784 protein-coding genes, 17 tRNA genes, 3 rRNA genes, 2 other RNA genes, 85 pseudogenes and 1 riboswitch are annotated in these 922,746 nt (G+C 34.1%); of the genes and pseudogenes, 419 read left to right on the forward strand and 472 right to left on the reverse strand.

Features of this window, described 5'->3' with window-relative positions; translation table 11 throughout:
* Window positions 1-28 precede the first annotated feature (28 nt).
* Window positions 29-1,525, reverse strand: coding sequence for a murein biosynthesis integral membrane protein MurJ (gene murJ / locus ABWU64_RS00865; protein ID WP_353279660.1), 1,497 nt, complete (start codon window positions 1,523-1,525; stop codon window positions 29-31).
* A gap of 131 nt (window positions 1,526-1,656) precedes the next feature.
* Between murJ and ABWU64_RS00870 the strand changes: the two genes are divergently transcribed.
* From ABWU64_RS00870 to ABWU64_RS00910, 9 genes are all read left to right on the forward strand, one after another.
* Window positions 1,657-1,732 (forward strand) — tRNA-His (locus ABWU64_RS00870).
* 147 nt (window positions 1,733-1,879) lie between these two features.
* Window positions 1,880-2,440: a hypothetical protein gene (locus ABWU64_RS00875; RefSeq protein ID WP_341815509.1), complete on the forward strand. Its 561-nt coding sequence runs from the start codon at window positions 1,880-1,882 to the stop codon at window positions 2,438-2,440.
* 89 nt (window positions 2,441-2,529) lie between these two features.
* A complete protein-coding gene (gene mnmG / locus ABWU64_RS00880; protein WP_341815508.1) occupies window positions 2,530-4,467 on the forward strand; it encodes a tRNA uridine-5-carboxymethylaminomethyl(34) synthesis enzyme MnmG in 1,938 nt (645 codons plus the stop codon).
* An 8-nt stretch (window positions 4,468-4,475) separates the two neighbouring features.
* Window positions 4,476-6,263 carry an aminopeptidase P family protein gene (locus ABWU64_RS00885; protein ID WP_341815507.1) on the forward strand — a complete coding sequence of 596 codons (1,788 nt, stop codon included), beginning with the start codon at window positions 4,476-4,478 and terminating at the stop codon, window positions 6,261-6,263.
* 94 nt (window positions 6,264-6,357) lie between these two features.
* The gene (locus ABWU64_RS00890) at window positions 6,358-6,723 is read left to right on the forward strand and encodes a hypothetical protein (protein WP_353279661.1); all 366 of its coding nucleotides are present in this window, start codon (window positions 6,358-6,360) and stop codon (window positions 6,721-6,723) included.
* 97 nt (window positions 6,724-6,820) lie between these two features.
* Window positions 6,821-7,465: an alpha/beta hydrolase gene (locus ABWU64_RS00895; protein ID WP_015587933.1), complete on the forward strand. Its 645-nt coding sequence runs from the start codon at window positions 6,821-6,823 to the stop codon at window positions 7,463-7,465.
* A gap of 5 nt (window positions 7,466-7,470) precedes the next feature.
* On the forward strand, window positions 7,471-8,250 hold the full coding sequence (locus ABWU64_RS00900; RefSeq protein ID WP_341815506.1) for an SDR family oxidoreductase: 780 nt from the start codon (window positions 7,471-7,473) through the stop codon (window positions 8,248-8,250).
* A gap of 90 nt (window positions 8,251-8,340) precedes the next feature.
* A complete protein-coding gene (locus ABWU64_RS00905; RefSeq protein ID WP_353279662.1) occupies window positions 8,341-8,898 on the forward strand; it encodes an ankyrin repeat domain-containing protein in 558 nt (185 codons plus the stop codon).
* A 32-nt stretch (window positions 8,899-8,930) separates the two neighbouring features.
* Window positions 8,931-9,413, forward strand: a complete 483-nt coding sequence (locus ABWU64_RS00910; RefSeq protein ID WP_353279871.1) for an ankyrin repeat domain-containing protein — start codon at window positions 8,931-8,933, stop codon at window positions 9,411-9,413.
* A gap of 231 nt (window positions 9,414-9,644) precedes the next feature.
* On the opposite strand, the gene ABWU64_RS00915 is transcribed toward ABWU64_RS00910, so the two are convergent.
* The 3 genes from ABWU64_RS00915 to ABWU64_RS00925 are packed head-to-tail and all read right to left on the reverse strand — an operon-like array spanning window position 9,645 to window position 15,213.
* Complete coding sequence (locus tag ABWU64_RS00915) at window positions 9,645-12,461, reverse strand: hypothetical protein (RefSeq protein WP_353279663.1); 2,817 nt, start codon at window positions 12,459-12,461, stop codon at window positions 9,645-9,647.
* A complete protein-coding gene (locus tag ABWU64_RS00920) occupies window positions 12,442-14,796 on the reverse strand; it encodes a type VI secretion protein (protein ID WP_353274410.1) in 2,355 nt (784 codons plus the stop codon). Before ABWU64_RS00920 ends, ABWU64_RS00915 begins: the two co-directional genes overlap by 20 nt.
* A gap of 42 nt (window positions 14,797-14,838) precedes the next feature.
* Entirely contained in the window at window positions 14,839-15,213 is a 375-nt protein-coding gene (locus tag ABWU64_RS00925; protein WP_015587929.1) for a hypothetical protein, read from the reverse strand.
* 147 nt (window positions 15,214-15,360) lie between these two features.
* Here ABWU64_RS00925 and ABWU64_RS00930 point away from each other — a divergent pair, with 147 nt between their 5' ends.
* Window positions 15,361-15,531: a hypothetical protein gene (locus ABWU64_RS00930; protein WP_353279664.1), complete on the forward strand. Its 171-nt coding sequence runs from the start codon at window positions 15,361-15,363 to the stop codon at window positions 15,529-15,531.
* 64 nt (window positions 15,532-15,595) lie between these two features.
* Here the strand turns inward: ABWU64_RS00930 and ABWU64_RS00935 are convergent, their stop codons facing one another.
* The 4 genes from ABWU64_RS00935 to ABWU64_RS00950 form a co-directional block, all read right to left on the reverse strand.
* Window positions 15,596-16,030, reverse strand: coding sequence for a hypothetical protein (locus ABWU64_RS00935; RefSeq protein WP_353279665.1), 435 nt, complete (start codon window positions 16,028-16,030; stop codon window positions 15,596-15,598).
* A gap of 44 nt (window positions 16,031-16,074) precedes the next feature.
* The gene (locus tag ABWU64_RS00940; protein WP_353279666.1) at window positions 16,075-16,485 is read right to left on the reverse strand and encodes a hypothetical protein; all 411 of its coding nucleotides are present in this window, start codon (window positions 16,483-16,485) and stop codon (window positions 16,075-16,077) included.
* Between the two features lie 376 nt (window positions 16,486-16,861).
* Window positions 16,862-17,857, reverse strand: coding sequence for an NAD(P)H-dependent flavin oxidoreductase (locus ABWU64_RS00945; protein WP_341815502.1), 996 nt, complete (start codon window positions 17,855-17,857; stop codon window positions 16,862-16,864).
* 5 nt (window positions 17,858-17,862) lie between these two features.
* On the reverse strand, window positions 17,863-18,384 hold the full coding sequence (locus tag ABWU64_RS00950) for a cytochrome b (protein ID WP_341815501.1): 522 nt from the start codon (window positions 18,382-18,384) through the stop codon (window positions 17,863-17,865).
* A 263-nt stretch (window positions 18,385-18,647) separates the two neighbouring features.
* On the opposite strand from ABWU64_RS00950, the gene ABWU64_RS00955 reads away from it, so the two are divergent.
* Window positions 18,648-19,820, forward strand: a complete 1,173-nt coding sequence (locus ABWU64_RS00955; protein WP_341815500.1) for an NADH-quinone oxidoreductase subunit D — start codon at window positions 18,648-18,650, stop codon at window positions 19,818-19,820.
* An 18-nt stretch (window positions 19,821-19,838) separates the two neighbouring features.
* On the opposite strand, the gene recJ is transcribed toward ABWU64_RS00955, so the two are convergent.
* The gene (gene recJ / locus ABWU64_RS00960) at window positions 19,839-21,578 is read right to left on the reverse strand and encodes a single-stranded-DNA-specific exonuclease RecJ (protein ID WP_341815499.1); all 1,740 of its coding nucleotides are present in this window, start codon (window positions 21,576-21,578) and stop codon (window positions 19,839-19,841) included.
* Between the two features lie 643 nt (window positions 21,579-22,221).
* Here recJ and miaB point away from each other — a divergent pair.
* From miaB to ABWU64_RS00980, 4 genes are all read left to right on the forward strand, one after another.
* Complete coding sequence (gene miaB, locus ABWU64_RS00965; RefSeq protein WP_341815498.1) at window positions 22,222-23,544, forward strand: tRNA (N6-isopentenyl adenosine(37)-C2)-methylthiotransferase MiaB; 1,323 nt, start codon at window positions 22,222-22,224, stop codon at window positions 23,542-23,544.
* A 429-nt stretch (window positions 23,545-23,973) separates the two neighbouring features.
* Window positions 23,974-27,144 (forward strand): isoleucine--tRNA ligase, encoded by a 3,171-nt coding sequence (gene ileS, locus ABWU64_RS00970; RefSeq protein ID WP_353279668.1) that lies wholly within the window; start codon window positions 23,974-23,976, stop codon window positions 27,142-27,144.
* 44 nt (window positions 27,145-27,188) lie between these two features.
* Entirely contained in the window at window positions 27,189-27,335 is a 147-nt protein-coding gene (locus tag ABWU64_RS00975; protein ID WP_353279669.1) for a hypothetical protein, read from the forward strand.
* Entirely contained in the window at window positions 27,314-29,950 is a 2,637-nt protein-coding gene (locus ABWU64_RS00980) for a hypothetical protein (RefSeq protein ID WP_353279670.1), read from the forward strand. Before ABWU64_RS00975 ends, ABWU64_RS00980 begins: the two co-directional genes overlap by 22 nt.
* Here ABWU64_RS00980 and pheT read toward each other — a convergent pair.
* Window positions 29,947-32,286 (reverse strand): phenylalanine--tRNA ligase subunit beta, encoded by a 2,340-nt coding sequence (gene pheT, locus ABWU64_RS00985; protein WP_353279672.1) that lies wholly within the window; start codon window positions 32,284-32,286, stop codon window positions 29,947-29,949. The two genes, ABWU64_RS00980 and pheT, sit on opposite strands and share 4 nt — an antisense overlap.
* Before the next feature lie 112 nt (window positions 32,287-32,398).
* Window positions 32,399-32,686 carry a hypothetical protein gene (locus ABWU64_RS00990; protein WP_341815494.1) on the reverse strand — a complete coding sequence of 96 codons (288 nt, stop codon included), beginning with the start codon at window positions 32,684-32,686 and terminating at the stop codon, window positions 32,399-32,401.
* A 237-nt stretch (window positions 32,687-32,923) separates the two neighbouring features.
* Here ABWU64_RS00990 and ABWU64_RS00995 point away from each other — a divergent pair, with 237 nt between their 5' ends.
* The 6 genes and pseudogenes from ABWU64_RS00995 to ABWU64_RS01020 all read left to right on the forward strand — a co-directional run bounded on the left by ABWU64_RS00995 (window position 32,924) and on the right by ABWU64_RS01020 (window position 37,460).
* Complete coding sequence (locus tag ABWU64_RS00995) at window positions 32,924-33,649, forward strand: F0F1 ATP synthase subunit A (RefSeq protein WP_353279673.1); 726 nt, start codon at window positions 32,924-32,926, stop codon at window positions 33,647-33,649.
* Window positions 33,650-33,709: 60 nt separating this feature from the next.
* Window positions 33,710-33,931 (forward strand): F0F1 ATP synthase subunit C, encoded by a 222-nt coding sequence (locus ABWU64_RS01000; protein WP_143689781.1) that lies wholly within the window; start codon window positions 33,710-33,712, stop codon window positions 33,929-33,931.
* 10 nt (window positions 33,932-33,941) lie between these two features.
* Window positions 33,942-34,421, forward strand: coding sequence for a hypothetical protein (locus tag ABWU64_RS01005; RefSeq protein ID WP_341815492.1), 480 nt, complete (start codon window positions 33,942-33,944; stop codon window positions 34,419-34,421).
* A 7-nt stretch (window positions 34,422-34,428) separates the two neighbouring features.
* Window positions 34,429-34,905 (forward strand): hypothetical protein, encoded by a 477-nt coding sequence (locus ABWU64_RS01010; RefSeq protein WP_341815491.1) that lies wholly within the window; start codon window positions 34,429-34,431, stop codon window positions 34,903-34,905.
* Between the two features lie 5 nt (window positions 34,906-34,910).
* Window positions 34,911-36,483: pseudogene (locus ABWU64_RS01015) on the forward strand (glycosyltransferase family 2 protein).
* Window positions 36,465-37,460 carry a COX15/CtaA family protein gene (locus ABWU64_RS01020; RefSeq protein WP_341815490.1) on the forward strand — a complete coding sequence of 332 codons (996 nt, stop codon included), beginning with the start codon at window positions 36,465-36,467 and terminating at the stop codon, window positions 37,458-37,460. The pseudogene ABWU64_RS01015 and the gene ABWU64_RS01020 overlap by 19 nt, the downstream one beginning before the upstream one ends.
* On the opposite strand, the gene ABWU64_RS01025 is transcribed toward ABWU64_RS01020, so the two are convergent.
* Both ABWU64_RS01025 and ABWU64_RS01030 read right to left on the reverse strand, forming a co-directional pair.
* Window positions 37,443-39,422, reverse strand: coding sequence for a biotin carboxylase N-terminal domain-containing protein (locus tag ABWU64_RS01025; protein ID WP_353279674.1), 1,980 nt, complete (start codon window positions 39,420-39,422; stop codon window positions 37,443-37,445). The genes ABWU64_RS01020 and ABWU64_RS01025 overlap by 18 nt on opposite strands.
* Before the next feature lie 61 nt (window positions 39,423-39,483).
* Complete coding sequence (locus tag ABWU64_RS01030; RefSeq protein WP_341815488.1) at window positions 39,484-40,161, reverse strand: ankyrin repeat domain-containing protein; 678 nt, start codon at window positions 40,159-40,161, stop codon at window positions 39,484-39,486.
* Window positions 40,162-40,312: 151 nt separating this feature from the next.
* Here ABWU64_RS01030 and gltX (ABWU64_RS01035) point away from each other — a divergent pair, with 151 nt between their 5' ends.
* Window positions 40,313-41,674, forward strand: a complete 1,362-nt coding sequence (gene gltX, locus ABWU64_RS01035; RefSeq protein ID WP_135353007.1) for a glutamate--tRNA ligase — start codon at window positions 40,313-40,315, stop codon at window positions 41,672-41,674.
* Between the two features lie 837 nt (window positions 41,675-42,511).
* Here gltX (ABWU64_RS01035) and ABWU64_RS01040 read toward each other — a convergent pair.
* A complete protein-coding gene (locus ABWU64_RS01040; RefSeq protein ID WP_225416322.1) occupies window positions 42,512-42,763 on the reverse strand; it encodes an Hsp20/alpha crystallin family protein in 252 nt (83 codons plus the stop codon).
* Window positions 42,764-43,338: 575 nt separating this feature from the next.
* Between ABWU64_RS01040 and ABWU64_RS01045 the strand changes: the two genes are divergently transcribed.
* Window positions 43,339-44,046 carry a pyridoxine 5'-phosphate synthase gene (locus tag ABWU64_RS01045; protein WP_353279675.1) on the forward strand — a complete coding sequence of 236 codons (708 nt, stop codon included), beginning with the start codon at window positions 43,339-43,341 and terminating at the stop codon, window positions 44,044-44,046.
* Window position 44,047: 1 nt separating this feature from the next.
* On the opposite strand, the gene ABWU64_RS01050 is transcribed toward ABWU64_RS01045, so the two are convergent.
* From ABWU64_RS01050 to rplM, 3 genes are all read right to left on the reverse strand, one after another.
* On the reverse strand, window positions 44,048-44,350 hold the full coding sequence (locus tag ABWU64_RS01050) for an HU family DNA-binding protein (protein WP_015587910.1): 303 nt from the start codon (window positions 44,348-44,350) through the stop codon (window positions 44,048-44,050).
* A gap of 145 nt (window positions 44,351-44,495) precedes the next feature.
* Complete coding sequence (rpsI, locus tag ABWU64_RS01055; RefSeq protein WP_172793449.1) at window positions 44,496-44,897, reverse strand: 30S ribosomal protein S9; 402 nt, start codon at window positions 44,895-44,897, stop codon at window positions 44,496-44,498.
* A 47-nt stretch (window positions 44,898-44,944) separates the two neighbouring features.
* Window positions 44,945-45,403 carry a 50S ribosomal protein L13 gene (rplM, locus tag ABWU64_RS01060; protein ID WP_341815485.1) on the reverse strand — a complete coding sequence of 153 codons (459 nt, stop codon included), beginning with the start codon at window positions 45,401-45,403 and terminating at the stop codon, window positions 44,945-44,947.
* 119 nt (window positions 45,404-45,522) lie between these two features.
* Here rplM and ABWU64_RS01065 point away from each other — a divergent pair, with 119 nt between their 5' ends.
* The 5 genes from ABWU64_RS01065 to ABWU64_RS01085 all read left to right on the forward strand — a co-directional run bounded on the left by ABWU64_RS01065 (window position 45,523) and on the right by ABWU64_RS01085 (window position 48,875).
* Complete coding sequence (locus ABWU64_RS01065) at window positions 45,523-46,758, forward strand: TolC family protein (RefSeq protein ID WP_015587907.1); 1,236 nt, start codon at window positions 45,523-45,525, stop codon at window positions 46,756-46,758.
* Window positions 46,759-46,768: 10 nt separating this feature from the next.
* Window positions 46,769-47,290 carry a PopZ family protein gene (locus tag ABWU64_RS01070; protein ID WP_341815484.1) on the forward strand — a complete coding sequence of 174 codons (522 nt, stop codon included), beginning with the start codon at window positions 46,769-46,771 and terminating at the stop codon, window positions 47,288-47,290.
* Window positions 47,291-47,365: 75 nt separating this feature from the next.
* Window positions 47,366-47,944: an RlmE family RNA methyltransferase gene (locus tag ABWU64_RS01075; RefSeq protein WP_041581316.1), complete on the forward strand. Its 579-nt coding sequence runs from the start codon at window positions 47,366-47,368 to the stop codon at window positions 47,942-47,944.
* Between the two features lie 194 nt (window positions 47,945-48,138).
* Window positions 48,139-48,261, forward strand: a complete 123-nt coding sequence (locus ABWU64_RS01080) for a hypothetical protein (protein WP_353279676.1) — start codon at window positions 48,139-48,141, stop codon at window positions 48,259-48,261.
* Window positions 48,240-48,875 (forward strand): magnesium transporter, encoded by a 636-nt coding sequence (locus ABWU64_RS01085; protein WP_353279677.1) that lies wholly within the window; start codon window positions 48,240-48,242, stop codon window positions 48,873-48,875. The genes ABWU64_RS01080 and ABWU64_RS01085 overlap by 22 nt, the downstream gene beginning before the upstream one ends.
* Window positions 48,876-49,523: 648 nt before the next feature.
* Here ABWU64_RS01085 and ABWU64_RS01090 read toward each other — a convergent pair.
* Window positions 49,524-51,101, reverse strand: coding sequence for a lysine--tRNA ligase (locus ABWU64_RS01090; protein ID WP_341815482.1), 1,578 nt, complete (start codon window positions 51,099-51,101; stop codon window positions 49,524-49,526).
* A gap of 64 nt (window positions 51,102-51,165) precedes the next feature.
* Here ABWU64_RS01090 and ABWU64_RS01095 point away from each other — a divergent pair, with 64 nt between their 5' ends.
* The 10 genes and pseudogenes from ABWU64_RS01095 (at window position 51,166) to ABWU64_RS01140 (ending at window position 68,652) form a co-directional block, all read left to right on the forward strand.
* Complete coding sequence (locus ABWU64_RS01095; RefSeq protein ID WP_254229532.1) at window positions 51,166-51,462, forward strand: type IV secretion system protein VirB3; 297 nt, start codon at window positions 51,166-51,168, stop codon at window positions 51,460-51,462.
* Window positions 51,463-51,471: 9 nt separating this feature from the next.
* Window positions 51,472-53,877 (forward strand): VirB4 family type IV secretion/conjugal transfer ATPase, encoded by a 2,406-nt coding sequence (locus ABWU64_RS01100; RefSeq protein WP_341815481.1) that lies wholly within the window; start codon window positions 51,472-51,474, stop codon window positions 53,875-53,877.
* A complete protein-coding gene (locus ABWU64_RS01105; RefSeq protein WP_353279678.1) occupies window positions 53,870-56,398 on the forward strand; it encodes a type IV secretion system protein in 2,529 nt (842 codons plus the stop codon). The genes ABWU64_RS01100 and ABWU64_RS01105 overlap by 8 nt, the downstream gene beginning before the upstream one ends.
* A gap of 17 nt (window positions 56,399-56,415) precedes the next feature.
* Window positions 56,416-58,836 (forward strand): type IV secretion system protein, encoded by a 2,421-nt coding sequence (locus ABWU64_RS01110; protein WP_341815479.1) that lies wholly within the window; start codon window positions 56,416-56,418, stop codon window positions 58,834-58,836.
* Window positions 58,833-61,737: pseudogene (locus tag ABWU64_RS01115) on the forward strand (type IV secretion system protein). Before ABWU64_RS01110 ends, ABWU64_RS01115 begins: the two are co-directional and overlap by 4 nt.
* 81 nt (window positions 61,738-61,818) lie before the next feature.
* Window positions 61,819-65,055, forward strand: a complete 3,237-nt coding sequence (locus tag ABWU64_RS01120; RefSeq protein WP_353279679.1) for a type IV secretion system protein — start codon at window positions 61,819-61,821, stop codon at window positions 65,053-65,055.
* A complete protein-coding gene (locus tag ABWU64_RS01125) occupies window positions 65,039-65,668 on the forward strand; it encodes a hypothetical protein (protein WP_135353014.1) in 630 nt (209 codons plus the stop codon). Before ABWU64_RS01120 ends, ABWU64_RS01125 begins: the two co-directional genes overlap by 17 nt.
* Window positions 65,669-65,772: 104 nt before the next feature.
* A complete protein-coding gene (gene rsmD / locus ABWU64_RS01130) occupies window positions 65,773-66,321 on the forward strand; it encodes a 16S rRNA (guanine(966)-N(2))-methyltransferase RsmD (RefSeq protein ID WP_015587896.1) in 549 nt (182 codons plus the stop codon).
* Between the two features lie 446 nt (window positions 66,322-66,767).
* Entirely contained in the window at window positions 66,768-67,376 is a 609-nt protein-coding gene (locus ABWU64_RS01135; RefSeq protein ID WP_015587895.1) for a superoxide dismutase, read from the forward strand.
* A 1-nt stretch (window position 67,377) separates the two neighbouring features.
* On the forward strand, window positions 67,378-68,652 hold the full coding sequence (locus tag ABWU64_RS01140) for a M16 family metallopeptidase (protein ID WP_015587894.1): 1,275 nt from the start codon (window positions 67,378-67,380) through the stop codon (window positions 68,650-68,652).
* Here the strand turns inward: ABWU64_RS01140 and ABWU64_RS01145 are convergent.
* The 3 genes from ABWU64_RS01145 to nuoE form a co-directional block, all read right to left on the reverse strand.
* Window positions 68,649-68,966 (reverse strand): hypothetical protein, encoded by a 318-nt coding sequence (locus ABWU64_RS01145; RefSeq protein WP_015587893.1) that lies wholly within the window; start codon window positions 68,964-68,966, stop codon window positions 68,649-68,651. The genes ABWU64_RS01140 and ABWU64_RS01145 overlap by 4 nt on opposite strands.
* 103 nt (window positions 68,967-69,069) lie before the next feature.
* Window positions 69,070-70,281 carry a tRNA guanosine(34) transglycosylase Tgt gene (gene tgt / locus ABWU64_RS01150; RefSeq protein WP_015587892.1) on the reverse strand — a complete coding sequence of 404 codons (1,212 nt, stop codon included), beginning with the start codon at window positions 70,279-70,281 and terminating at the stop codon, window positions 69,070-69,072.
* A complete protein-coding gene (gene nuoE, locus ABWU64_RS01155) occupies window positions 70,282-70,782 on the reverse strand; it encodes an NADH-quinone oxidoreductase subunit NuoE (RefSeq protein ID WP_353279680.1) in 501 nt (166 codons plus the stop codon).
* 257 nt (window positions 70,783-71,039) lie between these two features.
* Between nuoE and ABWU64_RS01160 the strand changes: the two genes are divergently transcribed.
* Complete coding sequence (locus tag ABWU64_RS01160; RefSeq protein ID WP_353279682.1) at window positions 71,040-73,274, forward strand: hypothetical protein; 2,235 nt, start codon at window positions 71,040-71,042, stop codon at window positions 73,272-73,274.
* Window positions 73,275-73,431: 157 nt separating this feature from the next.
* Window positions 73,432-73,781, forward strand: an RNA gene (gene rnpB, locus ABWU64_RS01165) — RNase P RNA component class A.
* On the opposite strand, the gene ABWU64_RS01170 is transcribed toward rnpB, so the two are convergent.
* Both ABWU64_RS01170 and ABWU64_RS01175 read right to left on the reverse strand, forming a co-directional pair.
* A complete protein-coding gene (locus ABWU64_RS01170; RefSeq protein ID WP_341815475.1) occupies window positions 73,770-73,910 on the reverse strand; it encodes a hypothetical protein in 141 nt (46 codons plus the stop codon). The genes rnpB and ABWU64_RS01170 overlap by 12 nt on opposite strands.
* A gap of 200 nt (window positions 73,911-74,110) precedes the next feature.
* Window positions 74,111-74,881 carry a response regulator transcription factor gene (locus ABWU64_RS01175; protein WP_341815474.1) on the reverse strand — a complete coding sequence of 257 codons (771 nt, stop codon included), beginning with the start codon at window positions 74,879-74,881 and terminating at the stop codon, window positions 74,111-74,113.
* A 315-nt stretch (window positions 74,882-75,196) separates the two neighbouring features.
* Between ABWU64_RS01175 and ABWU64_RS01180 the strand changes: the two genes are divergently transcribed.
* The 4 genes and pseudogenes from ABWU64_RS01180 (at window position 75,197) to ABWU64_RS01195 (ending at window position 78,629) form a co-directional block, all read left to right on the forward strand.
* Window positions 75,197-76,174 carry an NAD(P)H-dependent glycerol-3-phosphate dehydrogenase gene (locus tag ABWU64_RS01180; RefSeq protein ID WP_015587888.1) on the forward strand — a complete coding sequence of 326 codons (978 nt, stop codon included), beginning with the start codon at window positions 75,197-75,199 and terminating at the stop codon, window positions 76,172-76,174.
* Window positions 76,175-76,193: 19 nt separating this feature from the next.
* Window positions 76,194-76,675: pseudogene (locus tag ABWU64_RS01185) on the forward strand (phosphatidylglycerophosphatase A).
* A pseudogene (locus tag ABWU64_RS01190) lies at window positions 76,665-77,457 on the forward strand (GNAT family N-acetyltransferase). The pseudogenes ABWU64_RS01185 and ABWU64_RS01190 overlap by 11 nt, the downstream one beginning before the upstream one ends.
* A 35-nt stretch (window positions 77,458-77,492) precedes the next feature.
* Window positions 77,493-78,629, forward strand: a complete 1,137-nt coding sequence (locus ABWU64_RS01195; RefSeq protein ID WP_015587885.1) for a hypothetical protein — start codon at window positions 77,493-77,495, stop codon at window positions 78,627-78,629.
* Between the two features lie 3 nt (window positions 78,630-78,632).
* Here the strand turns inward: ABWU64_RS01195 and ABWU64_RS01200 are convergent, their stop codons facing one another.
* The 6 genes from ABWU64_RS01200 to ABWU64_RS01230 form a co-directional block, all read right to left on the reverse strand.
* Window positions 78,633-79,421, reverse strand: coding sequence for a succinate dehydrogenase iron-sulfur subunit (locus ABWU64_RS01200; protein WP_015587884.1), 789 nt, complete (start codon window positions 79,419-79,421; stop codon window positions 78,633-78,635).
* A gap of 54 nt (window positions 79,422-79,475) precedes the next feature.
* Window positions 79,476-79,934 (reverse strand): rRNA maturation RNase YbeY, encoded by a 459-nt coding sequence (gene ybeY, locus ABWU64_RS01205; protein ID WP_015587883.1) that lies wholly within the window; start codon window positions 79,932-79,934, stop codon window positions 79,476-79,478.
* Window positions 79,935-80,273: 339 nt separating this feature from the next.
* A complete protein-coding gene (locus ABWU64_RS01215; protein ID WP_015587882.1) occupies window positions 80,274-80,672 on the reverse strand; it encodes an EVE domain-containing protein in 399 nt (132 codons plus the stop codon).
* Window positions 80,672-81,865 (reverse strand): cell division protein FtsZ, encoded by a 1,194-nt coding sequence (ftsZ, locus tag ABWU64_RS01220; RefSeq protein WP_341815473.1) that lies wholly within the window; start codon window positions 81,863-81,865, stop codon window positions 80,672-80,674. Before ftsZ ends, ABWU64_RS01215 begins: the two co-directional genes overlap by 1 nt.
* Before the next feature lie 234 nt (window positions 81,866-82,099).
* Window positions 82,100-82,597, reverse strand: coding sequence for a hypothetical protein (locus ABWU64_RS01225; RefSeq protein WP_353279684.1), 498 nt, complete (start codon window positions 82,595-82,597; stop codon window positions 82,100-82,102).
* Between the two features lie 78 nt (window positions 82,598-82,675).
* Window positions 82,676-84,187, reverse strand: coding sequence for a YifB family Mg chelatase-like AAA ATPase (locus tag ABWU64_RS01230; RefSeq protein WP_353279685.1), 1,512 nt, complete (start codon window positions 84,185-84,187; stop codon window positions 82,676-82,678).
* Window positions 84,188-84,307: 120 nt separating this feature from the next.
* On the opposite strand from ABWU64_RS01230, the gene ABWU64_RS01235 reads away from it, so the two are divergent.
* Window positions 84,308-85,066, forward strand: a complete 759-nt coding sequence (locus ABWU64_RS01235; RefSeq protein WP_353279686.1) for a polysaccharide deacetylase family protein — start codon at window positions 84,308-84,310, stop codon at window positions 85,064-85,066.
* A gap of 31 nt (window positions 85,067-85,097) precedes the next feature.
* Window positions 85,098-86,654, forward strand: coding sequence for a penicillin-binding transpeptidase domain-containing protein (locus tag ABWU64_RS01240; protein ID WP_353279687.1), 1,557 nt, complete (start codon window positions 85,098-85,100; stop codon window positions 86,652-86,654).
* 99 nt (window positions 86,655-86,753) lie between these two features.
* Here the strand turns inward: ABWU64_RS01240 and lon are convergent, their stop codons facing one another.
* The 5 genes from lon to ABWU64_RS01265 all read right to left on the reverse strand — a co-directional run bounded on the left by lon (window position 86,754) and on the right by ABWU64_RS01265 (window position 92,721).
* Window positions 86,754-89,210, reverse strand: coding sequence for an endopeptidase La (gene lon / locus ABWU64_RS01245; RefSeq protein WP_353279688.1), 2,457 nt, complete (start codon window positions 89,208-89,210; stop codon window positions 86,754-86,756).
* 15 nt (window positions 89,211-89,225) lie between these two features.
* The gene (gene clpX / locus ABWU64_RS01250; RefSeq protein WP_353279689.1) at window positions 89,226-90,503 is read right to left on the reverse strand and encodes an ATP-dependent Clp protease ATP-binding subunit ClpX; all 1,278 of its coding nucleotides are present in this window, start codon (window positions 90,501-90,503) and stop codon (window positions 89,226-89,228) included.
* Window positions 90,503-91,129, reverse strand: a complete 627-nt coding sequence (gene clpP / locus ABWU64_RS01255; protein ID WP_015587874.1) for an ATP-dependent Clp endopeptidase proteolytic subunit ClpP — start codon at window positions 91,127-91,129, stop codon at window positions 90,503-90,505. The genes clpX and clpP overlap by 1 nt, the downstream gene beginning before the upstream one ends.
* A gap of 11 nt (window positions 91,130-91,140) precedes the next feature.
* Window positions 91,141-92,484, reverse strand: coding sequence for a trigger factor (gene tig / locus ABWU64_RS01260; RefSeq protein ID WP_353274388.1), 1,344 nt, complete (start codon window positions 92,482-92,484; stop codon window positions 91,141-91,143).
* Between the two features lie 155 nt (window positions 92,485-92,639).
* Window positions 92,640-92,721: transfer RNA gene (locus ABWU64_RS01265), tRNA-Leu, on the reverse strand.
* 256 nt (window positions 92,722-92,977) lie between these two features.
* Here ABWU64_RS01265 and ABWU64_RS01270 point away from each other — a divergent pair.
* The gene (locus ABWU64_RS01270; protein ID WP_015587872.1) at window positions 92,978-93,577 is read left to right on the forward strand and encodes a BON domain-containing protein; all 600 of its coding nucleotides are present in this window, start codon (window positions 92,978-92,980) and stop codon (window positions 93,575-93,577) included.
* 205 nt (window positions 93,578-93,782) lie between these two features.
* Here ABWU64_RS01270 and ABWU64_RS01275 read toward each other — a convergent pair.
* A pseudogene (locus tag ABWU64_RS01275) lies at window positions 93,783-94,177 on the reverse strand (transposase); the annotation flags it as partial.
* A gap of 81 nt (window positions 94,178-94,258) precedes the next feature.
* Entirely contained in the window at window positions 94,259-95,110 is an 852-nt protein-coding gene (gene prmC / locus ABWU64_RS01280; protein WP_015587870.1) for a peptide chain release factor N(5)-glutamine methyltransferase, read from the reverse strand.
* A gap of 438 nt (window positions 95,111-95,548) precedes the next feature.
* Here prmC and rpsL point away from each other — a divergent pair, with 438 nt between their 5' ends.
* The 12 genes from rpsL to ABWU64_RS01340 all read left to right on the forward strand — a co-directional run bounded on the left by rpsL (window position 95,549) and on the right by ABWU64_RS01340 (window position 111,456).
* On the forward strand, window positions 95,549-95,923 hold the full coding sequence (rpsL, locus tag ABWU64_RS01285) for a 30S ribosomal protein S12 (RefSeq protein WP_010406837.1): 375 nt from the start codon (window positions 95,549-95,551) through the stop codon (window positions 95,921-95,923).
* 5 nt (window positions 95,924-95,928) lie between these two features.
* Window positions 95,929-96,405 carry a 30S ribosomal protein S7 gene (gene rpsG, locus ABWU64_RS01290; protein WP_135353025.1) on the forward strand — a complete coding sequence of 159 codons (477 nt, stop codon included), beginning with the start codon at window positions 95,929-95,931 and terminating at the stop codon, window positions 96,403-96,405.
* Between the two features lie 21 nt (window positions 96,406-96,426).
* Complete coding sequence (fusA, locus tag ABWU64_RS01295; protein WP_353279690.1) at window positions 96,427-98,502, forward strand: elongation factor G; 2,076 nt, start codon at window positions 96,427-96,429, stop codon at window positions 98,500-98,502.
* Window positions 98,503-98,514: 12 nt separating this feature from the next.
* Window positions 98,515-99,687, forward strand: a complete 1,173-nt coding sequence (tuf, locus tag ABWU64_RS01300; RefSeq protein ID WP_353279424.1) for an elongation factor Tu — start codon at window positions 98,515-98,517, stop codon at window positions 99,685-99,687.
* Window positions 99,688-99,699: 12 nt separating this feature from the next.
* A tRNA-Trp gene (locus ABWU64_RS01305) sits at window positions 99,700-99,772 on the forward strand.
* Window positions 99,773-99,791: 19 nt separating this feature from the next.
* Window positions 99,792-99,992 carry a preprotein translocase subunit SecE gene (gene secE / locus ABWU64_RS01310; protein ID WP_225416258.1) on the forward strand — a complete coding sequence of 67 codons (201 nt, stop codon included), beginning with the start codon at window positions 99,792-99,794 and terminating at the stop codon, window positions 99,990-99,992.
* A complete protein-coding gene (gene nusG / locus ABWU64_RS01315; RefSeq protein ID WP_341815446.1) occupies window positions 99,982-100,818 on the forward strand; it encodes a transcription termination/antitermination protein NusG in 837 nt (278 codons plus the stop codon). Before secE ends, nusG begins: the two co-directional genes overlap by 11 nt.
* Before the next feature lie 2 nt (window positions 100,819-100,820).
* On the forward strand, window positions 100,821-101,261 hold the full coding sequence (locus ABWU64_RS01320; protein ID WP_143689749.1) for a 50S ribosomal protein L11: 441 nt from the start codon (window positions 100,821-100,823) through the stop codon (window positions 101,259-101,261).
* Between the two features lie 4 nt (window positions 101,262-101,265).
* The gene (gene rplA / locus ABWU64_RS01325; protein ID WP_015587863.1) at window positions 101,266-101,919 is read left to right on the forward strand and encodes a 50S ribosomal protein L1; all 654 of its coding nucleotides are present in this window, start codon (window positions 101,266-101,268) and stop codon (window positions 101,917-101,919) included.
* A 12-nt stretch (window positions 101,920-101,931) separates the two neighbouring features.
* A complete protein-coding gene (gene rplJ / locus ABWU64_RS01330) occupies window positions 101,932-102,450 on the forward strand; it encodes a 50S ribosomal protein L10 (RefSeq protein ID WP_135352702.1) in 519 nt (172 codons plus the stop codon).
* Between the two features lie 26 nt (window positions 102,451-102,476).
* Window positions 102,477-102,878: a 50S ribosomal protein L7/L12 gene (gene rplL / locus ABWU64_RS01335; RefSeq protein WP_015587861.1), complete on the forward strand. Its 402-nt coding sequence runs from the start codon at window positions 102,477-102,479 to the stop codon at window positions 102,876-102,878.
* 58 nt (window positions 102,879-102,936) lie between these two features.
* Window positions 102,937-111,456: a DNA-directed RNA polymerase subunit beta/beta' gene (locus ABWU64_RS01340; RefSeq protein ID WP_353279691.1), complete on the forward strand. Its 8,520-nt coding sequence runs from the start codon at window positions 102,937-102,939 to the stop codon at window positions 111,454-111,456.
* Window positions 111,457-111,490: 34 nt separating this feature from the next.
* On the opposite strand, the gene dusB is transcribed toward ABWU64_RS01340, so the two are convergent.
* Together dusB and ABWU64_RS01350 are read right to left on the reverse strand one after the other, a co-directional pair.
* On the reverse strand, window positions 111,491-112,441 hold the full coding sequence (dusB, locus tag ABWU64_RS01345; RefSeq protein ID WP_015587859.1) for a tRNA dihydrouridine synthase DusB: 951 nt from the start codon (window positions 112,439-112,441) through the stop codon (window positions 111,491-111,493).
* Window positions 112,442-112,453: 12 nt separating this feature from the next.
* Window positions 112,454-113,767: a hypothetical protein gene (locus ABWU64_RS01350; protein WP_353279692.1), complete on the reverse strand. Its 1,314-nt coding sequence runs from the start codon at window positions 113,765-113,767 to the stop codon at window positions 112,454-112,456.
* 277 nt (window positions 113,768-114,044) lie between these two features.
* On the opposite strand from ABWU64_RS01350, the gene serS reads away from it, so the two are divergent.
* Window positions 114,045-115,325 carry a serine--tRNA ligase gene (gene serS / locus ABWU64_RS01355; RefSeq protein WP_353279848.1) on the forward strand — a complete coding sequence of 427 codons (1,281 nt, stop codon included), beginning with the start codon at window positions 114,045-114,047 and terminating at the stop codon, window positions 115,323-115,325.
* Window positions 115,326-115,358: 33 nt separating this feature from the next.
* Window positions 115,359-116,630 carry a phosphoribosylamine--glycine ligase gene (gene purD, locus ABWU64_RS01360; protein WP_353279693.1) on the forward strand — a complete coding sequence of 424 codons (1,272 nt, stop codon included), beginning with the start codon at window positions 115,359-115,361 and terminating at the stop codon, window positions 116,628-116,630.
* 65 nt (window positions 116,631-116,695) lie between these two features.
* Here purD and ABWU64_RS01365 read toward each other — a convergent pair whose 3' ends face one another.
* Window positions 116,696-117,157 (reverse strand): RDD family protein, encoded by a 462-nt coding sequence (locus tag ABWU64_RS01365; RefSeq protein WP_015587855.1) that lies wholly within the window; start codon window positions 117,155-117,157, stop codon window positions 116,696-116,698.
* Window positions 117,158-117,301: 144 nt separating this feature from the next.
* Here ABWU64_RS01365 and icd point away from each other — a divergent pair, with 144 nt between their 5' ends.
* The 4 genes from icd to nth all read left to right on the forward strand — a co-directional run bounded on the left by icd (window position 117,302) and on the right by nth (window position 120,760).
* Window positions 117,302-118,729 (forward strand): isocitrate dehydrogenase, encoded by a 1,428-nt coding sequence (gene icd / locus ABWU64_RS01370; protein WP_015587854.1) that lies wholly within the window; start codon window positions 117,302-117,304, stop codon window positions 118,727-118,729.
* A gap of 77 nt (window positions 118,730-118,806) precedes the next feature.
* Window positions 118,807-119,193 carry a hypothetical protein gene (locus ABWU64_RS01375; RefSeq protein WP_353279694.1) on the forward strand — a complete coding sequence of 129 codons (387 nt, stop codon included), beginning with the start codon at window positions 118,807-118,809 and terminating at the stop codon, window positions 119,191-119,193.
* Window positions 119,190-120,095: a molecular chaperone DnaJ gene (locus ABWU64_RS01380; protein WP_353279695.1), complete on the forward strand. Its 906-nt coding sequence runs from the start codon at window positions 119,190-119,192 to the stop codon at window positions 120,093-120,095. The genes ABWU64_RS01375 and ABWU64_RS01380 overlap by 4 nt, the downstream gene beginning before the upstream one ends.
* A 26-nt stretch (window positions 120,096-120,121) precedes the next feature.
* Window positions 120,122-120,760 (forward strand): endonuclease III, encoded by a 639-nt coding sequence (gene nth / locus ABWU64_RS01385; protein ID WP_015587852.1) that lies wholly within the window; start codon window positions 120,122-120,124, stop codon window positions 120,758-120,760.
* 460 nt (window positions 120,761-121,220) lie between these two features.
* Here the strand turns inward: nth and purH are convergent, their stop codons facing one another.
* Window positions 121,221-122,741 carry a bifunctional phosphoribosylaminoimidazolecarboxamide formyltransferase/IMP cyclohydrolase gene (gene purH, locus ABWU64_RS01390; RefSeq protein WP_015587851.1) on the reverse strand — a complete coding sequence of 507 codons (1,521 nt, stop codon included), beginning with the start codon at window positions 122,739-122,741 and terminating at the stop codon, window positions 121,221-121,223.
* Between the two features lie 76 nt (window positions 122,742-122,817).
* Here purH and ABWU64_RS06445 point away from each other — a divergent pair.
* A pseudogene (locus ABWU64_RS06445) lies at window positions 122,818-122,970 on the forward strand (WPE palindromic element domain-containing protein); the annotation flags it as partial.
* A 141-nt stretch (window positions 122,971-123,111) separates the two neighbouring features.
* Here ABWU64_RS06445 and fmt read toward each other — a convergent pair.
* From fmt to ABWU64_RS01425, 6 genes are all read right to left on the reverse strand, one after another.
* A complete protein-coding gene (fmt, locus tag ABWU64_RS01400; protein WP_015587850.1) occupies window positions 123,112-124,011 on the reverse strand; it encodes a methionyl-tRNA formyltransferase in 900 nt (299 codons plus the stop codon).
* Between the two features lie 14 nt (window positions 124,012-124,025).
* Window positions 124,026-124,391, reverse strand: a complete 366-nt coding sequence (rplT, locus tag ABWU64_RS01405) for a 50S ribosomal protein L20 (RefSeq protein ID WP_015587849.1) — start codon at window positions 124,389-124,391, stop codon at window positions 124,026-124,028.
* 21 nt (window positions 124,392-124,412) lie between these two features.
* On the reverse strand, window positions 124,413-124,619 hold the full coding sequence (gene rpmI, locus ABWU64_RS01410) for a 50S ribosomal protein L35 (protein ID WP_015587848.1): 207 nt from the start codon (window positions 124,617-124,619) through the stop codon (window positions 124,413-124,415).
* A 90-nt stretch (window positions 124,620-124,709) separates the two neighbouring features.
* Window positions 124,710-125,153 (reverse strand): PAS domain-containing protein, encoded by a 444-nt coding sequence (locus ABWU64_RS01415; protein ID WP_353279696.1) that lies wholly within the window; start codon window positions 125,151-125,153, stop codon window positions 124,710-124,712.
* A gap of 210 nt (window positions 125,154-125,363) precedes the next feature.
* Window positions 125,364-125,966 carry a hypothetical protein gene (locus ABWU64_RS01420; RefSeq protein WP_353279697.1) on the reverse strand — a complete coding sequence of 201 codons (603 nt, stop codon included), beginning with the start codon at window positions 125,964-125,966 and terminating at the stop codon, window positions 125,364-125,366.
* 459 nt (window positions 125,967-126,425) lie between these two features.
* Window positions 126,426-127,382: a hypothetical protein gene (locus tag ABWU64_RS01425; RefSeq protein WP_353279698.1), complete on the reverse strand. Its 957-nt coding sequence runs from the start codon at window positions 127,380-127,382 to the stop codon at window positions 126,426-126,428.
* A gap of 218 nt (window positions 127,383-127,600) precedes the next feature.
* Between ABWU64_RS01425 and alaS the strand changes: the two genes are divergently transcribed.
* Together alaS and ABWU64_RS01435 are read left to right on the forward strand one after the other, a co-directional pair.
* Window positions 127,601-130,183 carry an alanine--tRNA ligase gene (alaS, locus tag ABWU64_RS01430; protein WP_353279699.1) on the forward strand — a complete coding sequence of 861 codons (2,583 nt, stop codon included), beginning with the start codon at window positions 127,601-127,603 and terminating at the stop codon, window positions 130,181-130,183.
* A 211-nt stretch (window positions 130,184-130,394) separates the two neighbouring features.
* Window positions 130,395-130,466: transfer RNA gene (locus ABWU64_RS01435), tRNA-Asn, on the forward strand.
* An 85-nt stretch (window positions 130,467-130,551) separates the two neighbouring features.
* On the opposite strand, the gene ABWU64_RS01440 is transcribed toward ABWU64_RS01435, so the two are convergent.
* A complete protein-coding gene (locus tag ABWU64_RS01440) occupies window positions 130,552-131,286 on the reverse strand; it encodes a hypothetical protein (protein WP_341815441.1) in 735 nt (244 codons plus the stop codon).
* A gap of 195 nt (window positions 131,287-131,481) precedes the next feature.
* Between ABWU64_RS01440 and gpmI the strand changes: the two genes are divergently transcribed.
* On the forward strand, window positions 131,482-132,978 hold the full coding sequence (gene gpmI / locus ABWU64_RS01445; RefSeq protein WP_353279700.1) for a 2,3-bisphosphoglycerate-independent phosphoglycerate mutase: 1,497 nt from the start codon (window positions 131,482-131,484) through the stop codon (window positions 132,976-132,978).
* A 14-nt stretch (window positions 132,979-132,992) separates the two neighbouring features.
* Here the strand turns inward: gpmI and ABWU64_RS01450 are convergent, their stop codons facing one another.
* Together ABWU64_RS01450 and fabD are read right to left on the reverse strand one after the other, a co-directional pair.
* A complete protein-coding gene (locus ABWU64_RS01450) occupies window positions 132,993-133,748 on the reverse strand; it encodes a hypothetical protein (RefSeq protein ID WP_341815439.1) in 756 nt (251 codons plus the stop codon).
* A 52-nt stretch (window positions 133,749-133,800) separates the two neighbouring features.
* Window positions 133,801-134,769: an ACP S-malonyltransferase gene (fabD, locus tag ABWU64_RS01455; RefSeq protein WP_353279850.1), complete on the reverse strand. Its 969-nt coding sequence runs from the start codon at window positions 134,767-134,769 to the stop codon at window positions 133,801-133,803.
* Window positions 134,770-134,894: 125 nt separating this feature from the next.
* Between fabD and rpmE the strand changes: the two genes are divergently transcribed.
* The 9 genes from rpmE to ABWU64_RS01500 all read left to right on the forward strand — a co-directional run bounded on the left by rpmE (window position 134,895) and on the right by ABWU64_RS01500 (window position 147,032).
* Complete coding sequence (rpmE, locus tag ABWU64_RS01460; RefSeq protein WP_006013575.1) at window positions 134,895-135,107, forward strand: 50S ribosomal protein L31; 213 nt, start codon at window positions 134,895-134,897, stop codon at window positions 135,105-135,107.
* A 21-nt stretch (window positions 135,108-135,128) separates the two neighbouring features.
* The gene (locus ABWU64_RS01465) at window positions 135,129-135,914 is read left to right on the forward strand and encodes an NAD kinase (RefSeq protein WP_353279701.1); all 786 of its coding nucleotides are present in this window, start codon (window positions 135,129-135,131) and stop codon (window positions 135,912-135,914) included.
* A gap of 91 nt (window positions 135,915-136,005) precedes the next feature.
* A complete protein-coding gene (locus ABWU64_RS01470; protein WP_341815436.1) occupies window positions 136,006-137,970 on the forward strand; it encodes a hypothetical protein in 1,965 nt (654 codons plus the stop codon).
* Between the two features lie 89 nt (window positions 137,971-138,059).
* A complete protein-coding gene (locus ABWU64_RS01475; protein ID WP_353279702.1) occupies window positions 138,060-139,076 on the forward strand; it encodes an extracellular solute-binding protein in 1,017 nt (338 codons plus the stop codon).
* A gap of 80 nt (window positions 139,077-139,156) precedes the next feature.
* Window positions 139,157-140,044 (forward strand): aspartate carbamoyltransferase catalytic subunit, encoded by an 888-nt coding sequence (locus ABWU64_RS01480; RefSeq protein ID WP_341815434.1) that lies wholly within the window; start codon window positions 139,157-139,159, stop codon window positions 140,042-140,044.
* Window positions 140,045-140,723: 679 nt separating this feature from the next.
* Complete coding sequence (locus ABWU64_RS01485; protein WP_341815433.1) at window positions 140,724-141,758, forward strand: ankyrin repeat domain-containing protein; 1,035 nt, start codon at window positions 140,724-140,726, stop codon at window positions 141,756-141,758.
* Window positions 141,742-143,508, forward strand: coding sequence for a pentapeptide repeat-containing protein (locus ABWU64_RS01490; RefSeq protein WP_353279703.1), 1,767 nt, complete (start codon window positions 141,742-141,744; stop codon window positions 143,506-143,508). The genes ABWU64_RS01485 and ABWU64_RS01490 overlap by 17 nt, the downstream gene beginning before the upstream one ends.
* A 34-nt stretch (window positions 143,509-143,542) precedes the next feature.
* The gene (gmk, locus tag ABWU64_RS01495; RefSeq protein ID WP_015587833.1) at window positions 143,543-144,151 is read left to right on the forward strand and encodes a guanylate kinase; all 609 of its coding nucleotides are present in this window, start codon (window positions 143,543-143,545) and stop codon (window positions 144,149-144,151) included.
* A gap of 244 nt (window positions 144,152-144,395) precedes the next feature.
* A complete protein-coding gene (locus ABWU64_RS01500; protein ID WP_341815431.1) occupies window positions 144,396-147,032 on the forward strand; it encodes an ankyrin repeat domain-containing protein in 2,637 nt (878 codons plus the stop codon).
* Here the strand turns inward: ABWU64_RS01500 and sdhA are convergent.
* Both sdhA and ABWU64_RS01515 read right to left on the reverse strand, forming a co-directional pair.
* Entirely contained in the window at window positions 147,004-148,803 is a 1,800-nt protein-coding gene (sdhA, locus tag ABWU64_RS01505) for a succinate dehydrogenase flavoprotein subunit (protein WP_015587831.1), read from the reverse strand. The genes ABWU64_RS01500 and sdhA overlap by 29 nt on opposite strands.
* Window positions 148,804-149,091: 288 nt before the next feature.
* On the reverse strand, window positions 149,092-149,502 hold the full coding sequence (locus ABWU64_RS01515) for a zinc-ribbon domain-containing protein (RefSeq protein ID WP_015587830.1): 411 nt from the start codon (window positions 149,500-149,502) through the stop codon (window positions 149,092-149,094).
* 38 nt (window positions 149,503-149,540) lie between these two features.
* Here ABWU64_RS01515 and dapD point away from each other — a divergent pair, with 38 nt between their 5' ends.
* Window positions 149,541-150,383: a 2,3,4,5-tetrahydropyridine-2,6-dicarboxylate N-succinyltransferase gene (gene dapD, locus ABWU64_RS01520; RefSeq protein ID WP_015587829.1), complete on the forward strand. Its 843-nt coding sequence runs from the start codon at window positions 149,541-149,543 to the stop codon at window positions 150,381-150,383.
* A 10-nt stretch (window positions 150,384-150,393) separates the two neighbouring features.
* On the opposite strand, the gene ABWU64_RS01525 is transcribed toward dapD, so the two are convergent.
* Complete coding sequence (locus ABWU64_RS01525) at window positions 150,394-150,675, reverse strand: DUF2610 domain-containing protein (RefSeq protein ID WP_108784050.1); 282 nt, start codon at window positions 150,673-150,675, stop codon at window positions 150,394-150,396.
* Complete coding sequence (locus tag ABWU64_RS01530) at window positions 150,676-151,047, reverse strand: hypothetical protein (protein ID WP_015587827.1); 372 nt, start codon at window positions 151,045-151,047, stop codon at window positions 150,676-150,678. It abuts the gene before it with no gap.
* Window positions 151,048-151,142: 95 nt separating this feature from the next.
* On the opposite strand from ABWU64_RS01530, the gene ABWU64_RS01535 reads away from it, so the two are divergent.
* Both ABWU64_RS01535 and ABWU64_RS01540 read left to right on the forward strand, forming a co-directional pair.
* Window positions 151,143-152,171 carry a class I SAM-dependent methyltransferase gene (locus ABWU64_RS01535; protein WP_353279704.1) on the forward strand — a complete coding sequence of 343 codons (1,029 nt, stop codon included), beginning with the start codon at window positions 151,143-151,145 and terminating at the stop codon, window positions 152,169-152,171.
* 77 nt (window positions 152,172-152,248) lie between these two features.
* Window positions 152,249-153,032 (forward strand): annotated as a pseudogene (locus ABWU64_RS01540) (IS5 family transposase).
* Between the two features lie 838 nt (window positions 153,033-153,870).
* Here the strand turns inward: ABWU64_RS01540 and ABWU64_RS06450 are convergent.
* The 6 genes and pseudogenes from ABWU64_RS06450 to ABWU64_RS01565 all read right to left on the reverse strand — a co-directional run.
* Window positions 153,871-153,969, reverse strand: a pseudogene (locus ABWU64_RS06450) (IS982 family transposase); the annotation flags it as partial.
* Window positions 153,970-154,105: 136 nt separating this feature from the next.
* The gene (locus ABWU64_RS01545; RefSeq protein ID WP_341815428.1) at window positions 154,106-155,446 is read right to left on the reverse strand and encodes an ankyrin repeat domain-containing protein; all 1,341 of its coding nucleotides are present in this window, start codon (window positions 155,444-155,446) and stop codon (window positions 154,106-154,108) included.
* Between the two features lie 482 nt (window positions 155,447-155,928).
* Window positions 155,929-156,519 carry a COQ9 family protein gene (locus ABWU64_RS01550; RefSeq protein WP_015587824.1) on the reverse strand — a complete coding sequence of 197 codons (591 nt, stop codon included), beginning with the start codon at window positions 156,517-156,519 and terminating at the stop codon, window positions 155,929-155,931.
* 18 nt (window positions 156,520-156,537) lie between these two features.
* The gene (locus tag ABWU64_RS01555) at window positions 156,538-158,070 is read right to left on the reverse strand and encodes a Mur ligase family protein (protein WP_341815427.1); all 1,533 of its coding nucleotides are present in this window, start codon (window positions 158,068-158,070) and stop codon (window positions 156,538-156,540) included.
* Between the two features lie 150 nt (window positions 158,071-158,220).
* A complete protein-coding gene (locus tag ABWU64_RS01560) occupies window positions 158,221-158,931 on the reverse strand; it encodes a triosephosphate isomerase (RefSeq protein WP_341815426.1) in 711 nt (236 codons plus the stop codon).
* Window positions 158,932-158,955: 24 nt separating this feature from the next.
* A tRNA-Thr gene (locus tag ABWU64_RS01565) sits at window positions 158,956-159,028 on the reverse strand.
* Between the two features lie 77 nt (window positions 159,029-159,105).
* Between ABWU64_RS01565 and rsmA the strand changes: the two genes are divergently transcribed.
* Window positions 159,106-159,900: a 16S rRNA (adenine(1518)-N(6)/adenine(1519)-N(6))-dimethyltransferase RsmA gene (gene rsmA, locus ABWU64_RS01570; protein WP_353279706.1), complete on the forward strand. Its 795-nt coding sequence runs from the start codon at window positions 159,106-159,108 to the stop codon at window positions 159,898-159,900.
* A gap of 123 nt (window positions 159,901-160,023) precedes the next feature.
* The gene (gene guaB / locus ABWU64_RS01575; protein WP_353279707.1) at window positions 160,024-161,511 is read left to right on the forward strand and encodes an IMP dehydrogenase; all 1,488 of its coding nucleotides are present in this window, start codon (window positions 160,024-160,026) and stop codon (window positions 161,509-161,511) included.
* A gap of 265 nt (window positions 161,512-161,776) precedes the next feature.
* Here guaB and rho read toward each other — a convergent pair whose 3' ends face one another.
* From rho to ABWU64_RS01590, 3 genes and pseudogenes are all read right to left on the reverse strand, one after another.
* Window positions 161,777-163,183: a transcription termination factor Rho gene (rho, locus tag ABWU64_RS01580; protein WP_010402274.1), complete on the reverse strand. Its 1,407-nt coding sequence runs from the start codon at window positions 163,181-163,183 to the stop codon at window positions 161,777-161,779.
* A 189-nt stretch (window positions 163,184-163,372) separates the two neighbouring features.
* The gene (locus tag ABWU64_RS01585) at window positions 163,373-163,978 is read right to left on the reverse strand and encodes a cell cycle transcriptional regulator TrcR (protein WP_015587801.1); all 606 of its coding nucleotides are present in this window, start codon (window positions 163,976-163,978) and stop codon (window positions 163,373-163,375) included.
* Between the two features lie 114 nt (window positions 163,979-164,092).
* Window positions 164,093-164,876, reverse strand: a pseudogene (locus tag ABWU64_RS01590) (IS5 family transposase).
* Between the two features lie 189 nt (window positions 164,877-165,065).
* Between ABWU64_RS01590 and ABWU64_RS01595 the strand changes: the two are divergent.
* From ABWU64_RS01595 to trpS, 5 genes are all read left to right on the forward strand, one after another.
* The gene (locus ABWU64_RS01595; protein ID WP_353279709.1) at window positions 165,066-166,865 is read left to right on the forward strand and encodes a peptidylprolyl isomerase; all 1,800 of its coding nucleotides are present in this window, start codon (window positions 165,066-165,068) and stop codon (window positions 166,863-166,865) included.
* 141 nt (window positions 166,866-167,006) lie between these two features.
* Window positions 167,007-167,315: a 30S ribosomal protein S16 gene (rpsP, locus tag ABWU64_RS01600; RefSeq protein ID WP_015587798.1), complete on the forward strand. Its 309-nt coding sequence runs from the start codon at window positions 167,007-167,009 to the stop codon at window positions 167,313-167,315.
* A gap of 10 nt (window positions 167,316-167,325) precedes the next feature.
* Entirely contained in the window at window positions 167,326-168,312 is a 987-nt protein-coding gene (locus ABWU64_RS01605) for a polyprenyl synthetase family protein (RefSeq protein WP_341815423.1), read from the forward strand.
* Window positions 168,313-168,374: 62 nt separating this feature from the next.
* Window positions 168,375-168,935 carry a nucleotide exchange factor GrpE gene (locus ABWU64_RS01610; RefSeq protein ID WP_007301960.1) on the forward strand — a complete coding sequence of 187 codons (561 nt, stop codon included), beginning with the start codon at window positions 168,375-168,377 and terminating at the stop codon, window positions 168,933-168,935.
* A 15-nt stretch (window positions 168,936-168,950) separates the two neighbouring features.
* Window positions 168,951-169,949 (forward strand): tryptophan--tRNA ligase, encoded by a 999-nt coding sequence (gene trpS / locus ABWU64_RS01615; protein ID WP_341815422.1) that lies wholly within the window; start codon window positions 168,951-168,953, stop codon window positions 169,947-169,949.
* Window positions 169,950-169,956: 7 nt separating this feature from the next.
* Here the strand turns inward: trpS and ABWU64_RS01620 are convergent, their stop codons facing one another.
* Window positions 169,957-171,138, reverse strand: a complete 1,182-nt coding sequence (locus ABWU64_RS01620) for a hypothetical protein (protein WP_353279710.1) — start codon at window positions 171,136-171,138, stop codon at window positions 169,957-169,959.
* A gap of 577 nt (window positions 171,139-171,715) precedes the next feature.
* Here ABWU64_RS01620 and ABWU64_RS01625 point away from each other — a divergent pair.
* From ABWU64_RS01625 to ABWU64_RS01640, 4 genes are all read left to right on the forward strand, one after another.
* Entirely contained in the window at window positions 171,716-174,394 is a 2,679-nt protein-coding gene (locus ABWU64_RS01625) for a 2-oxoglutarate dehydrogenase E1 component (protein ID WP_353279711.1), read from the forward strand.
* Window positions 174,395-174,553: 159 nt separating this feature from the next.
* On the forward strand, window positions 174,554-174,847 hold the full coding sequence (locus ABWU64_RS01630; RefSeq protein WP_041581313.1) for a hypothetical protein: 294 nt from the start codon (window positions 174,554-174,556) through the stop codon (window positions 174,845-174,847).
* A gap of 504 nt (window positions 174,848-175,351) precedes the next feature.
* Complete coding sequence (locus tag ABWU64_RS01635; protein ID WP_353279712.1) at window positions 175,352-176,038, forward strand: hypothetical protein; 687 nt, start codon at window positions 175,352-175,354, stop codon at window positions 176,036-176,038.
* Window positions 176,028-176,180 carry a hypothetical protein gene (locus ABWU64_RS01640; RefSeq protein ID WP_353279713.1) on the forward strand — a complete coding sequence of 51 codons (153 nt, stop codon included), beginning with the start codon at window positions 176,028-176,030 and terminating at the stop codon, window positions 176,178-176,180. The genes ABWU64_RS01635 and ABWU64_RS01640 overlap by 11 nt, the downstream gene beginning before the upstream one ends.
* A gap of 74 nt (window positions 176,181-176,254) precedes the next feature.
* Here ABWU64_RS01640 and ABWU64_RS01645 read toward each other — a convergent pair whose 3' ends face one another.
* The 4 genes from ABWU64_RS01645 to ABWU64_RS01660 all read right to left on the reverse strand — a co-directional run bounded on the left by ABWU64_RS01645 (window position 176,255) and on the right by ABWU64_RS01660 (window position 178,993).
* A complete protein-coding gene (locus ABWU64_RS01645; protein ID WP_341815418.1) occupies window positions 176,255-176,848 on the reverse strand; it encodes a TIGR02217 family protein in 594 nt (197 codons plus the stop codon).
* A gap of 53 nt (window positions 176,849-176,901) precedes the next feature.
* Window positions 176,902-177,603, reverse strand: coding sequence for a hypothetical protein (locus ABWU64_RS01650; protein WP_353279715.1), 702 nt, complete (start codon window positions 177,601-177,603; stop codon window positions 176,902-176,904).
* Window positions 177,604-177,725: 122 nt separating this feature from the next.
* The gene (locus ABWU64_RS01655; protein ID WP_353279717.1) at window positions 177,726-178,061 is read right to left on the reverse strand and encodes a hypothetical protein; all 336 of its coding nucleotides are present in this window, start codon (window positions 178,059-178,061) and stop codon (window positions 177,726-177,728) included.
* A gap of 191 nt (window positions 178,062-178,252) precedes the next feature.
* Window positions 178,253-178,993 carry a DsbA family protein gene (locus ABWU64_RS01660; protein WP_353279719.1) on the reverse strand — a complete coding sequence of 247 codons (741 nt, stop codon included), beginning with the start codon at window positions 178,991-178,993 and terminating at the stop codon, window positions 178,253-178,255.
* Between the two features lie 393 nt (window positions 178,994-179,386).
* On the opposite strand from ABWU64_RS01660, the gene ABWU64_RS01665 reads away from it, so the two are divergent.
* The 5 genes from ABWU64_RS01665 to ABWU64_RS01685 all read left to right on the forward strand — a co-directional run bounded on the left by ABWU64_RS01665 (window position 179,387) and on the right by ABWU64_RS01685 (window position 183,998).
* Window positions 179,387-181,270 carry a DUF3857 domain-containing protein gene (locus ABWU64_RS01665; RefSeq protein WP_353279721.1) on the forward strand — a complete coding sequence of 628 codons (1,884 nt, stop codon included), beginning with the start codon at window positions 179,387-179,389 and terminating at the stop codon, window positions 181,268-181,270.
* 47 nt (window positions 181,271-181,317) lie between these two features.
* The gene (locus tag ABWU64_RS01670; protein WP_341815413.1) at window positions 181,318-182,805 is read left to right on the forward strand and encodes a UbiD family decarboxylase; all 1,488 of its coding nucleotides are present in this window, start codon (window positions 181,318-181,320) and stop codon (window positions 182,803-182,805) included.
* A gap of 40 nt (window positions 182,806-182,845) precedes the next feature.
* Entirely contained in the window at window positions 182,846-183,373 is a 528-nt protein-coding gene (locus tag ABWU64_RS01675) for a phospholipase D family protein (RefSeq protein ID WP_341815412.1), read from the forward strand.
* 83 nt (window positions 183,374-183,456) lie between these two features.
* The gene (locus ABWU64_RS01680) at window positions 183,457-183,768 is read left to right on the forward strand and encodes a hypothetical protein (RefSeq protein WP_353279722.1); all 312 of its coding nucleotides are present in this window, start codon (window positions 183,457-183,459) and stop codon (window positions 183,766-183,768) included.
* Entirely contained in the window at window positions 183,744-183,998 is a 255-nt protein-coding gene (locus ABWU64_RS01685; protein WP_353279723.1) for a hypothetical protein, read from the forward strand. The genes ABWU64_RS01680 and ABWU64_RS01685 overlap by 25 nt, the downstream gene beginning before the upstream one ends.
* A 214-nt stretch (window positions 183,999-184,212) precedes the next feature.
* Here ABWU64_RS01685 and lgt read toward each other — a convergent pair whose 3' ends face one another.
* From lgt to ABWU64_RS01715, 6 genes and pseudogenes are all read right to left on the reverse strand, one after another.
* A complete protein-coding gene (gene lgt, locus ABWU64_RS01690) occupies window positions 184,213-185,004 on the reverse strand; it encodes a prolipoprotein diacylglyceryl transferase (RefSeq protein ID WP_007301947.1) in 792 nt (263 codons plus the stop codon).
* Between the two features lie 6 nt (window positions 185,005-185,010).
* Window positions 185,011-185,460, reverse strand: a complete 450-nt coding sequence (gene smpB, locus ABWU64_RS01695) for an SsrA-binding protein SmpB (protein ID WP_015587785.1) — start codon at window positions 185,458-185,460, stop codon at window positions 185,011-185,013.
* A gap of 88 nt (window positions 185,461-185,548) precedes the next feature.
* Complete coding sequence (locus tag ABWU64_RS01700; RefSeq protein ID WP_353279724.1) at window positions 185,549-185,872, reverse strand: ankyrin repeat domain-containing protein; 324 nt, start codon at window positions 185,870-185,872, stop codon at window positions 185,549-185,551.
* A gap of 60 nt (window positions 185,873-185,932) precedes the next feature.
* Window positions 185,933-186,235: pseudogene (locus ABWU64_RS01705) on the reverse strand (ankyrin repeat domain-containing protein); the annotation flags it as partial.
* Window positions 186,236-186,262: 27 nt separating this feature from the next.
* Window positions 186,263-187,046 (reverse strand): annotated as a pseudogene (locus tag ABWU64_RS01710) (IS5 family transposase).
* A 30-nt stretch (window positions 187,047-187,076) separates the two neighbouring features.
* Window positions 187,077-187,316, reverse strand: a complete 240-nt coding sequence (locus tag ABWU64_RS01715; RefSeq protein WP_353279726.1) for a hypothetical protein — start codon at window positions 187,314-187,316, stop codon at window positions 187,077-187,079.
* Between the two features lie 103 nt (window positions 187,317-187,419).
* Between ABWU64_RS01715 and ABWU64_RS01720 the strand changes: the two genes are divergently transcribed.
* Window positions 187,420-187,941: a Na+/H+ antiporter subunit E gene (locus ABWU64_RS01720; protein WP_015587783.1), complete on the forward strand. Its 522-nt coding sequence runs from the start codon at window positions 187,420-187,422 to the stop codon at window positions 187,939-187,941.
* On the opposite strand, the gene ABWU64_RS01725 is transcribed toward ABWU64_RS01720, so the two are convergent.
* On the reverse strand, window positions 187,934-188,350 hold the full coding sequence (locus ABWU64_RS01725) for a hypothetical protein (protein WP_007301944.1): 417 nt from the start codon (window positions 188,348-188,350) through the stop codon (window positions 187,934-187,936). The two genes, ABWU64_RS01720 and ABWU64_RS01725, sit on opposite strands and share 8 nt — an antisense overlap.
* A 265-nt stretch (window positions 188,351-188,615) precedes the next feature.
* Here ABWU64_RS01725 and purN point away from each other — a divergent pair, with 265 nt between their 5' ends.
* Window positions 188,616-189,185: a phosphoribosylglycinamide formyltransferase gene (purN, locus tag ABWU64_RS01730; protein ID WP_353279727.1), complete on the forward strand. Its 570-nt coding sequence runs from the start codon at window positions 188,616-188,618 to the stop codon at window positions 189,183-189,185.
* Between the two features lie 4 nt (window positions 189,186-189,189).
* Here purN and ABWU64_RS01735 read toward each other — a convergent pair whose 3' ends face one another.
* Genes ABWU64_RS01735 through ribF form a run of 5 tightly spaced genes read right to left on the reverse strand, consistent with a single transcriptional unit; the run spans window position 189,190 to window position 194,150 of the window.
* Entirely contained in the window at window positions 189,190-190,056 is an 867-nt protein-coding gene (locus ABWU64_RS01735; RefSeq protein WP_108784152.1) for a hypothetical protein, read from the reverse strand.
* Window positions 190,057-190,111: 55 nt separating this feature from the next.
* Window positions 190,112-191,422 (reverse strand): M16 family metallopeptidase, encoded by a 1,311-nt coding sequence (locus ABWU64_RS01740; protein ID WP_015587780.1) that lies wholly within the window; start codon window positions 191,420-191,422, stop codon window positions 190,112-190,114.
* On the reverse strand, window positions 191,409-192,740 hold the full coding sequence (locus tag ABWU64_RS01745; RefSeq protein ID WP_135352827.1) for a M16 family metallopeptidase: 1,332 nt from the start codon (window positions 192,738-192,740) through the stop codon (window positions 191,409-191,411). The genes ABWU64_RS01740 and ABWU64_RS01745 overlap by 14 nt, the downstream gene beginning before the upstream one ends.
* A 4-nt stretch (window positions 192,741-192,744) precedes the next feature.
* A complete protein-coding gene (gene lspA, locus ABWU64_RS01750) occupies window positions 192,745-193,221 on the reverse strand; it encodes a signal peptidase II (protein ID WP_341815408.1) in 477 nt (158 codons plus the stop codon).
* Window positions 193,218-194,150, reverse strand: coding sequence for a riboflavin biosynthesis protein RibF (gene ribF, locus ABWU64_RS01755; protein ID WP_353279728.1), 933 nt, complete (start codon window positions 194,148-194,150; stop codon window positions 193,218-193,220). Before ribF ends, lspA begins: the two co-directional genes overlap by 4 nt.
* A gap of 68 nt (window positions 194,151-194,218) precedes the next feature.
* On the opposite strand from ribF, the gene ABWU64_RS01760 reads away from it, so the two are divergent.
* Window positions 194,219-194,590: a glutaredoxin gene (locus ABWU64_RS01760; protein ID WP_135352813.1), complete on the forward strand. Its 372-nt coding sequence runs from the start codon at window positions 194,219-194,221 to the stop codon at window positions 194,588-194,590.
* Window positions 194,591-194,686: 96 nt separating this feature from the next.
* Window positions 194,687-195,559 carry a hypothetical protein gene (locus ABWU64_RS01765; RefSeq protein WP_015587775.1) on the forward strand — a complete coding sequence of 291 codons (873 nt, stop codon included), beginning with the start codon at window positions 194,687-194,689 and terminating at the stop codon, window positions 195,557-195,559.
* Between the two features lie 240 nt (window positions 195,560-195,799).
* On the opposite strand, the gene lepA is transcribed toward ABWU64_RS01765, so the two are convergent.
* The 3 genes from lepA to ABWU64_RS01780 form a co-directional block, all read right to left on the reverse strand.
* Window positions 195,800-197,596, reverse strand: coding sequence for a translation elongation factor 4 (gene lepA / locus ABWU64_RS01770; RefSeq protein WP_353279730.1), 1,797 nt, complete (start codon window positions 197,594-197,596; stop codon window positions 195,800-195,802).
* A 67-nt stretch (window positions 197,597-197,663) separates the two neighbouring features.
* Entirely contained in the window at window positions 197,664-198,689 is a 1,026-nt protein-coding gene (locus tag ABWU64_RS01775) for a hypothetical protein (protein ID WP_341815407.1), read from the reverse strand.
* Window positions 198,690-198,774: 85 nt separating this feature from the next.
* Window positions 198,775-200,151 (reverse strand): malonyl-CoA decarboxylase, encoded by a 1,377-nt coding sequence (locus ABWU64_RS01780; protein WP_341815406.1) that lies wholly within the window; start codon window positions 200,149-200,151, stop codon window positions 198,775-198,777.
* Window positions 200,152-200,432: 281 nt separating this feature from the next.
* Here ABWU64_RS01780 and ABWU64_RS01785 point away from each other — a divergent pair.
* A pseudogene (locus ABWU64_RS01785) lies at window positions 200,433-201,124 on the forward strand (TerC family protein).
* Between the two features lie 229 nt (window positions 201,125-201,353).
* On the opposite strand, the gene guaA reads toward ABWU64_RS01785, so the two are convergent.
* The 4 genes and pseudogenes from guaA to ccmC all read right to left on the reverse strand — a co-directional run bounded on the left by guaA (window position 201,354) and on the right by ccmC (window position 207,337).
* Window positions 201,354-202,916, reverse strand: a complete 1,563-nt coding sequence (gene guaA, locus ABWU64_RS01790) for a glutamine-hydrolyzing GMP synthase (RefSeq protein ID WP_353279732.1) — start codon at window positions 202,914-202,916, stop codon at window positions 201,354-201,356.
* Window positions 202,917-203,143: 227 nt separating this feature from the next.
* Window positions 203,144-204,651 (reverse strand): annotated as a pseudogene (locus tag ABWU64_RS01795) (secretion system protein).
* 554 nt (window positions 204,652-205,205) lie between these two features.
* Complete coding sequence (locus ABWU64_RS01800; protein WP_341815402.1) at window positions 205,206-206,249, reverse strand: hypothetical protein; 1,044 nt, start codon at window positions 206,247-206,249, stop codon at window positions 205,206-205,208.
* Window positions 206,250-206,626: 377 nt separating this feature from the next.
* A complete protein-coding gene (gene ccmC / locus ABWU64_RS01805; RefSeq protein ID WP_341815400.1) occupies window positions 206,627-207,337 on the reverse strand; it encodes a heme ABC transporter permease CcmC in 711 nt (236 codons plus the stop codon).
* A 141-nt stretch (window positions 207,338-207,478) separates the two neighbouring features.
* Between ccmC and ABWU64_RS01810 the strand changes: the two genes are divergently transcribed.
* Together ABWU64_RS01810 and ABWU64_RS01815 are read left to right on the forward strand one after the other, a co-directional pair.
* Complete coding sequence (locus ABWU64_RS01810; protein ID WP_341815399.1) at window positions 207,479-208,297, forward strand: pyruvate, water dikinase regulatory protein; 819 nt, start codon at window positions 207,479-207,481, stop codon at window positions 208,295-208,297.
* 69 nt (window positions 208,298-208,366) lie between these two features.
* Complete coding sequence (locus ABWU64_RS01815; protein WP_015587766.1) at window positions 208,367-208,495, forward strand: ribosomal protein bL36; 129 nt, start codon at window positions 208,367-208,369, stop codon at window positions 208,493-208,495.
* Between the two features lie 220 nt (window positions 208,496-208,715).
* Here ABWU64_RS01815 and ABWU64_RS01820 read toward each other — a convergent pair whose 3' ends face one another.
* Together ABWU64_RS01820 and recG are read right to left on the reverse strand one after the other, a co-directional pair.
* On the reverse strand, window positions 208,716-208,910 hold the full coding sequence (locus ABWU64_RS01820) for a hypothetical protein (protein WP_041581311.1): 195 nt from the start codon (window positions 208,908-208,910) through the stop codon (window positions 208,716-208,718).
* A 325-nt stretch (window positions 208,911-209,235) separates the two neighbouring features.
* Complete coding sequence (gene recG, locus ABWU64_RS01825; RefSeq protein WP_353279734.1) at window positions 209,236-211,275, reverse strand: ATP-dependent DNA helicase RecG; 2,040 nt, start codon at window positions 211,273-211,275, stop codon at window positions 209,236-209,238.
* Window positions 211,276-211,419: 144 nt separating this feature from the next.
* Between recG and ABWU64_RS01830 the strand changes: the two are divergent.
* From ABWU64_RS01830 to ABWU64_RS06455, 5 genes and pseudogenes are all read left to right on the forward strand, one after another.
* Window positions 211,420-212,366 (forward strand): annotated as a pseudogene (locus ABWU64_RS01830) (hypothetical protein).
* Window positions 212,367-213,066: 700 nt separating this feature from the next.
* On the forward strand, window positions 213,067-214,068 hold the full coding sequence (locus ABWU64_RS01835; protein WP_353279735.1) for a hypothetical protein: 1,002 nt from the start codon (window positions 213,067-213,069) through the stop codon (window positions 214,066-214,068).
* 112 nt (window positions 214,069-214,180) lie between these two features.
* Window positions 214,181-215,407 carry a tRNA (N(6)-L-threonylcarbamoyladenosine(37)-C(2))-methylthiotransferase MtaB gene (gene mtaB / locus ABWU64_RS01840; protein ID WP_353279737.1) on the forward strand — a complete coding sequence of 409 codons (1,227 nt, stop codon included), beginning with the start codon at window positions 214,181-214,183 and terminating at the stop codon, window positions 215,405-215,407.
* 59 nt (window positions 215,408-215,466) lie between these two features.
* The gene (locus tag ABWU64_RS01845) at window positions 215,467-216,408 is read left to right on the forward strand and encodes a P44/Msp2 family outer membrane protein (protein ID WP_341815393.1); all 942 of its coding nucleotides are present in this window, start codon (window positions 215,467-215,469) and stop codon (window positions 216,406-216,408) included.
* A 106-nt stretch (window positions 216,409-216,514) separates the two neighbouring features.
* A pseudogene (locus tag ABWU64_RS06455) lies at window positions 216,515-216,750 on the forward strand (transposase family protein); the annotation flags it as partial.
* A gap of 198 nt (window positions 216,751-216,948) precedes the next feature.
* Here ABWU64_RS06455 and ABWU64_RS01855 read toward each other — a convergent pair.
* The 4 genes from ABWU64_RS01855 to ABWU64_RS01870 form a co-directional block, all read right to left on the reverse strand.
* The gene (locus tag ABWU64_RS01855) at window positions 216,949-217,200 is read right to left on the reverse strand and encodes a transposase (protein WP_135352730.1); all 252 of its coding nucleotides are present in this window, start codon (window positions 217,198-217,200) and stop codon (window positions 216,949-216,951) included.
* 145 nt (window positions 217,201-217,345) lie between these two features.
* Entirely contained in the window at window positions 217,346-217,519 is a 174-nt protein-coding gene (locus ABWU64_RS01860; protein WP_353279739.1) for a hypothetical protein, read from the reverse strand.
* 217 nt (window positions 217,520-217,736) lie between these two features.
* The gene (secD, locus tag ABWU64_RS01865) at window positions 217,737-219,251 is read right to left on the reverse strand and encodes a protein translocase subunit SecD (protein WP_353279741.1); all 1,515 of its coding nucleotides are present in this window, start codon (window positions 219,249-219,251) and stop codon (window positions 217,737-217,739) included.
* A gap of 184 nt (window positions 219,252-219,435) precedes the next feature.
* Window positions 219,436-219,720 carry a hypothetical protein gene (locus tag ABWU64_RS01870; protein ID WP_225416248.1) on the reverse strand — a complete coding sequence of 95 codons (285 nt, stop codon included), beginning with the start codon at window positions 219,718-219,720 and terminating at the stop codon, window positions 219,436-219,438.
* Between the two features lie 119 nt (window positions 219,721-219,839).
* Between ABWU64_RS01870 and hemC the strand changes: the two genes are divergently transcribed.
* Window positions 219,840-220,718, forward strand: coding sequence for a hydroxymethylbilane synthase (gene hemC / locus ABWU64_RS01875; RefSeq protein WP_353279743.1), 879 nt, complete (start codon window positions 219,840-219,842; stop codon window positions 220,716-220,718).
* Window positions 220,709-221,614 carry a UDP-N-acetylmuramate dehydrogenase gene (gene murB / locus ABWU64_RS01880; protein WP_353279744.1) on the forward strand — a complete coding sequence of 302 codons (906 nt, stop codon included), beginning with the start codon at window positions 220,709-220,711 and terminating at the stop codon, window positions 221,612-221,614. Before hemC ends, murB begins: the two co-directional genes overlap by 10 nt.
* On the opposite strand, the gene ABWU64_RS01885 is transcribed toward murB, so the two are convergent.
* Window positions 221,582-221,923, reverse strand: coding sequence for a hypothetical protein (locus tag ABWU64_RS01885; RefSeq protein WP_353274372.1), 342 nt, complete (start codon window positions 221,921-221,923; stop codon window positions 221,582-221,584). The genes murB and ABWU64_RS01885 overlap by 33 nt on opposite strands.
* Before the next feature lie 316 nt (window positions 221,924-222,239).
* On the opposite strand from ABWU64_RS01885, the gene ABWU64_RS01890 reads away from it, so the two are divergent.
* Together ABWU64_RS01890 and pyrE are read left to right on the forward strand one after the other, a co-directional pair.
* On the forward strand, window positions 222,240-223,418 hold the full coding sequence (locus ABWU64_RS01890) for a dicarboxylate/amino acid:cation symporter (protein ID WP_341815824.1): 1,179 nt from the start codon (window positions 222,240-222,242) through the stop codon (window positions 223,416-223,418).
* 2 nt (window positions 223,419-223,420) lie between these two features.
* Window positions 223,421-224,011 (forward strand): orotate phosphoribosyltransferase, encoded by a 591-nt coding sequence (gene pyrE, locus ABWU64_RS01895; protein ID WP_015587756.1) that lies wholly within the window; start codon window positions 223,421-223,423, stop codon window positions 224,009-224,011.
* A gap of 80 nt (window positions 224,012-224,091) precedes the next feature.
* On the opposite strand, the gene ABWU64_RS01900 is transcribed toward pyrE, so the two are convergent.
* Both ABWU64_RS01900 and ABWU64_RS01905 read right to left on the reverse strand, forming a co-directional pair.
* A complete protein-coding gene (locus ABWU64_RS01900) occupies window positions 224,092-224,280 on the reverse strand; it encodes a hypothetical protein (RefSeq protein ID WP_127464317.1) in 189 nt (62 codons plus the stop codon).
* A gap of 53 nt (window positions 224,281-224,333) precedes the next feature.
* Window positions 224,334-224,864 (reverse strand): hypothetical protein, encoded by a 531-nt coding sequence (locus ABWU64_RS01905; RefSeq protein WP_353279745.1) that lies wholly within the window; start codon window positions 224,862-224,864, stop codon window positions 224,334-224,336.
* Between the two features lie 159 nt (window positions 224,865-225,023).
* On the opposite strand from ABWU64_RS01905, the gene ligA reads away from it, so the two are divergent.
* Window positions 225,024-226,979, forward strand: coding sequence for an NAD-dependent DNA ligase LigA (ligA, locus tag ABWU64_RS01910; RefSeq protein ID WP_341815822.1), 1,956 nt, complete (start codon window positions 225,024-225,026; stop codon window positions 226,977-226,979).
* Between the two features lie 277 nt (window positions 226,980-227,256).
* Here the strand turns inward: ligA and ABWU64_RS01915 are convergent, their stop codons facing one another.
* The gene (locus tag ABWU64_RS01915; protein WP_135352727.1) at window positions 227,257-227,448 is read right to left on the reverse strand and encodes a hypothetical protein; all 192 of its coding nucleotides are present in this window, start codon (window positions 227,446-227,448) and stop codon (window positions 227,257-227,259) included.
* A gap of 705 nt (window positions 227,449-228,153) precedes the next feature.
* Here ABWU64_RS01915 and ABWU64_RS01920 point away from each other — a divergent pair.
* Window positions 228,154-231,309 carry an ankyrin repeat domain-containing protein gene (locus ABWU64_RS01920; protein WP_353279746.1) on the forward strand — a complete coding sequence of 1,052 codons (3,156 nt, stop codon included), beginning with the start codon at window positions 228,154-228,156 and terminating at the stop codon, window positions 231,307-231,309.
* 133 nt (window positions 231,310-231,442) lie between these two features.
* On the opposite strand, the gene ABWU64_RS01925 is transcribed toward ABWU64_RS01920, so the two are convergent.
* Entirely contained in the window at window positions 231,443-232,201 is a 759-nt protein-coding gene (locus ABWU64_RS01925) for a cell division protein FtsQ/DivIB (RefSeq protein ID WP_015588526.1), read from the reverse strand.
* Complete coding sequence (locus ABWU64_RS01930; protein WP_353279747.1) at window positions 232,182-233,135, reverse strand: D-alanine--D-alanine ligase; 954 nt, start codon at window positions 233,133-233,135, stop codon at window positions 232,182-232,184. The genes ABWU64_RS01925 and ABWU64_RS01930 overlap by 20 nt, the downstream gene beginning before the upstream one ends.
* A 572-nt stretch (window positions 233,136-233,707) precedes the next feature.
* On the opposite strand from ABWU64_RS01930, the gene ABWU64_RS01935 reads away from it, so the two are divergent.
* Window positions 233,708-233,974, forward strand: coding sequence for a hypothetical protein (locus tag ABWU64_RS01935; RefSeq protein ID WP_353279748.1), 267 nt, complete (start codon window positions 233,708-233,710; stop codon window positions 233,972-233,974).
* 38 nt (window positions 233,975-234,012) lie between these two features.
* Here ABWU64_RS01935 and ABWU64_RS01940 read toward each other — a convergent pair whose 3' ends face one another.
* On the reverse strand, window positions 234,013-234,387 hold the full coding sequence (locus ABWU64_RS01940) for a ferredoxin family protein (RefSeq protein WP_015588529.1): 375 nt from the start codon (window positions 234,385-234,387) through the stop codon (window positions 234,013-234,015).
* A 61-nt stretch (window positions 234,388-234,448) separates the two neighbouring features.
* On the opposite strand from ABWU64_RS01940, the pseudogene dprA reads away from it, so the two are divergent.
* The 4 genes and pseudogenes from dprA (at window position 234,449) to ABWU64_RS01960 (ending at window position 236,875) form a co-directional block, all read left to right on the forward strand.
* Window positions 234,449-235,533, forward strand: a pseudogene (dprA, locus tag ABWU64_RS01945) (DNA-processing protein DprA).
* Window positions 235,534-235,797: 264 nt separating this feature from the next.
* Complete coding sequence (locus ABWU64_RS01950; protein ID WP_010405218.1) at window positions 235,798-235,938, forward strand: hypothetical protein; 141 nt, start codon at window positions 235,798-235,800, stop codon at window positions 235,936-235,938.
* Window positions 235,939-236,304: 366 nt separating this feature from the next.
* Entirely contained in the window at window positions 236,305-236,478 is a 174-nt protein-coding gene (locus ABWU64_RS01955) for a hypothetical protein (protein ID WP_353279739.1), read from the forward strand.
* A gap of 145 nt (window positions 236,479-236,623) precedes the next feature.
* Window positions 236,624-236,875 (forward strand): transposase, encoded by a 252-nt coding sequence (locus tag ABWU64_RS01960; protein WP_135352730.1) that lies wholly within the window; start codon window positions 236,624-236,626, stop codon window positions 236,873-236,875.
* Window positions 236,876-237,005: 130 nt separating this feature from the next.
* Here the strand turns inward: ABWU64_RS01960 and secA are convergent, their stop codons facing one another.
* Complete coding sequence (secA, locus tag ABWU64_RS01965; protein ID WP_353279749.1) at window positions 237,006-239,687, reverse strand: preprotein translocase subunit SecA; 2,682 nt, start codon at window positions 239,685-239,687, stop codon at window positions 237,006-237,008.
* A 225-nt stretch (window positions 239,688-239,912) separates the two neighbouring features.
* Here secA and ABWU64_RS01970 point away from each other — a divergent pair, with 225 nt between their 5' ends.
* From ABWU64_RS01970 to rmuC, 4 genes are all read left to right on the forward strand, one after another.
* The gene (locus tag ABWU64_RS01970; RefSeq protein WP_353279750.1) at window positions 239,913-240,899 is read left to right on the forward strand and encodes a hypothetical protein; all 987 of its coding nucleotides are present in this window, start codon (window positions 239,913-239,915) and stop codon (window positions 240,897-240,899) included.
* A gap of 283 nt (window positions 240,900-241,182) precedes the next feature.
* Entirely contained in the window at window positions 241,183-241,911 is a 729-nt protein-coding gene (locus tag ABWU64_RS01975; protein WP_353279751.1) for a hypothetical protein, read from the forward strand.
* 100 nt (window positions 241,912-242,011) lie between these two features.
* Window positions 242,012-243,172 (forward strand): porin, encoded by a 1,161-nt coding sequence (locus ABWU64_RS01980; protein WP_353279752.1) that lies wholly within the window; start codon window positions 242,012-242,014, stop codon window positions 243,170-243,172.
* Between the two features lie 263 nt (window positions 243,173-243,435).
* Complete coding sequence (gene rmuC / locus ABWU64_RS01985) at window positions 243,436-244,776, forward strand: DNA recombination protein RmuC (RefSeq protein ID WP_341815834.1); 1,341 nt, start codon at window positions 243,436-243,438, stop codon at window positions 244,774-244,776.
* Window positions 244,777-244,808: 32 nt separating this feature from the next.
* Here the strand turns inward: rmuC and ABWU64_RS01990 are convergent, their stop codons facing one another.
* Window positions 244,809-245,915, reverse strand: a complete 1,107-nt coding sequence (locus tag ABWU64_RS01990; RefSeq protein ID WP_353279753.1) for a D-alanyl-D-alanine carboxypeptidase family protein — start codon at window positions 245,913-245,915, stop codon at window positions 244,809-244,811.
* Between the two features lie 729 nt (window positions 245,916-246,644).
* On the opposite strand from ABWU64_RS01990, the gene radC reads away from it, so the two are divergent.
* Window positions 246,645-247,325 (forward strand): RadC family protein, encoded by a 681-nt coding sequence (gene radC, locus ABWU64_RS01995; protein WP_015588537.1) that lies wholly within the window; start codon window positions 246,645-246,647, stop codon window positions 247,323-247,325.
* Between the two features lie 212 nt (window positions 247,326-247,537).
* On the opposite strand, the gene ABWU64_RS02000 is transcribed toward radC, so the two are convergent.
* Window positions 247,538-248,779, reverse strand: a complete 1,242-nt coding sequence (locus ABWU64_RS02000) for a hypothetical protein (RefSeq protein ID WP_353279754.1) — start codon at window positions 248,777-248,779, stop codon at window positions 247,538-247,540.
* A gap of 146 nt (window positions 248,780-248,925) precedes the next feature.
* Between ABWU64_RS02000 and ABWU64_RS02005 the strand changes: the two genes are divergently transcribed.
* On the forward strand, window positions 248,926-251,007 hold the full coding sequence (locus tag ABWU64_RS02005; RefSeq protein WP_341815837.1) for a heme lyase CcmF/NrfE family subunit: 2,082 nt from the start codon (window positions 248,926-248,928) through the stop codon (window positions 251,005-251,007).
* A gap of 41 nt (window positions 251,008-251,048) precedes the next feature.
* Here the strand turns inward: ABWU64_RS02005 and ABWU64_RS02010 are convergent, their stop codons facing one another.
* Window positions 251,049-252,632: an ankyrin repeat domain-containing protein gene (locus tag ABWU64_RS02010; protein WP_353279755.1), complete on the reverse strand. Its 1,584-nt coding sequence runs from the start codon at window positions 252,630-252,632 to the stop codon at window positions 251,049-251,051.
* 106 nt (window positions 252,633-252,738) lie between these two features.
* Here ABWU64_RS02010 and ABWU64_RS02015 point away from each other — a divergent pair.
* A pseudogene (locus ABWU64_RS02015) lies at window positions 252,739-253,522 on the forward strand (IS5 family transposase).
* Window positions 253,523-253,529: 7 nt separating this feature from the next.
* Here ABWU64_RS02015 and ABWU64_RS02020 read toward each other — a convergent pair.
* Complete coding sequence (locus tag ABWU64_RS02020) at window positions 253,530-254,246, reverse strand: ankyrin repeat domain-containing protein (RefSeq protein ID WP_353279756.1); 717 nt, start codon at window positions 254,244-254,246, stop codon at window positions 253,530-253,532.
* Window positions 254,247-254,359: 113 nt separating this feature from the next.
* On the opposite strand from ABWU64_RS02020, the pseudogene mutS reads away from it, so the two are divergent.
* Window positions 254,360-256,871, forward strand: a pseudogene (mutS, locus tag ABWU64_RS02025) (DNA mismatch repair protein MutS).
* A 61-nt stretch (window positions 256,872-256,932) separates the two neighbouring features.
* Here the strand turns inward: mutS and ABWU64_RS02030 are convergent.
* Window positions 256,933-257,397 (reverse strand): hypothetical protein, encoded by a 465-nt coding sequence (locus ABWU64_RS02030; protein WP_353279757.1) that lies wholly within the window; start codon window positions 257,395-257,397, stop codon window positions 256,933-256,935.
* Window positions 257,398-257,552: 155 nt separating this feature from the next.
* On the reverse strand, window positions 257,553-258,296 hold the full coding sequence (locus ABWU64_RS02035; protein WP_353279758.1) for an ankyrin repeat domain-containing protein: 744 nt from the start codon (window positions 258,294-258,296) through the stop codon (window positions 257,553-257,555).
* 133 nt (window positions 258,297-258,429) lie between these two features.
* Here ABWU64_RS02035 and aspS point away from each other — a divergent pair, with 133 nt between their 5' ends.
* Together aspS and ABWU64_RS02045 are read left to right on the forward strand one after the other, a co-directional pair.
* Window positions 258,430-260,232, forward strand: coding sequence for an aspartate--tRNA ligase (gene aspS, locus ABWU64_RS02040; RefSeq protein ID WP_353279759.1), 1,803 nt, complete (start codon window positions 258,430-258,432; stop codon window positions 260,230-260,232).
* Window positions 260,233-260,267: 35 nt separating this feature from the next.
* A complete protein-coding gene (locus tag ABWU64_RS02045; protein ID WP_135352955.1) occupies window positions 260,268-261,530 on the forward strand; it encodes an MFS transporter in 1,263 nt (420 codons plus the stop codon).
* Window positions 261,531-261,537: 7 nt separating this feature from the next.
* Here ABWU64_RS02045 and ABWU64_RS02050 read toward each other — a convergent pair whose 3' ends face one another.
* From ABWU64_RS02050 to ABWU64_RS02060, 3 genes are all read right to left on the reverse strand, one after another.
* Window positions 261,538-262,461, reverse strand: a complete 924-nt coding sequence (locus ABWU64_RS02050) for an RluA family pseudouridine synthase (RefSeq protein WP_353279760.1) — start codon at window positions 262,459-262,461, stop codon at window positions 261,538-261,540.
* Between the two features lie 114 nt (window positions 262,462-262,575).
* Entirely contained in the window at window positions 262,576-264,528 is a 1,953-nt protein-coding gene (locus tag ABWU64_RS02055) for an ankyrin repeat domain-containing protein (protein ID WP_353279761.1), read from the reverse strand.
* Entirely contained in the window at window positions 264,473-264,943 is a 471-nt protein-coding gene (locus ABWU64_RS02060) for a hypothetical protein (protein ID WP_353279762.1), read from the reverse strand. Before ABWU64_RS02060 ends, ABWU64_RS02055 begins: the two co-directional genes overlap by 56 nt.
* Before the next feature lie 179 nt (window positions 264,944-265,122).
* On the opposite strand from ABWU64_RS02060, the gene ABWU64_RS02065 reads away from it, so the two are divergent.
* Window positions 265,123-266,409, forward strand: coding sequence for a Na+/H+ antiporter NhaC family protein (locus tag ABWU64_RS02065; RefSeq protein WP_341815841.1), 1,287 nt, complete (start codon window positions 265,123-265,125; stop codon window positions 266,407-266,409).
* Window positions 266,410-266,583: 174 nt separating this feature from the next.
* Here the strand turns inward: ABWU64_RS02065 and prfB are convergent.
* Window positions 266,584-267,685, reverse strand: a protein-coding gene (prfB, locus tag ABWU64_RS02070) for a peptide chain release factor 2 (protein ID WP_333782284.1) whose coding sequence is annotated in 2 segments (ribosomal slippage) — window positions 266,584-267,618 and window positions 267,620-267,685 — 1,101 coding nt in all. Because the reading frame shifts where the segments join, the coding sequence is not laid out codon by codon here.
* Window positions 267,686-267,840: 155 nt separating this feature from the next.
* On the opposite strand from prfB, the gene mgtE reads away from it, so the two are divergent.
* The 3 genes from mgtE (at window position 267,841) to ABWU64_RS02085 (ending at window position 271,416) form a co-directional block, all read left to right on the forward strand.
* Window positions 267,841-269,211, forward strand: a complete 1,371-nt coding sequence (gene mgtE, locus ABWU64_RS02075; RefSeq protein ID WP_015588496.1) for a magnesium transporter — start codon at window positions 267,841-267,843, stop codon at window positions 269,209-269,211.
* A gap of 503 nt (window positions 269,212-269,714) precedes the next feature.
* Window positions 269,715-271,193, forward strand: coding sequence for a hypothetical protein (locus ABWU64_RS02080; RefSeq protein ID WP_353279763.1), 1,479 nt, complete (start codon window positions 269,715-269,717; stop codon window positions 271,191-271,193).
* Window positions 271,168-271,416, forward strand: a complete 249-nt coding sequence (locus ABWU64_RS02085; protein WP_353279873.1) for a hypothetical protein — start codon at window positions 271,168-271,170, stop codon at window positions 271,414-271,416. Before ABWU64_RS02080 ends, ABWU64_RS02085 begins: the two co-directional genes overlap by 26 nt.
* On the opposite strand, the pseudogene ABWU64_RS02090 reads toward ABWU64_RS02085, so the two are convergent.
* Window positions 271,361-272,144, reverse strand: a pseudogene (locus ABWU64_RS02090) (IS5 family transposase). The gene ABWU64_RS02085 and the pseudogene ABWU64_RS02090 overlap by 56 nt on opposite strands.
* A gap of 41 nt (window positions 272,145-272,185) precedes the next feature.
* Between ABWU64_RS02090 and ABWU64_RS02095 the strand changes: the two are divergent.
* The 4 genes from ABWU64_RS02095 (at window position 272,186) to ABWU64_RS02110 (ending at window position 281,150) form a co-directional block, all read left to right on the forward strand.
* Window positions 272,186-273,994 (forward strand): ankyrin repeat domain-containing protein, encoded by a 1,809-nt coding sequence (locus ABWU64_RS02095; RefSeq protein ID WP_353279764.1) that lies wholly within the window; start codon window positions 272,186-272,188, stop codon window positions 273,992-273,994.
* A gap of 635 nt (window positions 273,995-274,629) precedes the next feature.
* Entirely contained in the window at window positions 274,630-278,523 is a 3,894-nt protein-coding gene (locus tag ABWU64_RS02100; RefSeq protein WP_353279765.1) for an ankyrin repeat domain-containing protein, read from the forward strand.
* Entirely contained in the window at window positions 278,508-280,448 is a 1,941-nt protein-coding gene (locus ABWU64_RS02105) for an ankyrin repeat domain-containing protein (protein ID WP_353279766.1), read from the forward strand. Before ABWU64_RS02100 ends, ABWU64_RS02105 begins: the two co-directional genes overlap by 16 nt.
* Before the next feature lie 396 nt (window positions 280,449-280,844).
* Window positions 280,845-281,150 (forward strand): ankyrin repeat domain-containing protein, encoded by a 306-nt coding sequence (locus ABWU64_RS02110; protein ID WP_051063883.1) that lies wholly within the window; start codon window positions 280,845-280,847, stop codon window positions 281,148-281,150.
* Here the strand turns inward: ABWU64_RS02110 and ABWU64_RS02115 are convergent.
* Window positions 281,065-281,307: pseudogene (locus ABWU64_RS02115) on the reverse strand (PD-(D/E)XK nuclease family transposase); the annotation flags it as partial. The gene ABWU64_RS02110 and the pseudogene ABWU64_RS02115 overlap by 86 nt on opposite strands.
* A gap of 206 nt (window positions 281,308-281,513) precedes the next feature.
* Between ABWU64_RS02115 and ABWU64_RS02120 the strand changes: the two are divergent.
* Both ABWU64_RS02120 and ABWU64_RS02125 read left to right on the forward strand, forming a co-directional pair.
* Window positions 281,514-281,809 (forward strand): annotated as a pseudogene (locus tag ABWU64_RS02120) (ATP-binding protein); the annotation flags it as partial.
* Window positions 281,810-281,939: 130 nt separating this feature from the next.
* A pseudogene (locus ABWU64_RS02125) lies at window positions 281,940-282,213 on the forward strand (DDE-type integrase/transposase/recombinase); the annotation flags it as partial.
* A gap of 288 nt (window positions 282,214-282,501) precedes the next feature.
* Here ABWU64_RS02125 and prfA read toward each other — a convergent pair.
* Window positions 282,502-283,593: a peptide chain release factor 1 gene (gene prfA, locus ABWU64_RS02130; protein WP_135352696.1), complete on the reverse strand. Its 1,092-nt coding sequence runs from the start codon at window positions 283,591-283,593 to the stop codon at window positions 282,502-282,504.
* Window positions 283,594-283,703: 110 nt separating this feature from the next.
* Here prfA and yihA point away from each other — a divergent pair, with 110 nt between their 5' ends.
* Window positions 283,704-284,300 carry a ribosome biogenesis GTP-binding protein YihA/YsxC gene (gene yihA / locus ABWU64_RS02135; protein WP_410541830.1) on the forward strand — a complete coding sequence of 199 codons (597 nt, stop codon included), beginning with the start codon at window positions 283,704-283,706 and terminating at the stop codon, window positions 284,298-284,300.
* Window positions 284,275-285,213: an acetylglutamate kinase gene (gene argB / locus ABWU64_RS02140; protein WP_353279768.1), complete on the forward strand. Its 939-nt coding sequence runs from the start codon at window positions 284,275-284,277 to the stop codon at window positions 285,211-285,213. Before yihA ends, argB begins: the two co-directional genes overlap by 26 nt.
* Before the next feature lie 155 nt (window positions 285,214-285,368).
* On the opposite strand, the pseudogene ABWU64_RS02145 reads toward argB, so the two are convergent.
* A pseudogene (locus ABWU64_RS02145) lies at window positions 285,369-286,026 on the reverse strand (IS6 family transposase).
* A gap of 118 nt (window positions 286,027-286,144) precedes the next feature.
* Window positions 286,145-286,354 (reverse strand): annotated as a pseudogene (locus ABWU64_RS02150) (MFS transporter); the annotation flags it as partial.
* A 16-nt stretch (window positions 286,355-286,370) separates the two neighbouring features.
* Between ABWU64_RS02150 and ABWU64_RS02155 the strand changes: the two are divergent.
* Both ABWU64_RS02155 and ABWU64_RS02160 read left to right on the forward strand, forming a co-directional pair.
* Window positions 286,371-286,889 carry a GNAT family N-acetyltransferase gene (locus tag ABWU64_RS02155; RefSeq protein ID WP_353279769.1) on the forward strand — a complete coding sequence of 173 codons (519 nt, stop codon included), beginning with the start codon at window positions 286,371-286,373 and terminating at the stop codon, window positions 286,887-286,889.
* Window positions 286,890-287,180: 291 nt separating this feature from the next.
* Window positions 287,181-288,110 (forward strand): AEC family transporter, encoded by a 930-nt coding sequence (locus ABWU64_RS02160; RefSeq protein WP_015588425.1) that lies wholly within the window; start codon window positions 287,181-287,183, stop codon window positions 288,108-288,110.
* 232 nt (window positions 288,111-288,342) lie between these two features.
* Here the strand turns inward: ABWU64_RS02160 and ABWU64_RS02165 are convergent.
* Window positions 288,343-289,000, reverse strand: a pseudogene (locus tag ABWU64_RS02165) (IS6 family transposase).
* 76 nt (window positions 289,001-289,076) lie between these two features.
* Window positions 289,077-289,952: a zinc ABC transporter substrate-binding protein gene (locus ABWU64_RS02170; protein ID WP_015588426.1), complete on the reverse strand. Its 876-nt coding sequence runs from the start codon at window positions 289,950-289,952 to the stop codon at window positions 289,077-289,079.
* Here ABWU64_RS02170 and ABWU64_RS02175 point away from each other — a divergent pair.
* Complete coding sequence (locus tag ABWU64_RS02175; RefSeq protein ID WP_015588427.1) at window positions 289,944-290,675, forward strand: metal ABC transporter ATP-binding protein; 732 nt, start codon at window positions 289,944-289,946, stop codon at window positions 290,673-290,675. The two genes, ABWU64_RS02170 and ABWU64_RS02175, sit on opposite strands and share 9 nt — an antisense overlap.
* On the forward strand, window positions 290,672-292,093 hold the full coding sequence (gene ubiB / locus ABWU64_RS02180) for a 2-polyprenylphenol 6-hydroxylase (RefSeq protein ID WP_353279771.1): 1,422 nt from the start codon (window positions 290,672-290,674) through the stop codon (window positions 292,091-292,093). Before ABWU64_RS02175 ends, ubiB begins: the two co-directional genes overlap by 4 nt.
* A gap of 87 nt (window positions 292,094-292,180) precedes the next feature.
* On the opposite strand, the pseudogene ABWU64_RS02185 reads toward ubiB, so the two are convergent.
* Together ABWU64_RS02185 and rpmG are read right to left on the reverse strand one after the other, a co-directional pair.
* Window positions 292,181-292,838, reverse strand: a pseudogene (locus ABWU64_RS02185) (IS6 family transposase).
* A gap of 231 nt (window positions 292,839-293,069) precedes the next feature.
* Window positions 293,070-293,270: a 50S ribosomal protein L33 gene (rpmG, locus tag ABWU64_RS02190; RefSeq protein ID WP_012481745.1), complete on the reverse strand. Its 201-nt coding sequence runs from the start codon at window positions 293,268-293,270 to the stop codon at window positions 293,070-293,072.
* 149 nt (window positions 293,271-293,419) lie between these two features.
* Between rpmG and ABWU64_RS02195 the strand changes: the two genes are divergently transcribed.
* From ABWU64_RS02195 to ABWU64_RS02220, 6 genes are all read left to right on the forward strand, one after another.
* Window positions 293,420-295,177, forward strand: a complete 1,758-nt coding sequence (locus tag ABWU64_RS02195; protein WP_353279773.1) for an Rne/Rng family ribonuclease — start codon at window positions 293,420-293,422, stop codon at window positions 295,175-295,177.
* A gap of 73 nt (window positions 295,178-295,250) precedes the next feature.
* On the forward strand, window positions 295,251-297,161 hold the full coding sequence (gene dnaK / locus ABWU64_RS02200) for a molecular chaperone DnaK (RefSeq protein WP_353279774.1): 1,911 nt from the start codon (window positions 295,251-295,253) through the stop codon (window positions 297,159-297,161).
* A gap of 95 nt (window positions 297,162-297,256) precedes the next feature.
* The gene (locus ABWU64_RS02205; RefSeq protein ID WP_353279775.1) at window positions 297,257-297,541 is read left to right on the forward strand and encodes a BolA family protein; all 285 of its coding nucleotides are present in this window, start codon (window positions 297,257-297,259) and stop codon (window positions 297,539-297,541) included.
* A gap of 7 nt (window positions 297,542-297,548) precedes the next feature.
* Window positions 297,549-298,781 (forward strand): cystathionine beta-lyase, encoded by a 1,233-nt coding sequence (metC, locus tag ABWU64_RS02210; RefSeq protein ID WP_353279776.1) that lies wholly within the window; start codon window positions 297,549-297,551, stop codon window positions 298,779-298,781.
* Window positions 298,750-300,312: a Mur ligase family protein gene (locus tag ABWU64_RS02215; protein WP_341816081.1), complete on the forward strand. Its 1,563-nt coding sequence runs from the start codon at window positions 298,750-298,752 to the stop codon at window positions 300,310-300,312. The genes metC and ABWU64_RS02215 overlap by 32 nt, the downstream gene beginning before the upstream one ends.
* 113 nt (window positions 300,313-300,425) lie before the next feature.
* Window positions 300,426-300,551: a hypothetical protein gene (locus tag ABWU64_RS02220; protein ID WP_006013387.1), complete on the forward strand. Its 126-nt coding sequence runs from the start codon at window positions 300,426-300,428 to the stop codon at window positions 300,549-300,551.
* Window positions 300,552-300,670: 119 nt separating this feature from the next.
* Here ABWU64_RS02220 and miaA read toward each other — a convergent pair whose 3' ends face one another.
* Window positions 300,671-301,564, reverse strand: coding sequence for a tRNA (adenosine(37)-N6)-dimethylallyltransferase MiaA (gene miaA, locus ABWU64_RS02225; RefSeq protein WP_015588434.1), 894 nt, complete (start codon window positions 301,562-301,564; stop codon window positions 300,671-300,673).
* Window positions 301,565-301,639: 75 nt separating this feature from the next.
* On the opposite strand from miaA, the gene ABWU64_RS02230 reads away from it, so the two are divergent.
* The 5 genes from ABWU64_RS02230 to ABWU64_RS02250 all read left to right on the forward strand — a co-directional run bounded on the left by ABWU64_RS02230 (window position 301,640) and on the right by ABWU64_RS02250 (window position 305,225).
* Window positions 301,640-302,110: a hypothetical protein gene (locus ABWU64_RS02230; protein WP_015588435.1), complete on the forward strand. Its 471-nt coding sequence runs from the start codon at window positions 301,640-301,642 to the stop codon at window positions 302,108-302,110.
* A gap of 147 nt (window positions 302,111-302,257) precedes the next feature.
* A complete protein-coding gene (locus ABWU64_RS02235; protein ID WP_015588436.1) occupies window positions 302,258-302,845 on the forward strand; it encodes an L-threonylcarbamoyladenylate synthase in 588 nt (195 codons plus the stop codon).
* Window positions 302,846-302,862: 17 nt separating this feature from the next.
* Window positions 302,863-303,714 carry a DNA polymerase III, delta' subunit gene (locus ABWU64_RS02240; RefSeq protein ID WP_015588437.1) on the forward strand — a complete coding sequence of 284 codons (852 nt, stop codon included), beginning with the start codon at window positions 302,863-302,865 and terminating at the stop codon, window positions 303,712-303,714.
* A gap of 36 nt (window positions 303,715-303,750) precedes the next feature.
* A complete protein-coding gene (locus tag ABWU64_RS02245; RefSeq protein WP_353274333.1) occupies window positions 303,751-304,545 on the forward strand; it encodes a hypothetical protein in 795 nt (264 codons plus the stop codon).
* A 29-nt stretch (window positions 304,546-304,574) separates the two neighbouring features.
* Window positions 304,575-305,225 (forward strand): VirB8/TrbF family protein, encoded by a 651-nt coding sequence (locus ABWU64_RS02250; RefSeq protein WP_353279777.1) that lies wholly within the window; start codon window positions 304,575-304,577, stop codon window positions 305,223-305,225.
* Window positions 305,226-305,231: 6 nt separating this feature from the next.
* On the opposite strand, the gene ABWU64_RS02255 is transcribed toward ABWU64_RS02250, so the two are convergent.
* Window positions 305,232-306,728 carry a proton-conducting transporter membrane subunit gene (locus tag ABWU64_RS02255; protein ID WP_353279851.1) on the reverse strand — a complete coding sequence of 499 codons (1,497 nt, stop codon included), beginning with the start codon at window positions 306,726-306,728 and terminating at the stop codon, window positions 305,232-305,234.
* Between the two features lie 347 nt (window positions 306,729-307,075).
* Entirely contained in the window at window positions 307,076-308,518 is a 1,443-nt protein-coding gene (locus ABWU64_RS02260; RefSeq protein WP_063630545.1) for a replicative DNA helicase, read from the reverse strand.
* A 102-nt stretch (window positions 308,519-308,620) separates the two neighbouring features.
* On the opposite strand from ABWU64_RS02260, the gene ABWU64_RS02265 reads away from it, so the two are divergent.
* From ABWU64_RS02265 to ABWU64_RS02295, 7 genes and pseudogenes are all read left to right on the forward strand, one after another.
* Window positions 308,621-308,703, forward strand: a tRNA-Leu gene (locus tag ABWU64_RS02265).
* A 23-nt stretch (window positions 308,704-308,726) separates the two neighbouring features.
* Complete coding sequence (locus ABWU64_RS02270) at window positions 308,727-309,329, forward strand: RDD family protein (protein WP_063630587.1); 603 nt, start codon at window positions 308,727-308,729, stop codon at window positions 309,327-309,329.
* A 96-nt stretch (window positions 309,330-309,425) separates the two neighbouring features.
* Entirely contained in the window at window positions 309,426-310,208 is a 783-nt protein-coding gene (locus ABWU64_RS02275) for a lipase family protein (RefSeq protein ID WP_353279778.1), read from the forward strand.
* Window positions 310,205-310,315: pseudogene (locus ABWU64_RS02280) on the forward strand (hypothetical protein); the annotation flags it as partial. The gene ABWU64_RS02275 and the pseudogene ABWU64_RS02280, both read left to right, overlap by 4 nt.
* 51 nt (window positions 310,316-310,366) lie before the next feature.
* Window positions 310,367-311,866 (forward strand): hypothetical protein, encoded by a 1,500-nt coding sequence (locus ABWU64_RS02285; RefSeq protein ID WP_353279779.1) that lies wholly within the window; start codon window positions 310,367-310,369, stop codon window positions 311,864-311,866.
* A gap of 98 nt (window positions 311,867-311,964) precedes the next feature.
* Window positions 311,965-313,284, forward strand: a complete 1,320-nt coding sequence (locus tag ABWU64_RS02290) for a dihydroorotase (protein WP_353279781.1) — start codon at window positions 311,965-311,967, stop codon at window positions 313,282-313,284.
* 84 nt (window positions 313,285-313,368) lie between these two features.
* Window positions 313,369-314,553 (forward strand): ribonuclease D, encoded by a 1,185-nt coding sequence (locus tag ABWU64_RS02295; RefSeq protein WP_353274329.1) that lies wholly within the window; start codon window positions 313,369-313,371, stop codon window positions 314,551-314,553.
* On the opposite strand, the gene coaE is transcribed toward ABWU64_RS02295, so the two are convergent.
* Window positions 314,543-315,121 (reverse strand): dephospho-CoA kinase, encoded by a 579-nt coding sequence (coaE, locus tag ABWU64_RS02300; RefSeq protein ID WP_135353052.1) that lies wholly within the window; start codon window positions 315,119-315,121, stop codon window positions 314,543-314,545. The two genes, ABWU64_RS02295 and coaE, sit on opposite strands and share 11 nt — an antisense overlap.
* Window positions 315,122-315,543: 422 nt before the next feature.
* Between coaE and ABWU64_RS02305 the strand changes: the two genes are divergently transcribed.
* From ABWU64_RS02305 to metG, 3 genes are all read left to right on the forward strand, one after another.
* Complete coding sequence (locus ABWU64_RS02305; RefSeq protein WP_353279782.1) at window positions 315,544-316,947, forward strand: NAD(P)H-dependent flavin oxidoreductase; 1,404 nt, start codon at window positions 315,544-315,546, stop codon at window positions 316,945-316,947.
* Window positions 316,948-317,030: 83 nt separating this feature from the next.
* The gene (locus ABWU64_RS02310; protein WP_341815853.1) at window positions 317,031-317,933 is read left to right on the forward strand and encodes a hypothetical protein; all 903 of its coding nucleotides are present in this window, start codon (window positions 317,031-317,033) and stop codon (window positions 317,931-317,933) included.
* 389 nt (window positions 317,934-318,322) lie between these two features.
* Window positions 318,323-319,852 (forward strand): methionine--tRNA ligase, encoded by a 1,530-nt coding sequence (gene metG, locus ABWU64_RS02320; RefSeq protein WP_353279783.1) that lies wholly within the window; start codon window positions 318,323-318,325, stop codon window positions 319,850-319,852.
* Between the two features lie 117 nt (window positions 319,853-319,969).
* Here the strand turns inward: metG and ABWU64_RS02325 are convergent, their stop codons facing one another.
* The gene (locus ABWU64_RS02325; RefSeq protein WP_015588597.1) at window positions 319,970-320,326 is read right to left on the reverse strand and encodes a hypothetical protein; all 357 of its coding nucleotides are present in this window, start codon (window positions 320,324-320,326) and stop codon (window positions 319,970-319,972) included.
* Window positions 320,327-320,444: 118 nt separating this feature from the next.
* Here ABWU64_RS02325 and ABWU64_RS02330 point away from each other — a divergent pair, with 118 nt between their 5' ends.
* The 5 genes and pseudogenes from ABWU64_RS02330 to ABWU64_RS02350 all read left to right on the forward strand — a co-directional run bounded on the left by ABWU64_RS02330 (window position 320,445) and on the right by ABWU64_RS02350 (window position 321,591).
* Window positions 320,445-320,705 carry a transposase gene (locus tag ABWU64_RS02330; protein ID WP_015588598.1) on the forward strand — a complete coding sequence of 87 codons (261 nt, stop codon included), beginning with the start codon at window positions 320,445-320,447 and terminating at the stop codon, window positions 320,703-320,705.
* A gap of 194 nt (window positions 320,706-320,899) precedes the next feature.
* Window positions 320,900-320,980 (forward strand): annotated as a pseudogene (locus tag ABWU64_RS02335) (hypothetical protein); the annotation flags it as partial.
* Window positions 320,981-320,998: 18 nt separating this feature from the next.
* On the forward strand, window positions 320,999-321,193 hold the full coding sequence (locus tag ABWU64_RS02340; protein ID WP_051063888.1) for a hypothetical protein: 195 nt from the start codon (window positions 320,999-321,001) through the stop codon (window positions 321,191-321,193).
* Between the two features lie 43 nt (window positions 321,194-321,236).
* Window positions 321,237-321,458 (forward strand): IS3 family transposase, encoded by a 222-nt coding sequence (locus ABWU64_RS02345; RefSeq protein WP_051063889.1) that lies wholly within the window; start codon window positions 321,237-321,239, stop codon window positions 321,456-321,458.
* Complete coding sequence (locus ABWU64_RS02350; RefSeq protein WP_353279784.1) at window positions 321,409-321,591, forward strand: IS3 family transposase; 183 nt, start codon at window positions 321,409-321,411, stop codon at window positions 321,589-321,591. Before ABWU64_RS02345 ends, ABWU64_RS02350 begins: the two co-directional genes overlap by 50 nt.
* On the opposite strand, the gene ABWU64_RS02355 is transcribed toward ABWU64_RS02350, so the two are convergent.
* The 3 genes from ABWU64_RS02355 to ABWU64_RS02365 all read right to left on the reverse strand — a co-directional run bounded on the left by ABWU64_RS02355 (window position 321,552) and on the right by ABWU64_RS02365 (window position 324,392).
* Complete coding sequence (locus ABWU64_RS02355) at window positions 321,552-321,701, reverse strand: hypothetical protein (protein WP_341815856.1); 150 nt, start codon at window positions 321,699-321,701, stop codon at window positions 321,552-321,554. The two genes, ABWU64_RS02350 and ABWU64_RS02355, sit on opposite strands and share 40 nt — an antisense overlap.
* Window positions 321,702-322,378: 677 nt before the next feature.
* Window positions 322,379-323,614, reverse strand: a complete 1,236-nt coding sequence (locus ABWU64_RS02360; RefSeq protein WP_353279785.1) for an ankyrin repeat domain-containing protein — start codon at window positions 323,612-323,614, stop codon at window positions 322,379-322,381.
* Window positions 323,592-324,392, reverse strand: a complete 801-nt coding sequence (locus tag ABWU64_RS02365; RefSeq protein ID WP_353279786.1) for an ankyrin repeat domain-containing protein — start codon at window positions 324,390-324,392, stop codon at window positions 323,592-323,594. The genes ABWU64_RS02360 and ABWU64_RS02365 overlap by 23 nt, the downstream gene beginning before the upstream one ends.
* A gap of 650 nt (window positions 324,393-325,042) precedes the next feature.
* Here ABWU64_RS02365 and ABWU64_RS02370 point away from each other — a divergent pair.
* Both ABWU64_RS02370 and ABWU64_RS02375 read left to right on the forward strand, forming a co-directional pair.
* Window positions 325,043-327,130, forward strand: coding sequence for an ankyrin repeat domain-containing protein (locus ABWU64_RS02370; protein ID WP_353279787.1), 2,088 nt, complete (start codon window positions 325,043-325,045; stop codon window positions 327,128-327,130).
* Window positions 327,087-332,252, forward strand: coding sequence for a tetratricopeptide repeat protein (locus ABWU64_RS02375; RefSeq protein WP_353279788.1), 5,166 nt, complete (start codon window positions 327,087-327,089; stop codon window positions 332,250-332,252). Before ABWU64_RS02370 ends, ABWU64_RS02375 begins: the two co-directional genes overlap by 44 nt.
* Before the next feature lie 30 nt (window positions 332,253-332,282).
* On the opposite strand, the pseudogene ABWU64_RS02380 reads toward ABWU64_RS02375, so the two are convergent.
* The 9 genes and pseudogenes from ABWU64_RS02380 to ABWU64_RS02420 form a co-directional block, all read right to left on the reverse strand.
* Window positions 332,283-332,603: pseudogene (locus ABWU64_RS02380) on the reverse strand (Rpn family recombination-promoting nuclease/putative transposase); the annotation flags it as partial.
* Window positions 332,604-332,699: 96 nt separating this feature from the next.
* Complete coding sequence (locus ABWU64_RS02385) at window positions 332,700-333,248, reverse strand: group II intron maturase-specific domain-containing protein (protein WP_353279789.1); 549 nt, start codon at window positions 333,246-333,248, stop codon at window positions 332,700-332,702.
* A 424-nt stretch (window positions 333,249-333,672) separates the two neighbouring features.
* A complete protein-coding gene (locus tag ABWU64_RS02390; RefSeq protein ID WP_182282558.1) occupies window positions 333,673-335,466 on the reverse strand; it encodes a reverse transcriptase/maturase family protein in 1,794 nt (597 codons plus the stop codon).
* Window positions 335,467-336,023: 557 nt separating this feature from the next.
* Complete coding sequence (ltrA, locus tag ABWU64_RS02395) at window positions 336,024-337,025, reverse strand: group II intron reverse transcriptase/maturase (protein ID WP_353274637.1); 1,002 nt, start codon at window positions 337,023-337,025, stop codon at window positions 336,024-336,026.
* Complete coding sequence (locus tag ABWU64_RS02400; protein ID WP_353274639.1) at window positions 336,979-337,260, reverse strand: hypothetical protein; 282 nt, start codon at window positions 337,258-337,260, stop codon at window positions 336,979-336,981. Before ABWU64_RS02400 ends, ltrA (ABWU64_RS02395) begins: the two co-directional genes overlap by 47 nt.
* A 43-nt stretch (window positions 337,261-337,303) precedes the next feature.
* Window positions 337,304-337,453 (reverse strand): hypothetical protein, encoded by a 150-nt coding sequence (locus ABWU64_RS02405; protein WP_353279260.1) that lies wholly within the window; start codon window positions 337,451-337,453, stop codon window positions 337,304-337,306.
* A gap of 318 nt (window positions 337,454-337,771) precedes the next feature.
* A complete protein-coding gene (locus ABWU64_RS02410; protein WP_410541964.1) occupies window positions 337,772-338,623 on the reverse strand; it encodes a reverse transcriptase domain-containing protein in 852 nt (283 codons plus the stop codon).
* A 131-nt stretch (window positions 338,624-338,754) separates the two neighbouring features.
* Entirely contained in the window at window positions 338,755-338,970 is a 216-nt protein-coding gene (locus ABWU64_RS02415) for a hypothetical protein (protein WP_353279790.1), read from the reverse strand.
* A gap of 287 nt (window positions 338,971-339,257) precedes the next feature.
* Window positions 339,258-339,503 (reverse strand): annotated as a pseudogene (locus tag ABWU64_RS02420) (PD-(D/E)XK nuclease family transposase); the annotation flags it as partial.
* Between the two features lie 120 nt (window positions 339,504-339,623).
* Between ABWU64_RS02420 and ABWU64_RS02425 the strand changes: the two are divergent.
* From ABWU64_RS02425 to ABWU64_RS02445, 5 genes are all read left to right on the forward strand, one after another.
* Window positions 339,624-340,529 carry a helix-turn-helix domain-containing protein gene (locus ABWU64_RS02425; RefSeq protein ID WP_353279791.1) on the forward strand — a complete coding sequence of 302 codons (906 nt, stop codon included), beginning with the start codon at window positions 339,624-339,626 and terminating at the stop codon, window positions 340,527-340,529.
* A 171-nt stretch (window positions 340,530-340,700) separates the two neighbouring features.
* A complete protein-coding gene (locus ABWU64_RS02430; RefSeq protein WP_353279792.1) occupies window positions 340,701-341,366 on the forward strand; it encodes a RadC family protein in 666 nt (221 codons plus the stop codon).
* Between the two features lie 170 nt (window positions 341,367-341,536).
* On the forward strand, window positions 341,537-342,730 hold the full coding sequence (locus tag ABWU64_RS02435; RefSeq protein WP_353279793.1) for a hypothetical protein: 1,194 nt from the start codon (window positions 341,537-341,539) through the stop codon (window positions 342,728-342,730).
* A gap of 65 nt (window positions 342,731-342,795) precedes the next feature.
* The gene (locus ABWU64_RS02440) at window positions 342,796-343,716 is read left to right on the forward strand and encodes a helix-turn-helix domain-containing protein (protein ID WP_353279794.1); all 921 of its coding nucleotides are present in this window, start codon (window positions 342,796-342,798) and stop codon (window positions 343,714-343,716) included.
* A gap of 89 nt (window positions 343,717-343,805) precedes the next feature.
* Window positions 343,806-344,741: a helix-turn-helix transcriptional regulator gene (locus ABWU64_RS02445; RefSeq protein ID WP_353279795.1), complete on the forward strand. Its 936-nt coding sequence runs from the start codon at window positions 343,806-343,808 to the stop codon at window positions 344,739-344,741.
* Window positions 344,742-344,780: 39 nt separating this feature from the next.
* Here ABWU64_RS02445 and ABWU64_RS02450 read toward each other — a convergent pair whose 3' ends face one another.
* The 16 genes and pseudogenes from ABWU64_RS02450 to ABWU64_RS02525 form a co-directional block, all read right to left on the reverse strand.
* The gene (locus ABWU64_RS02450; RefSeq protein WP_353279796.1) at window positions 344,781-345,701 is read right to left on the reverse strand and encodes a patatin-like phospholipase family protein; all 921 of its coding nucleotides are present in this window, start codon (window positions 345,699-345,701) and stop codon (window positions 344,781-344,783) included.
* Window positions 345,702-345,709: 8 nt separating this feature from the next.
* Window positions 345,710-345,931, reverse strand: a complete 222-nt coding sequence (locus tag ABWU64_RS02455; RefSeq protein WP_015589022.1) for a hypothetical protein — start codon at window positions 345,929-345,931, stop codon at window positions 345,710-345,712.
* 67 nt (window positions 345,932-345,998) lie between these two features.
* Window positions 345,999-346,544 carry an ankyrin repeat domain-containing protein gene (locus ABWU64_RS02460; protein ID WP_353274651.1) on the reverse strand — a complete coding sequence of 182 codons (546 nt, stop codon included), beginning with the start codon at window positions 346,542-346,544 and terminating at the stop codon, window positions 345,999-346,001.
* Between the two features lie 225 nt (window positions 346,545-346,769).
* Window positions 346,770-347,567, reverse strand: a complete 798-nt coding sequence (locus tag ABWU64_RS02465; protein WP_353279798.1) for a phage late control D family protein — start codon at window positions 347,565-347,567, stop codon at window positions 346,770-346,772.
* Window positions 347,564-347,743, reverse strand: coding sequence for a tail protein X (locus ABWU64_RS02470; RefSeq protein WP_353279799.1), 180 nt, complete (start codon window positions 347,741-347,743; stop codon window positions 347,564-347,566). The genes ABWU64_RS02465 and ABWU64_RS02470 overlap by 4 nt, the downstream gene beginning before the upstream one ends.
* 26 nt (window positions 347,744-347,769) lie before the next feature.
* Window positions 347,770-348,108 carry a phage tail protein gene (locus tag ABWU64_RS02475; protein WP_353279800.1) on the reverse strand — a complete coding sequence of 113 codons (339 nt, stop codon included), beginning with the start codon at window positions 348,106-348,108 and terminating at the stop codon, window positions 347,770-347,772.
* 16 nt (window positions 348,109-348,124) lie between these two features.
* Window positions 348,125-350,398 carry a phage tail tape measure protein gene (locus tag ABWU64_RS02480; protein WP_353279801.1) on the reverse strand — a complete coding sequence of 758 codons (2,274 nt, stop codon included), beginning with the start codon at window positions 350,396-350,398 and terminating at the stop codon, window positions 348,125-348,127.
* Window positions 350,380-350,766: a phage tail assembly protein gene (locus ABWU64_RS02485; RefSeq protein WP_353279802.1), complete on the reverse strand. Its 387-nt coding sequence runs from the start codon at window positions 350,764-350,766 to the stop codon at window positions 350,380-350,382. The genes ABWU64_RS02480 and ABWU64_RS02485 overlap by 19 nt, the downstream gene beginning before the upstream one ends.
* 46 nt (window positions 350,767-350,812) lie before the next feature.
* Complete coding sequence (locus ABWU64_RS02490; protein WP_010082216.1) at window positions 350,813-351,310, reverse strand: phage major tail tube protein; 498 nt, start codon at window positions 351,308-351,310, stop codon at window positions 350,813-350,815.
* 11 nt (window positions 351,311-351,321) lie between these two features.
* Window positions 351,322-352,508, reverse strand: a pseudogene (locus ABWU64_RS02495) (phage tail sheath subtilisin-like domain-containing protein).
* The gene (locus ABWU64_RS02500; protein WP_010962686.1) at window positions 352,501-353,052 is read right to left on the reverse strand and encodes a hypothetical protein; all 552 of its coding nucleotides are present in this window, start codon (window positions 353,050-353,052) and stop codon (window positions 352,501-352,503) included. The pseudogene ABWU64_RS02495 and the gene ABWU64_RS02500 overlap by 8 nt, the downstream one beginning before the upstream one ends.
* Before the next feature lie 6 nt (window positions 353,053-353,058).
* Window positions 353,059-354,528, reverse strand: a complete 1,470-nt coding sequence (locus tag ABWU64_RS02505; protein WP_353279297.1) for a hypothetical protein — start codon at window positions 354,526-354,528, stop codon at window positions 353,059-353,061.
* Entirely contained in the window at window positions 354,515-354,718 is a 204-nt protein-coding gene (locus ABWU64_RS02510) for a hypothetical protein (protein ID WP_353279295.1), read from the reverse strand. The genes ABWU64_RS02505 and ABWU64_RS02510 overlap by 14 nt, the downstream gene beginning before the upstream one ends.
* A 5-nt stretch (window positions 354,719-354,723) precedes the next feature.
* The gene (locus ABWU64_RS02515; RefSeq protein ID WP_353279293.1) at window positions 354,724-355,908 is read right to left on the reverse strand and encodes a hypothetical protein; all 1,185 of its coding nucleotides are present in this window, start codon (window positions 355,906-355,908) and stop codon (window positions 354,724-354,726) included.
* A gap of 11 nt (window positions 355,909-355,919) precedes the next feature.
* Window positions 355,920-357,847 (reverse strand): annotated as a pseudogene (locus ABWU64_RS02520) (DUF4815 domain-containing protein).
* A 15-nt stretch (window positions 357,848-357,862) separates the two neighbouring features.
* Entirely contained in the window at window positions 357,863-358,546 is a 684-nt protein-coding gene (locus ABWU64_RS02525; RefSeq protein ID WP_108784542.1) for a hypothetical protein, read from the reverse strand.
* 251 nt (window positions 358,547-358,797) lie between these two features.
* Here ABWU64_RS02525 and ABWU64_RS02530 point away from each other — a divergent pair, with 251 nt between their 5' ends.
* The 6 genes and pseudogenes from ABWU64_RS02530 to ABWU64_RS02555 all read left to right on the forward strand — a co-directional run bounded on the left by ABWU64_RS02530 (window position 358,798) and on the right by ABWU64_RS02555 (window position 364,853).
* Window positions 358,798-359,286, forward strand: coding sequence for a sigma-70 family RNA polymerase sigma factor (locus ABWU64_RS02530; protein ID WP_353279803.1), 489 nt, complete (start codon window positions 358,798-358,800; stop codon window positions 359,284-359,286).
* Between the two features lie 52 nt (window positions 359,287-359,338).
* Window positions 359,339-360,151: an ATP-binding protein gene (locus ABWU64_RS02535; RefSeq protein WP_353279804.1), complete on the forward strand. Its 813-nt coding sequence runs from the start codon at window positions 359,339-359,341 to the stop codon at window positions 360,149-360,151.
* A gap of 23 nt (window positions 360,152-360,174) precedes the next feature.
* A pseudogene (locus ABWU64_RS02540) lies at window positions 360,175-360,980 on the forward strand (AAA family ATPase).
* A 33-nt stretch (window positions 360,981-361,013) separates the two neighbouring features.
* A complete protein-coding gene (locus tag ABWU64_RS02545) occupies window positions 361,014-361,505 on the forward strand; it encodes a hypothetical protein (RefSeq protein WP_264707826.1) in 492 nt (163 codons plus the stop codon).
* Window positions 361,506-361,549: 44 nt separating this feature from the next.
* The gene (locus ABWU64_RS02550) at window positions 361,550-362,695 is read left to right on the forward strand and encodes an AAA family ATPase (protein WP_353279806.1); all 1,146 of its coding nucleotides are present in this window, start codon (window positions 361,550-361,552) and stop codon (window positions 362,693-362,695) included.
* A 31-nt stretch (window positions 362,696-362,726) separates the two neighbouring features.
* Window positions 362,727-364,853 (forward strand): AAA family ATPase, encoded by a 2,127-nt coding sequence (locus ABWU64_RS02555; protein ID WP_353279808.1) that lies wholly within the window; start codon window positions 362,727-362,729, stop codon window positions 364,851-364,853.
* Between the two features lie 1,045 nt (window positions 364,854-365,898).
* Here the strand turns inward: ABWU64_RS02555 and ABWU64_RS02560 are convergent.
* The 4 genes and pseudogenes from ABWU64_RS02560 to ABWU64_RS02575 all read right to left on the reverse strand — a co-directional run bounded on the left by ABWU64_RS02560 (window position 365,899) and on the right by ABWU64_RS02575 (window position 370,986).
* Window positions 365,899-366,682 (reverse strand): annotated as a pseudogene (locus ABWU64_RS02560) (IS5 family transposase).
* 410 nt (window positions 366,683-367,092) lie between these two features.
* Complete coding sequence (locus ABWU64_RS02565; RefSeq protein ID WP_138265019.1) at window positions 367,093-368,112, reverse strand: virulence RhuM family protein; 1,020 nt, start codon at window positions 368,110-368,112, stop codon at window positions 367,093-367,095.
* 569 nt (window positions 368,113-368,681) lie between these two features.
* Window positions 368,682-369,788, reverse strand: coding sequence for a hypothetical protein (locus ABWU64_RS02570; RefSeq protein ID WP_353279809.1), 1,107 nt, complete (start codon window positions 369,786-369,788; stop codon window positions 368,682-368,684).
* On the reverse strand, window positions 369,754-370,986 hold the full coding sequence (locus ABWU64_RS02575; RefSeq protein WP_353279810.1) for a hypothetical protein: 1,233 nt from the start codon (window positions 370,984-370,986) through the stop codon (window positions 369,754-369,756). Before ABWU64_RS02575 ends, ABWU64_RS02570 begins: the two co-directional genes overlap by 35 nt.
* A gap of 209 nt (window positions 370,987-371,195) precedes the next feature.
* On the opposite strand from ABWU64_RS02575, the gene ABWU64_RS02580 reads away from it, so the two are divergent.
* From ABWU64_RS02580 to ABWU64_RS02665, 18 genes and pseudogenes are all read left to right on the forward strand, one after another.
* The gene (locus tag ABWU64_RS02580) at window positions 371,196-371,651 is read left to right on the forward strand and encodes a crossover junction endodeoxyribonuclease RuvC (protein ID WP_353279280.1); all 456 of its coding nucleotides are present in this window, start codon (window positions 371,196-371,198) and stop codon (window positions 371,649-371,651) included.
* 103 nt (window positions 371,652-371,754) lie between these two features.
* On the forward strand, window positions 371,755-372,975 hold the full coding sequence (locus tag ABWU64_RS02585) for a DNA modification methylase (protein ID WP_353279282.1): 1,221 nt from the start codon (window positions 371,755-371,757) through the stop codon (window positions 372,973-372,975).
* A gap of 28 nt (window positions 372,976-373,003) precedes the next feature.
* Complete coding sequence (locus ABWU64_RS02590) at window positions 373,004-373,489, forward strand: hypothetical protein (protein WP_341810096.1); 486 nt, start codon at window positions 373,004-373,006, stop codon at window positions 373,487-373,489.
* Between the two features lie 19 nt (window positions 373,490-373,508).
* Window positions 373,509-374,986, forward strand: a pseudogene (locus tag ABWU64_RS02595) (ankyrin repeat domain-containing protein).
* The gene (locus tag ABWU64_RS02600; RefSeq protein ID WP_353279284.1) at window positions 374,983-376,809 is read left to right on the forward strand and encodes a phage terminase large subunit family protein; all 1,827 of its coding nucleotides are present in this window, start codon (window positions 374,983-374,985) and stop codon (window positions 376,807-376,809) included. The pseudogene ABWU64_RS02595 and the gene ABWU64_RS02600 overlap by 4 nt, the downstream one beginning before the upstream one ends.
* Before the next feature lies 1 nt (window position 376,810).
* Window positions 376,811-377,035, forward strand: a complete 225-nt coding sequence (locus ABWU64_RS02605) for a gpW family head-tail joining protein (RefSeq protein WP_341810141.1) — start codon at window positions 376,811-376,813, stop codon at window positions 377,033-377,035.
* A gap of 19 nt (window positions 377,036-377,054) precedes the next feature.
* On the forward strand, window positions 377,055-378,086 hold the full coding sequence (locus tag ABWU64_RS02610; RefSeq protein WP_341810093.1) for a YhcG family protein: 1,032 nt from the start codon (window positions 377,055-377,057) through the stop codon (window positions 378,084-378,086).
* Window positions 378,086-379,504 carry a phage portal protein gene (locus ABWU64_RS02615; protein WP_353279287.1) on the forward strand — a complete coding sequence of 473 codons (1,419 nt, stop codon included), beginning with the start codon at window positions 378,086-378,088 and terminating at the stop codon, window positions 379,502-379,504. The genes ABWU64_RS02610 and ABWU64_RS02615 overlap by 1 nt, the downstream gene beginning before the upstream one ends.
* Entirely contained in the window at window positions 379,501-380,571 is a 1,071-nt protein-coding gene (locus ABWU64_RS02620; protein ID WP_353279288.1) for a S49 family peptidase, read from the forward strand. Before ABWU64_RS02615 ends, ABWU64_RS02620 begins: the two co-directional genes overlap by 4 nt.
* Window positions 380,572-380,648: 77 nt before the next feature.
* Window positions 380,649-381,017: a head decoration protein gene (locus tag ABWU64_RS02625; RefSeq protein WP_191110935.1), complete on the forward strand. Its 369-nt coding sequence runs from the start codon at window positions 380,649-380,651 to the stop codon at window positions 381,015-381,017.
* 43 nt (window positions 381,018-381,060) lie between these two features.
* Window positions 381,061-382,065 (forward strand): major capsid protein, encoded by a 1,005-nt coding sequence (locus ABWU64_RS02630; RefSeq protein WP_353279290.1) that lies wholly within the window; start codon window positions 381,061-381,063, stop codon window positions 382,063-382,065.
* 82 nt (window positions 382,066-382,147) lie between these two features.
* Window positions 382,148-382,420, forward strand: coding sequence for a hypothetical protein (locus ABWU64_RS02635; RefSeq protein WP_353279292.1), 273 nt, complete (start codon window positions 382,148-382,150; stop codon window positions 382,418-382,420).
* Window positions 382,421-382,467: 47 nt separating this feature from the next.
* Window positions 382,468-383,251 (forward strand): annotated as a pseudogene (locus ABWU64_RS02640) (IS5 family transposase).
* 75 nt (window positions 383,252-383,326) lie between these two features.
* A complete protein-coding gene (locus ABWU64_RS02645; RefSeq protein WP_353279811.1) occupies window positions 383,327-384,154 on the forward strand; it encodes a hypothetical protein in 828 nt (275 codons plus the stop codon).
* Window positions 384,155-384,156: 2 nt separating this feature from the next.
* Entirely contained in the window at window positions 384,157-385,209 is a 1,053-nt protein-coding gene (locus tag ABWU64_RS02650) for a hypothetical protein (protein WP_353279812.1), read from the forward strand.
* Between the two features lie 10 nt (window positions 385,210-385,219).
* On the forward strand, window positions 385,220-386,056 hold the full coding sequence (locus tag ABWU64_RS02655; protein ID WP_353279813.1) for a hypothetical protein: 837 nt from the start codon (window positions 385,220-385,222) through the stop codon (window positions 386,054-386,056).
* Window positions 386,029-388,635 (forward strand): NB-ARC domain-containing protein, encoded by a 2,607-nt coding sequence (locus tag ABWU64_RS02660; RefSeq protein WP_353279814.1) that lies wholly within the window; start codon window positions 386,029-386,031, stop codon window positions 388,633-388,635. The genes ABWU64_RS02655 and ABWU64_RS02660 overlap by 28 nt, the downstream gene beginning before the upstream one ends.
* Before the next feature lie 387 nt (window positions 388,636-389,022).
* Window positions 389,023-390,645: a hypothetical protein gene (locus tag ABWU64_RS02665; RefSeq protein WP_353279815.1), complete on the forward strand. Its 1,623-nt coding sequence runs from the start codon at window positions 389,023-389,025 to the stop codon at window positions 390,643-390,645.
* Between the two features lie 149 nt (window positions 390,646-390,794).
* Here the strand turns inward: ABWU64_RS02665 and ubiA are convergent, their stop codons facing one another.
* The 5 genes from ubiA to ABWU64_RS02690 all read right to left on the reverse strand — a co-directional run bounded on the left by ubiA (window position 390,795) and on the right by ABWU64_RS02690 (window position 399,090).
* Window positions 390,795-391,682, reverse strand: a complete 888-nt coding sequence (gene ubiA / locus ABWU64_RS02670; RefSeq protein ID WP_341815869.1) for a 4-hydroxybenzoate octaprenyltransferase — start codon at window positions 391,680-391,682, stop codon at window positions 390,795-390,797.
* Window positions 391,683-391,685: 3 nt separating this feature from the next.
* Window positions 391,686-392,036 carry a ribosome-binding factor A gene (locus tag ABWU64_RS02675; protein WP_341815870.1) on the reverse strand — a complete coding sequence of 117 codons (351 nt, stop codon included), beginning with the start codon at window positions 392,034-392,036 and terminating at the stop codon, window positions 391,686-391,688.
* A 9-nt stretch (window positions 392,037-392,045) separates the two neighbouring features.
* On the reverse strand, window positions 392,046-394,367 hold the full coding sequence (gene infB / locus ABWU64_RS02680; protein WP_015588605.1) for a translation initiation factor IF-2: 2,322 nt from the start codon (window positions 394,365-394,367) through the stop codon (window positions 392,046-392,048).
* Between the two features lie 7 nt (window positions 394,368-394,374).
* Window positions 394,375-395,928, reverse strand: coding sequence for a transcription termination factor NusA (gene nusA, locus ABWU64_RS02685; protein WP_353279816.1), 1,554 nt, complete (start codon window positions 395,926-395,928; stop codon window positions 394,375-394,377).
* 87 nt (window positions 395,929-396,015) lie between these two features.
* Window positions 396,016-399,090, reverse strand: coding sequence for an efflux RND transporter permease subunit (locus tag ABWU64_RS02690; protein ID WP_353279817.1), 3,075 nt, complete (start codon window positions 399,088-399,090; stop codon window positions 396,016-396,018).
* 161 nt (window positions 399,091-399,251) lie between these two features.
* On the opposite strand from ABWU64_RS02690, the gene ABWU64_RS02695 reads away from it, so the two are divergent.
* Window positions 399,252-400,004, forward strand: a complete 753-nt coding sequence (locus ABWU64_RS02695; protein ID WP_353279818.1) for a hypothetical protein — start codon at window positions 399,252-399,254, stop codon at window positions 400,002-400,004.
* 3 nt (window positions 400,005-400,007) lie between these two features.
* Here the strand turns inward: ABWU64_RS02695 and ABWU64_RS02700 are convergent, their stop codons facing one another.
* The gene (locus ABWU64_RS02700) at window positions 400,008-400,745 is read right to left on the reverse strand and encodes a glutamine synthetase (RefSeq protein ID WP_015588608.1); all 738 of its coding nucleotides are present in this window, start codon (window positions 400,743-400,745) and stop codon (window positions 400,008-400,010) included.
* A gap of 327 nt (window positions 400,746-401,072) precedes the next feature.
* Here ABWU64_RS02700 and dnaA point away from each other — a divergent pair, with 327 nt between their 5' ends.
* Together dnaA and secF are read left to right on the forward strand one after the other, a co-directional pair.
* Window positions 401,073-402,455 carry a chromosomal replication initiator protein DnaA gene (gene dnaA / locus ABWU64_RS02705; protein ID WP_353279819.1) on the forward strand — a complete coding sequence of 461 codons (1,383 nt, stop codon included), beginning with the start codon at window positions 401,073-401,075 and terminating at the stop codon, window positions 402,453-402,455.
* Between the two features lie 158 nt (window positions 402,456-402,613).
* Window positions 402,614-403,489: a protein translocase subunit SecF gene (gene secF / locus ABWU64_RS02710; protein ID WP_135353063.1), complete on the forward strand. Its 876-nt coding sequence runs from the start codon at window positions 402,614-402,616 to the stop codon at window positions 403,487-403,489.
* A gap of 5 nt (window positions 403,490-403,494) precedes the next feature.
* On the opposite strand, the gene ABWU64_RS02715 is transcribed toward secF, so the two are convergent.
* Window positions 403,495-403,998, reverse strand: a complete 504-nt coding sequence (locus tag ABWU64_RS02715) for a TIGR02281 family clan AA aspartic protease (RefSeq protein ID WP_353279820.1) — start codon at window positions 403,996-403,998, stop codon at window positions 403,495-403,497.
* Between the two features lie 134 nt (window positions 403,999-404,132).
* Between ABWU64_RS02715 and yidC the strand changes: the two genes are divergently transcribed.
* The 3 genes from yidC to nusB are packed head-to-tail and all read left to right on the forward strand — an operon-like array spanning window position 404,133 to window position 406,730.
* Window positions 404,133-405,842: a membrane protein insertase YidC gene (yidC, locus tag ABWU64_RS02720; protein ID WP_341815874.1), complete on the forward strand. Its 1,710-nt coding sequence runs from the start codon at window positions 404,133-404,135 to the stop codon at window positions 405,840-405,842.
* Window positions 405,820-406,248, forward strand: coding sequence for a 6,7-dimethyl-8-ribityllumazine synthase (locus tag ABWU64_RS02725; protein ID WP_108784409.1), 429 nt, complete (start codon window positions 405,820-405,822; stop codon window positions 406,246-406,248). The genes yidC and ABWU64_RS02725 overlap by 23 nt, the downstream gene beginning before the upstream one ends.
* On the forward strand, window positions 406,248-406,730 hold the full coding sequence (gene nusB / locus ABWU64_RS02730) for a transcription antitermination factor NusB (RefSeq protein ID WP_108784410.1): 483 nt from the start codon (window positions 406,248-406,250) through the stop codon (window positions 406,728-406,730). The genes ABWU64_RS02725 and nusB overlap by 1 nt, the downstream gene beginning before the upstream one ends.
* Window positions 406,731-406,829: 99 nt before the next feature.
* Here nusB and ABWU64_RS02735 read toward each other — a convergent pair whose 3' ends face one another.
* Both ABWU64_RS02735 and dut read right to left on the reverse strand, forming a co-directional pair.
* Window positions 406,830-407,474, reverse strand: coding sequence for a hypothetical protein (locus tag ABWU64_RS02735; protein WP_353279821.1), 645 nt, complete (start codon window positions 407,472-407,474; stop codon window positions 406,830-406,832).
* Between the two features lie 68 nt (window positions 407,475-407,542).
* The gene (gene dut, locus ABWU64_RS02740) at window positions 407,543-408,004 is read right to left on the reverse strand and encodes a dUTP diphosphatase (protein WP_214241245.1); all 462 of its coding nucleotides are present in this window, start codon (window positions 408,002-408,004) and stop codon (window positions 407,543-407,545) included.
* A 574-nt stretch (window positions 408,005-408,578) separates the two neighbouring features.
* On the opposite strand from dut, the gene ABWU64_RS02745 reads away from it, so the two are divergent.
* The 5 genes from ABWU64_RS02745 to ABWU64_RS02765 all read left to right on the forward strand — a co-directional run bounded on the left by ABWU64_RS02745 (window position 408,579) and on the right by ABWU64_RS02765 (window position 411,392).
* Window positions 408,579-408,857 (forward strand): hypothetical protein, encoded by a 279-nt coding sequence (locus tag ABWU64_RS02745; RefSeq protein WP_341815877.1) that lies wholly within the window; start codon window positions 408,579-408,581, stop codon window positions 408,855-408,857.
* Between the two features lie 102 nt (window positions 408,858-408,959).
* Entirely contained in the window at window positions 408,960-409,511 is a 552-nt protein-coding gene (locus ABWU64_RS02750) for a head-tail connector protein (RefSeq protein WP_353279822.1), read from the forward strand.
* Window positions 409,512-409,826: 315 nt separating this feature from the next.
* On the forward strand, window positions 409,827-410,228 hold the full coding sequence (locus tag ABWU64_RS02755) for a DUF3168 domain-containing protein (RefSeq protein WP_353279852.1): 402 nt from the start codon (window positions 409,827-409,829) through the stop codon (window positions 410,226-410,228).
* Complete coding sequence (locus ABWU64_RS02760) at window positions 410,203-410,592, forward strand: phage tail tube protein (protein WP_341815879.1); 390 nt, start codon at window positions 410,203-410,205, stop codon at window positions 410,590-410,592. The genes ABWU64_RS02755 and ABWU64_RS02760 overlap by 26 nt, the downstream gene beginning before the upstream one ends.
* Window positions 410,593-410,657: 65 nt before the next feature.
* On the forward strand, window positions 410,658-411,392 hold the full coding sequence (locus ABWU64_RS02765) for a hypothetical protein (RefSeq protein WP_353279823.1): 735 nt from the start codon (window positions 410,658-410,660) through the stop codon (window positions 411,390-411,392).
* 56 nt (window positions 411,393-411,448) lie between these two features.
* Here ABWU64_RS02765 and ABWU64_RS02770 read toward each other — a convergent pair whose 3' ends face one another.
* The 3 genes from ABWU64_RS02770 to ABWU64_RS02780 all read right to left on the reverse strand — a co-directional run bounded on the left by ABWU64_RS02770 (window position 411,449) and on the right by ABWU64_RS02780 (window position 415,007).
* Entirely contained in the window at window positions 411,449-411,820 is a 372-nt protein-coding gene (locus ABWU64_RS02770; RefSeq protein ID WP_015587654.1) for a holo-[acyl-carrier-protein] synthase, read from the reverse strand.
* Window positions 411,817-413,076 (reverse strand): proline--tRNA ligase, encoded by a 1,260-nt coding sequence (gene proS / locus ABWU64_RS02775; protein ID WP_015587655.1) that lies wholly within the window; start codon window positions 413,074-413,076, stop codon window positions 411,817-411,819. Before proS ends, ABWU64_RS02770 begins: the two co-directional genes overlap by 4 nt.
* Window positions 413,077-413,174: 98 nt before the next feature.
* A complete protein-coding gene (locus ABWU64_RS02780) occupies window positions 413,175-415,007 on the reverse strand; it encodes a hypothetical protein (protein WP_353279824.1) in 1,833 nt (610 codons plus the stop codon).
* A 319-nt stretch (window positions 415,008-415,326) separates the two neighbouring features.
* Here ABWU64_RS02780 and ABWU64_RS02785 point away from each other — a divergent pair, with 319 nt between their 5' ends.
* The 4 genes and pseudogenes from ABWU64_RS02785 (at window position 415,327) to ABWU64_RS02800 (ending at window position 418,578) form a co-directional block, all read left to right on the forward strand.
* Window positions 415,327-415,824: a hypothetical protein gene (locus ABWU64_RS02785; protein ID WP_341815883.1), complete on the forward strand. Its 498-nt coding sequence runs from the start codon at window positions 415,327-415,329 to the stop codon at window positions 415,822-415,824.
* A 35-nt stretch (window positions 415,825-415,859) separates the two neighbouring features.
* Window positions 415,860-417,038 carry a 1-deoxy-D-xylulose-5-phosphate reductoisomerase gene (dxr, locus tag ABWU64_RS02790; RefSeq protein ID WP_353279825.1) on the forward strand — a complete coding sequence of 393 codons (1,179 nt, stop codon included), beginning with the start codon at window positions 415,860-415,862 and terminating at the stop codon, window positions 417,036-417,038.
* Between the two features lie 731 nt (window positions 417,039-417,769).
* Window positions 417,770-418,159 (forward strand): annotated as a pseudogene (locus tag ABWU64_RS02795) (IS110 family transposase); the annotation flags it as partial.
* A gap of 275 nt (window positions 418,160-418,434) precedes the next feature.
* A complete protein-coding gene (locus tag ABWU64_RS02800; protein WP_353279853.1) occupies window positions 418,435-418,578 on the forward strand; it encodes a transposase in 144 nt (47 codons plus the stop codon).
* Window positions 418,579-418,673: 95 nt separating this feature from the next.
* Here the strand turns inward: ABWU64_RS02800 and ABWU64_RS02805 are convergent, their stop codons facing one another.
* The 6 genes from ABWU64_RS02805 to ABWU64_RS02830 all read right to left on the reverse strand — a co-directional run bounded on the left by ABWU64_RS02805 (window position 418,674) and on the right by ABWU64_RS02830 (window position 423,886).
* A complete protein-coding gene (locus tag ABWU64_RS02805) occupies window positions 418,674-419,420 on the reverse strand; it encodes an ankyrin repeat domain-containing protein (RefSeq protein ID WP_341815885.1) in 747 nt (248 codons plus the stop codon).
* A gap of 68 nt (window positions 419,421-419,488) precedes the next feature.
* Window positions 419,489-420,247 (reverse strand): phosphate ABC transporter ATP-binding protein PstB, encoded by a 759-nt coding sequence (gene pstB, locus ABWU64_RS02810; protein WP_006013910.1) that lies wholly within the window; start codon window positions 420,245-420,247, stop codon window positions 419,489-419,491.
* Window positions 420,244-421,038 (reverse strand): 4-hydroxy-tetrahydrodipicolinate reductase, encoded by a 795-nt coding sequence (gene dapB / locus ABWU64_RS02815; protein ID WP_353279854.1) that lies wholly within the window; start codon window positions 421,036-421,038, stop codon window positions 420,244-420,246. The genes pstB and dapB overlap by 4 nt, the downstream gene beginning before the upstream one ends.
* Window positions 421,039-421,273: 235 nt before the next feature.
* Complete coding sequence (locus ABWU64_RS02820; RefSeq protein WP_015587662.1) at window positions 421,274-422,035, reverse strand: hypothetical protein; 762 nt, start codon at window positions 422,033-422,035, stop codon at window positions 421,274-421,276.
* Window positions 422,036-422,165: 130 nt separating this feature from the next.
* The gene (locus tag ABWU64_RS02825) at window positions 422,166-422,639 is read right to left on the reverse strand and encodes a hypothetical protein (RefSeq protein ID WP_015587663.1); all 474 of its coding nucleotides are present in this window, start codon (window positions 422,637-422,639) and stop codon (window positions 422,166-422,168) included.
* 83 nt (window positions 422,640-422,722) lie between these two features.
* Complete coding sequence (locus tag ABWU64_RS02830) at window positions 422,723-423,886, reverse strand: phage major capsid protein (RefSeq protein WP_353279826.1); 1,164 nt, start codon at window positions 423,884-423,886, stop codon at window positions 422,723-422,725.
* Between the two features lie 175 nt (window positions 423,887-424,061).
* Between ABWU64_RS02830 and ABWU64_RS02835 the strand changes: the two genes are divergently transcribed.
* Entirely contained in the window at window positions 424,062-424,214 is a 153-nt protein-coding gene (locus ABWU64_RS02835; RefSeq protein ID WP_156220886.1) for a hypothetical protein, read from the forward strand.
* 455 nt (window positions 424,215-424,669) lie between these two features.
* Here ABWU64_RS02835 and pyrF read toward each other — a convergent pair whose 3' ends face one another.
* Together pyrF and ABWU64_RS02845 are read right to left on the reverse strand one after the other, a co-directional pair.
* Window positions 424,670-425,350 carry an orotidine-5'-phosphate decarboxylase gene (gene pyrF, locus ABWU64_RS02840; RefSeq protein ID WP_006013901.1) on the reverse strand — a complete coding sequence of 227 codons (681 nt, stop codon included), beginning with the start codon at window positions 425,348-425,350 and terminating at the stop codon, window positions 424,670-424,672.
* Window positions 425,351-425,393: 43 nt separating this feature from the next.
* On the reverse strand, window positions 425,394-426,560 hold the full coding sequence (locus ABWU64_RS02845) for a hypothetical protein (RefSeq protein WP_353279827.1): 1,167 nt from the start codon (window positions 426,558-426,560) through the stop codon (window positions 425,394-425,396).
* A 325-nt stretch (window positions 426,561-426,885) separates the two neighbouring features.
* On the opposite strand from ABWU64_RS02845, the gene ABWU64_RS02850 reads away from it, so the two are divergent.
* Window positions 426,886-428,118, forward strand: coding sequence for an IS256 family transposase (locus ABWU64_RS02850; RefSeq protein WP_353279828.1), 1,233 nt, complete (start codon window positions 426,886-426,888; stop codon window positions 428,116-428,118).
* Here ABWU64_RS02850 and ABWU64_RS02855 read toward each other — a convergent pair.
* The 4 genes from ABWU64_RS02855 to ABWU64_RS02870 are packed head-to-tail and all read right to left on the reverse strand — an operon-like array spanning window position 428,098 to window position 432,645.
* Entirely contained in the window at window positions 428,098-428,625 is a 528-nt protein-coding gene (locus ABWU64_RS02855) for a hypothetical protein (RefSeq protein ID WP_353279829.1), read from the reverse strand. The genes ABWU64_RS02850 and ABWU64_RS02855 overlap by 21 nt on opposite strands.
* A 17-nt stretch (window positions 428,626-428,642) precedes the next feature.
* Window positions 428,643-429,215 (reverse strand): hypothetical protein, encoded by a 573-nt coding sequence (locus ABWU64_RS02860; protein ID WP_353279830.1) that lies wholly within the window; start codon window positions 429,213-429,215, stop codon window positions 428,643-428,645.
* Window positions 429,212-430,135, reverse strand: a complete 924-nt coding sequence (locus tag ABWU64_RS02865) for a hypothetical protein (RefSeq protein ID WP_353279831.1) — start codon at window positions 430,133-430,135, stop codon at window positions 429,212-429,214. Before ABWU64_RS02865 ends, ABWU64_RS02860 begins: the two co-directional genes overlap by 4 nt.
* Before the next feature lie 41 nt (window positions 430,136-430,176).
* Window positions 430,177-432,645 carry a valine--tRNA ligase gene (locus tag ABWU64_RS02870; protein WP_341815893.1) on the reverse strand — a complete coding sequence of 823 codons (2,469 nt, stop codon included), beginning with the start codon at window positions 432,643-432,645 and terminating at the stop codon, window positions 430,177-430,179.
* Window positions 432,646-432,804: 159 nt separating this feature from the next.
* On the opposite strand from ABWU64_RS02870, the gene ABWU64_RS02875 reads away from it, so the two are divergent.
* A complete protein-coding gene (locus tag ABWU64_RS02875) occupies window positions 432,805-433,458 on the forward strand; it encodes a hypothetical protein (RefSeq protein WP_353279832.1) in 654 nt (217 codons plus the stop codon).
* A 120-nt stretch (window positions 433,459-433,578) separates the two neighbouring features.
* Here ABWU64_RS02875 and ABWU64_RS02880 read toward each other — a convergent pair whose 3' ends face one another.
* Window positions 433,579-434,793 carry a cbb3-type cytochrome c oxidase subunit I gene (locus ABWU64_RS02880; protein ID WP_353279855.1) on the reverse strand — a complete coding sequence of 405 codons (1,215 nt, stop codon included), beginning with the start codon at window positions 434,791-434,793 and terminating at the stop codon, window positions 433,579-433,581.
* On the opposite strand from ABWU64_RS02880, the gene ABWU64_RS02885 reads away from it, so the two are divergent.
* From ABWU64_RS02885 to ABWU64_RS02900, 4 genes and pseudogenes are all read left to right on the forward strand, one after another.
* Window positions 434,741-434,881, forward strand: a complete 141-nt coding sequence (locus tag ABWU64_RS02885; RefSeq protein ID WP_353279874.1) for a hypothetical protein — start codon at window positions 434,741-434,743, stop codon at window positions 434,879-434,881. The genes ABWU64_RS02880 and ABWU64_RS02885 overlap by 53 nt on opposite strands.
* A gap of 313 nt (window positions 434,882-435,194) precedes the next feature.
* Window positions 435,195-436,303 (forward strand): annotated as a pseudogene (locus tag ABWU64_RS02890) (PQQ-binding-like beta-propeller repeat protein).
* Complete coding sequence (lpdA, locus tag ABWU64_RS02895) at window positions 436,296-437,675, forward strand: dihydrolipoyl dehydrogenase (RefSeq protein ID WP_341815896.1); 1,380 nt, start codon at window positions 436,296-436,298, stop codon at window positions 437,673-437,675. Before ABWU64_RS02890 ends, lpdA begins: the two are co-directional and overlap by 8 nt.
* Window positions 437,676-437,677: 2 nt before the next feature.
* Window positions 437,678-438,598, forward strand: coding sequence for a tyrosine-type recombinase/integrase (locus tag ABWU64_RS02900; protein WP_341815897.1), 921 nt, complete (start codon window positions 437,678-437,680; stop codon window positions 438,596-438,598).
* A 213-nt stretch (window positions 438,599-438,811) separates the two neighbouring features.
* Here ABWU64_RS02900 and gatB read toward each other — a convergent pair whose 3' ends face one another.
* Window positions 438,812-440,242: an Asp-tRNA(Asn)/Glu-tRNA(Gln) amidotransferase subunit GatB gene (gatB, locus tag ABWU64_RS02905; RefSeq protein ID WP_341815898.1), complete on the reverse strand. Its 1,431-nt coding sequence runs from the start codon at window positions 440,240-440,242 to the stop codon at window positions 438,812-438,814.
* A 205-nt stretch (window positions 440,243-440,447) separates the two neighbouring features.
* Window positions 440,448-441,428 (reverse strand): pyruvate dehydrogenase (acetyl-transferring) E1 component subunit alpha, encoded by a 981-nt coding sequence (gene pdhA / locus ABWU64_RS02910; protein ID WP_353279833.1) that lies wholly within the window; start codon window positions 441,426-441,428, stop codon window positions 440,448-440,450.
* A 65-nt stretch (window positions 441,429-441,493) separates the two neighbouring features.
* On the opposite strand from pdhA, the gene hemJ reads away from it, so the two are divergent.
* The 7 genes from hemJ to ABWU64_RS02945 all read left to right on the forward strand — a co-directional run bounded on the left by hemJ (window position 441,494) and on the right by ABWU64_RS02945 (window position 450,880).
* Window positions 441,494-441,922: a protoporphyrinogen oxidase HemJ gene (hemJ, locus tag ABWU64_RS02915; RefSeq protein ID WP_127463574.1), complete on the forward strand. Its 429-nt coding sequence runs from the start codon at window positions 441,494-441,496 to the stop codon at window positions 441,920-441,922.
* A gap of 154 nt (window positions 441,923-442,076) precedes the next feature.
* A complete protein-coding gene (locus ABWU64_RS02920) occupies window positions 442,077-443,588 on the forward strand; it encodes an HlyD family type I secretion periplasmic adaptor subunit (protein WP_353279834.1) in 1,512 nt (503 codons plus the stop codon).
* Between the two features lie 533 nt (window positions 443,589-444,121).
* The gene (coxB, locus tag ABWU64_RS02925; RefSeq protein WP_015587679.1) at window positions 444,122-444,886 is read left to right on the forward strand and encodes a cytochrome c oxidase subunit II; all 765 of its coding nucleotides are present in this window, start codon (window positions 444,122-444,124) and stop codon (window positions 444,884-444,886) included.
* A 15-nt stretch (window positions 444,887-444,901) separates the two neighbouring features.
* On the forward strand, window positions 444,902-446,452 hold the full coding sequence (ctaD, locus tag ABWU64_RS02930; RefSeq protein WP_015587680.1) for a cytochrome c oxidase subunit I: 1,551 nt from the start codon (window positions 444,902-444,904) through the stop codon (window positions 446,450-446,452).
* 1 nt (window position 446,453) lies between these two features.
* On the forward strand, window positions 446,454-447,341 hold the full coding sequence (locus ABWU64_RS02935; protein WP_341815901.1) for a heme o synthase: 888 nt from the start codon (window positions 446,454-446,456) through the stop codon (window positions 447,339-447,341).
* 175 nt (window positions 447,342-447,516) lie between these two features.
* Window positions 447,517-447,954, forward strand: coding sequence for a ribonuclease HI (rnhA, locus tag ABWU64_RS02940; RefSeq protein WP_353279835.1), 438 nt, complete (start codon window positions 447,517-447,519; stop codon window positions 447,952-447,954).
* Window positions 447,947-450,880, forward strand: coding sequence for an AsmA-like C-terminal domain-containing protein (locus ABWU64_RS02945; protein WP_353279836.1), 2,934 nt, complete (start codon window positions 447,947-447,949; stop codon window positions 450,878-450,880). Before rnhA ends, ABWU64_RS02945 begins: the two co-directional genes overlap by 8 nt.
* A gap of 30 nt (window positions 450,881-450,910) precedes the next feature.
* Here ABWU64_RS02945 and ABWU64_RS02950 read toward each other — a convergent pair whose 3' ends face one another.
* From ABWU64_RS02950 to ABWU64_RS02975, 6 genes and pseudogenes are all read right to left on the reverse strand, one after another.
* A complete protein-coding gene (locus ABWU64_RS02950) occupies window positions 450,911-451,324 on the reverse strand; it encodes a DedA family protein (protein ID WP_353279837.1) in 414 nt (137 codons plus the stop codon).
* Window positions 451,293-452,686 (reverse strand): annotated as a pseudogene (cysS, locus tag ABWU64_RS02955) (cysteine--tRNA ligase). The gene ABWU64_RS02950 and the pseudogene cysS overlap by 32 nt, the downstream one beginning before the upstream one ends.
* Window positions 452,679-453,335 carry an exopolysaccharide biosynthesis protein gene (locus tag ABWU64_RS02960; RefSeq protein ID WP_341815904.1) on the reverse strand — a complete coding sequence of 219 codons (657 nt, stop codon included), beginning with the start codon at window positions 453,333-453,335 and terminating at the stop codon, window positions 452,679-452,681. The pseudogene cysS and the gene ABWU64_RS02960 overlap by 8 nt, the downstream one beginning before the upstream one ends.
* Before the next feature lie 114 nt (window positions 453,336-453,449).
* Window positions 453,450-454,103 (reverse strand): exopolysaccharide biosynthesis protein, encoded by a 654-nt coding sequence (locus ABWU64_RS02965; protein WP_353279838.1) that lies wholly within the window; start codon window positions 454,101-454,103, stop codon window positions 453,450-453,452.
* A gap of 133 nt (window positions 454,104-454,236) precedes the next feature.
* Window positions 454,237-454,404 (reverse strand): twin-arginine translocase TatA/TatE family subunit, encoded by a 168-nt coding sequence (locus ABWU64_RS02970; protein ID WP_006013840.1) that lies wholly within the window; start codon window positions 454,402-454,404, stop codon window positions 454,237-454,239.
* 140 nt (window positions 454,405-454,544) lie between these two features.
* A complete protein-coding gene (locus tag ABWU64_RS02975) occupies window positions 454,545-455,282 on the reverse strand; it encodes an ABC transporter ATP-binding protein (protein WP_015587687.1) in 738 nt (245 codons plus the stop codon).
* Between the two features lie 151 nt (window positions 455,283-455,433).
* Here ABWU64_RS02975 and ABWU64_RS02980 point away from each other — a divergent pair.
* Window positions 455,434-455,507 (forward strand) — tRNA-Arg (locus ABWU64_RS02980).
* 49 nt (window positions 455,508-455,556) lie between these two features.
* Here ABWU64_RS02980 and ABWU64_RS02985 read toward each other — a convergent pair.
* Window positions 455,557-457,356 carry an ankyrin repeat domain-containing protein gene (locus ABWU64_RS02985; protein WP_353274282.1) on the reverse strand — a complete coding sequence of 600 codons (1,800 nt, stop codon included), beginning with the start codon at window positions 457,354-457,356 and terminating at the stop codon, window positions 455,557-455,559.
* A gap of 118 nt (window positions 457,357-457,474) precedes the next feature.
* Here ABWU64_RS02985 and glpX point away from each other — a divergent pair, with 118 nt between their 5' ends.
* Both glpX and ABWU64_RS02995 read left to right on the forward strand, forming a co-directional pair.
* Window positions 457,475-458,398, forward strand: a complete 924-nt coding sequence (gene glpX / locus ABWU64_RS02990; protein WP_015587689.1) for a class II fructose-bisphosphatase — start codon at window positions 457,475-457,477, stop codon at window positions 458,396-458,398.
* Window positions 458,399-458,789: 391 nt separating this feature from the next.
* The gene (locus tag ABWU64_RS02995) at window positions 458,790-460,061 is read left to right on the forward strand and encodes a hypothetical protein (RefSeq protein ID WP_353279839.1); all 1,272 of its coding nucleotides are present in this window, start codon (window positions 458,790-458,792) and stop codon (window positions 460,059-460,061) included.
* Here ABWU64_RS02995 and ychF read toward each other — a convergent pair whose 3' ends face one another.
* Window positions 460,062-461,156 carry a redox-regulated ATPase YchF gene (ychF, locus tag ABWU64_RS03000; RefSeq protein ID WP_353279840.1) on the reverse strand — a complete coding sequence of 365 codons (1,095 nt, stop codon included), beginning with the start codon at window positions 461,154-461,156 and terminating at the stop codon, window positions 460,062-460,064.
* 92 nt (window positions 461,157-461,248) lie between these two features.
* Between ychF and ABWU64_RS03005 the strand changes: the two genes are divergently transcribed.
* Together ABWU64_RS03005 and ABWU64_RS03010 are read left to right on the forward strand one after the other, a co-directional pair.
* Window positions 461,249-462,460 carry a hypothetical protein gene (locus ABWU64_RS03005; protein ID WP_341815911.1) on the forward strand — a complete coding sequence of 404 codons (1,212 nt, stop codon included), beginning with the start codon at window positions 461,249-461,251 and terminating at the stop codon, window positions 462,458-462,460.
* Window positions 462,461-462,601: 141 nt separating this feature from the next.
* Window positions 462,602-463,052: pseudogene (locus tag ABWU64_RS03010) on the forward strand (DDE-type integrase/transposase/recombinase).
* 61 nt (window positions 463,053-463,113) lie between these two features.
* Here ABWU64_RS03010 and ABWU64_RS03015 read toward each other — a convergent pair.
* Window positions 463,114-463,890, reverse strand: a complete 777-nt coding sequence (locus ABWU64_RS03015) for an enoyl-ACP reductase (RefSeq protein ID WP_015587693.1) — start codon at window positions 463,888-463,890, stop codon at window positions 463,114-463,116.
* Between the two features lie 426 nt (window positions 463,891-464,316).
* Between ABWU64_RS03015 and ABWU64_RS03020 the strand changes: the two genes are divergently transcribed.
* Complete coding sequence (locus tag ABWU64_RS03020) at window positions 464,317-464,613, forward strand: hypothetical protein (RefSeq protein WP_353279841.1); 297 nt, start codon at window positions 464,317-464,319, stop codon at window positions 464,611-464,613.
* Here the strand turns inward: ABWU64_RS03020 and ABWU64_RS03025 are convergent.
* Window positions 464,591-465,265 carry a hypothetical protein gene (locus ABWU64_RS03025; protein WP_353279842.1) on the reverse strand — a complete coding sequence of 225 codons (675 nt, stop codon included), beginning with the start codon at window positions 465,263-465,265 and terminating at the stop codon, window positions 464,591-464,593. The two genes, ABWU64_RS03020 and ABWU64_RS03025, sit on opposite strands and share 23 nt — an antisense overlap.
* Window positions 465,266-466,075: 810 nt before the next feature.
* Here ABWU64_RS03025 and ABWU64_RS03030 point away from each other — a divergent pair.
* Genes ABWU64_RS03030 through ABWU64_RS03040 form a run of 3 tightly spaced genes read left to right on the forward strand, consistent with a single transcriptional unit; the run spans window position 466,076 to window position 471,002 of the window.
* On the forward strand, window positions 466,076-467,032 hold the full coding sequence (locus ABWU64_RS03030) for a hypothetical protein (RefSeq protein WP_353279843.1): 957 nt from the start codon (window positions 466,076-466,078) through the stop codon (window positions 467,030-467,032).
* Complete coding sequence (locus ABWU64_RS03035) at window positions 466,981-470,205, forward strand: SET domain-containing protein-lysine N-methyltransferase (protein WP_353279844.1); 3,225 nt, start codon at window positions 466,981-466,983, stop codon at window positions 470,203-470,205. Before ABWU64_RS03030 ends, ABWU64_RS03035 begins: the two co-directional genes overlap by 52 nt.
* Complete coding sequence (locus ABWU64_RS03040) at window positions 470,166-471,002, forward strand: hypothetical protein (RefSeq protein WP_353279845.1); 837 nt, start codon at window positions 470,166-470,168, stop codon at window positions 471,000-471,002. Before ABWU64_RS03035 ends, ABWU64_RS03040 begins: the two co-directional genes overlap by 40 nt.
* 224 nt (window positions 471,003-471,226) lie before the next feature.
* On the opposite strand, the pseudogene ABWU64_RS03045 reads toward ABWU64_RS03040, so the two are convergent.
* From ABWU64_RS03045 to ABWU64_RS03055, 3 genes and pseudogenes are all read right to left on the reverse strand, one after another.
* Window positions 471,227-472,010: pseudogene (locus ABWU64_RS03045) on the reverse strand (IS5 family transposase).
* A 108-nt stretch (window positions 472,011-472,118) separates the two neighbouring features.
* A complete protein-coding gene (locus ABWU64_RS03050; RefSeq protein ID WP_353279846.1) occupies window positions 472,119-473,018 on the reverse strand; it encodes a DMT family transporter in 900 nt (299 codons plus the stop codon).
* A 478-nt stretch (window positions 473,019-473,496) separates the two neighbouring features.
* Window positions 473,497-474,327, reverse strand: a complete 831-nt coding sequence (locus tag ABWU64_RS03055) for a helix-turn-helix domain-containing protein (protein WP_353279847.1) — start codon at window positions 474,325-474,327, stop codon at window positions 473,497-473,499.
* 120 nt (window positions 474,328-474,447) lie between these two features.
* On the opposite strand from ABWU64_RS03055, the pseudogene ABWU64_RS03060 reads away from it, so the two are divergent.
* The 4 genes and pseudogenes from ABWU64_RS03060 (at window position 474,448) to ABWU64_RS03075 (ending at window position 478,127) form a co-directional block, all read left to right on the forward strand.
* Window positions 474,448-475,231 (forward strand): annotated as a pseudogene (locus ABWU64_RS03060) (IS5 family transposase).
* Between the two features lie 7 nt (window positions 475,232-475,238).
* A pseudogene (locus ABWU64_RS03065) lies at window positions 475,239-475,553 on the forward strand (DUF2924 domain-containing protein); the annotation flags it as partial.
* 10 nt (window positions 475,554-475,563) lie between these two features.
* Window positions 475,564-477,050 (forward strand): annotated as a pseudogene (locus tag ABWU64_RS03070) (recombinase family protein).
* Window positions 477,051-477,116: 66 nt separating this feature from the next.
* Window positions 477,117-478,127: a hypothetical protein gene (locus ABWU64_RS03075; RefSeq protein WP_353279199.1), complete on the forward strand. Its 1,011-nt coding sequence runs from the start codon at window positions 477,117-477,119 to the stop codon at window positions 478,125-478,127.
* A gap of 117 nt (window positions 478,128-478,244) precedes the next feature.
* Here ABWU64_RS03075 and ABWU64_RS03080 read toward each other — a convergent pair whose 3' ends face one another.
* The 4 genes from ABWU64_RS03080 to ABWU64_RS03095 form a co-directional block, all read right to left on the reverse strand.
* Window positions 478,245-478,457, reverse strand: coding sequence for a plasmid pRiA4b ORF-3 family protein (locus ABWU64_RS03080; protein ID WP_141456728.1), 213 nt, complete (start codon window positions 478,455-478,457; stop codon window positions 478,245-478,247).
* Window positions 478,458-478,841: 384 nt separating this feature from the next.
* Window positions 478,842-479,171: a hypothetical protein gene (locus ABWU64_RS03085; RefSeq protein ID WP_353279200.1), complete on the reverse strand. Its 330-nt coding sequence runs from the start codon at window positions 479,169-479,171 to the stop codon at window positions 478,842-478,844.
* Window positions 479,113-479,925, reverse strand: a complete 813-nt coding sequence (locus tag ABWU64_RS03090) for a hypothetical protein (protein ID WP_353279202.1) — start codon at window positions 479,923-479,925, stop codon at window positions 479,113-479,115. Before ABWU64_RS03090 ends, ABWU64_RS03085 begins: the two co-directional genes overlap by 59 nt.
* Before the next feature lie 197 nt (window positions 479,926-480,122).
* Window positions 480,123-480,578, reverse strand: coding sequence for an Hsp20/alpha crystallin family protein (locus tag ABWU64_RS03095; RefSeq protein ID WP_141456730.1), 456 nt, complete (start codon window positions 480,576-480,578; stop codon window positions 480,123-480,125).
* A gap of 302 nt (window positions 480,579-480,880) precedes the next feature.
* Between ABWU64_RS03095 and ABWU64_RS03100 the strand changes: the two genes are divergently transcribed.
* On the forward strand, window positions 480,881-481,843 hold the full coding sequence (locus ABWU64_RS03100) for an IS630 family transposase (RefSeq protein ID WP_264704656.1): 963 nt from the start codon (window positions 480,881-480,883) through the stop codon (window positions 481,841-481,843).
* A gap of 179 nt (window positions 481,844-482,022) precedes the next feature.
* Here the strand turns inward: ABWU64_RS03100 and ABWU64_RS03105 are convergent, their stop codons facing one another.
* Window positions 482,023-484,281, reverse strand: a complete 2,259-nt coding sequence (locus tag ABWU64_RS03105) for a hypothetical protein (RefSeq protein WP_353279203.1) — start codon at window positions 484,279-484,281, stop codon at window positions 482,023-482,025.
* Window positions 484,282-484,660: 379 nt separating this feature from the next.
* Here ABWU64_RS03105 and ABWU64_RS03110 point away from each other — a divergent pair.
* Window positions 484,661-485,318 (forward strand): annotated as a pseudogene (locus ABWU64_RS03110) (exopolysaccharide biosynthesis protein).
* Window positions 485,319-486,197: 879 nt separating this feature from the next.
* Here ABWU64_RS03110 and ABWU64_RS03115 read toward each other — a convergent pair.
* A complete protein-coding gene (locus ABWU64_RS03115; protein WP_353279205.1) occupies window positions 486,198-486,623 on the reverse strand; it encodes a hypothetical protein in 426 nt (141 codons plus the stop codon).
* A 329-nt stretch (window positions 486,624-486,952) separates the two neighbouring features.
* On the opposite strand from ABWU64_RS03115, the gene ABWU64_RS03120 reads away from it, so the two are divergent.
* The 4 genes from ABWU64_RS03120 (at window position 486,953) to ABWU64_RS03135 (ending at window position 488,279) form a co-directional block, all read left to right on the forward strand.
* Window positions 486,953-487,108 (forward strand): hypothetical protein, encoded by a 156-nt coding sequence (locus tag ABWU64_RS03120; protein WP_158673917.1) that lies wholly within the window; start codon window positions 486,953-486,955, stop codon window positions 487,106-487,108.
* A gap of 268 nt (window positions 487,109-487,376) precedes the next feature.
* Window positions 487,377-487,535, forward strand: coding sequence for a hypothetical protein (locus tag ABWU64_RS03125; RefSeq protein ID WP_341816019.1), 159 nt, complete (start codon window positions 487,377-487,379; stop codon window positions 487,533-487,535).
* A gap of 310 nt (window positions 487,536-487,845) precedes the next feature.
* On the forward strand, window positions 487,846-488,058 hold the full coding sequence (locus ABWU64_RS03130; protein WP_353279206.1) for an NUDIX domain-containing protein: 213 nt from the start codon (window positions 487,846-487,848) through the stop codon (window positions 488,056-488,058).
* Window positions 488,059-488,147: 89 nt separating this feature from the next.
* On the forward strand, window positions 488,148-488,279 hold the full coding sequence (locus tag ABWU64_RS03135; RefSeq protein ID WP_353279208.1) for a hypothetical protein: 132 nt from the start codon (window positions 488,148-488,150) through the stop codon (window positions 488,277-488,279).
* Window positions 488,280-488,442: 163 nt separating this feature from the next.
* On the opposite strand, the pseudogene ABWU64_RS03140 reads toward ABWU64_RS03135, so the two are convergent.
* Window positions 488,443-489,191: pseudogene (locus ABWU64_RS03140) on the reverse strand (transposase); the annotation flags it as partial.
* A gap of 274 nt (window positions 489,192-489,465) precedes the next feature.
* Entirely contained in the window at window positions 489,466-490,134 is a 669-nt protein-coding gene (locus ABWU64_RS03145; protein WP_015587697.1) for a septal ring lytic transglycosylase RlpA family protein, read from the reverse strand.
* Between the two features lie 26 nt (window positions 490,135-490,160).
* Here ABWU64_RS03145 and ABWU64_RS03150 point away from each other — a divergent pair.
* Window positions 490,161-490,989, forward strand: a pseudogene (locus tag ABWU64_RS03150) (Mur ligase domain-containing protein); the annotation flags it as partial.
* Between the two features lie 491 nt (window positions 490,990-491,480).
* Here the strand turns inward: ABWU64_RS03150 and ABWU64_RS03155 are convergent.
* Complete coding sequence (locus ABWU64_RS03155; RefSeq protein WP_353279212.1) at window positions 491,481-491,903, reverse strand: hypothetical protein; 423 nt, start codon at window positions 491,901-491,903, stop codon at window positions 491,481-491,483.
* Between the two features lie 71 nt (window positions 491,904-491,974).
* Window positions 491,975-492,439: an MFS transporter gene (locus ABWU64_RS03160; protein ID WP_353279213.1), complete on the reverse strand. Its 465-nt coding sequence runs from the start codon at window positions 492,437-492,439 to the stop codon at window positions 491,975-491,977.
* Window positions 492,440-492,693: 254 nt separating this feature from the next.
* On the opposite strand from ABWU64_RS03160, the gene ubiH reads away from it, so the two are divergent.
* Window positions 492,694-493,851: a 2-octaprenyl-6-methoxyphenyl hydroxylase gene (gene ubiH / locus ABWU64_RS03165; RefSeq protein ID WP_015587700.1), complete on the forward strand. Its 1,158-nt coding sequence runs from the start codon at window positions 492,694-492,696 to the stop codon at window positions 493,849-493,851.
* Between the two features lie 74 nt (window positions 493,852-493,925).
* Here the strand turns inward: ubiH and ABWU64_RS03170 are convergent.
* The 3 genes and pseudogenes from ABWU64_RS03170 to ABWU64_RS03180 form a co-directional block, all read right to left on the reverse strand.
* Window positions 493,926-494,376: pseudogene (locus ABWU64_RS03170) on the reverse strand (DDE-type integrase/transposase/recombinase).
* 191 nt (window positions 494,377-494,567) lie between these two features.
* On the reverse strand, window positions 494,568-495,506 hold the full coding sequence (locus ABWU64_RS03175) for a gamma-glutamyl-gamma-aminobutyrate hydrolase family protein (RefSeq protein ID WP_135352788.1): 939 nt from the start codon (window positions 495,504-495,506) through the stop codon (window positions 494,568-494,570).
* Between the two features lie 60 nt (window positions 495,507-495,566).
* Window positions 495,567-495,639: transfer RNA gene (locus ABWU64_RS03180), tRNA-Phe, on the reverse strand.
* Between the two features lie 74 nt (window positions 495,640-495,713).
* Here ABWU64_RS03180 and coaD point away from each other — a divergent pair.
* A complete protein-coding gene (gene coaD / locus ABWU64_RS03185; protein WP_015587724.1) occupies window positions 495,714-496,220 on the forward strand; it encodes a pantetheine-phosphate adenylyltransferase in 507 nt (168 codons plus the stop codon).
* Between the two features lie 71 nt (window positions 496,221-496,291).
* Window positions 496,292-496,501 (forward strand): zinc-finger domain-containing protein, encoded by a 210-nt coding sequence (locus tag ABWU64_RS03190; RefSeq protein WP_353279215.1) that lies wholly within the window; start codon window positions 496,292-496,294, stop codon window positions 496,499-496,501.
* A gap of 14 nt (window positions 496,502-496,515) precedes the next feature.
* Here ABWU64_RS03190 and ABWU64_RS03195 read toward each other — a convergent pair whose 3' ends face one another.
* The 3 genes from ABWU64_RS03195 to ABWU64_RS03205 all read right to left on the reverse strand — a co-directional run bounded on the left by ABWU64_RS03195 (window position 496,516) and on the right by ABWU64_RS03205 (window position 499,359).
* Complete coding sequence (locus tag ABWU64_RS03195) at window positions 496,516-497,142, reverse strand: phosphatidate cytidylyltransferase (RefSeq protein ID WP_015587722.1); 627 nt, start codon at window positions 497,140-497,142, stop codon at window positions 496,516-496,518.
* Window positions 497,132-497,827, reverse strand: a complete 696-nt coding sequence (gene uppS / locus ABWU64_RS03200; protein WP_015587721.1) for a polyprenyl diphosphate synthase — start codon at window positions 497,825-497,827, stop codon at window positions 497,132-497,134. The genes ABWU64_RS03195 and uppS overlap by 11 nt, the downstream gene beginning before the upstream one ends.
* 305 nt (window positions 497,828-498,132) lie before the next feature.
* Window positions 498,133-499,359, reverse strand: coding sequence for a hypothetical protein (locus ABWU64_RS03205; protein ID WP_353279217.1), 1,227 nt, complete (start codon window positions 499,357-499,359; stop codon window positions 498,133-498,135).
* A gap of 143 nt (window positions 499,360-499,502) precedes the next feature.
* Between ABWU64_RS03205 and odhB the strand changes: the two genes are divergently transcribed.
* Window positions 499,503-500,675, forward strand: a complete 1,173-nt coding sequence (gene odhB, locus ABWU64_RS03210; RefSeq protein ID WP_341815991.1) for a 2-oxoglutarate dehydrogenase complex dihydrolipoyllysine-residue succinyltransferase — start codon at window positions 499,503-499,505, stop codon at window positions 500,673-500,675.
* A gap of 175 nt (window positions 500,676-500,850) precedes the next feature.
* Here the strand turns inward: odhB and ABWU64_RS03215 are convergent, their stop codons facing one another.
* The 4 genes and pseudogenes from ABWU64_RS03215 to ABWU64_RS03230 form a co-directional block, all read right to left on the reverse strand.
* On the reverse strand, window positions 500,851-501,228 hold the full coding sequence (locus tag ABWU64_RS03215; protein WP_341816086.1) for a transposase: 378 nt from the start codon (window positions 501,226-501,228) through the stop codon (window positions 500,851-500,853).
* A gap of 181 nt (window positions 501,229-501,409) precedes the next feature.
* Window positions 501,410-502,380, reverse strand: a pseudogene (locus ABWU64_RS03220) (IS110 family transposase).
* Between the two features lie 276 nt (window positions 502,381-502,656).
* A complete protein-coding gene (locus ABWU64_RS03225) occupies window positions 502,657-502,854 on the reverse strand; it encodes a hypothetical protein (RefSeq protein WP_341815992.1) in 198 nt (65 codons plus the stop codon).
* A gap of 345 nt (window positions 502,855-503,199) precedes the next feature.
* Window positions 503,200-503,466 (reverse strand): hypothetical protein, encoded by a 267-nt coding sequence (locus ABWU64_RS03230; protein WP_353279218.1) that lies wholly within the window; start codon window positions 503,464-503,466, stop codon window positions 503,200-503,202.
* Window positions 503,467-503,684: 218 nt separating this feature from the next.
* On the opposite strand from ABWU64_RS03230, the gene clpB reads away from it, so the two are divergent.
* From clpB to ABWU64_RS03250, 4 genes are read left to right on the forward strand one after another with little or no spacing between them, the layout of a single operon-like run.
* A complete protein-coding gene (clpB, locus tag ABWU64_RS03235; RefSeq protein ID WP_341815993.1) occupies window positions 503,685-506,246 on the forward strand; it encodes an ATP-dependent chaperone ClpB in 2,562 nt (853 codons plus the stop codon).
* A gap of 27 nt (window positions 506,247-506,273) precedes the next feature.
* Entirely contained in the window at window positions 506,274-510,944 is a 4,671-nt protein-coding gene (locus ABWU64_RS03240) for an NAD-glutamate dehydrogenase (protein WP_353279220.1), read from the forward strand.
* A 5-nt stretch (window positions 510,945-510,949) separates the two neighbouring features.
* A complete protein-coding gene (locus tag ABWU64_RS03245) occupies window positions 510,950-511,240 on the forward strand; it encodes a hypothetical protein (protein ID WP_015587715.1) in 291 nt (96 codons plus the stop codon).
* On the forward strand, window positions 511,212-512,588 hold the full coding sequence (locus ABWU64_RS03250; RefSeq protein WP_341815996.1) for a PleD family two-component system response regulator: 1,377 nt from the start codon (window positions 511,212-511,214) through the stop codon (window positions 512,586-512,588). The genes ABWU64_RS03245 and ABWU64_RS03250 overlap by 29 nt, the downstream gene beginning before the upstream one ends.
* Window positions 512,589-512,610: 22 nt before the next feature.
* Here ABWU64_RS03250 and recO read toward each other — a convergent pair whose 3' ends face one another.
* Complete coding sequence (gene recO / locus ABWU64_RS03255) at window positions 512,611-513,339, reverse strand: DNA repair protein RecO (protein ID WP_341815997.1); 729 nt, start codon at window positions 513,337-513,339, stop codon at window positions 512,611-512,613.
* Window positions 513,340-513,535: 196 nt separating this feature from the next.
* On the opposite strand from recO, the gene ABWU64_RS03260 reads away from it, so the two are divergent.
* Window positions 513,536-514,063 (forward strand): hypothetical protein, encoded by a 528-nt coding sequence (locus ABWU64_RS03260; protein WP_341815998.1) that lies wholly within the window; start codon window positions 513,536-513,538, stop codon window positions 514,061-514,063.
* Window positions 514,064-514,115: 52 nt separating this feature from the next.
* Here the strand turns inward: ABWU64_RS03260 and ABWU64_RS03265 are convergent, their stop codons facing one another.
* The gene (locus ABWU64_RS03265; protein WP_015587711.1) at window positions 514,116-514,454 is read right to left on the reverse strand and encodes an outer membrane protein assembly factor BamE; all 339 of its coding nucleotides are present in this window, start codon (window positions 514,452-514,454) and stop codon (window positions 514,116-514,118) included.
* A gap of 129 nt (window positions 514,455-514,583) precedes the next feature.
* Here ABWU64_RS03265 and ABWU64_RS03270 point away from each other — a divergent pair, with 129 nt between their 5' ends.
* The 4 genes and pseudogenes from ABWU64_RS03270 (at window position 514,584) to ABWU64_RS03285 (ending at window position 517,955) form a co-directional block, all read left to right on the forward strand.
* On the forward strand, window positions 514,584-515,573 hold the full coding sequence (locus tag ABWU64_RS03270; RefSeq protein WP_353274717.1) for a ribonucleotide-diphosphate reductase subunit beta: 990 nt from the start codon (window positions 514,584-514,586) through the stop codon (window positions 515,571-515,573).
* 75 nt (window positions 515,574-515,648) lie between these two features.
* A pseudogene (locus ABWU64_RS03275) lies at window positions 515,649-516,086 on the forward strand (IS6 family transposase); the annotation flags it as partial.
* Window positions 516,076-517,032, forward strand: coding sequence for a hypothetical protein (locus ABWU64_RS03280; protein ID WP_353279222.1), 957 nt, complete (start codon window positions 516,076-516,078; stop codon window positions 517,030-517,032). The pseudogene ABWU64_RS03275 and the gene ABWU64_RS03280, both read left to right, overlap by 11 nt.
* A 65-nt stretch (window positions 517,033-517,097) precedes the next feature.
* Window positions 517,098-517,955, forward strand: a complete 858-nt coding sequence (locus ABWU64_RS03285) for a sulfite exporter TauE/SafE family protein (protein ID WP_353279223.1) — start codon at window positions 517,098-517,100, stop codon at window positions 517,953-517,955.
* Between the two features lie 1,158 nt (window positions 517,956-519,113).
* Here the strand turns inward: ABWU64_RS03285 and ABWU64_RS03290 are convergent.
* The 11 genes from ABWU64_RS03290 to ABWU64_RS03340 all read right to left on the reverse strand — a co-directional run bounded on the left by ABWU64_RS03290 (window position 519,114) and on the right by ABWU64_RS03340 (window position 530,448).
* On the reverse strand, window positions 519,114-519,971 hold the full coding sequence (locus tag ABWU64_RS03290; protein WP_353279223.1) for a sulfite exporter TauE/SafE family protein: 858 nt from the start codon (window positions 519,969-519,971) through the stop codon (window positions 519,114-519,116).
* A 65-nt stretch (window positions 519,972-520,036) separates the two neighbouring features.
* Entirely contained in the window at window positions 520,037-521,581 is a 1,545-nt protein-coding gene (locus ABWU64_RS03295) for a hypothetical protein (RefSeq protein WP_353279225.1), read from the reverse strand.
* Window positions 521,582-521,669: 88 nt separating this feature from the next.
* A complete protein-coding gene (locus tag ABWU64_RS03300; RefSeq protein ID WP_353279226.1) occupies window positions 521,670-521,900 on the reverse strand; it encodes a hypothetical protein in 231 nt (76 codons plus the stop codon).
* Window positions 521,901-521,972: 72 nt separating this feature from the next.
* Complete coding sequence (locus tag ABWU64_RS03305; RefSeq protein ID WP_353279228.1) at window positions 521,973-522,482, reverse strand: hypothetical protein; 510 nt, start codon at window positions 522,480-522,482, stop codon at window positions 521,973-521,975.
* Window positions 522,482-523,039: a hypothetical protein gene (locus tag ABWU64_RS03310; protein ID WP_353279230.1), complete on the reverse strand. Its 558-nt coding sequence runs from the start codon at window positions 523,037-523,039 to the stop codon at window positions 522,482-522,484. Before ABWU64_RS03310 ends, ABWU64_RS03305 begins: the two co-directional genes overlap by 1 nt.
* A complete protein-coding gene (locus tag ABWU64_RS03315) occupies window positions 523,029-523,811 on the reverse strand; it encodes a hypothetical protein (RefSeq protein WP_353279231.1) in 783 nt (260 codons plus the stop codon). Before ABWU64_RS03315 ends, ABWU64_RS03310 begins: the two co-directional genes overlap by 11 nt.
* 42 nt (window positions 523,812-523,853) lie before the next feature.
* Window positions 523,854-525,470: an aldehyde dehydrogenase family protein gene (locus ABWU64_RS03320; RefSeq protein WP_353279233.1), complete on the reverse strand. Its 1,617-nt coding sequence runs from the start codon at window positions 525,468-525,470 to the stop codon at window positions 523,854-523,856.
* Between the two features lie 149 nt (window positions 525,471-525,619).
* The gene (locus ABWU64_RS03325; RefSeq protein WP_353279235.1) at window positions 525,620-525,919 is read right to left on the reverse strand and encodes a hypothetical protein; all 300 of its coding nucleotides are present in this window, start codon (window positions 525,917-525,919) and stop codon (window positions 525,620-525,622) included.
* Between the two features lie 98 nt (window positions 525,920-526,017).
* Window positions 526,018-527,877, reverse strand: a complete 1,860-nt coding sequence (locus ABWU64_RS03330; protein ID WP_353279237.1) for a pyridoxal phosphate-dependent aminotransferase — start codon at window positions 527,875-527,877, stop codon at window positions 526,018-526,020.
* A gap of 239 nt (window positions 527,878-528,116) precedes the next feature.
* On the reverse strand, window positions 528,117-530,069 hold the full coding sequence (locus ABWU64_RS03335; RefSeq protein ID WP_353279239.1) for a hypothetical protein: 1,953 nt from the start codon (window positions 530,067-530,069) through the stop codon (window positions 528,117-528,119).
* Window positions 530,038-530,448 (reverse strand): hypothetical protein, encoded by a 411-nt coding sequence (locus tag ABWU64_RS03340; RefSeq protein ID WP_353279240.1) that lies wholly within the window; start codon window positions 530,446-530,448, stop codon window positions 530,038-530,040. The genes ABWU64_RS03335 and ABWU64_RS03340 overlap by 32 nt, the downstream gene beginning before the upstream one ends.
* Before the next feature lie 128 nt (window positions 530,449-530,576).
* On the opposite strand from ABWU64_RS03340, the gene ABWU64_RS03345 reads away from it, so the two are divergent.
* The 6 genes from ABWU64_RS03345 (at window position 530,577) to ABWU64_RS03370 (ending at window position 534,424) form a co-directional block, all read left to right on the forward strand.
* Entirely contained in the window at window positions 530,577-530,810 is a 234-nt protein-coding gene (locus ABWU64_RS03345; protein ID WP_341816009.1) for a hypothetical protein, read from the forward strand.
* Entirely contained in the window at window positions 530,794-531,093 is a 300-nt protein-coding gene (locus ABWU64_RS03350) for a type II toxin-antitoxin system RelE family toxin (RefSeq protein ID WP_341816010.1), read from the forward strand. Before ABWU64_RS03345 ends, ABWU64_RS03350 begins: the two co-directional genes overlap by 17 nt.
* 233 nt (window positions 531,094-531,326) lie before the next feature.
* Window positions 531,327-532,196: a replicative DNA helicase gene (locus tag ABWU64_RS03355; RefSeq protein WP_353279242.1), complete on the forward strand. Its 870-nt coding sequence runs from the start codon at window positions 531,327-531,329 to the stop codon at window positions 532,194-532,196.
* Window positions 532,197-532,247: 51 nt separating this feature from the next.
* Entirely contained in the window at window positions 532,248-533,174 is a 927-nt protein-coding gene (locus ABWU64_RS03360) for an Rpn family recombination-promoting nuclease/putative transposase (RefSeq protein WP_353279243.1), read from the forward strand.
* 173 nt (window positions 533,175-533,347) lie between these two features.
* Window positions 533,348-533,677 (forward strand): hypothetical protein, encoded by a 330-nt coding sequence (locus ABWU64_RS03365; protein WP_353279245.1) that lies wholly within the window; start codon window positions 533,348-533,350, stop codon window positions 533,675-533,677.
* Between the two features lie 15 nt (window positions 533,678-533,692).
* Window positions 533,693-534,424, forward strand: coding sequence for a hypothetical protein (locus tag ABWU64_RS03370; RefSeq protein ID WP_353279247.1), 732 nt, complete (start codon window positions 533,693-533,695; stop codon window positions 534,422-534,424).
* A 253-nt stretch (window positions 534,425-534,677) separates the two neighbouring features.
* Here the strand turns inward: ABWU64_RS03370 and ABWU64_RS03375 are convergent, their stop codons facing one another.
* Window positions 534,678-535,475, reverse strand: coding sequence for a YgfZ/GcvT domain-containing protein (locus ABWU64_RS03375; protein ID WP_135353082.1), 798 nt, complete (start codon window positions 535,473-535,475; stop codon window positions 534,678-534,680).
* Between the two features lie 113 nt (window positions 535,476-535,588).
* Here ABWU64_RS03375 and ABWU64_RS03380 point away from each other — a divergent pair, with 113 nt between their 5' ends.
* From ABWU64_RS03380 to ABWU64_RS03405, 6 genes are all read left to right on the forward strand, one after another.
* On the forward strand, window positions 535,589-535,879 hold the full coding sequence (locus ABWU64_RS03380; RefSeq protein ID WP_006012576.1) for a co-chaperone GroES: 291 nt from the start codon (window positions 535,589-535,591) through the stop codon (window positions 535,877-535,879).
* Window positions 535,880-535,968: 89 nt separating this feature from the next.
* Window positions 535,969-537,627: a chaperonin GroEL gene (gene groL, locus ABWU64_RS03385; protein ID WP_341816015.1), complete on the forward strand. Its 1,659-nt coding sequence runs from the start codon at window positions 535,969-535,971 to the stop codon at window positions 537,625-537,627.
* 287 nt (window positions 537,628-537,914) lie between these two features.
* Complete coding sequence (locus tag ABWU64_RS03390; RefSeq protein WP_353279248.1) at window positions 537,915-538,148, forward strand: hypothetical protein; 234 nt, start codon at window positions 537,915-537,917, stop codon at window positions 538,146-538,148.
* Window positions 538,076-538,417, forward strand: a complete 342-nt coding sequence (locus tag ABWU64_RS03395; protein ID WP_353279856.1) for a protein-disulfide reductase DsbD domain-containing protein — start codon at window positions 538,076-538,078, stop codon at window positions 538,415-538,417. Before ABWU64_RS03390 ends, ABWU64_RS03395 begins: the two co-directional genes overlap by 73 nt.
* Before the next feature lie 238 nt (window positions 538,418-538,655).
* Window positions 538,656-539,993: an alanine:cation symporter family protein gene (locus ABWU64_RS03400; protein ID WP_353279250.1), complete on the forward strand. Its 1,338-nt coding sequence runs from the start codon at window positions 538,656-538,658 to the stop codon at window positions 539,991-539,993.
* A 380-nt stretch (window positions 539,994-540,373) separates the two neighbouring features.
* Window positions 540,374-542,593, forward strand: a complete 2,220-nt coding sequence (locus ABWU64_RS03405; RefSeq protein ID WP_353279251.1) for a hypothetical protein — start codon at window positions 540,374-540,376, stop codon at window positions 542,591-542,593.
* Here the strand turns inward: ABWU64_RS03405 and ABWU64_RS03410 are convergent.
* From ABWU64_RS03410 to ABWU64_RS03430, 5 genes are all read right to left on the reverse strand, one after another.
* On the reverse strand, window positions 542,585-543,175 hold the full coding sequence (locus ABWU64_RS03410) for a Maf family nucleotide pyrophosphatase (protein ID WP_015587704.1): 591 nt from the start codon (window positions 543,173-543,175) through the stop codon (window positions 542,585-542,587). The two genes, ABWU64_RS03405 and ABWU64_RS03410, sit on opposite strands and share 9 nt — an antisense overlap.
* Window positions 543,172-543,408: a translation initiation factor IF-1 gene (gene infA, locus ABWU64_RS03415; protein ID WP_353279253.1), complete on the reverse strand. Its 237-nt coding sequence runs from the start codon at window positions 543,406-543,408 to the stop codon at window positions 543,172-543,174. The genes ABWU64_RS03410 and infA overlap by 4 nt, the downstream gene beginning before the upstream one ends.
* Before the next feature lie 71 nt (window positions 543,409-543,479).
* Window positions 543,480-545,051 (reverse strand): hypothetical protein, encoded by a 1,572-nt coding sequence (locus ABWU64_RS03420; RefSeq protein ID WP_353279255.1) that lies wholly within the window; start codon window positions 545,049-545,051, stop codon window positions 543,480-543,482.
* Window positions 544,988-545,650 (reverse strand): hypothetical protein, encoded by a 663-nt coding sequence (locus tag ABWU64_RS03425; protein WP_353279256.1) that lies wholly within the window; start codon window positions 545,648-545,650, stop codon window positions 544,988-544,990. Before ABWU64_RS03425 ends, ABWU64_RS03420 begins: the two co-directional genes overlap by 64 nt.
* A gap of 158 nt (window positions 545,651-545,808) precedes the next feature.
* Window positions 545,809-547,086: an adenylosuccinate synthase gene (locus ABWU64_RS03430; RefSeq protein WP_015587702.1), complete on the reverse strand. Its 1,278-nt coding sequence runs from the start codon at window positions 547,084-547,086 to the stop codon at window positions 545,809-545,811.
* Window positions 547,087-547,268: 182 nt separating this feature from the next.
* Here ABWU64_RS03430 and ABWU64_RS03435 point away from each other — a divergent pair, with 182 nt between their 5' ends.
* From ABWU64_RS03435 to ltrA (ABWU64_RS03460), 6 genes and pseudogenes are all read left to right on the forward strand, one after another.
* A complete protein-coding gene (locus ABWU64_RS03435; protein WP_353279258.1) occupies window positions 547,269-548,810 on the forward strand; it encodes a hypothetical protein in 1,542 nt (513 codons plus the stop codon).
* A gap of 126 nt (window positions 548,811-548,936) precedes the next feature.
* Window positions 548,937-549,594, forward strand: a pseudogene (locus tag ABWU64_RS03440) (IS6 family transposase).
* Between the two features lie 162 nt (window positions 549,595-549,756).
* Window positions 549,757-549,936, forward strand: a complete 180-nt coding sequence (locus ABWU64_RS03445) for a hypothetical protein (protein WP_051063868.1) — start codon at window positions 549,757-549,759, stop codon at window positions 549,934-549,936.
* A 363-nt stretch (window positions 549,937-550,299) separates the two neighbouring features.
* On the forward strand, window positions 550,300-550,449 hold the full coding sequence (locus tag ABWU64_RS03450) for a hypothetical protein (protein ID WP_353279260.1): 150 nt from the start codon (window positions 550,300-550,302) through the stop codon (window positions 550,447-550,449).
* A gap of 43 nt (window positions 550,450-550,492) precedes the next feature.
* Window positions 550,493-550,774 (forward strand): hypothetical protein, encoded by a 282-nt coding sequence (locus tag ABWU64_RS03455; RefSeq protein ID WP_353274639.1) that lies wholly within the window; start codon window positions 550,493-550,495, stop codon window positions 550,772-550,774.
* Window positions 550,728-551,729, forward strand: a complete 1,002-nt coding sequence (gene ltrA / locus ABWU64_RS03460; RefSeq protein WP_353274637.1) for a group II intron reverse transcriptase/maturase — start codon at window positions 550,728-550,730, stop codon at window positions 551,727-551,729. Before ABWU64_RS03455 ends, ltrA (ABWU64_RS03460) begins: the two co-directional genes overlap by 47 nt.
* A gap of 408 nt (window positions 551,730-552,137) precedes the next feature.
* Here the strand turns inward: ltrA (ABWU64_RS03460) and ABWU64_RS03465 are convergent.
* Window positions 552,138-552,921 (reverse strand): annotated as a pseudogene (locus tag ABWU64_RS03465) (IS5 family transposase).
* 221 nt (window positions 552,922-553,142) lie between these two features.
* On the opposite strand from ABWU64_RS03465, the gene ABWU64_RS03470 reads away from it, so the two are divergent.
* From ABWU64_RS03470 to ABWU64_RS03490, 5 genes and pseudogenes are all read left to right on the forward strand, one after another.
* Window positions 553,143-554,936: a reverse transcriptase/maturase family protein gene (locus ABWU64_RS03470; protein WP_182282558.1), complete on the forward strand. Its 1,794-nt coding sequence runs from the start codon at window positions 553,143-553,145 to the stop codon at window positions 554,934-554,936.
* 153 nt (window positions 554,937-555,089) lie between these two features.
* Window positions 555,090-555,311, forward strand: a pseudogene (locus tag ABWU64_RS03475) (ankyrin repeat domain-containing protein); the annotation flags it as partial.
* Window positions 555,312-555,315: 4 nt separating this feature from the next.
* Window positions 555,316-555,747: a DUF2924 domain-containing protein gene (locus ABWU64_RS03480; RefSeq protein ID WP_353279261.1), complete on the forward strand. Its 432-nt coding sequence runs from the start codon at window positions 555,316-555,318 to the stop codon at window positions 555,745-555,747.
* Window positions 555,748-555,757: 10 nt separating this feature from the next.
* A pseudogene (locus ABWU64_RS03485) lies at window positions 555,758-557,244 on the forward strand (recombinase family protein).
* Window positions 557,245-557,378: 134 nt separating this feature from the next.
* Window positions 557,379-557,510: a hypothetical protein gene (locus tag ABWU64_RS03490; RefSeq protein ID WP_010401858.1), complete on the forward strand. Its 132-nt coding sequence runs from the start codon at window positions 557,379-557,381 to the stop codon at window positions 557,508-557,510.
* An 18-nt stretch (window positions 557,511-557,528) separates the two neighbouring features.
* On the opposite strand, the gene ABWU64_RS03495 is transcribed toward ABWU64_RS03490, so the two are convergent.
* The 8 genes and pseudogenes from ABWU64_RS03495 to ABWU64_RS03530 all read right to left on the reverse strand — a co-directional run bounded on the left by ABWU64_RS03495 (window position 557,529) and on the right by ABWU64_RS03530 (window position 573,434).
* The gene (locus tag ABWU64_RS03495) at window positions 557,529-559,475 is read right to left on the reverse strand and encodes an ankyrin repeat domain-containing protein (protein ID WP_353279263.1); all 1,947 of its coding nucleotides are present in this window, start codon (window positions 559,473-559,475) and stop codon (window positions 557,529-557,531) included.
* Between the two features lie 798 nt (window positions 559,476-560,273).
* Entirely contained in the window at window positions 560,274-563,618 is a 3,345-nt protein-coding gene (locus ABWU64_RS03500; protein WP_353279265.1) for a cytoplasmic incompatibility factor CifB, read from the reverse strand.
* 185 nt (window positions 563,619-563,803) lie between these two features.
* Window positions 563,804-564,274: pseudogene (locus tag ABWU64_RS03505) on the reverse strand (transposase); the annotation flags it as partial.
* A 33-nt stretch (window positions 564,275-564,307) separates the two neighbouring features.
* Complete coding sequence (locus tag ABWU64_RS03510) at window positions 564,308-565,036, reverse strand: transposase (RefSeq protein ID WP_230609056.1); 729 nt, start codon at window positions 565,034-565,036, stop codon at window positions 564,308-564,310.
* A 40-nt stretch (window positions 565,037-565,076) separates the two neighbouring features.
* Window positions 565,077-565,259, reverse strand: a complete 183-nt coding sequence (locus ABWU64_RS03515; RefSeq protein WP_230609058.1) for a hypothetical protein — start codon at window positions 565,257-565,259, stop codon at window positions 565,077-565,079.
* A 1,547-nt stretch (window positions 565,260-566,806) separates the two neighbouring features.
* A pseudogene (locus ABWU64_RS03520) lies at window positions 566,807-568,115 on the reverse strand (cytoplasmic incompatibility factor CifA); the annotation flags it as partial.
* Window positions 568,116-568,488: 373 nt separating this feature from the next.
* Entirely contained in the window at window positions 568,489-571,614 is a 3,126-nt protein-coding gene (locus ABWU64_RS03525) for an ankyrin repeat domain-containing protein (RefSeq protein ID WP_353279266.1), read from the reverse strand.
* A gap of 47 nt (window positions 571,615-571,661) precedes the next feature.
* Window positions 571,662-573,434, reverse strand: coding sequence for an SET domain-containing protein-lysine N-methyltransferase (locus ABWU64_RS03530; protein WP_353279267.1), 1,773 nt, complete (start codon window positions 573,432-573,434; stop codon window positions 571,662-571,664).
* Between the two features lie 67 nt (window positions 573,435-573,501).
* Between ABWU64_RS03530 and ABWU64_RS03535 the strand changes: the two genes are divergently transcribed.
* The 5 genes and pseudogenes from ABWU64_RS03535 to ABWU64_RS03555 all read left to right on the forward strand — a co-directional run bounded on the left by ABWU64_RS03535 (window position 573,502) and on the right by ABWU64_RS03555 (window position 581,226).
* Window positions 573,502-573,678, forward strand: coding sequence for a hypothetical protein (locus ABWU64_RS03535; protein ID WP_230609065.1), 177 nt, complete (start codon window positions 573,502-573,504; stop codon window positions 573,676-573,678).
* A gap of 40 nt (window positions 573,679-573,718) precedes the next feature.
* Window positions 573,719-574,447, forward strand: a complete 729-nt coding sequence (locus tag ABWU64_RS03540; protein WP_230609056.1) for a transposase — start codon at window positions 573,719-573,721, stop codon at window positions 574,445-574,447.
* Window positions 574,448-574,480: 33 nt separating this feature from the next.
* Window positions 574,481-574,951 (forward strand): annotated as a pseudogene (locus ABWU64_RS03545) (transposase); the annotation flags it as partial.
* A gap of 185 nt (window positions 574,952-575,136) precedes the next feature.
* Entirely contained in the window at window positions 575,137-578,481 is a 3,345-nt protein-coding gene (locus ABWU64_RS03550; protein ID WP_353279265.1) for a cytoplasmic incompatibility factor CifB, read from the forward strand.
* 798 nt (window positions 578,482-579,279) lie between these two features.
* On the forward strand, window positions 579,280-581,226 hold the full coding sequence (locus ABWU64_RS03555; protein WP_353279263.1) for an ankyrin repeat domain-containing protein: 1,947 nt from the start codon (window positions 579,280-579,282) through the stop codon (window positions 581,224-581,226).
* Between the two features lie 18 nt (window positions 581,227-581,244).
* Here the strand turns inward: ABWU64_RS03555 and ABWU64_RS03560 are convergent, their stop codons facing one another.
* From ABWU64_RS03560 to ABWU64_RS03605, 10 genes and pseudogenes are all read right to left on the reverse strand, one after another.
* Window positions 581,245-581,376 (reverse strand): hypothetical protein, encoded by a 132-nt coding sequence (locus ABWU64_RS03560; protein ID WP_010401858.1) that lies wholly within the window; start codon window positions 581,374-581,376, stop codon window positions 581,245-581,247.
* A gap of 134 nt (window positions 581,377-581,510) precedes the next feature.
* Window positions 581,511-582,997 (reverse strand): annotated as a pseudogene (locus tag ABWU64_RS03565) (recombinase family protein).
* Between the two features lie 10 nt (window positions 582,998-583,007).
* Entirely contained in the window at window positions 583,008-583,439 is a 432-nt protein-coding gene (locus ABWU64_RS03570; RefSeq protein WP_353279261.1) for a DUF2924 domain-containing protein, read from the reverse strand.
* Between the two features lie 4 nt (window positions 583,440-583,443).
* Window positions 583,444-583,917, reverse strand: coding sequence for an ankyrin repeat domain-containing protein (locus tag ABWU64_RS03575; protein WP_353279269.1), 474 nt, complete (start codon window positions 583,915-583,917; stop codon window positions 583,444-583,446).
* 38 nt (window positions 583,918-583,955) lie between these two features.
* A pseudogene (locus ABWU64_RS03580) lies at window positions 583,956-584,667 on the reverse strand (ankyrin repeat domain-containing protein).
* A gap of 167 nt (window positions 584,668-584,834) precedes the next feature.
* Window positions 584,835-585,995: a phage tail protein gene (locus ABWU64_RS03585; protein WP_353279270.1), complete on the reverse strand. Its 1,161-nt coding sequence runs from the start codon at window positions 585,993-585,995 to the stop codon at window positions 584,835-584,837.
* Window positions 585,995-586,795 carry a baseplate J/gp47 family protein gene (locus tag ABWU64_RS03590; protein ID WP_353279272.1) on the reverse strand — a complete coding sequence of 267 codons (801 nt, stop codon included), beginning with the start codon at window positions 586,793-586,795 and terminating at the stop codon, window positions 585,995-585,997. Before ABWU64_RS03590 ends, ABWU64_RS03585 begins: the two co-directional genes overlap by 1 nt.
* Before the next feature lie 2 nt (window positions 586,796-586,797).
* Window positions 586,798-587,133 carry a GPW/gp25 family protein gene (locus ABWU64_RS03595; RefSeq protein WP_353279274.1) on the reverse strand — a complete coding sequence of 112 codons (336 nt, stop codon included), beginning with the start codon at window positions 587,131-587,133 and terminating at the stop codon, window positions 586,798-586,800.
* 2 nt (window positions 587,134-587,135) lie between these two features.
* The gene (locus ABWU64_RS03600; protein ID WP_353279275.1) at window positions 587,136-587,390 is read right to left on the reverse strand and encodes a PAAR domain-containing protein; all 255 of its coding nucleotides are present in this window, start codon (window positions 587,388-587,390) and stop codon (window positions 587,136-587,138) included.
* Window positions 587,387-587,728 (reverse strand): annotated as a pseudogene (locus ABWU64_RS03605) (phage baseplate assembly protein V); the annotation flags it as partial. The pseudogene ABWU64_RS03605 and the gene ABWU64_RS03600, both read right to left, overlap by 4 nt.
* Window positions 587,729-587,788: 60 nt before the next feature.
* Here ABWU64_RS03605 and ABWU64_RS03610 point away from each other — a divergent pair.
* A pseudogene (locus tag ABWU64_RS03610) lies at window positions 587,789-588,572 on the forward strand (IS5 family transposase).
* Here the strand turns inward: ABWU64_RS03610 and ABWU64_RS03615 are convergent.
* Together ABWU64_RS03615 and ABWU64_RS03620 are read right to left on the reverse strand one after the other, a co-directional pair.
* Window positions 588,517-588,681 (reverse strand): hypothetical protein, encoded by a 165-nt coding sequence (locus ABWU64_RS03615; RefSeq protein WP_353279872.1) that lies wholly within the window; start codon window positions 588,679-588,681, stop codon window positions 588,517-588,519. The pseudogene ABWU64_RS03610 and the gene ABWU64_RS03615 overlap by 56 nt on opposite strands.
* A gap of 42 nt (window positions 588,682-588,723) precedes the next feature.
* Window positions 588,724-590,787, reverse strand: a complete 2,064-nt coding sequence (locus ABWU64_RS03620) for an AAA family ATPase (RefSeq protein ID WP_353279277.1) — start codon at window positions 590,785-590,787, stop codon at window positions 588,724-588,726.
* 1,667 nt (window positions 590,788-592,454) lie between these two features.
* On the opposite strand from ABWU64_RS03620, the gene ABWU64_RS03625 reads away from it, so the two are divergent.
* The 29 genes and pseudogenes from ABWU64_RS03625 (at window position 592,455) to ABWU64_RS03765 (ending at window position 617,471) form a co-directional block, all read left to right on the forward strand.
* On the forward strand, window positions 592,455-593,873 hold the full coding sequence (locus ABWU64_RS03625) for an AAA family ATPase (protein ID WP_341816037.1): 1,419 nt from the start codon (window positions 592,455-592,457) through the stop codon (window positions 593,871-593,873).
* Between the two features lie 69 nt (window positions 593,874-593,942).
* Window positions 593,943-594,272, forward strand: coding sequence for a BRO family protein (locus ABWU64_RS03630; RefSeq protein ID WP_353279279.1), 330 nt, complete (start codon window positions 593,943-593,945; stop codon window positions 594,270-594,272).
* Between the two features lie 219 nt (window positions 594,273-594,491).
* Window positions 594,492-594,794 carry a hypothetical protein gene (locus ABWU64_RS03635; protein WP_353274213.1) on the forward strand — a complete coding sequence of 101 codons (303 nt, stop codon included), beginning with the start codon at window positions 594,492-594,494 and terminating at the stop codon, window positions 594,792-594,794.
* Between the two features lie 689 nt (window positions 594,795-595,483).
* Complete coding sequence (locus ABWU64_RS03640; RefSeq protein ID WP_353279280.1) at window positions 595,484-595,939, forward strand: crossover junction endodeoxyribonuclease RuvC; 456 nt, start codon at window positions 595,484-595,486, stop codon at window positions 595,937-595,939.
* Window positions 595,940-596,042: 103 nt separating this feature from the next.
* On the forward strand, window positions 596,043-597,263 hold the full coding sequence (locus ABWU64_RS03645; RefSeq protein WP_353279282.1) for a DNA modification methylase: 1,221 nt from the start codon (window positions 596,043-596,045) through the stop codon (window positions 597,261-597,263).
* 28 nt (window positions 597,264-597,291) lie between these two features.
* Window positions 597,292-597,777 (forward strand): hypothetical protein, encoded by a 486-nt coding sequence (locus ABWU64_RS03650; RefSeq protein WP_341810096.1) that lies wholly within the window; start codon window positions 597,292-597,294, stop codon window positions 597,775-597,777.
* A gap of 19 nt (window positions 597,778-597,796) precedes the next feature.
* Window positions 597,797-599,274, forward strand: a pseudogene (locus tag ABWU64_RS03655) (ankyrin repeat domain-containing protein).
* On the forward strand, window positions 599,271-601,097 hold the full coding sequence (locus ABWU64_RS03660) for a phage terminase large subunit family protein (RefSeq protein ID WP_353279284.1): 1,827 nt from the start codon (window positions 599,271-599,273) through the stop codon (window positions 601,095-601,097). The pseudogene ABWU64_RS03655 and the gene ABWU64_RS03660 overlap by 4 nt, the downstream one beginning before the upstream one ends.
* 1 nt (window position 601,098) lies before the next feature.
* The gene (locus ABWU64_RS03665; RefSeq protein WP_353279285.1) at window positions 601,099-601,332 is read left to right on the forward strand and encodes a gpW family head-tail joining protein; all 234 of its coding nucleotides are present in this window, start codon (window positions 601,099-601,101) and stop codon (window positions 601,330-601,332) included.
* Window positions 601,333-601,372: 40 nt separating this feature from the next.
* Window positions 601,373-601,633 carry a hypothetical protein gene (locus ABWU64_RS03670; RefSeq protein WP_012673197.1) on the forward strand — a complete coding sequence of 87 codons (261 nt, stop codon included), beginning with the start codon at window positions 601,373-601,375 and terminating at the stop codon, window positions 601,631-601,633.
* On the forward strand, window positions 601,624-601,905 hold the full coding sequence (locus ABWU64_RS03675; RefSeq protein ID WP_010962706.1) for a type II toxin-antitoxin system RelE family toxin: 282 nt from the start codon (window positions 601,624-601,626) through the stop codon (window positions 601,903-601,905). The genes ABWU64_RS03670 and ABWU64_RS03675 overlap by 10 nt, the downstream gene beginning before the upstream one ends.
* A 102-nt stretch (window positions 601,906-602,007) precedes the next feature.
* Entirely contained in the window at window positions 602,008-603,426 is a 1,419-nt protein-coding gene (locus ABWU64_RS03680) for a phage portal protein (protein ID WP_353279287.1), read from the forward strand.
* A complete protein-coding gene (locus ABWU64_RS03685) occupies window positions 603,423-604,493 on the forward strand; it encodes a S49 family peptidase (protein WP_353279288.1) in 1,071 nt (356 codons plus the stop codon). Before ABWU64_RS03680 ends, ABWU64_RS03685 begins: the two co-directional genes overlap by 4 nt.
* Window positions 604,494-604,570: 77 nt before the next feature.
* On the forward strand, window positions 604,571-604,939 hold the full coding sequence (locus ABWU64_RS03690; RefSeq protein WP_191110935.1) for a head decoration protein: 369 nt from the start codon (window positions 604,571-604,573) through the stop codon (window positions 604,937-604,939).
* Window positions 604,940-604,982: 43 nt separating this feature from the next.
* Window positions 604,983-605,987, forward strand: a complete 1,005-nt coding sequence (locus tag ABWU64_RS03695; protein ID WP_353279290.1) for a major capsid protein — start codon at window positions 604,983-604,985, stop codon at window positions 605,985-605,987.
* Between the two features lie 82 nt (window positions 605,988-606,069).
* Window positions 606,070-606,342, forward strand: coding sequence for a hypothetical protein (locus ABWU64_RS03700; protein ID WP_353279292.1), 273 nt, complete (start codon window positions 606,070-606,072; stop codon window positions 606,340-606,342).
* 47 nt (window positions 606,343-606,389) lie between these two features.
* Window positions 606,390-607,173, forward strand: a pseudogene (locus ABWU64_RS03705) (IS5 family transposase).
* A gap of 5 nt (window positions 607,174-607,178) precedes the next feature.
* Window positions 607,179-607,382 (forward strand): annotated as a pseudogene (locus ABWU64_RS03710) (hypothetical protein); the annotation flags it as partial.
* A 33-nt stretch (window positions 607,383-607,415) separates the two neighbouring features.
* Entirely contained in the window at window positions 607,416-607,907 is a 492-nt protein-coding gene (locus ABWU64_RS03715; protein ID WP_264707826.1) for a hypothetical protein, read from the forward strand.
* A 306-nt stretch (window positions 607,908-608,213) separates the two neighbouring features.
* Window positions 608,214-608,897: a hypothetical protein gene (locus ABWU64_RS03720; RefSeq protein ID WP_108784542.1), complete on the forward strand. Its 684-nt coding sequence runs from the start codon at window positions 608,214-608,216 to the stop codon at window positions 608,895-608,897.
* 15 nt (window positions 608,898-608,912) lie between these two features.
* Window positions 608,913-610,840: pseudogene (locus ABWU64_RS03725) on the forward strand (DUF4815 domain-containing protein).
* Between the two features lie 11 nt (window positions 610,841-610,851).
* Window positions 610,852-612,036, forward strand: coding sequence for a hypothetical protein (locus ABWU64_RS03730; RefSeq protein WP_353279293.1), 1,185 nt, complete (start codon window positions 610,852-610,854; stop codon window positions 612,034-612,036).
* 5 nt (window positions 612,037-612,041) lie between these two features.
* The gene (locus tag ABWU64_RS03735) at window positions 612,042-612,245 is read left to right on the forward strand and encodes a hypothetical protein (protein WP_353279295.1); all 204 of its coding nucleotides are present in this window, start codon (window positions 612,042-612,044) and stop codon (window positions 612,243-612,245) included.
* The gene (locus tag ABWU64_RS03740; protein WP_353279297.1) at window positions 612,232-613,701 is read left to right on the forward strand and encodes a hypothetical protein; all 1,470 of its coding nucleotides are present in this window, start codon (window positions 612,232-612,234) and stop codon (window positions 613,699-613,701) included. Before ABWU64_RS03735 ends, ABWU64_RS03740 begins: the two co-directional genes overlap by 14 nt.
* A gap of 6 nt (window positions 613,702-613,707) precedes the next feature.
* Window positions 613,708-614,259 carry a hypothetical protein gene (locus ABWU64_RS03745; RefSeq protein WP_010962686.1) on the forward strand — a complete coding sequence of 184 codons (552 nt, stop codon included), beginning with the start codon at window positions 613,708-613,710 and terminating at the stop codon, window positions 614,257-614,259.
* Window positions 614,252-615,438, forward strand: a pseudogene (locus ABWU64_RS03750) (phage tail sheath subtilisin-like domain-containing protein). Before ABWU64_RS03745 ends, ABWU64_RS03750 begins: the two are co-directional and overlap by 8 nt.
* Before the next feature lie 11 nt (window positions 615,439-615,449).
* A complete protein-coding gene (locus tag ABWU64_RS03755) occupies window positions 615,450-615,947 on the forward strand; it encodes a phage major tail tube protein (protein ID WP_010082216.1) in 498 nt (165 codons plus the stop codon).
* An 87-nt stretch (window positions 615,948-616,034) separates the two neighbouring features.
* Entirely contained in the window at window positions 616,035-616,931 is an 897-nt protein-coding gene (locus ABWU64_RS03760) for an Rpn family recombination-promoting nuclease/putative transposase (RefSeq protein ID WP_353279299.1), read from the forward strand.
* Window positions 616,932-617,471 carry a pyrimidine dimer DNA glycosylase/endonuclease V gene (locus ABWU64_RS03765; RefSeq protein ID WP_010082266.1) on the forward strand — a complete coding sequence of 180 codons (540 nt, stop codon included), beginning with the start codon at window positions 616,932-616,934 and terminating at the stop codon, window positions 617,469-617,471.
* Between the two features lie 702 nt (window positions 617,472-618,173).
* Here ABWU64_RS03765 and ABWU64_RS03770 read toward each other — a convergent pair.
* A complete protein-coding gene (locus ABWU64_RS03770) occupies window positions 618,174-620,555 on the reverse strand; it encodes a hypothetical protein (protein WP_341819771.1) in 2,382 nt (793 codons plus the stop codon).
* A 336-nt stretch (window positions 620,556-620,891) separates the two neighbouring features.
* Between ABWU64_RS03770 and ABWU64_RS03775 the strand changes: the two genes are divergently transcribed.
* Window positions 620,892-621,437 carry a hypothetical protein gene (locus tag ABWU64_RS03775; RefSeq protein ID WP_341815968.1) on the forward strand — a complete coding sequence of 182 codons (546 nt, stop codon included), beginning with the start codon at window positions 620,892-620,894 and terminating at the stop codon, window positions 621,435-621,437.
* A gap of 413 nt (window positions 621,438-621,850) precedes the next feature.
* Here the strand turns inward: ABWU64_RS03775 and ABWU64_RS03780 are convergent, their stop codons facing one another.
* From ABWU64_RS03780 to gap, 11 genes and pseudogenes are all read right to left on the reverse strand, one after another.
* Complete coding sequence (locus tag ABWU64_RS03780; RefSeq protein ID WP_353279301.1) at window positions 621,851-622,498, reverse strand: hypothetical protein; 648 nt, start codon at window positions 622,496-622,498, stop codon at window positions 621,851-621,853.
* 89 nt (window positions 622,499-622,587) lie between these two features.
* On the reverse strand, window positions 622,588-623,115 hold the full coding sequence (locus ABWU64_RS03785) for a hypothetical protein (protein WP_353279303.1): 528 nt from the start codon (window positions 623,113-623,115) through the stop codon (window positions 622,588-622,590).
* Complete coding sequence (locus ABWU64_RS03790) at window positions 623,076-623,600, reverse strand: ankyrin repeat domain-containing protein (RefSeq protein WP_353279305.1); 525 nt, start codon at window positions 623,598-623,600, stop codon at window positions 623,076-623,078. Before ABWU64_RS03790 ends, ABWU64_RS03785 begins: the two co-directional genes overlap by 40 nt.
* A 90-nt stretch (window positions 623,601-623,690) precedes the next feature.
* Complete coding sequence (gene trxB / locus ABWU64_RS03795; RefSeq protein ID WP_135352830.1) at window positions 623,691-624,638, reverse strand: thioredoxin-disulfide reductase; 948 nt, start codon at window positions 624,636-624,638, stop codon at window positions 623,691-623,693.
* Window positions 624,625-625,224 carry a peroxiredoxin gene (locus ABWU64_RS03800; RefSeq protein ID WP_015588541.1) on the reverse strand — a complete coding sequence of 200 codons (600 nt, stop codon included), beginning with the start codon at window positions 625,222-625,224 and terminating at the stop codon, window positions 624,625-624,627. The genes trxB and ABWU64_RS03800 overlap by 14 nt, the downstream gene beginning before the upstream one ends.
* Before the next feature lie 157 nt (window positions 625,225-625,381).
* Window positions 625,382-626,389, reverse strand: coding sequence for a hypothetical protein (locus tag ABWU64_RS03805; RefSeq protein WP_353279307.1), 1,008 nt, complete (start codon window positions 626,387-626,389; stop codon window positions 625,382-625,384).
* A 323-nt stretch (window positions 626,390-626,712) separates the two neighbouring features.
* Window positions 626,713-627,042, reverse strand: a complete 330-nt coding sequence (locus tag ABWU64_RS03810; protein ID WP_353279308.1) for a hypothetical protein — start codon at window positions 627,040-627,042, stop codon at window positions 626,713-626,715.
* A 93-nt stretch (window positions 627,043-627,135) separates the two neighbouring features.
* Window positions 627,136-627,288 (reverse strand): annotated as a pseudogene (locus ABWU64_RS06460) (IS630 family transposase); the annotation flags it as partial.
* A gap of 197 nt (window positions 627,289-627,485) precedes the next feature.
* A complete protein-coding gene (locus tag ABWU64_RS03820) occupies window positions 627,486-628,526 on the reverse strand; it encodes a magnesium transporter (protein ID WP_341815964.1) in 1,041 nt (346 codons plus the stop codon).
* A gap of 154 nt (window positions 628,527-628,680) precedes the next feature.
* Window positions 628,681-629,439 carry a twin-arginine translocase subunit TatC gene (gene tatC, locus ABWU64_RS03825; protein WP_211908050.1) on the reverse strand — a complete coding sequence of 253 codons (759 nt, stop codon included), beginning with the start codon at window positions 629,437-629,439 and terminating at the stop codon, window positions 628,681-628,683.
* A gap of 3 nt (window positions 629,440-629,442) precedes the next feature.
* On the reverse strand, window positions 629,443-630,414 hold the full coding sequence (gene gap, locus ABWU64_RS03830) for a type I glyceraldehyde-3-phosphate dehydrogenase (RefSeq protein ID WP_341815963.1): 972 nt from the start codon (window positions 630,412-630,414) through the stop codon (window positions 629,443-629,445).
* Window positions 630,415-630,565: 151 nt separating this feature from the next.
* Here gap and ABWU64_RS03835 point away from each other — a divergent pair, with 151 nt between their 5' ends.
* The 8 genes from ABWU64_RS03835 (at window position 630,566) to ABWU64_RS03870 (ending at window position 634,828) form a co-directional block, all read left to right on the forward strand.
* Complete coding sequence (locus tag ABWU64_RS03835) at window positions 630,566-630,925, forward strand: hypothetical protein (RefSeq protein WP_341815961.1); 360 nt, start codon at window positions 630,566-630,568, stop codon at window positions 630,923-630,925.
* A 264-nt stretch (window positions 630,926-631,189) separates the two neighbouring features.
* The gene (locus tag ABWU64_RS03840) at window positions 631,190-631,510 is read left to right on the forward strand and encodes a hypothetical protein (protein ID WP_341815960.1); all 321 of its coding nucleotides are present in this window, start codon (window positions 631,190-631,192) and stop codon (window positions 631,508-631,510) included.
* A 252-nt stretch (window positions 631,511-631,762) separates the two neighbouring features.
* A complete protein-coding gene (locus tag ABWU64_RS03845; protein ID WP_341815959.1) occupies window positions 631,763-632,296 on the forward strand; it encodes an HK97 family phage prohead protease in 534 nt (177 codons plus the stop codon).
* Between the two features lie 101 nt (window positions 632,297-632,397).
* The gene (locus ABWU64_RS03850) at window positions 632,398-632,535 is read left to right on the forward strand and encodes a hypothetical protein (RefSeq protein WP_353279310.1); all 138 of its coding nucleotides are present in this window, start codon (window positions 632,398-632,400) and stop codon (window positions 632,533-632,535) included.
* 45 nt (window positions 632,536-632,580) lie between these two features.
* Window positions 632,581-632,988, forward strand: coding sequence for a hypothetical protein (locus tag ABWU64_RS03855; RefSeq protein WP_353279312.1), 408 nt, complete (start codon window positions 632,581-632,583; stop codon window positions 632,986-632,988).
* 43 nt (window positions 632,989-633,031) lie between these two features.
* Window positions 633,032-633,391 carry a hypothetical protein gene (locus ABWU64_RS03860; RefSeq protein ID WP_353279314.1) on the forward strand — a complete coding sequence of 120 codons (360 nt, stop codon included), beginning with the start codon at window positions 633,032-633,034 and terminating at the stop codon, window positions 633,389-633,391.
* A gap of 55 nt (window positions 633,392-633,446) precedes the next feature.
* The gene (locus ABWU64_RS03865) at window positions 633,447-633,953 is read left to right on the forward strand and encodes a hypothetical protein (RefSeq protein WP_353279316.1); all 507 of its coding nucleotides are present in this window, start codon (window positions 633,447-633,449) and stop codon (window positions 633,951-633,953) included.
* A gap of 98 nt (window positions 633,954-634,051) precedes the next feature.
* Complete coding sequence (locus tag ABWU64_RS03870; RefSeq protein ID WP_353279317.1) at window positions 634,052-634,828, forward strand: hypothetical protein; 777 nt, start codon at window positions 634,052-634,054, stop codon at window positions 634,826-634,828.
* 36 nt (window positions 634,829-634,864) lie between these two features.
* Here the strand turns inward: ABWU64_RS03870 and ABWU64_RS03875 are convergent, their stop codons facing one another.
* Both ABWU64_RS03875 and typA read right to left on the reverse strand, forming a co-directional pair.
* Window positions 634,865-636,091, reverse strand: a complete 1,227-nt coding sequence (locus ABWU64_RS03875) for a CCA tRNA nucleotidyltransferase (RefSeq protein WP_353279318.1) — start codon at window positions 636,089-636,091, stop codon at window positions 634,865-634,867.
* 306 nt (window positions 636,092-636,397) lie between these two features.
* A complete protein-coding gene (gene typA, locus ABWU64_RS03880; RefSeq protein ID WP_135352958.1) occupies window positions 636,398-638,227 on the reverse strand; it encodes a translational GTPase TypA in 1,830 nt (609 codons plus the stop codon).
* Window positions 638,228-638,452: 225 nt separating this feature from the next.
* On the opposite strand from typA, the gene gltX (ABWU64_RS03885) reads away from it, so the two are divergent.
* Window positions 638,453-639,787 (forward strand): glutamate--tRNA ligase, encoded by a 1,335-nt coding sequence (gene gltX / locus ABWU64_RS03885; RefSeq protein ID WP_015588479.1) that lies wholly within the window; start codon window positions 638,453-638,455, stop codon window positions 639,785-639,787.
* A 230-nt stretch (window positions 639,788-640,017) separates the two neighbouring features.
* Here the strand turns inward: gltX (ABWU64_RS03885) and holA are convergent, their stop codons facing one another.
* From holA to ABWU64_RS03910, 5 genes are all read right to left on the reverse strand, one after another.
* Window positions 640,018-641,037, reverse strand: a complete 1,020-nt coding sequence (gene holA, locus ABWU64_RS03890) for a DNA polymerase III subunit delta (protein WP_015588478.1) — start codon at window positions 641,035-641,037, stop codon at window positions 640,018-640,020.
* Between the two features lie 5 nt (window positions 641,038-641,042).
* Window positions 641,043-641,225, reverse strand: coding sequence for a hypothetical protein (locus ABWU64_RS03895; protein WP_015588477.1), 183 nt, complete (start codon window positions 641,223-641,225; stop codon window positions 641,043-641,045).
* Window positions 641,226-641,338: 113 nt separating this feature from the next.
* Window positions 641,339-642,148 (reverse strand): metal ABC transporter permease, encoded by an 810-nt coding sequence (locus ABWU64_RS03900; protein WP_353279320.1) that lies wholly within the window; start codon window positions 642,146-642,148, stop codon window positions 641,339-641,341.
* The gene (locus tag ABWU64_RS03905) at window positions 642,142-642,489 is read right to left on the reverse strand and encodes an Mth938-like domain-containing protein (protein WP_007302686.1); all 348 of its coding nucleotides are present in this window, start codon (window positions 642,487-642,489) and stop codon (window positions 642,142-642,144) included. The genes ABWU64_RS03900 and ABWU64_RS03905 overlap by 7 nt, the downstream gene beginning before the upstream one ends.
* Window positions 642,490-642,492: 3 nt before the next feature.
* On the reverse strand, window positions 642,493-643,359 hold the full coding sequence (locus ABWU64_RS03910; protein ID WP_353279321.1) for a 4-(cytidine 5'-diphospho)-2-C-methyl-D-erythritol kinase: 867 nt from the start codon (window positions 643,357-643,359) through the stop codon (window positions 642,493-642,495).
* Between the two features lie 74 nt (window positions 643,360-643,433).
* Between ABWU64_RS03910 and ABWU64_RS03915 the strand changes: the two genes are divergently transcribed.
* Window positions 643,434-646,703, forward strand: coding sequence for a UvrD-helicase domain-containing protein (locus ABWU64_RS03915; protein WP_353279323.1), 3,270 nt, complete (start codon window positions 643,434-643,436; stop codon window positions 646,701-646,703).
* Between the two features lie 59 nt (window positions 646,704-646,762).
* On the opposite strand, the gene ABWU64_RS03920 is transcribed toward ABWU64_RS03915, so the two are convergent.
* The 7 genes and pseudogenes from ABWU64_RS03920 to dnaG form a co-directional block, all read right to left on the reverse strand.
* On the reverse strand, window positions 646,763-647,164 hold the full coding sequence (locus ABWU64_RS03920) for a cytochrome c-type biogenesis protein CcmH (protein WP_015588473.1): 402 nt from the start codon (window positions 647,162-647,164) through the stop codon (window positions 646,763-646,765).
* Window positions 647,148-648,161, reverse strand: a complete 1,014-nt coding sequence (locus ABWU64_RS03925) for a hypothetical protein (RefSeq protein WP_015588472.1) — start codon at window positions 648,159-648,161, stop codon at window positions 647,148-647,150. Before ABWU64_RS03925 ends, ABWU64_RS03920 begins: the two co-directional genes overlap by 17 nt.
* A gap of 7 nt (window positions 648,162-648,168) precedes the next feature.
* Window positions 648,169-648,516, reverse strand: a complete 348-nt coding sequence (locus tag ABWU64_RS03930; RefSeq protein WP_015588471.1) for a ferredoxin family 2Fe-2S iron-sulfur cluster binding protein — start codon at window positions 648,514-648,516, stop codon at window positions 648,169-648,171.
* A gap of 237 nt (window positions 648,517-648,753) precedes the next feature.
* Window positions 648,754-649,671: an ankyrin repeat domain-containing protein gene (locus ABWU64_RS03935; RefSeq protein ID WP_353279325.1), complete on the reverse strand. Its 918-nt coding sequence runs from the start codon at window positions 649,669-649,671 to the stop codon at window positions 648,754-648,756.
* A gap of 532 nt (window positions 649,672-650,203) precedes the next feature.
* Window positions 650,204-650,503: pseudogene (locus tag ABWU64_RS03940) on the reverse strand (DnaJ domain-containing protein); the annotation flags it as partial.
* A gap of 266 nt (window positions 650,504-650,769) precedes the next feature.
* Window positions 650,770-652,074 (reverse strand): Na+/H+ antiporter NhaC family protein, encoded by a 1,305-nt coding sequence (locus ABWU64_RS03945; protein ID WP_353279327.1) that lies wholly within the window; start codon window positions 652,072-652,074, stop codon window positions 650,770-650,772.
* Window positions 652,075-652,172: 98 nt separating this feature from the next.
* Window positions 652,173-653,915, reverse strand: coding sequence for a DNA primase (gene dnaG, locus ABWU64_RS03950; protein WP_015588468.1), 1,743 nt, complete (start codon window positions 653,913-653,915; stop codon window positions 652,173-652,175).
* A 145-nt stretch (window positions 653,916-654,060) separates the two neighbouring features.
* Here dnaG and ubiG point away from each other — a divergent pair, with 145 nt between their 5' ends.
* From ubiG to tsaB, 3 genes are all read left to right on the forward strand, one after another.
* Window positions 654,061-655,227 (forward strand): bifunctional 2-polyprenyl-6-hydroxyphenol methylase/3-demethylubiquinol 3-O-methyltransferase UbiG, encoded by a 1,167-nt coding sequence (gene ubiG / locus ABWU64_RS03955; RefSeq protein ID WP_353279329.1) that lies wholly within the window; start codon window positions 654,061-654,063, stop codon window positions 655,225-655,227.
* Between the two features lie 107 nt (window positions 655,228-655,334).
* Window positions 655,335-656,468: a cation:dicarboxylate symporter family transporter gene (locus tag ABWU64_RS03960; RefSeq protein ID WP_341815952.1), complete on the forward strand. Its 1,134-nt coding sequence runs from the start codon at window positions 655,335-655,337 to the stop codon at window positions 656,466-656,468.
* Window positions 656,468-657,073: a tRNA (adenosine(37)-N6)-threonylcarbamoyltransferase complex dimerization subunit type 1 TsaB gene (tsaB, locus tag ABWU64_RS03965; RefSeq protein ID WP_063631133.1), complete on the forward strand. Its 606-nt coding sequence runs from the start codon at window positions 656,468-656,470 to the stop codon at window positions 657,071-657,073. The genes ABWU64_RS03960 and tsaB overlap by 1 nt, the downstream gene beginning before the upstream one ends.
* Here the strand turns inward: tsaB and ABWU64_RS03970 are convergent.
* A pseudogene (locus ABWU64_RS03970) lies at window positions 657,043-657,625 on the reverse strand (hypothetical protein). The gene tsaB and the pseudogene ABWU64_RS03970 overlap by 31 nt on opposite strands.
* Before the next feature lie 235 nt (window positions 657,626-657,860).
* On the opposite strand from ABWU64_RS03970, the gene ABWU64_RS03975 reads away from it, so the two are divergent.
* Window positions 657,861-658,571, forward strand: a complete 711-nt coding sequence (locus tag ABWU64_RS03975; protein WP_063631132.1) for a class II aldolase/adducin family protein — start codon at window positions 657,861-657,863, stop codon at window positions 658,569-658,571.
* 176 nt (window positions 658,572-658,747) lie between these two features.
* Here the strand turns inward: ABWU64_RS03975 and ABWU64_RS03980 are convergent, their stop codons facing one another.
* Window positions 658,748-659,395 (reverse strand): heme exporter protein CcmB, encoded by a 648-nt coding sequence (locus ABWU64_RS03980; RefSeq protein WP_015588462.1) that lies wholly within the window; start codon window positions 659,393-659,395, stop codon window positions 658,748-658,750.
* A gap of 108 nt (window positions 659,396-659,503) precedes the next feature.
* Here ABWU64_RS03980 and ABWU64_RS03985 point away from each other — a divergent pair, with 108 nt between their 5' ends.
* Window positions 659,504-659,887 carry a TraR/DksA family transcriptional regulator gene (locus ABWU64_RS03985; protein WP_353279330.1) on the forward strand — a complete coding sequence of 128 codons (384 nt, stop codon included), beginning with the start codon at window positions 659,504-659,506 and terminating at the stop codon, window positions 659,885-659,887.
* On the opposite strand, the pseudogene ABWU64_RS03990 reads toward ABWU64_RS03985, so the two are convergent.
* The 18 genes and pseudogenes from ABWU64_RS03990 to ABWU64_RS04075 all read right to left on the reverse strand — a co-directional run bounded on the left by ABWU64_RS03990 (window position 659,877) and on the right by ABWU64_RS04075 (window position 675,578).
* A pseudogene (locus ABWU64_RS03990) lies at window positions 659,877-660,587 on the reverse strand (transposase). The gene ABWU64_RS03985 and the pseudogene ABWU64_RS03990 sit on opposite strands and share 11 nt — an antisense overlap.
* Before the next feature lie 20 nt (window positions 660,588-660,607).
* Entirely contained in the window at window positions 660,608-661,831 is a 1,224-nt protein-coding gene (locus tag ABWU64_RS03995; RefSeq protein ID WP_341815951.1) for an ankyrin repeat domain-containing protein, read from the reverse strand.
* A gap of 284 nt (window positions 661,832-662,115) precedes the next feature.
* Window positions 662,116-663,396 (reverse strand): flavodoxin-dependent (E)-4-hydroxy-3-methylbut-2-enyl-diphosphate synthase, encoded by a 1,281-nt coding sequence (gene ispG / locus ABWU64_RS04000; protein ID WP_015588459.1) that lies wholly within the window; start codon window positions 663,394-663,396, stop codon window positions 662,116-662,118.
* Window positions 663,397-663,412: 16 nt separating this feature from the next.
* Window positions 663,413-664,051 (reverse strand): TRP75-related protein, encoded by a 639-nt coding sequence (locus ABWU64_RS04005; protein WP_341815950.1) that lies wholly within the window; start codon window positions 664,049-664,051, stop codon window positions 663,413-663,415.
* Between the two features lie 176 nt (window positions 664,052-664,227).
* Window positions 664,228-664,784, reverse strand: a pseudogene (locus ABWU64_RS04010) (hypothetical protein).
* Window positions 664,785-664,965: 181 nt separating this feature from the next.
* Window positions 664,966-667,074, reverse strand: coding sequence for an FtsK/SpoIIIE family DNA translocase (locus ABWU64_RS04015; protein ID WP_341815948.1), 2,109 nt, complete (start codon window positions 667,072-667,074; stop codon window positions 664,966-664,968).
* Window positions 667,075-667,353: a YggT family protein gene (locus tag ABWU64_RS04020; RefSeq protein WP_015588455.1), complete on the reverse strand. Its 279-nt coding sequence runs from the start codon at window positions 667,351-667,353 to the stop codon at window positions 667,075-667,077.
* Window positions 667,354-667,844: 491 nt separating this feature from the next.
* The gene (locus ABWU64_RS04025; protein ID WP_341815947.1) at window positions 667,845-668,273 is read right to left on the reverse strand and encodes a ClpXP protease specificity-enhancing factor SspB; all 429 of its coding nucleotides are present in this window, start codon (window positions 668,271-668,273) and stop codon (window positions 667,845-667,847) included.
* A gap of 15 nt (window positions 668,274-668,288) precedes the next feature.
* Window positions 668,289-668,627, reverse strand: a transfer-messenger RNA (tmRNA) gene (ssrA, locus tag ABWU64_RS04030).
* 455 nt (window positions 668,628-669,082) lie between these two features.
* Window positions 669,083-669,568 carry an ankyrin repeat domain-containing protein gene (locus ABWU64_RS04035; protein WP_353279331.1) on the reverse strand — a complete coding sequence of 162 codons (486 nt, stop codon included), beginning with the start codon at window positions 669,566-669,568 and terminating at the stop codon, window positions 669,083-669,085.
* A gap of 148 nt (window positions 669,569-669,716) precedes the next feature.
* The gene (gene cgtA, locus ABWU64_RS04040; RefSeq protein ID WP_353279333.1) at window positions 669,717-670,730 is read right to left on the reverse strand and encodes an Obg family GTPase CgtA; all 1,014 of its coding nucleotides are present in this window, start codon (window positions 670,728-670,730) and stop codon (window positions 669,717-669,719) included.
* Window positions 670,718-671,992: a phosphopyruvate hydratase gene (gene eno, locus ABWU64_RS04045; RefSeq protein ID WP_041581386.1), complete on the reverse strand. Its 1,275-nt coding sequence runs from the start codon at window positions 671,990-671,992 to the stop codon at window positions 670,718-670,720. The genes cgtA and eno overlap by 13 nt, the downstream gene beginning before the upstream one ends.
* Window positions 671,989-672,291: a WPE palindromic element domain-containing protein gene (locus ABWU64_RS04050; RefSeq protein WP_353279334.1), complete on the reverse strand. Its 303-nt coding sequence runs from the start codon at window positions 672,289-672,291 to the stop codon at window positions 671,989-671,991. The genes eno and ABWU64_RS04050 overlap by 4 nt, the downstream gene beginning before the upstream one ends.
* Before the next feature lie 21 nt (window positions 672,292-672,312).
* Entirely contained in the window at window positions 672,313-673,311 is a 999-nt protein-coding gene (locus tag ABWU64_RS04055; RefSeq protein WP_041581384.1) for a glutamate ligase domain-containing protein, read from the reverse strand.
* A gap of 9 nt (window positions 673,312-673,320) precedes the next feature.
* On the reverse strand, window positions 673,321-673,932 hold the full coding sequence (locus tag ABWU64_RS04060) for an SURF1 family protein (protein WP_015588448.1): 612 nt from the start codon (window positions 673,930-673,932) through the stop codon (window positions 673,321-673,323).
* A gap of 1 nt (window position 673,933) precedes the next feature.
* Complete coding sequence (gene bfr, locus ABWU64_RS04065; protein ID WP_353279335.1) at window positions 673,934-674,410, reverse strand: bacterioferritin; 477 nt, start codon at window positions 674,408-674,410, stop codon at window positions 673,934-673,936.
* Window positions 674,411-674,463: 53 nt separating this feature from the next.
* The gene (locus ABWU64_RS04070) at window positions 674,464-674,937 is read right to left on the reverse strand and encodes an RDD family protein (protein ID WP_015588446.1); all 474 of its coding nucleotides are present in this window, start codon (window positions 674,935-674,937) and stop codon (window positions 674,464-674,466) included.
* Window positions 674,937-675,578 carry an HAD family hydrolase gene (locus ABWU64_RS04075; RefSeq protein ID WP_015588445.1) on the reverse strand — a complete coding sequence of 214 codons (642 nt, stop codon included), beginning with the start codon at window positions 675,576-675,578 and terminating at the stop codon, window positions 674,937-674,939. The genes ABWU64_RS04070 and ABWU64_RS04075 overlap by 1 nt, the downstream gene beginning before the upstream one ends.
* A 125-nt stretch (window positions 675,579-675,703) precedes the next feature.
* On the opposite strand from ABWU64_RS04075, the gene ABWU64_RS04080 reads away from it, so the two are divergent.
* On the forward strand, window positions 675,704-676,786 hold the full coding sequence (locus ABWU64_RS04080) for a hypothetical protein (protein WP_353279336.1): 1,083 nt from the start codon (window positions 675,704-675,706) through the stop codon (window positions 676,784-676,786).
* Window positions 676,787-677,078: 292 nt separating this feature from the next.
* Window positions 677,079-678,470, forward strand: a complete 1,392-nt coding sequence (locus ABWU64_RS04085) for a hypothetical protein (RefSeq protein ID WP_353279337.1) — start codon at window positions 677,079-677,081, stop codon at window positions 678,468-678,470.
* 22 nt (window positions 678,471-678,492) lie between these two features.
* Here ABWU64_RS04085 and fumC read toward each other — a convergent pair whose 3' ends face one another.
* The 3 genes from fumC to ABWU64_RS04100 form a co-directional block, all read right to left on the reverse strand.
* Window positions 678,493-679,881, reverse strand: coding sequence for a class II fumarate hydratase (fumC, locus tag ABWU64_RS04090; RefSeq protein ID WP_353279339.1), 1,389 nt, complete (start codon window positions 679,879-679,881; stop codon window positions 678,493-678,495).
* 185 nt (window positions 679,882-680,066) lie between these two features.
* On the reverse strand, window positions 680,067-681,479 hold the full coding sequence (locus ABWU64_RS04095; protein WP_341815941.1) for an ankyrin repeat domain-containing protein: 1,413 nt from the start codon (window positions 681,477-681,479) through the stop codon (window positions 680,067-680,069).
* 214 nt (window positions 681,480-681,693) lie between these two features.
* Window positions 681,694-684,603 (reverse strand): PD-(D/E)XK nuclease family protein, encoded by a 2,910-nt coding sequence (locus ABWU64_RS04100; protein ID WP_341815940.1) that lies wholly within the window; start codon window positions 684,601-684,603, stop codon window positions 681,694-681,696.
* Between the two features lie 108 nt (window positions 684,604-684,711).
* Between ABWU64_RS04100 and ABWU64_RS04105 the strand changes: the two genes are divergently transcribed.
* The 6 genes from ABWU64_RS04105 (at window position 684,712) to ABWU64_RS04130 (ending at window position 693,447) form a co-directional block, all read left to right on the forward strand.
* Window positions 684,712-687,798, forward strand: a complete 3,087-nt coding sequence (locus ABWU64_RS04105; RefSeq protein ID WP_353279341.1) for a phosphoribosylformylglycinamidine synthase subunit PurL — start codon at window positions 684,712-684,714, stop codon at window positions 687,796-687,798.
* A gap of 77 nt (window positions 687,799-687,875) precedes the next feature.
* A complete protein-coding gene (locus ABWU64_RS04110; protein ID WP_015588585.1) occupies window positions 687,876-688,388 on the forward strand; it encodes a hypothetical protein in 513 nt (170 codons plus the stop codon).
* Window positions 688,389-688,650: 262 nt separating this feature from the next.
* Window positions 688,651-688,728, forward strand: a tRNA-Arg gene (locus tag ABWU64_RS04115).
* A gap of 82 nt (window positions 688,729-688,810) precedes the next feature.
* Window positions 688,811-689,944, forward strand: coding sequence for a molecular chaperone DnaJ (dnaJ, locus tag ABWU64_RS04120; protein WP_353279343.1), 1,134 nt, complete (start codon window positions 688,811-688,813; stop codon window positions 689,942-689,944).
* Between the two features lie 153 nt (window positions 689,945-690,097).
* On the forward strand, window positions 690,098-691,732 hold the full coding sequence (locus tag ABWU64_RS04125; RefSeq protein ID WP_353279345.1) for a ribonuclease J: 1,635 nt from the start codon (window positions 690,098-690,100) through the stop codon (window positions 691,730-691,732).
* A gap of 458 nt (window positions 691,733-692,190) precedes the next feature.
* The gene (locus ABWU64_RS04130; RefSeq protein ID WP_353279858.1) at window positions 692,191-693,447 is read left to right on the forward strand and encodes a protein TolB; all 1,257 of its coding nucleotides are present in this window, start codon (window positions 692,191-692,193) and stop codon (window positions 693,445-693,447) included.
* 38 nt (window positions 693,448-693,485) lie between these two features.
* Here the strand turns inward: ABWU64_RS04130 and gatC are convergent, their stop codons facing one another.
* The 3 genes from gatC to tkt form a co-directional block, all read right to left on the reverse strand.
* The gene (gene gatC / locus ABWU64_RS04135; RefSeq protein ID WP_108784140.1) at window positions 693,486-693,839 is read right to left on the reverse strand and encodes an Asp-tRNA(Asn)/Glu-tRNA(Gln) amidotransferase subunit GatC; all 354 of its coding nucleotides are present in this window, start codon (window positions 693,837-693,839) and stop codon (window positions 693,486-693,488) included.
* On the reverse strand, window positions 693,829-694,749 hold the full coding sequence (locus ABWU64_RS04140) for a ribose-phosphate diphosphokinase (protein ID WP_108784141.1): 921 nt from the start codon (window positions 694,747-694,749) through the stop codon (window positions 693,829-693,831). The genes gatC and ABWU64_RS04140 overlap by 11 nt, the downstream gene beginning before the upstream one ends.
* A gap of 158 nt (window positions 694,750-694,907) precedes the next feature.
* Window positions 694,908-696,863, reverse strand: a complete 1,956-nt coding sequence (tkt, locus tag ABWU64_RS04145; RefSeq protein ID WP_135352851.1) for a transketolase — start codon at window positions 696,861-696,863, stop codon at window positions 694,908-694,910.
* A gap of 113 nt (window positions 696,864-696,976) precedes the next feature.
* On the opposite strand from tkt, the gene rpsD reads away from it, so the two are divergent.
* The 8 genes from rpsD to dnaQ (ABWU64_RS04185) all read left to right on the forward strand — a co-directional run bounded on the left by rpsD (window position 696,977) and on the right by dnaQ (ABWU64_RS04185) (window position 701,689).
* Entirely contained in the window at window positions 696,977-697,591 is a 615-nt protein-coding gene (gene rpsD / locus ABWU64_RS04150; RefSeq protein ID WP_006012690.1) for a 30S ribosomal protein S4, read from the forward strand.
* Between the two features lie 10 nt (window positions 697,592-697,601).
* Window positions 697,602-697,688 (forward strand) — tRNA-Leu (locus tag ABWU64_RS04155).
* 20 nt (window positions 697,689-697,708) lie between these two features.
* Window positions 697,709-697,903 carry a Fe-S cluster assembly protein IscX gene (iscX, locus tag ABWU64_RS04160; RefSeq protein ID WP_007302643.1) on the forward strand — a complete coding sequence of 65 codons (195 nt, stop codon included), beginning with the start codon at window positions 697,709-697,711 and terminating at the stop codon, window positions 697,901-697,903.
* 246 nt (window positions 697,904-698,149) lie between these two features.
* Window positions 698,150-698,473, forward strand: a complete 324-nt coding sequence (locus tag ABWU64_RS04165; protein ID WP_006012687.1) for a DUF721 domain-containing protein — start codon at window positions 698,150-698,152, stop codon at window positions 698,471-698,473.
* A 54-nt stretch (window positions 698,474-698,527) separates the two neighbouring features.
* Window positions 698,528-698,842, forward strand: coding sequence for a 50S ribosomal protein L28 (rpmB, locus tag ABWU64_RS04170; protein ID WP_015588578.1), 315 nt, complete (start codon window positions 698,528-698,530; stop codon window positions 698,840-698,842).
* Window positions 698,835-699,698: a lipoyl synthase gene (gene lipA, locus ABWU64_RS04175; protein ID WP_341815935.1), complete on the forward strand. Its 864-nt coding sequence runs from the start codon at window positions 698,835-698,837 to the stop codon at window positions 699,696-699,698. Before rpmB ends, lipA begins: the two co-directional genes overlap by 8 nt.
* 97 nt (window positions 699,699-699,795) lie before the next feature.
* Complete coding sequence (locus ABWU64_RS04180; protein ID WP_341815934.1) at window positions 699,796-700,230, forward strand: hypothetical protein; 435 nt, start codon at window positions 699,796-699,798, stop codon at window positions 700,228-700,230.
* Between the two features lie 808 nt (window positions 700,231-701,038).
* Window positions 701,039-701,689 carry a DNA polymerase III subunit epsilon gene (gene dnaQ, locus ABWU64_RS04185; RefSeq protein WP_410541967.1) on the forward strand — a complete coding sequence of 217 codons (651 nt, stop codon included), beginning with the start codon at window positions 701,039-701,041 and terminating at the stop codon, window positions 701,687-701,689.
* Between the two features lie 329 nt (window positions 701,690-702,018).
* Here dnaQ (ABWU64_RS04185) and ABWU64_RS04190 read toward each other — a convergent pair whose 3' ends face one another.
* The 12 genes and pseudogenes from ABWU64_RS04190 to ABWU64_RS04250 form a co-directional block, all read right to left on the reverse strand.
* Window positions 702,019-702,846, reverse strand: coding sequence for a hypothetical protein (locus ABWU64_RS04190; RefSeq protein WP_015588574.1), 828 nt, complete (start codon window positions 702,844-702,846; stop codon window positions 702,019-702,021).
* Window positions 702,847-702,967: 121 nt separating this feature from the next.
* On the reverse strand, window positions 702,968-703,237 hold the full coding sequence (locus tag ABWU64_RS04195) for a hypothetical protein (RefSeq protein WP_353279347.1): 270 nt from the start codon (window positions 703,235-703,237) through the stop codon (window positions 702,968-702,970).
* A 126-nt stretch (window positions 703,238-703,363) separates the two neighbouring features.
* Window positions 703,364-704,147: pseudogene (locus ABWU64_RS04200) on the reverse strand (IS5 family transposase).
* 60 nt (window positions 704,148-704,207) lie between these two features.
* Window positions 704,208-704,648 carry a hypothetical protein gene (locus ABWU64_RS04205; protein ID WP_353279348.1) on the reverse strand — a complete coding sequence of 147 codons (441 nt, stop codon included), beginning with the start codon at window positions 704,646-704,648 and terminating at the stop codon, window positions 704,208-704,210.
* An 86-nt stretch (window positions 704,649-704,734) separates the two neighbouring features.
* Complete coding sequence (locus ABWU64_RS04210) at window positions 704,735-705,652, reverse strand: hypothetical protein (RefSeq protein ID WP_353279349.1); 918 nt, start codon at window positions 705,650-705,652, stop codon at window positions 704,735-704,737.
* Between the two features lie 97 nt (window positions 705,653-705,749).
* Window positions 705,750-705,881, reverse strand: a complete 132-nt coding sequence (locus ABWU64_RS04215) for a hypothetical protein (protein WP_353279351.1) — start codon at window positions 705,879-705,881, stop codon at window positions 705,750-705,752.
* A 301-nt stretch (window positions 705,882-706,182) separates the two neighbouring features.
* Window positions 706,183-707,034 carry a hypothetical protein gene (locus tag ABWU64_RS04220; protein WP_015588571.1) on the reverse strand — a complete coding sequence of 284 codons (852 nt, stop codon included), beginning with the start codon at window positions 707,032-707,034 and terminating at the stop codon, window positions 706,183-706,185.
* A 140-nt stretch (window positions 707,035-707,174) separates the two neighbouring features.
* The gene (locus ABWU64_RS04225) at window positions 707,175-708,323 is read right to left on the reverse strand and encodes a hypothetical protein (protein ID WP_015588570.1); all 1,149 of its coding nucleotides are present in this window, start codon (window positions 708,321-708,323) and stop codon (window positions 707,175-707,177) included.
* Between the two features lie 99 nt (window positions 708,324-708,422).
* Complete coding sequence (locus ABWU64_RS04230) at window positions 708,423-709,439, reverse strand: phage tail protein (RefSeq protein ID WP_353279353.1); 1,017 nt, start codon at window positions 709,437-709,439, stop codon at window positions 708,423-708,425.
* Window positions 709,415-711,616, reverse strand: a complete 2,202-nt coding sequence (locus tag ABWU64_RS04235) for a glycoside hydrolase TIM-barrel-like domain-containing protein (RefSeq protein WP_353279355.1) — start codon at window positions 711,614-711,616, stop codon at window positions 709,415-709,417. The genes ABWU64_RS04230 and ABWU64_RS04235 overlap by 25 nt, the downstream gene beginning before the upstream one ends.
* A gap of 443 nt (window positions 711,617-712,059) precedes the next feature.
* Window positions 712,060-713,385 (reverse strand): annotated as a pseudogene (locus ABWU64_RS06465) (AAA family ATPase).
* A gap of 317 nt (window positions 713,386-713,702) precedes the next feature.
* Window positions 713,703-714,860 (reverse strand): ankyrin repeat domain-containing protein, encoded by a 1,158-nt coding sequence (locus tag ABWU64_RS04250; protein ID WP_353279361.1) that lies wholly within the window; start codon window positions 714,858-714,860, stop codon window positions 713,703-713,705.
* Between the two features lie 461 nt (window positions 714,861-715,321).
* On the opposite strand from ABWU64_RS04250, the pseudogene ABWU64_RS04255 reads away from it, so the two are divergent.
* Window positions 715,322-715,571, forward strand: a pseudogene (locus tag ABWU64_RS04255) (transposase); the annotation flags it as partial.
* Between the two features lie 166 nt (window positions 715,572-715,737).
* On the opposite strand, the gene ABWU64_RS04260 reads toward ABWU64_RS04255, so the two are convergent.
* Window positions 715,738-716,442: a ComF family protein gene (locus ABWU64_RS04260; protein WP_135352846.1), complete on the reverse strand. Its 705-nt coding sequence runs from the start codon at window positions 716,440-716,442 to the stop codon at window positions 715,738-715,740.
* Between the two features lie 44 nt (window positions 716,443-716,486).
* Window positions 716,487-719,288, reverse strand: coding sequence for an excinuclease ABC subunit UvrA (uvrA, locus tag ABWU64_RS04265; protein WP_353279363.1), 2,802 nt, complete (start codon window positions 719,286-719,288; stop codon window positions 716,487-716,489).
* Window positions 719,289-719,613: 325 nt separating this feature from the next.
* Here uvrA and ABWU64_RS04270 point away from each other — a divergent pair, with 325 nt between their 5' ends.
* Window positions 719,614-721,092: an ankyrin repeat domain-containing protein gene (locus ABWU64_RS04270; RefSeq protein ID WP_353279365.1), complete on the forward strand. Its 1,479-nt coding sequence runs from the start codon at window positions 719,614-719,616 to the stop codon at window positions 721,090-721,092.
* Window positions 721,093-721,152: 60 nt separating this feature from the next.
* The gene (locus tag ABWU64_RS04275; RefSeq protein ID WP_135352844.1) at window positions 721,153-722,151 is read left to right on the forward strand and encodes a pyruvate dehydrogenase complex E1 component subunit beta; all 999 of its coding nucleotides are present in this window, start codon (window positions 721,153-721,155) and stop codon (window positions 722,149-722,151) included.
* Window positions 722,152-722,156: 5 nt separating this feature from the next.
* Here ABWU64_RS04275 and ABWU64_RS04280 read toward each other — a convergent pair whose 3' ends face one another.
* Window positions 722,157-722,507 carry a TrbC/VirB2 family protein gene (locus ABWU64_RS04280; RefSeq protein ID WP_341815811.1) on the reverse strand — a complete coding sequence of 117 codons (351 nt, stop codon included), beginning with the start codon at window positions 722,505-722,507 and terminating at the stop codon, window positions 722,157-722,159.
* A 199-nt stretch (window positions 722,508-722,706) separates the two neighbouring features.
* On the opposite strand from ABWU64_RS04280, the gene lepB reads away from it, so the two are divergent.
* Window positions 722,707-723,492, forward strand: coding sequence for a signal peptidase I (lepB, locus tag ABWU64_RS04285; protein WP_341815810.1), 786 nt, complete (start codon window positions 722,707-722,709; stop codon window positions 723,490-723,492).
* 3 nt (window positions 723,493-723,495) lie between these two features.
* Here lepB and ABWU64_RS04290 read toward each other — a convergent pair whose 3' ends face one another.
* Genes ABWU64_RS04290 through iscU form a run of 4 tightly spaced genes read right to left on the reverse strand, consistent with a single transcriptional unit; the run spans window position 723,496 to window position 726,634 of the window.
* Complete coding sequence (locus ABWU64_RS04290) at window positions 723,496-725,430, reverse strand: Hsp70 family protein (RefSeq protein WP_353279367.1); 1,935 nt, start codon at window positions 725,428-725,430, stop codon at window positions 723,496-723,498.
* Window positions 725,408-725,866: an iron-sulfur cluster co-chaperone HscB C-terminal domain-containing protein gene (locus ABWU64_RS04295; protein ID WP_353279368.1), complete on the reverse strand. Its 459-nt coding sequence runs from the start codon at window positions 725,864-725,866 to the stop codon at window positions 725,408-725,410. Before ABWU64_RS04295 ends, ABWU64_RS04290 begins: the two co-directional genes overlap by 23 nt.
* On the reverse strand, window positions 725,859-726,245 hold the full coding sequence (locus ABWU64_RS04300; protein WP_006012614.1) for a HesB/IscA family protein: 387 nt from the start codon (window positions 726,243-726,245) through the stop codon (window positions 725,859-725,861). The genes ABWU64_RS04295 and ABWU64_RS04300 overlap by 8 nt, the downstream gene beginning before the upstream one ends.
* Before the next feature lie 5 nt (window positions 726,246-726,250).
* Window positions 726,251-726,634, reverse strand: coding sequence for a Fe-S cluster assembly scaffold IscU (gene iscU / locus ABWU64_RS04305; RefSeq protein ID WP_006012607.1), 384 nt, complete (start codon window positions 726,632-726,634; stop codon window positions 726,251-726,253).
* A gap of 175 nt (window positions 726,635-726,809) precedes the next feature.
* Here iscU and ftsY point away from each other — a divergent pair, with 175 nt between their 5' ends.
* A complete protein-coding gene (ftsY, locus tag ABWU64_RS04310; RefSeq protein WP_353279370.1) occupies window positions 726,810-727,721 on the forward strand; it encodes a signal recognition particle-docking protein FtsY in 912 nt (303 codons plus the stop codon).
* Window positions 727,722-728,736: 1,015 nt separating this feature from the next.
* On the opposite strand, the gene radA is transcribed toward ftsY, so the two are convergent.
* The gene (gene radA, locus ABWU64_RS04315) at window positions 728,737-730,080 is read right to left on the reverse strand and encodes a DNA repair protein RadA (RefSeq protein WP_341815808.1); all 1,344 of its coding nucleotides are present in this window, start codon (window positions 730,078-730,080) and stop codon (window positions 728,737-728,739) included.
* 66 nt (window positions 730,081-730,146) lie between these two features.
* Window positions 730,147-731,418 carry an MFS transporter gene (locus ABWU64_RS04320; RefSeq protein ID WP_341815807.1) on the reverse strand — a complete coding sequence of 424 codons (1,272 nt, stop codon included), beginning with the start codon at window positions 731,416-731,418 and terminating at the stop codon, window positions 730,147-730,149.
* 146 nt (window positions 731,419-731,564) lie between these two features.
* On the opposite strand from ABWU64_RS04320, the gene ABWU64_RS04325 reads away from it, so the two are divergent.
* Window positions 731,565-731,729: a hypothetical protein gene (locus ABWU64_RS04325; RefSeq protein ID WP_158673912.1), complete on the forward strand. Its 165-nt coding sequence runs from the start codon at window positions 731,565-731,567 to the stop codon at window positions 731,727-731,729.
* Window positions 731,730-732,154: 425 nt separating this feature from the next.
* Complete coding sequence (topA, locus tag ABWU64_RS04330; protein ID WP_353279372.1) at window positions 732,155-734,605, forward strand: type I DNA topoisomerase; 2,451 nt, start codon at window positions 732,155-732,157, stop codon at window positions 734,603-734,605.
* A 183-nt stretch (window positions 734,606-734,788) separates the two neighbouring features.
* Here the strand turns inward: topA and ABWU64_RS04335 are convergent, their stop codons facing one another.
* The 8 genes from ABWU64_RS04335 to ABWU64_RS04370 all read right to left on the reverse strand — a co-directional run bounded on the left by ABWU64_RS04335 (window position 734,789) and on the right by ABWU64_RS04370 (window position 743,051).
* Complete coding sequence (locus ABWU64_RS04335) at window positions 734,789-735,664, reverse strand: P44/Msp2 family outer membrane protein (protein ID WP_341815805.1); 876 nt, start codon at window positions 735,662-735,664, stop codon at window positions 734,789-734,791.
* Between the two features lie 100 nt (window positions 735,665-735,764).
* Window positions 735,765-737,771 carry a type IV secretory system conjugative DNA transfer family protein gene (locus ABWU64_RS04340; RefSeq protein ID WP_353279374.1) on the reverse strand — a complete coding sequence of 669 codons (2,007 nt, stop codon included), beginning with the start codon at window positions 737,769-737,771 and terminating at the stop codon, window positions 735,765-735,767.
* Window positions 737,772-737,801: 30 nt separating this feature from the next.
* Window positions 737,802-738,794 carry a P-type DNA transfer ATPase VirB11 gene (gene virB11 / locus ABWU64_RS04345; RefSeq protein WP_341815803.1) on the reverse strand — a complete coding sequence of 331 codons (993 nt, stop codon included), beginning with the start codon at window positions 738,792-738,794 and terminating at the stop codon, window positions 737,802-737,804.
* A gap of 1 nt (window position 738,795) precedes the next feature.
* Complete coding sequence (locus ABWU64_RS04350) at window positions 738,796-740,304, reverse strand: TrbI/VirB10 family protein (protein WP_341815802.1); 1,509 nt, start codon at window positions 740,302-740,304, stop codon at window positions 738,796-738,798.
* A gap of 16 nt (window positions 740,305-740,320) precedes the next feature.
* Window positions 740,321-741,118, reverse strand: coding sequence for a P-type conjugative transfer protein VirB9 (virB9, locus tag ABWU64_RS04355; protein ID WP_015588551.1), 798 nt, complete (start codon window positions 741,116-741,118; stop codon window positions 740,321-740,323).
* Window positions 741,105-741,785, reverse strand: coding sequence for a virB8 family protein (locus ABWU64_RS04360; protein ID WP_007302609.1), 681 nt, complete (start codon window positions 741,783-741,785; stop codon window positions 741,105-741,107). Before ABWU64_RS04360 ends, virB9 begins: the two co-directional genes overlap by 14 nt.
* Before the next feature lie 72 nt (window positions 741,786-741,857).
* The gene (locus tag ABWU64_RS04365; RefSeq protein ID WP_341815801.1) at window positions 741,858-742,943 is read right to left on the reverse strand and encodes a GTP cyclohydrolase II; all 1,086 of its coding nucleotides are present in this window, start codon (window positions 742,941-742,943) and stop codon (window positions 741,858-741,860) included.
* 20 nt (window positions 742,944-742,963) lie between these two features.
* A tRNA-Leu gene (locus tag ABWU64_RS04370) sits at window positions 742,964-743,051 on the reverse strand.
* A gap of 190 nt (window positions 743,052-743,241) precedes the next feature.
* On the opposite strand from ABWU64_RS04370, the gene ABWU64_RS04375 reads away from it, so the two are divergent.
* The 3 genes and pseudogenes from ABWU64_RS04375 (at window position 743,242) to ABWU64_RS04385 (ending at window position 745,947) form a co-directional block, all read left to right on the forward strand.
* Window positions 743,242-744,477: a metallophosphoesterase family protein gene (locus ABWU64_RS04375; protein ID WP_341815800.1), complete on the forward strand. Its 1,236-nt coding sequence runs from the start codon at window positions 743,242-743,244 to the stop codon at window positions 744,475-744,477.
* A 15-nt stretch (window positions 744,478-744,492) separates the two neighbouring features.
* Window positions 744,493-744,834 (forward strand): annotated as a pseudogene (locus ABWU64_RS04380) (transposase); the annotation flags it as partial.
* 252 nt (window positions 744,835-745,086) lie between these two features.
* The gene (locus ABWU64_RS04385; protein WP_353279376.1) at window positions 745,087-745,947 is read left to right on the forward strand and encodes a hypothetical protein; all 861 of its coding nucleotides are present in this window, start codon (window positions 745,087-745,089) and stop codon (window positions 745,945-745,947) included.
* A 157-nt stretch (window positions 745,948-746,104) separates the two neighbouring features.
* Here the strand turns inward: ABWU64_RS04385 and dcd are convergent, their stop codons facing one another.
* Window positions 746,105-746,662 carry a dCTP deaminase gene (gene dcd, locus ABWU64_RS04390; RefSeq protein ID WP_006012513.1) on the reverse strand — a complete coding sequence of 186 codons (558 nt, stop codon included), beginning with the start codon at window positions 746,660-746,662 and terminating at the stop codon, window positions 746,105-746,107.
* A gap of 71 nt (window positions 746,663-746,733) precedes the next feature.
* Window positions 746,734-748,191 (reverse strand): TrkH family potassium uptake protein, encoded by a 1,458-nt coding sequence (locus tag ABWU64_RS04395; RefSeq protein ID WP_353279377.1) that lies wholly within the window; start codon window positions 748,189-748,191, stop codon window positions 746,734-746,736.
* 118 nt (window positions 748,192-748,309) lie between these two features.
* On the opposite strand from ABWU64_RS04395, the gene ABWU64_RS04400 reads away from it, so the two are divergent.
* Window positions 748,310-749,650, forward strand: coding sequence for a hypothetical protein (locus tag ABWU64_RS04400; protein WP_353279379.1), 1,341 nt, complete (start codon window positions 748,310-748,312; stop codon window positions 749,648-749,650).
* Between the two features lie 102 nt (window positions 749,651-749,752).
* Here ABWU64_RS04400 and ABWU64_RS04405 read toward each other — a convergent pair whose 3' ends face one another.
* From ABWU64_RS04405 to rpsB, 5 genes are all read right to left on the reverse strand, one after another.
* On the reverse strand, window positions 749,753-750,769 hold the full coding sequence (locus ABWU64_RS04405) for a substrate-binding domain-containing protein (protein WP_135352867.1): 1,017 nt from the start codon (window positions 750,767-750,769) through the stop codon (window positions 749,753-749,755).
* Between the two features lie 193 nt (window positions 750,770-750,962).
* Window positions 750,963-751,520 (reverse strand): ribosome recycling factor, encoded by a 558-nt coding sequence (gene frr / locus ABWU64_RS04410; protein ID WP_353279381.1) that lies wholly within the window; start codon window positions 751,518-751,520, stop codon window positions 750,963-750,965.
* A gap of 7 nt (window positions 751,521-751,527) precedes the next feature.
* Window positions 751,528-752,271, reverse strand: coding sequence for a UMP kinase (gene pyrH, locus ABWU64_RS04415; protein ID WP_015588403.1), 744 nt, complete (start codon window positions 752,269-752,271; stop codon window positions 751,528-751,530).
* Entirely contained in the window at window positions 752,255-753,100 is an 846-nt protein-coding gene (tsf, locus tag ABWU64_RS04420) for a translation elongation factor Ts (RefSeq protein WP_341815796.1), read from the reverse strand. The genes pyrH and tsf overlap by 17 nt, the downstream gene beginning before the upstream one ends.
* Window positions 753,097-753,912 (reverse strand): 30S ribosomal protein S2, encoded by an 816-nt coding sequence (gene rpsB / locus ABWU64_RS04425; protein WP_135352868.1) that lies wholly within the window; start codon window positions 753,910-753,912, stop codon window positions 753,097-753,099. The genes tsf and rpsB overlap by 4 nt, the downstream gene beginning before the upstream one ends.
* A 181-nt stretch (window positions 753,913-754,093) precedes the next feature.
* Between rpsB and ABWU64_RS04430 the strand changes: the two genes are divergently transcribed.
* From ABWU64_RS04430 to glmS, 3 genes are all read left to right on the forward strand, one after another.
* Window positions 754,094-754,170, forward strand: a tRNA-Asp gene (locus ABWU64_RS04430).
* A gap of 130 nt (window positions 754,171-754,300) precedes the next feature.
* A complete protein-coding gene (gene yajC, locus ABWU64_RS04435) occupies window positions 754,301-754,714 on the forward strand; it encodes a preprotein translocase subunit YajC (RefSeq protein ID WP_006012489.1) in 414 nt (137 codons plus the stop codon).
* Window positions 754,715-754,722: 8 nt separating this feature from the next.
* Entirely contained in the window at window positions 754,723-756,534 is a 1,812-nt protein-coding gene (glmS, locus tag ABWU64_RS04440; protein WP_015588399.1) for a glutamine--fructose-6-phosphate transaminase (isomerizing), read from the forward strand.
* A 257-nt stretch (window positions 756,535-756,791) separates the two neighbouring features.
* On the opposite strand, the pseudogene ABWU64_RS04445 reads toward glmS, so the two are convergent.
* Window positions 756,792-756,951, reverse strand: a pseudogene (locus ABWU64_RS04445) (IS481 family transposase); the annotation flags it as partial.
* Between the two features lie 232 nt (window positions 756,952-757,183).
* Here ABWU64_RS04445 and ABWU64_RS04450 point away from each other — a divergent pair.
* Window positions 757,184-757,906 (forward strand): hypothetical protein, encoded by a 723-nt coding sequence (locus ABWU64_RS04450; RefSeq protein WP_353279382.1) that lies wholly within the window; start codon window positions 757,184-757,186, stop codon window positions 757,904-757,906.
* Between the two features lie 223 nt (window positions 757,907-758,129).
* A complete protein-coding gene (locus tag ABWU64_RS04455) occupies window positions 758,130-759,170 on the forward strand; it encodes a hypothetical protein (RefSeq protein ID WP_341815792.1) in 1,041 nt (346 codons plus the stop codon).
* On the opposite strand, the gene ABWU64_RS04460 is transcribed toward ABWU64_RS04455, so the two are convergent.
* Window positions 759,160-759,684, reverse strand: a complete 525-nt coding sequence (locus ABWU64_RS04460; RefSeq protein ID WP_015588396.1) for a gamma carbonic anhydrase family protein — start codon at window positions 759,682-759,684, stop codon at window positions 759,160-759,162. The two genes, ABWU64_RS04455 and ABWU64_RS04460, sit on opposite strands and share 11 nt — an antisense overlap.
* Window positions 759,685-759,799: 115 nt before the next feature.
* On the opposite strand from ABWU64_RS04460, the gene secG reads away from it, so the two are divergent.
* The 4 genes from secG (at window position 759,800) to ABWU64_RS04480 (ending at window position 762,475) form a co-directional block, all read left to right on the forward strand.
* Window positions 759,800-760,120, forward strand: a complete 321-nt coding sequence (gene secG / locus ABWU64_RS04465) for a preprotein translocase subunit SecG (RefSeq protein WP_007302593.1) — start codon at window positions 759,800-759,802, stop codon at window positions 760,118-760,120.
* Window positions 760,120-761,727: a CTP synthase gene (locus ABWU64_RS04470; protein ID WP_353279383.1), complete on the forward strand. Its 1,608-nt coding sequence runs from the start codon at window positions 760,120-760,122 to the stop codon at window positions 761,725-761,727. Before secG ends, ABWU64_RS04470 begins: the two co-directional genes overlap by 1 nt.
* Window positions 761,728-761,813: 86 nt before the next feature.
* Complete coding sequence (locus ABWU64_RS04475) at window positions 761,814-762,050, forward strand: hypothetical protein (RefSeq protein WP_225416300.1); 237 nt, start codon at window positions 761,814-761,816, stop codon at window positions 762,048-762,050.
* Between the two features lie 17 nt (window positions 762,051-762,067).
* Window positions 762,068-762,475, forward strand: coding sequence for a nucleoside deaminase (locus ABWU64_RS04480; RefSeq protein ID WP_010404879.1), 408 nt, complete (start codon window positions 762,068-762,070; stop codon window positions 762,473-762,475).
* 474 nt (window positions 762,476-762,949) lie between these two features.
* Here ABWU64_RS04480 and ABWU64_RS04485 read toward each other — a convergent pair whose 3' ends face one another.
* The gene (locus tag ABWU64_RS04485; RefSeq protein WP_353279384.1) at window positions 762,950-764,383 is read right to left on the reverse strand and encodes a hypothetical protein; all 1,434 of its coding nucleotides are present in this window, start codon (window positions 764,381-764,383) and stop codon (window positions 762,950-762,952) included.
* 429 nt (window positions 764,384-764,812) lie between these two features.
* Here ABWU64_RS04485 and ABWU64_RS04490 point away from each other — a divergent pair, with 429 nt between their 5' ends.
* Together ABWU64_RS04490 and ccmA are read left to right on the forward strand one after the other, a co-directional pair.
* The gene (locus ABWU64_RS04490) at window positions 764,813-765,244 is read left to right on the forward strand and encodes a hypothetical protein (protein ID WP_015588393.1); all 432 of its coding nucleotides are present in this window, start codon (window positions 764,813-764,815) and stop codon (window positions 765,242-765,244) included.
* Window positions 765,245-765,247: 3 nt separating this feature from the next.
* The gene (gene ccmA, locus ABWU64_RS04495) at window positions 765,248-765,871 is read left to right on the forward strand and encodes a heme ABC exporter ATP-binding protein CcmA (protein ID WP_015588392.1); all 624 of its coding nucleotides are present in this window, start codon (window positions 765,248-765,250) and stop codon (window positions 765,869-765,871) included.
* A gap of 15 nt (window positions 765,872-765,886) precedes the next feature.
* Here the strand turns inward: ccmA and argS are convergent, their stop codons facing one another.
* From argS to ubiE, 6 genes and pseudogenes are all read right to left on the reverse strand, one after another.
* Window positions 765,887-767,593 (reverse strand): arginine--tRNA ligase, encoded by a 1,707-nt coding sequence (argS, locus tag ABWU64_RS04500; RefSeq protein WP_353279386.1) that lies wholly within the window; start codon window positions 767,591-767,593, stop codon window positions 765,887-765,889.
* A gap of 218 nt (window positions 767,594-767,811) precedes the next feature.
* Window positions 767,812-768,354 (reverse strand): hypothetical protein, encoded by a 543-nt coding sequence (locus tag ABWU64_RS04505; protein ID WP_353279388.1) that lies wholly within the window; start codon window positions 768,352-768,354, stop codon window positions 767,812-767,814.
* A 205-nt stretch (window positions 768,355-768,559) separates the two neighbouring features.
* Window positions 768,560-769,343 (reverse strand): annotated as a pseudogene (locus ABWU64_RS04510) (IS5 family transposase).
* A 47-nt stretch (window positions 769,344-769,390) separates the two neighbouring features.
* The gene (locus tag ABWU64_RS04515) at window positions 769,391-769,954 is read right to left on the reverse strand and encodes a hypothetical protein (RefSeq protein WP_353279390.1); all 564 of its coding nucleotides are present in this window, start codon (window positions 769,952-769,954) and stop codon (window positions 769,391-769,393) included.
* A 437-nt stretch (window positions 769,955-770,391) separates the two neighbouring features.
* Window positions 770,392-772,089 (reverse strand): ABC transporter ATP-binding protein, encoded by a 1,698-nt coding sequence (locus tag ABWU64_RS04520; protein WP_341815787.1) that lies wholly within the window; start codon window positions 772,087-772,089, stop codon window positions 770,392-770,394.
* Between the two features lie 174 nt (window positions 772,090-772,263).
* On the reverse strand, window positions 772,264-772,962 hold the full coding sequence (ubiE, locus tag ABWU64_RS04525) for a bifunctional demethylmenaquinone methyltransferase/2-methoxy-6-polyprenyl-1,4-benzoquinol methylase UbiE (protein ID WP_353274587.1): 699 nt from the start codon (window positions 772,960-772,962) through the stop codon (window positions 772,264-772,266).
* A 149-nt stretch (window positions 772,963-773,111) separates the two neighbouring features.
* Between ubiE and ABWU64_RS04530 the strand changes: the two genes are divergently transcribed.
* The 5 genes from ABWU64_RS04530 to ABWU64_RS04550 all read left to right on the forward strand — a co-directional run bounded on the left by ABWU64_RS04530 (window position 773,112) and on the right by ABWU64_RS04550 (window position 776,313).
* Window positions 773,112-774,260: a Bcr/CflA family efflux MFS transporter gene (locus tag ABWU64_RS04530; protein WP_341815785.1), complete on the forward strand. Its 1,149-nt coding sequence runs from the start codon at window positions 773,112-773,114 to the stop codon at window positions 774,258-774,260.
* Window positions 774,261-774,338: 78 nt separating this feature from the next.
* Window positions 774,339-774,860: an ankyrin repeat domain-containing protein gene (locus ABWU64_RS04535; protein WP_353279392.1), complete on the forward strand. Its 522-nt coding sequence runs from the start codon at window positions 774,339-774,341 to the stop codon at window positions 774,858-774,860.
* Entirely contained in the window at window positions 774,820-775,500 is a 681-nt protein-coding gene (locus ABWU64_RS04540) for an ankyrin repeat domain-containing protein (RefSeq protein WP_353279393.1), read from the forward strand. The genes ABWU64_RS04535 and ABWU64_RS04540 overlap by 41 nt, the downstream gene beginning before the upstream one ends.
* Window positions 775,501-775,511: 11 nt before the next feature.
* Complete coding sequence (locus ABWU64_RS04545; protein WP_353279394.1) at window positions 775,512-775,886, forward strand: ankyrin repeat domain-containing protein; 375 nt, start codon at window positions 775,512-775,514, stop codon at window positions 775,884-775,886.
* A 265-nt stretch (window positions 775,887-776,151) separates the two neighbouring features.
* Window positions 776,152-776,313 (forward strand): hypothetical protein, encoded by a 162-nt coding sequence (locus ABWU64_RS04550; protein ID WP_353279396.1) that lies wholly within the window; start codon window positions 776,152-776,154, stop codon window positions 776,311-776,313.
* Window positions 776,314-777,037: 724 nt separating this feature from the next.
* On the opposite strand, the gene ABWU64_RS04555 is transcribed toward ABWU64_RS04550, so the two are convergent.
* From ABWU64_RS04555 to pgsA, 11 genes are all read right to left on the reverse strand, one after another.
* On the reverse strand, window positions 777,038-777,520 hold the full coding sequence (locus ABWU64_RS04555) for a thiamine diphosphokinase (RefSeq protein WP_353279397.1): 483 nt from the start codon (window positions 777,518-777,520) through the stop codon (window positions 777,038-777,040).
* Between the two features lie 8 nt (window positions 777,521-777,528).
* On the reverse strand, window positions 777,529-777,684 hold the full coding sequence (locus tag ABWU64_RS04560; RefSeq protein ID WP_353279398.1) for a hypothetical protein: 156 nt from the start codon (window positions 777,682-777,684) through the stop codon (window positions 777,529-777,531).
* Between the two features lie 4 nt (window positions 777,685-777,688).
* A complete protein-coding gene (locus tag ABWU64_RS04565) occupies window positions 777,689-777,973 on the reverse strand; it encodes a SemiSWEET family sugar transporter (protein WP_052265050.1) in 285 nt (94 codons plus the stop codon).
* A riboswitch (TPP riboswitch) is annotated at window positions 777,962-778,065 on the reverse strand. Its footprint overlaps the gene before it by 12 nt.
* Window positions 778,066-778,141: 76 nt before the next feature.
* Window positions 778,142-779,011, reverse strand: coding sequence for an SPFH domain-containing protein (locus tag ABWU64_RS04570; RefSeq protein WP_341815782.1), 870 nt, complete (start codon window positions 779,009-779,011; stop codon window positions 778,142-778,144).
* Complete coding sequence (locus ABWU64_RS04575; RefSeq protein ID WP_015588380.1) at window positions 778,995-780,044, reverse strand: M23 family metallopeptidase; 1,050 nt, start codon at window positions 780,042-780,044, stop codon at window positions 778,995-778,997. The genes ABWU64_RS04570 and ABWU64_RS04575 overlap by 17 nt, the downstream gene beginning before the upstream one ends.
* A complete protein-coding gene (locus ABWU64_RS04580; RefSeq protein ID WP_353279400.1) occupies window positions 780,041-780,781 on the reverse strand; it encodes a YebC/PmpR family DNA-binding transcriptional regulator in 741 nt (246 codons plus the stop codon). Before ABWU64_RS04580 ends, ABWU64_RS04575 begins: the two co-directional genes overlap by 4 nt.
* Window positions 780,782-780,788: 7 nt before the next feature.
* Window positions 780,789-781,475: an outer membrane protein assembly factor BamD gene (gene bamD, locus ABWU64_RS04585; protein ID WP_341815780.1), complete on the reverse strand. Its 687-nt coding sequence runs from the start codon at window positions 781,473-781,475 to the stop codon at window positions 780,789-780,791.
* A gap of 67 nt (window positions 781,476-781,542) precedes the next feature.
* Window positions 781,543-781,812: a hypothetical protein gene (locus tag ABWU64_RS04590; RefSeq protein ID WP_353279402.1), complete on the reverse strand. Its 270-nt coding sequence runs from the start codon at window positions 781,810-781,812 to the stop codon at window positions 781,543-781,545.
* Window positions 781,799-782,290 carry a hypothetical protein gene (locus ABWU64_RS04595; RefSeq protein WP_353279404.1) on the reverse strand — a complete coding sequence of 164 codons (492 nt, stop codon included), beginning with the start codon at window positions 782,288-782,290 and terminating at the stop codon, window positions 781,799-781,801. Before ABWU64_RS04595 ends, ABWU64_RS04590 begins: the two co-directional genes overlap by 14 nt.
* Before the next feature lie 47 nt (window positions 782,291-782,337).
* Window positions 782,338-782,541 (reverse strand): hypothetical protein, encoded by a 204-nt coding sequence (locus ABWU64_RS04600; protein WP_353279406.1) that lies wholly within the window; start codon window positions 782,539-782,541, stop codon window positions 782,338-782,340.
* A gap of 100 nt (window positions 782,542-782,641) precedes the next feature.
* On the reverse strand, window positions 782,642-783,184 hold the full coding sequence (gene pgsA, locus ABWU64_RS04605) for a CDP-diacylglycerol--glycerol-3-phosphate 3-phosphatidyltransferase (RefSeq protein ID WP_341815778.1): 543 nt from the start codon (window positions 783,182-783,184) through the stop codon (window positions 782,642-782,644).
* Window positions 783,185-783,303: 119 nt separating this feature from the next.
* On the opposite strand from pgsA, the gene ABWU64_RS04610 reads away from it, so the two are divergent.
* The 3 genes from ABWU64_RS04610 to grxD are packed head-to-tail and all read left to right on the forward strand — an operon-like array spanning window position 783,304 to window position 785,250.
* The gene (locus ABWU64_RS04610; protein WP_341815777.1) at window positions 783,304-784,623 is read left to right on the forward strand and encodes a malic enzyme-like NAD(P)-binding protein; all 1,320 of its coding nucleotides are present in this window, start codon (window positions 783,304-783,306) and stop codon (window positions 784,621-784,623) included.
* A 38-nt stretch (window positions 784,624-784,661) separates the two neighbouring features.
* Window positions 784,662-784,880 carry a BolA/IbaG family iron-sulfur metabolism protein gene (locus ABWU64_RS04615; RefSeq protein ID WP_006012412.1) on the forward strand — a complete coding sequence of 73 codons (219 nt, stop codon included), beginning with the start codon at window positions 784,662-784,664 and terminating at the stop codon, window positions 784,878-784,880.
* Between the two features lie 16 nt (window positions 784,881-784,896).
* Window positions 784,897-785,250: a Grx4 family monothiol glutaredoxin gene (grxD, locus tag ABWU64_RS04620; protein ID WP_353279408.1), complete on the forward strand. Its 354-nt coding sequence runs from the start codon at window positions 784,897-784,899 to the stop codon at window positions 785,248-785,250.
* Between the two features lie 105 nt (window positions 785,251-785,355).
* Here the strand turns inward: grxD and ABWU64_RS04625 are convergent, their stop codons facing one another.
* A complete protein-coding gene (locus ABWU64_RS04625; RefSeq protein ID WP_353279409.1) occupies window positions 785,356-786,390 on the reverse strand; it encodes an efflux RND transporter periplasmic adaptor subunit in 1,035 nt (344 codons plus the stop codon).
* A gap of 264 nt (window positions 786,391-786,654) precedes the next feature.
* Here ABWU64_RS04625 and ABWU64_RS04630 point away from each other — a divergent pair, with 264 nt between their 5' ends.
* Window positions 786,655-786,918, forward strand: coding sequence for a hypothetical protein (locus ABWU64_RS04630; RefSeq protein WP_341815775.1), 264 nt, complete (start codon window positions 786,655-786,657; stop codon window positions 786,916-786,918).
* Window positions 786,919-787,406: 488 nt separating this feature from the next.
* Here ABWU64_RS04630 and ABWU64_RS04635 read toward each other — a convergent pair whose 3' ends face one another.
* Both ABWU64_RS04635 and ppdK read right to left on the reverse strand, forming a co-directional pair.
* Window positions 787,407-788,690 (reverse strand): hypothetical protein, encoded by a 1,284-nt coding sequence (locus tag ABWU64_RS04635; RefSeq protein ID WP_353279411.1) that lies wholly within the window; start codon window positions 788,688-788,690, stop codon window positions 787,407-787,409.
* Between the two features lie 158 nt (window positions 788,691-788,848).
* Entirely contained in the window at window positions 788,849-791,491 is a 2,643-nt protein-coding gene (gene ppdK, locus ABWU64_RS04640; RefSeq protein ID WP_353279860.1) for a pyruvate, phosphate dikinase, read from the reverse strand.
* Between the two features lie 700 nt (window positions 791,492-792,191).
* On the opposite strand from ppdK, the gene fabG reads away from it, so the two are divergent.
* Both fabG and ABWU64_RS04650 read left to right on the forward strand, forming a co-directional pair.
* On the forward strand, window positions 792,192-792,926 hold the full coding sequence (gene fabG / locus ABWU64_RS04645; protein WP_006012309.1) for a 3-oxoacyl-[acyl-carrier-protein] reductase: 735 nt from the start codon (window positions 792,192-792,194) through the stop codon (window positions 792,924-792,926).
* Window positions 792,927-793,021: 95 nt separating this feature from the next.
* Window positions 793,022-793,357, forward strand: coding sequence for a TrbC/VirB2 family protein (locus ABWU64_RS04650; RefSeq protein ID WP_006012302.1), 336 nt, complete (start codon window positions 793,022-793,024; stop codon window positions 793,355-793,357).
* A 1-nt stretch (window position 793,358) separates the two neighbouring features.
* Here the strand turns inward: ABWU64_RS04650 and ABWU64_RS04655 are convergent, their stop codons facing one another.
* From ABWU64_RS04655 to carA, 36 genes are all read right to left on the reverse strand, one after another.
* Entirely contained in the window at window positions 793,359-794,648 is a 1,290-nt protein-coding gene (locus ABWU64_RS04655) for a M48 family metalloprotease (RefSeq protein WP_353279413.1), read from the reverse strand.
* Between the two features lie 71 nt (window positions 794,649-794,719).
* The gene (gene ribB / locus ABWU64_RS04660) at window positions 794,720-795,373 is read right to left on the reverse strand and encodes a 3,4-dihydroxy-2-butanone-4-phosphate synthase (RefSeq protein WP_015588368.1); all 654 of its coding nucleotides are present in this window, start codon (window positions 795,371-795,373) and stop codon (window positions 794,720-794,722) included.
* Window positions 795,374-795,376: 3 nt separating this feature from the next.
* The gene (greA, locus tag ABWU64_RS04665) at window positions 795,377-795,871 is read right to left on the reverse strand and encodes a transcription elongation factor GreA (RefSeq protein ID WP_135352886.1); all 495 of its coding nucleotides are present in this window, start codon (window positions 795,869-795,871) and stop codon (window positions 795,377-795,379) included.
* A 9-nt stretch (window positions 795,872-795,880) separates the two neighbouring features.
* The gene (gene atpA / locus ABWU64_RS04670; protein WP_353279415.1) at window positions 795,881-797,422 is read right to left on the reverse strand and encodes a F0F1 ATP synthase subunit alpha; all 1,542 of its coding nucleotides are present in this window, start codon (window positions 797,420-797,422) and stop codon (window positions 795,881-795,883) included.
* Window positions 797,419-797,970, reverse strand: a complete 552-nt coding sequence (gene atpH / locus ABWU64_RS04675; RefSeq protein WP_353279416.1) for an ATP synthase F1 subunit delta — start codon at window positions 797,968-797,970, stop codon at window positions 797,419-797,421. The genes atpA and atpH overlap by 4 nt, the downstream gene beginning before the upstream one ends.
* 38 nt (window positions 797,971-798,008) lie before the next feature.
* Entirely contained in the window at window positions 798,009-798,362 is a 354-nt protein-coding gene (locus ABWU64_RS04680) for a YraN family protein (protein ID WP_015588364.1), read from the reverse strand.
* Window positions 798,363-798,373: 11 nt separating this feature from the next.
* Window positions 798,374-798,802, reverse strand: a complete 429-nt coding sequence (gene rplQ, locus ABWU64_RS04685; RefSeq protein WP_010404731.1) for a 50S ribosomal protein L17 — start codon at window positions 798,800-798,802, stop codon at window positions 798,374-798,376.
* Between the two features lie 7 nt (window positions 798,803-798,809).
* Window positions 798,810-799,877, reverse strand: a complete 1,068-nt coding sequence (locus ABWU64_RS04690) for a DNA-directed RNA polymerase subunit alpha (protein ID WP_015588363.1) — start codon at window positions 799,875-799,877, stop codon at window positions 798,810-798,812.
* Between the two features lie 20 nt (window positions 799,878-799,897).
* Window positions 799,898-800,284, reverse strand: a complete 387-nt coding sequence (gene rpsK / locus ABWU64_RS04695) for a 30S ribosomal protein S11 (protein ID WP_015588362.1) — start codon at window positions 800,282-800,284, stop codon at window positions 799,898-799,900.
* Window positions 800,285-800,308: 24 nt separating this feature from the next.
* The gene (gene rpsM / locus ABWU64_RS04700) at window positions 800,309-800,677 is read right to left on the reverse strand and encodes a 30S ribosomal protein S13 (protein WP_010404723.1); all 369 of its coding nucleotides are present in this window, start codon (window positions 800,675-800,677) and stop codon (window positions 800,309-800,311) included.
* A gap of 59 nt (window positions 800,678-800,736) precedes the next feature.
* A complete protein-coding gene (locus ABWU64_RS04705) occupies window positions 800,737-801,378 on the reverse strand; it encodes an adenylate kinase family protein (RefSeq protein ID WP_341815772.1) in 642 nt (213 codons plus the stop codon).
* Window positions 801,375-802,703 carry a preprotein translocase subunit SecY gene (secY, locus tag ABWU64_RS04710; RefSeq protein WP_341815771.1) on the reverse strand — a complete coding sequence of 443 codons (1,329 nt, stop codon included), beginning with the start codon at window positions 802,701-802,703 and terminating at the stop codon, window positions 801,375-801,377. Before secY ends, ABWU64_RS04705 begins: the two co-directional genes overlap by 4 nt.
* Window positions 802,704-802,706: 3 nt before the next feature.
* Complete coding sequence (rplO, locus tag ABWU64_RS04715) at window positions 802,707-803,177, reverse strand: 50S ribosomal protein L15 (RefSeq protein ID WP_135352888.1); 471 nt, start codon at window positions 803,175-803,177, stop codon at window positions 802,707-802,709.
* 3 nt (window positions 803,178-803,180) lie between these two features.
* Window positions 803,181-803,693, reverse strand: coding sequence for a 30S ribosomal protein S5 (gene rpsE, locus ABWU64_RS04720; RefSeq protein WP_353279418.1), 513 nt, complete (start codon window positions 803,691-803,693; stop codon window positions 803,181-803,183).
* A 12-nt stretch (window positions 803,694-803,705) separates the two neighbouring features.
* Window positions 803,706-804,077 (reverse strand): 50S ribosomal protein L18, encoded by a 372-nt coding sequence (gene rplR, locus ABWU64_RS04725; protein WP_015588357.1) that lies wholly within the window; start codon window positions 804,075-804,077, stop codon window positions 803,706-803,708.
* 5 nt (window positions 804,078-804,082) lie between these two features.
* Window positions 804,083-804,628, reverse strand: coding sequence for a 50S ribosomal protein L6 (gene rplF / locus ABWU64_RS04730; protein WP_214241953.1), 546 nt, complete (start codon window positions 804,626-804,628; stop codon window positions 804,083-804,085).
* Window positions 804,629-804,644: 16 nt separating this feature from the next.
* Window positions 804,645-805,040, reverse strand: a complete 396-nt coding sequence (gene rpsH, locus ABWU64_RS04735; protein ID WP_015588355.1) for a 30S ribosomal protein S8 — start codon at window positions 805,038-805,040, stop codon at window positions 804,645-804,647.
* Between the two features lie 22 nt (window positions 805,041-805,062).
* The gene (gene rpsN, locus ABWU64_RS04740; protein ID WP_015588354.1) at window positions 805,063-805,371 is read right to left on the reverse strand and encodes a 30S ribosomal protein S14; all 309 of its coding nucleotides are present in this window, start codon (window positions 805,369-805,371) and stop codon (window positions 805,063-805,065) included.
* Window positions 805,372-805,383: 12 nt separating this feature from the next.
* On the reverse strand, window positions 805,384-805,920 hold the full coding sequence (gene rplE / locus ABWU64_RS04745; RefSeq protein WP_341815770.1) for a 50S ribosomal protein L5: 537 nt from the start codon (window positions 805,918-805,920) through the stop codon (window positions 805,384-805,386).
* 6 nt (window positions 805,921-805,926) lie between these two features.
* Entirely contained in the window at window positions 805,927-806,244 is a 318-nt protein-coding gene (gene rplX, locus ABWU64_RS04750; RefSeq protein WP_010404700.1) for a 50S ribosomal protein L24, read from the reverse strand.
* Window positions 806,244-806,603, reverse strand: coding sequence for a 50S ribosomal protein L14 (gene rplN, locus ABWU64_RS04755; protein ID WP_353279419.1), 360 nt, complete (start codon window positions 806,601-806,603; stop codon window positions 806,244-806,246). The genes rplX and rplN overlap by 1 nt, the downstream gene beginning before the upstream one ends.
* Window positions 806,604-806,621: 18 nt before the next feature.
* Window positions 806,622-806,852 (reverse strand): 30S ribosomal protein S17, encoded by a 231-nt coding sequence (gene rpsQ / locus ABWU64_RS04760; RefSeq protein ID WP_341815769.1) that lies wholly within the window; start codon window positions 806,850-806,852, stop codon window positions 806,622-806,624.
* Window positions 806,845-807,048 carry a 50S ribosomal protein L29 gene (gene rpmC / locus ABWU64_RS04765; RefSeq protein ID WP_341815768.1) on the reverse strand — a complete coding sequence of 68 codons (204 nt, stop codon included), beginning with the start codon at window positions 807,046-807,048 and terminating at the stop codon, window positions 806,845-806,847. Before rpmC ends, rpsQ begins: the two co-directional genes overlap by 8 nt.
* 11 nt (window positions 807,049-807,059) lie before the next feature.
* Entirely contained in the window at window positions 807,060-807,473 is a 414-nt protein-coding gene (gene rplP / locus ABWU64_RS04770; protein WP_341815767.1) for a 50S ribosomal protein L16, read from the reverse strand.
* An 11-nt stretch (window positions 807,474-807,484) separates the two neighbouring features.
* Complete coding sequence (rpsC, locus tag ABWU64_RS04775) at window positions 807,485-808,105, reverse strand: 30S ribosomal protein S3 (RefSeq protein ID WP_341815766.1); 621 nt, start codon at window positions 808,103-808,105, stop codon at window positions 807,485-807,487.
* Between the two features lie 39 nt (window positions 808,106-808,144).
* Window positions 808,145-808,495: a 50S ribosomal protein L22 gene (gene rplV / locus ABWU64_RS04780; RefSeq protein WP_353279421.1), complete on the reverse strand. Its 351-nt coding sequence runs from the start codon at window positions 808,493-808,495 to the stop codon at window positions 808,145-808,147.
* Window positions 808,496-808,504: 9 nt separating this feature from the next.
* The gene (gene rpsS, locus ABWU64_RS04785; protein WP_010404687.1) at window positions 808,505-808,789 is read right to left on the reverse strand and encodes a 30S ribosomal protein S19; all 285 of its coding nucleotides are present in this window, start codon (window positions 808,787-808,789) and stop codon (window positions 808,505-808,507) included.
* Window positions 808,790-808,792: 3 nt separating this feature from the next.
* Window positions 808,793-809,617 carry a 50S ribosomal protein L2 gene (gene rplB / locus ABWU64_RS04790; protein ID WP_353279423.1) on the reverse strand — a complete coding sequence of 275 codons (825 nt, stop codon included), beginning with the start codon at window positions 809,615-809,617 and terminating at the stop codon, window positions 808,793-808,795.
* Window position 809,618: 1 nt separating this feature from the next.
* A complete protein-coding gene (locus ABWU64_RS04795) occupies window positions 809,619-809,906 on the reverse strand; it encodes a 50S ribosomal protein L23 (protein ID WP_015588346.1) in 288 nt (95 codons plus the stop codon).
* Window positions 809,903-810,517: a 50S ribosomal protein L4 gene (rplD, locus tag ABWU64_RS04800; RefSeq protein WP_006012216.1), complete on the reverse strand. Its 615-nt coding sequence runs from the start codon at window positions 810,515-810,517 to the stop codon at window positions 809,903-809,905. Before rplD ends, ABWU64_RS04795 begins: the two co-directional genes overlap by 4 nt.
* 2 nt (window positions 810,518-810,519) lie before the next feature.
* Window positions 810,520-811,242, reverse strand: coding sequence for a 50S ribosomal protein L3 (rplC, locus tag ABWU64_RS04805; RefSeq protein ID WP_341815760.1), 723 nt, complete (start codon window positions 811,240-811,242; stop codon window positions 810,520-810,522).
* Between the two features lie 10 nt (window positions 811,243-811,252).
* Window positions 811,253-811,573, reverse strand: a complete 321-nt coding sequence (gene rpsJ, locus ABWU64_RS04810; protein ID WP_012482004.1) for a 30S ribosomal protein S10 — start codon at window positions 811,571-811,573, stop codon at window positions 811,253-811,255.
* A 14-nt stretch (window positions 811,574-811,587) separates the two neighbouring features.
* Window positions 811,588-812,760, reverse strand: coding sequence for an elongation factor Tu (gene tuf, locus ABWU64_RS04815; RefSeq protein WP_353279424.1), 1,173 nt, complete (start codon window positions 812,758-812,760; stop codon window positions 811,588-811,590).
* Between the two features lie 78 nt (window positions 812,761-812,838).
* A tRNA-Gly gene (locus ABWU64_RS04820) sits at window positions 812,839-812,909 on the reverse strand.
* Window positions 812,910-812,913: 4 nt separating this feature from the next.
* Window positions 812,914-812,995 (reverse strand) — tRNA-Tyr (locus ABWU64_RS04825).
* A gap of 105 nt (window positions 812,996-813,100) precedes the next feature.
* Complete coding sequence (carA, locus tag ABWU64_RS04830) at window positions 813,101-814,192, reverse strand: glutamine-hydrolyzing carbamoyl-phosphate synthase small subunit (protein ID WP_015588344.1); 1,092 nt, start codon at window positions 814,190-814,192, stop codon at window positions 813,101-813,103.
* Window positions 814,193-814,341: 149 nt separating this feature from the next.
* Between carA and ABWU64_RS04835 the strand changes: the two genes are divergently transcribed.
* Window positions 814,342-814,809: a hypothetical protein gene (locus tag ABWU64_RS04835; RefSeq protein WP_353279425.1), complete on the forward strand. Its 468-nt coding sequence runs from the start codon at window positions 814,342-814,344 to the stop codon at window positions 814,807-814,809.
* 767 nt (window positions 814,810-815,576) lie between these two features.
* Here ABWU64_RS04835 and fsa read toward each other — a convergent pair.
* Window positions 815,577-816,218 (reverse strand): fructose-6-phosphate aldolase, encoded by a 642-nt coding sequence (gene fsa, locus ABWU64_RS04840; protein ID WP_341815759.1) that lies wholly within the window; start codon window positions 816,216-816,218, stop codon window positions 815,577-815,579.
* A gap of 431 nt (window positions 816,219-816,649) precedes the next feature.
* Here fsa and ABWU64_RS04845 point away from each other — a divergent pair, with 431 nt between their 5' ends.
* Window positions 816,650-819,364, forward strand: a complete 2,715-nt coding sequence (locus tag ABWU64_RS04845; RefSeq protein ID WP_353279427.1) for a hypothetical protein — start codon at window positions 816,650-816,652, stop codon at window positions 819,362-819,364.
* A 250-nt stretch (window positions 819,365-819,614) separates the two neighbouring features.
* Here ABWU64_RS04845 and ABWU64_RS04850 read toward each other — a convergent pair whose 3' ends face one another.
* The 3 genes from ABWU64_RS04850 to pstC all read right to left on the reverse strand — a co-directional run bounded on the left by ABWU64_RS04850 (window position 819,615) and on the right by pstC (window position 822,583).
* A complete protein-coding gene (locus tag ABWU64_RS04850; protein WP_010404622.1) occupies window positions 819,615-819,956 on the reverse strand; it encodes a F0F1 ATP synthase subunit epsilon in 342 nt (113 codons plus the stop codon).
* Window positions 819,957-819,961: 5 nt separating this feature from the next.
* Entirely contained in the window at window positions 819,962-821,398 is a 1,437-nt protein-coding gene (gene atpD, locus ABWU64_RS04855; RefSeq protein ID WP_179943652.1) for a F0F1 ATP synthase subunit beta, read from the reverse strand.
* Window positions 821,399-821,494: 96 nt separating this feature from the next.
* Window positions 821,495-822,583: a phosphate ABC transporter permease subunit PstC gene (gene pstC, locus ABWU64_RS04860; RefSeq protein WP_353279429.1), complete on the reverse strand. Its 1,089-nt coding sequence runs from the start codon at window positions 822,581-822,583 to the stop codon at window positions 821,495-821,497.
* 107 nt (window positions 822,584-822,690) lie between these two features.
* Between pstC and rpmH the strand changes: the two genes are divergently transcribed.
* From rpmH to ABWU64_RS04875, 3 genes are all read left to right on the forward strand, one after another.
* Window positions 822,691-822,825 carry a 50S ribosomal protein L34 gene (gene rpmH / locus ABWU64_RS04865; RefSeq protein ID WP_015588337.1) on the forward strand — a complete coding sequence of 45 codons (135 nt, stop codon included), beginning with the start codon at window positions 822,691-822,693 and terminating at the stop codon, window positions 822,823-822,825.
* 121 nt (window positions 822,826-822,946) lie between these two features.
* The gene (gene rnpA / locus ABWU64_RS04870; RefSeq protein WP_353279861.1) at window positions 822,947-823,186 is read left to right on the forward strand and encodes a ribonuclease P protein component; all 240 of its coding nucleotides are present in this window, start codon (window positions 822,947-822,949) and stop codon (window positions 823,184-823,186) included.
* A 73-nt stretch (window positions 823,187-823,259) separates the two neighbouring features.
* Complete coding sequence (locus ABWU64_RS04875; protein WP_015588336.1) at window positions 823,260-823,469, forward strand: hypothetical protein; 210 nt, start codon at window positions 823,260-823,262, stop codon at window positions 823,467-823,469.
* 220 nt (window positions 823,470-823,689) lie between these two features.
* On the opposite strand, the pseudogene ABWU64_RS04880 reads toward ABWU64_RS04875, so the two are convergent.
* From ABWU64_RS04880 to ABWU64_RS04890, 3 genes and pseudogenes are all read right to left on the reverse strand, one after another.
* A pseudogene (locus tag ABWU64_RS04880) lies at window positions 823,690-824,208 on the reverse strand (hypothetical protein); the annotation flags it as partial.
* 192 nt (window positions 824,209-824,400) lie between these two features.
* A 5S ribosomal RNA gene (gene rrf, locus ABWU64_RS04885) occupies window positions 824,401-824,507 on the reverse strand.
* Between the two features lie 67 nt (window positions 824,508-824,574).
* Window positions 824,575-827,340 (reverse strand): 23S ribosomal RNA (locus ABWU64_RS04890).
* Window positions 827,341-827,671: 331 nt separating this feature from the next.
* Here ABWU64_RS04890 and ABWU64_RS04895 point away from each other — a divergent pair.
* The 3 genes from ABWU64_RS04895 (at window position 827,672) to ruvX (ending at window position 831,108) form a co-directional block, all read left to right on the forward strand.
* Window positions 827,672-828,742: a methyltransferase domain-containing protein gene (locus ABWU64_RS04895; protein WP_341815757.1), complete on the forward strand. Its 1,071-nt coding sequence runs from the start codon at window positions 827,672-827,674 to the stop codon at window positions 828,740-828,742.
* A gap of 48 nt (window positions 828,743-828,790) precedes the next feature.
* Window positions 828,791-830,575, forward strand: coding sequence for a ribonucleoside-diphosphate reductase subunit alpha (locus ABWU64_RS04900; protein WP_341815756.1), 1,785 nt, complete (start codon window positions 828,791-828,793; stop codon window positions 830,573-830,575).
* Between the two features lie 65 nt (window positions 830,576-830,640).
* Window positions 830,641-831,108, forward strand: coding sequence for a Holliday junction resolvase RuvX (gene ruvX, locus ABWU64_RS04905; protein ID WP_341815755.1), 468 nt, complete (start codon window positions 830,641-830,643; stop codon window positions 831,106-831,108).
* A gap of 25 nt (window positions 831,109-831,133) precedes the next feature.
* Here ruvX and ruvC read toward each other — a convergent pair whose 3' ends face one another.
* The 6 genes and pseudogenes from ruvC to ABWU64_RS04935 form a co-directional block, all read right to left on the reverse strand.
* Window positions 831,134-831,622 (reverse strand): crossover junction endodeoxyribonuclease RuvC, encoded by a 489-nt coding sequence (ruvC, locus tag ABWU64_RS04910; RefSeq protein ID WP_353279431.1) that lies wholly within the window; start codon window positions 831,620-831,622, stop codon window positions 831,134-831,136.
* The gene (locus ABWU64_RS04915; RefSeq protein ID WP_353279433.1) at window positions 831,623-832,450 is read right to left on the reverse strand and encodes a cytochrome c oxidase subunit 3; all 828 of its coding nucleotides are present in this window, start codon (window positions 832,448-832,450) and stop codon (window positions 831,623-831,625) included.
* 47 nt (window positions 832,451-832,497) lie between these two features.
* The gene (locus ABWU64_RS04920; protein ID WP_353279435.1) at window positions 832,498-832,674 is read right to left on the reverse strand and encodes a hypothetical protein; all 177 of its coding nucleotides are present in this window, start codon (window positions 832,672-832,674) and stop codon (window positions 832,498-832,500) included.
* A gap of 4 nt (window positions 832,675-832,678) precedes the next feature.
* Entirely contained in the window at window positions 832,679-833,158 is a 480-nt protein-coding gene (locus tag ABWU64_RS04925; RefSeq protein ID WP_353279437.1) for a TenA family transcriptional regulator, read from the reverse strand.
* A gap of 39 nt (window positions 833,159-833,197) precedes the next feature.
* Window positions 833,198-833,863 carry a TenA family protein gene (locus ABWU64_RS04930; RefSeq protein ID WP_353279439.1) on the reverse strand — a complete coding sequence of 222 codons (666 nt, stop codon included), beginning with the start codon at window positions 833,861-833,863 and terminating at the stop codon, window positions 833,198-833,200.
* Window positions 833,864-833,972: 109 nt separating this feature from the next.
* Window positions 833,973-834,716 (reverse strand): annotated as a pseudogene (locus ABWU64_RS04935) (methionine adenosyltransferase domain-containing protein); the annotation flags it as partial.
* Window positions 834,717-834,776: 60 nt separating this feature from the next.
* Between ABWU64_RS04935 and ABWU64_RS04940 the strand changes: the two are divergent.
* Window positions 834,777-835,560: pseudogene (locus ABWU64_RS04940) on the forward strand (IS5 family transposase).
* Window positions 835,561-835,566: 6 nt separating this feature from the next.
* Here the strand turns inward: ABWU64_RS04940 and ABWU64_RS04945 are convergent.
* The 8 genes and pseudogenes from ABWU64_RS04945 to pheS all read right to left on the reverse strand — a co-directional run.
* Window positions 835,567-835,994, reverse strand: a pseudogene (locus tag ABWU64_RS04945) (S-adenosylmethionine synthetase N-terminal domain-containing protein); the annotation flags it as partial.
* A 39-nt stretch (window positions 835,995-836,033) separates the two neighbouring features.
* Window positions 836,034-836,110, reverse strand: a tRNA-Ile gene (locus ABWU64_RS04950).
* 8 nt (window positions 836,111-836,118) lie between these two features.
* Window positions 836,119-836,388, reverse strand: coding sequence for a 50S ribosomal protein L27 (gene rpmA / locus ABWU64_RS04955; protein WP_017532465.1), 270 nt, complete (start codon window positions 836,386-836,388; stop codon window positions 836,119-836,121).
* A gap of 10 nt (window positions 836,389-836,398) precedes the next feature.
* On the reverse strand, window positions 836,399-836,701 hold the full coding sequence (gene rplU / locus ABWU64_RS04960; RefSeq protein ID WP_015588327.1) for a 50S ribosomal protein L21: 303 nt from the start codon (window positions 836,699-836,701) through the stop codon (window positions 836,399-836,401).
* Window positions 836,702-836,918: 217 nt separating this feature from the next.
* Window positions 836,919-837,398 carry an outer membrane protein gene (locus ABWU64_RS04965; RefSeq protein ID WP_341815749.1) on the reverse strand — a complete coding sequence of 160 codons (480 nt, stop codon included), beginning with the start codon at window positions 837,396-837,398 and terminating at the stop codon, window positions 836,919-836,921.
* A 235-nt stretch (window positions 837,399-837,633) separates the two neighbouring features.
* Window positions 837,634-838,110 carry a P44/Msp2 family outer membrane protein gene (locus tag ABWU64_RS04970; RefSeq protein ID WP_015588325.1) on the reverse strand — a complete coding sequence of 159 codons (477 nt, stop codon included), beginning with the start codon at window positions 838,108-838,110 and terminating at the stop codon, window positions 837,634-837,636.
* 82 nt (window positions 838,111-838,192) lie between these two features.
* Window positions 838,193-839,428, reverse strand: a complete 1,236-nt coding sequence (locus tag ABWU64_RS04975; RefSeq protein WP_353279441.1) for an NTP transferase domain-containing protein — start codon at window positions 839,426-839,428, stop codon at window positions 838,193-838,195.
* Window positions 839,429-840,472, reverse strand: coding sequence for a phenylalanine--tRNA ligase subunit alpha (gene pheS, locus ABWU64_RS04980; RefSeq protein ID WP_015588323.1), 1,044 nt, complete (start codon window positions 840,470-840,472; stop codon window positions 839,429-839,431).
* Between the two features lie 803 nt (window positions 840,473-841,275).
* On the opposite strand from pheS, the gene ABWU64_RS04985 reads away from it, so the two are divergent.
* The 5 genes and pseudogenes from ABWU64_RS04985 (at window position 841,276) to ABWU64_RS05005 (ending at window position 845,382) form a co-directional block, all read left to right on the forward strand.
* The gene (locus ABWU64_RS04985) at window positions 841,276-841,554 is read left to right on the forward strand and encodes a hypothetical protein (protein WP_353279443.1); all 279 of its coding nucleotides are present in this window, start codon (window positions 841,276-841,278) and stop codon (window positions 841,552-841,554) included.
* 95 nt (window positions 841,555-841,649) lie between these two features.
* Window positions 841,650-842,433 (forward strand): annotated as a pseudogene (locus ABWU64_RS04990) (IS5 family transposase).
* Window positions 842,434-842,448: 15 nt separating this feature from the next.
* Window positions 842,449-844,100 (forward strand): annotated as a pseudogene (locus tag ABWU64_RS04995) (hypothetical protein).
* A 40-nt stretch (window positions 844,101-844,140) separates the two neighbouring features.
* Window positions 844,141-844,737: a riboflavin synthase gene (locus ABWU64_RS05000; RefSeq protein WP_341815745.1), complete on the forward strand. Its 597-nt coding sequence runs from the start codon at window positions 844,141-844,143 to the stop codon at window positions 844,735-844,737.
* Between the two features lie 57 nt (window positions 844,738-844,794).
* Window positions 844,795-845,382 (forward strand): CvpA family protein, encoded by a 588-nt coding sequence (locus ABWU64_RS05005; protein ID WP_064085309.1) that lies wholly within the window; start codon window positions 844,795-844,797, stop codon window positions 845,380-845,382.
* Between the two features lie 130 nt (window positions 845,383-845,512).
* Here the strand turns inward: ABWU64_RS05005 and ABWU64_RS05010 are convergent, their stop codons facing one another.
* Entirely contained in the window at window positions 845,513-846,838 is a 1,326-nt protein-coding gene (locus ABWU64_RS05010) for a phosphomannomutase/phosphoglucomutase (protein ID WP_353279444.1), read from the reverse strand.
* A 129-nt stretch (window positions 846,839-846,967) separates the two neighbouring features.
* Between ABWU64_RS05010 and ABWU64_RS05015 the strand changes: the two genes are divergently transcribed.
* From ABWU64_RS05015 to ABWU64_RS05030, 4 genes are all read left to right on the forward strand, one after another.
* Window positions 846,968-849,160 carry a hypothetical protein gene (locus ABWU64_RS05015; protein WP_353279446.1) on the forward strand — a complete coding sequence of 731 codons (2,193 nt, stop codon included), beginning with the start codon at window positions 846,968-846,970 and terminating at the stop codon, window positions 849,158-849,160.
* A 163-nt stretch (window positions 849,161-849,323) separates the two neighbouring features.
* On the forward strand, window positions 849,324-850,829 hold the full coding sequence (locus ABWU64_RS05020; RefSeq protein WP_353279448.1) for a hypothetical protein: 1,506 nt from the start codon (window positions 849,324-849,326) through the stop codon (window positions 850,827-850,829).
* A gap of 228 nt (window positions 850,830-851,057) precedes the next feature.
* Complete coding sequence (locus ABWU64_RS05025) at window positions 851,058-851,765, forward strand: uroporphyrinogen-III synthase (protein WP_015588316.1); 708 nt, start codon at window positions 851,058-851,060, stop codon at window positions 851,763-851,765.
* Window positions 851,765-852,547 carry an exodeoxyribonuclease III gene (locus ABWU64_RS05030; protein ID WP_341815739.1) on the forward strand — a complete coding sequence of 261 codons (783 nt, stop codon included), beginning with the start codon at window positions 851,765-851,767 and terminating at the stop codon, window positions 852,545-852,547. The genes ABWU64_RS05025 and ABWU64_RS05030 overlap by 1 nt, the downstream gene beginning before the upstream one ends.
* Before the next feature lie 32 nt (window positions 852,548-852,579).
* On the opposite strand, the gene ABWU64_RS05035 is transcribed toward ABWU64_RS05030, so the two are convergent.
* The 6 genes from ABWU64_RS05035 to ABWU64_RS05060 form a co-directional block, all read right to left on the reverse strand.
* Window positions 852,580-853,533: a hypothetical protein gene (locus tag ABWU64_RS05035; protein WP_015588314.1), complete on the reverse strand. Its 954-nt coding sequence runs from the start codon at window positions 853,531-853,533 to the stop codon at window positions 852,580-852,582.
* 899 nt (window positions 853,534-854,432) lie between these two features.
* On the reverse strand, window positions 854,433-856,961 hold the full coding sequence (polA, locus tag ABWU64_RS05040; RefSeq protein WP_353279450.1) for a DNA polymerase I: 2,529 nt from the start codon (window positions 856,959-856,961) through the stop codon (window positions 854,433-854,435).
* Between the two features lie 111 nt (window positions 856,962-857,072).
* Window positions 857,073-858,539, reverse strand: coding sequence for an Asp-tRNA(Asn)/Glu-tRNA(Gln) amidotransferase subunit GatA (gene gatA, locus ABWU64_RS05045; RefSeq protein WP_341815737.1), 1,467 nt, complete (start codon window positions 858,537-858,539; stop codon window positions 857,073-857,075).
* Between the two features lie 185 nt (window positions 858,540-858,724).
* Complete coding sequence (gene gyrB, locus ABWU64_RS05050; RefSeq protein ID WP_353279451.1) at window positions 858,725-861,097, reverse strand: DNA topoisomerase (ATP-hydrolyzing) subunit B; 2,373 nt, start codon at window positions 861,095-861,097, stop codon at window positions 858,725-858,727.
* A gap of 218 nt (window positions 861,098-861,315) precedes the next feature.
* Complete coding sequence (locus ABWU64_RS05055; RefSeq protein ID WP_353274568.1) at window positions 861,316-862,551, reverse strand: hypothetical protein; 1,236 nt, start codon at window positions 862,549-862,551, stop codon at window positions 861,316-861,318.
* A gap of 87 nt (window positions 862,552-862,638) precedes the next feature.
* On the reverse strand, window positions 862,639-863,778 hold the full coding sequence (locus ABWU64_RS05060; RefSeq protein ID WP_353279452.1) for an ankyrin repeat domain-containing protein: 1,140 nt from the start codon (window positions 863,776-863,778) through the stop codon (window positions 862,639-862,641).
* 233 nt (window positions 863,779-864,011) lie between these two features.
* Here ABWU64_RS05060 and ABWU64_RS05065 point away from each other — a divergent pair, with 233 nt between their 5' ends.
* Genes ABWU64_RS05065 through plsY form a run of 5 tightly spaced genes read left to right on the forward strand, consistent with a single transcriptional unit; the run spans window position 864,012 to window position 868,875 of the window.
* Window positions 864,012-864,695, forward strand: a complete 684-nt coding sequence (locus tag ABWU64_RS05065; RefSeq protein WP_135352908.1) for a phosphatidylserine decarboxylase — start codon at window positions 864,012-864,014, stop codon at window positions 864,693-864,695.
* Complete coding sequence (locus ABWU64_RS05070; protein ID WP_015588307.1) at window positions 864,692-865,477, forward strand: CDP-alcohol phosphatidyltransferase family protein; 786 nt, start codon at window positions 864,692-864,694, stop codon at window positions 865,475-865,477. Before ABWU64_RS05065 ends, ABWU64_RS05070 begins: the two co-directional genes overlap by 4 nt.
* A gap of 8 nt (window positions 865,478-865,485) precedes the next feature.
* Entirely contained in the window at window positions 865,486-866,820 is a 1,335-nt protein-coding gene (locus ABWU64_RS05075) for an alanine/glycine:cation symporter family protein (RefSeq protein ID WP_341815732.1), read from the forward strand.
* A gap of 2 nt (window positions 866,821-866,822) precedes the next feature.
* Window positions 866,823-868,289, forward strand: coding sequence for an alanine/glycine:cation symporter family protein (locus tag ABWU64_RS05080; RefSeq protein WP_015588305.1), 1,467 nt, complete (start codon window positions 866,823-866,825; stop codon window positions 868,287-868,289).
* A gap of 10 nt (window positions 868,290-868,299) precedes the next feature.
* On the forward strand, window positions 868,300-868,875 hold the full coding sequence (gene plsY, locus ABWU64_RS05085; RefSeq protein ID WP_015588304.1) for a glycerol-3-phosphate 1-O-acyltransferase PlsY: 576 nt from the start codon (window positions 868,300-868,302) through the stop codon (window positions 868,873-868,875).
* Here the strand turns inward: plsY and ABWU64_RS05090 are convergent.
* The 3 genes from ABWU64_RS05090 to ABWU64_RS05100 form a co-directional block, all read right to left on the reverse strand.
* Window positions 868,870-870,750 (reverse strand): hypothetical protein, encoded by a 1,881-nt coding sequence (locus ABWU64_RS05090; RefSeq protein WP_353279453.1) that lies wholly within the window; start codon window positions 870,748-870,750, stop codon window positions 868,870-868,872. The genes plsY and ABWU64_RS05090 overlap by 6 nt on opposite strands.
* 55 nt (window positions 870,751-870,805) lie before the next feature.
* Entirely contained in the window at window positions 870,806-871,702 is an 897-nt protein-coding gene (locus ABWU64_RS05095) for a cation diffusion facilitator family transporter (RefSeq protein WP_353279454.1), read from the reverse strand.
* A gap of 26 nt (window positions 871,703-871,728) precedes the next feature.
* Window positions 871,729-871,801: transfer RNA gene (locus tag ABWU64_RS05100), tRNA-Val, on the reverse strand.
* A gap of 545 nt (window positions 871,802-872,346) precedes the next feature.
* Between ABWU64_RS05100 and ABWU64_RS05105 the strand changes: the two are divergent.
* Window positions 872,347-872,922, forward strand: a pseudogene (locus tag ABWU64_RS05105) (collagenase); the annotation flags it as partial.
* A 68-nt stretch (window positions 872,923-872,990) separates the two neighbouring features.
* Here the strand turns inward: ABWU64_RS05105 and ABWU64_RS05110 are convergent.
* Window positions 872,991-873,774: pseudogene (locus ABWU64_RS05110) on the reverse strand (IS5 family transposase).
* Window positions 873,775-873,916: 142 nt separating this feature from the next.
* Here ABWU64_RS05110 and ABWU64_RS05115 point away from each other — a divergent pair.
* Together ABWU64_RS05115 and ABWU64_RS05120 are read left to right on the forward strand one after the other, a co-directional pair.
* Window positions 873,917-876,577 carry a surface protein-related protein gene (locus ABWU64_RS05115; RefSeq protein WP_410541959.1) on the forward strand — a complete coding sequence of 887 codons (2,661 nt, stop codon included), beginning with the start codon at window positions 873,917-873,919 and terminating at the stop codon, window positions 876,575-876,577.
* A 336-nt stretch (window positions 876,578-876,913) separates the two neighbouring features.
* Complete coding sequence (locus tag ABWU64_RS05120) at window positions 876,914-877,591, forward strand: hypothetical protein (protein WP_353279455.1); 678 nt, start codon at window positions 876,914-876,916, stop codon at window positions 877,589-877,591.
* Between the two features lie 309 nt (window positions 877,592-877,900).
* Here the strand turns inward: ABWU64_RS05120 and rlmB are convergent, their stop codons facing one another.
* Window positions 877,901-878,668, reverse strand: a complete 768-nt coding sequence (gene rlmB / locus ABWU64_RS05125; protein ID WP_353279456.1) for a 23S rRNA (guanosine(2251)-2'-O)-methyltransferase RlmB — start codon at window positions 878,666-878,668, stop codon at window positions 877,901-877,903.
* Between the two features lie 92 nt (window positions 878,669-878,760).
* On the opposite strand from rlmB, the gene ABWU64_RS05130 reads away from it, so the two are divergent.
* The gene (locus ABWU64_RS05130) at window positions 878,761-879,252 is read left to right on the forward strand and encodes a Smr/MutS family protein (RefSeq protein WP_341815726.1); all 492 of its coding nucleotides are present in this window, start codon (window positions 878,761-878,763) and stop codon (window positions 879,250-879,252) included.
* Window positions 879,253-879,263: 11 nt separating this feature from the next.
* Here the strand turns inward: ABWU64_RS05130 and uvrC are convergent, their stop codons facing one another.
* From uvrC to secB, 13 genes are all read right to left on the reverse strand, one after another.
* Window positions 879,264-881,081: an excinuclease ABC subunit UvrC gene (gene uvrC / locus ABWU64_RS05135; protein ID WP_353279457.1), complete on the reverse strand. Its 1,818-nt coding sequence runs from the start codon at window positions 881,079-881,081 to the stop codon at window positions 879,264-879,266.
* Window positions 881,065-883,173 carry a glycine--tRNA ligase subunit beta gene (gene glyS / locus ABWU64_RS05140; protein WP_015588215.1) on the reverse strand — a complete coding sequence of 703 codons (2,109 nt, stop codon included), beginning with the start codon at window positions 883,171-883,173 and terminating at the stop codon, window positions 881,065-881,067. The genes uvrC and glyS overlap by 17 nt, the downstream gene beginning before the upstream one ends.
* Window positions 883,174-883,176: 3 nt before the next feature.
* Window positions 883,177-884,016 (reverse strand): glycine--tRNA ligase subunit alpha, encoded by an 840-nt coding sequence (locus ABWU64_RS05145; protein WP_015588214.1) that lies wholly within the window; start codon window positions 884,014-884,016, stop codon window positions 883,177-883,179.
* A 55-nt stretch (window positions 884,017-884,071) separates the two neighbouring features.
* A complete protein-coding gene (locus tag ABWU64_RS05150; protein WP_353279458.1) occupies window positions 884,072-884,830 on the reverse strand; it encodes a phosphatidylglycerophosphatase in 759 nt (252 codons plus the stop codon).
* A 689-nt stretch (window positions 884,831-885,519) separates the two neighbouring features.
* Window positions 885,520-886,518: a porphobilinogen synthase gene (gene hemB / locus ABWU64_RS05155; RefSeq protein ID WP_353279459.1), complete on the reverse strand. Its 999-nt coding sequence runs from the start codon at window positions 886,516-886,518 to the stop codon at window positions 885,520-885,522.
* Window positions 886,511-887,536, reverse strand: coding sequence for an NADH-quinone oxidoreductase subunit NuoH (gene nuoH, locus ABWU64_RS05160; protein WP_353279460.1), 1,026 nt, complete (start codon window positions 887,534-887,536; stop codon window positions 886,511-886,513). Before nuoH ends, hemB begins: the two co-directional genes overlap by 8 nt.
* Window positions 887,520-889,568 carry an NADH-quinone oxidoreductase subunit NuoG gene (gene nuoG, locus ABWU64_RS05165; protein WP_353279461.1) on the reverse strand — a complete coding sequence of 683 codons (2,049 nt, stop codon included), beginning with the start codon at window positions 889,566-889,568 and terminating at the stop codon, window positions 887,520-887,522. The genes nuoH and nuoG overlap by 17 nt, the downstream gene beginning before the upstream one ends.
* A gap of 5 nt (window positions 889,569-889,573) precedes the next feature.
* Window positions 889,574-889,786, reverse strand: coding sequence for a hypothetical protein (locus tag ABWU64_RS05170; RefSeq protein ID WP_015588209.1), 213 nt, complete (start codon window positions 889,784-889,786; stop codon window positions 889,574-889,576).
* Window positions 889,787-890,043: 257 nt separating this feature from the next.
* Window positions 890,044-891,507, reverse strand: coding sequence for a leucyl aminopeptidase (locus ABWU64_RS05175; protein WP_353279462.1), 1,464 nt, complete (start codon window positions 891,505-891,507; stop codon window positions 890,044-890,046).
* A gap of 135 nt (window positions 891,508-891,642) precedes the next feature.
* Complete coding sequence (locus ABWU64_RS05180) at window positions 891,643-892,284, reverse strand: protocatechuate 3,4-dioxygenase (protein WP_341815720.1); 642 nt, start codon at window positions 892,282-892,284, stop codon at window positions 891,643-891,645.
* 166 nt (window positions 892,285-892,450) lie between these two features.
* Window positions 892,451-895,591, reverse strand: coding sequence for a bifunctional proline dehydrogenase/L-glutamate gamma-semialdehyde dehydrogenase PutA (putA, locus tag ABWU64_RS05185; RefSeq protein WP_353279463.1), 3,141 nt, complete (start codon window positions 895,589-895,591; stop codon window positions 892,451-892,453).
* A 126-nt stretch (window positions 895,592-895,717) separates the two neighbouring features.
* A complete protein-coding gene (acnA, locus tag ABWU64_RS05190; RefSeq protein ID WP_353279464.1) occupies window positions 895,718-898,321 on the reverse strand; it encodes an aconitate hydratase AcnA in 2,604 nt (867 codons plus the stop codon).
* A 6-nt stretch (window positions 898,322-898,327) separates the two neighbouring features.
* On the reverse strand, window positions 898,328-898,831 hold the full coding sequence (gene secB / locus ABWU64_RS05195) for a protein-export chaperone SecB (protein ID WP_007302467.1): 504 nt from the start codon (window positions 898,829-898,831) through the stop codon (window positions 898,328-898,330).
* A gap of 164 nt (window positions 898,832-898,995) precedes the next feature.
* Between secB and ABWU64_RS05200 the strand changes: the two genes are divergently transcribed.
* From ABWU64_RS05200 to ABWU64_RS05210, 3 genes are read left to right on the forward strand one after another with little or no spacing between them, the layout of a single operon-like run.
* Complete coding sequence (locus tag ABWU64_RS05200; RefSeq protein ID WP_341815717.1) at window positions 898,996-899,655, forward strand: Tim44/TimA family putative adaptor protein; 660 nt, start codon at window positions 898,996-898,998, stop codon at window positions 899,653-899,655.
* On the forward strand, window positions 899,655-900,359 hold the full coding sequence (gene dnaQ / locus ABWU64_RS05205) for a DNA polymerase III subunit epsilon (protein WP_015588202.1): 705 nt from the start codon (window positions 899,655-899,657) through the stop codon (window positions 900,357-900,359). The genes ABWU64_RS05200 and dnaQ (ABWU64_RS05205) overlap by 1 nt, the downstream gene beginning before the upstream one ends.
* 35 nt (window positions 900,360-900,394) lie before the next feature.
* On the forward strand, window positions 900,395-900,994 hold the full coding sequence (locus ABWU64_RS05210) for an SCO family protein (RefSeq protein ID WP_353279465.1): 600 nt from the start codon (window positions 900,395-900,397) through the stop codon (window positions 900,992-900,994).
* A gap of 52 nt (window positions 900,995-901,046) precedes the next feature.
* Here ABWU64_RS05210 and rnc read toward each other — a convergent pair whose 3' ends face one another.
* From rnc to ABWU64_RS05315, 21 genes are all read right to left on the reverse strand, one after another.
* Window positions 901,047-901,739: a ribonuclease III gene (gene rnc, locus ABWU64_RS05215; RefSeq protein WP_041581511.1), complete on the reverse strand. Its 693-nt coding sequence runs from the start codon at window positions 901,737-901,739 to the stop codon at window positions 901,047-901,049.
* Between the two features lie 100 nt (window positions 901,740-901,839).
* The gene (locus ABWU64_RS05220) at window positions 901,840-902,865 is read right to left on the reverse strand and encodes a quinone-dependent dihydroorotate dehydrogenase (protein ID WP_015588199.1); all 1,026 of its coding nucleotides are present in this window, start codon (window positions 902,863-902,865) and stop codon (window positions 901,840-901,842) included.
* A 121-nt stretch (window positions 902,866-902,986) separates the two neighbouring features.
* Window positions 902,987-903,784 (reverse strand): hypothetical protein, encoded by a 798-nt coding sequence (locus tag ABWU64_RS05225; protein ID WP_353279466.1) that lies wholly within the window; start codon window positions 903,782-903,784, stop codon window positions 902,987-902,989.
* 107 nt (window positions 903,785-903,891) lie between these two features.
* Window positions 903,892-903,963 (reverse strand) — tRNA-Cys (locus ABWU64_RS05230).
* A 6-nt stretch (window positions 903,964-903,969) separates the two neighbouring features.
* Entirely contained in the window at window positions 903,970-904,860 is an 891-nt protein-coding gene (locus ABWU64_RS05235) for a class I fructose-bisphosphate aldolase (RefSeq protein WP_341815715.1), read from the reverse strand.
* 58 nt (window positions 904,861-904,918) lie between these two features.
* Window positions 904,919-905,152 (reverse strand): hypothetical protein, encoded by a 234-nt coding sequence (locus tag ABWU64_RS05240; protein ID WP_353279467.1) that lies wholly within the window; start codon window positions 905,150-905,152, stop codon window positions 904,919-904,921.
* On the reverse strand, window positions 905,149-905,613 hold the full coding sequence (locus ABWU64_RS05245; protein WP_353279468.1) for a hypothetical protein: 465 nt from the start codon (window positions 905,611-905,613) through the stop codon (window positions 905,149-905,151). The genes ABWU64_RS05240 and ABWU64_RS05245 overlap by 4 nt, the downstream gene beginning before the upstream one ends.
* A 65-nt stretch (window positions 905,614-905,678) precedes the next feature.
* Window positions 905,679-905,918 (reverse strand): hypothetical protein, encoded by a 240-nt coding sequence (locus ABWU64_RS05250; RefSeq protein WP_353279469.1) that lies wholly within the window; start codon window positions 905,916-905,918, stop codon window positions 905,679-905,681.
* A gap of 56 nt (window positions 905,919-905,974) precedes the next feature.
* Window positions 905,975-908,254, reverse strand: a complete 2,280-nt coding sequence (locus ABWU64_RS05255; RefSeq protein ID WP_341815713.1) for an AAA family ATPase — start codon at window positions 908,252-908,254, stop codon at window positions 905,975-905,977.
* Window positions 908,255-908,551: 297 nt separating this feature from the next.
* Window positions 908,552-909,778, reverse strand: coding sequence for a DEAD/DEAH box helicase (locus tag ABWU64_RS05260; protein ID WP_353279470.1), 1,227 nt, complete (start codon window positions 909,776-909,778; stop codon window positions 908,552-908,554).
* Between the two features lie 34 nt (window positions 909,779-909,812).
* Entirely contained in the window at window positions 909,813-910,064 is a 252-nt protein-coding gene (locus tag ABWU64_RS05265) for a cold-shock protein (RefSeq protein ID WP_015588193.1), read from the reverse strand.
* Between the two features lie 174 nt (window positions 910,065-910,238).
* Entirely contained in the window at window positions 910,239-911,573 is a 1,335-nt protein-coding gene (locus ABWU64_RS05270) for a TldD/PmbA family protein (RefSeq protein ID WP_353279471.1), read from the reverse strand.
* Window positions 911,574-911,591: 18 nt separating this feature from the next.
* The gene (atpG, locus tag ABWU64_RS05275; protein ID WP_353279472.1) at window positions 911,592-912,464 is read right to left on the reverse strand and encodes an ATP synthase F1 subunit gamma; all 873 of its coding nucleotides are present in this window, start codon (window positions 912,462-912,464) and stop codon (window positions 911,592-911,594) included.
* A 105-nt stretch (window positions 912,465-912,569) separates the two neighbouring features.
* Window positions 912,570-913,793, reverse strand: coding sequence for a tetratricopeptide repeat protein (locus ABWU64_RS05280; RefSeq protein WP_353274550.1), 1,224 nt, complete (start codon window positions 913,791-913,793; stop codon window positions 912,570-912,572).
* Window positions 913,790-914,521: a hypothetical protein gene (locus ABWU64_RS05285; protein ID WP_353279473.1), complete on the reverse strand. Its 732-nt coding sequence runs from the start codon at window positions 914,519-914,521 to the stop codon at window positions 913,790-913,792. Before ABWU64_RS05285 ends, ABWU64_RS05280 begins: the two co-directional genes overlap by 4 nt.
* Window positions 914,514-915,743: a lipoprotein-releasing ABC transporter permease subunit gene (locus tag ABWU64_RS05290; RefSeq protein WP_353279474.1), complete on the reverse strand. Its 1,230-nt coding sequence runs from the start codon at window positions 915,741-915,743 to the stop codon at window positions 914,514-914,516. Before ABWU64_RS05290 ends, ABWU64_RS05285 begins: the two co-directional genes overlap by 8 nt.
* 116 nt (window positions 915,744-915,859) lie before the next feature.
* Complete coding sequence (locus ABWU64_RS05295; RefSeq protein WP_353279475.1) at window positions 915,860-917,161, reverse strand: sugar phosphate nucleotidyltransferase; 1,302 nt, start codon at window positions 917,159-917,161, stop codon at window positions 915,860-915,862.
* 109 nt (window positions 917,162-917,270) lie between these two features.
* On the reverse strand, window positions 917,271-918,515 hold the full coding sequence (locus tag ABWU64_RS05300; RefSeq protein WP_341815708.1) for a hypothetical protein: 1,245 nt from the start codon (window positions 918,513-918,515) through the stop codon (window positions 917,271-917,273).
* A 76-nt stretch (window positions 918,516-918,591) separates the two neighbouring features.
* Complete coding sequence (gene sdhD, locus ABWU64_RS05305) at window positions 918,592-918,957, reverse strand: succinate dehydrogenase, hydrophobic membrane anchor protein (RefSeq protein WP_353279476.1); 366 nt, start codon at window positions 918,955-918,957, stop codon at window positions 918,592-918,594.
* On the reverse strand, window positions 918,954-919,331 hold the full coding sequence (gene sdhC / locus ABWU64_RS05310; RefSeq protein WP_015588184.1) for a succinate dehydrogenase, cytochrome b556 subunit: 378 nt from the start codon (window positions 919,329-919,331) through the stop codon (window positions 918,954-918,956). The genes sdhD and sdhC overlap by 4 nt, the downstream gene beginning before the upstream one ends.
* 102 nt (window positions 919,332-919,433) lie before the next feature.
* Window positions 919,434-920,937, reverse strand: a 16S ribosomal RNA gene (locus ABWU64_RS05315).
* Window positions 920,938-921,090: 153 nt separating this feature from the next.
* Here ABWU64_RS05315 and ABWU64_RS05320 point away from each other — a divergent pair.
* Window positions 921,091-921,708: a hypothetical protein gene (locus ABWU64_RS05320; RefSeq protein ID WP_015588183.1), complete on the forward strand. Its 618-nt coding sequence runs from the start codon at window positions 921,091-921,093 to the stop codon at window positions 921,706-921,708.
* A 708-nt stretch (window positions 921,709-922,416) separates the two neighbouring features.
* Here ABWU64_RS05320 and ABWU64_RS05325 read toward each other — a convergent pair.
* A complete protein-coding gene (locus ABWU64_RS05325) occupies window positions 922,417-922,560 on the reverse strand; it encodes a hypothetical protein (RefSeq protein ID WP_041581334.1) in 144 nt (47 codons plus the stop codon).
* A 28-nt stretch (window positions 922,561-922,588) separates the two neighbouring features.
* Window positions 922,589-922,720, reverse strand: a complete 132-nt coding sequence (locus ABWU64_RS05330; protein ID WP_251373718.1) for a GDSL family lipase — start codon at window positions 922,718-922,720, stop codon at window positions 922,589-922,591.
* Between the last annotated feature and the right edge of the window lie 26 nt (window positions 922,721-922,746).

Raw genomic sequence — 922,746 nt, forward strand, 5'->3', positions numbered from 1 at the left:
TGACATATAGCAATACAAAGGGTGTAATTTATACATATTTCAAATTATTCAAATTTCCTCTAAAAATTAGGTAAAGAGTGCTAGAATAAATAATAACACTCAAAGCTATTAAAGTTACTAAATAAACAATACGAGCTAGCCCTCTATCGAAAAACAACCCTGCTGATAAGTAATTAGAGAGATAAAGAACTATTGACATAACCAATGTTGCAGTGAGTATTTTTACAATATTTAGTAATAATGCTTGGCTAATCTTATACATCTTATTTACTGTTAAATAATTAATCAATAAAATAGAATTTATCCAAGTGGAAATGGAAGTAGCAATAGCAATTCCTATATGTTGGTATTTGTTCATTAATAGGAGATTTAGTATTGCATTAATTCCAAGGCACGTTAATGAGAACATAGTTGGTATTTTTAGCTTTCCCCTAGCAAAGAATGTGGGTAGCAATACTTTATTTATAATAAATGCGGGTAAAGAAAGAGAAAATGCTACTAATGTAGGAATAGTTTGCTGCACTGCATAATAATCAAATCGGCCGTAAGAAAAAAGCGTAAGTAAAATTATGTCAGGAATAATGATAAAAGCAGCAGTTATTGGCATAATTAATATTAACCCTATATTAAGGGCCTTGTTCTGTATTTTGACTATATTCTCAGTATCATTTATTCGTTTTGAAATCAGAGGAAGAAGTACTGTACCAATTGCAGTGCCAATTACTCCTTGCGGTAGTTGATTTAGTCTATCGGCATAATATATATAAGAAACTGCATTTGGTATAAAACTCGCCATGATTGTGTCGATCCATAAGCTTATTTGAGTTACACAGTTGTTGATAATTGCAGGTATTACACGCTTGAAAAACAACTTCACTTCGTTACTTAATTCTAAACTAAAAGAAAAGAAAGCCTTTAATTTGTATGCACTAAATATTATTAAAAGTAGCTGCAAAATCCCTCCAATCAGGACGGCTATAGAAAGGTTATGAGCCGGTGTTTCAATGTAAGGTAAAAATAAACTGATTATTAAACAGAGGTTCAAAATGATTGGTGAAATAGCTGTTGAAGCAAAATGCTGTTTTACTTGCAACATTCCACCAATAAGTGATGCGATTGACACGAAGATTATGTAGGGCATCATAATTTTCGACAAAGTTACAGTAAAGGTAAATTTATTTTGGTCAAATCCAGGAGTGAAGATTTTGATCATGTAAGGGAAGAAGGTTTGTGTGATAAGGCAAAAAATTACTAGAATAATAAACGTAATGGATATTACACTACTTGCGAAATTAAATGCCTTTTTATTATCATATGACTCTGCAGAGTATAATGGTATGAATGAGGTAGTAAATGCTCCCTCTGCAAAAAACGATCGAAATAAATTAGCAAAGCGAAACGAGGAAAAGAATATATCTGCAAGAGAGGTTGCACCAATAACCGTAGCAATCAATACATCTCTTATTAGCCCTGAGATTCTTGAAATAGCCGTAAAAAAACTAAATGTGAAAATACTTTTAAACATATCACGGTGTCAATACGATTGAGTATAATGATAAAAGCATAAATGAAAATATTTAAAACCCTCTGCAAAAGGAGGTAGCTTAAATAATCAATTGACTATTTGTGCTCGTATGTTAAAAATCTTATATCTTGGCGGGCGTAGCTCAGTTGGTAGAGCGTCAGTTTGTGGTACTGAATGTCGCCAGTTCAATCCTGGTCGCTCGCCCCACTAAAAATTTCCACTTTACATAAATATAAACATTAGATATTTTTGCACAGCCGTTAGCATTCCTTGTTGCTCTAGTATTTAGATGGCGGAGGGGAAGTTTGCGATTTAGAGTAAAAATGATGCCTATTAATTAGTGAGAGGGATTGTATGTATATTTGTTTGTTAGCTTATAGTATAGTGTCAGCACTAGGAGTATTAGCTTGGTGGTTAAGTCTTGACACTTCATCACCTTTAGCCATAGGTGGAATTGCTGGTTGTATAGCTCCAGCATTGATTGCGGTTTTTCACGTAGGATATTTATTATATAAGTTTTGCAAAAGAGATCCTGTTGGGGAAAAGCATGAAAAAGCAGCAAATTTTTTGAGTTTGATGGTATCTACAAGCTCTTCAATTGGAGTTATACTTGCTGGAAGCATAGCTGCTATTTTTCCTAATCCAAGAATAGGATTTACATTAATAAATGGAATGATAGGGCTGATAGCACCGATTTTAGGGCTTTTTCCAACTGTAGCTATAATGTATTGTGCAGATAAAACAGCAATTACACCTGCAGTAAGTGCAATTTCGATTACAGATTCTACATATGTCAAAGTATCTCACGAAGAAGAAGTAGATGAATGTATTACCTTTCCGGAAGAAGAAGTTAATAAAAGTATCATCTTTCCCAAAGTTGAAAAAGTTTTTTCTGCGAGAGAGACGGCAGTTTGAGCTAAGTTAGTGTGCAATGTTGTAATCTGTAAAATTTGACATCAATCACTGATAGTTGGAATATTATAGAGTAGGAATTACTCAAGAAGATGCATAAGTACGACGTAGTGGTAGTAGGTGGCGGTCATGCCGGGTGTGAAGCAGCTACAGCTGCAGCTCGCCTTGGTGCGAACACACTACTTATAACTCACAAAATTTCAACTATAGGAGAGATGTCTTGTAATCCAGCAATTGGAGGAGTTGCAAAGGGTGTTGTAGTTAGAGAAGTAGACGCCCTTGATGGAATAATGGGGAGAGCTATCGACCGAGCAAGCATACACTCGGTCGTTTTAAATGGCAGCAGAGGCGCAGCGGTATGGGGCCCACGTGCACAGGCAGACCGAAAATTATACAAAAAAGCAATACAGGAAATTATTCTAAATTATAACAACTTGACAGTAAAAGAAGAGTCAGTTGACGATTTTCTTATCGAAAGTGATAGCAATGGAGAATCTTATGTAAAAGCTGTAATAACAGACTCAGGTGAACGTATACTGACAAGCAGAGTTGTTTTGACTACAGGGACTTTTTTACGTGGTGTGATTCATATAGGAGAGCAAACAACTCCTTCTGGAAGAATGGGAGATAAACCTGCAATAGAGCTTGCAAACACGCTAAAGAAGTATGATTTTAAACTGGGCAGATTACGTACCGGAACTCCACCGAGGCTTGATCGTGGCACTATAAACTGGTCAGTATTACAAGAACAAGTGGGTGACAATCCACCTACACCATTTTCTTATCTTACAGAAAAAATTAACCAGCCTCAGGTTTCATGTTTTATTACTCATACTAATGAACATACACACAGAGTAATTCGAGAGAATCTTCACAGATCAGCTTCTTCATATTTAGATAACGTTATTGCACCAAGATACTGCCCATCAATTGAAACTAAAGTTAAAAAATTTGCAGAAAAAAATAATCACCAAATATTTCTAGAACCAGAAGGGATTGATGATAACACTATATATCCAAATGGAATTTCAAATTCATTGCCCATCGAAGTGCAGTATGAAATGATAAAGAGTATAAAAGGGCTTGAAAATGCAGAAATATTAAGACCTGGATATGCAGTTGAATACGATTATATCGATCCACGAGAGCTATTTCATACTCTCGAAACTAAGAAAGTTAAAGGACTATATTTTGCTGGTCAAATTAATGGTACCACTGGATATGAAGAAGCAGCCGGTCAGGGAATTATTGCCGGAATCAATGCAGCACTCTCTTTATCTCAAAAAAGTTTTGTTCTTCATCGTACGGATTCATATATCGGTGTAATGATAGACGACTTGGTCACTAAGGGAATTGCTGAGCCTTACAGATTATTCACCTCGCGTGCAGAATATAGACTGGCAATCAGGTCAGATAATGCAGATAGAAGATTAACACAAAAAGGTTATGATATTTTCCTTGTATCGCATGAGAGATACTCTATTTTGCAGAATAAACTTAAGTCTATTAAGCAACTTGAGGAGAAATTGGAGAGCCTAACAATTACTCCTGAGCAGCTCAGGTTCTATGGTGTTAAAATATCTTATGATGGAATAAGAAAAACAGCATTAGATTTACTCGGTTATCCAAATATCGATTGGAATAAATTACGAGAAATATGGCCGGAGTTAAACAATGTTATGTGTTGGAATGACAAAACGGAATGCTGGAATGACATCACGATGGTCAGCACAGCTAAAAATGAAATATGTGAAGCAGTTGCAATTGAAGCAAAATATAAGCCTTATCTAGTAAGACAAGAAGCAGATATGAGGTTTTTACAAGAGGAAGTTAGCACTCAAATTCCAACTAATTTCAACTACTCACAGATTAAAGGTTTGTCCACTGAAGTGGTAGAGAAGTTGCAAGCAATAAAGCCAGCAACAATTGGTATTGCTAAGCAAATACAAGGCATAACTCCAGCAGCGATAGTTAGCATATTAGTGTACCTTAGGAATAAAAAAACGAAAATAGCTGCTAATTCTGCATAAGGTACTCCATGTCAAAAATCGAAGAATTTCGCTCTTTTATGCACGAAATAAATGTTGATGCATTTATGTTGCATACTAAAGACGAGTATTTAAATGAATATTCAAAAGAGTTAACGGAGTTATGTGGCTTCACAGGAACAAATGGGCTACTTATTGTTACAAAAACTAACAGTTGCCCATTTTTTACAGATGGACGCTATATTACACAAGCTCGCAGTCAGCTCGATCAAAACAATTTTCAAGTATATAATATACAAGAAGAGGATCCACACAGGTGGGTAAAAGCAAACTTAACATTGACTACCTCACTGGGTTATTATTCAAGATATTTTACTGTAAAAGAGATAAGGAAATATGAAAGCATTTGTAAACTAGTGCCGTACTTAATTGAAAAAGAAGGTAGTCATAAAACACAAACAATAGTCTCGCATACATCTGGTGAGAGTAGTAAGAGTAAATGCGAAAGAGTTGCTAAAAGCATAGAAGCTGAAGCAGTACTTCTGACTGATCCAAATTCAATTTCATGGCTGCTAAATTTAAGAAATGAAAGTGCTGAATATACTCCCTGTATATGGGGTCGTGCTATATTATACAAAAGTGGTAATGTTGATTTGTTTGTTCAAGATAAACAACATTCAACCATACAAGCGGATTTAGATAATAATGTTAGTATTTTTGATATTTGTGAATTGGAAAGCTCTCTGTGTAAGCTAAATTCAATGATGATAGATCCAAGCACAACTCCAATGAGCATTATGAATGCAATAGATCCCTTGTATAACCATTATTTAAATGAAAAATCAGCTTCGGTGTCATTCCAGTACTTGACCAGAAATAAAAAAGCATGGATCCCGGTGTCAAGCACTGGAATGACAATAGGTAATGAAAAAGGTCTAATAGAAAATAAGCAGATAATTGAGAAAGAAGATCCTTGTTTGATTCATAAAGCAATAAAAAATCAAATTGAAATAACTGGAGCTATAAGTGCGCACATCAAAGATGGAGTAGCAGTTACAAATTTTCTATATCGGCTTATTGGCAATGAAATTACTGAGCTCGAAGCTGAAGCAAAGATTTTAGAATATAGAAGAAAGCAGGATTTGTTTAAGCAACCGAGTTTTCCAACGATTTCCGCATTTAATGAAAATGGAGCAATTATTCATTATCGTGCAAGCAGTAAGACAAATAAAGCTATTAAAAAAGATGGACTATATTTGATCGATTCTGGTGGTCAGTATCTTGATGGTACAACTGACGTTACAAGAACTATAGCAATTGGCAATCCAACCAATGAGCAACGAGCTCACTACACAATAGTACTAAAAGCTCACATTGCGATAGCAAGTTCGGTCTTTCCCCCTGGCACTACTGGTGGAGAATTGGACATATTAGCGCGTATACATTTATGGAAATTTGGAATGGATTACATGCACGGTACAGGGCATGGAGTGGGGAGTTACCTTTCGGTACATGAAGGACCGCAAGCAATATCAAAGGGAAATAAAGTGGAACTCATGCCAGGTATGATACTTTCTAACGAACCTGGCTATTACATTCCGGGAAAATATGGAATAAGAATTGAGAATCTGATGTATGTTGAAAAGCAAGAAAACGGCTTCTTAAACTTTAAACAACTGACTTCCATTCCATATGATAAAAAGCTAATAGATGTGCAAATGCTTACTGAAGATGAAGTTAAATGGATAAATAGCTATCACCAATTTGTTTATAAAAATATAGAAAATGGCATAAAAGACAAGGAATGGTTAAAGAGAGTATGTGAAGCTTTAAAATAGTTAATTTGTCATTTAATCAAGTATTAATATAGTTGTTCTTGTATTGTTTTTAATTAAAAACAATATATAATATTAGTTTCAAGTAGGTGTAATTATGACAGATAAAGTACAAGATGATGAATTTATGAAGCAGTACATGGATACTTGCAAAGAGCAAATAGAAAAATTGGCAAGCGACCCTAATTTGCTTCAACAGACCTTAAAGCCATTCATGCAAATGTCTCAGCAACTTATGGCTGGTGGTATGCTAGAAGGAAATATGCCTAGCATGATACCTGATATGGGTGGTGTGGATATCAACAAGATGATTGCTCAGATGAAGGAAATGTATGATTACATAAAGAGTAATCACAAAGAGCTCATGAGAAAAGATGCTTCACAAATTCAAGAGCTTGATGATTCCAGCAGAAGATTGAGAGGCTTGGTCAAGAAATTGATAGAGAAAGTTGAAGCTAAGTAGTATTTATTCATATCAAAGAGCTATAGCAGTAGTGAGGTCTTGTTTCTCAAATTTAGTATTACCGTAAAATTAAATATAAACATAAAGGGATGAAGAGATGATTGAACTTAAGAGCCAAGAAATTTGTCCAAATGGAAATAAGAAAAATTTGATTATTTTTTTTCATGGTTGGGGTTCAAGTGGCGATAATTTCGTTCATCTTGCTAAAGTTATGGGCAAGTTTTTGCCTGATTCATATTTAGTAATTCCCAATGCTCCGTTTAAGAGAGAAATAGGTGATGGTTATCAGTGGTTTAGTTTAGAAGATCGTAGTGAGGAAGCACTATATAATGGGGTGAAAAATGCTGCATCAATTGTAAATCATTTTATTGATGCAAAATTAAAGGAGCTTAATTTAAAAGATATGCAGCTTTCTTTAGTTGGATTTTCTCAAGGGGCAATGCTTGCAATGCATGTAGCTCTTACCCGACTTCAGTCTTGTGCATCAGTTGTTGCATACTCTGGTAGGTTTCTTTCACCTTCAAAAACTGCACCGGAGATCAAATCAAAACCCAGCATATGTGTTATTCATGGTGATGCTGATGACATGGTACCTTTTTCTTCCCTTGATTTAGCGGTTAAAGCTCTGAAAGAAAATGGAGTAAACGCTCAAGGATACCCAATTCATGGATTAGGGCATATTATTAATGAAGAGGGAATAAAGTTAGGGGTTGAATTTATCAAGAAGAATTTTAAAAATTAATTTTCATGCACTTGTTTTGCTTTGGCTATGGATATGTAGCTAAATTTTTATCGCAAAAATTACTAAATTTAGGTTGGAAAGTTAGCGGTACATCAAGAAATAAAGATATACAACTTTTTAATTATGAAAAGGTCGACCAAGATCTACTTAAAAGCGTAACGCATGTTTTAGTTTCTATTCCTCCAGACGGCGATGATGTTATGGAGAGATACGGTCATTGTCTGGAGAATATTAAATGGCTTGGTTATCTGTCTGCAACTAATGTTTATGGTGAACACTGTGGTAATTGGGTGAATGAGGAATCTGAAACAAAGCCTATAGAAATTAGAGGAAAAAAGCGCCTTAAGTCCGAAGAAAAGTGGCTAAATAGCAAATTGCCTGTACATATTTTCCGGTTGGCTGGGATATATGGTCCTGGTAGAAATGCGCTAATTGACCTGCAGCTTGGCAAAGCAAGAAATGTGAAAAAAAAATTTTCTCGTATTCATGTTGAAGATATATCGAATATTTTATTTTCTTCCATGCAAAATATAAAGCCTTATGAGATATACAATTGTGCAGATGATTTACCTGCTACGCAATCTGAAGTGGTCACTTATGCAGCCGAGCTTCTCAATATTAGCCCTCCAGAGCCAGTTGAGATTTCTTCTGTACCAAATTACGCACGGGGTTTTTATTTAGGGTCAAAAAAAGTAAGCAATACTAAAATTAAAAAAGATCTTGGTGTCTCTCTAGTTTATCCTGATTACAAGGTGGGTTTAAAGAGTTTGTATATATTAGAATAGAGAAAATTAGATTGCCAGATGCAAAATTTTTCTTGAATGTTCCTTGTTTTGATGTAATACCACTAGGCATACTATTATATAGAGGTAAATATGTTCAGCACTCAATCGCTCTCGGTTGAAAATGTTCTATTACATCAAGCCGCTTATAATGGTAACATAAATGAAGTTAGGTTATTACTTAATGTAAAAACTGATATCAATATCAAGGATAAAAAAGGATTTACAGCCTTGCATTTTGCTGCTTATTCAGGACATTTAGACGTAGTAAAGTTACTAATCAGTAAAGAAGCTAATATTCATGCAAGAACTACTAAAGGCAGTACAGTTTTACACTTTGCTGTTGTAGCTAAAAGCAAAGCTATAGTAGAGGAGTTAATTAAAGCGGGAGCTGATCCCAATATAAAAGACTGTACTGATGGTAAGACACCTTTACATATTGCTGCTCAAAATGGACTTGTAGAAGTTGTAAAGGTGTTGCTTAATACTCAAGAAATTGAGATTGATGCTAAAGACAATGAATTTGGTATAACAGCTCTGTACTTAGCCTCTCAGAACGGACATACTGAAATAGTTGAACTATTAATTAGCACAAAAAATGCTGATGTTAACATAGTAGATAAAAAAATAATGTCACACCCTTGTATCTAGCTGCTCAGAATGGGCATGAAGCAGTAGTTAAGTTGCTTCTTGATAATGGTGCTAAAGTCAATGGCTGTGATACCAGTATGAATCCTTTGTGTGTAGCTGTTAATAATGGCCATGACGAGGTAGCTCAATTATTACTTAGTGTAGAAGGGGTGGATGTCAATATTGGCAATCAGCTTGGCAATACACCTCTACATATAGCAGCTATGAAAGGTAATGAAAAAATGGCAAGATTACTGCTAGAAAAAGGTGCTGATCCTAATATTAAAAACCTTTCAGGAGATAATTCCTTACAAGCTGCTGAGTACGTAAGAAACATTAGCTGGCATGATAATCCTCCAAATGTACAAGGAGGATACTTCGTGTTAGTTGGCTCGAATAGAATATATTCATTTCAGCAATTTTATGAGCAAAAAAAAATTATGGAGCTTTTGGTACAACATATAAATGATAGCAGACCTAGCTCATCAGTAGATGAAATTGACGTATCTGTTCAGCAGAGTGGCAAAATAAGATAGATGAGAAAACTAGTTTGTGACATTGGCGTCCAGTTAAATTTACATGGATTCCAGTGTCACGCACTGGAATGACATCTTCAATGTTCTGTACAGCTGTGCGTTATGCACTGGGATGACATTATGAGAACTGAGATACAAAAAAAGAAACACTGGTTTCACATGCATCTGAACAGATACTCTCAGTGATGTAAATTCAACTTTACCCCATTTGCAACCATCAGGGTCCTTTGACTATAATCCTAACAATTCTTTTCTAATTTCTTCTTTAATTGTATCAATAATCTTTTGATCAAGTTTATTTATTAAGGAATCATCAATACCTGTGATGTCATCTGGATTTTGTATCATTTTTTCAATAGCATCATCTATTTTTTTTACTCTTTCTTTATTAATTTCATCAAATATAGGTTTAATTTTCACATAACCAGGAGCGCCCTTGCTATAACTTTTGCTGCTTTTGTTGATACAACCACCAGCACCATATGTTTTATTCACGTAGTTTTTACTACACTTTGTTACATCTTTATACCCAATCTCACCATTTTCTATATATGCTATTTTATTATCTTTACTAGAGTTTAGCTTTTCCCCTTTCTTAATTTCTTCTTTTAATTTTAAACTTTCTTCATGAATTATTGTATCTTTGTAATTCTTTCCCCCATAGGTTCTGTGTGTACCTCCACCTGCAACAGTAATTAAATCTTTACAAATTGTTTCTGAAAGGTCTCTGCGCATTTTTATTAAAGTAGGTCCCCCATCCTTGTTAGATATATGATTTTCTTGTCCACCACCTCCTTCTGTTACTTTTACTTTAATATATGGATAACTAGGGTTGACTCTCAGTTTAGCTTTAATGTAATCACCTGGCGTTCCTGGTCTATTTTCTGTAGACTGAGCTTTATCAGCTATATGACCAGCTTCACCACCTCCCCATGCTTCTATTTCAACGTAATCATACATTGACAGATCATCTGTATAGCCATCTCCAAGCTCATAAAGTTTTTGATCCCTGTTTTCAATAATCTGCTTCTTATGTTTCAATTGTGCTATTATTATTTCACGCAATCTCTTTTTTAAACCGTCTAAATCGAACCTGCATAATTTATCAGCGAAAAAGACTTCTGTTCTATTTGCTTTAATTGGATTATCTAACTTCGTTACAACGCCACTTTCATCTTGTGAAACTCTTAAGTAAAAAGGCTTATTATCCTTGCCTATATACTGTGTTGAGCGACTACACACTCCATCAAAGCAGAGGCAACCATCATCACCATGATTACAATTTTTTTCTTCATACTTTCCATCTGTTAACTCATATACTATTTTGCATTTGTCACAATTTTGTTTTGTATCTACCTCTTTATCCTCTTTCGCCATGCAATTATCTCTAGGCTTATTTTCAGCAGGAATAGAAATATATCCTTTTTTATTGAATATTATTTCATCTAGTGCATCTTGTGGCTTTGCTAAAACCTCAATTGTTTCGTTACAGGGAAAATAATAAGATTGATTTGATTCTTTCGAGTAAACAGTATTGTGTTTAGCATAGCTTGCTCCTACTGACTTCAGTGGTATTAGCTCACTTCCTTTTTCAACAACAAGCTCTTCTGGTTCCGGCTGCCAACCAGAAAGGCAGAGCATTTTACTTTTAGGATTTTCTTTATATTTTATTTCTACTTTTGGATATCCTGAGTCATCTAGTTTGCACTTACCATTCTGAAGCTCTTTACATTCTGTTTCAATATCGGGAACGCATCCATACTTTTTGAGAACTTCAAATTGCGAATTATTTTTTAATACACCTTCTATTATGTTATCGATATCACTTTTTCTATTACCGCTATTGGTTGTTTTTTCTACTATTGCTGGCTTTACTACTATTAAAGGCAGATGGCCAATGTATGTAGGAGAATTTTTATTAACATAAAAAGTACAGATGCCATTACTGTGAGTTCCACGTGCGTCATAAGTACAAACGTTCTCACTTATCTTCATTTTTACTTTTAGCGTATTTTCGCCTTTACCCTCATTAGGCTTTGGTATGCTCACTTCTTCAATCTTTGGAGCAGGTGGCGCTGGGAAGCAGCGAGCAGGAAATTGTAATTTTCTTTTGGACTCTTCTCTCTCAGTACCATAATATTCAGTGCAGAGCTGACCTTTTTTTCTATAAGTATTAAAGTGATGGTGGGTATCTTTATCTGGAATAGAGTATGTAGCACTTTGAATGTTTTTATTACTTGAAATAACGCGTGGAAAAGGTAGCTCTCTTCTTTCTTTCAGCTCACCAATAATGACTCCAACTCTTGGATGAAAGTAATCATTGTCTTCATTTGTTATAGGGACAATTCTAACTTGTGGTGGTGACATCGCAAGTTGTTCACAAAATGGAGGTGGGCCAGGTGCAAGTTGTACAGGGGCACACTTTACCTTTGTTTGATAGCATGTATCACAAGCTTTTTCCATCTCTCCAGGACGAAAAATATTTTCCCCAGAAAATACTCTAGAGCCCCATGAAGAAATTCCTGACATACAAGCACCCTTTTGGCTACAAGCGCATATCTTAGGAGAATTAGCAAATTTTACTTTTTCTTCATCAGTAACACCATCTACCCATTCCCATCCAAGACCTTGAGCAATTTCTCCTCCAGCCTTTGTTTTATCTCCTTCCCAATCGATAAAAGCTGCTGCAGAAATTCCAGCTCCTGTACTCTGCGTTCCATATATCTTGCGGCAGAATGTTCCACTGGATAATATATAACAGTTGTCGTTCCCTTCGTAATCGCAGACCTTAATTTTTGGATCGAAGTAACCGCCTACTCCTTGATCTTTCACCATTGTTACTTTGATTTCTTTTAATAGATGAGGATCAAAATCCAGGCTACCCCACTTGCCAGTAAAGAAGTTCCAAAAGCCTTTACCTACTTTACTTGCATTTGCCTCAATATCAGTATTACTTTCCACAAAACGCGGACAATCAGCATATCCTTGATAAGAAAGACAAAATATCAAGGAGAATATCAATAAAAAATTAAGCTTTACATTTTTCATAGAACACCGGTAACCACTTACTCACTTTCTCGCCTTTTTCCTTCATCGCCTCATACATATACTTTATAGTCTCTTTATTAGCTGAAAGTACATGTATTTCTTTTATATTCTTCAAATCTAGATTTAAAGTTACTAAACCTTTGTACTGCTTTATCAAAAATAAACCTTCCTGTGTTGGTGTTTGCAAAATGACATTCAGTTCCTCTTTCGACAGAGAAAATGCTTTCATGTATAACCTGTTTGCATTTATGTTCGGCATCAGGATCCTCGTATCGACATGCTTATCTAAATATTGAGTAAACTTGCTAGCAAATGCTAGGTTTAAGTTTTCAGTACTTAGAATTACTACAACATTTAACTTTGTCATTCTTTGCATCCAGTCGTCAAACTCTCCCTCTGTGGGAAAAATATTACTTATCTCCCATGCTTCATCCAAAACAAGTATTGCAGGTGAGCCATCACATTTTGCTTCGAAAGAGTATAAGAAATAGTAAAGTATCACGGACATACATTCTTTTTGCTTAGTGAGATTTGCAGTATTGAGGGATATAGTTTTTGTTCCCCAGTCAATATCTGACTCATCACCATCTTGGAATAAGTAAGCAAATTCACCTTCACCACACCATTTACTTATTTTGCCTCCAAGAAGTAAAAGCACTTCAGAAATTTGAGAAATAGAGCGTGATTCTCTTGGTATAGTAAATATAGAATCTACAATTTTTTTTGTCTTTTCTTCTACGTCTACCAAACTTGCATCTGCAACCATCCTTTTGATCAATTCAACAAGCATATTGCGATTAGAAGCACTATCTTCAATGTTCAGTGGGTTAAATTTTAGACTTTTATCTTTATATTTTGGATCAATTATGTAATATTGGCCGCTTACTGCTTTAGTAAATATTATTGATTTTCCAGTATTATCCAATATAACAATCCTAGGGTTAAATTTTCTTGATTCCGAAAGTAAGAAATTGATCAGTGAGGTTCTACCTGAATTTGGAGCTCCAAGTATTGTGGTATGACCATTATTTTTCTTTCCATGAAAGTTAAAAAAGTAAGGACTGCCTTTTTTTGAAAAAAAAACTGTTACTGCTTCTTTCCATCTTCCTCCTTTTAACGTACCTGATGTAAAATCATGCAACATAGCAAAGCTGCAAGCATATTTTTCTAATATATTTTTTGGTTGTGTAACAAAAGCAAAGTTTCCAGGAAGCTGTGCCCAAAAATGATTTTCCATGTGCAGATCAGTTCTAAACATCATCAACCCGATTAACGACATTACAGAGGATAAATCGCTGATATTTTTAGCTAACCTATTCTTATCATCTGCAAAGATTGTAACAATAATTTTCTGTTGACAAAAATCCATAGCAGAAATTTTTTCAAGCTCTATTATTTCATTTATTCCTGAGTTTTGAAGTAAGGTATTGTCCTCACTGATTTGCAGTATATTAATTTGTTTTTTGAATTCTTTTACTGCTTTATTATTACTAGTAAATATTATTATTTCTGTGATGATAAGCTCAGAGTCAAGTTGCAAACACCTATCTATATTTTCTAAGGGGATTTCTCGATATTCCTTTATGCAAAAAATAGAACCAAACTTCTGTTGACCTTCAAACGATGTTTGAAATTTATTGAAACCGAAAGCTACTTTTAGGTTTTTCACATGCTGCGATAGATCCCTTTCACATATCGGATAATCTTTGTGCGTTAATGTAATAATGTAATGGAGAAATTCCATCATCTGAGAATATATTTTGCCTTCACTAGACCTAAGGCCCAGTTTTTTAGCTCCAAAAGGTTCTAAATCTTTTTGAATCAGGTCAGTTATTTTTTGTAATTCTTGATGATTTTTTTGTAAAAATAACTTGTGCCTATTCTTTATCCTGCCAAAAAAAAATGCATTATTAATATGTTTGCCAAAATCACTAAGTAACACCACAATGTATAGCTCATTTATATACTGTAGTTTACTATCAACTAGTTTATTAAACCATGTTGAGTGTAGCTGATCGGAAAAGTCTGCAGTTTTATTCCACTGTAAGATCAGTTTATTGCGCTTACGGACAGTGTGAATCCAAACGGTAAAATATAAACTCTTGATATTTTTTGATATACTTTTTCTAATTTCAGTTCTAAGATCACCATAGTTATCAACTGAAGAATAGTCTTCTAATTTGATTATTTTTAACAATTCCCCCTGTTTTGTTAGTATAGTTTCTTCATCGTAGTGGCAAGCATAAGGGATAAAATCTAAATTAATACTTTCTAGTAACGCTAAATTGTTCTTTTTTTCAGAATTAGAGCTAGTAGCTGGTATTTTTGGTTGCATACAATATCATGCGTATTCAATAAAAAGATAATAAAGAATCATCTATCTTACTGAATCCTTATCTTCTTTTTTGTTATTGGATTGTAACTGTATGTCCTTTGCAAAGTTGAATTTTTCTTTCAGGTAATCTGTTGCCTTTTCTGTGCTTCCAAACATCATGATCAGTACGCCAAATATTATCATGAAAAAAATTAGGCCTCTGAACACTACTGCAAGTATCACTGTAGCTATACATAAACCTATAATTGTTGAGGGACTTATATTTTCTACAGTATCTTTAACTGAAAATGAAGAAATAAGTTCTTTCAACGTTCCTGGTATATTTTTCAATTCATCACTTGCTTTGCTAGAACATGACATGAAGATAAAACTTAACAGAGCTACAATAGCAAAAACTCTACCCAATTGAATATGCATCAGCTAAATACCTTTAAGATACCCCTCAAATGTAACAATTTTTACATCAATAGGCAAGAACCGAATTCACTTGCTCACCATAAGTAACTCATATTTAACTTTTATCACCGTGTTAGCTCTTTATTATCAACAAGAGGACTCACACTAATGGATGTCAATTTACTTGACAGAATATTTGAACAAAATTCAGCAGTAGCAGCTGTAGCAAACACTGCAGCCACCACAAACAGTCCTGCTCCTACTAATCCTGATGTCATTACTCCTGCAACAATGCACCCTATTGCTAAGAGAGCAGAACTTGTTACAAGTGCGACGTGAAGATTTTTATTATGAGGTTCTTTAACTTTACTCTTATTTTCGTAATTAGCAGCTTCTTGTTTATTTAAAACAGCTTTTTCCTCTTTTTTTCAAGTTTAAGCTCAAGCAACTTTGGCCCAGATTCTTCACTCTTTAATATTAGCTTTTCTTTAACTTGATCACCTGAATTTTCACTTTCTTGCATCTGTGGCTCTGCTGCTGCAACTTGCTCTGGTTGCATTTCCTCTTTTTGTAGATTATTATTTTTCTTAGCAGAGCTTAATATTGAGTCTAAATCTTCTTCAGATGAAGTGCTTGTTACTGAAGTTAAGCTGCTCCTTCTGCTACTTGATAACAAGCCAGGTGAACTTACTCCACTATCTAAGTCATTCTTTAAATCTTTACAATCAATCGAAAGGTCAGATTGACTATTCAATTGTGATTGTGCGATCTTCTTTCTTGCTTGCGATTGTTCTGATGTAGGAGTTGTTAAATTACCATAATAACCTGAACTTCTCAAGGTATTGTATGTTCCTGGGGTTCCTTTTCCACTTACACCCTTAGCTAAAGAATCCTTTTCCAGAGGATTAATACCTGAATTTTTGGGAATTTCAACTTCACTAGGAAAATTTTTTTCTTAAATAATCCCATAACATTACCTTGTCTATCTGTTTGATTATTTCTAGAACCTTTCTGATTTTGAATAGTGCTATTAGAATGATTTTTATCACTGTTCTTATTAGTAATTACTGAAATTATTTCTAATATTTTTCCTCTTCCTGTTGGTGATCCTTGTGATTTTTCTATTTCATTCTTAAATACTGGAAGTCTGACCTCTAATCCCATTACTTCTTTTTTCAATGCTGGAAGGAAGTTGTCAATATAATATCTATAATATTTTTGATATTCTTCTTGCTCTCTCAGTAATTTTTCTAATTGAATTAATACGTTAGGATCAGCTCCTTTGTTGAACAACTCTATGCATTTTGTGATAGTTCCATCTCCCTTTTTTAGATTTTCATGAGTATGTTTTTTTTGTGACCTTTTTGTGTATAATTTCGTACAACTCTTTCGTTTTTGATGCTGAATAATTCTCTGTTTTCTCCTTTCTCTTATCTGAGATTTATGAACTTCTGATAGGATCGCTGGTAGATGAGTAAGTATTGTTTCCTACTGCGCTATCAAATAGCACTCTTTCCTCATATGATGAATCAAGCATAACATTCCTCTCATACAAATAAAATGTATGAATACCTCTTTAGCGTTAATTTTACATTAAAACTGGGCAGTTATGCCTTATTACGGATAATTATAGCAATTTGCTAACTATTTTCTTTGCTGATTACTGATTTTACATTTCAACATAATTGCTTGCCTGTTGAACTAGCATATCTATTACTTCTTTTACAGGCTTTTCTCTATCAACCATGCCAACACTTTGACCGGCCATTAAAGATCCTGTTTCAACATCTCCATCAATTACTGCCCTTCTTAAAGCTCCAGCCCAGAATTTTTCTATTTCAAGCTGCCCATTTTCTTTTGAGATCTGTCCATTTTGATATTTATCGATAATGTCTCTTTGATGCTTCATAAAATCGTCATTTGCTTTGTTAGCTATAGCTCTTACTGGAATTACAGGAAAATCAGCACTGATCTGCACAGAAGATACTGCATTACGCGCAGCTGATTTGATAAACACTTCTTTAAAATTTTTGTGGGCAATTGACTCATTTGTGCAGACAAATAATGTACCTATTTGACAGCCACTTGCTCCCATTTCTAGATAGTTCACTATCATTTCGCCTCTTCCTATTCCACCTGCGACAAACACTGGTATTTGTTCATTTTTAAAATGAGGCAATATCTCTTGTGCGAGAACAGAAGTGCTAACTGGACCTATGTGCCCACCTGCTTCCATTCCTTCTATTATTAATGCATCTACTCCCATTTTTACTAACCTTTCCGCAAGGCTTAATGCTGGTGTAAAGCACATAACTTTAATACCTGCATTCTTGATTTTTTCTATATTAGGCTTTTTTGGTAACCCGCCAGCGAGAACTATGTGGCTTACTTTTGTTTCAATGCATATATCTATTAACTCACTCAAATTTGGGTGCATAGTAATTAGGTTTACACCAAATGGCTTATGAGTTAATTTTTGTGTTTCTATGATTTCTTTTTTCAGTAAATCTGGAGACATTGCACCACATGCAATTACGCCAAATCCACCAGCATTTGAGATTGCTGAAACCAAATTTCTCTCTGAAACCCAGCTCATAGCACCACCCATTATTGCAAACTCACTACCGAGAAAATTCGTTCCTTTCTTCCAAAGCCTGCTCAACATATAGCCTATATCATACGTTTAAAAATGTTTTGTTTATCTATAAATGTGTGTTTTAAAGCACCAAGTATATGCAAGGTTATAAAGACTATCATAAGATATGCAAGCATCGAATGTAGCTGATTAGCTGCACTAGCTAGCTCTTTGTTTTCATTGATTAACAAAGGGATATGAACAAAATATTTGATCTCTTTACTAGAAGCAGAAGACATGACATAACCAGATAGCGGTATTAGCACCATCAAAGCATATAAACAAAAGTGTATCGTTTTGCTCGCATTGATTACGAATCGAGAAAAATTGGCTGGTAATGGCGGAACATAAGTAAAGACGCGAAAAAATATACGTACTATAATTAATCCAAGAACGGTGATACCACAAGCCTTATGAATAGAGTATATGCTGAATTTAATTTCACTGCTAATCGGCAAACTTTTCATGTACAGTCCAGAACAAAGCATACCAATAATAAGAGCAGACATTAACCAATGAATGATCCTTAAGCCTAAACTATATTTATTGTTTTTCATTAATTTTGATTACTCTAAAGTAGAATTTATATAGTAAAAAACTATTTCTCAATCAAAATTATCTATACATAATTTCGCTGCCTTGATCAACATAAGTGCAATAATTGTATGTGACACATAAACATTGTCTATCAGATCATGAAGAAGTGGTGAAGTTTTTGAGAGTTTTTCTATTGTAACGATGAGTTATAGCTTGTACAAGAAGCCTATTGACTTTAAGCACATTTTACCCTATACAATTTTAACATCTTAAACTTCCAAACATGCCAGATCTAAAGACAATGATGCTAAACTTTGGCCCTCAGCATCCAGCTGCACATGGGGTGTTACGTCTTGTTTTAGAGATGGATGGTGAGGTGATCGAGAGGTCGGACCCTCATATTGGGCTTTTGCATCGCGGCACTGAAAAATTGATAGAACATAAAACTTATCTTCAAGCTCTGCCTTACTTTGACCGCCTTGATTATGTGTCACCAATGTCACAAGAGCATGCATATTCGTTATGTGTAGAGAAATTATTGCAGTGCGAAGTTCCGATTAGGGCAAAATATTTGCGTGTTCTATTTTGTGAGCTGACAAGAATACTAAATCATTTACTAAATGTCTCTTCCCAAGCACTTGATGTTGGGGCGATGACTCCTCTTTTATGGCTCTTTGAAGAGAGAGAAAAAATACTCGAGTTCTATGAAAGGGCCTCAGGTGCAAGATTTCACGCAGCTTATATAAGGCCAGGTGGACTTGCAGCAGATATCCCAGAAGGTTTGATTGAAGATATTGCAAAGTTTATAGAGCAATTTCCAAAGTATATAGATGATGTTGATGATCTTCTGACAGAAAATAGGATATGGAAGCAACGCACTGTAGGAATTAGTGAAATATCAATAAAACAGGCGCTTGATTGGGGCTTTAGTGGACCAATGCTCCGTGCTGCTGGACTTGCTTGGGACTTGCGAAAAAGCCAGCCATATGAGATATATGATCAGCTAGATTTTGATATACCTATCGGTCAAAATGGTGACTGTTATGACCGTTATTTAGTAAGAATGGCGGAGATCAGACAATCTATCAGCTTGGTGAAGCAATGCATAGAGAAGATGCCTGAAGGGCCAATAAAAACTGAAGATAGAAAAATTTCTCCACCGCCAAGAGCAGAAATGAAAGAATCCATGGAAGCTGTGATTCATCATTTTAAGCTTTACTCGGAAGGATATCATGTACCAGAAGGTGAGGCTTATGTAGCTGTTGAAGCGCCAAAAGGCGAATTTGGAGTATATATAGTTTCAGATGGTACCAATAGACCTTATAGATGCCGAATAAGAGCACCTGGCTTTGCGCATTTACAGGCCTTAGATTTCATGGCAAAAGGACACATGCTTGCTGACATTGCAGCAATTATCGGTTCACTCGATATAGTCTTTGGTGAGATTGATAGGTAATTATTGTAAAATAGTAACTTAACTAATGGTTAAGACATCTTCTATCATAAGTTGTATAAATTCATTGCCATTCCAGTAATTCATAGAGATTTTACCCAAAATGGCTTTAACATTACCCTGCATAATAGCAGAGCCAATCTCAGTATTTGCAGAGCGAAACGCAATAGCTTTTACCATAACATTATCATCAGCAATAAAACATTTTATATGATCAACTCCTATAACTTCCGGCTTTCTTATCTTTGCTCCCTGAATGATAAATCTCGGTTCAGGGTTGCCAACACCAAATGGCTCTAAGCGTTGCAATTGATTCCACAGGGATAAGTTTATTGCTTTAGCTGTTACTATGCCATCGGCTTTTATGATTTTGTCATTTGTAGAGTTTGCAAATCTTTCAGTAAAAAAATCATGTAGATCACTTATTTTGTCTTCCTTAATCGAAAATCCCGCTGCCATACTGTGACCACCACCTTCAATGATTAGGTTGGTAAATTTTGCAGAAAGAACCGCGGCACCAATATCTACTCCAGAAATTGACCTACAACTTGCCTTTCCTATTCCGTTGTTTAAAGATATCACTATCGTTGGTAGGTGAAACTGCTCCTTTAGTCTTGATGCAATGATACCAATTATTCCTTGATGCCAATTGCCACTTACCATTATAAAATTTACACCTAATAAGGTAAATTTTTCTGCCTGTGTTGTAGCTTCTAAGAGAGCCTCATTTTCTAACACCTTCCTTGCATTATTTAAATCTATTAATTTTAGCGCGATTGAATGCGCCTCTTCTTCATTATCAGTGGAAAGCAACCTTGCACCGAGTGATGCTTCTCCAATTCTTCCTCCAGCATTTATGCATGGCCCAATACTAAACCCTAATCGTGAAACACTTGGTTTTTCAAGGATTCCCAAAGCATCAAATAAAATACGCAAGCCAACGTTTTTTCTTGCTGACATAACCTTTAATCCTTGTAAAACAAAAGCCCTATTTAGGCCTGTGATCTGCATAACATCGCAAACAGTTCCAAGAGCAACCAAATCCAGTAGATCAAATAAATCTGGTTCTTTTTTGTGGGTAAAAAATCCTTGCTCACGTAGGCTTCTGTTAAGGGCAACAATTAGCAGAAATGACACTCCAACTGCTGCAAGGTTAGTATAAGGAGAGCTTTCATCAAGGCGGTTGGGATTAACAACTGCTACAGCGTTTGGTAACTTTTCTGTACCAAGGTGATGATCGACAACTATAATATCAAGCCCAAAAACCTTTGCATCTTCTATTGGTTGATATGCAAGCGTACCACAATCAACAGAAATACATAAGTCAATTCCGTTCTTTTTAAGTTGTAATAAAGCATCTACGTTTAATCCATAGCCCTCATCAACACGATCTGGAATATAGATTATAGAGTGTGTTCCAATCGTTCTTAAATACCTATTAATCAATGCCGATGACGTTGCTCCATCAACATCATAGTCACCAAATATTGCAATATTTTCATTATTGTTTATTGCTTTTATTATGCGAGAAACAGCTTTGTCCATATCAAGGAGGTAAAAGGGATCTGGTAATAGTGATCTGATTAGTGGATGTAAGAAGTCATGTGCATTTTCTATGTTAACACCACGACTAACTAATATTCTTGCTAATATTTCTGGCAACTCAAATCTCTGTATAAGAGTTAAAATCTCCCTTTGATCTGCTTCTTGTAACTTCCACAGTGCATTTGTTATGCTGCGTTTTTCAATATCAAGTAGCATACTCTTTGTAAATAAAACTACTTTACCAGAACTTTTAAGCTTGTTCTATAATTGTGTTAGACTTCTGTATAACCTAAAGAAAGATATAGGAGGGTGTCACCCGAAAGGAATCACATCTATTTTGACAAAGAGCATCTGCAAAATCTGATACTTCTTCTTGCATAACATGCTCTTTAATTAGTATTATATCTATATTGGCATATAAGTGTGAATATTATATTAGTGTAATTACTTTTTGGTATACATGACAAATTTATGCCTGGATTGGTTACTCAAACCTTTTCTACCTTTATTTCATATTCTTTAAAGTATTTCTTGCACTTTCTTTATAAAAACCATAGGTACCAATCAGTTTTTAGCTTAAGAATAAAGGTCAAGTATCTGGAATTATGGACATAAAATCCCCCTGAAAGATTAGAAAGAAAATGCAGCGTACATACTACAGTATACACTGAAGAGTACACTTTTTATTGAGAAATTGACTGAAAAGTCTGCAGACGAAGATAGATTTTTGAGCTCTTAAAATACCTCTACTGTTGGGGTAAGGAAAGCGAGAAGGTTTGTCAAGCAATCTTTATTGGCTGTTGTACTAGAATTCAGTTTTTCCTATAATTTGCTAGGATTTATATGAAGAATTTTTAATATGAAAGGCCTATACATTAAAACTTACGGCTGTCAGATGAACGTTTATGACTCTGTTTTAATGGAGAATATAGTTAAGCCTCTAGGATTCAACATTGTTAGTGATGTAGAACAAGCTGATTTGGTGATATTGAATACTTGTCATATTAGAGAAAAGGCAGCAGAAAAGCTTTACTCAGAGCTTGGAAGAATCCATTCATCACAAAAAAATAAGGAAATTACTATAGTGGTGGCCGGGTGTGTGGCTCAAGCGGAGGGAGAAGAAGTGTTCAGAAGGGCTCCTTTTGTTGATATTGTTGTTGGTCCGCAGAGTATTGCTGCTTTACCGGAATTGATAGTAAAAGCAAGCAGAAGTAAAGGTCATGTAATAAATACTGATTTTCCAGAAGTTGCGAAGTTTGATAAATTGCCAAATGAATGTTATGGCAATAGTCAAGGGTTTTCTGCGTTTCTTGCCATACAAGAAGGTTGTGATAAATTTTGTACGTTTTGTGTGGTGCCTTACACTCGCGGGGCTGAGTATTCACGACCAGTAAATGAAATATTCCGTGAAGCATTGAAGTTAGTTGCAAATGGAGCAAAGGAAATTACTTTGCTTGGTCAGAATGTCAATGCTTATCATGGGGAGTGCGGAGGAGAAGTGTGGGATTTAGGAAAATTAATTAGTCACATTGCTAAAATTGAAAACCTAGAAAGAATCCGCTACACAACTTCTCATCCAAGAGATATGCACGAATCTCTCTACTTGGTACATGCGGAGGAATCAAAACTCATGCCGTTTGTTCACCTACCTGTGCAGTCAGGTTCGAATAAAATATTGCATGCAATGAATAGAAAACACACGGCAGAGGAATACTTGGGAATAATAGACAGATTGCGCAAATTGAAACCTGAAATTGAATTTTCTTCTGATTTTATCGTTGGTTTTCCTGGAGAAACTGAAAAAGACTTTGAAGAAACTATGAAATTAGTGGAAAAAGTAAAGTATGCTCAGGCTTATAGTTTTAAATATAGCCCAAGACCAGGTACGCCGGGAGCAGAAAGAAAAGATCAAGTACCAGAAGAGATTAAAACAGAGCGCCTTCTTCGTTTACAAAAATTAATTAGTGAACAACAATTTGAGTTTAATAAAAGTATGGTAGGCAAGACTATTCCTGTTCTGTTCAGTGATAAAAAAGGCAAACATCAAGCTCAAATTATTGGCAAAAGTCCATATATGCAATCAGTTTGCATTGATGATCCTGAAGGGAAGTACGGAGATAAAATAGTAAATGTAAGAGTGTTGGAAGCTCGGCAAAATAGTTTATTGGGATGTGCTGCCTAGTTACAAAAAAGTGCTCCTGCGTTCTTGCGCAGAAGCGCTTTATGTGGTTTTTTCAAGTTATCTAGGTTTAATACTTAAAGAACTACAACTCTGTGTTACGCAATCATACGAGATTTGATATAATAGATTTGCGGGATTTTTTTTCTTTTCCCACTGATAGCGTATTTTTTCAATCTCTCCAGAATTCTTGTATTCATAAGAACGCGATCCCCAAATAAAGCTGCTTTTACTATTGCTTTTGTTAGCATTATGAAATTTCTGATAAGGCCAACTGTTATTGTCTTTATTCATCTTTAACTTAAGTAAATAAGTCTGATTTATTAGTATGCTGTATAATAATGTCAATACCTTTTTATGTTTATAGAAATAGAGTTTTTGAATTTGTAATTTTCCAAAAAGTTCTATATTCTTTAACTTTATCCAGTCAGAATGAATATGAAGCATTATCCTGATACAAGCAGTAGTCCTGATTTTTCATTACTAGAAAAGGAAATCATAAAATTTTGGCAGGAAAATAAAATTTTTGAGCAATCAGTTGAGAAGCGTTCTAAGGATAATTGCTTTGTATTTTATGATGGGCCTCCGTTTGCAAACGGGCTTCCGCATTATGGACATTTACTCACTGGTTTCATCAAAGACGCATTTGCAAGATATCAAACCATGCTGCAAAAAAGAGTTGAACGTAGATTTGGTTGGGATTGCCATGGGCTACCGGCTGAGATGGGCGCGGAAAAAGAACTTAGAATATCTGGCAGAACTGAGATAGAGAAGTTTGGCATTGAAAAATTCAATAATCATTGCCGTACTTCTGTGATGCAATTTTCATCAGAATGGGAGAAGTATGTAAATAGACAAGCAAGATGGGTAGATTTTCACAATGACTATAAAACCATGGATAAATCATTTATGGAGTCGGTCATGTGGGCATTTAAGCAGCTTTATGATAAAGGTCTGGTGTATGAATCAATACGCGTTGTTCCCTATAGTTGGGCATGTGAAACTCCATTATCTAATTTTGAGACAAGGCTTGATAACGCATATAGAGAAAAAACTAGCAAAGCTGTAACTGTTGCGTTTGAACTTTTAGAAAATCCAAAGCAATTTAAACAAAAATGTAAATTACTTGCTTGGACTACAACGCCTTGGACATTGCCGAGTAACCTTGCACTGGCAATAGGAAAAGATATTGAGTATTGTGCAATGTTAGTAAATGGTGAAGTCTGCATCTTTGCTGAAAGTTATTTAGAGAAATTTGTCGGCCACTGTGAACAAAGCAATATTCAATATGAAAACTGTAATACAAAACTTAAAGCGAGTGATCTTGCAGGTCTTTCCTATAAACCACTGTTTGATTACTTTAAAGATACAAAAAATGCATTCCGTGTTTTCAGTGCTGATTATGTTACAGCAGAAGACGGCACTGGTGTTGTGCACACTGCTCCTGGATTTGGTGAAGAAGATTTTTACCTTTGCCAAAGCCATGATATTCGAGCTGTTTGTCCAATTGATAACGGTGGGAAATTTACTGCAGAAGTTTCAGATTTAACAGGAGTTCATGCTTTTGATGCCAATGATACAGTAATAAAAAAATTAAAAGAGCAGGGGAGTTGGTTTAAGACTGAGCAACATATTCATAATTATCCTCACTGCTGGAGAACTGATACTCCTTTGATCTATCGCACTATGCCTTCTTGGTACGTTGCTGTGACAAAGTTCAAAAGCAGAATGGTAGAGCTAAATAAGAGAGTTAATTGGATGCCAAATCATATAAGAGATGGTCAATTTGGAAAATGGCTTGAAGGAGCGCATGACTGGTCTATTTCACGCAATCGATTTTGGGGTACGCCAATTCCTGTGTGGAAATCAGATGATGCAAAATATCCAAGAGTGGATGTATATGGTTCGATAGCAGAACTAGAGCAAGATTTTAATGTTAAAATAGATGATTTGCACAGACCATTTATCGATACTTTAACAAGACCAAATCCTGATGATCCAACAGGAAAATCAGTTATGCGTCGTGTGCCTGATGTGTTTGATTGTTGGTTTGAGTCTGGCTCGATGCCGTTCGCGCAAATTCACTATCCGTTTGAAAATAAGGAGTGGTTTGAGAGTAATTTCCCTGCGGATTTTATTACTGAATATATAGCACAAACAAGAGGATGGTTTTATACGCTTTTTGCGCTTTCCACTGCTTTATTTGATAGTGAGCCATTTAAGAATTGCATATGCCACGGTGTGGTTCTTGATGTGAAAGGTCAGAAATTATCCAAACGTTTGAATAATTATGCAGATCCAATGGAGGTTTTTGACAAATATGGTTCTGATGCGCTGCGTTTTCTTATGCTATCTGGTTCCATTGTTTGCGGTGGTAATTTACTACTCGACAAAGAAGGAAAATCAATACGAGATATTCTGAAGGACGTAATAAAACCTATTTGGAATAGTTATCACTTTTTCACTATGTATGCAAATGCAGATGGGATTAAAGCTGAAGTTTGCAAGGACTATAGAAGTACTATTGATCGTTACATGATTTCCAAATGTTTTGAAGCTGTGGAAGGTATCCAAGCTTCTATGAACAACTATAACTCCCAGGAGGCTTGCAAAATCCTGACAGATTTCTTTGAAGTGCTAAATAACTGGTATATTCGTCGCAGTCGCGAGCGTTTTTGGAAAAGTGACTTAGATCAAGATAAAACCGACGCTTATAATGTTCTGTACACAGTTTTTTATTACATGCTTCGAGCTGCAGCTCCTTTGTTGCCACTCATAACAGAGACTATATGGCAAGGGCTTAAGTACAAAGAAACATCTGTTCATTTGTCTGATTTTCCACAATCAGATAGATATGACAGTGAATTCATTGCCAAGATGGATTTGGTAAGAGAGATATGTAACTCTGCATTATCCATCAGAAATACGTTTAACATGCGCATCAGGCAGCCACTTGGCAGTATGACCATTTATCATAGGTCTTCCTGCGATTTCCTTGAAAATGAATATCAAGAGATAATAAGAGATGAGGTGAATGTAAAAGAACTAGAAATAGTAAGTGAGTTGAAAGAAGTTGCGTCACTAGAGCTAAAACTAAATTTTCCGCTACTTGGTAAGAAGGTTGCAGATAAAATCAAGAAACTAGTTCAATATGTCAAAGAAGAAAAGTGGAGACAAATTGAGAATGAGCAAATATTTCTGGGAGATGAAACAGAGAGCTATACTATAGAAAAAGGTGAGTATGAACTATTGTTAAAAGCAAATAGTGAATATTCTTCTGTATTTGATAACAATAAAGGGATTGTTGTTCTGACTACTGAGCTCAATGACGAACTAATTCTAGAAGGACTCGCAAGAGATGTTGTGAGGCTTATTCAAGAAACTAGAAAACAAGCTGATTTTCATATATCAGATAGAATCAGAGTAATAATTAAAGCAGAAGATGAGAAAATTAAGGAAGCAATAACTACATGGAATAAATATATAAAAGAGCAGACCCTTGCCTTATCTTTGGACACTAATAAAGAGATCGAGGCCGATTTCTATTCTAAGGAATACCAAGGTTTGACAGTTGGTATTAAGTTAATAAAGTTGCAAAATTAGTAATGTTTATGCTATACTTAAATTGCTTTAAGTAGGGTGGTGATATGAATCAAGTTGTTGCAGATGGTCATAGAGAAGTTATTGATTTAAATAACAACAGTGATGGTTTAGGTAAAGTAGAATCTATTTTTAATGTTGCTTTGGAAGAGGAAGAAGAGTTTTTGATGCTATGGAAGATGTTTCTAATGTAGAAGAAGGGAATGATTTAGGTCTTGCTAATTCAGAAGAGGGAGAAGAATTTTTTGATGCTATAAGTCAGCAAGATTGGTTAACTAAACAGGTAGCTGCTTTTAATGTTCCACTCAGTATATTTCATTATAAAGATTACAACTCTGACTTTTTTACTTCCTGGTATAATATATCAAGTAGAATATTTAAAGAGATAAACAGAGCTTGCCCGGAGAAAAAAGTATTAAATTTAGCTCTGTCAGTTTTAATGCTTCCTTATATTGCTTTTGTTGCAATGGGGTTAGTCATATACAGTAGATTTAAAGCAGACAGCAAGACACAAGAAGGTGTAGTGGAAGGTAAGGCAAAAAAGAGTGAAACAAGTGTATCGAGAAGATTTGCATACGGTGCTCTTGCTGCAATAGCAATTTTTGTTAATGTGACTGTGCTTGTAGCCTTAATTGTTCCTGCAACAATTGCTTTGGCTACTTTTTATCTTTTAAATAGAGAGTTATCTCACTCTTTAGTTGCTGTTCTTAAAATAAGTATGGGGCGATATTCTAATAAGCACCAAAATATTGAGATATCTTTTCATGAAACGGGGTTTCCTGAACCAAACATTACATGGGATATGGAAATAAAATTTCCACCGCAATTTAAACAACTGCTTAGAGATTTATGTGAAAATGGAAATGATAAATGGTTTAGTGTGAAGCCGGATTTAGAGCATAATATCATACTGAAATTATCAGCTAGTATCAATTTAAACAATGGTCTTAAGCCCTTGCATAATGAAATTAAGAATGTGATTGCAACTTCAATTCAAGAATTCGCAAAAACTATGGAAGAGCTGGTGAAGCTAGAAAAAGAAGAGATTACACGTGATAAATTGAAGGAATTATTGAACGAATTCAGGTTGAAAGTGATGAGTAGTATAGGTTCTAAGTTGACAACTCACTTAATAGAAAATGCTTATCAAGTTGCCTTTATACAAGCAATTAAGTTTCAGCAGAATAGACGGGGAGAAGATTTTTCGCTGGAAGATGAGCTAAAAAATACTTTAGTGAAGCAGAAGTTAGAAAGTCAAGGTAAGGAATTACCAAATGAGAAAGAGATGATAATAAAGGATCTAAAAGAAGCAGGAGCAAAAGTGCCAAATGCCCTAGACGATAGTGAGCTTCCTGTATTTAAAGCAGAATGGGAGCGACTTATACAAGAAGGGAAAATAACTAGGAAAACAATAATTGATGTTTATAAGGATACAGATCTTGGAAAAACAGAGGAAGTTCTGAATGATGCTAAAGAAATAATTAAAGATTTAAAAAAACAAGGACAAGTAAGATATACTGGGATACATGAAAAGCTGAAAGCAGTATATAATGAAGGAAAAAACAACTTAACAAACGATGATTTAAAAAGGAAATTAGAAGGTCTTTTTAAGTTCGAGTATGGTGATCAAGAAGTTGAGCGAAGGCTAGTAAAATCAGTAATGAAAAAAGCAAAGGGTGAGTTAGGCCTATTAGGCATGCTAAGCTTAATGGACCAGTTTCGAGATTTAGAAGAGGAGATAAAAGGTCCTTTGAATGGGGAAAGTTTAGAAGAAGCTTCAGGTAAAGTGAATGATTTTATAGCAAAGATGTATTTAGAAATAACGAAACGTAAAACACAAGATTTGTTTAAAAGTCAAGCAAAGGGTATAGAGAATTCATGTAAGCTGTTAGAGGAAAAGGAGCCGGATTTAGTACAGAGGATTAATGTGCACCGAGTGAAAATTGCAGAATGCTTAGATCAACCTATATCGTTAAGAGAAGTAATAGAAGAAAGTGAGGATTTAAATAAGTACTTAGAAGATGAGAGAAAGAGAAAAGGAGAAAAGCATCCAAGTACAAAATTAATAGAGAAGCACTTGAAAAATAACCAAGAAATTCTGAAAGCATTAAAACAGTTAGAATTAGAAGAAAAAGGATTGTTGATAAATGAAAAAACAAAAAATGATTATAGAGAAAAACTGGAATCTCGTGAAAAAATAAAATTTGCAATAATAGAAGATGCTTTACTTAAAGCATTCGAGCATGAAATTTTTGATGAAGAAGCAATTAAGAAGTTATTAGAGGAAGCGGAACTTGAGTACTACTTGGCAGAAAAGTGCATAAAAAGTCCTGTAATTAAAATGAAAGATAATATCAAACACTTTTGTCAAGATTTATTGTCTCCTCTAGTAGATAGATTAGCAAATCTTATAATAAATAATGTACCAAAAGATAATGAGAGTGGTTTGTGGAGGATTTGGAACTCTCTCAAAGTTGGTTTTAATTATAATGTGATTGGATGGTCAGCTACTGTAAACAAAGATAATAGCACAGAAGGGAAAGCATTGAGTGTGGCACATGATACTCATAAGGAAGTAGAGACATTTCTTCAACATTTTCAATCAAGTTATGAAGGAGTTGGAGGCTTTTTAGGCAATTTATTTTCTGATGATGGAACGACATTTAAAAGTGATGTGTGGCCTCAAATAGAAGAGCATTTGCATGGAATGTGGGATAGATTTTTCAAAGATATTGAATTCAAGATAGGAAATAAATTGGATGAAGTAAACGTGACACAGCAAAATCAGGAAACGGCGGTTACGGCTTAATGATGAGCTCTCAAAGTTCCTTCAGTATTTTTACACACTAAGTTGACTATCATATTTGATTCTTTTTGGATTTCCTCTTCAGTTAAAGTGTGAGTTGGAGAGCAGAAAGTAACTGAAAATGCTATAGACATCTTATTCGATTCTATATTATTTCCATGATATACATCAAATATCAAAACTTCTGTGATGAGCTCTGAGCTTTTTTTCACCATATTGATTATACTACCTGCTGCTACATCTTTATTTACAATAAATGCAAAGTCGCGTTTTACACTTTGATATTTATAATCGATAAATTTTTTTCTACTTATAGGTAAATTTTCGATATTTTCTAATATCAACTCAAAGCCTACAATTTTTTGTTTGATGTTAAAAAAATCCAATATACTCGGATGCAATTCTCCAAAACAACCAACTATTTTACTTCTAAAAGATAAGGAGCCTGATTTTCCTGGGTGATAATATTCTTTTTCTGCTCTCTCTATTGCTAAATTATCACAATTGACATTAAAAAGTTCCAAAGCTGTTATGAGGTCAGCCTTTGCGTCAAAAATATCTATTTTTCTATCAGTGTTATAGTGGTTTTTCGGCGAATTATTTCCTGATCTAATTCCACTTAAAACGTACTTAGATTGAGCTTCGTTATTATAAATTGGCCCAATTTCAAAAATTGCAAAATCAGGTGTACCATGGGCAGTATTATCTGTAGTAACTTTTAACAAATTTGGTATGATGCTTGGTCTCATTATATTAAAGTCATTATTAAATGGGTTGTCGATAATAAATAATTTATTCAAGTAACCAAACTTCTTAGCTGTTGATTCACTCATAAAAGACCAAGTTATCACTTCATGAAACCCTCTGCTTGTCATTAAAATGCGCAAATCATCTTGTGTCTCTTCTTCTACTGTAACGTCTTCTGCTAGTTGCTCTTCCTTTATTTTATCATAGCCGTATATTCTTACTACCTCTTCAACTAAGTCAGCAGGTATGGTTACGTCCGGTCTCCAGCTTGATACTTGTACATCCCAATTGCATTCAGTTTTTTTATCGATACCAAACCCTAGCTTTGTTAAAATATCAAATATCTCATTAGGTGATGCATATACACTTCCAAGTTTGTTTACGTTTTGATAATCAAAATTTACCTTAGTATCAGCTTTATTTAGATTGCCAGCAGACACTACACTTGACACTTCTCCACCACATAAATCCAAAATCATTTTGGCTGCAAGATTGATTCCATCAAAGATAAATTCAGGGTCGACTGAACGTGCAAATCTGTAACTTGAGTCTGTGGAGATGCCTAGCTGCCTTGAAGATTTAGTGATAGAAATAGGGTCAAACCAAGCAGACTCTAAAAAGATTTCGGTAGTCTCAAGAGTGCATTCACTGTACTTACTACCTATAATTCCAGCAATTGCATGAACGTTTTTATCATCAGAAATAACACTTATGTCTTTATTTAATGAGTATTCTTTACCATTTAAACCAATAAATTTTTCTCCGTCGTTTGCTTTGCGTACTACAAGCTCTCCTTCTATTGTTTTTGCATTATATGCATGCATTGGGCGGTTAAAGGATATCATGATGTAATTAGTAATATCAACTATTGCAGAAATGGAGCGCATTCCTATCGATTCCAATTTATCTTTTAACCATTTTGGGCTCTCTCTATTTTTTACATTGGTGATGTATATTCCACTAATAAAGCTCTCCCCGTCAGTAACTTTGACGTTTACTGGTGAATTTATAGAGCAGGCAAGTTGTGGAATGTTTAAAGCCTTTAACGTTCCAATTCCAGTTGCTGCTAAATCTCGAGCTATTCCATATAAGCCTAAGCAATCTCCACGATTTGGAGTGATGTTTATGTCAATTACAGGATCGCAATTGGAAAATTTATTCCCTACTTTATAATCATCAGAAAGCTCAATGATTCCTTCACTTTCCTCTTGAGTCAGCGAAAGCTCAGAGGCAGAGCAGAGCATCCCTTCACTTAGCACTCCTCGTATTTTTGTAGGCTTAATTGTAAAGTCGCTTTCTGGCAATGTGCTACCAAGAGATGCAAGTACAGTTTTCATACCTTCTCTAACATTGTTTGCTCCGCAAACTATTTGTAGAATTTTGCTTCCATCATTTACTTTACATAATTTTAATTTATCAGCATTTGGATGAGGTACGACTTCTAATACCTCTGCAACGATAAACCCAGTCAATCTGGAATTATCGATCACATCTTCTACTTCTAACCCTATATGAGTTAATTTATCGGTAATTTCTTCTAAACTAGCATTGGTTTCTAAGTGCTCTAATAACCAAGATAATGTGAATTTCATGGATCTTTAAAGAAACAAAAAAGTTATTGTAATATAAAATGTAGTGCTTTTAAAGCTTGTTGTAGTGGAATACTTCTACATCATAAACAATGATGCAGAAGCTTTTGTAACTTTATATCTTCTTCTGAAGAGAATTGATCTTCTCTATATCACTTTTTAAATCTATCTCCGTAAAGAATTTAAGATTCATATTGTGGTTATCTGCATAGGCATCATAAATGTAACCATCAATAGTTAAGTTTCCTATCATATTATGGCTTTCATCTAGTATTTCGCTTCCTATTTGATAATGGCCAGTATATTCATTAAAGGAACAATCTGTCAATTTGATGTATCCGTTGCCAAGTTCCTGCTCTAAATTTAAAGGATGATTAGTGTTAATAAAATCTATTTCGTTCATTATATACCTCACTAAAAATTAAATTATAACTAAAATAAGATGTTAAGTCAAGATATTGAACAATTTAATAAGATTAGTAAATTTTAAAATACAAGGCTGACTGTAATTAACACTCTAATTACATATTTTGTTAATGTATCAATGTTATAATAACATAGAGCCTTATCTTAATTCTTGACTTTGTCCTATAAAATTCATACTTTATTTACTGTTGCAGTTTAAGTATACAGGGTCAAAATGGCGTTAAATCCGCTAGAACAATTTAAAGTATATACAATAATAGAACTACCAAAATTATTTGGGTATGACATAAACTTTACCAACTCATCTCTTTTTATGATGATCTCGGTGATATTAATGGTACTGTTTTTGCTCTTTGGAATAAGAAAAGGTGCAGTAATACCAGGATATTTGCAAGCTGCAGTTGAATATGTATATGATTTTGTTGTTTCAATAATAGAAAGTAACGCTGGAAGCAAAGGTTTGGAGCATATTCCTTTGATATTTACAGTATTTATTTTCATTTTATCGTGTAATTTAGTTGGTGTTCTTCCTTATAGTTTCGCGGTCACAAGTCATGTAATAGTCACTTTTGCTTTGTCGATGGTGGTTTTTACTTATATAACAATTGTTGGGTTTAAAGAAAGGGGAGTAGAGTTTTTACGCATATTGCTACCAAAAGGAACTCCTTGGTGGCTTGCACCTGTAATAATTATTATTAAGTTGTTTGCTTATTTAGTAAGACCGATTAGCCTATCAATAAGGCTTGCAGCAAATATGATTGCTGGCCATACGATCATCAAAGTAATAGCGGGGTTTATCGTAAATATGAACATATTTTTCACTCCTGCACCTTTTTTGTTTATAATTGCACTAATAGGGTTTGAAGTGTTTGTTGCAGTTTTACAAGCTTATATATTTACTATATTAACGTGCGTATATTTGTCAGATACAGTAAAGTGAGTGCTTGACTTACCTGTAGAACATTTTATAATATTATTAAGGAATAGTTAAAGGTAGTATATGGATTTAGTAGCTTTAAAATTTGTAGCGGTTGGTTTGATGGCGTTTGCTATGTTAGGTGCTGGTTTGGGTGTAGCTAATATTTTCTCTACTATGCTAAGTGGGATTGCGAGAAACCCTGAATCGGAAGGTCAAATGAAAACTTACGTTTATGTTGGTGCTGCTATGGTTGAGATTATGGGATTTCTTGCGTTTGTAATTGCGATGATATTAATATTGTAGTGTTTGACACATGCCGCAGCTTGATGTTTCAACTTTCTTTTCTCAAGTTTTTTGGTTTTTAGTTTTCTTCTCTTCGCTTTTTTTTGTAGTAAGTTGTTTATTTTTACCGAAATTAGATGAAATACTAAATACTAGGAGTAAAGGAGTATTGGATTCTTTTAATAGTTCTATTCACCTTTTAAGACTTACAGAAGAGCAAATTGTCAAGTATAATGCAGCTTTAAATCAAGCTAGAGTACGGGCAAAAAAAATCATAAATGATGCATTTGCTCAAGTAGAAGAAATGAGAGCGAATGTTAAGGATATATTGGAAGAGGAAGACAAGAAGATGATTAAACTTGTTGAAGAAAAGGTAGTACAATTTAAATCTAAGTATATTAGTGAATTAAAACAAATGGCTACTAGTATTGCTTTGATTTACTATACTAAGTTAACTAATTCTGAGATTGAAGAGGAATTTGTTGCTGATTTGGTATCCAAAGAATTTTAGAGTTTTTATGTCTACATTACTAGTTATAAGCCTTGCTTTTTTAGTAGGTTTTATCCTCTCATATAAATTGCTAGGGAAGGTAATAAAAAACGCGCTTAACAATAAACGTAACAAAAGCAAGTTTTCAAGTGAAGAAATTGAAAAATTCAGAAAAGATATGTTGGAGTATTACAAAAAATCTTCTGAAAAATACAAAAAATTAGATGCAGAAGTTAACAAAATGATGAATGAAGCACTTGATAAGGCTAATAGTATTATTAAGCATAATAGACAGAAACTCGATCAAACGTTAGATGAAAATGCCCATTCTAATTTGAAGAAAGTTACTGACCAAGTTGAAAAAGCTCTTGGGGATTTACAAGCTAACACAGCGAGTATAGCTGCTGATGCTGTAAAAAAAATAATGCATGAACGTAAAGATGATAAGCGTAGTAGTGAGGTTATATCTTCGTTTTCACGTGACTTGAGCAAAAAGTTGCATTAAGTTTAATGCCTGTACTTCAAACTGATAATGTAGAAAAAATTAAATTTGATTCTAGTTTATGCAAAGAACAAGAGAAACTTTTCTACTATAGGTTTAATATAATTCCTTGGCAAAAATTAAATGATACTACTTTTTTTATGGTTGAAGACATAAGCCAAGATATCAACCTTTGGGTCGAATCTCATTACGGTATTGAATATGTATTAATAAAAGCGAATAGCGAACAGATTTTAAATCTTCTTAACTCGCACTTTGGTATTTCAGAATTCGCAAGTAACTACTTATATTATAAGAATCCTAATTTTTCAGCTAAAAGCATTAGGCTCAGTTCAATCTTTTTTTCCTCTTTTTTTGTTATAATTTCGACTTTAACACTGACAAAAAAATATGCATATTTTGCTTTGGTGTTGATATTTATAATCGGATGTTCTAGTTCTTTATTCAAATTTGTAACTAAAATTTTTGGCTTGCGTAAAATTTCTAACCAAAAAGCAGATTATGATAAGATGAATGAACCTATATATACTATTTTATTGCCTGCTTTTAAAGAGAATGCGGTTATAAAGCAATTGATTAAGAGCATTGAAAGTTTGGATTATCCAAAATCAAAATTAGATGTAAAGCTTGTAATAGAGAGCGATGACCAAGAAATGTTGGCAGCTATAGAAAAATGCACTTTACCACAGTATTTTGAAGTAATAAAAGTGCCTCATTCTCTGCCTAGAACAAAAGCTAAGTCATGCAATTATGCTATGAATTTTATTAGAGGAAAGTATGTGGTAATATATGATGCAGATGACAAGCCAGATCCATTGCAGTTGAAAAAAGCACTCATTGAATTTAATAAGGGCGACGAAAAGTTGGCTTGTGTACAGGCGAAATTAAATTACTATAACTTTGGTTGCAATTTTCTTACAAAATTCTTTTCTCTTGAGTATATGAACTGGTTTCAATATTTTTTGCCTGGATTTCAAAAAATGAACATGCCAATACCTTTGGGTGGTAGCAGTAACCATTTTTCAGTGGAAATTTTAAAGAAAGTGCTTTTTTTGGGATGCTTACAATGTCACTGAAGACGCTGACCTTGGTTTGAGATTTGCACAGATGGGATATAAAACCAGGATTATTGATTCAGAAACGTTGGAAGAATCACCAACTACTGTGTTTGCTTGGATCAAACAAAGAGCACGCTGGATTAAAGGTTATATGCAAACTTATATCGTTCATTTAAAAAATATAAAATTACTTTTTAAGCACACTGGGCTTAAGGGGATTTTGCTATTAAACTTTTTTGTTGGTTCCTCAGCTTTTATATTTTTTACAACTCCTTTTTTGTTGCTTTCATTGGTGCTGACTCAAATTTTGAATGAATTATTCTTATATTATTTTATAATAGTATACGGTATTAACTTGATTTTTTTGATAATAGCTATCAGACAACAAAAAATGCCTTTTTATTTTTATATAGTATCAATATTTTTTCCCGTCTATAGTCTACTACATAGCGTTGCAGCTTTTCTCGCTTTGTGGGAATTTGTTATTCACCCTCAGCATGGCTTATGGAAGCAAAACCTGTAGCTATTTGGCTTTTTCTCTGCTCTCTCATGGTGATTTGCATGGTGGGAATTGGTGGATTTACCAGACTTTCAAAAGCAGGATTGTCAATCACGGAATGGAAACCAATTACCGGAACATTGCCACCGCTGAGTGAACAAGACTGGCTAAAAGAAAAATCAAAATATGAAGCTACACCTGAATATAAAGCATTTAACTATGGTATGAGTATGGAAGAGTTCCGCACCATATACTTAATAGAATATGTGCATAGGTTGATTGCAAGGCTGACAGGTTTAGTTTTTATCTTACCATTTATATACTTTACACTAAAAAAAAGAATACCTAAAAATGCAGTAATAAGGTTATCTACAGCACTATTATTTGGAATTTTACAAGCTTTTGCTGGTTGGTATATGGTTAAAAGCGGTTTGGTAGCCAATCCTCATGTTAGTCACTATAAGCTCGCACTTCACTTACTGCTTGCATTGGTTATTTTTGCATTATTGTCATATCAATTTTTTGATTACCAAATCAAACCAAAACAGATAATTAAAATTAATGGCAACATTACATGTTGCATATGGATAATTTTAATCCTAGTTACAATACAAATAATCTTCGGTGCATTTGTTGCAGGGCTAAATGCTGGTTTAATTTATAATACCTTTCCACTAATGGATGGACAAATTGTTCCAGAAGATTTATTTTACTTACAGCCTGCTTGGCTAAATATCTTTGAAAATAGAGTAACAGTGCAATTCATACACCGGGCATTGGCATTGCTGATATTAGTTCTGACAGCAATACTCACAATAAAAAATGCCAGTATAAAACCATTATATGTTATGCTATTCTCCGTCATCATTCAGGTAATTCTAGGAGTAGTCACTTTGTTGCTGCATATACCAATGGCCATTGGTATAGCCCATCAAATGTTTTCGTTTATCTTATTTGGGTCAAGTTTATACTGCTTATGTTATTTAAGAAACCAGATCTAATACCAAATCACCAGCCTGTACATTTTTCCCCTCTGTAACAGGGATATTTTTTATTACCATTTCTGATTCAGCACATATTATATTTTCCATTTTCATTGCCTCTACAACAAACAGAGGTTGTCCTACCTCTACCTGATCTCCAGCATTAACGTATAATTTAACCAATAAACCGGATATTGGAGATTTTACAGCGTCTACTGAAATCCCTTCTGTTTTGTTGTTTAGCATTAATTTGCTTAGTTCAGCTACGTGAGGTTTCAATACACAACATTTAGCTTTCATACCTGCGTGTCTTATAAAGTATTTGCTGCCTTGCCTTTCTATTTTAAGTGCTATATTGGTATCATCATTAATTGTTATATATAACAACCTGTAACTTGGTTTCCACTTACCTACCACGGAGTATTTATTGTGGTTATATACTGTTGTTAATGTGTTATCTTGATATTTTGCATTTACGGAGTACTCATTATCGTCTATTTTCACTATGAATGCTTCATCTATTGACTTACTGTAATACTTTTCCTCATTTTCTAAGTGAACATACAGTGCAATAAAAATAAATATTTTAATATATTCCTCTGTAATAAAATCACCTTGAAACCCGCTAGGGTAATGATCTGGAATGAATCTCGTGTGGAGCTTTGCTGCAATAAAATTTGGATTATGGAAGATGGATTCTAGAAATTCTATGTTGTTTATTACTTCCCCTATATAGCACTTAGACAAAGCTTTTTGCATTCTGCTGATCGCCTCTATTCTATCTTTTCCATAGGTTATAACTTTTGCAATCATTGAGTCGTAGAACATGCTGATTTCTGAACCTGCAGCAACTCCATCATCTATTCTTACATGATTATTTTCATTCGGTTTATCGTAATATTTTATTCTTCCGCTGGAAGGGAAAAATTTCTTTGATGGGTCTTCAGCGCAAATTCTGCTTTCTATTGCAGAGCCAGTAAGTTTAATATCATCCTGATTGAATCTTAATTCTTCTCCGCAGGAAGTTCTAATCATTTCTTCTACTATGTCTATTCCTGTTACGAATTCTGTTACTGGATGCTCAACTTGTAATCTCGTATTTACCTCAAGAAAATAGAAATTTTGGTCTTTATCAACAACAAACTCGACAGTGCCTGCTGAAAAATAGCCAACTTGTTTTGCAAGGGAGACACATTGAGCATACATTTTTTGTCTTACTTCTTCACTAATAAATGGACTTGGAGTTTCTTCCATTATTTTCTGATTATTCCTTTGTATTGAGCACTCTCTCTCTCCAAGACACACTACATTGCCGTATTTATCTGCTATAATTTGTATTTCAATGTGTCTTGGCAGCTCTATATATTTCTCTATAAAAATACTACCATCTTTAAAACTTTTCTCTGCTTCGTTTGTTGCTGATGTAAATGCTAGCTCAATTTCTTTTTTGGAATGTACAATTCGCATTCCTTTGCCACCACCACCTGATGCAGCTTTGAGCATAACGGGAAAACCAATTTCTTCAGCAACCATGGATGCATGGTCAGCGTTTTCGATCTTACCCATATATCCTGGCACTACATTTACTCCAGCCTTTCTTGCCTCTTCTTTTGCCGTTATTTTGTTGGCTGTAACTTCTATTGTCTTTGCACTTGGACCAATGAAATCTATGTTATGTTTTTCCAGAGCACAGGGAAAATCTGGATTTTCCGCTAAAAACCCATAGCCAGGATGAACTGCCTCAGCACCTGTTTCAACTGCTACTTCGCATATTTTTTCGATATTCAAGTAACTAAGATAAGCAGGCGAAGGGCCAATGTGCCTTGACTCATCTGCTTGCTTTACATACACAGAATTTGCATCTGCATCTGAGTACACAGACACACAAGATATGCCCATCTTGTGCGCAGTTTTGATTATCCTGCAGGCAATCTCCCCTCTGTTCGCTACTAAAATCTTACTATACTTCTTTCTTATCATCTTATAAGTATACTTTCTTAAGTTAAGAAAGTAAATTTCTATATTATTGCTTGCAAGTACTTCATGCTGGAGCTAAACCACCATCTACAAGTTGCATAACATCAGGATCTGTCAATGTAGTACTTTCGTTATTCAAGCTATATATCTCGTTACATGCCTTAAATAACAGATATGAAGATCCTCCAGAAGCTATTGTTGCTATTGAAGCCAATGCAAGAGATTGAGAAGCCGAAAATAGAAGATACAAAGATATACACATAGCGATAGCACACACTATAGCCCCTACTATGTATAAGCATAGATGAAACTTTTTACTACATATAAAGCTGCATTTTATGTCTGCAATTTGCTTAACTTCCTTCCGCTCTGCGGGGTCCAAGAAATAAAGGGGTGATACTACCTTCTTCCCGTCATCCTTAATATAGCTTTTATCGAGGAGTGCTTCCTTAATATATTTCTTATTGTTCTCAAATTCCTTTTTTAAGCTTTTTACTTTCTCCCAATCTTTAGCTTCTTTTGCTTTCTTGACTCTGCTCTCAGTATCTTCTTCTAAATACTCTATAATCTCTTTTAACGCAGGTAACAGAATTCCTTTACTTGCTGCTATATGAAATGGGTTTCCATTTTCATCAATTCTATGCTTAGCTACACAAGCAACTCTTTTCTTGCAAGCTTCAATAAATTTATTTTCATCCTCTTTTGTTATAACTCCTCTTGCAATTTCAAATAAATTATCCATATACACACCTCACTGCATTCACTAATATTAAATTATACAATGCAGTTTATTAAAAATAAATGTAAATTAATCTTTCAAATTTACTATAGTTCCACGTTGTTGCAAGTACAAATTTTAGTTATCATCGGTTACGTTATCACAATAGACAAATATGCCAGGTATAGTTACTAGATTCGCTCCATCACCAACAGGATTCTTGCATATTGGTGGAGCTCGTACTGCATTATTTAATTGGCTCTATGCGAAACGTCATAGCGGCAAATTTTTGCTGAGGATTGAAGACACAGATAGAAAACGTTCAACACAGGAAGCAATTGATGCAATAATAGATGGGTTAAAATGGCTTGGAATAAACTATGATGGGGAAATAATATATCAATCAAAAAAAATAGAGCAGCACATTGAGGTTGCAAATCTTTTAGTTGAAAAGGGTAGGGCATATCATTGTTACTGCCCCGAGAATGAAGTTGCGGAGAAGAAAATAAGAGCAAGAGAAGAAGGAAAAATATATAAGCATAAGTGTACTCATTCGACATCAAGTGCAAACCCTGTTGTCCGTTTCAAAGTGCCAGACTCAGAAGATATTGTTGTTGAAGATAAGATATGTGGCCAAGTTAAGATAAATAGTGACCAACTTGATGACATAGTAATTCTACGTTCTGACAACACTCCAACGTACATTTTTGCCGTGGTGGTTGACGATCATTCAGTTGGAATAACTGATATTATACGTGGCTCTGATCACCTCACTAACACCTTCAAGCAATTGCTAATATATCAGGCTCTTGATTTTGATGTTCCACGCTTCGCGCACGTACCTCTTATCCATGGAGAAGACGGGAATAAGCTATCTAAAAGGCATGATGCTACAAACGTTTGTGATTATGGAAGGATGGGAATATTGCCTCAGGCAATGCGTAATTACCTACTTAGGCTTGGCTGGAGTCACGGCAATGACGAGATTATTAGCGATGAGCAAGCAATAGAGTGGTTTAATTTAGAAAGCATCGGTCGTTCACCTGCACGACTTGATTTTAAAAAACTGGAACATTTAAATAATCATTATATTAGTAACATGAGCAATCTGGATATTTTAAATACATTTGCTCCGATGTTAAAACTGAGTGATATAAAAAAGAACTATTTATTACAAGGACTAACAGAGCTAAAGAAAAGAGCAAACTATCTAACCGAACTGCTGGATTTAGCAAAGTTTTATATTCAAGATCTGCCGCTTGATTTTAGTGAAGAAGCTCAGCAAATTGTCAAATCTAACCTCGATGTAATTAAGTTACTTGCATCATTTCTTTCGAGTGTAGGTAGTGAAGATTGGAATAAGAATTTTTTATCCTCTCAGATTAAGGAATTTTCAAAATTACATAATATAAAAATGAGCGATATATACCACTCATTACGCGCCCCAATAACTGGAATAATGGATGCGCCTGGAATCATTGATATCATGGTAATTCTTGGTAAAGATGAGTGTATAAAAAGATTGCAAGCAATTTAAATAAAAAATTGCTTGATAGACTCTGGTAGCTTCATTATAGTGGAAAATGAAGGTTTTTTAGGATCCAAAATCTATCTTCACCTGCAGGTTTTTTCACCAAATAATCAAATTTCAGCAAAAAATATATAAGTTTATTTTTGCTAGCTCTTTATTCATATAGGAGGGTTTATGTCTAGAATTCCTGATACTTGACTTTTATTTTTAAGTTAAAAACCAACTGGCGCCTATGGTTTTAACTATTAAAGTTATTTTACCTTTTTTATTGGTATTTTTTCATATTTTTTACACTGTTATACTTTGGTATCATACAGTTTCATGGTAATGGGAGCAGGCAGAGTAGTTCCGTCTCTCAGCTATGGCATTAAAAAATGACTATGTATAAGATCTAATGGTGTGTCTAATCTATAGATAATTTTTGAAATAAACTGTATTGCTAAGTTAATATTTTACATATCTATTCAGCAAAGTGGCAAAAAAGACAACTAAATGAGTGTCATGAAAGTAGCTTACACGTAGCTGTAGGAATATTCATTTTTTAAGGTAAATTACACAGCAAATATTGTCATTCAAGTAGCTGACACTGTAATTCCAGCTTCTATAATGTCATGCTAGTGCTCGACACTGGCATCCAGCAAAATTTATCACAAACAAGACAACATTTTCAATTAAAAAACCAGTGTCTGGGTGCTAAGATGACACCTTCATAAGGGAGCCAGTATCAGCTACTTTCATGACACTCATTTAGTTGTCTTTTCTCGTTTACCTTATTTTGCCACTCTACTGAACAGATATTAAAATAGCAAGCCTCAAGGTCAGAAGCCTGCTATTACTTACTGGTTACTTTACATCAATTTTTTTGATGTGTTTCTCTGACTTAGGTATGGTTACATGCAATACCCCATCTAAAAAGTTGGCAGATACCTTATCTTGCTCTACATTTGTTGGAAGTTGAATAGATCTATAGAAAGAACCATAGTACCTTTCTTTATGGTAAAACTGCTTATCTTTTGATTCATTATCACATGTTTTTTCACCCTTCACTATTAAGCTATCGCCAGATATACTAATATCTATGCTTTCTTTAGGAATACCTGGTAACTCTAATGATAGGCAATAGCTTTCCTTTGTTTCATAAAAATCACAAACTGGTAGTAGACTACTGCCTCTTTTGTAAAGCTCTGGGTTCTATCCTGTAAAGAAGCTATCAAATATGTCATCAACGGCTCTTTGTAACCCTCTTACACTAAAATTATCACGATTATTGTTTTTATTTAATGAACTATATTACTCATGTTGTACCTCCTTTTACTAATACATGCACTACATAATCATTTCACTTATTAATTTCAATCCTAAATCTAAAATTTTTTAGATGCGAAAAATTGTCCCCGTTTACTATAACTTGATTATGAGAAAAAATCTTGTTTGGATTACCACGAGTAGTTCTATAAACTAGATTAACTGTAAAAAAGGGCAAGTGTATGCAAATTTATTACTTCTCTTTCCGCTTCCACAATCAAACAATTTTGAATGTTTCTTATTTGACTTGCCAACAATGAGAATTGGTATAACTGCTAGCTCTGTCTTTCAGCTATGGCATTAAACAATGACATGCATAAGATCTAATAATATGTATAATTTATAAATAATTTTTGAGGTAAATTGTGAAATTGGGCGTTAATATTGATCACGTTGCAACCCTTCGCAACGCACGTGGAGCTTCTTATCCAGATCCATTAGAAGCAGCAAGAATAGCTATTGATGCTGGAGCAGATTTTATCACTGTACACTTACGAGAAGACAGAAGGCATATCGGAGATGAGGATGTATTCAATCTAAAACAAAACATTAGCACTGAGTTGAATCTTGAAATTGCAGCTACGGAAGAAATGCTCAAAATAGCAAAAGAAGTAAAACCCTATTCGATTTGTATAGTACCAGAAAAAAGAGAAGAATTAACAACCGAAGGTGGCCTTGATATCGTGAATATGCACAGTAAACTTTCTGGTATAATAGAGGAAATGCATAGCTTTGACATAAAAATCTCACTGTTTATTGATCCAAATATTAATCAACTAAAATATCTTGAGAAGCTAGAAAGAAAGCCTGACATAATAGAAATTCACACAGGGGATTACTGTGATAATCCATCAGAAGAAAAATTAAAACTTATTACTAACTCTGCAGAATACATTAATAAGCTAGGAATAGAATGCCACGCAGGACATGGCATAAATTATAAACATGCTAAAAGAATAAAAGAGACACCTCACATCTCAGCTCTTAATATAGGCCATTCTTTAATCAGCGAGGCTATATTTCATGGCTTACGTAGTGTAACTAAAAAGATGAAAATGACAATATCTAAGTAGCTTATACTTTCTCTTTGGTATTTAAAATACTTGAAAGAGCTTGACTTGCTTTAAACTTTACCCTTTTCTTTTTAGGAACGGTCATCATCACACCACTGTGAGGATTACGGCATTGTCTTTCCTTACTTATAGGACTAGAGAATGTCCCTATTCCATGCAAACGTATTTCACCTTTACGGGTTAGATCGTTCTTGATTATTTCCATAAAAATATCATGAAGCTTACCTAAACTAGCTTTTGTTATATCTATACCTTGACTAGAGCACTCTTTACTCAGTTGGTTTACTATATCTTCTTTACTCATAAATTACCTTAATATTGAAAAATTACATAAACAGCATATTATGCTAGTGCCAATAGTCAACTAAATTCGTCATAAAAAGAGAAAATGTCATAAACCCTTGTAAGAACTTGTATAATATTTACAAAAAAATACCATTATGAAACAATTATCTCTTAGAAAACTGACATTTTTTCCGAGCTTTATGTTGACCATATTTCTTACGCTCAACAACACGTGAATCTCTAGTTAGGAATCCACCTTTACGTAATATAGAGTGTAGATCTTGACTTATACTACTTAAAGCTCTGCTTATTCCATGAGCTAAGGCACCTGCTTGGCCAGATAGTCCTCCACCTTTTACAGTTGCAAACACATCATACCTATCTAACATAGAAGTTACTATGAATGGCGCTTTAATCATTTGACACACTGATTCTCTTTTAAAATAAGAAATTAAATCATCTTTTTTATTAACACTAAATTTTCCACTTCCTGGCTTCATCCATACTCTTGCTACAGATTCTTTCCTTCGACCTGTGGCATATGAACGACCAAGTGAGTCAATCATTGCCTTTTTTGGCTGATCATTATTATTTATTTTCACTTTTTACTCCATTATTTCTTATTTTTACGATTTAAAGAGGCAAAATCTATTTTTTCAGGTTGCTGTCCTTGATGCTTATGTTCTGAACCAGAATAAACATACAAATTTTCAAACCGTCTACGTGCCATAGGACCATCATCAAGCATTCTTTTTACTGCCATTTTCATCACACGCTCAGGGAATTTGCCATTTAAAATATTATCTGGAGTAGTTTTCTTTAAACCACCAGAATAACCTGTATGCCTGTAGTAGATTTTATCTTTAAGTTTCTTTCCGGTAAAATGTACCTTTTCTGCATTAACAATGATTACATTATCACCACAGTCCATATGAGGTGTATATTCAGGTTTATGTTTTCCACGCAATAGCATTGCTACAAATGCTGCAAGCCTTCCTACTACTAATCCTTCTGCATCTATAACAAGCCATTTTTTATCAATTTGTTTCTCTTTTAAGAAAAAAGTTTTCATATATCAATACATAACAGTAGGTTATGATATACTAAGTTGCTTGATAGTGTCAACAACATTAGTTATTGATTATTAAAGTAATTTATGCTAATAACTTAAACAACATGCTAGAAAGCAAAATGTTTCGATTGATTATTATATTTGTAATTGCTTTTTGTACCATAGGTTGCTATGCAATTGATTTGGAGGAAGCTATAAGCAAAGCTATCAAAAACAGCTCAAAGATAAAGTCTCAATTTTACCAATATAAGAGTGCTGAAAAACAACTAAAATCTTCCGGATTGGCTGGGTTTTTACCTGACATTAATTTACAATATAATTTCGATAGTAATTTTAATATTATTAACAATCTACAAAACTCTGGAAAACATCTAACATTAAGTCAAAGAATAATAGATGGTGGTGGCACTTTTGCTACATTCAGCCGATCAAATTATCTTCTTAAAGCAGCAAAAATTAGATTTCAGCAATCTAAGCAAGAAGTTGCACTCAGCGCTGTGAAAGCATATGTTAATGTTTTACAAAGGGCAGAAATATTAAAACTGGGGGAACATAAAGAACGTGTTTCTTTAGAACACTTGTCAGCTATGAAAAAACGCTTTTCTCTTGGAGAAGTTACTAATGCTGAAGTTTTATTCGCAAAAGCAAAATTTTCATCTTCTATATCCAAAAGAGTTGATGCTGAAGGTGAGTTGAAGCTGGCTAATATTGCTTACTATCATTTAATTGGTGAAGATGCCGATAATCTTTATGAGACTAATGGTAAACTACCTTCTATGCCAGAATTAAATGAATGTTTACAGTTAGCAAAAACCAATAACTTATCCCTAAAAGCAGCAATTTATAAAAAAAGGGCTGCTGGAATGGAAGTGATTGCTGAAAGTTCCAAATGGCTTCCTTCTTTGAATCTAAGCGCAAGTAAAAATTTTGGAAAGGACAATATAAAATTAGACACGTTACTAGAGAATGTGAGTGTTGTCTTTACTCTTGATATTCCGATCTTTAAAAGAGGAGTTAATATTTTTGGTCTCAGTAGAGCTAAAATGGATGCGAAACAGTCCACTTATGATTATTACGAAGCGGTAAAAACTATAGAGCAAGCAGTTATAAATGCTTGGAATAACGTGCTGACAGCAAAAGCTATTATTAAAGCAAGTCAAGAAGCAGAAAAAGCAGCAGCTTTAGCATTGGAAGGAGTTGAGCAAGAAGTAAACTTAAATTTAAAGAGCACAACTGATCTTTTGGATACTGAAGATGAATTATTTAAAGCACGTTCCGATCTAATTCAGGCAAAAAGCAATTATGTAATTAGTGTTTACAACTTGCTTTTTATGATAAATAGTATAAACCTTTAAATTTAATGGTATGAGCGATAATCAATCTGTAAAAGATATACTAGAAGATATAAAAAAAGCTATATCGGGTAAAAATCCAAGTGGCGATAGAGCAGAAATAATAGATGAAGATGATGACGTATTATGCCTTGAAGAGGAGTACCCAGAAGACATCGAAGAAAAAGAAAATAGTGAAGAAGAGAATAATTGCCAAAGTGAGAAAATGAATAACCTATTTAATAGCCATAGTTACAACTCAGAAGAGAAAAATTTGTATGATAATATCCAAATGAGTAATAACAAAGTGAGCTATCAAGAACAAAGTAACGAGCATTTAGTTTTAAAAGAAAATATGGAGGAAATTAAAACATTGCTTGAAAAGATGCAAAGCGAACTACGGCATAAACAACAAAAAAGAGCAGATCTTACTGTTGAAGAATTAGTTGTATCTCTTTTAAAACCTCAGCTTTCAGAGTGGCTGAATAAGTATCTACATGCATTGGTAAAAGAAGTAGTTGAAAAAGAGCTCAAAGATATAATCAATAATAAGTAGGTTATTAGTATAAAGACCAGAGTAAAAACAGCTAGAGGTAGAAAATTATCTTCAACAAGATGGCTACATCGCCATTTGAATGATCAGTATGTGGAAAAAACCAATAAGGACGGTTATAGATCGCGCTCAGCATATAAGTTAATAGAAATAGACGATAAATTTAAACTACTCCAACAAGGGCAAAAAATTATTGATCTTGGCGCTTTTCCTGGTGGATGGTCACAAGTTGCATCTAAGAAAGGAGCGAGTGTGATTGCTGTTGACATAAAACCAATAAACGCAATTAATGGAGTAGAGTGTATACAGTGTGATATTATCAGCGAACTTGAAATTTTAAGAGAAAAATTCAAGGATCACAAATTTGATGTAATTTTATCTGATATGGCACCAGAATCTTGCGGTTTAAAATCGTTAGATCATATCAGAATTATGCTCTTATGCGAAGCAGCGCTCAATTTTGTAAAGCATTTCTTGAATCATGGTGGCAAATTTGTAGTAAAAATTTTTCAAGGAGAGTCTGATAAAGATTTCTGCAATGAGCTAAAAAAAATGTTCAAAACAGTAAGATACTTCAAACCAAAGTCAAGTAGATCTGAATCTACAGAAATGTATTTAGTAAGTTTAGGCTTTATTGGTGGCAACGTTTCTGTATAGCAGATACTTACAGAAACGTTGACGAATCTTGCTTCCTTATTTAAATGAAACTGAAGATTAATAACTCTGTAAACGCTTGAGCAAAAGCCCCTTTTTCTTGTTTGAGTGTTTGTGATAGTGAATTAAATTCTTGACTTTATTACTAAAATATATGATAATTAAAATATATTCTTCTTATTATAGAAGAAGTTAATATGTCAAGGTACGAAGATTTAACAGAAGAGCAAAAGAAATTATATAATACGTTAAGGGATGAGATAAAAAATAAAAAGAATATTACTTCTTTTCTTAAAGAATGTACAAAAAAGGCGTATTAAAAAAAATTCTTACTACTGCAAATATAACTGAAAAGTTAAAAAATGGTACGGAGTATAATATAACACCGCTTGCCTATGCTATTAATTTCGATAATTTTAAGGAAACAATCAAAGTTATTTTAGAAGCAAGTGAAGATAATAATATGTTAGAAGAAGTTTTTGCTCGTGTAGAAGGAAATGATCGTAAAAAACTTCAGGAGATTTTAAAAGCATTAAAAAGTCAAGAGCAAGATGAAGGGCAAGAAACTAAAATTGATAATTGGCTAGCAATACTTGCAGATAGCATATCTAGTTGTAAAAGTAATGAAAAGCCTTTAGTGCCTGAAAGTAGAGTACCTAAAACTGAAGAAAATATAGTAAAAACTACTAATAAATCAATAATGATTGGTAGTGTTTGTGGTGTTATAGCTGCATTAACAGTTGGTGGTGGATGTTTTGCTGCTGGTATTGCATTACCAATATTGGCTTTAATTGGTATAGCTGTTGCTGCTGCTGTATTCACTGGACTTGTTGCTGGTGGTATTACGTATGAAGTGTATAAGCCTTGTGATGAGTTAAAGGAGGCTATTGCTGCAAAAACAACGTCAAGTCCTAGTGAAGTAGATAAATGGTAGTTGATGTACAATCAGAAGTTTCTTCAGAGTTAGGCACAACAGTGTAGTTAAGTAGAAGGAAGAAGTCCCTTCTTCCTTTTCAAGTAGCTGACACTGGTTTCTTACCAAGAAAAACTTAGCATAACTTTTGTGCTCAAAAAAACTTCTGGATTCCAGCATTAAGTGCTGGAATGACATGGTGAAATATTATTAAAGTAGCCTCTGTTCCAGTGTCCATTTGGTGTCATTCAAGTCAGCTCTCTTCTTGTCATCCCAGTACTGGGATCCAGAAAACTGACCAGGTTGGTCACGCGCTGGCTCTCTAAAATTACTTTAGCTATGAATATTAAGAAATTTACTAAATAAAAAAAAGACAAAAAAATTCCCGTGTAACGAGTTTTGACCCTATAATAATGTAAATTGGCGTTGTAATAATATGCTAACGCTTATTTAAAGCGCGATTTGGCTGAATGTAGAAAAATAAAAAAGACATGCAGCCGCTATAATTTTATGTAATTTGCCAATAAATATCTGAGTTTTTTACTGAATTTTGTCGTTGAGACCGCGCGTATCAAAAACAAGGATAAATACTCTTATTGATATGATAAGAAAAGTGGGAAAGTTTGTCAAGTAATAAAACTAGAGAGCTCAAATGGAAGAAGGTAAACTCTAAAGTGTACGTTCAGTAGCACTTTCTATAAGAGCGATTGTATTATCTATCCCATAAAGCTTGATAAAAGATCCCATTCTAGGACCGGTTTTTTGTCCAAGTAATGTTTCATACAAAAACTGAAACCAATCGCGTAAGTTGCTGTAATTATATTTTTTTCCGATGGAGAAAACCTGAGATTGAATCTCTTCAGCAGTGGCTGTAATAGGCAGGGAATGTAGGTTGTTCTTTAAATCTAGTAACGCTTCTTTCTCTTTTTCGTTTGAAGCTTTATACGCTTTTGTTGGCTTGATAAAGTCGTGATAATACCTAACTGCAAAATCCGAAAGTCTATCTAGCATTTTGTTGCTTTCTGGTGTAACGTTTGGTGCATAAGTTGATATAAAACCCCAAAGAATCTCTTTATTTTCAGCATTACAAGCTGCTGCCAGGTTTAAAAGTAACGAAAAATTTATGCCTGAAGTTTCTACGTTTGGAACTTTACCCTGGTGGATGTGCCATAAAGGACTGTTTACATCCTTTTCTTTACTTTCATTATAACGCTTAACAAACTCCAAATATTCATCAGTTGATTTTGGTATCACATCAAAATATAAACGTTTAGCTTTTTTGGGACTCTGAAAGATGTATAACGCTAAACTCTCTGTGGGTGCATAAGTTAGCCACTCCTCAATTGAAATACCATTTCCTTTTGATTTTGATATTTTCTTTCCTTCTTTATCAAGAAATAACTCATAGCAAAACAAAAGCGGTGGCTTTTCTCCAAGTATTTTACATATTTGACTTGAAAGCACAGCAGATGGAGTCAAATCCTTTCCATGAGCTTCGTAATTAACTCCGAATGCAGCCCACCTCATCCCCCAATCAGGTTTCCATTGCAGTTTACATTTTCCTTTTGTCACTGGAACTTCTATTTTTTCCCCGTTTGGGTCTTCATACGTGATTGTTCCTTTATCTGTATTTGTTTCAATTACTGGAACTTGTAAAACTTGGGAAGTTTTTGGGCATATCGGCAAGAATGGACTGTAAGTTTGCTGCCTTTCTTCCCGAAATGATGGAAGCATTACGTCCATCACTTTATCATAATTTTTCAGCAGGAGTAAAAGTTTTTCATCGTAAACGCCAGATTTATAACACTCTGTAGCGCTTCTAAATTCGTATTCAAATTCAAACAAATCAAGAAATTTACACAACAACGAATTCATGTGATGACCATAACTTTCATGAGTGCCAAATGGGTCAGGTATCATGGTTAATGGCTTGTTCAGATTCTCTCTTAGCATTTCCTGATTTGGTACATTATCTGGTATTTTTCGCAAACCATCCATATCGTCGGAAACTGCAATGATTTTGGTTTTTATACTAGGAGCTATTTTTTTTAGAGCGTTTGCAATAACTGTGGTACGAAAAACTTCCCCAAAAGTACCAATATGTGGTAAACCTGAGGGACCATAACCAGTCTCAAATATTATCTCTTTTTTATTAGGGAATTCTTGTAGTATTTTTTCTGCTTCTTGAAATGGCCAGCTTATAATCATTGAATTTAAATTAATTATCTTACCTAAAGTGCTATTCATTTCAATAGATTTTTAATTAATGATGTAGTATTAGTGTTAGAGCTCTTATTAGAAGGTTAAAGATATGTCTACTGGCAGCATACAAACGAATCAATTATTTAAAGGTCTTACAAGACCTGCAATGCTCTTTGGTGTGAGTTATATGTTTGCAATATTAAACGTTCTAATTTGCATGCTAATTTTCATTAATATAAATGATCTTAGAGTAATTCTCCTGATGTTACCAGGTATACATGGACTTGGCTATATAGCTTCTGCAAAGGAACCGTTGTTTATTGAGTTATTTATGGTAAAGTTGGGAAAATGCTCCAAATGTTTAAATCGGTTTTATCATGGAGCCAATTCTTATGACATTACTTGATGTTATGCAATGTTGAGATTTAGAGCTATTCAATCAAAGAATAAATCTATTCTAAGTAGAGAGGTTCACGCTGCTGAATTTATACCTTATTCTTGCTATTGGAATAGTACAACCTTGATAACAAAGCAGAATTGGTTAGTTAAATTTATAAAATTAAATGGCTTTGCGTTTGAAACGGCCGATGATGAAGACTTGGTGATACAAAATAATATCAGAAATCAGATGCTAAGAAGCATTTCATCTCCAGCATTTAGTTTGTACTTTCATACCATCAGGCGTAAGAAGAATATCTTTTCTGATGAATTTGCAAACCAGAGTTTACCAAATTTTTTTGCTAACCATGTAAATCTAAAATGGAGAGAAAAACACGCAACTAGGCAATCTTTTATTAATGATTTATACATTACGATTATTCGTAGGGCAGATACAAAGGGAGTAGAATTTTTATCACATCTACTGAAAAAATTTGGGCATGTAACTTCAAAACACGCTTGGGAAAGTGATATGCGTGATACCTATGAAGATTTAGAGGAAACGACAAATCGTATAGTAACAAGCCTTAGGAATTATTCGCCTAAAGTCCTTGGAGTAAAAGAAACTCCAAACGGACTGTTTTGTGAAATAATGGAGTTTCTATCTAGAATTGTAAATTGTGGCTTTGTTACAAATACGCTTTTTCCACTAAAAACTGAAATATCAAGATACTTACCAGTTCATAGGGTATTTTTTGGCCATAAGATGATACAGGTTGTGACTCATAATGAAAGTAAATATGCTGGAATAGTTAGTATCAAAGAATATGGAAATAATACTTCTGCAGGAATGCTTGATTCTTTTTTACAACTTCCTTATGAATTTATTATCACGCAGTCTTTTCAATTTACAAATAGGCAAATGGCAATTGCGAAAATGCAGATACAGCAAAATCGTATGATACAATCTGCAGATAAAGCTATTTCTCAAATAGCAGAAATTTCTCATGCGCTTGATGATGCAATGAGTGGTAAAATTGCGTTTGGTGCACACCATTTAACTATCTTATGTATAGAAAAAAGCCCTAAATCATTGGACAATGCTTTATCATTGGTTGAATCGGAGCTTTCTAATTGTGGTGTTTATCCTGTTCGTGAGAGGGTTAATCTAGAACCAGCATTTTGGGCGCAAATTCCTGGTAATTTTGATTATATAGTAAGAAAAGGTACAATAAGTAGTCTTAATTTGGCCGGTTTTGCATCTCAACATAATTATCCTACTGGTAAAAAATTCAATAACCACTGGGGAGATGCTGTTACAGTTTTTGATACAACATCTGGCACTCCATTTTTCTTCAACTTTCATATAAGGGATGTTGGACATACTATGATAATTGGGCCAACAGGTGCTGGCAAAACTGTTTTAATGAATTTTTTATGTGCTCAAGCAATGAAATTTTCTCCAAGAATATTCTTTTTTGATAAAGATCGCGGTGCAGAAATTTTTTTAAGAGCACTTGGTGGTATCTATACTATAATAGAACCAAGAACTAAGACAAATTTTAATCCTCTGCAACTTGACGATACTCCTGATAATAAAACATTTTTGATGGAATGGATAAAATCTTTAATTTTAGTATACAACGATAAATTCACTTCAGAAGATATTGCTAGAATTAATGATGCAATTGAGGGAAATTTTAAATTAAAAAAAGAAGACAGATTTTTGAGAAATCTTGTACCATTTTTAGGACTTGCGGGCCCTGATACTCTAGCTGGAGCAATATCTATGTGGCATGATGATGGCTCTCATGCTGCAATATTTGACAATAAAGAAGATTTGCTAGATTTTTCAAAAGCAAGAGTGTTTGGCTTTGAAATGGCTAGCTTGCTAAAAGATCCTGTTGCTCTTGGGCCGGTCTTGATTTATTTGTTTCATAGGATTAGTATATCGCTTGATGGCACTCCATCTATTATTGTTCTTGATGAAGCATGGGCGTTAATAGATAATCCAGTTTTTGCACCTAAGATAAAAGACTGGTTGAAAGTGCTGAGAAAGTTAAATGCTTTTGTGGTTTTTGCTACTCAGAGTGTTGAAGATGCAAGTAAAAGTGCTATTAGTGATACGCTTGTACAGCAGACAGCAACACAAATTTTTTTGCCAAATCTGAAAGCTACTAGTGTCTATCGAGATGTTTTTATGTTAACTGAACGTGAGTACATACTGATCAAACACACAGATCCAAGTACTAGATTCTTTTTAGTAAAGCAGGGAGTTAATGCTGTAGTAGCTAGAATAGATCTGAAAGATTTGGATGATGTGGTCAACGTGTTATCTGGACGCGCAGAAAGTGTCCTATTGTTACATGATATATTGAAAGAAGTCGGAGATGATCCAAAGATGTGGTTGCCTGTGTTTTATCAAAAGGTGAAAAATGTTTAAAACTAAACTGTCATTACTGTTAGTTGCGATATTTTTATTAAATATAGATTTTTTACTCTCATATCCAGTGTTTGCAGATACAGTAAGTGGTACTGACAAAACGGAATTTGTTAGCAGGTTTAATTCTACTGGTAGTTTTAGCCGTGCCTCTGATCCTGACTGTAAGGCGTTTGAAACAGCTGCAGCAGTTGCTGGGATAGTAATTGCTATTGGTGCAATATTTACTGGTATTGTTTTGATTGTCTCTTCTGCTGGTTTATTTACTGCTCTTGTTATCGTTGGAATGATAGCCGCAATTGTTGGAGTCTGGAAGGCAGTGGGGGGACTTATTGTTTGTCAGCATAGTTTTGTTAGGCATCCAGTTGCATACGATAATGATGGGAGATATAAAAATTTTAAACTAAAAGACACAGGTTATAGTGGTGACACAGATAAAAATTATCGAACAGAAGATGAGTATTTTTCCGCATTACAGAAAAGATCAGGAAGAGATGGAAAACAAACAGAAAGGGAGATTTTAAATTCTACTAACTGGGATGTTGTTAATGTTGATAGGGAACACTACTACTGGCCAAAAAATGGGGTGCAATATAGTGAATACATAGAAGTGTGTCATCGCAATCCTTTAACATTTGGCAACCTTTTCAAGACGAATGACTTTAATTTCAGGGGGAAAGATGGATACATAGACTTTGATATCAGAGAGAAAGACACTGGATATGAAAGTGGTTCATGGTCTCCGAAGGTTGATGGCGATCTAGAATGTAAAGTGCTTAAAGCTGGGCAGAGCGAAGACATACATGGATCAACGTTCAGGGCGGTGAGAAAAATGGGTAGGTTATGTGTGGAATTGGCTGAAGTTAGGGCAGCTGGAACTGCTTGGCCGCAAGGAATTGATATAGGATGCACGGAATTACCACCTGATCCAATTGCTCCTATGTGTGAAAAATCTGTGATGATATTCAAAAATAAAGATGGCACAGGGAAAGAAGAAGTTTCTATTGGTAGTGATAATGACTATAAAACTAATATAAGAAATAAGGAAAAAGAAGGAAAAATTTTTGTAGGTTACGACAATAAAGGCTGTTTTAGCTCATATGTCTCTGAAGCTTGCTACAATCAGGCAGGGAGTAAATCATTAGCTCCTCTTCCCATCACTTCTATGATAGTGCAATGCATTAAGGAATCGTTAGATAATTTAGTTGCAGGTATTGATTCAAGTGGCAGTCCACTTAACGATCAAAATGGACATAACAAGGGCAGTTTCTTATCTGTAGCACAGAAAAAGCTAAAAAACACCGTAACTGCTGTCTTAGTTTTGGCTTTAATACTGTTCTCTATAAAAGCCATGTCTGGTGGTGTTCGCAGTCCTCAAGAAATGTACATGTTGATTATTAAGTTTGCTTTAGTGATTTACTTCACAACAGGCAGTACTATGTCCCATTATTATGGAGAATTAACAAAACTTTCAAATGGTTTGTCGGAGATAGTATTGCAAGCATCATCTGAGAGCAAAGGTATATGTAATTACGAAGCAGGCAAAGATTATGAATACATGCGTAAAGTAGATGGAAAAAGAATATCTTACAGCTATCTTGCTCCTTGGGATAGGCTTGATTGTAGAATTTTATTCTATTTAGGTGCCCCTTTAGATGGAATTGGTGGTAAAATTGGTGCAGGGGGTGCTGTAACATTAATGGTTTTGCTTGGTGCTGCTCCTGTCTTATTAGTTGCAGGTTCGGTAATCGGTATTATTTTTGCTGGTGGACAGATCTTAGTAGCTCTTGTCTGTATATTTATGGCCATTTTGATGATGATGGTTATTTTGTGGATGTGCTATGTATTTATCTTATCTTTAGTTGCGCTTAGTGTAATTATCATCTTATCGCCTTTATTCATTCCTATGGTTTTGTTTCAACATACTAAGGGATATTTTGATGGTTGGCTAAAAGAGTTAATTACCTACAGTTTATACCCAGTTATCCTTTTTGCATTTCTATCTTTTATGTTCATAGCATGTGATAAAATCTTTTATAGAGGTCTAAATTTTGAGAAAGAGCAAGTTGAAATGCTAGGCAAGAAAACATATTGGTTTAAATTGAAAGGAGGAGAATGTACTAACAATCCAAATACTTTAGCGTGCATGCTACAAGAATATAAATGGGAGAAAAGTATGCTGCTTGGTCTGGTTGATTTTGCGTATGTTGAATTTAGTAACTCTGTACTTGGAGAGTTAATGAAGTTATGTTTGGTGCTATTTTTATTTTACCATTTTTTAAACGTTCTTCCCGGTATGGCTGCTGAACTTGCTGGTAACCACAGAGCAGCACTTGGTTCAGGTAGCACTCCTGCACAAATGGTGAATAAAGCTTTATCTGCTGCCAAAGCTGCTGCTGGAGGTGCTGGTCAAGTTGCTGCTGCGGCTGTAAATAAGGCAAGAGGGGCTATTGGAGGAGGTGGAGATGATAATAAGGGATCGGGATCTTCCTCTAGTGAATCTATAAAACCAGGTGGAGAGTGAGCGCAGGTGAGTAACAGATGTTTGAACATTTGAGCAACCAAAACTTGGTTAAGCTATGCATAAGTTTTGTGATACTCTTTTTATTATCTGGGTGCGGGTGTATTAAGCCAGAAGATTCATCAGGCTTGCGTGAGAAATTGGATATAGTGTCAACAGAGCAGAAATGGGTTGATTCTGGAGTCTATATTTCGGATAAAATAAAAGTAACAGAGATTAATATAGTACCTAATAAGGTTAATTTTTGTTCGCAATATAAAGATTTTGCAATTGAACCTGGAGTAAGAAACGTTACATTACCGTTTGCGCTTAAAGCTGGCGATGCGATAAGCTTTAGTGTTGTTAGAAGTAAAATGTGTAAAAACGATAATGGCACGGTCACCTATAAAAAAATTGACGAGAGTTGCGGTGAAGTAGAGAAGGAGTATTTTGCGCATGTTTTAAATCAAAATGAATGTCAGGCAATATGGCAAAATGGAGAATACAAGTACACAATATGTCCTAACAAACTCATGATAGGCAATGCAGAGTGGCTTCCCGGGCAAGAGTACTGGAGTTCAGATTTTTCAAAACCAGACCAAGAAGAAAAAAGAAAGGAGATTGAAAATATTAACTCTATAAAGCAGGGAGAAAATATAGACTGCAGCAAGCTTTCAAGCGATCAGAAAAGTAAGATGGATACGCGCATTTTAAATTTACTCTGTAGAAAGATATGTAAGTTTTCTTCCGGTAGCCGTGACAGTAATTGTGTGCATGTTGAATACAATGATATAGAAGATGAAATATTTAGATCCATTACTAACGCTTCAACTAACTCTAGTGGCAAATCTGTTAATACTGAGATTATTGATAATGTTTTAAAGAATGCAGAAGTAAAAACTGATGTTCCATTCTTAAATGTTTCTATGGATGGTGAAAATCTTGAACACATTCCTAGTGGTGGTTTATGTACTAATTGTGATCACAAGATAAGTAATGACCATCAAACATCAAAGTTAATTTTCAAGTTGGGTGATAGCAGAGATAAAGGTGGTTTCAACATAAGAGTAACAAAAATCCCTAATTTAGAAAAAAGCTTATATATACATGTTTCTGACAAATTTCCCGAGCACAACCCTGATGAAACTCAGGGAGATATACCTGTAGACATTAGCAAAGTTTATAATACTCAATATATGGAAGGCTTAAAAGAAAAGCTAAAGGACAAGAGTGGCACTATATATTACGGAATAAGAGATCATGGGTGTGATTATAAGAAAAATGAAGGTCAATTTAGCATTAACCTTACAACTAAAGAGCCACCTGTAAGAACTTTTAGTGCGATATATAATTTTTTTGATGAAAAAGTAAAAACTGCATTTTTCGGTTCTAGCTACAAAGACACTAACGCGATTCACTCTGATACTAGCCCTGTGAAGTCTCTTTATCAAAGTTTTGTAGCATCAAATAGAACAAATACCATCAGATCTACAATAGTGTCGTTATTAGTATTATATATAGTTTTATACACCCTTTATTACTTTTTTGGATTATCTCATGCTTCTATATATGAATTTTTAATTATATGTGTAAAGATAGGAGTTATTACCCAATTGCTGAACGATAACAGTTGGAGTTTTTTTTATAACAATGCATTTTCTATTTTTGTTAATGCTCCAAAACAGTTAATAGAAATAGCAAATTTCGGAGGTACAACATCAAATGTTTTTGAATTTCTTGATTTACCGCTCAATAGGTTTTTATCAGCACACTCAGTGTTGCTAATAATATCTCTTATATTCTCTGGTCCTTTGGGTATTGTATCGTTTTGCTTGGTGATTTGGGGTTTGATAACAGTGAGCTTATCGATGTTTAACGCCTTATTTTCTTTTATCACATCTATAGCAATAGTTGCATTATTGCTTTCCTTGGCGCCTCTTTTTATTATTTGCCTTCTATTTGGATATACTAGACAGATGTTTCACAATTGGGTCAAAAATTTAGCAAGATTTGCAATTCATCCGGTAGTGCTTTTAATTTTTATATCATTAATAAGCCAGGTTATGGATTATATTGTGTATTCGGTCTTTAATTTTGAGGTCTGCCCTACATGTATACTTAATCTTAACTTAAAGATTTTTAATCCTTGTATTCTTTATGGTTATGCTTCCAAACATGCACCTAACATCACAGCTATGATGGCTTTTGTGATTTTGGGACATGCCATGAAAGCTTTAGTTGAGGCATCTTCAACAATATCTGATTCGCTGTTTGGTGTTTATGTAGCAAGCGAACCAGGAAGGCAATATCAGCAAAGCTTAATGGGAACAGTAGGTTTAGATGAACAAAGTATCCAAAGAAGAGCAGGTCAGCAATCTGGTACACCAAGTCGAAGACCTCAAATACCACAATCAGCTCAAAGATCAGCACCTAAAATACCGACAAACACAGGAAATCAATGATGAGCAGAAAATCATTATTATTGATACTATGTCTTGTAATTACTGGCTGCACAATGGATTGTGTTGAACCTGGGTTGCAGAGCAGAAATACTAGTGTCAGTATAGATGTTCCAGTTCGTGAAGGTGGCGAAGGAGTTAAAATTCATTGGGTTGATTCTGGTCAAGTAATTAGCAAGGATGAGAAAATCAAAATTACTCTTGGTGGGTCAGTAAATTTTTGTCCTCTTAAAGAAGGGAAAAATCCAAAGAGAGTACTTGTGCCCGCTGTATTTTGTACTAATGATTTAATACCAAATTACAGTAATAAGTTAATTGATAATGCTAGTCTTGATGAACGAGAAATATGTGGGGATATAGGCTTTGGAAATAATGAATTCTATAGCAATAGACGTTATGTAGATACTGGAATTAAAGCAAATCCTGGTGATAAGTTAAGCTTTAGCTTAATTCCCAGAGAGATAACGATTGATTATGGCAATCCACAAGGAAAAGGAATCAGTTTTGATGGCAATTGTTATAGCTCTGAAAGAGGGGATGAAAAAGATAAAGTTACAATAAAAGACATGTTTGGTGGAGGAACATTCTTTTGTGGAGAAAGTGGTAAGAGGACTAAAGTAGAATTTCCTAAGATTAATAAAGAGAACATAGAAGAAAGAAGAGTGCTAGTTGGTAATGGCTACACTCCATATGATAATAAGGTACATTTTAATAAGGATTATATTCAAAATTCATGGATAAATGGTGCATTGTTAGATTTACGACGAACTAAAATAGGACTGGATAAATTATGTAATGGGAAAAAATGTGATTTTAATGAGATAAGCAAGTACAGCTCTTATGAGCTTAATTGTTACTATCAGAATATATGTTACAACGCAAAAGGTATAGGGGAGAATTGCGTCTCTTCTATAAGGTATGAGAAGTATGATAAAAGAAATACATGTGACATGTATTCTCACCTTAAACGTATTGAGGATGAACTAAAAGAGATTGAAGAAAATAAGAGGGATTCTAAGCAGATTGACATTAATTTAATATCAAATTCTAAATTAAACTTCAAAGAGGACAGAGAAGATATTTCTTGGGCCGAAGCTCTTGTTGCAAAAATTGGCGATCTTGATGATCAGAATACTGCTAAAGGTATTCAATGTTTTCCAGAGAAAAAGGGTGCAAAAGGAGATAATGTGTGTTCGCAAATTGGTGATAATTTTGAACATTTTTCTTTGAAATTAAATCATGATTATAAAATAGATGAAAAAGATATACTACATGGTAGTAGTGTGATGCTTGCTATAGCAAGTAATGGCAACTACCAACTTCATAGAGGTGGATATCATGTTGCAGTGACTAGATCATGTAACTTCGATAGTGGTGAAAAACTGTATATGTACTTGGGTGATAATCCGCCAGGAGATCCATCTATTCCGGAAACTAATGATTTCAGAAAAGTAGAGAAGTTGGATAAAATAACAGAGGATAATGTAGTCTATTATGCAATAGATGGAAGTCATTTAAAGGATAAGGAGTCTAAAAAGATATACTTTGGTATTAATGTAGAAAACGTAAAGAAAGATGATATTACGGACAAAGAAGCCAAATATTATGAAGATAACAAATACACAGTAAATTTATTTTTAAAAAGAAAAATAAACGATTTTATTTCATCAACTGTAAACAAGATTTTTGATTTCATAACAGATGGGGGTGAAGACGGAATTAAAATTCCATATGAAGGATATAGAAAGGGGCTTCTACAAGGAATAAGAGCTTTGCTTATTCTATACGTTATATTTACTGTTGTTGGCTATATGCTTGGAACAATACAATTAAGTAAATCCGATTTTATTATAAGAATATTCAAAATAGCATTTATAGCTTTTGCTTTTAGTGATAGAAGTTGGGAATTCTTTGGTACAACTTTGTCTGGGCTTTTTGTTGATGGTAGCATTTATTTAGTTGATAGTTTTTCTGGCTATATAGGGGAAGGAGGTAAAAAATTTGCATTCTTAGATTTAACAGCGGGAGTATTATTTACAGGAGAAACATGGCTGAAATTTTTATCTTTAATGCTATCAGGACCTTTTGGCTTTATTGCATTTTTGGCAATACTTTATGCTACTTTTGTGTTTTTAAGATGCATTATTAGTGCTACGTTTAAGTATGTAATATCTACTGTTTTAGTGGCATTTTTATTGTCATTGGCACCTTTATTTATCGTATTTATTCTATTTCAACAAACTAAAACATTATTTGATAATTGGATAAAAACGCTGGCTCATGTTTCATTGCAACCAGTCATTTTATTTTCATCCTTGTCTCTTTTAAATCAGTTAATGTATTCAGTTCTATACAACCTCACAAATTTTTCTGCATGCTATCAATGCTTAATTAGTGTAAATTTTTTATCGTATGATCTGTGTCTTATGAAATCAATATTACCTCTTGGGTATAGTCCTGGTACTAGTGTTGATGTTGCGCTCAGTACTGGAGAAAGGGCTGGTGGGCACTTTGCAGCATTACCTATAGATCTAATCCAGGCATTTATATATCTCATCATTGCTAGTGCAATGGAAGCTTTTGTTTTCATATCAGAAACTATGGCGCAGGCGTTGTTCAGCTCTGGTTATGGAGTTGCTCAAAGTGTTAGTCATATTGCTAGGAGCGCATCACAAGCTATGCTGTCAACTGTTGGCCTTGATGATAGAACCCAAAATATGATACATAACATCAAGCAGGGAATGAGTAAAGATCGTGGAAAAATTGAAGCTAAATTGCCTGATACACCAAAGCAAGCAGATGAAAAAGGGAGTTCTGGCAAAGAAATGAGCAAATCTGAAACACTAAGCCAGCAAGATAAGCAAAAGGATTCTGATAAAAAAAGGACAAGTTAAGGAAGATTGATGAGATATATGGAGTAACTAATTAAAAAGATATTTGAAGTAAGGTTTTAGAAATTTATTCTGTATTGGAAAAAGTTTAGGTATGCAATCACGCTTAGGCAAATGTTGGTTTAGGTTATTAATTTTGGTAATCTGTGTGCTGGTTACAGGTTGTAGTAAGAATGATATGCCTTTTCCAAGGTGCATATCTGCTGATTATTTTGGTCCTGAACCGGTTGCAGTTGGTGCTCATTTTTCAAAAGATCACGATGCTTTTATTCCGGAAGATCAGGAAATTATAGATCCTGATACTGGCGAAATTAATTATGGTTTTCACTCCAATCAAGTGGTGAAGTGGAAAGATACTGGATTTGAAACCAATGGAGATAGTTTAGTAGTACGAGTAAATGGTGCATGGACATCTTGGAGTAATAATAATAAGAAAGAATCTAAAGGTAGTTATAATTTGCAAAGCTTGGAACAGCTAAAATATGTGACTAAGTTTGAAGGTAAACAGGGCGATAATAGTTTGCCTGACTTTCACTTAATTTGTAATGATTACAAATCTAGTACACAAAAAATTTCAAGTAATCCTAATGCAAGTTGTACTGTAAATTGCAAGTGTATTAGTGAAGATGATAACAGAGAAAAACGCGGTGCTCCATGTTGGTTTACTAACGGCCATGGTGCTTATCTTTTATTTAAAAGGCCTAGCGATTCTAGTCCTAACGAAAATTTAAAATCCATGCGTAACCCTGAGTCTCCTACTGTACATCTAGGTTACAATTCCGTAGCGGAAGATGGAAGTGGGCTTTTTACTTTAGACAGAGATAACACCACATTACAGGACAGGAATTGTAATACGGTGAGGTTAGAAAAAGGATGGAAAATATATGTAAAGATATTAGATAGATATTATCTAGATAATGCAGGTGGCTACTCTTTTGAATTTTTGAGCGGAGTGCAGAAACCAAGTAACTTTGGATTTTTTGATTACGTTTATAACTATCTAAAATGTGTATTATTGATTAACGAAAATTGTAAAAAGCATTTTGATAGCAATGATCCTGCAGCTGCACAAGCGATGTTTCAAAATATAGCTGAAAAAAGTACGAGCTTTCACAATTTTGTTCTTTCCTTGCTTGTTCTATTTATAGTGATTTCATCGCTTCTTTATCTTTTTGGAATGATAAGAGAAACTAAGCATGATATGCTCATCAGAATGATGAAAATCACTCTAGTAATAGTGCTTATATCTCCTGGAAGTTTTAGATTTTTCTATGATCATTTTCTTGTTTTATTTGTTAAAGGTCTTGAACAATTGATAAGCATAATTACTAATTTTGCTCCCAACATGAACACCGGAGGTAATTCAAACGTTGCTCAAGGAAATGAAGCTAAATTGTTTAGCTTCATGGAGGATATGTTTAATAAGTTTTTTGCTTACTCTGTTTGGAAAAAGTTTGCAGCATTTTTACATTATCAAATGTGGGCAAGTCTCTTTATGATACCGGCAATTTTTATAGGGATTGTCTTATATTTCCTGCTGTGTATGTATGCTTACATAATATTCCTTTCTGGTTTTATGGGTATAGCTTTTCTTGTATCTATAATGCCGCTATTCCTAATCTCTATTTTATTTTCACCACTGAAAAGTCTATTTGAGGGTTGGATAAAATTCTGTATTAGTTTCTGTTTGCAATCAATTATGATATTTACCCTGCTGTCATTACTTGCTGCAATGATAATGAATACCTTTTATAAACAGTTAGGCTTTACTGTGTGCTATAATAAATGGCTTGAAATAAAGTTATGTGCTCCAAAATGGGTATTTGGTGGTTTTTGTATAATTGATAAAGAATACTTTAGCTGGACTCCAGGGCAAATTTTTGTACCTTATACTATCGGGGAGGCTTCTCCGTTGAACGTAGATAAGAATATAGAAGGTATAGAAAAACTAAGCAGAATAGGTGGTACAGTAAAGTTTACTGGTGGCGCTGGATATATCCCTCTTCCACCAAATTACATTAATAAAGGTTTTCGTTATATAGATTACCCTTTCTTTAATCCAGTGCCTGGTACTGAGAAAAATCCAGCAGACCATTATATAGCAGAAAGTGATATAGTAGTTGATGCTAATTGTAGTGAAAAAGATCTAGTGCGTCTAACGAATAGTTTATTACATGCATCAGAAAAGGCTGATATCTTATTGTTGATAGATAATATAAATGGTAAGATAAAAAGGCGTTATTGTCAATCTCAACAGCATGAAGAAGAATGCAGGAATTATGAGAAAATAATAGACGATTACAAAAAGGGTATCATTCAATCAAATTCAAAAAGTGAAATAAAGTCTTTAGTGCAAGGTGTAATTACGCAAAGTGTAAGCTGCCAATCAGAGAATTTTTATGATACAAATCAAAACTATCAAGAAAATAGCGATTACCAAAGGGTACAGGACATACAGAGAGGTTATTTAATCAACGCAGGAGAGATCTTTATGCTGTTCTTGCTTTCGTTTTTGATGTTTTCTTTAAAGGAGTTTGTACAACAGATGGGCTCAAGCATTGCCGGTGGTGGGTTTAGTGTTTACAGTATATCTAGTATGTATCAAGCATCACCTTTAGCTAGTGTTACAGATGGATTAAAGCAGCAGTGGCAGAACTTTGCTGGCGGAAAGTTAGAGTCTTTAGGTGATTGGGCTACTCATGTACCGGACAGATTAGCTGGAGGTACAGCTAATTTGCTAGGTAGAATACCAGGAGTTGGGGGTGTGCTGAAATATGCTATTAATGTACCACGTAAGCTTGTAGGTGCTACTATTGAAGCAACAAAATTTGCAACATCACCTAAAAATGATGTTGATAAGCTTGAGGAAAAAATCTACAGGGCGTTTGGAATTGATAAAGAAGATATTGCACATAGAAGAATTGATAAATATTTAGAATATTATAAAGGATATGTAGGATCACATTTGGGCTATACAATAGAAGATGCTATGAAGTTTGCTTGGGAACATGGTCTCGACTCTATAGGAATTAACCCCGCTAAAGGAGAAAAGGATGGTTATCAGCATAATTTGCTTTATAGAGCAAAAACGCACAGACGTGAGTTCTTGGAAAGGCTTCATGATTACACTATTGGACGTACAAAAGAACCAAAAGAAGAGGGTGAATCATCAAAAGAAAATAAGCCTGACCAATCAAATAGAGTAGCGCGAAAATTAGGCACGGAACCAGAAAATTTAAAAAACACTACAGAAGCTATACGTGCCGGAGAAGATAGAGAGCGTCAAGATAATGAAAGGAATGAGAACATAGAGAATGATGAAGAATCGTAATTTCAAAGGGCTAAGTTATTATGGTCTTCAGCAAGACGAAGATGGTAATATCAAGTTAAACGATTACAATGATGTTTTAAATGCGCGCAGAGCGAGGGTAGATTTGTTACTAGATAGCACTAAGCAAGGTGATGTTAATCTTTCAAAGCTAAATAAAGCTCTGAATGAGAGACTTATAGATGATAAAGGGCTATCGTCAGAATTTGACAAAGAAGACAAAGAAATTGCACAAAAGGAGCTTAAGATGTTCTCTATTTTAGATAATCTTGATAATCTTGTAAACATTAAAAGTGAAGATCTATTAGAGGTTAGTTTGTTACTATCAGATCTTAGTTTTATAGAGAGAAATATTGTGTTAAATGCCAATCAGAGTTTTGATCTAGTAGGGTTAAAAAGTTTATTTATAGAAAAAAAAGCATCTGGTGAGGAATATAGTGATGAAGAATGTAAAAACTTCCTCGATAATATAGAGAAAATCAATACTCTAATTAAGTTAGAGTTAGAAAGTAGAATTGAAGGGATGGGTCATGATGAAAAAAACAACCATGATGATTTACAAGATGAGATTGGTCGTGCAATCAGTATAGAAAATAAATCAAAGAAAAGCGATTGATCTTGCGTTTCTCCACAAGCAACCTTCTTTCTATTAGACTGCTGAAGCTATGTTGACATTAAATGTGTATTATAAATAATTAGTTAACTTCGAACTTGTTTTATATGTTACGTGTTATTGCGGGTAAATATCGTGGAAGAAAAATAACTACAGGCAAGAATTTAGCTGCACGGCCCACTATGAGTAGTGTCCGAGAAGCAATATTTAGTATACTTTCTTCAAGAAAACCTATTTATAACCTAAATGTACTTGATTTATTCTGCGGAAGTGGCTCTTTTTCATTTGAAGCACTTTCTCGAGGTGCTAAACATGCATTCATGGTAGATTCAGATTATTACAATTTGCAACTGCCTAAAAAAACCGCAGAAGATCTTGGAATTACGAACGATATCACGTTAATTTGTTGCAATGCTAACGGATTACCAAGACCTATTTCAAAGTGCGATATAGTTTTTATGGACCCACCTTATAATATCAATCTGGTTAACTCAACTTTAGACGAATTAGCTCACTCAGGCTGGTTAAATGATAATGCGTTAATAATTCTAGAAATGAGGAAAAATGAAGGTTTTGAGTGCAATAAAAACTTCAATATAATTGTGGAGCGTACCTACGGTATTGCAAAAATAATTTTTCTTTCTTCACTCACTTGAATTTCTTTTGTAAACATCTATAGCTAAGCTAAGTAAGATTTTTCCGAGGACTGAAAGAAAAAATCAATAGCCGAATTAATATTGGGCCAAAAGCTTGGCAGCACTTTTCTTATGACATGCTTAATGGCAAACCAGAACTTCTCAATCGGATTTAAATCTTACTTTTATCCAATTACAAAACAGTGAGGTTATTAATAAACGGACTTATAGAAACTATTTTGTGAAACTTCGTTACCACAATATCCAACGCTTTTTCTAGGAATATCTCCGAACTTAGCATATCTACTAAAATTCTTGAATAAACTTGACATATTACCCCTCTAAAATAAAAACATAATTATCTTACTAATATCGCTTGTTTTAGAATAAATGCAATCACTACCTAACTAAATTATCTGTTGCGCAAAAGCACATATTACCATACCATCGAAAATAAAGAGGTCAGCATGAGTTTTACTTTACCTGAGTTGCCGTATGATAAAGCAGCTTTAGAGCCTTATATATCTGTAAAGACATTAGATTTTCATTATGATAAGCACCATAAGGGATATTTAAATAAACTCAACGAACTGGTTGAAAACACAGATTATCAACATATGGAAATTGAGGAATTAGTAACGAAAGTTCATGGAAATAATAATACAGTTCCTATTTTTAACAATGCAGCACAAGTTTGGAATCACACTTTTTATTGGAATTCAATGAAAAAGAATGGTGGTGGTAAGCCTCAAGATGATGGTCTTCTAGCAAAAAAAATTCAAGATGATATTGGTGGCTTTGATAAATTTTGTGAAGAATTTTCAAATTATGGAGTAAGCCAATTTGGTAGTGGATGGGTGTGGTTAGTGCTTGAAAAAGGAAAACTCAAAATCACTAAAACTCCAAATGCGGACTTGCCGCTAATTTATGATCAAGTACCGCTGCTTACTATGGATGTGTGGGAGCATGCATACTATTTGGATTGCCAAAATCGTAGAATTGACTATATAAAAGTTTTTCTTGATCATTTGATCAATTGGGGTTTTGCAGAAGAGAATTTAAAAAAGAGTATATAAAATGAATGTACCACAGGTAACAAAATTAGATAATGGTCTGCGCATAATAACTGAGCGAGTGCATGATGTTGATTCTGTAGCTTTAAATATACGAGTTGGTGTTGGCAGTAGAGCTGAAAGTGCAAGTCAAAATGGAATATCTCATTTCCTAGAACACATGGCTTTCAAAGGAACAAAGACAAGAACTGCTTTTGAAATTGCAAAAGCTTTTGACGACATAGGTGGAGCTTTCAATGCCTGCACCGGTAGAGAAAGTACAAGTTATTACGCAAAGGTTCTTAAAAAAGATATAAAGACTGGCATTGATATATTAATAGATATATTAATGAATTCTATATTTCCAGAGGATGAATTGGAACGCGAAAAGGGCGTTGTAATACAAGAGATTTTTCAAACTAATGATTCACCGAGCGATATCATTTTTGATAAGTATTTTGAAGCAGCTTATAAAGATCAACCATTTGGTAGATCAATCTTGGGCACGCAAGATACTGTCAAATCTTTTACCCGAGCTAATCTAGATAACTACATAAATGAGCATTACTTTGGCGAGAACATTATATTTGCTGTTGCAGGAAATGTTGAACATGAGGAAGTTGTTCAATTAATCAAAGACTTTCTCTCAAAGATTCATTCAAGAGAGCTGAAAAAAAGCGAGAATGCAAGTTATACCGGTGGTGAGTATTTAGAACATCGTAAATTAGATCAAGTACATTTATTAATTGGTCTACCTAGTGTTTCTCGTGATGATAATAGATATCACACATTCAAAGTTCTTGATGCCATACTGGGAAGCGGAATGTCATCACGCCTATTTCAGGAAGTAAGAGAAAAGCAGGGTCTTGCTTACTCCATTTACTCATTCAACTCTAGTTATGCTGATACAGGAATGCTCTCCATTTTTGCCGGTACAGATAGTAGTAATCTAGATAAGCTTTTAAAATCCATAACGACAGAGCTAAAGAAATTGTCCACAGACGATCTGAAGGAAGAAGAAGTAAATAGAGTAAAAGAGCGAGTAAAATCCCAAATTTTAATGTCACGCGAAAGTGTTAGCTCGCGTGCTGAAACGTTAGGACATTACTACGGCAACTATAATAAATACATCAGTAAAAATGAATTAATAGAAAAAATTAGTGCTGTTACTATTTACGATATAAAAAAAGCAGCAGAAGAATTGCTATCTCAGCATGAAAAAATTACTTTAGCTGCGATTGGAGAAATTAATTCACTGCCAAGTTACGATAAAGTGGTTTCTATGCTTAGTGTACTTTAGTTATGTTGCTTATGCTCACTAAAAAGTTCAATGAATGGTTGCAAAATCCTTTCTATAAAAAGTTTGCTTTCTGATCCATAGTGTATACCACTAATCATTTTATTGAAAGTTTTTTCGCTGTTTTGTAAAAATAAATAGCTTTCTACTGATTGCACAATAGACAAGGCAGTTAAAATTCCTCCTGTCACTAAACAAGAAGCTATAGCAGGTACAGTACCTACTGCAATTCCAGTTGCGATCAATGATAAACCAGCTAAGAGTGTAAAGGCTGAAACGCAAAACGCTATTTGATGTTTTTCTTTACTTTTAACCATAAATGCCTCATAAAATTATATTTCTAGTATACCCGTATATATGCGGTACTGTCAAGTTTTTAAGGAAGATTAAAAAATGCAACGCACATGTGCAAAATATGAACTAGGTATATAATTCACAATGCAGCGGTATTTCACTAATCCAATTATTTTTTTCCTGATCTAGCCTATCATTCAATATTGCTTGTCTTATTGATTCCATCAACTTATTCATGAAGAAAACATTGTGAATGGTAACGAGTGTGTAAGCCAGCAATTCCTTCGCTTTTAGTAAATGGTGTATATAGGCTCTTGAATGTTTTCTGCAAGTAAAGCACAAACAGTCATTTTCAATTGGGTTATCATCTAGTTCGAATCGTTGATTTCGCAAATTAATATGCTCTTTACGCTTTGAAGAAATAGAATCTCTGTTTTTTACTTTAACAAGTGCGCCACCATGTCTTGCGAGGCGAGTTGGATGCACACAATCAAATGTGTCAACACCAAGCTCTACTCCACGAAAAATGTCCACAATTCCACCGATACCAAGCAAATGAGTAGGCCTCTCTTTTTTTAAACGTTCCATAGTAAAGGAAACTACGTCATACATCTGCTCTTTACTCTGACCAAGCGATCCACCTATTGCTTGACCAAAAAATGGCAAATTGTTGATAAAGTCACAACTTTCTCCACGTAAATCTTGATACACTCCGCCTTGGCTAATTCCATACAGCGCCTGTTTGCCATCATTATTTTTTTCAAACTCATTTAAAGAACGTTCAGCCCATCTGTGGCTCATGAGCATTGATTTTTTTGTGTATTCTTTACTGACATGGAATGGAGTACATTCATCTAAAACTAGGATTAAATCTGCACCTAATTTTTGTTGAATTTGTATAGACTTTTCAGGAGTTAGACAATAAGTTTTACCATTTATGTAAGAACGAAAAATTGCCCCATCTTCGTTAATTTTGATCAGAGTTTTTTGTTTCTGTCTTATTCCCTTTATTTCTTCTGAAACTGACCCGTGTCCTAAACTAAATATCTGGTATCCACCAGAATCAGTGAGCATTGGTCCACTCCATCCCATCATCTTGTGCAATCCACCAAGTTTTGCTACGGTATCTTCTCCTGGTTGGAGCATTAGGTGGTAAGTGTTGGAAAGTATTATCTGAGTACCTGCTTCCCTGATTCTCTCAATATCTGCAGCTTTAATTGCAGCTTTGGTTGCACAAAATATAAATGCTGGTGTTTCTATATTTCCATTTGGAGTTTTAATTGTGCCAACTCTTGCAGAACCTGATTGCTTGGTTATCCTAAACGAAAACTTTTCCATCTATTTGCTTGAAAGCTCTGCTATGATATTTTCTACTTTTTCAGGAGTGAGGTGTTCATAAAAGTCATTATTGATCTGCACCACGGGGGCATTAACGCATGCACCAAGACATTCAACTTCCCTTAAAGTAAATAGATTATCTTTAGTGGTTTCACCGATATTGATCCCAAGCTTCTTTTTAAAGGTACTTAAAACTTCCTCGCTATTACATAACCAGCAAGGAGTTGTTCTACAAACTTGTATCAGATATTTACCTACTGGTTTTAAATTATACATGGTGTAAAAATTTGCCACTTCGTATACACGAATATGTGGAATATGCAGCATATCAGCAACATAACGCATAGCAGATTCAGAAACCCATCCGCATTGCTCTTGAATCAGATACAGTAAAGGCATAACAGCACTACCTTCTCTACCTTTAGGATACATCTCTATAGACTTTTTCGCTTTCTTCAGGTTATCTGATGTAAAACTAAACTCCTCTTCTTTCTCTTTCATCTAATAAGTCTCTTGTAAATCTCAACAAATTATACTTGAAGAGTTAACAATTGCAATTGTTGGTTTTTTGAGCTCTACAATATTATATCTGTAGAGTGGGTGCACCCAATTTGTGAATTCTTTACTGCTAATCATTTTCCATATTTCGCTTTGCAGATTACAAAGGTATTAATTTCTTAACTTTAATTAAAATTTTCATTGACATTAACACGCGGAAACAATCATAATAGCATTTTGTTAAGATTTTAAATATAATTATGTCTATATTAAGTAGATTGCTTGGAGTTAATACAACTACACTGAAAGTTAAAGAAGCGATAGGTTTTAATCCAAAAAACGTAGGGTTGATTGAAGGAAATGGAGTTACTTATGGACTCAGCTATCAAGATAACGGCAATGGAAGCAGTAGAGTAAAATTACTTATTAGCCCATCATATCAATCAAAAACATACGAGTGTGATACAGGTGTCAACGTAGCAAATGAATTTAAGAGCCAATTATCTCCCACACTAATAGAAAATTCAGCTGAAGTAGATAAAGTTGGAGTTATCTTTCCTACAGAAGAAATTAACAAAAAAGAAAAGTGCATCAAAGGCTTAACATTCAACACTTACGAAATCAAGCATTCAACTAATGTTCCCTTGGTTGAATACGTAGGAAAAGTAAAATTATACAAGAACATTGATATAAATAATCTTGCAAATGAAGACAATAGTTACTTTTTACCAAAAGCAGTAAAAGTTGGTAATGGTAATGTTGTTATAATTGCTCATAACTTAAAGGATCAAGCTTTAGTTTCTTGGTATTTAGAATCGAAAGGAGATGGAAAGTTCAGACCTTTACCTGGAGCAAAACACATTATAGAAAGAAAATTATTCAAATTTGACAATCCAGGGCAATTAGTACTAGATGAAAATACGATGCTTTATACACAGATAAAGCCTACTAAAAACCAAGAAGTAAGAACAAATATTTTTAAGTTCGATATGGCCAAAGTGGTTGAGGATCTAAAAAGTGGAAAGAAAGATGAATGTTTGCTTAGTAAGAAAGGATGCCAATTAAATATAGCACCATCTACTATCTATAATCCAGGAAAAATAAACTTTTTACAGTATGTAAGACGAACTGAAGGTGATGATTTAGTTGCTTTTCTTGAAAATGATCAATCTTCTAACATGCAAAAGTTACATTTAGCAAGTCTTGTTAAGAGTCGATCAAAGTCGAATTTTATTATTCATGAATTCAAAGATCCTGTAGATCAATTGTACGTTAAAGACAATGATCAGGGAGGTTTTATCGTCACTGCGGTAAGTGGAGAGAGTATTATAACTTTTAATAGAGAGAGCTCTGGAAAATCTTCTGAAGCAACGATAATACCGACAAGCAGTATCAAAGCTCTCAGTGATTTTGTTAATATCATTAACGGCCAATTGATGCCTAGTATTATTTCCAGCAGTACTGTGGCTCCTATAACTGTTACAGAGACGGTTGTGACTTCTAAGAAAACGACGACTGCTGCAATTACTAGCACAACAGAAACCGACACTGTAAAGACTACCAAATTAACAACAGAAGCATCAACTATCATTGTACCAACTTCCACAATGAGTAAATCTTCAACAGAGTCAACAACTCAGGCAAGTACAGTAACAGTGGAGTCAACAACAGTAGCATCAACTACCACTGCACCTACTTCTACAACGAGTAGGCCTTCAACAGAGTCAACAATTCAAACAAGTACAGTAACAGTGGGGCCAACAACAGTAGCAAAAACAACCACTACTCCACAAGCGACCACAGTTGCTACAACGTCAACTAGTGCACCGATAGTAACTTCAGAAACTGAGACAAGTACTGTAAAATCTACAGCAGCGACTGTTGAGTCAACTTTTACAGCAAGCAGTACTACGATGAGTAAGCCTTTAACAGAATTAACAACTAAGATGAGTACGTCATCAGAACCAACAACAGTAGCTGAAACTATTGCGACCTCACAATCAACTATGATTACTACAATGCCAACTAATGCGCCAATAACAAACTCAGAGAAAACTATACAAACATTGTCCACTATATCAAATACTGGAACAAAGGTAACAACTCCTCTGTTCACTACAACTTTACTTCCTCAAACTACTCCTTCACCACAGCCCACTCAGCTTGCTATAGAGTCTAATAGGGCAGGAATGATAGGAGGGTCTTTGGTTGGGGCGATAATAAGTATTGCTGGAATTATAGGATTCATAGCATACAAATATGTTAAGGGTCGTAATGCTGCTCCTGTGTTAGAACTAACTAATTTCAATGATAGAAGGCGATCATCTTCAAGTGGCAATAGCGATGAAGAAATTTTTATCGCTAATAACAGAATAAGACATATATCTATGCGAACTATGGATCAATCTGAAACAGTGCTAAACAGTATATCGGTGGAGAGTAGTAGTCGGTCAAGAAGTAGCTCATCGTCTTCAAGCGGTGGACCAGGATCTTGACTGACTGAGCTAGAGTCTAAAAGTGAAAAAAGCTTATCTTGGGATAGCGATGATGTACCGGAATATCACCTTTAGCTATTTGTCTGAATGTTTTTAGTATGTAGACTGTTAGGAAATTTTCTTTTGCTTTTGTGATTTTAATGTTAAAGTATAATTTCTAGGTGGAATAAGTAGCTGCTGTTGTGTGATAAACACAGCAGAGGAAAGTCCGAGCTCCAAGAAAAGGTAGTGACGGGTAACGCCCGCCGGAGGTAACTCCAGTTATAGGGCTACAGAAAATTACCGCCTAAAATATTATTAGGCAAGGGTGAAAAGGTGTGGTAAGAGCGCACCATAACAATGGCAACATTGGTAGTCAAGTAACCAACACTAGGAGCAAGATTAAATAGAAGTAGATTTTATGTTTTTCTCATATCTACTCGGGTAAATCGCATGAAGTAAATGGTAACATTTACTCCAGATAAATAGCTACATAAACAGAACTCGGCTTATATTTCACCTAGGCAATACATGAATGTCAGCCGTACTATGTAAATGTATCAAACATTTCACATATCCTGTACGCTCAATTTGACCACCTATATTCCTTTTACTTCTTGGCTTATCTCTTTTTGTATTTCCTTTTGAACTTAACAAAGCTTTTCCTTTAACTCATCACCCTCTATCTCTAAAACCTTATTTTCTTACCTATAACTTTTTATCTTAGCTTACAACTTTTTTATTTTTTGTTGTAAATCTTTGTAAAGTTCTAAAAAACTGACCACGTTACCTCACTTTTACAATTGGTTTTTATCTTACCTATTTTGTTGCTTCAATGAATGGGTGAATAAAGCATTTCATGCGCTGTCCTTCACTTGTTCTGCTTGATAGTCACTACTGCTTTCGCTTATATTAGCACTAGAGTATTCTTCATCGTCAACATACTCTTTTAGAACATATCCTCTACCCCAAACGGTTTCTATGTGGCTTATTCCATCATTTGCACTTTCAAGTTTTTTACGTAATTTACACATAAAAACATCAACTATTTTGTTGTCTGAAGGTTCGTCCAAGCCATTGTAAAGATGGTTTAAAAACATTTCTTTTGTCAACACTGCTCCTTTACGCAATGCCAGCAATTCTATCATGGAATACTCTTTGTTAGTAAGGTGAACTGTTTTGCCTTTTACCTCAACAATCCTGTGATCAAAATTGATATTCATATTACCAATCTTTATCACTGATTCGGGATGACCTTTAGTACGTCGGACTATGGCTTTAATTCGAGCTAATAATTCGCTCTTGTGAAATGGCTTGGTTAAGTAATCGTCGGCACCATACCCAAGTCCTTTAGCTTTATGGTTGGCAGCGGAGATACACGAAAGTATTAAAACAGGAACTTCGATTTTTGCACTTCTTAATCTTAACAGTATATCATATCCGTCAATATCACCAGGCAAGTGTATATCTAAAATAACTAGGTCATAGTAATCTCCGTTTGAAGAAACCATATTATTGTTATAATCTTGTGCAGAAGTAACAACGTCGCAAAAATGTCCATCAGAAGTTAAGGCATTAACTACAGTCCTTGCACTTACTTGATCATCTTCAATTAATAATATACGCATATTTTACACCCCATAAATAATTTATAATTTTAGTAATATATATAACCAAGGAAAGTAACAAATCAAATTTTTATTAATGAATAATAGAAATTACACTTATTAATTAATAGTTAATGTGTCGTTCCAAAATTATACAAATAGATCTAAAATATAATAGATATACTATAATAATACTATTTTTAGTAAATATTGAATAGAAGCTATTTTTATTAAAAGAATACTTAGGTTAATAGATATTTAAACTATTTTATGTTATATTTTTAATTTACTTATTCTACAGTTTTAAATTATAAGTAATACTTTCAGGAATATTGAGTGGTAATATCAGTTTTAGGTGCTGGCGCATGGGGTACAGCAATTGCGATTTCATTAAGTAGTAAGAAAAATGTAATTTTGTGGACTCGCAATAAGGCCATATTTGAATCAATTAAAGAGAAAAGAGAAAGTGACAAGCTACCTGATTGTCCAATTTCTGATAATGTATCAGTAAAATTAGCTATTGAAGATGTAGTTAATGCTTCAGTAATAATTCTAGCTGTTCCCACTCAGTCTCTAAGGGAGATATGTCATCAATTGAATGATTGTAACCTAAAAAAAAATGTAGCAATAATTTTGGCTTGTAAGGGAATAGAAAAATCTACATTAAAATTACCTAGTGAAGTAGTCAATGAAGTTTTACCTAACAATCCTCTTGCTGTTTTTTCTGGTCCTAGCTTTGCTATAGAAGTTGCAAGAAAATTACCATATTCGATGGTCCTTGCATGTCAAAATGAAGTATTAGGTTCAAAATTAGTATCAGAGCTACAGCAAGAAAATATTAAATTGTACCTTAGTAGCGATGTTATAGGAATACAGGTTTGTGCAGCGTTAAAGAATGTTTTTGCTATAGCATGTGGGGTTGTTCTAGGTAGGTTTGGGTTTAATGCTCATGCAGCATTAATTACGAAAAGTATGAGTGAAATTAAGGCTTTATACTCAGCAAAAGTTGGTGACGGCAATGTAGATATAAATACACTACTTGGACCAGCATGCTTAGGCGATTTGGTTGTGACATGCACATCATTAAATTCGAGAAATCTATCTTTTGGATCTAAAGTAGCTAATAGTAATGGTTCTAGTGCTCAGCAGATTTTATCAGAAGGTAAGTCGGTAATTGAAGGTTTTAACACTGCTAAGTCTGCATTTGATTTAGCAGAAAAGCTAAAGATAAAAATGCCCATATGTGAAGCGATCTATAGATTGCTATATGAAAATACTTCTATAGAAGATACTATTTCTGTTCTTGTAAATTAGTTTTATATTTCGGTATATTGTGAAATTTTTATATAAATTAATATCAACATGGTGGCTATCTGGCACGGTAAAAAACATGCCAGGTACTATAGGCAGCTTGGCTGCTTACCCAATTGTTCCTATATTACTCAATGACAGAATTTTAGGTACAGCAATTATTTTTTTTTATTCTTAGTTGGATTATGGTCTACAGGCAATTATATACAACATTACAAAGCTCCGCATGATCCAAAAGAGGTAGTAATTGATGAAGTAGTTGGTCAATTGCTGACAGTACTTCTGGTTTCAATATTATTAGAACAAGAAATGAATAGCTCTGTATTGTTGGTGTGCTTTTTCTCCTTTAGGTTTTTTGATATAATAAAAGTGTGGCCTATAAATTTGATTGATAAAAATACAAAAGGTCCTTTAGGTATTATGCTAGATGATGTTGTAGCTGCAATTTTAGCCTTTGTTTTTATAGGAGCCTTTTATTGTTTATTGTTGGTTTATGCAGAATAAAAAAATTTGTTATTCAAGCTTAATTATTCAGAACCTGAAGGATTATATACTTTATGCAACGAATTTGTCCAAGTGGGAAATACATGACGAATTTGATAATGTTATATTTACAGTAAATGGTACCAGAGAATCGTTATTTAATTTTGTGTTTTGTGAAGATCAATGTACTGAGCTTTCCATATGCAGAACTCTAGATTATCTCAAAGCACGAAATATAGAAGCAACATGGATAATAAGTCCACGTATAAAAATAGGGGGTACTTTAGAAAAATGCGAAATAAAACACGTTAGCACACCAAAAAAAGTTTTACTCAATATAAAAGATTATTTTTTGCCTGATGATGCTGTTCCAAATTTGAAGTTCAATGTTGTAAATAGTAGTGAGCTCTTAGAGCAATTAGATTTACACACTTCTAAAATTTTTTATCACAGAATTAGTATTGTTAGCACATTTTTTCGCCAATTATCGAATTGTGATGATAAGAGCTCAAGGTTAAGATTTTTTTCTTGTAATGCTAAATAACGAAATTGTTGGAACATGCGGTCTTTATATTCAAGACAGCATAGCTGGTTTTTATAGCGATGGAGTTTTACCAATTTACAGGGGTCGTGGAATAGGAACTCAAATGGTTCTAGAAAGAATAAAGATAGCTAGGCAATTTGAATGCAAATACATAGTAGCACATTGCATGAAACCTTCTGTAAACCTTTATAAGAGATTAGGCTTTAGGGTATTGGGCAATCTTCACTTATATACCTCTTCAGTACAATCTCTTTGCTGAGAGGTTACAAATTTTTATATTTGTTTTAGAATACTATGTTTTTTTTGTATGAAATAGTTTTACTACTAATTCTAGTATTCTTCTTTTTCTCATATTCTAAATTAAAAATTAGTAATAAAATTAAGGACTTACAACATCAAAATGTTATCATAAATAATTTAATAGATACTGTGAATGATGGATTTTATATTTGGGACGCAAAAAAACGTATAGAAAAATTTTCTCCCAATTTACTAATTTTGCTTAATACTGTTTTTTATTCATTTAATGAGTTTGTAAATTTTTTTGAGCAATCAGAAAGCTTAATTAAAAGTTTTGCTGAGGCAAAGGAAATAAATAAATCTTTTACTCTAGATTTAAAGTCAAAAGACAGTGAGGTTTATTGCACATGTTATGGTAAAAGCATAATAGATTATTCTAATAATGTGATTGGTGTGTTGTTATGGATAAGGAATATCTCCGATTATAAGATAAAAGCTAATGAACTTGAGTTAGAAAATAGTAAGCTTATGCGAGAATTGGAGAACTATAAAAAAATTTTTGACTCTTTACCATTTCCAATACTGAAGCACAATAAGAATAAAAAAGTAAGGTTTTATAACTTATTTTATGATAAATATATAGGCAGCTCTAAAAAATTTACTGTTGCGAGTGGCTCCTATAACGTAAAACCAGGAGAGTGTGTAATAACTTACAAGAACGAACCTAAGGTTTTTAATTTTGTTGAAGTTCCAATGCAAAATTCTAATAGCATAGTAATGTATGGAAAAGATATTAGTGATGAAAAAAAATTACATACTGAGCTAAGCAATTGTTTAGCTGCACAAGAAAGTTTGCTTGATAAGCTATCGATTGCTGTAGCGATATATAGTAAGAATCAAAAGCTAAAATTTTATAATAATGCTTTTATAAAAACTTTTCAGTTTGATCCAAAATTTTTGGAGTCTTATCCAACTTATCACGAGATTATGCTTCACCTATTTGAATCTAAAAAGCTTTTAGGAAAAAAGGATTTTCAAACTATTAATAATCAAAGACATGAGTTATTCAAAATATTACTGGAATCATATGGTGAAACAATACATTTCATGAATGGAAGAACGTTTAGAGTATTAACAATACCCTATGCTTCAGAGGGTCTACTATTTTCTTACGAAGAGTGCCAGAAATAACACTCAAATTCCTTCTCTCTCTACCATAAGCTGTTTTACTTTCGCTATCGCTTTTGCTGGGTTAAGCCCTTTCGGGCAGGTTTTTGTACAATTCATTATTGTATGACAACGATACAACTTAAATGGGTCGTTTAAAGAAGCAAGTCTTTCTTCTTTCTTATTATCACGACTGTCAGCAATCCATCTATAAGCTTGCAGTAATATCGCTGGCCCTAAAAATTTATCACCATTCCACCAATAGCTTGGGCAACCAGTCGAACAGCAAGCACATAGTATACAATCAGACAGACCATCCAATTTTTTTCTATCTTCAGGAGATTGAAAGTATTCTTTATTTTTTAAGGCAGATTTATCTGTTTGTAACCAAGGTTTAATCGATTTGTATTGCTCATAAAATTGGCTTAGATCTGGAACTAGATCCTTTACTATATACATATGAGGTAGTGGATATATTTTTACTTCACCTTTTATATCATGTATAGATTTAGTGCATGCAAGAGTGTTGGTACCATCAATATTCATTGCACAAGATCCGCATATTCCTTCTCTGCAAGAGCGTCTAAAAGTTAAGGTCGAATCTATTTCATCCTTTATTTTTATTAATACATCAAGTACCATAGGGCCACAATTATCCATATCGATAAAAAATGTGTCTATTCTTGGATTTTTATCATCATCAGCAGACCAACGATAAATTTGAAATCTTCTAATATTTTTTGCTCCAGTAGGAGTAGGATAAATCTTGCCCTTTTTATTAACTTTAGAATTTTTTGGTAAAGAAAACTGAACCATATTGCTTACCTTTTACAGCTAAAACCCCTTTTTTGTAAATAACATATTTTGGTATTATCTACCATACTTTTCCTTTTCAAATTCAAGCAAAGCTAAAATCTTACTCTCTAAACTTTTCATTATAATTTCTTCATCTTCTTTTTGATGATCATAGCCAAGTAAATGCAGCAATCCATGAACTAACATGTGTGCAGTGTGAGTGAGGATAGATATACAGTACTCATGAGACTCTCTTTCTATTGTATCTACTGCAATTGCTATGTCTCCTAGATCACATTCACTAGATAACTGTTCGCATGGAAATGATAGTACATTAGTTGGCTTATCTATTTCTCTAAACTTAAGATTAAGTTGATGTAGCAAGTTATCATCAGCGAGAGCTATTGATATATTTGGTTTATAATGATCTATTTTTAATTCTTTTAGAGAAGCGTTAATAATATTTAATACAAAACTCTGTGGGTCCTTCGTAATACTATGCCACCTCTTATCAAGAATATTTACTTCTAACATGAATAAAGCACCAGAAAGGACATTATCCCATCACTTGACATTGGAACCCAAAAAAGAAGAATTATAGACCATCGTATCATACACACAACTATACGAATATTGTACACTAGAAGTATGTCATCCCAGTGCTCCGACACTGGGATCCAGGAATTCTGATTAGACATTAGGTGAGTGAATATAAAAGCTATATTAAAACACAACATTTTTAATGTGGTTGCATTACAGCTGGATTCCAGTGTCAAGCACTGCTTTGTGTTTGATGAAAAATCGGCTACTTCGAAACAAACACTCATACAGCTGTATGTTGTGTGCTGAGGTAATATTGTTTGGCAACGGGTATTACACATCACTCATCCTTATTATTTCATTCCACTCAGTCTCTAAAACTGGAGAAACTGATAAACGTGATTGTTTTAATATAACCATATTTTTCAAAAGTGGGTTTTGTTTTATACTGTTTAACGTCACTTGGTTACTTAAAGGTTTCAAAAGTTTTACATTCACTAGTCCAAATTTGGAATTATAAACATGATAATACTCCTTTAATACTTCAACTATTCCAAGTATAACTCTCTCTTTACCTGTATGATAAAAAAATGCAAGATCGCCTAATTTCATAGCTCTCATGTAATTTTGAGCTTGATAATTGCATACACCATTCCACTGCGTCACCTGCTCCTTTTCCATTTTTTGCCAGGAGTATTCGCTTGGTTCTGACTTTAGTAGCCAAAATTGCATTATTTTTTTCTTCTTAAATAAGCTGGTATATCATAAACATTGCTGCCCCACTTAACTCTTTCATTTGTTTGCTCAGTTGAATCATATTCTTTTGTTTCTGATATTGGAATTTGATTATAAGGCCATTTAAAATTTTTTTCCTCTGCTGGGATCTTGTTTTGATTAACAGATGAAGCTTCTGGCTTGTTGTTACAGCTATCAATGCCAGTTGCAAGAACAGAAACTCTAACTCTTCCCTCCATCGCCTGATCAAAAGTGGCACCAAATATTATATTTGCATTTTCATCCACTTCTTCACGCACTCTATTTGCTGCAGAATCAACTTCAAATAGAGTCATATCTCCACCACCAGTAATATTAATCAATATTCCTTGTGCGCCTTTCATTGATACATTATCAAGCAATGGATTAGATATCGCAGCTTCTGCAGCACTAATTGCCCTATCTTCTCCTTCTGCCTCTCCAGTACCAATCATTGCTTTACCCATCTCACTCATTACTGTTTCTATATCAGCAAAATCAAGATTAATCAGTCCTGGCATGATCATCAAATCAGTTACTCCTCTTATGCCAATATGCAGAACATTATCGGCGAGTTGAAATGCGTCAGCAAATGTAGTTTTCTCGTTAGCAATTCTAAATAAATTTTGATTAGGAATGACAATAAGTGTATCTACGTATTTTTGCAACTCTTCAAGTCCAAGCTCTGCAATGCGCATACGTCGCACACCTTCAAAACCGAACGGCTTAGTTACAACTCCAACAGTCAGTATCTTTTTTTCTTTTGCTCCTTTATCTTTAACTACCGCTCTTGCTTCTCTGGCTGCTTTTGCAATTACCGGTGCAGCACCTGTTCCAGTACCACCACCCATACCTGCTGTGATAAAGAGCATATGGCTATCTTTTATATGCTCCATAATCTCATCAATTGATTCTTCTGCTGCACCTTTACCAACATCAGGTAAAGCACCAGCACCAAGACCCTTAGTTAAGTTGATACCAAGTTGAATTTTTTTATCACACAGTGACTTCTCTAACGCTTGAGCATCGGTATTTGCTACAACAAAATTTACTCCTTGCAAATTGGATTGAATCATGTTGTTCACAGCATTTCCACCAGCACCACCCACTCCCACAACGGTAATCCTTGGGTGCAATATGGGTAATTCTGGTAAACTAAGGTCGATTGACATTTAAATTACTCAAATATTAGTGAATTCACTTGATAACAAGTTACTGCTTTTTTAACAATATGCAAACATTTTTCGTTTTGATGTATGCAAATAGTAAACAAGATTTACTTATTCTTAACATTATTAATCATTAGGTGTAATAATTGCAGACTTTCAAATAACACTGCTTAAGATGCAAAAAAAAATTGTGAAAAAGGGATAGAAGCCTATCCCTTTACTTTGTAAAACCACTGATTAGGGTTGTAATTGTACAATTTTAAGTTTTACACAAGCGTTAGTAAGAAGTCTTTTCGGTTCATCATCTTCAGCAATTTCAACTTTATTGTTTTCTAAGTTAACATTGCCATCAGAATCTTTCTTAAGAGCATTAGAAATATCTTGTTTCACTTCCTCAAATTTGCTTGCCTTATTATTGTTTTTATATGCATACACAGGTGCAGCTATTAGAGCTGCTACTGCAGCAAGAACTACCAAACTAGCAATGAGTGGATGAGCAACTGCAAATGCAGATATTGCAGTAATAGCAGGACTAACAAGTGTTGCAGCTTTTGTTCCAACTGTACCAACAAAAGTTGCATAAGCTGGACTTAAGAAATAAGCAGCTGTAAGAGAAATTGCTGTTGCAATTGCTACAAAAGTGGCAGCTGTTTTATACGGGTGGTCTTTTACAAAATCACAACCATGGTTATAAACTTCTTTACCTTTATCTTTGATTCCTTCTATTATCAACATAACTTTACTCCAAAAATATTAAAATTTCACTAATGGTAGTATATGACAAAAAAAAAGCTGCCTGTCAAGTAAATTAATTTATTTATACATTCTTATTCTGTAATTCAGCGCCTCTGCAATGTGTGCTCTTTTTATTTCCTCACTTTTCGCAAGATCTGCAATGGTTCTTGCGACTCTTAATACACGTGTATAGCCTCGATTGGAAATATAATTTTCTTTCAGTACGTATTTTAGCAATTCTAACCCTTCCTGATCTGGTTCAGTGAATTTATTTAATGCTTCACCACTGACTTCTGCATTGCAACGAATATTAAATTTACTATAACGCTCAGTTTGAATTTTTCTCGCTGCTATCACCCCTCCTCTTATAACCTCGGTACTTTCTCCCTCCACAGAGATTTCAGGAGAAAGTATGCTAACGTTTGGCATTTCAATGCATATGTCTATTCTATCAAGCAATGGTCCTGATATTTTGTTTTTGTAATCTGTGCCACACTTTGGAGCTTTGTTGCACGATCTACTTGCATCACCTAAATAACCGCACCTGCAGGGATTCATTGCAGCTATAAGTTGAAAATTAGCTGGATAAGTAATGTGAGCATTTGCACGTGCAATAGTAACTTTTCTATCTTCAAGTGGTTGACGTAGAGAATCAAGTACAAGCCTTGGAAATTCAGGTAGCTCATCAAGAAATAACACATCATTGTGAGCCATGGTGATTTCCCCAGGCTTTGCATTTTTTCCTCCTCCTATCATCGCTGGCATGGAGCATGAATGATGAGGTTCACGAAAGGGACGAGTTACTTTAAATGTTTCGTTACCGGCTTTTGTTATGCTAGAGATAATATTAACATCAATCATCTCCTGCTCAGTCAAATCAGGTAATAGCCCTATAAATCGCTTAGCAAGCATTGATTTTCCAGTACCAGGAGGTCCAACAAGAAGCATATTGTGTCCACCTGCTGCTGCAATTTCAGCTGCTCTTTTTGCAACAACTTGACCTTTAATATCCTTTATATCTGGAACTGAATTTTTTTCTTTGGGTGCAGCGCTATAGTTAAAAGTTACCGGCTGAATTAACTGCTCACCCTTAAAATGTCTGATAATATCGGTTAATTTCTCTATAGCTAGAATAGAAACATTCTTTACCCATGAAGCTTCTACTCCATTTCCCCTTGGGCAAATTACTCCTTTATTTGCCTGTTTTGCATTGATTGCTGTTGGAAGTACTCCTGAGATTGGTATGACTCTGCTGTCTAGTGCAAGCTCGCCCATAATTATATAAGACTGAACTTTTTCAACTGGTATCACATTCATTACAACAAGTAATCCAACAGCAATAGCTAAGTCATAATGACTACCTTCTTTAATCAAATCCGCAGGGGAAAGATTAACCGTAATCCTTTTTGGAGGTAACAGAAGATTGATTGAATTTAACGCTGCTCTGATACGCTCTCTGGATTCTGCAACAGTTTTATCCGGCAGTCCAACAATATTAAAAGCTGGAATACCATTTGACATGTGAATTTGTGCATTAATATTTACTGTGCTGGTTCCCTGAAGAGCAACGGTATTTATATTTGCAATCATACTATATTATACAAAGTTATTAATATAATATATTGACAAAGTAACGAAGTAAACAGTAGCTGCTAAAAGTGGTTTAATTTAGCAAAAAAGTGTAGTACTCTATCACTTTGCTGATTATATATGTTTATAAGAATAATCGCTTTTCTTTTGCTATATTCAAGCGCAGTTTTCTGTAGTGATTGTAACTTTAACTTACCATATCGTGGGCTCAGTTGTGATTTGGATCTATCATATAGAAATTTAAGTAATATAAAGAAATTATTGAATAACAAAGATAAGTTCGTTGCACTTACGTTTGATGATGGACCGTCTTATAATAGAGCAGGAGATATTATTAATATTCTGGAGAGCAATGAAACAAAAGCGACATTTTTTGTGCTTGGTGAGCGTATCAATAAAAAAACATCTGAAATAGTAAACAAAATCCATAAAGCAGGTCATGAATTAGGTAATCATTCTTGGTCGCATAGGAAGTTGACATCACTTTCAAGTGAGGAGCAATTGCAAGAACTGAAAAAGACAAATGTGGCAATTAAAAATGCAACAGAACAGAATGTAAAATGGTTTCGTCCACCATATGGATGTCATAACGATAATTTGATCAAAAATACTAATCGATTAAATATGTATTCCATATTATGGACAGTTGATTCTCTGGACTGGCAAGGCGATAAATCAGAAATTCTGGTTGAAAGAGTTTTAAGCAATGTACACAATGGAGCGATTATATTGTTCCATGATCACGATAACAAATCAAATACAGTTGAAGCTTTATCTCAGATTATTGAAATACTAAAAAAATCGGGTTACAAACTTGTTACCTTAAGTGAGTGGGAAGAAAGGGTTTGTGATGTAGTGAAGCTAGAAATGTGTCAATAAAAGGAGAATGAGTGCGTTCTAAAGGAATTCTATGTGGACAAAAAACAAGGTCTTCAACCGCAGGGCATTCATATTAGGTGGTATTCAGCTTACTATTTCTGCTATCTTCAGTTATAGGTTGTATACTTTACAAGTACGAGATAGACAAAAATATGAAGTGCTATCCAATAATAATAGGACAAAAGTTGTTACTATTGTGCCTAAACGAGGCAGGATTTTGGATAGGAATAGCGTTGAACTCGCAGTAAACAAAATTTCGTATATTGTTTTATTTGATGGGCAAAAAACCTTTACTAGGGAAGTTGATTTGCAGATGTTATCAGAAATTAAACCTGATACAACAAAATCATCAGATACAAAAATAACTGCTCTTTATAAACGTTATTACCCGTTTGGTTCGATATGTTCTCATATAATCGGATATACAAAAAAACAGCAAGACATAAATGAAGCAGGGGTTAGTGGAATTGAATATACATATGATCATGTATTAAAAGGCAAGACCGGAAAATCTGAGCAGGAAATAAATTCTAAGAAGCGTATCATGAGAGAGTTATCTAGTATACCGCAGCAAGATGGACAAGATATACAGCTGACAATTGATGTTGATTTACAGAAGAAAATTGCAGAGATATTTAAAGACCACCAAGGTTCCACAGTGGTAGTTGATGTAAATAACGGAGAAATTTTAGCATTATATAATTCACCTTCTTACGATAATAATCTTTTCACTAGCAGATTATCAAATGAAACTTGGAAAAATTTAAACAATCCTTCATTACCGCTTGTAAACCGTGCATTATCATATCAAATTCCACCTGGTTCAATATTTAAAATAATAGATGCGCTTGCGGGTTTAAAAGATGGAATAATAACACCAGAAGAAAAGTTCTCGTGTAGGGGCTATATGAAAATAGGTGAACGAAAATTTCGTTGCCTAAAAAGCAAAGTCCATGGATATGTATCTTTAAACGAGGCAATGGCCTTCTCATGCAACACTTACTTTTATAATATAGGAAAAAAAATAAATGTAGATTCTCTACTAGAAATGGCTAGCAAATTTGGTATAGGAAGTGGACCATTAATTGGAATGTTTAAGGAAGAAGCTCCGGGATTGTTGCCTGATGTGGATTGGCGTGCACGCAAGCTATATTCAGAGTGGTATTTAGGTGATACCATTAACTTAGTTATAGGACAAGGGTATTTACTTACAACGCCATTACAGCTTGCGGTTCTTGCAGCGAGGGTTGCAACAGGAAGGGAGGTAATTCCCCACATTGAGATGAGTAAACCAGGGCAAGACTTTCTTAATATTGATGTGAATCATGAGCATCTTAGTGTGGTTCGAAAAGCTATGTTTGACGTGGTGAATTCTAACTATAGAAAAGGACTAGGCAGTATACAAATTGCTGGCAAAACCGGTACACCAGAGATAAACTCTAAAGGTGAAAGTCATAAATTGTTTATCGCTTATGGCCCCTACCATGATCCGCGCTATGCAATCTCAGTGTTTATAGAACATGGCAAAACTCCACGCCAAGATGTTGCAATTGCTAGTGAGATATTGCAATATATGCTTGAAAAATGAATTTATGAAATTGCCATATATGTTACTTGTAATTTATATATTCAAATCAGAGCTTTGAGGTTAAAAAAAAGAAACGAAAATTGCATAAACCTTTTCAATTTAGTGCTTTAATGTTTCTAACGCAGAGAAGGTACTATCTTTATTTTCTATGGAGGAAGGTAGACTATTTTGATTATCACCATCAATTGAAGTAATAGGGCGAGTTAAAGCAATTTTTATAACTTCATCAATATTCTTAGCAAAAATTACGTTGATCCCTTCTTTAATATTTGCGGGAATCTCCTGCATATCTTTCTCATTTTCACTTGGTATAATCACAATTTTGATTGATCCTCTTAGCGCAGCAAGCAATTTTTCTCTCAAGCCCCCGATAGCCAAAACTCTACCGCGCAATGTTACTTCGCCTGTCATAGCAACACTTTTGTTAACTGATATATTTGTCATGAGAGAAACAATAGACGTACATACTGCACTGCCAGCAGAGGGACCATCTTTTGGCACAGCACCTTCAGGTACATGCAAATGTATATCATTATTTTGGAATTTTTCGGGCTTTATACCGAAAAATAAACAATTTGATCGCACATAACTATACGCAGCTTTTATAGACTCTTGCATAACTCCTCCAAGCTTTCCTGTATATTTTATCTCCCCCTTACCAGGAATTAGGACTGACTCTATCATCAAAATATCACCACCTGTTTCAGTATAGGCAAGACCAGTTACTATCCCTACCAAACTCTCATTTTCTGCAATGCCAAAGGTATACTTACGTACCCCTAGATAATCTTGTAAATTACCAGTCTCTACGGATATTTTCTTATTTTTATCAGTTAATATTGCTTTAACTGCCTTTCTCATGAGTTTTGCAAGTTCCCTTTCCATGCTTCGCACGCCGCTTTCACGTGTATATAAACGTATCAACTCGTATAATGCTTCATTGGTTATTTCCCACTCCTTCTGATGCAAACCATGCTCTTTTTTTAATTTTGGAATAAGGTGATGTGTAGCAATACTGATCTTCTCGTCTTCGGTATACCCAGGTAATTGTATAATTTCCATCCTATCACGCAAAGGATGCGGTAAATTTAAGCTATTTGCTGTGGCTACAAACATTACACTTGAAAGATCAAACTCAACTTCCAAGTAATGATCTGTAAAATGTTTATTGTGCTCAGTATCCAAAACCTCAAGTAATGCAGATGCAGGATCACCACGCGAATCAGAACCCATCTTATCTATTTCATCAAGCAGGAAAAGCGGGTTGCATGAATTAGCTTTTTTCATGTGTTGAATGATTTTACCAGGCATTGAGCCAATATAAGTTTTCCTGTGTCCTCGTATTTCAGACTCATCACGTATACCACCAAGAGATATACGAACAAAATCTCTTCCTACTGCTTTTGCCATAGACTTAGCTAAAGAAGTTTTACCAACACCAGGTGGTCCAACTAAGCAAAGTATAGGACCCTTTATCTCTTTTACTCTCTTTAATACTGCTAAAAATTCTATTATTCTATCTTTTACTTTCTCTATGCCATAATGATTTTCATCTAAGATTTTTTTAGCCGCATTTAAGTTAATTTTTGCATCTTTGTACTTTCCCCATGGCAAATCAAGCAACCAATGCAAGTAACTAGATATAACTGTTGCTTCAGGAGAAATGGGATTCATTTTCTTATATCTCTTTAAGTCAGTTATGGCTTTCTCTTTTGCTTCCTCAGAAAGCTTTGTTTCATTTATCTTTTTTTCAAATTCATTGAGTATATTCCCTTCATCTCCATTTTCAAACTCACCTAATTCTTTCTGTATAGCTTTTAATTGCTCATTAAGGTAGTAAACTTTTTGAGTACTTTCAACCTGTGATTTAATTGTCTTATACAAGCGGTTTTGTGCACTCAAAATACTTATTTCTCTCTCAATAAGAGCAAAAACTTTTTTTAAGCGCTCTTTTGGGTTATAAACTTCAAGTATGTTTTGCTTATCTGATACCTTTATATTTAAGTGCGAAGCTATCATATCTACAATTTGATTAACCTCTTTAACTTGATCAATGGGGTCAATAATAATCTCGGGTCGACTTTTCTTGCTTAGTTTACACCAATTGTCGAATGCATCTATAACAGAACGCCTTAAAGCTTCTAAATCAATATTATCTTCATTTTCTCCATACTCATAATGACCATCCAACGCTACTCTGGCCTGTAACAAAGTGTGAGAGCTAATATATTCTATAACTCTTCCCCTTCTTACCCCATGAATCATGACTTTTACTGCATTGTCAGGCAGTTTTATTAATGGTTGTATAATGTTTGCTAACACGCCTACTTCATAAAGATTCTCTGGCTCTGGATTATCAATAGAACCATCTTTTTGTGCTATGAGAAAAATCTCGTTTTGGTGACTGCTGCTACTTATTGCATACTCTAGTGCATGAACAGATTTTTCTCTACCTACGAATAAAGGCAACATTATATTTGGAAAAATTACTACATCTCTTAGAGGTAATACTGGTAATACAGTAGAATTAAAATTTACAGCACGTCCAATACTCATAATATATGCCTCAAATTAATCATTAACCGTTATAACACTACCCTTATTATTATGATTAATCGTCGCTTTGCCTAATTCTACCATTTTCTTAGTAACCGTTATAGTGCTACCTTCAAAACCTCCGTTGCCGGATATATACATAACATCAAGCAAAAGTGACCCTAAGATAGTACGTAATATTCTTGCACCTATTTTATAGCTCATAGCTTTTTTAGCAATAGCTGATATTGCTTCATCTGAAAACTCAAGGGTTACTTTGCTAAATGCAAATAATGCTTTATATTGTTTTATTAGCGCATTTCTTGGTTCCGTTAACGCATGTATTAAATCCTCATGATTCAGCTCATCTAAAACGGCAATTATCGGAACTCGTCCTACAAATTCGGGTATTAAACCGAATTTAATTAAGTCCTCAGGTTGAGCATCGCGTAAAGCATTTTTTTTCTTTTGTGCTTTAGACTGACTTATATCCGCTCCAAAGCCAACTGATGTTCCCTTTTTTCTTGCCTCAATAATTTTATTGAGGCCTTCAAAAGCTCCTCCACAAATAAATAGTATGTTACTAGTGTCTACTTGTATAAACTCTTGTTGCGGGTGTTTTCGCCCTCCTTGTGGAGGAACATAAGCAACCGTACCTTCCATGATTTTTAGTAGAGCTTGTTGGACCCCTTCACCTGAAACATCACGGGTTATTGAAGCGCTTTCAGACTTTCTTGTGATTTTGTCTATTTCATCGATAAACACTATACCATGCTGTGCCTTTGCAACATCATAATTTGCAGCTTGTAATAGACGTGATAACACGCTTTCTACATCATCACCCACATAACCTGCTTCAGTCAAAGTTGTTGCATCAGCCATAGCAAATGGTACATCTGAAACTTTAGCAAGTGTTTTTGCTAGCAAAGTCTTACCAGAACCCGTAGGGCCAATAAGCATTATATTTGACTTCTCGATTTCAATATCACTTATAGAATGAAGTTGCACCATGGATTGACAATGATTATACATAGCTACAGATAAAACATGTTGCGCATGTTCCTGACCTACAACATGCTTGCTAAGAAAATTTTTTATATCTTCAGGTTTCTTTAGTGATAGTTTCATATCAGATATATGATCTGAATTAAAAGCCCTCTCTTTCTTTTGACTTATTGCTTTATGGGATAACTCTATGCATTCATTACAAATGAACACCTTTAAACCATCCGAAGAGTTAGTAATCAATTTATCTACTTCGTTTTGTGCCTTGTTACAAAAAGAACAGTAGTGTAAATCATTATTGTTATCCATTAAACTACCTTTTGTTTAACTTTAATATTTTCAATCTTCACATCTTTACGCTCAGCTATTACTCTGTCAATTAAGCCAATTTTCATTGCTTCTTCAGGATCCATGAATTTATCTCTTTCCATCATTTCTTCAATTTTCTTCAGTGAATTTCCAGTATGTTTTTCATAAATTTGATTTAGTTTTTTCTTAACTCGCAAAATTTCATTGGCATGTATTTCTATATCAGTTGCTTGCCCATGATAACCACCAGATGGCTGATGTATCATAATTCTTGAATGAGGTAGTGAGTAACGTTTACCCTCCGCACCAGCTGTAAGCAACAAAGAACCCATAGATGCAGCTTGACCTATACACAAAGTTGAAACGTCTGGATTTATATACTGCATTGTATCGTAGATCGACAAACCAGCAGTTACAACACCACCTGGTGAGTTAATATACATACAAATGTCTTTATCGGGATTTTCCGATTCTAAAAATAAAAGCTGTGCTACTATTACGCTGGCCATGTTGTCTTCAATAGGGCCAGTTACGAAAATTATTCTTTCTTTTACTAGCCTTGAATATATGTCATAAGCTCGCTCACCGCGACTAGTTTGTTCAACTACAATTGGTATAAGAGTCATACCTTTTCCTATCAAATATTATCAAATAATTCCTTTAATTCTTTCACAGAAACAATCTGTTCTTCTTTACTAGCTTTTTCTATCATATAATCTGTCACTTTATACTCAAGCGCTTGCCCTCTAACTAATTCCTGAAATTGTCCGTCTGATTTAAAATGTTTAAATACTCTGTCAAATGATACATCTTTACTGACATATTGATTTACAATAACATTCATAATATCACTTTGAGTTAATGATATTTCATGTTCTTTACTGAACTCCATAAATAGCATTGCAAGCTTTACACGTCTTTCAGCTTCTTTACAAGAATCATCTTTAGCATTCAACTCTCTTTCCACTCTCTGCTGTTCCTGTTTTACTACCTCTATAGGCAAATCAAAACTATAACTAGCATCCAAACAATCAAATAGCTCTTTCTTAATTAAGAGATCTCCCATTTCTTTACACTGATTATCAATTACTTCTTTTACATGATTTATTAGCGAAGAATGATCTTCAAAACCAATTTTCCTAGCTATTTCATTATCACTTTGCAAATCTTCGGCAATCTGAATATCATTAACTCGAACAGAAAAAGCAGCCTCCTGCCCCGCAAGGGAAATTACCTGGTAATCTTCAGGAAATCTCAACTTAAAGCTTTTTGTTTCCCCTTTTTTCATGCCAATTAATTGATCCTCAAAACCATTTATAAATGTTCCAGATCCTAAATTAACAGTAAAATTTTTGCCACTTCCACCTTGAAAGAGCTTATTTCTAATTCGCCCTTCAAAGTCAATTATCAGTTTATCCTCTTTTTTTGCTTGATAAGAAGCATCATCAACAGAAACGAAGTTAGGAAATTTTGTTTTTATAGAATCAATAAATTCTTTTATGTCTCCCTCTTTGATTTTTGCCTTAACTTTCTTCAAATTTATTTTATCAAGATCTATTATTGGCACTTTTGGCATCGATTCAAAAGATAATTTGTACAGAAAGTCGCCTTTTTCATCCTTTTTATCCAGGTTTGGTAATGACATAATATCAACCTTAGGATGGATGTGAGACTTAACTTCGATTTTTTTCATTAAATCACTTGAGCAATAGTCAATCGTATCTTTTATCACATATTCCAAAGCTTCGTTTTTATAATTTGTAACAACAAGATCGTAAGGCATCTTTCCGGATCTAAATCCAGGCAATTTTGCATCCTTTGCTATTTCTTGTAATCTAGAGTTTATCTTTTGTTCTATATAATCACTACTAACTGTGATTTCATACTCATACTTTAGTTTATCTACACTAAGTTCCTTATAGGTATATATATTACTTAATGTATCTGCTTCGACTGCATTTTGACTTATATTACTAGACATTACAACCTATTATCAATATTTTATTTATGTTTTAATAAAGCCATTTTACCAGAATTTAAGTTAAATACAATCCTTAAGAACAGGTTCTTATACAAACAAAAGTGTACTTAGTGATTATAAATTTTCTCTTAAAACCTGAGTTACATGACTTTAAGTGCGGATAGAGGGACTTGAACCCCCACGAGCAAGCTCACCAGGACCTAAACCTGGCACGTCTACCAATTTCGCCATATCCGCAAGAACCCTTCATTAAATTATAGATAACCACTTCTGTCATCTTATGCAATTTAAAGATTAGATTTTAGTACCACAGACTGAACTTGTAATACTGGTTAACTCCACTATGAATCTAAGCCTGAATTACTTTAACTAACATTATTAAGATAGGTACTGTCTTAGAAATATTCAAGGCTTATTCAATTTATAGTATTTACACAATAAAAAAAGCTTATTAATATTCTTTAATTAAAGCTCTAAACTCTGGAAATTAATAATGAGATTAATAGCAAGCTTCTTACTCGCAATTTTTCTGATTACACAGAGTGGCTGTACGGCTCTTGTGAGTGGTATAGTGGTAACAGCAACTGCAGCGGCTACAGCAATAACAATGCAAGATAAATCCTTGGGAAACATTATTGATGATACAACTATAGTAATAAGAATCAATAAGGGACTCTTAAAACACGGACTGTTTTCATCTATAAAAGTTAAAGTGAGTGAAGGAAGAGTATTACTCATTGGAAATGTTGATAATCATGAAAAGCAACTCACAGCAGAGAAAATAGCTTGGCAGCAAAAAGAGATTAAAGAAGTGATAAATGAAATAAGAGTCACACCAATTAAAATGGCTTCTATGCTAGATGTTACTGTAGATGGTATGATAACAGCAGAGATAAGCACGAGGCTTCTGGGAAAAAGAAATATTAAATCAATTAATTATAGCGTTAATACAGTTGATAGAGTCGTTTATTTGATGGGTATAGCTCAAAATAAGGCGGAATTAAAAGCTGTAATAGCAATTGCAAGAAAAGTAAAAGGAGTAAAGCAAGTTGTAAGCTATGTGAGATATAGACATAGCAAATTGCGTCATTGATGAAAATTTACTTGAGTGTTAGTATCATGTAGCTAAGCCATAAAACTCCTTTACAAATTTCGTCAGTTCACTCTTATGGTATGTATAACAATGTTACAAAAAATAATATCATAGAATTCAATAGAATAATTCCTAGAAAATCTCTACATACTAAAAAAAGTAAATGCTATTTAAATAAGCTTAAGAATAAATAGCAAACATCTACATCTTGTGCGATATGGCGTTTTATTCCTGAGATTTTTTTACCAGCGTCATAGCCTTTTTCTTCATCAGTGTCTGCGTTCTTTACACTCTGAGCGTCAATTATGCAAAAGCTGGTTTTTTCTTTCCAAACATTGTTTTGTCGGACCACACTAACTATTTTTTTTAACATGCACTCCAAAATACTTTTTTTTATTTCCTTTTACTTTTTTACTCCATTTTGGAAACTCTTTTGGTAGCATCCTCCACTGATAACCACTTTTTAGGGCGTACAACACTCCGCAAAATATATCATACAAATCAAGTTTTCTTGGTTTTATTTTTTCCACAAGACTCCAGATCTAGTAAAATAATCTCAAACTTCTCTCGACTTATGTCACTTGGGTATACACTCCTCATATATCCTAATTTATACACTCTATTTCTTACTTTATGCCTTTCTTGAGATTATGAGCGGGTTCTTAGAAAGCTAGCGTTCTACTAGTCATGTTCTTTATCTTGCTTTACAACAATGCATCTTTTCATTCCAGCCAAGTCGTATGCGTATTCTTGAAAAGCCAGTCCATATAAGGGTATTATTTTGTCAATATTGCTTTGATCTTCGCCTATTTCCAGTATCGCAAACCCATCTTTTTTAAGGCACTTTTTCAATATTGGAAAAATACTCAGGTAACAGCTCAATCCATCGATACCACCATCAAGAGCAATTCTTGGCTCTTTTTGCACTTCAGCTTGCAGATCTTTTAACTTACTTCTTTTAATATATGGAGGATTGCTTATTATGAGATCAAATAAATCTCTGCATTCTGTCCACGAATTTGGAAATATTTTAGTTCTGCTTAGGAGATTATGTTTCTTTGTGTTCTGGCAGGTAATTTTGTATGCTTCCAGGCTTTTTTCAAAACCAACTCCAATAGCATATTCATACTCACTAAGTACGGAGATCAACAAACAGCCTGTGCCTGTGCCAAAATCTGCAATTTTTATTTTTTGCTTCTTATTTTGGTAATATTTTAACACTGTTGAAATTACTGTCTCACTATCTGGTCTTGGATCTAGAACATGTTGGTTAACTATAAAATTTTTACTCCAGAATTCACGATTACCTATTATTTGCGATATTGGATATCTTTCTGCTCTTTTTTTTGTTAATTTCCAGAATAGAAGCTCTTTGTTTCTTGGTACCTGATTGGTGTGATTCATGATTGTGAATGATCTTTCTACTCCAAGTACGTACTGCATGATGATTTCACAATCCAAATGTGGTGATTCAATTCTATGTGATGATAGTAGCTTTGACCCTTCTTTAATTAAAGCGCTGATTGTTTTCATTGTTCTAAAACGTGTTCCTTGTATGCAAGAACAGCAAAATTGAGTATAGAATTTTGAACTTAAGGTAGCTGCATTAAATCTAAGTGTCAAGAGTAGGATTGTAAAAATCATCTGGCTTTACTGGTAGTTCGGTTGGTATTTTTGCATTAATGTTGAAGTTCTTGGCTCTATTATAAGTTATAAGAATTATTTTCTGCATATTCTTTGATAGCCATCACAGTATATTACTTGTTCCATATCTATATTAATTCGACCACAGCAAGTGATAATTTCTTAATATTAAAACCAATGTGCGCTTTAGCATATAATTATCAGTAGCTTTCAAAGCAATTAGGCTGAGATTATTAGAGTAGTAATGTTTATTTTTATATTGACTATTGAGGTTTATTATTTTATAACTAAGACTTAGTTATTTTCAGAGTTTTAAATTTACAGTATATGCCTACGATAAATCAATTAATATGTAAAGGTAGATCAGGGTTAACTCGCAAGAAGAAGGTGCCAGCTTTGGGAAAATGCAATCCTCAAAGAAGGGGTGTTTGCACTAAGGTATATACTACAACTCCTAGAAAGCCTAATTCAGCACTACGTAAGGTAGCTAGAGTAAAGATTAGTGGATACGGTGAAGTGACGGCTTATATACCTGGCGAAGGTCATAATTTACAAGAGCATTCCGTTGTTTTAATACGTGGTGGGCGAGTTAAGGATTTGCCTGGTGTACGTTATCACATAATAAGAGGTGCTCTTGATCTACGTGGTGTGCAAAATCGAAAGAAAGCTCGTTCAAAATATGGTGTAAAGAAATCTGGTTAAAATTTATGGCACGTCGTAATAAAGCAAAAAAAAGAACAAGTCCTGACTCTCGTTATGGTAGTGTCTTGCTTATGCGTTTTATTAATATAATTATGGAATGTGGTAAAAAATCTATTGCAGAAAAGATTGCTTATAGTGCTTTGTCCTTAGCTGAAAAGAAAATAGGCAAAGATGCCTTATCAATTTTTGAAACAGCAGTAGAAAATGTTACCCCTTCTATAGAAGTACGCTCTCGGCGTATTGGTGGTGCAACTTATCAAGTCCCTGTTGAAATTCGTCAAGATAGAGCAATTTCTTTGGCATTAAGGTGGATTGCTAGAGCAACTTCTGCTGCTCGAAAAAAGAGCGGTAGAACTACTGTTTATTGTTTGCAGTCTGAAATATTAGATGCTTATAATAAATGTGGTGGTGCATTTAAGATGTGTGAAGAAAAGTATAAAATGGCTGAAGCTAATAAGGCATTTTCTCATCTTCGTTTTTAATATTAGCTGATTGATTGTGGTATGGAAGTTTTAATATCTAGGTATAGAAATATAGGAATAATGGCTCATATAGATGCTGGCAAGACCACCACAACAGAGCGTATTTTATTTTATACTGGTAAGCAAAATAGGATTGGTGAAGTGCACGATGGTGCAGCTTCTATGGATTGGATGGAGCAAGAGAAGGAGCGTGGCATTACAATTACCTCTGCTGCAACAACATGTTTTTGGAATGATCATAGGATTAATATAATAGATACTCCTGGTCATGTTGATTTCACTATTGAAGTTGAGAGATCTTTGAGGGTTTTGGATGGTGCGGTTGCTGTATTTGATGGAGTTGCTGGAGTTGAGCCTCAGTCTGAGACAGTTTGGCGTCAAGCTGATAAATATAGCGTTCCTCGTATTTGCTTTGTTAATAAGATGGATAGAATAGGGGCAAATTTTTATCGATGTGTCGATATGATAAAAACGAAGCTTGGCGCATCACCTTTAGTTATTCAATTGCCAATAGGAAGTGAGAAAGATTTTAAAGGTATAATCGATCTTATTTCTATGAAAGCCATTATATGGCAAGAAGAAACATTAGGCGCTAAATTTTCTTATGAAGATATTCCTTCTGATTTGCTTGATAAGGCTCAAGAGTATCGAAATCTTTTATTAGATGCTGCAGCTGAAATGGATGATGAGGCGATAAATACTTACTTTGAATCTAACGATCTGCCAATTGATTTATTGAAAAAGTGTGTGAGAAGAGGGGCCATTAAAGGAAGATTTGTCCCTGTATTATGTGGGTCAGCTTTTAAAAACAAAGGCGTGCAATCACTTTTAGATGGTGTGGTTGATTTTTTACCCTCTCCTATTGATGTTGATGTAATTATTGGAACTGATCCTAAAGATTCAGAAAAGAAAATTGAGATTAAACCTTCAGAAAAAGAGAAATTCGTTGCTCTTGCGTTTAAAGTGATGACGGATAAGTTTGTAGGTAGCTTGACGTTTATTCGTATTTATTCCGGTAAGTTAAAATCTAAATCTGCTGTGTTAAATGCGGGAAAGAATGAGACTGAAGGAATTGGTAGAATGTTGCTTATGCATGCAAATAACAGAGAAGATATAAACGAAGCTAAAGTTGGTGATATAGTTGCCTTAGTTGGATTAAAGAAAACAATTACTGGTGATACTTTATGTTCATCTGATTTTCCTATATTATTAGAGCGTATGGAATTTCCTGACCCTGTTATTGAAACTGCTATAGAACCGAAAACCACTTCAGATCAGGAAAAATTAGGTGTTGCTTTGAATAGATTGGTTGCAGAAGATCCTTCTTTAAGGATGTCAGTAAATGCGGAGAGTGGGCAGACTATATTGAAAGGTATGGGTGAGCTACATCTTGAGATTATTATTGATAGAATGAAGCGCGAGTTTAATGTTGAAGCTAACGTTGGTGCGCCTCAAGTTGCATATCGTGAAACTATCACTAAATCTGTTGAAATTGATTACACTCATAAAAAACAATCAGGTGGTGCTGGTCAGTTTGCTAAAGTTAAAATAAGATTCGAACCTCTTGAGCCTGGTTTTGGCTTTCAGTTTGAAAGTAAAATTGTAGGCGGTGCTATTCCAAAAGAGTATATACCTGGAGTGCAAAATGGCTTAGAGTTGATAAAAGAAGGTGGTATAATTTCCGACTTTCCATTGATTGATTTTAAGGCTACTCTTCTTGATGGTGCTTTTCATGATGTTGATTCTAGTCCTTTGGCTTTTGAACTTGCTGCTAAAGGTGCTTTTAAGGAAATGGCAAATAAAGCTGGTCCAAAAATGCTAGAACCTATAATGAAAGTGGAAATTATTACTCCTGAAGAATATATGGGTGATGTTATGGGTGATATAAATAGTAGAAGAGGCAGTGTTGTTGATATGCTGGATTTAGGTAATAATAGCAAAATAATTACTGCTTCGGTTCCTCTTGCAAATATGTTTGGTTATATAAATGTTTTGCGTTCTATATCTCAGGGAAGAGCTCAGTATAGTATGCATTTTTCTTGTTATGAACAAGTACCACAATATGTGGTTGATGAGTTAAAGTTAAAGTATAATTAAAGGTTAGTAATTATGACAGCGATAGTAGAAGCATTTGGAAAGCCGCATGTAAATGTGGGAACGATAGGACATGTGGATCATGGGAAGACAACGTTAACAGCGGCGATAACAAAGCATTATGGTAATTTTGTAGCATATGATCAAATAGATAAAGCGCCAGAAGAAAGAAAGAGAGGAATAACAATAGCAACAGCGCATGTTGAATATCAAACAGAAAAGAGACACTATGCACACGTTGATTGCCCTGGACATGCTGATTATGTAAAGAATATGATAGTAGGTGCAGCACAGATGGATGCAGCGATATTGGTAGTGTCAGGGGTTGATGGGCCGATGCCACAAACGAGAGAGCATATATTGCTAGCAAAACAGGTGGGTGTTGGATATATCGTGGTATATATAAATAAAGCTGATGTTGCTGATGCTGATATGATAGATTTGGTGGAAATGGAAGTGAGAGAGTTGCTGAATAAGTATGGATTTCCAGGTGATGAAGTGCCTGTGATAGTTGGGTCTGCGTTAAAAGCATTAGAGGATGATAGTAGTGAGTATGGAAAGAAATCAATAGATAAATTGATGGAGAAGTTAGATGAGTATGTAGCAGTACCTCCAAGGCCTATAGATTTGCCGTTTTTGTTGCCAATAGAAGATGTATTTTCAATATCGGGCCGAGGGACGGTAGTAACAGGAAGAATAGAGAAGGGGGAGGTAAAGACAGGGGATGAGATAGAGATAATAGGTCTGAAAGCGACGCAAAAGACGATATGTACTGGTGTTGAGATGTTTAAGAAGTTGCTAGATAAGGGAAGTGCAGGACTCAATGTAGGAATATTACTAAGAGGAACAAAGAGAGAAGAAGTGGAGAGAGGGCAAGTATTGGCAAAACCAGGGACAATAACCCCGCATAAGAAATTTAATGCGGAGGTGTATATATTGAAGAAAGAAGAAGGAGGAAGGCATACACCATTTTTTGGAAATTATCAGCCACAGTTTTATTTAAGAACAACGGATGTAACTGGGAGCATAAAATTGCTAGATGGAAAGGAGATGGTAATGCCAGGGGATAATGTAAGTATAGAAGTGGAGTTGCAAGTACCAATAGCAATGGATAAAGGATTGCGTTTTGCGATAAGAGAAGGTGGTAGAACTGTTGGTTCTGGCGTTGTTTCGGAAATTTTAGAGTAAACTTTGAATTATAGGAGTGTAGCTCAATTGGTAGAGTGCTGGTCTCCAAAACCAGAGGTTGTAGGTTCAATTCCTATCGCTCCTGCATTAATATTATGGTAGAAATGTTAAAAAACCTGTATGTTTTTTTTTGCGATATAAAGCAAGAAATAAGGAGAATTGCTTGGGTAAAAAAACAGCAGGTATTGTCATCTTTGTTTATTGTAATAATTGTTATATTATGCTTTTCGATTTTCTTTTGCTTCGTAGATTTTATGTCTCTTTACGTAATTAAGACTTTATTTGGAATTATTTATGGAATATAAGTATAAATGGTATATCATTAAAGTCGATTACGGGTATGAGAAGGATATATGCGAGTTGGCAGTCAATACTGTTTACTTTAAGGAGGTATTTATTCCTTATCAGACAGTATGTGATATAAAATCTGATATAAAAGAGTTATGCGAAGTATATATATGTATGCATCTGTGTGATGAAAGCAAAAATATTTTGAATCAAAAGACTGGGTTTTGTGGTGATGAGTCTGGTTATTTTGAGATGATTTCAGATGATGAGGTAATTTTAAAACGCAAGGAATTTAATAGATATAAGTGGTACATTTTAAGAGTTGCCTCTAATTATGAAGAGAAAGTGCGCCAATATATATTAGAAAATTCTATGAGATTGAATATTAATAATTATTTTAATAGGGTTTTTATTCCTTGTGAAGAATTAAGTGAGATGGATTTAAAATCTAAAAAAAATGCTAAACGAAGGAAGTCCTTTCCTGGTTATGTCTTTTTATACATGAATTTATGCGATGAGGTATTAAATTTTATTAATAATATACCAAAATCTCTTAAGGTTTATGGATTTTTGAAAAATGGTAATGTTCCAAAGGTGATTGAGGATAATGAGATTCGCTCAATGTGTAGTGCGCTTTACAATGCTCAAGAAACGAAAAAGTTGAGTTATGGTTATGAGAAAGGTGAAAAAGTAAAAATTAATGATGGTCTTTTTCAAAATTTTACTGGTAAGATAGATATGGTAAATGATGAGAAAAAAATTATTAATGTTGAAGTATCAATCTTAGGTAAGCCAACAATAATAGAGCTTGATTTGGCTCAAGTAGAGAAAATAGAGGATTAATTATGAGTAATATAGTTGCTAAGATTAACTTACTTATGGAAGCTGGGAAAGCAGTTCCAGGACCGAAAATTGCTTCAGTACTTGGCCCGCGTGGTATACCTGTTCCTAAATTTTGTGAAGCTTTTAATAAAGCTACTAGCGCTGCTAACGCTAGTTATAAAGTAGGTGATTTAGTAACAGTGAGAATTTCCATAAAGGATGATCGCTCTCATGATTTTACTGTCAGCGGTCCGCCTGTGGCTTATTTGCTTAAGCAGGAAGCTAAATTAAGTAAAGGTTCTGGTAATTCTGGTAAAGAATTAGTGGCTAAATTATCTATGTCTGCTATCATTAAAGTGGCAAAGTGTAAGATGGTTGATATGAAAGTAGATAATGAAGATTCAGCAGTGAAGATGGTTATAGGCACTGCAAAATCTATGGGTATAGAAGTTGTGGAAGGTTAGGTAAATGAGTACATATAATGATAATTCTAAGCAATGTTTGGAGAAGGTTGTTGAGTCTGCTTCAGCAAAATTTAATGAATCAGTTGATATCGCAGTCAATTTAGGTGTAGATTCACGTAAATCTGAAGAGCAGGTGCGTGGTACAGTAGTTTTGCCTAAAGGTATCGGGAAGAATATTAAAGTAGCTGTTTTTGCTCAAGATAAACATTTATTAGAAGCTGAAAAAGCTGGTGCTGATATTACAGGAGGAGAAGATTTAGTTGAAGAGATAAAAAAAGGTAGAAAGTTGAATGTTGATTGGTGCATCACTACTCCTGATTTCATGGCAAAAATCACTCCTATTGCAAAAGTATTGGGTGCTAAAGGGCTGATGCCTAACCCTAAATTTGGTACTGTGACTTCTAATATTGCGGAAGCTACTAAAACCATTAAGTCTGGTCAAATAAAATTCAGGACGGATAAAAATGGGGTTATTCATGGTAAATTAGGAAGTATTAAATTTGATATTGATGATTTGCTGGAAAATTTAAAAGCCTTTCTTAAAGTAATTAGAGACAATAAACCTGCTTCTGTGAAAGGAGTTTACTTTAAAAGCGTTTTTTTAAATTCAACTATGGGTAAAGCTCATAAAATAAACAAAGTAGAAGATATAATTTAAGGGAGAGAAATTGTGAAGCGTAAAGATAAGGATGAATTTATACAAAACATAATGAATGTGTTTGTAAATAATGATTTCTTAATATTGATAAATTTCAAGTCTATGAATGTTAGCAATTCATTAATTCTTAGGAATAGTCTAAAATCTGTAATGGGTGGGATGTTAGTAGTTAAAAATACTCTAGCTTGCTTGGCTTTGGAAAGGACTGGTAAATTTTCTTATTTATCAGGTAAATTTTCTGGTTCTGTTGCTATTATATACTCTAGCGCTATAGTAGAAGCTGCAAAGGTAATAGTTGATTTTATTAATGCTAACAAAGAAAAAATGTCTGTGATTTGTGCGGCTCATATAAATGAATTATTAACAGTGGAAGATGTTAATAAATTGGCTAAGCTTCCCTCTCTGGATGAATTGCGTATTAAAATTATGCGTTTAATATCTTATGATATTCCTGCTCGGTTAGCATTGTCTATTAATTCATCTTCTATGAGGCTTATGAGAGTTTTGGATTACTGTAGTTCTAAAAAATAAATTTGTTGTTAAATAAGGCGGTAAGTATGAATAATGTAACAAGTGATTTGGTTGATAAAATATTATCTTTAAATCTATTAGAGGCTTCTGAACTTGTAAAAGTTCTAGAAGAAAAAATAGGGTTGCCTAGTGGTTCTTTTCTTGGTGGAGCTGTTGGTGCTGGGGTGCCTATTAGTGATAATGCTATTGCTCCTGTTGCTCAAGAAAAAGCTGAATATAAAGTTGTAATCAAAGAGATTGATGCAAGCAAAAAAATAGGAGTGATTAAAGCTATTAGAGAAGTTAATTCTACATTGAATTTAAAAGAAGCGAAAGAATTAGTTGAGTCTTTACCCAAAGATTTGACTGCTAATGTTTCTAAAGACGAAGCAGAAAAAATAAAGCAAAAACTTATTGAAGCAGGAGCAACTAAAGTTGAGCTTGAATAAAATGTTAGTATATTAATTTTATGTTGATATAGCTCTTTTAATTAGTGAAGGTATTTTAATGGTTGATTCTTCTTATATGTGTGCTTCTAGTGCTTTTGTTCCTAGAGTTTCTTATTCCAGGTCGATTGATTTAAAAGATTCTTTGTTGGATTTGGTTAAAGTCCAAAAGGGATCATATAATTCCTTTACTCCTAATAATGAGAGTAATGAAAGACTTAAAGCTATCTTTCATACAATTTTTCCAATATCTGATCCTTTGCATAGGGCTACTATCGAATTTTTGAATTGTAGGGTAGATGATCTTAAATATAGTGAATCTGAATGTATAAAACGTGGTATAACTTTTTCTGCTCAGGTTATTGCTTCTATACGTCTTGTTATTATGCAGGATGGTATTTCTCTTGAAAAATATCAAGAGATTAAAGAAGGTGATGATCATTCTAAGCTTGCAACTGTTATAAAATCTGCTGAAGAGCAGGAGGTTCGCTTTTGTGAACTGCCTATGATGACTGATAAAGGTACTTTTATCATCAATGGCGTAGAGAAAGTTATCGTTTCACAAATGCATAGATCTCCCGGAGTGTTTTTTGATAGTGATAAGGGAAAAACTTATAATTCTGGCAAATTGATCTATTCTGCTAGAGTTATTCCTTATAGAGGTTCTTGGCTTGATATTGAGTTTGATGTTAAAGATCATTTGTATTTTCGTATTGATAGAAAGAGAAAGTTGCCAATATCAGTTTTATTAAAGGCTTTGGGCTTATCAAATAATGACATACTTAGTAGATTTTATGAAAAAATAGAGTATATAAAACATAAAAGTGGCTGGAAAGTACCTTTTTTCCCTGATAAATTCAAGGGAGTGAGGCTTCCTTTCGATTTAAAGAATGTTGAAGGCAATGTGTTACTTAAAGCTAATGTTCGTATTACTTCAAAATTAGCTAAAAATCTATATGATAACGGGTTGAAAGAGTATCTAATTCCTTATGATTCTATATGTGGTTTATTTCTTGCAGAAGATTTAATAGATAGTGCTAGTTCTACAAAAATCTTATCTGCTGGTGAATCTATAAAATTAGAGGATATAAAAAAGCTTGAATTATTATCTATAGATAAAATATCAGTGTTGAACATAGATAATGTTTCTGTTGGACCTTACATATTAAACACACTTTTCTTAGATGAAAACATGTCTTATGAGAACGCTCTATATGAAATATATAAAGTTTTGCGTCCTGGTGAAGTTCCTGTTTTAAAGATAGTAGAGGAGTTTTTTCGTAATCTTTTCTTCAGTCTGGAATATTATGATTTGTCTAACATTGGTAGATTAAAACTTAACTCTTGTCTTGGGTTAAATTATGAGGAAAATTTAACTACTTTAACACATGAAGACATTATTGAAATTATAAGAAAAATAGTATTGTTACGTGATGGTCAAGGATCTGTAGATGATATTGATCATTTAGCAAATAGAAGAGTCCGTTCAGTTGGAGAGTTTATAGAAAATCAATTTAGAACTGGATTATTAAAGTTGGGACGGGCAGTAGTTGATTCTATGTCTACTTCTAGTTTAGATAAAGTCTCTCCATCTGATTTTATAAACCCAAAAGTGTTAACCAATGTCTTAAGAGATTTTTTCAATTCTTCCCAATTATCTCAATTTATGGATCAGACTAATCCATTATCTGAAATAACACATAAAAGAAGGTTGTCGGCGTTAGGTCCTGGTGGTTTAACAAGAGAGAGGGCGGGATTTGAAGTGCGTGATGTTCATCCAACTCATTACGGAAGAATTTGCCCTATTGAAACTCCTGAGGGGCAGAATATAGGCTTAATTAACAGCTTAGCTATATACGCTCGTATTAATAAATATGGGTTCATTGAAAGTCCTTATAAGAAAGTAGTTAATAAGGTTGTTACTGATCAAATTGAGTATCTGTCTGCTATAGATGAAGGTTTATATTATATAGCCGATACCAGCGCAAAGCTTGATGAAAACAATTGTTTTGTTGATGATATGTTATACTGTAGGTATTCTGGTACCTTTGTAATGGTAAATAGTAATCAAGTAAGTTACATTGATTTATCTCCTAAGCAGGTAATATCGGTTGCTGCTTCTTTAATTCCATTTTTAGAAAATGATGATGCTAATAGAGCGTTAATGGGTTCAAATATGCAGCGTCAAGCTGTACCTTTATTGAAGCCTACCGCTCCTTTGGTTGCTACTGGTATGGAGTCTTTCGTAGCTTCTGGCTCTGGTGCTGTAGTTTTAGCAAAACGTGGTGGCATAGTTGACAGCTCAGATAGTAACTCTATAGTTATACGTGCTTTTGACAAAGAAGGAATTAACTACTTGGATGTAGATATTTATCATCTAAGAAAATTTCAGCGTTCTAACCATAATACTTGTATTAACCAGAAACCACTGGTGCATGTAGGTGATTGTGTTAAGGAAGGTGATGTGATAGCTGATGGTCCTGCTATTAATAGCGGTGAATTGGCACTTGGCCAAAACTTGCTAGTCGCTTTTATGTCTTGGCAAGGTTATAATTTTGAAGACTCAATCATTATTTCTAGTGAAGTTGTTAAAAAAGATCTATTTACTTCTATTCATATAGAAGAATTTGAATGTGTTGTACATGACACTCCTTTAGGGTCGGAAAAAATAACTCGTGCCATACCCGGTGTTAATGAAGAAAATCTTTATCACTTGGATGATAGTGGTATAGTAAAGGTTGGTACAAGAGTTGGTCCAGGTTATATTTTGGTGGGGAAAGTTACACCTAAGCATTCTCTTTCATTGCCTCCTGAGACAAAATTGTTAATGACAATTTTTGGTGAAAAGTCATTCGATTGTGTGGATTCCTCTTTATATACATCTCCAGATATTGAAGGGATAGTGATTGATGTGCAGGTCTTTACACGCAGAGGGGAAGAAGAAAACGAAAGAGCGTTTCTTATTAAGCAAAAAGAGGCAAACGACTTTGAGAAAGAACGAGACCATATAATCAATGTTATTAATCAATATTTCTATGATGAATTAAGAAAAATTCTTATTAATTCTGGCTCTCAAGATCGAGAAAGTATTAATTTTATTGAACGTGAGGGATGGTGGGATATAGGATTGAAAAACCAATCTATTTCTAAGCAAGTTGAGAACTTAAAAAAAGATTTTGATGAAAAAGTATCACATGCAATAACAAACTTTAAGCGAAAAGTAGAAAAATTGCATGAAGGCTATGATCTGCCTCAAGGTGTGTCGATGTCAGTAAAAGTTTTTATTGCTGTAAAACATAGTTTACAGCCAGGGGATAAAATGGCTGGTAGACATGGAAATAAAGGTGTGATTTCTCGGGTTGTTCCAGTAGAAGATATGCCTTATTTAGAAGATGGTACTCCTATTGATATTATTCTTAACCCTCTTGGCGTTCCTTCACGAATGAATGTAGGGCAAATATTGGAAACGCATGTAGGTTGGGCTTGTAAAAAATTAGGAGAAAAAGTAGGCAATATTCTTGATGAGATCAATAAAATCAAACGTGCTTTTTGTGAGGCAATTAGATCTCTCAGTGATGATGATTTTGTAAAATTTGCAGCATTATATCTTGATAATAAAAAATTTGAGGATATTAATGATGATGAAATAACGGCTTCTATTTTAGACACGCCTAATAAGGATGAATTAAATAATGAATTGACTACATTAGTAGAGAATTATTTTAACTCTTGTAAAGATGCACACAGTAGTTTACGTCACTTCCTGATTGAGGTTTATAGTTGTGGCAGTAATTTATCTATTTGTAATAACATTCGCGATATTAATGATAATCACCTCATTGAATTTGCGTATAAGTTGCGTAATGGCATTCCTGTTACTGCACCTGTATTTGAAGGTCCAAAAGATGAACAAATAGTAAAGCTATTTGAACTTGCTGGATTGGATAACTCTGGGCAAGTTGTATTATATGATGGTTGCTCGGGTGAGAAGTTTGATCGCAAAGTTACAGTTGGTTACATGTACATGCTTAAGTTGCATCACTTAGTAGATGGTAAAATTCATGCGCGTTCAGTAGGACCTTATAGCTTAGTTACTCAACAACCTCTTGGAGGAAAGTCTCATTTTGGTGGTCAGCGTTTTGGTGAAATGGAATGTTGGGCATTGCAAGCCTACGGTGCTGCTTACACTTTGCAGGAAATGTTAACTGTGAAGTCTGATGACATTAATGGCAGGGTTAAGATTTATGAATCGGTAATAAAAGGTGACAGTAACTTTGAATGTGGAATTCCTGAATCCTTTAATGTCATGATAAAAGAGTTGCGTTCCTTGTGTTTTAATGTGGATTTGAAGCAAAATGACATAGTAATTGAAGATATATCTCATACTAATATCGCACAATCTTTTAATGAGGTTAGCATTTCCATTGCTAGCCCTGAAAGTATTAAACGTATGTCTTATGGAGAGATAACGGATGTTTCAACTGCAAACTACCGTACATTCAAAGTTGAGAAAGGTGGATTATTTTGTCCTAAAGTTTTTGGTCCTGTCAATGATGATGAATGTTTATGTGGAAAGTACAAAAAAAGAAGACATAGGGGCCGTATATGCGAAAAATGTGGAGTAGAAGTTACATCTTCTAAAGTAAGAAGAGAAAAAATGGGTCATATAGAGCTTGCATCTCCTGTTGCTCATATATGGTTTTTGAAGTCACTTCCTTCAAGGATTGGAGCATTATTAGATATGTCTCTTAGAGATATCGAAAGTATTTTATATAGTGATAATTATGTTGTAATAGATCCTCTTGTTTCCTCTTTTGAAAAAGGTGAAATTATTAGTGAGAAAGCTTATAATGAAGCTAAAGATAGCTATGGGGTCGATAGCTTTATAGCTATGCAAGGTGTTGAAGCTATAAGAGAATTGCTAACACGCCTTGATTTACATGAAATTAGGAAGAATTTAAGACAGGAGTTAGAGTCTGTTGCTTCTGAAATAAGAAGAAAGAAAATTATAAAGAGATTACGTATTGTTGAAAATTTTATCAAGTCTGGAAACAGACCTGAGTGGATGATACTTACAGCTATACCTATTTTACCACCTGACTTGCGTCCCTTGGTATCGCTTGAAAGTGGTCGACCTGCAGTTTCTGATTTAAATCATCATTATAGAACTATTATTAATAGAAATAATAGATTGAGAAAATTGTTAAGTTTAAATCCTCCTGAGATTATGATTCGTAATGAGAAAAGAATGTTACAAGAGGCAGTTGATTCTCTTTTTGATAATAGTCGTCGTAATACTCTAGTAAATAAAGCTGGCGCTACTGGATATAAAAAGTCTATTAGCGATATGCTGAAAGGAAAGCAAGGTCGTTTCCGTCAGAATCTTTTAGGAAAAAGGGTAGATTACTCTGGACGTTCTGTAATAGTTGTTGGTCCAACTTTGAAACTAAATCAGTGTGGATTACCGAAAAGAATGGCTCTTGAGTTATTCAAACCTTTTGTTTACTCAAGGCTTAAAATATATGGAATGGCTCCAACTATTAAATTTGCTAGTAAGTTAATAAGAGCAGAAAAGCCAGAAGTCTGGGATATGCTTGAAGAAGTAATAAAAGAGCATCCTGTTTTGCTAAATAGAGCGCCTACGCTACATAGGCTTGGTATTCAGGCTTTTGAGCCAGTCCTTATTGAAGGTAAAGCAATACAACTTCATCCACTTGTTTGTACAGCATTTAACGCTGACTTTGATGGTGATCAAATGGCGGTACATGTGCCAATTTCATTGGAAGCTCAACTTGAAGCTAGAGTGTTGATGATGTCAATTAATAACGTTTTAAGTCCTTCTAATGGAAGACCGATCATAGTTCCTAGTAAAGATATAGTGCTTGGTATATACTACCTAACTTTACAGCAACTTAAGGAGGATGATTTACCACTTTTCTGTGCTTTTTGTGAAGTTGAGCATTCCTTAAACAACGGTACTTTACATATTCATTCTCGTATAAAGTACAAAATGGAATACATCAATAGCGATGGAAACATTCAGTATAAAATTATTTTTACAACTCCTGGACGTTTAATATTATGGCAGATTTTTCCTAAACATGAGAATCTAAGCTTCGATTTAATAAATCAGGTATTAACAGTTAAGGAAATAACTAGCATTGTTGATTTAGTATATCGTAGCTGCGGTCAAAGTGCTACAGTGGTATTTTCTGATAAATTGATGACACTTGGCTTTGAGTATGCTACATTTTCTGGTACTTCTTTTAGTCGTTGCGATATGGTCATACCTGAAACTAAAGCTACACACGTTGATTATACAAGGGGTGAAATTAAGAAATTTTCTGCACAGTATCAAGACGGACTAATCACTAAAAGTGAGAGGTATAATAAAGTTATAGATGAGTGGTCTAAGTGCACAGATATAATAGCGAATGATATGTTAAAAGCGATATCTGTGTATGATGAAAATAGTAAGTACAATTCAATATATATGATGGTTAGCTCCGGTGCAAGAGGTTCTACTTCCCAGATGAAGCAGTTAGCAGGAATGCGAGGGTTAATGACCAAACCTTCTGGTGAAATTATAGAAACACCTATAATTTCTAATTTTCGCGAAGGATTAAATGTATTTGAATACTTTAATTCTACTCACGGTGCGCGTAAAGGTTTAGCTGATACTGCACTTAAAACTGCAAATTCTGGATACTTAACTCGTCGCTTGGTTGATGTATCTCAAAATTGCATAGTTACAAAACATGACTGTAAAACGAAAAATGGCCTTATTGTAAGAGCTATAGTTGAAGGTAGTACTATAGTTGCATCTCTAGAGAGTGTTGTACTGGGTAGAACAGCTGCAAATGATATGTATAACCCAGTAACCAAAGAGTTATTATTAAAAGCAGGGGAATTAATTGATGAAGATAAAGTAAAGCAAATCAACATTGCAGGTCTTGATGCTATAAAAATTAGATCGCCTTTAACTTGTGAAATAAGTCCTGGTGTGTGTTCTTTGTGTTATGGAAGAGACCTTGCAACTGGTAAAATTGTTTCAATAGGTGAAGCAGTTGGTGTTATCGCTGCTCAATCTGTTGGAGAGCCAGGTACTCAGTTAACGATGCGTACTTTCCATATAGGTGGGGTAATGACTAGAGGTGTTGAATCCTCGAATATTATAGCTTCTATTAATGCTAGAATAAAATTAAACAATAGTAATATAATTATAGATAAAAACGGAAATAAAATTGTGATAAGCCGTTCCTGTGAAATCGTCTTAATTGATAGCCTTGGTAGTGAAAAATTGAAGCACAGTGTGCCTTATGGTGCTAAACTTTATGTAAATGAGGGTGAGTTAGTAAAAATTGGTGATAAAGTTGCGGAATGGGATCCGTATACACTACCTATTATTACGGAAAAGAGTGGTACAATATCTTACCAGGATTTAAAAGATGGAATTTCAATCACTGAAGTGATGGATGAATCTACAGGAATATCAAATAGAGTAGTAAAAGATTGGAAATTGCACTCTGGTGTAGCGAATTTACGTCCTCGTATTGCACTGCTTGATGATAATGAAAAAGTAATAACACTTTCAAGTGGTGTGGAAGCATGTTACTTTATACCAGTTGGTGCAGTGCTTAATGTACAGGATGGCCAAAAGGTTCATGCAGGTGATGTTATCACAAGAACGCCGAGAGAGTCAGTTAGAACTCGTGATATTACTGGTGGCTTGCCTAAGGTTATAGAATTATTTGAAGCACGTCGTCCTAAAGAGCATTCTATCGTTAGTGAAATAGATGGCTATGTAATGTTCTCTGAAAAAGACCGTAGAGGAAAACGCAGTATAGTAATTAAACCTGTAGATGAGCAAGCTTCTCCAGTTGAGTATTTAGTATCAAGAAGTAAGCATGTAATAGTCAATGAAGGTGATTTTGTGCGTAAAGGTGATTTATTGATGGATGGCGATCCTGATCTTCATGATATTCTACGTGTGCTTGGGTTAGAAGCGTTAGCACACTATATGATTTCTGAAATACAGCAAGTTTATAGATTGCAAGGTGTGCGCATAGATAACAAGCATTTAGAAGTGATCTTAAAGCAAATGCTACAAAAAGTAGAAATTACCGATCCTGGTGATACTATGTACTTAATTGGAGAAAATATCGACAGGCTGGAAATTGATAGAGAAAATGATGCTATGAATAACTCTGGAAAACGACCTGCTCATTATCTTCCTATTCTGCAGGGCATTACTAGAGCAAGCCTTGAAACTAATTCCTTTATTTCTGCTGCTTCTTTCCAAGAAACAACAAAAGTACTTACGGAAGCAGCATTTTGCGGAAAGAGTGATCCTTTGAGTGGGTTAAAAGAAAATGTTATAGTAGGAAGATTAATTCCTGCTGGTACGGGTCTGGTTATGAATAAGGTGAAAGCACTTTCGCTTTGTGAAAATATAGATAAATATGAAAAATATTTTGATATTGAGACTTATGACGAAAAATTGCTGAGTGATAATAGTTATCAATTACATTCTGATGAAGAAGAGAGTGTGGTGGCATCGCACTATGATCAGTCAAATTGAATATAGCTAATGAGGTAGTATGTTTAATCTGTTTTTAACTAAAAAAATCGATTATATTTTCTTTCACCTCTGTGCTGTCTATTATGTTATTTACTCTTACACGAAATTCAGATGAGTTTTGAAGCCCGCTACTGTACCATCCTATATGTTTGCGGGCCATCTTTATTCCTGTATCGCTTCCATAGTACTCAAGAATACTGTCATAATGCTTGAGTATTATGCTTAATCTCTCTAAGGCTGTTGGCTCAGAAACTTTATTTCCACTCAAAAAGTTTATTGCTTGATTAATCAGCCAAGGTTTGCCGTAAGCACCACGACCTATCATTACTCCATCTGCCCCAGATTCTTTAAGTGCACTTTGAACATCATTCAAACTCTTAATATCTCCATTTACTATAACTGGAATTTTTACCTGCTCTTTAACATTTCTAACGAATTTCCAATCTGCTTGACCATTATAAAGCTGTGCCCTTGTCCTTCCATGTACAGTAATCATCTTTGCTCCCAAATCTTCTGCAATTTTTGCCAAGCGCGGAGCATTACGATTTTCGTCATTCCATCCAGTACGCATTTTTACTGTAACTGGCACACTCACTGCCTTGACTACAGCTTCTATTATCTCAGCAGCCTTTTTTTCATCACGCATAAGTGCTGACCCTGCGTAACCGTTTACAACTTTTTTAACTGGACAACCAAAATTTATATCTATGATTTTCGCACCCATGTCCTCATTTAGCTTTGCAGCTTCCGCCATAATATCAGGCTCACAACCAGCAAGTTGTACAGCGGTTAGTTCATCAACTTTTGCTTTTTGCATACTCTGTAGAGTTTGCATGATCATAGCCCTGCTTGCAATCATTTCTGAGACTAACAAACCTGCACCAAGTTTTTTTACAATACTCCTAAATGGATAATCAGTCACTCCAGACATTGGTGCTAAAATAACCGGAGAATCAATAGCCAAATTTCCTATTTGAAGGGACATAGATCTTATTGATTAATTACTGAGGCCCAAATATTTTGCACATGTTGTAACAACATTTTGAATAATCGAACTTGTGGTAGATTCTGCCTCCTCTTTCTTACTATCTTCAGGAATGAGCTGCTGTATAGCATCATGTAAAATTCCACCTTCAGCAATGGATTCTTTCCACTCTTCATCCTCCATAAGTGCTTTTGCGAACTCTCTTCTCTTCTCGTGCAATTGTCCTGGCCTAGGCTTGTGCTTTGATAACTCTCTGTCAATTTCATCAAATGATTTATCTTCGTTGAGCATTTCCGTAATCCTATGAGCATTTTCTAAAGCAAATACTCCACAATTACAGCCATCTTTTTGCTGATCAACCGCAGAACTCTTTATGCTATCATTCCCTATCTCTAAGGTTTCCTGTAATATGCCCACTATATAACTAGTATCAATTGGCTTACTAACTAACTTATTTCTATCTTCTCTTGCATGACCTAATGTTTTTTCAACATCATCTTTTTTCTCTTTAAGGCTAGCATTATCTGGATTATTTTCTCTTTCCCGTATTAAACTTCCCACCTCATTACTTAAGGGTAATAGACACTTCTCAGCAATCTCATTAGCAAGACTTATATCGTCTTTTACCTTTCCTTCAACCTCATTTGGTAATTTATTACCAAATGAGTCACAATAATAAGCTCTAAATTGTCTGTTACCATTACATGTGACTATCAGTGTTACCCAGTGATTTCCTCCTAAATTAATAATCGAGGCAAAGATTTTTTTTGTGTTCCCTTGTTCTATTTTATACTCTTTCAGTTTTGAGTTTAAAGTACTCACATCACCAGGAATACAAAAAAGTACATTGCCACTTGAATTTTCTGAATAGTTATATACAGCTCTTGCAATATGAGAAATGTCATGTTCTTGTAGCCAGTAATAGTAATTTTCTCTATTTGTCTGATGCATAAGAGTTTGTAAATCTTCATGAAACTCTTTGCCACCCAAACCACTATCTCCTGAAGCATTAGAATTTCTACGACTATTGTTACTTGAGGCAGGTTCACTTCCTGGTAAAATACCACTATCCCCATCTGGGGTTTTTGGATTTCCTTGATTATTTACAGCTTGCTCTTGCTTTGGTGATTTTAATAGCTCATCAGTTTTAGCATCGCTTTCTTTTCCCTCTGAAACTCCTTTTCCATCAACATAATCTTTTACCAAGTAAAATAAAGGTTCAATAACCATCTTGTATGTTGCTGTAAGCACTATTCCCATTAAAATCCAAACTATAGGGTTGGAGATGAGCATAGCAAACGGTAAGGTTAAGAGGAAAGATCCCATTATCAATCCCAAACAGCCAATGGTAAATGTAGTTGCCAAATATATACAAAAAGCGTAGACAGCAAATCTTCCACTAGCCTTAAGTTTAGTGAAGTGAGTACTCTCTTTAAATGTATTGTGCTTTTTTTTGACGCTCAACATGTTATATTTTATGAATACTACGTTAACTAATTCTAGCAAATTATGAAGGTAAAATCAATATTAGCATTTATATGTAAAAATATTGAGCATTCAAAGCTTTTGAAGTAGAGTAATGATGTTAGTAATAGCACAACATATGCATGATATAGAAGATATACGCAAAAACCCTGAAGGATTTGAAAGGGCAATGAAAATCAGGGGGATAAGAGAATTTACTGCAAAAGAAATATTAGATGTTGATGATGAAAGAAGATTACTGACTACTACATTGCAAGATTTAAATAGGCAGCGCAATGAAATCACAGAGGAAATAAAGAAGCTTAAAATGAGCAAGAGCTCCTCTGAAAATGAGGTAGAAGTGTCAAGAAACATAACAAATGAGATAAAAGCAATCAGCTTAAAAGAGCAAATGGAGAAAGATAACTTAATGAATATCTTATCTAACTTACCAAATATCCCTGCACAAAACGTGCCAATAGGTGAAGATGAGAGCTCCAACGTAGAAATCAGAAAATATGGAGAAAAAAGGCAATTTAGTTTTATGCCAAAATTTCATTATGAACTCGGAGAAAGGTTAGGCTTGATGGATTTTGAGCAAGCAGCAAAAATTTCTGGATCAAGGTTTACAATATTAAAAGGACAGTTAGCTAAGCTTGGACGAGCATTAATAAATTTTATGCTGGAAACACATGTTAATGAATTTGCCTATACTGAGGTGTATCACCCAGCTCTGGTGAAAAACGAGGCGATGTATAACGTTGGTCAGCTACCAAAATTTTCCGATGATTCATATTTAACTACCGATGAGTTAAGATTAATTCCTACAAGTGAAGTATTTTTAACAAATTTAGTTGCTGACAAAATAATAGAAGAAAAAGAACTGCCTATTCGTTTTACTGCATATTCAGAATGTTTTCGTAAAGAAGCTGGCAGCGCAGGACGAGATACAAGAGGTATGATAAGGCAACACCAATTTGGTAAAGTGGAATTAGTAAGCATCACAACTGAAGACCAGTCAAAAGACGAGCTTGAACGTATGACTAGTGTTGCTGAAGAGATATTAAAAAAACTAGAATTACCGTACAGAGTAATGCTACTTTGCAGTGGCGATATGGGTTTTGCTGCACAAAAGACTTATGACATAGAGGTATGGTTACCTGAGCAAAATAAATATAGAGAAATATCAAGCTGCTCAAATTGCGGTACGTTCCAGGCAAGAAGAATGAACACTAAATACTTCTTAGAAACTGACAGAAAAACAAAAAAATACGTTCACACTTTAAACGGCTCAGCTTTAGCCATAGGAAGAACAATTGTTGCCATAATGGAGAATTATCAAAATTCCGATGGGTCAGTTACAATACCAAACGTGTTGCAAAGATATATGAGTAATGATACTGTTATAAGCAAACAATAATTTTGACATATATAGAAAAGCGAGGAAATAAAGATGAAGGTTTTGGTTATAGGTTCTGGTGGGCGTGAGCATGCTTTACTTTGGGCTCTAAAGAAGTCTCCTACCTTGACTAAGTTATATGTTACTCCTGGTCGCCCGGCCATGGAGAATTTTGGAGTTCTTGTGAATATAAATATTCAAGATTCAGTTGATGTTACACAATTTTGCAAGAAAGAAAATATAGAGCTAGTAATTATTGGTCCAGAGCAGCCGATAATTAATGGGCTTGCTGATGATTTAACTGCGGAGGGGATAAACGTTTTTGCTCCAAGTCAAGCAGCTGCAAAACTTGAGGCATCAAAGTCTTTTACGAAGGAACTATGTAAACAATATGGTATACCAACCGCCAAGTATGAGGGTTTTATTGATGAGAGGTTAGCTAAAAATTTTGTCCGTAGTAATAAAATAAAATTGCCGCTTGTAATTAAAGCAAATGGAATTGCAGCAGGGAAAGGTGTCATAATATGCCACACAGAAAATGAGGCTTTTTCAGCAATAGATTCAATGCTAGTGGAGAAAAATCTTGGTGAGTCAGGTGAAGAAATAATCATAGAAGAGTTTTTAATTGGAGAGGAAGTAAGTTTTTTTGCTCTTATTGATGGGTTGAAGGTAATAACCCTTGGGTGTGCAAAAGATTACAAGAGAGTTGGTGAAAATAACGAGGGACAAAATACTGGAGGCATGGGGTCATACTCATCACCTTCGATTATAAGTAAGGAGATGGAGCAAAAAATTATCCAAAAAATAATATATCCTACAATTCAAGCACTGACTAACATGGGAACATCCTATAAAGGAGTACTCTTTGCTGGTTTAATGATTTGCAAAGATAGTCCAAAGCTTCTTGAGTATAATGTTAGGTTTGGGGATCCGGAAATACAATCTATGTTACCTAGACTTGATCCAAATTGTGATTTGCTAAAGTTGATGTTGTCAGTTGCAGAAGGCAAGTTAAATACAAAAATGGTGGAGTTTAATCACAAAATTACAGTTTGTGTAGTCGTTGCAAGTAAAGGCTATCCTGGTGATTATCAAAAAGGAGAGGTAATTAAAGGATTAGATAAAATTGAGAACATTCCTGGAGTGCTAGTATTTCATGCTGGCACTAAGCGAGATGAAAGTGGCAATTGGATTTCAGATGGCGGAAGGGTGCTAAATATAGTAGGAGAAGGAAACACTATGGAAGAAGCTAAAAGTAAAGTGTACTCAGCATTAAATTTTCTAGAATGGTCAGGTGGATTCTTCAGGTATGATATTGGTAGTTAATTTAGCTCATGCAGAAACAAAAAAGTCACTTTGTAAGCAATAATACAGACAACTAAAGAAAAACATCAACTAGGTTTATATTCTATTACTACTGTTTTTGCAATCTTATCATAAAACGTTTGTTTGCGTTTATCAAATATTGCTAATACAAAAAGTAAAATTAATATTACAACAGGACACAAGAGACAACATAAGGCAATATAGTCAAATTGAGGATGTTCAAGGTAATAATAAGACAGCAGCCAAATTGGAAGAAAAATAATCCAAGAATAGTTTCTAAAAAAGCATCTTATTGTTACCTGTTTTAGGGTAACATCTGTAAATGTATTTGCATCTTTTATATATATTTTTAGCAATAATTTTCCTGGAGTACCACCAAATCTTGTTATCATTAGTATTTCTACTACTATATATAGTATAAGTATAAAGTCTTTAAATAAAAAAGAAGCGAGTGAATATATGACCGCATCAAGGGTGGATGCTACAGTACGCTTCATGAAGCCCACATGATTTATTTCAATATTCATAGCCTCATTTATATTTCTAGTATCACTATCTAATATAAAGATGCGTTATTAAATAATCGTAAATATACTAATTCGGGTAATATTAGCTGCTTGTGCCACTATATTATTTGAATTAACATTAAATCATTTACAGTTAAGGAAGTTATGTCAACATCAGTCACAGTTGCGTATGGTGATGGTATCGGACCAGGAATTATGGAAGCGGTGCTGTCGATATTGCGTGAAGCGAAAGCAGAGATCTCAATAGATATTATTGAAATAGGAGAGCGTGTTTATAGTAAGGAATGGTCTCATGGAATTTCTCCGAGTGGTTGGGAGTCTATTGAAAGGACAAAAGTGTTACTTAAATCTCCAACAACAACTCCGCAAGGCAAAGGGCACAAAAGCTTGAACGTTGCACTGCGGAAGAATTTAGGGCTGTATGCAAACATCAGACCATGCATTTCGTATCACCCTGTTATAGAAAATAAATTCGATAAATTTGATGTTGTTGTAATACGTGAAAATGAAGAAGACGTTTATACGGGAATAGAGCATAGGCTCACTGGTGACTCGTACCAATGCACTAAAATTATTACTAGATCCGGTTCAGAGAAAATATGCAGATACGCTTTTGAATATGCGCAAAAACACAATAGAAAGAAAGTAACTTGCCTGACTAAAGATAACATAATGAAAATGACTGACGGCACTTTTCATGCAGCATTTGATCGTGTTGCAAAAGAATACCCAGATATAAAGGCAGATCATTATATAGTTGATATTGGAATGGCAAAAGTTGCCACAGAGCCCGAGAATTTTGATGTTATAGTAACTGAGAATTTATATGGTGACATATTATCAGATATAGTCGCACAAACCTCTGGATCTGTAGGACTTGCTGGAAGTAGCAACATAGGTAATGAATATGCGATGTTCGAAGCAGTGCATGGTTCTGCTCCTGATATTGAAGGAAAAAATATAGCTAATCCTTCTGGTCTTTTAAATGCTGCAGTGCATATGCTAATTTACATAGATCAAGCTACTACTGCAAAACTAATTTATGATGCGTGGCTCAAGACTTTGGAAGATGGAGTACACACTGCTGATTTATATAAGGAGAAAAAAAGTAAACAGAAAGTGGGTACAAAAGAATTTGCAGAAGCTATTATAAATAATCTAGGAAAGAAACCAGGAATACTATCTGAACTTATAATTGACAATAGTGCAAGTAATAAAACAAGTAAAATACAAGATAGCTATGAACAGGACTATAAAACTAAAAAGCTAGTTGGTAGCGACATAACGCTTGCTTGGAACAAATCTGGCAATTTTAACCAAATAGTAGAATTATTTAAATCAAGTGATCCTAAGATTATAGCGATATACTCAAAAGGTCTTGCAATCTGGCCAGGAAAGTCAGAATCTTCAAGCGATCAAATAACCTGCAGGTTTATTGCAGATAATGAAAAGAAAGCTATCACAAACAGTGACGTGAATAACTTACTAACAAAACTCGAAGAAAATAACTTTGATGTAGTGAGAATGGACAAATTGTATTTATACGATGGGAAAGAGGGTTTTTTCTCTTAATGAGAGTTAAACATGTTTATGCTTGTGTAAAGCATAAAATGTATTATACTAACAGTATGTTCATGTGAGGCGTAGTAATGAGTCAACATTTTAAGTTAACTAGTCAGGAGTTTCGTGATAATGCTGATTTGTTTAATGTGTTGGAAATAGAAGCTAAACAAGTTGTAGACAAGAATTATGAAGAGCTTAGCTCAATTTTGAAGAAACAGCATAGGAAGTTAATTCTTGTAAATCATCCTGACAAGGGTGGAGATAAAAATAGATTTGATCAAATTTATAAAGCCTATCAAGAGCTAAAAAAATATATTGAACCTTTGGAATTAGGAAATCCTTGTGTTAAAGTCAGTATTGGCGCTGGAAGTGATGGGCGTTTAACAGCAAGAGAGTTTCACTATAGGAGAAAGTTGTTTAACGAGCTAAAAATCAGTGAGAAAGAAGCTGTAGGTAAAGATTTGATGGGTTGATTGCTATACTAAAAAGAAATGATCGTTCGTTTGGAGAAGACTTCAAAAGCTATAATGAACTTCAGGTTCAAATAGAGAGGGTTTTATTAAATCCAAATTTAGATAATTTTCAGAAGAGTGTACAAATTGCAAAGTTAATGCAAGAGTTATATCAATATATAGCAAAGCCAAGCATACAATTACTTAATTATATTACTCCTCTAAAAGAAAAGAGAAGCCTAATTGAAGAAGATAAAAAGACATTAGCATTGAAATTTATAGAGCGCAAAAATGCTCTAATGTTAGTCCCAAAAATAAGTTTTCTGCCTTTAACTCTATTAACTACAATTACTATAGGTTGCTATTTTTCATGGTGGATCATAGCATTTAATATCATTATTAATAAACTCTGTAATTCATTAGTGAATTATTATATGGAGAAGTATAAAAACTCAGAAATTTCTACTGATGAATTCATGAGTAAAATGAACTATATTGCGCTAAGCAGTAAACTTCTTATCAACTATCCTTTAGCTGCTTTTTCTGTTTATTTAGTTACAACAAATTTCATTGCTAATGGATTAACCGTTGGTGGAGCTATACTTGGTCCACTATTATTATTGGCAGTATTAATTGAAGCATTAGCTCCTATTTTCTCAAAAGGCTGTGAAATATATGCTGACAAGCACACAAAAGATTTACTAGAAGAGGATCCAAGAGATAGAGTACAAAAGGAAACTGACCTATTAAAATGGTATGATTTGCGGAAATTATTGATGCCAATTATCATGCCTCTTGTTAGAAAATGTTTTGCAGAAGTGGCAAGCGAGTTTGCTGAAAGGAATTTTGATGAGGTAAAAACTGATATGTCTGATGTTAATACTGAAGGACTATCTAATCCTCAAGCAATTAAATTTGCATAGTAACCAGTGTAGTTTTAGCTCTATACGTGAACTCAAAAAAAGTAGAATTGATATTTGAAAAATTCAAGCAATCAAATCCCATACCGAAAATAGAGCTAAATTATACCAATCATTTTACGTTATTAGTTGCAATAGTTCTATCAGCGCGGACAACCGATATCAGTGTTAATAAAATTACGAGGGAGCTATTTAGTATTGTTGATACGCCAGAAAAAATGCTAAATCTTGGGCAAAGTGAGCTGAGAAAATACATAAGCAGTATTGGTTTATATAATTCCAAAGCAAAAAATATAATCGGGCTCAGCAAAATATTGATTGAGAGGTACAATAGCAAAGTGCCTACTAATTTCGATGATTTGGTATCTTTACCAGGGGTTGGGAGAAAGAGCGCTAATGTGTTCTTAAATTCGGGGCTTGGTATTCCAACATTGGCAATTGATACTCATGTTTTTAGAGTAAGCAATAGAGTTGGGCTTGTGAAAGAAAAAGATATATTTAAAACAGAGCAATCTCTTTTGAATGTGGTTCCAAAAAAATACCTGCTTTATGCTCATCATTGGCTAGTTTTACACGGTAGATACATTTGCAAGGCACAAAAACCTTTGTGTGAAGCGTGCACAATTCATGATTTATGTGAGTTTGAATGCAAGAGGTATAAAGTCTAGTATAACACTTCGATATTTCTTACTTTTATCATCCAAGTAGCTGATCTCTATGATGGTGTCATCCGAGTAGCTGACACTGAAATCCAGTCTTTCTTACCAACAAAAATTTAGAATAACTTTTGTTCTTAAAAAATTTCTAGATTCCAGACTCATGTTTCAATGTTAAACAAGGTACAATAGAATTGAGTAGGGTAATTTCTAGGGAATTATTATATTCTAGAAAAAGTAAAATGTCATCCAGATAGACTAATGTACAAGGTAAGCTGAATGTCTATAAAGAAAAACAGCAAGGCATTTTAGGATTTGCTATATCGCATCAGGAGCTCAAGAGTACAGCTTACAATTACAGATAGGTATAGTTGAGTTTAAAGTAACTACATAAATTTACTACAATTTTCATACCTATAAGCTGCTATGCAACAAAGCCCTGTGTAGGTATAATTTTGACAGGATACAAAGCTTAATGGAGAAAGTTACGAACATCAGTGAAAAACATGGCAATTTTATTCTCATTTGCAGCTGCTATCACGTCTTGATCTTTCAATGAGCCACCTGGCTGAATTATAGCTGTAATTCCATGCTTTGCACTTTCTACTATACTATCTGGAAATGGAAAAAATGCATCTGAAGCAAGCACTGCGCCTTTACATTTTTCACCTGCTTTTTTTACTGCAATATTCACACTATCTATTCTGCTTGTTTGTCCTGCACCGATGCCAATAGCACAACCGTCTTTTGCTATCACTATTGCATTGGATTTTACATGTTTACATATTTTCCAAGCAAAAATAAGATCTTCCTTCTCTTTTTTTGTTGTAGTGCATTCTGTCACTCGGTTTATTTCTTCTACTTTTACTGTATGGTTATTATTTTCTTGCACTAAGAACCCGCCAACAACATTTTTGATTTGATATTTTGCATTTTGCTGAAGAGATTGATGAATAATCACTCTTAAATTTTTCTTTTTTTGTAAAATTTTTAGTACCTCATTGTTTACCGATGGTGCTATCACCACTTCCAAAAATATCTCGTTTAATTTCTCTGCTAGCTTTAAATCTATCTCCCGATTGAAAGCAACTATTCCACCAAAACTGCTTATTTCATCACATGATAGAGCTTTTTCATATGCTTTTAAAGCACTATCACTAACAGCAACGCCACATGGATTATTGTGCTTTATTATCACTGCTGCAGGTTCTTGAAACTCAGAAATTATGTTAAGTGCAGACTCTATGTCGACTATATTATTATAGCTCAATTCTTTTCCATGTATTTTCTCCAGTGGATATTTGCTAAATTGATTGCTATAAAATGCAGCTTTTTGATGAGGATTTTCACCATACCTGAGTCCTTGTGCTTTACATCCATATAGAGTAAAAAACTCTGGTAACTCATTGCTTTTACCCTGTGATAAAAACCAATTGTAAATATTAGAATCATACTGTGCAGTCAGAGCAAATGCTTTAGTTGCTAGATGTTTTCTATATTCTAATGTTGTCTGATTGTTATTTTTGATCATCTCAGCTTTCAGTGTTTCGTAATCTTGAATTCTAGAAATCACTGAAGTGAAATGAAAGTTTTTTGCTGTAGCTCTAATTAATGCTACTCCACCTATATCTATTTGTTCTATGATTTGCTTCTCACTTGAGTTGCTATTAACCGTTTTCCAAAATGGATATAAGTTAGTTATAAGCAGATCTATCGGCTTAATTTCTAGATTCTGCATTTCCTCTTCGTGCCTTTTTCGATCACAGAGTATTCCTCCATGAATTTTAGGATGTAAAGTTTTCACTCTGCCATCTAGTATTTCTGGAAATTGTGTGTAATCTGAAACTTCTTGCGTTTTTATTCCCGCACCTGATAGCACTTTATAAGTATTCCCTGTTGAGAGAATTTCTATTTGTTGCTGCATCAAAAACGATGCAAGTTCAATTATATTTGTCTTATCGTATACTGATATTAAAGCTCTTTTAATTTTCATATGGAAGGTTTCTTAAGATTATATCTAAGAAAAGAAAATTTGTCTATATATAGCTACTACGTCATACCGCCACGTTATCCACAACTGTACGAACATTGTGATACAAGAGACCAAGAAAGATGTCATCCCAGTGCCCAGACACTGGGATCCAGAAAACTTCACTTTCAATGAACACACCAGGTGGCTGTACAATAGAAACTGGATTCCATTATCAAGCACTGGAATGACACCATCTACTACTCAAATTACCTGCAAATTGCAATGTTCGTACACCAAAACGCGGTATCTTGTTGTAGATTCCGCTAACAAGCAGCGGAATACCAAATTGTAGAAGTTGCTTTAGCTCTCCTCACCCTCCCTTCAAAGTAGTCTATTCTATAAATTTTTTTGTTAAACTTGATTTTAAGCCACGAACAAAATCTTTAATATCGCAAGGATTTCTTCCTTCCATTTGTACAACTTTAGGAATTAAAGTACCACCTTTTAAACTTATATGCATATTATCATTAATGATCTCACCTTGTCCTGAAGTGAAGGCTTCAAATTCAGCATCAAGTATCTTGATACGTTTATTCTCTACCTTAATGAATGCTTTTGGATAAAATGCTTTAACCTTTCTATAAGCAATTTCACAGGCGTCACTTGCGTAAATTTTATAGTCTTTTACTTTGTCAGCATAGCACGCATCGTTATCGCTCTGTTTTAAGGGAACTTGCTTTTCAATTTCGTTTAGTACTTTCAGCAGTAAATCACTACCTAATTCAGACAATTTATCATACAACGTCTTATAATTATCGCTTTTTTCAATAAGAAACTTTTTCTGTTTTAAAATAGGGCCAGAATCTAATCCTTCATCTAGCTGCATAATGCTAACTCCGGTTTCTTGATCTCCGGCTAAAATTGTGTGCTGTATTGGAGCTGCACCGCGCCACCTAGGCAGCAATGATGGATGAATATTAATACAACCATATTTGGGAATATTTAAAATTTCTTTTGGAAGTATCAATCCATACGCAGCAACAACTGCAACATCTGACTTAAAATTTCTAAACTTTTCTTGCTCTATTGAAGATCTTAGAGAGGTAGGAATACATACCTCTATGTCACTTTCTTCAGCAACGACGTGTACTGGGGATTTTGTTAACTTTCGCCCACGCCCTGAAGGTTTTGGAGCCTTGGTATATAATGCTACTATTTCGTTATTTGATTTCAATAGTAAGCTTAACGTACTAACTGCAAACTCCGGTGAACCCATGAAAATAATTCTCATTAGGTGTTTTTGCTTTAAGAATTTTCTGCTAACTTACTATTTACAGTTTCTACTAATTTAGCAAAATCATCCTTATAGTTAACAGCCATCTCAGCAAGAATTTTCCTATTTAAATCAATTTCAGCAAGTTTAAGACCATGCATAAATCTACCGTAAGTAAGTCCATGTTCTCTTGCCGCTGCATTAATACGTATTATCCACAAACCACGAAAATCACGTTTACAGGTTCTTCTGTCTCTGTAAGCATATTGGAGTGCTTTTTCAACTCTTTGTAATGCAATTCTATAACAATTTTTTGCCCGTCCTCTATAACCCTTTGCTAGCTTCAATATTTTTTTATGACGAGCATGAGTAGTGACTCCACGTTTTACTCGAGCCATTTTTATTTTACCTCCATTTTGTTAAATACCATAAGGCATATAAAGCTTAACTATGCGCGAGTCAGATTTATTAAGAATCGTTGTACCACGCTGATTACGAATATTAGATTTACTTCTCTTTACCATACCATGTCTTTTACCTGACTGAGTAGAGATGACTTTGCCCTTAGCTGTAAGGTGAAAGCGCTTTTTGACAGAAGATTTAGTTTTTAATTTCATTTTTGTCATATCCCAAACAAGTTCCGCTATTTAGTTCTTTAGTAGTAATTAATTATGAGTATAGATAATTTTGTTAAAGAATCAAATTAAAATTGTGTTTTAGAGGAGCTTAAATGTAATCACACCCAGTATATGTGTTATACCTTCTTTATCTCCAATTGGCAACAATACTTGCCTCATTTTAACACTTTCACTTTCTTCCTCTTCGTTAATTGAGCATTTACTCTCTATTACAGTCTCAAGTTTATCAATAACTGCATCTATTTTATATAGCCGCAAAAATGGTGCATCAATTGAATACTTATTATCGATGTACATCTTTTGTTCAAAACCATAAAATTCAATAGCCTTTTCTCCTGCATTTTCACATATATAACCTCGTTCTTTAACTTCAATGATAAAACAATGCTGCCATGACTCCATGATTTCTGCAGTGTCTATTTCATGTCTTTCTGGCCATTCTCTATCTGATCCTTTTATATCACTCCAATGTTGAGTAACTATATTCACTATTCTTCTTTCTTTGCCTGCATAATTTTCCATTCGAAATTCCACATATAAAACACAGATATGAGGTAAACTTATCGTGAATGTATTGATTTTTTCTTACTAAAGGATGCAGATTATTGAAAATTCTCATCCTGTTTACACAACAGGTAATGATACATTAAGTATAATAATTAGAACATCAAAATTATTAAATGAGGAAACTGTAAAAAATAATAAAAAAATTCTATTTTTGCAATATTTTGGCTAAATAATACTATTACCTCTACTTTCTAAGGTTATTGTACTTAATAACTTACTAGATGGAGTTTCTTCCTTAGAACTACTATGGATTTTATTTTTTCTATTATAAAACCAACATTTAAATGGTACAGCTGCTGCGATAGCTGCTAACAAGACTACTACCACTGCTAACATACCTACTGTTAACACTCCCATATTTTCCTTATTTGATCGAGATGTTTCCAATAATTTAAATCTTCTCAAGTTCATATCATAAATCATAGGATTACCCAAAATATTTGTCGTATTTTTAACATTTCCTATATTTTGAATTGTAATTCCATTACTAGCGTTTAATTTTTTCATTTTTTCCATTACTTGTTTTAAGTTTGGTAGTTCTGTTGTTGTACTTTCAATATCACCAGCTTCCATCTTTTGCAAATTCTCATTACTCAAAAACTCTTTGAGATACTTTTCATAAAACTCTTTGGCATTATATTCTTTATAACTTCGTATTTTTCCACTCTTAAGATCAGAAACGATATTATCAATCATCACTTTTGGATTTTCTGCACGCACTATTTCTCCTTCAGCAACAAGAATACGATAAGATGTATCATCAAGCATACATACATACTTAAGTTTTAAATCACCTCCTCCCAATAGAAAATATATTGTTCTATTTTGTTCTACATTTTGCAATTCAGATTCAATACTAATCCATCTATTCCTTTTTCCTTATTGATTAATCCTTTTTCTCGTACAGTATCTTTAACGTGTAACAATCTTCCTGGCATATATGACCTCCAAATAGATCAATATTTCCTTGTGTATAAAAGATAAATTATTTAAGTCCACATTTTTTTACTAAGATTTTTATTATACTAAATAGTATATGTATTAATATTCGGATTGATCTTACTCTCATTGCAACTTATTATACCTTAGTAAAAACGATATAAAATTAGAGAAAGAGTTATAAAATTTTTTGTAAGACAGGAAAATTTCTTCTCCTTTGGTTCCAGAGCATTACAAATGCTAGAGAGCTAAGTTGATGGCACTGTTGTGCCATCAAACTCTGGAATTTTATTCGATGCTAATTTGAGGAGATAGATGTGCTACGGATGTAGCATTGCTGAGCAAAGATTCTATTTCTGATGTAGATCCGGAATGCTCAAGTTGAGCTTGTTCAGGAAGGTTTTTCATCGCTTTTTCAACATCGTAGCTACCTTCCCTATTTTTTCTATGCCATACAAAGTATCCTAATCCTGCAAAAGCTACTGCTAGCACTCCACCCAACATACCACCAGCAATCCCTGCTATTCCTATATACTGTCCTCCATTTATTTCGGGTAATTTAGGCCCTTCCACATCTGTGCTATTAAATATAGAATGATCTAACACTTCTTGTGAATTACTATCAAAACGGGAAACACTACTTATATCTTCAGGAGCAATTCCATAACTAGCATTTGATTCTTCTATTTCATTTATTACGTCATTAATCTCTTTAGTAGTTACTTTGCTTGATGCAAAATCGAATTCTTGTTTTGTTAAAGAAGCTGATTCGATAGTTACATCTTCCTGCATCTGATAATCAATTTCTTCAGTAGTAGATTCTCTCAATTGGCTATTTTCATCAGTTCTTTCTTTTAGCTTTTTTGAACTATCCTTACCCAATTCATCTACAAGGTTTTTTAGATATATTTTCTTAAATTCTCTATAATTATATTCTTTACCTTTTTCTATTTCTCCACTCTTAAGACCTAAAATAATTCCATCTATTGTCGATTTACGAATTGCTTGAGGAATGTCTATTGAATTTACTATTCCTGTAACCAAGCCTATCTCAGCTGCTCTAGAAGATATAGAGAGGTCTTTTACTGTTAAATTCTCTCCTTTAATTAAAAATTCTACCCTTCTGTTTTGTTTTATACTTTCCAAGTCAGATGCAATTCTAATTGTTGGACCATCCATCTCCTGCTTATTTGTTGTTTCTCTCTTTCGCATGCTATTCTTAGTGTTTTGGAATTTTTTTGGCATTTCACACTCCTTAAATTAATTAATAAAAGTATTATTTGAATTAACAAATACTTCTCTATGTTAGTGGATAAAATATTTAAACCTATATCTTTTTATTAAAATTTTTATGTAAAAGTTACTTTTATTATACTAAGTAATGTATATATTAATATCTAGATTGATAAATTGATTTTACTTCTGTTACAACTTATTATCCATAGATAACCTCAGTAAAAACGATGAAGCTAAACGAAATTAGAGAAAGATTTATAAAATTTTTTGTAAATAATAATCATGAGCAAGTTCCTTCTTCTCCTTTGATTCCAGAGCATGACCCAACACTCATGTTTACAAATGCTGGTATGGTACAGTTCAAAAACATCTTTACCGGCACGCAAAAAACTGAAATGAAACGTGCCGTCTCAAGTCAAAAGTGTCTCAGAGCAGGTGGTAAACACAATGATCTTGAAAATGTTGGCTATACATCTCGGCATCACACATTTTTTGAAATGCTCGGAAATTTTAGCTTTGGTGATTACTTTAAAGAAACTGCTATAGAATTTGCGTGGAAATTTATTACTGAAGAATTGTCTCTTGATAAAAACAGACTATCCATAACTGTTTACCACACTGATGATGAAGCATATGAAATTTGGCGTAAGATAAGTGGCCTTTCAGATGATAAAATCATAAGAATTACAACAGATGATAACTTTTGGAGCATGGGCAATACTGGTCCATGTGGCCCATGTTCTGAAATCTTTTACGATCATGCAAATCAGGATTTGCATGAAGACGGCAGAATTGTTGAAATTTGGAACCTGGTCTTCATGGAATTTAATAAAGATGAAGAAGGTAATTTACAAAAATTACCAAAAAAATGCATCGATACCGGAATGGGCCTTGAAAGAATAGCAGCTGTTATGCAGAACATTCATGATAACTATGATATTGACCTATTTTCTGCTCTGGTAAGTAAATCGCAAGAGTACTGTGGAAATACGGAAAATAAAGTAGCTCATAAGATTATCGCAGATCACCTTCGTGCAGCTGCATTTCTCATCGCAGAAGGAGTGCTTCCTGGAAATGAAGGAAGAAATTATGTACTACGCAGATTGATCAGGAGAGCAGTACGTTATATCCACCTACTTGGATATAATGATTCTCTATTGAACCTTGTTTTTCCTGCACTCATAGATGGCACAAGTTTGGCTTATATGGGAGATGCTTATCCAGAGCTAATCAGAGCTAAAAGCTTAATAGAAACAACGTTAAAATCAGAGGAAGAAAACTTTAAAGACACTTTAATGAAAGGCATTAATCTCTTGGACAAATTCACTGCAGATTTAAAATCAGGTGACACTCTATCTGGAGAATCAGCATTCAAACTATATGACACTTATGGATTTCCTTTGGATATCACACTTGATATTTTGAAAGAAAGGAAAATAAATTTTGACCAAAAAGGTTTTGATAATGCAATGAAAGAGCAAAAAGAAAGAGCACGTGCTAATTGGACTGGCTCTGGTGAAAAGTCTGTTGAACAAGTATGGTTTAATTTAATCGATCAGTTTGGCAAAACGGAATTTGTTGGTTATGAACGTGATGAAGTAAGGGATGCAACAGTACTCGCAATAATTTCCCCTAAAAATGAAGTAATTGATTCTGCAAAAGAAGGAGAAAAGATAACTATTATACTTGATAAAACACCTTTTTATGGAGAGTCAGGTGGACAAGTGGGAGATATTGGAAATTTTATCAAATCTGATGGAAGTATGGTAATAGTTGAAAATACCAACAAGATTAACGACCTATATTTACACAGATGTATAGTTGAATCTGATTCAGTTCGTAAAGGTGATACAGTTACAGCTAGTATTGACAAGAAAAGAAGACAAGACTTAAGAAGAAATCATTCAGCTACACATCTTCTACACTTTGCACTCAGAAAAATTTTGGGTGATCATGTTACTCAAAAAGGTTCTCTAGTCGCACCGAATAGGCTAAGATTTGACTTCAGTCATAACACGCCAGTAACTCAGGATCAGCTATTTTGGGTAGAAGATATGGTAAATTCTCTAATTAGAGAAAATCTTTCTACATCTACAAAAATTCAAGGTATGGATCAGGCAATAGATGAAGGAGCCATGGCCTTATTTGGTGAAAAATATGGTGATAAGGTTAGGGTTGTAAAAATTGGAGATTCAAAAGAATTATGTGGCGGTACACACGTGGAGCGTACTGGAGAAATTGGTTTGTTTAAGATAGTAGCAGAATGTTCCGTTGCATCTGGAGTAAGAAGAATCGAAGCTTTAACCGGTCAAGAAGCAATTAATTATGCACGCAATAATGAAATTAGCTTAAAAAAAGTTGCAGAATGCGTAAAAGCACCAGTAAATGAAATAATAAGTCGACTCAGTATTGTAAGCCAGGAGCGCAAAGAATTTGAAGTCAAAATAAAAAATCTTTATAAAAAGCTTATCAGTGTAGAAACTGTAAAAAGTACCGAAATAAATGGAATAAATTTCGCAAGCCACACTTTCAATAACGTTCCAGGAAGTATAATAAGGGAATTTGCTCTACAGCAACAAAAACCGAAAACTGTAATAGCCTTCATGGTAACAGAAAAGGATAAAACAGTTTTGATTGTCAAAGTAAGTAAAGATTTAACTAATAAGATCAATGCAAAAGAGCTAGTATCTACTGTAACCAGAAGGGATTGCGGTGGAAATGCCGAACTTGCCCAAACAGGTTGTGATAACAATAAAATAGATGATGCCATTACAGCAATCCATAGCAAAATAACAGCTTGCAAAAATTAATACACCCTACTACCTCGGTATCTTTTAAACGTGAACAGAATCGTCAAGGTATTATGCAAATAGGGGTAGAAAAGACTTAACTGTCAAATGAGCATATCAGGTAATAAAAACTGGATTACAGCTCCATGCTCTGGAATGATATCTAGGTTTAAAGTCCACATAAAAATCATTTACAATCTACGTTCAATATGATAAATTGAAAACAGTTTATTCCTCGGTAGCTCAGTGGTAGAGCAGTTGGCTGTTAACCAATTGGTCGCTGGTTCGAATCCGGCCCGGGGAGCATTATTTTATACAATCTGTACATTTCACTTTTAGCCCAAAATTCACTACCTTTTTTGTCTCTTAAACAGACAAAACGTGAGAAGTTATATAGGTTTAAAGCCTTTACTATCAAAATGCAAAGATGCCTGCACCTCACTTAGCTTGCTATCTGGCTCCTCTACTATTTTTCTTTTATTACATTGCCTTCTTAATTCAGGTAGAAAATTTTTAGGCAACGTGCTATCAATACTGCAATAATTAAAAATAAGCGAAGTAAGACGTACCAAATTTCCACTCGTCAAAGTTTGTGCACCTCTGTAATTAATGCTGTTATCATATACTTTAAGTGTAATAAGATTTGTAAGATTTCCACTCGCTAAAGCTTCCGCACCTTTGTCACTGATTTCATTAAATCCTAAACTAAGTAAAGTAAGATTTGTAAGATTTCCACTCGCTAAAGCTTTCGCACCTCTATCGCCAATTTTATTATCGTATAATTTAAGCTCACCAAGGCTTGGAAAATTCCCGCTTGCTAAAGCCTCTGTACCTTCATCACCAATTTCGTTTCCTCCTAAATCAAGTGAAGTAAGATTTGTAAGATTTCCGCTTGCTAAAACCTTTGCACCTTCTGTACCAACATAACTGCAACTTAGATCAAGTGAAGTAAGATGAGAAAGCTGAGCTAATTCTTTTATAACCTCATAATTAATTTTTGAACATCGTAAAATAAGCTTTGTAATGTTTGTATTGCTTTTTAAAAAGTTTACTAATCTATAAACATTAATTATAGAACCTGATGTTGCTAAAGTATTATCCTTTACATATTGGCTAGAGCTCATTTAACCTCACTATTAAAGCTATGCAAGTGTTTTAGTAAACACTTCAGCAACTGTCAATCACTTTAATAAAATATTTTATGAAAAACTTCATATACCATTGCCTCCAAGCAGCTTTTTCTATCTCTTATTTTAACACAAAAGTTGTGAGAAGAGTTTGTTTTTGGTACCATTGAGGGTTTCGATGTTAACTTTTATATGAACTTTAAATCAGTCGTTTTATGTATACTAGATGGCTGGGGTAATGGAATAGAAAATAGTAAATACAATGCTATTAGCAACGCAAACCCACCCTGTTGGCAATATATTCGCTCTCATTATCCAAAATGCAGTTTATCCGCCTGTGGAACTGATGTTGGATTACCAGAAGGCCAAATAGGCAATTCAGAAGTTGGCCATATGAATATTGGCAGTGGTAGAGTGGTAATGCAAAGCCTTCAGCGTATTAATCAAGAAATCGAAACGATAGAAAATAATGCAAATCTACAGAATTTTATTAATGATCTAAAAAGTAAGAATGGCATATGCCATATAATGGGATTGATATCAGATGGCGGTGTTCATTCGCATCAAAAGCACATTTCATCTTTAGCAAACAAAATATCACAGCGCGGAATTAAAGTTGTAATACACGCATTTTTAGATGGCAGAGACACACTGCCAAATTCAGGGAAAAGATGCATTCAAGAATTTACAGAAAGCATAAAGGAAAATGATATAAGAATCTCCACTATCTCTGGGCGTTATTATGCTATGGACCGTGATAATAGGTGGGAAAGAACAATTGAAGCTTATAAAGCCATCGCATTTGCAAAGGCGCCTCGTTATGATGATGCAGTATCGCTCATTGATGAAAATTATCAAAATAATATAACCGATGAATTTATCAGGCCCGCAATAATAGGAGATTATCAAGGTATAAAACCAGAAGATGGATTGCTATTGGCTAACTTTCGTGCTGATCGAATGATACAATTGGCAAGTATTTGTCTTGGTAAAGCAGGCTATACTGAAGTGGCAAAATTCTCTTCAATTTTAAGTATGATGCAATATAAAGCGGACTTAAAAATCCCTTATCTCTTTCCTCCTGAATCTTTTGCCAACACTTTGGGACAGATAATAGAAGACAATAAACTACGGCAACTGTGCATTGCTGAAACTGAGAAATATGCTCATGTGACTTTCTTCTTCAATTGTGGAAGAGAAGAACCTTTTTCTGGTGAAGAAAGAATACTCATTCCTTCACCAAAAGTTAAAACTTATGACCTGCAGCCTGAAATGTCAGCCTTTGAGCTCACAGAAGAGCTTGTAAAAAAAATTTATTCTCAAGAATTTGCGCTGATAGTTGTAAACTACGCTAACCCTGATATGGTGGGACACACAGGTAATATAAAAGCGGCCGAGCAAGCTGTGCTCGCTGTAGATGATTGCCTTGCAAAAGTACTCAGCGTTGTCAAAGAAGTGGGTAATACTGCACTCATTGTTACAGCAGACCATGGTAATGTGGAATGTATGTTCGATGAAGAAAATAACACACCTCACACAGCGCACACTCTAAATAAAGTTCCATTTATTATATCTTGTGAAAATTTAAAACTGAGAGATGGAAAATTATCTGATATTGCACCTACTATTTTACAGCTACTTGGACTCAAAAAGCCAAATGAAATGACAGGTAGTTCATTAATTGTGTAGTGCGCTTTATATTACTATAAATCTATAAATAAGGGCTGATTTGCATTAGGAAATAAAACACTGTGCATAGCAGATAGCATATCTATTTGCTGCTCCAAATGGCCATGTTGTGCTTCTACATTAGAGTATTGAATATGATTTTTGCTAGCATACACAGATAAAGAACCATCGTCTTCGACTGCTTTGTTATTTTGCAATACTATATTAAAAATTTCCTTCTGTTTTAAAGCATTAAACCAGCCCTCATCTGTCGTGTAAAAAAATTCACCCGTTCCATTTTCTGGACATACCTCTGGATAAATCTTTAGCACATCATGAGAAAGTGGTGGAGAAAAATAGCTTTTGAATGAGTAGCTGGGAGAGTTGTGATTATTGTGCAGAGCAATAACATGATCTTGACCAGGAAGCAAAAAGTCTAAAATTTTTTCTGCAAAGTTTCTAGTAATTCTCAAAGCATCTTCTGAAAAATTGCCAAACTCTCTTAAGCTAGCTTCTGCACCTACATCATCAAACATGCGATTGGGATCGAATTCATACCGCTCACTATTTAAGTAAAATTCTACATTGCGCGGAGTACCATCACCATGAGTAATGTACAGCATTCTTCCACCAAACTCCTCGATTATATTCTCACCGGCTTCTTTTGAAGTTACTTCATTTTGATGCACATTGATAAAATTGATTCCACTTGTATCGCTACTTTTAATAAAAAGTTTAACTGTAGTATCACCTAGCGCCAGATCATATTCTTTAGTGTCGATGTTTGACATTCCGCTGCCATCAATAATCAAAGCAAAAAAATAGCCCAAATTTTACTTTATGTTAGTTATAAGCTTTTATTTTAAAATTTTTTGCTGTCAACATTAATGATTCATTAAAGAAGCCATCAATATCATCAATACTACCTATGCTTTTTGTATTGATAGATTGGTCAATTCTTTTAACTAAATTGGATAGAACTTTATTAGGCCCAATTTCAACGAATTTATTAGTGCCACGGCTTGTCATATGTAAAATCATTTCTCTCCACCTCACTCTGCTTACGACTTGCTTAGCGAGCAAAGCTCTTATGACCTCTGGATCACTTTCTTTCTTAGCTGTAACGTTTGATACAAAAGGAATCGAAGGGCGAGTTATGTTGATGCTTTTTAAAAATTCCAGAAGTTTTTCATCAGCGGGTTTCATAAAAGATGAGTGAAAAGGCCCACTAACTTGTAATCTAATCATTTTCTTCACACTCGAATTTTTAAACAAATCAGGTAACACCTCAAGAGCTTCTGCGGTACCACTCACCACTACCTGCCCACCACCATTATCGTTTGCAATTTCACAATCAATTTGAGCTGATTTTAATATACCTTCTACTTCACTTATTTCTGCTCCAAGTAGAGCAACCATTCCACCTTTACATTTCAGCGAGGCTTCATGCATTGCTTCGCTACGAACTTTTAGTAATTTAACTGCAGACTCAAGCGTCAATGCCCCTGCAGCACAAAGCGCTGTATACTCGCCAACTGAATGCCCACAAACATACTGAACGCTGTAAAGAGATTCGCCAAATACGTGCTTCATAACACGTAGCGTTGCAATTGACACTGCCATTATAGCTGGCTGAGCGTTTTCCGTGATGGTTAATTTCTCAATAGGACCATTGAAAATCAAATGAGACAGCTTTCTACCCAATATGTCATCTACTTCATCAAATACGTTCCTTGCAACTGAAAATTCATCATATAAGCTCTTTCCCATTCCTACAAATTGGGAGCCCTGACCAGGAAAAGCAAAAATCATAAAAAATTTTTCATTCTTCATTGAGAATACTACTTTATTTATTTTTTGTCAATATTTCACAATAATGATTGACCAAATGAACCAGATTCACTAAAATCTTAGCTGGTAAGAAATTTGTAAGAACAATGGCAGAAATCGATTATCACAAAGTTACTATAGTTATGACAGATGGTCAAGAGTTTGAAACTTATTCCACTTATGGAAAAGAAGGTCAAAGAATAAAGCTTGATAGAGATCCTCTTACTCATCCTGCATGGACTGGAAGTTTGACAAGCGGTTCAGGGGAGAAGGATAGTAAAATAGCTAAATTTAATGATAAATACGGGAGTCTTTTTTAGTTCCTCCCCTCTTTATTTAACATGTATAAATATAAAAATGTAGGCTATATTGCTTCTTCACTACCCAAGTCTCAGGAAGTATCTAAACTACTACAGGAGCTTAATTTTATCAATATAGCAGAAGCAAGTAAGCCTGAAGTTGATTTGCTGATAGTTGTTGGTGGTGATGGTTTTATGCTACGCACCCTGCACGACTACGTCATAGGAAATAAAGATACACATGTGTATGGAATAAATACCGGCAACGTCGGGTTTTTAATGAATAAATGTTTTAAAGATCCAATTGATCATATAGAACATGCAGTCCCTACTCAGCTAACTTTACTAAAAATGGAAGCCACAGACATAGGTGGCAAAAAACACCATTACATAGCAGTAAATGAAGTGTATGTCTTTAGAAATGCAAATCAAATAGTAGAGATGAATATTACCATTAATGATAAGCTAAAAGTAGAAAAATTCAGAGGGGATGGCATAATATTGTCTACTCCCACAGGCAGCACTGCATATAACTTCTCTGCCGGCGGGCCAATCTTACCACTTAATTCAAATTTATTTGCACTGACTTCCATTAATAGCTACTACCCAAGGCGTTGGAATGGAGCGCTAATCTCAAATGATACAATAGTGCAAATTGATATCAACGACGTGGAAAATCGTCCAGCACTTGTAGTATCAGATTACAAGGAATTTCCTGATATATCGCAGATAAAAATGCAGAAAGATCACGAAAACACAGTCACTCTGCTTTTTGATAAAGATTGCTCATTAGACGAGAGGATTTTTGATAAGCAATTTTTATACTAAATTCTTCATATTTATCTTTAAATTAGTATTTACCATATCTTAGTAAATACAGAGTAATTAATGTAACATTGTAATTAATTTTGGAGCAAATATGCCTGGGAATGAAAAGAACGTCACACCGCTTTCTCATACAGCAGTTAATGAAAATGGTGCAGCAACTTCACCAATACCAACTCCCGGAACAAGCACTTCAAAACAAAATGGCAAAAATCCATTACCACCTGAAAAAGTAGAGAAAATTATCTCAAATATACTCGCAAGCAATAGCGCACTATTAATATTTGATTTTAATCAAACAATTGTCGAGAGTCCCATTTGCAATCAATTTGCATCCAAAAATTATAGTGATTATGGTTCAGGCAAAGAAAATGCATTAACTGACGAAAAAATAAAAGAATTTTTACAAAACTCAGGAATTAAAAATAAAGAAAAGTTAAAGTCTGTATTAGAATCTGCACTTTCAAGCGGAGTAGAAGTTGCCGTTGTATCACCTACATACCCCAAAGCAATAGAATATATAGTAAAAAATCATTTAGATTTAACAGAAGAGCAGACACAAATCATCAAAGTATTTAAAGGAATAACTAAGCGTCAAACTTCACGAATTGGAGATCAAAAAACAATTGATAAGCCTCAAGATCCACAAATCGGAAAACACCTATGTGTTTTATATCTTTTAAAAGCATATAAAAAAGACAAAGATATGTTACCGCAAAAAGTAATGTTAGTTGATGGTAATATTCGGAACACTAATCCTGCTGATGACTTTTGTAGAAACATACAGGAATTACTAGAAAAAGATATGAATAGCCTCTTAGAAAATATAGATCAAAAAATAGCGGAAGTTGATGTCAGTGAAAAAGAATTAAAAAATATCACATTAAAGGGGATTAATGTATCTGGTGAACAAACAACAGACAAAGCAGCGGGTGGTGATTATTTAGATGAAGTAAAAGAATGGATTAAATCGAATAAACTTAATTCAGAAAGTACTATTTATACAACTATAGAAAATAGTTCAGATGATAATTTTGATGTCCCCAATCCCAATAACTCATCATCACAGTTAAACAGAAAATTGAGTAGCAGTACATATTTAACTTCTCCACCATCATATAAGACAGATGGCTCTGAAAATTCTTTTATCTCAGATAGTAAATCTGATACAGATAACAAATTTAAACTGCAAAAAAACAGATTCTGGCCCAAAGCGCAGTACGCCATGCAGCAGAAAGGCGTTGTAATTTTTGGTGCGGCCGCTATCGTGCTTAGCACATCTACAGCTTTAGTATATTTACAAGATAAAGCAAAATTTATTACGTTCTTTACAAACAGTCCACTCTATACCGTCGTACCGATTATTGCAGTTGCTTCATTGTTTGCAATTAGCCCAATGCTGCTTGGAATAAAACAGTTTGTAAATACCAAAGAATATCAAACTCAAGGAAAAAATGCAGATGAAGTTTTAGACAATGTTTTTAGACACCAGCCAGAAGGTAAAGTTATAAAGTCTGTAAGGCTGAAGTATAGCAACGGCACTCATTCAAATTTTGTGCTTAATGCTTGGGAATCTAAAAAAGGCTTCGTCAATATTGATGAAAAAGTAATCAGTAAAACTAATAAAATAGAGTCCGTAATTAATAATAGGCCACTATTTACTGCATTATTAACTGGTGTAGTTGCTGCAAATATAGCGCTCCCTTCATTTCTTTATGCAGAAGGTGGTGTTAATAATATACAAACATTTTACCAAAACCCTTTGACCAATAATATAAGATTATTACCACTTATAGGCTTAGGTATATTTGCATTACTAGCTGTGTATCTTGGCGTGCATTACTATAGAAAAACAAATTGCACTAATCTTGTATATTCTGAAGAAACGATTGATCCCCAAAATATTAACGAGAAATTCATTGAGGAAATAAAACAAGAAAGAACAAACGTTCTTGGAGAAAATCATAGCAAAGACGCTAAACGCAGCAGTTTAACGCTTGAGCAGGTTGTAGTTCAATCTCACAATTGTAAGGATGCTATCTATAGTATAAGTGAATGAAATAAATCTCCTACAATGTCCATTGATTGGAATTTTTATACTTGCTAAGGCCTCGCTATTTGAGTACCTTAAGCTAAAGGGGTTTGTTTATGAAAAAAGCTTTAGTATTTATACCTTTAGCGGCATTTATATTGATAGTCGTTAATTTTCTATATAAAAATAGCGGAACTGATGATTCACAAGTAGTAAACGTTTATTCATCACGTAAAGAAGAATTAGTACATAGTTTATTTGATGAATTTACAAAAAATACCGGTATCAAGGTACGTTATATCATTGACGATTATTCTCAATTGCTTTCACGCATGGAAAATGGTGGTGAAGCTGATTTGTTTTTAACTGCAGATGCGGTAAATTTGATTTTAGCGAAAAAAAGAGGGCTCTTATCTCAAGTGGATTCAGAGACTCTAAAAAATTCCATACCTGCAAAATTTAGAGATAATGAAGATTATTGGTTTGGTCTAACAAAAAGAGCTAGAATATTGGTTTATAATAAAGAATCAGTAGATCCTAAGGAATTAAGTACTTATGAAGATTTAGCGGATGAAAAATGGAAAGGGAAAATATTAGTACGCTCTTCCACAAGTCCATATAATCGATCATTGATCGCTTTTATGATTGCAAAAAATGGTTTTGAAAAAACAAAAGAATGGGTGAGTGGAATTGTAAGCAACATGGCAAGAAAACCAAGCGGTGGTGATACAGATCAAATTTATGCTGTAGCCGCTGGTGAAGGCAATGTTGCAATAGTAAACAGCTACTACTTTGCAAGAATCCTTTCATCAGAAAATAAAAAGAATATCACAGAAAAGTTAGGAGCTTTCTTTCCTAATGATGGTGTAATGGTGAATCTTAGTGGTGCAGCAGTAACAAAAAACGCAAAAAATAGAGAAAATGCTATAGCTTTATTGGAATTTTTTGTAAGTAAAAAAGCTCAAGAATTATATGCTAAAAAAAATCAAGAATATCCCATTGTTGAAGGTATTGAAACTTCTGATGTATTAAAATCTTGGGGGAATTATCCACAAAATGATCTACCTATAAGTGAGCTTGAAAAGCACCTCTTTGAGGCTGTTATGATAGCAGATGAATGTAAGTGGAAATAAAATTTTATAGCTTCCTTCTACTTTACTTTACAGTTGTGTAGTTGAAATTAAGAAAGTAGAATAAGCTCAAAAAAGGAGCTATGGACAAGAGAAGGAATTTATTAAATATCTCAGACCTCACAATCGGTGATGTAGAAAATATAACTAAATTAGCCAACCAATACCTTGAAGAAAAAGTTGAAAATAGTCATGTTCTGAAAAATAAAATAGTCATAAACCTATTCTTTGAAGATTCAACACGTACGCTCGCATCTTTTGAAATAGCAGCAAAAAGCCTTGGAGCAAATGTTATAACTTTACCAATAAAATCTTCTTCTATTAACAAAGGGGAAGATCTAAAAGATATGATAAAAACACTAAATGCAATGAACCCTGACTCTATAATAACCAGGCATAAAAGTAGTGGTATCATTAATACACTGACAAAGTATGTTAACTGCTCGCTAATCAACGCAGGCGATGGAAGCAGTGAACATCCAACTCAAGCTCTTGCAGATTATCTTGTAATTATCAATTATAAAAAGCAAATAAAAAACCTCAAAATTGTGATATGTGGAGATATTTTGCACAGTAGAGTTGCAAGATCAAATATAAGATTGCTAAAAATGTTTGGAGCAAAAATAAGCTTAATTGCACCACCAGCTTTGATGTGTAAGCATTTTTCTGAAGTAGATTCACTTCATTATTCATTAACTGAAGGTATAAAGAATGCTGATGTAATTATGCTCTTGAGGTTGCAGAAAGAGCGCATGAATAATAATTCTTCAGAAAAAGAATATTTTCATTTGTATGGACTTGATGCACAAAAACTATCGCATGCAAAACCCGATGCAATTGTTATGCACCCAGGACCAATAAACAGAGGTATTGAGATTAGCAATGATGTAGCAGATTGTGTCATTTTACAACAAGTAAAGTTTGGATTAGCAACGCGTAAGGCAGTACTGCACTATTTAATAAATGTTTAAATTAATTAATTTTAAGGAATTTTAGACATAATGACCCTCCTATAAAAAACGATTTAGAAAAATATAACACACCTCATGACAGAAATTAAGTATGCACTGAAGTAGACTGTGCTATATTTTTTTATTGAGAGATTAGTTGAAAAGTCTGCAGACTTGAATAAGGTGAATTTCGAGCTCTAAAATACCCTCATTTTCACTAATAATAATCAAACTACAAAATGTGTCAAGTAATTTATATCCGTTCAGCAGAGTGAGAGAATCAGGTAGACGAGAAAAGAAAACTATAGGGTCAATGCGTGACACTAAAGTCCAGAAAATTTAATTTCAAACCAGCACTTCCTCCTTTATCATTCCAGCGCGTGACCAGTTCTTATTACCTGTTCAGTCCTCTGGATCCCAGTATCAAGTACTGGGATGACAAGAGAAATGGAATAACATTATGAAGGTGTAATTCCAGCGCGTGACGCTGGAATCCAGAAAAAAGCCAGTGTCAACTACTCAAATGACAATTTAAGGCAAAACCTAAATGAATGGGGAAAACTTTGATATTCAGTCTTTGCAAAATTACACTCGTATAGAAAAGGTAATACAAATGTTTTTTATAAATAAAACCTTAAGGCATTTTTTACTGTAGATTAATCATTTGATTATAGTATCATTTTAATTAATCATAATATTTATGAAGAATACCTTATATTTCATACTATTAGTTGCTATATTTTTATTATCTAACCTGTTTGCTATAGAGCAACCTGAAGAAAATATAAATCAAGAAAACGTATCGAAAAGCGATACTGATGCTGAAAAAACTTCTCCGCTTCTGAGCGAACTAAAAGAAAGCACAGACTCAACAAATGTAGTCGAAATACCTTCCAGCGAGCCAAAAGAAAGCACAACCCAAAATGTAATCAATGAAGAAGTAGCTTCAAGTAATGAAAATATACAAACAAACCTACAGCCTGAAGAGGGGACTAATATAAAAGATACCAAAGCTCTAACAAGTCCTTTATCAGAAGAAAAAAAAGAAGAACCTGAAGAGAAGAAAATCAGTCACAATAATCAAACAAACCTACAGCCTGAAGAGGAGATTAGCAAAAAAGACACCGAACCTTCAACAAGCCAATTAACAGAGAAAAAGAAAGAAGAACAGCCTGACAATATAACACCTGTGAACAAAGAAAATGAAGAAAGCGAAAAATGGACAAAGCTAAACAAAGAAATAAAAAAAGAATGGAACCATAAAAGCAAGTCTATATATAAAAGACAATATGATAGCCTAAATGAGCACCTTCCTAAAACTATATTTACTGATGATTACAGTAAGCAATTTTTTTACTGCATCAAGAAGGGCAACTTAATTTGTCTAAGAGGAGTAATAAATAAGCTAGAAAAAATTGGATTAACAATTCAAGAAATACTAAGATTTAGAAATAAATTGGGTGATACTCCTCTAATTTATGCAGTGAAACAAGGTCAAATAGACACAGTTCGCTTTCTCTTATTACAAGGTGCTGATCCTAGAGTAGTTGATAATAATTTTAAGTCCCCTATTGACATAGCAATTGAGAAAAAGCAGATCGATATAATAAATGCAATTGCTGAAATGATGCCATACCTTTTAGAGGATAAAGAAATAAACAATGAAGAAGACTCAGAGATGTATAACTTTGCTATAAAAACAAAAGAAAGTACCTGCGATGCAAAAGATAATTAGACTTTTGATATTAATTTTAGTTGGTCATTTATGCTATGGAGATGATGCAATCAATGATTTTTTAAGTGCTCTGCACGATGTAAAATACGTATCTTACAATACAAAAGATTTTGCTAAATTTTTAGTACAGTGCAACAAAGCAGGCATACCACAAGATTTTAAGAAAGGTTTTGGTCCTAATTTAAATGGTGCTAATTTTAGTCAATTGTATTTAAGCAAATCTATTTTTGATGGAGTAAGTTTAATTGGTGCCGATTTTTCTAACACCGATTTATCAGATGTGTCTTTTATCGATGTTGATTTGCGTGGTGCTAATTTTTCCAATGCTAATTTACATGGCGTTAAAATAAAAGGCACAAATTTAAGTTTTTCAAAATTTGCTTCTACAAGTTTAACAGATATCATATTTGATCAGTCTAATATCAGTTATGCTGATTTTATCAATTCTAATCTCAACAAAGTAAGTATGCGTAATATAATTGGTTTGCATGCAAAATTCTTGAATGTAAAAATGAATTTCTCCAATTTATCACACTCAAGTGCCAGCTACATAAATTTTAGTGATAGTGAAATAAACGATACTGTTATGCAGAAGAATAATTTCGACAATGCAAGTTTCTTTGGAGTGGATGCACACAAGCTCAAGATACAATTTTCTTCACTAAAAAATGCTAACATATATGGCACAGAAATAAAAAAATCGGATTTTACAGGTAGCAATCTTTCAAGCGCTTCTCTTAACTCTTCCATTATAGTTGATAGTAATTTCGAAAAAGCCAATTTAATCAATTCACAAATTTCCTATGTGAAAGGGAATAATTCAAACTTCATTAAATCTATACTAAATGGTTCCAAGATAAAACATGCATATGTTTTCGAAGCAGACCTTCAGGATGCTGATTTATCTAATATTGATTTTAGTTTTAGTGAATTGTATAAAGTTAATACCTATAACGCTAACATTTGTCATGGAAAGTTTCATAATACTAAAGTTGTGAATTCTGACATGAGTGGTTCGTTCTTTGATCATTCATTGTTTACCTCTGCAAAAATAGAAGATTCAGATCTTTCTAGAACTTCAATTTATAAGACAAAAATTAAAGACTCTCAAATTTATAATAGTACTCTTTCCCACCATAATATGGATTCGAGTGAGATAGAAAATTCAATATTCTTCAAATTATTAGCTGATAATTCGAGCTGGTCTAAGTCAAAAGTCACTAATTCAAACTTTATTGAAAGTGATTTCAAATCCTCCGTGTTTTATGACAATGCCTTTAGAAAGACTAGTTTTTTTCTTAGCAATTTGAGTAATTCAACAGTGAGTGATGTCTCTTTCCTCTCTTCAAGCATATATAAAAGTTCAATTGCTGATACTTATTTAACAGATTGCAAATTTGATAATTCAATTATGATTGACAATCAGGGACAGAGCAAAATTACAGGTCTAGAGAGTGCTATAACTTCAATTAAAGATCTGCAAGAGAAAATATCGCAGGGTGAAAAATTTGATGTAAATTATTCTTACTTTGAGTTTAAAGATATGAATTTAGAAAATGCTATTTTTTCTAATTCAATATTAAGCAGAGCAAAGTTTGTAAACGTTAATTTGAATAAGGCAAATCTTGAAAAAGCTGATTTACGTTATACTATTTTTGATAATTCCTCTCTTGTTGATGCCAATTTATCAAATTCTAATTTAGAAGGCTCTAGCCTTTTAAACTTTGACTCAAAAAATATAAAGTCTTAAAAAACTCTATAATGTACTTGTTAAATAAAGAAAAATGACCGTAAAAAATGAGGGCATACTACTGATTCTATCCTCTCCTTCTGGAGCTGGAAAAACTACTATATCAGAAAAATTACTTGAGCAATCAACTGATTTAGTTATGTCTATTTCTATGACTACACGCAAACCTCGTCCCGGTGAAGTAAATGGAAAAGACTATTTTTTCGTTACTGAAGAAAAGTTTCATGAACTATGTAAGGCTGGTCAAATGCTTGAATATGCTAAAGTTTTTGAGAATTTTTATGGTATACCAAAAGATTTTATAGAACAAAACCTGAGCAGTGGAATAAGCGTTTTACTGAATATAGATTGGCAAGGAGCATTCCATTTGTTTGAAATCTTAAGAGAAAAAGTTGTAAGTGTTTTTATACTTCCTCCCTCAATGGAAGAGCTTAGACTACGTTTACAAAAGCGTAATAGTGATGATGTAAGCGAAATAGAGCGGAGATTATCCGAAGCCCAAAAAGAGATAAGTAAAAGTAATAAATATGATTACGTCATAGTCAACGATGATCTTGATAAAAGCGTAGAAGAGATAAAATCAATACTAAGTAAAGAAATGCTTAAAAAATTAGAAGAAAAACCAAGTTTGAAAGATCTATAAAAATATTTGTTTATCTCTTTTAGCAGCATTCACGCTTCACAGTTTAGCCACATTTATTATTTTTTAAGATAAAATAGTTAAAATAGTAGACAAGTGCTAAAGTGGGGATTTGATTATGACAACAGATTTTCTAATAGAAACTAGTTTTCTGCCTTTTTACCTGTATTTTGACAACATCTAGCTCAATTTAAAAGTTTAATTCAATTCGTTAACGCAAAATAGCTTTTAATATTGAGGTTTTAATATGAGGATAGATCTAAGTGTGTTAGTTACTAAGGCAAACAGACTAGAATATATAAACAAAAATGAAAAACAAGAGCAAGATAAAAAAGACAAGCAATTGTATGACACTATAGAGAGAAAGGTAAAAAAAGAAAAACATAAGCATGAAAAAACAAGAAGTCGAGATGGAACACTCAAGGAATGCAAAAGGTTACTTAAGGAAGGTGCTAGCCCTGAAGTATTGATTAAATTAGAAGCATCACTTAGAGAACAGGAAAAATATTATAGATATTATATCCAGTGCTTCCTTCCAGTGCTAGGTGAAGTAGTAGAACGATCGAAAAGAATATCAAATGAAACAAAAAACCAAGTAATTTCTGAAATCACTAAAAGTTGTTTGAGTAGGTACAATGAACAAGACAGTGGCTACGGTAGCGATTTTGAAGATGAAATGAACGGAATATCAGATTCTGATAGCGATTTTGAAGATGAAGTAAACAGAATATCGGATTCTGATAATGACGTTCAATTACTAAATGCAATCCAAAATGGAAACAACAGGAAATTTAGAAAATATCTAAAAAATTGCACAAATGTCAGTGGCATAACAGATGAAAAAGGAAATAATATTTTACACCTTATTGCATCGCTCAAAAAGAAACAAAAGCTTAAGTTTCTAGATACCTTGATAAAAATAGCTAACGAGAAAAATTTAGCACAACTTGTTGATAGTGAAAATCAAGAAGGAAAGACTCCTTTTCAGGTAGCACTAATTAACAAGATAATAAAAGGGAAACATGATTCTCACACAATCCAAGATAACGATAACACATTTAAGTTTCTTACAAAATTGCTAGAGTATGGAGCCAACTCTGACAATTTAGGATTATCTACAAAAGAATTACAATACTTAAAAGAAGAGCAAAAGACATACTATTGTGATTTCTTAGAAAAATTAGCAAAGTCAGTAAAGAAACCTGAATTAAAATCAGAAATAAGAACAAAAATTAAAGAAATTATACCACATACCATAAATACTCCGGATAGTAATGATAATTATCAACTACATTTAGCAATTAAAAATAAAGATGAGAAATCCTTTAAGGAGTTATTGCAAAAAGGAGCAGATATTAGCCTGAAAGATACAGATGGTAATAATGCTTTACATCTAATAGTTTTAGAATTAAAGCAAAAACGAAAGTTTGAATTTTCAAATATAATATTAAATGTAAGTAAGGAGGAAGAAAAAGAGCATCTTAAAGCACAGTTTAAAAAAGCTATAAATGCTGAAAATACAGCAAAACAAACACCTCTTTATTATTTATTCCAGCATATAAAAGAAAAAAATGAAGATCGATCATGTACAGATAAAAAATTTGAAAAAACAAATAGATATAAAGCCTTAGAGTTATTTCTCCAAAATGGTGCTGATATTACTGCTCAAGACAAAGAGGGTAATAATATTCTGCATCACATTGCTTTACTAAAAGGAGAGCAAAAAATTGCATGTTTGGAGTTAATTTCAGACAAAGATAGATTTAGTAATGCTGTAAATACTACCAACAGGGAAAGATTAACACCTCTACATCAGTTATTCCAGTATATAAAAGAAAAGAATGAGAATCGATCATGTACAGATAAAAAATTTGAAAAAACAAATAAATATAAAGCCTTAGAGTTATTTCTCCAAAATAGTGCAGACATTACTGCTCAAGACAAAGAGGGTAATAATGCTTTGCACTATATTGCTTCGCTAAAAGGAGAACAAAAGGTTGCATGTTTGGAGTTGATTTCCAGTTTAGTAAAAGAAAAAGAAATATCTGAAGATCAGTTAGGTAAGGCTATAAAGGCCATTAACGAAGAAGGACGAACACCGCTACAAGTATCACTAACAAAAAAAGCAGAAAAAGGCAACCACCTTTCGCAAATGAAAACAATTTTTGATCTAGGGAAAAAGTACGACAATACAACAAAGTTTTGTGCAAAGCTGCTAGAAATAGGTGCTGATTCCCGTTCTCTGAAACTAAAAGATCGAGAATTTCATACTGAAAAATATTATTGCACTTTACGTAATTTAGAAAATTACTCAAAAACTCCACAAGAAGGAAAGGTAAAAGCTAAAGAACTAAGGAAAAAACTTGAAAAAAAATATAACGTTAGAACTTTTTCAAAAAAATGTCAGCATATTCTACACAAAACAGGAGATGGCCTCAAAGCTGCATGGAAATGCATTGATCCTGGCAGAAGAGCTAGCATATTGTTAGCAATTACAGTAGCAACTACTATTATTACAATGGTAACACTTTCTTGCTTCCAAGGACAAATTGCAATTGGAGCAGCGTTACCCATCATAGCTATAACAGGCATGGTCTGTCTGATAGTCACTTTGGGACTTAGCGGCATTAGGAAACATGTTAAAGAATTAACCAACGATCAGCAAACCAGTAAAGATAATCTCAAAACTGCAACACAACCTAAAAATGTTACTGAACAACAAAATTTAGCTAACAACTCAGCAGAGCAAGAAGTACAAAGATCGTCAAATCAATCGGAGCATACAGAAAGCCCAGCTACTCAAATGAGCTATGTATCAATACTACGTCAATTTATAAATAAACCAGATGGGTTGACTAATAAATTCTCTTTTCCGGGGCGATGAAATCAATCTCATCGCTCAGAGTTTTTTCAGCAACTTTTTTATAGTCAATTTCTACACTAACTTGGCTTTTCTCTTCTTTAAGCCATGCTATAGTATGCTTCATCCAGTTTTTATCATCACGTTCAGGGAAATCTTCACGAGCATGAGCACCTCTGCTTTCCTCGCGATTAGATGCGCATTCCATGGTAATAACTGCTTGTGGAATCATATTGGCAAGCTCCAGAGCTTCAACCAAATCACTATTCCATATCATACTACGATCTTCAACTGCAATGTTAGGCATCATTTTTGCTACTTCTTTTATAGCTTTTTTACCTTCCTCTAAAACTTCAGCAACACGGAATACCGATGCATATTTCTGCATAGTGTGCTGCATTTCACTTCGTATTTTTGCTACTTTGAACTCTCCAGAAGCAAATCGCATTTTATTAAATCTATCTACTATCAAGTCTGTGCAGTCTGAATGCAATTTTTTATGTGGTGTATCAGGTTTCAATTTTTCTTTTGCCCTAAGCGCGGCAGCTCTACCAAAAACCACAAGATCAAGAAGCGAGTTGGAACCTAGTCGATTTGCACCATGTACAGAAACACATGCTGCCTCTCCTATTGCAAATAATCCTTCTACCACTTCTTCTTTACCTTTTTGCAACGTGATCACTTCTCCATGATAGTTGGTTGGAATACCTCCCATGTTATAGTGAACAGTTGGAATAACAGGTATCGGATCTTTAGTAACATCAACTCCTGCAAAGGTCTTTGCTGTTTCACTAATACCTGGTAATCTGAGTTTGATCACTTCTGGATCAAGATGCGCTATATTCAAGTGCATGTAATCCTTATTCGGTCCAATTCCCCTTCCCTCTCTAATTTCAATTGTTATTGCTCGACTTACCACATCACGAGAAGCCAAATCTTTTGCCTTTGGTGCATAACGTTCCATAAACTTCTCACCCTGAGAATTAACGAGGTACCCACCTTCACCACGACATCCTTCCGTCATTAAACAACCTGAGCCATATATTCCTGTTGGATGAAATTGCACAAATTCCATATCTTCAAGTGGCAACCCAGCTCTTACCACCATGCCATTACCATCACCTGTGCAGGTGTGTGCACTTGTTGCAGAGAAATAAACACGTCCATAACCACCTGTTGCTATTACCACAGAATGTGCACGAAATCTATGCAACGTACCATCACACAGCGACCAAGCTATCACTCCACAGCATGTCCCTTTGTCCATAATCAAATCGATTACAAAATATTCAACAAAAAATTCAGCGTTAAATTTAAGACATTGCTGATATAGAGTATGAAGAATTGCATGCCCAGTTTTATCTGCTGCTGCACAAGTACGCTGAGCCGATTTTCCTTTACCAAAGTGAGTTGTCATTCCACCAAAGGCACGCTGATATATTTTTCCATCTTCCGTACGAGAAAAGGGTACACCAAAATTTTCAAGTTCAATCACAGCTTTTGCAGCATTTTTACACATATACTCTATTGCATCTTGATCGCCAAGCCAGTCTGAACCTTTTATTGTATCATATGCATGCCAGCGCCAGTCATCTTCAGCAATGTTGCTCAAAGCTGCACTAATTCCGCCTTGTGCTGCAACTGTATGACTTCGTGTAGGGAAAATTTTAGAAATGCAGGCAACTGAAAAATTAGTTGCAGCCATTCCAAGTGTTGCTCTAAGCCCCGCTCCCCCTGCACCTACTATTACCACATCATATTCATGTTCTATGATTTCGTATTCTGACTTATCCATATTCACTTATTTTATCATTACAGGCTTATAGTAGCACATAAGTAGGAAAAATCTATACTGGTTTTCCAAATGTAAGCTTCTGAAACAAACCTATAGTAAATAATGTCATAACAACCATAGGGTGTTATGAAAGTAGCTGACACTGGAATCCGACTTCTATTATACCAAACCATTTGATATGCTTATCCACAATCAAAATTCCTGGATCCCAGTGTCTGAGCACTGGGATAACACTATCATAGAGGAGTAAGTGTAGTTACTTGCATAACATTGATGACTTATGCCTATTTAATTAGATCTAAAATTAGATAGAAAAAGGTAATCTTGATAAAACTCATTTACAACAAGTTCTCTCGCACTTGAATTTTCCGTTTGCACTTTTTTGTATCCTAATTTATGGCTTATTGAATCTTTATATGCACTAACTGCTTTATATACCTTACTTACCTCTCCTGGAAAGATACCACCAACAATTATAACGCATAACCCTGCAACTGTTGCAAAAGCTAGAGTTAAACTTTGCCTCCAGTTAGCTTTTTTTTCTTGTATACCAGCAGGGCACAATTCACTTGACATTTCTTTTAGATACTCATGCCACATGTGATTGCAGTTTGTACATTTCACTTTTCTTCCAGATTCACCTATTTGCCCACGAGATACTAAGTAAGTTTTAGTACAATTATGACATTGTATTTTCATAGTGCTTGCGTATAAAATAATATAAATTTGATATCAATATGTATATAATAAATGAAAAATTTGCAACTAAAAAATTACAAGATGAGATAGAAAATATTTGGAAAGATAAAGAAAAACTTAACGACTATAATCTAAAACACGAAGCAAGATTAATAATCAAAGAGGTAATTGAGTTACTTGACAGTGGTAAAATTAGAGTAGCAGAAAAGCTATCAAGTGGAGAATGGATAGTACATAAGTGGATAAAGCAGTCAATATTATTACATTTTCTCACTGAGGAAAGCAAAATAATAGACAATACCAATTGCTGGTTTGACAAAATTGGTAGCAAGTTTAGTGAATGGAATGAGGAGAAATTTTACCAATCAAAAATTAGAGCAGTCCCTGGGTGTTTTGTCCGCCAATCTGCTTACATAGGTAAAAATGTTGTTCTAATGCCAAGCTTTATCAACGTTGGTGCATATATTGATTCTGGTACAATGATAGACACCTGGTCAACAATTGGTAGTTGTGCACAGATAGGAAAAAATTGCCATATTTCCGGGGGAGTGGGAATAGGCGGAGTTCTTGAACCCATTCAAGCTTCTCCGGTCATTATAGAGAATAACTGCTTCATTGGAGCACGAAGTGAGGTAACCGAAGGCGTCATAATAAGAGAAGGATCAGTCCTCAGTATGGGGGTGTTTATTGGAGCATCAACAAAAATTATTGATAGAGAAACGAGTAAACTATCTTACGGTGAAGTGCCACCTTATTCTGTAGTAGTGCCAGGATCCATTCCATCTAAAAATAACATTTCAACCTATTGTGCAGTTATAGTAAAAAAAGTAGACGAAAAAACGAGATCAAAGACCTCTATAAATGAAATATTGAGAGATTAAACTTATCTCACTACTTGTTATCACTTTTTTTATCATTGTTGCTAACTACAGTGATAGCATATGCACATAATTCTGAAAAAGAAATTCCGTTTTCTTGAGATAACTTGTGTAATTTTTGCAGACTTTCTTTGACTTTGTTAGGTATATTTCCTCCACGCTCCTTTGCAAGCCAGGAATCTTGATGGTGAATTGGATGAGTATCACCCTTTGGATCTCCTATGTATATTGCAAAAGGCGAATTTTGTCCTTTAAAATCACACTGTACAGTAAATTTTTTGATGGATGCAGTCATTTAAAGACCTCTACTTTTCTTTTTAATCGATTTTATAGCAGGTGGGAGAGATGGTTTTTTGATAAAATCTTGTCTATTGAGCATACTTTCTTTGCCTTCTAAAGCTCGAAGAACATCGGCTCTGCTTAGCTGTGACTCTTTCGCCATCCTCATTCCATGCTTTACCATAATATTAGCACATGCTAGTACTCTTTTGACCAATTCTAGATCACCATTCAGCATTTGAACCAACGCTTGAAACACCTCTGCTAAAGTTAATCCATCAGCACCTATAATTTTATTTTCTATAAAATTGACAACTTCTTCAAATTTATATTCAACACCATCATCTTGAGGTATAAGGGTAACATAATCCGTATCTTGACTATTCATAACCAAAGCACTATCGCTTTTAAACTTATATTATATATATAAATACTCCACTATTTTATAGTATGGCACGCTATAGTTAAACATTTATTAATAATATGCTCACTTATATACACGAATTAATTGATAAAAGACAAGGGTCAATATCAATCAGTGATTTTATGAACTCTGCTCTATATCATAAAGAGTACGGCTATTACATGAATAAATTACCACTTGGCAAAGATGGTGACTTCATTACTGCACCTGAAATTAGTCAGCTATTTGGTGAAACAATTGCAGTGTGGATAATGAATACATGGGAAAAATTAGGAAAGCCATCAAAATTTTCTCTAGTTGAACTTGGACCAGGTAAAGGAACACTCATTCATGATGTAATAAGAGTCACCAAAAAATATAGCTGTTTTTTTAGCTCAATGGACATTCATCTAGTTGAGATAAGCCCTATTTTACAGAAAACACAAAAGGGGAAATTAAAGGGATTAGATATTAACTGGCACACAGATGTCGACAACTTACCAAATCAGCCAACTATTTTTTTTGCAAATGAGTTATTTGACGCCCTTCCAATTGACCAATTTATTTATCGTGATGAGCAGTGGTATGAAAATAGAGTAATAAAACAAGATGATGGCAGTCTTTCATTGTCACTCCAGCGCTTAACCAGACCAAAAACTGGATTCCAGACTGGAATGACAGGGGGTTTCAATGGTGCAGTAGTGGAAGTATGCCTAGCCGGAATCGAAATATTAAAGAAACTTGAGAATAAGATAGTCAATAATGGAGGAGCTTCTTTGATCATAGATTATGGCTATATATATCCTTCATACAAGAGCACTTTGCAATCGATAAGGCAGCATCAGTATGCTAATTTTCTTGAAAATATTGGTAACAGTGATATTACTGCACTTGTAAACTTTCAAGCATTAAAAGATTCATTAAAATACTTAAATTGTGAGATTTTAACTCAAAGAGAATTTTTATATTTGTTTGGTATAAAGGAAAGAGCGCAAGCCTTAATGGAAAATGCAAGTAATAAACAGAAGAATGAGATCTTCAGTGAATTTTTAAGATTAACTGAAAATATGGGTACTCTCTTTAAGGTAATGCTGATTCAACATTTGTAGTCTTGTATAGTTCTTAGAGCCTGTACGTGATCTCAAAAAAGGGATAGAATGAGAGGATAAAGTATATAAAGTAGGATATGCGAAGTTTATATCCAAGTGATATAAGTCGAGAAAAGTTTGAGATTATTGTAGCAGATCTGGAGTCTTGCAGGAAGAGGACAAAGCCAAGAACACTTGATTTATATCATGTATTTTGTGGAGTGTTATACGTCTTAAAAAGTGGCTGCCAGTGGAGAATGTTACCAAAAGAGTTTCCAAAATGGCGGAATTGTTACGACTATTTTAAGAAGTGGAGTGAAAAAGCAGATGCAAATAAAGAAAGTGTTCTGGAGCTGGTATTAAAAAAAATAGTTGGCGTGGTCCGACAAAACAATGGTCGGAAAGAAAAAACCAGCTTCTGCATAATTGATGCACAAAGCGTAAAAAATGCAGATACTGCTGAAGAAAAAGGCTATGATGCAGGCAAAAAGGTTTCAGGAATAAAACGCCATATTGCGGTAGATACACAAGGTTTACCCCACGCAATTTATATAACAACGGCAGAAATAACTGATCGTAGTAGCGCTGTGAGAATGGTTAAAAATGCTAAAGAAAACCTATCTGAAGTTAAAAATATACTAGTTGATGCTGGCTACACAGGAGAAAATTTTGCAACACAGATGAAAGTAACTATTGGTGCAACTGTTGAGGTGAAGCGAATTACACACCTTTGTCGTATTGCCGAAAAGATGGGTTGTTGAGAGATCTTTTGCTTGGTTGCAAAAATGTAGGCGATTGTGGAAAAATTGCGAGCGGAAACTCAACACTAGCCTGCAAATGGTCGTTCTTGCTTTCGCTGCTTTGCTTCTGAAAAGATTATGAACAGGCTCTTATGTTAAACATACAAATACTAAAAAATTTACAGAATAAAAAAGGTAAAAGAAACGTATCTGTTCAGCAGAGTAGCAAAATAAGATAGACAGATAAGACTATCATAGGAACAAATAGGTGTCATGAAAGTAGCTGACACTGGCATGACAACAAAAAAGTTACTCAAATGACACCCTTTTGATGCACAATTTTTGGTGCATCACGTACTGATTTTCATCCAAGACGATGTCATGCAAGTAGCTGACACTGGCATCCAGCCTTTTCGCGCAAAAAACGTTGTAAAGTGTTTACCAACTTAGTTGGATCCCAGCTGGAATGACACTTGGTTATGCAAGAAATCTATTGTCAAAAAAAATTACTTCCGCATATTTTGAATCTGATTATAATGACAATTAGAGATATTTTAAGAGCTCAAAATCTATCTTTGTCTGCAGACTTTCAGTTAACTTTTCAATAAAAAACGTAGCGTATCTTTTTCAGCGTATACACACGTCTGTCATATGTGCGCTGCATTTTTTTCTAATCTTTTTATACAGGAGGATTTTATGTCCAGAATTCCAGATACTTGACCTTTACTTTAGCTAATAACAGGCGCCTGTGATTTTTATAAAGAAAGTGTAGGAAAAGCTGTTTCCAGGCATAAATTTACCATGTATACCTAAAAAGTAATTATATTAGCATAATATTCATACTTATATACCAATATTAATATTCTTTGAATTGAAGAATATTATGGAACAACAAACATCAAACAAAGATATAGGGATTAAATTTAGACAGGATCAATGTAAGCAGAAATGCTATATACCCCAGTTATGGATTATCCGAGTCAATAAAACTTAGAAATAGAGGGCTTTTTCGACTGCATGGAATACGAAATTAATGTTGAAAAAACATGTACCAAAAAATTTATGGGGGATCTATGCCGAAGCTCAAATTGCATGACACCATTTATTTTTATGGTTTTATCTATTTTATTTTGCCACTCTGCTAAACGGATACATTTAATTCCATTTTTATCGAGCAGATAATTGTCATATATTAGCTTAGTTCTCCTGTTATACTTAAATATAAATCAGCATAGCCCTAATTTTTTTATATATTTTACTTCTTTCTCTATATTTAATAATAGGCTTGAAAATAAATGGTAAACCTATAATTGTTAAGCTTAGAGCTAGAATTGAAAGTACACAAAAGGCTTTGTGTTTACTATGTAGCTCTTTCAAGTAAAGCATCAAAAACCTACAAAATTTTTTGTAATTTTCTTCAATATTTTTTTTGCTATGAGCCTTGTCAATAAACATGTCTATTATAGTAGAATCTTTACTACACTTAATTGCCCCTTTTTCTATTAATAGCTGAGCTATATCAAAATAATCCTTTTGAATAGTAAGATGCAGAGGTGAAAAACCTTGTTGATCACAAATATTCATATTGGCTTTTACTGCTAACAACATTCTTACAATTTCTACATGGCCTTTTTTAGCTGCAAGTAGCAGAGGAGTTCTGTTGCATCTAGTGACGGCATTAACGTTTACCTTAAGCTCCAATAAGAACTTAACTGCTTTAGTATCACCATTATAGCTAGCTTTATGTAACCTGGTGTTACCGCTACAATCTTGGTCATCTGCTTCTATTCCCTTTGAAACAAGAAATATTACCATTTGCCTATTATTATTCTTAATAGCGCAATCCAGTGCATCAAAACCATGTTTGTTTTTTGTGCAAATAAACTCTTTTAACCTAGCTTTTGCTTGCTTTACAATAAGCTTTACCAGTTTCATTTTGTTGTTATATGCTGCTAGAAAAAGCGTAGTATTATTTTCTGCATCTTTTGCTTCTATGTTTGCACCTTTCTTTATCAGATATTCTATAATCTCTGCTCTACTTTCATAATGTGTAGTACATTGATAAATGGTCAAAAATAAAGGAGTACGAAAGTTGTTATCTTCACATTCAAGATTTGCTCCGCTATCAATTAAAATCTGGACGCTCTTTTTAGAACCGTATAATGAAGCCATGTGAAGAGGAGTATAGCCTTCCTCAGCATCTTTTTCATTAATTTTTGCGCCTTTTGTTATTAAAAAATCCATTAATTCTGTGTCATCTTGTAGTGTAGCAAGGTGAAGTGGAGTAAATCCATTTTTATCTCTAGAATTAATTGTCAGTTGATTAACAAGAAGTTTAGCAATTTTTTTGTGTCCATGCATAATAGCATAATGCAGTGGATTTCTATTTTCGTTGTCCACAACATTAAAGTCAGCTTCGTGCTCTAATAATGATTTTACTCCAACTAAATCGCCTTCTTTTGTAAACTTATGTAAGAGAGTGACTCCGCTTATATCTTTTGAGTTAATATCAAATCCACTTTCTACCAATTGATGTATGTCTTCCTCACACGCCATACCATTTTAATTAAACCCTTTTCGCATTAATAATACTCCCACTTAATTAGGTTTGAATGAATCTATAAGAGATATATCACAATTTATTGAAGTTACTAAATTCCGATATATTAAAGTCCACAAATTCCTGAATATAGAAATATTTATTTTTATACATTTGCCCTATTTCTTGTCATCCCAGTACATTCTTTTTTGTCATCCCCAAGTAGCCCCATTTTACACTACTGTCATCCCAGTGCCCAGACACCAGCCTTTCTTACCAACAAAAACTTAGCATAACTTTTGTTCTCAAAAAATTTCTGAATTCCAGTGTCAAGCACTGATCTTCAATCTCCGTACATCTCTGCGTCACGCACTGAAATGACACCCTGAAGCTTTAGCTATAAATATTAAGCAAGCAAAAAGTGGATGTTCAATTATCTTAACATAAAAATCAAGGCAGCTTTAGGTATAAATACGAGTAACTCGTATAAGTAAAGAGGCTATAAGAAGTTTCTTACCATTCTATTCAAACGGGTTTTAAACTTTTGAAATGTCATGACATTGTTGATACGTTTGTCAAGAAACGACAGGGTATCTGCAAAATCTTTTGAATAATCATTGATAAAAAAAAGTATCGTACTTAAGTACACTCCAGCTAATATTGCTCTTTTTGTATAGTAGTTAAAATCTGTTGATTGATCATGAATGCCATACCAAATCGCGCTAACAGTTCTGTACAAGAGTTTACTAGAAAAATATGTATTTTGGGGTAATATAGAGAATGATAAAACATTTTTTAAAAACTCTCTGTAATTTTGTAACTTAGCATAGTTTGAAAGGCGTATTTGGACAGCTAACTTTATCCGCTCTCTTACCTTCATATTTTCTAAATTGGAATTCCAAAATTCAGTTTCCATTGAGCTATTTAAGTCCTCTGCTATGTACTCCAAAGCACTATATATTCCATTTTGAAATTTACAAAAACTATTGGCTAGGTTAAGGTTCGTGCACACTTTCAATAAGGTTGCATCACTTATTCCTTCAAATGGAATAACCTTAATCAACTCATCTACTATTAACTTTTGTTCCATACAATATTATACTAAACATCACATATAATTATACCTGAGATTTTCAAACATTCTGCAAAATGCTTCACCGCGCTCTTCAAAATTTTTCCACTGATCAAAAGAAGAACATGCAGGAGAAAGTAATATCGCTACTTCTTCTTTGCTATTTATGGCCTCTTCAAAAGCCAGTTTAAATGCGTTTTCTAGATTATAGCACTTCATATAATCTATTTTGTTCTCCATAATGTTTGCAAAAACTTCAGTTGATTCTCCAATAAGAAAAGCTTTTCTAATCTTGGTGAAATGCTTGCTTAATGATTCTATTCCGCCTTTTTTGCTTTTTCCGCCAACAATCCAATATATGTTTTTATAAGATAAAATTGCCTTTTCGGTCGATTCTGCATTGGTTGCTTTGCTATCGTTGATAAAAAGTACATTATGTATTTTGCCAAGAAATTCATTTCTGTGTCTTAGCCCTGGAAAGGATTTGATTTCATTGACAATAGTGCTGCTATCTACTCCAAGTAACTTGCACACAGCGTGTGCAGCTACTATATTTTCCACATTGGATACTAGGTTTACTTTCATATCACTCATTGATAAGTTGTGATTCTCTAGTTTTAGCGAGATCTCCTGAATCTCAGCACTCCTTTTGTCATCCAAGTAGCTGACACTGGGATCCAGATAATTTCGATCTATACCAGTAATCTGTTCACTATAATCAAGCAAATTGTTATCTGCCAATGATATTAGATCTCTTGCACTACCCTCTATCATCTGAGTAGTTGGCAATGGTTTTTCTTTTCTGGTCATGCGCTGGAATGACACCAGGGAATATGTTACTGAAATTGGAATTTTGTTCCCAGTGAATTTATTGAATACATCAGCGGTAATTTTGTTATCACATCCTATCACGGCAATCTTGCTACTGTTTATCAGTTTTAATTTAGTTGCTATGTAGTTATTCATACTTCCATGTCTATCTATGTGGTCTGGTGTGATGTTGAGCAATACAGAAATGTCTACATTAATTTTATTTATTAGCTCCAATTGAAAAGAGGAGAATTCAATTACATAAATTTCTGCATCTCTTTCTAAATCCAAAATAGGCACACCTAAATTCCCGCCAATAGCTACTTTTTTCCCTGTGGATTTTAATATGTGCCCTATTAGTGACGTGGTGGTTGATTTGCCATTTGTTCCGGTGATGCCTACAACCTTCTGGCTTGTAGTTTTAGTTTCGAGAAATAGCTCAATGTCTGATTTTATTTTGCAGTCAAAGCTTCTTGCAAGTTTTACTACCCAATGCGTTGGTATTGGCACTCCAGGGCTCAAAATTAGCGTGCTTATCTCATGCCAATTATACTCATTGGGATGAGTATAGTTACACTCTTTATATATCTTTTTTGCATTTGCTATTTGCTCTTTATTATCATCCCATGCATATATTTTTGCACTGCTTTTTGTTAGAGCATTAATAACGGACAAACCAGTTTTACCAAGGCCGAAAACCGCAACACTTTGATTTTTGTATTTGTTTAGTTGCACTTCTAGATAACTTATGCGAACCATTTTATAAAGATATAATACAAATTATAATGACTTCTTCCATAGTTTTTGGCAGTGCTTAACTTTATTGTCACAACCTTAGCCAATAGAAAACTCCTTGATACATTTTGCCAACTCCCTTACCATGACAATAAGCGTATTTATCCTTTAGAATTAATTAAGAGAAAGTTTTTTCTCGACTTGTTGTATAATTTGATAAAAGTGATCAAAATCTAAGCTTGCACTACCAATTAAAACTCCTAATAGATTTGGAATACTGAGCAAGTTTCCTATATTTTCTGAGCTGACTGAGCCACCATATATAATGTGTTTTTTACCAGTACACAATTTTATTATCTCTATCACCTCAGCAATTGCGTCATTATTTGGCACATTTCCTGTTCCTATTGCCCATATCGGTTCGTATGCTATGGTATATTCACCTTGTGTTGGCAAACGGTTTTTGCATTGATATTCTATTACTTCTTTTGTTTTTTTATTTTTATAATCTTCTGAGTTTTCACCTACACAGATGATTGGGTGTAATCCTGATTCTATTGCTGTTTTCGATTTAAGTTTTATTTCACTATCTTTTTCATGAGCCCTTTCAGAATGTCCAAGTATTACGTAACTACATCCTAGTTCCTTCAACATTCCTGCACTAATCTCACCTGTGTAAGAACCGAACTCTTTATGATGGCAATTCTGTCCTCCTATTTTAATATTATTGTTCAACTCTATACTGCTTGGAAATGATGTAAAAGGAGGGCAAATTACTAATTTAGAGGTAATTTCGTTGCTCTTGTTGTTAAGTTTGCCTATAAAGTCAACAAATGAAGAACGTGTTCCATTCATTTTCCAATTTGCTACTATTAAAAAGGACATCAACTTTACTTGTATGGATAAGAGTGCCGGCTGTCGGACTTGAACTAACAACCTACTGATTACAAGTCAGTTGCTCTACCAATTGAGCTAAGCCGGCATTAAATACACTGACAATATACAATTATTGATGAATTTTCGTCAACTAATTTTTAAAATACTGCATACTAAGATCATATGAAAAAATTTTCACTGAAGCCAAAAAAGAGTCTAGGGCAAAATTTTATTTTATCGAATGAGATAACAAAAAGAATAGTTGCCTTAGCTGGTAGCCTGAAAGATTTTAATGTTATTGAAATTGGTCCTGGGTATGGTGCGTTAACAAGAGAAATATTGGCGTATAATCCAAAGTTTCTGCTTTCTATAGAAAAAGATAGTAGTTTAGTGAAACATCACGAACAATTGATAAATGAGAATCAGGGAAAATATAGAATTATAGAAGCAGATGCACTTAATGTTGTAGAAAAAGAGCTGGTAGGATGTCCAGTCAAAGTCATTGCTAACTTGCCTTACAATATCTCAGTAGCGTTATTTTTAAAGTGGTTAAATAATATAAAATTTTTTACGAATTTGACGTTAATGTTCCAAAAGGAGGTAGCAGAGCGTATTACAGCAGAACCTAATTCTAAAGATTATGGTTCCCTATCAGTGCTAAGCCAGTTACTATGCGACATAAAAAAGGAATTTGATATTGAACCTAAGGAATTTTTTCCAAGACCAAAAGTATATTCTTCAGTAATTACAGTAAAACCTTTACCCACTCCAAGATTTGCAGTAAATCTAGAAACCTTAACAAATCTAATACGTGCTGTGTTCGCTCAAAGAAGAAAGATGCTGAGAAATAGCTTGCAAAGTATAACTAGTGATGTCTCAACTATTCTTGAGAATGCTAAACTGAGTGGAGAAGAACGTCCAGAAAGCTTAACTATTGAGCAGTTCTGTTTGCTAGCAAATAATGTAATTTTGCGATAAATATATTAGGAGCTACATCCCTCTTTTATCCTATTTTGATCTAAAAATAGCTGGAGCCAGGCTAATTTTGCAAAAGCTCTATTGCAATTTCATTAATTGGCGTATAAGCTTTAAATAAAGCATATGAAAAAAATGGAAGCTTGTTATTCGTTTGACGATGTACTTCTCTTACCGGCCTATTCTGATGTATTGCCTCGTGATGCAGACACAAGAACTTATCTAACAAATAATATAGAACTAAATATCCCTCTCATATCCTCTGCAATGGACACTGTCACTGAATCAGGCTTTGCAATAGCTATTGCCCAACATGGTGGAATAGGTTGCATACATAAGAATTTATCAATAGATGAACAAGTGTTAGAAGTAAGAGGGGTGAAAAAATATGAAAGCTGGATCGTGTACAACCCAATTACAATTTCCCCAGATAAAACGGTTGCAGAAGCAGTTTCATTAATGAGAGAGTATAATTATTCCGGCATTCCTGTAGTTGATCAACGCAAGTTAGTGGGAATTTTAACTAATCGAGATGTGAGGTTTATTGAAGACCAGAACATGAATATAAAAGTTTCCGAGGTAATGACAAAAGATAAGTTAGTAACAGTTCGAGAGCAGGCAGTAAACAGCGCCTCAGCAATGAAATTGTTGCATGCAAATAGAATAGAGAAGCTTTTGGTTGTTGATGAAAATTCTTGTTGCATAGGTCTAATCACAGTTAAAGACATCGAAAAATACAATAGATATCCAAATTCATGTAAAGACAGTAAAGGTCGACTCAGAGTTGCCGCTGCAATTGGTACTGGTAAAAAAGACGGTATAGAAAGATGTGAAGCTTTGGTCAAAGAAGAAGTTGATGTGGTTATTGTAGATACCGCTCACGGTCATTCCGAGAACGTTATCAGCACCATTAAGGAAATAAAAAAGATGTATCCGAATACGCAACTAATCGGCGGAAATATTACAACAAAGGAGGCTGCTGAAGCGTTAATTGATGCTGGTGTTGATGCAGTGAAAGTTGGAATAGGGCCAGGATCAATTTGTACTACCAGAATAGTTACAGGCGTTGGTATGCCACAATTCTCTGCGATCAAGAATATTGCAGAGGTTTGTAAAACAAAAAACGTCAGACTAATTGCTGATGGTGGAATAAAATATTCGGGAGATGTTGCAAAAGCTATTGCAGCTGGTGCTGATACTGTGATGATAGGTTCAATCTTTGCTGGTACTGAGGAAAGCCCAGGTGAGATTATCATGTATAAGGGTAGAGCATATAAGGAATATCGAGGAATGGGATCTATTAGTGCAATGAAACGAGGGTCAGCTAGCCGTTATTTTCAAGATTCAAAACTTGATTTAGTCCCACAAGGAGTAGAAGCAAGAGTTCCTTTTAAAGGTCCAGCTTCAGGAGTGATCTGTCAGTTAATTGGTGGGTTGCAAGCTGCAATGGGTTACACTGGCAACCGTAACATAGAAGAGATGAAAAAAAACTGCAAATTTGTCACTATTACTTCATCAGGGTTAAGAGAAAGTCATGCTCATGATATAATCATTACACAGGAAGCTCCAAATTACGCTTACCAAGCATCTAGTTTATCATCTGATTCAGAGTAAATACAATCCCCTTTTGAGTGGGTCATGTCAACACTGGTACACAATTGATATTAATATTAAGAGTCAAAAAGATGTCATCTAAGTGGCTGACACTGGAAAATCGATTATAAATAAACTGACTACATAAAATTTTTGATCAAAATCAGTGCTATAAGTTGGAATAGCAACTTAAGATAGATTGCCAGCTTAATATATTTTGATAAATCCAAATTATTTTAGCTATAAGAGAGCTTTGCTTTTTTGCTCCATCATAATAGGCTTACTTTTAGTGATTCATGGAGTTAAAAAAGTCAGCATTGCTCTTTGTTAAAAGTAGTTTATCACGTAAAAACTCCATTGCTTCAACAGATCCCATAGGATTAAGTATCCTACGCAATACCCATATTTTATTTAGTATGGCCTTATCAACTAATAGCTCTTCCTTCCTTGTTCCGGATTTTGTAATATCAATAGCAGGGAATATACGTTTATCAGCAAGTTTTCTATCTAGTATAATTTCAGCATTACCTGTGCCTTTAAACTCTTCAAAAATAACATCATCCATTTTTGAACCAGTTTCTATAAGGGCTGTAGCGATGATTGTCAAAGAACCACCATTTTCAATATTACGAGCTGCTCCAAAAAAGCGTTTTGGTCTTTGCAGCGCATTTGAATCTACACCACCGGTTAGAACCTTTCCAGACGAAGGAATGACTGCATTATAAGCACGTGCAAGGCGAGTTATAGAATCAAGCAAAATCACTACATCTTTTTTGTGTTCAACCATTCTTTTAGCTTTTTCTATTACTATTTCAGCAAGTTGGACATGACGGTAGGCAGGTTCATCAAATGTAGAGCTTACCACTTCACCCTTTACAGAGCGTATCATATCTGTCACCTCTTCGGGTCTTTCATCTATAAGTAATACTATTAGTTCTATTTCAGGATGATTTGTAGCTATAGAGTGAGCCATTTGCTGAAGCAATATCGTTTTTCCTGTACGAGGTGGAGCAACTATCAATGCTCTTTGTCCTTTTCCAAGAGGTGTAACTATATCTACAGCACGCATGTTTATATCTTTTTTATTATCTCCGCTACTGTTGTTTTCAAGAATGAGGCTTTTTTCAGGATAAAGCGGAAGCAAATTATCAAAATGGACGTACTTTCTTAATTCACTGATTTCAGTAGAGTTTATACTTTGAACCTTAGTTAAAGTAAAATATCTTTCTTTATCACCAGGTGGCCTTATTTCTCCACATGCCATATCTCCTGTACGTAAATTAAACTTCTTTATTTGGCCATTGGAAATATAAACATCATCGGTACTTGGAGCATAATTTGCACTTGATGAACGTAAGAAACCAAAACCATCAGGCAATATTTCCACTACTCCACTTCCTGTGGTTATGCCTCCTTCTTCACTCATTTTCTTCATTAAACTGAATATCATTTCCTGTTTTAGCATCCTGCCATTGCCTTTACCACTAGTTGAAATTTTTCTTTCTTCAGCTAGTTCTAACAATTCTTCTGCTGTTTTCTCTTTCAATTCGCTCAGGTCCAATGTTTTCTTGTTTTTTTCAGCACCTTCACTGGTCATTTGTTTTACTGCGTCAGCATTATGAATTTGTTCGCTTTTTTCAGGTTGACCTACAACCTCTCCTTTTGCTAAGACATCTTCATTAATTGTTGTCATAATCCTCCAAAAATTTTAATTGATGCTTACTAACCTAAAATGTGAATATAAAACAATAAATTAGGCTGAGCTAGTTTTTAGTGCGTATTTAGACTTAATTATTATTAAACTAGATACTTTACTTACATTATACTGATAAAAACTAACAAGTCAATCTAATATTAACAAAGTACAAGAATTTGAGAATCATCAATAGCTATTATTTATATTTTTTAATCTTTGTTTCTTCTCTTCTTCTACTTGCGCTTTTTCTACTTCCGCTTCTAAATTTTCCTGGCTACATAAACCAAGTAGTACAGGATCTTGAGGTTTGATATTGAGTATGTTATGATGAGATCTATCTCTTACCTGCTCAACTGTGTAATTTGTTGTACTAACTAGCTTAGCTATCACATTATTGTTCAAGATAGGAAATTTTTTTACCAAATAATAAATCGCATTAGGTTTATCTCTACGCCTTGCTGTGGAAGCAAAGGCAAGAAAGTTAATCGTCTTTGCCCTTTTTTTTATATTTTTTATAATCAAATTTGGTACACGATTTGGATTTTTTTTGCAATTATCGATTTCTTTTTCAGTAATTATTTCAGAAATAATAGGGTCATATTTTTCAACTTCTATTTCCTCATCAGCTATGTCTTGTACTTTTTCAAGGGATAACTTGCAACATTGTGCTATTTGATCAAAAGTTAAGCTAGTGTTATCAACCAACCAAGCAGCTACTTGCATGAGAAATTGTTCATTTCTATCTTTATTGTCTTTAGAAGATTCCATTGACATCGAAAAAACATCTCCCATTTTAATATTCCTTTACTGTTATAGAAATAAAATATAAACCATTAAAACTAAAAAAGCATTAACTTTGTCATCCAATGGCTTTTTGGTTTATATTTCTTATCTCTTAGAGCCTGTTCATAATCTTTTCAGAAGCAAAGCAGCGAAAGCAAGAACGACCATTTGCAGGCTAGTGTTGAGTTTCCGCTCGCAATTTTTCCACAATCGCCTACATTTTTGCAACCAAGCAAAAGATCTCTCAACAACCCATCTTTTCGGCAATACGACAAAGGTGTGTAATTCGCTTCACCTCAACAGTTGCACCAATAGTTACTTTCATCTGTGTTGCAAAATTTTCTCCTGTGTAGCCAGCATCAACTAGTATATTTTTAACTTCAGATAGGTTTTCTTTAGCATTTTTAACCATTCTCACAGCGCTACTACGATCAGTTATTTCTGCCGTTGTTATATAAATTGCGTGGGGTAAACCTTGTGTATCTACCGCAATATGGCGTTTTATTCCTGAAACCTTTTTGCCTGCATCATAGCCTTTTTCTTCAGCAGTATCTGCATTTTTTACGCTTTGTGCATCAATTATGCAGAAGCTGGTTTTTTCTTTCCGACCATTGTTTTGTCGGACCACGCCAACTATTTTTTTTAATACCAGCTCCAGAACACTTTCTTTATTTGCATCTGCTTTTTCACTCCACTTCTTAAAATAGTCGTAACAATTCCGCCATTTTGGAAACTCTTTTGGTAACATTCTCCACTGGCAGCCACTTTTTAAGACGTATAACACTCCACAAAATACATGATATAAATCAAGTGTTCTTGGCTTTGTTTTCTTGCGCACGCTTTCTAAAATTAGTCTAATCTTTTCGAATTTTTCACAACTTATGTCACTTGGATATGTATTCCTCATACTTTACCTCATGTCAACTATACCTCATCTTACCATATTCAGAGATCACTTACAGGCTCTTAGGTTAATATAAGCTTCCATTCAATTTAATACACTACAATATTACATATATTAGCTAATTTGTTAATAGATTTACAAATATTAAATTATTGCTATTCTAAATTTAAGTGTTAGTTAACTGAGTTTACAATGAGTATTAGAAATTTTTTTACCAAGGCAATAGTTCTCCTTTTAGTTTGCTTATTAATCTTTATGGGGATTGGCAATCTTTTATCAAATGATGGTGAAAGGAAAGAATTAGCTAAAGTAGGAAAGGAAGTTATAACATCAGATGAATATAAATTACTATATCAAAATTATGAAAAGCAAATTTCCGGATCTGATGTAAGTAAAGAACAAGTAAAAAAGCTGAAATATGATTTACTTAACGCACTTATAGAGCAAAAACTATTGTTTAACCTAATTAGCGAACTTGGATTAAAAGCTGGAGAAGAATCTATCAAAAGCCATATTAAAAATACCAAGTACTTTCAGGATGATAAAGGAGAATTTGACCATAATAAGTTTCATCAAACTCTAAATAGCCTGCATATAACAGAAAAGGAGTATATAGAAAAGCTAGAGAAAATTCTGCCTGCAATGATGTTCATGACTTCATTATTTAAAGATAATTATCCGGTAACTTTTGGTGAGAGTGTTGATGAGCAGATATACAAAAATCGCTACCAAACTAGAGTAATTGATATTGTTAAAATAACTGGGGATGCAATTATAAACGCTCCTGAACCAGATGATCAAGCCTTACTTGATTTGTATGAAAGAAATAAGTTTAATTTTTATTATCCTGAATATCGAACTGCACAATATATTTCTCTGGATCAAAAGTATTTCGAGGATCAAATCAGAATCTCAGATGAAGAGGTTGATAGTGTAATAGAACATCAGGAACTTAAAGATCAAAGAGACATATTTAATGTGATATTTTCTACCAAAGAAAAAGCTGAAATAGCAAGAAGGGCGCTTGAAGAAAGTAAAGCAAGCCTTGAACACATAATAGAAGAGTTCAGTAAAGTAAAACTTGAAGAAACCAGAGTAAATAATATAACTAAGGATTTCTTACCTGAAAATATGAGAGAAAAGGTATTTGCTCTCAAAACAGGTGAAGTAAGTGAAGTTTTAACAAGCAATTTTGGATGGCACGTAATAAAGGTAGAAAGCATACATAAAATCTCTGATGAAGACTTGGTTGATTTAAAAAAAGACATAAGGTCAGTTTTAACCAATCAAAAGTCTTTTGAAAAAGTCAATGATTTCATAAATCAAGTGAATTATAAGATATACAATGGTGCAACGATTGAAGAAATCTCCAATAATTACAATTTACCTATACAAACCATTGGTCCAGTAGATGCTAGTGGAAAAGACCAAAGTGGTAATGAAGTAGGAAATTTCAGTGATTTCATTTCTTTCATTTTTTCACGCGAGAAAGATCAGAAGAGTTATTTTAAGGGTATTGGAGATACTGTTGTTGGTGTAAAAATCAGTGATATCGTTCCTCCTAAATTACAAAATTTTGAAGAAAGTAGGGAATCAGCCATAAAGCTTTGGCGTAGTGAATTTATAAAAGAAAGAATGTTTAAAATGGGACAAGAAGTAGCAGTTCAACTAAGAGAAAAGATAGATTTGGAAGAAATGCAAGGTATAAAATTGGTTAAAGGCCAGCAAATACAACGCAATGAACAAAACTACCCTTTTTCTTTCATAGAAGAGATTTTCAATATGAAAACAACTAATTCGGTAACAGATCCTATTCAATACAATAATGAAATTATAATAGGCGTTCTAAAAGAAATGCATTCATCAAATGGTAAATTAAACATGCTTGACACCGGAAAACGTGTGATGATATCGCTAAAGGAACAGTTAATTAGCTATCTAAAATCAAAGTATAGAGTAGAAGTTAATCATGCTATGATTGATGATATATAAAAAAGTTTATTATCCTAGATCTTCCTTTTATGAGTGATTGTAGGGGGCTATATTGTATTTTTAGGTAAAAGAGGTACAATTAGTTTGACTTGAGCTGTTTATTGTATTTAAATTGTAATTAATATATGAATAAAGGTTGACATGGCAGTTAAAATAAGGTTAGCAAGGTTTGGGGCAAAGAAACGTCCTTTTTATAGGATAGTTATAGCCGACTCACGAGCACCAAGAGATGGGCGCTTTATCGAGAGAATAGGACAATATGATCCAATGTTGCCAAAAGACAATAAAAATCGTGTTGTAGTGAAAGCTGATAGGTTAAAACATTGGCTAAGTGTGGGGGCGCAGGCAACTGAAAGGGTACTGTGGTTCATTAAAAAAGGCGTAGTAACTTTAGAAGCAGAGCCAAAAAAGATAGAAAAGGAGAAAGTTAAAAAGGCACAAGAAGCATAAGTCCTCTTAAATGCTAAACACTGATTTAACAAAAAGTAGTAAATTAGATGATATTGTATCTTCTGATTTATTGGCTATGAATGACTTTATCTTCAAAAATGTCAATGATGAAGGTACTAAGCTTGCTACCGATATTACATCTCATCTTATTAATTCAGGAGGAAAAAAGATAAGGCCTAAGCTCATTTTTATTATGTGTAAAATGCTGAATTACTCTGGAGAGAGTAGGGTCAACATTGCTGCATCGGTAGAATTTATACACAACGCTACTTTACTTCATGATGATGTGCTTGATGAAAGTAAGGCACGCCATGGAGTTGCAACAGCAAATAAAATTTGGGGGAATAAATCAAGCATTTTAGTTGGTGATCTATTATTGACCTTAGCATTTAGATGGCTTATAGAATGTGGGAATTTAAATGTTCTCTCTATTTTATCTAAGGCATCTAATTTGCTTGTCAAGGGTGAGATAAAGCAGATGACAACGCGTTTTGACCCTAACACAATTAGGAAAAATTATTTTAATATCATTGGAGAAAAGACAGCATCTTTATTTTCTGCATGCTGCGAGGCTGCATCAGTAGTATCTGGAGCCACAAGTGACGAAACAGAGAGGCTAAGGAATTTCGGGTTTAATTTTGGTATGGCATTCCAAATAATTGATGACGTGCTAGATTATACTGCTAATCAAGGCACTTTAGGAAAGCAACTTGGAAAAGATTTCTTTGAAGGTAAAGTTACTTTACCTTCTATTATAGCATATGAAAAAGGCAGCCCATCAGAACAAAAATTCTGGGAGAAATCTTTTTCTTCAGCTAGACACAATTTTGACCAAGCATTACAATATATTAATCATCATAATGCCATTCATGTTTCTATGGAAGAAGCTAAACACTATGTTAATATGGCGCAAAGTAATATTGATACTTTTTCTGATTCTCTTTATAAAACTGCTTTGATTGACTTTTTAAATGCAAGCATAGAAAGACAAGGATAGCTAACGCTTGATATTTTTAGATTGATTGTTATATATTTATTAAGTTTGTAAGGGTGAATGATATGTCAGATAGTAATAAAGAGAAAAAAAAGAAATTTGCAGATATGGTCAGTAAACGAAAAGGGGATGATCAAGAAGATCAGCAAACAGGTGATTTAAGTGAAGAGCTTAATATATTAAAAGAACGTGCAGTTCAGCTTGAAGATCATTTACGTCGCGCTGTTGCGGATAATGAAAACGTTAAACGTATAATGCAAAAGCAAATTAGCGATGCAAGTGATTATGCAGTCACAAAATTTGCACGTGATATGATCGACTCTTGTGACAATTTAAAAAAAGCAATGGAAAACTTGAAAGATGGTGATCCTATTCATGAAGGAATAAAAGTGGCGCACCAAAAGATTGTGAGTGATCTAAAAAAACATGGAATAGAAGAAATAGATCCAATAGGTAACTCTTTTGACAGCAATTTACATCAAGCTGTTGTGGAAAGAGAAGATAATGAAAAAGAGCCTGGCACTATTGTAGAAGTACTACAAACTGGTTATACCATTAAAAATAGGTTGCTTCGTCCTGCAATGGTTATTCTTTCTAAAAAATCTGCTGATTGCGAAAGTAACTAATAAAACACTCAAGGTATGACAGAAGTTGTCTTCTCAGGTATTCAGCCAAGTGGAGTATTACACTTGGGCAATTATCTTGGTGCAATTAAGCAGTGGATAGGCTTGCAGGATAAATATAAATCTCTTTTTTGTGTTGTTGATCTGCATGCAATCACAGCAAATAAGCTTCCCGCAAATGAATTAAAAAATAATATTTTTAAAGCAGCAGCAACTTATATTGCATGTGGAATAGATCCGGAAAAGTCGATTATTTTCAATCAATCCGCAGTTAGTGGTCATGCAGAATTGGGCTGGCTGCTAGGGTGCTATACACCAATTGGTTGGCTTAATCGTATGACTCAATTTAAAGATAAGGCTGGAAGCGATAAACAAAAAGCTTCTCTTGGGTTATACAGCTACCCAGTACTTATGGCTGCGGATATATTGCTGTATCAAACTAAATACGTTCCTGTTGGCGATGATCAAAAACAGCATTTAGAACTTGCACATGATATTTCATCAGCTTTTAACAATCATTATAAATGTAGTCATTTCATCATACCTGAAATCTTAACTTTGGATTGTACATCAAGGATAATGAGCTTAAGAGATGGAGCAAGCAAGATGAGCAAATCTGATCCTTCAGAATATTCATGCATTAACCTTAACGATACAAATGACTTAATTGTCAAGAAAATAGAAAAAGCAAAAACAGATTCAATTCTAGGCTTTGATTTTTCTACTTTAAAGTGTCGTCCAGAAATAAGCAATTTGATAAATATTTATTCAGTGCTTAGTGGTTTAAATGTAGAAAAAGTGTGTAAAAAAGTGGATAAACATGACATGAAGAACTTTAAAAAAGAGTTAGCTGACTTAATCATCAGCGTTATATCACCCATACGCGAGAAGATGAATAGTCTTCTAAAAGATCAGCTTCATTTACATAAAATATTAAAACAAGGTACAGAAAAAGCAGCAGAGATTGCAAATAACAATATAAAAAAGATCAAGGATATTATAGGGTTTGCTCAATAGGTTACAACTATTTCTTCCCATGGCTTTCAAATCGTGCAGCTATTTTCTTTACGCTGACGTGCGTGAGAATAGGCTTTGTATTAACTGAAGGCTTGGGATCGGACTTTGCTGTTATGGGGTTCATTTTAGATCTTTTATTTCCCGCCGGAAATGATTGAGATTGGGAGGCAGTTTTTTGCGATGGTGCAGGATCTTTCTTCATACCGATATCTGCTTGTGTTGCAGGGGTGGCTTTGCTCTTAGCAACTTGATTTTGCTCAAATTTTCCTACTATTGACTTTACTCTACCGTCCTTCTTGCTATTTACTTTTTCTTTTATAATAACCGCTTTTACTTCTGATGCTGCTTTATCAGCAGATTTTTTCAGGATTGGTTTACTTTCAGCTGATTTTTGCGAAGTCACTTCTACTATTATTGGTTTCGTGCTCACTTGTTGATCAACAATATCTAGCCTTTTAGGATTTGACAGTATTTCAGATTTATCTTCTTTAGTTTCTTGCCTAATTTCTTGATTGGCAGCGTTTAGTGCTGGTGGCTCTGGAGCCTGTCTCTTTTTATATCCTTTTCTTGTTCCTGCATTTTTCTTAGGTTTCGTTTTGTGAGTTGGCTCCTTTTTAGCTAACTTTGAGTCTTCCGGATCTTTTGTTGAAGATTTACTACTTTTCTCTTGATAATTTGATATTTCCTCATGTCCAGACTCTTCACTTAATGAACTTTCATAGCCTGAATCTTCAGGAGATACATTCTCTATTTCTGGTTTAAAGTGTACCTTTTTTGAGGCAGTAGGAGGTGGCGGAGGTGCTGTTGTTGGCCGTTTTATTCTCTTCATAACTAATTTTCCTACCGGCTGTTTTCCTTCTTGCAGCTTAGGAGTATCTTCCTTCTGCTTTGATGTCGTTTTATTTTCTGTGCTTACTTCGTATGATTTATGTTCTTTATTGCCTTTTCCACTCTGCTTCGAATCTAAAATTTCTTTAAGTCCTTTCTTGAATAGATTAATTGTACTTAAAATATTTGTGTATTCGGCTGCTTTTTCTATAGTGAAACCTGATAATTCATCACCAACAAAATTTTTTATGTCATTATCATTAGTTGGAATATCTTTTCCCAAGACTCTATCTAATATCCCTTTTAATGTTCCAATAAAACCGAGTGGCTTTGTGCTCAAAGGTTCTATATAGTTATTCAAGTCGCTATATATAACAAATTTGGCTACATCTTTTGCATTGTTTGTAAAATTCTTCAGAGCTTGAGATAAATCTTTCAGTGTTTCATCATATTGTTCATTAATTTTTTTGTATCCTTTAGCTTTATGACTCTTATCAAAGAATTGAGATTTTTATCATAATTGTCACTTTTAAATAGATCATTCATACCAATTACTGTTTATCGTTTACTTAAATATAAATTCAAAGTATTAAGACCGAGTAAATGTTATATGACTTATCCTCTGACTCATAAACGCTTGCGTTCCTTAATGTGCAAAAAAATTTCAATAATCTTCAATCAGCAATAGTATAGAAATCCAAAAAACAAGTAGCTAACACTGGAATCTAGGAATTATGATTGGGCACAAGTTGATGAGTATAGTTATTTTATGTTGAAATACAGCATTTATGGAAAGATTAGATGTCAGTCTAGAATGACACCCTTTCTGGAAAACTCAGATTACAGTGTTTGTATAACTTAATAATTAGAAACTAAAGGAGTTCTTTTTTAAAAAACTTAAGTTATACTCATAAGTACTTGATACTTTTGTAGTGATTATGTCCAATTTTAAAAATAACTCCTGTTTTTATGGCGATAATGTCGAATTTGTGGAAGAAATTTATAGCCGTTACTTGCAAGGCGATAAATCAATTGGAGAAGATTGGTACAGAATTTTTTCGAGCAATTTAGAAGTTAATAAAGCAGAACCCTGCAGAGCACAGAATGAAGCCAAGGTAGATGCTGATGATTTAGCAAATTTTTTCAGATCTTACGGTCACTTTTTTGCAGACTTAAATCCATTATCAACGAATGTAAATAAGGAAATAGATTATCAAAAATACTTGAATCTTTCTCCTACAAGTGACACTAGAATCTACAGAGATATTTACTGCAAGAATATCGGTTTTGAATTTATGCATATTTCCTCTTATGAGGAAAGAGTTTGGCTGCAGGAGAAAATTGAAAATCAGGTCTATACGCTAAGCCCTCAGGATAAAAAAGAAATACTAAGGCACTTGATTGAATCTGAGATGTTCGAGCAATTTCTCCATATGAAATTTCCTGGATATAAGCGTTTTTCTATCGAAGGTGGGGAGTCAGCCATTGTTGCAATTGAAAGAGTTATTAGTGATTCTGCAGCTTTTGGTATTGAAGAAATAGTTCTTGGTATGGCCCACCGAGGACGGCTTAATGTTCTAACCAAAGTTATGGGGAAAGAATATGCGGCAATGCTGTCTGAATTTCAAGGCAACCTTGCATATCCAAGTGGTCTTGAGGTATCTGGTGATGTCAAATATCACCTTGGTTACTCTTCTGATCGAGCACTTGCTGGTGGTAAAAAAATACACTTAAGTTTATGTCCTAACCCATCTCACCTTGAGGCGGTAAATCCGGTTCTAGCTGGAAGAGTGGGGGCAAAACAAAATATGAGATCTGTGCTTGGAATATCAATTCATGGTGATGCAGCTTTTATCGGGCAGGGAGTGGTTGCCGAAACCCTGACTTTGAGCAACATTGAAGGTTATAAAGTTGGTGGTATCGTTCATATTGTCATCAATAACCAAGTTGGTTTTACTGCGAATCCTCGTTGTGCACGCTCTTCTTTTTATTGTACTGATGTAGCAAAATCAATAGAAGCTCCAATATTTCATGTTAATGGAGATAATCCAGAAGCCGTGAGTTTTGCCGCGAGTTTGGCAATGGAGTATGTGCAGAAATTTAAAAAGGATGTGGTGATTGACATAATATGCTACCGCAAATATGGCCATAATGAAGGCGATGAACCAAATTTTACTCAGCCACTTATGTATAAAGCAATATCAAGGCATAAAACTCCGGGAGCAATTTACGAAGAGAAGCTGGCTGCAGAGAAAGTCCTAATTAGTGATGAAGTAAGTAAATTGCGCAGCGAATTTAGGGTAAGGTTGGATAAAAGTCTTGCTGAGTCAGTGACTTACACTCCAAAAAAAGCTGATTGGTTTGATGGAGTGTGGTCGAAATTGAGAAGAGCAAAGTTGAACGATTTGAGTGAATATTATACGGACTCTGGTGTTTCACCAGATGAGCTAAAAAAATTAGGTGTACACATAAATAGCAATATTCCAAGTAGCTTCAATATCAATAATAAGGTTAGAAAAATACTCGATGGCAGAATAGACAGTATAAATTCCGGTAGCAACATAGACTGGGCAACTGCTGAAAGTCTTGCATTCGCGTCATTGCTTAAAGAAGGAATAGGAGTGCGCTTGTCAGGCCAAGACTCTGGCCGCGGCACCTTCTCGCACCGTCATTCAAGACTTATCAATCAAGCAACGGAAGAAGAGTTTATTCCACTAAACAACATAAGTGAGAAGCAAGCTCGCTTTGAAGTTATAGATAGCGCACTATCTGAGTATGCTGTGATGGGTTTTGAATATGGATATAGCCTTGACTCTCCATATTCACTGGTGCTCTGGGAAGGGCAATTTGGTGATTTTGCAAATGGTGCGCAAATCATTATCGACCAGTTTATTGCATCAGCAGAAACAAAGTGGTTGCGATCAAGTGGTCTAGTTTTACTTTTGCCTCATGGTTATGAAGGGCAGGGGCCTGAGCATAGTTCTGCTCGTATAGAGAGGTTTTTGCAACTCTGTGCAGAGGATAATATGCAGGTGGTTAATTGCTCTACTCCTGCGAATTATTTTCATGTTTTACGCCGACAAATTAATCGAGATTTTCGTAAGCCTTTAGTGGTGTTTACACCTAAATCACTATTGCGTCATAAAAGCGCAGTTTCTAACCTTTCTGACTTTGAAGGAAAATTTCTTACGGTAATTCCAGAGTGTAGAACAGGTTTAGTTGCAAGTGATAAAATACGTAAAGTTGTAATATGTAGTGGTAAAGTTTATTACGACATAATTGAAATGCTTGAAGCACAAAAAATAAACGATATAGCAGTAGTGCGTTTAGAACAATTTTATCCATTCCCGGCCGATAAACTAAACAATGAACTCGAAAAATATAAGAACGCTGAAATTATATGGTGTCAAGAGGAACCAAAAAATATGGGAGGATGGTTTTTTGTTAATCTGTTAATAGAAGAGATTCTATCTAATCTAGACACTCAAGCAAAAAGGCCTAAGTGCATTGCAAGACCTGCTGCTGCATCTCCTGCATGTGGTTATGCTAATGTCCATGCTCAACAACAAGCAGAAATTTTGAAGCAAGTTGCGCAGGCACAACTGTACAAACACTAAGTGGCTTCAAGCAGGCTCATATAATTAGATGCTGGCACCTAGATAACTCATAGCAATAAAAAATTTCCCATGTTACAAAAAAGATTGTGGCGAGCAAAGCTAGTTTACAGATTCTTAAATTTTATATTCTATGACTAGAATAAATTTAAGGAGTATTTTATGAATAATAATAACACTTTCCAATTACAATCTTATGCTATTACAAAAAAAGAAGAGAGACCAAATTCTCGAATAGATATTAAGGTTGAAAATGACGAACTTATTGATGTCAAAACAGGTGAATCTACTGGCAAAAACTATGAAGAATGCTTCAAGGTTATGCTAAATAATAAAGATAATATTACACTGAATCAATACGATAGGCTTGAAGGAGAATGTAATGATAGTGAATGCCAAGCTTGTATGGATGCAATGAATGCTGCTATAATAGGGGTCATCTGGCTTGAATCTTAAGACATAAAGGTGAGGGCGCTTTTAAGAATAAAATAAATGGAGTAAGAAAAATCAGCGAACATGTTTTTGGATATTGTGCTTAATCTGAAACCAATAGCGTTCAGTAGAATTGAGATCAGGTGAGTAAATGGGAAAAACGAAATCTTATATTCTTCTGATTCTATTAAAACTCTCACTCTTAGCGTTTTATGAAAACATATGATTGATTTTTTTTTTACTTCGGTATGGTAAGTTCCAATTTTGGAATTTCTTGCAGCTATTTCAGAAGTAGTGATGTATCAAGCAGAAATCGTAAAAGTACAAACACCGAACGGCTTCAAGTAGACTTATTAATTAGACGCTAGCACTTAGATAACTTACAACAATCAAATCTCTTATATACTCATACAAATATAAAAAGACTTTTATTTTTTTATAAAAGTATAATATTTATTAAGATTTTCATTTATTTTTCTCAAAATAGTTAATATAGTAAATATTAATATTAATTAATATGAGATATACATGAAGACAGAAACATTTGAGAGGTTAATAGGGCAAACTAGACTACGCAGAAATAGTAAAGCTGAGATCATAAAGTTAAATAGAAACAAAAAGGCTTTTATAGATGAGGATAAAAAGTCTATCGAATTAGCTGAGGCTATTTTTGCAGAAAATAATATGTTTCGTTTTCGCAAACCAGGTCTTGCTACGGATTACATTTTGCACAAACTAATAAATGATAAAAAGCTTCTTGAGGAAATGAAAGATAGAGGTACAAGTATAATACGTCTTTTTTCTTTGCTATCAATGTATCGTAATCTTCCCGATTGCTATGTTGTGAAAAAAGAAGGATGTATTACTGAGTTTGGAATACTTACTGATGTTGACGAATGTTTAGAATCAGTACCTTTAGAAGACTTTATACTTATTGAGTCTGTTTCGTACCTAGAGTACATTTTGTTTGATAATAATAATATTAGAAATAGGTTAGTTGAAGATTTAACTAAAGATAAAACAAAATTAGATATTTTCATAAATGGAATTTTGGCAATATATAGCAAAGAGGAAGCAAAATTAGATATTGCCCTAAATGTAATTTTAGCAATAAATAGCTCGGATTTGGTATTATCTTATATCAACACAATGGAGGCTTTTAATGAGGAAGCTAGAAATTTTGTTAATCTCTTACAGAAAAAACATGCTAGATAAAATCTTAAATAAAGATGATAAAACACTTGCAAAAATAGCTATAAAGGAGTTGTTAAAACTTTCTATTTTACAGGGAAGAGAAAATACTACATTAGTAGAATCTCCTCAAATTTCAAGTGTGGAATATTGTAATGGGCGATAGACTTTAAAATACACTGAGGCTCATATTTAAATATGAGCCTCAGTGTCTCTTGATTTTTGTAGTGGCTGAATAGCTTACTTCACTTCCACCAAAGGAATATTATTCCAACTGTTACTGCTGTAGTTGTCAATAGAAGCGTTTAGGTAATCTGTATCAAAGCGTACTGGTACATCAAATTCGAAGCTTGCGGTGATTATCATGCCTTTTGCTAGTGGTTTCATAAATTCTATTTCTCCAGTTGAATAATTTACTGAGTATTTTTCTGTCTCTACACCATCTAGGTAAATTTTTATTGTATCATGCACTGGCTTTTTAATCATACGTGTATGTTTGTCCTTTCCACTTATGTAAGTTTTCATCAGTTGAAAGATCATTTTTTTATTGTCTCCTATGCCAATTTCTTGATTGGTAACTGTAAAGTCTGACCAATCTTTAAAACGAAACCCTATTGCTTTACCCTTTCGTGCTTGAAAAAATGTTATGAGCTCTGTTAGCTGCTCGTTTGACCTAACTCCATAAGCTATGTTATACCTGGCACGTGCACGAGACCAATTAATATTGCGCTGTTCACAACCATTATGAGTTGTTACAACGTCAGTGGAAAATTCCGGTCCTCCAGTGGAACCATAAGATATATTTTCTGGAAATCTAATTTCTGTAAATGACATATTTCCTCCTGTGAAAACAAAATTGATTTGGTGTAGATAAAGTAAGAAAGAGCTTAAGCTTTTGAAGCTACTTTATCAATCAGGCTATAAATTTTAAATCCCGTTTCTTCTAGAAAAGTATGGGCAATATTTTCCTTTGGCTCACTTTTGAGTTCATTAATGTCTTTATGGCTCTGCGTCAACTTATACATACAAATACATGCAACAACTAAAGCAACTCCAGCAAGATATGCTAAAGGAATTGGTTGAGTAAAAACAGTAGCTATAGCAGATGCTGTGAATGCTATAGCTGTTATTACAGCAGCTATGCTATAAATAGCTTCTCTTCTGTAACTATTGATTAATTTCTTTTCTATTGCCTCTTGGTGTGTTTCTTGCCCTTGTTGATGAGAAATAGTAATTACTGTATCTGTATGAATTGGCTCACTAGCGCTGCTTTCTTGTTGTACTTCTGGCTTTGGTTGCTCATAAGCAGGAACTTCTGTAACCTCACCAAAGATTTCTTCAACAGAAACTGGTTGACTTTCTGTTATATCTTTAGAGATTCCACTAAGAAGTGGCACAAAATGCCTCATGTAATTCACTACTCCTACAGTTTTTTTGCTACTATCTATCTCTAGTTGATTGAGATTTATATCTTCCATAAAAACTTCTGGATCATCATCATGTGCTGTAATTTTAGTTACCGTAACTTTTTGACCGTCTTCCTCTATTGAATAAACACGGAGCTCCACTTTGTACTTGTCGCATATCATTCTACCTTCAATGTTTGGACGACCCCATATAGGTACGTCAGCTGTATGTGTATTAGTAATACACTCTAAATATTTGTAGAAAGACTTTGCATAGTCTTTCTTATTAGATCCATTTTCACTTATTACTTCTCCATCCGGATCTTTTTAGGTACAAAATACTCTCCAGCATCTTTTATTACTGCTTTATAAACCCACAAACTTGACCTTCTATTTTTGCTAGCATAATCTGCACAATCTTTTCTTAATGATTTTGCAGTAAAATGATGACCGAGTTTTAACTCGTTCAATCCTTGAGCCACGGAGTCAAAAAAGCAATCTCCTGTCTTTATAGCAGCTCCTATTTTTAGCTTTTCAGGATAAGTGCTCTTTAGATTATGCAATAAATCACTTGATTTTTTATTTTCTTTGATTTGTTGAAAAAGAGCAATTGGCTCTCTTACATAGTTAGAATCTCTCATGTTATAGCTCCAAAATGATAATAATATTTTAATAGATTAACCAGCATAGGAAGGCTAATTACTTAAGGTCGTGCTGTGTTGCAAGCAAACATCACCTACTTTTCTTGAACTAATATGTAGCCTATACATATTGTTACTTACTATATCTTAACTATACTTAAACTCTCTTATGCTGTCAAGCAGGGAATTTATTAATCTTTTAACTCATCTACTTTTTTGCGTAATATATTCAAATCAGTTTTTCCTACAAAAAGACTATCTCCTATTATCACAAAAGGTGTACCGCCTACTCCAAGCTCGCTTACTAAAAGTTTACTGTTGTTTATCATTTGCTCAATTTTGTCTGCATTACTTTTCATAGAGTTGTTAAAATCGTCCTCGTTAATCCCTATATTTTTCACTATACCTAATATAGTTTTATCTGAAAATTCTCCTCTGTGATCTAGTGCAGCATAGTGAAAATCTAAGTACTTTTCTTTATCGATAAAATAAGTTGCTAAAGCAGCTTTTGCTGCCTTTAAGGAATTGTTACCAAGTATTGGAGCATCCCTAAAGATATATTTAATTTTGCCATCATTGATCAACTGTTTTATGTCATTCTTTATTGCCTTACAATAGCCACAAGAATAGTCAAAGAACCCTACAGCTATGACATTGCTATTTTCATTTCCTGAGTAAGGATAAGTGGAGTCAAATATTTCATCTTTATGCTGAGAAATTTTACTTTTGACTGCGTTAGCATAACTATTTTTAGCTGACTCTTCTCGGAGAGCTTTTAGAACTCTATCAAAATTTTTACTGATGTAGTCATCTAATCTCTCACCTATATGGTCGTCATTTAAGACTTGACTGCGGTGTGAAAGCCAATTGTTTATTACTGGTAAACTTGCTACTGCAAATATAAAAATCAATAAAAATGGTATCTTAGACATATACTTACTTAAAGAATATAAACATTAAAGAAATGCTCAATATTAAAACATTTATATCAAAAAATGCAAACTTTATATAGTAGTATATCAGAGAATTTGGTGATATTAAGTAGCGAAAACTTGTGTATAATAAAGCATTTGAGATTTAAGTAATCCTTACCGCCATGTATAACAATTGTAACCGCGGCGGTAAAAAAGTTGATTATTTTATAACCGCCGCATATAATGCTGACAAACACGGCGGTAAATTATATGAACGAGCCAATAATTGGTAGAGAGAAGGAAACGGCCATTCTAGAAAATAAGCTTCTTTCCCAATCTGCCGAGTTTATTCCTGTTTACACTGTGAACAAAATTGCATGGATTTAATGGTTCAATAAGTGTAGGTACATAATGAAATTTTTAAAAACTCTTTTTAACTTAACATTATTAGTATTTTTTGTAACTCCTGCATCTGAAGCAAGGTGGAGTAAGTATGAAGATGCTTCTGTTGAGATTAAGTTTTCTAATGTTAACATCAATGTTAATAGAGATGGTACCTACGAAACGGAAGTAGAACTTCAAGCAAAAATACTCAAGGAGTCTGGGCGTGATAGATTCTCTCTATACAGTCTTGTTTATAATGATGATAGTGCAGATTTTACTGTTTTAGAGGCTAAAGCAGCTTACAACGGAGAGGAATATATAGTCACTGAAGACATGATGGAAGATAAACCGCTAGCTAGTCCTAGTAAAGGCTTCGATCAGTTAAGACAAGTAACCATATCATTTCCTAAAATAGAAATTGGTACAGAGGTATATTTAAGATATAAGCAAGTTAACAAAAAAGTTCCTGTTGATAATTTTTATGGCTTGAGCTTCTCTTATTATGGAGATTATTTACAAGCAGAAAATACTAAAATCAATTCTGAATTACCCCTGGAGATTAAAGTTAATGATCCAAGAGAAGTATTAGAAATCGCTGAGAAAAAAAATGATAATATACACTCTATAAGTATTGCTTTAAAGAAAGCAGTTTATGAAAATACAACAAATGAGCCACACAATGGGCTATTGAATATTAAACACAACACCTGGGTATCACTTTCAAGCTCATCTCAATGGGAAGATCTAGCTAAAAAATTAGCTCCTGGATATCATAGCGTCATTAATCAGCCACTTCCTGCAACTTTTACGGCTATAGCAGAGTCTGCTGCCAGTGAGAATACTGATGAAGATAAGATCAATGCTGTTACTTCTTTATTGAATGAAAAAGTTCAATATATGGGAGATTGGCGCACAGTATCAGGACAATATTTTCCGAGAGATTTAGAGAAAATTGCTGATTCTCAAGTTGGGGATTGCAAAGATTTTTCTGCTAGCACAGCTGCTATTTTACAGGAACTTGGTTACAAAGTTCAACCTGTTTTAGTTATGAGAGGAACTACTAACACTTCTAACTCTAAAGCATTACCTAATATGGGTAATTTTAATCATGTGATGCTCAGAGTAACAAATAAAGATGGAAAAATATATTGGATTGATCCAACTAATATCGTCAGTATGGCACAGGGTATTTTTCCAGACATTGCTGATAGGAACGCTCTAGTACTCAATTCTGAGGAAGCAGATTACATAAAAATTCCTGCTGTACAAGCTGAAAATTCAAAAGTGATATCTCATAGTGAATTAACTATAGAAGATAATGTTGTAAATGAATATGGCCGGCTTACCGTACAAGGGGAAGCAGCCCTAGGTTTAACAGGGGTTGGATTGTATTATTCAAATGAGCAATTAAGGGATTCTGTTTTTCATATGATTAGTGGGGTATATCTTGATGAAGAAGAAAAGAAGTTCTTAGAATTGCCTGACCTTACTTTACGTAATGTAGAAGATCTTACAATCAAATATGAGTTTCAGCAAAAAAATAAGATTTTTAAGACAAATCTAGGACCTGCTTTGAATTTAGGAGATAATTGGCTTAATGATGTTGTCAATACAGCTTCTGACCAAGTGTCAGACCTTTTTATTGGTGTTCCTAAAACTAAGGAAAGCCATATGATAATAAAAGATATCAAAATTAAAAACTGTGAAAATTTGAATTTTGAAATAGATACTCCTTGGTTATATGTAAATAGATTCTGTAAATATAAAAATGATGGAACCGAATTTAGCAATTTAATAACCATAAAGAAAAGTTTTATTACCAATGAAGAATTAAAGACTGCTGAATATAAAAACTTAAAAAGCGAATTGGAGAATAATTTTTCTAGAGCCTCTGTAATAATAAGTGAATGAGTTGTGCTGGGAAAAGCACTTCTTAAAAGGCTTAAAATTTTTAAAATATGTACAATAACTTACGCGACTTCATCAAGGCTTTAGAAGAGAGAAAAGATCTAATTAGAGTTAAAAAGGAAGTTTCAACTGTTCTTGAAATGACGGAAATTCATCGCAGAGTTTTGTCAAACAAAGGGCCAGCAATAATCTTTGAAAATGTTGTCACAGAAAATGGCAAAAATTCAATTCCAGTTTTAGTGAATTTATTTGGTACTATTGAGAGAATTGCATTCGGACTTGGTATAAATTCTGATGAATTAAGGGATCTGGGTAAACTTCTAGCATTTTTGCGATCACCTGAGCCACCAAAAACCTTCAAAGATGCTGTAAAAATGTTTCCTATGCTGAAAGCCGTATTGTCAATGCGAAGCAAAGTTGTAAGCAAAGCCCCATGTCAAGAGGTGGTGCTAACTGGGGATAAGGTGGATCTTAGTTTGCTACCTATTCAGACATGCTGGCCAAATGAACTTGCACCGCTTATCACTTGGCCACTTGTGGTAACAAAAGGACCAACAGCAGACAAGCAAGATAATTTTAATCTTGGAATATATCGTATGCAGGTCGTGGATAAAAAAACGACTTTAATGCGCTGGCTTGCACATCGTGGTGGTGCAGGTCACCATAAACGGTGGAAGGAGAGGGGGCAAAATATGAAGTTTCCTGCGGCTGCTGTGATTGGTAGCGATCCTGCAACGATTATTGCTGCGGTAACTCCGGTGCCGGAGACGTTGTCAGAATACCAATTTGCTGGGCTGCTGCGCAAAAAGCCTCTTGAGCTTGTAAATTGTAAGACTATTCCTCTTCAAGTGCCAGCTCATGCAGAAATTGTTTTAGAAGGATATGTAAGTTTGGATAAGTATAGAGATGAAGGGCCATACGGAGACCATACCGGTTACTATAATGCTGTTGAACAGTTTCCTGAGTTTAACATCACTGCAATTACAATGCGCAAAGATCCAATTTATCTCAGCACTTACACTGGTAAGCCGCCAGATGAACCATCAATTCTTGGTGAAGCACTCAATGAAATTTTTGTGCCAATTCTTATCAATCAATTTCCAGAGATAGTGGACTTTTACCTGCCTCCAGAAGGTTGCTCATATAGAATAGCGGTAGTATCGATAAAAAAGGCTTATCCAGGGCATGCAAAAAGAATTATTATGGGCATACTCTCTTTTCTCAAACAGTTCTTATACACCAAATTTATTATAGTTGTTGATGATGATATAAATGTACGTGATTGGAAGGAAGTAATGTGGGCAGTTTCAACGAGAATGGACCCTGTACGTGATACAATCATGATAGAGAATGCTCCAATTGATTATTTAGACTTCGCTTCTCCTGAAAGTGGTCTCGGAGGTAAAATAGGGTTTGATGCAACAAACAAACTTCCACCCGAAACCAAACGAGAATGGGGAAGAAAAATTGAAATGAGCGAGGAAATAATAAAGAAAGTTACAGAGAAGTGGAAGGAATATGGGTTGACAGGTGATTGAGCTATGATGTAGACTACCGCCGTGTATTTAGGTGTGGTTTGTGAGGCTTTTATATCTTTTATTTTTGTCGGTATGTTTTTCTCTGTACTACTATGCGGGTCCTATATCCTCGTCTTGCCCAAAAGCAACAGTTTGCTTCTCACCTGAAGAAGACTGTGCTGTACCGATAATAAGCGAGATAGACCAATCTAAAGAATCTATCTTAGTTCAAGAATATACATTTACTCTTGGAACAGTTGCAAAATCTTTGATTAACGCCAAAGAGCGTGGTGTTGATGTTAAAGTCGTCTTAGATAAATCACAACTCCATTCAAAATATAGTGTCATAAGCGAATTGTTTTCAAATGGAATACCGATTTGGATCGATAATAAGCCAAAAATCGCTCATAATAAGGTAATAATTGTTGATAATCAAAAAGTCATCACAGGATCGTTTAACCTCAGTAAGACAGCTGAAAAGGGAAACGCTGAAAATTTATTAATTATTGAAAATTATCCTGAATTAGTCCAGCAGTATGTGAAAAATTGGGAAATACGAATGTCAAAATCCTATCAATATACTCCCTAGATACTTGATATCAAAAAAGTCTTTTTATTGATAGATGTAATTTCTTGTGATATAATAGATTAAAAGGTTTTAAGGGGTAGGTAATGGATTACATAAATGATGCTGCTGATAGTTACACTGCCATTCATGATTTTTTTCAAAATAATGGTGTTGGAGATTACAAAGTTCAATGCAATTATGGTGTTGTACCGTATGCTACTGACAAATATGTACATTCTGGAGACAAATTTTGGAGCAATAATTTTATAGACTCACATTTTGGAAGGGAAATAAAAATGTATCCTCAAAGTGAGCTTTTAGCTAAAGAGTATGCTGGTAATACACTACCGGTTTCAATATCACTAGACAAGGATCTAATAAAAATAAAAGAATGTCAGAAAAAACTAAATTTATAGAACTAGAAGGGGAATCAGGTGATATAGTATATGATAAGCAAAAGCATATAAAATGCTACACGACAAAGTTATCATATGACGATGTTTCTGTTCATAGTAAAAACGAAGTTTCAATACTGAATATTAGATATGATGTGCCAAACGATCCAAGATACAGTTTAAACATAGCCTTCACAAAGGTTAATGATAATAAACCAGGGTTTTGGCAAAAGTTTAAAAATATGTTTTAATAGAGTAGCTTCTAAATCAAGGGGATTTTGTTGAAAAATGAATATCTACTTAATAATGAATTTGGTCAGTAGCTACTAAGTTTGTTTCATAGCTATGCAACAAAAGGTTTGTGCCCTCACGTTTATTCTCTGCAACACGAAAAGTTCGTACAGTTGTACATGCTATGTAGTAGATAAACTTCTACTATATTTTTTTATTCAACTTACCTCTTGTCTATTGAATAGATTTTGTATTAAACCTAAAATTCAACGCACCTAAATATATAAGCATTCCCAACAAAATCATAGGTATAGAAAGCAACTGTCCCATAGTTAAATTGAACCATAAATAGCCAATTTGATAGTCTGGCTCGCGGAAAAATTCAACCATAAAACGTGCTACTCCATACAACATAACTGCAACTCCAGTTGTTGCACCATAATACAATCTCATTTTGTTCAAGTAAAATAGTGAATTTACAACTACGAAAAGTAGCGCTCCTTCAAAAAATGCCTCATAAAGTTGGCTTGGATGGCGCAATAAATTATCACCACTTTCTGGAAATACCATACCCCACGGCATAGTTGTAACCCTGCCAAATAACTCTCCATTTATAAAATTACCTATGCGGCCTAGAAGTAAACCTATCGGAACTCCACAAGAAATTAGATCCAGTGTGTAAAATATAGGAATGTTATGTCTTCTACAGGAGATTATTACTGCAAGCAAAACTCCTATAGCACCGCCATGAAATGACATACCTCCTTCCCAGGTCTTTAGTATTTCGATAGGATTGCTTATATAGAGAACTGGATCATATATCAATACGTAGCCAAGCCTACCTCCAAGGATAATGCCTATAATAACGGCTGTTAATAACGAATCGTAAAAATTCTTAGTAAATATTTTTTGATTGTCTAGCTTATGTAAATACCAATATGCAAAAACTATACCCAAAACATATGCTAAAGAGTACCAATATATAGAAACAGGACCGATGCTAAAAATAACTGGACTTAAAGACATATTTTACTACAAATTATTCTTAGACAATCTACTTTTCTCACGGTCCCACTCTCTCTGCTTTATGGTTGCTCTCTTATCGTAGAGTTTTTTTCCTTTCACAATGGCAATTTTAGTTTTTGCCAACCCTTTATCATTAAAATAGATAGAAAGTGGCACAACAGTTATTCCAGAGGTTTTGATTTGACCAATTAGCTTATTTATCTCTTTTTTATGCAAAAGCAATTTTCGTTCTCTTTTTGGCTTGTGATTCTTTTGGTTCGCAGCTTTATACTCTGCAATATGCATATTGTTTAGCCATATTTCACCTTTTTTTTCAGTAACGTAAGCATCAGAAATGTTTGCTTTTCTTTCCCTTAGTGATTTTACTTCACTACTTAAGAGGATCATACCTGCTTCAAATTCTTCTAAGATAAAGTATTCAAACCTTGCTTTTCTATTTTCTGCAATAACTTCCATATCTAAAGATATCTTTAAGCTTCAATATATTACAGAACTTTTGGTTTAATTCATAACAAAACAATTATCTCAGTAAATGCAAGTTTGGTTAAAAAAGCTCCAATCTTCCTGCAAGTGTAATTTGTTCCACTCTTCCTACTGCCATTTCAGCCCTAGGACTAGCATTGCCTGACAAAGAACTTATTACATCTTTGCAGCCCCATTCAATAGCAAAGTGTAAAGGAGCATATCTATTATTGTTCTGTTTACTAACATATGCCCCACTTTCAATTAAAATATCTCTTATACTTTCATGATCGCTAGCAAAATGCAAAGGAGCGCGTCCACAACTATCCCACACATTAACACATGCTCCATGTTCAATCAGAGTTCTTACTATGTTTTCATTATCACTTTCAGCAGCAAAATGCAAGGGAGTGCTTCTATAATTATCCCACGCATCGACATATGCTCCGTGTTCAATTAGAGCTATTACTATCTTCTCATAGCCACTCTTAGTAGCAAAATGTAGAGGAGTGTGTCCATCATTGTTCTGCGCGTTAACATCTGCTCCACATGCAATTAGAGCTCTTACTACACTTTCATTCCCACCTTCAGCAGCAAGATGTAAAGGTGTACATACATCATTGTCCCACGCATTAACATTTGCTCCACTTTCAATTAAAATATCTAATATGCCTTTGTGGTTCCATTCAGCAGCAAAATGTAAAGGAGTGCATCCATCGCTGTCCCATGCATCAACATATGCTCCATATTCAATTAGAGCTATTACTATGTTCTCATAGCCACTCTTAGAGCCTGTTCATAATCTTTTCAGAAGCAAAGCAGCGAAAGCAAGAACGACCATTTGCAGGCTAGTGTTGAGTTTCCGCTCGCAATTTTTCCACAATCGCCTACATTTTTGCAACCAAGCAAAAGATCTCTCAACAACCCATCTTTTCGGCAATACGACAAAGGTGTGTAATTCGCTTCACCTCAACAGTTGCACCAATAGTTACTTTCATCTGTGTTGCAAAATTTTCTCCTGTGTAGCCAGCATCAACTAGTATATTTTTAACTTCAGATAGGTTTTCTTTAGCATTTTTAACCATTCTCACAGCGCTACTACGATCAGTTATTTCTGCCGTTGTTATATAAATTGCGTGGGGTAAACCTTGTGTATCTACCGCAATATGGCGTTTTATTCCTGAAACCTTTTTGCCTGCATCATAGCCTTTTTCTTCAGCAGTATCTGCATTTTTTACGCTTTGTGCATCAATTATGCAGAAGCTGGTTTTTTCTTTCCGACCATTGTTTTGTCGGACCACGCCAACTATTTTTTTTAATACCAGCTCCAGAACACTTTCTTTATTTGCATCTGCTTTTTCACTCCACTTCTTAAAATAGTCGTAACAATTCCGCCATTTTGGAAACTCTTTTGGTAACATTCTCCACTGGCAGCCACTTTTTAAGACGTATAACACTCCACAAAATACATGATATAAATCAAGTGTTCTTGGCTTTGTCCTCTTCCTGCAAGACTCCAGATCTGCTACAATAATCTCAAACTTTTCTCGACTTATATCACTTGGATATAAACTTCGCATATCCTACTTTATATACTTTATCCTCTCATTCTATCCCTTTTTTGAGATCACGTACAGGCTCTTAGCAGCAAAATGCAACAATGTAGTTTCTACAGGATCTAGATCACTATGTGTAGTGAATATATGATTGATATTAAATCCACTATCTTCCCACCTCCGTAAATCAATACTTTCTAATTTTATTTTTATTCTTTCAACTATGTTGTTCTTGCTTAAACCTGAAGTATCATTTATTTCTTCAAGCATTTTTAGAAAATCATCAAGCGTCATAATCTCCACTACTTATTAAAATAACTTGGTTATTATGTTCTTTGACAAAAAAATCAAGAACTTTTTATTTTCCTAAAAAATCATTTAAGTTATACTCCAAATCATGAAAGTCAGGCAAAATATTAAGTTTTTTTCTCTATCATTTGTGATTTTGTTTTCTCTATGGATTACATTGTCTGGTTATTTTGAGCCTTTTTTTATTCTCTGTGGAGTATTTTCTTCTGTGTTCACATTGATTATCTTTAAAAGGTTAATTGATGCTGAAAGTGCCCTTAGTCAAATTCTAAATGATAGTGGTAGGCTATCACTTTATCAGCTTATAAGTTATATGCCTTGGCTAATTTACCAAATTATTTTTTCAAGTATTTATGTAACAAAAAAGGTGCTACGATTCAAATCTACAGTTGAGCCAATTGTTATTGTAAGAGAATGCATAGGACATAATGATAAGACCATTGCATTATTTGCTAACTCGGTTACGATTACTCCTGGAACTTTAACTATCAATGTTGAAAAGAAGCAGAAAACATATTTATCTACCATATGTTTGATAGATAAAGATCTTGAAAGTGGCATTTCTGAAATAGAAGGTAAAGTCTTAAAAATGCTACACCTAGTTAAGTAATTGCTTTAAATAAGTTAACAGCGTCTCTGTATTCTCTTCTTAGGCTTTCAAGCATTTCTTTTGGAAGGCTATCAATAACAGTAGAACATAAATAATTGTACAAATCTTCTAGCCTTGATATGTTATTTTTCTTCTTGCTGTTGAATTTGTACGGAAAAATGCCCTCCATAATTTCAATATCAACAACCTTATTTAAAAATGCATTTTCACTGGTTATGCTTATTCTTGTAAGTATAGTATTAATTTCAGGTTCATTACTCGTATAAATATCTGATAATTCCGCCATTTTAATGACGTATAAAGTTACTACTTTTGATAAACAATTATCAGAATATTCACAATTTTTTATTACCTCCCACTGAGTAACCTGAGACTTGCTTGTTTTTGCATTGCTTGGTAATTTATTCATTGAATTTTCTCCATTTAATTCAGTGTAGTAAATTATACTAATACTTTGTTAAATAAATAATAACGCAGCCATAAAAATATGCATTTATTTACCATAAATTGCACAATATTCCCAAAGTAAACATTAAAATTACTCTAAAATGAATGATTTCTTTAATTCCATGTTATTCAGCAGTGTAAAATATTGCTACACAATAGTATTTATTCTAAAATAAACTTTCCTTTTGAGCTATTTTATTAATGTCCATTCTTACGGCTGCACTAAAATGAAAAAGATAAGACTCGGAATACTAATTTCAGGTAGAGGATCAAACATGCAGGCTTTAATAGAAGCATGTCAAGATCAGAATTTCCCTGCTGAAACTGTGTGTGTTATCACAAATAATAGTGAAGCTGGAGGCCTTAAAATAGCAAAGCAAGCAGGAGTTTCAGCGTTTGTTGTTGAAGATAAGCCACTTGATACTGATAAAATTCATGAAATACTTGTTCAACATAAGGTTGATTTAATTTGCCTTGCAGGATTTATGAGAATTATAAAGGCCGATTTCCTGAATAAATGGCATAATAAAGTTATAAATATTCATCCCTCTTTACTTCCATCCCTTAAAGGTCTAAATGCCCAAGAGCAAGCTCTGAAAGCAGGTGTAAAAATCACAGGCTGTACTGTGCATTATGTTATTCCTGAAGTTGATGCTGGAGCCATAATCGCTCAATCTACTGTGCCAGTTCTACCAAATGATGATGTTCAAAGCCTCTCAGAGCGCATTCTAGCTGAAGAACACAAGTGTTATGTGAAAGCAGTAAAGTTAATAGCAGAAAATAACCCTAAGCAATAGCAAATTAGAGAGATCGTGTGGTATTACTTTTTCCTTTTATTACATCTTGATCCAGGGAAAGATTTGTTGGAACTTTAGAGTTGTAGCTTTTTTGCTCGATGTGCTTTTCTTTTTTCATTTCAATAACCTTATCAGATGTATCACCATCGATTGGTTTTTGATTGCCTTCTTTTAGCATGTCTTTTAAATTCTGAACCTTTTCTCGCCTTTCTTTATTCTCCTGATTAGCGTGCAGTTTTGCTAATATTACTATATCAGGTAGTACTTTTGATGCAATTCTGTAAAGGCGTGATAAATTTATTTCTTTTTTCATTTCCGTATACAACTCTTCCTGCTCCTCTTTTGAAAGCTGTGAAAGATGAATTTTAAAGTTTTTAACTTGATGATAAATAGAGTTAATTATGTTACCAATCATTACTATACAGCCCAATGTAACAAGAGGTGCAGTAACAAAAAGAACTATAGGATTACTAAATAAAGCAATAGAAACTGTAGCACCTGTTAAAAATAATGTATCGCACAGAATGTCTAAGCAAATACCTTGAATTCTATATTTATCCCTTCTTTTTTCTTCTAATGTTCTCTTGTAATTACATTTTTTATATAAGCTTTTTTCTCTAAAACAGTCAAAAAAAGAGTACATGCTTGAAATTAAGGATACTGAGCTAAAAAAAACACCTGTGCCAATATTACCGAGCGTTATGCCTATCATACCTATCTGTTGACTTGTAATGTATATCAACTTGAGGATTATCAACACACCTGTATTGATAACAGAAAATATCGTTATTAAAGGATTTAACAAAGCAGTTGGAGTTTTTTTGCTTTCTTTTGCAGTATCGTTTTTCACCTGAACATAAAAATCAATCACATACCTAGATTATAAAGGAATATGGTTAAAATTTTAAATGTACTGTAGTGATTATTTATTTTCTTCCAACCTTAACAAAAAATAAATTTTCAGGATTCAGTAAAGAACTTGCCAATTTGTTTACTTCCTCTAATTTAATATTATTAATGATATTCGTATAATTATTTATATTGTTAACATCACGATCGTCTATCTGCATACTATCCAGCAACATTGCTGTATTCGCATTATTGGATAGGAAAGAGAAGGTAAGGTTATTTACTAAACTGGTTTTTGCATCCTTGAATAATTGTTCGTCAATTCCTTCCTTTTTTATTCTGCTAAATGTATCTTTTACTGCTGATATAGCTTTGCTAGCAGTAGAACTATCAGTACTTATAAATCCAGATATAACATTCCCATGTTTATTTGTAATATTACTTGCACTAACACCATAAGTAATACCTAGATTTTGTCTCAACTCTTTCATCAGTATTGAGTTTAGACTCATACCACCAAGTGCATTAATCAAAACACTAGCATTATAGTAATTAGGGTCTTCATATGCTATGCCTTTTTGAGCAAAAAGTATTACACTCTGTGGTATATCCATAAAAACGCTCTTACTTTCTGCAGGCCCAAATTCATTTTTTACAGATATCTTTCTAACTTTCGATCTTTTTGATGGTAACTTAGATAAATATTTATCGAGCAGCGTACTAACTTGTTCTTTTGTTGCACAACCAACAATACTAATAACGATATTATCCTTAGTAAAACTACGCTTTATGTATGTTAAAACATCGTCTCTAGTAATGCTCATTATAGTGTCTAGAGTTCCATATGGATCTCTTGAGTAAGGATGTTTTTTGAACAACAACGTATCCAACTCTTTTGCAGCAATAAAATAAGGATCTTTTTCAAAATTATTAAAGTTTACTTTGGCTTTTTCAAAAACTCTATTCAATCCTTCAGGATCAACTTTAGGACGCATTATAGCATCACTCAGTAGTGAAATTGCATCCTCTAAATTCTCAGATAAAGTATTTAATGAAACCCTAAATGCTTCTAAACCAGCAGTAAAATTTAAACTAATTCCTTTATCCTCAAGCTTTTTTACAAAATCTTTGGCATCATTTTTTCCTGCTCCTTCTTGAATTACAAGAGAAGTAAACCAAGCAAGCCCCTGCTTTTCTGCACTTTCATACACGTAACCTGCATCTTTGAATGATATATTGAGTGAAACTTTTGGTAAATCACGGTTTTCAACAAACAGAAACTCAAGCCCTTTATTAGTAGTAACCTCCTCTATATTTAGGTGGCTGCTCGCCTGCAAATTAAAGCCCAGACAGAAAAAAAGTAGAAATAAAAGTTTACTTACTCTCATCATTATTACCTCCTTTTGGTAGCAAACGGCCGACTAATTTATTAGTAGAAAAAATAGTACGAATTTTGTGATTTACATCTTTCAGATTGACATCATTAATTTTGCTATATGAAATGTCTATTTCATCAAGTGGGATACCTAGTGCTAGACGTGGTATATAAAATATTGCTACACTAGTTAAATCAGATAGATTATCAAACTGTGCTGCTTTGTATTTAGACTTTGTGCTTTGCAACTCTTCACTTGTTATTCCTTCAGAGTTAAAGTGATTAATAGAATGTTCTAACTCTCTTGCAACAGCATCCAAATTTACCCCGCTTTTTGGAGTTACCCGAATCTCAATGTAACCATTACTAAAAGCTAAGCTATTATAATAAGCAAACACTTCTACTGCTACATTCTTATCTAGAACTAAATCTTTATATAGCTTACTAGACTTGCCATTTCCCAAAACATCAACTGCTAAATCAACAGGAAAAGTTTCACTTATTTGCTCAAATAAAGGAACACGATAGCGAAAGTATAAAACTGGCTCTTTTACTTCAGTGCTTTCTAAAATGACCGATATGTCCGCATTATGTACTGGATCTTGGTTTGGATAATGCTTAACTAAAGGCTCAGCTTTAATTGCACCATATTTTTCCTTTGCTAATTCCGCTACTTCTTCAAATTCTACATCACCAACAACGAGCAGTATAGCATTACCTGGATGATAATAGTTATCATGAAACCTTGTTATGTCATCTTGATTGTAAGTTTTAATATCGCTCTCCCAACCAATAACAGACCTACCATAACCATTACGATAAAATGCACTGTTCATTTCCTCCCATAGTAAAGCTTCAGGATTATTATCAAATCTCATCTTTCTTTCTTCTAATACGATATTTTTTTCTCTATCTATTTTGTCTTGAGTAACATCAAAATTGCCCATTCTATCTGCTTCAATTTCCATTGCTAGTGGTAAATCTTTTTTGAGAACTAATTCGTAGTAGCAGGTGTATTCTTTAGTGGTAAAAGCATTAAATTGGGCCCCAATGCTGCCCAAAGTGGATTCTATGTCTTTAAATTTTCCTGTAGTTTCAAACATTAAGTGTTCAAAGTAGTGAGCCAATCCTGCTTTGCCAATTGGGTCATCCATTCCCCCAACTTTATATATTATTGCATGAAAAACAGTTGGAATTCGGTGATTAGGTACTACATAAACATCCAATCCGTTACTGAGCTTAGCATGCTTTATGATTTCAGCTTCCAAAGAAATCGGACAAATGAAAAAAAACACAGATAGTATAAAAAAACTAAAGAATTTGCGAAGCATTATTTCATTCCTCATTTTGCTTAGAGATAGACCTATCATATATATACCACTTATATAACAATGTACACATTCCACTAACTATAGATAGATCAGCTAAATTAAAGGCTGGCCAATACCAATCATTGATATGAAAATATATGAAATCATATACAGCTCCCCAATAGATTCTATCAATTACATTTCCGATCGCTCCACCAATCATCAGAGAAAAACTAAGGTAAATTGACTTATCATTAGATTTATATATCAAGTATGCAAGTATACCAATTATTAATATTGAACATGCCGAAAAAAAGAAGCTGCCATGCGGTAGAGTACTACACATTCCAAAGCTAATTCCTGAATTCCAAACTTCAACTAATTTCATAAAACTAGTAATCTCGATTGACTCCCCCTCATCAATCAATGAGTTTATATACAATTTACTTGTTTGATCGAATGATACTATAATCAATATAATAACTAAACATATCCTTTTCATAAATTTATCTTTAACTGGTAAGCCTTCATTATATCACGATCTATCTGTTTTGTTAACTCGTTAATACTATGGAATTTTTTTTCTGCCCTAATAAATTTTAAAAGTTGTATATCAACCTTAAAATTGTATAAATTTTCGTTGAAGTCAAATATATGCATTTCTACTATAGGTTTCTTTAAGTCCTTAAATGTAGGTCTCATACCAATGTTGACTACTCCATATAGCCAACTTGAACTATTTTCAGAAAATGCAACTTTGGCGTAATATGTACCAAGCTTAGGTTTTATCATGTAATCTTCTATCGGAATGTTTATGGTTGGAAACCCTATTTCTCTACCTCTACATGCACCTTTTGTTACAATACCAGAAACTTGATAAGACCTACCAAGCAATTTATTAGCAATTTCTATTTCGCCTTTTTGTAAACACTCCCTGATTGAGGAAGAAGAGCAAATTTTTCTATCGATTATCAATGGCTCTAATTTAGTTAAAGAATATTCATACATCTGAGAATATTTTTCTAGAGTTAATATGTTACCCAATCGTTTGTGACCAAAAGTACAACTTTCTCCAACGGTTATATGTTTAGCACCATACTTCTTTACCAAAATCTTACCAATAAAGTCATCGCAGCTAACCTCAGAAAAACCTCTACTAAAATTAATAATATACAAGTAATCTATACCATAGCTGCTGATTAGTTCCTTTTTTTGTTCTTGGTCTATTAACCTAAAATTGTTCCTACTAAATAAAACAGTTGATGGGTGAGGCTCAAAAGTTAAAACTGCAGAGGATAATCCTCTTTCTTGTGCTACCTTCTTTAGATTGGAAATTGCAAACTTATGTCCTAAATGAACGCCATCGAAATTTCCGAAAGTTAGTGCCACATTATCTTTTATCCCTTGCTCACAGTTGTAAATAATTTTCATACAATTTGATATTTTATATATATTTTTTATATATAATAGTTGTATTTTATAAACTATGGAGATAAATCGTGAAAAACACTAAAGGAAAAGTTGTAATATATGTGAAGAAGTACTGCCCATTCTGCAAGAAAGCAAAAGAGTTATTGGATGAAAAAGGTGTGAAATACGAAGAAATTGATGTACTTAGAAACTCGGATTTGTTTGACGGTATAAAATCAAAATATAACGTCAGTACAGTTCCACAAATTTTTATTACTGATGAAAATGGTGATTATGTACATCATATTGCTGGATGTGACAAATTGATGGATCTTGAAAAAGAAGGAAAGTTGGATAGTATGTTAAATAACAATGAAGATAGCATTAATGCAACAGCTTACACAAGCGGCAGTGATGAACACGAGGGATGTAATATAATACATAATGAAGATTTTATGTGATTTTTTTTGTCTTACTGTTGCTGGCATACCCACTTTAAACAATTTTTAATGAATTAAAAATACAATTCATCTAGTGAGTTTTCTTAGTGGGAAAAAATGATAAAAAATATTATAATTGTTAGTAAAAACTTAATTAGTATTGAATTAATTAACAAACAAGATTTAGAGAGTTTCATCAAGATTTTCACAGTGCTTGATAAGCATATAGCAGCTAAAACTCTTTTTACAGAAGAAGTGACAATAGAGTATAAACAACACAATTGCATAGAAGTTGTTGAATTGATAAAAGATACAGGTTTTACATATCATGATGTTGAGAATGTGTTAAATCACCTAAGTAATCATGGAATGAAAGTACCAAGTAGCGTTATAGCAAGCACCCTTTCTTCTTCATACAATCACGCACTTGAGTCTAAGGATGTAGCATTTGCCTGTTCTAAAGGGTTGCCACAATTTTACATCAGGGTAAATAACAATACCTTTATAATGACTCCTATAAGTGAAGAGAATCTGGAATTGAATTCGCAAAATAGCAAAATGCTTATAGAGTCATTAAAGAGCGAAAAAAGCACTTATGATTACATAGTGGAAGAAAATATCATCAAAGTTATAGTGCATTCTGAAATACATCAGGCTATAAACTCGATTATAAAATCACTGATAAAGTCTTGCCTTTTAGCAAGAGATGAAGAAGAAAAATTCAAAGAGAAATTGAGACAACTTGCTTTTAAAGATCAAGCTTTCGTTGAGTATTCTAGCATCAAAACCATTCATAGATATCCGAATAACCATCCTCTGAGAAAGCATGAAAGTGTTATTAAAGATATAGAAAATATTTTATGTGATTTCATAATAAATGAGAACAGCGGGTTTGCTATAGAGCGGTTAAATAGACTGGGCTCAGAAGTCTCTCCAAATACTCCAAGAATCATCACTAAAACTATAGATAAGCTTGTTAAGTTTCACTAAAATGTTGTTGGAATGATTTTAGCCAATGTCTACATATATCTGATTTTTACTGATTGAGTGGAGCAATTGAGCTGCTCTCTGTCATCTCAGCGTTTAACACTGGGATGATTTCGTTGTATGGTATCTTGTATAGTGTTTTACAAATTCACATAGCTATTTCACAATTTATCCATATCAATGTCAGTAAATTTATTGAGAAAATATTACTTAGTTCTTTAAATTTATGTTTTGGGATATATATTAATCATTTATTTTCAAAGCCTCAATAAAAGCATTTTGTGGGATGTTTATGTTTCCCACAGAATGCAATCTTTTCTTACCTTTCTTCTGCTTTTCAAGAAGCTTCATCCTTCGTGTGACGTCTCCACCATAGAGCTTGGCTGTTACATCTTTTCTATACGGGTTAATCGTTTCTCTAGCAATAATTTTTCCGCCTACTGCCGCTTGAATCGCGATTTTATATTGTTGGCGTGGTATCAAGTCTTTCAAACGTGCACATATTTCACGGCCTCTTTTTTCTGCCCTGCTTTTATGAACAATGCAGGCTAATGCATCCACAGGTTCTCCATTAACTAAAAAACTTAATTTATCTATCTGACTTTCTTGATAATTGGATATTTCCCAATCTAAACTTGCATATCCCTTGGAAATTGATTTTAGTCTGTCGTAAAAATCAAAAACAACCTCAGACAGCGGTAATTTATACTTCAGTAGTGCTGTTGTCGTATTACCAACATAAGATAAATCCTGCTGTTCTCCTCTCCTCTCTTCACACAGAGATAGAATCTCTCCTAAATATTGATCAGGTACCATTATAGTTGCAGTGATCCACGGTTCTTCCACTATTTCAATTTTTGTAGGGTCTGGCATATCGCTTGGGTTATGGATATTTAAAACTTTACCATTTTGTGTTGCAACTTTATATATAACACTCGGTGCAGTTGCTGTTAGATCTAAATCAAATTCTCTTTCGAGTCTTTCTTGAATGACTTCAAGATGTAGCATTCCTAAGAAACCGCAACGAAATCCATAACCTAGCGCATTTGACGTTTCAGCATCAAATGTAAAACTAGCATCATTTAAATGTAATTTTTCTAGTGCTTCCCTTAAATATTTAAAATCATCTGTGTTATTGGGAAAAATACTGCAAAATACTACAGGATGTACTTCTTTAAAGCCAGGTAATGCCTTGCTGCACGGCCTTTTCTCTTCAGTAATAGTGTCTCCTACTTTGCAGTCTGCTACTTCTTTCATTGAAGCAGTTATAAAACCAATTTCACCTGCTGAAAGTTCACCAGTCATAACTTTTTTAGGAGTGAAAATACCGATATTATCGACCTGATATGTAGCATTATTAGACATCATAACGATTCTCATGCCTTTTTTTAGTACTCCATTTTTAACTCGCACTAAAATTACTACTCCTAGGTAAGGATCATACCAACTATCAACTAAAATTGCTTGCAGTGGAGCATTTGTATCACCTTGAGGAGCGGGAAGTTTTGTCACTATAGCTTCAAGTACATCCTTTATCCCAAGACCAGTTTTTGCCGATATCAAAATTGACTCAGTTGCATCAATTCCGATTACCTCTTCAATCTGAAACTTTATCCTTTCTGGATCTGCAGCAGGAAGGTCAACTTTATTGAGTACAACTATTATCTCATGATTATTGTCAATTGCCTTGTACACATTTGCCAGAGTCTGAGCTTCAACTCCCTGACTGCTATCTACTACCAAAAGTGAACCTTCACATGCGGCCAAGCTTCTGCTAACTTCATATGAAAAGTCAACATGACCTGGTGTATCCATTAGATTGAGGCAATATTGATTACCATCATTTGCAGTATAATTGAGCCTTACCGTTTGCGCTTTGATTGTGATTCCACGTTCACGCTCTATATCCATTGAGTCAAGTACCTGATTGGTCATTTCCCTTGTCTCAAGACCGCTACATTCTTCTATCAAACGATCAGCAAGAGTTGACTTCCCATGATCTATATGTGCTATTATTGCAAAATTTCTTATATTTTTCATAGATCTACTTATTTAAGTAGATCTATTTTACATTTTAAGTATTACAAGAGCAATTATTTATATCTCTTTATTGCTGAAAACATTTATCTGAAGTCCTTGCCAATGGGCGGCAATGCTCATTAGCTGATGCTTGCTTCACTGTGCTACTTGGATCTTCTTGCTGTCTACACGTTTTTACTGCATCAGCAAGGCTTAGGTAACTAAGGACAGGAACTTTAATTTTTACATCTTTATTTTTTTCTAAATCTTTATCATCTGGTTTATTACTTACTATTTTAATACTGCCATCGCTAGCACTTAATGTGATGCTACATTCCCTTTCACCTACATACCAGTTAAACTTTATTCCATATTGAGCTGCAGTACCTAAATTATAATATCTAACCCCCTCATGTATGTAGCCACTGATAGGTTCTTTTTGATCTCCACTTGAAAGAAGAAAACCGGCAATATTGTTTTCTTTACAAAATTCACTATTTAAAAATTCGCTTACCCTAATATCTGTGTTTTTATTGTCGTCTTTTAGCTTGATTGTTGCATAAAGAGAATTTTGATCCTTACGCTTTTCAATTGACACCGCATCAATGGTGCCATTTTTTATGTACTTGCCAAACTCTGCTTTAGCTTTCTTTTCTAATTCTTTTTGCTTTGCTGCATTTTGTTGTTGTTGCATCTTTTCCAGCACTTCTTTCATTTTTTCCTGAAGTGATTTGATATCACAAATTAACGCAGATTCATCAAGGCCAGGGATCACGAATGCTCTGCCCACTCCTGTCTTCAACCCCTTAATTATGTTTACTATCTTTAAGATAGACTCTAAGTTTTGATAATGTACAATAATTTTTTGATCATTTAGGCTACTCTTATTGTTATCCCAGTCGCTAGCAATGTTATCAAATATTGAATTAAGTCCTCTATAAATGGTTATCAATTCATCTGATTCCTCTTTGCCTATTTCATTACCTTTAATACTGCTAATACAATCATTGAATGAATTTATTTCTTCAGGATCTATAAAGAGACTGTACAGTTCATTACTCGATACTCTATTTTGTATTTTTTGTTTTATTGCTTTTAATATCTTACTATTCATATATTTTACCTCATAAAGCTATTCAATGTTATATACATAAAGATTAGGAAATGTTCAAACTTTCTACATTTTTGCACACTTCCTATTATTCTTTTAACATAGACGATACTTTTTTTGAATGAGAAACCGCTTTATTAATCATATAATTCTCATGATTGTTATCTATTTTAGGCAATTCGTACAAATAATTCACCATTATTCCGGCTGACTGACTAATGCCTTTTTCAGAAGTATCAGCCATCCAGTTGATTTGTTTGATTGATGCACCATTGCTTAAATGAAAGTGTGCTACTGGATCATAAGCACCTCCACCACTGCTTTTAACCTTTAGCAAATAGTGTGCACAAAGTTTCAGTAGGCACTGTTTTTCGCATTCAACGTTAGTTTTTATGCTTTCTAAAATTTCTGCACCTGATTGTTTTATATTAAGCTTACCTAATAAAGCTACGTCTTGATTTTTTAGCCATTTTGTAAATCCAGGAACTGGAGAAAGAGTTGCATACACTTTTACGCTTTTAAATTCTTGCGATAGTTTTTCTACGACTCTCTTTATTAAAAAGTTACCGAGGCTAATTCCAGATAAACCAGTTTGAGTGTTTGATATTGAATAGAATATAGCAGTACTTGCACTGCTTGGGTCACTTGAAGGAACTGACTCGTCCAAAACGTGTTGAATACTATCTGCAATCTCATTCATCAGTGCAACCTCTACAAAAATTAAAGGTTCATTTGGTATTTTGTAATGAAAGAAAGCGAAACAGAGATGATCAGAATCTAGTCTGTTTTTTAAGTCACCCCAAGAGGAAATTTTATGTACAGCTTCATATTTTATAAGTTTTTCCAACAATGATGCAGGTGAATCCCAGGTGATTTGATGAAGATCAAGTAGATCAACATCAACCAAAGTACAAAGTATACTTTTTAATTCGTTTTCTAGTGGACTTAGACTTTTATATTGATTCTTCAGCTTGAGTACATCAGAACGCATATCAACAATAAACTTAAGGCCCTCCGGTAAGGAGATAAACTGCTTCAATATTTTAGAGCGTGGTGATTCAAGGACTTTTATTAAGTCTTGTTCAAACTTATAACTCGACTCAGAATCTTGATTTTTCTTATATACTTTTATTTCTTCATCTATTTTCGTTTTATCCGGATTGAACTTTTCTGCCAGGGTTTGTAAAAATTTTATTTGACCTGCCTCTGATAAACTCAAGTACAAATTACCAAGAGATACGGTGTTCTTACGTGCTGAGACTTCACCCCCCTTTGGGTTTAAGCATTCGTTCATCTTCAAGACTAAACTATCGACATCGCGACTACTACTTAAATCAGGGCCAATATTGCCAACCCATGACCTTACAGCATCTGCTACTTCACCTAATATTTTAAAAAAGCCCTTTGTTGCTTTCTTATCTTCAACTTTTACTATATCAGTTTTTGCTAATGGCTCTTTTATCATATTTCCTTTTATCGTGTATCTATCTTAATTTAAAGAAAAATCTTAGTCTACAAAGAAGGCATATATTTTCATGGTACAACTATTTTACAATCTATTTAAAATTTTCGTAAAGAGAGTTAGATTTTTAATTTCATTATTTCTCTTACAAAAGTACTTTTATTATAAAAATGCCCTTTTTCCTCTTTCTTTTCCGGGTAAGGCTGATTTTTTAATTACCTAGTCGAAGTTACTTAATTTTTACACATCTATTGTAAAGTACAAAATCTGACTTTGGAATGAAAATGCTAGCTGATGCTTGGACTTTATTGATACTTACGCTACTTGAAACTATACTTGGTATAGACAATTTAATCTTTATTTCTCTAGCGATAGATAAGGTGCCAAATCTGCTGAGAGAAAGAGCCCGCCTTATAGGTTTTGGCTTGGCGCTATTGATGCGTTTTGTAATACTATTTTTACATCACATATATTATCAATGCAAAAGCCTATATTTCACTCTGTATCACTAGATATTTCAGTAAAAGATTTGCTTATGATTGCAGGAGGGTTATTCCTTATTGTTAAAAGTTCTATAGAGTTATGGAGCGAAATTTTTGTACATAAGGAGAACAAAACAAAGGCAAACGTTAAATCACAATTTTTTTTAGTTCTGCTACAAATTATATTAATAGATTTAGTTTTTTCTGTTGATTCAATATTAACTGCTATAGCATTAACTCATAATATGATAATCGTTGCTATAGCATTTACATTTTCCATATTAGCAATGCTATTTTCATCAAGTTATACCGCTCAGTTAATAAAATCCAGCCCAAGCTTAAAAGTAATTGCCATTCTATTTATTTTACTCATCGGTATATATCTAATACTTGAAGGACTTCACATAGAGCTACCAAAAGCATGTTTGTATTCTTCATTCATGTTTGCATTGCTTGTGGAAGCTATAAGCAAAATAAAGACAATGCGGCCTTGAAATTATTTTGCACAAGGCAAAAGTCTAATTTTTATTCCGGTGTGTGACGAATATCTGTACGAACATTTCGATGTCATTCGAGTAGCTGACACTGGGATCCATTATTCTTTTTTTCTGGATTCCAGCGTCACGCTCTGGAATGACATTAAATAGTTTTTCTTAAAATTTGAGTTATGCAAGCAGCCTCTTTGGTGTGATTCGAGTAGCTGAAACTGGAATGAAATTATTGCTACTCCCACTCAATAGTTGCTGGTGGCTTGGAAGTTAAATCATACACAACTCGATTTACTCCGGAAACTTTGTTAACAATTATACTACTGACGTCTTGCAAAAACCTCCAAAATACTAACGAATGTTGATCTTTATTTTCAAATGGAAATGCATCAGCTGTCATGCCATCAGATGAAGTCACAGCCCTTAAAGCGCAAACATATCCGTATGTACGATTATCTCCCATAACTCCCACAGTTTTTACTGGTAACAGTACAGCAAAAGCCTGCCATATTTTATCATACAAATCATAATTTTTCATTGTGTTGATATATATTTCATCTACTTCTTGCAATATTCGTACCTTTTCTTCAGCAACCTCACCTATGATCCTCACTGCAAGTCCAGGTCCAGGAAATGGATGTTGAAATATTATCTCATCTGAAAGCCCAATTTCTTTGCCAAGCAGCCTTACTTCATCTTTAAAGAGATAGCGTAAAGGTTCTACTAGTGTCAGATTCATTTTTTCTGGCAACCCACCAACATTGTGATGAGATTTAATTGTACTAGTGTTTCCTGAAGCGTGCCCTGATTCAACTACATCAGAGTAAATGGTGCCTTGCATTAAAAAATCCACATCACCTATTTTTTTTGCCTCTTCTTCAAACACTTCGATAAAAGTATTGCCGATAATTTTTCGCTTTTCTTCCGGATCAGTTATTCCCTTTAACCTACTTAAAAACAAGTTTGATTTATCAACGTAATTTATTGGAATTTCTTTTAACATAGCAGTGGTCTGGCTCTTACGCAATAACCCAGTATCGATAAAAATACAGTTTAATTGTTTTCCTATAGCTTTGTGTGTAAGAACTGCTGCAACACTTGAATCAACCCCCCCACTTACTGCAGCAATTACTTTTTTCTCCCCTGCTAAGTTTTGAATTTTTTCCTTCTGTTTTTCAATGAATGACTTCATTGTCCAATCTCTCTCACAATTTGCAATATCTAAGAAATTAGAGAGAAGTTTACTACCATTTGTCGTAGGTTTAACTTCAGGGTGGAACTGAGTACAGTAAATCTTCCGCTGTTCGTTGGCAATTATTGCGATTGTTTGATTTATTACACCTGAGGCAATAACAGTAAATCCTTGCGGTATAGTTTCGACGCTGTCTGCATGGTTCATTAGCACATCGACTTCGGAATTAACGTCCCAAGTATCCTTTATAATTGGAGATTCTTTTAGTATCTTGATTTTGGTTTTGCCAAATTCCTGATTGAATCCTTTTCTTACCTTTGCCCCGAAATAATGACAAATGAGTTGCTGTCCATAACATATTCCAAGTATAGGAGTGTTTATTGTTTCGTTAAGTTTTATAATTTTATGTGCTACTTCACTTACTTCAGAGCAATTGTCATTTACAGATTGCGGTCCTCCAGAAAAAATAAATCCATTGAATTTTGATACTGTTTCGAAATCGATGTTGCTTGGAAATATTTCACAGTAAACGCCCATTTCCCTGATTTGTCTTGCAATAAGCTGTGTAAACTGTGAACCAAAATCAATAACGGCAATTGCTGACAATGTGCTCCTCCATATTATTTAAAGCAATATTTGATAATAAAGAAAACAATAAAGTAAGTAAACTAAGACCTGTTTAAAAACTTTAATATATGACTAAAGTAACTTAAATTTACCGCAATAGATTTATGATTAAGCTGTCTTAATTATCATTCCGATACTCTCTTCTTATCATAATAGCAACCCCAACATCTTTCCTTAAGTTGATGCCATTGCCTGAACGGATACGTTTAATATATATATAAATTCCTATCTTTTATATCTAATAAACCAAGTGTTGGTACGATTGTTGCTTTCGGGAAGATGACGGTTTCTACTGTCTTAGCCAGTTTTTTGACTTTTGATGCAATAAGTTTTGGTTATCTTTTCTATGCTCTATAAGCCCACCAATTACCATAACTTCGCCGCTCTTAATTTTTAACGTAGAGTGCATTTCTCTGGTTTCAATAATTGGAATGTCACTATTTAATTTCATTTTATTTTGTTGTGCGACATATTCTATATTTGGGTCCTTAGTGTAATCGTTAATTCTTGATAAGGTTGGGTGTATATCCATGAATATTTCATTAGTATCAATGTTAATGCTTGGGTGGATTATTAACACCACACCTATTGGAGTGCTATTCATCTTGGTAATTAATGCATGATTAGAATTTTTGGTATTTTTCTGTATATCGGAAGTAAAATAGATATGGTTTTTAGTAAATGAAATCATTGCTTGCTGATTATTTATAGCATGTACTCTAGGGCTTGAAATTACGGTTGAAGTGCCAAATTTGCCTAAATTTTTTACTAAATCTCCTAAATCACTCACATTAGAGTTAATTGCTAGGTCAATAATAGAGTTACCTTGATTTGTTATAGATTTGGTTTCATTATGCAAATCATTTAAGTTGATACCAGAAAGGTATTTATCGTCTAATAAAACTTCAACTATTTTGGCCTCGATCATTACTTGAGAAGACGCCAATTTCTTAACTTTATTAATATATTCTTCAACAGCTTTGTGAATATCTTTTCTAGTATTTAGAATAATGACACCAGCTTCTCTGTTGGATGAAAGAAACTCACCATCATCTACTCCGTTGGATGAAAGAAACTCACCATCATCTACTCCGTTAACATCCATTATTGCATTTAAGCCTTTTTCTAATGAATTCCATAAATCACTACTATATTGAGATTTCATATAGTTTCTATCACCATCACTGTCGGTAATATTGTTACCAATGATAAAACTCCTTTGCGCAGAGTGTTGAATATTGATGAAGTCTACGTAATAATTTTGTGCATATGGCAAATCTTGTTCAATTCTAATTACACCATTATTCATTGAGTAACGCAATTTGGCGCTGTTGGCTATATTCTGAATTACTTCGTTTATGTTCTTATCTTTTAGCTTTAAAGTAATATTACCTGATATTTTGGGATCTATGTCTAAGTTAATGTCAGAAAGTTTTCCTATTTCAATCAGTAAATCCTTTACTGGTACTTTTTCATCAACATTAATCGAAAGAAACTGATTACTGGTTGTAAGATCGGGAAACTCTACCGGTAAAGGTATCATTTCTGGTATTGCTGGTTCGTTATTCTTCAAAGGAGTATTATATTGTTGCAACGAATAATCGTGCTTATAATTGTCTATATTAACAGAATGTTGCTTGTTAGGTAGATGTGTACAAGAAATAATGAAAAGGAGTATTAAACATTTTAAAATAGCCATGAGGGCAGCATACAAATCTATACTAATAGTTTTCTATAAAAATGTTAAAAATGTATTTAATTGTATCCGTTCAGGGGAGTGGTTTAAGAAATGATAGATAGGAAATTATGAAAAGGGTTTAGCCGCATGGAAGTGGGATGAAAAGAAGCACTGGTTTCATATGCGTCTGAACAGACAGCATTTTAAATTTGTCCTGTGCAATTTTTGTACAGTTGCGATAAAAATTACTTGACAAATTTTGACAGCTTTGTTATTTTGATAGTGAAGATATTCTAGAGCTCGAAATCTATCTTCGTCTGCAGACTTTTCAACTTCATTAATTTACAATCTCTAGTTAAAGCATATTGTACTTATGTATAGATAACTTCTATCATAGCTATATACATTTTTCTGAGTTTTTTTGTATTACTTAGGAGGATCATTATGTTTAAAATCATGGATTACGCATATCATTGACATAAATGCCGTAAAAGGACAGATGGTACCTACGTCCTCTTTATATAGATTATGTATTTGTTCAGATACGACTAAATTGTGTCTAGTGTAGAAAAAATTAGACAAATTCAGCCTTATATAGAACAAAATTCAACGGAAGTAGAATTATCCTCATTTCCATAATAGTAAGGATTTGCTTCTTGCGTATTATTAACAGCAGTTTTTAATAGTACTTCCTTATCACTATTCCATGCAACTTTCTCCATAATTGGAATATAATCCTTACACTTTTGATTATCTCCACAATCCTTGATTTTACCATCATCATTTAGATAACGCTTCAATGCATCATAGTATACTTTAGTGTTATTACCCTCTTTATCTATCATTTGTCCTAAGGTATTAACAAGTATCAATGGTGCAACTTGTTTTGCTTTTACAACACTTGTTTCACTGGACTCTCTAAAGAGATTGGGACATGCTCCTCTGGAAAAAAAGCTCTTGTTGAATTCTGGATTACTACGGTAAACGTTCGGGTAACAGAAACTCTTAATCTCTTCTTCTTGACACGCTAACTCTCTTTGATCATCCACACATTTTTCACATTCTATATTACCAAGCCAGGATATTGAATTAAGATCCTCTGTAAAGGCAAATTTAAAATTTACTGCACCATAATTACCATTTGCTCCCTCTTCTATATATTTTGCAATCTTAGGATTGCTGTACATCTCGGGATATAATTCCTTTAGTAAATCAGATGCACTAAAACCTTGACAACCTATCTTATTATCAACTTTATAAAAATGAGAATATGGCCCACAATTTTCATACTTGGAACAATCTGAGGTTACTTTTCGAGATGTAATTTCTCCATTTTCATTCCCTCCTTCATCAGTAACAGGTTTATCTATACCATTTTCTTTTTTACATTCTTCAGCTACTTTTTTATACCACTCAGTCTCTGCTTTTGCTCGCTTAACCTCCTCTTCACATTTCGTAAGCTTCTTTTCTACTAGTTCAAAAACCTCTTTTACTATCGGAACTATATTTGTGAATTGCTTCTCAGTCGTAGTTTCACCCTCAGTCATCTCGTCTATACCTTCTTTACCATAAAAAAGTTTGTTGGTATATAAATAACTACTATTAACTTGATCACTATAGGTATTTTTTGACATAGGAACCTCCTCTACAGTCAAAACTGGAATTACATAAAAGTATAAGTATCCACCTGAATATAAAGAAACCACAGTTCAAGAAATCTCAGGTTAACTCAGAAATTATTATAAGCTAAAGTAATTAAAAATTTAATAACTTGCATTATAAATATAGCATATCTATCAATAGAAATTTTCTTTCAATTTTTAACGTATCTTTGCTAATTTTTCATACAGTTCACCTTAGAGAGTCATGATTCTTCTACTTTCCCGTGATTAATCACTATAATCTTGAAGTGTGGTTTGTACGTAATTAGTTCTGGAACTTGCTAATGGATGATTGCTCTACATTTTAATTTCCGTCGCTGTTCACAACATTACACTCTGGAACTGTATACCTAATATCGCATGCTAATTTCTCTCTTTATCTTCTGCAAATTAATTAAATGAAGGGCATTAAGTATCCACACTACTAAAAAAAGTGTGGTACAAAATATAAACATTGCAATGAGTGGCAGCAGTAAAGAACCTTCTATTGCTACTCCACCTTTTCTAAAAATACTTGCTGGCTGATGAAGAGTAGACCATAAATTCACAGAAAATTTTACTATGGGAATATTTATAGCACTAAAAATGGCAAATACTGCTGATGATTTCTCTGCTCTTGCTTGATTATCAAAAGCGCTCCACAATGAAAGATAACCAACATACAGAAAAAACAAAATCAGCATTGAAGTAAGCCTTGCATCCCATACCCACCAAGTACCCCATGTTCCTTTTCCCCAGATGCTACCTGTGATTAAGCATATTGCCGAAAAGACTGTCCCTGCAGGAGCAGCAGCATGTGCTAAGACACTAGCAACACTATTGTTCCATACCAACGAAATGAAACTGAGTAATGCAATGAGTCCGTATATTCCAAGAGCAAGCCATGCAGAAGGCACATGAAGATACATAATTCGTACAATTTCTCCTTGTTTATAATCTCCTGGGGAGAAGAATAATGCCAAGAACATTCCAATTAAAAAACATGCGAAACAAATAACCCCAAGCCAAGGTAGAGCTTTTTTAGTAAAAGAAGTGAAATTTGTAGGCTTTAATAAAAACATTTGTTTTGAGAATAATTGTGTTAAGAACTTATCAATTAGTTTGAGTTTTATCAACAAGATAGTTTTTCTATATTTACGTAGTATAATAAATTAGCACAATTTCAGTAGCAGATTGCTTGCTATTATTTTAGTATAACGTTGATGACCCTTAAAAAGCTTAACCTACACTTAGTGTCAGATTCAAGTGGTGAAACTGTTATATCAGTTGCAAAATCAGCTCTGAAACACTTTCGTTCTGTAGAAACGATCGAATATGTTTGGTCTTTCGTAAAAGAAGAAGAGCAGATTGACAAAATTTTAGAGGAAATTAATAGAAAAAGTGATGAGCATAATTTTGTTATATGCACTATTACTAATGATGAGCTAAGAAAATGTCTAAAAAATAATTGTATAAAGCTAAAAATTCCCTACAGAGCGATATTATCACACATTATTAGGGAAATCTCATCCTATCTTGAAATTAAAAAAGACGAAAAACTTGACTTACATGCTGAGATAAATAACGAATATTTTCAGCGCATTGAGGCAATAAACTATACCATTAATCATGATGATGGACAAAATATTCAAGATATTGATAAAGCCGATATAATTTTGGTTGGAGTTTCACGCACATCAAAATCTCCCACCAGTATGTATTTAGCTTACCGAGGCTATAAAGTTGCAAATGTTCCTTTTGTTAGCGAGATACCCTTTTACGTCGACTTAGCAAAATTAAAAAATAAACTGACTATAGGAGTAACAATAGACGTAAGAAGGCTAATAGAAATACGCAAAAATAGACTGACTTCAATTAATAATGAAGGTAATAATATATATGCTGACCCTAGAAAAGTAGAAAAGGAAATTAAAGAAGCAGAGGAGTTCTTTAAGCAAAATAACTGGCCAATTATTGATGTCACGCAAAAGTCAATCGAAGAAGTATCAGCGACAATTATACAGTATTTTAATAAAATGTGAAAAATTTATCAATTGACTAACTCTCTGTCAGTGATCATAATGTAAGCTAATTCTATTCTTACTGTAGATATGAAAGTTAAAGGGTCACTAAAATCTCATCGTAACAGAGATAAAAATTGTAAAGTTGTGAAAAGGGGTAGTAAGGTTTATGTTATAAATAAGGTAAAGCCAAGATGTAAAGCGCGTCAAGGTTCTTAGCTTTTTGTTTGCCTTTTTATGTCATATGTTTTTCATATGGAAGCATGTTTAGAAAAAAACAAAAATTGTTGTATTTAACCATAGCACTGCCCATTTCTTCTCTTACATTATATTTTGGTATTAACATGATTACAGGCAGACGTGGCTCGTTAACATTAATTAACTTAAAAAAAAGAAATTAATTACGTGCGTCAACAAGTCCATGAATTTTAGTTCCACCCTAAGCCCTCTTGAGCTTGAGAATTTTTTCTATATATAGGCTGAGCATGAATGACATCTGATCATCAATTATGTAAATCTGGATCTTGTTGTGCATACTTAAGTCATTTTGCCAAAATTCCCTTTTTGCATCACCTTTTAAACCTCTTATGTATACTTCTGTAATTGTGGTAAATTTTTGATCATTGGCAGCCACTGCTCCACACTGCTTCCATACATATTCTCAACTTCTCCTCGCTTTTACTGTGTATTCCTTTTGTGCTCTTTAAAACGGTACCTTCTATATATTTATTGTCATTCGGCTAAGTTACCGCTTTTTTTCCATTTTTATACTTCCTGCCCTTGATTAATTTGACCTGCTAACATTTTGTTTACAGGGCCTGCTATTAACTCTGCACAATTTATTCTTATGGTAAAAACTTCTTCTTCACTCTTATTTTTCCTTAACTTGACGCGTATGGTTTGTTAAATACTCCCGTCTGTCAAGGAACTTCTACTCATGAAGGTTATGGCTTGGAAGATTACTGAAATTTTGAAAAATGTAGTCTACTTCTATATTCAAATATATCAAGCAGTAATTCAAAATTAGCTATTGTACCTTTTGCATTATTATATGCAAGGTTGAGCAATTCTCTGTCCTCATATAAATCAGCAAATTTAAACTCCATGCACCCTGATTGTTTTGTGCCTAAAATATCTCCGCTACCCCTCAGCATCATATCCTTTTCAGCAATATAAAATCCATCTTGTGACTCACACATAATCTTTAACTTTGAATACGAACTTTTACTGAGATTGTCATATAACAGTATACAAAAAGACGGTTTATTTCCTCGTCCTACTCTACCTCTTAACTGATGTAATTGCGATAACCCGAACTGCTCTGCATTCTCTATAATCATAATAGTTGCATCTGGTACATCTATACCAACTTCTATCACAGTGGTTGCAACAAGCAGAGAAAATTCATTCCTCTTGAAGGAAAACATCACTTGATCTTTCTGCTCTTGAGTTAGTTTTCCGTGTATTATTCCAATTCTATCAAAAAATGTCTTTTGTAGTTCCTGAAAGCGCATTTCTGCTGCGGCAATATTGAGTTCTTCGTTTTCTTCTATATATGGACAAATCCAATATGCTTTTTCGCCTCTATTTATAGCATCTTTCAGTCTTTGAATAATATCTGATACTTTTTTAACGTTCATAATAACGGTTTTTATTGGCAATCTAGATTTTGGTTTTTCCCTTAAAATAGAACATTCAACGTCACCATACATAGCTTGCTGCAAGGTTCTTGGAATGGGAGTTGCAGTAACAAAAAGTATATCGGTATTTTCTCCTTTTCCTACCAACCGATTCCTCTGCATCACTCCAAATCGCTGTTGTTCGTCTATGACTGCGAGTCCTAAATTTTTAAATGTAACGTTGGCTTGAAATAATGCATGAGTACCAATTACTATATTTAAAATACCACTTGCAAGTTCGTTCATAATAATCTTTCTTTCCTTGCGCGCAGTTTTACCAGTAAGCAAAGCAACTTTTATATCAGTACAAGATAGAGCTTCTTCGATCCAATTATAATGTTGCTCCGCTAAGATAGTGGTTGGTGCCATTAAAGCTGCTTGCATGTTATTTTCTACCACATTCAGCATCGTAAAGAGTGCAACCACGGTTTTTCCACTACCAACGTCACCTTGTAGCAGACTTACCATACGGTATTTGGATTTTTGTCTTTCTGAGATTTCATCTATCGCTCGAATTTGATCATTTGTTAATTGGAACGGTAATTCATTTAAGACCTGCTCTTTGTATTTATTCAATATTACAAATTCCCTTCCTCCTTTTTTTACATGATTTTCCCTTGCAAGCTTTAGTGCCAACTGGTACGCAAATAGCTCATCATAAGCAAGTCTTTCTCTGCAAACTTCTGCTTCTACGAGTGAGCTCGGTCTGTGCAATCTTATGATGCTTTCTTTCCAATTCAGCCATTTCTTTTGCTTGATTAATGTTTCATCTATCCACTCTGGCAAATCAGGCAAATCTTTTAGATTAGAACTTATTATGTTTCTAATGCTCTTGTTAGTAATACCGCGACATAATTGGTAAATTGGCTCTATGCAGGCTATTTCTTTAAATTGATTGATATCAGACAACATGTAATCTGGGTGAGTAATTTGCCAATGTTCGGCAAACTTTTCAAGTTTACCACTGATGACTATATCTGTTCCAACTGGAAATAATTTATACAAATATTTAACTGAGTAATTAAAAAAAACTATAAATAAATACTGACTTTCACTTTCAACGATTATTTTATATGGCCTACCTCTAACAGTGGGGCGCTGGTGCTCATGCACTTTTGCCATAAAAGTTGTAAATTCTCCCACTTGAGCATCAGGTAGTGATTTACTTCTATCCACATAACTGAGCGGCCTATAAAACAGCAAGTCCATTACTCTGTCTCCGCCGCAAAGTTTAGGCAATATTGCGGAATGAAACCTTGGTATATTCTCAATTTTACTATTTAGAAAAGTCAGCACACTTGACTGCTCATCAACATTCATACTGTGTAAAACCGTTTATTCATAATAGAGCCTTACTAAAATCCTGTCACCCTATTATGACTGTCTATGTTAAGTATATTATTGACATATTAACTATTTTTATGTATTATTATACTATCAGCAATTCATATCAAAGTATTAACAATGAACAACTCTACACAGGAAAAAAATGAAAATCCAGTCGTTACACTAAAAGCTCAGGCAGAAAAGTTTGATTTTAGCAAGTTAAGAGCTGGTAAAAAGAATGTGGAAGCAAACTCTGGTAAACAGGCGTATCAAGACATTGACAGAATGGATTTTACTATTAATGATCAAAGTGTAGATAAAATCTTAATTAAAGCACTGATAAATAGAGACAAAAAAGAATTTGACAAGATTTGGGCAGAACATTACAAAAACGAAAAAATTCCTGACCATAAAAAAATGACCAGTACAAAAAGAAATTTGAAGAATTTTACAGTCTAGGTACAAATTATGCTCACCTATTACCAGAGAAAGAGAACGGAAATTATCGACCGTTCGCAAAAGAGATTTTTAAGGAAATGTTTAGATATGCTGAAGCTCAAGTTCCAAGTGACTCTATCTTAGAGGAGTTGGTTACCAATTGTAATCAGGCAGGGTATGAAGCTATTGTATCTATAGAATCTCAAAATTCACTTGAACAATATTCACTTATAGTACCTTCCCCTGAAAAAGTTATAAATATCGATTATGTTAACCAAAATAATGTGAGTATTAGGTCTGATATGAAACTACCGATATTCTTCCACGAGAGTAATGGTCAATTCGGTGATAAGCTATGTGATCTATCCAGCTCACTGGAATTTACACTTGAATCTCAGGATGGAAAAGGTAGTGTGGTATATAAAGATGGCAAATTCTCACTGACTGTGCCTCGAAAATTGAGAGATTATAAAACTGATGGCAGAAATTTATTTGATATTATTAAAGAATATTTCTACAAATTCTGCGAGAAGTTAGGATTTAAATTAAAAATAGAACATGATTTAGGCGATTCAATCGAAGTGAATAGCCATCTGGAAAGTGTGCAGCTACCCATTCATAGCAATGAACACGAAAATACACTCTAATTAAAATATTTCAAAGCTTATTTGCATAGTCAGTTGTACTAGACGCAACTTAATCTGACAGAAAAACTAATATCAATCTCTTGTTTGATGCTACTAATATTTTTCTAAAAAGCAATATGCTTGCTATCAAGAAAAGTCTGCATAGCAATATTTACCTAAATGAGGCCTTGTCTCAATTCCTAAATATAGACCTGTTCCACTTTCACTTACTTCACTTCGTTCAAGATACATAAGTTCTTTTAACTCTGCTATGTCCTCTCTAGAAAGCTGATTTTTTCAGAAAAAGTTGCTTCACTCATATAGTCCTCTTTTTGATAAAAGAGTATCTTATACAAGAGAATAACTAAAATAATCTAAATTCTTGTGTCATATTTGTAGCTTGGTGTAGTTATATGGTACATTTCAGATAAAAGTACTGATTACCTAATTGTAGGAGAAGACCTAGTCAAAATATAAAAAAGCAGTGGGATTGGGGGTGGTAAATTTTAGATGAAGATCAGTGGAATAAAGTGGTGAGTTCAGAAGTATCTAAATAACATACTGTAATTGTAGTTAAATTATGAAGTCTATATCAATATAGAAAGAGTTAATGAGTCTATTGCATCCAAAAGAACTGATATCTTGTTGTTTTTTCTGTACATTTAATAATAACTAATAATTTTATGATAAAATAAAACATAGCAACTATTATAGAAGATTTATGGGTATAGATAAAAAAATGCAAATTTTACCAAACACAGCGCCAATTATTGTAACGTGGATTCCAAAAGATACTGGAAAAACTTTGCCGGACGGCAAAAATAGCAAATTTAATTATGTGGATGTATTAATTAAACATAAACAAAAGACTAACGAAGAAAGAGATATCTTTTTAGTTGTAAACGGATCAGGATTCAAATCAGGTCAAATCGAGGAATTAAGAGATAGATTTAAAGAGGTAAAAGGAGTATATGTTATAGATCTACATGACCCTAAATATAATCCTTGTTGGAAAGAAGTTGATCAAGGATGGAAAATCAATGGAAAGGACATGAGCATTCAAGATTACTTTCATGATATGTATAACAAAAAACCTGAAGAAAGAACCAGTTTTGCAATTGAAATTGATACCTTCCGGTACATTGCAGCTTATTGTATGCTATGCAGGCAAAAAGAATCTAAAATAGAAGAAGGGATAATTTATATAGATTTTGATGCTCTCGATAGTATCGGTAACGATAAGTACATAGAACAGAGAAAAAAACTTTATAACAGGGATAATGAGCAAAAAGGTATAGGAAGTGATATAACGATACCTGATGGAATATTAGTAAGTAAAGACAATAATGACATAATTGCTGTTACAGATTTGCTTATATTACAAAAGATCTGTGATCAATATAAACAAAATATACTTAGCCAAGATAGAATAAAGACAAAATTTGAAGAAAAGCTAGGAAAAGAGAGAATAGAAGAGATACTCCAAGCTAAGCCTGGAAAAGATATAATGTGTGCAATATTTTATTCTAAGCCTGAAAAGTCGTATTTTTTTGAGCAAAACATCGCTCAACTTGCTTTTAATCATGAATTAAGAGATATGGCTCAATCATATGATGTTAACTTTATTGAAAATGGTGGTGAGTATCTTGACCAGGCAGAAAAGATCGATAATCAAAGGGTTGGCCACAATGATGTTTCTTGGTGTAAAGATCTTTATATTTAAAAAGAAGAAAGTGAGATTGATGGTATTTTTGCACTAGTTATACATTTATCCACCAAAAAATAGTCATTTTTCTTGGATATTTGATATAATTTAGACCTATTAAAGCAAAAGCATGAATGAAGTAATAACATTTGGTTGTCGTCTAAATTTCTACGAGAGTGAGTTAATCAAAGAAGCATTAAAAAAAGCGAAGAGAGAAAATGTTGTTGTGGTGCATAGCTGTGCAGTGACAAACGAAGCAGAACGTCAAGTAAAGCAAAAAATACGTAAGATCTATAAGAATGACCCAAGTAAAGAAATTATCGTAGTTGGCTGCGCTGTTCAATTAGATCCTAAATCATATAGTGATATTCCTGGTGTAAGTAAAGTGCTAGGTAATCAAGACAAACTAAGAGCTGAAAATTATCTACTAAATAATGATGAAACCTTAGTCAGTGATAACCAAGTAGAACCTATTCTCATTAATGGATTTGAAGATAAATCAAGGGCATTTATTGAAATTCAAAATGGTTGTAATCATAGCTGCACATTTTGCTCAATTACTGAGGCAAGAGGGAATAATCGATCTGTGCCAGTAAACAATATTATAGAGCAAATTAAGATTTTTATAGAAAATGGGTATCAAGAAGTGGTGTTTACAGGTGTTGATATTACTGACTTTGGTACAGATTTGTTTGGTAAGCAATCACTTGGTTCGATGGTTAGGAGAGTTTTAAAGGATATACCACAGTTAAAGAGACTAAGACTTTCCTCTATTGATGTTGCTGAAGTTGATGATGAACTAATGGATTTAATGGCTAATGAGTCAAGACTTATGCCTCACTTACACTTGAGTCTACAGTCTGGTAATAATTTAATACTAAAGAGAATGAAACGTCGTCACAATAGAGAACAAGTGATAGAATTTTATCATAAAATGAAGAGCTTAAGACCTAATATAGCATTTGGCGCTGATATTATTGCTGGATTTCCAACAGAAACTGATGAAATGTTTCAGGATACAGTTGATTTACTGAAAAAAATAAATGTAGTTTATCTACATGCTTTTCCATATTCAGAGCGGAAAAACACACCTGCTGCACGGATGCCACAAATACCAGAGAATGTACGTAAAGAACGAGTAAAGCATCTAAGAGAAATAAATAAAGAAATGATGAGCAGTTTTTATCAATCTTTGCTCGGCACTGAGCAAAGCGTTTTGGTTGAGCAGAATAATATTGGTAGAACAGAAAATTTTGCAGTAATAAAACTTACATCAAGAGTTCAAGCTAAAAGTATTGTGAAAGCTCATGTTAAAGGAATAGAAAATAATTGTTTAATTGGAAATATTATTTCTTAATTTTTGTACATTAAAGGAATATATGATATAGTAGTTATACTATAAGTGATAATTCATTTATGATAATTAGAATATCTATTGCTTTATTTTTCATCTTCATTCCGTGTGTCTATTTTTTTATTACTTATATCAGTAACAATAGACACATTGAGCAAGTACAACCGTTAAAATTAGAAACAGATAATAATGAAAGTGTAATACGTTCTGAAGAGGTTGCTGAAAGAGAAATACCAATAAAATATCAAGAACTTAAAAGTAGTTCACCTTCTATTTTCCAAGCAGCTGGTCAGAAAAATATGTGGCCACGTATTACAGATCAAGCTGAACCTACAAAGGAAAAATCAAAAAAACTTGATTTCTATGTTAGTGCTAACGGTGGTAAGATATACAATGATAATTCAGAAACATTTGTAAAGGGTATAAAGGCAATAGGAGAAAGGTTTATTAATTTAATCAATACAGCTAATCCTAATCTTTCTTTGCAAGAAAAAGTAGTATCATTGTTTATCAAAGCGGGATTAGTGGATGAAATTCAGAGTATAGAGAAATTTAACGGCAAAATTGATTTCCAGTGGCTTAGGAGCGTATCTTTAGGTTACTATGCTGGGGAAAATGGCCGAGTTGATTTTGAAGCCATGTATTCTACAGCCAATATTAAAGATAGTAATTCTCCTCCGGTATTTGAGAAATCAGCAAGCGTGTTTGCATTTTTATTAAACTTCTATTATAACTCCAGCATTCAAGATACACAATTTGCTCCGTATATTGGTCTTGGTATAGGGCCAACAGTTTTTAGATTAAAAAAGATTAATGGGTCACCAGAAAATTCAATGCCACTGAATGTTCCTTGGTTTGCTTATCAAATAAAGCTTGGTGTTGACTACTCAATAATCCCAGAAGTTAAAACCTTTTTCGGCTATCGTTACTTTAGTATCCCAATACCTATTGCAGATGATATATCCACTCATAATATTGAAGTTGGTTTGATGTTTAATTTCTAGTAATAATATCTGTTCAAGGGCATCTGAAGCAAAAGTGGTCAGTGCTTGCCATTAGACTTCTTGGATAACTTAAGAAACAAGTAGTAGAAGCAATATTAGAGAAGGTATAAATTTTGAGCAGGTAAGTAAACTTGATGAAGAGAAGCTTCGAAGACTAAGAGGAGTAAAAAGAAAAACATTGGAAAAATAATAGAAATTTTAATAGAGGAAGAGGCAAGAAAAATGCAAGAGGAGGAAAACCAAATAAACAATGCATGTTTGTTAATAGCACTAGAATATTTGCGTAAATACCGTACATATTTCCATATAGCGCAAAGCTATGGAATAAGTGAAAGTATTGCTAACGGATGAATAGAAGATGCATTGATAAACATTCAGATTTCAGGAAGATAAAGAGCTATTAAAGTCAAATGTAGAATACGAGATTTTAGTAATATAGCTAACCCAAGAAAGGCTTAGCTGATTGCTGAAAAACAAAATCAATAGCCGAATTAATATTGGGCCAAAAGGTTTGTAGAGCCTTTCTTATGGCGTGCTTGATCAGAACTTCTCAATCGGATTTAAATCTGGCGAGTATGGAGGTAAGAACAAAATTTTACACCCAATATTTTCTATCAAATTTTTCGTCCTTGCAGATTTATAAAAGCTCGCATTGTCGAGAACAATAGTCTGTCCAGGTTTAAATACAGGAACAAGTACATTTTCTACATAAGCATCAAAAATCTCGCTGTTGCAGTAGCCATCAATTATCCATGGTGCTTTAACCTTTCCTTCATTTAGTGCTCCAATCATGCTTACCCTCTTTCTTTTAAACCCTGGGCAAATAACCTCTTGCCTCTTTGAGACCACCCATATTCATAAAATTCATTGTCCTCTATTCCAGACTCATCTATGTATATCAAGTTTTCTTTATTTATTTCTTTCTTCTACTTTTTTTTTATGAACTCTTTGCGTTTCTCTTTCTCGATAAAGAAAAGTTTTTTTTATATGTATAGTTTACTTTGCTAAGGTAGTTATATACTGTGTTTCTACACATATTACCAAATTCTTCAATTATCTTTTCAATTCTAATATCTTGATTTCCATCCAGAAATTTGATAAATCTATCCATATCTTTAATCTTATGGCCATATCCTTTGTGATAGCCTGAAGATGGTTTCTGTTTCTTTTTTCCTTTTCCTCCACAAATATATTGTTTTTATGCTCACTAAATTGGTGAGCATGTTACAACGTTTTTGACGACGAAAAGACTGGATAGCTGACTTGCATGACAACCATTTAGTTGTCTTTTCTCGTCTATCTTATTTTGTCACTCTGCTGAACAGATACTAAAGTACTAGCTTTTTTGGGTTCATGCACAATTCTATCAGAAGTTTTGTGACTATAATTGCAGAAAACATCGAGCATAAAACTCCTATCGATAAAGTGATAGAAAATCCTCTAATTGCTCCGCTACCAATAATGAACATTATTCCCGAAGCAATTAGTGTGGTGAGGTTTGAATCAAGAATTGTTTTTATTGCGTTTTTAAATCCTTCTTCAATGGCACGAGCTGTTCTTTTTCCTGCTCTTATTTCTTCGCGGATGCGTTCAAATATCAAAACATTTGCATCAACTGACATACCAACAGTTAGTGCAATGCCGGCAATTCCAGGGAGAGTAAGAGTTGCTTCAAGTAAGGTAAGAATGAGTAGTATAGAGATTACATTAAAAACGAGTGCAACAGACGCTAAAAAGCCTAATTTGCCGTAAGTAATTATTATAGATAAACCAACGGCTATGATAGATATTATTGCTGCAACTTCTCCTGCTTTTATTGACTCTTCTCCAAGGCTTGGACCAATGTTTTTTTCTTCAATTATTTTAAGTGGTGCTGGTAGTGCACCGGATTTTAAAAGTATTGCAAGTTCACTTGCCTGTTTTTCAGTGAAGTTACCGCTAATTTCTCCCTCTCCATTTAGAATGGGCTCACGTATTGTTGGTACAGTTAAGACTGTGTTATCTAGAACAATTGCAAAGGGCTTTCCTACATTTTCTTTAGTGATTTTTGCAAATCTTTTGCTTGCTACGCTATCAAATTTAAAATGTACTGTCGGTTTACCTAAATTGCCAAATCTGACTGATGCATTAACTAATGAATCACCGCCTATTTCAGTTTTGCGGAATATCGGGTAGGAATTACCCAAAGAATCCTTGAGCATAATCGTAGTGTCATGATCGATATCTTGCATTTTAGCTACATTGGTGTTTGCCAAATGGAAGGTCAGCTTGGCTGTTTTGCCAAGCAGAGATTTTATCTGCTGAGTGTCTTCTACTCCAGGAACTTGGACTAATATCTTATTTTGTCCTTGTTTCTGCACACTTACTTCCTTAGTACCAAGCTTATCTAAGCGTCTTTGAACATTAATTATTGACTCTGAAACTACTTCATTGATTAATGAATTCTTATAATGTGGTTTATATGAAATAAAAATTGAAGTATCTTTTCTATTCAGCTCTAAGTTTGGGTTTATTTTATGAATTAACATCGAAACTTTTTTGTAATCATCCATATTACTTAAAGTTACAACTATTTGTTTATCGTTTTTTATGCTGAATTCAATCCTTTGTGTTAACAGACCTTCTTTTATTTCATCGGCTAGCATGCTCAATTTCTCTTTAAAATAAAAATCTAAATCTACGTTCAGGAGTATAGATGATCCACCTTTCAGGTCGAGCCCTAGATTTATCCTCTTTTTTGAGGTGAGAAACTTATTATCAAAGAAGTTTGGCAGTATTATATATAAAGATAGCAAAAAAATTAGCAATACTGAAAGAGATTTAACTGTGAGCTTGTTTAGCATAAATTTAAACTATACTTAGGTATAGTGTAAACTGAATGGTTGCTAATCACAAGCACCTAAATGAAAAGGTCCGTGAAAGATAAAAAACAAGCCTAGAACCAATATCTCTATAATTGATTTTGTTCTTCTAGAATATCATTTATTGAAGCAGTATAAACACATGTATTAGATTCAGAGTTGGCTCTCAGATTCTCTGTTTGTTTTGTCTAATTTTGTCAATTGCAAGGTAAGTGCATAAACCAAGTGTTAAGAAAATAACTATGCTAAGTGGTATGTGATTAGCAAGAAATTTACTATAACTTAAATCTTTCCAAACGAGAGGACTAGATAGAGAGGGGTGAGAGAAAAATCTGGGAATTGCTACTACTGCATTTAATGCTGTTAGAATAATAGCGACAGTGGCACCTACAAGAGGTAAAATATTCTTTTTATTAAATCTGCCATTAGAATCTTTTAAAATATCAAACATACATACTCCTCGATTACTAAATGTTCGCGATACTATGTACTAATTATAAAGTATTCAATAACTAAACTGGAGATAATAAAAAATGGACATAGAATATAGACATATAATATGAAGGATATATGCTAGTTAAAATAGGTACGAGAGGAAGCGACCTTGCGATCACCCAAGCTTTGGAAGCAAAACAAAGATTATTAGAGTCTTTTCCTAATCTATCCGTTGAGATCATAAAAATCAAAACTTCTGGTGATAAATATGCTAATGTAACCCTTGCTGAAATAGGAGGTAAAGGACTGTTCCTCAGGGAGATTGAGGATGAGCTACTTGAGAACAATATAGACATGGCGGTTCATTCGCTAAAAGATGTACCTGCGTTTTTCTCGAAGGACTTAACAATTCCTTGTGTTTTAGAGAGGCTAAGTCCATGTGATGTATTTATTTCTCATAAATATAAGAGCCTAAAAACTTTGCCACAGCAGGCTACAATTGCAACTTCTTCAATAAGAAGAAAAGTTCAGCTGTTAAATCTCAGGCCAGACTTAAATGTAGTGCCACTGCGTGGAAATGTGACAACTAGACTGCAAAATCAGAATTTTGATGGAATGATTTTAGCCGAAGCAGGACTGATAAGATTAAAAAAACACCATTTAATTACAGAAGTATTATCACCAAAAGTCATGTTAAACGCAGTAGGGCAGGGGGCAATTTGCATTCAATGCCGAAAGAGTGATATAAAAGTTATCGATCTTTTAGAGAAAATTAATAATAATATGTCTTTTATAAGGGCAAAATCAGAGCGCAGTTTCATGAAGACAGTAAATGGTTCATGCTTTACACCGCTTGCAGCTTTAGCAGAATATATGAGTGAAAACATGCTACGTCTTCGTTGTATGTTAGCGGGCGAGAGAGGTATATACTTTACTGAACGCACTTCATTTGTAGAAGATGCAGAAGAAATGGGTGTGAATGCAGGAGTAGAGTTAAAATCGAAATGCTTATAAGCTTACCTAAAGTACGTGGAATCTATCGTTATAATGTTTCGATGTCTAAAATGACATGGTTAAATGTTGGTGGCCAAGCTGATGTACTTTTTAAGCCATGTGACATTGAGGATCTAATATGCTTGATAAAAGATGCGGAGTTGCCAATTAGTGTTATCGGTGCAACATCCAACATAATAATTCGAGATAGTGGCATTCGAGGAATAATGGTGAAATTAGGTAAGGAATTTGCATATATAAAATGTAAAGATAATAACTCGATTGTTGCAGGTGGTGCTGCATTGCTTAGTAACCTTGCATACTTTGCCGGGCAGCAGCAAATTAGTGGACTTGAGTTTCTTGCAGGAATTCCAGGAACAGTTGGTGGTGGAATAGAAATGAATGCAGGTGCATATGGTAGTGATATTGCAAGTGTTGTACAGTCGATAAGGGCAGTGAATCTAGAAGATGGAAATTTGTATGAATTCTCCAGCGAAGAAATGGGATATTTTTATCGTGGACATGATCTAAAAGGCAAGTGGATTTTTGTTGAAGCTGAATTTAAAGGAGTAAGTTCAGAGTATGAGCTTATATTGCAAAGATTAAAGGAAGTTATTGACAAAAAAAACAAAAGCCAACCAGTAAGAGGAAAAACTGCTGGCTGTATATTCAAAAATCCAAGGGGTTATCAGGCATGGAAACTGATTGATGAGTCTGGCTGCCGAGGATTAAATAACGGCAGAGCTAAAATTTCTAAGAAACATTGTAATTTTCTGCTCAATTACAACAATGCAACTGCACTTGACTTAGAAAACCTTGGCAACAGAGTACAAAATGCAGTAAAAGATAAATTTAATGTTGAGCTTGAGTGGGAGATAAGGGTTTTAGGTAGTTATAGTTCTACCTCTACCTACTGATTGTTCAATGCTATTTACTTCTGAAGTGTTATCACTTGATGTAGTATGGTTGCTATTCTTTTCCTGTGAAGAAAAGCATTCTTCTACTTTTTCAACTATAGGTGGTAGATATATCATTGCAAGTACTGCTAGGACTGACATAACAAGTCCTATTAGTGCACCAAGGTTAGCTGCTGAGTTTATACTTGGCATTGTATCTGAAATAGCATTTATAGCTGCACTTAAACCAATTCCGATTACTACTTGAGGAATAAATAGTATACTGAATAACTTAAATAATTCTGGATCTGGATCAGCAAATATGGACATGAACAACACAATGGGTATAGAAATAAATGCTGCAGAAACAACAGTAGCAATACTGCCTATAATAAGAGGAGATAAAGGTGCACTTAATGCATAACATACAAGACCTGTTGTAGCACCTGTAAGCGCTCCTATTGGTACTCACTCCTATTGCCTTTCCTATCATAGCTGGTATAAATAATACATCAACTATTAAATTTGGCATATTTTAAAAACTTAATCAATAATAGAATATTCACTATTTTTCTCTTATTTGTCAAGTTATCTTAACCTAATTCCAAAAATTGTTGTATAGTATCAATTTGAAGTTTTGTTTTTAATGCATAAGTTCACAGTACTCTTTTCTATACTGTTTGCAATAGTTGCTTACTATTTAAACAATGAAGTGATATTTGAAGTCGCAAAGCTATTTAGTGATATATTTATCAGTTTATTGAAATTGATTAGTTTACCTTTAGTTTTTCTATCAATAGTTTCAACAATTTCTGGACTTAAAGACTCAATTGAAATTAAAGTATTACTTAAAAAGACGCTGTTTTATACTTTGCTTACAACCATTATAGCTGCGTTTGTTGCACTATCTTTCTATTTATTCATAGATCCAGTAAGAAAAAATTTCATAAGTAACACGATAGAAAGTGTGAGTGACAGCAACCACAATTACTTTTCATACTTAAAATCACTCATTCCTTCGAATTTTGTGCAAGTTTTTCTTGAAAATAACGTTATTGGCAGCATATTGATTGCTTTTTTAATGGGCGGAGCTATTATTTCACTTTCAAAAGAAAAACAAGATATATTACACCAAATATTTTCTGCACTGTTTGATACACTTCTTAAAATTGCTCAAGGGTTGTTAAAGTTTATTCCTCTTGCTGTGTGGTCTTTTATCACATGTTTTTTATACGAGTTAAAAGGTGGCAGTGAATTCCATAGTCTTTTTTGGTATTTTGCTTGCATAATGTCTGCAAATTTCGTGCAAGCATTTGTAATTTTACCACTACTCATGTGGTATAAAGGTATATCACCAATTCAAACGATGAAAGGCGTTATGCCAGCACTTACACTTGCATTTTTTTCTAAATCATCTAGTGCAACGCTGCCTACAACTATAGAATGTGTGCAAAATCAGCTAAAGGTACCAAAGAAATTGTCATCTTTTATTCTACCAATATGCACAACAGTCAATATGAATGCGTGTGCTGCATTTATTTTAATCACAGTGATGTTTGTTGCAGAGATGAATGGGCACACATTTTCCTTAAGTGAGATGTTCATATGGATTTTTTTAGCTACAGGGGCTGCAATTGGTAACGCTGGAGTGCCGATGGGGTGCTATTTTATGGCAACTAGTTATTTGGTATCAATGAATGTTCCTTTGTACATTATGGGATTGATTTTGCCTATTTATACAATCATTGATATGTTTGAAACTGCAATAAATGTGTGGTCTGATATCTGTATAACACAGATAATTAATAAAGAATTTAAAACTTAAGAATGATATTAGATAATACAATAATAAAGGAATTTGAAGAGGCTGGTGCGATTTTGCACGGACATTTTGTACTCTCGTCAGGGCTGCACAGCAACACTTACATACAATGCGCTAAAATTTTTGAAAATCCAAGCAGAGCAATGAACGTTTGTGAGCTATTGGCGAATAAAATAAGAAAAGAGATTATTGAACCTGTAGACTTAATACTATCTCCTGCAATTGGTGGAATAATCGTGGGTTATGAGATTGGCAGACAGCTTGGAATCCGAACAATATTTTGCGAACGTGTTAATGGTAAATTTGAATTACGCCGTGGATTTGAGATTAAACAAGGTGAGAAGATATTACTAATTGAAGATGTGATTACCACAGGTAAATCTTCACTTGAAGCAGTAAAATGTGCAGAAGAGAAGGGAGGTAAAGTTGTTGCTGAAGCTTCTTTGATCAAGAGAAATAGTGAAACAAAACTGCCCTTTCCTGTAATATCTTTGATTGAACTTAATATCGAAAACTATAGCGAGGAAGAATTGCCAAGAGAGTTAAAACAATTACCCATAACAAAACCTGGGAGTAGAGAATATTTAACAAAGTAATTCTATATAGTATATTTTCTCTTCATTTAGCTAAGGTTTGTATGGGCTTTTTAAATTTCGCCCATAAAACCCTATTGTGATTAGAAATACACTAAATCTTGGTTTGTACATGTTTCATCTTGTGCAGCAAAAGACAATAATTTTGCGCTCTCAAGGAAACTTTTTGCACTAGCTTCTAAGAGATCAGATTTTACTTCTGTGAGTTCACATGTAATCTGATCTATTTTCCCATTCAAATTTTTATGTGCATCTTCGATTAATTTATTCATTTCATCTTCTAAAAGCTTCCTTACTTCTTTGTTTTGTGAAGTGACAATATAATCTATTTTGCTTGTGATTTCAGGTTTGATAAGGCTTTCAATTTTTTCTTCAGTATATTTTTTACTTCTTCTTCTACCTGAGTTTTGATTTCTGGCTTTAGCAAATCTGCAACTTCTGGTCCTACTTTTTTCACTGCTTTTTCAGCTGCATTTTTTGCTGCTTTTTCAGCATTTGCTTCTACTGACTTTACTGTGTTATCAATTGAAGTCGATATTTTTTTTTCTATTTGATTAGCTTTCTCTTCAGCTAAAGTTAGCATTTTTCCTTCTATTGTTTTTACTTCATCTTGAGCTGCTTTTCTAGCTTCTAGTTTTAAATCGTTACCCATTTGAGATATTACTTGTTCTGCTGCTTTTTGTGCTGCTTTATCTATGCCCAACCAGCCTCCTAATGTATCACTCACACCATATGCTAAAGTTTCAGAACTCAATTGACTTTCCGAATTTTTTGGTAGTGAATTGAGCAGTTCAAGATTTGATCTTAGATTATAATAGCTTGGTTGATCGTTCGAATTATTACTATATTTTGCCATATAATATACTCCTTGATTTAAAAATTATTCTAATATTATCATGTGAATATAAACGTTATATTAATATTGATATAACTGATTTTCAGTTTAGTAGTATAAATTTGTAACGCCTTTTAAAAAAATTCATGACTTGGTTATAAAGAGCATTATATTGGTATCATGACTAACTTGGAAAAGATGAGAGAAAAACTGCAGAACCAAATTAATTACCATAATATCTTATATTATCAAAAAAGTAAGCCAGAGATAAGTGATGCTGAATATGATGAACTGAAAAAAAAGTTAGCTGCGATAGAGCCAGAAGCTTATGCAACACAAGATAGTGTTGGTGCTCCGCCTGATGAGAGATTTTCTAAGGTGGAACATCAAGAACCTATGCTTTCTCTTGAGAATGCTTATGATGAACAAGGTGTAGAAAAATTTTTGTCTAAAATAAAGAGATTTTTAATTGCAGATGAAATAGAGATATTATGTGAGCCAAAAATTGATGGATTGTCATTTTCTGCAATTTATGAAGATGGGAAATTTGTTAAAGCTGCAACTCGAGGTGACGGTTTTGTAGGAGAGGATGTAACTCACAATGTTGCAACAATAAAAGGCTTTCCTAAGTTTTTACAAGATGTGCAAGGAAGACTAGAAGTAAGGGGTGAAATATATATCAGTAACAGCGACTTTTTAAAGTTAAATGAAAATAATGAATTCGCTAATCCTCGAAATGCAGCTGCTGGTTCTTTAAAGCAATTGAATGCGAACATTACAGCAAAAAGGCCTCTTAGATATTTTGCTTATTCTTTAATTGGTGGAATAGAGAAAAGTCAAAGTGAGATACTAGAAAAGCTTGAGAAATTTGGTTTTTGCGTAAATGAGCATCGTTCCTTAACACGTAGTTTGAATGGAATGCTAAAGTTCTATAACGAGATCTATGATTGTCGTTATAACTTGGATTATGATATCGATGGGATAGTCTATAAAGTGAATGATTTGGTGCTACAAAGTCGTCTGGGAAGTACACACAAAGCGCCACGCTCAGCGCTTGCATATAAGTTTTCTGCGATTTATGCGAAGACAAAGTTAAATAAAATATTTATACAGGTGGGTAGAACGGGGGTTTTAACTCCAGTTGCAGATTTGGTACCAGTCAATATTGGCGGAGTGCTAGTTAGCAGAGCAAGTCTACATAACCAAGATGAGATAAAACGTAAAGATATAAGAGAAGGAGATGTTGTAACAATTAAAAGAGCTGGAGATGTAATTCCTCAAATTGTCAAAGTAGATGAAGGTTCTCGTCATACAAATATACCTGAATTTGTTTTTCCTGACATATGTCCTGAATGTGGTAGTAAAGTGCAGATTGAAGGAGTGGCAGTAAGATGTCCTGAAGAATTTAATTGCAAGGCTCAAATAGTAGAAAAACTAAAACATTTTGTGTCAAAAGATGCATTTGACATTGTTGGCCTTGGTGAAAAACAAATAAAGTTTTTTTATGATCTTAGCCTAATAAGACAAATTCCAGACATTTTTATTTTAGAGGAAAGATTAAAAGAGTTTTCCTTAAAAGAGCATCATGGTTGGGGCGAGAAGTCAATAGCTAATCTATTAAGTGCTATACAAAACAGAAGAGTAATCACTCTAGATAGGTTCATATTTTCTTTGGGTATCAGATTTATCGGCCAAGTTGCAGCAGAATTGCTCGCAAATTATTATGTATCTTATGATAACTGGTATAATTCGATGTCATCAAATGATGTTGAGTTGGTAGGTATAGATGGTATAGGAGAAAAAGTAGCTGAATCTTTAAAATCGTTTTTTTCTCAGGAACGTAACATTAAAATGTTAAATGATCTTACCGCATATCTGCAAATTCTTCCCGTGAGCTCCAACTCTAGCGATTCTTTTTTGAATAACAAAATTATAGTGTTTACTGGTAAGCTACGTGCTATGAGCAGAGGGGAGGCAAAAGTAAGAGCTAAAGTTTTAGGGGCAAAGATCAGTTCAAGCCTTTCTACTAAAACTGACTATTTAATTGCAGGAGAAGATCCAGGTTCAAAATATAAAAAAGCAATGGAATTGGGTGTGGAAATTTTAGATGAAGAACAATGGAACAAATTGTGCTAAAAACAACTTAATCTGACGGGAATGAATTAACTGATAGAAGAATTGAAAACTAATATCAGACTCTTATTTAATATAATTGAACACTCCCTGCTCTTTTTTTTATCAGTCGTTTATTATCAATTAATGAGACTATAGCCAAAATTGTTTCGATCTGCCCTACTTTTCTACTAATGATCTGATTAAGATTTTTTTCATTGAGCTTGGCAATATCATTGCTTACAAGGATAAAGGCATTTTTATATATTTCCCGAATAATTGAGAATTGTGAATCAGGGTACTAGCGCCTATTTCTAGTAGGTTTTTGTGTAAAATGTTCGTATAGGTTTGTAACAATTGAAACATCTGGTTTATTTATAGCTTCCCTTAAAGAAAGAACTAACATTTTCTTTAAGTTAGCTTGTTTATCTATATCAATTAAAAGTCTAGGATCACTTTCTACAGCTAATATCTTTTTCCACCATAAAATCATAACTTTTTTATTAGAATAATATAGCTTGATTGTTAATTATATCTGTGAGAAAATCAAGAATTGTGTATTTTTTTATATTTTATATAGGATTATTAACATTCACTTTAGTTTCAGAAACATACTGCAAATTAGAATCATAAAAATCTTTAATGTTCATTTTTCCAAAAACGCAAAAAAAGTACCTACCTTTGTGAAAACAAGCCTATAAAAATATGGTTGTAAAAATGGAAGCTTAAAATCATTGCAGCAAAGTTAGGCAAATTGGTTCATATGTAAATTTAGTGAAAGTAAGCCAATATAGATGATTTCATAGTGTAGCAAAATCACTATATTGAAAAGTTTATATGGTACACCAATTGATTCTAAAAAAATGTTTTCACACTAACTGGTTTTGGGTGCTGGAAGTGACCAAATTACTTAGGTTGTTTAATACTGAATGAGTATAAATTTATTTCCTTCTACTAATCGTACATGGCCCAGAGTGGACAAATGGGAAGATTATACTATTAAAGATCTATAATATTAGAGCTCTGCCTAAAAAGTAAATCCATTAACTTTTATTCCACAACTTTGCAGTATTACTTATTTAATGATGAGATAAGAATTGCGTACTAATAAATAATAAAAGTTAATATAATAATAGAAATATTGACATATTAACAATATTATTATACTCTTAATATAATTAAGTAATTAAGAGAAATTATGAGTATTGTATTGTTTTATAAGAAGTTTAATGACCATGATTTAGGTGATGATAAAAGTTCTTTGAGAAAAAAGTTCAACGAAATAATTAAAGATTTAAAAGAGAACAACAGTACAAGCCAAGGGAATATAAAATTAATAAAAGGTGATGGGAATATTGAATATTCTCGAGCTAAATTAAGTGATAGTGACAGATTATTATTTACAAGTATAAAGCATAACAACAAAGATGCTTTTGTTATTTTAGAAGTAATTCTGAATCATGATTATCATAAGTCTAGATTTTTAACAAATAGAGAGAAAATAAAAAACATAGAAGTAACAAGCGAAGAAGTTCCTGATACAGTGGAGATTGAAGATGTTCCACAAGTTAGTTGTCTCGGTAAATTTATTACTTTTAGTGCAAAGCAGGAAGATATAGTTGAAAGGGTTGGAAAGCTTGAATTACCTTTAGTTATCAATGGGGCCGCTGGTAGTGGAAAAACATCAGTGGCTTTGGAGAGCCTAAAGAAGATAAAAGGGAAGTTTGAGGGAGGAAAAATTCTATATATTACCAAATCCGAAAATCTTATAAAAGAATCAAAAAAATTACTTGAATACGAATACTATGATGAAACTGCTAATGAGTTCAAGATTGCTGCTCCGGAAGAAATTGATTTCTTATCTCTTCATGAGTTTCTTGAAAAGCGAGCAGAAGATATAAAAGGAAAGAAGCCTATTGATAGAAGTAAATTTTTTTCATGGTTCAACAGAATATGCAAGAAAGATAAATTTAAAGAGTATAAAAAAGATGGAGATAAAATATTTGAAGAATTTACAGCTGTAATAGGTGGAGGAGACTTATTGGGAGAAGATGGAAAAGATAGATATGGTAAATTAGGAAACAGACAATCTATGTTTTCTGTAGATGAAAGGAACAGTATTTATGATTTTTTTAAAGAGTACAGGAAGTTTATAGAAAAAGATTCAGAGTATTATGATCCTAATCTTGTTGCGTATGAGTGCATTACAGAAGGAATGTATAGTGCGATTGTTGTAGATGAAGTACAAGATTTGACCGAGAGCACACTGAGTTTAACATTAAAAAGTTTAAAAGATGAAAGTAAGGCTAATTTTTTGTTATGCGGTGATATTAATCAAGTAATACATCCTAGTTTTTTCTCTCTATCCAAGTTAAAATCTTTTCTCTGTCAAAATCAATGTATAAGGGATCAAGGGTCAGAAGTTTTTTATACCCTTGAGAAGAATTATCGTAATAGTGAACAAGTCATTGAGCTTGCCAACCGTATACTACATCTTAAGAATTATTGTTTTGCTTCAGAAGATAAAATAACAGTAGACAACGCTTTTCTAATGAAGAGTGAGACTAAGAACAAAGGGAACGTTGGCTTTATTATTGATGATAAAAAAGAAGAAATAGCAAAAAAAATAAATGAATCTGTAAATTGTGCTGTTTTAGTTCTGGATGATGAAAGCAAAGAAGATGCTCGTAAATTGTTTGATACTCCACTTGTGTTTAATATACATGAAGCCAAAGGCTTGGAATTTGAAAACGTGATTCTTTACAAGTTTATATCATGTAAAGCTTACAATGAAATATGGAATATAGCATGTCCGAATAAAAGTGAGGGGGAGATAGAGAATACTATTAATAGAATTCGTGATTCATATAACGAAAGGGAAGTTAACACTTCAAGAAATAAGGATAAGAAAGATAAGTCTTTGGAGAAATATAAATTTTATATGAACGCTCTGTATGTTGGAGTTACTCGTGCTGTTGATAGTGTATATATTATAGATGATGAGAGTAATTTATTGAAAATAATAGAGCCAGGGGAAGAAGGTAATGTAAATATTGAGCAGGAAAAATCGAGTCCTGAAGAATGGAGAAATAAGGCACTAGAGTTAATAGAAAAAGGAAACATAGAGCAAGCAGAACTTATAGCAAGGAAATTGCAAAACGAAGGAAAAAAAGAATATGCTGAAGAGATTATGAATGCGTTGAGAGCTAATAGGTATCATGAAGAGGATCAGATCTTAGATAAGAACAAGCATACAAATTCAGTGTTAGAGAGTGATATAAGTTCTAGGTCTTCACAAAGCTCAGAACATGAAGGGAAAGATGATGATATTAGCAACCTTCAGAATAAAAAGGGTAAACATGATCAAAATAAAAAGAAGAAAGCTAAAAAATATCATCAAGTTCAAGAGGTAAAACCACAGCTTTCTTTAGAAGATAGTACTAATAGAAAACACAATAGCAAAAAGCCTCAGAATGAAAAGTATAAACAGGATTTAAATGACGAAAAGGAATCAAAAAGATTAGAGAAAAATGCAAATGAATTATTTTTAGCTTTACAAAATAAAAATTTGAAAAAGGCTGAACGGTTAATTAAGAAAGGAGTTAATGTTTATGCTAGAGATAAAGTAAATCGTACTTTTTTACATTGGTCAGTAGAAAATGGTCACGTAGATATAGTTAAACTTCTTCTGGATTATGGAGCTGATGTTAATGCTCAGCTGGCTGGAAAGTACTCAGGTGTGACTCCTTTGCATTTTGCAGTACTAGGCCATCACACTAATATAGTTAAATATCTTCTGGATTATGGAGCTGATGTTAATGTTAAGGCTAAGAAAGGTATTACTCCTTTGGTATTTGCACTCAAATTTGGCCATTCCAAGGTAGTTGATCTTCTTCTTGCTGATCCAAATATTAATGTTGGTTGTATAGATCTCAAATCCGTTAAAAATGGAGAAGGTAAAAGAAAATATGTTATAAAAAGAGTTCAAGATGGTGAGTTGTTTAATAAGGTAAAAGAAGTGGCAAACCAAAAGGATACAGGTAAGCTAGATAAATTACTTAAAGAGATAGAAGAATTGCTGGAATCAAAAAACAAACATGGTTTCAAACCAAGCTTAAACTATTCTCCAGATGGTAATGATGAAAATACTACTGTTGAAATTGCTATTCAAGCTGGTGGAAAGTTACTGCATCTTTTATATGCTTATGCTGAGAAGAATATAAGTAAAGACACTGAAATATTTAAACGACTCAAACATGCTAAAGAAAACTCTCATTCTAAGAGAGATCTTTGTGATGTTTCTGTTTTTAAACATTCTACTCCAGATCAAGGCTTTTTGTTTAGTAATGGTTAATGCTTCCTTCTATAATTCAAAACCCATACTCACCCAACCTAATTGATTACTTGCAATCTGGATTCCAGTTTTAAGCTACTCGGATGACAGAGAAAGGGCTACTTGCATGACATGAAAAGGAGCGCCGAGCAGATCACTTCTTCACAAGGATCTTATCAGCAACACGCATATCAATTATGCTCCAATTGCTAAAAGTAAAGTCGGTTGTATTTTGCAAGTGGCTTAAATAATCCCATGAGCTATAAGGATTATCTTCAGGCAATTTTACTGTGGCACTGTCATCGAGTATGATATTCCATCTTCTATTGCCTACATAAACACAAGAAGAAATATGATCACTTAATTGAGTTTTCCTCTCTAGTATATATTTAATGAATTTTAGGCTTGATAACGAATTTTGTCCTTTGATTATAACGAGGTTATCTATCTGGTAATCATCTACGATTACTTTACCTTCAGAGTCAATTACTGAAGTTCTGTTATCATCTTTCCAAAGAGCAAAAGGTTTGTGTTCGTTTACATCAATGCGTAAGGTGTTGGGTAAAATCCTATAAATTCTTACATGTTTTATCCATTCGCTTACAGATTGTATATTATCTGTTAGTTTTGAGAGTGATACATACATGATAGGTTGTGTTCTATCTACTAAACTTAGAATGTCCTGTTCATTTGTAAATTTGTTTCCAGTAACGGTTACTTTGTCGATTGAAAATCCATTGCTAATTAATAAGCTCGATAAGCGATCGTTACACCAAGTAAAGTAGTAATTGAATCGATTTGTTATTTTATCAAGTGAACTATAAAGTACTAATGTGAGAAAAAGTGCAGTGATAATAACAAGAGCGCACTTGCGCAAAAAACTTCTTTGGCTTCTAGTAACATTGTTCAACATCGGCTTGATCTCTAATATTCCTGTGGTGTAAACTGTCTTCGACAATAATTTTGACTAATTCATTAAAATCAATTCCTCTTGTCAATTTTGCAATTTCTGGTACTAACGACAATTCAGTAAAGCCAGGATGTGTATTAACCTCAAGCATTTTTAAAGTGTTATTTTGGGGATTATAACGGAAGTCTGAGCGGGAAACAGTTTTACATCCTAAAAATTGATGAACTTTTAACGCGTGTTCCAAGGTTATTCTATATATGTTGTTAGGAATTTCAGCAGGAAATATATGTTCTGCAAATCCATCTGTATACTTTGCTTCATAATCATAGAATTTATTTTTCGGTCGTATTTCCATAGTGCCAATTGCTTCATTCAGTAATACAGCAGTATGTAACTCTATACCCGGTATGTATTCTTCTATGATCATCTTTTCCATTATAGTAGAACTGTTATTTTTCAGCTCTAAGTAATCCTCATGCGAGAAAATCATGTGTACTCCAATGCTTGAGCCTTCGTTAATCGGTTTTAAGACGTACGGATAATCAATTTTAATATTATTTTTTAGCAGATCTTCTCGACTAATTACATAACCTTTTGGAGTGTCGATACTAAGGGATCGGAATATATGCTTTGACATCACTTTATTCATAGCAACAGCCGAAGCTGTAACTCCAGAGTGTGTATATTTTATACCTAAGATTTCCAATAAACCTTGAATACAGCCATCTTCACCATAAGGACCATGTAGAGCAATAAAAGCAAGAGCAGGATTAGTTTTTTTAAGCTTTTGAGCAATGTTGCTATCAACATCTATTTCTATTGCCTTATATAAAAGGCTATCAAGCGCCTTCTTGACTGCTTTTCCGCTCATAAGTGATATTTCTCTTTCGCAAGAAAATCCACCACTTAAAATTGCTATAGTTGGAATCATAGGCATTCTATACCTTGCTATATATCATATATAAAAGATACTTTTATCTTCAATAGAAAAAACATTTTGAAAAATTCTATACTATGTATAGCTATACAGATATTGTAACTTGCAGGTGGTGTCATGCAAATTAATTCCTTGATGATCAGATACCAGATTGCAAGTAAAACTGGAAGATCTTTTTCAGTAATATTCTTTAAAAATTTAATTTTGTAATCCACTTGATTTCCACTTTACGTCTTTGTAATCAACTGTTTCTACACCTTCAATGTCATATTGATCAGCAACTACAGATAGTTCCATTTCATGATCTATTGAATAGTCTTTCTGCTAATTCTTGAGTGGGCTGCTTAGTAAGCTCAACTAGCTTAGCAAAATGCTGTAAAGTTTTTTTACTGAAAGATATATTAGCGTTTGCCGTAAGTTTTACCAAAGTTCATGAGTAATTGTACAATATTTTCCCAAAATTTTCAATAAAGTAAACTTATCTGGAAAGTAATTATGCTGATATAAATATTACAATTTTATTAACACATAAATGCTACCGTGGTGTTAGTTTTTTAATTTAGGAATATATTATGGTTATATCTACACAAGACTCTAATTCATTAACGTTTCAGGCACGCAATCTATCTCATATTTGCCACAAAAACTGTGAAGAGGCGTTCAATGAAACAGACGAACCTCTATGCAAGGCTAGATGTGATGCTTTCTTTTCAGTGCTTAAACCTCGTTCACAAATTAGTGAGAAATTAATAGACATTGCAAACAATCTCCGTTTTGAAGGTGCACAATTATCGTCTATGGCAGATGAAATAGATGCTTACAATTCAATGTCTATTTAATCAAAAAAGAGTAAGTATACAAAAGTAGACTTACTCTATTACCCTAAATTTTCATCAAAGTAAGCTGTTTTATCCTTTTTTTCTTTATACTCTTCTGCTGTATCTAGGGGTTGCTTTTTAGCTGTAATGTTTGGCCATTTTTGCGAATATTCTACATTTATGTTGTAAAATGATTTAAAGATTTTTTGTTCATTATTCAGTAAGTCTTCATCTAGCTCTAGAATATCTTTTATGGAATCATCAGTTACAATTGCATCTACTGGACATTCAGGTATACACACTCCACAATCAATACACTCATCTGGGTTAATCACGAGCATGTTTTTACCTTCATAAAAGCAGTCAACGGGACATACCTCCACACAGTCTGTATATTTACATTTTATGCATTTATCTGTAACAAAATGCGTCATAAAATACTGTATATTTGCATTATCTTGGGTACACTAAATTAATAAGAAATTCAAGCATTTTATGAAGATAAATAAATTGAATAACGAAGAATTAGAAATATGGCTAAGCTTGGCTAGAACTGTGGGACCAGTAAAGTTTTTTAGTGTACTAAGAGCATGTGGGTCGCTAGATGAAGTACTAAAATATCTTAATAAGTTGACTAACAAGGATTATGGAATTCAAAGTGCAAAAGAAGAAATTAAGAATGCAGAAAAAATTGGAGCCAAAATAATACCAACATGTAATCCAGATTACCCTGACATTTTAAGGAATATCTCTGGTTGTCCTCCTGTAATAACTACACTTGGTGATGTATCATTATTAAGCCGTGAGATAATTGCAATAATCGGTGGACGTAATTCTTCAATGAATGGAAGAAATTTTGCCAATAAGTTGGCACTTGATTTAAGCGAAGCTGGTTTTGTTATTGTTTCTGGACTTGCAAAAGGAATCGATACTGCAGCAAACAGTGTAATATACAAAAATCATCCCACTATTGCTGTTACAGCAAGCGGAATTGACGTAGTATACCCAAGAGAAAATCTTGATCTATACAAAAGAATCACTGAAAATGGCGGATTAGTAATTACTGAGCTTCCATTTGCTACTAAACCAAAGCCTCAGTATTTTCCTCAAAGGAATCGAATTATATCTGGTCTATCGCTGGGTGTTGTGGTAATTGAAGCATCAAAAAATTCTGATTCTCTCATAACAGCAGATTTTGCTTTGAATCAAGGAAGAGAGGTATTTGCAGTTTCTGGTTTTCCTCTAGATTCACGCTGTAGTGGTAGTAATTATTTAATTAAGAACGGTGCTAAGCTTATTGAAGCTGCTGATGACATAATAGAGAGTATTAGGTTTAGTTTACCTCCGCAGCAAAAAGCCTATTTGATGTTGAGCACTGTTCTATTAACCAAAAACAAGAAAAATTACAACAGGCAAAATCTGTTATAGTTGATCATATTAACTCTGTACCTGTTGATATAGATGAACTTATATTAGCAAGCGGACTTTCTACTAACATAGCTCTAATGGCTCTTTTGGAACTAGAGTTAGAAAACAAAATAGAGCGTTCGCCGGGGAATAAAATATCATTAATTTTCTAGATTGCTTTAGTTATAAGTCCACAACCGTACAAACATTATGATTTGAGTCCACCAAGAAAGATGTCATTCCAGCGTGTGACGCTGGCTTTCCGTAATCTCACTAAAACGTTGTATTTTTACATAACTTTTATACTTACTAACTTAATATATAATCAGAATTCCTAGATTCCAGACTCATGCATCAATAGACCTGCTGCAAAAGGTAATGATAAAATGATGGGAGAGAGGTAGAAGAGGAATAAGCAGATAGAGTAAGGTAAAAAAATGAGCTTTAGTTACTACAATATAAAGAAACACCCAAGAAATTTTCGTAATATAACAGGCTTAACTGTAGAAGAATTTGAAAAGGTGATAGAAAAAGTGGGGAACGTTCAAAAAAGTGTGTCAAGCCGAAAAGAAAAGTAATAAAGTGATATAAAAAATGGAGGTTTGAAATGAGTCAAGCAAATAGAACTACCGGATTAGTAGACTATAAAAAACTAGAATCAAATATTTTATCATCTATAGCTAACCCAAGAGAGGTTTAGCTATATGGCAAAATTGGTTAGAATGGTATAATAAGTAATGAGAAAGAAGAAGATGCCAAGTCCATATAGTGAGGATCTGAAAGAACGTGTTCTCAAAGGAGTCGATAAAAAAACAATGACGATAAAAAAATCAGTCAAATATTCAAAGTGAGCATAAAAACAATATATTTGTGGAGGAAAAGGAAAAAAGAAACAGAAACCATCTTCAGGCTATCACAAAGGATATGGCCATAAGATTAAAGATATGGATAGATTTATCAAATTTCTGGATGGAAATCAAGATATTAGAATTGAAAAGATAATTGAAGAATTTGGTAATATGTGTAGAAACACAGTATATAACTACCTTAGCAAAGTAAACTATACATATAAAAAAAACTTTTCTTTATCGAGAAAGAGAAACGCAAAGAGTTCATAAAAAAAAAGTAGAAGAAAGAAATAAATAAAGAAAACTTGATATACATAGATGAGTCTGGAATAGAGGACAATGAATTTTATGAATATGGGTGGTCTCAAAGAGGCAAGAGGTTATTTGCCCAGGGTTTAAAAGAAAGAGGGTAAGCATGATTGGAGCACTAAATGAAGGAAAGGTTAAAGCACCATGGATAATTGATGGCTACTGCAACAGCGAGATTTTTGATGCTTATGTAGAAAATGTACTTGTTCCTGTATTTAAACCTGGACAGACTATTGTTCTCGACAATGCGAGCTTTTATAAATCTGCAAGGACGAAAAATTTGATAGAAAATATTGGGTGTAAAATTTTGTTCTTACCTCCATACTCGCCAGATTTAAATCCGATTGAGAAGTTCTGATCAAGCACGCCATAAGAAAGGCTCTACAAACCTTTTGGCCCAATATTAATTCGGCTATTGATTTTGTTTTTCAGCAATCAGCTAAGCCTTTCTTGGGTTAGCTATAGCAGCTATAATGTGATTGCAACAACTAATTCGCTATGACAACTGCACCGTGACAGTTTTTGTATTTTTTTCCAGAGTTACAAGGGCACTTGTCATTTCTTGAAACTTTTGGAAATCTGCTATTTTTAGTAGAGCGTGACCTATTGCCTATTTCTTGATTGTCTAGCAACTTAAAGTGCGCTAGGCGGTGAATGGTAAGCTCCCCCCACTTTTCAAGCATCGACTCAAACATTAAGAAAGCTTCGCGTTTAAATTCATTCAGTGGGTCTTTTTGCCCCATGGCACGCAAATTTATGCTTTGTCTTAGGCTCTCTAAGACCGAAAGGTGCTCCCTCCATAAATGATCAAGCGTCATGATCATCACTTGTTTCACTATCGTATTCCACAAATCTGTAGTTTGTTGACTATTGAAATATTTTTCTTTCTCAGTAAAAAATTCTTGTATTTTGTCATTTATATAATCCAAGGCTTCTTGTTTATTCAAAAACTCTGCTAGATTAAGCGTTATCCCGTATCTTATGTGGAATTCTTTTGCAATATCTTCAACATAATCTTCGTAATAACCACTTTGTACTATACCTTCTATTATATCCTCATTTACTTCACTATATACTTCAACTAAATCATTGATTTCATTGTTTAAAATATGATTTCTCTGCTTAAAAATAACCTTACGTTGATTGTTAATTACATCATCAAACTTTAGCAAAGACTTCCGCACATCATAATTTCTAACTTCAACTTTCTTCTGTGCTTTCTCAAGTGCTTTATTAATCCATGGGTGATGAATAGCCTCATTGTTCTTTAGTCCCACTTTTTGTAAAAAATTCCTCATTCTATCAGAGCCAAATATTCTCATTAAATCATCTTCAAGTGATAGAAAGAACTTAGAAAGTCCAGGGTCACCCTGACGACCAGAACGGCCACGCAGTTGATCATCTATTCTCCTGCTTTCATGCCTTTCGGTTCCGATAACACATAAGCCACCAGCTTTTATAGCAATTTCCTTATCTTTTTTTACTCTTTCGACTATTTCTTGATATTTTTTTTCTCTTTCGACTATTTCTTGATATTTTTTTTCTCTTTCATCAGCATTTTTTATTTTCTCGAGCTCTATTTTTGCAATCATTTCAACATTTCCACCAAGCTGAATATCAGTTCCACGTCCTGCCATGTTTGTTGCTATAGTAATGCTGCCTGGTATTCCAGCTTGCGCTATTATATACGCTTCTTGTTCATGATAACGAGCATTCAGTACTGAATGCTTAAGAGAATAGCTTTGCAAAAGCGCAGAAAGTTTTTCAGAGTTTTCAATACTTACCGTACCAACAAGGACTGGTTGTAGGCGTTTGTGGCATTCTTCTATGAATTTCAATACAGCACTAAATTTTTCTTTTTCTGTGCCATAAATTTCATCGTCAACATCTATTCTTTTAACAGACACATTAGTTGGAATTTTTACTACATTTAATCTATATATATCATGAAACTCCTCTGCCTCTGTTACTGCTGTTCCTGTCATACCAGAAAGTTTGTTGTACATACGAAAGTAGTTCTGAAATGTGACTGATGCTAAAGTTTGACTTTCATGCTGAATTTCAAGATTCTCCTTTGCCTCCAGTGCCTGGTGAAGACCATCAGAATATCTCCTACCTTCCATCATGCGCCCAGTAAACTCATCAATAATTACCACCTTACCGTTTTTCACTATATAATCTTTATCAGCAGTAAACAGCTTATGTGCACGAAGTGCTTGATCTATATAATGAGTCAGTATAATATTGCTAGTATCATAGAGCGAGGAATTTTCAGGAATGATGTTATACGATTTTAGTAATTCCTCCACTCGTGAAATGCCATTTTCAGTGAGGAACACTGCTCTACTCTTTTCATCGACTTCATAGTCAGAATCAACTAATTTGATTACTATTTTATTGATATGCTTATATATCTGATTATTTTCCTCAAGTGGGCCAGAAATAATGAGCGGAGTACGCGCTTCATCAATCAGTATGGAGTCTACTTCGTCTACTATTGCATAATTGAAGCCTCTTTGAACCATATCTTCTTGAGAAAATTTCATATTATCTCGTAGATAATCAAAGGCAAGTTCATTATTTGTTGAGTATACTATATCTGCGCTATAAGCCTTTTTTCTCTCGTCGTCTGTCAAATTATTTGTAATAAATGCAACAGAAACTCCAAGAGAATTATATAATTTACTCATCCACTCTGTATCTCGTTTTGCAAGATAGTCGTTAACAGTTACGACGTGCACACCTTTTCCTTCTAAAGAATTTAGATATGCAGCTAAAGTTGCGACGAGTGTCTTTCCTTCTCCTGTTTTCATTTCTGATATCATGCCATTATGGAGAACCATTCCACCAATTAGCTGAACGTCGAAATGCCTCATATTAAGGAATCTTCGTGATGCTTCTCGTACAACCGCAAATGCAGGTACGAGAAGGTCATTTAGTGTTTTTCCATTTTTCAGTTCTTGTTTTAATTCCGTAGTTTTACTAGCAAGATCCTCATCAGATAAGCTCTGCATTTCTTGCTCTAGCGCATTAATTTGCTGAGCAATTTTTCTGAAGGATTTTATTATCTTCTTGTTTGTTGATCCAAATATCCTTTTTATAAAAAAAAGTGACAACGTAAAGATGAAGAATATAAGAATAGTTGTTAAAACTAACGTAGAGTCTGGCATAAACTTAGGTAAAGTTTTATTTAATATGAGATTATATTACTAAACGTAACCTGCGGCAATTAGATTCAGAAAATCTTTATTTACAAACTAAGGAAAAGATTCTTGCAGATGAAATGTAAAAGAGTATATTTATTTTATTAAATATAATAATTAATAATTAAACTTTCTTGATAAATTATTAAAATAGTCTTAAGCTACATGTATAAAACGGTTAGTGGAGTCACAATGTTAAGCAATATTATAAAAGTAAAATTAGAGAAAAATAGTTGTCCTTTTGAAGAATTAGAAGAATTTTTTGCTTCATTAAAATTTGGTACAAAAGGGTTTAAAGATTCTTCAATAAAATTAGTTTGCCAAGTATGGGAAGATTTCACCTTAATTCTACCAAGAGAGGCAGTACCTAATTCTTTCGCTTTGAAGCTTTTATCTTTGCTTAGTAAGGGAAATGAGCTAGCTTTACCTATTATATTAAAATACCTTTCTTGCAGAACTGTATTTAAAGATTTTGGTCAAAAACTACAGGATAAAATGGATCAAGATATAAAAGGACAAAACGATTCTAAAATTTCTCAGGAGATTGAGTTATGCAAAAAAGACATTTTAAATCTTCTCAATGGTGGTAAATCAGTATTAGACGTTCAATTGAAGCAGCGGTATAAAAAATACTATTCGTTAATAGATAATGAGATTGAAGAGTTAAAGACTCAAATTTTAAAAGAACTAGAAGATTATATTAGCAATACTAACGTTAATAAAATGTATCGAAGCCTTAATAATAAAAAGAAAAACGAAGAATCATTAAAAGAGGTAGCGTTAAGATCTTGTTCATTGGGTGGAATTTGCTTGTTAATATTTTTTTCACTTGGTTTTTTTATTTTTTTAGCAACAACCATTGACCCACCTGCTCATATGAGTATGTATAAAGTAAAGGTTTTTAGGTGTATAGGAGCTTCACCTTTAGTTTTTGCATCATTAGAACTAACAGTAGCAGGTGTAGCTTACTTAACAAGTTGTTATCTAAATCATAGTTTTACAAAAGAAATACAAGACTATACAGAGCAACCAGTAAAATGTATGGATAAGGCAACTAATAATAAAGAATCAGACAATTTTCCTTCTGACAATTATGAAAAAGTACAACCTTCAGCACCGCTTGAGGAACTACTACCTTCATACGAGGAATCGTGTCACAGTAGTTTAGGTTATATTTAACCATCTAATCCAATACAGCAAAATCAGTTGTTGTGATGAAGGTATAAAGAGAACAAGCAAAATTACATTTGTAATTTTGCTTCCTTTATCATCACTTAGAAATAGCTGGTTATGTTATGCTTGCCTATACTTGATTAAGTATATCAATAGGTAAATAAATCTTAATACAACTTTATTATACTGGTAAATACATTTTATAGAATGAAAGCATGGAAGATTTTATAACGGCAAGAAGGAAAGATGATGCTGTGATATCTGTTTCTCAGGATAATGAGAAAAAAACGTGTTAATCTTGGGACTCAATCAAGCAGCAAGGAATTTATTAAAATGTGAAGAAAGGAATTTACTTAATAAGCCGTTAATCAATATTTTAAGTGCAAGAGCAGCTGAAGATATGAAAAGCTATTTGGAGTATACTGAAGATGGGTGCGATTTGCGCGATATATTGCCAAAAGTGATAGGCTTTTCTCTAATCGACGCTAAAGGAGAAGATATAAAAACAAAGGTAAAAGTTTTTCGCACAACGCAATTTACTAATAGCAAGATTAATTATGAGCTATTAATACGTGACATTAGCCTGTTTCATAAGCTAGGAATGTTTAGGGATAAATATCTGATAGGTAAAAAATATAAAAACCACAATTTGTTTAACATACCAGACAATGAGTCCACTATTTTTGAGTTATATGTTGTATTAAATTTTGCCTTTGAATATCAAATTAATGCAGTTATAGGAATAATAGGTCTAAACAGCAGTTGTAATAAGGAAAATGATGCACTAAAAATTATCATAGAACATTTTTATAAAAATTGCCGTAGTGATGATTTTTTGGGATGTATTGATGAGAATAAGGTACTTTTTATTTTGATGAACTGTGATGCAAATAACACATCTAAAATAGTTAATCGTATACATTCTTCCATTAACAAGCAGTTATTAAAGCGAAAACTATCAAGCATATCAATTATTTATGGAAATATAATTCAAAAACATAGTGTGAAGAATGCTTAAACGCTTTTGTCATTAATTGGTTTGTAGTATCTAAGTTCTACACAATATAAGGATTGTTTTTTATTTCTGTTAAGCTTATATTAAGAATTTAAGCTTACCTATGAGGTTACTAATCACACTATTTTTATCATTACTTGTGGGAGGAAGTGCTAACGCTAGGGTAATTCTGGATAAGGAGATGTTTTATGTAGAACTAGATGGAAAAGTAGATTTAAGATTTGGCTACGCTTTCAATAGAGATTCTTTTAGCTCTACCAAAGACAAGACCTCAAGTTATTCAGACCTGCGCTTGCTTTATTTACAGCAAGTTCATCCAAATACTAAAATGGGTTTTGATGTTAAGGCAGGAGTTTCTGGTATTGCAAACTTAAAGGCACTAGACATAGAAAAGTTAGAAATGGAGAAGTGGTATTTTATCATAAAGAATCAGGAGTTTGGATCATTTGAATATGGTAAAGGAAGTTTAGTTAGTCAGAGTATGTTAATTAACACTTCAAAAATTTATACAGCTGCTGGGGGAATAAATGGTCATTGGACAAACTATGCAAATCTGCGCGGTAATGGAAAAAAAGATGATGACCCTGGGTATGATAAGGACAAGGTATTTTGGGTAAAACCCAATGTTTACAGCGACTATAATGGACTAGAGCTGAAGTTAAAACAACCAATGATAAACTATATTTCTCCTGAAATTCATAACTTTCAACTTGGATTCAGTTATGTTCCAGGTAAAAATAATTTACAATATAATAATTTAATAGCCGCTGGTCTTTCCTATAAAAATGCCCTATCAGATGAAATAAATTTTACTACTGCTTTGACTGGTGAATTTGCAAGGGAAAATTTAACTGATTGTACAAACAAAAATTCTAGCGATCTTCAGTGTCATAATCAATTACTACACTGGAATTTTGGTGTGAAACTAAAGCTTTTTGAACTTGATTGCATTTTGTCGTACGGGAATGGTGGTAAATCTGGTGAGAAGCGTAGTCATGAAACAAATAATATGCATTATGTAAATGCAGGTATTGCTTATCATTCTGATTCTCGTAAAGTGAGCTTAACATATTTTAATAGTGTCAGGGATATTGCAGACAAAGGTACAAACGAATTAACATCACAGGCTTTCAGTCTTGAATATCCATTAGTTGTTGGTACTTCATATTACTTTGATATTGTAAGATTTAGTACTAAGGAGCTTGCAGTGGAAGATAATAACTCCGGATATGTGCTTTTGGCCGGATTGAAGCTAAGTTTTTAGTGAAGTAACTGGTATGTAAGTATTGTAATAATGAGAGTAAAATTGAGTTGTTAATATATGTGCTATTTGATATTATAAAAATAACTATTACATAAGATTTTCAATAAAAAGACATTCTGTTACTAATCCAAGTGTAGAAGAAAACGGTTATTAATTAGCAAACCAAGCCCTTCAGTAAGCGCATCTCTTCAGGTGCTCTTTTTTTCTTTTTTATATATAAAAAAATTAGATAGTATTGTGAGTACGGTTTTTTCTGTGTTCTGATGCTTTTCAATTCTATAGCTTTTGTATTGAATTTCCTTTTTTTACTACTATTTCTCTATATTGTTGTAAGAAAGAACAGAAAATTTAGTGAGAATCTTGAGAAGAATTTACTTAAAGTAGAACATGAACTTCAAGAGGCAAAACAGTCTTTAGTAGATAAAAATAAGGAAATAGTTGATTTGAAAGTGAGGAATGCAGAGCTTGAAGTAATTTTGCAAAAAGAACGTGAGGAAAAGAAAAAAGAGATGGAGTTACTGACAAAAGCAGAGGAGAGGCTTACAAACACTTTTAAAGCGCTCTCTCTTGATGCTTTGCAGGTAAACAATAATAATTTTCTGAATTTAGCGAAGGAAGTAATCGATAGTAAACTAAAAGAAACAGAAAGTGACTTCAAAAAAAGGCAAGCAACGATCAATGAAGTTATCACTCCAATAAAAGAAAAATTAGAAAAATTCGACAGCGAAATACGTGAGCTAGAGAAGGAGAGGGTAGGGGCTTACGAAGGTTTAAGAGAGCAAATTGGAGCGCTAATGAGCCAAACCTCTAACCTTGCCAACGCCCTGAGGAAACCTCACATTAGGGGCAAGTGGGGTGAAATGCAGCTCAAAAGAGTGGTAGAAATGGCGGGAATGATTGAATATTGCGATTTTTTTACTCAATCCTCAGTAATTGATAAAAATGAGGGCAATTTGTTACGTCCTGATTTAATAATAAAAATGCCATCAGGAAAGCAAATAATAATAGATGCTAAAGTACCACTTGATTCTTACATGGATGCTATGTCGCAAAATGATTTACAGATACAAAAGGAAAAATTGAAGAATCATTCTCTGGCAATAAAAAAACATATAAATGATCTAGGCAGAAAGGAATATTGGAACCAATTTGAAAATACGCCAGAGCTTGTGGTGCTTTTTTTAACAGGAGAAGGGGTTTTCAGTGCAGCACTAGAATGTGAACCAGCTTTGATAGAAATTGGAATAGAAAAAAAAGTAATTATTGCAACACCAATCACTTTAATCGCGCTACTTAGGGCAGTAGCCTATGGATGGAAGCAAGAGATGATAGCTGAAAATGCAAAGAGAATAAGTGAACTAGGCCATATTTTATATGAGCGAATCTGCACAATGGGCGAAAATTTTGATAATTTACGCAGAAGCTTAAAAAGTGCTGTTGATCATTACAATAAAACTGCTGGTTCGCTTGAGGCAAGAGTGTTTCCTGCTGCCCGAGAATTCAATAAGCTTGGTATACATGCAAAAAATAAAGAACTCACTGCTGCAAAAGAGTTGGAATCTTTACCACGCAGTTTACATGCTGAGGGGTTGAAAGTAGATTAGTATTTCAGATCTACTTAGCTTATGTTTGCTGGTTAAAACAACTTTCTAAAAATTTTTTTTATATAGCTCAATTCCTGCACATCATTTGCTGCATAAACAGGTATAGTTTGTTGCTCAGCACCAGGTATTTCTACGAAGATTTTGCCCACTTCTTGCCCTTTTTTAATTGGTGCGGGTACCATATCTTTATACTCAATACGCACTTTAATTTTATCATGTAATCTGCGGTTATAAGTTATGGTAACATCGTTTGCAACTGTAACGGGCACCTTTTTATCTCTTCCATAAACAATATCTATTTCTTCAACTACGCTATCTTTAGCAAATATTTTCTTGGTATTAAAATGATTTAAGGAATATTGTATTAGTCTTTTTGCTTCCTCTATTCGCTCTTTCTCGGTGTCCAAACCATTCACAACAGCAAAAATTCTCCTATCGTTCCGTTTTGCAGATGCTATAATGCCATAACCACCAGCACTCGTATGACCTGTCTTTAGACCATCAACTCCAATATCATGGAAAAGTAAAAGATTTTTATTTTTTTGTACAATATCGTTATATGTCAAATATTGTTCAGAGAATAGATTATAGTATTCAGGAAAATCGGTAAAAATCCTTTTTGCCAGCATTACCAAATCTTTTGCACTCATAAAGTGATCTTCATCTGGCCATCCACTTGAGTTAACAAAATGACTATCATTAAGATTTAGATCTTGTGCAACTTCATTCATTTCAGCAACAAAATTCTCCTCTGATCCTGCAATACCTTCAGCTAGCACTATGCATGCATCATTACCTGAGGCGATTGTAACTCCTTCAAGTAATTCTTTTACCGTAACAAATTGACCTTCTTTCAAAAACATAGAAGAGCCTTTTCTTTCCCACGCTTTTCTGCTTACTCGAAATTTATCTTCCATATTTATTATTCCAGCTTTTAGATAATCAAAAACTACATATAAAGTCATTAACTTGCTCATTGAAGATGGGGCCATTTTTTCACTGGAATTATGGTCAAAAATGAAAGAGTCTGAAGCTAAATCTAAAACAACTGCTTGCTTTGCTTTAGTTCTAAACTGATATGAGTACGAATTAAAAGGGAGTATAAAAATTAATAGCAAAGTTACTAATTTGCTTAACATATTTATAATTTTAAATTTATAGTGTACTAATTAATAGTATGATTTTGCAGGAGTATTTCAATAGATCTCTTGCATAAAACTTCCTTGACAAACTGTGCCAGCTCCCTTATTATGACAATAAGAGTATTTATCCTTGTTTTCGATCCGCGCGGGTTCAACAACAAAAATTCAGTAAAAAACTCAGATATTTATTGGCAAATTACATAAAAATTATAGCGGCTGCATGTCTTTTTTATTTTTTCTACATTCAGCCAAATCGCGCTTATTTTAAGCGTTAGCACATTATTACAGCGCCAATTTACATTATTATAGGGTCAAAACTCGTTACACGGGGATTTTTTTGCCTTTTTTATAACTAGTAAATTTATTAATATTTGAGGTGTCATCCCAGTGCTTGACACTGGGATCCAGTTGAGCTATTTCAACAAAAATACTGCATTTGAGATGAACATTTGTTCTTACCAGAGTTATTTACAAGTATAACAATTAAAGTCTGGATCCCAGTGTCAAGCACTGGGATGACATATAAGGAGCACTGGGATAATATATAGAAGGGACACTGGGATAGAGGCTACTTGAATGACAAGAAGGAGGGAGCAAGGGATGATAAGAGAGGGGCTACTTTCATTTGCTGTCTTCAAAAATTTACAATTATGCTTCATGTGTTTTATTAAATATTTTACTTAAAAATTCAATTTCTTATTATAAGAGATAAGCAATTCATGAATAATGAAAGATTACAAAAAAGGTCATAGAAAGCGCCTAAGAGAGAGAATTATTTTAGATAACGGACAATCATTACTTGATTATGAGATTTTAGAACATATTTTATATTCAGCATATAGTAGAATCGATGTAAAGCCAGTAGCAAAGAATTTGATAGAAATTTTCGGCAGTTTGAATAAGGTTTTTAATGCCGATTTAGAAGCACTGCAGAATATCGAAGGAATTAGTAATGCAGCTATATCTGCTATCTTTTGTGTTAAACAGGCTTTTGTTCGTTCTGCACGAGAAGAAATAAAGGACCTACCTATAATCAATAACTGGGAAAATTTGCTTGATTATTTAAAAGTAAGTATAGGAAGCCTTAATAAAGAAAATTTTCGCGTCATCTATATGAATAAAAGATATCGTCTAATAGCGGAAGATCTGCAGAACTTTGGTACAGTAGATCAAACTCCTATTTACGTTAGAGAGATCATAAGACGCGCTCTTTTGATTGGCTCAACATCGATTGTAATATCCCACAATCACCCAAGTGGAGATATACAGCCTTCAAGTAGCGATATGTTTCTCACTAGACAGCTTGCAGAAGCTTGCAAAAGCATAGGAATAGAATTAATAGATCATATTATTATCACATTTAGTAGCTATTTTAGTTTCAAGGAAAATAGGCTTTTATTAGAGTAGATCTAAAATTGCTTTTGCCATTTTTCTTATTATGGAAGTAAAGCTATACATGAGGTGGTTGCCAGTGGAACAAAAATTTTCCTTCTGGAAGACAATGTGTGATTTAGGTGGCGTAATAGTGGCAAATACATGTTATTTGCCACTATTAGAAATCTCCTGTTTTGATAAGACTTATGAGGTCTTTATTGGTTTTTTGAATTTTGTTGAAGCACTCACATGCTTACTCTAATATTTTGTTCACAGAGCCTAGTTAGCTCAATTTCAACGTTAATTTGTGAAGCTCTGAGTTCTGTTAGGGGATTTTCTGGTTGAATATCTAGCTTATTCTGTATGTTCGGTAAACAAATTAAAGCCGAATCAAAAATTTCATCATACTGCTCTGCTTCATGCACGCAATTGATTATTTCCTTAAATTCTTCCACATCTTGCGGCGTATCTTTTAATATTGCTCTTATTTGGTTTGGGTTTTGACGAATTTTTTCCTGATATCCAGCAATTCTCTCTTGATATATATCAATCATTTTTTGACATGAGGTGCCTCTAAATGGGTGTTCTGCTTTTTCCTTTATGTAGGAGCTCTGAAAATTTTTGCAATTAAGGACTGCTTCTCTACATTTTTTTATGTCACTAATTATACTGGTTATTGACTTACTTGCTTTCTCATGTTCTTCTTTTTTGATTATACATTCATTCTTTGTTTGGCTCATTTTATCATACAGATTTCTGCATTCTTTATATGATACCAGCGGTTGTAGTATTCCTTCCTCTACACCTTTATTATAAAAATTCTTCAACTCATCGCTTGATAGTATTCGTATAGCATCTTCTCTTTTACCTTGTGATTTAGGATACTTTTTGTTCAGTGAACTAATATAATTTAATAGGAAACTCTTAGTTAAATCTTCCTTTTTAACTTCTGATAATTTTTCTAGTGTTTCTATATATTTCAAAGTTTCCGCAAAAAGCTGCGCACCAGATGTAGCAAATCCTGGCAGTGGTTTGCTCTGCGCCTTATAAAAATCGGTTTGTAAAAAATCTTCGGCTTGTTTTTTTATTACTGAAAGTTCATTGAAGGCTTTTTCTGGATTGATTTTTTTTAAAATACTAGTAGCTTTTTTAATCGCTCTTTCTCTCTTTTTATTATCTTGTTTGTCGTTTAAGATCAAGCTTTCAGCTTCAGTAAAAGCATTGCCTTGGGCACTTTTGGCAATATTACAAACAACGTTTTTTACAACTTGCTTAGTTGCTGCATAATCTATTTCTTTTGCAAAGCAGTCAACAAATGATTGCCAAATTTTTTTGTTAACGGACTTACTTGTCTTATGTTCTAAATCTTCTACATCTTTGAATCCTAAAATAGTATAGAGATTTTTTTCAATTATTGGTTCAGCATGTTGTTTTGCCACTTTACCTTTTATATTGAATAGAAATTCACTAATCTTAGTTGTGCCCATAATATTACCTCACAATATTAATGTTATATAATATAAAGTATAAAAGCTTAATGCTTAATTTTTACTTACTATTAATATAATTGAAGATTAACTTTGTTCCTATATTAAAACTTTAACTCCCAATTTATTATTAGTAGTATCATTATATGAATCTTATGCCTGAATTTGGGAATATATTGTTATTGGTAGCCTGTTTGTTATCTTTAACGTATTTGTTTCTACCGTTTAGTTCTTACCGATTCGTCTCCTCTGCCATATTTTTTTGTGTGTCAGCATCAATGGCTATTTTGATCTACTGCCACATTAAAAATGATTTCTCACTTGAAAACGTATATTACCACTCACACACAACAAAACCTTTGATCTATAAGATTTGTGGTGTTTGGGGAAATAAAGAAGGGTCTATGTTGCTTTGGACCTTAGTGCTTGTCATGTATTTATTACTAATGGATATTTATATACCTTCTGTCATCCCAGTGCCCAGAAACTGGGATCCAGACAATTTAATTGCAAATGAGTACATCAAATGGCAGTGTAATAAAAACTGGATTCCAGCGTCAGCTACTTGCATGACACCAGAACGAACTAGTGGTAGTAAATTAAAAAAAATATCTCTTATCACTCATGGGCTGATTTGCTTTTGTTTTTTACTGTTCACTTTACTTGAATCAAACCCCTTCACTAAAATGCCAGGCATCGAAACAGATGGTCTTGGTTTTAATCCGATATTGCAGGATATAGGCCTTGCTATTCATCCACCGATATTATATTTGGGGTACCTTGGATTTAGCGTTCCTTTTTCGCTCTCTATAGCTGGATTAATTTTAAATACTGAAGGAAATGTTTGGGCTAAAATTGTCAGGCCTTGGGTACTTATTTCTTGGTCGCTGCTCACTTTGGGCATCAGCTTGGGTAGCTGGTGGGCATATCGTGAACTCGGTTGGGGTGGATTTTGGTTCTGGGATCCAGTGGAAAACGTTTCTTTGATGCCGTGGCTAATTGCAGTGGCGCTGACACATTTGTTGCTCGTTGTAAGAAATTTCAATACTTTAAGGAATTTCGCTATTTTACTTACGCTTACAACTTTTATATTGAGTGTAACTGGAACATTTCTAGTCCGCTCAGGAATACTCACCTCAGTGCACACGTTTGCAGATGACCCAAGATATGGACTATATATATTAGCGCTACTTGGTGTAATTACGGTCAGTAGCTTAGTAATATTTGTAGTGTTTACGAGAAAGAATCACACATCTTTCCAGTATTCGATATTGGAATCTGAAAAGAAATCTGCTACTCAAGTGACAGAGGGTAGAAGATTCTTTTCACGCCTTACGATGATGCTGATGAACAATTTATTATTCATCACTGCCTTTTTCATCGTGTTCGTTGGCACTTTATACCCTACAGTGCTTGAGTATTTAACCGGTGAATTAATTTCAGTTGGAGCACCATATTACAATTCTTTATTTAACTCTATTGCACTAGCTATTCTAGTGCTCACCATGATAGGGCAATACTTCAGTTGGCAGGGAAATAGTCTATTGCCAATATTTCACGAATATAGATTTTCATTCTGCAGTGCTGCAGCTATTTTGCCGTTTATCTTTCACATGGAGCTAATAATTGTGCTATCAATTACTATCTCCATAGCATTATTAATCTTTGTTTTAGAAGCATACAGTAAAAGAATTCGTTTATTTAAAAGCGAATCAATTTTATTAGCAAGAAGAGTTTCTAAATCCTACTATGCAATGATGCTTGCTCATGCTGGAGTGGCAATCCTTGTGCTTGGTATAGCCTGCTCAGTAGGTTGGCAGGAAAAAAAAGAAAACTACTTGGGAATAGGAGACAGCATAACAGTCAATAAATTCAAAGTCACTTTACGAAACATTGAATTTATAAAAGAAAAAAACTTCCATGCAGTAAGAGGTACAATGGATATCAGGAATTTGCTTAATAGTAAGGTAATAGGTGATGTAACTCCTGAATATAGATTTTACCTTGCGGAAGGTCAGAAAAATGTTGAAAGCAGTATCTATCACAATTTATTTTCTGATATTTATGTTGTAATTGGAGAGATTGATAAGAGTAAGAGCAAAATCGCAGCCAAAGTACACTATAAACCAGGAATGTCTATAATTTGGCTTGGATCTTTTCTCATCGCCTTTGGTTCACTACTTGCTGCTTTTTCTTCTAGCAAAAAAGTAGTTCCTTCAGTATCATAAAGTTTGCATTTTTTGGCAATTTAAACTTAAGCTAAGCAACACTAACCTCGCGAGCGAATTTTCTCTGTGTTCTGTTGTACAATAGAAAATAAAGATATATTTTCTAATGAAGAACTTCCATGATATATGGAATCTTTTTCTAAAACTTCCTCAGGCCTTTTAAAATATCCCTGCTTAATAGCGTCGTAGACAGAAGAACCACCAAGCAAGCAGTTCTCACCTAACTCTTCTTTATAATTTTTAAACTTTTCCAATATTTTCTCCTTGTTACTCACTTCTACTATAATTTTGTTTTTATCTTCCATATCAGGATACAATCTAACATCTACTTTTCCCAAATCAGTATGAAAAGTTAGTACTATATTACCTATAAGGTCAGTATAATTTCTTACCCCACCTTCCGTTAAAATTTCTATCTCGCTTTCACCGATTGCTATCACGTCTCTTCGAAATCCTGTGCTTTCATCTGTTTCATTTGTGACTTTTGCAACCTCGACTACACTATTCTTTGAGTATTTCCAGTAGAAAGTGAAGCTGTCCATTTTTGCCTCTTTTACCTTACCAGTAGTTGCATTTTTTGCAGCTTCCAAAAACCTTAGAGAATAATGTATATAGCTTTTACGTGCTTCTTTCAGATTAGCTTTGTGGTCTTTAAACTTCTCTAGTTTATCAATTACAATTATACTGCTTAGAGTTTTAAGTACTGCACCTCTTTTTACCAAATTACATACTATGCGACTAGCAACTTCTATGTTCCTTACATCTTGGAAACTCTCTTCTAATTCACTAATTCTTTTTATTATATAATCTGTAAAATTATAATTACTTTCATAAGTATTTTTATATATATCTCCCTTATAAGTAAAATTGAGCCTTACACTAGATTTTATAGCTTCATTTACAATCTGTTCTAGCTGATTTATATCTTGAGCTTCATTTAATGAATCTAAATATTTCAATGGATTTTGGTCATCTAGCGTGAAATCACTCCATAAATTTATACATTCGTCTTTTCCATTAAGGTCAATTTGTGTTTTTTTACGAAAAATTCCATCAATAACATCATCAGTTAAAAAGTACTCTTTAATATTAAGATTGGGACTATTAACTGTAAATTCTATTGGGGTTTTACCTTTTTTATCCTTTATATCAAGATTAGCTCCTTTCCTTAGAGGCAATTTGATAATTGTATCACAATGACCAGAACGAGTAGCATAATGCAAAGGCGTTCTTCCTGTGTCGTCCTTTTCATTAGGATCAGCACCTGAATTCAACAGTAAATCTATGCATTCTTCTGAATTGCTACATTCCATACTTGATAGAATATGCAGTATTGTCAGTTTAGATTCTCCTCTTTTAAGGTTGAGAATGGTTTTTAGATCTTGATTACTTTTATGATCTAGTAAAAATTTTTTAATTTTTTCAACATCCTTCTTATAATCCTTATAAGTAATATGTGGAAAGTCTTTAAAAGTACTTAAGAATTTTTTATTCAACTCCTTCTGACTCTCTGTTAAGTTGGACATGTCAACAAGCCACGTAGATATCAGCTTGCCAAATGCACTTCTTTCGACAACATCCGTTAAGGAGCAGTCATTGCGAAGTAGCAACGAGTATTTAATCAATTATATTCATCATCTTCTTGTTGCTGTGTTTCTTCTGCTTTCTTAGAGCCTGTACGTGATCTCAAAAAAGGGATAGAATGAGAGGATAAAGTATATAAAGTAGGATATGCGAAGTTTATATCCAAGTGATATAAGTCGAGAAAAGTTTGAGATTATTGTAGCAGATCTGGAGTCTTGCAGGAAGAGGACAAAGCCAAGAACACTTGATTTATATCATGTATTTTGTGGAGTGTTATACGTCTTAAAAAGTGGCTGCCAGTGGAGAATGTTACCAAAAGAGTTTCCAAAATGGCGGAATTGTTACGACTATTTTAAGAAGTGGAGTGAAAAAGCAGATGCAAATAAAGAAAGTGTTCTGGAGCTGGTATTAAAAAAAATAGTTGGCGTGGTCCGACAAAACAATGGTCGGAAAGAAAAAACCAGCTTCTGCATAATTGATGCACAAAGCGTAAAAAATGCAGATACTGCTGAAGAAAAAGGCTATGATGCAGGCAAAAAGGTTTCAGGAATAAAACGCCATATTGCGGTAGATACACAAGGTTTACCCCACGCAATTTATATAACAACGGCAGAAATAACTGATCGTAGTAGCGCTGTGAGAATGGTTAAAAATGCTAAAGAAAACCTATCTGAAGTTAAAAATATACTAGTTGATGCTGGCTACACAGGAGAAAATTTTGCAACACAGATGAAAGTAACTATTGGTGCAACTGTTGAGGTGAAGCGAATTACACACCTTTGTCGTATTGCCGAAAAGATGGGTTGTTGAGAGATCTTTTGCTTGGTTGCAAAAATGTAGGCGATTGTGGAAAAATTGCGAGCGGAAACTCAACACTAGCCTGCAAATGGTCGTTCTTGCTTTCGCTGCTTTGCTTCTGAAAAGATTATGAACAGGCTCTAAGAGTGCTTAAAATCATTTTTTATTAATTCAATCAAGAGTTTTAATGTGTTAAAACTCTTATGTCCCAATAAAGGATCTGCTTTGTTTTCAAGTAGAATTTTTGCTACTTCTGAATAGCCATTTCTAATAGCCCAGGATAATGGAGTACGCCCGTATTTATCCGCTATGTCAACATCAGCTTCCTTTTGTATGATAGCTTTTACTATTTCCACTTGGCAATTTTCAGCAGAAATAGCATGATGTAATACGGTACTCTCAGCCAGATCTACTGCATCAACATTAGCCCCCTTGTTTAATAGGAGTTCTACTATCTCTTTATTTTCATTGTGAGCAGCACAATGCAAAGGAGTACACCCATTTTGATCTGCTACATTAACATTAACCCCGTTTTCTATGAGAACTTTTATTACCTCTGTATAACAAAAGAGAACAGCAGCATGTAAAGGAGTTCTCTTAACTTTATTTACTGCATCAACATTAGCCCCTTTTTTTATTAAAAGCTCTGCTATCTTTACAAGATCATTTCTAGCAGCTATATGTAACAATGTACTTTGATCATCGAATGTATAATTTATGTTAAATCCATTATCTTGCCACTTTTTATACGTGTCTGGATCTTCTTTTTCCAATTCCTCTTTTACCCTTTCGATTATATTGTTCTCATTTAAGTCACTTATTGTCCTTAATATTTTTAACAACCGTTCATATTCCATAATTCTACCTCAAACTATTTGTTTTTGTACTATAGCTAAAAAAAATTATTGATCCATAATAAAATAACCAACACCAGAGTAAGCGGTTTGCTGCTAACATATTTAAAAATGTTATGAACTTAATAAGAGAAAAAAATACCCCTGTAATGGAGCAATATTTAAATTTGAAAGCTCAATACAAGGATCATCTGCTATTTTATAGGCTAGGAGATTTTTATGAGTTGTTTTTCGACGATGCTATTAAAGCTGCGAAATTGCTGAATATAGTGCTAACCAAGAGGGGCAATTCAAATGGGCAAGAAATACCAATGTGTGGAGTGCCAGCGCACAGTAGTGAATCTTACCTGCATAAGCTAATAGATTTAGGATTCAAAGTGGCAATCTGTGACCAATTAGAAACTGCTGATGAAGCAAAAAAGAGGGGCTATAAATCCATAGTAAAACGTGATGTAGTACGAGTTGTAACTCCAGGTACAATTATAGAAGATTCGCTACTGGAGGATAAAAGCAATAATTATCTCGCGTCCATAGTTGAGCAAAATGACAAATATGCTATTAGTTGGCTTGAATTATCAACGGGAAAATTTTTTCACACTTTAACGAATTTGAAAGCTCTAGATAGCGATTTATTGCGTATATCACCAAGAGAATTATTAATTTCTGAAAAATTCATTGAGGACGAAAAAATTAGATCGATTTTAAAAAATTATAAAATATCAATTACACAACACGCACAGAGTTTTTTTGAGTATAGTAAATCTCACAGAACGTTATGCGAGTTTTATAAAATCAGGGAACTTGGTAGTATAGGAAATTTCAGCAAAGTAGAAATCATGGCGTGCGGTGCACTGCTTGAATATGTCAGAGTAACACAAAGGGGCTCCATTCCAAGGCTTGAATTCCCAAAAACCTATAAGCAACAAAATTTCATGCTTATTGATGCTTCAGCAAGGAGAAATCTTGAGTTGTTTACAACTCAATTTGGTGAAAAGAAAGGTTCACTAATTTCAGTTATTGATCACACAGTTACAGCCTCTGGTGGACGCCTGCTCAAACAAATGCTCGCTTCACCACTTGCTTGCTCCAAGGCAATCAATTTGAGGCTCAGCACCGCTCAATTTTTTGTAAATAATCATGAGCCACGCAGAAAAATACGAGAGATATTATCTAACATTCCGGATATTGAGAGGTCTTTATCGCGCTTAATACTAGGACGTGGTTCACCAAAGGATATGAACCTATTAAAAATAGGCCTAGGAAAAACTTTAGAGTTATCTGAGTTTCTGTCTACCTTGCATAATTATTGTTTAAGTGAAAAACCAGCAATTAACTCTCAGATATCATTCCAGTGCTTAACCAGAGAAAAGGAACCAGTGTTTACTACTCAGGTGATAAGTAGTGACGAGAGTGAACTAAGCACAATACATAAAAGTCTTGGTAATCATAAAGATCTATTCGAGCTTCTAAACAGCGCTATACTTGATAACAACCTCAGTTCTGTAAAAGAAGAAGGATTTATCAATCCAAAATATGATCAAGAATTATCCGAATTATATTATATATTGAACAACAGTAACAAGTTGGTAACTAAGCTCCGTGAGTCTTATCGCGACCTAACTGGCATTGCTGCACTCAAAATATTACACAACAATATACTTGGTTATTACGTTGAAGTGTCGGCAAATCACAAAATAACTTCGGATATATTTATTCATAGGCAAAGCTTAGCAAATAGCATGCGCTATACTACTAATGAATTTGAAAGAACTAGAAAATAAAATTCTTACGGCACGTGATGCTGCAATCGGCTTAGAAGTGAAAATTTTTAGTGAACTATATAGTAAGGTCGCTAAAGAATCTGAAAAAATTGCTCTTGCTGCAAATGCTTTGGCAAAACTTGATATTAGAGCCACGTTTGCGGAGCTCGCAGTGCAAAATAATTACGTAAAACCCATTATCGATGACAGTAAAGAGTTCAATATCTGTAGTGGAAGACATCCAGTGGTTGAAGTTAACGATAAATTCATTTCAAATAGCATCAATTTAGCTGGTATACATCTAATTACTGGGCCTAATATGGCGGGAAAAAGCACTTTTTTGAGGCAAAACGCTCTCATTGCAGTTTTAGCTCACATGGGGTCATTTGTGCCAGCAGAGAGTGCACATATAGGAGTGATTGACAAGATATTTAGCAGGGTTGGTGCAACAGATAATATAACAGCTGGTTATTCTACCTTCATGGTAGAGATGATCGAAACAGCAACGATAGTAAATCAGGCAACAGATCGTTCCTTGGTGATACTTGATGAAATTGGTAGGGGCACAGGAGTGTATGATGGATTATCTATTGCACAGGCAGTGATTGAACATATTCACAATGTAAATAAGTGCCGCGCCATTTTTGCAACTCATTATCATGAATTAACTAAAGTAGGTGAATACTTAGAAAATGTGAAATGTTTTTGTATGAAAATAAAAGAATGGAACGGAGAGGTTATCTTTCTACATGAAGTAATTGAAGGCATTGCAGATGAGTCATATGGAATATATGTAGCAAAACTTGCTGGTTTTCCTGACTCTGTTTTAAATAGAGCAAGTGAAGTGTTTGAGGAGCTAAAGGCTTGAGGAAAGTAATATTATATTACTACACAATTATGGAGTTTTAGCAATCTATGACGCTTTAATTTTAGTCAGCTTTCTGAGCAGCTAAATTAACGTAGCATTGATCTATTGCCACATTGGTCAAGATTCCAATTCCACCACCTACAACTGCACCTGCAGCTCCTAATGCCAATTGAGTGCCAACCCCAATAGAGGAACCCATTATTAATGGAGCAAGAAAGTATATCGCTAAAGCACAGGTTATTGCAGCTACACTTATAACAGCCAGCTTTCTCGGACAAAAATTTTCTGGTGCCTCAGCACTAGATATGAATGATGATTTTACTAGATTTTTTCTACTTTCATGATCTAAAAAGCCATTTATTGTTCTCATTATAGGACGGGTAGAGCCATCACCAGTCAAGTCAATTCTATCTTCCACTATATCATGAAGTTCTTTAACTTGAGCTTTATATTCGTCCCAGTAGACTGATAACTCTTCTTGATTATTAAGAAGATCTAGTTTATTTGACCGTGAGTTATGTTCCAAAATATATCGAATTGCAGCTTTCCCTATATCTATATGCCCTACAGTAACAGCATAATTTAAAACATCTTCTGCTTTTTTCTTTCCAGCATTAAGATCAACACCAGCTTTTATTAATAATTCTACTATCTCTGGAGTGTCAAAAAATATAGCAGTATCTAGAGGAGTTTTTTCATTACAATCTTTGATATTTGAGTTTGCTTTTTTTCTATTAAATAACTTATAAATTCTAAAGCTCTATTAGCTTTTTCAGGATTTAGGTCTTTATTATTTCTGTATACTCTAATTGCAAAGTGCAACACAGTTTGACCCTTCAGTGCATTAGCATCTATGCCTGGTCTCCAATAGCCATCCTGTTCTTGATTTACTATGTTTACATCTGCACCGTTTTCTATTAAAGCCTTAGCTCCTTTTAAATTGCCTCGTGCAATTTGCAGATGAAGTAAGCAACGACCACACTTATCGGTTGCATTAGGATTTGCACCTTGTTCAATCAAATACCTTGCAATTTTATCATTAAATTTGTGATCATAAGTTGCAGATTCTAGTGGCTTAGAATCTTGCTGTAACTCATTTTTAGCTATTGATTTATTCATCTGACAGATTGATTTGACTAACTCTAAATCTTTTTTCATAACTGCCTTTCCGACTGCAGTGATGAATTTTACACCTTGCTCTATTAGATATTTAGCCATTTTACTATCAACAGCATAACCTAATAAATTTGTACCATTTTGGGAATTAATCTCAGCAACAACATCTTTAATAATAGAGCTATTTTTCTCAAAAATTGATTTTACTTTTTCTAAGTCATTCTCCTTAACAGCTCTAAGAAGCTTTTTTAATACAGAATCTTTCTTCTTATTTTCAGCTAGAATTTTCTGTAGTTCTTCAGGATTCATAAATACACCTCAACACACACAATCAAAGAAATTATATCCAAATTGGAATTGTTTGTAAAGGATCTTTAGATATTATCTTGCCCAAAGGTTAATTTATTTTATAATCTTTCTGTATTCTAGAAATTTCAATTAAATGAACTGCTATAAAACTCACGCGTGTAATGAATTAAGGAAGAATGATGTAGAAAAGGAAGTTACTCTCTCTGGGTGGCTGTACCGTAAACGTGACCATGGTAACCTAATCTTTGTTGATTTAAGAGATTTTTATGGAATTACTCAACTGGTATTCAATAATGACAAAGACTTTTTTGATGAAATTTCAAATTTAAAATCAGAAAGTGTGATTACTGTCACAGGAATAGTCAAAGCTAGAACTGAAGATACGGTAAATAGCTCTATTTCCACAGGAGAAATTGAAGTTATAGTTAGTAATTTACAAGTTGAATCGCAAGTTGAGTTCCACTGTGATGAAGAAATAGCAAAAGAAGAAAGGAGTATATTGGCAAGCATTGCCGGTGAGCAAGAATACCCAGAAAATATGAGATTTAAATATCGTTTTCTTGACTTAAGGCGAGAAAAAGTCCGCAATAACATTATTCTTCGCTCACAAATCATCGCAGAACTCAGGAAGCTCATGATAGAGCAAGGATTTTTGGAAATTCAAACTCCAATACTTACTGCCTCTTCTCCTGAAGGTGCACGTGACTACTTAGTGCCAAGCAGACTAAATCCTAGTAAATTCTATGCATTACCACAAGCTCCGCAGATTTTTAAGCAGTTGCTTATGGTTTCGGGGTTTGATAAATATTTTCAAATTGCACCTTGTTTTCGTGATGAAGACGCAAGGGCTGACCGTTCTCCTGGGGAGTTTTATCAGCTAGACCTTGAAATGTCTTTTGTAACTCAAGAGGATATATTTCAGGTTATTGAGTCTACTTTATATAAAGTGTTTGCCAAATTTTCTCGAAAATCAGTTGATGAAGATTTTCTGCACATTACATACAAAGACGCAATGCTCAAATACGGTTCTGATAAACCAGATCTGCGCAATCCACTATTGATTAGTGATGTAACAGAAATTTTCCGTGATTCAGAGTTCAATATTTTCAAAAGCAATATCGAGCGTGGTATGGTAGTGAGAGCCATTCCTGCTCCTAAAACAGCAGAAGAACCTCGTAGCTTTTTTGATAAAAAAATAGAACATGCACAAAAAGAATTAGGTGCTAAAGGTCTTGGGTATATAACATTTGATAAGGACGGCATTGCAAAAGGACCAATTGCTAAATTCCTTGATGACAATAGGTTAAATTCCATAAAAGAAATAACAAATATAGAACCTGGAGATAGTGTATTTTTTGCTTCTGATAAGGAAAATGAAGCAGCAATAATTGCAGGGAAAGTGCGTACTCTTTTGGGATCAGAACTGGGTCTTATAGATGACAATATCTTCAAATTCTGCTGGGTCATCGATTTTCCATATTTTGCATATGATGATAAAAGCAAAAAAATAGATTTCTTTCATAACCCATTTTCCATGCCACATGGTGGCTTGAAAGATTTAGAAGAAAAAGATCCGCTGGACATCCTTGCTTACCAATATGATCTTGTTTGCAATGGAATAGAGCTGTCAAGTGGGGCGATTCGTAATAACAAGTTGGATATTATGTATAAGGCTTTTGCCATTGCAGGTTATAGCAAAGAAGAAGTTGATACAAAATTCGGCGCGCTTGTTCGTGCATTCAGATTCGGTGCTCCTCCTCATGGTGGAATAGCACCGGGGGTTGATAGAATGGTTATGCTACTTGCCGATGAACCAAACATTCGTGAAGTAATCTGTTTTCCTATGAATCAGCAAGGAGAAGATGTTCTAATGGGTGCTCCTTCTAAAGTGGACAATAAACATTTACGTGAGTTGTCTTTAAATGTTATTGAATAAAAATTTTTATAGCGGAGTGTGGTAAGCTGGAAGTCATGAACGATATTCAAAAAGCAATACTATCAAGCATAATCTGCAATATGATTATATGGTATGAAGTAACTCTGTTTGGAGTTTTAACTCATATAATAAGCAACGTTTTTTTTCCTTCAGAAAATGATTATTTGAGCACAATCAAATTTCTTGGCAGTTTTGCAATTGGCTTTGGATTTAGACCACTTGGTGCGTTTATTTTTGGTTACATTGGAGATAAGCACGGTAGGAGGAAAATTTTGCTGATTTCCGTAATATTGGCTTCGATATCGTCTACTGCAATTGCGGTTATACCAAGCTTTAGAGAAATAGGAATATTTTCTCCTATACTGCTTCTGTTTTGTAGGATAGTACAAGGAATGGCAGCAGGTGGAGAAACAAGTGTTAACTCTGCTTTTTTAATAGAGCATTCAAGCGATAAAAAAAATCTAGGATTCTTAGGGAGCATGAAAGCGTTTAGTGGTGCTCTCGGTTCTATCACATGCTTTGTAATGATAGCTATTTGCAAAAAGTTTACAGGTGAAAATTATGAAATTTGGGGCTGGAGGTTGCTCTTCTATTTCTGCTTTGTTATGGGTATGATAGGTTTTTTAATAAGATACATAATGGAAGAGAGTTTAGCGTATAAAACTCATGACAAAAATAAAAGCTTATCTAGTTCTCCATTTTTTGAACTAATCAAAACCTACAAAAAAGCATTTATATTAGCAATTGGACTTGGTATTGCCCAAAATGCAATCGTTTATTCGGTAATTATGTTTTATAACATATCTGTCAAAGAACTTACCTTCTCAGGCATTGATATTAAAAATCTAGTAAGGATCATGGTTGAAATTACATTTGGAACGTCTGCAGTGCTGTTTGCAATACTTTCTGATAAAATTGGAAGAAAAAATGTGATAATTCCTACATTAGTAACTTTAGCTTGTGTTAGCTTGCCGGTACTTTCGCTATTATCATATGATAATCACTATATTATAACATTCACTTTTCTGTTGATGAGCATACCGATAGGTGCATCTTTTGGAATATATAATTCTCTTGCCTGCGAATTATTTCCAACAAAAGTTAGATGCACTGGCTTCAGCCTAGCACATAATATATCTGCAGGTATTTTTGGTGGCCTTTCTCCATCGATATGCATGTGGCTTATAGAAAAAACTGAAACAAAACTTGCAGCAGGTGTTTATCTTACCACCTGCGCATTAATTAGCCTAATATCTGTGCTTCAAATCAAAGCCAAAGACAGAAAAGTTGATTGGTGAAATCGCTTCAGTCAAAAGATAGCGCTTCAATAGATTTTTCGATATGTTTAGGGACGGGAGCAGTAATAGTGACTTCTTTATTATTTGGCAATTTTAAAGACAAAGAATATGAATGCAGGTGAATCTGATTTGCTACTCCATCAATAAAAGCTTTTTTACCGCCATATTTACCGTCACCAAGAATAGGGCAATTTATATGAGCTAAATGTACACGTAACTGATGGGTTCTACCAGTAATTGGTTGTAATTTTAGATAAGCGACATTGTGTTTTAGCCCTGACACAATTGAAAAGTGTGTAGTGGCATTCTGCGGTGAGTCTTCGTCAATGACCACTCTTTCTTGTCCTGAAATATATTTTTTCACCAACGGATAGTCTATTGTTCCATTATCTTTGCTCGGCATACCAGAAGTTAATGCTAGGTAAGTTTTTTTTATCCTCCGTCCTTTAAATTCTTCCATAAGGTATTTGGCAACGCTGGCATTGCGTGCGAATATTATTACTCCGCTTGTATCCCTATCCAGCCTATGAACAATTTTAAATATTTCTCTCTCTCTTATTTGGTCAAGCAAATCACTAATGCTAATCTTTACTTTTACGCCACCTTGAACGATGACCCCTGCGGGTTTGTTTATAGCTAGTATATATTCGTCTTCATATAATATGTTCTCTCTTAGTAGATTCACTAACTTTTCATTATATTTGCGATCAGAACTAGCATTCTCAATATAATTCAAGTGTTTCAGCGTTATAGTTTGTCCAGAATTTACTCTATCACTAGACTTTGCTTTGCAATCATCAACTTTGATTAACCCTTTCCTTAAAGATTTTTCAATTACAGATTGCTTTAGATCAGGAAAGATTCTTCTGATGTGCCTATCCAGCCTAACGTTATCGTCTTTTACTAATATGGTTTTGATACCTTCTGACATCTTACCTACAGAAATTTTATAATGAAAGTAGCGTACACTGAAATCTAATAGCACACAATTCTACCCAATGTACTTTCAGTGTCAGTTACCTCTACATCTATCATTCGAGCGTAATTAGTTAAAACCTAAAGGAGATTCTATAATAGCCGAATACTTTTCTATCATCGAGGGGGAAGATGTTAATGGTAGTTTCTCCATCATAGAGAGGTAAGTATTAGGCTCTTTAGTACTAGGGCCTGGACACGCTTCAGTGTTAGGCCCTGACTTCATACACTCAATGCCGTTAGCTAAAGATGTTACTCTTCCTACATTAACATTTTTAGTGCGATATGACCACCTGTAAGGACTATGTAATATTTGTTCTTTTACTCCATCCATTTCATCTGGACACGCTTTAGTGTTAGTCCCTAACTGCACACATTTAACGTGGTCAGTTATAAGTGCTACTCCTTTTTCATTAAGTTTAGCGTTATACTGTAATTGTTCAATTTGATTAGCTTGATCTCTTATCATATGTTCAAAGCTGATAGATAGATTATGTGATTCTATTTCTTTCAACATATGTGATTCTATGTGTTGCACTGTCATTAATTCTTTGTTTCTGAGTATACTTGATTCTAATTTAAGCCACGCAAGTATATCTAGTGCTCTTTTTTCTGCTTCCATTAGAAGATTACTTATACCTTGACGTTCAGCTAAATCTCTTACAGTTTCACCACAGTGATCAGGCAATGAAGTATTTGCGCGATAACATAGTAAGGTCATTACTACTATCCAGTGTCTACGTTCGACAGCATAAGCTAAAGGAGATTGCCCAGAGCTATCCTGTGCATTAACATCTACTCCATATAAAATTAAGATCCTTACTACTTCCGGATGGTTATATTTGGCAGCTTTATGTAAAGCAGTTGATCCTAAATCATCATCTGCATTAGCATCTACTCCAGCTTCTAATAGAGTATGTACCATTAGTGTATTACCATGTCCGGCAGCACAACGTAAAAACTCAGCTTCCATCAATTTCATCACATCCTTCCATATTCCAAGTTGTATTATAGTAGTTACTGCTTCTAGATAATTATATGGACAAATAGAAAATAATATTTTCTGTGGATCATTCGTCACAATACTTGCTCCGTTCTTTATTAGACAATTAATTGTTTCTATATTGCCTCCTGCAGCAGCACAATGAAAAGGAGTCCATTCCCATGCATCCTTAAGGTTAACCTCTGCTCCATAGTTTATTAAGAGCTCTACTGCTTCCATATTACCATTCGTAGCAGCAACATGTAAGGGAGATCGTCCAAGTAACTTATCCTCTACATCAACACTTGCTTTACATCGTGATTTACCCTGTAATAGGATCTCTAATATTAATGGACTATTCCTTGTAACAGCCCAATAAAAAGGAGTCCATCCAAATACATCCACTGTCTCAATAGTTTCTTCAATATTATTATCATTTTTCATTATACAATCCACCAATGCTTTATCAGCATTTGCAACAGCAATATGTAAAGGAGTAAGTTTAAGAGCCCCATTCTTCTTAACATCTGCTCCATTCTGCATTAAGTACTTTACTACTTCTTTATGGCCATTCTTGGCAGCTTCATATAAAGCAGTCAAGTTCATCAGATCTTTCACATTAGGATTTACCTTATTCGTTACTAAGATCTTTGTTATTTCTATATCGCCTGCTTCAGTAGCCAAATGTAAGGCAGTTCGTTCAGATGAATCCAATTGATTAACATTTGCCCCTTTTTGTAGTAGCTTGAGTGTGACTTCTATATTACCCGCTTCGGCAGCCCAATGTAAAGCAGTCCATTTGAAAAACGGACTTGGTGCATTAATATTGATTCCTTCTACTTCAATCATAGCCTCTATTAAATTGCTCAGCTTAAAATCAATAACTAAATATAATAACGTGTATGAAAAGCGTTCATGCAAACAATCTGTTTTAAACCAATAATTTACATCAAATTTGGCTTTCTCCCACTCTTTATACACATTGTCACTTTTTTTCTTTAGTATACCTAATGTTTCTACTATATTTTGTGTATCTAGCACCACTGGTACCTTTTCTGAGATCTTTCGTGCATTTAAGCACATCCTCTAGCGCCACTGCTTTTGATTCTTCTGATGTCTCTTGTACACCTAACCTTTTTAGCATTCTTTTTACCATCTGTTGAGCATTTGATACCCTTGACTCCTTTAGTATCTTTTTTGCTTCTTCTTTTGTCTGCGGTACATTTACCACCTTTAGTCTCTTTTTTAATGGCTCTTGTGTCTCTTGTACTCTTGGAATCTCGTTTGGTACTTCTAATCCATGCGATATCTCTTCTAACATTCTTAATGTTTCTGCTTGCCCTAGTATCTTTACTTCCTTTAATAGCTCTTTTATTCTTTCAATTACATTGTTTTCACTTAAATTTACCTCTTGATCAATTACACCTAATATTATGTTCCACTGTTCATATGTCATTACCATAGCTTTACCTCATACTATAGAGTATTTTTTGATGCTATATATTATGGTAGAATAGTCAACGCATTTTCCATAGCGTAACTTGAGAGTCTAAAAGGACTGTTATTAACTTACAGAAAACCAAGCTTGCCTGAAATCACTTAATTGATTATAATCATAGGTTTTAAGGCAGTAAAATGACAGCTTTTTTTCCTTTGGTTATTTTTTTAATCTTATACCTTGGAAGTGGTGTCTATTTTTTCTTTATTGGAATTGATAATCCGCTTCGCCAAGTTTCACCGGTAATTTGCCTACTACCGGCGCTATTTTTTGCTGTTGCATGCAGTGCAGGTAAAATTCAACGTCACATCGATACTGTCATCGAGGGTATGGGCGATAAAAACACCCTTACTATGTGTTTAATTTTTCTATTTTCTGGAGCATTTTCTGTGGTGACTCAATCAATTGGTAGTGCAGATACTGTTGCTGATTTAATTCTCAATTTCCTTCCAGCAAGATTACTACTGCCTGGAGTATTTTTGGCTTCCGCTTTTATATCAACTGCAATTGGTACGTCTATGGGAGTTGTTGTATTAATGGTACCAATAGCTGTTAACTTAGCAAAAAGTGGGGCTTTTGGTCTTGAAATAGGAACTGCAACTGTAGTTGGAGGTGCCGTATTTGGTGATAATCTTTCAATGATATCTGACACTACTATTGCATCTGTTTCTTCACAGGGGGCCACGATAAAGGATAAACTTAAAGTGAATTCTAAAGTAGCATTTGTTGCCAGCATTATAACGCTTATCTATCTGGCAATTATGGCAGATAGTACAAAAATTATTCCTACATCAAATTTAGATTATTTATCAGTAATAAAGATTATTCCTTATATTTCTTTAATAATCATGGGGTTATTTGAAGTTACTACTTTAGTAACAATAACTATAAATATAATTGTTGCTAGTGTATTAGGGATGATTTTTTTTGACTATACTATCATTCAACTCTCTCATGACATATATGACGGTTTCAAAAAAGTAAACGAGATAGTGATATTTGCTCTATTTATTGGCGGATTGAGTCATATAATGTACAAGCAAGGTCAAAAGGCATTACACAAACTTATCGATGAAAGCAATATCACAAAAACTAAAGCTGAATTTGTAATAGCGGGCATAGCATCTATGTTTACTGTTTTAGTTGCTAATAATACCATTGCTATTTTATTAAGTGGCGATATTGCAAAAAGGCTCGCGCAAAAGCATAATATTCCGTCATACCGTAGTGCATACTTGTTAGACATTTTTGCTTGCGTTACAAAAGGCATTTTGCCTTATGGTTCCCAGCTGCTGCTAGCAGGTAGCATTGCTTCTGTCTCACCTATTTCTTTGTTAACACAAGTTTATTACTGCTTTATTTTAGCAGCAGTTACAGTAGGTGAAATAATCATCAATGGCAGACGTTGCGCGGCTACAACTTAATGTACGAAGATTTCTCTTCATATTACATTTTTGTGCCCATAAGAAATGAGTTGCCATTTTCATCAGCTACTTGAATAATAGATATATTCACAAAATTGTTCCATTTTTCTCAATAGGTTTTGGTTTTCTTTTTCCCTTATTAGCAGAGCATAAAACTTAGCTTTTTAATAAATCTCATTTTAACTCCAATACGCTAACTATGAAACAATCTATATTTCCATCAAAAACGGAATTTATATTGCCAACTTCATGTCCAGTCCTTAAATCCTTCACCATTTGATACGGATGCATAACATACGATCTGATCTGACTGCCCCAACCTATATCGCATTTCTTGCCATATTCTTCGGCCATTTTCTGTTCTTTTTTTTCCAATTCAATTTGATATAAACGTCCTTTAAGTAGTTTAAGTGCTTCATCTTTATTTTTATGTTGAGAACGACCATTTTGGCATTGAACTACAACGCCTGTTGGAATATGTGTAATACGTACCGCACTTTCAGTCTTATTTACATGCTGACCACCGGCTCCAGAAGCACGGTAAGTGTCGATCTTTAAATCCTTTTCATCCACAACAATATTTATTGAATCTTCAATTACTGGAGTTACTCCTACACTTGCAAAACTGGTATGACGTTTACCATTTGCATCAAATGGTGATATTCTAACCAATCTATGAACTCCACTTTCGCTTTTTGCCCACCCGTAAGCTTTTTCTCCGATAATCTTTATTGTTGTAGATTTTATACCAACCGAATCACCATCTAATTTTTCTACAACTTCAACTTTAAAATTGTGATAAATTTCTGCCCATCTTGTATACATGCGCATGAGCATCTCAGCCCAATCATTGCTCTCTGTTCCACCAGCTCCTGAGTGGATTTCTAAAAAGCAGTTATTATTATCTGCTTCACCAGTAAATAAGGATTCTGTCTCTTTAAGTTTGATTAATTTCTCTAGCTTGGCTAATTCATTTTCAACTTCAGAAAAAAATTCTTCATCATTCTCATCAATAGCAGATTTCATCAAGCTGATAGCATCGTTGTAATCGCTTTCTAATTTTGAAAACGATTCTATTTCATGCTTAATTTTAGAGCGTTCTTTTAAAATTTCTTGTGCTTTTTGATTGTCTTGCCACAGATTATCATTCGATGCTTGAGAATCCAGCTCTTCAAGACGCAACTTCGATCTTTCTATGTCAAAGACACCTCCTGATAAGAGAAATACTTTTATTTAAGCCTTGAAAGTATTCAAGGATTTCTGGATGGGTTTTCATTATACTTTAGACTTTAATATATTTATTATCACTAACAATAACAGCAAACAAAATAGAAATTTAACCATATAATAGTTAATTCAAAATAATTTTATTATACTTGAATGTTCAATAAAATCAAGTGTGTATATTTATTAAAAAAATAAGGTAAAGTAATGAATATTAAAACAAGTTCTCATTATGGTTTAGACAAAAAGGCTATTGATGATTTAATAGAGTCTCTCGATAATCAAGAATTAGAAAATGTTCGTAATATTGTAAAAACGATAGATAGCGTTCAGTTAGCTTATTTTTTATCTACTTCGATCAGTGATCACAGGGAGAAATTAGTTAATATCCTCGATCAACGTCTGTTAAGTGATGCCTTAGTACATGTAGTACCAGATTTACAATTAGAGGTCATAGAAATATTGGGAATAGAAAATACAGCAAAGTTACTAATGCTTCTTGATATAGAAGACATAGTAGCCATAGTGAAAGATTTAGATAGAAAGTCTATAGAAAACATACTTAACTATTTACCCAATGCAACTCAAAAATTAGTAGAGGAATTGTTATCATACCCAGAAGAAAGTGCAGGAAGGTTGATACATAAAAATATGGTTATAGCTCCATATTATTGGACGATAAATCAGCTAATGGAATTCTTGCGTAATTATAAAAAAATACCGGAAACATTTTACCAAATCTTCATCATTAACTCGAAATTAGAACCTATAGGTAGTTTCAACTTAAATAAGGTAATATCTCACTCAGGAGAAACAATAATAAAAGAGATAATGAGTCAAGATATAAAAATAATTAAAACTGGAATGGACCAAGAAGAAGTAGCAAGAATATTTAAGGATTACTCTCTATTATCAGCCCCAGTAGTAAATAAGAATGGTAAAATTATCGGTGTAATCCTTATTGAAGATGTAATCAAAATTGTTCAGCAAGAAGCAGAAGAGGATGTACTTAAAATAAGCGGTGTATCTTCTAAATCTGATATAAATGCTCCTATACATAAAACTATAATTAAAAGGCTACCTTGGTTATTATTTAACCTCTTAGCTGCAACAATGTGTTCTATAGTAGTTGGCTTTTTCGATAACGTAATAGAAAGTTTTATAGTACTACCAATTATTATGCCAATAATTGCATCAATGAGCGGAAATGCAGGATCCCAAACAGTAACACTAACTATCCGGGCAATTGCAACAAAATATCTAACTGAGCAAAATGCAAAAAGAATACTGATGAAAGAATTTTTAATAGGTCTTATAAATGGAGTGATTTTATCTACAATTTCGCTCGTAGTATTAGCAATAAGGTTCCATAGTTTAAAAGTAGAGATCATTTTCGTAGTTTCTATGATTGCAATGTCGATCATTGCAACATTTATCGGCACTTTTATTCCTATAATGCTTCATCGTTTAAGATCCGATCCTGCTGTTTCGTCTTCAATCTTAACATCAGCAACAACTGATATTCTCTCAGCTCTTATATTTTTTGGTCTAGCCACGATCTTTTTATTGAATAGCTGAATCTTGCTATATAAAAATTGCTTTACAAGCTTTAATTGCCACGTTATCATTACTCACAGGTGCATTGAAGAAGAAAAATAACAGTCGATAAAGAAATAAAAGTACATGAAACTGAGCTGCTTTAGTTTTAAAATACAAACTAAAATAAAATACTCAAACATGTAAAAGAGTTCTTGCTCTGCTAGATCTTTTTAGCTATAATACAGTTTAATGTAATGAATACATGGAATGTGAGTTAGATGCATTGTATTATATACATCATTCGGAAAGCAATCCTGACTTTTTTAAGCAAGTATTTAATTTAGTAAGAAATCAAAAGAAAGACACACTGCTACTCAGCAATCAAAGTTACCTAGGGTTACCGTGAGGTTTCTACAGTAAATTTGTAGAGCAGTTTAGTACAACTGTATAAGAATCAAATTAATTAGATATTAAAACCAATCTTCAGAAAAGAGATTTACGGTAAAATAATCAAGTATGAATATTAAAATATAGGGGGTTTTATGTTAGGTAAAGGAAATACAGGAGAACAAGTAGCAGATGATCGAATGGATTATGTAGATGATGAGTCAACAATAGGAGCAAAAGGAGGTCTTGATCATGAAGATAGATTATCTAGTGGAGAACTTCAGTGTGGACCAAGTCAAGAGAGTCTTGGAGTAACAAGATCTTCATCTATAAGCAGCGGTAGTGTATGGTATAGCGCATCGAATGATACAGCCAATGTTATAAGTCTTACAGATAATGAAGTAGTGGAAAAAGCAACTTTTTTTGTTAAGACTTTTGTTAAAGAATTCGAGGAAAAATTATCTAAATATTTTGAGGAGGCAGAACCAGATTCAAATATACAAAAAATAAGCAAAGCTTCAGCCAGCTTTAATTCTATTTTGAATAATACTATTCCAGCAAGTCCACTAAAATTATTTAGTGTTAAAGTTAATGAGAGTATCAATCATTGTGTTACAGGAAAACGGCATAAGAAAGGAGCGAAAAATATTTTTACAATAACTACACCTTGCTACAAAGCTGAAATGAGAGAGATTTTAGTAAAAGCTGGCTTAGAAATTTTTCACAGGTTTGAGGAACCATTCATAAAAGTTGTAGATATCAATCCCTCTTTTTATCATAGGAGAGTTAAGAAGTTAGTAATAGATGCTGTACATAGAACAATGAATTACCTTTTAACTTCTGAGGAACAAGACTTTTCTGTTGATCTTATAACACAAGGTGTTGTTCTAGGTAAGTCAAAAAAGAAAGGATATTTTACGCGTCCTGGATATGAAATAAAAGATGAGCAAAGTAGTGAAAGTTTATTAACCTCAGAATTGTATGAATGGGTAGGAATAAAGAAAAAAGAAGAAGATGAAACTGTTAATTATTATCAATATAATTCTGAGGAACATAATCTAGAGGAATATAGCTGTGCTGAAAAATACGGCTATCGGCTTCCCTTTGAATGGGAGTTAAGAAAGTGGGAGGAGATAAAACAAAAGTATGTATTCAGTGAAGCACCCACAGAAAGATATGTGCATATTTTAAATGATGAAAAAAAAGAAAAATTAGCTCGTTTTATATTAAAGAAGATTAATGAACAAGATCCTGTGAAAAGGAAAGATATAGAAGATGTAAAAGAACATCTTAGAAAACAAGATGAAGATAGGCGTCAATTTTCCTATAGTTTTGGCAAGATACCAGAAAATTTCATTGAAAGAAAAGAGGTGGTAAAAAATTTGAACCTAAGATTACACAGTAGTAGTCAAGAAATAAAAATGTCACGAGTAGTCTTAATTAGTGGGAAGTCTGGAATAGGGAAAAGCGAACTTGCTAGAGGCTATGGGTTTAGTGAAAGGCGTAAGGGTACTTGGGCAAGGATTATGTGGATAGATGCCTCGTCATATAACAAGCTTTCAAATTCATTTCTTAGGTTGGCTGAAAGATTAGGAATTTCTATAAAAAGTGAGCAAAGGAGAGAGAAACATTAAATCTATTGTCGAGGATGTATATGAGTATCTTCAAGACACAAAAAGTTTGTTTGTTTTCGATAATGCTATTAGTTATAAGGAGATTGAAAATTTTTTGCCATCAAGCTTTCCTATTTTTTCTAATAGAGAAAAACCTTACGTTTTAATTACTTCTTCTAAGAGCCTGTTCATAATCTTTTCAGAAGCAAAGCAGCGAAAGCAAGAACGACCATTTGCAGGCTAGTGTTGAGTTTCCGCTCGCAATTTTTCCACAATCGCCTACATTTTTGCAACCAAGCAAAAGATCTCTCAACAACCCATCTTTTCGGCAATACGACAAAGGTGTGTAATTCGCTTCACCTCAACAGTTGCACCAATAGTTACTTTCATCTGTGTTGCAAAATTTTCTCCTGTGTAGCCAGCATCAACTAGTATATTTTTAACTTCAGATAGGTTTTCTTTAGCATTTTTAACCATTCTCACAGCGCTACTACGATCAGTTATTTCTGCCGTTGTTATATAAATTGCGTGGGGTAAACCTTGTGTATCTACCGCAATATGGCGTTTTATTCCTGAAACCTTTTTGCCTGCATCATAGCCTTTTTCTTCAGCAGTATCTGCATTTTTTACGCTTTGTGCATCAATTATGCAGAAGCTGGTTTTTTCTTTCCGACCATTGTTTTGTCGGACCACGCCAACTATTTTTTTTAATACCAGCTCCAGAACACTTTCTTTATTTGCATCTGCTTTTTCACTCCACTTCTTAAAATAGTCGTAACAATTCCGCCATTTTGGAAACTCTTTTGGTAACATTCTCCACTGGCAGCCACTTTTTAAGACGTATAACACTCCACAAAATACATGATATAAATCAAGTGTTCTTGGCTTTGTCCTCTTCCTGCAAGACTCCAGATCTGCTACAATAATCTCAAACTTTTCTCGACTTATATCACTTGGATATAAACTTCGCATATCCTACTTTATATACTTTATCCTCTCATTCTATCCCTTTTTTGAGATCACGTACAGGCTCTAACAAGGATGGGAAAAAAGAAATAGAAGATATAGAAGAAATAAAGTTGGGTAATTTTAAAAAAGGAGAAGCCGAGGAATTTATTCGAAAAACCTTAGGGGAAGATGAATCACAAGATAAATTTATATCAGAGTTAATAGAAGAACTTAATTATTTTCCATTAGATTTGAAAGTAGCAATATCATGCATTAAATCAAAAGGGCTTAGTATTAGAGAATATCTGGAGGAATATAGAGTAGCTCAGCAATCAAAAACTGATTTTTTGGAGACACAAGTTGTTAATAAAAAATCTTTTAAAGCTTTGAAGGTTAACATTGATAAAATAAAAGAAGAAAAAAATGTTGGACAGCAAGCATATGTTATTTTAGTATTCATGGCTTACCTGGACCCTAATCAAATTAATACAAAAGAAATTTTTTTCAAGGGGGAATCAAAAGAAAATCAACAAAGGGTTTTGAATGCACTTGATCTACTTAATCAGTTCTCATTGATTGGATTAGAGAAAGGGATAGCAAAAATTCATCAAGAAGTACAAAAAATGATAAGGTTAGAGCAAAGAAAAGAAAAAAGAGAAGAAGAATTTTTAAGAAAAATAATGACATCATTGATGGATAATAACTGTAAAAATGTAAGCCATATCATATCCATTTGGAATTATGCAAGTGAATATAAAAAGTTAGTTAATGAATTTATTGAATCTGATTATTATGGAATGAATATCTTACATTTTCTGGCCATAGATGATAGTGAAGAAGTTATTAAGCTTATATTCGAGAATGTAGATCTAAGTAAATTAAGTAAAATTGTTAATATCGGTGATAAAGATGGATCTACTCCTTTAGAATATGCTGTTATATATGGTCACTTAGCGTTAGTTAAATACTTTATAGGAAAAGGGGCTAATTTTAAGGTAAGTGATGACCCGAGCCTTACCCTTTTAGACTGTGCTGCTCTCCATAATCGACTAGAAATAGTTAGGTATTTTATTGATAACGAACATTTTCAGTTTGATAGTACTGTTTTATACTATGCTATTGAAAATAATTGCTTAGAGGTCGTTGGATACTTTATAGAGGAAGAAGAGATTTGTATAAATTCAAAGGACGGAGAAGGTAAAGGTTATTTGCACTATGCTGTTGAACATAATTCCTTAGAGATTTTTGAGTACCTTCTAGCGTACGGGGCTACAGTAGATTTACAGGATAAGAATGGTATGACTCCTTTGCATTTTGCTGCTATGTATGGTTACCTAGGAATTGTTCGCTATCTTGTAGAGCATGGAGCTGATATAAATTTACAGAATGAAGATCATATGACTCCTTTGCACCTTGCTGATATATATGGTCACTCAAGCACTGTTCGCTACCTTGTAATGAATAACGTTAATACGAATCTAGAGGATATTAGTAATAATATTTCTCAGAACTACGATGTTAAGTTTTATTGCTACGACAGCGCTAGGTGCCTTTTTTCTTTAGAACAAGGAGCTAATGTGAAACTTGAACTCAATGATGATTTGTACCATTATACTACCAATTATTACCCAAGTAGTATTTGTTGCTATCAACCTCAATCTACTGTGTGCTCAGCTCCATACTTAAAAATGCAATCACATGAAAGACACCTAAAAGCATTTGATGAATACACTACTAAAAAAAGAAAATTAGAAAATATAAGTGAAGCATTGCAATTTGAAGATAAAAGCACGGTTAACTTAACTCATAGGTCACCTATATCTTCATTTAACAGCGTCTCTGTACAACCTGCAAACAAGGACTTAAGACTATAATTTTACAGTAAGCTATTTAATTTTATGAGGGGAATTTCAAAAAAACAGAGAAATAAAGTAATAAATTGATATAAATTCGCGTAGAACAAGTGGTAGACCATACGATCTCAAAATAAAATCTTCTTACAATAGCTGGTTTTGGGTTCTGGAAATGGCTGTGTCGTTTAGGTTTTTAGTGATGTGTGAGATTAAGTGGGTATTAATTTATTTAAAAGTAGAAAGAGTACATTAAAGTAAAAAATAGAAGTATTTTTGCAAGCACTGGCTTTAGTTTAAAAAATACAAACTAAACTAAAATGCTAAAACATGAAAAAAGTTCTTGCTCTGCTAGATTTCTTTAGCTACAGTGGAGTTTAACATAATAAATACACGAGGTATTGAGTCAGATGTATTGTATTATGTACATCATTCAGAAAGCAATCTTGACTTTTTTAAGAATATATCTAGTTTAGTCAGAAATCAAAAGAAAAGCACACTGTTACTCAGCAATCAAAGTTACTTAGGATTACCGTAAGGTTTCTACAGCAAATTGATTTGGTACAGCTGCATAAGAATCAAATGTTGAAACCAATCTTGAGAAAAGAGGTTTACGACAAAACAATTCAAATATGAACATTAAAATTATAGGGGGCTTTATGTTAGGTAAAGAAAATACAGGAGAACAAGTAGCAGATAATCAATCTAGGTTAATAAGAATGCAAAAAGAAGACGCACCGCTATCTAGTAATCAGCAAATATTACAGCTGCCGGAAGGTTTTACAATAGGGAAAGCAATTGGAGGAGGGGATTGTTTCTTTCACGCAGTTGCACAAGGACTTAAGCAATTAAAACCTGAAATGAACTTTACTGTGAAGTCTTTGAGGGAAGTTTGTAGGAAGCAAGCTTTAAGTAGTCAAGAAATGAAAAAAAAGATTATAGCAGATGCTAGAAACCGTGGAGATTCTAAAGTAGTACTTCCAGAGCCTGGTATTGATAATGATGAATTATGGAAAACTTATTTGATTTATATAGAATACAGTATTGAAGATATAGAAAAAATGCAGAGGGATAATAAGGACGTGTTTTCATCATTAACTGGTTTAAAGTATGGAAGTACGTTGCAGATTCCTATATGGGGTAGGCCTGAAATTGAGGGAAGAATGATTTGTAATGAATATAATGAATATAATGTTAAGCTGCATGTTATTGAAGATCTTTCCATGTCAGGGTGTCTTATTGATGGGTTAGCATCCAAACCTGTGAGTACAGATTATAATGACAAAGATACTATACATATAATAAATAAAGGAGGTGCGCATTTTGAACCAATCTTGAGGAAGCAAATATTACCTCATTCTGACCTAACTCAAATTCAGAGTATGTTGAAAGAACTGTCCTTGGAGCAAATATATGAAGAACTTATTGATACTATAGAGGACTGTAGTCTTTTAGAAATGGAAAAGCTTGAAAAGCTAAAAGTTTTTTTTAGAGCACATCCAAGGTTGGATGTTAATTTTCAGGTTAATCAACGTGGTGATACACTGTTACATATTGCTGTTCGTAATGACGAGTTAGAAATTATCAGGTTTCTATTGAGAAAAAAAGCTAACGCTAATGTTTTAAACATGGAGGGTAAGACTTCCATAGACATCGCTAGAAGTAATAACAGGAAGGGCATTGCTAAGATACTGCAACCACTTGTTTCGTATAAAAGAATTGATGTTCCAGGAGATGGTAGTTGCCTATTTTGGTCTGCTGCTTTGGCTTATTTAACTCCTGTAAAATTTGACAATAATGAATTCTGCAAGAGATTTTACAAATTATTTGGAGACGGCCATGATGTACAAATAATCCAAAGGCTAATCCAAGGTGATGTAGATATTTATCAAAATGACATGCTAAGGCGGTTAGTAGAGAAAGTATTTCGTGAAAGAGTTGTTAAAAAAATGCGTTCATTTCAAGAGGAATTGAAAGATGAGATCAGTATGACAGACTTTTTTGAGAGTAAAAATGAAAATTATATAACAAATGGTAGCTTTAAAGCAAAATTTCTTTCTGATTTTGGCTCTGAAATTGAAGTTGAGCAGCAGTATGGAATCAAGTCTAGTAAACTCCAGCCCAGCCACTTCAATAGTAAAGCAATAGATGACATTTGTATTGAACTTGAGAAGATAAATAACCCTAAAAAGGTTCAGAAATTTCAATTTGAAGCATATTTAGAATGTATGAGGAGTCCTAAAGCTTGGGGTGGTACATATGAGATAAAAGCAATGTCCCAGCTATTAGAAACTGCAATAACACTGTGTAAGGAAAATTCATTTGAAACTCATGGTGAACAGAGAAAATGTCATAATAAAATACGCTTGTCTTACGAGAATAGGAATCATTGTCAATTTTACAAAACAGAATATTCAAATTTAGTAAATTTTGTTCAGAGCTTTGTACAGTCATTTGAAATGAAGCTTATTATATATTCTACATTTAGAGAGATGATAAGAAGGGAAAAAGAAGTGCTTCCACAAGAAATAGCTAACAAAGATTTTGTACGAAGCATCTTTGGATTTCCAGTATGTGTAGGTGTCAGGACAATAAGTGGCGAGAGAGCATATAGGAGCAGAAGTTTTTCTTGTCTATCAGATTTAATAGAAACATTTGACAGTTGTAAGCTGATTTTTAGGAAAGTGTTAGTAGATGCTGGGTGTGATATTTTTCAAAGCTTTGAAGCACAACTTGAGAAAATTGGTTTTGATCAAGTTTCAAATGTGGTAGAGGATATTATGGATAAGATAATTCAATATTACATTCAAAAAGAATATGATAGGAGTGCAGATGGTGCAAGCATGGTTGAGGCTCTTGTTCTAGATAAATATTCACAGAAAATACATGGTAAAGTGGTGCAGTATGGAAAGAGAAATTATAACATCATAGATCTATGTGAAAATATTGGAATTGTAACAGAAAAAGAAGCCTCTCTTACCTATTATGAAAAAAGAGATAAATCTAGTCAGTATGGTTATCGTCGTCTTTTTATATACGAGAAGTTAAGAAAAGTGTATGATGAAGCAAAAACTACAAGTGCAGAATTTGAGGATTACGTATATACTTTAGATCAGCAAAACTTTGCAAACACTGTGGGAGAGGTGTTCTCTATTGTTAATGAAGAGATTCAAATACCAAGTAGAGAAAAATGGAATAATCTTTTAGGACGGGTTAGATCACATATTGAGAAAGAAGCAAAGTCTTTATTTAAGGAAAGCATGCTTTTTTATAAAAGAAGAAAAACAAGCCTACTCTGTCGTCAAAAATCCTTAATCACAGCAGAAAGTAAGCTCAGTAGGGAGCGAGATACGGCAAGAAGCATAATGAGGCTAAAAAAAGCTGAAAAAAGTTTTGAGTATGTGTCTTTAGTGGAAAGCAATCTAATAAAGTTACAAGATTTAGATTATTATTCCGAGCTAGAAAAAATATTTAAAAGCCGTGCTGAAGAAATTTTTCAAGAGTATAAGAAATCCTTTGAATTAGAGCATACTGACACAAAAGAGACTGAGGAATTTCCACTTAGTATAAAGGGAGTTAATCAATCTTTCTTTTCTATCAAAAAATTTAAGTCTAAATTTAAGAAACAGAAGCTTAAAGATGTATGTGCCACAGTAGATAACTTTACAGGAAGGCAGGAGCAAGTAAAAAAGATATGTCAAGAATTGCAAAAGATAGAAGGGACAGTGGTAGTAATAACTGGCAAACATGGCATGGGTAAAACTCAACTGGCTAGAAAGTGTGCTGAAAAAAGTAAAGAAAGTTATAGCCATATCTATGAGACAGAAGACAGCAACATGTTGTCTATAGAGAGGCGTTTTTCTTCTTTAACTCAAAGGAAGTTAGGTATGTGTATAGAAGAAACCAAATCACTAATAGGAAGTAAGAGATGTCTCATTATTTGTCATAATGCTAGAAGAGAAGACGTGGAAGAGATTATAAAGGTAGAGGATCGAGTAGGTTTTGATTTTTTATTCACTTCTCTTGATCAGCCTTGTAAAGGCGTAGTAGAAGTGGCTTTGGGCACTTTTGAAGAAGACCAAGCTGTACAACTTACTAAAAGAATTTTAGGAATAGTAGATAAATTACAAGACGAACAAATAAAAGTATTTGTAAAAAAGCTCGAAGATTTTCCATTAGCCATAAGGCTGGCAGCAGCTTATATTAGAAATAGTAAGTTAAGTAATTTAGAAGAAGTATTTGGAATTTATGAATATTTAAAAAAATATGAAGATTTTGATCGGATAATTCCAAAAAACAACAAGCAGAGCAAATATGATAGGGTTGTATCAATAACGACGAGCATTTCCATGAAAGTAATGGAAGAGAAAAATGAAGGAGTACCTTTTAGGTGTTTGAGAGTTATGGCTCATTTGGGTAACAGCTACATTAACCCAGATATGTTTTCAGTTTTGGTTGAACTAGAATCTACTTTCAAATTGATGGAAAATTATTCTCTGCTTGATATAGAAATGATAGGCGAAAAAAAATGTATGTTATGCATAAATCGATAAAAGAAGCCATACGTTCGCAAATCGCTGAAGATCAAAAGGAGGATATACTGCTAACTGCTGTAGAAATATTTGAAGATGAATTTAGCAATTTGTTGGAAGAAACTGATACTTTGCATCTTATCGCCTTAGTTGATCACCTTGGAAACTATAACACTTTTAGAGAAGAAGAGCCTTTTATGATTAGATCTATCACGCGTTTACATTTAGAGGGCGAGTATAAGGAAGTTGTCGGGCTTTCAACAAGAATACTGCCGGTTATTGCATCTTCAACGGAAAATTCTTTAAAAATTAGATATTTACGTGCCCTTGCGTTAGTTGCATTAGAAGATTGCTCAGGGTTAAAAGAGCTTTTTAAACTCAGAGAAAGCAGCTACAGGAGTTATTTTGAGCAAATGCTCCTAGATCATTTTATAGTTATTACTTACACCATAGAAGAGAAGTATGATTGTGCATTAGATTATTTACGAAGTTGTGCTTCTCTACTTTCTATAAGTGATAGCTTATCAAGTAGATTGGCGACTCTATCAATTGATTTGGCTAGAATATTTGTAATGAAGGGAGAATATCTATGTGCATTTACGGTATTGTACTACGTTGAACACTTTAAGGTAGAATTTAATTCTACAGAAAAAGATGCTTTCTATCAAGATTTTTTTAAAAATCATGACCTATTGTATTTTTCATATCTTAAATACACCCGGACCTTAGCGGAATTTTATAGCATTCAAGATGAAAAATACTTCTATCTTACAACGACATCATCACATATTAACTTACATAAATTGAATTCGTCGATTTTACAAGAGAGTTTGCTCGATATTCTAAAATACCAAAAACAAAGTCAATTTCTACTTAGAAGTCCTTTTATTGAAAAGATGAGAAGTATAAAAGACAAAAAAAATCTATTAGATGAAGTGTTAACGGAGTTCAACGACTTGATTAGCTCAGGTGAGTTGTATGAAAGCAATCATATAGGTTTTTATAAAAATCTTATACAATTATCTGTTGGGTATAACTATCTTGGAAAAAAAGAGGCATCACAAGAGCTTCAAAACTGGCAAGAGTTACAGGAGAAAAGAATAGGGTTAAATCATCTTAGCACTACACAAGAAATGTCTATTGAAAGTGAAAGAAAAAAATATTTAGAAAAGGAAATAGAGAAAAAATTATTTTTTCCACAACCCGAAGTAGTTGATTTTGCTGTTGGTAATACTTTTAATGCTATTCTGAACATTCTCAGGTATGAAGATATTGTAAATCTTCATGGTAGAAATAGTATAAACCTTTTACACTATACTGGTGTCACTGCTAGCTCAGATATTATTGAATACCTTACAGATAAATGGGCTAATGTGAATCGAAAATTCAGTGGTCTCTTAAATATTGTTCCTAGCCTTTTAGAGCGAGAAGATTGCATAAATCTACAAGATAGTCGTGGTAGGGGTTTTCTGCACTATGCTGTTATTGCTGGTCACCTAAATATTGTTAAATACTTTGTAGAAAAAGGAGCTAATGTAAATCTACAGGATAGAAATGGTATTAGTCCTCTACACTACGCTTTTATCGCTAGTCGCTTAGATATTATTGAATACCTTTTAGAGCGAGGGGCTACTATGAATCTAGAATATAAAGATCTTTTGCTTTATTGTATTGCTATTCATAGCCAAAAAGCGCAATCAATTATGTCCTCAGGCCCTTGTTCTTCAGACTTAAAAGTGCAATCACATAAGAAACGACATAAGACAACTATACATTTAGATAAGTCTAAGAAAAGGAGATTAGAGAATACAAGTGCAACATCTCAGGAAAATACGCCTAATATACAACTGCTTCAAGGTAACATACCAGACATATCAATGCAATTTGAAGATCTTAATCATAGAATGCAAGGTGACATTTGTAATAAGTTAGAGAAAAAAAGTTAATAATCAATTGGAAAATAGTGATTCACAGAAGTTAGTTGACAATAGGTATTGGTGCATACAATAAAATGAAGAAGCATAAGTAATAAGGTATCTGTATCTTCATTTAACAGAATGGCGGTAGACCATAAGATTCCAAGAAAAACAGTTCTCACGCTTGCTGGTTTTGGTTGCTGGAATGGTTATATTATTGAAGTCGTTAGTAGTAACAAAAGTATAGAGTTACTCCAAAAAAATTGAAATTATAGGTTGATAAATTTTACAAACAAAGTATTACCTTAATCACCTTATAAAATAATTGATTCTTTATGTATGGAAAATATTGTGACTATTATATTTGGTGTAAGTAGTATGCTATATTGAGTATTCTCAAAGTTTGATTCTTATTGAGGTATACATATGACTCTAAACAATAATAATTTATTAATTAGTTCTGCAAGGGAAGGTGATCTTAGCAAGGTTGAAAAGTTTCTTGAGAAGGGAGCGGATATTGATGCTAAAGACAATGATGGCTATACTGCTCTACACTTAGCTGCAAAGTATGGTCATTTAAATGTAGCAGAAAAGCTCTTAGAAAAAGGAGCTAGCTTTGATATTAAGACCAATAGAGGCTATGCCCCTCTGCAATATACCTATTTCCATATGAATCCTTGCAAAGAACATCAACGATGCTTTTTTTATCAGAAGCAATCTCAGGATTCATGATAGTGCTGAGGAACTCAACATCTTCTATAGTGTTAACCCCAGTAAAGCCTAAGATATCGTTGAGGAGGTGGATAAGGATATTCTTATTTTTCTCAGTGCCAAACACTCGTTTAAAGGACAGGTCAAATTTTGGATCGAGAAACTTTGAAAGAGCCATGAGAAAGTAAGATAAAAAGCATTAATAATTATACACAATTGTGTAAAAATATTCAACTAAAATTCAAACATAGATCCATATGAGATAACATTTCGGACTGGGTTTTTACAACTATTTCTGTTTTTAAATTAGTTAAGACACCTAATAGAGAACTTGATTTGCATTGATATTCAAGCTATATCCTGATCAGACTGAGAGTTGGAAATATGGCAATAATTCTTTTAGATACAAAAACAATAAACCGTATAGCAGCGGGAGAGGTAATAGAGAGGCCAGCAAAAGGAATTAGTAGAAAATGCAATAGATGCTAGAGATAGAGATCAAAATAGAAAGTGGTGGGCGTAATCTTATAACTGTAACAGAAGATGGAAATGGAATAGAAAAGGAAGATTTGGAACTTGCGTTTATGCGCCACGCTACTTCAAAATTAAGCGATGGTGAGTTAATAGAAATCAAGCACCTTGGGTTTAGAGGAGAAGCTTTGCCTTCAATTGCAGCAGTAAGATAACATCGCTGAAAAGCTAAATCCTTTGAAATATGGCAATAATTTTTGATTGATACGAAACATCTTTGCTTTATTTTTAGACAATTATATCATTCTTCTTTCTACTTCCTTACAAATGCGACAGAACCTTGATAAAAGCGGCAGTAATACTGCTGCTCTTGATGATTTGAATGCAGAAATTTCTGAAGATTACAGTTCTTCAAATAAAATATCTAAATAATATTGTTGATAGGTTTATCAAGAAGCGAATAAAGCCTATGCTTAGTTTTAAAAATTTTCATTCCGCAAAGATTACTATTACAGGTATAGAAAATATTCGCATGATTCAGAAAAAACAAATTATCGGAGCTAATGACAATGTTTCTACTTTTGAGAATTTTGCTATGTTAATGGCTCTATAACTCCTATAATCTCAGCTTTAATGATCTTCTTTTCTATGGTTTATAGATGCGACAGAACCAGATTTCCTACACCTTTTAGCAGGTCTATAGTTGAATTTGGATGTTCTATGAGCAGCAACAAATAAATGTAACTTGCCTTTTTCTATATGATGCTATTAACCGAATAGGTATTCGCTTGACGTTTCCATATCTTTGTTATCATTAGTAATACTAAAGGGAAAACTAAATTATGAACAACTAACTTTACTTCTTTTTAACCTGATACCTATGCTTTGTTTCAAATTTCCATCAAAAAGTAACATTACCCCCTCCAGCCAACCTTTCTGCTTCATTTCGTGAAATCAATGCCTCAATCAATTCATCTAGTTCACCTTCTTTTATAATCTGTTCTAATCGATGTGAAGTGAGATTAATTCTATGATCTGTTATTCTTGATTGTGGAAAGTTATAAGTTCTTATACGTTCAGAGCGATCTCCAGAACCAATTTGGCTTTTCCTCATTGTTGACCTTTCCATTTCTTTTTTTTGTCTTTCAATTTCGTATAGCCTTGCTCTCAACACTTTGAGCGCTTTAGCCTTATTTTTGTGCTGCGATTTTTCATCTTGCTGTATTACGACTATCCCTGTTGGCAAGTGGGTGACCCTTACTGCGCTGTCAGTTGTATTCACTGATTGCCCTCCAGGACCACTGGATCTATAAACATCTATGCGTAAATCTTTTTCTTCTATTTCAAAGTCAACCTCTTCTACTTCAGGTAATATTGCAACAGTAGCTGCGGAAGTGTGCAATCTTCCTGAAGATTCAGTTTCTGGCACTCTTTGTACTCTGTGCACCCCTGACTCAAATTTCAGTCTTGCAAAAACTTCTGTTCCATTAATGAGTGCAGAAGCTTCCTTATAGCCACCTATACCTGTATTGGAAATACTTATTGGCTCAAACTTCCAATTTCTTCTTTCTGCATATTTTTGATACATACGAAATAAAATCGCTGCAAATAATGCCGCTTCTTCTCCGCCCGTGCCTGCCCTAATTTCTAATATTGCATTTCTTGAGTCATCTTCATCTTTGGGTAATAATGCCAACTTTAGTTTTGCTTTTACTTTCGGTAATAGTATCTTTTGCTTCTCAAGAAGTTCTTCTTTTGCTAACTCTTTTATATCACCATCGCTGTTCTCATCTTTCATGATTTCTTCTAAATCTGAAATTTCCTCTTTTAATATATTATATTCATTGATTATCTCGATAATTGGTCTGAGTTCAGAGTATTCCTTTGAAAAACTAACGAATTCTTTTTGACTCAAATTGGTAGGGTTTTCCAGATTTCTCTCTACATCAGAAAACTTTTTTTTTAAGTCTTGTAAATTATTCTCTATATCCATATAGTACAGGTCTAGTTTTCAGCTGTTTAAGTAAGTAATATATACTGAAATAAAAAATTTCTTATATCAAGCAATAACACTATAATTGTCTCGAATATTTCTACCTAAGTATAATGGCAAAACAGATAACATCAATCTGCAGCTTCATATTTGGAGCTTCAGACAAAAAATCATTACCAGATGAGTCGGCTCCAGAGATTGCATTTGCTGGTAGATCAAACGTAGGAAAATCGAGTTTAATCAACTTGCTGATAAACACCAAAAAAGCTGCAAGAGTTTCTTCTAAACCTGGATGCACTAGACAAATAAATTTTTACTCTATGTACAATGATAAGTTTAGGATTGTCGACCTACCGGGTTATGGCTATTCTTTTGCAAGCAAGGAAGAAGCAGTACAATACTTAAACCTAATTGAGTACTATCTAATTCACAGGAGAAATCTAAAAAGAGTGTTTGTGCTTATAGATAGCAAGGTAGGATTAAAAGAAATAGACAAAGACTTTATTTATTGGTTAATATGTAATAATATTAACTTTAATATTGTGCTAACAAAAATAGATAAAGTGAGTCAGGAAAGTCTAGATGCTATTCTAGAAAATACTCAAAAGTGGGTTAATAATGAACATGTGTCAATTCATCAAATAAGCATTCGTGTTAAGCATAAAATCACCAAGGTAAGAGATGAGTTTTTCAAATTTACAAGATAAAAAAATGAAAAGTGATGAATCTTTAAATGGTAAGATGCCATTGAAGGAAAAAACAGAAATATTATTTGAAATTCTGTCTAACATACCTAAATTTGTAGGCGAAACTTTTATCATCAAATGCAGCAGTGTAATAATCTCAGATGAAACGCTGCTTAGTGCTTTTGCGCATAATGTTGTTCTGTTGAAACAGCTTGGTATAAATCCGGTGGTAGTTCATGACGGAGAATATGAAATTAACTCAGTGTTAAAAATGCTAGGTATGAATGATAAGTTTATAAATGGTGTCAGACTTACAGACAAAAGCACTATGAAAATCATTGAAATGGCACTATGTGGTTCAATTAATAAAAAAATTGTTCAGCATATAAATTCTGCTGGTGGTTCAGCTATTGGACTATGTGGAAAAGATGGCAACCTCATAAAAGCTGAAAAGATAAGCACTACGCTTAGGGAAAATAGATTAAATAATATTGAAAAAATACTAGATATGGGATTTATCGGTAGACCAACTGAAATCAATCCTGATATATTATTCTTTATTGAAGAATCAGATTCTATACCAGTTATTGCACCTATCGGTTATGGAAAAAATGGAGAAACATATCATATTGATACTGATAGCACTGCAAGTGCAATTGCACTTGCAGTTTACGCATCTAAAATGATAATCTTGAGTGATACAGATGAAGAAATAAACAAAGTTGGCAATAGAAGAGTCTTGATTAAAAATTTAAAAGAATCGATTGATTGTGGAAAAATTAAAGGAGAAAAATTTGTTGAAAGGCTTATGTCATATACTAAAATGGTGGAAGAATGTGCAGGGGTTGTTCACATAGTTGATGGTAGAGTACCTAACATTATACTTGATTTATTTACTGAGAATAATTCAGGTATATCAATAATGGATGATTAATAGCTGTACTGCTTATAACCATATGAACATTGAAAATTTGGGAATATCTTATGTCAAATTCCTATTCTCTTTTCCAGTTTTTGGGGGTTTTTTTCCGGTTCTGTCGCATCTATAAACCATAGAAAAGAAGATCATTAAAGCTGAGATTATAGGAGTTATAGAGCCATTAACATAGCAAAATTCTCAAAAGTAGAAACATTGTCATTAGCTCCGATAATTTGTTTTTTCTGAATCATGCGAATATTTTCTATACCTGTAATAGTAATCTTTGCGGAATGAAAATTTTTAAAACTAAGCATAGGCTTTATTCGCTTCTTGATAAACCTATCAACAATATTATTTAGATATTTTATTTGAAGAACTGTAATCTTCAGAAATTTCTGCATTCAAATCATCAAGAGCGGCAGTAATACTGCCGCTTTTATCAATGACAATTTTCTCAGGAAGATAGTTACTCCTGAAGGCTTTACGAAAGAATGCAAGTGCTGCAGACTTGTCTCTACTAACACACAAGAGGAAGTCTACAGTATTACCAATAGTGCTCTATATAAATAAACCCATTTACCGTTTAATTTAATGTAGGTCTCTCCAATTACTACCAACCTGCTTCTTTCTTTTCCTTACTGCCTAATCTATCAGTGGTGATAAACCACTTTGTAACGTAGCATGGTCAATTTTTGCTCCCCTTATACTCATAATTTCTTCCAAATCTCGATAGCTCAAAGAGAATCGACATTTCATGTATACAGATAACATCGCTGAAAAGCTAAATCCTTTGAAATATGGCAATAATTTTTGATTGATACGAAACATCTTTGCTTTATTTTTAGACAATTATATCATTCTTCTTTCTACTTCCCTACAAATGCGACAGAACCGAAGTTTGTCAGTAACTGCCAGTTCTTTTCTCTTGAGTGATGCAACAAAGCCTCATAATTCTCCTTCTGCCATAACATTCGGATAATGGACTAAAAAACAACCCTCCTATGCAAATGCCTAAAAAATTATAAGCAATAGTTAATTGAATTGTGCCTTCCGGTACGTTAAAATAGCGTACTATATCAGGAAAACTAGGTACAGAAATATCAATTTCAATGAACTTAGCAATTAGAGATAGAATTAATAAAAACGGTAGTAACACTTAAAATCTTTAATTAATGAATAAAAATATCACATTTAAAGCGTTGAAAGAAGAACATTTTTTACTATTATTAAAATGGGTAGAAACGTCCCATATAAAGAAGTGGTGGGATGCGGATATAAATCGGACACCAGAGTTAATTGAGAAAAAATATAGCAACTATGTTAAAGGATTCAAACGTTTGAAATCTAAGACACAAATTATTGAAAAACCGATGCACGCATTCATTATTAATTGTGATAGAGTTGATATTGGTTATATTCAATATTACAACAAACATGATTTCCCACCTGAACAGGTCTATAACACTTTAGAACTTCCAGAAAGTTGTGCTGCTATAGACTGGTATATCGGAGAGCTGAATTATGTAGGTAAAGGAGTTGGTTCACAAGCTTTGAATATATTTTTAAACAAATTTGTCTTTAAAGTTTATGAGAATGCCTTTGTCGACCCAGGTATAGCAAATGTTTGTGCAATCCGTGTTTACGAAAAAGTTGGCTTTAAAAAATTATGGAAAGTAATAGTGCGATTTTAATGATTAAGGCAAGAATTCCTGAGAACCATTCAAGATGAGTGTTTTTTCAACAATCTACCTAAATTACTACAAGTGGTTTATAAAAATATACAAGGAGCTTTATACAAACTTAACATAATTTAATCATAAAAATATCATTATTAAGTCCTATATAAGAACAAATTTTGGCACTCAGTGAATCTTTTTTAACTAACTATGAACTTGATTAATTGGAAAATAAATTTTACTTACTTTTACAATACCTTAAAATCTAATATCACTTTATCAGCAAAGATATCACAATAGGCTAGTATGTTCTTTACTCTTTTCCTCAAAATATTACCTATTTACATTACAATACTTATTGGTTACTTAGCAGGAAGATATCTTAAAATTGATAGAAATACTATATCTCAAATACTCTTTTATATAGCTAATCCAATAGTGATTTTATACGGAGTATCTCATACAGAAGTTAATTTAAAAGTAATTTCTCTGCCGATTTTGATATGGTTTATAGGTAGTACTATGTCCTTATCAGTGTATTATCTTTCTTCTTTTTTATTTAAGGACAACACGAGAAACATATTAGCGTTTAGCTCGGGCAGCACAAGTATGGGTTATTTTGGTCTACCGATTGCCATGGCTTTATTTGATGAAGATTCAGTGTCTGTGTATGTTGTCTGTTACATAGGAATGGCACTATTTGAAAATAGCTTGGGATTTTATATAGCTGCAAATGGTATCTATACTGCAAAAGAATGCGTATTAAAGTTACTCAAACTTCCCTCATTATATGCAATGATTCTAGGTTTCTTTTTAAGTATATATGATATACAAATACCCACTTTTTTGACAGATGTTATGATAAATATCAGAAGTACATTTATCACATTAGGAATGGTGCTGCTTGGAGTAAGTATTGCACAAATTACAAATTTTAAAGTAGATTGGAAGCTTGCCTTGACCACTATTGTAGCAAAGTACATATTCTGGCCGTTATTTGTTTTGGGAATTGTCTTGCTAGACAAGCATGTTACAGGTATATACGATGAAAGCATCTATAAAGCACTGATGTTACTAGCTATTATTCCGATTTCTGGATCCAGTATAATACTTGCTAATATTTTAAATTACCAACCAGATAAAGCTACTTTATTGCTCTTAATTAGTACTGCAGTGGGACTATTTTATGTTCCACTTATAATATCATTATTTTTTACTAAACTTGTCCCTTTTTGATCAAAAATTTAAGCGCTAGGCCTATTCACAAAACTTGAATTTAGACTAGACTTCTTGGATAATCATAAAAGAAACTAATCCTTTTTTCCTCTCCTTTCTTATTTTTTCACACAGAATAGGAAGTTATCAATTGATAGAATTTTCGCAATAATGTCAATAGCAGTAAGATCTCCGGTTCTGTCGCATCTATAAACCATAGAAAAGAAGATCATTAAAGCTGAGATTATAGGAGTTATAGAGCCATTAACATAGCAAAATTCTCAAAAGTAGAAACATTGTCATTAGCTCCGATAATTTGTTTTTTCTGAATCATGCGAATATTTTCTATACCTGTAATAGTAATCTTTGCGGAATGAAAATTTTTAAAACTAAGCATAGGCTTTATTCGCTTCTTGATAAACCTATCAACAATATTATTTAGATATTTTATTTGAAGAACTGTAATCTTCAGAAATTTCTGCATTCAAATCATCAAGAGCGGCAGTAATACTGCCGCTTTTATCAATGACAATTTTCTCAGGAAGATAGTTACTCCTGAAGGCTTTACGAAAGAATGCAAGTGCTGCAGACTTGTCTCTACTAACACACAAGAGGAAGTCTACAGTATTACCAATAGTGCTCTATATAAATAAACCCATTTACCGTTTAATTTAATGTAGGTCTCTCCAATTACTACCAACCTGCTTCTTTCTTTTCCTTACTGCCTAATCTATCAGTGGTGATAAACCACTTTGTAACGTAGCATGGTCAATTTTTGCTCCCCTTATACTCATAATTTCTTCCAAATCTCGATAGCTCAAAGAGAATCGACATTTCATGTATACAGATAACATCGCTGAAAAGCTAAATCCTTTGAAATATGGCAATAATTTTTGATTGATACGAAACATCTTTGCTTTATTTTTAGACAATTATATCATTCTTCTTTCTACTTCCCTACAAATGCGACAGAACCAAAAGAACTCATTACTCAGTGAAACAAGACTTGAAATTTTGTGCAATGCTGCTGATTATATCTAGATATGCATCCTTTCCAGGCTCTACATCTGATCCAATAGGATCAAGAATCACCATTTTTACGTCACTAGAAAAGACATTAGGCTTTATGCTATCCTCTCGTGAATGAGAAACAATACATTTAACGTTTTCCTCTTTCATTACCTTTTTTAATTTCATTAAACTCTTCATACCTATGTAAGAATCCTCTTCTATAGAAAGAATGGCGCTTGGGTAACTTAAATCAAAATATTTTTCGAAATATTGATAAGCATCGTGAGTAACTATGTATTTTTGATTTTTTAACTCATCCAATTCTTTCGTAATTTTTTCTACTTCTTGGTCTATCTTTCTTATAGCCTCCTCTGCGTTAGTATTGTATCGATAGGCATTTTCTTTATCTATATTAGATAATGTTGCACTGATAGAAAGTATCATACTTTTTGCATTTTCAGGACTCAGCCAAATATGCAAATCTTTTTCATCTTGAATGTGACTAGAAAATGAATGTGGTCGAGCAGGAAGTAGATCGATTGCGCTTGATAGCGGTATTAACTTCTTATTTTCTTTAGCGAAAGTTTTAATGAATGTTTCCAAAGAATCATCGGTATAAAATATAATATTACTAGATTCTAATTTACTTGCGTCTGAAGGCCTGAGCATGTAGTTATGTTCAGACACTACTTCGTACATTAGTAGTTCTGGCTTTGAAATTCCATCTGTAACAGAAGCTACAAGTGAGTGTATAGGTTTGATTGTAGCTACAATTTTTAAATTGGATGAAAAGGCACTATTGTAGTATAATGTAAATGAAAGTAATAGAAAAAAAAACAGTAAATGTCTCATATAAGTGTTGAGAAGAAGTCAATTTTTGACAAAAAATTAAGTAGTGTCAATAACTGCATTCTAAAAATAGAAAACCTTACTCTTTCATACGGTAATAAAAAAGTTCTTGATAATATCAACATATCAGTACAAAGAGGAGATATAGTTACAATACTTGGTCCAAATGGCGGAGGTAAAACCTCTTTAGTGAAAGCAGTTGCTGGTATAAATAAAGGTTTTATTGGCAGTATTGTATTCGCTGACAATATAAAAATTAGCTATATGCCACAAAATTTTAGTATTGGTAATTTGATGCCAATAACAGTTGAGTCTTTCCTTTTCAATAGCTCCTCGAAGAAATTGAAGAAAAATCAACCCATTGTTACAGAAGCAATAGAATTGGTTGGTATCGGTAACATCCTAAAAAATCAAGTATTAGAAATCTCTGCAGGACAAACACAATTACTGCTGCTTGCACGCTGTTTAATTTCAGAATCTGATTTGATCATTTTAGATGAGCCAGTCAGTGCAATGGATATTAACGCACGAGCTAAATTTTATGATATTATAAATAAAATCGCAAAAGAACGATCAGTGTCAATTCTCATGACTTCTCATGATCTTAACTCTGCTCTACCATCCTCAGATTACATAATTTGCATAAATAATACTATCTATTATCAAGGTAAACCTGATGAAATTATGGAGATAAATGAAATATTTGGCAGTTACGCAGCGAAATGATTCAAAATATTCTACGTCTTCTGCAAATAACTACAGTGCTAACACGCTACAATGTGTTACCTTATTTACTTCCACCATCAAAAAAATCAATAAATAAAATACAAGGTCATAAACTAAAGCGTGCTCTTGAAAGATTAGGTCCGGTGTTCATTAAATTTGGGCAATCCATTTCATCACGCACTGATATTTTAAATGAGGATATAACAAATAACTTGCTATTGATATGTGATAGATTGCCATCATTTTCGTATAAAATAGCAGTTAAAACTATAGAAAGTGAGTTTAATTGTAAATTAAGCGATATTTTTTCAAGCTTTTCTGAAAAGCCAATTGCAGCAGCATCAATTTCTCAAGTGCATAGAGCAGTTACAACTGCGGGTAAGGAAGTTGCTGTAAAGGTTTTAAGGCCAAATATTGAGAAAACCTTCTCAAGGGATATAAAAATGCTTTCTTGGCTTGCAGAAATTGCAGAAAAATTTAATGAACAATCAAAAAGGCTGAAGCCAGTTGAATTAGTCAAAACTTTTGCTGAAATTTGCCGATTAGAGTTAGATCTACGCTTTGAGGCTGCCCACTCTTCGGAACTGAAGGAAAATACTAAACATGACAGAGGTTTCTACGTACCTGAAATAGATTGGAGTAGAACTTCAAAAAAGGTTTTAACATTAGAATGGATGGAAGCTATACCAATATACGAAGTTGAAAAGCTGAATAACCGCAAGCAAATAGCTATCAATCTTATAGAATCGTTTTGTAATCAGGTGTATAGGGATTGCTTTTTTCATGCTGATATGCATCCAGGAAATCTAATGATTGATAGTAACAACAATATTATTGCCCTGGATTGTGGAATCATGGGTAGAATAGATCGTGAGACATGCTATTACGTTATAGAGATACTCAAAGGCTTTTTAAATCGGGATTATGATCACGTTGCAAAAATGCACTTTAGAGCCGGTTATGTTCCATCACAGCATAGAAATTTTATTACAGCTTGCAGAGCAATAGGTGAGCCCATTGTTGGACAGCCTATACGAAAGATTTCATTTGCTCGCTTACTTACTCAGCTATTAAAAATAACTGGTGATTTTGATATGAAAGTTCAAACACAATTATTATTACTGCAGAAAACTATGATTTTATTAGAAGGGATATGTAGGAAAGTCTATCCAGAAATCAATATGTGGAAAGTAGTTGAAACATGGATAAGCAGTCAACATGAAAGTAAAATAGGATATAGGGAAAAAATTAAAAGTTCTTATCCCATAAAAGCAATCCAAGGAATATTTACCCTTATAGAAAAATTAAACCTAATAGCTGATAAAAAAATACAAGTGAAAAATAGATCAAATGGAAAAATCTATTTTTTATTGTGGTCTGTAATTATAATTCTAATTGTTAAAATTTTAATTACTTGAACTAAAAGATAACAAAAGCAAGTTTACAGGTTCTGTCGCATCTATAAACCATAGAAAAGAAGATCATTAAAGCTGAGATTATAGGAGTTATAGAGCCATTAACATAGCAAAATTCTCAAAAGTAGAAACATTGTCATTAGCTCCGATAATTTGTTTTTTCTGAATCATGCGAATATTTTCTATACCTGTAATAGTAATCTTTGCGGAATGAAAATTTTTAAAACTAAGCATAGGCTTTATTCGCTTCTTGATAAACCTATCAACAATATTATTTAGATATTTTATTTGAAGAACTGTAATCTTCAGAAATTTCTGCATTCAAATCATCAAGAGCGGCAGTAATACTGCCGCTTTTATCAATGACAATTTTCTCAGGAAGATAGTTACTCCTGAAGGCTTTACGAAAGAATGCAAGTGCTGCAGACTTGTCTCTACTAACACACAAGAGGAAGTCTACAGTATTACCAATAGTGCTCTATATAAATAAACCCATTTACCGTTTAATTTAATGTAGGTCTCTCCAATTACTACCAACCTGCTTCTTTCTTTTCCTTACTGCCTAATCTATCAGTGGTGATAAACCACTTTGTAACGTAGCATGGTCAATTTTTGCTCCCCTTATACTCATAATTTCTTCCAAATCTCGATAGCTCAAAGAGAATCGACATTTCATGTATACAGATAACATCGCTGAAAAGCTAAATCCTTTGAAATATGGCAATAATTTTTGATTGATACGAAACATCTTTGCTTTATTTTTAGACAATTATATCATTCTTCTTTCTACTTCCCTACAAATGCGACAGAACCGTTGAGCAAGTATTCTAGGGAAAACCCTTCGATTTTGATCTACTAACATATGCACTTTAGGCTAGCTAATCTTCAAAGTATTTTCTGTGTTTTGTACTTTTATCTTATACTGTTTAGCTCTATCGTTATAGTATAACTTGGTTATAAATTGTATATAACGATAAACTTACTTTAATTTTTCTTCTTTAAATAATACGTGTCTTCTGACCACTGGGTCATACTTCCTAAACTCGAGCTTCTTGGGAAGGTTCTTAGGATTACGTTTTTTTACACAAAAATAGCCTGTTAGTTTCTCTTCTCCAGTTTTTGTTGTTTTAGTTGCAGTGCTAACCAGCTTGACAAGCAAAGAAGCATTTTTTTTCGCCATAATTGTTAGTGATATAATAAACTCTATGCAAGTTTATTACGCAAAACACTAAAAGTCAACCCAATAATGCAGATCGCAAAATTCTTGACAATCAATAATGTATTAAGTAGTATAAGAACATTTCAGAATGAAAAGCAGACGGTAAATAAGTGGCAAGTGATGGCAAAAGGTTATTGTTGATAGAAAGTACTACCTGTTCTAACGAGGTAAGGGTTGCCCTACTAGTTAATGATAGGGTTGTAGAGTTTGAACAAGAATTCAAGGAAAAAAGACAATTAAGAGGTAATATATACGTTGCTTATATAAAGCGTATAGAGCCTGCTTTGCAGGCCGTGTTCATTGAGTATGGAAAAAATAAGCAAGGTTTTTTGTCTTTTTCTGAGATATCTCTAAATTACTTTAATATTCCAGAAAAAGAGAAGGAAATTTTCCCTGACGAAGGCTATTCGAGTGGTGTGGACTGTTCAAATGATAATTGCACAGAAGAAGGCCTAGATTCTACAGCTAGTAATGAATCCAGCAGTGGTTTTGTGAGGGAGGTACCTTTACATAGAAAATATAAGTTACAAGATGTGATTTCAGTAAATCAAAAGTTATTGGTTCAATTAACTAAAGAAGAACGAGGAAATAAAGGAGCTTCATTTACAACATACGTAACTTTGGTCGGTAGATACTGTGTTTTCATGCCCAATTCCATAAGTAGGGGTGGAGTATCTCGCAGAATTGAAGATACCAACGTTAGAAAACAGTTAAAGGATATATTAGATTCAATAAATTTACCAAAAAGTTCAGGTTTAATAGTAAGAACTGTTGGTGCAGGAAAAAGTAAGAAAGAAATTGAGCAAGATTACAATAATTTGACCTTATTATGGCAAAATATCCAGCAAAACTTCTCTTCTTTAAATGTTCCATCATTAATTTACAACGAAGCAGATGTAGTTATGAGATCTGTACGTGACTTTTGTAGTAATGATACAGAAATTATAGTATCTGATAGAGAAGTTTGTGAAGCGGTAAGAAAATACACTAAAAATGTGTTACAAGGAAAATTACGTCCTAGGTTATATAGAGGCTCTGTTCCAATCTTTACTTACTATCGAGTCGAAGATCAAATTTCTGAATTATATAGCAATAGAGTAGAATTACCATCTGGCGGGTCTTTGGTGATAACCTTAACTGAGGCATTTGTTTCAATAGACGTAAATTCAGGAAAAATGACAGGAGAAGATAACATAGAAGAAACAGCTTATAGAACTAATATGGAGGCATTATCTGAAATATCAAGGCAAGCGAATCTCAGGGGCTTATCAGGGTTAATAGTTGTTGATTTTATTGACATGTTGAAACTTGAGTATTGCAAAAATGTTGAATTTGCTATCAAGCAGGCGTTTAAAGATGATAGAGCTAAAGTTCAATTTAGCTTTATCAATGACTTTGGTTTAATGGTCTTTTCAAGACAAAGAATTAAACCAAATATACAGGAAATTAATACTACAGAGTGTTTGCGCTGTAAAGGTATTGGAAGAGTGAAATCAAACGAAGTGGTTGTTGCATCGATACTAAGGGATTTGCAACATATTGCTAATAAAAATCAAAATAAGTCCTTTGATTTAATAGCACGCAGTGCAGTTATAGCGCACATTTTTAATAATAAGCGTGATATGGTTTCTACAATCGAAAAAGAGTTCAATATTACATTAAATGTTAGTATTGATAATAGTTTAGATGCAGATACATTTATTTTAAAGCAAGGAGATCATGTTAATTTTAATGATTATAAGCCATTGCAGAATTCTGGATGTCAAATTGTGAATAGCGGGGATAAAGAAGCTGGTAGTTCAGATAAACTACCGGGCAACTTTTGGTTAACTAAATGGCTTTCGCGCCTTTTGAGCCCTAACAACTAAACGGGACTTGTAATTAACGAGTTTTATACTTATATATTTTACATCAGATAATATTTAAAAGGGAGTATTCATTATGGGAAGAGCAATAGGTATAGATCTTGGAACAACAAATTCTTGTGTTGCAATAATGCAAGGCAAGGATGCAAAAGTAATCGAGAATAAAGAAGGAGCAAGAACTACTCCATCTATAGTTGCATTTACTTCATCTGGAGAAAGGTTGATTGGCGCTCCAGCAAAAAGGCAAGCAACTACCAATGCAAGTAATACTTTTTTTGCAACTAAGAGATTGATAGGTCGCCAATATAGTGATCCTGAAATGAAAAATCTACAAGCTCCATATAAAGTGTTTGCAGCAAAAAATGGGGATGCATGGGTTAAAACAACTGATAGTAAAGAATACTCTCCTAGTCAAATTGGTGCATTTATACTACAAAATCTGAAAGAAGCAGCTGAGGCTTATCTTGGGGAGGAAGTAAAAGATGCTGTGATAACAGTGCCGGCGTACTTCAATGATTCTCAACGTCAAGCAACAAAAGATGCAGGAAAAATTGCTGGATTAAATGTCCTCAGAATAATTAACGAACCAACTGCTGCAGCACTTGCTTATGGTCTTGATAAAAAGCGCGGACACACAATAGTAGTGTATGATCTTGGTGGTGGTACATTTGATATTTCAGTTCTTGAAATAGGTGACGGAGTTTTTGAAGTAAAGGCTACAAATGGTGATACTCACCTTGGAGGGGAAGACTTCGATAATGCAGTAGTAAATTATTTACTGGGTGAATTCAAGAAAAGTAATGGCATTGATTTGAAAAACGATCCAATGGCTATGCAAAGAATCAAAGAAGCTGCAGAAAAAGCAAAGGTAGAATTGTCAAGTGCAATGGAAACAGAAGTAAATCTACCGTTTGTTACAGCTGATGCAAGTGGCCCAAAACACTTAAATATGAAGCTAACAAGAGCAAAGCTTGAAAGTTTAGTGAATGATTTGATTGAAAGGACTATAATTCCTTGCAAAAAAGCTCTTGAAGATGCTGGTTTGTCTGCTAGTCAAATTGGTGAAGTAGTTCTTGTTGGTGGCATGACTCGTATGCCAAAAGTCATAGAGAAAGTTAAAGAATTCTTTGGCAAAGATCCACACAGAGGGGTTAACCCTGATGAAGTTGTAGCAATTGGAGCTGCAATACAAGCGGGGATCATTCAAGGTGACGTAAGAGATGTGTTACTACTTGATGTAACTCCACTTTCCCTTGGTATTGAAACTTTAGGGGGAGTATTTACTCCACTTATTGAACGTAATACTACTATTCCTACTAAAAAATCTCAGGTATTTTCAACTGCAGATGATAACCAAACAGCTGTTACAATTAAGGTGCATCAAGGTGAAAGAAAATTGGCGATTGATAATAAACTGCTTGGTCAGTTTAGTTTAGAAGGAATACCACCTGCTCCTCGCGGGGTTCCTCAAATTGAGGTGACATTTGATATAGATGCAAATGGAATAGCGCATGTTTCTGCAAAGGATAAAGCTACTGGAAAAGAGCAAAAAATACGTATTCAGTCTTCAGGTGGTCTATCTGATGATGAAATAAATCGCATGGTAAAAGAAGCTGAAGAAAAAGCGCAAGAAGATGAAAAGCGCAAAAAGTTTATTGAAGTGAAGAATCAAGCGGATAGCTTAGTCCATTCTACAGAAAAATCTCTGAAAGAATATGGTGATAAAATTTCTCCAGAAGATAAATCTGCTATTGAAAATGCAGTTAATGAGCTAAAGGAAGTAAGTAAATCTGACAACATTGATGATGCTGATTCAATACAACAGAAAGTTACTAACCTCTCTCAGTTATCTATGAAACTTGGAGAAGCTATGTATAAGGAATCTCAACAACAAGGTGGAGAAAGCTCATCCACAACAAATAATGAGGAAGAAAAAGTAGTAGATTCTGATTATCAAGACATAGATAATAAAGAGGAAAATAAGTAATTGTGATTGCTGTATCACTCTTCTTGTCATTTCAGTATTTGAAGCTGGAATGACAAGAGGAAGACTATACTGTATTGTTGCTTAAAGGAACTATTGTGGATATTATTAAGACAATAGAAGAAAAATTACGCGATTCAATAGGTGTAATTGATATTAATATTATCGATGAATCAGCAAAGCATGTAGATCATTATTTTGCTTCTTCTTCGACACTACCTTCACATATCAAATTAGTATTAATATCTAACGACTTTTCTGGAATGAGCTCTTTGAAGAGGCATAAATTGATCTATGAATTATTAAAGAGTGAAATAGAACGAGTACATTCGATTTCTCTTAACTTATATACGCAAAGTGAATATAATTTAAAAAATAAATAGTAGAAACGTGAGAGGAGAGTCTTTATTAGTTAAAGCAGGAAGAAAATTTAATGATTATAAAGGATCGATGAACCCACCAGTTTATCATTCTTCTACCATATTATTTCCTACTTACAAGGATTACTTAAGTGCAGCGAATGGGGAGAGTATATATGATGTGATCAATGATGGTGTTGCAAGGGATTACAGCTATAGTAATGTTGGTACGCCTACTGTTCATTATTTTTCAAATGCACTAGCTGAAATTGAGGGTAGGGGGCAAGCACTCATCTACCCTTCTGGATTATTTGCACTTACTTTTGCTATTTTGACTTTCACTAAAGCAGGTTCGCATGTCTTGATACAAGATAATAGTTATTATAGACTAAAGAGATTTGCCGAAAATGAACTACCAAAAAGAGGAGTAGAAGTAACTTTTTATAATCCGACACAGGATATAACTGATTTAGTTCAGGGTAATACTTCACTCATCATGATTGAGACTCCTGGTTCTATAACGTTTGAGATTTCAAATATAGAGCATATAGTAAAAGTTGCTAAAGAATGTGGAATCGTAACCGTTTGTGACAATTCATGGGCCACTCCTTTGTTGTTTAAGCCGCTTGATTATGGAATTGATGTTGCACTATATGCGGTGACAAAGTATCTAGCTGGTCACTCAGATTTAGTGATGGGAGCTATGGTTGCTGAAGGTAAAACTTTTAAATTGCTTTATGAGAGCTATAAAAATTATGGAGTCACCATTCAATCGCATGACTGTTACCTTGCACACAGGGGACTTAGAACACTGCAAACACGCATGAGGAAGCATCAAAGTACAGCAATGCAAGTGGCAAAGTGGCTGGAAAAACATCCAAAAATCAAAAGAGTTTTGTATCCAGCACTTCCCTCCCACCCTCAACATGAATTATGGAAAAGTTATTTCAAAGGGGCAAGTAGTGTATTTAGTATAGTACTAGATAGAGAATATTCATGTGAGGAACTAAGCTGCATGGTTGATCACATGAAAGTTTTCGGCATCGGTGCTTCTTGGGGAGGATGTGACAGTTTGATATTACCAATAGACCATAGATCTATGTCAAGATCTGTAATGAATTCAGATTATGGTGGAAGTTTTGTGCGAATATTTTGCGGACTAGAAGATCCTGAAGATTTGATTTTTGACTTGAATACTGCATTAATAAGACTGCCATGTTCAAGTGTTAAAGATGATTGTGAGACTGAAAGAGCTACTGCATAACATTGTAAATGCTGACTTTGATATTGAAATCAAAGGCGTCACATGTAATCCTAAGAGAGTTAAAGAAGGTTACCTTTTTGTTTGTATATCAGAAAGGAGTAAAGAACACGCAACATGTCTTCCTACTGGATGTGTACACAACTGTGTAGACGTTGTGATACAAGGGGCCAAGAAAGATGTCATCCCAGTGCTCAGACACTGGGATCCAGAAAATTTAATTGTAAACAAGCATACTAGACAATTGTATAATGAAAACTGGATTCCAGTGTCAAGCACTGGAATGACAAGTACTCCAAGTTTTGCAGTGCTTTACCACTCGGACCCTCAAGGAATATACAGTGAAATAGTCAGCAGGTTTTATCAATTCAAACAACCTAAATATGTTGCTGCTGTAACTGGTACGAATGGTAAAACTTCAGTGGTGGAATTTTGTCGCCAGATTTGGCAAGATAATGCAGCGTCTATAGGAACACTGGGAACATGTGTCAATAATAATAGAAAAGATAATAGCCTTACAACGCCAAGTGCAGATGATCTTTATTCCACATTGCGTGACATAAATAATAAGAACGTAGAACACTTAGCATTAGAAGCTTCAAGCCATGGAATCGATCAATATAGAATCCATGGACTCAGGCTCAATGCTGCAGCTTTTACTAATTTCTCTCAAGATCATTTGGACTATCACAAAAGTATCGATGAGTATTTTGAGGCCAAGAAAAGGTTGTTTGATGAGGTATTGCCAAAAGAAAAAACAGCGATTTTAAATGCAGATATAGGCGAATATGGAGAGTTGCTCAACATAGCTGAAAAGCGTGGCAACAAAGTTATAACCTATGGAAAAAAAAACTCTGACATTACTTTATTAAAGCAGATACCCACTGCCAATGGTCAATACCTGACAATTCAAATCGGTGATGAAATTTATAACGCATTTTTTCCGATTTTTGGGCGATTTCAAGCATATAATTTGTTGTGTGCAATCGGTATAGTTATTTCATCTGGTATGGACTATCAAAGAATGTGTATAGATAAACTCGCTTCTCCACCTGGAAGAATGGAAAAAGTGAACACTTTTGCATTTGTCGATTACGCTCATACTCCAAGTGCACTCAAACAAGCTCTGTTGTCTTTAAAATGGCACTTCAATAAAAAGATAGTTCTAGTGTTCGGTTGTGGCGGGAATCGTGATCAAACAAAACGTGCAGAGATGGGTAAAATAGCACAAATGCTTGCAGGTAAAGTTATAGTCACAGACGACAATCCGCGTGATGAAGATCCGGGGAAAATTCGTCACGATATTTTGTTACATTGCCTTGATGCACTGGAGATAGGAGATAGAAAAAAAGCTATAGAGAAAGGTATAAATATAGCACATGATGAAAATATGATTCTGCTAGTTGCAGGAAAAGGACATGAAAGGTTCCAAATAATAGAAGGCCAAGCCCTTGAATTTAGTGATGTTGAAGTTATTAGAGAGGGCCAAAAATTTGCTACTGCTGTTTTGCTCTTTCCTTCATCCAACGCCTGAATGGCTTTTTTCCTTAAGTCATAACTGTACGCTGCTGGCATTTTTACCTTCTTATTACACTAAATCACTATCTTATCTTGTTCCTACTATTATGAGAAGAGCTATACAAGGATATGAAAGTGGAGATTGTGGTTACAAGATTAGTGAGAGAATATAGAAAAATTGAGGATGAAATATTGCGTGATATAGTTCATTTAGTGATAAAGGCTCTTACAGGTATAGTAGCGCTTCATAAGTAAGAATATTTTTACAAAGAATTTAATAATCACAATTTAGGCAATGATGAAAGTTCTTTAAGAAAAAAGTTTAATACTATCAAGAAAAGTTTGCATAGGCATAGCAATATAATACATAATAATCAAAATATTCCAAATTCTGTCAATTTGCTTGCACAGTCAATTACTTCAGAACTTGGGAACTGGTTTTTAAACCAAGTGTACTGGCGTTTTGCGTAGTGTCTTGTGTTTGTTTGAGCAATCTGTATTGCTTCGTCTAAAGTAATCTCCCCTTTTAAGTATCTTATAATTTCTGGTACTCCATGTGCTTTCATAGCTGGCAAATGTGGAGATGGGTTCATGCTAAGTAGGTTTTTTACTTCATCAATTGCTCCATTTTCAACCATTTCAATAAAACGAGAATTTATTTTTCGGTATATACCCTCACGTTTAGGTAGAATTGTATATACCTTAAAATTATTGAACAAAGGAGGCTGTCTATTTTCTTGCCATACAAAGATTGTCTTGCCAGTTTCAGTGATAACTTCAAGTGCTCTTGAGAGGCGATGTGAGTCATTAATAAATATTTTACCTTGAATCCTTGGATCTTTGCTTAGCACTAATTTGTAGAATTCCTCTTTACTTAAATTTTTCCTAAGTTCATTTACGTTTTCTCTCACTTCCTGGCTTATTTGTGGAATCGATGATAATCCCTTGATTAAGCTGCTAATGTAAAGCCCACTTCCTCCAGTGATGATGGGTATTCGTGAATTTTTCAGCGCGTTGTTAACTTCCCTCTTTAAATCCTCTAGCCATAAACCTACGGAATAATTTTCTCTTGCTGAAACATAACCGTATAGCCTATAAAATTCTTTCTGCTTTGGTGGTTGAGCGGTAATTACGGGAATCTCTTTGTATACCTGCTTTGAGTCACAGTTTATTATGCTAATGTTTTTATACTTTTTTATCAAGTTATCGCATAATTCTGATTTACCTGAGGCTGTAATTCCTGTAATAATTACTATATTATCTTTCATTTATATTAATTTAACTAACCTATGATAGGGTGTAGTAAAAATTTGGATTCTACAATCTAAAATTTGGAGACTTTTATGGCAGAAAATGATAACGATAACTCATTTACTAAGCGTTTTACAAATAGGACTTCTAATGAGACAAGAGGAGGTTTTTCCAGTAAGTATTCATCTCAAAATACCAAAGAACATGCACTAGGAGCAAAAGGAAAAATTTCTGAATTGGCAAACAAAAAAGCTGAAGCCAAGGAAGCTTTTTCTGAAAGTGGCGGCATAAAGAGTAAAAGCAGAACTATCAATGAAAGATCCTTTGCTGATGCAACAAGAAGAAGTAGATCAGATCTCATATACTTAGTCCGTGGTAAAGACCGTGGAAGGTCAGCTTGGCACTATGTATTAGTTGATAAAGAAAAAAGAGAGATGTTTCTAGCAAAAAGCAGAACTGGCTCTATAGATGTTGCAGATTATGGAGAGATTTTATATTCAGGATGGGGAGATGATCCACCACAGACGATAGTCGATAAAATCAATGAGGAGTTCGGGTTGTAGCAGATCTGTTGTAAAAGTGAGCAGTTGCTGATAAAATTTATTGTAAGTATGCAATAGATGCGCGCTAGCCATTTCGGTATCTTAATTGCTACCATATAGCGATATAACGGTAAACCCAGAGCTATTGTAGACATAAGTTTTAGCTATATGGTATTTGAAGTAATAAATGCAATAAAAAATAATTTGTTAGCATGCTTTCCAACAGAGACAGTATATGCTCTTTCTTGTAATGCGCTAGGTAAGGAATCTATAGAAAAAATATATCGAATAAAAAAGCGTTCTCAAAACAAGCCGCTCTCTGTATTTGTTAGTAATATTGATAGTTTGATAAATATAGCAAAGGTAAAGGAAGAGTATATCGATTTAATAAACTATTTTTCTCCTGGACCAATGACCTATATTTTACCACTTCAAGATAACAGTATATTACCAAATGAGTGCTTTAAAGATAGTATAGGCATAAGAATTCCTGATCATCCTATTGCGATTTCAATATTAAATGAACTGAAAACTCCAGTAGTTGCAACTAGTATTAACATTTCAGGAGAAAAAAGTATATGCAAAGCAAGAGATATACCTCAGTCTATTAAGCAACACTTATCTGCAGTAATTGAAGATGATGAATTAGTTTCTGGTATAGAATCTACTATTATTGACTTAACTGGAGATAAGATTAAGGTTTTAAGAAAAGGCAAAATTTCATTGCAAACAATAAATAACGCATTTTCAAGCTAAGATCTATAGGAGAAAGAATGAAAAAAGTGATAGGCCACACCCAAGCAAAAAAAAGGATAATGAACAACTTATCTGTTCAATCTTGGCTGGTCTGTGGTAAAAAAGGTATAGGAAAAGCGACATTCGCAAAATCCTTTTCTAATTGGTTTCTTGTCAAAAATTATGATGAAGTAGCATTAGACTTACGAATTGTTGAAGGTGATACAATAGGAGTGGAAAAGGTGAGAGAAATGAAAAACTTTTTGCACTTAAGTCCCATTCAATCAGAATATAAAATAGCTATAATAGATAGCTTAGAGTCAATGACTAATAATGCTAAAAATGCAATATTAAAAATATTAGAGGAGCCGCCACAAAATTCTAAAATACTTATAATTAGCCATAAACCATATGATATACAAACCACCATCCGGTGTAGGTGTTTTCAGCTGAATTTACTTCCATTAACTTACGATGAAACAAAGCAAGTTGTTGCATCTCAATGTAAATTTGACGATAAAATATTTAATGAAACCATGAATTTATTCCCTGGAACTCCAGGAGCAATAATAGATGCAATAAACAGTGGTGCTTATGAAACACATAAGTATTTTTACACGCTTTTCCGTAATCTCAATGATTCTGATATAATTAGCAAAATAATTAATAGTGAAATTGATCTAGAACTAGCGTCACATATAATTCAAACCTTCATTTTAGAAAGTATAAAGAAAGAAGTAAATAATGTTGAAATTCTGCTAAGTCAGTGGAAAGAAATAGATGAACTTTTCGTTGCTGCAAAGCAATTTCGCTTAGATAAAAAACATGTTTTAGCTAATGTAGTTAATATCGTGACACAAAAGTGTAATACTTTTAACATAAATTTATGATAAAATTCTGCTAATTTAATACTGAAAGTATATAACTTGAATGATAGTAAATTAACTGTATGGCAATCAATAGAAGTTTTGACGAAAGCCATATTGAACATGCAGAAAGAATTAAGCTTAATTAAGAATATAGCTTCAGATCAAGACGTAACTCTAGAAAAAGGAAAGGAGCTATCAAGTGGCATTTATGAAGCAAATTTTAAGCTAAACAAGTCAATCAATATAGCTACTTTGCCAAAAATTGGCTATTATATGCTCAATGATGAGCTTGTTGTACGTAATCATATTACGGAAGAGGAAGTAAAGATTCCTAGAGATTTTCATTATCTTAAAGTTATTAAACTCAATCATGATGACTATAAACTAACGTTTTGTAATTTTTTGGGTAATGAGTTTTTTGAATATAAAAAGTATGATCCACAATATTCTGATCTTTCAGATGAATATAAATTCGTGGATTTTGGTAGTGTAAAAAAGACTAATAATCTAAAATTTAAGGAGTATGTTGGTCATGCACCTAAATTTTTTGCTGTAGGAGGTCTTATTGAGCCTGGATCTGAAAATCATGTAATTGATCTATTTGAGCTAGTCAGAGACGGTAAAGGCAGAAAAGTGGGAACCCTTGCTGATGAATTTGGTTATTTTGATGATCAAAATAAATTACACTACTATAATTATCACAAAAGTGCAGAAAGTAATACTTATGATCCTGAAAGCTTCAGTGTAAAAATGATAAATTTAGATGTGAGCAAAATCGACAAATTCTACCTTATTGCGGAACAAGGTGATATAGTCATCCATCCTTTTTTGGAAAATTTAGACATATTTTAAAGTTTTTTTAGAGTTATTATAATTAGGTTATGGAAGTTGAATCAGTAAAAAACAAAAGTTATTTCAGGAAAGCAGTAGAATGGTATTGCCACAGATACATGTTCTGCGTTGTAGAAAGATCTTGGATGGCGTTAATAGCGTTACTTCTCTTAGTATGTTTATTTTTATCATTACTAAACATATACCTATTACTTCCTGTTAAAAAAGATTTAAATTTTGTGAAGTACACGAACCACACGGAAGATGAGTTTTCTACAATACATAAACTTAGTTTTAGTGAAAAAGAAGATGAATACACTTCCATAGCAAGGTACTTGGTAAGTCAATACGTTGAAGCATACGAGTCCTCTCAGATCGTTGAATCAAAGTATCAAGAAAATTTTATAAAAAACAATTCTATATATAAAATCTATCAAGACTTTCAGGAAAAAGTAAACAATGAAGCTGTTTCATCCACAAGAAAAATTACCAACACAAACGTAACAACACTATCTATTGACCGATCGATCAAGGACTTAGTTACATTTGCTGGAAATGCCACTGTACTTTTTGCAGCTGAGCAAAATAAGAAAATGAAAGACTATGCTGTGGAGGTTAGCTTTACTTTATCAAACATGAAAGCAACTCTAACTGGTATAATACCATTTAAATTTATTGTTAACGGCTATAAATACAGGTGATTACATTTAAAAAATTACTTGGTAGCTAAAAAAAATAACTAAAGTGCATACAGCAGTAACAACTGGAGGTAAAATTAGAAGCATTGGTGTCTTTTTAATAAAATAATTTCTAGAAGGTTTTAAGAAAAAGGCATTGTAAATTATCGGTAAGAAGTATAGAGCGTTGAGTATAGTACTGACAATTAACACCAGAGCTACAAATACAGAAAGTGTTACATTACTAGAGTTAAAAACAGCTTGAAAAATGAAAAATTTGCTCCAAAAAGTCGGAGCAGGTGGTACCCCTATCATGGACAATGCACCTATAGTAAATGCTATCATACTAATTGGCATACTACGTCCTATACCGTGAATTCTATCTATGTATTTCTCACCTGTTTTCGTTATTATTGCTCCAGCAGTGAAAAACAAAGTGATTTTTGCAAATGCGTGGCAAACTAATTGAAAAATTGCAACCCTCATGCTAAATTCACTAAAAATTGAAGCGAACAATATAATATATGACAACTGAGAGATAGTAGAATAAGCAAGCAATTTCTTTAATTCCTTTTGCTTTAATGCAATTAACGATGCAGTAATAATAGTAAATCCAGCAGCGTACGGAAGCCATCCTCCAGCAAACCAACTTTGCTGTGCAAAACGTTGCATATTATCGATGCCAAAAGTGTATAATATAACTTTGATGATGATGAACACTCCTGATTTCACAACAGCAACAGCATGTAGTAGTGCGCTTACAGGAGTTGGTGCAACCATTGCTTTTGGCAACCAAAAATGCATTGGCATTAATGCAGCTTTTCCTATTCCATAAATCAGCATAGCAAAACACACTGCAATAAAAGTTATGAACGAAGTATCAAACTTGAATATTCCACCTCTTACAAAGTCTAAAGTATGGAATTCATTATATAAGAGGCCTATTGCAGGAAAAAATAACACTAAAGAAGAGAAAAATAGTAAACCAAAGTAATAGCGTCCTGCAATTACTGATTCATTTGTTGAATTGTAAGTAATCAGAGGGTATGTACTAATAGTTAGAAGCTCGTAAAAGACAAATGTAGTGAGCAAATCTCCAGAAAAAGCAATAAACATTGCACAGCTAATCGCTATTGAAAAAAAGCATAGAAAACTCGAGTAGTTACTATCAGCATAGTTATTTCGCATATAACATATTGCATATATACTGGTTAGTACCCACAAAAATGATATTAATAAACTGAATATTGCTCCACTAGACTCTAACTTTAAACTAATATGCAAATTATTACCAAAGTCCATGAGAATAAATTGAGAATGATCACCATACACCAAATATAAAGTGCATAGAGATGTATACGCAAATAGAAGCATAGAAGAAACAACAGTAATGCTATTGTTCACTCTGGGCCATTTACTAGTAAAAGAAATAGCTAATGCACTTAAAAGTGGGATCAACGCAGTAATTAACAAATAATTCTCAGTAATAAAAAGTGGCAAGGAAAGAGATATTAAAACAAAATCCATTAAGTAATTCATCTTTCTGTTTAGGTAAAGCTAAAATTATATTCAAGTTATAGAGAATTTGCTATTTTTTAGTTGTATATCGGAAGTGTTAAATAAACCATACGCATCAAGTTAAGAAAAAGTGGCGTAAGGAAGAAAGGAAATAAGAAAAAACTATTTTATATATTAAGTAATAAGGTTAGTAATTTATAGATCTTTCTAAAAGATTATCTTATCCTAGATAGGAATTTCCTAAAAAAATAAATGTAACAAATAAAATGCCAATCTTAAATATTGCTATGTTTCACGATAGCTTCTTAATTTGGCACGTATGGTTTGTTAAACACTTCCAGAATTACTCAAAACCGCTACAGACTATATCTTTCTGTATAATCTTTAAATGCACCTCTATTGGAGTCAAAATGTAGCTTCACACTGCCAATTGGCCCGTTTCTTTGTTTTGCAATGATCAGCTCTGCAATATTTCTAATTTTCTCCATTTTCTCTTGCCACTCTCGATGTTTATTACTTCCTTCATTTGGTTGCTTTCTTAATTCATAATATTCTTCTCTATAGAGGAACATTACTATATCCGCATCCTGCTCTATGCTTCCTGAATCACGTAAATCAGAAAGTTGTGGTTTTTTATCATCCCTTTGCTCAACAGAACGAGAGAGCTGTGATAGTGCAACAATGGGAATATTTAGTTCCTTTGCAATTGCTTTTAAACCCTGCGTCACTTCTGAGATTTCTTGCACTCTATTTTCACTACTCCTTTTTGTTGTTCCTCGAATTAATTGCAGATAATCGATAAATACCACCTCTACATTGTATAGTTGATATAGCAGTCGTATTCTGGTACGAAGGGCACTAATTGATAGAGCAGGAGTATCGTCTATTATGAAAGGTAATTCTGATAGACCTGTACTAGCATTAATGAATTCATGTAATTCAAAATCACTAATTCTCCCAGTCAGTGCCTTATAATAACCAATGCCTGAATCTATAGTAATCAATCTTGCGGTTAATTGCTCTGCTGACATTTCAAGTGAGAAAAAAGCTACGTAGTGTTGTTTATCTGTTCTTTTTTGCAAAATCTTACAAGCGTTAAGTGCGATGTTCAGTGCCAATGCTGTCTTTCCCATTGAGGGCCTTGCAGCTATAATTAACAGATCAGATTTCTGCAAACCACCAAGAAGCTGGTTTAGATCTTGAAGTCCGGTTGTAATACCTAGAGCCTCTGGGTTATTCTTCAGCTTGCTGATCTTCTCAACCACATCTTTAATTGAACTTGCAAGCTTTATATATGTCTTATCACCTTGCTTTTTTACTGCTAAGTTGAACAATTTTGTCATTGCCTGCTCAATTTGTAACTGTGCAGGATTTTCAATGTCGTAGTTGTAACTATCGTCAACTATCTCCTGCCCGAGCTTGATTAAGCATCTCCTTAAATAAGTATCACGGATTATTCTGGTCAAGCTATAGATATCAAGCGCAATGCTTGCCTTTGCTGCAAGTTTTGCTAGGTACTCAACTCCACCACATTCGGCAAATGCTTTATCATTTTCAAAAAACATCTTAAGGCTTAGTTCATTGGCAACTATGCCGTGTTTTCTGGTTTTAGATATCTGGGTAAAAATGCTTTGATGTAGTGGATCATAGAAATTGTCTGCTGCAATTATATCTTCAACTGCATCACAAATTCTATTATCACGAATCATTGCACCAATGAGCATTTGCTCTGCTTCTAAATTGTGTGGCAATTTACATATTTCTTCTCTTGAATCAATAAGATTAGCTAATTCATTCATTTTAAGTTTTCAGAGTAATGATTGATTATTGTAGAATATTCAGTCCTTACTTAAAAGATAAAAAATTTGACTAATCTTGTGTTGCTTATAGCATTAAAGTAGGCCCCTGTGGTGGAATGGTAGACACGGCAGACTCAAAATCTGTTGCTTGCAAAAGCATGCTGGTTCAAGTCCGGCCAGGGGCACTCAAACATTGGAAAATGCATATATGTTACATAAAATTTTTAATCGTTTATTTTCCATTCTTTCTTCTATAAATGCTATTCAAAAAGTGAAAAAGGATGATAATGGAATATGCTATGTAACGGGACTTAGACGCTATTTGTCAGTGCTGCTTGATTTAATCATCATCGTTTTATTTTTGCAGTTTTGCGGTCAGGCCTTAAATCAACTCTTCATGAGCTCAGAGAGCAGTAAAATATTAGGCCAAATTGCTGCAAAATATCAAATGCAGGTACCACTATCTGCAGAGGAAACAGCAATGCAGAGTAAGCTAATCAAGTTACTAATTCTAAATCAGATAGTTCAATTTATTATGCTTTTTAGTTATGTAGCATATATGTGGATAAGATTTGGCGCTACACCTGGAAAGTTATTACTTGGACTCAGAGTTGTAAATGCACAAACTTTTGAAAAATTGACTCCAAAACAAGCAATAAAGAGGTTTTTTTCCTTTATATTGTCAACTGCACCACTATTCTTAGGTTTCATATGGGCAAGCTTCGACAAACGTTGCCAAACTTGGCATGATAAGATCGCAGACACAGTGGTTGTCATAAATAAGAGTCTTAAGCGTGATAAAATGAACTAAATTCGTTAAAAATAAGAAAATTTTAATAGCTTTATTGATTAATTTTAGTATATCATTAATTAATGATATACTAAAATGAAATAGTAGGTAAAAAATATGCCAAGTATTACTCATTGTCAAAGTATGGATTCTATTAGCGATAGTATTGTACATATTGGTGGTAATGAAATAAAAGAATGCGCAATTGAGGCGCTAGAACCATTTAAGAACGAATTAGAAGCTCAAAGTTTTAACCTTAATGGGCTAGGAACTTCTGACCTAGTTAAAGCATGGAAGAAGATAGAAGATTTTAAAGATGCTGAGTTAAAGAATGCTTCTGACCTTGCTGATCTGATAAAAGGGCAAATTGCAGGATTTGATGAAGAAAAATTACTAGAAATGTGTACCTTCAGCAAAATTTCCTATGGTAATGTGGATAGAAAATTAGAAAAAGGTAAATATAAAACTAAAAGACAGTTTGAAGAAGAAGGTTATCAGATTATAAGATTTTACGACAATGATCTCATCGAAGACAAGTATTCTTTGGATACTGATTATAAATTAGAACAACATGATATTGGCTATGCTTTAACTGGTAGCAATTCATATAATCGAGATGCTGGTTATATTTTTATTAAAGATAAGGAAGTAACTATAGCTTATCACGGCACTCGTGATTTAAATGATGTAAAGGAAGATCTTCGTGCATCTTTAGCTAAATTGTCATTTTTACCTGAAGATCATCGTGTCCATTCTGGTTTTTACTCTTTATTCAAACGCTCTTGGCCCAGTGTGCATAAGATATTAAAAGGGCATGCTAATGATAAAGGATTAGCAATCAAAGATTTGAAAATTAATGTTACAGGTCATAGCATGGGGAGGGTGCTCTTGCTAGTATAGCTGCTTTATGTCTTAATAAAACAGAAGATGCCGAAGATGTTCATGTTGCAACTTTTGGCTCCCCAAGAGTATTCTACAATGGTGCAGCTGACGTTTACGATAAGTGTCTTGGAAATAAGACTATTAGGGTAGCTTGTCAATCAGATCCGGTACCATGTTTGCCACATGGTAATGCCGGTATGCACTATAAACATGTCGGTAAACCATTAAAATTAGAAACGGGTAAAACTCTAGAGTATTTAGAGCCACACTATCATAAAATTGACACCTATTATAACCTTATTCAGGAAGTACAGCGGGAAAATTTTAAATCAGATAATAATCCATCTAAGTATCGCCATATTGCTTATATTTGTGGCCTATTTTACCATGCAGTTTTGTCATATGTCGATGTGGATGATAAGGAATTCTTTGAAGAAGTCAGAGAAGAAAATAAAGGCATTAAGCCTTCTGAGATACCAATTGAATATGCTCCAAAATTAGAAGAGAAAATTAAACGACTAGGACAAGAAGTAGCTCAGCTTACTAACGACAAAACTCAATTAGAGAAAAGGTTAAAGAGTATACAACAAAGCTTGGCTGAAAAAACTGAGGAATTTAAGAGCGCACAAATTCAGTTAGAACAGGAGCGTAAGGGTGCAAGTGAAAAGTTAACACAAGAACAACAGAAGGCTAGTAAATTTAGTGATCAAGTAGATAAACTTACTGAAGCACTACGAAGGATAGAAGATCAGCTTGCAAAAAAGAAAGCAGAGTTGAATGGACAGACTAAAAAAGTAACTAAGCTTAATGATACTATAAAGGAACTTAAGGAAACAAATGCTGAATTAGAAAGAAAGAATAGTAATCTGGCTAATCGACTGGAGAAACTTGAGGAAGCAAAAACTAAGCTAGAAGAAAAGGTAGAATTTGCAGAAAAAGAGCTGAGGGATGCTAAAGCTCAATTCAGAGAGAGTGAGGGAGGGCTAAGGGGAGTAAAAGCTCAACTTGAACAGGAAAATAGTAATTTGTCTAGTCAAGCAAGGGAGCTTGAAGGGAAATGTGAGCAAACAGAAGTTCAACTTGTAGAATCAGAGCAAAAACTAGCTGAAGAAACTAGTAAAGTCATGCAACTTAGCAAAGAATCTAATGAAGCAAGAGTTCAGCTTGAAAAGAAGAAAAAAGAGATTGCAAAGCTAAAAGATCAAGTAGATCAAATGACTATACAAAACAATCAATTGGAAGGGCAGCTGAATGATGCAAGACAATCGTTCACTGATCAAATAATGCAACGCGAAAATGAAAATAACGACTTAAAGACAAAGCTGCAAGAAATTGAAAACAAAAGTGAAGTACTAGAGAAGAGTCTACAGAAGCAATTTGAAAGCAAGAATGAAGAGCTAAGTGAAAAATTCTTGAAAGCAAGAACTTACAGTAAAAGGCAAGGTAATTATTCTTCTGTTTCTTTTGTATTATTTGGAGCATTTGCTGTTGGTACAAGTTTGTTTAACACTCCCACAAGTTTAACAATGGTTCATTTAGCAATGTGTGTTTCGCTTGCTGCTGCATTAACTTTTCATGCAGTAGGATGTTACTGTGCGTATAAGGCAAACACAGCACTTGATAATGTCAAAATCGAAAATGATATTTATAGAATAGAACGGCTGCTTGAGTATTAATTTAAATATCCTTCATTGCTAGTTATTATACCATCACTTTAATTTGGTTGTGTTTTACTAAAAAAACTTTAGATTTATTTTATAATTGATACTCAAATATGATTTGGAATTTATTGCAGAAAGGCCAAAAGGAAGGCTATAAAATTGCGTATACTAATGCTCGTATTATTGACCCGGAAACTAAACTTGATATAAAAGGTTCCTTATTGACTGAAGGGGATAAAATTATTGATTTTGGTAAATCATTATTTTCAACAAGTGGGGTTGATGAAACAATAGACTGTGAAGGGCTTGTTCTAATGCCAGGCCTTATTGACATTCACGTACATTTTCGTGAACCAGGTCAAGAGCATAAAGAAACTATACATACAGGCAGCAAATCTGCGGCTGCAGGAGGCGTTACAACCGTAGTTTGTCAGCCAAACACTGTTCCAGCGATTGATAGTGTTGTCTTGGCTAAATATTTGAAATATAGAGCACTTGAAACTTCACATGTGAATGTTGAATTTTACGCCAAAATTACCACTTCGGAAGAAAAATTAACTGAAATGGCGCTTTTAAAGGAAGCAGGTGCGGTTGGGTTCACCGATGATGGTATGCCAGTTATGAATCCAATGATTATGAGACAGGCACTGCTTTATTCAAGTATGCTTGGTGTTCCTATTGCTCAACATGCAGAAGATTTAAATCTATCTGCTGGTGGCGCAATTAATGAGGGTAAGATTTCTGAAGAATTGGGAGTAAAGGGAATCTTGAGTGCATCAGAATCGGTTATGGTAACTCGTGATATACTGCTAATGAAGGACATAGAAAATGTACACTATCATATTTTACATGTTTCTTCAAAAGATTCACTTGATGCTATTAAACGAGCGAAAGATTTGGGGTTAAATGTTACATGTGAAGTAACTCCTCATCACTTTACTTTAACTGAAGATATAGTAAAGCAACATGGAGCAATCGCAAAAATGAATCCGCCACTGCGTACAGAGGAAGATCGTTTAGCTATGATTGAAGGTTTAAAGACAGGTGTGATTGATTGTATTGCAACCGATCATGCTCCGCATGATCTTAGTTCTAAAGATCTTCCACTTGAAAATGCTGCATTTGGTATTGTTGGCCTTGAAACAATGCTGCCCATTTCACTTGAACTATATCACAGTGGACAAATGGGTCTACTTGATGTGCTTGCAAAATTGACATATAAGCCTGCAGATATCATACATGTGCCACGTGGCCGCGTACAGAAAAACCTTGCAGCGGACTTAATTTTAGTTGATTTGGATCATGAATGGAAAATTAAAGTTGACAACTTTGCTAGTAAATCAAAAAATTCCCCTTTCGATGGACGCAAAGTAAAAGGGCACGTAGTACGTACTGTTGTGTCTGGCAAAACTGTGTACTTATGGAAGAGTTAGTTATCATATAGTTGTGCTTTAAATTTCAACTAATTGTAAAGATTTAATATAAGTGGTAAAATATAGCCACTGAATAAAAAATATATGCTAATTAATACGACATTGGAACTGAAGAATGCGTGTGAAGAATTGATAGCAAAAGAGCCAAAATTTATAGCAGTGGACACGGAGTTCATTAGAAACAATTTAACCTATTACCCAAGATTGTCGCTAATGCAAATTTCTTACGGAGATAAGAGTTTTATTGTAGATATACTAGTGCCAGAGATTGACTTATCGCTCATTAAGAAGATAATGCTGAATCGAGACATAACCAAAGTGTTTCATAGTTGTCGGCAAGACATAGAATCCTTACTCACCGTACTTAAATGTGTTCCCACTCCCATTTTTGATACCCAAGTTGCTGCTATGTTTTGTCATTATTATCACGACTTTATTGGTTATTCAAAAGTAGTAGAGCAATATCAGGGGGTAGCGCTGGATAAAATTAAAGCTAAAAATTCAGACTGGTTAAAACGGCCATTATCTGAGGATCAATTAGATTATGCAGTAAATGACGTTATACACCTATATGACCTACACCAAATATTGTGCAATAAACTTGAAGAAGATAATAGGATGGGCTGGTTTCAAGAAGAGATGGAATCAATAGTTGATGTCAATAAGTATTTGCATAATCCAAAAGATGCATGGAAGAGGATTAAATTTAATTATGAAGCAAATCCAAGGTTGATGTTAACTGTTAAAGCAGTTAGTGAGTGGCAAGAGACCTTAGCACAGCGTTACAATATAAATCGTAATAAGGTAGTCAATAATGCCGTAGTAACTGGTTTAATTGAAAAAAACGTGGAACATATTGATGATATTTTAGATGACCTTAAGAGAAACACAAAAAATATAAAAGAGGAAGATTTATTAGAATTTATAGATATTTTTAATGAGAATGAGAAGGAATTTGTGCAGCAAAATTATACTCTGTCAGATAATTATGATAAATCTGTATTTGATATACTCTCGATTATTTTGGAGAGCAAATGTAAGGAAAATAACATATCAAGAAAGTTAATTTCATCAAAAGCTGAGTTAGCTGGCTCAATATCTGGGCAGATAGATAAACTATTCAAGGGATGGAGATATGATTTTTTCGGCAGATCAGTAGAATCGTTTTTGAATGTAGGCTCAAGGTTTGAAATTTTAATGGTAAAATCTGCTGATAGTATAGCTAAAATTCAGAGTAATCTTGTGGAGAATAACCGTATCACGTGTTGAGGTCTAACGAGTTTATTATATCTTTCACTTGAGAAAGAACATTTGCGCTGGTATTGATGATAAAGTCGCTCATTTGCTTTTTTTCTTCAATAGGTAGCTGAATACTAGACATTAGATCCAGCTTTTTTTTATCCATATTACGCTCACTGATCCTTTGAGCTTGTACAGCGCTATCTGCATGGATAAAGACAATAAAATCGCAATATGAACGGAATCTAGTTTCCAGCAGGAGTGGAATGTCTAGAACTAGAAATTTTCCGTCGTTTTCTTTCTCCTGAGCAATAAAAATTTCTAATTCATTTCGCACAGCGGAATGCACTAAAGACTGAAATTGCTTCCAATTTTCATCATAAGCTAAAAAATATTTAGATAATACTGTTCTATCTATTTTTCCATTTACTATCACCCCAGGAAATTTTTCTTCTGCGTAACTTATTATGTTTTTGTTTACTTTATAAAGCTGGTGCACGACAGAGTCGGCATCAAACAAAGCGGCACCAAATTCTTTAAAGCAATTGGCTACAAAGCTCTTTCCGACTGCAATTCCACCTGTTAAACCTATGATCATATAGCAAAATGCATTAACTTCTTTTGAAACTATAGCTAAGGTTTCTCTATATATATTAACTAGATTTTCTAGATCCCAATGTCAAGCACATAACTATACGAACATTTATTTGCGAAGGCAGTGTGTTAAATGTTATAGCCGATTTTGCCTCAAACACAAAGATGTCATCCCAGTGCCCAGACACTGGGATCCAGGAAAATTGATTGTGCACTATAGCAACATTTTTGATCAAAAACTGGATTCCAGCGTCAAGCACTGGAATGACACCCTTCCGGTGGAAATTGCTCTCAAACTACAATATTTGTGCAGCGTGTATAGGATAGGCTTTGTTAGCTATAGAGGCTCTGATGATACAAGAAAAAAGAAAAGCTATTATTTTTTTAGTAATTAAGTAAAATAGAGTGAAAGATTAAGAGGAAATTTTGAAAAATAAGATAAAAAAGATAGTGATTTCAGGAAAAGAAGTGTGGCCGATTATCGAAGGTGGCAAAGGCATTGCAATTAGTGACGGAAGATCAAGTGGAGCATTTGCTGCAGCAGATGCTGTTGGTACGTTTTCTGGTGCAAATGCTAAACTTATCGATGACAATGGCGAGCTGGTACCACTAATTTATAAAGGTAAAACAAGAAATGAAAAGCATGAAGAGTTAATCAAGTATAGTATTGAGGCTGGAGTTAGTCAAGCAAAAATAGCGAATGAAATATCAAAGGGCCGTGGAAGAATACATATGAACGTGCTTTGGGAAATGGGAGCAGCAGAACAAGTCCTTCATGGCATATTAGAAAAAGCAAAAGGCTTAGTTCATGGCATCACTTGCGGTGCTGGTATGCCTTACAGGCTTGGAGAAATTGCAGCTAAATATCAAGTTTATTACTACCCTATTATCTCATCGGCGCGCGCTTTTAAAGCGTTGTGGAAACGTGCTTACCAAAAAATATCTTCTTTTTTACTTGGTGGAGTAGTATATGAGGATCCGTGGCTTGCTGGTGGTCACAATGGACTCAGTAATAGTGAAGATCCAGAATTATCACAGGCTCCATTTGAAAGAGTTGCAGAGCTTAGATCTTTCATGAATGAAGTCGGTCTTTCTGAAACGCCAATTGTTATGGCGGGGGGAGTGTGGAATTTGAAGGATTGGGAACATTGGTTTGACAATTTACAAATCGGACCAATAGCTTTTCAGTTTGGCACTCGTCCACTTTTAACAAAAGAAAGTCCGATTTCTACAGAATGGAAAAAGAAGTTACTTACTTTAGAAGAAGGTGATGTATTTTTAAACAAATTTAGTCCAACAGGATTTTACTCATCTGCAGTAAGAAATAGCTTCATACATGAGCTACAGGAACGAAATTCACGTCAAATGAAATTTTCAGAAAGTGTGAGTGGAGAGTTTAATAATGAATTTGCAATGGGTAGCAGAGGTAGAAAGATTTACCTCATTGCAAAAGACAAAGAGCTAGCAAATGCATGGATTAAAGCAGGGTATACAGAGGTAATGAAAACTCCAGATACAACTGTTATTTTTGTGACATCAGGCAAATTTGCGGAAATAAGACAAGATCAAATTAATTGCATGGGATGTTTGAGTCACTGCTTATTTAGCAATTGGAAAGATCATGGTGACCATTCAACAGGGCGAAAACCAGATCCACGAAGCTTCTGTATACAAAAGACACTGCAAAACATTATACATGACGGTGATATTGAAAATGAACTTATGTTTTCTGGACACAATGTGTACAAATTTAAGCAAGACCCATTTTATGAGAATGGCAACGTACCAACAGTAAAGGAGCTGGTGGAAAGAATATTGACAGGTTTATGACTAACTTGACAAAAAGACATTATTCTATATAATTTATAGTAATAATTGTTTATTAATTTAATCTTAATTTGAGGAGAATATCTATGCGCGGTAGTGTTTTAAAAAGGTATGCACTTGCCTATATAAAAGAAAATGGCAGTGACAATAATGTTCAAGAATTTTTACGTTCTCGTGGTATGCAAAATATTGAGAACTGGAGTGATAAAAATTTTGAAGATGCGTATAAGGAATTTAGGCGCTATAACCTAACTAATGAACACAATATAGGAAGTGATCGACGTGATAGTAGGCAACAACCTACAAGCCCTCAGGTTACACACGTACATGTACACAATAATAGAGGTTTAGATTTTTGGGATTATTTTCTACTTCGTAGCCTGTTTAGTGGTAATACTGGTCATACTACAGTGATAAATAACCTTGGTTCCGGTAGCAGTAACCAGCCAAGCAGAGAAGATAAGAAAAAAGACGCAGAAGACAACAGGAAATTATTAGCTTTAGGGATAGTAGCTGTAGTTGCGTGTGTTGCTTTCCATGCTTTAATGTGTGTGTGGTACAACAGCAGCGAAAAAACGGCTAGAAAATCAGAAAAGGTAGATTACCTGGATAATAAACTTAAAATGTTCAGAAATATAGAATTTGCAGTTGGTGCAATTTCTTTAGCAGCTTTGATAGGTTGCGCTATTAACCCAGTCTTACCAGTTTGGGGTTTAGTCATTCTTGGCATTAATTCTCTTGTGTGTCTTGCTGGTGGTGTGGCTTTTCATATGAAACATGAGAAAGAGTCAGAAGATATTGAGAAAGCTAAAGAAGTGGTAGCTGATTATCATAAACGAGGACCTGGGCATAGCTTTGGAGATCCTTCTCATCGTGAACCACCACCTCCTTACTCTCCTCAAGGTCCTAATGCTGCTCCAAGTGCTCCTCCTCAAAGTGAGTTTAGCAATTCTTATCAGGAAAAAAATTTTGGAGATCATGGAATATAGCTATACGAACATTCATTTTGAAAGGTAAATTGCACAGCAAATGTTCAGTGCTTGACACTGGAATCCAGCTTTTTGTGATTTTATTGAAAATGTTGTATAGTCATTTGTTTACAATTAATTTTTCTGGATCCCAGTGTCTGGGCACTGGGATGACATCTGTGTGTTTGAGGCAAAATCTGCTATAGTATTTAACACACTACTTTCACAGACGAATGTTCGTACAGTTGTGAGGTTATGGACAGCAAACTGCTTACCCTCAAGCGTAAATTACTTACAGGATACCGCTGCAAAACGCAGCGGTATAATGGATTTTCAGATTGCTTGTATGATAGGATATATATTGATTTTTATTACTAGTGCAGATACGATAAAGCTTTAAACAGTACAAAATGGAGCAATTTGAGAGCTTTTACGTCACTACGCCAATATATTACGTAAACGACAAGCCACACATCGGCCACGCATATACTTCCCTTATCTGTGATGTTGCAGCTAGATTTATGAAACTAGCTGAAAAGAACGTCAAATTTACTACTGGTACGGATGAACATGGACAGAAAATTGAAAAAGCGGCTAAGGTAAAGGGAATAGAGCCAAAAGAATTTACAGATGAAATAAGTGTTACATTCAGAAAATTGGCTGAGCTAATGAACCTTGATTATGATGATTTTATTCGCACTACAGAAGAACGTCATGAAAAAGCAGTTATAGCTCTATGGAATAGGCTTGAAGAGAGAGGGCAAATATATCTGGATTCTTACTCAGGTTGGTATTCAGTTCGTGATGAAGCGTTTTATCAGGAATCAGAGTTGATAGATGGCAGAGCGCCAACAGGTGCTGAAGTTCAGTGGATAAAAGAAGAGAGCTACTTTTTTCGCTTGTCAAATTGGCAAAACAAATTGCTGGAGTTATATGAAAATCAGCCGAATTTTATCTTTCCTGAGAGCAGAAAAAATGAAGTGGTATCGTTTGTAAAATCAGGACTGACTGACCTTTCGATTTCTCGTACTAGTTTTAATTGGGGAATAAAAGTACCAGGGAATGACAAGCACGTAATTTATGTTTGGATAGATGCGCTCACTAACTATCTCACATCAATAGGCTTTCCTAATATAGAAGATGAGGAATATAAGAAGTTTTGGACAAACTCCTTCAACGTTCATGTGATCGGTAAAGACATATTGCGTTTTCACGCTGTATACTGGCCAGCTATTCTTCTTGCAGCAGATTTACCACTGCCAAAGCAAATTGCAGCTCATGGTTGGTGGCTAAACGAGGGGGAAAAAATATCCAAATCCCTTGGTAACGTTATAGATCCAATTGATCTTGCAGAAGAGTTTGGTGTTGATCAACTACGCTATTTTCTCCTTCGGGAAGCAAGTTTCGGTCAAGATGGTAATTTCAGTAAGAAGAACATGATCAGCCGCATAAACTCAGAGCTGGCAAACAATATAGGCAATTTAGTGCAAAGAACAATTTCATTTCTGCACAAGCAATGTTTTGGAGTTGTACCAGTGGTCGATCGCAATTTGCTTAAAGATGATAAGAGTCTACCAGATTGCAAAGCCATAATTGATCAAGTAATGGATCATCTATCAAAGTATGAATTTAACCAGATTATACTTCTGATTATCAATATTTCTTCCAAAGCCAACGCTTACATAGATAAAAGTGCACCTTGGATGTTAAGCAAAACTGACAGAGAGCACATGAATTTAGTAATTTACAAACTACTCGAATACATTAGAATAATTGGTATTTTATTGCAGCCAATTGTTCCCAGATCAGCAGAAACGATACTAGATCAATTGCAAATTCCAAAAGAACAACGTGATTTAAAATCTCTGTGCAACGCATGTGTAAGTTTAGGCATTACACTGCCTAAACCTACGCCGATTTTTTTGAGGATCGATATTTAAAAAATCCTTAGTAAGCCGTTACAAGACTAGACTGAGTTGGCCGTTCTGTAGTTAGCCTTTTTAATTCAACAGAGTCAAAAAAAGTGCCTTGACGTTTTGATGTATCTATACCGTTATCTACTTTGGAAGAAATGATTGAGATGCACCGAAATTATTTTTAGCACTCTTAAAAGAAGAATTTAACATTTCGTGAGACTCATCAACTTTACTTTTCAACATAGTCTGTGGAGTAGGTACATGGTGAGCAGATGGTAAATTTACAGTAGAATTACCATCAGCTTGGCCTAGATGTGCCTGCTGCTCAGATAATCCAGAAGCAGGATCTAAAGTACATACGGGAGTTGGAAACAACTTTGATGCTAAAGCTGCTACTATAACTGATGCGTACGTTGCAATACTACTAAATTTTACAATCTGAGTTGTTCTATCTTTTAGTTTTGGTTGATCACCTGTTTCTTTTGCTACTGCATGCAATTTTGGTTGATTACCTTCTTCTTTAAATAAATTGCTAAGTGACCTTACCCAGAAAAAGTAGAGAGGAAGTTAAGACGTTTTTGAATTAAAATAGAACGTTTTTTCAAAGAGGTGTAGTATGGGAAACAGAAGGGAATATACAATAGAGTTTAAATTGGAAGCAATAAAACTAGTAAGAGAAACAGGTCAACCGTCAGCAAAAATAGCAAGAGATTTAGGTATGAATGGAGATTTATTAAGCAGATGGGTAAGAAAATATAATGAAAAAATGTCTGGAGTAGATGCATTTCCAGGCAAAGGAAAGTTAGCTCCTTATGACAAAGAAAGGTTTTACTTAAAGAAAGAGTTAGCAAGAATAACTAGGGAAAGAGACATTTAAAAAAAAGCTCTGGGATATTTTGCCAGCCAAAAGGAGTAAAATATTCTTTTATAAAAGAGCATAGAAGCAGCTATAAAATACAGGAGTTATGTAGGGTTTTAAATGTATCTGCTTGTGGTTATTATAAATGGGTTGCTCAGGAGAAAAGCAATAAAGAATTAGCAAGAGAGGAGCTTCTAGCAGATATTCAAAAAATATATCAAGCATCACAATGCAGGTGCGGAGCTCCTAAAATCCATGCTGAACTAAAAGCTTTAGGCAAAAATTATAACATCAAAACAGCGCAAGATGTAATGCAAAAAAATGGCATTCAAGCTAAGCTTAGAAGAAGATTCAAAACTAAAAAACAGCAAACAGATAGTAGGATTATAGCTCCAAATATCCTGGATCAAAATTTTACTACGGACCAGCCCAATAAGGTATGGGTAACTGATATTACTTATATAAAAACCAAAGAAGGCTGGATATATTTGGCAGTCAATAATTGACTTATATTCACGTATGGTAGTTGGTTGGTCAATGAGTAGTTCAATGGATAAACAATTAATTATAGATCCTTTATTTATGGCTGTTAATAAACGAAAATCCACCGAAGATCTACTGTTTCATAGTGATCAAGGGTCACAATATACTTCTAAAAATTACCAATTCTTATTAAATAGGAAAAATATTATCTCTAGCATGAGTCATAAGGGTTGTTGTTATGATAACTCACCTGCAGAAAAGCTCACTCAAAAGAGAGCTACTTATTGATCCTTCACAACACTCTGCTCAACAAGCTAGAACTGCCATATTTGAATACATTGAAATTTTTTATAATAAACAACGACGTTATTCTACTATTAACTATTGCATCCCTGAACAATTTGATGCATCATTTTCATGACAAAAACGTCTTAACTTCCTCTCTACTTTTTCTTGGTAAGGTGACTTGTCATGCATACTTCCATGTAATTGATCGTGGCAGTGCTTATGAAGCAAGGATAGATTTTTCATATTATTGTGCGTCTATTGCGGTCTTGATGATGTACATGTGTTAAACCTAAGCCAAAGATAACAATAATTACATTTACCTTGCTGTAACTTCAGTAATTTTATTACTCGTGATCTGGTAATTTGCTTAACGGTTTCCTCAGTATGGCCAATCCCCATCATATGGAGATCTATTCCCATTTACTTTGATATGTCGTTTAATAGCATGATCTCTATGTCTAATAAGATATAGCTTGTTACTTACCATATACCTTGTATATTCATATAAAGTTATTACTAACCACTTTAGTTCACTGTAGCCTAATTAATACAGAAACATACCTTCTTTAGCATTAACGAAAATTCATTTATTTACTTTCCAAAAAATCACAAAAGTACCTACCTTTGTGAGAACTTGTTGGGTAAAAACGGGGTTGTAAAAATAAAGGTGTGAAAATTTTGCAACAAAGTTAGGCAAATTAGTTCATATCTAAATGTGGCTAAAGTAGGCTAAAATAGCTGCTTTTACGATATAGCAGAATTATTATAAAGAAAAGTTCGCACGGATCCAGCGGTGTACGTGGGTGTTTCTAACCACTTTAGTAGTAATGAAAAGTGTTTCTCGCTCAACGCTTTGAATGCGATATTTTTATTCATCATTACACCGTGTTTAGCACAAGGTTATGCAAGAAATCTAATACTTAATGCTTGCTTCCCGCAGATAAAAGCTCTATCACCTCTTTATAACCATGATAAATAGCATAATGTAGAGGAGTAAATTCTTCTTTATCTACTGTATTAATATCAGCTCCTTCCTTTAGTAAGAGCTCTACTATTACTTTATCATTAATATGCACAGCAAAATGTAAAGGAGTCTTCCCAAATTGATCCAGTGCATTAATATTTATTTCTTTTGCAAGTAAAAACTTCACCATTTCCTTATGACCTTTCGAAGCAGCTGAATGTAAAATAGTAAATCCTTCTTTATCTACCGTACAAATGTCCGCCCCCTCCTGGAGTAAAAATTCTGCCATTTCTTTATTGCCTTGGTGAACAGCATGACGTAAAGGAGTCCAACCATGCTGATCTGCTGCATCAATGTTTGCTCCTTTTTCAAGTAAAAACTTCATCACTTCTTTATGACCTTGTGCAACAGCAAGATATAAAGGAGTCCAACCATGCTGATCTGCTGCATCAATGTTTGCTCCTTTTTCAAGTAAAAATTTCACTAACCCTTTGTGACCATTTTCAGCAGTATAATGTAATGGAGTACGTTGCTCTCTATCTACTGCATTAATATTTGCCCCTTCTTTAAATAACAATTCCGCTATCTCTTTTTTACCACTGAAAGCAGCAACATGCACAAGAGTGCATCCATTCTCATCTGCTAAGTTAACATGCAACCCCTCTTCTATTAGTCTTTGAAGTTGCTTTATATCTCCTTCCATAATAGTAGCATAAAGCTGTTCAGTTGACTTCATAAGCGGTGTATCCATATGTGCCTCCCAAAACTCAAAGCCCTTAGTATGACTTTGGGCCCCCTCATAAGCATGATTTGAAAAGGTATTTATATCAGATAAGTTTGCTGTTTCTATTACTATAGGTCGGTAAATGACTAGACCTTCTTTACTTTGTGCTGAACGGTAAGGTATTGCAAAAACAAGAGTTATTCCTTCTGGATCTCTGATATCATATGCCTCAATAAAGAGCGATTCATCACGCTTATTGTTCTGTGTAAAAAAACCGTCATAGGCAAGTAGCGCGTAATCATCACGTGAAGAAGAAAGTATAGACTGCAGTTGTTCTCGAGCTATGGCTACAGCGCATTCGTATGGGAGATCATCACCACCAACTCGCCTAAATACACGTTTATCTGCATTCTGTATGGCAATTAGTGGTACAACATTCTCCTCATCAGGTCCTATACAGTTTAACATCCAAACCATATGAGCCGTAAAAAAAACCGATAAACTGTGCAAAATCATTCTTAACAAGACTTTTAGGTTTTATCCAAGGTACTTTACGCCACGCACAACTTTCAGTGTACTTATACGTTCCTGTCCCTTTAAGATATTCTGCTATTTCATAGTGATCATATTGAAAAGCTAAATGAAATGGATTATTATCATATTTATCAAGAACATTTACATCGGCTCCTTTTTTCACAAGATGTTTTACCGTTGGAAAGCAGCCATACTGAGCAGCCATATGTAATGCAGTAGATCCATTTCCATTAGTAGAATTTATCTCGATTCCTTTTTCTATAAGGTGTTTAACCATCTTTAAGTGGCCATTTTTAGTAGCTAAATGTAAGGCAGTCCATTTATCTTTTTCCACTGCATTAACATCAGCCCCTTTTTCTATAAGGTATTTAACTATCTCTAAGTGGCCATTTCCAGCAGCTAAATGTAAAGGAGTCCATCCATCAGGGTCTTTCTCATCAACCTTAGCCCCGTTTTCTATAAGGTATTTAACTATCTTTAACTGACCATTGTAAGCAGCTATATGCAGTAATGTAGATTCTTGATCAAATTGCTCATCATTTATGGTCCACGAAATGTTAAATAGGTGCTTTACATCAAATCTATCCTGCTTCCACTTCTCATATACACCTTTAAATTGGTCTTGTAATTTTACCTTTATCTGTTCAAGTATATCATCATTTGAGTTTACTGCATCCAATATCTCCTTCCACTGGCCCAATGTTAAAATCATAAGTATCTCCTTGTTGCTAAAAATAGTAATACAATTTACTTATCGAGTATTCTAATAGAAAAGTCCATATTTATATACTTTTTATACTTTAATGCAAAGTTATTAATAATCACCTTAGCTTCAGAAACATACTACAAATTAGCGTCATAAAAATCTTGAATGTTTACTTTTTCAAAAAACATAAAAATAGTACATATATTTTTGAGAACAAGCCGCGTAAAGATAGGGTTGTAAAAATAGAAGCTTGAAATCTTTGCAACAAAATCAGGCAAACTAATTCGTATATAGATTTAGCGAAAGTGAGCCAATATAGATAGTTTTAGCGTTATAGTAAAGTTACTATATTAAAAAGTTCGTATGGGTCAAGTGGTAGACCAATTCATTCCAAAACAAACTCTTCTCACAATAGTGGTTTTGGGTGATTGGAAATGGTTATTTTATTGAATTTTTAGCAAAATATAATACTAGATCAATTCTAATTTATTTAATAGTAATAAAGAAAAACTGAGATAATTTAAAGATAGAATAAAGCTTTTCTACAAGCTCAGCTCAAAAGCTTAAATAAAATAATAAAAACCATTTGCACCGCCAATTTTATTTACTAGCATGTAACAAGATCTTTAGATTTTATGTGAAATAGAAGGGATTTTATGCCAAAGGTAAATATTGATCCACAATCAGTTAAGTTACAGAAAGAAGAGAAATCTTTGCAGCTTAAAAATAGAATAAAGCGTCAATATAACCCTAGTGATATTAACATTGCCAAGTTGTTTCTTGCGATACGTGAGCATAGAACGGGTAATCCTCAGCTAAATAAAATTAGTGAAATTGAAGGATTACTTACTCAAGTGCAAAATATTAATGATATTGATCTCAATGATATTGGTAATACACCACTACATGTTGCTGTAAGCAAAAAACATCCAGACATTGTCGAATTTCTTTTGAATGTGCCTGGTATAGATCCTAACATTCAAAACAATCAAGGTGATACTTCCTTACATATTGCTGTTTCTGAAGATGATGAAGAATTAGTACGATTACTCCTAAGTAAAAAAGCAGAGATGAATATTAAAAATAAGGACGGTAAAACTCCATTGGATATTGCTAGAAGTAATACACAACCAAATAAGGAAAAGATCATCTCTACTTTAGAAGAACATTTAAATAAATCTTCTAATCAAGTAGAAAGACTTTCTGAGCAAGAAAAAGAAGTACATGAAAAATTAAGACGTTTTGTTGAAGATTTTGTTTTTATTTATGAAGGATCTTTGTCAGAGTACTATGAGAGATTAGAAAATCAAAAAGGAAAGCCAGGTAAATGGGCTGATTTTATTAATAGAGTGACAAGGACAGGAAAAAGTGGAACAGAACAAGGAGAAAGGGAATCAAAGGTAATTCCTCTTATTGGAATTAGCGTTCTTCAAGAAGCAATATCTGGCATTGGTAGTTATTATAATAGAGAAGAGCTAAAAAAGCTGATAGATCAATTGTATATCTTTAAAAAAGATCCGGTTAAAGTTAGGGAAGAGTTAGTAAAATCTGGTATTGAGATCTTTCAAGCTTTTGAGAGCCAATTTGTGCAAGTTAAAGCAGACGGGAGTTGGCAGAGAGCAATGGCAAAGTTAGCAAAAGATGCTGTAAGTAGAGTGGTTGATTACTATAGACAAAATAACGCCAAGGAGTTTTGTGCTTTCTCAATTACTGAGGGTATCATTTTAGGAGAGTCAAAAAAATACAAACAAACTTCTATTGGTGTTCCTCATATTAAATCAGGACATACGTTAGAAAGTAAAAATTTAAATTCATGGAATACTGCAGAATTATTTGATAAAGCAGGGTCAGTAACAATAAAGAGTGATGGTAGTGCTGATAAATACTACAGGAAAAGAGATGGAAAGAGTGATACTAGCAAATATGGTTATCGTCTTCTTTTTGAATGGGAGTTAGAAAATAAAATAAAAAAATTCGTGAGAGAGTACAGTGAAGAAAAACCTCCTAGAGAAGAATATAGGTATATTTTAAAGTCAGATGAGGAAAAATGGGAAGGTAAATTATTGGATGAGCTTAATAAGCAAGATCCAAAGTTAGTCAAAGAGAGGTTACTAAGCAATTTCAAAGAAGAAATGAAACAGGAAGCTGAAAAGAAAGTTAATGAATTAGAGGATTATATAGGTAAGAATTTTAATGAGTTATCAAGTTACATAGAAAGTAATCAAAATGAGATTAAGAGAGTCCTTAATGAATTAATCAGTCAACATCAGCAAGCTAGTCAAGAGATAGCAGATTCTATTGCAGAGGAAAGAAAAGAAAGTAGAGAAAGCTTTGAGAAAGTAGATAAAAAGCTTGATGAAATACATAGTTTAATTATAGCAGGACAACAAGTAAGGGAACCCATTTGGTTTGATGTAAAAAAGCCAGTAAGTTTATTTACTGGAAGAGAAGAAGAATTAATTGACCTACATAATAAAGTACAACGTAGTTCAGAAAAGATAACAATACTATCACAAATAACCTCAATTAGCGGTTTAGGAGGAATAGGTAAAACAGAGCTAGCTAGGGAATATATTCAAGAATATAGTAAAGATTATTATAACGATGTTATATGGATTAATGCTGAAAGCGAAGTATCTATTATTGAATCATTTACTCGATTAGCGAAGGATAAACTGAAAATTGATACAAAAGATGCAAATGGAAAAAAAGGATATACAGGATATTGTAGAAGAGGTTTATAAATTTTTCAGTGATAGCAAAAGCTTGTTTATTTTTGATGATGCCGAAAAAAGTAATTATTTGAATAAATTTTTACCACTTCATGATTTATTACCAGTTGGTAATGGACCTTATATTTTAATTACTTCTCGTAATCAAGAGTGGGGCAGGGGGATAGAAGTTATTAATCTGAACGAACTAAAGTCAGAAAAAGCGATAGAATTTGTAAAAAAGAGCTTGAGTATAGAAGATGAATCTCAAAATGAAAAGATAAAAGCTTTAGTAGAAAAGTTGCAACGCTTTCCTTTAGCTATACAGCAAGCGATAGCATACATTGAAGATCAAAGAATTACAGAAGAATTTGATATAGATGATTACCTAGAGAAGTATGAAAAGAAGACGAAAGATTTGCTTGATTCTGAAGTATTCAGGGGAATTGATAATGATTACGCTAAAACAACTTTTACAACTTGGAAGATTACAACCAATAAAATAGCAAGTGATAGAGAGAATGGAAAATTAGCTTTAAGGGTTCTTAATATTATATCTTATCTTGCACCTGAGAGGATTAGTAGAGAAGTATTTTTAGGTTTGACAGGAAGTAGTGAGGAGAAATTAAGGTCAGCTGTTCGCTTACTTATAAAATATTCTATGGTGAATGGTGAACAAAAGCAAAGTGTGTTGAGTACTCATAAATTAGTTCAAGAAGTGACAAGAATAGTATTAGAAGAGGAAGGTAAAGATAAGGAAGTTATGGACGAGGTTTTCAAGCTACTCAGAGCAAGCTTTCCTTATGGTAGTGATAAGTTAGAAGATTATGTCAAGAAACGAGAATTCTTGCCACACTTAGAAGCATTTTTATTACATGTAGATAATTGGTTAAAAAAGAACCCGAAAGATAAACAAAAAATAGAAGAGGATTACCTTGAGGGTTTGTTAATATTGATAAGTGATGGGTATTTTAGCTTGGGTAATCCTAAAAGACAAAAAGATTTGCTAGAAAGAGCTTTAAAAATTGGAAAGCAATATTATGGAGCAGATCATTTTCAATTAGCTAGAACACTAGTAAATCTTAGTGTCACTTATCGAGCTTTAGGTGATTATCATAGGGCAAAAGAGTTGCTAGAAAAGGATTTACCTGTTTTAAAGAAGCATTACGGAGCAGATCATTTTGAAGTGGCTAGAGTTCTAGTAAACCTTAGTATCACTTATGGAGTTTTAGGTAATGCTCAAAGAGCAAGAGAGCTGCTAGAAAAGGCGTTACCTATTTTAGAGAATCATTACGGAAAAGATCATCTTGAAATAGCTAAAATATTAGTGAGCTTGAGTATTACTTATGGAGCTTTAGATGATTATCAGAAACAAACAGAGCTCCTAGAAAGGGCGTTACCTATTTTAGATAGTCATTACGGAGAAGATCATCCTGAAGTAGCTATAGTCTTAGAAAATTTAGCTACTGCTGATAGAGCTTTAGGTAATGACCAGAGAGCAAAAGAGTCACTAGAAATGGCTGATAAAATATATCAAAAAGGTGAAGTTGCAGAATGTTTGCCGAACACAAGTTCAGGAATGAGGAAAAGGGAAGCAAAGATTGGGGAATGTGAACTGTCTTGGAAAGACGTAGATAAATTTAATACAGAAGAGGATGCAAAAAGGGATTTTAGTAAAATAAAAATAGATAGTGAAAAGTTTCTTCATTACATAAAAGATTTACCGAAAGATAAGCGTTATCAGCTAATTGAGCTAGCAAATAAAGTTGAAGTTACAGGTGGGTTTCGTGATTTGATCAATAAGCTTTCCAATAATCAGAAGGTCATGAATCATTTAAATAGAGTAAAGAAAATCTCTAGCATAACTATGCATGGAATGATGGCTAAAAATGTTTTAGCTGACTTTTTAAACGGAGATTATCAGGGTGTAGCAATTAATGTTGGCTTTATTGCCGGTGGTCAAGGATTTGCTAGAGTTGCTGAAGTTGCATCTCGTGAAGGATTAAATTTGCTCTCAGAAGGAAAAGCATTACTTGGTAGATCTTTAAGAGCAGCATCACCTTTTCTTGCTCGTGGCACTTCTGCCTTTATTGCCTATGATCTAGTAAATCAGGTAAAAGCATTTAAAAATGGTACGGAAGGAGCATTGGTTGGCGTAGTAGGAGATAGTATTTACCTAAGTGTTGATGCTGCAGAGATTGGCATAGAAGTAGCTGAAAGTTTTGCAATATTAGAAGGAGTGTCAAGTGTTACTGGACCAATTGGGTCAGGAATAGGCGCTGTAGTATTTGTTGGCACTGATGTTTACATGGCAGTAAAGAAAGTTGATAAGATTGATCAAATTATTCACCTAACTGAAAAAGAGAAGTTTATTGAAGGTTTACGTGCGTTTATCGGTATGCAACCTGAACAATATATAGAAGAGCTAATGGAAGAAAAACAACTCTATAACCAATTAGTTAAGCAAGGGTTTGAGTATTTGAAGGAGCATAGTAATATTCAAAGCTATGTATTCCCTACTAGTAAGTCATCTGTGGATTCTTGTCGTAAGGTACCATATCAACAAACCATCTGTAATATGGCTAGACTTAGCATTTTATGCCTTAGAAAGGTTAATGTGACATTTTATGCTGAAAAATGTACAACTAAGTTTGAGATAGATTTAGACAGTACAGTATTGCTTGATAGAAAAAGGACCGATATAAGATGGAGCAGAGCAAGACCGGATAATCCAAGTGGTGGAAAATTGTTTTGTTTCTCGCAGGGAAATGACGAACCTGCGCCAAGTTATGGGTCATATTTATGTGAAAATGCAATTGGTTTATCTAATAACAAGATAGAAGGATATACTCTAATTGATTTAGGAGAAGGTAAAGATTATGCCAGAGGATTTAAGGATAGTCAAAACATATTTGTAGTAAATGATGGTTCTAAGGAATATTACGGAGGAAATAAGAATGATATATTTATTTTACAGGGAGATCTTATAGGAGGATCCTTGTACGGAGAAGGTGGAATTGATACCTTAGATCTCACTGGATTTGCTCATGGTGTTGTCACTGTAGATGTTTACTTAAATGCAAACATTGGTATTACCGTATATAAGCACCATGGTTATCATAGTTTTAAAATTAATTCAGTGGAAAGAGTGTTTGGCAGAAAAGTTGAGGGAGATCATATATTTAGTGCATGTGAAACTAAATTCGTAGATGGCAATGGTGGTGCAGAAGATCAACTTGATTATGTACAGATAGAAAACAATGACTGTGTCTATGATATACAGGTAATAATTAAACCTTATACTGAAATAGATAATATGGCACTAAAGGGTAACTTTAGCTATATTCTACCATCTCAAAATGGTAGCGCATCTGTTAAATTACTTACTAATTTGGAAAGTAATCATAGGTTTACATTTGGCTATGTGCTTGCTGATGTTCAGAGTATTGATGTTGAAGATCAAAATAGTATAAGGTTCAATTTTTTCTCAAAAGTAATAAATAGTAACTTTAGTATATCTATCTCATATAACATAATGAACAATATAATCTATCAATTAAAAGACAGTGCTGAAATAAAAGTAGGCAAGGAAAGAAATTTGTATGCAATACAGAGTACTAATAAAACTATTGATGAAATTATAGAAAGTTACCCAGCTATAGCGAATAAACTCAATATGACTATTGCTGTACAATCTGTTAATGAATATATATTTGTTGGCCATGAAAAATGTGAGGTGCTTCAAAATAACCCGATTCATAACAGTCACTTGATTAAAAATGGTGGTGAGAATATATACGTAATTACTATAGCTTCAGGTAAGCAAAGATATGACCATAGTATTTTTTCTATACCAGAAGTAAACATCTATAATCTTGATAAAGGAAGTTCAATAGATACATTAGATTTACGAAAAGTGATAAAAATCATACAACAAGATGATCTAAGAGTGCATATTGGCCTGCCAAGAATTTATCAAGATGGAAATGATTTACTAGTTAAGTTAGAAGCAGAATTCGGACAAAGTTTTCCAGCAGAAGTGCTGATGGTAAGATTAAAAGACGGTTTGAATTGGTATGAAAAGCTTCATATTATCTCGAATAATATACCTATGAAAATAAGTTCTGAATTAGAACTAAAACCACTACCTTTGATATTTGAAAAGGATAAGGAGATTATTGTTGTAACTGGTCAAGATGTGGAGGAAGGTACTGAGCTTATCATTTCTAGAAAAGGAGAAAACTATAGGTTTGTTCGTAGTAATGATAATGATCTAATGATAACTAATGCTTTTGATTCGACTATTACTAGAGATGATTTTTGCAGTATTACACTTAGTGAATTCTATAAAACACCTAAGATGAAAACATTATCTATCAAATTTGCTGATAAAGGGATAGTGTTAAGAGATCATGAAAAGGAAATAAATGCTGCAAGAAACGTGGATAGTGTGAAAAGAGAGTATAAGGATCAAGTATATAATGATGTTTTCAGCAAATATAAACAGCAAAATGTTGCAATTAGGCATAGAAGACATAAGGAGTACAGTGATTTAGATAAAAGATTTTCAGAAAATATTAGAAACAGTAGCACAAAAGCATCTTCATGGATAAATGATTTATTTGGTTGGGTAAAGAACTCTATAGGTAGGTTTAGAGCTGCTCTGCCTGAAATTTTAGCAAATTATTCCAATACAGCTGGTACTAGCCAATTTAGTAGCGAAGTTTGTATCAGTAATAATGTTGGTTTAGGATTTCTCTTACTACAAGGTTTCCTAGATAGAAAATATCCTCTGCCTAAGTTTTGTTCTGCTACTCATGAAGAAGTTCTGGCTGATACACTTGATATAATGGAAGAGTTTAAAAAGACACTTAAAAAAACAGCTAAGCAATCTGGTGTATCAGTAAAAGGTTTTGACTTTTTTAAAGTGTATTCAGATATAGCAGGTCATGTAAGGAACGAAAGATATTCTAAAATACCAAGTACATTATATTCAGCCGTAAAAGAAGCTTATCCGAAAAATGAGAAGTTTTTGAGTACTTTCAAAAGCAGTATTGGGAAGATGCTAGATAGGCAGAAAATGGTTAATAATCATAATCAGGAGCAAGGTATAGCTAATGTAGATCCTTCATTTTACTTAATAGGATTGTTGTAGAATCTGTGAATAACGGGGGCTTGAAAGGAGTTAATTGTGCAGGTCAAGTTGCTTAATCTCATCTACCGAAAGGCCAGTGATTTTAGCGATAACATCAATAGAGACACCGACCTTGAGTGAGTTTCTGGCAACTTCAATTTTACCTTTTTCATGGCCGATTTGGATGCCTTCATGAAGTTTTTCTTCAAGACTAGATAAATAATCATCGGTACGTTTCTTAGCTTGGTCATAAGCAAGACGTTCTTCTTTACTCCAATTATATTGGTTCAGCTCATCATAAGCCCTGCCAATAATTAAATCACTTCCTATTATTCTCTCTAGCTCTTGTTCACTAGTTTTGTCTGCATATCGCTGTCTAAGTGAAGAAGGTCGCCTCTCCTCACTCGACTTCAAAACCGTACGTGAGACTTTGCGCCTCATATCGGCTTCTCTCCAATTTGGTGCTTTTCATGCACACCTCCTGTGTAATTCATCATGACAATGTCCATGCAACAAAGATAAGTTTTTGATCATATTATTTTCCCTGTTTTGGTCTCTATGATGTATTTCTAGAATATCATCACTCTTGAACCAAAGTTGACATTGATCACACTTACTTTGTTGTAACTTCAACAGCTTTATTACTTTCGGTGATTTATCTAGTATTCTATTAAGACGATTCCCCCAATAAACCCAATCACCATCATATGGGGATCTGGTTTTTTGCACTTTGATATGTCGTTTAATAACATGATCGCTGTGTATAGTAAGACGTACCTTGTTACTTGTCATAAAGCGCCAGTTTTCGTTATTATATTTCTTAAAGTACCTTCTTTTTATCCAGCATCTCCCTTTGTTTGGGTGCCTAAAAACTGCCCACTTCCAGAATTTTCTATGCATAATATTATCCAATGAGCTAAAGATTTTACATGAAACTACCGAGGAGTAATATTGACTCCATCCTCTGTTTATTGGATTGAGATCCTTTATCACCCGTTCTTGTGGTGCTCTACGCATTTCTCTGAGTTTATGTTTAATAGCTAGTGTATGCTGTTTTATAGAATTACGACTTGGTTTACTTGTAACCTTTCTTACTTTCTGTTATTGGATATTATCTTATTGAAAATCCAAGAAAATCAAATCCTGGTTTTGTTTCGTCAGTGGTTCTTAATGTATGAGAAACTCTTGTTTTAGAGGGCTTTAATTTTAGTCCAATGGTTTCTAACCATTCTTCAACTAAAATTTTTGCTTTAAGAATAATCTCTTCATTTTCATGTATGATGACAAGGAGAGTAGACCAGTGGAACTTCCCCACCAGTCTCTCGCAGAACTGTACGGAAAGTAGAGTGGGCAGCCAGCGAGTTACTTGTTAAGTACTTTTCCAACAACCCCTCTCCGAACCACGCATGATCGTTTCCGTATCACGTGGCTCTCCAATAATCTAACGTTTTAAGGAGTCACCATCATATTTTCCATATTGGATTTTCTTATGGCATTCATGACAAACAACAAGAGTTTTCCTCTGTCGTTCAATCATTCTCTTTTTCCATTCCGGTAGTTCAGTATTACGTTTACCTAGCAAATCAGCAAGTTTACGTACGTGATGTACTTCAATCTGCTCTTGTGATTTACATAATTCACAAGTTTGTGCCAATAGTCTTTGCTCTATTTCACTACGCTTATTCCATATTGGTATAAGGTTATCACTTATGCTTACCCATTTATTCCATTTTAGCAACACAGCACCAAAGTGTGTAATTAATGGTATCTTTGATGGTAAACGATCTACTCTGATTTGGATGACTTTTCGTTTTTCACCTTCATCATTTTCGATCGTCGCACCAAATTTTCTATAAATTTTCCTGCAAGTTGTTTTGTATTTAGATGCTAAAGTCTTTACTAATGATACTTCCATCACATATTTCAGATAACTTAGTGTGTGAAGGTTGTAGGCCATTTTGTAGTATTGTACAATTCCTCGATATTCAGTTTGATACTGAGCAACAATACTGTAAGCTGTATCAATTGTACGTTGAGGTAAATGTATCGGTTTACCACAACGCATATATTCAGAACACTTTTTCTGCTTTATATGATGTGGTACACGTAACCCAATACTACCGTTAATACATCGTTGTGTCCGATGATCATGTTTATCATCTGCATGCAAAACATGTATTTCATAACCCAAAAAATTGGCTTTGCTATCACACGCATGTGTAATAAACGTTTTATCTTCATTAAGCATAAGTTTGAGCTCCTCATTGAGAAACCCAGCAATCTCATTCTTAATTTGTTCAGCTTCATTCTTTGGTCCTGCAAACCCTACCAGAAAATCATCAGCATACCTAACATACCAAAGACGTCGATAATTTAGATCGCAAGAATCCTTAGATGGCATACCCTGCACTAATTGACGCAGTTGTTTTGCTTGATCCCAGTTCCCTTGTTTTCTCATCATCGATACTTGCATGGTTAACCTTAAATATTTTGGATTTGTCCTTCTTCGCTTACCTCGGTTATTTGCTGGTATTAGTATATGCTCCACATGTTTATCTAACCGATCGAGTAATATGTTACTCAGAATTGGACCAATAATAGAACCTTGTGGTACCCCACTATGACTCTTATTGTACTTCCAATTTTCCATATATCCTGCTTTTAGCAGTCGATTGATTAGCTGAATAAAACGGTTATCTTGGAAGCTTTCACTCAGTATTTTCAACAACATAGTATGATCAATTGAGTCATAACATGCACTGAGATCTCCCTCTATAAACCATTTTGTACCTCTGCCTTTTTGCATTACTGCTCTTAATGCAGTGTGGCATCCACGCTTTGGTCGAAATCCATGTGAACATTCACTAAATTTAGGCTCATAGTAGGCTTCCAATATTAATCGAATTACTTCTTGAAGTAACTTATTTGACCATGTTGGCAACCCTAACGGCCTGCGTTTACCACTCTTCTTTAAAACATAGATACGTTTTACTGGTGTCCACCGATATCGCTCATAGCGTAAACCCTCTATGATTTTATCGATCTTTTCCAAAGACATACCATCAACTGTTTCAACTGTCACACCTTCTGTCATAGCACCTTTATTACGACAAAGTTTGCCATACGCCCGAAGGTAAAGATCACGCTGATAGAGTAGGCGATATACGTTTTTAACCGGCAAATTTCTTTGTCCACGTTCACGTATAATGTTAAGTATTGTTTCAGCTTTCCGCATCTTGCGTACCTCCCAATTTCAACATTCAATTATCTGTCACCCTTTGCCCTGTATGTGGCTTTCCCACACTCCCCGGTGATTCGTTACTTTCACGACTACTACGATGACTCCGTAACCATAGAACTCGCGTTCCTTAGGTCATCCCATGTTCCGTCACTAAGAACTGTTCTAGATCAACTTAGGTTTTCTATTCATCCTCTTAAATAAGCTCACTACTTATCGTTCTACAGCCAGAATGTCACACAAACGAAAGTTTAATTTGTGCTTACTGTAGACATGGGGTTTTAAATGTGATACCCATGGATGTGAAATCCCACCCCTGAAGATTAGAATTCAAGCAGTTTAGCTTTAACCATATTGATCGGGTGTTGCAAGCCGTTACCTTACACATCTTCAGATAACTCTCGCTTTACATACATGCTCTTGTCCTCCTTCCCTTTCGGGTTAAAGTTAGTTGTTCACCTCGAGGCCATTTATTCTGAACCCCGCTTAGCTCCGCTAAGTATTTCTTAATGCGTACCACGGCGCACCCTCTCGGTTTATATAGCTCCCATTATTTAGTCCTTTGATCCTAACCCAAGTGTCCAATGATAGAAAATATTTGGAGACCTCTTTCTCACTTTTCCTAGAAATTGCTTTGCTAGTCTTCCATGATCTCGAAGTTTCTTATATTTGGTTCTGACCCATCTTATGAGGTATCTCTCTATATTTCTGAGAGATGTATAAATCTCCGATTTATAAAACCTGCCATAGTACTGAAACCAGCCTCTGACTATTGGATCTATTTTCTTCGATATTTCCTCTAATGTGGTCCACGTAATCCGATGTATTCTCCATGACTTTATGGTTTTCTTGATCTTCTTCTTGGCTTTGTTGCTGATTGCAGGTAGAAAAGAAACATAACAGTCCCTCTTCTTATTCTTTGCTCCTCTAGCTCTAAAGGTATAGCCCAAGAAATCAAAGTTTTGTGTAGGAAACTCATCTCTCCTATCACCATCCTTACAGTACACTATCTGTGTCTTTTCAGGATGTAACCTCAATTTACACTTAGCCAATCTTTCTTCGATCATTACTTTCATAAATTCTGCCTGTCTCTTAGTTCTGCAGTGCACTATCGCATCATCCACATACCTCTCAAATGGTACTGTCGGGTAGTTCTTTTTCATCCATATATCAAACACATGATGCATGAATATATTAGAGATGATTGGGCTAACTGAACCTCCTTGCGGAACTCCTTTATCCCTAACTACCTTACTGCCATCTGCTTGCTGAATGGGGGCTTTCATCCACCTCTCAACATACAGTATGATCCATTTGCAGTCAGTGTGTTTCTTGATAGCCTGCAGTGCTAAATCGTGGTCCAGATTGTCGAAAAATCCAGATATATCAAGATCTACTGCCCAATCATTTTTCCAACATCTCTTCCGTGCTGTATATACCGCATCCAATGCAGACTTATTTGGTCTATAACCATATGAATCCTCGTGAAATTTCGGCTCTACTAACGGTTCAAGATACATAGTAGCGGCTGTTTGTGCTATCCTGTCGGACAACATATAGAGTTCTTTGTCCTCCCGTATCTTTCGGTATTGTAACAGCTTTTACTGGCTCGGGAAAATAACTTCCGGATGACATCCGATTCCATAGTTTGTACAAATTATCTTTTAGATTCTCCTCAAACTTTGTTATCGAGACCTCATCTACACCTGCAGCACCTTTATTTTTCGATACTTGTTTATAAGCCCTACAAATAAGTTGCTTTGGTATATCAAAAGACTTTGTTTTATTCATTAACTCCTCCCTTTCGGTTGATACATAATTAAAACTGAATAACTCAGCTCCTTCGCTCCATTTCCATTACAGAAACTTCTTCACTACTACGAGCTGATCCGCCCCTGTTTTTCGCATCGGTACTCTCATCCTTAGAGTTTAGCTCCTTGGATTTCTCCCTTATCATCGAAACGACAGGTTCCCGTAGTTCCACACAATAGCCTGAAATAGATTCATGCCACCTTTATGCCGGACGCCATCTATCCAGTAAACAAGCTCCCGATAGATTTATCCCAGGTTACAAACGACCCCCTGGTTTTGACGTCATTTAAAAGGTTTCGACACTTCATCAGTGGTTCATTTTCGTTCATCTCTCTATTCCTTACATGACATATAATTATGCCTTTTCCATAACGCTCACTACCTTAGCTCTTTACCAAAGCAGCTTATGGTTGTTTGAAGCCTGCTCTTGCAAACCGGCTCCGAGGGACCCTCCCTCATCTATTGCACAGCTTCAACACTTCCCGTGTTTCTACGGCGCACAGTCGTCTGCGTACCTGATTACATTCACTCCACTTCTGATTTTTCCTCTTCTTTTGCTACCTAATTTACCAAAGCGACTTTCTAATAACTGTTCAAGACCATCTAAGGTAAAGTTAGCTAGTATTGGAGAAATTATACTTCCTTGCGGAGTGCCAGCAGTTGTGGGATACAGAGTTTTCGATTCTAGGAAACCAGCTTTTAACCATCTATGAAGAATTTTCTTCTCCATAGGAATATGCTTCATGAGCCATTCATGGTTAATGTTATCAAAACAACCTTTGATATCACCTTCGAGTATCCATTGTAGTTGATTACGACTTGCCAGTAATAAGTGGCAAGCCACAGTAGCGTCTGCGCAGGATCTTTTAGGTCTAAAGCCGTAAGAGTGACGATCACTGATTGTTTCAGCTACCGGTTCCAACGCGAGCAGATACAATGCTTGCATCGCTCTATCTTTTATCGTGGGTATACCAAGAGGCCTTCTTTTGCCATTAGATTTACTGATATAAATTCGTTTGAGCGAAGAAGGTTTATATCCTCTTTGTTTTAACAGCTTTATTCCTTGAAATTTAGCATTGCAAGTTGACCATAGTTGACGATCTACACCTGCTGTGGTTTTTCCTTGGTTTTCAGTTACTCTCTTAACAGCCAAAGCTTTTCCGCTAAAAGAGCGTGTGAGAAGATGTTGTAAAGCTTTTACCTTACCCCATCTTCCTTCTTGGACAGCCTTAACAATACGTCTTTGTAGCCTCACAATAACTTTCTGGCATTTCTTCCATGGCAATTGCTTCCATGCTTCAAAGCTTTCGGTAGATGCACTTACAGGTTTACTTGTAATCATCTGCTTTCCTACCTTAAGTGGTTAACAAAGTTTCTTGTCACGAGGGACCAAATGGAAGTCTGCTCGTTTTCACGAGAATTAATGTTACAAATTCTATCCATTTCGTTACAAAATGGCATTCGCTTTCTCCATTATCCTTTACCTGCACCTTCATCAGCATTCCTTGCGGTTTGCTTGCCATATAGGCGAAAATACAGGCTTACCCTGTTCCTTCTATCATACAACAGTGGGTTAGGTGGCTTCTCTATACCGGTGGAGTTATTATTTGCGTACATCCAGAAATGAAGAATGTAACTTATCCACATTACCTTTTGGTCAGAGCTTATCAGCATCTTTAGCTCTTTCATCGTATCGGTACTTATAAAGCTTCACTTACGTTCACCATACCACTAAGCCTAGCCCTCCAACCACATGATGCTTGCAGTTTATGCCCCTCTCACGATTGAGCATCTTCTTTTTCAAGAGGAGGTTCATTGTCCGCATCGCTCGGCACCAACCGGTTGCCCGATTCGCACTGATGCGTAGACTCAGATGGCAAAACATCTGGTTTAATAAGTTTTAGAATCCTTTCAGTTTCTTTCTGAATAAATTCCTCTCCTTTTAAACAATATGACCGAAGACTTTCAGGTCGCACCATCTCTATAATATATCTTGAACCTTGAGAGTCCTTACAAAGAACATCAACAATACTCTGCTTTTTAGCGGCAATTTCAGGGTCTAAAATGGTAGCTAAGAATTCAACATCGTGAATAGCAGCTAAGCCAGTAAAGCCTAAAATATCGTTCAAGAAATGAATGAGGATATCTTTATTCTTCTCGGTGCCAAATATTCTTTTAAATGCATAATCGTTGCGAGCATCAAGAAACTTCGAAAGAGCCATAGCAAGAGTACGTAAAAAGCATTAATAATTATACACAATTGTGAAGAAATATTCAACTAAAATGCAAACATAGAAGTTTTTGTATATCTTTGTTTGGTAGTATTAACATGTATAATATTTATGGCAAACATCTCAATAAGGTATCAGATAGCACAAAAAGTAAGGAACTGGAGGTTAAAGCGAGGATATACTCAAAAAGATTTAGCAAAAAAAATCGGAACAACATATCAGGTAATACTGCAATATGAAAAAGGAACACGCAGAATTTCAATTAAGAAATTATATGAGTTAGCAGAAGCATTATCAACAACTGCTAGAGACCTAGCTTGCGGACAAGAAGTATCAAATGAGAAAGGGTATGAGGGAGAGGAGGTACTAAATCTAGTAAGAAGACATAAAGAGATTAAGGATCAAGAATTACGTGAAACGTTTTATTTATTAACTAAATTCATCCGTATTAGTGAGGAAGAAAGTGGAAAGGCAGTAAAAGTAGAGGTGGCAAAGGGTTTAGTTAAGGAAGGAGTTTCTATCTCTCAAACGACCAGTTTATCTATTGATGAATATGATGAGAAAAAAATTTCTATTCCGTATAAAGTAGGTCAAAGAATAAAAGAATGGAGGTTGAGAAGAGGATACACTCAAGAAGATTTAGCAAGTAAAGTAGGCATAATAAATCAAAGAATATATGAATATGAACAAGGACGAGCTGCTGTTTCACTTGAAATGTTAGATGAAATAGCAAAGGTACTATTAATTAATATTACAGGTCTGCTTCCAGAAACAAGAGAAAATGAGAATAGTGAAGTGGAACTATCAAGGTTAATAGAAGAATACAAAAAGATTAAAAGCCAAGAGCTACGTAATGTACTAATAAAATCTCTGTTTGAAAGCATACAAGTTTGCAAAGAGAAAGTGAAGAGAGTAGAAAAGATGAGAATTGCAAAGAATTTAGTTAAGGAAGGAATTTCTATCAATATTATTTTAAAAACAGTGGGCATCTCTTTAGACGAAATTCAACAAATTTAAAATAAAAAATCAGTATATATTAATATCTTTACCTATTCGTGAAAAAATAAGTAAAAAAGATTGAGAAATTGATTTGACTTCACTCAAAAGCTATGGCTTTATGCCAATGCTGACAAAAAAAACAGCAGTAAATATATAAAAACATTTTGTTATTAGTGAAGGGTAATTTTTATGAATAATAAGAAAGATCGTAGAGAAGAAATAGAGTTCAGAGCATTAGAAAGCAACGGTAAAGCTCTACTTGATCGTGAAGTAATAGAAACGTTTCTAAGTGCAGTGCATGACAGGGAAGAAGCTCGAGTTATTGCTAGAAAGCTAATAGATAATTTTGGAATAGGAGGAGTTTTAGGCCAGGAAATAGATGACTTGAAAACTATAGAAGGGATAACTGACTCTACAGTAGCAGTAATTTTATGCCTAAAGGAAGCTTCAAAGAGAGTACCAAGAGAAGAGTTAAAGAAAGGACCTGTAATGGATAACTTGGAAACCATCGTAAAATATTTAAGGGTGAGTATTGGTTATTCAGAAGAGGAAAAGATGAAAATAATATATTTTGATCAAAAGTGCCGTTTAAAGGGGGAAGAAGTGTTTACTGGTACAGTGGATAAGGTACCTTTTTACATAAGAGAAGTAACAAGAAAAGCATTAATAAGAAAAGCGACGTCAATAATAATATCGCATAACCACCCAGAAGGAAGGTTAAAGCCATCTGATGAGGATGAAGCTGTAACTAAAGACTTGGCTAAAGCTTGTCAGACTATAGGGATTAGGTTGCTGGATCACATTATCATCACAAGTGTTGGGTATTTTAGCTTTAAAGAGCAAGGACTGTTATAAAGCAGATGTTTGAAGATTTTCATGAGTTGTTTAACTACTTGAATGAAGAAAGTATTTGTAATCACATTAATTATTGCTTATAATTAATGAGAAAATATATATTGAATTAATAATAAAGTAATAAAGTCGGTTATAGACTTAGTAAAGTATATTTAATAGCGGAGGCTAATATGAGTAATAAAATAATTGTACCTTTTGATGATCAAGAAGGAGGTACTTACGAGTTAAACATTGATCTTGATAGATTATCAAAAGGTGAGGTGTTAAATGCTATTGTAGGAATAGGTCGTACTAAGGAGCAATCCACCTTTGTAAGCAAAATTAATAAGGCTAAAAAGCCTGAGGAAATAGCACCCTTCCCTGGTAGAGAAGTTCGCGAAAACAAAATCAACTATGGGAAAGGATTTGACTATGTTTATGGCACAAAACCTGTAAGTGATCAAGAAGATAAAAATCCATTTGCTTCAGCTTTGAAAAAAATAAAGCCGAGTGCAGAAACTTTGAGCTGGTTAAAAAGTGAAGTGGTAGAGGCAAAGAATGTAAATGAATTGCACAAAGTTATAGACAAAGTACTAGCCTCAGGAGCAAGAATAAATGCATGTGATGACGGAGAATGGAGTTTTGCAGAGTATGTAGTATTAGGTACACATTTTCATAAATTTGATAAGGTTGATCGTAAAAAGCTAATACGTAAATTAATGCTAAGCGGTGCAGAGTTTCATGATACTCTACTACAGAATAAACTGATAGATGAAATCTATGATGAGCTACAACCAGAAGTTCAGCCACAGATAGATAAGCAACTAGAAGAACTAGAAAAAGCTGGCGAAAGTGCTGTTCAAGAAGGACCCTTAATAGATCTCGAGATAGACAATACAACATCATATATAGAATTTTCTGATAATAGCAAGGTAGAGGTAGCCAAAATACTGGAAGCAAACAGAAAGTTAGGAAGTAATATTTTAAAAATTGGTAATGATGCAGTTGAGGTTAAAAGCGAGAAGGGAGGTATAAGAAACTATATCGATATGTCAGATGAAAGCTCTATTATATTAGAATTTTCTACAAGCATTGGTCAGCTAAATATTATATTGTACCACGATGTAAAAAAATATGATCAAGTACAAGTGAGAGTAGAAAACAAAGAAATGTGGGCTGAGTTACAAAAAAGAGGCGAAGAAATAGGAAAAAACTGCCTTTTTGGAGGAGTGAAACTTCAAGAAGCAGTAGAGAAAGGTAATTTCACTAGATGTGGCATATGGAATGAAAAGTATGCTATAAAAGAGATTAGCAATGATGAAGTATTGTCTTCATGGGTAAATAGGGTATGTGGAGGTAGTAAAGAAACCTTTAGGGAACTTTAATTCATTTATTTTAAGGTTCCAGAGTTTACTGGAGCCTTTGAGCTATAGTAGAAAATATTATATATATGGTTTTTTGCGTGGAAAAAAGTCTAGACTGTGAAGTAGGGCAAAAAGTGAAAAGTTGGAGGTTAGAGAGAGGGTATACTCAGAAGGGTTTAGCAGAGAAAATTGGTGTAAAGTACTGGGTAATACTGCAATATGAGAAAGGGAACCGTAAAATTCCAATTAAGAAGTTATATGCTATAGCAGAAGCATTATCAGTAAATGTTAAAGGTCTAGTTTGTGGAGAGACGCTACCAAATGAAAAAAGATATTTTGAAGATAAAGAAATATTAAATTTAGTAAAGGGGTATAAGGATAAAGAATTAAGCGAGGTATTTTATTTATTAACCAAATTTATTCGTTTGAGTGAGGAAAGAAGCAGAAAAGCGGTAAAAATGGAAGTAGCAAGGGGTTTGATGAAAGTAGGAGTTTCTGCTCATGTTATCTCTCGAACAACTAACTTATCTATTGGTGAGTATGAGGAGAACAAAATTCCCATTCCATACAAAGTAGGGCAAAGGATAAAAGAGTGGAGATTGATACGAGGATATACTCAAAAAGATTTAGCGAATAAAGTTGGCATAACAAATCAAGGAATATACGAATATGAACAAGGGCGAGCTGCTGTCTCACTTGAAATGTTAGATGAAATAGCAAAGGTATTATCAATCAGTATCATAGATCTACTTCCCGAATCAGATGAGGATAGTGAAGCGGAAGAAAAGCTATCAAACTTGATAGAAGAATACAAAAAGATTGAGAGTCGGGAATTACGCGATATGCTAATCAAGTCTTTATTTGAAGGTATACATGTTTATAGAGAAAAGGTCAGAAAGGAAAAGAAGATTGAAGTTGCAAGGAATTTAGTGAAAGAAGGAATTTCTGTTGATATTATCTTGCAAACGACAGGCTTATCAAATTATATGATTAAGAAATTTTTGTGATTTCATAAAAACTTAGCCAATAGTGGATTTTTTTGTGATAGAACATATGTTTGCTTCTGTAGGAAAAACAGCTTTTAGAGGATTTATCTATGATAATTCAGAGCATATTGAGCTACGAGCTGGGGAAAAAAATAGAAGGTTGTAGGATAGTACAAGGGTATACTCAGGCAAAATTAGCAAGCAAAATTGGTTTAACATATAAGGAAATACATAACTTTGAACTAGGGTGCAAGGCTATTACAATCAAAGAATCGTATATAATAGCAGGAGCATTGTCAGTTAATGTTATAGATCTACTTCCAGAACCAACAGTACTAAGAGAAAACAGTTGGTATGAAGATGAGGATAAAGAAATAGTCTATCTAACAAAAATACATAGAGAAATTAAGGATCAGGAATTACGCAAGAAGCTGTATCCATTAGTAAGGTTTGTATATATTAGCGAGAAAATTAGCCAAGAAGAAGCGAAAATAGAAGTAGCAAAGAATCTAGTGAAAGAAGGAGTTTCAGTTGATATTATTTCCCAAGTGACTCGCTTATCTACTTATGAGTATGATGATATAGAGAAAGAAATTTGCACTGATTCTATACTCTACAAAGTGGGGAAAGGGATAAAAGAGGAGAGATTAATACGGGAATACACTCAGGAGGACTTGGCAAATAAAATCGGTTCAACACCTAAAGAAATACACGACTATGAACGAGGATATACAGATATTCCAATTGAAATATTATATAAGATAGCAAAGACATTATCAGTTAACATTAAAGCTCTTGGACTAACAGAATATGAAAATGAGCCAGTTTTTGGGTTTATAGGTAAATGCGAAAAAATTGAGGATCAAGAATTACTGGATACGGTAGCCAGATCTTTATCTGAAGGAATGCAAACTGGTAAAGAAAAGGTTAAAAAAGCAGAGAAAATCAAGATTGCAAAAGATCTAGTTAAGGAAGGTGTTGCTATTGATATTATTGTGCGAGCAAGTGGCCTAACTGCTGGTGAGTTGGGTGATTGTGAAAATTGAATTGTGTTAAACAATATATTAAGATATAAGTAAAGATAGTTATATATTTAATATTTCTATACAGAATTTTTCTATCACTTTCTGATTGTCCTCTATCATTGCATTTGCCTCTTGCTGAAGAGATCTGATATTTTTTGATGTAATATTATCCATGTCAGGTGATGCTATTTTCAATTGCGATTGTATTCTTACGTATCTATTGCCTATTACTTGATTCATCTGATAATTTACGCAGTCCAATCCAGAGGCAAACATCACATTCAGTAGTGGCTTGATCCACCCTATTTTGCCAAATTTCCTTGAGTTAGCATACTTTATACTTCTATCTGTTCTTCCAGTACCTATCGATAACAGTACAATATCATCATTTGGAAATAACCTCTTACCACTTGCATATGCACAAGCCGCTGGATTATTGGCAAATATCCCTCCATCCACTAATACTCTGTCTATCTGATCAATTTTTAGATGTTTTGGTATGAAATAAGTGGGTGCAGCCGTTGCAGCTCTGAGTGCATCTTTCAGCTTAATATTACCTTCTTTCCAGCTTTTGAAGAAAAATGGGCAATTATTGTGAATATCGTAACTTGCAATCAGTACATTATTTAAGGTGCTTTGTAAAGTATCATCACCAAAATATTTATCCAGTACAAATTCAATATTTTTATGTGGGTATTGTGCACAGTTAAACCAAGATAATATTGATCGCCTGAAGAATGAAGATTTAAAAATATATGACCCGTATTCTTGGTAAAATTCAACTAAATCATTGGCAGAGTATTGAAGTTTATTGCTTTTACAAAGTCCAGCAACAATAATCCCACCGGTTGAGGTGCCTGCCATTAAATCAAAAATCTGGGAAATTGGCTTTTTTGTCCTAGATTCAATTTCTGCTAGAATAATGGCAGGTATTATCCCTCTAATGCCACCTCCATCTACAGATAAAATGTACTTTGTCACTGTAAAATTTATTTGTGTTTGTGAATAGCTTCAAGTTCGTTGACTTCTTCAGTGAGGTTTTTCACTCTCTCTTCAAGTCGATAGACTATTTCGATTAGTCCTTGGTTTTTTTCTATAAATTTATCATGGATGTGTACACGTAAGTCAAGTTTTGCCAACCACCATATGAATCCTACAGTCTGTAGAACTATTGTTATTATTACCGCTATTGGGATTTTTTGCTTTTTCATGTGAAAATATTAACTTGTTATGGATAGTTTTGGAAATTTATATGCAGATTATAGAAAACTTACAGCTTTAGTGATTACTTTTTGTTGATTCGTATCGGTCCTCTGCTTCTGCAAGTAGCTTAATGATTTCTCTGTAAGGTTTATCTTTGTTGTGCCTTGATGCCATTACAGCTATTCTTCTAGGGCTTTTTCCATTGCTATCCTTTATATTAGGATTCGCTCCTTTTTCTAATAGAAACTCAACGATTTCTAAATAGCCTTGATCTGCAGCAGAATGTAGCGCTGTCCATTTGAATTTATTAGTAGCATTAATATCAATACCATCTTCTACTAAAAACCTTACGATTTCTAAACATCCTTCTCCTGCAACATAACGTAATGATTTTTCACCAATACCTATATTATCTTTTATCAAGGATTTCACAGTTTCCAAGTCACAGTTCTTAGCTGCGATTTCTAATGTGGCACTATAACTCTCATCTCCTTTTTTAAAAAAGGAAAAATATATAACCACAATACACACCGTTAGCACTATAAGAAAAATTAATCCATCAAATTCTCCTTGGCGTATAATTGAATTTTTATGAAAAAGCCTTCTTACATTTCTGTTCATGTAGTACTGCAATAATTATACCCATCTAGAATTAAATGACTATTTGCTTAAGTTTCACTTAAACAGCTTTGCTCACTGCTGCCTCTACTATAGTTTGATATCCTCTATTATTCAGAATATGTTCTGCCCTGCTGATTACCCATTCACCTTCAATTTCCTGACAAAATCCCGAAAGGCTGATCTTAGCTTCTGCAAATAATTCTGGATTACCAGGAACAGTTACATTTAAATTTGATGTACTACGTTTAGTTGTTTTAACTTGGCTGCTGCTGCACTAATTGCTGATTCTGCGGTAGAGTAAAGCGTTTGCAGGGTATAACTTGGACCCTCATTTCCCACTTTCTCTTCTATAGTTTCTCCCTTTTCATAACTGTGCCATTTTGCAATAACAGATCCATATTTGTTACGCACATTAAAATTTACCTCCCAATTTATAATATCTTTAGGTGTCAATACTGTTGTACCTAACATCTTTCCAGTCGCTGATCTCGCTTCTCCCTTCGGAATAAAAATTATATATCCTCCTGCTGGTTTTACTAGTGCATCATATTTTTTGCCTAATCCTTCCAAAAAACTCATGTCGCTTTCATCTGCTTGAATGGTATGTGGTATAAATATATTTTCAAATCTTTCAGCGACTTTACCTTCATACCCATGTTCTTGTGCTATTTCTTTAATCAAATCTCCCAAGGTAATGTCTTTCCATTCCTTTGATTTTCTTTCCTTTAATGATCCTCTTAAACTTGCAGCGTCACATTTTATTCTTAAAGTTTGTGGTGGACTTTGTATTGTAATTTGATTTGCCTTATATACCCCCATAGGTAATAAACCTGTTTCTTTATATCCTAGAAAAACCTGTAAATTACCCTTAAGTTCTAAAGCGCTAGAGCTATAATTAATACATATCTCAGCTTCGTCACTTGTAGTACCTGATCCATCAGTGACACGTAGTAATATTAAACTCTTTTTTAAAACCTCTGTTACTGGGTTATTTTTTGCTACTATATCAAAGTCTGGTGTCATTCATCTAAAATGTTTATAACAGATCCTTTCGGTATTTTTTGAATTTTAGGAAGCTTAATTCTTAATCCAGCGGGCAAAAAACTTCCATGTTCTGCAAGGCCTGGATTTTCAAGCAATACTTCCTCCACTGCTCCACTACTGTATCCATAATGTTTCCAGCAAATTTCATCTAACATTTCGTTTTCTTTAGTGTAATAATAAATCACTTGCTGTAACTTTTTAACTTCAAAATAAACTCAACTTTTCTTGGTTTTCCATCAGGAAAAAATAATATCTGTTTTTCTTCTACATTAGTAATGACAAAATTTCCAAGCACATTTCCTGAATTATCAACCAGAACTTGAGTATCGCATATATTTTTTAGCTGCTCTAAGCCATTACTCTGATAACGTGGATAAATTACTCCTGTCAGATCAATACATTCAATTCCTGAGCCAATGTTTTGTAGCAACGTTTTTTCAATACATTCAATTGTATACCACCTTTTTTCTTTACTGTATCTTAGGCTTGTTGGTTCAATCTTACATTTCCCAAGCAACATCAATGTAACTCTTCAACTATATCAAAAGTGCCCCACGTGCTTGTTCTCTAAATCGTTCTATTACTGCATCAGCAACGCTGCGGACATCTTCAGACTTAATGTTGATATTAAACGTTTGATAGAATGCTTGATTATATACTTTAGATTCCCTATTTTCATATCTACTTTTCTTGAATGCTTTCTCAACTTCTTCTTGTTCTATAGCTCTTTTTTCTTCTATAACACCTTTAACTTTAAAACTCTCAAAATTGCCTTTACTATTTTCTGAAAATTGTTTAATAGCGCTATTACTTGTCAATGGGTTTCCGTTACTGAAAATGCTATTTTTAGAAAGCCTATTAACAACATTTCCATTATTTTCAAATTTTCTAATCGGACTATTCTCAGCAAATATGCTACTAACTTTATTTCCTATCCATGAAAAAGTTTCTCCTATGGGTTTAATGAGTGATTTCCAAAAGTTAGAGAAAAAGTCTTTTACCTTTTGCCAGTTAGTGATAACAAGAGCTGCGCCAGAAACAAGACTCGCTATTAAAAGTCCAATTGGGTTAGTCATTACAGCTAGTGTTATTGCTCTTAGCCCTGTTATTACTGCAGGAAAAACTATACTTGATAAAGATGAAAATGTTGTCAGTATTGTTGCTTTAAGACCAAAAATTGTACTTCCTAATAAAGTAATTCCATAGCCTACTCCCACTACTAAGACTTTCAAACTTATCAAAGCTGCTAAAGTACTCATGATTGCCGTAGTTAAAGTTGGATATTTTTCTGCAAAAGAAGCTATACGCTCTGTTATTGCTTTCAAACTTCCAGCTACATAATTTAAAGTAGGCAACATTACTGACCCTAGATTCATGCCAGCTTCAAATACTGCATTTTTAAGTAATTGTAATTTATTAGCTGTAGTATTTGCCCGATTGTTAAATTCGTCCTGCATTGAAGCGTTATATTTTTCTTTATCAGCTAAATGTTCAATAGCTTTCTTGTAAATGTCTAAGCTTCCTACTAAAAGAGCAATGTCATCTTGAAACCCAGCACCAAATAGATTCATAAGAATACCGGCACGCTCTTGGTCATCTATTTTTTTTAAAGTTTCAAGAAATTGCAGTATTGCCTCTTGAGGATTTTTTTTAATAGTTTGTTCGAGCTCTTCTATACTTGTTCCCATCTCATCTAATGCATCGTGAAATTCAGGACTTTGCTCCCTTGCGGTCTGTAGTTTACTAAGAAAGTTATTTATAGCAGTTGCTGCTTTTTCAGGTTGTTTACCTAAACTTATGAACGCACTTGCTAAGCTACTTGCTTGATCAACTTCTAAACCAAACTGTTTAGCATTACCGCCAATTCTATTCAGTGCAAGAACCATTTCCTTTGCTTTAGCAGCGGTATTATCTGAAAGATGGTTTATTATGTTACCTACATTTTCCATACCATCAACTTTAATTCCATAGACGTTGGATATTTTCGCAATAGCATTACCAGCTTCCTCTGCCGACATATCAAACGCTGTGGTCATTTTAGCAACTACTGTTGTAAACTTCATAAGATCATCTTTGTCAATACCAAGTTGACCACCACTTGCGGCTATTTGTGCTAATTCTGCAGCTGACAATGGCATCTCCCGAGATAATTTCTTTAACTCTTTAGCGAACTTTGATGCTTCATCTTTAGTGTCATTTTGTACAAATTTTACTACCTTTTTAACGTCAGCCATAGCACTTTCAAAGTCAATCGCAACTTTAACTGGAGCTGCAAGCGTTAGCCCTAGCCCAATAGTCTCTATAATTTGTGACTTAAAATGTGCTTTGCTTGCTAAAAAACTTTGGTGACTACGTATTGCAGATCCAAGCTTACCATACTTGCCTTTCAGCGCTTCAATGGACGAGCCAAGTTTATATTGGTCACTTACTAATGACTTAATATTTCTTCCACTTTTTCTTACTTCTTCATTAAATGAATGTAAAGCATCTCTCTTTTTTAAGTATGCTTCTTTTGCTTTTGTTGCAGAGGTTTTGGCCTTGTCAAACTCTGCTTTTAAAGTTTTGCTTGGTTTCTCTATTGCTTTCATTTGTTTAGCTAAAGATTTTACTTGATCTTCAAAGCCCTTCCACGACCTCCTGCTAGTCAAAACATCACTACCCAACTGCTTAAATTTTGATACTGATTTTAAAGATGAATCAAGCTTTCTTATATTCTCACCAAGACGGGTAAGTTGACTACTGCTTCCCTTTATTACAGTATTAAAACTGCCATCAAGTACCGCACCTATTTTTATCGATAATACTGACATTTGAACTCCCTAGCTAATTTGCTCCATAAAATAAACTCACTAATCTCCATATCAAGAATGTGCTCAACTCCACCACCTATGATAGAGCCAAGCACTAGTATTTCTAATCTCAAGTTTTTTGGATAATCGGTGAAAAAAAAATCCTTTAATACCTCTTGAATTTTCACATAATCAGCAATATCTAACTCTTCAATTGCTTCTTTTGCAACTGATGTCAGGTTGGCAGTCAAAGTTACTTCCTTACTTAGATCACTACCATTAAGTCTCTCAATAGCTAGATAATCTCTAACTTTTGGACGTCTAATGGTAAGTTCTGAGACAGAAATACCATCAACTGTTATTGGATTATCAAGTTTTACTGTTGTCATACTTTCTCCTAAAAAATAAAATTCTAAAATCTTTTTAAAACTAAACCTAAATCCCTAGAATCGTTTGTAACAAGGCCATTTGATCAACACCATTTATCTTTCTTATCATATTTTCAGCATCGATCTCTATTAATTCATTACCACCTATAGTAAGTTTATAATAATGAGCAGCTACAGTGCATTTTAGAGTGGCTTTTTCAGCAGGTTTCCAGTTGCCAAAGTCAAACTCTTTAAAAATGCCTCTTAAATTGATTATTACTGCTTCAATATCATTACCTTGCATTCCTCCACGGAGCGTTAAAGATACTGAGTTTCCATCTATCAAGCCAAAAAGTCTAAATAGTTCTGAATCATACTCAGCAAAAGTAAAGTCTGCTTCAAGTTTCTCCATGCCCATATCAATATTTATTGGAATATCCATACCACCAGCACGATACTCCTCTGTTTTTATGGTAAGCTTCGGCAAGGTTATTTCATCTATTTTTCCTGCATAACCACGACCATCAACAAATACGTTAAAATTTCTCAGTATTTTGGGTAACACTTCGCTTTCTCCTAACTTATTACACTATTATTTACAAGATGGGATCTGAATATTATTTGCTCAGCTGGATATGGCGGTGTAAACTCAAAATCAAAAGACACTTTTCCGCTTGCAATATTTGCCGGTGTATTGAGTTCGGGAGTTGCATAACATTTTCCACTGATAATTGCTCCTTGCGCTTTTAAACTTGCAAGGTAAGAATTCACCCCCTCAATCACATCATCTATATAAGTTTTGGTGATATTGCGATCAACTGCCCATAAATGAGCCCTAAGTAAACTATCGTTAATTAAATCTGCAGTTCTTCTCACTGATAAAAAAGCCCATTTTGAGTCATTTGAACATGTTCTATTGCCCCAAAGCCTATAGCCATTTTGATGAATTATCGTTGTTACTTCATTTTCATTTAAGTGGTTTGCTCTGCAATTTGCATAACCTAAGCTAAAATCAATAGGCCTGCTTGTGCCAACAATACCATTTATCTCTTTATTTGAAGGTGAATGCCAGAAGCCTTGTTCGCTGTCTATTTTAGCTATTAAACCAGCTACAAATGGACTCGATGGCAAGATTTTTTCTTTTCCTTCAATAAATACCTTAACCCAAGGGTCAGCTATGTAAACTCTTGAGCTGCCTACACTTTTTCTCCATTTTATTGCTTCTTCATCATTAGTATTTGGTCCGTCTGCAACAATAATTGCTCTTAATTTTTCTGCTATGGAAATTAAAGCACTCACTACTGAATTTACTCCATCTATTTCAGGTAACTGATGAGTAAACTGAGGTGCAATTAATATTCTTGGAGCAACATGAACTATACTTTCACTACTGAGGAATGCCTCTATCCCTTGATATTCTCCAGTCTCTTTATCAACTCCACCGATTATACTTTGAATAGTTTCACTTTCTTTGAGCTTTGGATCGCTGTTTCACTTTCTTTAACTCGAATAACTACTACTGTTGCACCAATCTGGGAAAATATTCCATTTATTGCAGAAGGTAAACTGCCACTCTTTCCGAGCTTTGCTGCTTCCTTTAAGCTTCCTGCAACTAACACTGGTTTATTTAGCGGAAATTTTTGCTCATCTGCTTCAGGTGCAGTACCAATTACACCTATCACTGATGATTTAGCTGTACGTACTGTCTTTGCTCCTGAGGTTACCTCAATAACATTTACGCCATGTAAAAATTCTTCAGCCATTTCTTTGTATTTTTTTCCTGAAATCATCTAGCAAAGTCTGTAGCTCATTTTCACTTTTGGCTTCTTCAATCTTTCTTTTGGCTAAATCTTCAAGCTCTTCACATTTAATTATTGCTTTTACTGCTTTTTTCACTTTTTCCTCAATTATTCTTGCCATTTCAATAACCGTAATACCACGGACTTTTGCTAAAGGTTCTATAATTTCTTTATCCTTTTCATCCTGGTCTGCTAGAATGCTTTTTGCGGCTTCCGCTTGAATCTCATAAGATTTAGCTTTTTGGTGAGAATGACCTGCATATTGGTGAGTATGATTATCATAATAGAAACGCATACTATCAAATGCACAAAGCTTCGCATTATCCAGTAACTCCTTTTGTATATCTTCTTTAGTACGCTGAGCAATTTTTCCTCCTTCTGTTAAACAATAGCTTTTTTGCCAATCAAAATCTTCTGGTGCTTCATACCAATCATTTTCAGTTGGCTTGCTTTCAAGTGTTGTTGTTTCTACTTGTTTATCATTTTCAAATCTAATGTAGATAGACATTGTTTGTTACCTCCAAATCTCATACGTGTTAGATAATCCTGGACATTGCCAACCCCTGAGCGTCCTTTCCACATCTACCTCAAGCCCTGTGGTGAGAAAATTGCTACGTATGTTATAAATTCCCCACTGAATAAATTGACCATAGGTGTACACATCACCTGAAAACGCACCTTCACTAACTTTTGTTCTGGAATATAGATAAGATGATGTATAAAGTAATGTTGCAACTGTTTTTCCTGCTGGAATCTCCACATTACCAGATCCGGCTAACTTGCTATCAGAACTCGTGTATTGGTAAACATTTTTCCATACTATTTTTGAAATACTTGATTTATTAGAATTAGTGTTATCAGGAGTTCCCACAAATAATCCTGCTCCCCCATACTCCGTACTCGAATACGATGATCCAACAAATTCCATTGTCTTATTTATGTTCACATTGGTTGTATTTTTTACAAATACTACTCCAAGTGCAGCATACGGGTAATAGTATATCTCATCATAACTACCCGAAAAACTTTTTGTGCATAACTCTCCGTAAATAAATGTTCCTTTACTTCCCTCTATAAAACTTAGTTGTCTTGGCCGATAAAAACTAACGTAATCTGTATTGTACGTATGGCTACCTGCTAGTAGTTGTAACATATAGTCAGTTTTTGTTATATCACTACTCCACTTTCCAAGCTCTGTCGTAAAAGTTCCGCGGCCAAAATAATTATTTTTTCTGCCAAGTACACCAAATAAGAAAGGTAATGACCCTGGTTCAACCATGTTGCGATTTCTTATTTCATTTATAAGAGACACTTTTAACTGTTCATCCCGAGTTTTTACCTCATTCAGGATGTTTTCAATTCGAATTTCTATTTCTCCTATAATTGATGAGCCAGATGGTACATTATTAACAGCACGAAAATCTTCTACTAAACCTTTAAGACCATCTTTATGACTGTTACTAATGCTATTTATTGCTGCAATATTGGCATTCTTTCTCGTATCAAGTAGCGATATATGTGAATCTGATGATGCTTTTAAAGTGTTTAAGGAATTATCCCTAAGCTTGTTAATTTCATTGACAGAATCTGTTTTCGCTTCAGTTATTGCAGATATTGAATTTTCCTTATTGCTATTTATGTCACTTAAGTGCGTCCTTGCAGCGCTCAAGAGTTCTTTTAACTTACCATCAGTCATCTGTACAATTTTAGAAACTGCACTTTTGTCGACTATTGATTCCAATGCTTTAGCAAGATATGCCAGCTGATCTGGCGTACTATTTGCTGCTAAATCCTTAAGTCTCTTTTGTAGTGTATCAATTATTTCTTTTACTTTAGTCATTTGCGCAATATCAGAAATAGCTTTTTTACCTATCATCGATTCTAATGATTTAGCAAGGTACGCTAATTGATCAGGTGTGCTATTTGCTGCTAAATCTTTAATTCTTTGATGCAATGCATCTATGGCTTCGTTAGCAATGGTCATTCCAAAAATTCAAAAAAGTCTCAAAATTCAGTCGTTCAAATGCTTTTTTAAGCTTATTGTGCTCATTCTCTCTTTTAGCGATATCTTCATCTATTTTCTTAATTGTAGTACGGATACGAACAACATCTTGAACTGCAATATTTTCTGGATGAGGTAATGGATACTCTCTGCTTGTTTTATCATTTAGCATTTTTTTTATGTTATAATAATCCGCAAGTTTTTTACCTTTGGCCGATAGATAACCGTACCACTCAAAACTAATTTTACTCTAGTCTCACTAGCATTAAAATTTGATAGCACATGAGTTCTCTCTACCCAATTTTCTCCAATTGGTTTTCCTGATGTTAAATTTACTAATTGCCAATCATTGTTGCTTTTTTGCACATATGCTTTAACATCTGCAGTGCCAGGTATTAGTGCATCATAGGTAATTGTTATCTTAGTGTTAGCTCCTGCTGTAATGCTCCTAGTTACATAATCTCCTTTTTCCCCTATATTACCCATAACTAGCTGTAACCCAGGATATAGCACTGGACTTTTCTCTCGCCCTCCTTTTAGGCTTGCCTTTACTGTTAGCTCTCCAGATAATCTTTCACGCAGTGCAAGTGGCAAATTATCAGACAAAAAGTTCTCTTTTCCCTCTTCGTCTGTTAAGATAAATTCTACATTGGTATCAAATGCTACTTTTTCGACGTTCGTCAAAACAATTAAATCTGATACGTTATTTGCAGTAACTTTGCCCAGATCAATAATGTGAGAATTTTCAGTGAACTTTGCAGCTAGTAATCGAAACGTAAGGTCAAAGTTTTGATGTGGAGTCCAGGTACTTGCATTGCTTGATGAAAGTAATACTCCTACTTGATAAGGCTGACTTGTTACCCACCTGCTATTTACTGCATCATATTTGCCAAGTTCTGCTATTTTGACTGCAGTACCCGAATCATCAGTAAGCAGTACTATTGCATACTCCTCTCCTGCATGGCAAAACACTGGTGACCAAGTAATACGTGTTGCTGTGCCATCTATCTTTATATCTTTTGGCTCAATATAACTTTCAGCAATGACAGTCTGCGATGGCATTCCCACTGCTGTTTCTCTAATCTGCACAACAACACGTTTTTTGCCTTTATTTACAAACCATAGCTCCACGCCTCCTATGTGTCTGCTCTCATTTAAAGTAAATGTTTGCGCTAAAGGATCAACTCTTCTTGCTGCGATAACTCTTCTTCTCTCTTCTATGGTAATAGTTTTTTTACCAGTATACGTTGCTTCTCCATAGCTTCCTTTATCTCCATAAAATTGCACTAATTTAGTACCTGCTGGAATATTTGCCGGCACTTTCACCTTTCCTTTTAATTTTCCCTGATTGTTAGCTTCCACTTTTTTTTCCTCTATGCCATAGGTATAATAGAAATGCCATCAAATTTTACTTCTTTAAGTTTTTCATTTGGCTCAAAACCTTCGATCTCAAAATTCTGTACTGCTTCTCTCATAAATTCAGTTTCGTATGAGGTACTTGACAGCAGCTCTGTTGTTTCTTTAACATTAAATACTCTAGTTACTGGACTTTTCCAATTCGTGGTAGCCTCGGTCCAGTGATCAATGTTTTTATTTAGAGTAACTTTTGCGGTTACTTTATCAAAAGCTTGATATGGATTAATTTTTTCACTTTTAGTCTGTAAAAGCTGCTCCAGTACCGGTTCAAGTTCATATGGCAAAAGATATCTTTCCCCACCTTTTTCAATATCTGCAACTTCTACATCTATTGGCAGAACTAGCTCTCTATTTACTATTGCTGCAGACTGCAAAATTCCTTGATCACGCATATCATCGTCGAAGAACGAATCAACAAATACTCCTTTTTTGCTGGTAGGTTCTCTTGAATTTGCATCACTGCGTAGACGTTCCTGTGCAACCAGCGCATAAAGATCATTTATTCCTTTTTTCATTGCTTCAAGCTCATTCATCGGTACTGCATGAATAGCATTATTCACTATTTTCACCCCTTCTTTTTCTCCGTTTTTCCATGTCTGGTGAATATAGCAGAGCAAAAGCTGTCCAGAGGGAGCTTTAGGCATCGATGGTCGCCAAGGGTGAGAAATTCCTTTTATTCTTCTTACCACTCCTTTGCTATCGATAGTAATTAAATCAAAGCGTGGCATTTTCCAGGTGTAATCTATCAAAACCAAGCTATTATCAACTGCTCCCCTTACTTTACATCCCTCTTCATTTATATCTTCAGGGCTTACATGAGTGCGACAGCGATAAGTTATTAGGTAACTACTTCCAGGAGCTGGTTCTTTGCCAGGTAATGACCAATCAACGTTTCCTGCGTTTAACTTATAATCTACACTATTTTCATAAATAACATTGCCTTGTTTAATTTGAATAATCTCAAGTACCGCAGAGTCAGGTATTGGATCAACAGCTCCTGAGTATGAACCATGAGTAACGGTAATGGTTTTTTGAACAGTTATATCTACTTTTTTGATTTCACTTATTGGAAAATCATTAACCTTCAGTTCCATTACCCTTTGGCTATTTGGCTGAAAAGTATGTGGTTCTGATTCAACTGATTTTATATTCGGATCTTCATCAAAAGAAACACGAATACTGTGAGGAAGTTCAATCTCATAACCATCAACATGAGCTTTGCCCTCATTAACCACGAATACTTCTTTTCCACCTTCTTTATGTAGGAACATAACTTCCAAGCCATTTACAACGTAGGAACCATTTGCCTCTTTGTCATAACGAGCAAGAGCAGTAGTTACTATGTTTGCTTGTGGAGGTGGTGAGTGCTGAATGAGAACTCCATTTTCAATGTTATAAATTGGATAAAATTCGCCATTTACAGAAAAAGGGGAAGAAGCACCTTCAGATTGATAACCCCAGATGGTAGAAACTTTAAGTCTTGCTGCTCCTACTTCCTGATAGTTTCTTGTACCAACAGCAGGATCACGAAGATTTTCATCCTCAAGCTCTGTAATAGTAGATTCTAGATAATAAACACCTATACGAACTGTGGTACTCAGTGGAATAATAAATTCTTCTTTTTCGACTTTTCTAACTGCTCCACGAAGATAGATTTTTCCTGATTCAAGTGTAACTTTACCAGTTTCTCTATCTATAATACAATTGCTTCCTGTTATAACATCACCATCACGAAATATTGCATCACCTATGCCTTTAAGCTTAGAGAGAGCATACTCCTGAGTCTCGTTTAGTTCTGCTGACTGTAGACCTCTTCCTGCTAGAAACAAGCTTTTTCGTATTCTTTGTCAGGATTAAAGTGGTTATAATAGCTATTTAAGGTCATCTTTTTTCTCTTTTTCTAAAATGTCACTACAAACGAAAAAGTTTCCCTGGTTGCTGAAGTCCTAATGAGCGGTACTGTATGTTCTAAAACTAATAAGATCCCTGGGTCTTCTATATCTTGTGGTTCAAAATACCTTTGTCCAGGAGGCAATTTTTCTTTTACCCTTGTACCAACCATAACTCCTAGTTCCCTTATCACTTGATTTGCTGCATCCGTGAAATCGAAAGTAAATTTAAGGTACAAATTATTGGTTGGTACATTTGAGGACCTAAACCTCCCTGTTGGAGTCAAAAGCTCTCCATTCTCATCGCCTGTGCAAAAGAGAACCTCATCTGCAGTACGTCTGCCAAGTTCATTCAAGAGCTTTATAGAATTTATAGGTTCAGGTGGTGTGCTTTGAGTATATTCTACAGTAACTGCACTATTTGCCGTGATAGAGCTATTTTCCGTAAGTTTTATTACACCAGTACTGCTATCAACTGTATAGTCTATACTTGGCTGATAAATTATTTGTCCTGTAAAAACCCTTACATCTTTAATAGTGTGGTGATCTAGAGCTATTTCACCCTCAACAAAAACTTTTTCGACCTGATGGCTACTTTCCCAATTTGAGTCACCACTGCCCCAGGCAAGATGTAGAGACTGCTCTTTTATACTTGCTGCTATTGCTGCTCTTCCTGATTGTGTAAGAATTGACACCTGTGATGAGTTTGAAAGGCTTATATAATATATATTCAGGATTTGGAAAATTTTTGTCCAAAAAAAATGAATTTTTGCCTAATTTTTTGTTGCAGTATTATTTAAAAATCGAACTGTATTATTCTCGAAAAAAAACAATAGAATATCAATAGGTTAAAAATTGCATCTGTATTATTTATTTTTGCTCCTGTCCTACAAAGTGCACCTATAAGTTCTCATCCTTAAAGCATTAATTGTTTTAGGGAAAAGTTATGAAACTAAAAACTGCCATAGTTGTTCAAAATATACGGTATCAAGCTAAGAGATTAAAACTTTTTGAATGCTTTGCTCATGAAACTCATGAAGATCTTGAGCAAGAACTTTTCTGTGAAATTTGGACTTATCTTGATAGATATGATGAAAGCAAAGGTAGCTTTAACACTTTTGTAGCAAGATTAACTGAACGTCGTGCCAATAACTTATTGGAGAAACAACTATGTATAAAACGCAATATTAATAACTACATCAATATTGAGAAAACAGAAGCTTTTGAAGATGAAGTAGCAAAACGTACTGATGTAGATTACATGATTTCAACGCTACCAAGAAAGATGCAGAGGATATGCGAACAACTCAAGTACTTTAACTTATATGAAGTTGCTAAGATGAACAACATATCAAGAACTGCTTTAAATACTATGGTAAGAAAAATACGTATAAAACTCTCTTCCATCTACTACAAGGGCAAAAAGAAAAATTGAACATAAATTCTACCTTTCCTGAATATATAACATATACCATTGAGGTGAATAAATGACTTTTAAAATTTTAAACAATAATGAAAGATTGAAAACAACTACAGGCATAAAAGTAGTAATCTTTGGTCCTTACGGTATTGGTAAAACCAGTCTCTTAAAGACTATAAGTGAACCAACACTATGTCTTGACTTTGAAGCAGGTCTGCTTGCTGTTCAAGATTGGCAGGGAGATTCAATTAGTGTTCGTACTTGGAGTCAAGCTCGTGATATTGCTTGCCTAATTGGTGGTCCGAACCCTGCACTAAAATCTGATCAAGCATATAGTCAAAAGCACTATGAACATGTATCTGGTAAGTACAAAGATTTTTTCTCTGAGTTTTCTAAATACCGATGCATCTTTGTGGATAGTATAACCGTTGCTTCACGTTTATGTCTATTATGGGCGAGGATGCAACCTGAAGCTTTTTCAGATAGATCAGGAAGAGAAGATAAAAGAGCTGCTTATGGGTTGCTTGCTCAAGAGATGATGGCATGGCTCAATCAGTTTCAACACATCAGAGATAAAGACATCATCATAGTTGGCACACTAGGTCAATATCTCGATGACTGTAATCGTTCAACATGGCTACCTCAATGTGAAGGGGCTAAAACTGCTAGTGAGATTCCAGGGATAGTTGACGAAGTAATCAGTATGGTTGGAATCAAGAAAGATGATGGCACGGAGAAACGTTCATTTGTCTGTCAGACTATTAATACTTGGGGATACCCTGCTAAAGATCGAAGTGGCTGCCTTGATATGGTTGAAGAACCGCATCTGGGTAAATTACTTGCGAAAATTAAAGCCAAAACTTTTGCGCCTATTGCTTAATTAAAAATTGGAGAATAGTTATTATGGAACAAAGCTTTTTCAATATCGGTCAAAAAATTCCCTTTTTCAGCGTAAAAGAGTATTTAAACGACAAAGCACCGATACCAGAAGATATAATCTCACCAAGGATTTTAACAAAAAGAGGTCTATTGGTACTAGGTGGCCCACCTAAAATTGGCAAAAGCGATTTTCTAATTTCATGGCTTGTCCACATGGCTGCTGGAGTTTCATTTTTGGGTATGACTCCAAACAAACCTATGAAAATTTTCTATCTGCAAACTGAAATTGAATATGAATATATGAAAGAACGTTTGCAACAACTTCAGCTTGATGAGGAACTTCTGAATATAGCTGCCAATAACTTAATCATTACACCAAGAGTACAATTATCTTTCAGCAGTGAAGAAATAGATGAAATTAAAAATGTTATTAAAGAGCGTTTTAAACCTGATATTATTGCAATCGATCCTCTTCGTAACATTTTTAACTCAAGTGAATATGGCAATGAAAATGATAATAGTGCTTGCTGTTCTTTCTGCAAAAGACTCTTGAGAAGCTACGCAGTGCTGTCAATCCAGATTCGGGTATAATACTCACTCACCATACAAAAAAACTATCCAAAAAAATGTTAGAAGAAGATCCATTTCAAGGCCTAAGTGGTGCTGGATCTTTACGTGGATTTTATAGCACTGGCATGGTGATGTTTGCTCATGATGAGGAAAGCACTGTCCGTCAAATAGTATTTGAGTTGCGAAATGGTGAACGTGTGGCAAGCAAGCTTGTCAATAAGATAAATGGTCGTTGGAAACTTGTAGACCAATGGAGTTGATTCTTTTTTTCACTTAATTTATAGGAGGACAATATGTTATCAGATTTTTTAACTGATTTTAATACTGCAAAATTACAAAGTAATTTAATACCAAAAGGTACAATAGTTAAGGTAAAAATGGCAATTAAACCAGGAGGTTATGAAAATTGGTTCACTAAAAGCTATGCTACCGGCAGCATCTATTTAAACGCTGAATTTACCGTCACTGAAGGTCAATATGCAAAACGTAAGATTTTTCAAGTAATTGGTATTAAAAGTGGCAAAGCAAGAGTTGAAGGAGAAGATACTTGGGGAGAATCTGGTCGTTCCATGCTTAGAAGTATTTTGGAGTCAGCACGAAATATTCATGCACATGACACTTCAGAAAAAGCAGTTATTGCTAGAAAAATCAACTCTATAGCTGATTTTAACGGATTAGAGTTTACTGCAAAAGTTGGTATTGAAGCTGATCGGTATGGAGAAAAGAACAAGATTGCTACGGTTATTACTCCAGAACAATCTGAAGTTGATTGGTTGCCATTTTGAAGTACGACGAAGAGAAGCTATGGACTGCTGTCATTGAGAGGGCTATGAAAGATGCAGTAGGAAAAAACGTAAAGCTGAAAGAAGAAGCGATAAAATGGTTAAATTCTGAATCTTTTGAAACTGTTTGTGAGCTAGCTAATCTCAGCTCTAAACGTATGAAAAGTATGTATGGGGGTTTTATGCAGAGAAAGGAAATAAAAGGATTATTGATTGATAATATTAAGGAGTGTGTACCTTACCTAATTCCAAACGGTAATTTTTATCGAGAGAGGACTTATGTTGGCAACTGTGACGGGGATACGATTACAGTTAAAATAGTGGGTAAAAAAGCTGGGAATTGGCGTAATTTTACCAAAGGGACTAGTGGTGACATTATTGATCTTTGGACTTTAGTTAAAGGTGATATAAATTCCGCTAAGAAGTGGTTAAATACTAAAGAAAACACAACAGAACATAAAGTTACATCGTTTTCAGCAAGGCATTACTTAAATGATAAATCACCAATGCCAAAAGATATAATAGGTCCAAGAATTTTAACTCCAGGCGGTCTTTTGGTGATAGGTGGAACTCCAAAAATAGGAAAAAGTAATTTTCTTCTTTCTTTATTAGCACATATGGCATCAGGAGTGCCGTTTCTCAACATGAAGCCTCCAAGACCATTAAAAATATTTTATCTGCAAAACGAGATGGAATATGGTGATATGAAAGAACGCTTACTTCAGCTTAAAATTGATCAAAATCTTTGGAAAGAAAATTTATTTATTACCAATAAAATGCCATTAACTTTAAATTCTGAAGAGGTAAGAGCAATAATAACAGAGAAACTTGATGCAAAAACGGTAGATCTTATTGTTATTGATTCTTTTCTCGATTATAGGGAGATAATCTCTTTTGTAAGAAGTGACATGGAGAAATTACGTTCAATAACTAATCCTATGGCCGGGATAGTGCTCACACATTGTACCAAAAAAGTGTCTTCGACTGTATTGGAGAAAAATCCATTTCAAGCTTTAAGCGGCTCAAACATTTTGAGAAGTGTTTATACATCTGGCATCGTTATATTTAAACCAAACGAACGTACAAATACTCTGAAAGTGGTGTATGAACTTAGAAATAGCAAGCCTATGACAAAATACATTCGCAAAGTTAATGGATGTTGGAAGACTTCTAAAGTTATAGCTACCGCTTAGTTTTAAATTGAAAATATATTCAGAGGATTTTATGGATATCTATTGCAATTTTAATACTGCAGCTTCACGAAAAAATGCATCGTTAATAGAAAAAGAACAGCTTAAAGCTCAGCTTCTGTTAAATATCAGATCATGCCTTTCTTATCTATTGCCAAGAGGGATTTTTCGTGGTGATAAGTTTTATGTAGGCAATGTACAAGGTGATAAAGGAAAGAGTCTAGTAGTAGAATTAAGTGGCAGTGAAGCTGGCCTATGGCATGATTTTGCAACAGGAGAAGGTGGTGACATTATCGACCTTTGGGCGGGAGTAAATAGAAAAAGTACAAGAATAGAGTTTCCTGAAATAATGGCTTCTATAGCTGAGTGGCTTGGTCATTTCAAGAATTCAAGTAGTCCAACTGCATATTGGGATTATTACGATGAAAACGGCCAAGCTATTGTTAGAGTCTATCGTTATGATGATAATAATGGAAAGCGATATCTTCCTTTTGATATTAAAAAATCTGACTTTGGTGCACCGAAGATAAGGCCACTCTATAATATTTCAGGTATCTTAAAGTCCGATAAAGTTATTCTGGTTGAAGGAGAAAAATGTGCAGAAGCGCTGATAGAGAAAGGAATAACTGCAACAACAGCAATGTCAGGAGCAAATGCACCTATTGAGAAGACAGATTGGACTCCACTTAAAGGTAAACATGTTATTATTTGGCCAGATAATGATGAACCAGGCAAACGATATGCTGAAAATGCTGCAAAAAAGCTGTTAGATCTTGGAGTTGCATCACTTGCTGTGCTTGAAATTCCTCAAGATAAGCCTGAGAAATGGGATGCCGCTGATTGTGTAAAGGAGGGTATAAGCATTGAAGAATTTTTAGCTTCAACTCCTTTACTTACTATTGATACCCCATCTACTGACATTCCAAATACTTCAAATATGAAAAGTTTAGAAAGATCTACAAAACAGCCGCTTAACATTTTAGACTGGAGTGTGAGTCGTTATTTAGGTTCAGTACCAATACAAAGGTTTCTTGTTGAAGGTTTATTTCCTTTAGGTGTTACCTCAATAGTAGCTGCTATGGGAGATACAGGTAAAGGTATGCTACTCCTTGACTTGGCACTTAAGGTTGCAAGTGATGCAGATCAGATATGTGGTTTTGGTTCCCTTGTTACAGAGCATGGATCAGTGGTGATTTTTTCAGCAGAAGATGATGCAGGTGAGATACACCGTCGTCTTGATCGTCTTGATCCTGGTAGCAAGAGAGCAGAATATCAAAATCGATTATTTATTATACCTATTCCAAATACGGGAGAGCCCTTTTCTATAGTGAAAAGCAACATGCGTGGTAAATGTCCTGAAACTTCAGATAAATTTGAAGACATCTGTAGACAATTAGATAAAGTAAAAGATCTAAAACTAATAGTATTTGATCCACTAGTATCATTTGTCCATGCTAATATAAACTCAGATCCAGAAATGGGATATTACGCAATGGGGTTACTTGCAAACTTAGCAAATGAAACAGGAGCAGCTGTAATTGTAGCACATCATATGAGAAAACCCAAGTGCAGTGAACCGATTACGACTGTGGAACAGGCAAGAGATGCGATAAGAGGTACAACTGCACTTGTTGATGGTGTGAGGTGTTCTTTTGCATTATGGCCTGCTTCAAAAGAGCATCAGAATACTGTGTTTAATACATTAAAGGTTAGTAAAGTTAATAATGCAGTATACCAAGGAGCTATAGTTAAGTCTAATGGTGCAACAGATAGGAATATAAGAACTTACTTACGTTCCTCAACTGGCTTGCTTGAGGATATATCTGAGGAATTTAAGCTTGGAAAATTATCTGATGAATACTTAAAAAAGATACTGATGCAAGCTATTGCAGTGTCAGCAGAAGAAGGTCATCCGTTTACTCATACAGGTGGACCAGGAGTGTTTCAACAACGGCATAGATTACCAGCTGCATTTCATAGTGTTAGTAGGCATAGACTTGAACGTTTAGCACAGGAACTATTAAACGAAAGAAAAATAGTAAAAGGTATGGCTACAAACTCAAAAGAGGATAAATGGCTTGATATCAAAACTGGTTCTTTTGCCAGAGGAGAAGGTAAGTTTAAGCTAGGTGCAGGAAGGTTTGAAATAGGTAACTTCTAAAAAATACTTAAAGCTCACTTATGAAAGTTTTGTGGGTTCATTTTGTCTCTCTGAAAGTAAGGTTTTAAGAACAAAAAATGAATTCCACACGACCAAATTTCCATGATTTCCGGAAAATTTATCAAGATTTGGAAATTAGAGTATATTCACACTTAAACCATTGAAATTCGTTGATTTTTAGCCATCTAATATAAGAAATATTACGTTTCCATTTCCAAAAAATTTAGCTAATTTGGTAATACTCAAACCCGCTACAGTGGCTGATTTCCACTTTCCGAGAATCTTATATATTATATATATATAAATAATAATAAATGATATAATAATAAACTAATATAAAATACAATAACTATAGTAATGGTTCATAGTAACTTTTGAGCAAAAAGAAAGAAGTTTGGAAAAGTAGTCACTAATAGAAATACAACACAGAGACAAAAATACGAAAAACCTACTATTGCATTTTGAACAACTTGAAAAAAAAGATGAAGGACCTAAAAGTGAAAGACAAAACAATTTATAATAGCGTTTTAAAAAGACTCTATGACCCAAGGGTACAATTATACCACCAAGACCTAAGTTACTCATGTAGGGTAGCTTAAAACTCGATTACGAGGCGCTTCTAAATTATTTTTTACCCCAAACTTTTATTTACTACAAGAAACCCTAAAACTAGTCTATCATGTTTTTTTGTTGGTTGCAAAGAAAATTTTTCAAACTTAAAGAACAAATGGTTAGTAGACTTTTTGAAACGTTATTTTTGCAACAGCCAACTTATGTCACTTCTATCATAGAGAGGGTAACAAAATACTCCTACCTTTTAAAACGCTTTAGGAGGTCCTTACAACACTATTTGTAATTTAGATATAAAAGTTCGTCTTTTTTTAATTAACGCGTGTAGCTCCCCTAAAAACTCGAATAAAAGGCACCTTTAGTAACCCAACTATTGCAAAATAAACTTACTAGTAGGTTTAACACATTTTTTACACTTTGCAAAGAAAATTCTTCAAAAAAGATTGAACGACTTGTGGTGAGTATAAGAGCCTGTTCATAATCTTTTCAGAAGCAAAGCAGCGAAAGCAAGAACGACCATTTGCAGGCTAGTGTTGAGTTTCCGCTCGCAATTTTTCCACAATCGCCTACATTTTTGCAACCAAGCAAAAGATCTCTCAACAACCCATCTTTTCGGCAATACGACAAAGGTGTGTAATTCGCTTCACCTCAACAGTTGCACCAATAGTTACTTTCATCTGTGTTGCAAAATTTTCTCCTGTGTAGCCAGCATCAACTAGTATATTTTTAACTTCAGATAGGTTTTCTTTAGCATTTTTAACCATTCTCACAGCGCTACTACGATCAGTTATTTCTGCCGTTGTTATATAAATTGCGTGGGGTAAACCTTGTGTATCTACCGCAATATGGCGTTTTATTCCTGAAACCTTTTTGCCTGCATCATAGCCTTTTTCTTCAGCAGTATCTGCATTTTTTACGCTTTGTGCATCAATTATGCAGAAGCTGGTTTTTTCTTTCCGACCATTGTTTTGTCGGACCACGCCAACTATTTTTTTTAATACCAGCTCCAGAACACTTTCTTTATTTGCATCTGCTTTTTCACTCCACTTCTTAAAATAGTCGTAACAATTCCGCCATTTTGGAAACTCTTTTGGTAACATTCTCCACTGGCAGCCACTTTTTAAGACGTATAACACTCCACAAAATACATGATATAAATCAAGTGTTCTTGGCTTTGTCCTCTTCCTGCAAGACTCCAGATCTGCTACAATAATCTCAAACTTTTCTCGACTTATATCACTTGGATATAAACTTCGCATATCCTACTTTATATACTTTATCCTCTCATTCTATCCCTTTTTTGAGATCACGTACAGGCTCTAAGGGTTTAATGGAGACTATATGAGAATACAACAACTTTTATTGCAAACCTCTGAGCAATTGATTGCAAAACTCTCAGTGATGAAATCAGCAAATTGTAGATGAAGCTAAAGGAAAAAAGTTACTGCCATAGAAGAAGAAACAGAAGCTACAGAACTCTTAACCCGCTTAATAGTTCAAAATGGAGACAAAGATCTAAATTTATTTATTTACGTCTCCAATTTTATCGCGTATAATGAAGACAAAGATTCATGTTTTCACTATTTATTGGCAGATAGGGCTTTCTAAAGGGTGGGTCACCCCCCTTGAAATTAAAATAAAAGCAAGATGTCAAACATAGATAGCTCAACTACAAGCTGGTTTTTGTTGTAGTTATTTTCTCACTTTCTTTACTTGCTTTAATTAATTCATCAAAGTCAGATTCATGTAATTTATCTTGTATAACTCTATACTTTTCGTATTCTCCTTCAGCTAGAGCTTTTGCAACTTCAGCACTAACTTTACCAGCATCTTTAAGCACTTCATAATCATTGAACAATAGAAATGCATCCAACTTTTCAACCCAATTCTGCATTTTCATTAGCCGATGCTTTCTTGCTTGAAGTTCCGCATAATCTAGATACATCGAAACAATATGATTTAGTTCACTCAACTCTTTTTCAGTCAAATAGTTTTTTGCAGTACTCACATCACTCTTATGAATTTTGTTGCCAGAACCATCTTTCCATGTAGTTAGTCCCATATGTGGCTTTTCGTGATCAACTCGAGAACATATCAACTCTGCTGCAGTTAAACCATAAATTGCCCAATATAATTTATTTTGTACTTTTGCGTAAAATTGTCTTGTTATATCCGAATGTGGATCATAATCTGCAGAGCATTCAGCATAAATATCTGTAATCTTCTGGTAAAATCTACGTTCGGATGCTCGTATTTCCCTGATTTTTTCAAGTAATTCATTGAAGTAATCTTTGCCAAACTTTGGGCCGTTTTTTAGCCGTTCACTATTCAATGCAAATCCTTTGATGATAAAATCCCTCAAAACTTTTGTAGCCCATACTCTGAAAGATGTGGCCTTTTTAGAATTAACTCGATAACCAACAGCTATGATTGTATCTACATTATAAAATTGCGTCGGGTAATTTTTACCATCTGCAGCAGTTACCTCAAAAGTGGAAACAACTTCTTTTTCTTGTAATTCACCAGATTCAAATATGTTCTTTATATGCTTACTAATAGCCGGCAGTTGCACATCAAATAATTCAGCCATCCTTTTTTGCGTAAGCCAAAGATTTTCATCTCTGCATAAAACTTCAATTTCTATATTTCCACCTGGGGTAGTATAAAATACAATCTTATTCTCATCCATTATCTATCTCCTATAACTTACAAACAAACCATTAATGAAGTTTAAGGAATTTAACCAATTAATTGTCTTTACTGCAACCAAATTCTTTAAAACGTCTTTAGAGGGCTATTATAACTTATTAATGAGCTAGATAGAGGGGGATATATGTTTTATCAAAAATCCATTTGACCTCTTCTCAGCTCCAGTAAACAGTTATTTCCAAAATGGAAACAACTCAAATAGTAAGATGTCTAGGAGTTCCGTTTAGCGGATTCTTAAAGCTCTTTAATTTCTGAGCTACATTCAAATTATTTTAACTTTTTTTCAGAAAATCCCGGAAAAAGTAGCAAGAAATCCGGTATATATATTATAGAAGGGCATTGAGTGTAGATGTGCTTCAAACACAAAAGTCGGCAAACGAACAGAGTAGAAAAGATTGAAGAAAGCAAAAGAAACGAGATAGGTTTTTGGTGAGTTGCGTAATTGAGAATTTATATTTTCAAATTTCTTTAAATAAGACAAAAACTGTATTTTAAAGCTAGATGTGACTTTAGGGTAAAATATACTACTTTTACTTCTCGTCAACACAGTTAACGAACTACCACAGTAAAAGGGTTAATACGGTAACCATAATCTCTACGCGATGATCCAGGCCAACCAACTGTTTGAATCACATCATTACGTTCGATGTTTAGTCCTAATTTTTTAGCTAAGGTGGTTTTTATTGTTCTTTGGATTGTGTTTAGTGGTTTTCTGATGTGATGTTCTGGATCTGCTTCTGGATCAAGATTTAGGCGCTTTTCTATTTCAGTTATGCGAAGCAACATGTGTTTTTCGGGAGGTAATTCTTTTTTACAATCATTCAAAAATTGTTCAAATAATACGCGCAAAACTTTCATACATGCTACAGCTTTCTTATTTAGAATCTCTATATTGTTTACGTAAAGTGAGCCCTCTATCAATTGCAACTTTAGTAATTCCCTCTCTTTAGGAGGTTCAATTAGATTAAGTGCAGTATGTAAGATTTGCATTGAAGTATTTGGCATGAACTCTAGTACTCCTCTTTGTGCTGCTTCTTGGAATACTTCAATTAAAGTCTTATGCTGAAAGAAAAGGTCAACCATTTTTACTGTGGGCAAATCAAGAGGTATGTTTGATGGATTTTTTCTTAGTATTATTAATACAGTTGGATTAGCTTTAAGCTTATCTATCGTTAAGAATGTTGGATTGGTGCAAAAATCAAGTATGATTAAACTTACAATCTTACCTTGTCCACCAACATGATAAACTCCACTTTCCACTTTTTGCCACATAAAATTTGTATCACTTAGCTGACCTTCAAACCAATTCATAAATTTCTCTGGGTTTAAATATGCAGATAAGCGGTGAAATCTTTGCTTCTTGTAGGTATTAGGTAAAATATCACGGTTGCAGTTTTTACAAATTATATTATCGCATGCTTCGTTAAAGTCCTCATCAATGAAAATCTCATTGTTACAGTATGGATCAACTATATTTGGCCAATCTAATTTATCTTGTCTACGAGAGCAGATAATGTAAGACCTCTCTTGCATCTTAATTAATTCAAGATCTGACAAATACCTTGCTGCTTTGATGTAATTTTGATTTGGATTAACCCAAGAGCTGCCAGAATTAAGAAGATCAGAGATTTGCTCTTGGCAAGATTGTAAGACCATAAAATTGTTTTATGTATGCTTTAAAATCCTCTCTTTCCCTTTTATTCAGAGGATGTTCAGAGTAGTAAATTGCTATATACTCATCACTTCGCTTGAAAAATAAGCCTATCTTTTTGCCTTGAAATATTACTTTAATCGACTCTATCAATGGTACTATGTCTCCTACAAATGGCTTTAAAACATGCAATTCCGGTGCAATAGGATCATATGGAGCGACAGTCAAAGTGATATTAGTATAGCTGTAATTGAAACGATTTGACTGAAACTTTAACTCAAAAACACGAATATTTGAATCAGATTCATTAATACAAGTTTCTATAAATTTATGCACCTGTTCCGCGAAGTTTTTATCCTGCACATCTACAAAAATACATTCGCAGCCAAAGTAACAACTTGCAATGCTATTTGCTATTTCTATAGCTTGATCAATATTTCTAGCACCAAGATCTACCTGAGTGCCATTTAGTAGAAAATCCAAAATCATCCACTCTGCCTTATGGCCATGAATGACTTTGTTTGAATTTAACAACAAATCTATATCGCTAGCTTTGCGTATTAACACATATAAACGATTCTGATGATAGAAGAAACCTTGTAGTTGATTCTCGAAACTGTCATTTCTCTTAATGTTATCTTCTTTCAGTATTTGTTGTATGATTTCCTCTGAGATAAAGTCCTTAAATGGAGTATTTGGTCGTCTTGGTATTTTTTGTAAGGCAAAAGACATGAAACTCTTTCTTTGTATTTTTTCAAAGTGATAGACAGACTTTAAAAGATTGTAATCTGCATGAAACAGTAGAAACAGCAAAGACTTCTTATCATATTTATTATTATTTTTTACAAGGTAGGATTTCATGAGTTCTGTAGTTAATGCAGATCTTGCAATTTCACTGACAGTAACTTCTAGTTTTGCACGGTCAAAACAGGTAATCAAGTAGTAAGTAACGAGAGAATCGGAATAATTAGCAATCACTTTACGTTTGTATTGTACAGATGTATTATCGTAACTTTCGTCATCAAAGAGTTGAGCATTTAATTTATCTTTAAAGGAGTTTTGAAAAATAATATTTAATTGCTTACCAGAAAGTGAATCTATCCAAGACTGACGTATTTTTGTATTGTGAAAACGATCAAGCAAATGGTTAACAGGGACTTCTAAATCATCTTCCCAAAATTTACGATTTGGATAAATGTTCATAAGAAACTAACCACAGCATAATAGACTATTTAAATAGTTAAGATAGAAATCTGAAAGCCTTGACCAATAATTATGCAAGGGCTGTTTACTGATTTTTAACCAAGCTTTTTCTAAAAAGTTTGCTTAAGAAGAAGATTTTTTGGACAAAAATTTTTCAAATCCTGAATATATATTATATAGCACTCTAGCGAAACAAATTCTGAATATAAATGTCAATCCTAACACTGGACCTTGGCAAGCAAACGGGCTGGGCAATTCTAACAGATGGAATAATTGAAAGTGGAAGCAAAGGCTTTCATGGTAGTCGTTTCAGTGGAGGCGGTATGTGCTTCTTAAACTTTCGTAATTGGCTTAATTCTTTGAAGGACATTTCTGCAGTGTATTTTGAGGAAGTAAGAAGACATCTAGGAACTGATGCAGCCCATTGCTATGGCGGTTTTCTCGCAGTTCTGTCTGCTTGGTGTGAAGAGAACAATATTCCCTACCAAGGTGTTAATGTTAAAACTATAAAACGCTTTATAGCAGGCAAAGGCAATGCAAGTAAGAGTGAAGTTATTGAAGCGATACGTGAAAAAAGTTTTTCACCTAGAGATGATAATGAGGCCGATGCTTTGGCATTAATGTTCTATATTAGTAAAGATATTAATAAGATGAAAAACCCATAAAAAGTGGGTCCTTTCGGCCATAATGGCGGGTTTGGTGGGTCCGACCCCAGGCCTTCTTTAGCGTCAGATATATTTTGAATATTAACTTTTTAATTATTAAGATATGAATTTAGCAATCCACTACTATCCTGTTGAAAACCTAGTTGAATATGAGCGTAATCCACGTAAGAATGATGACGTAGTAAATAGAATGTGTGCTTCAATCAGGGAATTCGGTTTTCGTATACCAATAGTTGCAAAAAGCGATGGAACTGTGGTTGATGGTCATTTAAGACTTAAAGCAGCAAGAAAACTTGGTATGGAGAGTATTCCAGTTGTTTTAAGTGATAATTTAAATGAACCACAAACCAAAGCTTTTCGATTACTGGCAAATCAATCAGCTAATTGGGCAAAGTGGGATGATGAGCTTTTAAAAGTAGAAATTCAAGAGTTAGAAGATTTACAGTTTGATCTTAAAATGACTGGATTTGAATTAGAAAAAGTTCAACATTTCCTTGATGATTTAGATAGTGAAAAAGAAGATCTTTCTGACTTAGCTGTTGATGACAAAAAGGTAGAAATAACAAAACTAGGTGATCTATGGATTTTAGGTGATCATCGAATCTATTGTGGTGATAGCTCTTTAGTTGAATCATATAAAGCGGTATTAGATAATAAAATGGCAGATATTACCGTATGTGATCCTCCATATAACGTTGATTACGGTAGCAGTCAGGAGAGAGAAGAGAAAAAAATATTAAATGATAATCAAGGTGAAAAGTATGAGCTTTTTCTCTACGACATCTGTTCCCATATTTTAGCATATACGAAAGGTGCAATTTACATCTGCATATCATCATCAGAGTTTTCAACGTTGCAAAAAGCATTTGAGGAGGCAGGAGGAAAATGGTCAACATTTATCATTTGGGCGAAGAATCACTTTACGCTAGGAAGATCAGATTATCAAAGACAATACGAAGCAATGCTCTATGGATGGAAAAGCGGTAATAAACGTGAGTGGCATGGGGGTAGAAATCAAAGTGATCTGTGGTTTTATGATAAGCCAACACATAACTCATTACATCCAACAATGAAGCCAGTAGAGCTAATGGAGAGAGCAATAGTAAACAGCAGCAGATCAGGAGACATAGTTCTTGATCCATTTAGCGGCTCTGGAAGTACACTGATTGCATGTGAGAGAACAGGAAGAATTTGCAGAACAATAGAGCTAGATTCAAAATTTGTAGATGTAACGATAAAACGTTGGCAAGTGTACACAGGTAGGGAAGCAATTCTTTCTGGTACTGGTAAAACTTTTGCAGAAATTCAAGAAGAAAATTCGTAAAAAGGAGCAAAAAGAGAGGAGGAAAAGAGTGGAAAAAATCACGCAGACGGAATGGGCAAGAGAGATAGGAGTATCAAAGCAATATGTCTGTTATTTAGTAAAAAAAGGAATAGTTGAGTTGGAGGATGGTTTGATCAATAGAGAACAAGCAAATGAAGCGGTAGCAGCAATAAGAGATCTAAGTCAGCCACTGAGGAGGAAAAATCCAGAAAACGAAAATACAAGTAACCTTTCCACAATGTTGCTTAAAACGCGAATAAAAAATGAGATGGAACGTGGCAAATTGCTTGAGGCGAAAGCTAAGGCTGAGATTGGTGAACTTGTAGCAGTAGAGGAAGTAAAGCGCGATGCATTTAATGTAGCAAGAGTTGTCCGTAATAATTTGCTTAATATTCCAAATAGAGTTTCAGCACTGCTTGCCTCACTGAGCGACACTGAAAAGATTCATAAGACGCTAACCGAAGAGATTACAAACTCATTACAAGAATTATCTAATACTAAATTTCAAATATAAAAAAGATTTTGAATATAAAATGGCTGATAACTTAAGTTTAGAGTTAATAAAGTGTCTCATTAATCAACCTGGATTAGATGTAAATGTTAGAGGATTAAATGGGAAAACCCCACTACATTGCGCTATAGAGTTTGATGAATTAAGTATGGTGGATTTGTTACTCACGAAGAAGAACATTAATCCTTTTGTGGAAGATAATAAAGGTAAAACATCTCTTGATTACGCCAAAGAAGGGAAAAAGCAGAGATATTACAAGCGCTAATTAATAACAAATACGGGTCAGAACAAGATAGTTTACTTCATTTAGCTGCAATGATAGGTGAAATTAATGCAGTGAGATATTTGATCAGAAAAGGTATTGACGTTAATGCACGAAATGCTTTGCATCATACGCCATTACATCTAGCGGCAGGCATAGGACATGCAGAAGTTGTAAAGATTTTGATAAGAGAAGGAAATGCTGAAATCGAGGTTTTTGATGCACGAAATCAGACACCGATGCACTATGCAGTTAACAACAAAAAATTGGAGATAGTAAAGTTATTACTGGAGCTAGGAGCAGATGTAAATAGCGCACGTGTAGGACAAAACTCGATGAAATTGTCACCTGTTCATATAGCTGTAAGTAATACTAATTACGATGAAAGAGACTTATGTCTTGATATTCTCAAATGCTTAATAAGGGAGCCTAATGCTCAAGTCAATTTGCAAGACTACGAAAATAAAACACCACTACACTATGCTGAAAGACTTAAAACAATAGAAGTTTTACTAACGCGAGAAGATATAGACCCTCTGGTAAAAGACGATAGCGGTAAAACACCATTTGATTACGCTAAACCTGAGATAAAGAAGGCTTTGATGAGTAATAAATACGGTTCTGAAAAGAATAGTCTACTCCATTTAGCTGCACAAAGAGGAGAAATTGAGCTTGTAGAGTCTATCTTAAAAGAAGAAATTGATATTGATATTTCAAATAATAAGAGTCTATCACCGATTTACCTTGCTGCAGAAAAAGGGCATTTACATGTAGTAAAGTTATTGCTAAAAAAAGGAGCAAATTATACACCTGTTCTGCACTTAGCAATCAAGTTAAATAATTTAGAATTGCTAAAAACTTTATTTAAAGAAAAGAGCATCAAATTACCAGACGAGATAGGCAGATCTGTACCAATTTATTATAGGTGTATAGAGCATAGAGATGCAAAAGTGAGAAAATACAATAGTGTGATCTGTGTTTTTACCTCAGTAAGTGCAGTAGCAATAGCGGTATGTATAGGGTTAACAGCAACAACAATAAGCAGTGTGATCATTTTTGCAACAATAACAGGGATATTTGCTCTTGCTGTAGCAATAATGGTAAGCGAGATGAGCAAAAGATATATAGAAAACGAATTTCAGAAAAAGATGTTTATGGAATTGGAGGAGTGTGGAGGAATAAACTCTACTGTTAACAATATTGAGATAGAACCAATTATGAGTAGATGCAGACAATGATATACGCCACATCTTTTTCTGAAGGTTTAAAACCAGATCCAGAGCTTAAAGTATCAGAGTGGGCAAATGAATATCGAGTTTTAGCAGCAACTGCAGCATCAGAGCCAGGTAAATGGAGAACAGAAAGAACTCCTTATTTAAAAGAAATAATGGATTCACTATCACCATCTTCACCTGCAGAAAAAGTAGTATTCATGAAAGGAGCGCAGATTGGAGGAACAGAAGCTGGTAACAATTGGATAGGCTATATTATAGATCAGACTCCTGGTCCAATGTTAGTTGTGCAGCCAACAGTTGAAATGGGAAAGCGTTGGTCAAAAGGAAGATTTGCGCCGTTAATAGAGAGTACGCCATGTTTAAAGAGTAAAGTAAAAGACCCAAGATCAAGAGACTCAGGCAATACTGTGCAGAGTAAGGAATTTCCAGGTGGAATAGTAGTAATAACCGGAGCAAATAGCAGTGTAGCACTGAGATCTATGCCAGTAAAATATCTCTTTCTTGATGAAATAGACGCCTATCCAGGAGATTCAGGTGGTGAAGGAGATCCAGTGCTGCTCAGTATTGCTCGAACTAATACATTTGCACGGCGAAAGATTTTTTTAGTATCAACACCAACAATTCATGGAATAAGCAGAATTGAGAAAGAATTTGAAGCAACAGATAAGAGATATTTTTTTGTTCCCTGTCCGCATTGTAATTACTATCAAGTTCTAAAATGGTCACAAATAAAATGGGAAAACAATGACTCAAGAACAGCACATTATGTCTGCACTGAATGTAGCGGCAAAATAGAAAATCATCAAAAGACAGAGATGCTTGAGCGTGGAGAATGGAGGCCTACTAATAGAGTAAAAGGTGAGAAAAAAGGATTTCATCTTTCAAGTCTTTATAGTCCAGTTGGCTGGTATAGTTGGACTCAAGCAGTAGAAGATTTTCTTTATGCAAAAGAAAGTGAACAATTACTAAAAGTATGGATAAATACTACGCTTGGAGAAACCTGGGTAGACAAAGGAGAAGTACCAGACTGGAAACAATTATTTAACAGGAGAGAATTTTTTCAGATTGGCACAGTACCTAGGAGAGAAGTGGTACTTACTGCAGGAGTAGATGTCCAAAAAGATCGTCTAGAGGTGGAAGTTGTAGCATGGGGAAAAAGCCGTGAAAGTTGGTCAATAGACTACCGAGTATTTGAAGGAGATACAGGAGGTGGAGAAGTATGGGGAAAACTTTCGGAGCTTCTGAGTCATCATTTTATCGGTGAAAATGGGCTTGAATATATGATAAGCATGATGGCAGTAGATGCTGGATATGCAACGCAAGAAGTATACAACTGGGTAAGAGGTCATCAAGGATCTGGAAGAGTAATGGCAGTTAAAGGTGTAAATAAAGCCCTAGTACCACTTAGCAGTCCAAGCAGAGTAGATATAACAGTTGGTGGTCAAAAGCTGAAAAGAGGAATAAAGCTCTGGCCAGTGGGAGTATCGATTTTAAAGTCAGAACTTTTTCAATTACTTAATGTTTTAAAGGACGGTGAAGAAGCTCCAGCAGGATACTGTCATTTTCCCGAGTATGCACCTGAATATTTTAAGCAGCTAACGGCAGAGCAATTAGTCAGCAAAGTAGTAAAAGGTTATACCAAACAAGAGTGGCAAAAGGTAAGAGAAAGAAATGAAGTATTAGACTGTAGGATTTATGCAAGAGCTGCATCGATAGCACTGGGAATAGACAGATGGCCAGAGAGTAAATGGAATAGTTTAAGTGAAAAGCCAGAAAGCAAAAAACCTAAAAAAGTGAGACAAAGTAAATGGTTGAATGAGAAGTAAAATGTACAATCAGGAATATTTAAGTCAAGTCGAAGAAGCGATAAAAAAACTGCAAAGCGGAGAGCGAGTAGTATCAATTGCATATGGTGACCATGTGGTGAGATATGCTGAAGTTCAGATAAATGACTTGCTAAGCTTAAGACAACGCATCAAAGGTGAACTAAAGATTGCTGGAATGAAGCCAAAGAGAAAGATTGTTTTTTCAACGAGTAAAGGGATCATATAATATCGTTGAAAGGAACCATATGACAAAAATTATAGCAAAAGAATATACAGAATTTTTAGAGCAGCTAAAAGAGCAGATTGCTACTAGTCGTTATAAAGCAGCACTGGCAGTAAATAGCAAGCTTATTGTGCTTTACCACCATATTGGTACAGAGATCTTAAAACGCCAAAAAGAACATGGCTGGGGTGCTAAAATCATAGATCAGCTAAGTAAGGATTTAAGAAGCGCATTTCCAGAAATGAAGGGATTTAGTGCTAGGAATCTTACTTATATGCGCCAATTTGCTGCAGAATATCAAGATACTGAATTTACGCAGCAGGTTGCTGCACAATTGCCTTGGTTTCATATTGTAGTTATTTTAGATAAAGTAAAAGATCCAAAAGAAAGACTATTCTATTTTCAAAAGGCTATAGAGCACGGTTGGTCACGTAGTATAATGGTGATGCAAATCGAACGTGAATTGTACAAACGTCAAGGAAAAGCTGTTACTAACTTCAAAGATAAGTTACCTTCTCCCCAATCAGATTTAGCACATTATACATTAAAAGATCCATATATTTTTGATTTTTTGAGTATAGGAGACGATGCTCACGAAAGAGAAGTAGAAAAAGGGCTTGTAGGCCATGTAGAGAAGTTTTTGCTTGAGCTAGGGGAAGGATTTGCATTTGTTGGTAGGCAGTTTCACTTAGATGTTGGAAATAAAGACTTCTATATTGATTTATTGTTTTACCATTTGAAGCTACGTTGCTTTGTAGTAATTGAGCTAAAAGACAAAGATTTCAAGCCAGAATATGCAGGAAAAATGAATTTTTATCTTTCAGCCGTTGATGATTTATTAAAGCATGAGACAGATCAACCATCTATAGGATTAATTTTATGCAAGTCAAAGGATAACGTACTAGCTAAGTATACACTGAAAGACATAAATAAACCGATAGGGTTGGCAGAATATAAAATTACTGAAAATCTACCAAAGAATATAAAGGCAGCTTTACCAACAGTAGAAGAGCTAGAGGCTGAGTTATCCAAAGTTTCAGATCAGGAAAAGTAATGTTATTAAAATCGTTCAAGCAATTATTTAGCAAGCCAAAGATAAAAAGCTCAGCATGGGATGCGGCAGGTTCAGGAAGAAGATTTTTTCACTTTCAACCAGAGTTAGGAAGTATAAACAATTTGCTGTCTCAAAGCCTTGAAACTTTACGTAGTAGATCACGTGATATGGTGAGAAAAAATCCATATGCAGCAAATATTATTGATACGATAGTAAGTAACTCTATTGGAACAGGAATAAAGCCGCAATCAAAAGCAAAGAATGCAGAATTTCGAAAGAAAGTGCAAGAATTATGGCTAAAATGGACAGATGAAGCAGATAGCTGTGGAATAAGTGATTTTTATGGATTACAAGCTCTGGTATGTAGGAGCATGATAGAAGGTGGAGAGTGTTTTGTACGCCTCCGACATCGTAAACTCGAAGATGGATTTTCTGTACCATTGCAACTTCAAGTATTGGAATCAGAGCATTTGGACAATAAGAGCAATCAAACACTAGCCAATGGTAATGTAATAAGAAACGGGATTGAGTTCAATAGACTTGGGCAAAGAGAAGCATATTACTTATTTAGAGAACACCCTGGTGAAAGTACGTTTGGAGAATCAGTGAGAGTACCAGCAAACGATGTTTTACATATATATAGACCACTAAGACCTGGGCAAATCAGAGGAGAGCCATGGCTTTCGAGTATACTGCTAAAGCTCTATGAACTTGATCAATATGATGATGCAGAGCTGGTGAGAAAGAAAACCGCAGCAATGTTTGCAGGATTTATTACGAGACTCGATCCAGAAGCAAATATCATGGGAGAAGGTGAAGCAAGTGAGCAAGGAGTAGCACTATCTGGCCTAGAACCTGGAACAATGCAGCTTTTAGACCCAGGAGAAGATATAAAATTTTCAGAGCCATCAGATGTTGGAGGAAGTTATGAAGCGTTTATGAGACAGCAGCTAAGGGCAATAGCAATAGGTACAGGAATAACATATGAGCAGCTAACAGGAGATTTAACCGGTGTTAATTATTCATCCATTCGAGCAGGGCTGATAGAGTTTCGTCGTCGATGCGCTATGCTGCAACATAACATTATAGTATTCCAATTTTGCAGACCAGTATGGAGTAGATGGCTAGAGTTAGCAGTACTTTGTGGAGAACTCTGTATAGATGAAAAAGTAGTAAAAGCAGCGAAAGAAGAAGTAAAATGGATACCACAGGGATTTGATTGGGTAGATCCACTAAAAGATCAGCAAGCACAACAAATGGCAGTAAGAAATGGATTTAAGAGTCGATCAGAAGTAGTTTCAGAGCTAGGTTATGATGTAGAAGAAATAGACCAAGAAATTGCAGAAGATCAAAGACGTGCTAGTTCCTTGGGTTTAAGTTTTGATTCCGACGTTACTACTAATCAAGAGATAATATGAAAAACCAAGCGATATGGCTAAACAGATGTGTAATGGTAGAACCAAGGAGTTTTGAATTACTGTCACTACAAACAGGAAAGCAGCCTATCTTTAAAAATATAAAACATGCGGTAAGAAATAGTGAAAGAGGAATAATACCAATACATGGAATCTTGACGAAAAAGTCAGAAGTTTTTGATGATGTATTGGGGATGACATCGTATGAGAAGATAAGTGAAGAGATAGAAGAAGCTTTAATAGATAAAGAAGTAGAAACAATAATTTTGGACATAGACGGCCCCGGAGGAGAAGTAAACGGTTTATTCGACCTTTCCGACTTTATTTACCAAGCAAGGAGAAAAAAGAGGATTGTGGCAATAGCAAATGATGATGCGTATTCTGCGGCGTATGCAATTGCATCAAGTGCTGAAAAAGTATTGGTAACTAGAACTTCAGGAGTTGGAAGCATAGGAGTAATAGCAAGTCATATAGATCAAAGTAGATTTGATGAAAAGCAAGGTATTAAGTACACCACAATCTTTGCTGGTAGTCGAAAGAATGATTTAAACCCACATGAGCCAATGACGTCTGAAAGTCTGGAAAGCTTACAAAAAGAAGTAGACCGACTATATGAAATGTTTGTGCAGCTAATAGCGAGGAACAGAGGTCTTTCAATTGAAAAGATTCGATCAACGGAGGCAGGGCTATATTTTGGCGAGAGAGCAATAGAAATAGGCCTTGCTGATGAAATAACAACATATTCAGAATTTATTAGGAGTTACACTATGAATTTAAACGCAACAGCTAAACAGATTGTAGACACAAATGAATTAATTGAAAAAGGTGGATGCAAAAAATGTCGAGGAGAAGTTTTAGAATTAATACGTTTATGTAACTTATCACGAATGCCAGAAAAGATAGGAGAATTTATTGAGCAAAGTGTAAGTGTTGAGCAAGCTAGGGAAGTTTTAATGGAATTACTTGCAGAGAGAACAAAGAAGACAGAGATACTGAGTGCAATACCGCAGAATTCAGGAGAAGAGTTGATGATGGAGGTAGCAAGGACTAGAGCACAATCAAGTATTTAAGTTTTTTTATAACCGCCGCGTACAACAATTATAAACATGGCGGTAAAACTAAAGGGGAAAATAAATGAGGAAATTTTATGAGTTGTATAAGCGAACAAAATAATCTTGGTGACCTATTAAAGTATGAGGTGTCAAGTCTATATTCAAGAGATCAGATAACAGTAGCAAAGGGACAAAATCTTAAACTTGGTACAGTAGTGGCTCTCGATAAAGATAACATGATTAAGATAATAAATCCAACTGCCACAGATGGTACACAAACAGCAATAGGTGCAATAGTAAGTGATGTAAATGCGACAGAAAATGCCAAAGCAGTAATTATTACTCGTGGTGCAATACTAGCAGATCATGCAGTGGTGTGGCCAGCAAATATCACTGAAGAGCAAAAAAATGCAGCAATAAAGCAACTTGAAGGACGAGGGATCATTATCCGTAAAGCAGTCTAAGGCTATATTAAACAATAAAAAACACAAAGGGGGAAAATAAAAAATGCAAAATCCATTTACAAACACAGCATTTAGCATGACGGCACTAACAAATGCGATAAATATATTGCCGATAAATTATGGACGAATTGAAAATTTAAATTTGTTTCCAAGTAGATCAGTAAGATTTAGACATATTACCATAGAAGAACACAACGGAGTGTTAAGTTTACTACCAACGCAAGTACCCGGAGCACCAGCAACAGTAGGAAAAAGAGGAAAAAGAAAAGTAAGAACATTTACGATTCCACATATTCCTCACGATGATGTAGTGTTACCAGAAGAAGTACAGGGAATAAGAGCATTTGGGTCGGAAAGTGAACTGAAAGCGCTGGCAGATGTAATAACTGACCATTTGCAGCTAATGAGAAATAAACATGCAATAACGTTGGAGCATTTGCGTATGGGAGCGCTGAAGGGAATAATTTTAGATGCTGATGGGTCGGAATTATTAAATCTGTACAACGAATTTGAAATAACACCAAAAGTAGTAAATTTTGCCCTTGGAACAGCAACAACTGATGTAAAGCGTAAGTGCTTGGAGGTATTGCGACATATTGAGGATAACTTAAGTGGTGAATATATGACGGGAATTCATGCACTGGTAAGCCCTGAGTTTTTTGATGCACTAACTTCGCATAGTAAAGTGAAAGAGGCATATGAAAGATGGCAAGAAGGAGCAGCACTTCGAAATGATATGAGGTCAGGATTTACGTTCTGTGGCATAACATTTGAGGAATATAGAGGGCAAGCAACTGACCCCGAAGGAACAGTAAGAAGATTTATTGAGAAAGATACAGGGCACTGTTTTCCAGTAGGAACAGCGAGCACATTTACAACATATTTTGCACCAGCAGATTTTAATGAAACAGTAAATACACTAGGACAGCCACTATATGCAAAACAAGAGCCAAGGAGATTTGATAGAGGAACTGATTTACATACGCAGTCGAATCCATTGCCAATGCGCCACAGACCAGGAACATTAGTAAAAGTCGTTGCAGCATAACAATACTGGTAGAGTAACTACAAGTTGGTGAGGTACAAGAGGACTCTACTAGTATATAACTTATTAGCATACTTATGAAAGAATGCAAGAGAATATTAAGAGATTACTAAAAGATTGTTTTGCCCATTTAGGAGAAGTAGCTTTGTATAAGTCGAAAAATAAGGCGTACATGGTACAAGTACTAAAGCAAGAGCCAGATAAATTATACGAGATTGGTGAAGGACAATTTGTAGGAGAGATGCTTTTTCTTGAGGTAAGCATTTTTGATATACTGAGGCCAATTGTAGGAGATATTTTTGTTATAGGTGATTGCAAATACAAAATACACACACCACCACTAAGAGCCTGTACGTGATCTCAAAAAAGGGATAGAATGAGAGGATAAAGTATATAAAGTAGGATATGCGAAGTTTATATCCAAGTGATATAAGTCGAGAAAAGTTTGAGATTATTGTAGCAGATCTGGAGTCTTGCAGGAAGAGGACAAAGCCAAGAACACTTGATTTATATCATGTATTTTGTGGAGTGTTATACGTCTTAAAAAGTGGCTGCCAGTGGAGAATGTTACCAAAAGAGTTTCCAAAATGGCGGAATTGTTACGACTATTTTAAGAAGTGGAGTGAAAAAGCAGATGCAAATAAAGAAAGTGTTCTGGAGCTGGTATTAAAAAAAATAGTTGGCGTGGTCCGACAAAACAATGGTCGGAAAGAAAAAACCAGCTTCTGCATAATTGATGCACAAAGCGTAAAAAATGCAGATACTGCTGAAGAAAAAGGCTATGATGCAGGCAAAAAGGTTTCAGGAATAAAACGCCATATTGCGGTAGATACACAAGGTTTACCCCACGCAATTTATATAACAACGGCAGAAATAACTGATCGTAGTAGCGCTGTGAGAATGGTTAAAAATGCTAAAGAAAACCTATCTGAAGTTAAAAATATACTAGTTGATGCTGGCTACACAGGAGAAAATTTTGCAACACAGATGAAAGTAACTATTGGTGCAACTGTTGAGGTGAAGCGAATTACACACCTTTGTCGTATTGCCGAAAAGATGGGTTGTTGAGAGATCTTTTGCTTGGTTGCAAAAATGTAGGCGATTGTGGAAAAATTGCGAGCGGAAACTCAACACTAGCCTGCAAATGGTCGTTCTTGCTTTCGCTGCTTTGCTTCTGAAAAGATTATGAACAGGCTCTAAGCAAATATCTGGTCAATCTAAGTCAATAAAAAGTCAAAGGGAAGGTACTAGCATTCAAAGTGACTTGAAGCTGCCAAAAGATTTTACAATAGGAAAATCAATTGATGGGAAAGATTGTTTTTTTGATTCAGTTGTACAAGGTCTTAGACAGATTAAACCTGATGTGAACTGTACTGTAAAATCTTTGAGAGAGGTTTGTGGTAAGCACGCTTTCAACAATAAAGAAAAAATGAAAGATAAAATTATAGAAGATACTAAAAATTCTAGCAATACTACAATAGCACTTCCATTGCCTGAGATTAATAATGATGTCTTATGGGAGACTTATTTGGTTGGCATGCAATACACTGTTAAAGATATAGAGAAAATGAAAGATGAAAGACCACACTTATATAAAGAATTAACTGACCTAAAGTATGGAAGTAGATTACGAGCCCCTATATGTGGCAGGCCTGAAATTGAGGGGAAAATGATTTGTAATGAGTATAAGATAAGATTGCATTTAATTGAAGTAACAACCACTATTGATGGAAAAAATGTACCTATACATAACATTCTTGATAGTGAAGGTTATCAAAAGAATGTGTTAAGCTCTGAAATTCTTAGTAAAAAAATTTACAATGAAAAAGATACTATACATATACTAAGTATTGGAAGTTTTCATTTTGAGCCAATTTTAAAAAATACAGTGGAGGAATTACACAAAAGATTTACCAGTGTTATAGAAGACTGTAGTCTTTCAGAAAATGAGAAGGTTGTAAAGCTACAAGATTTTTTCAAAGTATGTCCAAGGCTAGATATTAATTTTCAGGTTAATGAACATAATGATACACCTTTACATATTGCTGCTTATCTTATAAGGGGGAGTCAAAAACTGTTAAGTTTTTACTGAGAGTGGGAGCACATGTTGATATTTCAAATAATGAAGGAAAGACTCCTATAGATATTGCTGAAGAGAATAACAGGAAAGATATTGCTAAGATAATGCATCCTCTTGTTTCGTATAAAGAAGTTGATGTACCAGGAGATGGTAATTGCTTATTTTGGTCTGTTGCTTTAGCTTACTTAACTCCCGTAAAATTTGATGATTATGCTTTCTATAAGAGGTTTAAAAAACTATTTGAAGAAGGTTATGATGTACAGGCAATGCAAAAGCTAATACAAGACAATATAAATGTTTATGGGAATAACACACTAAGGAAGTTAGTAACGAAAGTATTCCGTATTGAAGTCATTCATGCAATGTATTCTAACCGAGAAGTACTTGAAACAAAAATTAATATGACAGATTTTTTTGAAAGTTGGAATGAAAGTTATTTTATAACAGGTATCTTTAAAGAAAAGTTTAAAAGTAAATTCAATGATAAAAAAATTAAGCAGTATAATATTGATGTTAATAAGCTCCAGCCTGATTTCTTTAATGAAGATGAAGTAAAGAGAATTCGCACTGAGCTTGATAAGATGCAAGAATGTAGTCAACTTCAGCAGTTTATGTTCGAAGCTTATTTAGAATGTATGGAAGTACCCGGAGCTTGGGGCGGAGAATATGAAATATATACAATATCTAAATTACTAGAGACTATGATAATAGTATCTCAAAAAGGCTCAGAAGATCGTATATATAATGAACAGAGAAAATATTATAATAAAATACACTTATCTTATAAGGAAGAGCAGCATTATCAATTTTACCAAATAGAGCATTCAAATTTGATAAGTTTTGTTATAAGTTTTGTACAGTTATTCGAAATTAAACTTGCTGCATACGATGCATTTGGGAATATGCTGAGGCAAGAAAAAAGAATGTTTCCACAAGAAATTAACATTGATGGGTTTGTTCGGTGCATTTTTGGAATTTCAGCGTATACAGGTGAAAGGATGGTGTCTAATATGAGATTATCTTTGAAAGTAGGTAATGTAACAAAAAAAAACAAAAAGTTTTGTTAGTCTATCAGATATGATAGAGACGTTTAAAAGATATAGACTGGATTTTAGAAAAATATTAGTGGATGCTGGATGCAATATTTTTCAAAGTTTTGAAATGCAGTTTGAGAAAATAGGCTTTGATCATGTTTCAAAGATAGCAGATGATACTATAGATAAGATAATTGAATATTACACTCAGAAAGAGCATAAGAAAAAATTGGATTGTATAGGGATAGCTGAGGCTCTTATTTCTGATAAATACTCGCAAGAGGTACCTGACAAGATAGTAAAGTATGGAAAGAAAAATTATAGCCTTAGAGATTTATATGAAAATATTGAAATTATAAGAGAGGAGAAATCTTCTTTTGTCTATTATAGAAGGAATAACGAAGATAAGTCTGGTCAGTATGGTTATCGTCGTTTTCTTATTGGTGAAAGAAAAGACACAACATATATTGGAATAGAAGCTAAAAATAAGGGATCAGAAAACTATCTTTATACTTTAGATTCACAAGACTTTAAGAAAATCGTGAAAGAGGTATTTAATATTATTAATCAGGAAATTCAAGTGCCAAGCACGAAAATAATTCAAAACTGTATAGTAAAAATTAAATCCCATATTGAACTGGAGGTAAGCTTTTTAAGCAATTACATCTTACCTTATCGTCAAGACCGTAAAAAAAGCTTTAATGTACATATGAAATCCTTCAAAGAAACAGCGAAGTTGAGAGAAAGTGAAAAGGCAACAAACAGCAAAAACCGACTAGATAGAGCTAAAAAAAATAGTAAAATTATATCTTTGATGGAAGAAAATTTAAAAAAAACATCAAATTCACTTTATTGTCAAAAAGTGAAAAAACATTTGTAAGCCATACTGAAGCAATTTGTCAAGACTATGTCAATTCCTCCGACTTACAGTGCGCTAGTACAGCAAGACCTAGGAACCTTTGGTCTCGTATAAAGGTACCAAGTGAAAAAGGATTAGTGTCTTTGTTTAGAAAAATAAATTTAAAGGATGTGTGCGCTCCAGTAGGGGAATTCACTGGAAGGGATGAACAAATAGATGAGATATATGAGAAATTACAGGAAGGGGCAGTAGCAATAGTAGGTCCATCTGGCATTGGCAAAACTCAACTAGCTAGAAAATTTGTTGAAGAAAACAAAGGAGTTTATCTTCATGCCTATGAGGTAAATACTCAAGATATATTGTCTATAGAAAGTTCTTTTGCTTCCCTTGTCCGAGATAGGCTAAGCATGTGTATGGAAAGAGAAAGAAATAAAGAAAGGAAAAAATGCCTCTTTCTTTTTCAGGGAGTTAAAAAAGAAGATCTAAAGAGGATTTTAAAGATCAGAGGTCAAAGAGGTGGTTTTGATTGCTTGTTTACTTCTTCTGATCTGGATTATCAAGATATATCAGAAGTATCTTTAGATAGTCTTCGAGAAAAACACGCTGTACAACTTGTCAAAAGAATTTTAGAGATAGTAGATGGATCACAAGATGAACAAATAAAAGCACTTGTAGGAAAGCTTAAAGGTTTTCCATTAGCTATAAAGCTAGCAGCAGCGTGTATAAAGAACAAAGGATCAAGTCCTTTGGGTGAAGCATTTGGAATTTGTGAATATTTAATACAGTATGAAAAGTTCGATCAGAAACTTCCACGAAACACTGGACAAAATGAATACGCTAGGATATTACAAATAACATCACTAATTTCGATAGAAGCAATAGAAGAGATGTATTCCGGAGAAGAAGTTTTCAAAATTTTAAATGCTATGGCTTATTTTGGTTGTAGTGAAATTAACCCCAGTGTATTTCTTGCCTGGATCAGAGATGAGGATGAGCTATATTCCGTTTTCGAATTGCTAGAACAGTATTCTATGATTTATTCAGAAGAGGAAGATAAATACAAAGTTTATATTATGCATGAATTAATAAAAAAAGCAATACGTTCACAGCTTAATATAGATGAGGAAAAACAAATATTAAGCTGTGTCATAGGACTGGTATCTGAAACTGAAGGAGGTTTTTTAGAGGTAAGTCATCTCTTATCTTTGTTTGAGCATAGTCAAAAATATGACTATCTAATAGGGGAAAATAAGAATTTTTCTTGTTTAGTCTTAAGTAGCTTAAATAAGTTGTGTGAGTATCAAAAAGTTATCAATCTTGCGTCAAAATCATATGAATTACTTACTGTAGATGATGGATATTCAAGATTAATTAAATATGAGTTCGCCTGTGCGCAAGCTAGTTTAGGATGGTATAATAGAGCGTTAACAATCTTTCTAGATTTAAAAAAATTAGAGAAGACAAATGGTGCATTCTCTCCTATTGCTTTGGATAAAAAAATACTTTCTACTTATCTCAAACAAAAAAATTATAAAGAAGCATTGTCATACGTTAAACGTAATGACTTTATAGTCACGAGGTTATTTGACGAAGAAGCTCTGGAATCTATAGAAGAATATCTGAATGTAGCAACTATTGTAGCTAAAATATTCGTAATGCAAAAAAAGTATACTGAGGCTTTTACGATTTTGTACTATGTAAGACAACTGAGAGATGAAATTTTCCTTGAAAGAAATGATTTTAAATCTCATGGTGATCCTTATATTTATCCTTCTGAAGCGTATGAATTTTATAACTTAGATGAAAAATATGCCTATGCCTTAGCGTGTTTCTTTATAAGTCAAGATAGAAAAAAAGTAACTATAAATGAAAGAATGCTACCATGTGAAGAGGATTTATCACCCAAGTTGAGTATACAAGCTTTACTTGAGCAGCTGCAAGATGTTCTGAAAAATCAAGAAGATAGTCAGTACTTGCAACCCGCTCCTTATTCCATCGAAGAGAATATAGATGAAGGGCTTCGGAAAACATTAAGCAATAGAACGTTACAATATTTTAAAAAAGTGCTGAAGCTGCAAAAAGACTATGAGTTTTCAGAGAGTGCTGCTATAGTACTATCTGTCAAATTTTATATAGCTCTTTTACATTCTGATTTAGGAGAAAGGAAAAGAGCATTACAGGAACTTCAACAGCTGCAAGAAATACAGGAGGAAATTATAGGGATAAGTCATCCTGATACTTTGGAGACTGTAGATGCTATACAAAAGTTGTTTACTAGGGGTGAGGATAGATTAATATATTTAAAAAATGAGATAGAAAAAAGAGAATCACTCTTACAATTTAAAAGATCTGATTTGAATGCTCAAGGTGTTTCAATCTTAAAAGAAATGTATGCAAAAGAAAGTAGCAACTATTATCCTTCAGTCAATACTTCATCAAGTGAAGATTTGCTGTCTCAAGATAAAAGGCCCTTAGACATAGGGAATACACAAGCTAAAAGGAGAAAAATAGACAATAAGCAGGTAAGTAGTTATTTTAATGATGTCAACGTTGATCTTAGCTATCAGCAAGATGCTATAGTTAATTTATCATGTATATAGTTATAGTCTCAGTCTCAGTCTATATTAAGTCTATAGTATTATTTGTTTTTCTTTCTATGTATATGTATCACTTGGTAGACTAACCCATCCTAAAACGAACAATTCTCACATTTTTTAGTTTTGAGCGCCGAGAATGGTTATATTGTTTAAATTTTTAGCAATATGTAATACTAATTCATTAAAAAATGGAAAAGAAAAATTATGGTAAGAAAAGTTTATGCTTATCTTATGATAAAAGTGCAATAGAAATTTTCCTAAAGAAAGCAAAAATCGAAGAAGTATACAAAAAATACAAGCATTTATAATGCTTAAAAATGTAAGTACAGTAATGTTGAAAAATATTAAGTATTTATGCTGCATAATGTATCTCTAGGTTAGAGGTAATTTATGAACGAAACACAACAATCACAGAAAAATATTAAATATAAAATGTTAATGGCGGCTGATAATTATAAAGCATTTAGGGAAGCTGCTGCTGAAGGTAATATTGAAACGTTGAAATCTCTATTGGACAGAGCGAAATTACTAGATGTACAGAGTAAAATATTGGCAGCTAATAATTATGAAGCATTTAGAGTAGCTGCCGGTAATGGTAATGTTGAAGTGTTGAAACTGCTGCTGGATAGAGCAGAATTACCAGAAGAACGACATGCAATGTTGGCGGCTAATAATTATGAAGCATTTAGAGAAGCTGCTGCTGAAAGTAATATTAAAGCATTGGAGTTTCTATTGGACAGAGCAAAATTACTAGATGTACAGTATAAAATGTTGGCAGCTAATAATTATGAAGCATTTAGAAAAGCTGCTTATGCGGGGCACACTGAAGTACTGGAACTTTTATTGAATAGAACAGAATCATCAGATGTACAGCGTGAAATGTTGGTGGCTAATGATTATGAAGCGTTTAGAGTAGCTGCAAATGATGGTGGTGATATTGAAACGTTGGAGTTTCTATTGGACAGAGCGAAACTACTAGATGTACAGAATAAAATGTTGGCGGCTAATGATTACGAAGCGTTTTGGGAAGCTATCAGTGAAGGTAATATTAAAGTGTTGAAGTTGTTGCTGGATAGAGCAGGATCACTAGAAGAACTACATGCAATGTTAGCAGTGAAGAATTATGAAGCATTTAGGGCGGTTGCTGACAGTGGTAATATTAAAATATTGGAGTTTCTATTGGATAAAGCGAAATTACTAGATGTACAGAGTAAAATATTGGCAGCTAATAATTATGAAGCATTTAGAGTAGCTGCCGGTAATGATAATGCTGAAGTATTAGAGCTGCTGCTGAATAGAGTAGAATTACCAGAAGAACTACATGCAATGTTAGCAGTGAAGAATTATGAAGCATTTAGAGAAGCTGCTGCTGAAAGTAATATTAAAGCATTGGAGTTTTTATTGGATAGAACAGGATCGCCAGAAGAACAACATGTAATGTTGGTGGTTAATGCTTGTCAAGCATTCAGAATAGCTGCCAGTGAAGGTAATATTGAAGTGTTGGAGCTGCTATTGGATAGAGCAGGATCACCAGAAGAGCGACATGCAATGTTGGCGGCCAATAATTATGAAGCATTTAGAGAAGCTGCTGCTGAAGTTGATATTGAAGTGTTAGAATTTCTATTAGATAAAGCAGGATCGCCAAAAGAACAATATGCAATGTTAGCAGCTTATAATCATAAAATGCTTTCTTCCCATATAATTGAGAGCCATGCATATTCTTCTGAGGAGTTCAAAAGGGTGTGTCTTGAAGCTGTGACAAACTATAGTAGTAAGGAAATGCTTGATACGGTGCAGTCAAACCTTTTCCCTTATAGTACCCGTCAAGAAGTAGATGAATCTTATCAAGTGAAAAAGCGAAAATTTGAGGCAATAGAAGATTTATCAAAATCACAGCCAGGACCTTCTGGATATGAACCACTATCAAGGCATCCTCAAAGAAAAATGTCATGTGTAAATATTGAGCCAGGAAATGGAGAAAGAGAAAAGAGAGAGAAGGTAATGAAATGCTGAGAAAACATTCAAAAAAGTGTGTCAAATCAAAAAATAAATTTGATATAAAGGAAAATTTGTGTAGAACATTTAATAGACCAGCACATCCAAAATAAACACTTCTCTCATTAGCTGATTTTTACTGCTGGAAATGGTTATATTATTTAACATTAGCCATGCATCTGAACGGATACAAAAGTAGAATTTACAATTCTATCTAAAAGGATACCGAAAAAGAGCAGGAGTCCTATCTGGGAATTATTTTTAAATATGGACATGCATTGATTAGAATCGTCTGGATTGAAATTTTTGTGTTGGTGGTGAAATATGAATCCTATGGCAAGTAAAGCAATATAAAAGATGTTATTTAATGATGATAGTATACCAGCGTACAACCATGCCATTAAGGATATTAAGTAAAATCTTTTCAACCAAGATTTTGTTGTATTGCCAAAATATAATGCAGTAGATTTCATTCCTAATTTCTCATCATCTTTTTTATCTTGATGAGCGTATATAGTATCATAACTAAGCGTCCAAAAGACGCATCCTATATAAAATAGCAAGGATTCTATGCTAATCTGGTTTGTTATTGCTGCTGAACCCATGAGTGATCCCATGTTGAAAGTAAACCCTAAAAACAATTGTGGCCACAAAACGTAACGCTTTAGCAAGGGGTAGATAACTATCATGCACATTGAAATTATTCCAAGTATAAGAGTAGTTTTATTGGTTAATAATAAGATTACCAGGGCAATAGACAGTAACAGTGAAAGTAAAGCCAAAGCCTGCTTTATGTTTAATGCACCACTTGCAAGTGGCCTATATTTTGTTCGTTCAACGTGCGCATCTATTTCTCTATCGAAGATATCATTGATTATGCACCCTGCGGGTCTCATTAAAAATGCACCTATAGTAAACAAAACAAGGAGAAAAAGAGCCTGATATGATAGAGAAATTGAGGCTAAAAGAATGCCGCTTAAGCTAGGAAATAGCGCAAGCCATAAACCTGTTAAACTGTGTATTCTCATTAATGAGAAATAATGGTTGAAATACATTAATTAAGTGTGATTATGTAATATTTTGCTTACATTGACAAAATTATCGAATGCTAAATCAGGCTTGAAAATTAACTCAGGTATAAATCGCAAATCAACATAACACAATATAGATTTACGTATTGACCATGCAGATTGGTTCATTTCATTAACAACAGTGCTGATATCAGCATTACCATTTTGGATGTTCAATGAAGATAACACAATATATACATCTGCTTTCTTCAAATCTTTGCTTAGCTTTACATCAGATACTACTACTTTTTCATTAAGAACATTACCTTCCATTAAGATTTTTGATATTGCCCTATGTAATACCGATGCTACTTTTAGGTTTCTAATTTCCTTTTTCATATTCAACTACTATAACGTCCTTTCTTCTTGCACTAATTGATAAGCTTCCAAAATATCTCCAACTTTAATATCGATATTACCCTCTAGCGATATTCCGCATTCAAAGTTTACACCTACTTCTTTAACGTCATCTTTAAATCTACGTAGTGCTTTTAACTTTCCTTCATGCACCAATTTGCTGCCACGTACTACCTTAATTAAAGAGTCTTTTTTTATAACTCCATCAGTGACATAACATCCGATTATATTACCGGCTTTGGATGCATTAAATATTTGCCTTACAGATGCAGAACCAACACGAACCTCTCGTGTAACAGGCTTTAACATTTTAGTTAGATACATCCTCATGTCTTCAATAAGCTCATATATTATATTGTAAGTATGTATTTCTATACCTTTTTGTTTTGCTAATTCTCTTATTTTTGAATCCACTTTTACATTAAAGGCTAAAATTACTGCGCTTGATGCTTCTGCAAGCAGCACATCTGAATCTGTTACTCCTCCTACTGCTTTGTGTAGAATATTTAATTTTACTTGGTCTTTACCAAGCTTATCAATTGAACTTGATATTGCTTCAATAGAACCAGTTACATCGCACTTTAAAACTACAGATAGTTCTTCTGTTTCACTATTATTACGACTGAATATATCTAAATTACTGTCGTCTAAATCTTCTTGCTTTTTCTTGATTAATTCTAACCTGTATTCAACAATTTCACGAGCCTGCCTTTCAGAGTTTACAACAACAAATTTATCTCCAGCATTTGGTACACCATTTAAACCAGTAACTTCAACTGGAGTAGAAGGTAGTGCCGCTTTTTCTCTTTGACCAAGGTGATTAATCATACTGCGTACTTTGCTGTATGTTGTACCAACTATCAATATGTCACCAATCTTTAATGTTCCTTCTTCAACTATTAATGTAGCTGATATTCCTTTAGCTTTATCTATTTTGGACTCTATTACCCATCCAAGTGCTCGACAATCCTCTATTCCTTCTAGCGTCATTAATTCAGCAATTAATAAAATTGCCTCTTCTAGTTTATCTAAGTTGATTTTCTTTTTTGCTGATACTGGCACAATTATAACATCACCACCAAGTTCTTCGGGGATGAGGTCATACTGAGGCAAACTATTAATTATTCTTTCTACATCGCCAGGTTGTGATTTATCAATTTTATTAATGGCAACTATAATAGAGACATTTGCTGCTTTTGCATGGTTTATTGCTTCAACTGTTTGTTTCATGATTCCATCATCAGCTGCAACTACTATTACAACTATATTAGTAATATTGGCACCACGTGCACGCATTGCAGTAAACGCTTCATGCCCTGGTGTATCAATGAAGGTAATTTTTTGCTTATTTTTTGTCGTTAATTGATAAGCACCTATGTGTTGAGTGATGCCACCTGACTCTCTTTCTGCAACATTGGATTCACGAAATGCATCGAGTAATGATGTTTTACCATGATCGACATGTCCCATAAAAGTAACGATAGGTGGTTTGAGTCTTTTAGGTAAGTTTTCTCTGTTGCTTATGAAGAGTAAATTCTTTTCTTTATCAGCATCACTTACTCGTTTAGCCGTATGATTAAATTTTTTTGCTATTTCACATGCTATATCTGGATCTACTGTATCATCTACTCTATAATTCTCACCAACTTCTTCTTTAAACATTTTTAACACACTTTTGCTATCTTCTGCCATACGAATAGATAATTCCCTGATAGTTATTTTGTCTGGTATAATAACTTCTCTTGCTATATTTTTACCCTTAGTAAACTTTGATTGTTTACTTCTTATACCAAATTTTTGCTTAAATACAGGGAGGTGTGCATTTCTTTCATCTATTGCCTGTGTAATTACTAGCTTAGAATGCTTGGAGTATATATCTTTGCTAGCTTTAAAAGACTTTTTATCATTGTTCTCATGTTCAATACTATCTTCTTTTTGTTCAACTGAGTTAGTATTACTTAAAACTTCCTTATTTATTTCTTTAGGTACAGAGTGTGATTCATTTTTATCTTCAGCTTCTTGATTGCTTTCTTCTTTTTTTATTTTCTCTTCTTGTTCTCTCTGATTCCTTTCTTTCAGCAAAGTAGCATTCTGTACAGCATTAATGCGGGAAATTTGTTCTTTTTCAGTTAAAGAGCCTAATTTACTCTCGTCAAATAAACTATATTCTTCTGCAGAATGAATTTTTCTTCTTTTTTTTACTATTGTAGTACCAGTACTTTGACTATCTAAAGAGTTTAAATTAATGTCTAATTTAAGCTTGCTTAAGCCTTGTAGGGTTAATTTTTTATTACTGATATCTTCATTATTCATATTGTTTTTATATTAATCCAAGCTTTTTGCGTGCTTCTATGATTATTAAATCTGCTGTATCTTTTAGATTGTCTTTATTGTTAGTTGAGGAAGAGAGTATGCTACAAAACTCATAATTTGATAAATCTGCTATGTCCTCTAAAGTTTTAATATTATGTTTACTAAGAGCAATTTTATTATCTATTGATAAGGCTAAGTTGATTACATCGTCTTCCATACCTAAATTTTTTAGCTCTTCTATTTTTCTATCATTCTCTGCTTTCAGGTAATTATTTGCTCTATTATGAAGTTCATTTGCAATATCTTCATTGAAGCCCTCTATTGAAGCAAGTTCCTTAATTGAAGTGTTAGATATATCTTCTACACTTGAAAAACCTTCTGTTACCAATAATTGGCCCATAATCTCTTCTAAGTTTAAAGCTTCAGCAAATAAAACTGAACATTGACTAAATTCTTTATTTCTTCTTTCTGATTCTTGCTGAGTGCTTAATATCTCAATTTTCCATCCAACAAGCTCTGAAGCTAATCTTACATTCTGACCCTTTTTTCCTATAGCTAAACTCAATTGATCTTCAGCAACTATTAACTCTATACAATTTTCATTTTCGTCAATAATGACCTTTGATACTTCTGCAGGAGTAATGGCTTTAATAACAAATCGACCCAAATCTGATGAGTAATGTATGACGTCGATTTTTTCACCGTTTAATTCGTGTATAATAGTTTTTATTCTATCTCCTTTAACTCCAACGCAAGCACCTACTGGATCGATATTCTTATCAGATGAAAAAACAGCAACTTTAGATCTTGAACCAGCGTCTCTAGCTATACCTTTAATTGTTATCAATCCGTCAGCAACTTCTGGTACTTCTTGATTCAACAATGCCTCTAAAAAGCCTTCATGAGCCCTAGAAAGAATGATTTGACGTCCATCGTCAGAGCGCTTAACAGCCTGTATGTAAGCTTTAACCTTATCGCCTTCACGAAATGACTCACCACCAATTAAGTTTCGTAAAGGAAGGTATGCTCCAATTCCGTTTATGTCTATAATAAGATCTGAATATTCTACTTGTTTAACGATGCCATACCTCATTTCTCCTACCTTGTCTTTAAATTCCTCATATTGCTTTTTTAACTCTTCATCTTTGATTATTTCAGAAATCTTTTGCTGGGCAATTCTTGCTGAAACAAGATCAGTGTTAAGAGAAATCAACTCACTAATAGTATCTCCAACTTTTGCATCTTCTTTTATTAACTTAGCTTGTGTCAACTTAATTAAGTCACACTCATTTTCATTTGATTCATCATTAATGACTTTTAGTTGTCTATATGAGGTAACTTTGCCTGTGTTTCTATCTATATTAACTACAATTTTACTTTTGCTACCATACTTTTGTTGAGCTACTGCTTCGATAGCACTTTTAAGTGCATTTATTATAATATTAAAATCCAAACCTTTTTGAAGTGAGAGCTCTCCCGCTGTTTTTATTACATCAAGGCTTCCAACTATGTTATTCTTGTTGCTTTTCTGCTTAACACTGCTTTTACGATTAGCAATCATATAAATAAATCCAATTTAATTAGTTATAATTATAGCTTCAACATGTAAAGAACGCTATCTTAAATGTTGAATGATTGCTAATTTAAGTCAAGTTTTTTCATGTCTTTGTATGATAAGCAATGCCGGAGTAAAGAATAAAGTTAAGACCGTTGCAGCCAATATTCCACTTGCTATGGTTGCTGAAATATCAACCCACCACTGGCTTGATGGAGCATCATATGTGATTTGTAGCGTAAAAAAACTGATATTTAACCTAGTAATCATCGGTATTAAACCAAGAACTGTAGTTGCAACGGTAAGTAGTATTGGTCTTATTCGAGAAATTGAAGCGTTTATTATACATTGCTTAATGTTATTTTTGCGCACCTTAATTTGCTGATGAAAGGCATCAAGCAATAGTATATTATTATTCACTATAATTCCTGCTAAAGCAATTATCCCCACTCCACACATGACAACTACAAAAACTTTCTGAATAAGAAAGAAAATGAAAAATACACATGTTGTTGATAAAAACACTGCTGTCATTACGATAAATGTATAGTATATGTTGTTAAACTGTGCCACTAGCACCAATATCATCAATGTAATTGCTAATATAAAAGCCTTTAATAAAAATGCTCCTGATTTCTGTTGATCTTCCTTGTCACCTTTGAAATTAATCTTTACTCCTTTACTACAGTCTTGAGTAATCGAATTTTGAATGAACTTAACTCTTTCATCAATAAGATAGCCAGTATCAACGTCAGCAGAGATTATTACTGTGCGTGATCCATCAATCCTACTTAGTTTATTTGCCTTTTTTTCGGGAACATATTTCACTATGCTACTCATAGAATATGGTCCATTTGCTGTGTTAATAAAAAGGTTATCTATAGTTTTCATGTTGCGATTCTTTCTGGGAAAACGTAGTACAATATCAATTTCTTCATCTGCGTTATTTGGTCTATATTTTCCAATTAATACTCCATTTGTAACCATCTTTATAAAATCACCGATGGTTGCAACACTTACTCCAGAGCTTGTAGCCTTACTCTTATCAATACTCATATTCCACTCTATTTCAGGTGCTGATCTACTATCTTGAATATTTATAAATCCAGATGAAGGTTGGTCCATAATTTTTAGGATTTTCTCTGCTACTGAATTCAAGTTGGATGCACTTCCGCTTAAGTTAATTTGTATTGGCTTGTCAGCTGATGGTCCTGACTTTTGTTCCTGTACATCAATTATTACTCCTTTTATGTTTTGCACACTGCTCCTTATATCATTTAGTATTTGCTTAGCTTTGCGCCTGCAGCGCCAATCTACAAGTTCCAATTGAATTTTGGCAATAACGTTGTCTGAAAATTTTCCTGATCGAGCATAAAAAACATAAATTTCTTTTTCAACACCCAAAATACGTTCTTCTACTTTCTTAAGTATCAAATCTCGTTCTTTGGCTGATAAGCTTTCTTTTACTTTAACGCTGATTAAAATGTTATCTGAATCTACATTTGGAAAGAACTTTAATCCAGGACCAAAAGTAAAATATAATATACTAGACAAAAATAAAACACATACAATAACACATACAAATTTTTTGGGGTGATCTAAGACTTTCTCTAACATACGTACATAAGTTCTTATTATAAGCCCAGTATTTTTTACCTCACCACTTTCTATAGCACTCATTCTTATTATTTCTTTTTTTGAAGTTATTGAAGGTTTACCAAATATTGCACCAAGTGTTGGTATAAAAACCAAAGCCATAATTAGCGATCCAGTTAAAGTTAGAATTATTGTAATTGGTATGTACTGCATAAATTTACCGACTGTATCGGGCCAGAGTAACAGAGGGAAAAACACTGCTAATTTAGTCAATGTTGATGATAAAACTGGATAGAACATATCATGAACTGAGGTGCAAAAGGCTTCTACTTTATCCATGCCACAAATCATCTTTCTATCAGCATATTCGCTGATTACAATTGCATCATCAACCAGCATGCCAACTGCCATAATTAGACTGAAGAGCACAACTATATTTAGAGTAATACCCATTAGGTAAAGAGCCATTATTCCTATGAGAAAGGAGCCAGGTATTGATAGTGCAACAAGAATAGCAGCCCTTGTTCCCATAAAGAGCATCATTATGGTTAATATTAGTAATACGGCAAATATTATACCATTTTCCAAGTCGTCAAGCACATCACGTACATTTTTTGACTGGTCATTCAAATAAACTACTTTTAAATTTTCAGGTAATTGATCTTTTGCTTTGTCCATTAAGTATTTTACTTGATTTACCGTGTCTATTATGTTTTTTCCATTACGTTTTGAAATTTCTAGTACAATGCTAGGTAGTCCATTAATACGAGCAAATCCTTGGTGATCCTCAAACCCAAGGTATACTTTTGCTATATCTTTGATTCTCAAAACTGCATCACTTTGAGATCTAATAGGAATATTCATAATATCTTCTATATCTTTTAATAACCCTGATATTTTAATCGAATATTTACCGGTATCATTTTCTAGTGATCCGACTCCTACCAATCTGTTGTTGTGTGATATAGCTTGAAATATCTCATTTGATTGAATGTTATATTTTGTTAGAACTGTGGGCTCAATTATAACTTCCACTGTTTCTTTACGCATACCTGCTACTTCAACTTTAAGAACATTTGGCAGAGCTTCTATTTCTTTCTTTAGTTTGCGTGCTATTTCAGTTAAAGCTCTTTCCGGCAAATTACCAATCAAGCCAACGTTTAGTATCGGAAATAAGCTCAAGTCTATTTCATTGATTATCGGAGATTCTGCTTCAATAGGTAATTTTGATTTTATGTTTAAAAGCTTTGAACGGACATTATCGAGCACTTCTTTATTATTATACTCTGTTCTAAATTCGATTATCATGTGAGCACCATCATTAGTTGCAAAAGCTCTCAATTCTTTTACACCTTCGATGGATCTTAGTTCATTTTCTATAGGAAGCACTAATAGCTTTTCACTATCCTCGACAGAAATACCAGGAAACCCGACAAATACACTAATTATAGGAATCTGTATATCAGGATTGCTTTCTCTTGGCATCTTTATATAAGTGTATGAGCCGAAGGTAAAAATCACGATAAGCAATAATATTACTATTCTATTCCTCTCTACAAGTAAGCTTTTCATGCCAAACATTATACGTATTTATATCATATTATAGCTAAGATAAATTATATATTAATTAATCCTTATATGTCTTTATGTAAATGATTAAAATTTTTACAGTTTTGCAAGCGTAAGAAAATTTCTATATAATATAACTTTAGTATGGTATTTGAGGGATTATTATGGTAGCACTTCTAAGTGTGACAGAAGGCAAGAATAAAGTGATCGTATCTGGGTTGATTGGGCTTTCATCAACCTTGGTGTTTTTGACAGTGATTCACATTGCTGCAAAAATAGCCATTATAGTTACTGCTGCTGCAGTTACTTACTTATTACTTTTGCTGATTCATAAAATAAGAACTAAAAAAGAACAGCCTGCTGAAATTACTGGTGTTTCAGGAGATAAAGTTTCAGAAGATGAAGGGTATATCAGTGTTGATGAAGGTGAAGAAAAAGATACCGTAAAAGAACCAGAAAGAACTGAAACTGAGTTAGAAGAAGAAATAATAAGGAAAAGAGCACAAGAACGCATGGAGAAAGGATCACTTGGTGGCCCTATAAATGCGTTTGGCGAACCAATTCATGTAACTATAGATGCTGAAAATAGTAATCCTGTTGATTATACAAAAACTATGGTAGTGCCTGAGAAAATTATTCTTGGCATGCCAGATGATAAAACTCTTACACAAAATAGCTCTAGCTCTATAAAGAATCAGATGAAATCTCTTCCTGAACACATGGATGTATCTGGTAATCCACTTCCTGAGCAGCCACCAAGCAACCTTCCCAATATAGGGCCTAAGTCTAAAAGTACGCAGAAACTATCTGCTGCAGACTTGCTATTACGGTATGGGAATGTAAATAATGATGTGAGGAAAGTGCTAGAATGGCCAATTACCTCAAAGGAGTTTAATGGGTTAGGGTTTAACAGGTAGTTGCTATATCAAACTCTCCATCTTATATTGAGGATCAGATGCAATCCCATACACTCTATTTGGCGGAGCAATTTTGTTCTCTATACCAAAAACTATACCTTCAATTATTGCTGTGAGTACTTTTTCAAGGTTACAATCTGCTCCAGGAACACGGTGCTCTAGGCGGCATCTTTTGGAATCGTTGCCAAAATAGGGGATTCTTATTGCAGCAGTTCTGTTATTCACTCCCCAACTAATCGTCGTTGGAGTATGAATATCTGGGTACTGAAATCTTAAATACGAATCATCATTTGGAGCAAAAAACAACATATGTTTTTTCATCATTGCACATAGTCCACCTATGCTGTGAATCAGGTGGTCACTATATTTTTGTTTGCTGCTGTAAAATAAGTTATCGTTATTTGAATTCATAAGGTTAACATGCACATTTAATGCACTGCCTGCTCTATCCAGATAAGGCTTTGCTTTAAAAGAAACATTTCCCCCAAGTTTTTGTGCTACTTCAGTAAGTAATTGTTTTGCCAACTCAAAATGCATAATTAAATTATCAGAGCTCGTATAACAGTCACTTTTTATCTCATATTGGTTTAAAGAACTCTCTTTCTCACAAAAAAATCCAAGAGAAGCTATTTTATTTTTGATGCTATTCAGAAATAAATATTCTTTTTTTATTCCCTCAGTGTAAAACTCCAGTTCAATACCGAATACAGTATTATGACTCAAATTACTTAATATAATCATAAATTTGCTTTAATAAATTTATACTAAATTAGCTATATTTATGCGAGTACTTTACTTATTTATCAGTAAATTTAATATCTTATTTATACATAATATATTACTATTTTTTTAATAACATACTTCTAACCCTCGGTACAAGCGACATTTACAAATTGATTGTTTTTATTTCAAAAAAATGATCAATTTTAGTGCTTTTATACTCTTTACAACTCGTCAAAAAATCTACATAATTTTAAGTATGTATTAAGTAGTGTTAGCTTTTTATCTTGCAGTAAGCTATTGATTATCTTGCATCTTTCTGATTATTGTTCTTTCTTGGTGTGGTATATGAGCTTAATTAACCCTAAGGTTTCTACTATGTTTTTTGATCAGATTATTACAGTAACGGACCACAATGTTACTTGGGAAAAAATCCAAAATTATCTCCATAATCTCTATGGAGAAGCAACATATAACAGCTGGCTGAGTTCACTAAGGTTTATCAGCAACAGAAATGGAGAAGTTTTGTTGTCTGTACCAACAAGATTTATAAAGGAGTGGATTGCAGTTCACTACATGGAAAAAATATTATCATTATGGCAAAGCGAAGATCAAAGTGTATGTTCTATTGATATTCAATTAATTGAAGAAAGAAATTCAAATTCTAATACGATACTAAAAAATAGAGAGGAAAATAATCATAATCTTGGTTCACCACTAGATACCAGATTCACTTTTGATAATTTTGTGGTAGGAAAGTCAAATGAGTTAGCATTTACAGCGGCAAAGCGTGTAGCGGAATCTATAGATCCAATATCAGGAAGCAACCCTTTATTTCTATATGGTGGAGTGGGACTTGGTAAAACACATTTAATGCATGCTATAGCTTGGGACATAGTCAATTCTCCGTCAGCAAAAAGAAAAGTGGTATATTTATCAGCAGAGAAATTTATGTATCAATATATTACGGCGCTGCGGAGCAAAGATATTATGTTATTTAAAGAGCAATTTAGATCAGTAGATGTATTGATGGTAGATGATGTGCAATTTATCAGTGGTAAAGATAGTACACAAGAAGAATTTTTTCACACTTTCAATGCATTGATAGACCAAAATAAACAATTGGTTATATCAGCTGATAGGTCTCCTAGTGATCTTGATGGAGTAGAAGAAAGAATAAAATCACGACTTGGTTGGGGATTAGTTGCAGATATTAATGAAACAACTTTTGAATTAAGACTTGGTATATTGCAGGCGAAAGTGGAACGAATGAATATGTATGTTCCAAAGGATGTCCTAGAATTTTTGGCAAGGAATATAAAATCCAATATAAGAGAACTAGAAGGAGCATTAAATAAGGTTGCTCATACCTCGTTAATTGGAAGAAGCATGACAGTAGAATCAGCTAGTGAGACCCTGATTGATCTTCTTAGGTCAAATCATAGGTCAATCACAATAGAAGAAATACAGAAAAAAATAGCTGAATTTTTCAATATAAAGATTGCAGATATGCAATCTAATAGAAGGCTCCGTAGTCTTGCGAGGCCGAGACAAATAGCTATGTATTTCGCAAAGAAGTTTACGCAAAAAAGTTTGCCAGATATTGGAAGAAATTTTGGTGGTAGAGATCATGCTACTGTTATACACGCAGTCAAACAAGTGGAAAATTTCATAAGAACTGATCCAAAATTTGCTGATGAAATCAATCGATTAAAAAAGATGTTTAAGTAGCACTTTATTAATGACAACCAGACTGTTTTCATTTTTTTTGATCAAATATCTTTTTCAAGTAGATTAAGTAAATCAAAGATCATTATTAGTATAAGCTAAGAGAAAATAGCTAGTCGATTGCTTAAAAAGTATATAAAATCATAATTTAAGTAGGAAATATGGCAATTAGACTTATTCCAGATAATCTTGATATAAAATTTAGTAAATATAGAAATTTGACAGCACTTGTTAGCGTTATTCTTATCATTTTTTCAATGCTTACTTTTATGCTGCGTGGAATGAATTTGGGTATAGACTTTACAGGTGGAATTTTGATAGAGATAAAATCTTCAAGCAAGGATGATGCTATTCTCAGTATACTAAAAGAGAGTGGATTTACGATACAGAGTTCAAAAGCTGGTGATAACTTAGTTGTGCGGTTTAAAGATGAAGGAGATGAAGATAAAATTAAAAAGGTTAAAAGTATATTAGAAAGCAAATTAGGTAATTTAGTAACTTATCGCAAAATAGATTATGTTGGTCCACAAATAGGCTCAACGCAGATATTTGAAGGGATATCAGCCATGTTAATTGCAATTATTGGAATATTTTTTTATGTTTGGCTTAGATTTAACTGGCAGTGTGGACTTGGTGGAATAATGGCACTGATCCATGATGTGATTTTAACTCTTGGCTTTATCAGTTTAACGAGTATTGAGTTTAATATTTCATCAGTTGCAGCTCTCCTTACCGTAATTGGCTACTCAATCAATAACTCAGTGGTTATATATGATCGGATTCGAGAGTATCAAAAAAGTGGAAAAAATGCAAAAATAGGTGAAGTAGTTGATGCCAGCATTAATTCGACGCTATTTCGAACTATGTTAACTTCAGGTACTACTCTTCTTGCCGCTCTTCCTTTAGTGCTGATTTGTACAGGTATGGTCAGAGACTTCTGCTTAATCATTTCTTTTGGCATTGCAATCGGCACCTGTTCCGCAATATTTATCTCTGCTCCTATATTGACCTGCAGAGCGTTGATAAGTAGAGTATAGAACGTTTAACTACGATATAATATCAACTTATTATCCCTAATAGTAAAATGAAAATATCTCAAAAAGCTCATGCCAAGTAATGAATGGGACATAGAGTGAGTATTAACACTAGCGCGCACATCATTAATTAAAAAATTTCCTATTTTAACTTGAGGGATGTGAACAACACCAGCTTTTATTTGACCTTTTGCAGTTTCATATATTTTAAAATCTTGAATGTTTTGTAAGTTAATACCAGCATGTAACGCATCTTTTTGCGATAGAACAATATCAGTTGCTCCGGTATCAAGCAAAAACGTTATATTACGATCATTGACTTGAGCTTGAATATAAAAGTGTCCATCGTATGACTTTGTAAATTCAATACTTCCGCCATTTTGAACCCTTCCTGTGTACGGTAGAAAAGTGCTCAGAAACCTATTGCTTAGTTTATCTCCTTGTGAATCAATAAACATTGCAGTAATGACTATTATCAGTAGCCAAATAACTAGATTTTTTGCTGCATTCATATTATTAAAATTTGAAGCTATAAGAGTAAATTTTTAAGATTAGCGTTAAAAGCTATTATTAAAAATAAGTAAATCTTATTGTTTTAGTACAATATTTAATATATACTTTAAGGAGGTATGTTCGATTTAATTTCATGTCAGAAGCAAAAAATTTAATTTTAGCAACAATTCTTTCTATATTGATTATAGTATCATGGCATATTATTTATGATAATTTTCTTAACACGAGCCAAAGACAACCATCGATTGAAAATATTGAACATATCGAATCTTCTAACGACCTTGCTCCTATGATATACCAAAATCGTTCTGAAATTATTAATTCTACTAGAGAACAGAGAGTTAATTTAACCAATAACATGCTTGAAGGATCAATTTCTCTGAAAGGCGCAAGGTTTGATGACTTAATCTTAACTAACTACCACTTAGAACCGAGTTCTTCTTCTTCACAAGTGGTGTTACTGTCACCTGCAGAATCAAAAGATGTATATTTCGCAGAATTTGGGTGGCTCGATCCGAATGAAAAGATTAAAGTTCCAGATTATAAAACAGTATGGCAAGCAGATAAACTCAATCAAAAAGAGGTCAATTTATTTTGGAATAATGGAAATGGCATTTTATTTAGAATGAAAATTAGCCTTGACGATAACTACATGTTTAAAGTTGAGCAAATTATTGAAAACAATACAAAAGATAATGTAGTTTTGGTTCCCTATGGTAAAATCAATCGTAAACGTGATAATATTAATGAATCCTATTGGATATCACATGAAGGAGTACTAGGTGCATTTAACAATAAGCTAGAGGAGTGGACATATAAGGATATTTCTAAGAAGCGTTTAATAAAGGCAAGCACGAGTGAAAAAAGTTGGTTTGGTTTTGCTGATAAATACTGGCTTACAGCCATCATACCTGAGAAATCAGATAAAATAAATGTGAGCATTAAACACACGAATGTTAATAACATTGATAAGTTTCAAGCAGATTTTGTTAGACCTTACACACACATACTCCCTGGTACAAGTGCTTCTACTCTGAACTACTTTTTTGCTGGGGCAAAGAAATTGAATTTACTTGATTCTTATAAAGACACTCTCAATATACCTTTGTTTGATAAGGCTGTAGATTTTGGTGTTCTTTATTTTATAACCAAGCCGGTGTTTTTACTGCTTGAATATTTTAACTTTGTTTTGAAAAATTTTGGCTTAGCAATATTATTGCTAACTTTAGTAATCAAACTTTTAATGCTTCCCTTATCTAATAGATCATATATTTCGATGTTCAAGGTGAAAAGCCTGCAGCCTGAATTAACTCGTATAAAAGAGTTGTACAAAAATGACAGCTTAAAGCAGCACAAAGAGACAATTGCGTTGTTCAAGAGAAACAATGTAAATCCAATGTCGAGCATTTTCCCTATGCTCATACAAATACCAGTATTTTTTGCTCTGTATAAAGTATTATTTGTTACTATAGAGATGAGACACGCCCCTTTTTATTTATGGATTAAGGATCTTTCAGCTTCTGATCCAACAAACATTTTTACATTATTTGGGTTATTTAATTATAACTTTCCTATTTCTATAGGCATTTTACCTATAATTTTTGGCGCTACCATGATAATTCAGCAGAAGCTAAGTGAGAAAGATCAAACCAGTAAAGATGATATTCAAGTAAATGTTATGAAGTTTTTACCTTACATTTCTGTCTTTATTTTTTCTTCTTTTCCTGCCGGCCTGGTAATATATTGGATATTTAGTAATATTATAACTCTGGTTCAACAATACTTAATAAAGTTCTTCTTAACAAGAAAAGTCGGGATAAATGTCGAAAATACTAATAGTTAATTCAATTTATTATACCGAAATAGCGAACCTTTTGCTTGAAGGTGCAGTCGATAGATTAAAAGAAAGTCATGCAAGCTATGACATAATTGAAGTTCCTGGTGCATTTGAGATACCAGCTACAATTCTCTTTGCAGTAAAAAGCAAGAATGCTAATTATGACGGTTATTTAGCTCTTGGGTGCGTGATTCGCGGTGAAACTGATCATTATAAATACGTTTGTAAAGGAGTAATTGAAGGCTTAAATGAAGTTATTATGCATTATGCAATACCCCTTGGTATAGGCGTAATTACCGCTGACAGCAAAGATAAAGCACTAATTAGAGCTGACAAAAATAAAAAGAACGTTGGTGGTCATGCAGCCTCAACTGTTTTGCATATGATAGATCTACACAATAAATTAAAATAATGGAGGAAAAACCAATAGATAAAAAGTGGCGCATAAAAAGAAGTACGGCAAGATTTCTTGCTGTACAAATTGCTTATTCAAATATTTTTGTAAGTTACAACAAAAGCACTTTTAAATTGGAAAATTGTGAGCTTAAGGACTACATAAGTACGTTGAAAGATATATTTGAATGTGAAGAATTTGAACATCAGTTCTTAGAAAACTTGTTATGTAAGGTTATAAAAAGCAGTGAAGAATATGATAAAATAATAGAGTCTTATTTACACCCAAGCTGGTCACTTTCACGATTAAATCTTATAAGCTTATCTATTTTGCGTATTGCAGTATGTGAGTTAATTGATTTTGATACACCAGCACCAATTGTTATTAATGAATATACTAACATTGCATCTGATTTACTTGATGCTCCAAACAAAATTGGCTTTATTAATGGGTTGTTAGATAAGGTAAAGGATGCAGTCAGACTAAATAAAAATCCTTAGCAAATTTCTTACAAGTATGTGAATATCTATTTTTTGAGACAGTTTCTACAATAAGTTTAAGTCATTAACACTAAAAAATGAAGGGAAGACTTATTCCTTTTATACTTGGCTGATTAATAATCTTTCTGGCTTTTCGTGTTCAACTTTTGGTGACTTAACAATTGAGCTTGGCACAAATTCGATGATTATTTCTTTAGCATCATTTTCTTCAACGCCTAAACCTAACGTTTCTAATTCCTGTTCACAATTTATCTGTTCAAATATACTATCCCCTTTCTTCTTGTATAGCTGATGTAGATCAAGGAGTTTAGTGTTGCCAAGCAAGATCGGATCAGGATTATCCTTGTATTTAATCTGGCCATAACTTGCAGCTTTGAATATTTCACCTTTTGAGTTAGTAAAATCTATGATATATTCACCATTTTCGTTCTTATAGTTCTCTTCAATAAATTTAAGATCTTTATCTGTTACCTGCAACATCAGGTATCTTTGATAGCTACCAGTAACAATTCTCGGAGCTTTAAGCTCAGATATTTCATTATTTTTCATGATGGAATATGTTACTGAAGCAATCAGTGCAACGGTAACAGTTGCAAGTAGATTCATTCCAATTGGCCCTATCATCAAAGCTGAAGACGTCCAACATGGAGCTGAAAGTGCTGTTGCTGCACTTATGACACATAGAGAAGTAAGTACTATAAGTACAATGTTTGTTTTTTGAAGATAGCTCTTAGAAGTTAACATAATTATCTCATTTAAATAAGTTGAAGTAATATGTAAAAAATTATTATTGTCAACTTATAAGCAATAAATTATCTACCACTTGAGCCAAAGCCCCCTTCATTGCGGACGGTTTCTTCTGTGTAGAATTCTTCTCTGTCATCCCAAATTACTTGAGATACAGGAGTAATGAGGATTTGTGCGATTCTATCTCCTCTTTTTATTTCATATGGCTGATTACTTAGATTGATTAGGCAAACTTTAACTTCACCTCGATAATCGGAGTCTATAGTGCCCGGAGAATTTAAGACAGTGATTCCATATTTTGCAGCAAGCCCAGAACGTGGGCGAACTTGCCCTTCAAAACCGTTTGGTATTGCAATCACAATGCCAGTTGGAATAAGTAACCTTTCAAGTGGATTTAAAATAACAGAGTCGTCCAATGCAGCATAAAGATCCATGCCAGCACTCTGCATAGTTGCATAACAGGGAAGAGGCAAGCTTTTGCCATGTGATAACTTTTTTATTTCTACTTTAATTTTATCTCTTTGCATTTTTATTCACCAGTTATGAAAATTTGATTGTAGCATGTAAATTATGCCTGTAAAAGATAAGAAAACTACTTGACAAATTTTTCAGCTTCCTTACTATAAAATTGAAGTTGTTTTATTGCCTTCAATCTATGCAGATTAGACGACAAAAGTATTATACAGTTGGCGTCTTATAAATCTTTGCGCTATGTGCACTTTATGTCTTCACAATAATTTCTAGGGTTTTCACCTAATATAAGCTGAAGCGAGCTTATAAAATGTTTAAATACAGTATAGAACGCCAATTTTTAGGATTAGAGAGTAACAACTAGCTAACACTTTTACCTTTTTTTATTAGTAAATTTCTTAACGTTTATATAGAGGGTGTCATTCCAGTGCGTGACGCTGGTTCCTAGATCTCAGTGCCTGGGCACTGGGATGACAAAAAAGGGGTACTTGAATGACATACTTGAATTTACGCTATAAAGTGAACCGGTTTGGTGTGCTGCTGTTGTTTGCAGTATTGTAGTGCTAATTTTTTACTTCGGTAGTCTTTTTATTGTCATTATAATTATAAGAATAGTTGAGGCCAATTAATATGAAAACTTTTACGAAAAATTTTAAAGGTAAGGAAAGAAAGCTAGAAGAGTTCAATGAGAAAGTTGAAGACATATCAGCTGTAGCTCAAGATAAGTTTGCACATGAACTTGAAAATATCGCATATGAAAGTGTGCAGAAATTTCGCAGTCTACTTGCTAAAGAGATAAACTCCACTTTCAATAACATTCATTCTCAGAATGTCAATCTACTAAAATCCGGCCTAAAAAAAGGAGAAACAGCGTTAATACGTTCTCTTCTCAATATACTTGTACGATAGAGTTGCTGCTGCAACTTAATATTAAGTGATAACTAAAATAAGTAAGATTTTTTATGGATAAGTCTTACTTATTTTAGCTATATATAGAAAAGGAGGGTTGTTATGTCAACAAGACCAAAGTATCCCATCATAAATATACGACGTAAATCTAAGCCTAAATCTTTTCCAGTAACTTTAGGAGAGGTTAAATCTTTTTTACGAATTGAAAATGATCAAGATGATAAGTTGATTTCAAGTTTTATTTTTATGGCAACTGATTATGCTCAGTGGCATATGGAAAAGTCTCTAGTAAAGCAAACTTGGCAAGTTTCATATGAAGGCTATATACCTCGTAGAATCTATTTAAGTTATGGTCCTGTGAACAAAATAATATTGGCTACTGATAAAAATCGAAAACTTAGTTATTATTTTAGTGACGTAGGGAGCTATATTGAATTTTTCAATTATTTAAACATAATAAGGGCTGATGTTGTATATGAAGCTGGTTATGATAGCGTTCCTGAGCAAATAAAGCTAGGTATTATACAGCATGTTTCTGCTCTTTATAAAAATCGTGAGCCAGGGGTAAGTAGCCATTTATCTGAGGTAAAGAAGGTGTATTCTCCATTTCGCGAACCAAAGGTTGTTTTGTGGTTCCTGTTTGTCATTCAATAGCAGATACAACAGATGGTGTCATCCGAGTAGCCCCTTCGATGTCATACCAGTACTGGGATCCAGTTTTTTCATGATCATCAAAATGTTGTATTTTAAAATAAAACGGCTACTTTTATGCTTACCAACTTAATAAAATTCCTGGATCCCAGTACTGGTATGACAAGAAAGAGCTACTGGAACGACATCATTATAAAGTGAACCAGTGTCTGGGGATGGGATGACATCTTCTTGACAGATAATGTTCGTACAGTAAGCACTAGGATGATACCATCTATTGTACCTGCAAATTGCAATCTTCGTAACCGTATCTGTGAGATGGAAAAAATTCAAATTATAAATGAGTTGTATAATAGTATTTATGCAGCATTAAAAGCAAACTCTGATTTAAAGAAATATGTTACTAACATCTATGATTACCTGCCTAAGCAGGTTACTATTCCTTATCTGAGATTGCGCATAGTAAATTATGTTAACCTGCATATGCTATCTAATTTTGCTACAAAAGTAAGATTTTCATGCGACATATATACTTATCATATAAGCAGCATGCTTGCTGCTATAAAGCATGTTGGCTTGGTGGTAAAGAGCATTAGTAGTGAGACCATTTTGGAAAGTAATTGTGCTATAAATCAGCATGATGAAGTTTTACATTCAGCAATTAATTTTGATATTTTAATACAAGGAGGTAGCGATGAGAAAATTACAGCTGAAAATTAAAGGTCATGACAATAATTTTGTTGTGCTGAATAATATACGAAACTTAAGGTTTACTTTGCGTAATAACAAAGAAGAGATGAAAGATATTTCCTCTTTTGGCTGGAGAAAAGTGCTTGATTGTGCTGGAAGTAGAAAGATTACAATAAAAATTAATGGCATTTTAAATTCAGTATTGGCTGATGAATTATTGCGTAATTCTGCAATGTTAAACTCTAATAATGATTATGAGATTAGCTTTAATGCTAAGGAGAAGATAAAACTCAGATGTTCGGTTGAATTATATGAGAGATATTACGATCCTGCCACTTTTGACAGCTTCACTGTAGTTTTAGCTAGTGCTGAAGTTGTAAACACTTTTCATTAGTGTTAATTTAATTTTTTCATATACAATAATAATAAGTGGGGGTTTTAACTAAATTAAAAAAAATTATGAACGATGAGGATCTTTTCGAAGAAGGAGATGATAATGTTGAAGAGAATAGCGATGACAGAAGAGAAAGGAATTTGAAGAGTGAAAATCAGCTGGAAGAGCAATTTAAAGAGTATTTAAAACCTTTTGAGGATATTTTAAGTCAAATTGATGAAGGAGTTGATAATTTAGATAGCTACGAAAGGACTATGCAAGTAAAGCGAAGTATAGATAGGCTCATAGAAACCTTATATAGTCAAGCAGCATCTGAGGATATTGATGTAGAACTTGAAACCACAAAGCACACTCGCGATAAATCAGAGTCCAAGAAAAGAGTTCTGGAAAAGAGAAGAAAACAATTGATGGAAGAGATCTTAAGTGCTCAACAACAAAAGGAGCTAATGAATAATAGGCAAAAACATGAAGCAGTAAGTGATGGGGATGTTCAGAAGGCAAAAGCACGAATGAAGTCTTCAATTAGGGGAGTGTTGTTTTCAGTTATTGCTCATAGAATGGATCCAAGAAGGAGGGCAGGGGAAACTGCTGATGATAATGAAAAGCAAGCTCGCATATATGGTAGGGAAGCAGTTGGTGGAGCTCTAGGTGCACTTCTGAAAGCATTTTTAACCGCAGTTACTGCCGTTGTACGCGAAATTGCTAAACCACTTCAACATATGAATACACAAGAGACGTCTTTTGCAAAACAAGTTGAAGAAAGCAGAAACCAGGATTCACAAAAAGGTCGATCTGTGTAGGTCAAAGTATAATTTCAAAAAAAATTTTTGAAATCATATGTACTAAACAATATCTACTAAACGCAAATTACAACAAACGCAGTAGCATAATCTTGATCATCACTTAGAGAAAGGTGTATCTTGTAGTCTTTTGAGATGAAATCCTTTGTGATAGCAAGATGTGGTTTTCCCCTGATATTACTGTATATTTCTATATCTTTCATTATAATTCCCTGGCTGAATCCAGTGCCTAGCGCTTTAACAAAAGCTTCCTTTGCAGCAAAGCGTTTAGCAAAATATTTTGCCCTTACTTCTTGGCTATTATATTTTTTGCTTATCTCTATCTCCTTCTTAGTATAGACTTTATTGAGAAATTTTTCCCCGTATTTTTGTGATATTCTCAATATTCTGGGTATATATACTATGTCAGTGCCAATACCGTATATCATTTTGCGCTAAAACGATTTATTGCTTCTTCAACTTGTATTTCCTCTACCTCGCCAGTTGCTCTATTTTTTACTTCAACTATATTTGAAGTTACTGCTTTCTTTCCAATAATTATTTGCCACGGCAAGCCTATCAGATCCATTCTGGCAAATTTCACTCCTACACTTTCGTCCGTATCATCATAAAGCACTTCATCGCTTTTCAAAGCTTTGTATATTTTATCTGCAGCCTCCGTTACTTTCGTTTGTAAATTGATCAAACCAACTTTAAAAGGAGCTACTGCCTCTGGCCAGATAATTCCTTTATCATCATGGAAAGCTTCTATTATTGCGCCAACAAGCCTTGAAACTCCAATACCATACGAACCCATATGCATATTAACATTTTTTCCATCTTGAGAAGTAACACTTGCCTTCATAGGCTTCGAATATTTATCACCAAAATAAAAAATGTGCCCTATTTCAATACCTTTACTAACATTTAACTGTTCTTGCGGTATAGGACAAATTTTAGGGTCATGCATATCGTCTGCAACTGCATATATGCTCTTCAGACTTTCAATATCTTCACTCTCTAGTAGTTCAGAAAATTTATTGTCATAATATAAGGTGCTCTCACCGGTGTTTGCCAATATATGAAATTCATGACTTAAACTTCCTCCAATTGGCCCCGTATCAGCTCGAACTCCAATTGGAGTAAGTCCCATGCGTTTGAAGATTTTTATGTAAGTTTTATACATCAAATTATATGCATTCAATGCACCTTCGTAATCTACATCAAAACTGTATGCATCCTTCATCAGAAATTCCCTGCCTCTCATAACGCCATAACGAGGTCTTACTTCGTCACGAAACTTCCACTGAATTTGATATAAACAAAGTGGCAAATCTTTGTAGCTTTTTACCGTATTTCTAATCAAATCAGTTACCACCTCCTCATGTGTTGGACCAAAAAGCATATCGCTTTCATGCCTATCTTTAATACGCAGCATTTCTTTGCCGTAATCATCGTAACGTCCTGACTCTCGCCAAAGACTTGCTGGCTGCACACAAGGCATCAACACTTCAATAGCACCAATTTCATCTCTGATAATATTTTCAATATTTTTAAGTACCAAAAGGCCAAGCGGTAACCAAGAATAAATTCCAGATGCTGTCTGCTTGATTAAGCCCGCACGTAACAAATATTGATGAGAAATAATTTCAGCACCAGCAGGGGTTTCTTTTAAAGTTGGCAGGTAATATTGAGATAAGCGCATTTGATAAATCTGATTGTACTAAGTAATCTTAATACAATCAGACCTGTAGGTAAACTTATTTTAGGAAAGGAAAGTTGTAGTGTTTTCCTTCTATTTGTTTAAACCTTAGAGATTCTTAATCCTTTCTCCTCAAAAGAAACAATAGATGAATTTTGCACCTCATTACTCACTTGGTTTGCACCACTTCCTTTTGTTGCAGAAGGAGAAGCACCTTTCTCCTTTTTCTCCTGTCTCATCTCTTGTCTTGTCTTATCAAGGTTGATGTAAGGTATAGAATGTGGTTCTGTTTCCCAATCTTCATCATCAGATACATTACCACTATTGCTCAATAAACTATTACTAGGGCTATTTAGTAGTGAAAGTGTACTTACATTTTTGGATAATACTGTTGCTACATCTAGCCGTTGTGCGGGGTTCTTTAGCTCTTTATTGGACGTGTTATTTGGTTCTATAAGTGATCCTTCCAAACTACAAAGAGAATCGTCTCGTTCCTCTAAGGAATCTGATTGTTCATCTTGATAATCTATTCCCTTTCTTCGTTCTAGAATTGTTTCTCTCAAATTATCGGTTTGTTGCCTACCCTCGCTATTGCTTGGCTCTTTGTCAGTTTTTTGACTTTCAACCTTCCTTATTGGACCTGTAGTAGTATCACTATTGCTATGTTCAAGCTTTTTTGCCTCCTGTAAACCACTATTTTGTGGTTGATTTTGATTTAGCGTTTGTACGTCGCTCTCTTGCTTTCCATCTTCAGGAAGATAATGTTTCTGTTTATCTGGAACTTTTTTCAAAGTAGTACCTTTGCTAATCTCTGAAAATAGATTGCTTAGAGCATCTACTAGAGTACCAGATTGTTTTTGCTGCACATCTTTTTGATTAGCATCACTAGGGCTATTTTTTCTTATTACCCTTTGTGCTGTAGATAGATCGTTTGATTTCACAGGTGGCGGAGGTGGTGGTGGCGGTGCGCTGAGTGTTCCAGATATTTCTAGAGATGGTATAGGAGTATTGCTATGTCCGAAGCTTTCTGCTTCTTGTGATTGTTTTCTATTAGGACCTATTTTTTTCTCACTGTTTAACGCAAAAACACATGAATTGATAAGATATGCAGCTGAACTCAACATAACCAATGCAGAAACAGAAGCAATAACTGCAAAAAATACTGGTACTGCAACACCACTTAATACCGCTGAAATCATAAAATACGTGCATACTCCAGCTACAGCACCGGATGTACACAATAACAAAATAGCAATTGAATATTTTAAGCCAGTTGCCTTTTTTTGTTCTGCTAAAGATGATTTTTGATTTTTACTTTCACATTTCATTTCTCCTGGCTTATCCTTATCAAACTGTACACCACTATGTTGTTCAGTCATAGGTTTTTGCGGCACACCCTGTCCAGTATTGATTTCACATCTTTCTTCAAGGGTGTTTTGCCCTTCTAGGGGTTTATTATTCTCTTCCAACTCTGACGATAGATTATAACTATTAGATAGATCTGGTATTGTTTTAGTTCTCTTGCTATCTTCTGAATTACTGAAAGGTTTGTTACTACTACCATTATCTTGTTGAGGACTCAAAACTCTAGGAAATATAGGCTTGGGAGTTGAGCTTCTATTTTTCTCACTCTGTCTAATATTGCTTCCTTCATCTGCAGTTTTGCTATCCACATTATTTTTTTCTTGCATTTTCTTAAATAGTGGATTTTTTGCAAAATTAAGAGATGATTGTTGAACGGGACTCTTAGATTGACCTTTTTTTAGTTCAGTGCGACTGCTAATTCCTGATGTAGCCACATTAGAAGGTTTTTTACTATTACCATTATCCTGTGGAGGTGTCCAATTCTTTAAACCTCCGGGTGGTAAAGGAGGAGGTGGTGGTGGCGGAACTGATGCAGGTATGTTATTATTAGATGAATCAGTAGTAGGCATTTCTCTTCCTTATTATTAATATAATACTAATAATAATTAAATTATTAGTACTTGTCAATAATTTATGAGTAAATTAATATTAAGATAATAAAATAAAAAGGAAAGAGAGAGGAGCAGTCTTCTAAGAAGAAATAGAAGTTGTCTTAAACCTCAAGTCATCACTTTGTTACTACAGCACATCATCGATGTTTTGGTATAGAGTAATCAGAATCATAAAAATAGCTTAGTGTTAGCTATTTTTATGATAACCTCTCTTAAACAATTGATATTTTACAGTGTTTTTGGTAAAATAATAGCTTAAGGCTTAGAATAAAAGTTTATGAGTGAAGCACAAGGTCCAAATATTGCAGAATGGCAGGCACAGCAGCAACACCAGGAAGCAGCTAGTGAAAAAAGTGGTTTCGGTCTTGGTCATAGCGACTCTGTTTCAACAATTGTGGATGGAATGAAGTGGATGTTCAACTTTCATGAAGGAGCAATTGCTGCTTATAATAATGTGTTTGAAGGTTTGGTCAGTGGTAGCAGTCTAGTAACGTTATTTGGGAAATCAGGTAATATGTTTGGCATAAAATTTCTTGAAAGCCTTGCTGAATATTTTTCAGGTGGTGGTGGAGAAGATATGCCATCAGAAGGAATGGGTATGGACTACGGTGATGAGGGGTATCATTCGGATAATGATTATCCCCACTCTAACAATGAAATAGCTCAAAGTGCCGATGGTTTGCATGATATGCATGATGCAGGTGATCATCATGGCCAATCTTTTTCACCTGGTCCTTCACCATCTGTTGGTGATGATCATGAGCTTGGTTACTAAATAACTAAGAAGATTTTATTGTAGTTAGTATCTTGGTGAAAAAAGTTTCAGTTTTAGGATCAACAGGAAGCATTGGAAAAAAGACTGTAGATTTGCTCTCAAAGAGAAAGGAAGAATATCAGGTGGAAGCACTAAGTGCCAATTCTAACTTTGCTCTGCTAGCACAACAGGCAAATCTACTTAATGCAAAATATGCTGCCATTTCTGATGAAAGGTTCTACAAAGATTTAAAAGAAGATCTACTTGGTACAAACGTCAAAGTAGAAGTTGGCGCTCCAGGTTTAGCAAATGTTGCTTCTCTACCTGTTGATCTCTCAGTTGTTGCAATAGTTGGCATCGCAGGCCTTGATCCAGTTATAAAGGTTATAGAAAGCGGTACTAAAGTTATTGCCCTAGCAAATAAAGAAAGCATTGTTTGTGGTGGCAAGTTACTGCTTGAAAAAGCTAAAGAAAGGAGCGTACAAATAATTCCCATCGACTCTGAACACAACGCAATTTTTCAAGTTTTGCAAAATGATGATAAATGTGTAGAAAAGATTATACTCACTGCCTCTGGTGGACCATTTTTAAATTATAGCCTTGAACAATTAAAAAATATTACAGTAAATCAGGCACTAAGTCACCCTACTTGGAAAATGGGAAAGAAAATCTCAGTTGATAGTGCAACAATGATGAATAAAGCACTAGAAATAATAGAAGCACATCATTTGTTTAAAATTAGCCCAAATAGAATTGAAGCAGTAGTGCACCCTGAATCGATAGTACATGGAATTGTAGTTTATCACGATGGATTCAGCTTTGCTGTGCTTGCAGAAACTGATATGGAAATTCCCATTGCATATGCTTTGTCTTGGCCAGAAAGATCAACTTTGAATTACAAGTTAGACTTAACAAAACAAAAAAAATTGACCTTTCAAGAACCAGATCATAAACGTTTTCCTGCACTAAAGCTCAGTATGGAAGTGTTAAATTCCTCTTCTCCACATACAAATAGTATTGTTTTGAACGCTGCAAATGAGGTAGCTGTTAATGAATTCTTGAAATCACGAATCGGTTTTTTAGAAATATTAGAGGTGGTAAAATCAACAATAGAAAATTTTGACAAGTACGCTGATATTAACTCATTATCTGACATAATAAATGTCGATTTTGAAAGCCGTATTCTTGCCAATGAAATCATAAAAAGTAAAGGTATCCGTTCAGCAGAGTGGTAAAATAAGGTAGACGAGAAAAGACAACTAAATGGTCAAGTAGCCCCATTTCATACTCCTGTCATCCTAGTAGCTGACACTGGGATACAGAAAAGCAGCTAGTTTCAGCTACTCGAATGACAAGACTAGAAAGAAATGGGTGTCATCCCAGTCTGTCATCCAGTCTTTTAGTCATCAAACATTGTAAAGTATTTACCAAATTAGCTGGATTCCAGCATCAAGTGCTGGAATGACACCTTATCTAAACAGATACATCACTAGTACGTTTGTCCACAATAACTTGAGAGAAGTTTAATATCATTAATAACTGTATTTACTCTATACAGATAACCGCATCCTATTGCAAAGAACAGCAATGAAACTGCAGCAAGCGGAACTGGGTTGTCAACTACGAAACATAGACCAACAGCAAGTACTCCAGATAACAAAAAAGCACAAGCATACTTAGTTTGTTTCCTTTTTTGAGCAACTTCTTCTACCTTTATGAACTCTGGTTCTATTATTTCCTTAACATATTCTTATATGTTAAAACAAGTCTTTATAAATGTCACGAAATGGCGGTATAAAGACACGCAGAGAGGAGGAACCGTACATATTCTTGGTCATAAGGACCGTTTTGCAGCAAGGTTCTCCTCTCTGGTTTATTATACTGAAAGTTCCGAACAACTGGTTGAGCTTTTAGGCTCGTATATAAGGGTGGAAAATGCAGTATACAGATTATTTATGGAGGAATTATGAATTTATCAAATATTATTACTGGCATTGATATTAGCAAAAATAAACTAGACATCCACATTCATCCACTTGGACATCATAAAGTATTTGAAAATAACGTTCAAGCTATTGATCAAATACTTGACTTTTTGCGTTTACATAACGTAACCAAAGTTGGACTTGAAGCAACGGGTGGATACGAAAAATTATGTGCTTATACTTTATTAAGACATGGTTTTGAAGTATATGTCATTCAACCAAGATGGGTAAGAGACTATGCAAAAAGCCTTGGTATTGCTACTAAAACTGATAAAATAGACTGTAGCATCATCTCACGTTATGTTAGTAATACAGACATGCGTGTCACTCCTTTAAAGGTTACTAGTATTGACTGTTTGAAGCAAAAATTATCTCGCAGGAATCAACTAGTAGAAATAGCAAAAATACAAAAAACCCAAGCTCATCAAGTAACCGATTTATCTATAATCAAACAAATGGAAGAGCTACTTGCAGTTTTACAAAATCAAATTCAAGTCTTAGAAGATGAGATAATGGAATTAGTCGATAAAAATCAAGAGCTTAAAAAAAAGTATATGTCAATAACTAGTATACCTGGTGTAGGTGCAATAACAGCTATTACTTTTTTTGTTATCTACCCGAGCTTGGAACTCTCCAACATAAAGAAATATCCAGCCTTTCCGGAGTTGCACCTTTTAATCGAGATAGTGGTTTTAGTAAGGGAAAAAGGTGTATTCAGGGTGGTAGATCACAAATTAGAAAGGTTTTACATATGTGCATTCTTAGTGCGCAAAGGTACAATTCTTATTAAAAATCTTCTTTGATAAGCTATACAATCAATATAAAAAACCATATAAAGTTGCTTCTACTGCTGCAATGAGAAAATTACTTATCCTTGCTAACTCTTTAGTAAGAGACGGTAGACTGTTTACTGAGAAGTATAGCCCTAAAACTGCTTCTATATAGTAATAGCATAGCTGTGAATAAGTACGCCCACACAAATTTTAAGTACTTATTCACAGCTACATCAATTTTTCTATTGACTTTTAACACAACTGCTGCAATACAATCTCTTGGATTTTTGTTTTCATAGTTTTTAATATTAGTTTTGATCTTTGGATGTGTAAGTAATATTTTTACCATGTCTACATTTCCCAACTTGCAAGCAATGTGTAGAGCTGTATTTTTTTCCTTCTTGCCGGTCTTAATTTCATCCTCTGCACGAGCATAATTTTGAGGTATAAATCCTTCATTAACAGGTTGTGAATTGTCAAGGTATACACAACCCCCTCTACCCTGATCTACTACTTCTCTCCCCTCAAATTCGTACACTGGATAACCATCATGTTCCTTTGGTCTTCTCTCAATAACAGCTTGCTTGCTTTTAATATTTATATCAATGTTTTCATGCTGTACAAGCAACTTAGCCATACTCTTTAACTTAGACTGCTCTTCATCACTACTAGAGCTAAAAGCTAGGGGGATGGACATCAAAGGTGTCATCCCATCCTCAAAAGCGTTAACATTCGCTCCTTCTTTCAATGCTTGTTGAAAATGATTCCAAGCTTCCTCAGGTGTTATTCTTTCACCACTAGCATTTTGTAATTCAATAGCTTTAAACAACTTTCTTGTTGCTTCACTTGTGCTAAACATTTTAACCCCCTATCACAACAAACTTGATAAAATTATACATATAAAAAATTAAAATATCAACTATTAAGCTAATGATCCAGAATATACTCCTTCGTTAAAGGAGACTGAGCATTTTCAAATATTTCTTTAGTACTTCCGAATTCAACAATCTTGCCATTGCAAAAGAAAACTATGCTGTCAGATAATTTTTTAGCTTGCTTCATCGAATGAGTTACCATAATTATGGTGAACCTCAATTTCAATTCTTGTATAAGATTTTCGATTGCATTGGTTGCCATTGGATCAAGAGCAGAGCATGGTTCATCCATTAATAAAATAGTTGGCTTTACTGCAATTGCACGAGCAATGCATAATCTTTGTTGCTGGCCACCAGATAAATTTAGTGCACTATCTTGCAATCTATCTTTCAACTCTTCCCATAAACTAACCTTAGTTAAACTACTTTCTACTATTTCATCTAATTTTTGCTTATTTTTCACCATGCCATGCAATTTAGGCCCATAAGCAACATTATCATATATTGATTTTGGAAAAGGGTTGGGTTTTTGAAATACCATACCAACTTTTGCTCTGAGCAATACAACATCCATATCACGTGAATATATATTACCCAGCCCATCGATTACCAGTTCACCAGTCGCTCTACATCCAGGTACGTAATCATTCATACGATTAAAACAACGCAAAAATGTCGATTTACCACACCCAGACGGTCCGATAAAAGTTGTGACTTTCTTTTTGCAAATATTCAAATTTATGTCAAATAAAACTTGCTTAGAGCCATACCAAAGATTTAAATTTTTAACGAAAGCGTATTTATCATTCATACTAAATCCTGCATTGAATAAAGTCCTGGTATTTCCTTTTTATTCTTGCATAGCCATATTGCTGCTTGAATAGCCCCTCTAGCAAACGTTGTGCGGTCAATTGCCTTGTGATTTAATTCTACTCGTTCATCGGAATTGACAAACATGACACTGTGATCTCCTATTACTCCACCTCCACGAGATACTGCAAAGCCTATTCTTCCTTTCCCTCTTATATTTGAATTATTATGTGAATATTGATTGAGCTCAAAATCCACTTTTGCAGCGTTAGCAACTGCTTTACCAAACTCTATAGCTGTTCCAGATGGTGAATCCTTTTTTAAATTGTGATGCATTTCCCAAATTTCAACGTCATACTCATTACCTAAAAGCTTGGCAGCTTCTTTTACCAATTTCATCAACACATTAACTCCTATACTCATATTTGCTGACCATAATATTGGAACTTTAGCAGCATATTCTTTTAAATTTAGACCTTCTATTCCAGTTGTGCCACTAACTAGCGGTTTTTTAAATTTCACGGCCGCCTTAAGGCAGTCTAGCATACATTCTTTAGTTGTAAAATCTATTACAACATCGGACGATTCAAATACCTCACTAATAGAACTTGTAACTTTGATTCCTAAATTGCAATTATTGCCTACAATAGGACCAATATCTAAGCCTATATACTCACTGTCCAAGCGAGCAACAGCACCTGCTATTTCCACTTTGGTATTCGTAATTAATTCATTGAGTATTTTCTTACCCATTCTGCCTAAGCAGCCTATTACTCCAACTCTGATTTTCATAAAGCTTATATTAGGCCTTTTTTCGAGCTTTGTCATCCTTATAAGCTTAGCATATTTAGCCTTACACTGATAAAACTATAGCTATACATCGATGAATCTATTGAAAATTGATACGAGGAAGATACAAATTGTAATTAGTCAATTTTCTCCTATGGAGAAAACTTATAAAGAAAAAAAAGAGCACAGAGGTGCTCTTTTGTGAAGACTAATTAATAATAACCGTTGCCTACTTTGCTTATGGATTAAAGATATAATATTTTTTTGTCACTACTGCTTCAGTTGTTTGGCGTGGTTGTGTAATTCCATCATCTTCTGCATCGAAGAATTTTTCATCTTCCTCTTCCAAACAGGCAGATGAGCTTGCTTTCGTTTCCGGAAGTTGCTCTTCCATTTCTCGTTTTTCTTCTAATACACGATCATGTGCCTCTGAAGGAGGTACTAGCCTTACTCTTTTTGAACCTGATCTTTCTGTATCAGATAAATCTTTAGATATTTGAGTTATGATAACAACAGCTCCGCTTAGGCCTAACATGCTTTTCATTTCTTCTAGTTCACTACATGGAGTAATACAATCATGCGGCATTATTGAGCATACATTAAAACTTGAATAAAACGGATTACTGCCAAGAACTCGGCCTAGAGTTACTTTGAACACGCTTTTGGCACATTCGATATATGCAGAATATTCTGATAAATTTTCCTTAATATTCTCAATACTATCACAAACAACTTTTGATATGTCATTTGCCCTCACATGTAGCACCAGGTATCTATCGTTACCTTTTCTCATAATATCACAAACACCAGGTTTATCTTGATCTTGTAACAGGGTATGCACTCTATTATCAAATGAATTACCTGCTCGACTTTCTAATTCACTTATTCGACTCACCTTGTCATTAGGGTGATGATTTTTCCAACCTAATTTTCCTAAAATCCATGAAATTGCTGTATGATCAGCAATCCATTTAAAAAAGTTTTTTATTTTTTTTAACATATTTTACTCCTTGAATTAATAATTTAATTATTAAGTATAAAATTTAATTAGTCAATTTTCTCCTATGGAGAAAACTTATAAAGAAAAAAAGAGCACCAAAGGAGGTGCTCTTTTTAACAGTTTGCTATAGTTACTGTGCATTAAGAGATTGATTATTATCAGTAGCGTGTTGTTTTACTTCTAGATCAATAATTTTTGAACTTAATAAAAGACTTGTCATTTCTTCTGGTTTATTATCACCATAAACTTTGTTGCCATTTAGGGTACCAACTGAATTAATAGATAGACATATATTACCATCTTCCATTTTCGTTTTCGAGTCGTAACGACCTGTAATATACAATGATTCATCATTAAAATCTAAACGAAACTCACCATCAATTACATTACCATCTTGATCTTTATTTTTTAGAAATATTATATCTTGCGGCATAACCAACCCTACTTTACCGTTGCTCAAATTTTTAACAGTTAACATTATCTTTTTATTAGGATCAATTACTCGGTTTACCTTATTACCAGACCACCAATTTTTAATGCTGTTCCAGCCTGATGCAATTTTTCCTGCAATTGACTGAAAAAAGTTTTTTATTTTTTTTAACATATTTTACTCCTTAAGTTAATAATAATTTAATTATTACATAAAAAATATAATATGTCAATTATTTCATAAAATAATATAAAATATTAGCACTTGCTCGCAATTTTCAACAATTTAATAGCACTGGTGTTTACAACTTCTCCGCCAACGCGCTTAGTGACAAAAAATTTAACATAAGGTTTGTTTGTATAAGGGTCTCTCAATATTCTCATTCCTCTGTTATCTACGATCTTATAAGCTTGTTTGAAATCCGCTACTGCAATCATTGTAGGTGGCATATCAGCAGATTGATATACTGGTATTCCCATCAAAGTATCTGGTGTTTCAAGCGATAAACTCGGCTGCCAAAGATACTGACCTGTTTCAGATTTTAGTAGCCTCACGTCCTTTAACGTACTCCTGTTCATCAAAAATGATGCATTTTTAGAGTAATGTTCATTTAGAGAGTAGTACAATATCATTATGGCGTCGCTGTCTAGCTTATCAGCTTTAATTTGCTCTATCTTATTATGACCATTTCCATTTTCGTAAGTTAAAATTCCTTTAGGCTGAAAAGTGCCATCACCTTTAATAAAGGCTTCATTCTCCTTCTTACTGAAAGTTTCGGCAACCTTTTCTACAAGCCAATTTTCAACATTGACAAATGCATCATCGAGCAATTTTTGTGATATTTGCGGCTGAGCATAGAGCTCATAAGTTGTGATGGAAATCTTTTGAATTTTAGGTGTACTTGTGTCTTGTGCAAAATCATACTTGGATTTATAGCCACCATCTTCGTCGTCTACTACTTCACCACTCCAACCTGCACCAGCACGGTCACAATCTTCTATAATATAATCCAATGTTTCAGTGGAGATTCTTTGACTAGAACATATCTGCCGCATTGGAGATGAATCAGCTATACGCTTGTTTATCCGTTTTACAATGTGAGGAGTAACTAAATACCCTCCAATATCATTGTCATCTCCACTTAGGGTTTTGTGTGATAACCTGTTTTCCATTCCTTTGCGAATATAATCAGAAAAATATTTATCACCTGTATTAAAATCTGTGCTAATCTCTGGGCGTTGAGCTGAAGTTTCAATAAAATCTAAGCGCTCTTTGCAATTATCAATATTACTATTTATCTTGCATAGCTGCTCAAGCCCTTTGCTTTCGATTTCTTTTAGTTTGCGATCATTTATTAATTTAAATTGCTCCCATGATGAAGCGAGTTCATTAACACGGTGAGCGATATCAGTAAGTGACATAATAGCCTCCTTTAAAAATAAAATTAGAATAGTTATTGTAATTTGAAGGTAATCTTTATCAGTAATCTCAGCGTTGTCATGCAACCTGCATTCAGAAAAAAGACCGGTGAATGGCAGCTTAGTATAACTCAAACGCTTGTTTACAATATGGATCCCAGTGCTGGGAGGCGCCCTCATGGTAAACAACGTTCATACAACTGTGACGTATAATGCTCGTACCTGCCATTCACCGGTCTTTTTTCTGGATTCTAGCATTGGCTTCATGGTAGATACAAATGAACGTAAGCTGCTTGGTAACGGGAGAAAAATGATAATGATTACTTGTTGAAGTAAAAAAGCAGTGTAGCATTACACTACGCTAAGTATTATACTTAATTGTCAGTACTATACAGCATCCATTTTTTTTGTGTCAAGCACTTTTTTTCACTGAGTATCTATTCAGGAGAATGTGCAAATAAAGTACGTAGCCGTATAAAGCTGGGATCCATTTTTCTATCATCACCAGAAACGTTGATTACTTTTATACCTGTAAATTTAACTGGATCCCAGTTTCAGGGCACTGGGATGACAGAAGAAAAAGGCCTGTATCGGCTACTTCGATGACACTCACAGCCCTGTCATTCCAGTGCGTGAAGCTGGAATCCAGAAAAAAAAAGAAAAATGGTCAAGCGCTGGGATGACACCCATTTAGTTATCTTTTCTCGTCTACCTTGTTTTGCCACCCTGCTGAACGGATACATACCGTTTGTTGCTTTTACCCTATGCTACCTTATCTGCCCTGCTTCAATCAATAAAAGATTTCAATATTAATTCTGCACTACTTGCGGGATTGCTACTCTCTGTAATGGGTCTGCCAATTACGATATAATCAGCTCCTGAATTTATTGCTTCTTTTGGTGTTGCTGTCCTTTTTTGATCATCATGACCTCGATTCATACGGATTCCTGGAGTAATAATTTTAAAGTCTTTACCACATTCTTGGTGCACCTCTTGAGCCTCTAGTGCAGAGCAAACTATTCCATGTAGACCAATCTTTTTTGCAAGCTTTGCCAGCAAAATTACCTGTGATTTTGTTTCTCTTGCCACTCCAAGCTCACTTAGATCTTTATTACTCATGCTAGTTAATACTGTTACTCCAATTAGCTTTATTTTAGTGCCTTGCACTATACTTAGCGCTTCTTGAAGCATTTTTGTTCCACCACTGATATGCAATGTTAGCATTTCAACATCTAGAATCTTGATTGCTTCAATCGTTCTAGCGACAGTGTTTGGAATATCATGCAATTTCAGATCTAAAAAAATTGGTATATTGCATTTTGCAACTTCTCTCACTCCAGAAGGGCCATGTGCAGCAAAAAATTCTAACCCAAGCTTTACCATGCCAACCTTATCACGCAGAGCATTAGCTAAAGATATAGCTTTATTCAAATCTTGTGTATCCAGTGCGCATATTATTGGGTTCATTATCTTGTATAATTTTTTTTATAATAAGAGTAATTGTTGCATTTTACAATCCATATTCAGGGATTGGTCCACTTGCAATGCCTTGTACAGACACTGAACCCGATAATCTGGTCGGAGTGGGTGAACGACTGGCATATCCAAGATCTTCCTGTAAAGAATCAGACGTTTCCTCCGATGTTTTGGAACCGTTAACTGACTTGAATTGCACAAGCTGCCCTAATACAAATTTTATTTTCTGAGTCTCCCCTAATATTATTTTTGTGCTATAATCTTTAATTGCTCTATTTTCTCTTATTGATTCTTCTACCTTTTCTATCACATATTGAAGTTGTTTTATTTGACTGTCTCGCTCTAAAAGTGAATTTCTTAAATTTTTCACTTTGTTATTACAATCTTGTCTTATTTTGTCTAACTCAAAAGACTGATTTTTAATTAAACCGTCTGCTTTATCTAGCTCTTCAAATTTCCTTTTTAATTCTTTAGATAAGTTTTTATTTTTCTGATTAATTTCTTTGAATTTACACTGTAATTCATCTAATGCCACACAAAGTTCTTCTTGCCTTTTATATAATTCTTCTTTTTGTGTATATAGCATATGTTTCTCTTTACGTAATTTATCTATTTCCTTAGATAACTCCTCGTTTTCTTTGAATAATTTTTCTATTTCCTTATTCAATTCTTCATGTTTATTATTGTCTATTTTTCTTTTCAATTCCATTATGTGTTTTTCCCTCTCAGTTAGATTAGCTTCTTTTTCCTGTAACTGTTTACACAAATATGAGATTTTATGGAGTAGTTCTTTTTCTTGTGCAGCAAGCTCATCTTTCTCCTTCGTTACTTTTTCTAATTCGTCTGTTATTCCAATTATATGGATCATTTTTGCTTCTAATTTCTCCTCCAAAGATTTTTTTTCTTTAAGAAAAGATTTCCTCTCAGCTTCTATTTTTTGACCAAATTTTCTTCCTTCCTCGTATAAATTGTGCTTTTCTTGAGTCAACTCAAGCTCTTTGTGAGCAAATTTCTTCTCCACTTTACTAGTGTCAATAATTATTTTATACAAAATCATAAGAGCCAAAGCAGATAATACAACTAAAGCGAGAATTAAAGAACTAGGTGCATTAATAAGCGCTAAAGATGTAAGTAATGTAAGAGTAGCAAGAGAACTAGCTATAAAATAAAATGTATTATATTTATTAAGTAAATTGCTCATCACCCATATACAAAACTTCAGCAGTCTTGTATATATTGATTAAAATTATCTTACCTGTAGAGGAGAACACTTATCACAATTGTACCAGTGATAAACTTTAGTTGATATGCTAACTAAACTCAAAATACAAGGTGGCATCAGACGGGAGTAGAACATCTACTAGAATATCCAAAATCTTCTGAATATGAAGCTTCATCCAGCTCTTTATTTGGTAGTGCTGATAAGTCTCCATTACTTATATCTGAAGGAGCAAGGCTGGGGATGTTCAAAAAAGTGTGTCAAACCGAGAAATAAAATATAATTGAGATAAAAATGGAGGTTTGACATGAGTCAAGCAAATAGAACTACTGGTTTGGTAGATTATAAAGAATTAGAAACAAATATCTTGTCGTCTATACGAGAAGGTAGACCATTAATGGGAAAAGACGGTGCATTAACGCCATTTGTAAAAAGGCTACTTGAAGCAAGCTTGGAGGGTGAAATAGAACATCATTTATCTACTGAAAGCGAAGAAAACAATCGTAGAAACGGAAGGAATGGAAAAACTTTGAAGACAAGTGCAGGTTCATTTGAACTATTGACACCAAGAGACAGAGAGGGAAGTTTTGAACCACAGATAGTGAAAAAAAGGCAAACAAGCCTACATCCAGAGCTTGAAACAAAGGTCTTGAACATGTTTGCAAGTGGTGTGGGATACAGAGATATATCATCATATGTGGAAGAAATTTATGACCATAAAATATCTGCAGCAGAGATATCTGGAATTACAGATAAATTACTACCTATAATCAATGAATGGCGTAGTCGTCCACTGCAATCAGTGTATCCAATAGTATTTATGGATGGGATGTTCTTTAAGGTAAAAGAAGACGGTCGCTGTGTAAGTAAGTGCATGTATAACATATTAGGAATAGACCAAAATGGCAGAAAAGAAGTACTGGGTTTTTACTTAGCAGAAAGCGAGGGAGCTAGCTTCTGGTTAGGCGTATTAAATGACTTGAAAGAGAGAGGAATAGAAGACATTTTGATAGCTTGTGTCGATGGCCTAAAAAGCTTTCCTGCAGCTGTAAATAGCGTATTTCCTAATGTGGAAGTACAGCTATGTGTAGTGCATCAAATAAGGAACTCTCTGAAATACGTATCGAGCAAAGATGTAAAAGTTTTCATGAATGATTTGAAAAAAATATACCGTGCTACAAGTAAAGAAATTGCAGAAAATTATTTGCTTGAGCTAGAGGAAAAATGGGGTGAAAAGTATCCATTAGTTGTGAAATCTTGGCAGAACAATTGGGAAAGTTTATCCGGTTACTTCAAGTATTCAGGTCCTGTTAGAAGGCTAATTTATACCACTAATCCCATCGAGGGGCTACACAGGCAAATTAGGAAATTTACCAAGACCAAGGGCGCATTCACCAGCATAAATGCCTTGTACAAGCTGGTATATTGTGCTATAAGAAAGGTGGAGGAAAAATGGACGATGCCTGTACATGATTGGGCATTATCTATATCTCAACTCGATATTTTTTTCCCTAGTAGATTAAAAATTGAGTTGAACTAAAAATTCGGTTTGACACACTTTTTTGAACATCCCCGCAAGGCTATCATTAGTTTGTACAGATATTTCTTCAATTACTCCTTTTATTTCTTGATCACTGACTCCAACATTCTTGATTAATTCCTCCAATCTATTCAAAATCTCTAATACAGTTTCCTGCGATATAATCACTTTATCTCCTTCTCTTACATTCTCTTTGAACAAATATATCATGTTTTTTGCCAAATCTTGTGCTAAGCTCACACGATTCTGATGAACTAATGAAGATTGATCATTCAAATCTGAAATTTCTTCTTTTATAGAATGCTTCTCAAATAGTAACTCTTTGTACTTTTCATGTTGAATTTGACTTTCTTCCTCCAGATTGATGCTATAATTTTCTAACTCTTCACTGTTTTTTCTTTCTTTATTAAGAATTTTTTCTAACTCTTTAATCCTACTGAAATATTTAGTTTCTTTCTCTTCCGATTGCTTACTTAGTTCTTCTAAATCTACAGTTAGTTTAATCACTTCTTGAGTTTTTTCATTTAACTTTTTTTGTAATCGTTTTTTTCTTCTTCTGAATTACATAATCTAGATTCTAAACTAAAAACTTCCCCCTTTTCTTCTTCCAACAGCACCTCTAACTCTGCTATTTTTTTCTTTTTCTCTTCTAAGTATATTTCCAATTCTGTTATTTTTTGACTTTCTAATTCGTGTGATTGACTTTCTAATCTCTGGATTTCACCATACTTACCATCCAACTCTTTTTGAGTATCATTCAATTTTTGTTTTAATCTTTTATTTTCATTCACTGCTACAGCCACACTGTACTCTAATTGCCTTATTTGATCCTTTAGTCTTTGTACTTTAACATCTAGACCTTCAGCAAATTCTTCTAAATCTTGCTTTTCTTGCACTAATTCAGCTTTTTCTTTACTTAACTTTTGTATCTCTTTTTGCGCTTTCCTTAACTTCTCCTCTAACTTTTCCTTCTCTACTTTTCTCCTTTCAAATTCACTCTCTACCGAATCACTTAGCTGCTTGAGTTTTTGTGTTACTTCAGCCAAAACTTCATCTTTTTCCCTTACCTTTCCATTTAATTCCTCCACCTCTCTCATTTTTGCTGTAATTGTTCTAATATAGTTTGATTATTTCCAGTTAATCTTGTATTTTCTTTTTCCAATTTATTAATTCTTTCGTTTAAGCTGTCATCTACAACTTGTGCAATTTTGTCTTGCATTTTAGTACTGCCTATTTGAGCTTCTTTGCTGCCAAGCTCAATTTCTTGAGTTGTTTGAATGTTAATATTTCTATTACTATTTTCTATCACAATCTCAGATGATTTATGATTGCCTTTCTCCTTATTTCTAAATTTTATTTGATACAAGAATAAGTTACCTATTTTTACATCTTTATTTGCTTTCAATTGATCATCAGTAACACGATTACGCTCGATAAGTTCTATACCATTAGCATCAATATTAATTATAATAGTGCACTTTTTTCCGTCCTCATCACACCAATTCAGAGTTATTTCGTATGCACCATCAGTTACAACATAGTGCCTTATTCCTTCTTCAGAAACAAAACCGTGCATTCCATTTTTTCCATTGCTATGCAGAGTTGAAAATCCTGAAATTCCATTATCTTGACAGAAATTACTATTCAAAAACTCACTGACTTTGAATTTGTTTTTATTAGCTCCCAATTTAACTTCTGCACAACTACCATATATTGACACTGTTTCAACACCATTTGCAATATACCCATTCAATACTTTTTTAGCCTTATCTTGAAGCTCTAGTCTCGCCTCCTTTACATTATTGAAATCTTGGATAACGGCTTTATACACTTCATCTTCATTAAAATTGGCATTGTATTTTATTAAAAAAGATAATATGTGAAAACTAGCTACAGCAGTGTGAATTGATTTATTCTTTTCTTTTATCTTACCGAGCAAAAACAAAAACCTTTGAATGAAGTCATGATAATCATCTTTTTGTTCTTCAATTTTATTATCATATGAATTACCAAACATTATTACCTCACAACTAAATAATTAGTATAGTAATACGAATGCTAAGTTACATCAATCAATAAACTTACAGTAAATTTTCCATTCTCAGTTATAAGCTCTGCTTCTGTACTCTCAACCCATTCTATCACTTCAGCATTGCAAACTGACTGCAAATCATCATGTGCAGATTGATTTAACTTATCATCTTCTGCGTTTGCTTTTATCGTCAATTTTTTTATCAAGTGCTTAACTGATACATTATTATCTGCTTTTATTTTTCTCACGAGGTTTAATATCTGCACAAAATTATCTCCCATTTCCTCAGAATGCTCATCATAGATCAATTCTTCCTTGCTAGGCCAATTACTTTTATTGTGCACGGAGTTATAACTATACAGTTGATGATATATCTCCTCTGTAATATATGGCAAAAAGGGTGCAAATAACCGCAAAATAATATTGAGTACATATGCTAAACTCTGTTTCGCACTCATGTTTGCCTCGCTGTCCAATGCATCTCCATATGCACGTTTTTTAACTAACTCTAAGTAATTATCACAAAAATCTTTCCAAAAAAATTCTTCTATTGCGCTCAAAGCTTCGCAGTATTCAAACTGTAATAGGTTGTTCGTCGTTTTTTCTATCACTTTATATAATTTGGACAATATCCACTTATCCATCGTCTCACTGATGGAATTTATGCTCAATGCTTGATGTTTTTCCATAAACATGGAAACAAATTTGCTAGCATTCCAAAGTTTCGTAACAAGTCGTTTGCCAATTTTGAAGATATTTTCAGAGTAGACTGTGTCAACTCCAAGTCTTGAGTTTGCTGCCCAATAGCGTACTACGTCAGCTCCATAGGTTTCAAGCATTACATGAGGAGTAATGATGTTACCTTTTGATTTACTCATCTTTTTTTTATCATCAGCCAAACACCAACCACTAATCATGATATTTTTCCACGGCAGTGAATCTGCATGATAATGTGCCTTCAAAATCGTATAAAAAGCCCAAGTTCTTATTATCTCATGGCTTTGGCTGCGCAGATCTGCAGGAAATATCTTATCATACCGATGGCTTGGTAAACCGAGCTCACTGTTTACTGCCAGTGCACTTAGTTGAGGAGTGATCGCACTTGTTGCCCAAGTATCCATCACATCTTGATCTGGAGTAACTTCTTCTCTGCTATAGCCTTTCGGCAAACCTTTTAATGGATCTACAGGTAAATCCTTTACTTCAGCTAGAATGATTTTGCCTTCTTCTCCCTTACGTTTTGAATACCAAATTGGAAATGGCACACCAAAATAACGCTGTCTTGAAATGCACCAATCCCAATTTAGCCCCTCTATCCACACCTCCATGCGTTTACGCATAGATTCTGGATGCCAATTGCATTCTCTCACTTTATCTAACAGTTGAACTTTTTGTTCTAAAGTCTTGATAAACCACTGATAAGTAGATAATATTTCAAGTGATGCACCAGATCTTTCTGCACATTTTACGGAATGAGAAATGTTAGTACTTTCTATCAAAAGGCCCTTTTCAGTTAGGATTTCAATTATTTTCTTTCTTGCTTCTTTGACCTTTAGCCCATGGATCCCAGTGTCAAACACTGGGATCCATTTCACTGCATGCAGATTCATTCTTCCATCCTGATCAATGATAATTGTCACCGGCAGATTATGCTTTTGCTGCCAATATATGTCGAGCTCATCACCAAATGTACAGCACATAACAAGTCCAGTGCCTTTATCTATTTTGACCTTATCATCAGCTGTTATTGGAACTTTTGCCCCTGTCATTGGCACTATGGCTGTCTTACCAATCAGCTGAGTATAGCGTTCATCCTCCGGGTGACAAAAAACCGCAACGCATGCTGGAAGCAACTCAGGTCGTGTAGTTGCGATGTGAATCTGCTCATTTTCTTCAGTGGAAAAAACTATTGTATTTAAAGATGATTCAAAAATTTTATCTTCTATTTCCGCTTGTGCAATTGCGGTTTTATCAACTGGGTCCCAAAGAATAGGTTGCATTTTCCTGTATGCATATCCCTTATTATATAAATCAACAAATGACATTTGAGAAAGTGCCACAGCTTCCTTGCTGATCGTGTGATATTCCAAACTCCAATCATAACTAATGCCGACCGATTTAAATAACTCCTTGAATTCTTGCTTTGACTTCTCAATAACTTCATGGCACATTTCTATAAATTTTTCTCTGCCAACTTCTTTTGCACGGGTTTTATAGGTTTGCTCAACTAACCTTTCAGTGGGAAGCCCATTATCATCAAACCCAATTGGATAAAATACATCTTTTCCCAGCATACGCTGAAACCTTGCAATAAAATCCGTATGGCAATAGCTAAATATGTGACCGATGTGTAACTTTCCAGATATCGTTGGTGGAGGTGTATCTATAGTGAAAGTATTATCCTTTTCACCATTCCATTTATAAACTTTACTACCTTCCCATAATATATTGTATTTGTCTTCAATTTCTCTAAAGCTGTATTTTTCTTCTAACATAAATATTTTTCAATTTTAAGCTTTAAGTTAGCACAATTGAGCAAATACAGCAATTTTAATGTCTGCCATTTTTAGTTTAGCCTCGTTACAATACAAAATTTTCTTGACCTTATAATTTTAAATGTATTACATAATAAATTTTTAGTATTGAGGTTTATTATGCCTGATTTTAAATTTTCTGATTTACAAGATCTTATCAATGCTCTATATGATCCATACTATCTGCCCTCCAACGAAAAAATAAAACTAGCAGAATTGCTTAAGGACGTGCTGGAATTAAAAGGTAAAAAAAGCCCAGAAGAGGCAATAGCTACATTGAAAGATAAAATAAGAAATGAACTAAAAAATGAAATGAGAAGTGAAATGAAACAAAAGATAAATAAATTTGAGCAGCTAGAGGAGGAAAATAAAGACTTACAAACTAAAAAAGATAAGGTTGAGCGGTTAAACAGAGCTTTAGAACATGCAAAGAATACAGCTCAGAGCGAAAATATAGAGTTAGAAGATGAAAAAAATAAACTAAATACTCAAATCCAGCATTCACAGCAAGAAAAGAAAATATTAGAAGTCAAAAATGAAGCAAATAAACAACTAAAAGAAAAAGCAACATACATCGCTACTGCTAGTACTAATCTTGCTATTGGGTTAGTAGTGTATATTACACTTGAACATACAACAAAATTGGACATGTGGTTAATCGTTGTTATAGCAACAGTATCTGCATTCTTAGCTGGTGGTTTAATAATGAAACCTAGCTTTCAAGTAAATGGAACACAAGAACCACAAGGAGTAGCAAATAAGAATTCAGTTTAGCTTGATATAGTTTTTTTCATTTCACTGCCTTTCCAAATTTGAAGCAGGTTGTTTGAGCCATAGTACAAAGTAAATATAGTAATTATTTTACACTAAAATTTTTAGTTTTGTTTCTGTGGGTTAGTTGGTACGAGCCTTGCCTTTAAGAAGATGTAAAATCACAATTATTACGAATAACATTCCACCAATAACTGATATAGCTCCACCCGTAATAAAACAAGCACGTGCCAAAATTGATGAAATGCTTGGCAAATCTGCAACTTTTCTTAAAGCTCCATATCCACCAAGCCAAACAAGTCCAGTAATATGGAGAAAATGTCCTAAGCTATATGCATAAATCTGTAATCTTACTATGGAGCTTTTTATTTCTTTACAGCCCAATTTTGGTAACAGCCAGTAGACAAAATTCATAAAAGCTATAGTAATACCAACCACAGAACCGTGATAATGCGCAGGAATGGTAACATTTCCTTCAATAGTTAGCACTCCAAGTACACCTCCATAAATAAACAATACAAACGAGTGGAGCAGATAACTGCCCTTATCATTGAGCAGAGTTTTTATGTTGCAATACACTAATATTGTTAAAAAGCACGGCAGAACTGCTCCAGCAATTCTCATATGCCAGGTAAAAAACTGTATCAATTCAGCACTATCTACCGAATAAATAAAGTATATAAACGGCGCACCTACGGCCAAAACTGTGTTTATAAATAGTGGTAAAATGGTAATTTTATTTAGACTAATATAACGAGCATTCAGTATGGTCAAATAAACTAAAAACATTGCTTGAGCAAAAGCAAACTGCAGTAAATGTCCGCCTCCCCAAAAGAGATATTCATAAAATAAATTCTTGTCTGAGTGATATAGACCTGGAGGCATATTTTTATGTGCTAAAACAACACAAAGAAATGATGACACAAGTATAATGACCAGGCCAATTTGTCCGATTGAAAGATATGAGTCTTGTTTATTTGATATGTAGGCTAGGGCTGCATTTATCAATATGCTGGTAATGAAAAGACTGAGTCCAAGTAAAAATAATTTGTTTTGTAATACGGGAATATAGTTACTTTTGATAACTTCAGTGTTTGGAACAAATGCGGATATAAACATCAGCAGCATAGAAAGGGTTGATAGAGCCCATAAAAAATTGAGCCATTTACTGGTATTTTGTAGGTTTATAATAAAGAGCAGAGATATTATAGAGCACATCCACACCAAAATTGACAAATTCACATGTATCACCAGTGCATTATCAAAAATATATTGTGCGGAGGGAATGAGAGAGGAAATGAAAGGCAATCGTAGAAAGATAACAATTATTGATAGCAAACCAGAGCAAGCAAGGGCACATACTGCCAAGAATACCCATTGCCTACAAAGTGGAGTGTTATCTTGTATGTTGAGCATTTACTTTTAGGTACTATAGCATAAGACAGTGTACATTTTTCAAATTGATATGCATAGTTTAAATGAATGACATTACAACAATATCTTTCATCCTGAAAATGCTGCGTCCATTTCCATTTCATATTGTGGTAGTATTACTGACAGCGTTAGTCTGGGCTATCGAAATGTGTTTTAATCAATACTTGATAAAAATTATTACAGTAAGAGCATCTTTACATAATGGCATGACATTACGTTAATGCTTTTGATCCACAATTAAGAACATTTTCGTTGTGATTTAGGTTTCTAGTATGTATATTAATGAATCTTGTTTTCACTAAATAATGAAAATAATAATTGTCATGATAATGTTATTGTATAGTAACTATACAATGGCAAGCGAACGAATAAGTTTAGTAGATAAAAAATTATCTCAAGGATATGTAGCTCCAATACTTACAGAAAATAGCGTTATTTTACCAGACAAGCACGGTACCTTATATTCCTTTGATATCGATAACCCAAGAGTTATAAATTGGAAATTATACCTCTCAAGTAGAAAAAAAATTGGTAATATGAGTCTATCGAGCTACAAAAAAATGTTTTCTTTGTAGTGAATAACATTCTACACACAATAGACGTAAAGACAGGGGAGATTCAATGGGAAAAAGAATTGAGATCTCCGGTAAGAGGGAAAACAGTAGTAATAAATAATAAGCTCTTAGTATTGACTATTGATAACTATCTGCATGCATTTGATATAAAAGATGGCAGTCCCATTTGGGCTTATCAAAATGGTATAAATGAGGTTCGAGGTTTATATTCCATCTCACCAGCAATCTCTAATGATAAAATAATAGCACCATTTTCAAATGGTGAGTTAATAGCTTTTAATGAAGAAGGTAAAAAATTATGGAGCCAAAAATTGGCTACCAACCTTTTGGATACACAGCTTACAGATGTAACTACTACACCTAGAGTGCACGATAACATCTTAATAGCTACGAGTAATTCTTATATTTACGGCATTGATGTAAAATCAGGAAATATCTCATGGTCAAAGCCACTACAAGTAAAAAGTGTATCAGACATAGAGTCATATTATAGCCCTCTTATTCCTGCAGAGAAACAAAAAGAAGGCGGAAGAATTTTCATGGTGACTAAAAATAATAAGGTAATTGGCATCGACATACAAAGTGGAAAAACAGTTTGGACATCTGATTTTATAGAGAATGTGCAATTGTTTGTTCCAATTATGTATGCCCATACGCTTTGGGTAACAAGTAATAAAGGTTCAATATTTGCTTTTCCTGGATCTGAAAGTACAGGAAGGGTAATTAAAATACCTGGTAATGTGTTTCATGCTCCAGTATTTACCCATGGTAAGATGTATATAACGACTGAAGGAAATGGTGTTTATTCTTTAGAAAATAGGTTTATTTTTTATGACTGATTATGATTTAATTATTATAGGTGGTGGTCCAGGTGGTTACAAATGCGCTATTGCTGCTGCAAAACTTGGACTCAAAGTTGCTTGTATAGACAAAAATAGCATTTTTGGTGGCACGTGTTTGCGAGTTGGGTGTATACCATCAAAAGCATTACTCCATTCCTCTTATCAGTATGCTAACGCGAAAAATAATCTATCAAAACTTGGCATAAAAGTTAAGGATGTAAGTCTCGATTTGAGAGAAATGATAGGCTATAAAGACGCTAGAGTTCAGGAACTTGGAAAAGGCATAGAATATCTGTTTAACCTTTACAAAATTACTAACATCAATGGACTTGGAAAAATTACTTCTTTTGATCAAGGCAACCTTGAAGTTTCAGTTGAAGGTAAGGTACTGAAGGCAAAAAATATAGTAATTGCAACTGGTTCTGATGTTAGTTCTCTACCAGGAATTGATATTGATGAGAAAAATATCATTTCATCAACTGGTGCATTGTCTTTAACTGAAGTACCAAAAAAACTTGTTGTAATTGGAGCTGGGGCAATAGGACTTGAAATGTCTTCTGTGTGGAATAGGCTGGGCTCTGAAGTTACTGTAGTAGAGTTTTTTGATAGAATCGCTGCAGCAATGGATGGCGAACTAAGTAAGTCTTTACTTTCTAGTCTACAAAAGCAGGGAATAAAATTTTTACTCAGCACCAAAGTTGAAGAGATAAAACAAAGTAGTAACTCTTTGAGTGTGAAAGTTTGCTCTGTAAAAGATAATCAAACAAACTCTATAGAGGCGGATAAGGTATTGGTTGCAGTAGGACGCAAACCATGCTCTGAGGGTCTTGAAAAAATAGAAAAAGACAGTCGTGGCTTTATTCAAGTCAATAGTAGGTATGAAACCAATGTAAAAGGAATATTTGCTATTGGTGACGTCATTGGCGGAGCAATGCTTGCTCACAAAGCTGAGGAAGAAGGGGTGACAGTTGCAGAGATACTAGCAAGGCAATTGCCTCACGTTGATTATGAAATCATACCGTCAGTCATTTACACCCACCCTGCAGTTTCTTCAATCGGTAAAACTGAAGAAGAACTAAAAAGTGCTGGTCGAAAGTATAAAGTTGGTAAATGTCAATTTGCTGCAAACGGTAGAGCAAAAGTCACTGACGATGCTGAGGGATTCGTGAAAGTTCTGACTTGTAGCAAAGCAGATACAATACTCGGTGTACATATCATAGGAGCATACGCTGATACGCTAATCAATGAAGCAGCGGTTGCAATGGCATATGGTGCAGCAGCAGAGGATATATACAGAATTTGTCACTCTCATCCTGATATAAATGAAGCCTTTAGGGATGCGTGCATCGATGCTTTCTTTAAAAAGTAACTGTGGACCTCGGTTCAATCATTGAAAAATGGTATGATTGGCTAAAGTACAACAGGTCTTACTCACCAAACACTTTGGAGTCATACATGAGGGACCTCAAGGATCTTATAAGTTTCCTAAATACTCACATTGATGAAGAAGTAAATGTTGGCTCTTTAGAAAAATTAAGCATACCTGAACTGAGAAGTTGGTTTACCTCTCGTTATGCAAGAGGTGTAAATGCGAGATCTAACACTCGCGCATTGTCAGTAATCAGAAATTTTTTCAAATATATAAAAAACAATTATGAAATAAATAATGAAGCGGTATTTTCTTTATCAAGGCCAATTCAGAGAAGAACTCTACCTAAAGCACTTTCAATATCTAACATAGAAACTCTATTGAAAGAAATGAAATTGCCTGATCTAGGCGAGCCTTGGGTGGTAAAAAGAGAAATTGCAATTGTCGTTCTGCTATATGGTACGGGCTTAAGAATCACTGAAGCATTGAATCTTAAGGTTAGTGATATTAGCAATGAAAGTTTAATAGTAACAGGTAAGGGAGATAAACAAAGGCAGGTATTTATTCTTCCAGTAGTAAAAAAGTGTATACAAAAATATATAAAAGCTTGTCCTCACTTTGACGAAGTGGGACATCTTTTTGTGGGGGTAAGAGGAAAAAAATTGGGAAGAACTTATGTTGCTAATCGTTTGCAAAAAATAAGAAGATTTTTAAACTTACCAGAAATTTTATCTCCACATGCATTTCGCCATAGTTTTGCTACTCATTTGCTTCAGGAAGATATTGACATAAGATCAATACAACAGCTGCTTGGCCACTCAAGCCTTGAAACTACTCAAGTTTACACTCACCTAAATTATCAAGATGTCTTCAATATGTATAAAAACTTTCAGAAAAGTTTGAATAAAAAATCGAAATCTTAACTTCGTCTTAAATCGATAATATTGCCGAACTGAGTGCTTGCAACATCATTCAGTACTGTACTTGCTTTATATAAGCAATAGTGACCAGCAGAGAAGAAAGCAAAAACGTTTTGCAAAAGGTTATGAATGAAAGAGAATAGACAGCAGAATTTAAATTAGAAGCTATGTAAAGAAACAAGTCAAGCAAATAGCAAAAGATCTGGGACCGCACACCTAGGCACTCAATTTTAATTTTTCACTCAAAACCAAGTTTACGACATCAGGGCTGGCTTTTCCTTTGGTGGATTTCATGACTTCACCAACAAAGAACCCATACAATCTTGTTTTACCACCCTTATATTCTTGAACTTTATCTTGGTTGTCATTGATGATTTTATCTATTACCTCTGAGATTTGACATGTGTCAGTTATTTGCTTGAGATTCTGCTCTTCTATAATAAGGGATGCAGGCTTTCCAGTTTCAAACATAATATCAAAAACTTGTTTACCAAGTTTAGCAGAGATCGTTCCATCGACGATAAAGTCGAGGAGCTCGGATAAAGCATCTGCTTTAATTGGAGAACTAACAATATCAATATTTGTTTTATTTAAACGACCGAAAAGCTCGACGGTTAACCAGGTAACTGCAATCTTTGAATCATGCTTTTTTGCTAATTTTTCAAAATAATCGGCAATTTCTTTATCAGAAGTGATAACGTCTGCATCATATTCATTGATACCTAATTCCTCTATGTATCGAAGTTTTTTTTGATCTGGCAACTCGGGTAAAGATGATTTAATAGAATCAATTTTGTCTTGGCTTATTTCAACAGGTAGCAAATCAGGTTCAGGGAAATATCTATAGTCACTTGAATCTTCTTTGCTTCTCATCACTTTTGTTTTTCCTAAAGTGACATCAAACAATAAGGTATCTTGACTTATTTCTCCTCCGCTTTCCAAAATTTTGATCTGCCTTTGTGCTTCATAATCTATAGCTTGTACAATATAACGTATTGAATTTAAGTTTTTTATTTCACAACGAGTGCCAAACGTGCTACTACCCTTTAGGCGAACAGAAACATTTGCATCACAGCGAAGTGACCCCTTTTCCATATCACCATCACATGAACCGATGTAACGCAAAATCTGCCTCAATTTTTTCATGAATTCTGCAGCTTCTGCAGATGAACGGAGATCTGGCTCTGAAACAATTTCCATTAAAGCAACGCCTGCACGATTTAAATCTATGTAAGTTTTGCTTTCTTCATGAATACTCTTTCCTGCATCTTGCTCTAAGTGAATTCTTGCGATTCTTATTTCTTTTTCATTATTATTGATAAAAACTTTGCCATTTTTAACTATTGGCTCAAAGAACTGGGTTATTTGATAACCTTGTGGTAAATCGGGATAAAAATAATTTTTCCGGTCAAAGTAAGAGCATTTATTAATTTCTGCAGAAATTGCAAGTCCGGTGCATATTGCTTGCTCTATGCAGCTATAATTTAATACTGGTAATGTACCTGGCATTCCTGCATCAACTAGAGAAACTTGAGTATTGTGCTCAGTGCCAAATTCCGTTAGTGAACTAGAAAATAGCTTTGTCTTAGAAGAAACCTGAGCGTGTACCTCAAGTCCAATTACTGTCTCCCAGTTTTCTTTTGTCATGTATTTTATTCAATTAATAACTTTATATTCTGCAAACTAGCACAAAAAGTCAAATAAAACTCATTTAACCTATGATCCAAGAGCGGTGTATATCAATAATATAAGAGTTACTACAGTTTCTATTGACTAGGCTGTTATATAATAAAGTTAAGTGCTGCCAAAAAATATCTATAGTAGGCCAAAACATAATTTTGATGGCAACTGATTAGCTAACAAATTTATAAATATCAGTATATAGTTCATCAATGCCTGGCTCTTTACTATTTTTAGCAAAATCTTCTGACTTTTTTACTAAATCTCGTATTTCCTTATCAATAGCTTTGCATTCTTCATCAGAAGCGATTTTATTGTCTGTTATATACTGCTTTAAGGTGCTTATAGGATCATGATTTTGCTTCATATCTTCAACTTCTTCTTTTGAACGATAAGTAGCAGGATCTGACATCGAATGGCCACGATATCTATATGTCTTCATTTCAAGTAAGAGAGGTCCTTTTCCCCCACGTACGTGCTCAGCTATTTCACTTGTTACCTCATAGACAGAGAAAAAATCCATTCCATCAACTTGTTTTCCAGGAATACCAAAACTCTCTCCTCTTTTATATAGTTCAGTTACTAAAGTTGATCTTTGTACAGAAGTTCCCATTGCGTATTCGTTATTTTCTATGATATAAACCACAGGTAACTTCCACAAAGATGCCATATTAAATGATTCATATACTTGTCCTTGATTTGCAGCACCGTCACCAAAATATGTGAATACAACGTTATCTTTTTTCTTGTATTTATTAGCAAATGCTATTCCTGTACCAATTGGGACTTGTGCACCTACTATTCCATGTCCACCAAAGAAATTTTTTTCAACATCAAATATGTGCATGGAGCCACCTTTGCCTTTTGAACACCCTGTTTCTTTGCCGGTTAGTTCTGCCATCACAACATTCGGATCAGAATTACATGCAAGCATTAAGCCATGGTCTCTATAGCTTGTGATAAAAGCATCACCAGATTTTGATGCAGCTTGAGTCCCAACTGCAACTGCTTCTTGCCCTATTGATAAGTGACAGAATCCGCCTATTAATCCCATTCCGTATAATTGTCCTGCTTTTTCCTCAAATCCGCGTATGAGAAGCATTTTTCTGTAGAATCCAATCACCTGTTCTTTAGTGAAATTTTCTGCTTTCATATTGACTTTCTTTTATTAAATTGAGATCATACCAGAAATTTTTGACATTTTATAATACTATCTATATGGACTACTATCACTGGCTTGAAGCTTTTCACGTTATCTCTGTAATTATGTGGGTGGCAGGTATGCTCTATTTGCCAAGGCTTTATGTTTACCATGCATCTGTAAAACCAGGGTCAGAAAATGACAGCTTACTTCAAATAATGGAGAAGAGACTCCTTAGATATATCATAAACCCTGCAATGCTTTTCTCCCTTAGTTTTGGAATTATGCTAATGATTATTAGGGAAGCATATCGCGAAGGGTGGTTTCATGTAAAAGCGCTAGCATTATTCTTAATGTTTGCTATTCATGGCCTACTTGCAAAGCATAGGAAAAATTTTGCAGTGGGCTTGAATAAGAAAACTCACGTTTATTTTCGTGTTTTAAACGAAGCAGTAACAGTGTTAATAATAATTATAGTTATTATGGTTATTGTAAAACCTTTTTGATTTTCTAGCCTAATGCTGAACCATTGAATGGAGTATAAGAATTGTTACTAAATAGTTTATTCTGATGTTCCATAGTCTAAGTAAAATACTTAAGGCATAGATTCTTTGTTTTTGTGTGTTATCCTGGTTAACAAGAATTCGCAGTAGTATTATAATGAGTAAGTTAAAAAAGCTTAGTGCTGGACTTTCTTTGACAGGCCTGATTGGTAGTGATGATATAGATATGCAAAGAGCAGGAAATAAAAAGAAGAAATATCAATTTTTGGATAAGACGTTCGCATGGATTGATGCGATGATAAATTTTATTTTTAAACGTGAGAGTAATAACGTAAATGAAGTCCTAAAAGTCACATGGGGACCACTATTTTTTGGTTTAGTGGTGATATTCATCTTTTTTGGAATAGGTGGTATTTGGTCGGCTATAGCTCCAATTGACGGAGCAGTGCATGCAAGTGGAGAAGTTATTGTCTCTTCAAATAGAAAAATAGTGCAACACTTGGGTGGGGGAATAATAAGCAAAATTTTAGTAAAAGAAGGTCAAGCAGTTAAAAAAGATGAGCCTTTAGTTTTATTAAGTGATGTTAATGAAAAGGCAAATTTGAGTATAATTAAAGAAAAACTCTTATCGTTTTTATCAACTGAAGCAAGACTTATTGCAATTAGGGGAGACTTAGATACGCTAGAATTTTCTGATGAGGTTAAAAGATTATCTAACGATGAACTTGTAAATAAAGCGATAAAGAATCAGGTAAAGTTGTTCAACTCTCAGAGAAAGAGTATATTAGGAAAAACTGACATACTGCAACAACGTATAAAGCAGTTAAATGATGAATTAGCAGGGCTAAATTTTCAACTAAATGCAGCCCATAAGCAATATGACTTGATAACTGAAGAGTTAGAAACAAAAAGACAATTACTTGATAGTGGCCATATAAGCAAACCACACATTTTAGCTTTAGAAAAACAGTTTGCTGACATTGAGGGTAGAGTTGGACATTACCGTTCTGCAATATCTCAAGTACAGCAAAAGATTGGAGAAAATGAGTTAGAGATTATAAATGTGAAGAATGATGCTCAAGAAAGAGCAAATGCTGAGCTTAAGGAAGTTAATACATCTATTGCAGACTTAAAAGAGAGGCTGATGGTTGCTGAAGATTCGTTAGCACGTACAATAATTAAATCACCTCAAGATGGTATAGTTACAGATATAAGATACCACACTGAAGGTGGTGTTATACAATCTGGAGTTCCAATCATGAGTATAGTACCATCAGATGATGATCTAATAATAAATGCTAAAGTTCTAACCAGAAACATAGAAGAGATACTGTCAGCAAAAAAGAAAGATAGCAATATAGTCTCTATCGACGGACTAGAAGGGCTGAAAGTTAAAGTAAGGCTGAGTGCTTATAGTGCACGTCGCTTAAGTTTAATTAACGGTATAGTAAACCATATTTCCCCTGATGCTCTTGATGATCCAAGGATGGGGCGTTATTATTCAGTGCGAGTGGTGATACCAAAATCAGAACTTGCTCAATTTAAAAACGTATACCTATATCCTGGTATGCCAGCAGAAGTATATATAGTTACTCAATCTCGCACTCTTTTATCGTTCTTGTTTACACCTATAATTGCAACATTCGATAGATCTTTCATAGAGAGATAATTTATTTGGCTTTTCTAAAAAATTTGTTTACAGAGTTTGATATGCAAAAAAATTTACACACAAGTAGTGTATTATTTTATAATTATTTTCTATAATATGTAAATCTTTGATTTAAGATGCAAATGCTAACGTAAACATTAAAGGTTAATTAGTAAACTCAGCTGTATAATAGAATTAAAGGAATTAGTAAGATTTTTACCTCAATGAATTATAAATAGGCAAACTTACTTAAAGTTTAATAGTGTCTGTTACTGCTTTTAGGTGTGAGGCTAGAGGGTTATTAGCAGTAACAGACACTATTAAACTTATTATAGAACTTCCTTAAAGTAAATACTTAAGTTAAAATAGATTCATGTAAATGCTTTTTCCTCAAGTTAGTATCGTATTATTATATTTATTAAATGCTAAAAAAACATTAATCATCATTTACTTTTGATTCAATATTTAGCAAAACACTTGTGTACATTCTATAATCTCTGTTTGCATAGTAAGTGTATATATATTATTATACAGTTAGTTTTACAGCAAAAAATATGGTGAAGTTATTTGCATTATTGATAATGTTTTACTCAAACATATCAATTGCTTCTGCTCCTACTTCTTGGCAATTTGGATTTCCTGCGCCTGCAACTGAGATAATGGAGGTTGTAGTTAAGTCACATTCGTTTGTGATGAGTGTAATGATTGCAATTATGCTTTTTGTATGGGCCCTGCTTGCTTATGTAGTATTTCGCTTTCGTAAGGGCAAAGTGAAAAATGTCAGTAAAATAACTCATAATATCTTTGTAGAAATTATCTGGTTTGTTATACCAACGATTATTGTTGGGGTATTGGCTTTTAAAAATGCTGAATTAATTAAACTACAGGAGAAAGTGCCAAAAGCTGACATAACACTAAAAGTTATTGGTCATCAATGGTATTGGAGTTACCAGTACCCAGAATATCAAGGTATTTCATTTGACAGCTATATAAAAGGAAAAGAAGACTTTACCGAAAGAGATTTAAAACTATTGTCTGTTGATAATAACGTTATTTTACCTATCAATACTAATATTCGTTTACAAGTGACAGCAGGAGATGTAATACATAGCTGGGGAATACCGGCTTTTGGTATAAAAATTGATGCAATACCAGGTAGGCTGAATGAAGCATGGTTTAACGTTACAAAGCCCGGTATTTATTATGGGCAATGTTATGAACTATGTGGTCAAGGTCATGGATTTATGCCAATTGTTGTTGAAGCAGTGAGTAAAGAAGATTTTAATAAGTGGATTGAAGATAAAAAATTAGTAAGTTAAGTTTGGAGTATAGATATGAGTGATGTACCAAAAGGTATAAGACGTTGGCTGTTTTCTACTAATCACAAAGATATAGGGACACTATACATTATTTTTTCCATATTAGCTGGAATTATTGGTGGATTATTATCGGTAATTATTCGTACTCAGCTAATGCACATTAATATACTTAACAATAATTACCAGCTATATAACGTAATGATTACAGGGCATGCGGTAATAATGGTGTTTTTTATGATAATGCCAGCCTTAATGGGGGGATTTGGTAATTGGTTCGTACCTCTCATGATTGGTTCACCAGATATGGCATTTCCTCGTATGAATAATTTAAGTTTTTGGTTATTAGTATCATCTTTTATTCTGCTCATTCTCTCGGTGTTTGCTGGCGAAGGTCCTGGGACAGGATGGACTTTATACCCACCTCTATCGCAAATCATGTCTCACCCAAGTGCAGGAGTTGATCTTGCTATACTTGCACTTCATGTTGCTGGTATGTCATCAATTGTTGGGGCGATCAACTTTATAGTCACTATATTCAATATGCGTGCAAAAGGCATGTCACTCACTAAAATGCCACTGTTTGTTTGGTCTGTTCTATTAACATCGTTTATGTTAATTGTAGCTTTACCGGTACTTGCTGGTGCTATAACTATGCTGCTCACTGATCGCAATATTGGCACTTCCTTTTTTGATCCTGCTGGTGGTGGTGATCCTGTGTTATTTCAACATCTGTTTTGGTTTTTTGGTCACCCAGAGGTTTATATCATTATTTTTCCTGCGTTTGGCATTATAAGCCAAGTCGTGTCAACTTTTTCCCATAGACCAGTATTTGGCTATAAGGGAATGGTTTATGCAATGATAGGTATAGCAGCATTTGGTTTTATGGTTTGGGCTCACCATATGTTTACTGTTGGGCTTAGCGAAGATGCTGCTGTGTTTTTTAGCACTACAACAATTTTTATTGGTGTTATAACTGGTGTAAAAGTCTTTAGTTGGATTGCAACTATGTGGGGTGGGGCAATTGAATTTAAAACCCCTATGCTATTTGCGCTAGGTTTTATTTTTATGTTTGTTGGTGGTGGTATAACCGGAATAATTCTTTCTCACGGTGGAATAGATAAACTTTTGCATGATACCTATTATGTCGTTGCTCACTTTCACTATGTCATGTCGCTTGCTGCATTGTTTGGAGCCTTTGCTGGTTTTTATTATTGGATAGGTAAAATGTCAGGTAAGCAATATAACGAGTGTTTAGGAAAGGTACACTTTTGGCTCACTTTTATTAGCACTAATGTTACTTTCTTACCTCAGCATTTCCTAGGATTAGCCGGCATGCCAAGGCGTATACCTGATTATCCCGACGCGTTTATCCCTTGGAATTATATATCCTCAATTGGTTCATATATGTCCTTTGTTTCAGTTATGTTTTTTATATTTATAGTTATACATCTCTTCAAATGGGGCAAAAAAACTGGAGATAATCCTTGGGAAGGTGACACTTTAGAATGGACAGTATCTTCGCCACCGCCTTTTCATACTTTTGAAAAACCACCAGTGATAAAATAGAATGTACACAAGTATTTTGCTAAATGTTGAATCAACAATACTGGATTTTTGGCATTTGCTAAAGCCAAGGATAATGTACCTTGTAGTGTTTACTGCAGTTGCTGGAATGGTTGCTGCACCAGGTAGCATTCATCCTTTTCTTATACTAATATCTCTGATATGCATTGCCCTTGGCTCAGGATCTGCAGGTGCGATAAATATGTGGTATGACAGAGATATAGACTTGCTTATGGAGAGAACAAAAAACCGCCCTATACCTTCAGGTAGAGTTCCTGCAGAAAGCGCGCTTGAGTTTGGCATAACTCTTGGAATATTATCAGTATTTATCATGGCAATAGCAGTGAACTATGTTTCTGCTGCTTTGCTTGCAATTAGCATATTATTTTATGTTTTTGTGTATACAATTTGGCTCAAAAGGCGTACTCCGCAGAATATTGTTATTGGTGGTGCAGCGGGTGCTTTTCCTCCAATGATTGGCTGGGCAGTTGTAACTGACTCTGTAAGCTGGGAAAGTTGTATTCTATTTTTAATAATTTTTATGTGGACTCCACCACATTTTTGGGCTCTATCTTTAAACAGATCTGAAGATTATACAAAAGCATCGATTCCAATGTTCAATATCGTTTATGGCTCAGAAAAAACGAGGAGATACATACTAATCTATAGCGTGTTACTAGTGTTAACTAGTTTACTTCCAGCATTATTTTTGAAAAAAGCTCTATTTTACCTCAGCATGGCAATTATTGAAGGTTGTGTTTTTATTTGGTTTGCCGCATCCGTTATAAGGCTTAAGAGTTATAGCTCGCAGAAAAAAATGTTTTCTTACTCAATTTCTTATCTATTTTCTCTGTTTGCTAGTATTATTTTTTGTTCTATTGACTTGTTTTGACTATGAAAGAGCATAAAAACTATCTTTTACTTTCTCTTCTAATAATACTCGTTGCAGCACTTTTTTTTGTTTCCATAATAAAATTTAAAGGTGTGGCTTAAATTGCCTCTATATCTATAAAAATAGTATTTTCATAGAAGTAACGGTATACTTTAATTCATTCACTACAGTAAAGATGAATAAAAAGGAAGTGACAATATACACAGATGGAGCATGCCTTGGTAACCCTGGTTTAGGGGGGTGGGCAGCGATCATATTATTTCAAAATCATAGAAAGAATATTTTTGGTAGAGAAGAAAATACTACAAATAATAAAATGGAGTTAACAGCAGTGATCAATGGACTGAAGGTATTAAAAATTCCTTGTAATGTCAATTTATATACGGATAGTCTTTATGTTAAGCATGGTATAACAGAATGGATAAATAAGTGGAAAATGAATGGTTGGAAGACAAGTAATAAGAAGTCAGTAAAAAATATAGAGTTATGGAAAGAATTAGATAATGCTGCTTTGCAACACGAAATTAATTGGAATTGGGTGAAAGCGCATAATGGCGACAAACACAATGAGGAAGCTGATAGTCTAGCAAAAAAAGCAATAATCGATGCTTAAAAAAATTACTATATCATTTTCTATAATTTTATTATTTATATCCTGCTTCTTTATCTTTTTTAAAGGTGAGGGACCTCTAGAAATCAATATTAGTTATATTAATTTCTACATAAAGAAAAAAATATCAAAAATATTCGCCAATTCGGATGTCAGCATGGAGAGTACTTCGGTTATTTGGCATCAAGATGGCAAGCTAGTCATTACAGATTTAAAAATAACAAATCCTGATTTTACAATAGAAGTTCCTGAGCTTTTCGTACACTTTAAGTTAAGTTCCAAAAAGTTCTCTCAGGTTTTGGCTGATAATGTACACATATATATCAAGAGGGAGGAGAGCAAAGAGATAACATCTGTAATGACAGAGAAGATGAGTAGTACAAAAAATCTGCTAAAGACAATAAGAAAATTTTTTTTCTACTTCAATGCAGACTCAAGGATTAAAATTACTAACATTGCTATCAATAAAAGCATGGAAGGTGAATTTTTTATTGATAAAGTATATGTAAGGAAGGGGGAAGATTTCAATGTTTTGGATATTCGTGTCCATACAAAAGAAGGTAAGGGGTTTCTAGATGATTTATCCATTACGATAAAAAACCGTAATAATTTACTAAATTTCTATGGAACATTCTATAACCTAAAGTTGGGGCTATTTAACGAATTTTCCACACTAGTTAAAAGTTACAATTTGGACAAAGAAATAGGATTCAAAGGAAACTTTTCAATTAGAATTAATGGAAAGGATGAAGTTGTGGACGGAAACATATACGTGTTAAATACAGAGAGTCACTCAGGTAAAAATTTAGCCTTGACTAATGTAAATGTAAATTTGACATATAGTGATGAAATCATTAGCGTAAAAAACTTTCATTTTAAGTTAAATGATACTTACCTTTCTTTGATTGGCAAAATGAACTTTGGCACAAATCATGCTTTGCTTAGAGTTAATATTAGTAAACTTGTTGCAAAAGATGTATGTACTTATGTATCAGATGGTCTAGTGAACAATGAATTTAGAAAGTGGTATTGTAATAATATTGATGGGAATATTATAAATACAATTATAAGTTTTAACGGTAAAATCGATAGTTTAATAAATGATGATCTGTCAGGTATTGTAATTGTTGCTGATATAGAAAATGGCAGCGTTCAATTTGATGAGGATTTTGAACGAGTAGAGAACTTGAGTGGTGAGTTAATTCTCAAAGATAACAATCTCAAAATTATTGTAAATAGCGCTAAGTTCCAGAATTTCAATATTGATGGTGGCGAAATTGAGATGCAATCTCTCAATAAAGAGGATTCTGTTCTCACAATTAATGGTCAGGCTGTAAGTGATGCTTATGGGTTATATGAACCTATAAAATTTAAGCTGGATGATATGATGAAGATTACAAGGGACAGTATAGGTGGAATAGCAAAATCTGTATTCAGTTTTCGCATTTTTAATTTAAATGCTGATGATAAAAAAGTAGATTTTTTAGCCAAATTTTATTCTGAAATTGATAATTTTGTCGCGTATAATGGCAGTCTTGGTAAATATGAGATTAAGCTTAATTTCGGCGGAGATTTTATTGATTTAAATGGCAGTGGTATGGTAAATAATACACAGCTGCTATTTGACCTCAAAAGTAGCAATAAAAATGAAAATTTTGCCTGGAGTTTGACTGGAGATTTGCCTGCTCAAATACTTAATTTCGGTGATGGCTATATCAATGCAAATATAGAGTCAGTAATGTATCAAGACAAAACAGGGTATGTTAATGGTAATATAGATTTATCAGAGCTCGAGTTGCGTTCAAGCTACTTAGGGTGGAAAAACCATTTTGAAGATCACAATGAAGTTTTATTTTCTACAAGGCTAAAAGGAGTAGGTAAGTTACTAATAGATAAACTAGATGTTGTAGGAAATGATCTAGACATAAAATTTAGCGGAAGAGTAGAAAATGGAAATCTATATTTAAATTCTAGCAACTTTAAATTACCTGATAATAATTTTAGTATAGAAATTGAATCAGGTAAGGAGAAAAATGCCATAACTATTCACGGTGAGAAAATCAACTTAAGTGATGTGTTAGGTTTACTTGGCAAAGATAGTAATCGATTAAATAACAAAATAGAAATTACTATGAATGTTGATAATATAATTATGAAAGAAGGAATTATCATAAAAGATGCTAAGCTAAATGTAACTTGTGCTAAAGGTAATTGTAGTGGAAGTCAATTCACAGGACAGTTTTTAGAAGATAACAGTAATATACTAGCAGAACATAGTGAAATAGGGCTTGAAATATACGCGGATAATTCAGGTATGCTTTTGCGTTCTTTAGGTATTGGTAAATCAGTTAAAAATGGTAAATTATCTCTTTATCTATCTTCTAAGAGAGAAAATGGAGAACATTATGGTATGTTATCTATCAGCAATTTCTATATCAAAGATGCTCCGCTGCTTACCACTTTATTATCAATGTCTTCACTGCCTGGTATTGTAAATGCTATAAAGAACGAAGGTGTACATTTTTATAAGTGTAATGCACCTTTTTCATATAAAGATGGCACTGTTGAAATTGAAGAGACTTGGCTTGAAGGAGCAGAATTGGGAATTAGCACTAGTGGTAGGCTCGATATTAAGGATTATAAATTCCAAGTTGAAGGACAAGTAATACCAGCATACTCAATTAATAAATCTTTGTTGAAAATTCCTATAATCGGAAAACTTCTGACTGGTGGGAAGAGTGGGGGGATTATTTCGATAGACTACAAAGCAAATGGTGATGATAAGAGCAATAACGTATCTGTTAATCCTATCTCTTCGCTAACCCCAAGCTTACTTAAGAGGTTATTAGGAGTATTTGATCGTATTATGACAAAAACTAATAAAAGCATTTTAAAAGATAGTTTGAAGAAGAAATTTAACTCGATATGACCGAAAGGAAAGTTGTTTATTAATGTTTAGCTAGATGGTAAGCGTTAGATACAATAAACAGAGAAAGTTAGATAAAATAATTAAGGGAACAAGAATATAAAGGTTTAACTTGAAGTAACCGGATAAAATCTGAGTCACACTTCCAAGTGCTGGTACCCACGAAAGCAATGCAACTGCACAAATCAGTAGGTGCCTTACAATTTTTGGTGTTTTGTCTTCATTTTCTAATTTGTGATGTGATTTTCTGATAAAAATTGTTATTCCACCTAAATACCAGTTAGCTATTCCACCAAGACTGGATCCCGATACTCCAAAAAGTAATATAAGTAGTGGATTGTAATGTGACCTAAAGCATAACATAGTGTAAAGCACAAAGCCTTGATGCATGGGTAAGATAAGCGATGATACTAGGCTATCTATAAACAATAGGAGATAATTTTCCATACCAAGTTGTTGTACCATCTTCGTTGTCAGAAATTGTAACCCCCATTTGTTTCAATTGCTCTCTTATTTTGTCTGCAGTATCATAATCTTTATTTTGTTTTGCTACTTTTCTTAAGTCTATCAACCTTTCTATTTCTTGATGACTTACATCACTTGCAAACCACTCTTGATAACTTGACTCAAGAAGACCAATGAACCTTGCGCTTTTAACAAAGTTCTTAGTTAATTTGAGCTTCTCATATTCATTACTTGTCTTATTGATTTCTGTAGCCATTTCATGCAATATGGCTACAGCTTCAGGAATGTTTAAATCGTTTTTCAAAGCGTCTATAAAATCTTTAGAGACTTCTGCATCACTTTCCTCAATACATGTAATACGTAATAACCGATAAAACTTGTTTAAAGTTTCTTGCGACTCAGAGATAACATTTTCTGTCCAATCAAGTGGTTTTCTATAGTGAGTTTTGAGCAGTGCATAACGTATTACTTCACCTCTGACTCCACTATCTAGCAAATCCCTTACTTTGACTATATTAAATAAGGATTTGCTCATTTTCTCTTCATTTACCGTAAGAAAACCGTTGTGTATCCAATATTTTGCAAACGTTGACCCAGCAAATGCAGATTTACTCTGCGCAATTTCATTCTCATGATGAGGAAATTGCAAGTCTATACCGCCACCGTGAATGTCAAAATCTTTGCCAAGGTAAGCATATGACATTGCTGAACATTCTATATGCCACCCTGGTCTTCCCTCTCCCCATGGACTATTCCAGTGACTTGAAAGTTTATAGTCAGTTTCGTTTGCAGGTTTCCAAAGTACGAAGTCTCCTGGGTGTTTTTTATTTTCACCAACTTCAACTCTACTACCGTAGTTTAATTCATCAATTTTTTTTCCTGATAAAACGCCGTATTCAGGGTAAGATTCTACACTAAAATATACATGTTTATTGGATTCATAAGCATGACCAGCTTGCAGCAAAGACTCAATTAACTTGATAATGTTATCTATGTTTTCCGTTGCTTTTGGTTCATATGTTGGTTCTGCACAATTTATGCTTTCCATGTCTTCATGAAAAGTTTTAGTGTAATATTTGCTAATGCTTTCTATATTACTATTTTTCTCATTTGCTGCGTTGATTATCTTGTCATCGATGTCGGTTATATTACGCACATAAGTAACTTTGCCATAACAAAATTTAAGCAGTCGAAATAATACATCGTAAACAACAATAGAACGTGCATTACCTATATGTGCTGTATCATATACTGTTGGCCCACAAACGTACATTTTTACATGATCTTTATCGATCGGTGTAAAGGACTCTTTTTTTTTGTTAAAGTGTTGTAAAGCCTAACCATATACAAAACTTTTTAGAAAAAAAAATGCTCCAAGTATAAGCTGTGGCCCTTTAACTATTACAATAAGGGTAAGTAATAACCCGCACAATGATACTAATACTCCCATTATAGAGAGAAATCCATCTTTGCTCATGATACCCAGTGAAATGAGAGTTGTACCAATTGCAGGAATGAAGTTAGTTAAAGGAAGTGGGATTGCTATCGATAATGCACAAAGCAGCATTATAAATGCTAAAATATTTTCACCAGGACCACGAAAAATGAAAGACATTCTTGGTTTCATGAACTTTTCTATTTTTTTTAATGTAGGTGAAGTCTTCTCTACCACGAGAGCTAGTGTTGAACGTTGAAAAGATTTCCTTTCTAGCCAATTAGGCATCCAAGGAGAATCAAACCCAAATAGAAGCTGCAGTGAAAATAAGATTAAAGGTATAGAAAGAATGGTTGTATAGCCAGGTGGAACAGGTATAGGTACTGATAGTGGTAAGGAGAAGATAATCATTAAAATACCAAAACCACGCTCATGTAAAGCTGTTTTAATATCAAATAATGTTACTTTATCATTATCGTTATTATTAGTATCTGCAACCTCTTTTAGAATATCAGAGGCCAATTTTTTATCTTCAGTCAATTTCACACTTTTTTCCACAATTACCCTTTAATAACAATATAACTTCTAACTAACATAGTTATTGCTATATTTCAATATAGATTATTCATTTCATGCTGTACTTCATTCTTTTATTAAAGTGTTTTAAAGCTTTTAAGTTATAAGGCTTTTAAGAAGAGAAAGTGTTCCGGCTATAAGTTTTGGTCCTTTAACTATTACAATAAGGGTAACCAATAACGCGCAGAATGAAAATAACACTCCCAACGTAGATAAAAATCCATCTTTACCCATAATGCCGAGTGAAATAAGAGTTATACCAATTGCAGGAAGGAAGTGAGTAAAAGGTAATGGAAGAGCTATTATTATTGCACAAAGCAACATCATAAAAGCTAGAATCTTTTCACCCGGACCACGAAAAATGAAAGACATTCTTGGTTTCATGAATTTTTCTATTTTTTTTAATATAGGTGAAGTCTTCTCTACCACGAGAGCTAGTGTTGAACGTTGAAAAGATTTCCTTTCTAGCCAATTAGGCATCCAAGGAGAATCAAACCCAAATAGAAGCTGCAGTGAAAATAAGATTAAAGGTATAGAAAGAATGGTTGTATAGCCAGGTGGAACAGGTATAGGTACTGATAGTGGTAAGGAGAAGATAATCATTAAAATACCAAAACCACGCTCATGTAAAGCTGTTTTAATATCAAATAATGTTACTTTATCATTATCGTTATTATTAGTATCTGCAACCTCTTTTAGAATATCAGAGGCCAATTTTTTATCTTCAGTCAATTTCACACTTTTTTCCACAATTACCCTTTAATAACAATATAACTTCTAACTAACATAATTATTACTGTACTTCAATCATACCTCTTCAATTCTTTAGCCTTGTTTAAACAAATGACACGCACTAAAGTGCGTGTCACGAAACATAAGGAAGCTAACGATCTGGTTCATTAGATGATAGTTTCTCTGAATCCTTAAGTTCTTGTTTAAGGTTTTTAATGCCTTTGCCTAAATCACCCATAACTTGTGGTAACCTACCTGCACCAAACAGAACTAAGATTATTATTAAGACTAGAAATAGCTGCCATGGACCTAAACTCATTTGTACCTCCGTTGAAAATATTAACTTTTAGGTATTAAAACTTGACTGAAGCCAAGTGATACATAAATTATATCACTTTTATTGAATTATAAATCAAGACTTTTTAATTATCTTATAATAGTTTTAGCCTAACATTAAGTTTAGTTTAGCTGTAGAGTAAAAGGAAGCTCACTAAAAAATTTTGCTAACGTATCATCTTTAGGTCTGTGGTATATGTAACTAGGAACTCCTGATTGAATAATTTTACCATTTTTCATCACGTAAATAAAATCTGCAACTTTCAACGCTTCTTGTGGGTCATGAGTTACCATGAGTACAGGAATATTTTTACTTCTAAAAAGTGACAATATATGGTGCCTTATTCGGTATTTGAGCAGTACATCTAAATTAGAAAATGGTTCATCGAGCAAAACAACATCAGGATTTTGCGCCATTACTCTTGCTATTGCAACTAATTGTTGCTGTCCTCCTGATAAAGCATGAGGGTACATGTTTTCATATTTTTCTATATTAAATAGCTTCAAGATTTCCAATGCAGTAAGGTATTTTTCTTTCTTAGAAGTACTGCAAATAGCAAAAGTTATATTTTCTATTACTGTTTTATGAGGAAATAATGCAGAATGCTGAAAAATCAATCCGATATTTCTATGCTCTATAGCAATTGATACTTTGTTACTTGCAACTAATCTATCATTTATGAAAATGGTTCCAGACTTTGGGTTTTCTATTCCTGCAATTAATTTTAAAATTGTTGACTTGCCACAACCAGAATGTCCTAGTAAACAGGCAACACTTCCTTTCTTTACCTTAATGTTTATATCGTTTAAAGCAAAGCCATCTTGATTACTATAAAAGTAACTAATATTGTTAACTAGCATTAATCTTTCAATTGGAATCGTGTTATTAAATATAACAGTATTACATTCAAGAAATACAGAAATATTTTTTATTATTGTGAATTAATTGTACAGGGTGCCTAGAAAAATGCGAGACTTTTTGCTATAATTTTGCATAAATAGCAGAAGACATGGGACTATAGCTCAGTAGGATAGAGCGTTGGATTCCTAATCCGAAGGCCGTGCGTTCGAATCGCACTAGTCCCACTTAATCTTAATAAAATGAAAGAAACTAATACAAATTTGCAACATTGCTCTAAACGCTTTTGATTAGTTTTGCAGGTTCAACCTTATTTTCTTTCATCTCTCTATAACTTGGCAATGTAGAATTTTTTACATGTAATCCAGTTACTATTGTAACCAAGACAGCTACAACACCACAAATTACTGCACCAGCTACAGATGGAACTATCACAGCAGTAGCAACAAACAATCCTGTAATAACAACTCCAATAACATCACTCCTTAATGAGGTGTAGAAACTTTCTTTGTATTTAGTTTCTTTTTTGTGTGGTGGAGAAAATTGAGCATCTATAAAGCCGTTAGCTTTCTTATCATTATTTGGTGTGACAGTTGGGTCAGCCCTTGTTGATATAGGCGTTTCATTTTTATTATTATTACCACTAATACTAACTGGAGGCACTATTGCTACAGGTCTACTAATAACATTTCTATTACTATTGGATACACTATTTGTTTCTATGTGAGATGTTTCTTGTTCCTTATTTGTTGCTGATCCATGCGGCACAATTATTGCTCGATCATTTTGTATCAATGTTGCTGCTGCTACAGAATTCTTTTTTGAAAAAGCAATGCAGAATGCATCATCCTTTAACTGTTGATATAATCTGTACAATTCACTTTCAGGATCTAGTTTTAATTGCTCTGCATTAACACTTTGCAGTAACATGCTCAGAATCTCAGCGTCATCATCAGTGTAAGAGACAACAGAGCATAATATAGATTTGTCTCCTTCAATTTTGCTAACGTAATACCTGTCTTCTTGACTGATTGCATTAATAACGGTCACTCTATTTTCTAAGAGAAATTTTATTACATTGAAATTCTCATTTTGAATTGCACGCTCTAGCAATGCGTTTCCTAACACAGTACCTTGTTCACACTTGCTTTGAAAACTAGTTTCTTGCTTATTTAAATCCCCTTGTAAGTCTTCAAAACTGATTGAGTTTATTGTTCTCGCTATACGTGCATACCACTTTTTAACGTCATTGCTATTTAGCACAGCAGTTTCTCCACTACTGCTGGACTCCGCTCTATTCCCTCCCAAATTAGGCGTGTTACTTAATGCTGATCTAAGCAGTGCAATTATTACACAGCTTGAGAGATATTTATTGTGATCAGAATTGCTGAAGTCGACTTTAAACTCAAAATCTATTTGAAGTTGTTTTCTGAGTGGTAATTTCCCTTCTTCAATTATTTTTAGAAGATTTCTTATACCATCTTCTGGTATACCTGTCATATACTTTAAAAGTAACTTAACTTTTGGTAGGTCGCCATCTATAGAGGCATTACTCAGATCCTGAACTTTCTCTTCTCCAGTAAATCTCTTGTTATTCAAGAGTATCTTCATAACTTCATTGCCCTCATTGTAAGGAGCTGTGTTAAGAACATCTAGTATTTTCGTATGATCTATGTAATCTAAAAATATCTCAAATTCTTGAACATTACCTCCATTAACGGCGGCAGACAAAGCGTTCAATTTTTTTTCTTGATCAAATTTACCGCTATCCAAAAATACCTTTATAACCTTAGGTTGTCCACCTACCACAGCGTAATCCAATACAGTTTTAGAAGTAGTATCTCCAATATCAATTTTAATATTTGACTTTGCAAGCAATTCAGCAATTTTTAGAAATGTATCATAATCATTTAAAATACTGCTTTTCCCTGAGCGGAGAATATCCATAAATAAATCACAAATCTTTGCATCTGTTAGCCCACTTTGTTTTAGCTTCTCACCAAATTCCTGAGCAGCTATATTAGGATTATCAGTTACAAATTTCTTTACATCTTCATAAGTTAAATTACCGACCATATTCAAATCTTACCATTGTTGCTATACGCTTATTATATCAACTTCATCAAAGTCAGTCAAGGAACCTTGCAGTCTCAAATAGCATGATATATATTGATCTATGATTCTCGAGTAAATGATGGAAGATTTAGCCTATAAGTTAGTGAAAGTAACCGAAGCTGCAGCACTTGCTGCATATAAATTGGCAGGCCTTGGTAATGAAAAAAAGGCCGATCAGGTTGCAGTTGATGCAATGCGTACGGTGCTAAACTCAATGGAAATAAATGGTACAATTGTGATTGGGGAAGGGGAGAGGGACGAAGCACCGATGCTATATATCGGAGAAAAAGTTGGCACAGGAAGTGGCCCTGAGATTGACATCGCTGTTGATCCACTTGAGGGCACTACGATTTGCGCTCATTATAAACAAGGGGCAATGTCTGTTCTTGCTGCAACAAAAAAAGGTAATTTTTTACATGCACCTGATGTTTATATGGAAAAGATAGCAGTGGGAAAAAATCTCCCAGAGGGTGTAGTCTCACTAAAAAATAGGATTGAGAAGAATCTGGACAATTTAGCCAAGGCAAAAGGATGTAAAGCAAGTGATCTTATAGTAATTGTACTTAAACGTGAAAGACATGATGAACTAATAGCAAAAATTAGGAAGCTAGGAGCAAAAGTGAAATTAATAGATGATGGTGATGTTGCAGCCATAGTTTCGCTAATAAATGGCAATCACGACATGTATATCGGTACAGGAGGAGCTCCAGAAGGAGTGCTTGCAGCAGCAGCGCTAAGCTCAATCGGTGGGCAGATAGAAGGAAGATTAATATTTGACACGGATCAATTAAAAGAAAGAGCAAAAAATTTGAATATCACTGACCCAGAAAAAATCTACACCGTGAAAGACATGGCAAAAAGTGAATCAGTGTTCATTGCAACTGGAGTAACAAATGGAGAGTTTGTGGATGGAGTAAAGTTTGGCCAAGATATTTGTCTGACTAATTCATTAATAATATTGCCTGGTAAAGTAATAAAAATACAAACAAAATCAATATCTTAAACATTTGTCATATGCGGATTATAAAATTTTTATAGAAGGAAGATACTTATAATTGTCTTAAAATAATGAATTTACATGTTAATTTTAGCTTTACAACATTTGGCATTAAGTTATAATTAAGCTTATTTACGTATAAGAGGTGTGAAATGTTTGGTCGCATTTTTAATTTTTTAAATGTTTTTAGTATTGAGGAGAAAAACTCACCGCCTAAAAAAATAATAATTCTTCTTTAAAAAGCAAAGAAAGTTTAGCTATCCCACCCACTCAAATAAATTCTCAATGTGTTTTACCTGATGATCAAAGTGGAAAGAATATAACTAACCCATCTCTTCAAACAAATCTTCAATTTAGTGAGAATGATGTAAAAAACGTGCTCCAAGACTTCGAAAAATTGGATTATAATGATAGTAAGTGTTTTAACAAAATAGCAGAGAAGTATAAAAAAGAGAGAGGCCTTTTTGACTATGTAGTGTTAAGCAAGCAAAAGGAGATAATCAATATATTAGATAATAAGCTTCCTGATCTCAAAAGACAAGAAGAGTTTAGAAAAAGATTGGGTGAGTATATTTATTCTAGGATTAAAGATGGAATGAGTTATGGAGAAAAGCTCCAAAATACACTTCAGTTTCTTAAAGGTAGGGCAGAAGAAGTATTATCAGATTTTAAAAATTTGAGATTCGATTTTAAGGATAATAAATGTGAAGACCCTAATGATTATGTAAATTATAATAGCGGCCAGCCGGCAGATCCACTTGATAAAATAGCAAATTATTATCGAAAAAAAAGGGATATTTTTCTTTTTAACTATGCGATATTGAGTCAGCAAAAAGAAATAATGAATATATTAGATAAGAAGTTTACTAATGAAGATCAGAAAAAGAATTTTGAAAATAGGTTAGGTAGATATCTTATTCGAATTGAAGAAGGGATGAATGATGCAAAAGAATTTCTAAAAGAAGATGGTCTAGTAGGCTTTTTTGATGGACGTTATTGGTCAGGCGAAAATGAAGAAGTTAATCATTATGATAATCTTAGTGTAAATATTATTAAACCTGAAAAGAGTTTAAAAACAAGCCATCTTTTCACTAACAAAATTGAAAGGATGGAAAGAAATAAAAATGAGGTAAAAAGAGCAAAAATATACAGCGATGGTAAACTAATTGTAACGATTAAAAAGAATGATAAGCAACAAAGAAATTACCGCTTTGCAAAAGATGCAACATGCAATATGAAAATTAGGTGGAGTGCAGAAGATGAGAAAGGTAATTCTGTTAACTGCTTTATTAGTTTAAATGTAAATCCTAGTGACATTGAGATTGGTCAGGTAACTATTAATGGTGAAAATGTTCAAGTAGAGGAAATTTTAGAATTAGCTAGGCAAAATAAGGATGTGATTATGGAAGATAAAGCTTTACATGAATTTTTAGAAGGATATCTGGAGCAAAATATACAATCGCAAAAGGAGGAGATTGTAACACTTGAGGCTGCTGTACCTGTACCATCGGTTAGTTTTTCGTTTGATTCGCTAAAACCAGGAGAATTAGAAGTAGGGTGTATAGGAGGAGGATATGATCTTAAGTATCTTTCTCGTCCTAAGACTAGGCTAGAAGGGGTATCTGTAGAAGAAAAATCAAACCCAGAGTATAGGGCATATGATCGTTAATTACAGATTAAACCTAAAGTGCATTATATCACCATCTTGCACTATATAGTCTCTGCCTTCGAAGCGAATTTTGCCTGCATCTTTGCAAGCTAATTCGCTTCCATGTTTTACATAATCTGCAAAACTTATCGTTTCTGCTTTTATAAAGCCTTTCTCAAAATCAGTGTGAATTGCACCCGCTGCTTTATCAGCTGTTGATCCTATCTTTACTGGCCATGCCCGTGCTTCTTTTGGCCCTACAGTAAAGAAAGTTATCATACTCAGCACTTCATACATAATACGCGCTACTCCATCAAGTCCTGATTCTTGCAAGCCAAATTCTAATAAAAAATTCTGTTTTTCCTCTTCACTATCAAGATTTGCAATATCTGCTTCAAGTTTTGCTGAAATGCAATAAAATTTACTTTTATTTTCTTCCGCCATTTTTTCCACCCTTTTAGATAGTTCATTACCAGTTATGATATTAGTATCTTCAACATTACAGACGTACATAACAGGTTTTGTTGTCAGCAATTGAAGTGACTTCATTTCAGCTTCGTCCATGGTTCTCAAACTTCTTGCAGGTTTACCAAGTTTTAAAGTAGCTAAAACTTCCTGAGTCAACTCAAGTTGTTTCTTTAGTTCTTTATCGCCTTGCTTTGCTTTTTTTTCAAGTTGAGGTAGCCTTTTTTCTATGCTATCAATGTCAGCGAAAATTAACTCCATTTCCACTATTTCAGCATCTGATATTGGATCTATTTTACTGTTTACATGGCTGATATCGTCATCCGTAAAGCATCTGAGCAGATGAACAATGGCATCAACTTCTCTGATATGACTCAAAAATTTATTTCCTAGTCCTTCACCTTTGCTTGCACCCTTAACCAAGCCTGCAATATCGACAACTTCTAGTTGATTGTAGATTATCTTTTCTGAGTGAGCAATCGCTGCGATTTGTTTCAAACGCTGATCTCGTATTGGCACTTTGCCAACATTTGGCTCGATTGTACAGAAAGGATAATTTGCAGCTTCAGCTGCACTTGATTCTGTAAGCGCATTAAATAAGGTTGATTTTCCTATGTTTGGCAGTCCAACTATGCCACAGTTAAAGCTCATATTTGCTATTTAAAGCTATAATTATTGCATAATTTAAAAATTTTTGCTATACTTTAATTATCTACTTGCTTAGCTTAAGTGAAGATAAAAATATGAGAAAACGAAAATTACCAAATGATTTTTCTGATGTTCAAAGTCTAAAAAGATTCAAAAATTCAGGACAAGAAATAACTCCTTATCCTGTTATAGGACGATCTGTTAGTGATGTGGAGCAAAAACTCTCTAGCAGTCAAGTAGTTAAATATAGTACTACAGGTGATGGCAATTGCTTTTTCCATGCAGTGTTTGGTGATAATAGCTCCGGTCCATATAAAGCTGAAAGAGCACAAGATATGAGAATGGAATGGCACAAATTCTTAAGTCAATTTACGTCTTTAGATGATCACAATATGCCAGATTCTTTAAGGAGTCAGCTAGAAAAAGTTTTTAATATGTTTTTGAACAAGCCAGGAGATTTAACTGGCGAGTCTGATAAAATAAAGGAGTTGGTTGAGCAAACAAAAAGGAAAATTGAAAATGTTGAAGATAATGTGAAGAGGTTAGTGAATAAAGTTGTTAGCAAACTTAATATACCGTGTGATCAAGCTATGCTTAATTTAAGAGAATATGCAGAGACTCTTAATAACCATAGTGAAGATGAGTACGATGACCAATATAACAGTGAATTTATTACACGCTCATTTCTTAATGAATCTAAACTTTACCAAGCTTACCTTAAGGCAATAGAAAGACCAAATTATTTTATTTTCATTGAAGAAGTTCAGGTATTAGCTTCTTTAGCTAATATTGAAATTAATGTCCATTGTGAAGTAGATGGTAGAGAGGAACAACAAAAGTTTGAACCAAATCCTGAAATGATAAACCCTGAAATGATAAACCCTGAAATGATAAACAATGATCAACTAAATGAGTTATTGAATCGTGAGAGTTATAAATTAAATGACGAGTTATGGGGTAGTAAAGAGAGAGAAACAATATATCTTGAAGGAAATCATTACTCTAGAGCTAAGACTAAGGAAATTCAAGAACAAGAAGACTTCCTATTAGCAAAACGGTTTCAGATAGATGAGATTTTAGAATATTGTAATATTCCAAAAAACATTTCTGAGAGAGCAAAAGTTGAGAAGAGATTTGATGAGTTATTGGCAAAAAATGCTGATGGAAAAATTGGTGATGTTATAGGGCAGTGCATTAATGATGTACAACAACGTATAAAATGTCTTGAGGAGCCAGTCTTATCAAGAAGGTGCAGTGTGGAAAAAGTACATGTAGAAAAAACATTTTATCAACAACACGTACCATAACCTGTAAGATAAGTCTTCATAGTCTATATACTTCTATAGGGGGCATTCTATAATAAAAGCCATGCTCATTTTTAACGGTTCTGTCGCATTTGTAGGGAAGTAGAAAGAAGAATGATATAATTGTCTAAAAATAAAGCAAAGATGTTTCGTATCAATCAAAAATTATTGCCATATTTCAAAGGATTTAGCTTTTCAGCGATGTTATCTGTATACATGAAATGTCGATTCTCTTTGAGCTATCGAGATTTGGAAGAAATTATGAGTATAAGGGGAGCAAAAATTGACCATGCTACGTTACAAAGTGGTTTATCACCACTGATAGATTAGGCAGTAAGGAAAAGAAAGAAGCAGGTTGGTAGTAATTGGAGAGACCTACATTAAATTAAACGGTAAATGGGTTTATTTATATAGAGCACTATTGGTAATACTGTAGACTTCCTCTTGTGTGTTAGTAGAGACAAGTCTGCAGCACTCCGCAAAGATTACTATTACAGGTATAGAAAATATTCGCATGATTCAGAAAAAACAAATTATCGGAGCTAATGACAATGTTTCTACTTTTGAGAATTTTGCTATGTTAATGGCTCTATAACTCCTATAATCCCAACTTTAATGATCTTCTTTTCTATGGTTTATAGATGCGACAGAACCTATTAGTCTACTATCTTCATTCCCACAATATTATACCCTGAATCAACATGTAAAATTTCTCCAGTTGTACCGCTACTCAGGTCGCTTAATAAGTATAGTGCTGCCTTGCCAACATCTTCTATTGTAACATTGCGTCTAAGTGGAGAATTAATTCTATTCCATTCCGATATGGAGTGAAAGTCACTTATTCCAGAAGATGCCAAAGTTCTGATTGGACCAGCAGAAATTGCATTTACTCTGATGTTCTGTGGTCCGAGATCACATGCTATATATTTTACACTTGCTTCAAGTGCTGCTTTACATAAACCCATCACATTATAATTTGGCATAACTTTTTCAGCACCATAGTAAGATAAAGTAAGTAAACTACCGCCATTTAACATCATTTTTTCCGCTCTTTGCGCTAAAGCAGTAAAAGAATAGCACGATATATGCATTGCATTAATAAAGTTATTTAGTGAAGTATTGACATATTTACCATTTAGCTCATTTTTATCGGAGAATGCTATTGCATGTACCAAAAAATCAATAGCACCCCACTTCTCCTTTATTTCCTTAAAAGCATTATCTATAGTTTCCTCATTTGAAACATTACAGTGCAATATTAACTCTACATTTAATTCACTTGCTATTGGTAATAATTTCTCTTTTATTGTTTCATTTTGATAAGTAATTGCAAGCTCAGCTCCATGTTCTGAGAGGGTCTTTGCTATACCATATGCTATTGACCTCTTATTTATTATTCCGGTTATTAACCCTTTTTTGCCCTGCAATATCATAGAATTATTTGCCTTTTTTATAATTTGAAATATTAACTAGGCAAAGTCAATTATGTTTTAACTGTAGCTAACGTATAAAAATTACTTCCGCATATTTCCAACCTCATTATAATTACAATTAGAGATATTTTAAGGATTCTGTCGCATTTATAAACCATAGAAAAGAAGATCATTAAAGCTGGGATTATAGGAGTTATAGATATGACAGAACCGTAAATTTAACACTCTTACTAAATTGGATAAATTGATTGGAAAAAAATAAGATCTTCAATAAGTTGCTTGTATAGCCGGCCTTTCATAGGTAACAAAGCCAACTCTCCTGCTATATTTCTTACCCCTTAAGTTATATTTTACACTGTTATTTGATTCACTACATCTTCAGCATTGCTATTCTCAAGTGACTTTGAAGGCTTATTACAATAGTATATGATTGCAGCAAAAATAAGACAACAAGCTCCAATCCCTGATATTATTCCTATTGTTAATAAGCTAGCTTGGAAAACGAAATGTGCAATGAGTGCAGCAGGTATTGTAATCGTTGCTAATGTTATGGCTATAAATGTTATAGCTATAATAGGCACCTTACTCCCTTGCATACTCTGTGTTATAGTAGTACTTCTATTACATGACTTATTAAGCCGTCTTTTATTAGTTTTAGTATCATTTTGTTCAGTTTCTTTCCTGATTATTGGAGGCGGTGTTATTGATGTTGGTGAATCATGATAATTATTTTACCACTTTGTGGCAGATAAAGATTTTCGGCATCAAATTCTGACAGTGGGGTTGCATCTTCGTTATCTGGATTAGTAAGCTGCTTGCTATTCCCTTGAATGCTACTTTTTTGTTCTAAAGTTAGTGTTTCAACATTTTCATTTGTAATAACTACCTGTATCCAAGAATTTCTTATATTATCTTGCAATAATTTTGCTCTATTATTTAATTCTTGTATCTTAGGAATTAATATACCAGCTTCTTGGTTGGCAATTATACCCTTTAATAATTCTAGTTCTTTTTTGTTTTGCTTCAGTTTTTCAGCGTTTGTGTCAACATCACTTTTCATGGTTCTCTCTAACTTCAGCACAATAGGAATGAATGATGTACTAGTATGAACAATTTGACATTCATTAAATTGATTAAGTACTGTTGCGATCTGATCTAGTCTTTTCAATATATCATCTATAGTCTGCCCAGTATTAACTGCATTATTGAGATGGTTATATTCTTCTTCAATATCATCTATTACTTTAGAATATATCGATAAACACCGCTTACATGCAAACACAAACTGATTATAAGATATCCTACTTAATTCTTGGTTATATGCATAAATTGCAGGTGTAATGTCATCAACAAATGTATTAGCTAAATTAGGCATAAAAGAACACCCCTCGTATTTCATTTTCTAATATTAACTTTTTTGAGATTGAAAGTCAAATGATAGAAACATAAGACTATTCTATGTAAGTAGATTGAAAGACAATTTTTAGCAAAAATATCCCCTTCTCTAGCATCAAGCAAAATTCACTTATTTACTTTTTCTAAAATCGCAAAAAGGTACGTACCTTTGTGAGAACAGCTTAAATAGAAATGGTATTATTAAAGTAAAAACGCAAAATTGCTGCAACAAAGCTAAGCAAATCAGTTCGTATGTAAATGTGGTTGAAGTAGGCTGGTATAGCTAGTTTTGCGGTATAGTAAAATCGTTATATAAAAAAGTTCGTATGTATCATTTGGTAGACCATGCCATCCCAAAACAAACTCTTCTCTCACTAGCTGGTTTTTAGTGATGGAGATGGTTATATTATTTAATTCATTAGCGATGTATAATATTAAATTAATAGTAATTCGTTTAACAATTAAGGATTAAGATAAACTTATAAAAAACAGAATTTAAAAGTGAACAAAAGACTGTATATTAAGCCTATTAAGAGCCTTTTTCCCAAAACTACTCCAAGCTAAAAAATTTCCTAAAATAGTGATTGAAAAGTTTTAAAAGTGATATAATCTTCTAGAGTTATTACTTTGTATTACGTGAGAGGGGTTAAATTTAGATTAGAAGAAAATTTCTCTAATACCTCTTTCATTTAGCTGTGACTATAAGTGTTTAGTTAATAATGAGTGTATCAAGGGTTTATATAGTGATTTTGTTGTATCAAAAATAGTAGAACGGTATTATGTAAGAGCTATGGAAAGTGTCAATTTACAGGAAAGAGTTAAATTTGCGAAAGCCTTGACTAGTGAAGGCAATGAAGGTCGTCTCTTAAGATTCATGGATACAGAAAAAGGAAAAGCTATCTTTGACTCCTTTGTTAAGAATAAATGTACAGCTAGTATATCTGGTATTCTTAATCCATTGACAGGTAATGCTGCAGAAGTGGTTGAGAAGTTCCATGATAAGTTGTTCGATCTTCAGGGAAACCCAACACCAGAACTACGCAATATGTTAAATCTGGGGATAACTCTAACCAATCTATCTGCCATTCTGAGTAAAGCACGAGCAAGGGCTCCAGAAGCATTCGAGAAACTTTACAACGTTTTATTTGATAATGAAGGAAGAAATACACCAAAGCTAGAGCTCATGTTACATGCTGGGATAACTTTGAATGATGTAAAAGCTATTCTGTTTCAGACAGAAATACATGCTGCAGGAGTATTCAACACATTTTATGATATTTTGTTTCATGATAACGGAGATTACAAACCATTGCTAAAACATATACTAGATGGCAATATAGCTGTGAAGGATATTGTCCTTATTAAGAAGAAAGGAAAAGAGCCGTTTTCTGCGGAATTACTTCAAGAATTTATAGGTATCCTATATGATGATAGAGGAAACCCAACACCAAAGCTGCAGCACATGTTAAATAGTGGGTTAAGTATCCGTCATATAACTCAGATGATACTTGGAGCAGGAAAAGAGGCTGTACGGGCATTCCATAAATTATATGATGTTTTGTTTGATACTGAAGGAAACCCAACACCAAAGCTGCAGTGTATGTTAAGTTGCGGATTAAATGTCTCTAATGTAGCTGTAATACTAAATGGAGCAGGAAGAAATGCTGCAGAGGTATTCACAATAGATTATATCGTATGTTGTTTGATACTGAAGGAAACCCAACACCAAAGCTACAGCATTTTATAGATGAAGGGCTAACTTTAAGTAATGTATTAACTGTTATAAATGGATCAGTATTAAGAATTGAAGCAATATTCGATAGTGTCCATGATGTTTTGTTTACTAGAGAAGGAAATCCAACACCAGAATTAGATCATTTTTTAAGATCAGATTTCAATCTAATTAGTTTATTCCGTATTCTCAAAGCATCAAGAAAAAATTTTTTATTGACATTTAGAGAATTTCATGATTCTTTATTTGATGCTAAAGGAAATCCAACACCAAAGCTGCAGCATTTTATAGATGGAGACGTAACTCTTTCCTTTTTGTGCTCTCTGATTGGAACAGCAGGAGGGAAGGCTATAGAAGCATTCAAGGAATTGCATGATGTTTTGTTTGATGATAGAGGTAAACTAAAGCCAGAGCTACAGCATATATTAGATAGCAAGATAAGTTTTAGCACACTGTTAAAGGTTTTAGCTAATGCGGGAGCAAATGCCGCACTGGAATTTAAGAAATTGCATGATGTTTTATTTTATGCTGAAGGCATATCAACACCAGAGCTACAGCATATACTAGATAGTGAGCTAACTCTGGATAATTTTTTCAGTATTTTAGCTGATGCAGGAACAAATATCGCAGAGGCGTTTAAGAGATTGCATGATGATTTCTTTGATTGTTATGGTGAACTAACAACACATTTGCAACATATGTTGGTTCAGCAAATGGATCCAGATAATATATCTGCTATCTTACATGCAGCGGGATACGATGTTAAAGAATGTTTTTATAGCTTATATAACACCTTGCTTGATAGTGCGGGAACTCCGCTACCCAGTCTGCAGGCTATGTTAAATAATGGAATAACTATAGATGATATATCAAATATACTAAGTGGAGAAGGAAAACAGGTTCCAGAAGTATTTAAGGAGCTTAGTAATGTTTTATTTGATGCCGAAGGAACCCCAACACCAGAGCTACAGCATATATTGAATAGTAAGATAGATTTTGGCAGTATATCCAGCACGCTATCGGGGTCAGGAGTAGGGATTGCAGAAGCATTCAAGAAATTTCATGATGTTTTGTTTGATGATAGAGGTAAACCAAAGCCAGAGCTACAGTATATATTGGATAAAAAAATAAGTTTTGCTGAAGTGTGCAGTGTTTTATCTAAAACAGGAGTGGAAGCCCCAGAATGTTTTAAGGAATTATGTGGTTTTTGGTTTGGTCCTCAGGAAGAAAAAGTGGACGATGGTTATATAGCTTCTATCTTTAATCTTGAAAGGATAGGAGACAATTCATTATTTAATTTTGGTAAAAATATTGCTAGCATCTATAAAGTCTTATCAAGATGGCCGGTAGAGGTATTAACAAGTAGAAATGTCCAATACCTTGCTGATAAGCTTATAGAAAGTGGAAAAAAATTCTCCAAGGATTTTGAGTTTCAGGAGATTGTTTCTATCTTTAGTGGGCTAGTAAGGTTATGTAAAACTAACCAGGAATTAGCTATTTCTTCTCATGTCACTTTTAATGCTGATGTTTACAGGAGCTTTGCTTCTGATCTTCTAAATCAGAGTATCAAACTCGCTCCTGAACAACATGATATAAAGCATATTATAAATATGATATATAACTTGTCTGCATTGGTTCATAGCAATTTAGTGATAACAAAAAGTCAGCTACATATATTAATTAATTCTTTAGTTGGATGCCTTAGTAACTGTGAGTTAGACGATATTTACTCTGATAAAAATTGTTTGCATATTTCTTTTATTATAACTTGTTTGGATATGCTTGTCGATCTTGTTTATCGAGAAAAAGAAACTCCTGTTGACAAAGGACTTACTGGCAGTATAATAAACTTACTTTCTAATATCAATAGTTTTCAGAGTGATATTTCTGCTTCTAGTAATATATTGTTGGTATTAAGTAAAATATCAAGATCGGCGGGAGAGAAAGCAGAAGCAAATTTCTTAGTAAGGGCTATTGGTAAGGTACTAGATAAGCTGAAGTATATTCAGCAATGTTCAGATCAGGATTTACCATCAGAAATATCCTCTACTGTTGGTCAGTTATCAGATCGATTAAAAAATTTATTACATTCAGCCTGGTTCTTAGACCATCTTTTGAGTAACATGCCCTTAAGTAACAGAGAGAAATTATTAAAAAGCATAGGAAGAGATGGTCTTGCGGGAGCCTCGGAAAGCCGTCGTCTAATCACCGATAATATACTCATTGATGAAGATCAATCAGAGAAATATACTTTGACGCAATTTAAGGAAAAATGTAAGAAAGAAGGAAAAGTCAAGTACGAGGAGGGTGTTGAAAGTTATGTTCAGTATGATCACAGAGCGCTTGACTTAAATTATGAATTTAATATAGAGAAAAATCATTCTCAGATTATGATTGCAAAGGTTGCCTACTTAGTAGACAGAACGGGTTACGGGGTATTTTTAGCGACTAACGAAAGTATAGCACCTAAAACTTTCCTAGGGACCTACGTAGGAACAAGGATGGAGGATAACAAGGAAGTGAACCAGCATGTTCCGGAGCGCGATTCAACAGTATCAATTGTTTCAGAAAAAGGACGTAACTGGGCAAGTTACATGCATCATGTATCAACAAGCAACTCTAATGTTAGGTGTATTTCAAAGAGGATAGGTAGGCATGCCCATCTTACCTTGAGCACAAGTAGAGAAATTTTGCCTGGTCATCAACTGCTCTGTGATCATGTGCAAGATTTTTCTTGTAAATTAGGTTACATTTCCATTTATCCGCATTATACAGATAATTACGAGTCACCTGCGCAACGTTATAATAGAGCAAAAGATTTTTATTATAATTGTGTTATTGATCTTGATAGGGAGATTACTAGAGATTTAGGATATCGTGGGTCAAAGCATTTTGTGGTAACTAAATTATTTAAACAAATATATGACAAACATAATTCTCAAGAAGAATATGCGTCAGGCAGTAAAGTACTATCGTTAGAAGGATTAGATGTTCCAATCTATGCAGTAACTTTCAGGGATAAGAAATGGAGTCTTGATAGATATGATAGGCAACAACAGATAACTTCCTTAATGTTCGCATGTTATTTAGGACAGGAAGATACCATAAAACTGTTATTAGAAAAAAAGATGATTGTACCCGTCAGTCATTGCATACTGGAAATAATGCATTGTTTTTTACAGTTTTAAGTAACAAAACTAGTTTAGAAACAAAAAAAAGAATCCTTGACCTCCTGATTAATCATCTGGAAGGAGCAGAGCAAGTAAATAGCAATAAGAAGCAGGTCGTATCTTTTAGATCTAGGATACTGTGTACTACTGACTCTTTTGGTTATAACCTATTTGATCACCTTATTAATAGAGGTGATTATTCATTATATCAAGGATTGTATCGAAAACTCAATCCCGAATGGCAGAGAAAAGTTGCAAGAAAGTTTATGATTGATAGAGGAGTATTCAGTATGGTATTGACCTTAGGTGAGGAGGCATATATTAAAATAATAAACCTGTTGCTGAAGAATATTTCCATAAAATTTGTAAAAGAACATTTTGAGAGTTTAAAAGGAAAATACATTGATCATAAGAAAGCATTTGAAAGGTCGTTAGTTAATAACAGAGATGAGAAATTGAACAACTTGAGAAAGCTTACAAATCTTAACAAATATATAAAGAAGGAGATTGAGATATTATTAGGACAAGAATATCAAGAAATACTATCTCATCCAAGCTTAGAAGAGCAGGATATAAGACTGGATACAGAACATACTCCAGAAGAGCCGAATATAAGACTGGGTCCAGAACATACTCCAGAAGGGCCGAATGTAGATAGAGGATTACTGGCTAAACATTTTCCTGATGAACAAAAAGACGAACAAAAATTTAAAAAGTTATTATATGTAATGAGACCTTCTGATCCATCAAGCCTTTTACATCAGCCATTATCTCAGAAGGGAAAAGGAAGAGAGAGTGATATTTTATTTTTATGAACTGCTAAACCTCTAAATAAGTTTTAAGAGGTACCAACTTTGTTCGCTTTTTTATACGTTATTTCTCAATGCTTAACTGTTTTTAATCCACAAGTCAAGTTATACCTGCTTAGCAGAGTGGTAAAACAGGTAGACAAGATAAACTAAAAATAATCATAGGATAACCGTTAGGTAAGTAATCACAGTTGTGGGTAATCCTCCATGTAATAAAACTTAGAGCCTGTTCATAATCTTTTCAGAAGCAAAGCAGCGAAAGCAAGAACGACCATTTGCAGGCTAGTGTTGAGTTTCCGCTCGCAATTTTTCCACAATCGCCTACATTTTTGCAACCAAGCAAAAGATCTCTCAACAACCCATCTTTTCGGCAATACGACAAAGGTGTGTAATTCGCTTCACCTCAACAGTTGCACCAATAGTTACTTTCATCTGTGTTGCAAAATTTTCTCCTGTGTAGCCAGCATCAACTAGTATATTTTTAACTTCAGATAGGTTTTCTTTAGCATTTTTAACCATTCTCACAGCGCTACTACGATCAGTTATTTCTGCCGTTGTTATATAAATTGCGTGGGGTAAACCTTGTGTATCTACCGCAATATGGCGTTTTATTCCTGAAACCTTTTTGCCTGCATCATAGCCTTTTTCTTCAGCAGTATCTGCATTTTTTACGCTTTGTGCATCAATTATGCAGAAGCTGGTTTTTTCTTTCCGACCATTGTTTTGTCGGACCACGCCAACTATTTTTTTTAATACCAGCTCCAGAACACTTTCTTTATTTGCATCTGCTTTTTCACTCCACTTCTTAAAATAGTCGTAACAATTCCGCCATTTTGGAAACTCTTTTGGTAACATTCTCCACTGGCAGCCACTTTTTAAGACGTATAACACTCCACAAAATACATGATATAAATCAAGTGTTCTTGGCTTTGTCCTCTTCCTGCAAGACTCCAGATCTGCTACAATAATCTCAAACTTTTCTCGACTTATATCACTTGGATATAAACTTCGCATATCCTACTTTATATACTTTATCCTCTCATTCTATCCCTTTTTTGAGATCACGTACAGGCTCTTAGATATAAAATCTGTTAGCAAGACAAGAGTTCCCTGCTTATATCTTTATTTGTTACTACCCAAAAGTATTACACTATTTTTCTTAATTGCCTTACCTTCCGAATAAGCTATAAATAAGGTTGATGGTATTAATATCAAAGTACCATATAAAGCACTTTTATCAGGTAATTCATTAAATATAACGTATGTTACTATTGCAGAAATTATTAGCTCTATGTATCTATACGGTGCAAGTGCAGTAGCATCTGCAAGAGTAAAAGCTTTTAATGTGAAGAACAGAATTAGATTTGAATTAATTCCCAAAATCAGTAGTAATACTAATTCTAACAAGGAAGGCAAATGCCAATAAAACAGCAAAGGCACAGTGGAAAAAATAGTTGTTGTTAGAGCTGAATAAAATAACATACTTATTACGGACTCTTTTATTGCGAGTTTCTTATTAAGTATGTCTAATATAGCAAAGATTAATGCAGATACAATAAAAATAAGAATTTTAGGATTAAAGTCTTCACTATAAGCTTTGGTAGTAATAGCAATACCAACAAAGCCAATAACAGTTACTGACCATCTTTGCCAAATTATATTTTCATTTAGTAAAGGGATTGCAAGAAGTATAACAAATAATGGTATAGAAAAACTTATAATTGTTGCAGTTACTATGGGAAAAATAGCTAACCCATAGGTCCACAAGGTTATTCCAACAAATAACAATACTCCTCTAGTTATCTGAATAGATATTTGACTTGTTTTAAAAGCTTCTCTTCCATAGTAAAGCATAAAAGGTACAAGGGTAATAGTGCTAAATAAAAAGCGGAAAAAGATTACTTCAAAACTTTGGAGATGTAAACTTAGATATTTTGATATAGTATCATTAGCTACACTACTAAGTAAACTGAGTATAAACCAGGTAACTCCAAGCAAATAAGCTCTTAATCTGTGATCCATAAAACTCCCAATTTAATATTTTATGAGATAACTTTACTATAAAAAAGATCAATACTAGACAAGTTTTCCTCTATCTACTGTTTAACCATATTCATAAATATTTAGTAGAAATGATTTGAGAAGTATTATATAAAGTGCAGCTTTATTGTATAATTTTAATAAACAGAAATGCTAACTGATTTTTTTGTAATATATGATAATACTTGCGAATACTATCACATTATCAGGAAAAGTAATCGGGAGTACTGACGGCTGTGCCAACTAGCTCCTCTGCTAGCATTAGCAATATGTGTTTTCAGCATCAATTTTAAAAGCATTAAATTTGAAGTTTATCAAACAACACGAATTAGCAGCAAAACTTTACGAAAATGCTTCAGTTGAGTCAGCTAAACAAATTTTCAGAATAGATGTATTAAATACGTAACCATCTTTACTTATATCTTAATATAATGTTTCTCAGTACCGTCTTTAACACAATTCAATTTTCACACTCATCAGCAGTTAGGCCACTTGCTCGCACAATAATATCAATTGCAACACCTGCCTTTGCTAGATTTTTCGCAACCCTGATTTTCTCTGCTTTTTTAACTTTTTCCTTGCCGCTTTTCATATCTTCAGATAGAGATTTGACTAATGATTCTTGTTCTCCGTACTCATCCATTAAACTCAATAGCTTTTTACTTTCTCTCGTTTCAGGTAGCAGAACTTTAATATTCACTGATAATGCTCCTGCTATTTCATATAATTTATCAAATAGTATGGTAGTATAACCTCTTTCATATTCATGTATTTCCTTGAGTGTTACGCCAACTTTATCCGCTAAATCTTTTTGAGTATACCTTCTTATTAACCTCCATTCTCTTATTCTTTGCCCTATTCTGTAATATATAGAATCAGTGCAGATTTCTCTCTCTGTATTATCATACTCGTAAATAGATAAGCCGGTTGCCTGGGAAATTATGTCAACTGAAACTCCTTCTTTCACTAGATTTTTTGCTATTTCCAACCTTGCCTCTTCTTGATTAATTTTTTCGCTAATATGAACAAACCTGACTAATGAAGGTACTATTTTGCCTAACTTTTGATTCTCATATATTTTCGTTAGATAGAGTATTTCCTCGTCTTCATAGCTGTCTTCCCTTACTATTACTGGTTCGGGTAATAAATCTATAGCATTAACTGACAATACTCTTGCTATTACATATAGTACTTCAATTGGAATAGGAATATACCCATTTTCATAGCTGTTTACTTCTTGGTATGTTAAACCTATTTCACTTGCCAATTCTACTTGAGTATGCCCTCGCATTAACCTGCTATCTTCTATTTTTTGTCCTATTTTGTAGCTTATAGAACTAATATCTCTTAGAGCCTGTACGTGATCTCAAAAAAGGGATAGAATGAGAGGATAAAGTATATAAAGTAGGATATGCGAAGTTTATATCCAAGTGATATAAGTCGAGAAAAGTTTGAGATTATTGTAGCAGATCTGGAGTCTTGCAGGAAGAGGACAAAGCCAAGAACACTTGATTTATATCATGTATTTTGTGGAGTGTTATACGTCTTAAAAAGTGGCTGCCAGTGGAGAATGTTACCAAAAGAGTTTCCAAAATGGCGGAATTGTTACGACTATTTTAAGAAGTGGAGTGAAAAAGCAGATGCAAATAAAGAAAGTGTTCTGGAGCTGGTATTAAAAAAAATAGTTGGCGTGGTCCGACAAAACAATGGTCGGAAAGAAAAAACCAGCTTCTGCATAATTGATGCACAAAGCGTAAAAAATGCAGATACTGCTGAAGAAAAAGGCTATGATGCAGGCAAAAAGGTTTCAGGAATAAAACGCCATATTGCGGTAGATACACAAGGTTTACCCCACGCAATTTATATAACAACGGCAGAAATAACTGATCGTAGTAGCGCTGTGAGAATGGTTAAAAATGCTAAAGAAAACCTATCTGAAGTTAAAAATATACTAGTTGATGCTGGCTACACAGGAGAAAATTTTGCAACACAGATGAAAGTAACTATTGGTGCAACTGTTGAGGTGAAGCGAATTACACACCTTTGTCGTATTGCCGAAAAGATGGGTTGTTGAGAGATCTTTTGCTTGGTTGCAAAAATGTAGGCGATTGTGGAAAAATTGCGAGCGGAAACTCAACACTAGCCTGCAAATGGTCGTTCTTGCTTTCGCTGCTTTGCTTCTGAAAAGATTATGAACAGGCTCTGATACCGAGATTAGCTTATAGAATCCAGGAAAAAGCATATGGAGAAATGTCAAGAAAGGGGACAAAAAGACTAGAGTATCTGGCAGATCGGCTAGAGAAGGGAAAAAGAATAAGTAGTGATAAACTGCCAGTAGAAGGAACAGAATTAATACTAGAGAGAGGAGAAGAGACGCATGCGGTAATGGTAACAGACAAGGGTTTAATCTATAGAGAAGAGTTTTATACGTCATTGTCAGCAGTAGCAGGCAAAATCATGGGAATGAGCTACAACGGACCTTTATTATTTGGGATGCGTGATAAAAATGAAAATTGAAGAGAATAAAATGCTAAAAGAAGTAAGGTGTGCGATATATACAAGAAAATCAAATGAGGATGGACTAGAACAAAAGTTTAACAGTCTTGATGCGCAAAGGGTAGCATGTGAAAAATATATAAAGAGCAAAGAAGGCTGGGTAGCATTGGCAAAAAAGTACGACGATGGAGGATATTCAGGAAAGAATTTAGAAAGACCAGCGATAAAGGAATTATTTGAAGATGTAAAAAAAAGGAGAAGTAGATTGTGTAGTAGTATATACTCTGGATAGGCTATCAAGGGAAACAAAAGACAGCATTGAAGTAACATCATTTTTTAGAAGGCATCGAGTAAATTTTGTAGCAGTAACGCAGATATTTGACAATAATACGCCAATGGGAAAGTTCGTACAAACGGTGTTATCAGGAGCTGCACAACTAGAAAGAGAAATGATAGTAGAGAGGGTAAAAAATAAAATAGCAACATCAAAGGAGCAAGGATTATGGATGGGTGGAACTTTGCCGTTTGGGTATGATGTGAAAGATAAAGAATTAATAATAAATGAGAAAGAAGCGAGAATAGTAGGGCATATATTTGAAAGATATTTGGAGCTGAAGTCAATGGCAGAGTTGGCAAGAGAGTTAAATAGCCAAGGTTACAGAACAAAATCAGATATCTTTAAAAAAGCGACGGTGAGAAGAATAATAACAAATCCGATATATATGGGAAAGATAAGACATTATGAGAAAGAGTATGAGGGAAAGCATGAAGCAATAATAAAAGAGGAAAAATGGCAAAAAGCGCAGGAATTGATAAAGAATCAACCATATAGAAAGGCGAAATACGAGGAAGCATTGCTAAAGGGAATAATTAAGCGCAAGAGCTGTAATGCAAATATGACGCTGACGTACGCAAAAAAAAGAGAATAAAAGGTATAGATATTACGTATGCAATAATCATTTAAGGGGAAAAAGTTGTGAATCAGAAAACCGAAATGTAATAGCAGGAGAAGTAGAAAAAGAAGTAATGAAGAGAGCTGAGCGCCTGTATGAAAATTGGGAAGAAAAAGTGGAAGAGTGGAAAAATTTAAGCTTTGGAAAACAGAAAGAAGCAGTGAAAAAGTTAATAAAAGCAGTATTGGTGAGAGAGGATGGAATAGAGGTGTATTCTGAATCGGAGGAAAAATTTATATCAATAAAGAAGAAAGGAAATAAATGCACAGTAGTAGAGCCAGAGGGGAAAACAAACAATGCATTACTGAAAGCAGTGGTAAGAGCCCATTCCTGGAAACGGCAGCTAGAGGAAGGAAAATACGAAAGTGTGAAAGAGCTGAGTGCCAAAATTAATATAGGTACAAGACGTATACAACAAATTTTAAGGTTAAATTATTTAGCACCAAAAATTAAAGAAGATATAGTAAATGGGAGACAGCCAAGAGATTTGAAATTAGTTGATTTGAAAGAAATACCGATGCTATGGAGTGAGCAGATGAAGAAATTTTGCAAATTAGCGATTTAAAAATCACACGATTAATACTTTACTAATACAAATTAGCTACATAAGAGATACAAAGAAAAAAATAATATGAGAAAACTAATTACCGGAAAAACTAATGAAGCAGATATAACCTATGAGTTGCCATTTGATCAAGATCAGTTAACAAGCAAAGATAAAAAGGAGCTTTTTAAGCTATTAAAAAGGATACAAGAGGGTAAAAGTATCAGTGAAAAAATTAGTAAATCCTTTCATGATACACGAAAGATTCCGTGGATACTAATAGTTGATATATATGAACGTAGAAGAGACGTATTCACACTATTACATTATGCTAGATTTTGCAAGAATAAGCAAGCTGAGAATGATCTTTTAGAAGAAGCTAAAAAACATGGGCTTTTTAAGGAGTTTAATCGTACGAAAATAGTCTCGGACTACTTAGGAAGTCATGGAGAATTAATACGTACATATAGTACTGTTAAAGATGGTGTAGTAAGGGTAGAAGGTTTTGAGCCTTGGGATGATAAGGAAGTGATGAATCCAAATATGACAAGTGACAAAGAAGAAAAAAACTCGTTAATAGAAACTATTATGGAAGGATCAGTGGCTTATAATATTTCAGAAGATATTGAAGAAGTTTCGGATAAGAATAAAGAAAATTTTTATGGAGAACAACAAGAAGAAACCGCAGAAACTGGCACTCAGCCGTGCAAGAAGATTAATAATGGTGAAGATTATGAAAGGAATGAAGAAAATCAAGGGAATTTCGCTAACTCAGGAAGAACGGTGGTAAAAGAGCTGAATGCTTTAAGAATCTTTTCTTCTAACCCTTGTGTTAACGATAAATCTTTCAAAATTGCAGATGAAGAATCATCAACAAAAGCAATGCAACGGAGAGCGATTCTGACTGGTGCCGTTGGGGTGGTGCTACTGGTAAGTGGTATTGTATTACATATTATGAAAATGCCTACTATAGGAACAGTTGGAGTGATTGCTGGATTGGCATGCATAAGCTTTGCGTTGTACAGTACCCTAGAACCGAGTACAAAGCTAGAGAAGGTAGAAGAGCTCTTCCGATCCAACGCAAGAGAACATTCCTAAAAAACACAGATATTAAAATAATTTCCTAAGAAATACTTGTAATTTACTAACCAAGTACTAAACCTGCTGCTATTTTCCTCAAGGCAATCCATCAACTTAATAGGTATATTGTTTACACTACTCATCTTCGTAGTCAGGATATTGTGGAGGAGCCTCTCCTTGCTTTTTAGTAACTTTTGGATATCTTGTTCCAGCTTCTGCTTCAATAATGCCACAACATTCTACTAAAAATTCCCAATTATCGCCATAATCAAAAAGAAAAATCATTTTTTTATCTGGCTCAAAAACCTTGTAGATATAAGAATTTTTGACGCTTTTTTCATTAGGCATAAACTATAATCAGTATTATAAAATAAAGTGTATACTTCATTACTTTCATAAATATCGTTTATGTTACTATAAAAACCAAATTAATGATCTAACTCAAAACTAAAGACCTTTATGATAGTTTCTGCAAATTTATAAAGACAGCTTTCAATTCCATCTCACGGTAGATTTTTTTGTCTAGAGAAACTTTAAATAAGTATACTTTCTTTTTCTTATCCACTTAATTTATCTTTAACTTACATTAAATTAACCAATAGCAAAAAAACAACACAAGTCAAACATAACCTTACCCACATATCTTACCCTATTCGGACTATTAGGAGAAATGCTATACTTTAGAAAAAGCTTAACTGAACTTTCATTCGTTCTGACAACACATACTTACTTTTAATGACCGATGATATGGTCGTTGCTGGAAATAGGCGTTCTTAGGCCTTGAAGATGACTGTTTACTTTCGGCAAATCGTCTAAATCATGCTCTATTTTTTGTGTTTCCATCTCAAATTTAAATCCCAATTTTTCACAGAATTTTTGAAAGTATTCTCTAATAATAGAGAGCAAGTTTCTATCTCCTTCTTTATAATTTTTTAATTCCTTGGGAACAGTGAGTGATAATTTACCGTCTTTATAGGTTACACCATCTTTTCCATCTTGAGACTCAAGTGTAAATTCCAGTGAGGTGGATAGACCACATATTTTTTTCCCCTGGATTATCAAATTTGATTACAGGTATTTCCATATCAGACTTTACTCTTATGTTATTATGGTCAGTGTAATCAATATTCATTACTTTGTCAGGGTCTTGCGTTGTTAATCGATAATTGCTAAGTGCAGAGTGATATTCAATAAATATACCTGCTAAGTATCCTGCTTGATTACAATTAGTAACTAGTTCTTCTAAGATAGGGGCACTCGGAACTTCTGCTTCAGCATATTTAAACATTTCCTTAAAAACTTCCTTTACAAATGGTCGGTAGTTCTTATTCTCATCTCCTACTTTGAGTAATAGATGCATATGCTCTCTTCCAGCATTGTAAAATCTCTCAAAATCTCTACCGTACGAATTGGTTTTCTGATAATCAGGAATTTCAGGATTTTCACAATGACTTTCCCACAATTCACTTAACGCGTTATATGCGAGTTCTTTTTCAAGATCCTTAAGGACTGAATTAACAAAAGCCCTGCCATGATCTTTATCTATTTCTCTTTGTTTTTTGCTTGCGGCTTCAGCGCTATATATATCATAACTATTAAAAAGGTTGCTTTTGCGATATTTCGCTCCTTCCATTAACACAGAGGTTAAAACTGTATCTATAATCTTTCCATTAATAACAAAGTTCATTCTTGGAAGATCGAAATACATTGTTTCACCAGAGTGTGCTGATTTATTGCTCTCGCCAGCCTTTAATTTACTAAAGCTAAATTCTTTAATTTTAACCTTCAACGTAACTATTGGATTTGCTTCTGTCATAGTCCGTACTTATTAAAGCCCCTAAACTTGATTATAACATAAGAACCATTAATAGATTATTAACAACACCTAAACGCAACAAAGGCCTTACACCATCTGTACAACAAATACGCAAAGACAATAGAACTTTATTATATTCTATCTATAATGATTCAAAATAGCAAGCCTCAAACTAGAAGCCTGCTACCACTTACTGGTTACTTTACATCAATCTTCTTGATGTGTTTCTCTGACTTAGGTATGGTTACATGTAATACTCCATCTGAAAAACTAGCAGATACTTTATCTCGCTCCACATTTACTGGAAGCTGAATAGACCTATAGAAAGAGCCATAGTACCTTTCTCGATGATAAAACTGCTTATCTTTTGACTCGTTATCACATGTCTTTTCACCCTTCACTATTAAGCTATCGCCAGATATACTAATATCTATGCTTTCTTTGGAAATACCTGGTAACTCTAATGAGAGGCAATAGCTTTCCTTTGTTTCATAAAAGTCACAAGCTGGTAATAGACTGTTGCTTCTTCTGGAAAGCTCTGGATTCCATCCTGTAAAGAAGCTATCAAATATGTCATCAACGGCCCTTTGTAACCCTCTTACACTAAAGTTATCACGGTTATTGTTTTTATTTGAATGAACTATATTACTCATGTTGTACCTCCCTTCACTAATATGTGCATTATGTAATCATTCCACTTGTTAGTTTCAATACCTTATACCAAATATCATAAATAAGTAGGCAAATAACTCACAGAACAAATAGTTTTGATCGAACTTTCCGTAATATTACGAATGAATGCACATATAGTATCCTCCAATAAACTAATACCAATTCCTAAAAATAAATAGACAAATAAAGAAAAATTTCTAAAATAGAACAATTTAAGAATTAGTGAGGAGTTATGGCAGGAAAAAGTAAAGCAATAGGAGAAGAATGATATAATAAGTGTAACCTGGAATTAAAGAAGCACGGAATAAGAGGAGAGATAGGAAGAAGATTACAGGCAATAATATCTGGAAAAGAATATGGAATAACAAAAGTTGCTCAAATATACCGAATTACTAGAACTACATTGATGAAGTGGATTACAAGATTTAAGGAAGGAGGAGTCGATGCGTTTAAAATACAACCAGGACGTGGAGTAAAGCCGAAGTTGAGCTACAAGCAGCAAGAAGAAATTAAAAATGTCATAGCAGAAGAAGGAGCCAACCTAACGGCTAAGAAATTAAAAATCATAATTGAGAAAATGTTTTCTATTGAGGTAAGTAAGTCTACAGCACATGGACTGATGCAAAAGTTAGGTTTTTCGTATATTACTCCAAGGCCTGTGCACAATAAACAGGATAAAAATAAACAAGAAAAGTTTAAAAAAAATCTTAATGAAACTATTGTCACGTATCCCGAAAAAGAGCTATTTTTCTTCGATGAATCGCGGTTTGGCACACATTCAAAGATTGGACACGGGTGGTTTAAAAAGGGCATTAGGACACAGGTTAAGGTGAAATTAGGTAGGCAAAACTTTTATCTCTATAGTGCAGTTAATCCTAGAAATGGAGAGACTTCTAGTTTATTCGCACCAAACGTCAATACTGATTGTATGAATATATTCCTTGAGCAGATGTCACAATATTTAGGAACAAGGGAGGCATTTCTTATTGTGGATTGTGCAGGATGGCATAGATCCAAAGGTTTAAAAATACCACAAAATATTACCTTAATCTACTTACCTCCATATTCACCAGAGTTAAATCCAGTAGAGCGTTTATGGCAATATTTGAAAGACAATCTCATTAAAAATAGAATATATGACTCTGTTAGTTTATTGGAGGATACTATATGTGCATTCATTCGTAATATTACGGAAAGTTCGATCAAAACTATTTGTTCTGTGAGTTATTTGCCTACTTATTTATGATATTTGGTATTATACCTAAATTTTGGATTAGTGATAAAAAAGCTAGAGGAAGAATGGACTATGGATTTGTCGAATTGGACTTTGAATACTTGATATCTTCTTTCCAGATAGATTGAAAACGAAGTTGTATAAAAAATGCTGCTTTGAATGGTTATTTTTGAAATATTTGAGCCTGATTTTTAAATTCCCCTTTCATTTACTAACTGATTGCAATAAGCTTCTTTCATAAAGCTAGATGGAACATATGATTTTTCTATTGTACAATCTGACTGTTTCATAGTTTTAGCTAACTCTTCAGAAACGTCACTGTTTATTTCAAAATAACCATCTTCTATGCCTATAGAAACATTTTTTCCTCCTAAAAGACAGCTCCCCCCTAAACTTGATTTATCCTCCAACTTACTAAAACGTGCTATGCTTTCTTCGTTGGCGAGCTTTACTTCTATTTTATTATTATCTCTATCACTAGGAGATAAATAAACACTGACCTTCCCAAAGTAAGTAGTAAAAGACATTTCAATTCTACCCTCCAAAATGTCGGTGTAATTCCTAACTCCTTCTTCATTTTTAACTCTAACTATACTTTCTCCAACTTGAAGCATACCAATTTCCAGACCTAAATTTTTAGCTTTTTTATTGTTGAATATTCTTGCAACTTCGACAACACTATCTTTTGGATATTTTATACAAAAGTGTCCATTGTCCATCTCTAACTCAAAATCATGATCATCAGTTTTTACACTTACGTCTACGATACTTTTGTACACCAAGTCCTTAAGTTCTAAAAGTATTTTTTCTCGTTGATCTAGAGCGTATCTATCTGAGCAAATTATGTTCACGAAATCGCCATGTTCTTCATCGCTAAATCTATTTAAAGACGCACCTCTTGATACTATTTGCAATATCTTTTTCTCATCTAAAAATCCATAAATTCGGGTAGTATCGTAAGAAAAATATAGCTTTTGCAATGTATCAATTATGCGATCCACTAAAGATATATTAGCTTTATACGGAAGAGTGAACATTACTCTTTGTTTCAGCGCCTCGCTTACAATTTTATCAAGTCTTTTATTGCACTCTTCATAATCCTCTTCATTACCATAGTTACCCAAAGCATCCAATTCATCATGAATATTATCTATTTTTTGCCAAATACTTTCATATTTTTCTCTTTCTCTTTCTCTTAATTTTACTTTTGCTAAGGAAAAAGAATCTTTTTTACGTATTATGTTTGCATTGTAGACTAGTTGACCGTAGGTCCTACCAACAATTTCATCATAATCAAAGCAATAGCTAACATTATAGTCACTTTCACTAGTTGATTCCTGATCATTGCTACTTTCATCCTCATCTTTATTCCATACTTCAATATCGTAATCAGTGTTTTCAAGGTTTTTGTCTTCACTTGTTCGATAATCTTGATTGTTTTCTACTTTTTCGTACAGCCAGGTTGATTTTTGATCATCGCTACTTTCATCGTCATCTTCATTCCATACTCCAATGTCGTAGTTAGTATTTTTAGGTTTTTTATCTTCACCTGTTTGATAATCTTCTGCTTCTCTATATAGCCATATTGATTCCTGGTCATCATTATCATTGATACGCCTCATTTCCACTTTTGTTGTAGACTGAGGTCTTACTATTTCTTTTCTTACGTTTTCTTTGTTTAATTCATCTTCAAGAGACACTTCATTACTAATATAGAAGTTTTTCTGTTTTAAACTCTCATTTTCATTCTGCAATGAACTAAATTCTGCAAACAGTTCTTCACGCTCTGATAAATAAACATAGAGCTGGCCTATTACATCATTAAGTTCCTTATCTTTTTCTAATATCTGGTTTTCATAATTACTCTTCAAATCCTCTATACTGTCTACCAGCACTACACTTTCTTTTCTTAGTCTACTTGAGTTAGATTCAACCAAATTTAACCTTTGCTGTAACTCTTCATTTTTTTTGTCTATCATCTGTATTTCACTCTTCATATCTTCTAATTTGCTGTCCAAGTTCCCTATTATGTCATTTTTATTCTTCACGTCTAATAATACTTTTTCTATTTCTTGTTTTAGCTGTTCAATTTCTTGGCCATTTTTAGTTAATTCTCTTGTTTTTCTTTGTAATTGAGCTTCAAGCTCTTTAATTTTCTTTTCTAGGATCTGATTTTTCTTGCTGAGCTCACTCACTTCTTGATCATACTCTTCCGCTATACCTTTATAGCATTCCAAGAGCTTTTCATTTTTCTTGAGATCAAAGTTTTCTTGTTGCAGCCTTTCTATTTCACCATCTGAATTATCTATTACTTGGTTACCCTCACTACCAATCTCAAATATCTCTTCAGAAGTAATCGTAAAATCTTTAAATACGCAAGGCAAAGTAGTGTCTTCAAGGTTATTACTATCAAATGAGTTATATTGTACTACCTGCCTTGAACTAGGCATACTTATACCTTTCTATTAACAAAGGCACACAATACATTATATTTACTATATACGCAACTGATTTAAACATAATTTATTTACTAATTCATATTGTGAATTTTTATAAAATAGGTTTATATGCAAAATATTATAATAACGTTAAAGCACGTAGCTAATACCATTATTAGTACAGTATAAAGGGCCTTTTTGCCTATAATTGAAGAGTTTAAGCAAATTCATAATATACCTCATTTATCTTCTAATAACGAAAATTTGTATCGAAACAGATAAGACCATAAGTATGAAATTCAAAGAGGAATGAATCAGTTAAATCAAGAATAGATGTTGTGTTATAGTAGTGATTATGCTAATTATTGGGTCGTTTGGTTAAAAGGTAATTGTGAAAGGGGGTAAGAATTTGACTGAAGATAAAAAATTAGCATCTGATATTCTAAAAGAGGTTGCAGGTACTGGTACTGCTGATAGTGATAAAGTGACATTGTTTGACATTAAAACAGCTTTACAAGAACGTGGTTTTGGTATTTTAATAATCATCTTCTCCTTGCCGCTATCGGTGCCTATACCGGTTCCACCTGGTTATACAACTATTCTTTCTATACCTTTAATCTTGTTTTCATTACAACTTCTGCTTGGGTTTCATTCTCCCTGGATGCCACGTTGGTTGGAAAGGAAATCCTTTAAACGTTCAACATTAGCCCTTGTGGTTAAAAAAACTTTACCTGCATTAAAAAAAAATAGAAAAGTTCATGAAACCGAGAATGTCTTTTATCTTCTGTGGGCCAGGTGAAAAGATTTTGGCATTTATAATGCTGGTTTGCGTATTGGTGATAGCCAATCCGTTTCCGTTGACTCACTTCATTCCAGCAATCGGTACGACTCTTATTTCACTTGGTATTATGAATAAAGACGGGCTTGTCTCGATACTTGGAGTGTTGGTATCCTTGTGTGGAATATTATTTGCTCTTATTGTAATAGTAAAAGGTCCACAGCTTATAATTAGTGCGTTTTCTTTTCTCAAGAGTTTTGCATACGGTTAATCTTGAGCTATTAGCAAATTAGATATTCTATAGAAATACCATGGCAACCAGTGTGGAAGCAAATTCTTTTGTTTACTGTTTGTGTCTCAAAAGCATAAAAAAGTACGTACTGTTGTGAGAACAATTTAAACAAAAGCGGCGTTTTAAAAGTAAAAGCTTGGAATTTTTACAACAAAGTTAGGCAAAACAGCTCATATGTAGATTTAGCGAAAGTAAGGCAATATAGGTGATTTCAGCGTATAATAAAATCACCATATAAAAAAGTTCGTATGTATCGTTTGGAAGACCAACGCATCCCAAGAAAAAGAGTTCTCACCGCACTTGGTTTTGACCATTGGAAATGGCTATGTTACTTAATTTATTAGCGATATATACTACTAAATTAGTAGTAATTTATTTTACGATAAGAATTAAGACACGCTTATGACAAAAACAAAATTAAAAAATAAGTAAAAGGTTATACATTCATTCTATTGAGAAGCTTTTGCCGTAAACTACTTTGGGTTAGAAAAATTTTCTACAATAGTAATTGACAAGTTTTAAAGGTGAAATAATATATCCTAAATATATTAGAGGCTAACTTGTTATGGTGCATAAGAGGGTAGAGTATTTTTTTATTCAACGAATGATTGTATGATAATACTCAGAGTTTGGCTTTATGGGTTGGCTCTATCCTTTACTTTAACCCACAGGTAATGTGACCTTTCATAAAAATGACAGCGAATGATCTATTTTTTACCTATTAATAAACTTATTTATTAATATTAAACTTTGTATTTCTTATAATATTATTTACAGTTTCAATATCATTATTAAAAGAGTGGTATGCATTTTGTACTGAAGATACATCACCAGTAGTATCTAAGTAGTTATAAGGATTTACCTGGCGTGAGTAAATGTCAAAAAAACACACTTGTCATCAATCATACCTCTGTATATATATGTATCATAAGCAGTACCTGCTGCACCTTCACTTGCATGAAGATATATAAAGTGATATCCATTTATCAATATTTTATCTGGTAACACTTTTCCTGTACTGTTAACATGACGTTCGTAATTCATGCATGTTGGGTAACTACTATAACATGTTTCTTCTGAAACATCACCCTTGCTAATTAGCACATCTCCTCTTATGTAATAGTGGTAGATATCAGACTTATCAATTTCGAATGAGACAACTTTTCTTGAGTCTTTTATGAGAGAATCACTTTTGTAATGAGTTATCAGGGCACTATTATTATCACCTATAATCATATTACTAGGTAGTGGTAGCTGCAAACCACTGTTTTGATCGTAAAACATATCTGGTTTTTCCTTTGCAAGAAGTGGCAAATGAAAAAAAAGAGTGAAGGTTAAAATTTTACATGAAAAATCAATATACACCTTTAACATTAGCTAGAATGAAACAAGAAAAGTTTTTTTCTCATCATATAGGTACTTTAATTATTGTCTATTCTATTTACTGATATACGTTGGACTTATAGTTTGAAAAAAATTTAAACCAAAAATTTTGTAGTGTGTTTTGAAACTGAAACTTACGCAAAAAAAATTCTAGCATCACTAGGCTCTGTGGACAAAAAAATAAGAGAGAAAAGAAAAAAAAGAGGTAGTTCAATCTAATGAGCATAAGAATGGAAAAACTACGAATGGAACATTATATAAAAGAAAGAAATTGGAAACAAATTTTAGAATTCATAAAAAGCGTGAAAGGAATACATAGCAAAGACGAAAAACGTTTAAATAGAAGCAGTGTGGCATATGGCACAAACAGTGGAGGCTTTTGCTAAAAAGCTATGGCAATTACAGAAGTATACACAAACGATTTAAGAGGTGGTGCGAAAGGGATATTTGGAAGAATTTATTGGAGTACGCAAAACGAGGGTCAGATTTAGAAACTGTTATAATTGATCCACCAATGTTCAGCTGGCTATACAAAACACTCCCAGGAGAAAGAAGCTTTAGGGCGAAACAAAGGTGGTTTCATAACTAAGATACATGCACTTATTGATGCACTTGGAAATCCTCTTAAGTTTGCTCTAACTGTTGATCAAAGGAATGAGATTACACACAGCAGCAACATTAACTGAAAATGTCTATAATACTACTTTAGTTGCTGATAAAAGCTACGATAGCAATGTTTTTGTTGCAAGTCTCGAAAGCAAGGGATGTACAGCCCCCAAAACGAAATCGAAAAGTGCAAAGGTATTACGATGAGCACATTTATAAAGAACGTCATTTGATTGAGTGTTTTTCAGTAAAATTAAAAATTTTAGGCGTATTTTTCCCAGATTTGACAAAACATCTGAGGTTTTTATGGGTTTTCTAGATTTTGTTGAGGCTCTTATATGGCTTCTCTAAAATTTTGTCCACAGAGCTTATGAAGATTTGGAAAAAGATAAAAGAATTAGTTATTGACAATGACAATTTAGTACACTAACTAGAGTAGAAAGATGGTTAACCAAGCAGCACTTGTTCATACCACCTGGGTAAGGTTGTAATTGTTAAATATCATAAGGAATCACTCATGAATAATAACCGCCACAAGGTTCATGTTTCTGTAAATCTTCTGTTAATAAAAGAAAATTCAGTGCTGCTTTCACTAAGGCACAATACTGAATTGAGTGGAAATTGTTGGGGATTAATAGCTGGACATCTTGAGCCGGAGGAATCTGTTACATCTGCCATGATAAGAGAGGCTAAAGAAGAGTTGGAAATTGACATAAAAAAAGTGATTTAAATTTTACGTCTATCATTCACTATCCTCACAAACCAGACTACATTGATTTTTTCTTTAAGTGTTGTAAATGGCACAATGAGATAAAGAATATGGAGCCAAATAAGTGTAGAGAGCTACGTTTTTTTAATATCAGCAATCTTCCAGGTAACATTGTTCAATATATGAAACAAGGAATAGAGTGCTTTGAAAGTGGAATTATTCTCAGTGAAATAGGTTGGTAATGATTTTTATAAATTTATGTGTGTGATTCATATAGGTTGTGACAACTAATCTATCAGATCAAATCTAAATTATTACAAATTAACATAGAAGCCGATCGGGTTTCATGAATGCAAGTTACTATTAATCTCTTGATTAATATACTAAATTATGTTATAAGATACATGCATTAGGGAACACACTGTTTATTGCTGCAGGAAAGCTTTTTAGCCCATCTACACATGCAATTAGAATATCTTCCACTCCTCTCTCTTTGAGATCATTTAGTACTCCCAATCAGAACTTCACTTTCAGCTAAATAAAAACCTAATACTTCTTTTCTGCCATTTTGATCTATACCTAATATATTATACATACATTTACTTACACAATGCCCGTCCTCCTTGACTTTAAAAAACCATGAAAACTATCGGATATACAGACTGCAGCGGACGACTACGCCATTCGTTGATTACTGGTAGCAGTTTGTCAGTAATACTTGATATCTCTACCGCTGATATTTTGTGATCGTAAATTTCCTCAATATGTGACGCTATATCTCTGTATCCCATGCCACTGGCAAATGTGCTTAAGAACCTTTGCTTCAAGTTCTGGATGTAGGCTTGTTTGTCTTTTTCTAACTATTTGGGGTTCAAAGCTTCATTCCCTGTCTCTAGGTGTTAACAACTCAAATGAGCCTGCACTTGTACGTAAAGTTTTTGCATTTCTACCATTTCTTCGGTTATTTTCTCCACTTTCAACCAACAAGTGGTTTTCTATCTCACCTTCCAGGCTTGCTTCCAGCAACTTTTTATAAACGGTGTTAATGCTCCATCTCTTCCCGTCAGCGGCCTTCCTTCTCTTATCGATGATAGAATATTTGCTTCCAGTTCTTTATAGTCTACCAAACCGGTAGTTCTGTTTACTTGATTCATGTCAAACCTCCATTTTTATATCAATTATATTTTTATTTCTTGGTTTGACACAGTTTATTTAACACTCCCTTTTTTAATGAAATTTCTTAAGTGGTAGATTATTTTTTACAGCTATAGCTGAGGTAGCTGTCACTACCTGAAATGTAACAAATAAAATACCAATCTTAAATATTGCTATATTTCACGATAGTTTCTCAACTTGATGCACATGCTTTTGGAACATTCTCATTTGTCAAATAGTTTCTGGCATGCTACACAATCTGTAATGCAGGTTTTAACTTACTTTTACGCAATATTGATCATTCTTGAAAAGCAATCTAACATTTTCTATTCCTTGATTACGAAGCTTTGATGCAGCTGATTTAGCTACCTGAGCGTTTACAAAAAATGCTACATATCCCTTACTTTCTGCATTGTTTTGTTTTGGGTGACGTTTCTGCATTTCTTTTTCATATTGCCTTTTGTAATGAGGAGTATTTTGTATCAATTGTTCTGACCTCTTTCTTAAGTACTCGACTTTTACCTTCGCAAGCCCAGACTTATGAAGTCCTAAAACTTGTGCTGCTTTTTCTGACAAGTCTATTATTCTACCTTTAACAAATGGCCCTCTATCATTAACTCTTATAACAAGCTTCCTTCCATTTTCTAAATTAGTAACACGAACAAAGCAGGGTAGGGGCAAGGTCTTATGTGCTGCAGAAATCAAGTGACGATTAAACACTTCACCGTTGGCTGTAATTGTGCCATGATCTTCTATTCCATACCACGATGCGATTCCTACTTCTTCGTAACAGCTACAGTATTTTGGGTGGTAGGTGATACCATTTATTGTATAGCTATTGCCAATTTTATAATGACCTGCAGTGTGATTACACCTATTTCTAAAACTACAACTACTCATCAAAACGAATATTAGACATAGAAAGGCTAGTTTTTTTATCATTGTACTTAGTGAAATGGTTCGATACCATGAGGATTTTAAATTATACTATAATAAATTTAGTAATAAGTAAACGTCTACTGCCAAATATGCACAGCACTAAAAAAGAAGTAATACATATAATCGGTATAGGTGGAATTGGAATGAGCGCAATTGCTGAAATTCTTCATAATTCCAGTTATAAAGTTCAAGGCAGTGATACGCGATCAAACGACAATATAGATAGGTTACAAAAATTAGGTATAGAGGTCTATATTGGTCACGATGCAAGTAGTATTAGACAAGCTCAAATAGTTGTACATTCTTCCGCAATAAAACCTGATAATGTGGAGCTAGTTGCAGCAGGAAATAACAATAAAACCGTTTTACATAGGTCAGACATGCTGGCTAAAATTATAAAAAGTAAATATGTGATAGCAGTTTCAGGTTCAAGTGGCAAGACGACGACGACAGCTATGATTGCTTCCATTTTTGATCATTCTGGTGCTGACGCCACTGTAATTGTTGGAGGAATATTAAATTCCTATCAGAGTAATGCAAAACTTGGCAAAAGTGACATTTTCTTAATTGAGGCTGATGAGTCTGATGGAACTATGTTAAAAATTCCTGCAGATATTGCTGTTGTAACAAGTATTAATGACGACCATATAGACCATTACGGTACATTTAACGACATCAAAAATGCGTTTTCTCGATTTGTAAACAACGCGAATTTTGCTATTTTGCCTGATTCTGCAGACATCAATCATGATGAGAGTAATTCTATAACGTTTGGGTTTGGAAATGGTAAAATTAGAGCTAGCAACATCAAACAACACAATAATAGCATAGAATTTGACGTGCTGATTAGTATAAACGAAAGTAATCGTATTCCATTGTCCACTACTCGAGTAGTTGAGGGGGGTGGAATAAAAGCAGCCCTTTCTTCATCACCTCAATGCTTGAAACTGGATTCTCGTTTCAATGTTAAACAAGATACTATAGAATTTAAGAGGACAATCCCTAAAAAATCTCTACATTCAAAAAAAGTAAGTCGTACTAATGCTATTTGAACAAGCTAGCGTAAAAGTAAGCTAAATTTTTTAAGGTACAAAAATAGCAAGAAACAGTTGTTTGAAAAAAATTGGAATTTGATTGGATTGCTGAAAATTGGCTCTCAAACTTTAGACGCATGAGCAAGATAATGCTCTTTAACTAATATAGATTAGGTGATTTGGAAGAGATACATCTAGAGCAGCCGGCAAAGTTACAATACATATTACCGCAATAACTAGAAATGAGAAGGATCTATATGGTGATTATAGATCTTCTCCAGACCTTGAAAACAATAAATAGACAGTAAATTAGAACTACTGCAAAAAAACAAGAATAGCTACACTGGTTGCTTGACCATCGTAAACGTAGCTTGTTAAGCCGATAAAAATAGCCATGATAGAAGCTCTAATAAATGAAATTGCAGAAGAAGTTGTACCTTTCATTTCAGGGAAAATATTTAATGATGCATTGAAAATGACTGCTTGACAAATTCCACAGCCAATACAAAAAATAACCATAGACAGCGTTACTAAGTAGTAAGCACTGGGCATGATTATACTGAATATTAAAAGTGATAGGGATCCAATAGCAATTACGCCTGTACCGGAAATTACACACCAAATTGCTCCAAGTTTCTTTAAGATCTTACTGGAAAACAGGCTAATTAGTGAGAAAGACCCAACCATTGCACCTTGATGTAGCGCATAAATAGTGCTGGATAAACCAAAAGTTTCCATATACAAAAAAGGGCCACAAGTAATGAATGACATATAAGCCGCAGAAAAAAGGCTCTGTGCCAAAGACAACATCATAAATTTTGAACTTGATAATAATTTTTATAGTCTTTCATCATTTTTTTTAGACTAAAAATATCACGGTCCTTTTTTGTTTCTGGTAACAGAAAAAGCAGCAAAACCCAAGAGATGAAACAAAGTATTGCAACACTTGCATAGTTGCCACGCCACCCAACAATTTTGTTGATGAAACTGCCTAATACTGGTGCAATTGCTATGAGAACTGTGATAATAGAATTCATGATTCCAATAAATTTTACTGCTTCGTTGCCTTTATAGCTGTCTGCAATAATTGCAAATACAACTACAGATGTGCTAACACCAATGCCTTGAATAAAGCGAGAGATTAAAAGCCAAGAAACTGACAGCGCAAAAACACAGCCAACAGCACCGATGAGTAGCAAAGTGTTGCCTATGATCATCATCCTTCTTCTGCCATAGCATTCAGACAATGGACCAAAAATAACCCTCCTATGCAAATGCCTAAAAAATTATAAGCAATAGTTAATTGAATTGTGCCTTCCGGTACGTTAAAATAGCGTACTATATCAGGAAAACTAGGTACAGAAATATCAATTTCAATGAACTTAGCAATTAGAGATAGAATTAATAAAAACGGTAGTAACACTTAAAATCTTTAATTAATGAATAAAAATATCACATTTAAAGCGTTGAAAGAAGAACATTTTTTACTATTATTAAAATGGGTAGAATGTAATTTTAGGTTAATAAAATGAATTACGATGTAATCATTTCAGGTAGTGGACTAATTGGTCTTATTACTGCTATTGGCCTGAGTAATGACTCTGTATCTGTAGCCGTAATTGAGAAAAATAATTTACCACGTGCAGTTGATGATAATCGAGCATTCGCTATTTCTCAAGGATCAAAAAAAATACTAGAAAAATCAGGGATTTGGCGGCTCTTAGAAGGCGAAGCTGAACCAATACTTGATATATGCATATTAGATGGAGATAGTCCATTTACTGTACATTATGACCATAAAATGGTTGGTGAAGAGCCAATGGGCTATGTAATCAAGAGCGCTATTATATGGAATGCAATCAATAACAATTTTTTGCATAAACTCAATATATATTCTCCACGTTCCTATAAAACAATCTCTTGTGACAAAGGATACATGGAAGTTACTCTTGATAATGATCAAAAATTGATATCATCACTATTTATCTGTGCTGAAGGTAAAAACTCTAAGTTGCCAGAGTTGTTTTCTATACCAATGATAAAATTTGATTATAAACAAAATAGCATGGTATTTAATGTAAAACATGAATTACATCACCAAAACTTAGCTGTAGAGAGGTTTTTTCCTAGTGGTCCATTTGCAATTTTGCCAATGAAAGGTGGCTATACTTCTTCAATAGTTTGGACAGAAAAATGCGAAATTTCAAAAATGCTGATGAGCTTATCCGAAGAGGAATTTGTCATAGAACTCAAAAAAAGATTTGGTTCTTATTTGGGAGAAATTGAATTAGAGGGTGAAAGAAGACTTTATCCTTTGAGTTTTTCTTTCGCGAGGAAGCTTCATAAAAGCAGAATTTTGCTGATTGGCGATGCAGCACATTCAATCCACCCGATTGCAGGTCAAGGACTTAACCTTGGAATGAGAGATGTAGAGAGTGTTATTAGACAAATAACTGCTGCAAAATCCTCTGGCATTGATGTTGGCAGTAATTATCTATTGAAGAAAATTTCACGTGATAGATACTTTGATAATTTTACTATGGCACTTGCAACTGATGGACTAAATAGAATATTTTCCAACAGAATACTTTGCGTTAAAGTTCTGAGCAATCTTGGTTTAATGGTAGTTGAAAATTCAGATTTTCTTAAAAAAAGCTTCGTTCGACATGCTATGGGGTTTATATAAATCATTAGATTTCTTGATTTTGTCGCATCTATAAACCATAGAAAAGAAGATCATTAAAGTTGGGATTATAGGAGTTATAGAGCCATTAACATAGCAAAATTCTCAAAAGTAGAAACATTGTCATTAGCTCCGATAATTTGTTTTTTCTGAATCATGCGAATATTTTCTATACCTGTAATAGTAATCTTTGCGGAGTGCTGCAGACTTGTCTCTACTAACACACAAGAGGAAGTCTACAGTATTACCAATAGTGCTCTATATAAATAAACCCATTTACCGTTTAATTTAATGTAGGTCTCTCCAATTACTACCAACCTGCTTCTTTCTTTTCCTTACTGCCTAATCTATCAGTGGTGATAAACCACTTTGTAACGTAGCATGGTCAATTTTTGCTCCCCTTATACTCATAATTTCTTCCAAATCTCGATAGCTCAAAGAGAATCGACATTTCATGTATACAGATAACATCGCTGAAAAGCTAAATCCTTTGAAATATGGCAATAATTTTTGATTGATACGAAACATCTTTGCTTTATTTTTAGACAATTATATCATTCTTCTTTCTACTTCCCTACAAATGCGACAGAACCGAAAGAACTTGCTCTAGAAAGACAAAAAAAAGTGTTCAACATTGTATCGGGATTCCAGCGTCACGCGCTGGAACAACAAGAAAAAGGGTGCTGGCATGACATTAAATGATTTTCCTTATTTTAGCATTAAACGCGATGAAGAAAATCATTTATAATTGCTATAGCAACTAGTGTTGAAACCTGACGTACCTTTTGGCTTGACAAACGAGAGTTTTTATCTGATTTGACAACAAGGGCTTCTAGATGACTTTGAAAGTAAATATTACCATGCTTATCTTCGATAGCTTCTATTACCCCGTCATTGGCAAATGCTGCAATTTTATATCCAAGTAGCTCTAGCCTTCTTCTATTCTCTGTAGTATTACTTACTGTACCTGAATGAGCATTCGGAAAATAAGTTGAAAACCAGCCATTTTGATTAGGTAGTAAAAATCTAGCTACCACTTTTTCCAAACGACTACCTGGAACAATTTTTATCTGCTGAAGAGGCATATTCTCTTTTTGTGGATAGGATGCTGATTTTAAATGATTCTTCTCATCATTAACAACATTTGTTATTTCAATTTCTTTTGCATGCATAATGTCTTGTAAACCACCGCATATGGCAAGCAAATGAATTGTAGGATTGTCATCTACTATTTTTACAATTGCTTCATTCACAAGCTGGCGGTAAGGGTTAAGAGCTGAATGAAAGTTATCTGAAATAAATATTCTGTTTATCTTTTGCTCTTTGATAAATTTTGCAACTTCAACTTTTATTCGATCTAGTATCAGCTTTTTTGCCAATATTTCATCTTGTTTTGCGAACTCTTCTTGGATTTCTTTTAGATTAATTATTTTGTCGTAGTCAATGAATATAGTTTTAACCCCAAAATTATTGAATATCTCATAGATATTTTGAGATTCATCTGTTTGCAATAAACCAACAATTATATTATAATTTACTGCATTTTCTGCTGTCAAAGCAGATAATTCTTTGTTTACTTTTTCACTATAAGCGATATTACTTAATAGTAGAAATGTAATTAATAGTATATTAAATACTCTATTGTAACATTTATGCATTATTTCCTAAATAATTATATTAATATTGTAATATATTATAGAACATTAAGAAAAAGAATGTGGCCTGAGCAGGAATCGAACCAGCGACACAAGGATTTTCAGTCCTTTGCTCTACCAACTGAGCTATCAGGCCAACTACGTACTTTTATTTTTAGACAAAAAACGTTATTATGTCCATCAAAAGTTTTTGAAGTATAGAAACAAAAAATGAACATTAATAACAAAATAGGAATTTATCCTGGTACGTTTGATCCTATAACTTTTGGGCACCTTGACATAATAAAAAGAGCATGCAAGCTAGTCGATAAGTTGATAGTCGGTGTTGCAGAAAATGTTAACAAACATACTACCTTTAACATAAAGCTACGCACAAGCATGGCTGAAAATGAAGTTAAAGGAGCAGAAATTAATGCAGATGTTATATCTTTTAATGGGTTGCTCGTGAAGTTTGCCAAAGAGCAAAATGCCTCTGTTATTATCAGAGGACTGAGGGCAGTATCAGATTTTGATTATGAATTTCAAATGAGTTGGGTAAATTATAAGCTCTCCCATGAAATCGAAACCATATTTCTTCCTGCATCTGAAGACACTCAATTTATCTCATCAAGTTTTGTGAAAGAAATAGCGAGATTAGGAGAAGATGTTAGCAGCTTTGTATCACAAAATGTCCAAACCGAATTGATTAATCTAAATAGGGTAAAAAATGGAGAATAAATATTTGTTGTTTTCTCCACTTCAAAGCGGTTATGCTCGATGTACAAAATACTATAAAATAAAGGAGCAGTATGTCAGAAGTGAGGGATAATAATCTAATAGTTTGCTGCCGTGGTGATGAGAATGATGATGGTTCTGGTCATCCAGTAGTATATTTACATAAAGAAGGAGAAATGTATTGTCCTTATTGCAGTAAGCCCATGAGTGAAATAGTAAACTCCAAAGAATTTCAATCTGTTGAGGTGAAAGCAGTGAACAAAAAGGAAAGGACCAAAGGTTAATAGCACTTCATTCTTTAGCTTATGTAAATGGCAATAAAGGGGGCAGTAAAGATCAAACTGTCCATACGGTCAAGTACTCCTCCATGGCCAGGTATTATACCTCCACTATCTTTAACATTGTAAACTCTTTTTATGAGTGATTCAGTAAAGTCTCCAAGTTGGGCTAGAATAGCAATTGTAAAGCCAATTATTGGGGAATAGAAAATTGGAAATAAACTCAAAAATATTGAACCAAAAATTGTACAAAATACTCCAGCTAAAACTGCACCTAAAAGCCCTGACCAAGTCTTTCCAGGACTAATAATTGGGCAAATTTTAGCACCACCAAAGTTTTTACCAAATAGGTAAGCGGTAATATCGATGCTCCAAATGGTTAAGATAAGCCATATTAATTCATATTTTCCCTGTGGTAGATTATATAAGTATATCAGCGATGCATTTGGTAGTGCAATGAGTAGTAATGCGAAAATGTATAAGATTCTATTGCCCTGAGTTAGATTATACCATTCAAAAGAAGATAAAACTGCAATTGAGAAAATTAGTAGATAAAACGATAAATCACTGAAATATGTGGCAAAAGAAAATATAAGTAATATGACTATTGAGGACAGTGTTCTCACCATAAAATTATTATCTACCATATTTTTTCTCTCTCTTTGTATAATCTGCTAATGCTTTACTCAAATCTTGACAAGAAAAATCAGGCCATAAAGTATCACAAAAATACAATTCAGCATAAGCTGCTTGCCATAGTAAAAAATTGCTTAACCTTTTCTCGCCACCAGTGCGAATTAATAAATCCAATTTTGGTAAATCTTTAGTATACAGAAATTTTTCAAATTCCTCTTCCAATACGCAATCAATATTTCCTTTTATGACGTTGTTGATAGCATGTATAATTTCCTGCTTTGCTCCATAACTAACTGCAACAGTGAGTAATAGACCATCGTTCTTATGTGTCACTTCTTCTGCTTTTTTGATTTGATCGAATATTTTACTGGGCAATAGACTTAAATTGCCAATAAAATTTAACTTAATGTTACAATTGTAAATGAATTTCATTTTATCTTCATTAATTAAAGTGGAGTAAAATAAATTAAATAGGTAGTCTGTTTCGTTTTCAGATCTGAGCCAATTTTCCATGGAAAATGCATACAAAGTTAAGTAAGATATGGCTAAGGTTGTGCAATGTTTAGCAATATCAAATGCAACTTCACTGCCTTTTCTATAACCATCAATTTTTACCATTCCTTGATTCTTTGCCCACCTACCATTACCATCCATAATAATTGCTAGATGTTTTGGTAGAGATTCTAGATTTAACATTTTAATTCAACCTGTTATTCGGTTTTACCAATATTACCCATATTAGGTTAGCTTAATTTCTATGTAAAACGTTCACTATATTCACCTGAACTACATTATTACTGAAAAATCATTGATAGTCTATACTCTACTCTATGAATAAAGTTTTCTGAACCTCGGTGTCAGCTACCAGTGATTTTACTAAGAAAATATGGCAAAAATGGTCTAAATTGAGCGTGTTTTCTTAATTTGATGCGTATGGTTTATTTAACACCCTCTTAAATTTATAAAGCAAAACCTTGGATACAAACACTTTTTAAGCTATGTCATGATATGTAACTGACTTGCATTTTTTCTTTCCGTGTCCCACTTAAGACATTACTAGGCCCATTTTTATCTTCTAGTAGTTTTATAATATCGCTAAGACTAGAATGACTACACATGGATTTTAACTCTTCAAAAGGAGTAAAACCGATTCTATTAACAACTTCCTGATTTCCTAGTAATTCTATTGTATCTACGTAGTTAAGATTATCACGATAAAATATGAGTCGAAATTTTTTAATGTTAAAAGAAATGATATTCTCAACAACCTCCTGATTTTTTAGTAGTCTTACAATATCGCTAAAGAGTAACCTATCATTACAAAGTATGAATTTAAGTTTTTCATAATCAATAAAATTGATGTGCTCAACAACTTGTTGATTTTCTAGCAACCTTATAATCTTGTAACTGCTACTAGTATAATTGCTACTATTAAACTTATCGCTATTATGAATGAGTTCAAATTTTTCATAATCAATAAAACAGAGGTATTCAACAACTTTTTGATTTCCTAATAACTCCATAATATTTTCACCACTAAACTTATTACTCTTGAGTATAAGTTGAAGCTTTTTATCACCAATAGAGTTAATTCGATCAATAGAACTCTGATCTTTTAGTAATTCTGTAACATTTTGCTCACTAAGCTTACCATCACTCTCAACTATCATCCATTGAATAAGACGGATATTCCTAATATCATTTTGATTTTTTGGTGGTATTTCCACATCTGCATCGTTGTAAAACTGAACATCATCAACGCGTTTTTCATTAATTCCTTTATTTCCTAGTGCTTCTTTAGCAAAGTTATTCGGATCATTTTTTTCATCTTCCTCGTAATCAAAATTATCATAATATCCATAATCTTCTTCATTCTTTTCGTTACCACTACTTTCGAATTCATTATTGGTATTGCAAACCTCTTCACCTTTTAGTATTTCTAGAATATTGCGCTCCGAAGGTGCATCATTTAGCATGGAACTAAACATTTCATCATCGTAATCGTTGATGTGATTAACAATGCTCTCATCTGAGAGTAATTCTTCAATACCTTTGTAACTAAACTTATTATTATACTTGCATAAGATTTTAAGTTTACTGTAATCCATTGAATTGATGCCATCAACAACTCTTTGACTTGATCGTAATCTTATGTCATAAGCCTTACATATCAGTTGAAGTTTTTCGTTATCTAAATCCTCTGCATTGTCTGCTTTATCAAAATCCATAATCTTATTTCAATTTACTTAGTATTTTAATTTTAAACATATAAAAAGAAATAATCAAGCATAAGGCCTAATGAATTTATTAGTTTATTACATGTCTCTTTTCATGTATAAATTTATAGAAAGTTTTATGTAGAAGTTATTTTATGAGCAAAATTATAGAAATAAGAGCGCCAAAAACTCTTGGTGGTGAATCGGTTACGGAGGGTATAGTAAAAATAAAGAAAAATATCGGTGAAGCAATAAAAGTAGATGACTTGATCTTTGAAATTGAGACTGACAAAACAGCACTCGAATTAACTGCAGAAGCTTCAGGACAAATAACCGAATTTTTTGTGAAAGAAGATGATGTAATTAGCCCTGATCAGTTACTGGCAAAACTTGCTGTAGGAGAAATAAAAGAAGAAGTGAAAGAAGAAAATAAGGGCGAAAGCGCTGCTAAAAAAGATGCCCCTTCAGCTCGTAAAATTATGGAAGAAAATGCAATCAGTGCAGAAAGTGTAAAAGGAACTGGCATGGGAGGCAGAGTAACCAAAGCAGATGTGATAGACCATATGAGTAAGGCTGAACAACCTGCGATAAAACAATATGAATCGCCAAAAAGCGTAGCAAGTGGAGAGAGAAGAGAAGAACGAGTGAAAATGAGCAAAATAAGGCAAGTCATTGCTGCTCGTTTGAAAGCATCACAAAATACTGCTGCAATACTGACCACGTTCAATGAAATTGACATGAAAAATGTCATGGATCTCAGGGCAAAGTATAAAGAAACTTTCGAAAAGAAATACGGAATAAAACTTGGTTTTATGTCGTTTTTTATAAAGGCAGCAGTGCAAGCGCTGAAAGAAATTCGTGAGATTAACGCTGAAATTTCAGGTGATGAAATCATATATAAAAATTACTATGACATAGGCGTTGCTGTTGGCACTGACAAAGGTCTTGTTGTACCAGTTATTCGTGATGCTGATCAAATGTCATTTGCTAAAATTGAACTAACTTTAGTTGCCCTTGGCAAAAAAGCACGAGAAGGTAAGCTGCAAGTATCGGAAATGGAAGGTGCAACATTTACTATCTCAAACGGTGGTGTATACGGTTCACTTCTTTCTACTCCAATAATCAACCCTCCCCAATCTGGAATACTTGGCATGCACTCAATACAAAATAGACCAGTTGCTGTAGGTAGCTCAATTGAAATCAGACCAATGATGTACATTGCTCTCTCTTACGACCACAGAATAGTTGACGGTAAAGGAGCAGTTACTTTCCTTGTTAAAATAAAAAATTACATAGAAGATCCAAATAGATTAGTTTTAGAAATTTAAGCAGGTTAAAAGCGACAAGTAAGTTTTTCTGAAGTTTTCAAGGTGGGTGTTACAGTTGTACAAACATTTGCAAAGGTAACTTATACGAAAAATGGTCAGTGTTTACTGTACGGACATTGTAATCTATGCCGGCTTTGTTGCATGGCTACTAATGTGAAGGAGTGATGGAAGAGATTTATGAGATAAGTTCGAAAATAGGCATACCGATATCAGAAAATTTGTTAATCAAGTAGCATTTTAAGAGCATCTCTTGAGAGCGGTTTATCTCAGATTTATTCTTAAAACTAAATTCAAATGTTTTTTTGAGTCTAAAGAAAAAACTCTCAATACGTGACCGTATTCCATACCCTGTCTGCCTTTTCCATTGAGTTAAATTGCATCTTTTTCTTATATTAATGTTGTTATTTCTTTCCGAGAAGTGGTCTATATTGTCACAGATTTTTGCATTCTTTCTTGGCTTTATAATTGGTTTTAAATTATATTTATTGCATAATTGATATAAACTTGTTGTATCATAAGCTCCATCTGCACAAAGAGACTTAATCTTATAGATATCGCATCAACTATGTTTTTTAAAAATTTTTTATTTGTGTAATTCTGTAACTTTGTTCAATCATGTAGGCAATAAAAACCCGTGTGTCATAGAAATAAAATTTTATATCAAACAGCTGCCATAACAATTTCTGCTTAGCTAATGAATATGTGCTTTAAGTCTGTGTGGACGCACATATTCATTAGCCAATTTCAGTTACCATTGTGAAAGTATGCAAATTAATTGCTTCTTCAAGTCTTGCATTAGCAATTACTATAATTTTTCGCATTAGAGCTGTTATAGCTACCATTTTCTTCTTACCACTTTCAACAAGCTTGGAATAAAAGGCACCAAGTACAGATTTGGACCTTGCAGCAGACATGGCAGCTGTAAAAAGCTTTTTACGGACACTACTTCTACCACCTATAATCCTTCGATAACCAACAGCTTTACCACTTTCCCTAGGATTAGATGCAACTCCGTCAAGACTTGCTACTTCTCTTCTGTTTAAGTAACCAAGCTCCGGTATTAAACACAGAAAATCTTGTGATAACTTTTTACCTATTCCAGGAACTGTTTTAAGGATTTTTTGATGTTCTTGTAACTCATGGATTTCATCAATGATTTTTTGTATAGTATTATTGAGTTCATCTATTTGGCTATTAAAGAATTCAATAGTTTTTTTGACAACTTTCTCTTATATGGTCGTTTTCAGGTGCTTCCAGTCTACATTTTTCCTGAGCTCTCATTTGCGTGATGTCATCACGACGTTGACAAAGCGCAACCAAGGTTGATTGTTTTTCAGAAGTAGGTACAAATAGAGAGAGTTCTATGGCGTTCAAATCCATATTGAGCAAGAACTCTTGCATCTGATTTATCGGATTTTGCTAAAGTTCCGCGAGATAAAATAAAACTTTTTACTTTGCGGGTATTAGCTCGATGTACGGTGATATTCTTGTCAATAAGAAAATTCGACAAACCAAGCTCATATTTTCCTGTATTTTCTAAAGTCACTAAAGAATTAGGTAAGATATCTGAGAACTTTTGACACAATCGTTGCCAACCAGAAGTATTATTGTCAAATTCGACAGCATTCTTCTGCTTGTGAACTGCAACAACATTCTTGAATTTTTCGATGTCAATGCCAATAAAATTTTGATAAGATCTAACCATGATAACCTCGATAGTTTTATTAATTTAAGATTGTAAACGGGTGCATATATATGTCCCACACAACTATTCAAACGTATCGAGAGATGGTCTAGTGTACCTTGATGCGAACGGTTGTAATACCAACTTCCTCTCGGTCGCACACGCCCGTGATAACCCTATTCCTATAGTGAGTAGGGTTATCTTTTCCTCTTATCTCTTTTATATCACATTTTTAACTTACAATCTTCATCAGAATTAATAATGTATTCTACCTTTTTATCTAGTTGTTTTTACATTTTAGCTTTTTCTTTGGCATTTTGAGCATCTAAACAAGAAGAAGTAATTGTTAGCTCTTTGCACTGCAGCTGAAAGCGCAAAAACTAGAGCAGAAAATACAGCACCACCAATAATAAATGGAAGGCCAACACTTAACGCTGCAACTGGAGCTAAGAAACTAACATAAGGAGCTGCAGCAAACACTCCTGATGCTAACAAAGTTGCTATAGCTAAAGTACTACCCCTTTTTTACAGTAAAGGTAGCAAAAAAAGCTACAAATCTATGTAGTATTTAAACTCGCTCCTACTGGGACCTGAACCTAATCCACTACAACATATCAGAAAACATTATCTCTATTTTTTCTGATTACACACTGAATTTTTTCTCAGCATAATGATTATGAGATTGCTTTTTAGCTTGGTTTTACTCAACTAAAGCTAAGTTATTAGAAATTACCTGGTTTATTTGAGCGTTAGCAATATGAGTATCTTGTTGTTTACATTTAGTACAATACATAATAGATGCAGCTCCAATAGCAGCTCCAACACAAGCAGCTCCAGCAATTAAGGCAATTTGATTAAAGTCTTTGTTATAACCTTGGTTAAATCCTTCACTGTAGCCTTTTTGTAGCCCTCCATATAACCATCTTCATAACTTTTTTGTTGTGCAAAAAACCCATAAGCGTATGTAAATAATGCTCCTCCTGCAGCGTAAAATATACCCTGTATTCCAGGTTTGATTATGTCTGGAACAAGCCTGACGCCATTCTTTATTTCTTGTACTATAGAAATTGTTGTTAAGTTCTTTATGTTAAAATCATTGATATTCATTGCTTTTTGTAAAAAAATTAAGCTATATGCTTTATATCTTAACATTAATTTGGTTTTAAAACAAATTAATATTTTAATATAGGTTTTCTCTTTTGTAGAGAATCTGCTTTTCCTTGTTTTGTATGAACTTAGAAAATTTTTATTAATAAATGACTTTAGGTTTAAAATTGAGGAAGTGGTTGCTATATATATCAGCAAATATGAGTTAAATTTATATTATGGACTTGAATAAATTTACCGAAAAAGGAAAAAGCCTAATTCAAAGTGCTCAAATGAAAGCATTGGGAGCTGGGCATCAGATTTTTATGCCTGAACATTTACTTAAAGTAATGCTTGAAGATGAATCAGGTTTTGTTCAGGATCTGATAGGCTCTTGCGATGGGAATGTACAGAATATTTCTGATGCTGCGAATAATGTAATTAAAAAATTCCCAGTAGTTGAAGGGCCAGGGAGTGGTGGCCTTCAGCTTTCAAGAGAGGTAGCAAAAGTTTTTGAGGATTCAATCGGTATTGCGAGGAGGAATAAAGATACATTTGTTACTGTTGAGCGTTTATTGCAGGGTCTTGCTGCACAAAAAGATGATACTGTAGGTAAAATTTTAGCAGAAGGTGGTGTCACACCATACAAATTGAACTCGGTTATTGCAGAAATGAGAAAAGGTAGCAGTGCAGACTCGCCAAATAGCGAGGAAAAATTAAATGCGGCAAAGAGATATACAAAAGATATTACAGAGCTTGCTATGCAAGGTAAGCTTGACCCTGTAATTGGTCGTGATGAGGAGATCAGAAGAACTATGCAGGTATCGCTAAGGCGAACAAAAAATAATCCAGTGCTGATCGGTGAGCCTGGTGTTGGAAAAACTGCAATAGTTGAGGGTTTGGCAAACAGAATTGTTGCAAATGATGTACCACTTGGTTTGCGTGATGCAAAAGTTTTAGCTTTGGATCTAGGTGCGTTAATTGCTGGAACAAAATTCAGAGGAGAATTCGAAGAAAGATTAAAAGCAGTAATCAATGATATTTCAAAAGCAGAGGGGAAAGTTATCTTATTTATAGATGAGCTTCATACTTTAGTTGGAGCAGGAGCAACAAGTGGTGCAATGGACGCTTCAAATTTGCTAAAGCCTGCTCTTGCGCGTGGAGAAATTCGCTGTATAGGAGCTACAACTTTAGATGAGTATCGTCAACATATAGAGAAAGATCCTGCGCTTGCAAGGCGTTTTCAGCCTGTGTTTATTTCTCAACCAACTGAAACTGATACTATTTCAATACTGAGAGGTTTGAAGGAGAGATATGAGGTGCACCATGGTATTAGAATCACAGATGGTGCAATAATTGCTGCTGCAACGCTTTCTAATAGATATATAACAGATAGATTTTTACCTGATAAAGCGATTGATTTAATTGATGAGGCAGCAAGCAGAGTAAGAATTGAGATGGATAGCAAACCTGAGGTTATTGACGAACTTGAGAGAAAGATTATACAACTAAAAATTGAATCAGAAGCTTTAAAAAAAGAACGTGATGAAAACTCTAAGCAACGTTTAAAAAAGATAAATGAGGAAATTGAAAGTCTAAACAGTAAATTTGCTGACTTAAGCAGTAAATGGCAGATGGAAAAGAATAAGATAGCTAAAATACAAGAAACAGCTGAAAAATTGGATAACGCGAGAAAAGAGCTAGAATTGGCTCAGCGCAATGGAAATTTAGGAAGGGCAGGGGAGTTGATGTATGGTGTGATTCCTCAATTTAAAAATGAGTTAAAAAATCAGGAAAAAGTTACTGATAGTTTCCTAAAGAAAGAAGTTACTGAGAGTGATATTGCAAATATTGTTTCAAAATGGACAGGCATTCCAGTTGATAACATGATGCATAGTGAAAAGGAAAAGCTCCTTAACATGGAAAATGAAATAGGAAAAAGAGTAATAGGGCAGAGAGATGCAATTGAAGCGATAAGTAATGCAGTAAGGCGCTCCCGTTCTGGTGTTCAGGATACTAATCGACCTTTTGGTTCATTTTTATTCTTAGGTCCAACCGGAGTTGGAAAAACAGAGTTAGCAAAATCTCTTGCCGAATTTTTGTTTGATGATCAATCAGCACTTCTACGCTTTGATATGTCAGAGTATATGGAAAAACACTACGTTTCAAAGTTAATTGGTGCGCCTCCAGGATATGTTGGTTATGAACAAGGTGGCAGATTAACCGAAGCAGTAAGGAGAAGACCATATCAGGTAATTTTATTTGATGAGATAGAAAAGGCAAATCCAGATATATTTAATATACTACTGCAGATTTTGGATGAAGGTAGACTCACCGATAGCCATGGCAAATTAATTGATTTTCGTAATACCATACTAATTTTAACTTCTAACCTTGGAGCTGAGATGATGCTAAGAGGAGCTACCGAATCTGTGAAAGATGAGGTGATGAAAATAGTTAAGTCAGCGTTTCGTCCAGAATTTTTAAATAGACTGGATGAAATTATTATATTCCACAGCTTAACCAAAGATGACATTGATAAAATTATAGATGTTCAATTCTCTTATTTACAAAAGATGCTTGCTAAGCGTAAACTGAGTATTAGTTTATCGCAAGAAGCTAAAGAACTAATGGCACAAACTGGATATGACCCTGAATATGGAGCGCGGCCTCTGAAAAGGGTAATACAAGAATGCATTCAAAATAATCTAGCTAAGTTAGTTTTATCGGGGAAAATAGTAGAAGGAGATGAGCTAATAGTGTATACTTCTGGTAACGAAATCTTAGTTAAAAAGATCTAGATTCGCTGTGTATTTTTGTTTTGAAAAATGTGTATAAATCATAATGTTAATGTTGAGTCTTTATTTAAGCTAGTTGATCAAGGGAATAAAAAAGAGAAAGAAAAAATTAAAGAGTTTATACAGTACTTTTATAATTTTGTTTATAATAGTGACCTAAAAGTCAACGATAAATTTCTTTTATACATTGCAGAAGATGCATACAACTTCATTCTTAAAAAAGAAAAAGAAGAAAGTAAATTGGCAGTAAGTAATGTAAATGATATTTCAGGAATAGAAGGCAATTTCACTATAATTAAAATCACAAATTATGACATGCCCTTTTTAGTGGATTCTGTCATTTCCACTATTAAGTCACGCGGTTTAACTATATGCTATTATAGTAACAGCATAATTAATGTTCAAAGAAAAAATAGCCTAATAGATAAAATTCATCTTTTGGAAGAAAGTAATGGAATCAAAGAGTCAGTAATATATGTAATTATTAAAGGCATAAGTGGTAGCTTTGTTGATACACTAGAAGAATCTCTACGAAAGACGCTAAAAGCAGTTAACTGCGTTGTAAAGGACTGGCAATTGATGCTCAAGAAGCTTCTTGAGCATCCGGCATTGGATGCTGGAGGCAGAGATTTTCTAGCTTGGTTGAAAAATAACAATTTTGTATTTTTAGGTTATCAAGAATACATTACAAATAAAGAAGGAAAGCTTGCTATAAGTGGTAAGGAGAGCCTCGGGTTAATGAGAGCAAGTGAAGAGTACCAAAATTCATCAATTTCTTCTGAAAGCTTGAATTCTTTATACATACTAAGATCAGACCTAATCTCAATAGTTCATCGGCGTACCTATATGAATTGTATAGGAGTGAAAGAATTTAATGATCAGGGTGATGTAATAAGGGAACAGCATTTTTTTGGGCTATTTACTTCTATAGCAGAAGTGCAAGATATTCGAACTATTCCGGTAATAAAGGATAAGGTTACAACAATAGAAAAAAAGGCAGGATTTGTTCCTGGTGGCCATAACAATAAAGCTTTAATTTCCATTTTACAGGCATTTTCTTGTGACGAATTATTCCAATCAAATGAAGACGAGTTATTTGAAACTTGCACCTCGATCATGTCTCTTGCGATTAGACCAAGAGTCAAGTTATTTTTGAGAAAGCTAGGGAACTTTATTAGTTGCATAGTACTGATACCGATGCGTTATGCTAGCGCTAGGCTAATGTTCAAGATACGTGATATATTGAGGGATGAAACAAGTGCAGGAAGTTCAGATATTTATAACAATCACATTATCAATGAATATGATCTGATGAAATTACATGTAGTACTAAAGGCCAAAAATGCTAGCGTTCTTGATGATGAGGTTTTGCATATCGAAAACAAATTAAGAAACATTACGGAAAAGTGGGAAGATCGTTTTATAGACAATTTATATAATACTTTTAGCACTGTTGAGGATGTATTCATCCGCTATTCTCATGCATTTCCGGTAAGCTATCAAGAGAATTTTGAACCTCATGATACATATTACGACATGAAAAAATTGGAGATAGTAAGGAAGAAAGGAGTAAGTGAGGTTGATTTGAGACTTACTTGTGACAATCTTAACTATCAGTTAAAAGTTTACACTCCAAGCAATGGTGGTCTTGAATTATCAAAGATATTAAAAATTACTAAGAATTTAGGAGCAAAAATTCTATCTCATAATGGTTATTATATAGAAATCAATGGTGGAATATGGATACACCACTTTGTGTTATCAAGAGTCGATGAGTTAATAAGTGACATTACTCTGAAAGAGCAATTTGAAATAACGCTTGCAAAAGTGTTCAACAAGGAAATTAAAAATGACTATTTCAACAGTTTGATCATTATTGCTGGGCTCAAATGGAAGGAAGTGCTTCTTATTAGGGTGTTAAGTGCCTATCTAAAGCAGACGTTATTTAACTATAACCCAGAATATATCCAAAAAGTGGTCTCAGAGTACCCAAAAATAGTGAAATATCTGATACAGCTATTTCGTGCAAGATTCAATCCTAATATAGATATTGATAGAGCAGAAACTACTAACATTTTCCAGGAAAAAATTGAAGAATTACTAAAAGAGATCAGTAACGTTTCACATGATTACGTTTTGCGTTCGATATTTAACTTGATAATGGCAATTTTGAGAACCAGTTATTATCAAGATGATAAGCCATACTTATCTATCAAATTTGATTCAAGTAAAATAAATGGTTTACCTGACCCGCGCCCATACCGTGAATTGTATGTTTATTCAAACCTTTTTGAGGGAATACATCTAAGAGGAGGGAGGTTAGCTCGTGGTGGTTTGAGATGGTCGGATAGAACGGAAGATTTTCGCACTGAAGTTTTGGGACTCATGAAAGCCCAGATGACAAAAAATGCGGTCATTGTACCTGTTGGCGCAAAGGGTGGGTTTGTAATAAAGCAAGTTTATAAAGACAAAAACATTTTAAGGGAGAAAGGTGTTGAATGCTATAAGAATTTCATCAGAGGAATGCTTGATATTACTGATAATGTAGTTGATGGCAAAATAACTCCACCAGAAAATGTGATTAGGTATGACGAAGATGATCCATATTTGGTAGTTGCAGCAGATAAAGGCACTGCTTCATTTTCTGATTATGCAAACGAAATATCCTCTGAATGTAACTTTTGGCTCGAAGATGCATTTGCATCTGGTGGATCAGCAGGTTATGACCACAAAAAGATGGGTATTACAGCCAGAGGTGCATGGATTGCAGCGCAGAGGCATTTTTGGAAAATGAATAAGGATATTTACCAGGATGCAACTGTTATTGGAATTGGGGATATGGCTGGCGACTTATTTGGAAATGGTATGCTGCTTTCAAAAAATATACATTTAATCGGCGCATTTAACCATATGCATATTTTTATTGACCCAAACCCTGATGCAGAAAAGAGTTTCACAGAGCGTAAACGCCTCTTTGAGTTACCATTTTCAACTTGGATGGATTATAACAAAGATTTGATTTCTAAGGGTGGAGGAGTATTTGAGCGTAGCAGCAAGCAAGTAAACATTTCTCAAGAAATGAAAAAATGCTTTGATATAACAGAAGATATACTGCCTCCAAGTGATTTGATTAGATATCTACTCAAAGCAGAAGTGGACTTCATATGGAATGGAGGAATTGGCACCTTTGTTAAGGCAAAGAGTGAAAATCATAGCATGGTCGGTGACAAAGCAAACGATGAGCTGAGAGTAAATGGTAAAGATATTAGAGCTTCTATGTTTATAGAGGGTGGCAACCTTGGTTGCACGCAGCTTGGAAGGGTAGAATACGCTAAAATAGGTGGGTATATCAATGCAGATTTTATTGATAATTCAGCAGGAGTAATATGTTCTGATCTTGAAGTTAACATCAAGATTGCTTTTGTTGCAATTATGAAAGAAGGGGGAATTCCTTTGGAAAAAAGGAATGAAATACTGGCTAGCATGATAGATGAAGTTGCATTTAAGGTACTTGAGGACCATAACAGGGTTGAAACAAAAGCATTGCTCCTTGAGTGCTTACAAGCTAAAGAAAGGTTGGAGCAACACCATAAATTATTACTCAGTTTAGAGAAATCTGGGTTATTAAACCGAGATGTAGAATGCTTGCCAGCTGAAGAAGAAGTAGCGAGAATGTTAACTGGCACAGAAGGTTTCAGTTCTCCTCAACTTTCTGTTCTGATGTCTTATGCAAGAACAGCAATAAAGAATGAAATTATATACTCTGAGCTACCTGAAAAAGATTTCTTGTGCCGTGATTACTTACTAAATTACTTTCCACAAAGGATGGTAACAGAGTTCAAGGATTCCATATTGAAACACCAACTTTCTAGGGAAATTATTTCTACTTGCATTGCAAATGATGTGGTAAATAGGATGGGCTGTATATTTATTAATAATTTGGTTGAGAGTACTGGAATTAAAGTACATGAAGCAGTTAACATATATATCGTTGTTAATCACCTATATAATTTAAATAGCCTGTGGCAGGAAATTGATAAACTGGATGGAAAGATTGATGTTAATTCGTACTTGCAGGTAGTGAGAAGTGTGCAAAAATTTATTGGTAGAGTATCATTTTGGTTAGTAAAAAATCTTGGTGAGCTTAATCTTGTAGAACTAGATGATGTTATAAAATTTAGGGATGCGATTGAGACTTTAGGCCATGAGATTTTAGATGAGCGCCTATTAAAGATCTATAATCATGGATTAACTTCTTTGATAGAGTTTAATATAGATAAAGATTTAGCAAAAAGGGTTGCTGATCTACGTATTCTTATTTATGCGCTGGACGTTATATCTATTGCTGAACAGACATCTTTATCCATCTTTGAAGCTGGTAAAATATACTTTGAATTAAAGTCGCTGCTAAGGCTTGATATGATTAGAACAGTTGCTGTCAAGATGAAAAGCCATTCTTCCTATTGGGATCGCAGCTTAATTAATGACTTATTAGATGATTTAAGCAATTATCATTATAAGTTAGCTGTTAAAGTTATAAAAGCTACTGATAATCATGTAGATAAGGTTCAAACTTGGGTTCTTAATGATAAGGATGATATAGAACGTTACAATAGTTTTTTAGATGAGATGGTTGCTTCTAAACTTGATTTAAGTAAATTAATACTCATAATCAGGAGAGTTAAAGTACTTGCTTCATAGGAAAAATGTTTAATATAGGTCTTTCAGAAATTTTAGTTGTAGCTTTAGTGAGTATAATTGTTCTTGATAAAAGTAAAGTACCTGTATTTCTTAATCTTATTAAAAATATATATAGGTATTTCTGGGTTGTAAAATCAAGAGTTAGGAAATTGTTGAAGGATACCGGAATTAAAGAATTATATGAAGAGCATAACGTTGAAAAAGTCAATTACATAATTGGTGAAGATGGCAAGCTTTATCCTACTTACAATGTAGATAGTAAAAAAAATGACAGCAAAAATCCTAGTAGTAGATGATATACCATCTAATGTTAAGCTTTTGGAGGCTCAGCTAAAAGCAGAGTACTATACAGTTATTGTAGCTTATGATGGCGAGGAGGCGATAGATTTAGTAGCGGAACAGCAGCCAGATATTATCTTACTTGATGTCATGATGCCAAAAATGAGTGGTTTTGAGGTTTGTAAGAAGCTAAAGAATGATCCCTTAACGACTTATATTCCAATAATTATGGTAACTGCGCTGCATGACACTCATGATAGAGTGGAAGGAATTAATGCTGGTGCGGATGATTTTCTAACTAAGCCGATAGATGAAACTGCTTTATCTGCAAGAATTAAGTCTCTTGTGCGCTTAAAGATGATAATAGATGAGTTGTGCTTGAGAGGAGAAACTAATGCTGAGATTGGTGGAGTAGCAGAAAGCAGTATTATGGATTATTCTAATCAGATTTGTGATGCTAACATACTTGTTGTAGATGAGGACACCTTTCAAGCAGAGCAGATACACAATGTTCTAAAGCAACGCTTCAGATCAATTAAAATACTGCACGATCCAAAAGAAGCATTAAAGGTTGGTATTAAGGATAATTACGACCTGATTATTTCTGACATGCAGTTTTCAAAAACTGACGGCCTACGGTTGTGCTCTAAGTTTCGTAGTAAAGTAGAAACACGTTATACACCAATTCTGATCCTTTCTGAAGATTATGATAAAAGCAATTTAGTAAAGGCACTTGATGTAGGTGCTAATGATTATTTAACAGTACCTTTAGATGAGAGTGAATTAATAGCTAGGGTTAATTTGCAAGTGAAACGCAAAAGGTATCAAGATGCCTTGAGAATGAATTTATTTAATAATATGGAAATGTCTATAAAGGATCCATTAACTAACTGTTATAATAGAAGATATTTTGATGCACACTTAAGAAATATTGTTAAGGATTCTGTGGAAAAAGATAGAAGTTTATCTCTTATGATACTTGATATAGATTATTTTAAGATGGTGAATGATAACTTTGGGCATAATGCTGGAGATGAACTTTTAAAGGAAATACAGAAAAGAATTTCTGAAAATATCAGAGTGACAGATTTATTAGCTAGGTTTGGTGGTGAGGAATTTGTTGTTGTAATGCCAGATACCAATGTATCAGATGCGTATACTATCGCAGAGAGAATAAGGAAAATTATTGCCAAAGAACCTTTTATACTTGTGGGTAAAAATACAACCCATAATGTAACTGTGAGCATTGGAATTTCAGCAATGCAAAGATCTGACCTCGATGATGTTAAAAAATTTATAGTACGTGCTGACAAATATTTATATAAAGCAAAAAACAGTGGTAGAAATAGAGTGGTTACTGGTTGAAGTTCTTTCAAATAAGTAGTAACTAAGATTCAAATGATAGCATAAAATTTCTCAACTCCGGAAATTTTGCATTTAACTGCAGAAATAGATATTTATTTAAAAAATACCCTGTAATTTTTAACCCTAGTCTGAATTCTTGATATGAGTAGCTATTTTGTAGGTTGTGATTGTATACATCATGCAACATCTGTGGAAAAGGTAGTAATTTATCTGCATAACAGTCACCTACTTTTTTTGACACTGCTCTACCAGTTTTTGGAGAAATAAATTGTAGATTTTCTTTCACACCTGTTACAGCACATTTTGATAGGTCTAACTTAAATCCAAGTTGCGTAAGAAGCAGAAGCTCTAAGTTAAGGTAATGACTTTGCCAAAACTGGCTATTATGTTTTATTACATCGATGAAGTGTCTAAAATTATCATACAACTTGATGCAGGATTCACTTTCTGGAAGCACTTTTTCTAATATAGACGAGAAAGAAACAATAGCAATGCTTTTTAACCTATCTTGAAAGAAATGATGAAATGGAGATTCAATCAATTCGCACTTTAAAAAACCTAGATTTTCAGGTAGCTTAGCACTCCATTCTGCATGTAATAGATTACTTATTTGAAACTTATAATTGCTATTGTTTGTTAACCTAGTTAATCCTCTGCACTTTCCATGATTTTTTGTAAATAGAGAAAGAATTAAATTTTTATCACCGTATTTTTTAACAGCTATAATAACACCTTCATCTTTCCATCTCATTTAGAGTATATTGACCATATGATATTATAGAGATAATAAAATTAGTGTAGCAAATTTGAGTTTAAGTCAACTGAAATATATTGACTTTATGTGCAATATTAGCTTTAAACCAGTAAAACAAGCTGCTTAACATATGCGCCCTCTCTATTTTAATTATATTCTTCTTTTGTCTCTATGTTGTTTTTTGCTTTTTTCAATGAAAGCCCAAACGGATGATTCGTCAGTTATTCCTATACCACAAAGAAAAAAAGAATTAGTTGAGTTAGTACAACCGAGGCAAATTATTGAAATACAGGAAATTGATGAGGGTATTCCAATTCCCAAAAGAAAAAAGGGTGTAGAAAGAAAACTAAGAGAAGACATCAAAGAGGTGAAAAATGAAATAAGAGATAAGAAAAATATTGAGAACAAAGATGATGAATTGGCTGTAACAGAAATTATTAATTCTATAAGGGATAAACTGACAGAGTGTTGGAGCATTCCTGAGGGCATAGTTTATAAAGAAAATTTTAGTATAAAAATTAACTTATTATTATCCAGTAAAGGCGAGATCGTTGTAGCCAACGTAGCAGATAGTAGTTCTTATCAAAATAATCCTCTTTTTAGATCAGCAGCAGATAATGCAATGCGTGCAGTGTATAAATGTAGCCCGTTAATTGGCTTACCTGCTGAGCATCATCACATTTGGCGCGAAGTCACGTTAGATTTTATTCTAAATAGGTGAATTTACGTTACCTAAATTAGTTACTTGTGATAAAAAATAGATCAGCAAATTTTCAATCAACAACAGCTAAAGACCTTTCTGCAACGTTGATTTCTCTTATATCTGTAACTTCGTCATTCTGATTAAACGAAATTTGCAGAGACTTACTACTGTACTTCCTTTTTCCCAAGAAGTTAGCTTGTTTAATTTTATATGAGACATAGTACCAAACATTTTCGTCGAATTTTGATACTAATGTTGGCGATCCTAAAGTATGAACCACTTTTTCTCTATCATCACCTACTTTTATTTTGCTCCACAGTTCAACATTAATGCCAGGAACTCCGTGATTATGGATAGTGTGCATGCAGCCTACTGAAAACAGTAAAACAGAAAATATTAATACTCGCATTTTGTCAATTAATTATTTGAAATCATAATACACTGATAAACTATCTGTCGTCAAATTTCAAAAAAGTTAAATTGACTGATTCTCAATATCATTTAATATAATATTTACTTCAAAATAATTAGGTACCTTATGTCATTGCTAGAAGCAGATCCAATATACAAGCCTTTTAATTATCCTTGGGCATATGATGCATGGTTGCAGCAACAAAGGATACACTGGATACCTGAAGAAGTCCCGCTTGCTGATGATGTGAAAGATTGGAAAACTAAACTTTCGAATGTAGAGAAAAATTTATTGACCCAGATTTTTAGGTTTTTTACTCAAGCAGATATTGAAGTAAATAACTGCTATATGAGGCATTATTCAAATATATTTAAGCCAACAGAAATATGTATGATGCTTGCAAGCTTTTCCAATATGGAGACTATACACATTGCAGCTTATTCATACCTTCTAGATACGATTGGCATGCCAGAAAGTGAATATCAAGCATTCTTAAAATATGATGCTATGAGAAAGAAGTATGAATACATGTTAGAATTTGAGGAAAGTAAAAAGCACGATAAAAAACATGTTGCTAAAACTTTAGCAGTATTTGGTGCCTTCACTGAAGGATTGCAGTTATTTGCATCATTTGCAATTTTGCTCAATTTTCAACGGTTTGGAAAAATGAAAGGTATGGGGCAAATAATTGCTTGGTCAGCACGTGACGAAACCTTGCACACCAATTCAATTATCAATTTGTTCAATACATTTATTAAAGAGAATAATGAAATTTGGAATGACGAGTTCAAAGAAGAATTATATTCTTCATGTCGCACTATTGTTGATCTTGAAGATGAATTTATAAGTCTTGCTTTTGATTTAGGAGATGTTGAAGGGCTATCTGCAGAGGAAGTGCGCAATTATATACGTTACATAGCAAACAGAAGGTTAACGCAATTAGGTCTTAAATCTATATATAATGTTAAAGATAACCCTATTCCGTGGCTTGATGAAATACTAAATGGCGTGGAACATACAAATTTCTTTGAAAATAGAGTAACAGAGTATAGCCGTGCAGCGACTCAAGGCACTTGGGAGGAAGCTTTTGCTAAAAACGATACAAAAAGTGAATAGCAGTAACTTCGGTTCTGTCGCATTTGTAGGGAAGTAGAAAGAAGAATGATATAATTGTCTAAAAATAAAGCAAAGATGTTTCGTATCAATCAAAAATTATTGCCATATTTCAAAGGATTTAGCTTTTCAGCGATGTTATCTGTATACATGAAATGTCGATTCTCTTTGAGCTATCGAGATTTGGAAGAAATTATGAGTATAAGGGGAGCAAAAATTGACCATGCTACGTTACAAAGTGGTTTATCACCACTGATAGATTAGGCAGTAAGGAAAAGAAAGAAGCAGGTTGGTAGTAATTGGAGAGACCTACATTAAATTAAACGGTAAATGGGTTTATTTATATAGAGCACTATTGGTAATACTGTAGACTTCCTCTTGTGTGTTAGTAGAGACAAGTCTGCAGCACTTGCATTCTTTCGTAAAGCCTTCAGGAGTAACTATCTTCCTGAGAAAATTGTCATTGATAAAAGCGGCAGTATTACTGCCGCTCTTGATGATTTGAATGCAGAAATTTGAGCAATGTATAACTTCAAGGCGCAACACTGCTGATACACCATTTTTGGTGATTGGGCAGAGAATCAGTGTTTACGACATCTTTGGTTATTTGGATAAAAAGTCAGAGAGGCAGTTTGAAAAGATCATCATTCCAGCAGTGCTAGAAGATGGCACCAGTATTGATGAAAACAGACTGCCGATGGAGGAGCTAAGAATTAAGGAAAAAGCAGAGCCTTATGTCTATCAATCGCAATATATGCAGGATCCTCCAGAGCCTAAATGGCAAATATTTAATGAAAAATATTTTCAAAAGATTGATTTTGCTTATGAGAAGATTGGTGAAAAAGATCTGGTGGCGTTCATCGATCTCAACAGTGGTTCGCTCAAAACACTTGATAGAACAGCGGTAGGAGTGTTTCAGCCGTTCTTTACGAAAAGTGAGTTTGCACATCAGCCAAAAAGATGTGGAGTATGGGTGGATTTATTGGCAAGAAAGCTTGACCCAGCTACAGTTGAACATGATATTCATGAGTTTCTAAGTAAATACGAAGATAGGCTACATGGAGTAGTCGTGGAAGAACGTGGAATTGGCTTTAAGGTGATTGCAGATCTTAGGACACTGCTGCCAAACACACTTATTTTAGGCTCAAGAAGAACGAGGTCAAAGATGGAAGTGTTTCAGTCTTGTAGTCAGTTTGTTGAGCAAGGTCATATCTTTCTTGAGAAAGCGGAAAGAGATTTTCATTATTTAATCTTCGACGAATTTGAAAAGATTCATACTGAAACTGAGTTTACCGATGATATAGCTGATGTCCTCAGTGAGTTCATCATGTGGTTCCCCGAAAAAAACCGTCTTGGGATACCTTGTCCTGACGATATGTATAATCATAAAGTGTTAAAGAACGACGCTATCTCTGTGAGAGCAAAAGCACCTTTTTCTTGTTTAAGTGTTTGTGATACTTAGTTAAATTCTTGACTTTATTATTTAAATATATCATAATTAAAGTATATTTTTAATAGGAGTTTGATATGCTAGCACGCGAAAGTTTAGACGAAAAACAACTAGAATTATATTCTAGGTTAGAGCTTGACATGAAAATTTTAAATAATAAAATCGAGTATGAATTTGAAGATGCTTTAGACGAAGATTTATTACCTCTTTTTACGGCAATTAATGATGAAGGCTATACACTTATTGGAACTTTTGAATCAGTTGATATAACAAGATTTAGAGAAGTTTTGAATGAAGTGCAAAAGCGGGGTCTTCTTCAAGACATTGTAAAAGCAAAGATTTTATCTTCTAAAAATCAAGATGAGGTGAAATCTATTTCACTGATTGAATACATTACGGATCCTAATCGCAAATCTTCGTTAGATTTTCTACATGCAATTCAGGGAAGTTGTGGATTAGAATCATTCTGGAAAGTTATATCTGAAGATGATCGTGAAAGGATTAAAACTAAATTAAATGAAGATGAACATAAAGACGTGCTAGATGAAATCAATCGAATTGAGGAGATCAAAAGTGAGGGAGTACAAATTGATAATACGGCAGATGACAATCTATCTGAAACTAGCTTAGCTAGTGATGAAAGTACCATAAATAGTAAAAGTAATTCAGCTAATGAAAGTGAGTCAAGGAAAGATGCAGCTAATAAAGCAATTGTCGCTGGTGCTATTTGTGGTGTTATAGCTGGATTAGCAGTTGGTGGTGGGCTTTTTGCTGCTGGTGTTGCATTACCAATACTGGCTCTAATTGGCATAGCGGTAGCTGCTGCTCTAGTAACAGGACTTGTTGCTGGTGGTATTACATATGTAATATCTAGTAAGATAGAAAATCCTGACACATCAAGGTTGGAAAAAGAACAAGATTTGCAGCCAAATTAAGTAAAAGGAATAAAAGACTTCTTCCTTTTCTCCAAATTTTTTAAGGTATCTAGATACCCTTAACAGGATTTTAGATACCTTACTTACGATATATATAACCATAAACTCGCACAAAAGCACCTTTTGCTTGTTTTAGTTATTCACAGAATTGTTAATAACTAAGTTGATAACCTAGTAGAGTATATAATTTTACATTTCTGAGTACTTTGAAGATTTATAATAAATATGATCTCCAAATACTAATATATATATAATTGAAAGCAAAAGAACTGTGGATAACTCTAAAAAGTTATACTTATTTTAATATTTTAAAAAAAAAGAAACAACCATTAAGGGAGCCAAGCTAATACAATCATATAAAAGATTACATATTTGGTTATAATTTTAATATTTTTCTAACAAAAGCCAATAAGGGGGTAGTCTTGGAAAATTTTTCCTAAAAGATAAAATTTTTAAGTATTTTTAAAGTAATACTTTAAAAATATCAATTGAGCATTAATCTGGAGGTTCAACAGGCACTTTTTTATGCTGTTTGAGAAGAGCAAAAATTGCATTTTCTCTTGCTGAAAGCGTGTGTTTCTTATATTTTCCATAATACACATTATGTAATTTTCAATACTAATAAAAACATTCATCAATCTTTTAAACAACAACCTGTCGAACCTCCGGATTAGTACTTAAAAGGAACTATTAAAGTACCTCTTTAGATTAAATTGCTACTTTAAAAACACTTAAAATTTCAATTTTTAGTTCTAACATAGCCCTTTATTTGTCTTTTTTTTAAAAAGTATTGAGATATTTACCAATTAGGTAAGTTTTTCTGTAAATATTTCAATCTAATCATATTCTTTTTGATGCCTTTTTTGATCTTTTTTAGAGTTATCCACAGTTCTTTTGCTTTCAATTATATATATATTAGTATTTGGAGATCATATTTATTATAAATCTTCAAAGTACTCAGAAATGTAAAATTATATACTCTACTAGGTTATCAACTTAGTTATTAACAATTCTGTGAATAACTAAAACAAGCAAAAGGTGCTTTTGTGCGAGTTTATGGTTATATATATCGTAAGTAAGGTATCTAAAATCCTGTTAAGGGTATCTAGATACCTTAAAAAATTTGGAGAAAAGGAAGAAGTCTTTTATTCCTTTTACTTAATTTGGCTGCAAATCTTGTTCTTTTTCCAACCTTGATGTGTCAGGATTTTCTATCTTACTAGATATTACATATGTAATACCACCAGCAACAAGTCCTGTTACTAGAGCAGCAGCTACCGCTATGCCAATTAGAGCCAGTATTGGTAATGCAACACCAGCAGCAAAAAGCCCACCACCAACTGCTAATCCAGCTATAACACCACAAATAGCACCAGCGACAATTGCTTTATTAGCTGCATCTTTCCTTGACTCACTTTCATTAGCTGAATTACTTTTACTATTTATGGTACTTTCATCACTAGCTAAGCTAGTTTCAGATAGATTGTCATCTGCCGTATTATCAATTTGTACTCCCTCACTTTTGATCTCCTCAATTCGATTGATTTCATCTAGCACGTCTTTATGTTCATCTTCATTTAATTTAGTTTTAATCCTTTCACGATCATCTTCAGATATAACTTTCCAGAATGATTCTAATCCACAACTTCCCTGAATTGCATGTAGAAAATCTAACGAAGATTTGCGATTAGGATCCGTAATGTATTCAATCAGTGAAATAGATTTCACCTCATCTTGATTTTTAGAAGATAAAATCTTTGCTTTTACAATGTCTTGAAGAAGACCCCGCTTTTGCACTTCATTCAAAACTTCTCTAAATCTTGTTATATCAACTGATTCAAAAGTTCCAATAAGTGTATAGCCTTCATCATTAATTGCCGTAAAAAGAGGTAATAAATCTTCGTCTAAAGCATCTTCAAATTCATACTCGATTTTATTATTTAAAATTTTCATGTCAAGCTCTAACCTAGAATATAATTCTAGTTGTTTTTCGTCTAAACTTTCGCGTGCTAGCATATCAAACTCCTATTAAAAATATACTTTAATTATGATATATTTAAATAATAAAGTCAAGAATTTAACTAAGTATCACAAACACTTAAACAAGAAAAAGGTGCTTTTGCTCTCACAGAGATAGCGTCGTTCTTTAACACTTTATGATTATACATATCGTCAGGACAAGGTATCCCAAGACGGTTTTTTTCGGGGAACCACATGATGAACTCACTGAGGACATCAGCTATATCATCGGTAAACTCAGTTTCAGTATGAATCTTTTCAAATTCGTCGAAGATTAAATAATGAAAATCTCTTTCCGCTTTCTCAAGAAAGATATGACCTTGCTCAACAAACTGACTACAAGACTGAAACACTTCCATCTTTGACCTCGTTCTTCTTGAGCCTAAAATAAGTGTGTTTGGCAGCAGTGTCCTAAGATCTGCAATCACCTTAAAGCCAATTCCACGTTCTTCCACGACTACTCCATGTAGCCTATCTTCGTATTTACTTAGAAACTCATGAATATCATGTTCAACTGTAGCTGGGTCAAGCTTTCTTGCCAATAAATCCACCCATACTCCACATCTTTTTGGCTGATGTGCAAACTCACTTTTCGTAAAGAACGGCTGAAACACTCCTACCGCTGTTCTATCAAGTGTTTTGAGCGAACCACTGTTGAGATCGATGAACGCCACCAGATCTTTTTCACCAATCTTCTCATAAGCAAAATCAATCTTTTGAAAATATTTTTCATTAAATATTTGCCATTTAGGCTCTGGAGGATCCTGCATATATTGCGATTGATAGACATAAGGCTCTGCTTTTTCCTTAATTCTTAGCTCCTCCATCGGCAGTCTGTTTTCATCAATACTGGTGCCATCTTCTAGCACTGCTGGAATGATGATCTTTTCAAACTGCCTCTCTGACTTTTTATCCAAATAACCAAAGATGTCGTAAACACTGATTCTCTGCCCAATCACCAAAAATGGTGTATCAGCAGTGTTGCGCCTTGAAGTTATACATTGCTCAAATTTCTGACAGGCACTGATCAGCGATACTCTACTATACGCGCAGCTTGCATCATGTAGATCATCAAGAATAATGCAGCCACCATATTTTCGACCTTCATCAAAATCAAGTGAGCTGTCCCCAGCTCCAGTACCGGTTACATGCCCTGATATTGAAAACCCATTAACAAAACCTCCTTCCTTGGTTCTTATTACTCTTGTACTTCTACGTCCAACTATCTTGACATTGGGAAAAACTTGCTTATAAAATGGCGACTCAAGAACAATATGCAGTTCGTTCATTTTCTCACGCATTAAATCCCTTTGATGAGTGATGTACATGAATTTTGCCCTTGGATTATTGCCAAGGGCAAATGCTACATGAAAGATAAACCCGAGCGTAGTCTTAGCGCAACGGGGCGGTATGTTCCACCACTGACTGTGCGCTTTTTCAAACACCAAGCGATTAACACTGCTAAAGAGCAGCCACAGATAGTTCTTGCTACCATTCTCCCTCTTTAAATTGAGTCTAATGTTAAATACTCGCAGCATCCCTTGAAACGCAAAGAAACCAAAGTCTTTGCGGCATAAATCTAGGTCTTTTTGTCTTGAGTTTTCCAATGTTTTTACATATAGTTTCTACCGTATAAGTAGTATATTTGGTTTAGCAACTCTAAAATTGCTAAACCAAGTTCTTAACTATATCTGCTTAAAACAATCCGAATTCTTCTGAAAATGCGAAATCTTCTGTTGAAGAAGAGAATTGATGTTTCACATAATTTTCTAGTCTTGCAATCCTATGCTCCAATTCTTTGAACTTATCACCGGACATTTCGAAATTTTGATTGATTGGATCCAGAATATTGAATAAAAAACCTGATCTTATTGTATAGTGTGTATTCTCTTTTAGAGAGTCAGGTATTATTTGAAGATATTTCATAATATTCTCCTTAAAAAATTAATACAATTTTAACATATCAGTATTAATGTTATATTAATACTGATATAATAGTTAAACCAAATTTCTCCCTATACCCTGACCAAGCCCACCTAGCATTTGATTCATAGCTAGCCAGCGATCATTTATCGATCTCCCGTACGAAGTGTAGCCACCACCTAAGTTCTGACCAATCTGCGCACCAAGACCATGAGCACCGATCAGGCCTTGCAATCCACCTAAAGACGAACTGATAAAGTCATTTAAACCTTTAGAGGCAAGATCAGAGTTTAAACTTGCAACCTTAGAAAGACCATAGCTTGAGCGATCAAGACCACTGGCACGTAAGTTGTTACCAAGTGCGGTGTTCATTTGATTGCTGACAAACTGCTGATAAGGATTTTCACGGTATTGCGATGCTATGTTATTTATAAATCCTCCCGGACCACCTTTCCCGAGGCCTCCCAAATTCTCCATGAATTTATTGTATCTACCATACAAATCCTTTTGCATAGCAATGTTATTTTCAAACTGACGATTAGCTTTAGAGCTACCAAAAAGCCAATCAAATAAATCTCCTAACATTATTCCTCCTTTTTTACCGCCACGTTTGTTGGTATTATACACGGCCTTTCCGCAGCAAACAGTCCTGCTACGCTATCTGCTGTGTGATCACATAGCCGCGAAACATTAAGCATTTTTTTAATACGTTCTTTTACAATCTCCTTACGAGCTGAACCAAAACATCTCACTTTAAGGCTACCTCCAAAATAACGTTTAACTTCGCCCTTCCAGTGCAAACAAAACAGTCCTTCAACAATTATTTGCAGCTTTTTGTAATACGACATGTGGCTACCTTTGATGTATTTTTGCTTTAAAAAATACTGATTGTCCTCAAGTAGCACTAAATCAAGCTCTGGATTGCTGGAAAGCAAAAGCGCAATAACTCCCTGATACTCTTCGCTAATTCGGCGCAATGTCTCTCCATCAAGTCGCCATTTTTCCACGCCTAAAACATAGCTGCCACAGTAAAGTGTTTCGTCCCTGACATAGGCAAAACCATTGCTCTTGCCAAGATCAACACTTAAGACATTTTCAGGCAGTTTTTTTGCAAGTGAAAATTTTTTAACCTTAAGCTCCACTTTTCTCCCTCAACATTTTCTCCTCATGCGCATTACGCATCTCTTCACGCATTACTGCTAACTTCTCAGCAAGAAGATCAACCTCAGCTTTTAGCTCAGCAATTCTTTCTTTTGACTGTATTTCAAGCAGTTTAATCTCCTGCTCTGTTGGCTGCTCTTGTGCTTGCGCCTGCTGCTCTTGTTGCTGCTGGCCAATGCTCAGCACTTTTTCCCGCAGCATCTTGCTGCTCACCGTATCTTGATTGAGCAGCATCTCTCCTAAAAGCTCGACACTGATTTGTTGGTTATTCGGACCAAGATACTGCATAACGTTCAGCATCAGTTCATTATCCTTCTCACGTTGTCTTTCTAGAGATTCACTTATCTTAATTTTGACATTTGTAGACCTGCTAAAATTAATTAAACTAGTTAAAGTCTCATCATCTTGTGCCAACTTGTAAGGTAGTAAGGAAAGCAGAACATTTCCTACTTGGTTGAGCGTAATTTGATGGGCAAAGTAATAGGAAGTGACACTACCTTCGTTTTCCTTTAGTTTGTCACGCAAGGCAGCAGCAGATGAATACTTACTGTCTTTTACGATGTTTGTAGTGTCACTCCAAATCTGTGAAAGCAAACTAAGAGCCTGCTGCATTAATATAGCGAGGTTCGGATCAGAGCCAGTTGGCGGTATCACGATAGGCTGGATGCCATCTACTGCCACATACTCGAGTAACATCTCACGAGGATCAGCAAAACGCTGCGCTTTTCCGCTGGCAACACTTGCTTGCGGCATTACAAACTTTCTCTCCACTTTTTCTAAGTAAGATCACATCTATTAATGAGAGATACTTATTCCTTTTGTCCGTTCTATACTTGGGCCAATTAAGTAAGTATATATATCGCGCTGTGGTAAAGTTGCACCTGGTATAATTTTATTATAAAACTGTATACAACTTGCTTCTATGCCTAACCCTCCATATGGCTTAAATCCTCTCTCTTCTACATGAAGATCCGTATCATGCAATATGTTATCCCTGGTATGCAAACCTTTCTCAATTAATATTTCAACATATTTGCTTGTACCAAACAAAGTTACATACATAGCGTGTGACTTATAATTAGGATGTTCAAAGTACATTTTTAAATCCTCATCTGTCTCGTAAGGCTGTAAAATAATAACTGGCGCAAAAAGTTCAGAAAAATTACCGCCTTCTAATAAGGGTTTAACAAGTACTATAGGCTTAATTAAGCCTGTTGCTGGATTAATCTCTCCACCATACTGCAAGAAATTTCTGTTTTCATATAACACTCGTGCAATTTTTAGAGCGTGAGAGCAGTCAGTATTTGGTCCAATAATATTATTATAATTAGCATAATCACCAATACAATTCTTAATCAAATCCAATCTTTGAATACATTTATTAACAACCAAGTTCGAAATTTTTGAATGTACTAGTATTGAATTCGGAGCTGCACAATCTTGCCCTTGATTTTGTAAACACACTCTACAAATACTGTCTATTGCCTTATCAATATTAGCATCTTTTGAAACTACTATAGGATTATGACCAGCACCATTGAAAATAAATAATACATTTTCCTTAAATTGCTTTTTCACTTTTTGTGCGTTATAGTACTTTCCAGTAAATATTACTACATCTGCTACTGACCTATTTTTCTGAATGAATTCATTTTTATCATCATATGATATAATAAGGTTCGGAAAGAAATTATTAAATTTTGATACTATTGTCAAATTTTCAAATAGACTTTTCATGACCGTAGGAGGTCTTATTATAGCAGTTTTTGCCATTAAAGACATAATACAACCAAAACATACAGATGAATATAGAGGTTGATTTAATGGCAGAAACGAAACTATACAGCTAACTTGTGCTTTGAAGTACTCAGAATTCTGATTCAAATTATCTGGTAAATCAACAGAACGTTTGATTTCATCCACTGCAACATCTAGACATTCATAACTTTGTAAACATTGTATAATTTTTCCCTGGTTGTGCTTTAAATAAGTTGAAAATTTTTGCGCACATGCAAATACATACCTGAAGTCCATTGGATCGTATCTTACTTCACAAGCTTGCTTTATTTTTATTTCATTCACGTATGTACTTGGTTTTATATACTGTCCCAATATTGGCCCTACTTTTGTTGCTAGATTTATATAGACACCATCTTCATTTGAGATATACTGTGGAAATTGGAATTCATATGAAATTTTTATTCCATATTTTTGCAACTCATCTATAATGGCTTTTCTTGCTTTTTCTTGTAAAAAGTTGCTATTCTCGATCATAAGTAAGTTATCATGAGGATCTTCACTAACTTTCTTCTTCCTCAGTATTGGAAAATTATTATTTAACACGTTTTTCATTCCTGTATGGTCCCATAATTCTTCCCCCTTTGGTGGTATTCTTTTCTCACATCTTATCATATCATCTATTGACTATTGCATTCCCAAACAATTTGATGCATCATTTTCATAATACAATGTCTTAGCTTTTTCTAGGTAAGGTCACTTTCTATCTCCCCTAGTGAACCAGCTGTACGTACTATATGTTTGGTATTTAAAATGATACTCAATCACGGAAGTATAGGGCTATGATTTTTACCAAACTCCTCTATATCTGAAATTACCATAGAGGATGAAGGTAAAACACTGTTTTCGTTTTGCAATAGCCTTGACAATTGAAGCTCTTCACAAATCTTAGAAAGAAAATCATAATAACCCTGCTTGTCTAATGAACCACATAGTATACTTTCAATGCTACTTATGGAGTGTAAATCCATATTTAACCACTGTAACTCTGATGCAACAAAAACAATTTGCAACATTATATTTTTCGTTTCTTTTATAGAATCCATCTTGAAAAACTCAATCATATTTGACTTTAGCAAATCCGAAAGTTTTGGTAGACTAGATAACTTGCCATAGCAGTTCAACAAAGCAAATAAAATCTCCCTGTGGTTTGATGCATCTCCTATAAATTCCTCTCCGGTAACTTTTCTATATAAATATTTCCTTTTTTTATAGACAAATTTTTCCAGACCAAGCCTAACTGGCTTAAACTTGCAATGCGGTAGATTATATCACTTCTTAACTGGTCATTTTTGTAGAATTTTAGTATTTCTAATGTCCTTTTACAAGTTCGATGCGATTTTGCCCAACCATCAAATTCTTTTATATCATCAAAAAGACCTATATCCCTAAGCCATACAATGTCATCTTCATGTAACCAATTGTTCTTCGTTTCCTCTGAATAAATTTCATCTAATGCACAAATTAAGTTAGCTAGACCGCTTACCAGCTTTCTCGGCTCTATGGCTAACGTTACCCTTAAATCTCTCAGCCAAGTAGATGGAGGAGAGAAACACTCGATAGGAACTACTGAAACATTACTACGTGCTAAGACTTTCAAACTATCCTTGTATGCGCTTCCATTTCCTTTGACCCTTATAATTACGTTTGGTGATAGATCATCAAGTCCCATTACCTTTTCAATACTGACGTGACCAATATCTTGATAATAAATATTCAAAACTAGGTGTTGGAATTTTACATTTAAAGAGTAAAACTTTTTCCAAATTTTGAACTCTCCAAATATTAGATTAAGATCCGATACGTGTTTCTTTATTTCATTTGGTAATGAATTATTAAAACAGTGACTATATGATATATGTTCTAATGTAGCTATACATGTAGATGTCAAATATAAAAATGATGGTGGCGAACCATAAGTAGTACTAGCATGCCTGTAGAATTTTTGTATAAAACCTTTATCTGCTAATAAATGACCCAATTTAAGACCTGGTATGTTATACATTTTTGAATATGAAGAGATAATGATTAAGTTTTGATATTTTATTGGATTTAGATAAGAGCTGATTTCAGGATCAAAAATCACTTCATCAATGATGAGAAAAGTACCGCTGCATTTACATATGTCACACAAGTTACCTAGCTTATCTCTTAATTTCCTTAAACCGTAAGGATTGTGAGGAATGCTAAACAATATAACAGCAACACTTTCACTCGAAGCGAGTTTAAACAATTCTTCATAATTTGCTTCATAATCGTGAGACAACTTTAACAAATTCAGCTCAAAATTAAACGCAGCATCATCAAATATTGGAGAATAAGTCGGTACAGCAATTACACAAGTTTTTTTACAGTTATTACCTTTGCTTATCATTGATAAAACGGCATGCAGTCCAGAAGTACTGCCTTGTACAACAGCAACATTACTTACGTCTACTTGGTTTTCATTTCTTCTACACTGCTCTAACCTCGTTATAGACATTCTTGTATCTACGTGTCCTAAAGGATCAGAGTAACCAAACCAATTATTTTCAATTGCAGCAGAAAGAGCAATTTCAACTATTGTTGGTGGCCTAAGGTAGTTAAGGTCATTTGTTCCTTCACTTAGCCTTATTATACCGCTATGATTTAACTCACCATAAAAGTCATTGCGGAAAAAATAATCAAATATCTCCTTTCGAAATTCGATAGGAATATTTTCATAAGAATCATTTTCTAAGTTTCTTCTCCAAAGCCTTATTTCTTTTGTAACATAATGATCGTTCCAGTTATCCGCCTTTAAAATTTTATCTTCGCTTAGCACGTGACGGATTGCAACACGCTTTTGAAAGAAAGCTAGAGGGTTAAAGACTTCTATAAAATTGATAAAATCCTCAATATTTTCTAGCATATACTTTACATTGGATGAAATTGACCTATCTCCCGAGTATCTCGCATCAGATTTCCTTAATAGAGAGTTACATAATTTGGAATATTTTTCAGCTTTGTTTTTTAACTTAACAATATCTTTTCTATTATACATACAGCCTTTTTACACTGTTCCCAGATCCTATAACTAATTTTAAGCCATACCAAAATAAAATATGCCTATAAGAACTCATACCTTATTGCTCTTTTTCTCTTTATCAACTTTACTTGTGTTAGCTTTTAGCTTGATGCATATGCTATAAACTTACACAACTAGACAAACTTGGTGCTATTTTTTGAAGGGTTACTTCATCTACAGTAGAAGATTGATTGCAATTCTTCTGGCATTCATCTTTATAACCTACTTTTAAATACGTAACAAATGCCTCGAATAATAGAGTAACATTCAACTTTCACTTCTTTAAATTTGATCACATAGAGGCATCTTTGTGTAAAAAGTGCTTTATGCTGCATAGCATAGGTTATCACTGAGTTTTTCTCAGCAAATAGCACATTTGGTTTTCCTGGTGTTCTTTCCTCAGTTGCTGATTGTTTGTAAATAATATAATCATTCCACGTTTTTATTGGTAAAAAGGTGGTTGTGGTCAAAGAAGAAAGAAATCTAGTAGCGTAAGCATCACTAGAAGAACCAACAACAGATGTACCATCTACTCTAGACATTGAATTCACAAACCATGGTGAAAATAGAAAATAATTTTGTGAAGTTCCTGCAAAATCAGAATTTTGCTGCAAAAAAGTAGAACTCCTCGATGGTATATTTAGAGGAAAACCAATATCATAAACTCTACTACTCAAATTAACTGGGGTAACAAACCCAGTTAAACCAGAGGGATACTCAGGCTCTTGATAATTAAGATTTACTGTTAAATAAAAAAAATTTTCTTTGACAGAATAATGTGCTTTAGTCTGCTTAACTACTTTATCAATGCCTTTTTTATATGATACACTTTCAGTTGGAGGATACCTAAACCTATTTAATTTATTTTTGACTTTAAAATAACCTGGAAAATCAAGCTTAGAACTTGCAAAATTTACATCCCTCATACCATCACTAGTCATTCGAGTGTCATTAGAGTCTAAATAATCAGCAGTAATATCAAAGCAGTGGCAACAAGTAGTGAGATCCATGCTACTTGCTGCTGCAACATACTGAAAGTCATAGTTAACATCTGAATTAGCATGAAACGTAGTCTCCAGCCACAGATGACCAATATCGTCACCCTCTGGCTTCCTACTTACTACTCCCTCTCCTTCAAAAGCAACTTTAACTTTATTGTTTAGAGCGAACTTTTTAATGTACTCACTTGAGATCGCATTAAACCAATTTGGTACATCTTTGGTTTGTAGCATATCAAAGCTAACTGGAGCATGGTCTAACTTTTCATATAGCCTTTTGTATTCAATGCCGAGCGGACTAATCGCCGCTCCATCAAGTGTGCGACCATCGCACTTGATTAAATTTATCTCTCCTTCATTAACTTTTGCTCCTTTTGGATAGAAAACTAGTTCACCAATATTATCGACAAACTTGAGCCCATCAATTGCAAAAACTAGCTCATTGTAACTGTTATTAATGCTGTATTTATTTTCTTTAAACGACGAAAATAACAAATTAGATTTCGCCAAATCAGAATTTTGTGTTGGATACCTAAAATCAACTGATGAAACTGGCGCTGAGACTTTTGCACAATAAAAGTTCGTTGCTTTAAAATTAAATGTCCGATCGGTCGGCAATAGAAACTTCAATGTCAAACTTTGATCATCACCAATATCAGAAGGGATGACAAAGTCCAGCAAAGTTAAGCTAGTGTCATAAACTTTTGGTGAATCAGAATCAATTAAAAATTTATCTACTACATTCACTTTCGGCGGTGTTGACGACTTCGCACCAAAATCACGAATTGCTAGTAATTTAACAACTATATCATCACCTCCTCTCCAAGCATAGAACTTGAGCTTCAGTGACTGAGAAACAACGCTCCATAGAGCATTAGAGTTTTTAAATACTATCGCTTTCTCAAGAGGTGGATTTCTCTCATTAGGCTTTTCACAAATAACGTTCAAATAAAAACGAGGATTGCCTTCATCGATTCTCTCAGCTTCAGTAATGTCTTTAATGAAAACCCTATCGATATCAGTTCTATCTTGTATTGGCATCGAATCGGCATAAGATCTTAAAAACTGCCATGAAAGTCCAGCAATTGGTACTTGTGAGAACTGAGGTAAAACATAGCCCGGTCCCTGCCCTCGATCATCAATTTGTAGACCAATATATAAACTGCCCATCGATAAACAAATTATCAGATATGATAGCGCTAGTTGGATCAGCGCTGCGCTGCTCCCGAAAGTAAGGTAGGTCAGTAAAAACAATCTCAGGAGCAGCAGCATTGCCGTAACAGCACTTTAGCTCTGCAATGTAACGATCTTCAGGGTCATCTACGTCAACAAAGTAGTAGATTTTATGGGGCAATGCACCGTTTTCATCAAGTTGCAGAGGATTTGGTGCTGGTACGACATTTCCTTGTTGGTTTTTGTAATAGGCATTACGAAGAGTTGTTGGACTCTTCTTGTCATAGAAATACATCCAGTAGCCAGCGGCTGGCATACCTTCCCTATTCCTAATAATGTCTTGCAATACTATGCTTAGTATTAACTTCTGTGTCATTTCTCCTTAACCAGCAAAAGCTAATACTGGTATATATTCACCCTACCATAATATGTCAATATAATTCTTTATTGAAAATTTCATGAAAATATTGTATAATTGTGCAGTAGTAGAACTCGGTAAAACTTATGGCAAACGCTAATTTAGCTTTCAGTAAAGAAACTTTACAGCATCTTGCTGAATTATCTGAACTTACTAAGCAACCTGCTCAAGCATTAGCAGAAAAACTACTTAAAGAAGCAATAGATAGTGAAATGGAAGATTTTTTATTATCTGTGGTTGCTGATCAATATGATATTGAAGGTGCAGAAACAGTTGATTACAAAGATGTAAAGTGGAGATCAAGTGGATTACAAGATTAAATTTTTGAAGAATGTCACTGAAAAAGATCTTCCATCTTTACCGATAAAAATAGAATTAAGAGTAAACAAAGCAATACAGGAACGCCTTACAGTCGATCCAGTGAATCTTGGTGAGCCTTTATATCATAGCTTTAAAGGGTTCAGAAGACTAAGAGTTGGCGATTACCGTATTATGTATTGTGCAGACACCAAAAAACATGAAGTAACTATTATTACAATAGGACATAGAGATACCATTTACGAGAAAGCTTTGAAGGTACTTAAGAACCATGTTTTTCAATAAACTCTGTTTCGTTAAGTAAGTAAATTATAAATATAATATTATACAGCCCTCCTTCCTGATCCATTCTTCACCTAAAACCGGAGGCTCCTCAAACTCAAGATCTTGTTTCGTCGCCTCTCCCAATGAGTTATATTATATTATATATAAATAATATAATATAATATAACTTATAGTGGGGGGTAGCAAAAAAAATGAGTTATTTTTGAGCTGAGCAAAGCCACCTAAGGTGAAGAATGGATCAGGAAGGAGGGCTCAGGATCGATGAGGACGTCAAGCCAATATTTGATTATCTCAAAGACTACAAAAACTACATCAATAAGCTACTCAGCAATACGAGTGACATCGAAGGAATGACCACAGGAATAAAGGAGCTTGATACCATCACAGGTGGCTTTAAAGAGGGAGAACTATCCGTACTCGCCGCTCGTACTTCAATTGGTAAGACCTCAATAGCATTATACATGGCTTTGCAGGCCGCAAAGCTACTAGAAGATCATGAGTATGTCTGCTTCTTCTCACTTGAGATGTCAGCCAATCAACTGATCAATAGAATAATCAGCATTGAAGTTAATGAGACAATAAATAACATTCTCAAGAATGAAGATATGGACCTCTTATATCGTGGAATAAATCAGATAACATTCTTAAATATCCTCATCGATAACTCAGGCAATATGGATTTAAATATGCTGAGGAAAAAGATCGCATCAATCTGCAGAAAACACAGCATAAAATGCATATACATTGACTATTTACAGCTACTCAGAGGATCAGGAAGAACAGAGAACAGAACTCTTGAGGTAACAGAGATCAGCAGAACTTTAAAGAACATCGCCAAAGATTTTGAAGTTCCAATTGTCGCACTATCACAAATTAGTCGCAGAGTGGAAGAAAGACAAAACAAAAGACCGCAACTAGCAGACCTGAGAGAGTCAGGGAGCATCGAACAAGACGCTGACATAGTTTTACTACTCTACAGAGACAGCTACTATAAAATAGGCTACAATAACGAACTGGAGATAAACGTTGCAAAGAATAGAAGTGGCTCAACTGGTAAAGTTACCGTGCCTTATCAAGTTAATACTGGCAGGATATTAAATTGATAAATCATAGAAAATAGTGTATAATATTAATAATTTTAAAGCGAATTCCTTATGGCTTTTTCTAAATTTCTCGATCCAAAGAATGACGTTGCCTTTCGGCGTATCTTTGGTACTGAAAAGAATAAAGATATTCTTATTCACTTTCTCAATGATATTCTGGGCTTTACTGGCAAAGATCAAATAAAAGAAATAGAGTTTCTTAGTACTATAATGGACGCTGAAATTGCCTCTAAAAAACAAAGCATTGTTGATGTTCTCTGCAGAGATGAAAATGGAGTACAAGTAATAGTCGAAATGCAAGTTGCAAAAACTAAAGGCTTTGAAAAACGTGCTCAATATTACGCTGCTAAAGCGTATTCAAGACAAGCTGACAAAGGTGATCAATATCATGACCTTAAAGAAATTATCTTTATTGCTATAGCAGACTGTGTTCTGTTTCCAAATAAGTCTGAGTATAAATCAAAGCATACTATTCGAGATGAAGAGACTAATGAACACGATTTAAAAGATTTTTATTTTACATTTATTGAACTGCCAAAATTTCCCAAAAACAAGGAAGATCAACTAGAAAATATAGTTGAAAAATGGATCTACTTTTTTAAATACGCAGAAGAAACCAGTGAAAGGGAATTAGAAAGAATAATAGGAAGTGATGTAATAATCAAAAAAGCATATGAAGAGCTAGATAGATTTAACTGGTCAGAGAAAGAATTTATAGCCTATGAACAAGAAATAAAGCGTATTCGTGATGAGAAGGCTGTCCTCGCTCAAAAACTTGATGATGCTAAAGAGGAAGGTAGAGAGGAAGGTAGAGAGGAAGGTAGAGAGGAAGGTAGAGAGGAAGGTAGAGAGGAAGGCAAAAAGACAAGAGAAGTTGAAATAGCAAAAAACCTACTTAAAGCTGGTGTATCTATTGAATTAATAGCTAAATCGACTGGTCTTGCAATTGATGAGCTTGAAAAGCTAATACTAAATTAAACTTTCAGAAAAATTCATGTAAACATAAAATTATGCTTTACATAGTATTAACTCGTATTAAACTTACCATATGGAAATGGATTGGAATTGCTAATTTGGGAAAGGACTCTGTGTAAAGGATAACTTTTTATCCTTTACACAACTTAAATTTTATAGTAATCACTTCTTGTCAATTGAAAAAGATTACCAGCACTGCCATGCATGCAAATTTTCACCATAATAAAAAAGAAAGTCAAGTAAAAAAAAGTAAGAAAACCTCTTTTTACTGTAAATTCCATAACTTTCACGTGCGTGGTAGCTCTCACGTAATTAATACCAATAGCAAACATCTTCGAGCACGGATCAATTCCAGAAGAAGAATAAAAGCGCGAGAAAAGTCAGTTGAGCTCAAGCTTTCGATTAGAACTTTCAATGATGAAACTCATCTCACCTCTCGTGAGTTACTGCAAGTTATTAAAAACAAGGAAGTACAGGAGTTTAAAATGGAATTTCTGCTCAATTAAAAGGACGTAGCACGTATGTTTCAGGACACTTTAATCCACATAAAGCAAAAAAAAATCTACGCTAATCAAGCACAAAAAGAAGCAGCTAAATACTTTATTGAGCTAATGACCGATAAATTTTACAGTTTTAAAAGGTCAAAAATCACGGATTTAATTCCTATCAGAGAAAATATTATAAGAAAAGTTTTTGAAAAATTTCAAAATCACCATGAAATTAAGGCAATAATGGTCTACATCAGAAATCTATGGGTAACTTATGATAAGCATTTATATAGCCTTGAAGGTATGAAAGAACAGGTTGATCACCATATTAACCTTATAATTAAAAATACTAATCAAGAGAGAATTAAGGAGCTATTGGAATTAGGAACAACACCCCATGGAGTATATTGTACTTTGAGAAAAGTCCACGGTGCAAATCTTTATCGAATAGGTATCTTAGCATGTCGTGGTGGTTATTTTCTTAAAGTACACATCGAAAAAAGACTAAAAGGGTTATTGAAGTACTACTTTAACAGTTTTAAAGCTAAAATGAAGAATATAGGTGTAACCACCGAAAAAGACTTTTTTCTTATCACACGAAGGCACCTCCCCTTCCTTTTTAATAAAAAATATCTATATACCTATCATAAGATACGTAATGTGTATTATGGAAAATATAAGAAACACACGCTTTCAGCAAGAGAAAATTCAATTTTTGCTCTTCTCAAACAGCATAAAAAAGTGCCTGTTGAACTCCTAGATTAGCATCCAAAAACACTCAAGTATTACTTTAAGAGTATTTAAAATCTTAACTTAAAGACCATTCCTTATCACAACTAAAAAAGATTAAAATTGATATAATTTTTTAGAGTTGTCCACTTTATTATGAATCTCCGAAGTACTCATAATGCGTAAAATATGTATTTCTCTGGGTTATCAACTGAGTTATTCACAATACTGTGGATAACTATCACAAACATTTAAACAAGAAAAAGGGGCTTTTACTCGAATAGATATTTTATAACGTCTTAATGCTAACTCCACCGACATATAAATTTGCGTGGCTTTTTCCAGTATTAAGCAATGCAAGTCCAATATTGTCGACACTAGAGCGTAGTTCTCCTACTTCTTCATTATGTTCACTGATTACTTTAGTGCCAATATTTGGAAGTGCATTTTTTCCCTCAACAAGGTAAAGTTTCCTTCTGAATTTTTCTTGTCTGCTCATTCGATTTACAACTTCCTGACCTATATAGCACCCTTTATTAAAGCTTATACCATTTATCTTATCGATTAAATATTGCAGCGGAAATGATGAATTTTGCACCATATCTTTTGCTCCATCTGGGACAAGGTTTTTAATTCTAACTTTTTCATACTGAATAAAATCTCCAACCGGTTCTTTTATTTCATCTTCATGTATGATCCTCATTCCTAGTAGCTTGTGCCTTGGATCTTGAAAAATAACTTGTGACTTACTACTACACTCCGCCAACTTAGCATCAAACAAAACTCCAACCTTATATAGTGCACTAATGTCTTTAATCTTCACTCTAAGGTAAGTTTTGAGCAAGTCTAATTTTTCAATTATTTGCTGTAGATGGGCATTTTCACACTCCAAATAAATATATTTATCATGCTCAATGAGGAAAAAATCGTACAGATATTTTCCCTGAGGGTTGAGTAATAAAGAGTAAATTGCCTGCTGGCTACTTAATTTATTAATATCATTTGTTATAACACCCTGAAGAAAATCTCTCGTATCTGGTCCGTATAAAGATATTAGACTACGGTTTGCTAGCGGTATGTAACCCATAAAACTTCTGTTCAAACCTTAAATTATACACTTTTACTAACTCCAACCCTTGAAATGTAACCTTTAGATGACTACATAGAATTGTAGGTTAATCTATTAATGAGGAAACATAAATGTCAAGTGTAAATTTAAATGTATTAGATGATAACGTGCTAATAAAGCCTATTACTGAAGAAAAACAAGGTGGAATTGTACTACCATCAAGTGCTGAAAAGAAGCCTACTAAAGGTGAAGTTATAGCAATTGGTGGTGGTTCACGCAACTCAAGCGGAGAGCGTATAGCTTTAACTGTAAAAACTGGTGATAAGGTTTTCTACAGGCAGTGGGCTGGAACAGAAGTAGAGCATGATAATGAAAAGTATGTCGTGATGAAGGAATCAGACCTACTTGCTGTTATCAAGTAGGTATTTCTATTTTACTAAACTAATGCGCTATATAGTGCATTATGTATTTTAATATTCTAAATTTTTTATTAATTTAAGGAGTGATAAAAATGGCTAACATAGTAGTATCAGGCGAACAGTTGCAAGGAGCCTTTCGTGAAGTTGCAGCAATGGTTGACTCAACGGTGGGAGCAACTGCAGGGCCTAGGGGAAATACAATAGGAATTAGCAAGCCATATGGTGGACCAGAGGTCACAAAGGATGGCTATAAGGTAATGAAAGGTATAAAGCCTGAAAAACCATTACACTCTGCGATAGTAAGCACCATTGCTCAAAGTGCTTCTCAGTGTAATGACAAAGTTGGTGATGGTACCACAACATGCTCAATACTGACTAGCAATATGATAATGGAAGCTTCAAAGTCAATTGCAGCTGGAAATGATCGTATTTGTATCAAAAATGGAATACAGAAGGCAAAAGATGTGATATTAAAGGAAATTACATCAATGTCTCGCACAATTTCTTTAGAGAAAATGGATGAAGTTGCACAAGTTGCAATAATTTCTGCAAATGGTGATAAAGATATTGGTAATAGCATTGCTGACGCTGTTAAAAAGGTTGGAAAAGAAGGCGTCATCACTGTTGAAGAGAGTAAGGGTTCAAAAGAATTAGAAGTTGAACTTACAACTGGTATGCAGTTTGACCGTGGTTATCTCTCTCCATACTTTGTTACAAATAATGAAAAGATGAGCGTGGAGCTTGATGATCCATATTTGCTGATTACAGAAAAAAAACTTAATATTATTCAACCTTTACTTCCTATTCTTGAGGCTATTTTTAAGTCTGGTAAACCTTTGTTTATCATTGCAGAAGATGTTGAAGGTGAAGCATTAAGCACTTTAGTGATCAACAAGTTACGTGGTCTAAAAGTTGCTGCAGTAAAAGCTCCAGGTTTTGGTGATAGGAGAAAGGAGATGCTCGAAGATATAGCAGCTTTAACAGGTGCTAAGTATGTCATAAAAGATGAGCTTGGAATCAAGATGGAAGATTTGACTCTTGAAGATCTTGGTACTGCTAAAAATGTTAAAATCACTAAAGACAATACCACAATTGTTAGTGAAGACAATAACTATGACAAACAAAACAGAGTAAATGCTAGAATCAGCCAAATTAAATCTCAGATTGAAACTTCAACCTCTGATTATGATAAAGAAAAGCTGAGAGAGCGTTTAGCGAAATTATCAGGCGGCGTTGCTGTGCTAAAAGTTGGTGGAGCAACCGAAGTAGAAGTAAAAGAACGCAGAGATAGAGTTGAAGATGCACTTCATGCAACAAGAGCTGCAATTGAAGAAGGGATAGTTCCAGGTGGAGGAGTTGCACTTCTTTACGCCGCATCTGCTCTTGATAAGCTAAAAGCTTCAAGCGATGAAGAGCAAATAGGTATCAACATTGTCAAAAAAGTTCTCAGTGCTCCAATCAAAAGATTGGTTAAAAATGCTGGTCTTGAATCTGCTGTTATAATTGACTATTTGATTAAGCAGAATGATAAAGAGCTTATATACAACGTTGAGGCTATGAACTATGCTAATGCATCAACAGCTGGTGTAATTGATCCGGCAAAAGTAGTTCGTATTGCTTTCGAAACGGCAGTGTCTGTAGCAAGCGCACTTATTACTACTGAATCTATGATAATTGATCTACCAAACAAAGAAGAAAATGCTTCATCACCTATGGGTGCAGGAGCAATGGGCGGAATGGGTGGATTCTAAGTAAACAAGAGCCTTGGAGCAAGTTGCTCCAAGGTATCTTTCTAGTTCTAAAAAGTCTTACATTTATAAAGGAAATAAATTTGTGATTTTCTATGCAAAGCCACTACTATTTATATTTGTTACGTCTCTTTAATATTATAACTGCTTAAAAATAAAAAAATAATATATGAAAGTTATAATTGCTAGTATATTTGTATTAGCATAATATTATATTAACAAATGATTTATATAATATTTTTATTATAATAGATAGAACTTAAATTATTTTCTTCATAAATAGAGTATTTATGAAAATACGTATATACTCAATCCTACTTTTACTTTTTTCTTGCACTCAATTGTGCGCTGAAGAAGAAGTTGCAAAATTTGATCTGCTCATTGGTAAGGTAAATAAAGCAAATCTTACCATTGAAGGCGCAATAAAGGTTACAATAAACCAGGTTGGCATATATATTACAAAGACCCTGGAGATTTCGGCCTTCCTACTTCTTTTGACTGTCAGGGTAACATATCAAATATAGATATTCATTGGCCTACTCCCAAGGAACATGAAGATAAAGTTGGGGAAGTTACATTTGTTAGTAACATATATGAAGATATGGTGTTATTTTCCCTTAAAACTAATATCATTCCAAATAAAGAATTTGTTGATATTAACTTTCATATAAAGTACGCAATATGTAAAGATAGGTGTATCCCTAAAAATGCCGAGATAAAAACCAGTCGACCACTAAAGGATTTTATAGATCCCGATATCAATAAACTCATAAATGAGTGGTATGAAAAATAGGGTTCTCATGGGGTAGGTGTCATTCCAGTCTGGAATCTCATTTACTTTTTTGTTCACTATGTGAGGAACTTGGGCCTACAAGTATAATGGTTTCGCATAAAAAATTTAGATCCCAGTGTCACGCACTGGGATGACAAGAAAGGAGCGCTAGGATGACGGAAACGAAGTCATACATAGAAAATAGGTTAGGTATTTTCAACTTTTGCTATATACTCGAGTAAAAATCTCTCTTTTACAGATGGATACAGTAAAGTTTGTTTTATTACTGCCAACAATACTACTCATACTAGTTGCTGGTGTTTACCTATCGGTTAAACTAAAATGGTTACAGGTGTTTAGACTACCGTATGCCGTTTCACTTATTGGAGCTAAAAGAGGAGAAAATAAATTTTCTTCTATAGCCGCCCTGTTTACAATCTTAGGAGGAAATTTAGGAGTAGGAAACGTTTCAGGCACTGCTGTTGCTCTAAAAACCGGAGGACCGGGCTCTATTTTATGGATGGCAATAATTATTGTTATCATTTCTGTAATAAAATATGTTACTTGTTTCCTAAGTATAAAAGCTAGAAAAGAAAAAAATGGAAGGTTTATAGGTGGGCCTGTAGCCTACATGACTGATGCATTTAACTCTAGAAAAGCTACAATTGTGTTTCTAGCGATTATGATCATGGCTTCAATAACAGTTGGTAACCTTGTTCAGGTAAACTCTCTATCAATACCACTCAGCATGGTAGATATACCTGTAGTCATCGGCGGCATTGTAATGGCCATAATATTTTTTGTTGTTGCAGCTCTTAGCTTAAAAAAAATTAAAATTTTTATATCGGCTATGATACCGATAATGACGGTAAGTTACCTTACACTTTGTGGTATCATATTATTTAAGTTTAGCGAAAATATTCTTCCTTCTCTAAAACTAATAACAAGCAGTTTTTTTACAACTAGTAGCTTTACATCTGGTTTATCTTTAGGTTTTATTTTAGAAATGTTGACTATTATTCAAGTAGGAACTTTGCGAGGTATTTTTGCAACAGATATAGGGCTTGGTCTTGAAGGGATTGTGCACTCTTCAATTGTTCCTAAGAAAAACAACAATAAATTTATCATTGAACAGAGCCTCATTACAATAATATCTCCTTTTATAGTTGCACTTATAGTGTTCATTACAACAATGGTACTGCTTGTCACGGATTCTTGGATTACTGATTTAGAGAGCACTAACATGTGCATTTTTGCTTTTAGAAAAGCTATGAATTGGCCCTATACTGACTATTTAATTATGGCTATAATGTTTTGTTTTGCCTTTACTACTATCTTTACTTGGTTTTTTTGTTCAAAACAAACAATACGCTATGTATCTATGGATAATAAATACACTAAAATCTGGACTGTAGTTTTTACCTTAATCATTCCACTTGGTGCAATCGGCGGAGTTAAGTTACTCTGGGATATCGCTGATATTTCAATTGCTGCTTTGCTGCTCATAAACATACTTGCTATACTCAAGCTCACTTCTCAAGACCCAGAAGTATTTACTATGAGTAGCAAATACTTGAAGTTGCAAAAACAGAGCTAAAGCAATATTTTAAGTTGTCATCCCAGTCTGTAATCCAGCCTTTCATGAACTTCATCAAAAATGTTATGTTTTAACATAATACTTTTATGCTCACTAACTGAGTGCCACTGGATCCCAGTGTCAGCTACTCAAATGACATACTTTTTGGTGAAAATTACTCTTATATTACAACGTTTGTAGTTATGAATTTGACTATAGGATCAAGTCTAGAAAAATCTAGATTCCAGACTGGGATGACAACTTAAATTGCTTGATGTGAACATAAAATAGCTCATGTCATCACGTTATCAATACAACTTCTTTAATAAAAACTAAATCAATTCCCGTAATAATTGTACTAGCTAAGGCTAAAAGGCAGAGGGTTATTAGTGAGGGAAAATATGAATACTCAAAGCACACAACAATATCATGAATTCATTCGAGGATTTTTTACTTTATTCGATGAAATAAAAAAGGAAGACGACCCAATTTATAATTCCAGAGTCGGTTTTAATGCAGTAAAGTTTCTAATAAAGCACCCCATCTGGAATTTGGAGACAGATGAAGACAAAAATAAAGCTTATGAAGTTATTCTTCCAGAGCAGAACAAGATAAAGAAAGCTGAACAAAAGCTTGAAAGTGAAGTTAAAGCAAGGTTAAAAGAGTATGTTGATGATATCGTAGGAGTTTCAATATATGGCGATCACGCAAGTATTACACTGGTAGATGACAAAAAAGAGTTTAAAATCAGCGAGTTTTTAAATAGTGACTTTTGTCAGAAGAAAGGAATTTCGGGATTTTCAACGCTGCATAGTGATGGAAAGAGCGGAATGCACGGTTTTGTTGCCGAAGAAGGAGAAAAAAGAATAAGGCATTATGTTGTAACCGATGGTTCATATGAAATGACTTTGAATTGGTATGACAAAAATGGAAAAAAATGTACTATCAAAATCAAGATTGATAAAGATGGTGTAGATCTCACTGAACGTAATGGTGTTACTGAGGAACAATTAAAAGCAAATACAGATGTAAAAATAGGTGGCTTATTCCTATATCAAATACAATTCAAGGAGAAAGGACAAGAACAAGAGAATCAACAATCATCTGAAACTTTCATAGAAAGTGATATTAGTAAAGGTATTGGCGTTCAAGCTACTCAAGATCAAGAAGTTGAGTTTAAGCATGCAACGACTAGCACTACAAATTCTAATAACGCATCTGCTAAAAAGATTCCACCATCACTGCCACCTAGAGCTAGTTCATTACCTAATAATCAGAAAAAAGATGAGTATCAGCCAATACGGATTAATAGTAGAAATAACTACAATTCTCCATATTCTGATGCTTCTTCAAGCAGTACTATTTTCACCAAGTCTGTAATCTACAATCAAGATAATACACAAGAGGATGAACGGTATGACAATCCTACATTTGCTACATTTGGACATGCTGTACCTGGAAGCCGAAAATCAGATGAAAGTGAGCAAATATCTAATAATCGACAAAAAGGTACAATTTTTGATCCTACAGCTACTGAAAGCGCTGCAACAGCACAAGACGTTGCATTCAAAAAAGTTAAAGAATCACGCAATACTGGAAATAAGCAACCACTAAATGATGTAGCTTCGATTCTTGCATGGAAAGCAAAAAATGAGTTATTACGTAGTGAAAGTGAGTATGATGAAGAATTTTCTGACTTCGAAGATGGTTGGATCGATAACGAAGATGAGTATATAACGCTTTCAAATCCTCAATCAGATTATAAACAAGAAAAAGATTATCTTAGCACTAAGGAAAACGAAGAAAGAGGAAACGATAAACAAAAAGAAACCGAACAAGAAAATGAATCTCTAGAATATAACTCAACAGACATAAAAACAAACGATTCGGGCTATTCATCTCCAACTCACTCTAATCATGAAAAATCTCGAGTAAATTCTGGACAGTTAAAAGCGAGCCTAATGAATGTTGAACAAAGAGATGATACCCTACTTACGGAATTTACCAGCAAGTTGGGTAAAGAAACTCAGAAATTCCTGCTAAAACCAGTAAATCAAAAGAAAATGAGTGGGCAAACAAAAGAACATTTATTAGCAGCTGGATTGCTAAAAGACAATGCAGCGGAGAAAGAAATAAACGACTCAGGTTACTCATCTCCAACTTACACTAGCCACGATAATTTTCAGATAAATCCTGAACAATTAGAGAGGAAATTAGAAACCATTGAACCAAAAGATACATTGGAAAAATTGAATAAAGGATTGAGAGAACCTTCACACCAGGCTACTAAAGATTTATTCTCAGAAAGTATGTTGAAAGAAATAAAAGAAGGTAAAAAATATGACCCTGTACGTAAGTTATTAGAAAGAAAAGTGGCAGAACAAGAAAATGATAATACTAATCTGACTATAGACAAAAATAGTGAACTATATAAATTGCTAGAAAAAGATGCAGTACAACTGAAAGCTGGAATAGTAGAAGGGGAAAGAAAAGATACTTTAACAGAACGCAATGATAATCCTGATCGCAATAGAATTGCATTAGCAAACAAGAATAAAAAATTACTTTGGATTAAACGTATTGCTGAGCAACAGGAAAAAGATGATGGTATTTCAATATAGGCAAAAATAATTACTTAGCAAGCAATGGGTTTCATGTAATGGTAACCCTATTACAGAAGAGTATGAGCCACGTAAAAATAATACAAACATTCCTGCAAGACCTTGTATGTTGCACCCCCCTGCCCTGTTTTTCCACTCTTCTGATGCTAAATAATATTTAATTTCTTGTTCGCTGAGACGCTTAAATTTCACTATTGTAACTACAGTCCTAATATGCTGTTTAGATTGATCGGGAGTTAATAAACACACACTGGTGTATACTCTATGCCTTCTTCCTGATAACAAGCGAACGCATTTTTCTGCTTGCTCAACGTTTTCAGCTTTGAGCAGTATCCTTCTACCACAAGCAACAACTGTATCAACACCAAGCACAAAGTAATTTGGATTTGCACTTTGTATTTTCTCGGCTTTACTTTTTGCCATGCGGATTGAGTAATCTTTTGGCAGCTCTTTCTTCAAAGGTGATTCATCTGTATCTGCTGGCAAAACCAAACCTGGCTTAATATTTATTTGTTTTAGTAAGGCTACTCGCCTTTCTGATGATGAAGCAAGAATAAGATTATCTAGAGATTGTTCTATCACTTGAGCCTTTTTATTATCCTACCCTTTCTTGCATTCCTATCATAAATACTCATCTCAACTAACACTCTATCGCCTATAATGATACGTATTTTACTTCTTCTCACTCTTCCTGATACATGACAGATAATCTCATGTTCATTGTCCAGCTTCACTCTAAATTCTGCTGCAGGTAGTAAAGCAGTTACTGCCCCTTCCACTTCAAAAATTGTTTTTGATTTGCCTTCTTTTATCATTGTCGTATTATAATTTAATAATCTTTTTCAGTCTACTATAGATTTTAAATTATTATCAATACAAGAGATTTTTATACTCTACTTGAGTATTGCTCTTGCAACTTAACTCCAATCATCTCCTTAACAATGCAAGAGGAAAGCGAGCTACCTACGCTTCTACTCTCTGCTACCTTCTCAATAGAACTTATGTTAGAAGATGAATCATTATCACAATTTTCCTCATCGCTATCAAGTCCACTATCAAAACTTGAAGATCTGGATAACTCTGTCTTCTTTTGTGAGGCACTATCAGGCTCACTAAAAACGTTTCCTGCTAGAGTATAAAATTGATGATTGAAGCTTCTTTGTTCAATAGAACTCATGTTAGAAGATAAACCATTATCACTACCATATCCGCCATCAGAGCTTGAAGATCTGAGTAACGTCATCTTTTCTTCCAGTGGAACACAAGACTCATTATTAGTCTCATTAAAAATATTTCTTGTTGGAGTATAAAATTGATTATTTAGGCTTCTTTGTTCATCAGCATGAATTTTTTCTTCCAGTCCATCAGCTATTTCTACAACTTTATCATCCCATTCATTCTCACACTCTAGCTTGCTTCTTAACTCTTCAACTTCCCATGCTAGTTTGCATATCCCTTGTTCATAAGATTCCAGTTGTGCTTTATGCTCATCTTTCAACTCTTGCACTTGAAGTTTTAAATTGCTTATATAATGCTCCTTTTCCTTCATTATGTGTGCTGCTTCTTTTAATTTGTCTTCTAACTCCTTCTTTTCTGTATTAACATCTTTTAGCTTACCCTCTAGCTTTCCTTTTGCTTCACATACATTTTTAAGTTCTTGTGCTTTCTCTTGTAACTCTGCTAACACACTTGCTAACTTTTCATCTTTTTGTGCCAGTTCAGTTTGCAATTCTGTGTTTTTTCGCTCTTCTTTTCCAAAACTGTTTTGTAAATCAGTTATTTGTTGTGAAGCAACTTCTGGTTTTTCAGTGTGCTGTAAATTGACTTCCAATGCATTGCTATTAATAGAAGGAGAAGAAGGAAGGCTATTATCAGCATCAACTTTATGATCTAACTTCCCCTCTGGTTCCTTACCTTGATAAGCCACCATAGATTCATTGTAAAAATTAATAGGAGTAGCCCTATCCTCTTCTAGTGATTCCATTACAGCATCATATAAGGAGAGACCTTGAATATATAATTCATCGTTTTGCTTTATTAATTCTAGAATTTCCTTCGATGACACAAAATCTTCACCATCAAATTTTAGTACTTCAGTTATGCCATCACTACTCACATTCATAATCATGGTACACATTCCGGATCCATGCTTTACAGGCCAAGTGCTTGTCATTTCATAACATGCACCTTCTTTAAATTCATAATATCTTTTCTTATCTTTTTGATGAGCGTGTATTTCATGTTTTTTATTGCAATAGATATTCAGTTCTTTAATATCTTTCTCTTGCTGTAAAACTTCACTAATCTTTGTTGGCTCACTCTTATCGTAATTAATAAGGTTAATATTCAAAACTCTATGATCGTTACCAGTTTCTGTGTAATAAGCTTGAAGCTCTACGTCTTTCTTCTCAAAATATTTACTTGCAGCTTTTTTCCCTGCTCTGCCAATTCTATGCATTTATTTATATCTTTCTCAAAGCTCTTATTAGCAGACTCTGTTACTGCTTTATCTATGTACGTTTGTTTGAAATCTCTATCGTTTATTAGGTTATAAAAACTCCACTCATCCCCAAAAGCCCTCTGCACATAAGTGAAATTCTTTTTTTCCTTTAGTTTTCTTAAGAACCATACCTTTTCTTTAAGATTTTTCAGTTGAAAGCTTATCCTTGCCTTTACACTAGAGTTTTCTGCGGGAATACTAATTTCTTCTAATTCTTTAAATAATTTATTATCTTTTATAATTGAGTAGCAAAACTTCACAATAGCAGAATTTGCAAACGAAGGATCTTTTTTTATACCTTCATCAAGAATTTCTTTAAAATGTGCAAATTGAGGTAGAACATAAAAATTTATTATTTCTTTTTCTGATCTCGTTTTATTAGCATGAGAGATATTATCTAATTGTGAATATAACTCTTTGAATGTATGGTAGATAAGTGTAGAGTAATAAACTTCCCTATTCAGTGAAGTTGGTCCTATACAAAAATGCTTTTCAAATTGATCACCTATTTTTCCTGCATCTACTGCTTTATCTCCCTTAGTCAAACCTGCAATCATAATACGCCTCCTTTAACTATGTTTATATTATAACAATCAACATGTATTTAAGAAAAATCACACTGCTCACTGTGCGTTTACACTGCTACTTTGCATAATAGATTGCTTGAAGTCACACAAGTATCGTTTTTTATTAGATAAAAGTTAACAAGGCGTTTTCATAGATTTTTAAGCTTAATAACATCCTCTCTATTGGGACTAGTTGAAATTAGATGAATTGATACGCCTATTAATTCTTCTATTTTTCTCACATATTTCATCAAATTTGCAGGTAATTCCTTAACTGACCTTTTGCCTTGAGTTTTCTCTTTCCAACCAGGAAATTCTTCATATATTGGCTCTAATTCTTTTTGTATTGAATGTGATGCGGGTAAATAATCATACATTTTTCCGCCATACTTATAACCAGTGCCTATTTTAATAGTATCAAAAGAATCAAGAATATCTAATTTGGTTAATACAATGCTTGAAACTCCAGAGAGTTGTACGGCCTGGCGCACTAAAACTGCGTCAAACCATCCGCAGCGCCTTCTTCTATTGCTTACTGTTCCAAGTTCCTTACCTATAGAAAATAAGCTGTCTCCAATCTCGTTATTTTGTTCAGTAGGAAATGGACCATTACCCACTCTTGTGGTATACGCTTTTGCTACACCAGTAATGTGCGCATTGTAGGATAATCCTGAGCCTGTTATCGCTTGAGATGCTACGGTATTACTTGAAGTAACAAAAGGGTAAGTTCCGTGGTCGATATCTAAAAATGCGCCTTGAGCGCCTTCAAATATTATTTTCTTACCTTCTTTCATAAAATCATTTAGTATCTTCCACACAGGTTTTTTGTATAAAAGAATTTTTTCTGAAATCTCTTGAATTTCCTTTAATATTTCTTCTTTTTTAACTACCTGGTAGTTAAGTCCTTTTCTGATAGCATTATGGTAATTTAGGAGAGCATCCACTCTTTGATTGAGCTCATCTGCGTTTTCTAAGTCACAAAGGCGTATAGCTCTCCTGCCAACTTTATCTTCATAACATGGCCCTATCCCTTTGTTTGTTGTACCAATTTTGTGATTTCCGTTTAAATCTTCAAATAGCTTTTCCTTGTCCTTATGTACGCTAAGTATTAATGGACAGCTCTCGGATACCATCAAGTTGTTATAGTTTATGTCCATTCCTTTAACTTTCAATGACTCTATTTCTGAGACTAGAGCATGCGAATCAAGAGCAACACCGTTTCCTATAATAGATATTTTGCCTGTTCTCAAAACAGCAGAGGGCAGTAAATTTAATTTATAAACCTCATCATTTATTACTATAGTGTGCCCTGCATTATTTCCTCCCTGAAATCTCACAACTACATCTGCATTCTCAGAAAGATAATCTACTATTTTACCCTTGCCTTCGTCACCCCATTGCAGACCAACAATTACAATATTATTCATCACTATTTTCTAGATTAATACGTAAATATTAATGCAGCATGCTACAAATGAAAAGAGAAATCTACGCCTTCCCTATATTCTTAAAATAAAGAGAACTATATTATCGATTTTCTTAATATATTATCAGATTATTCATCATTATATAATATAATTTACAATATTTTTACAGTGAGGTGTTAATTATGAAAGAGGCAAAGGGAAATAATAAGAGTCCAGCAGTTAGATTAAAGACCACAGCTAAAGAGTTCGATTTTAATAAATTAAGAGCAGATCAAGCTAATAAATTAGCAAATTCTGGTGAAACAATGTTCTTAGATTTTCAAAGGATGAATTTTATTATTAACGAAAAAGAAATAGATAAAAATTTTATTATTGCACTTAAGGAAGGAGCTAAAGATTATAAAAATGAGATTTTTAACCGTGATAATTTTGATAATCTCTCTGAAGAAGGTAAAGCTTTTATGGAACCAGTACTTAGGGAGCTTGATCAAGATAGACTATCTGAAGTTTGGGAAAATCATTGTAATAGCCCTACAGTTGCTGATGAGAAAAAAATTGATGAATATAGAAAGGAATTTGAGAGATTTTATAACGCAGGGAGAAGCTCTTATCATCTATTCTCCAAAAAAGATTACCGTGCATTAGCAAAGGAAATTTTCAAAGAAATGTTTAGATACGCTGAAGCAAAGGTTCCAAGTGATGCTATTTTAGAAGAGTTAGTCACCAGTTGTAATCAAGCAGGGTATGGGGCTGGTATATTTAATGAATCTCATGCCGCACTCAGTAGTTGTAATTTAACTCCACACAGTCCTAAAAAAGCGCTAAACATTTACTGCACCGACCACAACCGCATAAAAGTGACGTCTGATATGGCAATGCCTATAACCACGATTGACAATCCGGAAGAGAAAATGTGTGACCTATCCAGCTCATTAGAATTCACGCTTGAATCTCAAGATAGCAAAAATGGTATAATATATAAAGAAGGTAAGTTATCACTTACTATTCCTGAAGGGCTAAAAAACTATAAAGATAATGGCAAGAGCTTGTTTGACATTATTAAAGAATATTTTCAGAAATTCTGTGCAGAACTAGGATTTAAATATGAGACAAAAATACAAATAGAGCATGACTTAGGTACTCAAATCAAAGTAAATAACTATTTAGATGGTACGATATCAACCATAGGATCAGATGCAAATGAAGAATTTATTAATCTTTTAAGCAAAAACCTCAGAGAGAAGTTATTGGAATCAGGAGTTGCTCTAGGAGGTGAAGATGTTGATGATATTATTGAAGTCAGAGTATCTGCAGTTATGGATCTACTGCGTGATTATACTAAATTGGAAGATAATAAAGAAAACAGAGAGTTATTAATAAGTGAAGTAGCAGATAATTTAGGGCTTTCCACTCAAGATAAAACAGCATCAGAAGTATTGATGGAATTAAACTCTTTACCTTCTTCGATAAAAGGTCAGGTTAATCATAATCAAGTGCAGTTTGTTGTAAATATTTTTACCAATTTAATTGTTGAAGGAAAAAGCGAAGTATACAAAGAAAAAAATGCAATTAATGCAATTGATGCAATTCATCAGAAGATAGATAAGGCGATTGTTGAGCAAGAAAAAAGAGCAACCAACAAACAAGATATAGAAAATGATAAATGGACAGACAAAATAAAAAAACAGAGATTATCTATGGAATCACATGGGCATTTGCATTAAAGATACTGTGTACAGAGGCGTATTATGCTCAATTTTGCCTTTCATTTAAAGCACTCAAATTGGTTCTGTCGCATTTGTAGGGAAGTAGAAAGAAGAATGATATAATTGTCTAAAAATAAAGCAAAGATGTTTCGTATCAATCAAAAATTATTGCCATATTTCAAAGGATTTAGCTTTTCAGCGATGTTATCTGTATACATGAAATGTCGATTCTCTTTGAGCTATCGAGATTTGGAAGAAATTATGAGTATAAGGGGAGCAAAAATTGACCATGCTACGTTACAAAGTGGTTTATCACCACTGATAGATTAGGCAGTAAGGAAAAGAAAGAAGCAGGTTGGTAGTAATTGGAGAGACCTACATTAAATTAAACGGTAAATGGGTTTATTTATATAGAGCACTATTGGTAATACTGTAGACTTCCTCTTGTGTGTTAGTAGAGACAAGTCTGCAGCACTTGCATTCTTTCGTAAAGCCTTCAGGAGTAACTATCTTCCTGAGAAAATTGTCATTGATAAAAGCGGCAGTATTACTGCCGCTCTTGATGATTTGAATGCAGAAATTTCTGAAGATTACAGTTCTTCAAATAAAATATCTAAATAATATTGTTGATAGGTTTATCAAGAAGCGAATAAAGCCTATGCTTAGTTTTAAAAATTTTCATTCCGCAAAGATTACTATTACAGGTATAGAAAATATTCGCATGATTCAGAAAAAACAAATTATCGGAGCTAATGACAATGTTTCTACTTTTGAGAATTTTGCTATGTTAATGGCTCTATAACTCCTATAATCTCAGCTTTAATGATCTTCTTTTCTATGGTTTATAGATGCGACAGAACCTCCAGGATTTTTCTCCCAATTTTGGGACTATGCATTGCTTGAAAAACTCAACACCATACCAACGCTAAAGAAAATCATAAGAGGATGGTTAGGAGCGGGTATTATGGAAGATGGAAAGCTTCAATCCACAAAACGTGGTACAATTAAAGGAGGGACGATCTCACCGTTGCTAGCTTGTGTTGCATTACACGGATTAGAGCAACATGTCAAAAAAGCTTTAACAAACGAACTCTTTCAGTGCATGAAAAGAAAATATGGTAAGATACCGCATAAAAACGCGTAAAAGTCTATTAGTGTAATTTTCTACTGTGATGATTGTGCGCCGTAGAAACACGGGAAGTGTTGAAGCTGTGCAATAGATGAGGGAGGGTCCCTCGGAGCCGGTTTGCAAGAGCAGGCTTCAAACAACCATAAGCTGCTTTGGTAAAGAGCTAAGGTAGTGAGCGTTATGGAAAAGGCATAATTATATGTCATGTAAGGAATAGAGAGATGAACGAAAATGAACCACTGATGAAGTGTCGAAACCTTTTAAATGACGTCAAAACCAGGGGGTCGTTTGTAACCTGGGATAAATCTATCGGGAGCTTGTTTACTGGATAGATGGCGTCCGGCATAAAGGTGGCATGAATCTATTTCAGGCTATTGTGTGGAACTACGGGAACCTGTCGTTTCGATGATAAGGGAGAAATCCAAGGAGCTAAACTCTAAGGATGAGAGTACCGATGCGAAAAACAGGGGCGGATCAGCTCGTAGTAGTGAAGAAGTTTCTGTAATGGAAATGGAGCGAAGGAGCTGAGTTATTCAGTTTTAATTATGTATCAACCGAAAGGGAGGAGTTAATGAATAAAACAAAGTCTTTTGATATACCAAAGCAACTTATTTGTAGGGCTTATAAACAAGTATCGAAAAATAAAGGTGCTGCAGGTGTAGATGAGGTCTCGATAACAAAGTTTGAGGAGAATCTAAAAGATAATTTGTACAAACTATGGAATCGGATGTCATCCGGAAGTTATTTTCCCGAGCCAGTAAAAGCTGTTACAATACCGAAAGATACGGGAGGACAAAGAACTCTATATGTTGTCCGACAGGATAGCACAAACAGCCGCTACTATGTATCTTGAACCGTTAGTAGAGCCGAAATTTCACGAGGATTCATATGGTTATAGACCAAATAAGTCTGCATTGGATGCGGTATATACAGCACGGAAGAGATGTTGGAAAAATGATTGGGCAGTAGATCTTGATATATCTGGATTTTTCGACAATCTGGACCACGATTTAGCACTGCAGGCTATCAAGAAACACACTGACTGCAAATGGATCATACTGTATGTTGAGAGGTGGATGAAAGCCCCCATTCAGCAAGCAGATGGCAGTAAGGTAGTTAGGGATAAAGGAGTTCCGCAAGGAGGTTCAGTTAGCCCAATCATCTCTAATATATTCATGCATCATGTGTTTGATATATGGATGAAAAAGAACTACCCGACAGTACCATTTGAGAGGTATGTGGATGATGCGATAGTGCACTGCAGAACTAAGAGACAGGCAGAATTTATGAAAGTAATGATCGAAGAAAGATTGGCTAAGTGTAAATTGAGGTTACATCCTGAAAAGACACAGATAGTGTACTGTAAGGATGGTGATAGGAGAGATGAGTTTCCTACACAAAACTTTGATTTCTTGGGCTATACCTTTAGAGCTAGAGGAGCAAAGAATAAGAAGAGGGACTGTTATGTTTCTTTTCTACCTGCAATCAGCAACAAAGCCAAGAAGAAGATCAAGAAAACCATAAAGTCATGGAGAATACATCGGATTACGTGGACCACATTAGAGGAAATATCGAAGAAAATAGATCCAATAGTCAGAGGCTGGTTTCAGTACTATGGCAGGTTTTATAAATCGGAGATTTATACATCTCTCAGAAATATAGAGAGATACCTCATAAGATGGGTCAGAACCAAATATAAGAAACTTCGAGATCATGGAAGACTAGCAAAGCAATTTCTAGGAAAAGTGAGAAAGAGGTCTCCAAATATTTTCTATCATTGGACACTTGGGTTAGGATCAAAGGACTAAATAATGGGAGCTATATAAACCGAGAGGGTGCGCCGTGGTACGCATTAAGAAATACTTAGCGGAGCTAAGCGGGGTTCAGAATAAATGGCCTCGAGGTGAACAACTAACTTTAACCCGAAAGGGAAGGAGGACAAGAGCATGTATGTAAAGCGAGAGTTATCTGAAGATGTGTAAGGTAACGGCTTGCAACACCTGATCAATATGGTTAAAGCTAAACTGCTTGAATTCTAATCTTCAGGGGTGGGATTTCACATCCATGGGTATCACATTTAAAACCCCATGTCTACAGTAAGCACAAATTAAACTTTCGTTTGTGTGACATTCTGGCTGTAGAACGATAAGTAGTGAGCTTATTTAAGAGGATGAATAGAAAACCTAAGTTGATCTAGAACAGTTCTTAGAGCCTGTTCATAATCTTTTCAGAAGCAAAGCAGCGAAAGCAAGAACGACCATTTGCAGGCTAGTGTTGAGTTTCCGCTCGCAATTTTTCCACAATCGCCTACATTTTTGCAACCAAGCAAAAGATCTCTCAACAACCCATCTTTTCGGCAATACGACAAAGGTGTGTAATTCGCTTCACCTCAACAGTTGCACCAATAGTTACTTTCATCTGTGTTGCAAAATTTTCTCCTGTGTAGCCAGCATCAACTAGTATATTTTTAACTTCAGATAGGTTTTCTTTAGCATTTTTAACCATTCTCACAGCGCTACTACGATCAGTTATTTCTGCCGTTGTTATATAAATTGCGTGGGGTAAACCTTGTGTATCTACCGCAATATGGCGTTTTATTCCTGAAACCTTTTTGCCTGCATCATAGCCTTTTTCTTCAGCAGTATCTGCATTTTTTACGCTTTGTGCATCAATTATGCAGAAGCTGGTTTTTTCTTTCCGACCATTGTTTTGTCGGACCACGCCAACTATTTTTTTTAATACCAGCTCCAGAACACTTTCTTTATTTGCATCTGCTTTTTCACTCCACTTCTTAAAATAGTCGTAACAATTCCGCCATTTTGGAAACTCTTTTGGTAACATTCTCCACTGGCAGCCACTTTTTAAGACGTATAACACTCCACAAAATACATGATATAAATCAAGTGTTCTTGGCTTTGTCCTCTTCCTGCAAGACTCCAGATCTGCTACAATAATCTCAAACTTTTCTCGACTTATATCACTTGGATATAAACTTCGCATATCCTACTTTATATACTTTATCCTCTCATTCTATCCCTTTTTTGAGATCACGTACAGGCTCTTAGTGACGGAACATGGGATGACCTAAGGAACGCGAGTTCTATGGTTACGGAGTCATCGTAGTAGTCGTGAAAGTAACGAATCACCGGGGAGTGTGGGAAAGCCACATACAGGGCAAAGGGTGACAGATAATTGAATGTTGAAATTGGGAGGTACGCAAGATGCGGAAAGCTGAAACAATACTTAACATTATACGTGAACGTGGACAAAGAAATTTGCCGGTTAAAAACGTATATCGCCTACTCTATCAGCGTGATCTTTACCTTCGGGCGTATGGCAAACTTTGTCGTAATAAAGGTGCTATGACAGAAGGTGTGACAGTTGAAACAGTTGATGGTATGTCTTTGGAAAAGATCGATAAAATCATAGAGGGTTTACGCTATGAGCGATATCGGTGGACACCAGTAAAACGTATCTATGTTTTAAAGAAGAGTGGTAAACGCAGGCCGTTAGGGTTGCCAACATGGTCAAATAAGTTACTTCAAGAAGTAATTCGATTAATATTGGAAGCCTACTATGAGCCTAAATTTAGTGAATGTTCACATGGATTTCGACCAAAGCGTGGATGCCACACTGCATTAAGAGCAGTAATGCAAAAAGGCAGAGGTACAAAATGGTTTATAGAGGGAGATCTCAGTGCATGTTATGACTCAATTGATCATACTATGTTGTTGAAAATACTGAGTGAAAGCTTCCAAGATAACCGTTTTATTCAGCTAATCAATCGACTGCTAAAAGCAGGATATATGGAAAATTGGAAGTACAATAAGAGTCATAGTGGGGTACCACAAGGTTCTATTATTGGTCCAATTCTGAGTAACATATTACTCGATCGGTTAGATAAACATGTGGAGCATATACTAATACCAGCAAATAACCGAGGTAAGCGAAGAAGGACAAATCCAAAATATTTAAGGTTAACCATGCAAGTATCGATGATGAGAAAACAAGGGAACTGGGATCAAGCAAAACAACTGCGTCAATTAGTGCAGGGTATGCCATCTAAGGATTCTTGCGATCTAAATTATCGACGTCTTTGGTATGTTAGGTATGCTGATGATTTTCTGGTAGGGTTTGCAGGACCAAAGAATGAAGCTGAACAAATTAAGAATGAGATTGCTGGGTTTCTCAATGAGGAGCTCAAACTTATGCTTAATGAAGATAAAACGTTTATTACACATGCGTGTGATAGCAAAGCCAATTTTTTGGGTTATGAAATACATGTTTTGCATGCAGATGATAAACATGATCATCGGACACAACGATGTATTAACGGTAGTATTGGGTTACGTGTACCACATCATATAAAGCAGAAAAAGTGTTCTGAATATATGCGTTGTGGTAAACCGATACATTTACCTCAACGTACAATTGATACAGCTTACAGTATTGTTGCTCAGTATCAAACTGAATATCGAGGAATTGTACAATACTACAAAATGGCCTACAACCTTCACACACTAAGTTATCTGAAATATGTGATGGAAGTATCATTAGTAAAGACTTTAGCATCTAAATACAAAACAACTTGCAGGAAAATTTATAGAAAATTTGGTGCGACGATCGAAAATGATGAAGGTGAAAAACGAAAAGTCATCCAAATCAGAGTAGATCGTTTACCATCAAAGATACCATTAATTACACACTTTGGTGCTGTGTTGCTAAAATGGAATAAATGGGTAAGCATAAGTGATAACCTTATACCAATATGGAATAAGCGTAGTGAAATAGAGCAAAGACTATTGGCACAAACTTGTGAATTATGTAAATCACAAGAGCAGATTGAAGTACATCACGTACGTAAACTTGCTGATTTGCTAGGTAAACGTAATACTGAACTACCGGAATGGAAAAAGAGAATGATTGAACGACAGAGGAAAACTCTTGTTGTTTGTCATGAATGCCATAAGAAAATCCAATATGGAAAATATGATGGTGACTCCTTAAAACGTTAGATTATTGGAGAGCCACGTGATACGGAAACGATCATGCGTGGTTCGGAGAGGGGTTGTTGGAAAAGTACTTAACAAGTAACTCGCTGGCTGCCCACTCTACTTTCCGTACAGTTCTGCGAGAGACTGGTGGGGAAGTTCCACTGGTCTACTCTCCTAAATGCTGAAGAGTATGGCAGTAAATGCACGCCGCTGCACCTTGCATGTATGATGGGGAAAGTGGAGATAGTAAAAGAGTTAGTGGAAGCAGGAGGAGAAATAGAGCAAGCGGATAAATTGGGAATGACAGCGATGGATTATGCAAAAAACAGTAAAGAAATAGCCGAGATATTAAAGAAAGAAACGGACAGAATTGAAAAGCTATTTATGAAAGGCTAAAAATATGGAGGAAGAAACAGAAAAGAAAGTAATGAATTTAGAGAAAAAACCTTTGGGTGAACTGAGAAAAATATGGAAGAAGGTATATGGGGAAGAGGCACCTAAACATTCAAAGAAATATCTGATACCGAGATTAGCTTATAGAATCCAGGAAAAAGCATATGGAGAAATGTCAAGAAAGGGGACAAAAAGACTAGAGTATCTGGCAGATCGGCTAGAGAAGGGAAAAAGAATAAGTAGTGATAAACTGCCAGTAGAAGGAACAGAATTAATACTAGAGAGAGGAGAAGAGACGCATGCGGTAATGGTAACAGACAAGGGTTTAATCTATAGAGAAGAGTTTTATACGTCATTGTCAGCAGTAGCAGGCAAAATCATGGGAATGAGCTACAACGGACCTTTATTATTTGGGATGCGTGATAAAAATGAAAATTGAAGAGAATAAAATGCTAAAAGAAGTAAGGTGTGCGATATATACAAGAAAATCAAATGAGGATGGACTAGAACAAAAGTTTAACAGTCTTGATGCGCAAAGGGTAGCATGTGAAAAATATATAAAGAGCAAAGAAGGCTGGGTAGCATTGGCAAAAAAGTACGACGATGGAGGATATTCAGGAAAGAATTTAGAAAGACCAGCGATAAAGGAATTATTTGAAGATGTAAAAAAAAGGAGAAGTAGATTGTGTAGTAGTATATACTCTGGATAGGCTATCAAGGGAAACAAAAGACAGCATTGAAGTAACATCATTTTTTAGAAGGCATCGAGTAAATTTTGTAGCAGTAACGCAGATATTTGACAATAATACGCCAATGGGAAAGTTCGTACAAACGGTGTTATCAGGAGCTGCACAACTAGAAAGAGAAATGATAGTAGAGAGGGTAAAAAATAAAATAGCAACATCAAAGGAGCAAGGATTATGGATGGGTGGAACTTTGCCGTTTGGGTATGATGTGAAAGATAAAGAATTAATAATAAATGAGAAAGAAGCGAGAATAGTAGGGCATATATTTGAAAGATATTTGGAGCTGAAGTCAATGGCAGAGTTGGCAAGAGAGTTAAATAGCCAAGGTTACAGAACAAAATCAGATATCTTTAAAAAAGCGACGGTGAGAAGAATAATAACAAATCCGATATATATGGGAAAGATAAGACATTATGAGAAAGAGTATGAGGGAAAGCATGAAGCAATAATAAAAGAGGAAAAATGGCAAAAAGCGCAGGAATTGATAAAGAATCAACCATATAGAAAGGCGAAATACGAGGAAGCATTGCTAAAGGGAATAATTAAGCGCAAGAGCTGTAATGCAAATATGACGCTGACGTACGCAAAAAAAAGAGAATAAAAGGTATAGATATTACGTATGCAATAATCATTTAAGGGGAAAAAGTTGTGAATCAGAAAACCGAAATGTAATAGCAGGAGAAGTAGAAAAAGAAGTAATGAAGAGAGCTGAGCGCCTGTATGAAAATTGGGAAGAAAAAGTGGAAGAGTGGAAAAATTTAAGCTTTGGAAAACAGAAAGAAGCAGTGAAAAAGTTAATAAAAGCAGTATTGGTGAGAGAGGATGGAATAGAGGTGTATTCTGAATCGGAGGAAAAATTTATATCAATAAAGAAGAAAGGAAATAAATGCACAGTAGTAGAGCCAGAGGGGAAAACAAACAATGCATTACTGAAAGCAGTGGTAAGAGCCCATTCCTGGAAACGGCAGCTAGAGGAAGGAAAATACGAAAGTGTGAAAGAGCTGAGTGCCAAAATTAATATAGGTACAAGACGTATACAACAAATTTTAAGGTTAAATTATTTAGCACCAAAAATTAAAGAAGATATAGTAAATGGGAGACAGCCAAGAGATTTGAAATTAGTTGATTTGAAAGAAATACCGATGCTATGGAGTGAGCAGATGAAGAAATTTTACGGCTCAGCGTCGTAACGTTTATAAAAACAACAATATGAAAAAACATCGAAAAAAGTATGTGCCAGAAAATTAAAAAAGGTTATTGCAAAAGGAGCTACTGCAAAGGGCCACACAAAAAGATGCTGAAATTAATATAGAAAAGTAAGTCAATGTTACAGAATCAATTATGTGAAAATATCAATATAAATAATGAAGATTTTAGCATACTGGATGCAACAGTGGTAGAAAATGATCCAAAATCTATAAATTATAGTAGTTTATATTTAAATAATAATCTTTAACCTTTATGGCAAATTAATCTACCTAGAAACTTCTCTCCTAGGATCAGAAGTCCTTCTTAACTCTTCACGTTCTGTCCATTTGTTGTTAGACTCGCTTATTACTTCAGGACGCATTAATCCACCAGATCTTTCAAAATATCCCTGTTCAATAGCATCGTAGACCCAGTAGTTACCAAGCTCGCAATCATTGCCTAACTCTTCTTCGCGACCTTTGAATTTTTCTAATATTTCTTCTCTATTACTCACTTCTACTATAATTTTGCTTTTATTCTGTACGTCAGGATACAGCCTAACGTCTACATTTCCCAAACTAGTATAGAAAGTTAATGCTATACTGCTACCTTCTGTAAGATCTGTGTAATTCCTTATGCCATCTTCAGTTTTAATTTCTACTTCACTATTACCGATCTTTACTATATTTCTTCCACACTTTACATCTCCATCGGTTAGACCTAAATCCCTTACCCCATCTGTTATCTTTATAATGTCTATTTTACTATCTTTAGAATATTCTAAGTAAAAAACGGAGTTGTCTACTCTTGCATCTTTTAGCTCGCTATTGGTTGCACTTTTTGCGATTTCAATAAATTTATGAGAATTGCTAATATAATCTCTATAAGCTTTTTTTAGGTTAGTTTTATGCTCTTTAAATTCTGATGTCAGTGTGTTAGCATCAACTGTATTACCAAACACTGCCCCTTTTGATACTAATTGACATATTATACTACTAGCAACTTTAGGATTTTTTTCCAACTCACTGATTTTTTTCATCACATAATCGGTAAAAGTGTACTCATTACCTGAAAAGAAATCTTGTGAAAGAGAATAGTTTAATCGTACACCAGACTTTATAGCATCGTTTACAATCTTTTCAAGTTCAGCCATGTTTTGAGCTCGAAATACCTTATCAGAAAACTTATTTAACTTCTCCTTTTGATTTGAAGTTAAATTAACGAGTAATTTACTGGCCTGTCCTTCCTTTTGCTGACGATAAATATTTATAGCATAATCTAATGCTCCTGCTTCTAAAAATATCTTTCTTAACTCTTGAATAAGACCTTCATTGTCCCAAGAAAAACGATCAACATAAGAAAATACTTTTGATTCACCCATTCCTTGCCGAATATTTAGCACCACTTTTAGGTCTGAATCTCTTTTATGCTTACTTAAAAACTCCTTTAAATTTTTAGTGCAGTCTGAATCGAGTACAAGTAAGTCATACAATTCTGCATTTAACTTTTTCTGTTTATCAGTTAGAAATAATTCTTCTATATTATAGCAGAGTTTATTAGTTGCTATTTGTTGTGGAGTTCTCCCCTTTCTACTTGTTATATTAGGGTTAGCTCCTTTCAAGAGAAGAGAGTTTGCATTATCGTAATGACCTTTAGCAGCAGCAAGGTATAGTGGTGTTTTTCCTTTATTATCTTGTATGTTAGGATCTGCACCTGCTTCTAAGAGTAAATCTATAGCCCGATTTCCTATGCAACGAAATCCACCAATATTTGCTCCTGCAATTGCATGCAATACTGTTGATTGAGATTCTCCTCTTCTTAGGTTAAGAATTACTTTTAAATCTTTATTGTTTCTATTATCATGTAAAAATTCTTCAAGAGGTTCAGTATTATCAAATGAACCACAGTTAGAAGCTAAACATTTTAGAGCACTAAGTAACTTCTTGTTTAAATTTTTTTGACTTGGCGTAAGATCGTGGTCCAGAGCAAACCAAACACAAATTTGTTCATTTAGTCCAAGTTTGCTATCTATTAAAGAAGGTAGTTCATTATGATTTCTAACTGATGGTAAATCTCCTGAGTACCACATATCATTCATCAGTTCATTTAATAAATGCTCTTTAGATGATAAATGTTCTATAATGGATTCATATTCAAAATCAGATGGTTCTGGTTTGGATTTTGGTTTTAGTAGATTGATGATAGATTTTACTATCCCGTTAGATTTACCCATACTTACCCCTTAAGCTAAGATACATAATATATTGTATGCAATATGCAACATTAAATCAACAACTATAATCTTTTTACTACTTATGTTGTTAAGCTTTTGTTAAGTTTTTATGGTGAGTAACAATGGAGTATGTAGATAGGTTAAAAGTTGCTTATGACTCCAAATTTGAGCTAATTTTACTATAAATTAACATGGTTAAGACCTATATTTGATATCACTACTATAAGAGCATGATGGATTATGCTTTAAAGGAGTGCAAAAACTGCTGAAGCTTATACAGTAACCTGCGGAGCCACTTCAGCAGAATAAACAAACACATGCCAGTATTAGTAGAGAATTATTTATAAGTCAACTAACTTTTTCAAAAATATTTTAGTGAAGATACCATGCTAGCTAGTGTTATAAAGAATTGAATTATTGACTCTTCCTAAGATTGCAAAAAGGGTCGTATGTTTGTGAGAACAAGCCGCGTAAAAATAAGGTTATAAAAATAGAAGATTTAAATTTTTTCAATAAGCTTAGGCAAAACAGTTCGTATGTAAATTTAGCAAAAGTAAGCCAATATAGTTGATTTTGCAATGTAGTAAAATTACCATATAAAAAAGTTCGTATGTATCGTTTGGTAGACCAATTCATTCCAAAACAAACTCTTCTCACACTGCTGATTTTGAGCGCCGGAAATGGTTATATTATTTAAATTTATTAACACTATATACTGTAAAGTTAACGGCTGCTCATTTAAGATTTTCCTTCAAATAACTTGATATGTAAGTTTTTTTACACTCCCTTCACAACCGGTTACCTCTGCCTGCCACTTTTACCTTTGCTAAGATCAGAGATATTACTAGCTTTAGGATCTTCTAAGGTAGATTGTGGGTTACCAAAATTGCCTATATCACTAACACTAAGTGACATAGGTGGTCCTTTCCCTCCTTGTGGTTGCTGGTGCCATACCCCATGCGTTGGATATTGGCGCTCTAAAAAACTTAATAGTAATTGACGAATTTCATTTAGCCTTTGACATGATATAACAACCCTTCTATTGAGTAAATGCTCCTCCTCAGGAAATTGGTGAATATTATCAATGTTTTGAAATTCTCTTGAGATTGCTCTTCTCCGCTCTTGAAGGTATTGTCCATTTCTAAGATTGTCTGGATCAACTATATTATCCAGGCCTGGAACATTTAACGTAAGAAGATCACGCATTTCATCTAACACACCTCTACCTTGTTCTCCAAGATCACCATTTCGTTGTAAAGCTTGACTAATATCTCTGGCGTTTTCTAATGCCCAGATACCGCAATTATGGCCATCTCTCTGCTGTACTAACGCATTGTCTTGCTGGTCAGCAAGAACATTATGGACTGGAACAGGAGCACCATTTACTATAAGATTGTTTAGCTTATCCGGAACGTTACCACCAATTGAACTAGCATAATACCCATAATACTTCCTATTTTGAAAGGCAATAGTTAATGTAGCCCAATGGCTGCCATCTATATTAACAATCAAATTTGATATCAATATTTCATTGTTTTGCATTTCTTTATTGCTAATATGATTTTGCAACTTTTGCAAATGATCATTTACCCACCCTATAGGTAGTGTGGCAAAGAGCACATTATTATGCAGAACAGGCTGTAAGTTATATAGTGTTGTCCTTGCAGCAGAACGTATATCCCTTTCTTGAAGCCAATAATGATAGTAACGATTATCTGTTGCAAAGTCTAGTGTGAGTATATCATGCACATTTTCTATCGAATTAAGACCCATTATATTATCTTGAATATGCAGATTTACTAGGGGTAAAATATCATCTTCTAGCCTTACAATTCTTTCTGTCCTTCCACCGGGTCCTGAAGCACGACTGGAGTCAAGTTTATTTCTATGTGAAAATATAAGGTCCTCTGCTCTCTGTGCACCTCTATTAAATACAGCATAAGATAAAATTGCACTTCCACAAATAGAAAGTGGCCTACGTCTTTTCATTTCATTCGTAAATTTACGTATCTTCTGTTTTGCATTACTTTTCTGTTGTGCTACTACCCTTTGATCATTAGCAAATCCTAATATAAATCCAATTGAGTGAACATCTGAATCATTCTCTGTAGGTTGCCTTGATACTAGGAGATCTAATCTATGCTCTGCAACTCTTGTATTTACTCGCTCCACTATTTTTCCTGCCATTCTTATGTCGGAAATACATATTTGACTTATCTTGTACCTAGAAACTACTTTACAAATATCGTCACAATTATAAAACACACCATACAATATAGACCGAAACTTGTCCTCGCTATCTACATCTATTATTGCATTACCATTCATATTTTCTGGCATTAATACTGCAGAAATGTTTCTAAGTAATTCTTGATACTGAAATCTATCTTGCCAGCCATCATTCATAACTTGATTTAAAGCATTATGCACATTTCCAGCATTAGGCACTTGCACAAGATTACCACCAAGAAAATTATTTGCATTATTATTTTGGTAATTGTGATATAAACCAAGGTTATCTGTATGAATATTAAGGCCAAGTTGATTATTAAGTGTGCATGAAACTTCCCGTACATGAACATTATTCCCATTCATATTAAGATCTTGTAAATTGATTGCTCCTTGTTGTCGTGCATCGTGAGCTCTAATATGAAGTATAACTATATCAGAACCTTCAGCATGAAAGACCATAGTTAAACATCTTAAACCCTCATCACCATGTCTAAATGTATACTTTGTTACAGGTGCTTCCCCTCCCCCTTCGAGTTGTAAATGGTGCCTATCAAAAGCACTACTTCCAGAAGCGAACCCAATTATGCAATCAAATATTCTGTTATAATTCTCTGCATTTCTTGGTATTTCGTTAGGAGGATGTTGAAGCAAGAAATCTCTAATATTTTCTCTAATTCCTTCATCCTCCAAACACTCAAATAATCTTTGTACCAAAGGAAATCTATTCTCTAAAAACTCTACTGTATCAACACTAAAAGGATCTAGATTTACATTAAAATTCAATCCAACACAAACACAAACAGTATGCTTTGATGTAAGTGTAAATGAAGAATTGCATAACCTTTCAGCGTAGCCTATGGCACGGTTTAATGCAACATCTGACGATGTCTTACATCTAGTAATATTAAAAATAAAAATATTTTTTCTCTCTGCTTGATGATGTACAAGAAAAGCAACATATGAATTTCCAGGAGACAAGTCAAGGTCAATATCTATTGTGTAGAGATGAATAAAATTTGCCAACAAACCTAAGAAAAATCCGTGACTCTCAAACTTTTGACTGCGATTTTGAATGTCATTTTGTAGGTTGCCTAGGTAACTACGATAGATTCGAGTTATGTATGGCAAAATTCCTTCATTTATTCCACGTTCTATATTTATTCTTTGGTTACTTGCTAGCACTTCCATAAAACTGAAAATCCCTTGCTGACCCGGTGCAACTTGCACAAAATTGACCAAACGACCAAGCTGTACTCTCTGATCTTGATTGAGTCGTATACTTCCTATTTCCTTAACTGTCAACAAACTGCGTGGCGCAGGCGCATTAATCCCATTAAGCCTATTGCGTTCTATATGCCTAAGAAGGCTAATCTCAGACGCTGAATATTTAGCAAATCTATCTCTACCTTGAGAATCTTTTTCACGAATCACCCCGAATGCTGTTGCAATCGCCTCTCCCTGAATCTTGCCCTTTCCATGCATGCATACTTTGTATTGCTCAAAATTTAGGTCTTCTTCCCTTAAATCTGGATTTTGCTGTCTAATCTCTTGCACTAGAGCATTTCTCTCCCTTGTACTGAACCTTAACCCATCACTATTAGGACGATCAGAAATACTGTAACATCTGACAACTTGCTGTTCGTCACGATAAACAGCGACTTTTAGGTTCCCTGTATTTCTATTTCTACCACCTGTATCAATACCATGATTATCAAAACGAAAATACACTCTCTCATTTGCTTTTAAGATATTAGCATCATGAGCAGTAGCAAACATACTAAAAAAGAATACAGGAAGGAAACGACCTGAACCCACATGATGCGAGAAAGATGAACAACGATCTAAAAAAGATTCAAATTCTTGTCTAAAAGCTTCAAGATTTCCATCAACTAAACTTCTAATTAAAGACACAAAGCACCTCCCTATTTGCTACAACGAGAAAAATCACTTACACCAATGGGTGAACTACTTAATTAACACTCAGCGTAAAGGCCCTTTTCCTCTTACGAGAACCAGAAGAAATCACACCAGGAGATTCAAGCTCGGGCTCTGGCTCATTACCGGGAGTATTAAATAAACTGTGTCAAACCGCATTTTTAGCTCAACTCAATTTTCAATCTGTTGGGAAAGAAAATGTCGAGCTGAGATATAGTCAATGCCCAATCATGTACAGGCATAGTCCATTTCTCCTCCGCTTTCTTTATAGCACAATATACCTGTTTATACAAGGCATTTATGCTAGTAAATGAGCCCTTGGTTTTGGTGAATTTCCTAATTTGCCTATGTAGCCCCTCTATGGGATTAGTAGTATAGATTATCCTCCTAACTGGGTCGGAATACTTAAAATAACCAGATAGGTTTTCCCAATTATTCTGCCAAGATTTTATAACCATAGGGTACTTTGTGCCCCATTTTTCATCTAATTCCAACAGATAATTCTCGGCAATTTCCTTACTTGAAGCTTGATACACCTTCTTTAAATCACTCAAAAAACTCTTTGCATCTTTACTAGCTACATACTTCAGTGAGTTACGTATCTGATGCACTATACACATCTGCACTTCTGCATAGCACTGATAGGCATGTAAATCACAGTGAATTTACGCAGCTAATTTAAATTTAGCCATACCTATATCAGTAAATTTGTTCAATAAGTAGCACTTAATTAACAGCTCTTTTTCACGATTTACCTCTGATTTATTTTTCAAGCCAAACCCAAATATTTGCTTCAACCTATAGAAAAAGACTTCAATATAAGACCGTGCTCCATACTTAACTTTTTTCTTCCATTCATTAATACCATCTTCATAATTCTCATATGACCTAATTCTACTAATATACTTGTTTCTTTCTGATAAGTAGTCAGCTAAACAAATTTTAGTATCCTTCCTAGGGCGAATAATAGGCACAATATTGTATTTTCTGCATTCTTTATACACACTTTTTATATCATAAGCCGCATCTGCTCGAATAGAACAAATGTTATATTTATCACTGACTTCTTCTAACATATCGCAGACCGGCAAATAGTCTACAGCAACACCACTAGTGTAGTTCATGCTTATTGCTTTCTTATCATTTATGTTTAAAACAACATGTAATTTTCTTACTTGACCATAACCACTGTATTTTCTTTTTCGAATATTAAGCTTACTATGCCCACCGTTATTATTGTAGATACTAACTCTAGTGCTATCTACGGCAATTTCAACATTTTCCAGATCGTCTTTATTGCTTCTATGGTCATCAATCTTCAAATTAAGCTTTTTAAATCTTCTGGAAGCTTGTGTATAGCTGATAATCTTAAGTTTTTTGCCTATTTGTACCATATAACCTTTTACAAAACCTACAGCTTGTCTCAAGCCAATTCTAAAAAGATATGTGTATTAAAATTACAACTTTATCACTATAAGTGTTATTGCCACCTGCAACTTTTGGACTATTTTCATACCAATTTTCTATGGCTTGATTAACAAAATGAAAAACATTTCCTCTTTTTTTGAGAAACTCGTTATATTCTCTTTGGTTACTTACTCTCATTTTTTGTGGCATAAGTTGTACTTGTTTGAAAAATGCCTGTTTTACAACAAAATGCGTTAGTAGCCATATATTAAAAAGCTTTTCTTCTTACAATAACCTCAACCAACACTAGCTATGCAACAAAGCCATGAAGGATAACGGGAAACTGTTAAGTCCGGTTTTGGAAGCCGAGGGGGGAAAGGCAACTTTCTCTCCTTAGGTAACAGGACCCCACCTCGAGCTTGATCGCCTCGAGAACCCTATGCAACTTTCTTTCTCTGTATGCAACGCACACAAAATGTTCACCATTTTTTTTATCTGCTACTTTGAGAATTCTTGGAAGATCTCGCTTGTAAAAGATTAACAAGGGTTCTAAAAAGCAATCAAGTCTTTTTTCTCTTAAAATATAACATAAAAAGTCCACTTCGTTGTCATACCCTTCGCTGTAAAAATCTGAACAAGCATCTGAATATTTACCATTTTCAAGATTGGACTTTATAGAACTTACTATACACGCTTTCATGATACAGATCTCAAAAAACACATACTGCCATTAGTACACACTATTAACTATTTGTAAAGTTTTTTTATGATAGCAGGATCAATATTAACATCGGTAAAATAACCCATCATACTATCAAACTCTTCCTTCCTTTCAACAGACATCTTATCTCGTATAGCACAATATTCATCTGTATCAAGCTTATCTTTTAGGTATTTGAAGGCTTGAATGGAATTCCATGGCTTCCCACCACAGTCACGTCCATGCCAATAACTAAGATTCTGAAGAGCGCAACTGAATATCAATAGCTTCTCTTTCCGGGAAATCTTGTTCTGAAAAAAATTTAATAAATTATCGACTTTGTTTTTATATTTTAAGCTGTCCGCAGCATCTAAGTAACATGCACAGTGAGTAAAGACTTGCTTATACATCTCAATTATTTCATTATGATTAAGTTTATATTCACATTTCTTCAGCAAGCCTTCAATCTCCTCAGCTTGAATTTCATCAACCTCACCCTTAACATATTTATAATGTTCTCTTTTTATTTTACTTGCGGTTAAATCAGACTCTGACTCATCACCAGAACTATAATTTCCAGCAGGTAAGAGTTTTCTCTCTAATTTTCTCTTACGAGAACCAGAAGAAATCACACCAGGAGATTCAAGCTCGGACTCTGACTCATCACCAGAACTATAATTTCCAGCAGGTAAGAGTTTTCTCTCTAATTTTCTCTTACGAGAACCAGAAGAAATCACACCAGGAGATTCAAGCTCGGACTCTGACTCATCACCAGAACTATAATTTCCAGCAGGTAAGAGTTTTCTCTCTAATTTTCTCTTACGAGAACCAGAAGAAATCACACCAGGAGATTCAAGCTCGGACTCTGACTCATCACCAGAACTATAATTTCCAGCAGGTAAGAGTTTTCTCTCTAATTTTCTCTTACGAGAACCAGAAGAAATCACACCAGGAGATTCAAGCTCGGACTCTGACTCATCACCAGAACGACCATGTCTAATAGAAAGACTAGAATCTTCAGCTTCTACTATCACTATAGACCGTCTTCGATGATCACCGGAACCATCACCTACAGAAGGTAAAGTTACTTTCTCTAACTGAAGAAATAACTCTTCTGCAAATAGACCATAATCTACATTTACTTTCTTGCCTTCCCCACCACATATTCTAAGATTTTCTATCATGACTTCTTTAAAAAGGTCAAACTTTTCAGGAAAGCAACCTTTGGCAAATGAAATCATATCTAATATTTCTTCTTTCTCTATTTCCCTATCGGGCTTACAAACATCTTCTCGTTTCCAATTAATGATTAATCCCCCAAGTACACTCTTTATAGGAACTGTATAATTAGAAGTATTAACAGAGGTCTCTCTGTATTCAGCAAAGCGTTCACATTTCCAAATCTCCATAATAAGGGATCTAGCTTGAACACTTAACTCAGGATTTTTCAACATCACATTTGAAAGTGAATAAAGAAAAAGTTCATAGTCTTGCTGTGAGAATATCTTGTCCGAACAGTCTCCTCCTGCTGAAACGCCTTTATAACACCAGCACTGTACCAAATCATGAACCGTATCAAAAAAACATGACTCTATTAATTCAGCAAGAAGGGAATATACTCCCTTATCTTTCTGCAATAATTTCTGTAAAAGAGTATCTTTATCGCCTATATTCCTTACACAAAAATCTAAAATAGGAGCGTCTTTCTCAACAGATTGAGGACGAGAAAGAGCAACAATAGCTTCTGTAAGCTTCTTCTCCTTATCTTTTTCCTCTAACTGATTATAAAAATACTCTACCCCTTCGCTCCACTTAAGTTTTACAGCACTGTCAAAACCTTCTACTGCATCATACTTCTTTAATTCCCCAGATTCTCTATCGATCCAGAAATCAAACACAGGACCATTTCTCTTCATGGATGATAGCAGAATGTTTCTTACATATTGATCACTGATCGGATTACCTTGACTATCTACCTCTTCTGAAGTAAATTGACCTCTAGAGAGTACAAACTGTTTGTTGAAAAAATCACCTATCTTGCCCGTTATACAGTACCTAGATGCCATACCATACCTTGGTAGTGGGTTATCGATTTCTCCTATTTTCTCTTCAGTCAATTTCTGACCTAAAACAGTATTATTTAACCTTGTACCTAACCAACAACCTTCATCTTGGAATACATTGTGCAAAAACTTCAACTTATCACCCTTAAAGTATTTTATGTGCTCCATAAAGTTATCTTGAAGGACTCCCACCCATCTCTTGATAGCTGACTTCCTCCCAGCAGCAATCTCATGATCTGTATGTTTAATAGCTTCCTGTAATTTTTTGGACATCGTAGCCCGAAGCTCTTTCTGTGTTAGCATTAACTCCTCATATTAGGGATTAACAGTGTTATGTAAAAAGGCATTGTACAGACATTAGAATGGATTGCAATATTAAAATTACTAGAATAGAGGGTTTAACAAAAAAACGTTATGGCTAAAACTTCTTTTCTTGAATTTTCTCAATATAATCAACAGAAAACCCTGTTATTTTAGCAATAACATCAATAGAAACACCCGCCTTGAGTTAATTTTAGACTGCTATTTTAGCCTATTTTTCACCCTCTTTCCTGCTTTTTTCGTGTCCGATTCGGATGGCTTCTTTATTTATGAGCTATATTAGCTGTGGTATTACGTAGATGAATCTACTGGCCTCCCTCAAGCTGAAATAAAGCAACTTCAGAAAGAAATAGTTTTAGTCTGGCACCCTTGTTTCCACTGATTGATTACTTATTGTTATACCGCTTAAATAATGCCCAGGTTCATCATTTTGTTGTTGTAATCTTGCCATTTGTTGTTGTAATACTGCCATGCTATCCTGAGTACTTAAAGTATCCGGATGATCAGGACCCAAAACATCTGATCCCTTTTGAGCATTAAGTACTTTCTGATATATTTCAAGAGCCTTACTTTTATTACCTAGCTTGCTAAACATTTCTGCCATATTACAAAGAATATCTAAAACAAATGGATGACCAGAACCTAATCTTTTTTTCGCGATCTTAAATGCTTTCTGAATGATTGTGAGACTATCCGAACCCTCCTCAATATAAGCAAAAAATTCATTAAGCGGTGCACGCTTACTTTCTAAGTTTCTCATCTTCTCTATGAAAACTTTTTTAATACCAGGACTTCCCACAGATTGAGCAAATCCCGCACTATTTTCATACAACCTAAATAACTCTTTTTCCTCCAAGCTTATTTTTTCAATCTCTTCCAGCACAACACGTAGGGAAGAATCTATCTCAAAAGCTATAGCATGCTTGAGAACATATCTAAGTAACTCTAATAACCCTTCTTTTTCAAAGTTTTGCTTTCTAACTTCTTTAAACAAAGCATGTAGGACAGAGTCTATCTCAGAAGGTACAGCAAGATTGAAAGCACATTTAAACAACTTTAATAACTCTTCTTCCTGGCTTAGTTGTCTCAATATATCATTTAACAGGTTTAACTTCTCAAAAGCTATAGCATGCTTGAAGACACTTTGAAATATCTTGAACTTCATATTTTCATATTCTGATAGCACATCAAACAGTTTTTTCATACACATTTTTTTGTTAAAAGAAATAGCATGCTTGAGGCCGTATTCAAGCACCTCTCGAATTTTGTCCTCACTTTTATTACAGAAACCTTCCAAGTATTCCTTTTTTACAATAGCAAACTTATTGCTAGATATAGAATGAACAAGAGCAAACATAAATATCTTGTCGGTCTTGACGTTAAGTTTGCTTACATCTTGCAAGAATGTACTCACCTTCTCAGTCTTCCTCATATTTATAATGCAATTAAGAACAGTCGCAAGCCTAACCTCTACGCCATCCTCATCGCCATTCTCAATTGACTTTGCAACTTCGCTCAATAGAACCTCCTTAGAGAGTGTAAAATCATGCTTACCTTCATTTTTAGCACCTGCTCCATCATAACGATAAAGTTCAGTGAGAGCATCTATAATAATACTAACCTTCTTATCATCATTATATCTTTTAAATATCCAACGTATATAAGGTGAAGCATCCCAAACGGTATCGCCTTCTCCTCTTTTATTATGCCAAGCACAACAGTATATAAGGCCTTCTGTTAGCATAGCAAGCCTTTCCTTTTCAGAAAGAACCTGACTAGCTTTATCTAATATGAAACTCATTCTGATAAAATTATCATCTGGGTAGTTAAAATCTCCATCAATAGCCCACTTAAAAACAGCATAGTCTTCATTTTTACTGTGAAGCCTCAATACTTGCTTCCATTCGCCAAATTCACTGAGAATATCATCATCTTGACTGAATTCCTCGATAATCCTCTTTTCAATACACTTTAAAATTTCTTCACACCGTTTCTTAGGTAAAGTATCAACGTCTACAATTTCAGATATAGAAGCGACGTAACTTTCTTCACTACCTATACCACTTGACATGCTGGAAAAACCAGATAAAGATTTTTCTCTCGTCGAGCGACGTATAGAAATAGTAGAAGAGTTTAAACTACTTATGCTTCTTGAACTTCTTGACTGACTCTGTTTAAATTTTTCAGAATGAACAGCACCCAGAGATTTCAGATATCCTTCTAACTCGATTCCGGCTTCTGAACCTTGCAAGACTAAACGGTCTAAAGTATTATAACCTTCGCGATCTACCAAATTTATATCGCATTCTTGCCTACCTTTTACCAAAAGATCGACCATTTTTTTAGCCACTTCAATATCAACACTCATAACTGCATGTTGCAGAGGGATATAACCAGATACATCCCTATTATAAGCCATAGAAGAACCACCTTTTTCTTTTAAAAGAACTCTCAATATCTCAACACTTCCACTACCAGCAGCATAGTGAATAGGAGAACGACCTTCATACTCAATACTAAGATTGGCCTTTTTTTTCAATAAGAGTTCAACAAGCTTAACGTCACCTCTTTCAATAGCAAAAAAAAGAGCTGTTTTTCCCTCAAATTTACTATTAACAATATCCGGATATCTATCTAAAAAAAACTTTACAATATCTGTCTTTCCAAAAGAAACAAATTCAAAAAAGAGCTTTATTATATCTACTTTTTCCATAATGTCTCTTGCAGGATCACTTCTTACCTCACCTGTAGAGGCAGATTTGCCAAGCCCAATTAACCTTCTAACTATTTGTACTCCTTGATCTTTTCGTTTAGCAAGTATGCTAAGAAAATCAGTGGCAATAATTTTTCTTCCACGCGTATCTAACTCTTGAAATCTATCCAAAATTTTGTCTAACAACCTATTACTAGCATACGAAAGAGGATTTAGACCATTATTATCCTCAATTCTCAAAGTTTCAAGATTGCTTTTAATAATTCCGACTACCATACAAACATTATTATACTTAATAGCATAATGCAAAATAGTTTCACCATTACTGTAACGATGATTTAAGTCCACCCCATGTTTTTTTAAATTTTTGAGCAAATTAAATATCTCGTCTTGTTCTTTTTCTTTATCAGCTATCAAGTGCAATAAAGCTTTGCGTTCATTGTTTTCACGATAGAAGGATTCCACCTCAAGCTTGATCGCCTCGAGCTTGATCGCCTCGAGAACCCTATGCAACTTTCTTTCTCTGTATGCAACGCACACAAAATGTTCACCATTTTTTTTATCTGCTACTTTGAGAATTCTTGGAAGATCTCGCTTGTAAAAGATTAACAAGGGTTCTAAAAAGCAATCAAGTCTTTTTTCTCTTAAAATATAACATAAAAAGTCCACTTCGTTGTCATACCCTTCGCTGTAAAAATCTGAACAAGCATCTGAATATTTACCATTTTCAAGATTGGACTTTATAGAACTTACTATACACGCTTTCATGATACAGATCTCAAAAAACACATACTGCCATTAGTACACACTATTAACTATTTGTAAAGTTTTTTTATGATAGCAGGATCAATATTAACATCGGTAAAATAACCCATCATACTATCAAACTCTTCCTTCCTTTCAACAGACATCTTATCTCGTATAGCACAATATTCATCTGTATCAAGCTTATCTTTTAGGTATTTGAAGGCTTGAATGGAATTCCATGGCTTCCCACCACAGTCACGTTCATGCCAATAACTAAGATTCTGAAGAGCGTAACTGAATATCAATAGCTTCTCTTTCCAGGAAATCTTGTTCTGAAAAAAATTTAATAAATTATCGACTTTGTTTTTATATTTTAAGCTGTCCGCAGCATCTAAGTAACATGCACAGTGAGCAAAGACTTGCTTATACATCTCAATTATTTCATTATGATTAAGTTTATATTCACATTTCTTCAGCAAGCCTTCAATCTCCTCAGCTTGAATTTCATCAACCTCACCCTTAACATATTTATAATGTTCTCTTTTTATTTCACTTGCGGTTAAAGTTGCTTTTCGATTATTTTCTTCTTTTTTTATACGTTTATTTTTACTATTGAAATTTTTATCGCAGAAATTAACACAAGGCAACTCAAAACTGAGCTTCTTAAGATCTATTTGCTTTACAACATTTTTCGAAAACTTATTTGGAAAAATGCCATTTAAAATTTTTGTTTGAAGATTAAGTAAAATTTTGTTTGCAGAATTTTTATCTTGAGGATCAGTAATAATGGTTAAGAGATCGCTCTTACAAATGTAATCAAATATGCTCAGACCTTGAGAGTCTGTTTCTTCCTCAATTAGATATTTATAATCTCGAGGTGTAGAAGAGAGCACTTTTTCTGTTAAAAGTTTAAAAATTTCTTTTTTTGTATTATTCTCTGCAGTGCCTAAAATTGTAAAAATCAGCGAGTTATGCCCTCCATGTAGCGTATTGCGTAAAGGATCAGCATTGTGTTTCAATAAGTACTTCACCTCCTTTATAAGTCCTTTATAGCAAGCAAACATTAAAGGTGTAACTTGTTGTTGAATGGAAGAATATTTCTTATTTTTTAAAAAATAACATGGCAAATCAACCTCTTCTTCGTTTACTTCGCCTTTATTGAATTCAGTTTGAAGTTTTGGGAAAAGCACTTGTTTATGCAACTTGGTTAAATAAATCTCATCACAATCATCGAAGTCGAAAATTTTCTTCATACTGCTTAATGGAACTGTGTCTTTCGTTATCTTCAATAGTTCATATCCCTTATTAGCAGCCACTTTTTCCTCATATGAAAGATCATTATCAGTTGGATGTAAATAAACGATATTGATGTCAAATACGTAAGAACCACCGTAGTCAATGAGCAGCTGCTCACCTTCTTTAATATTTTTTAGCACTTGAATAGCCCTACCATCATTGCTTTCTGCAAAATAACAGTTACAAGAAAAGCTTGAATGATTTAAGAAACGTGTCCAGTTAAAAATACACGCTGCGTCTAATTGTTGATTTTTATTCATAATCATCAAAAATTTTCTATCAACAACTTCACCAGACTTAACATTTTTCCCTTTGTAATAACCAATAACATCACCTTTTTTAATATACTGCCGAGCGTACACGCCAAAGTTGTACTTACCCTCAATCGCAGCAACTTCTGCAATCCTAAGTTTAATCGGGTTATTGCTTTCTTCTTTTTTATCCTTTAAATACTGACACTCACCTTTACCTTGCTGCCTACTTACATATTTCAGGAACTTTTTTTCTTCTCCTTTTTCAAAGGGGATACTAACACTAAACTTCATCTGACAAAACTTATTATAAAAAAGTTATTTTAATAGCTTAAGGAGAAATATAATACAAAAAACGGAAGTGATTACCAATTTTTGTTATTGGAGAGAATATAACGAGTTTCTCAAAAAAAGAGGAAATGTTTTTCATTTTGTTAATCAAGCCATAGAAAATTGGTATGAAAATAGTCCAAAAGTTGCAGGTGGCAATAACACTTATAGTGATAAAGTTGTAATTTTAATACACATATCTTTTTAGAATTGGCTTGAGACAAGCTGTAGGTTTTGTAAAAGGTTATATGGTACAAATAGGCAAAAAACTTAAGATTATCAGCTATACACAAGCTTCCAGAAGATTTAAAAAGCTTAATTTGAAGATTGATGACCATAGAAGCAATAAAGACGATCTGGAAAATGTTGAAATTGCCGTAGATAGCACTAGAGTTAGTATCTACAATAATAACGGTGGGCATAGTAAGCTTAATATTCGAAAAAGAAAATACAGTGGTTATGGTCAAGTAAGAAAATTACATGTTGTTTTAAACATAAATGATAAGAAAGCAATAAGCATGAACTACACTAGTGGTGTTGCTGTAGACTATTTGCCGGTCTGCGATATGTTAGAAGAAGTCAGTGATAAATATAACATTTGTTCTATTCGAGCAGATGCGGCTTATGATATAAAAAGTGTGTATAAAGAATGCAGAAAATACAATATTGTGCCTATTATTCGCCCTAGGAAGGATACTAAAATTTGTTTAGCTGACTACTTATCAGAAAGAAACAAGTATATTAGTAGAATTAGGTCATATGAGAATTATGAAGATGGTATTAATGAATGGAAGAAAAAAGTTAAGTATGGAGCACGGTCTTATATTGAAGTCTTTTTCTATAGGTTGAAGCAAATATTTGGGTTTGGCTTGAAAAATAAATCAGAGGTAAATCGTGAAAAAGAGCTGTTAATTAAGTGCTACTTATTGAACAAATTTACTGATATAGGTATGGCTAAATTTAAATTAGCTGCGTAAATTCACTGTGATTTACATGCCTATCAGTGCTATGCAGAAGTGCAGATGTGTATAGTGCATCAGATACGTAACTCACTGAAGTATGTAGCTAGTAAAGATGCAAAGAGTTTTTTGAGTGATTTAAAGAAGGTGTATCAAGCTTCAAGTAAGGAAATTGCCGAGAATTATCTGTTGGAATTAGATGAAAAATGGGGCACAAAGTACCCTATGGTTATAAAATCTTGGCAGAATAATTGGGAAAACCTATCTGGTTATTTTAAGTATTCCGACCCAGTTAGGAGGATAATCTATACTACTAATCCCATAGAGGGGCTACATAGGCAAATTAGGAAATTCACCAAAACCAAGGGCTCATTTACTAGCATAAATGCCTTGTATAAACAGGTATATTGTGCTATAAAGAAAGCGGAGGAGAAATGGACTATGCCTGTACATGATTGGGCATTGACTATATCTCAGCTCGACATTTTCTTTCCCAACAGATTGAAAATTGAGTTGAGCTAAAAATGCGGTTTGACACAGTTTATTTAATACTCCCGGTAATGAGCCAGAGCCCGAGCTTGAATCTCCTGGTGTGATTTCTTCTGGTTCTCGTAAGAGGAAAAGGGCCTTTACGCTGAGTGTTAATTAAGTAGTTCACCCATTGGTGTAAGTGATTTTTCTCGTTGTAGCAAATAGGGAGGTGCTTTGTGTCTTTAATTAGAAGTTTAGTTGATGGAAATCTTGAAGCTTTTAGACAAGAATTTGAATCTTTTTTAGATCGTTGTTCATCTTTCTCGCATCATGTGGGTTCAGGTCGTTTCCTTCCTGTATTCTTTTTTAGTATGTTTGCTACTGCTCATGATGCTAATATCTTAAAAGCAAATGAGAGAGTGTATTTTCGTTTTGATAATCATGGTATTGATACAGGTGGTAGAAATAGAAATACAGGGAACCTAAAAGTCGCTGTTTATCGTGACGAACAGCAAGTTGTCAGATGTTACAGTATTTCTGATCGTCCTAATAGTGATGGGTTAAGGTTCAGTACAAGGGAGAGAAATGCTCTAGTGCAAGAGATTAGACAGCAAAATCCAGATTTAAGGGAAGAAGACCTAAATTTTGAGCAATACAAAGTATGCATGCATGGAAAGGGCAAGATTCAGGGAGAGGCGATTGCAACAGCATTCGGGGTGATTCGTGAAAAAGATTCTCAAGGTAGAGATAGATTTGCTAAATATTCAGCGTCTGAGATTAGCCTTCTTAGGCATATAGAACGCAATAGGCTTAATGGGATTAATGCGCCTGCGCCACGCAGTTTGTTGACAGTTAAGGAAATAGGAAGTATACGACTCAATCAAGATCAGAGAGTACAGCTTGGTCGTTTGGTCAATTTTGTGCAAGTTGCACCGGGTCAGCAAGGGATTTTCAGTTTTATGGAAGTGCTAGCAAGTAACCAAAGAATAAATATAGAACGTGGAATAAATGAAGGAATTTTGCCATACATAACTCGAATCTATCGTAGTTACCTAGGCAACCTACAAAATGACATTCAAAATCGCAGTCAAAAGTTTGAGAGTCACGGATTTTTCTTAGGTTTGTTGGCAAATTTTATTCATCTCTACACAATAGATATTGACCTTGACTTGTCTCCTGGAAATTCATATGTTGCTTTTCTTGTACATCATCAAGCAGAGAGAAAAAATATTTTTATTTTTAATATTACTAGATGTAAGACATCGTCAGATGTTGCATTAAACCGTGCCATAGGCTACGCTGAAAGGTTATGCAATTCTTCATTTACACTTACATCAAAGCATACTGTTTGTGTTTGTGTTGGATTGAATTTTAATGTAAATCTAGATCCTTTTAGTGTTGATACAGTAGAGTTTTTAGAGAATAGATTTCCTTTGGTACAAAGATTATTTGAGTGTTTGGAGGATGAAGGAATTAGAGAAAATATTAGAGATTTCTTGCTTCAACATCCTCCTAACGAAATACCAAGAAATGCAGAGAATTATAACAGAATATTTGATTGCATAATTGGGTTCGCTTCTGGAAGTAGTGCTTTTGATAGGCACCATTTACAACTCGAAGGGGGAGGGGAAGCACCTGTAACAAAGTATACATTTAGACATGGTGATGAGGGTTTAAGATGTTTAACTATGGTCTTTCATGCTGAAGGTTCTGATATAGTTATACTTCATATTAGAGCTCACGATGCACGACAACAAGGAGCAATCAATTTACAAGATCTTAATATGAATGGGAATAATGTTCATGTACGGGAAGTTTCATGCACACTTAATAATCAACTTGGCCTTAATATTCATACAGATAACCTTGGTTTATATCACAATTACCAAAATAATAATGCAAATAATTTTCTTGGTGGTAATCTTGTGCAAGTGCCTAATGCTGGAAATGTGCATAATGCTTTAAATCAAGTTATGAATGATGGCTGGCAAGATAGATTTCAGTATCAAGAATTACTTAGAAACATTTCTGCAGTATTAATGCCAGAAAATATGAATGGTAATGCAATAATAGATGTAGATAGCGAGGACAAGTTTCGGTCTATATTGTATGGTGTGTTTTATAATTGTGACGATATTTGTAAAGTAGTTTCTAGGTACAAGATAAGTCAAATATGTATTTCCGACATAAGAATGGCAGGAAAAATAGTGGAGCGAGTAAATACAAGAGTTGCAGAGCATAGATTAGATCTCCTAGTATCAAGGCAACCTACAGAGAATGATTCAGATGTTCACTCAATTGGATTTATATTAGGATTTGCTAATGATCAAAGGGTAGTAGCACAACAGAAAAGTAATGCAAAACAGAAGATACGTAAATTTACGAATGAAATGAAAAGACGTAGGCCACTTTCTATTTGTGGAAGTGCAATTTTATCTTATGCTGTATTTAATAGAGGTGCACAGAGAGCAGAGGACCTTATATTTTCACATAGAAATAAACTTGACTCCAGTCGTGCTTCAGGACCCGGTGGAAGGACAGAAAGAATTGTAAGGCTAGAAGATGATATTTTACCCCTAGTAAATCTGCATATTCAAGATAATATAATGGGTCTTAATTCGATAGAAAATGTGCATGATATACTCACACTAGACTTTGCAACAGATAATCGTTACTATCATTATTGGCTTCAAGAAAGGGATATACGTTCTGCTGCAAGGACAACACTATATAACTTACAGCCTGTTCTGCATAATAATGTGCTCTTTGCCACACTACCTATAGGGTGGGTAAATGATCATTTGCAAAAGTTGCAAAATCATATTAGCAATAAAGAAATGCAAAACAATGAAATATTGATATCAAATTTGATTGTTAATATAGATGGCAGCCATTGGGCTACATTAACTATTGCCTTTCAAAATAGGAAGTATTATGGGTATTATGCTAGTTCAATTGGTGGTAACGTTCCGGATAAGCTAAACAATCTTATAGTAAATGGTGCTCCTGTTCCAGTCCATAATGTTCTTGCTGACCAGCAAGACAATGCGTTAGTACAGCAGAGAGATGGCCATAATTGCGGTATCTGGGCATTAGAAAACGCCAGAGATATTAGTCAAGCTTTACAACGAAATGGTGATCTTGGAGAACAAGGTAGAGGTGTGTTAGATGAAATGCGTGATCTTCTTACGTTAAATGTTCCAGGCCTGGATAATATAGTTGATCCAGACAATCTTAGAAATGGACAATACCTTCAAGAGCGGAGAAGAGCAATCTCAAGAGAATTTCAAAACATTGATAATATTCACCAATTTCCTGAGGAGGAGCATTTACTCAATAGAAGGGTTGTTATATCATGTCAAAGGCTAAATGAAATTCGTCAATTACTATTAAGTTTTTTAGAGCGCCAATATCCAACGCATGGGGTATGGCACCAGCAACCACAAGGAGGGAAAGGACCACCTATGTCACTTAGTGTTAGTGATATAGGCAATTTTGGTAACCCACAATCTACCTTAGAAGATCCTAAAGCTAGTAATATCTCTGATCTTAGCAAAGGTAAAAGTGGCAGGCAGAGGTAACCGGTTGTGAAGGGAGTGTAAAAAAACTTACATATCAAGTTATTTGAAGGAAAATCTTAAATGAGCAGCCGTTAACTTTACAGTATATAGTGTTAATAAATTTAAATAATATAACCATTTCCGGCGCTCAAAATCAGCAGTGTGAGAAGAGTTTGTTTTGGAATGAATTGGTCTACCAAACGATACATACGAACTTTTTTATATGGTAATTTTACTACATTGCAAAATCAACTATATTGGCTTACTTTTGCTAAATTTACATACGAACTGTTTTGCCTAAGCTTATTGAAAAAATTTAAATCTTCTATTTTTATAACCTTATTTTTACGCGGCTTGTTCTCACAAACATACGACCCTTTTTGCAATCTTAGGAAGAGTCAATAATTCAATTCTTTATAACACTAGCTAGCATGGTATCTTCACTAAAATATTTTTGAAAAAGTTAGTTGACTTATAAATAATTCTCTACTAATACTGGCATGTGTTTGTTTATTCTGCTGAAGTGGCTCCGCAGGTTACTGTATAAGCTTCAGCAGTTTTTGCACTCCTTTAAAGCATAATCCATCATGCTCTTATAGTAGTGATATCAAATATAGGTCTTAACCATGTTAATTTATAGTAAAATTAGCTCAAATTTGGAGTCATAAGCAACTTTTAACCTATCTACATACTCCATTGTTACTCACCATAAAAACTTAACAAAAGCTTAACAACATAAGTAGTAAAAAGATTATAGTTGTTGATTTAATGTTGCATATTGCATACAATATATTATGTATCTTAGCTTAAGGGGTAAGTATGGGTAAATCTAACGGGATAGTAAAATCTATCATCAATCTACTAAAACCAAAATCCAAACCAGAACCATCTGATTTTGAATATGAATCCATTATAGAACATTTATCATCTAAAGAGCATTTATTAAATGAACTGATGAATGATATGTGGTACTCAGGAGATTTACCATCAGTTAGAAATCATAATGAACTACCTTCTTTAATAGATAGCAAACTTGGACTAAATGAACAAATTTGTGTTTGGTTTGCTCTGGACCACGATCTTACGCCAAGTCAAAAAAATTTAAACAAGAAGTTACTTAGTGCTCTAAAATGTTTAGCTTCTAACTGTGGTTCATTTGATAATACTGAACCTCTTGAAGAATTTTTACATGATAATAGAAACAATAAAGATTTAAAAGTAATTCTTAACCTAAGAAGAGGAGAATCTCAATCAACAGTATTGCATGCAATTGCAGGAGCAAATATTGGTGGATTTCGTTGCATAGGAAATCGGGCTATAGATTTACTCTTAGAAGCAGGTGCAGATCCTAACATACAAGATAATAAAGGAAAAACACCACTATACCTTGCTGCTGCTAAAGGTCATTACGATAATGCAAACTCTCTTCTCTTGAAAGGAGCTAACCCTAATATAACAAGTAGAAAGGGGAGAACTCCACAACAAATAGCAACTAATAAACTCTGCTATAATATAGAAGAATTATTTCTAACTGATAAACAGAAAAAGTTAAATGCAGAATTGTATGACTTACTTGTACTCGATTCAGACTGCACTAAAAATTTAAAGGAGTTTTTAAGTAAGCATAAAAGAGATTCAGACCTAAAAGTGGTGCTAAATATTCGGCAAGGAATGGGTGAATCAAAAGTATTTTCTTATGTTGATCGTTTTTCTTGGGACAATGAAGGTCTTATTCAAGAGTTAAGAAAGATATTTTTAGAAGCAGGAGCATTAGATTATGCTATAAATATTTATCGTCAGCAAAAGGAAGGACAGGCCAGTAAATTACTCGTTAATTTAACTTCAAATCAAAAGGAGAAGTTAAATAAGTTTTCTGATAAGGTATTTCGAGCTCAAAACATGGCTGAACTTGAAAAGATTGTAAACGATGCTATAAAGTCTGGTGTACGATTAAACTATTCTCTTTCACAAGATTTCTTTTCAGGTAATGAGTACACTTTTACCGATTATGTGATGAAAAAAATCAGTGAGTTGGAAAAAAATCCTAAAGTTGCTAGTAGTATAATATGTCAATTAGTATCAAAAGGGGCAGTGTTTGGTAATACAGTTGATGCTAACACACTGACATCAGAATTTAAAGAGCATAAAACTAACCTAAAAAAAGCTTATAGAGATTATATTAGCAATTCTCATAAATTTATTGAAATCGCAAAAAGTGCAACCAATAGCGAGCTAAAAGATGCAAGAGTAGACAACTCCGTTTTTTACTTAGAATATTCTAAAGATAGTAAAATAGACATTATAAAGATAACAGATGGGGTAAGGGATTTAGGTCTAACCGATGGAGATGTAAAGTGTGGAAGAAATATAGTAAAGATCGGTAATAGTGAAGTAGAAATTAAAACTGAAGATGGCATAAGGAATTACACAGATCTTACAGAAGGTAGCAGTATAGCATTAACTTTCTATACTAGTTTGGGAAATGTAGACGTTAGGCTGTATCCTGACGTACAGAATAAAAGCAAAATTATAGTAGAAGTGAGTAATAGAGAAGAAATATTAGAAAAATTCAAAGGTCGCGAAGAAGAGTTAGGCAATGATTGCGAGCTTGGTAACTACTGGGTCTACGATGCTATTGAACAGGGATATTTTGAAAGATCTGGTGGATTAATGCGTCCTGAAGTAATAAGCGAGTCTAACAACAAATGGACAGAACGTGAAGAGTTAAGAAGGACTTCTGATCCTAGGAGAGAAGTTTCTAGGTAGATTAATTTGCCATAAAGGTTAAAGATTATTATTTAAATATAAACTACTATAATTTATAGATTTTGGATCATTTTCTACCACTGTTGCATCCAGTATGCTAAAATCTTCATTATTTATATTGATATTTTCACATAATTGATTCTGTAACATTGACTTACTTTTCTATATTAATTTCAGCATCTTTTTGTGTGGCCCTTTGCAGTAGCTCCTTTTGCAATAACCTTTTTTAATTTTCTGGCACATACTTTTTTCGATGTTTTTTCATATTGTTGTTTTTATAAACGTTACGACGCTGAGCCGTAAAATTTCTTCATCTGCTCACTCCATAGCATCGGTATTTCTTTCAAATCAACTAATTTCAAATCTCTTGGCTGTCTCCCATTTACTATATCTTCTTTAATTTTTGGTGCTAAATAATTTAACCTTAAAATTTGTTGTATACGTCTTGTACCTATATTAATTTTGGCACTCAGCTCTTTCACACTTTCGTATTTTCCTTCCTCTAGCTGCCGTTTCCAGGAATGGGCTCTTACCACTGCTTTCAGTAATGCATTGTTTGTTTTCCCCTCTGGCTCTACTACTGTGCATTTATTTCCTTTCTTCTTTATTGATATAAATTTTTCCTCCGATTCAGAATACACCTCTATTCCATCCTCTCTCACCAATACTGCTTTTATTAACTTTTTCACTGCTTCTTTCTGTTTTCCAAAGCTTAAATTTTTCCACTCTTCCACTTTTTCTTCCCAATTTTCATACAGGCGCTCAGCTCTCTTCATTACTTCTTTTTCTACTTCTCCTGCTATTACATTTCGGTTTTCTGATTCACAACTTTTTCCCCTTAAATGATTATTGCATACGTAATATCTATACCTTTTATTCTCTTTTTTTTGCGTACGTCAGCGTCATATTTGCATTACAGCTCTTGCGCTTAATTATTCCCTTTAGCAATGCTTCCTCGTATTTCGCCTTTCTATATGGTTGATTCTTTATCAATTCCTGCGCTTTTTGCCATTTTTCCTCTTTTATTATTGCTTCATGCTTTCCCTCATACTCTTTCTCATAATGTCTTATCTTTCCCATATATATCGGATTTGTTATTATTCTTCTCACCGTCGCTTTTTTAAAGATATCTGATTTTGTTCTGTAACCTTGGCTATTTAACTCTCTTGCCAACTCTGCCATTGACTTCAGCTCCAAATATCTTTCAAATATATGCCCTACTATTCTCGCTTCTTTCTCATTTATTATTAATTCTTTATCTTTCACATCATACCCAAACGGCAAAGTTCCACCCATCCATAATCCTTGCTCCTTTGATGTTGCTATTTTATTTTTTACCCTCTCTACTATCATTTCTCTTTCTAGTTGTGCAGCTCCTGATAACACCGTTTGTACGAACTTTCCCATTGGCGTATTATTGTCAAATATCTGCGTTACTGCTACAAAATTTACTCGATGCCTTCTAAAAAATGATGTTACTTCAATGCTGTCTTTTGTTTCCCTTGATAGCCTATCCAGAGTATATACTACTACACAATCTACTTCTCCTTTTTTTTACATCTTCAAATAATTCCTTTATCGCTGGTCTTTCTAAATTCTTTCCTGAATATCCTCCATCGTCGTACTTTTTTGCCAATGCTACCCAGCCTTCTTTGCTCTTTATATATTTTTCACATGCTACCCTTTGCGCATCAAGACTGTTAAACTTTTGTTCTAGTCCATCCTCATTTGATTTTCTTGTATATATCGCACACCTTACTTCTTTTAGCATTTTATTCTCTTCAATTTTCATTTTTATCACGCATCCCAAATAATAAAGGTCCGTTGTAGCTCATTCCCATGATTTTGCCTGCTACTGCTGACAATGACGTATAAAACTCTTCTCTATAGATTAAACCCTTGTCTGTTACCATTACCGCATGCGTCTCTTCTCCTCTCTCTAGTATTAATTCTGTTCCTTCTACTGGCAGTTTATCACTACTTATTCTTTTTCCCTTCTCTAGCCGATCTGCCAGATACTCTAGTCTTTTTGTCCCCTTTCTTGACATTTCTCCATATGCTTTTTCCTGGATTCTATAAGCTAATCTCGGTATCAGATATTTCTTTGAATGTTTAGGTGCCTCTTCCCCATATACCTTCTTCCATATTTTTCTCAGTTCACCCAAAGGTTTTTTCTCTAAATTCATTACTTTCTTTTCTGTTTCTTCCTCCATATTTTTAGCCTTTCATAAATAGCTTTTCAATTCTGTCCGTTTCTTTCTTTAATATCTCGGCTATTTCTTTACTGTTTTTTGCATAATCCATCGCTGTCATTCCCAATTTATCCGCTTGCTCTATTTCTCCTCCTGCTTCCACTAACTCTTTTACTATCTCCACTTTCCCCATCATACATGCAAGGTGCAGCGGCGTGCATTTACTGCCATACTCTTCAGCATTTACATTTCCTCCTGATTTTATTAATTCTCTGACAGTTTCTAGACGTTTCTCCGTTACCGCTAGGTGTAGTGCTGTATATCCTTCCGCATCTACTTCATTCACATTCACTCCTTTTTCAACTAATAATCTCACTGCTTTTGCTTCTACTGCATAATGCAGAGCTGTTCTTTCCTTCTCGTCTCTTGCATAAATATTTTTATATGAGTTCTCTAATAATTCTTTTGCTGACTTATTAAATTTGCCAAGCTTTAACATAATCCACCTCACTTTTTCTTTAAATTTAAATCCCTCTTTTAAACCTTCCTTTTCGCTACCTCATCTATCATTTCGTTCACTTGGCTCATTATTTTGCTTGCTAAATTTTTACATTCTTCCTTTATTAGCGATTTGTCTCTCTTCCTTATTTCTTCTATCTCTATTATTTTTAGCTCCGGCATATAGCTCCCATTCAACATGTCTGCTATTTCTCCCACTAGCCTCTCTACTCCATAGCACGTCAGTTCTCTACTTTTTGTTACTCCACCTTTTTCTCTCAAAAATTTACTTGCCTTTTCACTTTCTTTGCTATCACATAGACGATACTTTTCACTTTCCCAGATATAGTACATTGGTGTTGCACCGTACTTATTCAGTTGATTAACTTCAGCTCCAGCCTTTACCAGCTCTTTTATTATTTCAACTCCTGCTCCTCCTATTTTGCACGCAGAGTGCAGTGGCGTACATCCAGTGACATATTGAGTGGCATTTACTTCTGCTCCCGACCTTAGTAGCACTTTTACATTTTCTAAACTTTTTGCGAATACTGCACAGTGCAGAGGTGTATAACCATTTTTATCTCTTGCATTTACCTCTGCCCCTTTTTTTTATTAATAATCTCACTGTTTTGTAATCGGAGATTTCTACTGCTTGGTGCAATATCGTCTCTCCTTCTTTATTTCTTTTATTAATATCGTTACTTGATACTTCTTTAAAAAACTTACTAAAAGATTCTTTGCTAAACTTCATACTTACCTCACAAAATTAGCTTTTCTAGCGTCAGACAAATTTCTTATATTTACCTGCTGCTATTCAAGTCATGTCCATTTTAGCATAAGAAAGCAAGTCTTTTTCTTTTTATTTCATACACTTTAAACTATTGTTAATATAATATATGAGGATCTAAATATAAGTACTTAACTTATTAGAGATATTACTTGACTATTTTTCCAACTTCTGTGCAAATGTCGATGTTCATGCCACTTTAGTACTCCTGGGTAAAATACTAAAATGTAATTTTCTAATTCGTGTATTGAGTCTTTTTGCTCTGAATCCAAATCATTTTTATAGTAAACGTTGTGTTCTGCTAAAACATATTTTCTGACCTTCTGATCTGTATAATTTTTTGCTTTATAGTTGTGAGTAACGCTAAACCTTTCTAAAATTGGTTTGTGTTTTAAATTCCAACGTTGCCCTGAAAGTTTATCGCTTCCCAATACAAATTTATTTCCTCTTTCTTCTACGCTACTAACTGGAAAGCACGTATTTATGTCTCCTAAATCCCAACTGTCTGATAATACTATCTGCGCTTTTGCAAATTTAATCGATGGTAATAAACTCTGTGGTAATGGATATAGTGCTTTTAAGTTGTACCACAAATGATTTCTTTCATAAATACCGTTATAATTCTTTGTGTGAGGCTCGGTTTCTCCAAGGATTGCTACATCTAGGCGATATATATCATTGCTTAAAGCTCGTTCATAATGATCGCGTAGATAGTTTTCTATAATCCTAATAACTGGACCACTAGACCTGAAAAAATTTACTCTTCCAAATGATAACACTGGTCCATCTTTTTCTATTTTTACCCCTGAATAGTCAGAAAGAAGATCTCCAAATAAACTCTCATCCAATATAAATCTCTGCGCATTATAATAATCGTTAAAAATCCTCATCAATCTGGATCTTACAGGCAGTAATAGTTTTGCCAGCTCTACTACTGCATCTACGAAGAAGTCATTTGGTACCTCTTTTATCCCTACTTGCAACTCAAAAAAATGTTTACCAGGTGGTTCTTCGATAATTTTAATATCTTCTATATTTGCCCATTTTAGTGCTATTTTTAGTGATGCTGGAGTTCCTCTCAGTCTTTGAAATTTTACTCCTTCTACTACGGCTTTTCTTTTATCCCTTATCCAACGTAGAATTTCCCCCAATCCATATTCTTCAACTAACCACGGCAATGTTTCTTCTTTAAGACTAAACTTAAATCCTCTGATACAGCTCGGATCAACCTTATAATCTATTGCATTAACCAGCGCTTTTTCCTGTTTTGTTGCATTTGGTGGCAATAACATTAATTCAACTCAATCTCTAAGTTTCTTAAAGCAGCACACTCATTACCTAGCACCACAACATCCTCTTTTGGCTCTATTAATTCCACATTTTTTACACCATCTACAAATAGATTCGCTATTATCCAAGATCTTGTTACACTCCATCCCAGCCTTCTATTTGCTTCAAAATTCTTAATGAACTGCTTCTTGATTTCCTCCTTCGATATCACAGGACTTATACTCATTCTGCTGTGAATATCTATTTCCATAATATTGCAACCAGTCACTGTTACTGCATCTGTTAAAACCCTTATATCATCTCTAGTAACTTGCTTTCTTACAATTTCAAGTAGTTCTTCTGACACTATGCCAGTTGTGGATAATTGTGTTGATAAAATCGAGATCTGTACTTTTCCTGGTATAGGTGATTCTACTAACGCATCTTTTACTCTACTATCTGCTGACAGTGCATAATACCTATAATACTCCTTGCTCCCACATGTGCTCCAGCCTTTTATTTTTGCTTTTACCCTCTTTCTAAATCGTTCGTCATCTTCTTCTTTCTGCCTCTCCACTCCGTAAAACTCAGCTAAATTATCAAGATCTTCTCCTGTCGCAAATTTAAGTAAATTGCTCTTTACTGCTTCATTTATTCTTTGTCTTAGTAACAATTCCCTCCACGCTGCTACTTCTAATATCTTCATTGCTGGGTCACTTTCTACTAATGCTGTAAAACTTGCGTCACGCTTCACCAACTCTTCCCTCATCCGAGACAGAATTTCTTCGAAGTTCAGTGGCTCAATAATGTTAGTCTGCTGCATCTTTATACTACAACTCCATCAAAGCGAATCTTTTTCCCGCTTGGTAAGTATAATCCTTCTAGATCAAGCGTTACTTTTCCTTCTTTCACCTCTGTCATTTTTACTTTTTCTAGCTTAAATCTTTCCTCCCACCTTTGTAGAGCTTCTGCTACTGCTGAATAGATTTCCAAAGTTAAATCTCTATTTATTGGCTTATCTACTAATTCAAATAGCCTAGACCCATAATCCCTCATCATAATTCGCGATCCTATCGGTGTGGTCAGTATATCAATTATCGATTGCTTTAAGTGCTCTATTCCTTCTAACGCTTTCCCTGTTTTAGCATCCATTCCTTTCATTTTTAGCCTGCAAACACGGTTTCACTGCCTTTTATTACTTTAAACCCACATGAAACTATATCTCCTACTCTTCCTACACTAAGACCATTTGCAAACACTGTTTTTGATCCTTGAATCATTACTTTTCCTTCACTAAAACTGTCTCCTTGTCTACATATTGACTTACCGTTTACAAAAACATTATTACTTCCGCTAATGCAGAAATGTGGTATAGCTTCTCCACAGTAGTCTCCTAACCTCACTATTCCTTTGTTCAATTTAAGTCGATCCTTTCTGCTTTCAGTTTTATTCCACTTTTTGTCATTTCTATTCTCGATTCCCCAGCTTTCAGTGTTATTTTGTCTAATACTTCAATCTCTAAATGATGGTTTTCCTTATCATATAACAATCTTGTTCCACCTTGAAACTTCACACTATTTATTTCTTTTTTATTCTCTGGTGCAGAGTATTTTTCCTGATATATTCCTCCTAATACCACTCCTAATGATAGTTCACCAAGAGGAGAAAATACCACAACTTGTTCATCGATATCTGGCGGAGACCAATCTCTATCTTTTCCTGCTTTGCTTGTTATCCATGGCAACCAATCTGTTAGAGCCTGTACGTGATCTCAAAAAAGGGATAGAATGAGAGGATAAAGTATATAAAGTAGGATATGCGAAGTTTATATCCAAGTGATATAAGTCGAGAAAAGTTTGAGATTATTGTAGCAGATCTGGAGTCTTGCAGGAAGAGGACAAAGCCAAGAACACTTGATTTATATCATGTATTTTGTGGAGTGTTATACGTCTTAAAAAGTGGCTGCCAGTGGAGAATGTTACCAAAAGAGTTTCCAAAATGGCGGAATTGTTACGACTATTTTAAGAAGTGGAGTGAAAAAGCAGATGCAAATAAAGAAAGTGTTCTGGAGCTGGTATTAAAAAAAATAGTTGGCGTGGTCCGACAAAACAATGGTCGGAAAGAAAAAACCAGCTTCTGCATAATTGATGCACAAAGCGTAAAAAATGCAGATACTGCTGAAGAAAAAGGCTATGATGCAGGCAAAAAGGTTTCAGGAATAAAACGCCATATTGCGGTAGATACACAAGGTTTACCCCACGCAATTTATATAACAACGGCAGAAATAACTGATCGTAGTAGCGCTGTGAGAATGGTTAAAAATGCTAAAGAAAACCTATCTGAAGTTAAAAATATACTAGTTGATGCTGGCTACACAGGAGAAAATTTTGCAACACAGATGAAAGTAACTATTGGTGCAACTGTTGAGGTGAAGCGAATTACACACCTTTGTCGTATTGCCGAAAAGATGGGTTGTTGAGAGATCTTTTGCTTGGTTGCAAAAATGTAGGCGATTGTGGAAAAATTGCGAGCGGAAACTCAACACTAGCCTGCAAATGGTCGTTCTTGCTTTCGCTGCTTTGCTTCTGAAAAGATTATGAACAGGCTCTTAGAAGCAAAAGCTTTTCCTCTCTTCAGAAGTTTAGCATAGTGTCGTATGTGTTTAACAACTTTTGGGTTAATGCCAACATAGGAATTTTTAGAATGCATATTTTGTCCCTCTAGTTAAGAAATGATTGAAATATTAATGATTTAATTGTGATAAACCCAAGTATTTGGATTTTCTACAGGAATTACGCTGCCATAGTGTGGTGACTTGTAGTGTGTGGGTAGCAATCTGTGATAGACTGTAACCTTTTTGTTCTTCTCTGGATCAAATATTTTTTGCCCAAATTCCATACCTTCAACGCAAAGTACTCCGTATTTGTTTCTTGCAGCGTTTTTGCCTTCCTTGTTGAATTTAACGTAGCCTTTGGTAGCAAGGACATCGAGACGATCACGTATAGAATGTGTACTGCCAAGACCTTCTTTATTTTCAAATGCCTGACAAAACCGATTAATTGTATAAGCATGACCCTTACGTCCTTCTGCACATATTAAGTCCAAGATGATGTCATATCTACGAGAACGTTCGGCATCTAGTTTTTCACCATAATCTTTATTCACTAGCCTATGTGACTCTGGATCAATCTCATACCAATGGTCATTAACTTTATCAACGCATTTTGGTGAAATGGAATGACCGTTACGTAACTCAAATATCAATTGACGATTGCTGTTTTTCTCATCCGGCCTAAACATGACCATCCCAGTAGTATAAAATCCCCTCAGACTACTTGCGCCACTAAAGCTTTGAAATGGATCTTCTTCCAATAACTTCTTTGGCATTTTTTTTGTATGATGCACTAAAATTACTCCAGCATCTGGATTGATTAGAGAACGCAGTTTTTCAACTCTCTCCTGGAGAAAGAAAATCATGGCATTATTATCATTTTCACTACCATGTTCATCAGCATCAAAAATGTTACGTAATGGATCAATGGCAATGACGTCAACTGCACTTGGATCAAAGATCTTTTCTGCTTCAGTGACAATGTCTTTAATGCCGTCTTCATTTAAAAGCAGCCTTGTTTGTGGTGTAATAGCTAAATTACAGGAAACTAATTTACGAACCTCTGGATCAAGTTTAAGTTGTTTCATGCGCTCACACATGTAGAAATAACCAACCTCTGTTTGAAGATAAAGAATTCGCAAAGGTTTAGTAGGTGACATGCTAAGAAATGATTTTCCTGCAGCCATATATGTAAGCCATGAGATGAGAAAATCGCTTTTACCAACCTTCGGAGCTCCACCTATGACTAAAAGACCACCTGGAGTTAAAACTCTTGGCTCAATAATATCACCTGGTCCAGAAGATTTCTCGTTTAAGTATTGATCTGCAAGAAAGAAGGTAACGTTTTTTCTACATGGTATGCGAACAGTTGTAGCTAAAAACTTTTCAACATCTATCCCTTCTTGAATACAATCAGCAGCATCCCAAGTTTTTGGTTTATCTTGAGGAATCTTAAGCGTGACAAGTGATGCAACACCAAGTTCTAAAAGTTTCTTTTCAGCGTTTTTGGCATATTTATTGCCTGCTTCATCATTGTCTGGCCAAATGATAATATGTTTACCTTTTAGTAAAGTCCAATCTGTTTTCTCAATAGGTGCATTTGCCCCAAACATCGTTGTTGTTGCCGTTATGCCTTTATTTATTAAACTTTCAGCACATTTTTCACCTTCAACGAAAACAATTTTGTCAGATTTAATTATACCTGGAATATTATATAAAGGTCTTGGGTTTGGTGCAGTACTACTTGAGTTTTTTACATCAAAACAGCTATATCGTTTTCTTCCTGCAGCATCATAATAACGATAAATTTTAGCTATTACTTGGTTGTTTTCATCGTGGTAATCCCAATGTATTTCTGATTGATTTAAGTATTCCAACTGATTTGGTTGAAATGTTGAACGGCCAAGCCATTTTTCTATATCTTCTATGGTATCAAGAAACTTCGTCTTGCCAGTAACATCCCGCCAGAGATCAAAGATGTCACCACCATCACTCGTAGCAAAATCAACCCATAATCCGGCTCTTTCTCCTCTTGTTTCTACTACTAAACTTTTCCCTTTATCTCCCCTAATATTACCAACATAGAACTTACCTCCGTGGAAAGTACCATTTGGTAATAAGTAGGATAAAGATGATTCTATTCTTGAGAGTAGTTCTGCTTTTACTTCTGCTGCTCTTTCAAATAAAGCTTGCTTGTCATGCATATTGTTTTCTCCTGTTAAAATAAGCTATGTTTGTTGACAAAATGTCTTTTTTTCTGTTACATAGCTCATGATGATGTTCTTAAAGGTTTGGTAATTTAAAATACAGTCATAAGTGGGTAGAGAGATGTCTCTGTACCTTTTACTATAGTAATACCGGATTTCTCACATGTTTTTCCGGAAGAGAGGAGAAATTTTTTTTCAAGCGTAAGTTGACACTGTCCATATTTACCCCAAATATTTACAATTCAGAAGACCAGGCTGCTAGGTCTTACTATAGTAAGTTCAACAAAATTATAAAAACTGGTCACTTTTTAGAAAATTTTGCACAACTCCGTTCTCTTATCTTTCATATGCCCCTGTAGTATATATATACGTTCAATTTCAAATTCGTCCGAAAAACTACAAAATATATAGGCAACACTAAAAAAGTTCTCTTCTGTAGAGGTAAATGGTGATATTGAAAATTTAACTCTGCTCTCAACTTACACTCCTCAAAAAAATTACAAAATTTAATTTCATTTTAACTTTAAACAAAAAAGCCGCCTATAAGTTGCATCTGCATTATGTTGCAAAATATACTACACTTTGCTTATGAGAATAACCAAATAAGCCATCCTTTTTTCTCCTCCATAACAGATATATACTAGAAATGCAGTCCGAAATATGATTTGCTCTAAAATTTTTTTTCATTACGATTTTTCTATTAAACTTTAATAGAGCTTAACGTGTTTACAATATACCCAGGTGAGAGATTTTCCATCTATAAGAAGTAGCCACAAAATGCTGCATTAGTAAAACTATTAATAATAATTGTTTGTGAATTAAGTGCTTTAGATTCGGGATTACATAGATTTTTGGCAGTTTAAGCCATTTTAGATTGGAAAATGAAATCTCATTAAGCTGAGAAGTGGGCTACTGTAGAGGAGTTTAACATAATTTAAGGTTACAAGTCAAGCAAACTACTATAATATCATAAAAGGCTGCTCCTTGGCTGATTTTGAGTGTTTCTTAGTTTAGAGGAAAAACCTATTATTATAAATAATAAAAATAAGGTATATAATAATACCCTATTTATATTTTTCATTCTTATTTATTCTTTAACCCTTGTAGATAGCTCTCTAAAAAAAGATTTGAGACAGGAAACGTTAAATTCTTTTTAAAAATTTTTCTTTACAAGGCATGAAAATCGTGTTAAACTTACATGTAAGTTTCTTTCGTGATAGTAAGACTACTGAAAATACCTTTTAGTTGAGTTTAGAGTTGTTTTATAAGCGATCTTTAATCAGGTGGCTACTGCTTTACTTAAAAATTGTAGCTAGCTTTAAAACGTAGGTTTTCTCCTTATAGTTATTAAATTTCTGTTTTGCTTATAATATAAATGTCCTAACAATTAAATTACAATATGTATTCCGTTCAAGATTTCAGCCAATTTGGGAGTATTCCAGAAAAAGAGGATATGATTTGTTTGATAGGGGTTCTTTGGATATAGGTGAAAGAATGTACCTAAAATTACAGAAATGGATCATTTTTTTCTATTGAGCTTTTTCTGCATCTAAAACCTATGTACCGCTTAATAGTTCAGAATGGAGACAAAGATCTAAATTTATTTATTTACGTCTCCAATTTTATCTAGTATAACGGAGACAAAGATTTATATTTTGTGTTTTATGTCTCCATTATTTATTGGTAGAAAAACTGAGTTAAAACAACTACTGGAGCTTACAGAAAAAAATACTGCATCTTTTGTAGTAGTCAAAGGAAGGCGTCGTATAGGAAAAAGTCGTTTAATTCAAGAGTTTGGTAAGTATTTTGAACAATATTACTCCTTTATAGGTTTGCCACCAGAAAAGCATACTACAATGTCCTACCAACTTAATGAATTTTCTAGACAAGTTGCTAGACAATTTAATACATCTTTTGCTAGGTATGATGACTGGAGCGATTTACTATGGGCAGTTGGTGAACGTCTACTATCAGGAAAAACATTATTGCTGTTTGATGAAATTTCTTGGATGGGCTCAAAAGATCCAACCTTTTTAGGCAAAATAAAAAATTTTTGGGATACGCAGCTAAAAAATAATAACAAGCTAATTTTCGTTGTTTGTGGATCAGCTTCATCATGGATCGAGAAAAATATACTTAGTAGTACTGGTTTCGTAGGGAGAATATCGTTAACTTTAACACTCGGAGAATTATCACTTTCTGATTGCAATGAATTTTGGCCAAAAAATATTTCAGCATATGAAAAGTTCAAGGTGCTTGCAGTAACTGGCGGAATTCCAAAGTATTTAGAAGAGGTAAATTTTAAGCATAGCGCTGAAGAAAATATTAAAAGGCTTTGTTTTAGAAAAGGTGGGTTTTTAGTTGAAGAATTTAATCAAATATTCTCAGATTTATTCATGCGAAAAACGGCTTTTTATAAGCAAATAGTCAGAGCTCTTTCTACTGGAGCTAAAGAACAAGAAGAAATTTGTGCTACTTTAAATATCGTAAGACATGGACGCATTTCTGAGTATCTACATGAGCTTGAGCTTGCTGGTTTTATTGCAAAAGATCATACTTGGAGTATAAAAACTGGTACTGATTCACGACTCAGGAGATACAGACTTCAAGATAATTATTTAAGGTTTTATCTAAAATATATCGAAAAAGATCTAGGGAAAATTAGTCGTGACACCTATTCTATAGGGTTCTTACCAGAGTGGTATACAATTATTGGGCTTCAATTTGAAAATTTGGTGCTGAACAATAGAAAGAGCATACATAATATCTTAGGGATTGATGGAATAATAAGCGAGAATCCATTTTTTCAGAAAAGAACACGTAATAGTGCAGGTTGTCAAATTGATTATATGATTCAAACGAAGTTTAACACTCTCTACATTTGCGAAATCAAATTTTCAAAAGATAAAATTGGTCATTCAATAATACAAGAGGTACAAAAGAAAATAGATGCACTAAATCGTCCAAAAGGCTTTTCATGTCGTCCAGTCCTTATCCACGTTAATGATGTAAGTGATGATGTTATAGATAGTGATTACTTTTCACACATAATTGATTTTGGAAAATTATTAAATTGTAAGTAATGGTTTTTCTGACTTAAAAATAGTGTCTTTTTAGTTTTTATGTTTATTCTTAACTTATAGAGGTTGCTTATGACTGATACTTTAACTTTAAAAGAGGGAGATATTGAAACTACTGCTTTTGATAATAGCAATTTTACTAGAGTATTACACGATGGAGAATGGTGGTACGTAATAACAGAAGTAATAGCTTTTCTGACAGGTAGTAAGAACCCATCTGACTGTCTAAAAAAGATAAAAAGCAGAGATATAGGGCTCTCTGAAGGATGGGGACAATTTGTCACCCCCCTTGAAATTAAAACAAAAGGTGGTAAACAGAATGTTAATTGTACAAATGTTGAGGGGTTATTTCGTATTTTGCAGTCTATTCCTTCCAAAAGAGTTGAACAATTTAAACGCTAGCTTGCAAAAGTTGGATATGAAAGGCTACAAGAATATGAAAACCCTGAACTTGCACTCAAACGAATCTATGCCGATTATGCTGCAAAAGGGTACCCTCAGGAATGGATACAAAAGAGAATAGAGTCGATAGCTGTCAGAAATCAACTAACAAAAGAATGGGGTAACAGAAATATATCTGACCACAATAATAAGCATATTGAAGGTAGAGAATACGCAATATTGACAGACGTAATTTCTGAGGGAACGTTTGGAGTAAAAACAAAGCACCATAAGGAAATAAAAGGCTTGAGGAAACAACCACTAAGAGACCATATGACACCAATTGAATTAATTTTTAACATGCTAGGAGAACAGGCTACCATTGATGAAATAAAAGATAAAGATGCACAGGGCTATAATAAAAATTTAGAGGCGGCAAAGGAAGGAGGTAAGAACGCAGGCACAGCAAGAGAGGCATTCGAAAAAGCTAGAGGTGTGAAAGTCGTTTCTTCAGATAACTTTTTAAAGAGGATTAAAGATTAAAGTTCTCACTATGAGAAATCTCTGAATTTTATGATTTAAAACGTTTTAGAAGGTTATTATAGCGTTATCTCTGATTTAGATAGTTTTTGTTTTGTATGCTTTTACCAAAAACTCATGTAATTTCTGAGCTGCATTAAAATTATTTTAACTTTTTTTGAGAAAATTCCGGAAAAAGTAGTAAGAAATCCGGTATATATATAATAAAAGGGCATTGTTTCAACGAGGTAGATGCGCTTTAAGTACGAGAGCTTCAAGAAAATGTCAATCCTACCACTAACAAACATTTAGTAGAAAGGAAATTTGGTAAGCTTGAGAATTTATATTTTTTTAGATGAGATAAAAACTTTGTTTTAAAGCTAGATGTGATTTTATAGATATTAACATAGCAATTCACCAAAGAACGCACGTAGTACCCTCTAAAATTTAATTAAATGGCATTGCCGATAATCTTACTACTGCAGAACAAATCTCCGTTTAAGTCTAACACGATTTTTATCCTTTGCAAAAAAAAAGTGAACAGTTTTCGTAATTTTGGTGAATATATATAACAAGAAAACAACTTTCTGCAGTAGCACATAATTCTCGAATTTCCGTTATTGGCCTACAAAAACCTATGAATTTCTAGTGTATTTTGCAGAAACCAGACGATATTTTAGAGTAAGTGCTACTTGTAATTTTAATAATAGCAAATGTCAATCCTAACACTGGACCTTGGCAAGCAAACGGGCTGGGCAATTCTAACAGATGGAATAATTGAAAGTGGAAGCAAAGGCTTTCATGGTAGTCGTTTCAGTGGAGGCGGTATGTGCTTCTTAAACTTTCGTAATTGGCTTAATTCTTTGAAGGACATTTCTGCAGTGTATTTTGAGGAAGTAAGAAGACATCTAGGAACTGATGCAGCCCATTGCTATGGCGGTTTTCTCGCAGTTCTGTCTGCTTGGTGTGAAGAGAACAATATTCCCTACCAAGGTGTTAATGTTAAAACTATAAAACGCTTTATAGCAGGCAAAGGCAATGCAAGTAAGAGTGAAGTTATTGAAGCGATACGTGAAAAAAGTTTTTCACCTAGAGATGATAATGAGGCCGATGCTTTGGCATTAATGTTCTATATTAGTAAAGATATTAATAAGATGAAAAACCCATAAAAAGTGGGTCCTTTCGGCCATAATGGCGGGTTTGGTGGGTCCGACCCCAGGCCTTCTTTAGCGTCAGATATATTTTGAATATTAACTTTTTAATTATTAAGATATGAATTTAGCAATCCACTACTATCCTGTTGAAAACCTAGTTGAATATGAGCGTAATCCACGTAAGAATGATGACGTAGTAAATAGAATGTGTGCTTCAATCAGGGAATTCGGTTTTCGTATACCAATAGTTGCAAAAAGCGATGGAACTGTGGTTGATGGTCATTTAAGACTTAAAGCAGCAAGAAAACTTGGTATGGAGAGTATTCCAGTTGTTTTAAGTGATAATTTAAATGAACCACAAACCAAAGCTTTTCGATTACTGGCAAATCAATCAGCTAATTGGGCAAAGTGGGATGATGAGCTTTTAAAAGTAGAAATTCAAGAGTTAGAAGATTTACAGTTTGATCTTAAAATGACTGGATTTGAATTAGAAAAAGTTCAACATTTCCTTGATGATTTAGATAGTGAAAAAGAAGATCTTTCTGACTTAGCTGTTGATGACAAAAAGGTAGAAATAACAAAACTAGGTGATCTATGGATTTTAGGTGATCATCGAATCTATTGTGGTGATAGCTCTTTAGTTGAATCATATAAAGCGGTATTAGATAATAAAATGGCAGATATTACCGTATGTGATCCTCCATATAACGTTGATTACGGTAGCAGTCAGGAGAGAGAAGAGAAAAAAATATTAAATGATAATCAAGGTGAAAAGTATGAGCTTTTTCTCTACGACATCTGTTCCCATATTTTAGCATATACGAAAGGTGCAATTTACATCTGCATATCATCATCAGAGTTTTCAACGTTGCAAAAAGCATTTGAGGAGGCAGGAGGAAAATGGTCAACATTTATCATTTGGGCGAAGAATCACTTTACGCTAGGAAGATCAGATTATCAAAGACAATACGAAGCAATGCTCTATGGATGGAAAAGCGGTAATAAACGTGAGTGGCATGGGGGTAGAAATCAAAGTGATCTGTGGTTTTATGATAAGCCAACACATAACTCATTACATCCAACAATGAAGCCAGTAGAGCTAATGGAGAGAGCAATAGTAAACAGCAGCAGATCAGGAGACATAGTTCTTGATCCATTTAGCGGCTCTGGAAGTACACTGATTGCATGTGAGAGAACAGGAAGAATTTGCAGAACAATAGAGCTAGATTCAAAATTTGTAGATGTAACGATAAAACGTTGGCAAGTGTACACAGGTAGGGAAGCAATTCTTTCTGGTACTGGTAAAACTTTTGCAGAAATTCAAGAAGAAAATTCGTAAAAAGGAGCAAAAAGAGAGGAGGAAAAGAGTGGAAAAAATCACGCAGACGGAATGGGCAAGAGAGATAGGAGTATCAAAGCAATATGTCTGTTATTTAGTAAAAAAAGGAATAGTTGAGTTGGAGGATGGTTTGATCAATAGAGAACAAGCAAATGAAGCGGTAGCAGCAATAAGAGATCTAAGTCAGCCACTGAGGAGGAAAAATCCAGAAAACGAAAATACAAGTAACCTTTCCACAATGTTGCTTAAAACGCGAATAAAAAATGAGATGGAACGTGGCAAATTGCTTGAGGCGAAAGCTAAGGCTGAGATTGGTGAACTTGTAGCAGTAGAGGAAGTAAAGCGCGATGCATTTAATGTAGCAAGAGTTGTCCGTAATAATTTGCTTAATATTCCAAATAGAGTTTCAGCACTGCTTGCCTCACTGAGCGACACTGAAAAGATTCATAAGACGCTAACCGAAGAGATTACAAACTCATTACAAGAATTATCTAATACTAAATTTCAAATATAAAAAAGATTTTGAATATAAAATGGCTGATAACTTAAGTTTAGAGTTAATAAAGTGTCTCATTAATCAACCTGGATTAGATGTAAATGTTAGAGGATTAAATGGGAAAACCCCACTACATTGCGCTATAGAGTTTGATGAATTAAGTATGGTGGATTTGTTACTCACGAAGAAGAACATTAATCCTTTTGTGGAAGATAATAAAGGTAAAACATCTCTTGATTACGCCAAAGAAGGGAAAAAGCAGAGATATTACAAGCGCTAATTAATAACAAATACGGGTCAGAACAAGATAGTTTACTTCATTTAGCTGCAATGATAGGTGAAATTAATGCAGTGAGATATTTGATCAGAAAAGGTATTGACGTTAATGCACGAAATGCTTTGCATCATACGCCATTACATCTAGCGGCAGGCATAGGACATGCAGAAGTTGTAAAGATTTTGATAAGAGAAGGAAATGCTGAAATCGAGGTTTTTGATGCACGAAATCAGACACCGATGCACTATGCAGTTAACAACAAAAAATTGGAGATAGTAAAGTTATTACTGGAGCTAGGAGCAGATGTAAATAGCGCACGTGTAGGACAAAACTCGATGAAATTGTCACCTGTTCATATAGCTGTAAGTAATACTAATTACGATGAAAGAGACTTATGTCTTGATATTCTCAAATGCTTAATAAGGGAGCCTAATGCTCAAGTCAATTTGCAAGACTACGAAAATAAAACACCACTACACTATGCTGAAAGACTTAAAACAATAGAAGTTTTACTAACGCGAGAAGATATAGACCCTCTGGTAAAAGACGATAGCGGTAAAACACCATTTGATTACGCTAAACCTGAGATAAAGAAGGCTTTGATGAGTAATAAATACGGTTCTGAAAAGAATAGTCTACTCCATTTAGCTGCACAAAGAGGAGAAATTGAGCTTGTAGAGTCTATCTTAAAAGAAGAAATTGATATTGATATTTCAAATAATAAGAGTCTATCACCGATTTACCTTGCTGCAGAAAAAGGGCATTTACATGTAGTAAAGTTATTGCTAAAAAAAGGAGCAAATTATACACCTGTTCTGCACTTAGCAATCAAGTTAAATAATTTAGAATTGCTAAAAACTTTATTTAAAGAAAAGAGCATCAAATTACCAGACGAGATAGGCAGATCTGTACCAATTTATTATAGGTGTATAGAGCATAGAGATGCAAAAGTGAGAAAATACAATAGTGTGATCTGTGTTTTTACCTCAGTAAGTGCAGTAGCAATAGCGGTATGTATAGGGTTAACAGCAACAACAATAAGCAGTGTGATCATTTTTGCAACAATAACAGGGATATTTGCTCTTGCTGTAGCAATAATGGTAAGCGAGATGAGCAAAAGATATATAGAAAACGAATTTCAGAAAAAGATGTTTATGGAATTGGAGGAGTGTGGAGGAATAAACTCTACTGTTAACAATATTGAGATAGAACCAATTATGAGTAGATGCAGACAATGATATACGCCACATCTTTTTCTGAAGGTTTAAAACCAGATCCAGAGCTTAAAGTATCAGAGTGGGCAAATGAATATCGAGTTTTAGCAGCAACTGCAGCATCAGAGCCAGGTAAATGGAGAACAGAAAGAACTCCTTATTTAAAAGAAATAATGGATTCACTATCACCATCTTCACCTGCAGAAAAAGTAGTATTCATGAAAGGAGCGCAGATTGGAGGAACAGAAGCTGGTAACAATTGGATAGGCTATATTATAGATCAGACTCCTGGTCCAATGTTAGTTGTGCAGCCAACAGTTGAAATGGGAAAGCGTTGGTCAAAAGGAAGATTTGCGCCGTTAATAGAGAGTACGCCATGTTTAAAGAGTAAAGTAAAAGACCCAAGATCAAGAGACTCAGGCAATACTGTGCAGAGTAAGGAATTTCCAGGTGGAATAGTAGTAATAACCGGAGCAAATAGCAGTGTAGCACTGAGATCTATGCCAGTAAAATATCTCTTTCTTGATGAAATAGACGCCTATCCAGGAGATTCAGGTGGTGAAGGAGATCCAGTGCTGCTCAGTATTGCTCGAACTAATACATTTGCACGGCGAAAGATTTTTTTAGTATCAACACCAACAATTCATGGAATAAGCAGAATTGAGAAAGAATTTGAAGCAACAGATAAGAGATATTTTTTTGTTCCCTGTCCGCATTGTAATTACTATCAAGTTCTAAAATGGTCACAAATAAAATGGGAAAACAATGACTCAAGAACAGCACATTATGTCTGCACTGAATGTAGCGGCAAAATAGAAAATCATCAAAAGACAGAGATGCTTGAGCGTGGAGAATGGAGGCCTACTAATAGAGTAAAAGGTGAGAAAAAAGGATTTCATCTTTCAAGTCTTTATAGTCCAGTTGGCTGGTATAGTTGGACTCAAGCAGTAGAAGATTTTCTTTATGCAAAAGAAAGTGAACAATTACTAAAAGTATGGATAAATACTACGCTTGGAGAAACCTGGGTAGACAAAGGAGAAGTACCAGACTGGAAACAATTATTTAACAGGAGAGAATTTTTTCAGATTGGCACAGTACCTAGGAGAGAAGTGGTACTTACTGCAGGAGTAGATGTCCAAAAAGATCGTCTAGAGGTGGAAGTTGTAGCATGGGGAAAAAGCCGTGAAAGTTGGTCAATAGACTACCGAGTATTTGAAGGAGATACAGGAGGTGGAGAAGTATGGGGAAAACTTTCGGAGCTTCTGAGTCATCATTTTATCGGTGAAAATGGGCTTGAATATATGATAAGCATGATGGCAGTAGATGCTGGATATGCAACGCAAGAAGTATACAACTGGGTAAGAGGTCATCAAGGATCTGGAAGAGTAATGGCAGTTAAAGGTGTAAATAAAGCCCTAGTACCACTTAGCAGTCCAAGCAGAGTAGATATAACAGTTGGTGGTCAAAAGCTGAAAAGAGGAATAAAGCTCTGGCCAGTGGGAGTATCGATTTTAAAGTCAGAACTTTTTCAATTACTTAATGTTTTAAAGGACGGTGAAGAAGCTCCAGCAGGATACTGTCATTTTCCCGAGTATGCACCTGAATATTTTAAGCAGCTAACGGCAGAGCAATTAGTCAGCAAAGTAGTAAAAGGTTATACCAAACAAGAGTGGCAAAAGGTAAGAGAAAGAAATGAAGTATTAGACTGTAGGATTTATGCAAGAGCTGCATCGATAGCACTGGGAATAGACAGATGGCCAGAGAGTAAATGGAATAGTTTAAGTGAAAAGCCAGAAAGCAAAAAACCTAAAAAAGTGAGACAAAGTAAATGGTTGAATGAGAAGTAAAATGTACAATCAGGAATATTTAAGTCAAGTCGAAGAAGCGATAAAAAAACTGCAAAGCGGAGAGCGAGTAGTATCAATTGCATATGGTGACCATGTGGTGAGATATGCTGAAGTTCAGATAAATGACTTGCTAAGCTTAAGACAACGCATCAAAGGTGAACTAAAGATTGCTGGAATGAAGCCAAAGAGAAAGATTGTTTTTTCAACGAGTAAAGGGGTTGACAAAATTATGTAAAAATGTTATAGTTTAGAGTTGATATCTTACAGTGAATAATATGGATCAAAGTCAAGGAAGGCTTAATGTTAATGTAAATTTTGAGGGGGAATTTGCTCAGTATCTTACAGAAATGGCAAAAGTTCAAAATAGAACTATTGAAGAAATTGTAAAAGATCTAGTAGAAGAAGAACTTGAGGTAAGTAAACTATCTGAAGGTGACGAAATGGATGAAGGAGAAATAGCTCTACTTGAACTTGCTGCTAAACGTAATGTTCCTGGAGCAAAAATAATTAGACATGAAGATATCAAGTGGGAATAATTTACCAAATTGGTTATTTAGAAGGTGTAGATACCGAAGATCTTCCTTCTCTTCCGAAAACAATACGGTTAAGGGTGCAAAAAGCTATAGAAAAACGTCTCACAATTATTCCTGATAAAGTAGGTGAGGCTTTATCGCATAAATGGGTAGGCTACTTTAGGTTGCGTGTTGGCGATTATCGAGTCATATACTTAATAGATAACTCAGAGCACATGGTCAAAATTGCAGCAATAGGACATCGAAAAGAAATTTATAAACGTAGTCCAGAGTAATGACTCTCTACATACAATCTGTTGACCAAATTCTCTAGCAACTTGCTATAATTTTTCAATGTCAAATTGTGCAACAACTTGTTGCATAATCAAAGAGGCAAAATGTTATTAAAATCGTTCAAGCAATTATTTAGCAAGCCAAAGATAAAAAGCTCAGCATGGGATGCGGCAGGTTCAGGAAGAAGATTTTTTCACTTTCAACCAGAGTTAGGAAGTATAAACAATTTGCTGTCTCAAAGCCTTGAAACTTTACGTAGTAGATCACGTGATATGGTGAGAAAAAATCCATATGCAGCAAATATTATTGATACGATAGTAAGTAACTCTATTGGAACAGGAATAAAGCCGCAATCAAAAGCAAAGAATGCAGAATTTCGAAAGAAAGTGCAAGAATTATGGCTAAAATGGACAGATGAAGCAGATAGCTGTGGAATAAGTGATTTTTATGGATTACAAGCTCTGGTATGTAGGAGCATGATAGAAGGTGGAGAGTGTTTTGTACGCCTCCGACATCGTAAACTCGAAGATGGATTTTCTGTACCATTGCAACTTCAAGTATTGGAATCAGAGCATTTGGACAATAAGAGCAATCAAACACTAGCCAATGGTAATGTAATAAGAAACGGGATTGAGTTCAATAGACTTGGGCAAAGAGAAGCATATTACTTATTTAGAGAACACCCTGGTGAAAGTACGTTTGGAGAATCAGTGAGAGTACCAGCAAACGATGTTTTACATATATATAGACCACTAAGACCTGGGCAAATCAGAGGAGAGCCATGGCTTTCGAGTATACTGCTAAAGCTCTATGAACTTGATCAATATGATGATGCAGAGCTGGTGAGAAAGAAAACCGCAGCAATGTTTGCAGGATTTATTACGAGACTCGATCCAGAAGCAAATATCATGGGAGAAGGTGAAGCAAGTGAGCAAGGAGTAGCACTATCTGGCCTAGAACCTGGAACAATGCAGCTTTTAGACCCAGGAGAAGATATAAAATTTTCAGAGCCATCAGATGTTGGAGGAAGTTATGAAGCGTTTATGAGACAGCAGCTAAGGGCAATAGCAATAGGTACAGGAATAACATATGAGCAGCTAACAGGAGATTTAACCGGTGTTAATTATTCATCCATTCGAGCAGGGCTGATAGAGTTTCGTCGTCGATGCGCTATGCTGCAACATAACATTATAGTATTCCAATTTTGCAGACCAGTATGGAGTAGATGGCTAGAGTTAGCAGTACTTTGTGGAGAACTCTGTATAGATGAAAAAGTAGTAAAAGCAGCGAAAGAAGAAGTAAAATGGATACCACAGGGATTTGATTGGGTAGATCCACTAAAAGATCAGCAAGCACAACAAATGGCAGTAAGAAATGGATTTAAGAGTCGATCAGAAGTAGTTTCAGAGCTAGGTTATGATGTAGAAGAAATAGACCAAGAAATTGCAGAAGATCAAAGACGTGCTAGTTCCTTGGGTTTAAGTTTTGATTCCGACGTTACTACTAATCAAGAGATAATATGAAAAACCAAGCGATATGGCTAAACAGATGTGTAATGGTAGAACCAAGGAGTTTTGAATTACTGTCACTACAAACAGGAAAGCAGCCTATCTTTAAAAATATAAAACATGCGGTAAGAAATAGTGAAAGAGGAATAATACCAATACATGGAATCTTGACGAAAAAGTCAGAAGTTTTTGATGATGTATTGGGGATGACATCGTATGAGAAGATAAGTGAAGAGATAGAAGAAGCTTTAATAGATAAAGAAGTAGAAACAATAATTTTGGACATAGACGGCCCCGGAGGAGAAGTAAACGGTTTATTCGACCTTTCCGACTTTATTTACCAAGCAAGGAGAAAAAAGAGGATTGTGGCAATAGCAAATGATGATGCGTATTCTGCGGCGTATGCAATTGCATCAAGTGCTGAAAAAGTATTGGTAACTAGAACTTCAGGAGTTGGAAGCATAGGAGTAATAGCAAGTCATATAGATCAAAGTAGATTTGATGAAAAGCAAGGTATTAAGTACACCACAATCTTTGCTGGTAGTCGAAAGAATGATTTAAACCCACATGAGCCAATGACGTCTGAAAGTCTGGAAAGCTTACAAAAAGAAGTAGACCGACTATATGAAATGTTTGTGCAGCTAATAGCGAGGAACAGAGGTCTTTCAATTGAAAAGATTCGATCAACGGAGGCAGGGCTATATTTTGGCGAGAGAGCAATAGAAATAGGCCTTGCTGATGAAATAACAACATATTCAGAATTTATTAGGAGTTACACTATGAATTTAAACGCAACAGCTAAACAGATTGTAGACACAAATGAATTAATTGAAAAAGGTGGATGCAAAAAATGTCGAGGAGAAGTTTTAGAATTAATACGTTTATGTAACTTATCACGAATGCCAGAAAAGATAGGAGAATTTATTGAGCAAAGTGTAAGTGTTGAGCAAGCTAGGGAAGTTTTAATGGAATTACTTGCAGAGAGAACAAAGAAGACAGAGATACTGAGTGCAATACCGCAGAATTCAGGAGAAGAGTTGATGATGGAGGTAGCAAGGACTAGAGCACAATCAAGTATTTAAGTTTTTTTATAACCGCCGCGTACAACAATTATAAACATGGCGGTAAAACTAAAGGGGAAAATAAATGAGGAAATTTTATGAGTTGTATAAGCGAACAAAATAATCTTGGTGACCTATTAAAGTATGAGGTGTCAAGTCTATATTCAAGAGATCAGATAACAGTAGCAAAGGGACAAAATCTTAAACTTGGTACAGTAGTGGCTCTCGATAAAGATAACATGATTAAGATAATAAATCCAACTGCCACAGATGGTACACAAACAGCAATAGGTGCAATAGTAAGTGATGTAAATGCGACAGAAAATGCCAAAGCAGTAATTATTACTCGTGGTGCAATACTAGCAGATCATGCAGTGGTGTGGCCAGCAAATATCACTGAAGAGCAAAAAAATGCAGCAATAAAGCAACTTGAAGGACGAGGGATCATTATCCGTAAAGCAGTCTAAGGCTATATTAAACAATAAAAAACACAAAGGGGGAAAATAAAAAATGCAAAATCCATTTACAAACACAGCATTTAGCATGACGGCACTAACAAATGCGATAAATATATTGCCGATAAATTATGGACGAATTGAAAATTTAAATTTGTTTCCAAGTAGATCAGTAAGATTTAGACATATTACCATAGAAGAACACAACGGAGTGTTAAGTTTACTACCAACGCAAGTACCCGGAGCACCAGCAACAGTAGGAAAAAGAGGAAAAAGAAAAGTAAGAACATTTACGATTCCACATATTCCTCACGATGATGTAGTGTTACCAGAAGAAGTACAGGGAATAAGAGCATTTGGGTCGGAAAGTGAACTGAAAGCGCTGGCAGATGTAATAACTGACCATTTGCAGCTAATGAGAAATAAACATGCAATAACGTTGGAGCATTTGCGTATGGGAGCGCTGAAGGGAATAATTTTAGATGCTGATGGGTCGGAATTATTAAATCTGTACAACGAATTTGAAATAACACCAAAAGTAGTAAATTTTGCCCTTGGAACAGCAACAACTGATGTAAAGCGTAAGTGCTTGGAGGTATTGCGACATATTGAGGATAACTTAAGTGGTGAATATATGACGGGAATTCATGCACTGGTAAGCCCTGAGTTTTTTGATGCACTAACTTCGCATAGTAAAGTGAAAGAGGCATATGAAAGATGGCAAGAAGGAGCAGCACTTCGAAATGATATGAGGTCAGGATTTACGTTCTGTGGCATAACATTTGAGGAATATAGAGGGCAAGCAACTGACCCCGAAGGAACAGTAAGAAGATTTATTGAGAAAGATACAGGGCACTGTTTTCCAGTAGGAACAGCGAGCACATTTACAACATATTTTGCACCAGCAGATTTTAATGAAACAGTAAATACACTAGGACAGCCACTATATGCAAAACAAGAGCCAAGGAGATTTGATAGAGGAACTGATTTACATACGCAGTCGAATCCATTGCCAATGCGCCACAGACCAGGAACATTAGTAAAAGTCGTTGCAGCATAACAATACTGGTAGAGTAACTACAAGTTGGTGAGGTACAAGAGGACTCTACTAGTATATAACTTATTAGCATACTTATGAAAGAATGCAAGAGAATATTAAGAGATTACTAAAAGATTGTTTTGCCCATTTAGGAGAAGTAGCTTTGTATAAGTCGAAAAATAAGGCGTACATGGTACAAGTACTAAAGCAAGAGCCAGATAAATTATACGAGATTGGTGAAGGACAATTTGTAGGAGAGATGCTTTTTCTTGAGGTAAGCATTTTTGATATACTGAGGCCAATTGTAGGAGATATTTTTGTTATAGGTGATTGCAAATACAAAATACACACACCACCACTAAGAGCCTGTACGTGATCTCAAAAAAGGGATAGAATGAGAGGATAAAGTATATAAAGTAGGATATGCGAAGTTTATATCCAAGTGATATAAGTCGAGAAAAGTTTGAGATTATTGTAGCAGATCTGGAGTCTTGCAGGAAGAGGACAAAGCCAAGAACACTTGATTTATATCATGTATTTTGTGGAGTGTTATACGTCTTAAAAAGTGGCTGCCAGTGGAGAATGTTACCAAAAGAGTTTCCAAAATGGCGGAATTGTTACGACTATTTTAAGAAGTGGAGTGAAAAAGCAGATGCAAATAAAGAAAGTGTTCTGGAGCTGGTATTAAAAAAAATAGTTGGCGTGGTCCGACAAAACAATGGTCGGAAAGAAAAAACCAGCTTCTGCATAATTGATGCACAAAGCGTAAAAAATGCAGATACTGCTGAAGAAAAAGGCTATGATGCAGGCAAAAAGGTTTCAGGAATAAAACGCCATATTGCGGTAGATACACAAGGTTTACCCCACGCAATTTATATAACAACGGCAGAAATAACTGATCGTAGTAGCGCTGTGAGAATGGTTAAAAATGCTAAAGAAAACCTATCTGAAGTTAAAAATATACTAGTTGATGCTGGCTACACAGGAGAAAATTTTGCAACACAGATGAAAGTAACTATTGGTGCAACTGTTGAGGTGAAGCGAATTACACACCTTTGTCGTATTGCCGAAAAGATGGGTTGTTGAGAGATCTTTTGCTTGGTTGCAAAAATGTAGGCGATTGTGGAAAAATTGCGAGCGGAAACTCAACACTAGCCTGCAAATGGTCGTTCTTGCTTTCGCTGCTTTGCTTCTGAAAAGATTATGAACAGGCTCTTAGAAGAAGATCCATTTCAAGGCCTAAGTGGTGCTGGATCTTTACGTGGATTTTATAGCACTGGCATGGTGATGTTTGCTCATGATGAGGAAAGCACTGTCCGTCAAATAGTATTTGAGTTGCGAAATGGTGAACGTGTGGCAAGCAAGCTTGTCAATAAGATAAATGGTCGTTGGAAACTTGTAGACCAATGGAGTTGATTCTTTTTTTCACTTAATTTATAGGAGGACAATATGTTATCAGATTTTTTAACTGATTTTAATACTGCAAAATTACAAAGTAATTTAATACCAAAAGGTACAATAGTTAAGGTAAAAATGGCAATTAAACCAGGAGGTTATGAAAATTGGTTCACTAAAAGCTATGCTACCGGCAGCATCTATTTAAACGCTGAATTTACCGTCACTGAAGGTCAATATGCAAAACGTAAGATTTTTCAAGTAATTGGTATTAAAAGTGGCAAAGCAAGAGTTGAAGGAGAAGATACTTGGGGAGAATCTGGTCGTTCCATGCTTAGAAGTATTTTGGAGTCAGCACGAAATATTCATGCACATGACACTTCAGAAAAAGCAGTTATTGCTAGAAAAATCAACTCTATAGCTGATTTTAACGGATTAGAGTTTACTGCAAAAGTTGGTATTGAAGCTGATCGGTATGGAGAAAAGAACAAGATTGCTACGGTTATTACTCCAGAACAATCTGAAGTTGATTGGTTGCCATTTTGAAGTACGACGAAGAGAAGCTATGGACTGCTGTCATTGAGAGGGCTATGAAAGATGCAGTAGGAAAAAACGTAAAGCTGAAAGAAGAAGCGATAAAATGGTTAAATTCTGAATCTTTTGAAACTGTTTGTGAGCTTTGATTTTCAATATGTCAAAAAGCATTGTCTCGGTATTCTCGAAAGAAAAAAGTAGTTCTAGTTTTTAAGATAAAAGAATGTTTAAGCATAAAAATGTACTTCAAAAAAAATTTTCATTTTTCCCGGAAAAATCTGTGAGAAATCCGGTATATATATAATAAGGGAGGCAAACATGTCAATTCTTACACAATCAGGAAGAGCAGCAATAGCAGCAAGTATAAAAGAGCAGTCTCTACATCTTGCCTGGGGCAGTGGTGACTCAAATTGGGAAAGTAGCCATCAGGTCGAAAAAGTTTTTGTTGAGGGTGAAATAGCTCTAGATCACCACACTATTAAAGATGTAAGGGTTTTTACAGGACAAATAATTTATCAGCCAAGTATAGACTATACAGTTGATAGCAGTACTGGTGTAATAAAACTTACGGAAAATAGCTCTATCACGGCAAATAGTGCAGTTACTGTAGAATATACTCAAAGCACACCACCTGAACCTATAAATTCTATAAAGCTCTTGAATGAACTTGGCAGACGTACTGCAGATGAGGTTCTCTTTTGCACAGGCGATGAGAATGGAGAGCTTTTGACTCCAACAGGGAGGTTTAGGTCCTCAAATGTACCAACCAATAATTTGTACCTTAAATTTACTTTCGATTTCACGGATGCAGCAAATCAAGTGATAAGGGAACTAGGAGTTATGGTTGGTACAAGGGTAAAAGAAAAATTGCCTCCTGGACAAAGGTATTTTGAACCACAAGATATAGAAGACCCAGGGATCTTATTAGTTTTAGAACATACAGTACCGCTCATTAGGACTTCAGCAACCAGGGAAACTTTTTCGTTTGTAGTGACATTTTAGAAAAAGAGAAAAAAGATGACCTTAAATAGCTATTATAACCACTTTAATCCTGACAAAGAATACGAAAAAGCTTGTTTCTAGCAGGAAGAGGTCTACAGTCAGCAGAACTAAACGAGACTCAGGAGTATGCTCTCTCTAAGCTTAAAGGCATAGGTGATGCAATATTTCGTGATGGTGATGTTATAACAGGAAGCAATTGTATTATAGATAGAGAAACTGGTAAAGTTACACTTGAATCAGGAAAAATCTATCTTCGTGGAGCAGTTAGAAAAGTCGAAAAAGAAGAATTTATTATTCCACTGAGTACCACAGTTCGTATAGGTGTTTATTATCTAGAATCTACTATTACAGAGCTTGAGGATGAAAATCTTCGTGATCCTGCTGTTGGTACAAGAAACTATCAGGAAGTAGGAGCAGCAAGACTTAAAGTTTCTACCATCTGGGGTTATCAATCTGAAGGTGCTTCTTCCCCTTTTTCTGTAAATGGCGAATTTTATCCAATTTATAACATTGAAAATGGAGTTCTCATTCAGCACTCACCACCTCCACAAGCAAACATAGTAACTACTGCTCTTGCTCGTTATGACAAAGAGGCAAATGGTTCCTACGTTGTAAATGGCTTGGAAGTTATGTTCCTACATAAAGAAGGTGGAAAAGAAGTATTCGTGGTTAATGAGGGCAAAGCTCATGTTGATGGTTATGAGATTGAACTTCCTCACAGTATTCGTGTTTCTTTTGATGAAGATCCGAATATAAAATCAGTTGAATCAGAACCACATACTTTTCAGCCAAATAGCCAAAGGGTAATGGAACTGAAGGTTAATGATTTTCCAATAAGTGAAATCAAAAAAGTAGATATAACTGTTCAAAAAACCATTACCGTTACTCATGGTTCATACTCAGGAGCTGTTGATCCAATACCTGACTCTGCGGTACTTGAGATTATTCAAATTAAACAAGGCAATGTTATTTATGAAAATAGTGTAGATTATAAGTTAAACGCAGGAAACGTTGATTGGTCATTACCTGGCAAAGAACCAGCTCCTGGAAGTAGTTACCTAATAACTTATCGCTGTCGCACTCATGTAAGCCCTGAAGATATAAATGAAGAGGGATGTAAAGTAAGGGGAGCAGTTGATAATAGCTTGGTTTTGATAGATTACACCTGGAAAATGCCACGCTTTGATTTAATTACTATCGATAGCAAAGGAGTGGTAAGAAGAATAAAAGGAATTTCTCACCCTTGGCGACCATCGATGCCTAAAGCTCCCTCTGGACAGCTTTTGCTCTGCTATATTCACCAGACATGGAAAAACGGAGAAAAAGAAGGGGTGAAAATAGTGAATAATGCTATTCATGCAGTACCGATGAATGAGCTTGAAGCAATGAAAAAAGGAATAAATGATCTTTATGCGCTGGTTGCACAGGAACGTCTACGCAGTGATGCAAATTCAAGAGAACCTACCAGCAAAAAAGGAGTATTTGTTGATTCGTTCTTCGACGATGATATGCGTGATCAAGGAATTTTGCAGTCTGCAGCAATAGTAAATAGAGAGCTAGTTCTGCCAATAGATGTAGAAGTTGCAGATATTGAAAAAGGTGGGGAAAGATATCTTTTGCCATATGAACTTGAACCGGTACTGGAGCAGCTTTTACAGACTAAAAGTGAAAAAATTAATCCATATCAAGCTTTTGATAAAGTAACCGCAAAAGTTACTCTAAATAAAAACATTGATCACTGGACCGAGGCTACCACGAATTGGAAAAGTCCAGTAACTAGAGTATTTAATGTTAAAGAAACAACAGAGCTGCTGTCAAGTACCTCATACGAAACTGAATTTATGAGAGAAGCAGTACAGAATTTTGAGATCGAAGGTTTTGAGCCAAATGAAAAACTTAAAGAAGTAAAATTTGATGGCATTTCTATTATACCTATGGCATAGAGGAAAAAAAAGTGGAAGCTAACAATCAGGGAAAATTAAAAGGAAAGGTGAAAGTGCCGGCAAATATTCCAGCAGGTACTAAATTAGTGCAATTTTATGGAGATAAAGGAAGCTATGGAGAAGCAACGTATACTGGTAAAAAAACTATTACCATAGAAGAGAGAAGAAGAGTTATCGCAGCAAGAAGAGTTGATCCTTTAGCGCAAACATTTACTTTAAATGAGAGCAGACACATAGGAGGCGTGGAGCTATGGTTTGTAAATAAAGGCAAAAAACGTGTTGTTGTGCAGATTAGAGAAACAGCAGTGGGAATGCCATCGCAGACTGTCATTGCTGAAAGTTATATTGAGCCAAAAGATATAAAGATAGATGGCACAGCAACACGTATTACTTGGTCACCAGTGTTTTGCCATGCAGGAGAGGAGTATGCAATAGTACTGCTTACTGATGATTCGGGTACTGCAGTCAAAATAGCAGAACTTGGCAAATATGATGCAGTAAATAGCAGGTGGGTAACAAGTCAGCCTTATCAAGTAGGAGTATTACTTTCATCAAGCAATGCAAGTACCTGGACTCCACATCAAAACTTTGACCTTACGTTTCGATTACTAGCTGCAAAGTTCACTGAAAATTCTCACATTATTGATCTGGGCAAAGTTACTGCAAATAACGTATCAGATTTAATTGTTTTGACGAACGTCGAAAAAGTAGCATTTGATACCAATGTAGAATTTATCTTAACAGACGAAGAGGGAAAAGAGAACTTTTTGTCTGATAATTTGCCACTTGCACTGCGTGAAAGATTATCTGGAGAGCTAACAGTAAAGGCAAGCCTAAAAGGAGGGCGAGAGAAAAGTCCAGTGCTATATCCTGGGTTACAGCTAGTTATGGGTAATATAGGGGAAAAAGGAGATTATGTAACTAGGAGCATTACAGCAGGAGCTAACACTAAGATAACAATTACCTATGATGCACTAATACCTGGCACTGCAGATGTTAAAGCATATGTGCAAAAAAGCAACAATGATTGGCAATTAGTAAATTTAACATCAGGAAAACCAATTGGAGAAAATTGGGTAGAGAGAACTCATGTGCTATCAAATTTTAATGCTAGTGAGACTAGAGTAAAATTAGTTTTGAGTGGTACGGTTATCTATCGGCCAAAGGTAAAAAACTTGCGGATTATTATAACATAAAAAAAATGCTAAATGATAAAACAAGCAGAGAGTATCCATTACCTCATCCAGAAAATATTGCAGTTCAAGATGTTGTTCGTATCCGTACTACAATTAAGAAAATAGATGAAGATATCGCTAAAAGAGAGAATGAGCACAATAAGCTTAAAAAAGCATTTGAACGACTGAATTTTGAGACTTTTTTGAATTTTTGGAATGACCATTGCTAACGAAGCCATAGATGCATTGCATCAAAGAATTAAAGATTTAGCAGCAAATAGCACACCTGATCAATTAGCGTACCTTGCTAAATCATTAGAATCGATGATAGGTAAAAAAGCTATTTCTGATATTGCGCAAATGACTAAAGTAAAAGAAATAATTGATACACTACAAAAGAGACTTAAGGATTTAGCAGCAAATAGTACGCCAGATCAGCTGGCATATCTTGCTAAAGCATTGGAATCAATAGTCGACAAAAGTGCAGTTTCTAAAATTGTACAGATGACTGATGGTAAGTTAAAAGAACTCTTGAGCGCTGCAAGGACGCACTTAAGTGACATAAATAGCAATAAGGAAAATTCAATATCTGCAATAACTGAAGCGAAAACAGATTCTGTCAATGAAATTAACAAGCTTAGGGATAATTCCTTAAACACTTTAAAAGCATCATCAGATTCACATATATCGCTACTTGATACGAGAAAGAATGCCAATATTGCAGCAATAAATAGCATTAGTAACAGTCATAAAGATGGTCTTAAAGGTTTAGTAGAAGATTTTCGTGCTGTTAATAATGTACCATCTGGCTCATCAATTATAGGAGAAATAGAAATTCGAATTGAAAACATCCTGAATGAGGTAAAAACTCGGGATGAACAGTTAAAAGTGTCTCTTATAAATGAAATAAGAAATCGCAACATGGTTGAACCAGGGTCATTACCTTTCTTATTTGGTGTACTTGGCAGAAAAAATAATTATTTTGGCCGCGGAACTTTTACGACAGAGCTTGGAAAGTGGAGTAGTGATATAACAAAAACTGACTATATGTTACAACTACTAGCAGGTAGCCATACGTACAATACAGATTACGTTAGTTTTTATCGGCCAAGACAACTAAGTTTTATAGAGGGAAGTAAAGGAACATTTATTTACGGAGAGTTATGCACAAAAAGTTTTTCGGGTAGTTATGATGAGATATACTATTACCCGTATGCTGCACTTGGAGTAGTATTTGTAAAAAATACAACCAATGTGAACATAAATAAGACAATGGAATTTGTTGGATCATCGTATTCGAGTACGGAGTATGGGGGAGCAGGATTATTTGTGGGAACTCCTGATAACACTAATTCTAATAAATCAAGTATTTCAAAAATAGTATGGAAAAATGTTTACCAATACACGAGTTCTGATAGCAAGTTAGCCGGATCTGGTAATGTGGAGATTCCAGCAGGAAAAACAGTTGCAACATTACTTTATACATCATCTTATCTATATTCCAGAACAAAAGTTAGTGAAGGTGCGTTTTCAGGTGATGTGTACACCTATGGTCAATTTATTCAGTGGGGAATTTATAACATACGTAGCAATTTTCTCACCACAGGGCTTGAGGTAGATGTGGAAAGGACGCTCAGGGGTTGGCAATGTCCAGGATTATCTAACACGTATGAGATTTGGAGGTAACAAACAATGTCTATCTACATTAGATTTGAAAATGATAAACAAGTAGAAACAACAACACTTGAAAGCAAGCCAACTGAAAATGATTGGTATGAAGCACCAGAAGATTTTGATTGGCAAAAAAGCTATTGTTTAACAGAAGGAGGAAAAATTGCTCAGCGTACTAAAGAAGATATACAAAAGGAGTTACTGGATAATGCGAAGCTTTGTGCATTTGATAGTATGCGTTTCTATTATGATAATCATACTCACCAATATGCAGGTCATTCTCACCAAAAAGCTAAATCTTATGAGATTCAAGCGGAAGCCGCAAAAAGCATTCTAGCAGACCAGGATGAAAAGGATAAAGAAATTATAGAACCTTTAGCAAAAGTCCGTGGTATTACGGTTATTGAAATGGCAAGAATAATTGAGGAAAAAGTGAAAAAAGCAGTAAAAGCAATAATTAAATGTGAAGAGCTTGAAGATTTAGCCAAAAGAAAGATTGAAGAAGCCAAAAGTGAAAATGAGCTACAGACTTTGCTAGATGATTTCAGGAAAAAAATACAAAGAAATGGCTGAAGAATTTTTACATGGCGTAAATGTTATTGAGGTAACCTCAGGAGCAAAGACAGTACGTACAGCTAAATCATCAGTGATAGGTGTAATTGGTACTGCACCTGAAGCAGATGAGCAAAAATTTCCGCTAAATAAACCAGTGTTAGTTGCAGGAAGCTTAAAGGAAGCAGCAAAGCTCGGAAAGAGTGGCAGTTTACCTTCTGCAATAAATGGAATATTTTCCCAGATTGGTGCAACAGTAGTAGTTATTCGAGTTAAAGAAAGTGAAACAGCGATCCAAAGCTCAAAGAAAGTGAAACTATTCAAAGTATAATCGGTGGAGTTGATAAAGAGACTGGAGAATATCAAGGGATAGAGGCATTCCTCAGTAGTGAAAGTATAGTTCATGTTGCTCCAAGAATATTAATTGCACCTCAGTTTACTCATCAGTTACCTGAAATAGATGGAGTAAATTCAGTAGTGAGTGCTTTAATTTCCATAGCAGAAAAATTAAGAGCAATTATTGTTGCAGACGGACCAAATACTAATGATGAAGAAGCAATAAAATGGAGAAAAAGTGTAGGCAGCTCAAGAGTTTACATAGCTGACCCTTGGGTTAAGGTATTTATTGAAGGAAAAGAAAAAATCTTGCCATCGAGTCCATTTGTAGCTGGTTTAATAGCTAAAATAGACAGCGAACAAGGCTTCTGGCATTCACCTTCAAATAAAGAGATAAATGGTATTGTTGGCACAAGCAGGCCTATTGATTTTAGCTTAGGTTATGCAAATTGCAGAGCAAACCACTTAAATGAAAATGAAGTAACAACGATAATTCATCAAAATGGCTATAGGCTTTGGGGCAATAGAACATGTTCAAATGACTCAAAATGGGCTTTTTTATCAGTGAGAAGAACTGCAGATTTAATTAACGATAGTTTACTTAGGGCTCATTTATGGGCAGTTGATCGCAATATCACCAAAACTTATATAGATGATGTGATTGAGGGGGTGAATTCTTACCTTGCAAGTTTAAAAGCGCAAGGAGCAATTATCAGTGGAAAATGTTATGCAACTCCCGAACTCAATACACCGGCAAATATTGCAAGCGGAAAAGTGTCTTTTGATTTTGAGTTTACACCGCCATATCCAGCTGAGCAAATAATATTCAGATCCCATCTTGTAAATAATAGTGTAATAAGTTAGGAGAAAGCGAAGTGTTACCCAAAATACTGAGAAATTTTAACGTATTTGTTGATGGTCGTGGTTATGCAGGAAAAATAGATGAAATAACCTTGCCGAAGCTTACCATAAAAACAGAGGAGTATCGTGCTGGTGGTATGGATATTCCAATAAATATTGATATGGGCATGGAGAAACTTGAAGCAGACTTTACTTTTGCTGAGTATGATTCAGAACTATTTAGACTTTTTGGCTTGATAGATGGAAACTCAGTATCTTTAACGCTCCGTGGAGGAATGCAAGGTAATGATATTGAAGCAGTAATAATCAATTTAAGAGGCATTTTTAAAGAGTTTGACTTTGGCAACTGGAAACCTGCTGAAAAAGCCACTCTAAAATGCACTGTAGCTGCTCATTATTATAAACTTACTATAGGTGGTAATGAATTAATAGAGATCGATGCTGAAAATATGATAAGAAAGATAAATGGTGTTGATCAAATGGCCTTGTTACAAACGATTCTAGGGATTTAATGGAATAGACAGATGCCTTTTCACTTCTTTATTGAAAAATTACTGATAATACTGTATAATTGTTAATGTTTTTTAGACATTTTTGCTATGGCTTTATCTAAATTTCTTGACCCTAAAAATGATATAGCATTTCGCCGTATCTTTGGTACTGAAAAGAATAAAGACATTCTCATTCACTTCCTCAATGATATCTTGAGCTTTACTGGCAAAAATGCAATACAGGATATAGAGTTTTTAAGTACTATTCAAGACCTTGATATCGCATCTAAAAAGCAAAGTATTGTTGATGTGCTATGTAGAGATTCTACAGGAGTACAATGGATAATTGAGATGCAGGTTGCTAAAACCAAAGGCTTTGAAAAACGTGCCCAATATTACGCTGCTAAAGCCTATTCAAGACAAGCAGATAAAGGTGATCAATACCATAACCTTAAGGAAATTATCTTTATTGCTATAGCAGATTGTATTTTATTTCCTGATAAGTCCGAGTATAAATCAAAGCACACTATTCGCGATGAAGATACTAATGAACATGATCTAAAAGATTTTTATTTTGTATTTATTGAATTGCCTAAATTTCCCAAAACCAAAGAAGATCAACTTTCAAATATAGTTGAGAAGTGGGTGTATTTTTTTAAGTACGCCGATGAAACAAGTGAAGAAGAATTGGAAAGGATAACAGGAAGTGACGTAATAATCAAAAAAGCGTATGAAGAGCTAAATAGGTTTAACTGGTCAGAAAAGGAGTTTTTAGCATATGAAGGAGAGATAAAGCGTATTCTTGATGAAAAGGCTGTCCTTGCTCAAAAACTTGATGATGCTACTGCAAAAGGCATCCTCATCGGACATGAAAAAGGCAGAAAAGAGAGGGAAATTGAAGTTGCAAAGAATCTACTTAAAGCAGGAGTTTCTATTGATATCATAGCTCAAACTACTGGTCTTACAGCTAATGAAATTAAAGACTTAAGCTCTTTGGATGTTTAGATGAACATCTTTGTACTAGATGAAAACCCAGAGATTGCGGCAAAAATGTTATGTGATAAGCATATAGTAAAAATGCTATTAGAAACTGCTCAGTTACTGAGTAATGTTTTTTCAATAGCATTAAAAGTGCCAAATCCTTTAGTCAGCATCACAGACCAGAATATAGAAGTTCCATATAAACTTACTCACAAAAACCACCCTTGTTCTCTATGGGCTAGACAATCCAAAGGGAACTTTTTCTGGTTAATAAAATACGGAAGGGAGCTGTGCAAAGAGTATACTTGGCGATATAAAAGAAAACATAGATCAGAAGAAGTTATAGATTGGTGTGATAGTAATAAGAATTTGCTTGTTTTTCAATCAACCGATATAAAGCCTTTTGTACAGGCGTTACCAGATCAATATAAGTCTAGTCATTCAGTAAAAGCTTACAGAGAGTACTACCTAAAAGAAAAGATGAGGTTTGCTAAGTGGGAAAAGGGTAGAGAAGTACCGGATTGGTTGCTAAGCAGAATCGTACGTCTGAAAAGCCGCAAATAAAAAGAACGCCTTAATTAGTAGAGAGGAAGGTGCATAAAAACTAAAACATCTTCTCACTTTAACTCTTAATTAGATTTGAGGTAAATCATTAAAATCTCCACTCTTTTAACTGAGTCTGATAAAATTTAAAAACGGCAGTTTATTGAATACTTTACATGATTAAACCATTAAAACTCTTCAATTTTACTGAATTGATGGTAATTTCAAGGTATTTGCTGCTCAAATTTAGATACATGCTAATTTCTCTATTATAAATACTTAAATTATAAACTATTTACTCTTTAATTTTGGTTATTAGTACTGCGATCCAGAGGTATTCCAACATCACTCACTTCAGAAGAGCAAAGTACTCTGATAATCTGGAATTTCAAAGTAAGGTCTCGATATTACTTCTTTTATAACCTAACGAAAATCTGAGTTCAGAACATAAAACCAGTCCCTTAATATAACTACTTTGCTGTTCCCTTACTATCATTTACAAAGAAGCCCTTATATTTTTCTACTAAATCTGGTCTTTTCTTCATCTATATCTCCTTCTACACCTAGAACTCTATTCGCCAATTCCCTATTCTCTAGAGAAATAAGTAATGCTCTATATCACCGTCAGAAATTAATCTGCCGCACCGAGAACTGATAGACCTTTTTATCTTTCCCATTATCTCTTTTCTTGGGGTGAGTAAAACAATATATTTTTCCACATAGTTATAAGCTGGGAACCATAAAAACAGCTTCATGATCAGCCATTTTAAAAGTTCGATCAAGTTCAATATTCCTAAGCGTTGTACTTGCCTTATATGAACAATAACATCCCAATGTAAGGAAAGTTAATGCAGTCAAAGCAAGTGAAATAGATATTCCTAAATGAGACATTGTTAAACTTGTGCCAACAGCAAATACTCCAGATAATATAAGAGAAGCAGAGGCATAAATTATTTGCTTTCTACTCTGAGCTCTTGCTTCTGAGAATTGAGATTTTACTGCTGAACTTTGTTCAGAGACTCGAGATAGGTTGCTAGTCCTTTTACTATAACCTTGTTTTACATTAACACCCACAGACTCAGTGGCAACTTTTGAATCCATCTCATCCTGGATTGATATATCAATATTTTCCGGCTGTTCATTAGCTAGAATAAGCTCATCATGCAAATTTTTTACAGAGCAAAAATGTGAGGGATCGATACTAAAGCTTTCTTCAATGCCTTCTAATCGTTTATTCTCTTCCTTTAATCGTTCTATATTTCCTCGTAATATACTATTTTCTAATAGCAATTCCTCACATTGTTTCCCTTTTGCATCTATCTCTTGTTCCAGCTTTACTAGTTTAATTTCATAGTCTTTACATAACTCAGCTTTTCCTTCCGGTATATCTGCATCCTCCACTTGTATACACGAATCTTCGGTTTCTCTTTTTGTCTTTTCCGCTCTTAACAAATACTCATAATCATCTTCTAACCCATTTATTTTTTGCATTAATCGTTGATTGTTCTCATTCAGCCCATTTATAACTTCCTGCATCTTTTCTTTTTTATTAAATAGCAATTCCTTTTCTTCTTTCGCTGTAGCAAGTTTTTCCTTAAGTTCATCATTTTCTGCTAGAAAATCTTTATTCTCTTTTTCAAGTTTATCTACTTTTTTCTCTAACTCTTGAACACTGTTATCTAAGGATTCATTCATCTTTTCCAATCCCTTCAATTTTTGTTCAAGATACATGCTTTTAGAATCACTTTGTGGTAATCTTGTACCAATATCTACGAGAATTTCTCCTACAAAATCCATAAACTTTTTGAAATGTCTCTCATGAACTATCACTTCTTCACTTAGTGTAGTATTACCCAGCTTTTCCACAATTTCTTGGATTTTTTTTAAACTATTGGATAATAGCTCCATTCGTTCAACAATTTTAGTTACTTCACTTACGTTCAATTCATCACTCAGATCTGCATTACTAGTATAATTCTCACCAGTGGTAACTAGGTTAGATGGATTGGCAGGTTTAATCGGGGTACTCGTATCAACAGAAGCTCCAAATGGCATAAACAGTGCACTTCGGCTGCTCTTAATCGATCTACCTAGTGAAGGTATATCACTATTATAAAGTGTTCTATCACCACTAGAGGCAACTTGCTCTTGTCTATAATTTGTAGAAGTTCCTGTTGGACTAGTACCATTTTTCTGATCTTCTCTACTGCTTTCATTCGTAAAGCGCTTCACTCCCATTACCCTCCTAACATTCTCTCCAAGTTCTTCTCTTTCGATTATAATGCGAGATTCATTTTTTTCATAGTTAATTTTATCATATAATTGTTCACATTCTTTGTAGGACAATATTGGTTGTAGCGTCTTCTTCTTTACTTCTTCATCGTAGAAAGCTCTCAGCTTATCATTTGATAATATTGCTATAGCTTCTTTTACATCAGGATGCAATTGAGAATGCCCATTTTTGCATGAATGAACACGGTTCAGTAGAAAAATCTTAACAGAGTGTTGCTTGTATTCCATAATTTCCTCTAATGTAATCCCCATAACTTTTTCTTGTGATTCTATGTATCCTAGAGCTTCTTCAAAGTCTTGTCTGTTAGAGGTGAGAGGTTGAGCTTTTTTTAACTTTTTGATCTCACTATCTTTTGGATGCACACCATTAACTTCAATAACAGGGATAACACTTGCAGAGTCAATCGCATTTAACACAATACTACAATCATCTTGATTTTTTAGGAAAGCTTTTAGCTGTTTTTTAAAGTTCAATAAATTACTTAATTTATCTTCATTAGTTTTAGATTTTTTGATTTGATCATAAACGTTTCTGGCTGCTTGGTTATTCTCTTTATCAGTCCTTATTTTACTTTCTAACTTACCAAGGAGTTTGCTCAGTGGTTTTTTAAGTTTCTTATAATCGTTAACAAGCAGTTCTCTTATCCGTCTTTCAAAATCTCCTTTTTCTTTGAATCTCAAAACAGTATATAGATCATCTTCAGCCCTCTGCTGATCGGATTTTGTATTTACAACCATAACCTTACCTAACACTAACAGATACTGCTGAACAGAACTTAAGGGCGAAGTTAAAACACACTTAGTTAAAGTCATAAGCACTTCTCCAATTAATCTTACTAATATTCTTCTGGAAAACAACATATCTACTGACCTTATTCTTGGGAATATAAATAGAAAAAGTGCATCACCTATAGTCTCCAGAAAACCTGGTGTTAGCTGTCAAATTAAGATTTCTAGAAAATACTCAATAATTCCAGACAGATTTCTCTAGGCCTGACCAGAACGTTTGGGTATCAAATAGGTCTTTCTGGAGCTAAGGTGATTATTAATAACCTTACATAAAGTATAAAAAATATATAAATCTTGATTTTTCTATTTAAATATTTAATAATTAAAGTATATTATTATTTTTAACACTAGAAGGTAATTATGAGTTTAGCAGATAAGCAGGTGCTAGAAGCTGAAAAACTTAAGAAGAAAAATAAGCTACTACATGACTTTTTAAACGAGAATAATATAGGTGCATTAGTTAGTATATGGGAAAAAAATGAAAATGTACGTGATAAGTTTAATAATCAAAAAAGCTTACAAGAGCAATATCCAGAATATGCTCGTATTCTAATTGATAAAGCTAATAAAGTGAAAAAAGAAATTTTCCTACATAACCACAAACCATTAATTAATGCTTTATCAATATATTATAATAGATATGATATTAAAGAAATGACATTTGATGATATGAAGAGATTTTTTGACAGCCACAGAAATGACTTTAGGGAAAAATTAGGAAATGGAGGAATAACTCTGAGTAACTTTATCGATTTTGAAGATGTTAATGAAAAACACATTCCTCAATTGAAAGTACTGGCATTTGTAGAAATCGATGAACCTTGTCTGAGACCACCAAGCACTTATCTTACGGAGGTTACGATAATTCAACCTTATCAGCATCAAAGCCTAGCGATAACTAGATGAACCTAACTTAGGAGCTAACCAACAAGTAAATGAAGATTTGCAGAAGTGTTAAATTTTACGGTTCTGTCACATCTATAACTCCTATAATCCCAGCTTTAATAATCTTCTTTTCTATGGTTTATAAATGCGACAGAACCCATGAAAGTAGCTGACACTGGGATGACACCCTTAGCACAACGCTATAACATAAATCGTACTTTTGGTGGAACATACACCTGTACGAACATTGTGATACAACAGACCAAGGAAAATGTCATCCGAGTATAGGATTTTATCATCTTACTGAATGGATAATACAACAACTGCTTGATCATTTAAGTCTTGAAACCACTTAGGTTTACATTCATCTAAGATGTTTTCAATATTTATAAAAATTTTCAGTAGAGTTTAGAGAAGAAGTAAAAACCTTAACTCTATTTTAAACTGATAACATTACCAAATTCAGTGCTTGTCACATCACTCAGTACTGAACTTGCTTTATATGAACAGTAGCACCCAATTGCAATGCAAACAGATGCAGCTACAGCAAATGAAATACATATTTCTAAATTCGATACTGTTAAACATGAACCAACAGCAAACGCTCCAGATAACACAAAAGAGGAAGAAGCATAGTTACTTTGCCTTCTATTATAAATGCTTGCTTCTGAAAGTTTTCTGTTTTTGTTCTTTAAGTCTTGATTTTGAGCTTGAAGTTTTAATCTCTCTTGCCTTAAATCCCTTTCTAACTGTGAAATTTTGTCAGCGTCTCTTGTTCTTCCACTTACGACCCTATCCAGCTCTTGCTCTTTTTCTCTAAGTCGAATTTTTGTTCTTTCAAGTTCACTTCTAAGGTTTTCAAGTTGACTTTTTTCTCTAGTAAGTCGAGCTACTTGATCAGTGAAAGTGTGAATTCTTTCTTGATTATCCTGCCTTACTTGTCTCAACTCCCTTTCTAACTGTGAAATTTTGCTAGTATCTCTTGTTCTTTCGTTTACGACCTTATTCAGCTCTTGCTCTTTTTCTGCAAGTTGAGCCTTTGTTCTTTCAAGTTCACCTTCCAGGTTTTCAAGTCGCTGCAATTCTTGAGCAATAAGCCCATCGTTTATTTCCGGAGCAACATTATGTGCATTTGCTGAAGACTGTTCTACAGTTGCAGGAAATTTCTCAATTAGATAATTTTAATAGATTCGATTAGATTATGAACATTCCTCAACGCAGCAGTAACAATTGCATGATTTATGAAACAGTTATCTTTCACTAATTCTTTCACACTATCCAAATCTTTTTTATCAATAGTATCAGTTAATCGCTCTTTAATAGTTCGTTCAATTATTTGCTTTACCCATTGATTTCGTTCTATAGCTGGTATTGGTTTTATTTGACTAAAATCTAGCTCCTTATGTTTTAAAAGTTTAGTCAATACTTCCTCGTTGTCTTGTATTATTCCTTGTAAACATGATTTGATAATCAGGCTAAGTGGTGTTTCTATTTCTCCATTGAAATTTCTGTTCCAACAATTAGGGTTGAGATCTTGATTTAATAGTATTTTTGCTTGGTCAATCTTTCTACCAGAAAGAGCATTTAATAATTCTTTTCCTGTTTGTGCTTTTTGTATTTCTATTGTAAGATATGAAAACTTCTTTTTTTGTATTCGCCCTATTTTTTCAATATGTTCCTGAGGAGTATAAAAAAACATTGTTGGTAAGATGGATTGTCTATAAAAACTGCTCTAAACCCATCATATCGAGGTTCAAGATATTCATCTTTCAGAAGAAGGACTCTATTTCTCACGTTTGTATCAATACTAGAATGTCTCAGTAAAATCTCTACAAAACTTCTATTTTCCATAAGAAAAGCTAGATGTAGAGCTGTATTGCGTTCTTTAGTTTCTTGAATATTAACATTTAAATTCTGGTGCTGTAAAAGCAAAGTCATCATTTTTAAGTTTGTAGGACTATCATCACCATTCACGATAATAGTCATTAATGATGTATATCCATTATCAAACGCATTAACATTTGCACCTTCTGCCAGAGCTTGCTTAAAATTTTCTAAATTTTCATCATCAATAGCTTTAAATAATTTTGCTGTTGATTGTCCTGAAGTTGTTTGATTTTGAGATCGTAATCCTACATCACTAACAACCCTTCTTCCAAAATCTACATTATTTTGCGAAAGCATACTAAATTCCCCCCAATCTATAATTCATTAACATAATTATCAAAAAACAAAGAAAATTGTAAGGAGTTTAATTAAAAATTTTAGAACTAATTATGATTCCAAAAATTTTTCTGCATCAAGTGCAGCCATGCACCCTGTACCTGCTGCAACTACTGCCTGACGATATACCTTATCTTGAACATCACCAGCGGCAAATACCCCTTCCCTACTGGTTAGAGTTGTTCCAGGTTTCGTAATTATATAACCTTGCTGGTCCATTTCAACAAAGCCCTTAAAAATACCTGTATTTGGTGCATGCCCAATTGCAATGAACACTCCATCTACTTTCAATTCCTGGGTTTTATTGATGTCTGTCGATTTAATTGTAATGCCAGTAACTTTTTTAGGATTTTCTTCTCCAAGAATCTGCTCTACGGTATGATTCCATATTACCTTTATCTTATCATTTTTAAAGAGCCTGTCTTGCATTACTTTCTCTGCTCTTAACTTATCACGCCTGTGTATCAGTATAACTTCTTTAGCAAATCGAGTTAAAAATATTGCCTCTTCAACTGCGGTATTTCCACCACCAATCACAGCTACAACTTTATTCCGAAAAAATGCGCCATCACAAGTTGCACATGCTGAAACCCCATAACCTTGAAATTTCTTTTCACTCTCCAGGCCAAGCCACTTCGCTTGCGCACCAGCTGCGATTATAATTGCATTCGAATAGTAGTCACTAACATTACCACAAGATCTAAATCTATACTCATTAGAATCCTCAAGTTGTTCAACGCTTTTTATTTCGTCATTTATTACCCTTGCCCCCACCTTCTCTGCATGCAACCTCTTTTGTTCCATGAGTTCTGGACCTTGTATAGAAACAAAACCTGGATAGTTTTCAACATCCGTAGTAATTGTAAGCTGACCACCAGGTTGCATTCCTGTGACTACAATTGGCTCTAAATTTGCACGTGCTGCATATATAGCAGCAGCATAACCCGCTGCTCCAGATCCAATAATAAGAACTTTTGTACTCAATTTACAATTCTGCACTGTGTGAGTTTAGATAATCAGCCACTCCTTCATCGCTTGCCTGCATCGCAGGCTTGCCTTTTTTCCACCCTGCTGGACATACTTCACCATGCTCTTCATTATGTTTTATTGCATCAATAATTCTAATAAACTCATCGACATTACGTCCTAAAGGAAAATCATTTATCGATTGATGACGCACAACAAATTTATCATCAATAACAAAAGTTGCTCTTAGTGCAATTGAGTCATCATATAAGACCCCATAGTCTCTTGATATAGACTTTTTGATATCAGACACTAAAGTGTAGCTAACCTCTCCAATACCACCATCATTAACTGGAGTGTTTCGCCATTTATAGTGTGAAAATTTTGAATCTATACTTATTCCTATCACTTCAACATTACGTTTTGAAAAATCTTCTATTTTGTTGCTAAATGATATCAACTCAGTTGGACAGACAAAAGTAAAATCAAGTGGATAGAAAAAAAGGACAGCATACTTATCCTTTATATGTTTACTTAAACAGAAATCATCAACTATTTTTCCATTAGCGAGAACAGCCGAAGCAGTAAAATCGATAGCGGATTTTGTTACAAGATTCATAACTAACCTATTCATTTTCAATATCTACAATTTTATACCTTGATACATTTACATGCAAGTTTTCTTTAGCCCCAATCCTATAAAAACTTCCTCTTATGGCTGTAAAAATGTTATGATAAGAGCTAATTTTCATGAATAGGGAAATACCAAAATATTACTATCTTCCATCTTTTCTGTTTTCAATTCGTGCAACCATTTCTTTTACACTTACATTCGTGGAAGGTAAATTTTTGCTGGCAAGATGGTTGATCGAAGATTTTTTATTCCCTACTGGAAATGAACGAGATTGTTTTCTCTTCACACTGATATCCGTTTGTGTTACTGAAGTAGTTTTGTTTTCAGCAGGCAACACGTTCTTTACTTGATTTCGCTCAAATCTTTCTTTTAATGCCTTTACTTTACTACTCTCGCGAGTCACTTCTTTTTTCATAGCAACTACTAGTACTTTTGGTCCATCAGCTTTTTTTGCTGATTCTTTACCATCTTGATTTTTAGATTTTAGTGGTAGTATAGGGTTACTCTCAGCTAATTTTTCTACTACTATTTTTCGCTCTGTGCTTACTTTTTCGCCTAAATCTTTAGGCTTTGGTGGTACTGCAGGTTTATCTTTTTTCGGTTCTTGTCTAATTTTTTGATTGGCAGTAAACATTTTCTCTGGTACTAGTGGTACTCTTGGTGGTTTTGGTGGTGCAAGAGATTGAAGTTGTTGTTTCTTCCTATGTTCTCTTTTTGCTTCTATATGTTCTTTAGAGATTGTTGCATAAATCGGCTCCTCTTTAATTGATTGTAGATTACGCAAATCTTTTGTTAAAGATTTACTTTTTTCCTCTTGATAATTTGATATTTCTTCATACTCAGGATCTTCGTTTAATGAACCTCCATAACCTGAATCTTCTCGTTCATATAAGAGATTTTTCTTTTGCTGTCTATTTTCTAAATTTATTCCATATGACCTATATTTATCTTGACTTCTTTCTATTCGCTCTAAATCTGAAATTTTTTGAATAACATCTGTATATTCGATTGCTGTTCTAACAGTTGAAGGAGGCAATTTATCTTTTATAAAATTACTTATATTCCTAATCGAAACATCTCTTCCTAATATTCTATTGAATATCCTAAGAATTAATGGCTTTTTATTTGCCTTCTTTACACCATTATTCAAGTCATCACGTATAACAAGCTTAGCTACATCTTCTGCCTTATCTGTAAAACCCTCTAAAGCATGAGATAAATCTGTTACTGTTTTACCATATTGTTTCTCTGAATTTCCTAGCTTTATAGCTTTGATCAGAGAATCGAGATTTTTTTATAATCCTCACTTTTAAATGGATCATTCATACTAATTGTAATATTTTATTGAAATATAGATCTAAAATATTAAGATCTAGTGAATATTACTTTTTTAGTTCATATATAGCTATAGTTATACGGCGATAATGCGTAGCAGAATAACGATTTTGTCATTCTAGTGTCTTCTGTTACCCCTTATCTAGATGTGTAAAGGTGAAATCTAGTTTCACTATATAACACAGTCTCATACAAGTAGCTTCTCGATTGAGAGTTGTCTTCTGCATTGAGCTCAACATTATTTACTACTTTTTCAGTAATAATTTCGGCAAACTCAGGAGAAAGTTCTTTTGCAGAAAATGCAGCATGTACATCATTTTTAACAAAGAAACACGTAGCAAGTGCAAATACTGCTGTTGGTACACAGCACCAAGAAGAAGCTATACTAAAAAAAGTTGTAGAAGCTACTAAAGTAAATATTGCTTGAGGCATAATATACTGTTTATCAATGCCAACATATTCAGCCATCAATTTTCTAACTTTGTTATTGCTGCCGTATGGTAAAAAAATATCTTAATAAAAGCTGTTACACTATTACTAGCAAGATATCAATCACGCTCTATTGGATCTACATTTTGATTTAAAATCACCTATTTTCTTGCACCTTTTTGCCATTCATAGAATGTTAACTTTAAACCTCTTGGCTACAAATGCTCTACTTTCCCCTACATCCAATGCTTTTTTCCTTAAATCATAACTATATGCTGCTGGCATTCACATCTCCTCGCTACTTTACCTATTCCATCATGTTCACACTATTAGGAAAAGAGCTATAATTTTCAATACTAACAAAACTACTTCCTAATCTTTTACACAGCAACCTATCGAACTTAATGCTGTGAATATACGATCAATAGAAAACCTGAAGAAAAGGAAGAAGTCACTTCTTCCTTTTACTTAACCATATACTGTTACCCCTTACTATCAACAACTCCTTGTCTTACTTTAGCTATATCTAGATTCTCACTAAGCTTTGACATTACATATGTAATACCACCAGCAACAAGTCCAACTAATACAGCAGCAGCTACAGCTATACCAATTATAGGCAATACCGGTAATGCAGCACTAAAATACAATCCTAACCCAACTGCCAATGCAGCTATGGCACCACAAACACTACCAATGATTATTGGTTTATTAGTAGTTTTTACTGTATCTTTAGTTATATTTCCTTCAGTTTGAGGTACGCTGCTTTCAGCTACTGAAGATTGTTCCTGACTTTCGCAACCAGAAATGATCTTTTTAAGTACTTCCAGCCAACCATCAATTTTAGTTTTTTCCTTTTCATCTTGTTCTTGATTTTTTAATATTTCTAAAACCTCCTTGGTTTTGTTAAGATGATCTTTTCTTACATTAGCGAAAGCTTTTTCTAACATATTATCATTTTTAGCTGCATCTAGAATAGCTTCAATGCTTTTATGACTAGCTTCCTGATTATCAAGACTTATAGCATAGTCAAGCGGTGTTAGAGTATGTTCTTCACCATCTGAAGGCCTGATCTTTATATTCGCAGTAGTAAGAACTTTTTCTAATATACTATTTCTTTCAGCTACATCTAGGATAGCTTGAATGCCTTTCTGTTTATTAATAGCAATAGCATTGACAAGTGGTGTTAAAGTACATTCTTGACCATTTGGAAACTTGATCTTTATATTCGCATTAGTAAGAACTTCTTCTAATATATCTTTCTCTTTAGCTACATTTAGAATATTTGTAATATATCTCTGACTACTTAACGAGTTCTTAAGACTTATAGCATAGCCAAGCAGTGTTAGAGTATGTTCTTGATCGTTGCTATTAAAACATTTCACAGTAGTAAGAATTTTCAGCAAATCCTCTTTTGAAAATCCTGTAAGAAGATTAATAATATTCTCACCTTCTTTTATCGAAGTCTGTAACTTATCATATGATCCTTGTTGTGTTCCGTTTAACTCTTCATATTTTGGCATATAAAATTCTCCTATTCAAAATAATAACATACTTTAATTGCTATATATTTAAGCAAATAAGTCAATAAATTAATAAAATGCTGTGGTGCCAAAAACACTCAAACAAAAAAAGCGCTCCGGTGCTCATTCTTTGTTTATAAATAATATTCTTGATTCAATCCTTTGCTTTCTTCTCAATATATCTACATATCAGGATAGACAGCTCATATAACACCAGCATAGGAATTGCAAGCCCCACTTGGCTCAGAACATCAGGTGGAGTTAAGATTGCGGCAATAATGAAAATTACCACTATTGCAATTCTGCGTTTATTTGACAAACTTTGTGCAGTGATTAGCCCTACTCTTACCATTAAAGTGAGTATGACTGGAATTTGGAATGCAGTGCCAAATGCAAACATAAACTGGAGAACAAGGTCTAAATATTCACTAACTGAAGGCATAAACTCTATCGGTATACCGAAAGATTTACCGCTATGTTCAAAAGCAATAAAAAATTTCCAGGCTAAGGGAAATATGTAGTAGTAAACTACAGCGGCTCCCGTTACAAACAAAACCGGTGTTGCAATTAAGTATGGCAATAACACTGCCCTTTCTCTCTTATATAAGCCAGGTGCTAGAAATATGTAGAATTGCCATGCAAACACAGGAAAAGAAAACAACAGTGCACTCATTATTGCAACCCTGAGATATACAAAAAACGCTTCTGTTAAGTCTGTATAGATTAGAGAAAAATCATTGCTATCTTTTGTAACTTCTATTAAAGGTGCAAGTAAAAAGCGGTATATATTTTCTTTAAAGTAGTAACAAAACCCGAAGGTAACACAAAAAAATAGAAAGCAAAAAATAACTCTTTTTCTAAGTTCCGCAAAGTGCTCATAAAATGAAGCATATTTTTGTGAGTTTTCGTTCATACTTTACAATAACGCTATGTCTAACATTCTCAATGAAAAAGCCCATTCATTGTCATACCATGCTGCAACTCTACAGATATCACCTGTGACATATGTACCAGCTAAATCCACAATTGCACTATAAGGGTTATGGACAAAGTCTATTGAAACTAAAGGCTCGTTACATACGGAAAACACATGATTTGCTGAATTCTTAAATATTTCGTTTATTTCCTTAGTTGTTGCTCTCTTATCAGCTAAAAATTTAAAATCAACCATAGAAACGTTGCTAACCGGAACTCTAATAGCAGTACCATCTAGTTTACCCTTTAACTGAGGAATGACAGAACCAATTGTTTTTGCCGCTCCGGTTGTAGTTGGCACCATAGAAAGGCCACAAGCTCTTGCCCTGCGTAAGTCTCTATGGTTGCCATCAAGAATATTTTGATCATTCGTATAGGCATGTATAGTGGTCATAAAACCGCTTTTTATACCTAAATTGGAGTGTAAAACTTGTACAATCGGAGCCAGACAGTTTGTAGTACAAGAGCCTGCTGAGATCACCTTATGCTCCTTTTTTAGTATATCGTTATTTACGCCGTAAATTATGGTTACGTCAGCATCTGAAACTGGAGCAGAGACAATTACTCTCTCTGCATTATGCTTTGCTGCTTCCGCACGCTTGTTGAATGCACCAGTGCATTCAAGTACTACATCAACATTCCAAGGAATATTTTCAGGGCCACGTTCTCTATATAAAGAAAATTTCCTGCCATTTATAGATAGCCAATTTTCAGACTCGTTAAAACCAATATCACCACTGAATTTACCATGAACAGAGTCATATTTAATCAAATGTGCATGCTGCTCAGCACTGAGCGACCCATTTACCGCCACAACTTCTATTTGCTCGCTATAGTTTTCTACTTCAAAAATAGCACGCAATACACTTCTGCCTATTCTACCAAGACCATTAATTCCTACACGAATTGTCATTTTTCCATCTTAAAAGTTTAATTATAGGAAATATTGCCTGATATTTCATTCTATTCTTTTAGTTGTTAACCCTAATGTTATAATATATTGATTGACTAAAGAAACTGTCTCACTTAATTAATAATATCTAAATTTTAACTTGGAGTAGGTTATGCATGGATTACCAATGACAAATTCAGATAATCAGTATCAGCAAAGAAAAATAGAAGCATTGCAAAAAGAAAATAAAGGACTGTCAGAAGAAGTGAAAACATTACAGAAAATGTCAGTGCTGCAAAATGAAATGCTAGTAATGCTACAGTGGAAATCAATAACAGAGAAACTGCGCACAGAAATATTAAAAAAACTGCTAGAAGCACCTCAAGAGGCAGCAGCATTTCAATTAGAAGAAAGAGATGAAGATCAGCAAGTAATAGAAAACATACTGGATATGCAAGAAGAATTTGAATCTTTACAAAATTTGGAAAGTATTACTATTGAACAAACAAATATTCAAGGACAGAGCATATAAGCTTGTAATAGTTTTAAACTATTACATATAACTTTCTCTACTTCCTTCTTTATCGTTACCCCGGGTGTTGTAAAACTGGAGTAACACCTTCCGCTACGCAAATTACCTACAAAACACAATCTTTTTATTCCCCCAAACAATTAGTTGTGAATTTAATCAATCATATTAATATAGTAAATATTTACTTAATATACTAGTATTTACCTTGACTAAACAATTATAGTGCTGTATGATTTGTACTTAAGCTTTAATAGTGAGGTGTTGATGGACACACAAGAATTAGAAAATTTACAGAAAAGTTCATCAACAAAATCCCAAGATGCTGAGGAGAAAACATCAGAAGAGTTGGAAAGAAATTTAAACCTGAATGAAGCCAATAATGAAGGTTTAAGAGAAGTTGAGTTGAAAAGACAGAAAGTAGCTGAAACAAGTAAACTGGTTGGATCAATGATTGGAGTATTCTTAGGCACAATGATATATTCTAAAATCTATCAAGAATACGAGGGAGAAACATGCATTAATGAATGGTTTTATAGCCGCTGTTTCTTTGGGATTTGGCTTCCTTCTAGGAAAAGCTACAAATGAAGCTGTTTCTACAAATCTGGAAAACGCTGCTGTTGAGCAACCTAACGCGCAGCAAACCCTACCCTTCTGTACATAAAACGATAAATTCTATAACTAAAAAAAGTACTTCCCCATTTTTAAAGCACTGCATACAATAGAATTATATTGCAGTGTCTTATACTCATCCTGAGATATAGGAAAACAATCTATACAACATTTTAAGCTGGCTCAGAGCGCTGGCAAACCCAATAGCATAATTTACAAGGAGGACTTATGAATAAGAAATTTCTCTATTCACCATTATCAATAAAAAGCATAGAAGAAAACGGAGTATTTTCTGGCTATGCGAGCGTTTTTAATATAGTTGATAAGCAAAATGATCTGATATTGCCTGGAGCATTTAAGAATAACTTAAATAAAAGTCAGATAAAACTTCTTTGGCAGCACAATCCAAGTGAGCCTATAGGTAATATTACAGATATTTGCCAAAATGATATTGGCCTATATATAACTGCACATTTGCTTTTGGGTATTCAAAAAGCAGAGGAAGCATATTTAATGCTCAAAACTGGAATTATTAACGGGCTTTCGATTGGCTATATACCAATAGAGTATGATGTTGATCATGAAAGCGGAGTTCGAGTGTTAAAACAAGTGGAGCTATGGGAAGTTAGTTTGGTCACTTTCCCTGCAAATTTGTCAGCTCAGGTAATCAATGTGAAGAATCATTACAATGAACAAGAAATGTTAGCAAGAGCAATAGAAAAAGCAAATTCTGTGCTTACAAATATGTGTATTTCTACTTAAAATCTATAAAAATTTTCACACAATTTAACATTTATATTATTATTTATTTAATAATTATATTAATATATATAACTTCAGTACTTTAAAAATTAGGTAATTTTATGCTAAATGCTAACAATAAGGTTAATTACGAATCTAGTATTAAACAAAAGGAAAAAAAATACAGCTTATCCACTGTGTTTGCTTGGCTATATCTAAAAACAATCGGACGAATGTTGCCAGGGAGATGGAATAAATAGGCAGAGAATATCCTACACCACAATCAAGTTATTGTGGTTAATGGAGTGCAGACTGATAATCTTTTCAACTCTGACAGAGAAAAGGAATTGAAGGATGAAAATGAGAAATTACAAGAAAAATTGAAAGAAATGAACGAACTTACAGAACAAGTGAAATCATTAGGAGAGGAAAAAGAAATATTTGCTAAATTTTTTGCAGCACAAGCACAGCAGATTGAAGACTTAGAATTAGAAAATGAAGAGTTAAAGTCTAAACTTGAAGAAATTAAAAAGAGTTATAAAGAATTAGAAGCAATTACACAAAAACGAGGAGAAGAATTTTTAGCACAGTTCAAGGAGAAGTCTAAGGAGATATTAGATTCGCAGAAAGAATTAATTGAGCGCAGTAAAGAATTTGTAAATAAAATAGAAATGCTCACAGTAGAGATAGAAAAAAGATGGGAAAATACGTAGTTTAACGCAATTAAATGAAGTGTTAGAACAAGAGAAAAAGGAAATGGAGGATAAAAATAACGCACAACAGCAAATCATACTTGATCAAGAGGAAAAAATAGAAAAACAAGGCGCTTTAATTACTTCACTTACTGATAAAAATAAAGATATAAATGAAACTGTGAAGAAAGATAATGAAATTCTACGAGCGCAAAACACAGATTTAGAAAGTAAAGTTAGTCAGTTAAAAGACAAGTCTGATACTCAAATAAAGGAATTAAAAAATCAACTTAAGGAGAAGCAAGCAGAATTCACACAAGCTGAGGAAAAAATACTAAATTTAGAAAAAAAATTGGAAAGTTCTCAGCAACAATTAGTGCAAAAAAAATACTGGTCTAACAAATCAATTACAAGATTTAAGTAGTAAACTACATGCTGCTGAAATAAAGAAAAAAGAATTAGAAGATGAAGTTAACGAATTGAAAGAAAAAGCTAAGGGAAAAGATGCTGAAGTAGAAAATCTTAAACAACAATTAGAGAAAGAAAAAGATGAATTAAAAGATTCAATTAGCAAACTAAATGCTGCTGAAACAGAGAAAAAAGAATTAGAAGATGAAATTACCAAATTACAAGCACACGCTGAGGAAAAAAATGCTGAAGTAGAGAATCTTAAACAACAATCAGAGAAAGATAAAAGTGATTCAAGTAATAAACTAAGTGCTACTGAAACAGAGAAAAAAGAATTAGAAAGTAAGATTGCTAGTCTACAAGAACAAGTACAGACATTAGAAAAAGGTAAAGAGTGGGAATCATCTGGAATAGATGATAGCTTAAAGCAAACTCATTCGAATCTGATAGAAATGTTAGAAAAAAAACTTGCAGAGCAAGAGAAGCAGATTGAGCAGTTACAAGAGAAACGTAAGCAAGAAGAAGATCAAGCGAAAGCTAATATTACAAAGTTACAGGAAGAAAAAAAGGTCTGTTAGCTGAAATAAATAGTTTAAGGAAAAAATTAGAATCTTCGCAGAATATTACACTGTCATCTGTTAAAGCACATTCAGAAACACTTAGAGAAGATTATAAGTTGAAAATACAACAAATTGAAAATTCAGTAGCTGGAAGTGAACAACAAAATGGAAAGTTGACAGAAGATACAAAAGAACAAGCAAAAGCGCTAGATACAGTGAGTATAGCATCTACTGCAAAATCAACTATAAGCTCTAGTAAATCAACCTCGTCAAAATTGCAGAACCTTACCAATAAGCTTCGTAGGGATAACGGTTTCAAGAACTTTTTATCTAAGAAAAATGAAGAGTTGAAAAAAGGTTTTCCTGAATTTGAAGGAAAACACTTTTGCCATAACGTGCTTGGTGAAACTATAAAATCTCTATCAAATCAAAGTGATGGTAAATTTGAAAGCAATAAGTTACTTGCACTGTTGAAAGAGAATTTGGTTAAATCTGGAAAAGCGATCATAGAAACTAAGTTTAACAAAGTTGTTGAAGAACTTGCTAAAGATTTTGTTAAAAAACATGATCTCAAACAGGTAATTTTTGTTGAGAGGTGTGCAGAAAAGTTGTATTTAAATGAAGAAGATAGTAAAGCGATAATAAATTCTTTCACAGAATTTTTGGCTCAGAAAAATGTTAGCAATAATGACTCAGTCAAAAAATTTGTTGTGCAGAAGTTAACGGAAGCTGAAATGAAATGTTTTTCAGATAAGATTCAACAACTGGCATCAAGTATAAGAGATAAATTTTTATCTCCAGATCAGGGAATGTGCGTTCAAACTTCAAAAGAAAACAATGAATATGAATTAACAGATAAAGCTAAAAAGAATACACACCTAACTCTTCCATGAGTCACAGCAATACGACAAATGTAAGTAAAGGAAGATTTAAATAAAGCTCTTAGCATAAAGTATCAGCTCCTCCTTTGTTAAAGTGTAGGAGCTGCCTTCCCAGTGTTGTCGTAGCAATTCTAAGTTTCTACCTAAATTTTTTCCTGGTTGATGACCTATAGTTATTAAATCATCACCAGATAAAGGAAATTTTGGAATGTTAAACATCTTAGCAAATGAAATATACTCATCAACATTTATTCCAGACTCAATACCACAAATCTTCATTAAGTCACAATATAATTCCTTACCAAATAAAGATATGTATTTCTTTTGCTCTTTTTCTGAAAGCTCTGCTTTGATATTGTTTGATAATAAAAATAATAGTTTTTTCTTTTGCTTATTTGAAAGACGTAAAAACTTGCTCACTTCTTCTCCAAGACTCGCTCTATCTTCGGCAGTCCTAATAAGCAACGCTAATTTTGTTAGTGCATCGATTGTGGGATCTAGGAAAGGCGTATGGCCATACGCTGAGGGTTTTGTAGGAGGTTTAGTGTTGATAAGAAGTGGTGAAGATAAAATTTCGCATTTTACTTCTTTTGGAATAATTTTTTGTAAAACATCAGATTTTTGCATGCTCTTAAGTGTTGGAGCAGGATCATCACACTCCAGCAATTTAAATATTTCTTCTCTTATTCTCTCTCCAGAGAGGTTTTGAATCATGTGCGAATGCTTTTTGCACACATCCAATATTTCATCACTTAAATCTCCTATGCATATTTTAGCGTGAAAACGAAACGCTCTTAAAATACGTAGATAGTCTTCCTTAATCCTATCTTCAGCGTTACCTATAAAGCTTAACTTTCGTGCTTTTAAATCTTCAATTCCACCAAAGTAGTCGTATATATGGCCATGCTTGTCTGCATAAAGAGCATTAAACGTAAAGTCGCGCCTTGAAGCATCAGCTTGCCAATCATCAGTAAATTCTACCTTCGCATGTCTACCGTCACACTTTACATCATGCCTTAGCGTTGTAATCTCAAAGGATCTTTTGTCTAAAATTGCAGTGATAGTTCCATGTTTCAGACCAGTTGGAATAGTCTTTATATTGCAAAGCTTGAGCGCTTTAATTGCTTGATTAGGCAGCAGATTAGTAGCAAGATCAATGTCGTGAATTTCACGCTGCAAAATTGAATCTCTAACACATCCACCAACAAGCCTTGCCTCGCCACCAAATTTCTCTATTGATTCAATAATTATACTAACTTCATGATCAATTTTCATATACATCATGTTACACAAAATGCAAAATTTTTGCAAAAAGCCTCATATAAAAATATATAGTCAGAAGAGTGGTAAAATAAGGGGGTAAAGTGATAGAGTAAGTCTACAACAAATCCACTGTCTAGAAACTTATAAGTATAAAAGTAATACAACGTTTCTGATAAAAAGCTAGATTCCAGCGTCACACGCTGGAATGACATCTTTCTACAGACAATAGCCTTCTATTGTCATCCCAGTACCTGCTGCTGTCACTTAAGTAGCTGACACTGGGCTTTTTTGCCACTCTGCTGAATGGATACTTTTTGATTACTCCTTATTCTTCGCCCTTCCTGCACGTTTACGTTCATTTGGATCGAGGAACTTCTTACGCAAACGTATAGATTTTGGAGTTACTTCTACCAATTCATCATCGTCTATATATGCTATCATATCCTCCAGTGTCATTATTTTTGGTGGAGTAAGCTTTATAGCTTCATCGCTACCTGAAGCTCTTACGTTTGTTAATTGCTTACCTTTAAGTACATTTATTTCTAAATCATTGTCACGACTATGCTGACCGACAATCATACCACAATATACCTTATCTTGTGGCTTAACAAACATAATTCCCCTATCTTGCAGATTGAAAATTGCATACGCTACTGCTTCGCCTTTGTCTGTTGAAATTAAAACCCCATTACGCCTTCCGGAAATTGAACCTTTATGTGGAGCATAACTGTGAAATAAACGGTTGATTATACCAGTGCCGCGAGAATCAGTTAAAAATTCTCCTTGATAGCCAATTAATCCCCTTGATGGCACTAAAAATGTCAACCTAGTTCTGCCACTACCAGAAGGTCTCATGTCAGTTACTTCACCTTTTCGAAAGCTAAGTTTCTCCATGATAATCCCACTATATTCATCATCCACATCAATTACTACTTCTTCTATAGGTTCAAGTTTTTTGCCATCCTCTTCTTTAAATAGCACTCGAGGCCGTGAAACTGAAAGTTCAAAACCTTCCCTTCTCATATTTTCAATCAGTACCCCAAGCTGCAACTCACCACGTCCACCTACTTCAAATGCTTCACCACTTGGAGCCAAAGTTACAGTAATTGCAACGTTTGTTTCTGCTTCTGCATATAAACGATCTTTTATAACAGTTGAGGTAAGTTTTGTTCCCTCTTGCCCAGCAAAAGGTGAGTCATTAACGCTTATAGTAATCGCCATCGTTGGCGGGTCAACTGGAGTTGAGCTGATCGCAGTTGTAACTTCTGGTGCTGCTATAGTGTCTGAAACTGAAGCTTTCTCAAGTCCTGCAATGGCAATTATGTCACCTGCTACAGTTTGCTCTACCGGAATACGTTTTAAACCAGAAAATGAGAGTAACTTAGTTAATCTCCCTCGCTCAACCACTTGACCATCAAGATCAATTACCTTAAGATCTGAGTTAACTTGCGCGATTCCTTGGTAAATCTTTCCTGTCAATATTCTGCCAAGAAATTTATCAGATTCAAGTAAAGTAACTAGCATAGCAAAGGGTGCATTTTGATCATAAACGGAAGGTTTTATGTAATCTATCACCGTTGAAAATAATGGGCTTAAATCTTTTCTCTCATCAGATAGCTCCTTAGCACACCAACCATTTCTACCTGAAGCATAGAGTACTGGAAAATCTAGTTGCTCGTTGGTTGCATCAAGGTTAAAAAATAACTCATATATTTCATTTAGTACTTCATCAATTCTGCTGTCTGGTCGATCAACCTTATTGATTATCACAATCGGTTTTAAATTTGCCTTTAGTGCTTTTGACAACACAAACTTAGTCTGTGGCATTGGACCTTCTGCAGCATCAACCAGTAGTAATACACCATCTGCCATGCAGAGCACCCTTTCCACTTCTCCACCAAAATCCGCATGTCCTGGTGTATCAATGATATTAATTTTCTCATCACCCCACATTATTGACGTACATTTTGCAAGTATTGTAATCCCACGTTCACGTTCTTGATCACCACTATCCATCACTCGTTCTTGAACTTCTTGATTCTCACGAAACGTGCCACTTTGTTTTAACATGTTATCAAGTAAAGTAGTTTTTCCGTGGTCAACGTGTGCAATTATTGCAATATTGCGGATCGATTTAAATTCACTCATTTCTTATCATTTCAAATTTAATTTAATAACAAGTATACGTATAATATATTTAGAGTAAATAACTAAAGCCGTGCTTTCAGAGTATTTTAGGCAGATCATGGAACTCTAACAAAAAGGTTTCATGTTCGCCGTACTTTGTAGCAACTAACACCAAGACAAAGAAGAAGAATCTTGCTTTAGCAGTACATTTATATAAAATGAAAATAAACTAAAGTAATCATTTAAATGCTAACAAGATTCGCTCCAAGTCCAACTGGCTATCTCCATGTAGGAAATATACGCACTGCACTCATTTGTTGGATGTACACACGTAATCAAAATGGAAAATTTTTACTACGTTTTGATGATACTGATCTTGAGCGTTCAGATATTAAATATATAGATAATATCATAGAAGATCTGAAATGGATTGGTATAAATTGGAATTCAAGTTTCAAGCAATCAGAGCGTTTTGAGCGCTATAACGAGGTGTTCTTACAGCTAATGAAAGAAGGTCATATTTATGCATGTTATGAAACGAGAGAAGAATTAGACACTAAACGAAAATTGCAGTTAAAACAAGGACTTCCCCCTGTTTACGATAAAGGTGCGTTGCTTCTAACTGAGCAAGAGAAAATTCGTTATGAGCAAGAAGGACGAACACCTCACTTTAGATTTAAATTGAATAGAAATGAAGTTGTGAAATGGAATGATGAAGTTAAAGGTGAAATAAATATTGCAACAATTCACATTAGCGACCCTGTGGTAAAAAGAGAAGATGGAATTTATACGTACATGCTACCTTCTGTTATTGATGATGTTGACTTTAATGTAACCCATATTGTACGTGGCGAAGATCATGTAACTAACACCGCAGTTCAGATTCAAATGATTCAAGCATTAAAAGCGAAAATTCCTATATTTGCTCACCTTCCTCTACTACATTTTGATGATAGCAAAATATCGAAACAGAAAGGCGGGCTGGATATTAAGTCCATAAGAGAAGATGAGATTGAACCAATGGTGCTAATTAGCTATTTAGCAAAACTTGGAACGTCTGATCCGATAGAAGCTCATATTAATATGCAGCCCTTAATTGACTCATTTGATATTAAAAAATTTAGCTCAGCATCTTTACAATTCAGCTTGAGTGAAATGTATAAGCTAAATAGCAAAGTGCTGCAACAAATGCCATTTGAAATGGTGCAAGATCGTTTAAGTCAAATTGGCCCAGAGTTTTGGTATTTTATAAGGAGTAATATAGAAAAATTTTCTGAGGTGGCCAAATGGTGGAAAACATGCAAATTTGGTATAGAGCCTGTGGTTCTTAATAAAGAGTTTATAAAAATAGCGCTAAGTTCATTGCCTAAAGGTGATTGTAATGAAAACACATTATCAGAGTGGGTTAAAAATATTCGACAGACAGTTGATATAAAGGCAAAAGATCTATTTATGCAGTTGCGCCTCGCTTTAACAGGAACGGAAACAGGTCCAGAACTCGCTAAATTATTAATTTTTATCGGTAGAGAGAGCATTGTTGCAAGGTTAGAAGAAAGTCAAAGAATTATACAAAAGGTTTAAATGCACTGGATGTATTTGAATGACACCAATAAGCATTGTTCAGGAAACGTGAAAATATTAGATTTCTTGTCATTCCAGTTTCTGCTCCTGTCATTCAAGTAGCTAACACTGGAATCCATAATCTTGCCAAAACGTTGTATTTTAAAATAACTTCTATACATATCCCATATTTCTGGATGCCAGTGTCAGCTACTTTCATAACAACATTTAGTTGTTTTTTCTCGTCTACCTTATTTTACTACTCTGCTGAACGAATAACACCAATAGTTAATCTCATGCTGAAAGATCATTTTATGGTCCAAGTCAGTTCTTTTACAGGTCACTTCCAAGCTCATCAAATTTTCTAAGATCTTCTTAAGTTCTGAAAGTTGCAAACTTTTCAAATGAGATTTAAAACTCTGCAATTGCTTGAAGAACAATGGAGGACTCAGCTGGTCAATTGCAGCTTGTTCATTCATTCCATTTTGTATTAACAGCAAAACGCTTTCTAGTCGTAGAAAATAATTTGATATAATACGGATTAATGCTATCGGTGAAAAATTCTCTTGTAATATCAATACATCAGAAATTTTGATGAATTGTCCCATGTCTTTACTCACTATTGCAGAGCACAGATTATCAAGTGTAACATAATCATTGCCGGAGGTTGAAAAGCATAGATCTATATCAGCAAGTTTAAGATCTTTTCTTTTTCCTAGATATAAAGCTAATTTTTCAAGCTCTGAATATATAGGCAGTTTGCTATGATTAAAATAAGACTGCAAGTGGTAGATTATCTCACTTGTGCACTCTATATCATTTTGTTTCAAGTAACTTGATATAATATCACAAAGATTACTACCGCTGTCCTTATAGCAGGTAATGACACCGAAAATTTTTGAGCTTTCCATATAACTTTTAGTTGTAGAACTATATGGAAGATCATTTGCCATCATTACTATATAATGATCGCCTATATTATGATCCAATATGTTTCTTAACTCTTTAGATATACTTCCACTGACATTTATCAGCTTAACTAACCTTTTTTTAGTAAACATCGAAATGTTTGCCAACTCGGAAAATAACAAGCCAGGCGACTTATTCACTACTGCAAAATCCATCACCTGAACTGAATACTCATTCAAGTTGGCAATTATTTCCTGTACAAAAATATCGACCTTACTATTGTCACTCCCATGAATTAATACACCACTTAAAGTATCGGGTTTCTCAAGGAATTTTTTAACTTTAGATGGCGTAATTCTCATGCCATCTATATTATATTATCACTACTTGGTGGCACATCATTTGATTGCACATCAGTTTCCAACAATTCTGAGCTTTCTTGATTTGCTGTATTCTGCATATCATCAGATACTTCTTTCTTTCCCGTAACATAATTATAAAAATTTTTTATAGGCTGTCCTATATATCTAGAAAAAAATCCTTCGGCCATATCTTTCACTCCACAAATTAACAATTAGCACATAAAACAACGTAGCAAAAACTACTTTACGCTCAGATAGTTACACTCATTTGTTAATGAATTATGAACTTTCGAGACCAAAATTAAGTCGATCTACTTAACACCAATCTTATAAAATAAGCAATGATTAAATACACAGCTGCGATAAGTATAATTGCAGGTCCAGTTAATAAGTCAAAACTTGCAGATAATATCAAACCTGATACTCCAGAAATCACAGAAAAAACTGTTGCAACAATAATCATTTGCATTGGAGTTTTTGAAATGAGTCTTGCTGATGCAGCAGGTATTAACAAAAATGCAGCAATGAGTAATATTCCTATTAATTGAGCAGAAATTGCAATAAAGATAGCGAGTATAATCAAAAATTCTAGCCTAACAAAATTAACATTTACTTTCTCAACTGTTGCCAAATCTTGATTAATCGAAATCATCAGCCAATAGCGCCATCTAAATATTAATATCAAAGTAACTATTACGGAGGTTAGAAAAATTGATATTATATTACTTTGGTCAATCATTAATATGTCACCAAAAAGTGAGCTAATAATACTATTATTACCTGATGGAAGAAAAGATATAAGTATTAAACTCGATGATAAAACTACATTGGTAACTATGTTCAATATCGTATCAGCAGAGTATAATTTATTAAAATTAAGAGAAAGTAGTATAGCAAACATAATTGCAATGAGCATTATACTTACCGATGGACTGATATTAAAGATCAAAGCAAGTGCAATACCAAGCAATGACGAATGGGACAAACTATCACCCAAATACGATAACCTTTGCCATATCATAAATGACCCTAGAGCTCCTGTGACTAGGCTAATCATAATTACCGCAATTAGACTGTTTATAAAAAAACTCTGTGTAAATATCTCTAACATGCTATCAGATAACTGACAACAAATCTATCTTCAGATATTAAAACGTTATGGGTTCTGCATGCAGAACCCGTCGTCATAAATTCAAAATTTAAATTCTTTTGCTCCATAAGATAAGACTTCATTGAACAATCGCGTATCTTACCAGTACCTATTATCAAAATCTCTATTTCCTCTGTTAAAAAAGATTTAAAATACTCCTTGTTATTTATATCACTTTCTTTCAATTCAATCACCTTTTCAGGAAAAATTATAATTGAGCCATGATATTCTTGATTATTTACCCAAAATCTTTCTTCCCTGTAACCATCTATAAGATTTTTCTTCTTGGAAATTAAGGGCATAAATCAAACTATTAATTCTGTGTCGCACACCCACCATTCTGGATATTCCTTTTTGATATTTGCCGCTGCAGCTTTTGCACTTTCTTCACTATCAAACATTCCAAAACATGCTACACCACTACCTGACATACGAGAAAGTATAGAGCCTTCTTGTGACTCTAGTGTTGATATTACATTCTGAATTTCAGGTACAAAACCTATTGCTGCTTCTTGAAGGTCATTTTTTGTCTCTTTAAGAAGCTCTAACAAATTCTCCTCATTGTTATCACTCCACTTAATTGGATTAGAGAAATCCTCTTTATACTTGGAAAATACTTCTGATGTATTCAAAAACTTTTTTTTTGGTTTCACAAGTACCAGACTTATGGGTAAAGAGCATTGTTTAATGGGACATAATTCCTCACCAACACCTCTAACAAAAACTGGCTTACTATCTACACTTGCAGGCACATCAGCACCAACGCTTAAAGCTATATCACTTAAAATTTGCCTATCAATATCCCACAGCTCTCCTAGCGTGCGTATCACAGCTCCAGCATCTGAGGAACCACTACCAAATCCTGCAGCAATTGGTACATTTTTTATAACCCTTACAGTGACTTTAGTTCGTATAGGAGCGTACCTAAGCAGTAGACTCAATGCTTTCGTTATAGTATTATATCGATAATTTATTTTAAACTCAGAGTTTACAAATTGAACTGTAGAGTTATCATATCTAAAGTTTTTTTCTCCTACTTTTATCTCTAAAAAATTAGAAAGTTTAGCAAAGACAACCAAACTTTCAATTAAATGATACCCTCTTTCTTCTCTATTTATAATATGTAAAAAAAGATTGATCTTTGCAGGAGCCTTTACACAAAAACTTTCCATCTGTATATCTTCACTAACACTATCTTATTTACTATACTTGAAATGCCACTTCAGTCAAACTTTATACACTCCCAATGAGATCAAATGCCATAAATCCTAACTTCTCTGTATGGGTAAGTGCATCAGCTGGTACAGGTAAAACAAAGATCTTAATAGACAGAGTATTAAGACTTCTATTAGAGAATAAGAGAAATATTCTCTGCTTAACATTTACCAATGCTGCAGCAAATGAAATGGAGAATCGCATTTACAGTACACTTAGTAAGTGGGCAATATGTCCAGAGGGTATATTGGTCGCAGATTTAGAACAATTAGCCCAGTATGTGACCAGAGAAAATAAAGATTATTTAACAAGAGCAAGAAGGCTTTTTTCTGAACTGGAAAATCTTGGTCTTAGTATTCAAACTATACACGCCTTTTGTTACAAATTAATCTCCAGCTTTCCTACAGAAGCTGGTATCGCTCCAAATTGTACGTTGAGCGAATGTAAAGAATTGCATTCCATCGTATTTGAAAAAACGCTTCATAACGAAACTGTGCAGGACGATATCAATATCGTTGCAGCTGAAATTGATGAAAATAAGCTGCGTGATTTGCTCTATACCTTATGTATAAAGAGATCAGCTCTAGAAAATAATTTAGGATATATAAAAGATAAACTAAGCTTCCCAGACAAGATTGACAATTTACAGAATGAAACGATTGAGCAGATAAAAAGATTAGCTAAAATATTAAGTAAGGGAAGCAAAAGGGATCAGAGTTACAGTGCGATACTTTATGATTGGTGTAATAGCACAAAATCGTCCGTACCAGATGTTGTCATCCCAGTGCTTGACACTGGGACCCAGAAAAAAAGAAATATGGGTCCCAGTGTCAAGCACTGGGATGACAACAAGATAGAGAACTTAGCTAAAGTATTTCTCAAATCAGAATCGTACGAAAAAAAGAGCATATCATCCATTATAACAAAGGGTGCTTTGGAAAAATTTGAAGACGCAGAGCAAATGATAGAAAGCATTCAAAATGCATTGTTTACCCATGTAAAGGACATAAATTCTTATCAAATATTCGGAAGAACCAGTAGTTTACTTAGTATATTTAAAGTATATATTGATCTATATAATAATGAAAAATCAAAGAATGCACTGCTTGATTATGATGATATCATCAATTTAGCAACAAATCTCCTTAGCAATCCAGGCAATAAAGATTGGATATTGTTTAATCTAGACCAAAAAATAGACCATATTCTTGTTGACGAGGCACAAGACAATAGTATTAGTCAATGGAAAATTATAACAAGTCTCTGCGATGAATTTTTTACCGGCAGTGATGAAAAGAGAACTTTATTTGTTGTTGGCGATGTAAAACAATCAATTTACAGATTTCAAGGAGCAAATCCCCATCTATTTAATTACATGCAGCAATATTTTCACACGAAAACTGGTGGCAGAGATTGGGTATCATGTCAACTTGAAAAGTCATTTCGCTCAACTCCAGAAGTTTTGATGCTTGTAGACAGAATATTTAACAATTTTCGTGAAGAAATATCTTTCAATGATAACAAGATAAAACATATTCCATATAGAGAAAACGATCAAGGATACATTGAAATTTGGCCGTTACTGCCAGGATATGAAGAGGAAGAGCAGCAAGCCTTACAAATTCATTTAACACAGAGGAAAGATTATGTAGTAAAGGATCGATTACTTGCTCAGGCAATAGCCCAAAGAATTCGCAATTGGTTAAACGAAGGGCGGATTTTAGTCGCCAAAGATCGCCATATAGAACCAAGGGACATTATGATTTTGGTACGGCAACGAAATGCGCTAGTTGACTACATAATAAGTGAACTAAAAAAAGTAAATGTACCAGTTATAGGCCGAGATTATTTTAGAATTATGGATTACATAGCTGTGCAGGACTTAATAGCTTTGGCTGAATTTTTGCTCCTCCAGGCAAATGATCTTGCTCTTGCAAATGTTTTAAAATCACCGCTATTTAACTTTACTGAGGACGATTTATTCAATATTGCATATAATCGTAAAGAGCAGTCATTGTGGGAAAAAATTCATGATTATCATGAGGTTATTTATAGCGAATTAAACTATCTGATTAACTTATCTCAGACAAAATCCCCTCTTACATTATTCACGCATATATTACGCACAGGTAAAAAGAAATTTGCTGCAAGGCTAGGTCTTGAGTGCTTCGAGATTCTAGACGAATTTATGAACCTCGTATTGCAATTTGAGCACCCATCTCTTCAAGCATTTGTTCAGTGGATCAAAGAAAATAATCCTGAGATTAAAAACGATATGCAATCAGAACTCAATGCTGTACGAATAATGACAATTCATAAATCAAAAGGTCTACAAGCTCCAATAGTGTTTTTAGTTGACACAAATACAGTACCAAGAAACAGCGAAAATATTTTGTTTGATGCAACGGAAGCACCATTTTGGTGTGGCAAAAATAGTAATGCTTATTGTAATCAAGTAAAAAGAGAGAAAAAACTAGAGGATTATAACGAATATTTGCGTTTGCTGTACGTGGCACTTACGCGTGCTGAAGATGAGTTATACATTTTAGGCAAAGAGCCAGTGCAAAAGGGCTCTTGGTATGATCTAGTTATTCAATATGGAGCATTATATGAGAGGAAAAAACTATACTTACAGCCGATATTTAAAGAAAAAGTTGAAGTGCTATGCATGAATGCAAACTACCCTTCTATTTATAAAAAACGTGATTATTTTGATGTTCCAGTGATTTCACCTCCATCAAACCTATCAATGTCATTGCAGCACGTGACACTGGAACCTGGAGAAAAAAAGCCAGTGTCAAGCGCTGGGATGACAGATGAGAATGCTGGAATGACAAAAAGGAGCATTGGGACGACAGACAGCTATGCAAGAGGCTTAATAATTCACAGTATATTGCAATATATGCCCAAGATAGAGAAAGACAGGAGAAAAAATTGGGTTAGGAAATATCTTGATAGCATAAACACTAGTGAAAATAAGGATGAAATTTACAGCAAAATATTAACCTTTAATGAAAAATATGATTACCTGTTCGACTTGGAGGGCAAATCAGAAATTCCACTTAGTGGAACAATTGACGGAAAACCAGTATTAGTGCGGCTAGACAGACTGTGCATAACAGAAGACAAAGCAATCATAATTGACTATAAATCACACCATAACGTTTCTATTTCCTCATTAAATGAAATAAAAAAGCAAATGTTGATCTATAAAACCCTAGTGCAAGAAGTCTACCCAGATAAGCAGGTAGAGTGCGTGGTTATTTGGATGGAAGATTTAACCTTACAATCTTTGATCTAAACTCAAATGTTCGTATAGTAGCTACTTGCATTTGTTGTAAACTCACTTTTACTCTATAGTTATCTTTTTACTACCTTATCTATTTTCTGAACTGATTTTCGTATTAGAAAACATCCAATAAGAAGAATTATAAAAGGAATAAACCATAAAATGTAGGTACTAGATTTTACAGGTGGTACAATGATAATTGAATCTCCATAAGAATTTTTTAACTCTGAAACTATTTGCTCGTTAGTATATCCATCACTGATCTTCTTGCGAATTGTCTTACGCATAACATATGCAACTTGAGACTCAGATTCGGATAATAATTCACCAGAGCATACTGGACACTTTATTACTGCAAATAAGCTACTTGCTCGCTCTTCCATGCTTTCGTCTCTTAGTTTATCATCCAAAGTAAAAGCATTTATGCTTAAATGGAATATCAATGTAAAAAGTAAGCTAATTACTATTCTCATTCTTGGTGAATTGAGTGATAAAATCAGTAGTGGATAATTTTCCAATAAAGCCTGAACCTACATTATTGTCGTACTTTATTGAAAATTGAATGTCGTTATTAGTGATTTTTTCTGATAAGGAAGATATTGATTTTTCCAATTTATCTGCAGTCTTTGAATCATTAGTCACAAACGAAATTAATTCTTTATAATTTGATATGGCTACATTGATTTTATCTTCAAATGAAGATGTAACTAAATTGTAATTACTTACTCCACCATTCGCAGCAATAGAAAAGTTATTACTCTCAATCAAAAATTTTTCTATGTTGAAATTAATCTTAGAAGCTGAAATATGGTTTACAAATTCATAATCTAATTTAGCGTCGACACTAAGGTAATTTGCAGGACTTGCAGTATGTTTATAACGGTAAGTATAAAAATCAAATTCTAGTTTAGTATTTTCATTCAGTTCTTTATCAAAGTGAAATTGAATGTAATTACTTTTATCATTCACTTCAGTTATAACACTTTGCTGATTTTCTAAAACATCACATTTTAATCCATAATCTTCGTAACGAAATGTATCTATATAGTCTATTACAGTGCTATTTCTGTTGAATTTTAATGAAGATAGTAAATCATTTAGTTTAACAACAAAGTGGCTACTCACGTGTGTGTGACACTTTATATTCTTTTTCTCATCACTACGGACAGCAATGTTTACTTTATTGCTTGGTATATAGATATATACTGACTTATCAAATAATCTGTTTTTTATCACTAAAGCTTCAGATGAAACAGTTAATTGCTCATTAGAAAACTTTGGATTCGTTACATGAAAAACTAGGTTAAAAGGAAATCCCTTAAAATCATGTGAAATATCAACTTTTTCGTCATTAATGTAATCAGTTAAAAGACTTTTTACCTTAAATGCAGAAAAATACCAAAAACCACTATACGCTAGAGGAATAAACAAAGGTAAGGAGATGAGAATATAGACAAAAATTTTACGCATGATCCTCTTATTTATCTAATGATATATTTCTTGTACCTCTGGGCACGGTTACGCATAAACCGTCAATATCTTTTGTGATTTTTATCTGGCACCCAAGCCTTGATGTCTCTGTTAAGCCGAAAGCTAGGTCCAGCATATCATTTTCCTCATCAGATATAGGATTATGTGTTTCTACAACATCATAAAATTTTGGATCAATAATCACATGGCATGTAGAACAAGCAAGAGAGCCTTCACATGCACCTTCAAGCAGATCTGGATCACTTCTGTGGGCTAAATTAAGCAGAGTTTCTCCCTCTGCAGCTTCATAGCTTTTCTTACTTCCATCAGGTAAAATAAAAGTAACGGATGGCATACTATTAAAATCTCTACTAACTTCTATATATTCTACAAATAATAACTATTATTTGCAAACTCTTTGCAATTCCATCGCCTATCTCTTGTAATCTGTATTCCTATTAGGAAAGTAAGACAGATACCACCAGCATCTCACAGAATTGTAAACATGGAATTTTCTTAGCTTGAGATTTTAGTAAATATATTAATAAATTAGCGTTATTGAACTTGATCTGCCATTTCTCCTGATCTTAAGTTATGATTTTACTAATCCTATTGTATTAACTACATCTTTAGCATTGCTATCCTTCAATAAATTTGCAGGACTACTAAAATGGTATGTGATTACAGCAACAACAAGACAACAAACTCCAATTCCTATCCCTACCGCTAACATTCCTGAATGAGCTGCAATAGCTACCCCTAAAACAACTCCTACTACTGCTAACGTAGAAGCAACTATGATAGAAGTATTACGACACTTAATACGAAGCTCATTTAGTTTATCTAATGCAGGAGTACCATCTTTATATTTTAGCTCTTTTAGTACATCTTTATTTTCACATTTGTTAAACAACTTCCAAGCATAACTTAACCTTGACGCTTGACCATAAAACCCCTTCTCAACATATTCAATCAAGAGATCAAACGGAGTTTCACCTTGGTTATTTTTAATATCAAATCTTGCACCTGCACTCACAAGTGATTCAACTTTGCAAAGCATTGACTTATCGTAGTGCAGGTTTCTTAAAGCATGATGTAGAGCTGTACCTCCACTTTCATCTTGATAGTCAATTTTATTTTTATGTAAAAAGCAACCAAAAATCTTTTTATCGCAATCGCTTGTAACGATATTTTTTAAAGTAATACTTGAAATTTTTATATTATTTTCGACTAGGAGATCTAGAGCTTCTTTATGGTTATATTGAACAATAGTATCTACTAGTTTATTCAACGCAGGAGTATCTTCTAGTTTCTTTAGCTCATCGCTTTTACAACAACTAAGCAACTCCGCAACATAATTTAATCTTTCTACTCTTTTAGCTATAGGATGTCCTTGAACATAATTAAGCAAGAGATCAAACGGAGTTTTACCTTTTTTATTTTCAACATCAAGCCCTGCACCTTTACTAAGAACTGACTTAACAAAACCTTGGTATTTCGATTTATCCAAATCCAACCGTTTTAATGTATGATGTAAAGCTGTATTTCCTTCTTTATCTTTATAGTTGATATCTAAGTACTTATTAAAAAAAATAATCCAAAAACTTTTCAGATTTGTATTCACAAGCACAGCTTAAGATGTCATTTTGTGATATTTCTGTCCTTTCTTCAAAGAGCTTGAAAATTTCCACACGATTGTACTTAATAGCAATTTGCACTAGAGATGTAATGTCACCAGCAGCAATTGTAACTTTCTTCATTATATCAGAACACTTTTCATACTCATTTGACTCGATATTTCTCGACAATTCCAGAATAGTCCTTAGATATTTGTATTCGGTTGATTCTTCAGTCTCTTCGGATTTGCCCATCTCTTCTATTTGTTCAAAACGCTTGTTTAGCCTTTCTGTTTCCTCTCTGATTAATTTTTGATTTTTCGAATCATACATAATGAATGTTTGATAAAAAATTTCTTCTCTTTTCCCTTCTTGTTTTAATTCACTTATTGTTTTAAGCATTTCTTCTGTCCACGACCACTCCTGTTGACTAAAATCCTCTCCCCTATCGTACTGGTTTCTGCTTGCTTGGTCAGATAACACGTGGTATGCTACTGATATTTCCTTGAATTTTTCCAATTCCTCTTTAAGTTCAGCCATTTGACCTTCTTCCGACTGTGATAGTAGCTCTCCGTCCTTCTTTTTTTTCTCTAACCTATCTAACTCTTGCACTTCCTTATACAATTTATCTGAATGAAACTTCAATGCTAATTTGTGATATACTTTTTTTATCTCATCGTGAGTAGCATCTCTTTTTACTCCTAATATTTCATAATAATCAGGCATTTGTTTCTCTACTATTTTGATACATTTTTTATGACATTAGCAATACTATGTCTTTATGAAAGAACTGGTGCTATATAAATATTTTAGCATATATTATAATATTTGTCAATTTATTAACAAATAGAGTGAAAATTTGTAGAAAAATGAGTTGTGAAAATGAAGGCTTAGAATCATTCCAACAACAGATTAATTTATATATGAATATGGCTCACCTTTACAGCATAATCAGTTAGCATAATTTCCACAAAGCTACAGAAAGAGTTGTGTTATATTTGTGGTAATTGAGGAGCTACAACCGCATGACGTCTGCCATTAATAATTATTTCACTTATTGCAACTGCTGCAAAAACAAAACAATAATATACTTTTGTTAGTACAGCAATAGGTGAAAGAGAGGCAATGCTGCTTGCTAGCAATATTTGAGAACCATAAGGTAAGATACTTTTTGTGATCGCAGTAAATATCTGTAATAAATACGCACTACGGTGTGGTGAAATGTTATATCTCTGTGCAAGTCTTTTCGCAATATTACTAGTTAATAAAATAGCAACAATATTGCTGGAAACCAAAATGGTAAACATAGATGATATTCCTGCAATCATAAGTTCAGCTTGACTTCTTGTGAGATTTACCTCATCGGTGAATTTATCTATCTTTTTCTGACTGTATTCGTACATTAAGTGACTTAATCCACTACTGAAAAGAATAAATATCATTACTTCATTCATCTTATTAAAACCCCTACATATGTCATGAGAATAATCAATAATAGAATAATCAAAAAAAGCTATTCCTAATATTCCAGCAACAACCATATTAACAGCTAATATTACCAGTGTGTTTATTTCAAATAAACCCATAATTATTAAAGATATATAAGGTATAATTTTAACTATGGATAAATAATTCAGAGTTGAAAAAGAAACAACTTCTGTACTATTTGAAATTATTACTAGATAAGTAAGTATTATAAAACCTGTAATAGATCCTGTCTTTAAGGTTAGTTTTAGTTTATCCTTTACTGAAGCTCCTTGTGAAGAAGTAGCCGCAATAGTAGTGTCAGATATCATTGAAAGGTTGCTGCCAAACATGGACCCACCTATCACAGCTCCAACGCCCACCGCACAATCAAAAGCTCCATTTTGTGCTAGATTCACAGCTATTGGTGTTATAAGTGCAATAACTCCGATTGATGTGCCTATTGCACTTGCAATAAACGCAGAAATTAAAAACATTCCAGGAAGTAATAATTGTGCTGGAAGAAAGCAAATAGTTAAGCTAGCAATAACATTTATACTACCAAGCGATTGAGTAACAGTAGAAAATGCATCAGCAAGGAGAAAAATCAAACACACGGTAAGAGTAGTTTTATTACCCATACCTTTTATAAGAGTATCAACGCTATGCTGAATTTTGTTTTTATTGAATAGAATAGCAAAAAATAATGCTGGTAATAAGCAAACTAACGGTGAAATTTGATGAAGAGGATTGTCAAGTCCTATAAAGGAAAAATAAGTACCACTACCAAGATATAAGGCTAAAAAAATAATGAGAGGAAGAAATGCAAACACTTGTCGTAATTAAATAAATTGAAAATATACTAGAATAAGCTATTTTAAGCAACTACCAATACAGTGTTTTTCTAATAATTTTGAACATCTTAAGCCATCTACTTTTGAATAAATTCCATTTGCATTTCTTGTATACTATTCTCTATTTGCTTTATTTGTTCTATTAGCCTTTCCTCTAAGTCAAAATTACCGCCCAGCCTTGCTTTAATTTTTTCTTCTTGTAATACATTTAATTCTTTTCGTAATACTATGTTATTCCAGACAGTTTCTGCTGATCTCTTCTCACTTAATTGACTATTTAGTACGCTAGTTTTTTCAAATACAAACTTTATAACACTAGACTCCTGTAGCAGAATTTCTTTATTAAAGTTGCTCTCACTAGTTACCATATTAATTACGCACTGTTGTAATTTTTTCATCTCCATATGAGTAAACTCAAAATGGGAAAATTGCTCGAAAAATATAGGGTGATTTAAAAATTCAGAAAACTCTATTACTATACGCAGGATTATAGCTTGATTTTGCTCTGCTTCAATTAATTTTGGAGATTTGTTGTAGAGATACTCCTCTCTTGTTTCTCTGAGTCTACTTTTAAAAATTTGCTTTTTAAAGCTACTTCTCAGTTCGCTAACTTTTTTGTAAAAATAATCTCTATAATACCTTTTAATGCTGATGTTACTGATAGCATTTACATATTCCATAAATTTGTGCTCAAGAATTGAATATTTTTCCGGAGCAAATTTTTCATAATTTTGCAAATTGCTACCAATTATGTGATGCCATAAATATTCAGAGTGCAGTTCTGTTGAGCGGTTAAAAGCGGATAGTACATCTTCCGTCTTATATTCTAGTTCATTGCATATATCGTATGGGTCCTTGTTGCTTGGCAAAGTCACGAACTTCAATGTGTATCCAGGCTCCAGTATCGGCAGAACAAGTTCTGCAATTCGAATAGCAGCATGACATCCAGCACTATCGCCATCCATACAGATAGAAATTTCTTTAGCAAGTTTCCAAAGATTTTTTATCTGCTCTGCAGAAATTGCGGTACCAAGCGGAGCAACTGTATTGCTAATTCCCGCTTGATGTAGTGCTATAGCGTCCATATATCCTTCAACAACAAATAGATGCTGTTTTTTGCGTATTTCACTCAAAGCAAAGTTTAATCCATATAAATTTTCTCTTTTCTTAAAGAGCTGACTCTCTGGGCTATTTAAATATTTTGGTTGTTGATCAGAACTCAACGCACGTCCACCAAAGCCAATAACTTTTCCTGCAATGTTCTGTATAGGGAACATGAGTCGATCATAGAAATAATCACGAGAATTTCTATTTATCAACCCAACATTAGCCAAAATTTTGTCTTCAATACCTGAAGAGTTCAAATATTCTCTCAAACCAGAACTTGGTGCATAACCTATTCTAAATTTATCTATGATTTTGAGTGAAATCTTGCGCTGCTTTAAATAATCTACAACTCCCTGATTTTTTTGTGTAAACCAAATTGCAGCTAAATTCAGTGCTGAAAACAGTTTGTTGTTCTCTTTAGCAACGCTGAGGTTTTTGGGTAACTCAACACCTGCAACAGATGCCAATTTTTCCAACGCTTCCTTAAAACTTAAGCCCTCAGTTTGCGAAATAAATTCAAACGCATCACCATGAGCTGAGCAACCGAAACAGTAATATAAGCCCTTAACATTGCTGACCGAAAAAGATGGAGTTTTTTCGTTATGAAATGGGCAGAGTCCAACAAAACTATCTCCTCTTTTTATTAACCTAACTTTTTTTCCTACTATGTCGGACAACAATAATTTTGACTTTATAATATCTATATGATCCATTTTACCGAATTAGTAGTGGTAGGATAAAAATTATATAGAATTTATGCATATCTGACTCGAAATTTATTCAGAAAGATCAGGAGAGCTTGACAAAAAGCTCAAAATAAATTACCCATATAAATATCCTTAAGTTGCAATTTCTTATATGTCATATGTGATATCAGTTGCTTCAGACCATGCAGGTTATGAATTAAAATCAGAAATAAAGGCTTACTTGGAAATTTTAGATTATACAGTGATAGACCGTGGCTGCACTGCTGAACAAAAGAGTGTAGACTACCCTGACTATGCTGCTGAAGTTGTAGAAGATATAACAAACAAAAAAGCAAATTATGGAATATTAATTTGCGGTACAGGTTTGGGCATGAGTACTGTGGCAAATCGTTTTGAAGGAATCTACGCTGCTTTATGTAATAGTGTTGAGATCGCAAAATTAGCTCGCGAGCATGGCAACGCGAATATACTTTGTCTTGGTGCAGAGTTTACTGCGAGTGGATTAGCAAAAGACATAGTCAAACAATTCCTCGAAACAGAATTTTCAAAAGAAAGTAGACATAAAGAACGCCTTGATAAAGTTAGCAATATTAGCAAGAAAAAAACCACAAAAACTTATAACGAAGATGAAATATCAAAATTCGCTAAAATAGCAGGTGAATGGTGGGATGAGAATGGCAAATTCAAGCCATTGCACATGATGAATCCTGTGAGAGTATCATACATCGTTGAGAAAATAAAAGAATTAAAAAAATGCGATTTAAAAGAACTATCATTGCTCGATGTTGGTTGTGGTGGTGGCATTTTGTCAGAGTCAATGGCGCGTATTGGTATTAGCGTTGCGGGAATAGATGTATGTGAGGAAAACATAAAAGTGGCACAGTCGCATGCAAAGAAAGTAGGGTTAAATATAGAATACACACACACTAGCATTGAAGAGCTAAGCAATGACAAGAAGTATGACGTGGTTTTGTTGATGGAAGTGGTTGAACATGTAGATAATTTAGAGTTTTTCATGAAAAAAGCAATAGAGCTGTTGAAGCCAGAAGGGCTAATTTTTATATCGACGATAAATAGAACTATTAAATCCTTCTGTCTTGCAATAGTCGGCGCAGAGTACATATTAAACTGGCTGCCAAAAGGCACACATAGTTGGAATAAATTTCTCAAGCCATCAGAAATTGCAAATCATCTAAGAGAGAACAATGTAACACTGCAAAACATGGCTGGTATGGAATATAATGTAATAAAGCGTGAATGGAACTTGACCAAAGGTGTGGATGTTAACTATATACTTTGTGGAAACGTTGTAATTTGAAATCTCATTCAAGTACTAGAAGGTAATGTAAATATTTTAAGCAGTTTTACTTTACTTAGCAGCTAATTTATCATATGTATTTCCGTAGGATATCGCTATATTAGAATATGTTACAATTACTAACCTTACTTGCTGTTATCACTTCAGTTATACTTTTTGGTCATCTAGTTCCAATGGAAGTAAAAACCTTCTTGTATTCAATAAGCCTTAGTATAAAAGAGATCCTACTATTTATAATGCCTTTTATTGTTTTTGCATTAATCTTTAGTAGTGTTAACAATCTTAAGCAGTCGGCTATAAAGTTTATATTGTTAATTATTATAACGATTTTCTTGTCGAACCTTACCTCAAGTCTAATAGCTTATTCTGCTTGGCACTTTATCTTACAAAATACTTATTCAATACAGAACGTAATACAGCATGAAGAAACAATTGTACCTTTATGGTCGTTTGAGCTACCGATAATGCTTTCCAACTTTCGTGCTCTTGCTTATGGGTTTGTGTCCAGCTTAATAATGTCTACTTTGCTGCCTAAAAAAAGCAAAGAACTTTCTCACAAAATGTCAGATTTAATTTTTGTTATTTTGAAGACATTCTTGACACCAGTTATTCCAATGTTTGTACTTGGATTTGCTTTTAAAATGCAGCATGACCAGGTTCTATCTACAATATTTATGAATTACTCAATAATTTTTATTATTATAGCATCTGTAACCTACCTTTATGTTTTTCTCTTATATGGAGCAGCAAATTCATTCAAGATCACAAGCTGGATAGCTAGTATAGGCAATATGATACCTGCATTTATTACTGCAATGAGCACAATGTCTAGTAATGCAGCTATGCCGCTTACTATTGAAGGAAGCAAAAAAAATGTAAAGCAGCCTGATATAGCATCGTCTGTTGTACCAATAACTGCTAGCTTTCATTTAGTAGGTGATTGCTTTTTTATTATAATACTATCAATGATAATGACTTTTGGTGGTGCATTGTCTGCAACAGACTATGTGACTTTCCTTCTCTACTTTCTGTTATTTAAATTTGCTATTGTTGCAGTTCCAGCGGGAGGGATTATGGTAATGTTGCCTGTTCTTGAGAAGTATCTTAATTTCTCTCCAGAGATGCTTTCATTAATTACAGCATTGTATATAGTGTTTGACCCAATAATAACTTCAGCAAATGTTATGGGTAACGGTGCGTTCACTATGATGTTTACAAAGCTCTATGATAAGCTTAAGTGATGTCCATTCTAGCAATTAATACTGTAGGTGCTGGTAGTTCAATAGCAGTAATTGATTACGATGGTAATTGTTTTGTAGAACGCAATTCTGCAAACAATAGTCATGCAGAATCATTTTTTCAAATACTGAATACTTTGTTTGATAAGCATAATTACAGCTACGATAAAATAGACCATTTAGCAGTGATAGTTGGACCAGGAAGTTTTACTGGAATCAGAGTTGGTATATCAACTGCACAAGGTATAAATCTTGCTACAAATAAGCCGTTATATGGGGTTAGTGCGCTGGAAGCTCAAGCATATGCAATATCGCTACTTTGTGCAAATAGCAAAAAAAATATTAAAGCTATAATCGAAGATGATCAAAAGTTTTATACGCAATTATTTGATTTCAATTTGTTACCGCTATCAAATCCTGCTGTAGTAAGTGAACTCCAGCCTGAAACGGACTGCATTACATATATGGATTGCAGTTTACCAAAGTTGGATGCTAGCCATGCAGGGCTATTAGTCCGTTATAGACTAAAAAATAAACAAAAATTAAATGGAGTTGAGGCTCTATATTTAAATGAGCCTCAGTATATGAAATCGTTGCCTATTGCGTAAACACTATTAATTTGGCCAAGTTTGTACATCTGACTTACTATTTCTTCTGCTACTTCTTTTATACTCATATTTGAATTTTCTACCTCTATAGCATTTTGTGGTACAAATAAATCTTCCTCCCTAAATTTAATACTATTTATATTAGTAACCTTCCTATTTTTTCTTTGCTTTTTTGATATAGTACGCTCTTGTAATATCAATGGATTGCACCTAAGTACTATAGGGAGGATTTTTGTGCCCATTTTTTACTAAGTTCTACTACTGAGTTATATATTCTTATGTTGTAATCATTATTTTTAATTAATTCATCAACAAATATATAATTTTTTGAGTCAATAGGATAGGCTTCTATTGCCTGAAACATAACATGTGTAGTGTTATATATTCTATCTCGAGCTTCTTTGGAAGTTTGATTATATTCAAGTCCACTTACAATTACTGCATTTATCATACTAGATAATACTATTGCTGTAGAAAGTTTACCACTTCCTGGAAAACCAGTGATATATATGAAAAATTTTGTTAGCTGTTTTTTATGTCAATGTTTACCATATTGTTTTTAATATTAAAACCTACACTTATAATAACATAAAAACGAGGCTTTAAAACATATGAAATATTACATAAAAAGTCGTTTTTATAGTTAAAATACTATGTAATCTAGAAATGTAAACTCTAATCACCTAAGGCAAGTAAAAGTGCTTAGTATTTTAACGTAGGTTCACCTTTTAGTTTGTAATAAACTTTTTTTCACGTATAAATCTTTAGAAAATTTTAGTCAAGAGCTATGTTATTAACAAATAGTGAGTTGAAAAGAGACCTAGTTAACGCCTATCAGATTTTATCTTATCTTAAATTAGATGATCATACGTATACTCATCTCTCTGTACGTTCTGAAGATAAAAAGTCATTTTATGTTTATCCGTTTGGTATACGTTTTGATGAAGTAGATGAAAGTTCATTGATGAAAGTATCGTTTGATGGGAATATAATTGAAGGCAAAGAATATCAATATAATAAAACTGGCTATGTAATCCATGGCTTCATTTATCAAGCAAGGAAAGATATTCAAGCAATTTTTCATCTACATACACCTTCTATTGTAGCAGTTTCTTCTCTCAAGGATGGATTAATCCCAATAAGTCAGTGGGCGCTGCACTTTTATAATAAGGTATCTTACCATGATTATAATTCCCTGGCACTTGATGATACGGAAGGAAAAAGATTAATAGCTGATTTGAAAGAAAATTTTGTGATGTTAATGCGCAATCATGGATCTATAACATGTGGTCAGACTATACAAGAAGCAATGTTTTATACGTATCACTTAGAACAAGCTTGTAAAACTCAATGCCTGACGCTAGCAATGAATAGGGGGTTGTCAATTCCAAGTGAAGAAATTTGCTCAAAAGCCGTAAAGGATCTTCTGTCTTTCGAAAGCAATCTTGGTGAGAGAGATTGGCACGCATGGGTTAGGTTGATTAAAGGTAAGTTATAAAAGTTTCTGACTCTTCGATAGATATTAGATTTCTTGCATAACCAGCCAGTCTGAAATCCAATAATGGTTTCACACGCTGTAACTCTTCAATTCATGCAAGAAGTCTAATGTCTCCATCTCTACTTAAGTTAACACCCTTAACTAAGCAGATACAAGTAAATAACTAGTAAGTTTTTTCAATCCTGCTCCACAGCAAATTTTAATGCTATGTGAGTAGTTATAGTGCTATTAACAATTAAAATGACAAAAATTAAGATGGTGATTAGTAGTGTATAAATATTCAAGGATAAATTTTCAAATTGAGTTAGCAATTTGAAATATACAAAAGTTGGCATTATCATTGGCAAAACAAGAATTTGCGACACTCCTGATGCTAAGTTATTTCGACCAATCATCAATGCATTTCCAGTAGCTGAAATATTAATGATTATCAGCGTATTAAATAATAAAGACACTCCAACTGCTATTGAATGTTCAATATTATTGCCTAGAATTGCAAAGCTGAACATGAAAGAAATCACTGAAATCGGTAACCCAAATAACAACCAGTGAGCGAAGATTTTATAAGCAACTATTAGCCTAGAAGAGAGTGGCTGTACAAAGATTTGCTCTAATATTCCATCATGATAATCAGATGTAAATAAATTATTTGTAGAGATCTGCAAAACAAATGTAGCACATATCCATGTTAATGTTAATATGACTTCTTGTTTACTGTTGTTTTCAAGTGTATATGAAGATAAACTTAACATTATAATAAAAATACATACTATATAAGTAAGATTATTATCATTTATTACTAATTTTTTTACCGAACTAATCATACCAGGATTTTAAATGTTTATTATAAATTATAGTGTTTACTTTGAGGGTAATATAATTTTTTGTGTTTACAAGTTATATAAGTTTTAATATATTTTATTGATAATGCTATGGAAAAATTAATAAAAATAAAGTTACCGGAAGATTACGTTCCTTCAGAAAATGAAGAATATATGAACGCAAAACAACTGGAATACTTTAGCTTAAAGTTACAATCAATACTCTCTGAAATGGAGAAACAAGATCTAGAAGATAGTAGTATTTATTCTGATAGAGATAGTGAAAATGGAGAATTAATTAAGCGCCGAAAAGATAGAAAAGAAAAAATTAAGGAGGCGTTGGAAAAAATAAAATTAGGCATTTATGGTTACTGCGATGGAACGGGAGAAGAAATAGGAGTCGAAAGACTTAAAGCTAATCCGCTTGCTATGTATTGTATTGAAGAACAAGAGAGAATAGAAAAAGAAAAGAACGTGTATAACATTAATGATTAGAACTTGTTCGGGAATTCAAGCATATTTCTCTCCTTAACATAACTCTACTCATAGCCAGATATATGAAATTTTCAGTGAGTAAATCTTATTCTTTCGATAGTCTTCTATTCCTAAAGCAAAAGTCCTTTCTACAACCCACCTTCTTGGCTGCACTTTAAACCCCTCATTGGTAGTAGCTAAGGCGGTGTGTCTTTGTTGACTTAGAACCTACATGAAGGCCTTTTGACAATCTCAATATCCAGACCATATTCTTCCTTTATATGATTTTTTAAATTTTCTCCTTGGTATCCCATCACATTTTTTAACTATAGTATATTTTTTTCTTATATTATTTAATACTACCTTTATCATTTTCGTTAGCAGCGCTTACGTAACAATAGAGTATAAAACCCTGAGTATCTGTAATTATATGCCTTTTTCTACCCTTTACTTTCTTAAATAGCCTTTGATTCCCCCTTTTCTGTAGTCTGTACAGATTACTATACAAACACTTGACTGATCATACACAGTTTCCATAGCGGAAAATCATTTAGTAAATACCGCCATTTACACCTGTACACAATACATAGAAAATTGCTTCTAATATTTCTCTTTTGCTATACTTTGACGACCTTCCTCCTTTCCTGTATGATACTCTGGAGTAGCTTTCTATTCTTGCCCATTCCCTTCGATTTAGCTCTGCTGGATGCTTTTTTCTCATCTTTACCCAGTACTAAAACTTTAGATATTATAGCCTCTTTTACTAATCTCTGGACAAGCTCTAGCTTCGGTAAATTCAGTAGAAGGTTCTTTTGCAAAAAATGCAGCATGTACAGCATTTTTAATAAAAAAACATGCAGCAAGTGCAAATATTGCTGTCGGTACATAGCGCAAAGGAGAAGCTATACTAAAAAAAGTAGCAGAAGCGACGATTAAGCAACAACAAGTCAGTATCGTTTGATCACGTAGATAACGTCTATCAACTCCACCGTATTCAGCCATCAACCCTTTAACTTTATCATTGCTACCGTATGGCAGAGTAAGCGTTTTAATCAAATTCATTACACCATTATTAGTGAAATATGGAGCACACTCTATAACTCTGGAGCCATTAACCTTCTGATTAGGATCTGCACCATACTTTAGAAGCAACTCTAAATATTTTTCGCGTTTATCGTTGTCACAATTGATTGCTTGATATAATGGACCTCGACCATTTTCATCTAACATATTAGGATTAGCACCATATTTCAAAAGTATTTCCATAGTATGATCATCATCAAACAAAAACGCTTCAAACAACGGATTTTTACCATTTCTATCTACCATATTAGGATCAGCACCATATTGTAACAATAACTCTACAATTCTGCTGTCGTCGAGAACCCTACAATAGTATAACGAAGCTTCATTATGTAATAGCTTTATATTAGGATCAGCACCATTTTCTAAAAGAAGTTTCAAAATACTATAATTTCTTGAATCTTTAGCTTGCATTAAAGCAATAGATAATGGAGAGTAAATACAAATAAGTTCTTCATTGATGTAATCACCAAATCTTCCATCTTTACTGCTTTTGAATTTGGAAAAAAGCTTTTCAAGAAACTTTATATCCTGATTATATAGAGCTCTACTTAAGTAAAACCTCAAATCTTCAGGCGAATTAATTTCATTTAAATTTTCGTCAGTTAGATTTTTAACCCCTTCTATATTTTTCTTAGTGAGAAATTCATATGCAGTACCTAGCTTTTTAAATTTCTCCTCATTTTGTTTCTTCACAACCTCACTTTCACCTGAATGTTTATCAGGATGATATTTCAAGGCCAATTTTCTATACGCTGATTTAATTTCTTGTTCACTGGGCGCATCGCTTGATTCAAAACCTAATATTTTTAAAGCTTTCTTTCTACTTACAATAAATTCCCCACTGAAATATGTTAAATTAAACGTAATCCAAAATTTCAAAAAGTAAAGCTTTTTATGTCAAATTACGTCTATTTCATAACTGTACAAATATTGTAGATCAGGAAACTTCAGTCCTTGATACTGGAATAACATCTCTATACTACTTAGAGTCAATCTCAATATTAAAAAATTTCTCAAATAGAAAAAAGGCAAAAGGAACCCTGTCAGATACTATCTAGTTTTAAAATTGGCGTTCTTTATTGTCTAATTTGACATCCACTCAATAGATACCATTTTTGCATTTAATTTACAGAATGTAGTCTAAGTACAAACTTGTGAAAGGCTTATGTGTAATGCTTCTCCACATAATCACTAATAATTTCCTTAAATTCTTCAAAAATATTATCACCTTGTAAAGTTTTGAAATATTTGCCGTCTTTGTAGACTGCTGAAACAGGTTTTTCTCCGTATCCAGGAAGGCTGATCCCCAGATTTGCATGTTTGCTTTCTCCAGGACCATTTACTATACATCCCATAACAGCAACGCTCATATACTCTACACCAGGATTCTTTTTCTTCCATATCGGCATATGAGTTTTTATGTAGTCATTTATTTCCTCAGTTAATCTACGAAAACGATCGCCACTTGTGCGTCCACAACCAGGACATGAACTCACCTGAGGGTTAAAGTGACGTAAACCTATAGACTGTAGTATTTCCTGACATACTACCACCTCATTAGTGCGTGATTCACCAGGGCGCTGAGTTAAAGAAGCCCGGATAGTGTCTCCAATACCATTTTGCAATAAATAAGTAAGCCCTGCTGTGGTATTTATTATGCCTTTATTACCCATACCAGCTTCGGTTAAACCCAAATGCAGCGCATAATTGGAAGATTTTGCAAGTGCAGTATAAACTAAAATTAAATCTTGCACTCTACTGACTTTACATGAAATGATTATTTTCTCTGCATTAAGGCCAATCTTTTCAGCTTTTTTTGCACTACCAAGAGCAGACATTACAAGCGTCTTACGTAATATAACATCAGAAGTTTTTGGATTACTAGACAAGGAGTTTTCATCCATTAATTTTTGTGAAAGGTACTTATCAAGACTACCCCAATTTACTCCAATTCTGACAGGAAGATCATGCGTTATTGCATACTCTATAATTTTTTCAAATTTTTCATCACGTTTATCACCAAAGCCTATATTACCTGGATTTATCCTAATTTTACCCAAAATTTTAATGTTGTCTGGATAATCCTGAATCAGCCTGTAGAGCTCATATTGTCCACAGCCTACTAATATTTTACCATCAAAGCCTTCTTTATTTATTTCCTCTACTATATAAGGTATTGCTTTTGCTACTTCCTCTGAGTTCAAAGCAATTCGCACCAATTCTGAACCTGCATGCGCTAGTTCTATTACTTCTTTTGCATATTTCTGAGCACTGCTTTTTATGTTGTCAGAATCTATATGTGCACCAAGTGCCATGGATTGAACAACTATAGGATTATTTCCACCTATCTTCACTTGTCCAACTTTTACAGTATGAGTTTTATGCCTGGAAACCGGCGATGACTCATATGCATCATCACTCAATGTCAGGTCTCTATCTAGCATATTATTAATCGTGACACTATTTTACTGTGTCAACTACACTGCCAAATGAACTTGAACCATTTAAACTATGCTGTGGTGTTCTATTTAGATCAGTAATAGAATCATGAGAGCACGTTCTTCTTGATGGAGTTTCTTTTATAGTAACATTTATAGGGGAAACTTTTTTTTCTCGTGTTGAAGTAACTTTTTTCCCTTTTTGTTGTTCACTTTTTTTATGCTGCTTACCTTCATACTGAGAAACTGGCTCTTGATCTATAAATACAGCACCCTTTAAACGTGCAAGATTAATACCATGCTGATTGATCATAGCATCCTCCCCATCTTCAACTATGCAAGCTCCCACGTTGTTTGGCTCGTTATCAAGGCTAGCAATTTTTTTTTCTTTTAATTTTTTGATTAGATCTTCTTTATTTACGTTAACATTAGTTTGACCTTGTAACTTTCTTTTCTTGAGAATCTCCCTACGCTTTTCATATAGTTTATATGAATCAGCAAATTCCTCATCTGCATGAAAATTTGTACCACCAGGATTACCAGGAGGTGTGTACCTTTTACTAAGCTTCACTTTAGACTTAGCTTCAACATTATGTACAGTAAAGAAACTAGAAACCAAAAATATTAATATAAATAAAACTTTAGAAAAGATCTTAAGCATACTATAGTGAATATTGTGCTTTAAAAGATACCAATTAACAAACTTCAAGTAAATCAGAATCTCTACCAACTTTATAATACAAACATCTTTCTAAAAAATTTACTACCAAAACCTGCAAAATCTAAAGAAAGTTTAAGGTGTTACAAATTTTACGTAACACCTTTTCAAGAAGAGCATTACACTCCTACTTGTTGTAAATTATTATTCAGTTTTTCGGTATCACCTACATTACTAAACTTCCCATTTGGTTTATCTTGAGACAAGTCTCTTTTTCCTTCCCTTTCAGATTTAACTCCTTGATAGATACAGAATGCAACAAAACTAGTTACCGCTATTGCAGCAACAGCACTGACTATGGCACAAGTTAGTATTGCTTGTTCTTGCCCACCTACCATGTCTGCAAATGTTTCTACTTTTTCTTCTAAGCCTGTAAATTTTTCTTGCAAGCCGCTTAAGTGCTCTTGCATAGCTTGAAACTGCTCAGTACCAATCTTATCTTCTAATGCACCAAAAACTTTTTCAAATTGCTCAACATCTATCTTTTGAGCTTCTTGCCACTCTTTTAATGCACTAAATACCTCTTCAAACTGTTTAGCATCTATCTTTTGAGCTTCTTGCCATTCTTTTAATGCGCTAAATACTTCTTGAACTTTTTAGCATCAATATTTTGACTTTCCTGCAATGCTGTTACATCCAATTTATCAAAACCGAATACAAATTTGGTTATACCCATCTTTAACCCCCTAGCTAATTAATATATTACTATTGTACGTTTTTAGTAGTTAATTTAGTATTAAACACTATACAACTGGGATCCAATAAGAAATATCTGGTCATGCGCTGGAACTTTTGAATTCCAGTTATGCAAGAGATCTATTGATCTTAAAATAACTTTCCTTGGTTTAAGTTAGCGATTATTCTACCAATATCTCTCTCTTTCCTGAGTAACTCGGAGCGCTGACAATACCTTCTTTCTCCATTCTTTCAACAATATTTGCAGCTCTATTATAGCCTATTCTAAGCTGCCTTTGAATGTAACTAGTTGAAACCTTTTGATCTCTCTGAATGATGGTCACTGCTTGCTTGTATAGATCGTTCTCTTCATCTTCTGTTTCACCTTCTGATTCCGAGAAAGAATTTTCATCTTCTTGAGTGATTTCCTCCATGTAGTTTGGCTCACCTTGCGTTTTCAGATGATCAACTATATTTTGCACCTCATCATCACTTACAAATGGACCGTGAACTCGAATAATCTTACCACCAGAGGCCATATAAAGCATATCACCCATACCGAGCAATTGTTCAGCCCCCTGTTCACCAAGTATTGTACGGCTATCTATCTTAGAAGTAACAGCAAAACTAATTCTCGTTGGAAAGTTTGCTTTTATCACACCTGTTATTACATCTACAGATGGGCGTTGTGTTGCCATTATGATGTGTATTCCTGCAGCACGAGCCATCTGAGCTAAACGTTGAATAGAGCATTCTATATCTTTGCCAGCAACAAGCATTAAATCTGCCATTTCATCTACGATCACCACAATATACGGAAATGTCTCCATTTTAAGTGGTATTTTTTCAAATAAAGGTTTACCCGTTGTTGAGTTAAACCCAATCTGTACAACGCGCTCCAACTCTATTCCGCTATTCATCGCTTCTGTAATTTTTTGATTATAGTTTATTACATTGCGCACATTTAAATATGACATCATGCGATAGCGATTTTCCATCTCTTTCACTATCCACTTAAGAGCAATAACAGCTTTTTTTGGCTCTGTTACCACTGGCGTTATTAGATGCGGTATTGCATCATATATTGAAAGCTCGAGCATTTTGGGGTCGATCATTATCATCTTGCATTCATCAGGACTTAATCGATAAACGAGCGATAGAATCATCGTGTTAATCGCAACTGATTTTCCTGACCCCGTAGTCCCGGCAACAAGCAAGTGGGGCATTTTAGTCAAATCTGCAATAACTGGCTTTCCGCTTATTTCCTTGCCAAGTGCAATTGGAAGATTTAAGTTTGCATTTTGGTATTCTGGCGATTCAAGTAAATCACGCAGCATCACAATCTCTCTCTCCTTGTTCGGCAACTCTATTCCCATAGCATTTTGCCCACGAATTATTGAAATACGCGCAGAGAGTGCACTCATCGAACGTGCAATATCATCCGCAAGGCCAATCACTCTTGCAGATTTTGTGCCGGCTTGTGGTTCAAGTTTATATAAAGTCACAACCGGTCCATAACATACACTTATAATTTTTCCTTGCACGCCAAAATCACTCAGGACCTGCTCCAGCAAAGATAAATTCTTATTGCTCTCTAATGCATTCAACTGTTTTCTCTGCACAGATTCTTCTACTTTAGAAAGTAAGTGAATGCTTGGAAACTCAAACTCGCTAGAAGGTGGTTTAAAAATCTCTTCGGTAGCTTTTTTCTGTCTTTCTTTTGGTTGTTGTCTAGTGGTTCTATATTTTTCTTCTAATACTAACGGTGCTATTGAATAATCAGTAGTTTTACGTAATCTGAAAAACAAGATCTTTGGAAAAAAGGAAGCTATTTTTTTGCATAGGAAAAGTAAAGAATAAACTGTTCTCTTCCAACCAACCAATCCTACAATACCTATCGACGCTACTACCGTGAATACATAAAACGGGCAGTGGCCAATTAGGGTATTGCCGACTATTCCACTGTGCATATACCTTGCAGTGGTGCTGAGCGAAAGTTGCTCTAATGTAGAGCATATTCCCAAATTGATTAATACTAAATAGAGAATCTTCAACAACCTTTTTGATATCAAAAAGTAAACTATGGTTGTAGCTATTGTAATACTAGCGAGTCCCAAAAATTGAACTAATATATCAGCTAAATATGAACCTACTATTCCACCTAAATTTGTTACTTTCTCATTTGTAGCTGTATTTAAGGATGGATCTTGATAATTATAGCTAAAAATCGATATATATATATACATTAAAAGTGACAGGTATATCGCTGATTTTAGCTGTTTTTTTAACATCTACTTAAAGTAATAAGTAATTGTATATTTTACAAAGTGAATTGCTATTATCAATATCATCACGGATAAATCTAATCCATTGAATGGTTGTATATACCTTCTGATAACCTTTAGTGGAGGATGGGTAAGTCGGTTTAAAGTTTGCATTATTTTGCTTACAACTTCATTATACATGTTAACCACATTCAATTTAATCAACAAATCCAGAACAACTGAGCATATTAGAATGAAGCTGTAAAAATCAAGTAGCAGATTAAGCAAGTATATGATTGGATGCATATTACTAATTTATACTAAAACCTATTATGTGTAGTGATAGATATAAAATCAAGCCCCACAATAATTTTTATGCTGAAACAGGTGTAAACAATAAGCTATAAGATATTGTAATCTTTGGTTCCAAGTAGATAAAAAACTTATTGATAAATTAACGGAGAGATGTGTACTGTATGAATAGCTTTTTGATCATGTTTATTACATGCAGGATAAGTGTTCAGGTACGTATGAAACCAGCGCTTCTTTTCTTGTCCACCTCTTGTTACCTAAATAGCCTCTGCTCAAGTCGCCCCTTTGTTGTCATCCCAGTGCCCAGACACTGGGATCCAGATTAGCACTAAGTTGGTAAACATGAAAGCGCTTTACAACGTTTTTTATGTGAAAGTCAATGTCAGCTACTCAAATGATACCATTTGTTATAAACTCACTTTTACTCTATGGTCTTGTCGATATCCTGAACAGATACAATATTTTTTATTTATAAAATGAAGCAACTACTTATCGTAAAGTTGATCTATAGATATAATACTACCATTTGATGACTTTTCAGCACATTTCTCACTTTCATATTCTTTATCAGAATCAACGCTAAATACTAAAGTATCTCCTGAAATTTTATCATGAAACTCACTAATAGCAAAAAACGGTACAGTGACTTGTTCTTGTTTTCCACGAAAACTCAAACTAACGCTAAACCTATCTTCAAGAACTTTTAGACCATAAAATTGATGCTGTAATATAATAAGCATTTGAGTGGGATATGATTCTTTCAAGTAGTCTGGTATGACAACACCGTTAAATCGCGTAAAAAACAGTATCTCTAAGTGAGGAGTAAAAACATTATCTAATATAGTATCTAGAGCCTTTTTGATAACTTGAAATTTAGCATAACTAAGCGACTTCTGATAAGCTGTTTTATCCATATAACCCTTACATGTTTGGGGGAACTTCTGTTACCCGGCGTTCCCTAAACCGTGCTTATAGCAATGAAATTATAGTGCCTAAATTAAGCAGCTACTTTTTTAACATTGTTTTCAGCAGCAAAGTTATCGTTTGCATCTAAATTGTGAACTCTTAGCGGTGGTATCTAACCGAGCAAAGCTACCATCTTTACTATGCATGTCGATCCTTACTCGCCCCCGTATTAACAAAAAATATGGTGGAGGCGCCGAGTACTGCCCTCGGGTCCAATACACCTATTACAAGGTAATTTTATTGCCATAGTACAAAAAATGCACATCTTTATTATACAGTAGTATTGAATAAATGTCAAGTTGTTAAACGTAAAATCGGTTGTAAGCTAAAAAACTAATATAAAAATTACTTCGCCTATTTATCCAATCTTAGTATAATCAAAGTAGAGGTATTTTTAGAGCTCAAAATCTATCTTCGTCTGCAGACTTTTTTATCAAATAATCAAACTCAGTAAAGAATGTAGCGTATCTTCTTCAGCGCAAATGGGTGCACACATATGCTTAATCTCTGTCGTATGTGCGTTACATTTTTTCTGTTCTTTATTAATAAATATGGGGGATTCTATGCCTAATTCTTAACAAAAAACTACTCAAATGCTTTTGTAGCTATTGAATTTCTGAGCTCAAGAAAGCAAGAGACAGTGTGAGAAATGGCACAAGCCGAAAAAAAGATAAGTTGTGGAACAAAAAATGCAGACAACTGTGGAAAATTGCCTGCGTAACTAGACTACAAATTAGTTTTTCTTATCATAATTAAATCAATTCAGTGCACTTTCTAACTTTCTACTTGTTAGAAAAAGCGGATATGAAAGAGGAGTTTCATATTGATCTTGTGAGCCAATTTCTGCTTCTTGCTCTGATGATATCTGCAACACCCCTTCATTAACATCATCATGCAAAAGAATCTTTTCTGTACAAACCTTTATTACGTCTTCCCTTCCACTAGAAATAGCATAATCCAAAGGAATCTTTCCTTCATTATCTTGTATATTAACATTTGCATCCTTCTCTATAAGAAACTCTACTACTTTTACACAGCCACTTTCAGATGCTAAACATAGTAAGTTACTTCCATCAAATGAATTAGCATTTATATCAAACCCATCTTCTTTCCATTGATTGTACATATCAATGTCATGTTGCTGCAGCTTACTTTGAAGTTTTTCAATTATGTTAGATGGATCTACCTTGCTATCATCATTAATCGTCCATAGTATTTTTTCTAATGCCGACAAATTACTCATAATGTTCTCCGATTTTTAAGAATAAATACTAATTATAGTATTAAAGCAAGATATGAGGACGAAAACATTCTATGTAATGACTACTATGCTATAGGTATTAATATAATTTTAAACTGCAATTATTAAATTAGCCATCTGTATACTGAATCTATGTCTCAAAAGGATCATATACATTAATTTCCTTAGTTTTCACTTTTTCATTTAACAACCTCAGAATGGGCTGTAAATCATCGTCGATTGATAAACACAGTACTTCTCTATCAAGATAATTGGCTAAATGATTCTTCTTCTCAAGAATTTCTGCTTCCTCCAATAAGTCGCATTTGTTTAACACGACAGTTTCTTCCTTCTTGATAAGGTCGCTATTGTAAAGCTTCAGTTCATTATGTGTACAATTATAAGCTGAAATAATATCATCGTGAGTTACATCAATTAAATGCAGTAAAATTTTGCACCTTTCTATGTGCCTTAAAAATTTGTGTCCGAGCCCAACTCCAAGATGAGCATCAGCGATTATTCCAGGAATATCTGCTATCACAATTTCGCTATAATCCACTTTTGCTACACCTAAATGTGGTCTTATAGTAGTAAATTCATAATCGCCTACTTTCGTATCAGAATTTGAGCAGCGGGTTAAAAATTTAGATTTACCTGCATTTGGCATACCAATAATGCCAACATCAGATAAAACTTTTAGCTTCAATATTATATTTCTTTCTTCGCCAGGCTGACCATGAGTAAAATGTCTTGGTGCCCTATTAGTAGCAGATTTAAAGTTAGTATTTCCAAGCCCACCTTTTCCACCTTTCACTACTTGAAATTCCATGTCAGGTTTATCAAGATCTACTATTATTTCCTCACTTTCTTCATCGATTATTTGTGTACCAACTGGAACTTTAAGTATAATATCTTTTCCTGCTGTGCCAGATTTATCTCTACTCGTACCACTTTTTCCACTACTCGCTTTAATATGTCTTCGACAACGAAAATTAAGCAAAGTGTTGAGATTTGCATCACTGATGAAAATTATGTCTCCTCCCCTGCCCCCATTACCACCGTTTGGGCCACCAAATTCAACGAATTTTTCTCGACGAAAACTAGCGCAGCCATCGCCACCATCACCTGCTTTTAAATATAATTTAACTTCGTCTATGAAATCCATTCTAACCCGCGATAATATTTAGCATTTTCTCCTAATGAACTTTCTATTCTCATCAATTCATTATACTTTGCAAGCCTATCAGAACGCGACAGCGAGCCAGTCTTTATTTGCCCACAATTCGACGCAACTGATATGTGGGATATCGTTGTATCTTCTGTTTCACCTGAGCGGTGAGAAATAATAGCCCTGTAGCCATTTAATTTTGCCATTTCAATAGCAGCAAAAGTTTCCGTAAGTGTTCCTATCTGGTTTGGCTTGATTAGTACAGCATTTGCCATTTTCTCCTCTATTCCTTTACTTATTAGTTCACAATTTGTAACAAATAAATCATCTCCAACCAATTGAACTTTATTCCCAAGTTTTACAGTAAGTAATTTCCAACCTTCATAGTCGTCTTCATTCATTGCATCTTCTATAGAAATTATTGGATATTTGCCTACAAGGTCAAAATAATACTGAACCAATTCCTCTGAAGTGAGTTCTCTATTTTCAAATTTATAAAGTCCATCTTCATAAAAAGTAGATGCAGCAACATCAAGACCCAGTGCAAAGTGATTTTTCATCGAATAACCGGCAGATTCAACAGCCTGAATTATCAAATTAAGAGCTTCTTCAGTGCTTCCAATGTTTGGCGCAAAACCACCTTCATCTCCTACGTTTGTGCTATAACCTTTTTTCTTAAGAATGCTGCGCAAGTTATGAAATACCTCTGCAGATATTCTGATTGCTTCACTGAAAGTTTCAGCACCAACCGGAAGAATCATAAATTCTTGAAAATCGAGTTTATTATCCGCATGTACTCCACCATTCATTACGTTAATGAGTGGAACTGGCATCTGCTCTTCCCCTACTCCCAAATACTTATATAACGGCATTTTAAAGCTGTTTGCTGCTGCTTTTGCAACAGCAAGAGACACACCCAAAGTTGCATTTGCTCCAAGTTTAGATTTATTTTTTGTTCCATCTAGTTCAATTAAAACTTTATCAATTACACTCTGGTTTGCTGCATCCATGCCAATGATTTTATTTGCTATCACTTCACTCACAGATTGAACAGCTTTCAGCACTCCTTTACCACAATACCTTTTTTCATCTTGATCTCTCAGCTCCAATGCTTCTAGTTTACCGGTCGAAGCCCCAGAAGGGACAGCGGCTCTACCTGTTGCTCCATCACATAGTTCTATTTCTACCTCAATTGTTGGGTAACCCCTGCTATCTAAAATTTCTCTTGCAAATACACTGCTAATTGTCTTTTTCATCATACTAAACCTCTACTAGATTCACAATTGTGTGCACGTTCGGGAAATGTCACCCCAGCGCTGTAACATTTCAGTGTATGAACATTGCAATATACAGGTAATTTGAGTAGCGGATGGTCAGTGCTTGACACTGGAATCCAGTTTTTATTATACAGCCACTTATTTAAAGTTAAGTTTTCTGGATCCCAGTGTCTGGGCACTGGGATGACATCATTCTTAATGGAAGCTATCCCCATATCGCAATGTCTGTACAGTTGTTTGCCTAGACACTGGGATCCAGTTTTACTACACAATTTTATCATATAAATCACCAATGCTTAAGTTTATTTTACTAGCAGCAGCTCTGCAGTTTCTTTTGCTAGTTTAGCTATATTACTACCAGCACCAATAAATAATACTACATCCCCTGAATTTGTCGAATCACTAATAAAATGTGAAATGAGTAGAGCATCATTCATAATCTCTACGTTACTAAACCCATTACTGATCAAGGCTTTTTGTATATCATCAATTCCACAGCCAGGAATAGGCTTATCTTCTGGAGGATGGACAGGAGTGAGAATTACATAATCAAACATCATGAAAATTCGTACGAACTCATCAAAAAAATTACGAATACGAGCAAAACGAAGCGGCTCGATAATTCCTGTTACCTTTCCTTTAGTGGTCAAACGTGCTGCTGCCAGGGTTGCCTGTATTTCATTTGGGTGGTGAGCATAATCCTCAATTAACTTAACACCTTTAATATCGGCAATTAAAGAAAATCTCCTTGCTACTCCTTTAAATTCCAAAAGACCTTTTTTAATCTCTTCATCACTAATTCCAAGTTTCACTGCAACTGATATTGCAGCCAGGGCGTTGCTAACTTTATGCATTCCTATTGCATTTGATAGCACTACATTCTTTATAATTCTGGTACAAGGTTGAATATCTTCTTTTTGTCTTTCGAGAGCGAGTTCTTTTAATCGAAACACCATATGTACATTATCATCATCAATTTCAATACGCTGAACTAACTTTCTAATTATATTAAATTTAGTCTCCCAATCTACCTCTGATAAATCACACTTTTCCTTCGTTATATGCTCTCTGACCATCTTAACTTCTTCCCATATTACCTCTTCTAGTATATCCGCGCATATTGATTTGCTGTTACATTCATCAAAACGGATTCCGGAACAACAATAGTAACTTTTTCCTTCTTTAGTATGACTCATTCCATAATAAGTGTATTTACAATACTGACATACAATTAATTCTTGTAATAAGTATTTACTTCCACTTTGTTGCATGTTTTCTATTTGTAGCTTTTCTTTTTCCATGCTACCTCTCTACAACTTATATCTATTTTGCCTATAGTAAAATATACACATAATTAGCCAAATAAAGGAAAGTGCAAACCAAGTAATTGCATATTCCCAATGCTTAATTGGCTGTATAGTCAATTTTCCACCAAAATTGTCTTGCCACAATATACATTTTTCTAGCTTAATACCTAGATCATTGGAGATTTCTTCTGTACTTAAGGTAAACCACGTATTTGAAGCAATATCATTTTTGATAAACCAATTTTTGCTACCATCACAATATAAAACTCCACTCAAAGCTACTTTTTCAATTTTTGCTTTTTCTTCTTTTTTTTCTCTAACTATTCCTTTATTCACTAATATGTAATGTCCAGTGGTAAGCAACATAGGAGACAGCACATGATAGCCACGTTGACCTGCGAAAACATATAGTTCTATATCACTTAAAATTCCGTCGATTTTAACGTTTCTGTAGTTAAACTTTGAAAGATTATCACTAGGCAGCAGATGAATAACTGGAAGATCCATATTTTTGATAATATTACTCTTCCAATTTAATCTAAATAACTGCCATAACCCTAGTGAAAAAAGAAGTAGAAAAGGTATAATGAAAACAAATACTGTTTTTCTTAACACTCTATATTTGTGTTCTTAAGTAATTTTCAATACCCATAAGCTCAATGAGATTAATTTGTCCTTTAATCCAATGTAAGTGCTCTTCCTCGTTTTGCAGTAGTTCTTCTAATAACATTACACTAATCACATCCTTTTCTTTTTCAGCAACAAAAATTGCCTCTCTGATGCCCTTTATGCCTTCTTCTTCTAACTTTAAATTATCTTCTAAGATTTTCTGTATTGTATCTTTTGTGAACTTTCCGTCATACTTTGAGATTTGATTTGTATCTTGAAAATTTGGTACACCCTCAAGCAGTAAAATTCTTTCTGCTAACCTATTTGCATGTCCAAGCTCTTCATTAAGCTCGTTTCTCATCTTTTCTGCAAACCTATTGATCTTTTTATCTTTGAGAATCGCAGAATGCAAAAGATACTGACGTACGGAAGTTAATTCATGAGTCAGCAATTTATTCAAATGTTCTATTATTTCTTTATTCATAACCTTTCTTTAGCTAATATACCAATGTAATCTACATAACATTCAAGGCAACATCAATTCATTTTTCTCACAACAACCGTACCAAATAGCACATCATGAAATGTCTGTTTCTTCTGAGAAAAGCAAGCAACTAAATACCAACTGAAGGTAAGCATCACTATAATCACTTCTAGTGTACTTAAAGCATTTACTGATGTTTGAAAAAGTTTGATAAAGGTGATAATTGAATTATTTAGCATAGGAAGGAAAAACTGAGAGATAGTGCGATCAAATGCTAAGCTCAAACCTATTTTAGAACTATCTAAAGTGATAGTATATATATTCATTAATTGTTGACCAGGAGTTGCTTGAGCTGTTGAAGATATAAAATATGTAAAGTAACCACAATTTATACACATGTATGACAGGTGTAAAATTAATGGAAAATCCCCTAATGACAACACAATTAGTAAGGCTGGTATTAATAAAATTGCCATATCTATTAAATATGCGCAAAAGCGCCTTTCTACACTAGCGATCTCTGTCATTACCACCTATCTTTCAAATACTTTACTATGAATTCTGTAAGTTTATTAAAATGTTGAAAATATAACAAATCTTCATAACCGCTTATTGATTGGCCGTACATAATGGGTAAGCAATTGGCATTTTGTGCACATAGAATGTCTGTGATGCTATCACCAACAAAAAACACATTTTCTCTATTTACAGGTAGCGTACTCTCCTCCAATGCAAACAGCAGTGGAGTTGCAGATGGCTTATCTTCTGCAGTATCACATGAGCCAACTATTCTTTCAAAGTAAGAATCTAGTTTAAAATAGGCAACTTCTTGACGTAAATTAGTATTTTTCTTATTGCTAACTATCGCTAGGTAAATATTGTGGCTTTTCAGTGTCTGCAGCATTCTCTCTACTCCTTCATTCAGAGTAATATTTTGTAACAGTGCATTATCTAGGTATTTTTGATATATCTGGTTCGCTTTTTTCCACTTATCGCCAAACAAATTGACCATGTAGCTCTTTCTTGATTCATGAGAGTTTCTATCAGCAACTTTGTTGCTACACCCCATTGAATTTAAGGTATGCTGAATGGCATTAGAAATATTATCTTGAGTATCAACTAAGGTATTATCCCAATCGAATACTACCGCTAATCGGCTATTTTTCATTTTTATATTGTGACGTATTTTAAACCAATAAGTAAATAATATTTTGATGATAAAGCTTCTATGTTAATCATTTTTACATAATAACCTAATACACTGGGTATATTATATGCTTTCAGGTAGTAGGTATGTCACAGTTTAAAGACACACCAAGTGTTGAAAAGAAATTCAAAGACGTTTTTAAACGTTCTCCAGGTGCTTTTCCAGAAGGTAGTTCACTGGAAGAGAAGGTTGATCGTATAGCAAAAGGAACGAAAGCTCTTAAGGCTATAAAAGATAATGAGCTTGAGGGCAGAATGAAAAATGTTGCTGAATTAAATAAAGAGCTTCAAAGACGACAAAGGCAAGAAAATGAGGAAATACGTAAACTCACAAGGTCAACACAAGAATTAAGAAAGGAATTTGGTATAAATAAAAGTAGTAGACCAGACAGCAATGATAAATCATTGCAGGAAACTAAGCAAATTTCTAAACAAAAAGACATAGGAGTTCGAGCTTCAATGACTACAAAGAGTAGTGAAGAGCTTAAGCAACCAGATAACAATGATAAACCATTACGGGAAATTAATCAGATTTCTAAGCAGAAAGGCATGGGAGTGCAAAACTCAAAGAGTAGTAAAGAGCTTAAGCAAGATGATACACCACAACCGCAAGAAAATCAGAAAGAAGAAGGCTTGCTTAGTCTATTGGGGCGCTTTTTGAAAAAAATATTAGAAAAACTTTTTGGTGGGGATGAAAAGAATGTGGAAAATGCTCGTGATACAAAAGAAGCTGCTCAAAAAAGTATATCAAATAACGGAATTCAGCAACATAGTATGAGTCAAAGCTCTTTCATAAATATAAATGGAAAAGAGTTCAATTTAGAACCAGGAAAAGCATTTAATTATCAAGATAAAGCTCTCAATATTAAGATTACATACAATAGTTCTGAGCAAGATACAACTTTTCCGAATGTTACTAATGTGATTAACTTAAATATTGATGGTAAGGAACATAATGTCCAACCCGACGAGTCTTTCAATTATAAAGGCCCTGGCTTAGAAATTAGCGTGATGAATGGTAATCAACAAAGTAAAAACTTCGACAAAATTTTAAGTCAAGATCAAAGTATAAGTGAAGGTTTAAAGCAAGCAACAAAGCTTGATGATCCATCGGTAACGCCTGTCAATACTCCTGAAGTAGAAAAAACAAACACAGGTCGCGGAAGATAATTCGCCTTAGATTTCTTGCATAGTCTGGGGATCCAATTTGTCATCCTATGGCTTGACCATAGCTAAAAATCTGGATTCCAGCTTCACGCACTAACTTAAATTATTTATAAAATTTGTTCCGGTAAACCTAATTTGGGTTAGCTATAGAAAGCAAAACAGACACAAATCAGGAAAACAATTAATAGAATTACTGTTTTTATAATAAAAATAATTAATTTTTAAATATTTTATATTGATTTTGTCATCAAAGTTCATATAATATTAATATATTAACTTTGATGGTGGTAAAGAAATGCATGGTAGTATAAGCGACGAAATGGTGAAAAATTTAGACAAGTTAGCTTCTTATAGACAAGTAAATAAATTTAAAAAGATATTCAATAATCTTAGCACTAACCATAAAAATCAATATATAGAGCATGTTAAAGCAAAGCCTAAAGGCTCTTTAGCTATGTCCGGCATACTAAATGCTCTAAAGAATGAAGATGCACCTTCTATCTTTAAGGAGTTACTCCAAAAGGATAAAGAGTTTGCTTTCAATACACTCGATTGTATTTATCTCCACTCTACTTTATTTAAAACCCTATTTAATCAACTGAACACTCAGCAAAAGGAAGATTATAAAGTAAATTTAGAGACAAAATCAACTGTCAAAGCTGAGCTTGTCCTAAAGAATTTTTACTTAAGCAATAAAGAGAATTCAAGCAACTTAAGTACTGAAAACTCCAATGAACCGTTAGTACAAAACAGAGATGATTTGCCAGCAGCAAATTTCTCTCCTATATCTCCTGCGTTCGAGGAAACAGTTGTTGAACATACATTTGATACCAGACTAGAACTTTCTTCTGACAAAGAGGATCAATCATGTAGCCAAACAGTAATTCCATTTCCGGGTTTTGCTGAATTCGATAATCAATTCCGCAATACTGTAACAGAAAATTCAACAGTTAGTAGTAGTTTAACGTCGAATGAGAATATATCAGATAGCCTAGAAGGTGAGCAATTATCCCCAGAGTATTATAACTCTTTGATAAATGGAGTAACTAGTCTGCAATCCTCAATTGTGGATGATTTGCCAGAGTTAAATTTATCTCCTATAACTCCTGCATTCGAGGAAACAGTTGTTGAACATACATTTGATAGTAGATCAGACTTTTCTTATGAAAATGAACCGTTAGTACACAAAAGAAAGAGAGATGATCTGAATGAATTTTCAGAGCCAAGTTTAGAAAATTTTCTTCCAAGTTTTGCTACATTAGAACAAATAGTTGCTGAACGTGAGTTTGATAATGGAATAGACGAAATATCTACAGTGGAGCCACCAGCAAAGCGCCAGTGCATATCAGTACCTCCATTTGAGGGTTTTGCTGAATTCCATAATCAATTCTGCAATATAGTACCAGAAGATTCAATAGTTAATGATAGTGCAGTACCAGAAGAACATACTAGCCTGGAAGGTGAGCTAACTTTCCTATACTCTCAAATAAATGTCGGAGAGCCATTAACTAGTCTGCAATCCTCAAATGTGAATCCATTGCCAGAGTTCAGTTTCTCTCTAAGCTCTGTTACGCTAGATGAGATGGTTAAAAGATATGGCTTTAATCGCAATGACCACGCTCTAAGTGATTTAGAAGAGGTATATGTAGAGCAACCAGCAAAATTCCATACATATTACCACAATTAACTAGGGACAAAAAGGTGGTAGTTTAACCTACCATCTCCTCTGGTTTCACTATCCTTTCAAACTCCTCCTCAGTGAGCAGTTGAAGTTTTGCTGCTGCTTCTTTTAGAGTGATATTTTCTTTATAAGCAAGCTTCGCTATTTTTGCTGCATTGTCATATCCTATATGCGTATTTAATATAGTAACTAGCATTAACGACTGATTTAGTAAATCCTTTATTCTTTCTTCGTTTGCTTTAATATCAACTACACATTTCTCTGCAAAATTTAAACTTGCATCAGCTAAAAGTCTTATAGACTGCAAAACATTGTAAATTATCACCGGCTTAAACACGTTCAATTCAAAGTGACCATTTGAGCCACCAATTGTCACGGCAACATGATTTCCCATAACTTGAGCACATACCATAGTCACTGCTTCGCATTGAGTTGGATTCACCTTACCCGGCATGATTGAAGAGCCAGGCTCATTTTCTGGTAACATTATTTCTCCAATTCCGCATCTTGGACCAGAACCAAGTAGCCTTATATCATTTGCAATTTTCATCAAGCTTACTGCTACTGTATTGAGTGCTCCACTGAGCTCAACTAAAGCATCATTTGCTGCTAGTGCTTCAAACTTATTTTTTGCTGAAATAAATGGAAAATTAGTGATTTTTGCCACTTCTTTAGCAAAATCTTCAGCAAAATCCTTTTTAGTATTGATTCCCGTGCCAACCGCGGTGCCACCTTGTGCAAGTTCATATACATTGCTTAGAGTTGACTTTACTCTCTCTATTCCCTTTTTAATCTGAACTGCATAGCCAGAAAATTCCTGCCCAAGTGTTAGAGGAGTTGCATCTTGCAGATGAGTACGCCCTACTTTTATTATATCTTTAAATTCATGAACCTTATTATTTAGCGCTTTATATAATTCTTCAAGATTGGGAATAAGCAAGCGGTCTATTTGTTCTGCTACTGCTATATGCATTGCTGTTGGAAAAGTGTCATTTGATGACTGACCACAGTTTACATGATCATTTGGATGCGCTGGAGACTTACTACCTAAATCACCGCCCAAAATTTCTATTGCACGATTGCTGATCACTTCATTCACATTCATATTGGTCTGCGTTCCAGAACCGGTTTGCCAAACAACAAGCGGAAATTGATTATTAAATTTACCGTCTATTACCTCCTGTGCCGCTGTGCAGATTGCATCCCCTACTCTATTATCTATGCTACCCTGTTTCATGTTAACACGTGCTGCTGCAAGTTTTACTATTGCTAGCGCTTTAATCAGGGGCTCTGGCATTTTCTCTGTACCAATTTTGAAATTTTCCAAAGAACGCTGAGTCTGAGCTCCCCAGTAACTTTCACTTAGTACTTTTACTTCTCCTAAGCTATCTGATTCTATCCTAATTTTTTTATCCATATTTCCTCCTTCTAGTGCTTGACGTTACCTACATATATGAATTAATTAAATCAAATTGTATTTTAGTGTCAAGCTGAGACATTTTTAGTGAAGACCTTAGAAAACTTTCAAGCCATATCTTTTGCTTCTATTATTTTTTTATTGTTATTAAGGCAATCATGAAACCTTAAGCAATAAACCTACTTTCACTCTCTATAAGGTATTCTACTTAGAGCTTGAATAGTGAAAACATCTTTAAGTGCAGAAACTATACCTGTGTTTGCTTTCTCTTTTTTTACTTCTACAATTGTATAACCAAAAATTGCACCTAACGCTAGACTAATGGTAGCTGATGCTGCACAAATTGCAATCGCTGCTCCCGCAGAACATGATATTGTCATACCTGCAACATAACCTATTGTACCACTCACACCAATGCAGACGTATTTCTTCCGTAGCTCTTTTTGTATATGACTTTTCAGATATTCTTTTACATCTAAATGCCTGTTTCTAGTAGCATAATTCAGAGCAGTGTTTTCATAGCCATCTTTCACATTAACATTTGCTTTTGCTGTTTCTATCAGGTACTTTACTACCTCTAAATAGCCACTTCCAGCAGCCCACATTAGAGCAGTTCTTCCATAGTGATCTGTTGAATTAATATCTTCTTTCTGTTTTTCTATCAGGTATCTTACTGTTTCTAATTGACCATTTTCGGCAGCTGAAAATAATCCTGCATGATTGTTAATCATTTGTGCAAATGATAATGTTTTTAGTTTAGGGGGTTGTAACTCTTGAGTATTAAAGTTTAATTGTGCTGGAACAATTTCTACTTCAAGCTCTACATGTTCTCTTGTGAAACGATCAAATAGCCTTTTTACCTGATCAATTGTTTGAATTCTTACCTTATAATACCGCGATAAAGAATTGATTATTTCCCTGTTGTTAAGAAAAAATATCACTAATTCTATTTTACCTGTTAAATCTTTAGCACAGATTGAGTATTCTATATTTAATCTATCTTGTGAAATATTTTGTATTGTCTCACTCTCTGTCCAAATTCTTACCTGTTCATTAATTCTCTTACTTACAAGAAAATTATATAATTCACTATCTTCTTCCTTCATTTTATTGAGCTCATCCTTACAGTCATACCAATAAGATGATAATTCTGGTATCTGAGTAGGATGAGGCAAGCGAGGTATTGACATATCAAGATTAGCTATTAAATGATATCTAGTTAGAAGCTTTGCTATCTCCGTATGGCCATTTACAATAGCATATGTTAGGGCAGAGAATTGACCTTTACGTTTCACATTTAAATTAGCTCCATTTGCTATTAGAAGTTGTACTACCTCAAGATGACCATGGTTAGCAGCATGAATTAGAGCAGTTATGTTTCCCGGAGATTCTGCATTAATATTTGCTCCCTCTTCTATCAAGTATTGTACTATCTCTAATTGACCATTTCTGGAAGCCCATATTAAAGCAGTTCTCCCATAATCATCATCTATTGTATTAATCATTGCTCCATCCTGTATGGCTTGCTGAACAAAACCTAGCTCACCTTCTTCAGCAGCATCAATTAGCTGCGCATTTAGCTGTTTTTGTGATAGCATATACCCCTTCTAAATAAATATACAGTTTAAAGCTATTTTAGCCACTATTCAAGTTTTAATGGCTAAAATTGATTGAATCACTTTTTAGTGTTTTTTTATGGTTGTTTGAATCTAGCAAAGATGAATCTATATAACAATCTAGTAATTCTCCTACTGCACTTAGTAAACCAGCTGTACAACCAGCTATTTTGATCTGGATGAGAGGAGATATAATTTATAACCACTCCCCTATCCTTTCTAGTTGTTTGTAGCTGTTAAATCTCAGGAATTTATCAAAATAAGGAGAGGCAATGAAGGGAGTAGTATCTCTTAAATAATTAGATAAGAAATCTGGTAGAATATTCCGAAATTCATGCATTTTTTGTCTATAATCTTTCAAAGCAATAACCTTTATTTTATCATAATCAAGTTTCCAATAAGCAAGCTCCGAGACTTCTTTTTTTGTTGTGTATTCCACGGCTAAAGCTTGTAAAATTAATTGCGGGAAAAATCCTGACATAACTTCCTCATTGGAAGGTGGTGAACCAAGTTTATAGTCTATAATTGCTACTTGCCCACCTGGTAGATACTCAACTCTATCACATCTTGCTGTCAATAAAATTTCTTCTGTCATTCGAGTATCTGACCAGCTCTTATTACACAATTGTCTGGTGTGTTCATTTGCAATCAAATTTTCTGGATCCAAGTAGTCAAGCACTGGGATGACACCCTTATTCTTAGTGGAAGTTGTACAGCATCCGCACAGTTGTGTGTCACGCGCTGGAATATGAAATATCGGATAGGAAAAGCTCTTCTCCAACTCAACTTGATTGTTTCTAGTCCTATCAAACTCAACAAAAGATTGAATTATCCTCTGCAACCTTACCCACCACATATTTGAAAAATTAAACTGACTAGTTGAGAACACTTCTCGTGCAATACTCATTGGTAACTTTTTGTTGCGTAAATATCTTGCAAGAATGTTATGTACCATAGTGCCAAATTCCAATATCGATGGCTTAAAATTCAAGTCTCTTAATTGTTTAAGGCCCAGTATATATTCAACGTAAAACGAATAAGGATTACGAATTAGCTTTTCTATTGCACTGCAAGATATCACTTGCATTTTTGCTTGCCTCACTTCAGTTTTAGGTTTTGGCATAGGCTGAGCACATGGAACAATGCACTCAGGTGTATTTAATATTCTTAGCCAATTGCGATAAGGATATTTTGGTTCTTGTAACAGAACTTCCAAACGGCGCAATAGAATTGATTTTCTATCACTCACTAGCCTCGTAATATAAACCTTGCCGGCACCAAATAAATTGCGCAAAGTATACAAAAAGTACCCTTGCTCTTCTTGCACAGAAGGAAGGTTAAATTTTTCTCTATTCAGTGCACTCAAAAACGGATTCTGAAAATTTGGTATATCATTAAATCCAGCAAGTATTACAACTTTATTTTGATATAAGCTAAATTTATCAAAGTTATTTTCTGGAGAAAAAAACTTCCTTTTTAAAAATAATATCAGGATTTGACTATATAACTCTAAGGAACACTCAATTGCTATACCGTCACATGCATTTAAGAAATCACGAGTAAAATTACCTATTTCACCATTTAGCTCTAGAAAATTCACATTAGAAAGCACATTAACACACTGTAAATGAGCTGCTGCTATATCAGAAATAGGATAATTTGTAAGATTAAGTAAAAGATTAAATATAGTTTCTAATCTACTGATAATAATTAATATATCTTCTTTATATCTTAGCTTTTTACAAGTACTAATAGCGTTGATAATATCCTTAAGACCATTTATATCAAAGCTACGCAATACTTCTATCTCAAACTCAGATAAAATACGAGTGTACTCTTCTTGAGCGTAACCAAAAGTCACTAGTCTATGTTTAAGAAGAGAAAGCAATGCCACACCGTTCCATTTTGAGTTCAAAATCTCAATACTATAAAGCAGAAGCGTCACATAAGAACAGTTTTCCGATATGGGGCACACCATACGAACTGCAAGTAATTTATCAAAAACAAACAAAGAAACGTTTTCATAACCTTCATTCTCTATAATTAGTGACGTCACCTGTGCTTCTTCCTCTCTGGAATCACAAGTGATGACTTCAATATTGCCAATATATCCATTACTAACTTTACTTAGATCGGCAGTTGTATCAAAGACATAATCTAGTTCAGGACTGCCTGTCATCCCAGACCTCTGATTTTTAGTGTACGAACATTGTAATTTGCAGGTAATTTGAGTAGTAGATGATGTCATTCCAGTGCTTGACACTGGAATCCAGTTTCTATTGTACAGCCACCTGGTGCACTCATTTAAAGTTAAGTTTTCTGGATCCGAGTGTCTGGGCACTGGAGAACACGCTTCTGGCAGAAAACTTACATCCTCTCTGCCTATACTTAAATAATCGAGCAGATCTTTTAGGCAATATTGATAATGTTTTTTATCAAGTGATTGCCAATCTTTCTCTTTAATTTTCAAATTCAGATTAGGTAAAATTATCTTTCCAAATGGCAGGTCGTATACAGCTTTAATCAACAACTTATAAATCTCCTCCTTCCCAATTCCAATAAAGATCATATGCTGATCTTTCTGCAGGGAGGCTATCATATTGTTTATGTAGTCACTCTTATGCTTTAGTATATCTACTAATCCTAAATTTTTTAAAGTGTTATTCCAAGTTTTGATAAGTAAGTTTATGAAATTCTCCATTTTCTTCGAATGCTCATCAAGCTGATAACAATCCGCTATTTGGGTATATTGAAGTAATGACGGCAAACTGTAAACTAGATCGATTGGAAAATTATCATTGTGTTTTTTATTCCACTCCAATATAAATTGAATGAGTAGCAGCGTTCTCTTTGTCGGGTTAATAACTTTAACTCTATCAAGATTTAATATTAAATCTTCTTCATCAATGTTTTCTAGTGAAACTATCTCTGGCAAAATTATAGTTCTGTAATTCTTGAATGCACTCAGCAATGCTATCACATCCCTCTTGCAGGGAAGTATGATCTTTATCTCGGGAATTTTTTCTCTTTCATATTCAGAAAATATGTGCTGAACCAGCACATCAAAAAGGGACTCATTCACATTAACAGTAAAAACTCTTCCCACTAACAGTAACAATTAATACAACACTTTTATTGTATAGAAATTATTTAAAATATAAATGTGCTCGCAGTTTCTTATGCTATGATATATTAAAGTCTTTCACAATATTACATGGCAAACATCAGAATAGAAGTTTTTAATAAATGTGAACAAGTTGGCCGCAGAAGGGTAGTTAATGTTTACTTGATTTACATAAGCAAAGAATTACCATCAAAATTACATGAAGAAATTTGTGAGCTATTTTATAATAAAGTCATACAAGACTGCCGTTATTATTCCTACAATGAAAACCTTGAAGAAGTTCAATATAACTTCATAGAATCACAAGCAAAGTGGGGCTTGGAGATAAGCTTTTTACCTGGCATGACCGATAACGTAGGCAACACGGCAAAACAAATTGTTAGAGAATATCTAATGAGCAAAGGCCACATTGATGAAAGTGTTTCTATCAAGGCAAGAAGTTCAAAATTGATTCTAAGTCAAGGAGGTTTTCCAACCGAAGATGACATAAAACAGGAATTCAATTCTATTACTGAATATTGCACACTTGTCTATAAAGAAAACGGCAATTGCCATTGGAAGTATTACAGTAAACCAAATACCCCACCTGGTGTCATCCCAGTGCTTGACCAGGAAAAAAAAGAATGGATCCCAGTGTCAAGCACTGGGATGACACCAGGTAATAATAGAGCAAAATCTGTCAAACTCAATGTAAGTGACCAAGAGCTTGAAAAAATCAGCAGAGATGGAATCGATGGTAATGGCACTTTAGGGCTCTCGCTGGCAGCAATGAAAGCTATAAAGGATTACTTTAAAAAACTCGGTAGAAATCCATATGATATTGAACTTGAGTCTCTGGCACAGACTTGGTCTGAACATTGTAAACACAATATTTTTTGCTCCCCTATTGATGAAATAAAAGACGGTCTATATGCTCATTATATTAAGCGTGCAACGCGTGAGATAAATTCTAACATATGCGTGTCAGTTTTCTCCGACAACGCAGGAGGAATAATTTTTGATGACGATTACTTGATTGTAGATAAAGTTGAAACTCACAATAGTCCTTCAGCTCTCGATCCGTTCGGTGGAGCAATGACTGGAGTGCTTGGAGTTAACCGAGATATAGTCGGTTTTGGCAAAGGTGCAGAACCTATCATGAATACTTATTACTTTTGCTTTGCCAAAGAATCAAAAGGCAAACTTTATAGAGATAAAGAGCGTACTGATAAAATCTTACCACCAAAATATATAATGAAAGAAGTGATTCACGGTGTTAATGTTGCTGGTAATTGCTCCGGTATTCCAACGCAACTTGGATCAGTATACTTTGACGATAGATTCTGTGGAAAGCCATTAGTTTTTGTTGGAAGCATCGGAATTATTCCACGGAATATAAATAATGCACCTTCACACATAAAAGAACCCAAAAACGGTGATAAAATCGTAATTATTGGTGGAAGAGTTGGAAGGGACGGAATTCACGGTGCAACTTTTTCTTCAGAGGCATTGTCGGGAAACAGCCCTTCAACAATTGTGCAAATTGGTGACCCTATAACACAAAAAAAATTATCCAACGCCGTCGTAGAAGCAAGAGATCTTGGTCTTTATAATGCAATAACGGATAATGGAGCAGGCGGTCTATCATCGTCCATTGGTGAAATGGGAAAAGACGGATTTGAAGTTGATTTGAGCGAGGTTCTCCTTAAAAACGAGGGTATGGCTCCGTGGGAAATATGGATATCAGAATCACAAGAGAGAATGACCTTAGCAGTGCCAGAAGAAAATCTTCCTGCGTTTAAGCAAATCATGAAAACACATGATGTGGAGGTCTGTGTAATTGGAAAATTCAACAAAAGTGGCAAAGCCGTTATTAAATGTCCCCCAGGGGCAGTAATAATGGACATCGAAACTGAATTTCTGCATGACGGTAATCCCAAAGTGCATTTACAAACAAAGCCATGGTCTGGAAAATCTAACCCATACGCTATCATTCCAGAATTCTCTCCTGTCATCCCAGCGCTTGACACTGAAATCCAGCAGGCTTTGTCTGCAAATAAATCTAAAACTTTATGTCAAAATACGTGCGATGGCAGAGTTGAGCTTGAGATAGATTCCAGTGTCAAGCACTGGAATGACACCTTTGCACTAAAAGAAATGCTAAGCAGACCAAACATACGCAGCAAAGAGTTTATAGTGGTGCAATATGACCATGAGGTTCAAGGATCGTCAATACTGAAACCACTGCAAGGCAAGGGAAGAGTGTGCAGTGAAGCTGTTGTCTCGAGGCCAGTCCTTTCTTCAAACAAAGGTGTTGTAAAATCGCAGGGATTTGGCTCAAGTTATGGAGAAATTGACACTTATCACATGGCAGCATGTGCAATTGACACTGCAATACGCAACTACGTAGCTGCAGGAGGAAATATAAATCATCTAGCGTTGCTCGACAATTTTTGCTGGTGCGATGCTTATAATCCAGAAAGGTTGTGGCAACTAAAGAGAGCTGCAGAGGCTTGTTACGACTTTGCAACTGCATTTAAAACGCCATTCATATCTGGAAAAGATAGTATGTTTAACGACTTCAAAGGGTATGATGAAAATGGCAAGGAAGTAACGATATCTGCGCCACCTTCATTACTCATTTCAGCAATTGGAGTTATAGACAATATTGAAAATGCGGTATCGCTTGATGTGAAAATGCCAGGGGACTTGATATATGTGCTTGGTACAACCCACGATGAGCTTGGTAGATCTGAATATCAGTTATATAGTGGAATAGATAATAACAACGTGCCAAAAGTTGATGCAAAGAGCGCTAGGAAGTTGTATGAACGTTACAACCAGGCAATAAAAGATGGTATAATTGTCTCTGCAATTGCACCAAACTTAGGCGGCTTAATTATTGCTCTGGCAAAATCGCTAATTGCAGGAGACCTTGGTGCTGAAATTGATCTTTCACTAGTACCAATAGGAAAAACACAAAATACAGACATAATAAACAAGATAATAATGTTTTCTGAATCGCAAAGTAGAATATTAGTAACCATTGCCCCGCAAAATCAGCGGAAGTTTGAAGAATTGTTTAAAGGTATAGTTTTTTCATGTATTGGAAAAGTGACAGAGGAGAAAGCTCTCAATATAAAGGATATTATAAGAATAGATTTGAAAGACTTAGGTGCTAGTTTAAATAACTTTTGATTATGCTAGACAAATTTTTCATTATGTGTAATGTCTGATTAAAATAAATGCATGTTATTAAATTTGGGTAGGTGATTATGTCCATTTTATCAATACTCTTGCTTATCAGTCTTTCTTTACTTAACACTTCAAATAAATTAATGATATGTGCTACCTTATTTGTGGGAGCTACTTTAGTTGTAAACTCAATGGTTGAGTTTCATGGTAGAAGCAAAGCTACTTACAGCTTAATAGTGTGTACAGTGATATGCTGTCTTTTTAAATTGCAAAATTTTAGTTTGGTAATATTGGTTTCATATACTGCAATTCTAGTCTCTCTTCTCTCAAGCATAGTTATTTTAAAAAAATTAAAGTCCAAATTGAATTTTCATATGGCAAATTTCATCACTTTAATTATAGCATCAGTCATTGATAGTACGATTGTTTGTGTTGGACTACTATACAAAATTTCTGCAGGTAAATGCTTATCAAGATATATTAAAGATTTAATTTTCAAGTTTTCCTATGCATCGATATTGAGTATCTGCTTGTTTGTAGGAATGTATTTATTCTCCTTAGCAAGCAAGAAGTATTTTAAGGTTTCTGCATAACCCGTCTTCTGATATAGCCAAAATAGTTTAGATTTAACTATAACCGTCATTCCGCTATTTGTTAGCAGCTTGGCAGTATAATGTGAAAAGCACTTATTCGGATAGCGGTTCTAAAATCAAAATAATTGAAAACTGTTAACTTAAGTTATCCTTTAAGAGAGCTAGTACAATTTCTTACAGGTTTCATACATGATAAGAGTTTTATTTTTAGCTAAATCAATTGAAATAAGCTACAAAATCTGTTAAAGTCAACTTTGTGCAAGCACCCTTAGCTCAGTTGGATTAGAGCATTTGACTACGGATCAAAAGGTCGGGCGTTCAAGTCGCTCAGGGTGCACCATATTTTATAGGAAATAGAGGTCATACTTGAAATTCATATATGTAATACCTATCTTTAAAGGTAAAATACTGAGCTATTATATATGAACAAAAAAGACTACTATGATCTGCTAGAAGTGAGCAGAAATGCTAGTATTGAAGAGATAAAAAAAGCATATAAAAAACTAGCATTAAAATATCATCCTGACAGAAATCCTGGTAATAAGGAAGCAGAGGAAAAATTTAAAGAAGTAACAGCTGCATATGAAGTTCTATCTGACTCTGAAAAAAGAGCAGGTTATGATCGTTATGGTCACGATGGTGCTTCCGGTGGATTTGATTTCAGCCAAGCTGGAGGGGATTTTAGCAATATATTTAACGATTTTTTTGGTGGAGGATTCGGCGGCAGTACAAGTAGGTCAAGAACAAAAAGAAGTACAACAGGAGTATCTGGAGCAGATCTGCGCTACGACCTTAAAATTACCTTAGAAGATGCATTTAAAGGAATACAAGCACCTATACATTATGTGACAAATATAAAATGTAATACATGCCAAGGCGCAGGTAGCGAAGGAGCAATCAAACCAGTTCAGTGCAACACATGCCAGGGAAGCGGTAGAATTAGAACTCAACAGGGCTTTTTTACCATTGAAAGAACGTGTACTACATGCTATGGGGAAGGAGAAATAATACAAAATAAATGTAAGAAATGCGGTGGAAGTGGGCGTAAAAGAGATGAAGTAAATATCTCCGTTTCAATTCCAAAAGGCATAGAAGAAGGAGCTAAGGTAAGAGTCAGTGGTAAAGGAGAAGCTGGAGCAAGAGGTGGAAAAAGCGGAGATTTATACGTATGTGTGAAAATAGCTACTCATCAGATCTTCACTCGCAATAGAGCAGATTTACACTGTAAAGTGCCTATAAGAATGACACTAGCAGTGCTTGGTGGTGAAATCGATATTCAATCAATTGATGGAGCTAAAATAAAAGTAAAGATCCCTGAAGGCACTCAAACTGGTACCAAACTACGTTGTAGGGAAAAGGGTATGCCATATATGAACTCACATGCTCGTGGTGATTTATACGTACAGGTAATAGTTGAGACTTTAAATCCAAAGAATTTAACCCAAAAGCAGATTGAGCTATTAAAAGCGCTTGAGGAAGAGGAACATGAAAGTGTAGAGCAGAAATCTGAAGGATTCTTTGAAAAAGTAAAAAAAAATGAGAAATTTGCTAAATGATATAAAGAGGTAGCTGTCTACACTTAATTCTTTTTACCAATTTGAAAGCCTTCTCTTTTAGTGAAAAGATTTTTTTAAGTTATGCAAAAGTGATAAATTCCTTTATTTAAGGTCGAAGTTTTGCTATCCTCAGGTTTTAATAATTTAAATTTAATGAATATAAACAAAAATGAGTTTTTATTTCTTCCGCTTGGGGGAGTAGGAAGAATCGGGATGAATGTTAGCCTATATCATTACCAAGGTAAGTGGATTATGATCGACCTTGGTGTTGGTTTTGCAGATGAAACTATGCCAGGTGTTGAGTTGCTCATTGCTGATATAGATTTTATTGCTCAAAGAAAAAAAGATTTACTTGGAATAATAATTACACATGCACATGAGGACCACTGCGGTGCAGTGCCACACTTGTGGGAAGAGTTGCAGTGCTCCATATATACAACAAAGTTTACGGTTAATTTTCTTAAAGAGAAACTAAAAGAATTTCGATTGGAAGGTATAGTGCCTGTGAAAGAGGTAGACATAAATGGCAGCATAAATTTGGGTCCTTTTACCGTCGAGTTTATAAATGTAACTCATTCAATTCCTGAAGCAAATTCAATATTAATTAGCACTGAAATGGGTAGTGCACTCCATACCGGAGACTGGAAATTCGATCCAAAACCTGTTGTTGGATTAACTTCTAATATGGAGCGTCTAAAAGAAATTGGCGATAAAGGTGACCTGCTTGCAGCAATTTGCGATTCAACCAATATATTAAGCAAGCATCACCTTGAGTCAGAAAGTGAAATTTATGATAATATTTACAATATAATAAAGCGGTCTAAAAAATTGGTTGCTGTCTCGCTATTTGCCTCGAATGTGGCGCGAATTGAAACAATAAGCCAAGCTGCAAAAGCACTAAATAGAAAAGTGGTTTTACTTGGCAGATCTTTATGGAGAATAGTGAAAGTTGCGCAGGATAGTGGTTATTTAACTGATTCTCCTGAGTTTCTTGAAGCAAAGGAAGCAGTAAATTTTCCAAGGGAAGAACTGGTGCTACTTTGCACAGGTTGTCAAGGTGAGCCACTGGCAGCTACCGCAAGACTTGCCGCTAAGAGTCATCAAGCATTTAAAATGCAGCAAGGTGATACCATGATCTTTTCATCAAAAATCATTCCTGGCAATGAAACTCGTGCACATAACATGCTCAATGCCTTTATTGAGATGGGAGTGGAAGTTATTACTGAAAAAACAGAAAATGTTCATGCTTCCGGACATCCAGTAAAAGCAGAGCTAAAGGAAATGTATTCTTTGATAAAACCTAAGATGTCTATTCCGGTTCATGGTGAGTATCTTCATACGGATGCACATGTAAAGTTTGCTAAAGAGTGCGGTGTGAAAAAAGCAATAATGATTGCACCAGGTGATATTGTTAATTTGGAAAATGGGGAAAAAGTTAGCTCCATTGATGTCGACTACTTTGGTATTGATGGTATGTTACTCCGTCATCCAGAATGCAGCGTTATAAAAATGCGCGAGAGAATGAGAGATGCCGGAGCTATCGTAGTGACAGCAGTTGTAAATAAGAAAAATAAACTGCTTGCTAAGCCAAAAGTATTTGCACCTGGTGTTTTCGAAGCGCAAAAAGATGCAGCCATTATGCAAAAGATCATAAAGAAGGTTGAGTCAGCATTTGACTCACAGCCGATAAAAAAAATAAGAAATAAAATTGAGAGCTCAATATTTAGTATCTTAAAAGAATATTTACTAAAAAGACCTATAATTGAAGTCCAGATAGAACAGGTATAGAAATACACCTCTTTTTATTAACCATTATTTGAGTAAGAAGTTAACAATGTATTCTTTGATGTTATTTCAGCATGCAATACTGGAATCCGTAAAAAAAAATCAGTGTCAGATCACACAACTATACAAACATTGTGATTTGAATCTACCAGAAGGGTGTCGTCCCAATGCCCATGCATACAATTGTATGAACATTGTAGTTTTAGAGCAATCTCCATCAGGAAAATGTCATCCCAGTGTCAGAGCACTGGGATCCAGTTTTTCATGCAACCTTGTCAAAGACGTTTGTTTTAGCATAAAACAACTACTTTTATGCTTGCCACCTCAGTGCACTTACTTGCAGTCAAATTTCTGGATTCCAGTGTCAAGTACTGCAGAAATTGATTTACTCTACTGTCATGCAGTTTAACTTCAAAAGTAAGCTATTTGCTGAGATGACAGGAGGTAATGCAAGAAATCTAATGAAGCTATTCGTTCAACTGGTGTTATTTATTTCGTTATTTATTCCTTATTCCACAAAAGCTGTTTTATATGTTGATATAAAAAAAAGCAATATTGGTAATATTGATCTTGTTGTATCTAAATGTGCATGCAAGACAGAAGTGGAAAGTGAGCTAAGTGAAAGCATCACAAAAGTAATTGAAACAAATCTATCTAATTGTGGCTTATTTAATGTGAAACGTAACACGAAAGTTGAGTCTTGGAAAAGCGATACTGTAGTCACAGTAAGTTTAAGTGAAGTATCAAACAGAAATTTAGAGCTATCTTTTCGTTTATCTGACAGCTTTACAAACAGAGAATTGCTTACTCAGTCGGTTGTTTTTCTAGCAAAAGACTGGAGGAAAATTAGTCATCTTGTTTCAGATGTGATACATGATAGATTGATTGGTGAGAAAGGGCATTTCAATACAAAAATTACATATATCGCTGAAGAAAAAGATAGCAATTACAAATCCGTCCGTAAAATTGCTGTGATGAATCAAGATGGAAGTAATATAAAGTACTTAACAAATGGTGAGAAATTTGTGTCAACACCAAGATTTTCACCAAATGGAAAGGGTATTGTTTATATCTCATGCACAAATGGTAAAAGTTATATAATATTAAAAAATTTAAAAGATAACACTGAATCAATAATCAGCGCATTTGAAGGAGTTATTTCTGCACCAAGATTTTCTCCTGATGGTAAATCTCTTTTTATTTCCCACTCATTGAGTGGTGAAACAAATATATTATCTCTAGACTTAAGCAGCAAACGAACAAAAAAAATTACTAAAGGTTCAGCTATAAGTACTTCTCCCTCTTTGTCTCCAGATCAAAAGTACATGGTTTTTAGTTCTGATATAAGTGGAAGTCAGCAAATATATATCATAGATTTCACTAAAAAAAGCAAAAAACCCAAGAGAATTAGTTTTGGAAATGGAAGATATGCTACACCTGTTTGGTCGCCAAAAGGAGATCTGATAGCTTTTACAAAAATTCAGTCAGGAAAATTTTACATAGGAGTTATGAAGCCAGATGGCAAAGAAGAGCGCTTGCTTTCAGAGGGGCATAAAATTGAATCTCCGGCATGGCTACCAAATGGCAGAGAAATTATCTTTACTAACGCAGAATCACCAAGCAACTCTAAATTATATTTAGTAGATTTAGTAAAGAAAAATCAAAAAATGGTTTTTACTCCAACGAATGCTTCTTTACCAGATTGGTCTTATTTTTGAAAGTAGATCTATAAAATCGGTATAAATCTTGCTTTATCTTAATCGTTTATAACCTTAGGTACTACGAAATACCCATGCTCCGATTTTGTATTGGATAATATCTCTTCTTTAATGTTTTGAGAATTTACAACATCATCTCGTACATGAATATCTTTATCTATAGTTCCATAACGCATAGGAGAAACACCTTCAGTATTAACTTTCAACAAAGTATCATGTATCCAATCCAGCATTGTCAGTTCTTTTGAGTAATATTGAATCTCATCATCGGATAACTTAATCCTCACAAGCTGTGCAGTTTTAAGCATTTCTTCTTTAGTAATTGTTATTTTTCTCTTATTTGCAAATTCTATTAACGAAGTGATAACATCTTCTGTTGATCTAGCTGGCACTTTTACCTCCTTGCATGAAGCAAATTAAAATATTTGCAATTGAAACAACCTCTATCTTATCATTTTTTTCAAATTTGTGAAATACGGTGTCCGTAATTACTAATTTATCCAGAGAAGAGGAAGAGATTTTCTCAACTGCATTTCCTGAAAGTATTCCATGTGTAATGCATGAAACTACAGACTTTGCTCCTCGGTTTTTTAAAGCAAGAGCTGCATTACATAATGTTCCACCAGAGTCAACTATATCATCAACAATGACGCAATTTTTGTTTGCAACTTCTCCGATTACATTCATTACCTGAGATTTACCTGCTTTTTCTCTATATTTATCTACTACAACAATATCATTATCTAACTTGTATTTTTCCTCTAAAATCTTTGCAAAAGCACGAGCTCTGCCAATTGCTCCAACATCAGGCGCAACTATTGCAAAATCCTCCTTGTATATAGAGTCAACAAATACTTCAAAACAGCTCAAATTAGTAACTGGTATATCAAAAAAACCTTCAATTTGACTTGAATGCAAATCAATAGCAGCAACGCTATTTGCACCTGCAGTTTGAATAAGATTTGCAACTAATTTAGCACTTAAAGCAGATTGCATATTATTGTTTTTAATAACCCTATCCTGCCTACTGTATCCGTAATAAGGAATAATAGCCGTTATTCTCTTGGCTCCTGACCTCTTTGCTGCATCAATTGTAAGCAAAAGCTCCATAAGGTTATCATTTACAGGGGAAGAAAGAGATTGTACTACGTATACTTCTTGATTATGTAGATTATTTGCTACTTCTACATTTACCTCACCATCGGCAAATCTTGATACCTGAGTAGGTAATAGCTGAGCATTTAGCCCACTTGCTATTGAATCTCCTAATTGTTTACTAGTGCTACCTATTATTACCTTCATATATATCAATTAAGTTTTGAAAATTATACAGAAACCATAGAATGATTAAAACTTTATTCTTGCCGCCAAGTGGATCATAGAAACGGAAAAGTTACTCGAAACATTTCACCGATGTTCCTTATCATAATAACGGCACTGGCTGAGTTCATTAAGTAATTTTATGCGCAGCGGAATGACAAAAAGCGTTGTTCACAAACACATTTTACTACATGATCTGCACTGATATTAAAATGCTCATAAAGTGTTTTATAAGGTGCTGATTCTCCAAAATTTTTCATGCCAATAAATATACCGTTTGAGCCTATATATTTATGCCAACCCACTTCACTTCCCGCTTCAATTGCAACTTTAATACTGTCATTATTTAATATTACCCCTTTATATTCATCACTTTGCTCGTCAAAAAGCCTCCAACACGGCATAGAAATGACCCTTGTTCCTACACCTTTTTCCTGTAATTTTTCTCTTGCCTCAACTGCAATTTCAACTTCAGATCCGGTAGCAAATATCGTCACTTCTAGCTTCCCTGAATATTCGCATAGTATATATGCACCAAATTTTGATAGGTTGGCCAATTGGTCAGTATAAGAGTGCATGTAATTAATATTTTGCCTTGAAAGCGCAAATAGTGCAGGTGACTCTTTTTTTTCAAGTGCAATGCTAATGCACTCCAAAGTTTCAATTGCATCTGCTGGCCTAAAAACATACAGATTTGGTATAGCTCTCAGAGAAGCTAAATGCTCTATTGGCTGGTGAGTTGGACCATCCTCCCCTACTCCAATTGAGTCATGAGTCATTACATATATAACCTGTTGTTTCATCAAAGCTGAAAGACGTATAGCAGGTCGGCAGTAATCGGAAAATACTAAAAAAGTTCCACCATAAGGAATAATTCCACCATGAAGAGCCATACCATTCATACAAGCTGCCATAGCGTGCTCTCTCACTCCATAGTGGACATAAGAACCATCATAATTATTACTATCTATTGCCTGCATGTACTTATATTTAGTACAATTTGAACCGGTAAGATCAGCAGAACCACCAATTAATTCTGGCATAGACTTCGTTAATAGTTCCATTACTCTGCCAAAAGAAGATCGAGTAGCTTCTTTTGGCATTAGCTCACATATTTGTTTCTTCAGGTTAGCTAAGTCATTTTCGATATTGTCTGGCAAACGTTTCTCAAGTCTTCTTTGTAGTTCTTCATTGATCAAGGATGTATAGTTTTGCTTTGCCCTCTTAACTGTTTCTATCCAAGCGTTTCTCACATCTTCTGGTACATGAAATGGTTCATAGTCCCAATTCAATTTTTCTCTCATCTGTTTTACATCTTCCTCTGTAAAGGCACCACTATGAGCAGAAGATGTGCCAGCACGGCTCGAAAATTTTCCGATAATAGTTTTGCAACAGATTAGTGTAGGTTTATCAGACTTTTGCGCCTGCTCTATTGCAAGGGATATAGCATCAAAGTCATGCCCATCGATTTTGTCAACATTCCATCCATACGCTGAAAAACGCTTTTCTACATCATCAGAACAAGAGAGGCTAGTAGAGCCGTCTATAGAGATGTCATTGTCGTCAAAAAGTGCTATCAGCTTATTTAATTTAAGATGCCCAGCAAGGGACGCTGCTTCATGGCTTATACCTTCCATAAGACAACCATCTCCTAGCATTACGTAAGTGTAGTGACTGATTTCAAACTGCTTTGCAAGAATCGATTCAGCAAGTGCCATGCCAACAGCAGTGGCAAATCCCTGACCAAGCGGGCCTGTTGTTGCTTCTATACCAGAAGTTAAGCCAAATTCTGGGTGACCTGGAGTTTTTGATGTAAGTTGCCTGAAGTTTTTTAGTTCATCTATACCAATGTAGCCTGTCAGATATAATATAGAGTATTGCAGCATCGAACCGTGACCATTTGATAAGACGAAACGATCTCTACTGATCCATTGAGAATCATCAGGGTTATGGTTTAGATATTTAGCAAATAATACAGTTGCAACATCTGCCATGCCAAGTGGCATACCTGGATGTCCAGAATTTGCTTTTTGTACCGCATCAATTGATAAAAAGCGGACAGCATTTGCCATGGATTTTAGTAATAGATGATTCATGTATTAATAGGAAAACTTAAAAGTGAAGTATACTACATCATAGTGGCAAAAACAAGTTGACACTTAATGTTAAAATCATTAATAATTTATAGTTAGATTGTGAGAATTTTTGTATGACAACTGTTATCAATAGAAAGTATAGAATCAGTCGCAGGCTTGGTGTAAACTTATGGGGTAGAGCAAAAGATTCGGTCAATAAAAGAAAATACCCTCCAGGTCAGCATGGTATTCTTGGATTTAAGAAATTATCTGACTTTGGTAAGCAGTTTGCTGCACATAAAAAATTTAAGTTCTACTATGCAATTTCAAGCAAACAGCTTAGACGTACATTTTTAGATGCTTACAAAAGAAAAGGTTATACGGCTGATAATTTTATTGGTGCCTTGGAATCAAGGTTAAGTTCTGTTTTATATCACTCTGGTTTTGTGCCAACAATTTACTCGGCAAAACAGCTTATATCTCATAAACATGTTACAGTTAATGATAAGGTGGTTAACATATCAAGTTATAGAGTGAAGCCTGGTGATATAGTAAAAATAAGGGAAAGAGCAGCAAAAATTCCTATATTAATAGAGGCTGAACAAAAACAAGAACGTAAGGCTCCAGATTATTTAGAGGCAGACAGCAAAGCACTTTCAGTGAAGTATTTGAGAGCGCCTCAATATTCCGAAGTCCCCTATTCAGCAGACATGGAAGTCAATTTAGTAGTAGAATTTTACTCTAGATAAACAACATAAGGCCCGTGTGGCGGAATCGGTAGACGCAGCGGACTTAAAATCCGTGGGTTTTGCGACCTTGGGAGTTCAAGTCTCCCCATGGGCACCAGTTTAATTTATTAAAAAAGTATGAAATGGCTTGATATAGAAGATATTGCAGAAGCTCTAGAAGAGAAATTTCCAAATGAAGATATAATTAGTATTAGATTCACTGAACTTAAAAGAAAAGTCTTGGATTTAGAAGAGTTTGATGATGATGAAAAGTATTGTAATGAAAAAATATTAGAGGCCATTCAAGCAGCTTGGATTGCAGAAAGATCTTAAAAAACAGATAGCTATAAGAAAATTACGGCATACAGTAAAAAGATAATCTTCTTGGAAATACTATACTTTACTCGAATTTTACTTAGTTTCATAATAATTTAATAAATTACAATTAAAAATGATTACAAGTTAGGCAACAATATACAAATACTGCTTTTTATGTGTGAGGCCGAGGGTCATGAAAACAATAAGTTAGTTTTTTGTATAAGAAAGTTGTAATATAATTTAATTTTAAGTACTGGAAAGATGTTTAAATATAGCGGGCCAAAGAAATTAAAATCTATAATAGAAAACTATGCATTAAAATGCATGAAAAATAAGATCAGCAAAAATGAAATACGTCTTATTTTAAACTGGAAAAGTATAGTTGGAGAGGAATTAGCAGAATGTACAAAACCACAAAAGATCTCATACGCACAAAACGTAAATTCTGGTGTTCTGCATCTGTTAGTAACAAATGGCAGTAAAGCATTAGAAATGCAGCATATGGTTTCTCTTGTAATAGAAAAAATTACAGTGTTTTTTGGCTATAAAGCAGTATACGGTATAAAAATCAAGCAAGGGAGTTGACTATTTAACTATATAAGGTTAACCTAGTTACATAGGATAAATTGGTATATTGAAGTGAGTAGAATTTGTGAATTAACAAATAGAAAAAAGTCTTTTGGTAATAAGGTATCGCACTCAAATCGTAAAACAAAGCGTACCTTTCTCTTAAATTTACATAAAGTTACATTGACGAGTAATATATTAGACAAAAAGTTTAGCTTTCGTATAGCAACAAGAACTTTAAGAACTATAGACTATAAAGGTGATCTTGATGCTTTCTTGCTCAATACAAAAACAATTAAACTAAGTAAAGAAGCACAAAAGATAAAAAGAAGATTAAAGAAAGTTTTAGCAAAACAAGAGGTAGAATTAGCTGTTTCAGATGCATAGTAAGCCTATATGGCTCAGAGCAAAAGCTCCAGCTGGTAAAATATTCAATAAAACCTTAAACACTGTTAAGCTACATAACTTACATACAGTATGCGAAGAAGCTGCGTGTCCAAATATTGGTGAATGTTGGAATAAACGTCATGCTACTGTGATGATTCTCGGCTCTGTTTGTACTCGTGCTTGTGCGTTTTGCAACGTTGCAACTGGCATTCCTGATAAGCTCGATCCTCATGAACCAGAAAATTTAGCAAAAGCGATAAAAAAGTTAAATTTAAAGCACGTTGTCATTACCTCTGTTGACCGCGATGATTTAGCAGATGGTGGTGCAAATCAGTTTATAAGGTGTATAGAAGAAATTAGAAAGATAACTTCGGAAACAACAATAGAGATTCTTACTCCTGATTTTTTAAATAAGAAAGGAGCGTTTGAAGCAATAGCTGTTGCATCACCTGATGTTTATAACCACAATATCGAAACAGTACCAAGACTGTATGCAAAAATAAGGCCAAGAGCTCGTTATTTTCATTCACTATATTTGCTAAAGATGGTGAAACAGATCAATTCTAAGCTTTTCACGAAGTCAGGGCTTATGGTTGGTCTCGGAGAAACAAAGGAAGAAATATTTCAGGTCATGGATGATTTACGTAGTGCCGAAGTTGATTTCATTACAATTGGTCAATATTTGCAACCAACTCCAAAACATGCAAAGATTGATAGATATGTTACCCCAGAAGAGTTTGAGCATTATAAATATATTGCTTATTCCAAAGGCTTTTTGGTAGTTGCATCAAGCCCACTAACTCGGTCATCATACCACGCTGAAGAAGATTTTAACAGGCTCAAGGCTTGTAGTTAATATCTTATTTTTTTAGAGTATAGTTTAATATAGTAATTAATATTATGACTTTATTTAGAATATAATTTAATATAGGTATTGATGAAGCGAAAAAGTTATGGGTGATTCTAACGAAAAAGTTGACTACACTGAGTTATCAAAATGTTCTTTTTCTGACAAAATAAAGCCAAAAAGAAAGGTAACATTTTGTCAGCAAGTCCAAGTTAAAGAAATTCCACTTGAAGGAAAAAAAGGAGAGTGTAAACGACGCAAAAAAAAGAAACAGAAAACACAATTATGGGAAAGAGGTGCAGCAATTATTGTTCCACCAGTAATTGGGCTGCTAGGAGGTTTAATAACTTTAACACTCATAACAGAAGAAATAAGTTCACCATTTTTAATTGCAGCTTTAGCTGCTATAGCAATTACAGCAGCAATATATGAACTTGAGTATTTACTTAAACCTGAATTGCTAGAAAAGCCTGGTGAAACTTTAAAGGATTTAGTAACAGATTCTTTTGTAAAGGAAGAAAAAAACTCAAGAACTGTATAACAATAAATCAGAAAAGCTTAGTGAGTTGCCCTAGGCTTAACTTTTTACTTAGCTGATCACAAAAAGTATGAATTTTACAGCACCTAAACCAGCTGTTGTGGGTGTTAAGATCTTATATAAGCAATTGACAATTACTGAGATATCAGCTAAAATATTTACGTAGTATATTAGCAAGGGTAAGGTGAATTTTGGCGAATATGTGCATGATAAAGCTTTAACAATATCAAATGTAAGTGCTAAAATTGATGTAAGGAAGCTGGTAAACTTTCTACAGAATAAAAAAGACATTAAAGAGCTTAATTTAATAAATGTAGAGGTTGATTCTAAAGATGTAAAAGAATTAGGTAAACCTACACATCTTACTTCGCTCACTCTAAGGAACAATAAACTCGGTTTCGAAGGTGCAGGATATATAGGTCAAGGCAATCTACCAAACCTTACTTTACTTGAAATAAGCAATAATCATATTGGCGATATAGGTTTTGCATTTTTAATTGGCAGCAAACGTCTCCCAAATCTTACTTTATTAAATGTAGAAAACAACAACATTGTTGGAGTGTGGCGCCACCACTATGGAGGAGATATAGCACTCAAAAATCTCACCTCACTTTATGTAGAAGGTAACGGTAAAAAATTCTTGAATGATAAAGAAGTTATCCTTGATAGTATAAAAAAAAGCGCAATAACCGAAGCGCCTGGACACTCTAGAGTAAAAGATGGTGAAGGTGCTACAAAAAAATTAGTAGCTAAAAGAAAAAAAACGATACAAGCTACCAATAGTCAGTCAGATCCTAGTAGTAGGTTAAGTATAGAACTTTCCAAACAAGATGGGCTGCGTGAAATAGTACTTGACACTGAAACTACAGGTCTTGACGTCAATAGCCATCGAATTATTGAGATAGGATGTGTGGAGTTAATTAATCGTATTCCAACAGGCAAAGTATTCCATCGATACATCAACCCAGAAAGGAGCATAGACAAAGGTGCATTTAAAGTTCACGGTATCAGCGAAGAATTTCTAAAGGATAAGCCATTATTTTCAGAGATTGCATCTGAATTTCTTAATTTTATATCTAGCGATACTTTGGTAATTCACAATGCTGTATTTGACATTAAATTTTTGAACATGGAACTTGGTAAACTGAATGCCAAATTAATCTCTTCAGACAGAGTGTTAGATACATTACCGCTTGTAAGAAAGAGATTTGGACCACCAGCTTCTTTAAGTGCATTGTGTGAGCATTTTGGTATATCACTAGAGAGTAGGAAGTTACATGGAGCGCTAATTGACGCTGAGTTGCTAGCAAAAGTATATATTGAGCGATTACAAACTCCTTTGGATCGATGTCAGCATACAGTACGTTTTAGAGAACACTTGCCAAGTAATGAAGAGGTTAGTAAGCAGTTAGATAAGATTAACGTATCTGTTCATGAGGGAGTAGTAGATAGAAGATTGTAAAAAGGCCTTTTGCTTTCAGTAGCAAAATTACTCTCTCAAGGGATGTATTTTCTAGCTTTAAAAACGCGAATCTCAATATCTGTATCCGTTCAGCAGAATGGCAAAATAAGATAGTATAAAAATAGAGTAAAAGTGCATTTACAATAATGAGGGCACAGCCCTTCTGTAGTCCCATTGAAACCGTTGCTTTTAGTATCCATGATGAGGTTGCTTGTGAGCAATTTGAACCTCAGTGTCACGCGCTGGAATGACATCATTGTTTTTTGCATGAAAAGACTGGATGATAGCTACTTTCATGATACCCACTTATTAGTTTCGTCTAATTTATTTTACCACTCTACTGAACGGATACATTCTAACTGAGAGCAAAGCACACTTACATCATTTAACACCTTCAGTGGCTCCCCTAGACTATGTTCTACTTTTGTCTCAAATTTAAATCCCAAATTTCCAAAAAATTCCTGAAAATACTCAATAGTAATGTCACACAAACTTCTACCACTTGTTTTATAATTTTTCAGCTCTTTCGGAATAATAAGAGACACTTTACCATCTTCATATGTTACATTTCTACCCTTACAGTTCAGTTTAAATTCTACTGAACTGTAAAAACCTGGTGTTTTGATATCATTAGCAAGATCACTGCTAAGTACCCTTATACATTCCATGCTAAAACTGAGTTTTAGACAATTGGAACTATGGCAATCCATACTATAAGTTATTATTATATCAGAATCTAACACAAGCAAGCCAAGTGGAAAAAGAGCCTTTAATAAATGCAGAAACAAAAAATGATTATATCCTTCTTGATGATAACTAGCTATCAATTCTTCTATAATAGAGTCATTTGGAACTGTTGCACCAACACGTATAAACATTTCCATAAAGACTACTTTAAGAAACAAACAATAATTTCTTTTCCCTTTTTCATTCCCTAAAATGAGATCTTTATGTTTTGAATATAGCTCCTCGATAAGCTCATTGGTTATTTTTTGTTTGTTGATAGTAAGGTTGTGTGATCTATCAAGGTCAATATATGTGTTGTAACCAGAGTTTATGCTACTCCAACCACCTGATTTCATTGGTATAGATTTTAAATCAGAATACTTGAGCTTTTTTACTTCAGATTTCAATGCGTTAACTATTTTTTTTGACATACCACAATCTTATATTATATACGTATTACGTACTTTTCATCATAAGTAAAGGTTTTCTGTAAAACTTGATTTACTTTTTATTATACCCACCTTATTAAAAAAAAGCAGAGATTTCAATATCTTATTCTAAATTCTTCAAGTTTAGATTCTTATCTTGGGATGTATTTATATCACTTAATACTCCAAGTGGCTTATCCAGATTATGCTCAAATTTTTCCTCAAAAAAGTGAAATCCAAATTTTTCGCAAAATTTCTGAAAATACTCAATAATGACGTCAAACAAATTCTTATCATTTGCTTTGTAGTTTTTCAGCTCCTTAGGAATAGCAAGAGACACCTTACCTTCTTCATACTTCACATTTCCACCTTCGCATTTTAGTTTAAACTCCACTGAGTTTTGTAAATCACATACTAAAATTTTATTATCGTTATATATGCCATCATTTACGCTAAAACTGAACTTCAGACAATTTGGATCTTCACAACTTATATAGGTCCTTTCTCTATAAGAGCCTGTTCATAATCTTTTCAGAAGCAAAGCAGCGAAAGCAAGAACGACCATTTGCAGGCTAGTGTTGAGTTTCCGCTCGCAATTTTTCCACAATCGCCTACATTTTTGCAACCAAGCAAAAGATCTCTCAACAACCCATCTTTTCGGCAATACGACAAAGGTGTGTAATTCGCTTCACCTCAACAGTTGCACCAATAGTTACTTTCATCTGTGTTGCAAAATTTTCTCCTGTGTAGCCAGCATCAACTAGTATATTTTTAACTTCAGATAGGTTTTCTTTAGCATTTTTAACCATTCTCACAGCGCTACTACGATCAGTTATTTCTGCCGTTGTTATATAAATTGCGTGGGGTAAACCTTGTGTATCTACCGCAATATGGCGTTTTATTCCTGAAACCTTTTTGCCTGCATCATAGCCTTTTTCTTCAGCAGTATCTGCATTTTTTACGCTTTGTGCATCAATTATGCAGAAGCTGGTTTTTTCTTTCCGACCATTGTTTTGTCGGACCACGCCAACTATTTTTTTTAATACCAGCTCCAGAACACTTTCTTTATTTGCATCTGCTTTTTCACTCCACTTCTTAAAATAGTCGTAACAATTCCGCCATTTTGGAAACTCTTTTGGTAACATTCTCCACTGGCAGCCACTTTTTAAGACGTATAACACTCCACAAAATACATGATATAAATCAAGTGTTCTTGGCTTTGTCCTCTTCCTGCAAGACTCCAGATCTGCTACAATAATCTCAAACTTTTCTCGACTTATATCACTTGGATATAAACTTCGCATATCCTACTTTATATACTTTATCCTCTCATTCTATCCCTTTTTTGAGATCACGTACAGGCTCTAAGAAGGAATTAAATAGTGGAATGAATACATGCACAATCCAAAAGAACGAAGTGCTTGACTTTGAGAAGAAAAGAATTGCTTGTACCCAGACCTGTTATAATAAGTTATCAATTCTTCCATAATAGAGTCATTTGGAACTGCTGCACCGGCGTGTACAAATACTTCCGTGAAGATTTGCTTAAGAAACAGACGATAACTCCCTTTTTTGTCCTTATCTTCTGTAATGAGATTTACATGTTTTAAATATAAATTTTTAATGAAATCATTAGTTATTGCCTTCCCATTAATAACAAGGTCACAAACAAATTCATATTCACTATTAAAGTCCATATCCAAATCCTTATATGTTCTATAATCAGAACTTTCTGTAGACTTCAAATCAGCATATCTCCTCTCCCTCGCCTTATCTTTCAGCTCATTAATCACTTTTTTTGACATATATACTATAATAGACATAAATCATTAATTTTTAACTAATATAGACTATGAACTGTAACTTGAGTTTCTTCCGGGTTTGCACTTGATTACTTTAACGATAGATCTTCCAATCCCATCTGATCTACTTGTACTTTTTCTAACTCACTTTTTACCTGCTTATGGTATAAGTTTGCTCTTCTCGCCCAAGATAGGTCACTATCTATTATATAAACGTAATTGCCATTGTTCTCTTCGAAGTAAAACAGCTTCAGTTTACTTTCGTCTTGACCAATTAATTCACTACGAATTACTTCTACAGTATAAAATTGACCCAAATTCATACTTACTTCACGATGTTGCATATACCTTAACACCCGTGGCTCATATAATTTTCTTATCTCACCATTTTTGAGATCACCTATTGTACACTCTATCTTCTTTAATCCGTATTTAATAACTCTCACTAATCTCTTCGTCTCATCATCCCACAGCTGTTCTTCTTCCAATCTTTTACATGCGGTAAAAAATTGTGATTCTTCTCTTTGCATAAACCGAGATAAACGTTCTGCCAATTCATAGCACATTTTTTCTTGACTCAGTATTTCTCTTTTATATTGAGCTAAAATATTAATCGCTATACTTGGACAACTTACTGCAATCAAGTCATTATTTAAATCCGTTTTAATAATTTTGCCGCTCTCTGGATTAACATGTACAGTAACTTGCCCTAACAAAATTCCCTTAGAAATCGTTATGTCTTTTCCTATATGAGCGTCAATGGCTTTTAAAGAATCAAAGTCTATATATATTGCACCTTTCTCTCCTGTCATTTTTTCTGAAAGAGCAAGAGCAATCAATCTAAAGGTATCTATTTCAACAGCAAAATACATCCTTTGCTCCTCTGACATATTATACATATTCTTAAAGAAATCCTTTATGCTAATGTCTTCACCATCTATCTTCCATCCTGTATCTATTTCGCTCCAGTCGTATTGGTGTAAATCTACAACATGCACTCCTTCCATTCCTTTCAGTTCACGCTTTAAATCATCTATTTGATTTTCTTCAAATCCAGGACCATTTATAACCAGATATATGTCCCTCTCCTCTTTATTTGTTAATTTATGATTTGATTATATATAAGTAACTAAGATCACTATTCTTACCATTCGGTAGAGATGCACCATATACTCTTGGCACCCAAGTTAGTATTATTGGTGCTTTATTTGATAATTTTTTTACATTACCGATCATTGTTTTACCTCACAACATTCACGGCATAATAAAACATTAGTAAAAAAATTCAACCAATTGCTTTCACATTCTTTTAAAAGAAGACAATTTTATTGGCATCCGTTCAGCAGAGTGAGTTAGACGAGAAAAGAAAACTATAGGGTCAATATGTGACACTAAAATCCAGAAAATTTAATTTCAAACCAGCACTTCCTTCCTTGTCATTCCAGCACGTGACCAGTTCTTATTGCCTACTCTGAACCCCAGTGTTAGCTACTTGAATGACAATAAAGGGAGTCCTCATTCCCCTAAATAAATACTTTTATTGTGCTTTGCGCTTCAAGCCATTGACGGCATATACATCTGGCTCATCTATCACCTTCAGTGGCTTGCCAAGGTTGTGCTCTATGTTTATATTACGCTCAGAATTGTACTCTATTTTTGTATCAAACTTAAAGCCCAATTTCTCGCAGAGCTTTTTAAAGTATTCAACAAGCTTATTAATAATATCAGTAAGCTTATCAAGCAGACTGTCATCGCCAGCTTTGTAAGCTTCTAACTCTTTAGGAATTGTAAGCAACACTTTACCATCTTCATATGTCACATTTCCATCCTGACATTTCAGTTTAAATTCTACTGAACTGGATAAATCACACGTTACCTCATTATACATGTCAATGTCGCACATATTTGTATATTTCATACTGAAATTAAGTTTTAGACAATCGGGTTGGTAACAACTCATATATTGCTTGTTTGTTGAGCCGCCACCCATTGTGCACAATTTTAACGAATCAAGCGTTTGATTCATAATAAAAGCAGCGGGAAAAATATATCCACCTTGATAATAATTATCTATCAACTCTTCAATAATAGATGAATTGGGAATCGTTGCATCAGCATGCATAAACATCTCTCTAAAAACTTCTTTAAGAAGTAGACGATAATCCTCTTTTCCGTTTTCATCTTTCAGAATTAGATTTTTGTGTTTTGAGTACAAACCTATGATAAACTTTTGATTGATCGATTTACCATTAATAGTAATGTCCATTCTATTAAGATCCGTATATGTTCCCTTACCAGAAATTACTTCATCCTTAGTTTTAGCTTTGAAATCAGCATATTTGAACTTTTTTATTTCAGATTTCAATGTATTAACTACTTTTTTTGACATATTATATTACACGTTATTTATATTAATGTTAGCAAATACTCTATTAATTGTCAATTTTTAGAACTTTTGCTTCCGTCATGATTTAAAGTTTTCAGTCTCTGCTTTAAGGGACTTTCTATAGAAAGTCCCTTAAATAACTGTTATGCAAGCGATAGCTTTTCCATTGCTACCCTGCCTACTTCTGTTTCTTTCAGCTTGTTATCTACTCGTTCATGGTATAGATCTTTTCCCTTCATCCAGGATAGGTCGCTCTCTTGCTTAAAAACATAATTACCATTGTTCTCTCTAAAATCAAATGACTCACGTCTGCTTTCTTCTTGACCAACTAATTTACAATCAACTACCCTTACAACATTGAATTGACCTAAATTTAATCCAAGTGTGATAAGGAAGGGGAGAAAAGCTCGTTCATACAACGCCGCTATTCTATAATCTCTTAAATCTTTTACATACCTTTCTGCATCCTCTTTCTTATTAATCATTTCTTTCATCATCTTTTCTATTTTATTTTTCTCTTGTCCCTCTGTCATCTCTTCCTTTTCTTTAAGCATATGAGGGATACAATTACCTAGTTCACTTATTATTAAAGTTAAATACTTTAATAATTCACCGCACATTTCTTTTTGACTTAGTATTTTACTTTTATATTTAGATAAGATATCAACTGCTACGCTTGAATCATTTATTGCAATTAGATCATTATTTAAGCTTGTGTGAACAATTATTCTACTATTCGGGTCAAACATTACCACTACATTCCCTAACAATATTTTTTCAGGGATTGTTATATCCTTCCCTATATGAGAGTTAATGGCTTTTAAAGAATCAAAATCTATATATATTCCACCTTCATGTTCCGAAAACTGCTTTAAGAGTGCCAGAGCAACTAATCTAAAAGTATCTATTTCAACAGCAAAGTATGTTCTTTGTTCATCTGTCATGTTATACATATCTCTAAAGAAATCTTTGATACTAGTATCTTTACCATCTATCTTCCATCCTTGATCTATTTCGCTCCAGTCATATTGGTATAAATCTACAACATGCACTCCTTCAATTCCTTTCAGTTCACGCTTTAAATCATCTATTTGATTTTCTTCGAATCCAGGACCATTGATAACCAAATATATATCCCTCTCTTCTTTATTTATTAATTTATGATTTTTTATTATATCTAAGTAATTAAGGTCACTGTTTTTACCATCAGGTAAAGATGCACCATATACTCTTGGTACCCAAGTTAGTATTATTGGTGCCTTATTTGATAATTCATTTGCACTATTAGTCATAATTTTACCTCATTATATTGCTATATTAATAGAATAGTGGATTTTTTAATGAAACACAAGTTCCTGCTGGTAAGATCTCATTTATGAAGTCCTTCTCTCCTAGTTCACAATTTTTGTTTCCGTATTTTCCAATGAATCACCATAAGTGACTGCTTTTAGGTAAAATTTTCTTCCTCTTTGCACTTCAAAAGAAATTATTGAATCATCAAGCAAAGTAAACTTTTCACCTTCAGTGTGCTCATATTCTTTAGTACCCTCTTGTCCTCTAATTAGGTCACTCAATTTGTATTTATTCTTATCTATAAGCTTTGCACTTTGGAATTTTATTACCTCTTTGCCAATCAGTGCTAACACAGCTGGACTCATGACGTCTATTTTACCAAAACGCAGTACTACTGTAATTCCCTCATCGGTAAATTCGATTACATATCCGTAAGTAGATTGTATATTTGCGCTCGCGATGGGCTTATAATTTTTATCATCATACGAAATAAAAAGCGTTGCTCCTTTCCAATTCTCTTCTTCACTATTTAAAGTAAAGCTTGCAATATTGTCTTTAATATGCAGTATTTCTACGATAGTTTTACTGATATGAGAAGGAGGGTATTCTTTAAGCATAAGTGATCTTGTTGAAGGAAAGGAGAGCTTGTATATAGAGGGATCATAACCAACTCCCATTACTTGAATGGACATGCTTTCAAACTTTGTTTTTATAATTCTCATCGTATGTCTTTTCTCGCCATCTGAAATTGCTATAATATCACTTGGTAAAAGCCATGCATATTTTATCGGGAGCTTAAAGTTGTATATATTTCTCTCTTGCCACGCAGAATAAAGTAAAACTTCAGCTATATTTTGCGCCTCCCCTTCCTCCATAATGAGCGGTATTGGAACTGTTGCAGCATTGCCCTGCCTTGGGAGTTCAGCATATTTCACATCAATTGGATAGCCAAAATTGCGGTTAAAATAAACGATGTTAATCCTATTGTTTAAATCTAATTGGCTAAGCTGTATCAACTTTAAACTGTTATTGGAAACTATCTCATCTATGGGTATTTCAGTTGTCACTCCCCTGCCCTTTTGAATAAATTTCAGTTTTGAGTTCTGTTCAACCACATCAAAAAATAGCAACTTCGCAGCATTTTAATAATTGAACGTACGGGTTGCTGGTCATTTATCACATACCCAGATAACAATCCTTTGACACCACTTGTATCAAATTGTTCCCCTTTTAATCCTGCCTTTTGCAATAGATCAGACAAAACATCAGAAATATTAAGCTGTGAAATCTTTCCCTGAATCCAGTGCCCCGTCTGCCAGTTATGGCAATCGGCCCACATATCACATAAGTTGGGAAAATAAGGAAATGGTCTAGCATCCCATGCCCAGAGGAACATTTTCTCCACCATTTCTGAGCTTTGCCACTTTTTCAGCGTTCCTTCAATTGCAATTTTCTGCGAAAGAAAGCTCACCTCTCCGTTTGAGTATCGTGGATATTTACTCTCTATACTACCTTTATCAACAAACACATTGGGCTCATTAGTGCAGCCGTTCATACTGGGAAATCCATATTCGGTAAACCATATTTTCTTCATTTTTGGTTGCCATTTTGTTTTACTACCATCAGGATTTACATGAACTTCACTCCACCATTTCTCGATATTTTTCCACGCATATCTACTGTCATTATACTTTATTTTCTCAGGATCACTTTTTGAGTAATCATAAAAATAATCATACCCCACTCCATTGCTCCAACCACCCGTTACATCTTCTGCGGAATAGCCAAAAGGAGGTTCTTCGCCATCGGTAAGTGGAAAATAAGCATCGATGCCAACAACATCGATGAACTGTGAAGACCAAAGTTCATCCATATTATACCAACCATCGTATGAATGATATTCGCTCCAATCGGCAGCGTAAGTTACGTTTACTTCTTTTCCAAGCTGAAGTTTTACTTGCTTTGCAAGTTTAACTAGCTCTGCTACTGCAGGATAATTACCCTCTACATCTTTTACTCTGATGAGCTGCGCAAATTCAGACCCGATTATAAACCCTTTCACTTTAGCTCTTTTGGCAATGCTCGTGTAATGCTCTATGAATTTGCTATACTGATTCTCAAAAAAATCACTTATATTCTCAGGGGCCCCACTCAATTTTCCTCGCCACTCTTTGTTCTTTGTGTCAAGCAAGAACATTGGGTAGAGCATTACCTTATAACCTCTGCTATGCAGCTCTTCTATATATCTTATTAGTGCTGCATCACTAACTGTACCGCCATATCTTGGATTGCCATGATTATCTTTTGAAATGAGTTGGGCATTATCTCTGGTTATATTTCCCACTTGCCAATCATCAGGCACTATAGCAGAATCGTCTTGAAATTCAACTGCAGGATATATTTTACAATCTTTAATATTTAAACTGCTTGCAAACCAATTAACCACTACCGACGCCCATTCAACATTTGGTAAACTTTCCTTCAATTGGTCCAAAGAAAGCATAGCATCGCTCTTTTTTGTGTGATTATTGTGATTTACTCTTTGTGCCGGTCCATAGGGAATATATTGACTACTGCTTATTTTTTCTCGTGCAATTTTCTTCTGTATTTTCGTATCATACACAAACTCCCCTGAACCTGGTATAATATTGATATTTTTAATGTTTTCTGCTACTGAGAATCCACTGAGCTTCAGTGCAGTTTGCACTTCAAATGTAAACACCGGAACACGATTACTATAGTCTGCCAAAGGAAAATTTTTGATGACTATGTAAGATATTCCTCTATAAGCTGGTACATTCTTCTCACCTTCGATTGATAACATAAACGGATCAGGGTTTTGGTCTTCTCTGCCGTAGTAAAAAGTATAATCTATTTGGTCAAAGCTAAGCGATTTTGTACCCGCCCAGATTCTATTTAATTTTTCTACTTTCCCCTTGCAAATTGCAATTGCGAGTGTTGCATAGTAGTTATATGTAATATTTATACCTCTTCCTGTTTTATTTTGAGTGGTTATCGCCTCCTCTTTTATTGGCTGTGACCAAATAATGTTTCCAGCAACGCGAGCAGTGCCATAGATAATTGGAATTGCTTTGCCATAAGTTGAGGTTTGAACTTGCAGATTTTTCAGCCTCGCCCCATGCGTTATCTTTTGCTCGGCATCAAGACCAAATATTGCATTATCAAGCTGTGCACCAAGCAGAGCACCGAGTTCTGAGCCAACAATCTGGCCAATTGGCCCAAAAATACTGCCCGCTTTACTTAAAATTGATGATAAAATTATTGTAGACATAATATTCTCCTTTTTGATAGATTGTTTTGAATTTTTGAAAGAAGATCCCAGACTGGGATGAAATTGGGACCTACTGTATAGTAGTGTCATGCAACTGGTATCCAGAAAAAAAAGGATGTCATCCGAGCAGCACTTTTCCTGTCATCTGAGTAGCTGACACTGGGATCCATTGTTCTTTATTTCTGGATTCCAGCGTCACGCGCTGGAATGACATTAAATGATTTTTCTTTGAATTTGAGTTATGCAAGCAGCCCCTTCGATGTCACCCGAGTAGCCCTCTTCCTGTCATTCCAGTGCTTGTGACACTGGAATGACACCCTTTCAGAAGTTCAATGAACCTTCTGGATAAAAACTATTGTCAAGCACTGGAATGACATGATTCGAATTGTGTCACTTGCATGGCGTCATCCCAGACTGTGTAGTAATTCTCCTTATTCCTCGATTTACCGCTTACTTCCTCGAGAAGATACATCACTCAATGAAGAGCTTACTGATGAACTTCTAGATAAGCTTCCAAATGATAGCCTTATATCCTTGTTTTTAGTTTCTCCGTTACTATGTTTCTTATCTGGCTCATCTTTTATGTTATGCTCCTTCTTGAAATTTTTACAGAAAGTGCGAAGATATTTTATTTCGCCTCCCTTTTCTGTAGTTTCGTTTATTTTATCGATTAAGCAAATCAGATTTGCCATTGAGAATCTCTTACTAGCCTGTACAAGAATTTTCATATCGCTATCTTTTAATTTTTCGAGCCGTTCTTGTAATATTTTTTGACGTGTATCGTCTTTATCCAGCCCAGGAACCTCAATACACTCCAAACGACCACCCCTAATAAGCGCAAAATCTAAATGATTCTTATGATTAGTTGCAGCAACTACCGTTATATTTTTTTGAGGATAAAAACTCTCGATCCAATTTAGTGAGTAAATGAGTTAAAGGTCCTGCATTTTCACTGAAAGTGCGCTTTTTGCCAATGCCGTCAATCTCATCTATAAAAATTATACACGGACTGTTTGCCTCTGCTTTCTCAAAAACCTGATCTATATTTGATTGATTAGACAAGCAAGATGCAGAAACAAACATAAACGCAAACAGAGATTTAGTTTGATTTGCAATTGCCTTACTAATACTAGTCTTACCAGTTCCTGGTGGACCATACAAGAGATATCCTCTGCCTTGTAACTCACAAATTTCCTTCAATTTTTCTCTTATGTCATTTGGTAATATAATATTATCAAATGTTGTATTCCATCCTCTTGCTTCACCTTTTGCGTAAAATTCCATATTCAGCTTTGCTTCTACTTCATTTTTTGTTGCAGGACTATTAATTAACCTTGCAGAAAGATCGCTAACCTCTTTTTTTAACCCCTCCACTTTATCTTTCGTTACAAAACTATCTGAAATTCTCTCGACTTTTTTTTCTAGATCACTAAGCTTCTTTTTATTTTCTTTAGCCTCTTCATTCTCCAATTCTTCTTTAATTGGAGCTAGCGTATTTTCTTCTTTCCTTAACTCTTTATTTAGCTCTTCAACTTCAGCTTTCGAGTTTTCTTGAGATTTTTTACTTTGTTTAATCATTTTATATGAAAACACAATTACTACTGCAGAAAGCGCAAATAAAATAAAAATAACAGGGGGAGCTATATTTAAAGCTGCAACTGAAGATAAAAATGCAACGTAAGGAGCTACAGCAAAAACTCCAGATGTAATTAATGTAAGAGAAGCAATAGCACCAGCTATAAAAAAGGTATATTAGCTCTACTAGACATATTTTAGCTTATAAACAGTTAATTTATAAATAATACATTTAAATAGTACAAGCTTTTCATAGTAAAGCAAGACTAACTAAAGAGATAACTCAAGGTGTCCTTAATCAATCTATGATCGAGGTATTATGCAGTATTAAGATATAAGATGGTATGTTGTATTTTTAATTCAGTGTTCTTTTTCTGTCATTCCAGGGTACTGGAATGACAGATACTATGATAAGAAATTCAATAACTTAAAGTAGGTAATTAAAGCCTCTAATTAAAATCTAAATCTATAGTTATCATAAGCAACACTAAAGAAGTGCGGAAGTAAAAAGTTACAAAAGAGCATTCCGCATACGCATGCTTTGTATATCTACACTTTGCCACCCTTCTGTTAAGCTTTGCCTCCCTTCCATTACATTTTGTCGCTCTTTTATTTGTTTTATTTCGTTATCGAATTCTGACATTAGATATTTAGCATAACCAGATGTTAATGCTGTTGATACAGATACAGCTATTACTGCCGTAATAGATGTTAATGTACCTTCCATTGCCTCGGTTATAAAAAGCGTCATTGCTACAAAATTCCCTAACATGGCAACTAAGCCACCAACAACTACACTACCTTGAACTACTTTATTTTTTAAAAACCCTTTTATACTCTCTACCGTACCTTCTTGGTGATTTATAATGGCATAATACAAAGGAGTTTTCTGCAAACTATCTTTTTCATAAACATCTGCACCTCTGTCTAGTAGAGCATCTACTATCTCTAAATAGCCATTTTTAGCAGCATAATGCAAAGGAGTACTACCATTTCTATCTTTTACATGAACACTTGCACCTTCAGCTAACAGAGCATCTACTACCTCTACATGGTTACTTAAAGTAGCATAATGCAAAGGAGCACTACCATTTTCATCTTTTACATTAATATCTGCACCTGTTTTTAGTAGAGCATTTACTACATCTATGAGTTCATATATAGTAGCATAATGTAAAGAAGTACGACCATTTCCATCTTTTATATTAACACCTGCACCTCTCTTTAGTAGAGCATTTACTACATCTATGAGTTCATATATAGTAGCATAATGCAAAGGAGTACTACCACTTCTGTCTTTTACATTAACATCCGCACCTTTTGTTAGTAGAGCATTTACTACATCTACACATCCACTATAAACGGCATGATGCAAGGCAGTCTCTCTATTTTCACCTTCTACATGAACATCCGCATGCCTATCTAATAAAACATTCACTAAATCCTTACAGCCAGCTGCTGCAGCTGCAATTAATAATGTAAATTCGGCATCAGGATCACTTTGGATGAATGTATGATTTATACTAAAATTTTTATTTTCCCACTCTTGATACGCTATTGTATCTTCCCTTCGCAATACCTCTTTTATTTTATTAATTACGTTATCTTTATTTACACTTGCATCTTTATCAATTGCACTTAATATTTTTTTCAGATTTTCAAAATTCATCTTTACCTCCTATAACTTTACGATGCAGTTACTACACAATTACAAACAAAAGTAAACACATTTTTAGGAATTATTTAAAAAACCATTGAAAAAGTCAGTGATTTACAATAAATAACTGATCCATTTAATTGGAAGAAATATGTGATGTAATTATAGCCATTATAAACAACAACAGAAAAAACACGGAAGTAAAAAATTTATATTGATCTTATCATATTTATTATTAGCATGATTATAAACCTGGGAAAGCAAATACAAGTCAACTTATCTAAAAAAAATAGTGAGAGGGGTCTTATCTGGCGCAAAATTGATGGCCAACCTTAGTGAAAATTATTTTGCATCATTGAATAATAACAGCATTAAACCAACCAGCTCTATAAGAAAACTAATAGAGGCTTTTTTACTTGTCCCAATTATTATATCCAGTGCTATTACACTAGCATGTACCTATTTTTTTCTGAATGCAGCGAGTATTCAAAAATATGATTGCAGCTTTGAATAAGGAAAAAATTATGGCGCCTATGATTTTTGAAGGCTACTGCGATACAGACGTTTTTAATAGCTAGTTCAAGCTTTATTGCTGGGTGATTTTGGATAATGCAACTTTTCATAGAAAATAAGTGAATTTGTTAAAAGTGTCGGTGCTGAAGTTATGTATCTGCCTCCATATTCTCCTGATTTTAATCAAACCATTGGTTTGTTATAAAAAATTGAGCCAGAAAGAATATCCAGCTATTCGAACTATTAGAAAAAGAGCTATAATTATAGACTCCGTATACACTATAACTAGACTTTTTTTTAAGAGGAGTGATACAGAAGTTAGTACTAAGACACTAAACAGTTTTCAAAAATGAAAATTATACCTTAAAACTGATTTTCATATAGTTCTTGCAAGCGATAACACTCTCACTTCTCTTGCACCAGAGTTTAAAATTTCCTGAGAGCAAGACCTTGCGGTTGCGCCAGTTGTTACTACATCATCAACCAATATCACGATTTTGTTTTTGATAATTTCGCTGTTACTTACTTTAAAAGTATTTTTCAAATTTTTTTCACGCTGTTTAAGTGAAAGACCAGCTTGAGGTTTGGTGTGACGAATACGTTTTATTGCAAATGGTGTATAAGATAAATTAGATAACTTACTTAATTCCTTTGCGAGCAATGCTGCTTGATTATATTTACGTTTAAATAAGCGTATTTTATGTAGCGGTATGGGAACTATGACCTCTGCATTTTGAAATATGTCTTTGTTAGTTTTGTACATCCACTTTGCATAGACTTTCACATAATTTAAATTATCAAAAAATTTAAAATTTATAATCATATTTTTGCTATGTTCATCATAAGCAAAAACTGATCTTAATACTTTAAATGGTAGAGGGTTGCTGATGCACTTACCACATGTATCAATGTTATCTGGAATTACTACACCACAAACATTACAGTAATGCTTAGTTAAAAAATTGATTTTTTTATTGCATTCACTACATAAATCATAACTTTTATCAATTATACGTTCACAATTTACGCATACGTTTGGAAATATGAGGTCTTTAGCTCTTTTTAGTAAAAGAAGATTCATGAATTTAATATATTAGGTATAGCTTTTAAAATGCTCCTAATAACCTAGTGATTAAGAGATACTTGATCTAACAAATACGTTTTGAGATACTTGCCTGTAACACTTTCTAGAGTTTGTGCAACTTTTTCTGGAGTTCCCACAGCAACCACCTTTCCACCCTTCACTCCTCCCTCTGGACCAATGTCTATTATATAATCTGCAGTTTTTATAACATGTAAATTGTGCTCAATAACTATAACAGTGTTTCCTAAATCAACTAACCTATGAAGTATTTTCAGTAAGTTATTTACATCTTCAAAATGTAATCCAGTTGTTGGCTCATCGAGAATATACAATGTTTTCCCGGTAAATCGCTTTGATAGTTCCTTAGACAGCTTTATTCGTTGTGCTTCACCCCCGGACAACGTTGTTGACGACTGTCCAAGCGTTATATAGCCAAGCCCCACTTCCTGTAAAGAAATCAACTTTTCCTTTATCATTGGAAGATTTTCAAAAAAGTCACATGCTTGATCTATTGTCATATCAAGCACATCAGAAATTGATTTTCCCTTGTAAGTAACTTCCAATGTTTCTCGGTTATACCTCTTTCCTCTACATTGCTCACATTTCACATAAACATCCGGTAGGAAATGCATCTCGATCTTTAAATGCCCATCACCTTTACAAGCTTCACATCTTCCTCCCTTGGTATTAAATGAAAATCGGCCTACATTATATCCCCTAGCTTTCGATTCTGGAAGACCTGCAAACCAATTTCTGATGTGAGTAAACATACCAACATATGTTGCTGGATTTGATGCTGGGGTCCTACCAATTGGTGACTGATCAACTTCTATAATTTTATCTATATACTCAAGGCCTTCTATTTTATCGCATTTACCATGCTTTACAGATGAATGATTTATCTTCTGTGCTGAGTATTTATATAGTGTTTCTATTACTAAACTTGATTTTCCTCCTCCTGATATTCCAGTAACACAAATGAGATTCCCTATAGGAAATTCAACATTTATATTTTTTAAGTTGTTCTCACACGCGTTAACTACCTTTATGAACTGAGTTGCTTGCTTTCTTCTTTTTGAAATTGAAATTTCCTTCTTTCCACTTAAATACTGTCCTGTTATGCTCCCTGAATTTTTTTGTACCTGATCTGGTGTTCCTTCTGCAACAACTTTTCCTCCGTTTACACCAGCTCCAGGACCAATATCAATCACATAATCAGCAGCCATTATTGTGTCTTCATCATGTTCAACAACAATCACAGTATTACCCATGTCTCTCAGATTTTTAAGTGTGGCAATTAATCGATCATTATCACATTGATGAAGGCCAATTGAGGGTTCGTCAAGCACGTATAGCACTCCTGTTAAACCAGAGCCAATTTGCGAAGCAAGCCTGATCCTCTGGCTTTCACCACCAGAGAGAGTGCTAGATTCGCGGTCAAGTGTAAGGTAATTTAGCCCTACATTCTTTAAAAATGTCAGCCTTTTGATTATTTCGTTTAATATTTTATTTGAAATTTGCTTATGTTGTTCTGTGAGCTTGTCTGGCAAATTTTCAAACCAATCAAGGGATTCATCGATGCTGAGCCTTGATATTTCACCTACATGTTTTTCATCAATTTTCACTGTAAGTGCTTCTTTTCTCAATCTATAGCCAGCACATTCTTTGCAGTCAGTAACAGAACAATACCTATCAATAAGTGATGCATCGTAATCCATTTGACGTTCTAGGATACTGACCAAACCTTGAAATTTCATTTCTCTAGAGCCAAAAAGTATTAAATCCTTCACTTTTTGGTCTATATTCTTCCACGGAACATCAAGACTAAATTTACAATTTTCAGCCAGTGACAGAATTGCATTTTTTAGAGACCCAGAATTTGCATGCATTTGACCCACTGGCTTTAAAGCACCTTCAGATATCGAGAGCGTTTCGTCTGGCACTATTAGCTTTGCATCAACACTTAGTTTTTTACCGAGCCCACTGCATGAACTGCATGCACCGTGGGGGCTGTTAAAAGAAAACAATCTTGGCTCTATTTCTTCAAGAGTAAAGCCAGACTCAGGACATGCAAAATTCTCTGAGAAAGTTAAAATTTGACCATTTTTATACTCGGAATTGTGGTTATCAGGTAAGTTTATTATTTCTGCATACATTAAGCCATGGCCCAGCCTCAATGCTAATTCTATACTGCCTGGTAGTCGATTTCCTATATCATCTGACATGGACACCCTATCTGCAATCACGAAAATATCGTGTTTCTTGTTTTTATCGAGTTTAGGCAAATCATCTATATTATATATTTCACCGTTTATTTTTAGTCTGACGTAACCCTGCTTTTTAATTTCCAATATCTCTTTTAGATGTTCTCCCTTTCTGCCACGCACAATAGGAGCAAGTATATATACTTTAGTTTCTAAAGGTAATGTTGTAATAGTATCTACAATTTGAGATACAGTCTGTTTCGTTATTGGCGATCCAGTTGCAGGCGAGTAAGGAATTCCTATTCGTGCATATATTAAGCGTAGATAGTCATAAATTTCAGTAATAGTTCCAACGGTTGATCTTGGATTTTTTGAGATCGATTTTTGGTTAATTGATATTGCAGGAGAGAGGCCTGTGATTGACTCAACATCTGGTTTATCTTGAATATTAAGAAATTGACGTGCATAAGCCGATAGACTTTCGACGTATCGGCGTTGGCCTTCTGCATAAATCGTATCGAATGCGAGGCTAGACTTACCAGAACCACTTAATCCAGTTATAACAACTAACTTATTTTTTGGTATATTGACATCAATACCCTGCAAATTATGCTCTCTTGCACCTTTAACTCTGATCATACTTCATGTACCTTTGACCATTACAGCCTCAAAATACATAAACTTACAACAACTTGCTACTAATTTTTTCAACTATTACGGAAAACGAGATAGCATAACTAGTGCAAAACATTTTGCCACACAACTATATAAACATCTGTTTTCGCCAAGGTAATTAGTACAACAAATGGTGTCATAAAAGTATGTTTTCTACAATCTCATCAAAAACATGCTTACCAATTTTTGGAAACAGCAAATTTTATTTTATATAAAATATAGAATATTGATAAATTTAACTTTTTTGTGAGATTATGCAGCGATAAAAATAAATTTAGAGGGAAAGGTTATGGCAATAGAGAAGGAGAAGTTTTTTGAAATAATAAATGAGGTAAGTGAAAGTAGCGATTTGGATGAAGATAATTTACTTGAAAGAATAAAGAATGAGTTAAAAGGAAAAGATGCAGGAGAGTACAACAAGTTTAGTAAAAATTTTAGTAAAGAACACCAATTTAGTATAAAAATTTCAGAAGAAGCTGCAGAAGATTGGACGTTGTTACATCTTGCTACAGCATGCAACAATATGTTAATAGTGGAACTCTTGCTAAAAAAGAAAGCAAGTGTTAACGCTCGAGTAAAAGATGGTTCTAAAAATGACGGGCTAACTGCTTTGCATATTGCTACTTCTTGTGGACATGAAAGCATGGTAAAACAATTACTAAGTGATGATCGGGTGAATCCTTCATTAAAAAGTAAAAATAAGACTCCAAGGGAGGTGGTAGGTAATACAGAAAATAAGGAAGCAATAGTACAAATGTTAGAGGAAGCAGAACAAAATTTTTATACAAAGCATGAGAAAAAAACTGATACATCAGCAGATGTTATAAATTCTGTGGAACAATACAATACCATACGTAGTGGTAAACAGACTCCCATTACGCGTGGAAGTAGTGACAGTATAGTAAGTGAGCAATACTTACATGCTGGTGTTAAGAATATGGTAGAAAAATTTGAGTCAACGCAAAGAGGAAGTGTTACATATAGTGGTAAACAGACTCCTATTGGTGAAAGTGTTAGTAGTGACGACAGCGGTCTAGAGTCTGAGGCTACATTTGATACTTCTTTCTGCTCTGAAATAAATAACGACGGAGCAGCTAATGAAGTTAATGACCAAATTTTAGAAAGTCTGCAACCTCAAATTCAGTTGCAAGATAGACAAATTCGGAAGTTAGAAAAGCCAGGTAAAGAATTAAAACATGTTGAGAAAGAACTAGAAAAATTAAAGAGTGACGTAGCTGGACATGAGACTCGGTTAGAAATACTTGATAAGCTCAGTGAAGAGAATCAATCACTAAAACAACAAATACAAGATCTAAAAAGTAAAAATACAACTCTTAATAGTGAATTAGAAAAAATAAAAGGTCAGCACTCTAATGATTTAAATGAACATAAGATTAAGTTGGAAGAACTTAGCAAGCTCAACAAAGAGAATCAATCACTAAAGCAAAAAATAAAAGATCTGGAAAACGAGAATACAACACTTAATAGTGAATTAAGCAAAACCAAAGCAAATAAAGTATTACTAGAAAAAACAGAAAAAGGACAACTGTCTTTCTTAAAAATTGCTTCTGTAAATTTTGTAACCATGTTGACAGTAGGTGTTGCCTTTAGTATAGCTTTCCAATTACCAATTCTATTGATGATTGCAACTTCTGTGATGTCTTCATTAATAGTCGGTGGAGTTACATACGCACTATCAACGCAACCTACTGAATTAAAAGAAGTAAGTATTCAATGCTCAATGCAACATGATGCCTGTAAAACTTAACTTGTGCGCTTCCTGGTAATTTTGATATAGTTATTTCAGTTGAAATTTACAGATTTACAAATGGCAAGCTTAAGTGTAAGAGAAGCGTTATGCACGGCAATCAGAGAAGAAATGCAAAATGACCCTGATGTATTTATCATGGGTGAAGAAGTTGCAGAGTATGATGGTGCTTATAAAGTAACAAAAGGATTACTGAAAGAGTTCGGAGAAAATAGGGTAGTTGATACACCCATTACCGAACATGGATTTGCTGGTCTTGCTGTTGGAGCAGCGTTTGCTGGGCTCAAACCTATTGTTGAGTTTATGACTTTTAATTTTTCTATGCAAGCTATTGACCAAATTGTGAATTCCGCAACAAAAACAAATTATATGTCAGGTGGACAACTTGGATGCCCTATAGTGTTTCGTGGACCAAATGGAGCTGCAGCAAGAGTTGCCGCACAACATTCTCAGTGCTTTGCATCTTGGTATTCGCATGTTCCAGGTTTGAAAGTAATAGCACCTTACTTTGCCTCTGATTGCAGAGGTCTGCTTAAAGCTGCAATTCGTGATCCTAATCCAGTAATATTTCTAGAAAACGAGATTGCTTATGGGCATGAACATGAGATTCCTGATTCTGAGCTATCAAATAAAGATTATCTACTTGAGATAGGCAAAGCTGCTGTTATACGGGAAGGAAAGGATGTAACTATCACTGCTTTTTCATTGAAACTAATGGATGCGTTAAATGCAGCAGATTTACTCTCTAGTGAAGGAATAGAAGCTGAAGTTATCGACCTCAGAACCTTAAGACCACTTGACACTGAAACAGTTATTAACTCTATTAAGAAGACCAATAGATTAGTAAGCATAGAAGAGGGTTGGCCATTTGCAGGAATAGGAGCAGAACTCTCAGCCATGGTTATGGAACAAGGATTTGACTATCTTGATGCTCCGGTTGCACGTGTAACCGGCAAGGACATTCCCTTGCCTTATGCTGCAAATCTAGAAAAGAAAGCATTACCGCAAGTAGAAGATATAGTCGAAGCTGTGCACCAAGTCTGCTTTAGAAAGAAATAGCCCCATTAATTCTTTTTTTTATCTTCCATTCCACACTTCTCCAAAAAAGAAGTATCTGTAGAGTTTATACCACCCATTACTTTTATAACAATAGTTTTAGCACCGAAAAATACAGCACAAAATACACCAAGAGCAAAAAGAGCAGGCCACGGCATTCTACCAAATATTGCAAGTAAAGCTGCTCCTATTATCACTACGGTCATAAGCGGTCCACCTATTCCCCAAACGTAGCCAATAATATTACATATTACTTGAGCAGTTGTATCAGCACCAGCATCAGCACTTCCAGTGTGAGAAAAAGAAATAAACAGTATTATAAGAAAAGTACTAAAAGCTTTTCTAATTGTAGGATTCATCCTTATACCTTAAGTTTAAATATTATAATTATATCTAAAATAGTATAATTTTCAGTAAAACTAGCATTGTGATTTATACAATATTGCATAGCAAATGATGTCTATTGGTTGTCAATCACTTTCAATTACTTGAGAGCTTATTTCGACTTTTGAAAAAGAGCAATAACACCTATGAGTAAAATTTCACATTACCACTTTTATGTGTTATGATAAGTTTAAATTTATAAAGAAAATAAAATTGAAAGAATTGAGAGAGAACCGGATAGCAAGAACGAGAAAGTTTTTATCTTCACTGTTTTTTTTGCTACTAATTGCGCTATCAATACGTAGTTTTTTATTTGAGCCATTTCATATTCCTTCTGGTTCAATGAAAAGCACTCTACTCGAGGGAGATTATATTTTTACTAGTAAATATTCATATGGTTATAGTAAACACTCTTTTCCATTTTCTCCAAACATCTTTAGCGGTAGAATCTTTTATACCCCTCCGGAGCGTGGTGATATAATAGTTTTCAAGCCTACAAGAAATGACAGCATTAGATTTGTTAAGCGGGTAATAGGAATACCGGGCGATAAAGTGCAAATGATAGAGGGGGAGTTATATTTAAATGATCAGAAAGTAAAGCGAAGACAAATTGAAAATTTTTTTGATTATGAGTCAAAGCGTAATATAGCAAGATACATCGAAACACTCCCAAGCAGCAAGGAGCATGAAATTCTAATAGATAATGTTTCTAATAAGTTATCATACAATACTCCAGTTTATTATGTGCCTGATGATCAATTTTTTGTTATGGGAGACAATAGAAATAATTCTTTTGATAGCAGGTTTTCTGAAATTGGGTTAATACCAACTGAAAATATAGTTGGACGCGTAAGCATGGTTGGTTTATCGTTTAAATTAGGCAAAGTTGATTGGTTGCCGTTTGACTTTAGGTTACCTATTGCTCTGAGATTCGACAGGGTATTGCACAAAGTTATGTAAACTCTATCTGTTTGCTGATTCGCATAATTCTAAAGCAGAATTTTCTAACTCAGCGATAGCATTATTAATGTTATCTAAGTCATTTCCTTGTAAAGCTTCCTTTGCGTTCTGTAATAAAATTTTCAACTTTTGCTCAGTGGAAACATTTTCAACTAGATGTATGAGCTTGTTAACGTGAATTTTAGCCTCTGCAAGGGAACGAGCCTTCATATCTTCGTCAAAGTTGGTTACTGATTGATTAACCATATCTTGAATATCTTCTTCACTTAAGCCAGAGCTTGACTTTATTTCAACTGTCTGTTCGACTCCAGTAGTTTTTTCTCTTGCAGTGACAGTCAATATTCCATCAATGCTAACTGTAAATCCTATTTCAACTTTTGCAGAACCTGCAGGCAATTGTGGTATATCTTTGAGTTCAAATCGTGCTAGAGATTTATTATCTTTTATCATTTCACGTTCTCCTTGACAAACGTGAATTTTCATTGCTGTTTGCCCGTTAGCGTAAGTTGTAAACTCTTTTATTTCTGAAACTGGTAGTGGTGTATTTCTTGGTATAATTTTTTCAACTATTCCCCCCATAGTTTCTATGCCAAGTGATAAAGGCAGCACATCAAGGAGAATATTCCTATCTTTTGAGTTTGAAGTTAAATAATGAGCCTGCAAAGCTGCCCCATTGGCAACTGCTTTGTCCGGATCCACATCATTCAGCACTTTATTGCCAAAGAGTTTGATTAGTGAATTTTGCACTAATGGCACTCTAGTTGTGCCACCAACTAAAATTACCCCTTTTATATCATCGATTTTAAGATCTATGTTGCTTATAGTACGAGTAACTATATTTATAGTCTTATTAACTAAAGGACTGATTGCTTGCTCGAATTCTTCTTTGGTAATTTTGCACTCAAATAATTCACCATTAATATTGAATTCAAAAGTGCCAGAGGTATCTTCACTTAGGTACTCTTTTATAGCACGTATATTGCAGATACCAGTTTTAGTGTATGAATGTTGTAATTTGTAGGTAGTTGTATCAGATGGTGTCATTCCAGTGCTTGACACTGGAATCCAGCTCTTATTACGCGGTTGCAAGGTGTGCTCATTTGCAATTAAATTTTCTGGATCCCAGTATCGGGGCACTGGGATGACATCTTTCTTGGTACAACATTCGTGCAGCTGGGTGTTAAGCATCTCTTCTGCACTTGATACCTCTTTTCTATACTTATCAAGCACGATTAAACTAAGTAGATGATCAAAATCATCACCACCAAGTTTAGTATCACCACCAACTGCAAGAACTTGAAACACTCCTTGATGTAATTTTAATATTGAAATGTCAAATGTTCCACCACCGAGGTCATAAACTGCATATATGCCACTGTTATTGTTCTTTTCAATGGAGTAAGAAAGTGCTGCAGCGGTTGGTTCATTAATGAGGCGAAGAACATCTATGCCAGCTAATTTTGCTGCATATTTGGTTGCGTTACGTGCTGAATCATCAAAATAAGCTGGTACAGTAATCACTGCTTTGTTAACTTTCATCCCTGTGAATTTTTTTACCCTCTTGCATAGAGTTTTTAGTATCTCAGCAGAGATCTCAATAGGAGTGAGATACTTTTCTTCTGAACATTTTACCCTAATAACTTTTTCACTTTCGTTATCTATTTCACAATTGATACCTTCTTTATGCAAGTCTTTAACACTTTTACCCATTAAGCGTTTTATAGAGCAGATAGCGTTTTCGCCAACATCGTAGCCTACTTTTAGTACATCCTTTTCATATGAAATGACAGAAGGTAATAGTTCACGACCTTGCTCATCTTTAAATATTTCTACATTGCCAGCTTTATTCACCATAGCAATTAAAGAGTTAGTAGTTCCAAGATCTATACCAAAAACTACCTCATTTGAACTTGGTTCAGAAATTTGAACTGGCTGCATTTTCCTTCATCTCCTCAAATGACTTATATAAATATCTCAATCTAAAAACTTGCGTAGCAGCTTCATCAAAATTTTTTGTAGCAAAAGCATTAATTAGGTTTTTAGTACAATCTTTTACCTTTTCATCAATCATCCTACTTGCAAATTGTAAATCATCGCAGTCTAGAAAGTATTCTCTTATTTCCATTGATTCATTTAATATTTCAGGATCAAGATGCTCTTTTTTGCTTTGTACGTCAAAAAGATCCAACAAATGTTCGGCACGCTTCAGCGGTGAATTCAGTACCTGATAAGCTTTGTTGATATTTTCCATATTTTTGGACTCTCTTTCATTTACATCAGTTTTGCTTAGCTCAATATATTTTTTCTCCAGCTCATCAAAGCTGATGTTAAAAGCCGGTTCAATTCCAAATAATGTGAAATGGTTGCTAGACATGAAAACTCTCTCCACAACCACATTTTCCTTTCTCATTAGGATTTTTGAAAATAAAACCTGATGAGAATTTTTCCTCTACATAATCCATTTCAGAGCCAAGGATAAACATGATAGATTTTGGATCGATCAGCACCTTGACTTTTTGATCATCACTGCAGCTTTCTTCAATTACCGACTCCAAAGGACGAACATCATATGCATATTCAATATCATATTTTAAACCAGAGCATCCTTTTTGCTTAATTAGAACTCTTATTCCTATTGCTTCTTCAAGGTTAGCATGCTTCTTTTTGTCCAATAAAAACCTTACCCTCTCTACTGCATTTGCAGTTAGAGTGATAGGTTTTTTAACAGAATTTACTCCTTGAAATTCACTCATATTCCTCAATGTTTTTGTTTATTTTGATAATCATGAATAGCAGCTTTTATAGCATCCTCAGCAAGTACTGAACAGTGTATCTTTACTGGCGGCAAAGACAATTCTTCTACTATTTGAGTATTCTTTATCTTTGTTACATCCTCAATAGTTTTTCCTTTGATCATTTCTGTAAGCAAAGAACTTGAAGCTATAGCAGAACCACAACCAAAAGTTTTAAATTTTGCGTCTTCAATAACACCTTTATCGTTGACCTTTATTTGCAGTTTCATTACATCTCCGCATGATGGTGCACCAACTAGACCAGTACCAACATTTGGATCATTTTTATCCAGAGAACCAACATTCCTTGGATTTTCGTAATGATCTAAAATTTTCTCATTATAACTCATAGATTACCCGTAAACCATTACTTACATTATAACATATTTAGGTTAAAAACTAAAGTAAAATACACTAGCAAGCGGTACATTTTACTCACAAAATATATGGTTACAAGTGTATTTACTTTACAAATACATATAGTGCATGTCATTCTTTATATGGTAATTTTAGAAGGAGTATTTCTTGAGTTTATTCAGTAATCTTTATCAAGGACTATTAAAAACCTCCTCTCGTTTTAGTGATGGAGTAAAAAATATTTTTTCTGGTAAAAAAAAACTAGATCAGTCGCTTTTAGATGAGCTGGAAGAGCTGCTGATTAGCATGGATATAGGTCATAAAACTTCTAGACTGCTTATTGATAAGCTCGCAAGTATCAAATTTGAATCAGAAGTTGAGCACAACGTTATCACACAGCAGTTAATGAACGAAATAGAAGCGATATTAAACCCTGTTGTGCAGCCGCTCATTTTGAATAAAAAACCACACATAATAATGGTGTGCGGAGTGAATGGTAATGGAAAAACCACAACCATAGGCAAGCTCGCATATAAATATAAGGAGATGGGAAAATCCGTTATGCTTGTTGCATGCGATACATTTAGAGCTGCTGCGAGTGAGCAATTAAATATTTGGGCAGAACGTTCTGATTGCTCTATTGTCACTGGAGAGCACGGTAGCGATTCTGCAAGTGCGGCATATAGAGCTGTAAATCAAGCGATAAAAGATAGCGTTGATGTTGTTTTGATTGATACAGCAGGAAGGCTACAAAACAATGTAAATCTCATGCAAGAGCTGTCAAAAATACATAGAACAATAAAGAAATTGGATGATACTGCTCCTCATGATGTTATTTTAGTTCTTGATGCAACTACCGGTCAAAATGCTTATAGCCAATTAGAGGCCTTTAGTAAAATGGTTGGTGTTACCGGGTTAATTGTAACAAAGCTAGATGGTACTGCAAAAGGTGGAGTAGTGATTGGGCTTGCAGAAGCTTATAAGGTGAAATTACACGCTATAGGAATTGGTGAAAGTATAGAAGACCTGAGGGAATTTACTGGCAAAGAGTTTGCTGAAGCGCTGTTTAAATGTGATTGAAGATCTCTTTAATTTTCTCATATGACTAAGCTTAATTATCATGAGAAGCCGTTTTTAGATGTTGTCATTCCAGCATGTGACGCTGGTTGCAAGTGATTATTGGGTTGAGTGAATCGTCATAGATAGCTAACGTATAAAAATCACTTCCGCATATTTTCAATCTCATTATAATTACAAATAGAGATATTTTAAGAGCTCAAAATCTATCTTTAGTCTGCAGACTTTTTAATCAAACTTATTAAAAAATGTATTCTTCAGTGTATATCTGTCGTATGTGCACTGCATTTTTTTTCTAACTCTTTTTTACACAGGAGGATTTTATGTTCAGAATTCCAGATACTTGACCTTTACTTTAGCTAAAAACCAACTGGTACCTATGGTTTTAGAAAGTGTAGGAAATAGAAACGTTTCTGTTTTTTGAGTAATTAAAAACCACTTCAGCTTGTCACCCATGCCTAAAAAGTTATTATATTAATGTAATATTGATACTTGTATACCAACATAAATATATTTTAAAAATTTAAGGAGTATATTATGACAATGTCTACCACAAATTAGTGAGAAATTAGCAGCTAGCGCAAAAAGTCTCTATGATGAGAGCGAAAAATTATTGCTTATAGCAGAGGAAATACACAATCAAGATTTAATGTATCTTTAATCACAAAAAAGAAGATATTCTACATCTTCTTTTTTTTATGCGATAATTAGCTACTTGTTTTCGTATTCGTCCAGACAAGGTAGTTATGAGTAAAAACAGCAAATGGTCAGTGCGTGAAACTGGAATCCAGCTAAACACTTTACAATGTTTTTGATGACGAAAAGACTGGATGCCAGTGTCTGGGCACTGGCATGACAACGGAGGACAATTTGAATGACACCCATATTTCAAGCAGGTATGATAGCGTCATTCCAGTGCTTGACACTGGAATCCAAAAAAAAGAAGCCTATGTCAGCTACTTGAATGACATTATGGAAGACATCCTGCTCACAAGCAAAATGTTCATGTAGATAATATTTAACTATGATTGAAGACCTCTTTTAACTCTTTTATATGACCAAGCTTAATTATTTCAATATCATGAGAAGAATAATTGCCATTTTTAGGCATAATTGCTTTTTTGAATCCTAATTTTTGTGCTTCCCTTAGCCTGAGATCAGCATGCGAAACATTCCTAATTTCTCCTGAAAGCGCAACTTCACCGCAGATTATTGAAGAAGTTGGTAGCGGTAAATTTACTAAACTTGAAATAAGGGAAGCAGCAACAGCAAGGTCAGCTGATGGTTCCTGTATTTTGAGTCCTCCCGCAATGTTTAGGTATACTTCTTTATCATGCAAAAACATTTTACAACGAGCACTTAGAACCGCGATGATCATAGCTAATCTATTAATATCCCAACCAACTACTGCTCTTCTTGGAGTTGCCATATTAGTCCTTGCTATTAATGCTTGCACTTCCATTAAGATTGGTCTTGAGCCTTCAACTCCTGCAAATACGGCGCTGCCAACTACTTCTCTATCATGTACGGTCAAGAATAATGATGATGGATTATCAACAGGCATGAGTCCTGCTTTAGACATCTCAAAAACACCAATTTCATTTGCAGGGCCAAATCTATTTTTAATAGTACGTAAAATGCGATATTGATTACTATTTTCACCCTCAAAATATAGTACTGTATCTACCATATGCTCCAGGGTTTTAGGTCCCGCTATTTGTCCATCTTTCGTTATATGGCCAACTATTAAGAGAGAAACACCATATTGCTTTGCAAGAACAGTCAATTCATGAGCGCAGGTGCGGACTTGAGTTACAGTTCCTGGTGCTGATGTGACTTTGCTATCATACATAGTTTGTATAGAATCAATTATCAAGAACTTAATACTTTTATTTTTCCTTATTGTTGCTACTACATCAGTTAAAGATACTGTAGATAAAAGCTTAATTTTAGGTTCATTTATCTTAAGACGCTTTGCTCTGAGGCTCACTTGCTCTAAAGATTCCTCGCCAGATACATAAAGACATTCAAAAGAGGAAAGTTGTACAACATTAGCTGCAATCCTAAGCAAAAGAGTAGATTTTCCAATTCCAGGTTCACCACCAATTAAAATGCTAGCACCTTGAACGATACCTCCACCAAAAACTCTATCTAACTCTTCTATTCCTGTTAAAAAACGATCGGGGGTAATAATTTCACTATCTGATAACGCTTTTATTGAAATTGGTGCAGATGTACTTCTCGTTTCTGTTTTTAGTACTATTTCTTCGACAACCGTATCCCAACTGTCACATGCAATACACCTTCCTACCCACCTTCCAGTGCTATGACCGCAGAATTGACATACGTATGCAGTTTTCATAAAAGCCAAAATTATAATTGTAATAAAAATTAGCTAAATAAGTGAAATAAATTTAAATAGAGAAAATTACCAATCACACTTTTTATCTTGTGGTTTTATTTGCAATATTGCTACTAAGCTGACTAATAAGCAAAAAATTACATAAAGCCCAGCAGCAAAGTCTATTTTAGGAAACATTATAGTAAACCAAGTGCATATCATAGGAGTAAATCCTCCATGCAAGGCAAAAGAGATGTTGCGTGATAAGCTAACACCACTAAATCTAACATTAGTAGGAAAAAGCTCAGCAGTAACTATCCCTATAGGATTAATACCCCTCTCGATTATAGAAAGAGCCATCACACTCAACATAATTATGAGGTAGCTTTTATAGTAATATGCAATAGATAACATAGGACAACATATTACCGTTGTGATCACTATAAATAAGATTGCAGTACGTTCTCTTCCTGTTTTATCAGCTAAAATTCCAAGCACTATTGAAGATATCGGCATTAATATACTGGTTATAATGAGTACAACTTCGTTGACATACGTTGTGACATAAGTCTCAACCGACACTATTTCTTTTGCAATTGTTCTAAGAAATATGGTAAATCCAACAGCAACATTAACAGGTACAGATATTAAAATGGCAAGCATCAGGGCTCTCTTATAGCGTTTTATAAGCTCTATTATTGGTAAATTAGGTGAATTTCTTTGTTCTCGATTTTTTTCATACACTGGAGTTTCTCCTAGTGTGTATATACTATATGCGCTTATTAATCCTAAAATGGCTGAAAAAATAAACGGCAGCCTCCAACCCCAAGCGTTAAAATCAGTGGTTTTTTTACAAATGATCACTGCAACCACAGAGAGCAATATGCCAATGGAGCGACCAAAACTTATTATTCCAAAAAACATTCCTAGTTTTTTCTTATTAGGTAAATGCTCTATGAGATAAACAGAGCTACCTCCTTGCTCAGCGCCAAGTGCAACCCCTTGTATCAGATGGATTGTAAGAAGCAACATAGTAGAGGTTATCCCTATTTTGCTATAACTTGGAATAAACGCAACGAGACTAGAAGGAATCGATATTAGCAAGATAGCAATCGTTAACGCCATTCTCCTTCCATACCTATCACCAATGTGACCAAATACAGATGCACCAAGTGGTCTTACCATTGCACCCAGTCCTGCAATTCCAAACAGTTGCAATATGCTGTAGTAGATATCTTTTGCATAACAAAATTCTCTACTAATTATATTAACCAGATCAATAAAGAGCATATGGTCATACCATATTGCGATTCTACAGAGTATTGTTGCAATCAATACTCTTGTTTGTTGATTGTACACTTAGTTTAATTTATAAATGTCTACTTATTTTTATTTTGGCTGCTTTTTAGAACTTTGCAACTCAAGCGTATGGCTTATATGTAAATATTATTAAAATTGGAACTTGCATAATCAGCCAGTCTGGGATCAAATAAGAAAATCTGGTCATGCGCTGGAATGACATGGTGGAATGTCCTTCTTATCATTCCAGTACTCCTTTTCTTGTCATCCCAGTGCTCCGACACTGGGATCCAGTTAAATTTACGAGTATAAAAGTAATCAACGTTTCTGATGATGGAAAAATGGATCCCAGTGTCGGAGCACTGGGATGACACCTCTCTTAAATTACTTTAGCTACAAATATCAAGAAATTTACCAAGTAGAAAAAAGACAAAAGAAACCCCCTATTAGCTAGTTGTGACTCCTGAAAATTGGCCTGTCTTAAACAGCCCGTTTCAGCTTATATGGTTAAAAAACTGGAAGTTTTGTAAAGAAATAAGATGCACATAGTGCAAAAAATTAAAAATAAGACGACAACTGCGTTATGCTTTTGTCATTTAATCTGCACAGACGAAGATAAATAGTATAGCGTTATCCTTATGGTAAGGGAGTTGGGAAAATTTGTAAAGTAGGCTCTTTCATTAGTTTTTTTGCTAACATTAAAACAATTACTTAGAAAAATTGGAAAGACCATTAAAATATTTTTTTACTTTTTATTCTATATATTTCAACATATTACCTTTAAGTACTAATAATTATGGCATTATTGATAGTTGAGTCACCAGCAAAGGCAAAGACGATAGGTAAATATTTGAGTAAAGAATTCAAAGTGGCCGCATCCTTTGGCCACGTCAGAGATCTACCAGCGAAGAATGGTTCTGTTGATCCTGATAATGACTTTGCCATGAAGTATGAGATTATTGAAAAAGCAGAAAAGTATGTAAAAGAGTTAGTCAAGGAAGCTAGTAAAACATCAGATATATACCTTGCAACAGATCCAGACAGAGAAGGAGAAGCAATAGCTTGGAATGTGATAGAGGCACTAAAGGAAAGAAAAGCAATCAATGATGAAAGCAACATTCATAGAGTAGTCTTTAACGAAATAACAAAAAGAGCAGTGCAAGAAGCTATAAAAAATCCACGTGAAATTAATATGGACTTAGTGCGTGCACAGCAAGCACGCAGAGCTTTGGATTATCTAGTTGGATTTAGCTTATCACCGCTGCTGTGGACAAAATTGTCGGGAAGCAAATCTGCAGGGCGAGTGCAGTCTGTTGCATTAAAGCTTATATGCGAACGAGAAAATGAAATCAGTAAGTTTATAACACAGGAGTATTGGAACATAAAGGCAGAAATGCAAAATAGCAAAGATGAGGCTTTTTTTGCTATGCTAAGCCACTATGACAATAAAAAGCTAGAAAAATTTGATATTAAGAATGAAGAAGAGGCAAAGAACTTAGTCAGGGAGATCGAGTCAAGGCAGTATGCTGTAAGCACAGTAGAACGCAAGCAAGTTAAGAGAAACCCGCTTCCTCCATTTATCACCTCAAGTCTTCAGCAAGATGCAGTGAATAAACTGTATTTTAATGTGAAAAATGTTATGCGAGTAGCGCAAAATTTATATGAAGGTATCAATATTGGTGGTGAAACCGTAGGGTTGATAACTTACATGCGTACAGATGGGTTTCATATTGCAGATGAGGCTATAAACTCAATCAGGGGATCAATTAAGTCATTATATGGTGATAAATATTTACCGCAGTCTCCTCGTAAGTATGTAAAAAAGGTCAAAAATGCCCAGGAAGCACATGAGGCAATTCGTCCAACTGATATTAATAGAACGCCGGGTAGTATTAAGGATTACTTAACGCCAGAGCAATTTAAATTGTACGATTTAATCTGGAAAAGAACCATTGCAAGTCAAATGGAATCGGCGATTCTTGATCAAGTGGTAGTTGGAATTAGTTCTATTGATCAGAAAGTGATTCTGCGAGCAAGTGGATCAAGTATATTCTTTGATGGTTTTTATAAAGTCTATCAAGATAACATAGAAGCCGAAAATGAAGGCCTGCTACCTGCCATGAAGGAAGAGGAAGCGTGCAAGTTGATTTCTGTTGATCCGAAACAGCACTTTACTCAACCGCCACCTCGTTATAGTGAAGCGAGTATAGTAAAAAAAATGGAAGAAGTCGGTATAGGTCGCCCATCAACTTATGCAACAATTATTTCGGTATTACAAGATCGTGAATATGTTTCATTGGATAACAAAAGATTTATTCCAAGCAGCCGCGGTAAGATCGTGACTATATTTTTGGAAACTTTTTTTCAGCGTTGTGTAGAGTATGACTTTACAGCACAAATGGAAGAAAGGCTTGATTCAATCTCAAATGGACGTGCAGATTGGAAAAAAGAACTAGGCTATTTTTGGGTGCCATTTTTTAATCATGTAAATTCTGTTAAGCAAATGACACATGATGAGATTTTTAGTGGTATTCATGATTTGGTAGTCAATTGGTTTTGCTCAGAGGAAGGAAAGGAAGAAATAGGTAAAAAATGTCCTAATTGCTCTGGTGGTATATTGAAATTAAATTTTGGAAAAGCCGGTGTGTTTCTTGGATGTTCTAACTATCCTGCATGCAATCATACAAAAGAAATTACGGGCAGTAATGACAATTCAGAATATCCAAAAAGTTTGGGTATAGATGATGTGACAGGCCAAGAGGTAATGATCAAAAAAGGTCCTTTTGGACTTTATCTGGAGTTTAATAGTGAGTCAGAAAAGAAAAAAAAGATTTCTGTACCAAAAGATATAAATGTTAATGATATTGATCTAAATACCGCCACTCGATTACTTTCCCTGCCGAAAATAATCGGAGAGCACCCTGAAACTGGAAAGGAAGTAAAAATAGGTCTTGGACGACTTGGGTACTATATTCTCTATGATGACCGATACTTTTCTCTTAAAAAAAGCTCTAAGGAGGTATTAGACACACAATTAAACGAAGCTATACAAATTATTGAGAGCAGCCCACGCAAAGAGCTAAAATCTCTTGGTTTTAATGAAAAGGGAAAAGAAGTTTTTATCTGCAACGGTAGGTACGGATTCTATATAAAATGCGGTAAAACAAACGTTGCTTTGGGCAAGAATGCAGATATTGAAAGTATAGATCTGAAGAAGGCTTTAGAGTTAATTAAGAATAAAAAGTAGACTTCTTGCATAACCATTCTTTATATGTTCTTTATTGTTGTTCCAGCCCCACACGCTGGAATTGAGAAAAAAGAGCCTGAATTACAAGAAAGAAAATATTCAGATAACGAGAAAGTTGTCACCTGGTTAGAAGCTACAGTCGTGTGACGCAGACGTGCTACCAGGAAAATGTCTCTATCAGAGTTAAGCTTTGCTGGCAAAATGAAAAGTAAGACCAGCTTCTATACCGTGTGTGTGAAACACTTGATTGCCTATACTGATACTTTCTTTGTGTAAATTCTGCTCCGATGGTTTTTGATCTTTCTTCAATTCTAATATCTTTTTTCCATCTGGGTTTGCCGGTTGCTTTTCTTTCATTTCTCCTAACACCTCTGCTTCAAAATCAACATTACTACCAAGAACACCAAAACCTCTATATCCGACGTGCATATTTATATCTTCGTTTATACGATAATCAAAGCCAGCTTTCAATTGACCTGCAGGTCTTATTGACGATTTTTCAAACATTGTCATTCTTGTTCCACCAACTCCAATACCAACGTAAGGAGAAAAAGAGAAACTATCACTTTTCCAATAATGATAAACATTTGCCATTACAGATGCGTTTTCTACTTGGTCATGATTAATTACAGCTTTATACATATAAGTTTTTTTATTAGCATCCTCTTTTAGATACGAAACAGTTACTTGATTGCTTGATAAACCAACATTATCTACTTTTACAGAAGAGTACATCCCTTCCAATTCAGCTCTATAGCTATTATTGCCTAGTTCTCCTGTGTACCCAAACGTTACATTTGCAGCAAAAGGTGGGTTATAATCTCCTTTATACTTACTTATTAACTGACCTTCTGTTCTCTGAGCGTCTATGTCATTTATAGATACACGGTGATCATCTGTAGCATCTTTGCCTCCAATTTTTGCTTTCAACTTACCCAAGTTCAAATATTGACCATAATATCCACCACCAAAGTAAAATCCTTCTGTTTCACTTGCAAAAGATTGTTGTGACAACAATAAAGCAAGTGCTGTAACTGCTAATGTTTTTTTACTCATCATGACTATTCCTCTAGTTAAAATAGCTAATCTAGTACTAATTAATTAAAAATGATTTAATATGAAAAAACTAATTATTTTCTAAGCTAAAAAATAGGTAAAATTAACCTCTATCCTCGATTTTATTGCCGTCTAGTTTGTCCTCATCTTCAAATTTATCATCATCATCAAATTCATCCTTACTGTCTTCATCATCGTCTTCCTCATCATCAAAACCATCACCACCTTCAAACTTATCATCAATATCCTCGTCTTCAAATCCATCTTCAATCTCTGGCTCATCATATATTGCATCTTCAGTTTTAGCTTCAACAGGATAATCAGCAGCTTCAATAGCATTACTCTTTTCTTCATTACTAATCTTATCTTTGTTAGCAGCAGAAAAGACCTTGTTTGGATCATATGGCTCTTGTGTAGGCACACATGTTGGTTTAATCAGCCTTCTTGTGAATGTGCTATCACTATAGTACAAAATTTTCTTTGACTTAATTGGATAAGTCGATTCTATCAAAATTATCTGATCATCACGTGGCAGCATAATAATTTCTTGAGGTAAGAGCAATGCTCTCTGTATTTCAGAGATATGCAATGATCTTGATGCAGGATTCAAGTCTAAAAATTTAGGTTTGTTTAATGATTCTTGTTGTACAGTTTTGTTTCCTATAAGCTGAGATATCAAATTAGCCGTTTCAATATTATTGGCTGCAAAAGTTATTCTATAGGTTGAGTTTGATAAAAAGGAGTTCATTCCTGCTTCTTCATATATTCCTTTAAGCTGTTCAGTATCTTGAACAATTAAAAATAACCTTACTCGATAGCCACGAAAGTATGCGATGCCCGTTTGAAATTGCTCCATTTTTCCAAGTGTTGGAAACTCATCCATTAAAAATAATACGCCGTAAGGCTCGTCATCCGATGGCAATTTTCTACATAAAAACTCAGTTGCCTGTTGGTAAAAAACCTGCATTAAAGGCCTGAGCCTAGTTAAGTTATCAGGAGTTAAACCAACATAAACTGTAGTTTTCTTCCTTTTAAAATCCAAAATATTAAAATCACTTGATGCAGTTGCAGTATCGATCAATGGGTTTGCCCACAATTCAAGCGACGAGTTCATAGTTGACACAACACCTGATCTTTCTTTGTCAGCCTTTTGCAAAAAAGCTGCAATGTTCATATACGCTACCGGATGTATTATTTTACCCATTGTGTCCAAAACTACAGCAAGATTGTAAACTACGTCATCGCTACGCATCGTACGCACAACCTCACCAAAAGATTTAACTTTCTCTGGTGCAGCAAGTAAATATAGTACCACCCCAACAAATAAGCTTCTTGCTTCGTTTTGCCAAAAATCTTGTTCAGGCATGATGAGGTTAGCTATTTTTTGCACATCGTCAACCATCTGTCCAGGTTTTTCACTAATCCATTCCAGTGGATTATAACAATGGCTTACCCCATCTGGCTGCGCTGGGTTCCATACATATACTTTTTGTCCTTGTCGCTCTCGCCAACCACTTGTTATTTCATAGTTTTCTAATTTTATATCATGCACAATTACCGAATCATTCCAAAATAACAAATTAGGAATTACAAAACCAACACCTTTACCAGAGCCTGTAGGTGCAAAGAGCAATGCATGCTGAAACCCATCAGCAATAAAATATCCTCTCTTATCTTTACCAAGCAATAGACCTTTTTTGCTTCTTAATCCCGCTTTTCGTATGTCTTTCTCTGATGCCCACTGTGAATCTCCATGAAGTGATTCTTTCTTTTTAAATGGCCGCCACTCAATTAGTCTTTCTCTCACATTCCACAAAATAATCATCAAAACAATTTGAGGCAGTACAGAAGATACAACTAATTTAATTTTGAGCTCAAAGCTATATAGCTCTGGATGATGCCAACAATATTGTATATGATCAAAAATTGTCGGCCAGAGAGCTTGAGGAAAAGGTGTCAAGCTAGGATTAATTGCTCTAAAATCTACACCATCTGGACCGTCAACAAACAGGTAGAATAATATACCAGACAAATAGAAGCAAAATTCAAATATGCTAAAAGATACCACACCTCCTATAAGAACATTACGTAGGTGATTTCCATTACTCATAAACTACTTTTTCTTAATTTACGTATAAACTTAAGCATTTCCATCTGAAGATCTAGTAAATAATACCTCAGAAATGATTCTTCTACCCCCACAAATTCTTTTTAGTTGAATAACAATATCAATTACATTTCTAATGTATGGTATGATCTGATCCGGGGGAATGCCAAGATTTGCTTGCATAACCATAAGTTTTATTTGCTCAAGAGCCATTGCCGGACTATCCGCATGAAGAGTTGATATTGACCCTGGGTGGCCAGTGTTTATTGCTCTAAGAAAACTAAAAGCTTCTGCTCCACGTAATTCACCAACTATTATCCTATCTGGTCTTAAACGTAAACATGCCTCTATCAAATCTTGAGTGGTCACTTTTGCCCTGCCTTGCCCTCCTTTAGAGGCAATTAAATGGACTTTATTGGGATGATCATTCAAAACTATCTCTCTTGCATCTTCAACAGTAATAATTCTTTCTTCAAATGGAATAGCACGCAAAGCAGCATTAGTAAAAGTGGTTTTACCAGTGGAAGTTCCACCACTAATTATGATATTTTTCTTATTTATTACAGCATATTCTAAAAACTCTTTTATTTTTTTTTGTTTCAGTAGCAAATCTAGGTGACGATCTACTGGATTATCGGTCACTCCTATAACAGTTTCAGAAAAAGCCCCCATTTTTTCATAATCATCCAATGCCAATTGCATAGAAGAAGGTTTACGAATTGAAATGACTACTTTATCAGGCTCACATGCTGGAGGAAACACTATCTGTATACGATAACCATTTGGTAATGTAGCTGAAAGCAGCGGTGTCTCTTCGCTCAGTTTTTGTTCTGTAGCTTGAGCAATCAACCTGCCAAGAGATTTTAAATGATTAAGATCAAATATTTCTAACTTTTCGCATCTTATTTCACCGCGATTTTCAATCCATACTTCCTTCGGTTTATTTATTGATATTTCATTTACACCTTCCTCTTGAAATATCCCTTGTAATGGCTCCAAGTATGTATCAAGTGCAGCATAGTTCATTTCAGTTATTTAATATTGACTGTGGAGGAAATACTATATCTTGGTTAACAAATACTTTCAATGCAGTTCCTTGATTAACATAAATAGTTGGTTTTTTATCTACACTCCTATCAACTATATCTCGCATGTCTTTGGAAAAATCATTAATTGATTTTTCAATTGCGCTTTCATAAACAGACTTACTATTTTTCTGAATTTGCTTTAATAATGCCTTCACATCTTCTAAAGTAATAGGGATATCCTCTTCAGTAACTTTTTGACCTGCAAGTGCTGTGCTTAGAACCTTCGCGACCTCTTCTTTCATGATCTCAAATAAATTTTGCTCGCTAGAAGCATTTTGAATTCTACTAATAGCTCTAGAACCTAATTTCCATTCTTCTTTTTTAATGGCTTTAATTGCTGTTTTAATATCACCTTCCCCCAATCCACTTACAATCACTTCTTTGAAAGAGAAAATATCTATTTCAGTTGCAGTAATAGACTTCACTGCATCCATGGCAGTTAGCGCATCGATAAAATTAGAGGCTTTTTGTCCTACAACAGCTGAACCAATCGAAACACCAGCAAGTGCCACTGAAGAGAATAATGCACTTACTATTTTATTATCAACTATTCCAGCTATCCCTGCCCTTCCAAGCTCATCGGTACCAGATGATGAAATAGCAACATCTATGCCATGAGGAAGAGTGATCCTATTCCAATTTATGTTCACTCGGGCTTTTACAACATTTGAGTCGAATGAATAATCACCTATTAACCTTGAGCCTTTTGGTATTAAAATTGTATCACCAGTTTCTGCATAAACGTCTCTACTAACAATAGCACGGAGCATTCCTTGTAAGTCAGAACTTATTGCAGTTTCAAGAATAGCGTCAATAACTTTACCTTGAATAATCATTAAACCAAGCTTTCCAGCTTTGGTAGCTTTGCTCGACTGTGCTGAGGTATTGGATAAAACAGCATCTGCAGCTTTATCTTTCCCGCTACTACCTGAAATTGCTAACATTTGTGCACTACGCCTTTCTTTGGGATAACCTCCGCTTCCTATTGTAGGAAATGAAGTAGGCAAATTGCTAATAACATTACCAGAAGGAAAATTTTGCTTTGGTAGAACAGGTATATTTGACAAGGGAGTTTCTTTTAGTTGCTCTTCTTTTTTTGTCACTTCCTCTTTTTTGATTTGTTTTACTTCTGGTATGACTTGTGGAATAGGAAGAGGAGGTAAGGGTGGCAAGAGATCAGTTACTATTCTTTCGGAAACTATTGCATTATCTGGAACTTGTTCTAACTTTCCTTTCAATTCTTGAATGTTTTGCTTTGTTTCCTCTTTTTTAACAATCTCTGGACCCTCTTTATTAGAAGGACTAAAATAAAGATAGTACACTCCACCAACTAAGAGCGCTACCATAACTATCATCAATGCCTTATAACCTTGATTAGAGCCAACTGTTACTACCTTGCTTTCTATCTCTGATTCATCTTCTACACTATTATGCCTTTCTTTACTCATATTATATGTACCACAACTAAAGTGACCTATTTATAACTTCAACTTCACTACCTTCATAACGCATTAATAGCTTTTTATGTACTCCTTTTATTACAACATAATCATCAAATAACAGCCTTTTACAGGGTTTATCATTCTCTTCTATAAAAACCTGAGGAATTTTATTACTATTTCTAAACTTTAAATAGGTTAAATAACCATCATCGAATAACTCAATTGGAACTATATCTACGTTACCACCTTCATCAATATATGTATAGTTGTACCTCGTATTATTTTCTTGTATTACTTTTTCTGGCTTTTCTGTAATGTATTGCATTTGAGTAGGTAAAGAAACCTCATCTAAATCAACATCAAATTCATCTTCTTCTTGAGGATAATAAAAACGTATTACGTAAGATATATCCTTTTCAACGGAATAATCATGATCCACTTTTTTAGCATCAGCATCTGGGTATTTATCGTAATTTGGTCTTGAAATTAGATCAAAAATGTAATTTCTCTTTTTAGTTGTCGTAATAATCATGTTAGTGCGACTACTGACTTCAAATGGCATGACAAGCAGTTTATTATCATAAGGATTAATTTTCCAACTTGATGCATCACCAACAGCAATATTTTTGACTTTTTCCCCTTCTGCAAACTCAATATAAGAATAGTAACCTTGACTAAAAATTACTGTAAACACCTCATTAGGGCTATATACAAAAGTCTTTATTCTACTATCTACAGAAATAGGTTTATTATTAATAGATGCATTTAAGTTGCCACTTATTAGTAAAGCTAAAACTAACAATATCCTACACATATTCATCATCTACTCTATATGAAATAACTTGAAACCCTAACGGGTTAATATATCTTTGCTGATCATTCATTTCAAGCGATGCATATTTATACGACATCACAACTATCTTATTTTTCCTTGAGGAATTTCCATCTTTTCGTGTAAATTCTATAGAAAATCTCACTTGAAGAGCATCGTTACCTAATTTTTGAATTGAACGAATTTTCAACTCACCTTTAGCATCTGAATATAAATTAAAAAGGTCATTCATATTCTGCGATTTTATATAATTGCTAAATTCACTATATACACTAGGAGAAGAAAATAACCTTACTTTTGTATAATAATTATAATTATAATTATATGGGTCAAAAACCTCCCTTGCTTTTATATACTCTGAAATAAAATAATCGTTCAGCGTTTCATTTGCAGAATATTGTTTTACTGTAACAGGATCAACCAATTGCACTATTCCTGACTTTTTGTCAATTTCTATAACGAATGGCTCAATAGTGCTACTTGTGCTAATTTTAAATATAGCTAATATGCTTATAGAAATTGCAACTAGTAATATTAATGTAAATAAAAGTAAAGTATTTCTCTGAGCAACAACTGTGCTATAGCGACTTGAATTCCAATTTATATCCTTATCCAATGACTCATTACTTTTTTCTTGTTTTAAAAATTTCAGCATCTCAATATTCTTAAAAATCTTAACTTATATTAATTAACATAGCAAGCTAACAAAGTAGTTATAACAAAAAAGCTAACAAACCCTTAATCCATGGCCTAACTTGCCAAATTTTGTTTCCATATATGAATCATTATATTCATTGCGTTCCATAATAAGTGGTATACACTTTGTAACTTCTATACCGTTATTTTTCAACTCTGATAACTTTCTACCATTGTTTGTAAGTAATTGTATTTTGTTAATGTTCAATTTCTTAAGTATTTTAGCTGCAACAGCAAAGCTCCTTTCATCATCTTCAAAACCCAATACTCTATTTGCATCAACAGTATCAAGATTATATTTTCTTTGCATACTGTATGCTCTTAACTTATTAGTTAAACCAATGCCTCTCCCATCTTGCATCAAGTATAATATAATGCCATTCCCAAAGTCGGTCATTATTTGAATCGCTTGATGTAACTGGCTTCTGCAATCACATGATAAGCTGTCTAATAAGTCTCCTGTATAGCATGAAGAATGAATTCTCACTAATGGCTCATTATCTTTATCTGGATTGCCAATGATAATTGCATAATGTTCTCTTCCGCCACTTTTAGTTCTATAAGATATGATATCTACTTCTTGAGTCTGCTTTAAAAATAATGATGTTTTGCAAACTTCATACACACTATGATTTCGTTGAAAATCATTCACAAGTAACGTATTTAGTGCAATAATGTCATTTTCTTCACACCAATTTTGCATTTCATGTTTATTCTCAAACGTCATATCAGCCACTAATGCGTATGGCAATAACTCTGAGAACTTAAGCAAGGCAACAGCATACGCATCTATTGTCTTTGAGCATTGCAATTCTTTTATGCTATCTTCCTTTGAACAATTTATTAAATGGAGCAGTTCATCAAAATTGCTTATCAATAGACGTTTGCTACTATGTTCTTTACTCTGACATATGTATTTTACCTTACTTGCAGTCACAGTAACATACACATTACCTGATATAAGCTTATATTGACTAAATAAATTTTTTTCTAAAGTTTCAGCAGCAGCAAGCAATAGATAGTTATTTTCATCATCATATATTAAAATTGGAAGACCACGCCTGACTTCACTGATGGCCCTTTCTACTTTATTTCTACTTTGATTTCCTATAAACATTTCACCTACACCAAACAACTTGGTGCGGTCGAGAAGACTTGAACTTCCAAGGCTTTGTGAGCCACAGCGACCTCAACGCTGCGTGTCTACCAATTCCACCACGACCGCACTTTATTCTAGTTTCTATATAATTACTTTAAATTACTTAATCATTTTAGGATTTTTCATCTAAAGTGTCAATCTGATACTAGGATAATTTAGGAAATGCCTGTATAATTTAACTATGAATTTTATGGTTACAAACTTTAATCATTTAAGATAATCTTAATACTAATTCTTAATTTAGGTCTTTATACAAATGAAAGTAGCTAATATCTTCATTTTTTTAATTCTATCTCTTACAATTAGCTTTCACTCCACTCATGCACAAATATTGTACACATGGTCTCAAATCATTCCAGAAAATAAATTAAGCATACGTGCGATTATAGACAATAACATGTGTCCCATTGCTTACGTCGATAATAAGGAAGTAGAAATGCTAAGTCGCAGCTCAATTAACAATACCGAAACAGTTTGTGAACTGATAGTAGAAACAAATGCTCAAAACATTAGTATTGACAATATAAAAGTTCCCGTATTAGCGAAAAAGATCAGCAAAATTGCCTTCATTGGCGATACAGGATGTAGAATAAATATGTTATTTCAGCAAGAATGTAATTCTGTAGATAGCTGGCCTTTGAAAAAAAATTTAGATTCAATCGCTTTTCATAAACCAGATTTAATTATCCATGTTGGTGATTATCATTATAGACAAGCAAAATGTAGAAACACAAAAAAGTGCGGCGATATTTATGGATATAGCAAAGAAGCTTGGTACGCTGATTGGTTTGAGCCTGCAAAAGATATTTTAACACAATCTCCTTTTCTTTTTGTTCGTGGAAATCATGAGAGTTGTAATAGAGCTTACGAAGGATGGTTCAGATATTTAGATTCATACCCCTTTTTCCCTCAAAAATGTGAAGATCTTATTTCCAGTTGGTTCTTAGATACTGGGCCGATGAAGTTTTTTATCTTCGACTCTTCATCCGGTGAGGAAATTTTTACAACCCAAAGCACAGTTGATGCTTTTGAGAGGCAGTTTGATAAATTGATACAAGATAAGCCCACGTGGTTTTTGACTCATAAACCACTTTGGAGATCTCCAAAAAAAGAATTTTTGACATTAAAAAGCCATGGTAATCTTACACAAATTGAAGCTTTTGGAGATAAATTTCCAAGCAATGTTACTACCATAGTTTCTGGCCACATTCATATAGCCCAGATTTTATTAATGGATAATGTTCCAGATCAGATTATAGTTGGAAACGGCGGTGCATTATTACACGCTCAAGATCAAGAACCTGTTTATCAAAACGTAGAATTTAACTATCCAAATAGTAGAAATTACTTAGCACACGAAGTTAGAAACTTTTTCGGCTTTGGCTTTGCAATATTAGGTTTAGACGATCACAAATTTACTTTCTATAACCAAGATAATAAGGAAATGTATTCTGCAAACCTAACGAAAGACTTTAAACTTAAAACAAATTAAAATTAGGACTATTTAAGGACGCAGAAAAAACGTGCTGAGCTTAAAAAACTCATAGCAACAAAAAACACTGAAATTCTTGTATATATCGACTAATCTGGAATTGATAACACAAAAGTCAGCGTATTAGTATGATTGCAGCTTTGAATAAGGAAAAAATTATGGCGCCTATGATTTTTGAAGGCTACTGCGATACAGACGTTTTTAATAGCTAGTTCAAGCTTTATTGCTGGGTGATTTTGGATAATGCAACTTTTCATAGAAAATAAGTGAATTTGTTAAAAGTGTCGGTGCTGAAGTTATGTATCTGCCTCCATATTCTCCTGATTTTAATCAAACCATTGGTTTGTTATAAAAAATTGAGCCAGAAAGAATATCCAGCTATTCGAACTATTAGAAAAAGAGCTATATATGAGCATGTTTTAGCACAGACATTTTTTGTAACTAGGCGAATGCAATCAGTTTTAGCGGCTTGAAAGGATATCAATTAATAAAGAAATGCATCTATAGTAATTAGAAGAAAGAATGAAAAAGTACAGAAGTAGAAATGTGAGTTGACAAAATAAGAGAAATATAATATATTGACGATAATGAGACTATTTAAAATTAATTATGTCGGTAGTAGTAAATACACCAGGTAACATACAAAGAACGTCAAAATTAAGAGATATTTTACTAGCCCCTGTGAGGTGGCTAGTCATTGGTTTAGCTGTAGTATTACTCATAGCATCTATTGTTCTTGTTCTAGCATTAATTCTAGTCGCTCAAGCATTGAGTAAGCTATATGTTCTTGCAGGAGGCAAATTACCGGAATGGTTAGAGCAAAGAACTGAAGCATTTATGGAGGCAGCACGTATCCCACAAACAACGCATGATACTAATGTAAATGATGCAATTAATATTAACGTTCAAAAGCTAAAAGAAAACTATGGCGAGCCTGATGTTGATGATAAGTTTATAGAGGAAATAGAAGGATTTATTGATCAGTTAGAATGCATAGCAAATGGCACACAAAAAGCTTTAGATAAAGATCAACTCACAGCAGATGAGAAAAAACATGCACTTGAGTGCCTAAAGCGTATAAAAAATGACCCTGATTCACATAGTGGAAGTGGATTAAGATTGAAGCAAGTTTTAAGTTTGGTTTGGAAAGCTTGTAAGGATAAAAATAAAAAAAGTACTGATAATAATATAGATATTAATGCCCGCATATCACAGAGAAAATATCAACTGGTTAAACATTTAGTAGAATCGCAAACAGAATACGGAGTACTTGTTGGCAGTGCATGTTTTACTGGTACCTTTAACAGTATTGTCTCTTCCTTGTACACTTTTGAAGAGTTTTCCTTCTTGCAAAGAGCGGATAAGGCTACTGTAAAACAAGAATTTCAAAATGAGCTACAAAAAAAGGTGAAGAATTATTTAATCAGCTTGCCAATGATGAAGAAAAAAAAGAAGTTGCAAAAGCTTTAAGTAATCCTTCTACAAATTTCTTTATTAGCTTTATAGAATCATTTAAAAATCACTCTGCACGTGCAGTTTTAGGTGATAAAAAATGTGATGAACTAATAAAAGAAAATTTTGCTAATCTTCAATACAAAGAATCAATATCTAGCTTTATCTAAAGTAATCACTTAACTAACGGCAAAGTGATACCATGTTGATTCATATATTTTCCTTTCATATCATCATATGACTTCTCACACTCACTTTCGCCGCTCAAAAACACAAATTGACATGCTCCTTCATTAGCGTAGATTTTTGCAGGAAGTGGAGTAGTGTTAGAGAATTCAAGTGTGACGTGACCTTCCCATCCAGGCTCTAAAGGTGTGACGTTTACTATAATACCACATCTTGCATAAGTTGATTTACCAACACAAATTACCAGTACATTCCTTGGTATACGAAAATATTCCACCGTGCTGGCAAGTACAAAACTATTTGGTGGGATTATACATACATCTGTTTCCTTATCTATGAAACTATTCTCAGAAAAATTCTTGGGGTCTACAATAGCTGAATTAACATTAGTAAAAATCTTAAACTTATTACTAACTCTTGCATCATAGCCATAAGATGATAATCCGAAAGATACAACACCCTTACTGCTTTTATGATTCACAAAAGGCTCTATCATTCTAGAGTTTTCAGCCTTTTCCCTTATCCATTTATCTGGCATAACTGCCATAATTGTCCTTTAAAGTTTTGTAATACTTATAATAATATGTAATAGAATTTAAATGTAAACCTGAATTAGCGTTACACTCTGGAATGGCAAAGTTTCCAGTATAAACTACCTATACAAAAATAAATTGGCAATATTTCAAGCCTGCCAAGCAGCATCAAAAACGATAGAAATAGCTTTACTCCACCACTAAAGGAGGAATAATTACCTGAAGGACCTATTAGGTTACTAAACCCTGGGCCAGAATTTGTAAGCATTGCAGAAACAGAGCTGATGCTAGTTATAAAGTCCGCATTGCTCAAGTAAGACATCACTATTGATGATATAGTGAATGTTAACATGTAAATCGCAAAAAACGTAAAGACGGATTGAACTTCATCATTTTCCAGTATTTTACCATTGAGTTTTACTCTATCGCTTTCACTTGGATTTAATAAAGAGCTAAAGTAATTCCTTATAGATTTTAGAAAAATGACTAAACGGAAGATTTTGATTCCACCACTAGCAGAACCACCACATCCACCAATAAAGGCTAAAAAGAAAGCTAAGACTGAAATAAAGCTCCAATTCAAGTAGTTGCACATTACATAGCCAGTTGATGTGATAAAGGAGGTAATGGTGAATGTGCTGTACCTAAATGATAAAAATACTCCTAAGTCAAAATTTTTATATAACCAAAAACAAGCAAGCAAAGATGAGATAACAACTATCTTAATAAAGTAAGAGACCTGTTCATCATAACAAACGTCTAATCGTCTTATAATTTGTAAATAGCTCAGAAAAGGTAAAGAGCCTAAAATCATAAAGATAATTGTTATGACCTCCAATATAGGGTTATTGTAGTAGCCTATAGAATCGTTATAGTTAGCAAATCCACCAGTTGATACAGCGGACATTCCGTGACATACTGCGTCAAATAATGGCATGCCAGCTAGATAGTACGAAAATATGCACAATAAAATTAGGCAGTAATATATTTCTGCAATATGTATTACTACGCTTCGCGTATGTGGTAACTTTCTTTTAAGAGCATCTGAGTACTCAGAATAGAGTAAATTATTTAAGCTCAAAACCTTAAATATGGGAAAAATTGCAATTCCTACTGTAATTACTCCAAAACCACCTATACCGTGCAGCATTGCTCTCCACAGTAGTATCCCCGGAGATTGTTGCTCGATGTAACTTAGAACAGTTGCTCCTGTGGTTGTAATCCCAGATACTGCTTCAAACAGTGCATCAATGTAGCTTAAACTATCAAGATAAAATGGAATAGCTGCAAATAGAGATAATGCAATCCAGGTACAACTGGTAATCGCAAAAATTGCCGGCATTCCATGTACCCTATTTAGTTTACCCAGTAGAATAAAAATCGCACTAAATGTGCAGGTAACTATAAATCCAACCAGAAAATTTTTCCATTCGTAACCTAGATAATTATTAGTAATAGCAGGAATAAGCATTGCTACGCCAAACAACAATAGAAAAATTCCCACAATAAACGCAATTGAACGTAAAACTTGCAGATTTTCCATAGACAGTACTGTGAAAGCTATATGTTATTAAAACTTCAACCGCTTTGCTAATTTTTTCTCTTGACTTGATTATAAATACGTATAATTATAGCGCTAAATTTGCCATAAGAGGTAAGGTATGTTATTAACTGAAAGACAAAAAACCATTCGAGATTCATTAATTAGTGAAGCTATAAAGGGCAACTTTGAGAGTATAAAAAATAATTACGATAGTGATGTACAAAAAGTTTTGGAAAGCAAATTGCCTAGCGATGTACAAGAAAAGTTTAAAGAGGATTTACCTAACCCTTGCACCACTTTAAAGTTTATTACGTTCCAAAAAAATCAAAAAGAAATTAACCAATATAAGCAAAAAATTGAGAGTACTTCAAGTGGTATAGTTATGAAAGAAGCAAAAGGGAGTAATGATCCAAATGTTAAAAAAATTCAAGATTTATTATATTATGCAGTCCAGCAGAACAATCTTAAAAAGGTTCAGAACATACTCAACAGCAATCCTAATAGTGATGTACAAAAAGCCTTGAAAAGCAAATTTTCTTACAATTACACCATCTTAGATTTTGCTATTTTTACACAAAAAAAAGAAGGAGATATCATTAAGGCACTTTGGCAGAAAGCTGATCAAGAAACTCGTATTCTCCTTAGTAATAGTGCAATCAAATTAGCTAATAAGAGTTCAGATTATGATGTTAAAAATTTATTCCAGAAGTTAAGGATTACAATAGAAAGTACACCGAAAAAGCCACTAGAACAAACTTATGAAGAATCTAATCAGAAAAATGGTATTTGTGGTAGAGCTATACAAAAAGTGGAAAATTTAAAGAGAATAAGTGATCTTCACTACAAATTACGTCAAGCAATAGATTATCTGGATGTTAAAAAAGTTAAAGCAGTATTAGAAGATTGTGATACAAATCTAGCAATGATTTTAAATAGACCTATACATTCACAGAGCAAAACTACCCTTTTACTTTATCCTCTGCAAGTTGGTCTTAATAAACGATATATAGGTGATGGTGAAAGATTGAAACAAGAAGATCTGAGAAATATAAAAGAAATTACTAAACTTCTTTGGGATAAAGCTTCTCCTGATATTCGCGATTTCTGGTTTAAATTCCATCAAGATCAACAAGAAGAAAGTACAAAAGACACAAAAGCAACCTTTGAAGCTCATTTGAAAAACGCTTCTCCTGATATTCGTAACTTGTGGCTTAAATATCAAAGAGTGCCTGAAAATCAAGATGCAGCTGTAATAAAACTTCTTAAAGGTGAGCAACAACGACATGCCAAGATAGATAGTGAGAAGTGGCTTGAAGATTTTATTCAAGAAGTTAAGGATTACACAGAACAAAAAAGCATAGAAGAAAACCTTGAAATAGCTACAGAGAAACCTACAACAAAATCTGTTCTACAAGACGCACAACTTTCTCAAATAAATAGAACTTGTTGTATTTTATAGTAAATAAGTTCTTAGGAAATCTAAGCATGATAACAATAAAAACAAGAAATTTAAACGTTCTATTGTTAACCTAGTATCCAGAATAAAAAAATATCAAAGTCATCATATTATATCACGAACCTTTTCCAAGACTTTTTTCATATTTTCGCTTGAAAGTGGAATTAAGCCAAGCCTAGATAAATATCCACCTTCAGTACTAATAGAGTCTACAACTTCTCTAATGAATTCCCTTAATCCATCAACAGTATCTAAGTGTTCTTTCTTTATATAAAGATATAAAGGCCTTGCTAACATATACTCCCCCGATGATATATTTTTATAAGTTGGCTCAATTCCTGCGATTGTGCTTCCTTGAATCTCATCTTGGTTTTTCGCTAAAAAGCTGAAGCTAAATATTCCTAAAGCATTTTTATTGCTCTTCAATTTTTGTATTATTATGTTTTCATTAATTCCAACTTCTATATATCTTCCATCATCTCTGATATTACTACATGCTTTCTTTCTTTTTTCTTGGTCTTGATAATTCTCTTTGAAAATCCTTGAGTTCATGCATGAATATTGATCAAGCATAATAAAATTAATCAAAGTTTCATGTGTACCTGTATTTTGATGTGGACCATAGATTTTAATTTCTGTTTTTGGTAGAGCTTGATTTACATCAGACCAAAATTTCTTGTTATTCTTTACTAATCTATCATTGTCTTCAGAATATGAAGATAAAGTTTCAAACAGGTCATTTTTTGTAAAATCAAATCTATGGCTTTGATTTGAATTTGCAATAACAATTCCATCATAGCCAATTATGATCTCTATTACTTCATTCACTTTATTTCTTTTACATAATTCTCTCTCTACTTCCTTCATAGGGCGAGATGAAGTAGTGATATCTGGTGTGCCCTCCCCTATTCCTGAACAAAACATTTTGAACCCTGATCCACTTCCTATCGATTCTACAACTGGAGTTTTAAAGGAAAATATACGGCTGAATTCTTCAGATATAAATGAGATAAAAGGAAAAACAGTTGAAGATCCAACAATTCTGATATATCTTCTAGCATCAACATTTGACAATGGGATGAGTAATACAAATGCAAAAATAAGGAAAAGGCGTTTCAGCATCGTTTTCGCTCAAGAGTGTAAACTTAATTATCGTAATAAAAAATCAAACTGAAAAGCTTTTTTTCTAGATTTCAAAAGGTATAACGATCAAATGTGTGCGTAATGATGAGATCTGAATCACAGCATTCATACAACTGTATCTATATCGAATCCTCTTATGTTTTTCAATACTGAAAAATTCTTTCATATTAACTTAATGATGCAATATATCCTTTTCTTTAATAGATAAGTCATCATCGACTTTTTTTACATTATCATCAGTAATGTTTTGTATTTCCTTTTTGGCAACATGAAAATCATCTTCTGAGATTTCCTTATTTTTCTTCATTTCCTCTATTTCTTCCATAACATCTCTGCGTATATTTCTAATTGCAACTCGTGCATTTTCAGAAAATTGATGCAATAATTTCACTAATTTTTCACGAGTTTCTTGTGTTAAGTCTGGCAGAACTATACGTATAGTATTTCCTTCAACAACAGGATTTAAATTCAGGTTAGCATTGATTATCGCATTTTTTACTTCACCGATAACAGTAGCATCCCAAACTTTAACTGATAGAGTTTTGTTATCTATAGCTGAAACGCCTGCAACTTGGTTCAGTTTTTGATGTCCACCATAGATATTTACAACTATACCATTAAGTAATGATGAGTTAGCTCTACCAGTACGTACACCTTTCATATCATCATGAAAAGACTGAATAGTTTTTAGCATTCTTTCTTTTGTTTTAGCTTTTATTTCGTTTAACATAAATTACCTAATGTTTATAATCTGAGACTATAGTATAAGTACCTTGACCTTTAATAATATTGACCATTTTTTCACTTTTCAAAGAAAAAACTACTATTGGAATAGAATTTTCACGAGCAAGTGAAATTGCTGACGCATCCATAACCTTCAAATCACGAGTTAACAAATCTGTGTAAGAAAGCCTATCGTACATTACAGCATTCTCATTTTTTTTTGGATCAGCAGAATACACGCCACTTACTTGCGTACCTTTTAAAATAACATTACAATTCATTTCAACAGCGCGTAAAGCTGCAGCTGTATCCGTAGTAAAAAATGGATTACCCGTTCCTGCTGCAAAAATTATCACCCTGCCCTCTTCTAAATGATGAATAGCCTTCCTTCTTATATAAGGCTCACATATAGTAGTCATAGGTATAGCAGACAACACCCTAGAGACTATAGAGCTTTTTTCTAAAAAATTTTGCAAAATTAAAGCATTAATGACAGTACCAAGCATTCCAATATAATCACTGCTTGCTCTCTCACAGCCACTTAAAGATGCTGATGCACCACGAAAAATATTCCCACCACCAACAACAATACAAACTTGAACTCCGAGATTACAAACTTCAACTATGTCTTTGGATAGTTTATCTATAACTTCCATATCATGGCCAAATAGCTTTGATCCCATCAAAGCCTCCCCAGAGATTTTAAATAACACTCTGGGGTATTTTACTTCTGAAGTTTTGTTACTTATTTGCACCATCCAAAGTAAGTAACTTATAATTAGCTAATTTAACAGCACTTGATTCTATAAAATCAGCAATCTTCATTTTATCATCCTTTATAAACTTCTGCTCTAGCAGAACAACTTCTTCATAGTATTTAGCCATTCGTCCATCTACTATTTTTTTCGCTACCTCTTCAGGTTTATTTAAGCTCTTTACTTGCTCCTCAATTATAGAACGCTCATTGTTTAATTTTTCTTGATCTAAATCATCTATAGATAAAGCTTCAGGTTTCATAGCAACTACATGCATAGCTATTTGCTTTCCAATCTCTTGTGTATCATCAGATGATTGCAATGCTACTAAAGCACCAATCTTACCTAAGCCAGGCATATCACCATGTACATAGCCAGCAATAATCCCATCCTTAATCTCTAGGTAGCAAAGATTGCTTAACTCTAACTTCTCACCAAGAACCGATGTACCACTCATAATAGCTTTCTGCACTGTACCAACATCTTCGTATTTAGCATTTTTTAACTCATCAAGACTAGTACAACGTTCTTGACAAGCAATTGATGCTAAATTTGAAACTAATGTTATGAACTTCTCATTTCTAGCAACAAAATCAGTTTCACAATTGACTTTAACCAATACACCATAATTTTTAGCCAAGCACATAGCAATAAGCCCATCCGAAGCTACTCTATCAGACTTTTTGTCAGCTTTAGCAAATCCTATTGTACGTAACCTATCAACGGCTTTCTTAATATCACCATCACACTCTTCTAACGCTTTCTTACAATCGCTTAAGCCAAGCCCTGTTCTATCGCGTAATTCCCTTATACTACTTGAATCCATCTTCATTTACTTACTATTACCTCCCTTTCTATTTCAACCTTAATACGCTTCTTTTTAGTTTGCACAATATCCTCTTCTTTTTCTTGAATAAGCTCATCATCCTTAACTCTAGACCTTGTCAAACTAGACTCTATTCCAGCTAATATAGAATCAGCAACTAATTTACAATAGAGCTCTATTGATTTTCTTGAATCATCATTTCCTGGTATAGGATAGGCAATACCATCTGGGTCAGAATTGGTATCAAGTACTCCAATTACAGGAATACCCAGTTTTTTAGCCTCTTTAACCGCTATATGCTCTTTGTTAGTATCAATAATAAATAAAATATCAGGAACTGCTCCCATTTCTCTAATTCCACCCAATTCTTTATCAAGCTTTTTTCTTTTCTTTTCAATGTTTCCTAATTCTTTTTTTGTTAAGATACTATCTTCATCATTCAATATTTTCTCATATTGTATCAAAGTTTTTATCGAAGAAGAAACAGTGTTCCAATTAGTAAGCATACCACCAAGCCATCGATCATTTACATAATACTGACCACAACGAACTGCTTCACTTGCAACAATATCTAAAGCTTGAAATTTCGTACCAACAAATAAAATGCGACCATCTTGAGATGCAACATCGTATAAAGCTTTCATCGCCGCCTCTAACAATGGTAATGTTTTCCGTAAGTCTATTATGTGTATACGATTCTGTTGATGTACACCATATATATATGGGGCCATTTTCGCATTCCAGCGACTAACTTTATGGCCAAAATGCACACCAGATTCAGCTAAATCACGTATAGTGACTTTAGGCAAATTTGTCATATTTATTCCTCCAAATAGTTTATCTTCCATGGCATAACCCTAACGGGACTACTTGCATAAGCCATGTGTGAAATTAAGTTATTTACATAGTAATAAAAAAGACAAAAAAGCGCAAACAAAAAATATTGACAAGTAGCAACACGTTGATTAGCTTTAAGATTACAAACGTTAAAAAGCAATGGGGGGTGTAGCTCAGTTGGTTAGAGCGCATGCCTGTCACGCATGAGGTCGTGAGTTCAAGTCTCATCACTCCCGCCATTACAGCAGAAACACCTTAAAATTCTTTAAGTTTCTTATTAATTTGAATTAATTTCTTTCAGAGACTTGACATGATATTGTAATTGCTGCTTAATCTATTTAATTTTATCGTTAATAATTGGGATTAAATATGTTCATTTCTGAGGTTTTTGCGGCAGATGCGACTAACAATGTATCAGCATCTGTTGCTAGCTTTATTCCACTCATTTTAATATTTGTAGTATTTTATTTTCTCATTATTCGCCCCAATCACAAAAAACTAAAAGAACATAGAAGGATGATAGATCAAATAAAACGTGGTGATACGGTTATTACTTCTAGTGGAATAATAGGTGAAGTAAACAAAGTTGACGAAGTAAATGCACAACTAATACTAGAAATAGCACCAAAAATTGAAATAAAAATCCTAAAGTCTGCTATATCTGAAATCTTAAATAAAGAAATTCAAAAGCCAGTAGCTAAATCTATTGAAAAAAGCAAAGTTGAAAAGAATGGCAAGAAAAATAAACTAGAGGAAAGTAAAAAAGACAAAAATGCTTCATAATTTAAGAAGTGTGTGGAATATTAGGTATAGTAAGTAGCGATGATTCAGTAATACCAACTTTACTAACCGCGTTGCAAAAATTGGAATACAGAGGGTATGACTCTTCAGGTATAGCAATTATAAATAATAGAGGTAAGATAGAAGTCAAAAAATCAGAAGGTAAAGTTGAAAGATTATGTGAAGTTGTTCATGAGAGCAAGATATCTAGTAGCAAAGTTGGTATAGCACATACTCGTTGGGCTACACATGGAGTTCCAAATCTTAAAAATGCTCATCCCATTTATATAAATAATGTTGTTGTTGCTCATAATGGCATAATTGAAAATTACAATATATTAAAAAAGGACCTGGAGGAAAAGGGGGTATCTTTTCATACCGACACTGATACAGAAGTAATACCAAACATATTAACTGCATATCTTAATGAAGGATTGTCACCAGTTGATTCTATATTACAGTGTCTAAACAATTTACAAGGTTCACTTGCTTTAGCTTTATTATTTGCAGAATATCCAGATACTTTATTTGTTGCAAAAAGAAATTTGCCTTTAGCAATAGGATATAACTGTAATAAAGTATTTGCTGCCTCTGATACTAATGCTTTGAGTTCATTTGTAGAAAAAATATTGCATTTAGAAGATAATGATATTGCAGTAATAAAATCTAACGAATTTAGTATATATAATAATGGTACACAAGTTAAACGCAGAACAGAAAATAGCAGTCCAAGAAATTTTCTAATTAGTAAAAATGGTTACCCTAGCTTTATGCTAAAAGAAATTTTTGAGCAACCGTATGCATTAAACAAAACAATAAATCAATTTTATAAACAATATAAAGAAATCAACAAAGAATTATTTTCTGAACTAGGTTACATTACTATAGTTGGATGCGGTTCATCCTATTTTGCTGGACTAATAGCAAAGTGTTGGCTGGAAAGTATTGCTCAAATTCGGGTATATCTAGAAATCTCGTCAGAATTTAGGTATAGCAGCGTCAAGCTCGAAGAAGGTAGTATTGGCTTATTCATTTCTCAATCTGGTGAAACTGCAGATACTATGGAAGCACTACGTTATGCGAGATTGCAGAAACAAATGATCATTAGCATAATTAATACATTTAATAGCAGCATAGAAAAAGCCTCAGATATTGTATTGCATACTCTTGCTGGACCTGAGATTGGTGTTGCTTCGACAAAAACCTTTTCTACGCAGCTTGCAATTTTAGCATGCTTTGCTGTAGAACTTGGAAAAATAAAAGGTATACTGGGTAGAGAGAGGATAAAGGAACTAAGCGGTGCTATTAATTCTATTCCCGAACATGTTGAGCATGTTTTGAATGTGATGGAAATACAACATATATCAGGCAGTATATTAGAGCACAATAATATAATTATAATTGGGAGAGGAAGCTCATATGGAGTTGCAATGGAAGGTGCATTGAAGATAAAAGAGCTTTCATATATCAACACAATTGGTATTGCAGCGGGAGAAATGAAGCACGGTTCTATCGCTTTGATAGACTCTACTGTACTTGTTATCGCAATTATTCCTTACGATAATTTATTCTTTAAAACGCTATCCAATATACAAGAGATTATTGCAAGAAAAGGTAAAGTAATTGCCTTTAGTGATAAGCAAGGAGCACCGCTCTTAAAGGGAATTTGCATAGATGTGGTGCAACTTCCAGAAGTTGACAATTTTGTTTCTCCAATTATCTACAGTGTTGCTATGCAATTTCTTGCTTATTCTATTGCAGAAAAAAAAGGGTTAGATGTAGATTGTCCGAGAAATTTAGCTAAATCTGTCACAGTTGAGTAACTTATTTAAAGTGAGTTGCTAATTAACAGCTCTAATTGTCAGTTATAAATTACTGAATTTTACTAATAAATTCATTAGCCCTCTGCGAAAGAATATGTAACTAATGTAAGGATGAAAGAGGCTAAAATCCACGCCTCAAATTAACAAGATTTGCCATTATGGTTACCAGACACAACTTAACCTAGCAAGCAAGAATTAACTAACAGAAAAATTGAAAACTAATATCAGTCTCTTAATGTAATGCTACCAATATTTTTCTAAAAAGCAATATGTTTTCTATTCAGGAAAGTCTACATCGCCATAACAATATTTACTAGAATGAGGTCTTGTCTCACTGTAAAAACGCAACCAATGATCAACGTCTATCTGAAGATCTTCTAATAAATTGTAGATTGTTTTACAAAAAAAAGAGGAGTAAATGAGAGTTCAGTAACTTGATTATAGAGTTGTACTGCCTTTCCATATTGAAGCAAGTTGTTATTCCATCTCAAACCATAGCACAAAGTAAATACGTCAATTTACACTAAAATTATCTGTTTATGAGTTATATTATGTAAAGATACTATTTGACCTTGAGCTTTAAAGATATTATGTAATAGCATTATTTAATATGCGAGGTTTATTATGGTTAAAGTAAATGCAGGTGAAAATGCAAAAAAGCTCAAAGAAATTAAATTTCAGCTTATGTCACCAAAAAAGTCCAAAAGCAGTCAGTCTATGTCACCAAAAACGGAGTCAGAATTCTGGTGAAAAGCTATGGAATGCATTAGAATCATTAGAAGGTGCAAAAGCAGAGTTAAAAAAAAGAAAATTTGAAATAGAACTAAAAAAAGACGATGACATATCAGACGAAAGAATAGAAAAAGTAGTGGAATTGGAAAAGAAAATAGAAAAAGAGGTAGAAGAAATAGCAATGCCAATATCAATGTTACTACTTAAGGAAACAATAATAAAATTACAAGGAATAAAAATAATAAATTTTGTTAAAAAAGTAGAAAAACAAGCAAAAGAAATGCAAGAATTATGTAATAAACTAGAATTCAATGCTGAAATAAAAGAAGAAGATCTAAATAAGCTCAAGGGCATAAAAAAAGAATCAGAAAAGTATTACAAAGAGTTAGTAAGCTGTACGTCTAATGCGAACCCGATAATGTTGCACACTGCTGTTATTGGTGTTGGTCTTGCTGTTGGACTGGTAGCAAGTACTGTACTTGCACATACAACTAGACTAAGTCTGTTAGCAATAATTGTCATAGCCACAGCATCTGCACTCGTATCTGGTGGTGCTACATATGAAGCACTAAGACCTAATACTAAAGTAGATGAATCAAGAGAATCATATATAAGTAGCACTAGTCATTCACTTCCTTAATCTGATGGATAAAATTTTATTAATTTTTTTTAAGTTGCTTCTAAAAGGAGAAGGTCAATGATGTTCTCCTCACTGATTTGGTTAAAATGCAGAAAACGCCTATGTCAAAATTTACACAGATGTTAAGTGCTGCCACTAATTCCCAGTTAGTACAATTTGTGTATCTTATTGACATATTTAATTTATTCTGTTACAATTTTTAGTAGTTAGATGGGGCAAAACAATGAAGAGTTTTAAATGGCTACTTAATCAAGTCAGACTTTCATGGATTAGCTTAATATCAAAAGTAAAGAGCTTTTTTCAAACTAACGATACACATCATCAAACAACTGCTAGAAATGGAAATGACCATACAAAAAAAATAAGTATAGAGAATAAAATAGAAACGAAAGGTAATGAGATTGATTTAGAGGATGTGTTTGAGGATGCTCTAACAGGAGAAGAGCTAGATGAAAAAGAATTTTTTTATGCTGTTGAAAGTTTTGATGAACAGGAAGTTAATGCTAATAGAGAAAAAAAGGAATATGAAAAAAATAAGTACTATAGTCTACAAGATGGTCTACAAGAAAAAAATGAATTTGATCACACAACGCACACTCTTACACTTGCTTTTGAAATTGAAAAGCCATTTCCAGACTCTGACTTTAGTAAATTTAAATTGTGCGAGCTTAAGCAAAATGGTGGTAAATATACATTTACTCTAGAGGATGACCAGAAAAATCGTATAGAGCTACACTCTGAATACCTTAATATGTATTTTCCTAAGTATTTTGAGAAACACAGTAAAAAAGAAGCATACACTGAACTTTTTTCTCAAGAAGAGAATGGAATTAGCAATGATATTATCATCCCATTACAAGTGCCAAAAGAGGTAGGGATACTTACTGAAAAGTTCAGATGGATGAATCCCATAAGAGCAATGATACAGTCAAAAATACCAGATTTTCCAGAAGATATAGATCTAAAAGATTGTAAAGACGATGTAAATTTCTCTCTTAACTCGAACAATACTATGTCTTTTTCTCTAAAATCAGCAAAAGCACAATATGCAGCTATGCTATCAGGTACTCCAACAGAAACAAACTGGCCAATAAAGGATATTCTAGTCAGAGGTAGTTTTATTAATCAGCATATTGATAAGCAAACTAGAGTTGAAAAAGTGATTGAGCCTTATATTGATAAGCATTCTATAGTTGAAGAAACTTTTGAAGTAGTTAACGTAGAATGTCCATCAGAGCTGAAGATTTCTCAACCTAGCATATAGCCTTATATTCTTTCATCAGCATGATATAATTTTGTGCAGATTGTGTAATATGTTTAATTTCCTCATCTGACATTTTTTTGAAGAATTGTGCTGGCCTGCCAGCCCATACTTCACCACTTTTTATCACTTTTCCATGTGTCACCAGTGAACCAGCAGCTACCATAGCTTCAGACTCCACAATCGCATGATCCATTATAACAGAGCCCATACCAATAAATGCTTTATCATGTATCGTGCATGCATGTAACACACAAAAATGTCCAACCGTCACCATACTACCAATAATCGTGTCACCGCCTGGATTTCTATCTACATGAATTACGGTGCCATCTTGAATATTCGTTTCATCACCTATTTTGATTGATCCAACATCTCCTCTGATCACACAATTAAACCAGATACTCGCATTCCTTCCTATTTCAACGTTACCTATGATACGCACACCATCTGCGATAAAAGAACTTTCATCCATTTTTGGTTCATAATCTTTGTATTTTAAAATGTGATAGCTCATAATTTAAATAAGGTTTAATACATACTTGGATTCCAGTAGTCAAGTTACTCGGGTAAAGATATTCTTGACTTATGATCCTTATGCTCCTAAAATTTTTATTTTAGCTCTATTCATAATGTCAGTAACAGTACTTAGTGTACTTCAAATAATATTAGTTGTTGTATTGGTAATTTTAGTGCTCCTGCAGCCACCTGGAAGTAGTTCATTAAGTGGCTTTAGTAATTCACAACAGGGAATGAATTCAATAATTCCGGTAAAGTCTTCTGAAAATCCACTCAGTAGAATAACTTCTATAGTTGCTGGACTGTTCATTATAAATACACTGTTACTATCAGGATTATGTTCAAAAGATGTACATAAAAAATCAATTGCAGAGAAGATTATATCAGAAAAGAAGCAAGAAGGCCAATCAACTTCTGTTCCATTTGAAAATTAATGAAAGAAACCAAGTTTATCTTTGTTACAGGTGGAGTTGTTTCATCACTTGGTAAGGGTTTAGTTGCTTCAAGTGTGGGAGCACTTCTTCAAGCTCATGGATTCAATATTCGCATCAGAAAGCTTGACCCATATCTCAACATTGATCCTGGAACAATGAGCCCAGCTCAGCACGGGGAAGTATTTGTTACTGAGGATGGTGCTGAAACTGATTTAGACCTTGGACATTACGAGCGTTTTACTAAAATTAAAGCAACCAAGGACGACAATATAACAACTGGTAAAGTATATAATAAATTATTAAAGAAGGAAAGGTGTGGTGATTATCTAGGCAAAACTGTGCAAATCATTCCTCATGTGACAGATTTAATCAAATCTTTCATTTTTAATGGTACAGAAGATTTAGATTTTGTAATATGCGAAATAGGCGGAACCGTAGGTGATATTGAAAGCCAACCGTTTTTGGAAGCTATACGCCAAGTTAATTATAAACTAGGAAAGCAAAAAGTTATCCTTATTCACTTAACTTTAATACCATATCTCACTGCAGCACAAGAATTAAAGACAAAACCGACACAGCATTCAGTTCGAGAGTTAAATTCTGCGGGGTTACAACCAGATATTATATTATGTCGCAGTGAAAAAGAAATTTCCGATAATCAAAAAGAAAAGATAGCCAATCTTTGCAATGTTTCTTTATCTAACGTAATACCTGCTCCTGATGTAAACCATATATACGAGTTACCGTCCTTGTATAATCAATGTGGGCTCGGGACACAAATTTTGGATCACTTTCACTTAAGTAAGCCAAAACCAAGCTTACCTGAATGGGACCAAATAGTACACTCTATGAAACATCCAACACAAGAAGTTATCGTTTCCATAGTAGGAAAATATACTGAATTTCCTGACGCATATAAATCACTGATTGAAGCATTAAACCATGGTGCAATTAGTAATAAAGCTAGAGTGAAGATAAATTGGGTCAACTCAAGAGAAGAGAATGGAAAATCTATAGATGCAAAGTTTATCAGAGAAAAATTACAAAGCTCTAATTCAGTCCTTGTTCCAGGAGGATTTGGTGATAATGGAATAGAAGGTAAAATATTAGCAATAAACTATGCCCGTGTAAATAACATTCCTTTTTTAGGAATATGTCTTGGTATGCAGCTTGCAGTGATTGAATTTGCTCGTAACGTTATTAAGCTTGAAGATGTACACTCTGAAGAATTTTATACTTGCAAACACCAAATCATCAAGCTCGCTGATGGTAAGAACGTTGATCTTGGTGGAACCATGAGACTTGGAACATACAAGTGTAATGTAAGTCCAAATTCAAAAATGGCAAATGTGTATAGTAGTGTCACTATTTCAGAAAGACACAGACACAGATATATAGTTAATTTAGATTATAAAAATAACTTAGAAGAGAATGGAATGATATGCAGTGGTATATCAGAAGATAAAACATGCATAGAGGCAGTGGAGCTAAAAAATCACTCATGGTTTATTGGTGTGCAATTTCATCCAGAATTTCAATCAAGACCATTTTCTCCTCATCCTCTCTTTACATCATTTATTAAGGCAGCTATTGACAATAGAGTTTAATAGAACTTAATAAACTCTATTCTAATAGAGAGGTAAAAAATGTTACTAAGAAATAGTAAACATATGGATCTGCGACCTTCGAGGAATTGAATAGGCATGTAGAACAAATAATATATAAATTAGAAGAGGATCAAATTATAGAGGATATAATGGAAGAAGTAGTTATAGCTATAAACGAACTAAAATCGGTAGAAGAAATAAAAAAATATTTAAAGCGAGAAATAGATAGCCTTGTAAAAAGGACAATAGTCCTTAGTGAATTCTATAACTTAGAAAAAATAGAAAAGCCAAGAAAAGAAAATTATATTTACCCAAGCACCTAATGTTTAAGTACCAATACATGGAACTTGCCATAGAGCAAGCAAAACTTGCTCAGAAAGATGGCGAAGTGCCAATAGGTGCTGTAATAGTTAATGGAAACAATATCATCTCCTCTGCACACAATATATCTAATGATCCAACTGCACATGCAGAAATGTTAACAATTAGACAAGCATTTTCAACTTCCACGCTTTATGAAGCTGAAATGTACGTAACGTTAGAGCCGTGCCCGATGTGCGCTCAAGCTATCTCTTTTGCAAAAATTAAACGTCTGTACTTCGGGGCTTACAATCCCAAGGGTGGAGGAGTTGAAAATGGCACTAGAATATTTCAATTCTGTAACCACATACCTGAAGTTTATGGTGGAATATTAGAAACAAAATGTTCTCTTTTGTTAAAAGATTTCTTTGAGAAATTGAGAACTTAGTTTAAGATGTGTGAGATTGTTTCAATATTTTTTGAGTAAAATCTGTATTATAACTCTTTCGTATATTTGACCAATTTGCTCATGCAACTTACATAAGGGATGTTATTACGATAACTCCGTTGCAGAAAAGTTTACTCAAAAGGGAGCTTCTTATTGATACTTCTCAACGTTCTGTTCAACAAACTAGAACTTCCATATTTGAATACGTAGAAATTAGATTTCTTACACTACTGGAATTTAAAGAGTTCCAGCGCGTAACGCTGGAATCTAGATTTTCTTGCTAAATCCCAGACTGGCTGGTTATGCAAGAAATCTATTTTTTATCATAAATAACTTAAATATTATATTATAAACTCTGCTAAATTTATTCTCACAACAAAAACTTCTTCTCTACTTTTTTTTTGAGTAAGGTCACCAATTCTATTTTTCTACAAAAATGTTCTCTGAGCTGAAAAGCCCAGAAAACATTTAGTCTTATATAAAATTAGTATCATCAGAAACAGAATTATCTTCATAGTAAGGACTCGCTCTTTGCGTATCATCAAAAACAGTTTTTAATAATACTTCCTTATCAGTATCCCATGCAACTTTCTTCATAATTGCATTATAATCTTTACAATTTTGATCATTTCCACAGTCCTTGATTTTACCATTAGCCTTTAGATAAGGCTTTAATAAATTATATTGTATTTGAGTATTATTGCCCTCTTTATCTATCATTTGTCCTGAGTTATTAACAAGTATAAATGGTGAAACTTGTTTTGCTTTTATAACACTTATTCCACCGGATTTTCTAATGAGATCAGGACATGATTCTCTAGAAAACAAGTTCTTGTTGCATTCCATATTATTAAAGAAAACGTCATAGTAACAGAAACTCTTAATTTTATCGTCCTGACAGGATAACTCTTGTGGATTACTCACACATTGACCACATTTCATATTACTAAAACTGGCTGCTGAATCAATATCCCCTGTAAAGGCAAATTTAAAATTTACTGCACCATAATGACCATCTGTTCCCTTTTCTATATGTTTTGCAATTCTAGGATTACTGTACATCTCAGGATACAATTCCCTGAGTAAATCAGATGTATTAAAACCTTGATGACCTATCTTATTATTCGCTTGATAGTAACGAGCATACACTCCACAATTTTCTTGCTCGGAATGATTTGGGGTTATTTCTTGTGATGTAATTTCTCCACTTTCATTCCCTCCCTTAATACTAGGTTTATCTGTATCGATTCTTTTCTCATTTTTACATTCTTCAGCTGCTTTTTTATACCACTCAGTCTCTGCTTTTGCCATGTTAATTTTACACTTTAAAAGTTCTTCTTTTACTCCTTCAATCTTACTCTGCATCACTTCTTCTTTCTCCTGTTCAATTTTGCACCTCAAAACTTCCTCTTTTGCTAATTTAGCTTCTAATTTTGCTTGTTCAGCTTCTGCTTTAATATCATCACATTTTTCCTGATTAATTGCCTGTCCACCGTTTTCTTTCATCTTCTCAGCATCTTTTTTACACTGTATTAACTCATCTTTTGCTGCCTCAGCTTCATTCTTAGTTTGTTCTACCTTCTCTCTTTCTTCTTTAGCCTGGTTTTTAAACTTCTCAGCTTCTGCTTTTGCTGTCTTAGCTTCATTTTTAGTTTGTTCTACCTTCCCTTTCTCTTCTTGAACCTGTAACTTTAATTTACTAGTTTCTGCTTCAGCATTTCCAATTTCTTCTTGCAATTCCGCAGTACCTTTTGTACACTTTACTAACTTATCTTTTACCTTCTCAGTTTCATCTCTACAGTCACGAAGTAAATCTCCTTCTAATTCATCATCATCTTCACCATAAAAAAGTTTGTTGGCATATAAATTACTATTATTAACTTGATCGCTATAGATATTGTTTGACATTGTGACCTCCTATACAGTCAAAACTGGAATTAAATTAGAGTGTAAAAGCTAATCATTCAACATGGGTAAAAGAAACCACAGTTCAGAAAATCTCAGGTTAACTCAGAAATTATTATAAGCCAAAATAATTAAAAATTTTATAACTTATATTATAGATCTAGCATGATAACCAACAATTATTCAATTTCCACCTTACTCACCAGCTTGATACAGTCCATCTTTATTTATTAGAGAGCCGTGATTCCTCTACTCTCCAATGATTAATCACTTGTCAGTTTTGAGTGTAGTAGTTGATAGCCTGTACGTAAATACGTTGCTTTTGTCCTTTAGAAATTTTTAGTCTACTATCTTTATCCAGAAAAAAATTGTAAAATTTCTATAGTTATGGTATAATTATAAATACCGCTTGCCAATAAGCTGAGTATAAAAATGCCGTTCGGACAAATCATTATATACAGTACGGAACTACTTGCTGTAATTGCAGTATTTCTCTTTTTGAGAAAAATATACAAAAATCATATTAGAAAAATTATATTTCCTCTAAAAGTTCTCAAAGAAGAGTGGGAAGAAAATAGAAGATTTAATGAATTATATCAAAAAAATAAGCAAAAAGAGTTGATGAAACAACAGGAAATGCTAAGGGAGAAACAAAAGAATATGCAAGTTTACAAAGAAGATCTAGAAATAGTTGATATAGCAAAACCGTTAGGCAAATGGACAAAGATGGTTATGATGGGTAATAGTTTAATGAAACATTTTGCGCAATTGATACACAAAGAAAGTGATAAGAAAGGATTTTGGGAGCTATTTATAAAAGCTCAGTCTTCAACTAAGGGTAAATATAAAGGAAAAGGCAGATAATCCATGCTTGAATGTAAAAATCTATCCTGTGCTCGTAATAACAAAGTATTATTTAAAAACCTCAATTTTAAAGCTGAGCCAAAATCAAAAATCTTAATCACTGGTCCAAATGGTAGCGGCAAAACCAGCTTAATCAGAAGTTTATCTGGACTCTTACCACCAGTATCAGGCAATATAAGATACTGCGGAAAAGACATATATGATGACCCCAAATCCTTTATACCTTCCATGGTCTACATAGGGCATAAGAACGCTTGTAAAGATAGCTCAACAGTTGGTGAAAACATACAATTCTGGGCAAGAATACGGAACACTAGAGAATTAGTTATGGCAGCTGCTTATTGTTTAGAGTTGCAACCTGTATTTAACATTAGATATGGTGAACTTTCTGCAGGTTGGAAAAGAAGAGTTGCGCTTGCTCGCCTCTTAATTTCTAATGCAAACGTTTGGCTGATAGACGAACCATTTTGTAATCTTGATAGCACAACATGTGAATTAGTATTGAACCTAATCTCAATACGCTCTGAGCAGAACGGTATAGTAATTATTACAGGACATAGCTCTACAGAACAATTGTGTGACTTCAAGACAATCGATATACGTGATTTTAACAGACCTCTTGTATAATTTTTGGCCTTAAAATTAACTCATCTCTTTCAAAGGCTCTATATTAAAAATAGAAAGCCCAGAAGCGATTACGTGCGCTAAGGCTTGGACGAGAAACATTCTTGCAGCGGTGAGGTTCAAGTTATCTTCTAGTATGAACCGCATGTTTAAATCACTTTTGCCATACCCCCATAAAACGTGAAACGCTTCTGCAACTTCAAGTAAGTAGAAAGTAATTCTATGTGGCTCACAAAGCCTTGCAGATATTCCTACCACATCTGGCCACTTTGCTAAGGTTTTTATGAGGAAGAGCTCCCCATCGGTCTTTAAAAGTGAAGGATCTGCTGTTGGAAGCTCTTTTGGAGCATTACGCATTAATGAGTGAGCACGAGCATGGGCATATTGCACGTAAAAAATAGGGTTGTCTCTTGATTGTTCTTTTACTTTAACAAAATCAAAGTCCAAGACCATATCATTCTTGCGTGTTAACATTATAAAACGAGTGATATCCATGCCAACCTCTTCCACCACATCCCTGGCTGTAAGAAAGTTCCCTGATCTTTTGGACATTTTAACAGGTTTGCCATTTTCAAAAAAATTCACAATATTATGCAGTTTTACCTCTATCTTTGCTTGATCATCACTTAGCGCCGAGACAACTGCTTTTAGCCTTTTGACATAACCACCGTGATCACTACCAAGCTCTACGATCATATTGTTAAAACCACGTGATATCTTATCGAAATGATAAGCGATATCTGAGGCAAAATAAGTCCAGCTACCATCCTCTTTTTTCAGTGCGCGGTCAACATCATCGCCAAATTTTGTAGAACGAAATAACATTTCTTTTCTGGAAGTCCAACTTTCACTTTCTTTGCCTTTTGGTTTCTCTAGGTACCCTTCATACACCAAACCCTTGTCAGATAATATCTTTATACTCTCTTCGATTTTGCCATTTTTTTGTAGCTCATACTCTGAAGTAAAAATATCATGATTGACTCCAAGCAAGCTCATGTCCTCCTTTATAAGTTCTAAGATAGAACTTAAAGTATATTCTCTAATTACTCGATTATCTTCCTCTTCTCTAAGCTCCTTGCCATATTTTTTAGCTAGCCCCTCCCCTATTGGTTTTAAATATTCACCTGGGTATAAACCTTTTTCGATGCTAATTTTTTCTCCCAGAGCTTCCTTATACCGCAAATATACTGACTTTATTAGTGTATCTATCTGCGCTCCAGCATCATTAATATAGTATTCCTTAGTAACTTTATAACCAACTTTTTTCAATAAATTTGCCAGAACGTCACCAAATACTGCCCCTCTTGCATGACCAATATGTACTGGCCCAGTTGGATTTGCAGATACAAACTCAACATTGATGGCTTGATTGTTCCCTATATCTAGGGTGCCAAACTCTGTTTTCAGCTCATTTATTTGTTTTAAAATTCCATGCCATACTTCTATTTTAAAGTGCATGTTGATGAACCCAGGGCCCGCCATTTCCACTTTTGCAACTGGATCAAAAAGCTCAAACTCTTTAGCTAAAACTTCTGCGATTTCAATGGGATTCTTCTTTTCATGTTTTGCAAGCACCATAGCAACATTTGTATAGATATCACCATGTGCTCTATTGCTTGGAGGCTCTACGATAAAATTTTCTGCACTTGTGCTTATAACACCCGTTTGCTTTAATTCACCTAATTTGCCAAAAATTAGAGAAAAAATCCGCTTAAAAATGCTCATTCACTATACTGTTATAAAATCTATAGCAGTATAGCGGACAAGTGGGGCTAGTTGAAGAGTTATCTCATATCAGTTGTTTATACTTGTTTGAAGTATGTATTTTTAAAGGATTGTTAAGAGACAATTAGTGGATAGAGATGCATAGCATGCATCTCTATCCATAGTGAATAATTTACACTACTTATTGACAGTACGGCTGTACGATGTAGGAAAGCCAATTAGTAGAAATATTCAAAATGCCCTGGATGCACTGTATCAGGTAACACATCGTACATCATCTTATGGCCACAGTGATTCCATCCTGCATCGTAACTACTATGACATGGACTGCCATGATAATGCTTGGAATGCGAGAGACCATCGATTATAGGCTTGAACTCACATATTACAGGTTTTACCTCATTTACTGTAGGCTTTTTCTCATCTATTAAAGATTTAACCGCATCCGTTATAGATTGTTTCATTCCTTCTATTGCAGATTTAACCTCATTTTCTGTCTGTTTTTTCTCATTTATCGTTTTAACCTCATTTGTGATGAGTGTCTTAATCTCACCTACTGTAAGCTTTTCTTCGTGTACCGTAGGTTTTTTCTCATCTAACGTAGGTATAACCTTATCTATTATGAGTTTAATTTCATCCATTATAGGTTTCCACTCACTTTCTATAGATTTTTCTTTACCTACTTTGTCATCAATCTTAGGTTTAACTTCATCCATTATAAGCTTTATTCCATCTACTATAAGTTCTTTGATCTCATTCATGATAGACTTTTCTTCATCTACAGTAGGCTGTTCTACATCAACCTTAGATTCATCCGTTATAACTTTTATTTCACCTATAAGTTCTTTGATCTTATCTATTAAAGGTTTAACCTTATCACTTGTAGCTTTTTCTTTGTCTTCTGTATCATCAACTTTAGGTTTAACCCCATCAATTATAACTTTTATTTCTCCTATAAGAGCCTGTTCATAATCTTTTCAGAAGCAAAGCAGCGAAAGCAAGAACGACCATTTGCAGGCTAGTGTTGAGTTTCCGCTCGCAATTTTTCCACAATCGCCTACATTTTTGCAACCAAGCAAAAGATCTCTCAACAACCCATCTTTTCGGCAATACGACAAAGGTGTGTAATTCGCTTCACCTCAACAGTTGCACCAATAGTTACTTTCATCTGTGTTGCAAAATTTTCTCCTGTGTAGCCAGCATCAACTAGTATATTTTTAACTTCAGATAGGTTTTCTTTAGCATTTTTAACCATTCTCACAGCGCTACTACGATCAGTTATTTCTGCCGTTGTTATATAAATTGCGTGGGGTAAACCTTGTGTATCTACCGCAATATGGCGTTTTATTCCTGAAACCTTTTTGCCTGCATCATAGCCTTTTTCTTCAGCAGTATCTGCATTTTTTACGCTTTGTGCATCAATTATGCAGAAGCTGGTTTTTTCTTTCCGACCATTGTTTTGTCGGACCACGCCAACTATTTTTTTTAATACCAGCTCCAGAACACTTTCTTTATTTGCATCTGCTTTTTCACTCCACTTCTTAAAATAGTCGTAACAATTCCGCCATTTTGGAAACTCTTTTGGTAACATTCTCCACTGGCAGCCACTTTTTAAGACGTATAACACTCCACAAAATACATGATATAAATCAAGTGTTCTTGGCTTTGTCCTCTTCCTGCAAGACTCCAGATCTGCTACAATAATCTCAAACTTTTCTCGACTTATATCACTTGGATATAAACTTCGCATATCCTACTTTATATACTTTATCCTCTCATTCTATCCCTTTTTTGAGATCACGTACAGGCTCTAAGTTCTTTGACCTCATCTATTAAAGATTTAGCTTCATCAACCGTAGGCTTTCCTTTGCCATCTGTTTCGACATCATCTCCTGAAGATTCATCTTCATCAACCGTAGGCTGTTTTACACCAACCTCAGGTTCATCCGTTATAACTTTTATTTTTTCTATAAGTTCTTCGAACTCATCCATGACAGACCTTCCTTCATCTATAGTAAGCTGTTTTAAATCAACATTAGCTTCACCCATTATAACTTTTATTTCACCTATAAGTCCTTTTAAATCATTAATGATAGAATTTTTTTCATCTACATCAACTTTATCCATTAAAACTTTTATTTTTTCTATACATTCTTTGGTATCATCTATTAAAGGTTTAACCTTACCACTTGTAGCTTCTTCTTCACCAACCTTAGCTTCATTCGTTACAACTTTTATTTCACCTATAAGTCCTTTGATCTTATCTATTAAAAGTTCAACCTCATCTTTAATTTCACCTGCATATACAGCAAGACTTCTTTTATATAATACAGATTTATCTGTATTGATATTTTTGGGCATAAAAACCTCCTAAAATTGTTATATAAAGTTAAATAAAATAAGAAAACTTACTATAAACTGACAGTCTGCCATGTTTTCAAGCAAGTTTATTACAACATGATTCAAAAATAATTTTCTAATAGAGAAACCCTAATCCATCATAAGAATTGTGGAATGTATCATGATAATTGTAATGTGGGCTGCAATGATTATGACATGAGCCAAAGTTGCTATTATGTGAATTAGGTACATTTGCAAGTATATAAGGCTGCGCATGGATCAATCCTGATGCTTTTATTAATGCATGAGAAGCCATATATTGTTGTGGTGAAATATTACGAGTACAAGCCATAATGATCCTTAAAAAATACTATGATATTATTATAAGCTAAAATAATTAATAAAATAATAATCTAGATACTAAATCTAGTATGACTCAAATTTTCTTTCAACTTCTACTATATCTTCACCAATTTTGCATACAGCCCATCTTTACTCATTAGAGAGTCATGAGTTCCTACTTCTTCTACTTTTCCGTGATTAATCACTATAATCTTGTCAGTTTTGAGTGCGGTTGACAGTCTGTGCGTAATTATAATTGTTGTTCTGTTTTGCATCAACTTGCTAAGTGCTTTTTGCACGAGGCTTTCACTTTTATAGTCGAGGGCGGAAGTTGCTTCATCAAGTATTAAAACCTGAGGGTTTTTAAGTATTGCTCTTGCTATTATGATGCGTTGTTTTTGTCCTTCAGAAAGTTTCAGTCCTCTTTTTCCTACAAATGTATCAAATTTATCCGGTAGCTTATCAATAAATTCCATCGCATAAGCGCTGATAGCAGCTCGCCTGACTTCCTTATATTCAGCACCCGGTTTGCCATATAGTATATTTTCCATTATTGAGCAAGAAAATATCATGTGATCTTGTGGTACTAAGCCAAACAGCGATCTTAGATCATTTAGCGCAATTGTCTTAATATTCTGTCCATCGATAGTAATACTGCCTTCACTTGGATCGTGAAAACGGAGCAGAAGCTTTAAAATGGTGCTCTTGCCACTGCCAGATGGTCCAACAATTGATACTGATTGGCCTGCCTCTATAGAAAATGATACGTTATTTAATGCTGGCTTATCAGCATAAAAAAATGTTACATCGTTAAACGCAATTTCTTTTTGAATACTATCAATTCTTATAGGATTTTCGCCATTTACTATAGAGCTTTTCATGTTCGTAAACTCAAACAAACGCTCTACAATTCCAAGACCTCGTTGTAGGTCACTGACGTTATCGCTCAAATTGTTGACAGCTCCTGCCGCAAGCGCCGAATAAAACACAAATGAGGAGAGTTCTCCAATAGTTATATTATTGCTTAAGACTTCTTTTATTCCAAAAAAAAGCAAAATAACTAGCGAACCTATCACACACGTGATAACTAGAGTTACTAAAATAGCACGCAAGAGTACTAATTTTACGTATGATTTTGATACTGAGTTTAGATGTTTCTGAAAACGAATTTTTTCATTTTCTTCTAGTACAAATGATTTAATGGTTACTATAGATCTAAAATTTTCCTCACTAAATGATGCAAGCTCACTTAATTTATCCTGAGCAAAGCGTGCATAATTGCGAACTTTTTTTCCAAGTGAAGTCATGATAATGAGCAGTATGGGTATTATTGCAGCTGCATATGCGGTTAAATGTAGATTTGTGTATAACAGCATTGCAACACTACCAGTTAGTACCACCGCATTCCTCAATATTGTCAATAAGCTGCTGTTTATTATCGATTGCAATGCAGAGGTATCAGTAATTAATGCTGAGATAACATCTTGCACACCTATATTCTCAAAGAAACTTGGTTGTAAATCAGTAATACTGCTATATAAGTCATATCTGATTCTTGCGACAACTTTTTCGCTGCCAATGCCAATGAAATATAACCGAATAAATGCAGTGAAAGAAATGCCTAAAACTATCAGTATTGCAACTACGAGCTTGGTAGTAAAGTTATGCTCTGCGCCAGAATCAATTATGTTGCTTAAGCCCCTACCAAAAAGAAGAATCGTTAAAGCTGAAAATAGAACTGCAATAAAAGCTATGCTAAAATAATGTAGACTAGGTTTTATATAGTAAAATAGCTGCTTAATGTTAGATCGCATTTTATTTTAAAGTTAAGTATTTAGCTTCAGGAAAAAGTTACAATATTAGTTTACAGTGTACTTCGTTAGAGCAATACGTTCAAGAAACTTTAGCTTGATTTCTACTGAAGGAAAAACGCTGCGAAATTACAGAAAGTTAGCAAAAAAACTACTGAATAGACCAGAGTTTAATATTCATTTTGTTCCAATATGTAATGCTACTATTCCATAGCTCATATTATAGAACTCAACATTCTTAAAGCCTATCTCTTCAATTTCCATTTTAAAATTAGTTTGAGTTGGAAATTCTCTGATACTTTTCACTAAATATTCATAAGAACCCTTATCTTTAGCAACTATGCTACCAATTTTAGGAATTACTTTAAATGAGTATAAGTCATAAAATTTGGTGAATATCTCATTTTGATAATGCATAGGGGCAAATTCCAAGCAGACAAATTGTCCATTTGGCTTTAGTACCCTATATGCTTCACTTAAAGCCTTCTTACGGTCGGAAAAGTTTCGAATACCAAAAGCTACCGTATAATAATCAAATTCGGAATCTTCAAATGGTAAACTCTCTGCATTTGCACATACCCAATTGAAATTTAGCTGATTTGAATTTATAGCTTTATCACGCCCTTTGTCCAGCATGTTTTGATTTATATCACATACTGTAACTTGAGCACTTGGCTCCCCTCTTGCTATTCTTATAGCTATATCTCCGGTTCCTCCAGCAATATCCAAAACCTTGGAGTTCTTTTTAAAATGCACACTACTTACCATCTTCTCTTTCCATAGCCTGTGAATTCCAAGGCTCATTATATCATTCATAATGTCGTAGCGATTTGCTACAGAATCGAAAACCTCTTTAACTAGTTGTGATTTATCCATATTTTATATAGAGATTGCTTACATAATTATTTTAAACTTTAGCAGTTAAATTAATATACTAATGAGAAAAATATACTACAATTAAACATATTTAATCCAGTAAATCATTAGTGTCGACAGCTTTTTTACAAAATATCATCTCTCTTATTATGATATTATCTGTAGCAGTTGTTGATATGGCAACAGACTTATACTCAGTTGCATTGCCAAGTATTGCCAACTATTTTAAGGTGAAAGGTAATATAGCGCAGCTTACGATCAGTTTAAATTTATTAGGAGTTGCAGTATCTGGATTAATTTATGGCCCATTGTCAGACTATTATGGTAGGCGCCTAATAATGCTTATTGGTATGACAATTTTTACTTTGGCAAGTATTGTATGTTGCATAGCTGATAATATTATACTTTTAATATTAATCCGTTTTATACAAGGAGCAGGAGCTGGTGTTGCAGGCGTTGTCGGATATGCAGCAATCAGGGATATGTACTCAGGTAGTGAATACTCAAGAGTAATCTCAAAGTTAAATATGGTAGTAGCACTTTCACCTGGAATAGCTCCAGTGGTAGGCAGTTATATAATTTCACATGGTTATAGTTGGAAGTTTTTGTTTTTTATCATATCACTTGCCGCAATTATTATGCTCATTTTTATTTACTTGAAGCTGCAAGAAACGCTGACTGTAAATAAAAGTAAAGCCAGTATTAATATCTTCAAGCAGTATATATTAATATTTAAGAATTATCGTTTCCTTGGATTTTCAACCATTCATGGATTAACTTTCATGTGGCTTTGGGCATACATTGCTAACTACCCGTTCATATTTGAATCAATGGGCGTTGAAGTACAATATTTTGGCTATCTTATATCAATCATAGTTATATTTTACATAATTGGAACTTTAATTAACAGAAGGTACGTACCAAAAATAGGGGTTAGCAAGATGCTAATAATAGGTTTGGTACTACCAATAATATCCGATGGTTTGTTGGTATATTTTTATTTCATAAACAAGTTGAGCGTACTTATTCTTCAAGTTATTTGGATTCCAAGCAATATTGGCCTTGCACTCGTAATCAGCAATAATGTGACTTCTGCTTTAGAAACGGTCAAAAGCATAGGACTTGGCAGTGCAGTCCTCTCATTCTGCAATATGATGTTTGGAGCTATTGGAATATACATAGTAGGAAAATTCTTTTCTTATGGCATTTTACCAAATTTACTGTTAACGGTTGCATGTTCTACAGTTGCAGTTTTTGTATATGGCTTACTCAAATACACTGAAAAACACGAAGGATAATCATTATTTCTACAACCCAGATTTCATGAATTATTAATTACCTTACTATAGTAATGCAATTTTATAGAGAAGTGTTAAATGGATTATTCAATCAGAGATATAGATGCTGCTTTACTTGATGCTGCTAAAAGAGGTGATCTTAATGAAGCAAAGCGCCTAATAAGTGAAGAAGCTGATGTTAATGCATATGATGGATCTCGAGGTAATTCTCTATATTGGGCTGTTAAAAATAATCATTCTGATATAGCAAAAGTTCTATTAGATAATGGAGCAGATTTTTTTGCTTATGACTCTTCTCGAAAACGCCACGTGTTAAATAAATACGAAGAAGTAAAAGCTGAACATCGTAAGGTTTCTCTACATCTGGCTGCCAGACTTGGCGACTTGAAAGCATTAGAAGACCTATTAAAGAAAGAAGCAAATGTTAATGCAAAAAATGATAAAGGACAGACTCCTTTACATTTGACTGTTGAAGTGTGCTATGTTGATATACCAAATTCAGATGAGGTAGAGGATTATTGGAATCAGTATTTTGCTGCTGAAAAAAAAATGTGGCTATGTGAAAATAGTAGAAGCCCTATTAAGAAACGAGGAAATTAATGTTAATGCACAAGATAACAACAAAAAGACTTCTCTACATTATGCTGCTAAAAACAACAATAAAGAGATAGTAGTGGCTCTAATAAAAGCAGGAGCATATATTAATGCAGTAGATAAAGATGGAAATGCTCCTTTACATTTAGCTGGGGCAAAAGAAATAGGAGATCTATTACAAAGCGTAAAAGAGGCTAATGATAAACTGCTTGAAGCTGCTAAAAGCGGTAATATTGATGATGTAGAAAATCTTTTGAATGGGGAAGGAAAAGCACAGGTTAATGCAATAGCTAAAGGTGGAAATACTCCTTTACATTTAGCTGCTCAAAATGGACATAAGGATGTAGTAGAATTTCTACTCAGCAAAGGAGCAAAGGTTGATGCACAAAGTGATGATCTAAGTACCCCTTTACATTTTGCTGCTAAAAGTAGATATAAAGATACAGAAAAGATAGTAAAATTTCTACTTGATAAAGAAGCAGACGTTAATGCACAAAATGATGAAAGAGAAACCCCTTTACATTTAATTCTTCAAAAAATAGACCTAGATATAGATACAGATAAATTCTACACTCTACTAAACAAAAAAGGCATCAATGTTAATCTAACAGATAAAAATAAAGAGACTCCTTTGCATTTTTTTTAAAAAAGAAAGCGATGGAGATACCTGAATTGGACGATCTACTGAAAGTAGAAAGTATCAATGTTAATTTACAAAATATAGATGGAAAGACTCCTTTACACCTGGTAATTGAAAAAAACAACTGGAATACATTGCCTAATGTATCGTGGAGCCGTGAAAAGATGGTCGATATTCTAATAGAAATGAAGGCAAATGTTAATGCAGTAGATAAGGATAAGAGGACTCCTTTACATTGGACTGCAGGATATGGTAGAAAAGAGATAGTAGAAGCTCTAATAAACGCAGAAGCAAATGTTAATGCACAAGATAAATATGGAAAGACTCCTTTAGATTTAGCTAGCATAGAAGAAATAAAAACTCTATTACTAAAACCCCCCAAAAAAAATTGATGACAGTATAGCATCAAAAGATAATGAAGTAGGTCAAGAGGAAGATACTGGACAAGAAGGTAATGTCCAACCAAGTTTACAAGAACAAAAGGAAGAATCACAGGAACTCATTGCAGAAGAAGTCAGTGATGTACAAATTGAAGATGCTGATAATGGACATTCTATTGACATAGCACTGACAAAAAATGGTGTTAATCCACGAAGTGAATCATCAACAAGTGAAGAACACCCTAGCTCTTTTTTTGATAATTTGCTTAATATAATTATGAAGCCCTTTTCTTTAATAGGATCATTTTTTGGTGGCTTTTTTTCATGGTTGTTTGGATCTGATGAACCATCAACTGAATCTGATCAAATAATTGCACCAAGTAACTCAGGAGGAGAGGAGCTAAAAAACTATCAAGAGGGTGACAATAATATTATATAATAGATTTCTTGCATAACTGGAATGCAAAAGTTGATGTCATGAAACCAATTAAATTTACGGAGTATAATGGATTCCAGACTGGAATGACGCTCTTTTGGTGCACAACCTTTGGTGTATTACGAAACGATTCCCATTCAAGACAATGTCATCCCAGTGCTTGACACTGGGATCCAGAAATTTTGGGTACAAAAGTAATCCTAAGTTTTTATTGATGAGATTACGAAAGAGTGGATCCCAGTGTCAAGCACTGGGATGACAATAAGGAGCTACCTGAATGACAAGAAAAGACTACTTGAATGACAAGAAAGGGAGAATTGGCTTGCACATTCCCCTGAACAGATACCTTGATACATTAAAGTTTCTAGGTTTGAGTAGTGAAATCCGATCAGTATGAAAATTAGCAAACTCCTTTTTATTCGCTGTAGAATAAAATTTTTTATTTTAATGAAAAAATTGCTTCCGCATACTCAAGATGCCATTATAATGATAGTAGAGATATTTAGAGAGCTCAAAATCTATCTCGGTCTGCAGACCTTTTAACCAATTTTTCAATAAAAATTCAGCTACATCTGTTGTGTGTACATTCTGAATCTTTTTTATACAGGAGGATTTTATGTCCAGAATTCCAGATATTTGACCTTTACTTTAGCTAATAACAGGCGCCTGTAGTTTTTAGAATTAGTGTTAACACGGTTTTTCTACTTTTTTTTCTTAATGTTTTAACTCAATACACACCATCATCATTTGCTGCTTCTAAATATATCATTGCTAAACACACGCCGCTGTGTATTTCTATAGATAACTCATTGCCTAAACTTCGATTAAAGCAAGAATTCTTTCCTGGAAAAGCAAGGTTACTAAGGCACAGTTCCCATTTTAATCCTTTAGTTGATATTTGAGCTTTCGGTATACCAAGTAAGGACATTTTAGTATTTTTTAGCAAAGAGGAAAAATAGGTAATACCCTTTTGTAAGGCGTACCCCACCATGGAAGGCGAAGGCATATAAAAGATACTATCTGTACTTGAAAAAATGTTGATATTTTGTAGTATATGATCAATTGCTCCTCCAGTAATACCCGTTACTATTGATGGCAATAACTTTACTGTTTTTAAGTGAGCCATTGCTTTAGAAAAGTCGCAATAATCTTGATCAGGTAGATATACTGTATTTAAATTAGCACGTAAATTCGGATTTATACTATCCAAATCTCCTATTACAAGTCAGGTTTCACGCCAATTGATAGAAGCTTGTTTGCTCCTCCATCTACAGCAATAACAGGTATATCTTGTTTAAAAAACGATGAATCAGGTATTTCTCCATTTAGCACTACAATAGAGCGATATTCTTGCTCCACGCTACAATGTAGCATATGGTTATAAAACGCTCCGTGCAGTTTTTGCATCGTAGTAACATTTTTGAACAATTGATATTATACTGATCACTAATCCAGCAATATTACTGAGTATCACAAAAGCTAAACCCTGACAAATACCGTAAATAAGCCAAGATGATGAACAAATAAGATAACTCACCAACATTAGCATCGATACGTCACGAGTAAGTTTTGTGATATATGCTTTATATACTTGAGGCAATAACCCAATGAGAGATGTAACGAACGCGATGAAGCCAAAGCATTCTTCAATATTTACATACATACATTTTCCTACGTTTGTTTTAACAAGAGTCAGGTTCAAAGGGTTGTACTTTATGTACTCTCAGCTTTTTTAGAGCACCCCTAATGCGTGTAATTTATAACACCATTTAGTCTATTAATCAAGAAATTAACAGTGACTTGCATTCATGAAACCCTATCGGCTTCTATGCTAATTATTATCCAAACTAATAGTCGGCTGTGCATCTTGCTCAGAGATCAGTGCAACTAGCAGATTATTTATCAATTGAACCTTTTGTTTTCCATCAAATTGTATGCTTTTATTTTTTTCAAAATGAGCTATTACTTCCTCGATAATTCCTATTGCATTTTGCACTATATGCTTTCTTGCAGAGGTGATGGCATGCGCTTGTTGACACCTCAGCATTGCTTGTGCAATCTCAGATGAATAGGCCAAATGCGATATTCTTGCTTCTGCAATTTCAATTCCAGCAATATTCAATCTTTGTTGTAGCATTGATCTCAATTCATTTGAAATTTTATCAGAATTTTTACGCAAAGATTCCTCATCGTTTTCGCTATCATACGGATAATTACTTGCCAGTTCTCTAATTACCGAGTCACTTTGCACAAAAACAAAATCATGATAATTATTAACATTATAATATGCCTTTGCAGGGCTGCTAACTCTCCAAACAATCACTACTGAAATCTCTATTGGACTTCCATTTGCATCATTAACTTTGATTTTTTCTGTGTTAATATTCTGAAATTTCAGAGAAACTCTATATTTACTCGAAAACGGAAGCGTTACGCATATTCCAGATTTAAAATAAGTTCCAATATAATGACCAAAAAACTCTATCACTCTTGCTTCATTAGGGTCATTAACAAAAAGTGACTGAAGAAAAGTTAAAATTGAAACAGCAGCAACTCCAAGTGCAATTGTGCTGTCATACACAAAAAGTACCAATAAAATTAACCCTAGCGCTATTAGTACAGGAAAAGCCCGAATTTTACTTAGATTTCTATCATTTATTGTATTTTTATCTGTACTGTCTTCATCAGATTGCTTTTTCACTTGCACCCTCTCTGCCGATTATTTCATCTACCTTACTTACAAATAATTTAAACTCTCTTAATTCACGATCAGGCAACTTTATCTCATTGCCATGAGCTATCGTAAGCGGATCAATATGTTTACCATTATATATAACTTCATAATGTAAATGAGGTCCTGTTGCAACACCAGTGCTGCCAACATAAGCAATGATTTGTCCCTGCTTTACTTTAGAGCCTAACTTTATATCGCTACTAAATTTGCTTATATGTGCGTAACAAGTTGAATATTTATTGTTGTGCTTTATTTTGATGTAATTCCCATAGCCACCATTCTTTCCTATATATTCTATTACACCTTCTGCAGTGGCGTGTATAGGAGTGCCAAGTTTAGCTGCATAATCTACTCCTTTATGAAAAGCAATTTTACCATGAATGGGATGCTTTCTATTACCAAAATTCGAGGATATACGAAAATCTCCGTTTAAAGGACTTACAAAAATTTCGCTACTCTTCAAGCTTACCCCCTCTTTATTAAAATACTCTTCTTTGCTGTTTTGTGACTCATAATGATACAAGCTAATGACCTTTTTATCTGTTGTCAGTGAAGTATATAAAATTTTTTCTTCAGCCTTCTGATCACTCTCACACAGAACTTCCAACTTGCTTTTGGGCACAATGTCTTTTTTAAAATCTACACCATAATCTTTATATATGCTGATTAATCTCATTATTGTATCTGGCGCCAAACCTCCTGCATCAAAAAAAGAGGATTTTATGTCACTGGATATGAATAACAACTTTCTATCACTTTCTGTCACCAAAGCAGCTTTTTTTTTCCTGATCCCGTCTTGGAATAACACTGGAGAGTGGGTTAGTGTCATTTCAGTGCTTGACCAATTTTTTAATCGAAAATGTTGTATAGCGTGCTGTTTACAATCAATTTTGCTGGATTCCAGTGTCTGGGCACTGGAATGACAATAGTCTTTCTGCGCAAATGTTTCAGTTGCATATGCTGGTAAAATACAAAGCAGTGGAAGTATTACCAGCCTCATAGTTTATCAGCAAAAATAAAATTACCTTCAACATACTGCACATCATCATTATCTTCTAGCTCTTCAACTAATGTAGATAATTTATCAATTAATTCTTTGTCGCTAACTTCAATCAGGTCCTTTGTTTGCCATGAAAGACGAGCAAGTTCTGGTTCTCCAAATTTTGTATAGAAAGCGTCACGTACTTTACCAAAGTCTTTTACTTCACAAGTTATAACATATAATTCTTCTTTGTTATTTTTCTCAACATTCAATACTTCTAATGCAATTCCATAGTTAAATAAATCTTCAAAATTTATACCCTCTGCTTTATAGACAATTAAGCCTACATGATCGAAAAGGTAACTCACACATCCTGTTTCTCCCAAATTACCGCCTTTGCGAGAAAAGATATAACGTATCTCAGAAGCAGTTCGGTTGCGATTATTTGTCAGAGCATGGACAATAAGTGCAGCACCAAAAGGTCCGCAGCCTTCATATTGTATTTCTTCATAACTTTCTCCAGCAACGTTACCAGCTGCATTTTTTATTGCTGTTTCTATTTTATCTTTTGGTAGATTTTCCTTTCGCGCAGCAAATATAGCAGAGCGAAGACGTGGATTGAGTTCTGGATCAGGCAGCCCTTGTTTTGCAGCAACTGTTATTTCCCTAATGAGCTTCGTAAATTTTTGCGAGCGCTTTGCATCCTGAGCACCTTTTCGATGTTTTATATTTGAAAACTGTGAATGACCAGCCATAAGAAAACTAATTCACCCCTTCTGCTAACATATTTTCATACTGCTCAGCTTCTAAGTCAAGGCCAAGAGCTAAGTGAGCTGTTATTAAATAACTAATAACTCTAGAAGAATACTTAGAATCTTTATCGCTTACCATATTTTGAAAACGCTTAATTGCTGCTAAATATTCACCACGCTTTAGGTAAAATTCACCAATAGAATACTCTTTTCTTGATATATGTTCTGTGATTAATTTTTCTTTTTCTTTGATCTCTTCTATATATTCGCTATTCGGAAAAAGATTAATATATTCAGTAGCTAGCTCTAAAATTTTATATGCAATTTGTTGCCCAAGCTGCACTTTGTTAATTTGCATGTAATAAGATAATACTCTTAAGTAATATACATATGGCAAATCTTCACCATTTGAATAAACATATATATAATCATCCATATCACTTGCAGCACTTCTGTAGTTACCCATATTATAGTAAGAAACTCCAGATAATAATTTTGCTTTCATTGCCCAATAAGATAAAGGATATAAATCCTCTATCTTTTTAAATGCTCTAATAGCTTCCTTATATTTTTTCTGATCATAAAGCTTAACTGCCTCCTCATATAGTTCAATTTCAGTGTGTTCTAGATCATTCGCATATAACTGCGTAAAGGGGCAAGTCAGAAGAAAAAAGCATATGATTAAAGTCTTATACATAAGATTTTTTTTGATCAAAATAAAGTATAGACTAAATATTACCTAAATAAACAAATTTTTGGCATTATCATCGAACGAAAAGCGGCTCTCGGCCAACATTACCTATATTGCTCGCACCACCACCTATTGCAACACCCTTTCCGCTCACTTCTATATTCTCTAGCTTTCTAATATAAGAATGTATGCTTAATCCACTTCCGACCATCAAAAGAGCAATACCTACTAGACCTAAAACAGGCCCAACAGCAGATGATGCTAATGCTACTTCAGAAATCAACATTATCTTCCTGATTAGTAATAAAGAAGAACCAGCAAGCATTAACTTAGCTACAGACATATTGCTTATCTTTTTTTTCAGATTTCTCATCAAAGCCTTGCTCTTTTTCTAACTCGTGTTGTGTACTTTTCTTATACTCACGATAGCAGAAAGTAGCACTTGCTACAAGGTAGAATAAACTAGACATTGAAAAAGCTACGTCTCCTATTATTCCTTGCTCCAATGCTTCACCTACTATGCTAGCCACAATAACTAATGTAACTAAAGCAGCATCAGCATAGTTAAAGTAATCATCAACGGTACAAGGAAGGTCTCTCTTTTCTTTTTCTACTGTTTTCCCACTTTCAATATTCTCCAACTCTCGTTCTTTTTGTGCTATTTTTCTATTATTATAAATTAAATATAGCGTGCAAATAAGGGATAAGACTGTGAAAGGTAATATAGTATGGCCTAATGCGCTGCTTATAAGGCCAAGTACTACCTGATCGCTACATGTTTTTTCGAGCTCAATTGCCATCAATAATGCAAATGGAAACATTGTTACCAATGATACACATTTCCTATGTAGCTCTCTTTTTTTTAGTGTTAATAGTTCTTGTTCCAGCTTCTGCTTTTTTTTCCTTCTTCAAGTATTAATAATTCTTGCTCAAGTTTTTTTCTCTTTTTTTCTTCTTCATCAACTGTTGACCAGAAATCTCGAAAAAAATCCTCTATTTTAGTATCTTTCTCAGAACTTGATCTCTTAAAGGAAGACTCAGTATTAAAGCTATCTATAATAATACCAGTCATACAAACTTGACCAATTTATAAACTAATACATTATACAGGATTTTAACTAATCAGTCAATATTGTGAAATTATTAACCTTCTTTGTATACTCTTAAGCAATTTAGTCAATCTGTTTGATGCCAGCTAGAACGTAATTATAGCCTGACCACATAGTCATAACAGCTGCAGCCCATAAGCAAATCACACCTGCATATCGAATTTTCTCATAATCACTCATTATTAGCGCTACCACAGCAATCATCTGCAAAAATGTTTTAATTTTTCCAGCCTTACTCACAGGTAGGCTAACGTTTGTAGCTATCAAAAACTCCCGCATACCTGAAACTAATATCTCCCTACAAACAATTATAACTGACGGTATAATTGTAATATCATCTATCTTGTGCTTATAAACTAGCATGATTATTGTTGAAGCTACTACTAACTTATCGGCAATTGGATCAAATAACTTGCCAAAATTCGATTGGACTTTCCATGCACGTGCTAAATAACCATCAAAAAAATCTGTAATGCACGCAAACATAAAGATCAATATTGTTATTAGATTTGCATATTTACTTTCTATATAAAAGCTTGATATTATTGCCGGTATCGCGAGCGCACGAGAAATTGTTAGCAAATTAGGCACGTTTTTCTTAAGCATGTAAGTCACACTATTGGTAGATAAACTTATACAGAAGTACAGCAGAATTCACAAGCTAATAGTTGAATATTCATAAAAACCCCATATACTTAAAAAATTACTAACAATAAGCTCAAAGCATGAATAATGATTTAGATAACACCACAAAACAAGAAGCACTTAAGTACCATAATAAAAGTGGTAAACCTGGTAAGGTATCGATCATACCGACAAAACCCTTGTCTACACAGCATGACCTATCACTTGCTTATTCCCCTGGTGTTGCAGCCCCATGCCTTGCAATAGCTAAAAACCCTGAGGCTGTTTATGATTACACGGCAAAAAGCAATTATGTGGCTGTCATTTCAAATGGCACCGCAGTGCTGGGACTTGGCAATATCGGTCCTCTTGCTTCAAAACCCGTCATGGAAGGCAAAGCTGTTTTATTTAAGCGTTTTGCTGACATTGATGCAATTGATATAGAAGTTGACACAGAAAACATAGAAGATTTCATCAATGCAGTAAGGTATCTTGGTCCAAGTTGGGGGGGAATAAATCTAGAAGATATAAGATCTCCTGATTGTTTTATAATAGAGAAACGTCTAAATGAGTTGATGGATATTCCGGTGTTCCACGATGATCAACATGGAACTGCAGTAGTTGTTGCAGCTGGTATAGAAAATGCCCTCGATATTGTTGGAAAGAAATTAAGAAATGTAAAGATCATCATGAATGGTGCTGGAGCAGCTGGTATTGCGTGTTTGGAAATACTGAAGTCTATGGGTGCTAAGAACATAGTACTATGTGATAAACAAGGAGTAATACACAAAGACAGAAAAGAGGATATGAATGAGTGGAAAGAAAAATATGCAATTGACAGTAAAGAACGTTCCTTGCTCGATGCCATAAAAGATGCTGATGTATTCATCGGACTCTCTGCAAAGGATGTGCTCAGTGAAGAGATGTTAAAAAGCATGGGTAAAGACCCAATCATTTTTGCTCTTGCTAATCCTGATCCAGAAATAAGGCCTGAGTTTGCAAAGTCTGTAAGGCCAGATGCAATAATTGCAACTGGTAGATCAGACTATAACAACCAAGTCAATAACGTAATGGGATTTCCTTACATATTCAGAGGAGCACTCGACGTACATGCAACGACAATAAATGATGAAATGAAAATTGCTGCTGCAGATGCAATAGCAAAGCTTGCCCGCGAATCAGTGCCAAATGAGATATCTGCAGCCTATGGCGGTCGTAAAATGAGCTATGGACGTGAATATATAATACCTACTCCATTTGATCCAAGATTAATTTCTATAGTATCTCCTGCTGTTGCAAAAGCTGCCGTTACCTCAGGTGTGGCAAGAAAGGAAATAGAGGACTGGAATGAGTATGCAAGTCAATTAAAATCTCGTCTTGCTAGTGCTCTCAGCACGCTGAATCTATTGTCTTCACAATAATCAATTGCATATTTTAGACTTATAATTAAAATAAACCAATGACTATTACAATTCACGAGTTAGAGAAAATTATCAAACAATCATTTCCTGATGCTGATATAAAGATTAAGGACCTTGCTGGAGATGATGATCATTATCATTTAAAAATAACTTCCAAGTGTTTTTCTGGAAAGACAAAAATAGAACAACACAGAATGGTATATAAGGCTCTTGAAGGTCAGTCTATACATGCATTGCAACTAGAAACTGGAGCTTAAAATTAAGGTGATATTTATGAACAACTTTGAACAAATAAAAAAAGATATAGCAGAAAACGATGTAGTGCTGTATATGAAAGGCACCTCTGACTTTCCTCAATGTGGATTCTCTGGACTCGTCGTGTCAATTCTCAAAAAATTGAATGTAAAATTTAAATGCATCAACGTACTTGAGAATGATGAAATACGTCAGTCCATAAAAAGTTTTTCTGATTGGCCAACAATTCCACAATTATATATAAAGGGAGAATTTGTTGGTGGCTGTGATATAATCCGCGAGATGTATGAAAACGGTGAATTACAAAATTTGTTAAAAGAAAAAAGGTTGTTGCGGAGTAAGTTTACACAGCAAAGTGGCAAAATAAGATAGATAAAAACATAGTGTTAGTGTCCAGACACTACCTTCTTTTCTGGATTTCAGTGTCAGCTACTTGAATGACAGAACTCGATGTCATGAAAGTAGCTGATACTGGAGTTATACCTTATCACCAGGATTAACAAATAGATGACCCAATGTTATTAACTTTATAGGCTTACTTTCATTATTTGCGACTACCCAAACTCCATCGTCTTCATAATCAACAATTTCTATTGCTGTAAATACTACATAATTATTGTCATCAACAATCTTTATTCCAAGAATACCATCGTCATTTAAGCTTAAGGCTGGAGAAGGAATTTTATATGCAAATCTTTCACCTGAAGGGAGGCTTACACTAGCAGTCAGTCCTTGCAAGGATATAATCTCATTATCAGTTACCTTTACCTCCACTCTATAAGATCCAGTTTTAGGCTCAGCAATTTTACTAATAAAACTCACTTCACCTACTAATTCCCTTCCGTCTAGCAAATTAATTTGCGCTGCACTACTCAGTTTTATTTTATTTACTTCATTTTCTGAAACATACAACACTACAAGAATCTGATCAAAATTAACTATGTCAGTTATCTTATGTCCAAGATTAACAAAATCCCCTTCATTTGCGTTGATCTTATCTACATAACCATCAATAGGGGATTTAATCGCAGTATTTTCTAAATCCAACTCTAGCCTTTTTAGGTCAGCTTTTGCACTCTGCAATGCAGTAAAAGCTGTTTCCACTTGTATCTGCGCTCCATAGCCTTTTTTATTCAATTTTTTAGAGGAATGATACTCAATTTCACGCTGATTTAATAAAGCTTTGGCTTTCTCAACTTGTGCAACTCTGTCATAATCTTCTATCTTTAAAATTACATCGCCTCTTTTTACTTTTTCACCATCAGACAAATAAATAGCAATAACTTGACCACTTGTTCTTGAGACAAGGCTTGCCCTATGCAAGGGATTTACTGTACCAGAAAAATTTAAATATACAGTGCGATTTTGTGGAGTATAATCCTGAGTTTTTACTGAAAAACTACTAGTTGTATCATCACTATGAACTGTTTGATCTTCTTTTAAAAACGTACTATTGATAAAAAACAGTAGAATAAGAACAATACTGGAAACGATGATTACTTTGTTTCTCATCTTTAAACAATAAAATTTATTTACCAACCTTGTTAGAAACAACTGCATAAATTTTCGAATCAGAAGTGTAAGTATAATACATCTATTGTCACTCTATAAACAGTTTTATGTGAGCAAATTTTTCTAAAATTAAGTAAGTTTGCTAAAATGCAATTTTAAATCAAGAAACCTTATCCGAAAAGTTATTATGTCAATATAAGAATTAACATTATATTAGCATATAAGTACTAACATGGTGTTAGTTTTATAATTAAGGAGTATATTATGACAAATCCTGTACTAAACCCTCCATTTCAATGGAAGGAAGTTGATTCACTTCATGATTGCTATAGAGAATGTGAAGAAAAGTCCCCAGAGTGGGCAATAGCAGAGCAAAATAAATGCCAGTGGTACTGTCATCTGAAAGATACTCATGGCTTATTTAAATCTGATTCACAAGAAGAGTCGACACCTATTGATATAAGTAGTACATTCAGAGAGATTGGAAATAAATTCTATGATCTTGCAGATTCAATGTCTGTTCTATAGTAAAATAAAGGATCAAAGTTCAATTAGTAAGTCTACTTTTGTAGACTTACTCTCTCATATTGACTCAACTGCAGAGCTGAAGTGCTAATGCCTGAGCTTTTTTTTACTGACTTTCCGTATTTTCAGGAAGAGGAGACCCTATTAACTCTATCTTGGTCTGTTGTACCACAATGTTCGTACAGCAACTAAAAGGGTGTCATTCCAGCGCGTGACGCTGGAATCCATAATCTTTTCAAAAACTCAGAATTCCTGGATCCCACCTGGGATAACACCTATTTATTTTCGGTGCTCCCTTTCTTGTCATTCCAGTGTCAGCTACTTGAATGACTCCTATTTATTTTCAGTGCTCCCTTATCTTGTCATTCCAGTGCGTGACACTGGAATCGAGAAAAGAAGCCAGTATCAGTTACTTTCATGACAACCATTTATGTTTCTATGGTTGTATTTCTCTCTTCTACCTATTTTGCCACCCTGATGAGGATATATTATCATATATTTAAATAGGGTAAGCCCATCACTAAACGGGTATCCAATTGCTCAACACTATCAATTTTAATTTGTAAAGCATCCTTTATAAATTCATCAGCCTGTTTTATGCTCATCGTAATTATATATTTATTTTTTTGAATACGTGATGAATAGCTACATTTATGTAAGTCTAAAATTTCAACAAATCTGCTTCTATCATCTTTATAGTGAAAAATTACGTTAACACCCACAGCTTCTTCTTGATCATATTTAATATCAAGTTTTGGTTTATGGCCATAGTTTGCTCCAATAATCCTTCTTATTGAGTGTTCTACTGCCATTTTTATTATTTGAGGATTACTGCAGTCTGAAACAGGCACTGATTTATAATCATGAGCAGCTACTTTAGCATAAACCGACTGGCTTTCTAATTTATCTGAGTATTTTTCATTAAATTCTTTTACCCTTTTAAAATGTCTTTCATATTGAGTCAACCCATCTTTTTCTTTTTTCTCCATCCTTTTCAAGAATTCCTCTACTGGCTCTCGTTTGGCTAGAGTAATTTTGCGTATAAGCGGAATTTGTTTTTTCAAGCTAATCCAATATGATAGGCAAACAACTTTTGCATCTTCCGAAAATAGACCTTCTAATTTTTTCACTGCATTGTATAAGTTTGCTGGTTCTGGTTTATAATGCCCACTATTATTGTCTATATAAGTTATTTTACCATTTACCACTTTCATTAAACCAGAACATAAAACTGGCCTACCACCTGCAAGAGTTGAATGACGATAAGCCCATTCGCTTTTGTTAACATTAATATGTTCATGAGTTGCTAGCTTTCCGTCAAGCGTGATCACATAAGCTACATAACCTTTTTTACCCTTACTAATTTTATCAGTTGTATCATATAGTTTGCCTTTAAAGCCTTTTAACTTGTTACCTTCCACTTCTGGCATTAAGTCCACGTATAATTTTCCTTTATAAGGAATTATAGTATATTCTGCTTGGTCATCTGGAGTAAAATACTTAACCCTTGTATTAGTTCCAGGAACTTTTCTTCCTTCAACTCCAACTTCTGGAAACAAATTATAGCGTGAAAAAAAATACTTAAAATTACTTTCTATCCAGTACAAAATTCTGTTTATAATACCAAAAACTTTTCTATTACCTAAATCAATAGAGAGTTGCTGTTCCTTTGGTACTGCTAGATGATTGGACTTTGTACCAGATTTGCCAAATTCTTTGGCAGCATATTTAAACTTTTCTAGTAAATATTCCTTACGTTCTTTTGATATTGACATTTTTACCTCATTCATTATTACTTTATCCTATATTATTTTAGACAAAAAATCAATCTTTCTTAAGATATTAAGAAAAAAAAGTAGCAGCAAAATAGCTAAACTGACTTAGATTTATCGACAATTTGAAAAATCATCATTCCGCTACTTGTTAGCGAAATCTATGTTCGTACAGTTGTGCTGCCCAACAAACTTATGCTAAGCTGTGCTGCCACTAATTTTGCAACCGGTACTCTATAGGGTGAGCATGACACATAATCAACCCCTGATTTGATGAAAAACTCTATGGACTGTGGATTCGCTCCATGCTCTCCACATATACCAAGTTTAATTTCTTTTCTGGTTTTTTTGCCCCTTTCGATAGCTATTCTGATTAATTCCCCTACCCCTTCGACATCTAGCACCTCAAAGGGATCGTTTTTGAATATGTTGCTTTCCTTATAAGAATCGAGGAAATTAACTGAATCATCTCGTGAAAGTCCCATAGTTGTTTGTGTTAAATCATTAGTGCCAAAACTAAAAAATTCTGCGTGTTTTGCGAGTTTGTCAGCAATAAGTGCTGCTCTTGGCAGTTCTATCATCGTTCCGATTGAATAATTCACATCGAAATTTTTAGCTTCTTTCTTTACTAACTCGCATATCAGAACAAACTCTTTCTCGCTAATGATAAAAGGAATCATGATTTCAGGTTTCACTTCTATCTTCTTTTCTTTCCTTAATTCACTTGCAGCACTGAGTATTGCCCTAATCTGCATTTTATATATTTCAGGATGAGAAATAGCAAGCCTACACCCTCGATGGCCAAGCATTGGATTTTTTTCTGATAACTGTACTATTTTATTTTTTACCGATTCAACTGACTTATTCAGTGATCTGGCGATTTTTTCTATAATGGATTGATCATGAGGTAAAAACTCATGTAGAGGTGGATCAAGTAATCGTATAGTGACTTCCTTGCCCTCCATAATAGAAAACATTTCTTTGAAATCAGACTTTTGCATTTCTTCGAGTTTATTTAATGCATTTGCCCTTTCATTTTCATCATCAGCTACTATCAATTTTTGAATGAATTCGATTCTATCATTAGCAAAAAACATATGTTCTGTGCGACATAATCCTATACCTTCTGCACCGAATTCTTTTGCAATTTTTGCATCTTTTGGAGTATCAGCATTAGCTCTCACCTTCACTGTTTTGATTTTATCTACCCAATTAATTATCGTTTTGAACTCTTGCGATAATTCAGGCAAAACTGTCGGAAGAATACCAAGTATAACCTCTCCTGTTCCTCCGTCGATGGTGATTGGTTCACCTTTATTTATTTTTATATCCCCTATAGAAAGGTATTTTCCATCTTTATCAACATAAAGTCCACTTAGACTACAAATACATGGTTTACCCATTCCACGAGTTACAACAGCGGCATGCGAGGTCATACCTCCTCGCGCTGTTACTATTCCACTTGCAGCATTCATTCCATTAATATCTTCAGGGCTCGTCTCTGATCTTACCAAAATTACTTTTTTACCCTGCTCTGCAGCTTTTTCAGCATCACTTGCACTGAATACTACATATCCAGAAGCAACACCTGGAGAAGCTGGCAGTCCTTTGCCCATTACTTCTTGATCGATTTTAACATCAAGAACTGGATGTAATAAATTGTCAAAGGTTTTTGGATCAATTCTCAATATTCCTTCCTCTTTTGTAATCGCTCCTTCGTTTACCATATCAACTATTATGCGAATAGCAGCTTCGGCTGTGCGCTTGCCAGACCTAGTCTGCAAAATCCATAACTTACCGTCCTGTACAGTAAATTCGATATCCTGCATGTCCTTATTATGCCTTTCAAGTTTTTCACATACCGTGCATAATTCTCGGTAGACACTTGGTAGCAACTTCTCCATGGTACTTTCTTGCTCCCCGTCAATTGGCATAGGAGTATAAACACCAGAAACCACATCCTCACCCTGAGCATTAACTAAAAACTCACCAAAAAGCTTTTTTTCTCCAGTTGAAGGATTCCTTGTAAATATCACACCAGTTGCTGAATTATCATTCAGATTGCCAAAAACCATTGCTTGTACATTAACTGCAGTTCCAAGATTTTCAGGAATATTATTTATTTTTCTATAGGAAACAGCTCTATCATTTTGCCAAGAAGAAAACACTGCATTTACTGAATTGAGTAACTGTTCTTCAACGTTCTGCGGGAAATTTTTTCCTATTTTCTCATATACTACATCTTTGAAATCATTAACAATCCCCTTTAAAACATCAACATCAAGATCAGCTAAGCTTTTTGCTCCACTCTTCTGCTGTTCATTATCAACAACATCTTGAAATAGGTGATGGTCAAGCTGTAGTACAACATTCGAGTACATCATAATGAAACGACAGTAGCTATCATAGGCAAAACGTTCTCCACTTTTTTTTGCAAGACCAACAACGGTTGCATCATTTAGGCCAACATTTAGGACTGTATCGAGCATGCCCGGCATTGAATTCACACTACCAGAGCGTATGGAAACTAATAAAGGATTATTTGAATCCCCAAATTTACAACCGATGTCACTTTCGAGCATCGCCATGTAGTTTTTTATCTCGTTACGTAGATCACAAGACAATTCATTATCCTGGCAATAGGCCTGACAAACAGCAGTGGAAATTGTGAAACCAGGCGGAACAGGAATACCAATATTACACATTTCTGCTAGATTTGCTCCCTTCCCTCCTAGCAGATTTTTCATTCCTGCGTTCCCTTCACAGTTGCTTTGGCTAAAGTAATATATTAACTTTTCTTGCATTTCTCTCGAGATCTTCACTAAAAAACACATTATACATACTATTCTAATAAATTAGTCAGCCAAGAGTAATAAATTTTGCAACATTCAGCAGAGGCAATACATTAAATAGTCCCTTTTCCCAGTGTCCCTCTTGTCATTCAAGTCTGTCATCTCAATGACCTCTATGATGTCATTCCAGCGCATGACGCTGGAATCCAGTTTGTCCATAACCTCACCAAAAACGTTGTGTTTTAGCATAATTTTATATGCTTATTTGTAGTAAAGACTCCTGGATTCCAGCATCAAGTGCTGGAATGACACCGTCATACCTGTTAGAGTATGAATGTAGCCTTATCTCACACTCCTGTCATCCCAGTGCCCAGACACTGGGATCCAGAAGACTGATCAAGTAATAAGAACTAGTCACGCGCTGGCTCTCTTAAATTACTTTAGCTATAAGTGTTAAGAAATTTACCAATCAAAAAAAAAGGCAAAAGAATCCACATGGTGCTGATTTTATTACTGTAATTGATAATGTGCTAACGCTTAAACGAAGCGTGTTTAGGCTGAATAGAAAAAATAAAAAAGGCATGCAGCCGCCATAATTTCGCCAATAAATACAAGATTTATCAAGAAGCTTCTATTAAATGAAAGTTATGCAAAAAATCTATTGCAAGTCTTTTAATATTCTGTTAAGAGCTGAAGCAATATAAAAATTATTATGTTTGGATTAGAGAATAAGAAATTTCTGATTACTGGTGCATCAGGTGGAATAGGCCAGGCAATTGTAGAAATTATGCATAAGGCCAGAGCAACTTTATGTATTTCTAGTACAAAAAAAGAAGTACTCGAAGAAGTTGCTAAAAAATATGAAAAAAACATTCACGTACTTCCTTGCGACTTATCAAATTCTGAAGAGGTAAATCAACTAATAAATAAAGCAAGTGAGTTGATGAAAGGCTTTGATGGGCTCATATGCAATGCAGGCATTACACAAGACAGTTTATTACTAAGAATGACAGATGAATCATGGCAAAAGGTGATTGATATTAATTTGAGTTCTACATTTAAGCTAAATAGAGAAGCATGCAAGAAATTAATTAAAAATAATTGGGGAAGAATCATAAATATTTCCTCAATAGTAGGATTGACAGGAAATGCCGGGCAAGTAAATTATGCAGCATCAAAAGCTGGAATAATAGCTATGAGCAAATCTATAGCAAAAGAAGTTGCAAGTCGCGGTGTAACAGTAAATTGTGTTGCTCCTGGATTTATAGATACTAAAATGACTGAAGTTTTAAATAAAGAACAAAAAGAAAAAATATTAGATAACATTCCAATGAAAAGAATGGGAACAGGAGAAGAAATAGCAGCAGGGATATTGTTTTTAGCAAGTGATGAGGCAAAATATATAACGGGGCATGTGCTTAACATCAATGGTGGGCTATTTATGTAGCAACACTTATTTATGGACAAACTATGAGTTTTACCCTAAAATAAATATATATATGAATTTAGATTCACACTGGTTTATTACTTGGAGGCAAAAGAGTGAGCTATATAATAAAAAAATTTTTTAATGCTTTATGTATAGTGCTGTTTCTCTCTTTTTCAGATTATGCAAATGCTGCTAATGATATAGATGATACAACTGCCCAAGTAATATGCAATATTATTGGTTATATTTGGGGAATAGGTGGGCCACTTATGACTGTAGTCATAATAGGTGCAGCTTTGCTTGCAATATTTGGTAGAATGCCATGGCCAGCTCTCTTTGCCTTGGGTATGTTTTGTGGTGTATTTTTTGGCGCTAAAACGATTATAATGAAAATTATACCCAATATAAGTACTGAAGTAAAAGATACGTTGGATAAATGCGGAAAATAATCTAAAAATAAGTGTGTTTTTGTGTGTATTGTTCCTTCATATCCTCAATTTGCAGCAAGCAAGAGCTATCTTTCGGTAAAGTTTTAATAGCTAACTCAGCGTACTTCATAAATTTCTCTAAATTACCTTTAATACACGCCTTTTTCGTCAAAGCAAAATAATACATTGCCATATCAGCGCTACGTTTATATGCAATACTTAAATACTTCCAGACAAAGGCATTATTTGTTTCTACGTTTGCAACCTGCTCTAGGTAAAAAATTGCCTTCTCTATTTCACCCTGTAATAATAAAGTATGAGATAACGCAAGTTTCACTAAATAGTTATTCTTCTCAGATAAATATCTAAGTGATTCTTCATACATTTTTATTGCTTCACTTAAATTTCCAGCTTTGTATAAAATCTCTGCTTTTAATTCATATAAGTACGGATCATTGCGTGACTCTTGAATCAATGAATTAACTTTAGTAATAGCCTCTTCTATCTTTCCTTGCCTATAGTGAATTACAGCATTTACATACTTAGAACTACCTTCATATTTATTAGATAACACATGAATAGGGGTAAAAAAAGAGTCTAGCTTTGCAACCATACGCTCAAACTTCAACAACTTATCTGCAAGGATTGGTTTTATATTATTTTTAACCTTATAATTCTGTACAGCAAATATACGTTTATCACTAAGTGGGTGAGTGCGAAAATACTCTTCAGTGTTTTCATGCTCAATACTCTTAAAATAGTCAAAAATCTCTTTCATACCCAAATTATCATAGCCAGATTCATCAAGGTATCTTAAAGCATAGCTATCTGCTACACTCTCTTGCTCTTGGGAATAGCTAAAAAACAACCTCGAACTAAGCGTTACACCACTAAGCAAGATTGCACTCGCAACCTGAGGGTTAATAACAATACTAGAAACTAATCCTACCATATAACTAATCATTGCTATTGATTGAAAATAACCTACAGCACTACTCATTTGTAATACATGACCAGCAGATATATGAGCAATTTCATGTGCTAATATACCAAGTAAGACATAAGGTTCAGTCGAATATTGTAAAAGCCCTAAATGAATGAAAATGCTATTATTGTTAATTACAAAAGCATTAATCGATCTATCATCAACTATAAAAACTTTTATTTTATCATTATCAATACCCGCAGCAGAAAATAAAGGTTGCGCTAGATCCTTCACTACCGCTTCCACTTCACTATCTCTAATAATACTAACAGAGTAAACGCTATTACAGCATACGAAGAAAAATAGTAAAACAAAAAGCTTAGACATGGAAGTTCCTTATTCGTATAACTTTTAGGAATCTTACATTTTAACATTTAAACTATACGAATTTATAAACGCTAGTTTAAATTTTGAACGTAACTGATAAGTTTATCGATGGTAGTTAACTTAATTTTGTGTTGTTCAGCAAATTCAAGCAACTGGGGTAAGCGCATCATAGAGCCATCATCATTCACTAATTCACACCCTACAGCCGCATGACTAGATCCAACCAATTTTGCTATCTCAACACTTGCTTCAGTATGACCGTTGCGTGCTAAAACCCCGCCCTCACTTGCAATAATAGGAAAAACATGACCAGGGGTAATAATATCATCCTTAGTACTTTTTCCATCAATAGCGGTAAGTATCGTATGCGTTCTATCATGAGCAGAAACACCCGTTGTAATACCATAACGAGCATCGATTGACGTAGTAAATGCAGTGTGAGGAATAAGTGCTTCATCTACATTACTTCTCTTCATAAATTCAAGGTTAAGTTTATTCATGTAAAACTTTGTCATAGCTAAAAACACAATACCAGTGCCATACCTAACCATAAAAGCAATATGTTCTGGTTTCACCTTTTCAGCTAAAACAACCAAATCACCTTCATTCTCTCTATTTTCATTATCAACTAAAATGAATAATTTACCGGAACGCACATCCTCTAATATATCTTCCACAGAAGAAATGAGAGACAGATCAATTGAAGGGTAAGCTGCTTGTACCATGATTTACTTAAACTCAATCTTAACTATTTTATACAATTTCTCTCCATTTGGCACTATCACTTCCACATACTCACCAACTTTTTTGCCAATTAAAGCACTACCGAGTGGTGAATCCGTAGAGATCAACTGCTTTGAAGCATCAGCTTCATACCCACCTACAATCTTATAAACATATTCTATTTCACTGTTATCATCACTGAGCATGCTTACCGTAACAGTTGCACCAAACATTACTGTATCACCAGACAAATTTTTTACTTCTATCACTTCTGCATGTGAAAGTTTACTTTCTACCTCAATTATACGGCCTTCAATAAAACTTAATCTCTCCCGTGCTGCATGATATTCTGCATTTTCGGATAAATCGCCTTGATCACGAGCATCAGAAATAGCCTGTATGATAGAAGGTTTTTCTTCCTTTAATTTCTCAAGTTCGACTTGCATACTCTCAAAACCTTCCCTTGTAATAGGAAACTTGTTAACAATGGATGAAGTCATAATCACCGCCTAAACGCAATTAAATTGAGTGACAAAATCACTCACAATACCAAGAATATCATCTTTTATATCATCATTCATGTCACCTGACAACTTTTTTAAAACTCCAGGGTGAACAGTTTGAAAATAATTGATAAGATCACACTCGAATCTATTGATGTTGCTCACCTGTACCTTACTTAATTGACCATATAGATTAGAAAAGATATACATAAGCAATACTTGCTCCTCTATTTGCATAGGTGAATACTGTTTTTGCTTTAATAATTCAATAAGGTATTTACCTTTGTTTAAGGACAATTGAACAGTAGCATCAAGATCAGAACCAAATTTAGCAAAGTCTTCCAGTTCTCTATATTGGGCCAAACTCAGCTTTATAGAACCAGCAACTTTTTTCACAGATTTCAATTGTGCAGCAGAGCCAACCCGAGAAACCGATAAACCTATATTCACTGCAGGGCGAAATCCTTTGTGAAACAATTCAGACTCAAGAAAAATTTGTCCATCGGTAATTGAAATCACATTAGTTGGAACATATGCAGATACATCACCAGCCTGAGTCTCAATAATCGGCAAAGCAGTCAAAGATCCCCGTCCTTTTTCATCAGACATTTTGGCAGCTCTTTCAAGCAAGCGAGAGTGTACATAGAATATATCTCCAGGATAAGCTTCACGACCAGGAGGACGTCTGAGCAATAAGGACATCTGCCTATATGCCACAGCATGCTTAGATAAATCATCATATACCACCAAGCAATGCATTCCATTATCACGGAAAAATTCTCCAATAGTGCAACCGGTATAAGGTGCTAGAAATTGCATAGGCGCGCAGTCAGATGCGCTAGCCACAACTACGGTTGTATACTCTAATGCTCCACTTTCTTTTAGCTTATTCACCACTTTTGCTACTGTCGAAATTTTTTGTCCAATAGCAACATAAACACAGTAAATTTTTTGATTTTCATTTACCTCATCATTAATCTTCTTCTGATTGATAATAGTATCAATCGCAATAGTGGTTTTACCAATTTGTCTATCGCCAATAATTAATTCACGTTGCCCTCTACCTATAGGAATCAACAAATCTATAATTTTAATTCCTGTCTGCAGAGGTTCATGCACAGATTTACGGTCAATAATACCTGGCGCTTTAGATTCTATATACATTCTGTTCTTGGCTCTAATTTCTCCGCCATCGTCTATAGGATCGCCTAATGCATTTACAACTCTCCCTAATAATTCATGACCTACAGGCACCCGTACAACATCACCACTACATTTTACAACGTCCCCTTCTTTTACATCACGGTCATTGCCAAGCACAACTATTCCAGCTGTATCATGATCTAAATCAAGAACTATTCCTTCTACACCGCTTGCAAAAGATACCTTTTCACCAAACTTTGCTTTTGCCAGCCCATAGACTGATGTGATACCATCCGTTACTGAAATTACTTCACCTATATTTTCTCGTTTTATAGGATTATCAAATGTCTCAACCTTCTCTTTTATTATGTTTACTACTTCAGAGGCATTTATGCTATTCTTCATATACAATTCCTTATTTTCAACATTTCCATTTTACTCAAATCAACCAATCTATCCAAATAACTCTTAAGCGAAGCATCAATCAAGTTAAAACCATACCTAACTACAAAGCCACCTAGTATAGAAGGATCAACCACATTACTAACTTTTATTATTTTACCAAGAAAGTTCAAAGATTCAGTAATTATTTTTATATCAGGTTTCTTTAAAACCTCTGCTGATTTTATAGTAATTTCCAATTCGTTTTCACTTTCCCTTACAAGATTTAAGAATTTTTCTAATATAAGGATTAATAAACGGGAGCGCTTGTTTGCAAGTGTAACCATAATAAATTTGACTAAGTTTTCACTCAAGTTCTCATTTATAGAAAGTATCGCTTCTTTTTTGTGCAAAAGAGAAACCATAGGATGAGATAGATACACAAAAACATCACTTTGATCTTTAAAAAAAGCTAACAAAAATTCTACTTCTTTTCTTACAATACCTAATCTGCTTCCTGAGACATGAAACAGTGCTCTAGCATAAGATGAAACTAAATTATTGTTTTTCATATTAAATTACCTATTCTAGTAAATCTAAGTTATTTAAGCTACCATTCCTCAATCCAAGCATTTTTTATATAAATAGGTCTTCTCCTTAAGGAAAGAAAACATAAATCATATCTGACTGAATAATCTAAAAAATCAAGATTTTTACTTAAGAAATATTTAGAAGAATTTATAATAGACTGACACTGAAAATGAGATATCGGTACTTCTTTTCCAAATAAACTTGTTTTAACTTCTATAAAAATCAGCTCCCTTTTTTTAGATACAATTAAGTCAATTTCACCCAACCTACAACGGAAGCGACGTTTTATAACATTATAGAATTTCAGCTTTAAATATATCGAAACTAACAATTCTCCAAAGTAACCTACAAAATAGCGTAACCTACTTACCATAAAAAGAATAATTAGCTTTGTGTAACTACTTTGCTTCCTTTTTTATTTTTACTATAAATCTCACCTTTTGCTGAAATATCTCTATCAACTAGCTCTATCACTGCCATTGGAGCGCAATCACCCTTTCTAGTACCAAATTTTATTATTCTAGAATATCCACCTTTACGGTCTTGATAACGATTAGCTAGAACGCTTAATAATTTATCAACTACTAACTTACTATTATGAAGACGTGAAAGCAAAAGCCTTCTACCATGTAAAGAATCGTTATTCTTAGCAATTGTAATAAACTTTTCCACATATGGACGAAGTGCTTTAGCCTTTGGTAAAGTAGTTACAATCTGCTCATGATTAATTAACGAGATAGATAGATTCTTTAACATTGATAACCTATGCTCGGTACAACGAGACAGTTTATTTTTCTTTATTCCATGTTTCATATACTACCTAATCCTCATCAGTATGTTGTTTAGCCAGTTCATCTATATCCTTAGGCGGCCAATTTGGTATATTCATACCCAAAGACAAACCTGAATTATTTAAAATTGCCTTGATTTCATTCAAAGATTTTCGGCCAAAATTAGCAGTTCTTAACATTTCAACTTCCGTCTTTTGCACAAGATCACCTATATAAGTGATATTTTCATTTTTCAGACAGTTATGAGATCTAACAGATAATTCCATTTCATCTACTTTACACAATAGAACAGGATCATAGCCCAAATCTTTAGCACCACTAGACAAAGAAACCTGCGATTTTTTATAACTCATATCAGAATTAATAAAAGGCTGAAATTGCTCTTGTAATATTCTTGCAGCATAGTCAATAGCTTGACTTGGAGAGATTGTACCATCAGTTTCAATTGACAATATCAGCTTATCTTTATCAGTAACTTGACCAACACGACTATTCTCTACTTTATATGAAACCCTCTCAACAGGACTATATAAAGCATTAACTGGAATAAAACCAATTAAATCTTGTTCATTCATAGATTTTAAAAATTCATTTTCTTTATATTTATTTACAGAAAGATAACCTTTTCCACTAGCAACATATATAGTAATGTTAAGCTCCACATCTTGACCTAGTGTACATATCACCAAATCTTTATTAATAATAGAGCATTGGTCATCAGTTTCTATCATTCCAGCCAATACTTGACAAGGCCCTTTAGCGCTCAAATTTAAGCACTTATTAGACGTATTATTTAACTTACATCTCAACATGCCCATATTTAATGCTATATCAGTTATGTCTTCCCTAACTCCTTGGATCGAAGTAAATTCATGATTCATGCCTTCAATTTTTATTCCATAAACAGCACTACCGCGAAGAGAAGACAACATTACACGCCTTAATGCATGACCCAACGTTAAAGCAAAACCACTTTCCAAAGGTTCTAGAACTATATCACTTTTTTTACTCGAATCACCTAATATTACCTTAATTGCATTAGGCTTAGTTAATCTATCTAAATTTCCACAGAAAGAAACATTATCACTATAATACATACAAAAACCTTCCAAATATCCTATACTCTTCTTTTTTTCCTTAATCTACACCCATTATGAGGTATCGCCGTTTTATCTGCAATTGAAGTGACAGTCAATCCACAACTCCGAAGTGCTTTAACTGCAGCTTCTGCACCAAAACCAGGACCACGAATTATTACAGAAACAACCTTCATACCAAATCTCTCTATTACTTTCTTCGCAGCAGAATCGGCAACCTTACCTGCAGCATAAGGTGTGGATTTTCTCGAACCAGAAAAACCACATGCACCAACAGAAGTCTGGTAAAGCGTATTACCACAAACATCAGTCACATTTACAAAAGTATTATTAAAAGTTGCACGAATATGGACAATACCAGTAATAAACCTTTTTGTATTCTTACCAACCGTTTTAACTTTTTTCATAAAAACTCACGATAATAACAAATTTTATTTTTTCCCAGCAATAGGCAATTTAGATCTGCCTTTACGAGTTTTAGCATTAGTATGGGTTCTTTGTCCCCTCACAGGCAAACCTTTTCTATGCCTTAATCCTCTATAGCAACCAATTTCGATTAAAGATTTTATATCCATAGCCACTTTTTTTCTGAGCTCACCCTCTATGACATATTTTTGCCTAATAAAACTACTAATTTTCTCTATATCTTCATCTTGTAATTCTGAAACACGCTTACGCTCATCAATTTTACAGCTACGACAAATTATATTCGCAGTAGTAATGCCTATACCATGTATATAAGTTAATGCAAAAGGAATACACTTCTTCACCGGAACATTTATGCCTGCAATACGTGCCACTGATACCTCGATACTTTATTAATAATAACTCTTAATTTATACCATAAAACAACTTATAGTCAAATCAAATTACAAGAAATTTTACTTTCAATCTCTTGCATTACTCTATCAACACTCAAATTAGCGTTAATTGTTAACAATTTGCCCTTATAATACTCGCGCAAACCCTTCATCTGAAAATGATATTCTCTTATCCTCTTATTAATTCCAAGCATATTAGCATCATCAATTCTCTTCTCCAATCTCGTACTTTTACATTTAGCACAAGTAGTATTTTTAAAAGAAGATATACTATATATAGTTTTACAATCCAAACAAGTAAGACGATCTTTTAATCTATCAATTGCAATATTATCGTCAAGCTGCAACTCAATTACAAGATCAACATCCCTATTGCATCTTTTTTGCAAAACTTGAGTTAAAAAATGAGCTTGATTTAAATTTCTTGGAAAACCATCTAACAAAAAATCACCATCTATTAATGCAAGCTGGTCACACAATAATTTACATATAACTTCATCTTGAATTAAATTACCAGATTCAACAGTATCCTTTATTCCTTTACCTAATTTACTCCCACTAGATATAATATTCCTTAATAAATCTCCTACTGAAACTAATTTAAAATTATACTTTGCTATTAACAAACTGGACTGAGTACCCTTACCAGAGCCAGGAGGACCAAAAATTGTAATAATCACTTTAGTCTCCTTGTTTTAGACTCATATTTCTTTATCCAACTATCGTACCTATTTGAAAAAACATAAGATTGTACTTGCATAATAGTATCAGTAATAACGTTAACTATAATCAGCAAGCTCGTCCCACCAAAAATAAATGGTATATCATAATGATACCTCATAATTTCAGGTACAGTACATATTACCACCAAATACGCAGACCCAATAAATGTTAATTTAAAAACTATATCTTGAAGATAATCAGAAGTATGTTTTCCAGGCCCTCTACCAGGAATAAAACCACCATTTTTCCTAAGAAAATCAGCATTTTCCTCTGGATTAAATATAAAATTGGTATAGAAAAAATTAAAAAGTACTATGAGTATTAAGTAAGTTATAATGTACATCACTTTATTTGCCATAAAGTAGTTTAAAATAAAATCAGCAATGGCATGACCTTTATAGAAATTTGCAATTGAAATAGGCGTTAATAGAATTGCGTTAGCAAAAATAGTTGGTATTACACCAGATAAATTGATCTTCAATGGAATGTAAGTAAAATCATCATTATGTAATTTTTTAAACTGTTTTTTGGGATATTGAACAATTACCTTTCTATAAGAAGATTCTGTAAAAATGACTAAAAGGAGCAGTAAAAAAAACAATGCTATAACAAAAAGGGTAATGAAAAATGACATACTACCATTTTTATTTAATGTTAGCAGAGATGATAAAGCATTATGTAATTCAGATGTTATGCCAGTAAAAATGATTAATGAGATACCATTTCCTATACCGCTCACACTGATCCGCTCACCAAGCCATATTAAAAATATAGTTCCACCTAAAAGGCTAAAGATACCTATAGTACGAAACATAATACCAGGTTCAACTACAACTAATACCCCTTCTCTATTCATTCTTTCTAACCCTATTAAGATCGTAATTGATTGAAAGATACAAAACACTATAGTCATATAGCGTATATAAGAGTTCATCTTTCGACGTCCTAACTCTCCTTCATTTTTAATTTCATTGATTCCTTTAACGGCAGAGGATAATAATTGCATAACTATGGATGCAACTATGTATGGCATAACGTTTAACGCCAAGATCGTCATTCTAGCTAAAGCGCCACCAGAAAATAAATTAAATACTCCAAAAACACCAGAACTCTCCTTTGGAAATATATCATTGATTATATCAAGATTAACTCCAGGGATAGGAACATAAGTGCCTAAACGATAACAAACTAAAGCCATTAGCGTAAAAAATATACGCTTTAGTAAATCACTTTTATATAACAACGTAGAATCCAAACTATTAAATGCAAATTTACTGTTCATGATTTACGATAGTATTTCTACACTACCACCAACTGAAGCTACAGATCTTTTTGCAGCTTCTGATGCAAAATCAACATGAAACACAAATTTTTCGCTTAATTTACCCTTATTAAGAAGTTTGATTTTACTTTTAACAGATCTGATAAAACCTAATTTATGCAGTAGCTCCTTATCTATGATAGAATCCTTGACTATTTTTTTAGCTTCCATTAAGCACTGTACATCACCAACATTAAATATAGAGTATAAGTTTTTGCGTATAGGCTTAAAACCTCTTTTAGGTAAACGAGTATATATAGACTGCTGTCCACCTTCAAAACCATTTATAGAAACGCCACTTCTCGCTTTCTGCCCTTTATGCCCCTTACCGGATGTTTTACCTTTACCACAACCAATACCTCTACCTAATAATTTAGGCTTCTTTTTCTTAGATAATTTGGTAAATATAGAATTTAATTTTACAGCATCATTCATACTTTACCTATTTCCAACTATCTCACTAATCTTTTTACCCCTCTTACCTGCCACTTGGCAAGGAGATAACATAACATCAAAAGCCTTAAATACTGCACATATAATATTATGAGGATCATTTGATCTAGTAGACTTAGCTACCACATCCTTTATACCTAATACCTCAAAAACCGACCTCATTGCTCCACCAGCAATAATACCTGTTCCAGTTCTTGCAGCTCTTAAAACTATCTCACCAGAACAAAATTTAGCCTTAATATCATGATGTAAAGTTCTACCTTCACGTAAGTACACCCTAATCATCGACTTCTTTGCAGCATTTACAGCTTTCACTCTTGCTTCAGCAACCTCTGCGTGTTTACCTATTCCACATCCTACCCTACCCTTACCATCACCAACAACAACCAAAGTTGAAAATGAAAATCTTCTACCACCTTTGGTAACCGTTGTTACTCTTCGGACTGAAACTAAAAGTTCTGATAAATCATTATTATTTTGTAAATTCTTTACAGCCATATTTAAAACCTTCTAAAATTTAAATCCAGAGCTTCTTAAAGCCTCAGCAAATTGAGAAATCAATCCTGTATACTTATATGCCCCCCGATCAAAGACGAATCGCTGCTCCAATTTTGTACTAGGCAGACGCTCAATCACTAAAGAAGAAACCTGTTTTATAGTTTCAGCATTTACCCTACCTTTACATACATTCCTAATTTTATCATCCAAAGTAGAAGCAGAAGCTAGGGTTGTTCCTTTTGCATCGTTAATCAACTGAACATAAAAATGTTTATTAGACTTAAATATGGATATACGTAAACGTCCAGCGCTCTTATCGAGCTTCGCTCTATTACGAAGTTTCCTTTTTTCATAGCCACTTAAAAAATTATATAATCTTTTCATTTTAATTACTTCTTTTTATTTACAACCTTACGCAGCATAAATTTGCCTTTTATTACAATACCCTTACCTTTATAAGGATCATATTTTCTAATTTTACATATATCAGAAGCCACCATATAGACTTTTTGCTTATCCATACCGCGAATCACTAAATGAGTTGGCTTTATACACTTAATCTCAACATATTTAGGCACTTTATACTTAATATTATGACTATAACCAAGATATAAAGTCAAACACTTATCATCACATTCTGCTTTATACCCCACACCATTAATCTCAAGATCAACAGAAAAATCATTAACCATACCGTTAATCATGTTATTAATATTACTTCTATAAGTGCCCCATATAGATTTTATTTTATCATAATCATCCCTGTCTTGATCAACAGAAAGTAACAATTGATTATCAACTATCTGACACAGAATGCCACTACACAAGCTCAGCTCTTTTTCTGCCCTAACACTTCTTATCAATACCCTACCATCATTATATTCAACTGAAAGATCAGCAGGAATATTGATAGGTGCGGCACCTATACGAGACATACATTTCTCCTATCATTTAAAATACACGACACAAAACTTCTCCACCAACTTTTAATCTACGTGCATTATAATCGGTCATCACTCCTTTCGGTGTAGATATAATAAAAATTCCAAGACCATTATATGCTTTAGAAATGTCCTTACACTTAGAATAATAACGACAACCGGGCTTTGATACCCTAGCTATATCATTAATCACAGGTGATTTATCATAATACTTCAACTGCACAACAAGCGAAGGGACACTATCACTCTCTTGCTTTTTATAATTAAGAATATACCCTTCCTCTTTTAAAATCTTCAATATAGAAGAATTCACTTTAGAGAATAGGACTCTTGTTTCCCTATGCATTGCCAATTGAGCATTACGTATTCTTGTTAAAAAATCACCAATACCATCAGATAACGACACTATTACACTCCTTATATCACATTTACCAACTAGATTTTGTAACCCCTGGAACTTGTCCAAAAGAACACAAATCACGTAAAACAATCCTACATAAACCAAATTTTCTATATACTCCTCTCGGCCTACCAGTTAAAGCGCACCTATTCCTAATTCTGATTTCAGAAGAATCTCTAGGCAATTTTTTAATCAGCTTACTTTGAGCTGCAAACCTTTTTGCAATAGATAAATCCTTATTATTCATTATAGATTTTAATTCTTCCCTTCTCTCCCTATACTGATCGCATAACTTTATTCTACGAAGATTCTTCTGTATCATAGATTTTTTTGCCATATATTTTTTCTCTCAATTATCAAAAAAGGGGAATTTAAGAGCCAGTAATAATTCTTTTGCTTCCTTATCACTAACTGCACTTGTTATAATATTAATATCCATACCTCTAATTTTACTTATTTTATCATAGTCTATTTCTAAAAATGATATATGCTCCTTGATACCAAAGGAAAAATTACCATGACCATCAAATTGCTTCACACTAAACCCTCTAAAATCTTTTTCCCTTGGCAAAGCAATATATATTAATCTTTCTAAGAATTCATACATTTTATTTCTACGTAAAGTCACTTTACAACCTACAGTTGCACCTTTTCTAATTTTGAAACCAGAAATAGATTTTTTTGCAAAGGTTGACACAGGCTTTTGCCCAGCAATCAAATGTAGATTATCAAATGGCTCATTTATCGCTTTATTGTCCGTAGCAGCATCTCCAACGCCCATATTGATACACACCTTGACAAGTTTAGGCACTTGCATTACATTGCCGTAATTAAACTTATCCTTTAAGGATTTTACTATACTATCTTTATACAATTGTTTAAACATATCAACCTAATCTATCACTTCTCCAGAAACTTTTGCAAAACGCACTTTTCTACCATCTATAATCTTAAATCCTACTTTAGTTGGAGTTTTACACTTAGGATCCAATATTGCAACATTGGATACATCAATAGCTAACTCTTTATTCAATATACCACCACCACTACCAGCTCTTGGTTTAGTATGTCTCTTACACACATTTACGCCAGAAACAACTACTTTCTTTTTAGCATCACGTATTATAACTTTGATTACCTTACCAATTTTTCTCTTATCTTTACCAGTTAAAACTATAATATCATCACCACTTTTTATTTTAGCACTCATTATAAAACCTCATCAGCTAATGACATTATTTTCATAAAAGAACCAGATAATAACTTTTTTACCGGACCAAACACCCGAGTGCCAAGTGGTTCACCTTGATCATTAATTAAAACCACAGCATTGCTAGAAAAACGAATTACAGAACCATCAGATTTCTTAACATTATTTTTTACTCTAACAACAACTGCTTTATATACTTTTCCTTTTTCAACTTTACCTTTTGGGTTAATAGACTTAGTAGATATAATAATCGCATCACCTACAGATGCAGATTTTCTACCACCTAACAAGCCAATACAAAGCACTACACGCGCACCAGAATTATCAGCTACTTCTAACAATGTGTTTTTTTGAATCATACAAATACCCATTCCATTTTAGCCATTGATAACAACCCATTTTTTAGTAACAGAAATAGGCTTATGTTCCTGTATTAAAACCCTATCCCCCTTTTTGCAACTATTATTCTCATCATGCGCTGTATACTTCTTGTATTTTTTAATAACTTTTTTATACAGCTTATCCTTATACACTTGTAACACCGAAACCTTTACAGTCTTATCAGACTCAGCATTAGTTACGACACCACAAAAAACCTTCTTAGGCATTTCTTCCCTCTCTCTTTCTTCTATTTAATACAGTTAGACTACGAGCTATGCTCTTTCTTATTGAGCTAAAACGCGAAAAATTATTGCACTGGCCCAGCTTTTTTTGAAAAGCCAAATTAACAAATTCTTTTCTCAAATTCATAAGAAGTTCATGTAATCCTTGTGAAGATTCTGATTCAAATTTAACCATATCCATTGCAACTCCATTCAATTATGATTAGATATAAATTTACACTTCATAGGAAGCTTAGCAGTCGCTTTTTCAAGCGCCAATCTTGCTAAATGCATGGGAACATCACTACTAATTTCAAACAAAACCCTACCGGGCTTAGCTTTAAATACCCAAAACTCAACACTACCTTTCCCTTTACCCATACGTACATCTGCTGGCTTTTTACTAACCGGGGTATCAGGAAAAATTCTTATCCACACTTTACCAGAGCGTTTTAACGTTCTAGATATTACGCGTCTTGCAGTTTCAATATGCTTAGACTGAATCTTACCTACTTCCATAGCTTTTAATCCATAATCTCCAAAAGACAGCGTGCTACCACCCTTAGCATTACCCTTAATTCTCCCCTTAAATACCTTTTTATATTTACTCTTTTTGGGAACAAACATTTCAATATACCTTAACTACCAATATAAACCCAAACTTTAACTCCTATAATACCACATATAGTTTTCGCTTCACAAAAAGCATAATCTATATTAGCACGTAAAGTGTGCAAAGGCAAACGACCTTCTTTGTACCATTCAGTACGAGCTATTTCAGCTCCACCAAGACGCCCAGAGCAACTTACTTTAATACCCCCAGCACCCATCTTCAAACAATTTTGAATAGCTTTTTTCATCGCTCTTCTACATGAAATCCTTTTTTCTAGCTGATGTGTAATACTCCTTGATATTAAAGCTGCATCTATTTCAGACTTTTTAACTCCTACTACATTCACTTCGACACTACTTCCTACTTTTTTAGCTATTTTTTGCTTTATCTTCTCAACATCCAAACCTTTCTTACCTATTATAACCCCAGGTTTAGAAGAATGTATTATTACAGACACTAAAGTAACTGTACGCTCTACAGTTACTTTAGAAATACCAGCATGCTTAAAGGATTCATTTATATAACTGCGAATAAATAGATCTTGATGCAATTTCTGTTTATAATCGTCCGTAGCACACCAAACAGAATCCCAGGTATTACTATTTATTTGCAATCTAAATACTTTAGGATTAACCTTCTGTCCCATATTTTTACACTTTCCTTATTAATTTTCCATTTCTATAAATCATACAATTTCTTTCAATTTTATAGTTATATTACTATAAAATTTGCTCATTCTATTAGCCCTACCCATAGCTTTTGGATATACTCTACGCAAAGTAAGTGACTTACCTATTAAAATTTCCTTTATATATAAATTATCAACGTTCAATCCATAATTATTTTGAGCATTAGCAATTGCAGAATTCAACACCTTCATTATAAAACCGGCAGCCTTTTTTTCACAAAATCTTAATTGTACATTAGCAAAAGAAACTTTTTTATTACGCACTAAATCAGCAACCAAATTTAATTTGCGAGGAGTTGATCTTAAAATCTTAGAACTAGCCTCAACTATTATATCCCTATTTTTCATATCAATTGCCTACCTTCTTGTTGCCTTTTTATCACCACCATGCCCAGTAAATTTACGAGTAGGTGAAAATTCACCGAATTTATGACCTATCATATTCTGATTATCAACACTAACAGGAATGTAATCTTTACCATTATAAACAGCAAATTTTAAACCCAAACAATTAGGAAGAATTACAGAAGCCCTGGAATGAATTTTTATCACCTTATTAATAGAACCCTCTTTTAAAGCTCTCTGAACTAATCTTAGTACAGATGGGTGTAAAAAAGGTGGTTTCCATACAGATCTACTCATAAATTAACCTTTCAATTTTTTTATATACTTATCACTAGATTTATTTTTTTTCCTAGTTTTCTTTCCTTTTGTTGCAATACCCCAAGGAGTAACAGGATGACGACCGCCAGAAGTTTTTCCTTCTCCACCTCCATGGGGGTGATCAATCGGATTCATTGCAACTCCACGCACAGCCGGTCTAATTCCAAGCCACCTACTTCTCCCAGCCTTACCCAACTTTCTATTCTTATGATCAAGATTAGATACTACACCAATAGTAGCTTTACAAGAAGATAAAATCAACCTAGCTTGACCAGATCTAAGCCGCAATAAAACATATTGACCATCACGACCAACAATTTGCGCACAACAACCCGCAGCTCTAGCAATTACAGCACCACCACCTGGCTTCAATTCAACGTTATGAACAAAAGAACCAACAGGTATATATTTCAACAACAAACAATTACCTGGCAGAATATCAGCATCATCTCCAGCTGTCACAACATCACCAGGCTTCATACCTTGAGGAGCTAATATATAAGATTTAGCATCATCCTCCTTATATGATATTAATGCTAAAAATCCACTTCTATTTGGATCATACTCTATTTTCTCAACTATACCCTGATCTCTTCTATTACGTTTAAAATCTATAACTCTATACTTCTTCTTGTGACCACCACCTCTATGACGAGTTGTAATTCTACCATGATTATTTCTTCCACCACTGGATTTCTTACCAAATACAAGAGACTTCTCCGGCTTATCTTTTGATAAACCAACTTTACTTATTAATACAGTCCCACGAGAAGACGGAGTAACAGGATTAAAAAATTTCATACCCATATTAAACGCTCATTATATCTAATTTTTGACCATCTATCAAAGAAAAATAAACCTTTTTTCTCTGTTTTTTACAACCAATCACACCCCTAAACCGTCTATATTTAGGTTTAACTCTAATAACATTTATAGAAGAAATTCTGACATTAAATAAAGACTCTATTGCCGATTTTATTTGACGCTTATTTACATTTACAAAAACGTACAAAGAGTATTTATTAAACTTCTCTCTTAAAAGAGAAGCCTTTTCTGTGATTACAGGAGATTTTATTATATTATTATATTTAATCATAACAATCTACCTTCAAGATGCTTTAAAGTGTCTTTTGTTAACATCACGCATTCATGATTCAATATATCAAAAACATTTAACCCAATAGGTTTGATTAAATCTACATAATGCAAATTTTTAGCAGCACGTAACAAATCATCTCCATAATCACCAACTATTAAAAAAGAAGAAAATTTAAAATTTTTAATATATTCACACATTTTAGATGTTTTCTTCACATCAACATTTAAACTATCAAGAACAATGACTTGATTATTTAAATATTTTAGAGATAAAGCAATTTTCAAACCAAATTTACGTACTTTTTTATTAAGAGAGTAAGCATGACTCCTCACAACAGGACCAAAAATAATTCCACCACCTCTAAACTGAGGAGATCGCAAGCTCCCCTGTCTCGCCCTACCGGTGCGTTTTTGACCATACGGCTTAGCTGTTGTACCAGAAACATCACTGATACCCTTTGTTTTATGAGCACCAACTCTTCTCTTTGCTAATTGCCATCTCACTATATCATGCAAAATACTCAATTTTTGCTTGGCAGAAAATATCAAGGGATTAAGCTCAACACTACCTACATTATTATTAGATAGATCAACTAATTCACATTCCATAACTAACTCACCAAATTATTAGCATCATCACTCATATTCAACAGCAGACCTACTGGAAAAGGAACATCTTTATGTAAAGGCTTTTTAACTGCATCTCTCACAAAAACATAAGAGTTTTTAAACCCAGGAACATTATTACCCTTTACAGCAATTATGCTATTTTCACAATCAATGGATAATATTTTCATATTCTGTACAGTTACTCTGCTATTACCTAAATGACCAGCCATTTTCTTCCCCTTGAATACTCTACCAGGATCTTGACATTGACCAGTAGAACCTTGTGATCTATGAGCGATAGAAACACCATGAGATGCCCTAAGCCCACTGAAGTTATGCCGCTTCATCACACCAGCAAACCCTTTGCCTAAAGAATAACCTGTAATATCAAGATATTGACCAACCACAAAATGATTAACCCCCACTTTTTTACCACATTCTATTCCGAATAGATCAGTTAATCTACTTTCATATAATTTACATTTACTATTTACACCCTTTTTCTTTAAATATTCCAACTGAGGCTTTGCTATTTTTTTTAAATCTCCTGTGCCTAAAATGACTGAATTGTAGCCACATTTATCTTGTCCTTTTATATCGATAATATAAGTTTCGCTGAGATGCAATAAGGTTACAGCCATGCGACTATTATCAAAATACATAGCAGTATGGCCAACATTCGTCATTAACAAACCAATTCTCCTAAGCGAATTTATTCTCTTCATTTTTCTTTTCCTAAATATTAACTTCCTTAACCTTTAAATCCACTTCTACACCAGCAGAAAAAGATAAATCTGCAAGCATCTTCATCATAGTAGAAGTAGGATTATGTACAATAATTAACCGCTTAGAAATTCTCATTTCAAATTGCTCACGAGATTTTTTATCAACATGAGGAGACCTATTAACAGTAAATTTAGAATCTTTTCTTGGCAACGCAATCGGACCAGATAAATCTGCATTAAACTGCTTTAATTGATCAATAAACTCCCGAATACACTTTTCCAATAAAGAACAATCGAAAGCTTTGATTCTAATATATATATCTTGCTTCATCTTAGTTGTTATACTCATTCTAAAATTTCCGAAACAACGCCAGAACCAACAGTTCTACCACCTTCTCTTATCGCAAAACGCAATCCTTTATCCATTGCTATTGGTACTTGCAACTCCACTTCTATACTTACATTATCCCCTGGCATTACCATCTCCTTTCCATCTAGCAATTTTATGCTCCCAGTTACATCCGTTGTTCTTAAATAAAACTGTGGCTGATAATTTCCAAAAAATGGTGTATGCCTTCCTCCTTCTTCTTTCTTCAATATATACACCTCCGCATTAAATTTCTTATGCGGGGTTATTGTCCCTGGTTTTGCCAATACTTGCCCTCTCTCCACTTCTTCTCTCTTTGTTCCTCTTAGTAATATTCCTACATTGAGTCCTGCACTTCCCTTATCTAGCAACTTCTTAAACATCTCAACACCAGTACATATCGTCTTTTGCGTCGCTTTCAGACCTATTATCTCTATCTCATCCCCTGTCTTTACCTCCCCCTTCTCTATTCTTCCTGTTACTACCGTCCCTCGGCCCGATATTGAAAATACATCTTCTATTGGCAACAAAAACGGCAAATCTATAGGCCTTGGAGGTACTGCTACATACTCATCTAACTTCTCCATCAATTTATCTATTGATTTCTTTCCATACTCACTACTATCATCCTCTAATGCTTTTAACGCAGACCCAACTATCACAGGCACTTCATCACCTGGAAATCCATACTTATTCAGCAACTCTCTCACTTCCATTTCCACCAAATCTATCATATCAGCATCAGCAACATCAGCTTTATTTATATATACCACGATATATCCAACACCCACCTGTTTTGCTAGCAATATATGCTCTCTCGTTTGTGGCATCGGCCCATCAACCCCTGACACTACCAATATCGCTGCATCCATCTGTGCTGCACCTACTATCATATTCTTTACATAATCAGCATGTCCAGGGCAATCAACGTGTGCATAGTGTCTCTTTTCTGTTTGATATTCAACATGCGCTGTTGCTATTGTTATTCCTCTCTTTCTTTCTTCTGGCGCTTTATCTATTTGATCATATGCTACAAAATTACCATAATGCTTTGTTATCGCCGCTGTTAACGTTGTCTTCCCATGATCCACATGTCCTATCGTTCCCACATTTACATGCGGCTTTCCAAATGCTTCTACTATCGCTGTCATAACTTTAACTCTTCTACCTAAAATACAAATACATCAATAAATAATATGTTGATTTTATATAAATACAACAAAAAAAAGAGCGGATAGTGGGAATCGAACCCACGTCACTAGCTTGGAAGGCTAGAGCTCTACCATTGAGCTATACCCGCACAATGGAGGAGGTAGGATTCGAACCTACGTACGCAACGCGGACAGATTTACAGTCTGTTACCTTTAACCACTCGGTCACTCCTCCACAAAAATCTGTTAAGAGAACACTACCTTAACTTAAGTTTTATTATCCCTAATATTAAACATCCAAATCCAAAAGATCAAGTAATAAAAGCTAATCTAACTGAAATCAGTTAGATTTCATTTTGTATAACATAATATTATCAATAAAACGCCTAAACAAATAATGCGAATCATGAGTGCCTGGCGCCTCTTCTGGATGATACTGCACAGAAAAGACTGGGCAATCCTTCATCATTATTCCCTCTACACTATTATCAAATAGAGAAATATGAGTAACCTCAACGTTACTTGAAAGAGAAGCTGAATCAATAACAAAACCATGATTTTGGCTAGTTATCTCAACTTTTTTACTCTCCAGATCATAAACTGGATGATTACTCCCTCGATGACCAATATCCATCTTGACAGTCTTTGCTCCCAAAGTAACTGCAAGTAATTGATGGCCCAGGCATATGCCGAAAACCGGCACCTTAGACTTTACAATAATTTCTATCTCTGAAATTACACTCTCCCCTATCTCTTGCGGATCACCAGGACCATTTGAAAGCACTATACCATCTGGGTTCATGCTTAATATTTTGTAAGCAAAACCTGTATCTGGTTTGACTAATTCAATCGTACAATCAAGTTCTACTAAGCGTGAGATTATACTAATTTTTACACCGAAATCAACAATTACAACTCTATATTTTGCATTAAGATCGCTTTTAAAGTTATTACTTAAACTAACTTTCTTGGTTATTTCTATTCCATTCACAGATTTGTATTTCTTCAATTCATCCAATATATGCGCCTCACTTGAAGGACATATCATTCCATTTTGAGATCCATATTTTCTCAAATGTCTCGTCAACGCTCTAGTATCAATTCCCGATATCCCAACCACATTATTTTTCTCCAACCAATCATTTAAGCTAATATATGAAGAAGAGTGAGACATAGGAGAAAGTTCACGCATAACCACACCACTTGCAAAAACTTTTTCTCCTTCATTATCTTTATGATTTATTCCAACATTACCAATATGAGGAAAAGTGAACGCTATTATTTGATCAGCAAAAGAAGGATCGGTTATAGTATGTTGATAACCGGTCATACCAGTGATAAAACAAACCTCACCTATACACTTGCCTTTTTTACCTATTGATTTTCCTAAAAAACACTTGCCATCTTGTAAAACTAAAGCTGCATCCTGCATTTAACTCTCTCTTAAACTAATTTAAATATTATATAAGAATTTTAAATAACATGCCAAAACTCAATCGCAAACTTTTCCACATAAAAATATCTTGACCATCGCATATTTCATACTATATGAATAAACCATTAATTAAAATGGAGGGTGCAGTGCTTAGCAATACAGATCAGTCTAAAAAAATAAATGAGAAGTGGCTACTGATAGGAGCTGGCTCATTGTTGCTTACAATAATGCTACCATCAATTTTGCTTTTAGCAAAAATAGCTATAATGTTCATTATAATCTCAACTACAGCAATAGCAATAAAAGTGGCCTCAAAAGCAATATCAAATGTCTTAGAGGATAAAGAGAACCAGTCAACACAAAATAAAATTATAAATTTAGCTATTGGAGTAGTGTCCATACTTGCAGGTGGGTTATCATTACTTATTACAGCAAAAGTTGGTTTCATTGCAATATGTTCAACTATAGCTATTTTAACTCTGTACGAATATATTAAAGATGAAAAAATAGGTAAGGATATAAATCATAAATTTGATGAAATAGCTAATAACATAACTGAATTTTGCGTGAAAAGCATTGAAAAACCTATTCCATCACAAAGTTGTGAAGTGTAACCTTTTGTTTATAAATTTTTAGATGCATGGCTAACGTATAAACACTGAAATCAGCACTTCCTTTCTTGTTATCCTAGTAATGGCTTCCATCATCAAAATGTTGTATTACTTTTATACTCGCAAATCTAACTGGATTCCAATGTCAAGCACTGGAATGACATTACCTTGAATGGAAATCGGTGCGTGATGTACATCTGTATAGAGATTAAATATGTCATTCAGTTTGTTATCATTCTAGTACTGCCATTCTATAGGTAACAGCTGTACCTGGAACTCCTCTCTTGTCATTCCAGCACTTGATGCTGGAATCCAGAAAACTTAATTTCAAACTAGTACTTTCCCTCTTTTCATCCCAATTTCCAAAATGTTACTCCAGCACTGAAATCCAGCTTTTTTATAACTATCGAAAACACTGTATTACTTTACAAATTTAACTAGATATAATTACTGGCATGGCACGTTCGTAAAATTACGATAAAAAATTACTTGACAAACTCTAATAGCTTTGTTACCATGCACAGCGAAGCTGTTCTAGAGCTCGGAATCTATCTTCGTCTGCAGGCTTTCCAATTCAGTTAATCTATAATCTTCAGTTAAAATACATTTTAGCTATACTTCGGTCGTAGCTGTATACATTTTTCTGAATCTTTTTTATTAACAGAAGGATCATTATGTTTAAAATTCTGAATTACGCATATCATTAACCTGCATGTCTTTAAAGGACAGATGGTACCTATGTCCTTTTTATATTATATTTTCTAAATTTATTATTTTACACCCCAGTCTTTTTCAAATATTGCAAGCCCTTGATCAGTAAGTGGATGATTAATTAACTGTCTAAGTATTTTTGCTGGCACAGTAATTGAATCAGCACCAAGTTTTGCAGCCTCTATTACATGCGCTGGACTTCTTACTGATGCAACAAGAATTTTTGTGTTAAAACCATAATTAGAATATATAGTGCATATATCTTCTATTAGCGATAAGCCATCATAGCTTATATCATCAAGACGACCAACAAAGGGAGAAATAAAACAAGCACCGGCCTTAGCGGCAAGCAGTGCTTGTCCAGGAGAAAAACATAATGTGATGTTAGCAGGTATTTTATGTTCTGTCCACAACTTTTTACAAGAAATTAATCCTTCATGTGTAAGGGGTAACTTCACTACGATATTACTAGCGATTTTCGCTAACTTAAGGCCTTCCTTAACCATATCCTCATGGCTATCTGCAACAACTTCAACACTAACAGGCCCTTTTATAACAGAGCATATCTCACTTGCTAAATTTTCGTATTTATCTTTATGTCCAGATTTTGCTATCAAAGAAGGATTTGTTGTTATGCCATCAATGAACTCTTTTAGCTCCTTAATTTCATTCAAATCAACACTATCAAGAAAAATTTCCATATTATTGTCCTAATTATTGTCCTATTCAAAACCCATTTTTACAAAATATTGTCATCTTTGAAAGGTATTAAATAAAATCGGATTTTTAACTCAACTCAATTCTAAGTCCGTTAGGAAAGAAAATATTGCACTGAGACACAGTATAGCGCTTTCCTTAATTGGTTGCATTTTATTAACAGAATTAGCATAACCAATTTCTGAAGTTTACTAGCTTTACGTCCAATAGAAATTCTTGCATAGCCTAAAACTTAGTGCTACTATTAGTATAGTAACATAAATAGGTAGTGAGGAACAATAAACAAAATGACTAAGGTCGAGTTTAACGCTCGCAATTAAATTCAACTAAAAAGGTTAATATAAAAGGAGTTTTGATAGCTTAATCACTCCTAAAGTAAATATATTATCAGAACAATAGTAATAGGGGGTATACTATGTCAACAAATTTCCCGATATTGAAAGATATATTAGCAGAACTGAAAAGAAAAAATAGCATTACTGTTCTAGAAGAATACTATCAGAGCAAATGGGAGATTTATGACTTGTTCATGGATTTAACAAATGATGAAAATTTGAAGCAAGCATATATAGATCTATCTTTCAACAAAAGCTTTAAAAAAAACTTTATAGAATTAGCAAATCAGGCAAAAAAAGCTGTAAGTAAGTATTTTAGAGACAAAGACATAGACCTTCGAGCTTTTTATGTAGAAACTAACAATTCTGATAAAGTGTTAAACATTAATCTTATTAATTACAATAGAAGTGAGCCAATAAGAATTAGTGATATCTTACAGCAAGAAAGGGATATTAGCACATTGAATATCTATTGCGATAAAAAGCATGACATATACGCTTACCGAAAAGGTAAGGAAAGACATTATGAATTTAAAGAGGATGCATATTATGAAATGACAAGCACTTGGCCTGTGCAGGACAAGGATGGAAAAACTGTTACCTGTACTATGGTTATGAATGTAAGTAATTCTGGTATAACTAAAGTACTACAGTTTAATGGTAAAGATTTTGAATCGCCACCTAAGGAGTTTTTGGAATTAATAAGACAAAATGAAGAATTATATATTCAAGGTCTCTCTCTACATGACGCTGTCAAAGCATTATTGGAGAAGAATAAAGATGCTCTAGCTGTTATTAATCTGCAAAACAATGAACATATCGTAATCAATAAAGATGAAAAGATGAAAGATCTTGAAAATGATGCTAAAAGCAATCCTATTCTTTCTTTCACTAGCAACAATGTATCAGAGGTTAATACACAGCAGATTGCAACTCAGGCAATTGCAACTCAAACAGAAGTTAATTCACAGCACACTGAAACTCAGACAGAGGTCTCTGTGCAACACGTTAAGACTCAAACAGAAATTGGCTTTCAACAGACTGAAACTCAAAATTTGCAAGAAGTTACAACTCAAACAGAGATTAATCCACAACAAATTGCAACTCAAACAGAAGTTAATTTACAGCACACTGAAACTCAGACAGAGGTTGCTGTGCAGCACGTTGAAACTCAAATAGGAATTGGCTCTCAAGAAACCGAAACTCAGACAGAAGTTAATTTGCAAGAAGCTGCAGTGCAAACAGAAGTTAACTCACAACAACTAGATCAAAAGCTTACAAAAGCTGAACAAGAAATTAGAGAATTAAATGAACTGAGGAACAATTTACAATATAGGCTCGACGAGGCTGAGCAAGAAATTAGAGAATTAAATGAGCAGAGGAACGAATTACAATATAGATTCGACAAGGCTAAACAAGAAATTGAAGAGTCAGAAAAGTATAATAGTGATTTACAGGATGAACTTGGAAGAGAAAAGCAAAAAAATGCAAAATTGCAAGCTGAACTGACACAAAAAAATGAAAAGCTAGCAAATATGTCAACAGAGCTGGAAGAAAGAGCGCAAAAACTTGAAGGTGCATATGAAGAAAAGAAAGACCTGAAGAAAAAGCTGGAAGTTGCTAATGCAGGAAAAGAAGAGTTGATAAGTGAGTTAAGAAAACTGCAAAACGCATTAGCTCACCTGGAAGAAGAAAGGTTTCATTTAAAAAACGATCTTGATCAGTTAAGAATCGATAATGAGAGTATAAAAAAAAGCAAAGAGGAGCGAATATCAGATTTAGAAAAAAAGTTATTATTATTGAAAGAAGAAAAGCAAATGTTAAACAGCCGTATAATAAAGCAAGAAAAATTAGAACAGGAAATCATAGAGGCTAAGCAAGAAATTGAAGAGTCAGAAAAGTATAATAGTGATTTACAGGATGAACTTGGAAGAGAAAAGCAAAAAAATGCAAAATTGCAAGATGAACTGACACAAGAAAATGAAAAGCTAGCAAATATGTCAACAGAGCTGGAAGAATTTGAAAAGGCAAATAAAAAACTGAAGAAAGACCTGGAAGTTGCCAATGTAGAAGGAAAGAAACTGAAAAGTAAAGTGAATCAGTTAGAAGAAGAGGCAAATGCAAATGAAGAGGAAGCAAACAGCATGAGAGATGAACACAGTACATCGTTAATGAATTTAAAATCTCAAATGCAAAGCTTAGATGATAAGCACAACACAAATCTGGAATCTTGTAAACAAGAGGTAGATCAGCTAAAGTGGAAATGTGAAGAGTTAACGAACAAGGTAGAGCTTAAAGATGAACAGATCGAGAAAATAAGAGAGCAATTACAGCAGGAGGTAAAGAATGAACGTTTAATGAATTTCAAATCTCAAATGCAAAATTTGCAAAGTGAGCACAACGCACATTTGGAACCTGATGAACAAGAGGAATGTGAGCTAGAGTGGGATAAGTCGGATTTAATGCCAGAGACTGAAGATAAGCAGATCGAAATGATGATACTGCAATTACAGCAAAAGATAGTAGAAGAGAATAAGTGCTATGCTGAGATTGAAAGATTGGAAGAAAAGGTAAAAAATCAAGCTTTGGAAATTAAAAGAATAATGGAAGAAAAAGAAAAGCTAAACGGTAAAGAACCATATCTAAATAACCAAGATGCAGAAAAAAACCCTAGGTCCTTAAGCTTTGATAGCGCATTTCATAGCGATGGTGATGATGATCACTGTAATTCATTTCTAAATTTAATCAGCATTCCCTCACAGGCGTGTAGTCAAAGTCAGCACGAAAGTGTTTAATACTGTTCAGATGCATGTGAAACCAGTCCTTCTTTTCTTGTCAGTCCCCCTTGTCATCCCAGTGCGCGACACTGGGATCCAGTTAAATTTGCGAGTATAACAGTAATCAACGTTTTAATGATTATGAAAAACCAGTGTCACAAACTGGGATGACATCTTCCCCGAACCATAATGTTCGTACAGTTGTGTGTCAGCTACTTGAAGTGGGAATGACAAGAGTAAACTCATTTCTTGAACACAAAAAGAGCCCCTAAAGAGATTTGACATCAAGATAACTTAAATATATACCAACTCTCTTATTTTTTAATGATTCCTCATCATGAGTCAAATGATCAAAAACCTGAATTTGATTCGTTATAATGCTACAATTATTATTTGCAACCTCTAATATACCATTATCAATTACAACTTTTTCCTTTGTCTGGTTACTCATTTGAACAGTAATTATACCAGGCAATAAATAAATTAAGTAAGGAGAATGGTAAGCTAAAATCACTAGCTCTCCTTCAAGCCCATTGACTGAAAGCGAAACCACTTCATCGAATGAAATTCGATTATCAGGAGAAAAAAATTGCACCTTAAAAGTGTTCATAATCTTTAATGTCCGGCTCCAACTTCAGCTTTTATTGATTCAGCCTTTTCTATTGCTTCACTTATACTTCCCACCATATAAAAAGCAGCTTCTGGCAGATGATCATATTTACCTTCAATAATTCCTTTAAAACTAGAAATAGTATCAGAAAGTGAAACAAATTTGCCAGACATGCCAGTAAATACCTCCGCAACATGAAAAGGTTGAGAAAGAAACTTCTGAATTTTACGAGCTCTATCAACAATAATTTTATCTTCATCAGATAGTTCATCCATACCAAGTATTGCGATAATATCTTGCAGCGACTTATAAGTTTGCAATATACGTTTCACCTCAGAAGCCACATTATAATGTTCTTCACCAATGATTTCAGCAGATAAAGACTGAGAAGTTGAGTCAAGTGGATCAACAGCAGGGTATATACCCATTTCAGCTATCTGCCTTGACAACACCGTGGTTGCATCAAGATGAGAGAATGTCGTTGCTGGAGCTGGATCGGTCAAATCATCTGCAGGAACATATATAGCCTGTACAGAAGTAATAGAACCAGCAGTAGTTGAGGCTATTCTCTCTTGCATAGCGCCCATATCAGTCGCAAGAGTTGGCTGATAACCAACAGCCGACGGTATTCTTCCAAGCAAAGCAGAAATTTCAGAGCCAGCTTGAGTAAAACGGAAGATATTATCTACAAAAAATAGAACATCTTGATTTTCATGATCACGAAAATACTCCGCCATAGTTAGTGCTGTTAAAGCAACCCTAGCCCTTGCTCCAGGAGGTTCATTCATTTGACCATAAACCAAAACGGCTTGAGATTTTTCGTGCTCATTTATATTTATTACATTCGAAGTAATCATCTCGTTATAAAGATCATTACCTTCACGCGTTCTCTCTCCTACTCCAGCAAACACAGAAAATCCTTTATGAGCTTTTGCTATGTTGTTAATCAGCTCCATTATCAGAACTGTTTTACCAACACCAGCTCCACCAAATAAGCCAATTTTTCCTCCTTTAAGATAAGGAGCAAGAAGATCTATAACCTTTATTCCTGTAACTAAAACTTCTTCCTGTATCTTTTGCTCAGTAAAACTTGGAGGTGATCTATGTATAGGTTCTAAATCATACTTTCCTTTTAGCGGACCACACTCATCTATAAGCTCCCCTACAACATTAAAAACCCTTCCTAAAGTTGAGCGTCCAACCGGAACTGATATTGGTGCACCTGTATCAACAAACTCATCACCTCTTGACATACCATCTGTGCTATCCATAGCAATGCAACGAACTATATTGTCACCTATATGCTGTGAAACCTCTAAAACTAGCTCCTTGCCCTTATATTTTAGTTTGCTTTTTAAAGCATTAAATATCTTAGGCAACCCGTCTTCAAATTTTAAATCAACAACTGCTTGAGTTATTTTAACTACTTTACCTGTACTCATCTCTTTCATCACCTAACACTACAATTCTATAAAAGAACTTCTAAAGAAAATAAATCTTATATTATTAACAGAAATTTTGCAATATTAAAACACTTACTAGTTACGTTTCATTATAAACAATGCAAATGCATTCAATAGCCAAGTAATAACAAACAGCACCAAACTAAGCGCATAAGCAGCAAGAGTTTGCACACTATTGAAATCCTGATCTCCGGTAAGTAATGTAGCAATTTGTACAGTGATAGTAGTAACTGAATTGAGAGGATTAAAGGTCAAATTTGCATTGATTCCCACAGCCATTAGTACAATCATTGTTTCACCTATCACTCTTGAAATTGATAATAAAATTGCACTTAAAATTGTAGGCATTGCATAAGGTATTGTTATATGCCATATAGTTTCCGCTGGTGTTGCGCCAAGCGCCATAAAACCATAACGCAAACTTTTTGGAACAGATCTTATAGCATCTTCAAGCAAAGAAATAATAAAAGGAAGAATCATTACCCCGATCGATAAACCAGCAATCAAAGCACTTTCTGAGTGTATACTTAAATTAAAAAAATTTGCTACCTGCTTTATAAAAAAAGACAAAAATACAACTGAGAAGTATCCATATACAACAGTAGGAATAGCAGACAAAACCTGTAAGGCTGTATTAATAACATAACGCACTTTTTCACTCGCATACTCACTAATATATATTGCAGAAAATAAACCAAGCGGCACCGCAACTAGCATTGCTACAATAGTTATAAGTAATGTCCCCACTAAAAGTGGCGCTATACCAAAACATCCCACCTCTCCTCCGCCAATAATAGCTACATTATGCTTCCATTTTAAGCAAAATAAGAATTCTGAAATAGCTACTTTATTAAAAAAAGAAATGGACTGAACAAAAATAGATAGCATTATAAATAAAGTGATAAAAAGTGATATTGCTAAAGCCATAAATAACAAAAATTTTACCATCTTATTTCTTTTACCTTTAAAGATAAAAATCAGCATAAAAAAAAGTAACGCTATAGAAATAGAAGTTATAAAATAACCATCATAGAATGCTAACAAACAAGGTATCATCCACATACAACTCAAATATATATAAGACTTAACTTTACTTACTGCTTGAAACTTACTCAAACAAAATAAAAGGATTAGTAAAACAGGTACGCCTATAATTAAATTCATTTTTCCATACATCAAATTTTATTCAACAAGAATGCCATAGAAGTTGACCATTATTTGACAATAGAGCAAAATAATTTAAAATAAATAGTCATATTAATATAAAAGCAATGAAAAGAACATTTCAACCAAAAAATTTAAAAAGAAAGCACAGACATGGATTTCGTTCACGTATGTCAACAAAAGCTGGAAGAAAAATTCTTAATAAGCGTCGTTCATTAGGGTGTAATAAATTATGCGCATAATAAGCATAAAAAAAAAGAGTTTTCCCTTGCTTTTAAAAACAGATTAGCACCTGACAGTCTTTTTTATCGAGGGGTATATATATCACTATATGCTATAAAAGAAAGAGAACCTGAAAAGTATATTCATGTTATTAGAGTAGGTCTGGCTATCAGTAAAAAAGTCGGAAAAGCAGCAAAAAGAAATAAAATAAAAAGGCAATTACGAATGCTAGCTAAAGTTAGCATTTCTAATATAAGTAATCTAGGATACTATTACATAATACTAACCCATAAAAACATTATGCAAGCAGGCTATAAAAATTTACAAAAAGATCTAAATATTTGCTTAAAGAAAGATAAAATAAGAAGAAATTTTCACTAAAGTATTTACAGCTATGTTTTTTATGATAAAGTAAGTAAAGTTTTTAAAATAAATTAATAGATGTGGGTACTTGATGGTAGAGAGTATAAGAAAACAAGATAAAAAGCTCGATACAAATAATGCTGAAGAGAGTTTTTATGAATATAGAAAGTCTAGCTACCGTACACAATGGGGAATGGCATTTGAACAAAGCCAGTACTTAGAACAAAATAAGGATAATCCTAGAGGGAAGTTGCTAAATTTGAATATAGAAGCAACTTATTACAATAAGAGAATGGTTTGATAAAAGTAAAAGTACCTGTTCAGGGGAGTGGTTGAAGAAGCGATAGGCAGGGGATTGTATAGTTCTCTTTGTTTTCACGTGAAGTATAATGAGATTATCTTTTCAAATTCCTAGCTCTGATTACGTAAAATATGAGCTTTTACAGTAAACGATATAATGCCTAATTTGCTGTTCGGCGTGATAGCGGAATACTTTCTAGTTTACTTAAAAAATTTCACATCATTCTTTCAGATTTTAAAATATTTTTCGCAACTTGAGAAGCTCCAGTTGCTTCAGATAGGTAGCTTCAAGTAATACCTTATACGTTTTGCAACTTTCTTACACTTCTGTTTCATTTTTTAATAAAGCTTTTTTTAGCATAAACAATTTAGTGGATGCGTTTTTTAAGTAACAGCCCAGAACTTTAACTTCAATAGTCCGACTATGTTTCAAAGTACCTGTCAGCGACTATTACGATTGCACCATACACCTTTTTGCATTTTGAAGGAACTCTACATTCACTATTTGATACGCTTTCAATTCACATTAAAAACTTCAATTCACATTAAAAACATCACTTATAATTCTCACGTTTTGAATTTTTATAAAATCCACTGAGTGCTACAATTATCGCCTAACTCTTGGACCAAATGTATCTGCTTTTTGGTAGTTTGCTACTTCTTCTTTCTCCTCATCTCCAAGAACTTAATTAATATTCAATTATATAAAGTTTGATTTTCAGAAGATCAACTTTTTGATGATTTGTTAAATATTGCTATCTCTCCTCCTCATTTACAAACAGGTAGCAAATTCTACTTTTAAATTTTCTACTTTTATTTTAAAGTTTTCGCAGAGTTCTAAAAGATCAATTATATTACCTCACAGCTACTCTATGTTTACCTTGTTTCATCGCTCTACTGAACAGATATAAATAAAAAAGAAACTTTTATAAACTTGGCAACGACCTACTTTCCCTTTTTAAGTATCATCGGCGCTAAAAAGTTTCACTTCCGAGTTCGAAATGAGATCGGGTGGTTCATTTTTGCTATAGTCACCAAGTCAATAAAAATTTCTGACTTAACAAATTTCAATTTAATATTTAACACTGCATATACACATATAGAAAGGAAATAAATCAATCAGGCTATTAGTACTAGTTAGCTTCACATGTTACCATGCTTCCACACCTAGCCTATCAACGTGGTAGTCTTCCACGGCCTTAATTGGGAAATCTTTTTGAAGAGGGTTTCTTGCTTATATGCTTTCAGCAATTATCCCATCTATACATAGCTACCCAGCGATGCTATTGGCATAACAGCTGGTACACCAGAGGTATATCCATCTCGGTCCTCTCGTACTAGAGTCAGACCTTCTCAAATTTCCTTCACCCACGGCAGATAGAAACCGAACTGTCTCACGACGTTCTAAACCCAACTCACGTATCACTTTAATCGGCGAACAGCCGAACCCTTGGGACCTTCTCCAGCCCCAGGATGTGATGAGTCGACATCGAGGTGCCAAACGGTGTCGTCGCTATGAACGCTCGAACACCATCAGCCTGTTATCCCCGGCGTACCTTTTATCCGTTGAGCGATAACCCTTCCATACAGAATTACCGGATCACTATGACCGACTTTCGTCTCTGCTTGGCTTGTCAGCCTCGCAGTCAGGCAAGCTTATGCCATTATACTATCAAGCTGATTTCCGACCAGCTCTAGCTTACCTTCGTACGCCTCCGTTACTTTTTAGGAGGCGACCGCCCCAGTCAAACTACCCACCATACAATGTCCTAGTTTCAGATAATGAAACATAGTTAGATATCAAAAATGTAAAGGGTGGTATCTCAAGGTCGACTCCATTACAGCTAGCGCCATAACTTCAAAGTCTCCCACCTATCCTGCACATCACATTTTTAATAGCAATGTAAAGCTATAGTAAAGGTGCACGGGGTCTCTTCGTCTAACCGCGGGTACCCCGCATCTGCACGGGGAATTCAATTTCGCTGAAATGATGTTGGAGACAGTGGAGAAATCGTTACGCCATTCGTGCGGGTCGGAACTTACCCGACAAGGAATTTCGCTACCTTAGGACCGTCAGTGTTACGGCCGCCGTTTACTGGGGCTTCAATTCAGAGCTTGCACTCTTCCTATTAACCTTCCAGCACCGGGCAGGCGTCAGACCCTATACTTCCACTTACGTGTTTGCAGAGTCCTGTGTTTTTAGTAAACAGTCGCTACTCCCTATTTTGTGCCACCTACTCATAGTTGCCTAAAAGCAGGTTACCCTTCTTCCGAAGTTACAGGTATAATTTGCCGAGTTCCTTCAACATCATTCTTTCAACACCTTAGTATACTCTACTCATCCACCAGTGTCGGTTTACGGTACGGCCTCATAAATATTAAGTGCTATTTCCTGGAGCTTCTTTTAAGCATAGATCAATCCAATAAGACCTACACAAATACAAAACCCGTCACACTTAAGAGGTTTAGGAATATTAACCTAATTGCCATCGACTACTCCTTTGCGGACTCGCCTTAGGAACCGACTAACCCTACGCAGATTAACTTAACGTAGGAATCCTTAGATTTTTGGTGAGAGTGTTTTTCACACTCTTTTACGCTACTTATGTCAGCATTCTCACTTCCGATATCTCCAGCAGCTTTCACAAACCGCCTTCACAGACTTACGGAACGCTCCGCTACCGCGCCTATTAATCGAAATTAATAAGCACCCACATCTTCGGTATACAGCTTTAGCCCCGGTACATTTTCGGCGCAGAAAAACTTATTTAGACAAGTGAGCTGTTACGCTTTCTTTAAAGGATGGCTGCTTCCAAGCCAACCTCCTAGCTGTAATGGTTTTTCCACTTCCTTCCCCACTTAGCTGTAATTTTGGGACCTTAGATAGTGATCTGGGCTGTTTCCCTTTCCACCACGGACTTAGCACCCGTAGTGTGTCTGCTGTATAATTAATTGTTGGTATTCGGAGTTTGGTTAGATTTGGTAAGATGATGAATCCCCCTAGTCTATCCAGTGCTCTACCCCCAACAACATACATACAACGCTCTACCTAAATAGATTTCGCGGAGAACCAGCTATTTCCAAGTTTGATTGGCCTTTCACCCCTAATCACAACTCATCCAATAATGTTGCAACATTAACTGGTTCGATCCTTCAGTATGTTTTACCATACCTTCAATCTGGTCATGACTAGATCACTTGGTTTCGGGTCTAATCCATAAAACTAAACGCCCTATTCAGACTTGCTTTCGCTACGCCTACACCTACCGGCTTAAGCTTGCTTCATAGATTAACTCGCTGACCCATTATGCAAAAGGTACGCTGTCACTCTAAATATCAATAAATTGATATAGAGCTCCAACTGTTTGTAAGCACTTGATTTCAGATTCTATTTCACTCCCCTCCCGGGGTTCTTTTCACCTTTCCCTCACGGTACTTGTTCACTATCGGTCGTTAAGGAGTATTTAGGCTTGGAGGATGGTCCCCCCATATTCAAACAGGATTTCACGTGCCCCGCTCTACTCAAGGATTTAAAAACTTTCTACTTATACAGGACTATCACCTTCTATGGTTACCATTTCCAAAGTATTCTAATTCTTATTTTTAAATCACTAGCCTTTTCCGCTTTCGCTCGTCACTACTAACAGAATCTCGGTTGATTTCTTTTCCTTTGGCTACTTAGATATTTCAGTTCACCAAGTTTGCTTTATATACTTAGTATATAATAACTAGCTAAGCTAGTTGGGTTTCCCCATTCGGAAATCTGCGGATCAAAATTTGTTGACAATTTCCCACAGCTTATCGCAGCCTGCCACGTCCTTCATCGCCTCTTAACGCCAAGGCATCCATCAAGTGCTCTTAATAATTTATTTATCTGACTATATGTAGAATATGCAGAGTTAAATATTAACTTACAATTGAATTGAGATTAAATAATCTCTACCATAAAACTTTTCAAACATCTAAAAACTAATCTTTTATATGTTACAATCTGATAAATCATATGTCAACGCCTTTTTACACAAAACATTTACCTATTATTATCAACAACAACATACCAGTAATCTTAAACAGTACAATCTGAGAAATATTCGACAAATTGATATGTACAGAAAAATTAATGAAAAAGATATTTTGTAAGATAAAATGTGTTAAAATTAGTTACCTAAAAATGAAAATGAACATTTGGAGTATTTCTAATGTATGAAAAGTAATCTATCTTTTATAAAAAACTTTGCTTTAAATTGTATATCTAAGCTCACTGGCTTATTAAATATTAAAAAAGTAAAAAATTTCATTATGGATAAATACAATACTCTCCATAAAGAAATTGTAGCGCTTCTTGAAAAATCTAAAAACCTATTAAATACCAACATTGAAATCGGGTTATATCACTTCTATAAAGGTAATATATCAGATGCAAAGTTAAGATTTTGGTTAATTAGCATATTCTACCCCAAATTACCTATAATCTGGTATAATATTGGAAGATGTCATTTTGCAGTAGGAAATACTAATAAAGCTTATAATTATTTAACAAAGACGCTAAAATTAGATAGTAGTCACAAAGAAGCTTCTTACTACTTAAAAAAAATAACAAACACATCAGATATCGTAGAATTGCCTGAAAATCTCATAAAACAATATTTTGATTACACAGGTGAATATTTTGTTGAGCATTGGCTAATTGCCAAACAATACAGAGGGCATGAACTCGTACACATGATAATTACAAAAGTCTTTAACCACTACACTTCTGAACTGAATATACTCGACCTTGGTTGCGGTACTGGAATATGTGGTCACTTCCTAAAAATAAGTAATATTAGAAGTCGCATAACAGGAGTTGACATCTCAAATAGAATGCTCAATATTGCAAGAGGATGCCTTATAAAAGGTAAACCTGTTTACGATGAGTTAATACATACAGAAATGAAAGAGTTTCTTAAACAAGAGAAGAACCAGCAGTATGATGTAATTATCTTTGCTGAAGTGCTACACTATCTACATGATTTTCTAGCAGAATTGAAACTAGCAAAAGGATTGACAAGCAAAAAAGGGGTTATTGTATGTTTAGTAAGAAGAAAGGAAAGTAAAGGTATTGACTTTGTAAACAAGGGAGATTATTTTCGTCACTCAGAAGATTATATTCAGCATGTTGCAAAAGAAACAAATATGCAAATAAGTCAAATGAGTTACTGTAAAATATATGGCAGCCAAGTTGATGGTATCTTGTTTGCATTACAGTATCCACAAAAAAATTTAACAACTTAATCGAGAAATCGCTCAAATAAATGTCTATATTATCATAAAAGGAGCCTTATGAATTACATTGCTATTAACTACGCAAAGGATAGTAAATTAACCGCTTTTGGAAAAGCAGTTCTATTGGACAGATATTTAATAGAAAATGAAAGTTATCAAGATCTCTTTATACGCATTGCCAATTACTACTCTGATAATAAAGAGCATGCACAGCGTCTTTATGACTACATGAGCAATTTATGGTTCATGCCTTCAACTCCAATACTTAGCAATGGTGGTACCAAGAGAGGATTGCCTATTTCCTGCTTTCTTAACGAAACTGAAGATAGCTTGCAGGGAATAGTTGATTTATGGAATGAAAATGTTTGGCTCGCTGCACGTGGTGGTGGAATAGGTAGTTATTGGGGAAATTTACGTTCAATTGGTGAAAGTGTCAAAGGTAGCGGTAAAACATCAGGAATTGTGCCATTTATCGTAGTACAAAACGCTCTAACGCTTGCAATCAGCCAAGGATCATTAAGAAGAGGAAGCTCAGCCGTCTATCTTCCTGTATCCCATCCAGAGATAGAAGAGTTTCTAGATTTACGTAAGCCAACTGGTGGTGACCCAAATCGCAAAGCATTAAATATACATCATGCTGTAATAGTAACAGATAAGTTTATGCAAGCTGTTGAAGATGATCAAGAATGGGATTTAATAAGCCCTCATAACAATAAAGTTATTTCAACAGTAAAAGCACGGGATATATGGATTAAAATATTAACAGCAAGAATTGAAACTGGAGAACCTTATATTATCTTTCTTAATGCAACAAATAACAATAAACCAGAACCTTACAAAAAGCTCAATTTAGATATAAAAATGTCAAACCTATGCAGTGAAATAACTTTAACTACAGGTTACGATCACCTGAACAAGTCACGCACTGCTGTATGTTGTTTATCATCCGTAAATCTTGAATACTACGAAGAATGGAAAGATAATGAGCTTTTCATAGAAGATATAATGCGTTTTCTTGATAATGTATTAGAGGATTTCATAAACCAAGCACCAAATGAAATACAGCGAGCAAAATATTCCGCAATAAGAGAGCGTAGTATCGGTCTTGGCGTGATGGGTTTTCATTCATTTTTACAAAGTAAAATGGTTCCTTTTGAATCAGTAACAGCCCAACAATGGAATAAAAAAGTATTTAAGCATTTGCGCGAGCAAGCGGATGTAGTTTCTAAAAAATTAGCAGAAGAAAAAGGGCCATGTCTTGACGCTAAAGAAATCGATCTAATGGAAAGGTTCACACATAAGCTCGCTATTGCTCCAACTGCCTCAATTTCGATTATCGCAGGCAACACTTCCCCTGGAATAGAGCCATATGCAGCAAACGTATTTATACAGAAGACATTGACAGGTTCATTTGTAGTACGAAATAAATTCTTGCAAAAACTACTAGCAGAAAAAAATCAAGACAATGATGAAACATGGTCCTCAATTTCAACAAATGAGGGTTCTGTTCAGCATTTAGATTTTCTTAGCAAGCATGAAAAACTGACATTTAAAACAGCATACGAACTTGATCAACAATGGATCATAGAACATGCAAGTGATAGAACTTCTTATATTTGTCAATCTCAATCAGTAAATCTGTTCTTACCTGCCAATGTGCATAAACGTTACTTACACAAAATACACATGCTTGCTTGGAAAAAAGGATTAAAGAGCTTATATTACTGCAGATCACAATCAATGCAGAGAGCTGACAAGGTCTCACATGACATATTCAAAAAAAGTCAAATATTGCAACAAAAAACAGATATTAATTATGATGAATGTCTGTCATGCCAATAGATTTATGACACTGAATTTACAGATCATGTAATAAATAATGATGTAAAAAAGAAAAAATCTAATGAATGCTCTATAGAAACCTCAATGAATTTTTACAATCCATCCCAAAAGATAAGCGGTTAATGTGCCTTGATATGGGAGAAAAACAAATAGGCATAGCATTTAGTGATAAAACACAGCTTATAGCTACAGCTCATAATATATATTATAGAAGAAATATGAGCAAAGATTTAGGTTATCTAAATAGAGTACTTAAAGAAAATGAAGCTGGATCAATGGTAATAGGGCTACCATTCACAATAGATGAACAAGAAACCGAATGGTGTAAAGCAATAATCCAATTCGCAAATAAAATAATAAAAAAATGTAAGATAAACATATATCTACAAGACGAAAGTTTATCAACATCTCTTGCAACTCACGCACTAAAAATTACTGGAATATCAATCACAAAATCAAAAAAAATAGATGATAAAATTGCTGCATGTATTATTCTGCAACGAACGTTAGATAAGATAAATACCATCAAATAGTTTTTTTAACTGAATTCGTGTAAAACTATTCAATAAAACAAGAACTTCTCGTATAAGCATGACAAATTGCTGTAGCAAGAGCATCAGCAGTATGGTGACATTTTGTATTTAAGTTTTTAACTATTTGCTTCACCATAAATATAATCTGATCCTTATCAGCATGACCATTTCCAGTAATGCTCTTTTTTATATAGTTCGCATCATATTCATTCATGGTCAAATCCGTCATTTGTAATACTAAAATTACAATTGCTCTTGCATATCCTAAAGTTAGTGAAGATTTTGGATTCTTATTAACAAAAATTTTTTCTACAGCAGCTTCATTGGGAGAGTATAGAAAAATTACTTTCTTTAATTGTTCAAAAATTATATATAGACGTTCACCTGTACCTAATTTACTATCAGTTGATATGGTACCACCACCCAAAAATTTAATATTATTTTTTTCTTCCAGGCTGATAATGGCCCAACCCGTTTTGCTTATTCCCGGATCTAGACCGATTATCTTAACCACTTAATAAAGGCTTAACCAATAAACAAACACAAATAAAAATATCCAGACTACATCCACGAAGTGCCAATACCAAGAGGCAAACTCAAAGCATAAATGATCTTGAGGTATAAATTGATCTTTCCGAGCTCTAAATAAACATACTGACAAAAATATTATACCTATTATAACATGGACACAATGAAAACCAGTAATCATGTAAAAGTTGGATGTATAGATAAGTTTCTCTCCCGCTTCTTGTAGAGAAAAACTTGCTTCATAATACTCAATTGCTTGCACTATTATAAAGAAAATTCCAAGCAATATAGTTATAGATAACATTTTAATCATGCTCTTTTTATCATTTTCAAGTAAAAAATGATGTGCTGAGGTAATTGTTGTACCAGAAAGTAATAATATTAGTGTATTCATAAATGGTAACGACCACGGATCCGGTGGCAAAATCCCTTCAGGGGGCCATTCAACTTTTTTTGTAGGAGAAAACGCTTCAAATAAAAAAACCGGATCAAGCCAGGCTTTAAAAAATGAACAAAAGAACGCTATAAAAAACACAACTTCCGAGAGGATAAATAAGTACATTGCAAGCTTGAGTCCATGTTTTACAATGGCAGTATGGCATTTATCATAAATTGCTTCTCTTATTACATCTCTCCACCAATAAAACAGCACTCCTGATACCGCAGAGATTCCCAAAACTAAACCAAATATTCCAGAAATTTGTTTGTGGAGTGTACCAACTAATCCAAGTGCAAGAACAAGAATTGCTGCTGATATAGCAATTGGCCAGGGACTTGGGTCCACTAAATGAAAATCATATTCTTTCCTTTTCATATCACCTTCAAAAATACATATCAAGCATACAAATTAGCTTAAAATTGTCAATATTTCTTAAAATCTTGATCAAATTTTGAAAAATTATATGCGCTATTCCAAAAGTCTAACTCAAATTGTGCAGTTATTTTAAATAATTCAAGCATTCTGGTTCTTTCACTTTCCCTTGCTTTGTTACAATACTCGTCAACAATATCTTCCAAAGCAACACATCCAGATTCCATCAAGCTACTGCCAAAAAAAATCAAACCAATCCTTATACCTATTATTTTTTTTAATTTTACTTCTCATACTACCAATAACAACTTTATATATAAAATGGCGAGAGTAAATAACTGTTACAGCTTCATAAATGTCGCTATACGAAGTAGACAAAAGAAAGTTAGTAAAATTGAAACACTCTAGCGACTTTTCTCCACGATTTATAGAGTATACAGCAAAGTAGTGGTCGCATAACACTCTTATAATCTCTATTCCTCCTTGAGCCACCTCAATCAATGGAACAATGTTGTTACAACTCTCCATTTTTGATGCAATAATTAAAACAGTACGAACATAATCAGCTACAAAAAATGCATCTTGTTGTATATAAAACTTGAAATTTTCTATGTTTAAAGTATTATTTGCTAATTCAACATTGAAAGGATGCTCAATAATATCCTTTAAAAGGTTTGACCCATAATAACTCTTAATTATACCACTAAACATCACATAAACTAGAATATAATTTAGTGTTAATACTACAGACTATGCTAGAGAATACATCTCATCCCAAAACATTATTTCTAGCTCTAGACCTCTCTTAAAAAACTCACGCATCTTTTTCCTCTCATAATCACCAGCCTTTGCATATAGATTATTTGCAACGTCAGTAACTTGATTAATCGTAGCATTCATTACTGTGTTATTATAGATATCAATCCACCCTTGATATCTGTGATCTTCAACTTTTTTAGGCATAACCTCTCCTACCATATGATTTATAATAATTTGGTATATATTAAAGCAAGGATAAGACGCTGCTAAAGCTTCAGCAACAGAATTATGATATGCAGCACGCATAAAAAAGTCAGTAAAAGCAGAACAAGATTTTGATTTTTTATGATTATCGGATAAATCACAAGTCTCAAAATATTCAGTATACTGCTTTCGAACCGCAAATGTTCCCCTTGCTATATTAACCAAACTGCCCATTATTTCAATGTCATCAACTTTAGCTGCAATAATCAATAAAGCACGAGTACAGCCCACTAAATATAAAAAATCCTGCTGAAGATAAATTTTGAACTTTTCATAATCTAGCGTATTGTTTATCAATTCAACATTGAAAGGATGTTCTTTTATTTCTTCAATAAGATCAGATGATTCTTTTATAGCAATATCATAAAATTCTTCTTTTGGTTTGTCGGACATCTTGTAAGCCTCATAAATATTAAAACTAGTATAGTTACTAAAAAGTTACTTACAATTTATAATAAGTTATTATATCAGTATCAAGCTAGAAATAAAAGAGTTTAATAGTTTAAAGAAATTCTCTCCTTTTTTCTTCTATATTAAATTCTTTACAAAAATCAGTAGATAAGTCCACACCTTCCCAAGAAAATCCACCATCACCTTCCGAATCTTTACCAAAATGCCCATAGTAGGCTGTACGTTTATATATAGGACGATTAAGTGATAAATGCCTTATTATGCCTTTAGTTGATAAATCTATGTTACCTTCAATAAACCCTTTAATCCTCTCTTCATCTATCGTATTCGTGCCAAATGTATCAATGTAAAATGAAGTAGGTTTTGAGACACCAATTGCATAAGAAAGCTGCACAAGACAACGTTCAGCTAAACCTGCAAAGACAATATTTTTAGCAAGGTATCTCGCCATATAAGCTGCGGATCTATCAACTTTTGTTGCATCTTTTCCAGAAAACGCTCCTCCACCGTGTGGAATATAGCCTCCATAAGTATCAACCATAATTTTTCGTCCGGCTAATCCACAATCACCAACTGGTCCACCAATAACAAATCTACCTGTTGGATTGACTAAGAGATTTTCTTTAGGGCACATCCACCCTTCAGGTAAAGATGAAGCTATGTAAGGATAAATTATTTCCTTCACTTTCGATTGACTCAGATCCTCAAGATGCTGTATTGAAACAACAATACTTTCAGCACGCACTGGAAGGTTATTCTCATACGCCAAAGTGATTTGCGATTTTGCATCCGGACCAAGCTTTACCTCTTTGACCATACTCATGATATTTCTCAGAGCCTGTACGTGATCTCAAAAAAGGGATAGAATGAGAGGATAAAGTATATAAAGTAGGATATGCGAAGTTTATATCCAAGTGATATAAGTCGAGAAAAGTTTGAGATTATTGTAGCAGATCTGGAGTCTTGCAGGAAGAGGACAAAGCCAAGAACACTTGATTTATATCATGTATTTTGTGGAGTGTTATACGTCTTAAAAAGTGGCTGCCAGTGGAGAATGTTACCAAAAGAGTTTCCAAAATGGCGGAATTGTTACGACTATTTTAAGAAGTGGAGTGAAAAAGCAGATGCAAATAAAGAAAGTGTTCTGGAGCTGGTATTAAAAAAAATAGTTGGCGTGGTCCGACAAAACAATGGTCGGAAAGAAAAAACCAGCTTCTGCATAATTGATGCACAAAGCGTAAAAAATGCAGATACTGCTGAAGAAAAAGGCTATGATGCAGGCAAAAAGGTTTCAGGAATAAAACGCCATATTGCGGTAGATACACAAGGTTTACCCCACGCAATTTATATAACAACGGCAGAAATAACTGATCGTAGTAGCGCTGTGAGAATGGTTAAAAATGCTAAAGAAAACCTATCTGAAGTTAAAAATATACTAGTTGATGCTGGCTACACAGGAGAAAATTTTGCAACACAGATGAAAGTAACTATTGGTGCAACTGTTGAGGTGAAGCGAATTACACACCTTTGTCGTATTGCCGAAAAGATGGGTTGTTGAGAGATCTTTTGCTTGGTTGCAAAAATGTAGGCGATTGTGGAAAAATTGCGAGCGGAAACTCAACACTAGCCTGCAAATGGTCGTTCTTGCTTTCGCTGCTTTGCTTCTGAAAAGATTATGAACAGGCTCTCAGAATCGAGTGTGCATAAAAATGGGTGCTGGCATGAGGCTTTCTGTCTCTATTGTTGCATAGCCATACATTATGCCCTGATCCCCAGCACCTTGATCCACACCTATTGCAATGTCATTTGATTGTTCATGTAGCAATATATTTACTTTCACTGTTTCCCAGTGGAAACCATCATGCTCATAACCAATATCTTTTATTGTATTCCGTACAATACTTTCAATCTTGCTATTTTCAATGTTCGGCCCAAATACTTCCCCAGCTATAATAACATTATCTTTAGTAACTAAAGTCTCCATTGCAGTACGAGAGGAAGAGTCATTAAAAAGGTATTCGTCAAGTATTGCATCTGAAATCTGGTCTGCTACTTTGTCTGGATGACCAGCTGCTACTGATTCACTAGTTACTGAATTCTTATGTAAAACCATCGTTTAGTTACACAATATCAAAACTATTGCAAATTTAAATGGTGGGTCTGGGAAGAGTTGAACCTCCGACCTCACGCTTATCAGGCGTGCGCTCTAACCACCTGAGCTACAGACCCGTATCTATTCAAGCCAAGGCTTGCATATTATCTGTAGGCACAACATCAATAAACGTCTTTTTATTTGCTGATTTTCTAAAACTCACCCAGCCTTTCGTTTTAGCAAAAATCGTATGATCTTTACCCATACCAACATTCTTTCCAGGATGAAATTTTGTACCTCTTTGACGTACAATTATGTTACCTGGAATAACCTCACCATTCTTCTTTATCCCGAGCCGACGCCCTGCCGAATCTCTACCATTACAGGAACTACCACCTGATTTTTTAGTTGCCATATCTTACCTCTTACTTTTGAAGACTAATTTCATTGATACGAAGAACAGTAATATACTGCCTATGACCATTTTTCCTACGGTAATTTTTTCTTCTTTTTTTCTTAAAGATTATAATTTTTTTATCTCTACACTGCTCTAGTACTTCAGCTTTAACAACAGCATTAGATGAACAAGATAAGCCATTACTTGAAACACAAATCACTTTATTGATTTCCACTTCCTCTTTTTCTTCAGCTTGTAATCTTTCTACTTTAATTATGCTGCCTTTTTTTACTAAATACTGCTTTCCACCAGTTTCGATTACTGCAAACATGACAAATATCAATTATTGTTATTAACAGTAATCGTAAATGATGTTACACATACTGTCAATATAAATAAAAACATGAAATACTTCTACCTTTATCTGCTTTTCCTTGTGGAGAGTAGTCAAGTTTTAAACTTGACTACTCTCAAATTCTCTTAGTCTCATGAAAACTTTACGACGTTAATAAAAACTCAAGCTTTCACTAAAAACATTCAATCGGAGCTTATAAATTAAAATTCATTCCCAGTTCAAACCCATGAGAAAACTCACTGAACTTGTGAAGTTTGTAGCCAGCGAAAACATTCGTTCTCTCAGAAAGTGGAAGATTAATACCAGAGCCTATCTGGTAAGAAAAAAACTTTTTTACGTCTGGCTGTTGACCTTGCTGTGCTGGTTGAGATACTTTAGCTCCACCTCCTACACCAAAAGTAACATAAGGGGTAATATCCGTATTTTCAAATTGATGATGATAATGAAGCTTTGCCATGAATCCTAGCTCTGCCAAAGATCCTCCAAAAAAAACAGATTTGACTACAGGACCAGCTGAAATTTTTATGCTATCTGTATAATGATAGCCAAGCTCATAATTAATACCAAGATTGCCATATGATGACGAAGTATAGATTTTATCTCTAATCCAATCAACTCCAAAAGACGGTGCTGACAAAGAACAGCAGACTACTAAAGTAAGTAATTTTTTCATTTTCACCCTCTAACCATGAATATACGCATATATACTCACAGAAAAGTTAAAAATCACATAACTTACATAATAAAATCGGAATCACTTTCTTAGCTACTTGCCTTTCTCTTGCAATTGCCAAACTTTTCTTTTTCACATTTTATTACCTGCTGCAATCATCATTTTAGCCTATATAACTTGCTTTTATTTCAACAAAAATTCAAACCAGACTTCACTAAAAACATTCAATCGGAGCTTACAAATTAAAACTCATTCCAAACTCAACCCCATGCGAAAGTTCATGGAACTTTTGCAGCTTGTAGCCAGCAAAAACATTTGTTCTCTCAGAAAGTGGAAGATTAATACCAGAACCTATTTGATAAGAAAAAAATTCTTCTACGTCTGGCTCTTGATCTTTCTGTTCTGATAGAAGCATTTTAGCAACTCCTCCTACACCAAAAGTAATATAAGGAGCAATATCTGTACTTTCAAACTTATAATGATAATGAAGCTTTGCCATAAGTCCCGCATCTAAAATCCCTTCATTAATAACAAGTTTGACTACAGGGCCAACTGAAATTTTAATGCTATCTGTACAATGATAGCCAAGATCATAATTAATACCAAGCATGCCATACGACGAAGAGGTGTAGGTTCTATCTTTAACCCAATCAACTCCAAAAGACGGTGCTGACAAAGAACAGCAGGCCAATAAAGTAAGTAATTTTTTCATTTTTATCCTCTAAAGATTAATATATGCATATACAAGCATATAAATATTAAAAATGGTATAAATTGCAAGTAAAAAATTGGAATTATTTTATTTTTTTTGTTATTTGCCTTTCTCTTGCAATTGCCAGACTTCCCTTTGGCACATCTTTGACTACAACGCTACCTGCTGCAACTAGAGAGTCATCATAAACATTAAGCGGTGCAATTAATGAGCTATTAGCACCAATAAAACAATTTCTTCCAATATTTGTTTTATGTTTCTTTTTCCCATCATAATTACAAATAACGGTACCTGCACCTATGTTACTCCCCTGCCCTACCTGAGTATTTCCTATATAACTTAAATGCTTTATCTTAGTATTTATACCTATATCACTTGCTTTTGTTTCAACAAAATTACCTATGATTGCACCATCACCTATTGTTGTATTTTCACATTTGGCAAATGGACCAACTTGAGCACCAGATCCCATTTTTACTCCAGGACCAAAAAAAACGTATGGGTAAACAATCGAATCCATACCAATTTGCGTATCAAGAGAGAAGAAAACAGTTTCTGGAGCAACAAGCGTTACTCCAGAGTTAGTGAAAAACTTTCTTTTTTCTTCTTGAAAGTAAAACTCGGCCGTTGCAAGGTCATTCCTATTATTTATGCCAGTTGCCTCCTCCTCATCAGCAATAACATAGCCGACATTTAAATTACTCTTTACTGCAATGGCAACGATATCGGTCAAGTAATATTCATGAGCTTGGTTATTACACTCTATTTTCTCCACCAATTCACGTAGATTCTTTTCACGTGCAACCATTATTCCAGCATTAGCAAGAAATTCCTCATCATTATTTCTACCATTTTGTGCTTCTACGATTTCTCTTAGGGAACCGTTCTCAATAATTAGTCTACCGTATCCTTTGTTATTAGTTTTAAACCCAAGACAAACTAAAGCATTGCTCTCTCCTAAGCAGCTTATCATTTTAGTTATTGTGCTGCTTTTTATCAGCGGAGTATCCCCATACTGCACAACAACTATATCTGACAATTCTTTCAGGTTTCTCATTGCAATTTTGACTGCATCCCCTGTACCGAGCGTTGACTCTTGTGTAATTAGTTTTATACCCTCAAAGCATTTCAGCCTTTGAGTTAAAGGCAAATCGACTACAATAACTATTTTTTCAGGATTCATCTGCTTTGCATTGTCAATGACGTGCTCAAGCATGGAGAAATTACCTATTTTGTGCAGAACCTTAGGCAAGCTTGAATTCATTCGTTTACCATGCCCAGCAGCAAGTACAACAAATGTATAAGATTTATTTGTCACTTATCTTAAAGACGAAAAATGAAAACCATAATGGTTGAGCCAACTAACTCTATTGTCGTAAAAGCTCCTTAGATCACTAATTTGATATTTCAGCATTGCTAGCCTTTCTATACCAATCCCAAATGCAAAGCCACTGTATTTAGTATGGTCTATTCCAACATTTTTAAAGACATTTGGGTGTACCATACCGCACCCAAGTACTTCAATCCATTTACTATCTTTATAACTTATGTCCACTTCTGCAGAAGGCTCAGTAAAAGGAAAAAAACTATTACGAAAGCGTATTTTTAGACCTTTATCTCCGAAAAATTTACTAAGGAAGCGATGAATAGTAAATTTTAATTGGCCCATATTGACATTTTCATTAACATAAAGCCCTTCTATCTGATGAAACATAGGAGTGTGAGTTGCATCAAAGTCATTTCTGTATACCCTGCCTGCAGCCACTATTTTAATTGGAAAAGTTTTTGTTTTTTCCATAGTTCTAATCTGCACAGATGAGGTATGAGTGCGCAGCACCATTCTTTTATCGTTTATTTTATTCTTTAAGTAGAAAGTATCTTGCTCCTCTCGCGCAGGATGATGACTTGGAGTATTTAGCGCATCAAACACGTGAAATTCATCTTCAATATCAGGACCATCAACTGCTTTGAAGCCCATATGTGCAAAAATGAGCTTTACTTCACTTATAACTTTGCTCAGTGGATGAATCTTGCCAATTCTTTCTGGTCTGACAGGCAGTGTGATATCAACTGCTTCATTTTGCAGTTTTAACTTAACTTCTTTATCTTTTAGTTCATTTTCTTTGCTTGTTATAAGCTGGTCTATCTTATTGCGTAAAACATTAATCACTGCACCTAGGTCGCGTTTTTCTCCTGCATCATCTATATTCTTTAAGTCATCGAAATAAGCTTTTACTACACCCTTTCTCCCCAGGTATGACAACCTAACTTTTTCTAAATCCTGCAAAGAAGCAGCATTTTCAATCTCAGAAACTGCCTTATCTTCAAGTAGAGGTATTTCACTTATTAGCTCTTTATTCACCTTAAAAACGCTAGCTTAAACTTTCATTATAGTGCAATCTTTAATATCATCAATAAAACTATTTGGATAAAAAGGTGTCATCAGAGCATCTGACACTAGTTCCTTTATAATGCCAGTGCTTAACACTGGAATCCAGGAATTTTATTAGGTTGGTAAGCATAAAAGTAGCCGTTTTATGTTAAAATACAACGTTTTGATGATCATGAAAAAACTGGATGCCAGTGTCTGGGCACTGGCATGACATCATCTTTTTTATCAGATGCATATGAAATCAGCGCTTTCTTTCTTGTCATCCCAGTGCTCTCCTTCTTGTCATCCCAGTGCTTGACACTGGGATCCAGAACAGGTAATAAGAAGTGCTGGAATGACATCTCCATAGGACTCCTAACTAATCCAGAATATTAAAAAATTTACCAGGCAAAAAAAGGCAAAAGAATCCCCCAGTAGTGAGTTTTGACCCTATAATAATGTAAATTGGCGTTGTAATAATGTGCTAACGCTTATTTAAAGCGCGTTTTGGCTGAATGTAGAAAAAATAAAAAAGACATACAGCCGCTATAATTTTATGTAATCCGCCAATATATACCTGAGTTTTTTACTGAATTTTGTTGTTAAATCTGCAGAGATTAAAAACAAGGATAAATACTCTCATTGTCATGATAAGAAGACTGATGAGATTTGTAAAGTAACTTTTTCTGCTTATTGAACCCAACGCGCCGCTGTTATGCAAGGGTGCTATAATTATTAATTTATCGACTAATTATATTTTTTTGTTAATATTATATTAATAAAAAATTAGAAACATGCACAGTAATAATACCACAACTCCGTGGGAGCAAACAAAAAATTCATTTAAGTCTTTTATGGATAAGGCTAAAAAAAACACAAATAGAGTAATTCCTACCTTTAAAGCTCGTGTAGAGGATTTACCTGAGTCCTTAGCGGGTTTAAAAACAAATGTAAACAAAGCAGTTTCTGGCGTTAGAACTAATGCAGAGAGCTTATCAAAACTTCTCAAAGATAAGTTTCGAGATACAGGAAAAACCCCGTCAACGTTAAAACTAAGAGAAAATATGAGGTAGAAGATTTACCTAAATTTTTCAAAGATAAATCTAAGAGCCTGTACGTGATCTCAAAAAAGGGATAGAATGAGAGGATAAAGTATATAAAGTAGGATATGCGAAGTTTATATCCAAGTGATATAAGTCGAGAAAAGTTTGAGATTATTGTAGCAGATCTGGAGTCTTGCAGGAAGAGGACAAAGCCAAGAACACTTGATTTATATCATGTATTTTGTGGAGTGTTATACGTCTTAAAAAGTGGCTGCCAGTGGAGAATGTTACCAAAAGAGTTTCCAAAATGGCGGAATTGTTACGACTATTTTAAGAAGTGGAGTGAAAAAGCAGATGCAAATAAAGAAAGTGTTCTGGAGCTGGTATTAAAAAAAATAGTTGGCGTGGTCCGACAAAACAATGGTCGGAAAGAAAAAACCAGCTTCTGCATAATTGATGCACAAAGCGTAAAAAATGCAGATACTGCTGAAGAAAAAGGCTATGATGCAGGCAAAAAGGTTTCAGGAATAAAACGCCATATTGCGGTAGATACACAAGGTTTACCCCACGCAATTTATATAACAACGGCAGAAATAACTGATCGTAGTAGCGCTGTGAGAATGGTTAAAAATGCTAAAGAAAACCTATCTGAAGTTAAAAATATACTAGTTGATGCTGGCTACACAGGAGAAAATTTTGCAACACAGATGAAAGTAACTATTGGTGCAACTGTTGAGGTGAAGCGAATTACACACCTTTGTCGTATTGCCGAAAAGATGGGTTGTTGAGAGATCTTTTGCTTGGTTGCAAAAATGTAGGCGATTGTGGAAAAATTGCGAGCGGAAACTCAACACTAGCCTGCAAATGGTCGTTCTTGCTTTCGCTGCTTTGCTTCTGAAAAGATTATGAACAGGCTCTAAAGAGATAGGCAAAGTATTTTCCGATGAAGTAGTAGAAATCAGCACTATTCGCTCAAGAAGTGTTGTAAGTGATACACAAGAGTTTTCATTTAAGCTAAGATTCCTAACAGCAGCAGATGAAGACGTCTCTAATATAACCCTACCTAAAATGCAATACTTGATTGGCTTTTTCAAAATCTATCTCCTTCAAGAAAAAAATTTTACAGCCAATATAAAAGCACCAAAAGAAAGTGAAAAATTATATAATAACTACCATAAAGCTAATAAAACTGTAGAAGAATTCATAAGTAATGCTCCAATTCAAATCCTTCTGCAGGGCATAAAGATAACGCTGCAAACAGACGTTAAAAACATCAACCTAGGTAGCTTGCAACAAATCGAGATATTCTTGAATAAGCAGCTAAAACATGTAGAAAAAGCCAAAAGTGAGGAGCAAAGTCAAGATACATTACAAATAGAAGAAACTGAAAATAAAAACGAAAATGTGATTGAAAAAAGAAACACGCAAGATAAACAAATTGTGCAAGGTTCGTTTGGCTACAATATAGCAAGTAACAGAAAGCAAATTACACGTGCACCAGTAATTGTTGCTGCAATGCATGAAAATATTTCCTGGTTTAGGTCTCTTTTTCAGCCATTCAATTTTTTTAATACGGCACAATTCTTTTTCCCACAGCTGCCAAAATTTTCTATACAGAGCAACAATATGCCACCTGGTGTTATTCCAGTACTTGACCAAAAAGAAAAAGAACCAGTGTTAGACACTCGGATAACAGAGGGTAGTATAGGAAATCTAGTACCTCAAGAAACAGAGCGGGATATAGGTCAAACTAGGTCGCACACAGATTATTTTAAGGCTAACAGAAAAAAGAAGTCAAAAAAGCAGGCTACAGAATTATCGAAAGAGGAAAAACAATCAACTATAAAACAAGCTCAAATTGATGCTAGAATTGCTATAATAGATAACCAGATTGAGTGCAGGGAAAAAAACTTGATGAAATATTTATTGAAGTAATTAATGGATACAAAAATCAAGACCCAGAAACATTTCGCAATATTTTTAACTCAGTGTTTAATATTGCTTACTTTCAAGATAAACAATTACATGAAGTATTAGAACCAGATGAGATATCAGAAGTGCTAGAGGTACTCAAAAGGCCACAACCCCCTCATAATTCACTTTTAGGTAAAGAATATTTACAAAAGCAAGTATATAGAAAAAAAGAGCAGTTGATTAAATTAGTTTCAGGCCAACCTTCTCCACAGCCTAAAAATGTTTCTCATGAAATTTTACCAAGCAAAGCTGTAGACCATTTACCAAAAACAAATGAAGCTAAAACTCGATTGCCTACTAATATTAGGCTCAAATCACCATTAAAAGCTATGTTTTCTTCGAAAGAGACTTATTTTTGTCTATTTTTAGTAGCAGCTTCTATATCAGCACTCTGCCTATGGCACTTACCGCTGGGAAAAGTGTCAATTTTAAAGGAATTGGTGCCAACAGAAAAAAGGGAAAGTATCGGTCTAACATTAAACATAGGGTTACCAATATTAATTACACTGTGCGTTTTGAGCCTGGCTTACTTTATACATTCTGAGTATTCTGTAAAATCTGTTGAGCAGATAAGTGAAAAAGATCTTCCTTCGCGCACCTAACAAATAAGATCTTTTGTGATATAATTATTTATTTTATTGCATGTTTAAAGGAATTATCAAAGATATTGGCACTATAACTGATATCACTATCCACCCCAACTCTGATCAAATCTTCCATATTGAGACACAAAATTTATCCTCTATAAACAAAGGAGATTCAATATCCTGCTCCGGAGTGTGTTTAACTGTTGTCGACATAATGAACGATGTATTCACAGTTCAAGTATCTCAAGAAACCATGAAGGTTTCTAACTTAAATACGTGGGAAACAGGGAAAAAAATAAACCTAGAACAAGCAATGAAACTGAGTGACAGAATTGACGGCCACTTGGTTCAGGGTCATGTGGATGACACAACAGAAATTTTAACAATCAATCAAAATTTAGAATCTCATGAAATCAGACTATCATGCCCACAAGAATTAATTAAATTTATTACAAAAAAAGGTTCTGTAACGCTAGATGGAGTTTCCCTTACAGTAAATTCAGTTGTCGATCAAGAATTCACTGTGAATATAATTCCCTATACATGGAAAAACACAACTTTTCAGCATAATAAAACAGGTAATTACCTAAATTTAGAAGTTGATATGATTGCCCGGTACTTAGACCAGCTGATAAAATATCAACACAATTAATTTTACAACTTTGTTATTTACAACTATTATATCTTGAAAATCATATAGATACAAAATATGTTTTTCGATAGCCTAATTATCTTTATTATTGTCTTGTGTGTAATAATATCGATAACTAGAGGTTTTATAAAAGAGCTATGTGCATTAATGTTCTTGCTCTTATCAGTCTTTTTGACAGCTAGTTACTATGATTTTTTTATTATAAATTATAGTAAGTATTTTGACTCTAAAGTTACACAAAACATACTTTCTACAATCTCTGTATTTATCATACTTAATCTTACATTCATGACAATGAATAACTGGCTAATGTACATATTATCACCTATAAGGTTGGGATTAATGGATAGAGTTACTGGAATCTTTGTCGGAGCACTTAGAGGAATATTGCTTTCTTATGTACTATTTTTTGCTGTGCACTTATATTGCCACACAGTATATGATAAAAAAGAGGGAGAGTCTAAAATAGATGCAGAAGACATATTGCCCAATTGGATAATAAATTCACACTCTTATCAGGCTTTATTTGTGACAACAGAAGAAGTAATTAACATGTATGTGCCAGAGTCATTGATACTAAAAATAAAAGAGATCGGTGAGGAAATGGTTGATCAAGAAAAATCTCAAAACAATAAAGAAAAGTGAGTGTTCATTTTCTATAGCTAAATTAGCTTAGACAGCTGTTATCCACAGCAGTGCGCCATAGGTTACCAATTCCTATTACTAATCAAACAAAACTGCAAACATTGACGAATAAGTAAATCATCAAAAAAATTTAAATGTATAATTTTAGTGCATCAATGTAATAAAACAAAACTTTTTTAGTGAGTTCAAAATTTTCTAAGGTATTTCCTTCACATCTTGCTGTAATGCAGTTTTGCGTATTTGATACTCTAAGAAGCCACCAACCTTTATTATCGGTTACCTTAATACCATCAAGCTCTGAAAATACAATATTTTTCTGCTTTAGTGTCTCCTTTACTGACTCAATTATTTGAAACTTTTTCTCATCCTTCACTACAATTTTCACTTCATGAGTGATATATAACTTTGGCAAATCTTCAATCATCTCAGATAGGCTTTGGTTTTTCTTAAGTAAAATGTTAATGACTTTAACAGCAGAATATAGTCCATCATCGAAACCCAGCTCAGAAAAGAAAAAATGCCCACTGAGTTCACCGGCAAATTTTGCTCCTTCTTCTACCATCTTTTTCTTAACTAGTGAGTGTCCAGTGGCACAGGTAATTATTTGTCCTCCTAATTTACTAACAAGATCATGCACTTTCATACTCATTTTTACGTTGGCAATAACTTTGCTTTTTGGGTGTTCCGCCAATACTTCACGTGAAAAAATCATAAACAAGTGATCATTGGAAACAACATTACCTTTATTATCAATCAAGCGTACCCTATCACCATCACCATCAAGTGCAATACCAAGATCACATTTATCTTTCTTGACAATATCTATTAACTGAGCAAGATTTTTCTCTTCTATGGGATCTGGGTCATGCAGTGGAAACGCTCCATCTATAAAGCTATTGGTTACGATGTGTATATGATCTGGTAAAATCCTTTCAATATACCTTACAATTGTTGGACTATTGCCAAAATCCCAGGCTATTTTTAGTTTTTGTGTAGTGTTATTCTTGAGCACATCTTTTAATATGTTAACGTACTCACTATATATATTCGTGTTAATTAAGCTTCCAATTTTCGTGCTGTTTTTAATTTTACTGCCTATAATTTCCTTCATTTCTTGATCTGAGTAAACTTTTTTACTACTGAAAAATTTAAAGCCGTTATATTCTCTGGGATTATGAGAAGCAGTGATCATAATCCCAAGATCTGCCTGCATTGTTGCAGCGTAGAGCATAGGTGAAGAACAGAGCCCAACGCGTATAACATTCGCACCGGATAAAATCAAGCCTCTGATTAATTCTTTTTCTATACTTGGTGAATCTATCCTGCTGTCATAGCCTACACAAACGTTAGCTGCAGTTTGACCGAATTTTCTACCTATTTCATACCCATCACTGATTTGCAGGTCTCTGCCTACCACACCTCTAATATCGTATTTTCTTATAATATTATTGTCCATACTGCACTTCTTGGAGTGGTTAATATATAACATTCCCGTCAAATACTCAAGTTTATTTAACTATAAAATTAGTTGATTTTTTAAAAAAATATGCTAATATTATAACATAGTTCTCTAAAAATAGAAATTATGACAAAAGAAAATTTACTTGTAACTGAAAATCAAGGTTTAGATTTAGATGAGCAGAAGAAAAAGGATATTTTAAGTTTTATTGAATCTTGTAACAAATTTCAGGATTTTACAAGAAAACTAGAGGAAGAAAATTTAATCTGGTATTTTATTGGTCCTTTACTACAAAATAAAGACATTAAGGAACAAATGAGCTCAAAGTGGAAGACAGATTTCCAAAGATTTGAGCAATTAATAAATGAAACACATAAAAAATTTGAAGAATCTCTACTAGGTGAAAATTTCTTAGTATATACAACACAAGATAATGAATTTAAAATTAGATTTGAAAATAAAGAAAAACCAATAGAGATTAGCACCCTTTTAAGAGCCAGTGACGAAGGCAAGGTTTATAACCTATCTTTAGGGAAAGATAGTCAAATAACTGCAACCAAAAAAGGCAGCGAAAGGCACTATGATTTTACTGGTTCAAGCTCATGTGAGATGACCATTAACTGGCAAGCTAAGGATTCTAAAGGCAATAGCATAGATTGTAGCATGACTGTAGAAGTAAATTCTAAGGGCATAAAAAGAGTGATTGATAAACCAAAATTTGGAGAAATAACTGACCCAGAAGAGGTATTAAAATTAGTTGAGCAGAATAAAGAAGTTTTTATCAATGGCAAAACTCTATATCAAACTTTCACTGACATGGTCAAAAGTGTGAACGATCAACAAACACCAGCAGAGGAAACATTTACGAAAGATTCACCACAGTCAGCTACACCAAGTAGCAGTGGATATTCCTCTCCTGATTCACGTAGAAGTTCTTTCTCTGGCACTAGTGAATTTAGTGGCGAAGAAGATGAAACGCTTGAGAATAGCATGTCTGATGACGAGAAAAAGTATGAACAAGAAGGATCAGAAAATGGAGTGGATGAAATTATAGATGAAATTGAGGAGTTAAAAGAAGAAAAAGAAACGTTTGCTCAATATTTTGCAAAGCAGGCAAAGCAGCTTGAGGATCTAAAGTTAGAATGCGACTCCTTGAAAAATGAAATTAACAAACAACAGCAAGCAATATTTGAAAGAGATCAAAAAATCGAGGAACAAGATGCTTCTATTAAGTCACTTACAGAGAAACTCAAAAAATCAGAAGAACTTAATCAAAATATAGAAAAGGAAGGTGATACAGGAATAAGAACACTAAGTGAGGAAAAGCAAATTTTGGAAGGAGAAGTTAAAAAACTTAAAGCTGAATTGAAAAGAATAACGCAAGAAAAAGATCAAGGTATTGAACAACTAACACAAGAGATAAAGGCGTTAGAAAAAGAACTACAAGGTGAAAATAATGTAATTGGTAAGTTAAGTGATCAGTTGAAAAATAAAAAAAATGAAATAAATAGGATAAATGAAGAGCAGCAGGAAAAATTAGAGCAAAGTGAAGCTAAGTTAAGTGCACTAGAAAAAAAGAATGCAAATTTGGAAAACGATCTAAAGAAAACATTGTTAGAAGGTTTAAAGAATAATAATGAAAAGCAGTTGGCAGAAAAATTGACAGAAGAAAAAGAGAAAAACAATACATTGGCTAAAAAGATGAATCAATTAGCTAAAGAATTAAGTCAACTGCAAAAAGACAAAGAAGTTTTGGAGGGAAAAATTCAACAACTTGAACCTGGAAAATCACTTGCAGATGAGCTCAGTGAAGTAGGTGAGAATGTAGCTACATCAACTCAAACTGAAGTTGAATATAAAAGTGTAGAAATCCAGGCAAGTGATCAGGAAACTACAGTTCCTAAAACACAAGACCAAGGTACACAAGCTGCGGATAAATCTTCAAGCAAAAAAATTAGTAAATTAGAAAAGGAAAATAAAAATTTGGCTAGAGACAAACTAACTATATCTAATCAACTAAACCAAAAAATACAAGAGATTGGTGAGTTAAAGAAAAATTCAAAGCAATTACAAGAAGAAAATACACAACTAAGACAAAAAGTTACTAAAGGTACAGGTGTTGATGCATCATCTTCAATAGATCACAAGGAGACTAAAGAAATGGAGATTCAAACTGATGTGCAAATGAATGATTTTCGCGATTTATATGATAAAGAAGGCAAATATGTCAGAACAGAACTATCAGATCCAAACACAGTTCCTGCTAAGACTACGGAAAAATCTACTCCTTCAAAAGGATGGGTTTTGCTTCAACTATAGCTAATCCAAACGAGATATTATATTGCAATAATTTTCTGTGCTTTCAAAAAACACATCAAGTAAAATCATTTGAAAGCAAATGGACATTGTTAGGTGAATTAACCCTAACTTAAGAATCATGTATATACAATATTAGTATGTTTAATTAATAGTGAGGTTAAAAATGTCACCTAGTGAAATAAAATCTAACTCACGTCCTGTTGAAGCTCAACAAGATAATTTGGGTGTTAGTACAATTATGCAAGATTCATTAAGTGCAGATATTGTTCATGATTCTAAAAAACTAAAGGAAAGAATTACTGACTTGTTAAAAGGAGATACAGAATTCTCCAAGATGAAGCAAGGAGATCAGGCTCTTGTAGTAGGTACAGCAAGTGGATTATTTGCAGCAGTGTTACCACTTTTGGCAGTTGGTGCAACACTTGCTATACCAAGTGCTATAGTTGGTCTTACTCTATTTTACGCTGCGAAAGTTGCTGTAAAAGCAGTTCAATCTGGATATAAAGGGCTCAAATGGTCAGCAGAAAAAACAGTTGAAGGAGCGAAGCATATTGGCGGAAAAATTAAGGATGGCTATGAGTATTCAGCAGATTCGCTGAAGAGAGGTGCTAGTTTTGTAAGTGAAAAAACAAAGGAAAAGACAAGTAATGTGCTCACTGCAACAGCAAATAAGTTATATCGTGCAGCTGGTAATGAGAATTATTCAGATAGAATAGATAATGAGCTTATTCCTGATTCACCACAAAAGAAGAGAGCTCAAGAAGTGAAAGAAGATCTTAGAGCAATTTGTACTGATGGAAAAAATAATTCCACGTTAATAAAGAGCATACTTTCTGGAATATCAGAAAAAATAGAAGGAAAAATAGCAAAAGAAACATATCTTGATTGGAGAGATTATTTGCCAGACCAGCTAGTAGATAAATGGAGAGAGCAGAAGAAATTTATTGATAACTTGGACGCAGATGGTTTGCGTAATTTAGTTACAAAAAGACTATCAGATAAAGATAAATACTTTAGAGACAGTATTTTCTCTGAACATCATGATGAGATTAAGGAAGTTATTAGAGAATGCAAGGAAGAGCATACTCGTTTTAATACTTTAGAAAGTCTTAATAAGTCAGCAAAAAGGCATAAAGCAAGTTCTATGAATTCACTGGAAAATAGCTTATCAGGTAGTAGTTCAACGAGTTCTATAAGTACTGTTAGCAGCGAAGCAGAATTATTAAATCCTAATGAGCATAAGGAAGTAAAAGCACCTACCTCACTTTGGAGCAAGTTGTCATCATCGCTAAAAGGTGGCAAAAAGCAAGAGGAAGTTACTCTTACACAATATGAAAGGATGAATGCAGATGAGATACCATCTACAAAGAAAGGAAATAGCACTTTTTATGTTGCTCCACCAAGAAGCAATTCAATGGATTCTATAAGTACTGACAGTACTGCTACAACTTCTAGCTTTGCCAGTTATCGTTGTAATTCTGATAGTGGATTCAATTCACCAAGTTCTTCTCCGCAACATGGTATTTTCACTGAGAAAAATGGCAAGTTAAAAACCCAAGCTGACTTAAGAAAGACAGGTTCTTTGGACAAATTGGTGGGACCTTCTTCAGCAGTAACTGTTGACACTAATGTAGAACAGCAAGTTCCAAAAACAAATGAAAGACAGTAACCAAAATTACCCACTTTCTTTAAAAGGATGTTACTCAATGAGTAACATCCTTTTTTCCATTTGATCAAAACGTTCGCTTATTTAATATCAATTTTCTAGCACTAGGCCAATTTATGGAGTTTCTCTTGCCTTTTTCATAGGTTACGCAAGAAACTTAAAAAATAAAAGTTTTTATTCAATAATTTGTGTATAAGGTATATTATTTTACTGCTAGTGAAATAAACCAGAATGAAGTCTATTTTATTGACAAGGCCTTTATTAGATTCGTTGAGCACAAGAAGCACGCTAAAAAAATATGGATACAAAGTTTTTATAGAACCAGTATTCACAATAAAGTACTTAAATCCTGATATATCTACGTATGAATTTGACGTTGTGATATCTACAAGTAAAAACAGTGTAAAGGCTTTCAGTCAAATATGCAAAGAGGATGGCTTTCCAATTATTACGGTTGGTAATTCAACTATGCAGGCTGCAAAAAATTTGGGATTTTCCGATATAATCTCAGCAGACAGCAACGTTGATGGTCTGATATCATTCATAAAATCTCATTATTCAAATGCAATAAAGTTCTTATATATAAGGGGACAAGAAGTATCATGTGACCTAAAAAAGAGATTATCTGAAGAAGGTTTTAACGTAAGAGAAGTTGTACTCTATAAAACAATTACTAAAAGGATTCTAACTAATAGGTGTAAAAATTTACTATTGGACGGTAAAATTGATAGCGTTGCTTTTTTTTCCTCACAAACTGCAAGGGCATTTTGTTCATTAGTTCTAAAAAGTGGGCTATCTCCTGTGATGAATAATACAGTTGCATATACCATGAGTAAAAACATTGCTGATAGTTTAAGGTTAATCAAATGGAAAAAAATTATAACATCAAGGTTACCTACTGGGGAGAGTTTAATTGATATAATTAATAAGGATTGTTGATGCTAAAGATTGCAACTTGGAATGTAAACTCAATACGTAGAAGAGTTAATCAACTTTGTAATTTTATAGCTGATAGTCAGATAGATATAGTTTTGCTGCAAGAGATAAAATGTACGGAAGAGCAATTTCCTTATGCAGAGATAGAAAAGTTAGGATATGAATATGCTATCTATGGACAGGTTGCAAGAAATGGCGTTTGTGTTTTATCTAAATATCCAATACTGGAAAAATTAAAAATCGATGTTGTAGAGAGTTATCAAGAAGCACGTTATATAGAGTGTGTGATAAAACACACCAATAATAAGATAAGGGTAGGAAGTTTATACGTGCCCAATGGTCAAAGCTTGGACTCCCAAGCATTTGAATATAAACTCAAGTTTTTTGATAACTTATATGAAAGGATGGGCACTTTGTTGAAAAATGAAGAGTTAACTATTATAGCTGGCGATTATAATGTTGCACTGGATGAAATTGATGTTTTTGATTCAAATTTATTAAATGGCCAAGTATGCTTTCATATAAAAGAGCGTGAGAAATTAAGAGCGATCTTGAATCTTGGTTTTAAAGATGCATTTAGAATATCTCACCCAAATTTGCAACAGTTTACTTGGTGGCATTATCAAGGTAATTCACTGAGAAATAATCAAGGGATGCGAATAGATTATATGCTACTATCGCCACAAGCTGTAGATAAATTGGAAACATGTTACATAGATGATAGGTTGCGTAAACTAGAAAACCCATCTGATCATACTCCTGTTGTATGTGTTATAAAACAATAAAAGACCTCTTACACAATTCACTTTTGGTAAGTCTATGTCTTACTTGACTGCTGTCTTTGTTCCTCAAATAGCTTATCTACAGTAACTTGCTCATCAAGCACAGTAAGCTGCTCACCCCCTTTATTTCCCACCTGAGGAGCTTGTTCCAGAGTAGGTTGTTTTTTACTCCCGTCAGCAATTGTTTCAAGAGAGCTTTCAATTGGGGTTTTTAAAATATCATCAATACCCTTGCGAATTTTTTCATTCAATTTTGCTCTCTTTTCTGTATCATCTTTATCTGGTGAGCTAGGATCATATAAAGTACCTGGCCTATTATTTGAAAAAAGAACTTCAATTCCTCCCTTTACAGCAAATATTGTACCAATAACAGCAGCAACTATCGCAAGTGTAGTAGGACCAAAAATTAATATTGAAGCAATGGAAAAAAGAATAGGAAGAAAAACCTTACGTAAGCACTTTGTTACCATCTCTTCATCACTAAGTAGTGGTTCATCCTCTTCTTTTTTATCTCCACCTAAAAATGGTATTTTTTCTTTCACTCCATCCATAAAGGAGCCAGAAATATTTTTCGGGTCTATTTTTATTCCCAATGGTAACCCAACAAGTTTTATTAGTGAATCTTTAGCTTCTGTACCACGTACATCATCTAAGCATTCCTCTACTACTTGCTTTACTTTACTATCTTCCTCTCCAGCCAATTTTTTCTCTCTAACTTCTTTAAATATAGAAAGTAAAAACTGACAAAAATTCTCTTCACTGAGTGGTCTTATCTTTTCTGGATTGACATTAGTTAGTAGTATCTTCTTATAAGCTAATATAAAATAATCAGTTATTCCTTTGCTCTCCTTTAATTTGGCTTTAACTTCTAATACTTTTACAAAGTAATCGTAAATTTCCTTATGTTCCTTCTTGAAGAGCATCTCATTTTGCCCGGTCACCTGAGTAGATGACTCTAAAGGCTTATTTTTTGCTTTTGGAACTGTCATAACGATCTATTTGTACTAACCTATGTTATAATTATAGCATATTTTTCGTATTAATTCAAATTTCTTAGAACCTGTCTTGAAAGGGAAAAAAGAAAAGAATAAAGCAAAAAATAGAAGAGTAACAAATGATATAAGTGATAAGGGAACGTAAAAAATTGCTTCCATATATTTTAAATCTGATTATAATGATAGTAAGAGATATTTTTAGAGCTCAAAAACTTATCTTTGTCTGCAGACTTTTCAGTCAAACTTTTAATCAAAAAGCGTAGCGTATCTTCTTCAGAGCATGTAAGTGTGCTTAATTTCTGTCGTATGTGCGCTGCACTTTTTTCTAATCTTTTTCACACAGGGGGATTTTATGTCCAGAATTCCAGATATTTGACCTTTACTTTAGCTAAAAATCAATAGGCGCCTATTGTTTAACGCTAATTAAAATAAAAATTTTTCTAATATATAGGAAAATTATAAAATCACTATTTACTGAAAGCGGGATGTTATTGCCAAGAAAGCTGCTGATATCACAGAACCTTAGATTATTCCCAAACGTTGTTTGCGTGACGTATGAGCGTGCTCTCCTTACTTCAAGAACTCTTTAATATGACTGCTATTATACTTACGAAATTAACTACTCAAGGCATCCGTTCAGGGGTGTGGCAAAATAAGGTAAAAGTGAATTTACAACAACAAGGCAGTGCTTGACACTGGAATCCAGCCTTTTGTAGTCTCATTGAAAGCGTTGCTTTTAATATCTATGATTAGGTTGCTTGTGAGCAATTTGGATCCCAGTGTCAAGCACTGGGATGACATTATTTTTGCTTCAATATTTACACATTAGCCATGCATCTGAACAGATACTACTTAGGTCCTTTCAAGACAGGTTCTTAGAGTCTACGGTATAATTAAGAAAAGCCCCAGTTGTCGCCAATTTCTATTTCTACTTCAAGCGGTATAGAAATTTTTACTGCATTTTCCATTACGTCTTTCATAAGTTTTGCTGTTTCTTGTACCTTATCGTCCTCTACTTCAACTAGTAGCTCATCGTGAACTTGGAGGATTATTTTACCTGTTTTCAATTGATCAAAAAGCTGAATCATTGCACGTTTTATTATATCAGCGGCGGTTCCTTGCAGCGGTGCATTTATTGCTGCCCTTTCTGCAAATTGTCTTAGATAAGGAATTTTATTGTTGATGTCTCTTACAAAACATCTTCTGCCAAACAAAGTTTCTACATAACCATGATTTCTCGCGATAGATACTGCTTTTTCCATATAGACCTTTATTTCTGGGTAACAAGAAAAATAGTAATTAATGTATTCAGCAGCCTCCGCAATGGTAATTCCAAGTCGCTTTGCAAGGCCAAATGGACTAATTCCATATATAATTCCAAAATTAATGGTTTTTGCTTTGCGTCTTAATTGCTCATCTATTTCTTGAACTCCAAAAACTTGTCTTGCGGTGATATCATGAATATCTTCCCTATTTGCAAAAGCTTCTTTAAATGCCGCAACATCTGCCACATGTGCCAGGAGTCTTAATTCTATTTGCGAATAGTCGGCAGAAATTATCTTGCACCCTTTTGGCACAATAAACGCTTGCCTGATAAGACTACCTTCTTCGCTTCTGATAGGAATATTTTGTAAATTAGGATTGCTAGAGCTCAGCCTTCCAGTTGCAGTCACAGTGATTGAAAAGCTTGTATGTATCCTACCATCAAGCGGATCAACCTGTTTTATTAACGCGTCAGTATAGGTACCCTTTAATTTACTTAGATGTCGCCAACTTAAAATTTTACCTGCGATTTCTGTCCCCTCCTCTTCAAGTGCCTCTAGAACTTCAGAGTTGGTGCTATAAGACCCGGATTTTGACTTTTTCTTTTTACTTAGCCCTATTTTATTAAATAAAATATCACTTAATTGTTTTGGTGATGCAATATTAAATTTTTCTCCTGCTAAGTTATGTATATCGTTTTCAAATACAGCAATTAGCTGCTCAAACTTATCAGACAGTTCCTGTAGTTTTTGAATATTAAGCAGTATTCCATTTTTCTCCATATCAAATACTACTTTCATGAGAGGCCTGTCGAAGCGTTCGTAAATCGTAAAAAGTTTTTCCTGAAATAATCTTTGTGTCAGTTTCTCATGGATCGCTATTAAAGTTTTTGCCGAAAAATTTTCTACATTCTCACTCAAATTATGCGCAACTATGTTTGGAATGCTGTGATCATGCTTACCTGTGTCAAGACTATATGACATGATCATCAAGTCATCAATTGAGTCTAGCACTCTCTCTATTGTAGGAAATATTTCTCTGATCTTTCTAATATCATGTATTATTTTAAGCACCCCATTTGAAAATAAAGTTGAATTTATTATAGTGAGTGCATCTTGTAGGCAGCTTTGATCTATGTAGAAAATATTATCTTCACTGCAAGATAAGGAGATTTCGTTTAATGCATTGTTTTCAAAGTGGCAATGAATTGCAATTTTACCTTCATATCCGCAATACTCCAAAAATTTTTCTAATTCTTCACTACTATATTCTGTTTTCTCTTTTGTGCTAGATCCACTATAAGAAAAAAGCTTTTCTACTTTTCCTATCAATGAATTAAATTCATATTTCTTCAAAAAGGATAACAATTTTTCCATATTTGGAGGATGGACTTCATATTTTACAATATCATGTTGAAGATCTACTTTTTTGCATAGTGACAAAAGTTCTCTTGAAATTAGTGCTTTTTCCTTATGCTCAGTAAGAATATTACGAACTCTTGTTTGCTCAATGTTATTGATGTTTTCTATAATGTTATCCAACGAATCAAATTTATCCAGCAATTTAGCTGCAGTTTTTGGGCCTATTCCTGGAACGCCTGGAATGTTATCAGATGCATCTCCAGTTAGAGAAAATAAATCAAGAAGCTTATTTGAATTTACACCAAATTTTTCTATCACTTGTTTTTCATCTACGTATATATTTTTGATAGGATCAAATATTAGAATGTTGTAATTCAAAAGTTGAAATAAGTCTTTATCTGATGAGACTACTACTACTTTAAAGTCTTCGTGGTTGGCATATTTTGCAGCTAGTGTTGCAATTATGTCATCTGCTTCATAGCCTTCAATCTCTTCATAGCTGAAGTTAAAAGCTTCCACCGCTTCTCTCAGTATTGTAAATTGTGGAATTAAATCCTCAGGAGGCGTTACTCTGTTTGCTTTATACTCAGAATATAAACTGTGCCTGAAATTTTTTTTGCCAGAATCAAGTGCTATAGTTAAGTAGTCCGAATGGACAATATACCTCAGAACCATATTCAAAAAGCCATACACAGCACCTATTGGAATACCGGTTGTGGTAGTTAAATGATGCAAAACGTAATAAGCTCTGAAAAGAAAACCGTAACCATCAATGATTGTGAAAGTCTTTTCTTTCATTTTAGATATTTGAGTGTACCTTTGATGGTCTATTATTTAGCTACAAAAATCAAGTTCTTGTTTCCTATAGCTAAAATAATCATAATGCTATAGTTACTATAAGAAAATATATTATATAAGAGAGTCAATTATTCTGCCGCAATTTTGCTCTATCACACTTGCCATATTTAATATTCCAGTTTCATCATAATAATTTCCAATTACTTGCAAGGCAAGTGGCAAACCTTCATTTGAGAGCCCAACAGGGATAGAAATAGCAGGTAATCCCGCTAAGCTTGCCGGCACGGTAAACACATCATTAATGCACATCATTAGCGGATCTGGCTTTTCATTTAAGCCGAAAGCTTCTGTTGGAGCAGATGGCACAAGTATGTAATCTATTTTTTCAAACGCTTTTATAAAATCATTTCTGATTAATGCCCTAATGCACTGTGCTTTTTCATAATACTCATTGTAATGACCTGAAGAAAGCGCATAAGAACCAATTAAAATTCTCCTTTTCACTTCTTTACCAAAACCTTCTGCTCTTGTTAGCGAGTACATTTCTTCAAGGGTATCAGCATCAACCCTGAATCCGTAACGTACACCATCATAGCGAGCAAGATTAGATGAAGTTTCAGCAGAACAAATTAGATAGTAAACCGGTATCGCATATTTAGTATGAGGCAGAGTAATGTCAACAACTTCAGCACCATTTTCTTTTAAATTGGAAGAAACTTTTTCCCAATGATGAACGATTTCTTCTGAAATCCCATCCATTCTATATTCTTTTGGTATACCAATGCGCTTACCCTTGATATCACCATTTATAAGATTAGAAAATTTAGGCACTGGTTTTTCGCTCGATGTTGAATCTTTTTCATCATAGCCACAAATTGTTTCCAGCATTAATGCTGAATCAGAAACAGAACGAGTAATGACTCCTGCTTGATCAAGAGAGCTTGCAAATGCAATCATACCAAAACGCGAACATCTTCCATAAGTTGGCTTTATTCCAACCACTCCACAATAAGCTGCTGGTTGACGTACAGACCCACCAGTATCGCTTCCTAATGCTCCAGCACATAAAAACCCAGCAACTGATGCTGCAGATCCACCAGATGATCCACCAGGAACAACTTTTTCTCCATCACTTTCTCTAATCCATACATTTTCAACAGGGCCAAAATAGCTATTTATGTTAGCAGAGCCCATAGCAAATTCATCCATGTTAAGTTTACCGAGCATGGCTGCTCCACTTTTTAAAAGCAAATTAGATACCGTAGATTCATAAGTCGGGATGAAATTTTCCAGCATTTTTGAGCATGCTGTTGTTTTTATTCCTTTTGTACAGAATAAATCTTTAACACCAACTGGTATGCCCATAAGTGATGAAATATTATCTTTTTGTTTCAAAAAGTATTCATCTGCTATTTTAGCAGCTTTTATCGCGATTTCTGGGGTTTTTGTTACAAATGCATTTAGTTGCTCATTTTCGACTGCACTAACATGCGTTTCTACAAGCTCAACAGCAGAAAAATCCCCCCGTCTTAGTCCATCATACATCTCTGTAATAGTGAACCTTCTCAATTCATTCATTAACATTCAATTTAGCAAGGTGTTAATTATAACAACAATAGGGCAGAAAATCTATATATTTATGATCGAAAACGGGAATACAACCGAAATCAATTCAGATTTCTGAAATGGATTGGTCAGTAGTACGTTTTAAATAGCCGGTTTGGCACACAATGCTAAGCCATAAGGGTTTAGCGTTTCTAAAATCAAATATCAACATCATGCACGTTAAGTGCATTGTTATTTATAAAGTCACGACGTGGTTCAACTATATCACCCATTAGCACCGAGAATATGCTATCTGCTTCCTCACAATCTTTTATTTCAACTTTTAGCAGAGTTCTAGTTTCTGGATTGAGTGTAGTTTCCCAAAGCTGATCAGCATTCATTTCACCAAGGCCTTTAAATCTCTGCAGAGTTAAACCTTTTTTACCATAATCCATCACTATTTTTGCGAGTGCACCTGGAGACTTTATTTTTATTTCAGTTTCTTGCGACTGTAAAAATGAATCACCATTAAATAAGTCAATTATGTTATCAAGAGAACTCAATATATTCTGTATTTCTTTGCTTTCAAGCATACTAAGCGAGAATACATATTTGTCTGCTAACCCTTGAAACAATTTAGCAATGTGAATTTCCTCATCTTTTACTTCTACTTCCCAAGTATATTCACTATACATCAATTTTAAATATTTTAATATCTCATCAGCAGACAATAGAGCATTCTTTTTACTTAAAATTAGCAATGATTCTAAGAGATCTTTTGGTATTTCCCTATCATAATTTTTGCTAATGTTTGAAATACTGAGACACTTATTCAAAACGAAACGCAAATCTTTGCCTACACCATTTAATGTTAATCTTTTAATCGCTGAATTTACTATATACTCTTCAAAAGTTTCATCATCTTTGATATAAGTATCTTTAGCATTTTTTGTAACTTTATAGAGGGGTGGCTGCGCTATGTATAAATATCCTTTTTCAATTACTTCACGCATATGTCTAAAAAAGAAAGTTAGAATCAAAGTTCTTATATGCGATCCATCAACGTCTGCGTCTGTCATAATGATAATTTTATGATACCTAGTTTTTTCAATATCGAAGTGCTCACTCCCTATTCCAGCTCCAATTGCCGTGATCAGAGAGCCAATTTCTGCAGATGAAAAAATACGATCCAGCCCTGCACGTTCTACGTTTAGAATTTTTCCTCTTAAAGCAAGTACCGCCTGTGTTTTACGATTACGTCCCTGCTTTGCAGTACCACCTGCAGAATTACCCTCTACTATAAACAATTCCGATAACTCAGGAATTTTTTCCTGACAATCGGCAAGCTTTCCAGGTAGAGTTGCAATATTAATATTGTTTTTATTTTTAACTAACTCTCGTGCTTTTCTTGCGGCTTCTCTTCCTTTTGCTGACCTAATTGCTCTTTCTACTATACTTGCTGCTAACTTGGGGTCAGTTTCAAGTATTGTACTCAACTTGTCAAAAACTATACTCTCTATAACTGCCCGCGCTTCAGAACTGACCAATTTATCTTTTGTCTGTGAAGAAAATTTAGGATCAGGCATCTTGAGAGATAAAACACAAGTTAAGCCTTCTCTAACATCTTCTCCAGTCAAGTTCACTTTTGCCTTCTTCAAAAAACCTTCATTATTTGCATAGTTATTGATACATCTGGTTAGTGCAGATCTAAACCCTGCCAAATGCGTACCACCATCCCGTTGTCTTATATTATTTGTGAAGCATAGCATATTCTCATAGTAGGAATCATTCCACTCCATTGATATTTCTACACTGGTACCTAGATCTTTTACATCATCTCTAATGCTGGCAATTTTAGTAACATGTGTCTTATTCTTGTCTAAGTAGCGTACAAAATTAGCTGTACCAAAATTATCTTCAGACTCTTTACTATCGTTAAAATGAGACTTTACATGTGGTTTATTACGGAGATCACACAAAATGATCTCAATATTTGAGTTTAAAAATGCCAATTCTCTGATGCGACTCTCAAGAGTGGAGTAACTAAAATCAATACTACTAAAAGTCCCCGTTGATGGCATAAACGTTACTCTAGTTCCTCTTTTACTTGTGTTTTCATTGACTACCTTTAAAGATTCAACAGACTCACCATCTTCAAAGCGCATAAAATGTTCTTTTTTGTTGCGCCAGATGGTTAATTCCAACCAACTCGATAACGCATTAACAACTGAAATTCCAACACCATGTAATCCTCCGGAAACCTTATAGGTATTGCTGTCAAATTTACCTCCTGCATGTAGTTGGGTCATTATTACTTCTGCTGCTGATATTCCTTCCTCTGCATGAATATCAGTTGGAATGCCACGACCGTTATCGGTTACAGATACTGAGCCATCTTCATTTATGCTAACTTCAATCTTACTACAATAACCAGCTAAAGACTCATCTATCGCATTGTCAACAACCTCATACACCATATGGTGCAAGCCTGATCCATCATCAGTGTCACCAATATACATACCCGGACGCTTTCTCACAGCATCAAGACCTCTTAGGATTTTTATTGCGTCAGCGTTGTAGTTACTTTCCATGGAATTGCTTTATTTATAAATATTAATTAATATTACATTTGTATGTGCTGATTAGCAACATCTTTAAGTTGAGAGAAGGATCTTTGACATGTAGATAAAATATAATACATCACCTACACGAAGTGGTTTTACATGTTACTTCAATACATAAACTTAAGTTCAAATAATCCAAAACTCTGCTTCATATTTTAAGATAAATGGCTACAATCAAATACAATTTACCTTCTTCTTTCAATTGGACTTTCTAGCTCAACACAGGATAAGTTGCTCATACACTCTTCTAATATTTCATTCTTTTTATCATTGTTTAATCTATTGCTGAACTCTTGACACCTTCTCTCAAGAGCTGAATGCGTAGTCATAATATACCTTACTGTTTCAGATGATAACTTTGGTAACTCGCTACGGATCCTTTCTTGTTCTGTTCCAGAGAAATTGGTGAAATTGGTTCTGGCCATTTCAGGGAATTTTTGTGTGATCGTTTCTTTTATCATTTCTCTAGCCTCTTCTCCATCGAGTGTAATAACCACTGATGGATGTAAGCTAGATAAAGACTCAAATAATTTATTGTATGTTCCACCTGCACAACTTTGACCTTGATTACCGTAAGTTGTTGCAGCGTCTACAAGACCTTTTACAAACATATCCTTTCTATTTTTTATATATTCATCATTTAAAGGAGTTCTTTGATTTTCTGTCCCTGTATTTCTATCATTGCAGGCTTTCCAACATAAAATAGCTGCTTGCTTTAGTGTTAACTTACTATGATTGTCTTTAAAATTATCTCCTGTTCTATTGATAAATCTTAAGCATTCAAGTGCATGAGATTTATCGCCTTCTGTAAACTCATTTGACTGTTTGATGTACTCTTCAATGCCGGTTGTGTTACCTCTATTTAGCTGTACATAGAATTCATCTTTGCTTAAATTCTCTTTATACTTTTCTACGAGTCTATCAACACTCAAGTTTATACTAGCAACTGCACTTGGATCATGAGTAGTTTGCGCAACAAAGGGAAGAATATTGACTATATCAGCAGCAAAAAGGCCCCTTTCTTCCTCTGGAATTTGTTGTATTAAATCGTTAAACTGCTGTATTGCTTCAGTGAGTGTTTTGTTTAGCAAGCAGAAGAACAACATAGGAAGCACTAAAAATACACAAGAAATAATAATACATATGACTAAAGCAGCCGTTAATATTCCTCTAATAATATTTTTTGGCCATGCTGATAATCTTCTCTCATTTTCCTCTGGTTTTAAAAAATGGTTTACCATCCATAAGCACAAAGAAAATTGTATCAGAAGAGAAAATGGAAGAATCATACTTATTAATAAAGCTATATTAATGAATTTTTTAATTTTATTAGTATTATTATGAGCATTTTGTACTCTTCTTACTAAGTCTTGTGCTCTATTTCTATTCTGCTGTTGATTATTATTTTGACCTGCAAACATACCACACACCCTATTCTAACATTAATATATCATGCTATAGAAAGAATGTAAATAAAGCAAGAAACTTATCAACTACCTGTAAAAGCTTTATTTGTGCTTGATAGGAGGTTCTATCTTTGTACTTTCTACATTATTGAGAGTACTGCCTGTTTTTTGTGCAGCAATTTCTTTAATACCTTTCACAATAAAATACACTACTAGTGCTAAGCCGAAGGTTATAATAGTTAGCGTAATTAATGCTGCTAACTGAGCTTTTATCTCTAAACCTGTTTTTGCTTTATTCTCTCTGAGGAATCGAGCCATGTCTTTATCATTTTCCTGCATTGCAAGATCTAAAGGAGTAAGTCCATTCCCATTTTTTATATTAACGTTTGCTCCTTGCTCTAAAAGAAGGCTCACTTTTCCTGTATTACCTTCTTCTACTGCACGAAATATACGACTTTCACCTTCTATCTTTTCAATACTTGCTCCATATGATCTAAGTACTTCAATGGCTTCTTCATTTTCACTGTTGAGCGCAATATCCAAAGCATCCATTCCATCTTTATTTTTATGATTGATAAAATTCTTCAACTGATCTCTATCAAAGCTTCCTACATATTGTTTAATGATGAGTTTCACTACTTTTTCAGGACAATTATTAGCAGCAGGAAAAAGTATTGTGTTGTTATTATTATCTTTTTTCGTTATGTCTGCTTTGAGTTTATTTATCAAATACTCGATAACTTCTATTCTGCTATCATCCTCTGCTCCAGTGCATTGCCTAATAGCTAAAAATAAAGCTGTACGTCCATTATTATCAATATCTTCAATATTCTGTCCCTTATCAACTAAGGCTTGTATTACACTTTTATTCCCATATAAAGCAGCAAGGTGAAAAGGTGTATGTCCTTCAGTGCTTTCTCTTTCATCAATTGACGCACCATTGCTAGCTAGCAATTCTATAAACTCTGGCGTGTTTGCAAAAATTGCAAGGTGCATTGGTGTTAAGTCATCTTTGCCATGATTTTCAGTTTTTGCGTTAACGTTTGCTCCGTTATTTATCAGCAATTTCGCTATTTCAAACTGCTTATACCCGATAGCAATATGTAGTGGTGTACTATTACGTTCATAACTATCATTGACATTTGCACCAAACTTTATTAGCAGCTCTGTAGCTTCAATATCACCCATCCAAATTGCAGAGTATAAGGAAGGAGATTCATCTTTTTCTATTTCCCCTGTCATACGAAATTAAGAACACAACAATTCATATATTATTAAGAATTATTATTAAGTTTTTATTAAAATAATATTAACAATAGCTAAGAAAATTAAATTTTCATTAAAAATTAATCTCTATCAATGGTTATATAAGCAAATGTTTATATAAGCATTCCAAAAGTGAAGAAGTGAAAAAAAGCTTTTCATGAGAAATTATAAATGATAAATTGTTAATAATGAATTATCGAGAATAAATTATGTGCTTTGGTTTGCCTAATATAAACAGAGAAGGTTATTTATTTATAGTTATTTCCTTTATAGTAACATGTATAGCATTTTCTATATCTTGGGGGGCTGGCATTACTTGCTTATTCCCAACATTATTATGTACTTATTTCTTCCGTGATCCGGCAAGAGCTGTACCAAACAATAAGGACTTTATATTAAGCCCTGCTGATGGTGTAATTTCAAAGATAGAAGAAGTTAGTTACTCTTTATCAGAAGAGAATGAAGAAGAAAAGAAGTTTACGCTTGTTAGCATATTTTTAAGTGTTTTGAATGTCCACGTTAATCGTATACCAATATCTGGTACAATAAAGGAAATGAGTTATAAAAAAGGCAAGTTTGTTTCCGCAATAAGCAATAGGTCTAGTAATGAGAATGAAAAACAGGTTATTGCGATTGAATATGAGAAGGGAAAAGAAATCATTGTAGAGCAAATAGCTGGATTTATTGCGCGCCGCATTGTTTGTAATTTGAGGACATCTCAGAGCGTAAAAGCAGGTGAAAGATTTGGAATTATAAGATTTGGTAGCAGAGTAAATATTTATATTCCTATTGGTATAGAGGTAAGAGTTTCAGAAGGACAAACTGTCATTGGCGGTGAGACAGTTATAGCAGATTTTAATAAACAAGAGAAGCTTACTTTTGATGTTATATGAATAACGATGAAAGTAACAGTAAATTTTTACCTATTACCAAGTTATTCCCAAACTTTATAACTTTATTAGGTTTATGTGCTGGCCTTACTTCACTTAAATTCACATTTAATGAACAATGGGAATTTTCAGCAATTTTTATTATCATTGCAGCAATAATAGATGGAATGGACGGCAGGATAGCCAGAATTTTAAAATCAACCAGCGATTTTGGAGCACAACTCGATTCTTTTGCAGATTTTCTAAATTTTGGTTCAGCACCTGCTTTTCTTTTATATTTTTGGAAGTTAAATGAAATTAAAGTTGTAGGATGGATTTTAGTAATGATATATGTAATCTGCATATCAATAAGACTTGCAAGATTCAATGTTTCGCTACATTTAGAGCAATTATACTGGAAAAAATTTTTCTTTTCTGGTGTTCCAGCCCCTGTATGCGCTTTACTTGTTCTGTTTCCAATAATTATTACCTTTCAATCTCATGAAAGTGAATATCTACTTCTTATAGAGCAATTTTTTAACGTAAAGAATACAGCTTGTTACTTTTTGACCATCTCATTTTTTTCGATAAGTCATATTCCAACTTTCTCTGCAAAATACATTTATGTCCCTAAAAGTTTATCCTATATATTTGTGTCATTTTTTGGAATATTGATCATATTTTTTATAAGTAAGCCCTGGATAACACTACCAATTTTAGGTGTAGTTTATATCTTAACTATTCCAATAAGTATCGGACTTTATATACATTACGCATATAAAACTAGTCAGCTACATAAAAAATAGTGAGCAACATGATTATAAAAGTAACTGATCTATTAAACTCTTTTTTATATATAAAGATATTCAACATACCATTTATAATTATTTGGGTAATTGCAACTGGGGTTTTTTGTACGATTCGATTCAAATTCATTAACTTCAGGTTGTTCAAATATGGGATACAAACACTATTCAACCTAGAGAGCCATAGTAATAACGGCATAATCACCCACATTCAGGCATTTGCAACGGTAATTTCAGGAACAGTTGGTCTTGGAACAATATCAGGAGTTGCAATAGCTATTACAATAGGGGGGCCAAGTGCAGTTTTTTGGATGATAATTACCGGGGTACTTGGCATGTCAATAAAATTTGCTGAAGTAGTGCTTGCATTTACTCATCGCTCTGAAAACACAACTGGTGGGGCTTTTTATTATATGGAACATGGACTTGCAAAGATTGGATTTATGAAGACTGGAAAATTCCTTGCATTTATCTACGCAGTTATGCTGCTTGTTGCAATGATTCTAGGCGGTATACCATTTCAGGCAAATCAAATTGCAGCGTTGTCAAGTAACTTATTTGAATACAACACATCTGTTATTATCTCGCTATTTGTATTAATTGTAATACTGGGAGGAATAAAGCGAATTGCTTTAGTTGCAACAGGTTTAGGGCCGATCATGATAATGTTCTATATAGGCATGTGTATATATTTAATCTGTGTAAACGGAAATAATCTACTGAATGCTCTATCTATAATATTTCAAGATATCTTTAACAAATCAGCTATAGGAGGTGGAGTATTGAGTGGATTAATAGCAGGGGTAAGAAGGTCAGTGTTTGCTAATGAAGCAGGTACTGGAACAGCAGCTATAGCACATTCGATTGTAAAAGAGAAAGACCCAGTTAAAGTTGGAAGTGTTGCAATGATTGCACCATTTGTAGACACAATATTAGTCTCATTTTTGACTGGTATTGTGATAATTATCACCGATATGCATAGCACTAATACCGTAGGTGATATTATGTTAGTTAGCTCAGCATTTTCAACAGCCTTGCCTTTATTTAGCAAGCTAGCTCTTCCGCTGATAATGTTTTCCTTTGCATTTTCCACAATAATAGCTTACTATTACTACTGTGAAGTTGCCCTAGTGTACTTATTTGGTAACAAAAAAGTACTGATATTGTTTCAGTTTTTTATAGTGGGTTCAGTGTATATCAGCTGTATATCAAAAAATGTAGAATTTATATCTTATTTAGGTGATAGCCTGTTTATGTGCCTTATGATTCCAAATGCTGTTGCGATATATCTACTGAGAAGGGAAGTCTTAAATACAATAGATTCTTATTACAAAAGGTATTAAACATGATTTATAGAATGCTTTATATAGTGTTATTTTGCCTACCATTTAATGATGTATACGCTGCTTCAATTTTTCATAAAAGTTATGACACTGCATTAAATGGAGTAAGCAACTTCATGAATGAAGTGTTGTTTTTCAAGATCTTTCACGTACCATTTATAATTCTTTTATTGGCCTTTGGTTATATATTTCTAACACTACGTTTTAGATTTCTCAACATAAGGATGTTTAAGCATGCGTTCGCTATTTTATGTGGAAAATATGACACAGATCATCATGATGGTCACATTACGCATTTTCAGGCATTTGTAACCGCGCTATCAAGCACAGTAGGCCTTGGAACTGTTGCTGGTGTTGCAATCGCAATTTCAATGGGAGGGCCAGGAGCGGTACCTTGGATGATGATTACAGGTTTTTTTGGTATGTCTGCAAAGTTTGCTGAAGTAACTTTAGCATTCAGACACAGAACAGAAGGCCAGGAGCAGTTATTCAGTGGTCCCTTTCAATATATAAGAAATGGACTAGAGGAATTTGGATTTAAGAAGCTTGGTATTGTGCTAGCTGCAATATATGCGGTGTTTCTTGTATTGTCAGGTCTTGGTGGAAGTGTAGCATTTCAGACTAATCAAATGGTTTCAATATTATCTGGCTATTCAAGCTGGATAGATAGTCATCCTTGGGTTCTTTCCTTCATAATTTCTGCATTACTTGCTCTAGTGATTATCGGTGGAATCAGGAGAATAGCTAAAGTCTCTTCTGCGCTAGTTCCTATTATGTCACTCATATATATTTTGAGTTGTGTCACAATCATTGCATTCAATATTCACAATTTTAGCAATACATTGAAAATATTGTTTTCCAGTATGATAGACTTCAATGCTGTTGGTGGAGGAGTAGTAGGAGCATTTGTCGCTGGGATTCAAAGAGCAATTTTTGCCAGTGAAGCAGGTGTTGGCTCTGCTTCAATCACTCACGCGGTAGCTAAAGATGAGGAGCCAGTTAGAACTGGTCTGGTTGCGATGATAGAACCATGCTTTGATACAATGTTAATTTGTTGCTTAACAGGAATAACAATAGTAATAACAGGTGCATACCAGACCGGCATTGGCGAGGGAATATTGATCACCCAGAAAGCATTTGAAACAGTTTCTTCTTGGTTTCCTATACTTTTAACCATAGCTGCACCTTTGTTTGCGTTTTCCTCAGTAATTTCATTTGTATATTGTTGTGAAATGGGATGGCTGTATTTGTTTGGTGTAAAAAGTGTAGTAATATATCGTATAGCAGTAGTAGCGGTTGCATTTTTGTCAGGTTTATCTAAAGATATAATGGCTATTGCTAATATTGGTGGAGCTTTATTCTCTTGTTTAGCACTCATCAATATGACAGCACTTATATTGTTTAGCAACCAGATTAACAATGAAGTCCAATGTTATCTAAAAAGGCTGAGGAATAATAAAATTAGCTAGATTTATTGCTATGATAGAGATATTTGTAGTTTTTGTATTATCTTACATATTAGGTTCAATACCGTTTAGCTTAATTATTACAAAAATAAAAGGAATAAATTTAAGAGAAGTAGGTTCTGGAAATATTGGTGCTACAAATGTTGCAAGGACAGGAAACAAATTTCTTGCTGTTTTGACATTACTTTTGGATTCCTTTAAAGGATTTATCGCAATTTATATAGCACAACAATTTTTTGATAACGATCTGTGGATATATGCATCTGCTATTTTAGCAGTTTTAGGACATATGTTTCCTATTTGGCTAAGGTTCAATGGAGGAAAGGGGGTTGCGACAACTTTGGGAATTTTGATAGCACTTAATATCCCTTTGGCATCAGTGTTTGTGTTTATTTGGCTAATAGTATTTTTTACCTTTCGATATTCTTCTCTTGCTTCTTTGACTGCGGCTGTAATAATTGTTGTAGCGTCTTTCTTTTTTCAAAAAGAATTATTTCTTGCACTACTCATTGTAGCAATATTGATTTTCTTAAAGCACCACAGAAATATTACAAACCTTCTGCAAAGCAGAGAGCGTAAGTTTTTATAAGCGATGAGATGTTAAATCACTGACACTTAAACTACGAGATAAACTGCTTGATGGTATTATTTTATCTTCTTTATTTAAGATTATAATTTTTACTCTTGTTATACTCTCTACTTCTTGAGGTGTTAAAAGTCCATCTTTAATAAATCTTTGCTTTACTTCTTTTGTTTTTTCATAAAGTGTGGTTACATTGCGCTTATTTTGATTATAAATATCTTCAATCTCTATCTCTAGCCTGTGTGAAGCTTCTTTTTTTAACATGTTATTTATCACCGCTTCTGTTATTGCTAGTTTTTCTTGCAGAATTTTCTTTACTTCTTCTTTATCGTCTCTGCTATTTTTACTCAGTTCTGTGTATACTCTATAACACCTTTTCTCTAGTGGTAACATTCTTAAACTATCTAACATTCTGGCCACCTGACCTTCAACGGTCTTCTCAGCTTTTAGCCTAAATTCCTTAATTTCTTTCTCTATTACCTTATCAGCTATTCTCTTAGCTTCATCCAAAGATGAATCCTTGAGAGAAAAATCTGTTTTAAGTAAATCAAGCTCTAAAAGCTTCAAAAAGACTTTTCCTTTGATATTTTCAATTTGATTATCTAAATCATGATCTTGTAATTTATTTCTTATGTATTGATTCAATGTATAATGCTCTAATTTATTTAACTTTACAGAGTTAATATTTTTCATTAACGTCAGCACAATTTGTTCACTATATTGAGAAGTAAAACTCAGTAAATTTCTCATTAAGGAAATACTTACTTCTGCAATAAAATCATCAACTATTTTTTGACTTTTATCATCTTCATAATTATTTTGGGCGTTATGCCAAGCCCTAAGAATTTCTTTACTGTTCTTCTTATTTTTTAGCCTGTCTAACATAAACTTACGTGCTTCATTTTCTGCTTCTGTCAGGAGCATTTGTCTAGGTGGTGTAAATTTAATCTCTGGATCGGAATGAATACCCTCTAATGTACTTAACATTCTGTAGATAATACCAGTAAAACATGTGTTAGGAATTCGTTCTTTTCTAGAGAAAGTTTGACTATCTAGTAAATTTGCAATCAGCGCGTCTTTTTTGTTTTTTACAGTTTCTCTATTTCCATCATTGCAAGCTTTCAGAACTAACAGAAGAATTTGCCCGCCATTGAAACCAGAGCTATGTTTCTCATTACCTTTGCAAAAATCTTGCAAAAACATCACTAATTTTCCCTTATTCTCATTACTAAATGGTTGGCCATCAAGCATATGTAAGTGATTTATATATTCAATAAATTCTTTAAATTCTTTATCATTAATAACGTCTTCTGGTACCCCACCATATTTATGCAGTAACTTATCAATATTATTACTAATATCATCGTTCAATTGATGGGGTAGTAAATGCTCGTAAGTATCATCAAACTTATTTGTCATGCTGCGAGTATTTTCTTTTATGCCTTCTAAAAAGAAATTTGTAGCAGCTTTAAGTAACGTAAATGGATTAAAATCCCTTGGCCTTAATTCACTTTGTAATAGAATTAAAACCATTGCAAGCGGTATTGTTGCAAGTAACGAAACGAGTAGAAAAGTAGTCGTAAAGGTTAGATATGTTATAAAAGCAAAAAATAAAAAGAAAGATGCTATCTTAATTTTATTATTCTTAAAAAATATTTCCCAATATTCCTTTTTACTTATTTTTTCCTGCTTTGCAGTTTTTATGTCTTTATAAACGTAAAAAGTTTTTATTTCAGATCTAAAAAATACTGTAGCGAAAGATAAAAAGACATTGGCCGGATTAACTAAAATGCTTAAAGAAACAAAAGCTGCGAAGTAGCTTGCTGTCTTTAATCTGTAAGAGCCTTTTCCAGGAAATTGTATTTGGGAAATACCTATCATAGCCTATTCTCTATAATATTATGATATTGTAGTAATAACAAATAGCCTATAGATGTCAATGCTTAAGTATTTTACTGTCTACGCATTCATCGTATTCAATTTCAACTGTAGAGTGTGCGATTTTGAAACTATTTAATAGTATTTTTTTTATCTCATACAGAATATTAGTATGTTGCCCATTTTGCTTTATCTTGGCATGCATGGTAAGTATAAAATAATTATCAGATAGTGACCATGCATGTATGTGGTGTACATCTATCACTTCAGGTAGCTTAGATATAATCTCACTTTTTATCTCCTCAGCAGATACACCCTCGGGTGTACCTTCAAGGAGTATATGGCAAGAATTCTTGAGAATTTTATAGCCACTGCTTAAGATTATTACGCTAACAAATACTGACAAAATAGGATCCACTACTTGCCATCCGGTAAGCATGATAATTATGGATGCAACTATAGCAGCTACAGAGCCTAAAATATCTCCTATGACGTGCAGTACAGCACTTTTTATGTTTATATTGCTTTCACATTTACTATGTAATATAAAAAAGACTATAATGTTAGAGATCAGGCCAAGTGTGGCAATTATTAGCATTACTTTCCATTCTACATTAACTGGAAAAATAAATCTTTTTATTGATTCAATGATAATGACTGCTGCAATGAGAAATAGAGTTAAGCCATTAACAAACGCTGCAATTATCTGCAATCTGTGATACCCATATGATCTTTGTAAATCAGATTTCTTAACTGAAAACTTGTGTGCTACCCAGCTTAAAATCAAGGCAAAAAGATCAGTGAGCATGTGCCCTGCATCTGATAACAGAGCAAGCGAGTGTGAAATTATTCCACCTGCTATTTCCATAAGCATTGTTATCGCAACTATTATTATGGAATAAATTAAGCGCTTGGATGCTGCTGCTGAATGTTTGCCATTGTGTGCTGCTGTCATATAAAATCTTTTCGTTAGCAAAAACGTGGGTAACACTGGACTCGAACCAGCGACCCCTTGCACGTCAAGCAAGTGCTCTACCAACTGAGCTAATTACCCATCGTAGCTTTAGTATAGTGCTTCAGTGAAATGAAAGTCAATTTGCTTTTAGACCTCTTGCTGAATGAAACTCCTTGACAAACTCCGCCACTTTCATTAATATAAAAATGAGGGTATTTTATTATCTTCAATCTGTGCAGGCTAACACAACAAAAGTATTATACAGTCAGTTGGCACCTTATTTTTAATTTTTTGCATTACGTGCACTTATGTCTTCACAATGTTTCTGATTTTTTACCTATAAAAGCTGAAACGGGCTGTTTTAAGACAGTATAGAACATCGATTTTCAGAAGTAACAACTAGCTAACACGGGTGCCTTTTTTCTACTGGTAAATTTCTTAATATTTATAATTTTGCTACTTGTTAGTAGCTGCCTGAGGTTAGCTATAGAATTTTATCTATATTCTCGATTTTTCATATTGAGTTAATTATCTATACTTTTTTATTAAGATGTAAATTATATCAATATGAGAATTTACACTTTCTTAGCGGAAGTAGCTTTATGCTTGATATTGTAAAGACTAATAAATTAGAGGTTAGAATTATGACAATCAATCAACAAATAAATAAAGATATAACTCAAGAAGAATACTTTAACAATAAGCATACCATAGAAGTTAAAGATTTAAATATCAAAGTAGAGGTTCATTCTCATGATTTAAGAACAAGTAAAGTTGCTCACATTGAAAGTGAGATAAGAGAAACAGCTACTAATTTTAAAGATGCATTTAAGCTGGAGCCTGGTAGCTCAGAACAAACATTCAAAATTTATGTGTTTGATGATAAGGCTGATTACACTCACCTTGGTGGAAGCAAGCATTTCGGTTCTCACCTCCTTGGAGATGAGGGTGGTAAATGTTATCCAGGAGGAGGAGATGGTGTTTGTGCTACAATGTACGTCTATAAGCAAGGTGGCGTTCATAACCTTCAGCATGAATTTGCACATGGTTTGACTTACTTGGCTACAGGAGGCGAATCTTTACCAACAGTATTAATGGAAGGAATTGCAGATTACTTTGAGCACCATTCAAATCATAAGTTCAATGCTCAAGGATCAAGTATTGACAAAACCGAAGCTGCAAATTTGGATTTAGATAAAATTTTAGATTTAGAATATTCAGATGACAGCGAAGCAAATAGCCTAGTTTATAAAACAGGTCATGCGTTGGTGATGTACTTAGAGCCTGTTCATAATCTTTTCAGAAGCAAAGCAGCGAAAGCAAGAACGACCATTTGCAGGCTAGTGTTGAGTTTCCGCTCGCAATTTTTCCACAATCGCCTACATTTTTGCAACCAAGCAAAAGATCTCTCAACAACCCATCTTTTCGGCAATACGACAAAGGTGTGTAATTCGCTTCACCTCAACAGTTGCACCAATAGTTACTTTCATCTGTGTTGCAAAATTTTCTCCTGTGTAGCCAGCATCAACTAGTATATTTTTAACTTCAGATAGGTTTTCTTTAGCATTTTTAACCATTCTCACAGCGCTACTACGATCAGTTATTTCTGCCGTTGTTATATAAATTGCGTGGGGTAAACCTTGTGTATCTACCGCAATATGGCGTTTTATTCCTGAAACCTTTTTGCCTGCATCATAGCCTTTTTCTTCAGCAGTATCTGCATTTTTTACGCTTTGTGCATCAATTATGCAGAAGCTGGTTTTTTCTTTCCGACCATTGTTTTGTCGGACCACGCCAACTATTTTTTTTAATACCAGCTCCAGAACACTTTCTTTATTTGCATCTGCTTTTTCACTCCACTTCTTAAAATAGTCGTAACAATTCCGCCATTTTGGAAACTCTTTTGGTAACATTCTCCACTGGCAGCCACTTTTTAAGACGTATAACACTCCACAAAATACATGATATAAATCAAGTGTTCTTGGCTTTGTCCTCTTCCTGCAAGACTCCAGATCTGCTACAATAATCTCAAACTTTTCTCGACTTATATCACTTGGATATAAACTTCGCATATCCTACTTTATATACTTTATCCTCTCATTCTATCCCTTTTTTGAGATCACGTACAGGCTCTTACAGGAAAAAGATCCTAGTTTATTAAAAGATTACCTGGATACTTTACATGCAGGTAATTCACATAAGTCAGAAAGGTTCTTGGAAAGTATAAAAGGGCATAATGCTGACTTTAAAAGTTGGCTTACTGAGAATGATACAGGAACTGCAATGGAACACCTCAACGCTTTGCAAGTTACAAAAGGAGATTTTATAGCAACTGGTCAAGAAATAGTGGGTGGAGAAATTAAAAATGTATCCTACTATAAAGCAAATATAGAAAAAATGGATGGAGAAAACGTTGGAAATTTTTCTCCTGTAGAACATGTTGCATTTTATGATGTTGCTCGTGCTATTAATAGGGCAACAAATGATAACCTCGATATATCAAAGGAATATCATTTCCTCAAGGTAGTAAAAACTTCTGATGGACAGGATAAACTAACTTACTCTGACCAACAAGGTAATGAATATCAAAACAGTCAAGAGTATAAAAATCAGGCTTTTAGAATATTATCAAAATATGATACAAAAATTAAGAGTGAGGCCGACAAATTCGATAATTTGAATAAAGAACGTGGTGAAATGTATCAAAAATATCATAAAGGAGAGATTACTATTGAAGAATTACGTAATGAGGAAAATACAAAATACAGACCAGCATTCTTAAGGTTTGATCAACTAAAAAACAAAGCAGTTGATGAGATTGAAAATAATCCTCAGGCAGCAAAAATATTAGGAGAGCTGGTCAATATCGATCCAAACTTGATAAGAGGTGCAAATCATATTGATCTACAAGAAGGCAAGATTTTTTCTATGCAAGCTCTTGGTCACGGAAATATGGGTGCACTATCTATATATGATGGGAATACAAAGCTCGGAGAGTTGTCGAGCGAATCGGGCTTTTTTAAGCAAGTTGAAGGTCAAACTAAAGAAACTTTTGTTTTTGAGGACATATTGCACAACTTGAATACTCAATATGATGGAGGTGCTTATATGGCAATTACAAAAGAAAACGGTCATTATAAAGCTTCTCTGATAGATGGTAGAACGGTTGAACGTGATGAATACTTTGATGAAGCACATTTACATGAAAATGAATTGTTGCATCCCAGCACTGGACACATTCAAAAAGATTTAGATTCTCTTCTTCTTAGAGGAACCAAAATTCTAAATCATCAGGATTCAAATCATGCTCAATATTCTGATGAGCAAAGAGAAAGCGGCATAATCGTAGAAAAAGGAACATTATTGGATGATAAAGGGACTGATAGAACAGACGACGATGTATACGAAGCGGTTGTAAAGCAAGGAGGCAAAAATCTACATGAATTCAAAAATATGGGTTTCTATATTACTGAAGAGATAAAAAATGAAAGAGGTGAAGTTGTAAATGGGAGTAACTTATTCATTCATGATCAAGGAAAAAATGTGCGCTATCAGTTACCTGAAGAAGTTACTCACCTAAAGTTAGTGCAAAAGGATGACGGATACAAATTGGCACCAGCTGATGAACGTGGTAATGAATATAGGTATGATGCTCAAGGTAATGCTATACCAGAAGAATACAAATATATCAACCCAGTATTTGCACATGAATATGAAAAGAGAGATTATTCTCATAAACATATAAATGTGGGCCTTATAAACTTAGAAAAATATGCCCCTGGTAAACTTTTTACCATTAAACATGATCCAAATGATCATCAGATACAAAGAAACTCGAGTGGCGAAATAGTGAGAATCAACAATCAAAGATATTTCACTAAAGTAAAACTATTTGATGGTGATACTGATGAAGAAATTGGAATGTTATCTAATAACTTCCATAACTTCAAAGGAAAAATATTCTTTTCTGCTGACTACAACTACAGTTATAACGATTTCCTCGCATCTGTTTCTCCTCAAGTTGAAATTGAGAACATGGAAAATGGAAGTAAAAAAATAACTTTTGATCAAGGCAGTGGCGATATCGGAGATACTAACAGAGGCTACACGGACTATCAGAGAATATTCACAAAAGAGAAACAAACCGAAAGTCCAAAAGGGCAAGTAAGTGAAACTAAGACAGAGATTGATACGTCACACATGAGCCATAGTACTACTAATGTTGTTGCTGAAGAGAGAAACGACAATAGTGAAATACAGTCTGATCAACCACAAATTCCAACAAGGGCAAAAAGGTCAGCTTCAGTGGAGGAGAAAGAGCAGGTAGTGTTGAAAGACACAATCTTGAAAATAGAAAAGAGCTATGATAGAGATGTAGAAGGAAAGCATAAGGCAAATGTAATCATAGATTATAATGATGTGAAAGCCTTGTATAATAGAGCAGAAGGAGCAGATAAGCAATCTGTGTTAGATTTTTGGAACAAACTGCATACATCGGATTATAAGATTGGTGCTTTGCCGGAAGACAAGTATTACTTTAAAGATGGCAAATTTCTAATTCACGATAGTGACACGAAAAAGCTTATAGTGTTACCTGAAGATAAGGTATCCATCAAAATAATGAAGGATGGTGATAGTTATAGTTTGGCTATATCAAATGGTAATGGTAAAGTAATAAGCAGCATTAGTAAAATAGATAATCCAAATTACGAATTGCTATCAGATTCAAGTCACTTCAACTTAGAAACGCAAGATAATATTGAATTATCAGACCAACACCATGAATACAATCTCTATCTAGAGAATGGCTTTGTGACAATGTTCGATTGCACAAGCGATCATGTTTATCACGATCATAACTCGGCCTACATCTAATACATACAAGGAGGGCACTGCCCTCTTCTTGTCATTCAATTCGATGTTACCCCAGTTCTCTCTTCTGTCATCCCAGTGCTTGACACTGGGATCTAGTTAAATTTGTAAGTATAAAAGTAATCAACGTTTCTTATGATGGAAAAATGGAGTCCAGTGTCACGCACTGGACTGACACCAGAGGGGCTACTAGGATGACATCATCTGCTACATACTTGAATCACAAGAGAAGAATTCTGAAGCGAAGAGCTTCAAGGAAATCTTATGCAAAATCTAGTATTTACGGAATTTATATTATTTTCATGCACATTATGGTTTTTATAATTAACAGAGGGTGATATGACTACTACAATAAGAGATGCAGCAGACGATGCTGGTTTTATAACAGCCCTAATGGCATTACAAGAATTTAATGACAAGGTATATATTAAAGCTGCTTCAGCTGATGAAGTTTACACTAAAACAGCTGCTGATACTGCATTTGTTAAAACTATAGATCTTGCAACAAAAGTTGCAGAAGAAGTAGTAAAACAGCCTGTTGTGGATGTTTTAGTTCCTGCTCTTGCAACAGTTGGTACTGATGATACTAAGAAGGTTTACACTAAAGGCACAGTAGATACTAGTTTTGTTAAAATCGATGCTTCCAATCTTACAGATGCAGCAAACCAAAAAGCTTTCGCAGAAGTTATTCTTCCTGCTAAAGATGGCAAACAATCAATCTTAGTAAATAAACTTGGGGAAGCTTTAGACGGGGTTCAAGATAATGCTGACGACAAAGTATATGGTGCTCAAGGTAGTGAAAAGATAGCAAAAGATTTCTTAGCTGATAAAGGATTAAAACCAACGCCTACAGATGTAGCCAACGAGCTAGTAAAAAACCAAAGTTTTCAAGCTAGTACCAAAATTGCAGTCAATGCTCAAGATGCAGGATTTCAAGAAGCTGTAAAGGCAGTAATGTCACAGCCATCTTTTGAAATTCCAATAGATCCAAGTGCACCTCTTTCTTGGGATTGGTAATGTAAGTGCCAGTAGATGATATCTCGCTATGTCATTCACTGTTGTCATTCCAGCATGTGATACACAGCTGTACGAACATTATTCTGTAGGAAGATATCATGCCAGTGCCCAGACACTGGCATCCATCTTTCCATCATCATCAGAAACGTTATATTTTAACATTACTTTTATACTCGCAAATTTAACTGGATCCCAGTGTCACGCACTGGGATGACATCTTCCAGCTGTGCATGTGAAGCTAAAATGGCATTCTTTTTTCTAGATTCCAACGGTCTTGATAGCGGGCAAGAAGTATATTTTTCATTTCAACTAATTTGCAGTGATTTTTGTTTTAATGTAAATGGAATATAGTCCTATTGCTGCTGCGTTTGAAACATTTAGACTATCAATTACGTTTGACATTGGAATTTTTAAAAGATAATCACAACTTTCTTTCACTAATCTCCGCATTCCTTTCTCTTCAGAACCAAAAATAATCACTTTTTTTTTTCCAAAATTCTTTATTTCATCTATATTTTCCTTTGCATTGCAATCAAACCCATAACACCAGTAGCCTATCTTTTTTAAAGACTCCATCGTTTTTACTATGTTTGTAACGTATATTAGAGGAACAATATCCAGCGCTCCACTTGCTGCTTTTGCGATAGATGCATTTTCGCTCGGTGAATGGTGATGTGGTAAAACCAGTGCATCAATGTTGAAACAAGCTGAGGTTCTTAAAATCGACCCTATATTGTGTGTATCAGTAATTTGATCTAAAATGACTATAGTAGAGCTGTCACCTGAACCTTCAGCTATTTCTTCGATATTTAAGCTGTGAAAAATAGGAGCAACTTTTAAAGCAATTCCTTGATGATTGACGCCTTTGGGTAAAATATCATTGAATATTTTGTTCTCTACTAGCTGAGCTTTGATGCCCTTACTATCTGCACATTGTCTAATTTCTTTCCCACATTCCTTATAGAAATTTTCTGTTACTAACAGTTCTATACACCGCCTATTTTTGTTTCTTAATGCTGAGATACAAGTGTGCTTTCCGTATAGCCAAAAATTCTCATTAGCTTTTGATGATTTCATCTCATTATTGAAAATCAGTTTTTTATAGAATAAGCAATATTTTACTGTGTTTATATATTGTTGTAAAATTATGTGATTTAATTAATGCATTTATGTCGGATGATGAGTTAGATTGGCAAAAAAATGTTAAGCCAATAGAATGTGGAAAAGTTACTTTGAAAGTTGATCACAAAGTAAATATAAAATCTATGATTGATAAAGGTGCCTCTAGTTTACAAGAAAATTTTCTTAATACTGATAATGGTGATTCATCATTTTGTCTTGACTACAATACAAAATTGAAGATCGATAGAGGCAAATATTTTATAAGCGATAAACTCGATTTGCATGGCTATAGTATAGATAATGCTTATTGTAAATTGATAGATTTTATTATCAAAAATTATCAAGCAGGGAATAGGTGCTTATTGGTAATTACGGGACATGGTAATAGTACAGATAAAATAGAAACTATAAAGAATAGCTTAAATAAGTGGTTGAATGACACAAAAGTTCGAAATATGATCTTATACTATCAGCAAGCCATAAAAAAACATGGTGGCAAAGGAGCTTTTTATGTCTTATTAAGAAGAAATAAAGGTTAATTTTAGAGTACCTATTTAGGAGTACCTTTCTTAGAATTTACGTGTTGAAGAATGATTTCTGCTAAACCTTTACTAATTCCAGGTACGTTTTGAATTTCAGCTAGAGAAGCTTTGCTTATGTTTTCTACCGAACCAAAATGAGACATGAGTGCCTTCTTTCTTTTACTGCCAACACCGGATATTTTGCTTAATTGTGAAGCAAAAAATTGTTTATCGCGTTTTTTTCTATGCGAAGTTATTGCAAAACGATGAGCTTCATTACGCAGTAATTGTAAATAAAGCATGACCTTGCTGTCACTTGCTAGAGTAAATTCTTCTCTGCTTGGCACATAAAATCTTTCATTTCCTGCATTACGATCATGACCCTTTGCCATACAAGCAAAAGGAACTTTTATATTCAATATTTCCAATACATTCTGCACTATGGAAACATGTCCTGGACCGCCATCAATCAGTAAAAAATCAGGGATTATATCTTTTATATTGCCAGAGAAACGTCTAGTCAGCACTTCTCTCATCATTTTATAGTCATCACCTGAAATTTCTTCTTTTATAGTAAATTTTTTGTATTCACTTTTTAAAAAACCTTCCTGCCCTACAACAATCATCACACCAACTTGTTGATTTCCAGATATATGGCTATTATCATAAACCTCGATACGCTTTGGAATATTTGGTAACGAGAAAATCTTCCTAAGCTCTTCGAGCTTTTCTAGGTTATTTCTATAATCAGTAATCTTCTGCTCTAGGCTATGCTTAGAATTATTGTAAATAAAATTCAACAAATCACGCTCTTTACTATTTTTCGCATACAAAACTTTTATTGATTTTTGAGTAAGAGCATAAAGTGCTTGTTCTATAATTTCCTTATCCTTAATAAAATCGGGAACGTAAATTTGTGCTGGTGGCGTGCTAACTGGATTATACAAATTGACCAAAAAGGTGGATAAAATTTTATCATTTGGATGATCACTACAATTCTCAATGAAGTAAGGAATGCTTCCATAGTTACCTTTATCTCTGAAAGATAGTACACCAATGCATGCTAAGTCTGCCTCACGTACAACGCTAAAGAAATCTGCATCTTCTTCAAAAGAAAAATCCATTGGCTGCATTTGAATTTGCTGAAGAAATTTCAATCGATCTCTATAGACAGCAGCAAGCTCGTAATTCATCTCCCTACTGCACTTTTCCATTGTAGAAAATAGCTGTCTTTGCACTTCTTTATTCCTTCCTAGCAGAGTATCTTGTGCTTGTTTTACTGATTTGCAGTAATCATCTTTTGTAATTTTATCTACGCATGGTGCTGAACAGCGCTTAACTTGATACTCAAGACATGGTCTTTTTGTTGAAGAGAAATATTGATCTGAACATACTCTTAAGAGAAAAGCTTTTTGCAATGATAATATAGTGTTCTTAACAGCAGCAGCAGATGGAAAAGGGCCGTAGTAATGAAACTCATTCTTCTTAAACTTACCTCTATATTTTGCTATCCTTGGATAATCATGCTTAGAAATTGTTATATAAGGATAAGATTTTCCATCCCTAAGCAAAATATTATAAGATGGTTTTAACGATTTTATTAACTGTGCTTCAAGAAGCAATGCTTCGATTTCATTCTCAGTGATGAATATTTCAACCTTAATAACCCGTGAGATCATTACTCTGATTCGTTCAGAAAGGTTTTCGAATTGAAGGTAGTCGGATAACCTCGACTTCAAGTTTTTTGCTTTACCAATGTATAAAACCTTATTCTTATCTCCAACCATCTTATAAACGCCACAGGATTGTGGAGATGATTTGATTTGTTCCTTATATTGCCTGAGCATTTATCAATTGTTTAACCTGTATAAGGTTAAACTCTGCTACTAAATGAAAGGTAGAAACAACATTTGCAAGCAAAGATAACCTGTTTATTCTAAGCTCATTAGAATCACAGTTAATCTTTACACTGTCCATAAATTGATTGATAAATGGAGCAAAACGAGCAAGTTCATCAAGCGCTGTATTAAAGTCGTTATTTTCTATCGCTTGTTTTATGTTTTTACAAGCAGCTATAGCACAATTTGATAGCGCAATCTCCTCATTTTCAATCAAAAACTTCTTACTGTAAGATGCATTATAAGTAGTGCCATCACTTTTTCTCACTTTGCTCATCATGTTACTGGCTCTTTTATAAGTGCTTAGAACCTGTTCACCTTCTGGCGTACTAAGATAACGATCCAATATAACAGTTTGCTTTTCTGCTGTCAGCAGATCATTAATATCGATTTTATATATTATTGAATCTACAATATCTTGCCTTATATTTCTATTTTTTAAAATAACCTTGAACCTCTCTAAGCAAAATTTAAATACTAGCTCTGAAATTTGTTTTTCATTTGGCTTATCAACTGGTGTTGTATTTTTATTAAAGAGAAGTCTTGAACATAAAGATACTGACTTATCTATCAGTAGCCTAATTGGAATATGCAAATTATTTTCAAGTATTGTTCTAATTATACCAATTGTCATTCTCCGCAAACCAAACTGATCATACGAACCAGAGATTTTCTCACCTGCTGCAATTAAACCAACCAAACTATCCATTTTGTCTACAATAGCTACAGCAATCGCAGTAGGAGATTTAGGGCATTCTTGTTCCGATCCGATTGGCTTATAGTGCTCAGTTATAGCTTCTACTACTTCTTTATCTTCTTGAAAGTAAGAAGCGTAATATCCACTCATTATTCCTTGCAATCCCGGAAATTCTTTTACTATCAACGTTGCAAGATCTGCCTTTGCTAAATATGCAGCACGTTCAACTTTAATTAGTGAAGCATGTGGAATAAATATCGCTACATACTTTGACAGAGTAATAATACGCTTCACTTTTTCTTCTACGCTACCGAGCGAAGCATGAAATGAAATAGAGCTCAATTTTTTGACATAGTAATCTAGGTTTTCCTTTTTGTCTTGAGACATCAAAAATTGGGCATCAGCAAGACGTGCTTCTAATATTCTTTCATGACCTTTGACAACTTCATTATTGTTAACATTTACAACAGTAACAAAATGTGAAATTTTCTGTCCATTACTTAAAGCAAGATACTTTTGCTGCATGTTAATTATACTAAGTATTACTTCCTTCGGTAACTCTGATGATTTTACTTTACCAAATAATACTATTGGCCACTCTATAAGCCCTGCCAATTCATTAAGTAAATAATCATTTTTTTCAAGTTGTAAGTTCTCCTCTTTTGTAAACTTATTAATCTGATCTAGTATAAATTGCTTTCTTTTGTCCAACTGGAGAATGACATTATTTTTTTCTAACAATTCAAAATAGTCTTTGGGTGTTTTAACAGTAAGTACTGCATCACCTGAAAGAAACCTATGACCATACGTCACGTTGCATGCTGTAACCCCTGCAAAAGATATGGGTATTATTTCGTCATTTAAAATACATAGAATATTTTTAATTGGTCTAACCCATCTCTCTTTTCTTTCACTCCATCTCATACTCTTTGGCCAAGAAAAGTTTTTTAGCATTTCCTCCAGTTGATTTTTGAGAAACCCGCTGATGTTAAATAAGCAGCTTTCTCTCTTAATGAAGTAAAAATCTTCATCGTTTACTTTGCGAATGAGTAAATCTTCTTCACCTTTCCGATTTTTTCTCAAAAAACCTTCGATAGCACTTTTCGGTGCATTAACTCTTGGTCCTTTAATCTCATTGTTAGAATCTTTTAGCTCCAAAGCACTTATGCCATCAATAAAAAGAGCAATGCGACGTGCAGTCACATAAACTTCTATAGATGCAAATTTCACATTATTTTTACTAAAAGCATTAATGATATAGCTCTTAACCTGAGCTGCAGATGAATTCTGCATTCTTGATGGAATTTCTTCTGAAAGACATTCAAACAATAATTGTGACAACATATTCTACTTCGCTCTATATAATTCACAGCATTTTTTTGTTAACTCTCTCACTCTACCAATATAGGCTGTACGTTCATTCACACCAAGCACACCTCTTGCATCAAGTAGATTAAGTAGATGGCTAGTTTTAATACATTGGTCATAAGCTGCTACTGGCAATTCTTTTTCGATAAGGAATTTACACAGTTTTTCTGTGTCCTCAAACTGCCGTTGTACTACTTTAGTATCATAATAATCAAGTGCCAGGTAAGAAAACTCATACTCTCTTTGTTTGAAAATATCTCCGTAAGTTACACCACTATCATTCCACATTATGTCGTAAACATTATCTACACCCTGTATGCACATTGCTAAACGCTCTAACCCATATGCTACTTCACCAGGAATTATTCTGCAGTCAATACTTCCCACTTGCTGTATATAAGTAAGTTGTGTTACTTCCATTCCGTTGCATGTAACCTCCCAGCCAAGACCGGATGCACCAACACTTGGGTTTTCCCAATCATCTTCAATAAACTTAATATCATATTCTTTTGTCGATACACCAAGAGCTTTTAAGCTATTTAAGTAAACATCTTGCAAATTGCTGCCAGATGGTTTTATTATAACTTGGTATTGATGATGCTGATATAAGCGATTAGGGTTGTCGCCATAGCGTCCGTCTGCAGGTCTTATTACTGGTTGCAGATATGCAATTTTTGTTGATTTTTCGTCAATCGCTGACATGATTGTTGCAGGATGTAGTGTTCCAGCTCCAACTTCAGACGTATATGGGTGAAGTATAACACATCCTTCATCAGCCCAAAAATCTTGTAGCCCCTTTATTATATCCTGTAGATTCACGCAAACTGTATATCTTTTAAACTAAATATATAAGCAAATAAGTACTATTCTATACTTATTTTTTTAATAGTGTTTTAATAGTGCCATGGAAATAGTCACTTAAGGCTATTGAACTTTCTTTTACATACTCAAATATGCTTTTATTCAAGACAATCGCATCATGCATAGTCAGATCGCAGAATATAAATGCAGTCAAGTACAATAAAATCACTGCATAAAACACATGAAAAATCCCTTCAAATGTGATTGATATTGTATTGTTATAACTAAGCTGTATCGTACTTATCGGCCATGGTTTTATTACTTCTACAATATTAAAAAATAAATAAGGTATTATAAAGAAAAAGAACAAATGCATAAGATCATTAAACCAAAATGGACATTGAAGTATTGCCTTGCATATACCTAAATAGAATTTACTTACAATATAATAAATTGACATTATTGCCGGCATCGAAAGCGCAACAGTCATCACCTGTCCTGATGCTATTTGTATTACTATATTCTCATCACTGCTGGCTGAAGGATCTTGAGTATGAAAAATAGATATGCCAACTAATTGCAGCACTAACATAACTATTGCTAGCTTGGTAAAAATAGCAGCTACAACTATGCCTGAATTCAGCATTTTATATAGTATAAAATCACCTCCGTATGTAAGCATTAATATAATGTCGGTAATAAATAATATTAGAAAAGAAGACCAATAATGCTGCCAACCCGGTAAATATCCTACTCCTAAAAAAGAGCTTACTATTTTGGCAGGAAAAACCTTGCCTAGCACCTTACCCAAAAATTGAAAAAAAATCCCCATGTCCTAACTAACACTTGACTTATATTTTTCACAATACTGAATTGTAATGGACTTATCAATACACTTCTTGCATAGAAAAAAGGCAAATAATTAAAAACGATCTAAGTTTAGCAATAACCGTTGCCCCTTCTATCGTCATCCCAGTGCCCAGGGATTGGCTCTTTTTTTCTAGATTCCAGTACTGGAATGACATCTTCAATATTCTTACATCTGATCTCAAACTATGGAATAACACCGTTATACGTACTGAAATATGGGCATCATTCAAGTGGCTGATCTCTATGATGGCATCATCCCAGTACTGGGACCCAGAACAGGTAATAAGAACTGGTCACGCGCTGGCCTGAAGCTTTAACTATAAATATTAAAAAATTTACCAGACGAAAAAAAGGCAAAAGAATCCCCCAGTAGTGAGTTTTGACCCTATAATAATGTAAATTGGCATTGTAATAATGTGCTAACGCTTAAAATAAGCGTGTTTTGGCTAAATGTAGAAAAAATAAAAAAGACATGCAGCCGCTATAATTTTATGTAATCTGCCAATATATACCTGAGTTTTTTACTGAATTTTTGTTATTAAATCTGCAGAGATTAAAAACAAGGATAAATACTCTTATTGATATGATAAGGAAAGTGGGAAGATTTGTCAAGTCACTTCGGCCAGCTACCTACTTAGATGTTCCACACTGCTAAGTAGATACCAAATTTTTTGCAACATCAAGTGCAGCATAGGTAAATATTGCACTTGCACCTGCACGTTTAAAACCAATTAAGGACTCATAAATCACTCTGTTATAATCCAGCCAGCCATTATTTGCTGCAGCTTTTATCATTGCGTATTCACCGCTTACTTGGTAAGCAAAAATCGGAAAATTAAACTTTTCACTTGCTGTTTTTATTACATCTAAGTATGGCATACCCGGCTTTATCATAATAAAATCTGCACCTTCATCTATATCCATTTCGATTTCGCAGATTGCTTCACGTGCATTTCTATAATCCATTTGATAACCACTTTTGTCGATGAAATTTGATGATGCGCACGAACCGACAACTTGCCTGAACGGCGCATAGAAGCTAGAACAGTACTTTACTGCATAGGACAATATTGAGACATTCTGAAAGTTATTATCATCCAATGTTTTTCTTATTTTTCCTATCCTGCCATCCATCATATCAGAAGGAGCAACTATATCGCATCCTGCTTTTGCTAAAACAAGTGCTTGCTTACATAATGCTGACACAGTCTCGTCATTTTCTACATCTATCCTACTGCTTTTTAAAATGCCATCATGACCGCGAGTAGTGTATGGGTCTAGTGCAATGTCTGCAATAATGCCAATATCCGGTACATTTGATTTTACAGCACAAATTGCTTTACAGATTAAATTGTCACGATTATACGCTTCCTCGGCGTTTTCAGATTTTAGTTTACCATCAACTACAGGAAAAATTGCAACAGCATTAATCCCCGAGTCCTTAGCTTTCTGAACTATAGAAATTAATCCATCTATTGAATAACACTTTACCCCTGGTAAGCCAGAAATTGGCTCAATTGTTTCTTTTCTATCATGAACAAATAGAGGAAAAATCAAATCATTTACCGATAAAGTGTTTTCACTCGTTAAATCGCGAACCCACTGACTTGAGCGCCTACGCCTTAACCTTGTATTTGGGAAATTAAACATTGGATCCAGGCAAATTCCCAGTAAAAAGCAACACCCCTGAAATGAGTATCACCCAAAGCACCGATATTGGCAAAAATACTTTCCAACCAAGACGCATTAATTGATCATAACGATAGCGAGGTATTGTAGCTCTAATCCAAATAAATATGAACAATAATAAAATTATTTTCAAGACGAACCAAATCAAACCTGAAATTTTATACAGTAAACTAAGCTCTAATGGGGGATACCATCCTCCTAGAAAGAATATTGTCATCATAGCACTTGCTAAAATCATGTTTGCGTATTCTCCCAAGAAAAAGAGAGCAAAAGGCATTGATGAATACTCGACATTATACCCAGAGACAAGCTCTGCTTCAGCTTCTGGTAAGTCAAATGGGTGACGATTAGTTTCGGCAAGCAAAGAAATAAAAAATATTATTCCTATAGGCATCATCAGCAAATCAATCCAAAATGGCATATTATGTTTCGCTACCACCATCTCTGCGAGATTCAACGTACCAGTTGTAATAACAACTGTAGCAACTATTAGACCTATTGAAACTTCATATGAAATCATTTGAGCAGCTGACCTTATAGCGCCAAGGAATGCATAATTGGAATTACTCGACCAGCCCGCAATGATAATGCCATATATTCCCAAAGAGGATACAGCTAGCACATAAAGCACTCCAACATTAATATTTGCTATTACCTTAGGGATTACTATCTGTTGTCCGTTTTCTGTAATTATTTCAGCTCCAAACGGTATAACTGCCCAGGCAATTAATGCTAAAATAAAGGTGAGCATTGGAGCCATAATAAACAGTATGGTGTTTGCTCTAAATGGTATTATCGGCTCTTTAATTATCAATTTGATAGCATCTGCAAACGGCTGCAATAAACCAAATGGCCCTACTACACTTGGACCATGTCTCAGTTGAATTGCACCAATAACTTTGCGCTCAAAGTACACCAAATATGCACCTGAAAGCAGTAACGGTACCAAAATAAATAAGATATTAATCAGCGTGTCCATGGAAAGCCTTAGTACAATCTGCCATTATTTTTGAAGCACGACTTATTGAGTCTGTCATATAAAAATCATACTTTTTTAAAGTGAAAGGGATATTACTTAATTTGATCTCATTACAGGCAATTGATACCCATTTATTTTTTACTACTTGATCAGCATCTCTAAACTGTGGACCAATAGTGTCTAATTTTTTCCTAACATCAAATAAACTATCATATAGCAAGGAAAGACCCAAATATTGGGATAAATTTTTTATAATCAACCAATCTTCCTTTGCTTCACCAGGAGGAAAAACAGCTAAATTTGTTCTCTGTACTCGCCCTTCAGTATTTACATAAGTTGCATATTTTTCTGTGTATGCAGCTCCAGGTAGAATGACATCTGCTATATGCGCTCCCCTATCACCATGATGTCCTTGATAAATTACAAATGTATTTTCTAATTTTGATGTATCAATTTCATCTGCGCCAAGAAGATAAACAACTTCCACCTCACCACTTTCTGCCTGCTTTAGTATCTGATTAATGTCTTTTCCACCTTTGCTAGGAACAAATCCAATATCGAGTCCACCAACCCTTGCTGCAGCCTTATGTAGTACGTTAAAGCCATTCCAGTCATCTCTGGTCATGTTAAATTTTTCTGCAATTTTGCCAGCTAGAGCTAAAACTGATTCAGAATCATCTCTTATTAATGCATCTTGACCGATAATTATCATAGGGTTCTGAGCCGCACTCAGTAACTCGCAGAATTTATGATTTCCCTCTTCTATTTCTTTTAGAACGTTTGGACCATCACCTAATCTTTCAACATTATATAGATATTCAACATTAGGACCAATATTTGCAATAGTGAAATTACCTTGTAAATACCTCTTTCTTATACGTGCATTAATAATTGGTGCTTCTACTTTGGGATTTGTATTTATAAGCAGACACAAATCTGCATTCTCTATACCCTCGATAGTGGTATTGAACACATAAGATCCACGATTACTTGGTATAAGTTTTGCTCCATCCTGTCTGCAGTCTAGATTTACTGAACCAAGCTTATGCATCACTTCCTTCAGCAGAAGCATAGACTCACAATCTGCTAAATCACCTGCAATTGCAGCTATTTTGTTTGGCTTCGTGCCTTTTAGTTTTTTTGCAGCAAAAGTCAATGCCTCACTCCAATCAGCTAGCACTAATTTGCCCTCTTTTTTTATATAAGGTCGATCGAGGCGTTGTACTTTGAGTCCATCGTAAGCAAAGCGAGTTTTGTCTGATATCCATTCTTCGTTCACTTCTTCATTAAGCCTTGGCAATATTCTCATCACTTCAGGACCGCGATAATCAACTCTAATACCGCTTCCTACAGCATCCAGCACATCTATAGTTTCGCAATGTGATAGCTCCCATGGACGCGCTGTAAAAGAATAGGGCTTTGAAGTTAAAGCTCCCACCGGGCAGAGATCTATAATATTCCCAGATAATTCAGAGCTAATATGCCTTTTTATGTAAGTACTAATCTCTATATTTTCTCCCCTGCCAATTCCTCCAAGTTCATTTGTACCTGCAACATCGGACAAAAATCTAACACATCGAGTACAATGAATGCATCTATTCATTGCAGTTTCAATCAGCGGACCAAAATGTTTTTTTGGCACAGCTCTTTTATTCTCATCAAGTCTGCTTATTCCTTTCCCATAAGCCATTGTTATATCTTGCAAATCGCACTCACCACCTTGATCACAAATTGGACAATCAAGTGGATGATTAATTAGTAAAAACTCGAGCACTCCTTCGCGCGCCTTTTTTACCTTGGGAGTATCGGTATGAATAACCATACCCTCTGCAACTGACATTGCACAAGAAGCTACTGGTTTTGGAGGGCCACCCTCAACTTCAACTAAACACATTCTGCAGTTACCAGCAATTGCTAAACGCTCATGATAACAAAACCGCGGAACTTCAACGCCCACAACTTCACAAGCTTGAATTATAGTGAGCCCATGCTCTACTTCACATTCCTTAGAATTAATAGTAATTTTAACCACAATTACTATACAGCTTCCCACTTTATAGGATTGCCACTTACCTCATCTCCAACCAAATTGCCGTTATCGTATTGAGCTGACATATAGTTCATGCGTGAATCACGATCTATATACCTAACTGGTTTTACTGGCTTATCCTTATACATTTTTTGTTCAGCTTTCTTACGTTGAGTAGGGTTATTTTTACTAGCTGTTTTCGCTTTCCCGCCTGCTGCCATATAAACTCCTAAAAACTTCTTACTTTATTTTAACACTTAAGTACACACCGTCAATGCTAAATAGCTTTAAAGTTTTAATAGTACATAATTACAACCACCATTTGAACAAAATACTTTCTCTTGATGATGCTCAAGTACGTAACTTTAGAATTCCCAAAAAAGAAAATGTAAGTTACTTTGATGATATCATTTTCTACGTCTTATAAATAGACATTCATGTAGCCGTAAATTAAGCTATAAACTCAATACAAAGATCCTTAATTATTAATCTCATAGTATTTCTCAACCAACTTATTTAGCAACCTTACACCGAAACCTACTGCCCCTCTTGGAGAAATATCAGTGCCTTTTTCGCGCCAAGCAGTGCCTGCAATGTCTAAATGTGCCCAACAAGTGTCGTTTACAAAACGCTGTAGAAACTGTGCAGCCATTATACTATCTCCACCAGAACCTGCAGGAGCTATATTTTGCACATCAGCAATCGGCGAATCAATAATTTTGTTATAAGTTTCATTCATAGGAAAGCGCCATAATTTTTCATTTACTTCATTTCCTGAATCAATCAGATGATTTGCTAATTCATCGTTATTTGAAAAAAGACCAGCATATTCATTATTTCCCAGTGCAACCACTATAGCACCAGTTAAAGTTGCAAGATCAATCATAAACTTAGGTGAGAATCTATCCTGCGTATACCACAAAGCATCTGCAAGTATGAGCCTTCCTTCTGCATCGGTGTTTAATACTTCTATTGTTTGCCCAGACATTGAAGTTACTACATCACTTGGTCTTTGAGCATTACCGTCCACTGCATTTTCTGCAAGTGCAACTACGCCAATTGCATTTACTTTTGCTTTTCGTCCAGCTAAAGTACGCATCACTCCAACTACAGTGGCAGAGCCTGCCATGTCATACTTCATTGACTCCATACCACGTGAGGGTTTTAGTGACACTCCACCAGTATCAAACGTTATACCTTTACCCACAAAAGCTACAGGCTTTTGTTCCTTGGAAGCTCCATTCCATTTGATCACTACTAATTTTGGCTCTTTACTACTTCCTTGTGCTACCCCAAGCAATGCTCCCATTTTTTTCTCTTCCATCTGCTTCTTACCAAGCACTTCGATTTCAAGGCCAAGCTTGGTAAGCTCGGTTTTTATTTGATCAGCATAGGATTCTGGATATAAAACATTAGGTGGTTCAGTGGTAAGAGCACGTGCAAGAAATATGCCTTCACCTTCTTGTCTTAAACGCTCAAATGATTTTTCAGCACTACTTAATTGCTCATCTTTTGCTAGCACTGTAATCTCCTCTACTTCTGTAATTTTCTCGTCCTTTTTGGTTTTATACTTATCAAACTTAAAACTACGCAAAAATGCACCGTATGCAACATTTGCTGCATTGCCTTCGATTGAAATTGCCGCTTGCTTGATCTTTAATCTGCTTAGTTCGTAATATATTTTTCCGCCAATATTTAATTCTTTGTTTTCATCCCATTCATCTCTCTTGCCAAGCCCGGCAACTATAACATTCTTTCCCTCTGATGAAGTAATGGAGAAAAATTCACCAAAACCTCCATTGAAATCACTAAATCTTTTGATGCTCTCTATAATTTGCTTATCTTGTAAAACCTTAACGTTACTTATAAATTCATCATTTTCAAATAAACCCACTACTAGCGTTTCAAAATCAGGTAAAGCTTTAGAAATTGTTATCTTCATCGTTGACATCTCCGTTGCAAATAATTGTAAGCTGCACATAAAACATAGTAAAAACATTAGTAAGATGTTTTTCATATACATTTTAAGTACAACAGCGCTTAAGACTAATATGAACTCCCCTGATATGCAAGGGTTTTATCTTTTATCAGAAAATTTGTTATACCCACCCAAGGTGATATTAAACGTGTAGGTCTTAATGGCACGATCATTATAAGTAAATGGTGCTATCAGAAGGCTTGCAAGTCCACTCTCAATAAGATTACCAAGAAGAAGATCATCACAGTTATCGCAATTATGATCAGCAAAAAACATTTGTGTTGTGAATTCTGGAAAATCTGGATGTTGGACCAAAAAGTTGATGTGTGGAGCCCTATCACCAATTTTACCTGGTACTATTGTAATAAAATTATAATAGCCAAGGTTATTTACTACAAATCTTCCTGATTCAGCAAAATTTGGATCAAGCTCCACATTTTCATCATAATAGCTCATGCCAAGTGAGTCTGCGTGCCATATAGAAACCACAGCATTTTGTATCGATAAGCAATTTACATCAGTAACTCTACCCACTACATTTATTAATTCTCCTGCTGCATTATTTGGAGAGCCAGGTTTTCTTCTTAAATTATTTGAAGAGTTAAAGCTTTTTGGCCTTGTTTCAAGATCATAAATCCCTGGAGTTTCAATACAATTAAGCAAAATAGGATCAGCCGCAAATAATGATAAATCGAATATAAATTGTACTAAAAACGCTAATAAGATATTTTTTACATTCATTTTGTTTATAGTGCTTTTATCAAAATTATAGCAACCTTTTTCTTTTATTAAAGACAAGACTTTCTTTGAAGACTCCTTAGAATCATAACTATCCTTTCAGTATATGAGTTTTAGGTTTTAGTACTGCATACACAACTGCACGGACTTCCAATTTAGAAATTGCAAATCAATCCAAACACGCAAGTGTAATGTTACCGCCACATGCTGTAGTGTTGACACTTACAACCTTTTCTATAGAAAAACGTTGCAGATAATTAGGACCACCAGCTTTTGGTCCGGTACCTGACAGTCCTCTACCACCAAATGGTTGTATTCCAACTGCTGCACCTATTTGATTGCGATTGATGTATACATTTCCAACTGATATTTTCTTGCTTATTAAATCGATCTGACTTTGTACACGGCTTTGCAAAGAAAACGTAAGTCCATATCCTGTATTATTTATATCACTTATAACTTCATTTAACTGCGACTTATCAAAACGTATGATATGTAAAATAGGCCCAAACACTTCTTGCTTTAATTGCGAAATTTTTTGTATCTCATAAATGTACGGAGGAAAGAAATAACCATTATAAGAATTTGTATCCATGGGTACCTTGGACAAAAGGTTTGAATCTTCATCCCTTGATATTTTTTCCGTATGTTTAGTGAGCATATCAATAGATGCTTTGTCAATTATTGGACCAATATCTGTGCTCAGTTGTATTGGGTCACCTATCTTTAGTTCTTGAGCTGCATTGCATATCATTTTTATCTGTTTTTCTGCTATATCTTCTTGAATAAATAGCACTCTGAGAGCAGAACAACGTTGACCGCCACTGCGAAATGCAGAAATTAAAACATCCTTAGTTACCTGCTCTAAAAGAGCAGAACTATCAACAATCATAGCATTTAATCCACCAGTCTCAGCGATAAGTGGCACAATAGGACCATCTCTGCTAGCAAGCATTCGATTAATTGTTTGAGCAGTTTGCGTTGAACCAGTAAAAGCTACACCGGAAATTCTATTATCTGGTACTAACGTTTTACCTAAATACCAACCATCCCCTGGAACAAGGTGTAGCACATTTTTTGGTATTCCAGCTTCGTGTAGTATCTTAACGGCTTCATAAGCAATAATCGGCGTTTGCTCTGCCGGTTTTGCCAGCACTGCATTACCTGCTGCAAGTGCAGCTGAAACCTGTCCAATGAAGATAGCGAGTGGAAAATTCCACGGTGATATGCATAAGAAAACTCCTCTGCCTTCAAAAAAGATGAAGTTATCTTCACCTGTTGGACCTGGCAATTTTTTCCAGTCATTCAGTTCATTTTTTGCTATCATTGCATAATAGCGCAAAAAGTCGATTGCCTCTCTTACTTCTGCTATTGCATCGGATAAAATTTTTCCTGCTTCTACAATCAGAATATAAATTAACTCTTTCATCCTTTCCTCAAGCAAATCTGCAGCTTTTTCAAGGCATTTAGCGCGCTCTCCTGCTGAAACATTCTGCCACTTAGTAAAAGCACTATGTGCTATTTCAAGAGCATTTAAAGCCTGAGCACTTGTTGCACTTGACACTTCTCCAATTACATTTTCCAAATGTGCAGGATTCACTACTTCGGTAAATTCCGCACTGTCAAGAAATGACTCTCCATCAATTATTGGGCCAACTTGCCATTTCTTTTCACTAAATTCCCTTACATCATTTGCAAATTGTGAAACTACAATTGAATCGCTAATATCCATTCCCAAGGAGTTTTTTCTTTCCTCTCCAAAAATATCTCGTGGCAACGGAATGCTTGGATGAGGCTCATATTCTAAGCTTTTTACTTTTTCTAACGGATCTGAGACTAATTCTTCAATTTTAACGTCAGAATCATTTACTTGATTGACAAACGAACTATTAGCTCCATTTTCAAGAAGGCGCCTAATAAGGTATGGCAATAAATCACTATGTTTACCAACTGGTGCATATATACGACAATTGATGCTTGTTGCAAGTTCTGAAATTGCATAATCATACAAACTTTTACCCATTCCATGTAAGCACTGAAACTCAAATCCAGGATGATTTTTATCGGCAAGCTCTATTATAGTAGCAAAAGTATAAGCATTATGAGTTCCAAAACATGGATAAAAGTGATTCTCTTTGCTTAAAAGTTTCTGTGCACAGGCAAGGTAGCATACATCTGTGTGGCTTTTTCTAGTAAACACCGGATAATCAATTAACCCTAATTCTTGTGTGCGCTTGATTTCTGAGTCCCAATATGCTCCTTTCACAAGTCTCACCATAACCTTATGCTTTGATCGAATGGCAACATCTTCAACAAAATCAAGAACAGACAAAGCACGTTTTTGATACGCTTGCACAGCTAGACCAAGCCCTTCCCACTCAGAAAGTGACTCATCAAGACGCAACTGTTCAAATAACATGAGCGACATCTCAAGCCTTTCTGATTCTTCTGCATCTATACACAATGAAATATTATACTTTTTTGCTTCATGACAAAGTTCCAGTACTTTAGTTCTCAGTTCTTCAGCCATATTATCAAATTGGCTAAATTCATAACGTGAGTGCAGCGAAGACAATTTGATTGAAACCCCCTGAGATTTAAAGCAATCATTTATGTCAGCAGATTCACCTATGGCTTTTATTGCATGCATGTATAAATTAAAATACTCTTCCGCATCCTCAACTGTGCAAGCAGATTCACCAAGCATATCAAAAGAGCATAAATACTTACTGTAGTCATCTGATTTCACACTTTCCAATGCTTTTTCTATAGTTCCTCCAACAATAAAATGCTTGCCAAGAATGGATATTGCTTGTTTCACCGCTTTGCGAATTATTGGCTCTCCTAAATTTTTCAATAACCTGGAAATTATGTGATAGAATTTTGAATCCTCTTCATTGTTTCTTAATATACTGCTTCCTATAATTAAACTCCATGTAGAAGCATTAACAAACAATGAAAAGGAACGCCCCAAGTGTTTATTCCATTCTTGGTTGGCAATTTTATCTTTGATCAACTCATCTATTGTGTAATCATCTGGTATTCTAAGTAATGATTCAGCAAGACACATTAGCGCTACTCCTTCATCATTAGAAAGTGAGTACTGTTGTATAAAAGAATCTATAATGCCTAATTTACTACCTCTAATCTTTTCGACAATTTGTTTTGCAATATTGTAAACTATGTTTTTTGAATCAGCCGAAAGTTCTGATTTTTCTACAAGATAACGTACGTGACTTTTTTCATCAGCACGATAAAATGCCTGCAATCGTTTTCGTAATGCGTTAGGTTCTTGTATAGAACTGATCATAATTATCTACAAAACACCCTTTACCATATGTAAGGTAAGATTATATCATAACTTTGCATCGAATAAATTATTATTTAAATAAAGAGCCAAAATCGATTCAAAAACCTAGTTAATGACTGTGATAGCTCAAAAGGACTGCGCAAGTATATAGCTCAACACTCCACCACTCATCAAGTACTTAACCTCAGTTGCAGTTTGTACACAGCACTTGAGTTGAATGGATTGCTCTGAATCATCCTTTCTTTTAATGATACATTCTAGATTTCCATTTGGTACTACTTCACCTTTTATGCTCACTATCTCACTACTATCAAATATCTTTCTCGTTACTCCATCCTGAAATGCAAGTGGAAGAACACCCATACCGACCAAATTGGACCTATGTATGCGTTCAAAACTTTCTGCAATCACAGCTTTAATTCCCAGTAATGCAGTACCCTTTGCTGCCCAATCCCTACTTGAACCTGTACCATATTCTTTTCCTGCAATGACAACTAATGGGACAGCTTCTCTTTTATATTGCATTGCTGCATCAAAAATTGACATAGTTTCTTGAGAAGGAATATGTTTTGTATAGCCACCCTCAGCGCTCACCATTTTATTTCTTATTCTGATATTAGCAAAGGTTCCACGCATCATTACGTTGTGGTTACCGCGGCGAGATCCATATGAATTGAAATCTTGCGGTTCAACTCCAAGACCTTTTAAATATATGCCTGCAGGACTATTTAAGGCAATATTTCCAGCAGGGGAAATGTGGTCGGTAGTAACGCTATCGCCAAACATCGCTAGTATTTGCGCATTCTTTATATCAACTATGTTGCTTTTATTGTTCTTAGTCGATAAATTATCAAAATAGGGAGGGTTTTGTATATAAGTGCTTTTCGCGTCCCAATCATAGATTTCACTTTTCTCACACTTTATCTTTTGCCAATGCTCATCACCAAAAAAAACATCCTTATACTTTTGTATGAACATTTCACGCGTCACAACACTTTTAACACAGCTCTCAACTTCATTATTTGTTGGCCATATATCTTTGAGATAAACATCACTTCCATTCTTATCTTTGCATATAGGATCTTTTGTCAGGTCAATTTGTACAGTACCTGCAAGTACATACACAACAACAAGTGGCGGAGATGCCAAGTAATTAGCTTTGACTAAAGGATGGATTCTTCCTTCAAAGTTACGATTACCGGATAAAACTGCTGCAACAGTCAAGTTTTTATCCTTAATATCACTTTCTATATCTTCATTAAGCGGACCGGAGTTTCCAATACAAGTTGTACAGCCATACCCAACCAAATTAAAACCCAAAGCATTTAGATCTTCCTGTAACCCTGATTTTTCTAAATATTCTGTTACAACTTGTGACCCTGGAGCAAGAGAAGTTTTAACCCAAGGCTTTGATTTTAATCCAAGGTTGACTGCATTACGCGCTACAAGTCCAGCAGCAATCATTACGCTTGGGTTTGAAGTATTAGTGCAGCTTGTTATTGCTGCAATAACTACACTTCCATCTTGGAGTTTATCGCCTTCCTCTGACTCATTAACTGAAAATGATTTAGAAAAAGATTCTGCCACTTGCGAAAGAAAAACCTTATCTTGCGGTCTTTTTGGACCGGCCATTACTGGCTCTACGCTCGATAAATCAAGCTTCAGTGTGTCAAAGAACGCCAATTCTTCATTACTACGCCACAGCCCTTGTTCTTTTGCATAGACTTCAACTAATTTAATCAACTCTTTTGGCCTTCCGGTTAAGTTTAAATAATCTAGTGTCTTCTGATCAATTGGAAAGAATCCACAAGTTGCACCATACTCTGGAGCCATATTAGCTATGGTTGCTCTATCTGCCAAAGATAAACGATCTAAGCCATCACCATAAAATTCCACAAATCTGCCAACAACGCCTTTTGTTCTCAGGATATTAGTAATCGTTAGCACTAGATCAGTTGCTGTTACTCCCTCTGAAAGTCTTCCTATTAATTTAAATCCTACTACTTCTGGAATTACCATACTAATTGGTTGACCAAGCATCACAGACTCAGCTTCTATTCCACCAACACCCCAACCAAGAACCGATAAACCATTTACCATAGTAGTGTGACTATCTGTACCGACTAAGGTATCTGGATATAGAACTCCGCTATCGTTACATACAACTTGCGCTAAATATTCAAGATTCACTTGGTGGCAAATTCCAGTACCTGGTGGCACTACTCTAAAATTTGTGAAGGATGACTCTCCCCATTTTAAGAATTGATACCTCTCCAAATTTCTTTTTACTTCCAGTGCAACGTTTTTACCAAATGCAGAAGTGCTTCCGTAACTATCTACTTGAACAGAGTGATCGATCACAAGATCAACAGGTACAGATGGATTTATTTTGCTGGAGTTACCTCCGTTTTTCTTCACATAATTACGCATTGAAGCTAAGTCAACGACAGCAGGAACTCCTGTGAAATCCTGCATCAAAACCCTTGCTGGCTTGTAGCTAATTTCGTGATTAATGTGTTTCTTGACGCAATTTGCTAATATCTTTATGTCATCTAATTTAACGCTTACTCCATCTTCGTTGCGCAATAAATTTTCAAGCAATACCTTGAGTGAACAAGGCAATTTGGTTAAATTTACTCCTAAGAATTTACCAGCGTTACTTAGATTAAAGTAGTTATATAACCTTCCATCAATATTTAAAGTCGTCTTTGCATTTAAAGAATTGTTCATCCTGTATTAGTTAAAATTGGAATTACTAGCGCTACTTTTTTGTTGTTGACTTTGCTGCTGATACATAGTTTCAAAATCTATAGGATCTAGCATAAGTGGAGGAAACCCACCACTACTTGTAGTTCTTGCAATTATTTCTCTTGCAAAAGGGAAAAGAAAAGTAGGTCCACCAATAAATAAAGCTTGTCTCACCTCTTCTTCACTTAGCTCTGTAAAGTTTTCTATTGAAAAAATACCGCAATACTTTACCTCGCAAATGAAAGCTATATCATCTTTTACATCTTCATCTTTTACCGTTGCTTTGGCTTCTATATGCAAAGTAATTTCATGAAAAGGCTTTTCTTCACTTATTCCTTTTTTATTTTCTGTTCCTTCTAATTTTGCTGAATTAATATTAACCATTACATTAATATCAGGAGCTTTACTAGAAGGAAGGAATGGCGAATTTGGATTCTCAAACGAAAAATCTTTGACATACTGACCATGAATTTTCATTTTGTGTTGTGACATTTCTTACGTCTCCTTTAATTAAGTTGAGATTTTTAATACTTTCTTATATAATATATTCATTTACAAATGAATAGTAAACCTAACTATAGGTTAATATGAAAAACATATTTTTATCAATAATTAATAATATTTAGATACTTTATATATCAAGGAGTTAAGTTACCATGATAGAGCTTGTAATATATGCTTTACTAGCGGCGTTTATTTTTTCACGCTTATATAATTCCTTAGGAAGATCAGCCAGTCTCAACCTAAAAAAGCTAACAGGTGTATTGGATGTAAGTCAAAGTAAAGAAGATGTGGTAGAAAATATCGAAGATTATATTTATAGCAACGACAAAAGTTCAATAGAAGCTACTTATGAACAAATATTACAAAAAAACAAAGAGTTTTCTATTTCCAATTTTATAGAAGGTTCAAGCATAGCTTTTGAATTAATAATAAAATATTTTAACCAAGGAAATTTACCTCAATTAAAATCCCTTCTGGACAAAGACTTATATAACAGTTTTGTGGATAAGATTAAACATCGTAAAGAGACACATGAGTCCATAATTGTTTCTATCGTTTCACAAAAGATCTTAGAAATAAAGTTAGTAAAAAACGTAATATTTATTGCAGTATATTTCCTTTCAGAGCAAATTAACTTCGTTAAGAATAATGAAGGAAACATCACATCAGGTAGCATGTCTACTATTAACAAAGTTGAAGATGTATGGCAATTCAAAAAAAATATTAATTCATCAGATCTAACTTGGTTACTTGTTTCTATTAACTATAAGAAGGCAAGTACTGATAAAAATTTAACAACAAATGACAACTGATGGAAAGTAGACTACGAGAAATAGTACTTGATACTGAAACTACAGGTCTTGATACTAAATCTGGCCATCGAATTATTGAGATAGGATGTGTAGAACTAATTAATCGTATTCCAACAGGTAAAACATTTCATCGATATCTCAATCCAGAAAGAGATATACCTTACCACTCATTTAAGATTCATGGTATTAGTGAGGAATTTTTGGAAGATAAACCACTATTCTCAGATGTTGCACTTGAATTTCTTGACTTCATATCCAATGACATTTTGGTGATTCATAATGCTGAATTCGATGTTAAGTTCCTTAATATGGAGTTAGGCAAGTTAAATGCTGGGTTAATTTCCTCAGATAGAGTGCTAGATACATTACCACTTGCAAGAAAAAAGTTTGTAGGATCACCTGCTTCTTTAAATGCATTATGTAAACGTTTTGATATATCGTTGGAAGGTAGAGAATTGCATGGAGCATTAGTTGATGCTCAATTGCTTGCAAAGGTCTATGTTGAGCTTACAGGAGGATTGCAAACCTTTTTATTTAATAATGAATGTGCTCAGGACAATAACTCTACGTTTATTCAACATAAAGTGCGTAATTTAGCTCGCAGAGAACATTCACCAAGTAGTAAAGAAATTGATGAGCATAAGAAATTGTTAGATAAAATTAACAACCCACTTTGGAAGGAATATATTGAATCAATCAACTAATCAATATATGATTTAACTTTATTGGAAACGCTTTAATGATAAAGTTTATAAGGTTATTGTCTAGTTTGCTAATAACAGTAGCAGCTATCTTCTTAGGTTATTGTTATTTTACTAAGCAAGGTATATTTATTTCACAAAATACAGAAATTAAGGTAGGTGGAGATTTTTCTTTGATCAATCAAGACGGACAAATAGTACGCAGTAGTGATTTTAAAAATAAGTATATGATGATTTTTTTCGGATTTTCCTCATGCAAAAGAATTTGCCCTATGAATCTCGGAATAATTTCAGAAACACTTGCAAAGTTAGATAAGAAAACTGACAATAAGCTACAAACATTTTTTATCACAGTTGATCCTGAGCGCGATAACACAGAAAGGCTTAAAGAATTTCATCAGCAATTTGACCATAGAATACAAATGCTAACTGGTGAAAGACAAAAAATAGATGAAGTAGTTACAAAGTATAAAGTATATGCAAGTAAAGTAGATGGAGAAGAGGAAATTAACCATTCTTCAATTATATACCTTATTAGCCCTGAAGGAAAATATGTCACACACTTTGTAGCTGATTTAAATTCAGATGAAAGTCAATCTGATAAGATTCTGGCTGAGATAAAAAAATATGTAAGCTAAACTAAAGAGCTTAGCTTACTTTAAATTTATGCTAACGGCTATTTTGATTAAACTAAGTCGTTTTTTTAATTTTTTCTAGCATCAACTCAGCAGCTTTTTGTTCAGCAATTTTCTTACTAGGAGCGCATGCAGAAACTTTGTCATAACTCTCTATGCAAACTGATATAGTAAATTCAGGATTGTGTGCTGGTCCAGTTTGTTTTACAAGCTCATACTTTGGTAAAGGTAATTTATTTCTCTGAGTCCATTCTTGCAGTGAAGTTTTAGGATCTTGAGGAGGATCGAGGATGTCCTTAGCTAGCTTTTCCCAATGTCGGATAATAAATTTCTCAACACTCTCAAGTCCACCGTCAATATAAATTGCACCTATTAGTGCTTCAAGCGAATTTTCTAAATTTTTTAAGTTACATTTTCCTCCGTTACAACGTTCACTATTATTCATGATAATAAAGTTACCTAACTCTATTTCTTTAGCAACATTAGCAATGGTACTGCCACAAACTAAATCCGTTTTTCTTTTTGCCAATGCTCCTTCTTTTTCTTCAGGAAACATTTTAAACAGCATAACAGATACAACCATATTCAAAACACTATCGCCCAAAAACTCTAGCCTTTCGTAGCTTACAACCTGGTCTTCGCTATTTCTCTTATTTACGCTTGGGTGGGTTAATGCCTCTTCTAATATTGCATAATCTGTAAATTTATAATTAATAACTTTAGATATTGTATCGCTCAAAATTCTCATACTAATCATTCAATAGAAAAACACTCTCTATCATACCTCTACACTAAAAAGTTAGCTCTATTTCACTAAGACAATATCCATAACTTCCAAAATGTACAGTCTAATGTATACAACCCACTGCTTCAGTAACATTACTAAATCCATCTCTTCTTACCAATTCCGCAAGTTCCAGGTTGATTTTGTTCACAACTTGATGCCCTTGGTATACAAGAGCAGTGTACAGTTGTACTAAAGAGGCTCCTGCCTTTATTTTTTCATATGCATCAACACCACTTGAAATTCCTCCGCATCCTATCAATAGAATTCTGCTTTTAGTAAGCTTATACATGTCACTCAATAACTCGGTTGAAAGTTGAAATAATGGCCTGCCGCTCAACCCACCACTCTCATTATAGTAAGAATCTCGACTTATCGTAGTGTTGCTCACTATTAAGCCGTCAATTTTATATTCTAGTACAAGCTCAGCGATATTTTCTTTTGTTTGCTGATCTATATCTGGAGAAATTTTTAATATTATCGGTATCGATTCAGAGCTATCAATTGATTTTTTGGTTAGAGTAATAGACTTCAACAACTTGGATAATTCTTGTTTGTTGTGTAAATCACGCAAGTTAGGTGTATTTGGGGATGAGATGTTCAGTACTATATAATTGCTCTTTCCATATACTATCTTTATTAAGTCAACATAATCGCTGATTTGGTCCTTTGATGTACTGTTTTTTCCTATATTGATGCCAAAAATGCAATTATCAAGCTTAGTTTCACTTATCTGCTTAAGAAAATAGTCCACCCCTTTATTATTGAATCCCAATCTATTAATTATTCCTTCATCTTTAATTAATCGAAAAATTCTCGGTTTTTTGTTTCCATATTGGGGATATTTAGTTACAGTACCAGCCTCAATAAATCCAAAACCAAATGAGAGCATGGGCTTTATAACTTCCGCATTTTTATCAAAACCTGCGGCAAGACCTACAGGACTCCTAATTTTATTACCAAAAAAGTTTGCATTTAAAGATTTCGGTAGTTCTATATGTTTCCTACAGGGCATCTTTTTTAACGCCGTTATTACCAAGTAGTGAGCAATTTCAGGCGGAAGTAAAAACAATAAATTACGTAATATCATTTGCAAAACACTTTGCTTATTTTTAGTTTATTTTTTACCATGCAACAAGAATAACGTAGAAAGCTGATTAAAGTGAAGTTTATCAAAATAGCAAGTATATAGTTTCTATAAGTAGTAAAAACTAATTTTTCTGAAGGTAAACTACAACTTGATCAGTATTTTTATCTAGTAATTCTAGGTAGCCAAATTTGTTAATTTGAGATTTTATTAGTATAGGAATCTTATTTCGATTTAAATAAAATCCCTGTTTTGATTGTTTTTTAATCCGCAACCTTATATCCCCATTCTCCCAAGCAAGCATCTTATTTATTCCAGATTTTTCCTTACAATCATCTTCATTTACAAATCCTAAATATTCATCTTCTGAAGAATATATTGCAATCTTGCACATTCTATACCCTACCCAATTCCCTAGATATGGATCAGTATCGTTTTCTTCGTAAAGCTCGAACTCTCCTTTGACATATTCCCATGGAGCTTTTGCATCACCTACCTTTTTTAGAAAGAGTACGTTCTGATCAAAGTTTACAATGGTCCTTGTATGAAATGTTGTTAAGCTTGTATCCCATAATAGTTGTTCTGTGATGCTAAAATGCTCTTTATCCTTTTGCATATTTTGAAATGATACAATTATCACATCTGCTCCAACTTCTCTTCCATAATTGATATATTGACTAGCACGCCTATGTTTAGCTGTGAATGATGACTTACCTATTAACAGAAAGTCATTAAATAACGCATTATATATAGTCTGTGCACTGTAAGCTGTACCGACGTAAACTGGCTGTTTATTGGATGAAGGGTACTTTTCTGGTGCAAGATGAGTATATGAGCTCTTTAATAAATAGTGAAAAGTGCAACTGGTAAGCAAGAAGGGCAAACCAATCAATAATAAAACTTTCATTAGTCTCTTTGGCATTTTACTGCTTATATTTTGAATATAGTATCTTATTTTTTTAAATATTTCATTAAAAGCCACACTTCTTGTTAAAATTTCAGAAGAAAAAACGATCTAATTGGAGTAAGAGGCCGGGACCGGAATTGAACCGGTATAAAAGGATTTGCAGTCCTCCGCATAAGCCATTCTGCCACCCAGCCATTTTTTTATGTGTAGATATTAATTATATCTTTTAGCATAGATAAAGCATCCTCTTTTTTTCTTTGGAAAGTGTTGCGCCCGATAATTGAACCATTACCACCACCTTGCTTAATTTCTTTTGCCTCATTGTATATATCATCCACTGACTTTGATTCACCACCAGAAAAAACCACTATTCTTTTTCCTGCAAAGCAAGACTTTTTAATATATTTAATTCTTTTGAATAATGATTCAATATTTTCTATTTTTTCTTTTTCCAAGTGGTTAGTTGGAAGTTTTACTTTTATTATGTTGGCACCAAGCAAAGCCGCTATATGCGCAGCATAAGCAATGACATCAACTGCTGTTTCACCTTCTTTTGAAATCCCTTCACCACGTGGATAAGACCATAGCACTACAGCAAGGCCACAAGATTTAGCCTCAGCTATAATTTTGCGAGCTTCTTCCATCATATCAAAACACTTAGCAGAACCAGGATATATAGTAAACCCAACAGCCACGCAGCCCAAACGTAGAGCATCTTTTACAGAGGAAGTTATTGCTTGATCTGAAGTTAAGCTTTTTGAGTGCAAAGAGTTAGCGCTATTAAGCTTCAAAATAAGTGGTAGCATTCCAGCATAAGTTGAAGCACCAGCTTCGATCATACCAAGCGGAGCAGCGTATGCACTTACTCCTGAATCAACTGCAAGCTGAAAATGATAATGTGGATCGTAAGCATCAGGGTTAACTTCAAAACTTTTTATTGGTCCGTGCTCAAATCCCTGATCTACAGGGAGAATTACTAACTTGCCAGTTCCACCAAGTTTCCCATGCATAAGAATGCGAGTAAGATTCGTTTTTACTCCAGGGTTTTCACTTTCGTAGTAACTTAGGATTTGTTTTACTTCTTCACTCATTAATATCTTCAAATTTACTCAAAGTGTAGCAAAAACTATAGTTGAAGCAAAGACCTTTTTATGCTCTTGTTCCTACGCCTATATTTAAAGGTGTAACTTTAGGATCAGTAGTATGCTGTTGTGGTTTTTCTTGAATCAAATCTTCAAAATACATTTTAACAATAGGAAGAACGAGCGGCATAAGTACTAATTTGTAATCATACCATGCAAATTTTTCCTTGTAGCTAAATTCTGCATCTTCTTCGTATAAACGCTGGATGCAGTGTTTACTATATAGTTCAGATGCTTTCACAAAAGTCCTAAGTAAAGCAATAAATCTAATACTAAATTAACCATCAGCATCGTTCCATATTGAGCAGGCCAGCCCTTTTGTGCAATTTCCGACACTAAACTGAACACAGCAAACGCTGCTGCAATACATATCACATAATTATCAGCAGCAATGAGTAGATTGTATCTCCGATTTAACCTATCCAGACCTTCTTCTTGTGAACCTCTTTGTTTACTTGCTGCATAAATAATACTACAAAAGGATATAATAAATAACCATGGCCAAATTCCTGTACTGAAAACATAAAATTTATAAGCAACACTCTGCACTTTGCCACTACTAGCAAGCTGTGATAAGCAATATTCGACCTTATGTGATGAATTAAGTACCACATTCGCTAATATAAAAAATAAAACTGCCCTATTTACAGCTTTCTCTCTACGCAATAGAATCTCATTGATTCTCCTTTGTTTTTCCCGCACTTCTTGCTGTAATGATATAGATATGCCAGGAGTTCTTCCTGCTTTTAAAGCATTAAGATATTGCTCTAGCTTATCTTTATCTGCACTAAGTTTTTTAAACTTTTCTTCAGCTGCTTTTTTTCTTTCTCTCCTATTACTTTATCAGGGTGACATTTTAATGAAGCTTTTCTAAAGCGCCGCTCAACTAACTTAAGTACATCATCAAACTCCTGGCTTATTACTTCTTCCGCTTCTATTCCCAGCCTTGAAAATAAATTCCGTAAATTTTGATTACTGTAATATTGATTTCTGGTTAAACTTGCCACTATAGCCTCATTAAAAGATAGTGACTATACTACAAATTTAATACTCAAGCAAGAATTTAAACTATATCAAAAGCAATTCCGTGTTTACCAACATAAATCCTTAATTTCTTTCCTTTAATTAATCGACGATTCAATATTTCTTCAGCTAAATGAACTTTTATCTCTTTTTCAATCAGCCTCTCTATTGGACGTGCTCCCATTTCTTTACTATAACCCGTTTGTGCAAGATAAGATTTTACTTCTTCTTCAACTGAGCAGCTTATGCCCTTTTGCATAAGTTGTTTTTTCAATTCCTGAATAAATTTATCCACAATGTGCAAAATGACATCCGTATTTAAGTCAGAAAAAGAAATAACTGCATCTAAGCGATTACGAAATTCAGGACTAAAAATCCGTTCCATTGCTTTTTCGCTGTCACTAGTATTAAAGTTTTTATATCCAAAGCCAACAGAATTCTTGCTACGTTCAAATGATCCTGCGTTGGTTGTCATAATTAAAATTGTATTAGAAAAATTAACTTTACGTCCGTAAGTGTCTGTAACACACCCATAATCCATGATTTGTAGTAATATATTATAAATATCACTATGAGCTTTCTCAATTTCATCAAGAAGTACTACGCTATATTGATTATTAGATACAGATTCTGTAAGCAATCCACCTTGGTCGTAACCCACATATCCAGGAGGGGAACCAATCATTCTAGATATTGTGTGAGGTTCCATATACTCAGACATATCAAACCGAATAAGGTTCATACCCATATTTTGTGCTAGTTGCTTCGCAAGCTCAGTCTTACCTACACCAGTTGGCCCTGCAAAAAGATACTTTGCCAAGGGTTTATTGTAACTTCTCAGACCAGATTTAGCAATTTTAATAGAATTAACGAGAAACTCTATCGCTTGCTCTTGACCAAAAATGGCCCTATTGAGATTTTCTTTCAAAGATTTTACTCTTTGCATATCATCAAACCCGCAAGGTACGTTTGTAATCCTAGCGATAGTACTCTTAATGTCTCTACTGTTTATAACTTTTCGCCTGTTTTTTTGTAACTTACAATATGCCCCCGCTTCATCTATAACATCAACTGCTTTATCAGGTAATATTCGACCAGTAATATACTTGTGTGAAAGTTCAGCTGCAGATTTAATGGCATGTTTCGTGTAATATACTCCATGATACCTTTCATAGTAATGCTTTATACCATCTAGTATCTTTACTGTATCATTAATAGAAGACTCTTTTACACTAATTTTTTGAAACCTCCTTGCTAATGCTTTATCCTTTTCAAAGCTATTGCTATATTCTCTATATGTAGTTGCACCTATACAACGCAATGCACCTCTTGCAAGTGCAGGTTTAAGCAGATTGCCAGCATCAAGAAAGCTGCCACTTGTTGAACCCGCTCCAATAATAGTGTGTATTTCATCAATGAAAAGAATAGCGCCAGGTTTTGCCTCAATTACTTTTATTATAGATTTTATTCTCTCTTCGAAGTCACCTCTATAGCGTGTTCCTGCAAGAAGTGATCCTAAATCCAAAGCATAAATTATGCTGGATCTCAGTGCACTCGGAACACTACCTTCAATAATTTTCAATACCAAGCCTTCAACTATTGTTGTTTTACCAACACCTGGTTCTCCGACATATAAAGGGTTATTTTTTCTGCGTCTTAGTAAGATTTCTATAGTGCGATTTAATTCATAATCACGACCAATGACATAATCTATTTTTTTGCTTCTTGCATAATCATTTAAATTTCTACAATAATTTTGTAGAACTTCTTCATCTTTTAATAATTCACCTTTATTTGCTACAGTAGAGATATCGTTATTCTTATCAAGTTTTATCTTGCGATTAGTTACATATTCTTCTATATCACCTGAATATTTTATATTGGATATGTTATAAATCAAATTAGAATCCTTTGCATTCTGTTTGCGTAATAGCTCTTCAATGTATAAATCTTGCTCAGACAGAATCTCTAATAGAATACTTGCTCCATTTATTTCTTTTCTTCCCAAACGATGAGCTCGTATCATGGCTTTATGTATTATGCGTTGAAATAGCACATCAGGCTCAACTTTATTGACAGTTAAGTCGGAGTTGTCTTGTAAAAAACTTTTTGTATTATTACCATGATCATTCCTTAATATAATATTATCTATATTTATGATTTCACCAGCTCTGATGTTACATCTTGATAAAACATAATTTACATCCACATCTTTGGTTAATGCTAGCAACAAATGTTCCACTTTTGCATATTTAAGCTTACAATCAGAAGCAATCTGTAACGCTCTATTTAAACTTGCCTCTAAATTTTTAGAAATCATCTATTCTCTTTAAAAGTGTAAATTTATATATAATTAGTAGCACACAATTATTAAAAAAACTGAAATCTAGCAGATCGTTGTAGCCAAATTGAATGAAGCTACAGATTATAGTCCACACAGCCTAACATTATACCGTTGTGATAATCTCAAAACGTTATAAGCAGCAGAATTAAGATTATCAAATTGTAGGTAAATCTAATTTGGGCTAGCTATATATTCTTTCTACCATCTTCCAATCACTTCGCTTTGCAGCAAGTTTACTGGAGCTTTTAAAGAATAGAAGAATAGTTAAGTACATTAATACGCTTTTTCTAGTACTCTGCTTTTCTTCTTAAATACATTGATCTTTTTTCTACCGTATTTAGCCTTTAACGTACTTGGCCTTTTAAAGATCTTTTTGCTGTTACATTTTTGAGATTGCATACTACAATCAAAATTTGGCTCTCCTTCTTTATCTGCTAGTGCAGGCAGTCTTCTCTTATCTTGAGGTGTAACAAAAGATAATGCAAATCCTTCAGCTCCCGCACGTGCAGTTCTACCTATACGATGAACATAATCAGCTTGCGATTGTGGTACATCATAATTGATAACATGTTGAATGTGCGGAATATCAAGGCCGCGAGAAGCAACATCTGTTGCAACCATGATTTGATTGCGGCCACGACGAAAAGAATTAATGACTCTTTCACGCTTGTGCTGCCTTAAATCACCATGAATTGCCAAAGCGCTATAGTCATCTTTGTGCAATTTGTCAGCTAGCTGATCCGCTCCTCGCTTTGTTTTGACAAAAATAATGATCGATCCTTTGCGCTGACATAATTGTGTAACAAGTTTTCCATATTTTTCTGATTCTGATGCATAAACAATTTCTTGCTTAATTTTTGCAGAAGTTGTAGCCTGACAATCAACAGAAACACGCTCTGGTTGATTAAGATATTTTTCAGTAAGTTTTACTATTTCTCCAGGAAGAGTTGCAGAAAACATAAGAGTTTGCCTTATTTTAGGCAAATGCTTCATAATTTCTTCAATCTGAATTCCAAAGCCCATATCAAACATACGATCCGTCTCATCAAGCACAAGAATACTAACATTCCGAGTAACTAAAGTTTTACGCTCAATATGGTCTATAATACGACCAGGAGTACCTATTATGATTTGTGGTTTTTTCTGAAGCTGATTTAGCTGCCTAAAAATAGGCTCACCTCCAATCAACAAAGCGACTCTTAGTACAGAATTTTGAGATAAGAGTTTTCTTATCTCATTTGTTACCTGATGAGCAAGCTCTCTGGTTGGCACGATGACTAAAGCTGAACCAATGCTTGGCTCATTCAGCAATTTAGCAACCAGTGGAATAGCAAATGCTAAGGTTTTTCCAGTTCCCGTTTGAGCAGACCCAAGAATATCTTTGCCCTGAAGAGCTAGAGGAATCGCTTGCACCTGAATCGGGGTTGGAACACAAAGATTATTTTTACTTAGAGCTTGCCTAAGCAAAGTTGGAAGCCCCATTTCATGAAAATTATTCACAATACATTACCCTATTAAAAAGCTTCACGATAGACTAATCTTCCAATCTTAAATTTATTGCAGACTTTTTATCTTCTCCGTTCCTACCACGCTCTTCTTTAAGCTCATAACTTACTCTTTCCCCTTTCATTCCTCTCTTTTTATCCTCTCCTCGAAGTGAATCAGGTCTTATTCCTGAACGTTCTAATGTACTAACATGTACAAAAACGTCCTCACCCTTACCTTCTGGCTTGATGAAACCATAGCCTTTTTCAACATTAAACCATTTTATATTACCAAATTCCATATGGATAACTCCTAAACTACTAACTAATATTATTAATGTGATGAAAAACTTTGAAATTACGATTTAGAATGCTTTAAGCTTAGTTATTGCAACTAAACTTCTATACTCCATAGTCTATTCTTAACATTACATAGTAATAGTACACAATTATTGTACTTAATGCAACTAAAATTTTTAATCACTAAGTGAACCTGCTACTGTCATTTCGCTAACTTTAATCGTTGGTGAATTAAACTGCCCACAGAAAGTTAGGTCATTTGCAACAACTAAATTGCTAAACATATTTTTCAAATTGTCGGCAACAGTAATCTCGTGTATTGGATACGTTATTTTACCATTTTCTATAAAAAATCCGCATGCACCTTGACTATAATCGCCATTGATTAAATTAACACCAAAACCAAATAAATCAGTTATATATACTCCTTCTTTTACTTCTTCAATTAATTCCTTAAATGATCTATTACCATTTTTGAAATAGAAATTACTAGCTGAAGGAATAATTGCAGCATTACTTGCACGAGTTGCATTTGCGGTCGTTTCCAAGTTTAATTTCCTAGCCGAATATAGATCTAAAATCCAGTTTTGCAGTACTCCATTTTTTACAAATTCATTTCTTCTGCTCATTATTCCTTCCCCGTCAAACGGTCTTGATGTTATACCCCTTGGTAACAATGGGTCATCAATAATGTTAATCTCAGTATTAAAAATTTGAGTATTTAAACTATTTCTCAAAAAAGAGCTATTATTTACAATATTGCTACCATTTATGGCAGAAGCAAAGCTCTTTACTAGCTCTTTTGCTGCTCTTTTTTCAAAAACAACCGGAAATTTGCCTGTCCTGATTGTACATGAATCCAATTGATCTATTGCTCTTTTTGCTGCTTCTTTCCCTATTGACTCCGGTGTTTTTAAATCACTGAAGTTGCATGCTACATCGTAATCGTAGCCTATTTTCATTTCACTCTTTTCTCCAGCAACAACAGAAACCTGATTAACAAAAGTTGACTTACTAAATGAACCAACAAAACCAGAAACGGTTGATAATACTGTATTTACTGAAGTATGTGAAGATGAAGCTCCTTCGGAATTAATAATATTTTTATGTGCAAGAGCTGAATTTTCTGTAGCTTCAGTAATTTCTTTTAATTTATCAATTGTTACAACATTATTATCTGAGATATTTAAATCTGCAGAAGAGATATAATTACTGCCATCTACAGCAAAACTAATATAAGGATCTTCCTGGGCATTCTTTGCCATTTCCACCACTTGGCTCACTGCACTACTAAGATTATTCAAATCGTTTGTGGAAATATACGCAGCTTTGTTCTTACCTGCTATAGCTCTAATTCCGACAGTACAGTTTTTAGATTGTGATATTTGTTCAATTTTTGATAGACGCTGAGAAACCGAGGTCTTATTAGTTTCATATATTGTAACTTCTGCGTCTTGATTCTGCTTTTTTATTAGTTTAGTGATATCTGCTGCAATATTTAATATATTCATTTTTCATTCCTTGAGTTTCTATAAAGATTCTGCACCACCTATAACTTCAATCAAATCAGTTGTAATTGCTGCTTGACGAGAACGATTATAAAGTAATGCTAGTTTATTTAGCATTTCTTTTGTATTTCTGTTTGCTGATTCCATAGCAACCATCCTAGCACTATTTTCACTTGCTGCACTTTCAAGTAAAGCAGAATAAAGAGCAGCTGTAACATAATCTTGAGTCAAAGATTTTAAAATAAACTCAATATTTTGTGGTTCATACTCATAGCTGTAATCTGTTAGAGGACTAACTATAGAATTATCAATTAATAATGAGTCTTTACTCCATGGTTTTATTGTTTCTAATATTGGCTTTTGCATGAAGGTATTATAGAATTTACTGTAAAAAACCTTAACTTTATTGTATTTACTTAGATCTATATCACTAACCAAGGCTTCCACACGCTTTAGTGTGATTCCCTTACTATTTTCAACCTTCAAGATATTTTTAGAATTAAATCTATTTTTGCCTGTCTCAAAAGCTTTCTTACCAAAAAAAACAATGTCTACTTTCTTATCATTTGCAATTAATTTGTTTATATGCTCCTGGCTGAATTTAACAACAGAGGAGTTAAGGCTGCCACATAAACCACGATCAGATGCAATAGTAAATACTAGGAAAGAATCTTCATTATTAATATTTAGAATTCTTGCTAGTAACTCTTGATCCGCTGATAGCGCTAGTGAAGAAATAATGCTATGCAGCTTAGATATATGCAATTTTGAATTTGATAATTTCTTTTGGCTTTGTAATAATTTTGCTGCAGAAACCATTTGCATTATTTTCGTAGTTTTCTGTACAGATTTAATATTCTTAATTCTTAAGGATAATTCCTTCAAGCTCTTCATTTCGTATACAACTCCAATTTATTAAAATATATAACTGGTAATGTCTAAAAACAAGTTTTTTTAATATGGAATTGGCCTTTCTTAATAATTAACAAGAGTATTTTACTATAAAGCTTGATTGTATATACAATCAAAATTATTGCAGCTCGAACACTTATAATCCCATTGCTTTAGCTCTCTATTACAACCAGTACATTTCCAACTTGGATCAGGAACAGCTTCTGAGTCCATCTTGTTTAGCCAGTAAATTGCTTGATCATACTCTTGTAGCATAATCTTGAGCTGTACCATAACAAGGTAGATTGATATGTAATTAGCTTTTTTCATAGCAATATCTAAATGCTGACTTGCAAGATCATATTTCCCTAAACTAATTGAAGACAAAGCAAGCAAGCAATAACTAAAATAATAATCAGGGCGTAAGTTATATAGTCTTTCAGCGCCTTTACTATTTAATTTGATATACATTCTAGCTGACTGAGGCGTAGGATTTACTGCATACTCTTCTTCCAGCACTGCAAAAGCTTTTTTGATTCTTCCAAGTTTAATATATAATTCTACTTTTAAGTAATTGATGGGCTGAAAAGCTGTACAGCAACCTTGTGCTCTAAGTAAGGACTTTATAGCCTCTTTAAAATTTCCTTTACTTTCGTATTGCTTTGCTAAAGCACAATAAAAAACTGCCAACATTTTCTTGGAATCAAAGGGAAGAAAGATATTGAACTTAATGGCTTCCTTTAATCTCGAAATTGCATTAACCCAATCTTCTTGCAATACACAATTTTCTATTTGAAGGGGAATAGACAGAATTCTATCATTAATTGAACTAGAGCAATATTCTATGAATTTTCGAAAGACGGACCTTTCTTGCTTTAGGTGAATAATCAGTTTATTAACCAGAAGTAGAGCTAAATTACGATTTTTACTTGCAATACTCATCAAACTATGACTAAAAAAGCTGTAATTTCCCGTTTTACCTGCGTTAAAGAGCTTTACTAAAGATAATTTATCGCCTTCTTCATTTAGATTTTTAATTAGCTTATTGGTGTTCTCTATATTACCTAAGTCTAAGCTAAAGAAAGCTTCAAAGAGAAGCAATTCTTCCCTACTTCTTCTTCTATTTTTTATGTTAGCAAATGTTGATGAAATAGAAGAACAAAAACGTGCAACTGCAATCAATAAAAATAATAAGACTACGCAAGCAAGAATAACGAAATATAGATCAACACTTATAGTGTAATTGCCTAATTCCAGTTTTATTACTTCACCACTTACCTTGATCCACATGCCAAATAAAAACGAAAAAGCAAAAATTATAAAATAAATCATGAGATGTATTGTAATAAATGATGATATATTGTTGACGTATTCTTAGAAGCTACAATAAAACCATTCAATTTATTAAGCCATAACTTGAACTCTGGATGTGTTAAGTCGCCTATTATAGTCGCTATGCTTTGCCAATCATTATCGCTTATTGATTCTTCAATTTCTGCAAATTTTACCTTAAGTGGGTCATCTTGATTATCTATTTTTATCCAATTTGAAATGATTTTTTTTAACAATGTACTTTTATTGTAGTTAATAACAGTAATATTCTTCTCAAAAGAGAATTTTAACTCGTGTAAAGTATCTACTTCTTTCAAATTTTCTAGTTCATTTACTGCATTTTCTATTTCTGGATCGTCAAGCTCTGATATCAAAGGCTTTATTGAATTTATATGATTATCAAACTTGGCTTCTCGCAATAACGAATTCTTCATCTTAATCACAAGTAGCAGCAACTTTGCGAGGTTCTTATGCCTTAAACTATCATCACCTTGCTCACATTGAGTGTGCAGATTTCTCTTTAAGTCAAATATCCTTTTCTCTACTCTAGATTGATTAACTTCAAGCAATACTCTAAGTTCATCCATCTTTTCCGTTAAACCATTTATACTATTTTCACTTTCTTGCTGATTTATTTTGAAAAATATTATGTTATTTATTGCAATATGGCTAACAAATAACAATATAATTAAGAACCAACCTATGCATTTTTTTCGAGTATCATTCATAACGTAATATCTCCGCTGGATCTTGCGCAGCTGCCTGCAATGCAGGAGGAATTGTTGCTAAAAATGACAAGAACAATGCAAGTGCAGAAATGTTCAATACATCTTGAGAAACTAATATCACTGGCAAACTTGAAAAAAAGTATATCATAGGATCAAATAGCTTGATGTTGGTAATGTTTTCTAAAAACACTCTAATATTTTCAATATTGAGAGAAAAAACAACCCCTATAATAGAGCCAAGACAAGTTCCTGTAAAACCAATGAGCAATCCACAAGCACAAAATATGCGCATAATGCTTCCGCTTGTTGCACCAAATGTACGCATAATTGCAATTGCAGATTTCTTTTCTTGCACTATCATCATCAAACTTGAAACAATATTGAATGCTGCTACAACTATAATTAAAGTGAGAATTAAAAACATCACATTTCTTTCAGTCTTTAAAGCATTAACATAATGGCTTTGCTGAGATTGCCAACTTTCAGCTCTCATTCCTGTTTCTTTTGCTATAGCGTTTGCTAGCTTATTAGCCATAGCAATATCATCTACAAACACTTCTATATTTCTCACATTATCTTTATAATTAAAAAAAGCTTGAGCTGACTTTATGGGCATATACATTAAGGTATTGTCGTACTCAAACATACCCATATCAAATATTGCTACAACTTTATATTCTTTCATTTTTGGTATTTCACCAGACAGTGCGTCAAATCCTTCAGGTGATATAAGAATAATGTTATCACCATAATCAATATTCAAAGCTTCTGCTAATCTTGCCCCTACTATGATACCTTCATCGAATTTTTCCACGTTACCCATAATTACATTATTCTTAACGGTAGTGTTATTATGTAAGTCTTTAGTTGACACACCACGGACTACGCTACCCACAATTCCACCATTTGCTGCAACGATCACTTGATCATTGGTCATAGAAGTAGCTTTTAATACACCTGGGATTTTCTCAATAGATTTTAACACTGCGTGGTAATCTGAATTTATGCTTCTATCAAAGTAAACATTAATATGGCCATTAATGCCAAGTACAGAGTCGAGCAGCTTTACTCTGAACCCATTCATTACAGACATTACTACTATTAGCGTTGCAACTCCAAGAGCAATACCAATAATAGAAAACAAGGCCATTATAGAGCAAAATCTAGAATTCTTTGCTCGCAAATAGCGAATAGCCATAGTAAATTCAAAGGCAATAGACATTATACTAAGATTTAAATATCATACTTTTTATGCTTCATATAACTGTAATTTTTCCTTTACCTCAAATTAGGTTGTCTAAATTTAGCAAGCTTATAGAATATATTCAATATTCTATATTAAGACCTTCCATATATATCGTCCAATCTTACTATATCATTATCAGATAAAAACTTTCCTACCTGAAACTCAACTATCTCAAGAGGAAATCTTGTACTTTTATTCTCAATTTTATGAAACACCTTCCTTGGAATCTCTATTACATGATTTTTCGTTATAGCATATGTTTTGTCATCTAAACTAACATATCCAACTCCTGATAGTATTATATGGTACTCATCTCTATAGTGGTGAAATTGCTTAGAAGTGCAGCTTAGTGGATTTATAAAAAGATATTTTATAAGAAAATCCTTGCCCATTAAAACTACACTATAAAATCCCCATGGCTTAATCTCTTTCCTTATTGGCTTTACTTCCTTAACTTTATTAATGAACAACATTAGGCTCTTACTTGGCCGTTTATAAACTCTACCTAGTAAATTTTTTGCATCATTTTCTGTCATCAAAACTGACTCTCTTCCTTTGATTACAGCTTGAAACGACTCAAAATTCTTATTAAATCTCTTACTTAACTCTAAAACTGAACCCCAAGTGCCAACATCCATCCAATCGAAATTGGCTTCTATCATTACAATATTTTCTGCTTTTTCTATCACTAGGTGATCAATAGATGTATCACCCATTCCTGCACAATTTTGCTGTTTTAAATACAGAAATCTCTCTCGTGGTACAAAATGCTTCATACTTTCACAACATAAATTATAGAGAGTCGGAGCAATTTTTTTTATCTCATCTATATAGCGTTTTGCTCTAAACACAAATATTCCAGAGTTCCAATAATGATCGTTACTTACCTTACGCTCGGGTTTTTCTGTAAAATCTTTTACTATATGACATTTTTCTTTCTGACCATATACTGCATTTATATAGCCGTATTCAGAATTGAATTCATGAGGCTTTACCCCAAAAGTGACTATAGAGTCAGTTTCAGAGGCTAGCTTAGACGCTTTCTCAATAGAAACATAAAAACTATTCAAATCACCTATAAAATGGTCTGAAGGCAGAACTAAGATTGTCTCATTCCTATCGCAGAGAAGCACAGCAATTAGTATTGCTGCCGCTGTCCCAATTTTAACTGGTTCAAAAACTACTTTACATTCCTGTAATGCATGTAATTCCTGCATCAATAATGACTCATATTGTATATTTGTGGTAATGATGGGTGGCATATAATCGCCTTTTAGCCTCAACAAAGTGTTGTGAAACATAGTATTCTGACTAAATATTTTCTGAAATTGCTTTGGCTTAGATAGAGGCCAAAGTCTGCTGCCACTACCACCACACAGTATTACAGGGCGCATTTAATTAAGATATTAATTATTTGATTAATATCTTATACTAACGGCAAAATGCATGCAAGTTTTTATTGTGAGATGATTAAAGTAAAAAGTAATTTAAAGTGATGGTTGACTACGAGCGTGATGGAGCCCCTACATTTCGTGACGAATCTTGTCTTCTTTTTATCTCTCCATCAATATGAGGAGTGTTGCTTTTTTGATTAACGGCTGCAGCTATTTTTTCATCAGTTTTGTTTTGCAACTTTTCCTTTAAGCTCTCTCCAACACCTAGTTCTCTAGATTTATCTATACTTTCACTATTTTTGCTCAACCCCTTCTCTAAGTTTTTTTCAATATCTGATTTTCTAGCGTTAAGCTCTTTCCATGTACCCACTATGCTAAGTGGCTTATGATCCTTCTGCTTCGGCTTTGGCCTTTCCCCATTTGTAACAACATTAAAGTCGCTTTTTACTTCTTTCCAACATTCTTTCAATTGGTGTTTCCACATAGTAAGATAAGCATCACCATACTTTTTCTCATTTGCTACAAATAATAAAATTGGAACCTTAAGTATTGTAGCTCCCACATTTACTAAATTTTTTACTACCACTGCAGGAGTGAAAAAAAGATAACCAAAAGATTTTGCAACTTGATTTTTTCTAGCTATCAAATTCTCTCCTAATTTCATAGGAATGAAAGTCAGCATTCTAGCACAAATCTTAGCTAAACCCGCAGCAAAAACAATAGGAACAGATATCAGACTTTTATCTAGCTCTAGACTACCATTTTGATCTCTAATTTCTGAAAAATTAGTGCTTAATTTTTTATAATTACTAGTGTATAGTAATTCTTCATTTCTTCCCTTTTCATCAACAACTCCCTGAACTTTACCCTCTCCATTTTTTACCTTTTTCATTAGCACAGAAGAGTGAGTTAATTCAAACGGATATTTAGGATCATTAGTTTTTTTAGCTTCAAAAATTGGAATATGTTTTTCAAGATCGATTTTTGAAAACTCAAATGGTTTATAGTAGCCATCATAATGCTTAACATCCTTGTTTTTTTCCCGATTACGATTAACTAAAAAGTCAATGGTAAAATAGGACCTATCATCCGTTTTCTCGACAAGAGCTAATTCAAAAATTTTCTTGCCATACAAAAGTTTATATATAGTCTCATCATTACTATTCTTACTTTCTACAACTTTCCCAGATTTTACAATCTGATCGTAATTCTTTGGATATTTGCATTTTCTTCCATCTGTATATGTCATTACCTTTCTAAGATCCTTGACATAAATTTGAGATTCAGATGAAGCAAATAAACCTTTTGCTTTAAGCGTAAAATCTGCTACTCCTTTTTTTAACACCCCAAACATGTTGTCAAACCAAAATCACTATAGCTCAATAATAAAATTAGTAAACTAATAATATATTAACACAGAACTAACAATTTTACAAGAAAATATGCCTATAAAAGAAAAAAGTCGTAAAAGCAAGGACTATATAAGTAATGCTTGATAAGTATTTTATGCATGTAATTGTAAAAATCCTTAGAGGTACGCTGTCTATATAATCTTCACACACTATCTGCATTCCAAGAACTGCATGCCAAAAAATGCAAAACACCAGTATAACAAAAAACAAAAGCTCTAGTGGATGATTAATAGCCTGAAATAATTTTTCATTAAAAGATAAAGGGCTATCAACATAAAATGTGCAAGAAAATGAGTAAATAAACCAAGGAAATAAAAATAACAAAATCACCGCAGAAATACGCTGGACCCACCAATGATGTACTGAATTTACAGATTGACTCATATAAATATAAATAAAAAAGCCATAGTAGAAAGAAATAGCATTATTGTTAGTAACATAGCACTTTTTAAAACACTAGCAATTTCTAAATTAAGCCCAGCATCCCACAATAAATGACGAATACCATTAAGAAAATGATACATAAAGCTTACAAAGCATAAGATATAAGCTAATTTAGCAACAGGAGTGAACAATAATGCATTTAAACACCTTACTATAATTAACTTAGGGGAGTAAACATATAATATAAAATACCAAGAAAGTATGATTAATAAAAGAAATAGCAAGATACCAGTCAATCTATGCATAATAGAAAAAAAACTAGTAACTTGTACTTTATATATTTGTAAATATGGGGAAAGAGGCCTATTACTCATAAAATTTCGTTATTGAGAAATTAAAAAATAAAGTAGAAGTAAAGACAGCAGTATAGTACATAATAACACTATTATTTGAAATGGTGAATTACGTACAAAGCCTAAGGAGGTAATCCAGCTGCAGATTCCCCTACTGCTACCTTGTTACGACTTCACCCCAGTCACTGATCCCACTTTAAATAACTCCTTCCTTGCGGTTAGGCCATTAGCTTCGAGTGAAACCAATTCCCATGGCGTGACGGGCAGTGTGTACAAGACCCGAGAACGTATTCACCGTGGCATGCTGATCCACGATTACTAGCGATTCCAACTTCATGTACTCGAGTTGCAGAGTACAATCCGAACTGAGATGTCTTTTAGGGATTAGCTTAGGCTTGCGCACCTTGCAACCCATTGTAGACACCATTGTAGCACGTGTGTAGCCCACTCCATAAAGGCCATGATGACTTGACATCATCCCCACCTTCCTCCAGCTTATCACTGGCAGTTTCCTTAAAGTACTCAGCATTACCTGGTGGCAACTAAGGATGAGGGTTGCGCTCGTTGCGGGACTTAACCCAACATCTCACGACACGAGCTGACGACAGCCATGCAACACTTGTGTAAAATCCGGCCGAACCGACCCTATCCCTTCGAATAGGTATGATTTCCATGTCAAGAAGTGGTAAGGTTTTTCGCGTTGCATCGAATTAAACCACATGCTCCACCGCTTGTGCGGGTCCCCGTCAATTCCTTTGAGTTTTAATCTTGCGACCGTAGTCCCCAGGCGGAATGTTTAACGCGTTAGCTGTAATACAGAAAGTAAACTTCCCATATTTAACATTCATCGTTTACAGCGTGGACTACCAGGGTATCTAATCCTGTTTGCTCCCCACGCTTTCGCGCTTCAGCGTCAGATTTGAACCAGATAGACGCCTTCGCCACTGGTGTTCCTCCTAATATTTACGAATTTTACCTCTACATCAGGAATTCCTCTATCCTCTTTCAATCTCTAGATTAATAGTTTTAAAAGCAATTCCAAGGTTAAGCCTCGGGATTTCACTTTTAACTTATTAATCAGCCTACGCGCCCTTTACGCCCAATAATTCCGAATAACGCTAGCCCTCTCCGTATTACCGCGGCTGCTGGCACGGAGTTAGCCAGGACTTCTTCTGTGAGTACCGTCATTATCTTCCTCACTAAAAGAGCTTTACAACCCAAAGGCCTTCTTCACTCATGCGGCATGGCTGGATCAGGCTTTCGCCCATTGTCCAATATTCCCCACTGCTGCCTCCCGTAGGAGTCTGGACCGTATCTCAGTTCCAGTGTGGCTGATCATCCTCTCAGATCAGCTATAGATCATTGCCTTGGTAGGCTATTACTCCACCAACTAGCTAATCTAATATAGGCTCATCTAATAGCAATAAATTTTTCCCCCGTAGGGCGTATACGGTATTAGTTGTCGTTTCCAACAATTATTCCGTACTACTAGGTAGATTCCTATACATTACTCACCCGTCTGCCACTAAGTTATACCATAGCAAGCTACAATATAACTCCGTTCGACTTGCATGTGTTAGGCCTGCCGCCAGCGTTCATTCTGAGCCAGGATCAAACTCTCAAATTTAGACTTCAACCTATAAAAGGTTGAGGGTACATCGGATAAATCCGACAAAAAATAATTTAGCTTAATACTGCTGTCTTTATTTCTACTTTAGAAATATTTTAATCTCCAACTATTCAAACAACTTTAAGAGTATTATTATGTGATATAATCACTATGTCAATATGTTTTTGCAAATCAAAAGCATTAATGTATAAATATATAACTATTTGGAATATTACCATGAAAAAATACATCTTTCTGCTTGCACTCGCGCCAATGTTAGTTGGCATCACATTATACTTATTGCGCAACATTGATAACACAAAACAATCTATAACTGCAGGTGACAAGTTTTACGAAGTATTATTCTTAAAAAAAGATAATAAGTCGCTGCTAGAAGAAATAGATTCAAATTGGGAGTATTTAGCAAATTTTGAACGTGCATTCAATCATATCTCAGATTCAATGCCAACAGACACAGCATCTATTATTTATAATGATTTGGCAGACGATAAAGATGCTCCTGATGTTTTGCGTGAGTTAGCACAATACTTAGAATTAATGAGCTTACTTCACTCCAGCGGTGAAAAAACAAATAAAGATAAAATTAGTAATTTAGAATCAAATGCAGTGTACCCTTATTCAAGCCAAGAAGCTATCGCTATAGTAAAGATACACAGTAACGACATTAAAGGTGCAATTGAAATATTGCATTCATTATTAAATGATAGAGAATGTCCGACCCTAATCAAGGCCAATGCACAAGAATTACTTCGGATATACGAAAACTAAAAAACTTGCTTGCATAACAATTTGGCAGCGCATCTGATGAAATAAAGAACTTTACTTGACAAACCTCCCTATTTTATTATGGCACTAAAACTATTTATGACTCAAAATTTGTTTTTGACTGTAGGATCAATCACAAAATCCAGTAAAAACTTAGGTGTTTATTGGTAGATTACGTAAAATTATAGCGATTTTTTAAATTTTTTCTATACTCAGCCAAGTTGCGCTTGTTAGAACATTATTACAGCACCACTTACAGTAATATAGAGTCAAAATTTCACTACTCAGAAGTTCCTTTTACCTTTTTATTTAGTAAGACTTCTCTATATTTATAGTTAATATATCAAAGAATAAACTTCACTAGCAGAATGTCATTCTAGCACTAAAATGACAAAAAGAGGATAAAATCGCAATAGCTATGTATCAAGCACCGTTGTATTTTCTCTATATTTTAGATTATTTTGTTTACCCCCCTCCCTTTACCATTCAGCTACGCAGATAGTTACTACAAACCGTAAAGATATTTAAAAGAAATCTAATTTTTATCAACTCATACATTTCATTACCAACTTCACAACAAGGTTCTGCAGTTGGATAAAAATAATCAAAAAAGAAATAATCCTTTAGTATTTCTGTGCTGCATCCAGAATTATAGTAAGTATCAAGCCTTCCTTTAAATATCAACAAGAGTATCTTTATACTTTTTCCAAATCACCCTACCCTAAACTGGTCTACGATGTTTGATAGGTATGCATCTCGATCATTTAACCCTTTGCTCTTATATTTACCAAGCATACTTTTCACTTTAGAGTTAAGATCGAATGCTTTTATTTCAAGATCTGCACCTTTCTTCATATAATCTAAATCATTAGCTAATTTTGTATTAAAACTCTGTGTAAGCTTTGCAGCCAGCTCTCTTGCTTTTCGTCTTTATTAAAGCTAGTATCAAACCACCCTCAGTCACATTTGCAACAATCACATGCTTTACACCATATTCATTTAGAACCAAATGCATTACATATTTCACTAACCGCTTTATTT

The sequence above is a fragment of the Wolbachia endosymbiont (group B) of Xanthorhoe designata genome, assembly GCF_964028585.1.
In the GTDB taxonomy this organism is placed as follows: domain Bacteria; phylum Pseudomonadota; class Alphaproteobacteria; order Rickettsiales; family Anaplasmataceae; genus Wolbachia.

Excerpts from the sequence above, each read along its gene's own strand:
- ABWU64_RS01095 (WP_254229532.1), top strand. The coding sequence starts at position 51,166 with ATGTCTACTGGCAGCATACAAACGAATCAATTATTTAAAGGTCTTACA.
- pheT (WP_353279672.1), bottom strand. The coding sequence starts at position 32,286 with ATGAAATTCACATTATCTTGGTTATTAGAGCACTTAGAAACCAATGCT.
- secE (WP_225416258.1), top strand. The coding sequence starts at position 99,792 with ATGTTAAAAAACCTGTATGTTTTTTTTTGCGATATAAAGCAAGAAATA.
- cgtA (WP_353279333.1), bottom strand. The coding sequence starts at position 670,730 with ATGGATTTCATAGACGAAGTTAAATTATATTTAAAAGCAGGTGATGGT.
- nusB (WP_108784410.1), top strand. The coding sequence starts at position 406,248 with ATGGAGGAAAAACCAATAGATAAAAAGTGGCGCATAAAAAGAAGTACG.
- ABWU64_RS01425 (WP_353279698.1), bottom strand. The coding sequence starts at position 127,382 with ATGCCAAAAAAATTCCAAAACACTAAGAATAGCATGCGAAAGAGAGAA.
- guaB (WP_353279707.1), top strand. The coding sequence starts at position 160,024 with ATGAAAAAAATGGAAGCTTGTTATTCGTTTGACGATGTACTTCTCTTA.
- pstC (WP_353279429.1), bottom strand. The coding sequence starts at position 822,583 with ATGAATTTAATTATAGGCGTACCTGTTTTACTAATCCTTTTATTTTGT.
- greA (WP_135352886.1), bottom strand. The coding sequence starts at position 795,871 with ATGACTTCATCCATTGTTAACAAGTTTCCTATTACAAGGGAAGGTTTT.
- ABWU64_RS04470 (WP_353279383.1), top strand. The coding sequence starts at position 760,120 with ATGAAAGAAACCAAGTTTATCTTTGTTACAGGTGGAGTTGTTTCATCA.
- carA (WP_015588344.1), bottom strand. The coding sequence starts at position 814,192 with ATGCAGGATGCAGCTTTAGTTTTACAAGATGGCAAGTGTTTTTTAGGA.
- ABWU64_RS00925 (WP_015587929.1), bottom strand. The coding sequence starts at position 15,213 with ATGCATATTCAATTGGGTAGAGTTTTTGCTATTGTAGCTCTGTTAAGT.
- ABWU64_RS02430 (WP_353279792.1), top strand. The coding sequence starts at position 340,701 with ATGAATAATAAGAAAGATCGTAGAGAAGAAATAGAGTTCAGAGCATTA.
- ABWU64_RS01855 (WP_135352730.1), bottom strand. The coding sequence starts at position 217,200 with ATGATTGGAGCACTAAATGAAGGAAAGGTTAAAGCACCATGGATAATT.
- sdhA (WP_015587831.1), bottom strand. The coding sequence starts at position 148,803 with ATGGATAAGTCAGAATACGAAATCATAGAACATGAATATGATGTGGTA.
- polA (WP_353279450.1), bottom strand. The coding sequence starts at position 856,961 with ATGAAAGAAAAGACTTTCACAATCATTGATGGTTACGGTTTTCTTTTC.
- atpH (WP_353279416.1), bottom strand. The coding sequence starts at position 797,970 with ATGAAAAACAATAATTTAGTTTCATCTTATGCTAGAGCACTGTTTCAT.
- lepB (WP_341815810.1), top strand. The coding sequence starts at position 722,707 with ATGTGTTATGATAAGTTTAAATTTATAAAGAAAATAAAATTGAAAGAA.
- ABWU64_RS04850 (WP_010404622.1), bottom strand. The coding sequence starts at position 819,956 with ATGAACACTTTTAAGGTGCAATTTTTTTCTCCTGATAATCGAATTTCA.
- ABWU64_RS01810 (WP_341815399.1), top strand. The coding sequence starts at position 207,479 with ATGACCCTTAAAAAGCTTAACCTACACTTAGTGTCAGATTCAAGTGGT.
- ABWU64_RS04795 (WP_015588346.1), bottom strand. The coding sequence starts at position 809,906 with ATGATTAAATATAATAATATAATAAAATCTCCTGTAATCACAGAAAAG.
- ABWU64_RS02950 (WP_353279837.1), bottom strand. The coding sequence starts at position 451,324 with ATGGAAAATTATCTCCTATTGTTTATAGATAGCCTAGTATCATCGCTT.
- ABWU64_RS03240 (WP_353279220.1), top strand. The coding sequence starts at position 506,274 with ATGTGTATAAATCATAATGTTAATGTTGAGTCTTTATTTAAGCTAGTT.
- ABWU64_RS04560 (WP_353279398.1), bottom strand. The coding sequence starts at position 777,684 with ATGCTACATTGTAGCGTGGAGCAAGAATATCGCTCTATTGTAGTGCTA.
- ABWU64_RS05030 (WP_341815739.1), top strand. The coding sequence starts at position 851,765 with ATGCTAAAGATTGCAACTTGGAATGTAAACTCAATACGTAGAAGAGTT.
- iscX (WP_007302643.1), top strand. The coding sequence starts at position 697,709 with ATGAAATGGCTTGATATAGAAGATATTGCAGAAGCTCTAGAAGAGAAA.
- ABWU64_RS01685 (WP_353279723.1), top strand. The coding sequence starts at position 183,744 with ATGTCAGAAAAAACTAAATTTATAGAACTAGAAGGGGAATCAGGTGAT.
- ABWU64_RS03425 (WP_353279256.1), bottom strand. The coding sequence starts at position 545,650 with ATGATTGCAGGTTTGACTAAGGGAGATAAAGCAGTAGATGCAGGAAAA.
- yajC (WP_006012489.1), top strand. The coding sequence starts at position 754,301 with ATGTTCATTTCTGAGGTTTTTGCGGCAGATGCGACTAACAATGTATCA.
- ABWU64_RS04680 (WP_015588364.1), bottom strand. The coding sequence starts at position 798,362 with ATGGTAAGTAGGTTACGCTATTTTGTAGGTTACTTTGGAGAATTGTTA.
- ABWU64_RS02360 (WP_353279785.1), bottom strand. The coding sequence starts at position 323,614 with ATGTTAAACTGTATAGGACCTGATGAGGAGAATGTTGTACCACTAATT.
- ABWU64_RS01940 (WP_015588529.1), bottom strand. The coding sequence starts at position 234,387 with ATGACGCATTTTGTTACAGATAAATGCATAAAATGTAAATATACAGAC.
- ABWU64_RS04140 (WP_108784141.1), bottom strand. The coding sequence starts at position 694,749 with ATGAAGGTAATAATAGGTAGCACTAGTAAACAATTAGGAGATTCAATA.
- ABWU64_RS01025 (WP_353279674.1), bottom strand. The coding sequence starts at position 39,422 with ATGATAAGAAAGAAGTATAGTAAGATTTTAGTAGCGAACAGAGGGGAG.
- rmuC (WP_341815834.1), top strand. The coding sequence starts at position 243,436 with ATGCTTTTCAATTCTATAGCTTTTGTATTGAATTTCCTTTTTTTACTA.
- ABWU64_RS02510 (WP_353279295.1), bottom strand. The coding sequence starts at position 354,718 with ATGCTAAATGATAAAACAAGCAGAGAGTATCCATTACCTCATCCAGAA.
- ABWU64_RS05290 (WP_353279474.1), bottom strand. The coding sequence starts at position 915,743 with ATGTCTATTGCCTTTGAATTTACTATGGCTATTCGCTATTTGCGAGCA.
- gatA (WP_341815737.1), bottom strand. The coding sequence starts at position 858,539 with ATGAATGAATTGAGAAGGTTCACTATTACAGAGATGTATGATGGACTA.
- tuf (WP_353279424.1), top strand. The coding sequence starts at position 98,515 with ATGACAGCGATAGTAGAAGCATTTGGAAAGCCGCATGTAAATGTGGGA.
- rplB (WP_353279423.1), bottom strand. The coding sequence starts at position 809,617 with ATGGGTATGAAATTTTTTAATCCTGTTACTCCGTCTTCTCGTGGGACT.
- ABWU64_RS02110 (WP_051063883.1), top strand. The coding sequence starts at position 280,845 with ATGACTCTAAACAATAATAATTTATTAATTAGTTCTGCAAGGGAAGGT.
- ABWU64_RS03920 (WP_015588473.1), bottom strand. The coding sequence starts at position 647,164 with ATGAGAATAGTAATTAGCTTACTTTTTACATTGATATTCCATTTAAGC.
- rsmD (WP_015587896.1), top strand. The coding sequence starts at position 65,773 with ATGTTACGTGTTATTGCGGGTAAATATCGTGGAAGAAAAATAACTACA.
- ribF (WP_353279728.1), bottom strand. The coding sequence starts at position 194,150 with ATGAAAATTATTTACAACTGTGAGCAAGGGATAAAAGATAATGTGGCA.
- ABWU64_RS02765 (WP_353279823.1), top strand. The coding sequence starts at position 410,658 with ATGAACGATGAGGATCTTTTCGAAGAAGGAGATGATAATGTTGAAGAG.
- tsaB (WP_063631133.1), top strand. The coding sequence starts at position 656,468 with ATGTCCATTCTAGCAATTAATACTGTAGGTGCTGGTAGTTCAATAGCA.
- ABWU64_RS01680 (WP_353279722.1), top strand. The coding sequence starts at position 183,457 with ATGGATTACATAAATGATGCTGCTGATAGTTACACTGCCATTCATGAT.
- ABWU64_RS05200 (WP_341815717.1), top strand. The coding sequence starts at position 898,996 with ATGATAGAGCTTGTAATATATGCTTTACTAGCGGCGTTTATTTTTTCA.
- rho (WP_010402274.1), bottom strand. The coding sequence starts at position 163,183 with ATGACAACAATTAATGAAGATGTCTTAGCAAAAGGAGAGGTTGTAGGT.
- ABWU64_RS04985 (WP_353279443.1), top strand. The coding sequence starts at position 841,276 with ATGCACAGTAATAATACCACAACTCCGTGGGAGCAAACAAAAAATTCA.
- ABWU64_RS00890 (WP_353279661.1), top strand. The coding sequence starts at position 6,358 with ATGACAGATAAAGTACAAGATGATGAATTTATGAAGCAGTACATGGAT.
- dnaK (WP_353279774.1), top strand. The coding sequence starts at position 295,251 with ATGGGAAGAGCAATAGGTATAGATCTTGGAACAACAAATTCTTGTGTT.
- gmk (WP_015587833.1), top strand. The coding sequence starts at position 143,543 with ATGACCGTAAAAAATGAGGGCATACTACTGATTCTATCCTCTCCTTCT.
- ABWU64_RS01080 (WP_353279676.1), top strand. The coding sequence starts at position 48,139 with ATGTCAAGGTACGAAGATTTAACAGAAGAGCAAAAGAAATTATATAAT.
- ABWU64_RS02470 (WP_353279799.1), bottom strand. The coding sequence starts at position 347,743 with ATGTTAGATGAAATTTGCTGGAAACATTATGGATACAGTAGTGGAGCA.
- ABWU64_RS02750 (WP_353279822.1), top strand. The coding sequence starts at position 408,960 with ATGTCAACAAGACCAAAGTATCCCATCATAAATATACGACGTAAATCT.
- ABWU64_RS03340 (WP_353279240.1), bottom strand. The coding sequence starts at position 530,448 with ATGACACAGAAGTTAATACTAAGCATAGTATTGCAAGACATTATTAGG.
- ABWU64_RS02920 (WP_353279834.1), top strand. The coding sequence starts at position 442,077 with ATGAGTAAGTTAAAAAAGCTTAGTGCTGGACTTTCTTTGACAGGCCTG.
- ABWU64_RS03690 (WP_191110935.1), top strand. The coding sequence starts at position 604,571 with ATGAGTTGTATAAGCGAACAAAATAATCTTGGTGACCTATTAAAGTAT.
- ABWU64_RS02875 (WP_353279832.1), top strand. The coding sequence starts at position 432,805 with ATGCCTGATTTTAAATTTTCTGATTTACAAGATCTTATCAATGCTCTA.
- ABWU64_RS02935 (WP_341815901.1), top strand. The coding sequence starts at position 446,454 with ATGTACACAAGTATTTTGCTAAATGTTGAATCAACAATACTGGATTTT.
- ABWU64_RS03850 (WP_353279310.1), top strand. The coding sequence starts at position 632,398 with ATGCTAAATGCTAACAATAAGGTTAATTACGAATCTAGTATTAAACAA.
- ABWU64_RS02385 (WP_353279789.1), bottom strand. The coding sequence starts at position 333,248 with ATGCGTAGAGCACCACAAGAACGGGTGATAAAGGATCTCAATCCAATA.
- ABWU64_RS03960 (WP_341815952.1), top strand. The coding sequence starts at position 655,335 with ATGTTACAATTACTAACCTTACTTGCTGTTATCACTTCAGTTATACTT.
- ABWU64_RS03080 (WP_141456728.1), bottom strand. The coding sequence starts at position 478,457 with ATGCCTAATGAAAAAAGCGTCAAAAATTCTTATATCTACAAGGTTTTT.
- ABWU64_RS05005 (WP_064085309.1), top strand. The coding sequence starts at position 844,795 with ATGTTTTTCGATAGCCTAATTATCTTTATTATTGTCTTGTGTGTAATA.
- ABWU64_RS04205 (WP_353279348.1), bottom strand. The coding sequence starts at position 704,648 with ATGTCAAAAAAAGTGATTAATGAGCTGAAAGATAAGGCGAGGGAGAGG.
- sdhD (WP_353279476.1), bottom strand. The coding sequence starts at position 918,957 with ATGAGTCAATCTGTAAATTCAGTACATCATTGGTGGGTCCAGCGTATT.
- ABWU64_RS02000 (WP_353279754.1), bottom strand. The coding sequence starts at position 248,779 with ATGGGCACAACTAAGATTAGTGAATTTCTATTCAATATAAAAGGTAAA.
- ABWU64_RS01050 (WP_015587910.1), bottom strand. The coding sequence starts at position 44,350 with ATGAGTAAAGAAGATATAGTAAACCAACTGAGTAAAGAGTGCTCTAGT.
- nusG (WP_341815446.1), top strand. The coding sequence starts at position 99,982 with ATGGAATATAAGTATAAATGGTATATCATTAAAGTCGATTACGGGTAT.
- ABWU64_RS04095 (WP_341815941.1), bottom strand. The coding sequence starts at position 681,479 with ATGCTATCACAAAAACAGCTAAATGCGCAGCTAATTGATGCTGCTGAA.
- ABWU64_RS04070 (WP_015588446.1), bottom strand. The coding sequence starts at position 674,937 with ATGACAGAGATCGCTAGTGTAGAAAGGCGCTTTTGCGCATATTTAATA.
- ABWU64_RS01320 (WP_143689749.1), top strand. The coding sequence starts at position 100,821 with ATGAGTAATATAGTTGCTAAGATTAACTTACTTATGGAAGCTGGGAAA.
- ABWU64_RS00900 (WP_341815506.1), top strand. The coding sequence starts at position 7,471 with ATGCACTTGTTTTGCTTTGGCTATGGATATGTAGCTAAATTTTTATCG.
- ABWU64_RS01745 (WP_135352827.1), bottom strand. The coding sequence starts at position 192,740 with ATGCTTCGCAAATTCTTTAGTTTTTTTATACTATCTGTGTTTTTTTTC.
- ABWU64_RS03285 (WP_353279223.1), top strand. The coding sequence starts at position 517,098 with ATGCTAGCACGCGAAAGTTTAGACGAAAAACAACTAGAATTATATTCT.
- ABWU64_RS03555 (WP_353279263.1), top strand. The coding sequence starts at position 579,280 with ATGGGTAAATCTAACGGGATAGTAAAATCTATCATCAATCTACTAAAA.
- ABWU64_RS02845 (WP_353279827.1), bottom strand. The coding sequence starts at position 426,560 with ATGAGCAATTTACTTAATAAATATAATACATTTTATTTTATAGCTAGT.
- ABWU64_RS00980 (WP_353279670.1), top strand. The coding sequence starts at position 27,314 with ATGGAAGATGTTTCTAATGTAGAAGAAGGGAATGATTTAGGTCTTGCT.
- gpmI (WP_353279700.1), top strand. The coding sequence starts at position 131,482 with ATGAACTTTAAATCAGTCGTTTTATGTATACTAGATGGCTGGGGTAAT.
- dut (WP_214241245.1), bottom strand. The coding sequence starts at position 408,004 with ATGCAAAGAGATAAAATTAAAGTAGAAATAAAAAAGTTATCACATGGC.
- ABWU64_RS04530 (WP_341815785.1), top strand. The coding sequence starts at position 773,112 with ATGATATTATCTGTAGCAGTTGTTGATATGGCAACAGACTTATACTCA.
- ABWU64_RS03390 (WP_353279248.1), top strand. The coding sequence starts at position 537,915 with ATGAAAATACGTATATACTCAATCCTACTTTTACTTTTTTCTTGCACT.
- ABWU64_RS03370 (WP_353279247.1), top strand. The coding sequence starts at position 533,693 with ATGTTTCAGGACACTTTAATCCACATAAAGCAAAAAAAAATCTACGCT.
- ABWU64_RS03105 (WP_353279203.1), bottom strand. The coding sequence starts at position 484,281 with ATGCCTAGTTCAAGGCAGGTAGTACAATATAACTCATTTGATAGTAAT.
- ABWU64_RS01780 (WP_341815406.1), bottom strand. The coding sequence starts at position 200,151 with ATGATAAAAGAGCCATTAGCAAAAACTGATATAGTAAAAGTTGAAGAT.
- ABWU64_RS04630 (WP_341815775.1), top strand. The coding sequence starts at position 786,655 with ATGACAAATCCTGTACTAAACCCTCCATTTCAATGGAAGGAAGTTGAT.
- ABWU64_RS01640 (WP_353279713.1), top strand. The coding sequence starts at position 176,028 with ATGCTAGATAAAATCTTAAATAAAGATGATAAAACACTTGCAAAAATA.
- ABWU64_RS01670 (WP_341815413.1), top strand. The coding sequence starts at position 181,318 with ATGTACAATAACTTACGCGACTTCATCAAGGCTTTAGAAGAGAGAAAA.
- rpsI (WP_172793449.1), bottom strand. The coding sequence starts at position 44,897 with ATGATTGACTCACTTGGTCGTTCATATGCCACAGGTCGAAGGAAAGAA.
- ABWU64_RS02655 (WP_353279813.1), top strand. The coding sequence starts at position 385,220 with ATGATAGAGACGTTTAAAAGATATAGACTGGATTTTAGAAAAATATTA.
- ABWU64_RS02780 (WP_353279824.1), bottom strand. The coding sequence starts at position 415,007 with ATGCCTACTACTGATTCATCTAATAATAACATACCTGCATCAGTTCCG.
- dapD (WP_015587829.1), top strand. The coding sequence starts at position 149,541 with ATGTATATAATAAATGAAAAATTTGCAACTAAAAAATTACAAGATGAG.
- ABWU64_RS01970 (WP_353279750.1), top strand. The coding sequence starts at position 239,913 with ATGTTAAGCAATATTATAAAAGTAAAATTAGAGAAAAATAGTTGTCCT.
- ABWU64_RS04455 (WP_341815792.1), top strand. The coding sequence starts at position 758,130 with ATGAAGAGTTTTAAATGGCTACTTAATCAAGTCAGACTTTCATGGATT.
- ABWU64_RS04325 (WP_158673912.1), top strand. The coding sequence starts at position 731,565 with ATGCGCTGGAATGACATGGTGGAATGTCCTTCTTATCATTCCAGTACT.
- ABWU64_RS02605 (WP_341810141.1), top strand. The coding sequence starts at position 376,811 with ATGTACAATCAGGAATATTTAAGTCAAGTCGAAGAAGCGATAAAAAAA.
- ABWU64_RS03720 (WP_108784542.1), top strand. The coding sequence starts at position 608,214 with ATGTCAATTCTTACACAATCAGGAAGAGCAGCAATAGCAGCAAGTATA.
- ABWU64_RS01005 (WP_341815492.1), top strand. The coding sequence starts at position 33,942 with ATGCCGCAGCTTGATGTTTCAACTTTCTTTTCTCAAGTTTTTTGGTTT.
- radC (WP_015588537.1), top strand. The coding sequence starts at position 246,645 with ATGAAAGATTACAAAAAAGGTCATAGAAAGCGCCTAAGAGAGAGAATT.
- ABWU64_RS05270 (WP_353279471.1), bottom strand. The coding sequence starts at position 911,573 with ATGAATATATTAAATATTGCAGCAGATATCACTAAACTAATAAAAAAG.
- miaA (WP_015588434.1), bottom strand. The coding sequence starts at position 301,564 with ATGAAAGATAATATAGTAATTATTACAGGAATTACAGCCTCAGGTAAA.
- ABWU64_RS02785 (WP_341815883.1), top strand. The coding sequence starts at position 415,327 with ATGAGTGAAGCACAAGGTCCAAATATTGCAGAATGGCAGGCACAGCAG.
- ABWU64_RS04165 (WP_006012687.1), top strand. The coding sequence starts at position 698,150 with ATGTTTAAATATAGCGGGCCAAAGAAATTAAAATCTATAATAGAAAAC.
- clpX (WP_353279689.1), bottom strand. The coding sequence starts at position 90,503 with ATGGATAACAATAATGATTTACACTACTGTTCTTTTTGTAACAAGGCA.
- ABWU64_RS05285 (WP_353279473.1), bottom strand. The coding sequence starts at position 914,521 with ATGAATGATACTCGAAAAAAATGCATAGGTTGGTTCTTAATTATATTG.
- ABWU64_RS02825 (WP_015587663.1), bottom strand. The coding sequence starts at position 422,639 with ATGTTAAAAAAAATAAAAAACTTTTTTCAGTCAATTGCAGGAAAAATT.
- dnaA (WP_353279819.1), top strand. The coding sequence starts at position 401,073 with ATGAGCTTAATTAACCCTAAGGTTTCTACTATGTTTTTTGATCAGATT.
- ABWU64_RS03540 (WP_230609056.1), top strand. The coding sequence starts at position 573,719 with ATGGTACAAATAGGCAAAAAACTTAAGATTATCAGCTATACACAAGCT.
- ABWU64_RS02620 (WP_353279288.1), top strand. The coding sequence starts at position 379,501 with ATGAAAAACCAAGCGATATGGCTAAACAGATGTGTAATGGTAGAACCA.
- ABWU64_RS03740 (WP_353279297.1), top strand. The coding sequence starts at position 612,232 with ATGACCATTGCTAACGAAGCCATAGATGCATTGCATCAAAGAATTAAA.
- ABWU64_RS04295 (WP_353279368.1), bottom strand. The coding sequence starts at position 725,866 with ATGTCTAGCAACCATTTCACATTATTTGGAATTGAACCGGCTTTTAAC.
- recJ (WP_341815499.1), bottom strand. The coding sequence starts at position 21,578 with ATGCTACTTGATATTGAAAAACGCAGCATAACAAATGCACTGTGGAAG.
- ruvX (WP_341815755.1), top strand. The coding sequence starts at position 830,641 with ATGCTCTATAGAAACCTCAATGAATTTTTACAATCCATCCCAAAAGAT.
- ABWU64_RS04130 (WP_353279858.1), top strand. The coding sequence starts at position 692,191 with ATGAAGCTATTCGTTCAACTGGTGTTATTTATTTCGTTATTTATTCCT.
- ABWU64_RS03625 (WP_341816037.1), top strand. The coding sequence starts at position 592,455 with ATGTCTCCATTATTTATTGGTAGAAAAACTGAGTTAAAACAACTACTG.
- ABWU64_RS03330 (WP_353279237.1), bottom strand. The coding sequence starts at position 527,877 with ATGTATAATAGAAAAGATATTGTTAAGTTAAAAAACAAAGCTGAAAAA.
- ABWU64_RS03005 (WP_341815911.1), top strand. The coding sequence starts at position 461,249 with ATGAGAAAACGAAAATTACCAAATGATTTTTCTGATGTTCAAAGTCTA.
- ABWU64_RS01215 (WP_015587882.1), bottom strand. The coding sequence starts at position 80,672 with ATGCAATTTTGGCTACTAAAGTCAGAACCAAGCGAATACTCCTGGCAA.
- ABWU64_RS02355 (WP_341815856.1), bottom strand. The coding sequence starts at position 321,701 with ATGAAAAATCTATCCTTGCTTCATAAGCACTGCCACGATCAATTACAT.
- rplO (WP_135352888.1), bottom strand. The coding sequence starts at position 803,177 with ATGAATGATGCTGTAAAATTAAATTCTATATTTACCAAATTATCTAAG.
- ABWU64_RS02945 (WP_353279836.1), top strand. The coding sequence starts at position 447,947 with ATGCTTAAAAAAATTACTATATCATTTTCTATAATTTTATTATTTATA.
- ABWU64_RS04915 (WP_353279433.1), bottom strand. The coding sequence starts at position 832,450 with ATGAAAAGGAAAGAATATGATTTTCATTTAGTGGACCCAAGTCCCTGG.
- ABWU64_RS04250 (WP_353279361.1), bottom strand. The coding sequence starts at position 714,860 with ATGAATTTTGAAAATCTGAAAAAAATATTAAGTGCAATTGATAAAGAT.
- ABWU64_RS02065 (WP_341815841.1), top strand. The coding sequence starts at position 265,123 with ATGACAGCTTTTTTTCCTTTGGTTATTTTTTTAATCTTATACCTTGGA.
- secD (WP_353279741.1), bottom strand. The coding sequence starts at position 219,251 with ATGCTAAACAAGCTCACAGTTAAATCTCTTTCAGTATTGCTAATTTTT.
- ABWU64_RS05180 (WP_341815720.1), bottom strand. The coding sequence starts at position 892,284 with ATGAATGTAAAAAATATCTTATTAGCGTTTTTAGTACAATTTATATTC.
- dnaQ (WP_015588202.1), top strand. The coding sequence starts at position 899,655 with ATGGAAAGTAGACTACGAGAAATAGTACTTGATACTGAAACTACAGGT.
- ABWU64_RS01200 (WP_015587884.1), bottom strand. The coding sequence starts at position 79,421 with ATGGTTCAGTTTTCTTTACCAAAAAATTCTAAAGTTAATAAAAAGGGC.
- ABWU64_RS01535 (WP_353279704.1), top strand. The coding sequence starts at position 151,143 with ATGCTCACTTATATACACGAATTAATTGATAAAAGACAAGGGTCAATA.
- aspS (WP_353279759.1), top strand. The coding sequence starts at position 258,430 with ATGAACTGCTATAAAACTCACGCGTGTAATGAATTAAGGAAGAATGAT.
- ABWU64_RS04235 (WP_353279355.1), bottom strand. The coding sequence starts at position 711,616 with ATGTCTACAATAATTTTATCATCAATTTTAAGTAAAGCGGGCAGTATT.
- ABWU64_RS04110 (WP_015588585.1), top strand. The coding sequence starts at position 687,876 with ATGTCCATTTTATCAATACTCTTGCTTATCAGTCTTTCTTTACTTAAC.
- ABWU64_RS03785 (WP_353279303.1), bottom strand. The coding sequence starts at position 623,115 with ATGTTTTTTTATACTCCTCAGGAACATATTGAAAAAATAGGGCGAATA.
- ABWU64_RS03490 (WP_010401858.1), top strand. The coding sequence starts at position 557,379 with ATGTTACAGAATCAATTATGTGAAAATATCAATATAAATAATGAAGAT.
- ABWU64_RS03035 (WP_353279844.1), top strand. The coding sequence starts at position 466,981 with ATGTTGTTTGATACTGAAGGAAACCCAACACCAAAGCTACAGCATTTT.
- ABWU64_RS04655 (WP_353279413.1), bottom strand. The coding sequence starts at position 794,648 with ATGTCTAAGCTTTTTGTTTTACTATTTTTCTTCGTATGCTGTAATAGC.
- ABWU64_RS02465 (WP_353279798.1), bottom strand. The coding sequence starts at position 347,567 with ATGACACCAGACTTTGATATAGTAGCAAAAAATAACCCAGTAACAGAG.
- ABWU64_RS04300 (WP_006012614.1), bottom strand. The coding sequence starts at position 726,245 with ATGAGTGAATTTCAAGGAGTAAATTCTGTTAAAAAACCTATCACTCTA.
- ABWU64_RS02575 (WP_353279810.1), bottom strand. The coding sequence starts at position 370,986 with ATGAACATTTATCCAAATCGTAAATTTTGGGAAGATGATTTAGAAGTC.
- ABWU64_RS04365 (WP_341815801.1), bottom strand. The coding sequence starts at position 742,943 with ATGTTTATAGGAAATCAAAGTAGAAATAAAGTAGAAAGGGCCATCAGT.
- ABWU64_RS03840 (WP_341815960.1), top strand. The coding sequence starts at position 631,190 with ATGGACACACAAGAATTAGAAAATTTACAGAAAAGTTCATCAACAAAA.
- ABWU64_RS02170 (WP_015588426.1), bottom strand. The coding sequence starts at position 289,952 with ATGAGACATTTACTGTTTTTTTTTCTATTACTTTCATTTACATTATAC.
- ABWU64_RS01085 (WP_353279677.1), top strand. The coding sequence starts at position 48,240 with ATGTACAAAAAAGGCGTATTAAAAAAAATTCTTACTACTGCAAATATA.
- ABWU64_RS05035 (WP_015588314.1), bottom strand. The coding sequence starts at position 853,533 with ATGACAGTTCCAAAAGCAAAAAATAAGCCTTTAGAGTCATCTACTCAG.
- infB (WP_015588605.1), bottom strand. The coding sequence starts at position 394,367 with ATGAATAATGAAGATATCAGTAATAAAAAATTAACCCTACAAGGCTTA.
- ABWU64_RS03455 (WP_353274639.1), top strand. The coding sequence starts at position 550,493 with ATGAATAAAACAAAGTCTTTTGATATACCAAAGCAACTTATTTGTAGG.
- rpsG (WP_135353025.1), top strand. The coding sequence starts at position 95,929 with ATGGCACGTCGTAATAAAGCAAAAAAAAGAACAAGTCCTGACTCTCGT.
- typA (WP_135352958.1), bottom strand. The coding sequence starts at position 638,227 with ATGAGTGAATTTAAATCGATCCGCAATATTGCAATAATTGCACACGTT.
- ABWU64_RS03130 (WP_353279206.1), top strand. The coding sequence starts at position 487,846 with ATGAATAATAACCGCCACAAGGTTCATGTTTCTGTAAATCTTCTGTTA.
- ABWU64_RS03205 (WP_353279217.1), bottom strand. The coding sequence starts at position 499,359 with ATGGATTTTGATAAAGCAGACAATGCAGAGGATTTAGATAACGAAAAA.
- ABWU64_RS01100 (WP_341815481.1), top strand. The coding sequence starts at position 51,472 with ATGTTGAGATTTAGAGCTATTCAATCAAAGAATAAATCTATTCTAAGT.
- ABWU64_RS02830 (WP_353279826.1), bottom strand. The coding sequence starts at position 423,886 with ATGTCACTTACTGATATCGCTCACCGTGTTAATGAACTCGCTTCATCA.
- ABWU64_RS04400 (WP_353279379.1), top strand. The coding sequence starts at position 748,310 with ATGTTATTAACTGAAAGACAAAAAACCATTCGAGATTCATTAATTAGT.
- tgt (WP_015587892.1), bottom strand. The coding sequence starts at position 70,281 with ATGGAAAAGTTTTCGTTTAGGATAACCAAGCAATCAGGTTCTGCAAGA.
- ABWU64_RS02675 (WP_341815870.1), bottom strand. The coding sequence starts at position 392,036 with ATGAAAAAGGAAATTAGAAACCTAAAAGTAGCATCGGTATTACATAGG.
- ABWU64_RS03645 (WP_353279282.1), top strand. The coding sequence starts at position 596,043 with ATGAATTTAGCAATCCACTACTATCCTGTTGAAAACCTAGTTGAATAT.
- rpsN (WP_015588354.1), bottom strand. The coding sequence starts at position 805,371 with ATGGCAAAAAAATCTATGATACAGAAGAATCTTCGTAGAATAAAGTTA.
- ABWU64_RS03985 (WP_353279330.1), top strand. The coding sequence starts at position 659,504 with ATGGAAAAATTAATAAAAATAAAGTTACCGGAAGATTACGTTCCTTCA.
- ABWU64_RS04535 (WP_353279392.1), top strand. The coding sequence starts at position 774,339 with ATGGATTATTCAATCAGAGATATAGATGCTGCTTTACTTGATGCTGCT.
- ABWU64_RS02330 (WP_015588598.1), top strand. The coding sequence starts at position 320,445 with ATGGGAAACAGAAGGGAATATACAATAGAGTTTAAATTGGAAGCAATA.
- ABWU64_RS03250 (WP_341815996.1), top strand. The coding sequence starts at position 511,212 with ATGACAGCAAAAATCCTAGTAGTAGATGATATACCATCTAATGTTAAG.
- ABWU64_RS02695 (WP_353279818.1), top strand. The coding sequence starts at position 399,252 with ATGGTAGCACTTCTAAGTGTGACAGAAGGCAAGAATAAAGTGATCGTA.
- ABWU64_RS04565 (WP_052265050.1), bottom strand. The coding sequence starts at position 777,973 with ATGTATGTAAATATTGAAGAATGCTTTGGCTTCATCGCGTTCGTTACA.
- fabG (WP_006012309.1), top strand. The coding sequence starts at position 792,192 with ATGTTTGGATTAGAGAATAAGAAATTTCTGATTACTGGTGCATCAGGT.
- ABWU64_RS04635 (WP_353279411.1), bottom strand. The coding sequence starts at position 788,690 with ATGTCAATATCAAAAGAACGTAAGGAATATTTACTAGAAAAGTTTAAA.
- ybeY (WP_015587883.1), bottom strand. The coding sequence starts at position 79,934 with ATGTTAGAAGTAAATATTCTTGATAAGAGGTGGCATAGTATTACGAAG.
- ABWU64_RS01660 (WP_353279719.1), bottom strand. The coding sequence starts at position 178,993 with ATGTCTAAGATACCATTTTTATTGATTTTTATATTTGCAGTAGCAAGT.
- ABWU64_RS04190 (WP_015588574.1), bottom strand. The coding sequence starts at position 702,846 with ATGTCAAAAAAAATAGTTAACGCATTGAAATCTGAAGTAAAAAAGCTC.
- ABWU64_RS02080 (WP_353279763.1), top strand. The coding sequence starts at position 269,715 with ATGTTAGGTAAAGGAAATACAGGAGAACAAGTAGCAGATGATCGAATG.
- ABWU64_RS02760 (WP_341815879.1), top strand. The coding sequence starts at position 410,203 with ATGAGAAAATTACAGCTGAAAATTAAAGGTCATGACAATAATTTTGTT.
- ABWU64_RS03305 (WP_353279228.1), bottom strand. The coding sequence starts at position 522,482 with ATGTTAGGAGATTTATTTGATTGGCTTTTTGGTAGCTCTAAAGCTAAT.
- ABWU64_RS05120 (WP_353279455.1), top strand. The coding sequence starts at position 876,914 with ATGACTACTACAATAAGAGATGCAGCAGACGATGCTGGTTTTATAACA.
- alaS (WP_353279699.1), top strand. The coding sequence starts at position 127,601 with ATGAAGCTAAACGAAATTAGAGAAAGATTTATAAAATTTTTTGTAAAT.
- rpsC (WP_341815766.1), bottom strand. The coding sequence starts at position 808,105 with ATGGGACAGAAGGTTAATCCTAAAGTATTTAGATTGCAAATAAATAGT.
- ABWU64_RS03300 (WP_353279226.1), bottom strand. The coding sequence starts at position 521,900 with ATGAAATATCTTCAAATAATACCTGACTCTCTAAAAGAGAATACACAC.
- ABWU64_RS02155 (WP_353279769.1), top strand. The coding sequence starts at position 286,371 with ATGAATAAAAATATCACATTTAAAGCGTTGAAAGAAGAACATTTTTTA.
- ABWU64_RS02045 (WP_135352955.1), top strand. The coding sequence starts at position 260,268 with ATGAACGATATTCAAAAAGCAATACTATCAAGCATAATCTGCAATATG.
- ABWU64_RS04690 (WP_015588363.1), bottom strand. The coding sequence starts at position 799,877 with ATGTATTATAGTGATAATGTTTCTTTCTGTGGAAATTTAGATAGATTA.
- ABWU64_RS05265 (WP_015588193.1), bottom strand. The coding sequence starts at position 910,064 with ATGGAATTTGGTAATATAAAATGGTTTAATGTTGAAAAAGGCTATGGT.
- ABWU64_RS03560 (WP_010401858.1), bottom strand. The coding sequence starts at position 581,376 with ATGTTACAGAATCAATTATGTGAAAATATCAATATAAATAATGAAGAT.
- ABWU64_RS04485 (WP_353279384.1), bottom strand. The coding sequence starts at position 764,383 with ATGTCAAACAATATCTATAGCGATCAAGTTAATAATAGTAATTTATAT.
- mgtE (WP_015588496.1), top strand. The coding sequence starts at position 267,841 with ATGAATATTAAAACAAGTTCTCATTATGGTTTAGACAAAAAGGCTATT.
- ABWU64_RS01350 (WP_353279692.1), bottom strand. The coding sequence starts at position 113,767 with ATGGGATCTTTCCTCTTAACCTTACCGTTTGCTATGCTCATCTCCAAC.
- ABWU64_RS01235 (WP_353279686.1), top strand. The coding sequence starts at position 84,308 with ATGTTTATAAGAATAATCGCTTTTCTTTTGCTATATTCAAGCGCAGTT.
- ABWU64_RS02770 (WP_015587654.1), bottom strand. The coding sequence starts at position 411,820 with ATGATATACGGTATTGGCACTGACATAGTATATATACCCAGAATATTG.
- ABWU64_RS02535 (WP_353279804.1), top strand. The coding sequence starts at position 359,339 with ATGACTTTTAAAATTTTAAACAATAATGAAAGATTGAAAACAACTACA.
- ABWU64_RS03270 (WP_353274717.1), top strand. The coding sequence starts at position 514,584 with ATGTCATTGCTAGAAGCAGATCCAATATACAAGCCTTTTAATTATCCT.
- infA (WP_353279253.1), bottom strand. The coding sequence starts at position 543,408 with ATGATAAAAGAAGGCAAATCAAAAACAATTTTTGAAGTGGAAGGGGCA.
- ribB (WP_015588368.1), bottom strand. The coding sequence starts at position 795,373 with ATGGTACAAGCAGCTTACCCTTCAATTGATCTGTCTCTCATTTCTTCT.
- ABWU64_RS03175 (WP_135352788.1), bottom strand. The coding sequence starts at position 495,506 with ATGCATAAATGTTACAATAGAGTATTTAATATACTATTAATTACATTT.
- tatC (WP_211908050.1), bottom strand. The coding sequence starts at position 629,439 with ATGAACGAAAACTCACAAAAATATGCTTCATTTTATGAGCACTTTGCG.
- ABWU64_RS05020 (WP_353279448.1), top strand. The coding sequence starts at position 849,324 with ATGTCACCTAGTGAAATAAAATCTAACTCACGTCCTGTTGAAGCTCAA.
- ABWU64_RS04105 (WP_353279341.1), top strand. The coding sequence starts at position 684,712 with ATGGCAAACATCAGAATAGAAGTTTTTAATAAATGTGAACAAGTTGGC.
- rpmG (WP_012481745.1), bottom strand. The coding sequence starts at position 293,270 with ATGGCGAAAAAAAATGCTTCTTTGCTTGTCAAGCTGGTTAGCACTGCA.
- rpsD (WP_006012690.1), top strand. The coding sequence starts at position 696,977 with ATGACAACTGTTATCAATAGAAAGTATAGAATCAGTCGCAGGCTTGGT.
- ABWU64_RS02290 (WP_353279781.1), top strand. The coding sequence starts at position 311,965 with ATGATTTGGAATTTATTGCAGAAAGGCCAAAAGGAAGGCTATAAAATT.
- nuoE (WP_353279680.1), bottom strand. The coding sequence starts at position 70,782 with ATGAAAGAGAAAGAAGAGGAGTTTAGTTTTACATCAGATAACCTGAAG.
- ABWU64_RS03400 (WP_353279250.1), top strand. The coding sequence starts at position 538,656 with ATGGATACAGTAAAGTTTGTTTTATTACTGCCAACAATACTACTCATA.
- coaD (WP_015587724.1), top strand. The coding sequence starts at position 495,714 with ATGAACATTAATAACAAAATAGGAATTTATCCTGGTACGTTTGATCCT.
- ABWU64_RS02805 (WP_341815885.1), bottom strand. The coding sequence starts at position 419,420 with ATGTTTAGCACAAGTGAAGCAACAAGAAAGTTGTTTAAAGCTATTGAA.
- ABWU64_RS03095 (WP_141456730.1), bottom strand. The coding sequence starts at position 480,578 with ATGAGTAATATAGTTCATTCAAATAAAAACAATAACCGTGATAACTTT.
- ABWU64_RS03595 (WP_353279274.1), bottom strand. The coding sequence starts at position 587,133 with ATGAAAGGAATGGATGCTAAAACAGGGAAAGCGTTAGAAGGAATAGAG.
- ABWU64_RS03640 (WP_353279280.1), top strand. The coding sequence starts at position 595,484 with ATGTCAATCCTAACACTGGACCTTGGCAAGCAAACGGGCTGGGCAATT.
- groL (WP_341816015.1), top strand. The coding sequence starts at position 535,969 with ATGGCTAACATAGTAGTATCAGGCGAACAGTTGCAAGGAGCCTTTCGT.
- ABWU64_RS03770 (WP_341819771.1), bottom strand. The coding sequence starts at position 620,555 with ATGACTTTAACTAAGTGTGTTTTAACTTCGCCCTTAAGTTCTGTTCAG.
- dapB (WP_353279854.1), bottom strand. The coding sequence starts at position 421,038 with ATGAAAATCAGAGTTGGAGTAATAGGCTGCTTAGGCAGAATGGGTAAG.
- ABWU64_RS03800 (WP_015588541.1), bottom strand. The coding sequence starts at position 625,224 with ATGAATCTTGTAACAAAATCCGCTATCGATTTTACTGCTTCGGCTGTT.
- ABWU64_RS03470 (WP_182282558.1), top strand. The coding sequence starts at position 553,143 with ATGCGGAAAGCTGAAACAATACTTAACATTATACGTGAACGTGGACAA.
- ileS (WP_353279668.1), top strand. The coding sequence starts at position 23,974 with ATGAATATGAAGCATTATCCTGATACAAGCAGTAGTCCTGATTTTTCA.
- ABWU64_RS03630 (WP_353279279.1), top strand. The coding sequence starts at position 593,943 with ATGACTGATACTTTAACTTTAAAAGAGGGAGATATTGAAACTACTGCT.
- rnhA (WP_353279835.1), top strand. The coding sequence starts at position 447,517 with ATGAATAAAAAGGAAGTGACAATATACACAGATGGAGCATGCCTTGGT.
- ABWU64_RS02505 (WP_353279297.1), bottom strand. The coding sequence starts at position 354,528 with ATGACCATTGCTAACGAAGCCATAGATGCATTGCATCAAAGAATTAAA.
- ABWU64_RS05150 (WP_353279458.1), bottom strand. The coding sequence starts at position 884,830 with ATGGGGATTTTTTTTCAATTTTTGGGTAAGGTGCTAGGCAAGGTTTTT.
- ABWU64_RS03660 (WP_353279284.1), top strand. The coding sequence starts at position 599,271 with ATGATATACGCCACATCTTTTTCTGAAGGTTTAAAACCAGATCCAGAG.
- ABWU64_RS03195 (WP_015587722.1), bottom strand. The coding sequence starts at position 497,142 with ATGGTAGATAATAATTTTATGGTGAGAACACTGTCCTCAATAGTCATA.
- ABWU64_RS05010 (WP_353279444.1), bottom strand. The coding sequence starts at position 846,838 with ATGGACAATAATATTATAAGAAAATACGATATTAGAGGTGTGGTAGGC.
- ABWU64_RS01160 (WP_353279682.1), top strand. The coding sequence starts at position 71,040 with ATGTCTATATTAAGTAGATTGCTTGGAGTTAATACAACTACACTGAAA.
- lipA (WP_341815935.1), top strand. The coding sequence starts at position 698,835 with ATGCATAGTAAGCCTATATGGCTCAGAGCAAAAGCTCCAGCTGGTAAA.
- virB11 (WP_341815803.1), bottom strand. The coding sequence starts at position 738,794 with ATGAACTATGCTGCACTTGATACATACTTGGAGCCATTACAAGGGATA.
- ABWU64_RS02020 (WP_353279756.1), bottom strand. The coding sequence starts at position 254,246 with ATGGAATATGAACGGTTGTTAAAAATATTAAGGACAATAAGTGACTTA.
- secB (WP_007302467.1), bottom strand. The coding sequence starts at position 898,831 with ATGTCACAACACAAAATGAAAATTCATGGTCAGTATGTCAAAGATTTT.
- ABWU64_RS01485 (WP_341815433.1), top strand. The coding sequence starts at position 140,724 with ATGAAGAATACCTTATATTTCATACTATTAGTTGCTATATTTTTATTA.
- ABWU64_RS04340 (WP_353279374.1), bottom strand. The coding sequence starts at position 737,771 with ATGAGTAATGGAAATCACCTACGTAATGTTCTTATAGGAGGTGTGGTA.
- ubiH (WP_015587700.1), top strand. The coding sequence starts at position 492,694 with ATGAATTACGATGTAATCATTTCAGGTAGTGGACTAATTGGTCTTATT.
- ABWU64_RS04845 (WP_353279427.1), top strand. The coding sequence starts at position 816,650 with ATGTCAACAAATTTCCCGATATTGAAAGATATATTAGCAGAACTGAAA.
- ABWU64_RS03435 (WP_353279258.1), top strand. The coding sequence starts at position 547,269 with ATGAAAGAGGCAAAGGGAAATAATAAGAGTCCAGCAGTTAGATTAAAG.
- ABWU64_RS02060 (WP_353279762.1), bottom strand. The coding sequence starts at position 264,943 with ATGACATATGAACAGTGGAACATAATATTAGGTGTAATTGATCAAGAG.
- ABWU64_RS03190 (WP_353279215.1), top strand. The coding sequence starts at position 496,292 with ATGTCAGAAGTGAGGGATAATAATCTAATAGTTTGCTGCCGTGGTGAT.
- ABWU64_RS04490 (WP_015588393.1), top strand. The coding sequence starts at position 764,813 with ATGCCGTTCGGACAAATCATTATATACAGTACGGAACTACTTGCTGTA.
- ABWU64_RS03020 (WP_353279841.1), top strand. The coding sequence starts at position 464,317 with ATGATTGCAGCAAAAATAAGACAACAAGCTCCAATCCCTGATATTATT.
- ABWU64_RS03380 (WP_006012576.1), top strand. The coding sequence starts at position 535,589 with ATGTCAAGTGTAAATTTAAATGTATTAGATGATAACGTGCTAATAAAG.
- rpsK (WP_015588362.1), bottom strand. The coding sequence starts at position 800,284 with ATGAAAAAAGTTAAAACGGTTGGTAAGAATACAAAAAGGTTTATTACT.
- ABWU64_RS03695 (WP_353279290.1), top strand. The coding sequence starts at position 604,983 with ATGCAAAATCCATTTACAAACACAGCATTTAGCATGACGGCACTAACA.
- ABWU64_RS01240 (WP_353279687.1), top strand. The coding sequence starts at position 85,098 with ATGTGGACAAAAAACAAGGTCTTCAACCGCAGGGCATTCATATTAGGT.
- ABWU64_RS02735 (WP_353279821.1), bottom strand. The coding sequence starts at position 407,474 with ATGTTAACTTCTAAGAGCTATCTTCAAAAAACAAACATTGTACTTATA.
- ABWU64_RS02445 (WP_353279795.1), top strand. The coding sequence starts at position 343,806 with ATGATAATTCAGAGCATATTGAGCTACGAGCTGGGGAAAAAAATAGAA.
- ABWU64_RS05060 (WP_353279452.1), bottom strand. The coding sequence starts at position 863,778 with ATGACAGGGGAAATAGAAAAAGATGAATCTCCTTCCTTATACTCTGCA.
- pyrH (WP_015588403.1), bottom strand. The coding sequence starts at position 752,271 with ATGGTGCAAATAAGTAACAAAACTTCAGAAGTAAAATACCCCAGAGTG.
- ABWU64_RS00990 (WP_341815494.1), bottom strand. The coding sequence starts at position 32,686 with ATGAACGAAATAGATTTTATTAACACTAATCATCCTTTAAATTTAGAG.
- ABWU64_RS03775 (WP_341815968.1), top strand. The coding sequence starts at position 620,892 with ATGAGTTTAGCAGATAAGCAGGTGCTAGAAGCTGAAAAACTTAAGAAG.
- ABWU64_RS04930 (WP_353279439.1), bottom strand. The coding sequence starts at position 833,863 with ATGTCCGACAAACCAAAAGAAGAATTTTATGATATTGCTATAAAAGAA.
- ABWU64_RS04970 (WP_015588325.1), bottom strand. The coding sequence starts at position 838,110 with ATGAAAAAATTACTTACTTTATTGGCCTGCTGTTCTTTGTCAGCACCG.
- ABWU64_RS05170 (WP_015588209.1), bottom strand. The coding sequence starts at position 889,786 with ATGGCAGCAGGCGGGAAAGCGAAAACAGCTAGTAAAAATAACCCTACT.
- fsa (WP_341815759.1), bottom strand. The coding sequence starts at position 816,218 with ATGGAAATTTTTCTTGATAGTGTTGATTTGAATGAAATTAAGGAGCTA.
- ABWU64_RS05255 (WP_341815713.1), bottom strand. The coding sequence starts at position 908,254 with ATGATTTCTAAAAATTTAGAGGCAAGTTTAAATAGAGCGTTACAGATT.
- miaB (WP_341815498.1), top strand. The coding sequence starts at position 22,222 with ATGAAAGGCCTATACATTAAAACTTACGGCTGTCAGATGAACGTTTAT.
- ABWU64_RS02630 (WP_353279290.1), top strand. The coding sequence starts at position 381,061 with ATGCAAAATCCATTTACAAACACAGCATTTAGCATGACGGCACTAACA.
- ABWU64_RS01725 (WP_007301944.1), bottom strand. The coding sequence starts at position 188,350 with ATGAATAAATTACCAAGCAATGCAAAAACAAGCAAGTCTCAGGTTACT.
- ABWU64_RS02220 (WP_006013387.1), top strand. The coding sequence starts at position 300,426 with ATGAAAGTGGAGATTGTGGTTACAAGATTAGTGAGAGAATATAGAAAA.
- ABWU64_RS02310 (WP_341815853.1), top strand. The coding sequence starts at position 317,031 with ATGCGCGGTAGTGTTTTAAAAAGGTATGCACTTGCCTATATAAAAGAA.
- fmt (WP_015587850.1), bottom strand. The coding sequence starts at position 124,011 with ATGAGAATTATTTTCATGGGTTCACCGGAGTTTGCAGTTAGTACGTTA.
- tig (WP_353274388.1), bottom strand. The coding sequence starts at position 92,484 with ATGTCTAGTAATATAAGTCAAAATGCAGTCGAAGCAGATACATTAAGT.
- ABWU64_RS01955 (WP_353279739.1), top strand. The coding sequence starts at position 236,305 with ATGGATAGATTTATCAAATTTCTGGATGGAAATCAAGATATTAGAATT.
- ABWU64_RS05220 (WP_015588199.1), bottom strand. The coding sequence starts at position 902,865 with ATGATATTACGTAATTTATTGTTTTTACTTCCGCCTGAAATTGCTCAC.
- putA (WP_353279463.1), bottom strand. The coding sequence starts at position 895,591 with ATGATCAGTTCTATACAAGAACCTAACGCATTACGAAAACGATTGCAG.
- ABWU64_RS02230 (WP_015588435.1), top strand. The coding sequence starts at position 301,640 with ATGGCAGAAAATGATAACGATAACTCATTTACTAAGCGTTTTACAAAT.
- ABWU64_RS04600 (WP_353279406.1), bottom strand. The coding sequence starts at position 782,541 with ATGACTGGTATTATTATAGATAGCTTTAATACTGAGTCTTCCTTTAAG.
- ABWU64_RS05095 (WP_353279454.1), bottom strand. The coding sequence starts at position 871,702 with ATGACAGCAGCACACAATGGCAAACATTCAGCAGCAGCATCCAAGCGC.
- ABWU64_RS05000 (WP_341815745.1), top strand. The coding sequence starts at position 844,141 with ATGTTTAAAGGAATTATCAAAGATATTGGCACTATAACTGATATCACT.
- ABWU64_RS02820 (WP_015587662.1), bottom strand. The coding sequence starts at position 422,035 with ATGTTAAAAAAAATAAAAAACTTTTTTAAATGGATTGCTGATCATACA.
- ABWU64_RS05130 (WP_341815726.1), top strand. The coding sequence starts at position 878,761 with ATGTCGGATGATGAGTTAGATTGGCAAAAAAATGTTAAGCCAATAGAA.
- ABWU64_RS05295 (WP_353279475.1), bottom strand. The coding sequence starts at position 917,161 with ATGCGCCCTGTAATACTGTGTGGTGGTAGTGGCAGCAGACTTTGGCCT.
- ABWU64_RS04210 (WP_353279349.1), bottom strand. The coding sequence starts at position 705,652 with ATGGAAGGAGTGCATGTTGTAGATTTACACCAATACGACTGGAGCGAA.
- rpsQ (WP_341815769.1), bottom strand. The coding sequence starts at position 806,852 with ATGCCTAAGAAGGTTTTTTGTGGTGTCGTAACTAATGCTGAGTCTGAT.
- murJ (WP_353279660.1), bottom strand. The coding sequence starts at position 1,525 with ATGTTTAAAAGTATTTTCACATTTAGTTTTTTTACGGCTATTTCAAGA.
- ABWU64_RS02530 (WP_353279803.1), top strand. The coding sequence starts at position 358,798 with ATGAAACTAAAAACTGCCATAGTTGTTCAAAATATACGGTATCAAGCT.
- fabD (WP_353279850.1), bottom strand. The coding sequence starts at position 134,769 with ATGATTTTTGCTTTTCCTGGTCAGGGCTCCCAATTTGTAGGAATGGGA.
- ABWU64_RS03930 (WP_015588471.1), bottom strand. The coding sequence starts at position 648,516 with ATGCCATCCGTTACTTTTATTTTACCTGATGGAAGTAAGAAAAGCTAT.
- pdhA (WP_353279833.1), bottom strand. The coding sequence starts at position 441,428 with ATGAAAGCAGAAAATTTCACTAAAGAACAGGTGATTGGATTCTACAGA.
- ABWU64_RS03290 (WP_353279223.1), bottom strand. The coding sequence starts at position 519,971 with ATGCTAGCACGCGAAAGTTTAGACGAAAAACAACTAGAATTATATTCT.
- ABWU64_RS02550 (WP_353279806.1), top strand. The coding sequence starts at position 361,550 with ATGAAAGATGCAGTAGGAAAAAACGTAAAGCTGAAAGAAGAAGCGATA.
- acnA (WP_353279464.1), bottom strand. The coding sequence starts at position 898,321 with ATGAACAATTCTTTAAATGCAAAGACGACTTTAAATATTGATGGAAGG.
- ABWU64_RS03135 (WP_353279208.1), top strand. The coding sequence starts at position 488,148 with ATGGAGCCAAATAAGTGTAGAGAGCTACGTTTTTTTAATATCAGCAAT.
- ABWU64_RS01905 (WP_353279745.1), bottom strand. The coding sequence starts at position 224,864 with ATGGCAAAATATAGTAATAATTCGAACGATCAACCAAGCTATTATAAT.
- ABWU64_RS02555 (WP_353279808.1), top strand. The coding sequence starts at position 362,727 with ATGGATATCTATTGCAATTTTAATACTGCAGCTTCACGAAAAAATGCA.
- ABWU64_RS01890 (WP_341815824.1), top strand. The coding sequence starts at position 222,240 with ATGCATAAGTTCACAGTACTCTTTTCTATACTGTTTGCAATAGTTGCT.
- ABWU64_RS03405 (WP_353279251.1), top strand. The coding sequence starts at position 540,374 with ATGAATACTCAAAGCACACAACAATATCATGAATTCATTCGAGGATTT.
- ABWU64_RS01175 (WP_341815474.1), bottom strand. The coding sequence starts at position 74,881 with ATGCGTATATTATTAATTGAAGATGATCAAGTAAGTGCAAGGACTGTA.
- ABWU64_RS01605 (WP_341815423.1), top strand. The coding sequence starts at position 167,326 with ATGCTAAACACTGATTTAACAAAAAGTAGTAAATTAGATGATATTGTA.
- ABWU64_RS02500 (WP_010962686.1), bottom strand. The coding sequence starts at position 353,052 with ATGTCTATCTACATTAGATTTGAAAATGATAAACAAGTAGAAACAACA.
- ABWU64_RS02455 (WP_015589022.1), bottom strand. The coding sequence starts at position 345,931 with ATGAAAAAGCAAAAAATCCCAATAGCGGTAATAATAACAATAGTTCTA.
- ABWU64_RS01885 (WP_353274372.1), bottom strand. The coding sequence starts at position 221,923 with ATGTCCATATTTGCTGATCCAGATCCAGAATTATTTAAGTTATTCAGT.
- ABWU64_RS04920 (WP_353279435.1), bottom strand. The coding sequence starts at position 832,674 with ATGGAATCTGGATGTGTTGCTTTGGAAGATATTGTTGACGAGTATTGT.
- ABWU64_RS00955 (WP_341815500.1), top strand. The coding sequence starts at position 18,648 with ATGCCAGATCTAAAGACAATGATGCTAAACTTTGGCCCTCAGCATCCA.
- rplQ (WP_010404731.1), bottom strand. The coding sequence starts at position 798,802 with ATGAAACATGGAATAAAGAAAAATAAACTGTCTCGTTGTACCGAGCAT.
- ABWU64_RS02240 (WP_015588437.1), top strand. The coding sequence starts at position 302,863 with ATGAAAAAAGTGATAGGCCACACCCAAGCAAAAAAAAGGATAATGAAC.
- ABWU64_RS02570 (WP_353279809.1), bottom strand. The coding sequence starts at position 369,788 with ATGGTCTTACAATCTTGCCAAGAGCAAATCTCTGATCTTCTTAATTCT.
- ABWU64_RS04460 (WP_015588396.1), bottom strand. The coding sequence starts at position 759,684 with ATGAGCTATCACATTTTAAAATACAAAGATTATGAACCAAAAATGGAT.
- gltX (WP_015588479.1), top strand. The coding sequence starts at position 638,453 with ATGCTAACAAGATTCGCTCCAAGTCCAACTGGCTATCTCCATGTAGGA.
- ABWU64_RS03760 (WP_353279299.1), top strand. The coding sequence starts at position 616,035 with ATGGCTTTATCTAAATTTCTTGACCCTAAAAATGATATAGCATTTCGC.
- ABWU64_RS02250 (WP_353279777.1), top strand. The coding sequence starts at position 304,575 with ATGGAAGTTGAATCAGTAAAAAACAAAAGTTATTTCAGGAAAGCAGTA.
- prmC (WP_015587870.1), bottom strand. The coding sequence starts at position 95,110 with ATGAAAACAATCAGCGCTTTAATTAAAGAAGGGTCAAAGCTACTATCA.
- ABWU64_RS02485 (WP_353279802.1), bottom strand. The coding sequence starts at position 350,766 with ATGACAACAGTAAAACTTGATAATCCAATAACAGTTGATGGTATTTCT.
- rplE (WP_341815770.1), bottom strand. The coding sequence starts at position 805,920 with ATGTTTAAACAATTGTATAAAGATAGTATAGTAAAATCCTTAAAGGAT.
- ABWU64_RS02690 (WP_353279817.1), bottom strand. The coding sequence starts at position 399,090 with ATGAAAAGCTTACTTGTAGAGAGGAATAGAATAGTAATATTATTGCTT.
- ABWU64_RS03355 (WP_353279242.1), top strand. The coding sequence starts at position 531,327 with ATGGATCAGGAAGGAGGGCTCAGGATCGATGAGGACGTCAAGCCAATA.
- atpA (WP_353279415.1), bottom strand. The coding sequence starts at position 797,422 with ATGAAGAATAGCATAAATGCCTCTGAAGTAGTAAACATAATAAAAGAG.
- rpmE (WP_006013575.1), top strand. The coding sequence starts at position 134,895 with ATGGCAGAAATCGATTATCACAAAGTTACTATAGTTATGACAGATGGT.
- ABWU64_RS05055 (WP_353274568.1), bottom strand. The coding sequence starts at position 862,551 with ATGTTTGCAGGTCAAAATAATAATCAACAGCAGAATAGAAATAGAGCA.
- ABWU64_RS03015 (WP_015587693.1), bottom strand. The coding sequence starts at position 463,890 with ATGATATTGCAGGGCAAAAAAGGGTTAATAACCGGAATAATAAATAAG.
- rplT (WP_015587849.1), bottom strand. The coding sequence starts at position 124,391 with ATGGCTCGAGTAAAACGTGGAGTCACTACTCATGCTCGTCATAAAAAA.
- ABWU64_RS01560 (WP_341815426.1), bottom strand. The coding sequence starts at position 158,931 with ATGTCCTTTTTAATAGTAGCAAATTGGAAAATGAATGGAACACGTTCT.
- ABWU64_RS04450 (WP_353279382.1), top strand. The coding sequence starts at position 757,184 with ATGCAAAAAAGCTCAAAGAAATTAAATTTCAGCTTATGTCACCAAAAA.
- ABWU64_RS02700 (WP_015588608.1), bottom strand. The coding sequence starts at position 400,745 with ATGATTATATTAAGTAATTTGAGTCATAATACTGTATTCGGTATTGAA.
- argS (WP_353279386.1), bottom strand. The coding sequence starts at position 767,593 with ATGAGCATTTTTAAGCGGATTTTTTCTCTAATTTTTGGCAAATTAGGT.
- iscU (WP_006012607.1), bottom strand. The coding sequence starts at position 726,634 with ATGAGTTATAATGAGAAAATTTTAGATCATTACGAAAATCCAAGGAAT.
- ABWU64_RS01500 (WP_341815431.1), top strand. The coding sequence starts at position 144,396 with ATGAGGATAGATCTAAGTGTGTTAGTTACTAAGGCAAACAGACTAGAA.
- smpB (WP_015587785.1), bottom strand. The coding sequence starts at position 185,460 with ATGGAAGTTATTGCAGAAAATAGAAAAGCAAGGTTTGAATACTTTATC.
- ABWU64_RS02275 (WP_353279778.1), top strand. The coding sequence starts at position 309,426 with ATGCCAAGTATTACTCATTGTCAAAGTATGGATTCTATTAGCGATAGT.
- ABWU64_RS01000 (WP_143689781.1), top strand. The coding sequence starts at position 33,710 with ATGGATTTAGTAGCTTTAAAATTTGTAGCGGTTGGTTTGATGGCGTTT.
- dnaJ (WP_353279343.1), top strand. The coding sequence starts at position 688,811 with ATGAACAAAAAAGACTACTATGATCTGCTAGAAGTGAGCAGAAATGCT.
- ABWU64_RS01920 (WP_353279746.1), top strand. The coding sequence starts at position 228,154 with ATGAGTATTGTATTGTTTTATAAGAAGTTTAATGACCATGATTTAGGT.
- ABWU64_RS00905 (WP_353279662.1), top strand. The coding sequence starts at position 8,341 with ATGTTCAGCACTCAATCGCTCTCGGTTGAAAATGTTCTATTACATCAA.
- ABWU64_RS05330 (WP_251373718.1), bottom strand. The coding sequence starts at position 922,720 with ATGCATTTGGTTCTAAATGAATATGGTGTAAAGCATGTGATTGTTGCA.
- ABWU64_RS04550 (WP_353279396.1), top strand. The coding sequence starts at position 776,152 with ATGAAGCCCTTTTCTTTAATAGGATCATTTTTTGGTGGCTTTTTTTCA.
- ABWU64_RS01800 (WP_341815402.1), bottom strand. The coding sequence starts at position 206,249 with ATGTCAAAAAATACCTATAGTGATCAAGTTAATAGTAGTTATTTATAT.
- ABWU64_RS03055 (WP_353279847.1), bottom strand. The coding sequence starts at position 474,327 with ATGCGAGGGCATACTCAAGTAGAATTGGCAAGTGAAATAGGTTTAACA.
- ABWU64_RS03895 (WP_015588477.1), bottom strand. The coding sequence starts at position 641,225 with ATGGCCGAAGGATTTTTTTCTAGATATATAGGACAGCCTATAAAAAAT.
- ABWU64_RS04895 (WP_341815757.1), top strand. The coding sequence starts at position 827,672 with ATGAAAAGTAATCTATCTTTTATAAAAAACTTTGCTTTAAATTGTATA.
- ABWU64_RS04405 (WP_135352867.1), bottom strand. The coding sequence starts at position 750,769 with ATGCTGAAACGCCTTTTCCTTATTTTTGCATTTGTATTACTCATCCCA.
- coxB (WP_015587679.1), top strand. The coding sequence starts at position 444,122 with ATGGTGAAGTTATTTGCATTATTGATAATGTTTTACTCAAACATATCA.
- ABWU64_RS03680 (WP_353279287.1), top strand. The coding sequence starts at position 602,008 with ATGTTATTAAAATCGTTCAAGCAATTATTTAGCAAGCCAAAGATAAAA.
- ABWU64_RS03875 (WP_353279318.1), bottom strand. The coding sequence starts at position 636,091 with ATGAAAATTGATCATGAAGTTAGTATAATTATTGAATCAATAGAGAAA.
- rplX (WP_010404700.1), bottom strand. The coding sequence starts at position 806,244 with ATGAGTGCTAAAATAAAAAGTGGTGATGATATTATAGTTTTAACTGGT.
- ABWU64_RS01980 (WP_353279752.1), top strand. The coding sequence starts at position 242,012 with ATGAGGTTACTAATCACACTATTTTTATCATTACTTGTGGGAGGAAGT.
- ABWU64_RS01845 (WP_341815393.1), top strand. The coding sequence starts at position 215,467 with ATGATAATTAGAATATCTATTGCTTTATTTTTCATCTTCATTCCGTGT.
- ABWU64_RS02635 (WP_353279292.1), top strand. The coding sequence starts at position 382,148 with ATGCAAGAGAATATTAAGAGATTACTAAAAGATTGTTTTGCCCATTTA.
- ABWU64_RS04220 (WP_015588571.1), bottom strand. The coding sequence starts at position 707,034 with ATGTCAAAAAAAGTAGTTAATACATTGAAATCTGAAATAAAAAAGTTC.
- ppdK (WP_353279860.1), bottom strand. The coding sequence starts at position 791,491 with ATGCAAGAAAAGTTAATATATTACTTTAGCCAAAGCAACTGTGAAGGG.
- ABWU64_RS05070 (WP_015588307.1), top strand. The coding sequence starts at position 864,692 with ATGAATAACGATGAAAGTAACAGTAAATTTTTACCTATTACCAAGTTA.
- coaE (WP_135353052.1), bottom strand. The coding sequence starts at position 315,121 with ATGATCATAGGTTTAACAGGTGGAATTGCAGTCGGAAAGAGCTTTGTA.
- ABWU64_RS00930 (WP_353279664.1), top strand. The coding sequence starts at position 15,361 with ATGGATGTCAATTTACTTGACAGAATATTTGAACAAAATTCAGCAGTA.
- ABWU64_RS01375 (WP_353279694.1), top strand. The coding sequence starts at position 118,807 with ATGAGTCAACATTTTAAGTTAACTAGTCAGGAGTTTCGTGATAATGCT.
- rplP (WP_341815767.1), bottom strand. The coding sequence starts at position 807,473 with ATGTTTGTTCCCAAAAAGAGTAAATATAAAAAGGTATTTAAGGGGAGA.
- rpsP (WP_015587798.1), top strand. The coding sequence starts at position 167,007 with ATGGCAGTTAAAATAAGGTTAGCAAGGTTTGGGGCAAAGAAACGTCCT.
- ABWU64_RS03315 (WP_353279231.1), bottom strand. The coding sequence starts at position 523,811 with ATGCCGCAAGCAAGTGTTGCCAGCGGAAAAGCGCAGCGTTTTGCTGAT.
- ABWU64_RS04480 (WP_010404879.1), top strand. The coding sequence starts at position 762,068 with ATGGAACTTGCCATAGAGCAAGCAAAACTTGCTCAGAAAGATGGCGAA.
- ABWU64_RS01020 (WP_341815490.1), top strand. The coding sequence starts at position 36,465 with ATGGAAGCAAAACCTGTAGCTATTTGGCTTTTTCTCTGCTCTCTCATG.
- ABWU64_RS04395 (WP_353279377.1), bottom strand. The coding sequence starts at position 748,191 with ATGGAAAATCTGCAAGTTTTACGTTCAATTGCGTTTATTGTGGGAATT.
- lspA (WP_341815408.1), bottom strand. The coding sequence starts at position 193,221 with ATGAAAAGGATATGTTTAGTTATTATATTGATTATAGTATCATTCGAT.
- ABWU64_RS04335 (WP_341815805.1), bottom strand. The coding sequence starts at position 735,664 with ATGATGAGTAAAAAAACATTAGCAGTTACAGCACTTGCTTTATTGTTG.
- rpsS (WP_010404687.1), bottom strand. The coding sequence starts at position 808,789 with ATGAGTAGATCTGTATGGAAACCACCTTTTTTACACCCATCTGTACTA.
- ABWU64_RS03515 (WP_230609058.1), bottom strand. The coding sequence starts at position 565,259 with ATGCCACAAAAAATGAGAGTAAGTAACCAAAGAGAATATAACGAGTTT.
- fusA (WP_353279690.1), top strand. The coding sequence starts at position 96,427 with ATGGAAGTTTTAATATCTAGGTATAGAAATATAGGAATAATGGCTCAT.
- ABWU64_RS03925 (WP_015588472.1), bottom strand. The coding sequence starts at position 648,161 with ATGCGTAAAATTTTTGTCTATATTCTCATCTCCTTACCTTTGTTTATT.
- ABWU64_RS02565 (WP_138265019.1), bottom strand. The coding sequence starts at position 368,112 with ATGGATGAGAATAAGATTGTATTTTATACTACCCCAGGTGGAAATATA.
- rlmB (WP_353279456.1), bottom strand. The coding sequence starts at position 878,668 with ATGAAATCATCAAAAGCTAATGAGAATTTTTGGCTATACGGAAAGCAC.
- ABWU64_RS03570 (WP_353279261.1), bottom strand. The coding sequence starts at position 583,439 with ATGGAGGAAGAAACAGAAAAGAAAGTAATGAATTTAGAGAAAAAACCT.
- ABWU64_RS01105 (WP_353279678.1), top strand. The coding sequence starts at position 53,870 with ATGTTTAAAACTAAACTGTCATTACTGTTAGTTGCGATATTTTTATTA.
- ABWU64_RS03860 (WP_353279314.1), top strand. The coding sequence starts at position 633,032 with ATGGAGGATAAAAATAACGCACAACAGCAAATCATACTTGATCAAGAG.
- ABWU64_RS01950 (WP_010405218.1), top strand. The coding sequence starts at position 235,798 with ATGAGCTTTAGTTACTACAATATAAAGAAACACCCAAGAAATTTTCGT.
- mnmG (WP_341815508.1), top strand. The coding sequence starts at position 2,530 with ATGCATAAGTACGACGTAGTGGTAGTAGGTGGCGGTCATGCCGGGTGT.
- ABWU64_RS05225 (WP_353279466.1), bottom strand. The coding sequence starts at position 903,784 with ATGCCAAAGAGACTAATGAAAGTTTTATTATTGATTGGTTTGCCCTTC.
- icd (WP_015587854.1), top strand. The coding sequence starts at position 117,302 with ATGTCAACATCAGTCACAGTTGCGTATGGTGATGGTATCGGACCAGGA.
- holA (WP_015588478.1), bottom strand. The coding sequence starts at position 641,037 with ATGAGAATTACGCCATCTAAAGTTAAAAAATTCCTTGAGAAACCCGAT.
- ABWU64_RS02425 (WP_353279791.1), top strand. The coding sequence starts at position 339,624 with ATGGCAAACATCTCAATAAGGTATCAGATAGCACAAAAAGTAAGGAAC.
- ABWU64_RS04610 (WP_341815777.1), top strand. The coding sequence starts at position 783,304 with ATGAATAATGATTTAGATAACACCACAAAACAAGAAGCACTTAAGTAC.
- ABWU64_RS02870 (WP_341815893.1), bottom strand. The coding sequence starts at position 432,645 with ATGTTAGAAGAAAAATACAGCTTTAGAGAAATTGAAGACAAATACAAT.
- ctaD (WP_015587680.1), top strand. The coding sequence starts at position 444,902 with ATGAGTGATGTACCAAAAGGTATAAGACGTTGGCTGTTTTCTACTAAT.
- ABWU64_RS01915 (WP_135352727.1), bottom strand. The coding sequence starts at position 227,448 with ATGATTTTATGGTGGAAAAAGATATTAGCTGTAGAAAGTGATCCTAGA.
- ABWU64_RS05015 (WP_353279446.1), top strand. The coding sequence starts at position 846,968 with ATGACAAAAGAAAATTTACTTGTAACTGAAAATCAAGGTTTAGATTTA.
- ABWU64_RS03910 (WP_353279321.1), bottom strand. The coding sequence starts at position 643,359 with ATGGAAAGTTTTTGTGTAAAGGCTCCTGCAAAGATCAATCTTTTTTTA.
- ABWU64_RS01585 (WP_015587801.1), bottom strand. The coding sequence starts at position 163,978 with ATGGGAGATGTTTTTTCGATGTCAATGGAATCTTCTAAAGACAATAAA.
- rplR (WP_015588357.1), bottom strand. The coding sequence starts at position 804,077 with ATGAAAAGATTATATAATTTTTTAAGTGGCTATGAAAAAAGGAAACTT.
- atpG (WP_353279472.1), bottom strand. The coding sequence starts at position 912,464 with ATGAAGAGCTTGAAGGAATTATCCTTAAGAATTAAGAATATTAAATCT.
- ABWU64_RS03665 (WP_353279285.1), top strand. The coding sequence starts at position 601,099 with ATGTACAATCAGGAATATTTAAGTCAAGTCGAAGAAGCGATAAAAAAA.
- ABWU64_RS04520 (WP_341815787.1), bottom strand. The coding sequence starts at position 772,089 with ATGCGATCTAACATTAAGCAGCTATTTTACTATATAAAACCTAGTCTA.
- ABWU64_RS04215 (WP_353279351.1), bottom strand. The coding sequence starts at position 705,881 with ATGATCGGTAATGTAAAAAAATTATCAAATAAAGCACCAATAATACTA.
- ABWU64_RS01515 (WP_015587830.1), bottom strand. The coding sequence starts at position 149,502 with ATGAAAATACAATGTCATAATTGTACTAAAACTTACTTAGTATCTCGT.
- ABWU64_RS03835 (WP_341815961.1), top strand. The coding sequence starts at position 630,566 with ATGCATGGATTACCAATGACAAATTCAGATAATCAGTATCAGCAAAGA.
- ABWU64_RS01990 (WP_353279753.1), bottom strand. The coding sequence starts at position 245,915 with ATGTTAAGCAAATTAGTAACTTTGCTATTAATTTTTATACTCCCTTTT.
- bamD (WP_341815780.1), bottom strand. The coding sequence starts at position 781,475 with ATGTATAAGACTTTAATCATATGCTTTTTTCTTCTGACTTGCCCCTTT.
- rpsE (WP_353279418.1), bottom strand. The coding sequence starts at position 803,693 with ATGGCTGTAAAGAATTTACAAAATAATAATGATTTATCAGAACTTTTA.
- ABWU64_RS03030 (WP_353279843.1), top strand. The coding sequence starts at position 466,076 with ATGGAAAGTGTCAATTTACAGGAAAGAGTTAAATTTGCGAAAGCCTTG.
- ABWU64_RS03685 (WP_353279288.1), top strand. The coding sequence starts at position 603,423 with ATGAAAAACCAAGCGATATGGCTAAACAGATGTGTAATGGTAGAACCA.
- ABWU64_RS03820 (WP_341815964.1), bottom strand. The coding sequence starts at position 628,526 with ATGCCAAAATATGAAGAGTTAAACGGAACACAACAAGGATCATATGAT.
- ABWU64_RS05080 (WP_015588305.1), top strand. The coding sequence starts at position 866,823 with ATGATTTATAGAATGCTTTATATAGTGTTATTTTGCCTACCATTTAAT.
- ABWU64_RS02985 (WP_353274282.1), bottom strand. The coding sequence starts at position 457,356 with ATGGTCGGTAATTTAACTTATGAAGATGTAAAGAAATTTGTAACTGAT.
- virB9 (WP_015588551.1), bottom strand. The coding sequence starts at position 741,118 with ATGAATATGTGTAGGATATTGTTAGTTTTAGCTTTACTAATAAGTGGC.
- ABWU64_RS00995 (WP_353279673.1), top strand. The coding sequence starts at position 32,924 with ATGGCGTTAAATCCGCTAGAACAATTTAAAGTATATACAATAATAGAA.
- tuf (WP_353279424.1), bottom strand. The coding sequence starts at position 812,760 with ATGACAGCGATAGTAGAAGCATTTGGAAAGCCGCATGTAAATGTGGGA.
- ftsZ (WP_341815473.1), bottom strand. The coding sequence starts at position 81,865 with ATGTCAATCGACCTTAGTTTACCAGAATTACCCATATTGCACCCAAGG.
- ABWU64_RS02850 (WP_353279828.1), top strand. The coding sequence starts at position 426,886 with ATGAGTCAAGCAAATAGAACTACTGGTTTGGTAGATTATAAAGAATTA.
- ltrA (WP_353274637.1), bottom strand. The coding sequence starts at position 337,025 with ATGTTGTCCGACAGGATAGCACAAACAGCCGCTACTATGTATCTTGAA.
- ABWU64_RS01365 (WP_015587855.1), bottom strand. The coding sequence starts at position 117,157 with ATGAATATTGAAATAAATCATGTGGGCTTCATGAAGCGTACTGTAGCA.
- ABWU64_RS01550 (WP_015587824.1), bottom strand. The coding sequence starts at position 156,519 with ATGGAACAAAAGTTAATAGTAGATGAGTTGATTAAGGTTATTCCATTT.
- ABWU64_RS03615 (WP_353279872.1), bottom strand. The coding sequence starts at position 588,681 with ATGCATTCTAAAAATTCCTATGTTGGCATTAACCCAAAAGTTGTTAAA.
- rplN (WP_353279419.1), bottom strand. The coding sequence starts at position 806,603 with ATGATTCAAAAAAACACATTGTTAGAAGTAGCTGATAATTCTGGTGCG.
- ABWU64_RS04020 (WP_015588455.1), bottom strand. The coding sequence starts at position 667,353 with ATGCATCCAATCATATACTTGCTTAATCTGCTACTTGATTTTTACAGC.
- purD (WP_353279693.1), top strand. The coding sequence starts at position 115,359 with ATGAAGGTTTTGGTTATAGGTTCTGGTGGGCGTGAGCATGCTTTACTT.
- ABWU64_RS03530 (WP_353279267.1), bottom strand. The coding sequence starts at position 573,434 with ATGAAGTTTAGTGTTAGTATCCCCTTTGAAAAAGGAGAAGAAAAAAAG.
- ABWU64_RS04080 (WP_353279336.1), top strand. The coding sequence starts at position 675,704 with ATGTCACAGTTTAAAGACACACCAAGTGTTGAAAAGAAATTCAAAGAC.
- ltrA (WP_353274637.1), top strand. The coding sequence starts at position 550,728 with ATGTTGTCCGACAGGATAGCACAAACAGCCGCTACTATGTATCTTGAA.
- ABWU64_RS04275 (WP_135352844.1), top strand. The coding sequence starts at position 721,153 with ATGGCAAGCTTAAGTGTAAGAGAAGCGTTATGCACGGCAATCAGAGAA.
- rplC (WP_341815760.1), bottom strand. The coding sequence starts at position 811,242 with ATGAAGAGAATAAATTCGCTTAGGAGAATTGGTTTGTTAATGACGAAT.
- ABWU64_RS03155 (WP_353279212.1), bottom strand. The coding sequence starts at position 491,903 with ATGGAAACTTTTGGTTTATCCAGCACTATTTATGCGCTACATCAAGGT.
- hemC (WP_353279743.1), top strand. The coding sequence starts at position 219,840 with ATGCTAGTTAAAATAGGTACGAGAGGAAGCGACCTTGCGATCACCCAA.
- ABWU64_RS03670 (WP_012673197.1), top strand. The coding sequence starts at position 601,373 with ATGGATCAAAGTCAAGGAAGGCTTAATGTTAATGTAAATTTTGAGGGG.
- ABWU64_RS02885 (WP_353279874.1), top strand. The coding sequence starts at position 434,741 with ATGAGAGAGGAAATGAAAGGCAATCGTAGAAAGATAACAATTATTGAT.
- rpmI (WP_015587848.1), bottom strand. The coding sequence starts at position 124,619 with ATGACAAAAATGAAATTAAAAACTAAATCTTCTGTCAAAAAGCGCTTT.
- ABWU64_RS01645 (WP_341815418.1), bottom strand. The coding sequence starts at position 176,848 with ATGTCATTTACAGAAATTAGATTTCCAGAAAATATATCTTATGGTTCC.
- ABWU64_RS03510 (WP_230609056.1), bottom strand. The coding sequence starts at position 565,036 with ATGGTACAAATAGGCAAAAAACTTAAGATTATCAGCTATACACAAGCT.
- ABWU64_RS02350 (WP_353279784.1), top strand. The coding sequence starts at position 321,409 with ATGATAACTCACCTGCAGAAAAGCTCACTCAAAAGAGAGCTACTTATT.
- ABWU64_RS03430 (WP_015587702.1), bottom strand. The coding sequence starts at position 547,086 with ATGAATAATATTGTAATTGTTGGTCTGCAATGGGGTGACGAAGGCAAG.
- ccmA (WP_015588392.1), top strand. The coding sequence starts at position 765,248 with ATGCTTGAATGTAAAAATCTATCCTGTGCTCGTAATAACAAAGTATTA.
- rplA (WP_015587863.1), top strand. The coding sequence starts at position 101,266 with ATGAGTACATATAATGATAATTCTAAGCAATGTTTGGAGAAGGTTGTT.
- ychF (WP_353279840.1), bottom strand. The coding sequence starts at position 461,156 with ATGAGCTTTAACTGTGGCATAGTTGGACTGCCAAACATAGGAAAATCA.
- ABWU64_RS01420 (WP_353279697.1), bottom strand. The coding sequence starts at position 125,966 with ATGCTTGATGATACATCTTATCGTATTCTTGTTGCTGAAGGAGAAATA.
- ABWU64_RS00895 (WP_015587933.1), top strand. The coding sequence starts at position 6,821 with ATGATTGAACTTAAGAGCCAAGAAATTTGTCCAAATGGAAATAAGAAA.
- ABWU64_RS02375 (WP_353279788.1), top strand. The coding sequence starts at position 327,087 with ATGGAAAAAAAGGATATACAGGATATTGTAGAAGAGGTTTATAAATTT.
- metG (WP_353279783.1), top strand. The coding sequence starts at position 318,323 with ATGGAGCAATTTGAGAGCTTTTACGTCACTACGCCAATATATTACGTA.
- proS (WP_015587655.1), bottom strand. The coding sequence starts at position 413,076 with ATGCGCTTATCTCAATATTACCTGCCAACTTTAAAAGAAACCCCTGCT.
- rplF (WP_214241953.1), bottom strand. The coding sequence starts at position 804,628 with ATGTCTCGTATAGGTGCCGCACCTATCAATATTCCTGCTGATCTTTCA.
- ispG (WP_015588459.1), bottom strand. The coding sequence starts at position 663,396 with ATGCTAGATAGAGACCTGACATTGAGTGATGATGCATATGAGTCATCG.
- ABWU64_RS03900 (WP_353279320.1), bottom strand. The coding sequence starts at position 642,148 with ATGTTAGAGATATTTACACAGAGTTTTTTTATAAACAGTCTAATTGCG.
- ABWU64_RS03700 (WP_353279292.1), top strand. The coding sequence starts at position 606,070 with ATGCAAGAGAATATTAAGAGATTACTAAAAGATTGTTTTGCCCATTTA.
- ABWU64_RS04085 (WP_353279337.1), top strand. The coding sequence starts at position 677,079 with ATGCATGGTAGTATAAGCGACGAAATGGTGAAAAATTTAGACAAGTTA.
- odhB (WP_341815991.1), top strand. The coding sequence starts at position 499,503 with ATGAGCAAAATTATAGAAATAAGAGCGCCAAAAACTCTTGGTGGTGAA.
- ABWU64_RS03975 (WP_063631132.1), top strand. The coding sequence starts at position 657,861 with ATGTTATTAACAAATAGTGAGTTGAAAAGAGACCTAGTTAACGCCTAT.
- ABWU64_RS02865 (WP_353279831.1), bottom strand. The coding sequence starts at position 430,135 with ATGTTTGGTAATTCATATGATAATAAAATTGAAGAACAAAAAGATGAT.
- ABWU64_RS03980 (WP_015588462.1), bottom strand. The coding sequence starts at position 659,395 with ATGATTAGTTCGGTAAAAAAATTAGTAATAAATGATAATAATCTTACT.
- ABWU64_RS04260 (WP_135352846.1), bottom strand. The coding sequence starts at position 716,442 with ATGAATCTTCTTTTACTAAAAAGAGCTAAAGACCTCATATTTCCAAAC.
- rpsB (WP_135352868.1), bottom strand. The coding sequence starts at position 753,912 with ATGACAAATTTGCCTAAAGTCACTATACGTGATTTAGCTGAATCTGGT.
- recG (WP_353279734.1), bottom strand. The coding sequence starts at position 211,275 with ATGAATGTTGATGAGCAGTCAAGTGTGCTGACTTTTCTAAATAGTAAA.
- ABWU64_RS03715 (WP_264707826.1), top strand. The coding sequence starts at position 607,416 with ATGTTATCAGATTTTTTAACTGATTTTAATACTGCAAAATTACAAAGT.
- ABWU64_RS04505 (WP_353279388.1), bottom strand. The coding sequence starts at position 768,354 with ATGAATGAGATCAAAGAACTTATAGTAGATGGAATAAAGCTTATAATG.
- ABWU64_RS01090 (WP_341815482.1), bottom strand. The coding sequence starts at position 51,101 with ATGAATAGCACTTTAGGTAAGATAATTAATTTAAATTCAATGATTATA.
- ABWU64_RS04050 (WP_353279334.1), bottom strand. The coding sequence starts at position 672,291 with ATGATAAAATTGTGTAGTAAAACTGGATCCCAGTGTCTAGGCAAACAA.
- ABWU64_RS04625 (WP_353279409.1), bottom strand. The coding sequence starts at position 786,390 with ATGAGAAACAAAGTAATCATCGTTTCCAGTATTGTTCTTATTCTACTG.
- ABWU64_RS02745 (WP_341815877.1), top strand. The coding sequence starts at position 408,579 with ATGAAAACTTTTACGAAAAATTTTAAAGGTAAGGAAAGAAAGCTAGAA.
- ABWU64_RS03280 (WP_353279222.1), top strand. The coding sequence starts at position 516,076 with ATGCAGAAATTTGAGCAATGTATAACTTCAAGGCGCAACACTGCTGAT.
- glyS (WP_015588215.1), bottom strand. The coding sequence starts at position 883,173 with ATGTTGTCACAATTATTGTTTGAATGTCTTTCAGAAGAAATTCCATCA.
- ABWU64_RS03050 (WP_353279846.1), bottom strand. The coding sequence starts at position 473,018 with ATGGATCACAGATTAAGAGCTTATTTGCTTGGAGTTACCTGGTTTATA.
- ABWU64_RS02835 (WP_156220886.1), top strand. The coding sequence starts at position 424,062 with ATGGTAAACAACGTTCATACAACTGTGACGTATAATGCTCGTACCTGC.
- glpX (WP_015587689.1), top strand. The coding sequence starts at position 457,475 with ATGGAAGATTTAGCCTATAAGTTAGTGAAAGTAACCGAAGCTGCAGCA.
- ABWU64_RS03265 (WP_015587711.1), bottom strand. The coding sequence starts at position 514,454 with ATGCGAGTATTAATATTTTCTGTTTTACTGTTTTCAGTAGGCTGCATG.
- uvrC (WP_353279457.1), bottom strand. The coding sequence starts at position 881,081 with ATGCTCAGGCAATATAAGGAACAAATCAAATCATCTCCACAATCCTGT.
- ABWU64_RS01135 (WP_015587895.1), top strand. The coding sequence starts at position 66,768 with ATGAGTTTTACTTTACCTGAGTTGCCGTATGATAAAGCAGCTTTAGAG.
- ABWU64_RS01470 (WP_341815436.1), top strand. The coding sequence starts at position 136,006 with ATGCCTGGGAATGAAAAGAACGTCACACCGCTTTCTCATACAGCAGTT.
- ABWU64_RS04575 (WP_015588380.1), bottom strand. The coding sequence starts at position 780,044 with ATGAGGCTGGTAATACTTCCACTGCTTTGTATTTTACCAGCATATGCA.
- trpS (WP_341815422.1), top strand. The coding sequence starts at position 168,951 with ATGACAGAAGTTGTCTTCTCAGGTATTCAGCCAAGTGGAGTATTACAC.
- ABWU64_RS01635 (WP_353279712.1), top strand. The coding sequence starts at position 175,352 with ATGAAGACAGAAACATTTGAGAGGTTAATAGGGCAAACTAGACTACGC.
- ABWU64_RS01070 (WP_341815484.1), top strand. The coding sequence starts at position 46,769 with ATGAGCGATAATCAATCTGTAAAAGATATACTAGAAGATATAAAAAAA.
- ABWU64_RS01145 (WP_015587893.1), bottom strand. The coding sequence starts at position 68,966 with ATGGTTAAAAGTAAAGAAAAACATCAAATAGCGTTTTGCGTTTCAGCC.
- rplM (WP_341815485.1), bottom strand. The coding sequence starts at position 45,403 with ATGAAAACTTTTTTCTTAAAAGAGAAACAAATTGATAAAAAATGGCTT.
- ubiB (WP_353279771.1), top strand. The coding sequence starts at position 290,672 with ATGATTCAAAATATTCTACGTCTTCTGCAAATAACTACAGTGCTAACA.
- frr (WP_353279381.1), bottom strand. The coding sequence starts at position 751,520 with ATGTTAAACGAAATAAAAGCTAAAACAAAAGAAAGAATGCTAAAAACT.
- ABWU64_RS04005 (WP_341815950.1), bottom strand. The coding sequence starts at position 664,051 with ATGCTTAAGATCTTTTCTAAAGTTTTATTTATATTAATATTTTTGGTT.
- ABWU64_RS02725 (WP_108784409.1), top strand. The coding sequence starts at position 405,820 with ATGTCGAAAATACTAATAGTTAATTCAATTTATTATACCGAAATAGCG.
- ABWU64_RS02255 (WP_353279851.1), bottom strand. The coding sequence starts at position 306,728 with ATGGATTTTGTTTTAATATCTCTTTCCTTGCCACTTTTTATTACTGAG.
- rplL (WP_015587861.1), top strand. The coding sequence starts at position 102,477 with ATGAATAATGTAACAAGTGATTTGGTTGATAAAATATTATCTTTAAAT.
- ABWU64_RS04290 (WP_353279367.1), bottom strand. The coding sequence starts at position 725,430 with ATGCAGCCAGTTCAAATTTCTGAACCAAGTTCAAATGAGGTAGTTTTT.
- ABWU64_RS01775 (WP_341815407.1), bottom strand. The coding sequence starts at position 198,689 with ATGAATAGTAAGATATTAAAAGCAATAAAACAAAAAATACAAAATAGA.
- ABWU64_RS02755 (WP_353279852.1), top strand. The coding sequence starts at position 409,827 with ATGGAAAAAATTCAAATTATAAATGAGTTGTATAATAGTATTTATGCA.
- ABWU64_RS02440 (WP_353279794.1), top strand. The coding sequence starts at position 342,796 with ATGGTTTTTTGCGTGGAAAAAAGTCTAGACTGTGAAGTAGGGCAAAAA.
- ABWU64_RS01870 (WP_225416248.1), bottom strand. The coding sequence starts at position 219,720 with ATGTTTGATATTTTAAAAGATTCTAATGGCAGATTTAATAAAAAGAAT.
- ABWU64_RS01765 (WP_015587775.1), top strand. The coding sequence starts at position 194,687 with ATGATAAAAAATATTATAATTGTTAGTAAAAACTTAATTAGTATTGAA.
- ABWU64_RS01415 (WP_353279696.1), bottom strand. The coding sequence starts at position 125,153 with ATGGAAAATTATGCAGGCAAAGAAAGAAGAATAGTGAATATAGTTACT.
- purN (WP_353279727.1), top strand. The coding sequence starts at position 188,616 with ATGAAAAAGATAAGACTCGGAATACTAATTTCAGGTAGAGGATCAAAC.
- eno (WP_041581386.1), bottom strand. The coding sequence starts at position 671,992 with ATGATGAAAAAGACAATTAGCAGTGTATTTGCAAGAGAAATTTTAGAT.
- ABWU64_RS03495 (WP_353279263.1), bottom strand. The coding sequence starts at position 559,475 with ATGGGTAAATCTAACGGGATAGTAAAATCTATCATCAATCTACTAAAA.
- nuoH (WP_353279460.1), bottom strand. The coding sequence starts at position 887,536 with ATGGACACGCTGATTAATATCTTATTTATTTTGGTACCGTTACTGCTT.
- ABWU64_RS02585 (WP_353279282.1), top strand. The coding sequence starts at position 371,755 with ATGAATTTAGCAATCCACTACTATCCTGTTGAAAACCTAGTTGAATAT.
- ABWU64_RS00885 (WP_341815507.1), top strand. The coding sequence starts at position 4,476 with ATGTCAAAAATCGAAGAATTTCGCTCTTTTATGCACGAAATAAATGTT.
- plsY (WP_015588304.1), top strand. The coding sequence starts at position 868,300 with ATGATAGAGATATTTGTAGTTTTTGTATTATCTTACATATTAGGTTCA.
- rplU (WP_015588327.1), bottom strand. The coding sequence starts at position 836,701 with ATGTTTGCAGTAATCGAAACTGGTGGAAAGCAGTATTTAGTAAAAAAA.
- rplD (WP_006012216.1), bottom strand. The coding sequence starts at position 810,517 with ATGGAATGTGAATTAGTTGATCTATCTAATAATAATGTAGGTAGTGTT.
- ABWU64_RS03845 (WP_341815959.1), top strand. The coding sequence starts at position 631,763 with ATGAATAAGAAATTTCTCTATTCACCATTATCAATAAAAAGCATAGAA.
- ABWU64_RS02480 (WP_353279801.1), bottom strand. The coding sequence starts at position 350,398 with ATGTCAGTATTATCGATAAAAATAGGTGCGGTACTTGATGGCAGTTTT.
- ABWU64_RS02260 (WP_063630545.1), bottom strand. The coding sequence starts at position 308,518 with ATGAATGAATTAGCTAATCTTATTGATTCAAGAGAAGAAATATGTAAA.
- ABWU64_RS04270 (WP_353279365.1), top strand. The coding sequence starts at position 719,614 with ATGGCAATAGAGAAGGAGAAGTTTTTTGAAATAATAAATGAGGTAAGT.
- ABWU64_RS05235 (WP_341815715.1), bottom strand. The coding sequence starts at position 904,860 with ATGAGTGAAGAAGTAAAACAAATCCTAAGTTACTACGAAAGTGAAAAC.
- ligA (WP_341815822.1), top strand. The coding sequence starts at position 225,024 with ATGACTAACTTGGAAAAGATGAGAGAAAAACTGCAGAACCAAATTAAT.
- ubiG (WP_353279329.1), top strand. The coding sequence starts at position 654,061 with ATGTCATATGTGATATCAGTTGCTTCAGACCATGCAGGTTATGAATTA.
- ABWU64_RS00945 (WP_341815502.1), bottom strand. The coding sequence starts at position 17,857 with ATGTTGAGCAGGCTTTGGAAGAAAGGAACGAATTTTCTCGGTAGTGAG.
- hemJ (WP_127463574.1), top strand. The coding sequence starts at position 441,494 with ATGGACTACTATCACTGGCTTGAAGCTTTTCACGTTATCTCTGTAATT.
- ABWU64_RS01230 (WP_353279685.1), bottom strand. The coding sequence starts at position 84,187 with ATGATTGCAAATATAAATACCGTTGCTCTTCAGGGAACCAGCACAGTA.
- ABWU64_RS02435 (WP_353279793.1), top strand. The coding sequence starts at position 341,537 with ATGAGTAATAAAATAATTGTACCTTTTGATGATCAAGAAGGAGGTACT.
- ABWU64_RS00975 (WP_353279669.1), top strand. The coding sequence starts at position 27,189 with ATGAATCAAGTTGTTGCAGATGGTCATAGAGAAGTTATTGATTTAAAT.
- ABWU64_RS01490 (WP_353279703.1), top strand. The coding sequence starts at position 141,742 with ATGCAAAAGATAATTAGACTTTTGATATTAATTTTAGTTGGTCATTTA.
- ccmC (WP_341815400.1), bottom strand. The coding sequence starts at position 207,337 with ATGTTTTTATTAAAGCCTACAAATTTCACTTCTTTTACTAAAAAAGCT.
- gyrB (WP_353279451.1), bottom strand. The coding sequence starts at position 861,097 with ATGGAAAGTAACTACAACGCTGACGCAATAAAAATCCTAAGAGGTCTT.
- ABWU64_RS04590 (WP_353279402.1), bottom strand. The coding sequence starts at position 781,812 with ATGTCTGTAGCTAAGTTAATGCTTGCTGGTTCTTCTTTATTACTAATC.
- secY (WP_341815771.1), bottom strand. The coding sequence starts at position 802,703 with ATGAACAGTAAATTTGCATTTAATAGTTTGGATTCTACGTTGTTATAT.
- ABWU64_RS02545 (WP_264707826.1), top strand. The coding sequence starts at position 361,014 with ATGTTATCAGATTTTTTAACTGATTTTAATACTGCAAAATTACAAAGT.
- ABWU64_RS02415 (WP_353279790.1), bottom strand. The coding sequence starts at position 338,970 with ATGAAAGAGCTAAAGATGCTGATAAGCTCTGACCAAAAGGTAATGTGG.
- ABWU64_RS02235 (WP_015588436.1), top strand. The coding sequence starts at position 302,258 with ATGGTATTTGAAGTAATAAATGCAATAAAAAATAATTTGTTAGCATGC.
- lpdA (WP_341815896.1), top strand. The coding sequence starts at position 436,296 with ATGACTGATTATGATTTAATTATTATAGGTGGTGGTCCAGGTGGTTAC.
- ABWU64_RS01480 (WP_341815434.1), top strand. The coding sequence starts at position 139,157 with ATGGACAAGAGAAGGAATTTATTAAATATCTCAGACCTCACAATCGGT.
- ABWU64_RS01630 (WP_041581313.1), top strand. The coding sequence starts at position 174,554 with ATGAATAATAATAACACTTTCCAATTACAATCTTATGCTATTACAAAA.
- dnaG (WP_015588468.1), bottom strand. The coding sequence starts at position 653,915 with ATGGATCATATAGATATTATAAAGTCAAAATTATTGTTGTCCGACATA.
- ABWU64_RS00950 (WP_341815501.1), bottom strand. The coding sequence starts at position 18,384 with ATGAAAAACAATAAATATAGTTTAGGCTTAAGGATCATTCATTGGTTA.
- ABWU64_RS02215 (WP_341816081.1), top strand. The coding sequence starts at position 298,750 with ATGATTGTGAGACTGAAAGAGCTACTGCATAACATTGTAAATGCTGAC.
- ABWU64_RS03445 (WP_051063868.1), top strand. The coding sequence starts at position 549,757 with ATGGAAGATGGAAAGCTTCAATCCACAAAACGTGGTACAATTAAAGGA.
- ABWU64_RS05300 (WP_341815708.1), bottom strand. The coding sequence starts at position 918,515 with ATGTTTGGGGTGTTAAAAAAAGGAGTAGCAGATTTTACGCTTAAAGCA.
- ABWU64_RS05320 (WP_015588183.1), top strand. The coding sequence starts at position 921,091 with ATGTCAATATGTTTTTGCAAATCAAAAGCATTAATGTATAAATATATA.
- ABWU64_RS01525 (WP_108784050.1), bottom strand. The coding sequence starts at position 150,675 with ATGACTGCATCCATCAAAAAATTTACTGTACAGTGTGATTTTAAAGGA.
- clpB (WP_341815993.1), top strand. The coding sequence starts at position 503,685 with ATGGACTTGAATAAATTTACCGAAAAAGGAAAAAGCCTAATTCAAAGT.
- ABWU64_RS04350 (WP_341815802.1), bottom strand. The coding sequence starts at position 740,304 with ATGAGTAAAGAAAGGCATAATAGTGTAGAAGATGAATCAGAGATAGAA.
- ABWU64_RS03090 (WP_353279202.1), bottom strand. The coding sequence starts at position 479,925 with ATGACAGAAGCAAATCCAATAGTTACGTTGAAGGTTAAAATTAAAGAA.
- topA (WP_353279372.1), top strand. The coding sequence starts at position 732,155 with ATGGCATTATTGATAGTTGAGTCACCAGCAAAGGCAAAGACGATAGGT.
- ABWU64_RS03620 (WP_353279277.1), bottom strand. The coding sequence starts at position 590,787 with ATGCATGACAAGCAAGCTTTATTTGAAAGAGCAGCAGAAGTAAAAGCA.
- recO (WP_341815997.1), bottom strand. The coding sequence starts at position 513,339 with ATGAGATGGAAAGATGAAGGTGTTATTATAGCTGTTAAAAAATACGGT.
- ABWU64_RS03480 (WP_353279261.1), top strand. The coding sequence starts at position 555,316 with ATGGAGGAAGAAACAGAAAAGAAAGTAATGAATTTAGAGAAAAAACCT.
- ABWU64_RS04925 (WP_353279437.1), bottom strand. The coding sequence starts at position 833,158 with ATGTTTAGTGGTATAATTAAGAGTTATTATGGGTCAAACCTTTTAAAG.
- ABWU64_RS02460 (WP_353274651.1), bottom strand. The coding sequence starts at position 346,544 with ATGAACAGAAATGTAAGAAGGCTTTTTCATAAAAATTCAATTATACGC.
- tkt (WP_135352851.1), bottom strand. The coding sequence starts at position 696,863 with ATGAATCATCTATTACTAAAATCCATGGCAAATGCTGTCCGCTTTTTA.
- serS (WP_353279848.1), top strand. The coding sequence starts at position 114,045 with ATGCATGATATAGAAGATATACGCAAAAACCCTGAAGGATTTGAAAGG.
- ABWU64_RS04615 (WP_006012412.1), top strand. The coding sequence starts at position 784,662 with ATGACTATTACAATTCACGAGTTAGAGAAAATTATCAAACAATCATTT.
- ABWU64_RS03905 (WP_007302686.1), bottom strand. The coding sequence starts at position 642,489 with ATGCCCTTAATTTCCAAGAAGAAAAATCTTATAGATGGTTACAGGGAA.
- tsf (WP_341815796.1), bottom strand. The coding sequence starts at position 753,100 with ATGAAGATGGATTCAAGTAGTATAAGGGAATTACGCGATAGAACAGGG.
- ABWU64_RS03525 (WP_353279266.1), bottom strand. The coding sequence starts at position 571,614 with ATGAAAGCGTGTATAGTAAGTTCTATAAAGTCCAATCTTGAAAATGGT.
- uvrA (WP_353279363.1), bottom strand. The coding sequence starts at position 719,288 with ATGATCAGAGTTAAAGGTGCAAGAGAGCATAATTTGCAGGGTATTGAT.
- rpsL (WP_010406837.1), top strand. The coding sequence starts at position 95,549 with ATGCCTACGATAAATCAATTAATATGTAAAGGTAGATCAGGGTTAACT.
- ABWU64_RS01125 (WP_135353014.1), top strand. The coding sequence starts at position 65,039 with ATGATGAAGAATCGTAATTTCAAAGGGCTAAGTTATTATGGTCTTCAG.
- rpmA (WP_017532465.1), bottom strand. The coding sequence starts at position 836,388 with ATGGCAACTAAAAAATCAGGTGGTAGTTCCTGTAATGGTAGAGATTCG.
- ABWU64_RS02610 (WP_341810093.1), top strand. The coding sequence starts at position 377,055 with ATGACAAAAATTATAGCAAAAGAATATACAGAATTTTTAGAGCAGCTA.
- ABWU64_RS02050 (WP_353279760.1), bottom strand. The coding sequence starts at position 262,461 with ATGTCAGAAGGTATCAAAACCATATTAGTAAAAGACGATAACGTTAGG.
- ABWU64_RS04360 (WP_007302609.1), bottom strand. The coding sequence starts at position 741,785 with ATGCTGAAATTTTTAAAACAAGAAAAAAGTAATGAGTCATTGGATAAG.
- lepA (WP_353279730.1), bottom strand. The coding sequence starts at position 197,596 with ATGAAAAATATAAGAAATTTTGCAATAATAGCACATATAGATCATGGG.
- ABWU64_RS02005 (WP_341815837.1), top strand. The coding sequence starts at position 248,926 with ATGAATCTTATGCCTGAATTTGGGAATATATTGTTATTGGTAGCCTGT.
- ABWU64_RS05325 (WP_041581334.1), bottom strand. The coding sequence starts at position 922,560 with ATGAAGAAAGGTGCAGATCTTGAAATAAAAGCATTCGATCTTAACTCT.
- rpsJ (WP_012482004.1), bottom strand. The coding sequence starts at position 811,573 with ATGAAGCAAGATATATATATTAGAATCAAAGCTTTCGATTGTTCTTTA.
- ABWU64_RS03575 (WP_353279269.1), bottom strand. The coding sequence starts at position 583,917 with ATGTTAAAGCTTGGCAAATTTAATAAGTCAGCAAAAGAATTATTAGAG.
- ABWU64_RS01720 (WP_015587783.1), top strand. The coding sequence starts at position 187,420 with ATGAAAGTCAGGCAAAATATTAAGTTTTTTTCTCTATCATTTGTGATT.
- ABWU64_RS01625 (WP_353279711.1), top strand. The coding sequence starts at position 171,716 with ATGTCCAATTTTAAAAATAACTCCTGTTTTTATGGCGATAATGTCGAA.
- argB (WP_353279768.1), top strand. The coding sequence starts at position 284,275 with ATGAGTTTTTCAAATTTACAAGATAAAAAAATGAAAAGTGATGAATCT.
- ABWU64_RS04180 (WP_341815934.1), top strand. The coding sequence starts at position 699,796 with ATGGGTGATTCTAACGAAAAAGTTGACTACACTGAGTTATCAAAATGT.
- ABWU64_RS02270 (WP_063630587.1), top strand. The coding sequence starts at position 308,727 with ATGTTACATAAAATTTTTAATCGTTTATTTTCCATTCTTTCTTCTATA.
- ABWU64_RS01475 (WP_353279702.1), top strand. The coding sequence starts at position 138,060 with ATGAAAAAAGCTTTAGTATTTATACCTTTAGCGGCATTTATATTGATA.
- ABWU64_RS03025 (WP_353279842.1), bottom strand. The coding sequence starts at position 465,265 with ATGCCTAATTTAGCTAATACATTTGTTGATGACATTACACCTGCAATT.
- ABWU64_RS05065 (WP_135352908.1), top strand. The coding sequence starts at position 864,012 with ATGTGCTTTGGTTTGCCTAATATAAACAGAGAAGGTTATTTATTTATA.
- radA (WP_341815808.1), bottom strand. The coding sequence starts at position 730,080 with ATGAAAACTGCATACGTATGTCAATTCTGCGGTCATAGCACTGGAAGG.
- ABWU64_RS04900 (WP_341815756.1), top strand. The coding sequence starts at position 828,791 with ATGAATTACATTGCTATTAACTACGCAAAGGATAGTAAATTAACCGCT.
- ABWU64_RS03245 (WP_015587715.1), top strand. The coding sequence starts at position 510,950 with ATGTTTAATATAGGTCTTTCAGAAATTTTAGTTGTAGCTTTAGTGAGT.
- ABWU64_RS02370 (WP_353279787.1), top strand. The coding sequence starts at position 325,043 with ATGCCAAAGGTAAATATTGATCCACAATCAGTTAAGTTACAGAAAGAA.
- ABWU64_RS01925 (WP_015588526.1), bottom strand. The coding sequence starts at position 232,201 with ATGTTGAACAATGTTACTAGAAGCCAAAGAAGTTTTTTGCGCAAGTGC.
- ABWU64_RS04055 (WP_041581384.1), bottom strand. The coding sequence starts at position 673,311 with ATGGAAAAAGAAAAGCTACAAATAGAAAACATGCAACAAAGTGGAAGT.
- ABWU64_RS01030 (WP_341815488.1), bottom strand. The coding sequence starts at position 40,161 with ATGGATAATTTATTTGAAATTGCAAGAGGAGTTATAACAAAAGAGGAT.
- ABWU64_RS00915 (WP_353279663.1), bottom strand. The coding sequence starts at position 12,461 with ATGAAAAATGTAAAGCTTAATTTTTTATTGATATTCTCCTTGATATTT.
- atpD (WP_179943652.1), bottom strand. The coding sequence starts at position 821,398 with ATGAGTACAGGTAAAGTAGTTAAAATAACTCAAGCAGTTGTTGATTTA.
- ABWU64_RS03585 (WP_353279270.1), bottom strand. The coding sequence starts at position 585,995 with ATGTTATTGCCACCAAATGCAACAAAACAGGAAAAAGCGCTGGTTAAT.
- ABWU64_RS01065 (WP_015587907.1), top strand. The coding sequence starts at position 45,523 with ATGTTTCGATTGATTATTATATTTGTAATTGCTTTTTGTACCATAGGT.
- ABWU64_RS04965 (WP_341815749.1), bottom strand. The coding sequence starts at position 837,398 with ATGAAAAAATTACTTACTTTAGTAGTCTGCTGTTCTTTGTCAGCACCG.
- ABWU64_RS02175 (WP_015588427.1), top strand. The coding sequence starts at position 289,944 with ATGTCTCATATAAGTGTTGAGAAGAAGTCAATTTTTGACAAAAAATTA.
- ABWU64_RS01715 (WP_353279726.1), bottom strand. The coding sequence starts at position 187,316 with ATGACGCTTGATGATTTTCTAAAAATGCTTGAAGAAATAAATGATACT.
- clpP (WP_015587874.1), bottom strand. The coding sequence starts at position 91,129 with ATGACTCTTATACCAATTGTAGTTGAACAAACTAGTCGCGGTGAGCGA.
- dcd (WP_006012513.1), bottom strand. The coding sequence starts at position 746,662 with ATGGCAGTTATGCCAGATAAATGGATAAGGGAAAAGGCTGAAAACTCT.
- ABWU64_RS04375 (WP_341815800.1), top strand. The coding sequence starts at position 743,242 with ATGAAAGTAGCTAATATCTTCATTTTTTTAATTCTATCTCTTACAATT.
- ABWU64_RS03810 (WP_353279308.1), bottom strand. The coding sequence starts at position 627,042 with ATGGCTGAATATGTTGGCATTGATAAACAGTATATTATGCCTCAAGCA.
- ABWU64_RS01835 (WP_353279735.1), top strand. The coding sequence starts at position 213,067 with ATGGGTATAGATAAAAAAATGCAAATTTTACCAAACACAGCGCCAATT.
- ABWU64_RS01650 (WP_353279715.1), bottom strand. The coding sequence starts at position 177,603 with ATGATATGCGACAAGTACAAAGTGGAGCTCCGTGTTTATTCAATAGAG.
- ABWU64_RS03765 (WP_010082266.1), top strand. The coding sequence starts at position 616,932 with ATGAACATCTTTGTACTAGATGAAAACCCAGAGATTGCGGCAAAAATG.
- ABWU64_RS01935 (WP_353279748.1), top strand. The coding sequence starts at position 233,708 with ATGGTTATATCTACACAAGACTCTAATTCATTAACGTTTCAGGCACGC.
- rpmH (WP_015588337.1), top strand. The coding sequence starts at position 822,691 with ATGAAAAGAACATTTCAACCAAAAAATTTAAAAAGAAAGCACAGACAT.
- ABWU64_RS03145 (WP_015587697.1), bottom strand. The coding sequence starts at position 490,134 with ATGATAAAAAAACTAGCCTTTCTATGTCTAATATTCGTTTTGATGAGT.
- ABWU64_RS01140 (WP_015587894.1), top strand. The coding sequence starts at position 67,378 with ATGAATGTACCACAGGTAACAAAATTAGATAATGGTCTGCGCATAATA.
- ABWU64_RS03075 (WP_353279199.1), top strand. The coding sequence starts at position 477,117 with ATGAGAAAACTAATTACCGGAAAAACTAATGAAGCAGATATAACCTAT.
- ABWU64_RS05090 (WP_353279453.1), bottom strand. The coding sequence starts at position 870,750 with ATGATAGGTATTTCCCAAATACAATTTCCTGGAAAAGGCTCTTACAGA.
- ABWU64_RS01555 (WP_341815427.1), bottom strand. The coding sequence starts at position 158,070 with ATGGTTCGCATAAGTTATCTAGAAGTGCAACTAAACAAATACAAAAAT.
- ABWU64_RS02860 (WP_353279830.1), bottom strand. The coding sequence starts at position 429,215 with ATGAGAGAGGTGGAGGAATTAAATGGAAAGGTAAGGGAAAAAGATGAA.
- fumC (WP_353279339.1), bottom strand. The coding sequence starts at position 679,881 with ATGGATAAAAAAATTAGGATAGAATCAGATAGCTTAGGAGAAGTAAAA.
- ABWU64_RS05210 (WP_353279465.1), top strand. The coding sequence starts at position 900,395 with ATGATAAAGTTTATAAGGTTATTGTCTAGTTTGCTAATAACAGTAGCA.
- pyrE (WP_015587756.1), top strand. The coding sequence starts at position 223,421 with ATGATATTAGATAATACAATAATAAAGGAATTTGAAGAGGCTGGTGCG.
- ABWU64_RS03360 (WP_353279243.1), top strand. The coding sequence starts at position 532,248 with ATGGCTTTTTCTAAATTTCTCGATCCAAAGAATGACGTTGCCTTTCGG.
- ABWU64_RS05175 (WP_353279462.1), bottom strand. The coding sequence starts at position 891,507 with ATGAAGATAACAATTTCTAAAGCTTTACCTGATTTTGAAACGCTAGTA.
- ABWU64_RS03345 (WP_341816009.1), top strand. The coding sequence starts at position 530,577 with ATGGCAAACGCTAATTTAGCTTTCAGTAAAGAAACTTTACAGCATCTT.
- ABWU64_RS01960 (WP_135352730.1), top strand. The coding sequence starts at position 236,624 with ATGATTGGAGCACTAAATGAAGGAAAGGTTAAAGCACCATGGATAATT.
- ABWU64_RS04280 (WP_341815811.1), bottom strand. The coding sequence starts at position 722,507 with ATGAATCCTACAATTAGAAAAGCTTTTAGTACTTTTCTTATAATACTG.
- ABWU64_RS04025 (WP_341815947.1), bottom strand. The coding sequence starts at position 668,273 with ATGGATAAAACAGCTTATCAGAAGTCGCTTAGTTATGCTAAATTTCAA.
- ABWU64_RS01655 (WP_353279717.1), bottom strand. The coding sequence starts at position 178,061 with ATGAGAGATTCTAACTATGTAAGAGAGCCAATTGCTCTTTTTCAACAA.
- rnc (WP_041581511.1), bottom strand. The coding sequence starts at position 901,739 with ATGAGAATTTTGAGCGATACAATATCTAAAGTTATTAATTATAAATTT.
- ubiA (WP_341815869.1), bottom strand. The coding sequence starts at position 391,682 with ATGTATTTCAACCATTATTTCTCATTAATGAGAATACACAGTTTAACA.
- gltX (WP_135353007.1), top strand. The coding sequence starts at position 40,313 with ATGCCAGGTATAGTTACTAGATTCGCTCCATCACCAACAGGATTCTTG.
- ABWU64_RS01530 (WP_015587827.1), bottom strand. The coding sequence starts at position 151,047 with ATGAATAGTCAAGATACGGATTATGTTACCCTTATACCTCAAGATGAT.
- ABWU64_RS04875 (WP_015588336.1), top strand. The coding sequence starts at position 823,260 with ATGGTAGAGAGTATAAGAAAACAAGATAAAAAGCTCGATACAAATAAT.
- secG (WP_007302593.1), top strand. The coding sequence starts at position 759,800 with ATGTCAGTAACAGTACTTAGTGTACTTCAAATAATATTAGTTGTTGTA.
- ABWU64_RS02410 (WP_410541964.1), bottom strand. The coding sequence starts at position 338,623 with ATGATTACAAGTAAACCTGTAAGTGCATCTACCGAAAGCTTTGAAGCA.
- ABWU64_RS01900 (WP_127464317.1), bottom strand. The coding sequence starts at position 224,280 with ATGAATAAATTAATCGAAGATGCACATAAAAATTTGAATGGGAAAATA.
- ABWU64_RS01450 (WP_341815439.1), bottom strand. The coding sequence starts at position 133,748 with ATGTCAAACATCGACACTAAAGAATATGATCTGGCGCTAGGTGATACT.
- ABWU64_RS02625 (WP_191110935.1), top strand. The coding sequence starts at position 380,649 with ATGAGTTGTATAAGCGAACAAAATAATCTTGGTGACCTATTAAAGTAT.
- rsmA (WP_353279706.1), top strand. The coding sequence starts at position 159,106 with ATGAAAAAATTTTCACTGAAGCCAAAAAAGAGTCTAGGGCAAAATTTT.
- ABWU64_RS01595 (WP_353279709.1), top strand. The coding sequence starts at position 165,066 with ATGAGTATTAGAAATTTTTTTACCAAGGCAATAGTTCTCCTTTTAGTT.
- ABWU64_RS03735 (WP_353279295.1), top strand. The coding sequence starts at position 612,042 with ATGCTAAATGATAAAACAAGCAGAGAGTATCCATTACCTCATCCAGAA.
- ABWU64_RS01465 (WP_353279701.1), top strand. The coding sequence starts at position 135,129 with ATGTATAAATATAAAAATGTAGGCTATATTGCTTCTTCACTACCCAAG.
- pyrF (WP_006013901.1), bottom strand. The coding sequence starts at position 425,350 with ATGAACCCAATAATATGCGCACTGGATACACAAGATTTGAATAAAGCT.
- ABWU64_RS04595 (WP_353279404.1), bottom strand. The coding sequence starts at position 782,290 with ATGTTTCCATTTGCATTATTGATGGCAATTGAGCTCGAAAAAACATGT.
- ABWU64_RS02970 (WP_006013840.1), bottom strand. The coding sequence starts at position 454,404 with ATGAGTTTAGGTCCATGGCAGCTATTTCTAGTCTTAATAATAATCTTA.
- ABWU64_RS03260 (WP_341815998.1), top strand. The coding sequence starts at position 513,536 with ATGAAAGCCCAAACGGATGATTCGTCAGTTATTCCTATACCACAAAGA.
- purH (WP_015587851.1), bottom strand. The coding sequence starts at position 122,741 with ATGAAAATTAAAAGAGCTTTAATATCAGTATACGATAAGACAAATATA.
- ABWU64_RS01815 (WP_015587766.1), top strand. The coding sequence starts at position 208,367 with ATGAAAGTTAAAGGGTCACTAAAATCTCATCGTAACAGAGATAAAAAT.
- secA (WP_353279749.1), bottom strand. The coding sequence starts at position 239,687 with ATGCCAGACTCTACGTTAGTTTTAACAACTATTCTTATATTCTTCATC.
- ABWU64_RS04385 (WP_353279376.1), top strand. The coding sequence starts at position 745,087 with ATGTCGGTAGTAGTAAATACACCAGGTAACATACAAAGAACGTCAAAA.
- ABWU64_RS04515 (WP_353279390.1), bottom strand. The coding sequence starts at position 769,954 with ATGCCCAAAAATATCAATACAGATAAATCTGTATTATATAAAAGAAGT.
- ABWU64_RS01340 (WP_353279691.1), top strand. The coding sequence starts at position 102,937 with ATGGTTGATTCTTCTTATATGTGTGCTTCTAGTGCTTTTGTTCCTAGA.
- nusA (WP_353279816.1), bottom strand. The coding sequence starts at position 395,928 with ATGATTGCTAATCGTAAAAGCAGTGTTAAGCAGAAAAGCAACAAGAAT.
- ABWU64_RS01665 (WP_353279721.1), top strand. The coding sequence starts at position 179,387 with ATGAAATTTTTAAAAACTCTTTTTAACTTAACATTATTAGTATTTTTT.
- ABWU64_RS05075 (WP_341815732.1), top strand. The coding sequence starts at position 865,486 with ATGATTATAAAAGTAACTGATCTATTAAACTCTTTTTTATATATAAAG.
- ABWU64_RS05025 (WP_015588316.1), top strand. The coding sequence starts at position 851,058 with ATGAAGTCTATTTTATTGACAAGGCCTTTATTAGATTCGTTGAGCACA.
- ABWU64_RS02105 (WP_353279766.1), top strand. The coding sequence starts at position 278,508 with ATGCATAAATCGATAAAAGAAGCCATACGTTCGCAAATCGCTGAAGAT.
- ABWU64_RS03325 (WP_353279235.1), bottom strand. The coding sequence starts at position 525,919 with ATGATTGAGTTTTTCAAGATGGATTCTATAAAAGAAACGAAAAATATA.
- ABWU64_RS01740 (WP_015587780.1), bottom strand. The coding sequence starts at position 191,422 with ATGAGAGTAAGTAAACTTTTATTTCTACTTTTTTTCTGTCTGGGCTTT.
- ABWU64_RS02580 (WP_353279280.1), top strand. The coding sequence starts at position 371,196 with ATGTCAATCCTAACACTGGACCTTGGCAAGCAAACGGGCTGGGCAATT.
- ABWU64_RS02400 (WP_353274639.1), bottom strand. The coding sequence starts at position 337,260 with ATGAATAAAACAAAGTCTTTTGATATACCAAAGCAACTTATTTGTAGG.
- secF (WP_135353063.1), top strand. The coding sequence starts at position 402,614 with ATGGCAATTAGACTTATTCCAGATAATCTTGATATAAAATTTAGTAAA.
- ABWU64_RS02160 (WP_015588425.1), top strand. The coding sequence starts at position 287,181 with ATGTTCTTTACTCTTTTCCTCAAAATATTACCTATTTACATTACAATA.
- ABWU64_RS03115 (WP_353279205.1), bottom strand. The coding sequence starts at position 486,623 with ATGTTTTACGATCAAAACAGTGGTTTGCAGCTACCACTACCTAGTAAT.
- mtaB (WP_353279737.1), top strand. The coding sequence starts at position 214,181 with ATGAATGAAGTAATAACATTTGGTTGTCGTCTAAATTTCTACGAGAGT.
- ABWU64_RS03120 (WP_158673917.1), top strand. The coding sequence starts at position 486,953 with ATGGAAAAACTACGAATGGAACATTATATAAAAGAAAGAAATTGGAAA.
- ABWU64_RS02345 (WP_051063889.1), top strand. The coding sequence starts at position 321,237 with ATGGATAAACAATTAATTATAGATCCTTTATTTATGGCTGTTAATAAA.
- ABWU64_RS04075 (WP_015588445.1), bottom strand. The coding sequence starts at position 675,578 with ATGAAAAATAGCCGATTAGCGGTAGTATTCGATTGGGATAATACCTTA.
- dusB (WP_015587859.1), bottom strand. The coding sequence starts at position 112,441 with ATGTCCCTTCAAATAGGAAATTTGGCTATTGATTCTCCGGTTATTTTA.
- ABWU64_RS03335 (WP_353279239.1), bottom strand. The coding sequence starts at position 530,069 with ATGGGCAGTTTATATATTGGTCTACAAATTGATGATCGAGGGCAGGGA.
- ABWU64_RS01225 (WP_353279684.1), bottom strand. The coding sequence starts at position 82,597 with ATGTTGATAATAGAAGGAATCAAAGATAAAGGTAAAGAAGTTTATAAC.
- rpmC (WP_341815768.1), bottom strand. The coding sequence starts at position 807,048 with ATGGATATGGTTAAATTTGAATCAGAATCTTCACAAGGATTACATGAA.
- ABWU64_RS03375 (WP_135353082.1), bottom strand. The coding sequence starts at position 535,475 with ATGGGTTACATACCGCTAGCAAACCGTAGTCTAATATCTTTATACGGA.
- ABWU64_RS01610 (WP_007301960.1), top strand. The coding sequence starts at position 168,375 with ATGTCAGATAGTAATAAAGAGAAAAAAAAGAAATTTGCAGATATGGTC.
- ABWU64_RS04125 (WP_353279345.1), top strand. The coding sequence starts at position 690,098 with ATGAATATAAACAAAAATGAGTTTTTATTTCTTCCGCTTGGGGGAGTA.
- ABWU64_RS04035 (WP_353279331.1), bottom strand. The coding sequence starts at position 669,568 with ATGAGTAATTTGTCGGCATTAGAAAAAATACTATGGACGATTAATGAT.
- ABWU64_RS01195 (WP_015587885.1), top strand. The coding sequence starts at position 77,493 with ATGTTTTTTTTGTATGAAATAGTTTTACTACTAATTCTAGTATTCTTC.
- pgsA (WP_341815778.1), bottom strand. The coding sequence starts at position 783,184 with ATGCTTAAGAAAAACGTGCCTAATTTGCTAACAATTTCTCGTGCGCTC.
- ABWU64_RS04580 (WP_353279400.1), bottom strand. The coding sequence starts at position 780,781 with ATGGCTGGTCATTCACAGTTTTCAAATATAAAACATCGAAAAGGTGCT.
- ABWU64_RS03790 (WP_353279305.1), bottom strand. The coding sequence starts at position 623,600 with ATGCTTTCGCAAAATAATGTAGATTTTGGAAGAAGGGTTGTTAGTGAT.
- ABWU64_RS02390 (WP_182282558.1), bottom strand. The coding sequence starts at position 335,466 with ATGCGGAAAGCTGAAACAATACTTAACATTATACGTGAACGTGGACAA.
- ABWU64_RS01440 (WP_341815441.1), bottom strand. The coding sequence starts at position 131,286 with ATGAGCTCTAGCCAATATGTAAAGGATAATACTTTAGCAACATCAGGT.
- bfr (WP_353279335.1), bottom strand. The coding sequence starts at position 674,410 with ATGAATAAAGAAATAATAGAACATTTGAATAAATTGCTGACTCATGAA.
- gatB (WP_341815898.1), bottom strand. The coding sequence starts at position 440,242 with ATGACAAAAGAAAACTGGGAGACAGTAATTGGACTTGAGGTACACGCT.
- prfA (WP_135352696.1), bottom strand. The coding sequence starts at position 283,593 with ATGGATATAGAGAATAATTTACAAGACTTAAAAAAAAAGTTTTCTGAT.
- gap (WP_341815963.1), bottom strand. The coding sequence starts at position 630,414 with ATGACAATTCGTGTAGGAATTAATGGTCTTGGTAGAATAGGCAGAAGT.
- yidC (WP_341815874.1), top strand. The coding sequence starts at position 404,133 with ATGTCAGAAGCAAAAAATTTAATTTTAGCAACAATTCTTTCTATATTG.
- pstB (WP_006013910.1), bottom strand. The coding sequence starts at position 420,247 with ATGAATGATAAATACGCTTTCGTTAAAAATTTAAATCTTTGGTATGGC.
- ABWU64_RS02975 (WP_015587687.1), bottom strand. The coding sequence starts at position 455,282 with ATGCTAGTTAACAATATTAGTTACTTTTATAGTAATCAAGATGGCTTT.
- ABWU64_RS01010 (WP_341815491.1), top strand. The coding sequence starts at position 34,429 with ATGTCTACATTACTAGTTATAAGCCTTGCTTTTTTAGTAGGTTTTATC.
- ABWU64_RS03420 (WP_353279255.1), bottom strand. The coding sequence starts at position 545,051 with ATGCATAGAATTGGCAGAGCAGGGAAAAAAGCTGCAAGTAAATATTTT.
- ABWU64_RS02295 (WP_353274329.1), top strand. The coding sequence starts at position 313,369 with ATGCTAATTAATACGACATTGGAACTGAAGAATGCGTGTGAAGAATTG.
- ABWU64_RS03590 (WP_353279272.1), bottom strand. The coding sequence starts at position 586,795 with ATGCAGCAGACTAACATTATTGAGCCACTGAACTTCGAAGAAATTCTG.
- ubiE (WP_353274587.1), bottom strand. The coding sequence starts at position 772,962 with ATGGATAAATCACAACTAGTTAAAGAGGTTTTCGATTCTGTAGCAAAT.
- hemB (WP_353279459.1), bottom strand. The coding sequence starts at position 886,518 with ATGTTTAATTTCCCAAATACAAGGTTAAGGCGTAGGCGCTCAAGTCAG.
- ABWU64_RS03745 (WP_010962686.1), top strand. The coding sequence starts at position 613,708 with ATGTCTATCTACATTAGATTTGAAAATGATAAACAAGTAGAAACAACA.
- ABWU64_RS00920 (WP_353274410.1), bottom strand. The coding sequence starts at position 14,796 with ATGCAACCAAAAATACCAGCTACTAGCTCTAATTCTGAAAAAAAGAAC.
- ABWU64_RS03915 (WP_353279323.1), top strand. The coding sequence starts at position 643,434 with ATGAGATCAAATGCCATAAATCCTAACTTCTCTGTATGGGTAAGTGCA.
- ABWU64_RS02475 (WP_353279800.1), bottom strand. The coding sequence starts at position 348,108 with ATGTTGCTTGGGAAATGTAAGATTGAACCAACAAGCCTAAGATACAGT.
- ABWU64_RS01545 (WP_341815428.1), bottom strand. The coding sequence starts at position 155,446 with ATGGCGTGTGAGGAAGACATACATCAATTGGTAGAAAGTGGATTTGAT.
- sdhC (WP_015588184.1), bottom strand. The coding sequence starts at position 919,331 with ATGAGTAATAGGCCTCTTTCCCCATATTTACAAATATATAAAGTACAA.
- ABWU64_RS02615 (WP_353279287.1), top strand. The coding sequence starts at position 378,086 with ATGTTATTAAAATCGTTCAAGCAATTATTTAGCAAGCCAAAGATAAAA.
- ABWU64_RS04225 (WP_015588570.1), bottom strand. The coding sequence starts at position 708,323 with ATGACTAATAGTGCAAATGAATTATCAAATAAGGCACCAATAATACTA.
- ABWU64_RS02035 (WP_353279758.1), bottom strand. The coding sequence starts at position 258,296 with ATGAATCCTGAAGAACTACAGAAAATTCTAGCTGAAAATAAGAAGAAA.
- ABWU64_RS02340 (WP_051063888.1), top strand. The coding sequence starts at position 320,999 with ATGCAAAAAAATGGCATTCAAGCTAAGCTTAGAAGAAGATTCAAAACT.
- ABWU64_RS01270 (WP_015587872.1), top strand. The coding sequence starts at position 92,978 with ATGAGATTAATAGCAAGCTTCTTACTCGCAATTTTTCTGATTACACAG.
- grxD (WP_353279408.1), top strand. The coding sequence starts at position 784,897 with ATGAACAACTTTGAACAAATAAAAAAAGATATAGCAGAAAACGATGTA.
- ABWU64_RS01860 (WP_353279739.1), bottom strand. The coding sequence starts at position 217,519 with ATGGATAGATTTATCAAATTTCTGGATGGAAATCAAGATATTAGAATT.
- ABWU64_RS03230 (WP_353279218.1), bottom strand. The coding sequence starts at position 503,466 with ATGAATATCAATGATTTTAACATAAAGAACTTAACAACAATTTCTATA.
- ABWU64_RS01110 (WP_341815479.1), top strand. The coding sequence starts at position 56,416 with ATGTTTGAACATTTGAGCAACCAAAACTTGGTTAAGCTATGCATAAGT.
- uppS (WP_015587721.1), bottom strand. The coding sequence starts at position 497,827 with ATGTTAAATCTAGAATCTCTACCAAAACATCTAGCAATTATTATGGAT.
- ABWU64_RS02715 (WP_353279820.1), bottom strand. The coding sequence starts at position 403,998 with ATGAATGCAGCAAAAAATCTAGTTATTTGGCTACTGATAATAGTCATT.
- murB (WP_353279744.1), top strand. The coding sequence starts at position 220,709 with ATGCTTATAAGCTTACCTAAAGTACGTGGAATCTATCGTTATAATGTT.
- rplV (WP_353279421.1), bottom strand. The coding sequence starts at position 808,495 with ATGAAAAATAGGGATATAATAGTTGAGGCTAGTTCTAAGATTTTAAGA.
- ABWU64_RS05280 (WP_353274550.1), bottom strand. The coding sequence starts at position 913,793 with ATGATTTATTTTATAATTTTTGCTTTTTCGTTTTTATTTGGCATGTGG.
- ABWU64_RS03125 (WP_341816019.1), top strand. The coding sequence starts at position 487,377 with ATGAGATTACACACAGCAGCAACATTAACTGAAAATGTCTATAATACT.
- ABWU64_RS02100 (WP_353279765.1), top strand. The coding sequence starts at position 274,630 with ATGTTAGGTAAAGAAAATACAGGAGAACAAGTAGCAGATAATCAATCT.
- ABWU64_RS01930 (WP_353279747.1), bottom strand. The coding sequence starts at position 233,135 with ATGCCTATGATTCCAACTATAGCAATTTTAAGTGGTGGATTTTCTTGC.
- ABWU64_RS01120 (WP_353279679.1), top strand. The coding sequence starts at position 61,819 with ATGCAATCACGCTTAGGCAAATGTTGGTTTAGGTTATTAATTTTGGTA.
- ABWU64_RS04015 (WP_341815948.1), bottom strand. The coding sequence starts at position 667,074 with ATGTTAAAAAAACAGCTAAAATCAGCGATATACCTGTCACTTTTAATG.
- ABWU64_RS02600 (WP_353279284.1), top strand. The coding sequence starts at position 374,983 with ATGATATACGCCACATCTTTTTCTGAAGGTTTAAAACCAGATCCAGAG.
- ABWU64_RS00875 (WP_341815509.1), top strand. The coding sequence starts at position 1,880 with ATGTATATTTGTTTGTTAGCTTATAGTATAGTGTCAGCACTAGGAGTA.
- ABWU64_RS02665 (WP_353279815.1), top strand. The coding sequence starts at position 389,023 with ATGAACGAAACACAACAATCACAGAAAAATATTAAATATAAAATGTTA.
- ABWU64_RS02365 (WP_353279786.1), bottom strand. The coding sequence starts at position 324,392 with ATGATTTTAACATTGGGCCAGTGGAAGGAGATATTGGATGCAGTAAAC.
- lon (WP_353279688.1), bottom strand. The coding sequence starts at position 89,210 with ATGAGTATTGGACGTGCTGTAAATTTTAATTCTACTGTATTACCAGTA.
- ABWU64_RS04545 (WP_353279394.1), top strand. The coding sequence starts at position 775,512 with ATGGAGATACCTGAATTGGACGATCTACTGAAAGTAGAAAGTATCAAT.
- lgt (WP_007301947.1), bottom strand. The coding sequence starts at position 185,004 with ATGTCTTTAAGTCCAGTTATTTTTAGCATCGGTCCTGTTTCTATATAT.
- ABWU64_RS03320 (WP_353279233.1), bottom strand. The coding sequence starts at position 525,470 with ATGATAAGATGTGAGAAAAGAATACCACCAAAGGGGGAAGAATTATGG.